The organism is Gilliamella apicola (assembly GCF_000599985.1).
In the GTDB taxonomy this organism is placed as follows: Bacteria; Pseudomonadota; Gammaproteobacteria; order Enterobacterales; family Orbaceae; genus Gilliamella; species Gilliamella apicola.
In genome coordinates this window covers 1-922,746 of sequence record NZ_CP007445.1, presented here as the reverse complement: position 1 = coordinate 922,746, position 922,746 = coordinate 1, and the positions used below count along the sequence as shown (strand labels likewise).

Genomic DNA, 922,746 nt, shown 5'->3' with positions numbered 1-922,746 from the left:
GGTTTATACAGGTTATGAACTAAACCGAGAGCTCGGTAGCAGGCATCAACATCTTTAACGACAACACGAAAAATATAGATATCCATGATTGAGTGAAAATGCTGTTCACGCATTTGCATTTTCTGATAAATCACATAGATATTTTTTTCTAACCCTTCTACGACAGCATCAATGTGAGCATCGGCTAAACGCCCTCTAATTTCTGACAAAATTTGCTCAATTAGTTCCTTTCTGGTGCCGCGAGCGACATCAACGACTTTTTCTAAAACTTTTGCGCGATTAGGATGCATCGCCGTAAAGCCCAATATTTCAAGCTCAGTTTTAATATGATGAATACCTAAACGATGTGCTAAAGGAGCATAAATCTCTAATGTCTCTTTTGCTATGCGACGACGTTTATCGGGTCTTAATGAACCCAGTGTTCGCATATTATGGGTACGGTCAGCAAGTTTAATTAAAATAACGCGCACATCTTCGGTCATGGCAAGAACCATTTTGCGAAAATTTTCAGCTTGAGCTTCTTGTCTATTGCGAAATTTTAATTTATCTAATTTAGAAACACCCTCGACTAAAATAGCAACGTGTTTGCCAAATTTTTCCGTTATATCTTGAAAGGTAACAGGTGTGTCTTCAATAGTATCATGTAAAAGTGCAGCGATGATTGTTTCATAGTCCAGTCGCATATCGGCTAAAATTGTAGCAACCGCAACTGGATGCGTAATGTAAGGTTCACCGCTACATCGGAATTGCCCGTCATGCGCCTTTTGAGCAAAGAGATAAGCATCTTGAATAATTTCAACTTGTTTAGCTGGAAGATAAGATGTGACAACCTCTTTTAAACCATCAAAATATTGCATGGGCAATTCTCAGCAGAATTTATTCGTACGAGGGAGTATTATCAAGAAGAATCGATTCATGAAGTGCAGAACGAACTTCCGCTTCTTCATCTTGACGAGCTTGGAAATCAGCCGTATCAAGAATTTGTTTGTTGACAAGACCATCTTCAATTTCACGTAACGCAACAACGGTTTCCTTGTCGTTTTCTTCTGGAATTAATGGCGATTTATTTTCAATTTGTAATTGTCGAGCGCGTCTTGCTGCAACTAAAACGAGATCAAAGCGATTACCAATTTTTTCTACTGCATCTTGAACAGTTACACGAGCCATTTTTACCTCTAATTTGTTTTACTAAATTGCTTTATTTGAAAGATCTATTATTGTACTTAATTTTATAGCAAATTGTCCATATTAATATTATTTTTAAACCCAAGCTAGCTGACTTTTTTACAAAAAACTATCAAACGTTATTCAATCAAATCTAACCAAACATTCGTTCCAATAATTGGTATGTTTTCAAGATAGCGGCGTAAAGCATCTAAAGCGATTGCACAAAGAATTTTTTGAGTTATGTGACGATTCTGTTGTCGACCTGTATATCTCAAATTAAATTTTAAAAACTGTTGTGAAGTGGCTATAATCAAAGTAAATTCGGTATTCCTTTCTCTAAAATTAACTAGTCCAAGCACGATATCAGCCCTATACTTAGTTAATATATCTAAAAAATAGGCTTTAGACTCCTCAAGAAACAATGGAACGATTTCCGACTTAACCAGAGGCGCTTCACACTCAAATAGTTGGTGAGCAATAACGCCTGCTGATTGTTGTTCAATAACAGCGATGGTTTGATCTTTCTCAAGTAAAATTCTGGAAACAAGCATTGCTAAGCCTAGATCTCCATGTTGAGTTAAAACGCCTTCATACAAGAAGTTGTTAGCCACAATTGATTTAATTTGCTGCCATAATTCATCCATCTTATTTTTTTGTAGCTCAGGTCCCGTTAATTTCAGTTCAATCATTGGCATTGCTGCTCGATATCCAACCACAATATCAGTTGGTATATTAAGTTTGCTATCAATTTGCGTTGCTAAATCGCTTTCTGTTTGTCCCATCGTCATCAGTCGATAACACAATTTCTTTTCTAATGTTGGAAAGCTTAATTTAATTTCAGGCAAAATCGAAGTTTTCACCATTTCTTTGAATTCACTCGGTACACCAGGAGTAAAATATAAAAGGCACTGATTGATTTGCATTTTAAAGCCACATGCCGTTCCAATAGGATTATCAATTAAAGTAGCACTTTGAGGTAACATAGCCTGCTTTATATTACTTGGTGGCATCGTTTTACCGCGGTTTGAAAAATATTGCTCAATTTTATACACCCACTCTTGATGCAATATAAGGGATTCGTGATTGGCTAATGCTGCTGCCTGTGCACTTAAATCATCACTTGTTGGTCCTAAACCACCATTCACAATAATGATATCATTATCCAAACTATGTTGTTTAAGTGTGCAAATAAGTTGAGTTAAATCATCACCAACTGTGTGTCTGGCTGTCATTAAGATGCCTTCTTGAAAAAGCAATTGAGACAACCAAGCTGCATTAGTATCAATTATTTGCCCATATAATATTTCATCACCAGTACTGAGCATTTCGATCTTAATCATTTTTTTATTCATAAATACCTCATAAACCGCGTAATGATTAATTATCAATATTTTTGCTATTTACATCTTCATCATCATTGTCTATAAATTCTTTGCTATTCAAATCATCTTCGCTATTGTCCATATGCTCTTTACTCTGCACTAATCTGACTGAAAAATAGAGATCATAAGCAAATTCAATAAACTCTGAATCAAGTTCAATATTCATCTGTTTAAACCAATTTTTAAGTGTTCTTCGCCTACCAGAAAGGATCAAAATAACATTTCTAATTTTCAAAGATTTAACTAATTCTTCAACACCGAGTAAAACGCTGACATCTTTATAAGTGAAGCAGGGAATTGCATCAACAATCACATAGTTTATTGGATCTTCTGATTCGTCAATATAACTTATAATTTTTCGTTTAAAATATGCGATATTAAAATAAGTCAGTGGAGAATTAAATCGATAAATAATTGTACTTTTTAGTGGTTTAACCTCTTTACCTAAAGAGTGAATGCGACCACTATCATCCATCCCTAAAAGTTGATCTTTTGGTCTGAAAACACGGCGTAAAAACAGAAACAGTCCTAGCAAAACCGCAAGCGCCATACCCGGGATAATGCCAATCAATAATACCGAGATAAACGTGATTAAACTTAAGTAAAATGCATCACGATCAAACTTGAAAAAACGAAATATAGTTTGGAAATTAATAAGAGAAATTGAAGAGTAAATTAAAATCACACCCAATACACAAGTAGGAATGTATTGTAAAGGCGATAATAAAAATAGAACCACGAAAGCAATTAATATCGCAGCAATAATTGAAACAAGCTGAGTTTTACCACCATTAGCATCATTGACCGCAGTACGCGATGACGTACCACTCACCACAAACCCCTGTGATAATCCTGCTACAATATTTGCCATACCTAAAGCTCTAAATTCTACATCTGCGTTTGTTTCATAATTATTTTTAGAAGCAAAACTACGTACCGTTATCATCATGCTAACAAAACAGATAACCGCTATATTCAGTGATGGAACCACCAAGTCTCGCATTTTTGCTTTATCAAAATCAATCCATGATTTGACAGGTATAAATTCGCCACTAACTTGACCAATTATACGTATACCGTGTGATTCGAAATTAAATAACCATGAAAAAAGGGTCATTATAACTACGGCAAAAAGAGGTGCTGGATAACGAGGTTTTAATTTTTTCAAAGCAACTAATATGAGAAAAGTAAAAAACGAGACCAACGCGGTTAAAATATGCATTTCAGATATTTTAAAAGGTAAATACACGACTCGTTCAATTAAGTATGAAAAATCATAGGAAAAACCTAATGTTTTAGCCAACTGATCAATGATAATTGTGATTGAAATCCCATTAAGTAGACCAATTAGAATCGGTTGACTGAGCAAATCAGCTAACGCCCCTAAATGTAACTTACCGGCAATAATACACCATATTCCAATCATAATGGTTAACAATATAACTAATTGCCAACGTAAGATGGGATCATTGGCAGCCAAAGGAAAAACAACAGCTGCAACTACTGCACAGGTTGCAGTATCTGGACCAACAATAAGTTGTCTGGAAGAGCCAAAAAGTGCATAAACAATAAGTGGTAAAATTGTTGAATATAATCCAGCTATTGCACCTACACCTGTTAATTCAGCGTATGCAATTGACACAGGTAACGAAACAGCCGCAACCGATAAACCTGCTTTTATATCAGAATTAAAATATTCCCGTCTATAATGCAATAAACTGATTAATCCTGGCATCCATAATGCTATTTTTTGTAATATCCCTTTGTTTTCCTGTTTTTGCATGTTTTATTATCTTCCAGCTATGCTTATGTTTTCAATTAAAATTGATCCGCATTGAATATTACTTCTTGTTTCAAGGTCATTCCCTATCGCCACGATATTTTGATACATATCTTTGAGATTACCTGCGACAGTAAATTCATTGATTGGATACTGTATTTGACCATTTTCCACCCAAAAACCAGTTGCTCCGCGTGAATAATCTCCAGTGACATTATTAACACCATCCCCCATTAAAGAGGTCACAACCACACCTTTATCCAATTTGGTTAGCATTGCATTAAAGTCTGCATCTGTTTGACTTGATGACACTAACCAATTATGTATACCGCCAGCATGTCCTGTTGATTTCAGACTCAATTTTCGAGCTGAGTAATTACTCAATAGATACGTTTGTAAAACGCCCTGCTCAATAATATTACGTTTAACGGTTTTTGTTCCTTCACTATCAAATGGTGAAGAACCAATTCCTTTTAAAATAAAAGGATCTTCCAAAATAGTTAACCAAGATGGGAATATTGTTTTACCCACACTATCTAACAAAAACGAAGATTTACGATAAATTGCACCACCACTAATTGCACCAACCAAGTGCCTAAATAATCCAACCGCTACATCGGCACAAAACAGAACGGGGACTTGCATGGTCTCAATTTGTTTCGCTCCTAAATGGGCAATCGTTTTTTCAGCTGCCTGTTGACCAACCCATAATGGTGATTTTAGATCGTTAATGTCTCGAGATGAAGTGAAAGCATAATTGCGCTCCATTTGCTCATCTTTTTTTGCAATAACTGAACAAGATAGTGAATGAGAACTTGCACAATAACCATTCAACATGCCTAAACTATTTCCATACATATAAATACCATAACGGCTTCCAAAATGACCACCATCACTATTTAATATCTCGGGATAAGCTAAAGCAGCTTCTTCTGCTTGTTTGGCTTGCTCTATGGCTTTATCTACATTCAAATCACTAGGATAAAAGAGATCTAAATCAGATGCATCAAATGCCATCAAATCCACATCACCTAAACCAGAATAAGGATCGGGTGAAGTATATTGCATAATGTTGATGGCCATATCAATGGTTTGGGCTATCGCTTGCGGGGATAAATCATTCGTTGAGGCACTCCCTTTACGTTGGTTTTGATAAACAGTAATACCTAATGCACCATCGCTATTAAATTCTACGTTTTCAGTTTCACCCATACGAGTGCTGATACTTATACCCGTGGATTGATTAATTGAAACTTCAACCGAATCAACTCTTGGTTTAGCTTGCTCAATAGCATGAGCAACAATAGCGGATAAATTTTCTTTTTGGGTTAAAGCGTCTTTCTTGATTTGTTCTATACTCATTTTATTATTTTCTACAATTCTGCTAGTGATACGTTATAATAAGCCAGAATTGCATTTTAGTTAACAAAAGAAATCATATGAATCAAAATCAAGAGACAATCAAAGAACCAAACTTAGCTGTCGACGAAATCGAAGATGAGATCATTTACGTCAGTAAGAGCGAAATCAAAAGAGATGCTGAAGAACTTAAAAAACTCGGAATCGAGCTAGTTAATCTAAGCAAAAATGAAATTGTTAAAATTCCTCTTGATGAAGATTTACTTTATGCTATCGAATTAGCGCAAAAAATCAAAAAAGAAGGTTATAGAAGACAAATTCAATATATTGGTAAGTTGCTTCGTAGTCGCGATATCGAACCAATAACCCTTGCTCTAAACAAACTTAAAAATCGCCATAATCAACAAGTAGCAATATTTCATAAATTAGAAAAGTTGCGTGATGAACTTATTGAAACGGGTGACGCTGAAACTATTATTGGCTTATTTCCAAATGCCGACAGGCAACAATTGCGTACATTAGCTCGTTTAGCTAAAAAAGAGTTGCAATCCAATAAGCCACCTAAAACAGCAAGACAAATTTTTCAATATTTAAAAGAATTGAGCGATACAGAATAAGTTTTATAATGTACGCTCATTACTGATGAACTAAACTATTATTAATCTAGATAGAGGATACAAAAATGGGACTTTTAAATGTACCAGCTGGTAAAGAATTACCCGATGATATTTATGTTGTGATTGAAATTCCTGCCAATGCAGATCCAATCAAATATGAAGTAGATAAAGATACTGGCGCAGTATTTGTTGACCGCTTTATGGCAACAGCTATGTTTTATCCTTGTAACTATGGCTATATCAATAACACATTATCTCTTGATGGTGATCCTGTTGATGTATTAGTCCCAACTCCATACCCATTACAACCAGGTTCAGTTATTCGTTGTCGCCCAGTTGGCGTATTAAAAATGACCGACGAAGCGGGTGAAGATGCTAAATTAGTTGCAGTACCACATACTAAACTTTCAAAAGAATATGACCATATTAAAGATGTTGAGGATTTACCAGAATTACTAAAATCCCAAATCAAACACTTTTTCGAACAATACAAAGCACTCGAAAAAGGTAAATGGGTTAAAGTTGATGGATGGGAAAACGCAGATGCAGCTCGTAAAGAAATTATCGAATCTTTCGAAAGAGCTAACAAAAAATAGACTTAAATAAAAAATTTACAAAACTTATATTAAGTAAACGTTAAAAAAAGAGTCGCTAAAAAATATTTAGTGACTCTTTTTTTTAGGCTTAACTTTGACTTTCGAAATAAATATTATTTTTTCGTCATATTTTAATTGCGTTATATCAAATTAAGTCTATTTTAAACAAAAATTTATATAAAACGGCACTCTAAGATGAAAAAATTGTCATTAATATCTTGCTTTCGATTATAATTTATGCGGTAATAGTAACAGACTTATGACGTAGTATTTTATTATGAAAACGATTAACTTTTTTTATGGAATGTAAATCATATTTCTAGTTTTGAGTTGAATTAATAATACTAAGTGAAGGTCTATTCGTGCCGTAAAGGCAAATTATTAATTATTGTTAGGATGTCTAGTAAATGAATAAGAAAACAGGCCAAGTAAAATGGTTTAACGAGAGTAAAGGTTTCGGTTTTATAACCCCTGCCGATGGAAGTAAAGACGTATTTGTTCACTTCTCAGCTATTTCCGGTGACGGATTTAAAACATTAGCTGAAGGTCAACAAGTCGAATTTGCTATCCAAGATAGCCCTCGTGGACCTGCAGCAGCTGAAGTTGTTGTTATTTAACTAAATTCTTTATTAGTATGAAACCAAAAGCCCATTTTAACTAATGGGCTTTTTATTGTGCTTACAAATTAGTAGCAATCTTATAATAAAAAAAGCGACCCAAAGGCCGCTTATTGAAATAAGTAAGAATTGCTTCTAATTATTTAGAAACTACAGCGATTAAATCTAATACTTTGTTAGAATAACCTACTTCGTTGTCATACCAAGCAACAAGTTTCACAAAAGTATCACTGATTTGGATACCTGCTTTCGCATCAAATACAGAAGTACAAACTTCACCTAAGAAGTCAGTTGAAACAACTGCATCTTCTGTATAACCAAGAACGCCTTTCATTGGACCTTCAGAAGCTGCTTTGATAGCTTTACAGATATCTTCGTATTTAGCTGGTTTAGCTAAACGTGCAGTTAAATCCACTACAGATACGTCTGGAGTAGGAACACGGAAAGCCATACCAGTTAATTTACCGTTTAATTCAGGGATAACTTTACCTACAGCTTTAGCAGCACCAGTTGAAGATGGGATAATGTTTTGAGCAGCACCACGACCACCACGCCAATCTTTGTGAGATGGACCATCAACAGTTTTTTGAGTAGCTGTTGTTGCGTGAACGGTAGTCATTAAACCTTCAACGATACCAAAATTATCATTGATAACTTTAGCTAAAGGCGCTAAACAGTTAGTAGTACATGAAGCGTTAGAAACGATATCTTGACCAGCATAGTCTTTATCATTAACACCCATTACGAACATAGGAGTGCTATCTTTAGAAGGACCAGTTAAAACAACTTTCTTAGCGCCAGCTTGGATATGTTTACGAGCAGTTGCATCATCTAAGAAAAGACCAGTTGCTTCAGCAACAACATCAACACCTACTTCATTCCATTTTAAGTTTGCAGGATCTCTTTCAGCAGTAACGCGGATAGTTTTACCGTTAACAACTAATTTGCCATCTTTAACTTCAACAGTACCGTCGAAACGACCGTGAGTTGAGTCATATTTAAGCATATAAGCCATGTATTCAACATCTAATAAATCATTGATAGCAACGATTTCGATGTCTGAACGTTTTTGAGCTGCACGGAAAACAATACGACCAATACGGCCGAAACCATTAATACCTACTTTGATTGTCATAACAATTACCTTCTTTTTTGTGTTTTTAAATGTAAAAAATCTTTGCTGTAAGCTATCAAATTTTAACAGTTTATTCAAGATCATTCGATCAATTTAGACACGAATTCATTAAATAGTTTTAACAAGAAATTATTGCAATAAGATGATTAGCAATAAAATCATTTACTTACTCAAAACAACCAACCTACCAAAATAGATAACTAAAAAATAGTACCTAAAATTAAAACAATAATGACTGCTGACTCAATTACATCGCCATAGCCAATCTACAATGCATAAACTACGTACTTTATTAATATATGTATTTATTAATGCTTAAATTTAAGCTCAAAAAGTTCAGCTTTTCACGTCCAATTGTATAGATAGATTAAAAATAAATTAAGGTAAGACCGCCTGTAAATAATTACAAAATACTTGCATATCTTCAGATTTCATATTGAGGGATTCTTATTGATGTTTATACAACATAACTATCTACATCGACGCCTAAATTTTTATATAAACTGATTGACCATTATGTGCAATTGGTTATGTAACTTAAAGAGTTCAAATTGAAGTTGTTTAGTACAATTGCCAAAATTGAAGTTTTAAACTGATTCAATAATTATCTAGCAATTTAACTTTACTCCATACGTATCATTAGGTGTAGGTGCGGCATTTTTAAAATATGAACGTATAGGAATTGTTTCTCTTGGTGATAATGAAGATGTTGTTGCCGATTAAAAAAATAAAACACATTTTGTTTATGCTACAAGTATCTGCAGTAACTATAAGATAACTGAAAATTGGTCGGCTAATATCCTCGCTCGTTATACTTACAGTAGCAAGATTAATGTATCAACCGACGATAATAGTGCAAAATCAGAATTAAAACTGAGTACAACGGATTTAATGATTAGGGTTCGTTATAGTTTTTAATTAATAAAGGGCTAATATAGCCCTTTATGTTTATTCAAAGAAACTACTTTTTTCGTTCATGAATAAAATACGATCAAAGATTTTAAACAAAGAATCATTATGTTTCGGAGGTAAAACAAAGTTAATACTTTTTTGAGAATATAGATGGGCTATTATGCGAATCATAATGGTATGTTCATTCTCATCTAAATCATTTTTACGTCCAAGAAGAAGAGGAATAGCTTTATTTATAAATCCAGCTACAACATCTGCTACCTGCAATCCAATTGTGGCTTTATCATTTTGAAACTTTAAACTAGATATATTAGTGAAAACAAAATCGGAATAGCCAAACTTTTGGCTCTCCCCAATAGTATTATCTGCTGCATTATCATGGTAATATTTTACTATATTATCAAAATATGATTGATCATCATGAATAAATTCAACCTCTGATAAATTCCGATGAAATAAATTATTTATTCGAGCATGAATATTACAAAAACTACTTATGTACGGAAGTATGCCAATTAATTGCCCTTTTTTACTCATATCAGGAAGCGGGAGGAAATATGTATATGCTTCTCTATCCAAACTTTTATCTTCTTTAAATTCACCAAAAATATCAATAGTTTCAGTTACAGATTCAACAATATATTCTGAGAGCGGATCACTCACATTTTTTGCTAAAATAAGTAACTCCTCAAATAGTTCTTTTAAACCGGCTTCACTTGGATTTCGAGCAATATTAGTAAACTTAATTAAAAATTCAAGTGTTATGTTGTCATAAACCCATTGACATAGCACCTTATGAAGAATTTCACTTTGTTCTGCATCCCTTTGAAAATATGGTGGATTTACAAGGCAGATTACAATATTAGCACATATAAGATATTTTTTATCAACAAGTTCTATAATAAAAGTGCTCTCCTTATGGATTTGTTTGAACAGTTCGTAAACAAAACCAATTTTTTTCCCCAATAAGCCATTAATCTTTGAAAATTTTAATTCTGGTGCTTGTATTTTGTATTTTAATTTTAATTTTTCTATGTATTCCTCAAGGTATTTTATGTGTGAATCCTGCAAACTAACACAAGCTAACGTAAAATATTTTTGATTACTGAAGTTATTATTTTTTTCTGATACAACTAAGTCACCAGTATTGCCACTTTCATCAATATAAAATTTTTGTTTCACACAATACCTCATCAAAATTATAAAAAATAATTTATTTAAATTAAAAAGAAAAAGAACTTAAGCAATTCAAATAATCTCTCCCATTTCTTTAACTATTCTCGGCATTGCATTCATTATAATAACTATGCAGATCATAAGTTCCATCAATTCCTTTATGTGAATGCCCTAACAAAGCCTCTGCAATGTCACTAGGGCATTATAAATTTAATAATCCAGTTAGTACACTTCGACGTAGATCATGTGGAGTCCTGTGAGCAATATTCAATATTTCATTATCACGCCGTAAACACAATGTATATTCGGTCAGTTTTTTTGTGATAACGGTTTACAAATCAGTGGTGAAATAAACAAATATTCTTTTGTACTGGTTGATTTTATCTCTTTCAGTAAACTAATGACATAGTTTGATAATTGAACATACTACTCAGTTTCGGTCTTAGTTAACTTGATATGAAAGATTTTTTATAAAAATCAATATAGTTCCAATTCGTATCACACCATTCAACTGTACGACATCCTGTATAAAGTGTCAGCATAAAAATATACTCGACTTTATCAGAAAATTTGTTGTCAGGGAGCCAAATAAGGGATTGTTTCAATTCTGATTCAGATAATTCTCGCTTTTCCTTTTTGAGATGTTAATTTAAATTTTATCGTGTTAAGGCTATTTTTTGCCAAGACAACGGGATTGATAAAACTACTATTAATTTTACCTAAGCTAATGATAAATTCATAAACAGCATTTAACTCCCTTAATACATTACCAGCTTGATCGTTCGCACCATATTCAACAATTGACATAATCAAATCAATAATATCTTGTCTGGTGATATCTGTTTTAACAACATTTCCCCAATCTTTTACAACATCTGCATATAACATTCGCCTGACTTCATCTTGACTTTTAAGTTTACGTGTACCTACAATCAGTTTTCCATCACTTGTGAGATGATCTTCAATTAACTGAGTTAGGTAGAAATCAATTATTGTTTTAAGTGTAAAATGGTTACTTTCAGTTGTTCTTGTTATAATTGTGCGTGCTGCTGTTTTTGCTCTTCTTGCTCACTTGTAGGATAGCGCCCCTAATTCTCGTATTTGTTTTAACTCTTGAAGCTTTAACCTCGCTTCGGCTAATTGTAGTTGAGGAAAACAACCGATTATCATTTCGATTAGTTTACCGTCTGTTCGTCAATATCGATAAATAAAACGCTTTTTACCAGTTTTTGTGCATTCTATTCATAACCCTCAATCTTCTTTCACAACAGTTAATGGCTTTTAAGTAGGTCTCATCTTTAGTATAGCCTGATGAGATGATCCATTTTTTTCATCATTTGCCATAAAAAATGCGTTTGGTTATACTTTTGGTTACACTAATAATTGCGCATCTCTGCATTTTTATGAGATTTTATGATTCTTAGTGTAACAAACAAAATTAATCAACCAATTGAGATATAAACAATAAAAAGAAATACCACCATGATAAACGAAGACAATTTTGACAACCATACTCCAATGATGCGACAGTATCTTAAGTTAAAAGCTGAAAATCCCGATATTTTGTTGTTTTATCGTATGGGGGATTTTTATGAGATGTTTTATGATGATGCCAAGCGTGCCTCACAGCTTTTAGATATTTCGTTAACTAAACGTGGCGCTTCTAATGGTGAACCTATTCCTATGGCTGGTGTGCCTTATCATGCGGTTGAAAGCTATTTAGCTAAATTAATTTCCCTTGGTGAATCGGTTGCAATTTGCGAACAAATTGGCGATCCTGCGACAACTAAAGGTCCTGTAGAGCGAAAAATTGTCCGTATTGTAACACCGGGTACAGTCAGTGATGAATTATTATTAGAAGATCGTAAAGATAATTTATTAGCATCAATATGGCAATCAAAAAAGCATTATGGTTATGCCACACTTGATATTAGTTCTGGACGATTTTTTATTTTTGAAACGGAAAGTTACGAGTCAATGCAGGCTGAATTGCAGCGCACCAATCCGGTCGAACTACTTTATCCTGAAGATTTTCAATCAATGGCTTTGATTGAACAACGTAATGGATTAAGACGTCGCCCAATTTGGGATTTTGACCTTGAAACCGCCAAACAGCAACTTAATTTGCAATTTGGCACTAATGATTTAGTCGGATTTGGAGTAGAAGATTGCAGTTATGCACTTAGCGCAGCAGGCTGTTTACTGCAATATGTGAAAGATACACAGCGCACCGCCCTACCGCATATTCGTTCAATCATCAAACAATCAGCTTTAGATTTTGTGGTACTTGATGCTGCTACGCGACGCAACCTTGAAATCACCGAAAATTTATCTGGAGGTACACAAAATACGGTTGCTGAAATTTTAGATAAAACCCAAACCCCAATGGGTAGCCGTATGCTGAAACGCTGGTTACATGCTCCTATTCGTAACGTAACCTTATTACAAAACCGACAGCAAGCGATCAGTGAGTTACAAAATCATATTGATGATATTCAACCATTGTTAAAACTGATTGGCGATCTTGAACGAATTTTAGCTAGGCTTGCATTACGTACCGCTCGCCCACGTGATTTTGCCCGTTTGCGTGATGCATATAACTTACTGCCTCAAATGCAGCAATTACTAAACCAACTGAGTGCGCCAGCTTTAGTTGGTTTGCGAGCTAAAATCAACCAATTTGATCACATTGCAGATATTTTAACGCGAGCAATTGTTGAAGCGCCTCCGGTAATAATTCGTGATGGTGGAGTCATTGCAGGTGGTTACAATGCCGAACTGGACGAACTGCATAATCTTGCAGAAGGTGCCACGAATTACCTAGAACAACTAGAAATAAGAGAACGTGAAACCTTAGGTATAGACACACTCAAAGTAGGGTTTAATGCTGTACATGGTTATTATATTCAAATTAGTCGAGGACAAAGCCATTTAGCGCCTATTCACTACACACGACGCCAAACGCTTAAAAATGTTGAGCGCTACATCATTCCAGAGCTTAAAGAGTATGAAGATAAAGTCCTCACCTCAAAAGGTCGTGCTTTAGCACTTGAAAAACAGTTATATGATGAATTATTTGATTTACTTATGCCACAGCTTGCCGATATGCAACTGAGTGCCGATGCTATCGCTGAACTTGATGTACTCACTAACCTTGCTGAACGGTCGCTAACATTAAACTATCAACAACCAACGCTTGCAAATAAAGCGGGAATTAATATAAAAGATGGTCGACACGTGGTGATTGAACAAGTATTACAAACCCCGTTCATCGCCAATTCTCTGCAATTATCGCCTGACAGACGGTTATTAATTATTACTGGGCCAAATATGGGTGGGAAAAGTACTTATATGCGCCAAGCAGCCTTAATTGTTTTACTCACCTATATTGGTAGTTTTGTACCTGCATCACAAGCAATCATTGGACCAGTTGATCGCATATTTACTCGAATTGGTGCATCGGATGATTTAGCATCAGGCCGTTCAACTTTCATGGTCGAAATGACTGAAACGGCTAATATTATGCATAATGCAACTGAACAAAGTCTAGTGCTAATGGACGAAATTGGACGCGGTACTTCAACTTATGACGGACTATCCTTAGCTTGGGCATGTGCTGAAAACTTAGCAAACCAAATAAAAGCGATGACGCTCTTTGCTACCCATTATTTTGAATTAACGCAATTACCTGAACATATGCAAGGCGTTTATAACATTCATTTTGATGCTATAGAACATGATAACACGGTAGCCTTTATCCACGAAGTATCTGAAGGTGCTGCTAGTAAAAGTTTTGGTATTGCGGTAGCAGGATTAGCAGGCGTACCAAAACAAGTATTAAAACGCGCCAAACAAAAGCTAAAAGAGCTTGAAATCATTTCAAAACAAACTGCGAATAGTCACGTTGACCAATCGCAACTGAGTTTTGAGACCATAAGCGAACCATCAGAAGTTGAAGAAGCACTCAAACAGGTTGATCCTGATGCTTTATCACCAAAACAAGCCCTTGAAGTGTTATATCAATTAAAGAACATGCTTTAAAACCATATTAAACCAATAAACGATACATACCCAATGTTAAACATTGGGTAATATTTTTATTAGACTCGTTATTACTATATCATTTTTTAATAATGACAATTTTAAGGCTTATAAAATCAGCCCTACTATTACTGCCAATATTTCTTCTTAGATGTTTTACCTATTCCTGGATTAAAGCTATTAGTTGGATCTAGCTCATGATAGAATTTTTTCAAATCCTCATTAGCATGATACAAATGCCCAACATTATGCTCTGCTGGATATTGAGCTCCTCGCTGATCGAGTATTGCTAACATCTCTTCTTCCACTTTACTACAATCAGTACCTTTTTTAGCAATATAATCTTGATGAAATACAGAACAGAAAAAATGACCATAATACAATTTATAGATGAAATGCTGACTAATACTTTCTGGTAACGTTTCGAACCAATCTTTATCATTGCGTCTTAAAGCAATATCCAACGCCACTAAATCCTCAACCGTTTTAGTATGCACATTACGATACACTGTAGCTGCGCCAGCAACGGCAAAACGGTGCAACATTGCAGCCTCTGCTTCTTTATTATTACAACGGAAATAACTGCCATCACGTTTTTCAGCGGTTGAACTATTATCAAAGTAAGATTTCAAAAATGCTTCTGCTTCAGCAATACCTTCATCTGACATTTTTAAAATCAAGTGATGAGCATAACGATCACGATAATCACGCAGAGATTTTGGCAAATGATTTGGCCAAAATTTACATACAGTTACTGCAAATTTATCGGAAAAGCTACCAGAAAAGCAAGGAATTTTACTCATTATTCGGTCGACAAAATTCTTTAATGCATACATCTTTGGTATGGTATCAGTGCCCAGCTTTTGGATCGCCAAAAACAGATGTTTACCATATACTGCAGCTATATCAAAGGCATCTCGATGAATATACTCGCCCGATACAGGTAAATTTTTAAATTGTCCTAAAATATGACGGCGAATATCATCCAATTCATTGGTATTATTCGTCCCAATATAAAACACCGCCGTATTTTCTTCTAAAGGAAACGTATCTAACCGAACAGCAAATACCATCAACCGTCCTGCACTTCCTGAAGCCTCATAGTGACGAGCTGGATCAGCATTATACCTTGCAGGTGTATCAGCATCGATTTGGCGCACATGATCGCAATAATCATGGTCATGCCCTAAACCGGCATCGAGCTGAATATCTTTATCTGAATAATTATGATTTTGAAGATTTTGCAAAATGGTATCGGGATCATTACCTAATTCAATTCCTAAATGATTTACCAATTGCAACTTACCCTGAGCATCAAGCTGAGCAAATACCGCCATTTGTGTATAAGCAGGGCCATGCTGAATCAGTGCTCCTCCTGAGTTATTACACACTCCTCCCATCACCGACGCTCCAATACAAGACGAACCAATGACCGAATGAGGACCTCGCTTATATTTTTTCAACTCTTTTTCTAAACGAAACAACGTACTACCAGGTAAACAGACAACCTGCTCGCCATTTTCGATAACATTAATTCCATCCAAACGACGAGTACTAACAATTACAATTGGGCGATCATAATCATTACCGTCTGGTGTTGATCCTCCTGTTAATCCAGTATTTGCAGATTGAGTAATCACTATGACATCAGCTTCCACACACGCTTTTAATACATGCCACTGCTCAACAAGCGTACCGGGCAAAACCACCGCCAACGCATCGCCTTTACCAAAACGAGCACCTTGACGGTAAAATAAGGTACGTGCAGGATCGGTTAATGTATGTTTCTTACCCACAATGGATTGTAGTTTTTCAATAAACACCGTTGTTTCGTTGCTGTTCATAGTCTTTTTTCCTATATAAAAATTAAAAGATCACCCAAAATCGTAATTGGATATTTTATAACCATGAAAGTAAATAAAATAGACACATATTGTGCTATTAAAGAAAAAAGAGAAAAAAGACAAAATGAATAAATTAGTCCGGAAAAACGTTGAAAGATATATTATCGTTATCGATAAACTAGGCAAACGCAATTATGATTAGGTTAAATTAAAACATTTTGCCTAATACAAAGTGTATTCAAAATGATACGTTGTAATCACATAATAAAAAAGAGCAAAAGCTTTATCATAATTTTTAGGATGACTAATTTTATAAAACAATTCTTTCAACCAATAAACCGTCATTTATAAGACATGCTTATCCCATAATATCTTTTTTCATGGATAGCTGTTATCAAGTTATATTTCGAGAGAATTGCTAACTTTTACTGCCAATAAATCGTTCAACTTTGTAATTTTGGTTTATTCCCAATATTCAGTTTTTCCAACAAAATATAATTAAAATTTGTGGTCTAAACATGATCAAAAAAGGATTAACAGATCTTGTGATTTTATGTTGAGAAATTTTTAAAATTTTATATCAAAAAATTTCACTTCACTAAAACCTACTCATAAGCTCAAATTTTTTGACAAAATAATTGACGACATAACGATAAAAAATATTTTTTAAATATCCATAGAATAATGAATAGAGTTTTAGAGTAAGCAAATTAATACATTAAAGTTAAAAGTTTAATTTAAATTAATTTTGTAAATATTATTCAGATGTCTATGTCATTTAATTTTAAAAGTGTACTGTGCATAAAAAATGAGTACGAATGCTAGTAAATAGTGAAAAGCTAAAACCTTGAATAAAATTATATCTTCTTTTGAATATTAAATAGATACAAAATCCTTAAACGGTATAAACTCCTGAATAATTTTTACAAATAATGAGATTTTATTGATCAATATTTTGTTGATAACACATTGATTAAGACATTGTTATCTTAATAGTCCGATTTAATATACAAACCTCTCCCACTATTTTAATTCAATATTTAATCACTTGTTACCTAGTGTATTATTAGCTTGGTTGGTAAACGTTGTACATTTAGGCTATAATTCTTTGCTTTAGCGCCCGTAATAAGATATGAAAACCCATTTTAATTTATCATTACTATCATCTATTTTATTAATTTTAATGCCGTTTGATATTTATGCAGCGGATTTTAATGGTCATAATTTATCGATTTATTGGGGTGTTCCCTTTGTCGGGATTTTGCTTTCAATTGCGTTAATGCCGCTGTTTTTACCAAGGCTTTGGCATCATCATTATGGTAAAGTCACATTAGGCTGGACGCTGATGTTTTTATTGTCTGCATTGGTAACGTTTGGCTGGCAAACAACGTTAAATCTAACAACACATGCCATTATTGCTGAATTTATCCCTTTTATTTTATTGCTGCTGGCGCTATTTACTGTTTCTGGTGGGATTTTAATTAAAAGCGATGCAATAAGTACCCCAAAAGTAAATGTCGGTTTGCTGGCAATAGGAACAGTGCTTGCATCAGTAATGGGTACAACAGGTGCAGCTATGCTAATGATTCGACCTTTAATTAGAGCTAATCGTGATCGTCAACATGCCGTGCACATTATTATCTTTTTCATCTTTTTAGTTGCCAATATTGGAGGCGGTCTTACACCATTAGGCGATCCACCTTTGTTTATTGGTTTTTTAAAAGGAGTCGATTTTGGTTGGACGGTTAAACATATGCTGTTGCCAGTTTTGCTATCATCAATCTTATTGTTGGCTATTTTTTATGTGATTGATCACAAATATTTTAGTCAGCAATATGGTAAATTACCCGCAACAGGCATGACCTTGTCACACAACAAATCAGTTAAGATTTATGGGATTAAGAATATATTTTTATTAGTAGCAATTATTGCTGGTGTACTTATGTCGGGTATTTGGCAATCACCGATTAGTTTTGAGTTCTTAGAGGTTCATATTGCATTACCAAATTTAGTGCGCGACATCATTTTTGTGATAATTACCATTACATCAATGCTTATTACCCCAAAGCAAGTAAGAGCAGGAAATGAATTTAATTGGGATCCAATTATTGAGGTTGCTAAGTTATTTTTAGGAATTTTTATTACTATAGTACCAGTACTAGCTATTTTAAGAGAGGGTCATAATGGTGCATTGGCACCAGTAGTTGCTTTGGTAAGTGATTCGCAAAACACCCCAATTAATAGTATGTATTTTTGGCTTTCAGGTTTGTTGTCAGGATTTTTAGATAATGCGCCCACTTATTTAGTCTTTTTTAATTTAGCCTCTGGCGATGCTACACTCTTAATGACTACGCTTGAAAAGACTTTGCTTGCAATTTCAATGGGTTCTGTATTTATGGGAGCACTTAGCTATATCGGTAATGCCCCTAACTTTATGGTAAAAAGTATTGCAACCCAAAGCAAAATCATTATGCCTAGCTTTTTTGGTTATATGAAATGGTCAATTGGTATTTTGATTCCAGTATTTATAATAGATAATTTAATCTTTTTTGTGCTGTTCTAAATTAAAATTGCCAATCATTTTTTTAACCAAAATAAAAGCTAGCATTATTTAAATTTTCTTTACCACTGAGATCGACCAGTGGTTGTATTGAAAAAGCAGCATAAGAGTGATTGGCTAACTCACATTTACCGTCTAAACTAATTGAGATTCGACTATTCACTCTCCACCGATCGCCATCTTTGACATCTAAATCGTTTTTACTGTCGTTTTAATGGATGGTTGATGTTTTTTCTTGTAGTATCAATATTGAATTCACCATCACCCTTTAACTTAAGTGCATCTTGTTCTGTCTGACATTCAAATGATGCACGTGTTGGGAGCAAATATAAACATCAGTCTACAACGACAAATTTTAACTACATAGAGCTCTCCTTTTAAATTATCAAAATACCCTTTAGTACGCTTACTTATCTCCTTATTCACTTTCATTTAATCGTTTGGCATCAAGTTCTGCGCAGATGGACGCATAAATGTCATCAAGTTTGTAAAATTTACCAATCCAAACCATAGAAGCTATGATTAAAATTGCAGGTAGATAGAGATAGCAAAGCTTAATGGCAAAAAGTGCACTTGGTACTTGTTCTGCATTAGCGATATAACCACCAGAAGAGAGCAAAAAGCCTGTAATTGCACCTGCACCTGCCATCGCAACCTTACCTAAAAAACCGTTTATAGAGGTTAAGATACCTGCAGTATTAATGCCTGTTTTCCAGACACCATAATCAACAGGATCGGCTTGCATTGAAAAATAGATCGCTAAACGTTGACCCGCTCCAATCGATAAAATCACCGAGCCAGTTATTAAGCCAAGATGATTAATGCCAGATAGCATCATAATCCCCATTCCAACTAAATTAATGGTGCTAGCAAATAGGTAAATATGGCGTTTTTTAAGACGATTAGCTAAGAAAGGAACGGTGAGCGTTCCAAGCAACGGTACAAAGGTTGATACACCTGCAATAATAGCTGTTAATTCAGTGCTTTGGACATAATAATTAAAAAAATAAACTAACGTGCCAGTTTGTAAAAAGAATGCTCCCCACATGAGAAAGATATTGAAAGCAAATACTTTCCAAGGGGTATTATTTTTTAAACCTTGCCATGCTCGTGTTAACGTCATTTTATCTTGGGTTATTGAGATTTTTTCTTCAACATTTTTAAAACTGACGATTAAAAAGAAAGTTGCAATGCCACCAAAAATGATTGCAGTATATAAAAAACCATGATTTTGATTACCATTACCTAGCGTTGCAACTAAAGGTAATGTTGCCACTGCAACAATGGTTGATCCTAACGATCCTAATAAAATTCTTACTGAGGATAATGTTGTACGTTCTAAAGAATCGGCCGTTAAAAACGGTAACATTGCACTAAAAGGAATATTAACAATGGTGTAGATAAAGGACAGACACAAGTAGGTTACAAATGCATAGATAAGTTTTCCTGTGGTACCAAAATCGGGCACATAAAATACCAATACACATAGTATTCCAAAAGGAATTGCGCCGATTAATAACCATGGACGACACCGTCCCCAACGGGTTGATGTATTATCAATGATAAGCCCCATTAATACATCAGCGACACCATCAACCAATCGCGTAACTAAAAACATAATACCAACATAGTAAGCAGGAAGTTCCATTACATCGGTATAAAAATACATAAGATACAATGAAATTAATTGCCATACTAAGTTACAGGATAAATCAGCAATCCCATAACCAATTCGTTGTTGCCAAAGTTTAAATATTGAATGCATCATTTTAAGATCCTTTAATAATATTGATTGGTTAAAGAGAGTATTGACGAATAAACCAAGCAGGTGTACAGCTCCATGCATGGCAGTAACTGTTAATTATTTTGTTTCCGTAAGGTGAATAATTGAGATCGTTGGGATCAAAAAGTTCCCAAAAAGTGTCAGCGCCATATTCAACCATTTTTCCCCAATAGGCTTTAATTTCGTCTATCGCCTGTTTTTTCATACCAACTTTTAATAAAGCAAAAATATAGTGATGACGTAAGTAAGGTGTATTCATACCAATATCAGGAGGAGTTAATAGCAACTTATTCATCAATTTTTGCTGATGGTTACGATCTCCTACATCAGCAAGAATCATCCAAATTTGCGTTGCATAGCTAACTTGACGTTGCGCTCCACTTATGTAAAATCCTGATTTTTCATCCCATAGTTGGTCGGCAGCGTGTTTAACAAAATCCAATTTTTGTTGTAAATTTGAGGATATTTCTGGTTGAAAGGTTTGGGATAGCTTTATCGCTTTGTCTAAACAATAGATTAAAACACCTTGTGAAGCACCTTGTTTATTGAGTTTTTCATGCCAATCAATAAATGACCACCAGTCATCACTATCAACTACTAGCCCATATTCATCACAACGTTTTAGTGCGATGTCGATCTGTTGTAAGGCTATAGGCCATAATTCTTTGACCGTATTATCATCACTTGTTGCCATGAAATAGTCATATAAGACATCAATGTAAAACAGCGAATAATCAAATAAGAACGTATCATCAGCAATAATTTGTGGTTTGACAAAAATATTGGCCGAAACCATTCCATCTTCTCGCCTATGGCTTGCAAACAAATATAAGCAACGGCGAACAAGGTCATGTTGTTTAAATGTAACATTGTTAACTAAAGCTTGAAGTCGTAAGTCTCCTAACCACAATCGTCTATCTCGTTTAGGGCCATCTTCAAACACCTCTTGCATACAGTTTCGCAATGTGTGCACTGATACTTGATCTATCTTAGCGAGCTGAGGATCTTGTGTTTGACACTCAATACAGTATTTAGGTGCTGAACTTACCGTTTTAAACTCGATATCTTTAAACGTCAAATTGTATTTAGGCGATAGTGAAACAATCTCAATTTTCAAATAGCGAAAACAGTAACGTCTGGATAAGGTTATTTGTGCAGGTAGCACATCAATGTATTCATCGTGTTCTTGTAACCAACTTTTACTTAACCATCCTTGATATTGACCAAATGGCTCTGCAAGTTCACTCAAAGTTTCCGTAAAGGTGAACTTGATATGTGCAGGAGCATCGGGAGGACTGCCTACCGCATCACACAAAAAAGATAAATACCCAACACCATGTTGTCCAAAATCAATAATAAAACTTTCGCCAGTTTGAAAGCTTTGATTGAAATAAACTGTCGCAGGGCTAATGACCTTAGCCGACCATCCATGAACCGCTTTAGGATCATTAACTAATGTGATGATATTTTGCGCTTTGATAATTGTTTGATGAATTGTGGGTAATAAATTTTCGGCTTTAGAAATAAACGTTATGTCTCGAATCATAACAAGATCATCATTTTTTTGCATCGCTTGTGACATAGTCTTCTCCTTTAAAATATCTATTTTTAGGAGTATAGCTATGTGGTGCTTAAGGCAGCTACTTTGACACTGCCAGATTAGCGGTATAAATGGCAGTAGTAAAAAGATCATTAAGTGTCAGTTCACATTTTTAGAATTATTATTTTTAAACGGAAAGTTAATTACATTATTGTATGAGGAGTGAAAGTGAAAATAATTTTAATAATCATTACGGCTACATCTTTTTTAACTCAGCATTTTCACTCAGCATAATTAGAATTAATTAAAAGAAGTTAGGTAAGTATTATGAACCATTTAAAAATCATTAATTATTTTAATTCTGAATTAGATAAATTAGCACTGTATAAAAGTGATCCAGAAGGTAATAGTTTTGAGCATAACCATGAGTTTGATGAGCTGGTCATTGTAGAGCAAGGCCATGGACTGCACGTTATTAATGGTAAACCTTTATTTATTCAACAAGGTGATGTGTTTTTTGTACGTTGCCATGATTATCATTTCTATGATGATCTAGGCACTTTAAAACTGACAAATATCTTGATTAATCCTCGTCGAAAATTTATGTTTTTAAATAAGATAGAAATGTTATTGAATCGAATTTCCGCAAGTGATTTAAATTCTTATGTTTGGTTAGCACCTAGTCTAAGAAAAGAGTGTAATTCTGTTATCGATCAAATGTTCGATTTGCAAAACACATTAGAGTATCGTGAATTTTTATTTTTTAAATTAATTACCATTATTGATCAATCACAACGCCAAGCACAAAAAAATAACACACGTTATAAGCTTCACCTTCTGCTTAATCATTTACAAGAAAACTGCTTTGATGAATACGATTGGCATACTATTACTCAACATTTTCATTTAACGCTTAGAACAATGTTCAGGCATATTAAACAAGCAACAGGTTTAACACCAGAAAACTACATCAAACGACTTAGATTATTATCCGCACGCTCAAAAATTCGTGAAAGTGATATGACCATTACTGAAATATCTTTACTTTGCGGTTTTATCAATAGTACTCATTTTACAACGCTATATAAAAAAACATTTGGTATTACACCAAGTGAAGAAAGGAAAATCGGTAAGCAAAATTCAGTAGATTAAGCTAATAATTAATAGCTCAACTTGTAAATTTAATGAGTTGTCAAAAGTGTGAGTCTTCGCACAAATTTGATAAAAAGTCCAAAGTTCCTATAAATTACAGCCAAAAAAAGATTTTCGATGTCCAGATATTCAAGGTCAGATAAGAATTTCCTTTTAGAATATAGATATAATCATTAGTAAAACTATGAGGTCATCTATGATTCAAAAGCTACTTGATAAGGATTTTTTTGTTTCTAGTAAGCAAAACATCACTCTTGAACCTCGAGCACCACAACCCGTGTACCCTGAGCATACGCATAATTTTAATGAAATTGTTATTGTCACTAAAGGGTCTGGTAAACATGTTTTAAATGGTCAGCTTTTTGACCTTTATCCAAGCATGATGTTTTATATTCATGCAAGCGATTGCCATTTATATGAAAACGTTAATGATCTACATTTAACAAATATTTTATTTAGAGAACCAGATAAATTCAATTTTATCAATGGTATTAATGAATTAATCCCCAGTCAAAATTCTAACCAATCACACTATTTTGTGGATAAAAAATGTGACCAGCATGTGCAAGCCATTTTAAATCAACTCAATCAAGTTAATGAACAGCCAAATCCTGTTCAAGAAAGCCTTTTTTTGCAACTACTCTTGTTATTTAAACAAAATCAGTATGTTAATCAAGGTTCTGGTTCGACTGATACTCGAGTTAAACAATTGTTACACTGGCTACAAATTCATTTTAAAGAACCAATTGATTGGGATAAGATCACTCAGCAATTTTCATTGTCACTGCGCTCTTTTCATCGCCACATAAAAAATCAATTAGGCATTACTCCTCAAAAATACTTATTAAAATTGCGCTTAGCAGAAGCCTACACTCAATTATTATATACCAGTAAGTCAATTACAGCTATTGCTCAAGAATGTGGATTTAATGATAGCGCCTACTTTTCAACGTGTTTTAAACAAGAGTTTAAAGTTAGTCCACTCATATTACGTAATGATCCCGAAAAACATTATCATTAATCGTTATAAAAAGGACTTCAAGAACTATTTATGAATAAATATTTACGTTTATATAAACAGGATTATTTTATTTCAGAGATAAATACTGTTACTGTCGAAAAAAGAGATCATCAACAGATATTTCCTTTACATGATCATGATTTCCATGAAATTGTCATTGTCTGTTCAGGTAATGGATTGCATCATTGGAATGATTATATTTATCCCATTACCAGTGGCGATATTTTATATATTAATCCTAAAGATATTCACGGTTATGAATCAGTAACTAATCTTAAACTGTTTAATATTCTATATTTGCGAGAAGCGCTTTTTTTATCAGCTATCATTGAAAAATATCTTCCTAAACTTAATGCTAAACATACGGAACGTGTTTGGCGTATTAATCCCTCTTTTATTAAACAGCTATCACCATTGGTTGATCAATTAACAATTGAATCCCAAAAAAATAATTTAGCTTCGGTACATTTAGCTGAAACGCTATTTTTACAGTTAGTAATTTTATTAGATAGAATTAAGCAAGTTCCTAATGAACAATCTCCTACGGCAACTCATCAGTTGGATCTACTCTTTACAACCCTACATAATAGTCTTAGCTGTTCATTTAATTTAGAGATGTTTTGCAAACAAAATCACATTGCTGAACGATCAATTAGCCGTTTATTTAAAAGCCAAACAGGTATGACTATTAATCAGTATCTGCAAAAGCGTCGTTTATGTAACGCGATGTCATTACTGCGTAATACTCAATACTCGATCAGTATGATTTCATCGGAATGTGGCTATGACGATAGTAACTATTTTTCTGTAGTTTTTAAAAAAGAGACGCAACAAACACCATCCCAATATCGAGCAAAATTCAACGATAAAAGCAATAGAAAGTAAAAGTGATTGAATTGAAACAGATTGTTAAAATTGACTCTCTTTTAGACCAGTAAAAGAGAGCAATATATTATTTGAGGTAAAATACGGGTAATAACTCTTCACTTATCGGGCTGTTATCGGCATTACTTGGCATAATATCTTGCATAAATGCCCACCATTTTTGACAAGCTTGAGTCTTAGCAACCGCATCCCAACGCTCTTGGGATTCAATTTCCACATAAGCAAAAAGTAAACTACGCTTAGTGTCTAAAAAGATAGAATAGTTGTGCGCACCGTGAGCTTTGAGTTCTGTTACCAATTCTGGAAATATTTCATCGTGTCTTTTTTTATATTCTGCATGTTTATCTGGATGTACTTGCATGATTGTTGCTTTTCTTAACATGATCACTCCTTTTAATCTTATTTATGCATAACAAGATAGATTAAATAAATCTCATTTAACCTATCTCTATGTATTAACGGAAGAATGTTTTATTCATATATAGCATGATAAAGTTGTTCAATTTCACTAACATTTGTATCACGAGGATTACCGCCCGTGCATACATCATCAAAAGCAGCTTTTGCAAGTGCAGGGATGTCTTCACGTTTCACACCAATTGCTTTCAAATTAGCTGGGATACCGACATCTTGATTAAGCTGTTTTACGGCATCAACGGCTGCTTGTCTGGCTTGTTCTATGCTCATACTTTCAGTGCCAACAACCCCCATTGCCTTAGCAATATTACGGAATTTATCAGCGGTAAAATCAGCATTGTAAGCCATGATATGAGGGAGCAAAACCGCATTTGCCACACCATGCGGTGTACTATAAAATGCGCCAAGAGGATGAGCCATACCATGGACAAGACCTAAACCAACGTTTGAAAAGCCCATGCCTGCAATGTATTGCCCAAGTGCCATATCTTCCCCACCTTTTGCGACACCTTTAACTGAATCACGTAGCGAACGTGAAATAATTTCAATTGCTTTTAAGTGAAACATGTCAGACAGTTCCCACGCACCTTTAGTAATATAGCCTTCGATAGCATGAGTTAAAGCATCAACACCCGTTGCTGCTTTCAAACTTGCAGGCATGCTAGCCATCATATCGGAATCAATAATAGCAACAGCCGGAATGTCATGCGGATCAACACAAACAAATTTACGTTTTTTCTCTTCATCCGTGATAACGTAATTGATCGTTACTTCAGCTGCGGTTCCGGCTGTAGTTGGTATAGCGATGGTTGGAACCGCTGGTTTTTTAGTTGGTGCTACACCTTCTAAACTCCGCACATCAGCATATTCAGGGTTATTAATAATGATACCAATTGCTTTGGCAGTATCTTGTGGTGAACCGCCACCAATCGCAATTAAATAATCAGCGCCTGATTGTTTAAATATTTCAACACCCTTTTGTACTATACCAATCGTTGGATTAGGTATGACATCATCAAAAATTTGATAACTCAATCCATTATCATCCAATAATTTTGTAACTTTGGTCGCAACATTGAATTTAATAAGATCTTTGTCAGTTACGACTAAAGCTTTTTTAAAACCTCGTTTTTTTACTTCATCCACAATGTTAACAATTGAACCTGCGCCAAAATATGACGTTTCATTAAGAATCATACGATAAGACATAATTTTTTCCTTTAAATTAATTTGCCATACCTAAACCAACAATATTGGCAGCAACAATAATTACCAAACAACCAATACAAAGAACCCTTACTGGTTTTGTACCTGTACCAAGCCACTCTTTCAAAACTAATCCAACGATACCACCACATAATACATAAAAACTCATATGTAACATCCAACTCATAAAACCATATTCAGTCGGGATGTTGGCATGTCCCCATGCATAAAAGAAGAATTGGAAATACCACATTGCACCGCCTAATATGGCAAAAAGTACATTGCTGATTAGTAAGGATTTTGGAACAGAAATATCTTGTTTGAATGACAGTTCTTTTTTAATAAAGAGGCGTGAAATACAGAAACCAAGATTAACAATTGCACCACCACCCATAATGACAACATAACTTGGTAGTGCAACATAAAGGTTATCAACACCTAATTCAGCAGCTTTCGTGTGCATAGGTACAGCTGCACTCATAGCAAATGACATACCTGCTGAAAAAATACCACACATAATAGCCAGTAATAACCCTTTTTTAAGGTTAAAATCGACAACTTGTACACCAAGCGTTTTCTCTTTTAAAAGTCCGGCATAAGTAACTATAGCTACCCCAACAACTGCGACAGCAACGCCTAGTAGTGTCATTTTACCGCCAGTCGAAGCTACAAGTTCACCAAATTTTCCTTGTAAAATCGGAGTCATTAAGGTACCAACAATTAGCGTAATACCAATTGCAATACCGATTCCCATCGACATACCTAAATAACGCATGGTAAGGCCATAGCCAACATTACCCACTCCCCACATTGCGCCAAATAAAAAAACGGGCATCAATATTTGTGAACCAAATGAACCATAATAAGCCCAAAAATCGGGTAATAAAAAGTAGCTAATAGACCACGGTAAAATAATCCAAGAAAACAGACCAGCTATTGACCACATCGTCTCCCATGACCAGTTTTTCACTTTTTTTAATGGTGCATAAAAACAAGCAGCAGAAGTGGCACCCACAAAGTGCCAAAAAATGCCTAGAAAAATCGAACTACCCATATTTGTATCCTCATATCTAAACAATATTACTTAGTCTTTTTTTACTAAAGTTATTTATTGTTTTAATGCTTTTTTTAAAGGAAATCGTTTGTAAAAGGTCTGATATTGCTTTCCAATAATCGCAGATTTACACTACCGCCATTACGTTTATCTCGACCTTTTAACCACGTCTATTTGGTCGTTTTAATCATGCATGGTACAAACCATAAAGATTAAATTTTCAACATAGTTATCATATTTATTAGCGTTGACTTAAAACTTGCTGTTCGTATTGACGCACTTCATCCAACCATGATTGACCTATTGGGACATTATTAAGTTGACAATATTTATCCCAAACTGCTTGCCAAGGCAGGGATTTTTGTTCTTCTAATAATGCTAAGCGAGAAGTAAAATCACGGTTATGTTCGTACTGTTTGAGTTTATCCGTTGGTTCTAATAGAGCTTTTAATAAGCATTTTTTCATATTACGAGTACCAATTACCCAAGCGGCAATTCGGTTGATTGATGCATCAAAAAAGTCTAAACCGATATGTACACGATCGAACAATTTATTACGAATGATCTCACTGGCAATGTTTTGAGTTTCATCATCAAATAACACAACATGATCGCTATCCCAACGTACAGGACGGCTAACGTGTAGTAATAGATGTTCGACAAAAGGCATAACTGCGGAGATCTTATCGGAAATAACTTCTGTTGGATGGAAATGACCAGCATCTAAACACAATGCCGTTTTGCGAGATGTGGCATAAGCTAAGTAGAATTCGTTGGAGCCGGCAGTATAGGATTCTAAACCAATACCAAATAACTTACTTTCTACTGCGTCAATGTGGTATTTAGGATCGATCTTTTCGCTAATAATTTCATCAATAGATTCGACTAAACGCTGTCTTGGTCCAAATTTGTCAACCGTGATATCTTTCATGCCATCTGGTAACCAAATGTTCATAATTGACGCTGTACCTAACTCTTTACCAAAGTACTCTGATACTTTACGACAAGCTTTGCCATGATCAATCCAAAATTGACGAATTTGGTCGTTTGTGTGAGTTAAAGTTCCATCGTTACTCAGTGGGTGCGAAAAGTAAGTAGGATTGAAGTCTAAACCAATTTGATGTTTTTTGGCCCATTTTACCCAGTTGGCAAAATGTTCGGGTTTGATTTCGTTACGATCGACTTTGTGATCAGCTTCTAGGTAACAGGCATGTAAGTTTAGACGTTTAGGTCCAGGAATTAAACTGAATGCTTTATCTAAATCTAAACGCAGTTCATCAGCGCTACGTGCTTTGCCAGGATAATTTCCTGTTGCTTGAATGCCACCAGTTAATTCGCCTTCTTGTTTTTCAAAACCAGCCACATCATCGCCTTGCCAGCAATGTACTGAAATTGGCAAGCAAGCCATAGCGGCAATCGCGGCATCTGTATCTACACCTATTTCAGCAAATCTTGATTTAGCAATTTGGTATGCATTTTCAACTACATTCATGGAATACTCCTTTTATAAATTATATATATTTTTCAGATAATTAAATATTGTTTGGATAGTAATATTTAGTATCAAAATTTTGAGCAATTATCTGACGCAATGTTTTGACATTTTTTATGTAACCTAACGAAATCAATTGATAACCCACATTACCAAGCGCTGAAGATTCAATAGGCCCGGCAGTAACATTGAGTTGACAAAAATCAGCACATAACTGATTTAAAAAAGTGTTTTGACAGCCACCGCCTACGATATGTAACGTATTGATTTTTTCATTTGTGATCATTGCCAATTCTCTAATTACATCTCGATATAGATGAGCCAAACTATCAAAAACACAGCGAACTAACTGCGATAGGCGTTCAGGTGCATGACCGTAAGTTTCTAAACAGACTTGTTTTACGGTTTCTGTCATTGATTGAGGATTTAAAAATCGAGAATCATTTGGATTGATAATGTAGGCAAATGGGGGTTCTTGTTCCGCTAATTGAATTATTGAGCTTATATCCTTAATTTCATTTTCGGCGCAGATTCGTTGGAATAACCAGAGTCCCATTATGTTTTTTAAAACTCGATAATGGCCATCAACACCACCTTCGTTGGTAATATTTGCATTCAACGCTTGTTGCCCTGTAAACGGCTGTTTTGATTCGACCCCCATTAATGACCAAGTACCAGAACATAAATAAGCACTATTTTGATCGGTAATTGGTGAGGCAATAACAGCACTGGCTGTATCATGGCTAGCAATGGCAATAACAGGAATTTGATCGCCTTTTGGTGTTTGCCACGTTCCCACTTGATTACCAGGTTGAGAAATTTCACCAAACCATTTACGCGGAACACCTAAATAGTTGAGTAATTCATCATCCCAATCTTGTGTGGCAACATTAACTAATTGGGTAGTAGTGGCATTAGTGTATTCGCGATTTAATTGGCCAGTTAATCGATAGATAAGATAATCAGGAATCATCACTAAATCGGTTACTTGTGATAACCAAGCAGGATGTTCAATCATCATCGCTTTGAGTTGATAAAGAGTATTAAAAGTTAGAAATTGAATACCCGTTTTTTGATAAATCGTTTCTATACCAAGATCAGATTGTACAAGTGACATGACATTATCTGTGCGATGATCACGATAAGAATAAGTGGATCCGACTACTTGTCCATTTTTATCAAGCAATACATAATCAACGCCCCAAGTATCAATACCAATACTATCAATTTTGATATTTTGCTGAATAATTTTATTTAAACCGATTAGTATCTGCTGTTCTAGATAAACTAAATCCCAACAAAAATTATTACCTATCTCTTTAAATCCATTGCTAAATCGATGAATCTCTTCAAGGGTTATTTTTTGATTTTTCTGTTGATAGCATGACAGCATTACCCGCCCACTAGATGCCCCTAAATCTATTGCTACAATATATTTATCTACCATCAATATTGTCCTTGTTTGTTTCAATGGTGATAGTTTAGATAAAAGTAAATTTAGAGACTTTTAATTGATGGTCATTGTTCAATAGATATTGGCAGTATTTTTAAATTGAGTGTGATCTATTACACAAATTAACGATTTTGTTGGTTTTATACATTCCCATAAATTATTGGTATAATGATTTTTTCTACAAAATTTGAGAGTAATTAATGTCAAATCAGTTAAAAGCAATTATCCAGTATCTTCTTCCAAAACAGCTATTAACCTCGTTATTTGGTTGGCTAGCAAAAAAGCAGTTAGGTAGTGTTACTACTTGGATAATTCAGGGCTTTATGAAACTGTATAAAATAGATTTAAGTGAAGCCAAATTAGAAAATGCTAAAGATTATAAAACGTTTAATGATTTTTTTGCACGTAAACTGAAAGAAGATGCGCGTCCGATTGATGACGCGGTTAATTCTATTGTTATGCCTGCTGATGGGGTTATTAGCCAATTTGGTACGATTCAAGATAACTTATTATTACAAGCAAAAGGGCATTATTATTCTTTAGAATCATTGCTTGCTTGCCATTCAGATATGATTAAATTTTTTAAACATGGTTCTTATGCAACTACATATCTTTCACCGAAAAATTATCACCGTTTTCACATGCCTTGTGATGGCGTTTTACGTGAAATGATTTATGTACCAGGTTCACTCTTTTCTGTGAGTCAAGCAACTACTGAATGTATACCAAATATTTTTGCTCGCAATGAACGGGTGATCTGTTTATTTGAGACCGATTTAGGGCCAATGGCACAGATTTTAGTTGGTGCAACCATTGTAGGTAGTATTGAAGTAGAATGGGAAGGCTGTATCACTCCACCACGCGAAGGTATAATGAAACGTTGGGTCTATTCAGGCGAAGTAAAATTAGCTAAAGGACAAGACATGGGATGTTTTAAACTTGGTTCAACAGTTATTACCTTGTTTGCATCCAACACAATTGAATTTGATAGACACTTGAAAGTTGGTAATACTACATGTGTTGGTCAAAAATTGGCTGAAAGGATATAGCTTTATGTGGTTGCGTGGTATTTTATATTGTGCTTTATTGCTCTTTACATCAATAACATTGGCAGAACAAACAGCCATTACCATAGATAATGAAGAAGAGCTGTCACAAACAGTCAATCAATTAAGTGAGAAAAATGAAGAACTACGTCAAAATTTGGAACTTCAAAAAACACATTTAACCAGCATTGTTAATGAACAAAATAATATTACCACGCAAATTTCGCATGTTCAAAATACATTATCAACCCTTGCTGAACAAGGGGAATGGCTAAGTTTTTCAACTGCACTTGGCGAAACCCTTCGCCAACAATTGTTAAATCTACCAGAAAAACCAAAATCACAACCACTTGATGCTGAAATAGCGGAAGCAAAAGTTCAGCAACTAAATTACAGTACAAATTTAAAGGCATTAGATAGCTATCCAACATTATCAAACTCATTTAATAGTTCAAAACTTGCCAGTCAGTATCGTCGATTAATTCGAGAACAAAGCGAATTGCTTAAAACGCTGATTTCAGGCACTGATACCACAATTTTAGAGTTAACAAAATTAAAAATATCCAATAAGCAATTAACCAATGCCATTGACGAAGTTAATGATGCGGCACATCGTTATTTTTTCTGGGTTGCTGATGTAAATCCAATTTCATTGGAGTATCCAGTTAATTTAGCAAAAGATGTGGTTTATGTTCTGTTTTCTATCGATACGTTAACTCAATTATATAACGCCAGTTGTGAAATACTATCCTCACCTAAATCACTATTTTTATTAACATTGTCAATGATATTTGTTTTCGCACATTTCAAAATGCGAGCCAAATATTATGCTTTTTTAAACAAATCCGCTACGCGTGTGGGTAAAGTGACGCAAGACAGTTATTCATTAACGTTAAAAGTGGTTGTTTATTCGTTAATTATGGCGTTACCTGTACCCATTCTATGGGCTGTGTTTGGTTATTCTTTACAACAAATTAATTGGGATTATCCAGTAGCTATAGCGCTAGGCTATGGTGTTAATGCTGCAGCACCGATTTTATGGGTCTTTATAATCACAGCTCATTTTGCGGAAGAATCCGGACTATTTATTACTCATTTTAGCTGGTCAAAAGCTAACGTTCGTGAGGCAATGAAATACTATAAACTTTCAGTATGGGTGGTGATCCCTCTTGTAATGATTGTAATGAGTTTTGATCAGTTTAATAATCGCCAATTTGCCGCCACTATTGGACGTTCTGCCTTTATAATTTTGTGCTTTGCACTAGTATTTATGAGCAACTCAATTCATCGAGCAGGAGTTCCTTTATATATAGATAAAAAAGGCTCAGGTGATAATCTCTTAAGCCATATTTTATGGTTTATCTTATTAAGTGCGCCCTGGTTGGCCATTATTGCCGCTTGTTTAGGATATTTATCTACAGCTCAAGTTTTATTAGGTCGACTTGAGGCTTCAGTTATTATTTGGTTCGGTTTATTAGTTATCTATTTTATGATTCGTCGTTGGATGTGGATCCAAAAACGTCGCATCGAATTTGAACGAGCAAAACAGCGCCGACTAGAACGCATGCAACGCGCTAGAGGTCATGATGAAGAGTTAACAATTAATGACAGCGTGGATGAACCTGTCATTGACTTAGATGCAATTAGTGCTCAATCATTACAATTAGTTAGATCGATTATAATGCTGATAGCGTTAATTAGTATGATTTTACTTTGGTCAGAATTGCACTCAGCGTTTGCCTTTATGAATAATATTAAACTCTGGGGTACAAGCGTAATAGTAAATGGAACCGAAGTTGAACAATACATTACTTTAGGTGCTGTCTGTATTGCCATTTTAGTTATGACCATTACCGTTCAATTAGTCAAAAATCTGCCGGCACTACTTGAATTAGGTATCCTTCAACATTTAGATTTAGCACCAGGTACAGGTTATGCCATCTCAACCGTATCAAAATATATAGTGTTGATGATAGGTAGTATGATTGCGTTTTCATTTATCGGTATTGATTGGGCAAAAATTCAATGGCTTATTGCGGCACTAGGTGTCGGATTGGGATTTGGTTTACAAGAGATATTTGCAAACTTTATTTCAGGTTTAATTATCTTGTTTGAAAAACCAGTACGTATCGGCGATACGGTTACCATTCGAGATTTAACGGGAAATATCACCAAAATCAATACGCGTGCGATTACCATTGTTGATTGGGATCGCAAAGAAATTGTTATGCCAAATAAAGCATTTATTACCGAACAGCTAGTCAATTGGTCATTATCCGATTCAATAACCCGAATTGTACTAACTATTCCCGCAACCATTGATGCAGATAGTGATCTTGTGATCAAATTGCTACAACAGGCTTGTGAAGAGTGTGAATATGTACTTAAAGATCCTGAACCACAAGTATTTTTAGTTGATATTCAAGAAGGTATTCAGTTATTTGAAATACGCGTATTTGCGGCTGAAATGGGACACCGTATGCGGCTACGCAGTGCAATTCATAAGTTGATATTAGAAGCTTATCGTGCACACAATTTACAATTACCATTCCCACCTTTACAGACAAACTTGGAAGCACTTGGTCGCAAAAGTGGGCGTCGTAGTTATAATGTTGGTACGATTTAACCAAATAGAGTTTCTAACCAGGGCACACCAAATGCACCGGGAGCTAAAAGCACAAATGCCCAAATTGGTGCTGAAGCAATATTAGCTAAATTAAATTTACTTGCTGGCATATGCATAGTGCCAGCAATAAGCGGCACAAATGCTCGTAATGGACCAAAAAATCGACCAATAAATACTCCTAACGTACCATAACGTTGAAAGAATTGTTCTGCACGAAAAATAAGTTTTGGATGTTTGTTTAGCGGCCATGAGGCGATCACTTGTTGATGATAGTGTTTACCTAACCAATAAGATACCCAATCCCCTAAAACTGCTCCTACTGAAGCTGCAATCATTACAGGAAGAAACGATATTGCACCACCACCAATTAAGGCGCCAGCCCCCAATAATATGGCTGTTGCAGGCACAAGTAATGAAATAACAGCCATTGACTCACCAAAAGCCAATAAAAATATAATTGGTAATGACCATATTTGATGAGTCTGAATAAATTGCATTATTATGTGTGTGATTTCTTGTAAAGACATAGTTTGAATTGATGAATTAGCAATTGATTATAATTTTTTATTTTACCATAATATTAAATGTATAGGATTTGAACACATTAATTATTTGCTGCTTTTATAATAATAAGTATATTGATTTACTCATTATTAACGTTAATAAGCTAATCTTAATCAAATCTATTTGTTAATAATCAAAATAGCCAGAGATCAATTATGACGATCGGAACAACTTCGTTAGAAGTAACCAAATTCAGTAATAGTACATTGCAAAACCCACAAACAGATATAATAGCTATCGAAAAACCAGTTGCCTTAGTTTATAACGGTATTTCACATGTTGTTATGATGGCAACGCCTAAAGATCTCGACTATTTTGCGATTGGCTTTTCATTAACTGAAAATATAATTGAGTCGGTTAATGATATTTATGGCATTGATATCGTTGAAAGAGCAGAAGGAATTGAAGTTAATATTGAATTATCATCAAGACGTTTTGCCCAATTAAAAGAAAAGCGTCGTAATCTAACAGGTAGAACAGGATGTGGAATTTGTGGTACTGAGCAAATTGAGCAAGTTTGTCAAAGTATTTCACCTCTTCAACTAAATGATAAAATAAAATTATCTAATTTTAGTGACTCTCTTGCATATTTAACCAATGTTCAATCAGTTGGTAAACAAACTGGCTGTACCCATGCTGCTGTCTGGCTTGATTTGAATGGGCAATTCTTGGCGGGCTTTGAAGATATTGGAAGGCATGTTGCATTAGATAAATTACTCGGCTACCGGGCAAAACAGCAACAATTGAGTAATCAAGAACAGAAAGGAGTTATTCTGGTTTCTAGCCGTGCCAGCTACGAAATGGTTCAAAAAACAGCTATCTGTGGAATCGAAATCCTTTTGGCGGTTTCTGCCGCAACGTCAATGGCCATTGATAACGCTAAACAAAATAACTTAACGCTGATCGGATTTTTTCGAGGTGAAAAAGGAGTTATTTATTCAGATTTCGGTCGTATTATTGAATGAGATTAAATTTAATTCTAAGCTACTATAATTTAAAAAAGTATAATACCTAAAAAGTGTTTTTTAACGTATTATCAATGTTATGCATTTCAAAATAACACTTCAAAAAATAATAAAAATATTTTTATATTATAATTAAATTAAAGATAAATGAATTAGCATCTTTCTTTATTGCATGAAGATCAGCATAATATACAACTATGAAAACAACTACATTGTTTTTCTTGTATATTTTTAGGTGATCTTTTTCTGTAATTATAAAATAGAGTTATTTATCTCGACTATGTTCTATTATTAAATAGCATATTATTTATAACTCTATTTCTCAAAACTGACAATAATTGTTAGCAAAGAGACATCTAATTTTTTTGTGATTATATTTAATCACCAATTTTTTTAGTTTTTTTCGATAATTTGAAAGGGTACAGTCATGCATCAAACATCTGATATACAGCAAGCAGTTAATTTTATTCAACAACATACCGATAAAAAACCAACAATTGGGATTATTCTTGGTTCTGGGTTAGGTCCTTTTGCCGATACGCTTGAAGATGCGGTTCACATCCCTTATGACACGATTCCTCATTTTGCAAAATCTGCAGCTGTTGGACATGCAAACGAATTAGTAATTGGTCAAAGTGGCGATAAAACTGTAATCGCAATGAAAGGTCGTTTTCACTATTATGAAGGTTTTTCATTGGATCAAGTTACTTTTCCTGTTCGTGTGATGAAAATGCTTGGCGTTGAAAAACTGATTATTACTAATGCTTGTGGCGCTGTAAATACTAGTTTTAAACCAGGCGATTTGATGCTGATCACCGATCATATTAATCTGACAGCCAATAACCCATTAATTGGACCAAATAATCCAGATCTTGGTGTTCGCTTTTTAGATGTAAGCGAAGTTTATAATAAACAATTACGTGCAATTGTTTCTGATGTAGCAAATGAACTTAACATTACATTGCAACAAGGTGTTTATGCATGGTGGACAGGACCTACTTATGAAACTCCAGCCGAAATTAGAATGATTCGAGTATTAGGTGCCGATGCAGTGGGCATGTCAACTGTACCCGAAGCAATTATTGCCCATCATTCAGGTATTAAAACTATTGGGATCTCTTGCTTAACTAACATGGCATGCGGCATATTAGATCAACCTTTAGGTCACGAAGAAGTAATTGAAACAGCTGAGCGTGTTAAATCAACATTTTTACAGCTAATCACTAAAACAATAGCGCGTTTTTAATCAATACTTTTTATTATTTACTATAAAAGGTTCACATTATTTTAGGAATAAATAATGAACATTAAAGATAGATTGAAAATAATGATGTTTTTCCAATATTTTATTTGGGGAAGCTGGTTAGTTACATTCGGTGGTTATCTGTTCAACACTTTGCACTTTTCAGGTTCCGAAGTAGGAATGATTTTTAGTACAAAAGGTTTAGCTGCATTAATAATGCCTTGCATTATTGGCATTATTGCTGACAAATTTTTGCAGCCTAAATATTTGTATATGCTTTGCCACTGCGTTTGCGCTATTGCGCTGTTTTATGCTGCATCAGTCAATAATTCGACAATGCTATTTTGGGTGATGTTATGTAATGCATTTGCTTTTATGCCAACCATTGCATTATCAAACTCTATCAGTTATCACTGTCTGGACGAAGAAAAATTAGATACAGTCTCTGTTTTTCCTAAAATTAGGGTTTTTGGTACTATTGGTTTTATTGCTGCAATGTGGATGATTAGCTTACTAAAATTCGAATTGAGCAATGCTCAGCTTTATGTTGCAAGTGCTGCGTCAGTTTTGTTAGTGATGTATAGTGCAACATTACCTAATATTACCATAAATAAATCACAGCAACAGTCTTGGAGTTCTCGTTTAGGTCTAGATGCATTTGTACTGTTTAAGAATCCGACCATGGCCGTGTTTTTTCTATTTGCAATGTTACTTGGTGCAATCTTACAAATCACTAATACATTTGGTGGTGCATTTTTACATGATTTTGGTAAAAATCCCGAGTTTAAAAATAGCTTGATTGTTCAGTATCCAGCAATTTTGTTATCTGTTTCACAAATGGCTGAAGTGGCATTTATTTTGACCATTCCTTTCTTTCTTAAGAAATTTGGTATCAAAAAGGTCATTATGATCAGCTTGATTGCTTGGACGCTCAGATTTGGTCTGTTTGCTTTTGGCGATCCAACGCCTTTTGGTTTTGTACTATTAATGTTGTCAATGATTGTGTATGGCTGTGCATTTGACTTTTTCAATATTTCGGGTTCTATTTTTATCGAAAAAGAAGTAAACCCTAATATCAGAGCGAGTGCACAAGGGTTATATATGACCATGGTTAATGGCATTGGTGCATATTTAGGATCAATATTGAGTGGTTTTGTTGTTGATATGTGTACCCATGACAATGTTAAAGATTGGCAAACAATTTGGATGATTTTTGCATCTTATGCACTTATATTAGGAGTAGTTTTTTATTTCACATTTAACTACCGCCACAGTAAATCCGAGCCTGTTGTGCAATAATTTACTGGTCAAACTAATGAGCTAAATATAATAGCGTTCATTCTGTTCTGATTCTTTTAGTATTCTTTATACTAATTATTAAGTAATTAAAGAGGCGCAGGGGATAGCCCCTGTGACTCTAATTGTGTTTGTTGAAGATAATATTTTGTTAGAGTAATGAGATTTAAATATGAAAGAGAAATTTGTGGGTGGTTTTTTAGTTTTTTTAGGAGCATGTAGCTTTGGGGTGCTTTCTTCAATTGTAAAAACCGCTTATAAAGATGGCTATACACTTGGCGAAGTGACTGGAGTTCAATGTTTTTTAGGTATGATTATGTTGTGGTTGACTCATTTTTTAGTTAAATCACTAAATAAATCAAATACTGATTTTACTACCAAACGCCAATTAACTAAAAAATGGAAAACCTGTGCCGTTGGTATTTTTCCGGGATTAGTGGGTATTTGTTATTATCAATGTGTACAATTAGTTCCCGCATCAATAGCTATTATTTTATTAATGCAATATCTTTGGATAAGTATCATCATTGATTTTGTTATCTTTAAAAATAAGCCAACTAACATTCAAATTTTAACCGTAGTTGCGATTATTTTTGGTAGCTGTTTAGCTGCGGGTATTTTTAATGAAGACATTAAATTGAATTTAACTGGCTGTCTGTTTGGATTTTTAGCCGCATTAATGTACTCATTATTTATCACGACCAGTAGTAATATTGGTAATGATTTACCAAAATTAGAAAAAAGTGCATTGATGATAACGGGCGCTTGCATTGTGACATTCTTAATTTTTCCGCCTATGTTTTTCTTTAAATTTGATATCAGTGATAAACTTTATCAATTAGGTTTTTTATTAGCTTTGTTCGGTACAGTCTTACCACCATTTTTATTTGCAGTGGGTATGCCTAAAATAGGAATTTCATTAAGTGCGATATTATCAGCAGCAGAATTACCCGTGGCTGTTACCTGTTCTTATCTTTATTTAAAAGAATTAGTATTTTTTAACCAATGGATGGGCGTTGTAATTATTCTATTGGCCATTGCATTATCAAATTTAAAGCATTTAAAAAATAATAGATAATTTATGAGTGCGGTTAACAACCGCACTTTAGTAAAGTTGAGTATGTAAATTAACAACTAATCTAATATTTTGAGACAACAGTCTTACATATAACTCTTTAACCATTTAATAAATAAATCAACTTTAGGGTTATATCTCTCTTTTGGTGTACAGATATAATAATGTTGAGGGCACTCCACTTCCATCCCTTCAAATGGAGTAACTAATAAGCCTGATTCGAGATAATTTTTAACGATCTGTTTTCTTCCCATCGCAATACCAGCATGATTTATTGCGGCTATTGCAGCTAAATCTGAACGATCAAAACATATATTTTGCATTTCGCTAAAATCGTATGGCAATGAAAAATGTTTTGCCCAACTTTCCCATTCATCAAAACTTGAATCATATCCCCACGCCTGAGTGTCATGCAGTATAAAACATTTCGATAAATTCTCAATTTTGTTATATAAATCATTTTGCTGTGCATAATAAGGACTGCAAACAGGGATAATGGTTTCATTCAATAAATGTTCACTGATTAAATCATCATAAACTTCATCATCATAATAAATTGCTAAATCAACACGATGTCGACTGAAATTGATAATTTCGTTACCAGATACAATGTTTAACGATATATAGGGATAGTGTCTGGCAAATAGTGATAATTTTGGAATTAACCAATTTTGAGCAAAAGAAGGTCTTGAAAAGATAGTCAAAGTACCAAAAACTTCTTGGTTTTTAATTTCTAATATTTCTTGATTTAAAATATTTAGAGACTTTTTGACTACTTTAAATAAGTTCATACCTTCATGAGTTAGGGCAATTCGTCGATGAAATCGCTGAAATAATTTAAATGAAAGTTCATCTTCTAGTTTATTAATTTGATGACTTACCGCACTCGGACTAATGCAAAGTTCTTCAGCAGCCAATGCAAATGATAAATGACGAGCAACTGACTCAAATGTATGTAGTTTAGATAATTGATAACGGTTAATAACATGATTTTTAGTTAAAAATCTATTTTCATCATACATAATAATTCTCCTTTACTAGTCCTTTAGTACACTAATTCATGTATTTCCCTGCTGAATTTTACACTTCTAAATAATTATTAACACGAAATTTGTTGAAATATTAGCGTTTTTTGATTTTAATCACATTTATAGATGAATTCAATTCATGTCAAAACCTTTATTGATCATTTGTCAAATTATCACCAAAAACTTCTAATAAAGCTAGCAATTAATAAATAACATAGGGAGGGGAATATGGATTCGCAGTTCTGGATTATTTGTGTATTAATCACCAGTATCATTCTTATAGTAATCTCGATCGTAAAATTTAAGCTTCATCCTTTTTTAGCTTTATTACTTGCCAGCTTCTATGTGGGTGCTTTAATGAGAATGGCTCCATTAAAAATGATTGCAGCAATCGAAGACGGCATTGGTAGCACGTTAGGTTTTTTAGCTGCGGTAATTGGATTAGGTACCATTCTTGGTAAAATGATGGAGATTTCAGGTGCCGCTGAACGCATAGGGCTGACATTGCAAAAATGTCGCTGGTTATCACCACAAGTTATTATGGTAATAGTAGGTCTTATTTGCGGTATTACCCTGTTTGTCGAAGTGGGTGTTGTATTATTAATTCCATTAGCTTTTTCAATCGCTAAAAAAACTGAGACGTCTCTTTTAATGCTAGCTATTCCACTCTGTACTGCATTAATGGCCGTTCATTGTATTGTTCCACCTCATCCTGCAGCACTGTTTGTCACAAATGCATTGGGTGCTGATGTTGGAACAGTGATCGTTTACGGATTGGTTATCGGATTATTAGCATCACTAATTGGCGGTCCTATCTTTTTAAATTGCATTAAAAATAAAATCCCTTTTAAAACTGTGCCTGAAGAGTTTTCAGATATGAAAGTAAAAACAGAAGAAGAGCTACCTTCTTTAGGCATAACATTATTTACGATATTACTGCCGATTGTTTTGATGTTAATAAAAACAATAGCAGATTTTATTGTGGATAAAAATTCTTTTAGTTACTCACTATTAGAATTTATCGGTAACCCTATTACAGCAATGTTTATTGGTGCCTTTGTTGCTTACTATATGCTAGGTATTCGACGCAATATGTCTATGTCGGTGTTGCTATTTAAGACTGAAGACTGCTTTTCATCCATTGCAAATATTTTATTAATCATTGGTGCTGGCGGAGCATTTAATGGCATTTTAAAAAATAGTGGATTAAGTGATGGTTTAGCAGGCATTTTGTCTAATTTAGATATGCACCCGATTTTATTAGCATGGTTAGTGGCGATAATTTTACATGCAGCGGTAGGATCGGCAACTGTCGCAATGATGGGCGCAACCGCTATCGTTTCACCAATGTTACCTCTTTATCCTAACGTAAGTCCAGAAATCATCACATTAGCAATCGGTTCAGGGGCTATTGGGTGCACAATTGTTACAGATTCTTTATTTTGGTTAGTTAAGCAATATTGTGGTGCAACATTAAATGAGATATTTAAATACTATACATCAGCCACTTTTATTGCATCATTAGTCGCATTAGCTGGTACTTTTTTACTATCTTATATTATTTAAAATATATTACAGGAATAAATTATGATCCCTAAAGATGTTGAAAAGTTAATACAAAAATATCCTTTAGTCGCTAATTTAGTACAACTAAAAGAAACAGCTTGGTTTAACCCAAATATAACTAGCTTGACAGATGGGTTATCTTATGTAACACTGAGCGAGCAAGATGTTAAGGATGCAAGTGATAGATTAGCAAGATTTGCACCTTATTTATGCAAAGCATTTCCAGAAACAGCAGTAACGAAAGGAATAATTGAGTCCGAGGTTGTTGCGATTCCCAATATGAGAGCGGTACTTGAAAGCCGTTATCAACACAAAATCACAGGAAGTCTGTTCCTCAAGAAAGATAGCCATTTACCAATTTCTGGTTCAATAAAAGCTCGTGGTGGTGTGTATGAAGTACTAACCCACGCAGAAAAGCTAGCAATTGAAAATGGTTTATTAACCGAAAAGGATGACTACACCAAATTATTTTCTGACAGATTCACCCAATTTTTTAGTCGATATAATATTGCAGTAGGTTCAACAGGTAACTTAGGCCTATCTATTGGTATTATTAGCGCCAAATTAGGTTTTAAAGTTAATGTTCATATGTCTAGTGATGCTCGCGAATGGAAAAAACAGAAATTACGTTCACATGGTGTAAATGTTATCGAATACCAACAAGACTATAGTGTTGCAGTTGAAAAAGGCCGCAAAGCTGCAGAGTCTGATCCTAATTGCTTTTTTATTGATGATGAAAACTCAAAAACCTTATTTTTAGGATATGCAGTGGCTGGCGAACGCCTTAAAAAACAGTTTACCGAAATGAATATAAAGGTGGATAAACAACATCCATTATTTGTTTACCTTCCTTGTGGAGTGGGTGGTGGACCAGGAGGCGTTGCATTTGGATTAAAACTTGCATTTGGTGATGATGTACACTGCATTTTTGCTGAACCGACTCATTCACCTTGTATGTTTTTAGGTGTTTATACTGGATTACATGACCATATTTCTGTTCAAGACATTGGTATTGATAATATCACCGCTGCTGACGGTTTAGCTGTAGGCAGACCTTCTGGATTTGTAGGGCGAGCAATGGAAAGATTAATTGATGGCTATTACACCATTAATGATCAAGAGATGTACGATTTACTCGGTTTATTAAATCAACAACAACATATTCAATTAGAACCTTCAGCTTTAGCTGGAATGCTTGGTTTATTACATGTTGAAAAAAATTCAACATATTTAGAAAGAATTAAAGTTTCACCTGAAATTTTAACAAATGCGACGCACTTAGTCTGGGCAACTGGTGGTGGCATGGTTCCAGAGGAGGAAATGGGAAAATATCTTAGCCTTGCAAAAATATAAAATACATTAATATTTAATGTGATAAATAATCTATTTTATGGTGGTTTATTTTCTAAAAATTAGATCACCATGAAAATTAATAAGGAAGAGGAAGTAAAATTTGGCAGTTTTAGTTATTTTTTTATACTAAAACATAACATTGACCTGAAATATCTTTACAACATAGTAACAATCGTTTTTTTAATTGTCCTACACATTGTTATATTTTTGTCCTGAATAAAAAGGAAGTTATAGAATGAAGACACATAAAAAACCATTATTTACCCTAGTACAGAGCAGTGAATCAATACCCGAAACAAATACTTTAAGTTTTTTAGACTCTAAATTAAATTATCCTGATAGTATTAATGAAATTATTGCATTACGCATCAAAGAACACAAATTGCATCATGGTGAATATAAAGATAAGGAATTCAATTGTAAACACCATAATGACAGCAATAAAGGATTTAGTTTTATATTTGGTGAAAATTTTGAGTCAGAACACCATAAAAAACAAATTGGTATTTTAAAAGATGAATTAGCGTTAGCTAAAGAATCAAATAAAGTCAAACAATTACTTAGTAGCCGTTTAAAACAAATGGCAAAGATTTACCCTTGTGTTGAGATTGATCTAAATAATATCAACGTGATACCAACAAAAATTAAAGAACATCTTTTTGCCCCACCACTCATATTAACGGATGATAATGCCATTATGCTTTGGGATGATTAATCAGTTAATATTAATAAATATAAAAAAATCTACAGCGTTTATGCTGTAGATTTTATTTATATCGCTTTGTTAATCTAATCAATAATTTTATATGTTCAACTTTTCTATCCACATTAATTCTAAAGATAAGCAAACAAAACAAGTATCATTTATGATGATTAAAAGCCAGTGGTAAAGACAATTGTTTCAACCGATATAAATAAAAGTTTACCGTATTTTGCGGTAAACTTTTTAATAAAGAGATTTAATCTTTATAAGCTATTAAACTGCTTTAACTCAACTGTTGAATGCACTTTCACCGTGGCTATTAATATCAAGACCTTCTCGTTCATGTTCTTCACTAACGCGTAAACCAACACAAATATCCGCAATTTTATAAGAGATAAAGGCAATAACAGCCGTCCAAATGACACAGGTAATTACGCTCATTAATTGGATTCCAACTTGAGTAGCCATACCTATTTCGTCGGCATAACCTACTCCACCTAATGATTTTGAAGCAAAGATACCCGTCAATAAGCAACCAACGATACCACATACACCATGTACACCAAATACATCACAAGTATCATCAATTTTTAAGATTCTTTTTAATGAAGAGACGCCCCAAACACCAGCAAAACCACAAATAAGGCCAATTAGCATTGCGCCACCTACACCCACAAATCCTGCTGCTGGTGTGATTCCAACTAACCCAGCTATCACTCCTGATGCTGCACCTAAACATGATGGTTTGCCTCGTAGAAACCATTCGGCAAATGACCAAGATAAAACCGCTGCGGCTGTTGCGGCGACAGTATTAATAAACGCTAATCCTGCAACTTCATCAGCATGAGTTGAAGAGCCAGCATTAAATCCAAACCAACCAATGTAAAGAATTGCCGCTCCAAGATAAACATAAGGAAGATTAAATGGTTTTAATGGTTCACGATTAAAACCGATTCGATTTTTAAGTAAATAAGCCCCGATTAAACCAGCAACCGCAGCATTAATATGAACAACTGTGCCACCCGCAAAATCTAAAGCACCTTCATCACCTAAAATACCACCGCCCCATACCATATGAGCCATTGGTATATATGAAAATGTAAACCATAACACCATAAAGATTAGTACAGCAGAAAAGCGTATTCTTTCAGCAAAAGCACCAAGTATTAAACAGCATGTAATACAGGCAAAAGAGCCCTGAAATGCAACCCAAATTAATTCATAAATTGAACCGGTAACATCCGTTATATCAATATTTACTAATAACAAGTGTTCAAAATTACCAAAAAACCAATTTCCCTCACCAAAAGTAAGCGTATAACCATAAACGATCCATAACACAGAAATCAGTGAAAAAGTAACTAATACTTGTGATAACATAGATAACACGTTTTTAGATCGTAATAAACCACCATAGAATAATGCAATACCAGGAATAGACATAAACAGTACTAATGCAGTACAAATCATCATAAAACCATTATCAGCATTATCCGCGTGGTCTATAACAACATCTGCAAAAGCGCAAGTAGGAAAAATAAGACACAATGGTAAAATACATTTCTTCAACATAATAATATCCTTAATTATGATTATAAAGCGGATTCATCCGTTTCACCGGTACGAATACGAACAACATGCTCAAGTGAAGTTACAAAGATCTTACCATCACCAATTTTGCCAGTATAAGCAGCCTTAGAAATAGTACTAATCACTTCATCAAGTTGTTCATCATTGATTGCTAAGTCTATTTTTACTTTCGGTAAAAAATTAACGTTGTATTCTGCTCCACGATAGAGTTCAGCATGCCCTTTTTGTCGACCAAATCCTTTAACTTCAGTAACAGTTAATCCGGTAATTCCAATATTTGATAATGATTCTCTGACTTCTTCTAACTTGAAAGGTTTAATAATTACTGTAACTAATTTCATCAATTGCTCCTCATGAATATGGTATATGATGAAATATGCAAACTCTGTGCCATAAAACTATATTTACGCGACTACTCTATCTTGCTTTTAAAATTCATATAAAAATTATTAAAAACTGCAAAATTGATTTGTTTTCGCTGTCATTGAAGAAGTTTACAGCAGACTGTAAATGCTCTTTTAATTGAGGTTTTAGGCAATAAAGTATCTTTTAATTAAAATGTTATTTGATTGGAGTGCGGTGTTTTTAATGCATTACTCAATTAAATTACGCTTTATTCAAAACATGAAGTAATTAAAATAATTTGTAATTAATCAAAAGTATTATATTGAAAGTTAATTAAATTGATGTAGGTTTAAGTGAAGTGATCATTAACAAAACAATGTTAAAGCGTTAATTTATTCTTTGTCGAAATTCTAATTAACAAAAATAGATGTATTTTTATTATGCACAAAAATAGTGCTTATGCTTCTATTTGGTGCTTGTTCCAATAAAATATTAATAGGATTAGAAGGTTACCATTAATTTACGATATTCATCATAAGCAAAGTGATCGGTCATACCGCTAATATAATCTTGTATTAATCGACAGCGGTAATAAAATTCCCAATAGGCAAATTTAGGATCATTTTTTCCAATCAAATTCGTTGCCTGTAGATAAGCATCACAATGTTTAGCAGAAAGTTTATGATAAAGTCTGGTTTCGATTGGGTATTGCTGATGATTGTTTTCTATGGCAAGTTTGAAAAATTCTTCAGTTGGCATGTTTAACAATGGGCTGTAAATATCTAATAATCCACTTATAATGCGGTAACCTTGTAATTCTATATTTTCAACCGATTCATGATTAAAAACATGTTCAACCCCTACCCTTTTAAATATTTTTAATAATTGATATTCGGCTCCATGATCTTCCAATAATGCATGATTAAACGAACCATGATAGATCTCTTCGATATTTTCAACAAAGCGTTCAGCAGCATGGGAAACAAGTTTACCAATGGTATTCACTCGTAGGTACATAAAAAATTGTCCAATAGCGATTGAGTTAAATTTTTTTTGCTCCAGATTTACATATGGACGTTTTACTACTTTATCAAATAAATCACCCTCTTTAATAATTCCCCAAGCTTTTTCTAAATAGTGATAGAGCTGTTGAACCGTAAAGAGTTTTTTTTCTACTGCATCTTCAAGATCTGCAATACAGTAAGAGATGTCGTCAGCTGCTTCCATAATATAAGTGAGAGGATAGCGATGAAATCGCTGAATTTCTAATTGGTTAGATAATTTTTTTATAAACGGCTCTTCAGACAAATAATAACCAGGTTTTTTCATTAAATAAGAAAACTCAGTTGGTATATCTTCTTTAGGCAAATAAGCAGGTTTAGTGTATTTTAATATTGAGGCGACTTGTGAATAAGTGAGATTTAGCCTTTGGATACTATGTACTAATCTTATGGCTTGAGCGTTACCTTCAAAGTTGGATAAATCACGACGGATTTTAATTTTTAATTCTTTAATCGTGTCATCATCCGATTCTTGTGGTTGCAGTACGGAATATTTTGGTTGAGCCTCTATGCCTAATTGTTTAATAAACCATTGATTTATTGCTTTTTCACCAAAATGGCCAAATGGAGGATTGCCAATATCATGCATTAAGCAAGCCATTTCAACTAAACTTTCTATTGAGGTAACAACAGTATCTAACCCATAGGTTTTAAGTTTTTTTGACTTATTTAGTCGATGGACAATTTCTTTAACAATATATCGACCGACTTGTTGAACTTCCATTGAGTGAGTAAGACGAGTTCTGACAACAGAGTTTCTTTCTAGCGGAAATACTTGTGTTTTTTGTTGTAACCGTCTTATCGCAGCGGAATTGATTATTCTTCCTCGATCACTCTCAAACTGGCGAACAATTGAATAGGGATCATTTAAAACCTCGTATGCTTTACTTGCATCACGTTGATAATTGATTTTTTTTGAAAAGTCTACCATATTCAATCCTTTGTATTTAAACTGCTACAATTGTTGTTTTGCCCATTTAAGTGATGATTGATACTCTTCAGGTAAAAGCGGAGTTAAAAGAGATAAAGAGTGTTTCAATTTCTCTGGTTGACTGTGAGTTAAATTTAGATGTCCAACTTTACGACCGGCTCTGATTTCTTTTTCATACCAATGTAGATGAACTAAATCAATAGACAACCAATTTAGGTTTAATTGAGTTCCAACTAAATTGATCATAACCGATGGCGCAAATACATTCGGTTGTGGGAGTGGTAATGCCAATATCGCTCGCAAATGTAACTCAAATTGACTAATGGATGCGCCATTTTGTGTCCAATGTCCACTATTATGTACTCTTGGTGCTAATTCATTAATTAATAAGTTATCGCCAATGACAAAACATTCCATTGCCATTACACCAATGTAATTAAGTTTATCCATAATAGCTTTTAGCATTTTTTCTGCTTTAGCTTGTAATATTGGATATTGGTTAGGGATAGCAACACTCATTTTTAAAATACCCTCTTGATGTAAATTATTCGTCAAAGGATAAAAGACAGTTTCACCTTTTCCGTTACGCGCACCAACTAGGGAGATCTCTTTTTCAAAAGCAATAGCCTGTTCTACAATCGCATTATGGTATATATCATCAGGTACGGTAATATCACATTGATTAGTGATACGCCACTGTCCTCGGCCGTCGTATCCTCCGGTTCGACGTTTGACAATTAACAATTCACCAAGCTCGGCAAATAATTTTGACCAATTTTGCGGATCCTCTAATAATGACCATTTAGCGGTAGGTAAACCTAGTTCATCAAATAGCTGTTTTTGAGTTAGTCGATCAGCAATAATCGGAAATATATCTCGATTAATAAAATGAGAATGATTAGCTAAAATTTGAGTAAAAGGGGTATCTGGCCAACGTTCAATTTCGGCAGTAATGACCGATTGTTGATATGGGATAGTTGTTGGATCAACATCTAAGCCAACAGGAAATACATGAACGCCTAATGGTTCACCTGCTTGTTTTAACATTCGGCCTAATTGACCATTCCCTAAAACACAAACTGATTTAATCGTCATTTTAAGCATCTACTCTTGGATCGGGGTTGTTTAATACTTCATTAGTTTGGCTTAATCGCCAAGTGGTTAAACGTTGATAGAGCTCTTGGTCATGTAAAGCAAGGATTTGCGCTGCTAATAGTGCCGCGTTGGCTGCTCCTGCTTTACCAATAGCCAGTGTTCCAACAGGTATACCTTTTGGCATCTGTACAATAGAATAGAGGCTATCAACCCCATTTAAGGCTGCGCTTTGAACAGGTACACCTAATACTGGTACTAAGGTTTTCGCCGCTAACATACCTGGCAAATGCGCCGCACCGCCTGCTCCGGCAATAATGACATCAAAACCTCGTTGTTTGGCTTCTTGTGCAAATTGAAATAATTTATCAGGAGTTCGATGAGCGGAAACAATTTCGACATGATAAGTGATAGTTAAAGCATCAAGAATATCCGCAGCATGCTGCATGGTTGCCCAATCACTTTTGGAGCCCATTACAATGGCAATTTTAGGTTGAATATGCATATAAAATTATATGTGTATATAAATTATTATGTTGTTGAAGTATACACCAAATTTTATCTTATGGGGATAAGAATAACCATGATTTAGAATTCCAAAGTTAAAAAATTCGACCATTTTACTAATAGAAAGAGATTTTATTTCTGAAAATTTAGTAGGTAAGCTGACTGTTGAAAATAGATCCGCCATCAATGATGGCGGAAATGTAGTAATTTAATTTTTTATAGCAGCAACGATTTTTATTTCAACCAAATAATCAGGATTCATTAAGCCAGCCTGCACGGTACACCGCACTGGCGCAGATCCTTTAGCTACCCACTCATCCCAAGCTTTATTCATCGCTTGAAAATCACTTTTATTAACTAAAAATATTGTTACATCTAAAATATGACTTTTATCACTGTTTGTACTGGCTAATATTTTATCGATTTCCGCAAGGGCACTTTTAGTCTGCTCATAAGCGTCATGGATTAAATTGCTTGGCACACTGGTGTAATAAATAACATTATTGTGAATCACTGCTTCTGACCAACGATCTTGTGGATCAATTCGAATAATTGTCATCATAATTTCCTTGTTCGATGATTAACTAAGATACTTTAATAAAATCTGCACGTAATTTTTTGATCTCGTCACGTAATACACCCGCTTTTTCAAACTCGAGATTTTGTGCAGCTTCGTACATCATTGCTTCAAGCTCTTTAACTCTCGCTTGTACTTCTTTAACCGACACATAATTATACGGTTTACCTGGTTCAAACGCCTGTATTTTAGCTGTCGCTTTTTTAGTGCTCAATCCTGCATCCAAAATATCTTTAATTTCTTTGCTAACTGATTTTGGTGTTATGCCATGATTAGTATTAAAATCTTGCTGTTTTTTACGTCGACGAGCCGTTTCGTCGATTGTTTTCTGCATTGCGGGTGTAATTTTATCAGCATATAAGATCGCTTTCCCATTCACATTACGCGCAGCCCGGCCAACGGTTTGAATCAATGAGCTTTCCGAACGCAAAAAACCTTCCCGATCAGCATCTAAAATGGCAACCAGTGAAACTTCTGGAATATCTAATCCTTCACGCAATAAGTTAATGCCCACTAATACATCGACTTTACCAAGACGTAAATCACGAATTATTTCCATTCGTTCAACAGTATTGATATCTGAATGTAAATATTTAACATTCACATTATGCTCTGATAAATAATCTGTTAAGTTTTCTGACATTCGTTTGGTCAATGTAGTAACTAACACTCGCTCATCATTATTAATTCGGAGTTTAATTTCTGATAAGAGATCATCCACTTGTGTTGCAACAGGTCTAACTTCGATAATTGGATCCAATAAACCTGTTGGCCTCACTACTTGCTCAATGATTTCTCCCCCAGATTTTTCAATTTCATATTTCGCTGGTGTAGCCGATACGTATATCGTTTGCGGCATAATATTTTCAAATTCAGAAAACTTTAAAGGTCTATTATCTAACGCCGATGGTAAACGAAATCCATACTCAACCAGATTCAGTTTACGGGATCGGTCACCATTGTACATGGCACCAAGCTGTGGAATTGCCACATGCGATTCGTCAATAAACAGTAATCCATCTGCTGGTAAATAATCAAATAATGTTGCCGGTGGATCGCCTGGATTACGTTGCGATAGAAAACGCGAGTAATTTTCAATCCCTGAGCAATAACCAAGTTCTGTCATCATCTCAATATCAAAAAGTGTACGTTGCGTTAATCGTTGTTCTTCTAAAAGGCGATTGTTATCTAGTAGTATCTTTTGACGCTCTTTTAACTCCTGCTTAATTTGCGCTATCGCATTGTCCATAATATTTCTTGGCGTAACATAGTGAGTTTTTGGATAGATAGTAATGCGTGATACCTCATTCACAGCACTCCCTGTTAATGGATCGAACATCACAATACGATCAACTTCATCATCAAATAGTTCAACGCGCACAGCAAGTTCATCTGAATCAGCAGGGAAAATATCGATCACATCCCCACGCACCCGAAACGTACCACGACTAAACCCAATTTCATTGCGAGTATATTGTAGTTCAGCAAGGCGTGTTAGGATTGCTCGTTGATCGGTAATCGTACCTTTAGTTAGATGCAATATCATGGACATATAGGTTTCAGGCGCACCTAATCCATAAATAGCAGACACAGAAGCAACAATCACGACATCACGACGTTCAAGCAATGATTTGGTCGCTGATAAACGCATTTGTTCAATATGCTCATTAATTGATGCATCTTTTTCAATAAATGTATCAGTTGAAGGCACATAAGATTCAGGCTGATAATAGTCATAATAAGAAACAAAATATTCAACAGCATTTTCAGGGAAAAAAGCCTTCATTTCACCGTATAATTGAGCTGCCAATGTTTTATTTGGCGCAAGAATAATTGTAGGGCGATTGTGATGAGCAATTACGTTCGCCATAGTGAACGTTTTACCCGATCCTGTTACACCCAATAATGTTTGATGTGCAATTCCATCATCAAGGTTTTGATTAATCCTTTTTATTGCTTCTGGTTGATCACCAGCAGGTTTGAATTCGGAACACAATTTGAATTTTTTCATTACATCGTAACCTAATATTTTACCTATTAATAAAAATTATCCCCAAAAAGACTTGACCTTTTAAAATCTTATATTTTTTGTTCAGTTAACAAAAACGCTTATCAGATTTGTTCAAAAATAACAGCTTGATTTAATATAAAACGTTGATAAATAACAATAAACAAAATCATGACTAACATGTAACCAAACCAACTTAAAACCTGATAGCTCTTGGGTTCTGAGCTTTTTTCAATAAACTACTCACAGAGTTATCCACAGGTAAAGGGGATAACTCTCTAAGTATAATAGCTATAAACTTTTTTCTAAGATCAAGTAAAAAATCCATAATAAAAACACCTTTTTTTTTAAGTTTATTTCTATTTTTTAAATCAACTTTAATAGTTCAAAACTAATAACTAATTCAGTACTTCAAATTTATATTGATAGCTATGATCAAAATTAGGAACAAATGTTAATCGATGAGTGATGCATTTTGGGGCATCTTCCACATGATGAGAAACAAATAACAATTGTGTGTGACCTTCATTTATTAATCGATCGATCCAACATTTTACTAATTCTCGATTAAGATGATCTAACCCTTGTAAAGGTTCATCTAGAATGAGTAATGTTGGGTGTTTAACCAACGCTCTTGCTATCAATATTAATCTTTGCTGTCCCCATGATAATGATTGAAAAGGCTTATCAGCATGATCTTTAAGACCTAGTAGATGTAACCATTCATCAGCTAATTTCGCTTGCCTATCACTGGCAGCCTGATACACCCCAATCGAATCAAAATATCCAGAAATTAATACAGCTTTAACACTTGTACTTACACGATAATCGAGATGCAAACTACTACTCACGTAACCAATATGCCGTTTAATATCCCAAATGGTTTCGCCAGAACCACGTTTGCGACCAAATAAAGTGAGATCATTGCAATAACCTTGCGGATGATCTCCTGTGATTAAGCTCAATAATGTTGATTTACCTGCACCATTTGGTCCGACAATTTGCCAATTTTCATGGGCTTTTACCTGCCACGTTAATCCATTAATGATAAATTTTTCATCATATTGAATATAAACATTATTTAAGTTTACACGCACTAATTGATCGGCTAATTGAATTGGTGGTTCGTCTGCTTCGGGTAACGGCATATTAGGCAGGTTTTCTAAATCTGCTAGCTGCTTAACAATTTCATCATTTAATATGGTTGCTTTAGGGCCAAATTTCAATAGCTGACAATCAACTAAAAGACCAATATTTTCTATAAAGGTCGGGATTTCATTAAATCTATTTAATACTAATACCATTGAAATACCTTGTTTGGCTAATTGACCAAGTTTTTCTGCTAAATTTTCGCGCGATAAGATATCCAAGCCATCAAATGGTTCGTCTAAAATTAATAATTGTGGGTTTAACATTAACATTCGACAGATGAGTGTTTTACGAGTTTCACCTGTTGAAAGATATTTAAATCGCCGATTTAACAAATGGCTTATCCCAAATTGTTCTGCAAGTTTCTGACAAAGTATTTCGTCTTTTTTATTTTCTTGAATAATTTGTTGAGTGGTTAATCCAGTATCGTTTTCATCGTCACTAAGCATATCAGTGTTATTACGTTGCCATTCCTCTTCAATTAACTTTTGTAACTGTTCAAACGAGATATAAGCCACTGAATCAAATTGATTAATCACTTGACCCGACAATAATTTTTGTTCACCCGCAAGTGCTTTAGCCAATATAGACTTTCCACTTCCATTGCGGCCAACAAAAGCAATACTTTGACCGGGACTAATAGTGAGTGATTCAATAGTGAAAACTTTATAATCACTTATTTTGTAGTGAGCATTTTCAATGGTTAACATAATGACCTCGTTTTACTAAACTAATGTGGCAACAATAATATGCTGAGGATGGATTGATATTGTTAGCGATTTACCTTTGTATAAATCATACTGCTTGATTTCTTCAGTTAATTTGCTTGCATAAAGCGTCATACCTGATGGCAATGAAAATTCAATTTCAGTCCATTCATTGTCAGTTTTAATGGATTCAACCTTAACCGATAAGTTATTTTCATTGGCATCATTTAACTCAATTAAGGGGGCTTTGATTAATAACAATACTGTTTTATCCACACTTAACTTTAATCTTTCAATACTTTGTTGCGTGATATAACCTTTTAATTCTGTTTGGTTATCACTTAATTTAACAGTAATATATCCAGCAACATGATTCGCTTCAATGTGTTTAACACTACCATACAATTGATTTCGAGCACTGGTTTGTAATGATAATCTTGCGGTGGCTTTTAAAATATCATCCAGTGGTACATTATCATCATTTAATATATTAAAGGCATTATGTTGTAATTGGGTTAAAAGATCATAAAGTTGAATAAATCTTACTGCATAGGAACTCAATTTAGTACCACCACCATTTTTACCGCCAGTTGCAGTAATTAAAAAAGGCTTGGTTGCTAGTCTATTAATTTCACTAATTGCATCCCAAGCCGTTTTATAACTTAGACCAATTTGTTTTGCTGCTTGACTTAATGAACCTGTTTGCTCAATGGCTTTGAGTAAAGCAATCCGCCTTGGATCAATAAAAAGTTCTTGGTTCAAATTGAGTGTTAACAAAATATCGGGCGAGAAGAGCATTTGTATACCTTGATAAACTTTAAAAAATAGCTTTATTGAAAAACAATTTAGGTATTGTAGACCCTTTTGTTACTTCCTACAAAATTTGTGTGAAATAATTGTTTTTTGATAAAGAAAATCAATAATTCAATTAGATAACTTTCATCCTAGCTACCTTTATTACTTTTTAATACAAAATTAGATTTTTTCAAATTCATTTGTTTATTATCAATACGCTCAATTACATCGATATGTTTTATTTTATATAACGAAATGTTACTATGTTTTTGTACTATGATTCATTTTGTATGTTTTCTAAAAAATAACAATTGATATCAGTAAAATGAGCATAACGTACATTATTAACCAATCACGACAATTTATCTTGAGCAGTGAGGAATAGAATGAAAAAAATCTCTATATTTATTATTGCTATAACGACTTTAATATCAACTTTTACAACACAGGCACTTGAAAAAGTTACAGTATTTGCAGCTGCGTCATTAACCAATGCGATGCAAGATATTGCGTCAGAATATAAAACAGATCATGAAAATGTTGATATCGTTTTTTCGTTTGCCTCGTCATCAGTCTTGGCAAAACAAATTCAACAAGGTGCTCCTGCCGATATTTTTATGTCAGCCGACCAAAAATGGATGACCTACCTTATTGAAAATAAATTAGTTAAAGATAAAGAAGATTTACTTAAAAATGCGTTAGTTTTAATTGCACCGGTGCAATCAAAATTAGACAAAGTTGAAATTGATGTCAATACCAATTGGAGTGAGATTCTTCCTAAAGGAGAACGGTTAGCAATAGGTGATCCCGATCATGTACCAGCAGGACTTTATGCTAAAGAATCGCTAACTCATTTAGGCGTATTTGACAAACTTGCACCACAATTTGCCTCTGCGAGTAATGTCCGTGATGCATTGATGTTGGTTGAACGTAGTGAAGCAGCATTAGGTATTGTTTATAGTACTGATGCAAAAGTAAGTAATAAAGTAAAAATTGTAGGCGTCTTTCCGGCCGAAACTTTTACATCTATTGAATATCCCGTTACTTTATTAAAACCTGAAGCAAAAGATTTTTACCAATATTTAAAATCACCACAAGCGAAAACGATTTTTGAAAAATACGGGTTTGTAACTAAATAGTAACGAATTATTATGATATTGACCGTATTTGAATGGCAAACATTGCTACTTAGTCTAAAAATAGCTGGAGTAGCAATTCTATTTAGTTTGCCTATTGGTATTTTGACCGCTTGGATTTTAGCTAGATGTCAGTTTTATGGTAAATCGCTATTTGATAGCATTATACATTTGCCTTTAGTTTTACCGCCGGTAGTACTTGGTTATTTATTGCTATTAACTATGGGACGCAACGGTATAATCGGCAGTTGGTTAAATCACTATTTAGATATTAGCTTTAGTTTTAATTGGCAAGGTGCTGCTTTAGCTTCTGCTGTGGTGGCATTTCCATTATTGGTTCGATCAATTCGTTTAGCGATAGAATCAATTGATTTACGTTTAGAAAATGTCGCACGCACACTAGGTGCAAATCGTTTACGAGTATTTATGACAATCACGCTACCTTTAGCTTTTCCCGGTATTTTAATGGGCACAGTTTTAGGTTTTGCACGTTGTCTTGGCGAATTTGGTGCCACTATTACTTTTGTATCAAATATTCAAGGTGAAACAAGAACCTTACCACTTGCAATGTATACATTATTGCAAATGCCTAATGGAGAAGATGCTGCTTTAAGGCTATGCATTATTTCAATTGCTCTATCTTTGGTTGCGCTATTTTTATCAGAAATGTTAAACCGTTGGCATAAAAGGAAATTATCAGGACAATAAATGATGATTAATATAGATGTTGTTAAACAATTGACCACTTTTTCCTTTGAATTTAAGCAAATGGTTCCTTGTCAAGGTGTGACCGCCATTTTAGGTGTTTCAGGTGCGGGGAAATCAACACTAATTAACTTAATAAATGGTTTAATTAAACCTGATCAGGGCAAAATTTCACTCAATGATGTGACATTAGTTGCCACTAAACAAAATATTTTTGTTCCCCCAGAACAAAGAAATATTGGTACTGTTTTTCAAGATGCTTTACTTTTTCCTCACTTGAGAGTAATAAAAAATCTCACTTATGGCGCAAAAAATATTAATCGACAAAAATTCGATGAAATCATTAATGTGCTCAACATTAACCACTTGTTAAAACGCTATCCTGCGATGTTATCTGGTGGCGAAAAACAGCGAGTGGCGATTGGTCGGGCGTTATTAACCAATCCTAGATTATTATTAATGGATGAACCACTATCGGCATTAGATATGCCAAGAAAAAAAGAGTTATTAAACTATATTGATATATTAGTTAACGAGTTCAAAGTACCTATAATTTACGTTACTCATAACATTAATGAAGTTAAACGTATAGCAAACTATGTGGTTATTTTAGAACAAGGAAAATTACTGACTTACGGGGACACTCATAACATTTTACAGAGCGATTATTTAAAAGAGTGGTTATAAAGCTGCAATGTATCACAATTACTGTCTTGTTTAATATAAGATACGCCATCATGCCAAGCTCCTAATACCAAACGACTAGCAGGTTTACCGTTAACTAAAAATTGATGCGTTGCTGGCTTATGTGTATGACCATGAACCATAATACTAGCATCATATTTGAGCATCATCTTTTCGACGGCTTGTTGATTCACATCCATGATATTTTCTGACTTAATTTGATTGTAAGAACTACTCTTTTGTCTCAATTTGCCAGCAATCTTTAAACGAATGAAGAGTGGAAGTTTCAAGAAAAGTTTTTGTAACCATTTTTTATGCATAATGTTACGAAATTTTTGATACTGCGGGTCATCCGTACATAACAGATCACCATGTAAAAAGAGAATATTACTATCACTAGTAGGTAAATAGTTAATATCTGATAAAATCGTCATATTACATGATTTAGCATATCTTTCGCCTAACAGGAAATCGCGGTTACCATGAACAAAATAGGTTTTAATTTGCCGTTCTGTTAGTGAACGCAATGCAAATGAAATCTCTTGGTGTAACTTTGTATTAACATCATCACCTATCCAGTAATCAAATAAATCACCAAGAATATAAAGTTCGCAACAATCAGGTAAGCTCTCTAAGAAAGATAAAAAGCCTGCGGTTATATCAAAATAACCCGAAGCAGGCTCATTATCCGTTAGATGAATATCTGCAATAAAATAACGGATTGGATTATTCAACCGTTACACTCTTAATGATTACATCTTCAACAGGCACATCTGAATGCATACCGCTGCGTCCTGTTTTTACACCTTTGATTTTATCAACCACGTCCATACCATCAACCACTTGCGCAAAAACACAATAGCCATAACCATTAATATCAGATGAACGATAATTCAGATAATCATTATCAACGACATTAATAAAAAATTGCGCAGTAGCGGAATGAGGGTCGGATGTGCGAGCCATGGCTAGTGTGCCACGATTATTTTTCAAACCATTATCGGCTTCGTTTTTGATCGGATCTTTGTTTTTTTTCTGTTTCATACCTGGTTCAAAACCACCACCTTGAATCATAAAATTATTTATGACGCGATGAAAGATCGTATTGTTGTAGAAACCTTCTTGGCAATATTCAACAAAATTTTTAACTGTTTCTGGCGCTTTATCTTCAAAAGTGTCAATTTTTATATCACCTAAAGAAGTATGAAATATAATCATAAAATGTTCCTTATTATCTTCATTTTTTAACTTACATTTACAAATCAAAAATTAAAAGAATGGTTCTCTATTTATTTACCGAATTTTTCACATGCTTCAAGTGTGTTACTCATTAGCATTGCAACTGTCATAGGACCAACGCCCCCCGGAACAGGCGTTATCCAACCAGCACGTTCAACTGCTGTTTCAAATTCAACATCCCCAGCGAGTTTACCATCGGGTAATCGATTGATACCGACATCAATCACAATTGCTCCTGGTTTAATCCATTCACCTTTGACATAATTGGCAATACCAACACCAGCAACGACAATATCAGCATTACTGACATGTTTAGCTAAATCTACGGTACGGCTATGGGTAATCGTTGTTGTGCAACCTAATAGTAGAAGCTCTAGTGCCATAGGGCGACCAACAATACTCGAAGCTCCCACAACGGTGGCATTTAATCCTGATAAGTTAATACCAGTTGATTCTAACATTTTAACCACACCATAAGGAGTACATGGACGTAAAAGCGGATCTCGTTGTAGTAAATGACCAATATTATAGGGATGAAAACCATCAACATCTTTACTAGGATGTATACGTTCAAGGACTTTAGTTTTATCAATATTATCCGGTAAAGGAAGTTGAACTAAAATACCATGGACATCGTCACGTTGATTAAGTTTATCAATAAGAGTTAATAACTCTTCTGTTGTTGAAGTAGGAAAATCATAAGAAAAAGAAGCAAATCCAACATCATCACAGGCCTTTTGCTTATTTCTAACATAAATTTTTGAAGCTGGGTCTGACCCCACCTGCACTACAGCAAGTCCTGGAACAGATAAACCATTTTCAATTCTTTGTTTTACTTTATCAGCAATATCATCTCTGATTTGCTTCGCTAAAAATTTTCCATCAATAATATTGGCTGTCATAAACTTCTGCATCTTCAACTGGATTGATAATAGTTAGATATTTTCGCAAAAGTTTTTATTAATGTCTATTCACTTATAGGTTGATTGGTTAAGTTGAGTTAATATTTGTTGATATTGACCATCAATATCCGTTATAACGGAACAAATATGAGCATCAAACGCTTTTAGTTTAGACTTCTGAGATTTCCATTCATTTTTCGAGATCTGTTTTATTGCGCCATAATTTTTTAAAAAATCAAAATTTATAATGCTACCACCTACTACATTATAAAAAATATGCGTACCTATATCTTCACCATCTTTTTTTAAATTATTAAAATTCTGGTAATAAAATTGAGTATTACCACTTTCTGTTATTATAGATTTATGGAGTAATTTGACTAATCTTTTATATAATTTATTTAATTCTCGATGCAGTTCATTATCGTTACCTAATTTATTTTTTATCGCGCTTTCAAATATTATTTTAACTTCTGATAAAAGACTTAATGCTTCTTGTTCCAATTTTGGTAATTGCTGTCGCAAATTTGTCTGGAATTTTTGGGTTTGTTTTTCGAGTGGCGGTTTTACTAAAACTGTTTTCTTATTAAATATAACTTCTCCGTTAGATTTAATCATTAAATCATTTTTTTTATTGAAAATATGAACACTTTCTTTGTTTATTGCGATGTTATAGCTTGGTTTAACTGGACACTCTTTTTGAGCGGCAAATAATGTGGAGGGAAAGATGATTACCATCAATAATAATTTCTTTAACATATCTATATCCAGTTTTTTTATTAAAATAAATTATAGCGGTTGAATTTCAATTAACATAATAAAAAATGTTTATTATGTCATTAAAATTTATCTCTAAATTATTAGATTATTTTTTTAAGTATAAGTGGCAATAAACTTGCTAATAAAAGATATTATTCATCTCTTATTTTGAAGGTTTCTTAAATTACTCATCCAAAGCATTTTTTATTTAGTCATTTTTAAAGATATTTTTTAGATCATTATAGAGTGTGCTTTGCGCTTTCTTACCAAACGAATCTAGTACAGTTGACGAATGAAGTTGCCAAGCATATATATCTAATTTATACTGAAACGTATAGTTAACCTGAAACTTTTTTACAACAATTAAAAATTTTTTTGAAGATTCCATTCCACTCATTAGTTTTATTTTAGCTGTTCCGTTTTGATAATTGTCATTTCACTAAAATGATTGTACTTGCATCGTTGTATAAAAGTTTAACAACAGAATATAAAAAGTTTCAATTTTTCTGAATGTTATAATAAATTAACCCAATAAATACTACGAATAAAAGAAACATATTAAAGTTATCTCTTTTACAGACGATCTTTATAATGAGCTCATAGTATCAATAGATATAATCTATTAAAACAACTATATTTAACTGCTTTTTTTTCTCAAAAAGTAAAGTATAGTATCAATATATTCAAAAAATAATTTATCAGAGGTGAAAAATGTATACTGTAATTTTTGGTCGTCAAGGTTGTCCATATTGTGTTCGAGCTAAAGAGTTAGCTGAAAAACTGTCTAAAGAACGTGATGATTTTTCTTATCGTTATATCGATATTAATGCTGAAGGCATTACTAAAGAAGATCTTTCTAAAAGTGTTGGCAAACCAGTAGAAACAGTTCCTCAAATTTTTATTGATGAAAAGCCAATTGGTGGTTGCACTGATTTTGAAGCTTATGCTAAAGAGCACTTAGGACTATTTAGTGAGTAAGCGAACATAGTTTTTTGATATTCATTTAGCCACCATTAGGTGGCTTTTTATTTTTAACGGCCAGGCAGTTTTTGCCATGTAACTTCATTACGCAAATAGGTTGGCTCAGCATTTTCAACACTAACCCATTCATCTTTTTGCCACTTCTTATCGGCTATAACAATTAAATCCTGAGCATGTGGTAACAAAATATCGCTTGTGTGAATATTTTCCAGCATATCTGGATAAGTTTGCCATCCAGTACCAGCGCTATAACTATCATTACGAATATCTTGAACTTTATCTATTACTTTTTCTGGCGCAATGACACACTCTGGAATAATTGCTTGCCAATGGTCATCGATGTATTGATATTGACCTAAATAGACTTCATTCATTCTGGCATCTATCGCAGGAATAACATTTGTTATCTGTCTGGTACGATACACCCCTTGAGCTAATGTCATTAAGGTTGAAACCCCTATCATTGGTTTATCAATACCGAGTGCTAATCCTTGCGCTACACCTATACCAATTCTAACACCAGTAAAACTACCTGGACCAGCCCCAAAGGCTACAGCATCTACCTGAGAAAGTGAGCAATCCGATTGTTTTAAAAGATTGTCAATCATAGGTAAGATCTGCTTAGTATGATCACGGGCAGAAATTTTAAAATCGTATGTGATTTCATTACAATAGAGTAATGCAACAGAGCAAGCTTCTGTAGCGGTATCAATGGCTAAAATAGTACTCATTTTTTTCCCAAAATAATTTATTTTTGTAATTAACTTTTAGCTAATAAAAAATTTATCACCTTATTTATATCACGTGTTCTTGGCGAAGGTGGCAAGCTATTAATAAATGTTGCACCATAAGCTCGCATCACTAATCGATTATCACAAATGATAATTGCACCTCGATCGTTATGGTGGCGTATCAATCGCCCAACCCCCTGTTTTAACGTGATTACAGCTTCAGGTAATTGAACTTCATTAAATGCATCGCCTCCTTGCATTTGACAATCTTCCATACGGGCTTTAATTAGAGGATCATCTGGCGAAGTAAAAGGTAATTTATCTATGATAACACATGAGAGGGTGTCTCCCCTAACATCAATACCTTCCCAAAAGCTACTGGTTGCAATCAGTAATGCATTACCTTTATGAATAAATTGCTCCAACAATTTAACTTTACTGGTTTCGCCTTGAACCAATACCGGCAAAGTGGTTAATTCTCGAAATTGTTTGGCTAGTGCATTCATCATTGCATAGGAAGTGCATAAAAAGAAACAACGCCCTTGATTAGCTTCAATAACGGGTAAAAGAATATCGATCAATTTCTGTGCATTTCCTTGTTCATTTGGTGATGGGATATAGCGTGGAACACACATAATAGTTTGATTTGCATAATCAAATGGACTTTCTAGAATGAGCGACTCTGCATTATCTAAGCCTAAACGTTTAGTAAAATAGTCTAATCGATTATCAACCGATAGTGTTGCAGAAGTAAAAATCCAACTTCCATCACGTTCAGCAATTAATTGAGTGAATTTGTCTGCCACCGATAATGGAGTTAAAGCAAAAATAAAATAGTTATTAGAACTCTCATACCAATAACTAAAACCTGTTATATTTGTCTGCTGCAAACGATTTAAAAGAGTATGGTATTGATTTATTCTTTCAAAACAATTATCTAGAGTTGACGATCGTCCCACAGCTAGTAATAAAACTTCATGACAAAAGTTTAAGGCATCAACCAGATAAGATAACTCATTTTTTACTGCTTCTTGATTGAATAAATAACGTAAGTTCCCTTTTGGCGAATGTTGGTTGATGACTAATCGTAGATCTTGTGCGCATTTTTGAAGTTTATCCGCACACTGCTGTAACTGTGCCATATCTTTCACTTCAGTGCGATATGCAAGATTTATTTCCTTAGCCAGATCGAACAGTTGCCGACTGGTTAACTGTTGCCCAAAGTAGTGACAAGCTAGATCGGGTAGCTGATGTGCTTCATCAAAAATCATGACATCTGCTTTCGGGATAAGTTCCCCAAACCCCGTATCTTTTACTACTACATCAGCTAAAAATAGATGGTGATTCACCACGACAACATCTGCGTTTAATGCTCGTTTACGCGCTTTGACAACATAGCAATCATTATAATGTTCACAGTCACTCCCTAAACAATTATCGTTAGTACTGGTTAAAATTGACCAAACAGGATTGTCTTCAGTTACAGTAGTACATTTACTAATATCACCATCTTTAGTTTTAATTGACCAATTTTTAACTCGAACAAGATCGACGCGTAAATCTTTATCAAGATCGCCTGCGCCTGCATATTGATGATACAAACGCTCTAAACAAAGATAATTAGCTCGCCCCTTAAGGAGTGATATTTTACCTGTGTAATTAAGGGCTTTTTTTATAATAGGTAGATCTTTACTAAAGAGTTGTTCTTGTAAATTTTTTGACCCCGTCGAAAGAATTACTTTTTTATCACTACGCAAGGCTGGCACTAAATAAGCAAATGTTTTGCCTGTTCCGGTTCCCGCTTCCACCACCAGAGAATGTTGCGCGTTGATTGCTTCAGTGACTTTATTTGCCATACGTCTTTGTGGCTCTCTTGCAACAAAACCATCTATAGCCGTCGCAAGCAAACCATTTTCTGAAAAATCATCAATCACTTAAAACACACCTAATATAAAGATAAGTTCAATATACCAATAAAAATAAAAAATAGATTAAAGGGATAATACAACGCTATGAAAATATCATGACTTCATTTCAAAATGGGATGAATTTATTGTAATGGAATTGAACGATTAAAAACTTAATTAACAGATATACTATAACAGTTACCAAGTTAAAAAGATATACAATATTGTTTACTTATAACTAATATGATGTATTTGAAATAAGTAAACAATAAATTTTACAATTAATAATCAATGTAATGAATAAACCCTAATCAAATAGCTAAATTTACTCTTATTACTTTAAATATTATTTATTAATAATCAATAAATTTCAACATAAAAAGCATTATCAAACAATTAGTTAATGAATTTGTTTTTTAAATAAATACAATAATGCTTTATCCCAGACAAATAGTTTTTTTGTTTAAACATCAATCGAGAATAGGCTCGTATTGAGGAAGTTTTTTTCCGACTATACAAAGGCAATGGGTCGTTTTTCCAAGGTGATTTATCTAAATAAAAATCAAATAATTTTGAACGGTAAGGCTGATGCCAAGGTTTATTTTTTGTAATATAATGAATCAAAGTCGTATTTTCTGGTACATTAGAATCTTCATTACCATTTATAGAAATAGCCAATAAATTGTTATATTGTTTTTCCAATATGATTCTTTTTTCACCAACAACAATATTTAAAACATCCTGATCTGGATATTGATATTTTTCACCACTATTCAATAACGTCAATGTTTTAGTTGTGATATTTTCCTGACACCATAGAGGTATATTTATCAACATCACTCCAGAATTAAAATATGTTCCCATAACGATATCATATTTACTGCATTGAGAATCTTGCATATATTGCTCATCAGCGACAGCGGCAACAATTGCATCATCTAAATTAATTTCATTAATAAAATCAAAGCTGTTAATACATAACGTATCACTATCTATATAAAGTAATTTTGCAGTAATATCTTTTAATATCTCTGGGGCAATTAATCGCATACAAGCTGCAATAGGAAACTGTTCAGTATTTTTTTGATCAACGCTAAACTGATCATTAATTACATATTCTGTTATTGAAGTATTATCCGATTTGATTTTAGCGATGTTTTTCCTATTAGCTTCTGATAGGTTGTGGGTAAACAAATGAAAATGAAGCTGATGCCTTTTATTATTTTCAATAACCGAAATTATATCTACACCAGCAGACAAAGCATAATTATCATCAAAACATAATAAAATATGTGATACATTTTGTTTACATGCAAAACCGCATGATAATAATTCATTTTTTTTAGTAATAAAGTTATCAACTTCAATCACAAAGTTATTCCTTAACGTTTTTTGGTTGTTTTATGCATTAAGTAAAGCACATAATATTTAATCGCGGCTAAATATTTATGTTGACTAGCAAGTAATTTTGCATAACGTCTTGTGGTTGAAGGTGCATTTTCATTAGCCAATGACAATTTTTGATTAGCCCATGGCGAAGTAGCTATATAATGCTGATAAAGTGGTGTAATATAGAGTTGGTACCAAGGTTTATTACCTGTTACATAATGGATGATAGCTGTATTGGCTTCAATAAGATTATCCTCATTACCACCAACGGTAAGTGCAGTAATGGTGTTAAAATGTCTAGGTAAAAATACCGTTTGACCTTGCATTAAAATATTCAATACATCTTGATCAGCAAATTTATAGACTTTACCGCTGTTGATCATGTTAAATGCTTTTTCAGTTAGGTGGTGTTCAACCCACATATCGGTATTGATATAAATCATACCAGCATTAAAATATTCTCCATAAGGGATATCGCAAGCCGCACATTGCTTTTCTTGTGTTTTACCGATATCAGGGACAACGGCTGAAAACTTATTTGTTAAATCAGTAGAAACAAGTTCATCAAGATTATTGGTACATAATACATCACAATCAAGATATAAAACACGAGAAGTCACTTTATTCAAGATTTGCGGAACAACGAATCGTAGACACGTTGAAGCAGAAACATGTAAAACTAAGGTATCAGGATTAATCGAAAATTCATTACTAATTTCATAACAAATTATTGAAGTATTTTCTTTATTTAACTGATTGAATCGCTCGATTTTTTCATTTGATACATTATTGGCAAACAAATGAAAAACCAGATTTTTATTAGGATTATTTACTATCACTGATGACATTGCAATACCGGCAGGCATTGCATAATTATCATCAAAACAAAATGCAATGTGTAAGGTTTCTAAAGCTGTCAGAGCGTTATTAAATAATGTTATAGTCTTACTGATAAAAAGATTTTCTGCTAACATGTTCTAGTAATACCGAGAATTTGAAATTTGATTTATTGTAGCATAACCAATTATTATGAAAAAATTAACTATCAATTTCATATTTGTATAACTATTTTGTAATGAATAAATAGCTATGATATATTAAAAAAATTGTATTTATGAGTATTTGAAATGAATAATAGTATTATTAATATTGTATATTGTACAGATTCAAATTATTTTGAACATGTAGGTGTATCTATAACTTCAATTATACTTAATAATAAACACCATAATATTCATTTTCATGTTTTTCTATATGATGTATCAGAAGAAGAGAAAAACAAATTACAGCAAATCAGCAGTTCAATTACTCTTTATTCAATTCCTATTGATGAATTGAATAAATACTCGGACATCCAGAACAACAAAATAAAGCATATCAATCGTTCGATGTATATTCGCTTATCTGTACCACGATTATTACCTGATTATGTTAATAAATTCATTTATTTAGATGCAGATATATTATGCTTTGGTAATATATCTCCTATTTTGAATATCAATATAGATTCTGTAGTTTGTGCTGTAACACCCGACTCTTTAGATGCAAATAATATGTTACAAAATAAAGAGCGTTTAAATTTAGCTTCTGAAAAATATTTTAACTCTGGCTTTTTATACATAAACACCCAAAATTGGAAAAAGTTTGATACTGAAAATAAAGCTAATCAAATATTATTATCGCCTCAAAATTTTAATTTATTATATCCAGATCAGGATGCACTGAACATTGTTTTACAAGATCAAGTTACTTATATTGATGTAAAATGGAATTATTTATTTACTTGGATGAATGATCAAGAAAAAGAATCTTTTTTCCATAATAAACAATCATTACCTTATTTTGTGCATTTTACGGGTGCAAGAAAAATTTGGTACCAAGAGCATACCGGTATTGCCCAAAATATTTATTGTTTCTACAAACATTTTACTCCTTGGTGCAATCAATCATTAAAATCCTATAAAAATAAAATGCGCTCTGTAGATTATAGGATATATGCAAAGCAATTCTTAAAAAAAGGAAAAATAATTCAAGCAATTAAACATTACATAACTTATCTAATCAAATTGTTTGGAATAAAATAGCTTTTTAAAAATTTATAAGGGAATTATGTTCAATCAATTGAAAAAGATAGATTTTTACCATCAAAACAAACAAAAATTTCTTGTCGTTTTTTATTTTTTAATTATTTTGATAAGTTTTTACATCATAAACATTCAAAATTTGAAAAATTTTAGTTATACATTTCTTATATACTTGCTTTTTCTACTCATTAAAAACAAATGTGGCAGGATAAGAAACTCTGTATTCCTTGTATTCAACTTTATTTTAGGTATTGAATTATTTTTCAGTATTAAATATGGATACATTTCAGAATCACTTCTAAAATCGGCCTTGGAAAATGACTCCGAGCAAAGTGTTACAATGATTCTACAAGAACTCTTTCCTATCATAATTCCGGCAGTTCTATTTTCAATAATATTTACTTTTACCATCTATAATAAAATTCAACTCAATCTAAATAATAAATTTTTATATTGGGGTGCAATTTTTATTTGTTGTTTTTTCTTTTTTAAAAATACGTTCTATTATTATTTATCAGATAAACGTCATGTTAGAGACTTTCAAATAGATCCTTTCTTTTCGCTGAATAAATCAATTCGAATGAAATATCCAATGGTAATTGGAAACACTTCTATATTATTAACTTCCTATTTTGGGTTTAAAGAAAAATACACTAATGTAATTGAACATGAAAGGTATAATCAATCAATAATAAATAATAAATCAATGCTTTATGGGAAATATAAAAATATTATCCTCATTTTAGGTGAATCCGCATATAGAGGTCGACATAGCATTTATGGATACGAAAAGAATACAACACCCAATATGAGTAAAATTTTCTCACAAAAAAATAGTTGTGTAATAGAGCAAGCGCATTCACCGGCTTCAATAACAAGAGATTCAATTCCAATGTTATTGTCATTTGCTAAACCGAATAATGAATTACCTTTATTAGAAGAAAAAAATATTATTGAAATGGCAAATATACAGAAATACCATACATCTTGGATTTCAAAAACACGAGAATCGGGCGCTCATAGTAGTAAATATTCAATAATTGCTAAGCTTAGCAATACATTTATTGAAAATTTGGAAGATGATCTTCAACTCCCAGAAAAATTAATAGAAACTAATTTTCAAAAAAATGAGAATAACTTTATTGTTCTTCATTTAGCTGGGAGTCATAAACCTTATAACCTTGGTTATGATCAGTTAGATTCGCAAGATTTACCTAATGGAGATAAATACGATTTAACTATTCATCATACAGATAGAGTAATAGAAAAAATTTATAAAACTTTAAAAGTGAATCTGGATAATTTCATTTTGATTTATACTCCTGACCATGGTGAAATTGTTGATTTAGGACATGGTTTATTAAGAAAATCAAAAAACTTTAGTAATCAATTTGAAGTGCCACTAATGATATATTCAACATACGATGATTTTCCTTGTAAAGAGATAGAAAATTACAGAAATAATGACAAAATGATAAATACTTCAAATATTGTCTATTTATTTAGTAAATTACTAGGTTATTCAGTAGATATTGATCAATCATTAATAATAAATGATTTAATACTATCTGTAGATGGACAACCTTATGAATATCAGAGTTTTATTAAAAAGTATCAATAATTTTTAGAATGAATAGACTTTTAATGAAACCTCGTCATAAAAAGTCTATTTAATTTTAATTGTTTTAATTTAAGATATATAAATAAAATTGAGCAAATTAATCGGCTAACTTAAATTGCTTTCATACAGTTTTGAATATAAGCCATTTTGGGATAATAATTCATTATGATTTCCTTGTTCAATAATTTCACCACTATCAATAACAAGAATTTTATCCGCTTTTTCAATCGTCGATAACCGATGTGCAATAACAATTGAAGTTCGCCCTTTTTGTAATTCTTCCAATGCGTTTTGTATTGCTTTTTCCGATTCTGAATCAAGCGCGGACGTTGCTTCATCTAAAATTAAAATTGGGTTATCACGCAATAAAGCCCTAGCGATAGCAATGCGTTGACGTTGTCCTCCAGATAATAATATTCCATTTTCTCCAACTACAGTTTCAAATCCATGCTCAAGTTCTTTTATAAAATCATACGCATAAGCTTTTTTAGCAGCTTCTTCAATCTGACTTTGTGAATATTCACCTATTCGTCCATAAGCAATATTATTAGCTATGGTATCATTGAATAAATGAACATTTTGAGAAACTAAGCCAATTTGGTTTCGTAAACTATATAGAGTTAAATCCTGGATATTATGATTATCAATTAAAATTTCGCCTTCACTTATATCATAGAAACGTGTAATTAAACTTGCTATAGTCGTTTTACCAGAACCTGAACGACCTACAAAGGCAATAGTTTTACCGTGCTCTACTGTAAAATTAATATCTTTTAATGCGGGTTCTTGTCTAGTTTCATATGTAAAAGAAACATGTTTAAATTCTATATTACCTTTTACTCGTTCAATAGTTAAATTGCCATTGTCTTTCTCAATAGGTTGATCAAATATTGAAAATAAAGTTTGGCATGCAGCCATTCCTTTTTGAAAGTCAGCATTAACACTTGTTAAACTTTTGATTGGTTGCATTAATGCAACTAAAGAAGAAAATACAACGGTAAATTGTCCTGGAGTAATATTTAAATCTGGATTACTCGCCATTAATAATACAAAAGCGATGGCAAACGATATAATTAATTGAACTATTGGAGTAGACAAAGCAGAAATGGAAACTAATCGCATCGTATCCCTTCGGAATTTATTACTTGCTTTTTCAAAATTAGCCGACTCTTCATTTTGAGCACCAAAAAGAATGATTTCTCTATGACCTTTTAACATTTGCTCAACAGACATCGTGACATTACCCATTGAATTCTGCATGTTTTTGGCCATTTTTCGGAACTTTATTGATACAAATGTGATTAGACCAATAACAATAGGTGTAATAAAAATCAAAGATAGAGATAATTGCCAACTATTTATAAACATTGTATAAAATAAGCCGCAAATAAATGCAGATTCACGTACAATAGTAATTAAAGCATCTGAAGAAGAAGAGGCTACTTGATCGGTATCATACGTTATACGCGATAATAACCGACCAGTAGAGTTTTTATCATAAAAACTCACTGGGGCATCAACAAAATGATTAAAAAGCCTTTGACGAATTTTAAGCACAATTTTACTTGAAATCAGTGATAAAAAATAAGAATACCCATAATTTGCAGCACCACGAAGAAAAACTAAAGTAAAAATATAAATTGGTGCCATAAATAAAAAGTGCTGATCATTTTCAACAAACCCTTTATCTAGCAGAGGTTGCAATATTCCAATAAGTGATGTATCTGCAAAAGCACTTAAAATTAATAATATTATTGCAAAAAAGAGCAGAAGTTTATGCTTAATTATATATGGCCATAACTTAGAGAACGTATGTAACGTCGAAAAGTCTCGATCAATATCATTATTTATCGTTTTATTATTTTTTTTCATAATATAATTTTAATTAAGAGTTAAATTGTAGTTGATACATTGAGGCATAAATTCCTTTTTGGGATAACAAAGTTTGGTGATTCCCATCCTCTACTAGCTGTCCTCCATCAATAACTAAAATACGATCTGCTTTTTCAATTGTTGATAATCTATGAGCAATGACGATTGAAGTTCTGTTTTTTTGCAAACGTTCAATTGCTTGTTGTACTAATCTTTCCGACTCATTATCTAAGGCAGAAGTCGCTTCATCAAAAATAAGAATTGGATTATTTCGTAATAAAACTCTCGCAATAGCAATTCGTTGACGTTGTCCTCCAGATAACAACACTCCATTATCGCCAATCTCAGTATCAATTCCATTTTCTAATTTTTCAATAAATTCCATTGCATTAGCTTGTTTAGCAGCCTCAATAATATCTTGTTTGGTATACTTATTTTTAGCACCATAAGCAATATTATCTGCAATAGTTCCATTAAATAAGTGGACTTGCTGAGAAACATATCCAATTTGGTTACGCAATGATCTTAGAGTATATTGTTTGATATTGATCGAATCAATTAATATCTCCCCCTCAGCAATATCATAAAATCTTGGTAATAAACTGGCTATTGTTGATTTGCCTGCGCCTGAGCGGCCAACTAAAGCGACTGTTTCACCTTTCTTAATTTTAAAACTTACATCTTTTAAAGATGGCACACTATTGTTTGGATAGGTATAAGTTACATGACGAAAAACAATATTATTTTTTACATCTTTTAATTCAATTTTTCCATTATCTTCCTCTAAAGGAGTGTCTAAAAGAGTAAATAGTGCTTCACAAGCAACAGAACCTTTTTGTAATTCAAGGTGAACACTAGTTAATTCTCTTAATGGTCTCATCATAGCAACCATCGCGGAAAAAACAACAGTAAATGAACCGGGTGTAATATCTAAAGTTTGATTTGCAACAAGAAATAATATTAACCCCAAAGCGGCTGTAGCGACCAATTGAATAATAGGTGAGGATAATCCGGAAACTAAAACGATCTTCAATAGACCTCGCCTAAAAATTTTGTTAATGGTATAAAAATTTTCTTTTTCATATTTTTGAGCATTATAAACAAGAATTTCTTTATGCCCTTTAATCATCTCGTCGGCAGCAGTTGTTATGGTACCAATACCTTTTTGCATAGAAATTAGAGCATGACGAAATTTTTTTGCTATAAATTGAGCAATAAAAATAACTACAGGCACAACAACAATTAATACTGAAGCTAATTTCCAATTGCCATAAAACATTACTACACCTAAACCAATAGCATATGCAATTTCTCTAACAAGTATAATCAGGGCGTCCGATGATGCTTTCGATAATAATTGCGTATTATAAGTAATTAGTGTAACGAGATCCCCTATTGAACTTTTATGGAGAAAACTCGTTGGACTCTTGACTAAATGATTAAAAATTAATTGACGAAATTTAGTTACAACCTTTCCCGATAACCAAGAAAGACAATAAGTTGAAAAATAATTTGATAACCCACGTAAAGCAATCAAACCAATAATACCAATTGAAAAAAGGACTAAAAGTTCATAATTTTTATCCATCAAACCATTATCTAATAATGGTTTAGTTAGTGAAATTAACGTTGCATCAGTTGCAGCATTTAATAAAAGTGCAATAACAGCAACTATTAAAGCTTTTTTATATGGAGAAATAAATGGCCACAATTGTTTAATTGTGTTTAACGAACTATGTTTATTTTTCATAAAAGGTAATGTTTTATCAAAACACTAATTATACTATATAAACGATATTGTTTATCATTTTATTTCAATTCTTTTTCAACTAGATTTAATTTGTATTGTCTATATTTAATATATAATAAATAATGAATTAGACATTATACGTAACTCAATTCATTTATGTATAATTCCAAATAGGAAATCACTAATGTATGTCCATGCTAATCATTTTATAAAAAATAAGAATTTTTATAGATATAATAGTAGCAAAGTTAATCAGCTGGATACGGCCTACGGAATTGTTAAAAATTTTTTCTTAGTTTGTGCTGTTTCAATCTTTTCTATTTTAATATCTAGCACTAATCTCGGATTTTCTTTTCACATCTTTACTAACCATTTATTGTACAAATTAGATATTATTTGTATTATTTATACAACGCGTATAATATCTAATCAGTTAGACTTTATATGTAATGTAATTCAATTCAATTCATTTTATTTTTAATTTAATTAGCAAGTTAATTTTTTACAACAACAGTATCCTTATTTTCATTAAATGCGTTTATTTGTGGATTATTCCAAATAGGAAGTCACCAATGTATCTCGATGCTAATCATATTATTAAAAAAAAAATAACTTTTTATAGCAATAATAGTAGCAATGCTAATCAACTGGATATAGCCTACGGAATCGATGAAAAATTTTTCTTAGGTTGTGCTGTTTCAATTTCTTCTATTTTAATATCTAATAGTAATCTTGAATTTTCTTTTCACATCTTTACTAATCATTTATCGTGCGATTTTGAAAAAAATCTAAAGTTATTATCTGAACAATATAAAACCAATATAACACTGTATTTAGTTGATGACGTAAGTTTGTCAAAACTTCCAACCACAAAAAACTGGACTATAGCAACTTATTTTAGATTTATAATAGCCGATTATTTTTATCAAAAAATTGATAAAATTCTTTATATTGATGCAGATATAATATGCACAAAATCATTAGAAGAGTTATTTACATTACCACTCGAGGAAAATATCGCTTATGTGGTTTCAGATAAAGATGCTATCTGGTGGAATAAATGTGCAATTCGCCTTGATGAAAATAAATTATCAAAAAGTTATTTTAATGCTGGTTTTTTACTAATGAATTTAAATAAATGGCAGGAATTCAATATAAATGACAAAGCATTAGAATTACTTTCTGATATCAATAAATCAAAAAAATTTACGCATCTCGATCAAGATGTTTTGAATTTACTACTACTTGATAAAGTTAAATATCTTAATAGAAAGTACAATCAACAAGTAAGCATTAATTATGAACTGAAACAGAAAAATAACGCCTATTTACCTAATTTAGATCAAGCAATATTAATACATTATATCGGACCAACCAAGCCTTGGCATACATGGGCAAAACAGTATAAATGCACGCAACACTTTATAAACGCAAAACAACAATCACCATTAAAATCTGTACCACTGCTACCTGCTACGACAGCTACTCAAATGAGATATTGTTCAAAACACAAAATGCATCAGAAAAAGTATTTTTCTGGAATAATTTGTAATATTATCTATTTCCTTAAAAAATTAACTAAAAACTAATAAAATCAAGAATATTTTATTAAATCATTTTTTATGGTCGTTAACATTGCATCAGAGCTGTATTGATACAAAATATCTAAAGGAACAGGTATAAACCTTGTGTGTAAAAATTTTATGATGTCTCCATAATTCTGATCTTCAAGAATAAAAATCTGATCAGGATTATAAAAATCATATTCTTTTATCGATTTATTTGTAGTGATTAATTTTTTATTAAATAATATCGCTTCAATGGATCTTAAGGTTACCCCTGTTTGCCCTGTTTGTACTATTTCTAAAATAATATCACTTTGTTTTACTTTTTCTATATTATCAAAATAGCTAATTTTTTGTCCTAAATTGTAATATTCTGATTGTTGGAAAGTTATACTAGTTTTTTTTAGCACTTCATAATTGATCAAATTAAAATCAGTTATAACGTTATTAATTTGCAAAATAGGGGCGAGTTTATTAATCACTGCAACTCGATTATCCCAATATTCACCAATAAAAAAACATTTTTTTACAGTGTTATTATCAGATGGTCTTTCTCGGATCTTTTTCATTTCAGAGAAACTAAAAGGTAAAAACTGATTCAAATAAGTAAAGTGATATTTTTTACAATCTTCAAAATCAAAACTGTATATTTTATTAAAGTGAGGAGTAATTTTGGTAATAAAATCTTCATTCTGACGTAGCCATTTTTTTTTGTTTTTCATACTATTGTTTAATACAGCAATAGTATCTCTTAAAACTAGCACTCGATGGCAATTCATATCTTTAACTAAATCTATAAATCCTGATATAGCAAAACCACTGCATAATAAAATATCATCAGGCTTTAATTTTCTTAACTTTATTAATTTATTTAGTTTGATAAACCATTGTCGGGGAAAGTTTTTTCTTTCTAAAGAAAAATTGATATCTCTAAAATGCTTCATCAGTTTATTAAAAAGTATAATATCATATTCATGCTTAAGGGCGTTGATCATATACTTTTCATAATCAGCATTCCATTCTGCAAAATAAATAGTCATAATATGTTAGATTATTTAAATTAATTATCAAATTTAATTTTAGAAATACTGTGAATCAAACCTTTATTCCAATCTGAAGCTAATAAACCATACTTCCTTAATTTTTCAACATTCATTACTGAATATTTTGGTCTTTTAGCTTTTGTAGGAAATGCTTGAGTTTTGACTGGAATAATTTCTGGAGATTGAGTTATCACTTTTAGGGTTAAGGCAATTTCAAAAATTCTTTTGGCAAACAAAAACCAAGAGGTTGAACTATCGCCACAAAAATGATAAATACCTCCATCTATTTTTTTATCAAGCAAATAAAGAATTACTTGGGCCAGATCGCCTGCATAAGTTGGATTACCAAGTTGATCATCAATTATGGATAATTGTTGTTTTTCAGTAGCTAATCTCAACATTGTTTTAACAAAATTATTACCATATGGGCTAAATACCCAAGAAGTTCTGATGATAATAGAAGATGGATCATTATCTAAAACTGCTAATTCACCATCACGTTTTGTTTTGCCGTAGATATTAATCGGGTTAGTAGTATCTTCTTCCGTATAAGGAATATTGTTAGATCCATCAAAGACATAATCAGTCGAAACATGAAAAAATTTCGCATTATATTTTTTTGATGAAATGGCTAAATTTTTAGGTCCTATAACATTGACATTGTAAGCCTGTTGAGGCTCGTCCTCAGCTTTATCAACCGCAGTATATGCAGCAGCATTAATAACGGCATCAGGTTTATATTTTGCAATAAAACTATCTACCGCATACTCATTAGTAATATCAAGTTGTTCAGTGTCGGTCTTAATCAGTTCCCATTTTGATGGGAAAATATCCACAAAACAATTACCTAGTTGGCCATTAGCTCCAGTTAATAATACTTTCATATAATTTATTATAGCTCCTGTAATGTTTTACCTAATCTGTCTTTGTCAGATAATATTGGTGTTGATACAGGCCAATTAATATTTACTGTTGAGTCATTCCAAAGTAAACATCCTTCAGAACAAGGATCATAATAATTAGTGCATTTATATTCAAAATCAGCTATATCAGACAAAACTAAGAATCCATGAGCAAGACCAGGAGGGATCCACAGTTGATTTTTATTGTCTTCAGAAAGAACAACACCTACCCATTTACCATAAGTGGATGAATCTTTTCGAATATCTACAGCCACATCAAATACTTCCCCCCTGACAACTCTAACGAGTTTCCCTTGTGGATTTTCTTTTTGAAAATGTAAACCTCTTAAAACATTTTTTTGTGACCTAGAATGGTTATCTTGAACAAAAGTTAAATTGATATTTAACATTTCTTGATAACGTTTTTGTTCATAGGTTTCTAAAAAAAAACCACGTTGATCGCCGAAAACTTTAGGATTAATAATTTTTACATCAGGAATTTCTGTTTCGATTACTTGCATTTACTTACCTACTCCTCAATTAATTGAGATAAATATTGTCCATATAATGTTTTATCTAAACTCGCTGCTTCTTGTTTTACTTGCTCTAAAGTTAACCAACCATTACGATAGGCAATTTCTTCAAGACACGCTATTTTTAATCCTTGACGTTTTTCAATGATCTGAACAAAAGATGAAGCTTCAATTAAACTATCATGGGTTCCTGTATCAAGCCAAGAAAATCCTCTGCCAAGTATTTCAACATTCAATAATCCTGCTTCTAAATACATTTGATTAAGTGTTGTTATTTCCAATTCCCCTCTATGGGAAGGTTTAATTTGTTTAGCCATTTCAACAACATTTTCATCATAAAAATAAAGTCCTGTAACAGCCCAATTCGATTTTGGTTTTATAGGTTTTTCTTCGATTGATAAAACTTTAAAATTTTCATCAAAATCAACAACACCAAAACGTTCTGGATCAACGACTTGATAACCAAAAATAGTCGCACCTTCTGTTTGTTCCACTACTTTTTGTAATTTTTTTCCAAAACTTTCACCAAAAAATAAGTTATCACCTAAGATCAAACTGCATCTTTGACCTTTAATAAATTCTTCACCAATTAAAAAAGCTTGGGCTAAGCCTTCTGGTTTGGGTTGCTCGGCATAGCTGAGCTTAATTCCAAATCGGGAACCATCACCTAATAGTCGCTTGAACATCGGTAAATCATCTGGAGTTGAAATGATTAATATATCAGTAATGCCAGCTATCATAAGAACAGATATTGGATAATAAATCATTGGCTTATCATATATAGGAAGTAATTGTTTTGAAATACCTCTAGTTATAGGATATAGCCGAGTTCCCGAACCACCTGCAAGTACTATTCCTTTCATGAATTAACCTAACCTATTAGTTTAAAATACCATGCCTAGATCTGGCGTAAGAACCATCTTTTATATGGTCACACCAGGTACGATTATGTAAATACCATTCAACGGTTTTACGCATACCGCTTTCAAACGTTTCTTGTGGTTTCCAACCTAAATCATTATATATTTTTGAAGCATCAATCGCATACCTTTGGTCATGACCAGGTCTATCAGCAACATTAATGATAAGATCTTTATAATTTTTAATATTATTAGGCTTAGTTGGCACCAATTCTTCAAGTAAATCGCAGATAATATTAACAACATCAATATTTTTCTGCTCATTATGTCCACCTATGTTATAGGTTTCACCATTTTTTACTTTGGTTGCAACTAGATAAAGTGCCCTAGCATGATCCTCAACATACAACCAATCCCTAATTTGTTGACCATTACCATAAACAGGTAAAGGTTTTCCTTCTAATGCATTCAAAATCATTAATGGAATTAATTTTTCTGGGAAGTGATAAGGTCCATAATTATTTGAACAATTGGTAATAACTGTAGGTAAATTAAATGTTCTATGCCAAGCACGAACCAAATGATCACTTGATGCTTTAGAGGCTGAATATGGACTACTTGGTGAATAAGGCGTCTTTTCAGTAAAAAGATCGTCTGTACCATGTAAATCACCATATACTTCATCGGTAGAAATATGATGAAAACGAAAGCATTTTTGTTTATCTGAATCTAATTTTTTCCAATATATTAATGACTCTTCTAAAAGCGAAAAAGTTCCAATTACATTAGTTTCTATAAATGTTGATGGATTATCAATAGATCGGTCAACGTGACTTTCAGCAGCTAAATGCATAATGATATTTGGCTGAAATTCATTAATTGCTTTAGATAAAGAGTTTCTATCACAAATATCAATTTGTTTAAAATGAAATCGATTACTTTTAGATACTTTATCTAAAGACTCCAAATTCCCAGCATAAGTTAATTTATCTATGACTAATACTTCATCATCGGTTTGCTCAATAATATAGCGAACAACAGCAGAACCAATAAAACCAGCACCTCCAGTTACTATTATTTTCATAATTTAGATCCGGATAAAATGATTAGTTTAAATAATTATATATACTAAAAAAGCATTTTATCACGCTTTAACATAAATATAAACGAATTAATATTATAAATGAATTAATTTTATATGTTTAATTCAAGTAAAAATAAGGTTATAATTTTTTTATAATCGAAATCATAAAATGGTGTGGAAATAATGCTAAAAAGAATTACGACACAATCATCAGTGAAGCTTAAATGTTTGGGAGTTACTATTTATAAAAGAAAACTTAACTCAAATGAGCAATTTTTTTTTAAAAATGTCTTCGTGATAAAACGCGATAATGGCTATAAAAAAATAAGTTTTCTTGGTTTAAATATTCTATCAAAAAAGCTGCCTGTAAAAAGTAATGTATTAAATCCCGATAATAATTTGTACAATAATTCCGAAATAATATCCGATGTACAAAAAAAATTATGGTTTACACCTTTAACTCCTGAAGAGCATTTATGGAATGAGTTGCAACCGGCCAAATATTCTTCAAGAACTCGTTGTGTCGTTATATTACCTATTTATAAAGGTTTGGATGAATCTTTATGTTCTATATATCATGCATTAAAAAGTAGAACAACTGATGAGTATAGTTTGTTAGTTATTAATGATGCAGGACCTGATAAGGAATTAAATCTGAAACTTGATGAGCTTTCTCAAAAAGGCCTATTTGATTATCATTTAAACAAAAAAAATCTTGGTTTCGTTAAAACGATTAATTTTGCCATAAGCAATTTATCGCATAATCTTGATGTAATATTATTAAATTCTGATGCTTTTGTGTTTGAAGGCTGGTTTGAAAGAATGATTGATTATGCTGATAATGATAAATCGATAGCCACAATTACACCAATGTCTAATAATGCAACGATCTGTAGTTATCCATTCACATGTCAAGATAATAATAAGGTTCTAGAGATCACTCCTGCTGAATTGGATCAATTAGCAGCCAAAATAAATAAAGGGTCATATATAGAAGCACCAACCGGGGTAGGTTTTTGTTTTTATATGAGAAGAGAAGTTATCGATAAAATAGGTATGTTAGATGATAACGCTTTCAAAGTTGGATATGGTGAAGAAAATGATTTTTGTATGAGGGTACTTCATGCCGGTTTCAAGAATATCATCATTGGAGATGTCTTTGTCTTTCATGTTGGTTCAGTATCCTTTTCTGCCATTAAAGCTGAAAATATGAAAAAAGGGGAAAATGCCCTAAAACTGAAGCATCCAAACTATTTAAACATGGTACATCACTTTTTACATGTTGATCCGGCTTTAATCCTTAGACGTAATTTAGATATCGCCAGATTAAAATTGAAACTCGAAAATCGAAAAACTGTTGTGATTGTTTCTCATGCATGGGATGGCGGTATTAATACCTATCTTAGACAAATAGTAAAAAAATATAAAAATCAGAATATTGATTGTATTCTCTTAAAAGTTCATGACAAAAAATATTATTCAATTGAAGTTCCCGAAAACTATCATATAGAATTACCTAATTTGCAGAATTTATCTTTGAGTTGCGATTTTGGATTTTTAGACTTATTTTTTAAAACAATCCAACCAGATTTAATACACATTAATAGTTTTGCGGGTCTTGATTGGCATCATCATGAAAAACTATTGTATTATTTTGCTTCATCAGATTGGAATTATAAATTTATCATTCATGATTATGCTTGTATGTCGTATGATTACAAACTGCTGAGTCCTGAATATATTTACAAAGGACTACCAACTTTAGCTCAAAGGAATATTTGGAACAACTGGAAATCGTTACCTGCTGATTATGAAGTAAATATTTCAGACGCTATTGAAAAGCATAAAGCTTACAACCTATTTTTTAATAAATGTTCTAAGATTGAAGCGCCAACTTATCGAACTCGTGACATTATATTATATGATTTTCCAGAAATAAATATTGATGTCATTCCACATGAAAATGTTTTCAAAAATATCGCTCCAGCAAAGAGAAATAAGGATAAAGATAAAATAAAAATTGCATCAATAGGTGCATTAAGTATCGAAAAAGGCTCACAAGTATTAGCTGCATTAGCCGTCGATGCCAAAAATCGAGATTTGAAATTATCCTATTTTTTAGTTGGTTATAGTAATCCTACTGATCAACATGTGATGCAAACCAATAATGTTAAAGTTACTGGTAAATATCAAAATGATGAAGAATGTATTAACCAACTTAGAAAAATTTCGCCTGATTTGATATTGTTACCGAGTATATGGGAAGAAACTTTCTCTTATACATTATCAATCGCGTTAGCCTTAAAAATACCTACGTTAGTGTTTGATATTGGAGCGCAAGGAGAGAGAAGCAAAGACCATAATTGGGTTGTAAAATTAGATCCATTGTTAATGCATAACCCAAGAGGCATCTCGGATTTAATCCTAAATTTAAATATAGATAAACTATGGAATGAAGCTTCAAATTAATATCATTTTTAATTTTTTAATGATAATTAATATAAACCAATCTTTCTATTATGTTTTATCACTCAATAACATATAAAAGATTGGTTTTTATATACTAATATTAATCAACATTTTTGTTATATAGCCTTTTAATTCTTCTGGTTAATCTGTTAAAAAATGTATTTTTATATTTCTGATATTGAGTTTCTAACTCATTGTATGAATCGAGTAATTGGTTGTAATTATCCAAATTAAGCTGATTTTCCAATAATTGATTATTATATTCTTCAATTAATTGTTCCAGTTTGTTTGAGATAGATTCCTTTTGCTCTATTAATTGTCCCAGTTTGCTTGAGATAGATTCTTTTTGCTCTATTAATTCTTCATTATTGTATGATATCTCTTGAAATTTTGTTAAAAGTTCTTGGTGTTTTAATTTTTGCTCCTCAATTCTTGCTAATATCTGACTATTTTCAGAATTTAACTTAGAATTTTTAATAATTAATTCATTGTTATCAATAGTTAGTTGTTTATGCTCTGATACTAATCCATTATATGCGTTATAATATTGCTTAATAGATTTTACGATTTCGGACTCCGATCCTATCTTCTGGCGATCCTCTAAATTTAAAGTTTTTTCTGAAATACTTTCTTTAGCAATATTGATTATATTTATAATATAGTTATCTAAATTGTATTTTGTTAAAATTTCACTCTTAATTTTTGAGACATCACGTTTAGCTTTTGGAAAATAAGTTATTATTTCGTCAACAATTTCACTAGCAGATATTCGTCTTAAACAACATCTTCCAGAATAATTAAACTGTTCTGAATTTTTATAATTGTCAATCAAAAGCCACCCTATCCCACCAAAATGGTCATAACAGTAAACCGGAGTATCACTAACAATGGCATATTGCACTGTTTTTCCTATTGTTATTACAGCATCGGCATCCTCAATCATTTTCGGTGTTAATCGACCTACATGCCCTTTAACACCTATATTAATTATGTTTAATCCATGTTCATTTTTTAAAATATCTAGCGCATCTAACACTTCTTGTGGAGGATGATTACTGACTAAAAGTATATTTTTTAATTGTTCATTTTTAGAATCTTTTTCACAAATAAACTCTGATGGAGCAGCATTATAAAAAACTTCACTAATATGAATAGGAACACCAAAATTACTTAACTGATTATAAGTTTCTTGACTATTAAAAAAAATTTTATTAGCTAATAATCTTTCTGTATATAATCCAAAAGTCTCTAAATGCTCATAAGGAGATAGGTGTACAAATACAAAGAAAGTTTTATTATTAAAACAATCTATATAATGATTAATAAGAATAGGCAGTACCTGATGTTGAGACCAAACAATATCATAATTGAATGGGTTTGGTAATTCATCAGTATTGAATAAATTGATATCCGAATTTTTAGCGATCTCAATTACTGGAGAATCAATATAATTCGCCACAATATCAACTAAATAATTATTCTTCTTGAAGCATTCTGCTACTTCCAATGCAACTATTTCTGAACCACCAATGCTTGCCATATGATTAGTACATATTAATACTTTTAGCATAAACGTTTAAGCCTATTATTTTATTAATAAATTAGCTTTTTAAATTAAAAGCTAATTTATTCTGAATATGAAAAATAAAACAATAACAATTCAAAATAATATGTATTAGTAGATACCGAATTAGTTATTGCTCATTACCTCATCAAGGCTTTGAAATATAAATTTAAATGATACTCCTTATTATTTTTTCAATTTGAATTTAGCATGATTAATGTCCTCTTTAAAGTAATCAGGTAAAGTATTCAGATGATAAGGTACAATAAAAGAAACACCATTATCATGGGAACTTAAAATGGCTCTTTTTATTATTTATGTATTTTCAACCATCGGATAAGCTTCTGGAATATCATATTTAGTAATTTTGGATTTTTTTACAATCAAATATATAATCACTATAGAAATGAGCTCTATAATAGAATAATGTTTTTTTAATGAAACTTCTACGGCAAGTTTTTTCGCCTCTTTATCACCATTTAACAAAGCTGCAAGCATTTTTGTTTCAGCAATCACATTAGTAAAAGCTATTAATAAAAACTTGATAAAACTTCAAATGTAGCTTATAAATATATTACTTTGATAGATAAAATTCTATTTTCAATCTCAACTTAGATAAATTAGTTATACTTATCTACCTATTCCATAATCCCTAAGCTTATTAGCAATTGAGGTATGGGATACCCCTAATCTTTTTGCAAGTTTTCTAGAGCTTGGATATTCAATATACAAGCTTTTTAAGACTTCTTTTTCGAATTGTTTGGTCATTTCATCAAGTGTTTTGTTCTCAATATTATTGATCCAAGAAACTTGAGCCGAAGCTATCGCTGGTAGAACAATATCTTTTACAGTCAATTGTGATGAAGTCAACTGAGCTAATGCGGAATAAAGTACATTTTTAAGCTGTCTTACATTACCCGGCCAAGTGTAATGAGTTAAATAAGGAATAACATCCTGATTTACTGTTGGCGGTTTAATGCCTTGCTTATGGGCAAATTCATCAATAAAAATATGCGTAAGTGGTGCAATGTCATCCTGACGTTCTTGAAGTGAAGGTAAATTTAAAGACAACACATTCAAGCGATAATAAAGATCTTTCCTAAACTTTCCTTGTTCCACCAATTCAGCTAAATCAACTTTAGTCGCACAGATAATTCTAACGTCGACATAAACTTCGTTATCATCACCTACTCTTCGAAAATATCCGTCATTTATAAAACGTAATAATTTGGTTTGCATTTGAAATGACATTTCATCAATGCCATCAAGTAATACAGAACCACCATTCGCTTGCTCAAAAAAGCCTTTTTTACTTTCTAATGCACCAGGATAGGCGCCTAATGCATGACCATAAAGTTCACTTTCAACCACGTCATCAGGCATAGCTGCGCAATTTAAACCTAAAAAAGTTTGATTACCTCTCGGGCTATATTGATGACATGCGCTAGCCAGCAAATCTTTACCAGTTCCTGTTTCGCCTGTAATCAATAGTGGCTCTCGTTGCATCGAAAATGCTTTAGCCTGAGCAATCAATTTTTGCATTGTTTGACTTTGGTCGGCAAAAATATCGAACGCATGATTGCCAACGACATTAATTTTTGATAATCGTTTTTTCAGATATTCAACCGGTTGTAAAACGAAAGTGATTTTGAATGATTCATTAATTTTTTGCAATAAAAAATACTGCGAATTTAAAACAATAATCGTATCATCTTGTGTATCTAAATTTACAGAATTATCAAGAGAAAACACTTTATGATAATTAAAAGTTTGATTCAAAATTAACAAATTAGACGAAATCAATTCACCAGCTTGTTGATTATAGCTAACTAATTGTTGATTATTGTTGATTTCAATGATTGCTGCTTGCATAATCTGCCCATTTTTCATTTAGTTTGGTTAATTTATCACGACGATATCGCCACTCAAGGCTTTTAGCTAATTCATCAAAGGTTATTTTAGTTTTGGATAATAAAAGTTTTGCTTTATTTGTTTTCAAAGACTGATTTTTATCCAAAACCATCAACTGTTCTAAAATCGCTAATGAACCTTGCCGATTATTACAAGCCAAGAGCAGATCACAACCTGCAGCTAATGCAACCTGTGCTCGCTGTGCATGATTTCCCATTACTGATGCACCTTCCATTGATAAATCATCAGAAAAAGTCACACCTTTAAAATGTAACTGTTGCCGAAGCACTGTTTTGAGCCAGTATGACGATCCACTAGCTGGTTTATCATCAAATGCAGGATAAATCACATGTGCTGGCATAATTGCATCAAGTTTATTATCTGCGATAAGTTTCGCGAAAATTTGCATATCTTGCTCAATCACTGATTTTTCACGATCATCAATAGGCGTTTCTTTATGTGAATCAGCAATAACATGACCATGTCCTGGAAAATGTTTACCTGTGGTTTTCATTCCTGCTGCATGCATACCATCAATCATCGATGAGGCGATTTGGTAGGCAATGTCAGCATCATGATGAAATGATCTTGTTCCAATAGCTAAACAGTTATGACCTAAATCTAAAACTGGTGTGTAACTAAGATCGATATCAAAAGCAATCAGCTCCATAGCTAACACCCAGCCCGCATCAAATGCCAATGATTTAGCATGTTCAAGATCGTTAAGTTCAGCAAAAGCTTGTGCTGGAGGAATGAGGGTAAACCCCTGTTTAAAGCGTTGAACGCGCCCTCCTTCATGATCGACTGAAATTAATAATCGCTCATTTGTTGCTGCACGGATCTGTTTTATCAATTCGTTCAATTGTTTTGGTTCTTGATAATTACGGCTAAATAAAATTACACCTGCAACCAATGGATTTTGCAGTAGTTTCTTATCATCATCGGTTAGGGATATACCTTCAAAATCAATCAACAATGGACCCATTACTGACTAGCCTCACTTTGTTGATTATCATTGGTACTTTGTTTAGAAAAATCTTTAGATGTTACTCGATTTAAGATTTCACCTGTTTGGGTTGAAATTAATTCCATAGAAAGATTAGCATCATTTTTTTCGGTTGGTACTTTGTTAATGGTGGTAAAAAGTACATAACCAGCATTCATTGATTTGGCTAATCCAATCATTTTACCTCTTGAAACCAATTTATCATCAGGTGAAATACCTAATGCTTGTTTAGCTTGATTGATAGATTGTCTACTAGCGACAGTGAATTTATTTTGTTTGTTCATTAATTGATGTAACACTTCATCAATTTGGTTGTTTACCAAATAATCACCACTGCGATTTTGAATATCACTAATTAACAAGATTTTGTTTTCATCATTCAAAGAAGATGAATCATTTATCAATTTATTTGTAAATGGTGACAAAATTGCATCCCAATCCGTTTTCTTAGTAATTAACGGTGGGGTTTCAATCACATCTCCATCAGTGGGATTTATAATAACAGGAGGCGCAACGGTTATGTCCTTACTATCGAAAAGATGACAACCCGTTAAAATAAAGGCTATTGCCGAAGTAACAACTATGCGTTTTATCTGTTTCATATATTAACCTATTAATCGACCTAGTTTTTTTCCACCTAATAAATGCATATGAATATGAAAGACTTCTTGACCAGCATCTTCATTACAATTAACAATTAAACGATAACCACTTTTATCAATGCCTTCTTGCTTAGCAATTTTTGCAGCAACAATCATCATATGCCCAAGTACAATTTCATCTTCTTCTTGAACGTCATTAACAGTTGGAATAAGTTTATTTGGAATAATTAAGATATGTGTCGGAGCTTGAGGCGATATATCACGAAAAGCAGTCACTTTATCATCTTGAAAAACAATATCAGAGGGAATTTCTTTCCGAATAATTTTACTAAAAATCGTTTCCTGAGCCATCATATTTCTCCTTTTATTCTATGCCTAAAAATGAAAATTTATATTAGTCCAAGCATAGCATATTTTGTTATTAATAATGTATAGATATCGTTACATTTTAGCGTTCAGTCATTTATTTGAATATAATAAAATAATAACACTAATCCATTCACTACTCTCTTAAAATAATTACCTTTAGCCAGAAAATAACAATATTATTGTCAAGAATGATTAACAAAAACAATTTTTAAATATAAAAATGATATTTTTGTAAAAATTATTCGGGAGTCTATATCATTTCATTGTTATTTTAGCATGAATTAGACTTCTAAACATAAAGTCAGGATTGACATAGAAAAAACTCAATATATTCATTTGTCAATTAAAATAAGTTGATATATAATGCCACGTCGATTTCAACCGCTTATTTTCATGTTCCTTGCTTTCAATGGGTTGCGGTTGCCCCGACAGAAAGCTGATTAATCCGTAGGGAGCGATAATGCGTCATTACGAAATAGTATTTATGGTTCACCCAGATCAAAGTGAACAAGTACCGGGTATGATTGAACGTTATACAGGTACGTTAACCACTGATGGCGGTAAAATCCATCGTTTAGAAGATTGGGGTCGTCGTCAATTAGCTTATCCTATCGAAAAGCTGCACAAAGCACATTATGTGTTAATGAACGTTGAAGCAACTCAAGAAGCTGTTAATGAGCTTGAAGATAACTTCCGTTTTAATGATGCAGTAATTCGCAGTTTAATTATGCGTACCAAAAATTCTGTAACTGAACCTTCACCTATGTTAAAAGCTAAAGATGAGCGTCGTAACTCTGAAGAAGATTTTAGCGAAATAAACATGGACGATGATTCTGACGAATAATCGTTTATTGCTATCGGGTATTGTAAAAAAAACACCGATACGAAAAATGAGTCCAAGTGGGATCTTGCATTGTCAGTTTTATTTAGAACATATTTCTGAACAAATTGAAGCAGAACTTACCAGACAAGCGTGGTGCATAATGCCCGTAATTGTCAGTGGACAGCAAGAGTTAAGTTACATAAAAAAAGGCAGCAAAGTTTTAGTGAGCGGTTTTATAAGTACCCACACAAAACGTAATCAAACAAGCCAACTTGTTTTACATGCTGACCAAGTTAAACTATTAGGAGAATAGCCAAATGGCACGTTATTTCCGTCGTCGCAAATTCTGCCGTTTTACAGCAGAAGGCGTTAAAGAAATTGATTATAAAGATGTTTCTTTATTAAAAAGCTATATCACAGAAAGTGGTAAAATCGTACCAAGCCGTATTACTGGTACTAGCGCAAAATATCAACGTCAACTAGCTCGCGCTATCAAACGCGCTCGTTATTTGGCATTATTACCATATACTGACAACCATCAGTAATTAGCAACAGAGGGGACATATAATGCAAATTATTCTACTCGATAAAGTTGCTAATTTAGGCAGCTTAGGTGATCAAGTTAATGTTAAAGCGGGTTACGCACGTAACTTTTTAATTCCACAAGGTAAAGCAGTGCCAGCTACTAAAAAGAACATTGAGTTCTTTGAAGCGCGTCGTGCTGATTTAGAAGCAAAACTTGCTGAGACATTAAAAGCCGCTGAACAACGTGTAAACGAAATTAATGCACTTGAAAAAGTAACTATTACTTCTAAAGCTGGTGACGAAGGTCGTTTATTTGGTTCTATTGGTACTCGTGATATCGCTGATGCAGTTAAAGCTCGTGGTGTTCAAGTATCAAAAAGCGAAGTTCGTTTACCAAATGGTGTGTTACGTACAGCTGGTGAACACGAAGTGTTCTTCCAAGTACACAGTGAAGCTTTTGCTAAACTTATTATTGAAATTATTCCTGAATAATTATCATTCAATAAAAAAGCCCGTCAGATGAAGTGACCCCATAAAGTTGGACACTTTTATTAAGTGGCTTGTAAGGCCTGATTTCGATATTCAACCGGAGTCAGGCCTTTTAATTTGGCTTTAATCCGTTTGGTATTGTAGTATTCTATATATTCTTCTATTTTTTCAATCAATTCATCTGCATCTTGAAAGCATTGTCCATGATACATTTCTGATTTTAATAGACCAAAAAAGTTTTCAGCTACCGCATTATCTAAACAATTTCCTTTTCTGGACATACTTTGTTTGATGCCATTATTAGCTAGTAGCTTCTGATAATGGCAATTTCTATATTGCCAGCCTTGGTCACTATGTAGTAACGGTTTTTCATACTGTTTTAATCGTGATATCCCTTTTTGAAGCATATCTGTCACCAACGTTAAACGTGCATTTTTAGCCACTTTATAAGCGATTACTTCTTGATTATATAAATCGATAATGGGAGATAGGTAAATTTTCTGTTCATTTACCTTAAATTCTGTGACATCCGTTACCCATTTTTCATTCGGTTTTGATGATTCAAAATCTCTTTTAAGATAATTAGCTGCTGTTTTACCTGTCTCTCCACGATAAGAACGATATTTTTTAGGTCTTACTGTCGATTTGAGATTAAGCTGACCCATTAATCGTTGTACCGTTTTATGATTGAGCTTAATTCCTTCATTTATCAACGCTAAATGAATTCGCCGATAACCATAGCGCCCTTTATGTTCATGGTAAATCGATTCTATACGTTTTAACTCATTTTCATAAGCAGACGGGGTTTTCAATCTATTAACATGATAATAAAAAACACTTTTTGCCAGTTTTGTTGCTGATAGCAAATGTCTTAAGGAATACTGATATTTAAGAGCTAAAACAACTAACGTTTTTTCTTTGTTTGTTGACGTTTTGCTTGCTTCAGCTCTTCCAACTTTTTTAGAACAGCATTTTCTGCTCGTAAATAAGCAATTTCCTCTTTTAATGCTTCAATTGTTTTTTCATCATCACTGTGAGTGGGTTCAATACGGGGTTTCTTCATACAGGGTCTTCCTCTGGAATGATATTCAAGCCCTCGGAAACCCTTTTTATAATATCTATCAAGCCAAACAAATAGAAGCCCGGGGGAACTTAAATTAAGCATAGCACTAGTGTGCCCGAGAGACCAATCATTTGTCCACATTAATTTTAGTGCTTGTAATCTTGCTTCCGCATGACGTAAATGAGGTGTTGGTTGAAAGGCGTTATCACCATGAATCGCAACCACTTGGGACCAATATCGAATCTGACGAGAAGATATCGCATATTTTTTTGAAAGAATTTCCGATGATTCTCCTGATAAGAATTCATTAGCTATGATAATTTTTAAATCTCGACTATATTTTGACATAAAAAGACCCCCTGTAATTGGTTGTCCAACTATTGGGGGTCACTTCACAGATTGACGGGTTTTTTATTATTAGTTAGTTGTAATTTATTGAATAGTAACAAATCAATTGTTATTGCAAACAATTCATTCTAAATGTTTCATCTTACAATTATTGCTTTACCTCGGCCACGAATATCTGACACCGCATCGGGTTTATTATTGGTAATTTTTATAACCTGAATATCTCCACTGAAATCTTGTTGATAAAAGCTATATCCCATCTGCTCAAGATCTATTTTCAGCTGTTCTGGAACACTTTTTTGAAAACTCTCGATATAAATAACATTGCTTGGTAATAGTTGATGGTGATAACGAGGTGCCTGTACAGCTTGTTTTAAAGTCATGTGGTTATCAAAAACATTGGCTACAACTTGAAAGATAGAGGTAAAAATCCTTGAGCCACCGGGTGTACCAATAACCATTACCACATTATTATTTTTTATGAAGATACTGGGTGACATCGAAGATAAAGGTCGTTTGTTCGGTTCTATTGCATTTGCATTTTTACCTACAACACCATACTGGTTAGCAACACCCGGTTTACTGCTAAAATCATCCATCTCATTATTAAGTATAATACCTGTACCTCGCACAACGACAGCAGAACCGAACCAACCGTTAAGTGTATAAGTGTTAGAAGCCGCATTGCCCCATTTATCCACAATAGAAAAATGGGTAGTTTGTAATTTTTCTCCATTATCTAAACCTGGTTTAACGTGTTCTGTATTGGAAATGCTTTTTGGATTAACTTGTTTAGCTCTTTGAGCCATATAATTAGTATTGATTAATTTAGAGACAGGTACAGTTACAAAATCAGGATCTCCCATATATTCCGCCCGGTCGGCAAAAACACGTTTTTCTATCTCTGCCATTAAATGAACATACTTTGATGAATTAACTTCGACACCTTTAAAATCATTTATTAATTCTTGTTTCATTGATAATAATTGAATTAAACCTATTCCTCCTGAACTTGGCGGTGGTGCAGTAACAACTTGCATACCTTGCCAATTCGCTACTAAAGGCTCTCGCCATTTTGCTTGATAATTGGCTAAATCACTTTCCGTAATTAACCCATCATTTTTTGCCATTTGCTGAGCAATTAATTTAGCAGTTTCTCCTTTATAAAATCCATCACTACCTTGCATTGCAATACGTTCTAATACTTTGCCAAGCTCAGGTTGTTTAAACATCTGTCCTTCTTTCATAGAACCAAAATAGTGCTTAAAGTAACCATTGGCTGGTGCCATTGGTTCTATTTCTTGATAACGAGTCACTAATTGTTTATTAACTCTAAACCCATCATTAGCAAATCGAATCGCTGGCGCCATGACTTCTTTCCAACTTAATCGGCCAAAGCGTTGATGTACAGCCCACATACCCGCAACAGTACCGGGAACACCTGACGCTTTATGAGAATATAAACTCAGATTGTCGATTACATTTTTTTTACCATCAAGAAACATATCTTTATCTGCTTTACCAGGGGCAACTTCTCGATAATCCAGAAAATAAGGTTTACCCTTGTACCAAAGTGTCATAAAGCCTCCACCACCTATATTACCCGCCTCAGGATAAGTAACCGCTAATGTAAATGCTGTAGCTACAGCAGCATCCACAACATTACCCTCTTTGGATAAAATCTCTTTAGCAGCTATGGCACCATAGTAATCTGGAGAGGCAACCGCCCCAGCTTCAAATTTTGGTTGGATATTTTCAGTGGAAATAGCTTGCTGACTTATCACTAAAAACACAATAAAACAGCTAAACTTGAGCAACCTACGTTTAAGATAGAACATTTTAGACCTCCTAAAAGTAAATAATTAACTTCTTCCTATAAATAGAAATAAATAAAAAATAAATTGTGAATTTAATGAGAGTACTAGTAGTCAATATAGCATATAAAATTAAAGAGGCGAGCAGATAATGATCAATATAAATATAAATATAAATATAAACAGGATTGTTTAAATTTGAGCTTTATTTGAGTTTTTAGGATAAAACGAAGAAAATCAAAAGAACGTAAATAATCAGATACAATCATCTACGTTCTTTTCAATTCATTGGCAATTAAGCTAATTGCTCTTGATTTTCAGATTTAGCTTGTTCTTCTTTATATAGTTTGTTGTCATAAATTTTTACAAATGGAAGATAAATTATCAATGCTAAGATTGCAGAAAGTATGGCCACAAACATAGCTCGATAATCCCCGCCTGTTCCAATAAATGCACCTAAGCCCATTGGTGATGGCCAAGGTATTAACGCGATAATTGGATTCATAAAACCTGAACTTATAGCAAAATAACCCAAAGTACCACATGCCATTGGTGCTAATAAGAATGGTAAAGCAAGATATGGGTTATACACGATTGGCATACCAAAAATGATTGGTTCATTAATGTTAAATATTGCAGGAACAGCTGAGGCTCGACCTAAAATCTTTAATTGACTTGATTTAGCACAAAAAGCGATAAAAAATGTCATAAGAAGTGTTGAACCCGAACCACCTAGAATTACCAAAGAGTTATTAAATTCACCCGCAAACGGAATAGCTGCTCCACCAATATTCTCATTCATATTGGTAAGCATTATCGGTGTAATAAACGCACCAATAATACTTGCACCATGAATACCAACAACCCAAAGAGCATGGATTAAAAATAGAATCACCATAATGCCAAGCCAGCTTTTAGTTAAATTGGTTACAAAGATAAACGGAATACCGATGATATTGAAAATGTCCGTACCAAAATAAATCAAAACACCATTTAAGATAATAATTGTAAATGCGATGACAAATGTTGGAATGAGTGCTGTAAATGATCGTGATACTCCTAATGGAACGGTTTCAGGCATTTTAACTACCCAATTACGACGTACACACATAAAATAAAGTTGTGTTGCTAAAATTGCCATAACAATTGCAATAAAGATACCTGAAGTTCCTAACCGAGCAACAAAAGGATTTAGGCGTAATCCGTTATAGACGGATTCACTTTGATCATTAAATAACACCATCGCACCATTTTGCATCACTAATTCTGGTAATGTCATGATGAAAGCAAAAACAGATAGCATTGCACCATTAAGAGCATTAACTTTTAAGCCTGTCTCTTCTTCCTCAATTTTAGTTAATTCGTAACCGACAACAATATTAAAATAAAGCGCTAATATTCCCATTGTTGCAGTATTAGCTATCATATAAAGATCTCTTATTTTGAAAACAGAATTATCAAAAGCTGTTTCCAATCCAGTAAATGTCATCGGTAAGGTATTAAACACCAAAAACATCGATCCAACGATACAAAAAGGAACTGATGCCATTCCCGCTGCCATTACGGCTCGAACAATCTTAAACTGCGATATTTTTGCCATCGGAGTCATTAGATATTTTTGTAACAACACAAATGCGTTATTCATTTTGTTTTCCTCATTCAATTAATGATTTCTTGATAAGCTTGGATTCTTTTAAAATGTTTATCCTCATTACGCTCAATCTTTTTTAGTTTAAGCAGTATAAAAATTGTAAAAACTAAACTTACTGCCAAAATTCCTAGTAATACGTTTAAAGCCTCTTGTGAATATTTTAAAAATGGAAAGAAAAAGTGAAATAAGGGGGTATAAATCGAAATAATTAACATAATGACGCTTATCAACATTATTCGATAGAAAAGACTAGCATATCGTAAATGGTTTTGATGATTTCGATACAGTTTAATCTGCTCAAAACTAGTTAATGTAGCAAACAATATGAGTAATAGTGGTAGCACAATGGCAATGGATAAACTACCCATCAAAAAAACGGCCCAATAAAGATTTAAAAATAGAAAAAATGCTGTGGTATAACGAACCGCTAAAAAACGATTAAAATAGAGATTAGTCAAACTCACTTTTTTATGCGTTTTAAGTTGGCTTTCTAATTGAGAATCCATAGCTGACCTCTTAATTAACTGGATAACTTATAGGTTTGTTGATAAAGATGAGACATCTCAATTGCAATTTCACGAAGCGTCATAGTTGTCATCAAATGATCTTGAGCATGAACCATAATGATTTCCATCTCAATTTTAGTCCCATTAGCATAAGACTGAAGTAGCCCTGTTTGCGACTCATGGGCTTCTAAAATATCATCATTCGCTTCATCTAAAAGCTGATTAGCTTTATCAAACTCACCCTTTCGCATCAATTCGAAAGCCGAATGGATTTTTGTTTTAGCATTACCACTGTGCAAAATAATATTGAAAGCTGTAATTTGAATCTCCTCTGAGCTCATTTGGTCATTCATTGCTACGCTCCTTTTTCAATTAGTTGGATAAAAAGTGATTTAAATTGATTAAAATCTGAAATTTCTAACATTGCTTGTTGTGTGGGCAAATCATCAATTAAGTTGACAATTGCTTTTGTCATCATAGCTAAGTTTGAGTTTTGATAAATTGATGGCGAAATCATAAAAACAAATTTAACGTTTTGGTAATCTTCATCCCAAAACAAACCATCGGGAATTACTGCTATGGCAATTTTCGCCATCTTGCCAACGGGTATAGCTGGATGAGGAACTACAATTGTTGGACTAAAGAGTATTTCACCTATAGCCATACGTTTTTCCATTTGCTTTTTTATATCTTGTTTGAATTTTTTAACTTCATTAACTGATAATAGATCAACTAAATGATCTAATACTGTTTGTTTAGTTGCCTTTTGACGACACAAATAAAAATAATCTGCTGCAATATCATCAAATATCTGAGCAATATAATTCGAATGATTTTGGTCCTTGTGTTCTGATATTACTGGTAAGAAATCTTTATGAAATAAATTGGGCATTTGTCTATGAGAAAGATATCGACGAATTGTTTGAACATCCTCTTCACAAAAGAATACCGATACATGAAATACAGGAACTTTAAATACTTTTGATGATAGATCAACCGATGAAATAATAAAGTCAATATCATTTATCATTTCGGGCTCAATCTCATAGTAACCACGGGTTGCAACTATTTTTACACGCTCATCAAATTCGCTCTGGACCCGACTTTTTAATAATTGTGCACTGCCTACTCCTGTTGCACAAATGATCAAAACTTTAGCTTTTTGTTCGTTTTTTAACTTTTCAAGTGAAGCTAAAAAATGCAGCGCTAAATATCCCCATTCATCATCATTGACTTTATATTTATTTAAATTTGGCAATTGGCTTAAATAATGTTTAACTAGCACAAAAACATCTAAATATTGATCTTTAATTTCATCTATTAATGGATTTTCTAATTTTATATTCTGTTCTAAACGTACTAACATGGGTTTTAAGTGTTGAATTAACCCATTTTTCAATTGTTCATCATGCCAAAAAGGGTAGCCAGTCTCTTGTTGAATTTTTAGAAGTAAATTGGTTAATGATAAGGTGAGTTCATCATCAGCAACATTTTGAATTAAATTAGATTTACTCATCAAATGTAAAGTTAGATACATTTGCTCTTCTTTCGGAAAGTGAAAACCAATTACAGATTCAATGCGAGCAATGATTTTGTTGGCAACTTGGTATTCAAGCGTTGTGTTGGTTGAAACGGGTAGATCTAGATTTTGAATAGATAGCCCTGACTGTAAACGCTTAATGCTTAGTGACAGATGTAATACAATATTTTGAATCATCACATCTGATAATTTAATATTTGCTTCACGACACTCATCTAAAATAATGATGGTTAACGTATCAAAACTAATGGTTTCACATGATTGATTAAAATAAGATAAATGGTGTAAAAAATTAATCGAATCATCATGAAAAAAGTAACTCATTATAAAATGGCGTTTAGCTTTTTCATCACCATCAATAAAAATTAGAGATCGATTTTTTTTTAGGGTTAATTCATAAGCCAGTAATTGAGATTTTATTTCAGCAATATCTTTATTTAGCTGTGATGAACTAATAAATAGCTGTTCGGATAACTCTTCAACATCAATTTTTTGACTCTCTAGTAATAACAAATTAAGGATAAAATGTTTTCGCTCGCTGGCCTCACGACATTGAGATTGCTCAATATTTTTATCTAGTAAATGGTGTTCAATTAAAAATAAATTAAACGCGGTTCTATCTAAAATTTCTAATTGGAAACCATAACCTTGCTTGCTTACTATATTGCCGCCATTGCGCTCAATTAAAGTTTTTAAGTCTTTAAGATAAGTACGTACAGTACGATCAGATAAGGATAATTCGGTAGCAAGTTCTTGACTACTTTTATATTCATTTTTAGAACGAACAAGTAAACTAATGAGTTCTCGTTGTTTATGTTTTATCATTATCTACTATACCTAAGCTATTAACTAAATCTATCCAAAAGGGTGACGCTATTAAAAGATGATTAAAAACCTAAACCAATTTTTAGGATGCGATCATTTAATTAAACAATCGCATCATATTAAGAACGATAACACTTCGATTTTCTTAAGTTTTAGTTAATATTGTCCTCAACTAATTTAGCTAACTGCTCTATACCTGATTGAATAGGAATATAGGCTTGAAATGGAATACTGACTACCGGCTTACCAACTTCATCACCTAATGCTTTTAATTTATCAAACATCATCATGGTTTGTGGGCTAATTAAAAACAGTGAAAAATCACTATTTTTAATCTTATTACTGCCTTCAGTTGCTGATACTGCATCAAGCTCAATAGGTTTATTTTTGCTAGCAAAAAATTCTGTTACCTTTTTAGCCATAAGTGATGATGACATACCTGCTGCACAAATAATTAATGCTTTTTTCATAATATCTCCTAATGAATTTTATCGTTATAAAGTTTCACCATTTGACTCAATGACTTTTTTATACCAAGCAAATGAATCTTTTCTACTACGTTTTAAAGTACCATTGCCTTTATTGTCTTTATCAACGTAGATAAAACCGTAACGTTTTTCCATTTCACCTGTTCCAGCTGAAACTAAATCAATACAGCCCCAAGGGGTATATCCCATCAAATCAACGCCATCTTCTTCAACGGCTAACTTCATTTGTTTTATATGCTCACGTAAATATTCAATTCGATAAGTATCATGAACACTACCATCCGCTTCAACTTTATCGTAAGCACCAAAACCATTTTCAACAATGAATAGTGGTAAGCGATAGGTATCAGTTAACCAATTTAATGTGTAACGTAAGCCTTCAGGATCTATCTGCCAACCCCAATCGGATTTTTTGACATATTGATTGCCGACTAAATCGGTTTTTTCATTATAATCATAGTGATCATTACCTTTATTATGTCTAACCACATTCGACATGTAATAACTAAATCCAATATAATCAACCGTTCCTTTCGTTAACACTTCCAAATCTTGTGCAGTAATATCAAGTTTAATATTTTTACGTTGCCAATATTTTTTAATGTAATTTGGATATTCGCCATGTACATGGACATCAGTAAAGAAATACTTACGTTCCATGACTTTTTGAGCCATTAAGATATCGCTTGGTTTGCATGTTTCTGGATAAATTGGCACTAAAGCAATCATACAACCGATTTCAAGATCAGGATTAATCGCATGACCAATTTGTACCGCTTTAGCGCTAGCAACTAATTCGTAATGTGCAGCTTGATACATGATTTCTTCGCGATTATCACCTGGTTTATAATAAATTCCAGAGTTAGTGAAAGGAGCAAAATCTTCGTTAAAATTAGCTTGGTTATTGATTTCGTTAAAAGTCATCCAATATTTAACTTTATTTTTATAGCGTTCAAAACAGACCTCAGCAAATCGAACAAAGAAATCGATTAATTTTCGATTACGAAAACCACCATATTCGGTGACTAAATAATAAGGTAACTCAAAGTGCGAAAGGGTAACAACTGGCTCAATGTTATATTTTAAACATTCATCGAACAGATCATCATAAAACTTTAAACCTTCTTCATTTGGTTCAAGCTCGTCACCTTTCGGAAAAATACGAGTCCAAGCAATTGAGGTCCGAAAACATTTAAAACCCATTTCAGCAAAAAGTTTAATATCATCTTTGTAATGATGATAAAAATCGATAGCTTCGTGATTAGGATAATACTCGCCTGGGATAATGCCTTCAGTGATTTTTCGATAACTTTTAGGCGATCCAACAGTCATCACATCAGCAACACTAGGACCCTTACCTCCAGCCTGCCAAGCACCTTCTAATTGATGAGCGGCAACAGCTCCTCCCCATAAAAAACCTTTTGGTAAACCTTTATTATTCATAATCAAGTACCTATATTTATTGATAATTCATATTCAGTATAAAAGGAAAAATAACTAATTACTAACCAACTTTTTCCTTATTGATAAGGAAAAATAATAAATGAAAACATAATAAGGAAAATTTATCTTACATTAAGATAAAGAGATGAAATTGGAGAATAAAAGATAAAAATGTCATCTAATTAAATAATTATATGGTCAAGTTTGGCAGTTAAATTTTTTCTAGATAACTGCCATTTTTTAAAATACGATTAAACCCAATAGAATTTAACCATTATTTTGTTCAAACAGTCGCATAGCTAACAAGCCATGAGCCATGGTTGCACCAGCTCTTACCGATGCGGAAATCGAAATCAATTCAGCCAACTCATCAATGCTTGCCCCTGCCCGTTTTGCACCTTTAACATGAACATCGATACAATAAGCACATTGCGTGGTAAGCGCTATAGCTAATGCAATTAATTCCCGTGTTTTTGTTGGAATAATTCCATCACTTCGCTTAATTGTCTGATGATCAAAATGAATAAATGCTTGGGTTTCATTGGGTGCATATTTTAATAAAGAAGCTAGATATTTAAAATCATCACTTGATTGATAATTACTCATGTTATTCTCCTTTTTGTATTTGTAGTTTTTTAATTAAACCGAAAAACCAACAAGCAGGACAGCCTCGTAACAAAAAAATTGCACAAAGAATAAAAAACAGTTTAGTAGCAATTGAAGGTTGAAATATAAAGACTCCTATAATCAACATAACTGCGCCTAACCCTCTTATTAAATGTAAAGTTATTGAATTACGACAATACATAATGCTCTCCTGTTGTTGAGTTAAATATTAGAAATTTTTGTGAATTAATTTGTTCTTTTATTATTGTTCTTGCTCGGTGCAATCTGCTTTTTACTGCTTGGACAGTAATACCTAATTTGGCCGCAACTTCGGGAGAGGAATATTCCTGAACATCTTTTAAAATTAGGACTTCTCGATAGATTAATGGCAAAACAATAATTGCATTAATTAAGTCAATTTTTAGATCCATATCAAGGTTTGTTGTCGGCAAATTATCTAGTTCAAAGTCTGAATTAATATTTTTTGAACGCCTAATTTTAAATAATCGGTAGCATTCTCGTTCAACAATACGAAATAACCATCCTGTAAAAGTCGCTACCGTTTTTAACATCCCTATTTTTCGATATAACTGCCATAATACAATTTGAACAGCATCCTCAACATCTTCTGAGGTTGAACATGTTCTTCGAGCGAATCGTTTAATATCTGGTTGACAAATCAACAATAACTTTTCAAGTGCTTGTTGATCTCCCTGACAAGCTAATTTGATTAGTTGTTCCCTGTTTTTACTCATGCTTTTTTCATCTTTATTTAATCCGTCATACTCGAATAGTAAAATTAAATGAATTTAATATAATTTTATTTATTAACTAACATACATATATAGAGGCTCAAAAAAGCAAAAAAGGTTCAAAGTTTAAATTAATTTTTTTGAATGGTTATGTTTAAAGAAAGGATTGAATAGATAATCAACTATGGAAGTGTAAATTTTAAATAACTAACATGATATTTATTTTATCAAATGGATAATATAACTGTTTAATTTTAAATTAAAGATCGATATTAATGTTCCATGTCATTAAAAATAACTTTTAAACCACCGATAATAATTAAATAAATACTTCAAATTCTTTTGCATATTTTGTAGGTATAAATTCTATCAGTTCATATTCGGCAATGTTGTGAATATAGAACGGATCTTCTTGTATGATCGACATGGATTGTTCACGACTATCAGCACAACAAAGAATTACGCCACCGTTGCGAGGCACTTTGCGACCAGAAGCAATAAAATGCCCTGATTGATAATAGCGTTCTAGATAATCAATATGTTGTGGTAAATATTTTTCTACTTCATTAATGGGTTTAAGATAGGTAAGAGAAAAAATAAACATTTTAATTCCTTGATTTAAATATAAATTAAGCCAACCATACACGTTGGCTTAGATTTTATACTATCTTTTTATTGATTATTAATCAATAGCATTAATAAATGTTAAAACAAAGGATATTTATCATTTAGGTAGTTATTTAGCAACCCATTTGCCATTTTCATCTTTATGATAAAGCTTTTCTACTGCCGACCAAGCAACTCGAAACGCAATTTGTTCAGGAGAACTATTATCTCGTCGTTTTTTAGGATCTTGATACTCTTTTATTGCGCTATTAAAAGCTTCTTTAAAAATATCTTGAGCATGGGTAGGTAGAACATGTCGAACCGATTCTGGTAGGTCATCTCGTGTTTGATAAGGCATATCACATTTCCCCTCTTTAAATTACTCACTAAATATTGATAATTTTAAACGGTCATTGCGAACTTCATTTTCAAAACAGCTTACTTAGATTGAATTTATTCTGATTTCACAGGAAATACAAGGATAATTACTTAATTAATCCTGTTTGTTTACATTTAAATCGGTTATTTACTTAACTTGAATGAGCGGTGAATATTTTACACCGCCAAATCATAAAAAATTTATGTCGTTAATTTTTACGTTAATGATCAACATCAACGATAAAGCGCCCTTTAATTTGTCCAGCTATCATTTTATTAGCTATGTCAGAGCATTCATTTAACGTAATTGTTTTACCTATATAAGAAAATAGCTTTTCATCAAAGTGTTGTGCTATTAATTGCCATGCAGCAACCCTTTTATCATAGCTCGCCATCACACTATCAACACCTGCTAATGTCACACCACGTAAAATAAAAGGCGCAACCGTTGCTGGCAAATCTATACCTTGAGCAAGGCCACAACAAGTGACAATACCGCCATATTGAGTTTGTGCACAAATATTAGCTAATGTATACGAACCAACCACATCAATTGCTGCTGACCATTGTTCTTTTTGTAATGGACGATTAGGCTCTTTTAATGATTGGCTATCAATAATCCCGACCGCACCCAGTTTATGTAAATAATCTCCATCCTTCATTTTACTGGTTGAGGCGGTGACCTGATAACCTAATTTACTCAATAATGCGATAGCAACTGAACCAACGCCACCCGTTGCGCCAGTAACTAAAATTTTGCCATCTTCGGGTTTAACTCCAAAATCAACAATACGCAAAACACATAAAGCAGCCGTATACCCTGCAGTACCAATAATCATTGATTGATAAGGAGTAAGGTTGCTTGGTAAAGGAATTAGCCAATCTGATTTCAAATAGGCATATTGAGCAAAGCATCCCCAATGTGTTTCACCGCATCCCCAACCATTTAAAATAACCAAGTCATCTGGTTGGTAACGACCACTTTGACATTCAATTACCATCCCTACACCATCAATACCTGGAACCATTGGCCATTGTCTAACAATAGGACTTTTATTGGTCAATGCTAATGCATCTTTATAATTAATACTTGAATACTGTATTTTTACTAAGGTATCGCCTTGTTGTTGAAATAGTTGTTGTTTCGTTATGGTTTTCAATGAATGGGAAAAACCAGTAACTTCATTTTTCTCTAAAATAATGGCATTGAATGACATACATATTCCTTATTGTGTAATGGATAATAAATCAATAGATAATTGATTAACAGAATTCATTAGCACGTCAGTTAGATAATTTAATTACATTAATAGACGATTGGTCTAAAAATTATAGACCAATCGTCTAGTTAAAAGCAATAAATTATATTTGGATAAGGTTTAAAAAACATAAAGTTAGAATAAATTGGGATATTACATTCTATTTAATTGTCATATTAACGAAAACAGTTATAAATGTATCTAAAGGTTCTGATTTTTTTAGCAACTTACTTCGCGTTACTGCACCTTCCCAACCTAACCAAAAAAATTCAGATAATAATTTACAATCAATTTTTGAGTTAATTTCACCTGATTTTTTCGCTAATTCTAGGCATTTCTCTATTTTAACTTGCCAACTTTGCAAAATCTGTTCTAACAGTTGCGCATAACCTTGAGGCAAGAGTGATTCTTCTTGAATTAATTCGCCGATTAAGCATCCACGATTATAATCATACTTTGCCATTCCTTGCTTTGCATCTTCGTAAAAAGCTTTAATTCGAGCGATAGGTGATTTAATAGATGAATTATTTAAATGCTTATCTAATTTATGAGCCAAAAAACGGTCATAACTGGCTATGATTGCTTTTCCAAAGTCTTCCTTACTTTTAAAGTAATAATAAAAGGAACCTTTAGGCACACCTACCTGCTTTAAAATATTTTCAATATTTGATGAAATGTACCCATATGTAGTCATCAATTCTACTCCACTACGAATCAGTGCAGATCTTGTCTCATTACCTTTTTTTGTATTACCTTTCTTTGGAAATATTGATGCAGAAATAGATTGATTAGATGGCATAAGATTCCAATATTTTGCGTGAATATTAATGATTGAATTTTGAATTATGATAAATAGTCATATCAATAAATGCAATAATTTGCCTGATGACTAAACTTGTTGATTAATAAAAAAGCCTGATAAATTTATTATCAGGCTGTTGAGATAAGTATAACCTAACTATTATCTACATATTTTAAAACTATTTTGCCTTATTACGTTGAACTTTTTCTGATACTGCGCCGATAAATACAACATCACTAGATGAATTAAGCGCAGTTTCAATGGAATCTTGAATTACACCAATAGCAATCCCAATACCAATGACTTTAGCTGAAATTTCGTTAGGTATACCGAACATACTACAAGCGACAGGAATAAGCAGTAAAGACCCGCCTGCGATACCCGATGCGCCACATGCGCATACACTCGTCACAATACAAAGTAATACTGCAGAAAAAATATCCACTTCTATATGCAAAGAATTAACGGTGGCTAATGTTAAAATAGTTATAGTGATTGCCGCACCTGACATGTTAATTGCAGCGCCTAACGGTACTGCTACAGAATAGGTATCTTCATCCATTTTTAATCTTTTGCAAATTTCGATATTAACTGGAATATTTGCCGCTGAACTGCGAGTAAAGAATGCGGGGATAGCACTATCTTTTAATGAGGTTAAAACAAGTGGATACGGATTTTTACGCATAATAATATAAGCTAATAATGGATTAACAATTAACGCCACTATTAGCATACAAGACACTAATACGACTAATAGATGTGCATATTTAAGTAATTCCCCAAAACCTGTTTCTGCGAGTGTTGAAGCAACCAAACCAAATACGCCTAATGGTGCAAAGCGAATAATAATTCTTACAATGAATGAAATTGCTAAAGATAGATCATTCATCATAGTTTTGGTTGTTTCACTTGAGTGCCTCAATGCAATCCCAATACCGACTCCCCAAATAATAAGCCCAATATAATTAGCATTAACCAATGCATTTACTGGATTGTCGATCATTTTATTAAACAACGTTTTTAATACTTCGATAATACTACCCGGAGGGGTTAATTTGCTTTGGTCAGCGGCGTCACCTAATGAAATAACAGAAGGAAAGATAAAACTAGCAACCGTTGCTAATAATGCGGCCAACATCATCCCAGAAAAATAAAGAGCAAGAAGTTCGCCCATATTAGCGCGTTTACCATGTTGGTGATTGGATATTGAAGCAATAACTAAAATAAGAACCAAAATAGGAGCGACGGATTTTAAGGCATTAATGAAAAGTGATCCAATAAAGGACATATCTAACGCAAGATCTTTCGAAATAGCGGCTAATGCAATACCTAGAATTAACCCTAATATAATTTGCGGTATCAGCCCTATTTTAAAATAAATACGAATCAATCTATTAGTTGAATGAGGCATAGTATTTCCTTATATAACAATATAAGGGCAAAACATTACCATAATTGCACAGTAAAACTATAAAAAAATTATCATGATAACTATTTTTTATATGATATTATTCAATTATTAAGATTTTTTATTTCTTTTTCTATATATAGATATAAAAAAACAGTGACTAGATATCATGATTTTATAAAAATTTAGGAAGTAAAAAATACCAGCAAATCATCGTTTTTGCCAATAATTAGAGAGTAACTTTAAAAGTGTTGGATGATTTCCATATTAAGCAGTATTTTAAATATATTAGATTAATGGACAACTTATCGTTATCCCTCATAATTTTAAAGATATTACTAATTATAAATGGTGCAATAAATTTAGAAAATATCAAGGCTAATCCTTAACGGCAAGTCCTTTACCGGTGATATAAAACTGATTACCAGCAATATAATGCAACGTTTTCATTTCATCACTTATCTCATCAAACTTCCAATGACCATTTTCATAAATACGATTATCAGCCCATGCACCGATAACTTCACCAATTAATAGATCATAATTTTGCTGGTTATATTCTTCAGGGATCAGACGACAGATCAACCAAGCAGCACAGTCTTTTACAAGAGGAACATCAAAACCATCTTGATAAAATAACTCGATGTGGTTATCGGCTAATTTATTTGGATTATCTAAATAACTTTGTGTACCAAGGCCAATAACTTGTTCAGCTTGTTTGGCAATAGGAACTTGTATTGCAAATTTCTGGCTCTTTTCGATAAGTTGCCGTGTGAATGACTTTTTGTCTAGTACTGCTGTCAGTTTCGCAGGAAACATATCTAATACACAGACCCATGATGCTGACATAACATTTTCAGTATTATCATTTTTTGCTGAAACCAATACCGTTGGTCCATGATTCAATAAGCGATATGATTTATCAAGAGGTACAGGACGAATCGTCATTTCATTCTCCTTTATTAATAAGTAATTCAATTAATTTAGATTTTTTTAAAAAATATCAAAGTTCATAAATAGTAATCTGATATAATTATCATATAAATCGAAATGATTTGCGTCTTTAATCATAACTGATTTTTTAGATTTAATAATGGTGTTATAAACATCTTCAGAATCGTTTAAAAACATCAATATTTATACAATAATATAAGTATCATCTAAGAAAATCCTCAATGTTTATTATTAATACTAAAAAATAATAATATACAAATAACGCAACTTTTAATGCGCGATAAATTAAAATTGCAATAATATTGTTCAGTAAATTATCTTATAACTAAAGCAGTTAAAAAAGTAAATCAACCTATTAAATCTTAATAAATTAAAAGAATTTATAGTTATCAATGTATGCATTGACATTTATTCTAACTAAATTAATCCTAACAAAACTATATGATGACGTTTAATAATTAAACTAAAACACAAACGATAGATGATAGTTCGTTAACTTATTGGTATATAAAACGTTATCTTAACTGATTAATATTTTTAGCTTTACTAAATAATGTAATTGATAAATAATCATAAAAAATACAATAACACTTGGTTTTTCAGCTAATTTTTTGTAGAGGTGCTCATTATGAAAAAGATTAAATTAAATAACGGGATAGAGATGCCAACTTTAGGATTTGGTGTTTATCAAATTGATGAAAAACATTGTGAGCAAGCCGTATTGGATGCGATTGATGTTGGTTATCGCCTGATTGATACAGCTACAGCTTATCAAAATGAACGCCAAGTGGGAAATGCGATTAAAGTTAGCGGAGTTGATCGAAAAGAACTATTTATTACCACCAAACTTTGGTTAAACCGAGCTAGTTATGAAGGTGCTAAAATCCAATTTGAACAATCGTTAAATTTATTACAAGTGGATCATATTGATTTATATTTAATCCACCAACCTTTTGGTGATATTTATGGTGCTTGGCATGCAATGCAAGAGCTCTATGAGCAAGGAAAAATTAAAGCAATTGGTGTCAGTAATTTTCAGCCAGATCGTTTAGCTGACTTAATGGCTTTTAATAAAATAAAACCTGCTGTAAATCAAATAGAAGTTAATCCATTTAATCAACAATTACAAGCAGCACCTTGGATGCAAAGTAAAATGATTCAACCTGAAGCATGGGCACCGTTTGCTGAAGGAAAAAATGATATTTTCAACCATCCTGTTTTAACTACTATTGGTAATAAATATAATAAATCAGTTGGCCAAGTTATTTTACGTTGGTTAATACAACGCCAAATTGTCTGCTTAGCTAAATCAGTGAGAAAAGAACGTATGATTGAAAATTTCAATATATTTGATTTTGAACTTTCAAACCAGGATATGATCGATATTACCGCAATTGATACTGCAACCAGTGCATTTTTCTCACATCGTGATCCAGCAATTGTAGAATGGCTTACTAAACGCCGACCTAATATTTAATTTTGAAATCGTAATATAGATTTAATACTAATAAACATCATGATCGCCTCCAACAAAGGGGGCTTTTAATCCTTTAAAAAGTATGAGTTAATTTTATCTATGTCTGATGATAGTAAAGATTTAGTGCAACAATTTGATTGCATTCTAAACAAGCCTTATTTTATGACAAAGTGAGATTCAGATCTTCGCTAGAAATCCTATAGCAATTTATCTCTAAGATTAAAATATAAAAACTGTAATATCACTTATTAATCCAGCTGTGTGAAGTTGATATCATATATTTTTTTGAAAGAATTTCCGATGATTCTCCTGATAAGAATTCATTAGCTATGATAATTTTTAAATCTCGACTATATTTTGACATAAAAAGACCCCCTGTAATTGGTTGTCCAACTATTGGGGGTCACTTCAATTTCGCTATGTCATACCTGTTTTTTATGCCTTAGTGAAAGTTTATTTAACTATTACCAATTAGCCCGAATACCAACAGATGCGCTAAAAGGTGCTTTGACTCTTGCATCCCCACCATTTGTCCATGTATGGCCGATTTCTGTATAAGCACTGAATTGATTATTAATTTCAAAACTGCCACCTATTGCCATTTCCGAACTTAAGAATTTAGCACCATTACTAAATTCTGTAGCAGTATTTTTACTAGCAAAAGTTACATGATCAGCACCACTTGGTGAATAGAACAGGTTAACACGAGCATAAGGACGTAATATTGTATAGTCCGTTTTGAAATTACCTTCAAAACGAGCCCCAATTCTGAACAGCCAAGCATTATTATTACTATGTTTTACTTTGGTATTACCACTAATATGACTATCGTGCATGTCAAGCCATTGATGTATGATTTGAGCTTGTGGTTCAAACTTCCAGCCTTTATTAGATAAGATAAATGGTTTACCTGTTTCAATTGATGCGCTTAAACCATAACTTTTTTGTTTACTGTTTTTATTACTATTAGGTTTTACATCAACCCTATGACGTGCGCCTTGTAAAACAATATCAAGATAAGTACCATTATCTTGCATATAAGTACTATAAGCTCCTAAAAAGTATGAATTTATGCCATTTTTACCTACTTGTCCATTTCGACCACTAGCAAATCCATTAACGGTTAAGTTACCATACAAATAGCCAAAATATGCACCCAGTCGCCAATTGTCTTCTTGCCAAAAATCACTTCCCAATTGAAAACCAGTATAGTTTCCTTTACTTTGAGGATTAGTAATGCCATTTTGTTGTACATCAATACGTTTAGTTATAATTCTACCCCAACTTATTGGCGAATCTAATAATGGCATATTACCAATACGTTGATGTAAATTACTTTGCATAATATTTTCTGCTAAGCGAAGTTGTTCAGCGATTGCTCCAAACAAAGGAACTTCTTTACGATAAGTCTTTATACCAGTTGGTTTAACTGGTTTTCCTGTATCAGGATCAATAATTGGATCGTTCGGATTTGTTGGACCTGTTGGACCTGTCGGGTCTGTCGGGTCTGTCGGGTCTGTCGGGTCTGTTGGACCTGTCGGATCTGTCGGGTCTGTTGGACCTGTCGGACCTGTCGGACCTGTTGGATCTGTCGGGTCTGTTGGACCTGTCGGGTCTGTTGGGTCTGTTGGGCCTGTCGGGTCTGTTGGATCTGTTGGACCTGTCGGGTCTGTTGGGTCTGTTGGATCTGTTGGATCTGTCGGGTCTGTTGGGACATTAGGTAAATAGGAACGTAGATACCAGTTATTATTTTGGTTATTAAGATCACCTTTATGCAAATAATACTCATATGCACCAACATCTAAATGGTTTTCAGGAATTTTAAATGCATCATTAGTACTTATCCCATCGACATGAACTAATTCAATACCATTAGTATTACTCGTATCAGCACCTAACCCATTAATATTATTAATTTGTATAAATGTGTTTCCTGAAACATTACCGTTTACTAATAATCGATCTGTTGGACTATCGCTATTTTCAACGACGGTATCAAGCACTAATTTCCCATTGTTTCCAACATAATCGCCAGCAATAATCAAACTGTCTCCTGCATAGGAATTACCAAGTGTAATAGTCCCTCCATTATAAACGCTTCCGCTAATTTGTGATTGATGTATAGTTGATTGAAGATCAACAATTGCACCTGATTCAAGAGTTAACTTGTCTGTATTTAAATCACCTGTTAATGTCAATTTACCGATCTGACTGAGATTAATATTTTCCCATCCAACGATTGATACATTTCCAATCGAACCGCTTGAAGTTGATGAGCCGATAAGATGAACATTAAGGTTAAGGATATCATCGTCAAACGATCCACCTACGCGCGTAAATTTATTACCACCATCTATTGCGGTTAGTTGTGATATATCTGCTCCTTCATTAATAAACAATGTATCATTACCCTCCCCTAGTCTAATTTGTCCACTAATTTTGGAACCATCATTTAGAGAAATAATTGAATCTGTGATTTCATTTTTTATTGCAATACCACTAGCCGATGAGACATCTGCCCTCTGATTCAAACTTATATAAGTATTTATCCCTTGTTTACCTGTGGTATAAATACCTATTCCTGATACATCATTTTGTGCTTCTACTTTGCCAAAAATGTTAATTTCAGTAAATCCTATGCCATTATTGATTGCCTTAATACCATTATCAAAACCATTAATAATGCCATTTGATTGGTTTATTAATAAATCTGATGCAGTATCGTTATTAGAGGCTAATATTGCGGAACCGTTATTAGCAGTGATCTTACCTTCACTTAAAATACGGGTAAAACCATTTCCCTGATTAGTAAAATTAATCCCATTTTTAGCACCTTGTATTTCACTATCAGATTCTTGTCTAAATGTTAAATTATTCGCATTAGAATAATTAGTTGCAATAATAGCATCTAAATTTTGGCTAATTATTTTACCTGCAACTTTAAGACCTGTTGAACCTTGTCCTTGATTAGCAAGATTAATACTATTAAGCTGACCTATTATTTCACTATCTTTTGTTTGTCCAAATAATAAGTTATTAGTTGATGATTGGCTTACGGCTAAAATAGCATCACTATTGTTACCAATCACTTTCCCGGCTATACTAATTACAGTTGATCTTTGACCATTATTGACGATCTTAATGCCATTATTATTACCATTGATTTCACCACCAGATTGAATTACGTTCAGATCTTTAGCATTAGTATTATTCATTGCAAATATTCCATCTCCTTGATCACTTATTACTTTACCTAAAGTAGTAATAGATGTTAAACCTTGTCCATTATTTTCAATTGTCATACCATTTTGTTTACCGTTTATTTCACCGTCTAGTTGGCTAACTTTTAGATCTGTTGTGCTGTCGTTATTAAACGCATAAATACCATCACTAAGTTTTCCGATAACCATTCCGGATGTATTAATAGATGTGGCACCTTTACCATTGTTAATCATATTAATACCATTTTGTAAACCTTGAATATTACCACTTAGCTGAGAAACAATTATGTCTTGTGTGTTTTGTGCATTAGTAGCAGTCATACCATCGTATTGTATGCCAATAACTTCATCAGAAGTTGTTATTGATGTAGAACCGTTTCCTTTATTGTTAATGTAAATACCGTTAAAATTACCTTTTATACTGCCCGCAGTTTGCATTACGTTAACATCTTGACTGTGAGTACCATTATTAACCAATATTCCATCATATTCGCTACCCTCTACTTGTCCTGCAGTATTAATGAAAGTTGAACCAGTTCCTAAATTATTAAAATTAATACCAGCTTTTTTCCCTAAAATAGAACCAGATGATTGTTTGGCTGTTAAATTTTTAGTGTTCGTTCGAGTTATGGCATAGATTCCATCTCCTTGATCACCTATCACTTGTCCAGAGGTTGCGATGGTTGTTGTTCCTGTCCCCTTATGTTCCACATTAATACCATCAATTTTGCCATGAATATTACCTAATGGTTGTCGAATATTAAGGTCTTTAGTATTGGTTTCATTAACAGCACTAATTCCAAAATAATTGTCACCGATTACATCGCCAGATGCGCTAACAATCGTCGACCCATTACCTTTGTTATTAATGTTTATTCCATTTGATTGGCCATGAATATTGCCAGCAGATTGATTAATTGTCAGTTCATGAGTATTTACTTCGTTAACAGCATGCACGCCATCATATTGATGTCCTGTCACATCGCCATTAGTCGTAATTAAAGTCGAACCGTTTCCTTGGTTGGTTATATTAATGCCGTTTAGTTCACCTTTTATACTACCAGTAGATTGACTAACGTTTAAGTCGTTAGTGTTTACACCTCCAATGCCAAATATACCATCTTTTTGTTGTCCTTCCACATTGCCATAACTGTTAATTGAAGTTAACCCATTACCATTATTTACAATATTGATACCATTTTGTTTACCCGTAATATCGCCTTTTAATTGGTTGAAAGTTAATTTTTTAGTATTGGCTTGATTAATAATAGTCACACCATCTCGCCGATTAGCGGTAATCGTCCCTGAGGTGGTTACAATAGTTGCTCCATTACCGCCGTTGATAGCATTTATTCCGTTCAATTCTCCACTAATTGAACCAGAAGATTGGGTAACCGATAAATCATGAGTGTTACTATTATTGTTTACAAATACTCCATCACTATTTTGTCCAATAATCTTGGCTGTAGTTGTGATTGTAGTCGATCCATTACCCAAATTATTAGCTTTGATTCCGTTTAAATTACCACTAATTGAACCACCATTTTGTTCAATAAACATACTACCAGCATTTTGTTCATTGACGGCATTAATACCTTCATTTTCATCACCTATTACCTCTCCTGCGGTTGTGATATGTGTAGTCTCTTTACCTCTATTATCGGCATTAATACCATTTTTTTTACCATGAATACTTCCTGCTGATTGAGTTACTTTAATACCTTTTGTATCGCCGTCATTCACCACAACAATCCCATCACTTTCGTCACCAACAACGGAATCAGAAGTTGTTATTGTTGTTATTCCGTGTCCATTATTAGCAACATTAATTCCATTCAAATTACCATGAATGTCGGCTCCTACGATCTCTATAATGTTTATATCTTGAGTATTAGTTGAGTTTGAAGCGTGTATCCCATCATTTTGTTTACCAGTGACATCACCAGCAATTGATATATTTGTTGACCCAGTACCATTATGATTAATATTAATACCATTTGTTCCACCAATGATATCACCAGCAGGTTGGTTTATAACTAAGTTATCAACATTAGAGTCACTTGTGTAGGTATAACCATCGTCATTAGACTCGAGATGATGTGGAAGAGATATTTCAACTGAACCGTTAAGATTTGCAGTGCTCAACAGATGATTTAGATAATCACTACGTTGTAAACTTAATAAATTTTGATTTGCATATTGACTAGTAATGTTTGTCTCGCAACTATTATTTTTAAGAGAAGATTCGATACATTGCGCATAACTAAAAGGAACCATTGCCATGGTTAATCCTGCAACAGATAATAAATTAATCAAAAATAAACGACCTTTTGATTGCGCTTTTTCTGATGTAACAATGAAAGCTTTACGTCTAGCATTCCAAACTAACTTGTATACTTTATTCATTATTTCCTCCCATTCAAATCGACAATTAATTTATGCTGGATGTAACCAGTTTTTATTTGAAAACTTGTACTGAATGAAATTCACTAACTTAGATAATTGTTCTATTAATAAATCAATTAATGTATTAACTAACAACCAGATACAGGACTTGGAAAATATTTATGACTTCTTTAATTTGTGACAAAATTTAAGTTTGCAAGGACGTAAAAAATTAGTTGATATGTATATCTAATAATAAATCAATTACTTCACCTCCTATTAATAAGTAGAAAACACGTATTAACTTGAAAAATATAAACTTATTCAATTGGTGACAAAATATAAACTAAAAAGACGCACAATATAAGTTAATTTGTTTTATTAAGTTACAAAACAATTAGCATATAGATTTAAGACAATTTACAAATTTATATGACATGGAAAATATACAAAACTTCTTTAGATATTTAAAACAATATATTCTTTCTAAACTAAGTAGTGAGGGATATCTATATAAACAGCAATAGGAAAAGGCAAGATATAGAAATCATCCCTGAATATCCATACAGAAAAATGATAATGCGAGATAATTTATATGCATTTTTAACATATCGCGCATAAATAGGCAATGAAAATAATCAAAAAACTTAATTGATAGTTTATAGTTACCAAAATATCAACCATATTAAAACCAGCTGGTATTATTAATAAACTATAGGCGCGCTAGGAAAATGAATCATTAGAGCTCAATCAAAAGTAGAAAGCACCTATTAATTTTATTAAAAAATAAAGTTAACACTATTAATTAATTTCCGCAACTTTATCACCGGAATTGACAAAATCACCTTCTTGACTGATTAACTTTAAAATTCCTTTACGATGAGCAATAATCTGAACTTCCATTTTCATCGCTTCCATAATACCTATTACATCACTTTCTTGAACTTCTTGTCCTTCTTTAAAAATCCATTTAAAAAGATTTCCTGAAACAGGAGATTTTACAATAGTTTCTGATTGTTCCTCATTCTTTAATGAAGTTAATGCTGACTCACTATTCACAGCTGATGACAATCCTGCCAATAATTGTGCAGGTAAACCAACTTTGCAACGTTTACCATCAATTTCGATCACAGTATAGGTCAGAGTAGAATCTTTTATAGGTACCTGCCTTGGCAATGAATCCACCATTGGTATAAACTCCGTTTCAATCCAACGCGTATGTATTTTAAAATCACGACAAAAATCAGGATGTCCTATGATTGCAAGATCGAATGGCAAAACACTCGCAACACCTTCAATAGAAAACTCTGCTAATGCACGATGAGCCCTAGCAAGCGCTTGCTCACGATTATTTCCAACAATAATGAGTTTTGCCATAAGTGAATCAAAAGTGGAGGGGATCGTTGAGCCAGTGACAACACCACTATCTAACCGAATGCCAGGCCCTGATGGTACTTCAAATCGTGTAATAGTTCCCGGTGTTGGTAAGAAACCATTAGCTACATCTTCAGCATTTATACGAAATTCAATAGCATGACATCGAGGTTTAGGTGTTTCATTAATACTAAGTGGTAATCCTTGTGCTATACGTAACTGTTCAACAACTAGGTCGATTCCGACTGTTTCTTCGGTAACAGGATGTTCTACTTGTAGGCGAGTATTTACTTCAAGAAATGACAATTTACCATCCTGACTGAGTAAAAACTCAACGGTTCCAGCACCAACATAATTTGCTTTGGCGCAAATGTTAATTGATGCTTGAATAATTTGTTGTTGCAATTGATCCGATATAAATGGTGCTGGCGACTCTTCAATTAGTTTTTGATTACGACGTTGCAATGAGCAATCACGCGTTCCTACAACGACAATATGGCCTAATTTATCTGCAATGACCTGAGCTTCTATATGACGTGGATTATGCAAAAATTGCTCTAAAAAACACTCACCACGTCCAAAAGCTGCTGTCGCTTCTCGTACAGCAGAATGGTAAAGTTCTTCAACTTCATCCATTTGCCATGCAACTTTTAAACCACGACCACCACCACCAAAGGCAGCTTTAATAGCAATGGGTAAGCCATGTTTATGTGCAAATTCAACAACTTCTTTAGCATCGCGTACTGGTTCTTTAGTCCCTTCAACTAACGGAGCTCCGACTTGTATGGCTAGCTGGCGAGCTTTAACTTTATCACCAAGAATATCTATCGTTTCTGGATTCGGTCCAATCCAAATTAATCCTGCTTTTTGAACAGCTTTAGCAAATTCCGATCGTTCAGATAAAAAACCATATCCTGGATGAACCATAGTAGCACCCGATCTTTTTGCAATCGCAATAATCTTATCGATATTAAGATAAGTTTCACTCGGTAACTTTCCCAATAATCCATAAGCTTCATCAGCCATTTGAACATGCAGCGCATTAATGTCCGTATCAGCATAAATTGCAATGGATGTAAACTCCATATCGCGGCATGCTCGAATAATGCGTACTGCAATTTCACCTCGATTAGCGATGAGTACTCTGTGTGTTAATTTGTTATTATTCTCAAACATGGTCGGCATGACTCCCTTCAAATTCTTTAAATATTCCAACAGGATTGAATTTTATTTTAGCATTTACAGGGATTTGTCCTGATAAATCTAAATGATATTTGCATACAGCACCAATAATCGGATACCCACCAGTTAGGGGATGATCATTTAAAAATAGCACAGGTTGTCCATTAGCTGGTATTTGAATTGCACCAATACATGTACCTTCGCTTGGTAACTCTTGTAATTTATCGCGAGTTAATGAAATATCACCAGATAACCTTAATCCAATACGATTAGAAGCAGGCGTTACTCGCCACAATTGCTCAGTTAATAACTTAATTGCATTAGGCGTAAACCAATCAGTTCTTGGTCCAAGCACAATGTCTAATACCACAACATCACCTGAGCATGGATAATTTATGGCTGGTGATTCATTCAATGATACTGATGCTTTCATATTTGTTGATTTGACCGCTAATGTTTGCCCGATTGTGATTGGCGGAGGTCCCACTTGTGCCAATGTATCAAACGAACAACTTGTTAAAATAGGTGATACTTGAAAACCACCACGAACTGCCAAATAACTACGCACTCCACATTTAATATTACCAAGTTCAACAGTATCACCTTTTTCTAATAAAATGGGTTGATACATTGGTGCAGTATATTTTTCACCAAGTAATGTAGTGATATTTATGTCACACACTGCTCCAGTTACTGCAATTAACATAGATCGGTTTATTTGAGCTTTAAAACCACCTTGAGTGATCTCAAGTGCGACTTCATTAATTGGGTTGCCAAGCACTCGGTTAGCACTATGTAGTGCACTTTTATCCATTGCCCCCGATTCTGAGATCCCTAATGCGGCTTGGCCAATTCGTCCATTGTCCTGAAAAAGAGTTTGTAATCCCGTTGCCAAAACTTTGATATCTTGCTGAGAATTATTTTTTTCTTCTTTCTTTATCGTTGGTAAATGATATTTTTTAGAGGATTTAGCCGCATCCACAAAATGAACGCGGCTACCTGGTTTAAACAAAGCTGGATTATCTCGATTTATATCCCAAACTGCAGATTCGGTAATACCAATAAGTTGCCAGCCACCTGGACTTGCTTGAGGATAAACACTACTAAATTCACCAGCTAATGCCACTGAACCAGCAGGAATACGAACTCTAGGCGATTGGCGACGCGGAACATTAAGCTGAGCATGGTTTGATACCATATAAGCAAAACCTGGTGCAAAACCACAAAAAGCAACTTGATACTCATTATTAGTATGTCTAGTAATTACCTCATTAACTGTTATACCAAGATGATCAGCGACGTATGCCAAATCTTCACCATTATAGTTAACACTTATGGTAATTAACTCCCCTGAAGGAATTGAACCAGATTTGATATCAAGAGCACTAATGTTCTTAGCAAGAGTATCGGCATCAGTAAGAATTGGGTTAAAACGGATTAAAACGGTTCGAGCCGCTGGAATGATTTCTTCAATTTTCCCAAATACTAAATTATTTTGTAGTTGATCAGTTAAAGCCATGGTCTGTTCAAGGCTAGAAAGTTCAACCATAATTGCATCGATATTTACGGGTAAAAAACGCATTTAGTACCTCTAACCTTGTCGGTTATCTAATCCATGATCTCAACAAAAAACCAGTCAAAAATTATTTGTTTGATATCAGTTTATATTTTATCAAACTAACATAATGATTTATCTATCACTTATTTTCGTAAACGAAGTTATGGTAATTCCATTTTGTTGTAATTTTTCTCGAACTTTTTGTGCCATCGCTAATGCACCTTCACTATCACCATGCACACAAATGGAATCTGCCTCAATTGTAACAAACTTCCCTTCAATAGAAGTCACACCGCCATCTCTGACAAGTTGTAGCATACGTTCTGCGACTAATTCAGGATCGTGTAATACTGCTCCGATTTCTTTACGAGAAACTAACGTACCATCAACATGATAAGATCTATCGGCAAAAGCTTCAGCAACCACATGCAAACCTTTTTGTTTTGCCCAACCAATAAGCGCAGAGCCAGCAAGTGCCACTAATATAAGATTAGCATCAATTTGACAAATAGCATTGATAACTGCCATAGCTTGACGTTTATCGTTCGCGATAGTGTTATATAAAGCGCCATGAGGTTTAACATAACTTACTTTTGCACCAATTGATGTTGCTAAACCTTTGAGTGCACCAATTTGATAAATCACATCAGCCGTTAGTTCGTTAGATTCAATTTCCATATTACGTCGCCCAAAGCCAACTAAATCAGGGTAACCAACATGAGCACCTATTATAACCTTATTAGTTTTAGCTGCTTTTAGGGTATCTAAAATGGTTACTGGTGAACCTGCGTGAAAACCACACGCAATATTTGCACTGCTAACCACTTGTAACATTGCTTGATCGTTACCCATTTTCCATTGACCGAAACTTTCACCGAGGTCACTATTTAAATCAATAAATTTTTTAACTTTCATATTTAATTTTTACCTTAAATAGTTAAATATGGTTACAATTGACATTGCGCCCATATACCAAGTTATCGCACAGACTATAAAACCAGACCATAACAACCAACGTGGATAATAATATCCAGACATTAAATCAGCACGTTTCCAACCAATAAAAACAAAAATAGTTAAACCCAGTGGTAAAACTAAACCGTTAAAACCTCCAGCGAAAACTAATAATGATACAGGTGCAGTACCCATAATTAAATAGATGGCTAATGAACAAATAATAAAAATTATCGTCGCTATTTGGCGTTGCCTTATGGTGATAGAAGGTTTAAAAGGAGTAATAAATGTCATTGAAGTATAAGCTGCACCAATAATACTGGTTAATGCGGCCGCCCATAAAATTAAACCAAATATGCGCAACCCCAATTGTCCTAAAGCTGCTTGAAAGGCTTGGGAAGCAGGATTAGCTGCATAGCTCGAAATATCAATGGTAACACCACTGGCTACCACACCTAAAATTGCTAAAAATAAAATATATCGCATCACACCTACAACAATAATCCCTCGTGTTGCTGCACTAGATACATATTTAATGTTTTCAACGCCCACCATTTTTTTATCAAGCAGACGATGTGCGCCAGCATAAGAAATATATCCTCCAACAGTTCCTCCTACAATTGTGGTAATAGAGGCAAAATCAACATTACTTGGAAAAAGTGTTTCGGTGAATGCTTGACCAATAGGAGGATGCGCAGCAAACAACACAAATAATGTTAAACCGATCATTAGCAAGCCGAAACCAATCATTAAACGGTCAATAAAATGGCTCGCTTTATGTGATGAAAAGATATAGATAGCCATAAATGCACTGATTGCACCGCCCCATTTTGGATCAAGCCCGACTAAAGCATTCAAACCCAGTCCGGCACCGGCTATATTACCAATATTAAAAACTAGCCCACCAAAAATCACTAATATAGCTAAAACATAACCACTATAAGGGATTGTCGCATTAGCAATGTCGGAAGAATACATTTTTGTTAATGAAACCACACGCCAAATATTTTGTTGCACTACAAAATCAATGATTATAGAAGCTAAAATACCAAAACCAAAAGCACTACCTAATGTCACAGTAAAGGTAGCTGTTTGCGTGATAAAACCTGGACCAATTGCTGAAGTTGCCATTAAGAAGATCGCACTAATCAAGGAAGCTTGACGATTTTTTACAAAGGTTTTAGTACTACTAGTCCGATTTTCCATATACATATCTCCTTTAAGCTTGTCTCTACAATTTTTAATAATGAATCTATAATTTTTACAAGCAATTATCATGCCATGGTTTAGTAAACATTAATGATGATGATAATTATATTTGTCGTTTTTCAAACAAAATATTAATTAAAATTATAGTGATTTAACCTTAAAAATAACAGCCTTTGCGGCTTTAAACAGATGCAAACTGCACCAAAATAATTCATGTAAATACTTTTATAAATTTTAAAATTTTTGATAAAAATGATTAAGAAGAATTATTGTAAAGAAGTTTCAGGTTATACATGTGTCTGAGTAAAAAGCTCAGTTTTAAATCTCAAAAAGTATCATTAGATATCGGAAATAGAAAAAATTAGAAAAGTATTTGATTCCCCCCTTAGTTATATTTCAACTAGAGGGGATAGAATTGACATCAAAGCCTATACACATTAAAAATAACAATATAAAATGCTTGGCTAAATTAATACTCTAAAGAAAGTCAATGAAGTAAGAAGATAACCACCTGTAATTGCAACACCATAAGGTAATGTAATACCGCCCTTTACTTTTTTTAGCCATTTATAGATAATTGCAATGATTGCCAGAGGTAATCCCAAAAATGTAGTCACTGCAAAGAAAAATATTACACTATCTCCAGGAATAGTTATTAAAAGTGCAGTAATTATTTTTATATCTCCAGCACCTACTAATCGACAATAAAACATCAATAAGCCACAGACTAAAAATATACCAGAAGCACTATAATTTAGTGCTCCCTGACCAAAGGCATAATTTAAAATTGCTAAAGCAAATATAATTATGACAATATAATTTGAAATTATCCGATATTTTATATCTGTATAACAAGAAATTAACAGACACAACCAAATCGTTAAAAGAACAACATCGTTAACTAATCCTTGATTAATCATTATTTTGTTTGCCCTAGAACATAATCGTAACCATAAACATTATGCATAGCATCCATTAAGAAATCTAATCTAGACTCATTCCATTTTCGGATGTGGTTATCAGACAGACTAAATCTTCGCTGTCTACCTTTACCTACACCATAAACTTCTCCGTCTTCATTCCAATAAAATATACATTCTTGACCACCATCAACTTTAGTTAATGTTCCTTTAGGTTTTCTTTGTACTACTGACCCAGTTTTCTTTTGACCATAAAGTATTCCTTTTATAGTAGAACTGCCTTTTTGTCCCCATGTTAATAAACTTTTATGTCTAGTAATTGCAAAACATCCACGATAACGACAAGAAAGTGAATAACCGACACTTTCTTTGATATCCGGTGAATTTGGACCAATAATACTCATTGGCTCCTTAGTTATTCTTTTTGGGTCTAATCTATCATCCACATCATCATTTTCATCTTCTTTATCTTCTAAACGATTAATTGCATCCTCATCATCATCATCCCATTCCTCATCATCATCCTCATCAAGAGAATCTTCATCAAATTGTCCATCAGCTAAATACCTAATCGCTCCATAACCGTAAACTAATCCTGTCCGTGATAGGTAGGTAACAAACCCTTTACCTCCTGAGATTTCTTTTATTTGTTGTCCAGAAGTAATACCTACAGCTGGCACTTTTAAATCACTAGTAATATTTTGTGGACTAATCACATAATTACATGTCCTTTTATCAGGTGGGCAAAATTTACGACTGATTACTTCTCCCCAAGTCCAAATATTTCCACCAGTATCAATTGCATACGCAGTTCGCGTGCCGACTCCCATTGTGAAAACTGGTTTTCCGCTTGGTATACTTACCCTTTCGACTCTTTGTTTTGATACTTTATTACCAACTCCGATTTCACCACGATTACCTCTTCCCCATGCAAAAACTTCACCAGTAGCCGACAATGCATAGGACGCATAATCACCACAATAGATATTAACAATTTTTTTGTTAGACAGCACTTTAACAGGGCTGATTACATAATGTTCGTCTGAAACTCCGCCAGCTGCTTGTCTATGTCTATTACGCCCCCAACCCCATACATCACCATTTTCATCGAGTGCAATAATATGATATTTTCCGGCTGCGACTTGAATGATACTAAGTCCATCTTCAACGAATTTTCTTACCCTAGCTGGTTCACTGCTACTGTTTACGTTTCTAATACCATTACCTTGCAAGCCTTGGCGTCTATAACCCCAGACCCACACATCACCATTTTCAAGAGTTACTCCTGTACTTCTTAGATTTACGCGAGAACTCGTTTTAACTGCTGTTTGTGTTGATAATACAATAGCGTCAGTTTTTGAGTCGTCAGCTAAAGCTGGAAGGCAAAAACAAGCCAAAAGCGGTATTATAATTTTTATTACTTTCATTCCTTATACTCCTATTTTAATTCTATTAATATTTACTCTGGTTTTTTTATGAATTTTCCTGTTTCAATTTCGATAATTTTACTTATAACATCAGTCAACGACTTCCTATCTTTTGCTTCCATTAAGAACATAGAGTTACCATTCATACATTTTGTAAACCATTTACCATACTCAGCTTCATATTGAGCATCCGTTTTTAAATTACTAGCATTAGGAGTCAGTTTTATGTAGTAAATAATCGCACTTTTAGCTAGTTTTGTTATATAACCGTTCTTAAAGTTGTCCTCACTCCTTAATCCTCCGGTAATTGCTTGACAAACACCATTATCTAAAAATTTATCTCTAAGAACGGCTGCACCTGCATCGTCTTTACCATCACTAATAATAATCATAACTTTATTATTACCATGCCCTTCAGCCATTACAGGTACTGTTCTTAATAGAGCTGTTATAGTATCAGTACCACCACCAGGCATCCAATTTGTTTTTTTAATATTATCTAAAAGATCACGATTATGGTTTGCTTTATCACTAAAAGGAATTAAATGAGGTGTAGATTCAAAATTCTTGATATATTTACCTTTCGCAATTTTCTTATATGTTGCATCAGTTACTTTTTTGGCTGCAACAATTTCTTCATCCATAATATTATTACTATAAAGAGGTGATTGGCACATGCCCATGAAAGGTGAAAACTCCGCAGTCACAGGTGATATAGGACGTTCAAATGTAATAATATTATTTTTGATTTTTTTAAATAAACTCTCAATTGTGCCTTCTACATCAACGGTTTTGGTGTTGGCAAATGAATAATGAACATCATCATCATAATCACCAGAGAACATATAATCAAACAATTGAACTACATAGCCGTAATTTTTCTCTATTTCTTTTTTATTTTTTTCAGGATGATCGCTTCTATTAGTACCACAAGCCCATTGAGCTTGCCCTTTATCAAGTCGGTCCGAAAGACTTGTCCTTTCATAACATAAACCTGCTCCCTTTAAAACTTCCATGTCACTTATATTATCAGGATCAGAATTTAATGCAGGCCCAATTAGATTTGAATAATAATGATAATACGAATTATCCATGTAGTAATTAACTAGTTTACTATGTTTATTAAAATAATTATTTGCTTTTGTATAATCACTAATAACACCATCTTTTTTTAATTTATGCCAATTTGTATATGCAATATTCTTATTTGCCCAAAAATTATAATCAATTGAATCATAATATTTGTTCATTTTATACATAACAGAACAATCATAATTTTTACCACCAGCTTCATTCATAGTTTTGCTTTCTACCGGGACACCAATGTCATATGGTACTAGTGCAAACTGATATTCTGAATAATTTTCGTATTCTTTAATAATATCTACTATTGCTTCCTTCATATAGTCGAGACGTCGCTGAGCATAATTGGTTGGAGAGTAAGCATTACAATCTACATCACTATATCGGCATGTCGATGAAGCAGAAAAATCGCTGATAAAAGCAAAATCAATTGAATCACGATTCTGATATTTTCTGGTATTACCATAACTTTCATCCTTATTACTCACAACAATCTGTTGTGTTTTTTTTCCTTCGTCATATTCATTTTTAGTAATTGAATCAAATTTTTGGTTATAGTAGACATAATATTCTTTTCTATTTTCGTCATAATCTACATTAATTTGAGCTCCTGATTCTAACAAATTAGTATCAGTCTGAGATGCATTACCAATTTTTTTTGAAATAAAATAATTTATATAATTCAATGCTATCTTTCGATTCTGCTTTTTGGCGTCATCATCAATATTTTTGTTATCTATAGCTACAACTGCTAATGAGGCTTCATTTGTAGCTTCAGAAAGCTGAGCTCGATTACGCATGATGTATGCTTGATTAATTGAAAATGCCATACAAGTGAAAATAGCAGGAAGCATAACTGCCATAGTTATAAGGACTGATCCAGAAGTACACTTCAAAAAAGATAACTTGGGATTATTTTGTTTTAATGGATTTTTTTTGTTCATATCATCCTCTCAAAAGCATACTTTTAAAAATAAGCTGGACAAGATTTTGCATTGTTACAACGTGATAACACAACAACGTTACTACATAGATTTGGTATAACACCAGAGTCTTTTCTATTTGAATTAATCCATCTTAAATAAAGGCTTTCCTCATTAACAATACACATAGAAACACGATATAAAGGAACCCAACGTCCTGTCATCGCAATTGATGAATCTACTAATTTTGGAACATAAGGAGCAAGCTGTTGATAATTACTTGAAGGATTATCCATAGCTGGTAACGAATTAAAATAACTCTTAATTGAACCATTACATATGCTTTTAGGGCATGACAAAAAATCTTTACCTTGAGTCGCCACTAATCTAGCTTTATTTAAATCTCCTGGATTATTAGGGTCTTGTAAAATAAATAAAGCTTCTATCTGCACAGCAATTTCGCGATTATTCATCAACGAACTTGCTAAATCACTCATTTCCTTTACTTGATCAGAATCATATAATTCATAAGAGTCATAACAAGTTTTATGATCATGCTTGGAACACAAACCTGCCCTATAAACATCATGTAAACTTTTTAATTTATCTTGATATAAAGTTGATCTTTCACGAAAAACAGATGCTACAGTATAATTTGCACGTTCTAACTTATTTTGTAACATAAGAGTAACGTACATATCATAAATTATGAATACTAAGATAGAAAACAATAAGAAACAAAATGCAAACTCAATTGACAATGCTCCATTTTTATTATGGAAAAAATTATTAGAATATTTTTTCATTACTTACTGTCCTACCATTTCACTTTTGATAAATTCACGATAAACAACAACTTTTCTTGTTAAAGCTGTATCAAGAAAACTAAAAAGTTGAGAAAAAACTGAGAAATACTGATATCTTAAATCAAATAGTAATATATGGGTTTCATCAGTAAGAGCGCTCTGACATTGATCACCAACAACTTCACTCACCTTTTTACAATATTTTAAATTAACACTGAAATTCTTAGTATCAGCAATATAAGGCCATAAAGGAACTTCAGATTGAATTAGACCTTCAATTTTCTCTGCATAATCGTCTTGCTCAGTGATTGCTGTCCGTCTTGTTATTTCTGTAGTCATTAAATCTAGTGCCGAACCAATAATCATAATTCGACTAAATTCAAACGCTATCAAAAAAAGAATAAGTAAAAAAGGAAAAATAACGGCAAACTGTATTGTAACAACTCCATTTTTTTCACCAGCAAATAATCTCCAACGTTTCAGCATAACTTTTTCTCTTCTTTTTTAAAAACTGTTTTTTTTCTTCTTCAGTAACGGAAAGAAAGTTTTTTGTTGAGCACCATTTATTGCTTTATTACCAATAATAGCTGCAGCTATTTCTTTTATTTCAGCACTTTCACTTGCTTTTTTGAATTTATCAATACTTGGCACAAATTTACGTACAAAGTCAATTTTCCGTTCTAAAAAATCTTCAATATCTGAATCACGTAAAGCTGTTTTTTTATCATATGGAACATTATCGTTTAAACAAATTAAAAATCGCTTATTGAGTAAATCGTAATTTGTAGTAGTGGCTCGAGAAATTTCAGTTAACATTTTCTTGGCAACTTTGATAGAATAAGGATCTCTATTTATTACAATAAAAATAATATTAGAAAAAGTTATAATTTCCTCAAAATGCTTAAACGACGAAGATAATCCCATGTTTTGATCAATAATAGTAATATTGAACTCTCCAGAATTAAGGTCTTTGTAATTCCAAGCCTTTTCATTAGTTTCTACTTTAACCTGTAAAGAATTACCAACGTCAATTAGTGAACCATCGTCAGGTATTGGCATTTCAAATAAAAAATCAGCATTAGAACTTGTCGTTGCTCCTTGTATGTAAAGAAGTGGGTAATTTGTTAAATCACTAATCTTCTTGATAGTATGAACAACCAAAGATGAATTCCCAATTCCACCTTTAGTAGCTAAGAAAGTTATAACACTTCCTACTCTTTGACTTGATCCAGGCGGTGTAATACTTCTCTTATGTAAAATTTCTGGAATCTTTTCTAATTGACTATTTTCCAATAAGAAATAAATTCCTTTTTTCAATAAAAATTCAGAAAATTGAATTGAATCATAACTACCAACAAGTATTGTCGTTGCTTGGATAGGAATACATCGATTAATGTTTTCTGAAATCTGTTCAGCATCATCCTCACTTTGGATATCAACAATTATCGCATCAAACTGATTCCATTCAGGTGTTTCTTTTAATTCAGGTAAAGTTAATGAAATAATCTCCATCCCCAATATATTATACAAAAACAGGACAGAACGGACTTTTTCAATCAATTCAACTCGTTTACTTACAATAGCTACTTTATAACCAGATATTCGTCCAACAACAAATTCTTGTGATGGGACATTTGATGATGTATCTGTATCTCTTTTATTACCAAATAATTGCATAAGAATCCCATTAACCTTTTATTCAATAAAGCCCATATCATTAATAAATTTTTCACTTTCGTTAGAAGCTGGTATTGTTTTATTTCTTTCTTTATTCATATTATTTTTAATATTGAAGAAACTATTGATTACATCCGTCCGCTCTAGAGTTGGTAATTCAATATTATTATCAAAACTGTTTTTTGATGTAACTAAATTTACTGTCGCAAAAACAATCATTTCAGTTTTAGAACGATTAGCTGATGAACTGCGTGCTAATGCACCTAAAATAGGAATATCACTGATAAAAGGAAGACGAGATAGTTGTTCTTGATCATTTTCAGTAATTAATCCCGCTATAACAAAACTTTCACCATCAGATAAATCAATAGTGGATTTTGTTTTTCGAGAAGTCAACGTAGGAATATTATAATTATTAAAAGAATAGGAACCAGAAACTGAACTCACTTCATTTTCCATAAATAATCTTATGCGTTTATCACTATTAACTTTTGAGGTAATATTCAACTTAATACCATATTCTTTGTAAGTAACACTTGAATCACCTTCTTTGTTTTTAGTAACAATAGGTATTTCACCACCAACCAAAAACGATGCAAATTCACCAGACAGCACAGATAAATTAGGTTGTGCTAATACTTTAGCTAAACGATCATTTTTTATAGCGCGGATCATAGTAGTAATATTATGAATATTTAATCCTTTTCTTATCCCTAATAGGGAAAATTCACCAATTGAGTTGATGGTGGTAGTATCAGAACCACTAGAAGTCATGCTGTCAAGAGTTAAACTTTGCCATTCTATACCTAGTGAATCAGTAAACTCTTTACTAACTTCTACAAAGGTTAGTTGTACATTAACCTGATACTCTTCTATTACTTTAATATTATCTACTATATTACTGTAGGTATAATAATCTTGAAATGTAAGAGCTTCGTTACCTTGCCCTGTACTGCCACTGTACTCCATTCTTACACGTTCTGCATTTTGCCCAATTGAAGAACCTATAAGTGCCATTATTTTACCTTTTGTTGTGCTGTCTGGCGTAGTACCACTTACTACATACACAAATTTACCACCAGTATCAATACTGTCGTAGCGGTCGATTGTTATAGTACTATTCGGAAAATTTTGTGCAAGTCTATTTGTAATTTGATATAAAAGTGGATCAACATTAATAGTATCATTAATTATAATATTATTATCACTATCATAAACTATTAAACTTGCTCTTCCATTTGCTTTCCCGTATATAATTAATGATTTACCATCAATAACCTCATAATTTGCTATGCTATCTTGGCTAATAAACACTGTACCAACATTTTCAGGTAACATTAACGTTTTACTCTGACCAATCTGTAAGTTATGAATATTAGCAAAGGTCAGCGAAGAAAAACCAATAGATAATAAACAGACTAAAAGTTTGATCGCGTTGATAATTGATTTAATTCTTATTAGCATTCTTAGTTACCTTTTAACGTATTAATTCGTGTCCCTGAAAAAATATCTTTTTCAGATAGAGGCCAATTTTTTTCTTTATCACTTAGGAGACGTAATCCATCTTCAACATTTTTTTTGAATGTACTTGGATACATAATAATTGTGGAGTTTGTCATTAAAGTTCTTAATAATTTAATTTCCTGATTTGAAAGTTCCAATTGAACCTGAGCAACATTATTTTTGTTATAATTTTTGTCTAAGTCATCTTCTCCACGATCAAAGTATAAAACTTTCTTCCCGACAATAATCGGTTTTAAACGATTTTTAACAAAATCACGACTAGGTGAGACTAATTTTTCCTCTTTGCTATTGGCACTTCTTTCTGTTTCATCACCATAAAACACATAAAGATCAATCAAATCCCCGCTTTTCAAATTCTTCATTAAATAAGAATCTATTGGGTCTAAGTTAAATGGAAACATGTAGTTTCCTTCTTTAAGTGCTAATAAAATATAATCTTCTGAATTCGGCGATGCAACAAGACTCTCTTCGATCACTGTATCTTTTGCAATATGGTTTTTAGCAACGTAAGCATCAAGTCTAGCCGGTTCAGTTATAAAATTAGGTCTTTCTCTATTAATAGCAACTTCAATTGACTTAAAATAATAATCATCTTTTGTCAAAATCGTTTTCTTACTAATATCACGTTTTGCCACTGCAACATTAATAATCTCAGTTTTAGGCTCTTCCTTTTTAGGAGGTTCCACGACAATAGGTTCTGCTTTCTGCTCAACAGGCGGGGGAGCTGACTTAGTAAAAAGCAAGGCTAGCCCCACAATTATCATGGCTAAATATAGAACAATTAATTTTTTATCTTTCATGCAAACTCCACTCCGACTATATTATTTTTATTACTTTTTCCGTTGCACTTATTTCTTTTCTAAGTAAAAATCAAACGCAAAGCAGTGAGCTTTTCCTTTAGAATTAGGTCCAGCATAAAAATCTTTCACTATTGAGTTTTGTTTAGTTTTTATTTCTAGAATCAATGTTTTTTCAGCGGTTAAGGTTCCTTTAACAGTAGCAAAATCGCGTTCACTACTTGATATACGTTTGATAATTTTATCGATTCCCTCAGCAGGTAGTGTCACATCATAAAATGACAATTTAAATTCTGTTGGTGAAATTTTTTCAATTAAATAATTTTTTTTACTCAATTTAGCTTCAGTTTCAAAAGTAATTCGACTAAATTTCCCATGTTCTCCAGAACGAACTGCTAGTATGGTAGACTGAGTGATTGCTGTTTTATCTGTTTGTTTCTGAGAAGTAGACGCTACATTAGTAGATGAATCCGCAGGATCTAATTTAGTCATATTCGACAGTTTAACATTAGATCCTGATTTAGCTGGAGTTAATGATTTAGTTGAATTTGCTGATTTATTTTGGTTTTTAGACTTAATAGCAACTTCTGTTTCTGAATTGTTAAATGCTAACTGTCCTGTCGTTTTTTCAGTTGTGTATTGTTTTTGAATATCACTTTGTGAAGGCTTGATTTCATTAAATTTGATAGCATCAATTGGTTCAATTCGTTTTAATTCTTGCACTAAGATATCTGGTTCATTAGATAGTTTATGTGTAAGACAGAATGATTTCGCTAATTGCATTCTATCCAATTTTACTAATGTAAAAAGTAAATTATGAAGAATTGTTGAATCGCGATAACCTTTTGTATATAAAATATTAAGCTGATTATAAGCTTCAGTATAATCTTTATTTAAAATTGATAACATAGCTAAATTATTAGTAACTTTATTTTCATCATAAAAGTTTTCTCTGGCTTCATTAAATGCATATCGAGCAGCATCGTATTGTCTTTTTTTGAGTAAAACAATACCTTTAACATTATATGCTTCACCATTTTTACTATTAATTTCAATTGCCTTATTCAAATATTCTAATGCCGTATCATTATGCCCTAGTCTAGATTCAACATGACCGTACAAAATGAGAATGCCATCATTCTTGGTTTTTTTAATTATAGGTTCCAAAACTCTTTTTACAGCTTGAAAATCATTTGTCTGATAATAAGCTCTGGCAAGTTTATGTCTGGTATCTTCTGTATCTGCACGTTGCAAGCGCTGTTTATACAGTTCAATTAGACCTCCATAATTTTTCGTTGTTTCATTAATGTAAATTTTTTGTTGTTCATCCACATCATGCTTTAATGTACTGTTCTGACACCCAACAACAAAAAGTAACATTGAACATACAACCATAAATTTTGGTTCTAATAACCTTCTTGATTTACAGCATCTTGAAAAATAATTCATTATCTCTACATCCTATTAAACGTTGACAGAATATTCATAAAAACAGGTCCAGCAATAATCGCAAGGACTGGTGCTAGAAAAAATACCATCGTTGGTATTGTTAGTTTAGCGGCAAGAGCAGCAATTTTTTCTTCTATAGTTAACCGCTGCAACTCTCGAATCTCAGTTGATAAATCTAATAAAGCGTCAAAAATGGAATTGCCATAGCTAATACTTCTTTTTAATGTTACACAAAACATTCTAACCTCTTTGCAGGGTACTTCACGTTGGATTAGATCAATTGAAAGTTCAATACCATTAACATCCATCATTAAACAAGCTCTTTCTAAAATAGCAGCAATATCTTTATTAATCGGTTTTACCCTTGTACTTAAATATCTAAAACTACTTTCAACTGTCATACCAGATCTCACCATAATTGCCAACATATCAATAATTAATGGCAAATCCCGTGAAACCATTCTGATTTTCTTGGCTGTTTGTTTTTTAACAATAAAATCTGGTAACATTATGACTGAAATTACAATGAATAACAGGATAATCAATAATAGACTTGAATCAACTTCCATAAATTCAACAAGTTGATTTATCAAATAAAAAATTGAAAATACAATAATAACAGCATATATTTTCCAGATGTTTTTATCCTGGAAATTTTTTAAAAAACTTATAAATATACTATTCTTTGCTATAATTTTTTCAAAAGCAGCATTCTTTTCATTCAGATGTTTTTTAGGAACAATTTTTTCTTGATTTTCATTATTCAGAAGTAAACTAATCTTTTCCTTGTTTTTAAGAAACGAATAGGTGATAAATAGCTGTCTAGAGCCAATACCGATAAGAAAAACTGATGCCAATATATATAGTAACATATTCATAATTTAAATAATTTTGTTAATCCAACTTTTAATAAGTAGAAAACCAATAACAACACTACCTATAACATAGTACAAAATATAGCGACCACCATCTGAATTCATCAAAAGATCATAATTAGTTTCGGATACAAATCTAAGTATGAAAATAAACCCGAAAGGCATCACACCTAAGATATACATGGTCATTCTTAATTCAGCAGTTTTACCATCTCTTGTTTTAGCCATAATTCGATTGTTTGTTAACATTTTACTTAAGCGACCAAAAATTTCTTTTAATTCCCCACCACTATCAAGATTAACCATTACAGTCAAAATGAAAAAATAATATTCAGGGAACGGAAGTTGTAGATAAGAGTTGAACATAACATTTTCAACGCTATCTCCTACATCTAATCTATCATTCATTTCTTTGAACGTTGTGCCAACGATTCCATCGACAGAATTTGCACAATTTTTAAAAGTTGTAGTTATTGCATAACCAGAAGCAATAAGACCTGTAATAATATTCAATGCCTCAGGAAAATTTGCATAAAATTCAGTTTTAAGTTTCTTTTTTCTAATAATACAAATTATAGAAATAGAAACATAAAAACCTACTGGTATAACAACGTAAATATCGTAATGTAGATATTTTTGATTTAAAAAAATACATGCAACAGTTCCAACTAAAATATACATAAACGTTCTAGCTTTAGATGGTCCCATCATTAGTAAGCGATAATTTAATTTTATCCATGCATTTATATCAAATAAGACCTCATCTAAGAAAGATTGCTGTTTACTATTAATCTGACTTTCAACTAAACTTGATAACGACGTAGTTTTAGGTTCAACATTGTAGAAAACCTGCAAACGTTCTCGACGACGACGCAATATAATAATATTCATAATAGCAGCAAAAATAAGTGCTACTGATAGTACAAAAATCATGATTGAATTCCCATAGCATTTAACATCAGTTTCTCTAAAATATCTGACATTTCATAATATTGGGCACTTTCATAAAGTGCGGAGCGTTTCACTAAGCCATTACAAACAAATTCACCTTGAATTTTACCATTAGTATCTCGCTCATCATCAACTCGAAATTCAAATACATCTTGAGTAACAATATTGCCTGATTCTTGCCCAACAATTTCCGTAATACTCATTACTTTACGTTGACCATCAGGAAGACGTGAGACTTGAATAATAAAATTAACTGATGAGCTAATATAACGCTTAATTGCGGCAATAGGTAATTCGGACTGAGCCATAATAATCATACTTTCCAAACGAGCTAATGCATCTTTAGCAGTATTAGCATGCAGAGTTGACATAGAACCACTATGACCTGTATTCATAGCTTGTAACATCTCAAAGGCCTCTTCTCCTCGGCATTCTCCTAAAACAATTCGGTCTGGTCTCATACGCAAAGCATTAACTAAGAGATCTCGCATAGTTACTTTGCCACGCCCATCTTCACCACCACTTTTCGTTTCCATTCTAACGACATGATCTTGTTGAAGTCTTAATTCTGCTGCATCTTCAAGAGTAATGGTTCGTTCATGCTCACCAATAAATCCAGATAGTGCATTGAGCATTGTTGTTTTACCAGAACCTGTACCACCGGATATAATAATATTCATTCGACAACGAGCAGCAATCACTAAAAAGTTTGCCATATGTTCATTTAAAGAACCAAATCTAATTAAATCATGAAATGTTCGGTGACCATTACCAAATTTACGAATTGACATTGAAGTGCCATCAATAGCAATTGGAGGAATTACAACATTAAGACGACTACCATCAGGCATTCGAGAATCAACTAAAGGGTGTGATTCATCTATATTCTTTCCTACTTTATTTACAAGTCGCCTTGCAATATCAAGTAACTGGCGTTCACTAATAAAAAATTTATCAGTTTTACTAAGAATTCCTCCCCGTTCAACATAAATGCTATTAGGACCATTTACTAAAATATCATTGACTGTCTCATCTTTCATTAAAGAATCAATTGGACCATAACCGACAATCTCATCACAAATCATTCCTGCCAATACATTGGACTCATCTGCCGTTATATACGCGCTACCTGAATTAATGATATCTCTAATAATAGTTTGAATTTCACGCAAAACACGGTTTGGTTCTTTTTTGAATTGATCAATCAAATCAAGATCTAGTACTTGAAAAACTAAATCACGAACCTTACCCCATTCATTTGAAAACTTAAATTGTTCATTAGCCATAGCGTTTTGTTCGAACTCCTAACTAACAAAAGCTACTAGCAAACATATTGTACTGGTAACTTCTATCTTATAAATTTAAACAACAATAAACCATTCTAAAACAACGACTACTTTATCTTTTTAATAAAGTGGATAAGTTGATATTAAAATAGCGATTAACCACAAATATTTTTATCATTGATTTCAGTTAATTTTGATTTCAATGAATCAAATATAACATTTAACATTTAACATTTAACATTTACATATCATCAATAAAATCATTGAATAAATACCACTTACAATGATTATAAATACCTTCGCAGTTATATCACATACAATTTAGATAATTTAATCTGTAAAAATTCCTATTTGTAAGAAATTTGCTGCTAATAACGAAATATTATAGTTGCCTTTGATACAAAAATTTACGTTATATTTAATATTAATTTACTTTATTATCAAAAATTTTCTGCATTATATGCGAATTGGTATAAATTTGCTAGCGTTAAATGTATTTTTTTTAATTTCCTTAATATAAATTAAATAAAAAAACATATAGTTAATCTAATAGAGGTATGACTAGATTTTATAATTAACAAAATAATTGGTAAATATATGAAAAGAAACTAATGGTTTTATAAATTACTAATTATTAAAACAATAATGTTAATTATTTATCTTAAAACAATTAATAATCAAAGATCTTGTTTATGTATTTAATAAGCTATAACATTTTGTTAAATAATTTTATTAAAAATATTATATTTTACAATTGATTAGATCATGAAGGGATAATAAGGTTATTGTCTAACTATCAATTTAAACTGTATAAGAGAAATATTATGAAGTTAAACATATAAATGCTTAAATTACCTTTTTTAGATATACTTCCTAATTTAGGATTTAGAGGAATAAGTTGACTTATAAAATAAAATTACACAAATTCTTATAAAGAATAAACCGCCCTTATAAAGGGCGGTTAACATTAGACTGACAATTACATGCTACCGTTACCAGAACCGCTGATAACAGTAGATAGTTTACTTGACAATTGATTAGTTGTTGCCGCCAGCACCGCTAACAACAGTAGATAGTTTACTTGACAATTGATTAAATACATTGTTCAACATGCCTTTAACTGGACCATTACCACCAAAGATATATAAAACTACCGCAGAAACACCTGCAGCAACAATTGCGTATTCAATAGCTGTTACACCACGTTCATTTTTGATAAATTTACTTGCAAAATTTCTTGCTTGAGCGCGAACCGCTGATAAATATAACATAATAGCTTTCTCCTAAAACATTTACGTATTTTTTAATATTAATTTACTTTATCGTTATAAAGTTTTCACATTATATGCGAACAAATATCGCTTTTCCAGCATTAAATGCATTTTTTTAATCTTTTTAATTGAAATTTATTTTACTGAAAATAATCCAGACATATAAAACCAGAATTGTAAAACATTAAAATTAGCTAATTAACAGTTAAATTAATGTTAATTTATTAATAATTAATTCGAGGATAGGCGCTTTACTAAATTGAAAATTATCACAAACAACAAAAGAAAAATAATTTAATTGATATTATCAATAAACGATAAGATGCGTTTTGTTTTTATTTGTTTAATTATTATGAAATGCTATATGCGGCAAACCGATACGATAATAGATGATAATTAAATATAAACGATAGAAAACGGGAGGTTAAAACTATCAACCTAAACAGATGCACACTTCTTTTTAGATATATTGCCTAATTTATAATCTAGAGAAATCAGTTGACTTATAAAATAAAATTACACAAATTCTTATAAAGAATAAACCGCCCTTATAAAGGGCGGTTAACATTAGACTGACAATTACATGCTACCGTTACCAGAACCGCTGATAACAGTAGATAGTTTACTTGACAATTGATTAGTTGTTGCCGCCAGCACCGCTAACAACAGTAGATAGTTTACTTGACAATTGATTAAATACATTGTTCAACATGGCTTTAACTGGACCATTACCACCAAAGATATATAAAACTACCGCAGAAACACCTGCAGCAACAATTGCGTATTCAATAGCTGTTACACCACGTTCATTTTTGATAAATTTACTTGCAAAATTTCTTGCTTGAGCGCGAACCGCTGATAAATATAACATAATAGCTTTCTCCTAAACGTTTACGTATTTTTTAATATTAATTTACTTTATCGTTATAAAGTTTTCACATTATATGCGAATAAATATCGCTTTTCCAGCATTAAATGCATTTTTTTAATCTTTTTAATTGAAATTTATTTTACTGAAAATAATCCAGACATATAAAACCAGAATTGTAAAACATTAAAATTAGCTAATTAACAGTTAAATTAATGTTAATTTATTGATAATTAATTCGAGGATAGGCGCTTTACTAAATTGAAAATTATTACAAACAACAAAAGAAAAATAATTTAATTGATATTATCAATAAACGATAAGATGTGTTTTGTTTTTATTAGTTTAATTATTATGAAATGCTATATGCGACAAACCGATACGATAATAGATGATAATTAAATATAAACGATAGAAAACGGGAGGTTAAAACTATCAACCTAAACAGATGCACACTTCTTTTTAGATATATTGCCTAATTTATAATCTAGAGAAATCAGTTGACTTATAAAATAAAATTACACAAATTCTCATAAAGAATAAACCGCCCTTATAAAGGGCGGTTAACATTAGACTGACAATTACATGCTACCGTTACCAGAACCGCTGATAACAGTAGATAGTTTACTTGACAATTGATTAGTTGTTGCCGCCAGCACCGCTAACAACAGTAGATAGTTTACTTGACAATTGATTAAATACATTGTTCAACATGGCTTTAACTGGACCATTACCACCAAAGATATATAAAACTACCGCAGAAACACCTGCAGCAACAATTGCGTATTCAATAGCTGTTACACCACGTTCATTTTTGATAAATTTACTTGCAAAATTTCTTGCTTGAGCGCGAACCGCTGATAAATATAACATAATAGCTTTCTCCTAAACGTTTACGTATTTTTTAATATTAATTTACTTTATCGTTATAAAGTTTTCACATTATATGCGAATAAATATCGCTTTTCCAGCATTAAATGCATTTTTTTAATCTTTTTAATTGAAATTTATTTTACTGAAAATAATCCAGACATATAAAACCAGAATTGTAAAACATTAAAATTAGCTAATTAACAGTTAAATTAATGTTAATTTATTGATAATTAATTCGAGGATAGGCGCTTTACTAAATTGAAAATTATTACAAACAACAAAAGAAAAATAATTTAATTGATATTATCAATAAACGATAAGATGTGTTTTGTTTTTATTAGTTTAATTATTATGAAATGCTATATGCGACAAACCGATACGATAATAGATGATAATTAAATATAAACGATAGAAAACGGGAGGTTAAAACTATCAACCTAAACAGATGCACACTTCTTTTTAGATATATTGCCTAATTTATGATCTAGAGGAATCAGTTGACTTATAAAATAAAATTACACAAATTCTTATAAAGAATAAACCGCCCTTATAAAGGGCGGTTAACATTAGACTGACAATTACATGCTACCGTTACCAGAACCGCTGATAACAGTAGATAGTTTACTTGACAATTGATTAGTTGTTGCCGCCAGCACCGCTAACAACAGTAGATAGTTTACTTGACAATTGATTAAATACATTGTTCAACATGGCTTTAACTGGACCATTACCACCAAAGATATATAAAACTACCGCAGAAACACCTGCAGCAACAATTGCGTATTCAATAGCTGTTACACCACGTTCATTTTTGATAAATTTACTTGCAAAATTTCTTGCTTGAGCGCGAACCGCTGATAAATATAACATAATAGCTTTCTCCTAAACGTTTACGTATTTTTTAATATTAATTTACTTTATCGTTATAAAGTTTTCACATTATATGCGAATAAATATCGCTTTTCCAGCATTAAATGCATTTTTTTAATCTTTTTAATTGAAATTTATTTTACTGAAAATAATCCAGACATATAAAACCAGAATTGTAAAACATCAAAATTAGCTAATTAACAGTTAAATTAATGTTAATTTATTGATAATTAATTCGAGGATAGGCGCTTTACTAAATTGAAAATTATCACAAACAACAAAAGAAAAATAATTTAATTGATATTATCAATAAACGATAAGATGTGTTTTGTTTTTATTAGTTTAATTATTATGAAATGCTATATGTGGCAAACCGGTACGATAATAGATGATAATTAGATATAAACGATAGAAAACGGGAGGTTAAAACTATCAACCTAAACAGATACACACATCTTTTTAGATATACTGCCTAATTTATGATCTAGAGGAATCAGTTGACTTATAAAATAAAATTACACAAATTCTTATAAAGAATAAACCGCCCTTATAAAGGGCGGTTAACATTAGACTGACAATTACATGCTACCGTTACCAGAACCGCTGATAACAGTAGATAGTTTACTTGACAATTGATTAGTTGTTGCCGGAACTGGTAACAACACTAGATAGTTTACTTGACAATTGATTAAATACATTGTTCAACATGGCTTTAACTGGACCATTACCACCAAAGATATATAAAACTACCGCAGAAACACCTGCAGCAACAATTGCGTATTCAATAGCTGTTACACCACGTTCATTTTTGATAAATTTACTTGCAAAATTTCTTGCTTGAGCGCGAACCGCTGATAAATATAACATAATAGCTTTCTCCTAAACATTTACATATTTTTTAATATTAATTTACTTTATAGTTATAAAGTTTTCACATTATATACGAATAAATATCGCCTTTCCAGCATTAAATGCATTTTTTAACCTTTTTAATTGAAATTGCCATCACCGGCGTTACTGACGATATTAGATAGTTTAACTTGCAATTGAGTAAACACAAGATAGAACATAGTTTTAACTGGACCGTTACCACCAAAGATATATAAAACTACCGCAGAAACACCTGCAGCAACAATTGCGTATTCAATAGCTGTTACACCACGTTCATTTTTGATAAATTTACTTGCAAAATTTCTTGCTTGAGCACGAACCGCTGATAAATATAACATAATAGCTTTCTCCTAAATATTTACATATTTTTTAATATTAATTTACTTTATGATTATCAATTTTTCACATTATATGTGAATGAATATCACTTTTCCAGCATTAATTGCATTTTTTTTAATCTTTTTAATTAAAATTTATTTTACTGAAAGTAATCCAGCAATATAAAACCAGAATTGTAAAACATTAAAATTAGCTAATTAAAAGTTAAATTAATGTTAATTTATTAATAATTGATTCGAGGATAGACGCTTTACTAAATTGAAAATTATCACAAACAATAAAAGAAAAATAATTTAATTGATATTATCAATAAACGATAAGCGGATAAGATTCATTTTGTTTTTATTTGTTTAATTATTACGAAATGCTATATGCGACAAACCGATACGATAATAGATGATAATTAAATATAAACAATAGAAAACGGGAGGTTAAAATTATCAACCTAAACAGATACACACATCTTTTTTAGATATATTGCCTAATTTATGATTTAGAGGAATAAGTTGACTTACAAAATAAAATTACACAAATTCTTATAAAGAATAAACCGCCCTTATAAAGGGCGGTTAACATTAGACTGACAATTACATGCTACCGTCATCAGAACCGCCAATAACGGTAGATAGCTTACTTGACAATTGATTAGTTGCCGTTACCAGCACCGTTAACAACAGTAGATAGTTTACTTGACAATTGATTAAACACATTGTTCAACATGCCTTTAACTGGACCACTACCACCAAAGATATATAAAACTACCGCAGAAACACCTGCAGCAACAATTGCGTATTCAATAGCTGTTACACCACGTTCATTTTTGATAAATTTACTTGCAAAATTTCTTGCTTGAGCGCGAACCGCTGATAAATATAACATGATATTTTTCCTTAAATATTTACATGATTTTTAATATTAATTTACTTTATTGTTATAAAGTTTTCACATTATATGCGAATAAATATCTCTTTTCCAGCATTAAATACATTTTTTTAATCTTTTAATTGAAATTTATTTTACTGAAAATAATCCAGCAACATAAAACTAGAGTTGTAAAACATCAAAATTAACTAATTTAAAGTTAAATATATGTTAATTTATTGTTAATTAATTCAAAGTAGATACTTTATTAAATTGAATAATCATTATAAACAACAAAAAAATAATTTAATTGATATTATTAGTTAACAGACAACTTGTTTATCTTTTTACTAATTTGAATAAAGCTTACATATCAAAAGGTTAATTTTATTGTGTTTAATTCTTTTATAAAAGTTTTAAAAGCTGTTAAATTTTAGCTTAAAAATTAAAACAACAATAAATAATCCTCAAATATAAATCACTCAATTTTCAATAGAATGATTTGTATTTAATTAATAATTAAACATTACTAATTAATCAAAAATACTTTTTAATTTTTATCCCAAAGTTCGGAAGGACATATATTAACATTTTATAAACAAGTCCATTGCCCTCTGTATCAAAGATAAACATAATCACTGCTGAAATACCTGCTGAAACATTGCCTATTCAATTGCTGTTACACCACATTCATTTTTGATAAATTTACTTGCAAAATATCTTAATTTAACTTTTTTAACAAAATACAACAAATATCTAACAGATTATATGTGATTTATATAAAACTACTAAATACAAATATACGTTTTTAAAAAATTAAATTAAAAACAAATTGTTACTGAATAGTAAAAAAATAAGAACCATAAAAATTAAATTGATTGTTAATTGCATAAAAATACAAATAAAATAACTAATTATTATGAACAATAAGTTATTTTTAACTAAATATAAAAAATCAACTAATAAAGGTGAATAAATAACAGAAATAAATTGAATATTTGTTACTTTAGAAAAAGTGAAACTGTATAAGTTTAAATAGTTATATCAGAAATTTAACCTTATCAACCAAAACTGTTATTTATATCTATTTTAGTGTTTCTGAGAAGTTAGAAAAAAGAGAAAACAAACTTAAATAATTGCAATTAATTTATCTTTTAGTCTATTAAATAGTTCAGTTAAAGCATTTTTAAATGGACCATTATCATCAAGAAAAATTACTGAAACTATCATTGTAATTCCTGATGAGATAATTGCATATTCAATCGCATGCACGCCTCGTTGATTTTTTGCAAATTTAATTCCGATTGATTTTAGCTGAGTAAAAATCGCTTGTATGTCCATATAATAATACTCCATTTATTATCTTTATATTTAATTTAGATTTTCTATACTTTTTTTGATTTTTGTAAATTATACGCTAACTAATGTAAAGTTACTAATTATAATTAATATAGATTTAAGATATATAGGAAGGATAGAAAATATATGATAACAATATCTAAGATAATTTTTATCATTTATAAATCTTAAATTTTAATATGATTGATACTATTTATATATCAGATATTGAGATAAGTTTCATGAAATTCAGCCTAAATGTAATTAACTAAATTTTTTATTATCCGAATGAAAGTCTATTTTCTATTCAACATTTGCAGATTAATAATTGGAGCGGGAAACGAGGTTCGAACTCGCGACCTCAACCTTGGCAAGGTTGCGCTCTACCAACTGAGCTATTCCCGCTTATTGGAATACTTCGAAAGAAGTGGATGCATTATACATAATTTTTTGTATCAGGCAACCACTTTTATCGTTATTTTTTAATTTTCCAGCTAAGGGATTCAAATACACCAAAAATAAAAAGACGAAACGCTTTAAATTTATCCTCTTCCTTCTCTTTATTTGTCATTGTTGACTGTAGCATGTAGGCCTGTAAACCATGAGTTATGGTAAAAGCAGCTAAACCAAAATACGCAACAATATTGGCAGGTTTGGGGTATGGGTGAATCAGATTAAATAATAAAAATAACCACATTATGGCATATAAAAATTTACCAATAAATATAAACATTAATTGTCTTCTCGTATAAAAAGATAGCTGTGAACTTGACCGACGATTTTTTCCCGATGTAATTGCCAATTAGTAGGTATATGAGTCATTAACTCATAATCTTTTTCTGTTTCTATATAAATATATGCAGATGATTTAAGCCAATTGTTCTTTTCAAGCTGACTCACCGTTTGGGCAACCAGTGATTGATAAAATGGTGGATCGATAAACACAATGTCAAACTGTTTTTGAGCAGGTTGATTAAGCCATATTAATGTATTGGTGTGATGGATTTCAACTGTATCACAAGCAATAATCTGTTTATTTTTATTAAGCAACTGCACAACTTGTTTATCTTTTTCAAGTAATATTACACTTTTTGCACCTCGTGATGCAGCTTCAAAGCCTAATGAACCACTGCCCGAAAAACAATCTAAACAATCACTATCATAAATAACAGGCATTAACCAATTATATAAAGTTTCTTTAACTCTATCAGTAGTAGGACGTAGACCTTCTTTATCGAGAACTATCAATTTACGTCCACGCCATTTTCCACCAATAATTCTTATCGAACCATTCATACTAAATACCTTACTAGAATAGTTCTTGAGTGTTACCTTCAGAATCGGTCACACTTGTATCAACTTCTTGAGTTGCATAAGATGTTGGTTCAGTACCCTTAATAAAATATTCCGACATTGTTTTGGAACCTGATTGAGGTAATAACCCTGTCTTTTGGTCAATGGTTACAGAAATAACATTTTCGGGCTTGGTATCTTCTGTTATTGGTACATCCTGCAAGGCAATTTTCATATAATCAACCCAAACTGGATTGGCTGTAACAGCTCCGGCTTCTGCTCGAATAGTTCGACCCAATTTGCGTCGATGATCATCAAATCCCATCCATACTGTTGTTACAATATTACCACCAAAACCAGAAAACCAAACATCTTTTGATTCATTTGTGGTACCGGTTTTTCCCCCCACATCTTTTCTACCTAATGCTTTCACACGCCAAGCCGTACCTTGCCAATTAGAGCCACCAAAGACAATTGATCTAAGTCCATCTTTCATAATAAAAGCTAGACCACCATTTATCGTTTGTGGAGCATATTTGGGAGTAACATCTGTTGCTTTATTATCCAGATTGATATTTGGTAAAACCATATTATCATCTGATTTAAGATTAGCTTGTTCAGGCTCTTCATTACCTGATTCGTCTATTTCATTCTCCACATTATTTAAAGATACCGGTGTTGATTCAGTATTAATAACTTCATCAGTACAATTTTTACAGGCAATTAAAGGTTGATGCTGATAAATGACATCAGAACCATTATTGTCCTCAATTTTTTCAATTAAATAAGGCGAAATTAAATATCCACCATTGACAATCACCGAATAAGCTCTTGCTACTTGTAATGGAGTGAAAGAAGCAGAACCTAAAGCTAATGACTCATTAAGTGAGATATTTTCTTTTGGGAACCCAAATCGCTCTAAATAATTCGCTACATATTCAATTCCTACTGCACGTAACGCTCTAACCATCATTACATTTTTAGACATCCCTAAACCAATTCTTAAACGTAATGGTCCAGCATAACTTGGTGGCGAATTTTTAGGTCGCCAAGTAGCACTACCTGTTGAGCGCACAATAGGCGCATCATTGAGTAGTGTAGCCATAGTTAAACCTTTCTCTAATGTCGCTGTATAAATAAAAGGTTTAATATTTGAACCTAATTGACGAAGAGCTTGAGTAGCACGATTAAACTTACTTAAATAAAAATCATAACCACCAACAATTGCTTTGATAGCACCATTGTCTGAATCAAGTGAAACTAATGCTGCATTGACGGCTGGAATTTGTGCCAACGCCCATTTATCATTTATTTTCTTAACCCAAATGAGTTGCCCTGGTTTTAATGTATCAGATACTTTTTTCGGAAAAGATCCTTGTTTAGTATCACTAATAAATGGTCGAGCCCACTTCATATCTTGGAATGCAATAACGACTTTTGATTTATCGGTTAAAACGACGTTCGCTTCAACATCAGAAGATTGTGTAACAACACCAGGACACATACCACTATAACAACTATATTTTTTTAGCGTATTTTGAATTTGGTCATCATCCCATGCTTTTTCGTTATTTTTCCATAATATTTTTTCAGGACCACGATAGCCATGTCTTATATCATAATCAATAATATTTTTTTGCACGGCTTGCTCAGCTGCTAGCTGATCTGTTTTAGAAATAGTTGTATAAACTTTATAACCATCAGTATAAGCATTTTCGCCAAACTTATCATACATAAACTGCCTTGCCATTTCAGCAATATACGGAGCTGAAAATTCAATTTGTGGTGCATGATAACTTACATTAATTGGCTTACTGATTGCTTCATTGTATTGTGACTGAGTAATATAAGATTGATCTAGCATACGTCCCAAAACCCAGTCACGTCTAGTCCGAGCACGCTCAGGATGTGAAATAGGATTATAGGCTGAAGGCGCATTTGGCAAGCCTGCTAACAATGCTGCTTCATCTATGGTTAACTGTTCTGGAGTTTTACCAAAAAAGGTATAAGAAGCGGCTGCTACACCATATGCCCTAGAACCAAAGTTGATCATATTTAGATAAAGTGTCATGATTTCTTCTTTAGTTAACTCTTTTTCCATACGAATCGCTAAAATAATTTCTTTAGCTTTTCGTGAAATACTCTTTTCTGGTGTTAAGAAGAAGTTTTTTGCGACCTGCTGAGTTATAGTACTCCCACCTTGCGAAAACCCTTTTTGTTTTAAACCTATGTACATTGCTCGGACAATCCCAACTGGATCGATACCAAAGTGCTCATAAAATCTTGCATCTTCTGTTGCAATCACAGCATTAACAACAACTGGTGGAATTTCATTATATTTTAGTGGCGTTCGTCGACGCTCACCAAAAATTGCAATGAGTTCTCCATCTTTACTCAGAATTTGCAGAGGTGTTTGTAACCTTACATTTTTTAAGGTAGTAACATCAGGCAAGTCTTTTGAATAATAAGTATAACCAGCAATTGCTATGACTAAAGCACATAGAAAACAGCCGATAAAAAACTTAAGAAAAAATTTTAACACTTTAATTATAATCACAAATTATTCCTAGCTAAATTTTCAAAGGAAAAAGTTAGGGCAACAAAGCCATTTCTGTTACCCCACAAATAATTTAACACATAGTTTTTATAAACATTGATATGATGAATTTAATAATTTACTCATAGAGCTGATATATTAATCACTCATAGAAAGTTACTATAATTATCCGTATTATCTCCCATATTTAGCTTAATTTTAAGCAATTTTTAATAAAATCATTTATTAATTGTTTTTATTTAAACTAAGTTTTTATTATGTGGAGAACTAAATTAACTCTATCATTTCAACAAATAACAATAATATCAATTAGTTATTTAATTATAATTATTGAGTGTTTACTGAAATTTTCCGATACATTATTAAATGACTATACATTTATTACCCTATTGATCTTAATTATTGAGTGGTGGCGAAGCATTTGTTATTGCAAAAAAATCAAAGGAGAATTTGTAGTATTTCATTATATAAATCAGATCTATTGGTATAAACAGCGGTGGTATTTAAGACGTAATCCATTAATACTTCGTTACATTATTATTTTGAATTTGCAATCACGGAGAACCAATAAACGACATACACTTTTTTTAATGTCGGATAATTTTTCTCCTAATGATTGGCGTACTTTACGTTATTATCTATATCAAATTAGGTTAGCCTACTAAAACGTATCATTAACCTGAAACTTTAAAATATCAATGAGTTTTTTTTATCCAATATTGATAAGGTTTGGATTCTGTTTGTAATGAGAGCAGTTCATGCTCCATGTATCTGCAAAAACTCGGTACATCACGAGTAGTGGCAAAATCATCAGCGATCAAATAAAGTACTTGTCCTATAGCCAGTTCTCTAATGGCTTTTCGCACTAGCATGATAGGCTCTGGGCAACGTAATCCCAGAGTATCAAGTTTTTTATCAAAAGTTAGCGTCATATAATTTAATTAGATAAATTTATAGTAATAAATTATTCAAATAATGTGGTACGGCATCATCAACGTTTGAACCAATTACCTCTAATTGAGGTAGTTTTTGACGTAAATCTAAACTAGCATTTTGCATAATACAACCTTTTCCTGCCATTTTTAACATCTCAAAATCATTCATGCCATCACCAAAAGCAATACAATCTTTTAGATCAAGACCAAGTTTTTCAACTACCTTTTTTAGGGCACTGCCTTTTGATACATTTTCAGCCATAATTTCAAGACAATTTAAAGATGAAAATGTGATGCTCATTTTATTACCATATTTTTTATCAAGCCTATTTTTTATTTCGACTAAATGTGGATGTAATGAATCATTACTGATTGTAAAGTAAATTTTGGCAATATCGTCGGCTTCAAAATCAGATGGATTAAAATATTCGTAAGTAAAATCTGTATCTCTAAAAAAACTTAAGGAATAGTTATCTTCCTTATTAATAAGCCAATTATCACCTCGGTAAACATGCGTGTACACTAATGGATCATCAATACACTCTTTTGCTACCTCGCATGCTAATGTTGGCTCAATACTTTGACCGAAAATTAAGTTACCCGAACTATCATGCACTCTAGCGCCATTAGAGGTGATCATAAAAGCATCAATCTCCATGTTTTCTCGCATTTGAGCCACATCAATATGATGTCGCCCTGTTGCAAACACAAAATGGATATCTTTTTTACGCAAAGCTTGAAGAACTTGTTTAGTATAAGGCGATAAGCAATGCTCAGGAGTTAATAAAGTGCCATCTAAATCAGAAGCTACAACACGAAACATAATATTCTCAACTTTTATAATAATTTGTAATGGTGATGACTAAAAAACAAACATTGAAACAATAAATTAAGTTTCAAGGTAAACCATAGAAAAATAAACTCTGTATGATACAACTCTAATAGCATTTACTCAACTAATTGCGGTGTGATAAAAATAACAAGTTCTTTTTTTTGCTGTTTTTTGCCTTTATATTTAAATAAATTACCAATAATCGGAAGATCGCTCGCATTTGGCACATTTCGTTTAAGATTATCGTTAGTTTGCTGAAAAATACCACCTAAAACAATAGTTTCGCCATTATTGACTTTCACTTGTGTTTTAATTTCTTGGGTATCAATAGCCAATGCTTCCCCTCCTTCGCTACGTTTAATTGAACGCCCTGCGGTATTTTGAGTAATATACAAATCTAAAAGCATCTGATTATCTGATAGTATTTTGGGCGTCACTTCTAATCCTAAAACGGCTTGCTTAAACTCAATAGAAGTTGCGCCATTATTACCATTTGAAACTTCATAAGGTATTTCTGTACCTTGCTTTATTGATGCCATATTATGGCTAGATGTTAATAAATTAGGACTGGCAATAATTTCAACTTGATTTTCAGACTCTAATGCTGATAGTTCCAAATTAAGCAAACTACCAGAAATTTTAGCTAAATTGAAACTTATAGTAGATGAAGGGTTAGTAATACCCAATCCAACATCAAATTTATCTAATAGTTGAGATGATCGCCCAGAATAGCCCCATTTAATACCCAATTCATTCATACTTTCACTATTCATTGTTACAATATGTGCAGATATATGTACTTGTGGTATTGGTTTATCAATAGACTTAATCAATTTTTTAATAGCTTTAAACTGCTTTGGTAAGTCCATAATAATAAGTGAATTGGTTCGTTTATCCATAATCACTTTGCCCCTTTCGGATAATAATCCTTGTTGTAGAATAGTTTCATTTAAAGTGGCAAGATCAGCATGATTAATTGCTATAGACAAAGATTCAAGTGGCTGTTTCTGCTCTTGTTGCTTCAATTCTAATTGCTTTCTTTGTTCTAAAATTTCTGGTTCGATAGCTTTGGAAATATATAAAATATTATCATCCATTGTAGCTTGTAAATTGGCCGAATCTAAAATAATGGACAATGCTTTTTGCCAATCTATATTTTGTAGTTTAATGGTTTGTTTTATCGATAAATTCTCACTCATAATAAGATTCATTTGTTTGCAATCAGCTAAAGCTTGCAGAATAATGGCTACATCTGTTTGATAAAAATTCATTGAAATCAAATCATTATTATGCAGCTCAACATTTGAAGACAAATTAAAACTTAACTGATTTTCGTTAGCTCTAACAGCACTTATCATCATGTTCATAGAGATCAAACAGATCATTGTTATTCTTGATAATATGCTTTGATATTGATGAATCGATGACAGATTTTTTGTTTGCATATTTTTATGACTCATTTAATGACATTGTCCATTCAATAGTTTCATGACAATAATCTGCTAAATTAGCTTGCCACACAATTTTATGATTTTGCCAAGATTGAACAAACCAAGGAAATAATGCCTTAGACTGAACCTCGTGATTTATGGCAAACCACTGATTTTCTGAATATAGCCAAATTTGGGGGAAGTGATAACTTTTGTGTTGGATAAGACCTTTGAATTGCCAAGCCTGTATCTGTTTTATTAATATCTCTTTCTGTTCATTACATGACAGTTGCTTTGATTCAACAAATGGATCTCGATAAAAATTTAATTCCGCGATAGTATCAAAGCAGTTGATAGTCAATGAACAACCTATTATAAATAAGCTTGCCTTCATTCAATTTTCCCTTTAAATAATAAGGTAAATATAATTTGTAGATAAGATTCCTGTTTAATTATCTTCAAATCTCGAAAATCAAGATAGTAATAATCTTTATTAAGCTCTGAAATTAAATTCATAAAATCAATAAAGTTACCATTAAGTTCAATATCCCAATTAATTGTTTCATCCGTTTGATAATGTTTGAAACCATTTAGTACCAAATGATTTCGTTCAATATATTGAGCAAATTCGTTTTGATTAATGATTGTCAATGAACTGTTTTGTTCAAATTGATAATGATTAAGCCTTGATTGTAATGATTCAATTTGTGACAGCTTTGTTTGGTATACCTTTTGTTGCTCATCTGATTGTTTGTTTATATCATGAATAAAAAACAGATAGCCAATAATAAAAATAATGACAGGTAACAAAATACAGAATAAGTATTGTTGCCAAAGTGGCCGATTTAAAAAATCACTATTCATTTAAGTTAATATCCACTTCAAAAAAAAGACTGTGTTTATTATTAGAAATTGTCTTGATTTGGCTTTTACTGACATTTTTATGTTGTAAAAGATTTAGGTTAAAATTAGTGAGTTCAATATAGTTAAAACTATGCCCTTTTATTGTTATTTTATTGGGTTCATAAGTGAACGAAGTTAACCATATATTTGTAGGTAATCGTTCTGAAATTAATATTAATGACTGCTGGATTTGTTTTTGACTCAATGAAGGATTAGGTAAATAAGTTGATAATTGTTCTTTTAATTTTTGCTCAATAAGCCCTTGCTGTGAAACGTCCATAATAAAATGGGTTAATTTTGTTTGGGCTTGCCTCCATATATAACAATATAAACAACTCATCCCCCCTATCCAACATACTATAACAATAGATAAATAGAATTTTTGCTTTTTATATTGATTTTTTCGCCATGGTAAAAAATTAAATTTTTTATTATCATATATATAACCAATAAAATTGATTAAACATTCATTTTTCTTTAATAACTCAATCCAGCCATTAACGTAATCGCGCTCACATATTGCAACTATAACTTGCTTTTGTTTCTGTTTATCAGTTAAAAAAATGAAATCAAAAAAGACATGTTTAGCTGACAATTCAAATAACTTATAGATCGAAGCTTCAATATACAAAGTAATTTCATTGGGTTGCAATTTCACATCCGGCATAGTTAATTTTGTCAATTGAATATAGTTATCAGAAAGGTTTATTTCATATTTTGTATATTTTGGTAACTTAGCTTGTAATTGGCTAATAAAAATATCAATATCATTGAAATTTTGATAATCATATTCAATTAAATCTCCAAAAGGAGAAAACTTTAATAGCCCATTAGATTGACTTATCTTATATCGTATAGTTTTGGGTTCGACATGAATTACAACCCTGCATTTATCTTTTATCTTCATCAATTAACTGCCCATAAAAATAATTTCATCCATAAATCATAGTTACAACAACTGATGTAAACATAAATAAAAGCTGTTTTTGTGATTCATCACTCAAAAAACGTTTAAAATTGAATCGAACAAAGCTGTTTTTGCAGAAAATTAAAAAAAAAGGTTGACTGAAATAAGACGTGCCTTATAATGCACATCCACACGGTAAGGGTGATTAGCTCAGTTGGGAGAGCACCTCCCTTACAAGGAGGGGGTCACTGGTTCGAACCCGGTATCACCCACCAATCTTTACCGTGACGTTTTAGAAATAAAACATTTGGGGTGATTAGCTCAGTTGGGAGAGCACCTCCCTTACAAGGAGGGGGTCACTGGTTCGAACCCGGTATCACCCACCACTTTTAGCAGTTTTCTATATGGGTTGTTAGCTCAGTCGGTAGAGCAGCGGACTTTTAATCCGTTTGTCGAGCGTTCGAATCGCTCACGACCCACCACTTTTTTTAATTTTCTGTTTTACCAATCAAAAACAATAAGTACATATATTGAGTTATAAGAACACTAGCATTCAACTAATTTGTTGGGAATGAATCCTCAGTGTATAGTGTATGTGTTGTGAAATGTTCAGAAACATCATGTGTTAATTAATCAAGCACAAAATCGACCGATTATCTCTTTTTTATAAGATCAAAACGAATAGTAATAAATCAAACGGTAAAAACACAAATTCATTATATTAATACGTAAACATTTTTTATTAATATGAAATATTGATTCAAAAAGATCAAGTACACGAATGGTCAAATAGTCAAGTTAACTCCTCTCCGTTTTTCAACAAGATGTAACGATTCAAATCAATTCTATTTGATAAGCTTTGTTAAAATAGAAAATACCATATTAATTATTTATAACACTTATATTTTAATCAACAATAAATCAACTAACATCCTAAATAATTATCATGTAAAATATATCAATATCAAAAGGATATGATTTAGGGAATATTATGAAAAAATTACTATTATCGGCATTTATTATGATCAATTTGTTGACCGGTTGTAGTGCTGATTCTGATTATAATGAAGTTGAGACTTATAACGATAAAGATGTGCTAAATAAAAAAGCTGCTGTATTACAGGATGCTGCAGCACAATTTGCTTTAGGCGCCAATTACTATTTTGGACAAAATGGTTATACCCAAGATTATAGCCAAGCTAAAAAGTGGTTTGAAGCGTCAGCCAAGCAAGGATATACGTCATCTCAATATAATCTAGGTCTTATGTATAATAAAGGAGAAGGAGTAAAACCTGATTATAAAAAAGCAATAATGTATTATGAACAAGCCGCTCAGGCTAACTTTGTGAGAGCGCAAAATAATTTAGGTTTTATATATTATGAAGGTAAAGTGGTTCCACAAGATTTAGATAAAGCGAAATTCTGGTTTGAAAAAGCTGCTAATCAAGGTCATCTAAAATCTCAATTAGCGTTAGCAACCATATATCTGTCAAATAGAAAAAACTACCCTAAAGGATTAGAACTACTTAAACAAGCGCTAAAAGCCAATAATCCTGAAGCACAAGTATTAATGGGCGTATTGTATTATAATGGAACAGTATTATCACAAGACATGAATGAAGCCAAAAGATATTTTGACATGGCTTGCAAAAATGGATTACAAAAAGGATGTGAACTCTCCAAAGATATTAAATAACAACAAATTAATAAAAAAATCTTTCAATTTTTAATGGCAAGATGTTTAAGTGTAATTAAATGAGATTTCCATTATATTTATATTATTTATGATATTTTAACCTAATATATGGCATCATATACAAACTAGGTAATCTAAAGCATGCCAACGAATGATTTACTGTAGGATGAAGTATGATCAAGTTCTTTGCTAAAATTATATTAGGCTTATGTTTCAGCATTTTTGTCAGTGCTAATCAGCAAATATTATTTGATTTTAACCAAGAATATCAGAAAGCTACTGAACAAAACAATGCTGAAGCTCAATTTCATTTAGGTATTATGTATGCTAATGGAACCCATACTAAAAGACGTCACTTCAAAGGTATTGAAAAACCAATTGAGCAACAAGATGAATCTCAACCAGATTATACTAAAGCTAAAGAGTGGTTTGAAAAAGCAGCCAATCAAGGTCATATTGAAGCACAACATCAGCTTGCTTTACTTTATTATAATGGTCAAGGGACTAAACAAAATTATTCACAAGGAATTAAGTGGGATACCAAAGCTGCAAAAAAAGGTAATGTGATAGCCCAATATACTTTAGCTAACCTTTATTATAAAGGTACAGGCGTAAAACAGGATTATTTCAAAGCAAAACAATGGTTTGCTAAAGCAGCTGAACAAAACTACTCTGATGCCAAAGAACAATTGGCAATTGTATCCAAAAAGGTATCAGCGATTGTTGCTAAGCAACAAGCAGCTAAAAAACAAAAAAGTAATAATGATTGTGGTTGTTACTAACATAAAATAATTACAACTCTATGTTCTATTATCACAGGTAAGCCTAATAACCTTGATATTAAAGTCAGATCATATATCACAAGAAAGTAAAATAGAGATTTAATAAATTTATTTTTTTACTAAAACCTAGGTGTAACCTGTAACTCTTTCAGCAAAAAACGAGTGAAGAATACGTTACCATTGAATATTAATTACAGCAAAAATCGTATTTGAAAAGCCCTTAATTCATAGTTTGGATGATTATAAAATAGAATAATAAAAGATATACTAACTGGTGACGATAGTAATATTATTGCCATCACTAAGATAGCAATAATATTAAACAAGATAACTTAATGAGTTAATCCATAACCGAATGGATATAAAGATTTCATGTCATTTGGTAAATCAGTAGCTTGTTGAAGTACACTTTCCATTGAATCAGGTAAAGCAAAAGGCATTTTAGCGTTATACGGTTTATCAGCAAACAAACGTTCAAATAACACTTCATCATTTACACCAAAATTAGCCACAATAGCGCTAGCATATTGTTTTATCGGTGTAAGAACGGCTGGTCTATCTAAATAGACTGTTACAATAACAGGATGTTTTTTACTTGCCTTGGCGATAAAGTCAATATTTTCATCGTTTTCAGGGAACGCAAGTGAACCTTCATGATGTCTTAAACCAAAAAAGTAATTTTTATGATTTTGCTCAAAAGGTGCGTCAATACGTGCAACCACCACATCAGCATCATCAATATCATCAACAATTGTCACTTTATTTTTTAATTGATTTTTTGCTTCCGCCATAAAACCATGTAAGTAAACTTTTTTATCAGTATCTAGTGGTAAGGTTTGTTGTTCATTTTCAAGCAATACCATTGAGTTAAATTGTGCTTTATTTGCAATTTGTTGGAATTGTTGATTACCAACAAATTTGCTTGCTTCAGTTGGATCATTATAAGGTGTTTCAAATTGGCCTAAAGCAAATTTTTGCGTCAAAATTGCCAATACTGCGCTGTCTATTAGTTTCTCATCTAGTTTATTACTTTTAACTGCCGAGACAATAGTTGAACTGTCGCTTACACCTCCAAATTGTTGAACACCCGCTAGGATAGCTTTAATAAAACGCTCTTCAACTGTTAGATCCTCAACCCCCCAAGGCATTCCTTCTGCTTTAGGTGCAACACCTTGAGGCGAGCCGTTAATGCAAACTTCATTACAATCTTTAGTAATATTCCAATCACTCATGATGACACCTTTAAATTTATAGGTATCACGCAGTAAATCTTTCAATAAATAATTGTTAAAACCTGCACCAACCAGCTCGATTTTATGATTATTTATTTGAGCATTTTTCAATATAGAGTATGTTGGCATTATAGCTGCAACATTCACCTCAAAAGCACCAGTAAATGGAATAATATGCAGTTTCAAACTATCATTTTGGGTAAATAACGCATATTTGCCATAAAAACTATGGCTATCAAGCCCTTTTTCGGCAGCACCATAACCCACCCAATGTTTAACAACGGCAGAAACGCTTTGTGTATTTAAACCATCTTTACCATTTTGCATACCTGATATATAACCGCGCACCATTTTTTTGCTTAATTCTGGGTCTTCGCCAAAAGTACCTTCAAAACGAGCCCAACGCGGTTCAGTACCTAAATCGGCCATTGGAGATAATGCTTGAGTTACCCCCAAAGATCGATATTCTTGTCGAATAATATCGCCATATTCGTTAATGTCTTTCTCACTACCAATAGCAGCCATCCCCAATGTACCAGGCCATTGGCTAAAACCACTTTTACTAGTCACTTGATTACCATAATAGAATGTATTTCGAGGATCGACACTGATCGTCAGAGGAATAGATAGACGTGATAATTCGGCAATTTTTTGCAACTGGTTATTTTGTTGTGCAAAGTCTTCTGGGCTGACTTCTAAACGGGTGATTAAACTATTTACTTTATCATTTAATACCAGATTCTTGATTTCTTCTAAATTATATTTATCACCATGACCAAGTTCATCATTCAAACTTCGAGCATTGCCATGCATCATCATTCCTGCTTTTTCTTCAAGCGTCATTCTAGCAAGTAAATCCTTAGCGCGCTCAGCAGGTGTTAAACGCCAATCTTCGTATGGTGTTAGCTTCCCATCTTTATCCATATCTTTAAATTTAAGATTATCAACAGTGATGGTTTTCAATTCTTGACTTTCAATTTTAACCTGATCTATTGCCCATAAAGGGTTTGATACAAGTGCAGAGCTAATCAACAATGCTAGTAGCTTCAATGTTTTACGTTTCATATTATACTCCTTAGATAACTTATTATGTTTAAGCTAATTTTTGTGAGCTTAAAACAATAAAAACCTAAGCTCTTTGCTAACCAAAGTGCTTAGGTTTTGCCTGCATACTTGTTAAGTTTTACAGTAACAATCCGAAATTATTTTTAATAAACTAGCACTAATAATAGAAAGAAGAAATCAACAATTAAAATTAATTGATACAATTGTGATAATAATCACATTTTTTATGTTATTTTTTAAACAAACAACATTTTCTTATATCTTTCTAATATTTATTGAAAAAGCGAGCTAGCAAAGAAAGGAAAGTGAAAAGAGTTTAAATAAGTCAGAACAAAAATAAAATAAGGCGCAATATGCTTTAGCTAATGCTGTAACTAACTGAAATTGCGTCTAGAATAGATAATTTTGCCTAATGACCGTAATATACATACAGAATTAAACGATAAGCAATATAAAACATTACCAAACCAACTAAACAATCTAAAACCACCCACATTTTTTTTTGTTTAAATAAAGGAGTGAGTAATCTTGCACCATAACCAATACTAAAAAACCAGATGAATGAAACACATACAGCACCAATAAGAAAAGCCATTTTTTGTTCACTATTTAACGTACCTGCAATACCACCAACGATAACAACAGTATCTAAATATACGTGTGGATTGAGTAAAGTAATGGCTAATGTCGCCAAAATTACTTTGACTAAACTGTTGTTATTTGAATCTTGCGATTGGACTTGCATACTGCTAGTACCTTTAATTGCACTTTTAAACGCTTTAAAGCCATACCAAATTAAAAAAAGTGCACCTAATATCGCTAATATATTCGTGATAAAGGGATTATTACTGATAAATGTCCCAACCCCAAGAATACCAATTGACATCAAGACAAAATCACAGATAAAACAGATTCCCGAAACATAAAATATATGATTCCGTAATAATCCCTGCTTTAAAACAAATAGATTTTGTGCACCAATGGCAATAATTAGACTGGCTGAAATTAATGCCCCTCGTAGGATTTCTGAAATCATTTTGTTAAAATATTAAGTTAAAATGGACAAGCATTGTTATATAATTAATACCATTAATCAAATAGTTCAAATTATTTCAATCAGATAATTAATATTTAACTTTATCTAACCAATTTAATTGAGCTTTATCTCTATTAAAATAAAGAATTATCAAACCGATTGCTAACCACACAATACCTACAATTTTTGCATAATTATCAATGTGTAATAGTACGGGTAATAGCACCAAAATACCCACAATAGGTATAAATACATCAAGAAACCATGAAAGCGCACCTTTTGAACCTTTCTTCAGTTTAAAATAACCAATAACTGAAATATGTAACATAATAAATGCGGTTAAGGCTCCAATATCAACAAATGATACTAACGTCGGTAATCCCTTAGCATTATTAGCAGCAATAATCACTAAGCATAAATTAAATAGAGCTGCAAATATGATTGCCATTGTTGGAACACGGCTTTTCTGACTTACTTTGGCAAAAAAAGGTGGTAAGCGCTTATCACGCCCCATACTGAATAAAAGACGGCTTGCGGCAGCCTGCCCTACCATTGCAGCAAATGACGCGCCAATCGCTTTCATTAAACTTAATGCCCATCCCAACCATAAATTTATCTCTTGATTGACAATATGATAGTAAGCTTTGCCTTGTAGTTCAGGATGACTACGCAAATATTCAGAATCATAAGGTGAAAGTAAGGCTGCAACGTAAATCTGCATTACAAATAGACAACCAGCTAGAACTAAACAACTAATAATAGCCTTGCTAACTAAGTTGCGCTGACCGCTATTTTCTTCCGAGAAAGTGGCAATAGCATCAAATCCTAAATAAGATAAAACAGCAATCGATACGGCACTAAACAGATTACTCCAAGTAAATGCAGCTCCGCCAATAAAGGGTTGTAACCAATTTCGGTTAAGATCCGTTGTCGCTATGATCCAAATACCAACTAATAACACAGCAAATAGTACTATGATTTCAAACAATAAAATGATTAAAGTTATTTTGGCAGATTTTTTTACTCCAATTAAATTTAGAGTAGTTGTTAACACTACCGCCAAACAAGTCCATAACCATACTGGAACTTCGGGAATTAAAGCGTTGAGTGATATGCCACTAAATAAGTAAGCAACTGCTGGAATAAACATGTAATCAAGAAGCAACAGCCAACCGACTAAAAAACCCGCATTAGGATGAATACCTAAAGAACAATAAGCATAAACGGCCCCCGCATGAGGTAAAGCGTTCGCCATTCTGGCATACGAATAGGCAGTAAATGCCATCACCAAGGTTGCAACAATATAAACTAAAGCAATGGCACCATCACTTATCGCATCTAAAACACCAAATAAACCCACTGGTGCAGCAGGGCCAATAAAAAGCAATCCCAAAATAACCATATCTCGAAATCGCATATTTTTACTTAACTGTTGCATAATCATTCCTTTGTAACAATCTATCAATTAGATAAAATGTTAAATGATTACTGCAAAACTCACTAATATCAGCTAGTTATTAGATTATAATTTTTTGTTATAAGAAGATATTTACACATGTACTCGTATTTCATAGGTATAGGACATTTTTGCTGTCTTACCTAACATGATAGAGGCACTGCAATATTTTTCAGAAGCAAGTTTTATCGCATTTTCAACCGCTTCGTTATCCACATTCACACCTGTAATTACAATATGAAAATTAATTGTGGTATAAACTTTTGGTGAAGATTCTGCTTGAGCTTTATCAATTTCAATCCAAAGATCACGCACATCCTTTTTTTTATTTTTTAATATAGCGATAATATCATACGCCATACAACCAGCAGCGCCGTGCAATAAAAGTTCCATAGGACGAGCACCACGATTACGTCCACCATGCTCAATTCCGCCATCCATTACTAAAGAATGGCCACTTGCGGTCTCACCTATAAAACCGAAATCATCAATCCACTTTAAACGATCTTTCATTATTCACTCCTTTAAATTTATCTGAAATTTTTTATCAATTAGGCTAATTAACATAAGCTTTTTTAATCATTGTGCCATCTTTTAGCTGATTACTTTGTTAATCAATTAGAACTTAGTTTTAATTACTTTGCTAATCAATTTATCGTTATATATTAAACAACTCGGATAGAATAACCAAATTATTTGCAACAAAAATGAAACATATTTACAATCAATTAGCTACCCATGATTTTCATCTAGATAGCAAATAGACAGGTTAATAGCGTTATCCCACCTTGAGGATTAAAAATATGATTTTTGAGTTTGTCATCTTTCTCACTATCGGAGCAGCAGCTGGTTTGCTTGCAGGTATGTTTGGCGTTGGTGGGGGAGCATTGATTGTACCAGCTTTAATTTTTACGCTCGATCATTTTAATCTAGGTAACCATTGGACGCACCATATTGCTATAGCTTCATCCTTAGCAACAATTATTGGCACTAGTTTATCATCAAGTTGGATTCAAAATAAAAACAAAAATATCGAATGGTCAATACTAAAAAAGATGGTGTTAGGATGCATTATCGGTACAATTGGCGGTTCTTACATCGCTCCTTATATTCCAGGAATATGGCTAAAATGGCTATTTATCATTTTTCTAATTTATGTTGGCTGTAAATTTATTTTTAAAACCAATAAAGTAATGCAAAATCAAAAATCTAAAGTGAATTCGTTGGGTGACAGTATTTTTATTGCTGTTGGTACCTTAATTGGCACTTTTGCTGCGCTTGTTGGTGTAGGTGGCGGTGTACTTGTTGTACCATTTTTGAAAAAATGCGGAATAGATATGCGTAAAGCAATTGGTACATCAGCAGCATTCACCTTACCCGTTGCGCTTGGTGGCACCATTGGTTACATTATTGCTGGTTGGAATATCCAAGAACTTCCAGAATATAGCTTAGGTTTTATCTATTTACCTGCAGTATTTTCAATTATGCTCACCAGTATGCCTATGGCAAAAGTCGGCGTGCAAATTGCGCAAAAATTACCAGTAAATAAACTGATTACCTATTTTGGTATTTTTTTATTACTGCTTGCAGTAAAGCTTATCGTTTCTTAGCTTTGAACCCTACTTTTCTTAAGGTTTCTTGAAAGAGTTAATTCTGATAATTAAACAGATAGTTTTGTAAAAATTATTCAGGAGTCTATATCGTTTCAATTTTAAACAATTAAAAAAGTCGCTAATGTGACTTTTTGATTAGTTTGCGAAATATGCTAAGTGTTATCTCACTTCTTTCATCGTTAAATCTTATTTCCATACCACTAATAGGATATGTGACGTGGTTATAGCATATAATCACTGAGAAGTTTAAAGAGTTCTTACTAGTTATATCGCTAAAATAGATAATTTTGTAAAAATAATTCAGGAGTCTATATCATTTCAATTCAGAACCATTAAAAAGGTCGCTAATGCAACCTTTTGATTAGTTTATGAAATATGTTAGGCGTTATCGCGCCTCTTTCACCGCTAAGCCTAATTGCCATACTGCCATAGCGTAATGCGTACTATGATTATAGCGAGTGATGACATAAAAGTTTGGTAAGCCATACCAAAATTGATATCTATCGCCCATATCCAACCGCAGTAAACTGACCTTATTATGGCCATCTAATGAACTTTTCGGTTTTAATCCTGCTCTAGCTAACGTTTCAACGGTGTATTTTGTACTAAAACCCGTATCAAGTGATAGCGCTTGCCCATCGGCGATAACCGCGACTTTTTTACCACTTTGCCAACCATGTGCTTTAAAGTAGTTAGCCACACTGCCGATTGCATCAACCGGATCCCACAAATCGATGTGACCATCATTATTAAAATCGACAGCATGATTTCTAAACGCTGATGGCATAAATTGACCGTATCCCATTGCCCCGGCAAATGATCCACTTAGATCAAATGGGTCAACGCGTTCATCACGGCACATAACTAAAAAGTGTTCTAACTCATTCGAAAAATATTGTGCTCGTCTTGGATAGTAGAAAGCAAGAGTTGATAGAGCATCAATGATTTTGGTTTTACCCATCACTCGTCCCCAACCCGTTTCTACACCAATAATACCCACAATAATTTCAGGCGGTACACCATATTGGTCATACGCTCGTTGTAACTCTTTTTTATAATTATTCCAAAATTCTACCCCACGAGGTAAATTACTTGGCGTGATAAATTTGTTTTTATAACGGATCCATGCACCATTAGGTTTAGGTACTGTAGAAGAACCTGATGTTGGCGCTTGCTTATCCATTAAATTGATTACCCAGTCAAGTTTGTTGGTTTGTGAAAGCACTTCGCGTAATTGCTCACGATTAAATCCATGCTTATTGACCATTCTGGTTATAAAATTTTCTTGATCAACAGCCAATGGCTCACTGTTGTTTTTTGGAGGATTATGTTCTTTTTCTAAATAAACTCCACCTTTAACATTAGATTGTCCGCGATGTTCTTGCATAGGCGATATTGAAGATTTCGCACTACTACAAGCTGTAAGCAACAATATTATGTTAATTAGAATGATGATTCGTTGCATATAAAACCTATAATTTATGTAATTAAAAAATCGACGACATCTTAAAGTAATTATTGTTTTTCAACAATATTTGAACAAACTTTTCCTTCAACAATCTGTCTGATATTATTCAAAGTCGTATCAGAAATATTTAACAAGGCTTCTTGGGTTAAAAATGCCTGATGTCCAGTAAAGATAACGTTATGACATGACGATAGACGACGGAATACATCATCTAATATTACATCGTTTGATTTATCTTCAAAAAATAGGTCGCGCTCGTTTTCATATACATCCATACCTAAAGCACCTATTTTGGTCTGTTTTAATGCATCAATAGCGGCTGTAGCATCCAGTAATGCTCCTCGACTGGTATTAATAATCATGACACCATCTTTCATTTTTTGGAAAGATTCTTTATTCAGTAAGTGATAATTTTCCGGTGTCATTGGACAATGTAATGTGATGATATCCGATTTAGCATAAAGTTCGTCTAATTCGACATATTGCGCACCAAGTTCGACAACAATGTCATTTGGATATGGGTCATAAGCTAAGATATGCATGCCAAAACCTTTTAAGATGCGAATCGCTGCTTGTCCAATTTTACCCGTCCCGATAACGCCTGCAGTGCGGTTGTGCATATTAAAGCCTGTTAATCCATCTAAAGAAAAATTAGCATCGCGTGTACGTTGATAAGCCTTATGGGTACGGCGATTAAGAGTCATCATTAACGCAACCGCATGTTCAGCAACCGCTTCAGGTGAATAAGCGGGTACACGCACAACGGTAATACCTAATTTTTTTGCCTCAGCAAGATCAACATTATCGAATCCAGCACAACGTAATGCTAGAATTTTTATGCCATATTCAGCCAATTTGTGTAAAACTTTTTTATCAACTTCATCATTCACAAATACACAAACTGCATCATAACCTTGCGCAGTAACCACCGTTTTTTGGCTTAATTTGTGTTCATAATATTCGATATCGAAACCAAATTTTTTATTGGCGATTTCAAGATGCTCTTTGTCATAATGTTTACTACTGAATACAGCAATTTTTGTTGGATTTTTCATATTATCACACCCCTTTGAATGGTGATTAGTTGATCTATTAATCGGTCGTTTTCTTTGATGCTTGATTAATAACAGCGTTTTGAAGCATTTTTTTGCATGCTCCAAATTAGTGAAGTTTTTATTTCAAAACATCCATTGTCACAGTTTTCCAGTTTTAGAATCAGGCTTGAGATAATCCGTTTTATCTTGGCTTGCAGAATTATTTTTTATAGTTGTATGCTATGATAACACTTTGCGAAAAAACTAATCAATAAAGTTAAATAATGACTAATGAGCAAAATTCACTTGTAAAAACAATTTTTACCGAAAAAATGCTGATCTGTATTTTTACTGGATTTGCATCTGGTTTACCTTTTTATTTATTGTTGCAATTATTACCTGCTTGGCTAGAGAGCGAAGGTATCAATATCAAAACAATTGGCGCGTTTTCGTTAACACAATTTCCCTATATTTTGAAATTTGTCTGGGCGCCATTTATGGACAATATTTCGCTTTTCAATATAGGTAGAAGACGAGGATGGATGCTTGCTTCACAAATTGTATTAGTATTCTTTATCACAATTTTAGGTTTTTTCTCGCCTACATTAAACATTTGGATAATCGCTGCTATCTGTTTTATTATTGCTCTATTTTCAGCAACACAAGATATTGCCCTTGATGCATTTAGGCGAGAATTACTATTAGATAACGAACAGGGACTTGGCAACAGTATTCATACCAATGCTTATCGTGTTGCTGGTTTAGTACCAGGTTCGCTATCATTAATTTTATCCAATTATCTACCTTGGAACAGTGTTTTTATTATTACTGGGCTATTTATGTTGCCAGCAATCATTATGACATTGAAAGTTAAAGAGCCGATTAATCAAACGCCAAAAAACCATAGTATTGAAGATATCATCATTAAGCCATTTAGTGAATTTATTAATCGTCAAGGTATAAAAAGTGCCCTCACGATTTTAGCTTTTATCTTTCTTTATAAATTGGGTGACAGTATGGCAACCTCTCTAGCAACCCCTTTTTATTTACAGATGGGATTTAGCCGTTTAGATATTGGCTGGATTGCTAAAAATGCATCATTATGGCCAAGTGTATTTGGTGCATTAATGGGCGGCATATTGATGATCAAAATTGGGATTAATCGTGCACTTTGGCTATTTGGTTTTGTACAAGTTATTTCTATTTTAGGGTTTGCATGGTTGTCTGTTGAAGGTCCATTTACTGAAATTACCTACAATGCTAAAATTTTATTAGCTTTAGTGATTAGCTTTGAAGCGTTAGGCGTTGGGCTAGGATCAGCGGCCTTTGTCGCTTTTATAGCAAAAACAACTAATCCCCTTTATACAGCAACACAATTTGCATTATTTACAAGTATTGCTTCTATCCCAAGAACATTAATTAATGCCACTACAGGCATTATGGTTAATTATTTAGGATGGACAACTTTCTTTGGTTTATGTACGATTCTTGCCATACCTGGTATGTTACTATTATTAAAAGTTGCCCCATGGAATACAAAAGAATAGGAGAAAACATGGATAAATTAACACAAGCCTTATATTTTCGACACGGGTGTAAAAAATTTGACGAAACCAAAAAGATTGATCCTGCTGAAATTGAATATATTTTAGATGCAGGTCGCTTATCCCCTTCAGCATATGGACTGGAGCCTTGGCATTTTGTGGTGGTTGACAGCCCTAAAATTAAAAGCGAATTATCTGAGGTTTGTTTCAAGCAAGAGCAAGTGACCAGTTGCTCACATTATGTGATTGTACTTTATCGTAAATCAAACAGTTTTTCTTTACAAAGTGAATATTTCCGTAAGGCGATTGCACGTACGTTACCTGACCCAGATGATCAAAACAGTATTGATGTTATGTGTCAATCAAGGCTCAACTTTTATGAAAATGGTTTAGCCAGTGGCCTAACTATGAATCATTCATTAGAAATGCAGGCTTATCTAGCTTGTGCCAATATGCTCACAGCCGCCGCTTATCATAATATTGATTCCTGTGCGCTTGGTGGATTTCAACATGATGGTGTTATTAAAATTTTAGAAAATCACATACCGTCATTTAGTGGTGAAAATTTCGGTGTAGCACTCTGTTTAGCATTTGGTTATCGCATCAATGAACCAAAACCTAAAATACGCTGGCCACTCAAGGATATCACCACTTATCTATCTGAATAAATATAAATCGTCTGTTACTTTATGCCTCAAAGGTATAAAGTAACAATAAAATTAATGGACATTTAATTGATTGATTATGTGCCAAAATCGTTTGTAACTTAATCCAACATAAACAAATTCTCAAAAGAAAATAGCTCTTTGGTAACTTGTTAACCTTTTGGTATTATGGACTTTATATTTCTTTTTCTGATTTATTTTTTATACAACTTCTAAATTTTTCATGAGCAATCTATACTTCTTTCATTGTTTTTATAAACAATGTCAAACAAATCGATAATTTAAATTCATTTATTGAATGTTTTTTAAAATTAAGTGGATAATAAAAAAGATAACCTTTGCCAAATATTGAAAAAATAGCTTATCGTCATTACCTATCACTATAATAATCAATTTTTTTGCACGATAAAGATTGATAATGTTAGACTTAACAATTATTAATTGAGCGAGTTCTGTGTTTGATAGCCAGAATATAAATAAGGATTTAAAGATGAAAACTAAACATGCACGTTTACTAATACTTGGTTCTGGCCCTGCTGGCTATACCGCAGCCGTTTATGCCGCTCGAGCGAATCTTTCACCCGTATTAATTACCGGAATACAACAAGGTGGTCAACTTACAACCACAACTGAAATTGAAAACTGGCCTGCCGGAGCACCTGAATTAACTGGACCTGATTTAATGGATAAAATGAAAGAGCATGCCGAAAGATTTAATACTGAAATCATTTTAGATCATATCGATCAAGTCGATTTTAGTAGCAAACCTTATAAACTCTATGGCAGCGAAACAGAGTACAGCTGTGATGCTTTAATTATTGCGACTGGTGCTTCTGCTCAATATCTCGGTTTACCCTCTGAAGAAGCGTTTAAAAGTAAAGGCGTATCAGCATGTGCAACCTGCGACGGATTTTTCTATCGCAATCAAAAAGTAGCAGTAGTGGGAGGCGGAAATACTGCCGTCGAAGAAACTCTTTATTTAGCTAATATTGCCAGTGAAGTACATTTAATCCACCGTCGCGATAGCTTTAGAGCAGAAAAGATCTTAATGGATCGTTTAGCTGAAAAGATACAAGAAGGTAAAGTGATCTTACATACCCATCAAATTGTTGATGAAATATTAGGTGATAATATGGGCGTTACAGGGGTTAGACTGCGTAGCACTCAAGAGCCTAATCTTACTGAGGATCTATCTGTTATGGGCGTATTTATTGCCATTGGTCATAAACCCAATACCACTATTTTCGAAGGTCAACTTGAATTAAATGGTGGCTACATCAAAGTTAAATCTGGTACGCATGGTAATGCGACACAAACCAGTGTCGAAGGTATTTTTGCCGCAGGTGATGTGATGGATCATATTTATCGCCAAGCGATCACTTCAGCTGCAACTGGATGTATGGCGGCACTCGATGCTGAACTTTATTTGGATAATTTGAAATAAACTAAAAATATCATCATGTCGCTAGATAAAAAACGTCAAACTTATCTACTTGGCTGGTTGAAACAGCATGCAAAAATGCATAAAGCAGATTTGCGTGCCTCTGCTTTAACTGGTTTTGCATTGACTTTATTGGTTATTATGCAAGCAGCTCTACTCGCTGTTATTTTACAAAAACTGATTATTGAGCAACAACATTTTGTCGATATTCTACCTTACTTTGGTTCACTTATTATTATTTTATTAGGTAGAGCACTATTAATTTATGTGCGCGAAAAGATCAACTTTGCACTAGGAAAAAAGGTACGAAAGCAAATTCGCAATGACTTAATTAATCAACTTGAGGCTTATGGCCCTGCTTATTTAAATCAAAGTACTACCGGCGCTTGGAGTACGTTACTTATAGAACAAGTAGAAAATCTGCATGACTTTTTTGCTCGTTATCTCCCACAAATGCGTTTAGTCAGTATCGTCCCAATTTTAATTTGCATTGCTATTTTACCATTTAACTGGGCAGCAGCTGCTATCTTGTTATGTACTGCACCACTGATTCCAATCTTTATGATTTTAGTTGGTATGGGCGCAGCAGATATTAACCGTCGTCATTTTAAAGCTCTGGCATATTTAAGTGGTCATTTTTTGGATCGTTTAAAAGGACTTAATACCATCCGTCTATTTAATCAAGGAGAAAAACAAGCCAACGAAATTGCTCAAGCATCCGAAGATTTTCGCGTTAAAACCATGCAAGTATTAAAAATGGCTTTTTTATCCTCAGCTGTGTTGGAATTTTTTACGTCAATTTCAATTGCGATCGTAGCGGTATATTTTGGTTTTTCGTATTTAGGTGAATTTAATTTCGGTTCATATAATGCTACGGTGACCTTATTTGCAGGTTTTTTTACGTTAATTTTAGCGCCCGAATATTTTCAACCATTGCGCGATTTAGGAACTTACTACCATGCCAAAGCCGAAGCCATTGCAGCAGCGGACAATATTGAAGCTTTTTTAAGTAAAGATATCTTGTTAAATCAAGATCATCATGATGCTAGCCCAACTCAAATCAATCAACCATTACATACTATTGAAGCAAGTAATTTGATTGTACTGTCTAGCGAACAGCAACCCATTGTTGGACCATTATCATTCACCTTACAAGCACCTTTTAAATTAGCTTTAATCGGTAAAAGTGGTGAAGGTAAAACTTCGTTAATGCAAGTTTTGCTTGGTTTTTTACCTTATCAGGGTTCGTTGAAGATTAATGGGATCGAATTTAATCAATTAGATATTAGCCATTGGCAACAACAAATCAGTTGGATCGGACAGAGTCCTTATCTCATTAATGGCTCAGTGCGTGAAAATATTTTATTAGGAAAACCGAATGCTTCTGATGATGAGATTGAAACTGTAATTGCCAAAGCCCAATTGATGCCTGTTATTGATAAATTACCTAAAGGATTAGATACCCCAGTAGGTGAAGACGCAGTGCGTTTGTCAGTCGGACAAGCACAACGTGTGGCAATCGCACGAGCAATGCTAAAACCATGTCAGTTACTCATTCTTGATGAGCCTACGGCAAGCTTAGATAGACAAACCATGCAAAATATAGATCAACAACATATTGCACCAAATACAATTACCATAACCCATCAAACCGATGATATGCACATTTATAACCAAGTTTGGCAGTTGGTAGACGGTCATTTACATTGTGGTAGTAAGGAGGATGATTTATGTTAGCCATATTACGTCCTTACATCGCACTATATAAACACTATTTTTGGCAGATTTTGTGTGGTCTATCTTTAGCGCTTTTGACTCTTTTTACTAGCGTATTTTTACTCTCCTTATCGGGTTGGTTTCTGGCTTCAACGGCTGTTATTGGGGTTGCTGGCTTATATACTTTTAACTATATGTTACCGGCAGCGGGAGTGCGTGCGGCAGCAATTACTCGCACAGCAGCACGCTATATGGAACGCTTGGTGGATCATAATACGACATTTAAGATCTTGGCCTATTTAAGGACATTAGCTTTTCGTAAGATTTTACCACTGAGTGCCAATCAGTTAGCTCAATATCAAAGAGCCGATTTACTTAACCGATTTATTGTTGATATTGATGCGCTGGATCATCTTTATCTCAAACTGTTTTCGCCTATTGTGACTGCTTTGCTCACTATCGGTATAATCTTTATTGTACTAAGTAATATCAATTTACCGGTAGCACTCATTATCACTATTATTCTGACCCTTACTCTATTAGTCGTGCCTGTTATTTTTTACCAAGCTGGAAAAGAACTGGGCAAGAACTTAGCAAAGCAACAAAGTGAATATCGCTTATTACTGATCAATTATTTACAAGGACAAGCTGAACTTACTCTTTTCAATGCTCAATCACGCTATCGTCACAAACTGGATGAACTTGAAAAAAGTTGGCTTCGTAATCAACAGCAGCAATCAACTTTAATGGCACTTTCAAGTGCATTAGTATTATTGATCGCTGGCTTTTTAACTCTATTGGTTCTTTGGTTAATTACGCAATATACCCTTTCACCTATAGTTGCCTTATTTGTATTTGTGAGTCTTGCCAGTGCCGAAATTCTAGCGCCAATTCCTGGCGCATTTATCTTTTTAGGTCAAGTATTAACCTCCGCTACGCGCACAACAGCAATTTTTAATCAAACACCTGATATTAAATTTGTCTCGGAAAGCGAAAGCCAAAAAGTTGATTTAAGTTCAGCAACGCTACAATTTGAAAACATCAATTTTAGTTATCCCAATCAACCTTTCGCGGTATTAACAGATTTTTCGTTAACGGTTAATCAAGGGGAACATGTTGGATTAATTGGTAAAACTGGATGCGGTAAATCAACATTATTAAATCTCGTTAATCGCGCTTGGGAACCCACATCAGGCAATATCTATTTTAATGGCACACCATTGAATCAATTGGACGAAAAAACCTTACGACAGGCGATTGCAATGGTGCCACAAGTTATTGCAATTTTTAGTGACACCTTAAGGCAAAACTTGTTGATAGGAAACCCACAAGCCACTGAGCAGCAACTTATTGAAGTATTAAAACAAGTTGAACTTGAAAAATTGTTAAATACAGATCAAGGTTTAAATTTGCCAATCGGCCAAGGTGGTCGCGCTTTATCGGGTGGGGAAATTCGTCGTATCGGTATTGCCAGAGCTTTACTGCACAACTCTCCACTCATTTTGATGGATGAACCAACAGAAAGTCTTGATCAGCAGACCGAGCAACAAATTATTCAATTGATTAAACAAACTTGTAAAAATAAAACACTAATTATGGTTACCCATCGTTTAACGGATAATCCATTATTCGATAGAGTAATTTCCCTTAATAGTTGAATTGATGAAATAATTTCTACTCAAACGTATAGTGAATCTGAAACTTCTTGACAAAATATACAATGTCAATGTTATCTTCGCCGTTATTTTTAAAAAATATGATATACTGATGCTTTAATTTTTTATGATAGAGAGATTATTTTGCTACAGTCGTTACAAGATTTTATTATCGATAAGATTGATGATTTAAAAGGCAAAGACATTGTTACCTTAGATGTGCGTGGTAAATCAAGCATTACCGATTATATGATTGTCTGTACGGGCACTTCAAACCGTCATGTCTCATCCATTGCTGGGCATTTACTTGATGAAGCGAAAAAACATGGTCACCTTGTTTTAGGTAGCGAGGGGAAAAATGATGCAGATTGGATAGTGGTTGATATGGATTCAGTCATTGTACATATTATGCAAGAAGAAACCCGTCAACTTTACGAACTCGAAAAACTTTGGAGTTAGTGGCGTGAAGATACAGCTTATCGCTGTTGGCAACAAAATGCCAAGTTGGGTTACCACCGCTTTTGAAGATTATCGTTCGCGCTTCCCTAAAGATATGCCACTAGAACTTATCGAAATTCCAGCCGGAAAACGAACTAAAAATGCTGATATTGCCCGAATTTTAGATAAAGAAGGCGAACAAATGTTAGCAAATTGTGGTAAAGGAAACTGCATTATCACATTAGATATTCCAGGTAAACCCTACACTACACATAATTTAGCTCAACAATTAGAACGTTGGAAAACTGATGGCCGTGATGTGAGTTTGCTAATTGGAGGACCGGAAGGCTTATCTCCTGCTTGTAAAGCGGCGGCAGAGCAGAGCTGGTCACTATCACCTCTTACGCTTCCTCATCCTTTAGTGCGTGTTATTGTCGCAGAAAGCCTTTACCGAGCATGGAGCTTAACCACTAACCATCCTTATCATCGTGAATAAATAAATTAGGTAAACAAAGTAAAATGAGCGCAATTATTTTAGATTTGCAAATAGCTACAGACGATAACCAAAATTTGCCAACTGAAGAACAAATTATACAATGGTTAAACGTAATTTTGCCTCAATTTATGGATAATGCTGAAATCACTATCCGAATTGTGGATGAGCAAGAAAGCCAACAGCTAAATAATACATACCGCCACAAAGATAAACCCACGAATGTACTCTCTTTTCCATTTGAATCACCAATTGAAATTGAGGTACCTCTGTTAGGTGATTTAATCATTTGCAAGCAAGTGGTGGAAAGCGAAGCGAAGGAACAACATAAATCGTTAACTTCTCATTGGGCACATATGATCGTGCATGGTTGTTTGCATCTACTGGGATATGATCATATTCTTGACGAAGAAGCCGAAGAAATGGAAAATATCGAAATTGATATAATGCAGCAGTTAGGATTTGATAATCCATATCAACCCATTGACGAATAAACGTGTTTAGTTATCATCATGGATGATAACTAAATCGAAGTAAAAATAATTAAATACAATAAATTAGTAAAGGAAAAAGCAAATGAGCGATGATAATCCCCGGAGATCCAAAAAAGGATTTGCCTTATGGTTAAGTCAGTTATTTCATTCAGAACCTAAAGATAAAGAAGAACTGATTGAAGTTATACGCGAAGCTGAAGAAAACGAACTTATCGATCCTGACACACTTGATATGATTGAAGGTGTCATGGATATAGCCGAACAGCGTATTCGCGATATTATGATCCCCCGCTCACAAATTGTTACTATCAAAGACAATTATTCACTTGATCAATGTTTAGATATTATTTCTGAACATGGTCACTCTCGTTATCCTGTGATTAGTGAAGATAGAGACCATATTGAAGGTGTGTTACTAGCTAAAGATTTACTCATATTTATCCGCCAAGGTATTGACGATTTCGATTTAAAAACGATATTACGACCAACGGTAATTGTGCCTGAAAGTAAACGCGTTGATCATATGTTAAAAGAGTTTCGTATGCAACGTTACCATATGGCAATAGCGATTGATGAATTTGGTGGCGTATCAGGTCTAGTCACGATCGAAGATATTTTAGAACTTATTGTAGGTGATATTGAAGATGAATATGATGAAGTTGAAGATCGGGATGTTCGTCGCTTATCTCCTTTGGTTTACACCGTACGTGCGCTCACACCAGTAGAAGATTTTAACGAAATTTTTGCGACACATTTTAGTGATGACGAAATGGATACGATTGGCGGCTTAGTAATGCAACATTTTGGGCGCCTACCTTTACGTGGTGAAAGTATTATCATTGACGGTTACCAATTTAAAGTAACTATTGCCGATAAAAGACGTATCATCCAACTGCATGTAACCATTCCTGAAGGTGCTGCAGTACCTAATTTAGAGTTATCCTAACATGCTCAAATATCTGCTATTAAGCTTTATTTGTGGTTGCATAGCTGTTTTCAGTTATGCTCCTTTTCATATTTGGCCTTTAGCATTTATCTCTTTTGCTGGACTATTATGGCTTATTGCCAATAAAACTAAAAAGCAAGCAATGTTATTAGGATTGACTTGGGGGATTGGTTATTTTATTTCAGGAGTCCATTGGGTTTATATCAGTATTAAACAATACGGGGAACTACCTACACCTATTGCTATGGTGATTTTAGGCTTTCTTATCTTATATTTGTCACTGTACCCAATGTTATTTGCTTTTTTACTTAGAATTGCAGATCGTTTAGTACCTCAATTTTCATTCAAACAATTAGCGTTAGCAGCCCCTATATTATGGCAATGTACTGAATTTTTACGAGGTTACATTTTGACGGGGTTTGCCTGGCTACAACTCGGTTATAGCCAACTTGATAGCCCATTGCGAGCCTATTTTCCTCTAGTTGGGATTGATGGTGTTAATTTACTAACCTGTTTTTTATCTGGATTAGCCATTTACATTTTATATGCAATCAAGCAACACCAACCCAAAAAGCACGTGCTTGGTGCAATGATTGCACTATTAACGATCCTTATTGCACCAATATCATTCAAAGATAAAAATTGGACTTACGTTGATCATCGCCGTATAGCCAATTTTTCATTAATTCAGGGTAATATTCCACAAACTTTAAGGTGGAGCAGTGAACAGCTAAACAACACTTTAGAGACTTATTATCAACTTACCCAACAAAATTTTGGTAAAGACAAAATTATAATATGGTCAGAAGCCAGCATTACAGATTTTGAAACCAACCAACAACCTTTTTTATATTATTTAGATAACCAAGCGAGAGCTAATGATTCTGAAATTGCCGTTGGTATCATTGATTATCGTTTTAATGAACCTGATAATCGAAATAAAGGTAATATCTATAACTCTTTAATTGTATTGGGCGAAAAAGAACCCTATCAATATCCAACAATTCATCGTTATCAAAAACATCATTTAGTACCATTTGGTGAATTTACACCATTTGAAGCTTTACTTGAACCGATTACTGAACTACTCAATATTCCAATGTCTTCGATGAAAGCTGGCGATGAAAAACAACCCCAATTAACCATGAAAGGGTTTAAATTCACAACCGCTATCTGTTACGAAGTAATTTTGTCCGATCTTATCTGGCAAAACTTTAAACCTGATACTGATTTTTTACTTACAGTCTCTAATGATGCTTGGTTTGGTGATAGCATTGGTCCAAAACAACATTTGCAAATGGCACAAGCCAGAGCATTAGAATTTGGTCGTCCATTAATTCGCAGCACTAATAATGGTATTACCGCAATAATTAATCAGCAAGGCAGAATTATAAAACAGATTCCAGCATTTACCACCGGTGTTTTAACTGATAGTCTGTCACCAACTACTGGACTAACTCCTTATGCTAAATGGGGAAATAAACCTTATCTAATGTTCATAATATTAATGTCTATCCCAATATTTATAAAAAAACGTTGGTAATATACGATAGTGGCATAAATATTGCTTAAATATATCTAGTTTCAATTAAAATCGTGTGCAGAAATAATTGCTTATAAAGCATAATTATAGCTACGCATTTGGCGCCAATGATATATAAATAAACAGTAAAAAGTACTTTTATGCTAAAAAATAAGTTATAATATACACCCTTTGTAAAAATATTAAATAAATTTAATATGATACAAATCAAACAGTAGGAGATGAGTATGAACAAAAAGACAAAATTAACCAAATTAGTTTTATCACTTGCAATGTTAGGCCTAATGACCGGTTCAGCAGTAGCAGAAGAGCTTACTGGCACGTTAGCTAAAATTAAAGAAAGTGGTGTTATTGTTGTTGGTCATCGTGAATCTTCTATTCCATTTTCCTACTATGGTGATAAGCAAGAAGTGATTGGCTACTCACAAGATTATTCTAATCTAATCGTAGAAGCAGTAAAAAAAGAGTTAAACATACCTGACCTTAAAGTAAAATATTTACCTGTTACTTCTAAGACACGTATTCAACTTCTTAACAACTATACTTACGATTTTGAATGTGGTTCAACTACTAACAATCTTGAACGTCAAAAAACAGTTGGTTTTTCAGACAGCATCTTTATTGTAGGTACGCGCTTTTTAGTTAAAGCGGATAGTAATATCAATAGTATTCAAGATTTAAAAGGCAAAAATGTAGTAACAACTGCGGGTACTACTTCTGAAATCCGTTTAAATCAAATCAACAATAAAGAAAATTTAGGTATCCGGATCATTACTCCAAAAGATCATGGTGATGCATTTAATGCACTTGAAACTGGTCGTGCTGCTGCATTTTTAATGGATGATGCTTTATTGGCTGGTGAACGCTCACGTGCAATTAATCCTGCTGAGTGGAAAATTGTTGGTGAACCTTTATCTTATGAATCTTACGGTTGTATGTTAAGAAAGGATGACACTCAATTTAAACAACTAATGGATAACACCATTGCTGAAGCCCAAAAATCAGGAAAAGCATTAGAATTTTACAATAAATGGTTCACTCAACCTGTACCACCAAAAGGTGCAAATATGGAACTTGAAATTTCTCCGAAAATGGTTGAGCTTTTTGCAAACCCTAATGATAAAGCATTAGATTAATACTTTTCTTATCTTTCTAATCCATGTACTAAATGCCATTGCATTTAGTACATAATCTAAATTAGTGAATTAAATATATTATGAGTTTTAATTGGACACTATTTTTTGAGCCCACCCCTTATGGTGATGGGATTTATTTAAATTGGCTGTTAGATGGCATCTTTGTGACCGTGTCATTAGCCGTCACAGCATGGATCATCGCCTTTGTACTAGGTTCATTGGTCGGTATCTGTAGAACGCTTGACAACAAATTTATAAGCAAGTTTGCGTCAGGTTATATTCAGCTATTTCGTAATATCCCCCTACTTGTACAAATGTTTTTATGGTATATGCTATTTCCTGAAATTCTAATTGGTAGCTTAAAAACGTGGTTTGTATCTGGTTTATCACCAAATATTAGTTCATTCATCATAGCCGCAACTGCTTTAGGATTGTTTACATCTGCACGAATTGCCGAGCAAGTAAGAACAGGTATTCAAACTTTACCTAAAGGCCAAAGATATGCAGCAATCGCACTTGGTTTAACTAATCGTCAAGCATATACATACATTTTATTACCGAATGCTTATCGTCGAATTATTCCACCATTAACATCAGAAATGACTAATATTATTAAAAACTCATCTGTTGCTTCAACAATTGGGTTAATAGATTTAATAGGACAGATTGATCGCATTAATGAATCAACCAATAGTATTGTCGAAATTTTGTGTGGTGTAACGATTGCCTTTATGCTAATAAATTATGCTGTACTCACTATTATGCGTATTGTTGAAAAACATACTCGGTTACCTAACATGAATCATGGAGGATAAAATGCAGCTTTTTGATTGGATTGCAAATATACCTTCATTGGTATTTGATAATTATCATTTACTATTAAGTGGTTTATGGTTAACAACAAAAATTACCCTTAATGCTGTCATTTTTGGTATTGTTTGGGGCACTATGCTTGCGTTAATGCGCTTATCAAATAATAAATTACTTAATATTTTTGCTAAATGTTATGTAAATTTATTTCGTTCCATTCCACTATTATTAGTGCTGTTATGGTTCTATTTAGCATTGCCACAAGTTATTAAATATATATTTAATTTACCACCTTATGCGGATGTACGTATTGTTTCGGCAATGATCGCTTTTGCTCTTTTTGAAGCGGCCTATTATTCAGAAATCATTCGTGCTGGTATCAATGCTGTGAACAAAGGCCAATATCATGCTGCTTATGCTTTAGGAATGACTAAAGGCCAAGCCATGCGCTTAATTATCTTACCTCAAGCATTTCGGTCTATGGTGCCATTATTACTAACGCAAGGTATTATCTTATTCCAAGATACTTCGTTAGTTTATGTAATGAGTTTAATTGACCTTTTCGGTGCAAGCGTAACTCAAATTGGTAATGTTCAAGGCGGTACTGTTAAATATTCAATGATTATTTTTGCAGCAGCAAGTTATTTTGTAATTTGTTTTACTGCTTCACAGTTAGTTAATTATTTTAAGAAAGGGATAAATCGATGATCTCCTTAGAAAATATATCAAAATGGTATGGACAATTTCAAGTTTTAAAAAACTGCACAACAAGAGTAGGTAAAGGTGAGGTTGTCGTTGTTTGTGGCCCTTCAGGTTCAGGTAAATCAACATTAATCAAAACCGTTAATGGATTAGAACCAGTACAACAAGGTAAAATCATTATTGAAGGTACAGAAATAACCGATCCCGCAACTAATTTAGCGAAATTACGATCAAAAGTGGGGATGGTGTTCCAACATTTTGAACTTTTTCCTCATTTGACCATTTTAAAAAATTTAACGCTTGCCCAAATCAAAGTATTAGGTCGAGCGGATGAAGAGGCTCGTGAAAAAGCCCTTAACCTATTAGAACGTGTGGGTTTACTTGCTCATGCTGATAAATACCCTTCACAGCTTTCTGGAGGTCAACAGCAACGTGTTGCGATTGCTCGGGCACTTTGTATGGATCCTATTGTTATGCTATTTGATGAACCAACCTCAGCACTTGATCCAGAAATGGTTAATGAAGTACTTGATGTAATGGTTGAACTTGCTTATGAAGGCATGACAATGATGGTAGTTACTCACGAAATGGGCTTTGCGCGAAAAGTTGCACACCGTGTTATCTTTATGGATAGAGGTGAAATTATTGAAGATACTTCAAAAGAACAATTCTTCACTAATCCACAATCAGATCGTGCTAAAGACTTCTTAGCTAAAATTATTCATTAATATCAATTACAGGGCGATATGCCCTGTATCTTCTTATTGTCTCTTTAATTTTATCTTTAATAATTAATAAAATAATCGGTCTGCCAACCTTTATTAATGTAACTTCATCAATTATTAAGTAATAAATTGACTAAACCACTGTGCCTTTGTGTTTGAGATTTTATTGCTTGTTGCAGAACTTGGTCAGTTGCAGAAATTGAAACCGTTTTTTTAGCGCGAGTGATGGCTGTATAAAGTAATGAACGGTTGAGCAATGGTGAGTAGTCCGTTGGCAAAATAATATTTACATGATCAAATTCTGAACCTTGTGATTTATGAATCGTCATAGCATAAGCTGTTTCATGCTCCGGTAATCGGAAAGGAGAAAACCCTTTTATCGAACCGTCAGCAAGTGGGAAATAGACTCGTAATTTTGAATGATCATGCTGTGCCCTTAAAGTAATACCAATATCACCATTATAAAGTCCTAACGAAATGCTATTGCGTAAAATCATAATCGGACGACCAACGTACCAAGCTTCACTAGTTTTAAGATGAATGAGTTTTTTTTCGGCCAATAACAACTCGATTTGCTTATTTAAACCACTGACACCAAACTGTCCTTCACGTACTGCGCATAACAATCGATATTGAGCAAATTTTTCTAAAATTGCTGCAGTATCATCAAAGCAGTGTTGATTTATTGCATTTAGATAATGCTTATATTGATTCACACTATCATGTAAAACAGCGTGGTAAGATTCCTGAGATGAAAGTTCTTGATACTTAATATCACTCAGTGAAGTATTGTTTAATAACTGTTTAACAATACTTGATTTGCCATCTTTCACAGCATTAGCAAGCAAACCGATACCCGATGATTTATCAAACCGATAACTCTTTTGTAATAAGCAAATACTGTCAGTTATACTAGCTTTTTGCTCTGAAATTGGCACGCTATAACCCGTCAATTGGCTTAGTTCTTTAGCTCGTGATTTGCTGTATCCATTAGTAATAAATGCACATAAATCACCAAATACAGCACCGGCTTCGACCGATGAAAGTTGATCTTTATCACCAAGTAAAATTAAACGTGACGAGGATGGTAATGCATCTATTACCCTCGCCATCATATTTAAATCCACCATTGATGCTTCGTCTATTACCAACACATCTAAGTTAAGTGGATTATCTTTATCATAGGTGAAAGAGCGATTATCTGCTTTGGCACCCAACAAACGGTGCAAGGTAATTGATTCAGTATTAATATTTAAATTTGATAAGGAAAGCTGTTCGATTGCTCGACTTAATGATTCGGTTAATCTTGACGCCGCTTTACCTGTGGGTGCGGATGTAACCAATCGGGCTTTAGGATTAGTTTGCCTAATTGCAGCTAGAATTTTGGCAACCGTTGTAGTTTTACCCGTTCCTGGCCCACCAGAAATAATGGCTACTTTACGGGTTAATGCGACTGCCACGGCAACTTTTTGCCAATCTATAGGTTCTTCGTTATTGCTAAAAAGCTGATTAAGAATCACTTTTAAATCAATTAAGTAATTTGATTCTTGGACAAGTGTTGTATGATTAAAATATTGAGCCACATTGACTTCATCACACCACATACGCTGAAAATAGAGTTTATTTTGGGTAAAAATCAGTGGTGACAGTTTTGTGCCATCACTCACAACGTGTTTACTTTCAGCTTGTTCAAGTATGGCTTGCCAAGCTTGTACATTCGGCGCCTGCAAATCCTGCCATAATTGGGGTTCAATGAATTGTTGATCTAAATTATTCAGATCAAGGCAGACATGACCTGCCCTCACCTCTTTACTAAGTGATAATACTAAAAAACTAAAACGTTTAGCTGTTATATCATCATTTAGCTCTGCTTTATTGGTTAAAAAAAGAGCCAAATGAATATCAAGCAAACTGATTTGGTTATTTTGTTTAAATTGGGTTAACCATTCTATTAACATGTAATGTTTTCTATTAATAACTTATAATCCCATTATATCGTTAACTTTATCTTTTGGATAAGTGAGTTTGAAGCTTAAATTAAGTTTTTTGGTTTCATTAGGATTTAAATCAAAATTCCATGTAACTAATCCTGTTTTTTTATCATAATTTGCACCAGTATACTTAATATCATCAAGCTTTATAGTTTTATTGTTAATCACTGGGATCTGATCATAGACAACTAAATTTATTGGCATCGACTTGCCATTTTTTACATCAATCGTATAGGCATATCTTTGTGAAATATCATCACCCATTGCTAAAGGTTTTAAGGTTTGACTATTATCTCGATAGCGTGAAATTGAAATATTCCTATCTTTACCTAAATAAAGATCTAGAGTCTCTTTAGCAAATTTTGTATTAATAAAGCTTTTACCTATATATTTACCATTAAAAAATATTGATGATTGGCCGGGTAATAAATTAAGTTTATCCCAATCTACAATTTGTGCTTCCAAATAAACGCTATTATCGATTTTTGGTGTTGCCACATAATGGTATTGGGCTTTGACTTCTTTATTTTGTATTGTTAATAAGTCACTTTGATTGTTTGTTTTAATGGTATATGGCAAATTAACTTCAAACTGAGTATTCACACCCAACTCATTAGGAAAATCTTCATCCGATGGTTTTCTTGATCTTGATTCTTTTTCACTTTTTTCATCATAATCACTCTTAGAAAAAAAGAACCCACCTTCATCTGATAAAGTGTTAATATGCCATGTCCATAATTCAGAAGATTTTAGGCTTTCTCTAGGTTGTGAAGTTGATAAACTAAAATTTATATCTTGCCAATCTATACCACTATTTTGGTAAATATCCGCTTTATAGGTTAATTGTAATGGAGAGTCAATATCCTTAACCTGAATATCATAAACAGGTTTCCAACCTGCTTTATTGGTTATATAAGAAAGCGTAACGGGTAATGTAATATCATTTTGGGCATGTACTTTTACGATAACAGCGCTAACTAAAGCCTCTTTAGCCTGCTTTTGTTTGTCGATTTTAGTTTGGCATTCAGTTATCTGAAAGGTTAATTGTTCAATTTCTTGTTGTAATTGATATTGTTCATCTAATGCAACAACCAAATTAGTTTTGATAAAATCCATCACTTTTTTTAATTGAGCTAAATCATCATTATCAATTTTAGTTAATTTTTCTAAACGATTGCCTTTCAAAAGTTCAATTTGCTCATTTACAGCCTTTAACTGAACTATAGTTGTATTAAGTTTATTTTGTAATTGTAACAATTGTTGATCTAACAAATTAATTTCACTACTATTTTCATTAATTTTTGGATACTTTTCATCTAATGATACAGATAAAATTTTTACATTACTTTTAACATCAAATCCAACGTTTATGGAGTCTGGTTTAATACCATCGGCAATTCCAGTTAACACTATTTCACTTTCACCTTTTTTTAGTGATACCGTTGCTTGACCTTGTAATTCGGCGCCTTGTAAGAATAAAGTCACTTTATCTAAAGTGATATTATTATCAGCAAAAACACTACTTGAAACTAATGCCATTAAAAGAGCTATTTTTTGAACTTTCATACTATCCCTTTATAACAATTATACAGTTTAATTATTTGATTATATTAATTTTGTAAACATGAATATATCGCATTTCGATCCATGATCGCTGTGTTGAAAGAGTATTGACTATTTCTGTTTAAATTTCCATAAAATTTAATGCGGTTTTAAATAAAAAAATTAATTTCGTTTTATATATTGAACATTTTATTAAAAAATTGTATATTTTGTTAAAAATAGAAAACAAACATAGGAAAAAACCATGAGTAGCTTCAGTTATTTAAAAAAAGCAATTAAACGAAAAAGTTTATCATTGCAAACCGTCGCCGATGCTTGTCAAATGACTAAAGGTTATTTAAGTCAACTCATTAACGATAAAATCAAAAACCCAAGTGCACAAAAATTACAATCACTTCACCAATATTTACAGATTGAACAACCAACCAAAGATAAAAAAGTAGGTGTAATATTTGGTAAATTCTATCCATTACACACTGGGCATATTCACCTTATTCAACGCGCAATTAGTCAAGTCGATGAGTTATATGTGATTCTTTGTTCTGATACAGAACGTGATATGGCGTTATTTGAAGAAAGTGCTATGTCCCGACAACCGACCATTAATGATCGAATTCGTTGGCTTTTACAAACTTTTAAATATCAAAAAAACATTCACATTGAATTATTAGAAGAAGATGGCATACCTTCCTATCCAAATGGTTGGTTACAATGGAGTGAACGAGTCAAAAAGCTGTTTAAAACAAAAGGTATTGAACCTGATTACGTTTATTCAAGCGAACCTCAAGACGTGACCATGTACAAAGAGTTATTTAATTTAAAAACGATACTTATCGATCCTCAAAGAGAATTTATGCATGTTAGTGGTACCCAAATTCGCAAAGCACCACTCAAAAATTGGCAGTATATCCCAACTGAAGTTAGGCCATTCTTTGTTAGAACTGTGGCGATTTTGGGCGGAGAATCAAGCGGTAAATCAACTTTAGTCAATAAATTAGCCAATGTATTTAATACTACCAGTGCTTGGGAATATGGTCGAGATTACGTCTTTTCTCAATTAGGCGGAGATGAACGAGCATTACAATATGCAGATTACGATAAAATTGCGCTAGGTCATGCACAATATATTGATTTTGCAATAAAACATGCTAATAAAGTCTCATTTATTGATACTGATTTCGTCACAACCCAAGCTTTCTGTAAAAAATATGAAGGTAAAGAACATCCATTTTTACAAGCAATGATTAACAACTATCGTTTTGATCTAGTTATTTTACTTGGCAACAATACACCTTGGGTAGCAGACGGTTTACGTCATTTGGGCAGTCCTAAACAGCGTAAAGACTTTCAACAGTTGCTCATCTCAATTTTAGAAAAAAATAACATTAACTATATTCAAATAGATTCACCAAATTATGAAGAACGTTATTTATGTTGTATTGATTTAGTCAATCAACTTATCAACAATGAAGAGTATTAATTATGAATAAATTAAATCAACTTATAATATTTATTGGACGAAATAAATTCTATCCACTTTTTTGCATAATATGTGTAACATTAGCTTTTTTATACACTGATCCATTTAGTCAATTTAATCTTCGTTACACCATTTCCTATATTGGTGCTTTTTGTGGATTGATCTGTGTAATATTATTGGCCAAACGTAAAAATATGGGAAATGTAATGGGTATGTTAGCAAACGTTGCTGAATGCTTTGCTAACTTTCTTAATGGTAATATTGGTGCTGGTTTACCAAGTATTTGCTATTTTGGTACCCACATTTATGGCTTAATTAATTGGCAAAAAAACCAAGATAACAATAAAAATGTTAAATCCCGCACCTTGAGTGAAAGTAATTTTTTATGTGCAATTATCATTCTCATTGCGGCAGTATTTTTAAATATTTACATCACCGAATCCCTTGAAGTCAACAATAGTAGTTATCAACTTATAACTAACTGCTTTATCTTTGGATTAGGGATTGTTGCCCAGTTATTATTGATGATGCGTTATTCGTTTAATTGGTATTTTTGGGTGATATTAAATGTGTTGGTAATTAGCCTTAATATCTATACAGATAACATCGTTATTGCTGCACAATATTTAATTTATCTATTTAATGCAATTTATGGCATTTGTGAGTGGAGAAATTCCGAACAAAAGCAATAAATATGTTTGTCAAAAAGTTTGAGATAATGCATACGTTTCAATAACAAAATTATCCATGTAAACAACGTGGATAATTTTATGTCGATTTGCTGATATTTAAAAATTTAACAATCTAAATACCCAATTCAGACAGCAATCGAAATTTTTTAATGAATTAATTATTACTTCTATAATCATTGCAATAAAGGCAGGAACACAGACGTATATAGAAGATAATATTTAGTGAAAAATTAGCAAAATCTAATTACTAATAAGTTGTTTGTGTTATTAAAAAATAAAACAACCAGCAATTTAAGATTAGGCAAAAAATACTAAGTATTAAATCTTAAGTATTAACGAATTCATTAAATTTATCAATTTATAAGAGCTTTGTTATTCAGTATCACCTTTAACAAGGGGGACAAATTTAACTTCTTCGACATTTTTTACAATAAAGCCTTCACCACTGCGTTTTATTAATTGAAGAACCTGATTGTCTTCATCACCGACAGGAATGACTAAGCGACCTTTATTTGCTAACTGATCTAAAAGACTTTGTGGTACTTGTGTTGCGGCAGCCGTAACAATAATACCATCAAATGGACCGCGTTCTGGCCATCCTAACCAACCATCTCCATGTCGAGTAGAGATATTGTGAATGTCTAATTGTTTTAAACGACGTTTAGTATTCCACTGTAGACTTTTAATTCTTTCAACCGAACAAACGTGGTTAACTAATTTAGCTAAAATTGCCGTTTGATAACCTGAACCGGTACCAATTTCAAGCACTTTTGAGTCAGGTTCTAAATGTAATAACTCGGTCATTTTTGCAACAATATAAGGCTGTGAAATGGTTTGTCCACTGCCTATTGGTAAAGAACAATTATCATAAGCCTGATGAGATAATGCCTCGTCGATAAAGCGTTCGCGAGGTATAGAGGCAAAAGCAGTTAGGACACGCTCATCTTTGATTCCCTTCTGACGCAATAATTTAATTAGAGACTGCATTTTTAAACTTTGCATATTTATTACTCATTTCCTATTATCAATTCACGTATCACACTTGTGGCATAACATCCCGATGGTAAATAAAAACTCATAGTAAGGCAATCATTATTCAGCCATTGCCAGCTAATTTCCGAAGGATATACAACTATCGAGCGTCTTGCAGTTTCAATACGCTCTTTTTTTACTAATTCAAGAAAAGTCGTCCAATTTTGTAAACAATTTTGCTCAAATTCAAGTGCTTCAGACATTGTTCCAAGTGCTGAATCACCCAGCATTGGTGCAGTAATTGTAATTTCACGATTTTCTAAACGATGTTGCAATGACGGTAGTTCATCTGTTTTTGCAACAAACCAACTTCCGCGTCCGGCAAGTTGTAATATATCACCATCAACGACGGTTTGATGCAAATTTCGTGCAATTCGTTGACTGATAATATCATTAAAAATCGCACTACGTGCTGCTGATAGGTAAAAACTGCGTTTTTTTCGATCTTTAACGGAAATCTCACCATTTGCCCATTTGATAGCCTGAGTAATATTATTTTGTTCACGACCAAAACGCTGTTCACCAAAATAATTTGGTACACCATTTTCTTTGATTAATGCTAATTTAGCCTCAAGCCCTGATTTATCACTTATCATTTTCAACGTGATATCAAAATAATTACCTTTCAAAGCGCCTATTTTTAATTTTTTATTATGCCGTGTAATCTTTAAAATTTCACACCCATCTAAATTAAAATTCGAAAAATCAGGTGTAACTTGACCAGGAAGATGTAGACTAAACCACTGACGAGTGACCGCTTGGCGATCTTTTAATCCTGCATAACTGACTAACTTGGCTGAAATACCGACATATTTAGCTAACTGTTCTGCAACAAAAATGGTATTACAATCACGCTTTTGAAGATAAATAAAGACGTGTTCGCCATCACCTGTTAGCTCAAATCCAAGATTTTCAGTAACAATAAAATCTTCATATTGCTGTTTATATAGTCCTGTGATTGTTGGTTTTCCATAAAAATAATTCAGTTCTGTTAACACGAATGTGACCTATTTTTTTATTTAATTGACTTTAGATATTTTAGTAAGTAATACGACTGCTTCGCAAGCTATCCCCTCTTTACGCCCAGTAAAACCTAATTGTTCTGTAGTGGTTGCTTTAACACTAATTTGATCAAAATGGACATTAAGATCTTCAGCAATATTAACTCGCATTTGATCAACATACCCACGCATTTTAGGTTCTTGGGCAATAATGGTCGTATCTAAATTGACAAGTTCATAGCCTTTGTTTTGGATAATGCTATAAACTTTTCTTAATAATATTCGACTATCAATTCCTTTATACTGAGGATCGTTATCAGGGAAAAGTTTACCAATATCTCCCAACGCCAATGCACCAATTAACGCATCAGTTATAGCATGTAATACTACATCTCCATCGGAATGAGCAACCAACCCATATTGATAAGGGATTTTAACTCCTCCAAGGGTAATGGGGCCTTCTCCTCCAAATTTATGAACATCAAATCCATGACCTATCCGCATAGTTCTACCTATTTTATTTATGTAGTTAAATAAAAAGTCGCCAAAGCAAGATCCTCTGATCGAGTAATCTTTATATTATCACGGCGACACTCAACTAATAATGGATGCCCACCACAATATTCAATAGCAGAAGCTTCATCAGTAATAGTCATATGATTATCTAGAGCCTGCTGCAGGCATGATTTTAACTCATTTGCTTTAAATAACTGTGGCGTCACTGCAGCCCATAAATAGTTTCTATCTTCGGAGCATTCAATAATATTATCATTATTTTTATAAGAACGTTTTATGGTATCACTAACACGAGTAGCTAAAATACCGCCTTTTTGTGCATTGAGTACAATATCAATTAATTGTGTTATATCATCATGGCAAACACAAGGTCTTGCTGCATCATGCACCAACGCCCATTGATTATCATTTAATAAATGTAAACCCGCTAATACCGACTCAGCACGGGTTTCTCCGCCTATAGTAACTTTTATCTTATCATGCAAAGCAACTTCAAGCGTTTTAAATATTACATCTTCGCGATTAATAACGACAATAACCTGTGTTATTTTAGGATGAGATAGTAGCTTATTTAAAGTATGTTCAATGACCGTCATGGAGCCAATTTTCAAATATTGTTTTGGTATTTGATTATTCATACGACAACCAAAACCAGCTGCTGGAACAATTGCGACAATATTACTGGTATTATTCACGTTATGCCTTATTGAGATTGCGGGTTAGGATCTTTAATAATTCGATAGAAATACTCATTCGGTTTTACCATACCTAAATGGCTACGGGCACGCTCTTCTATCGCTTCAGAACCACGTTGCAAATTATTAATTTCGGCAAACATCTGTTCATTGCGATCCTTTAATTGTGCATTTTGCTCATGAAGATCAGCTAATACTTGTAGATTATCTCGATAATCATAAACATTATTTTTGCCATACCATAGCGAGTATTGCAAATAACCTAGCACAATAAGTAGTATTAAAGGCAATTTCCATCTAATCATGAGATTATTCTATTCGCTTATTTAGATACATTTAACGGGTTTTGGTAAGCCTGCAAGTTTTGTTGCTTGTTTAGCAGGACCATCTGGAAATAACTTATATAAATAACGACTGTTACCCTTTTCTACACCAAATTTTTTTTCCATCGCTTTAACTAACGCTCTAATCGCTGGCGACGTCTTATACTCTAAATAAAAATCACGAACAAATAAAATCACTTCCCAATGCGCATCAGTTAATTCGATAGACTCCTTTTGTGCCATTAAAGGAACCAAATCAACAGTCCAATCCTGCCAATTTTTTAAATAGCCATTATCATCAGTTTGTATTTGCTCTAACATTTTTGTAAACACGAATTTTTATTTGCACCATATTATACGCATTAAAATAAATTCCAACACTATTTTGATAGTAAAAGCGCCATATTTACACTAATCATAACTGAATTTGATGAAATTTAAAGCAAACAATCAAAAAACACAAAATACCTATTTACAAATAAGTAAGTCTACTTTAATATGCACAGCCATTGCGGAAGTGTGGCTGAGCGGTTGAAAGCACCGGTCTTGAAAACCGGCGAGGGGCGACCCTCCCAGAGTTCGAATCTCTGCGCTTCCGCCATTTATTTTTGTGGCGGATTCCACAGCAATCCAGAGAAATTCATTTTAAACTTTGTCATCAAGGGTTTAAGTGAATTTTTTTTTGCTTTCATTTTTATTCCATACTCATCCAAAGTAATTCATTTCTATCTACACTTAGAACGTCCAATGAAAAATACTCTAACTGTTTTGTATTTTTTATTAAATACACCTATCTCGTTCTACATAATTCAACGCATTAAAAAAATGTTGGGGAATTATTCATGGCAAGGCTAATTGAACGTTATGCCGAATTAGTTAAAAAATTTCCTGCTTCAGAGAGTCATCATGCGTATTTGGAGGGAATGCTTGAACATGAACTAGAAATCATGGCATATGCATTAAATCAATCTGTCAAAGAATGATAGTCAGGTAGAGCAGGAATCCATTACTGATAATGTTGCACAAGAAATGACAACCTTATTTACAGAACAAAATGCACCCGATATACCCCATGAAATTGACACATTAAAAACACCTAACAATTCACCGTCAGCCGATAGTTTAGAATCGGTATTTGATTTACTTGAAATGAATGGCGAGGATGAACAATTGGAATCAGCAGATACAGCAAGTCAATTGTTTATTACTGAAATCAACCACAGTGAGCCCAAATTAATCATCATAGCCAGCTAACTAATCCTTTGAATGATTATTGATCAATGTTTCATGAACCAACTGAACCAACTGAACCAACAAACAGTTTGATTGAATTTACCGATAAGGAATAGAAAACAATGCAACAAATAGATGAAATAACACCTTCTGGTGAATATTTTATGAAGTGATTAAAAGAAGCTATCTTAATGCAAAATCTCATCATCAACGAATCACAAACACAAATTCATACGGTGGATGATACGATTTTTATTGTTACACCAGGTATTTTTATGCGTTACGTGATGGAGTTTCCTAAAGTACAACAGATTGCTAAAACTGAAAAAACACCTGCCTAGCGATATATGCAAAAAGCGTTTGAAAAGCTTAGATATCATAAACGTAAAGATGATGGTTACAGCATTTGGACATGTGCGGTAGAAGGCCCCAAAAGCACTAAAAAAGTATATAGTTATCTCTTTAATGACCCGATAATACTCATTCCTGACATTGTTTATAACAATCCTTATTTGAAAATCAAACTTCATAAGTGATATCACGCTATACCAACTCAATGATGTTGATTTTTTTATATTGAAGATAACGTATTAAAATTTGATAACTATCTCGACTAAAACGGGGGAGAGGTCCGCTAGGCATATCATGCAAATGAGTGACAGAACCCAAATAACGCCATTGATTGATAATATGAAATGCTTTACATTCATAACGCGGATCTTCCTCAACAATAGCAATCGCTGATTGCCAAGGCCAAGCTATTAACGCATAGTGTTCAAATGCCTGAATTAGGCGTTGATTGTGACTTGCTATTGTCTCATCGCCACAACACGCTCCACGGCAGCGTTTCAACTGATAATTAAAACAGCAGCCACGATGGGTTGATTCTAGACCAAGGACTTTAGTGCATAACTCATTTTTTTCAGCTAATTTTAGTAACCATTGTTTTGCTCTTATCTGTGATTGATACAACCCCACACTGATTTCATCGTCAGCAATATCATCCACACGGTATAAAATTGGCATGAAGTCATCATTTAACACCCATGAATAAAGATTTTGATGTTTTCTCAAACGCCGATTATAAATTGGTTGCCTTGATTTAATCTCTGCTGATTCGAGTAACAAAGCACCTAATTCCCCGGCAGTGCAAATAAAATCGATGTGCGCTGTTTGCTTAATTAACTCAGCGTGGCGCTTAGTTTCATCATGATTATAAAAATGCGACAAGACCCTTTTACGAATGTTTTTACTTTTGCCTATATACAGTAAAATATCATTCTTATCATAAAAATAATAAACACCCGGTCGCTCGGGTAGTGTATAACAACACTCAAGAATCATTATCTAACCTCTAACAACTCATCCCACCGCGTCGTATAATGGGGACTCAATAATTCACATTTAATCTGCCAAGGGGCTTGTTTTCTAACGCCACCTAATTGCAACGTTTTTTCCCCATCCTCTGATTGATAGCATCGATTGTCTGCATCAACGTATCACTTTTTTGCTACTGATTTAAAGAAAATCACCACTATTTTTATTATTATCGTAGTAAAAAAAGAATATGTATAAACATACAATATATAGTGCGAGCATCAATAGATTTTAGTGTAAAAAAATAGAAATAACATACACAACGGGCTTCATGTTGGATAAGAGCTAAATAAATCTATGATGATTCAAGTGATTAAAAGTGAATACTTAATCTTTATCATAACGAGAAGGCCAGATAGTTTGCAGGGGAATATCTAAAACTTTTGCTATACAAGATTCTAAATCTGTAAAATTTTTAATATTAATATGATTATCTCGTATCAATTGGTCAAGTCTGATCCCTTTTTGACTGAGTTCTGAGACTACTTTTCGTGATGTCCTGTCGTTGCTTCGCATGATAACCCCCATCAATGAGCCTCACAATACAACAGGCAACTTAAACAGCGGAACTAAGCTTAGCCAAAGAAAATAGACTCTCAAGTAAACCAATGGGTTGACATAACGGGAATTGAAACAGTGCTTTTATTGTTAAACAACACTCAATAGCTTGATCAGAATAAGTAGCAGATCTCCCCTGCTTTTTAAATTCATCTAAACAATTATCAATAGTATTTCGATAAGTATCAAGCATTCTAGCTGGCGATGAAAAAAGTAAAATCTATTTTTGAAGCAATAATCATCAATTCTCAGTTTACATTGTTGGGCGGAAAAGGCAAAGTTGTCGCCAAGTTCAAGCAGAAAATTTGTAAGATGTTCGATCAATACTTTTTCAAGATCGGACTCTGAAGATTGATTTTTTATATTGACAAAAATTTACTATAAAACAGATAACTGGTATAGTAAAAATAATAAATCAATGTATTCGTTCTTTGTAACAAAAGTTATTTATAGCTTTCTTATCTTAAAAATTAAATTAATATGGAGCATATCAAATATTATTTATTGATTAAACTTAAATCCATTAAAAATTAATGATTTAGAAAATTAATTCTATTTTATATATAGATTTGTTTTGTTAAGTATTTTTCTGATAATGATGGAGCGGAGAATGGTAAATAAACTACAATCATATCATTACTGTTTCCATGATGATTATTTCAAAAACATCATAACTAAATATTTTCAATTTAATTATATAAATATAGTAATTAATGCTGCAAATAGAAATTACAAGGTTGATCTATTTTACAATGAAATTGATAAAATATACCAAATTGGTGTCATAGGTTATGGCGGTATATTTCCAGCACCACAGAGTTGTTTTGTTCTTGAAGAAATAATTTTTAATCTAAAAATTATCCATGATATAGACATAAAAAAAATAATAATCCCTCCACTTTTTCCTTGCGAACTTTCTGTAGAAAACCTAAATAAGTATCTGAAAACAGAAATGACTACTCAAATAATTGTAATGCAAGAGTTTAGAGAGTTGGGTTATCGCTTATTTAAAGGTAGTGTGAGAACAAATATTAGATGCGCAGAAAAAAACAAATAACAGTTCATTGTTATAATAAAAATAATCGTAGTGAATTAATGTTTTTTTATGATTTATATATAAAAACCATGAAAAAAGTTAATGCTAATTATTGTATCAGTTTGCCTTTAATCGAAGATTTGCTTAATGATGAAAGAAATACAGAACTATATTTAGCTTACTATAATGGCAAAATTGTATCAGGTAGTATTATATTAAAATCAAAAAATAATATCTTTTATTGGATAAACGCTAGTGATAGTGTTTCATTGAAATTTAAACCAAATCGTAAAGTACTCTCCCATATTATTACTAAGTATTCAGATATTGATTATATCAACTTGGGGTTTTCACATAGTGATACATTAAGACAATTTAAAAAAACATGGGGAGCTAAGGATTTTAAATATTATGTGTTTGAAAAATCATTTTAAATATTATCGTTGGTTAAAAAATTAATTATTAGTTCAATTAACTAAGGAGTAACTATGAAATCAGTATTTTTTATACCAACAAATAGAAGTATTAAAGATAGTATTAGTAGTTATATTAAGGAGATTTTATACGCAAATGATGTCTTGCAAGTTAATATTCCTTTAATTGTAGTTGAAACCAATGAATTTTCATCTATAGAAAATAATGGAATTATTAAATCATTAAAAAATCAATATCCAAAATTGAATATTCTACATCTATCTGTTGATGTACAGAAAAAATACTTTAAATCACTTTTTAAAGGTATGGATGATGATTTCTATAAGATTTTTACTTATACAGGTACCGATTATGCTACTGCTATGAATAAATTAGGTTTATTTGCGTGTTCAATGGGGGCTAATGCCTATCATAGAAGAGATTCTGATACTTGTTTGTTATTTGATAGAAGGAGTGAAGCTAGGGAAGTCTATCCAATTGAGTATGAGTTAAAGTATTTAGGTAAACCAATAATGGAAATAGTTAATGACTTGGATATCAAAAATCTTAAACAAGATATAAACAATAAAAGACGAATACTTGTGGTTGGTGGGAATTACTTAGGTGAGTGGAATCTTGATGTAAAAGATTTTGCAAAAGTGTCGTATGACTATGTTTATAAAATATATGAACTACTTGGTTTTAAATCTGAGCATATTATTGATATTTGCGATGATATATTCAAATTAGAGCAACCCGTTCCTCAAAATGATGTTATTTCCTTAATTACTTCTGTTGACGATGGGTGTAATCCTGACTGTGGTAATGTTAGTGTCTATCGACTATTTGAGTTTCTACCAAACTTACCTGGTAAAAATACATTAGCAGCGGATTATTTCGCTTTTGATACCTCGACTGCATTAGGCTACCCATCTGTACATCATACTAGACCCGTGTTTCATGATTATCATGATGAAAGATTTGAGTATGATAAAAAACTAAAATATTGGTATGGAATGTTAAAATTTGCAGATTATTTTTCATTATATGGAAGTATCTATAATGATAAGCTTATTGATAACTTTTGTGATTATGATGATTGCTTCGTTTCTCAACAAATGTGTGAGTCTCTTTCTGAAAAAATAGCATCATTTGCTTCTAATGATACTAAAAGAGAAGAGCATATAATCAGAATTATTGATGAAGTATTATTAAAATTCGATGAAAATTATTCAAAGATAGGACAAGAATTAAGGAAAGTCACTGCAAAATGTATTGCCGAATGTAATGAAGAATACTTCTTACACGTTAAACTCTTAAAAAACTGGAGTAAAATCATAGTACAGGCCAAGAACATTAGTTTAATGGATTTTATTGTTGATCATTAAGTAAAATTAATATGCTGAGGTGCTGTTATGAACAATACAAATAATAGGAATGGGGTATGTCGGTTAACCTCTTTTCCTTGAATTTTCTAAAATTTATAAAACAATAGATTTTGATATTGATAGCAAAAAAATCGAGAGATTAAAAAAATATATAATACTTCAAGTATGACCTACTGTAGCGATGATTTACTTAATTCTAATTTTTATATAATTGTTGTTCCGACTCCTATTGATAGTAAAAATAAACCTGATTTAAGTTGTTTATTTTCAGCAACAGAAACCATTGCGCGAAAATTAAAAAAAGTGGATATACTCGTATATGAATCTACAGTCTACCTTGGAGTGACAGAAGAATTATGTATTCCTCTTTTAGAGAGAGTTTCACAATTGAAAGCGAAAAAAGATTTTCAGGTTGGATATTCTCCTGAACGAATTAATTGTAACGATGATATGCATACAATTAGAAATACAGTTAAAAATTCCTGACATTGTTTACAATAACCCGTATTTGAAAATTATTATTGAATAACCTAATTTTATAATTCTTTCAGAATGAAAAAATTTTCATATTCAATTTTGCAAATATGGTTAGTTTACCCTTTGTACCATTTCTTACCCATTTATTCTCTTGAGAGAGTAATACATCATGACGTCATTTTCTATGACCTCACTGGTACACTAATATCCTAGTGTTAAGCGATCTTCGCCAAAAAAGTGGGCAGATGTCTCTTCTATGATAATTGTCTGTGTGATGGATCTCACTTATATTAAACTAAACTGGTAAAGGATGGTTATATTTGTTTGGACGTAAAGTGATTGGTCGACAAACAGGCCATCACATATTTAAAGTTTTTAGCATAACAGCACTATCATTAAGACAAAAAATATAGATTAAATAAACTCTAATATATCTCCAGTAGACATTTTTTTTGAATTTAATATTTTTTCTGCAATTTTACCTGTACAATGACATGTATAAAAATTAGTCGTATTTGTTTTTTTTAAAATTCTAAGCACGAATGGTAATTTTAATACAGAAAGCCCATTAAAATGTAATCCACCTACTATTGCATAAACTCTTTTATCCCCAGTTATTCTGATAGCTTTATTTATATGTTTCTTCAAACCAGCATGATTGCATCCGGTAATAATGACTAATCCCTTTTCTGAACAATAAACTAAACTAGAATCATCATTAATATAGTCTAACCTTATTTTATTATCAGTTTTAATAATTCCTGTGGGTAATTTGCACCCACCAACATCACCAAGAAATACCATTTTTTTTGTTAACCAAATAGCTTCTGTTGTTAACTTTATATCAAATTTTGTTTTCAATTTTTCCAAAGATAACCTGCCATCCGATCGAGTTTTTAGTGGATTGATGGCATATCTTTTTTCTAATGCATCAGGATGCGCTATCAGCGTTATTTTTTCTAATGCATCCTGATTTATATTTACATGTTTTATTCCACCAGAATGATCATAATGACCGTGTGATAAAACTATATAAGTTATGTTATTTAGAGTTAAATTCTCACTCCATTCAGATCCACAATCCATTAGAATTTTTGTATTATCATCTTCAATATAAAAACTAACACCTTTATTGGGGCTTAATTTGAAGCCTCTAATATCGTTAATTAATAATTTTATTTTCATATTGAAATTCTCCTTAAAATTCTACTTAAAAATATTATAGAGAATTTTCTACTTTTTTATGTACTATTTTAGTGGATAGTTACAATGCTTATCTGGATACCCTTTTGATCACCAGCCATAATTAAACCTGGTAGCTGATTCATTGCTCTTGGTGTAAACAACCGCATACTATCTGGTCGTCTACGCCAGACGTCTCCTATACGTTCATCTCTTTCTAATATAAGAACAGTGATATTTTTTTAGTCAGAAATAATGATGCTAAACACAGTCCAGCTTATCCAGCACCAATGATTACACAGTCGTAAGTTATGAATTTTATCCTCTAATTGATATATGTTGGGTGAGCATATATCAATTCAAAGGTTATTTAATTGAATAAACTAGCTATATTAGATCTCTCATTCTTTTTTTTAAATGAAAATAATTGTCAAAGAATAAATAACTATTTGAAATATAGAGAGTTAAATAAATCAATGATTTTCTATAAAATGAAGTCAGCTTATTTGTTCAAGACAATATAACTCACCCATTTATATAATGCCGTTAACTTTTCACAATCTAATAACCAAACAAGACATGGAGTAACATAATGGAAAATAATAAGGAAGTGGCTATGTCTATGAATTTTTTACTCAGTTGTGGGGGTAATTATATTACGGTTCAAACTCTAGTTATTGATGGTGGAATGTCTGCTTAATGAAACAGCATTTTGTGATGCTGTTCATAGGAGCAATGATTAAAATGAAAGATGTAAATGGAGTGTACGATGGAAAACAACACCGATGGCCGACAATTCAATGGTTTAACACGATATAAAAAATTGATTATTTTATCTGTTATTTTCCTAGTTTCAGGGATAGGATACTTCATTTTTTGGTACATGTTTTCTCGGTTTACACAATCTACAGATAATGCGTATGTTATGGGAAATCAAATTCCAATTCATACTCAAATAAGCGGAGGAATCTCCTCCATTTACGTTGATGATAATGACTTTGTAAGAAAAAAAGATGTTATCGCTCAATTAGAATCAATTGATGCTGAAAATAATTTTAGTTATGCAAAAAATGAATTAGCCAAGGTAATAAGAGAAACTCAACAGATCAAACTGACAACTGAAAAATTGTTAGCAAGTATTCAATTAAAACAAGCGACATTAGATAAATTACAAAAAGATTTAGCTCGCAGAGAAGGCCTTTGGTCTCGTAATGCTATTTCACAAGAAGAAATAGAGCATGCTAGGCAAGATGTATTAATTGCGTCAAATGACTTAAATATTTCCAAGCAAGAGTTAGAAATTAATAATGCCCTATTAATGGAGAATTCATTATTAGAACAGCCACGTATTCAGCAAGCTATTTCTAAACTAAAGGAAGCTTGGCTTAACTTAAAACGAGTAACAATTGTTTCCCCTGTCACTGGTTATGTTTCGAGGCGCCAAGTCCAAGTTGGAACACAGGTTAATAGAGGAGAACGATTATTAGTTATTGTTCCTTTGGATCAAGTTTGGGTAGAAGCTAACTTTAAAGAAGTTCAACTAAAACACATTCGATTAGGACAAAAAGTTAAGTTAACTAGTGATTATTATGGAGATGATATTAAATTCGACGGGGTGATTACAGGAATTGCTATGGGTACGGGAAGTGCATTTTCGTTATTACCAGCACAAAATGCAACAGGAAACTGGATTAAAGTAGTTCAGCGTTTACCTGTTCGTATTGAATTGAATAAAGAGCAAATTAAGGAATATCCATTACGGGTGGGGTTATCTATGTATGTAACAGTGGATACCAGTGATGTAAGTGGAAAATTACTTACTGATATTTCACCTCAAGAAATTAAATATCAAACAGATGTACTTACTTACGACTTAGATGAATTCGAGCAACTAGTACGAGAAATTATGCAAAATAACTTAATTTTAGAGAGTAATATTCAGTGAATCATAAAATGTCACCATTATATCTATCAGGTGCAAAATTAATTGGGCTTATTGTTGCATTGGCAACAGTGGCCTTCTTACAAATTTTAGATTTAACAATTGCCAATGTAGCTCTCTCTACTATTGCTGGAAACCTAGGAACATCAAGTAGCCAAGCAACATGGGTAATTACATCATTTGCCGTATCCAATGCCATTTCAATTCCTTTATCTGGATGGCTAGCTAAGTACTTTGGGGAAGTTAAGTTATTTTTGTTTTCAATTTTGTTGTTTGTTTTAGCCTCTTGGTTATGTGGTGTCTCCAACAGCCTTGAAATGTTAATTATTTCACGAGTACTACAAGGTGCGGTTTCTGGGCCAATTATTCCTCTTTCTCAAAGCTTATTATTAGCTAACTCACCAGATTCCAAAAAAAATATGTCTTTAGCAATATGGTCGATGACTATTATTATTGCTCCCGTCTGTGGACCTATTTTGGGTGGATGGATAAGTGATAATTTATTTTGGGGCTGGATTTTTTTACTAAATGTGCCAATTGGTCTAATAGCTTGGATAAGTACTAAAATATTATTAAAAGGACGAGAAACAGAAATAAGTAAATCTCGAATAGATACTATCGGGCTTGCTTTATTAATATTTGGTGTTGGTAGTTTACAACTTATTTTAGATAGAGGGAAAGAACTGGATTGGTTTAATTCATCTGAAATTATTATTTTATCTGTGATAGCGTTAGTAACACTTTCTTTTTTTGTTCTTTGGGAAATGACATCGAATCATCCTATTGTTGATCTATCTTTATTTAGATCAAGAAATTTTACAGTAGGGACGATTTGCATAAGTTTGGCATTTTTGCTACATATAGGGACATTAGTTATGCAACCACAGCTATTACAACGAGTTTTTGGTTATACTGCAACGTGGGCAGGATTAGCATTGTCTCCCATCGGTTTAGTTCCTATCGTTCTTGCTCCAATAGTCGGTCGTTTTGTTCCTTATTTAGATATGAGGAAGCTTGTGACTTTTGGTTTCATTGTTTTTGCTTTGTGCTTTTTTTGGAGAGCTTACTCGTTTGAGCCTAATATGGATTTTTCGAGTTCTGCATGGCCCCAATTCTTCCAAGGATTTGCGATAGCATGCTTTGTTATGCCTTTGAATATAATAATTTTAACTGATATACCTTCTCACAAGTTAGCGGCAGCAGGAAGTTTATTTAATTTTTTTAGAACATTATCTACTTCCATTGGTACTTCTTTAACAAATTCATTATGGGAACATCGTGAAGCAATTCATCACAACCAACTAACTGATCTAATGAATCAAAATATACAAACGCTAGAATACACATATCAGCAGTTTCAGTTGCAAGGTTTTTCTGAAACTCAAGCTTCGGCAAAACTAGCACAAAATATTACTAATCAGGGGCTGGTAATCGCAACCAACGAAATTTTTTGGCTATATGGAATTATTTTTCTACTATTAATCATAGTTGTTTGGTTTGCAAAATCAACCATTACATCAAACAATGAAATAGAAAAATAGTTGGTTAGATAAGTACGTAAGTCATAACAAGATTATAATATTTCGAAAAATAAAAATGAACTTCAAAAACTTTATTGATCGGATTACCTACATGTAATGTACATGTTTTTTTCTTTGTTTATACCTATGCAAAAGATATCTTCATATGAAAGTGTAATACCAGTTGAGCTAAACGCTTTATATAAACTCTCTTTGGCTGAAAATACTAAAGTAATGTAATGTGTTATGTCCATTATCATGTCACTGGGAGTGAGCGCATTTTAGGATCGTTTGACTTAAATCAATTGCTTTTTGAGTGGACATTATTTTTTCTATATCAACTCCTATGCTTTGAACCTCATTTGAGTGTTTTATTGTAACCGCAGTTACAAAATTATTAGAGTGAGATATTGAACCAGCTATGTTTTTAGGCCATAAAACGGCTCGGTTGGAACTTTTTAGTCTCCAGTAATATTCTCCATCACGCAATAAGTTTTCTAATGCCGTAGCAGAACACACTCTACCAGCTAAAAACTCTATTTTTCTTCTTACTGGAAAGTATTAAATATCTTTTTTTAATTTTAATGGTAAATCATCAAAATTATTAATATTAAAATTATCTACTGAAAAATGGCAAAAAGATTGCGAGATATTTTGAGATCCTATAATAAAGTTTTTGGTGATAGGTTTAAAATAGCCAAAAATACGTTTGTATTGTTCTTGATTAACTTTATACATGATATGTGTTATCCTTTAGTTAGTTTAAGTTAATCGAATTACGTATATATGTATAGTCTTTATACATGGTTTATGTTACTGTTTTTAATGACAAAGATGTTTATTTAGCAAGGATAAAATATCATGTTAGACAATGATTTGTTAGTTAAAGTGCACCGACAAAATTTATCTACATTGCTTTTTATAAACAATATCACGACGGATTGGCATCGTCACCCTTCTCTTCAATTGACAATATCATTGCACAATATGTCTTTTGAGCTAGAAACACCAGATGAAAAAAAAGATGTGTTTGGTTTTATTATTCAATCAAATGTTCCCCATAAACTGAGCGCACCAGATGTCTGTTGTATTAATTTACTTATTGGCCCAGAAGATCCCTATTATCACTTATTATCGCATTTTACTGAAAATAATCCTGTTTATTTTCTTACTAACAAAGAAGCATTAAAAATTGCCAGTTATTTTATAAAATCTGTTACTATTAGCCAACCATTTGAGCTTTATCACGTCTATAAGTTATTATGTGAGTCAGATCCTAATTGCTCATGTGATCAAGATAACCGCATTAATAAAGCAGTCTCTATTATTTCATCATTACCCATAAAGCAAATTTCATCGAGGGAAATCGCCGAAAAAATACACCTTTCTGAAAGTCGCTTTCTTCATCTTTTTCGTTCTGAGTTGGGTATTAATTTCAGGAGTTATCTATTGTGGAAAAGATTACAGGATGTAATTGATATACTCGACTCCCCTACAACACTGACAAAATTAGCCAGTGATATGGGATTTTCTGATTCGGCTCATTTTAGTAGAACATGTTTATCTAGTTTGGGGCTGAGACCATCACAACTGAAACGAGCTTTAATAATTGATAATAATGACATTATGTGTGGAAAACATTACTGTTTGTACAGCGTATTTCAGGCATTACATACCTAAAATACACTGTATTATCGTTTATATACTACTAACTGAATATAAGATTCTTCGTTTCAAAAATATTGACCAAAGATTGCATTTGATTAATCGCAATACCATTGAGTTGTATCAATCGTTCGCAACCACTTATACCTTGATGAATTAAGACTGAGTTAATACTTTCCAGATTAGATAAAACGACTAATTGCTCTAATGTAGCAACATCACGTATGTTTCCTTTTTGATCAGGATTGGCTTGTCGCCATTGTGCTGCTATTAGTTAATTATATCCTCTATATTAGTTTTACCCTATAAATAAGATGATTATAAACATGACAAATTATTTATCATACTACCTTCATCACCAATCAATATGAAACTGCATCATAAAACATGAATTATTTATAACTCTTTAATTAACCTATCTATTATTAGCATTAAATTTAGATATTAATAAAAAATGAAATGATATACACTCCTGAATATTTTTTACAAAATAAATTATAACTTATTAATATAATTATTTTTTTAAACTTAAATTAATTGTATTATTTAATCACACTAAAATTCTATTCACTATCTTATCGATAGTTTAAAAAATAATTTTTATCGTTGTACAGTCAGTCATTTTGTCAAAAAGTTTGAGGTTGTGGCTATGTTTCAGTCAAAAGAATTTTTTAGATATGACTATTAATAAAAATTTTGAGCAAAACATTCAATATAAAACCTAATAAAGCAAAATTTTGTTAATCCTTTTTTGATAATGATTTGGCAACAAATTCTAATTATTTTTTTGATAATTAATTAATGATATCAGTAAGTTATCTATCTAATTCAAGTTTAATAAAATTTCAAAAAAAGGTTGCAAAATATGCAGATTAAGGTATTTTTATACTCTTTTTTAGGTTGTTTTTTAATATGAATTCATTAAAGCGTTTTACTTATAATAATAAATTCTAAAATAATCAAATTCTTAGTAAAAAATAACACTAAATAATTATTAATAACAATAAACATAGTTCAATAAAGCAAAGTCGTATTTGCTATATACATGAAATATATCGAGGATAACATGGATAAAGGATTAACCAATCTGATTAGTCAGTTGGGGAATGATTTAAGTCGTGGTTTAAAGAATGGGTTGGTTAATAGAGCAGGTCATAATCGTTACACATTAAATATGGACGGGTTGCCTGCTGAGGTTTCAATCTTACAGGTTGAGGGTAATGAGCAACTTAACCAGCCTTGGCATTACACTATTACTTTTACTAGCTCGAATAAACATCTTCTTGTTGAGTCATTTCTTAATCAAAATGCCCGTTTGAGTTTTAACTCGACTAATTCTAACCATTTAAGTGATATTGCAACGAAAGGACTTGATGCGCTCAATTCTTTAACCTCCGCCAATCCTTTACAAGCATTAAAACAGTCCGAGCCATTAAAACAGTTAGATAAGTTTACACAATCCAATCCACTTGATTCACTTAACTCTTTAACGCAACTCAATCCACTTAATTCCTTAAACTCATTATTATCTCAAGGTGGCTCCCGTACTCTTTATGGTGTGATAACCCAGTTCAGTCAATTATCAGTAAGTAATGACGAAGCCCGTTATCAGGTGGTTTTGTCCTCGCAATTAGCCAAACTGGCATTAAGTCATAACTGTGCTATTTTTCAAAATCAGAGCGTTATTAGTGTGGTTGAAGAGGTCTTGCGCGGTCATGGTTATACAGGGATTGATTATCGTTTAGCACTTAAAGAGCAATACCCAGAGCGTGAATTTATCACCCAGTGGCAAGAGAGTGACCTTGAGTTTATTCAAAGACTGCTTGCTGATGTGGGCGTCTATTTCCGATTTGAAACCCATGGTGAACACAATTGTGATGTGATGGTCATCAGTGATTATGAACAAGGTTATCAGCAGGTGGCTGATATTGTCTACAAACAACCGAGTGGCACACTGGATAACGGCGTTGAAAGTGTCTGGGATATGACCTTGCACAGTCAAATGGTGGAATCTTCGGTACAAGTACAAGATTATAACTACCGAGATGCGCAGGCGAACTTACTCGGTGAAGTTAACAGCCAACTGAAAGATAACACCACTTATGGCACTGATTACCGTTATGATGAGCACTATAAAGGATTAAATAGTAATGGTAGTCATGCCAATAACAATGATATAAATAATTACAACAGTAATAATGATGACGATATTGATAGTGACATAAATAATCATGATGACGATGATGAAAACAGTGGTGATATCGATACCGATGATAGTCAAGGCAGTAACGGCAATAATAACGATAATAGTCGCGATAACAACAGTGATATTAGCACTAACTCTGGTAACACGGGTAATGGTGTTGAAAGTGGTGAATGGTATGCCCGCATTCGCCATGAACACGCCATTAGCCGTCAAATCCTTATCCGGGGTAAAAGCAATCAGGCCAATTTAGCTCCGGGTCAACATATCCGCATCAAAGGTAGCATGATTGCTGGAATAGATGAAGGCATAATGATATTAACGGTGCAAGGTCAGGGAAACCGCAGTGATGCTTATGAACTGACTTTTACCGCGATACCTTACCAGCCATTAAAACCTTACCGCCCAGAGCCTATCCCTTTCCCAACCATTGATGGCACCTTACCGGCACGGGTAACCAGTCCGGATAATGACACCTATGGTTATATTGATACACAAGGGCGCTATCGGGTTAAATTTAACTTTGACTTAAAAGAGTGGCGAAACGGTGAAGAGAGCTTATGGCTAAGGCTGGCTAAACCGTATGCCGGCAGTACCTATGGTTTTCACTTTCCACTGATTGACGGCACAGAAGTTGCGGTTGCCTTTACTAACGGTAATCCGGACCGACCTTATATTGCACATGCAATGCATGACAGTCAACACCCTGACCATGTGACCACCATAAACAAACACCGTAATGTAATTCGCACACCGGCGAACAATAAGTTACGGATGGATGATAAACGCGGACAAGAGCACATCAAGTTAGCGACCGAATACGGTAAAACCCAGCTTAACATTGGGCATTTAGTTGACCAAAACAAAACCCAGCGAGGTGAAGGGTTTGAACTGCGCACCGATGAGTGGGGAGCAATTGCTGCCAATAAAGGCTTATACCTGACCAGTCAGACTGAACCTAAAGCACAAGGTAAACAGCTTGATATGCAAGCTGCCATTACCCAGCTTGAAAATGCACTATCAATTGCCAAAGCACTGCAAAATGCAGCAACCGCCTCTGAAGCTCATGGTGCGGACACTGACAGTCAAGAGCAACTTAAAACAACATTAACCCAATTAGCCCAAAGTGGCATTCTTGCTTATGCACAAGAAGGCATTGCTTTAACCAGTCCTGAAAACATCCAACTGTCAACGTCAAACAGTGTATCGGTGACCAGTGAAAACCAAACTGACATCAATGCGTTAAAAAATATTACCGTCTCATCCGGTGAATCCATCGGTCTATTTGCCCATAAATCAGGAATGAAAGTCTTTGCCAACCAAGGTGATATTGAGGTGCAGGCACAAAATGCCAACCTGAATATGGCCGCCAAGCAAGATATTAAAATAGACAGTGTCGATGGTGAACTGACGGTTACCGCAAGTGAAGAGCTGACGTTAATGTGTGGTGGTTCATACATCAAAATTAGCAGTGCGGGAATTGAACTGGGTACAAATAATAACGTTTACTTGAAATGCAATGCGATGAACAAGATGGGGCCAGCAACTCAAAACAGAACGATAACATTAAAATCAAGTGAGCTGAATGTTAAACACTGTGCAGAAACGGATTAATAATGCTAACTGAATTAAACAATCAAGATAACTTTAATAAATATCGCTATTTATTAGTAGATAATTTAGTGGTACTTAATTCATTAAGTCCATTATCACGCGATTCATTATTAGATCTATTTGGTGAAGATAAACCCTTTGGCGAAAAAAAATTGACGCAAGTATTACGTACAGATTTGGATTATGATCAAAGTATATGCCCGACACTGATTAAACTTGCTGAACCAAATGAATTTTATGCCGATTTGATGCTTGATGAAATCAGCCAACAAGCCAAAATTGAATGTTTATGGTCTAAACGTTATATTTGTGCTTATATTATCTCTGATCTCAAACCGTCGGTACTGGCAAAACAACTGATCAAGATTGGTAATAACATCGCACAAACATTGCGACAACCTTATTACCCTTTCTTTGAACCTTTTCGAATGCAATTTTTACACGAAATGGGTTCAAAAGAAGACAATGCATGGCTAAAAGCGCAATTTTCTCAAATTGAAAACTACTATTATCCATCCATTAATGGTGGCAAATTTATTCGTTTCACTGCTGATAACTCACTCGAAACACCAATCAGTTGGAGTTCTACTTATTGCCAACGCTTAAAAAATTTCAGGATGATTCGAACACTTGTTAATGCATGGTCGAATAACCGGTCACAATTTGATGAACAAAAAAATTTACCGCTTAATGAAAATGTGATTTCGCAATCAACACAACTGGTTGAACAGGCTTATCAATTAGGCTTAACCCATGCTACCGATATCTTATTTTGGGGACTAAACGGATTAAGGTATCATCAAGTTTTTACTCAACATCCGCAAATATTTGAGCAAATTAGAAAAGCGCAACAAGAACCAGGCACATTCTCAAAACATGTTATCAATGCCAATATTCATTTTGAAAGCCAATTACTTTCTGATAAAGAATAGCAAAAACAGATAAAACAAGAATAATAGAGTGTAAGATGAAAAAAACAGAAAACATTGCTAAAGAAAATCAAAACGAAGCGAAAGGAAATTGCCTTGCTTGTGGTCGAGTCGGAATTCCGGTATTTTTACTGCGTCAAGCGGTTGTAAAAACTCAATCTTTGTTAACTAAAAGCATTGACCCCATTTATCAAGAATTAGCCGATTACACTAAAAGCTTAGATTTTAACAATCGCAAACCAGAAATAGAATTAGAGTATTATAGCTATGTACTTCGTACTTTGCGTGACGGTTATGTCTACGTTATGCATCAACTTGACGATGATATTAATAGCCGAATATTTCATGTCTATGAATGTATTGAAGGCGCACTTAGATTAAAAAAACTTTATGAATTGACCAATACCCAGCCAAGGCCGATATCAAAAGCATGCAAAAATGCCTATCATACCATTCCAGCATCATTCATTAATCTTGAAGAACATTATACTTATGCATGGGTGGCTTACACTTCGCAACCTTGGAGCGAAAAAACAATCAATGATTATTTAAAGCAACAAGATAGCAAAATATTATCCCGTTTTACAAAAATTAATATAAAACAATTTAAAGACTCACCAGCCGAAGCAACAGGTAATCGTTCTGTACCATTTAAAGATATTTTTGGTAGTAATTATCAAGAATCTAATAATGACGACAGCAAAGTATTGGAGTTTCGTTTTGGTGATAAAGGCCTTAATAATTTTAAATCGGTACATCCTTTTATAAGTTTAAAAAGTCAGAAACAAAAATATGCTATACATGTCAGTCAACTATATAACGGGGATAAACCGATATCTTGTGGTGTTGTATTAGAAGATACATTTGGCATTGCTCAAGAACTCAACTCGCAACGATTATCACAACTGCATATTTTTACTAATCAAGAAGACAATAAGGATAACCAAAAAAGTAATCTGAATGACCAACAATGTGATGTCGTTTCTCTAAAAGATGCAACACAGGTTTATCAAAAACGTGGTGAACAACTGTATAAAAGTGTTAATCCTATTTTAAAAAAACGGTTTAAGTATTATCAGCCAGATATGTTTAAAAAACGCACTATTCTACAGCTTATTGAGAACTATCGTACTTCAGTTGAAAATGCTTACGACACTGAAATTGCCCGGTTACAAGAATGGTATGACTATATAAAAGATATTGACGCTGCATATGATTCAGGTAATGATATTTTTTATAAAGCACAAAATGACATTGCCAAAGCCGAATCAGAGAAGGCCGAAAAAATAAAAAAAATAAATGAACAGCTTAATAATAAAAAAATTGATTCTTTCAAAGGTGAATTAGAAACCGCTTTTGCTGATATTGAAAAATATTATCAAGAATGGTCGCAAGACTATTTTACTTATGTGCGTTGGTTATTTGGTAATGCACAATTTGTTTCAAAATACAGTAAAATAAAGCCGACAACGTTCAATCAAGCGCCTTTTTGGCAACAAGAATTTGATTTTTCTACCAATATCAAAGCTCTCAGCTATACAAAAGAAGTTTTGCAAATCCTGCTTGATTCTACCCATGCGGAAGTCCGTCTTGATGAAGATAACGCCCTTTGGGACGAATTACTGAGTAACCCTAATAGTATTTTTTATGTAATTGAACATCAGAATAATCAAGGGATTGATATTGATGCGCCAGCATTTGTCAATTTAGATAATAATACATCACTAAAATGGCGCGATGTAATCAGTAATTCAACGGGTTTGGTTTTAGCTTATAACACTTATCAGGCTGAAAAGACTCAAAACACCCAAACCGACAAAGAAAAGGAACTACAAAAAGCGAAAGAGCGTGTTGAACTTGATATTGAAAAAAAACGGCAAGAGATCAACGCTAAACAAGAAGAGTTAAACAACAATCGAAAATATAATCCACAAGAGCATACAAAGCTACAAAAAATAAGAGATCAAAAAATTAAAGAACTCAAACAATTAAATGAACATTTAGCATCAATCAACCACCAACTTGCTGAGATGGCAGAAGGGAACAGTGTAATGACAGATGTAGGAAAAAATCGATACCTGCATCAACAAGCACTAAAAAAATACTCAATCTTAAGAACACATAAACAATTCCAACCTATTGAGCCACGTTTAAAACAGCTTGATTCGCTAGCTTACTTAAGTGACATTGGTGCCTATCCGGTTGAGTTTACTAAAAAAGTTAGACCGGAAAAGATTCGACAAGTTTATGCATTATTGACTCAATTACAAGGAAGTTTTTTCCGCGAAAACAGTTTGACCGGTCCAGAAATTGCTTTTTTAGAAAAATTTGATGTGACAGATGCAAAATATGATGTCGGTGTAAAAAAAACAACAACCCAAACACTTAAATTTACGCTTTGTTTTCCTGATGAAGTCAGTAAAGGCTTAGTTGTTGGTTTTTTGAAAAATAAAGAGATTGTCAATCCAAATGATTTTAAGAATTTTTTAGCAAAAAAAATGCCTGATTATGTCACGTTAGTCAATCGGCAAGCTGTGTTAGAAGGCAAAATTGATATTACCAATCGGCAGAAATCTTCCAATGATGAAGCGATTCACCAATCAAACCAAAATAAAAGGGATGATAGAACTCGTGAACGTGAAATAAAAAAAGAAACTGAAGCGATGAATCAAAAAGAAAACGAAAAAATAAAGATTGAACAAAATCAATCGACATATGAACAAGCAAAACTAACTAGACAAAATGTGAAAGCCGCTAGACTTAACTATACTGTTAATGCGGTAATGGGCGTTATCACCATGTTAAATATTTTAGATAACATTAAAGCATTGGAAAAAATTGAAGAGGGCAAAACTCAAAAACAGAAACAACTTCAACTAGCCATCGACTTAAGCTCATTAGCGTTACTTAGTGTCGATACCGTTGCCATATATCAAAACATAAAACTGGAAATGCAATTGTTAAAAGCCATGCGATCAACCGCTGCCAAAGCATTAGTACCTGAAATTGAAAGACTCTTAGAGTCAAATAAAATGATCTCCAGATGCATCGCAGGAGCTTTTGCCTTTATAACTGTAATGGAAGCGTTAGGTGAATTGAAAAGTGCTTTCGGTATGTGGAATATGGAAGATAAAAGTTATTTTATTTATAGAGTTATAGGTGCTTTCATCTTAGGTATTGGGGCTGTTTTTTTATTGGCTTCTTCAACTTTAGCTATAGGTGGAGGCGTAATATTATTATTAATGGGAATATATCTAATTGCTTTGAGTAAAAAATATGACAATTTTACCCCTATCGATCACTGGCTAAATCGCTGTTATTTTGGATTGCAAGAAGAGTTTGCCTATTTAGGGTATGAAGCCTATCACGAAGAACAAAATTCCTTTGTTGGTTTTGGTCATTCGGTTAATGATTACTTGGTTGCAATTTCAGGCATTGATACATTTATGATATTTAAAAAACCAAGTTTATATAATGGAATGAAGCTATATCATAGACATATCTATTTTTATTTGCAATACCTAGATTACACATCTAATTCCAACAAATCTTTGCAGGCATCGGTTCGTTTATTTGGCAAAAATGACCAAAGCAATGCCGATTTTATTGAATTCAACTTTAATATCAACTCCACCAAAATAAATAAGAACCCTGCACCAAATGACAATATCCTAATCCACACAAATGAAGATAAAGATAAAGAAACTTTAAAAATTAGAGACTATGTTACCTCCCAAAAAAGTTATTTTGTTGAACGTTATGAAAATAAAAGCTTTAAAACGATTATAAACCGTAAAGCGATATGGCAATCCAATTTTGATGATATTGAAAAAGTCGAATTGAAAAGTTCAACCCCTAACCAGCCAAAGAGTGACTTAACGGCAATCACATGGGTAGCAGGCACATTCGCTTGTGATCTGGTAAAAAGTTATCAAATCAATATCTACACTGATACCACAGATTGTAACGAAATCCCATTGATAATTAACCGAGATAGTAATAAATTTCACGATGAGTAATTAAAAAGGAGAGTAAGAATGCCATCAAAATATCGCCCCCAGATCGTTGGTTGGTTTGGCGACCTAGATAAAGGTCCTTATAGCCTACCACTGCATGACCGTCGTTTAATTTATGCCAATGATAACTATTGTGCATTTATTCGTAAGGAACATAGTGATCAGATTTTTTATACTTGTATCTTTTTTATTGCCATTATTTTGTTGATTGGAACTATCATAGGATGTCTTTGGCTAGCGGTTCTACATGATAATTCTAAAATAGAGTTTGTTGATCTGGTTGTTATAGCCTGTTTTTTTACTAGCCTTTTTGCTTTAAATTATGCAATTCCTGAATTCTACCAAAATGCATTTTCACGCCTTGGTAGTCCCATAATATTTAATCGTAAGACGGGTAAAGTGTATGTTAATGAAAGTTACTTTTTTAACTTTAAAATATTACGGCACCCAAAAGTATTTTTGCAACCGAAAAAACGTCGCATACAAGAGTATGATTGGAATGATATGCATGGTGTAATTATCCATAATTTTTCACGTAATGCTTTAATTTCAACGGTATTAATGGTTTGTGAACCCGGCACACATCAGGTTATTGACCATGTTATGTTAGATCCGGCTCAACCCGGAGCAGGTAGTTTTCATGTCTGGTGTTGGATTAACAGTTTTATGGTGAATTATGAATCAGCCGATATAGATGACGGCGAATACAAGACAGATGAAGAAGCAAAATTCAAAGAGGATATGATAGAAGGTGAAGGTTGGCCAGAATGGATGGTGGAAGCCTTTAATGCCACATCACTTGAAGAGTTAGCTACAATTAAACAAAAATATAATATCAAGCCATAATAACGAACTTAAATAGAATGCAAAGGAATAAGGAATAAAACAGTAATGCCGTCAAAATACCGTCCCCAGATCTTAGGTTGGTTTGGAGACCTAGATAAAGGTCCTTATGGCCTACCATTGCATGATGATCGCTTAATTTTTGCCAATGATAACTATTGTGCATTTATTCGTAAGGAACATAGCGATCAAATTTTTTATACATGTCTCTATTTTGTTTGTATTATTTTAGGAATTATTCTAACTCTAGGTATGGTTTTGTTGATTTTTGGATTTGATCACGAACTAACATTAATTGGAATAATTGGTTTTATTACTAGCTGTTTTGCTTTAAATTATGCAATTCCTGAATTCTATCAAAATGCATTTTCACGCCTTGGAAGTCCCATTATATTTAATCGTAAAACGGGTAAAGTGTATGTTAATGAAAGTTACTTTTTTAACTTTAAAATATTACGACATCCAAAAGTATTTTTACAACCGAAAAAACGTCGCATACAAGAGTATGATTGGAATGATATGCATGGCGTAATTATCCATAATTTTTCACGTAATGCTTTATCCTCAACGGTATTAATGGTATGTCAACCCGGCACACATCAGGTTATTGACCATGTTATGTTAGATCCGGCTCAACCCGGAGCAGGTAGTTTTCATGTTTGGTGTTGGATTAACAGTTTTATGGTGAATTATGAATCAGCCAATATAGATGACGGCGAATACAAGACAGATGAAGAAGCAAAATTCAAACAGGATATGATAGAAGGTGAAGGTTGGCCAGAATGGATGGTAGAAGCCTTTAATGCCACATCACTTGAAGAGTTAGCTGCCATTAAACAAAAATATAATATTAAATAATAATAAAAAACTTAAATTGATAGTAAAGGAATAAAGATAAGGAATAAAACAATAATGCCATCTAAATACCGCCCCCAGATCGTTGGTTGGTTTGGCGACCTAGATAAAGGTCCTTATAGCCTACCACTGCATGATGATCGCTTAATTTATGCGAATAATAACTATTGTGCCTTTATTCGCAAGGAACGTAATGATCAGATTTTTTATACATGTCTCTATTTTGTTGCGATTATTTTGTTGAGTATATTAATTGTAGGTATGGTTATATTTATTTTTGGATTTGATCACGAATTGACACTAATTGGAATAATTGGTTTTATTACTTGTAGTTTTGGTTTATATCTAATTATTCCTGAATTCTATCAAAATGCATTTTCACGTCTTGGAAGTCCCATAATATTTAATCGTAAGACGAGTAAAGTGTATGTTAATGAAAGTTACTTTTTTAACTTTAAAGTATTACGGCACCCAAAAGTATTTTTACAACCGAAAAAGCGCCGCATACAAGAGTATGATTGGAATGATATGCATGGCGTAATTATCCATAATTTTTCACGTAATGCTTTAACCTCAACGGTATTAATGGTATGTCAACCCGGTACAAATCAGGTTATTGACCATGTTATGTTAGATCCTGCACGAGCAGCAACAGGTAGAATGTTTGTCTGGGGTTGGATCAATAGTTTTATGGTGAATTATAACTCAGCCGATATAGATGACGGCGAATACAAAACAGATGAAGAGGCAAAATTCAAAGAGGATATGATAGAAGGTGAGGGTTGGCCAGAATGGATGGTGGAAGCTTTTAATGCCACATCACTTGAAGAGTTAGCTACAATTAAACAAAAATATAATATCAAGCCATAATAACGAACTTAAATAGAATGCAAAGGAATAAGGATAAGGAATAAAACAGTAATGCCATCAAAATACCGCCCCCAGATCTTTGGTTGGTTTGGCGACCTAGATAAAGGTCCTTATAGCCTATCATTACATGACCGTCGGTTAATTTATGCCAATAATAACTATTGTGCATTTATTCGCCAAGAACGTAATGATCAGATTTTTTATACATGTCTCTATTTTGTTTGTATTATTTTAGGAATTATTCTAACTATAGGTATGGTTTTGTTGATTTTTGGATTTGATCACGAACTAACATTAATTGGAATAATTGGTTTTATTACTAGCTGTTTTGCTTTAAATTATGCAATTCCTGAGTTCTACCAGAATGCATTTTCACGCCGCGGTAGTCCAATTATATTTAATCGTAAAACGGGTAAAGTGTATGTTAATGAAAGTTACTTTTTTAACTTTAAAATATTACGACACCCAAAAGTATTTTTACAACCGAAAAAACGTCGCATACAAGAGTATGATTGGAATGATATGCATGGCGTAATTATCCATAATTTTTCACGTAATGCCTTAACCTCAACGGTGTTAATGGTATGTCAACCCGGTACAAATCAGGTTATTGACCATGTTATGTTAGATCCTGCACGCGCTGGTACAGGTAGTACCTTTGTTTGGGAATGGATCAATAGTTTTATGGTTTACTATAAATCAGCCGATATAGATGACGGCGAATACAAGACGGATGAAGAGGCAAAATTCAAACAGGATATGATAGAAGGTGAAGGTTGGCCAGAATGGATGGTGGAAGCCTTTAATGCCACATCACTTGAAGAGTTAGCTGCCATTAAACATAAATATAATATCAAACCATAATAACGAACTTAAATAAAACGCAAAGGAATAAGGAATAAAATAATAATGCCGTCAAAATACCGTCCCCAGATCTTTGGTTGGTTTGGCGACCTAGATAAAGGTCCTTATAGCATACCACTACATGACCGCCGTTTAATTTTTGCCAATGATAACTATTGTGCACTTATTCGTCAGCGACGAAATGATCAGATTTTTTATACATGTCTTTATTTTGTTTGTATTATTGGGATGAATATTATAATTGTTGGTATGGTTATGTTTATTTTTGGATTTGATCACGAACTAACACTAATTGGAATAATTGGTTTTATTACTTGTAGTTTTGGTTTATATCTAATTATTCCTGAATTCTACCAGAATGCATTTTCACGCCGCGGTAGTCCCATCATATTTAATCGTAAAACGGGTAAAGTGTATGTTAATGAAAGTTACTTTTTTAACTTTAAAATATTACGGCACCCAAAAGTATTTTTACAACCGAAAAAACGCCGCATACAAGAGTATGATTGGAATGATATGCATGGTGTAATTATCCATAACTTTTCACGTAATGCTTTATCCTCAACGGTATTAATGGTATGTCAACCCGGCACACATCAGGTTATTGACCATGTTATGTTAGATCCTGCACGCGCTGGTACAGGTAGTACCTTTGTTTGGGAATGGATCAATAGTTTTATGATTTACTATAAATCAGCCGATATAGATGACGGCGAATACAAGACAGATGAAGAAGCAAAATTCAAACAGGATATGATAGAGGGTGAAGGATGGCCAGAATGGATGGTGGAAGCCTTTAATGCCACATCACTTGAAGAGTTAGCTGCCATTAAACAAAAATATAATATTAAATAATAATAAAAAACTTAAATTGATAGTAAAGGAATAAGGATAAGGAAATTTAATTAATATCTGATGTTCATATGTGCACAGATATTTTTTAAAATATATATTACTTTCGTTACATCAAAAACAGCATTTTCAAGAGGATATTGAAAAAATAAAACGGATTATCCTTATTCTGAGTTTTTTATTCCTTTCAAATATTATTATCCAACCTAAAAAGTTTTGTTTAATTACCTCAAATTGATCGAGAGGGATATAAAAAAAGGAATTAATGAAACTAAAATAGCCTTTGATGATATTTTCTCTTCAATGTTTTCTCAGTGTTTAATCCTCGCCAAAATATTAGAGCAATATTCACCTCTATAAGGTTGTTTAGGTAGTACAGTTTTTTATTTTGTATAGAAGTAGAAAGTAATAAAATGTTATGTGGTTTTGGCATTGTTCAAGAGTTAGAGTATAAGAGTGATACAAGCGAGACTATAGAGATATGATAAGAAAATTTATCGAATTCATTAAATTTTCGACAAATAACTGCTGAAATTACATACCAAATAAAATGCAACAAATAATCTGACTTTAGAGTTTCTAGAAGGTTATGAAAGAAGAGAAATGTAAATGATAAAAAAAACTTTTTATTTATTAAGTTTATTGATAATTGTTTTTCCTGCTTACACTCAACAAATTAAGCAAGAGAAAAGCATTCCTAGTATCGATGAATTTGTCCCTACTTACTACTTATCAACAATTTTATTACTTAATCCATGTTTGGATATTAGTCTATTTGGCTTCTATGATAAAGATGATAATATTATTAGGATGGTTAATGAAGCAAAAGCAAAATATCCAGCTAATACGTGCAATAATTCTAAATTAGTCAATAAGTTATTTAATGCACGCTTTCTTCAATATTCCACGATTACTTTAGTCGATGACCCTTGGAATTTAGATGGAAAAATTGTTGAGCAAAATAAACTAATATCACAGTGTAAAAATACCGCTTGTTTAGATAAAGCATTGAATACCGTTATTAATCAATTATATCCTCTATATATCAGTACTCGCATTCGCTCTCTGCGTTCACCAACGAGTGGCCGATTATGCAGTGGTAAAGTTGATTTGGCTAGTGATAAAAAAATGGAATTGGTTATTAAAAAATTAGTGGCGAGTTTAAGTACTGATGATAAATGTGGTAGTCAAGACTTTTCAGATTATGGAGATAATTCTTACGTAGAGGATAAATCTAAACCTAATACTAATGTGATTTTTGATATATGCAAATCGAATGTTGGTGACCTATTTATTGCGGAATGTAAAGTGTCTGGTGATCAGGTTAATACACAAGCATGGATTTATTTATTAAAACCCGATATTGAACCCAAACTACTATTTAATTCTTATGAAGGTCCTTATTACCCATTAGACTCGACTTGTAATGGTATGCCAGATCTTATGACGAGAGGTAGGTATAGCTCGGAAGAGCATCACATTGTTTATTACCGTTATAATGGTCAACAATATGAAGCTACATATGGTTATAACGCATTATATATTAATCGTAATTATATTAATCCTGATGATGATAGTTACGGTAACTTTATAACAGTTGCTACTCTTATTGATGATAAGAAAGAAATAATTTGTAAATGAATAAATAAAAAGATTAAACAGTATTGATCCTCGCCAACAAAGTACACAGATGTCACCTCTATGATATAACTAAACAATCATAGAGGAAAATATTTATGGTCAGAAAATTTAGTTCTGAATTTAAACAATAATCGATTAAATATGCCTTGTTAAATACATATTTTTTTCATCAGTGAGCTAGTCTATCACCTTGGTGTAGGAAAATTAATCCTAGATATATAGGTAAGGCAACTTGTACCAAATAAAACCGGTAGCTGTGAATTAACTACAAAGTAATAACGGATTATTACTTTATTTAGGCGTTATTTTTCAAAGATGAAATAGTTCATAGTGACCGCTGAAGTCAGTATTCTAACATTGATTTTAAACGTTTATTATTACAATATAGATTAAAGCAAAGTATATCAATTGAAGTGAGAATTGTTAGTAAAGCGCGGTATTTGAACGCTTTTTCATAGATTAAAACCCTATATTATTCTTAATAGTAATTAAAAAACAACTACATTAATCGATAAATTAACACTATTTGTATAGATTGAAATTTATTATAATCGCATTCGTCATCATTTAGCCAATGGCTGGATATCGCTATAGCAACATGAAAAGCAGTATTACTTAAATAACAATATTAGAGGGTAAGTACTGCTTAATATTTTGACGAGGATCAGATAGCAAATAGCGAACAAGTAAATTAATCTTAAGTGAAGATAGTTCAACAATACATTAATTTACTTCATAATTTTATATTTTTTTAGAAAATAATGTTTTTTGATCAGTCGCTAGTTCTGAAGAGTCAATCTCCTCTGTAATAACAGATTTTAGAGCAACTGCACCAACAGGCAATGCTTTTTCAATAATTAAGTCTGAACCTTGTTTGGCTAGCCATTGCTGTAATTTGGTAAAATCACCACACCAAAGCGTTTCTATATCTTTGTCACGATGATGATCACTTTCGGAAGTCAATTTAACTGCCCGTACCTGCATACGCGTCGCCTCTGCTTTACCTGCTAACTCTATACCATAGCCTGGTGTGGACGGATTGCGTAAAACTAATCGTCCATCTTGCACCCACTGAGTATCCATACCATGTCGTACTTCATATCCAAGACTAGCCAATCCTTGCAAAATGGCTTGTTGTCTGTAAGTCGCTACATTTTTTTCGGTTATTTGTGCTAGCGTTTGTTCACACCTATCAATTAATTCTTTCAATTCATTAATATTAATTGTATCAAGTGTATTTAGATCAAAATCTAAAGGTTCCATTGTTGTTTGGTGTAATTCGGCTAATAATAATTCTAATTTTGTTTGTAAAGCTCCACGCTCCTTGGCTTCTTTAACTGCTTGAGCCAAGTCTAACACAAAACTATCAAGCAATAGTTTCTGACGACTATGTTGTAACTCTTGTTCAATAACATTTAAACGCTCAATAAATACATCATAAACTTCTTTTCGCTCAAATGATAATTCAGCAAGATAGAGTTCAATTTTATGTATATAAGGGTCTTTTTGTAATTCAATATTTTGTTTCTCTATCCAGCTTGCAAAAGTTTGCGTGGTGTCATCTTCCACCATACGATTGAGCAAAGCTTTTTGCTTTTGTGAAAGTTCTGTGGTGTTGTTAGGCTTGAGTAAATTAAAGGCCTTTGTTAAAAGCTGATTAATATTACCTTGATATTTACCTTTAATCGCTTCCTGTAAATCGTTATTTAATTCATCTGAAAGTACCACTTGTTTATTATTTAATAAATTAACCACAGCTTTGATATTTTCTTTTGCTTGCTTTTCTTCAATTGCTGCTTGGCTTTTTGATGCTACAATTAATTGTCGGCGTTTTGCAATATCATCTTCGAGAATGGTTATTTCCATCGGTACAAGTTTTTGTATTTCTACGAAACGCTTTACTTTTAACATCTGATCAAAGGTTTTTCGTTTTGCAATTGTCTTTTCATAAAACATTTCATCTGTTTCACCCAATTTATCCATTGAGTTTTGCCACTGCTTAATCGATTGATCAAGACGGGCTAAATGGCCTTCACAAGTAGCCGTGACTTCTTCTAGCGTAACAATTTTGACAACTTTTGGCCCACTCATTGACTTACCTCTTGTGTTAATACAGTTTCAACCAACGTTTTTAAACGTTTCTTTTCTTGTTCTTTATTTTCGTACCAATTATGTGATGAAATACGTAAAATATTTGGAATTGCATGTTTTAAAACCGATTGTCGCCAAATTTCACGAGATCTAGCATGAGTTAATAATGCATTAATAGGTGCATCACATTCAATACCTATGCTGTATAGTTTCGTTGCTGGATCTTCAATCGCAAAATCTAACGCAAATACTCCATTACCCGATTGACGTTTATATCCTACACCCATAGATTGGATGAAGGCTTCAACATCATCAAGAAAAGCATCTTGTCTTTTAGTCTCTGCCCTTTCAATAATAAACTGACTATTTCCCACAACCCGATTAAGTAAATCTTTACTATACTCAAAATCACCTTCTGACAATGCTTTAGCATAGGCTAAATAGCACTGTAAATAATCTCTAGGTGTAGTTGGGATCTGTTTGCCAGATAACATGTCAGAAATATCGTCTATTGGCATTGATGAGACTAGAACTACTTTTTTACGGGCCCTTGTAATGGCTACATTAAGCCTTCTTTCACCACCTTGTTGGCCTAATACACCGAAATTGCGTCTAAATATTCCTTTCTCATTGCATCCAAAAGTTGTCGAAAATACAATAACATCTCGTTCATCACCTTGAACATTTTCAACATTTTTAATAAAAATCGACATATCTTCGCCGTTATCTACTCGTTGATTTTCTTCTTTATAGATGGTGGCAAACGTTTTATCTTGAGCTGCTTTTTCATAAAATATCTTTTCAATTAAATCAGCCTGTTTTTTATTAAATGTAACGACTCCTATAGAAGGACGCTTGCTCGATGACTGCTGCCAAATTTCGGACACAACTTGAACAACTGTATTGGCTTCTTTTGGATTTGTCTGCTGTTCATATACACCATTTGCCCATATATACTCTATAGGCTGAGCTTGTTTAATTGTGTTTAAAGGATGACGAACGGGTATATTTAATTGATTCATATAAAAAGCGGCATTCGAAAAATCGATTAACTCTCGATATGCCGAACGATAATGAATTTGTAAGCTCGTTGTAGGTAGCACCGAACGAGCAAGTTGTAATAAATCAGGACAATCCATAATTTCTTTTGAGTTCCATTGACCTTGCAATACTTCTTGCTGTTCTTCATCGGTTAATTCAGTATTTAAATTTAGATCTAAATCTTCCTCAAGTTCTACTTGTGCACTAAAGAAAGAGCTAGGAGGCATTTGTTTTTCATCCCCACTGACGATCGCTACTTTACCACGGTAAAGTGAAGGTATTGCATACTCGACAGGCATTTGTGAAGCCTCATCAAAAATAACCACATCAAACAAACCTGCCTTCAGAGGTAATAGCCGACTCACAATATCAGGATTCATTAACCAAATAGGTCTTAAACTCATAAGTCCTAAAGGCTCACCTTGCTCAACAAACTCTCGTAATCTTCTCGCGCGTTGCCCTGTTAATCGTGTAATATCCTCCCATTCTCTAGCACTCGCCAACTTATCGACAGGAATATTGTGCCTAAACAGAATGTTATTTAACTCTCGGATCTCTTCATCTGCAGTTGCTAAAGACTCAATTTGTTGTTGTATTTCATCCGCATTGGTTAGCAGTACAGGGTTATCTTGCTCAATACGCGTTTTCCATGTCTGTTTAGCCTCATAATTTAATAGTTGTCTAAAACTTTTATCAAGCTCTGTAACGGGTAAACAATTTAAGTCTTCCTGATAGAACCTTAAACGTTCAAACAATTTAATCGCTTTGGCTGATAGTTGCGGGACTCGTTTTCTAAAATATTGGTAAGCTTCAAGGGTATCAAGAACACGGTTAATTTCTATCAGCAACAGAGATGAAACTTCATTTTTTTCGATAGCAGTTTTGCAGTATCCATAAAGTGTATCTTCAAAATAATTCACTAACGGTAACAGTGCTTCTAGAGAAGTTTTACGTGATTCATATCTTTCAAAAGCGGCATTATAATCATTTAATAAGTGTTCAAATGCTACTTTACTTTGTAGAACTGATTTTTCAACTTCTTCACAGTGAGGAGCAGCCATAATCCTTTCAGCCCATTTTTTCACCTCCTGCAAACCTGTTACTATTTCACTGACGATATTTTTTATATTTAGATTTGTACGATTATCAGGCACAGGTAATTGCAGTTTAGCGCATATAGCCTGTATTTCTTGACGTATTGGGCGATATTCCTGCTCAAACACTAATGCATTATAGAGTTTAGGAATACTCTCTAAATTTGGCAATTCTCCTTGTAATGCTAAAAATGCTAATAACGCTCGCTTTGTTTTATAACGTTTAATACTTAAGAAACCATACCAAGGTTTAGGCATTACCATCAGCCTTGCTTTGTTTGATAAATCATTTAATACATCAGACTCTAACAAGCAAAGTTTAAGCGATAAATCACACCAACTGCTTTCATTTAACAATGCTAAGCGCTCTTGTAGTAAAGTCAGTTGGTTAATTAGTAAATCGCTTTCTAACTCAGCAGAAGCATCTGTATTCGGCTTAAACAGAGGCAACCATTTTACTAACCGCGATCGGATACTTTCTGAAATTGTTAGAAAATGATTTCCCTCTGTTTCAATCCATTGCTGGTAGGGTTTTGGATTGTCTATCTCAAATCGAGCTCTACTACTCAACTTATCTATTCTTAGCTGCTCAACGGTTAAAAAATAGGTAAAGAATTTTTTAAAATCTTCCAGCGTCGCTAAATCATGGGAAAAAGCTTTTAAATGGACTAATGGGCTATTTTCATAACAGGCAGGCAACCAAAAACGCACTAACGGCGCACACTCATTTTCTAAATCCATTAACTGTTGTGGATTGCAATCACTCACCACTGATCTTAATTGAGGTGCCGCAAATAACTGATAATCTTTATTAATGCCAATTAATTCAGCAATCAACTCTCTATAACTTAACCATATTTGAGGATCTTGTTGATGTAACGCCTCATGATAACTATCTAAACGATTTTCTAAATCTGTAATTTTGGCTGCAACTTGCTTACGTTTTTCGATCCAATCTGTTCTTTTAGGAGATTTAAATAATAGATCCAATTGTTCTCGTATACTATTAATCACCGTATTTCTATCCGCATTAATATCATTGATCATGATACTGCGTGCATCTAGCCCTTCGGCGGCTAATCGTTTATATACAACCTCTAAGGCAGCTTTTTTCTGGCAAACAATCAATACGGTTTTATTTCGACCAATAGCATCTCCCACCATATTTACAATTGTCTGACTTTTTCCTGTCCCAGGAGGACCTTCAATTAGGAGTCCTGATTCTTGTCTTGCTTGCAAAACAGCATTTTCTTGCGAAGGGTCACTAGCCACCGAAAAATAACGATCTAACTCTACAGGCTTTTCAGGAATGTCAGCAAATGCTTGATAAGGTTTCAAACGTAATGCTGTTTCTAATGCGGTATTAACTGGTGATAATTTCTTTAAACGGTTAAGTTCTTCACCAATAGATTGACCTAAGAAATTAACATCAAATAAGACAGCTGAACATGCAAAGCACACTTCACCACGTTCAGTTTCAACGTTAATAGGTAGATTTTGTACTTGTTGAGACAATACACGCCCCAAAGCAGTCAATGCATCCATGACCTCAAGTGTCGTCAGGGCAGATCTGGATAATAACTCATCTATAACGCTTTGCCACCCCTCATACAAGGTCTTTCCTAATATGCCTTCTAATGCAGGATTAACCCTAATTTCTTCACGTTCATTATCAAAGGCTAGAGTAATACGATTGCGAACGCCCATATCATAATTAAGCTTAATGGGCCAGAGTAATAGCGGAGCAATACGAGGTAATCGATAATTATTAGGTTCTTGATAAAGTAAAAATGGAAATCCCATATATAACCCATCAATACCCGTATCTCTTCTGTAGAGATTTGATTGACGGTATAAATTATTCAACTGATACTCAATAAGACTATTGGCTTGAAAAGCAGCCACATCAATGGCTTGCTGTCGGCTATTACGCTGTACAATATGATCTAACAACTTATTAGCTGGTGTTATTTCCGTACCCAATAAATTAATATCGACACGCCCAGTGTACATTCCTAGGTGCATTCTCACCAAAGGACCTTGCAATATAGAGGTAGTGGCTTTTTTATGAAAGAAATCTATAACCTGATAGGTATACTGCCGTTTATGTGGCTTAACCCATTTTTCAAGCCCAATACTTAATAAAACCAACAATCTCGTTAATGGCATGCGTTTTTCAAGACGGTATTGCTCTACCCATTGATCGACTTCATCCAAGCCCGTAGTGGCAAATCCCTCTATCCTTTCATTTAGCTGTTGATACAGCGTTAATCGTGGCTGCGCGATCAACGTTCTTAACGGTTTATCATCAGCCATATCAAGATTAAATTTCTTTCCTAGTGAGAGTGATTCTTTAATTACAGTATCTAATGATTTAAACTGCCCAAGTTCAGCGCTAAGTAAAACAATTAAATCTTCTTCGCTAATGGTTCGTCTCTCTAATAATGACATTAGCCCTGCGTTATTCGCATCTGGAAACAAGGCACTTTTTTCCGACCATATTGCTGCTAATTGGGCTCTTGACGCTGATAACAAATGGATCTTTAAAACTTCTTCATCAAGTTTTATTTGTAAGTTTAATGCACGCTGGCGAACCATATTCGCACGCTCATGTAAACGCCATAACCACATCTCAGATTCTTTTAGTATGCTTGGAATATCACCTGTAATAAGCTGGTAACCATCACTAGGGTGTTGCAATAACCAATTTGGCGTTACAATATCACCGACTAAAATGAGCGGAATATCTGGATTTAAAATCTTTAATACCACCATCAATTGCATATCTGGTGTTAAATCCTGTTTACGCATAACCTCCCTTATGGAAGCTAAATTAGTTGCGTCGTAAGCTGTTTGCTCTAACCATGTCACTAAATTTCCTCGAGATAAAAGCTCAATCGCTTCCTGCCAATTAATAGGATTAGCCGCATTTAACGCAAATAATTTAATTCTATAGTAGTTTTTTCCACCTAAGGAAATGCTTTTATCAAGATCAACGTCTTGCGCAGTTGGTTGCACAATTTCTGCCGTCTCTACAGACTCGCCATTAATCCATGCTTGGACTTCAGGCCATTGCCAACGCTGATGGTGGTCTTTAGTCAGCAGTCCTCTTAATAATAATTGTAACCGAGGGTCTAAAGTGGTTGGAATATCTATACCATTGGCCAATACCTGAATAATAAATGCTTGTGTATTGACGCCTTCAAAGCATTTACCTTGTGTCAATTGTTCCAGTAGAATAATGCCCAAACTCCACCAGTCGGAAGCGACACTCACACCGCCTGCCACGACTTCTGGCGCGGTATAAAAAGTAGTCGCTAAAGGTGATGTAACTTCTAAATCAAATTCGGAAAGTCTTGCCGATCCAAACCCTGTGATCACTAAATCCAAAGGTTCTTTGGTTCGTACTAATAAGTTATTCGGTCTTAAATCACAATGACGTAAACCTGCTGCAGTAAAAGCATTCAGAGCTTGACCTAGCTCTGTTAGAACATGGCGAATAGTATCCATGTCATTAATGACCATACCAAGGTCAGCTAATACTCCACCAGTTAATTCTTCTGCCACAACGTAAGCTTGATCGTTCCAACGGCCTTTACAAATAATTTCCGGCACATGCTCACGAGGAAGATTACGTAAAACCTCATATACATCAATATTGGGTTCATAACCAGCATGATAGAGTGTTAAAACTGCACGTTTTTCATCTTTCAATCTTTTAACCAAATAACGTTCACGCACACTATCCGTTTGGCTAATAAGTTGTAGTAGCTGCCAATCATCAATAATCGTAATATGAGACTCTGTTGTTATCTCTTCATGGTTAGTAGATATTTGTTCTGTATTTGCTGAGTTATCTATCTCGGCTAAATCTGCACCACACTCCATGCAAATTAAATCACCGGCATCCATGATATGACCATTAACACAGCGAGTCACATGGTTTTCTGGTAACACATCATTAACAGTTATAACGCTTTGTGGACGCCATCCTGTCTCACTAATAGTAACCGATGACAAATCCCAACCACAGAGTTCACCATTAATAGTCCCTTCGCAGAAAATCTCATGAAGAGATCGCTCTGTTTGACAATTAGGACAAAACCGCATCATTGCCATTCTTAAATCCTTAATACTTTACTTTATCAGCAGACACTTTTAGCTGATGCCCTTGCTGTTTTAAAATGGTTTGTAATTTTATGAAATCATCACGTTTAGGAATGCCTGCGAACCAGACAACCCCTTCTGCATCAAACATTACATCCAATACGTTATCATTGGTTGTAACTACTTGTTGGTAATAAGCATATTTTTCTTTTGCTTGCGATGTAAAGCAATGTAGGCGTTGATTATCACTACCTCTTAGCCTTAAAGTTTGTGAGGTTTGCCGTTGAAAAGGGTCACTGATTAACACATCGATGTAAGGTTTAATTTGCTGTAATTGATCAGGGATATCTTCAATGCTATACCCAGTGTATACTAAAATATCGACCTTTGTTTTTTCACGCAACTGAGCCACAATGGCTAACAAGGCATCAAATTGATCGAACGGTTCCCCTCCAGAGATAGTAATCCCATCCACCAAAGGTAAGTAAGAGGAAAGCGCCATCATCAATTGATCAATCGGAATTAACGTTTTTGCTGTTGCCCAAGTATCAACTGAAATACACCCCTCACATCGTAAACTACAACCTTGAAACCAAATACCAAGTCTTTTACCTGGCCCTAGGGTTGTTACTGGAAAATGAACGCGCGATATACCAACTTTTAACACTATTTACTCCAAGGTTAATTTTCCCACTTGTAGCTGAGTAACTTCCAATGCTTGACCTGCTTGAGGATTTAACTTAAACAACTCACGAGCTAATGGATTTAATAAATGAGCCTCAATTTGATTACGTATTCCTCGACCGCCATTTGATAAATCAGCTAAAGCAATTTTCTTCAAACTTTCTAATGCCTCTGGAGTAAATGATAAAATTAGACCTTGTGTCTGTAAATCTTCAATCACACCGTCAATCATTTGTCCGAATATTTGCTCTGCTACATCGGGACGAATAAAGTCGAATACAATTATATTTTCTCCTATTCGATTCAAGATTTCAGGGCGATTTAATACAAATTTAAAATGCCGTTCAATTTCATTTTTAACTTTTGTTTGTACATCATCAAATTGATCATATGCAGAAACATTAGCAATACGCTCACCTGTTTCGGTCAGTTTATAAATCCCAAGATTGGATGTAAAAATAATAAGTGCTTCTGAAAAATAAACACGCTCACCTCGCCCTGAGGTAAGAACACCATCATCTAAAATCTGCAAAAATTTATCCATAACACGAGGATGAGCCTTTTCGATTTCATCAAACAATACAACACTAAACGGTTTTTCACGTATTGCATTAGTTAGCTCTCCTCCTACATCATATCCCACATAACCAGGAGGTGAACCAATTAAGCGCTGATCTGAAAACTCTGAACTAAATTCAGACATATCAAAGCGAATATAAGCACTTTCATCGTTAAAAAGTAAACTGGTAATTGTTTTGGCAAGCTCTGTTTTACCTACTCCTGTTGGACCAGCTAAAAAAACTACTCCGCGGGGGCGATTGCCTTTTCGATTAGCACCAACTCCCGTAATCGCACGCTTTATAATATCAAGCATATGGACAACCGCATGATTTTGTCCTTTAACTCGTTTATACACATATTCATCGGCTTGTACTATTTTTTCACGATCAATTTTCTGCCAAGGGTCTTCCGTTACACCTACTTTATAACGCCTTACGGCATCAGTAATATCATTAATGGTTAGCTTCTCTACTCTTGCCAATGTTGTAATGGCATTCATATCTAGCAATAACATGCCCTCTGTACTATTAACAAAAGTAGATTCCGCTTTTGCCAGCAACTCTGGACTGGTTTGTTGTGAACCCGGAATACCTTTTATTAATGCAGAGGCTAATGCTCGACGAGAAGCGCTGTCTGGTTTAGAAACTGGAATATGACGAATTCTTGGATTATTCACCAATAACCAATCTGGTAAATCACCCTCTTTTTCTACCAACCAAAGTACTGTATTAAAAAATGGCGTACGATTAGCACCAGCGGGTCTGGTATTAACTTGATGAGAAAGTACTAATGCTCGGGTAAATAACTGATGCTCTGCTGCACTCAGATTATCAGCTCGAATGGTCAACTGTGAGGCAAAATCAATAATTAATGCAATAGGTTCGTCATTAAGATTAACAAACTTTTCTAAAGCATTTCCCAATAAATCAATTCCTGCTGCAACCCTTCCTTCTTCTGGCGTTAACCCTATTTGTTGTAATAATTTATCAGTATTAACAGCAGGTAAATCAGGTGTTTGTAAACCATAAAACCCTAATAAAGGATTCCAAATAAGTACTTGACTATACCCTACATCACGCAGAGCGCGATATAACGTTAACTCAAATGTTTGTGGTGTGATAACTTGGGGAGCCACTTCACATGCTTGTAAATCTCTAATATTACCCGACAAAACAAACTGGCTCTTTAAAGGTAAAAACCTAACTAAATCACGCATCCAACGTGGCTTATTAAACTGATAAGTCATGTACAAAATCCTTTAATAACACAGCCTCAATAATCTAAATCATCTATTATATAGAAACATATTGATATAACTAGCATTTCTTTAAAAGATCAATGATATTTATCATTCTAAATCATTTAGCTTCTAATCACTTCAAGCTGTATTATTTTAAGAGGTATTTCCAGTATCTATATGATCATACGAAATATGAGTCAATTTAATAGTACCCTTTTTTATTAAAAAACATTAATGATTCTTTATTTACGATAAATTATTAGTTTATACTGTTAAGTTTATCTAAGTAATGTAATTATTTGTAAATATAAATACTGATAACGCAATTAAGGAAAGGTTATGCCGTTTGTAAATGAATATGTCTCATACGAAGATGCTCTAAAGTATGATTTAGATAATTTATGGAATAAGTACGATTATTCTTCTAATATGTTAAAAATGCCCGAACTTTTGAATCACTTTGACGTTCACCAACATATTTGGTGTGTGGATAAGGAGCGAGACTATTGGCTATTTAACTGTGGTTTTTTAATAAATAATGATAGTATTTCGGGTTATGCCGAACCAAGTAATGAAGAGGCATTTATACTGCATGTCAATGGACAAAATATTGAATTTATTTTGGCTCACCATGGAATGGAAGCTACTGACTTATATCCTATACATTTTTCTTATGAGCTTGTGTCAATGTCACCGAGTTCTTTACCTAACATGTCTCGGGAGAGCCTGCTTAACATCTTGAAGGATGCGATAAATATCTTTAAATACAATGGTATTAGAGCTTTGGAAGAGAATGCAAAAACACTTATTGAGTTTGATTTTTAGTGTTTATTAGGGAATAGATAATTATAACAAAGGAACTTGTTATGCCATTTGTGAATGAATATGTATCATACGAAGATGCTCTAAAGTATGATTTAGATAATTTATATGATAAGTACTATTATTGGGGACTGAAAATGCCCGAAGCCTTGACTTACTTCGAAGTCCATCAGCATGCTTGGTGTGTGGATGAGGAGCGAGGCTATTGGCTATTTAACTGTGGTTATTTAATGAGTGAAGAAAGTCGTTCGGGTTATCCCGAACCCAGTGATAAAGAGGTATTTATACTGCATGTTAATGGCCAAAATATTGAATTTATTTTGTCTAGCCATGGTTTGGGAGCAACTGACTTATATCCTATACATTTTTCTTATGAGCTTGTGTCAATGTCACCAACTTGTTTACCAAACCTGTCTCGGGAGAGCCTGCTTAACATCTTGAAGGATGCGATAAATATCTTTAAATACAATGGTATTAGAGATTTGGAAGAGAATGCAAAAACACTTATTGAGTTTGATTTTTAGTGTTTATTAGGGAATAGATAATTAGAACAAAGGAACTTGTTATGCCGTTTGTAAATGAATATGTCTCATACGAAGATGCTGAAAAATATGATTTAGATAATCTATGGAATAAGTACAATTACTCCATGCTAAAAATGCCCGAACTTTTGAATCACTTTGATGTCCATCAACATTCTTGGTGTGTGGATAAGGAGCGAGGCTATTGGCTATTTAACTGTGGTTTTTTATTGAATGAAGATAGTCTTTCGGGTTTTGTCGAACCAAGTAATGAAGAGGCATTTATACTGCATGTCAATGGTCAAAATATTGTATTTATTTTAGCTCACCATGGAATGGAAGCTACTGACTTATATCCTATACATTTTTCTTATAAGCTTGTGTCAATGTCACCGAGTTCTTTGCCTAACATGTCTCGGGAGAGCCTGCTTAACATCTTGAAGGATGCGATAAATATCTTTAAATACAATGGTATTAGAGATTTGGAAGAGAATGCAAAAACACTTATTGAGTTTAATTTTTAGTGTTTATTAGGAAATAGATAATTATAACAAAGGAACTTGTTATGCCATTTGTGAATGAATATGTATCATACGAAGATGCTGAAAAGTACGATTTAGATAATTTATGGAATAAGTACAATTACTCTATGCTGAAAATGCCCGAAGCACTGAATCACTTTGAAGTTCATCAGCATGCTTGGTGTGTGGATGAGGAGCAAGGCTATTGGCTATTTAACTGTGGTCATTTAATAAATGAAGATAGTCGTTCAGGTTATCCCGAACCATCTAATAAAGAGGCATTTATACTGCATGTTAATGGTCAAAATATTGAATTTATTTTGACTAGCCATGGTTTGGAAGATAATGACGTATATCCTATCCATTTTTATTATGAACTTGTGTCAATGGCACCAACTTGTTTACCAAACCTTTCCCGCGATAGCCTGCTTACCATCTTGAAAGAGGCGTTAAATATATTTAAATACGATGGTATTAGAGATTTGGAAGAGAATGCAAAAACACTTGTTGAGTTTGATTTTTAGTGTTTATTAGGAAATAGATAATTAGAACAAAGGAACTTGTTATGCCGTTTGTAAATGAATATGTCTCATACGAAGATGCTGAAAAATATGATTTAGATAATCTATGGAATAAGTACAATTACTCCATACTAAAAATGCCCGAAGCCTTGACTTCCTATGAGGTTCATCAACATGCTTGGTGTGTGGATGAGGAACAAGGCTATTGGCTATTTAACTGTGGTCATTTAATAAATGAAGAAAGTCGTTCAGGTTATCCCGAACCATCTAATAAAGAGGCATTTATACTGCATGTCAATGGTCAAAATATTGAATTTATTTTGACTAGCCATGGTTTGGAAGATAATGACTTATATCCTATCCATTTTTCTTATGAGCTTGTGTCAATGTCACCGAGTTCTTTACCTAACATGTCTCGGGAGAGCCTGCTTAACATCTTGAAGGATGCGATAAATATCTTTAAATACAATGGTATTAGAGATTTAGAAGATAATGCAAAAACACTTATTGAGTTTGATTTTTAGTGTTTATTAGGGAATAGATAATTAGAACAAAGGAACTTGTTATGCCATTTGTAAATGAATATGTCTCATACGAAGATGCTGAAAAATATGATTTAGATAATCTATGGAATAAGTACAATTACTCCATGCTAAAAATGCCCGAACTTTTGAATCACTTTGATGTCCATCAACATTCTTGGTGTGTGGATAAGGAGCAAGGCTATTGGCTATTTAACTGTGGTCATTTAATAAATGAAGAAAGTCGTTCGGGTTATCCCGAACCCAGTGATAAAGAGGTATTTATACTGCATGTTAATGGCCAAAATATTGAATTTATTTTGTCTAGCCATGGTTTGGGAGCAACTGACTTATATCCTATACATTTTTCTTATGAGCTTGTGTCAATGTCACCAACTTGTTTACCAAACCTGTCTCGGGAGAGCCTGCTTAACATCTTGAAGGATGCGATAAATATCTTTAAATACAATGGTATCAGAGCTTTGGAAGAGAATGCAAAAACACTTATTGAGTTTGATTTTTAGTCTTTATTAGGGAATAGATAATTATAACAAAGGAACTTGTTATGTCATTTGTAAATGAATATGTCTCAGACGAAGATGCTCAAAAGTATGATTTAGATAATTTATGGAATAAGTACAATTACTCTATGCTGAAAATGCCTGAACTCTTGAATCACTTTGATGTCCATCAACATTCTTGGTGTGTGGATGAGGAGCGAGGCTATTGGCTATTTAACTGTGGTTTTTTAATAAATAATGATAGTATTTCGGGTTATGCCGAAGCAAGTGATAAAGAGGCATTTATACTGCATGTCAATGGTCAAAATATTGTATTTATTTTAGCTCACCATGGAATGGAAGCTACTGACTTATATCCTATACATTTTTCTTATAAGCTTGTGTCAATGTCACCGAGTTCTTTGCCTAACATGTCTCGGGAGAGCCTGCTTAACATCTTGAAGGATGCGATAAATATCTTTAAATACAATGGTATTAGAGATTTGGAAGAGAATGCAAAAACACTTATTGAGTTTAATTTTTAGTGTTTATTAGGAAATAGATAATTATAACAAAGGAACTTGTTATGCCATTTGTGAATGAATATGTATCATACGAAGATGCTGAAAAGTACGATTTAGATAATTTATGGAATAAGTACAATTACTCTATGCTGAAAATGCCCGAAGCCTTGACTTCCTATGAGGTTCATCAACATGCTTGGTGTGTGGATGAGGAGCGAGGCTATTGGCTATTTAACTGTGGTCATTTAATAAATGAAGAAAGTCGTTCGGGTTATCCCGAACCCAGTGATAAAGAAGTATTTATACTTCATGTCAATGGTCAAAATATTGTATTTATTTTAGCTCACCATGGAATGGAAGCTACTGACTTATATCCTATACATATTTCTTATGAGCTTGTGTCAATGTCACCGAGTTCTTTACCTAACATGTCTCGGGAGAGCCTGCTTAACATCTTGAAGGATGCGATAAATATCTTTAAATACAATGGTATCAGAGATTTAGAAGAGAATGCGAGAACACTTATTGAGTTTGATTTTTAGTGTTTATTAGGGAATAGATAATTATAACAAAGGAACTTGTTATGCCGTTTGTAAATGAATATGTCTGATACGAAGATGCTGAAAAATATGATTTAGATAATCTATGGAATAAGTACAATTACTCTATGCTGAAAATGCCCGAAGCCTTGACTTCCTATGAGGTTCATCAACATGTTTGGTGTGTGGATAAGGAGCGAGGCTATTGGCTATTTAAGTGTGGTTATTTAATAAATAATGATAGTATTTCGGGTTATGCCGAAGCAAGTAATAAAGAGGCATTTATACTACATGTCAATGGTCAAAATATTGAATTTATTTTGACTAGAAATGGTTTGGGAGCTACTGACTTATATCCTATACATTTTTGTTGGAATATTGTTTCCATGGCGCCGAGTTGTTTACAGAACGTCTATCGAGAACATCTGCTTAACATATTGAAAGAGGCTTTAAATGTCTTTAAATGCAGCTGTATTAGAGATTTAGAAGATAATGCAAAATCACTCATTGCATTTGATTTTTAGTTTTTATTAAGCAATAAATGATTATATTCTAGGAATAAGACTACTCAAAGGGACTTACGGCAGCAAAGCAGAGAAATTAGAAATATACATCAATGTGTATAATATCAATATTATTCACTTGAGATATGTTAAAAATCTCAAGTAAATAAAGAAATCCTTTAGTTTATTAAAAAGAATATCAAAAAGTTTTATTTTTGCGATAAACTAGATGAAAGTTTAGTAGCCGCAAAAAAAGTATATTCGAAATCCACCAAATCATTAATATAAAAAGGATCTTTTTGCATAATGCTTTGTGCTTCTTCAATTGAATCACTCATTACTAGAATTATACCGCCTGATTTATCTTCCAAAAGCCCTGAAGCTAAAAATTTATTTTTTGCAAAATAATTATCTAAAAATATATTATGTTCATCCAGTTTTGCAAAAATTTCTGGCATAGTTTTTTTAAACGTTAAAGTTACAATTATCATTCTATTTTTCCTTATTTAAAAAGTATTTAATTCCACATAGTAAATTTTGTATTTCGAAAAAACATTTCATTTAATTTTTAGTATTTATATATTATTTAAAAAAAACATGAATTAGACCTTTTGCTTTTTGTCCTATAATTATTACACAGTTATTTTCATAAGATACCCTTTTGGCTAATTTTTTAATCACCAGTTTTTCTATATTTTTTATGCTCTGTTTGAGCCTCATTTGAATTATTTTTATTACTATTATTGCCATTCATCAATATAGTCATTTTTTCATCTTTAGCTATTTTATATCCGATATAAAAGTTTTACTCTTTTCAAAAAAGTTTTATAACAGAATTATAATTGCCATTATCTTCGCCTTGTTCTTAATAAATTAATAGACGTTATACCAATAAATATATATCGGGCTTTTTGCAATTTAAAGAATAATCAAAACGCTCGTTAAAAATAGAATTAGCCTGAAATAAAGTCTATCACCTATCTTTTGCAAAAAAATAATCTTTATTATTCTTTAAAAGTAGAGGATGAATTTGAGAAAGAATAGCTGGAGTTAAATCTAGCTATTTTTTTATTTAAAAATTTTTCTGCTTAATTAAATAACTTTATCAACAATAATTCTTTTTGCTGTTAGATATTGTTCATCATTAAGATTAATCGCTTGATCGGTGATAACTCGGTGGATTGATTCGATCGGCTTTAATTTAAAGGGTTGTTTTTGGCCAAATTTTGAGGAATCAGTTATAATAATGTTTTCACATGGTTTAGTTAATATTGTATTGACTAATTCGGTACGCATTTGGTTTCGTCCTGAAAAACCTGTAGTTTTTAAAAAACCATCAATACCGATAAACGCTTTGTCGAAATGTAAATGTTTTATCGCAAGGCAAGCTAATTCACCCACAACACTTTCACTTTTCTTTTGATATTCTCCTCCAATGACAATCACGTTTAAATCGGTATTTTTTAGTAATTGAGCAATGTAATAACTGGAAGTAATTAAGGTAATGCGGCGAGTGTAGGCTAAATGCCTTGCTAATAAAGCGTTAGTACTTCCACCTTCAATAAAGATATGTTCATCGTTATTGACTAGCGAAGCCGCATATTCTGCAATCTTTTGTTTTAACGGGAATTTTATCTTCATGCGAGCATCAAGATTATCGCTATCGACCGCAACAGCATAACCATGTTCTCGTTTTAAATAACCGTTTTGCTCTAAGAAATTGAGATCATGACGAATGGTCACAACAGAAACATTAAATTGCTCAGCTAAATCATTGACACTAACTTGATTGAGTTCATTAACTTTATAAATAATCTGTTGTTGTCGTTCATTCATTAAATAAAGCATAGTCACCTGTTATAAAATTACCATATCCATATATTAATATAAGAGTAAACACATAAAGAAAGATAGTAATGAAATAAATCCTATTTGTCATTATAAAAGTAGCAATGATCGATTTAGTTATAAATTACTGTATTAATCATTTAAAAAAGATCACTTTGAGTGAATAAAAAAAACCTACCTCAGTAGATCTTTACTTTAATTGCCAAGGTTTATAATTACCATTAATTAGATAACTTGTTCTGTTCTTGTGGTAATATCATCGTGAATATCAGGTGATAGTGCTGCTGAATAACCAGCGACACAAACAACTGAATCATAATATATAGATTTTATTATTGAATATAGACTAGATACTATTATTATGACAAATTAAACAAAGTATAAGTAACAAACATTTATTAATAATATCAAATTGAAAAGATATATATGGAATGAGAATGCATTGGGGATAATTCTATGAATAAAAAAATACTATTTTTAATCATGCTATTTATGAGTCGTTTTGCACAAAGTCAGGAAGTAACTTGGGATCTAACTTTTGATGACAAATATAATTTACCTTTAATCATGATAAATTATCAAGGTGAAAAAATTCAGATGATATTGGACACGGGGTCTAATATAGCTTTACACCTACCGATGGATTTAATTAATAAAATCCCTAATAAAATGGAAAATTCTGAAAAAATCAGGTCGACTGATCTTTCTGGTAGTGTCACAGAACTGCGATCATTTATCATCGATAAGTTAGTGTTAAATTCTTTTACCTTTAATAATGTGCAAGTGGTCGAATATAAAGATTGGGGATTATATATTTCGAGTGATCAAACTAATAATAGTGAGGATACTAATGAAGATAAACCTGTTATTGGGCTTGGATTGTTTGATGATTATGTATTAACTATCAATTATCCTGAAAGTAATATAACCATATCAGATGATATTGCAACAAACTTAACTCCACAATGGATTGCCATTCCCTTTGACTTAAATGATGAAGGTTTGGTTGTCAATCTGTCCGATGGTATAAAGAATTATAAAATGGTTTTAGATACAGGGGCTACAGTATCACTCATCAAACAACAATCCCTGTCACCGAAATCAATTACAATAAGCGATCCTGAAGATGATTTTAAAGCTATATCACTTGATGTGAATAATGTCGCGAATGATAACGTTCTGCCAATAATAATTGATTCATTTCCTAATGAATTTCAAGCTGACGGATTATTAGGCGCCGACTTTTTAAGTAAAAACAGAGTTAAAATTGATTTTAAAAATAAGCAAATGTGGATCCAACCTATTGTAATAAAATAATTTATCTTAATATTTAAAATTGATAATCAAATCATTAAAAAAGATCTACATCAGTAGGTCTTTACTTTAATTGCTGAGGTTTATAATTATCATTAATTAGATAACATGCTCTGTTCTAGCGATAATATTATCCTGAGTATCAGGTGATAGTGCTATAAAGAATGCTGAATAACCAGCAACAAAAACAACTAAATCACGACATATAAATTTCATTATTTAATATAAATTAAATACTATTATTATGACAAATTAAACAAAGAATAAATAACAAACATTTATTAATAATATTAAATCCAAAAGATATATTAGGAATGAAAATACATCAGGGAAGATACAATGAATAAAAAAATACTATTTTTAATCATGCTATTTATGAGTCATTTTGCGCAAAGTCAGGAAGTAACTTGGGATCTAACTTTTGATGACAAATATAATTTACCTTTAATCATGATAAATTATCAAGGTGAAAAAATTCAGATGATATTGGACACGGGGTCTAATATAGCTTTACACCTACCGATGGATTTAATTAATAAAATCCCTAATAAAATAGAAAATTCTGAAAAAATCAGGTCGGTTGATCTTTTAGGTAATATTACAGAAATTAAATCATTTGTAATCGATAGATTAAGTTTAAATTCTTTTGTCTTTAACAATGTGAAGGTCGCCGAGTATAAAAAATGGGGATTGATTATTTCGAGTGATCAAACTAATAAGAGTGAGAATACTAATGAAGATAAATATGTTATTGGGCTTGGATTGTTTGATGGTTATGTATTAACTATCAATTATCCTGAAAGTAATATAACAATATCAAATGATATTTCGACTTATTTAAATCCCAATTGGATTGCAATTCCCTTTGATTTAAATGATGAAGGTTTGGTCGTGAAATTGTCTGATGGAGTAAAGAATTATAGAATGGTTTTAGACACAGGGGCTACAGTGTCAATCATAAAAGAAGAATCTCTTTCACCTTTTACAAGTAAACTTACCGTACCTGAAAATAATTTTAGATACATATCACTTGAAATGAAGGACATAGCTAGTGATAAAGTTAAAGCAATTATAATTGATTCACTTCCTGATGAATTTCAATCTGATGGGTTATTAGGCACTGATTTTTTTAGTAAAAATAGAGTTAAAATTGATTTTAGAAATAAAAAAATGTGGATTCAACCTGTTGTAATAAAATGATTTATTTTAATATTTAAAATCGATAATCAAATCATTAAAAAGACCTACATTAGTAGGTCTTTACTTTAATTGCTGAGGTTTATAATTATCATTAATTAGATAACATGCTCTGTTCTAGCGATAATATTATCCTGAGTATCAGGTGATAGTGCTGTAAAGAATGCTGAATAACCAGCAACATAAATAACTAAATCACGATATATAAATTTCATTATTGAATATAAATTAGATACTATTATTATGACAAATTAAACAAAGAATAAATAACAAACATTTATTAATAATATTAAATCCAAAAGATATATTAGGAATGAGAATACATCAGGGAAGATTCTATGAATAAAAAAATACTATTTTTAATCATGCTATTTATGAGCCGTTTTGCGCAAAGTCTGGAAGCCACTTGGGATCTAACTTTTGATAACGGATATAATTTACCTTCAGTAACAATGGACTTACAAGGTGAAAAAACTCAATTTATATTGGACACGGGATCTAAATCAGCTTTACACCTACCAATGGCTTTAATTAATAAAATTCCTAATAAAACTGAAAATGCAGAGAAAATGAAATTGAATGATTTAACAGGTGATATTAAAGAGGTTAGATCGTTTATTGTCGACAAGTTAAAATTAGGATCTTTTATTTTTAACAATGTACCAGTCCTTGAATATAAAAATTGGGGCTTATTTATACCAATTGATCTTACGAAGAATAATCATGAAAAAAAAGGAACTGATGTAGAAAAATCAGTGATTGGACTTGGTTTGTTTAAAGATTATGTATTAACTATCAATTATCCTGAAAATAAAATAACAATATCAGATGATATAAAGGTTTCTGATGACTTAAATAAAAACTGGTTTTCCATTCCCTTTTATTTAAATAATTATGGTTTAGTTATAAATTTGTTTGATGGTTTAAAAAACTACAAAATGATATTAGACACAGGAGCTGCAGTGTCAATCATAAAAGAAAAATCACTTTCACCTTTTACAAGTAAACTTACCGTACCTGAAAATAATTTTAGATACATATCACTTGAAATGAAGGGCATAGCTAGTGATAAAGTTAAAGCAATTATAATTGATTCACTTCCTGATGAATTTCAATCTGATGGGTTATTAGGCACTGATTTTTTTAGTAAAAATAGAGTTAAAATTGATTTTAGAAATAAAAAAATGTGGATTCAACCTGTTGTAATAAAATGATTTATTTTAATATTTAAAATCGATAATCAAATCATTAAAAAGACCTACATTAGTAGGTCTTTACTTTAATTGCTGAGGTTTATAATTATCATTAATTAGATAACATGCTCTGTTCTAGCGATAATATTATCCTGAGTATCAGGTGATAGTGCTGTAAAGAATGCTGAATAACCAGCAACATAAATAACTAAATCACGATATATAAATTTCATTATTGAATATAAATTAGATACTATTATTATGACAAATTAAACAAAGAATAAATAACAAACATTTATTAATAATATTAAATCCAAAAGATATATTAGGAATGAGAATACATCAGGGAAGATTCTATGAATAAAAAAATACTATTTTTAATCATGCTATTTATGAGCCGTTTTGCGCAAAGTCTGGAAGCCACTTGGGATCTAACTTTTGATAACGGCTATAATTTACCTTCAGTAACAATGGACTTACAAGGTGAAAAAACTCAATTTATATTTGACACGGGATCTAAATCAGCTTTACACCTACCAATGGCTTTAATTAATAAAATTCCTAATAAAACTGAAAATACAGAGAAAATGAAATTGAATGATTTAACAGGTGATATTAAAGAGGTTAGATCGTTTATTGTCGACAAGTTAAAATTAGGATCTTTTATTTTTAACAATGTACAAGTCCTTGAATATAAAAATTGGGGCTTATTTATACCAATTGATCTTACTAAGAGTAATCATGAAAAAAAAGGAACTGATGCAGAAAAATCAGTGATTGGACTTGGTTTGTTTAAAGATTATGTATTAACTATCAATTACCCTGAAAATAAAATAACAATATCAGATGATATAAAGGTTTCTGATGACTTAAATAAAAATTGGTTTTCCATTCCCTTTCATTTAAATAATTATGGTTTAGTTATAAATTTGTTTGATGGTTTAAGAAACTACGAAATGATATTAGACACAGGAGCTGCAGTGTCAATCATAAAAGAAAAATCACTTTCACCTTTTTCAAAAAAACTTACCATACCGAAATATAATTTTAGATATACAGCACTTGAAATGGCAGACTTAGATAGTGTAAAAGTTGAAGCAATTATAATTGATTCTCTTCCTGATGTATTTGAACCTGATGGGATACTAGGATCAAATTTTTTTCGTGAAAATATAGTTAAGATTGATTTTAAAAATAAGCAAATGTGGATTCAACCTGCTGTGATAAAATGATTTATTTTAATATTTAAAATCGATAATCAAATCATTAAAAAAGACCTACATCAGTAGGTCTTTACTTTAATTGTTGAGGTTTATAATTAATTAGATTACATGCTCTGTTCTAGCGATAATATCATCCTGAGTATCGGGTGATAGTGCTGTAAAGAATGCGGAATAACCAGCAACACGAACAACTAAGTCACGATATTGATCCGGATGTGCTTTAGCAGCAAGTAACGTATCACGTGAAACAACATTATATTGAACATGCCATCCTTTATGAACTTCAAAGAATGTTCTTAGCATCATCATAAGTTTTAACTTATCACGCGGATTGTCTAAGGTTGATGGGTTGAGTTTTTGGTTTAAAAGCACGCCACCAAGAATCTTATCCGTTGGTAATTTACCTAATGAGTTAAATACTGCTGTTGGCCCTAATGTATCAGTACCAGATGATGGGCTGGCACCTTCAGCTAACGGTGTCCATGCTTTTCGTCCATCAGGTGTTGCTGCAGTTTGTGCACCAAATGGCACATTGGCAGAGATAGATGAAGTACCGGCGTAATAAGTACCACCAATTGGACCACGACCATAGCGAGGGTTGCGATAATTTTTTAACTCATCAATATAGTAGTTATATAGTTCAGCTAAAAGATAATCCACTTCATCATTATCATTACCGTATTTAGGTGCATTATTGAGTAGACGTTGACGTAATTGTTCGCCCGCAGAACCTTCAAAGTTTTCTGCTAATGCTTTAGCTAAATCGGACTGTTTGATAGTGTGTTCATCAAAAATTAATTTTTTAACTGCTTCAAAGCTGTTAGTAGTATTTGCCAGTCCGACTTGTAAACCTGATACCCAATCATATTTCGCGCCACCTTGTTTAAGAGTTTTACCCCGTTCAATACAATCATCAACTAATACTGAACAGATAATGTCATGCGCATTTTCTTCTAAGATAGTGTCAATCACATACTCAATTTCGATTGATTTTCGAGTGTAGTAGCGAATTTGTTTATCCCATTGGGCTTTGACTTCGTCAAAACTTTTGAAGTTATTTTTACTAAGTGCTTGTTCTTGCGGTAGGTAAACAACACCACTGGTTGCATCTTTACCACCCTCTAAAGTTGCTAGTGCAACACGAGCAAAGTTAATAAAACTCATACCTGTGCAGCGATAACCCCATTTACCCGGTACTGCAGTTTCAATACAGCCGATAGCAGAATATTGGTAAGCGTCTTCACGTTCTACGCCGAGTTTAATAAACTCAGGAATAACGATTTCGTCATTATTAAACGCTGGCATACCAAAACCACAACGAATAACTTGTACGCAAGCATCTAAAAAGTCATCACTCATTCCAGCATGATAGCGCACACTTAAATTAGGTTGAGTTGATTTTAATCGTCCGCAAGACTCTAAAATAGCATAAGATAATGAGTTAACGGCATCAACAGCGACATCATCTACCAGCTTTTGACCACCAATTGTCACGTTTTGATACATCGGACTACCAGCTGAGCTTTTAGAGTGTGAGCCTGAACGGATTTTATTGACTTCTAATAGTTTTAACCAACAGCTGTGCAATAACTCAATTGCCGCTTCGCGAGATAATGTTTTTTCTTGCTCAACATCTTTTTCATACCATGAAGAAAGATATTGGTCCATGCGACCGAACGATACTGAGTGACCATTTGATTCAATTTGTAACAATAACATAACAAAATAACATAATTGGACAGCTTGCCAGAATGTTTCTGGTGGTTTATGAGCGATAACATCACAGTTTTTAGCAATCTGTAATAACTCATCTTTACGCCATAAACGTTCTTCTTTAGTTGCCATTTCACGGGCTAATTGAGCATAACGTTCAATGTATTCACTCATGGCCTGCATTGAAATTTCAGACGCTTTTAGGAAATGATCTTTATGGAAATCATCAAAATCAGTGATATTGATACGACTACGACGTTCTTTAATTTTATCAATAATGCCATCTATGCCTTTTTCCAAAATAAATGGGAAGTTAACAGCAAGATGAGCATCACCAGAATTCATATTCCCTTCAGCTTTGATCATAACGGTATCAAGCAATGATTTGTGTTCATCACTGAATAGTGCATAACAGCGATCAAGCACCGTTTGACCGTGCCACCATGGGCAAACGCGGTGTAAAACTTCTTTATCGTGTTCGGTAACTTCAAATCCTGCACCAGGACGATCACCTAATACATCTATCTCTTTTTCAACCCAACCTACGGTATACTCTGGAAATATTGGTGCAGCTCTTGGTGAACTTGCTTGGTTACCAACGATTAATTCGTCGTGTTTTATCCAAATTGTTTTTTTACTTAAATGATTTGCTAATGCATAAGCGCGACGTAATACAACTGGCTTTGCCAAATGTTCTTGGTAAGATTCGGTATAATGTTCTGCGCGTTCTACGCAAATTGGTGGTTTAATAATATGAATCAATGCATTTTTATGTGCTTTAATCCTTGGTGTGACAGTGGTAAGGTCTAGAGTAGACATAAGGTTCTCCTTGGTTATCCTCGTAAAACAGCGGTTAACTGTTTTTGTTTGGCATAGTTGGTTGCAAAATCAATGATATTTGCGTCGTTTAGAGGTTCTTTCGGTGCGTAATAAGGCAGATCGAGCATTTTGTATTTGTTTATACCTAAAGTGTGATACGGTAAAAAATGAATCTCATCAGTCGGTATTTCGCTAGCGACAAAATCGACAATACTTTTTATCGATTTTTCATCAGCATTGAATCCTTGAATCAATGGCACTCGGACAATGATTTTTTTATTAGCGTTAGCAAGATGTTGGAAGTTTTTTAAAATCCGTTTGGCTGAACCTTTGGTCCAAGTATAGAAAATAGACTCGTCAGTATGTTTTAAATCAGCCAAGAAAAGATCTAAATACGGTAACGAAGCTTCTATGTTCTTCCAAGGAACATGCAGACACGTCTCAACCGCGGTGTGATAGCTTTGTTGCTTGCAAGCAGCTAGAATTTCTTGACTTAATTTGGGTTGCATAAATGGTTCACCGCCAGATAATGTTACCCCTCCACCAGAACGTTGATAAAAAGGACTATCCTTATTAATGGTTTGCATCACCTCTTGTACTGATAACGATTCACCACACACGGTTAATGCTAAACTTGGACAAATATTTTGCATTTTTTTATAATCAGCTTGTTCAAATTCTTTTCGATTAATCCGAATATGTCCATTTGATTTATTAATTAAATTTGGGCAAGATGCAGAACAAAGATCACAATCATTCATGCAAAGCCTTTCATCGAACAGAATTTCTTGCTTAGCAGATTGGCTTTCTGGGTTCTGACACCAAAAACACCCTAAAGAGCACCCTTTTAAGAAAACTACTGTTCGAATCCCTGGTCCATCATGAGTGGAATATCGTTGTAAATTAAAAATCATACATTGCCTCAATATTTTTTCTACATATTAATAACTTTCGAACGAAAGTGTCTGTGATTTAGATCTCATTTTGAGGTATTTAAATCAAAAGTAAGATCTTGATCACGTTTTAGAATTGAATCATTTTTCTGAATTATTGATCTTTCTGCAGAAAATTTATTTAAACCTTAATCAAAAAATATGAGAAAGACCAAGAGGAAAAATAAGTAAAGTTTACCCTAACCCTAATTAATAATTGAAATCATAGAGAAATTATATAAATAGTTTCTCTATTAAAAGATAGATGAGAATTTTCGAAAATTTTTACGTAATAAGTTCTCCCCAACAAATTCGCCTATACAATTTTTTATTTGAATTATAGAAAGAATTTCAAAATTATCTATTTCCGATAAATATCTTACAACTTAATAAATTGTTGTGCTTCCGTAATTGTGATCGAGTTTAAAGGAGATCATTGACTAATTTTGCAGTTTATTATTTTCTACTAGGAATTTGGTGGGGATATTACATTAAATAGAATTTTATCTAGTACAGTCGTAGCAACTAATTAAGTTTGGTGGAGTTTTGTTGCTACTTGTGTCGTTAAAGCAAGAAGTAGCCAATAACTGACTGACGCTTTAGTCCAATCCTTTTCAACTTCGCTGAGTTTCATATCACTACTGCTATAACTCATTTCTAATTTTTTTCGTGTCTCTTTTTTTATGGAGTTGCCAAACCATAATAAATATTCACCGATATACATTAACCTTTACATCCCTTTTTTTAATCACTATTACCGTAATCAACGTATTTTCCGGTTTTTTCATCCAAAACGCACCACTCTAATCGGCTTTCTAAAATGCCTTTTTGTACGTCAGGTGGATAGTCTGATAAGGTTGTTTCTTTGGGTATGGGTTTGCCTTTTTTGCCTGCTTGCCTAATCACCTTTGGCCAACGTGGCTGCCAGCATAAACATTCCGATATAAAATAACCTGCCGTGTAAACGGGTAATAGTATTAAAAATATCGGGATTAATAACAGATACATCACTATACTTTTTGAATTTTGTGCTACGTGGATCATCGGGCTGATATGACCACCTAATCCATGAAATGGCATTGGTAAATGGGTGCTAAGTCTTGGTTTGGGTAAATTTTCTGGGCCATCTTCCATATAACGGCGAATAAATTCCCATTCATCTTTATAGTCTTGACCTTTATAAGTATTTTTACCTATCCCGACTGAGTGAGCAATAGGAAAACCCGTTTTATAAGGATGAAAAACAATTAAATTTACCATATTGGTACCACTCATATCCGAACCACTATCACCAAAGTTACCCGGCATAATATGATCCCATTTAAATACGACAGTACCGCCGCAATATTTAGGGCGCTGAATATAAACTTGCCTTGTTATCCGATTAAATCGTACCCGTATATGGCGTACGGTAAACAGTTCCAATCGATAAACATAACGGAAATAGCGGAAGCATAAATAAAGTGAAGGAAAAAAAACAATAGAATAGAATATGATAGCTATTATATGACCAGCTATCTTAGCTGTTTCACCACAATATAACATTATAATATGATCAATACAGTAATAACCTGAACTAAAAGGAATAAAAAAAATTAATAGACTAATCCAAGTGAGAATCCCTCGAAAATTTTCAAACATTCCACCACGAATATCGAGATAGCGATCGTTATAAGCATAGTATGGACCAATGGCTCTTGGGTTATTACTGACTGACGCTTTAGTCCAATCCTTTTCAACTTCGCTAAGTTTCATATCACTACTGCTATAACTCATTTCTAATTTTTTTCGTGTCTCTTTTTTTATGGAGTTGCCAAACCATAATAAATATTCACCTATATACATTAACTTTTACATCCCTTTTTTAATCACTATTACCGTAATCAACGTATTTTCCGGTTTTTTCATCCAAAACACACCACTCTAATCGGCTCTCTAAAATGCCTTTTTGCACGTCAGGTGGATAGTCTGATAAGGTTGTTTCTTTGGGTATGGGTTTGCCTTTTTTGCCTGCTTGCCTAATCACCTTTGGCCAACGTGGCTGCCAGCATAAACATTCCGATATAAAATAACCTGCCGTGTAAACGGGTAATAGTATTAAAAATACCGGGATTAATAACAGATACATCACTATACTTTTTGAATTTTTTGCAGCGTGGATCATCGGGCTGATATGGCCACCTAATCCATGAAATGGCATTGGTAAATGGGTGCTAAGTCTTGGTTTGGGTAAATTTTCTGGGCCATCTTCCATATAACGGCGAATAAATTCCCATTCATCTTTATAGTCTTGACCTTTATAGGTATTTTTCCCTATCCCGACTGAATGAGCAACAGGAAAACCCGTTTTATAAGGATGAAAAACAATTAAATTCACCATATTGGTGCCACTCATATCCGAGCCACTGTCACCAAAGTTACCCGGCATAATATGATCCCATTTAAATACGACAGTACCGCCGCAATATTTAGGGCGCTGAATATAAACTTGCCTTGTTACCCGATTAAAGCGTACCCGTATATGGCGTATGGTAAACAGTTCCAATCGATAGACATAACGGAAATAGCGGATGCATAAATATATTAAAACTAAAGAAGTAATTAAAAAACAAATCATTGCAAATATATCAGAAGCAATGTTTTCATTCTCACTATTATATAATTGTGAAGCAATTATAAATGCAAAATAAATGCCTGTTAAAGGAAACATAAATATTAGTATGGAGAGCCATGTAACAATCCCTCGAAAATTTTCAAACATTCCACCACGAATCTCAAGATAGCGATCGTTATAAGCATAGTATGGACCAATGGCTCTTGGGTTATTACTGACTGACGCTTTAGTCCAATCCTTTTCAACTTCACTGAGTTTCATATCACTACTGCTATAACTTATTTCTAATTTTTTTCGTGTCTCTTTTTTTATGGAGTTGCCAAACCATAATAAATATTCACCGATATACATTAACCTTTACATCCCCTTTTTTAATCACTATTACCATAATCAACGTATTTTCCGGTTTTTTCATCCAAAACACACCACTCTAATCGGCTCTCTAAAATGCCTTTTTGCACGTCAGGTGGATAGTCTGATAAGGTTGTTTCTTTGGGTATGGGTTTGCCTTTTTTACCTGCTTGCCTAATCACCTTTGGCCAACGTGGCTGCCAGCATAAACATTCCGATATAAAATAACCTGCCGTGTAAACGGGTAATAGTATTAAAAATACCGGGATTAATAACAGATACATCACTATACTTTTTGAATTTTTTGCAGCGTGGATCATCGGGCTGATATGACCACCTAATCCATGAAATGGCATTGGTAAATGGGTGCTAAGTCTTGGTTTGGGTAAATTTTCTGGGCCATCTTCCATATAACGGCGAATAAATTCCCATTCATCTTTATAGTCTTGACCTTTATAGGTATTTTTACCTATCCCGACTGAGTGAGCAACAGGAAAACCCGTTTTATAAGGATGAAAAACAATTAAATTCACCATATTGGTGCCACTCATATCCGAACCGCTGTCGCCAAAGTTACCCGGCATAATATGATCCCATTTAAATACGACAGTACCACCGCAATATTTAGGGCGCTGAATATAAACTTGCCTTGTTACCCGATTAAAGCGTACCCGTATATGGCGTATGGTAAACAGTTCCAATCGATAAACATAACGGAAATAGCGGAAGCATAAATATATTAAAACTAAAGAAGTAATTAAAAAACAAATCATTGCAACAGCATTCGACGCGACGTCCTTTATTTCATGATTATAAAGTTCAAACATGATACTTAATCCCAAGTAACAACCAGATAATGTTACATAAAATGCTAAAAGACTAATCCAAGTGATAATCCCTCGAAAATTTTCAAACATTCCACCACGAATCTCAAGATAGCGATCGTTATAGGCATAGTATGGACCAATGGCTCTTGGGTTATTACTAACTGACTCTTTAGTCCAATCCTTTTCAACTTCGCTGAGTTTCATATCACTACTGCTATAACTCATTTCTAATTTTTTTCGTGTCTCTTTTTTTATGGAGTTGCCAAACCATAATAAATATTCACCAATATACATTAATTTTTACATTCCTTTTTTAATCACTATTACCATAATCAACGTATTTCCCGGTTTTTTCATCCAAAACGCACCACTCTAATCGACTCTCTAAAATGCCTTTTTGTACGTCAGGTGGATAGTCTGATAAGGTTGTTTCTTTGGGTATGGGTTTGCCTTTTTTACCTGCTTGCCTAATCACCTTTGGCCAACGTGGCTGCCAGCATAAACATTCCGATATAAAATAACCTGCTGTATAAACGGGTAATAGTATTAAAAATACCGGGATTAATAACAGATACATCACTATACTTTTTGAATTTTTTGCAGCGTGGATCATCGGGCTGATATGGCCACCTAATCCATGAAATGGCATTGGTAAATGGGTGCTAAGTCTTGGTTTGGGTAAATTTTCTGGGCCATCTTCCATATAACGGCGAATAAATTCCCATTCATCTTTATAGTCTTGACCTTTATAGGTATTTTTACCTATCCCGACTGAGTGAGCAATAGGAAAACCCGTTTTATAAGGATGAAAAACAATTAAATTCACCATATTGGTGCCACTCATATCCGAATCGCTGTCGCCAAAGTTACCCGGCATAATATGATCCCATTTAAATACGACGGTACCGCCGCAATATTTAGGGCGCTGAATATAAACTTGCCTTGTTACCCGATTAAACCGTACCCGTATATGGCGTATGGTAAACAGTTCCAATCGATAAACATAACGGAAATATCTGATATATAAATAAATAAGAATCAATGATATAATGGCAAAAATAATCATAGCGAAAATTCCAGAACCAATTTTATCGGCGTCCCATTGATTGTTATTTATTTTAAAAAATATTATAAGTACATAAAAGCTACTAGTTATAGGAATTAAAAATATGAGCAGAGAAATCCAAGTGAGAATCCCTCTAAAATTTTCAAACATTCCACCACGAATCTCGAGATAGCGATCGTTATAGGCATAGTATGGACCAATGGCTCTTGGGTTATTACTAACTGACGCTTTAGTCCAATCCTTTTCAACTTCGCTGAGTTTCATATCACTACTGCTATAACTTATTTCTAATTTTTTTCGTGTCTCTTTTTTTATGGAGTTGCCAAACCATAATAAATATTCACCGATATACATTAACCTTTACATCCCCTTTTTTAATCACTATTACCATAATCAACGTATTTTCCGGTTTTTTCATCCAAAACACACCACTCTAATCGGCTCTCTAAAATGCCTTTTTGCACGTCAGGTGGATAGTCTGATAAGGTTGTTTCTTTGGGTATGGGTTTGCCTTTTTTACCTGCTTGCCTAATCACCTTTGGCCAACGTGGCTGCCAGCATAAACATTCCGATATAAAATAACCTGCCGTGTAAACGGGTAATAGTATTAAAAATACCGGGATTAATAACAGATACATCACTATACTTTTTGAATTTTTTGCAGCGTGGATCATCGGGCTGATATGACCACCTAATCCATGAAATGGCATTGGTAAATGGGTGCTAAGTCTTGGTTTGGGTAAATTTTCTGGGCCATCTTCCATATAACGGCGAATAAATTCCCATTCATCTTTATAGTCTTGACCTTTATAGGTATTTTTCCCTATCCCGACTGAGTGAGCAATAGGAAAACCCGTTTTATAAGGATGAAAAACAATTAAATTTACCATATTGGTGCCACTCATATCTGAACCACTGTCACCAAAGTTACCCGGCATAATATGATCCCATTTAAATACGACAGTACCGCCGCAATATTTAGGGCGCTGAATATAAACTTGCCTTGTTACCCGATTAAAACGTACCCGTATATGGCGTACGGTAAACAGTTCCAATCGATATACATAACGGAAATAGCGAATGCACAAATATATTAAAATTGAAGTAACTATCAAAAAAAACATTATTGTAAATATACCAGAAGCAACATTTCCTCTTTCATGATTATATAGCCTTGAAGCTATTGTTAATGCCATTAACATGCTAAATACAGGAGCAGAAAATATCAATAAACTTATCCAAGTAACAATCCCTCGAAAATTTTCAAACATTCCACCTCGAATCTCGAGATAGCGATCGTTATAGGCATAGTACGGACCAATGGCTCTTGGGTTATTACTAACTGACGCTTTAGTCCAATCCTTTTCAACTTCGCTAAGTTTCATATCACTATTGCTATAACTCATTTCTAATTTTTTTCGTGTCTCTTTTTTTATGGAGTTGCCAAACCATAATAAATATTCACCGATATACATTTATAATGTCTCCGTAATAGCTTGATTCCAGGTTGTTAATTCTTCAGTTAAATCTGCAAATTTTTTACGGTCTGGTTCCTTGCCAAAACAGCAGCGATCAAACCATTTTTGAAGTGCATTCTCATCAATAATAATAAGCACACACGACGCAATTAACGTAATAAATGAAGCCATAAATACAATTCTCCCTATAACAAGGGCATTCCTGAGTGCAAAGCGTCCAATTGAAAGCCCCAAATCAGCTATTTTCACCCAAATGGTTCGTTCTGTACTATAACTAACAATCCTATCTAACCATGGTGCAAGCGTACCTAGTACAATTACAAATTGCCCAATACTAAGCGCCAAAGTTGCCAGCCCTCTCGCAAAATAAGCAGTGGCAATAATGTCCTTATCTTTTTTGCTTGTTTCATAACCATCAATAAAATCTAATACTGCCATTACCCCCCCAGCTATTGTGGATATACTTGCCGACCACAAAAACAACCGACCAAAGGCATTAATAGTAACATGTGCAATTTTAGAATTTGGTTTGTTACCAATGCTATATTCAATTGTGCTTATATATACCTGTAAGCCGGCAGCAATGCTTGTCACTACTGATGTTATGAGTTCAGTTAATTCCCGAGCATTATTCATATGACCTGTTTTAACTTTTTGGTATGAATCGTAAGCGCTGAATCCAAGTAACACGATAGCAAAACGAGTATTGACTAAATCAGCATTTCGGAAGTTTTCTTGTGCAATATTTTCAAGTTGCGGAACCCCTCGTACAGGGTCAGCTGAAAATCTTACACGATTAATATTATAACCCTGACGATACATATTAGTCGCGGTTTGATTAAGCGAGCTTATGATAAGATTCCCCACAGCATTGTGGAGACGCACCTCGGCACTCGATACAGTAATTCTTAAAAAATTTCTTACTAAATCTGTTAATGTCACGGATAATATTGCTATTGGAAATCCTCGTTCTGCTAGTTGATCTATAATAGAACCTACTGTGTTAATATGTTCAGTAAGGTTATTTAATAGTTCAATTGCTTTATTAACATTGGGATCAGTCTCATCTGTTTCTGGAGCATCAATTATCGCAATTGATCGTTGTATATCTAAATATTGATTGATGTCATCAATTAAACTTTTATTGTTAAAAAGGTATGTACGCATAACTAAGTTATCACGGGTAATTTGCGATGCATTCCACCATTGGTCAAGTATATCGGTAATTTCTGACGAACTGCTTGTGCCATGTAGGCACATACTCATCTGAAATTGAAACATAATTCCGTCGAGTTTTTTACTTTCATCATAAAGATCTAATGCTCTAATCAATTGCTCCGATTTTAACCATTTTATGTAGTCTTTAGTTCTTAGCTTTGCAAGTTTTTCAGCTTGTTCTGATTTTTCTTTAAAATCATTTTCAAATTTATTAAATTTTTCTTGTGATAAACGACTCCAATATTTTTCTTGAAACTCTTTCTCTGCTAGCTCTTTTGTATAGATAGATTGCACATTTTCGTTATACCATTCTTCACTCTTATCAAGTATTTTATTACTTTGGTTTTTAAGACCTTCAGGAATATAAATGCCTTGCATTGCTTTATTATTCTGTTTTTTTTGCCGTTCAACCGATTTCGAATAACTCTGTATTAACTGTTTTATGCGGCGATCATGAAATGACTTTTTAAATTCATCAAGTTGTTTTTTAACAATTAGACGATGTTCATTCGAAATCCCTTCATTATCTTTAGCTTCCATCCAGGGTTTCATTTTTTTTTCAAGTGCTTCGTTACGACGATTATTTAAACTTTGTGTAATTCCTATCGCATCGTTAACTACAATTGCCGCACCTTTGCGAGCGTTTAATTTTTTACAGAGTGATAAATAACGACCATAATATTTCTGAATATCTTTATCAAAAAAAGTGGCGCGATTTGTATATATGTAATGAGTTAATTGAAGTTGTTTGTAAGCATTATCCCGTTCTCCAAGTTTAAATTCATAAGGCAATTTACTGCGCAAAAAAGCTTCTTGTTCGGCAATCTCTATTGCCGTTGAAAACTCTAGTATATTTGAAAGTAAAGCTTCATCTTTTATCGATCTCTGACCACTTCGTATTTGCTCTGGTGTCATACCTTCTAGTTCGAATTCTGGAGTAGTCAGGTAAAAATCTAACCGTTCATTAGTTATTTTATTTGGACTAAAAATAAAATGAATTTTATAGATATCTTTACTATTTTTAAAACTGATATATGAAGCATCCGCTCCGTCAGTAGCTATATTGCAATTATAATCAGGTGGTATAGAGGGTATCGTATTAATATTTTCAAACTCCGTTAAACATCCTTCAGGGCTGGAAGAAAATGCTCGCCACTCTTTCTTACCATTTTTATAGTCAACAAGCACATATAAATAACCTTGCCTAAGCATTTGTATACAATAATTAGAGTGTTCTAATGGTAAATTTTTTACCATTTCTTGAGCAAAATCTGGTAAAGGAGGAACTTCTACATTAGCTTTAAGATTATTTTTTATTATATGGTTTTTAGCTAAATAACCGCTAACTGATAACCGAGTAGGTAGAACAATTAAATCGCCTTCTTTTTCTTGACATTTTGGACACCGCCTACCAGAATCGTTCTCCTTAATTTTTGCAGCTGCTATTAATTTAATTAATTTGTCCATTGATGACATATTTTATTCCTGCTCTAATTGTTGTAAATATTGTTTAATTTCATAAATATTATTATTTTTCATTATATTGTAAAATTGATTGTAGGTGGTTTTCCGAAAAAATTGCTCAGATTTTTCCATAACATGATTAACAATATAATCCATTTTCTGTTGTTCTGGGGTATCAAATGAAGTCTTATAAATCCATTCTAAAATCAGTGTTAGAGTGTTTTGTTGACTGTCTGACAAAGGGGAATTTTGTTGTCTCATCATTTGATATTCATAAGCGTTATAAGCTTGAGCAATATTAATTTTTTGCCATTGATTTGTTGTTATTTCATAATCAATATCTGACAGTATTAATTTTGGTTTGTGATGTAATTCGATATAACTATTTTGCCAATAGTACCAATATTGAATGACGCCTAATAATTGATTTAATTGCTTTTTATTTAAAATATTTACTAAATGTTTTAAGACATATGGATCATAAAATCTTAAAAAATAATATTTAGCTTTATATAACATAAACATAGCATTGCTAATGTGATTTTGTATGCTTTTTATATTATGCGGTGAGGTAATTAAAGCAATTGCAGCCGATTGATTACTCTTTAACTCACTAATCACTTGATCAACATAACTTACTCCTTTCCTTATTGTACATAGCTGTAAGCATTCATGATCCTGTGAAACCGTATCTTGTCTATCTCGAATTGGTACAATTGATTCAAATTCAAAATTATGTTCAAAGAAAAAATCATCGTTAATTTTTGGATCAATTAATAAATATACCTTGCCAAATCGATTGATTTGCTTAGCTATAATATTACTAATATCTGTTTCTGCTATGTTTTTAATCATTGTTATCTTTCCACAATAATAGCATGCTTATTTGCTTCATCTTGTTGTACACCATTGCATATCGATGGTAATTCCCGTTGAATGTTTCTTTGTGCCGGCCCCATTTTCTGCATAGCATTACTTTTTATATAAACATTATCAGCCGTACCCAGTTCAATCCCTGCACTGCTAATTTTGATGTATGAACCACCACACATTAACGTCAGCTCTTCACTTGCGGTAACCGTCAGTTCACCATCAACACTATCTATTTTAATATCTTGCTTGGCGGCCATATTCAGGTTGGCATTTTGTGCTTGCACCTCAACATCCCCTTGGTTAGCAAAGACTTTCATTCCCGATTTATGGGCAAATAGACCGATGGATTCACCGGATGAGACGGTTATGTTTTTTAACGCATTGATGTCAGTTTGGTTTTCACTGGTTACTGAAACACTGTTCGAAGTGGACAATTGGATGTTTTCAGGACTGGTTAAAGCAATGCCCTCTTGTGCATAAGCAAGAATACCACTTTGGGCTAACTGGGTTAATGTTGTTTTAAGTTGTTCTTGACTGTCAGTGTCTGCACCATGGGCTTCAGAGGCGGTTGCCGCATTTTGTAAGGCTTTGGCAATTGATAGTGCATTTTCAAGCTGAGTAATGGCAGCTTGCATATCAAGCTGTTTACCCTGTGCTTTAGGCTCGGTCTGACTGGTCAGGTATAAGCCTTTATTGGCAGCAATTGCTCCCCACTCATCGGTGCGCAGTTCAAACCCTTCACCTCGCTGGGTTTTGTTTTGGTCAACTAAATGCCCAATGTTAAGTTGGGTTTTACCATATTCGGTCGCTAACTTGATGTGCTCTTGTCCGCGTTTATCATCCATCCGTAACTTATTGTTCGCCGGTGTGCGAATTACATTACGATGTTTGTTTATGGTGGTCACATGGTCAGGGTGTTGACTGTCATGCATTGCATGTGCAATATAAGGTCGGTCTGGATTACCGTTAGTAAAGGCAACCGCAACTTCTGTGCCGTCAATCAGTGGAAAGTGAAAACCATAGGTACTGCCGGCATACGGTTTAGCCAGTCTTAGCCATAAACTCTCTTCACCGTTTCGCCACTCTTTTAAGTCAAAGTTAAATTTAACCCGATAGCGCCCTTGTGTATCAATATAACCATAGGTGTCATTATCCGGACTGGTTACCCGTGCCGGTAAGGTGCCATCAATGGTTGGGAAAGGAATCGGCTCTGGGCGGTAAGGTTTTAATGGCTGGTAAGGTATCGCGGTAAAACTCAGTTCATAAGCATCACTGCGGTTTCCCTGACCCTGCACCGTTAATATCATTATCCCTTCATCGATTCCGGCAATCGCACTGCCTTTGATGCGGATATGTTGACCTGGGGCTAAATTGGCCTGATTACTTTTACCTCGGATAAGAATTTGACGACTAATCGCTCGCTCATGACGAATGCGGGCATACCATTCACCACTTTCAACACCATTACTCGTGTTACCTGAGTTAGTGCTAATATCACTGCTGTTATCGTTATTATTGCCGTTACTGTCGTCGGTATCGATATCACCACTGTTTTCATCATCGCCATCATTATTATTGTTGGTGTCACTATCAATTCCATTATTGCTGTTACCATTACTATTTAACCCTTTATAGTGCTCATCATAACGGTAATCAGTGCCATAAGTGGTGTTATCTTTCAGTTGGCTGTTAACTTCACCCAGTAAGTTCGCCTGCGCATCTCGGTAGTTATAATCTTGTACTTGTACCGAAACTTCCACCATTTGACTGTGCAAGGTCATATCCCAGACACTTTCAACGCCGTTATCCAGTGTGCCACTTGGTTGTTTGTAGACAATATCAGCCACCTGCTGATAACCTTGTTCATAATCACTGATGACCATCACATCACAATTGTGTTCACCATGGGTTTCAAATCGGAAATAGACACCCACATCAGCAAGCAGTCTTTGAATAAACTCAAGGTCACTCTCTTGCCACTGGGTGATAAATTCACGCTCAGGGTATTGCTCTTTAAGTGCTAAACGATAATCAATCCCGGTATAACCATGACCGCGCAATACCTCTTCAACCACACTGATAACGCTCTGATTTTGAAAAATAGCACAGTTATGACTTAATGACAGTTTGGCTAATTGCGAGGACAAAACCACCTGATAACGGGCTTCGTCATTACTTACTGATAATTGATTGAACTGGGTTATCACACCATAAAGAGTACGGGAGCCACCTTGAGATAATAATGAGTTTAAGGAATTAAGTGGATTGAGTTGCGTTAAAGAGTTAAGCGAATCGAGTGGATTGGATTGTGTAAACTTATCTAACTGTTTTAATGGCTCGGACTGTTTTAATGCTTGTAAAGGATTGGCGGAGGTTAAAGAATTGAGCGCATCAAGTCCTTTCGTTGCAATATCACTTAAATGGTTAGAATTCGCCGAGTTAAAACTCAAACGGGCATTTTGATTAAGAAATGACTCGACAAGAAGATGTTTATTTGAGCTGGTAAAAGTAATAGTGTAATACCAAGGCTGGTTAAGTTGTTCATTACCTTCAACCTGTAAGATTGAAACCTCAGCAGGTAAATCTTCGATATTTAATGTATAACGATTGTGACCCGCGCCATTAACCAAACCATTCTTTAAACCACGACTTAAACCATTCCCCAACTGACTAATCAGATTGGTTAATCCTTTATCCATGTTATCCTCGATATATTTCATATACATAGCAAATACGACTATGCTTTATTGAACTGTGTTTATTGTTATTAATAATTATTTAGTGTTATTTTTTACTAAAAAATTGATTATTTTAGAATTTATTATTATAAGTAAAACGCTTTAATGAATTAATGTTAAAAAACAACCTAAAAAAGAGTATAAAAATACCTTAATCTGCATATTTTGCAACCTTTTTTTGAAATTTCCTTTAACTTAAATTAGATAGATAACTTACTGATATCATTAATTAATTAACAAAATATAATTAAAATATATTGCTTAAGAATTATCAAAAAAGGATTTATATAATATAGATTTTTCAGATTTTTTTATTGAGTATTTTGCAAAGAATTTTTATTAAAAGTTATATCTAAAAAATTCTTTTGACTGAAACATAGCCATAACCTCAAACTTTTTGACAAAATGACTGACTGTACAACGATAAAAATTATTTTTTAAACTATCGATAAGATAGTGAATAGAATTTTAGTATGATTAAATAATTAAATTAAATTTTATATAAAAAGTTAATTATATTAGTTAGTTATAACTTATTTTGTAAAAAATATTCAGGAGTGTATGTCATTTCGTTATTAAAAGTGCAATGTATATCAGGGATATATGAATTTAGTTCTACTTTAACCAATTGACTAATTGACTACTCAATAAAATAGATATCTTGTACTAAAAAATCAGCCCGAGAATTACTGATTATGTCTTTATATTTAACATTTTTATTATGCCCATATCCAATAGTATACAAACCTGCTTGACATTTATATGCTGCTAATTTTAGACTTTCAAAGCTATTTATTATATCGGTAACATTTTAATTAATAACCATTAAATTTTATTATGACTGATAATTCTTGAGCTATTCGTTAAGTAGTAAGTTTATTTTGATAATAAACAGAAACTAAAAAACACTATTTTTTAATAATCCCAGATACAACTTTTATTATAATTTATTATCGAATATATTTGTTGAACATACTGCAGTTTTGATGAACGTCTTGGACATGACATTAAACGGTCTAATTAGCTGTTTTGATTCGGTAACAATTAAAACAGCCAGTTCAACTTCAAATGTTCAAACAAAGCTTAACTTTTTAGGGATATGAGTTGTTACAAAAGCAGTCAACGGTACATTATTTGCCCCACTAATCGGGGCTTTTTTAAAAAATTATTATTAAATAATTGATTATTATTTTAATTTTTTATTGCTTTACTTGCATAATACCCATTAAAAAATGCAAGTGCTATTGAACCAATGACGACAGGGAAGTAACCAAATTTTTGTGCAAGATAATAACTTAATGATATTACTATAAATCCACATATAAAACTTGGTGCCGATTGAGCGTTACAAGCAGTAGAACGTGCCTGTGAGTTATCTGAATTGTCTATTATGATAGCGGTAATCGCTATCGACATTAAAGGTAAACTAAAGAAGTAAAGAAAACAGGCTAAATAGACACTAAAAACATTCACATATCCTAACGAAATCGGTATAAATGATAGTAAACAAAAAGCATGACAAAGTAATGAATAGGTTAGACTCTGTTTTCTTGTGAAACGTTTTAGGATTTTTGAAATTAATACAACTGCCACTAAGCTCACAATTGAACCAAATACTTTTAATAAAATAGCAATATCTGGCAACGACCAGCCATCATCAACAAGTATTGGTGATAATAGATTATAAGCAGGGAGGAAACTAAAAGGCAAAAGTAACAAAATAACTAACCAATTAATTTTACCTTTCCAGATAGTAATCAGATTTTTCCAATATTGAGGATCATTGCTTTCGGCAATAGGCTGATTTTGGCAGTAACGGTACTCTTCAAAAAAGAAGAGTTGAATTAATGTAAAACCTATTAAAACAGTAATCAACAATAAGCACCACATCCAACCGATATAAGCATAAAGTAGTAATATCACGCCACCACCTAAAATATTACCTATCATTGAACCACTAGTCTTAATACTTGAAATAAGATAGCGCTGCTCGGCTAAAAAAACGTTGCAGACCAATCCAGATATGGCTAACTCTTGAGTTGCTGTCATTGTCGAAAAAATAAAGATGATGGGTAGAATGATGTGAAATTGTTTAATAGGATCTAGAAAAGCGATATTCATCAAACAAACTAACATAAGGGTTAAAGAGATGATTAACCAATTACGATAATGAGATAATCGTCTTTTTAGATATTTATCAACAATAGGTGCCCATAAAATTTTTAAACCTATTGGTAACATCATTAAAGGAATCAGACTTAATTGGTTTAACTCCATACCATCTTTTCTTAAGATTAACGCTAAGGCGATGGTTAAAAAACCGATACCTACATATTCTGTAATATAAAGACTTACAAAGATTAACCAAACATTTTTGGGTAATTTAATTGTTGCTTTGTCATTCATTTATTCATTTTTCCTTTTGAAGTCCCTTCTTTATGTCCGTAATATATTTATTAATATCATTCTTTAATGGTAAAAATATCTTTGAATAAACTATTACTGCTCATACCTAGTTAAATTTAAAATAATCTGTTTTGGAAAACCAAAAACAGATTTAAATCTGTCATCCAAAAAATATTTAACTAATAGTTTATTTGCGCAGAAATACCTACTTGTCGTGGTTGCTGATAAGTACTGTAACGTGAAGACGAAGACATCAGGCTAATTTTGTCATGAGCATTGAAAACATTATCAGCATAAAACATGATTCGACCTTGTTTGAAGTTATAAGCTAAATAAGCATTTGCTTGGTAATAACTATCAATTTTAGATGTTCTATTATTTGATGCATCAGTATAGTAACTATCCACATACGATGCATTTAATCCTGTTTCAAATCCATATGGCAAGTTATAGTAACCACCTAGATTAAATGTATAACCAGGAGCACGCGTTAACTTATTACCGTTATAATTTTTACTATCACTGTATTTTTTTATTTTGGTTTTAAGTAAGCCCAAACCAGTGGTTAAATTTAAATTTTGTGTTGCTTGCCACTCAACATTAAATTCAGCACCATATGTTATAGCCTTATCGGCGTTAGCAATAGTTATTCCTAGTGGATGAGAATACTCAATTTGCATATCTTTATAGTCGTTATAGAAAATATTGGTATTAATTTTTAAGCGTTTATCGTCTGAAAGCCAGCGGTGATAAAGTTCATAGTTCCAAAGATATTCAGTACCATAACTGTATGTAGAAAAAGGATATGTAAATGTAATTCCAGCCCCTCCTGGATTATAACCACGAGAAATTTTAGCGCCAATACGCTGATCATCACTGATTAGATAAGCAATATCAAATTTCGGTAAGAAAACATTTGTTTTATTATCATAATTTAAAAGAAATAAGCTACCACCTTTGTGGGTATGTTTTTCTTGCTCATAACGAGCTGATAGATTAACTTCGATAACATCAATTGGTTTAAAGGTAAACTCCCCTAAAACCGATTTAGTTTTAGTAACGTCATGATAACGATTGCGGATCCCTAATAAAATACTGTCATCTTGTGGTGACTGAAAATAAAATAGACCCAATAAACCTTTGTATGTACCATTGTTGTATCTTAAAATTGGCTGAACTTGCCATTTGTGCCCCTCAACTCTTGATGGTGCTCCAGAAGGCAGAGAAAAACGGTCATGAATATAATTTGAATAAACAACTTTATTTTCAAATTCCCATGTATCATTAAATTGATAACCTGAATCCCAAATTGTGCTTGAAGTCCGAATTTTGAATACAGAGCGATAGGTATCATAATTTGTTGTTGGTTTAAACTCACCCTGAGGATTTCGTGAATCTACATGTTTAAAGGTTAAACGGCTATAAAAATCTGGCACAGCTGAAGGTAACCAAAGCAATTTAGCCTTAGTTGTGGTGGCTTTAAATTTCCTTGAATCACCTGCTGGATGATAATTTGCTAAATGTTCATAAGATTTACGACTTTGATCATCTACCGTAAAACGAAAGAGTAATTGCTCATCAACTAATGGACCAGACAGCATGGCAGCAAATTGGCGTTTATTTTGATTACCATAATCCGTTTTTGCTGCTGCTTCAAATTTATTGATGGGATCATTACTTTGCATAACAATAGCGCCAGCTATAGAATTACGTCCTTGAGCATAACTTTGTGGCCCGCGAAAAACTTCAATTTGCTTGATATCCCATAGCGATTTAGTTGCGAATGCTAATTCATTATAATTAGAATTATCACCATCAACTTGTACATTAACTCTAGGGCGAGCACCTGCTAAAAAAGATATTGCACCATGAGCTGATGAGCCCTCAACACCTCGAATTGTGGGTAATTGATTGCCTAATCCGGTTTCTAATATATTGGAAGTTTGTTTAAGTACAGTTGTTAAAGAGTAAAGATCGGGACGTCTTTCGATATCCTTATTTGTTATGACATTTAAACTTGAACTGGTTTGTAATTCACTACGTTGTACTCCTTCACCTGTGACAGTGATTGTTTCTAATTTATCTTGTTTATTATCTTTCTTGATATCTTTAATATTACTTTCAGCTAGTACAATAGAACTATAACAGCTTATAAGGCACAAACTAAATAGACTAAATTTTGCAGTTATTTTTTTCATCCGAACACGTTACAATTGATAATGATTTTCATTTACGATCTTATAGAGTAAAAATTAAACTGTCAAATAACTACTTAGAATTAAAAAACAATATTAAATTAATTTGTTTTTAGTCAATTTAAATAAATAAGATTTATACTAACTAACCAATTGGCATAAAAAAACCCTAGATAAACTAGGGTATTACAAGTTATCAGTTAATAAATGAAATGATTAACTATTTTTTCTTTGCTTTGCTTTTGTACTCATCATAATACTCTTGTGCAAGTTTACGCATTGACAAACCAATCGCTGCATATTGATATTCATTTAAGTTCGCTAAAGATGCGCGAGCAGAAGGATGTTGCACAGCAAAGCCTTTACCAGGTAATAAAACAACCCCGGCTTCATCAGCTATTCTAAATAACATTTCAGACGGATTCTTATTTTTTAAGATCCATTTAGCAAATTTATCGTCATATAATTCACGACAAATATGTTCAAGATCAATTAAAGTATAATAATCAACACTATTGTTATCCACAGTGTGTTTAAGGCCTAAATGTTGATAAAGAGACGCAGCACGACGACGGATTAATGATTTTAATGCAGCTTTGTAACTTTGATCGGTATCAATCATTTCGCATAATGCAAATAAAACCATCTGCACTTGTTGTGGTGTTGAAAGTCCAGCGGTGTGATTTAATGCAACAGCTCGGCTATCTGCAACTAAACGATCAATAAATTTAAGATTTTCGGGTTCAGTTACAATTGAGCTATAACGTTTATTTAAGACTTGCTTGGTTTTGCTAGGCAATGCTTTAATTTTTCTATCTAAAACATTATCTTTTGTTGTTGCAATAACACCCAAACGCCATCCTGTAGCCCCAAAATATTTAGAAAATGAATAAACTAAAATGGTATTTTTAGGACAAATCGCAAATAAAGATTGGAAATCATCAGCAAAGGTACCATAAACGTCATCGGTTAATATAATAAGATCTGGACGTTTTTTAACAATATCAGCAATGATTTTTAATCCTTTATCATCTATTTTTACGGATGGTGGATTGGAAGGGTTGACCAAAAAGAAGGCTTTTATAGAGGGATCTTCAAGTTTACGCAATTCTGACTCTGGATACTGCCAATTAGCATCAGGATCAGAGTTGATCAACACCTCAACCAATTGATAATCGTTTAGTTCTGGAATTTCAAGATAAGGTGTAAAGATCGGAGCACCAATGGCAATTTTATCCCCTTTTTGGATTAAATTATTTTCTTTCATAGAATTAAATATATATGCCATAGCGGCGGTACCGCCCTCAACAGCAAACAAGTCAAGATCATCTCGATCAAGGTATTGGGCACCCATCTGCTGTAGAACATAAGATTTTACCACTTCTTCGCTAAAACGGAGCATCCTATCAGGAACAGGATAGTTACAACCTAAAATGCCTTCAACCATCTCTTGTAAAAAAGCATTTTCATCAAGCCCAAGTTGATCACGAATATAAGAAAATGCTTTACCTAAAAACGATACGCCTTCTTTATTATAATTTTGGCGAATAAAATGTTCGAAGCGCCCTGTTAATCCCGCTTTAATTGGAAATCCGCCAACTCCTTCATTTAAATAAGAATAGGACATTTCAGATTCTTGTGTTGCAAAGATCCCTAATTGGAAAAAAGCTTGTCTTGGCCAAATAGCTAAAAAATTAGGGTTACCTCTGCCTGCATTTAACATGGCTCGATCAGCATGGCTTTGTGCCAGTTTAATTAAGTTATCTTTTAACTCAAAGGGACTTAAATTAGCATACTTAGCATATTGTGTTTGGTTCTTCATATTCTGTATCCTTAAAGTTAGATTGTAATTAAACAAAGGCCACAACCAATGGTCCTAATAAAGTCAGGAATACATTAGCCAAAGCATAAGTGATAGCAAAAGAGTTTGTTGGTGTAGAGTTACCCGCTTTGTTAAGAACTTCACCAAAAGCAGGATTAGCGCTACGAGCTCCAGCTAGAGCACCAGCAAATACAGCAGCATTTTTGTAACCAAGAATATATTTACCAAAGTAAATTGCGAGTAACATTGGTAACACTGTGACCACAACACCAATTAAGAATAATGACAATCCTTGTTCGCGAATAGTATTGATAGCTTGCAGGCCTGAACTTAACCCTACTACCGCAACAAAGCCAGCTAAACCAAAATCTTTTAACAATTGCACCGCACCGGTTGGAATATTACCAATAGTTTGATGAAGTGAACGGAACCAACCGAATAACAAACCTGAAAGCAACGCCCCACCACCAGCACCTAAGGTAATTGGAATATCACTAACACGGATAACAATTAAACCAATTATCAGACCAACTACTAAACCTAAACCATGGAATATCCAGTCTGTTTTTTCACTTTTTGTGATTGGTGCACCTATTTTATCAATCACACGACGAAGATCACTATCGGTACCATAGATGGTGATTACATCACCTAATTTGAAATGGAAATCGTTATTAAGCGGCAGTGTTTGTCCATCACGATGGATAGCGACAAGATAGATGCCATGTTTTAATTGCATTACTTCATCAGATGATAACACTTGTGATAAACTTTGACCGACATAACGAGAGTTACGCATTTCAACATCTTGTGTATTCATCACAACATCCATACCTGAAGCAGAATCCACTTCCGAACCAAGAAGATCATTGGCCTGTATCATGGCATCACGGTGACCGACCACCAAAATGATATCTTTAGCTTTTATTAAGGTATCAGGTGATGCTTCCAAAATTTTATTGCCACGTTTGATACGTTCAACACTAATACCATTAACTGTTTTTTCGATATCAGACACGCTTTGGTTAATCTTATTAGTGACACGATATAACCGACCACTAATATCGGATAAAGCAAAATTTTGGTTAGCACCTAATAATAGCGAACCATGAAGCTGTTCAGCTTGAGCCTTAATAGCATCATCGCCAATATCTCGCCCCATTATTTTTGGTAAAATATTAACACAGATGATGATCGCACCGAGTGAACCAAAAATATAAGTTACCGCATAACCAATGGTAACATTACCTTGTAATCGGCTAAGTTCTTCAGGACTAACACCTAATTGAGTTAATGCATCAGACGCGGTACCCATAATGGCCGATTGTGTTAAACCACCTGCCGCTAAACCTGCTGCAAGCCCTTTATCTAAATGAAATACTTTGGCAAGCACAACTACAGTAATTAGACCTGCAACCGCAATAAAAAGTGCTAAAAAAATTTCACGAAGTGTTTTAACACCTAATGAACGGAAAAATTGTGGACCACTTTCAAATCCAACCGCATAAATAAACAGAGCAAAAAGAACGGCTTTAACGCCAGCATCAACAGTAACGCCAAAAACACTTAAAGCAACAGCAACTAATAACGATCCTGCTACGCCACCTAGTTGAAATTTACCAATCCGAATACCACCGATTAAATACCCTAAACTTAATGATAAAAACAAAAGTATTTCTGGTGAGTGTTTGAGTCCATCTAAAATCCAGTTAAAAAGCCATTGAAACATAATAATTGTCCTCAAGCGCTATGATTAATGATTTATAGAAAAGATAAATAAAGGAATGGAACGATATTCATGGGAATATATGAATATGGCTATATATTAAACTTCAATGCAAAGAATAGAAAGTCAATTTTAACGATTAATATTATTGCTAGAAAGTAACAAAGTCCTTAGAAAAAAATGAGATGAATAAATTCAAAGAGTTATTCAACTTAAAAATAGATATTATTCATTAAGATACATATTCCATTACCAAAATTAAAAAAAGATGACTAACTTATATGGCAATAAATAAACAAAATATTTTATCTAACAATAACATTTTTATTTTTTCATGAATAGTTATAATAAATATTCAGGTTTAAATTTGAGCGTAATAAACAATAAAAAACCCGCAAAAGCGGGTTATATTTAAATGATTGAATAAAAAATTATTGCATAAATGGTTATTCTAAGCCCGATTTAAAATACTTAGCTAATAGAGCATTTAATGTTGATAGTTTCTTGATTTTAGCAATAGTTTTTGAATCTATTTTCTTTTCCACATTTTTTCGTGAACCATAAAATCTTACTTTCACATCATTTTTATCATTAAGTGAATTGATATAAGATACGAATTGATTATTTAGAATAAATTTAGTCCACTCATATACAGTAGTGCCGCTTTTACTCTTGAAGGACAAGTCACTGGTTGATTCATATATATTATCGTTTTGTAATATTTTAAAATCATCGATAAATAATCGTTCCTTGCTACTAAGTATGGCAGTAACGGTTGTGGTATATAATTTTTCTTTAAAAATAAAGGATTCGATACTCAAAGGTTCGCTTTTTAACTCGACCTTAATAATATTATTTTGAGCATTATAGGTAAAATTAATATTATCAGTATTAATAATATTAATAAATTGATGTAAATCATCTGGGTTAGTTATTTTTTCTGATAGGGATAAAAGCCCATTAAGATCAGCATTGTGTAATCTTAGACCATTTGAAAATGTGATGATATAAATATCTTTCGATTTTGGATCTGTTTCGACTTTAGCCACATATAAATCATCTATATTAGGTAATTTAATTTCTTTTAACTTCTCAATCTGATCTAATCGTTTTTGATAATTTTTTACACTCACTATCTGATCATAAGAATTGAGATCATTAAGATAAAGAACTTCCCCATTTTTCAAAACCAACTTAAAGTAAATTTTATTTCCAACTTTGACCTCTTTATCCAAATAACCTTCCATTCCGTTATATTTTTTGTAAGAAGGATAAAATAGTGAACGTGTATTAGGTTCAGAATATAAACCACCATATTTTTTGAGGTTAATAGCATCAGCGGAATATTGATCAAAAACAAAAATATCTTTATCTATTGGATTATATTTTTCTTTTTTAATTGCAGATGATGAAAACGAAACAACACTTAATATAAGAAACAAACAACAAAAAAACTTTTTCATACCATTATTATCCTTAATCCTTATTATTTTTCGGTAATAGTATGTTATTTAACCTTTTTTGGCAATAAAAAATCCCATTCCTATCAGGAATTTTGAATTTTAATAGATGTAAAAAATAATGCTTAGTAATATTTTTTATTAGTGAAATTTAAGCGTGAACTTTTGGGGCGAAGTATTTACTTATGTTTAATGAATAAACATCTAATTTTCACATAATAAAGAAAAGGGCTACTAAAGCCCATTTCCTTGTCTAAACAATAATCTTTCAACACTTTTGACTACATTTTTGGAAATTTTTTCAGACAGCTTTTGTTTACGTTGAAAACTGACTGAGATAATTTTATGTGTATCAAGATGTGATAAAATAAAATCATCACTGGTACTGATTTGGTCAACTAAACCTTTATCTTTCGCTTGAGCTGCAAACCAATGTTCGCCTGTTGCCACTTGCTCAATATCAACATTAGGGCGATACTCTTTAACAAAGTCTTTGAATAACAGATGTGTCTCTTCTAATTCTTGCTTAAATTTTTGGCGTCCTTCATCGGTGTTTTCACCAAACATAGTCAGTGTACGCTTATATTCACCGGCTGTTTGTAGTTCGATATCGACATCATGCTTTTTAAGTAAGCGGTTAAAGTTTGGAATTTGAGCAACCACACCTATTGAACCAACAATAGCAAAGGGTGCAGCAACGATTTTATTGGCAGTACACGCCATCATATAACCACCACTTGCGGCCACTTTATCAACGACAGCAGTAAAAGGAATATTACGCGCTCTAAAACGTAATAATTGTGAAGCAGCTAATCCATAACCATGAACAACACCGCCAGGGCTTTCTAATTTAATGACAACTTGATCTTCTGGTTTGATAATAGCAAGTACGGCTGTGATCTCTTGACGTAACTCTTCAACCTCATGCGCATCCATACTACCGTTAAATGATAATACAAACAGCTTAGGTTTGGCACCATTAGCTGTTGCAACTTTTATTTGTAGGTTAGGGTTATCAGTAATGTTGGTTTCAGTAACTTGGTTATTATTTTTATTCTGTTTTTGTTTAATGGCTAATTTTGCCTGCTTTTTCTCAAGTTTTTTCTGTTTTTTGAGATCTTTCGTGTACTGCTTAGCTTCAAACTCATCCATGCTCGACATCAATACATCATCTTTAATTTGTTCATATTCCTGACTGATGTCTTTAACAGATAAACGCCCAGAAACGGTTGATAATTTGCGACGTTGACTTAAGATAAAAATAAGAATAGACAAAATAGCAATTACCACTGTTGCTGTTTCTGCCAAGAAGAGAGCATATTGTGAAAACCAATTCATTTAACAATTTTCCTTTGATTGAATATATTGCATCATTATAACAATATAATTAGGAATTGTGCCGAAAATCGATAAAGATAAAATTGTCGCTTTATTCGGCAATTTAAATTATTTATACTGATACCTCAAAATTATAATTAAATGAGAATTACTATGTCCTTACGTCCAATTACTGAAATCGCAGAACAATATAATATTCCTGAACAATACGTGTTACCTTATGGTAAACATGTCGCAAAAATCGATTTATCAATTCTTAAATCAAATCAAAACAAACCAAAAGGTAAATTGATATTGGTTACCGCCATTACCCCAACTCCTCTTGGTGAAGGTAAAACCGTTAATACAATTGGACTGAGTGAAGGATTAAATTACATTGGTAAAACAGCCATCGCCTGTATTCGTCAACCAAGTTTAGGTCCAGTGTTTGGTGTAAAAGGTGGTGCTGCTGGTGGTGGTCAGGCCGAAGTTTTACCTATGGAAACTTTAAATTTACATTTAACAGGCGATATTCACGCTATCACAGCAGCTCATGATTTAGCATCAGCGGCACTAGATGCACGCCTTTATCATGAAGAACGATTGGGCGATGAGTTTACGGCACAAACGGGTTTACAGCGTTTAAATATTGATGTCAATCGTATTGTTTGGAAACGTGTAATTGATCACAATGATCGTGCATTACGTCATATCAATGTTGGCGTTGGTGGTGGCGTAAATGGGATTGAACGCCGTGATGGTTTTGAAATTACTGCGGCATCAGAACTGATGGCAATTTTAGCATTAGCGTCTGATTTACATGACATGCGTGCGCGTATTGGTCGAATTATTTTAGCCTATAACACTCAAGGTGAACCTATTACCGCAGAACAACTTGAAGTTGCGGGTGCAATGACGGTACTATTAAAAAATGCCATCAATCCGAATTTAATGCAAACCGTCGAACAGACCCCGGTGTTAATTCATGCTGGGCCTTTTGCTAATATTGCCCATGGTAACTCTTCAGTAATTGCTGACCGCATTGCTTTGCAACTTGCTGATTATGTTATTACTGAAGCTGGATTTGGATCGGATATGGGAATGGAAAAATTCTTCAATATCAAATACCGTCAAGCAGGTATCAAAGCGTCTTGTGTGGTGTTAGTTGCAACGGTACGCAGCCTTAAATCAAACAGTGGTAAATATAACATTAAACCAGGACAAGCCATTCCAAAAGAGATATCAGAATCGAATGTCGAACTACTCGAAATTGGTGCCGCTAACTTAGCATGGCATATTAACAATGCGAAAAGTTATGGTTTACAGGTGATTGTTGCTATCAACCGTTTTCCTCATGATAGTGATGAAGAACTTGCTTTCTTACAAAAATATGCCATTGAACATGGTGCGTTCGCTTGTGAAGTTAGTGAAGTATTTACCCAAGGTGGTAAAGGTGCTGAAAAACTGGCACACCATGTTATTAAAGCGTGTGATGCGCCAAGTGAAATTAAGCTACCTTATCCAGATAACATGCCTTTAATCGACAAAATTCAAACAATGGTAAAAAAATATGGTGCCAACAAAGCTAATCTTTCTGAAAAGGCGCTTGAAAATATCAAAGAGATTCAAGCATTAAAACTGGATCATCTACCTCTTTGTATTGCCAAAACACCCATGTCAATCAGTGCTGATGCGAATTTAAAAAATGTACCAACTGATTTTGATGTTGATATCAGTCATTTAGCGATTTCTGCTGGTGCTGGATTTATTCGCGTCTATGCTGGTAATGTTATGACGATGCCAGGACTTGGTACTAATCCAGCTTATCGACAAATTGATATTGACAAAGATGGTAATATTGTAGGTTTAAGTTAATGCAAGAAGTTATTATGCAAACCAAACAACAATATAAAGCTTTTATTGATGAAGAAAATTGTATTGGCTGTGGCAAATGTATCCGCGTTTGCCCGACCGATGCCATTGTCGGCAGCAAACAAGTATTACACACCATATTACCGCAGTTATGTACTTCGTGTAGTAATTGCATCAATACTTGCCCAACAGACTGTATTACATTAAGTACATTAGGTACAGCGCTAAGTGAAAATGAAGAATTACAACTCACTGAGAAAAAACAGCAACGATTAAATTACAATCAACTTGTGCCGCCAACCATACTATTTCCGCGCACAATGGCTGTTAATCACAGTAACCAAACGAGTCAACAAGATCGTAAACAATCTATTGCTGATGCGATTGCCAGAGTTAAAGCCAAAAAAAACCTCGCTAAATAGCGAGGTCTTTTATTCAGTAGTTATAACCTGTAATTGAATTGATTTATTACAGATTATTCACTAAGGTTAGTCTTTATTATTGTTTCTAAACGCACGTTTACGGTCATTCTCAGTTAAATGACGCTTACGTAAACGGATAGATAGTGGTGTTACTTCCACTAATTCATCATCATCAATAAATTCTAACGCTTGTTCTAATGACATTTTAACTGGCGGTGAAAGTGTCGTTGCTTCATCAGTACCAGATGCACGCATATTAGTTAATTTTTTACCAGTTAAACAGTTAACGGTTAAATCATTTGAACGAGTATGAATACCAATAATTTGACCTTCATAAACTTCAGCACCATGACCTAAGAATAATTTACCACGATCTTGCAAGCTATAAAGCGCATAAGCTAGTGCTTTACCAGTACCGTTTGAAATCATAACACCATTAATTCGTTGACCAATTTCGCCTGGACGTACATCGTCATAATGACTAAATGTAGAATAAAGCAAACCTGTACCTGATGTCATCGTCATAAATTCAGTTCTAAAACCGATAAGACCACGACTTGGAATAACATAATCTAAACGCACACGACCTTTACCATCAGGTAACATATTAGTTAGATCACCTTTACGTAAACCAAGTGCTTCCATCACTGAACCTTGATGTTGTTCTTCAATATCAAGAGTTACTTGTTCAAATGGTTCTTGTCTTTTACCGTCGATCTCTTTGAAGATTACTTTAGGACGAGAAACTCCAAGTTCATAACCTTCACGGCGCATATTTTCAATTAATACGGATAAGTGTAATTCACCACGACCAGAGACTCTAAATGCGTCAGGGTCTGGTGTTTCTTCAACACGGAGTGCCACATTATGTACAAGTTCTTTCTTCAAGCGCTCAAGAATTTGGCGAGAAGTTACAAATTTACCTTCTTTACCAGCAAAAGGTGAGCTATTAACATTAAAGAACATCGTAACAGTTGGTTCATCAACAGTTAATGGAGGTAGCGCTTCAACACAACTGTTATCACAAATCGTGTCAGAAATACCTAATTCACCAAGACCAGTTAACGCAATAATATCGCCCGCTTCGGCAACTTCTGCTTCATAACGTTGTAAGCCTAAATGACCTAGTACTTGCCCAACTTTACCCGTACGTTTATTACCTTCACTATCAACAATAGTTACTTGTTGATTTGGTTTTACGCGACCACGTTTGATTCGACCGATACCAATTACCCCAACATAATTATTGTAATCAAGTTGAGAAATTTGCATTTGGAATGGCCCATCTAAATCAACTTTTGGTGGCTCAACATGTTTAACGATTGCTTCAAATAATGGCGTCATATCTTCAGCCATATCTTCATGATCTAAACCAGCGATCCCCATTAATGCAGAAGCATAAACAATAGGAAAATCGAGCTGTTCGTCAGTTGCACCTAAGTTTACAAATAGATCGAATACTTGATCAACAACCCAATCAGGTCGAGCACCTGGACGGTCAACTTTATTAATAACTACAATTGGTTTTAAACCATAAGCAAACGCTTTTTGCGTTACAAAACGAGTTTGAGGCATTGGTCCGTCCATAGCATCAACTAGCAGTAACACTGAGTCGACCATTGACATAACACGCTCAACTTCACCACCAAAATCAGCATGGCCTGGGGTATCAACGATATTGATACGATAATCATTCCAGTCAATCGCTGTATTTTTAGCTAAAATGGTAATACCACGCTCTTTTTCAAGCGCATTAGAATCCATTATACGTTCGTTGTCGTCACCACGCAGATTATCTAGCGTACCTGACTGTTTTAATAATTTATCAACCAGAGTTGTTTTACCATGGTCAACGTGCGCAATAATGGCAATATTTCTTAAATTTTCAATCACAATTAAAATCCCAATTAGGAGATAGATTCTTTAGGCGCGATATTGTACACCTTTTTAGCCCAAATGTTGATCTATATCACAAAGTTTATTTAAAAGAACATTATCTCTTGATAAATTCATAAAATACTAATCTATTTTGACAAGAAGTTTCAGATTAACTATACGTTTGAGTATAAAATAGTTCTGCAAATTGATCGACTTTAGCCCAATCAGTATATTCAATGATAGGTTTAGTCACGTCTGTATCACCTTTACCTAACCACATAATGAAACGAACCATATTACGGTCAAACCAATTATATTTTGGATAATAAAGCGCACCAGCAAATACGGCTTTAATGGTTGGTTGCCATGCAATTTTAGCTAAGAATTTTCTTGTATATGAATTCGTTTCAGGGGTATTTTTATGTGGCTTTCTGGCTACAACATTCACACCAAAAAAGCCCGATCTCATTTTATTTAATTGCTGATAATTATTATCAATAAATTTTTTCATTACTTTGCTATAAAATCCATAACGAATAGAACAACCCAACAAAACGGCCTGGTACTTGGTAAGATCGATATTAGTACTAGGTAAAAGTTCAATCACATCACAATCACATTTACCAGCTAATTGATTTTCGATGCGTTGCATAATTTTGAATGTTTGCTTTTCATGAGTGGTATAGAGTAATAAAACTTTCATTTTTTAAATTTCCTATTAAAGGGTTTATACCTGCCACTTTTTACTTCATTTAATAGTGGTTAACTGATTATAAACATAGCAAGAGTAAGCTATTATATATAAACATTGAAAATTAATCAGTACTTTATCTGTACTTATATCATCACAATTAAGTAAGTACGATTAACTTGATTCTCCTTTTTAGAATTTATTATCTTTTTTGTTTAAAAAGTAGAATATAGATCTAACCAATTTTCAACTAATACATGGATTAAGGATTTCCACTGTTTGAGCGTTATCCAAACATTCTAGATAAATCATAATAGCTTTCTTGTCACATTTTAAATAATTTAGAAAGGTCTTAATGAAAAAGCATCCATTACCTTTTTATTAGGTATCTAAACATTGGTTCGTTTTTTTATAGAAATTGAAATTAGACTTAAGTCTTGAATCTATATTGATAATATTTTTTAGAATCTAATTTCACAATTAAAAGAGATAATAATAAAGCTACATTTAACTTTTTTTATGATAAAAATTAATAAATTGTGGATGATTTAATAAAAAAATTTGATTATAGTATTACGCTAATTTAACCTGATCGGAAATGAATATGGTAATTTCATCCCCAAAACTTAGTGCAATTATTTTGGCGGCAGGAAAAGGCACACGGATGTATTCCAACCTTCCTAAAGTGTTACATAAAATCGGCGCTAAACCGATGCTTCAACATGTAATTGATACAGTTAAACAGCTTAATACCAATCGCATCAATGTTGTTTATGGTCATGGTAAACAACAGCTCGAAAATGCGCTTAAAAATCAGCGTGTACAATTAGTCTATCAAGCTCAGCAGCTTGGTACTGGACATGCAGTACAACAAGCTATTCCCTTTATTGAAGATGATGAAGATATCTTAATTTTATATGGCGATACTCCACTTATATCGCTACCAACCCTACAAAATTTAATTGCGAGTAAACCCAAACAAGGTATTGCGTTACTGACCGTTATACTTGATGACCCTACGGGTTACGGACGTATTGAGCGAAAAGATGGCAAGGTTGTTGCAATTGTTGAACAAAAAGATGCTTCACCAGAGCAGCAAAAAATTAATGAAGTCAATACTGGCATTATGTTAGTGACAGGCAAACTGTTAAAAAATTGGCTAGCGCGCTTAACCAATAATAACGCACAAAAAGAGTACTATCTAACTGATGTTATTGCTTTTGCTTACCAGGACGGTTACGAAATATTGACCTCTCATCCAATAGAGCAATTTGAAGTTGAAGGTGTGAATAATCGATTACAGTTAGCCACATTAGAACGACACTATCAACATCAACAAATACGAAACTTATTGCTTGCTGGTGTCACACTACTTGATCCAAACCGTTTTGATTTACGTGGCACACTAACCCATGGTAAAGATGTCGTGATTGATTGTAACGTCATTATTGAAGGTAATGTCAAACTAGGTAACAACGTTACTATTGGTGCAGGCTGTATCCTAAAAGATTGTTGTATTGATGATGATTCAATCATCAGTCCATACAGCATAATTGAAAATTCAACCATTGCACAGCAATGTACAATCGGGCCTTTTGCACGTTTAAGACCAGGTTCAGAGCTTGATGAACAAGTGCACGTTGGCAACTTTGTTGAACTTAAAAAAGCACACTTAGGTAAAGCAACCAAAGCTGGACATTTAAGCTATCTTGGTGATAGCGAAATTGGTTGTAATGTCAACATTGGTGCAGGCACTATTACCTGTAATTATGATGGTGCCAATAAATTTAAAACTATCATTGAAGATGATGTATTTGTGGGTTCAGATACCCAGCTCATTGCCCCAGTTAAAGTTGGTAAAGGCGCAACTATTGCTGCGGGCACCACTGTAACCAATAATGTTAATGATAACGAATTAGTAGTAAGCCGAGTTAGACAAAAGCAATTAAGTGGTTGGAAACGTCCAACCAAAATAAAAAACGAGGGATAAACTATGTGTGGTATTGTGGGCGCTATCGCCAAGCGTGATGTAGCAGAAATATTATTAGAAGGTTTGAAACGATTAGAGTATCGCGGTTATGATTCTGCGGGACTTGCCATTATATCTCCAGAAGGTGAACTGCAACGCATTCGTCGTGTTGGCAAAGTTCAAGCTCTGAAAGATGCTGTGGAAGCACATCCGCTCAAAGGTTCAATCGGTATTGCTCACACTCGCTGGGCAACACACGGTGAACCGATCGAACATAATGCCCATCCACATGTTTCTGGATTTATTACTGTAGTGCATAACGGTATTATTGAAAACTTTGAAACATTACGAGAACAACTTATTGCTAAAGGTTACCAGTTCCGTTCTGAAACCGACACAGAAGTTATTGCTCATCTAATTCATGACATCATTGCCACTGAAGATTGCTCATTATTTGAGGCTGTACAAAAAGCCATACCACAGTTGCGCGGAGCTTATGGTACTGTGATAATGGATACTCGTAATCCTGATATATTAGTCGCTGCCCGTTCTGGAAGCCCATTAGTCATTGGTTGTGGTATGGGCGAAAATTTTATTGCCTCAGATCAGCTTGCATTACTTCCTGTAACACGTCAATTTATCTTTTTGGAAGAAGGTGATATTGCCCTCATTAGTCATCGTACAATCACAATTTTAGATAAAAACTATCAGCAAGTCACCCGCTCTCGTATTGAATCCGATGCTAGATACGACGCAGGTAGTAAAGCGGGTTACAACCACTATATGCAAAAAGAGATCTACGAACAACCTAATGCCATAAAAAATACCCTTGAAGGTCGTATGGCACATGGCAAAGTGGATTTATCAGAACTCGGAGAAGATGCCGAAAATATTTTAAAGCAGGTAGAACATATACAAATTGTCGCATGTGGTACCGCTTATAATGCAGGTATGGTTGCTCGTTATTGGTTTGAAGCATTAGCAGGTATTCCTTGTGATGTTGAAATAGCTTCTGAGTTCCGCTATCGTAACCCAGCACGTCGAAAAAATAGCTTATTTATCACGTTATCGCAATCCGGTGAAACTGCCGACACTTTAGCAGCACTACGATTAGCGAAAGAAAACAGCTACCTAAGTACACTTGCGGTTTGTAATGTGGCAGCCTCAACCCTTGTGCGAGAAGCTGAATTAGTTCTATTAACTAAAGCTGGGGTAGAAATAGGCGTTGCATCCACAAAAGCATTTACGACTCAATTAACGGTATTGCTGTTATTAGTTGCCAAGTTAGGGCGCCTAAATGACATGGCAGAAAGCACCGAACAAGCTATTGTTCACGCGTTACAGACCTTACCAAATCGTATTGAACAAGTATTAATGTGTGAACCGCAAATTAAAAAACTAGCAAGCCAATTTGTTAATAAGCATCACACTCTATTCTTAGGACGAGGCGATGAATACCCAATCGCTATGGAAGCATCATTAAAACTAAAAGAAATCTCGTACATTCATGCTGAAGCATATGCCGCTGGTGAGCTCAAGCACGGCCCTTTAGCATTAATTGATGCAGATATGCCAGTAGTAGTTATGGCTCCTACTAACGAAATGTTGGAAAAACTAAAATCCAACATTGAAGAAGTTCGTGCCCGCGGCGGTCAACTTTATGTATTTGCTGAGCAAGATGCAGGCTTTGTCAGCGACGACACCATGCATATCATCAATTTACCTCATATTGAACAGATCACTGCACCAATCTACTACACGGTACCAACACAATTACTGGCTTACCATGTCGCATTAATCAAAGGTACAGACGTCGATCAACCAAGAAATCTAGCAAAATCAGTAACTGTTGAATAAATTTGCTAAATAAAATTTGAGAACTTAGTTTATAGTTTTGATATGAAATTAAAACTAACGTTCTCAAATTCACTCATTAAAAAACTATGAATAACAACCCTCTTTTGTTGATAATACTGTCAGAATTCACTTACTAATAAATTGCTCGTTCTTTCACCCCAAAACCACTTTATTTATAAATCTGCTTTTATTTTGTATAAATATTATATTTTTTTGTTATTTAAAACAGATACAAAATAATATTTTTATTGGGTTATTTTGTTGAAAGGAAAGAAGAAATGAGTGAAGTAGAAATGAATAGATTAATATTAATTGGAAATGGCTTTGATTTGGCACATGGATTGGAAACATCCTTTAATAATTTTATTAATTATTGCGCTTTTGAAATGTTAAATGTAATAAGCAAAAAATATAAAAAAAGAAATATAGATAATCACTTTTTAGTTTCAAATGATATAGTTGATATTAATGCCATTAATGAGAATGCTCAAAATCTAAAAAACACTTTGAAATTAGCACAAACAATTATCTGATTAATCATCAGTAAAGAAAATTAAAATCAAAAGCAAATTAAGCCGATAATGGTTTAATTACTATGAGTTATTATCGATTAAAATCAAACAACCATCTAAAACCATTATCATAAAATCTATGCCAAACTTTCTTAAAATCATTTATCCGTATTAACAATGTGATCTAAATCACAAAACCATAAAATACCCTATATTTTGAAGTGTGATAAAGATCACATTTACTATTTTTTTTAGATGAATATGGTTAATAAACCCCTCTACAATAACAGCATCATGATTATATCAATCAACAAGGAAAGATTAATTTTATGACTACATCAAATATTAAATTAAAAGTCCAAAACTTTGGGCGATTCTTAAGTAATATGGTGATGCCTAATATCGGGGCTTTTATTGCTTGGGGATTTATTACCGCAATTTTTATTCCAACAGGTTGGTGTCCTAATGAAAACGTGGCCAAACTTGTTGCCCCAATGATTACTTATTTATTACCACTATTAATTGGATACAGTGGTGGAAAATTAGTTCATGGCGAACGCGGAGGCGTTGTTGGTGCCATAACAACCATGGGTGTGGTTGTTGGAGCATCAATTCCAATGTTCTTAGGCGCAATGATTGTTGGTCCATTAGGTGGCTGGATGATTAAACAATTTGATAAAGCCGTAGACGGTAAAATCAAAAGTGGCTTTGAAATGTTAGTAAATAATTTTTCAGCGGGTATTATCGGTATGCTCCTTGCTTTACTATCATTTTTTGCGATAGGACCTTCTGTAGTTGTTGCATCTAGTGTACTAGCGAGTGGCGTTGACTTTATGGTACAACATAATTTATTACCACTCACCTCTATTATTGTTGAACCTGCTAAAATCTTATTTTTAAATAATGCAATTAATCATGGTATATTTTCACCACTTGGTATTCAACAAGCAGCGGAGCAGGCACAATCAATTTTCTTTTTAATTGAAGCAAATCCTGGACCAGGCTTGGGATTATTACTTGCCTATATGTTTTTTGGTAAAGGTGCGGCAAAAGGTTCAGCTAGTGGCGCTGCAGTTATTCACTTCTTTGGTGGTATTCACGAAATTTATTTCCCATATGTGTTAATGAATCCTAGGTTAATTATTGCCATGATTTTAGGTGGTATGACAGGGGTATTTACACTTACCCTTTTTGGTTCAGGTTTAAGTTCCCCCGCTTCACCAGGTTCAATTATTGCCATATTGGCCGTGACACCAAAAACTTCAATGCTTGGTGTAATTGTATCCGTTATGGCCGCGGCAACAGTATCATTCCTTGTCTCAGTAGTATTATTAAAAACAACTAAAAATGCAGATAAAAGTTTTGAAGATGCGCAATCAGATGTTATAGCAATGAAAGATGAATCTAAAGGATTAAAAACAGAAACATTTAATCTTGGTAACGTAACAAAAATTGTTGTCGCGTGCGATGCAGGAATGGGATCGAGTGCAATGGGGGCGGGTGTACTGCGTAAAAAAGTACAAGATGCCAACCTAGATATTAATGTTATCAATCTTGCAATCAACAATCTAACTTCTGATGCCGATATTGTTATTACACACAAAGATTTAACTCAACGAGCAAAACAATATGCACCAAATGCATATCACATCTCATTAACTAATTTCTTAGATAGTGATTTATATAGCCAACTTGTGAACAAATTAATTGCTGCACAAGGCGTTAGTAATACTAATAGTAGTAATATTGCAACATCAACCGATAGTAATCAACCGTTATTTAAATTGACTGAAAAGGATATCTTTTTAGGGTTAACAGCCCAAAATAAAGAAGAGGCAATCCGTTTTGTTGGACAAAAATTAGTAGATAATGGCTATGTTGAACCTGTATATATTGAAGCTATGTTAGAGCGAGAACGATTAACATCGACCTATCTTGGTGAATCTATTGCTGTACCTCATGGCACAATTGAAGCCAAAGACAGTGTAATCAATACTGGTATCGTCTTTTGCCAATATCCTGCTGGGGTAAAATTTGGTGAAGAAGAGGATGACAAAGCCAAAATCGTTATCGGTATTGCCGCACGTAATAATGAACATTTAGATGTGATAGCCAAATTAACTAATGCGTTGGATGATCCAAAAATTATTGCCAAGCTATCAAACACAACTCGCTTTGATGAAGTATTAGCAATATTAAGTTAAATATTACACCACAAATAACTTCCCCGCCTTATTGCGGGAAAGTTGTTTAATTAATTACATTGAATAAAATTAAAGGTAAAAAAATGCAAGCATTACATTTTGGCGCTGGCAACATTGGGCGCGGATTTATCGGTAAACTATTATCAGATGCAGGTGTTCATGTAACGTTTGCTGATGTTAACGAGCAAGTAATTGACGAAATTGCCAAACGTCACCAGTACCCTGTTAATGTAGTGGGCGAACAATCAACCACTGAAATCGTCTACAATGTTGATGCGATTAATAGCTCATCAGACAAAGTGAAAGACTATATTGCGAAAGTCGATTTAGTGACTACCGCAGTGGGACCACAAATTTTAGCTCGCATTGCTGAAAATATGGCAGAAGGATTAATTGCAAGACATCAACAAGCCAACAATGCTCCTCTAAATATTATCGCTTGTGAAAACATGGTCCGAGGAACCAGCCACTTTAAACAAGAAATATTTAAATATATACCTCATGAGCTCCACCAATGGATAAACAGTCATATTGGCTTTGTTGATTCAGCCGTTGACCGTATCGTACCACCGGCAACCTCTAAAACAGGTGATATATTAGAAGTCACGGTTGAAACATTTTCTGAATGGATTGTCGATAAAAATCAATTTGTTGGTAATATTCCACAAATCAAAGGAATGGAGCCAGTTGATAACTTAATGGCATTTGTCGAACGTAAATTATTTACCTTAAATACGGGGCATGCCATTACTGCTTATTTAGGATTTTACAATAACGTTGCAACCATTCGCGATGCCATTTTAGTTGATAATATTCGCGCCGTTGTACAAGGAGCAATGCAGGAGAGCGGTCAAGTACTGATTAAACGTTACAATTTTGACCCAGCTAAACACCAAGCCTATATTGAAAAGATCCTTACGCGCTTTGAAAATCCATATCTCCATGATGATACGGCTCGCGTTGGTCGTCAACCTATTCGCAAATTAGGGTCTGGTGATCGATTGATAAAACCATTACTTGGTACATTTGAATATGGACTAAGTAATAGTAACTTGCTCATCGGTATTGCCGCAGCCTTAAATTATCGCAATGATGAAGATGATCAAGCTACCGACTTAACCCAACAAATTAGCAACAAAGGCGTAGTTCAAACATTTTGCGATATTTCTGGTATTGAAAGCAATAATCCTATTGTTAGTCAAGTTGAACAACTTTATACTGCAATGCAAAATCATCAATATTAATTAGCCAATGCGAGAATCGATATTAGCAGAAGACACAATTCTTGAAAAACTTAACCAGCAAGCTGATATACACAGCTTGCTGGCTGAAGCTATAAAAATGATTAATCATAGTGTTAATCAATTAATTATAAAAGTATTTCGTAAAGAGCCTCACGCCATAAAATTTGTTATACCTTCATTAATTGGTAAAAATGGTCCGCTCAATGATACATCTGTTTGCTTAAAATTACTTTATGCATTAGGCATCATAACACGCGAAGAGTATGAAGATATCGAGCTATTAATAGCCATATTAGACGAACTTGACCATGATGATAAAAAATACACCTATCTCGACGATGAAATATTAGGACCAATTAGTCTTTTACATGATATGGTGTTACCACCTAATTGGGATTCACAACATAAAAAAGCCAAAGAGTCAGGCATTGTCGACACATTAAAGTCATCCATCTATCAAAATCGTTATCAACAAATGATACGCTCTGCATTAATTATTGCCATTACTGATCTGACAGTCAGAATTATTAATAAGCAGAATATTAACTACTTCCCTTAAGAAATTAATGCTAAAAAGATATTTATTTAAGAAAAAACAGATTAATAATTGATTGAATTACTAAGTGCTGATCTTAACAAAGAATGAAAAAGTAGCAGTATCGTAAACAATGTATTCTTGCCAACCGCATACACGTTAAAAAAATTTACCTACACTTTCAATTCTCAATTTAATCATGGCATGCTTATTTTGGATTAGATATCACTTAGACAACAATGCGATAGCTTCTATCAACCTATTAATACAAAATTAATTTTTTAATTTGCAAAATCTTCCATGTTTACTTAAAGTTAAGAAAGTTAATTTAAATCTTAATTTACATACTATAATGACAAATAAAACAGATGGTTATCGATATATAATTTTAATTTCTTGTAAAAAATATTCAGGAATCTATATCATTTCAATATGATTTCAGAATAAAATTAAACTACTACAGCTATATAAATCTATATTAAAAATCCTCAAGGGTTAAAAAAGTTTCCTTTATTTTCCAAAATAACTCGCTATAACAAATATTAAAATTTTTTTATTCATTCATTACGATGGGCTCGAATTTATACTGCGTTTTTTCAGTTACCAATTCATCAAGTTTATCTAAAAATAGTTTAATTTCATTATTTTTATAATAAGGAGAATGGTCATTCCAGATAACGCAATCATTTAGTTTAAAACAGCTTTCTATTTTATATCCATCTTTGCCATTTTCTCTCGGATCTGAAAAATGAGAGCCTTTTAAAAACAAAGTTGGAAATAATTTGAAATAATCATGTTTACCTTTGTATTTGGTTTCGTTATTTTGTGTTAAACATTGAATTTCGCCATTAGTTAGCTGGCATATTTTGTTTGCGTATTTAATTATTGCATTATTGGTAATTTTGTATAATAACGTTTCATTAAAAGGATAAGCGCTCAATTTATAGATATTAACTTCAGTTAAATCCTTTTTATCAAAAATCGCCTTAGTTGGTAGTTGACGAGATTGATGATAAGATAAATCATCCTTATCCATTAAAATCATTTGCATTTTATCATATAAAGTATTAAATTCCTGCGGATAAGATTCTCTATTCCATCTATTACAGCTTCCATCCGTAAAACAGATTTCTAATTCCGACTCATCATTATCAGCATTATCAGCATTCTCGGGAGTGACATAATAAGATTTCGTTAAAAAAACATCTGGCACAAAATCATTAATATTATTATGCACTAAATATAAGCGTTCTTTAGGACAATAAAATGAATTACAATTTACCTTATCTTCTATTAATAAGAAGTTAACAGTGAATTTAACTCTTGGAAAAATTATGATTTCAGCCGACCAATATTCTCGTGGTTCAAAAATGAAATTATACATAGTGACGGATATAATATTTTTACGTTTATGCATATCTGCTTCAGCAATAAAGCTAATTAGAAAAAACATCAATAATATTTTATAAAACAGGCTTGTTAACTTCATAAGGTATTCCTTATTTTTTTTCAATACTTCGATCTTCGCGCATCTGATCCCATTGCCATTTATAAAATGAATACATTTTACCTTTATAACGATTATCTTTTTGGTATAAGAATGTATTACCTTTACTATCAGTATAAATAAGTTTTTTTTCGATTAAATTATTAAATGTATGATAGAAATGGTAATCCATATAATTTTCAGTGTAACCATAATAAAAGACATAATTATTATCTATAGCAAGTGAGAATGTATGATCTAAAGAAAACGTATGCGCCGCTTCGTGAACAAGCGTATGATCATTATTAACTCCTTCTGCAAATAAACTAAAAATATTTCCATACTCAAATTTTGAACTTAATTTTCCATGTTTCATTTTACCTGTAGCCATACCATAAAGTTTTCCATTGACAGGTGATAATGTAGTAAATAAGAGATAAGTATAAAAATGTCCATCCTCATCGACTAATCCTCCTTCCGGTCGATTTTTCCCGTAATTCTCATATAAATCGCGTAAGCGTTTAGTTAGCTCTTCAGCAGAATTTACATTTTCCATAAATCTTTTATTTTTTATATCTCCTAAAAAACTTCTAACATCATAATTACTCTCAACATTAGATAATTTAACCAGATCTAACTCTTCACCTAAAATAACTTCCGTTCGAATCATAGCTTGATTAAAGGATTGATATTTATAAAGATACTCAAATGATTTATGCGCCTGAGGATATATTTTATTACCTTTTTCATCATATTCAGTAATCACATTTACCACCACAATATTAGCTTTACCAATAATATCATTTTGATATACCATTAGTTTACCGACTTCAACTTCCGTTGTTCCTAGTTTTGCAAAGACCCTTACCTCTTCATGCTCCTTAAGAGTATCGCCAAAACATTTAATATTTATGGTGCTATCGAGTTGATAATAATTTATTGTTGGTGTACCCGTATCGCTATCCAGTATGCGCGTTTTTTTGGGTGTTTTTAGAAAATGTGAAATAGAAATTTTATTAGGGGTAATTTTTAAACATGGCTTACCAGGTTTGAAAATAATTTCAGTGCCATCGTCAATAATCTCATCAATTTCATCAAGTTGCAGGGTTAGATTGATCCCTTTTTTATGCATTGTCGATCCAGCATTACCTTTAACATTATAAGCAAAAATTGACAACCATGCTGGATAATAATCTATTCCATAAGGTGTAATTGAATTTTTTATATCTCTCTTATATTCTTCTCGCAAATCGTCAGGATTTCTGCATAAGGGTACCGCTTTATTTAAGTAAACAAAATTCCTATTCGACTTAAAATCAACATCTACCTTTTCTATTGGATAAATATATTCATCACGTAACCAATCAAAACCATATTCACCTCGATAACTGTAATTACTTTTTTCTTTAAGTGTATCAGGTCGTCTAAAATGAATAGTAAATTTTCGCAAACAAGAAGTTGAAGTTTGACCTATTGGTGGACTAGTTTTAGGAAAATCACATATTGCCATATCTATATTCCTTTTTAATTATATTTCTAATTAATCTACAACTTACCTTTGTTGTATATACAAAATAGCGGGGGTATTTTGTATAGATACTTAAGTTTTTTATTCTCTTTATTTATCCATCACGATAGGCTCAAATTGATATTCACTTTTACCTGCTAAAAGTTGATCGATTTTATCCAAAAATTCTGCGACATCTTTATCTTTACGATCTGGCGTGTTAGAGCTAAATAAAATGTTTATTCCATAATTAGTAATATAAATCTTATAACCAGACCCATCATATTCTTGCATATTATAATCTTCATCACTTCTTAAATATCTTTCAGGGATTAACTGAAAAAGATTATGATGACCTGTGTATTTACTATCAGGTTCATTAGCTGTGCAGCTGCTAACATTCTCGTTTTGAACACAAGTTAATGTTGCGTATTTAACAATATAGTTTTCAGCGATTTCATAGCGCATTCTTCCAACCGGTGCTTCTGGTGTTGAATCATAAATAATTATTTTTAAATTATAAGTATCAAATGTTGTTGCATTAACAACAAAACTTAAAATAAAGAATAACCACCCCCAAAATATCTTTTTTTTCATCATTATTCCTATTATTCTTTTGTTTTCTTACGATTAAATTTAAGATTACTTATCACTGTATCGTAATAAAGTTGTGTTATTTTGCTTTGAAATTCTTTTGCTTCATCATCATTATAACGATTAGTAATATCATCATGATAGCGATTAAAAAAGTTATCAATCTCGTGATTCCCAGTATACAAATCCCATATATTGCAATGACCATCAGTAAAACAACCTTCTATTTTGAATAATGGATCGTCATTAATATCTCCTCCACCATATCTCCTGACATCAATAAAATTAGAGCTTGATAAAAACAAAGTTGGAAAAGCTTTAAAAATATTATATTTATCTTGGTACTGAATACTTTTACTTAATACCTTACATTGAAGTTCACCAATGTTTAAATGGCATATTTTGGAAGGATATTCAGTTATTGAATCAGCAGTAATGGTATATAACAACACTTCATGAAAAGGGTAAGCAATTAATTGATATATATTAATTGATTTCAGATTTTTTTTATCAAAAATAACTTTCGGCATTGGAGAAGTCACTTTCGGATGAAATTGATATTCACTTTTACCAGTTCGTATTTGTTTCAATTTATCATAAAAAAGTATCATTTCTTTATCATCAGACTCTCCATAATTCCATGAATGGCAACGACCATCTGTAATACAAATGTCTACCTTAATCGCATTCGTACCATCATATAACTCTGGATGAAGAAAGTTTGATCCTGATAAATATATCTCAGGAACAAATTTAAAAATATCATGATGTCCTAGATATTGTATTTCCTGACCATCTTTAGGGCATTGTTTATCTGTACAAAACCCATGTGGAATAATAATTGAATTAGTTGTAATTTTCATAAATACTACATGTTTAGAACGACCAATATCCTCAATAGTCAATGTCGAAATATCCTGGCGATTAAATTTGTCCGCTTTTACCGTAAAACTTAATAAAAATAATATAAAGATTGAGCAAAAAATATTTTTAACTTTCACTACCTATTCCTTTTAATATTTAATACTTTTTTTGTCTTTTCGCATCAAGTCCCATTGCCATTTGAAGAAAGAATACATTTGACCATCATATTTATTTTGATCATATACTAGTGGCTTACCAGAAATTAGATACGCATTATAATCCATAACGTTTTCTGTATAACCTCGATAAAAAATATGCTTATTATTCGCTGAATCATTCTCTGAAAAGGTTTCAAATGTATGAGGTAATGTAAAGGAATGTGCTGCTTCATGAATAATAATATGACGATCCTTAAGACCTGATTGAAATATTACCAATCCATTCCCCCATTCAATTACATGTGAGGAAGTCATTTTACCACAAGCTTCTCCTCCTACTGCAACACCGTTGCTCATTGTAGGATTTAAATTTGTAAATAACAGATAAGTATTATGATGTTTTTCATCATGGATTGGTTTGCCATCCGCAGGAATGTTTTTCCCGAATTTTTCATATATCTTAATAAGGCGATTTTTTATATCGCTAGCAGATTCTATTGTTTTTTGGGAATCTTTAGGATTTTTTCTTTGACTTTTCATATATGTACTATCTTTAATATCATACAAAAAATCAATAATATCTTTATCATTAGTTTTATTACGTAATTCAACTAAATCAAAATTTTCAGTTGCTTTAATTTTGACCTTTATCATGGCTTGATTAAAGGATTGGTTGTTAAATATATCATCTAATGATGGATGTGATTGAGGAATCACTTTATTATTATTATTGTCATATTCTGTAATAACATTAACCACGACTAGATTAGCTTCACCTATTGAATCATTTTGATATACCATCAATTGACCAACTTCAATTTCAGTCGAACCGAGTTTGGCAAAGACTTTTATCTGCCCGTGTTCTTTTAACGTGTCTCCTTGGCACATAATTTTAATGGCATTTTCTAGCAGATAATAACTAATTTCTGTATCGGTATCTTTATTGATTGATCGTTTCTTTATCGAGGTTTTTAGAAATTTTTCAATAGAAATCTTTTCGGGTGTGATTTTTAGACATCGTTCACTGGGTTTGAAAAAAATTTCTGTGCCATCATTAATTATCTTATCTATCTCATCAAGTTGCAGATCTAAATAAACGCCATCTTTATGCATATCTGAGCCTTTGTCTGCATTATCGCTTTTAACTTTAGAAGCAAAAATAGAGAGCCAAGCAGGATAATAATCTTGGCCATGTGGCTTAATACTTTTACTGAGATACTCAAGTTTAAGTTTTTCAGAATCTAGACAGAGTGCACAATACTTATTTATAGGTTTCGGGTGGGATAAATCTTCCCTGTCGTCATATAACACCTCTTCAATAGGGTATATATACTCATCACGTAACCAATCAAAACCATACTCCCCTTTATAAGGAGGAGCACCCTTTTTTTGCTTAAGTTTCGCTGGTCTTCTAAAATGAATGGTAAATTTTAGCAAGCAAGAGGTAGAGGCCTGACCTATTGGCGGGCTAGTTTGAGGAAAATTACATACTGCCATATCTAAATTCCTTTTTAATTATTTTTAATCATTAAGTTATTTTTATTATTGTTTATTAAAAATAACTTGCTTATTTTGTATAGATACTTAAATTTTTTATTATCTTTATTTATCCATTAAGATAGGTTCAAATTGATATTCACTTTTACCTGCTAAAAGTTGGTCTATTTTATCCAAAAATTCTGCGACATCTTTATCTTTACGATCTGGCGTGTTAGAACTAAATAAACTACAACCGTAAATTGAATTAGCACAAATGGAAATCTTATAGCCAGAACCATCATACTCTTGCATATTATAATAACCATCTTCTGTTAAAAATCTTTCTGGGATTAATTGAAACAGATTATGATTGCCTCTATATTTACTATCAGGCTCATTAACTATACAACTTCGAACATTCTCGTTTTGAACACAAGTTAATGTTGCGTATTTAACAATATAGTCTTCTGTGATCTCAAGACGCATTCTTCCGACGGGTGCTTCAGGCTTTGAATCATAGATAATAATTTCAAAATCATCAGTATCGACTATTTTTGCATTAGCAATAAAACTTAAAAAAACGAATAACCAACCCCAAAATATCTTTGTTTTCATCATTATTCCATTTACGTATTGAATTTTTACTTTCAATTAATTTGTAGTATTGCTTTTCAGAGTATCGTAATAAAGTTTCCTTATTTTATTTAGGAATTCCGTTGTTTGATCATCATGATAGCGATTAACAACATCAGAATCCCATATATTACAATGACCATCAGTAAAACAACCTTCAATTTTGAATAATTCAAAGTCATTACCTTCTCCTCCACCATATTCCCTGAGATCAATAAAATTAGAGCCAGATAAAAATAAAGTTGGAAAAGCTTTAAAAATATTATATTTATCTTGGTAGCGAATACTTTCTCTTTTTTCCTCACATTCAAGTTCCCCATAGATTAAATAACACTTTTTTGAGGGATATTTAGTTATTGAATCAGCAGTGATTGTAAATAATAATACTTCAGTAAAAGGGTAACCAATTAATTGATATAGATTAATCGATATTAGATTTTTTTTATCAAAAATCACTTTGGGCATTGGAGGAATTGTTTTCGAATGGAATTGATATTTACTTTTACCAGATAGTATTTCGTTTAGTTTATTATCAAAAAGTATCATCTCTTTATTATCAGACTTTTCATAATTCAACAAATGACAACGACCATCAACAAAGCAAATTTCTAATTTAGTTGTAGCCCAACCATCATATGTGATTGGAGAAATATAATTTGATCCTGTTAGATATTGCTCAGGAACAAATTTAAAAATATCATGATACCCTAAATATTGTATTTCATGACCATCTGTAGAACATTCTTTCTTGTTACAAAAACCTTGGGGGATAATAATTGAATTAGTTGTTATTTTGATTATTAATGAGCTTTCAAAACCACAAATACTATTAATAGTAATTGTCGAAATATCCTGACGACTAGGCATATAAGCTTTTGCTAAGAAACTTAATAATAACATTATAAAAAAGCTATAGAAAAAACGCTTAAAGTTCATGTACTCATTCCTTTTGCAATATTTCAATACTTTTATCCTTACGCATCAGATCCCACTGCCATTTAAAAAAAGAGTACATATTTCCACTATATTTATTACGTTCAAGGCGAGGCTTTCTTTTTGAATCTAAATATTGATGCTGAGAATAATCCATATAATTTTCAGTATAACCATGATAAAAAATATGTGGAGATAAACTCCATTCAAATGAGTGTGGTAATGAAAAACTATGCCCTGCTTCATGAACAATAGTATGATCTTCTGTAAGAGCATTACCAAAAATAACAAACATATTTCCCCATTCGAAATCTCTTTTCGGTGTACCACTATAATATGCTATTCCTTTAACTGTATCTTGATTTTTCCACTCTATTACTTTATTAGTAAATAATAAATAGGTATTATAATGACCTTCATCATTGATACTTATATTATCTTTAGGTTTATGTTTTCCATAATGATTATATAAATCACAAAGGTTGTTTCTTACAACGCTTGGCTGCGTTCGACTATTCTCATCCACAAATATTGAATTATTAATATCATCTAAAAATTTCTTAACATCCTCTTCTTTTTCTTTTAAAGCGAATAAATCAAAATCTTCAATTGCTTTAATTTCAACCTTTATCATAGCTTGATTAAAGGATTGAGAGTTAAATAAATTATCCAATGAAGGATGTGATTGAGGAATGATTTTATTATTATTGTTATCATATTTTGTAATGACATTAACCACGAAAATATTGGCTTTACCTATTATGTCATTTTGATACACCATCAATTGACCAACTTCAATTTCAGTCGAACCGAGTTTGGCAAAGACTTTTATCTGACCATGTTCTTTTAACGTGTCACCTTGACATATAATTTTAACGGCATTTTCTAATTTATAAAAATGGATTTCCGGTTTACCAATTTTTTCATTTAGTTTCCGTTTTTCTTTCGAGGTATTCAAAAATTCTGAAATAGCAATCTTGTTAGGTGTGATTTTTAGACATGGATCACTTGTTTTAAAAAAAATTTCAGTGCCATCATTAATAATTTCATCAATTTCATCTAATTGCAGATCTAAATAAACGCCATCTTTGTGCAATTCTGAACCTGCATCTGCATTATTGCCTTGCACATCACAAGCAAAAATAGACAACCAAGCTGGATAATAATCTTGTTCATATGGTTTGATAGGATTCTCTACATCTTTTTTATATTCTTCTTTTAGCTTTTTGGGTTTTAAACATAATGGTAGTATTTTATTTTTTATTTTTTTTCGAGCATTTGTTAGATGATTATCATATTTAATCTTTTCAATCGGATAAATATATTCATCACGTAACCAATCAAAACCATACTCACCTTTATAAGGAGCATTCTGTTTTTGCTTAAGTGTATCAGGTCTTCTAAAGTGGATGGTAAAACGTCGCAAGCAAGAAGTTGAAGCCTTACCTATTAGTGAACTAGTTTTGGGAAAACTACATATTGCCATATCTCCATTCCTTTTTTATTATATTTATATTAAATAATTAATTTATCATTATTATTTATTAGTGTTTATTCAAAATAACCAAGTTATTTTGTGTTGATATTCTTTAATTTCATTATGATGAACGATATAAGCAATATAAAATTCCTGATATTGTATCAACTATTTATAAAACAGATTTCTAATTGTGTTTTATTAACTCTCGTAGGTAAATAGATATATCTTGATTCAATAAAATAACCTAGCTACAAGATATTTTACTCTTTGATTAAAGTTTGATAATAACAATATAAATAAATCAGATAATAAATTAAAATTCATTACTTATTTCTTTTCATTATTTTCAAGACTTTCATCCTTTCTCATCTCATCCCATTGCCATTTACAAAAAGAGTAAGTTTTATTTTGATATTTATTAGCTGCATCGTGTTTTGCCTTATCAAGATAATTTGGATAATCCATATAGTTATCTGTGTATCCTTTGTGAAAAGGATAAAATTCTGGTCCAGCAAAACGTTCAAATGTGTGAGGTAAAGAAAATGTATGTGCTATCTCATGAGGAATAGTTATATCATCATTAGTAAAATGATGATAAATTACACAAGAATGTTTAAAAGCATAATTGCTTATTGTAGAATATCCTCTTGAATCGCCGTTTCTGATTTTAATGCCCGTTAATAGAAGATAAGTATTTTTATGCCCATGATCATTGATTCCTAAAAATTGATTAGGTTTTGTTGGATCTTTAGGACGATTTTTTCCATATCTGTCATATAATTTATTAAGTTCATTAAGTATCAGTCCTGGATCTAGATTTGCATATGGTTGAGCGATATAATTCAATAAATTTATAATATCCTGATCTTGGGTTTTTACCTTTAATGCATATAAATCAAAATCTTCAATTACTTTAATTTCTACGTTTATTAAAGCTTGATTAAAGGATTGGTTGTTTAATATATACTTTAATGATGGGGGTGATGGTGGCATGATTTTATTATTATTGTAGTCATGTTCTGTAATAACATTAATCACGAAAAGATTGGCTTTACATATTTTGTCGTTTTTATAGATATTTAATTGACCAACCTCATATTCATCCGAACCAAGTTTGGCAAATACCCTTATTTTCTCGTGTTGCTTTAGCGTATCTCCTTGACACACAATTTTAACGGCATTCTCTAGCAGATAATAATAAATTTGTGGTTGATTATTTTTACTATCAAGTGTTCGTTTTTTTTTCGAATTCAGCAAAAATTCCGAAATAGAAATCTTGTCTGGAGTGATTTTTAGACATGGCTTACTAGGTTTAAAGATAATCTCTGTACCATCAGAGATTATTTCATCAATTTCATCAAGTTGCAGATCTAAATAAACGCCAGCTTGGTGGATTTGTGAACCTGCATTTGAATTCTTTCCTTGTACATTACAAGCAAAAATAGAGAGCCAAGCAGGGTAATAATCTTGACCATGTGGCTTACAACTATCACTCAGATATGCGTTTTTAAGTTTTTTATGTTCTTTGCATAATTCAATATATGTATTTATAGGTACTGGATTTTGTGAGTTAATAACTTCGTCAAAATAAACCATTTCAATCGGATAAATATACTCATCACGTAACCAATCAAAACCATACTCACCTTTATAAGGAGCATTATGATTTTGCTTAAGTTTATCTGGTCTCCTAAAATGGATGGTAAATTTTCGCAAGCAAGAGGTTGAGGCCTGACCTATTGGTGGGCTAGTTTGGGGAAAATTACATACTGCCATATCTCAATTCCTTTTTAATTATTTTCAATAATAAATATGATATAAAAATGAGTTAAACTCGTTTTAAACAGCAAAATAGTGATATATTATTTCCTTTAAAATCATATTGATTCTTGTTTATTTATATTCATTTCAATCAAACTAGGTAACCACGGGAACTGATGGCAAAAACGATGGTAAATTGAATTAAAGTTAATACTTTCATCGTATATTGTTTGTGGTGCTAATTGAGTATTGTCTATTAGTTCGCCTGATAAAAATGGATCTTGATCAAAATGACTTCCAAATATAAACATCAAGATGATTGCTGCTGCAATTTCTGTGGGATGATTCATAAGAAGATGATTTTGGGCTCGATCAATACCAAATGAAAATAGATGTTCAAAATCTTCAGATTCAGTAATCTGAAATTTTGCTTGAACAATTCCATTCAAAGCTGTAATTACTTGGTTTTTTATGGCTGATTTATCTAACAAACTCTTCTCTTTTGAAAAGACATAATTGGTGGATTGTGATTTTAAATAATCATCTAGTTTTTTAAATACTTCATTCTTTTTAGATAAGTCTTTACCATAAGCTCCTTCTAAAAAAGGTATAGCTTTAAAGTAAAGTTCTTCTGCTTGAGTAACTTCAGTAAAATCTTGATAGTCATCTAAAATTTTTTTTGCCCAACGATATTGGGGATCATGGATAAACTCAATACCAAACAAAATGAGCAAATCGATATAAAATCGAGTGGTATCTTCTTGATTAAATCCGATCTCTTTTGTGATAGTTAAACATGAACTTAATATTTTTTTTAGTTGATGATAATCTATTTTTTCTTTTAAGTACGGATAATGTCCATGGCAATGTTTAACTAATTTATCCAAATAGAGATCTATTGCCTGTTTTTTTAAAATGCTGTCTATTTTATCATCAATTTTCAGAGCCATATCAACTATCCTTATTAATATAATAATATTGACTATCTAAATAATATGCCCAACACTCTATTTTTTTGAGATATCTATCGATATTATTGTCAGCTTTGAATATTTCCAACATATCAATAAAACATCGTGGGTCATAGAATCTTAAAAAATATTTTTTCCCATCTTGATTTTCAGCAAAGAGTAGTTCTTTCAAATATTGTTTCAAAACTAAAAAAGGGAGTTTACTCCAAAACCAAAGTACTGACGGTTTCTCTTCTTGAGCGAATAAAATCTCATTAATAATATCTTGATTCTCTTCTCTATCTGGTTCTATTTTTACTAATAGTGGCCCTGCCTCGGATGATTTAGAATAAGGAGTATCAGCAAGTAATGGATAACTTGTTATATTAGGATTTTTAATAAACATTTTATAAAAGCACGCATCAAAATGAGCGCAATCAACGATGGCATAGCAATAAACAGGTTCATCCTCATGTCTATGACCTAATTCTCCATTTATTGATTCAGGTATATTTTCAGTTATTGAAAACTGTGGTAGTGATGTTTTAGGTGTTGTCATCAACTTATCTCCAACATGGAGTTGGCATTACGAGCAGCACGTTTTAAACACTCTACGCACAAAGATATCGGAGGCATATCCATAAAATGAGCTTCCTGAGTATTTACATTCATACTTGCTGGTCCCATTTTTTGGAACGCAGCAGATTTTATGACTACATTTCCTGGTGTACCGAGTTCTATTCCTTCACCATTTATCTTAATATAAGAGCCACCACTGATTAACGTAATATCACGAGGGGCGGTCAAAGTTATTGAGTTATCAACACTATTAATTTGTATTTCATCTTTAGCCATAAGCGAAAGTTCATCATTTTGAGCTTGTATTTCAACTTTCCCCTTAGATGCAAAAAGCTTTATTCCCATTTTGTGAGCAAAAAAGCTTAATGCTTCACCGGCCGCCAATGTAATCTTTTTAATTACACTAATCTCTGTGTTATTCTCAGCAATGATTGAAATATTTTTGCCAGTCGATAATTGAATATTTTTCGGGCTCGTCAAACCAATGCCTTCTTGGGCATAACCCACTATTCCACTTTCGTTAAGTTCTGTAAGAGTATTTTTAAGTTCGGTTTGGCTTTCGATATCGGCTGAATGACCATTTGAATTTTCTACAACTTTTTGCAATGATTGAACAATAGAAAGCGCATTACTAAGCTGGATCTTTGCACCTTCCATATCCAGTTGTTTACCTTTTGCTTTTGATTCAGTTTCGGTTGTAATATAAATTCCTTTTTCTGCCGATATTGCGCCCCACTCATCGGTACGTAGCTCGAAACCTTCTCCTCGTTTCGTTTTTTCACTGTCCACCAAATGCCCCAAATTGAGTTGGGTTTTACCATATTCCGTTGCCAGTTTAATATGCTCCTGACCACGTTTATCGTCCATTCTCAGTTTATTATTCGCTGGTGTGCGTATCACATTACGGTGTTTATTGATTGTCGTAACATGATCAGGATGACTGCTGTCATGCATGGCATGAGCTATATACGGGCGGTCTGGATTACCATTGGTGAATGCAACTGCAACTTCTGTTGAATCTATCAAAGGAAAGTGAAAGCCATAAGTATCGCCGGCATATGGTTTTGCCAGTCTGACCCATAAACTTTCCTCACCTTTTTGCCAATTTTTTAAATCAAAATTAAATTTAATTCGGTAACGACCCTGCGTATCAATATAACCGTACGTATCATCATCTTTACTGGTCACTCGGGCTGGTAAGGTACCACTCACTTGTGGCCACGGTAATGGTGCCGGGCGATACGGTTTAAGAGCATCATAAGGGATAGCAGTAAAGCGGGTTTGGTAAGATTCCGTTCGGTCACCATAACATTCGGTTGCAACAATCACCACACCATCTTTAATTTCGGCTATAGGGCAATCTGCTATAGTCACTAACTTTCCCGGAGTTAACTCATAAGCATTACATTGTCCAGTTAGAATAAATTGTTCGCTTACATAATGTTGATGCCGAATACGCGCATACCAATTGCCACTTTCGACTGTTTGTATATCACCTTCGATTTTGTGATGCTCTTCATACCGATAGTCTTCGCCTCGCATTGTCATATCTTTCGGTTGACTGTTGTCACTACTGTAAAGATCACTGTCCGACATCCGATAGTTATAATCGTTAACACTGACCTGACTTGGTTTAGTTTTACTGCTAAATTGTAAATCCCAGATACTGTGGCGAAGATGGTCATTGAGTCCGCTTGGTTGCTTTATAATCACTCTACCACCATCAGCATACCCTTTTTCATAATCACTTATTACTATTACATCACAATGATGCTCTGGGTGCGTTTCAAAGTAAAAGTAGAGACCAACATCTGCCAGCAAACGCTGAATAAAATTTAAATCACTCTCTTGCCATTGCGTAATAAATTCTCGTACAGGATAGCTTTCTTTTAATTCAAAACGAAAATCAATACCGATAAAATTGTGATTTCGCAATACTTCATCGACCACATCGATGACATTCTTATTTTGAAAAATGGCACTTTGGTGATGATTTGCAAGTAATGCCATACGAGGTTCAAGTTTGACTCGATAACGCGCTTCATCTTCGCTAATTGAGACCAAACTAAATTCTGTGATTATTCCGTAAAGCTTTCTTGTTTTGGCAATATTATCTAATGATCTGATTTGTGTTACTTGTAACGGAGATTGGTTAGGATGAAAAGTCAGAGAGGCAGCTTGACTAAGCATGGATGCAATTGAAATTTGCTTATCTTCGCTGGTGAAATCTATCTGATATTGCCAAGGTTCATTTAACCGCTCTTGACCTTTAATTGATACAACAGAAATGCTTGATAATGCGTCGGAGCCATCAACTGACAATGAATAGTTATTGTGTGATAATTGCCCTGAAAGCGAAGTTAAGCTATCGCTGAGTTGTTCCATTGTGCTCATACTTCAATCCTTAATTTATGATAGAAAAATTGATCTTTTTCAAAAACACAGATATTTATTAACGATAATCTTAGATATATAAACTAAGTACTTTTTTTGAACGAGTCAATTATTTTTTTATTAAGTTTTATTAATTGTAGATAATGATTAAACTGAGTTATTAATGCGGATTTTCATTGTTAATATAAATATATTAATCAATTATTTAGAAATGTAATGATTTATAAACACATCTTAAATTAATGTTAATAATAAACACAACTTATAATAGATCGTATTGATATGAATTTAAGTTATTTAATAAAATTATAAAACTAAAAACTTGTCATTAGTAGTGGTTAACATTTGGCAATATACATTAAAGATAAAATACAGCAAACATCACAACAAGACGATATAGACTCCTGAATATTTTTTACAAAATTTACTGCTTTTACACTCAAAAATCCTCAACACCTAAAAAGGATTATCCTTTATTTCCCACAATAAAAATAACTCGCTATAATGCATTCAATTTTATTGTTAAGTGGATTATGCATGAAAACACTATTTGCCAGCACGTCACGCGGGCTTGAAGAGTTATTGAAAAAAGAGTTAGAAGAGTTAGGTTCGATCGATTGTAAAATTGCTCAAGGGGGTGTCTTTTTTGATGCGGATGAAAAGACATTATATCAATCATTATTATGGTCGCGTCTGGCATCACGTATTTTGTTGCCAATTGCTGAGTTTGATATTTATAGTGATTTAGATCTCTATTCGTGCGTTTTTAATATTAAATGGCCAGATATTTTTGCAGTTGATAATTCCTTTGTGATTAATTTTGTTGGTGTAAACGATTTTATCCGTAATAGCCAATATGGTGCACTCAAAATTAAAGATGCGATTGTTGATCACTTCTCTCGTCATACTAACGAGCGCCCTAATGTGGCTAAGCAAGATCCTGATGTTCGTATTCATGCTTATTTAAATAAAAACCGTGTAACACTTTCGTTAGATTTAAGTGGTAACAGTTTGCATCAACGTGGTTATCGTCAGCAAACTGGGCAAGCGCCATTGAAAGAAAACTTAGCTGCTGCAATTATTATGCGATCAGGCTGGCAGATGGACACGCCATTAATCGATCCTATGTGTGGTTCGGGAACACTGCTAATTGAAGCAGCGATGATCGCCGCTAAAATTCCACCGGGTTTATTGCGTAAACATTGGGGATTCTTTGCTTGGAAAGGCTTTAATCCAATACTTTGGAATGAATTATTATTTGCCGCTAAACACAATATTAGCAAACCAAATATACCATTTATCGGTTACGACAATAATACCGTGGTGTTAGAGCGAGCAAAACAAAATGCCATTCAGGCGGGTGTAGGCGATTTGATTACATTTGCATTACAAGATGTAACGCAGTTAACCAATCCACTGCCTAATGATGTAACAGGTACAATAATTAGTAATCCACCTTATGGCGAAAGATTAGAAAGTGAGCCTGCTCTTGTTGCCCTGCACACAGCGCTTGGTCGTCAAATTAAGCAATATTTTGGTGGCTGGCGACTTTCGTTATTTAGTGGCGCACCTCAATTGTTAGACTGTTTACAAATGCGTGCAGAAAGACAATTTAAAGCGAAGAATGGTCCGTTAGATTGTGTACAAAAAAATTATACTATTGCACAACGATCTAGCGAACAAGTCAGCACACCAATATTGCCAGCGGCTGATTTTGCTAATCGTTTACGAAAAAATAAACAGAAACTTGAAAAATGGGCTGCACAAGAACAACTAGAGTGTTATCGCCTTTATGACGCCGATTTACCTGAATATAATGTTGCTATCGATCGTTATAAAGATAAAGTAGTAGTACAGGAATATGCAGCGCCTAAAAATATCGATCCACAAAAAACTCGTCAACGGCTATTTGATATTATTAACGCCACTATGTCAGTGCTAGAACTCACTGCCGATCAATTAGTTTTAAAAACGCGTGAAAAGCAGAAAGGCAAACAGCAATATCAAAAATTGAGCCAAAAACAGGATTACTTTTTGGTGCATGAGTATGCCATTAATAAACGCAAAACTCAGTTTTGGGTAAATGTGACCGATTATTTAGATACAGGGCTGTTTTTAGATCATCGTTTAGCGCGCAAGATGATTGGTGAAATGAGTGCAGGTAAGGATTTTCTAAATCTATTTGCTTATACCGGTAGTGCAACGGTTTATGCGGGTCTAGGCGGTGCTAAGTCAACTACGACGGTTGATATGTCACGCACTTATTTACAATGGGCCGATCGTAATCTAAAACAAAATGGATTAACGGGTAGACAGCATCGCTTAATTCAAGCTGATTGTTTATTGTATTTAGAACATAGTGATGATCAGTTCGATCTAATCTTTATTGATCCACCTACATTTTCAAATTCTAAAAGGATGAGTGATACTTTTGATGTTCAACGTGATCATTTAAAAATAATGGCGAATTTAAAACGATTATTAAAACCAAATGGCATTATTGTGTTTTCGAACAATAAACGTGGTTTTAAAATGGATAACGTTGGTATGCAAAACCTTGGATTGACTTATCAAGATATCACTAATAAAACGTTATCTTTGGACTTTAAACGTAATAAGCAAATTCACTGCTGTTTTATTGTCCAACACCAAAAATAAAAGCATGTCGTCCATCTGCATAGATTGTATTGATATGGATTTTGGATTATTTACTAAGAGCATTAAACGACAAATTATTTACGAGGAGTTATTCGCTCCTCGCTATAGTTTAAAGAATAAATTTAGAAACTATCGAACGACTAAAACTGAAGTTTGCGCGCTACGGACTACACCAGCCGCATTCGATCCCAGTAAGTGAGTGGTAATATTAGGGCGACGTGATCCTAATATAATTAAGTCGGGTTTTAATTCTTCCGCAATATGAAGAATTTCATCCCTTGGATTACCAAACGCAATAGAAAACGACAATTTTTCTTGAGGTAAATTAATAGAAGCCATTAACTTATGTAACCACTGTTCAGTTTGTACTGTTGCCTTATCTTTAAATTCATCAAAACCAAATGAGTAAGCGTTCACAATCGCTGACGCTACTGGCAAGGTATGGAAGAAGACCACCTCGGCATTTGATAATTTTGCCAAACATTCGACATGTGGGATGACTTTTTGGGTTAACTCATCTTCAAGCACATCAATCGGTACTAAAATCTTGTTATACATAAAACTACCTCCCTCGCTAAATAAAACCTGATAAATGATCTTTGACAATACGGTCTAACAGTCATATGGTTTAAGGATCACGATATTTGATCATTATAATACTCATTTTGGATTTATTTTTTATTTATTTTTAATAGTTAAGTTAGTTGATGCTTACTATAATATCCTAAAACCAATTTAGAAAAATGAAACCATTTTTTACTCATTTCATGACGGAGATCACCATGAGTAGTATTATTTACCGTTCTGACATCAAACCAGAACTTGAAGAGGCTATTGCGCTTTATCGTCACTGTTCACTAGGCGAGCGCCGACCTCTTACCGATCCAACACGATTTAAAGCTATGTTAGATAATGCTAACTTAGTTATAACCGCGTGGCATAATGATAAATTAATTGGTATAGCGCGTTGTTTAACGGATTTTGTATATATAACTTATTTGGCGGATCTTGCTGTGGATGAGGATTATCAAAAACAAGGTATTGGTAAACAATTAATTAAAGAAGTAAAAAAGAATACTCATGAAAATTGCTCGATAACCTTACTGGCTGCTCCAAGTGCAGTTGATTATTATGGACATATCGGATTTAATGCCCATCCTTCCGCTTGGATTTTAAGAGATAAATCAATATGAGAATCATTTTAGCGTCAACATCGCTATCACGTAAAAAAGTACTTGAGAAATTCGCTATCCCTTTTGAATGTGTTCCGCCTATTTGTGACGAAACGCCGCTTGCGGGTGAGTCTGCTGAGCAGTTAGTTGTACGTCTAGCGAATCTCAAAGCGCAATCATTAGTCGATAAATATCCAGATAGCTTAATCATTGGCTCAGATCAAGTAGGCGTTTTAGAGGGAAAAATTGTTTGCAAACCACATACTATTGAAAATGCTCGCAAACAACTTGCCAATAGCAGTGGCAAAACATTTTATTTTTATACAGGGATGACGGTTATTAACACCCACTCGGGTCAATCTACCACTCTTTGTGAACCGTTTAAAGTCACCTTTCGGCAACTAAGTTGTTCTGAAATCGATGCCTATATCGCTAAAGAGATGCCACTACAATGTGCAGGCAGTTTTAAATGTGATGAGCTAGGTATAACGCTGTTTGATAAGTTAGAGGGTGATGATATTAATTCATTAATCGGATTACCGCTGTTGAAGCTTAATAAAATAATGATTGAAATGGGTTGTAATCCCTTATTGCTTTAATAAGTAAGGTAAAATAGATAAGTCAGTGTTCACTTAATATTATGTAAGTTAGCATTGACTTATTTATTCAATAAACCGCCCTGCCGACATTTTCAAGATATTTTGACTATAATTTGCTACATCATGATCATGAGTGACAATCAATAACGCAGTACCTTGTTGGTTAATTTCTTTTAGCAGTTGCATAATATCAGTAGAACTTTCCTCGTCGAGATCGCTGGTGGGCTCATCTGCAATGATGATTTGTGGCTGGCAAATTAATGCACGTAATATGGCAATACGACGCATTTCCCCGCCTGACATATTGGCTGGATAAACATCTTGCAAATAACTGACTTTAGCCTTTTCCAATAAACTTTTCGCATAACTGAAGCTACTTTTATTTGGGCGCTTAGTTAAGTAATAAGGTAAGCGAATATTATCAATCGCAGTAAGATTAGGGAGTAAACTGCTACCTTGAGGAATATAACCAATATGCTGATTACGAAAAGCCGATACTTGCTGATCATCTAATTCAAATAGATTTACATCATTAAAGGTTACTTTCCCCTGAGTTGGCGTTAATAAACCAGCAATCATATTTAAAAGCGTCGTTTTACCGCTACCTGATTTACCCATAATGCAGTTAAAATCACCTGATTGCATACTGAAACTGACATTATTCACTGCGGCAAAAGTTTGTTGACCACGTTGATAATCTTTACGCAAATTTTTAACATTCAGTAACATTATTCACCCTCTCTGAGCGTGCTGTAAGTATCAAATTTAGTCATGGATAAAGCTGAATAGATACTTGATAATGGTCCAATAATTAAGGTTAATGTTAATACCACTACTGCATAGCATAACGCATCAATCACTGAAAGATTAATGCATGGCAAACCAATGGTTTGACAGATTAATAAGCTAAATGCATAGAGCAACACACTTGCTAATAAAATTCCCATTAAGCCACCTAATGCACTAATAATTAAAGATTCACGCAGCAGCATTTTTACTAAATCTCGACGTGAGGCTCCTAAGATACGCAATAAACTGATTTCGCGTTTGCGTTCATTTAAATTTGACGAGAAGATGACAAAAATAATCACTATTGCTAATACCCAAAAAATTGCCGATAAACTATATACAATAGTCGAAAAGCCATTTAACCATTTGGAAATATTACTTAACATACCTTTAGTCATAACAAAATCCAGTTTATAGTCGATAGCGTATTTGGGCATGATTTGATTAACAATATCTTTAAGCTGATAATCGGGATCGACTTTTATGAAAATTGAAGAAGCATAATCCGCAAAATGATCAACATCGCCTTGTACTAATTCAGCTTCTTTCATTAAAGTATGTGCTGCTTGCATAGTCATAAATACCGAAGTGTCAAAGCCCATGCCTGTACTGTCCATCTTAGCTGCTATTTTAAATGGATGATTGAAAAACATGACTTCATCGCCAATATTTGAACTAATTTTTGAACCAACTACAACTTGGTTATCAGTAAGTGGCTGAGTAAGTTGCGATTGCAACCAAGGTTTGATCACAAAATCGCTTTGCTGATCAAAACCAATTAGTTGCACTTTTGAAGTACAGCAACCTGCACTGAGTGAAGCGATAAAAAGCTGTGGTGATATTGCTTGTATCCCTTTTATATTTTTGATTTTATCAATCAAATCAACTTTTAAATAAAAGCTACTTGGTTCACCACGTAATAAGGCAACCTCTAGATTTTTTTCGTAACCGTATGGAACAACCAAAATATCTGCACCAAGGCGATTAGCCATGCCAGAAATTCCCAAACTAAGGTTTTTCATAATCACACTACCACCAAAAAGTGTGGCTGAAAAAAGCATAACAATGATAATTAAACAACAACTACGAAATGGTCGTCGTTGAATGTTCCGCCAAGCCAAATTAGCCATGGTAATGGGTTGTTCTTGCATGTTTAAATCCTGTTTTTATTAAAGATTGTATGTCTTTAAAATATGCTTCTTCTGGCCGCTTTATTAAGATAGAAAGTATTAACGAGCGCAACGATAAATAATAGCAATGACAATAAGACTAGCGCTGGTTTAGCGCCCATATTGCAGCGCATCATTTGATTATCACATACGCCAATTAAAACGGTCGGAATAGCCAAAGCAAATAGCGATATGCAAGCAATCGCCATACTTAATCCCATGCGCAGAAAAATTTTTTGACAAAATAGCATTAAGATGCCAATTGCAATAATCAAACAGCCTACACCAACTTCAGCTCGGCCCGTCCAAAAGCATTTCATAATTTTACCAACACCAGTATGCATATGTTCAACTTGACCTTGCATTGCGGTTGGTAGATTAACTGATTCAGAAGGGCATACAGGTAAAATATACATAGGAAATAAAATAAATAATATGCCAATGATGATATAAGCGAGAGATGAAACAACACGATTTTGCATAATTTAAAACCTTTAAGTTAATTATTAATTACTCGGGCAACCTTGCCATGTTCAAGTACAACGGTTGTTTGAGCATGTTTTGATACTTCAAGTGAATGAGTCACAACAATAATAGTACTCCCTTCTTCGTGCAGTTGATGCAGTAAATTCATAACCATTGCTTCATTACTTTCATCTAAATTACCAGTAGGTTCATCGGCTAAGATTAATTTTGGATAATTGATTAAGGCTCGGGCAATGCATACTCGTTGCTGTTCGCCGCCTGATAACTGATTTGGCAAGTGTTTAGCACGGGCGCCCAGTCCAACTCTTTCAAGTGCTTGCATGGCTTCTTTTTCATCGACCATACTGTGATAATATTGTGCAACCATTACGTTTTCTAGTGCGGTTAGATAAGACACTAAATGAAATTGTTGAAAGATAAGACCGATTTTATCACGGCGGATTTCGGTTAATTCTGGTAAGGATAATTGGGTGATATCTTGTCCATCTAAAATGACCGAGCCTAAAGATGGTTTATCCATACAACCAATAATATTCATCAAGGTCGTTTTGCCACTGCCCGACGGTCCCATAATGGATAACCATTTGCTCTCTTCTACAACTAAATTCACATCTGATAAGGCATGAAGAGAACCATAAATCTTAGATACATTATTAACTTCGAGTATATTCATACTTTACATCCTATTCGCCACGCAATACTAATGCTGGCTCAACATCTAATGCACGTTTAACTGGAATTAAACAGGCAATTACCGTCACAATTGCTGATATTAAAATAGTACTTGGTATCAAATAAAATTCAATAATAATTGAACGACCAAAAACGTTAGAACTGATCACCTGCGCAAATATAAGACCACAAAAAACTCCAATAATCCCTCCAATAATACCAAGAACTAATCCCTCGGCTAAAAACTCTTTAGCGATACTTTTATTATTAGCTCCAATGGCTTTTTTAAGGCCAATTTCTTTACGGCGCTCCATTACGACTGTCATCATGGTGGTTGCTACACAAATCATAGTAAGAACTAATACCACAATGGTCACTAAATAAAGTAGAGATGACAGTTTACCTAATACTGAGGTTTCCGATTGTGTCACCCATTTAATTAAGTGTGGTTCAATTGTAGTTGATTGACTTTTGATATTATCTATATAGTCCTTTAACTCATTTTGTGATGCTGTGATGCTAACTTCAACAACTTCGGCTTGATCACTCTCTTCAAAGAATTGTTCTAAATCATGCAGATCGACAAAAATAAAATTATCTTCGGCTCTACCTGTTTTAACAATACCGGTAATAGTTAACTCTTCATCAAAACGAGAATCTTGTTTAGATTTACCTGAAATGGATATTTCACTACCAACGTTTAAATTGGCAAAATTAGCTATATCGGTACCTATCATCACTTCATGTGATTTTTGTGGCAAACTGCCTTCAATATGCCAATAAGGACTGGTTTTAGTAACTTGGTTAAAGTTAGTACCGACTATGGTATAAGGGTGCTGGTTAACGCGCACTGCCCCGTAGCGAAACGGCGTGACACCAAGTAGTTTATCTTGTGGTAATAAGCTTACCGCTTTTTTTACATCAGCCATTGACACAGTTGGTTGATTATTCGCAGGCATTAATAATAAATTCGCTCCATAAGAACGGAACTCCTGCCCCATCTGTCTTGGAATGTCAAAACAGAGCGTGACCATGCCTAATAATACTGTTGCGCCAATCGCCACGCCTAAAAGTGCAATAATAATGCGAGAACGTCGACGAATGAGCGAACTCAATATAGTTTTAATAATAAAGCGTCGATTTTTATTAATCATCAGATTTACCTTTACCCTTATCGTCCATGCAGTACATCGGTAGGGCGTAAAAACATCATAATACGCAATGCTGGTAAGCTACCTAAAAATGTAATTAAGGCAACCATTATTAATACTAAAGGAACAATAATCATTTTAGGTTCAACAAACGAACCGAATACGGTATGACCAATAATCTGCGCAAAGCCAAGACCAATAAAGTAACCCAAAACACCGCCAATTAAGGCAATAATTAAAATTTCGGTTAAAATGAGCAAGGCAACAGCACTATTGGTTGCGCCGAGTGCTTTGAGTAAACCAATTTCGGTACTGCGTTCTATCACATTTGCCGTCACTAAATTTGAAATCGCTAATGCAGAACAAATTAAGGATAAAACAGTTAACAATAGCATCAATAACTGAGTTTTTTGTAAAATAGAACCTTCTGAATCAGCAACTTGCATGATGGCTTTAACGCGGATATCTGGCATTAACTCTTCTAGCTGATAAGCAATTGAACTAATATAAGCGGTGCAATACCAAGTATCCCATTCGGTGCGTGATAAGCTGTTAGGATCTTGCGCCGCTTTACGAGCCAATTCATTTTCGGGAGTGGTTAATGCACTCACCTCTACTCGTTCAACGAGTCCATTTTTATCAGCTAACTGCTGTGCAATTGGGAGTGATACAAATAATTGAGAATCTTCAGCGCCACCACTATGGAAAATATTGTGCACGGTTAAAGTGATTTTTTGTTTCGTTAGAATAGAAGTAACCTCAATACTATCGCCTAATTTTAAGTTCCACTGTTTAGCAACCGATTCACCGACCATTACGCCTTGCAGATTATCATCAGTCATCTTATTGCCTTCGATTGTCCACCATGATTTCATGGCTAACATACCCGTATCGACTTCATCGCCAGTCGGAATTTTAAGATGTTTATTAAACCAAGTTCCGACAATAGTAATGGGTTTATCGTTTAACATTGCTTGAGTATTAAGATAAGGTGCAAAATCAACAATATTATATGCCCAGAAGATCATCTTAATTTTAACTAGATCATCTTGTTTGATGTATTGCATCACTTGTTGATTATCACTATTATCCAACTGATACATTTCACTTACTAACGCAGTGTTTTTAGGTACAATATTTAGATTGGCGCCATACGCTTTTAATTCTTGATTGACTTTATCACCGACATCAAACATGACATTTAACATGGCAGTTGCTAACGAAACACCCAGGGCAACAGTAAGCGCGATTAAAAAGAGCTTCTTTTTTTGGCGTACTAACACGCTCAGTAACATTCGACGAAACATACTCTATTCCTTGGATACTCTTTATTTAAAACGACCTTTTTCGGCTTCAAGATGCGCAGGACGGATCACCATATTGCCGTCAATAATTTCATATTTAAGTGGTACTGGATTACAACCTCCAGCAAAACCAATGGTGGCAATATTCATTACCACATCACACAAAATACAGACGACTTGATTACCTCGTTGATAGTAACCACTTGCGCCACAAATATCACAAGCATCAAAGCCAACACCATAGGCATTTTCGCTTTTTTTAATCACAATAAAACGAACTAAAGTACCATCGGTCGCTTGATAGCCATAACGGTGTAAATTTCCATCATTGATATTATCAAGAGGAATGACAATTAGATTGTCAGCGTTGGCTGTAATCGGCTCGGCTGGAGTAAGTTCTACCCCTTTTTCAAAAATATAACGCGCACGTGTCACTGTGTAAGCCGTAATAGCAACGCCAGCCACCAAAAATAGTGAGGTTCTTCTATCACGAAGTAATTGCGATTTAAGTTTGCGGATTTGAGCTGGATTGCTACCCACTAACGAGGTTGTTTTTGATTTGATATAGAGCATAATCGCTAAAATCAGTAGTATTGCCATAAAAATAAATGTGAAAAAATTGACATGACCTAAAATAAAAATCACCAATTCCATCATCCATTTTTGTGAAGCAATGAACCGTCTAACGATTAAAATTTGCATAATATTAATACCATTTTGAATGGTAAAAATAATAATTGAAAGCGTTGTGACTATTGTAACTAACCTACTCGATAACCTGCCACACAGTCGATACGTGAATAAACCAATTAAGACGCAAACCAATAGAGCAAAACCATACCCTACCCACTTGAACAAATATTCATTATTAAAAATCGACTCCATTCCGACAGCAAATTCAAACGGATAGAGCATTAAATTCGGTAAACATTGTGCCGTAATTAAACCACTAGCCAGCACAAATAACATTATAGATAAAACCTTAATCAAGGTTTTATGCCAAGATTTTTGCATCCAAATGCAAACTAATAAAGGTAGCGCGATAATGACCCAAGGTATAATTACTCCAAGATCATAAAATTCACGCACTGCAAATCCAGTGTTACGTTTTAAAATGGCATAAATTAAAGCTGCAATAAATCCTAATAGAAAGCCAACGGAAATAATTTTTTTATGATGGAAGCTATTTGATTTGGCAATTACTGCACTAAGTAGTGCAATCATGATTACAGGAATAAAAGTATTATCGGTAATTTTGATAAGATATTGAAGCATAATCTTTGCCTGGTTATTACAATATAGATTGGCGAGCTTAATGCTCGCCTTAAATCATCCTAATTTTAAAAAGCATTATACTGCTTTTTTATAGCAAATTACCATGCACGAGGGATATAATCAAAGTCCCAAGAAACTTCAATAGGTTTACTCCAGAAACGACCTTCAACACCCGTTTCTTTATCTACATGTAATAAATAACCTTGTTTTTCTGGATTTTCAATAATAAAGGTTACTTTATATTTGCCTGCACCTTCAAGTTTGATGTTATTACCATAATGTGGACCGTCAGAGGCACTCATAGGCATAAAGTTACCTTCGATAGCTTTATCACTACCTTCTTTTTGGATTTTATATTTTACCGTTAAGTAAGGAACAAAACTGCCTACTCCATAACCTAATTTATTACCTTCCGCAGCTGAAATATCAGCTTCAATATGCATATCCGATTTTGATGCTGGTAAACCACCAATACCAGCTGGTTCCATATCGACAGGTTGGAAATATACTGCGCCAATATGTAATGGACCAACTGTCACTTCATCACCGATTGGAAACTCTTCAAAGCCTTTCTGTTCACCTGGTGCAGGTGCTGCTGCATGAGCAAATGAGGATAATGCAAGTATTGATGAAATACCAACAGCTATAACTAATTTTTTCATTGAAAACTCCTTTACAATTTAAATAGTGTTTTAACGATCTTATTGATCAGTTTTAAACTACTTTTGATTAACTACCTGTTATTACCTGTTAGTAACAGCGCTATTGTTTTTTAGTACATCTTTTATGTTGTCAAAATGTAATTTATTAAAAATAGCCTGTTACTTTTCCACCATCTTTGCCATTCAAACATTAAAGCTTAACAAGGTGGATTTTTATTTATTGCTCTTTTTTATTGTTTTTGCCTTTTTTGTAGTACATTACAGAAAGTACTACAACAAGAACCATAATTACTTGCGGTATCAATGTCTCGACAGTTGGGTAAATACCCAAAATTTCAACCGAGTGTATAAAATCAACTGGTGTGACCGGGATAATATCTGCTTCTTGTAACTCTTTTACACCACCGCCAGCAAAAGCTATCGCCATTAAATACATGAGCATGCTTGTGCAAATAAAGAATGGTTTAAGTGGTAACCTAACTGCACCGAAACGAATGACAAGAAAGATAAATGTTAAAATGAGCGTTCCAACACCTAGACCATACCACACCATATCCATATGTTCTTTGGCATCAGCTAGCATAGCTTGATAAAAGATAATGGTTTCAGCCCCTTCCCTAAATACAGCTAAGAATGCAGCAAATCCTAAAGCAAAACTGCTACCAGTAGTTACCGCAGTTTGGACTTTACCTTCCACATAACTCTTCCAAGCTTCGGCTTCAGCTTTGGAAACCATCCAGTTACTGACAAACAACAGCACAACAGTGGCCAATAACATTGCGCCACCTTCCATAATTTCTTGATTAGCGCCACTTAAACCTACAACAGTATGCAAAGCAATGGCAGCAAGAATGCTTGCTAAAATAGCTACCATTGAGCTGAGATATACCACTTTTAACATTGGTTTGTTATTGGTACGCACTAAATAGGCAGAAATAGCGGCAATTACTAATATAGCTTCCAGACCTTCACGGAAAATAATAATAAATGATGCAAAAAAGACACTTAAACCACTCTCTTTTTTACCATCTAAATCGTTAGCATCTTCATGTAACATTTTTAAAATTACATCAATTTCAGCTCGAACAGTTTTATTTGGAGCGCCGTTGGTCATTAATCGCTTGATTTTAGCAAACTGATATTCGGTATCCGTGCCACGTTTTCCTGAAATATAAGACATTACCGCACGTTCAACGCCATGCTTTTCATAAAATCCAAAATAGGCATTATTGACGCGTTCTTTAGCTCGTTCTGTATCTTTCATGAAATAGATATCATAGGCATCATTTAAGATAACATCCATTTCATCAATAATTTCGTTCCAGCTTTTGTACTGTTTTTCATTAGCATAAGATGAGGGTGCAAAAGCAACCAAGCTAGCAATTAGCAATAAAGCTAATGTAAAAAACTTTTTCATAACGTCCTTTACCTTTTACTTTCCTAACAAAATCATACCTAACGGTACATCGTCTTTTGGCAATTGTAATACTTGGCTTATTGCTTCTGGCTTAATGGAATGGATATAACGAGCACTTAATTTTAAAGCCGCCGCTGCTAAATATACATTTTGGCTCATAGCTCCAACTGCGGTATAACTGAAATTTGTGACTTCGTCTGGTTTAATATCCGACAATGCATTCGCATCTGACACAAAGATTAATGAATAAGCTGCACGTTTGGTAAAGCTTTGCTGACCAATATCACCTCGGATATCTTGATTATTGATTTCACGCAGAAAATGACCATCCCACTCATATAAAAAAGTGCCCTTTTCACTAGCAACATAAATGCGTACGTAAGGAGCTTTGCCTTTCGACATCGGAACTGTCCACCCTGTCTTACCACGGTTTAATCCACTAGCAGCCCAAAGTACTGTGGATAATTCATCATCAGTCACTTGCCCAGCAGGAAATCCACCACCTGGCGTTGATACGCGTTTTTTAAGACTTTCAAACAGACTCATGCCATCTTTCGTTTGCGGTGACGGTAAATTAATATCGGCATAACAAAGTGGTAAATAAAACAATGATAAAAATAGAATGGAAACGGTCTTCCGTAAACCCCAAGGCATAACATACTCCTGAACTTTCGGTAATAGCGTGGTGATATCTTATTGCTAATGATCACAATTATCAATATCAAATAATAATAATTATCATTTTTAAGCTAAATTAAAATTATTAAAATAATCAATATAGTTATTGTTAGCAACCGATTCGTTAATATCAGCTTTATAACATTAATTATGCTTTCAATAAAAATATTCGTTAAATCAATATGATTTGATTATAAAACAACCTAAAAAGTTGATAAAAATTTTAATGTTGCTATTTTAATTATAAAACAAACAGTTATAATTAGAGTGTTCCCTGTATACATAGAGATAAACCTTCGATGTGTTAATATTGCATAGCATTTTTTTGCTATTCAAAAATCGCAATTCTGTATTTCATTGTTTACTTTTTTAATTACATGAAAAATATAAACTAATCGGTAGAATCCCGTAGAATCTAATTTTAACTTCTATTAATTTTAATTAATCAAATAAAAACATAATGTTATAAATACTAATTTTGATAAAAAATAACCTAAAAAATCGGTAGAAATTTGACAGTCAAGATTTTAATTATAAAACAATATGTTATAATCGGTATGTTCCCTGTATACACAGGGATAAACCGATCCTTTTTACAATCAGCTTTTATGATTTGTTATGTTCCCTGTATACACAGGGATAAACCGTGCCTGACAATTACAATCCAGAAACTAGGGAGATGTTCCCTGTATACACAGGGATAAACCGGCGGCAGTGGTTGGAATTCCTATTTTAATGTTATGTTCCCTGTATACACAGGGATAAACCGACAAGGTATGGCTTGTAGCACCGCCAATAATTATGTTCCCTGTATACACAGGAATTAATCAATAGTAGGCATAAATTTTTCCTACAGTGCTACAATTGGTTGGTATTTGTAAAAAAAATATTGCTACCGCCATCGACCAGTTGAATGATTTGCGAGAAAAAACAAAATCACCTGATAAAAAGCAACTATACTCTATTACCATTACAAAATTGCAGGGCGCGCAAAGGTGGGCAGTCAAGGTCTTAACGATTCAGATACCTGTTCATAACCAAATATCTATTTACACTCATTAACACAAAAAATCAGATTAATAGAGCTATGTTGTATAAACTATATACATATTCACAGTGGATACCATGCCACAATATGAGGATGTAGTATGAGTAAGCAAGTAGCTATTTTGGGTGATGCAACTAATTATGGTGGTAGGATCATTACAGCGTCAGGTTATGGGTATAGTGATGGTGATGGCATTGCTCTATTAGGTGATTTGGTTTCCTGTCCTAGATGTAGTAGTACTGGCAGAATCATAGAAGGGACAAACGATTTTATTATCGATGGTAAACTCGTTGCCTATGATGGCTGTATTGTTGCGTGTAAATGCACTCCCGTTGGTGAACATAGGATTTTAGCTTTTAAGAGCACTATGTATGTTGGGGTTAGTAGTGGCTCTGTCCAATCTAATTCGTTTGCTGGTAATCAAAAACAATTTAATTCCGCGAATAATGACGAAAACAATTTAATTAGAATTGATGCACGCCGTCTCTTACAATGTGCTGATGAATTATGTGAAAAGCATCTATATCATGATGATATTAAGCAAGCATTCAAGCAAGACGTTGAAGCGTTTGCTAATGATATTGTTGAACGAGTAGACAGTGGCGCTATGACGTATGAGCAAGGCGCTGAAAAAATCAAGGAAGAAGAAAAAAGTCTTTTGGACCAATCATTAATTTGGATCAGTAATGGGCTGTCTATTTTCGGTGGAGCGGGATTAACCAGCACAGGAATAGTCCTTTGCTATACAGGATGGGGATGTGTTGTTGGAGCACCCATGGTGGCTCATGGATTAAACGGCATTTATGAGGGTAGTGCTGGTATTTTTAATGGTGTCATGAATGAAATTGATGGTGGCAATCGTGATATGGAGGAGGACGGTCCTCTAAGAAAATTATATCAGTCTGGAGCTGAAGCGATAGGATATGATGCGTCCATAGGAGATATAATTTATGATGTAGTTGACCTTAAAGGTTCATTATATGGGAAAGTAAAACTGATTCCAAAACTAAATGAATTTGGTGATCCTCTATTTAAGCTATTTTCTTACGCAAGGAAAGACCTTGAAATGGCTTACAAACAAATGAGTAAACTAATGCTTGAAGTGGAGCTTATAAGCGATGCTTTATCGGTAATTAAAATATTTAAAAATTCCCTTAATGCCTATATCTTTAATAAAGATACCGAACAAGTAGTCATGGTCGTTAGGAAACCTAAAACAATTATTAATGTTAAGCAAATTGTAGATGATTGTGATCTGATAATAACAACAGCGAACACTGATGAAAAAACACCAGTATATTATCTTTGTAACAGAAAAGATGGCACGGAATATAAAAAAGATACTAATGGAAACATAATTGAGGATAGTAAAGAGTAATGTTAATTTTTATCTGTGTCTGTTATTGTTGTTTAGTTATAATTGGTTTTTTTTGGCGATATCGTTTTTCAAAATTTACTACATCTGATTACTATAATAATAAATCATTAAATCGTAAGCGAATTTATTTTAATATATATTCTAATTTTGTAGCAATTTTCTCTTTTTATATGTGTTTACTTGTTATTGAAAAAAGAATACCAAGTATACTAGTTTTTCTTTTTGCAATAGCACTTTGTTTGTACTTTATGCATACTACTATCGATTTAGACTCGTCCTCAAAAAGCAGGAAAAAGAAACGGAAGTAAATCTATATGATTATTGAATGTATTATATTTTATTGCTTGTTGATATTAGATTTTTTTGTTTGGCTTTATTTTTACTTTCGTGCAACAAATTATCACAATGACAGAGCATTAAATCTTAAACGAATATTTGCTATTTTATATTATTGTTTGGTACAAGTTTATAACATTTATATGATACTAAACCTTAAATACCTTGATTTAAAATCTAATGATCTTTTGCTTATATTTATCCGTATGTCTGTAATTGTAAATATTGGTTTAGTCTGGTATTTTATTTTAACTCTGAAACCACTACCAAAAGCTAGAAAATGAGATTTAATGAATACTTAAAAGAATGCCCACTTTGCCATGAATCATTAATATCATAATTTAAAAAGTATAGTAAATTGAGGTGAGAAGGTAATTGAAAATGATATAACGGATTAATAATGCTTATTATTTTTATTTATTATTTTTTATCTATAGCTACTTTGTGCGCCTGCTATTATTTCCGCCGTTCTCGTTTTACGGAAAAGGATTATAAATATAACAAACCATTAAAATGGACTCGACGTATTCTGATAATTTGGATGTATTTACTAGGAGGAATACACTGTAGTATTTGTGCTAGAAAAAATTTTTTTCGTGATTTACACAATGATTTTATTATTGCGTCTGCCATATTCTTTCTGATTGCCTATATATTTGCTATAGGCTGGGTAGAAAATATCATATATCCTTCCAATAACAAGAAAAAATAGTAGAATTCTTTCTTTATAGCTTTTCAAAGGCAATGAATAACATTAATAAAACAATAACCGCTTGATTGCGTTTTTTTAAGTCTGAAATTCATAAACATTCAAATTGAACTTAAAGTGAAGTCAGTTTCACCAGAAGAGTAAATTATAATAACCGTAGAAATATAATTACCAAAAAAACTGATACTAGTATTTGTTGCCGAGAAAGTTAGATATTCCCTCTATGCAGGAGTAAAATCTGCCAAAAAGTTTCAGATTAACTATACGTTTCAGTATAAAAATCAATAAATACTTTAATTTAACCTTATGTTTATAAAAGATAATATTTAATAAATATAAACAGTTACCTAATGGTTATGATTCAAAAAAATACATCGAATTACTTAAAAAATTACTGAAATGGTACTAACTAAAAATCGGTGCTTAAGTCTAATTTATGTAAATTTTGTAACCGAACCACATAAGCAACCAATTCTAAAAATAGAGTGATTTTGATAACAACAAAACATTAAAAACATCTGAAAGAAATCATATTAAAAACATTAAAAAGTTGGCGGAAATTTCAGCAAATGATTTTAATTAATAAACAATAAGTTATAATAAGGACGTTCCCTGTATACATAGAGATAAACCTTCGATGTGTTAATATTGCATAGCATTTTTTGCTATTCAAAAATCGCAATTCTGTATTTCATTGTTTACTTTTTTTAATTACATGAAAAATATAAATTTATCGGTAGAATCCCGTAGAATCTAATTTTAACTTCTATTAATTTTAATTAATCAAATAAAAACATAGTGTTATACATTATGATTTTGATGAAAAATATCCAAAAAAATCGGTAGAAATTTGACAGTCAAGATTTTAATTATAAAACAGTATGTTATAATTGGTATGTTCCCTGTATACACAGGGATAAACCGCCTTGTTTTATTAATCCGTCTCACCCTGATTGATGTTCCCTGTATACACAGGGATAAACCGCTGACCCATATTGCGAGGTAGTCTCAAATTATATGTTCCCTGTATACACAGGGATAAACCGTTTTATCCTCGCAGGTTTTCGTCTGCGCTGTTATGTTCCCTGTATACACAGGGATAAACCGAGTACCAGCTTTATATGAAGCTCTGACCTGCTATGTTCCCTGTATACACAGGGATAAACCGGCAATCACCAATTTTTGAAAACGTGAGATGACATGTTCCCTGTATACACAGGGATAAACCGGGTATTTGATAATGATGATGATCTCCTAGATTATGTTCCCTGTATACACAGGGATAAACCGCTTTTACATTTGAAATGTTCGACTTCCATGTAATGTTCCCTGTATACACAGGGATAAACCGGGTCCATATTTCAGTTTTGGCTATGTATTTGAATGTTCCCTGTATACACAGGGATAAACCGACAACGCCTTCCCAGTCCAAACACTCCCTGAGATATTCCCTGTATACACAGGGATAAACCGGGGTACATTTTGGGCGGTCGTATTGAGTTTTTATGTTCCCTGTATACACAGGGATAAACCGTATTTTATCCCAAATCGCCCTAAATGGCGGTTATGTTCCCTGTATACACAGGGATTAATCAATAGTAGGCATAAATTTTTTCCTACAGTGCTACAATTGGTTGGTATTTGTAAACAAAATTTCGCCACGGTTATCGACCTGTGGAATGATTTGCGAGAAAAAACAAAATCACCTGATAAAAAGCAACTATACCCTATTACCATTACAAAATTGCAGGGCGCGCAAAGGTGGGCAGTCAAGGTCTTAACGATTCAAATACCTGTTCATAACCAAATATCTATTTACACTCATTAACACAAAAAATCAGATTAATTTAGCTAATTTGTATAAACTATATACATATTCACACTGGATACCATGCCACAATATGAGGATGTAGCATGATAAAGCAAGTAGCTATTTTAGGAGATATGACCAATTATGGCGGTAGGATTATTACAGCGTCAGGGCAAGGGTATTGTGGTATGGATGGTGTTGCTCTATTAGGTGATTTGGTTTCCTGTCCTAAATGCAGCAGTACTGGCAGAATCATAGAGGGGGCAAACGATTTTATTATCGATGGCAAACCTGTTGCCTATGATGGCTGTATTGTTGCGTGTAAATGCACGCCAGTCGGTGGGCATAGAATCTTAGCCTTAAACAGCACTATATTTGTCGGGGTTAGTGGTGGCTCTGTCCAATCTAATTCGTTTGCTGGTAATCAAAAACAATTTAATTCCGCAAATGATAACGAAAACAATTTAATTAGAATTGATGCACGCCGTCTCTTACAATGTGCTGATGAGTTATGCGAAAAGCACTTGTATCATGATGATATTAAACAGGCGTTCAAGCAGGACGTTGAATCGTTTGCTAATGATATTGTTGAAAAGGTAGACAGCGGTGCTATGACGTATGAGCAGGGCGCTGAAAAAATTAAGAAAGAAGAAAAAAGCCTTTTGGATCAATCATTAATTTGGCTCGGTAATGGACTGTCTGTTTTTGGCGGTGCAGGTGTAACTACCGCAGGATTAGTCCTCTGTGATACTGTGCTAGGATGTGTTATCGGCGCACCAATGATAGCTCATGGATTAAACGGCATTTATGAGGGTAGCGCTGGCATTTTTAATGGCGTCATGAATGAAATAGATGGTGGTGATCGTGATATTGAAGTTGAGGGACCAGTCAGACAGTTATATAAATTAAGCGTAGAAGCACTGGGATTTGACGGTTCAATCGGTAGTATAATTTATGATTTGATTGATCTTGGTGGTTCATTTTATGGTAAAGTAAAACTGATTCCAAAACTAAATGAATTTGGTGATCCTGTATTTAAGCTATTTTCTTACGGGAGGAAAGACCTTGAAATGGCTTACAAACAAATGAGTAAATTAATGCTTAATACTGAGTTTTTCAGTGATATTATATCGTTATATAATTTATATCAGGAGTTTGATAACGCTTTCATCTTTAATAAAGATACTCAACAAGTAGTCATGGCAGTTAGGAAGCCCAAAACAATTATTAATGTTAAGCAGATTGTAGAAGATTGTGATCTAATGATAACAACAGCGAACACTGATGAAAAAACACCATTATATTATCTTTGTAAAAGAAAAGATGGCACGGAATATAAAAAAGATACTAATGGGGACATAATTGAGGATGGTAAAGAGTAATGTTAATTTTTATCTGTGTCTGTTATTGTTGTTTAGTTATAATTGGTTTTTTTTGGCGATATCGTTTTTCAAAATTTATTACATCTGATTATTATAATAATAAATCATTAAATCGTAAGCGAATTTATTTTAATATTTATTGTAACTTTATAGCGGTTTATTCTTTATATATTTTTTTGCTTGTTAAAGAAAAAATTATACCTAGCGTATTTGTCTTATTTTCTGTAGTGATAATTGGTCTATACTTTATGAGTGCGACGATTGATTTAGACTCTTCCCCAAAAAGCAATAAAAAGAAACGGAAGTAAATCTAGATGATTATTGAATGTATTATATTTTATTGTTTGTTAGTATTTGATTTTTTTACTTGGTTTTATTTTTATTTTCGTGCAACAAATTATCACAATGACAGAGCATTAAATCTTAAACGAATATTTGCTATTTTATATTATTGTTTGGTACAAGTTTATAACATTTATATGTTGCTAAACCTTAAATACCTTGATTTAAAATCTAATGATCTTTTGCTTATATTTATCCGTATGTCTGTAATTGTAAATATTTGTTTAGTTTTTTATTTTATGTTTAGTTTAAAACTCCCTCCCAAAAGATAGAAAATAAGATTTAATGTATACGTTAAAGAATGTTACCTTGCCGTAAATCATTAATATCATAATTTAAAAAAGTATAGTAGATTGAGGTGAGAAGATAATTGAAAATGATATAACGGATTAATAATGCTTATTATTTTTATTTATTATTTTTTATCGATAGCTACTCTGTGCGCTTGTTATTATTTCCAATGTTCTCGTTTCACGGAAAAGGATTATAAATATAACAAACCATTAAAATGGACTCGACGTATTCTGATAATTTGGATGTATTTACTAGGAGGAATACACTGTAGTATTTGTGCTAGAAAAAATTTTTTTCGTGATTTACACAATGATTTTATTATTGCGTCTGCCATATTCTTTCTGATTGCCTATATATTTGCTATAGGCTGGGTAGAAAATATCATATATCCTTCCAATAACAAGAAAAAATAGTAGAATTCTTTCTTTATAGCTTTTCAAAGGCAATGAATAACATTAATAAAACAATAACCGCTTGATTGCGTTTTTTTAAGTCTGAAATTCATAAACATTCAAATTGAACTTAAAGTGAAGTCAGTTTCACCAGAAGAGTAAATTATAATAACCGTAGAGATATAATTACCAAAAAAACTGATACTAGTATTTGTTGCCGAGAAAGTTAGATATTCCCTCTATACAGGAGTAAAATCTGCCAAAAAGTTTCAGATTAACTATACGTTTCAGTATAAAAATCAATAAACACTTTAATTTAACCTTATTTTTATAAAAGATAATATTTAATAAATATAAACAGTTACCTAATGGTTTTCATTCAAAAAAATACATCGAATTACTTAAAAAATTACTGAAATGGTACTAACTAAAAATCGGTGCTTGAGTCTAATTTATATAAATTTTGTAACCGAACCACATAAACAAACAATTCTAAAAATAGAGTGATGTTGATAACAACAAAGCATTAAAAACATCTCAAAAAAATCATATTAAAAACATAAAAAAACTGGTGGAAATTTTCAGCAAAGTATTTTAATTAATAAGTTATAGTGATGACGTTCCCTGTATACATAGAGATAAACCGTCGATGTGTTAATATTGCATAGCATTTTTTTGCTCTTCAAAAATCGCAATTCTGTATTTCATTGTTTACCTTTTTTTAATTACATGAAAAATATAAACTTATCGGTAGAATCCCGTAGAATCTAATTTTAACTTCTATTAATTTTAATTAATAAAATAAAAACATAGTGTTATATATCATGATTTTGATGAAAAATATCCCAAAAAATCGGTAGAAATTTGACAACCAAGATTTTAATTATAAAACAGTATGTTATAATTGGTATGTTCCCTGTATACACAGGGATAAACCGTAAATTTGTTATTTACCATCCATTATATAAATATGTTCCCTGTATACACAGGGATAAACCGGGACCTATTGCCATTTCACCCATAGTCGCACCATGTTCCCTGTATACACAGGGATAAACCGCGCTGAGTTATCGATGTGATGCATTTGGTCGTATGTTCCCTGTATACACAGGGATAAACCGCGAAACTGTACACGGAATTGGTGGGATAGCAGATGTTCCCTGTATACACAGGGATAAACCGGTCGAGTGGAGTTCTCACGATTTTAGACGTACATGTTCCCTGTACACACAGGGATTTTTCTTTTATGCAAGATTTTGCTAATTTTTGTCAAAAAGTTTCAGATTATGGCTATGTTTCAGTATAAAAACATCGAGAATTCATTTAGTTTAATGGTTAATTTTATATAAACCAATGTTTTATAAAAATGCATATCATTCAATGTTTTAAGGTATTACTATTGTAAAGGCAATGGTTAAAGTAACGCTCTGTTAGTTCTTGATGTTCATTAGTTATCTTCGTACAATAAAAAAAATTTTTATTTTGGTTTGTTATGCAATTACATTTAGTGGTTAATACGTTTGGATCCGATTTGCAGCGTCGTTATGGCGAAAAGATCTATAAATTAACGTTACATGGTGGATTTAGTTGTCCAAATCGTGATGGTACTCTTGGTGTTGGTGGTTGCACTTTTTGTAATGTTGCGTCAATTATTGATGAATCTATCCAAGTAAAATCTATTTCTGAACAGCTTGCAACCCAAGCACATCAAATGAAAAAATCAAAGCGTTATCTTGCCTACTTTCAAGCTTATACCAGTACTTATGCCGAAGTTGAAATTCTTAAAAATATGTATCAAGAAGCGCTTAACAGTGCCGATATTGTTGGCTTATGTGTTGGTACTCGTCCAGATTGTGTTCCTAAAGAAGCATTAGATTTACTTGCTCAATATCAAGATCAAGGTTACGAAGTTTGGTTAGAACTTGGTTTGCAAACTGCTAATGATAAAACATTACATCATATTAATCGTGGGCATACATTTAACGATTATCATCAAACGGTACAAAAAGCCCGTAAACTTGGTATAAAAGTATGCACCCATTTAATTATTGGTTTACCAAATGAAAACAAGCAAGATAGTCTAATTACGCTTGATCGCGTGTTAACAAGTGGTGTTGATGGGCTAAAACTGCATCCTTTGCATATTGTTGAAGGCAGTATTATGGCAAAAGCATGGCGAGCGGGTCGCTTAACGGTATTATCATTAGAGGAGTATGTGGATATTGCCGGTGATATTATTCGACAAACTCCCGCTAATATTTTATATCATCGAATTTCAGCCAATGCCAGAAAACCAACCTTACTCGCCCCTGATTGGTGCGAAAATCATTGGCAATCAATGAATGCTGTCGATAACAACTTACGCCAATTTGGTGTTCAAGGTAGTGCTATTGGTGATACTTATCAATTCAAATTATAAAAAAATACTGATGCAGTTAAACTTAACAAACTAATTTATTAACAACCGATCTTGATGTTAATTGATTAATGACTAAATATTTTGATATTAATTATCAACAAAATATAAATACAGACAATTAGGATACAATTAATAGTACCTATAAGTTTACTAAGCGTAAGCTGTCAAAAGTTTAAAGTTAATACTGATGCAATTGCTGAATCATAAAATCAGTTTCATACTCACTGGTTTGTGAAAACCATAAATACAGATAATAGTATTAATGAATTTGAAATCTTTGCTTTAGCGGTATAATTTTTAAAATACTATTTGTTTCATTAATTTTAACTATATTATCACCAATTTCGATTGTAAATTTCATTCAAGGAAATACTAAGGATTGCTTAAATTTATAAACCGCCGTTTCCTAACGCCCCATTTTCAATATCTTAATAATTTGTAATTTAATTTGATAAAAATTTAGTTTTTCTAAAAAATAGAAGATAGTATCACATTCTTTTTTATATAAATTTAATTATCTATATTGATTATCTGTTTTAAAAAATCATAATAGCGATAACTTAAAGCGTTTTTTAGATTGTTAAACACTATTTATACAAATTTACAGAATAATATTAATTGAATCAGCGTATTTTTGTACCTTTGTTAACAACAAGTATATAATGGCGTTTTATCATTTGAGACAATCTGCATGCAACTGGCTTTTTGTATTTATAAATTTTTCCCTTTTGGTGGTTTGCAACGTGATTTTTTGCAAATTGCTACTGCTTGCCAAGCGCGTGGACATCAAATTCGTGTTTATGTTTTAGACTGGCAAGGCGATAAACCAGCCGGATTTGATATTATTATTGTTCCTAAAAAAGGGTTAACTAACCATAGTCGCAATCAAGCTTATTACCATTGGGTAAAAGCGCATTTAAAAACTAATCCCGCTGATTGTGTAGTAGGATTTAACAAAATGCCGGGGTTAGATGTCTATTTTGCCGGTGATACTTGTTTTGCTGAAAAAACATCACACAAGGGCTTTTTTTATAAACTATCTAATCGTTACAAACACTATTTATCATTTGAACAAGCTGTTTTTGACCAAAGTTCAACAACTAAAATCATGGTGTTAACTAAACAACAAATTCAAGATTTTAAAAATTATTATCATACTCAAAATGAACGATTCTTTTTATTGCCACCGGGAATTGCTTTAGATCGTAAATACAGTGTTTATGCTCCAATAAAGCGTGAACAATTTCGACATAAAAATCAAATTAACCAAGATGATTTTGTGATAGTACAAATTGGCTCAGATTTTAAACGTAAAGGAGTAGATCGGTCATTAAAAGCGATTGCTGCTTTACCTAATGAATCAAAACAAAAAGTCACCTATTTGGTTGTTGGGCAAGATAAGCCTGAACTCTATCAAAAATTGGCCGAAGAGTTAAATATTGCAAAACATGTACGATTCTTTTCAGGTCGTGATGATATTCCTGATTTTTTATTTTCAGCGGATCTATTAATTCATCCAGCCAGACAAGAAGCTGCTGGTATGGTATTAATTGAAGCATTAGCAGCAGGTGTACCGGTGATTGTTTCAGGTATTTCTGGATATGCTTATCATATTAGCCAAGCTAATGCTGGTATTGTGTTGACAGAACCTTATCATCAAAATGCTTTAGATCAAGCGTTAGCGCAGTTAATCAACGATAAAGAGCAATGGTTAAGTTGGCATAAGAATGCCATTGCCTATGGTAATAGTGAAGATTTGTATCATTTAGCACAGCGCGCAGCAGACATTATTTTAGGATGTCATCATGAATGAAATTATACTTAAATCACCTTTTGAGCAATTATGGCTACAAAAAGATCCATTTACTGAGGTTGAATTAATTTCAGGTAAAGTCTATCGTGCAGTTAAACAACGTAAAACTTTAAATTTTCAATTAGAAGGTGAGTCATATTTTATTAAAATTCATCGTGGTACGACAATTAAAGAGATTGTAAAGAATCTAATTTCGCTACGTTTACCTGTTTTAGATGCCAAACAAGAATGGGATGCGATTCATCGTTTAGAGCAAGCAGGCGTAAATACTATGGATGGGCGCGCATTTGGACGAAAAGGTTTAAACCCACTGACACGTCACTCGTTTATTATTACCAAAGATCTTAACCCTACCATTAGTTTAGAAGATTTTACTAAGTCATGGATCACCCATCCTCCTAGTTATAATTTAAAACGTTCATTGATTATTTATTTAGCCAATATGACCGCTAAAATGCATGCTGCTGGGGTAAATCATCGTGATTGTTATTTATGTCATTTTTTGCTTGATATACCGTTATTTGAAAACAATCAGCAAATTAAATTATCAGTAATTGATTTACATCGAGCCCAAACTCGCGATAAAGTACCTACACGTTGGCGCGATAAAGATCTAATTGGACTTTATTTTTCATCGGCTAAAATTGGCTTAACTAATCGGGATATTTGGCGATTTTTGAAGGTTTATTTTAACAAACCACTTAAAACAATTTTACGTGATGAACATAAATTAATCACCAGCGCGCAACAAAAAGCAGAACGAATTAGCAAACGGACAAAGAAGTATCAACTTTAACATAAGGAAATACTATGTTTATTGAGCAAATTGATATTACAGGATTTCGGGGTATTAGTCAGTTATCTTTGAAATTTAACGCAATTTCAAGTGTACTAATTGGTGAAAACCGTTGGGGACGATCAAGTTTAATTAGTGCACTAACATTATTATCCCTTAACAATAAGCTTTATCAATTTGTTGATACTGACTTTTATCATGACCAAAATCATGTTTATGGTGATCACATTAGCATCAAAATTACTTATTGCGAATCGGCCTTAAAAGAACTAGATAAACAAGCTTATCACTCACTCGTTCCTGTTAGTATTTATTCAGAACAAGATAAGTTGCGTCGCATTACTTACCATATTAGCGCCGATAAACAAGGTGATAATATTATCAGTGAGCATGTGCTGGTTAATGCAAATGGTGAGCCCTTTAATGTTGAAAATCATAAATTGTTGATTGCACATTTAATTGAACTCAACCCAGTAATGGCGCTAAAAAATACAATTAACAGTGATGATTTACCTATTACAAATCAACCCTTGTCGGAATATTTTGTTGAGGAGCTATCAAATCAGTTAAAAACACACTCTTCACAATTAAGCCAAAATGAATTACAGCGAGGTTTGCAAGCCGCTCGTTCGCTTTTGGAATATTATTTTGTCGATCAACAGCATCGTTATCACTATAAGCAAGTGGCAAAAAAAACAAGTCCACGCAGTGAAGACTGGGATTCACTGGAACGTATTAATAATATTTTAGATGATTTAAATGATGATTACTTACGCGCAACCTTGTTGGGGGTATTTGGGTCAATTATTAATGCTAAAGGCAATAGTGCCCTTTCACAAAGTTCAGTACCAATTTTAATTTTAGAAGAGCCTGAAAGCCAAATTCACCCTATCATCTTATCGGTTGGATTTCGGTTACTCAAGCATTTACCAACGCAAAAAATCATCACCTCTAATTCAAGTGATTTAGTGTCACTCTTTCCATTAGATACTATTTATCGCTTGATCCGCATGCCCGATAAAATTATCGCTAAATATATTACACCACATTCTTTTGGAACTGATGATAGTCGTCGTATTTTATTTCATATTTTTTATCGACGTGCCAGCGCCATATTTGCCCGTTGTTGGCTATTAGTGGAAGGAGAAACCGAAGTTTGGTTACTGCGAGAGCTCGCTGAACAGAGTGGTTATCATTTAAGTTCGGAAGGGGTACAGTTAATTGAATTTGCTCAATGCGGTTTAAAACCGTTGATAAAATATGCCAACCGAATGGGCATTCATTGGTATGTAATAACCGATGGAGATATGGCAGGTAAAAAATATGCTGATACAGTAAAATCACTATGTCCTGAAGGCAAAAATCCAAGTGATTATTTAACCGTATTGCCTGCGCGAGATATTGAAAACTTCTTGTTCAAACACGGTTTTAGTGATGTTTATAAATTGGCGGCGTATAATACGGTACAACACATTGATATGCCTGTACCTAAAATTATTCAAAAAGCCATCCATCGCACTTCTAAACCCGATTTAGCTATTGCTGTTTGTGATGATGCAAAAAACCGCGGTGTAAGTGCTATACCGCATTTGTTAACTGATACATTTGCCAAAATTGTTAAAGCATCAAAAGATTTTGCTTAATTGCTTGTTTAATACATATTATTAAATAGATTTGTTAATGGGGTAGATTGAATAATTATTTTAAGTAGCTATTCTAAATATAGCAATTTTAAATATAGCGGTTCTGACCAGATATTTTTTGTTTTTTGATTATCCGCCGAATTATGACCGGCGGATAAGCTTTATCAACAATATCAACTATTTCGTAATACGTTTGTATTTAGCACGTTTTGGTTCGACAGCTTCTGCACCTAACGTACGTTTTTTCCAATCTTCATATTCAGTAAAGTTACCTTCAAAAAACTCAACATGTCCTTCATCTTGGTAATCCAAAATATGAGTGGCAATACGGTCAAGGAACCAGCGGTCATGCGAAATAACTAAAGCACAGCCCGGAAACTCTAATAACGCATTTTCGAGCGCACGCAATGTTTCAACATCTAGGTCATTGGTCGGTTCATCAAGCAATAACACATTGCCACCAACTTGTAATAATTTGGCTAAATGTACTCGCCCGCGTTCACCACCTGAAAGCTCACCAACGCGTTTTTGCTGATCAACACCTTTAAAATTAAAACGACCAACATAAGCGCGGCTTGGAATTTCGAAATTACCGATACGCATAATATCTTGTCCATTGGAAATTTCATCCCAAACGGTTTTCTTATCATCCATGCTATCGCGGAACTGATCAACCGACGCTAATTGTACTGTATCACCTAAAGTGATAGTACCTGAATCTGGTTGCTCTTTACCTGATAACATTCTAAATAGTGTTGATTTACCCGCACCATTTGGACCAATAATCCCCACAATTGCCCCTTTTGGAATAGTGAATGAAAGATTATCAATCAGTACCCGATCACCATAAGATTTACTTAAATTGCTTACTTCGATAACTTTGTCACCTAAACGTTGTCCAGGTGGAATAAAGAGTTCGTTTGTTTCGTTACGTTTTTGGTAATCGTTGCTGTTTAGCTCTTCAAATCTTGCTAAACGGGCTTTACTTTTCGCTTGTCGACCTTTTGGATTTTGTCTTACCCATTCAAGCTCTTTTTCAATCGATTTACGACGTGCTGATTCGGTTGCCGCTTCTTGTGCTAAGCGCTGGTCTTTTTGTTCAAGCCAAGATGAATAGTTACCTTCCCATGGAATACCCTCACCACGGTCAAGCTCTAAGATCCATCCCGCAACATTATCTAAGAAGTAACGGTCATGAGTTACTGCAACAACAGTTCCTTCATAGTCATGAAGAAATCGTTCAAGCCAAGCTACAGATTCAGCATCCAAATGGTTAGTTGGTTCATCAATTAATAACATGTCTGGTTTTTCAAGCAATAATTGACATATAGCAACACGACGACGCTCACCACCTGATAAATTTTCAATTTTGGCATCCCAATCAGGTAAGCGTAAGGCATCGGCTGCACGCTCTAATTGATTATCTAAATTGTGGGCATCTTGCGATTGAATAATTGCTTCAAGCTCTGCCTGTTCTTTGGCTAATTTATCAAAATCTGCATCAGGATCAGCATAAGCTGCATAAACTTCATCTAGTCGAGCGAGTGCTTTTTTTGCATCACCAACAGCCTGTTCAATCGCCTCTCGTACGGTTTGCTTAGGATCGAGCTTAGGTTCTTGAGGTAAATAACCGATTTTAATATCAGGTTGTGGGCGAGCTTCGCCTTCAATCTCAGTATCCACACCCGCCATAATGCGTAATAATGTAGATTTACCTGCACCATTTAAACCTAATACCCCAATTTTGGCACCTGGAAAAAAACTTAAAGAGATATCTTTTAAAATATAGCGTTTAGGAGGAACAATCTTCCCTACGCGATTCATGGTATAAACATATTGCGCCATAAAACATTATCCATTTAGTTAATTAAAACTAGCAACCTATTGTATTGCTATGTGATTGATGGCGTATATTGTAATGATTCTATCTGTATGGTCTAGGGTTATTTTTTTATAATGACAAATTTATACCAGAACAACAACAAACGATCGAAGATATATTTTTAAAATCTGACAATTATTTTCAAAAATAGTACCTATCTTTTTAATTTATCCCACCTGTTATTAGGTGGGATAATTATATTGCTCTGTTTTATCATTTATAAAAAAGTGAAAATCTGTTCTTTTGGTAGGCGTGATTTAGGACGATGCGCATTACCGTCATTTTCAGATCGATAACCTAGAGTCGCTATCACTAAACTTTTTAATCCTTTGGCTTTTAAATCTAAAATCTCATCCATTTTTTCACTATCAAATCCTTCAACAGCTGTTGAATCTATACCAATAGCGGCAGCTGCAAAAAGCAATTGTCCTAAAGCAAGATAGGCTTGTTTACCCTCCCAACATTGCTGAGATTGAGGTGTTGAGCTATTTAAATTAACAAAATAACGTCTACCTTGATCTTGAGCGTCCTTTAATTCCGCAGTTGGTATGCGCCCATCATTTTCTTCTTGCTTTAATAAATTAACCAAATGCGCTTCATCTAATGGCGTTTTAATACAAAAAACAATAGTGTGCGATGAGTCTGTGACTCGAGGTTGATTAAACTCAGTAATTGCCGGTAAAATTTTATTTTTAACGGGATCATTATCAATCACAAAAAAATGCCATGGCTGAGAATTGACTGATGATGGACTGTTTCTTAAAACCGTTAACAATTGTTCAAACTTCTCTTTAGGGATTTTTTTTGTTTTATCATAATGTTTAGTTGTATAGCGGTTTTGGGAAATCTCAACAATATTCATATTATAACTCCATCTTAATGATTGTTAATGAAAGGTAACTTAAAGAGTTTAAAAATTAGATTAATTAGATACTCTTGTCAAATTTATGATTCGGACAAAATATGAATTAACAACAGCATTGGAGATGTTTTTAATAAACATTAATTGATATTGTGCACACATTTAACTCAATTACAATATAATTGTTGCTTAAATGATATTTCTTTATAACTTTACATAAAAAATTTATTAAATTGAAAAACTATTATCGCTAATAATAATGAACAATTTTTCTTAACATATACCGAATTTTTACCCAATAATTAGTATGTTAAAATGAAAAATCTATAAATATTACTCTTGACATTCAAATTATTATTTGATAAAACTAATGACAGTATTTTAACCAATTTAAATTACATAATTAGAGAATTTTAATGATTAAATCAATTTACCTTCTGCTCACTCTCCTCCTCGCATCTGATTGCGCGGATACCTTGTGTGTGGAGTAAAGATAATTTATTAAATAACTCACTAATTAACAAGAACCCGCGCTAAAGTGCGGGTTTTTTGTTTTCTTAACTTGAAATATCGCAATAGCGCTAGAATATAAAAAGGATAGAACAATGAGCGATCAAGTCATTATTTTTGACACAACATTACGCGATGGTGAACAAGCCTTGCAAGCAAGTTTAAGTGTTAAAGAAAAATTACAAATAGCGCTTGCGTTAGAAAGAATGCATGTTGATGTTATGGAAGTTGGTTTTCCTATTTCATCTCCTGGCGATTTTGAATCGGTGCAAACCATTGCAAAAACAATTAAAGATAGCCGTGTTTGTGCACTATCTCGTTGTATTGACAAAGATATTGATGTTGCAGCAGAAGCTTTAAAAGTTGCCGATCAATTTCGAATTCATACTTTTATGGCAACTTCAACCTTACATGTGCAAGACAAATTAAAAATGACATTTGAAGATGTCATTGACAGGGCTGTGCACTGTATTAAACGTGCACGTAATTATACTAATGATGTGGAGTTTTCTTGTGAAGATGCAGGCCGTACCCCAATTGATAACTTATGTCGGATTGTTGAAGCAGCAATTCAAGCAGGGGCAACAACGATCAATATTCCAGATACTGTCGGTTATACTGTCCCTTATCAATTTGGTGGCATTATTCGTACCTTATTTGAACGTGTCCCGAACATTGATAAAGCGATTATCTCTGTTCATTGTCATGATGACTTGGGCATGTCAGTGGCTAACTCGATTAGCGCGATTCAAGAAGGCGCTAGGCAAATTGAAGGCGCGATGAATGGTTTAGGTGAACGCGCAGGCAACACAGCCTTAGAAGAAGTTATTATGGCGATTAAAGTTCGTCAAAATATTTTAAATGTTCACACTAATATTAATCATCAAGAAATATATCGTACTAGCCAAATCGTAAGCCAAATTACTAATACCCCAATACCGCCTAATAAGGCGGTTATTGGTAGTAATGCTTTTGCACACTCATCTGGGATTCATCAAGATGGTATATTAAAAAATCGCGAAACCTATGAAATCATGACACCTGAATCAATTGGATTAAATCAAATTCAATTGAATCTAACTTCACGCTCAGGAAGAGCCGCTGTGAAGCATCGTTTAGAAGAACTAGGCTATCATGATAAAGATTATAAATTAGATCAAGTATATGAAGCATTTCTAGAACTTGCCGATAAAAAAGGCCAAGTGTTTGACTATGACCTTGAAGCACTTATTTTTATCAATCAACTAAAAGATGAAAAAGAACATTATGTTTTGGATTATTTCAATGTTCAATCTGGTTCAACAGTTGTATCAACAGCTTCGGTTAGCTTATTAGTTGGAGATAAAAAATTTTCCGATGCAGCTACCGGAAATGGTCCTGTTGATGCTGTATATCAAGCAATAAATCGAATTACTAATGAACCTATAGCAATTGTTAAATATCAACTAGCTTCCAAAGGACAAGGCGAAAATGCCTTAGGTCAAGTTGATATTGTTGCTGAATATAAAGGGCGCAAATTCCATGGTGTAGGATTAGCGACCGATATTGTTCACGCATCGGCATTAGCATTAATTAATGTTTTAAATAATGTTTATCGAGCAAATCAAGTTGCACAAGAAAAGCAAAAATTACACCTTGTTTAATATTATTTTGTTATTTAAGAAACAAAGTAAATCAATACATTAAATTGTTAAGGAATAAGAACATGACACAAAGTTACCATATTGCAGTACTACCCGGCGACGGTATTGGTCCAGAAGTAATGAAACAAGCTTATAAAGTACTTGAAGTCATCCGCAAAAAATATAATTTAGCTATAACAACCAGTGAATATGATGTTGGTGGAGCTGCAATTGATATTCATGGCTGCCCCTTACCCAAAGACACTTTAGAAGGCTGCGAAAAAGCCGATGCAATTTTATTCGGTTCAGTAGGTGGACCTAAATGGACTAATCTACCGCCAGATCAACAACCAGAGCGCGGAGCATTATTACCTTTACGTAAACATTTTAAATTATTTGCCAATATGCGTCCTGCCCGTTTATATCAAGGTTTAGAGGAGCTTTGTCCATTACGTGCTGATATTGCAGAACGTGGATTTGATATTTTGTGTATGCGCGAATTAACTGGTGGCATCTATTTTGGTTTACCTAAAGGACGTGAAGGCAGTGGGGCTCAGGAAAAAGCTTTTGATACTGAAGTATATCACCGCTTCGAAATTGAGCGTATTGCTAAAATGGGCTTTGAAGCTGCACGTTTACGTCGTAAAAAAGTGACTTCTGTTGATAAAGCCAATGTACTACAAACCTCAATTTTATGGCGTGAAGTTGTGACAGAAGTGGCAAAAAATTATCCTGATGTTACTCTTGAACATATGTATATTGACAACGCCACTATGCAATTAGTAAAAGATCCTTCACAATTTGATGTAATTTTGTGTTCTAATTTATTTGGTGATATTTTATCGGATGAATGCGCAATGATTACTGGTTCTATGGGAATGCTACCATCTGCGAGTCTTAATGAGCAAGGTTTTGGATTATACGAACCTGCTGGCGGTAGTGCACCAGATATTGCAGGTAAAAATATTGCTAACCCTGCGGCACAAATCTTGTCGTTAGCATTGTTAGTACGTTACAGCTTAAAACGAGATGATATTGCAACAGCAATTGAAACCGCCGTTAATCAAGCATTAGAAAAAGGCTATCGTACAATTGATCTTGCCCAAAAACAGCAATCTATTTCAACCGATGAAATGGGTGATATTATTTGTAAACTTATTTAATAGTTTTTGATCAATCCAATTAAGGGATATTTGAGTATTAATAATTCATAAATCTATAGTATCCCTTTTAGGTTTTAGTGATTATTTAACTGTTAGAGAATGATGTATGTTAGCTAAATTTTTAGTACCAGTTATAAGAAATAACAAGGAAAACAGCAATGTCAAAAACACTGTATCAAAAATTGTATGATGCACATGTCGTTTACGAAGCGCCAAATGAGACGCCTATCTTATATATCGACCGGCACTTAGTTCATGAAGTTACCTCCCCGCAAGCGTTTGATGGTTTGCGAGCCATGAATCGTAAAGTACGTCAGCCAAATAAAACCTTTGCGACAATGGATCATAATACTTCCACTAAAAGTAATGAGCTTAGCGCTTGTAGTGAAATGGCTCGAATTCAATTAACAGAACTAGATAAAAATGCCAAAGAATTTGGGGTTTCATTATATGGTTTACAAAGCCCATTACGTGGTATTGTCCATGTTGTAGGACCTGAACAAGGGATGACTTTACCAGGCATGACAATTGTATGTGGTGACTCCCATACTGCTACACACGGAGCTTTTGGTGCATTGGCTTTTGGTATTGGTACTTCGGAAGTAGAACATGTGTTAGCAACTCAAACGCTAAAACAGGGTCGAGCCAAGACCATGAAGATTGAAGTTAAAGGACATGTGGCCGATGGTATTACTGCAAAAGATATCATTTTAGCAATTATTGGTAAAACAACTAGTGCTGGTGGTACTGGCCATGTGGTTGAGTTTTGTGGTGAAGCAATAAAAGCCTTATCTATGGAAGGCCGTATGACATTATGTAATATGGCAATTGAAATGGGCGCAAAAGCAGGTATTATCGCACCTGATGAAGTAACTTTTGAATATTTGAAAGGTCGTCAATTTTCGCCAAAAGGTGAAGATTTCGACAAAGCAGTTGCTTACTGGAAAACATTAAAAACAGATGAAGGTGCCCATTTTGATACCATTGTAACTTTAGAAGGTAAAGACATTGCGCCACAAGTAACATGGGGTACTAACCCAGGTCAAGTAACTTCGATCGATGCTCAAGTACCAAATCCTAATGATATTAATGACCCTATCGAGAAACATTCAGCAGAACGTGCTTTAGCTTACATGGGATTAACAGCTGGCACAAAAATGTCGGACATAAAAATTAATAAAGTATTCATAGGTTCATGTACTAATTCACGTATTGAAGATTTACGTGCTGCGGCTCAAATTGCTAAAGGTCGTAAAGTTGCCGATGGTGTGCAAGCATTAGTCGTTCCAGGTTCAGGGCCTGTTCGAGAGCAAGCCGAAGCTGAGGGTTTAGATAAAATCTTTATTGAAGCTGGTTTTGAATGGCGTTTACCGGGCTGTTCAATGTGTTTAGCGATGAATGATGATAAATTGGCACCAGGCGACCGCTGTGCATCAACCAGTAACCGTAATTTTGAAGGTCGTCAAGGTCGTGATGCCCGTACACATTTAGTCAGTCCTGCTATGGCAGCAGCGGCAGCTATTACCGGTCATTTTACTGATATTCGTAAATCATTTTAAGGAGGCTCGTCATGGCTAAATTTACTAAACATACCGGACTAGTCGTACCTTTAGATGCGGCTAATGTTGATACTGATGCAATTATCCCTAAGCAGTTCTTACAAAAAGTAACCCGTACTGGCTTTGGTAAACATGCATTTCATGAATGGCGTTTTTTAGATGATGCCGGTCAGCAACCAAATCCCGATTTTGTATTGAACAAACCACGTTATAAAGGTGCCAGTATTTTATTAGCACGCGAAAATTTTGGTTGTGGTTCATCACGTGAACATGCACCATGGGCACTTGCGGATTATGGTTTTAAAACCATCATAGGTTCAAGTTTTGCAGATATTTTTTATAATAACTCGTTTAATAATCAGTTGCTGTTAGTTAATCTATCAGAAGATGATATTGATGAATTATTCAAAATTGTTGAGGCTAACGAAGGGATCGAATTTACCATCGATCTGGTTAACGAAGTTGTGATTGCAGGCGAAAAACAATATTCATTTAAAATTGATGCGTTTAAACGTCACTGTTTATTAAATGGCTTGGATAATATTGGATTAACCTTACAGCATGAAGATGCTATCAGCTCATTTGAAAACAAAATCCCAACCTTTTTAGCTTAATCGTTTTAAGGCGCCCTTTTGGCGCCTAACAATGGAAAATCGCCATGGCAACACATCATGATCACGTAAAACAACAATTTGGTGAACAAGCCAACGCCTATCTAACCAGTAAAGTTCACGCCCAAGGTCCCGATCTGCAATATTTATCTAACTTGCTTGCTAACTATCCTGATGCTCAATTACTTGATATGGGCTGTGGTGCTGGTCATGTTAGTTTTATTGCTGCACAGCACGTAAAACATGTTATCGCTTATGATCTATCCGATGAAATGTTATCTGTCGTTTCTCAAACAGCTAAAGAAAGAGGTTTAAATAATCTAACCACTGTGCAAGGTTATGCCGAACAACAACCTTTTGCTGATAGTCAATTTGATATTGTCGCAAGTCGCTATTCCGCACATCATTGGCACGATGTGGGTAAAAGTTTATGTGAACTACATAGGATTACTAAACCTAATGGCAAATTGATAATTATGGATGTGGTATCTCCCGGACATCCAGTATTAGATATCTGGTTACAAACTATTGAAGCCTTGCGTGATACATCACATGTTCGTGACTATACACCGGGTGAATGGTTAACTTTTTTGACCGAGGCAGGTTTTACTATCAATAATATTGCTCGCCATCGTTTAACACTCTCTTTTGATACATGGGTTAAACGCATGCGCACACCGACTCGATTAGTGGAAGCAATTAGAGCCTATCAAGTAACGGCTGCTAGTGATACACAAAACTATTTTGAACTGCAACCTGATGGCTCATTTACTACTGATATGATGGTTATTGAAACCAGTAAAATTGTTTGATTTCTCAATCCAAATGGTTATATAACAGCTTTGTAATTAGTCTATGCTCAAAGCTGTTTTCGCTGACTCGATGGTGGAATGGACAAAGCTTCGCGGTATTTGGCCACGGTCCTTCGAGCGATAATAATCCCTTGTTTTTCTAACATTGAAACTAATTTACTGTCGCTCAATGGTTTTTTACTGTCTTCTGCGGATATATATTTTTTAATTAAAGCTCGAATAGCAGTAGACGATGCTTCGCCCCCAGATTCAGTATTAACATGGCTTGAAAAAAAGAATTTTAATTCAAATATTCCAGCTGGGCACTGTAAATATTTTTGAGTAGTTACACGAGAAATCGTAGATTCATGCATATCAATCGCTGTAGCCACATCAGACAGAATCATTGGTTTCATATATTCTGCACCATGCTCGAAAAACTCTTGTTGATGTTCAACTATAAATTGGCTAACTTTCAACAAGGTTTCGTTACGATTTTCAATACTTTTAATAAACCAATTGGCATCTTGCAAATGTGATTTTATGTATTGACTATCGCTTTGACTAGCAATTTTTTCCATAGCTGCATATTGCTGGTTGATGCGCAAATTCGGTATCGTGTCATTATTTAGTTCAACAATCCATCGCCCATTCATTTTTTTGACTACCACATCTGGGATCACATAATCAGGCGGAGTGGTATTTACCGAATCACCCGGATAAGGTTGTAAGTGTTGAATAAAATCGATGGACTCTTTAAGTTGTTCATCTGTTGCATTCAACATTTTTTTTAATGTTCGATAATCGCGAACCGCTAATAAATCAAGATAATTATCAATAATCTGTTTAACAAATATTGGTGGAGTCAAATATTGAATTTGGATAGATAAACACTCTTGCAATGTTCTGGCACCAACGCCGATTGGATCAAAATGCCAAATTCGTTTTAAAACGGTTTCAACTTCTTCAAGTTCAATCTCATCGTTACCTTGTTCTTCTAGGATTTCATCCAGTGAAACGGTCAAATAGCCTCTTTCATCGATAGCATCAATAATTGACACAGCAATGGCACGATCAATATCGCTAAAAGGAGTTAAATCAAGTTGCCACTTTAAATAATCATATAATGTTTCATGGGTTTCACCTTGGAAAACCGGTAATTCATCATTACGATAATCAGAATGAGTTCCAGAAGGTGTACCTGCTGTATAAATATCATCTAAAGAAGCATCAAGTGGAATATCGTCTGGAATTTCTCGGCTATCTAAGGCTTCACGAGTATCAACATTTTCATTTAACTCAATTTGTTCAATATTGACTTCATCATATTGATCTACAATCTCAAGTAATGGATTATTTTCAAGTGCTGTTTGAATTTCTTGTTGTAATTCTAACGTTGACAACTGCAACAATCGAATCGCTAGTTGAAGTTGAGGTGTCATTGACAACTGTTGGGAAATTTTCAGTTGTAAACTGGGTCTTATCATAATCTAAATTCATTTCCTAAGTAAACGCGTTTAACATATTCGTTACTTAAGATATCACTTGGTGTACCTTCAGCAATTAAATGTCCTTTATTCACAATATATGCACGTTCACAGACATCTAACGTTTCGCGCACATTGTGGTCCGTAATTAATACGCCAAGTCCTCTATCGCGTAAATGCTTAATGATATTTTTAATATCAATAACCGATATAGGATCAACCCCAGCAAAAGGTTCGTCAAGTAAAATAAATTTAGGGTTAGCCGCTAACGCCCTAGCAATTTCAACTCTGCGTCTTTCACCACCAGATAAAGATTGTCCGATACTGTCACGTATGTGGGTAATATGAAATTCTTCAAGGAGTTCTTCTGCTCGGGCAATTTTTTCGCTTTTATCAATATCATTGCGTGTTTCTAAAATGGCCATAATATTGTCAATAACCGAGAGTTTTCTAAAAATTGATGCTTCTTGCGGTAAATAACCAATTCCCTTTTGAGCTCGTTCATGTAAAGGCAATATGCTTATATCATGATCATCAAGAAATATTTTACCGGCATTTAAAGTCACAATACCGACAACCATATAAAAAGTGGTGGTTTTACCCGCACCATTAGGTCCTAATAAACCAACAATTTCACCTGAGTTTACAGTTAAACTGACATCTTCAACCACACGACGTTTCTTGTAAATTTTGGCTAAATTTTCCGCTTTTAAGATTGACATTTTATTTATTTATCTCTTTAACTTGACTTGCAATAATAGTGCTTTTTACTCGCCCTTTTTTAGGTTGAGCTAGTATCAACTGTTTTTTCACATTATAAGTAATAATTGAACTAACCACGTGATTATCCTGTTGAAATAATTCCGCATTATTGAGTAAGGTCACGGTATTTTTTTTAACATCATAGATAACTTGCCCTGAATGTCCTGTCACAACTTTATTATTTTGAGGTAATATTTGTTTAAAATTTACTGGATTACCATAAGCTGTAATTTTCTGTTTTGTAGAATCCTGCATATCAGTTACTATCACTTTATCAGCTAAAATAGTTAAACCATCTTGAGTTATTTGCACCTTACCGCTAAATGTTATGATATTTTTATCAATATCAATCTGTTGATTATTGGCATCTATCGTAATAGGTTTATTATTAATTAACATCTTGTTATCTGGCTGTTCTTCAGATGTTAATGTACTTGGCTGTTCTTCGGATGTTGATGTATTTGGCTCATCGGCAAAACAACCATATGAAATAAATAATATAAAAAATAATGGATAAATAAACCGTTTTTGCAATCTCATTTTTTATTGTGCCTCAGTGTTATAATAAGTTTTTATATTTTCAAGTATATTAGCGGTTTTTGTCCGTAAATTTCCAATTAATCCTTGCCCTGTTGAAAAAAAGCCAACTCCTTTAATAGTAACAAGATCTTTAGAGGTGACATTTTGGCTTGTTAAATCAATAATAGCATTATCTGTTAATACATGCTGTAATTGAGCATCAGTAGTTAAATTATCTAATTGAACATTTTGATTAAGATAAATCAGTTTATCATTAGTTAATGTCGCTGTTTGAGAGTGAATATTCCATGTAGCAGAATGCTCCCGATCATAAATAGTCAAATTTGGTAAATCAAATTCAGTATTATTTGATTCATCAAAATGTCTAACTTTAACTGATTCAATTTTGTAGATGATCTCTCCTGATATGTCATAAATATTCGTTATCATATTATCACTTTGATATATTGGTGTATCAGATAAGTTAATTGTTGACATTGAATCTGAGTCATCATCTTTCTGATAATTATAATAAACACCAACGACCACAATGATAATTAAGATATAGATTAAGTTTTTTTTATTCATAGCATATTTTTATCACACGAATAAGTTTAATCAATAACAAGGATAAATCGTTATCTTTAGGTTCTGTAATTTGGTTATTTTACTTTATTTTTTATTAAATTAATATCTGACATTAAAAGAAGTTAAGTAACCACAAGATAATAATTGAAAACATTGATAATTTACTTATATATTTTCTTTTTTACTATAAAACAGATGACATTTAATGGTAAAATTTAACACTTGTTTGGATCAACACATTTTTCTTTTTTAAGATACAAATATATCAAAATTATTAGATTAATGATGAAAAGATACGTAATAGGAACCACAAATTTTGTTAAGCTTTAAAAAAATTATTTTATCAATAATTATTTTATCAATATTATCAGGTTATGGTTTTTGTCGTGTTGTTTATGCTGATTCAAACGTTAATGAAAGTAAAATTGGCATGATTGTTGATGAATTTAATGGTGTTAAAGTTTATTATAACGGTGATATAGATCATGTAAGTGGTAGGAATGTAGCAAAAGACGGTTATAATTTAGGGCTGAAGTACCAGTGTGTTGAATTTATTAAACGCTACTATTACGAACGATTTAATCATAAAATGCCTGACAGTTATGGTCATGCTAAAGATTTTTTTGATGATTCAATAAAGGATGGAAGTCTAAATCCTAGACGGAATTTACTTCAGTTCCATAATGGTTCCTCCACTAAACCTCAAGTTGACGATATTATTGTATTAGGTTGGTCTAAATATGGTCATGTAGCCATCATCAGTGAAGTTACTGATAATAATATTGAGATCATTCAGCAAAATCCAGGCCCTACCGCTAGTAGTCGAGCTACTTTTCCATTAATTTATAAAGATGGATTATGGACAATAGATGCTTATCATGTTTTAGGTTATTTACGTAAGCGTTAAAAGCGAATTTTAGAATATTATATATTAGCTAACTTTATAACCATTATTTAGAAAACTGAGTTACTACTATTAAAATTCATAAGATTAACTTATTTATATATATTAATATCGGATATTAAAAGAAGATAAATCGTTTTCAGGTATTAATTCACAAATATCAATATTGTTAATACGAGCAGAAGCAGGCCCACCTTGGTTAAGCCATTGAGTAAAATTAGTTACTTGCAAACTGTCCCCTTGAACAAGAATTTCAACATCACCATTATCCAAATTTTTAACGTATCCAAATAAGCCAAATTTTTGCGCTTGTTGATAAGTAAAAAAACGAAATCCAACCCCTTGTACCCGTCCACTCACTTTAATTTTTACTTGTTTAATCATATTACAACCTTAACTATTTTGTTCAAAAAAACATTATAGCGTTATAACTATAACCAGTCATTTTATTAATTTTTTTAACTAAATAAGCTAATCTATGAATCTACCAGTTAATAAATAGTCTGATTTTATAATCAAAAAATAAAGTAATATTAATCAACAAACCATTCATTTTTTTGCTGCGACACGATTGTTATAGTTTGTAGAATCGCCGACAAATGTTCGTGTAAAGCCTGTGCTGCAAGCTCTGGATCATGATTTTCCAATGCAATTAAGATTTTTTCATGTTGTTTAACTAGATCTTCTGGTGGTGAAACATCTTCTAATGTTAAATATCTTACTCTATCCATCATTGCTTTGATATTTTCGACTGTTTGCCATGCCATAGGACAATCAATTACATTCATGATTATTTGATGAAATTCGTCATCTTTTTCCAAAAAATAGCTTATGTCTTCACGTTCATTGGCCTGTTTTTGTTCCGCAAGATTTTTTTGTAACAGTAAAATGTCTGATTGGCTAATCTCTTTAGCTGCCCGCTTGATAATGGCACATTCAACTGCTTCACGAATAAATTGACCATCCACTACTTTTTTGATAGAAATTTTCGTTACAAATGTGCCACGTTGAGGAAGAATTTGCACAAGACCTGCTTCAGCTAGTTTAATGAATGCTTCACGAACAGGTTGGCGAGAAACATTGAATTGACTGGAAATTTCTTTTTCTGAAAGTAAAACACCCGGTAATACATAACAGGTAATGATAGCTTTTCTTAATGTACGATAAATTTGTTGATTAACAGGTTCAGAAATATTTAAGTCGATAGATTTAAACATATACCATCTTATGTAAAAGAATAAATAACTAAGAATAGTAGGTGATTTTTTTGTATAAGAAAAGTTTTTTTAATAAATATCCATAACAATAAAATAGGTTCTGTTTTATATTCAAACAGTTAAAAAAGTGTAACAATACTACTGATTATTACACTTTGGTTTTATTAATTATTGTTAGTTGTGTTAAAAAAGATGGACTAATTGTTCAACGGTCTGTTTAGCACCTTTATCTCTTAAAGATAAATAAGCGTTGGTAACTTGATCTATAAAATATTGATCGTTAGATAAATCAGTACCAAAAACATGCGTTAATGATAATAATGCTTTAACTCGCTCTTGATTATCTGGACTATTTGATACCAACTCTTTTAATTGCTCTGCGGATGGATCACTAACTTCAATATCCTTACCATTATCATCGATACCACTAACATATCGCATCCAAGCAGCAATACCTAACGCCAAACAATCAAATGGTGTATTATTGGCTAAATGATAACGGACTGAATCAAGCATTCGTTGTGGTAACTTTAATGTACCGTCCATTGCAATTTGCCAAGTACGATGTTTAAGACCTGTGTTACGATAGCGATCAAGCAACGAATCGGCATAAGCTGATAAATCGACACCTTTTACGCGTAAGGTTGTTGCTTGTTCTTGTAACATAAGGTGACGAGCTGCTTTCACATAATAAGGATCTTGCATACATTCATCTATGTGTAAATATCCAGCTAAATAGCCTAGATAGGCAAAAAAGGAGTGGCTACCGTTTAGCATGCGTAATTTCATTTCTTCATAAGGTAAAACATCATTGACTAATTCCGCACCAGCTTTTTGCCATTCTGGACGACCTGCGACAAAATTATCTTCAATTACCCATTGCTTGAATGGTTCTCCAGCAACACCGGCTGGATCCTCAATGCCACCCAATTGATTTTGTATTTTTGCCATTGTATCTGGCGTTACTGCAGGCACAATACGATCAACCATAGTAGATGGAAAGCTGACATTCTCTTCAATCCATTGGGATAAGTTTGCATCTCTTATTTTTGCTAAAGCCAAAACTACGTTACGTGTTACATGACCATTTTCTGGCATATTGTCACAAGACATTACTGAAAAGGGTTTTAAGCCTTTTTCTTTACGGATACGTAACGCCTCAACGATGACACCCGGCACACTTTTAGGATTAGTTGGATTATTAAGATCGTGTTGAATAAGTACATTATTGATATCAATTGATGCTGTTGCGGGTAAATAGCAATAACCTTTTTCGGTGACAGTTATTGAGATAATTGCAATTTCTGGACGCGTCATAACCTCTAGAATTTTTGCTATACCATCTGTATCTGCATGTAATGCTTCTTTGGCGACCCCCACTACTCGAGTAGACCAGTTATCATAAGACATCTCACAAACACTAAATAAATAATTTTGTTCTTTAAGATCAGCGATTTGTTTTTCACCACCAATTAAATTGACTTCACAATATCCCCAATCACTACCATGTTCGGTTGCTAAAATATCGGCAAATATAGCTTGATGAGCACGATGAAAAGCACCAAAACCAAGATGAACGATTTTAGTTTTAAGCTGATTTCTATCATAATTTGGTACAACTACCGCTTCAGGTAGTTGTGATAAAGTTTGATTTGATAATTTCATTATTTTTTCCATTTTTTATTTATCTGCTGCATCTTTTAAATCAGCTAAATTACGATCTTTTACCTCAGGCATTAAAATCGCAGAAACTAACCCAATGCATGAATAGATAATAATCATAACAACAATTGGCCACCAATCGTCAACCATATTACAGAAAATTCCCGCCAAAATTGGTCCAAATCCTACCGCAATAAGACCACCCGCTTCTTTAGATATCGCCATTTGAGTAAATCGATTACGCATGCCAAACATTTCTGCCATTGTGATGTTTTCTAAAGCAAATAGACCCAATACTGCAACGTTATGAATAACAATTAAACATAACATAATGGTATTTACTGAATGATTTTTATCAACAACAATGGATAACATTGGATAAGCAAGGATAATTGCAGATAGAGTCATAATGATATAAGGTATACGACGACCAATTTTATCTGATAACCAACCTAGGAAAGGAATGGTAAAGAACCCAATAATTGAACTTATCATTAAAGCATCAGTTGGTATGCTTTTTTCAAATAACAATGCTTGTACTAAGTAACCGGCTAAAAAAGTTTGAATTAAACCAGAATTCCCAGCTTGACCAAAACGTAAACCTGTTGCTAACCAAAAGGATTTACTTTTAAACATTTCAAATAGTGAAATATGTTTAATTGATGGTTTATTATTAATTGTTTTTGCTGTTGTATCATTTACATCATCAAATACAGGACTCTCTTTTAAATTCATTCTGAGCCAAATGGCAAAAATCATAACAATGACACTAGCAATAAATGGTACCCGCCAACCCCAAGATACTAGTTGATCTTTATCTAGAATAAAAAACATAATTGCCCAAATTGCTGTCGCACTTAAAGTTCCACAGTTGGTTCCCATAGCGACAAGTGAAGAGACAATTCCTCGTTTACCTTTTGGCGCATATTCAGCGAGCATAGTGCCAGCACCAGAAATTTCTGCGCCAGCACCTAATCCTTGAATAATACGCAAAACCACTAACATTAATGGAGCTAAAATACCGACTTGAGCATAGGTTGGTAAAAAACCTATCAATGTGGTACAAATTCCCATCATGGTGATAGTTATAAATAATACTTTCTTTCTACCAATTGCATCTCCCATGCGACCAAAGATAAAAGCGCCAACAATACGTGCAACGTATCCAGCGCCGTAAGTTCCCATCGCTAATATTAATGCCATAATGGCTGATTGTTCTGGGAAAAATATTTCATGAAATACAAGTGCTGCACCTAAAGAATATAATTGAAAATCCATAAATTCTAATGCGGTTCCAAGCCAACCAGAAACAGCAGCTTTAACTAGATCTGAAGTATTTCTTTCACTTTTATTATTTCCTATCTTATTCATATTTTACTCGCTCTCACTTATCGTTTAGTATGGAAAAATTCGCTTAACTAAAAGTTAATAAAACCTTACAACACTGTTTCTGATCTTTTTCGAAAGTTTGGATAGCCTGAACTACATCCGTATAATCAAATCGATGAGTAATCAGTTTTTTAGGATCAATTAATTTTTTGTTTAACCAATCAATAACGATTGGGAATTTATTAGCATTGAGTCGTGACGAGAAAATAGAAAGCTCTTTGCTGGTAATGCCTTGTTGTGTTATTTGGCATGGATCGCTTGAAAAGCCCATGATAAGAATTCTTGCTGCTGGCGATGCAATTGTAATTGCTTCTTGTAAAATTGAAGGATGACAAGCTGCATCAATGATTACTGTTGGTTTGATATTCAATTTATCTAATTCATCTTTTAAAGATAATGATGTGTTATTAATTGTCCGATCAGCACCACTACTTTTTGCCATAGCTAAACGCTCATCAATGCGATCGACAACAATAACTTCTTTAACGTTATACACACCTTTTAGGGCTTGCACTGAAGTTAATCCCATTGGGCCTGCGCCATAAATTAATGCAACATCATTTTGGGTCGGTTTTAGTTGTGCAGTTGCATTAGCCGCTATTGTGAAAGGCTCTATCATTACAGCAAATTCATCATCGATTTCATTTGGTATTACATAAGCATTTTTACTTGGTACAACTGCATATTGACTAAATCCGCCATCACGATGAACTCCTAATACAGTTAAAGATGAACAAACATTAGGGCGACCAACAGAACATGGATAACAACATCCACAGCTAATCACTGGATCGACAGAAACACGCTCACCAATTCTTGATTGATCGACACCCTCCCCAACAGCATCAATCACCCCAAAAAACTCATGTCCAATTACTCTTGGATATTTAGCGAAAGGATTATGACCGCGGTAAATATGACTATCTGAACCACAAATACCGGCTAATTTTACTTTTACTCTAACTTCACCTGATTTAGGTTGAGGAACTTCACGTTCCTCGATTACTAATTCATTAGGTTGTTTTATTGCAACACTTTTCATATAAACTCCTTTAACTTACCAATTCCACAAAGTGCCATCTTCTAAACGAGCAATTGGCAAATAAGCGGGGTTGTATGGATATTTAGCGGCTAGTTTTTCATCAAAATCGATACCTAAACCAGGTTTGTCACTAGGATGCATATAGCCATCATTGAAGGTCCAATTTGGGGAAAAGACTTCTAACATCTGCTCTGAATAACCCATAAATTCTTGAACACCAAAGTTAGGTACCCACATATCAAAATGTAGCGCTGCAGCATGACAAATTGGTGATAAATCAGAAGGTCCATGAGAACCAGTCCTGACTTGATAAAGTGCAGCAAAATCAGCAATACGACGCATGTGAGTGATACCACCAGCATGGGTTATTGTGGTTCGAATGTAATCGATAAGTTGTTCTTCAATTAGCTGTTTACAATCCCAAATGCTGTTAAATACTTCACCAACTGCAATTGGTGTTACAGTGTGTTGACGAATTAAACGGAAGCATTCTTGATTTTCAGCTGGTGTTGGATCTTCCATCCAAAAAAGACGATAATCTTCTATACTTTTACCAAAACGTGCAGCTTCAATTGGAGTTAAACGATGGTGCATATCATGTAATAAATGCTCGTTAAAACCGAATTTGTTTCTTACGGCTTCAAATAATTTTGGCGTAAAGTCTAAGTATTTATCCGTTGCCCAAAACTGCTCTTCAGGATAGTTGCCACGCGTAGCAGGTTCGTATGCAAGATTTTTCCCTTTACTCTGACCATATGTCGTTTTCATTCCCGGTATACCACATTGCACTCGAATTGCTTTGAAGCCCATCTCTTTATGTTTAGCATAATCATCTAATGCTTCTTCGATATCTTTACCAGTGGTATGGCAATACACCATTACGCCAGTACGTGAAGCACCACCTAATAATTGATAAAGCGGCATATTGGCAACTTTACCTTTTATATCCCATAACGCCATATCAATTGCCGATATCGCTGACATTGTCACTGGACCTCGACGCCAATAAGCTCCTTTATAAAAATATTGAAAAATATCTTCAATTTGATGAGGATCACGCCCAATAAGTTGAGGACAAAGATGATCTTTAAGATAAGAAGCTACTGATAATTCACGCCCATTAAGTGTTGCATCACCAATACCATAAATACCTTGATCTGTAGTTATTTTTAATGTGACGAAGTTTCGTCCAGGACTGCATACAAAAACTTCTGCTTTTACGATTTTCATTGATTACCTCATTAATAATTTGTGCAGCAACAAATTAATCGATCAAATGCTACCATACAAGTAGATTAGAATGGTTTTGTGAGAAAGATCACATTATGCAGGAAATATCGTATTGAAATGAGGTTTAGCAGATGTTTTAACAATAAATTGAATGGATGGAAGAATTATTAAATTAAATAGATAGTTATCATGAAGTTATTAAGTTAATTTTAAAAAAATTATCAAAATTAATATTGATATATTTTGTATAGATAAAAAAGTAGTATTGAATAAAGGTTATATTTATAACCTCCAGACTTTATGAATAAAAAAATTTACAATGAATAAGATGTATTTCCTCACAATGAAGTTGATTATCTCACCATAAATTTTAATATTTATGACAGCTAAGATTTTCAACAAATTAACGTGCCTGTTCTGAAACATAGTTTTTGAATCATTATTTTTATTAACTTTCTATTTCTTTTACCAAAATTGTCAATATTTGTTTATTTAACTTGAAGGTCAACGTATAAATTAATGTAATAAAAAATTAGCCAACTGTACTATTAACAAGATTTAACCTATGAGAATAAATCATATCAGGAATATATTCAGTATATATTTATGCACATATTTCCTCTTATAATTCTAATAATTCGGCATTAAAAAATGCTTTTTTAAAGTTGCTTGCATTTGTTGAAATGTTACTTTTTGTATTCTCGAATAAACAAGTCTGTGAAAAATTTAATTAATATTTCATTTCGGTGAGTTTAATAATTAACTCAAATAAGAGTTTATAAAACATCTATTTTGTTTTGTTATTTCTATTAAATAATAGTCTAATAGATTAAATTTAGGAAAAAGAATAATAAAACATATTACTATCGAGATACTTTTGTAGGTGTCATCACAAAAAGAAGTTATTTTTGTCAAAAAGTTTCAGGTTATGGGTACGTTTAAGTAAAAAAATAGGAATAAAGTAATATTAAGTTAGTAATCATCTCTTATTAGTACTTCTTGCTTGTATAATGGCATCAATAATAGCTGGATTTAAACTAAATCTAGCTTGATTAATCAAAACAATGAAATGAAATTTTTAATCATAATGTCGGCAATGGTGACTTGTCATTTATAATGATGATTTCCATAATCACCAAGTTGACAAAAAATTCTTTTTTTAATTAACGGAAGATATTTTGATACTATTAATAGATAACTATGATTCTTTTACGTTCAATATTTACGATTATTTATGCCGATTGGGTGCAAAAGTCCAAGTGATAAAAAATGATGAAATGACCATTGAACAAATAAAAGAGCTAACTTTTTCTAAAATAATTATTTCACCTGGTCCGGGAACGCCCGATAATGCTGGAATATCACTAACAGTGATTGCCGAATTTGCCAATTGTTGTCCAATATTAGGTATCTGTTTGGGTCATCAAACAATTGCACAGTATTATGGTTATTCCATTTGCAAAGCACCTATGCCTATGCACGGTAAAATCGATGAAATTATTCATGATGGTCAAGGATTATTTAGAGGCATTAAAAACCCTCTTTCTGTAGTTCGCTATCACTCTTTAATTGCTGACGATAATTTATCTCAAACAAAGTCACCTCTCATAGTTACCGCTCGTAACAAACAAGGATTAATTATGGGATTACGACATAAAACATTACCCATTGAATCCGTGCAATTTCATCCAGAAGCAATTAAAACAGAATCAGGTTTACAAATGATTCATAATTTTATTTATGAGTAATATTAATATGAAAGTTTATATTGATTTTGAAGGTCAACAGAAATGTTTTTCTGATCCTATTACGATTTTGAGATCCAACGATTACACTACGGTTAAACAACAATTAGATGCAATCGAAATGTTCATACAGCAAGGTTTCTATGCGGTTGGTTATCTTGCTTATGAAAGTGCAATGGGATTTAATCAAGCAAATAAAACCAAGAATATCCAAAAATCAGACAATACGCTACCTGTACTACTATTTGGTATTTATCAAGATTATTCAATAGTTGAATCATTAACAAAAAGCGATTACAAACCTTGTCATTTCGATTTAAAATGTGACACTTCAATTGAAGAATATAACCAAAAAATTGACTATATTCGTAGGCAGATTGAATCGGGAAATACATATCAAACCAACTACACGATTCAATTTAGTGCACCATTTAATGATAATGCCTATGATTATTACAAATTTTTACAAGAAAATAACCAAGCGAATTATTGTGCTTATCTTGAATTTGAAAATTATCAGATTTTATCGATTTCTCCTGAACTATTTTTTAAGTTAGATAATCAAACAATCACAACAAAACCGATGAAAGGAACTGCCGCTCGAGGTTTAAATATTTACCATGATAATCAACAGTTAGAGACATTATTTTCTGAGAAAAATCAGGCTGAAAATATGATGATTGTTGATTTACTACGTAATGATTTAAGCCGAATTGCTAAAGCTGGCTCGGTCGTTGTCCCAAAATTATTTTCTGCCGAGAAATACCCTACCCTTTGGCAGTTAACCTCAACCATTCAAGCCGAGTTGGCTGAAAAGGTTAGTTTATATCAAATTTTTCAAGCATTGTTTCCTTGTGGTTCAATTACTGGAGCGCCTAAAACAAGCACAATGCAAATCATTGCAGACACTGAAAATTCACCTAGAGGTGTATATTGTGGGACCATAGGTTACATTACTCCCTATATGAAAACTGCAATATTTAATATACCCATTCGTACATTAACAATTCACAATCAGCAGATGCATTATGGTGTTGGAGGTGGGATAACTTGGGATTCAACATCGCACGATGAATATAGTGAAATCTTAGCAAAAACCGCTATATTAAACCGCACAGCAAGGTTCCCCCAATATCTTATTGAATCATTACTGTTAGAAAAAGGGCGATTTTTACTACTTAATGAACATTTAACTAGACTTGCCGATTCGGCTTACTATTTTGATTTTAAATGTGACATTAACTCTATCAAGCTGCAATTGATTAAATTAGCCGATGAAGAATGTGAAAGTATTTATAAAGTCAGAGTGTTACTACAACAAGATGGTCGATATGATATTAGTAAAGACATTATTAGCACACCAATGAAAATCAATGAAATCACACTTGCACCACAATGTGTGAATAATAAAAATATCTATTTATATCACAAAACATCAAACCGTGAACATTTTCCGCAACTAACGATAGGTAAAGAATATATTAATTTTAATCAACACAATGAAATAACTGAATTTGTTAACGGTAATCTTGTGCTGTTAATTAATAATCAATGGGTTACACCTAAAATTAAATCGGGATTATTGGCTGGTACTATGCGACAATTTTATTTGGATCAAAAACAAATAATTGAAAAAACAATTTTAATCGATGAATTATTAAAGGCTGATAAAATTGCTTTTATTAATAGTGTTCGCAAATGGGTTGAAATTGATGATAAGGTATTTGATCGGTTCAAGCAGATGTTGTGATCTACTATTATTGAAACATTCCGCCAGAATGGTGGCGGAATGTTTTATTAATTTAATATTTTATAGAATTAGCAAAATCTTGCTCTTCTTCTTGCCATCCTTTTGACAACGCTTTAACTAAAGCATCATAACCATTTCTGGCTAATGGAATATGTCGTTCAAATGGTTTTGTTTCGATATGGTTTTTATTGTTTGTAACAATCCAACGTCCCTTTATAATCGCATCGCCATTGTATCCACCATGAAAACCATCAATAAAAAGTTTAACGGTTAATGTTGGAGTTGCTAGCGACTTACTCGAAATCAAATAATCTGGCAGTAACAAACTTAAATCTTGTACTAATCGTTCTTCAAGCTGTTGAGAAAGCGTCGAAACCCATAGATTATTTATAGCTGTAACATATTTGATATCTTCTGTTTGCAAAACAATACCAGATTTATTTAAAAAACTGGCGACATCAATGGAATCGATCTTTAGAAAACGATTAGTTGATTTCATTGTTTTTGGTGTTTGAACAGGCAAATTACTAGCTAATTGGAAATAACTTTTATCTTGCGTGTTCGCTGAACAGCCAACGAGTAACATTAATGCAGTTCCACAAAATGTTATAAGGAAATTTCGCATCATTTTATTCATTACTTTTTACCTTTCGCTTTCGGTTCTTGGTCTTTCTTATTTGGAGCAGAGAAAATCAATGCATTACTTTTATCATTGAGTGTATTAAGTAATGGTGTTAATTCATCCATCATTTGTTGAACTTTTTGTAGACTTTCATTCATTTGCTTATTAAGTTCTGAACCTGGTTGTATGCCTTTCATGGTTTCGTTTAACGTTCTTAGAGTTTCTTGTAGATCTTTAGGTATGTTTTGCATTTCATTACTTGCCATAATTTGATTTAATGAATTCATTAAGCGCTGAGTTGAAGCTAACGATTTATTAAATTCCGTCATAGTATTATTCAATGGTAAATTATTGAAATTGTCTAATAACTGCATCACCTTGGCCTGAATCTGTGCAATACCTGTTGATGTTGTTTCTATTGTGTTATAACCATATAGAGTGCTTAATTTGGCGTTATATTTATTTTTTAATTCAGGATAAAAATCAAGATCAATATAAAGCGCACCTGTAAACATATTTGAAGTTTTTAACGAGGCTCTTAAACCATTTTTTTGTTCATCCATAATTAAGGTAGCAATATCGATCTTTTCATCAACCAACTCAGATAAGCGATCTGGCTCAATCCTAATTAATACAGGTACTTTTTGATTTAAAATAAATGTTTTATTTAACATTTCAGCTGTATAGAATGGTACTTTAGATACCGTACCTAGGCGAATACCATGATATTCAACAGGTGCACCTTCAACCAACCCAGATATGGATTCAGAAAGCATAATCAGAAATTCTTTATATTCTGTATATTGAGAATCTTGAATTGATTTTTTATCTTCATATAATTTATATACGGCATGTTGCTCAGCTGGTGCGCCTAACTTTGAGCCATCAGGTAAATCAAAACTAATACCACCCGACATTAATACATCTAAAGAAGGCACGTTCAGACTTGCACCAGATGAAGAAAGTGATAAATCAATACCTCCTTCTTTCCAAAAACGAACATTTTGAGTGACTAAAGCATCATAAGGTTTGGTAATAAAAATTTGATATTTCATTTTTCGTGAATCAACATCAAATTCTGAAGTCTCAACATTACCAACACGATAACCATGAAACATCACGGACGCTCCACGCGGAATTACACCATTTTGATCACTTTCAAGATTGACTCGAATGCCTTTAATACTTGGATCGGATAATGGTGGGTTATCTGATAGTATAAATGGATTATTTTTGAAGCTATGTGTATCGTTTCCTGATGCTAACTCTATATAAACCCCTGATAAAATAGTACCTAAGCCTGTTACACCATCTCGGCCAATTTCTGGTTTGACAACCCAAAAAATAGAGTCATTTTTAAGAAGTGGTTCCATATCATTATAGATTCGACCTTTAATAACTACTTTTTCAAAATCTTTTGATAAAGTCACTTCATCAACAATACCGATATCAACACTGCGATTTTTAATAACTGTTTTCCCTGCAACAATACCACTTGCATCTTTCGCAAGTAAGGTAAAAGGAGTTCCTCTATCAGCAAAATGAGAATAGATGATCCAAAGACCAACAATTGCAGTAACTATCGGAATAATCCATATTGCCGATATAGCTCTAATTTTGATGATTTTCGCTAATTTACTTGATGTTGCCATAGTGTTCCTATTTATTATAACTTTTAACTGTAGAGCGATCCCAAATTAAACGCGGATCAAATTTTTGCGATGCAATCATAGTGATAATCACAACAGTTGCGAAAAATGTAACGCCTATATCAGGATAAACTCCCATCATTTGTTGATTTCTAACTAGTGAACAGACAACTGATACAACAAATATATCAATCATTGACCATTTACCAATAAATTCAACAGCACCATATAATTTCTTCATTTTTAGGCAATCATGTTTATTTTTTCTTTTCACTGCTATTGCAAAATAGCAAAGCCAACTTAATGAAATTATTTTCAAAATTGGAATAACTATGCTAGCAATAAAAATAACTAATGCCACAGGTACATCTCCCGCCTGCCACATATAAATAACACCATCCATAATTGTCGAAGTTGATGGTGAACCAAAAACGACTGTTATCATAATCCCAAATACATTTGCAGGAATATAAATAATTAGTGAAGTAACTAACAGTGCTATCGTCCACTGTATTTTGTCGCGATTTCTCACGACACTTTTTTGTTTACATCTTGGGCATTTGACATAAGCTATTGGCATCATGGCATGGCAACAACCGCACAACTTCAAATTTTGGCTAATTGCCGTTTTACCTACTTTTAAAGGTGTTTGAGCAAAATTATTGGTATGAATTTCTTCCCAAATTGTTTCTGGTGAAAAAATAACTTGGGCCTTTATATAAAAAAATACAAATAAACAAAATGCCCAAAAGGTACTTGTGACACCTATACTGCCATAACTCATTAATTTTACAAAGCTAACTAAAATGCCAGTTATAAATATTTCAGGCATACACCAATGTTTAAATTTTTCATAAATAATTAACAAATCCCTTTTACGATATTTTGATATTGTAAGCTTTGAACAAAGCAGACTAATAATTAATAAATTTATTATAGGAAAAATTAAAACAAATAAAATAAAAAGCGCTGAAATATAACTATATTTATCAAAGAAAAGAGTTTTGGGTATATCTAAAACACTTACACCATTAAAATTACCGACTAGGCGAATATCAATAAAAATAAAACCACAAGCAACAATAATCATAATCAGTGAACAAACAGCATACATTGCGGCTCGAAATTTCATATTAACGCTTTTTTTGGCTAAGATTGTATTACAACGAGGACATATAGCTTTATGCCCTATTGTTATATCGGCTAATTCTATGACCAAATCGCAGTGCGAGCATAAAACATATTGTTGTTTATCAACAGTCATTATTTCCCTTTAATTAGATAATTATTTTAAGTGTAAAGATGTTTCAGATTAGCATAACGTTTAAGTAAAAAATTAATAAATCACTTTTACTCAATTACAAGTGGGATAACTACTTTTAATATACAACAATGACTAAAACTTCTTCTTTGCTAATCATATCAAATGACATTTTTTTATGAAAGTATTACCTACTCAAATTAGCATAATTTGATTACTTAGATTTAAGTATTTTAGTTGGTTAAGCGATATTTTCATGACCTAAATTTAAAATCTCATCTCAAATATAAAATACATAAAATCTCATAATAACCTTATACAAAGTTATACCTTTATTGAATCTATTATTGGTTTAAATTTAACCTTGAATATTATTGTTTCGTCACCATTTATGACAATCAAATAGATTATAGCCAGTAATATTTTAAAAAAAATTGTGAAGTATTTCTCATTATTAACTAAATGATTATTGGATATAAAAAAAACTTGATACTGTATAACAATACAGTATAATATATACCAATAAACTAACTCATTGGAATTTTATAATATGAACGAAAACAAACAACGTGCACTTTCAGCAGCATTAAGTCAAATAGAAAAACAATTTGGTAAAGGTTCTATTATGCGTTTAGGGGATACCCAAACGTTAGATGTTGATTCTGTCTCTACCGGATCTTTAGGACTCGATATTGCATTAGGTATTGGCGGCTTACCAATGGGGCGAATCGTTGAAATTTTTGGACCAGAATCATCTGGTAAAACAACATTAACTTTATCAGTTATTGCCCAAGCACAAAAAGAAGGTAAAACATGCGCATTTATTGATGCAGAACATGCTTTAGATCCAATTTATGCGGCTAAACTAGGTGTACAAGTTGATGATTTATTAGTTTCTCAACCTGATACTGGCGAACAAGCGCTTGAAATTTGTGATGCCTTAGTTCGTTCTGGTGCAGTTGATGTTATTATTGTTGACTCAGTGGCAGCATTAACACCTAAAGCAGAAATTGAAGGTGAAATGGGCGATTCTCATATGGGATTACAAGCTCGCTTAATGTCACAAGCTTTACGTAAATTAACCGCAAATATCAAAAATGCTAACTGCTTAGTGGTATTTATCAACCAAATTCGTATGAAAATTGGTGTAATGTTTGGTAATCCAGAAACAACTACTGGTGGTAATGCACTTAAATTCTATGCATCTGTTCGTTTAGATATTCGACGAATTGGTGCCGTGAAGGAAGGTGAAGATGTCATTGGTAGTGATACTCGTGTAAAAGTAGTTAAAAATAAAGTTGCTGCGCCATTTAGACAAGCTGAATTCCAAATTCTTTACGGTTGTGGTATTTCTAAAGAAGGTGAATTGATTGATCTAGGTGTCAAACATAAATTAGTTGATAAAGCAGGTGCTTGGTATAGCTACAATGGCGAAAAAGTTGGTCAAGGCAAAGCAAATTCAATCAAATTTTTACAAGAACATCCAGAAATAGCCAAAGAGCTTGAAACAAAACTACGTGATTTATTATTAAATAGCCCTGCCGTTTTTGCTGCGGATGACGTAGATACTACATCAGAAGATGAAAGCTTTGAATAATGGACAAAAAAATCAATAAATTAATCTTAAATAAAGCTGTGCAATTACTTGCACAGCGCGATCATTCATCCTACGAACTAACGAATAAAATTATCCAATTTTTTACAAAAAAAATAAAATGTTCAGAGGATGAATACTATGAGCAATTAAATCAACTTAAAATAGAAACCGCTGATGTCATTCAATATTGTACTAATCAGAATTGGATGAACGACACACAATATATTGAAAAATATATTGTTATGAGAGCTAATAAAGGTTATGGAAGATATAAAATTGCTATGGAATTAAAACAACGCGGTCTACCGACTGACTTAACCAATAAACTTTTGTGTATGTTAGATATAAATTGGTCGTATAATGCCCATAAGCAATTATTAAAAAAATTTAAACAGATTAATGCTAAAAATATTTTGGAAAAACAGAGAATAGTACAATTTTTGATTACCCGAGGTTATACTCAAGACGATATAAAAGATGTGTATAACTTATTGACTTAAATTTTGATAATATCTAAAATGTACGAGAACTAAATTATTCATTACCCATTAGTTAAGCTCACTAAATCAATTTATTTTTCCTTTTATTTGCATTTAATATTAGCTAGATCAACCGTATTATAAAGAATATTTTACTTTTCTTTACTTTTCAACTTTAGTTGTAACAGGTATATTACTATGTTTAAAAATTTATCGTTTATATGGAAGCCTAAATGAAAAGCACTGCAGAAATTCGTCAAACTTTTCTTGACTTTTTCAATAGCAAAGGACATGAAATTGTAGCAAGTAGTTCCCTTGTTCCTCATAATGATCCAACGCTATTATTTACTAACGCTGGAATGAATCAGTTCAAGGATGTATTTCTAGGGATAGAAAAGCGTCCTTATACCAGAGCAACAACTGCACAACGTTGTGTTCGCGCTGGTGGTAAACACAATGATTTGGATAATGTAGGTTATACTGCTCGACATCATACTTTTTTTGAAATGTTAGGAAACTTTAGCTTTGGTGACTATTTTAAACATGATGCGATTCATTTTGCTTGGGAATTATTAACTAGTAAAGAATGGTTTAATCTACCTAAAGATAAATTAACTGTCACTGTTTATGAAACAGATGATGAAGCATACGAAATTTGGGAAAAAGAAATTGGTATACCTAAAGAGCGTATCGTGCGTATTGGTGACAACAAAGGTGCACCTTATGCTTCAGATAACTTCTGGCAAATGGGTGATACAGGACCATGTGGACCGTGTACAGAAATTTTTTATGATCATGGTGATCATATTTGGGGAGGACCTCCAGGCAGCGCAGAAGAAGATGGTGACCGATTCATTGAAATTTGGAACATTGTCTTTATGCAGTTTAATCGTCATCCTGATGGCACAATGGAACCATTACCTAAGCCATCAGTCGATACGGGTATGGGCTTAGAAAGAATTGCAGCTGTTTTACAACATGTTAATTCCAATTATGAAATTGATTTATTTAAGAAACTAATTCATGATGCAGCACAAATCATTCAAACGAAAGATTTAGAAAGCAAATCTTTACGTGTTATTGCTGACCATATTCGTTCTTGTGCATTTTTAATTTCTGATGGGGTATTACCTTCTAATGAAGGTCGTGGCTATGTTTTACGTCGAATTATTCGACGAGCTGTGCGTCATGGGCATATGTTAGGTGCTAAAGGGATATTCTTCTACAAATTAGTTAAACCTCTCATTGATGTAATGGGAAGTGCAGCGGTTGAATTAGCGAAAAATCAAAAAATAGTTGAAGATGCACTTAAAATTGAAGAAGAGCAATTCTTAAAAACATTAGAGCGAGGATTGTTTTTACTCGATCAAGAATTGGTTAAAATCACCGATTCGGTATTACCTGGCGATGTTGCATTTAAACTTTACGATACGTTTGGTTTTCCATTAGATTTAACCGCAGACGTATGTCGCGAAAAAAATATCACCATTGATGAAGATGGATTTAATCAATGCATGGAAGAACAACGTAAACGTGCTCGTGAATCAAGTACTTTTAGTGTTGACTATAGCAATGTGATTAAACTTGATGATAAAACCGAATTTTTAGGTTATCAAGCTACCGAAGCATCAGGGGAAGTAATTGCCATTTTCCAAAATGGTCAAAAAGTAGAAAATGTCAATGCTGGTGATGAAGCTATTATCATCTTAGATAAGACGCCATTTTATGGAGAATCTGGCGGACAAATTGGTGATAAAGGTATATTAACTTCTGCAAACGCCGAATTTACTGTTTTAGATAGCCAAAAATATGGCAAAAGCATTGGTCATATCGGTACCCTTGTTAAAGGATCTCTTAAAGTTGGTGATTTAGTAACAGCAGCAATTGATGTCGAGTTAAGAGAACGTATTAGACGTAATCATTCAGCAACTCATTTATTACAAGCTGCATTACAACAAATTTTAGGCAACCATGTTCATCAAAAAGGTTCTTTAGTGAATGATAGCTATCTTCGTTTTGATTTTTCGCATAATCAAAGCATCACACAAGAACAAATTGTTGAAATCGAAAATCTAGTTAACAGGCAAATTCGTTACAATTTACCTGTTGACGTTGAACTAATGCCAATAGATGAAGCTAGAAATAAAGGGGCAATGGCACTATTTGGTGAAAAATATGAAGAGATTGTTCGTGTTCTAACTATGGGCGATTTCTCAATTGAATTATGTGGTGGTACTCATGTAGATAGAACGGGCGATATAGGTTTATTTAAAATAATATCTGAATCAAGCATTGCTTCTGGAGTTCGCCGTATCGAGGCAACCTCTGGGCAAAATGCGATGGATTTTATACACCATGAAGCAAATTTATTAAACCAAATTGCACAATTGGTTAAAAGCGACAAATCAGCAGTTTTAGTTCGTGTAGAGCAGTTGCTCGAACAAACTAAACTACTTGAAAAAAACATCGAGCAATTAAAGGCGCAAAAAGCTAGCCAACAAAGCGCACAATTAATTAATCAATGTGAAAAAATCAATAATAAAAATTTACTAATTGCTAAACTTGATAATGTCGAGGCAAAAGTATTACGTACTATGATTGATGATCTTAAAAATCAATTAAAAACAGGCGTAATTATTTTGGCTGCTGTTAATGGTGACAAAATCAATTTAGCCGCTGGCGTAACAAATGATTTAATCAATATTGTCAAAGCTGGCGAATTAGTTTCCCAATTAGCATTAAAAGTAGGTGGTAAAGGCGGTGGGCGGCCTGATTTCGCCCAAGCAGGTGGAATGGATCTCTCAGCATTACCAGAAGCATTGTCTTCAATGAAAAAGGAAATCAGTAATAAATTACAAGCAAGTTAGCCAGATTTATTCCAGTATTGATTGATAATATATTTATTAATTAACTATTTGAATATTTCTGTAAAATTCCGTCTTTCTGTCTTATCGATGGGGGGCTGACGAAGCTATATCTTAAAATTGTGATGTATACTTAACTGATATTAGGAGATCTAATGTTAATTTTAACTAGGAGAGTAGGTGAAACACTAATTATTGGTGATGATGTTGTTATTACTATTCTTGGCGTGAAAGGTAATCAAGTCAGAATCGGTATTAATGCACCTAAAGAAGTCTCAATTCATCGAGAAGAGATATACAATAGAATTCATCAATCTCAGAACAAAAATGATGAATTACCTGAACCCAAAGAGTAATATTGGGCATGAAATAAACAACTAGCACGCGTAAGCAAAAAAATGTTTGACTTATTTTTTGTAAAACGTAATATGTGCGCCACGACATTATGATTTTGTTGTTCAAGCAAAGTCATAATGTTTTTGGTGAGATGGCCGAGAGGCTGAAGGCGCTCCCCTGCTAAGGGAGTATGCGGTCAAAAGCTGCATCGAGGGTTCGAATCCCTCTCTCACCGCCATTTTAAAAAATTAAAATATGCATCCGTAGCTCAGCTGGATAGAGTACCCGGCTACGAACCGGGCGGTCAGGGGTTCGAATCCCTTCGGATGCACCATTTTAATAATTCAAAACGCATCCGTAGCTCAGCTGGATAGAGTACCCGGCTACGAACCGGGCGGTCAGGGGTTCGAATCCCTTCGGATGCACCATTTTTTTACGAACTTACACGCATCCGTAGCTCAGCTGGATAGAGCACTCGGCTTCGAACCGAGCGGTCAGGGGTTCGAATCCCTTCGGGTGCACCATTATGGTTGAATCCCGATATAATTCTAGTATACTAAGCTCACAAAATTTAATATCTATAATCAATCTACTTTTTGATTTATATGTTTTGTTAACTATATTAGAATAATGGTTAAAGTAGAAAGATATTTCCTTATTAATGAGAATGGACGTTATTTATGTTGGATCCGAATTTACTCCGAAATGAATTAAATGTTGTCGCTAAAAACTTAGCTCGTCGTGGATTTAAATTAGATGTTGATACTATTAGTCAACTAGAAGAAAAACGCAAAGTACTGCAAGTTGAAACTGAAAGCTTACAAGCACAGCGTAATGCTCGTTCTAAAGCTATTGGTGAAGCTAAGGCTCGAGGCGAAGACATTACAGCCGTACGCGAAGAAGTTAATAAACTCGGTGAAAAACTAAATAATGCTAAAGCTGAGCTTGAAATCTTATTGACTAAAATTAAAGATATTACCTCTACTATTCCGAATATTCCTGATGACTCTGTACCTGATGGTAAAGACGAAAACGACAATGTCGAAGTTTCTCGCTTTGGAACTCCAAGAACATTTGACTTTCCAATCCAAGATCATGTTGCATTAGGTGAACGTTTTGGAGGACTAGACTTTGCTGCAGGTGTAAAACTTACTGGTGCACGTTTTGTTGTTATGAAGTCACAGATAGCCCGCCTACATCGTGCTATCACACAATTTATGTTAGACCTTCACACAGAGCAGCATGGTTATGCTGAAATTTATGTGCCCTATCTTGTCAATCAGGCCACTTTATTCGGTACAGGACAGTTACCTAAATTTGCAAGTGACTTATTTCACACAAAACCACTAGATGAAGAATCAGAAAGCAGTAATTACGCTCTTATTCCAACTGCTGAAGTACCAGTAACCAATTTAGTTCGTGACGAGATTCTTGATGAAAGCGCGTTACCTTTGAAAATGACTGCACATACTCCATGTTTCCGTTCTGAAGCGGGTTCTTACGGTAAAGATACTCGTGGTTTAATACGTATGCATCAATTTGACAAAGTAGAACTGGTGCAAATTGTTAAACCAGAAGAATCCATGAAAGCTTTAGAAGAGCTAACCGCACATGCAGAAAAAGTATTACAATTACTAGAATTACCTTATCGTAAAATTGTATTATGTGCAGGTGATATGGGCTTTGGTTCATGTAAAACATATGATCTTGAAGTATGGGTACCGGCTCAAAATACTTACCGTGAAATCTCTTCTTGCTCTAATATGTGGGATTTCCAAGCACGCCGTATGCAAGCGCGTTATCGCAATAAAGCTGATAATAAAACTTATTTAGTACATACGTTAAATGGCTCTGGTTTAGCTGTAGGGCGCACGTTAGTTGCAATTATGGAAAACTATCAGCAAGCTGATGGAACAATTAGGATTCCATCAGTATTAGTACCTTATATGAATGGTGTTGAGGTAATTGGATAAATAAAATTTGTCCCACTTCATTACATATAGATAATAGCGCTAATCACTAGCGCTATTTTTTATTAACAAAGGTGAAAGAATGATAAAGGGTGTTGCGCTTTCAATATTTGCATCATGTCTTTTTGGTTTACTATATTACTACCCTGTTCTATTACAACCACTATCAGTTGTTGATATTTTTTGTTGGCGATTATTAACCTCCTTTCCCGCAATAATTATACTAATTATTGTCGAAAAACAGTGGTCAGCTATTATCAATTTATTTATGCGAATTAAACAACAGCCACTGATTTTAATTGGTCTAATATTTTCTTCATTTCTATTGACCATCCAAATGTTAATTTTTATTTGGGCACCGATCAATAGACATGGATTATCAGCTTCATTAGGCTACTTTTTACTGCCATTAACGATGGTCGTTTTCGGGCAAATATTTTATAAAGAAAAGCTAAGTATTTTCCAAAAAATAGCAGTCGTGCTCGCCAGCATAGGTGTTGTTTTGGAAATTTATATAACTGGCGCGTTTTCGTGGGAAACAGCCGTTATTGCATTGGGTTACCCAATTTACTTTATGACACGCCGTAAATTGCAAATAGAGGGCATTTCAGGGACATTTTCCGATTTCTTTTTTATCTTTGTAGGCTGCCTTATTTATTTTATTTTACACTACTCTTTTAATCAGGTTATAAGTGACCTATCTCACTTTCATATTTTTATTCCAATGCTCGGTATCATTACTGCCATTGCTTTTGCCATGTATTTTGTTGCGAGACGGTTATTACCACTTAGTTTATTTGGATTACTGGGATACGTAGAGCCAGTACTGCTAACTCTTGTTTCGGTGTTATTTTTGCATGAATCGGTATCTAAAGAGCACATCGTTCCATATGGGCTTATTTGGTTATCCGTTTGTGTTTTGGCTTTAGAAGGTGGCATTTATCTATTACGTGCGGTAAAGCGCAAAAAATTAAAATAAATACAAATAAGGCACCATTATAGGTGCCTATTAAGTGTCGATAGCTTATTACTTACTGAATGTTACTGGTTGACCATAACTTTCTATAATCGCTTGGATTCTATCAAGTGTTTCACGAGGAGGCGCTTCTACTCCTTGTAATTTGTATTCATCCCCCATGGTATCCCATTTATAAGCGCCCATCTTATGATAAGGAAGTAGTTCCACTCTTTCAATATTATCCATACCTTCAATAAAGTTACCCAGTAAATGTGCTGAGTCGTCGTCGTCCGTCCATCCAGGAACCACTACGTAGCGGATCCAAGTCCGTTTATTAATTTTTTGTAGATGTTTGGCAAATTCAAGAACACGTTTATTAGGTACTCCGACAAGTTTTTGATGGATTTCATCATTGACTTGTTTCAAGTCAAGCATCACTAAGTCTGTGACTTCTAAAAGATCATCAACCGTTTGGTCTAACTGTCTAGCATAACCATTAGTATCTAAACACGTACTGATACCTTCTTCATGGCAGGCTTTAAACCATTCAGTGATAAATTCAGATTGTAAGGTAGCTTCGCCACCTGATGCTGTAACACCACCGCCATTAGGCATGATAAAACTTTTATAAGAAACAATTTCTTTCATCAGTTCTTCAACAGTGACTTCTCGCCCAGCTTTTAAATCCCAAGTGTCACGATTATGGCAGTACAAACAGCGCATTAAACAGCCTTGAAAAAAAACAATGAAGCGAATTCCAGGACCATCTACAGTACCAAAGGATTCAAAAGAATGAATACGACCTTTTATAGGTAGTTTCGTTGTCATAATAATGTTTTGTTCCATAAATATTCTCTAATAATTACTCACATTGCTTTTTGCTTTATATTTTAATTCTTATTCTAACTCAGATAATACATTGCATACACCAATTGCATTAATTGATATGTTTTGTTTTTGACTAAATTATACAAAAAACAAACATATTTAATAATGCTTGCTGTACTACGATTTTGTTAACTTTAAAACAGCTATTTTTGCTACTTAATAAAAAAATAGCGCCTTAAAGGCGCTATTTAAGTTTAGTTTTTCAGTTAACCAAATTACATTGATTGAGTGAAAGTACGTGTAATAACGTCTTTTTGTTGCTCTTTAGTTAATGAATTGAAACGCACTGCATATCCAGAAACACGAATTGTTAATTGTGGATATTTTTCAGGGTGTTCCATCGCATCTAATAATGTTTCACGGTTTAATACGTTAACATTTAAATGCTGACCACCTTCAACAGTAGCTTCATGATGGAAATAACCATCCATTAAACCTGCTAGGTTACGTTTACGTGCATCATCATCTTTACCTAATGCATTTGGAACGATAGAGAAAGTATATGAAATACCATCTTTAGCGTAAGCAAACGGAAGTTTAGCAACAGATGTTAATGAAGCAACCGCACCTTTTTGGTCACGTCCGTGCATTGGGTTAGCACCAGGTCCGAATGGAGCACCAGCGCGACGACCATCTGGAGTATTACCAGTTTTCTTACCATATACAACGTTTGAAGTAATGGTTAATACTGATTGAGTAGGAATTGCATTACGATAAGTTTTAAGTTTTTGAATTTTCTTCATGAAACGTTCAACTAAATCAACAGCAATATCATCTACACGAGGATCATTGTTACCGAATTGTGGATATTCACCTTCGATTTCAAAATCAGTTGCTAAACCATCTTCATCACGAATCGTTTTCACTTTCGCATATTTAATTGCAGATAATGAGTCAGCAGCAACAGATAAACCAGCAATACCACAAGCCATAGTACGAATAATATCACGGTCATGTAACGCCATTAATGATGCTTCATAGCTGTATTTATCGTGCATGTAGTGAATAGCATTTAAAGCTGTCACGTATTGTTTTGCTAACCAATCCATAAAGTGATCTAAACGAGCGAACACTTTGTCAAAATCAAGATATTCGTCAGTGATTGGATCTTCTTTAGGGCCAACTTGCATTTTTAATTTTTCATCCACACCGCCATTGATTGCGTATAGAAGAGTTTTTGCAAGGTTAGCACGAGCACCGAAGAATTGCATTTGTTTACCAACAATCATTGGACTTACACAACATGCAATTGCATAGTCATCATTGTTAAAATCTGGACGCATTAAATCATCATTTTCATATTGTAATGATGAAGTATCAATTGATACTTTAGATGCAAATTCTTTAAATCCACTTGGTAAGTGTTCTGACCAAAGGATAGTCATATTTGGTTCTGGTGATGGACCCATTGTATATAAAGTATTTAAGAAACGGAAAGAAGTCTTAGTTACTAATGTACGACCATCAACACCCATACCTGCGATAGATTCAGTTGCCCAAATTGGATCGCCTGAGAATAATTCATCATATTCAGGTGTACGTAAGAAACGAACCATACGTAATTTCATTACGAAATGGTCAACAATTTCTTGTGCTTCTTGCTCAGTGATTAAACCTGCTTCTAAATCACGTTGGAAGTAAATATCAAAGAAAGTCGAAGTACGACCTAATGACATTGCTGCACCATTTTGAGATTTAACCGCAGCTAAGTAACCAAAATAGGTCCATTGAACAGCTTCTTGTGCTGTTGTTGCTGGAGCTGAAATATCAAAACCATATTTTGCAGCCATTTCTTTAATTTGACCAAGCGCACGATGTTGCTCAGCAATTTCTTCACGACGTTGCATGGTCATTGGTAAATCAACGCCATTTTCAAAATCAGCTTGTAATGAAGTGAATTGAGCAAATTTATCTTGCATTAAGTAATCAATACCGTAAAGTGCTACACGACGGTAATCACCAATGATACGTCCACGACCGTACGCATCAGGAAGACCCGTAATAACACCTGATTTACGACAACGAAGGATATCTGGAGTATAAATATCAAACACACCTTGGTTGTGAGTTTTACGGTATTCAGTAAAGATTTTTTTGACTAATGGATCTAAAGTTCTATTGTAAGCTTTACAAGAGTTTTCAATCATCTTGATACCACCAAACGGGATAATAGCTCGTTTTAATGGTTTTTCAGTTTGTAAACCGACAATCTTCTCTAAATCCTTTTCAATATAACCCGCATCATGAGCAGTGATAGTAGAGATTACACTTGTATCAAAATCAACTGGTGTATGAGTGGAGTTTTCAAATTTGATGCCTTCCATCACTTTGTCCCACAATTTAGTGGTAGCATCGGTAGCGCCAGCTAAGAAAGATTCATCACCCTCATAAGGTGTGTAATTTGTTTGAATGAAATCACGAACATTGACATTATTTTGCCAATCACCTTCTTTAAATCCTTTCCAAGCCTTTGCTTGTACTTCGTTTAAATTACTCATAATTATTAACCTCAGGTTTACAAAAATACCTATTTATCCTCTCCTATATGAGGATAAATATCTTAAAATCAATGTGGTTTACGTAAATATAAAGCCCAATATGGTAGCGCAACAGCTAGCCCACCTAAAATATTTCCAACTGTTACTGGAATTAGATTATTTAAAATAAAATGCTCTATAGTTAGCTCTTTAAATGTATCTGGTGATACCCCTATTGCAGTCCAAAATTCAGGAGATGCAAAGTTATTAATTACAATACCCATAGGAATCATAAACATATTTGCAATACTATGTTCAAAACCGCTTGCAACAAACATTGCTACAGGTAAAACCATAATTAACATTTTATCAAGTAAGCTACGTCCAGCATAACTTAACCAAGCTGCCAAGCAAACCATCAAATTAGCCAATAAACCAAGAAAAACAGCTTCAATAAAAGTATGGTGTAACTTATGATCTGCTGTTTGCAGGACATTTAATCCCCACAATCCATTAGCAACCATATATTGACCAGAAAACCAAATAACTGTTACAAACAGTATAGCACCAATAAAGTTACCAACATAGACTAAAATCCAATTACGGAACATTTTTGTCCAACTAACTTTATGAGTCATTTTAGGTAATATCGTTAATACAGTCGAAGTAAACAGATCTGCACCACAACAAACAACTAGCATTAATCCTAACGAGAAACAGATGCCACCAACTAGTTTGGCTAAACCAAAAGCGACAGTTGCAGTACCAGTTGTTACGGTAATATAAAATACAAAAGCAATAGAGATAAACACACCTGCAATAATCGCAGATAAAATTGTACTACATGGGTGTTTACTTAATTTGTAGTTGCCAAGATCTTCAGCAATTTGTGTCATTTGTGCGGGGGAATATGAATCCACAAGTTTATCGGTATTCAAACTAACATCCTCAAAAAAACTAGGGTTTTATGAGACGCATAGTATACTCAAAATTTGAAGTAGATCACGTTTTTTTTATTAAAAAATTTTAAAACTTCAGAAATTTTATTTTTTTGAAGATATTACTTCCAATTAAACTATAATTCAACTTCTTGTTTCTTATCATATTAGTGATAGCTATTATTATTTAGCTGAATTTTATCTATTATCTAATATATTACTTACTTTTATCAGATAGTTACGTGATTCTTGAGAAACATGTGATGTGACTAATTTTCTAAAAACTTGTTGTGGCGTCATTGAATTTATAATATCAATTGCTTGATCACGATCATTAGAAAATGTGCGCAACACACTACCTGCTCCGCCATTATAAGAAGTAATCATTGCATACCTTAAAGATATAGGGTTATTAATACCTGCCAAATATTTCGTTTTTAATAATGATAAATAAGCGGTACCCATATCGACATTATTACGCGGATCAAGTAAATATTTTCTACTTGGTTCTCCAGACTTACCAAATAATTGGAAAATATCACGTCCTGCAGTATGTTGCTGTACTTGCATTAATCCAAGCGCGTCTGACCGACTAACCGCATAAGGGTTAAAAGCAGATTCGACTTCTATAATTGCTAAAATTAAACGCTCATCAATGAAATAGCGGTTTGAAGCTTCGGTCACTAATGGTAAGAATTTTTTTGCTCGTTCACTAATGTGATTAGGAACCAATTTAATTTCCACATAAGTGATGTTGTGAATGCCTGATCGGCGAATTTTCAAGTTATTAGCAAGTACATAATCAGCAAAATTATTCGCTCGACCACTCCAACGAATAGGTTGCCGTTCTTGGTCTAATATCTGATTATATAAGAAAGGCTCTTGTGACAAATCTTGGCTAATTTTATCATGACGGATAATATCGATAGGTTCCGGCATTAACAATGTAGAAACTATCGCTTCTTTTAATGATTCTATAGGAGAGTCAGACAAAGTTTCGATTGTTATCACACCAGAAACAAAGTTGATATGCACTCGAGTTTGTAAATTATCTTCATATTGAACATAATCTTTGGGACCCGCAATAAGGACTTCCCTAGGCCCCCAAATTTCTTCTATATTATTTGCATATTGACCAATTAAAATATTAAAAGCATTGGTATCTTTAATATAAAAATCTTCATTCTTCTTAGATGAATTACCACCTGAACATCCATTTAAAAGACTCACCGCTACAAACAACGTAATTATTTTTTTATTGTTTTTCATGTTATACCTCAGTGTTGGGGTTTATATCCATCAATAACAACTTCTTCACCTTCAAATAAAAACTTAATCATTTCTGATTCAATTTGTTTACGATGTTCAGGATTCATCATATTAAGTTTATTTTCGTTAATTAACATGGTTTGTTTTTTGAGCCATTCTTGCCATGCAGGTTTTGATATTTCATTGAAAATACGTTTACCAAGTTCACCTGGATAAAGTTGAAAATCTAAACCATCCGCTTCTTTTTTTAAATAATGGCAATAAATAATACGACTCATTTTTAACTCTTTTAAGTGCAATTAACCAACAGAATTTGATTATACCTGAAAATAATTATAGAAAAGAAGTAAATTATTGAATATGTTTTAAATTTAAAATTTTTTTACAGATGAATATTAATTCATTATATTTGAATAATTATTTACTTTACTCTGCTATTAATTAGCATAAAATAAAAGGTAATTTATTTAATAAAAACAGATAAGGACTTAACAATGCAGCCAAAAATCACACGCCAACTATTTGATAAAGTCATTTTACCCGTTTATGCCCCAGCTCAATTTATACCAGTTAAAGGGAAAGGTAGTCGAGTATGGGATCAAAATGGTGAAGAATATATCGATTTTGCTGGTGGTATTGCAGTCAATGCTCTTGGTCATTGCCATCCTAGATTGGTTAAAGCATTGCATGAACAAAGTGAAAAAATATGGCATGTTAGTAATGTTTTCACCAATGAACCAGCCTTAAATCTAGCACAAAAACTTATTGATAATACTTTTGCTGATCGCATCTTTTTTGCCAATTCTGGAGCCGAAGCAAACGAAGCGGCTTTCAAACTGGCTCGCTATTATGCTATTGAAAAATACAATCCTTATAAAACTAAAATTATCGCCTTTCACCAATCCTTTCATGGACGAACTTTTTTTACAGTCTCTGTCGGTGGTCAAGCAAAATATTCAGATGGTTTTGGTCCAAAACCTGCTGACATTATCCATGTTCCATTTAATAATCTGGATGCAGTAAAAGCAGTGATAGATGATCATACCTGTGCAGTTGTGCTAGAACCTGTACAAGGTGAAGGGGGATTAACCTGCGCATCACTTGAGTTTTTACAAGGTGTTCGCGAGCTTTGTGATAAATATCATGCCTTACTCATTTTTGACGAGGTTCAATGTGGAATGGGTCGAACTGGGAGTCTATATACTTATCAACAATATGGTGTAACACCTGATATTTTGACTTCTGCCAAAGCGCTTGGTGGTGGATTTCCAATTAGTGCCATGTTAACAACAGAAGACATTGCTACAGTAATGCATCCTGGCGTTCATGGTACAACTTATGGTGGTAATCCTTTGGCCTGTGCGGTTGGTTGTGAAGCATTCGATATCATTAACACAACAGAGGTTTTAGAGGGAGTACAAAAACGCCGTGCAATCTTCATTGAGCAACTTGAAAACATTAATGATAAATTTAAAGTATTTCGAGAATATCGTGGTAAAGGTCTATTATTAGGTGCAGAGTTACAACCAGAATTCCACCATAAAGCCCGTGATTTTTTAAATGTTGCAACAGAATTTAGAGTGATGATATTAAATGCAGGGCCAAATGTGTTGCGTTTCACGCCATCGTTAATTATTTCGGAAGAAGAGATTCGAGAAGGAATGATGCGATTTGCAAAAGCAGTCGAAAAAGTTGTCAATGCTTGAGTTTTTCTATACAGTAGCGGCATTTAAATCAATTAAGTGCCGTTAAAGCATTTAAAGGATACTTTTTATGACTGATATTCGTCCATTAAATTATGCAAAAACACATTTTATTTTAAGTGCTCCAGATATTTCTCATTTACCTAGTGATAGTGGTGTAGAGGTAGCATTTGCTGGTAGATCTAATGCAGGTAAATCCAGCGCACTCAATACATTAACCAATCAGAAGTCTTTAGCTCGTACCAGTAAAACACCTGGGCGAACACAATTAATCAATCTTTTTGAGGTAGAAAAAAATTGCCGTTTAGTGGACTTACCTGGTTATGGTTATGCCCAAGTTCCTGAAGCGATAAAACGCCAATGGCAAAAATCGCTAGGAGAATATTTACAAAAACGCGAAAGTTTATTAGGGCTAGTTATTTTAATGGACATAAGGCATCCTTTAAAAGATTTAGATCAACAGATGATTCAATGGGCTGTTTCGGTTGAAATTCCAGTCATGTTGTTACTGACTAAAGCGGATAAACTCGCATCTGGTGCTGTAAAGAAGCAAGTTAATATGGTAAAAGAAGCCATTTTACCTTTCCAAGGTGATATTACTGTCGCACCATTTTCATCACCTAAACGAGTTGGACTTGAAGCATTAAAACAAAAACTAGATGAATGGTTTAATCAACAGTAACGAGAGGGATCATTCAATGGATAGTTCAGCATTTTCATTTCAATTATTATCACCCGATCTTATTGTCGAGAGTTTGGCTTCAATTGGCATTTATATAGATTCGGGTTTAACTGCTTTAAATAGTTATGAAAATCGCGTCTATCAATTTCATGATGAAGAACATAAACGTTATGTTGCAAAATTCTATCGTCCTCATCGCTGGAATCGAGAACAAATACTTGAAGAACACCAGTTTACTGAACAATTATACCGTGCTGATATACCTGTAGTGTCGCCACTCGTAATCAATAATAAGACATTACATGAATATCAAGGCTATCTGTTTGCTTTATTTCCTAGTTTGGGTGGTAGACCCTATGAAATGGATAATCGAAATCAAATGGAATCGGTAGGTACGATGATTGGTCGTATACATCAAATTGGTGCAACTCAAACTTTTTCATACCGCCCAACTATTGGACTTAAGGAATATGTTTATGGTCCGCAAGAGATCTTATTATCCTCAACCTATATTCCCAATAACATACAACTCGAGCTCAAAACAGTATTGAGCAAGCTGATCAAAACGATTGAACAATATTGGCATGATGATTGGCAACCAATACGATTACATGCTGATTGCCATGCTGGTAATATTTTGTGGCGTGATGATAATGCTATATTCTTAGATTTTGATGATTCTCGTAATGGTCCAGCAATTCAAGATCTTTGGATGTTGCTCTATGGTAACCAACAAGAACAACGCCTACAGTTAGATGAACTGCTTGAATTGTATCAAGAGTTTTATGATTTCGATAAAGAACAACTTAAATTGATTGAGCCTTTACGAGCAATGCGGATAATTCATCATCTAGCATGGATTATTGAGCGTTGGCAAGATCCTGCTTTTCCTATTGCCTTTCCATGGATAACTGATATTGATTTTTGGAAACGACAACTATCTGAATTCAACCAACAGATAAATGCCCTTAAAGCTCCGCCATTACAATTAATGTCGATATTCTAAATATTAACTGATAAAGAAAATAAAAAATCCAAATAGCTTGCAGTTATAAATCCAAAACTTTACATAAAATTATTTAGTAGATTATTGATTGAGTAATGTTAATAAATTGGTTAAGTCTGGGGAGTTTGCAACCAATTGTTCTTTTTTCAGCTTGGAAAGTTGCTTTATACGATACTCTAATTTTAAAGCGGTAGACCTGTCGCCAACTTTTATTTGATAAACAACATAAATATCTTTATGACCTTTTAGATATTTAGCGCCACGACCATTTTGATGTTGCTGTAACCGCCTAGATACATCTGTTGTGATTCCAGTATACAATGATTGGTTAGATGTTCTAATAATATATAAAAACCATGTTACAGCGTTATTTTGCATAATAATATTTTTTATAACTAAGATACAAATTGGGTATGATAACACTGATTGTGTATAAATATATTTTTATATGCTTTAGTTATTAACTTAATCCGATGTATTTCTTTTAAAAGAAGTCGAGAAGTTTACAAACATTATTAAAATTATTGTAGTTGATTCAAATCTGTTGAACCATGGCTGATAAAGCAAAAATTGATATTTTTCAGTCTAGAAAAATCATTATTAATTGTTTTTAGTAGAAAAATATTTTTTTAGACTAATTGATTTAGTGACATAAATAAAAAGTGAAAAATAGATTAGAAAGTAGATCATGTTATTACTAGTTCCTATTTCTTGGTAAGACAGATAAGTAATTTCTGCCATAGTGGTAATTAAGCAAAGAACAAAATAATAAGATAGAAAAATTGGTGCTTTAGTATTTTTTTTAATGATTAAATTGATTAAAAATACGATAGAAGACAATATCACTAAATAGAGTAACGTTGACAAAATATCAAATTGATATTCAGTAAAATTTAAATATAAGGCATAACTAATAGAAAAAAAGTTAAACAATAATACTGTTAAAATCAGAATAATCGGTATCTTTTTCATAGGTGCTACCTTACTTTAAATTTTACTCATTTCATAATTTCAAAAGTCTAGTAAATATAAATAATAATACTGTTCTAAACTTCAGCTTTAATAATAACTTTTAATACTGGCTGTTCTGGGTTCGTTGATATATCAATAGCTTCGCTTAATTTATTTAATGGATAAACATGGGTTATCATCTCTTTTGTGTTGAGTTTCCTTTTTTCAAGTAGATCTAACGCCTCAGGAAACTCATACGGTGTAACGGAATAGGTTCCAATAATGGATATCTCATCTTTGAAAAAACGACTGACATCAAGTGTGACTAATTTATTTTTATCAAATCCTGAAAATACGATTATTTTACCAGCTCTTCTCACCATATTAACGGCATCTGCAACTAAAGAGGAAACACCAGCGGCAATAACTATTACATCGACACCTTGACCATCAGTGATTTTATTCACCTCATCTATAATATTTTTTTCCTTAATATTTATTGCATAATCACAACCAACGTTTAGTGCTTTTTGTAATTTGAATTTGGACATATCACTGACAATTACTTTATTGGCGCCTTTAATCTTGGCTAATTGAGCATGTAATATCCCAATTGTTCCTGCTCCCATGATTAAAACACTATCATTTGGCCTGATATCTGCTTGTTTTAATCCATGTAAACAACAGGCAATAGGTTCGATTAATGTAGCTTCTTCATCGGTTACATTATTTGAAACTTTATGAGTTAAATGATTCAAATGTAATTCAGGAATACGAATAAACTCAGCAAACCCACCCGGATCAATATTATTAGTTCTAAATTGTTCACAAATCGTATAGTGTCCTTTATTACAATAGTGACAAGTAAAACAAGGGACATGTATAGCAGTGATTACTCTATCCCCTATCTCAAACTTGCTAACATTTTTACCTTTTTTGACAATTTCACCGACAACTTCATGTCCTAAAACTGTAGGTTTATTGACTGTATCACCACGAATTTTTTGAATATCAGTACCACATAAACCACATGCAAGCATTTTTATTAATACTTCATTATCGGAAATTTCAGGAATAGGGAGATCTTCTGTTCTTAAATCATTTTGCTTATAACACACTGACGCTTTCATTTTAGTTATCCTTTTTTCGATAAAATTCTAATTGAGTTTTTAAATCATAAAATGGTTGATAATAGTTATTAAATACTTGGTTATAATATTGCGTTATTTGTTGATTAGGCATATATCTGACTATTTGATCTTCAAATTGATTATCAATATCTTTATCTAAATAATGATTTTGATACCCAGCTAACATAACAGCCCCTTTACACACAGCTTCTTTGATATTACAAGATACGATTTCTCTTCCAAGAATATCGGCCTTTAGCTGCAACCAAACTGGATTTTTTGCAGCTGCACCAATCACTTTTATTATTGGATGATGAGTAGAAGTTAGTTTCTCAATAGTTATAAGTATATTTTTTAGTTCAAAACATAATCCCTGAAAAATCGCCAACAATGTGTCTTGTAAAGAGCTGTTTTCAGCAAAACCATACCATAAACCTTTAGATTCAATATTACGTTTCGGAGGGCCACTACCACGTAAATGTGGAATGAAAATATTTAACTTCTGCTTTATATAGTTAATATCGGAGAGTTTATTAAATAGTGATTCAATAAGTAGATCAAAATCTTCATTACTTACACAATAAGTCCGTTTAAACCATTCAATACTATATCCAGCCGAAGGAAGAGATGCATAAAGAGTATATAAATCATCAATTACATATTGACCGTTTGATAAATTACTGTCTAAAAAACTTTTATCAAAATTAGCTTGTTTAAGTAAAAGCAACAATCCTTCAGTAGTGCCCGTCGAATTAAGTATTTCTCCTGATTTAAGTCTAGCGGCTATAGAACCACACATATGATCATGACCACCAATTGATACATAAATAGGTTGACTACAATTAAGTTTACTTGCTATTGATGACTTTAATTTTTCAATATTTTTACCTGATTGAACAAAATCAGAAAATAAGTTATTAATTTTAAAAATTGACGAAATTTTTTCTGACCAACAATGGTTTTTTAAATCATAAACCAAGGTTCTTGATGCTAATGAAGGTTCAGCTTTTTTAACATCCGTTAATTTATATGCAATATATTCGGCTATGCATAACCATTTAACCTTATTGAGATTAATATCACAGTTTTCTTTTATCCATAAAATTTTAGTTAAACTATAATTACTATGAATAGGAATACCTGTAATGGTATAAAGTTCGTCATCACTAAATTCTGTATTAATATCCGAGAGATTATTTTTTGTCCTTGTGTCATACCATGTGATAGCAGGACCTACAACATCTCCTTTTTCATCGATAAGAACACCAGATTCACCCACACTAGCAATAGCAATATTTTTAACCTGTTCAGGATCTGAAAGCGATTCTATTATCCCAATAATCCCTTTTTCTAATTGATTGTATAATGATGTAATATCAAAGTCAGAACCATATTTTGTGATTACTTTTGGTGTAACAAAAGAAAAGCTATTTACTAGTTTTAAAGATGGCAATTCAAAAACACATAATTTACAATTTGTCGTCCCAATATCAACGCCAATTGAATACATATCAACCTCCTTATTTACTCTTTTTGTCTATCATTTTCAAGCAAATCAAATGTACACCCAAAATAAAAATTTAATTTATTTATATAGTTAAAACAATTCATCTTTAAAAAAATTGTAGCTTTCCTTATTCAGATAAGTTAGCTTATCTGATTTAATAAATTTATTAATAATATGGGTGTATGTTATTTTTTAGGCTATATCCCAGGATTTCTTTGTATGGCGATACAATATGAAACAAGTCACGAATATTATTGGAATTAAAGCTAAAGCAATATAATTACCTTCAAATACTTTGACTGCCCAAAAACGATAAGGATTACCGCCATCTAATAGACTTGAAAATTCACCGTCGGTTTTTACTGGAAAATTAATACTTTTTGCAATATTGGTAATAATTGGTGCTACAGATGAAGCAACATAAAGATTAGCAATTAAGCAAGGTATACCGATGATAAATGATCTGACGATATTACCACGACAAGCTAATACCACCATTGATATAGGCACCCAAATATTTGTTAAATCACCTAATGGTAATAGTCGGTTGCCAGGTAAAATAATTGATAAAATCAAGCCGACTGGAATTAATAATAATGCAGTGGAAAGTACGGACGGATGACCAACAGCAACAGCAATATCCAAGCCGATGTATAAGTTTTTTCTGTTAGGAAATTTTTTATTCAAAAATTGTTTTACTGCGTCAGACAGTGGCAATAATCCTTCCATTAATAATTTAACCATTCTTGGCATAATTAACATTACAGCACCAAGATTGATAGCTAAATTTAAAATACCTTTAACATCATAACCTGCAGCAATTCCTATTGCCCCTCCTATCACAAATCCAATCATCATCGGTTCGCCAAATATACCAAATCTTTTTTGAATAGTTTCGGGATCAGCATGTAATTTTTGCAACCCAGGTATTTTATCTAATATTAGATTGCCTAATACACCGATAGGGAAGAAAATGACAGAAGAAAGTGTCGGTAATGATATACCCGGTAATTCAAAATATTTTTGAATCATAGGGGCACACCAATCAGCTAGAATAAAGGTTATTACTGCAGTTATGCCTGCTATAATTAACCCATATATAAAACTACCCGTACTGCTGTAAACTAATGCACCAACAAAGGTAAAATGCCAAAAATTCCATAAATCAATATCAACTGTTTTAGTCCAATTTAGGGTTAACATTACAATATTAATAATAATGGTCATTGGTATTACAAAAGGCGCAATCGGAGATGCCCAAGCAATTGCTGCCAATGGAGGCCACCCCAAATCGATTACTGGTAAATGAATCCCTGCATGTTCAACTAAGTCAGAAGTCGCACTACCTAGGCTCGTACCCAATAGGTCGAAGATAACAAAAATACCAACAAAACCCATACCAATGGTTAATGATGAACGAATTGCCCGACCTATCTTTACACCTAAACAAAGTGCCATAATAAAGATTACAACAGGCAACATGACGGTCGGACCAAAGCCTAATATGTATTGAACAACTTCCAGTAGTTTGTCGGCCATAATCAATCCCCTTTCAAAATCCTAACGATTTCGGCTAGGACATCTTCTTCACCTATTGTAGTGATTAAAGGTACTCCATTGATAATTGGTGTTTTTTCTAACTTATAGGATACTTTAGAAGTCACAATAATTAAGTCAGCCATACCATCTTGAGATTGAACCGTTGCCACATCTGACTGAATGTTTTCGACTTCAATTCCGTGTTCAGCACAATAATTTTTGACTTTTTCCGTTGCAATAGTTGAAGTAGCAATACCGCTAGTACAGGCAAAAATAATTCTTTTTTTCATAATGATGCTCCTTATTTCAAAATATCTTTTAAAATATTTTTAATTTCAAATTTGTTATTACTTTCAACTATCTTTTGCAAAATCATGTCATTGCTGAACGATGATGCTAATTTCATTAAAAAAGTTAAATGTGTATCGGATTGTTTAAGTAACAATCCAAATATAATATTGACGGGTAGATCCTCATCAGTCTCTGCATTTTTAAAAATAATGCCTTCTTTACTGGTTACAACAAACATGCCATCTTTTTTAACAAATTCGCAGTCTACATGAGGCATAGCAACATTTAGTGTTTTCAACTTAAATCCAGTAGGATGTTCGTTTTCCCTTTGAATAACTTTTTCTAAATATTGCTCAGTCACATAATTGTTATCTAATAATTCATGACTTATAGATTTAAACATATCTTCTCGACTTGAAAAATTTTTGTTTAAAAATATAATATTGTCATCCAATTGTTCTAATTCCATAATGACCGCCTATTTTTATTTTAATGATGGATGTTTAATAAATTCATAGATAATATTTTGTTGTAAACTACTTGCTGAACATCACCTTTTGCTTTAAGTAGAACCTTAATAAGATTATATTCATTATTATTAGCAACATATTGTTTACCAATTGAACTAATATAAGCTCTACGCAAATCACCACCAATATTAAGTTTGACTACATTATATTGACTAATTTTTTGTAAAGTTTGATCATCAATTCCTGAACCTCCATGAATAACTAGTGAGACTGGCGATATATCAGATAATTTACCCAGTAAATCAAAATCAATTTTCGGTTGTTGTTCAAATCCATGAACATTACCAACTGATACGGCAAGTGTTGCACAGCCAGTTCTTTTCACGAACTCAAGGACTTGATTAGGATCTGTTTTACGATCCGCTTCATTAACCTCATCATCTTCTTTTCCAGTAATAGCCCCTAATTCAGCTTCTACAGGGATATTATATCCACCACAAAAGTCGACAACTTTTTTCGTCAATTGAATATTTTCTTCAAAAGGTAAATGAGAACCATCAATCATAATTGAGGTAAATCCAGCTTCAACGGCTTGCCTTACATCCTCAAAAGTTTTTCCATGATCTAAATGTAAACAAAATGGTGTTTTCATCGTACTAGCTCGATTACGCACCATATCTACAATATATTTGTAACCAGATAACACAATATTTGTTGGTGCTATTTGAACCATACTTGGAATATTACTTTCCTCAATTGCATCTAATATGGCTAATGTTGTTTCCAAATTTGTTGTATTAAATGCACCAGCTAAAGTTTTCTGTTTTTTAGCTTCACCTATTAAAGTATACCCATTGACTAATGCCATAATTTACTCCTACTTTCGTCTAAGTGTTGTCCCCAAGTAGTTAACATTTGACTTTAACCATACATTACCAAATTCAATTGGTTGGCCGTCATCAAAGTAAACTAATTGTTCTAAATGAAGAACTGGAGATATATCACTAATATTTAATATATCTGCCCGTTCTTTTCCAACCACTCGAGCTGAATATCGACAATCCGAGTGATCTATCTTTTTATGAGTAATCCGCTCTAATTCACTAAATAAACTATATTTTGTAAAATCCACATGCTCTATTTCTGGACATAAAGACAAATTGATTCTATTTTCTATAAACATAATTTTTTCGCCATTAACGCTTCTTACCCTTTCCATATAAAAAATGTTCGAATTAACTGGAACTTGTAATTTTCCACTAATATATTCGTTTGCTCTTTCAACTCTTTTAGTAATAACTTCGGTAGTGAACTTAACATGTTGCATCTCTAACGATTCTGCAAATGACTGTAAACCATAGCCTAATTGATAAGAGATATTTTCAGCTTTTACATAAGTTCCTTTTCCTTGAATTTGTTCTAAAACAGATTCATTAATCAATAATTCAACCGCTTTTCTAACTGTGCCTCGACTAACAGAAAGTATGCTCATAATCTCATTTTCTGAAGGAATTCTATCTCCAGCTTTCAAATCATTACGATATATCTGATTTCTTATCCACTCTTTCACTTGTACGTAAAGTGGTGTGCTAGAAAATTTGTTTATATTCATTGGTTACCCCAAAATATTGGTTAAGTTAAATATACATCCATAGACAACTATGTACAACTATGGACAACCTATTTTTAAACAAAATGTTAACTTAATCACATTTTATTGTTAATTGATAATATTTAGAACGTGAATAGCATTTAGCTATCCATCTAATAAAAAATAATTTGTAACTAAATAACAATATAGAATTGTTGAAGAAATATCTTTTTTTTGCAAATGAAAAGTATCAATTTTGACAAAAATTAAAAACAAATTTATTACGAATCATTAACAAAGCCAATACTTTTAAGTTTATGCAAAAATCAATGGCTCATATCTCCATTTAGAAGATTTAGATGATTTAGATGATTTAGATGATTTAGATGATTTAGATGATTAGATATCAGCTGACTTTTTATAATTGGTTCTTTATTTTGTCAATTTATATATCCTTTTCTATTAACTTTAAGGAGTAGAATTGAAAATAACTCATTGATCTCTATTGTTTGTCCTAATTCGTATCTTCTTAAAAATTGACAGTTTCATTTACTTTAAGCTTGATAGTGTTTAAGATAAACCAATTTTTTGATGTATCTTGGGACTTAAAATTTGAATAACTTTGCAAACATTATTGAAATTGAACACGGCGATATGAAGTTCGCTTATGTAGAAAATAATGAAATAAATTATTTAGACCTTTTTGATCAGTTTTTGGCTGAAGAAGGACATCATGAGTTACTTGATCCCAGTGATAAATTAGAACGATATACATATCTAATTAATCATAATCAAAGCAAATTTATTTTTAAAATTGATGGCGGTGTAGAAGAACGTTTAGAGCGTCGAATTATTGCTAAAATTACAGGTGATTTTTATTTCAATTTAATTCATAAGTTAGCAAAAATTTCACTTGATAAGTGCGACATCGCTTATGAGCTTTATTTGGTCGCATTTGATAAAAAAACCAAACGTCACTATATGATATTCAATTTTGTTGAAGGTCGTTCCTTGAAATGGGAAGAGATGAATAAATATGGCGATCAAGTAAAAGATTGTATTGAAAAGTTACATAGTTATAATTTGGTTTCGAATGATGTACATGGTGGTAATTTTATTTTAACACCAGAAGGAAAGATTAAAGCAATTGATTTGACTAATTCAGGCTTTATTTGGTTAACTAAGGCCAATGATGCTATCGAGTTAAAAGAACGTTTCAATATCAAAATTAAAGTACCCGTTATGGCAATGGCAATTAAAAAATTTACTCACGGATTTAAAAAATTATCTCGCAAATTACGAGGTAAAGAGGTTTAACAAAATGAATGAGAGAATTTTAATTTCTCTCATATCTAATTTTTACTTTAACAGTATACCTTGTTGAATTAATATCAATAAACAATCTATTTTTGATTAATATTCATAATCCTTTAGCAAACACTAGCAAATCAATACGTAAACAGCTAGAATTAATTAGCTTACTCTAAAAAGGGCATTATATGAAAAAGTTAATTGGAATTTTTACAATATTTGCTTTGCTAACTGGCTGTACATCTCAAAAAATGATGTCAATTTATCAAACTGAAGGAGTAGAAATTGGTCAAAACTCGTCTGGCATAGATATATTGAAGAAATATAGTACATCAAGACCTATCACCATACTTCGTTCTTCATTATCGCTCTGCATCGCACAAGAACTTGATAATAGTCCTGTAGTACTCACTAATGAAAATTACTATGGTTCACATTGGTGGTCTTATTACAATATGAATAATCATCAATCAATTACTGTTAGTGGTGGCGACACAATAAAACTTGTTGAAGGTAATAATGTTGTTGCTAATGCTGTAACAGATTATCAATATTACTCAAAATATTTTGTAAGTTATACTTTAACCACTACTCGTAATAAAAATGGTATTCATTACCTATTTAGTAATATTAAGCAAGCTCAGCAATATACTGGCTCATCAATAAATGATGGATTTGAGAATATTAAAACTATTGAAAGGGATCACCCTGATCTTGTTATTGAGGCTCTAAATAAAGATGTTGATAAAATTCAAGAGTGTTTAGTACGTCAATAATATTGCCATAATTTAAAATAATTTTGTCAAAAAGTTTGAGGTTATGCATACGTTTGAGTATATTTCATTTAATTATATAGCTGTTTTTTTTTAATATAATAAAACTATTCAATGCAATATATGGTTAGTATAATTATTATTGAGGTCAGCTATACTAACTTTCTATTGTAAATTTGATAACATTAAATCTATCCACCTTATTAAAGTTCTTTTTAAATTATTCAAAGTGACACACGGGAAACATTAGACACAAAACTAGTCGATGTTCGCTTTGAAAAAGCTCTAGACGGACTTTGCATCAGCTTCAAGTTTAGAAAATAAACAATCTAGCAATAGTCTAATTGCGAGTTTAATTTCTGCTGCAATTACACAAATCACCGATACAGTCAGAGATCACAGTATTGCAATTTCAGGAGTTGCTACGGCACGATTATTTGCACAAAATCCAATAAAAGCAAATGGAATATTATATGGACCTTATGCAACGACTAAAGTAGAAAAATAGGTTATTTTAAATTAAGTCCATATAAATTGATTAATTTATAGTAAATTCAAGGTGGTATTAATTACCGCTTTTTTATTAAGAAAGTAATTTTGTATTTTATTCTTATTCAATACTTTCTATTAAATAATACGATAGATGTTTTTATCGGTTATGCCAATTATGCTCCCGTAATACAACAAAATTCCCAATTAACGATTATTGATATACCCAATCATCTTCTTCCTACTATTGAATATAGTATAGCCCTACTCAATCCAACAAATATCGTAGCAAAATTATTTATCGATTTTTTGCAAAATAAGCAAGCGCAAGAGTGCTTACTTAAATACGGTTTTTCCTGATTGACTATTAGTTAAAAATTTAATGTTTTTAAAAATAGTTAAATGACTTACATTAATTACATAATTAGTTATATAACTTTCGTATTCTTCTGAATTTTTCATCAACAACTATACTGTTTAAGGTTCCAAAGCCAAATTAAACAACAAAAAGGTTGAGTTATGAGCATGACGAAGGATTTCCAAATTAATAAAATCTACATAGGATCGCTACCCTTACCCATTTTTGCGATTTGTTCAATTATTGTGATTATTGCTGCCCAATTAGATATGTTGCCAAAAACACTAATTGGGGGATTTGCTGTTATTTTACCATTAGGTTGGTTTTTAGGGACAGTAGGTCAAAATATACCATTTTTTAAAAAATTTGGGGCACCAGCAATTTTATCGTTAATTGTACCCTCATTACTAGTTTACTGCGGTGTTTTTGATGAAAATACTTTAACAGCAGCCAAAATGTTAATGAAAGATTCTAATTTTTTACTCTTTTATATTGCAAGCTTAGTGTGTGGTAGTATTTTAGGTATGCATAGAGTCATTTTGATACAAGGCTTTATTCGTATGATGATTCCGATGTTACTTGGTATGTGCTTAGCTGCTTTAGTCGGTGTGTGTGTTGCTGTTGCTTTTGGTGATACTTGGGAACATGCATTTTTCTATACTGTTTCACCTGTTATGGCAGGAGGAATTGGTGAAGGCGTATTACAACTGTCTAACGCTTATAGTAATATCCTTGAACAAGACTATGATAAATTTGTAAGTGCATTAATTCCTGCAACAGTAGTAGGTAACTTTTTTGCAATTACCTTTACCGCCATAATGAGTCGAATTGGTGAAGTAAAACCTCATTTAAGTGGTCATGGCCAATTAGTAAAAATTGAATTTGATGGATTAACAGATGCTTTAAAAGAAGATAAAACTCCATTAGACGCCAGAGCAATGAGTGGGGCGGTGATGATTTTAGCCACATTGTTCATATTTGGTATGATTTTGGAAAAGATTACCCATTTTCCTGGTCCAGTATTAATGATTATTGCTACTGCATTTGTTAAATATTTTCGTTTATTACCTGAAAGTGTCGAACGTGGTAGTCAACAATGGTATAAATTTATCTCAGGTAATTTTACTTTCCCTTTAATGGCTGGTTTAGGTCTGCTATATATTGATTTAGGCAGTGTTGTGAATGTTTTAACTATTCCTTATTTTATAACCATTATTTCTGTAGTATTTACCGTGTCAATGACAGGTTTTGTCTGTAGTTTTTTCCTAAAAATGTATCCTGTTGAAGCTTCGATTATCTCATCATGTCAAAGTGGTATGGGTGGAACAGGTGATGTAGCGATACTGTCAACGGCAAATAGAATGAACTTAATGCCATTTGCCCAAGTAGCAACACGATTAGGAGGAGCTTTAATGGTGATATGTACCACAGCATTATTAAGATACTTACATATGTAGTTGCACAATTTTATAAAAGTAATGAAGATCTATGACATTAAAAGTAATTAATACAATATAAATAACAAAAATATTAGATATTAATTTAATAGTTTTTAAGTGTAATCAGAAAGGAATAATCATGACAACAGTTCAAGAAAAAGCTTTAGCCATTAGTAAACAAATGCATGGTAAATTTGAAATCAAATCAAAAGTACCCGTTAATTCAATGTCAGATCTTAGCGTTGCTTATACTCCTGGGGTGGCAGCTGTTTGTACAGAGATCGCTCAACATCCCGAATCTGTTTATGAATATACAAGTAAACGTAATTTAGTGGCAGTCATTACCGATGGTTCTGCAGTATTAGGACTTGGTAATATTGGACCAGAAGCGGCTATTCCAGTTATGGAAGGTAAAGCGATATTATTTAAAAAATTTGCCAATGTAGATGCAATTCCTTTATCGTTAAACACTCAAGATCCAGATGAGCTTGTTAAACATATTGCTGCGCTTGCACCATCCTTTGGTGGTATTAATCTAGAAGACATCAGTGCTCCACGCTGTTTTGAAATTGAAAAACGTTTACAAGAAATTTTAGATATTCCTGTTTTTCATGATGACCAACATGGCACCGCAATTGTTGTTTTAGCTGCATTATATAATGCCCTGAAAGTTGCAAATAAAAAACTTGAATCAGCCAAAGTGGTAATAAACGGTGGGGGCGCGGCGGGTATTGCTATTGCAGATATGCTATTAGCTGCTGGGGTAACAGATCTAAAAGTAGTCGATAAAATAGGAATTTTATCTGAAGATGATAGTTCTCTACCTTCTCATCATATGGCAATGGCAAAAAGAACTAATCGTTCAAAACAGCGTGGAACCTTACAAGATGCAGTAAAGAATGCAGATGTATTTATTGGTGTGTCAGCGCCAGGAGTATTAAAACCTGAATGGGTGTCTACAATGGCTGAAAAATCAATTATTTTTGCAATGGCTAACCCAACACCTGAAATTTTTCCAGAAGAAGCCAAAGCAGCTGGAGCTTATATTGTTGGTACAGGGCGTAGTGATTATCCTAATCAAATCAATAATGTTTTAGCATTTCCGGGTATTTTTAGAGGAGCTTTAGATGCAAGAGCCAAAAATATTACATTAGAAATGCAATTAGCCGCAGCCAAAGGTTTAGCAAGCATTGTATCTAATGATAAATTATCAGTTGATTGTATTTTACCAAATGCCTTTGAGCCAAATGTGGCAAAAATAGTTGCAGAAAGTGTAAAAAATGCAGCTAAATATTAATAAGCATTCTGAAATTATCTAACTTATTTCCAATATACCTACTAATAATCTTTTTTGTTAGTAGGTATTTAATACGTTAGGACGATGATGTTAGTATTAATAAATTGAATGATAAAAATGAAGTATCTCTTTAATCGATTAACACTAAAAGTTAAACTCATTAGCTTAATTTGTTTAGTATTCATACTTTCAGTTATTGCACAAAATATTTATATTATCCATGTTGTAAACGATGAGTATTTAACCCATTCGCGTCAACAAGTTGAAAATATAGCTAATATAATTTCAAATTCAAAAGATTTTATTGATAAAATAGAAAATCTAACCACACAAAATTTAGATTTTATTCAAACAAATACTGAGCAAGTCCGAAAGTTGGCGCAAGTTGATTTTGTCGTCATTTTCAATATGCAAGGTGTTCGTTATTCTCATCCTGATAAAAATAAAATAGGTCGATTCGTTGTTGGAGGTGATGAACAAAGAGCATTAAAAGGTGAATCTTATACATCAATTGCTAAAGGAACATTAGGTGATTCTGTTCGTGCATTTAGTCCTATTTTTAATGAGCATCATCAGCAAATCGGCGGAGTTCTAGTTGGTCAAACTCTAAAGAAAATTGACCATTTAGCAGCAAGAACAAGTCAACCTATTTGGTTATCATTAGTTGCATCCTTAGTCATTGCCATCATTTTGGCCTCATTACTATCCCGCAATATAAAAAAAATCCTATATGGACTTGAGCCATTAGAAATGGCACAGCTCTTTGAAGAGAGAAATGCAATCATCAGAACAGTTAAAGAAGGGATCGTTGTGGTTAATCGTCAAGGCTTTATAACTCAAATTAATAATGAAGCAAGGCGCATATTACGTATTAGTAATAGTAAAGAAAATATCATTGGACAACAAATTGACGACATCATTCCCAATACTCGATTATATGAAGTCATGATGACGGGTGTTGCTCAATATGATTGTGAACAAAATATCAATGGTGTCGTAATTCTTACCAATAGAACACCTTTGTTTGTAAAAGAATCATTAGTTGGGGCCATTGCTTCATTTCGGGATATGACTGAGGTTCGACAATTGGCTGAAAATCTTACTGGAGTAAATCGTTATGCTGATGCATTACGTTCTCAATCTCATGAGTTCAACAATAAATTGCATGTAATTTATGGTTTAGCATTTAACAATAATATGCAAGAACTAATCGATTACTTAGAAGAAATTATAGGTAATAAACAAGCTGAATCAAATGTAATTAGTCAAACAATAAAAGATCCTATTATTGCTGGTTTTTTAAATAGTAAGTTTAGCAGAGCAAGAGAATTAGGCGTTTGCCTATCTTTAAATGTTGATGGTGAATTAAAACTTATTCCCAATACCTCTGTGACCCATAGTCTAATAACAATCCTTGGGAATCTTATTGATAATGGTTTAGATGCTGTTCAATTTTTAGATGAGAAACAGATAAATGTAAATTTAATTATATCCAATAATACCTTGCAAATAGAGATCTTTGATAATGGTAAAGGTATTTCAGAAGAAGATACACAATATATTTTTCAAAAAGGGTATTCAACTAAAGGGGATAATCGAGGTATTGGGCTTTACTTAGTTTTAGCAAGCATAGATGAATTAAATGGTCATATTCAATTATGTGATTTAGATAATAAAAAAGGAGCCTGTTTTAAAGTATTATTGCCTTTAAAAGAGATCTATAAGGAGAAAGAAATTAATGCTTGAAGTTTTAATAGTAGAAGATGATCCTATGGTTGCCGAATTAAACAAAAAGTATTTACAAATGATCTCTGGTTTCAATTTAATTGCCAATGTCAATAATGGAGAACAGGCATTACATTTTATCCATGATAACCATATTGATCTTATTTTACTTGATGTCTTTATGCCAAAACTAAATGGGCTCGAACTTTTACAACATATACGTATTAGTTATCCGAAAATTGATATAATTATGGTTACAGCTGCATGTAATACTGCCGATATCCAAACAGCATTACGCTTAGGTGTGATTGATTATATTGTTAAACCTTTCACTTTTGAACGATTAAGAACTGCATTAATTTCATACCAAGAACGAATTCGTTTATTATCATCATCAAAAATACTTAATCAAAACCAGCTAGACGATCGTATTTTTGCAAAACCAACTATTCATTATAAAAATCTCCCCAAAGGTATTGATAGTCAAACACTAAAAAAGGTTAGAGAGGTAATTATTAGCTATAACAATGAATTTTCAATGAGTGAAATTGTTGAATTAATTAATTTATCAAGAATATCTTTAAAAAAATATCTTGATTATTTGGAGGAACTAGGCGAACTTGAGAGTTATTTAACCTATTTATCAATTGGTCGACCTGTAAAACGTTATATTTATCAAAAATAATTTTTATTGCTATCAAATAAGCAGATATTGAGTTAAGCCAATATACATACAACTTAAAAGTTATTGATTATCATTCTCAATAGTTTATTATTTTATTTCCTTATAATAATTTTTAAATAAAACAATGAAAATCAAACTTATTTCTTTTCTAATAACAACGGTATTTGGCGCAAGTTATGCTCAAGCATATAATTATGATGCATCAACAGATATAAAGTTGCCTTTCAACCAGATCAATGAACGCTATTTTCTCACAAACAGCAGTAATCTACCTATCAATATTACAACATCAGATAGTTTAATCGTTAATAGTGAAGGATCATTTCATCTTGGTTTTACTGGAAAAACCACAACAGAACCAGCTTCGATTGCTAGCGGTGATATTAATATGACGGTTAATGGTAATTTTCAAATTTATAATGATACTTGGATTGGTAAATTCGATACAAAGTTTTTTACTGATTATTTAGGGTTGCATACTGATTTTCCATATGATCCTATTGATCATAATATAGATGTGCATGTAACAGGGGACATTAATGTCGAATTAGGCGCGGACAAAAAAAGAGGCGGACTCATGATTTTATCTGGTAATGTCATGGGAACTGGCCAAACAACTACTGGAAAAACAACAGTGAAAGTAGATGGTGATACAAATATCCATAGTGGTGATAACCATTTAGCGGGAACATCATCATCGCCAGCAAGACTAATTACACGTAGTTTTAATATAACAGGTGGCGATATAGAAATTATCGGTGCTAAAACAGTATTAGAGACAACTAATAATGATATTCAAAGGTCTTCTGTTGTAGTAGGTAAAACTGGAAAAATGATCATTATGCGCGGTGGTACTGTTGATTTAAGTCATGGTGGTAATTTTGATGTTATTGATAAAGGTATATTAACTGCTAGTAGAGGGGATGGTTTTGTTAAACTTTCATCTAATGGACAACTTAATATTGATAAAACAGCCACAATTGAATCATCTAAAGGTTCGTTATATATAAGTGATCAACATAATAATACCTCTCATCTAAATATTGCTGGAACTATTAATTTTGGTATATCAGATACCAAACAATATAATACTATTCATGGAGATAATGTTAATATTCTATCTTCCGCTAAGATCTCTGCAACCGATGATTTTATAAAAAACAGTCTTAAATATATTTCCTCTGAAATAAATGCCACCGTATTATCTGCAAATAATTCCTTAAATATTTCTAATATTAAAGATGGCGAAACTAAAGCGCTAATTCAGAATATTTATGGTGACCTAAACTTTAAAAAAATTGGAAATGAGCTCAAATTTGTTAATGCAAGTAATGTCACCGACTTTAGTAATGTACAACATTCAAAATTGGCAGCAGAACGACAAATTTCTCGTTACTACGAGCAAGTTGGAACAAAAGTTAAAAATATTGCCAAAGGTTTTGCACAAAATTTAGCAAAAGTATCATATGAATCGCTTTACAATACATCCACAAACGGCAATGTAAGTTCTGATAAATCTTTAGCTGGTGATTTAAATTGGGATATTCTAGCTGCCATAGGAAGAGGAAATTTAGCTATTGAAAATAAAAATACTCCATTATATTTCAATCAGAATTTAGCAGGATTATATAATAATAATCATGGGTTGCATTTAACAGAAATTGCACTGAGTTCATTCAATTATACTCGAAATACATTAAATAAACGTATTGAACAATTTGATCAAAATAACAAAGGAACGGATGATAATCTCTGGATAAATTTAATTAATCATCATCAAAGTGCAAATAATTACCAAGGTATTTCTGGTTACAGATATACTTCTAATGGTTTCATCGTGGGATATGATAAAAAAATAATAGATAATTTTTTAGTCGGCACAACATTTAGTTATACATCGGGTAAATATAAAGATAAAGCAGCATCTTCAAATGATTCTGATATAAACAATTATCAAATCCAATTATATTCTGGTTATCGTTTTCCTAATAACATTACCACTTCTGCTTATGTTGGCTATAATTATGGAAAAAATCACCTTGATACCTACGATAATTATTATTCAATTAATGAAAAATTCCACAGTAATACTTGGAATGTTGGAAGTACTATTGGATATAATTGGCAAGTCCAAGAAAAGTTAACTTTAATACCGAGTATTAGTTTAAATTACCTCTATACTGAAAACAGCTCACATAATGCTAGTTATAATAAAATTGATCTGGTTAAATATGGTAAAGCGTCAAATTCGGCATTTTTAATACCAATGGATATGACAATTGATTATTCAATTTTCAAAGATCAGGATAATCAAATATCATTAAGAGCTAAAACAGGATATATAGTAAATTTAAGTCATAATGAGTTTGATAGTGATATCATTATCAATGGAGTTAGTGGATTATCAAAAATGAGTTCTCATACATCTAATCGTTCCAACAATCAATACAATCTAGGACTAGGACTCACCTATAGCTATAATCTGATTGATATTAATATTGACTATCAATATTATGGCGAAAGCAAGAAAAACTCAAATTATATTACTGCACTTGCTAAATTAAGTTTTTAATAATTTAAAATAAAAATATGATGCTACATATATATTGTTTATGAGCATCATAGATTTCAATAATAAATTTTTAGATACTAATAAGGTACTAATTATCCATGGTTATCTCATCTAAAGATAATTTGAAACTTGGAACAAAGACTTCTAAAAAATAGTCCATTTCAGGACTATTACGTTCTGATAAGGTCTTTTTTAAACGCTGTTCAGCTAATCTAAATTCATTATTACCAGCACTAAGTTCCTCAATCGTTTTTAAATACGCACATAAGGCATCAGCTTGTTTTACTATACTTTTTTCTGCTTCATCATAATAGTCATCATCGATCAATAATTTAAAATCATCACGTAACTCTTCAGGAAGCATATTAATAAGTTTATGTTGTGCTATTTTTTCAATCTTTTTATATTCAATCGTAATTTGTGGATTGTAATATTTTGTTGGCGTTGGTAAATCTCCTGTTATCACTTCAGAAACATCATGATACATAGCTAATAATGCAATTCGTTCAGGATTAACATTACCATTAAATTTTTTGTTTTTTATAATCCCTAAGGCATGCGCAATAAAAGCGACTTGTAAGCTATGTTCAGATACATTTTCAGTTCTTACATTACGCATTAATGGCCAACGATTTATTAATTTTAATCGTGATAAATGAGCAAAAAAGTGGCTACCGTTCATATAAAAATCTCTTTTTTAGAAAATAAAAACGCCTCCATTAAATGGAAGCGTTCAATTGATTAAAATTATATTGATTTAGAGTTTTATGCTAAAACAAGTTGTTGTGTACCTAAAGCAAGTGGAACGCTTTGCTCTTCAGTAAATGTCACGTATTCCCATGCTTCTTGTTTTGCCAATAATGCTTGTAATAATTGGTTATTTAAAGCATGACCTGATTTATAACAAACAACTTCACCAATCATGTTATGACCGCTCATGTACAAATCACCGATAGTATCAAGCATTTTATGACGAACAAACTCATCTTCAAAACGTAAACCATCTTCATTAAGTACTTTGTAATCATCAACAACAATAGCACAATCTAAACTACCACCTAAACACAAACCTTTTGATTGTAACGCTTCAATATCACGCATAAACCCAAATGTTCTAGCTCGACTAATCTGACGAATAAAAGATTCAGAAGAAAAATCTAATTGATAACGCTGTGAGCTACTATCAATAGCTGGATGATGGAAGTCGATAGTAAAATCCAATCTAAAACCGTTATGCGGTCTTAATTCAGCCCATTTATCACCGTTTTCAACTCGAACTGTTTCTTTAACTCGTAAAAATCTTTTTAATGCATTTTGCTCGGTAATACCTGCATCAAGTAATAAATAAACAAATGGACTTGCACTACCATCCATAATTGGAATCTCTGGTGCATTAACCTCAATAATAATATTATCAATACCAAGTCCTGCTAATGCTGAATTAATATGCTCAACAGTTGAAATGCGAACATTATCTTCATTCACTAGGCATGTACAAAGCATAGTATCACGCACAGATTTAGCATCAACAGGGAAATCAACATACGGATTTAAATCAGTACGACGATAAATGATCCCTGTGTTTTCAGGTGCTGGGCGTAAGGTCAAAGTAACTTTCTTGCCAGTATGCAAACCTACACCTGTCGCTTGTATTGTCTTTTTTAATGTTCTTTGTTTCACTTTGCACCTACTATTCTATTTGTTTTACTACAATATTAGACAATAAAAACTCAACTAAGTTCAATACTAATTCGCCTGTTTACGAATAAAAGCTGGAATATCTAACATTTTATTGTCGCCAATTGAAGAAATACCTTGTTCATTCACAACTTTAGCTAATCTTTCTTCTTGTTGTCCTAAATTACCACTTTGTCCAAATAATGGATTTTGGGTCATTGGTGGTTTAGTTATTTTTACTTCGGGACGTTTGTCCATACCAATACCCGTCGCTACAACCGTTACTCTAATCTCATCTGACATGTCTGGGTCAAAAGTTGTACCAACTACAACAGTTGCATTGTCAGAAGCAAAAGCTCTAACTGTACTACCCACTGTTTCAAACTCTTCTAATCCAAGATCTAAACCTGCTGTTACATTGACAAGGACACCACGTGCTCCCGATAAATCAATATCTTCAAGTAATGGACTAGAAATTGCCATTTCAGCTGCTTCTTCAGCACGATTATCACCACTAGCACAACCTGAACCCATCATAGCATATCCCATTTCAGACATAACAGTCCTAACGTCAGCAAAGTCAACGTTGATATGACCAGGTTTAGTAATCAATTCAGCAATTCCTTGTACCGCACCTTTTAACACACCATTAGCTGCTGCAAAAGCATCAAGCAGTTTAACTCCACGACCTAACACTTTTAATAACTTATCATTTGGTATCGTGATAAGTGAATCAACATGCTTTGCTAATTCAGCTATACCTTGCTCAGCAAAAGCCATGCGCTTTTTCCCTTCAAAACCGAAAGGCTTAGTCACAACCGCTACGGTCAAAATACCTAACTCTTTAGCTATTTCGGCAACCACTGGCGCAGCACCTGTTCCTGTGCCACCACCCATTCCAGCTGCGATAAACACCATGTCAGCACCTTCAATAGCACTACGAATCACTTCTCGATCTTCCTCAGCAGAGTTTCTACCCACTTCAGGATTAGCTCCAGCACCAAGTCCCTTAGTAACATTGGTACCGATTTGGATAGTTTGACCTACCTTGATTCTTCGCAATGCTTGTGCATCTGTATTTGCCGCAAAAAACTCTACACCTTCGATATGTTCAGCAATCATATGTTCGACAGCGTTACCGCCGCCACCACCTACACCAATAACTTTAATGACTGCTGCTGGTTCATCATCTGCAACCATAGGCTCAAACATAACTTATCTCCAAATTTACGCTCTAAGAACATTGTACAGATAACCGCCTGTAATGTCCACGAAGTTCTTGTAATATATTAGCTAAAATTCTTTTTTAAACCAACCGGTCAAACGTTTAGCTATCCCTTTTAATGATGATTTATCGCAATCTTTTGAATCATCATTTAATAAACTTTGTTTTCCATAATGCAATAACCCTACTGCCGTTGAGCAATAAGGTTTTTGTACATAATCAGTTAAACCAGAAATATTTAAAGGCTGACCTATACGCACTTGATTTTGAAAAACTTTTTCGGCACATTCAACCATTCCTTTAATTTGTGCTGCACCACCTGTTAATACAATCCCTGCTGCTAGTTGGTATTTAACATTTTGTTTTTTAAGTTCATCTTGTAAAGTAAGCAATTCATTTTGTACTAATGAAAGAAGCTCTGAATATCGAGGTTCAATTACATCAGCAAGCGTTTGTCTTTGCAAAGAACGTGACGGTCTACCACCAACACTTGGCACATCAATCACTTCATCTTTACCAATTAACGAACCTACGGCACATCCATAACGTATTTTAATATTTTCAGCATCCATCGGCGGCGCACCAAATGCATAAGCAATATCGCTAGTAACTACATTTCCGGCATAAGGTATAACAACGGAATGTCGTAATGCTCCACCTGTATAAACAGTTACATCCATTGTACCTCCGCCCATATCAATGACACAGACACCAAGTTCTTTTTCGTCGTCAGTCAATACAGCATAGCTAGAAGCCAAACCAGAAAAAATAAGTTGATCAACTTTCAATCCACAACGTTCAACGGCTTTTACAATATTTCTTGCCATATCGTTATGACAAGTTACTAAGTGTACTTTTGCTTTCATTCGTACACCTGATAAACCGATTGGATTTTTAATTCCTTCTTGTAAATCAATAGAATATTCTTGGGCAATCACATGTAGTATACGGTGTTCATCTAAAATTCGAACTGATTTTGCTGTATGCACCACATTGTCAACATCTTCTGTTGTCACTTCTTCTTCTGCTATTGGCACCATACCAATCTCATTTTGACAACGAATATGTTTCCCTGAAAGGCTTAAATAAACGGAAGATATCTGGCAGTCGGCCATTAGCTCTGCTTGATCAACTGCTCGTTGGATTGATTTCACTACCGACTCTAGATCGTTAACACCACCTTTATCAACACCTTTTGATGGACAATGACCTACGCCGATAATATTAATAATACCATCGGGAAGAACTTCACCAACAAGAGCAAGTACTTTAGAGGTACCAACTTCTAATCCAACAACCAATTTTTTTTCTGTTGCTTTCATATTTCAGCCTTTATTGATTCCTTACTGCGCTATTTTTTCTGTTTGTACTGAAATACCATTTTCATAACGTAAATCAGCGACCGTAATTCTTTCATCAAGCGGTGTTCTTGACTGAATTTCAGGAAACAATCTAATAAATTGTTCATAACGTTCTTCAATGTTTTTATTTCCCAACAATAATTTTATTTCCTGATTTTCATCACATATACCAGCTATACATCGTATTACCATCAGTTGTAAAGAATTTCTCTCATCAGATATTGTAGCGTTAATCTGCAATGCCAACTGATTATTAGCTAATTTTTTAGAAAGATTTTCTAATTTAGTATAATTTTCAAGTACAGATTTAGCTTTACCCTCTGGACCATAAAGTCTTGATAACTTTAAATCAGCAATACGATCCGATGGCACACTAAAAACATTTCCTTTTTCATCAAGAAAAAACAGATCATTCCAATAATATGCTGGTTTATAGTCTTCTACGTAGACAATTAACCTATCTGGCCACTGTTTTCGCACGCTCGCTTTCTTAACCCATGGAAATCTCATTATTTCTTGTTGAATATCAACAACATCTTGACCAACATAAGTATTAGGTAATCCTAATCCCAAAATTGCTTCCCGAAGATCATCTTCAGTTGTAAAAATGTGCTCACCACTTAACGTTAACTGTGACAATACCATTTGTTCGGGATCATCCATCCAGTTTTTAACACTTTTTATAATCCAAGCACTTATTAGAATAATCATAATAAAGAACAAAAAACCTATTAATTGTTCCTTACTACGAAAAATAAGCAGCTTTCTTCTATTTTCATCTTTTCTGTGTGCTGCTTGTCTAACTTGTTTCATAAAATTAGCCAGTTAAACTGCTGCAAGTTGTAATATTTGGCTAACTAGTTGATTAAATGACCAACCGTGTTGTTTAGCTGCCATTGGCACTAAGCTATGATCTGTCATTCCTGGAGCAGTATTAACTTCAAGTAAATATGGTTTTTGATTATCATCAAACATAATATCCACTCGCCCCCAACCTCTACAACCAACAGCTTTATAAGCATCCAAAGCTAATTTACGAATCTCTTGTTCTTTTTCATCAGATAATCCACTTGGGCAAAAGTATTGAGTTGTGTCTGATAAATACTTTGCATCATAATCATAAAATTGGGTAGATGGCTTAATGTAAATTGAAGGTAAAACTTCATCTCCTACTATTGCTACTGTAAATTCTGGACCTGCTAAAAATGATTCAACCATCACAACACTATCATATTTAAAAGCAACCTCAAGGGCAGCTTTTAATTCTGATGCTTGATTAACCCGAGTCATACCTACACTAGAACCTTCATGACTTGGTTTGACAAACAATGGTAAGCCTAATTGTTTAACAATAGCATCAATATCAAAAGTTTGTGTTTTTTCTACCATTACATAATCAGCAACAGGTAAACCTAATGATTTCCAAACTAATTTGGTTTTTAATTTATCCATCGTTAATGCTGAAGCCAATACGTCACTACCAGTATAAGGAATATTTTGGTAAGTTAGTATTGCCTGAACAATACCATCTTCACCACCACGCCCATGCAAAATAACAAAAGCCTTTGTGTATCCTTCTTGTTTTAAATTAGTAATAGAGCGCTCTTTAGTATCAACAAGATGCGCATCAATACCATTTGCTAATAGACCATTTAGTACCGCATTACCTGATTTAAGCGATACTTCTCGCTCTGCAGAGGTACCACCATATAATATGGCAACTTTATCAACCATTTATAATTCCTCTTTTGTAAATAATTGAGTATTGGCTAACTGACGAGCTACCCGACCAACACTACCTGCACCTTGTGTCAATAAAAGATCACCACCTTTTAATATTTCTTGCATAATTTCCGGTAATAAATTTAAATCAGACACATAAATTGGGTCAACTTTACCTCGATTACGAATAGTACGACACAAGGAACGACTATCAGCACCAGCAATTGGTTGTTCTCCTGCTGAATAGACATCTAACATAACTAGCGCATCAACTTGTGATAATACTTGTGCAAAATCATCAAATAAATCTCGAGTACGTGTATACCGATGTGGTTGAAACAACATTACCAATCTACGATCAGGCCAACCATTTCTTGCTGCTTGAATTGTTGCATTAACTTCACTTGGATGATGACCATAATCATCAACCAGCATAATATCGCCTCCATTTGAATTAGGGAAAATGCCTAATAAATCAAAGCGTCGGCTAGTACCTGCAAATTTAGCTAATGCTTTTACAATCGATTCATCATCAATACCATCTTCCGTTGCAGCAATGATAGCTGCTGCTGAATTTAGAGCATTATGTTTTCCTGGTGCATTTAACTCAATTTGTAAATCTTGATGGTCAGGACGGCAAACGGTGTAATAGCTGATACCTCTTTCCTGACGATAATTTTTAATAATGACATCTGCCTCTTCATTGAATCCATAGGTGATGATTTTGCGTCCAACAATTGGCAATAATTCACGATTAATGGGATCGTCATAACACATAACAGCTAAACCATAAAACGGGAGGTTACGTAAAAAAGAAATAAATGTCTGTTTAAGATTCTCAACACTACCGTTATAAGTATCCATATGATCAGGCTCTATATTTGTTACTATAGATACCATCGGTTGTAGATGAAGAAATGAGGCATCACTCTCATCTGCTTCTGCAATAAAATAACGACTGCTACCTAATCTAGCATGTGTTCCAGCAGCTTTAACTAAACCGCCATTAACAAAAGTGGGGTCAAGTTTTGCCTCAGCATAAATAGCTGTCACCATTGCCGTTGTGGTGGTTTTACCATGAGTACCTGCAATTGCAATACCATATCGAAAGCGCATCAATTCAGCTAACATTTCTGCTCTTTGAATAACAGGTATACGAGCTTCACGTGCTGCAACTACTTCAATGTTATCTTGCGAAATAGCTGAAGAGATAACAACAACACTTGAATTACACACATTTTCAGCTGCATGCCCAATAACAATTTTTGCACCTAATGTTTCTAAGTGTTGAGTAACCGCATTTTCAGCAATGTCTGAACCACTAATTTGGTACCCTTCATTAGCTAGAACCTCAGCAATGCCTCCCATTCCTGCGCCACCAATACCAACAAAATGGATATGCTTAACGCGTTTCATTTGGGGAATAATTGCTCTTAATTCAGCTAATTCCTTAGTATTCACAGTTTAACTCCTAATCATTTTATTTAGTATTTATCGTCAAATCTTTGTTGAAAACTGAAATCATAATATTAATTTTTAAGTTCAATAAAACATTTGACTCACACTATCAGTTAATCAATAACCATTACATAACGTTATGTAAAAAGCCATTATTTTACCACTGAACAAATAGTTTCAGCCACTTTTTCTGTAGAATCGATAATAGATAAACTTTTTGCTTTAATGGCCATATCTATTAATTTTTCACGATTAAAATTTAATAATAAACTTGATAACGCTTCAACATTAAAATTTGGTTGTTCCATAATGTGCGCTGCGCCAACATCGGCTAAGGATTTTGCATTCCAATATTGTTGGCGATCTTTATGCATAAATGGAATAAATATTGCACCAATACCTACAACCTCAATTTCACTCACAGTTAGTGCTCCGCTTCGACAAATTACGATATCTGCCCAACTGTAAGCTTCAGCTACATCAGAAATAAATTCAGTAACTTTATTCTTTGTCATATCACAGTTTTGATAAGATTGAATGACTGAATTCAACATACCTTTGCCCGTTTGATGCCATACCACAAAATTATCGGATAGTTTCGTTATCACTTGAGGCACTATGTCATTAATAACTTTTGCTCCCTGACTGCCTCCCATAACCAATACTCTAATAGGCCCATTTCGGTCTTTAAATCTTTCCTCTGGTTTAGCAATAGTTAACAAATCACTTCGTACTGGATTGCCCACTACTTGAGCTTTAGGAAATGCCGTTGGAAATGCTTGTAACACTTTCGTGGCAATTTTTGCAAGATATTTATTTGTTAAACCTGCTATACCATTTTGTTCATGTAATACCACAGGTATACCAAGAGTTTTAGCTGCTATACCACCTGGACCAGAAACATATCCGCCCATACCTAGGACAACATCAGGACAATAAGTTTTTAAAATTTTTCTAGCTTGCAATACTGCTTTTAAAATTTTATAGGGAGCTTTTAATAATGCCATTCCCCCTTTCCCACGTAGTCCTGAAATCTCGATAAAATCAATATCAATACCATTTTCAGGTACAAGACGAGCTTCCATTCTATCTGCAGTACCTAACCATTTCACTTGCCAACCTTGTTTCATCAAATAATGCGCAACGGCAATACCAGGAAAAACATGGCCACCTGTACCACCTGCCATAACTAATAATTTCTTCATTATTTTATAATCCTTATTCTTGCTTGCGCCTGTTTTTGTCTAAATTCAAAATCAATTCTTAATAATATTGCTACAGCAATACTCATTACAATAAGACTTGAACCACCATAACTAATAAATGGTAATGTTAATCCTTTAGTTGGTAACATACCTGATGTAACACCAATGTTGACGAATGTTTGAAAACCAAACCAAATACCTATTTCACAAGCTAAATATCCTGAAAACAAAGAACCATCATTTAACGCTCGGTACCCAATGGCCAATGCTTTAAATGTCAAAAAGAAAAGTAATGTTAATAAAGTAATTACACCAACGTAACCAAATTCCTCCGAGATAATTGAAAAAATAAAGTCCGTATGACATTCTGGTAAATAGCCTAATTTAAGAATTGAATTGCCCATTCCTTGCCCCGTGATGCCACCACTACCGATTGCCATTAATGATGCAACTAACTGATAACCTGAACCTGTAGCATCTTGCCAAGGATCAAGAAAAGTTAGTAAACGAGTTAAGCGATAAGCCTCGAACAATATCAAACAAATTACAGCACCTACACCTGTTAACAAAATAGCAATAAATTGCCACAATTGAGCTCCAGCAATAAATAATATGCCGATTGTTACCATGAATAATACAATAACTGTCCCTAAATCAGGTTGTTTGAGTAACAAAATAGAAAGAATCGTCATTACGACCATAGGTTTAAAAAATCCCCAAAATCGATTTTGAACCTCATCTGACTTTCTTGATAAGTACCCTGCTAAAAAAATAAACAGTGATAATTTAGCTAACTCTGCTGGTTGAAAATTAAATATCCCTAATGGAATCCACCTCGAAGCACCATTAATTGAAGCTCCTATACCTAAAACTACAATTAACATTATAATGGCAACAATTAATAATGCTGATGCAAATTGTTGCCAGCGCTGCATAGGAATATATAAAGTAATAATCATCAATAACAATGAAATTGTTATCTGAATCAGTTCACGCTGAGTGTAATAAAAAGGATCGTTTTCACTAAATGACATTGATGCTGATGTTACCATTATCAAACCAAATACCATTAAACTAATCACTGTCCAAAGTAATGAATTATCAAATGGTATATTTGGATTAACTTGTTTTCTTATCCCAAAAAGTGTCATTTTTCACTCCTTAGAATATATTGTTTGGCTATATTGGCAAATTGATTTCCTCGTTCAATATAATTTTTAAACTGATCCAAACTTGCGCAAGCTGGGGAAAGTAAGACTACATCATTTGATAGTACTTTCTGAGCAATAATTTGCATAGCCTCTGTCATTGTTTCTGTAACGGTGGTTAAGTTGGGCGCTAATTTAGCAAGTAAATTACGGTCTCGACCAAAACAGAAAATTTCAAGATTTTTATTTTGTAAATAAGGAATTAAAGGTGAAAAATCAGCTGATTTGCCATCTCCACCTAATAACAAATATAATTTTCCATGACAGACAACACTTTTCAATGCGGCTTCTGTACTACCAACATTTGTTGCTTTAGAATCATTAATCCATTTCACACCATTGTGCTCTAAGACTAACTCAAAGCGATGTGATAAACCTTGAAAGGTCATAATTGTGGCTAAACTAGATTGCCTATCTATACTTAATTTATCAGCAATAGCTAATGCAGCCAAAGCATTAAGATAGTTATGGCAACCTGTCAGTTTCATATCTTTAGTTAATAATACAGGGTGATTTTGATCAATTAAATGTTCACATTGCTCATCTAAATGGTAATCACCCTCTTTTAATCCAAATGAAACAGTATGATGATGTTTAGATAATGGAACGGTTAATTGATCATCATGGTTGATTATGCAATATTCAGCGTTATTATAAATTCGTTGTTTAGCCGCTGTATATTGTATTAGACCTAATGGATAACGATCCATGTGATCTTCGGATATATTTAAAATTGTTGCTACAGTGGCTTTTAAACTATTTGTTGTTTCTAACTGGAAACTTGAGAGTTCAAGGACATATACTTCGCAATCTTGATTCAATAAAGATAATGCCGGATGACCAATATTACCTCCAACCCCTACTTTAATACCAGCAGACTTTATAATTTCACCGACTAAAGTCGTTACTGTCGTTTTTCCATTTGCACCAGTAATTGCAACGATCTTTTTGTTGTTTTGTAGATTCACTTCACGACAAAATAGCTCAATATCGCCAATAATCTCAATACCTTTATCAGATGCTTGTTTCAATTCAGGTGTGGATAGAGCAATACCAGGACTGGCAATAATTAAATCAGCTGCTAATAACCAATCATTTTTTAATTCCCCTAAATGATAATCGACACGCTCATCTAATTGTTCTAATCCTTGCGGTTTTAGACGCGTATCAATAACTTTGGGAATAACATTTTGAGCAAGGAAATAGTCAACACAAGATAAACCTGTGATGCCTAATCCAATAATAACAACATTTTTGCCCTGATAGTTAACCATGATTCAATCCTGATATTTTGATTAGCGTAATTTCAAAGTTAATAAACCAATTACAACTAACATTAGTGAAATTATCCAAAAACGCACAATAACTCGAGGTTCTGGCCAACCTTTTAATTCATAGTGATGATGAATGGGTGCCATGCGAAATATTCTTTTTCCCCGTAATTTAAAGGAACCCACTTGCAATATGACCGATAACGTTTCAATAACAAAAATACCGCCCATTATCAGTAATAAAAACTCTTGTCGTAATAACACAGAGATAATACCAAATACCCCACCTAAAGCTAATGAACCAACATCACCCATAAATACCATGGCAGGATAGGTGTTAAACCATAAGAAACCTAGTCCAGCTCCAACAATAGCGGTACAGATAATCATTAACTCACCACTAAATTTTATATATGGAATATGTAGATAAGCCGCAAAATTGACATTACCTGTCGCCCAAGAAACCAGTGCAAAACCAGCAGCCACAAAAACAGTTGGCATAATTGCAAGTCCGTCAAGACCATCAGTTAAATTAACCGCGTTACCTGCCCCTACAATGACAAAATAAGTTAGTAAAATAAAACATACACCTAATTGTGGCATGACATCTTTAAAAAATGGCACTACGAGCACTGTGACTGAGGTATCTTTACCATAAGCATAAAGGGCAAACGCCACAACTAAAGCAATAGCCGATTGCCAAAAATATTTCCATCTTGCAATCAGTCCTGCACTATTTTTACGAATTACTTTCAAATAATCATCAGCAAAGCCTACTAAGCCATAGCCAATTAATACAAATAGTGTTACCCAAACATAAGGATTACGAAGATCAGCCCATAGAAATACCGATAAAGTAATAGATGCCAAAATTAAAATGCCACCCATAGTTGGAGTGCCTTTTTTACTTAAATGAGACTCTGGACCATCATTACGAATAACTTGACCGATTTGTAATTTTTGCAACCAATCAATGACTTTTTGTCCCATAATTAACGAAATGGCTAATGAAGTTAATAAACCTAGAATAGCTCTTACCGTTAAATAAGAGATAACATTAAAAAATGTAAAATATTTAACCAAATATTCTGATAATAAAACCAACATAATTTTTATCCCGACTCACTATTGTTCAATTTGTATTTTTTCGATGAGTTCTTCCATTTTTGCACTACGCGAACCTTTAACAAGCATAGTTAATTTTGGATACTGACGAAGTAAAGTTATCAAATAGCTAACTGCATCTTGTTTATTACTAAAATGGTGACCTACGCCACTAAACTTACTAATAGTTTGACTGAGTTTACCAACACTTACTACACAATCAATTTGCTCTTGTTTAGCTATTTCACCTATTTTTTGATGATATTTTTCTGCCTCATATCCAAGTTCAGCCATATCACCAACAACTAACACTCGATACCCTTGTTGATTTGCTAAAACTTTAATAGCAGCAGACATTGAACCAACATTGGCATTATAAGTATCATCTAAAATTAATTGGGTTCCATTTAATTTTATTGGGAATAATCGACCCTTCACAGGTTTTAAAGTAGATAAACCCTGAACAACTTGTTGAAAATTAGCGCCTACCGAAATAGCTAAAGCTGAAGCTGCAATAGCATTTGAAACATTATGCAGCCCAATTAATGGCAATATAATTTCACATTCGCCATGAGGAGAATGCAAAATAAATCGAGTTTGTTCTGAAATATGAATATTGCTAGCATAAAAGTCTGCCGACGAATTATTCAATGAAAAAGTCCAGACAGTTTTATTTGCTAATTGAGAAAACCATTTATCACTGCAACTATCTAAATTAATTATTGCAATACCATCTTTGGGTAACCCTTGAAAAATTTCACCTTTAGCTATTGCCACACCTTCAAATGAACCAAAACCTTCAAGATGCGCCTCAGAAATATTATTAATTAAAGCACTTTGAGGTTTAACAATATTGGTTGTATAGGCAATTTCACCGATATGATTAGCGCCCAATTCTATTACAGCAAACTCATCTTGTGGTGTTAAACGAAATAGCGTTAATGGTACACCAATATCATTATTAAAATTACCTTGTGTATAAAGTGTTTGTCCGCAATTTTGTAAAATCGAAGCGGTCATTTCTTTAACTGATGTCTTACCCGAAGAACCAGTAAGCGCTACAATTTTTGCTTTACTTTGTTGACGAATCAATGCAGCTATTTTACCCAAAGCCTGATGAGTATCGCTTACAATAATTTGTGGTATTTCATGTTCAATTTTATGATTAACAATCACCACTATAGCGCCATTTTTTATCGCTTGCTCGGCAAATTCATGCCCATCAAAATTATCACCAATAAGCGCTATAAATAGTGATTTATTAGGAATTTTTCGCGAATCGGTACTAATAGCTTCAACTACCCAATTTTCATTATCAATATGATAAGATTTTCCATTTATCACTTGCTTAATTTTTTCAATACTTAACGGGATCATAATTGACTCTCAATTCCTAAAAGCTGTTTTACTGTTTCCTGATCTGAATAGTGATATTTTGTTTTACCAATAATTTGATAATCTTCATGGCCTTTTCCTGCAATTAATATCACATCATTTGGCTTTGCTTGTGCAAGTGTTTGTGTAATAGCTTGTGCTCTATCAGTGATCACTTGTATCTCTTTATTATTATGGAAACCTTGCTGTATATCATGAATAATATTCATTTCATCTTCTGTACGAGGATTATCATTAGTTAATACTACTTTGTCAGCAAATTGCTCAGCTATTTCAGCCATTAAAGGTCTTTTACCTGTATCTCTATCTCCACCACAACCAAAAATTACCCATAAAGATCCTTTACAATGAATTCGACTTGCTTGTAACGCTTTTTGTAATGCATCAGGAGTATGGGCATAATCAACAATGACTGTTGGATTATTGTTTGAATGTATGACTTCCATTCGTCCACAAATTGGTTTAAGAAAAGATGCCATATTAATTACAGCAAAAAATGGATAATCAAGCGTTAATAATGTTGCTATAGCTAACAATATGTTAGATACATTAAATTCACCTAATAATCGGCTATTGATAATGGCATTACCCCAAGTAGACTCCATATGAATTTTGGCACCTTTATCATGATATTCAATCATAGATACGCCAACATAAGGAGTATTTAATGCTTTTAATCGTCTTAAAAATTTAGGCTGACAGGACACAGCTGTCACTTGTGAAAGTTTCTCAATCCAACGTTTACCATATTTGTCATCATAGTTAATGATTGACTTACCTGAGTTTGAAACGTGTTTTTCTTTTTCATCAGGATTAAATAATGACCATTTTGCTTTAGCATATTTACTCATAGTTTTATGGTAATCAAGATGATCACGACTTAAATTAGTAAATACTGTTGCTGCACAATTCAAGCCTTTTACTCGATTCATCGCAAGTCCATGAGATGAGATCTCCATCGCCACAACTTTAACATTCTTTTTCACAAAATCAGCTAACAATGATTGGACATCAATAGCTGATGCCGTTGTATTAATTGAAGGTTCTAGATGATTATAGATTCCGTTTCCAATAGTACCTAAAATAGCTGTTTTATCATTCAGTAAAGTTGTACATTGAGCAATAAGTTGCGTAATTGTAGTTTTTCCATTCGTACCAGTTACGCCAATAACCGATAATTTTTTTGATGGAGAGTGATAAAAATCATTTGCAATTTCAGATAAACGTTGTGAAAGCTGAAAAACATTGATCTGTGGTATAACTGATTGATTATCTTTTTTCAAATAATCAATTTTTAAATCATTCAATTTTCTATGAGTTTCAATTAAAATAACAACAGCACCCGCTGAAATAGCTTCAGGAATAAATTTTCGCCCATCAACTGAGGAACCTTTAATAGCAACAAATGCATCATTTTCTTTCACTTTGCGACTATCAATTCGCAAATTATCAAGTGGGAAATCTTTTAATTTTAGAGTTTGATCCCCTCCTAATAATTTAAATAATGTTTTAAATGTGCTTGTAGCCATCATTTACCACCTATTAATAAATAATCGTTTGACCGTCAACTTGTCGATCTGGTTTAACATTCATGGTTCTAAGTACTCCACCCATAATGCGGCTAAAAACTGGAGCAGAAACAGAACCTCCGTAATATTGACCAGCTTTCGGATTATCAATAATTACGACCAACGAATATTTTGGTCTTGTTGCTGGCGCAATCCCTGCTGTGTATGCCAAATATTGATTGACATAGCGCCCACTTGATAATTTTTTAGCAGTACCGGTTTTAACTCCGACACTATAACCAGGAACAGATGCTTTTGCTCCACCACCTGAAACAGCTACAGCTTCCATTAATTGAACAACTATTTTCGCTATTTTTTCTGGTACAACTCGCTGACCTTCAATAGGTTCATTAACTTTTAAAATAGAAACTGGTCGATAAATTCCATAACTACCAATAGTTGCATAAGCTCTTGCTAGTTGTAGCGGCGTCACACTTAATCCATATCCGAATGCGAATGTTGCTCTTTCAATATCAGCCCACTTTCTGGTTCTATCTGCAGCTATTGATCCATTAACTTCCCCACCTAATCCAAGTCCTGTTGGTTGTCCTAAGCCGAAACGACTATAATACTCAACAAGTTCTCCTGATTGCATTTGCAAGGCCAATTTACTTACACCAACATTACTCGATTTTTCCAAAATACCTGCTAAATTCAATGACTTTTGATATGACACATCTTTAATCTCGTAACGATTTACTAAAAAAGGTCTTGTATCAATTACGGTATTTAAATCTGCGATTTTCTTTTCTAACGCCGCCATCACAACTAAAGGTTTTACTGTAGAACCAGGTTCAAATGCATCCGTTACAGCACGGTTACGTATCAAATTATAGTCTATTGATGAGCGATTATTAGGATTATAAGATGGGCTAGTTGCCATCGCTAAAATCTCACCCGTATCTATATCAATTAAAACAGCAGTACCGCTATCGGCTTTATTAAATGTAACAGCCTGACTCAGCTCGCTATAAACTAAAGACTGTAATCGTTCATCGATGCTTAATATTAAATCTTCTGCTGCTTCACTTTCTGTTCGTTCTATTTCTTCAATGACGCGCCCAACTCGGTCTCGTCTAATAATTCTCTGCCCTGATTCGCCCGTTAACCATTTGTTAAAACTTTTCTCGATGCCTTCAGCACCTTTTTCCGTACCATTTTCATCAATATCAGTTAAACCAATAAGCTGAGCAATATTCTCTGCTGCCGGATAGTAACGTTTTGAAGTTTTTGCAAACGAAATCCCCGGCAATTTTAATTGTTTTAAATAATTTGAAATTGTCGGCGTTATTTGTTTAGATAAATAAACAAAACGCATAGACGGATTACTCAATTTTTGCTCAAGCGTTGACATCGGAATATTAAGAGTTTTTGCTAACCCTTGCCACCTTATATCATCAGCTTTTACACCACCTTTTTGTACAACAATTTTTGGATCTGCCCAAACATCAAACATTGGTACACTTACGGCTAATGCTCGTCCATTACGATCGGTAATCATAGCCCTTGGTGCATCCATTTCTTGATGTCGAATTGACCGTTTATTGCCTTCTGCAATAAGTTTATCAGGTTCAATTATTTGCAAAATTGCCATTCGAATAACCAAACAAACAATAGCAAAGATGATAAAACCATATACAACATAAAAACGATTAGGTGTAAAAAACTGTTTTTTATTATTCAGTTTATTTACTTTAGTTGTCTTTAAAACCTTTTTAGATTTATCTTTATTATTTTTTTTAACAGGTTTCATTATTTACTCTTTATCACAATAACGGTTTCATTTTTTGGTGTCACATAAGACATACCTAATTGATTTTTTGCTCTATATTCAACACGTTTTGGATCTGCAAGTACATTTTCTTCAATGACTAAATTACGCCATTCGCTTTCTAAGACATCCTGTTCTAATAAAAGTTGTTCACGTTCAAATAGCTGTTTACGTATCTGCTGAGTTGTGATTAATATAGCCCCCGCCGATAAGATTATAAGAATCAGTAATAGTAACGAAAATTTTTGATTTTCAATCAGATCACCAATAATTAGACCAAATAGACTATTTCTTGGCCGTTTTTGGTTATCAATTTCTGCATATAAGTTATCAAAATCATTACGTTGATTACGATTCATTTTTCCTTTCAGCTACCCTTAATATTGCACTTCGTGAACGAGGGTTGTGGTTAATCTCATCAGCACTTGGTTTAACTTTACCAAGTGTTTTTAATTTAGCCCCACCATATTGTTTAATTTGTTTTTCTGTTAGTGGTAATCCAGCTGGAAGTTCTGGTCCTTTGCTATTTTTACTAATAAATTGTTTAACTATTCTATCTTCTAAAGAATGAAAACTAATTATTGCCAATCTACCTTGATCAGCTAGTATTGATAAACTACTTTTTAATGCCTGTTCAACTTCTTCCAATTCACTATTGATATAAATACGAATAGCTTGAAAACTCCGGGTTGCAGGGTGTTTGTATTTATCTTTTTTAGGCGTAGCTTGTTCAATTAAATTCGCCAATTCTAATGTTCGAGTTATTGGTGCAACTCTATTTTGTTCAACTATCGCGCGAGCAATACGTTTAGCAAACTTTTCTTCACCAAATGTTTTTAACACCCAAGCAATATCGGTTTCATTACTATTTAATAACCACTCACTTGCAGTCAGACCTTTATAGCTGTTCATTCGCATATCAAGAGGACCATCACGCATAAAAGAAAATCCTCTTTGTGGATCATCTAATTGCGGTGATGAGACACCAAGATCTAATAAAAAACCATCAACTTTACCAATTAACCCCAAACTATCAATATATTGATAAACATTTGAAAATTCTCCACGAATAAACGTAAATCGAGGGTCCTTTATTTCGGTCGCGGCTTGTTGGGCTAACGCGTCACGATCTATAGCAATTAACTTGCCTTGCTCTCCCAGTTGTTCAAGAATCAGACGAGAATGCCCACCTCGACCGAAAGTTCCATCAACATAAATGCCGTTTTTTTTTATATTTAATGCTGTTACAGCTTCATTTAATAAAACTGTTGTATGTTGATAGTTCATTAATTTTTTACTCTTTGTTAAATAGTTAAGCTTTTCAAATTATCAGATAAATTTGCAATATCGGATGATAATGCTGCGATATCATCACTAATCTGTTGATGCCATATTACTTCATCCCAAATCTCGAATTTATTAGACTGTCCAACAAACATAATATGTTTATCTAATTTGGCATATGCTCGTAACGTTGGTGGTAACAAAATTCTACCTGAGTTATCCATTGGACATTCAATTGCATAACCTAATAATAATCTTTTAACTCTACGTTCAGCCTCAACCACAGAGGAGAGTGTCGAAAGTTGTTGCTCAATTCTTTTCCATTCAGACATGGAGTAAAGAGTAAGACAAGAATGATATAATCCAATAGTACACACCATACCTTCAGACAAAAACTCACGGTAGCGAGTAGGAATAGCCATTCGCCCTTTACTATCTAAAGTGACTGAAGTTGCACCACTGAACATAAAAGCACCGTTAGTTATAAATTTTTATTATTTTTTAATCATTAAAAATCAATCATTTAAATAATTATGACTTTCTTGCCACTTAACCCCACTTTTTACCACAAAAGTTACAAAATTAATAGGCATTTAATTAATTAATTTCTGATTGTTTAACAAAATCGTTCGATTTTATTTTTAATATAAATAAATAAAAAATTACTAACGTTATTATTTTAAATAATAACAAAGTGTTAAAAATAATACTTGAATGATAATGCTACATCTGAATATAAAAAATCACACAAATCTATTAATGATATGGGCTTAAATGAGTAGAGGTATTTGATTTAGCAACAAAAGGAATCAACAAAATTTTACAAAAATTTAATTTATTTAAAAATAATTAGCCGACATTTGCCGGCTAATTTATACAATTTAGGATGCTGACCAAAATCCAGTTACTTTAACTTTGTTTTGATGCAGAATAGCTCGAATTGGCATTTGATTAACGTCATTGCCATTTTCTGCTTGCTCTAACACAGCCATTTTGCTTTGTCCAACTAAATGCAAATAGATATTCGTACTATTCAAAATAGTTGGTAAAGTCAGAGTGATACGATCAAGGGGAGCTGTTAATGGAGTCATACCAACAACCTTACGACCTGATTTCATATCTAAGCCCGCTTGCAAATTAGCTGCACCAGGGAATAATGAAGCTGTATGACCGTCTTCTCCCATACCTAAAATTACTACATCCAATGGCATTGGAACTTTATCTAAAATTTCGTCAGTAAGTTCAGCGCCATCAAATGGATTATCATAACTATTTTTTAATCCTATAAAATTAGCTAACTTTGCTTTATTTTGTAACAAGTATGTTATGACTAATTTTTCATTACTAGCATCATCAGTATCATCGACCCATCTATCATCAACTAACGTAATAAAAACTCGATTCCATTCAAGATTTTGTTGACTAAGTAAGGTAAATAATGGAATAGGCGTTTTACCTCCAGAAACAGCAATAGAAGCATGACCTTTTTTTTCTATTGCTTGTTTTAAAGCATTAACAATATGTGAGGTTAAATCTTCAATTAACAACTGACTATTTTCATATTTGTTTAACGTAAACATATTTAATTTTCCTTTATTCAAATTCATGCCATGAATACCCATCTTTAGTGATTAGGGCAACCGATGCAACCGGACCCCATGTACCTGCCTGATAAGTTTTTGGAGACTCTTTGTCTGATTCCCAAGCGCTAATAATCGAATCAACCCATTTCCAAGCAGCTTCGACTTCATCGCGATGAACAAATAGTGCTTGTCTTCCACGCATAACCTCAAGTAATAATCGTTCATAAGCATCAGCACGATGTTGATGAAAAGTTTCATTAAAACTGAGATCAAGCTTAGTCGTTTGTAAAGTATGTGTACTATCTAACCCAGGCACTTTATTTAAAATTTCAATATCCATTCCTTCATCCGGTTGCAACCGAATAGTTAATTTATTTTGTGGTAACTCTGGATAAGATTCATTAAATAAATTAAGCGGTATTGGTTTAAAATAAACGACAACTTCAGAGCATTTACTTGGTAAGCGTTTGCCTGTTCGCAAATAAAAAGGTACACCCGCCCAACGCCAGTTATCAATATCAACACGAATAGCTACAAATGTTTCGGTATTACTCTCTTTATTTGCTCCATCTTCTTCTAAATAACCAGGAACATTAATACCATTTACAAATCCTGCAGTATATTGCCCCCGTACAACTTTCTCACGAACATTTGTTTTATTTATTGGTCTAAGTGCATTAAGTATTGCTATTTTTTCATTACGTAAACTATTATCTTCTAGGTTAGCTGGAGGCGACATAGCAATCATAGTTAAAATTTGTAATAAATGATTTTGCACCATATCACGCATTTGACCAGCTTTATCAAAATATCCCCATCTACCTTCAATGCCAACTTGTTCGGCTACCGTAATTTCTACATGATCGATTGAATTTCTATCCCAAAATGAGGCAAACAGTGGATTAGCAAAACGTAATGCCAATAGATTTAGAACTGATTCTTTACCTAAATAGTGGTCAATACGATACACTTGTGATTCATTAAAATATTTTGCCACAGAATCATTGATTTCACGCGATGATTGCAAATCAGTACCCAAAGGTTTTTCCATGACGATTCTATTCTGATCTTGATTTAATCCAGCTTCAGCTAAACCACGACAAATAGTACCAAAAGCACCTGGATGCATCGCAAAATAAAAAATAGTTGGTCGAGATTGATCAAGTTCATTTTTAAGTACATTAAAACCTGAAAGATTATTAACATCCAATTTATGGAAATTAAGTCGTTGGCTAAATCTTTGCCAAATATTTTCATCTAATGGTTCCGACATAAAGGTGGTTAATGCATCTTTTGCAACTTCAACATAAGCAGCATGATCCCAATCCGCACGCCCAACACCTAAAATTTTGGTCTGCTTTGGCAATTTTCCATATTTTTCTAATTGATATAAAGACGGTAATAATTTGCGTCTTGTCAAATCCCCTTTAGCACCGAAAATAACTAAATCGCAAGCTGGGATATCAGACATGGTTTTCTCCTAAGATAGTAGAATATGATTTATTCTATTCTGTTGTATTACCTATGTATACCTAGTTAATGGGGTAAATCATAATAATAGGCATTTGCCTTATTTTTTCTAAAATAAAAGGTCACCATATAGGTGACCTTTATCTTAAATCTCTGATTGGATAATATCCAATTAAAATATGATTATACGCGTACAAAATCCATATGGACTAGTTTTGGCTTGAATGGATGACGTTGTACCGCTTGCACTTTCGCTTTAACTGCTTTACCGTCAACTTCAATGGTTAAAACTTCAGAATAAAATTCTGGTTTTTCTTGGATATTAAAGATTTGGTTGTGATCAAGCACAACAGAGATTGCAGGTTCAGTTCCACCATAAATAATAGCTGGGAATTGACCAGCGTGACGCAGGCGGCGGCTCGCACCCTTACCATGCTCTTTTCTAACTTCTGCTTTAAATTTAAACATTTTTATTTCTCTTAAGTATTTTAAAATAAAAACCAATTACAGGCGACCCAGTAGTTGGTTATAAAATATGTGCTTTAAAAAGCGCTAGCGATTATAAAGTTTAATCCAATTAAACGCAATCAAATAATACTATCGACTTTGTATCATATTGATTGCGTGTTCAACTATAATCAAAAAATAATTAAATCAATTCTATCTTGAATCCATAAGTCGATTGTTCATTTAGTGACAATTTTAACGGTTTATTGATGCGCCCTGCTTCAACGCAAACCATAGATTGATATTCATCATCACCAAAATCAGCCATTGCTTTAGCTTTATCTATCCATGGATTCCAAGTAACAACATCACTTGCATTAGTAGTGGTAAGCTTAATAGTTCGAACATTATCACTAATAGTTATTTCAGTATTGGCATTTGTATAAATACGATCAACTTCTTGATTAAACGTCATTTGACCAACGGTAACTGGTTTATTTTCAACAGTAAGTCGGTCTTGATAAGTATCACCTAATCCACTAACAACAACATGACTAATATTGTCAATGCCAAAATAAGTATGCAGTGCACTGGTTGCTTCAAAGTCGCCTGAACAGCTCAAATCCACTTCACAAGTTTTACCTAAATGAATCTTTAAAGACACATTAAAAGTTTTATCAAAATAAGGTTTTGTTTGTTGATTATTAGAGAGTACCAAAACAAGATCGACACCGTCATCATCTTCGTTACATGAGTCTAAAGTCCATTCAACAATGCGAGCAAAACCATGAGAAGGTGTTCCTAAAGGCCCAAACCAAGGCCAACAAATCGGTACACCACCACGAATTGCGATACCTTTTTCAAATTTTGATTGTTTACTTAACCAAATTACAGGCGTCTGCTCAGTTGAAGGTTGCCAGAATAATAAATGTGCACCTTGCAAGCTAATAGCAGCACAGCAACTTTTATGTTGAATAACTAAAATAGGTAATTCACCAAATTTTGTCTGTTTTACAGAAGAGCTTAATAATTTTGATTCTGTAGTACTAGCTAAAATTTGTTTATAAATATTCATATTGACTCCTATATTTAACTTGATCGACGATCAATGTCTAAAAAATTAATTTAAATACTGGTGTTGATTTTACGCTTTTTGAGCGCATTATAAAAACGATATAACGTAAATAAGCTTTTTTTAGTTAATTAGAGTAATATACCCCCGCACTCATTAAATCATTATTTATTATTTGTCAAAAAGTTTCAGGAAATGTATATGTTTCAGTATAAAATCCCAATAAGCCTATATATTCATATGCCTTGGTGTGTGCATAAATGTCCTTATTGTGATTTTAATTCTCATACTGTGAAAAAAATCCCTGATTATGAGGCATATATCGATAATTTGATTAAAGATCTGCAACAAGATGTTGTTATGTGCTCAGATCGTTCAGTTCACTCAATTTTCATTGGCGGTGGTACACCAAGTCTGTTTTCTGCTGAACTAATTGCTAAACTTTTGACAAAGGTTAACCAAATAATTCCGATAAACAAGGATGCAGAAATCACAATTGAAGCTAACCCCAATTCTGTTGATGTGGATAGATTTAATGGTTATCAACAAGCAGGAATTAATCGAATTTCAATTGGTGTTCAAAGTTTTCAAACCAATAAACTTAAAAACTTAGGGCGTATACATAATCCAGAGGAAGCTATAAATGCAGGAACGCTTGCTCATAACCTAAATTTACGTAGCTTTAATTTAGATTTAATGCACGGTTTACCTAATCAAAGTATTGATGATGCTTTATATGATTTAAAACAAGCAATTGAGATTGCACCGCCACATTTATCTTGGTATCAATTAACGATAGAGCCCAATACATTATTCGGTTCTAAACCACCAGTATTACCAGATGACGATAATCTATGGGAAATTTATCAACAAGGGCACCAATTATTAACAGACCATGGATACCAACAATATGAAACTTCAGCTTATGCTAAACCAGATTTTCAATGTCAACATAATTTAAATTATTGGCGTTTCGGTGATTATTTAGGTATTGGTTGTGGAGCTCATGGCAAAATTACGCGATCGAATGGAGAAATTATTCGTACAATAAAAACACGTCATCCTAGAGGTTATTTAGAAGGACGTTATTTAGATAGATCTTATATTGTTGCAAAAGAAGAATTACCATTTGAATTTTTTATGAATCGTTTTCGGTTATTTGAAATTGTGCCTAAACACGAATTTGAGCAACGCACTTTTTTGCCACTACAGGTTGTAAACAGACAAATTAATTTTGCTATTGAACAGAATTATTTAACTGAAAGTGAACAGGGTTGGCAAATAACTGAACGAGGTAAACTATTTTTAAATTCGTTATTAGAAATATTTTTATGAATAATTATCTAATAAATTTAAAGTTATTAGAAAGACTTTTTTGGTTTACATTTATTTAACAATATAAATACTAACCATTTAATTAATAATTTAGTTATTTTTACATACTTTTTTGGAAAAAAAGTGCATACTAACATCCGACAATGCATTTATTTCATTGTTTTCCTATTCCTTATGTTTTCCCAATAACTTTGTTATTGGGATTTTTTTTGCCTAAATTTCTTTTTGAATAATAATACAATACTATTATTTATTGCTTATACTGAGCTATAAATTGTTTTAATTCAGCAAGTGTAGAAGTTCCTTCCATAGGACCTGTTTTCGATACAGCTAATGCACCACTTGCATTAGCATATTGCAATGCCTGCTCAATCGAATAACCTGCCAACATCAAACTAATAAAAGTTGCACCAAAACAATCTCCCGCTCCAGTTGGATCAACCTGTGTTGTAATAAAACCGTCAACATGTAATGTTAATAAATTATTTTTATCATCGCGACCATAATAATTAGCACCTTTGCTACCTTTTTTTACTACGATGTGTTTAATACCTTTATTGAATAATGCAAACATTGTTTGCTCTTCACTTTCACCGTTACTATTAGCAAAATAACTAACCTCGCTCTCACTTGGTAAAAATATATCAGTGTATTCCATAATATAGTCAAAAGATTGTTCCATCTCTTGAATATTAAACATCTCTTTACGCAAATTAGGGTCGAATGAAATTGTACCACCCTTGCTTTTTATGATATCAAGTGCTTTACGCATCGCATCAATTGCACGAAAAGAATATAATGATGACCCCATAACATGCAAATGATTACAGTCTTTTAATAAGTTTTCATTGATATGATTGAACGAGAGTAAACCACATGCACTATTAGGAATATTGAAAATAAAGTCTCTATCATTTGAACCTTTATAAGTTACAAAAGCACTACCAGTATTAGCTTTATTGTGAGTTGTAATACCATCAATAATAACTCCATCTTGCTTAAGTCGCTTAATACACATATTACCAAAAGGATCTTTACCTATACAGCTAAAAAAAACGACAGGAAAACCTAATTTAGCTACTTGATCGGCAAATATTGCTGGTGCGCCACTTGGGAAAGGTCCAATAAATTCACCTGTTTGATCAAAACGTTGATTTTGCTTTTTTGCTAAAAACTCAACGAGCAATTCTCCAATAGTACAAATTTTAAATTGCATACTAAGTTACCTTTGAATTATGATAAGTTATGCAGTATTTGTTAATAGCGCGTTGTTTAAAATCTGAATCTAATAATTGTTGATGATATTCAGTAACAGCTGCTTTGGATAATATTACAACATCCATATGTATTAATTTTCCAATACTATAATTATCTGTAAATAAAAATCGTTGAGGTAAAACACCGATGGTATGATCAGCATTTTTAAATATCTGTTTATAAGTATTTTGCTGTTCACTATTTTCAATAATTAAATGATTATTATTAATAGCTGCTAATTCAAAAATGAAATGCGAAATATGAAATTGGTTAAGGATAGAAGTAATTGTATTATTATTTTGAAGAATATTCCCATTTTGTAAAACGCCCCCGACAAGAATAACTTCTGCATCAGAAAATTCTTTAACTAACTGAGCATTATTAATATCATTCATAATCAATCTTAATGACTTTTTGTTATGCAAAAAAGGAATAAGTTTTCGAATTAAATTACCATGACTTAAAAAAAGAGTATCGCCATCATTAATATAATTTAGACAATTTTTTACTAAATCTATTTCACCTCCATCTATACCTATATTAGTACAATTAGGGGGATCAATAGTTGTGTGATTAATCAAATTTTCAGGTGATATATAAATCGCTCCACCAAAAGAACGTTTTAGATATCCTTGTTGTTCCAAATAAGTTAAATCTTGTCGAATAGTAACATTCGAAACTCGAAGCATGTCAGATAACTCATCCACTTTTACTTCACCCTGTTTGCGTACGATTTCGACAATATCTAGTCGACGTTTTAATAGGGCTGAAGACGCTCTGGCCAAATTTTACTTCCTATATAACTGATAATTATAAAAACAAAGATAATAAAATTTATCATACTAGTGGTCAATATTAATTGATCTAATAATTAGCTAATTCTTTAAAAGATTTAAGAGCAATCATACTATTCTAACAACCTAATTTAGGTAACAGATAGTTAACCGCCAAAATTAAATTTTGGCAACAAATTTATTATGTTTCGAATATCAAAATTCATTTTTGTGATCTTCCTCACGCGATTAGCACTAGAATAACTTTCGTTTTGCAAGCATAATTTTAAATAATAACTTTCGATTTGAAAGTTATTATGTTTGTAATTTATAGAAAGTTAAGGAGAAAACACATGTCTATCATTTCTAGTCACAACATGTTAAAAAAAGCACAAAAAGAATGCTATGCCGTTCCTGCCTTTAATATCCATAATTTAGAAACCATACAAGTTGTAGTTGAAACAGTTTCTGAATTACAGTCTCCAGTTATTTTAGCTGGAACACCTGGTACTTATAGTTATGCTGGTACAGAAAATATCATCGCCATTGCTGAAGAATTATCAAGAAAACACAATATACCTTTAGCTGTTCATCTAGATCACCATGAAGAATATAACGATATCACTTACAAAATTAATGCTGGCATAAGATCGGTAATGATAGATGGGTCACATTTTCCATACGAAAAGAATATTGCCATTGTAAAACAAGTTGTTGAATATGCTCATCGATATGATGTCAGTGTAGAAGCTGAACTCGGACGCCTTGGTGGTGTAGAAGATGATTTAATGGTAGACGCTAAAGATGCCTTATATACAAATCCAAAACAAGCGGTAGATTTTATTGAAAAGACAGGTATTGATTCACTTGCAATTGCAATAGGCACAGCTCATGGTCTTTATAAATCTGAACCTAAACTTGACTTTGAACGTTTATCAGAGATTCGTTCTATGGTAGATATTCCGTTGGTATTACATGGTGCTTCAGGTGTTCCTGATAAAGATGTTCGCGAATGTATTAAACGAGGTATATGTAAAGTTAATGTAGCAACAGAATTGAAAATCGCTTTTTCAGATGCATTAAAACACTATTTTATTGAACATCCAGATGCTAACGATCCCCGTCATTATATGAAACCAGCAAAATCGGCAATGAAAGAGATTGTAAAAAAAATTATCACTACTTGTGGATGTGCAGGTAAATTGTAGAGGCCAATATAATGATCTATACATTAACACTTAATACTGCAATTGACATGAATATACATTGCCAAGGGTTAATTCCATATTCTGTCAATCGTACATCACATACTGAATACAGTCCAAATGGCAAAGCAGTTAACGTTTCAATAGTATTGCATAAATTTAACAAACCGACATGTGCATTAGGATTTTTTGGAGGATTTACCGGTAAATATATCGTTGAAGAATTAACTAAGATGCAAATTCAAACAATGCCTTGCTTTATTGACGATATTACTCGGATTAATATTTTTATTAACGATGGACAGAAGGAATATAAATTAGTTGGTAAAGGGCCTTTTGTTCCAGATAATAAAAAGGCAGAAATGCTAAATATTATCAGTAATCTTGAAAAAAATAGTTACTTGGTCATTAGTGGTAGTTTACCAAATAATATTGAATCTGATTATTATCAATCTATCATCGAGTTATGCCATAAACAAAATATACAAGTTATTTTGGATATCAGCCATCCAAAATTAAAACAATTACTCACTTATCGCCCTCTGTTAATTAAACCAAATGATGATGAATTGAATGATATTTTTGGATTGAAAACCCAAACAATTGAACAAGTCATAACTGCTTTAGAAACAGTGCATTCATTTGGCGCGCAAAATATTTTATTAACAATGGGATCTAAAGGTCTCTATTTTTCAAATGGACAGCACATTTGGTTTTGTGATGCCATTACAATCAAACTGATTAGCTCTGCTTGTGCGGGTGATGCATCACTGGCAGCTTTTTTAAGCGAATGGCTACCAGAACAAGAAAATATTGAGAATGCAATAAAAAAGGCCTCAGCAACAGGAGCTAATGTTGCTGAATCAGATGGCTTAGGTTTACTAGATAAAATCAGCTCCTATATGGACAAACTAACAGTAACCAAAATTAGATAAAAGGGGAATGTTATGAAAAAAATATTAGCCGTTACAGGATGCCCAACAGGCATTGCCCATACTTATATGGCAGAAGAAGCTTTGAAAACCGCAGCCCAAAAAGCAGGAATAGAAATAAAAGTTGAAACAAATGGTGCAGGAGGTGTTGATAATGCTATTACTGATGCTGAGATTGCAAATGCGATTGGCGTGATTATCGCAGCAGATAAAGACGTCAATCCCGACCGATTTAATGGATTACCTGTTATTGAAGTTCCCGTTAAAGATGGTATTCATAAAGCTGTAACATTAATTGAACAAATTACTTCTGGAACGATTCCCATTCGTAAAGGGACGCACAATAGTACTACTAACACAACATCATCAAATCAAGTCGTAGGAAAAGAGTCAATTGGACGCCAAATTTATAAACATTTAATGAGTGGTGTATCAAACATGTTGCCTTTTGTGGTAGCTGGTGGTGTCTTGATTGCTTTATCATTTTTATGGGGAATCTATTCTGCCGATCCTAATAATACTCAATACAATGAATTTGCAGCGTTATTGATGAAAATAGGTGGACAAGCATTTGGCATAATGGTGCCAATCTTTACTGGTTTTATTGCTTACTCAATAGGCGGAAGGCCAGCGATGGTTGCTGGGTTTGTTGGCGGATTAATTGCCAATGTCACTGGCGCAGGATTCTTAGGCGGTATTATAGCTGGCTTTGCTGCTGGTTACTTGATGCTTTTTGTCAAAAAATTACTTGATAGACTGCCTCGTTCATTTGAAGGCCTTAAATCCATATTTATTATGCCATTAATTGGTGTATTTGTAATTGGGGCAGGTATGTTCTTACTTGGTGGACCAATAGCAGGTATTAACAATGCAATGAAATCATTTCTTGAGTCATTACAATCTGCTAATCCTGTTTTACTTGGTATGGTTATTGGGGCAATGTGTTCATTTGACTTTGGTGGGCCTGTGAATAAAGCTGCCTATGTAACAGGTACGATGTTATTGGGTGAGGGTAATTTCTACTTTATGGCAGGTGTTTCGGCTGCTTGTATTGTTCCTCCTTTTGTTATCGCTTTTTCCACTACTATTTTTCGAGGTAAGGCTTTTACTGAAGAAGAACGTGCCGCAGGTATAGTAAATTATATTTTAGGAGCAACTCATATCACCGAAGGAGCCATTCCATTCGCGGCAAAAGATCCACTACGCGTAATTCCTATTATGATGTTATCTTCAGCTATCGCATCGGTACTAACATTTATTAGTCAAATACAAGTACCTGCACCTCATGGTGGTTTCTTAGTACTTCCATTAGTCAATAAACCATTTTTATGGGTCGGTTGTATTTTTACTGGCGCATTAGTTGGAGCAATATTGTTAGGTTTATTGCGTATTCATCAAAACCGACAATTAGCGACTAAAGTACATAAATAACTAACCATTTAATATGATATTTATCTAAATTAATAAGGAAATAAAATGAGCAATTTAAAACTAACAGTCGATGATATTTCAATCATTAATGGATGTTATTCTAAATCAGAGGCAATTCAAGCTGTAGCAGCAAACATGATTAAATCTGGTTTAGTCAAAGATGACTATACTCAAGCCATGTTTGACCGTGATGCACAAATTTCCACATTTTTGGGTAACGGTATTGCTATTCCACATGGCACTACAGACAAACGAAATAGTGTAATTGAAACTGGTTTGAAAGTAATATATTATCCGCAAGGCATAAATTGGGATGAAGATAACAATATTGCTTATGTGGTAGTCGGTATAGCAGCTAAAAATAATGAACATTTAGATATTTTACGGCAATTAACGCGAGCGGTTATTGCTGAAAATACAATAGAGCGAATTCAATCAGTTAAAAAACCAGAAGAACTATTAACAATCCTTCAAGGAAACTAATATAATCATCCCATGAGAAGAAATGATGTGAACTCATGGGAGGTTATCTCCATCTTATTGACGATTGATCAATTAAATCGGTTAATACAGTTAGTTTTTAAACTATATGAAGAATATTAGGTAGTAAAAAACTCCAGACGATTATTGATAATTGTTTCATTGGTAACCATTTCAAATGATTCCAAAATGCCTTCCCAAGTAATGCCTAGAACAATTAACACTCCTTCAAAATCATAATAATAACGTATCTGATCTCCCATAAACCTATCTTTAAATCTATAGTTATGATTAAATTCATCAGTTAACTCAAACGGGTGACCAATCTTAAAATCAAAACCAAGGTAACTTAAAATTTGATTAGCTTTATCAATTAAAAAAGCGTCATCCATAATATCTTGAATTGATAATGCCTCAACGCGATCTAAAATATAAAAAAATAGAATTTGATAACCACCTTTTCCTATGCCTTGGACATCAGCGTAACTAAAATCTTCTTTAAAAGTGTTATATTGATTTGAACAAAAAAAATCATCAATATTGAGCATACTAAATTTTGTTTTATCATACATATCAATTAAATCGCTTTTCTATTTCTAGTTTTCATCTTATTTAACTTATTGAACTATGATCAAGATAAAAATTTACTTTCTTTTTAAAATAATCCTTAAATCATCACCTATTGCTTTTACGGATTCAAATTGAAATTGAGGTGCTAAGGATAATTTTTTAAGATTAGGTAATACACATAAATCTTTTGCATTATGACCTAGCAATTTAGGCGCATAATAAATAATGAGTTCATCAACTAAATCTTGTTCAATCAACGCACCAGCAAGATGTGCTCCCGCTTCAACCCAAACAGAATTGATCTGATTTTTACCTAATTCCTTTAATAATTCGACTAGATCTATGTAATTTTGATCTGAAGATTCAATAATTAACTTGGTATTGGGTTTAATAATTGGGATATTTTGTTTACGCACGATCCATGTTTCACCTAATTGACTGAAGATATTTTCATTCCCTGTTAATCGATTTTGACTGTCTATGATAACGCGAACAGGTTGTCGAATATTTTCTGGAGGATAGATTTTTCTAATCTCATTAGATAATTCGTTATATCTAACCGTTAAACTTGCATTATCAGCTTGAACCGTTGCTCGGGTACTTAAAATACAACTAGCTTGAGCTCGATATTGTTGTACATCTTGTCTTGCTGTACTTGAAGTAATCCATTTACTTTCACCTGATGCCATAGCAATTTTACCATCTAACGAAGAAGCGAGTTTAAGTTGGACATAAGGTATGCCTGTGCGCATACATTTTAAAAAACCTTTATTAATGGCTTCAGCTTGTTCATATAAAACACCAACAATAACTTCAATTCCTGCGTCTCTTAATCGTTTAATACCATTACCCGCAACACTGGGATTAGGGTCTTGCATAGCAACAACAATACGAGTTATACCTGCTTTTATCAATGCATCAGCACAGGGAGGAGTTCGACCAAAATGACTACATGGTTCTAATGTCACATAAGCTGTTGCTCCTTGTGCCTTATTGCCAGCCATTATTAGCGCATAAACTTCTGCATGAGGCTCACCGGCTTTTTGATGATAACCTTCGCCGATTATATGATCATCTTTAACAATAACACAACCGACATTGGGATTGGGAGGAGTAGTAAAGCGTCCAAGTTTAGCAAGCTCAATTGCTTGCTGCATATAAAATTGATCTTTATCACTAATCATATTACGTATTTATTTTTGTTGTAATTTGGCAATTTCGTTACTAAACTGCTCAATATCATGGAAACTAAAATAGACTGAAGCAAAACGGATATAAGCAACTTTATCTAAATCTTTTAGTTCCTCAATAACATAATTACCGATAAGTTTAGCTGGTATTTCACGTTCACCCGTTGCTCTAATTTTTGATTTTATACGCGTAATTGCGTCTTCAATCGCATCCAGACCAACTGGGCGCTTTTCTAATGCGCGTTTTATACCATTACGTAATTTATCTTCATTAAACGGCTCACGAATTTTATTACTTTTGATAACATTAGGCATAATTAATTCAGCAACTTCAAATGTAGTAAAACGTTCATTGCATTCTACACATTGTCGACGACGACGAACTTGAAAACCCTCACCAACAAGACGTGAATCAATCACCTTGGTATCATCAGCATTACAAAACGGACAGTGCATAAAATTATCCTAATGATGTCACAATTAACACTACAATAGCTGAAAATATCAATTAAAACAAGGTTTCAATAATGAATGATTGTTACATTAATAAATTTGTAATTCTATTCATTTTAAACATAACTAGAATTAAGAAATAATCCTCATTAATTTATTAAAAAACTTTCATTATATTAATGAATATATACATTATTATTCATATCATTACTTTTATTGCCAGTATGCTATAATATTTGTAACTGCATAATAGTTATAACGTTTTTTAGTTATAGTTTTAAGGCTACATAATAAGAGAAACGAAATAGTGTAATTGAAACTGGTTTGAAAGTAATATATTATCCGCAAGGCATAAAATGGGATGAAGATAACAATATTGCTTATGTGGTAGTCGGTATAGCAGCTAAAAATAATGAACATTTAGATATTTTACGGCAATTAACGCGAGCGGTTATTGCTGAAAATACAATAGAGCGAATTCAATCAGTTAAAAAACCAGAAGAACTATTAACAATCCTTCAAGGAAACTAATATAATCATCCCATGAGAAGAAATAATGTAAACTCATGGGAGGTTATCTCCATCTGATTGACGATTGATCAATTAAATCGGTTAAAACAGTTATTTTTTAAACTATATGAAGAATATTAGGTAGTAAAAATCTCCAGACGATTATTGATAATTGTTTCATTAGTAACCATTTCAAATGATTTCAAAATGCCTTCCCAAGTAATACCTAGAACAATTAACATGTCTTCAAAATCGTAATAATAAAGCATATAATCTTTATTATAACTACCATCTTTAAATCTATAATTATGGTTAAATTCATCAGTTAACTCAAACGGGTGACCAATCTTAAAATCAAAACCAAGGTAACTTAAAATTTGATTAGCTTTATCAATTAAAAAAGTGTTATCCATAACTTCTTGAATTGATAATACCTCAACATGATCTAAAATATAAAAAAATTCAATTTGATAACCACCTTTTAGTATTCCTTGGACATCAGCATAGCTGAAATCTTCAATAGTTTGATATTGTTCTGAACTAAAAAAATCATCAATATTGAGCATACTAAATTTTGTTTTATCATACATATCAATTAAATCGCTTTTCTATTTCCAGTTTTCATCTTATTTAACTTATTGAACTATGATCAAAATAAAAATTTACTTTATTAACATTAGAAAGAGATTAAGGACTCGCCAATTATAAAAAAAATAAACAATAATCCAATAGATTAGGTTAATAAAAATAATAAAACAAAAATTCCGTCGCCAAACTAACGACGGAAATAAAGATTTACCAATCTAATTTAATTAAAAAATCACGCAATTTGGCAAAATCATCTGGCATATAATGAGAAAGTAATGTCATATCCGCACGTTCAGCGAGTGCTTTCGGTAGAGGAATTGATTTACCAAGAATGTCTTCTACCACTTCTTTAAATTTAGCTGGATGTGCAGTACCTAAAAATAATCCGTATTCCCCTTCTTGTAACTGCTCACGTAGTGCACGGTAAGCAATTGCACCATGAGGTTCGGAAAGATAACCTTTTTTATCAAGTTCCTGCACAGTCTGTTTGGATATTTCATCAGAGACCGCAGCATGACCAAGTGATTTAAGTGCCCACCCTTCTCGTTTATAAATTTCTTCAATACGAGGCCAATTATTAGGTTGGCTAACATCCATAGCATTAGATAGCGTTGCTACCGTTGCATGAGGTTCCCATTTACCTGTTTCTAAATAACGCGGCACTGTATCATTGGCATTAGTTGCAGCAATGAAACGTTTAATTGGTAATCCCATTGTTTTAGCAAGTAGACCTGCTGTTAAATCACCAAAATTACCACTCGGTACTGAGATCACTAATTGCTCACGTTGTGCTGGGGTTAACTGGGCGAAAGCTTCAAAATAGTAACAAATTTGTGCTAATAATCGACTAATATTAATAGAATTAGCTGAATTTAAACCAATGGCTGTTTTTAAATCTTCATCATCAAATGCTTTTTTAACTAACGCTTGGCAAGCATCAAAATCACTTTGTATCGCAATAGTATGAATATTATCGCCAAGCGTACAAAATAGCTTTTCTTGTAATGGACTAATTTTTCCTTCTGGATATAAAATCACGACTCGAATATTCGGTAAATGATAAAATGCATGAGCAACCGCTGCTCCAGTATCGCCGGATGTCGCAGTTAAAATCGTAATTTGTTTGTCAGCGGCAACTTGCACCAAAGCCTGAGCCATAAAGCGACCACCAAAATCTTTAAAGGCTAATGTTGGACCATGGTATAACTCTAATGAACCTATATCTTTTTCCACTGATTTGACTGGAGCAGGAAACTGAAAAGCATTTTTTACCAATCTATGCATATCAGTATCATCAATTTCATCGCCAATAAAAGCGGATAAAATCTTGGCGCTACGGCTTACAAAATCTAGTTTTAATAATGCTTCAATTTCATTTAGCGAAAATTTTGGTAAATCTTGAGGAAAAAATAGCCCCTGTCCTCTTCCTAATCCTTGTTGTACTGCTTGTGCAAAGCTAACTTGCTGTGTGTGATCTTTTAAGTTGTACAATTTCATAATATTTTCCGATTATCTTTATGCTTATATTGTTTACTTTATCTGTTAGTCATTTGTTGACCTATCGATAACGCTCTGGAAACTTTCATACTTTATATAGTAGATAGAGTTATATAACTCTTGCGCCTTGGTTATCTATCTTACAAATATGCGTAAAACCTTCCTCATTTTGTAAATAGCAATTTTTCAGTAGCAATTCAATTTGTTGCGCCGTTTCAAGTTTGTCAGCAATGACAAACATGGTCGGTCCTGATCCAGAAATACCCGAAGCTAAAGCACCAAGTTGTTTTACCCGATTTTGCGTTTCATCAAAGTTAGGTAATAGTTGTTTACGATAAGGTTCTGCAATATTATCGTGCAGCATTGTTGCAGCAAGTTTTGGTTGATTTGTGTAACAAGCGTGAATAAAACCACCAACATATCGACCATGGGCGACGCAATCCGCTTTTTGATATTGTGCAGGCAAAATAGCTCGCGCTTGAGCTGTCGATACCTTTATACCTGGATAGGCCATCACCCAATACCAATTGTCAAAATGTGGAATTGATTCACTAATAATCCCCATTTCATCAAGGATAAGTTGCATTCCTCCCAAATAACAGGGTGCAACATTATCGTAATGAACGCTTCCAGAAATCCGACCTTCAAGCTCTCCCATCATAGAAAGCATTTCAAACTCGCTAAATGGCTTATCAAAAAATTCATTTAAAGCAACCAATGCCCCTACTACCGAACATGCACTGGATCCTAATCCTGAACCAATAGGCATATTTTTTTCAAGTGTCATTCTAACTGGGAGCGTTTTACCCATCGCTTCACAAAAACGCTGCCAGCATTGATATACAATATTGTATTTAGGATCGCGTGGTAACTTCTGAACAAATATTCCTTTACTAGTAAGAGAAAATTCTGTTGCAGTTCCAACTGTGATCAGATCACCCAACATCACACCACTAATCGGATTAATGGCAGCACCTAAAATATCAAAACCAACACTGATATTTGCCATTGATGCCGGTGCATATACTGTTAAAGATTTATGACTCATTTAACCTCCGATTTTACCTGAGGTAGTGCGTAAAATATCAGCAAAAACACCCGCAGCAGTCACATCATTACCCGCCCCATAACCACGTAGTACTAATGGAATTGGCTGATAATAACGGGTATAAAACGCTAAAGCATTTTCTCCATTCTTAACTTTATATAAAGGGTCTTCACTATCAACCGCTTCAATTTTAACACTACATTGATTGTTTTCGATACTACCAACATATCGTAATACTTTTCCGTTTTTGGCTGCTTGTTCAGATTTTGCCTTAAATTCAGCATCTAATTGCGGTAATTTAGTCATAAACTCATCAATATTGCCTTGGGAATATTCAGCAGGTAAAACAGATTCAACATTAATTTGATCGAGTTCAAGCTGTAATCCCGCTTCTCGCGCTAAAATAAGTAATTTTCTAGCAACATCTGTTCCAGATAAATCATCTCGAGGATCTGGCTCTGTAAAACCTTTCTCTTTAGCCAATTTAGTTGCTTCAGACAATGACATTCCTTCATCAAGTTTACCGAAAATGAAAGAAAGTGAACCAGATAATATCCCTGAAAATTTAATAAGCTCATCACCCGCATTTAATAAATTTTGTAAGTTTTCAATTACCGGTAAGCCTGCACCTACATTAGTATCATATAGGAATTTGCGTTTACTTTTTGCGGCTTCTTGGCGTAAGCGTAAATAATAAGCCATAGAGCTGGTATTTGCTTTTTTATTTGGAGTAACCACATGGAAACCATTAGCTAAAAAGTCAGCATATTTGTCGGATACTTCGCTACTTGAAGTACAATCGACTAGAATTGGGTTAAGCAGTCGGTTATTTTTGGCAAATTCAATAATACTATCTAATGTGTATTTCATTTCACTCTGTTTGATTTGTTCACGCCAATTATCAAGAATAATACCATCTCGATTAAGCACGCTATGTTTTGAATTAAATAAACCGCATACCCGTAAATCAATCTGTTTATTTTTAAGCCATTTTTGTTGGCGGCCAATTTGATCGACAAGTGCACCACCAACACCACCAACACCAATTACAAAGACATCAAGCATTTTATCTGTTCCAAATAACATTTGATGAGCAACTCTTACGCCCATTACCGCAACATCATTATCAACCACAACTGAAATTGAACGTTCAGATGATCCTTGTGCAATAGCGACAATGTTAATATTTGCTCTAGCTAATGCAGTAAAGAAATTGGCTGATAATCCACGTAATGTGCGCATGCCATCGCCCACAACTGAGATAATAGCCAGTCTTTCAATAATTTCAATCGGTTCAAGTAATCCATCTTTTAATTCTAAGAAGAACTCATCACTTAAAGCTTCTTCTGCACGATAAAGTTCAGATTGCGGCACACAAAAACTGATACTGTATTCAGACGATGATTGTGTAATAAGAACAACAGATATTCCTGCATAAGACATCGCCGAAAAAACCCGAGCCGACATACCAACCATGCCTTTTAGACCAGGACCAGAAACATTAATCATCGCCATATTATTTAAATTAGTAATCCCTTTCACTGGAGTGGTTGAATCAACAACATTGGCGCCAATAAGTGTTCCTGGTGCATCAGGATTATTGGTATTTTTTATTAAACATGGAATTTGGAACTGTGCAATAGGTAAAATGGTTCTAGGATGAAGAACTTTAGCACCAAAATAAGAAAGTTCCATCGCTTCTTGATATGACATAGTTTTTAGTAATTTGGCATCAGGGACAGTGCGAGGATCACAAGTGTAAACACCATCAACATCGGTCCAAATTTCACAGCTATTTGCTCTTAAACAAGCTGCAAGAACCGCAGCCGAATAATCAGAACCATTACGACCAAGTACAACCAACTCACCTTTGTCATTACCCGCTGTAAATCCTGGCATTAAAATAATATTTTGCTGTGGAATGCACATCTGCGCAATTCGATGAGTTGATTCAGGAATATCAACCGTAGATTCTAAGTAGCTACCTTCAGCAATAAGCATTGCGACAGGATCAATTACGGTAATAGTGTGTCCTTTCGCCTTAAGCAGCTCTTGCATAATAGTAATTGACAGTTTTTCACCACGACAAATAATTGATGCATTAATACTATCTGGGCATTGGCCTAATAAGCGAATTCCTTCCAGTAATTGCTTAATATGATTTAATTCATTTAACGCAAACCTTTTCATTTCTTCATAAGCAAAATTAGGTTGTTCTTTTGCAAGCCCAGCTAATAAATCAGCAAAAATTTTTTCCGCATCATAAATATTGTTTTTGATATCTTGTCCGGCAACTGTTTTTTCAACCATTGCAACTAAATGATTAGTGATTTTAGCAGGTGCTGATAAAACAGTCGCTGTTTGTTCTTGTTTAGCATTATTTTCAATTATATCTGCTACTCGCAAAAAACGTTCTGCGTTAGCAACAGATGTTCCTCCAAATTTTAAAACTTTCATATCACACCTTACTTATCTTTTTTATTTATGCCATTACGATTCAAAATACAATTATTCGATTTTTTTAAATCGATAGGTATTATGAAAACCTTTTAGTGTTATAACATTAGTTATAATTTTATTTTCAAACTATAGTTAAATTTTAATAAAAATATTTATTACACAATAAAAAAACCCGCCTTTTAGCGGCGGGTTTTTTATATTTTTTGGGAAAAATCAACCCGCCCTAGATCGCGTAATAGTACCTAAGGTGCCAATAATGCCTGTCATACGGATTGAAATAATCATTATTTTTCCTAAAACTTTTTTACTTAAACTCTAAACAAAACAGCCCGACATTTTCATGTCAGGCTGTAATTTTAAAAAACTTTTTTGCTGTTTTCGTACTCATTAACAACTTTATTCAAAGCTTGATATATACTTTGCGCATCTTGTTTATTTAAAGCTTCATCAAGAATATTAAGATACGACAACATTAATTTTTGATTGTCTTCGGCAAATTGCGGTGATACTTCCTGATCTTCATATAACATGACATAAGTACGGGCAAATCCAAAGATCAAAAAATAGACCGATGCATTTTTCGGATCTTCTTGAATTAATGCTCTCATTGCCTTGCGTAGTTTTACATAACTATCCGTACCCGGCAAACTTGTCGCAAATGTTTTCGTTACTTCAGAAAATGTCATTGCCATAAACCTCAATCAAAATCACAAGATGAAAGGATAGCAACCCATCAACAGAAGTGCAAGTGTATTTTGTTTATTAAACATAGTTTTTTATTTTTAATAAATAGTATATGCCAATTAATACCAAATAATTTTATTATTGTAAATCCTTACAAACAGATAATCCGGCTGAAGCTTGTGCAACAGGCATTATCTCAATTGAGTTAACATTAAAGTGTGTTGGTGTATTTACTAACCATGATACGGTATTTGCTATATCTTCGGGTGTGATATAATCTACGCCTTTATATACTTCTGCCGCTTGTTCATTATTTCCATGAAACCGAACATTTGAAAATTCTGTACCGCCACACAAACCAGGCTCAATATTAGTAACTCTAATTTTTTTTCCTAAAAGATCTGTTCGTAAATTTGCACTAAACTGCTTAACAAATGCTTTCGATGCGCCATAAACATTACCGCCTTTATAAGCATAACTACCAGCTACTGAACCAAGATTAATAATATATCCAAAATTACGTTCGACCATTCCTGGTAAAATTTGATGAGTTAAATGTACCAAGCCTATTATATTGGTTTCAATCATAGTTTCCCAATCATTATAGTCTGCTTGGTATGCTGGCTCTAATCCTAGAGCTAATCCTGCATTATTAATTAAAATATCAATTGGTTGGAACTCTTTAGGAAGTTGTAACAAAATTGATTCTACTGCATCTTTTTTTGTTACATCTAAAGACAATGGTAAGAAGTTTGAACCTAATTCATCAGATATCTTTTGTAGTTTATCTGTTCGTCTAGCGACACCAATAACTTTATAGCCATCTGCTATTAACTTGCAACAAATAGCTTGTCCAAATCCAGAGGAAGCGCCTGTAACTAAAGCAATATTCATAGTAAAACTCCTTATAGGCTTAAAGACAATATAGATATGAGTATATTCTTATAATCGATATGATAAATATGCAAAAAGTGGTAAATACATAATTATACTTAAACGTATAGTTAATCTGAAACTTCTTGACAACAATGCAATATAACTCTTATAAAAAACCCGCTAATAAAGCGGGCTTATATTTAAATTTCATTTAGCTGGTTCTTCTGATGGTTCTTCGTCTTTCAATGGAACAATCAGTGTATCAATATGAGTATTATTGATTAATTGACGAGCAGAAGACATTAACTTACTCCAAAAATCCTGATGATGGCCACATACAACAAGATCAGCGCCATATTCGTGAATTGCTTCAATTAATACTTGACCAAATTCACCATTTCCTGAAAGTGTGTGTGCAATAGGATATCCTGCATCATCAGCCAGTTTATTCAAAGCAATGTGCGCATCTTCTGTGATTTTGTCTTTCATATCATTCATATTAATATCAACTAACCCTGTATATAGATCAGAATAGTTAATACCAACGTGGATCAAAGAGATTTGAGCATTATATGGTCTTGCCATAGAGACCGCCTTTTCGACAAGAACTTCACTTTCAGGTGATAAATCCACTGCGACTAATATATGTTTATAAGCCATGATATTTTACTCCTTTCTATTTTGACGCTCAGGTTAAATTTTAAATTTATACTCTCTTTTTACTACTAAATTAATTTTTGAGCAAGCCAAAAAAGTGACCCAGATAACAAAATTGAAATCGGCAATGTCAAAATCCATGTTAATGCAATATTTTTAATCGTTTTGCTTTGTACACCACCACCATCAACAATCATTGTTCCAGCCACCGATGACGAAAGGACTTGAGTAGTTGATACTGGCATACCTGTATAGCTAGCAATACCAATTGAAAGTGCTGTAGTAATTTGCGCCGAAACACCTTGAGCATAAGTCATCCCTTTTTTACCAATTTTTTCACCAATGGTAACAGCAACTCGACGCCATCCAATCATAGTACCAATAGCAAGCGCTGAAGCAACAGAAATAATGATCCAGATAGGTGCATATTCAATTGTTTTAAGTAAGTCATTATTGACCGATTTTAAATATTGTTTATCTTCTGATGAAATATTTGGTTGTTTAGCAACATGTGAAACAGTATCGGACAAGCAAAGTAGTATACGTCTAGCTTGTGAACGTTGCTCAACAGTAAGAGATTCATAATCATTCATTTTATTAAATAGATTATTAGCAATATTTAATGTAATAAAAGAACGCGAATAATCACAATGATATTGATTTAAATCGCTGATAGGCGCACTAGAGTCAACTGTAGATTGAGAGCCAATTACAGTTGTTAAATCTTGATTATGAGTGACAAAATAGTCTTCAATATTATGGATAGCATTACGGGTATTGGTTATATCATAAGTTGACGCACTCATATTAACAATAAAACCTGCCGGAGCAATGCCCATCAGTACTAACATTAATAAACCAATTCCTTTTTGACCATCGTTAGCGCCATGTGAAAAGCTAACACCAGCTGCTGATATAATAAGCATTATGCGAATCCAAAATGGAGGCTTTTTCTTACCATAGAGTTTTTCACGTTGCTCTGGTGTCATGAAAATACGTTCTCTTTTTCTACTACTTTTTTTGCTTTGACTTTTACGTGTCCAATATTTACGTAGTAAAAAAATCATTAAACCAGCAATAATAAGACCAATCACTGGCGAAATAATTAATGATAAAAAGATTTGAATCATCTTCGGAATATTAAGTGCATCAATAATTGATGTATCCATAATAAATGCATTAGCAAGTGCTACACCAATAATTGAACCAATTAAGGTATGAGAACTTGATGCTGGGATACCAACATACCAAGTTCCTAAATTCCAAATAATTGCTGCGAATAAAATAGAAAATACCATTGCAAGCCCATGTGTAGAACTTACATTGAGTAATAAATCGGTTGGTAATAAGTGCACAATCGCATAAGCAACACTGAGGCCACCAAGCAACACACCGAAGAAATTAAACACTCCTGCCATAAAAACGGCAAGTTGCTCTTTCAATGCTCTGGTATAAATAACCGTTGCAACAGCATTGGCTGTATCATGAAATCCATTTATAGCCTCGTAAAAAAGCACAAATAACAATGCAAAGACTAATAATACAATAGTTGAAAATTCTAAATCAGAAAATAGATGAAACATAATAGATCTTTCTGTTGTTAATTAACGGTACTATTATCCTTTAGAATAGGATAATGAGCAAAACAATTTTTACATTTTTCGTTTAGCATATCGGGCAGCTAAAAAAGCACAGATCATTAATTGAATCTGATGAAAGATCATTAAAGGTAAAATCATAATTCCCATAATCGACATTGGAAAAATAACACCGGCCATGGGAATACCACTAGCTAAACTTTTTTTTGAACCACAAAATACGATTGTAATTTCATCTTCTTTGCTAAAACCAAATAGTCTTGCACTATAGGTCGTGATCAATAAGACAATAACTAATAATACAATTGAAAAAAATATTATGTTTAATAACGATAAAAGGCCAACTTGTGCCCAAATGCCATTAATAACTGCATCACTGAAAGCGACATAAACCACTAATAAAATTGATAAACGATCAGTTTTAGAAATGATATTTTTGTATTTTTCTATCCATTTGATTATAAAGCGACGCGATAAATGACCAATAATAAAAGGTAACATCAATTTTAACATTATTGAGGTAATTGCATCGAATATATTCATTGAAGCAACAGCTTGAGTATTCATTAATAACCCAACTAAAATAGGAGTAATAAAAACACCCAATAATGTCGATGCTGAAGCACTACAAATTGCAGCCGCGACATTACCTCTTGCTATCGAAGTAAACGCTATAGCTGATTGTACTGTTGCTGGTAAAACACAAAGATACACAAAGCCTAAATAAAATTCTTGTGATAAAAAAGTTGGCACTAAAAATTGCATCATGACGCCTAAGATAGGAAAAACCACAAAGGTCGTTGCAAATATTAACAAATGTAATCGCCAATTTTTTATGCCAATAATAATGGATTGAAAAGAAAGTTTAGCGCCATGCATAAAAAATAACAATCCAATGGCAAAAGTTGTAAGGTGCTCAAAGAATATTTTAGTTTGTCCCTTACAAGGTAAAATACTTGCAGTAATAACAACACAAATTAAAGTCAATAAGAATGGATCGATCTTCAAACGTTGGAGTATATTCATAGTTACCAATCTTTTTTGCTAAAAAAATCGCCACAATAGTGGCGATATAGTTTAAAGGTAAGAAGACTTATTCTAAGAAGCTACGAAGAACATCCGAACGACTTGGATGACGTAATTTACGTAATGCTTTAGCTTCAATTTGACGAATACGTTCACGTGTCACATCAAATTGTTTACCTACTTCTTCAAGCGTATGATCAGTATTCATATCAATACCAAATCGCATACGTAATACTTTTGCTTCGCGTGGTGTTAAACCAGATAAGATATCACGTGTTGCACTACGCAAGCTTTCAGATGTTGCTGCATCTAATGGTTGCTCTAATGCGGTATCTTCAATAAAGTCACCTAAATGTGAATCTTCATCATCACCAACTGGCGTTTCCATTGAGATTGGTTCTTTAGCAATCTTCAACACTTTGCGAATTTTATCTTCTGGCATTTGCATACGTTCAGATAATTCTTCTGGTGTCGGTTCGCGACCAATTTCTTGTAACATTTGGCGTGAAATACGATTTAACTTATTAATCGTCTCAATCATATGTACTGGAATACGAATTGTTCTTGCTTGGTCGGCAATTGAACGTGTGATGGCTTGTCTAATCCACCAAGTTGCATAAGTTGAGAATTTATAACCTCGACGGTATTCAAACTTATCTACAGCTTTCATCAGACCGATATTACCTTCTTGAATTAGATCTAAGAACTGTAATCCACGGTTAGTGTATTTTTTTGCTATAGAAATAACTAAACGTAAGTTTGCTTCAACCATTTCTTTCTTAGCGCGTCGTGCTTTTGCTTCACCAATAGACATACGACGATTAATATCTTTAATTTGCTCAATAGAAAGATTAGTTTCCGTTTCAATTTGTTGCAACAAATTAACTTGTGCAGCAATTTGCTCCTCGAAATCTTTTAAATTAACCGCAAAAGCGCTTTTCGAAGTTAATGCTTTATTATACCAATCCATGTTATTTTCATTTCCAGTGAAATAATTCATAAATTGTTTTTTCGGCATCTTACATTGTTCAACGCAGATCTTCATAATCACACGTTCATGTGCTCTTACGCGATCCATCATACTTCTCATATTGTTGACAAGTATATCGAATTGTTTAGCGACTAAACGAAATTGTTTGAAAATCTCTGATAAATTTTCGATCTCTTTTTGTGCTTTTTTGTGGCCTCGTCCATATTTTTTAATAGCTTCAGAAGTTTTATTGTGCTGTTCTTGTAATTCAGCAAATTTTGCCCTAGCTACTTCAGGATCAATCGAAACATCTTCATCAGCAGATGAATCCCCATCCTCATCTTCATTTTCATCGTCACTATCGTCGATTTCGATCTCGGCTTCACTGTCCTCTAAATCTTCAGGCAATTCTTCGGTTACTTCCTCTGCATTTGGATCAACAAAACCAGTAATTATATCAGACAACCGAACTTGTCCAGTTTCAACTAAGTTATATTGCTCAAGTAGATAAGTAATCGCTTCTGGGTATTCAGACACTGAAGTTTGAACCTGATTAATGCCATCTTCAATACGTTTGGCAATGTCAATTTCACCTTCACGAGTTAAAAGCTCTACTGCTCCCATTTCTCGCATATACATACGAACAGGATCAGTTGTTCGACCTATTTCTGACTCAACATTAGATAATACTAATGCTGTTGCTGCTTCAACGGCTTCTTCATCAGGGACATTATCTGAAAGTAATAACTCATCAGAATCAGGGGCTTCTTCAAGAACTTGAATCCCCATATCATTAATCATTTGGATAATATCTTCAATCTGATCTGAATCAATAATCTCTTCAGGCAAGTGATCGTTGACATCAGCATAGGTTAGGTATCCTAGCTCCTTACCACGAATGATTAGGAGTTTTAGCTGTGATTGAGAATTTTGCTCCATAAAAGGTATCCACTTTTAGTTATTTGGTCATGTGTATATTATATATGTAGAACATTAGCTGTTATCTACGTATACCCTATATATTTAGTCTTTTTTTGATAAAACAAGTATTAATGTCGCTAATTCTTTTTTCTCTGCGGTATTTAAGCCAGAGACTCTCTCTTTTGCGATTAGTTCATCTTGTCTTTGGGCGAGTATATTATCATATAACTCTTTTAAAGTATGTGTAAAAATCGATTCTATATCATCATCTTGATAATGAAACTCCCAAGTTGCTAAACGACTAAGTTGTTTATAAAACGGTCTTTCTAAACACTCTGTTAATATTTGTGCAGTAGTTATATTAGGATAGCGCTGACATAATTCAAGTAGTTCAATAAAAATATCAATACCAGCCATCTTCACTTGACCAATAGCATTAATATCAGACACAAGTTGCGCAAGATTAGGATATTGAAGCAATAAACCAATCAAAATACGCATTGTTGTTAACTTCATTTGTGCTATTGGTACAGTTTTAGAAATCTTACTTTCATATTTTTGGCGATTTGATTGCATTAATTGTTCTATTTGAGACAAATCAAGTAATCCTAAATAACGCCCAAGTTGTTGTAATAAGTTTAATCGGAAAGCTTTTGCTTTTATTTGTTCAAGTAAAGGAAGCGCCAATGAACTTAATTTAGCTTTTCCTTCAGGTGTTTTCAAATCAACTTGCTTTAATAATTCATCAAATAAAAATTTAGATAGGTTTGGTGCCGTTTTCAAGTAGTCTTCAAAACCAGTTTTACCGACTTTACGTACAAAACTATCTGGATCTTCATCTTGAGGTAAAAAGGTAAATATTATCTCTTTACCATCAATCAAGCAGGGTAATAAAACATTTAGTGCTCGCCAAGCAGCATTCCTTCCTGCATTATCTCCATCATAACAAAAGATTACAGAATCTGTAGCTCTAAACAGAAGTTTAATATGTTCTTCTGATGTTGCTGTCCCCAGAGCTGCCACCGCATAATCAATACCATATTGAGCTAGAGATACAACATCCATATAACCCTCTACAATTATTAATTGTTTCGGATTGCGGTTAGTTTCTAAAGCTTCATAAAGTCCATATAACTGAAAACCTTTATGAAAAATAGGCGTTTCTGGTGAGTTTAAATATTTTGCCGAGTCATTAATGATAGTTCTTCCACCAAAGGCGATCACATTACCTTGTCTATCACGAATTGGGAACATTATTCGCCCGCGAAAGCGATCGAATCGATTACCTCTATCACTATTAACTGACATCCCTGCTTTATCATATAATTCTGCTTCGTTTTTGGTCTTTACAATATTTTGAAAAGTTAATTGGCTCGAACTAGGTGCGTAACCAATTTTATACCTAGCTATAATTTCTGTATTTAGCCCACGTTGTTCCAGATATTTATGTGCATCAATCGAGGTTGATAATGCTAATTGCTGTTGGTAAAAATTGGTTATTTTAGCCATTAAAGTATACAGATCACGGCGAATATTTCGAGATTCAATCTGTTTTGATTGAGCCAATTGGTTATTATCATTATCCGTATAAGGAACTTGAATTCCTTGCATACTAGCTAATTCTTCAATGGCTTCAGGAAAAGACAAACGTTCATATTGCATTAAAAAGTTCACAACTGAACCAGATGCCCCACAACCAAAACAATAATAGATCTGTTTTTTTTCATTCAATGAAAAAGAGGCAGTTTTTTCATCATGAAAAGGGCAACAACCAAAATAGTTATTCCCCTTTTTTTTCATTTTGACACGTTTGCTGATCACATCAAGTATACTTGCGCGAGCAATCAAGTCCAAAATAAAATCGCGAGGAATAAGACCTTTCATGATAATTCAACCGATATTGGCACTATATGCAAAAACGACAAGCCGTATGTATATGTACGGCTTGTAAAAAGTTTTTTATAAAAAATAGATAAAATTGACTTGTTATATCAATTTAAACTTTTAGTATAAATATTAATACTGACGAGTACGACGAGCGTTTTCTCTTTCTAATTTTTTAGCGTGACGTTTTACAGCAGCGGCTTTTGCTCGTTTACGAATAGTAGTTGGTTTTTCGTAAAATTCACGATTACGAACTTCAGCTAAAACTCCTGCTTTTTCGCAAGAACGTTTAAAACGACGTAATGCTACATCGAAAGGTTCATTTTCACGTACTTTAATTACTGGCATGTGCCTCTCACCTCAAATTTGTTTAATATCACAAAGGACTAAAAATTAGTGCGCAATTTTACCTCTAATAGATATATGTTGTAAAGTAAAATATCCAATTATTGTATCATAACAAATTAATTTGCTAATCTCCCTACTCAATTAGATAATAAAACCATTTTTATTAAAATAGATAGGTATTTTTATGTCATCATTCATCACAGGTCAGTTCCCCAAGCGTCGCTTACGCCGTAATCGTGTTTATGATTTTAGTCGCCGTTTAATTGCAGAAAATCAGCTAACGATTAATGATCTAATTTATCCTGTTTTTATCGTTGAAGGTAACAATATTACTGAATCCGTTTCATCTATGCCAAACGTTTATCGAATGAGTATTGATATACTGTTAAAAGAAGCTGAATACGTAGCTAAACTAGGTATCCCTGTTCTTTCATTATTTCCAGCAATTGAACCAGAAAAAAAATCATTACTCGCGCAGGAAGCTTATAATGAAAATGGATTAGTACCCAAAGCGATTCGAGCATTAAAAAAAGAGATTCCTGAGCTAGGTATCCTAACTGATGTGGCACTTGACCCTTACACTACGCACGGACAAGATGGCATTATTGATGAACATGGTTATGTACAAAATGATATATCTGTCGAAATTCTTGTTAAACAAGCTTTAATTCAGGCTCAAGCTGGTGCAGATATTATCGCGCCAAGTGATATGATGGATGGGCGCATCGGCGCAATTCGCGATGAGTTAGAAAATCATAATTTTGTTAACACTCAAATCATGGCGTATTCAGCTAAATATGCTTCAAGTTTTTATGGTCCGTTTCGTGATGCAGTTGGATCCGCTCAAAATATAAAAGGTGGTAATAAAAAAACTTACCAACTCGATCCTGCTAATAGCAATGAAGCTTTGCAAGAGATTTATCAAGATCTTAGTGAAGGTGCCGATATGGTCATGGTTAAACCTGGTATGCCTTATCTTGATATGGTTAGAAGAGTAAAAGATACCTTTGCCGTACCAACGTTTGCCTACCAAGTTTCAGGCGAATATGCCATGTTATGCGCAGCGATTGGGAACGGTTGGTTAGATGAACAATCAGCAATTATGGAATCCTTACTTTGCTTTAAACGTGCTGGTGCTGATGGAATATTAACTTATTTCGCTAAACAAGTAGCTGAATGGTTAATTCAAAAGCAATAAGATTTATTAACTCATAATAAAGTCCCCATGTTTATATAGTGGGGATATTTATTTAATAAGTAAAAGACTTCATTTATTTTACTGAATTTGTTCATTCTGTTTTTTAAAAAATTAGCAGTTAATTTTTAAAAACTCTTCAAACATTCCCAATGTGTCTAACACTATTTCGATTTTATTTTAGTGTTTTAATTTTAAAGCATGATCCATTCAATATTTATTTTTCCATCAATTTCAAAAAATTAATAATTAAAATGATTTTATGCCAACATAAAATTAACAACCTGTATTTAATTAAGCGTGTAAAAAAGTTTAAGGAAAACTATATGTTTATATAAAAATCTGTTAATATTTCAGCTGATTAGTGACAAGGGAATGAAAAATGATTTATGAACTCATACCGATAGAATTACATAAAGAGCTTAATGATTTTCGTAATGATTTAGAGAGAATAGCTTCGCAACATGTTGAAGTTTGTCCTTTTTGTGATAAAAATCATTTTCATTTAATCCGTTCAAAACCAATTACCACTTACCATTGTAAAACTTGCTATAAATATTTTACGGCAGCAACCAATACATCTTTTAACCGTCTAACGCCTTTTAACTGGTTGGAAACCATTTTTGTTAGTCGTATAAAAAACTATAGTTATAAAGCAATAGCAAATGTATTTGACTGCTCAATTGAGAAAATAATGCGCCGTGACCATGCTATAATTAATTACTTAAAACTACATTATTCATCATTATATAAATGGTACATCAACAAACAACAGACAACCTTAAATCCAATCTTGATTGAACAACATAATTATATTAAATCAAAAATAAATACTTTACTAAATATGCAAACACCGATTTGTTTACACTGTAACTCAACTGAAACGGTCAAAATAGGCAAACGCACATGTTACAGATGTAAACGATGTCGACATAGTTTTAATCTTTTAAGCAATACTAAACTAAACCGTTTACCCAAACCTGAATTATGGTTAAGCTTTATTAATTTACTTATAGCAGGCGAAAACAATACACAAATAGAAAAAAAACTAAAATTGACGAGCAATACCGTAAAGCGATGGCGAGCGGTATGGTGTGAAATGATGATAAATTGGGATTGTGAAGCTCTCTCTATTTGGTGTAAAGGCCATTAAACGTAAACATAGCCTGATGAATTACTGTCTCATATTTTACTCCAAATATTTTTAAACAATAATGTTAATAATGGAAAATAATGTTATGAAAAAATATATCTCTCTTTTATATATAAGTTTATACAGCAGTATATTATTAATTAGTGGTTGTGATGACAAAAAAACAACTAATACAGGCTCAACTCAAATTTCGGTTATTAACAGTTATCTTTTTCATACGGAACCAGAATTATTACCTAATAACAAATTATTTAAACAGCAAAAAATTGAAGGTTCATCAAATAAACTAATTAACTACGATAATCTAGGTTATGTAGCTAATTATAATTTAGAAGGACTATATGGTGAAATCAATTATGATAATGCCAAATATATTTACGGAATGAAAGAAACTAGAAATGAATATGGAATTACTTTTGACAATGCAAGAAACATTCTTGGCATGAAAAATAGTAATGGAGATATTGTTGCTATTTCTGAATTTGACGAGCAAGGCCATTTAGTTGAAACAACTTTATCTCACTTTGCAGAAAATAATATTATTTTTAATAGTAAAATAATTTATGAACAAGATCGAGTTGAGATGGTTTTATATAATGCTTATATTCCAGTTGATGAAAAAACCAAATTTCCTGTATTAGTACAAGAAAAAGATATTATTTACAATGATAATTATCAATTAGAAAAAACTATCACTAAGTCATTTAAACTATCATCGAATGGTGACATCATAATTAATAATAAAAATGAACAAGAAGTTGAAATAACTGAAACTTGTACTTATTCTGATTATAATGAAAACCAAGATTGGACAAAGGCAATCTGTATAACTACTGGCAATGAGTCAAAAACCGTTAATTTAATAAGAACCATTGAATATCAATAGGTTTATTTATTACCTTTTAATAATAAAGAAAATATGATTAATCATGACAATACTCTTCATATTCCCGACAAAGTATAATGGTATCTTCAATTAAGCGCCGAGCAATAGTCCCATATTCTGGAATTTTAGGCAACTGAGAGTAATGATACCAATTTGCTTCAACTAACTCGCTAGTATCTACATGAATTTCACCACTTTCATAGTCTGCCAAATAAGCCATCATCAATGAATTAGGAAACGGCCAAGGCTGCGAACCTACATAACGAATATTTTTAATTGTTATTTTTGCTTCTTCAAATACTTCTCTCTTAACAGCCATTTCCATCGTTTCACCAATTTCAGTGAAACCGGCTAAAACAGTATATAAATTATCTTGATTATGTCTAACATGTTTTGCCAATAATATTTTATTTTTATTGCGAATAGCGACAATTATAGATGGCGAAATTTGTGGATAATAGCGTTCATTACAGTTGTGGCACATACAACACCACTCTGTTGTACTAATATGCATTTCGTGGCCACAATAACCACAATATTTATGAGAACGATAGAACTCTGATAATTGAACGGCTCGTCCAGCCATATAAAATAATGATTGTTCAGTATTATCAAGCAAAGATCGAATTGAACTCATTGCTGTTTTCATTTCATGGCAAATAAGCCAAGCCGTTTGCCCATTCCACTCACCAATAGATTGAGCAAGTAGATTTGTAAAACCCAATTGGCTAGCATTTCCAACAGGGACTTCACCATTTGGTAACCATAGTCGTCCATTTTTACTGACAAACCAATAACCTGTTTCATTACCGTTCAAATTTATTTGTTGCTGTATATTCATATTAATTTACCAAAAAACAACTAAAAAGGAGGGTTTTAACCTCCTTTTATCAATATTATTTCTTTTTCTTCTCGTGAAGTCCATTTTTCTCAAGTTCCCAATAAATGATACGTTGCTGGGCAATTGTAAATAAATTACTTACAATATAGTATAAAACTAAACCTGCTGGAAACCATAAGAAAAATGCCGTAAAAAACATAGGCATAGCAGTCATTAAGCCTTTTTGTAATGGGTCAGCCGCTGGTGTTGGAGACATCATCTGAATTAACAACATGGTACCGCCCATTAATAAAGGAAAAATATAATAAGGATCTTGTGCGGATAGGTCATAAATCCAAAGCGCAAATGGAGCATGACGTAGCTCTACAGCATTACCTAACACATAGAATAGTGATATAAAAATTGGCATTTGACTAAATATTAGCAAACAACCACCTATTGGATTTACTTTTTCTTGTTTATAAATCGCCATGGTTTCAGCACTCATTTTTTGTTTATCATCACCATAACGTTCTTTCAATGCTTCTATACGAGGTTGTAATAACTTCATTTTTGCCATTGATCGATATTGTGCACGAGTTAATGGAAATAAAATACCACGGACAATAAAAGTAATAATAATAATTGCGATGCCCCAATTACCAACAAGACTATGAATAAATTTTAATAAATAAAATAGTGGTTGTGATAAGAACCATAACCAACCATAATCAACGGTTAAATCAAGATGATTGGCTGTCTCTTTCAATTGGTTTTGAATTTCTGGTCCCAACCATAATTTTGCACTAATAGTTTGACTATTACCTGGTTGAATAATAGTTGATTCACCTTTGAAACCAATTGTTGCTTGAGATTCGTTAGCTGTAGCCCGAGTATAAAATAAATTATTTTGATCCTGAGCTGGTACCCATGCTGTTACAAAATAGTGTTGTAGCATTGCAACCCAACCCGTTTGGGTACTCACATCTAAAGCTTTATCTTTTACCTCATCAAAACTATATTTACTATAATTAGTATTAGAACTAGAATAAGCTGCACCACGAAAAATATTTAGACCTAATCCTCTGCCACCTTCAGTCACAGTATCTTCAGGTAACTCTATAGTTTGTTTTAATTGACCGTACATCGAAACATCAATAGGATTTTCACTTTGGTTATTTATATCATATTGAACATCAATAGCATAATTACCGCGGTGCAATACATAATATTTAGTATAGCTAACACCACTAACCTGATAAGTCAATGGTACGCGCAATTCATCTTGTCCATCAGCCAATACGTATTCGGTTTGTTCTGTTTGATATACTGGTCGTTTTGATCCTTGAATTGCATTATCAGGACCATCTTTACCAGTTAGACCGCTTTCAGCAATATAAACAAAATTAGGAGTTGATTTTAATAATTGGAAAGGCGTACCAGAATGAAGTGTCTGATCATATTTTAATAATTGAGCAGCTTGCACATCGCCGCCATAAGTATTGATAGTAAGTGATAATACATCTGACTTTACAGTGATTGTTTTACCAACCACGGTACTATCTTCACCTAGCTGTTGTGTTAACTGGTTAATCACAGGCGGCTTAGGAGCATGATCTTCTTCCCATGCTTTCCAAATTAAAAAAGATACAAAAAGTAAAGCAATGACTAAAATATTACGTTGAGATCCCATTAGTGTTTTTCTCTATTGGTTTTAATTTTTGGAGGAACAAAATCTTCTCCTCCTTCATGTAAAGGGTGACATTTTAATACACGTTTAACCATTAGCCAACTACCTTTTATTAATCCAAAGCGTCTTAATGCAATTACAGCATATTGTGAACATGATGGTGTAAAACGACATTTAGGACCTAATAAGGGACTAAGGATACGTTGATATATACGAATAAAAAAAATAAAAATATTAATTATCAATGAATTAAATGCATAAACATGCCTTTTTATTATTAATTTTAATTTATTTAAATTTTTTGCTTGGTTATGATTCGTTGGCATAGTTTATCAAATATCTCGACTATTTGTTGATTTTCTAAGTCAGTGACAGGAGATTTAGCCATCAGAATAAAATCAATATTAGGAAATTGATGTTGATGATAACGAAAATATTCTTTCACAAGTCGTTTGATACGGTTACGTTCATGGGCTCGCTTTACTTGCTTTTTAGCTATGGCAAATCCCAAACGAGCATGTGTTAAATTATTTTTACGGGAGACAAGCGTAATAAAAGGAGATCCAGCCCTGATGGATTCTTGGAAAACATAATTGAAATCAAAGGGAGTTAACAATCGCAACTCCCGAGGATAAGTGAATTTAATCACTCAACTTTAAATCAGCTAGCAACAGTTAAACGAACACGGCCTTTAGCACGACGGCGAGCAAGAACTTGACGACCGTTTTTTGTTGCCATACGAGCACGGAAACCGTGAGTTCTATTGCGTTTTAATACTGATGGTTGAAATGTGCGTTTCATGACGATTTATATCCAAATCTAATTTATCAACAAGGTTGTAGAGTGTAAACTCCACAGCATTAATTAAAGAGGTCGGAATTATAGTGTTTATTTCCTTTGTCGTCAATGAGATTTTAACAGATAAATTTTTAAGAAACCCATTAACACCTGATTAAGATGAAATTATATAAAAAACTGGTATATACCCTATTAATTTAGGCATATATTTTAATTCTTATTATCAATAAATTATCAGCAAAATAATAGTTTATGAGATTAATTTATCTTCTTTATAGATTGATATAATGTATCAAAAACATTCCAAAAAAGAGATACGAAAATTAAATTTCTTAATCACTAAATGCAATGACACGCTTACTTTTTTCACCACCTATTTCACGTGCTAATTTAGGCACTAAATACCCTGAAACTTGAGCTGCTAGTTGTTTCATTATTTGTTTGGCTTTTTCATCATTTACCATAAAGTGAGCAGCCCCCTGCACCTTATCAAGTAAATGGATGTAATAAGGCAAAATGCCAATATCAAATAGCTTATTACTTAATTGCGCTAATGTTTCGGCTTTATCGTTAACATTTTTTAATAAAACGCTTTGATTAAACACAGTTACACCCTGATATTTTAATAGTGAAATAGCTTTAGCTACATTTTCATCAATTTCATTTGGATGATTGATATGAGTAACCATGATAATTTGTAATCGACTTTTAGCAAATAGCTGACATAGCTTTGATGTAATTCTTGATGGTATCATAACAGCTAAACGAGTATGAATTCGTAACCGTTTGATGTAAGGTATCTTTTCTAATTCTTTTATCAAAAATTCAATCTCATGATCTTTAGCCATTAAAGGATCTCCTCCAGAAAGAATAATTTCATCAAGTTCTGAATGATTAGCGATATAATCAAGCGCAATACTAAGATTCTTTTTATTTCCTTGGTTTTCATGGTAAGGAAAATGTCGCCTAAAACAATAACGGCAATTTATCGCACAAGCTGTTTTAGTAATTAATAAAGCACGATTATGATATTTATGTAGTAATCCTGGAATAGTATTTTGTTGTTCCTCCAAAGGATCATTACTATATCCATCTACATGAATCATTTCACGATCATCGCAAAGGACTTGTAATAACAATGGATCTTTATAATCTCCCTTTTTCATTCGATTTATAAAAGCCATAGGAACACGAAGCGGAAATTGTTTTTTCGCTTGTAACATAGGAATTGAAATGGAATTAGGATCTAATTCTAAATAAGAATAAAGTTCCTTGATATCTGTCACGACATTGTTTAGATCTAATATCCATTCATCTTTATTATTTGGTAGTTCAATTTTTTGCTGTATAATATGGCTCATTTTTGTAATTCAGAATGATAGTTGGAGCTTTTATGGCATCTTATAGTACAAATGAGTTTAAAGCTGGTCTTAAAATAATGCAAGATGGCGAGCCTTGTGTAATTGTTGAAAATGAATTTTATAAGCCAGGTAAAGGACAAGCAATTAACCGAGTAAAAATTAAAAAACTACTTTCAGGCAAAACAGTTGATAAAACTTTTAAATCAGGTGAATCAGTTGAAGCTGCTGACGTTGTTGATATGAATTTAACATATTTATACACTGATGGTGAATTCTGGCATTTTATGAATAATGATACTTTTGAACAACTATCGGCCGATGCTAAAGCCGTTGGTGATAATGCAAAATGGTTAGTTGATCAAGCTGAATGTATCTTAACATTGTGGAATGGTCAGCCTATCGCTGTTACACCTCCAAATTTTGTTGAACTAGAAGTTATTGAAACTGATCCGGGTTTAAAAGGCGACACAGCGGGAACCGGCGGAAAACCAGCAACTTTATCAACTGGTGCAGTTGTTCGTGTACCATTATTCGTGCAAATTGGTGAAGTGCTTAGAGTGGATACTCGTTCAGGTGAATATGTATCACGTGTTAAATAATTATGGTCGTTTTATACCGCTATATTATATTAAATAAAAAAGAGGTTACATTAACCTCTTTTTTTGTTTAAAGTAGTTTTCAATTGGCTTATATTTAATTCAATAACAACAAATTTATCATTTATATTCATTATGATAAATTTATTGTTAATAATCAGTTAAATTATTTTGCACCAAAATAATTTAATTGGCGCCATGATTCATAAACCACAACCGCAACAGAGTTAGATAAATTCATACTTCGACTATTAGCTAACATAGGGATACGGATCTTTTTATCTTGTGGTAATGCATCAAGAACTGATGAAGGTAAACCACGAGTTTCAGGGCCAAACATCAAAAAATCATTATAATTAAAATTCACTTCACTATGAGATTTTTGACCTTTAGTCGTTAATGCATAAACTTGTGTAATTAGGTCAAGTTGGTTTACCTCTAAAAAATGAGTAAGATTTTTATAACGCGTTACGTTGACAAATTCTTGATAATCAAGGCCTGCTCTTCTCAGCTTTTTATCATCCCAAAAAAATCCCATGGGTTCTATAATATGCAAATTAAAACCTGTATTAGCACAAAGACGGATAATATTACCTGTATTAGCTGGAATTTCTGGCTCAAATAAAACGATATTTAAGGCAATGTTTGACACAATACTTTCTCTTCTATTGTTTATATTTCTGAATTGGTAATACTATCACAATTCTAAGTCCTCCAAGATGACTTTTCTCTGCTTTAACATTGCCATGATCTCTCATGATAGCATTAGCAACAATAGCAAGTCCTAAACCAGTTCCTCCTGATTGACGATCTCGTGCTTCACTAGTACGATAAAATGGTCTAAAAATTTGCTCAAGCTCCTTATCAGCTACACCAATTCCATCATCGTCAATACTAATTATTATCTGATTTTGCTGCGCAATAAAATTAACAATGATTTCATGATTAGAATAGCGGAATGCATTGCGTATAACATTTTCAAGCGCACTACATAAAGCCATAGGATAACATAAAATAGTATGACTAGTTGGAGGATTAGTCACTAAAAACTTTTTCCCTATTTGTTCTGCTTCAAATGTAGCATTTTCTAGTACTTGTTTGAATAATAGATTAATTTTCTTAAATTGACGAATTTCATTATTATCATATTGTTGTCTTGCTAATGACAATAAATCACCAATCATAGAATCAAGCTTTAATGCTTCATTATTGATACGTATAACTTCATTACTTTCACCTTGTTTATGTCGTAATAAAGAAGTTGCAAGTTGTAAACGTGTTAAAGGAGTACGAAGTTCATGGGAAATATCGGAAAATAAGCGTTGTTGTACTTCTTGCATCCGTTTAAGTTCTCTCAACATATGGTTAAAGCTAGCACCAGTTGCTTTGTATTCTGTAGAACCTATTTTTTCTAGCTCTGGCCACTCTTGTAAATTACCTTTAGCAACTTGATCTGCAGCTTTTTTTAATCTTCGTGCAGGTTTAGCAATACTCCATGACAACCATAATAAAAAAGGAGAACTTATTAACATCATTAGTGTTAATAACAATAGTGGATGATCAAAAATTAAACTAACAAATTGAGATTGAACATCGGATGCTGGTTGTAAAACGTATAATTGATATGGTTCATCAGCATAATGGACCAAAAAGGGTCCTATAATCTCTTGGAAATCATAAATCTTTTTAGCAGGATCTGAAATATTATGTGATATTTCGCTAAAGTTTTTAACTAAATCAATATTCTTGGTATCGGCAGTAATATACTGCCCATTTGGAGTTACAATAAATAAAAATTGACCAGATTTTTGGTAACTGTCCATTACAACGATAAAACGCATCCACCAACGAAAGCTATCTTTAGGAACATTAGATAGATCTTTTTCTATTTGTTTAGCTAATTCGTTACCTGTTTCACGTTCTTTATTTGCAATATAAGTTAAGTTCCTAGAATCTAAATTTGGTAATAAAATGATTAATGCCAAAAAAAAGGCTATTGTTAGAAGGAAGATAGTGAAAATTCGAACAGTTAAACGATCAAAAATCCACATATCACCACACCTAATTTAAAACTATATTGATGTTGTTATACATCATCATTGCTACTATCAATAACAAATAAATATCCCTTAGAACGTAATGTTTTAATCCACGGTAAACCATCACTACGCGGAGGAAGTTTTTTTCTTAAATTAGATACATGTACATCAATTGAACGAGCAAGTGGAATAAATTCCTTACCTAAAACAGTTTCACTCAATGTATCTCGAGATATGATTTTACCACCATTTTCGAGAAATTTAAGTAAAACTTGAAATTCCGTACCAGTTAATTCTATATATTTATTATCATAATAAACTGACTGCTGTTTTCGATTTAATAACAATTTATCAACTGTATACTGCTGAGGAAGATCATCTGTTTCATTAACTAAATTATCCCAGCGCGTCCTACGTAATAGTGCGTTGATTCTAGCTATAAGTTCTCTATCATTGAAAGGTTTTAAAATATAATCATCAGCGCCAAGTTCAAGACCAATAATTTTATCATATTCATTATCTTTAGCCGTTAAAAAAATAACAGGGACAGTAAATTTGCTTCTAAGTTGAGATAATACATTTAACCCATTCATTTCAGGCATCATTATATCGAGCAGAATCAAATCAAATGACATGTCAAACTTTTCTAAAGCTTGCATGCCATTATTCGCCGTTTCAACTTCAAACCCCTCTAGCTCAAGAAGTTCGGATAACAACGAGGCAATTTCTGGATCATCATCCACTACAAGTAATTTATTCATTACAATCCTCTGTTTACTCATTTATCATATTTATTTTTATCGAATTACATCAAGATTTCACACTTTACCAAGTTATTATATATGCAAAAAATACTATCAATACTAACAATATAGTAAATAATTGTTAAGTTCTACAATTTTAATACTTTAACATTAGAAAAACCTTGATCAATAAGATAAAGAGCTTGTAATTTACTCATCACTCCGCGGTTGCAATAAAGCAAATACTGCTTGCTTTGATCCAAATCACCAAACTGGGAAGCTAATTTATAAAACGGAATTAATTTAATTTCAACATTATCGTCAAATAGTAAAGGATCATCCTCTTGTTCATCTGAAGGACGAATATCAATAATAATATGATCGTTATTAAGAGTAGATACAGTTTCAACCTGTTGAATTGTTGTGTCTGATTGTTTAGCTATTTCACGAATATCAATGTTTTCTGCATCTTCTATAGCTTTATTAAGTATTGAAAAATCAAAATTCAACTCTTCTGCTTCAATTTTTTCTTTAATGGCTTTAACAGTAGGACTTTTAGATATTACACCACAAAATTCAGGCATGGTTTTAGCAATATCTTCAGTGCCGATTTGTCGAGCAAGATTGATAATGGTTTCTTTATCGTGAGTGATTAGTGGGCGTAAAATCAATGTATCACTAACATTATCAATTAAGCGTAAATTAGTTAATGTTTGGCTTGATACTTGACCAAGAGCTTCACCAGTTACAAGAGCTTGTACATTATAACGCTCAGCTATTTTAGATGCAGCACGTATCATCATTCTTTTTAAGATTACGCCCATTTGCCCATCATCAATTTTTTCCAAAATCTCACCGACAACATCCGAAAAATTGATAGCAATAAAACGTACTTTATGTGAACTTCCAAAACGTTCCCACAAATAGTGAGCCATCTGTTTTACACCAATTTCGTGAGTTTTCCCGCCAAGATTAAAAAAACAATAATGAACTCTACTACCTCGTCGCATCAACATATAACTTGATACACCTGAGTCAAATCCACCAGAAATAAGTGAGATAACATCTTCTTGAGTACCAGTTGGAAAACCACCAATACCGTCATGTCGACCTTTAACTAGCAATAACTTATCATTGTCAATTTCTAAATTAACCGTAACCTCAGGGCGTGTTAGCTTTACCTTAGCTGAAGGCACATATTTATTAAGTCCACCACCAACGTAACGTTCAACATCAATTGAAGTAAAATCATGCTTTCCTCTGCGTTTAACCCTTACACAAAAAGTTTTATTTTCAATTAATGGGGCATAGTAATTTAAAGCTTTTTCGAAAATATCATGCATATCGACATAAATAAGTTCATCGACGGCTAAAATGTGATGAATACCAGGGATTCGAGTTAATAGCTCTAGAATCAATGTTTCACTATTTGCTATTTTTGGACGAACTTCAATAAAATCCCAATGACGAATAACAGCAACATCTTCTATATGATGTTTTAATATATTACGAATATTGCTAGTCAATATTTTGATAAAACGTAAACGGACGGAATCACTTTTAATCGTGATTTCAGGAAAGAGTTTAACAATAAATTTCATAAAACTAAGGCGTGATCTAAATAAAAATGGCGGTCATTATACTGTTTTTCGAAAAAAACATACAATTTAATCTAACAAATATTGAATCTGAAATGGATTAGAAAAATAATTTGTTAGATCAAATCATTTGAAAATGTTAATTTAAAATGATATTTATTACTGTAACTTCATCATAAATGGCATAATAAAGTTCTATTTTGTATCTAAAAATAAATAATTGCTATAAATTAACAACCCTACCGATTAAAAACAACAAACGAATATAATTTTTTTAGTATAAAAATTAATATTGATAATAGTTTTAAAGTGTCAAAACTCAAATTATGCCAACAATACCTTAAATTTTACTTGCTTGTTGGTCTGTCTTTCGTTAATATTTCGCTTCAATAAATTCTGTTGTATAAAACATAAAATTGACAGGTTGAAATGTACGGACTTTTAATTATAAGTTATTTGATCATTGCACTTGCAATAATCGTATTAGTTTTAATTCAGCGAGGAAAAGGCGCCGATATGGGGTCTTCTTTTGGTGCGGGTGCGTCAGCAACTTTATTTGGTTCATCAGGAAGTGGGAACTTTTTGACTCGCACAACAACTTTATTAGGTATATTATTTTTTGTGATAAGTATTGTTTTATCTAATTTAGGTAGTCGCGCTCACATTACCTCAACTGGTGAATTTGACAATCTTGAAGATACTGCTCCAGTAACAACTCAGCAAAACGGGGGTAGCATTACTTCGACAGCAGATCCCGTTGTTCAACCTGGACAAGTAAATCCAACATCAGATATTCCTGAATAAAAACGGCGCCGTGGTGGTGAAATTGGTAGACACGCTATCTTGAGGGGGTAGTGCTCTAAGAGCATGCGGGTTCAAGTCCCGCCCACGGCACCAATTCAATATTCATTAACATTCTTTTAAATCCTTTAAAACACATCAAAACTAACAAACATAAGGCTTAAAGCCTATTTTGTTATTAATTAAGCATCAGTAAGATACATTTACAGCCAGAATTTTTAGGTATATGCTTAGGTATACGAACACAATATACCTAAAATCATTATGGCAAGAAAGACTCTACCATTAACCGACACACAAATAAAAGCAGCCAAACCAAGAGATAAGGATTATTCTTTATTTGATGGTGGTGGTATGTATCTTTTAATCAAAGCGAATAACTCTAAAATTTGGCGTTTTAAGTATACGCGCCCGTATACCAAAAAAGGGGCATTAATAAGTTTTGGCAGTTATCCGGAAGTTTCGCTACAACAAGCGCGAAAACAACGGGACGAAGCGCGCGAATTAATTAAACAAGGCAGAGATCCTCAAGAACATAAGGCAGAACAAGAGCAACTACAACAAGAAGCTAGCAATAATACTTTTTATGCTATGGCTCAAAAATGGTTTAAATTCAAAACCGAACAAGGATTAGAAGAACAAACCTTAAAAAAAGCTTGGCGCTCATTAGAGAATCATGTTTTTCCATATATAAAAGACATTCTCATTAACCAAGTAACAGCTATTAAAGCAATTAATGCACTACAGCCATTAAATAACAACAATAAATACGAAACAGTTAAGCGAGTTTGTCGGCGAATTAATGAAATAATGTATTATGCTGTCAATATGGGAATTATCGATAATAATCCTCTAGCCAAAATCACCGATGTTTTTAATAGCCCAAAAGTTAAAAATCAGCCAACTATTCCCCCTACTGAATTACCCGAATTTATGCAAGCACTGGCTATGGCAAATATTGAACTACAAACTCGATGCGTTATTGAATGGCAATTGCTAACTTTAACGCGACCAAGTGAAGCCGTAGGGGCTAAGTGGGACGAGATAAACTTTGATAGAAAATTATGGAGTATTCCTGCCGAACGCATGAAAATGGATAGACCACACAATATACCTTTATCATCACAGGCATTAGCTATCCTTGAGATAATGAAAACTATTAATAATAAAAGTGAGTTTGTTTTCCCAACAGTAAGACCGCCTTATAACAAGCCAATGAGTAACCAAACCGCTAACATGGCAATAAAGCGCATGGGATACAAAGATAAGTTAGTTGCGCATGGATTAAGAGCTTTAGCTAGTACCGCTTTAAACGAACAAGGCTTTAATTATGATGTCATTGAAAGCGCGTTATCGCATGTAGATAAAAACGCAGTAAGGCGAGCCTACAACAAAGCAGAATATGAACATCAAAAGCGTATTATGCTTGACTGGTGGGGTGACTTTGTCGAGCAAGCAAGCCAAGGAAATGTCTCACTATCAGGTAACCGCAATTTAAAGCTAGTTAATCATTAACCCTATCGCGCTATTCATACCGTGCCTCATATTTGGGTTACACACTTCAATTCTCCATAATAACCACTCCTCATATCTGAGGGGGGCTTTTTCAAATGTCATCCTTCAGTTAGTACATAACATTTTCCAATAATATTTAGATAATAACATTAATCATATGTTGTTTTATAACAGTTATTGTTGATTTGATGTCTGATAATTTATATACATTTTAGCTTTTTAATTATTACAACTTATAATCAAATAATTACTTCATAACATAATGAATTAAATTATTTTTTATTGTATTATCGTTATTAAAATGAATAAAACAATTAACACTGTCTTAGTTTAATATTTGGTAAATGTAATGAATATCAGTTTATATGTTATAAGGTGATTAAAATGGGAAATAGGAAAAGAGTAAACATATCTTTAATAAAAAATAGTTATTTCGATGCTCGAGTCTTACTCATAGACCAAACTGAGCCTTATACTGGTGCTTTTGTAGTTATTTTTCGACGAGATACAAATGAGACGTATAAAACACTTTGTATAAATGGATTAGACCAAAATAAATGGGTTAATGAAGCTAAAAAATTTATAATGGAACTGAATAAGCCGATTGATTGGAAAAGACCTCATCGCTATTGTATAGCGATATTTGCTAAACGAACTATAATAGAAAGCTCTTTCTTGGTTAATATAAACAGGGAAAGTGATACGCGACAAATTCTTCATGGCATAACTGCTTCGCGATGTGTACTAATTAAAAAAGCAAATAAGCTTTCATTTGAAGAAAAAATTCAATTATTCACATTAAAAGATTGGGAAAAAAAGCAATATTCTTATGAAGATATTTATCATGGTCTTTACGCTAGAAAATATTTATATAAAAGGCTTTATCATAGAGAAAAATTTAAAAAGTATTATCTGGAATTTGATAAACAATTACAAGATCTCTTTGATCGTGATTTAGGAAACAAAGAAATGTCCGATATCCTTTACTCAGAACTAATATTTTCAGATTAATACTACAATAAATACATGTAAGAATCAATTAACATATTAATATTCAAATTATAAATGAATTTTGTTGTGAAAATCTTTATATTTAACTTTTACATTTAATAAATTTGTCAATTTTAAAACTTATTATAACTGGCTTTATACATATTTATTACAAAGCCAGTCAAATAAATAAATAAATCAATCAACAATAACCCTACCATTCAATGGCTGAACAGGTCGATTGTTGTCATGATGCATGATTGAATGGAATTTTTGAATTTGTTCATCGGAAGCAGTAGTCGCTTGTTCTAATACAATCCATCTTACACCTTCAGTACACGGCGGTGTTGTTAATGATCCACTAAAGCGGTAATAATCTAATTTTTTAGGAAATAATGTGTTGATATCAACAGTTTTGTTTAAAATTGTTTTATTATTCACTTCTGTTGGCATTTGTTGCCAAGCCTTCTCAATTTCAGAATTTGCTTCACCGCTATTAAACATTAATGCAACAACAGTAAGTTCACCAGCTTTATTTTTGTAAACAAAGTGGGCTTCCATTGGATAATGTTTATCTTTAATAGTATTTTCACTTGGTGTATGAAAATGAAATTGTTGTAACGTAAAGATTTGCTCATCTAATGTTAACTGATTATTACCAGTAACATTAACCTGAATAGTGTGTCCGTTGTTAACAATTTCTTGTTTACCTGTTTCAAAAGAAAACGTTAAATTCTCATGCTGTGTTTTTAACACATGGTCGATATTAATAGGTGACTGGTTTTTACCATTTTCACATGTAGAATATTCAGGTGATAACTTACCCCAATTTTCTGGCTTTTCTTGACCTTCATATCCCCAATGAGAAGTATGTTCTTCTGCCACACAAGATAGACTAGTTAACATTAGTGCTGCAATTATTAAGTTTCGTTTCATTTTTAATTTACACTAAAATATTAAAAAAGAGATTTAAATTATACGCCACAAAAAATAACCTTACTACATACGATTAACATAATTTTTTCTTTTTTTTGTTAATTATTTTATTGTTGGGTAAAGTAATTTCAAATCAATAAATCATCCATCTAGTTATTTTACTTACAGTTATAGTTTATAATATTGATTATAAATCAATAAATTGACTTTTTATAATAATGAAACATAGGATTATAAATTAAGGAGGAGAACTCATCTGGCGTTATAAAAAATAATGATCTGTTGCTAAAGATATAAATAATGAGTTTGTAGTATAATTTGCCTTGAGTTCGGAAAAAAACAGAAAAAATAAAAAAGGGCAAAAAAGCCCTTTATTGTTTAAATAAAATACTAGAAAGTATAACGAATACCTGCTAATAAATCAATTGAACTTAGTTTAGCTTCACCTTTTACATTAATCCCTTGAATATTTGTTTTTACAGAAGTTTTACCCGCATTAACATAACGCGCAGTAAAATCTATATCTAAATTTTCATCAATATTATAAGTTACACCAGTAGCTACATTCCAAGCAAACTTTGTTTTTGTATCTGACATACCAGCTGAACCAGATACATCATAATAAATGCTTTCATATTGTGCTGAATATGTCTGATCCAATTTAGTGAAAGCAACACCTAATCCTGCGCCAACAAAAGGAGTAATTGAACGATTAGTTTCAATATCATAATATACGTTGAACATTAAAGTGTTCATACGAACTTTATGTTCATCATTAGTTTGAAGATGATCGCCTTTCCTAACAACATTATCATAGCTATAATTATACTTCTTATCTGAATTACCGCGCACCGTATAAGATAACTCAGCACGTAAAGGAAGGTCATAATCATATTTGAAATTATAACCAATATTTAATGCACCCGCGACTCTCCCATTTTTGAAAGATTCTATTTTAAAATCTTCCGAGTAATTATAATAAGATACTGTATCTTTAATATTGTTTGCTTTTAAAATACTCGCACCTAATTGACCGCCTAAATAAAATCCTCTTGCATCAGTTTGAGCCAAAGCAGGGAAACATGCGATAGTTGCCAAAACGACAAGTGTTTTTTTCATATTTTAAATCCTTTTCCTTTTAAATTACTTTTATGCTATTCAATCGACTTGTCGAGTTTAAACTAGCAAATAATAAAGTTCAATAAAAATAACCCTATATTTTTTATAAGCTTATTCATATTAAACATATAATTATATAACAACTTCTTTAAAGTAAACTTTAATCAAAAATCAAAAAAAATTTTTACAAAGGGGGGGAAAGGTAGCAACTAAAACGTTTATATATAAGCTTGAAAGCTAAACGATAAAAAGAAAGGAATTATGTAAAATTGGCTCCTCCAACAGGACTTGAACCTGTGACATACGGATTAACAGTCCGCCGTTCTACCGACTGAACTATGGAGGAACACTTGGAGTAAGATAGTAACGTTCTATAATGATTATGTCAATGTGAAAAACATTAATTAAACTTAATTGCTCAGCTTGTAATCAAATTCGATAATTACATGCTAGAATAGATAAAATTATATATCTAAGGTAAATAAATAGTTATGAAAAAGAATATTTGTGTTTTTTGTGGTGCCAGCGAAGGAATTCGTCCAGAATATCATTCGACTGCAGAACAATTAGGCGAGTTAATTGCAAAGCAAAGTAGACGATTAATTTATGGCGGAGGAAATAAAGGTTTAATGGGCGTTATTGCTAATGCTGTTTTAGCACATGGTGGAGAGGTTATTGGTATTATTCCAGAAAGATTGGTTAAAGCCGAAACTGCACATCATGGACTTACCCAATTAGAAATTGTTGAAAATATGCATCAACGTAAAGCAAGACTTACTGAACTTGCTGACGGGTTTATTGCTATGCCAGGCGGAACTGGCACATTAGAAGAGCTTTTTGAGGTATGGACAGGTATGCAAATTGGTTATCATGAAAAACCAGTTGCATTGTATAATCCAGCCAAATTTTGGCAACCTATGCTAGATTTTTTACAACATACTGTTGATGAAGGATTTGTTAGAGACAGTTTTTATAAAACTTTAATTGTGTCTGATGAGCCACAATCGATTCTACAAAAAATAGATGATTTTATTCCTAAAGATTTGCAACGTTGGGTAAAAAAATAATTCAAAAATAAAAAATGCCATCAATTGATGGCATTTTGCATTTAAATAAGTAATTTTAAGCAGAAGCCGTTTCTGCTGTTGATTCTGGCTGTTTTAGAACTGCATAACCAACACCGGCCACAAGAGAACCAATTAAAATAGATAATAAATAACCGCCAACAGGTTTAACAACTCCTGGGATTGCTAAAGCGAATAACCCACCATGCGGCGTCATAAGTTGTGAACCAAATGCTAACGCTAAACCACCTGTAATTGCACCACCAATAATACAGCAAGGAATAACACGTAATGGATCACGCGCAGCAAAAGGGATAGCCCCTTCAGAGATAAAACATAAACCTAATACTAATGAAGCCTTACCACTTTCTTGTTCAGCTTTAGCAAATTTTTTACGAGCAATTAATGTAGCAATACCCATGGCCAAAGGAGGAACCATTCCGCCAGCCATAACTGCTGCCATTGGTGCGTATACTTGAGCCGAAATTAAGCCTGTACCAAATGCATAAGCAACTTTATTGATTGGTCCACCCATATCAGTGCACATCATACCACCTAAAACTACACCTAACAGAACTGCATTGGCAGTTCCCATTGATTTCAACCACTCAGTTAAAGCGCCCATTAGCCATGCGATCGGCGTACCAACAATAAACTGCATAACTAAGCCTGTAGCTAATGTCGCAAGTAATGGCACAATAAGAATTGGTTTTAATGCTTCAAGTGTTTTCGGTAATGGTAAATACTTAGCAATTAACATTGCTAAATAACCAGCAAAATAACCAATGACAATACCACCTAAGAAGCCCGCACCAGTAGAAACAGCAAGTAAACCACCTACAAGCCCTGGGGCTAAACCGGGTCTATCAGCAATAGAATAAGCAATATAACCAGCAAGTAAAGGTACCATCAGTGAGAATGCAAGCCCACCAATTTCTGCTAAATGAGATTCACCTACCAGTTTTTGTACACCATCAACCATTTCAAATGAACCAAAAGCAAATGATAAAGCGATGATTAATCCACCAGCAACAACCATTGGTAACATGTAAGATACACCAGTTAATAAATGCTTATAAATACCTTTCTTCTCGTTACTTGATTTTGTTGTTGAAGCAGAACTAGTTGGTTGATAGATTGTAGCTTCTTCAAAAGCCCTATCTAATTCTTGTGCAGTTTTTTTAAGAGCTGGACCGGTTTTAGTTCGGTACATCTTTTTACCTGCAAACTTACTTAAATTGACATCTATATCACATGCTACAATCACTACATCAGCCGAAGCCACCTCTTCTGGCGTTAATTCATTACCAACACCAACCGAACCACGCGTTTCAACTTTACACCACCAGCCGCGTTTTTTCGCTTCTTCTTCAATCGCTTCAGCTGCCATAAATGTATGAGCAACACCCGTTGGACAAGCGGTAACAGCAACAATACGTTTTACACCACTGCCAGATACAGAACTTGTATTAATTTGTGCAGATTGTTCGAAAATAGATGCTTTACTTTGTGCATCAGTAAGTACTTGGTTAGGATCAGCAAAAATATCGTTAAGATCACTAACTATATAAACCTTTTTACCGATAACTGTTTTATCACTGACTTCACCTGAGCCGATGACAACAGTTACTTCTGCAGATACAGCACTATCGACTATATTTAAATTTAATGAATTAGCAGCTAAAACCAATTCAGCTTTAGCCAAACGTCCATTAACAGGGCCTGCATTGCTACCCTCAATTATGTAAATATTCATGAATACTCCTATCCAGCAATGATTTCAATTTTATCCAACATATTGGTTACAGCCTGACGATCAGCAATACCAACTCCGGCTTGTCCAACAGATAACGCAGCAACACTTGACGCGAAAACTAAGGTATCTTTAATTGATTGATTGGTCATCAGACCATACATTAATCCACCAACCATTGAATCACCTGCACCAACAGTACTTACTACATTACATTTTGGTGGTTTTGCTAACCATGCTTCATGTTTAGTTACCCACAAAGCACCTTTGCTACCGAGTGAAATAACAACGTTTTCTATGCCATTATTAATAAGTTCCATAGCAGCCACTTTTATTTCAGCTAACGTCGATAACTTGCGTCCCACATACATTTCAAGCTCTTTGTCATTAGGTTTTATTAACCATGGTTTTGCTTTCAATCCTGCAACTAATGCATCACGACTACTATCAAAGACAACTTTTGGACAAATTGTTTTAACTTGTTTTATCCATGTGGTGAATTTGTCGAGTGACACTCCTGCTGGTAAACTACCGCTAATAGCGATCATGTCAAAATGTTTTAACCATTCGAGAGAATCTGTAACAAAACTTTGCCAATCTTGTTCAGTAATAGTAAAACCAGAAAAGTTTAGATCCGTTACTTCGCTATTTTCCTCTGTTAATTTAACATTAATCCGGGTACGACCTTCCACAGTTTGAAATTTATCTTCAACATTAAGTGAATCAAATAATAAATTAAAACCATCACGATTTTCTTTACCTAAAAATCCACCTAGCGTTAATTTAACATCTAAATCTGATAATACTTTAGCGACATTAATTCCTTTACCAGCGGCTAGTAATGCATTAGTATGAACTAAGTTAACATCGCCAAGCTCTACTTTAGGACAAAATCCTAAAAGGTCATAAGCTGGATTCAAAGTAATGGTTGCAACGCGACAATTCATTATTCAGTTCCCTCACCTAAGCCACTTTCAATAGCTTTCCCAATTGCATATAGTGCTTGAGTGGCATCATCACCTACAGCAGTAAACTGTAATCGACTACCTTTTTTAGCACCAAGGGCAACAATTTTCATTAAGCTTGTTGCACTAACTGGCTCTGCTTTACTATCAAGATTTGCAACAGTGACTTTACTTTTAAATTCTTTCACTAATTTAACTAATACTGATGATGGGCGAGTATGTAAACCATTTACATTCGGAACAATAAATTCACGAGTTAATACTTGGTTATTTGTATCTGAAGTTTGATTTCTAGTGGATGATTCAGTCTCAAGCAAATTTGATACTGGAGATTCATGGTTAGATAGCAGTAAATCAATAATTTTCTCGATATTGGCTGACAATAAGAGATCTAATTTTTTATTAAATACTAAAGAGGCCAAATTATTTACAACATCGGCAATAGCATCATTAATCATCGACATAGTGATAAGCAATTTAACTGGTTTACCATCTTCATTTAAATCACTTATTGTACGACTGATCGCTATCGCATTTTTTAAATTACCTTCTTTACTATCATTAAACCAAACTCCACTACCCAAATAGTTTGGTTTATTTTCTAGTACACAAGCAATAAAATTGGTATTTACTGCATTTTGTCGTTTTAAACGAGAAGCATTTAAGGCTTGTAAAGTTCCTAAACTATCAGCTGGGATATCCAATAATAATGAAGATTCATTTATACTAAATTGGCTATCTTCTATGCTTGGTTTTCCAGTTAAAATGGCAATTGCTTCATCTGTTGATTTAATGTTTTTAATACGTTCTTCAATACCATCAGCGCTAAGCACATGTGTTAATTGACGAAGTAACTCTAAATGCTCATCAGAACTAGCTGCAATACCAATGGCTAGATAAGCTTTTTCGCCATCATCGCCCCATTCAACTCCGTTAGGAAAGCAAAAAACTTGCACACCTGTTTTTTTAACCAAATGACGAGTTTTAGTTGTACCATGAGGGATAGCAAGACCAATACCCAGATAAGTTGCTGCTTGAGCTTCGCGTTCGAGCATTCCATCTACATATCCTTCCTCAACAAATCCTGCACTGGTTAAAGCAGCAGCTACCTTTTTTATGGCCTCAGTTTTGTTAGTGGCTTGTTCATTTAAATGGATATCTTCTTTAACTAAATGAAACATATAATAAATACCTCTGGGTTGCTATATTAAATCATCTAACATAATTCATATTATTTTGCTTAAATAATTTATTGAATCGTTTCAGCAATAATGACGAAAATTATATTAATTATCAAATAAATTATCTCTATTAATAGAAAATATGTGATCTGGATCTTCTTTTTGTATAAAATTCAACTAAAAATTTTGTTAAAAAAACAATCTGTTTTATAAAGTTCGATTTCTGCTTAAACTACCACGATAAATTAGTCGCCTAGGAATAACGGTAATACCCGGTTGATAGCTTTCATTTTGCAAGCTGTTTAATAACATTTTTATTGTCATTTTAGCAACTTCTTTATGATCTTGACAAAGTGATATAACTTTACAAGGCAAGAAATCCAATAACTCATTATCACCAAAAGTAGCAATTGTTAATGTTTCAGGTAAATGACCGAACTTTCTTAAGATTGCATCAATAGCCCCTTGAAGCAAAGAAAAAGACGTAGTAAAAATACCGTCTGGCAATTCATGATTTTCTAACCATTGACTAAAAGCGATATCAGCATCATGACGACTATAATTAGTTGCATATAAAAAATCAACTTTATTACAGTTATCATGGTTATAATTATCAAATCTAATATCGTTAAACCCATCTAGGCGAAGTTGACTGACTGATAAGTTAGGCGATGCGCCAAGATAAACCATAGATCCCTGAACAACATCATTAAATGCTTGAGCCAAGGTTTTAGAATCTTGTTTATCCGCACCCACTATATTCCTAAATTTAGAAATGGGTAAAATTCTATCAAGAGCAAATAATGGAATTTTGGTATTTTGCCAATCATCATAAAAAACATAATCGTCGACAGAAACAAATGATGAAGAAATCACTAACGCATCAACTCGCCTTTGTTGAAGATGCTTAACGCACTCTTTTTCGATTTTGGGATCGTCTTCTGAACATGAAAGCAGTACTTGATAACCTTCTTTTCTTATCAATTGCTCTAAATAATTGGCAATTCGAGTATAACTAATATTTTCTAAATCAGGAATAATAATGCCAATAGTGTGGGTTTTACCCGCTCTTAATCCTGCAGCAACCGCATTGGGCTGATAATCATGCTCTTTAACAACTGACATTACTTTTTCAATTGTTTGATCACTAACGCGATATTTTTTTGCTTTTCCATTTATAACATAACTAGCCGTTGTTTTTGAAACGCCAGCTATCAGTGCGATTTCCTCTAATTTCATTATTATTATCTCGGCAAAAGTATTGTCATTTATTTAACATGAATAAGAGAAAATAGTAAACAATCGTTTCTCTATTTGATTGAACATATTTAATATTTTTATTACTAACAGTTAAATATCTATCAATAATAGATTGCAATATTTTGATCATGAACTTTTTCTATCTGAACAGGAGTATCGAAAATATCTTCTAAAATAGTAGAGTCCATTATCTGATCTGGATTTCCTTGATAAATTAATTCTCCATTTTTCATTGCTAAAATATAGTTGGAATAGACTGAAGCAAAATTAATATCATGAATGACGATAACAATCGTTTTACCTAATTCATCAGCAGCGCGACGTAACTGTTTCATCATCGCAACCGCATGCTTCATATCAAGGTTATTTAATGGTTCATCAAGTAATACATATTCTGTGTCTTGACAAAGTACCATTGCAACATAAGCACGTTGACGTTGTCCTCCAGAAAGTTCATCTAAAAAACGATCTTTATATTCAGTTAGATTCAAAAATTCAAGAGCACGATTAATATGCATTAAATCATCTTTATTTAATCGCCCTTTGCTATAAGGATAACGACCAAATCCAACTAATTCAAAAACAGTAAGTCTGCTGGTAAAACGATTTTCTTGCCTTAATACTGAAAGATAGGTTGCAAGTTTATCGCTTGGCGTATTAACAACATCCATATTTTGAATCTTTACTAGCCCTTCATCAGCAAGCAATAAACGACTAATAATTGATAATAGTGTCGATTTACCTGCACCGTTTGGGCCAATAATCGCTGTAATACCACCTTGTGATATTGTTGCACTCACATTTTTTAATACCTGTATAGTTTGATATTTTTTACTAATATTATCAATTTCTATCACATTGGAACCTTTTTCAATAATAAGAAGATAAACAATGAACCACCAATAAATTCAATTACAATAGATAATGCACCTACCATGTTTAAGATATGTTCTAAAAACATCTGTCCACCAACAAGAAAAATTACACCTAATAAAAAAGCAGTTGGTAATAAAAAACGATGCTGGCTTGAACCACTAATACTATAAGCTAAGTTGGCAATAAGCAGACCAAGAAAAGTAAAAGGACCGACCAGTGCCGTTGATATTGCAACTAATACCGAAACAAGTAATAAAATAATGGTGACACTTTTTTGATAATCGACGCCCAAATTAATAGCATTATCACGCCCTAACGCTAATACATCGAATCTAAACCGCATGCGCCATAAAAAAAGTCCTATAACTGTGGCAATGATTAATGAAAAGATAATCAAAATAGGTTCAGCTCGAGTAAATGTTGCAAAAATTCGGCTTTGTAAAACAGCAAATTCAGTTGGTGTCATTAGTCTCTGTAACAAATTAGAAAAACTACGAAATAGCGTGCCTAAAATGATTCCAATTAATAAAACTAAATGAAGATTCTGTTTGAGCTTGGTAAATAATCCTCGATACAAAAATAGAGAAAATAAAATTAGTAGCAATGATTCAAAGATAAATTTACCAATAATTCCAATATAAGGAATGCCTTGAGCATCAATAAAAAAGACAACCACCGTTTGAATCAACACAAACAAAGATTCAAATCCCATTATAGAGGGAGTCAAAATTCGATTATTGGTAACAGTTTGGAAAAGCAGAGTAGAAGTTGCAGCAGAAAAAGCCACTAAAATCATGGTTAAGACAATCCAAGCTCGATGACTTAAAATATAACTAATATTGCCTTTTAAATTAAATGTCATAAAAAAAACAATACAAAAAACGGCAATACCTAGTAATAATATTGTTCTTCGACTTGAAATAAGGCGTTTTTGATTAACTAGCATGACGTTTTTTACTCAACAATACTAAAAAAATAATAGCCCCTACCACACCAAGAATGACACTAACGGGAATTTCAAACGGATAGCGAATAACTCGCCCAATAATATCGCAAAGTAAAACCAACCCACTACCGAATAAACATATCCAAGGTATGGTTTTACGGACATTATCACCAAATATTAAACTGACAATGTTAGGAACAATTAATCCTAAAAATGGTAATACACCAACAACGACAACGACAATGCCACCAATAAGAGCTATGACAATAAGCCCTGTTAACATCACTTGATTATAATTAAGTCCAACATTGACAGAAAAGTCACGGCCTAATCCTGCAACAGTAAAACGATCTGCGCTCCAACACGCAATTAAAGTAATGCCTCCAACAAGCCACAATAGCTCGTAGCGACCTTGTAAAATACCTGAAAAATCACCTGACTCCCAGCCTCCAAGTGATTGCAGTAAATCAAAATACATAGCAAAAAAAGTACAAATTGCACTAATCACTGCACCAAGCATTATCCCAACAAGTGGTACCATAAGTGCAGATTTAAAAATAATTTTGCGAGAAATAAACATGAATAATACAGTGCCAGCCATAGCAAATAAACTCGCTACAACCATTTTCATCATAACACTTGCGCCGGGAGCAAGTACCATCATCACTAATAATCCTAAACTAGCTGATTGGGTAGTTCCTACTAGAGAAGGTTCGACAAATCGATTTTGGGTAAGTAGTTGCATAATTAAACCTGCAACACTCATGGCACTACCAGCTAAGAGTAAAGCCACTGTTCTAGGAACACGGCTAACAAAAAAGATTTGTCGCATATTACTGTCAGACCAAAGATCGAATAAAGTTACATGCCCTGCACCAATAAACAAGCTTAATACAGCCATTGCTAATAAAAAAACAATGCCTGCAATAAAGTAAACTGTTTTAGTCATGGTTTATTTAGTTTGTTGATGTTTTTTGTAAAACATCACTTATTTGGTCCATTAAACGACTATAAGTTTGGATACCACCAGAAATATACATTGATGTAGAATCTAAATAAACAATATGGTTTTGTTGCCATGCATCCGTTTTCTGAATTAATTCATTATCCAAAACTTGCTGTGCTGATTGAGCTTCTTTATTACCAATTGCGTTGTCTCTATCTAGGACAAATAACCATTGAGGATTAACACTTAATACAAATTCAGAAGTTACCGCATTACCATGACGTCCCGCTTCTTGGAATATTGTTGCAGGTTTAAAACCTAGTACATCAAAAATAAAGCCAAAACGTGATTTTGGTCCATAAGCAGACATTTTGCCACCATTAATCATAATAACTAAAGCGGTTCCAGCTGTACTTGCTTTTGGATTTAACTGTTCAATTTTTTGATTAAAATCAGCAAGTAATTTTTTTGCTTCTTCTTGTTTGCCAAAAATGTTACCTAATTGTTCAGTACGCTCCGTTAAGCTAGCTAAGAAATTATTAGGATCTAGATCAAGCGAGATTGTTGGTGCAATATCACTTAATTTTTTATAGACATCATTTGCACGTCCACCAGCAATAATTACATCAGGTTGAAGAGTACTTAACACTTCATAATTTGGCTCAAATAGTGTACCTACATTAGTATAGGTTTTATCAGCATATTTTGATAAGAAATCTGGAAAATGTACATCCGATTGAGGAACTGCCGTGACAGGAATATTTAATGCATCGATAATATCTAATGTCGCGGTATTAAATACCACCACTTTTTTCGGATTTTCAGGTACCTCGGTTTTACCTTGAGCATGTTCAATAACGATTGATGTTTTATTATCAGCAGGTGCATCTTTTTTATCGTCACAACCAACCAATGCAAATAAAGCGGTTAGTAATACTAAAAATTTTACTTTGATAGATGAATACATTGTAACTCCTAATTATTAGCTTAGTTCAAAAGCGCATAAATGATAAATAGAATAATTATCATTTACACCAAATTGTAACTAAAAATAAATAAGTGTTCAATGAACTTTAAGCAAACAGCAAAATAATACCAAAGAAACTGATAAAAACAGTAATTTTTTAAGCTGAAACAATGAATTTTACAAAAACAGCGTACTATTAATAATTACTTATTATCAGATAACTCTTTAAGCTTTCTAGTTAATGTATTACGTCCCCAACCTAATAAATGAGCAGCATCTTGTTTATGTCCACGAGTAAAATTCAATGCACAATTTAATAAAATTCGCTCAACATCAGCTACCGCCTCGGTTAAAATGCCAACCTTGCCTGCAAGCAAGGCTTCTTTGGCCCATTGTTCAAGCTGATATTGCCAATCAATGTTTTTTTGCATTTGATTACTATCTTGAATGCTAATTTCCTGACGTGTGATGTTTTTAGGTACAGTTAATTGCAATAACTCTGGTGGTAAATCTTGTACAAGTATTTCTTTACTAGAAGACATAACTGTAACCCAGCGGCAAGTGTTTTCAAGCTGACGAACATTACCTGGCCAATTAAACTTACATAATACCTCTAACGATTCAACACTAAATACTTTACTTTCTACACCCAATTCTTTCGCTGTGGTATTTAAAAAATGCTCTGCCAGTTTTGGAATATCTTGAGCCCTATCGCGTAGTGGAGGTAATAAAATACGAATTACATTTAGGCGATGAAACAGATCATCTCTAAATTTTCCTTCTCTAACTCTTGCTTCTAAATCTTGATGAGTTGCAGCGATAATACGTACATCAACTTTGACAGGTGAATATCCACCAATACGATAAAACTGCCCATCAGCTAACACTCTTAATAATCTTGTTTGCACATCAAGTGGCATATCACCAATTTCATCTAAAAATAATGTTCCTCCATTAGCCTGTTCAAATCGTCCATGACGAATTTGTGCTGCTCCTGTAAAGGCACCTTTTTCATGGCCAAATAGTTCTGATTCAATAAGGTCTTTGGGAATTGCAGCCATATTAAGTGCAATAAACGGTGATTGTGAACGAGGACTATGAGTATGCAGTGCCTTAGCAACCAGTTCCTTACCAGTTCCCGACTCTCCATTAATCAAAACACTTATCGATGATTTAGATAAACGACCAATGATGCGAAACACTTCTTGCATAGAAGGCGCTTCGCCAATAATACCAGTAGATGCTTTAGCGGTCGTATTATTACTATTTTTTTTACTTTGAGTTTGAATTATAGCTCGCTCTACGAGTTGAATGACTTCATCGACATCAAAAGGCTTAGGAATATAATCATAAGCTCCTCTTTGATATGCATTGACTGCAGCATCAAGATCTGAATGAGCTGTCATAATAATAACAGGTAAATCAGGATATTGTTCTTTAACATGATGAAGCAATGTAAAGCCATCCATGCCTGGCATTTTTATATCTGAGATTAAAACTGCCGGTTTTTGAGGATTAGTAACTAAAGCATCTATCACTTCTTGACCACTTGCAAAACTAATGCAGTTAAAATGAGCATTGGTTAATGCTTTTTCTAATACCCAACGAATAGAACTATCATCATCAACAATCCAAACATTCATTTTAATTTACCTCACTGCTTAATTGGCAAATAGACAGAAAATTCTGTATGCCCAGGCCAACTATTAAATTCAATTTTACCATGATGTTGATCGACAATATTATGTGCAATAGAAAGTCCTATACCAGTACCGCCTTCATAGCCACTTACCATTGGATAAAACAGAGTATCTTGGATATGGACAGGAACACCTGGTCCATTGTCTTCAATATCTATGCGCGTACAGAGACGATAACGCTGTCCATGTAAAGTTACCTGAAATGCTGTTCTCGTTCTAATTGTAATAGTTCCGCTTTTAGTACCAATAGCTTGTAAGGCATTACGAGCAATATTTAAAATCACCTGTTCAATCTGCTCTGAATCGTGAATGAATTCAGGCAAGCTGGGATCATAATCACGTAAAATTACAACATTGATTGGCTTTTCCAAACAAAGCAATGCATATATTCGTTCAATTGCTTTATGAATATTCTGTTCTTTTTGCTGCAATCGCTGTTGGGGGCCAAGTAACCTATCTACAAGATTCCTTAATCTATCTGCTTGTTCAATAATTATTTGCGTATAATCTTGCAATTCATTTTTAGGTAGTTCGCGTGATAATAACTGAGCAGCGCCTCTAAGACCGCCAAGAGGGTTTTTAATTTCATGAGCAAGCCCTCTTACTAATTCACGTGCTGCACTTTGTTGGGCTTGTTGTAATTGCTCTTGACTTAACCGCTTATGATTATTTAATGGTGCCATTTCGATCAATACATGACCGTTTGTTAATAATTGTGCCGTTAACGATAAGATATGTAATTCATTATTAACAACTAAATTAACTTCATTATCCGTAAAACCTTGATTTTTTTCTAATGCGCTCAGCATCAATTCAACATCTAAGGAAAAATAACTCAATAAATCTGGAAAATAACTTTCTAATAATTTCTTAGAACTTTGCGCCAGTAATTGTTGCGCAGCAGTATTAGCATAAAAAATATTGAGTTTTTTATCTAATAACAAAATACTTGTGATCATCGAATCGAGAACAAGATTAGCATCAGATTCATTATCAAATGTCATCGTTGGATTTCCGTCCCCTTTAGAAACCACCACTAAATATAGTGGTGGCTAAGGCATAAAGTGTTTACTTATAGACTATAGTACAATTCGAATTCAACTGGATGTGGCGTCATACGAACACGATCAACATCTTGACGTTTTAAATCGATATAAGCATCAATGGTATCATTAGTAAATACGTTACCACGAGTTAAGAATTCACGATCGGAATTTAATGCTTGTAATGCCTCTTCAAGTGAGCCCGCTACTTGTGGAATTAATTTAGATTCTTCTGGAGGTAAATCATATAAATTCTTATCCATTGCATCACCAGGATGAATTTTATTGATAATACCATCTAAACCAGCCATTAACTGTGCTGCAAATGCTAAGTATGGATTCGCTGCTGGATCTGGGAAACGAACTTCAATGCGACGAGCTTTAGGGCTTGTAACAACAGGGATACGAATTGAGGCTGAACGGTTACGCGCTGAATAAGCAAGCATAACTGGGGCTTCATAACCTGGTACTAAACGTTTATAAGAGTTAGTGGCTGGGTTAGTAAATGCATTGATTGCTTTAGCATGTTTAATAATCCCACCAATATAAAACAGTGCCATTTCGGAAAGACCTGCATATTTATCACCCGCAAAAAGATTTACGCCATCTTTAGCTAGTGATTGGTGACAGTGCATACCCGAACCATTATCACCAAATATTGGTTTTGGCATAAACGTTGCTGTCTTACCATAAGCGTGAGCAACATTTTGAACAACGTATTTATAAATTTGAACTTCATCAGCTTTTTTAGTTAATGTGTTAAAACGACAAGCAATTTCGTTTTGACCAGCAGTAGCTACTTCATGGTGATGTGCTTCAACGATTAAACCAAGTTGTTCCATAATTAAGCACATTTCAGAACGAATATCTTGTGATGAATCAACTGGTGGAAGTGGAAAATAACCACCTTTCACTCCAGGACGGTGCCCTTTGTTACCTTCTTCATATTTAGTGCCTGAATTCCATGCAGCCTCAATATCATCGATATGAACAAAGCTACCGGACATCGGTGAACCAAAACGTACATCATCAAATAAAAAGAACTCTGGTTCTGGTCCAAAAATGACGGTGTCAGCAATACCAGATGATTTTAAGAAATCTTCTGCTCGTTTAGCTATTGAACGAGGATCACGATCATAACCTTGCAATGTAGCTGGTTCTAAAACATCACAACGTATATTAAGTGTCTTGCTTTCAAAAAACGGATCAATAACAGCGCTTGATGCATCTGGCATTAATACCATATCTGATTCATTAATACCTTTCCAACCAGCAATTGATGAGCCATCAAACATCTTACCATCTTCAAAAAAATCATCATCAATTTGACTAACTGGAATAGTAACATGTTGTTCTTTACCTTTAGTATCAGTAAAACGTAAATCAACAAATTCCACATCATTTTCTTTAATTAGCGTTAAAACTCTTTGTATAGACATGTATCTTCTCCATTGAGGACAAATAATTGTTCAGTTTAAAAGGCATTCTTGCCGAGTTGTATATTATTATGCAAATATGATGCCATTTTTTGACCACACTATTTTAGTGAATTTATCTCCAATAAGATTAACATAAATGTACAATTTGCACCAATTTAAAGCAATAAGCACCAAATCAACGCACCAAAATCATTCATCTGTCTAGAAATGATCGTTTTTAATGCCCTAAAATAGAGAAATTTCACTATATTAATCACTAAGCAAGATTCATTTCTGATTTTTAAATTGACGTTTTTCCTTAATTTATGACCATCTAATCACGAACAAATAACATTATGAATAATAGAAAATAATGAAGTAACTAGATTTGGGATCTAAAGTACATAAATAAAATAGACTTATAAAAAAACATAAAATTAAAATAACCTATTAAAATTATATGTAACTCAAATCTAAAATTAAACTAATACAGTTTCATGTAAATTAAGTTTTCTCCTTTAAGCACTGTATTTCAATGCATAATACCGTTATAATCTTGTCTTATTATTAAAAAATTAGGTAATTATATAAGTATGGACTTTATAACACTCGAAATTCTACCTTTTGTAAAAAATCATCATTTGCTTTCATTAGGTTGGGTTGGGCTATTTATCGCAATCATCGTACTAACTGTTAAAAGTAAACTATCTAAGGTTAAAGTTATTGATAATGCTCAAGCAATCCATATGATTAACAAAGAAAATGCTATTATTATTGATATTAGATCGGCAGATAATTTTAAAAAGGGGCATATCACCGACGCTCATAATATTTTGCCTATCGATATTAAAAATTCCAGTTCAAAATTAATTGAAAAATTTAAAGAAAATTCCATCATTTTGATCGACGAAAATGGTTTATCATCTGCTAGCATTGGTGAAACACTTATCAAACAAGGCTTTTTAAATGTATCTGTGTTGAAAGATGGCATTGCTGGTTGGAATGGCGAAAATTTACCACTTGTTAAAAAATAATATTATTCAAAAATAAGGTTTTATCATGACAGAACAAAATAATACTCAACAACCTGAAACACAATTTGCAATTCAACGTATTTATACTAAAGATGTTTCATTTGAAACCAATAATGTACCTGAAATCTTTACTAAACAGTGGCAACCAGACATGAATTTGGAATTAAATTCATCTTCACAAATCTTAAATGAAGGCGTTTATGAAGTTGCACTACGTGTTACTGTAACAGTAAAACAACAAGAAGAAATTGTTTATATTTGTGAAGTGACTCAAGCAGGTATTTTTTCACTTATCGGATTTGATGAAAGCCAAGTTCAACATTGTGTTGGCTCTTATTGTCCAAATATTTTATTCCCTTACGCACGTGAAGTGATTTCAAGTTTAGTAAATAAAGGCTCATTCCCGCAAGTGAATTTAGAACCAGTAAATTTTGAAGCATTGTATATGAATTATATCCAGCAACAGGCAGAAGCTGAATCAACTGAAACATTGCAATAGTTTTAGTATTAATTAATAAAAGGTTTTTTGATTATTATGAAAAAAAATGCTGCTGTGACAGTTATTGGAGCGGGTTCTTATGGAACGTCTTTAGCTATCTTACTAGCTCGAAATGGTCACTCTACATTATTGTGGGGACATAACCCAGATAAAATGACTGTTTTGCAGCATGACAGGCAAAATAGGCAGTTTTTGCCAGATATACCTTTTCCTGATTTGTTACAAATTGAAAGTAATTTACAAACAGCCGTATTAGCTGCACCTATTTTACTAATTGTCGTACCAAGTCATGCTTTTGCTAGTATCCTAACACAAATTAAACCTTTCTTACGTCAAGATAGCAAAATTGTTTGGGCAACTAAAGGGCTTGAAGTTGATACTGGCAGGTTGTTACAAGATGTAGCTAGAGAAATTCTAGGTGATAAAATCCCATTAGCGGTTATCTCTGGACCAACATTTGCCAAAGAGGTGGCATCTGGCTCACCAACTGCAGTAACTGTCGCATCAACTAATGAGGAATTTTTAACTGAATTACAAAGTCTATTTCACTGTAGTAAAAGTTTTCGTGTTTATAGCAGTAAAGACTTTATTGGAGTACAACTTGGTGGCGCAATAAAAAATGTTATTGCTATTGGTGCAGGCCTGTCCGACGGTTTAGGCTTTGGAGCTAATGCCAGAACCGCGTTAATCACCCGAGGGCTTGCCGAAATGATGCGTCTAGGTGCAGTATTAGGTGCTGATCCTGCAACTTTTATGGGAATGGCAGGACTTGGTGATCTAGTTTTAACTTGCACAGACAATCAATCTCGTAACCGTCGCTTTGGAATATTACTTGGTCAAAATAAATCTATTCAAGAGGCTCAAGATATTATTGCCCAAGTTGTCGAAGGTTGTAAAAACACCAAAGAAGTTTGGTCACTTGCACAAAAACACCATGTTGATATGCCTATTACTGAACAGATTTATAGAATTTTATATGAACATAAAGATCCCAAACAAGCAGCGATGGAATTGCTTGGACGATCCAAAAAAGAAGAGTTAAAAAGTTAGTTTTCTACTTAAACGTATAGTTAACCTGAAACTTTTTTACAAATTTCAGGTTATTACTTTATTAGATATTTAAGCCAATACCTTTTTCTTTTGCTTTGAGGTAAATATCATAACCAACATAGACATCAAGTACTGCGGTTCCAACTGTTTTAAATAAAGTAATCTGCTGTTCATTTTGACGACAAAGTTGTGGATTTAAAACTAAATCACCTAATTCTAAAAAATCATCTTTTGATACAAGTTTTTGTTCAATTGGATCAATGATATCACCCGCTTCGGAAAATACACCGTCTTTTGTATCAAGCACTCGAATATCGGCTTTTTCAACAATATTACTTGGGATTTCGTGCATATCTGGCATATATGCCCCAACGCCATTGATATGGGCTCCAGGTTTAACTAAATCACCATTAAAAGTCACTTCTTTTGAAGTGGTAACAGAGGTAATGATATCCGCTTGATAAATATCTTCATCTAAATTTTCAGAAAAATAAAGATTAGCAGAAAAATGTTCAAATCGTTTCTTCATTAACTCGGTAAATTGCTTACCTTTATTAGCATCAAGCCCAAAGATTGCCACATCAGTTAATGGACGAACGGTTAACATTGCCTCCAATTGTGAAGCAGCTTGTCCACCTGTACCTATCAACACGGCTCGCTTAGAATCTTTACGAGCTAAAAGATCGGTTGCAGCACCTTGCACAGCCCCTGTTCTAAGTTGGGTTACAAAAGTTCCATCCAACATCGCACAGACTTCACCTGTTTGTGGATCTATCATCATGACTTGAGCCGGTACAGAAGGTTTGCCTAATTTAGGATTATCTGGAAATACTGAAACTATTTTAATTCCTACAATATCTTTACCTTTTATATGAGCAGGCATAAACAAACATTGTCCTTTTTGCATATCGAAATTGATACGTAACGGTACATCACTTTTTCCTTGAGTATAAATTTTTAAGGCTTGTTTATCTGCAGCTATTGCCTCTGGCATGGTATAGAATTTTTCAATATCTTTAGCAGTTAAAATTAGCATTTTGATTCCTTCTTAGTCTTTTCTATTTATTTACCTTTTTAGTAACTATAATCTATTTTTAAAATCAAGCAACATCATCTTAAAGTATAACAATTTGTTTTATTTTTGGTTATTTTTTGATTTTGACATTTCTTGTATATTTTAATTATTTTCACTATTATTACATGGTGCAATTTTACACGATACTTGAGAAATCAGATGCTATTTAAAATATTAAAATTTTTTTTAAAGATGTTATTCCATGTAAAAGTTTATGGTAATCTTAACAACTTAAAACAAGACAGATTGCTTATCACACCAAACCACGTTTCTTTCCTTGACGGTATTCTAATCGGCGTTTTTTTACCAGTAAGACCTGTTTTTGCTATCTACGCAGGTTATATCAATCATTGGTTAGTACGCCTAGCCAAACATTACGTAGATTTTGTGCCAATGGATCCAATTAGCCCAATGGCTATTAAGCGTTTAGTTCGCGAAATCGAAAAAGGTCGTCCAATTGTTATTTTTCCTGAAGGAAGAATTACTGTAACTGGCTCATTAATGAAAGTTTATGACGGTGCTGCTTTTGTTGCAGCTCGATCACAAGCAACTATTGTACCTGTCTGGATTGAAGGTGCCGAATTTACTATAACCAGCCGCTTAAAAGGATTATTTAAACGTCACTTATTCCCTAAAATAACTATTCATGTGCTTGAACCAACATCCATTCCTATGCCGGATGCACCTAAAGCTAGCGAAAGACGCTATATTGCCGGTGAAAAACTTCACCAAATAATGATGAATGCTCGCATGGGAAGTCGTCCTAAATTAACTCTTTTTGAAGCACTGCTTGAAGCTCAAGTACGCTACGGTGTAAAATCACGAATGGTGCAAGATCCCACAACTAACGAGGCATCTTATCGCAATTTAATAAAACAAATTATTGGTATAAGTTGCATTCTTTCTAAATTTACTCAGAAAAAAGAGCGGGTTGGGGTTCTATTACCCAATGCAACTATTACCGTTGCTACCATTTTTGGTTTATCAGTTAAAAACCGTATTCCAGCAATGCTTAATTATACTGCAGGAACAAAAGGTTTAACTTGCGCAATTACTGCGGCTGAAATTAAAACTATTATCACTTCACGTAAATTTATCCAAAAAGGAAAACTCGACTATCTACTTGAAGAAATCAAAGATGTTAAATGGTGTTTCTTAGAAGATTTACGCAGTAGTTTAACATTTACTGACAAACTTCATATTGCCGTTCATCAGTTTATACCACGTTTAGTTAAACAAGCTCAAACCAGTGATGACGAAGCATTGGTATTATTTACATCCGGCTCTGAAGGTAACCCTAAAGGTGTTGTGCATAGCCATGGTAGCTTGCTTGCCAATGTCGAGCAAATTCGAACGGTTATTGACCCAACACCAGCTGACCGCTTTATGTCTGCATTACCGTTATTCCATGCTTTTGGTATCACCGCTGGGCTATTTTTACCAATATTTTCTGGTAGTCGTACTTTCTTATATCCAAATCCTTTACATTATCGTATGGTGCCTGAAATAATTTATGACCAAAACTGTACCGTTTTATTTGGTACGCCTACTTTCTTAGCCAATTATGCTCGTTATGCCCACCCTTATGATTTTATGCGTTTACGTTATGTGGTTGCTGGTGCAGAAAAACTATCTGACGCAGTACGAGAGCAATGGAAAGATAAATATGGTATTCGTATTCTAGAGGGCTATGGTGTTACTGAATGCGGACCGGTTGTGTCGCTAAATGTTCCAATGGCATTTAAAGCTGGCACGGTAGGTCGATTATTACCGGGTATGACCTCAAAATTAATCCCAATTCCAGGTATTTCTGATGGTGGAGAATTACTCGTTAAAGGACCTAATGTTATGAAAGGTTACTTACGAGTAGAAAACCCAGGTAAACTGGAAGAACCAATCGCAACCAATGAACAAGGCCAATCCGAAAAAGGTTGGTATGATACTGGCGACATTGTTTCTATTGATAAGCAAGGTTTTTTAACGATCAAAGGACGGTTAAAACGATTCGCTAAAATTGCAGGTGAAATGGTTTCATTAGAAAGTGTTGAAGCTCTTGCTAAAAAAGTCGATTCTGAAGCTATGCACGGCGCAACAGTAAAAAGTGATGCAGCAAAAGGGGAAGCTATTGTATTATTTACTACTTCGTCTGAGTTAAATCGAGAACAACTTAATCAAGCAGCTCAAGAATTGGGTATTCCAGCATTAGCTATACCGCGTGATATTCGTGTTGTTAAAGAGTTACCACTTCTTGGTACAGGTAAAATTGATTTTATTACCTTGAGAAAAATGGCTGACCAATAACTTAAGGATATCATATGAAACAGCTGTCACTATTAAGCAAAGGTATGGTTGCGACCATGCTAGCGCAATTTTTTTCAGCCTTTGCTGATAATGCAATCTTCTTTGCCATATTGGCATACATTAAAAATTTACATTATCCAGAATGGAGCCAGTCAGCATTACAGATTGGTTTTGTTGTGCCTTTTATTATACTTTCACCTTTTGTAGGTCAATTTGCTGATAGCATGTCCAAAGGAAAAGTTATGATGATTTCAAACGGCATAAAATTATTAGGTGCTGGTTGTATCTGTTTAAACTTGAGTCCATTTGCTGGCTATTTTCTAGTAGGTATTGGTGCGGCAGCATATTCTCCAGCAAAATACGGAATTTTGGGGGAACTAACAAGTGGTGATAATTTAGTAAAAGCTAATGGATTAATTGAAGCATCAACGATTGCTGCTATTTTGCTTGGGTCATTAGCGGGTGGACATATTGCCGATCTTAATGTAACAGCGGCGTTATTTGCTTGTGTATTTATGTATGGACTTGCAGTTATTGCTAACTTTTTTATTCCTAAATTACCTTCTGCAAGACAAAATATTCAATGGCAATTTTTAAGTATGGTCAAAGATTTTGCTAACACAGTTAAAATAATATTTACCAACAGGCAAGTACTGTTCACATTATTAGGCACAAGTTTATTTTGGGGGGCAGGTATTACTTTACGTTTTCTGTTGATTAGCTGGGTTCCTGTCGTTTTAGATATTCATGATAATGCAACACCGACCAACCTTAATGCTGTTGTTGCTATTGGTATTGTGATTGGTGCTGGGCTGGCTAGTACATTTATTTCAATAAATAACACATTACGTTGTATTCCAGCAGGAATTATGATGGGAATTATGGTAATTGCTTTTACATTGCAAGGTAATATTATTTCATCTTATATTTTATTAGTTGTCATTGGGGCTTTAGGTGGTTTCTTTTTGGTACCTTTAAATGCCTTTATTCAAAAAATAGGTAAAGAGCTTGTTGGCGCGGGCAGTGTGATTTCGGTACAAAATTTAAGTGAATACACCGCCATGATGGTCATGTTAGGGCTTTACACTTTAGCCGTTGCTATGGATTTACCTGTTATAGCAATCGGTGTTGGTTTTGGCGGTTTATTTGCTGTTGTAATTTTATTGTTGTGGCTAGGATTAAAAAAACATGCAAAAAATTAATCTTTCAGAGATGATAACCGAAAGTCGCAATTCTAATAGCGAACATATTGATAACTGTTCAACATTAGAGATACTTAAAATTATCAATAATGAAGATAAACAAGTGGCATTAGCTGTTGAAAAGGAACTTTATAACATAGCTCAAGCTGTTGATGCTATCAGCCAAGCTTTTTTAAAACAAGGTCGATTAATTTATCTTGGTGCCGGTACATCTGGTAGGTTAGGTATTTTAGATGCCAGTGAATGCCCACCTACTTATGGCTCACCACCGCAACAGGTCATTGGCTTAATAGCTGGTGGCACACCAGCTATTTTTAAAGCAGTTGAAAACGCTGAAGATAATCCTAATCAAGCTATCAATGATTTAGCCAATATTGATTTTGGCACTAACGATATTTTAGTTGGTATTGCAGCTAGTGGGCGCACACCTTATGTAATAGGTGGTATGCAATATGCTAAATCACTGGGAGCAACAGTTATTAGTTTATGTTGTAATCCCAAGGCTCCAATGATTAAACTAGCTGACATTGCTATTACCCCAATTGTTGGGGCTGAAGTGATCACAGGTTCATCAAGAATGAAAGCTGGCACAGCACAAAAGCTAGTACTCAATATGCTAACTACCGCAAGCATGATCAAAATTGGCAAAGTTTACGGAAATTTAATGGTTGATGTTGAAGCAACTAATGCCAAGCTTATTGAACGACAAATATCAATCGTTATGCAAGCTACCGATTGCAGTCGTGAAAAAGCAATAGCTACGTTGAATAAATGCAATAAACATTGTAAAACAGCAATATTAATGATTCTTGCGGATATTGATGAGTTACAAGCAAAAGAAATATTATTACAAAATAATGATTCTATTCGCAAAGCAATAAACAACCACCCTGCATAAATTGTTAAATAACACAAATTGGTATACCCAATTTGTGATTCAAGTCTAATTTTTCATTCACAATATTTGAAATAACTATTTATAAAAACAATAATTTTACTCTAATTGTTAATATTACCATGTTCATTAATTGATGGATTTTTTTAAAACCTAATTCAAATTCTATTTAAGTTTTATTTTATAAAAGGAAAATCTATGAAAAAATCATTACTAAAACTTAATATTGCCGTAGTTTTATTTGGTCTATTAGCTCTATCTCCTTCAACATTTGCGAGTAACCAAAATAATTCACATAACGTTGATAATCATCAAGCCAATATCAACCAAACTACTGATGCCACTTTGGTTCATACCCAATATGGTATGGTAAAAGGTCAATTAGATAAAATAAATAATGTTATTGTTTGGACGGGCATACCTTATGCCAAACCACCAGCAGGTCAACTCAGATGGAAAAAAACCGTTGATCCTGAACCCTGGAAAGGTGTATTAGATGCAACCCAAGCAAGCAAAGTTGCATTTCAATTTAAAGAAAATAAAGTTATTGGATCAGAAGATAGTTTAAATCTCAATATATATCGACCTAATAATAAATCGAATAATTTACCAGTACTGGTTTATATTCACGGTGGCAATAATCAAAATGGTAAAGCGGAGGAAATGACAGGAAACACCATGGTAAATGACATTGACGGTATTTTTATCTCAATTAATTATCGTTTAGGACCATTGGGATTCAACCCACTTCCTGCCTTACAAACTGGAGATAAACTTGAAGATTCTGGAAATTATGCTCTACTTGATATTGCAAAATCCTTAGATTGGATAAAAGAAAATATAGCTAATTTTGGTGGAGACGCTAATAACATAACCGTGTCTGGTTTTTCTGCTGGTGGACGAGATGTAATGGCAATGTTAATCTCGCCTATTTTCAAAGACAAATTTCAAAAAGCAATATCTTTTAGTGGTGGCATGACTATTGCGGATAAACAAGATAGCGTAAAAGTATTTGCTAAGGCTATCGCTCCACTTGTTGTTGAAGATAAAATAAAACCAACCCAAGAAGAAGCTTATGATTGGCTATTAACCAATCAATCGGATGTAAGAAATTATCTTTATAGTTTATCTTCACAACGACTAGTATCACTTATGGGAAATGCTGGAATAAGAATGAGCGTTTTTCCACATTTATACAATGATGGATATGTCATTCCTAAAGACGGTTTTAATACTCATGAATATAATTCTGTGCCATTGATTATGTTAACTGGTACCTGCGAATTTTCATTATTCGCCCAAACATCCACTTATTTTAGTGATGCTTTCAACAATGGTTTACCAACAGGCAAAAAACTTAACGAATTTAATTTTACCAATAGATATGGAAGTCGTTTATATGACCTATTTAATGTAGCAGATTCTGCGCAGAAAATGGCTCCCTTTTATAAAGCCAAAATTTATGGGTTAGAAATAGAATTTGGTCAAGACGCCAATAATGTTGGTTCCAAAATGGCATTATTTGGTGCTTTTCATGGAGTATTCTTACCATTATTGGACGCTAATTCACAAAATTATGATGGTTTCATTGGTAATGCATACAAAACTCAAGGCGCCAAACAATTAAGTATGACATTCAAAAAATACCTTAATAATTTTATCCATTCAGGTGATCCTAATGGAACTGATTTAGTTTACTGGAATAATTGGACAGCTGACCATAGTAAGGCAAATAATGCCTATTTATACATGAACGCAGATAAAGTAAAAGCCATTGCGTATATGGGAGGTAAAAATTTTACTTACAGCGATGTTCTTAATGAAATGGATAATGATCAATCAATTAATCAAGAATCAAAAAATATCATCATTTCTGAAGTGTTAAACGGTCGGTGGTTTAGTGCTGAACTTGATCAACGATATAAAAATAAATCATTATGGATTAAATAAGTTAAATAATTTATGCACAATATACTTTGTATTATCATTTGATAACAATATATTGTGCATGATAAAGATCATAAAAAGTTTACAAATCGATAAAATAAAATCGAATAACCAATAATCTAAATGTTTTTTAAAAAACTTATAGAATCCACCCTAACAACAGTAACATCATTATTTTATTAAATAAAAATAAATTTTTTATTTTTGGCTATAATGATTTTTTCGATTACAAAAAAATGTTTTTTATAACAAATTCTATAATCTGTGTCACACACTTTTAACAAATGCAATGATTTAATAATAAAATTTATAATATAATGAATATATTCTTTGATGGAATAAATATATTCTTTAATGGAATAAATATAGAGTCAGATTTACACTAAAAACCTTTGCTTTTTTTCGTAGTAAAAAAGAGACTTTTTTTATTTTAGAAAATAACTGAATTAGTAATAATTTTTAAGTTCATTTTTATAACACGTTTATATTATTCAATAATATAAAAATCCGGAGGAAATTATATGGTAGGAATTATCCTAGCTACTCATGGTGAGTTTGCTGAAGGTATTCTACAATCAGGATCGATGATCTTTGGAGAGCAGGAAAATGTTAAAGCAATTACCTTGCATCCAAGTGATAGTCCAGAAAGTTTAAAAGAACGAATGCAAGAAGCAATCGCAACATTTGACAATCAAGATGAAGTATTATTTTTAGTAGATTTATGGGGTGGCACACCTTTTAATCAGGCTAATAATTTATGTGGCGAGCACAGTAATTGGGCTATCGTCGCAGGTTTAAATCTTCCAATGCTTATTGAAGCTTACTCTTCACGTTTTTCAATGGAGACCGCCAAAGAGATTGCTACTGCAATTATTGAGCCAGCAAGAGAAGGTGTCAAAGCAACTGTTGATGCACCAGTTCAAAATAAACCAGCAACACAAGTATCTAATACAATACCAGAAGGTACAGTACTTGGTAATGGCAAGATGAAAATTGTCTTAGCGCGAGTTGATTCACGATTATTACATGGACAAGTTGCAACAGCTTGGACTAAATCAACTAATCCTAATCGTATAATTGTGGTTTCTGATTCCGTCGCCAAAGATGAGTTAAGAAAAAAACTTATTCAAGAAGCTGCGCCTCCTGGGGTTAAAGCAAACGTTGTACCAATTAAAAAAATTATTGAAGTATCACGTGACCCTCGATTTGGCAATACTAAAGCCTTGCTCTTATTTGAGAACCCACAAGATGTTTTACGTACAATAGAAGGTGGCGTCGATATTGATGTTGTTAATATTGGTTCAATGGCACATTCTGTTGGTAAAGTCATGGTTAATAAAGTGCTTTCAATGAATGCTGATGATGTTGATGCATTTGAAAAGTTGAAGGCTAAAAACGTTAAATTTGATGTTCGCAAAGTGCCAAATGATTCCAATAGTAATATGGATGATTTATTGAAAAAAGCGAAAGAAGAATTAGCTGAACAAAAGAATTAGTTTTATTTAAGAGGTTATATATTATGACATTATCAATCGTTGCTATCATATTAGTGATAGCTGTTGCCTTTCTAGCTGGTATGGAAGGTATTTTAGATCAATTCCAATTCCACCAGCCACTTGTTGCATGTTCATTAATTGGGCTTGTAACTGGCAATTTAGAAGCAGGTGTAGTATTAGGCGGATCGTTACAAATGATTGCTTTAGGTTGGGCAAATATTGGGGCAGCAGTAGCACCTGATGCCGCACTAGCCGCTGTTGCATCATCAATTATTTTAGTTTTAGGTGGTCAAGGCATTGCAGGTGTATCAACAGCTATTGCAGTAGCTATTCCACTTGCGGTTGCTGGATTATTTTTAACCATGATTGTGCGAACTATTGCTGTTCCATTAGTTCATATGATGGATGCCGCAGCGGAAGAAGGTAATATTCGTAAAATCGAATGGTTGCAAATTCTAGGTATCTGCTTGCAAGGTCTACGTATTGCGATTCCTGCAGCAGCGTTACTATTCATTCCTGCAGAAACTGTAAAAGAAGCTTTAAATGCAATGCCTGAATGGTTAACAACCGGTATGGCTATCGGCGGTGGTATGGTTGTTGCAGTTGGTTATGCAATGGTAATAAACATGATGGCAAACCGTGAAGTATGGCCATTTTTCATTATTGGCTTTGTTGTTGCCGCTATATCACAATTAACATTAATTGCCCTTGGTGCGTTAGGCATCGCATTAGCACTGATATATCTCAGTCTTTCAGAACGTGGCAATTCATCAAATGGCGGTAGTAAAGGCGATCCGCTTGATGATATTTTGAATGATTACTAAGAACTTGGAGAAGAAAATGACAGATAGAATTCAATTAAGCAAAAAAGATCGTTTAGCTGTTGCTTGGCGTTCAACTTTCCTTCAAGGTTCTTGGAACTATGAACGTATGCAAAATGGTGGTTGGGTCTACTCTATGATTCCTGCTATCAAAAAACTATATACCACGAAAGAAGACCGCTCAGCAGCGCTAAAACGTCATTTAGAGTTTTTTAATACACATCCATATTTAGCATCACCTGTTTTAGGTGTAACACTTGCTTTAGAAGAAGAACGCGCCAACGGTGCCGCTGTTGATGATGTTGCCATTCAAGGGGTAAAAGTTGGGATGATGGGTCCTTTAGCTGGCGTGGGTGATCCAGTGTTTTGGTTTACGGTACGACCAATGCTTGGTGCTCTTGGTGCTTCATTAGCGCTTAGTGGTAATATTATGGGACCTATTTTATTCTTTATGTTATGGAATATTATTCGTTGGAGCTTTATGTGGTACACCCAAGAATTTGGTTATCGTACTGGATCGAAAATTACAGATAACCTATCTGGTGGTTTGCTACAAAAAATCACTAAGGGTGCATCTATATTAGGGATGTTTGTACTTGCTGCTTTGGTACAAAGGTGGGTATCAATAAAATTCCAGCCTATTGTATCAACAGTCAAACTAGACAATGGCGCATTTATTGACTGGAATTCATTACCTGCGGGTGCTCAAGGTATCCAACAAGCATTACAACAAATGCAAGGTGGATTATCTCTCACTCAAGAAAAAGTCACTACATTACAAAATAACTTAGATCAATTGATACCAGGGCTTGTTCCGTTACTTTTAACATTCTTCTGTATGTGGTTATTACGTAAAAAAGTATCTCCAATCATTATCATTGTTGGATTATTTTTAGTAGGTATCGCTGGTCATTTAGTAGGTCTTTTATAAACCAGTACTTTTGTAAAAATGTTTCAGGAAAGCATAACGTTTCAGTATAAAATTATGCTTTCTATTAAACAATCATTATCCTTTTCATCACACAATGTGACCAAAAACACGATGTGTATGAAAAGGATAGTTTTATCAATTCAACCTTAGTTATGGATAGGTAATAGATGGTTCAATCATTAAACACAAAAATTGATTTGACCGTGAAAGCAACTGCTTTTACTGGTTTATCTGAATATGGCAATATAATGATTGGTGATAAAGCATTTGAATTTTATCATCGGCGCGACCCTCGTAAATATATCCAAATTCCTTGGGATGAAGTAGATTATGTTATTGCTTCCGTATTATTTGGTGGTAGATGGATTCCTCGTTATTCAATCCAAACAAAAAAAGACGGTACTTTCACCTTTGCCTCCGAAGATCCCAAAAAGACATTAAAAGCAATTCGCGTTTATATTGATGGGCAAAAAATGGTAAGGTCATTAGGTTTTTTTGATGTTTTAAAACGGGCTTTTATTCGCCCAAAAAAGAAATAATAGTCGTCGTACCTAAAGATATTAGAACGCATTAAACTGGAAAATAAAACATCATTAGTATTATTTTTATCCATTCATGACTAAATAAGTCCAAAGCAAGCAATATCACACCTAGCTTCAACAAACAGCCATTGCACTTTTTTCCAGAAAGAGTATAATTTCGTGGCTTTAATTTTGCCCATGTTGGGCAAAAGAAAGATAATTTTTTAATTTAAGAGGATGTTATGGTAACTATTCGTTTAGCTCGTGGTGGCTCTAAAAAGCGCCCTTTTTATCAAGTAGTTGTCACTGATAGCCGTAACCCACGTGATGGTCGTTTTATTGAACGCGTTGGCTTTTTTAATCCAATTGCACAAGGTAAAGCAGAAGAATTACGTTTAGATCTTGATCGCGTAAATCATTGGGTAGGTTTAGGTGCAACAGTTTCTGATCGTGTAAATACATTGATCAAACAAGCACAAAAAGCTGCTTAATTGAGTAATAAATAGTAACTGTAATGATGAATACTGAGAATCTCATTGTTGTAGGTAAACTTGGTTCTAGCTACGGCATTCGTGGTTGGCTCAGAATTTTTTCGTTTACAGAATTTCCAGATAGTATTTTTGATTACACACCTTGGTATATTCAGCGTGCTGGTAAATGGCAAGAGGTAATCGTAGAAAGCTTCAAGCCCCATAATCAAGATATGATTGTAAAACTCAAAGGCATTGACGATCGTGATCAAGCCAATGCATTAACTAATTTTGAAGTATTTGTTGATGCTGAAAAATTTCCAGAGCTTAACAATGGTGATTTTTATTGGAAGGATTTGATTGGCTGTCGAGTAAAAACAATTAACGATTATGATTTGGGTCAGGTGACTGACTTAATGGAAACTGGCTCAAATGATGTGTTGGTGGTAAAAGCAAATCTAAAAGATGCATTTGGAGCAACAGAACGTTTAATTCCGTTTGTTGATGATCAATTTATAAAACAAGTTGATTTAACAGCAAAAATAATTGTGGTCGATTGGGATCCCGCTTTTTAATTGGTAAGGTAAGAATATGTGGATTGGCGTTATTAGCCTTTTTCCCGAAATGTTCCAAGCAATTACCTGTTATGGTGTAACTGGTCGAGCCGTAAAAAACGGACTGTTAACAGTAGAATATTGGAACCCGCGCGACTTTGCGCATGATAAGCATAAGACGGTCGATGATAGGCCTTATGGCGGTGGTCCCGGCATGTTAATGATGGTACAACCACTTCGCGATGCAATTCATGCAGCAAAAACAGTAGCAGGTAAAGATACAAAAGTAATCTATCTTTCCCCACAAGGGCGCAAATTAAGCCAACAAGGTGTTTGCGAATTGTCGCAATATCAAAAATTGATTTTGATTTGTGGTCGATACGAAGGTATAGATGAACGCGTTATCCAAACCGAAATTGATGAAGAATGGTCAATTGGGGATTACGTGTTAAGTGGCGGTGAATTACCGGCGATGACGATGATTGATGCATTAGCAAGGTTTATTCCTGGCGTATTAAATCATGAATCATCAGCAGAAGAAGACTCTTTTGCTAACGGTTTACTTGATTGCCCACATTATACTCGACCTGAGGTGTTAGATGGAATGGCGGTGCCTGACATATTAATGTCTGGTCACCATGAAGCGATTCGTCGCTGGCGATTAAAACAATCACTAGGACGAACTTGGTTAAGAAGAGAAGATCTTCTTGAAAATCTAGCTCTGACTGATGAAGAGCAACGTTTACTCACTGAATTCCAACGAGAATATCGTGATGAACAAGGCCATTAATATTTCAGTATAACTAGTAAGAGACAAAATTATGAAAAATGCAATTATTCAGCAATTAGAACAAGAACAAATGAAAAAAGACATCCCGTCTTTTCGTCCGGGTGATACGGTTGAAGTAAAAGTATGGGTTGTTGAAGGTAACAAAAAACGTCTTCAAGCTTATGAAGGTGTAGTTGTAGCAATTCGTAATCGTGGTTTACATTCTGCATTTACAGTACGTAAAATTTCGAATGGCGAAGGTGTTGAACGAGTATTCCAAACTCACTCACCAATTGTTGATTCAATTACTGTGAAACGTCGTGGTCAAGTACGTCAAGCTAAACTTTACTACTTACGCGAACTTCGTGGTAAAGCTGCGCGTATCAAAGAACGCCTTAACTAATTCAAATTGGTTAATATTTAATAAACTAATTAAATATATCCAATTAAATATGGTCACCTTTATGGTGACCGTTTTTATGTATATAGTAAAAGTTCATTCCCGCCAACAAACAATCGTTGACAAAGTTCAAGTAATATCTAGATCAAATAAAGGTAACATTATGGATAACTATCTTGTTGCGATTCTTGCCACTACAACCAAGTTATTCGCATTAATGACACCACCAGCAGTGCTAAGTGCATTCTTAAGTGGTACTAAACAATATGAAGAGCCACAACGCCGAAAAACTGCACTTAAAACATCGTGTGCAGTGTTTATTATTGGTATTGTATTGTTCTTTTTTGGTAATACTATGTTTAGCGTTTTCGGTTTTACACTTGATGCCTTCCGTATCGGTTCTGGCGCATTACTGTTTATCACTGCGGTAGCACTGATGAATGATTCTCCAGATAAAAATAAAATTAGCAGTGATGAAGATATTAGTGTTGTACCGCTTGCAATTCCTCTTTGCATGGGCCCTGCTTCTATCGGTACTATTATTGTTATGGGAACAAGTTCGGTGGGTTTTGCTGCCAATATGGTTGGTGCAGTTTCATTGTTTGTTGCTTCTTCGGGCATTTATGCTATGCTTTTATGCGCAAAAAGTATTGCGAAAGTATTAAAAAATACTGGTATTGCTATTTTATCAAAATTAACTGGGCTACTAATATCAGCAATTGCTGCACAAGTAGTATTTACTGGTATATCGGCTTTTCTAAAATAGTTAAGCATTATTGACAAATTTGTTACGTTATTATGTAACATAGCGTAACAATTGAATTTGATATCTTATTTAAGATTAATTTATGAGTATTTATCTATTAATTGAATATAAATAATCTTAGTTATTGAGAATTAAATTGCGTTTTTTATTGTAATAATAAGAAGCTAGAATAATGATAATTAAGACAACTTCTGACAATAAAATAAAATGCCCCGATTCACCAAACCATACACCAACAATAATCACAATATTAACAATAATTGAAATAGCAGCTAACCATGGAAATAACGGTGATTTAAATTTAACCATCTCCTTAGAGTATTTACCACTATTAACTCCTTTACGGAATTGATACTGACACCAAGCTATAATAATCCACGCAAAACAACCTACTTGCCCCGTACCTGCAACTAAGTAGAGATAAAGCTTTTCCGCTGCAATATATTTAGAAAATAATGAAACTAAAGCAATAATTGCAATAAATAAGATACCTTTAGTAGGAACACCTCTTTTATTGACATCTGAAAAATATTTAGGTGCTAAATTATCCTGTGCCATAGACCATAACATACGTGAACTTGCATAAATAGCCGAGTTGGCTGCCGATATTGCAGCACAAAAAATAACAAACAACATCATGTAAGAAGCAAAAGTAATACCAGCTTTATTAAATACCCACACAAAGGGGCTAATTTCATCATGCACGGTTCCATATGGGTAAACTAATGCTAAAACGGCAATGGCTAATACATAAAACAGAATAATTCTAAATGCGACACCTGTAATAATTTTAGGTAACACTGTTTGGGGTGACTCAGCTTCACCTGCTGCACTACCAATTAATTCAACACCTTGAAATGAATAAGTCACAATGGTCATACATACAAAAATCGATAAAAAACCATTAGGAAACCAGCCATGTTCTGTTTTAAAGGTAGGTAATACATGGGTTTGAGTATATTGTTGATACAGAAGATAAATGCCAATACCAATAAAGGCAATAATTGCCAGCACTTTAATGGTTGAAAACCAATACTCACTTTCACCAAAAGCACGCACAGAAGTTAAATGAACTGAAGTTATAACAACTAAAATCAATAAGCTAAAAAGATAAATAGGAATAGCAGGAAAAAATTGGTGGGCAATCATAGAAGCGGCTGTTAAATCTGCTGCCATAGACAGAACCCAACTAAGCCAATATAACCAACCAATGGTATAACTCCAAATCGGATTTGGAATAAACATTAATGCATAATGTTGAAAAGAGCCAGCATGTGGAAATGCACAAGAAAGTTCACCTAAGCATAACATTGTTGCCAACATTATACTACCGGCCATAAAATAAGCGATGATAGTCCCTAACGGTCCTACTGTTGTTAATGGTGCAGCGATACCAATAAATAAACCTGTACCAATCGATCCTCCTAACGAAATCATTAGCAGATGACGATTTTTAAGATTCTTTTTTAAATTACTGGGATTTTGGCTTTGTTGTGATGCTGATGTTGCCATGTATAAACCGCCTAATCATTGATAAAAACTGCTGGTTACCCAGCAGTTAACACAAATTAATAGATAAACCGTTTTTCTACACCACTAGTTTGACAAGCCATTAGCAAGGCAGTGTAATCAAGCTCAAACCCAATCATGTCGCCGACTTTAAGAGTTTGAGTCACATCTTCAATATCGACTAATGTATGATCACTGGTTTGACCAAGTACAGTAATGTTATCATCGATCGGCACACAGCTTTCAGCCGGTACATCTTGACGTCCAAAAGCAAGCAGCGCTCGTTTACGTACGCCATGATCGACAAAAGTTTTACTATTTAGAAAAGCATCTACCCCTAACTCACCAACAGGAACGGTTGGTTTACTATTAAGCTCAATAATTTGTGCATATAATTTATACATATCACTACAAGCTTTTTCTACAGGTTTATTTGAGTGATGAAATTCATCAAGATATTTCATATCTACATACTCAATACCAAACTCATGTAAACCACCAATCCGGATGTGATTTAGTCCTTCAGGCCAGATACCCTTGTCTAATAAATGATAACTAGTACAATTACCGGCTGATAAATATTGTATTTTAATATTGCAAGCTTTTTCTACTTTACGCGCAATTTCTAAAAAGTCTACTCCATTTTTAACTGTTGGTAGCACAGTACCGTAACAGTTAAAATTGGTGCCAAGCCCATAAAGCTCAACACCCGGTAAAGATAAAATAAGTTTGACCGTATCAATAATTTCATCGATATGTTCAAACCAAATACCTTCGCGTAAATCGCCCATATCAACCATTAATAAAACTTGGTGAACTTTTTGTTGCTTGACGGCTTCTTCTGAAAGTGCTTGAATCACCACTTTTTCACTATTTAAGCTAATATCTGCATATTTAACAACTTCACTAATTTCGCTTAAACAAGGACTACGTAACAGGCAAGTTTTACACCCTAAAGCATCTTTTAATTTTTTCAAATTATATGTTCTTGATTCAGCAATAACATCAATACCGCCATCTAGAACTGCTTTTGCAGTTTCAACACAACCATCAAACACTTTATTAACTGCCATAACTTCAATACCGTGTTTAGCAAGTAGCTCCTTTTCAACACGTGCATTGTCCTTTAATTTTCCTAAATCAATTTCCAATACAGGTTTGTACATACATTTACTCCTCTATATCTTATTGTTGTTGCAAGCGATTACGTTTTTGTGCGCGATGATATATCCATTCAGCTAACACAATTGCAAGCACTGCGCCACCAACAATTTTAGCGATATACTCAACATAACCACCCATATCGATTTGTGCTGGTGGAATAAACACTAAGATCACCGCAAATAGCGTAGATAAAAAGCCTAAGCCAGGTAAAACAATAGGTAATACTTTACCAGGGATCTTAAAGCTACGCGGTACATCTGGTTGAGTAATACGTAAACGATAATAGGCAATAAACATTACTAAGTAAGGAATAAAATAACAAATGGTTGTTAATGCGGTTAACATCCAATATGCAGCAGCAATACTTGGTGATACGAACGTTGAAAAGCAAAGTACAGTCACAATGATTGCTTGGATAACTAAAGCAAATGCTGGTGTTTGATATACAGGATGTAAACGACCAATACGTTCACCAAGTAAATTATCTTCTTTTGACGCTTCTTGTAACATATAGATAGGACCAACTAACCATGAGTTAATTTGACCTAACGCACCAAAGAATAAACAAATTGCCATTACTGGTAATAACCAAGGCATATGTAGCTCTTTAGCAGCAGCCTCCATTGCTTGCATTACACCAGCAACAATATCAGTATCGGCAGCAGGTAATAAGGTATTAATTGCCCAAGTACCAATCATATAGATACCAACGATAACAATTGCAGATACTGCCATTGCTTTAGGGAAGTCACGTTGTGGATCACGAGTACGTCCAGCAATCATTGGTGCAACTTCAAGTCCAGCAAAAGCAAACATCATACTTGATAAAAATACAATTGTATCCCAGCTACTTAAATCTGGAATCCAATCACTAACATGACTATAATCAGTTGCCATTGGGTGGCCTGTCATCAACCAGACAATTGCCAATAACACAATGATACCAGCGGGAATAAATACCCCTAACCATGCACTAACACTGTTTATAATTTTAGTCCATTTCATACCTTTGATATTCATTAATGTTAAAATCCAAAATACCACCATGGAACCAACACCAATAAACACCTGATTTTGGGCTAATTCGGCACTAAACATGTAACCAATTGCAGTAAAACCAAATTGTAACATTAATGGGAAGAATAGAACGCATGAGAATAGGAAACAAACGACCACTATCCAGCCAACTCGTTTACCAAACGCTTCTTTTACCCAAACAAAAATCCCTCCATCTTTTGGCCAACCAGTAGAAAGTTCACCACAAACCATCGCTAAAGGGAAAAACAAACAAAATGCAGCAAGAAGCCAAAGCACCATTGCTGACGCTCCGTAAGGAGCAACATTAGGAATTTGACGTAAACTTAGTATGGCAATGACATTCATAAATACAATGTCTTTAATACCAAGTAAACTTGAATCTTTAGAATCACTCATAATAACCTCACATTATAATATCTGAGGCGAAAATGCCTCAGATAACTCATGATTAATACACGTCGTATCCAACCATATCCTCGTAAGTGTCCTCACGGCGAATCAATCGATCTTTACCTTCTTTATCGATCATAACAACGGCAGTACGTGGACGGTTGTTATAAACCGTTTGACTTTCGATGGTATAAGCTCCAGCATCAAGGAATGCAATGATATCTCCAATTTGAGTGTCTTTTGGTAATAAGAACTCTTCACCCTTTACACCAACATGGTAATAGTCACCACCATCACATAAAGGTCCAGCAAGTTTAATGTATTGATCGTGATCTTCGGTAATTCTTGATGCATCATAAACATAGAAGAACCAATCAAAATGCTGGCTATCAGATAACACGCTATAACCCGCATCAACGAATTTCCACTCAACATGTTCTTCAATGTTTCCGTCTAAATCGTAATTAGTTTTACGTTTTTCACAAGCAACTTCTGTTAATAATACAGCGGCAGATCCTGTTACTTTACGACCAGGTTCAATACAAATCTCAACATCGGTACGCCATTTATGTACTTCTCTAATTACTGCATCAGCAAAATCTTGTGCAGTAATACCTGCATACATATTATCCTGTAATGGATTACCATTTTCTTCGTCATATTTATATGGAACTGGAATACCACCACCAACGTTAATTAAATCCAATTTAATACCAAGGACTTCTTCTAAACGGCGTGATTCATCGACTAAAACTTTCGTTGCTTTAGCAAATGGTTCTGCTTCTGGCACTTGATCCCCTACGTGCATATGTAAACCACGTAAATGTACATATGGCATTTCAAGAATACGACGACAAGTTTCTTCCGCTTGTTCTAAGTCGATACCAGATTTAGCATGATATGCCGTAACAAGTTCTGCGTGAGTCGCTGATGGTACATTTGGTTCAACACGCACACATACATTCGCTACTTTCTTGAGACGACGAGAAATTTCATCAATTATATCGAGTTCATACAAGCTATCGACATTGATAATATAAAGATCATTTTGAATAGCAAATTCTAAATCAACCGGTTTTTTAACTACACCATTGAATACAATTTGACTACCTGGAAAACCGATCTCTAGACATTTACGCACTTCAAACATTGAATTCGCTTCAGCATAAATACCTGCATCTTTAATTGCTTTTAGCACACCCATTACAGAACACGTTTTTGATGCATAGAAAATCTTAGTGTTTGGATGAGCTTTAAACGAATCTTTGATTTCCTTAATATTACGGTCAATTTCTTTTTCAGAAAATACGTAAAAAGGAGTTGGGTATTTCTTTGCTAATTCTTCTAAATTTACGCCATCAAAACATAATTTACCGTTTTGAGCACTGAAACGGCGATCTTTGGTTATAAGATCTGTGCGTAATTTGTTATAATTTGACATAATTTTGTCGGACATAAGACCTCCAGTTAATTAGTACATAAAAAGTACATAAGAAAACAAGCAAAATGGCTTTTCACTTGCAATGCAATCAGCATGCCAACTTATAAATTATTAAAAATCAATTTATTATAAATAATTATTACAAAAACAATATTGGTCATATTGTTTAAAATCTGTTTTTATGACAAAAATTTGTCATAAATTTATTAATGGTTGAAAGGTATTTAAATTAACGTAAGCTAAACTTAGCTAATAAGCTAAATTAAAAAGGTACTAATATCATGACAATCGATCCTGAATTATTACAATCATTAGAAATATTCAAACATTTTTTTGATTTAATCCATCAGCCAATGGCTATTATCGATAAAGAAGGTAAATATATTTATTATAATCGGGAAAGTGCAGAACTTGATGGTTACCCTATGGAACAAGCCATTGGCAAACCAATGCTTAAAGTTTATCCTAATTTAAGGAAAGAAGATAGTACCATGTTACAAGCTTTACAACAAGGTAAGGAATATCAGGATAATTATCAAAGCTACTACAATCATGTAGGTAAACTTGTTGATTATATGCATACCACCGTACCACTTTATAACAAGCATAAAGATATTATTGGTGCGATCGAAATAGGACGAAATTTATCAACTGTTAGACAATTACAAGATCAAGTATTCAAACTTAATAGTAAGTTATATCAAAATAAAGACCAACCATTACCTGAAATTGTTTTTGTTTCGCAGAAAATGCAAAAGGTTATTGATCAAACAAATATTTTAGGGGCGAATGATGTTCCAGTTTTAATTGTTGGTGAAACTGGAACGGGTAAAGAGCTTTTTGCTCACTTAATACATCAAACGAGTCATCGTCGTAATAATGCGTTTATTTCGTTAAATTGTAGTGCTTTACCAACCACATTAATTGAAAGTACCTTATTTGGAACAGTGAAAGGTGCGTTTACTGGTGCTGAAAATCATCCTGGTTATTTAGAACTGGCTAACGGGGGAACACTATTTCTTGACGAACTTAATGCTATGCCACTTGATATGCAAAGTAAATTACTTAGATTTTTACAAGAAAAGACTTACTGGCCTTTAGGTGGCAATAAAGAGCAACATGCCGATGTAAGAATTGTTGCCGCCATGAATGAATCACCTGCAGAGTTATTAAAAACCGGGAAAATGCGAAGTGACCTATTTTATCGATTAAATGTAGGTTTAATTAAACTCCCAGCACTTCGGGAAAGGAAAGAAGATATTCCTGTATTAGCTCGATACTTTATTGATAAACATAAAACCGATGTAAATGTTGTGATAACAGGTATTAGCGAACACGCATTACAACAACTCATGTCTGCTCCTTGGCCGGGAAATGTAAGAATGCTTGAAAATGCAATCGTACGTAGTATAGTCTTACAAAATGAACCGGGAGAATTGCAACAAATTATCCTTGACGACGAACTATTTGACATTCACAGCCCTTACCCAGAAAATCAATCTGAAACTAAATTTGAAAAACCAAGTACAAGCATAGTCGCAAGCAATAACAATTTAACCGAACAAGTTGAAAATTATGAAAAACAACTTATTATTGATGCATTAAATCAAGCAAACGGTAAAATTATTGCTGCTGCAAAACTATTAAATATTTCACGGACTACATTACAATATAAGGTAAAAAAATACCACATTCAAATGGGAGTAATAGATAATTAGTCTCTGTTAATCAAAGGCTTGTGCGCAGGCAAATGCACTGCTCCAGGCCCATTGAAAATTATAACCGCCTAACCAACCAGCTACATCAACAACTTCACCAATAAAATAGAGATTCGGATGTGATTTAACCGCCATCGTTTTTGAAGATAACGCATCAGTACTGACTCCTCCTAATGTCACTTCAGCCGTTCGATATCCTTCCGTACCATTTGGCGTTATATACCATTGAGTCAATGTATTATAAAGGTCTTGTTGCTGCTTCGGGTTAAGTTGCTTAACCGTTATGTCAGTTATCAAATTCAATTGTATTAATGCCTCAATCAGCCTTTTAGGTAAAATCTGTGATAAACAATTTTTTAGGGTTTGATTGCGATTTTGTTCAAGTAATGGTTTAAATGTTGATTCAAATGACCCATCTGGTAATAAGTTAATAATGATTGATTCCCCAGCTTGCCAATAACTGGAAATTTGTAAAATTGCTGGTCCTGATAATCCACGATGGGTGAATAATAAGTTTTCTTTAAAACGGATTCGTTCATTAGATACTTCAACCGGAACAGCAATTCCTGATAACGCGGATAATACTTCTAACAACGGTTTATGTAACGTAAATGGCACCAGTCCCGCTTTTACTGGTACAACAGGGATAGCTAATTTTTCAGCTATTTTGTATCCGATAGAGGTCATGCCAAGTGCTGGCATCGACTGTCCGCCCGTTGCCACAATTAACTGTTGTGTTTTAATACAACCTTGTGACGTGTATAACTTAAATCCTTGATCTACAGACTCAACTTCTTCTAATTGTGTTTGTAACATAAATTTAACTTGTCCTTTTTGACATTCCTGTACAAGCATATCGACAATATCTTGAGCTGAATTATTACAAAATAACTGACCGTGATCTTTTTCATGATAGGCAATTTTATATTCATTAACTAATTGAATAAAATCCCATTGGGAGAATCGTTTTAAAGCAGATTTACAAAAATGCGGATTTTGAGAAATATAATTACTTGCGTCAACAGCAAGATTAGTAAAATTACATTTACCACCACCAGACATTAATATTTTACGGCCAATTTTTTTACCATTATCAATTATGGTGACATCGTAGCCTCTTTGTCCTAATAAGCCCGCACAAAACAGCCCTGCTGCTCCAGCACCTACAATTGTAATTTTTGTTTGCATAATACTAGTATCAATAATTAAAAACAAATTATAACATTATGGTTTCAAGTTGATAAAATTATACTGAAACTTATATATAACCTGAATTATTTTAAACAATTAAATTGTATCGTTATATTTTTCTTAATAGATTACTTTATTTTTATTACCATAAAATACAAATCAAAAATTTTATTTCTTTTCTGACGTCAAGTATTATTAATTTATCTAAGGTGAAACTCGTAATACGATTTGTGAGTATAAAAATTATTACATAGACAAACTCGATATTAAAAGTACTTGGATTAAGGAATATTGTATCTCACTAAATTTGTAAAAATATTTTAATATATTAATAAATCAGCGATAATTATCACTGATTTATTATGCAAATATATTTATATATATGTAATTTTCTATCAACTATTTTTTATTTGTGATTTATTAAAAAATAGATAAGCAAGTGTAGCAACAATAAAATTACCTAAAGCTGCAAATATCGTTACCATATGAAGATTAAAATAATTAAATAAAATGAATCCTGTTAAAGCAGCTCCAATTGCAGCACCAAAGGTATTGATAGCATAAAGGTGTCCAGTTGTTTGACCAATATTTTTCCAAAATTGCGCAATATAAGTAATTAAAATTGGAAGTGTAGCTCCCATCAAAAGTGCAGGAATGAGCACCAATAAGAAATTAACAATTGCAATAATAATTATATTGTAAACAACAAAAATATCACCGGTAAATAAAATAAGTTGGTAACTAATTACCCCAAATAAACCAATTCCCAATTCACTAAAACAAAAAAACTGTAGTGCTTTATTTGGGTATTTATCAACAATTTTACCTCCTCCAAGGGCTCCAAAACCTAGCCCCAACATAAATGCTGATACAATAATTGCTACAGATTCTACATCAGAACCAAAAGCTGAATAAAGAGCTCGTTGCCAAGCAACTTGATAAGTTAAACCACTCATTCCAGAAATAAAAAATAAAGTACTTAATAGAAATAATTGTTTTTTGCTTAACATAAAGTTTTCCTTATTTTTTTCCCAAAAGTCCATATTTATATTCTGTTATCATATTGCTATCAGTAATGATTTCCAGATCTCGTCCCAAATTTTTAAGCTTTTCAAACTCATCTAACGTTAATAGTTGTGTCGATAAAGTTTCTTTGTATGCTCCGTTCTCACGCTGTTTGGATTCTTCATTAAACAAAGGTTTACCGTCTAAAATTAACTTATCAAGACGATCTTTTGCTACCACTTCATCGATTTTAATCATCGAATCAGAAGCATAAATAAAGCCAAGTTTACCCCAATAAGCATATTTAAAGACAGATTGTGCTGTTTTCAATGTATCAGGTGAACGGGTACTATTAAATGCCAAAATACCACCAGGATTTAATGAGTTTTCCGCGATTTTCATCATCTCTTGGGATAATAAATTTGATGTTCCTGAACGCCAATGATAAGTAGTATTCATAATGATCAAATCATACTTTTTACTACTATTTCGTTTTAACCAGCGTCGGCCATCATCAATATAAATATTAATTTTAGGATCATTTAATATTGGTGAAACAACAGGATATTGTTTAATTATATCTATATAGCCTTTATTGATTTCAATAGCATCTATGGTTTCTAAAGTCGGAAAACTTGATAAAGCACGAGTCCAAGCACCTGCGCTAACACCTATAACGAGTACTTTTTTAGGATTTGGGTGAACTGCAGCTAATAAATAAAGTCGATTCAGGTCATTTATATCATTATCTGGGTCTATATTTATCATACCATCATAAATATTATTACCTAATACAATATTTTTCATGCCTTCTTTATCATCGTTGACAATATGAATTATACCGTAGCGATTTTCAACATAAGTATTCACAGATATTTCATCTTTTCCATATACATTTTTGAAAATATAATCAGTATGTTTATCTACTAAATAAAAGCAACCGCAACCAAGCATAACAATAGTAGCCATAGAACTTACTGACTTTTTTACTGCCATCAAACTACCTATTAAAATACAAACGATACCTATTAAAATAAACATTGATGAAATAGAGACATAATCAAGGAGAATACCACCAATTAATAAACTACCAAGCGTCGAACCAATAATATTAAAGAAATAGACTTTTGAAACAGATGCTCCTACTTTACCATTTGCAATATTCGTACCTAAATGGTGTACAATTGGGAATAATATTGCTTTTAAAGCTGCCACAAAAAATATTAATATAATACAGACAAATAAAGGCAACTCTATAGCGTGATTTTGAGATATTTGTAAAATAATAAATGGAATAGCTATATCAATAAAACCTGCAAAAATTAAAACCATTCCACCAGCAAAAAATAGATTAGAATAACGGGTGCAAATTGTCTTACCTTTACTCGCTCCAAAAGCAATACCTAGTAGAAAGAAAAACAATACAAGTGCAAAAGCGAAAGGAGCACCTCCTAACATAAAGCTAATTACTCTAAACCATAACATTTCTTGACCTAAACTCATAAGGCCAACTAAAAGCGAAATAGACCAAGCAAAGTATTTCATCATTTTTTCCTAAAATACAATTATTATTTAATAAATTGACTTACTAATTAATATTAGTTTAAAAATCAAACTTCCCCCACCTAAATGTAAAGATTTAGTTAACGATTAAACAATTAATTAACAACTTTTGCAAGTCTATTTTCGTAAACCAAACATATTTCATAACGCATTACACTACTAGAAGCAAATCAATAATGTTCAGTAATATCAAACATATCTAAGACCATGTTTGATCAATTTATACATTTATTTACTAATTTTTTCCTGAATTTAGTAATTTGTTACATACAACAAACCATAAAGATAAATAATAATTATCTATATAGATTTAAGAATGATTTTCTAATTATTATTTTTTAAAAAATATTCATATTAATGATTCTAAGAAAAGTAACTAATATTTAAATTAATAAAAAAGTAACTTTAACCTGACACTTTTCTACAAAAAAGAAGAAGAACTTATACTTAATAAATTGAATATAGCTATAAAAAAAATTAATTTATTTATAAATAATTAAAAATCATAATAATAAATACAATTATTAGCTTCATTAATAACTTTGATATAAGTTATTAGAAGATTGACTTATAAGTAATATTTATTTGACCAAAATACTATTTTTCTTTAATTTCTTAGTCATTATGGGATTAAAGCCTATTTTTTCTTAAATTATAAAAGCGATGAATTAGAGGCAATGATATGTTATATAACCAGCATCATGAAAAAGATAACTGCGGATTTGGTTTAATTGCTCATATTGAAGGGCAACCAAGTCATAAAGTGGTGCGTACTGCAATACACGGGCTTGCCAGAATGCAACACCGAGGAGCCATTCTATCAGACGGTAAAACTGGTGATGGTTGTGGTCTTTTATTACAAAAACCTGATCGTTTTTTTAGACTAGTTGCACAAGAAGCTGGCTGGCGTTTAGCTACCAATTATGCTGTTGGTATGCTATTTTTAAGTCAAGACGAAAAAGAAGCACAAGCTAGCCGTGATATTGTCGAAGAAGAACTTGCTAATGAAACATTATCTATTTTAGGTTGGCGTGAAGTACCTATCGATAAAAGTGTTTTAGGCGAAATCGCCTTATCATCACTACCACGAATTGAACAAGTTTTTGTCAATGCCCCTGCTGGATGGACTAAAATTGATTTAGAGCGCCGTTTATATATGGTACGTCGCCGCATTGAAAAACGAGTACAAGATGATACCTTTTATGTATGCAGTTTTTCAAATCAGGTTAATATCTATAAAGGTCTTTGCATGCCTAAAGATTTACCTCGATTTTATTTAGATTTGGCGGATCTACGTATGGAAACAGCAATCTGTTTATTCCATCAACGATTTTCAACCAATACAGTTCCTCGTTGGCCACTTGCCCAACCTTTTAGACATTTAGCCCATAATGGTGAAATTAATACCATTGAAGGTAATAGGCAATGGGCAAAAGCACGTTCTTATAAATTTAAAACCCCATTGATACCCGATCTACAAGATGCTGCACCTTTCGTAAATGTTACGGGTTCGGATTCAAGTTCATTAGATAATATGCTTGAACTATTTTTAGTAGGCGGTATGGATATAGTGCGTGCTATGCGCCTACTTGTGCCACCTGCATGGCAAAATAATCCTGACATGAACGAAGACTTACGTGCCTTTTTTGATTTTAATTCAATGCATATGGAACCATGGGATGGCCCAGCAGGTATTGTTATGTCTGACGGACGTTACGCAGCCTGTAATTTAGATCGTAATGGTTTGCGTCCTGCTCGTTATGTCATTACCACCGATAAGCTCATCACCTGCGCATCAGAAATTGGTATTTGGGATTATCAACCTGACGAAGTTGTCGCTAAAGGACGCGTTGGCCCAGGCGAACTGATGGTAATTGATACTGAAGAAGGTCGTATTTTACAATCATCAGAAACTGATAACGATCTACAAAAACGTCATCCATATAAAGAATGGATGGCTAAAAACGTGAAGCGACTTATTCCTCTTGAAGATTTACCCGATGAAAATATTGGTTCACGCACCTATGATGATGTATTACTTGCTACCTATCAAAAACAATTTGGTTATAGTAGTGAAGAACTTGAACAATGTATCCGAGTTTTAGGTGAAAACGGTCAAGAAGCGACAGGCTCTATGGGAGATGATACGCCATTTGCGGTACTATCAAGCAGACCACGCCTGATTTATGATTACTTCAGACAAAAATTTGCCCAAGTCACCAATCCTCCAATCGATCCATTGCGTGAAGCGCACGTAATGTCACTTTCTACCAGCATTGGACGTGAAATGAATGTTTTTGCTGAAGCAGAAGGACAAGCGCATCGTGTGGCATTTAAATATCCGGTTTTAGTTCATTCAGATCTTGAGCAGTTAATCGCTTTAGAATCTCGTTACTATAAATCTGAAAAACTTGATATGACTTATGACATTGACGGTAGTTTGCGCGATGCAATTGAACAGTTATGCGGTGATGCTGAAGCAAAAGTACGTAATGGTACAGTATTACTTATTCTATCAGATAAAAATATTGCAGCAGATCGCTTACCTATTCCTGCACCTATGGCATTGGGAGCCGTACAGCAACGCTTAGTCGAAAAGAATTTACGTTGTGATGCAAATATTATTGTAGAAACAGGTAGTTGCCGTGACCCACATCAATTCGCCGTACTTATCGGTTTTGGTGCTACTGCTATTTACCCTTATTTAGCATACGAAACGTTAGCAAAAATGGTTGATAATGGCACTATTAATAAATCCTACCGCGAAGTTATTTTGAATTATCGTAATGGGATTAATAAAGGTTTATATAAAATCATGTCTAAAATGGGTATCTCAACCGTTGCATCTTATCGATGTTCAAAACTTTTTGAAGTAGTCGGATTACATAAAGATGTGGTTGACCTCTGCTTCCAAGGAGTCACTAGTCGCATCAGTGGCGCTAATTTTGATGATTTTGCTCAAGACCAATTTAATTTATCAAAAAGTGCTTGGTTACGTCGTAAACCATTAGATCAAGGTGGATTACTCAAATTTGTCTATGGTGGCGAATATCATGCTTATAATCCCGATGTCGTACAATCGTTACAATTGGCTGTCAACAATGGCAACTATGAAGATTATAAACGTTATGCAGATATCGTTAATAATCGACCTGTTGCTACATTGCGTGATTTATTAAAACTTAATCCACCTGAAAATGGGGCTATTGCACTTGATGAAGTTGAACCTGAAGAATCATTGTTTAAACGTTTCGACTCGGCAGCAATGTCAATTGGCGCACTTAGCCCAGAAGCGCACGAATCACTTGCAACAGCAATGAATACTTTAGGTGGTTATTCAAATTCTGGTGAGGGAGGAGAAGATCCTGCGCGCTATAACTCCATCAAAGTTTCTCGTATTAAACAAGTGGCATCAGGTCGTTTTGGGGTTACGCCTGGTTATTTAATGAGTGCCGATGTAATTCAAATTAAAGTGGCACAAGGTGCTAAACCAGGTGAAGGAGGTCAACTACCGGGTGATAAAGTCACACCTTATATTGCTAAATTACGTTTTTCAGTCCCTGGTGTAACCCTAATTTCACCACCGCCTCATCACGACATTTACTCTATTGAGGATTTAGCTCAGCTAATTTTCGATTTAAAACAAATTAACCCAAATGCAATGATTTCAGTTAAATTGGTTTCAGAGCCAGGAGTAGGAACCATTGCAACTGGCGTGGCTAAAGCTTATGCCGATTTAATCACTATTTCGGGTTATGATGGTGGAACAGGAGCGAGTCCATTAACATCAGTTAAATATGCTGGCTCACCATGGGAACTAGGACTTGTTGAAACCCAACAATCTTTAGTTGCAAACGGATTACGTCACAAAATACGTTTACAAGTTGATGGTGGATTAAAAACTGGTACAGATATTGTAAAAGCCGCTATTTTAGGTGCAGAAAGCTTTGGCTTTGGTACAGGGCCAATGGTTGCCTTAGGCTGTAAATATTTGCGTATTTGTCATCTTAATAATTGTGCAACTGGTGTTGCTACCCAAGATGAAAAATTACGGAGGGAGCATTATCATGGTTTGCCTGAAAAAGCGATGAATTATTTCCGCTTTATTGCACGTAATACCCGAGAAGTTATGGCTGAGCTTGGTGTAAGTCGTATTGTTGATTTAATCGGACGGACAGATCTTCTTTTAGAACTGGACGGCATTACCGCTAAACAACAAAAACTGGATTTATCAGGTCTGCTCGAAACAGCAACACCACATGAAGGTAAACCAGTTTACTGCATTGAAGATAATAAACCATTTGATAAAGGTGTGCTCAATAAAGAGATCATCACACAAACCCAACAGTTTGTAGATGCTCGTCAAAGTAAAAGTTTCTACTTTGATATTCAAAATACAGACCGTTCTGTGGGCACTAGTCTATCGGGCTATATTGCCAAAAAATATGGTGATCAAGGTTTAGTATCAGAACCAATCTCATTAAACTTCAATGGCACAGCCGGTCAAAGTTTTGGTGTATGGAATGCTGGTGGCGTGGATTTAACCCTAACAGGTGATGCCAACGACTATGTTGGGAAAGGCATGGCTGGCGGTCGCATTGTGATTCGTCCACCTCAAGGCTCAGCGTTTTTAAGTCATGAAGCAACTATTGCTGGAAATACCTGTCTCTATGGCGCAACAGGAGGTAAATTATACGCAGCAGGTCGAGCTGGCGAACGTTTTGCTGTACGTAATTCAGGTGCCATTAGTGTGGTTGAGGGCATTGGTGATAACGGTTGTGAGTATATGACTGGCGGTATTGTTTGTGTACTAGGTAAAACTGGAGTTAACTTTGGTGCAGGAATGACCGGTGGCTTTGCTTACATCTTAGATATTGATGGTGATTTTGATAAACGCATTAATAAAGAGTTAGTTGAAATGTTAAATGTTGCTGATTACCCAATTCATGAAGAACATCTTCGTGGCTTAATCATGGAACATGCTCAACTGACCAATTCATCTCGTGCAGAAGAAATCTTAGCTAATTGGCAAGCATTTGCTAAACAATTTGTATTAGTTAAACCGAAATCCAGCGATGTAAAAGCACTACTTGGGCATCGTAGTCGTTCATCAGCAGAACTACGCGTTCAGGCACAATAAGGAGAACACGAAATGAGTCAAAATGTTTATCAGTTTATCGATTTACAACGTGTTGATCCGCCTAAAAAATCGCTAAACATCCGTAAAATAGAATTTGTCGAAATCTATGAAGGCTTTTCAGCTTCGCAGTCTCAAGCGCAAGCTGATCGTTGCTTAGCATGTGGTAATCCATATTGTGAGTGGCGATGCCCTGTGCATAACTATATTCCTAATTGGCTAAAATTAGTTAACGAAGGCAAAATTTTAGAAGCAGTTGAACTATCTCACCAAACGAATAGTTTACCTGAAGTTTGTGGACGCGTTTGCCCGCAAGACCGACTTTGTGAAGGTTCTTGTACTCTTAATGCAGAATTTGGTGCAGTTACCATTGGTAATATTGAACGTTATATCACTGATGAAGCATTCAAAATGGGATGGAAACCGAATCTATCAAATGTCGAAAAAACTGGATTAAAAGTGGCGATTATTGGCGCTGGTCCAGCAGGTCTTGCATGTGCTGATGTCTTAGTACGTAATGGGGTTACACCAGTGGTTTTTGATCGTCATCCTGAAATTGGTGGATTGTTAACGTTTGGTATTCCTGCCTTTAAATTAGATAAAGAAGTATTAATTAACCGTCGTCGTATTTTTACCGAAATGGGTGTTGAATTCAGATTAAACACCGAAGTTGGCAAAACGATACAACTAGCTGATTTACTAGATGAATTTGCAGCGGTCTTTATTGGCACAGGTACATATCAATCTATGCGTGCAGGGCTTGAAAATGAAGATGCAAATGGTGTCTATGATGCATTACCATTTTTGATTGCTAATACTAAGCACATTATGAAACATGAGCAAACACAAGATACACCATATGTTGACATGAAAAATAAACGTGTCGTCGTATTAGGTGGTGGCGATACCGCCATGGATTGTGTGCGAACCTCTATCCGTCAAGGTGCGACCGAAGTAACATGTGCTTATCGTCGTGATGAAGCCAATATGCCAGGCTCTAAACGTGAAGTTAAAAATGCCAAAGAAGAAGGCGTACAATTCCAATTTAATGTGCAACCGCTTAGCATTGAAATCAATAAAACGGGACAAGTTACGGGTGTGAAAATGGTAAGAACTGAGCTTGGTGAACCCGATGCCAAAGGTCGTCGATCACCGGTGGTTATTGAAGGTTCTGAATTTGTTCTTCCTGCCGATGCTGTAGTTATGGCCTTTGGATTTAAACCACATGCTATGCCATGGCTAGCCGAGCATGGTGTTGATTTTGACGATAAAGGACGAATAATCGCACCTGAAATAAAAGGTTATCAAACAACCAATGCCAAAATCTTTGCAGGTGGCGATGCGGTTCGTGGTTCTGATTTAGTTGTAACGGCAATTAGCGAAGGCCGTAAAGCTGCTGCGGGTATCTTGGATTATTTAGAAGTATAATTGCTAATTTTTTAATAAAAGTAAAACCCGCTTTAATATAAGCGGGTTTTTAATTATAGATAAATTCATTTCAGCAATAGTCTATCCAATAATGAATAATGTAAAAAATTAAGCCAATTCTGCATCTACTACTGGTTGTTCATTTCCATATTCATCAATTAAAAAAATTGATACCCAATCAACACCATCACAGAGTAGCTGTTGCCACGTGATTTTACGCTCATCAATTAAGTTCACATTGCCATTTTCATCTAAGTCATAAAGTTCTTTCTCAGAATCATAGTCAATACTGTAGCCAAATGTTAATTTTATTTTTGACACAGGCACATTAAGTTTTTCAAGTGATCTATTGTTCTTTTCTTCATTAGATTGACTATCACAAAATATTGCGTTATATCCATGCACCGTTTCATCAAATAGCAATATTTCTTCTTTACTATTAACGGATTTTGCCACAATTTTAATATTGGAAAAAGTCGGTTCTACGCCAGTAATATAGTTATTTTCTAATTCACCCTAATAGTAAATTTCAAACCATTATTCTTTATTGGATGACTGGATAGAAAAAGATGTTACCCCATCAGACTCATCTTCAATAATGTTTATAGCGAACAGTGTTAAATGGGATGGTATTTTCATGTTAATTCGTCTTATCTATGTAAACGATTTGGTTCGTCCATCGCAACAAAAGATTTTTCTTGTAATGCATCATTTATCCAATCTTTAATGCCTTTGGTATTACAAATAATATCAATATAGTTGCTAAGAATTGGGCTTACTGCTATATGATAATGTTTTAATCTTAAGCATAAAGGAGCATAAAAGCCATCGGCTATACTAAAATCACCAAACAAATAGTCACAATTTGATTTTTTCGAGGTTAATAACGAGGATAGCAAATCATCTAAAAACATGATTTCTTTTTTTACATCTAAATGGTCTCGTAATATTATTTGCCCTATTTGAGGAAACTCAGCTTCAATATTCATCGGCAAATAATTTCGAATAGCTTGAAATCCAGAATGCATTTTAGCGACTAAACTTCGAGCGATTGCTCTTTCTTGAGGGTCAGACGGCCATAAAGCTAGGTCGCAATGCTTTTCTGCTAAATATTCACAAATAGCTAAAGAGTCACTAATCACTAAATCTTCATCAATTAAGATAGGTACGGTGCCATATTTTGAAACAGAAAACATTGTCTTTTTGAACAAAGAATCATCATTAAAACTATCAAATTTAACGAGCTTTTCATTAAAAGGAATATCAAAATATCTCATTACAACCCAAGGGCGCATAGACCATGTTGAGTAATTTTTATTGCCGATATAAAGTGTATAATTCATGTTCAATATCCCTTTTAACAAAATTAATTAAAATCGAAAAACTTGTTCGCTAACCAATTTTTCTTTTTTAAATAATATTTATTCCAAATGTTATTTATAAATAAACTAAATTGGTACCTTTTTCTGGTTGGAATACAGCTTTTCCAAATTCATCTAGAAAATAAGCAATGTGATCCACTTTATCGCCTAATAAACGACCTTTAACTTTATTCCACGTTAATAATGCTATCGTTGAATCAGGTTCACCGCAAATTAACATAGGTTGTTGAAGTTCATCATTCCAATAAAACTGACCACCATATAATTTATGCGCAGTTAATAACAGATAACAGCCATATTCTTGCGATATCATATTCAATTGTTCTTCTGGCAGACCAAAACTTTTATCAGCCATTTCTCCAATGATCATCTCAACAACAGTAATGCTTTTTTCGGAGTAGTCAAGTTGGTTAATACTCCAAGTTGGACTATGTAAAATAGCATTTTGTGCCCATGCTTCGATTTCTTGATACAATTCATTTTTTTGTTCAGTCATTTTGATTCACTTTAAATGTTTATTATTTTGTTCTGATTGCTTCACACTTTGCCATGCATCTTCCATTTCTTCAAGTGTTGCATCGGGTAAAGCTCGATCTTTTTGTTTGAGTATTGATTCTACCTGTTTAAAACGGCGTTCGAATTTTTTATTAGCTTGTTGTAAACATATTTCTGACCTAACTTTTAAATGTCTGGCTAAGTTCACAGTAGCAAAAAACAGATCACCAAGCTCCTCTTCAATTTTTTGATGATCACGTTCAGTTCGATTGAGCTCTTGCTCTACTTCAGCAATTTCTTCTTTTACTTTATCTAATACAGGTTGTAGTTCATCCCAATCAAACCCAACTGATGCACAACGTTTTTGGATTTTTTCGGCTTTCATTAAAGCTGGAATAGAATTAGGTATATCATCTAATATTGAATATTGTGCTCGTTTATCACGTTCCCGTTGTTTTAATTGTTCCCAATTTGGCTTAATAGTAGTATCGTTTGTAAATATATGTGGATGACGATTGACCAATTTATCAGCGACTGAATGGCAAATATCATCAAAATCAAATAAACCTTGTTCACTCGCTAAATCAGCATAAAAAACAATCTGAAATAGTAGATCACCCAGTTCATTTTTAAGTTCGACCATATCTTTTTTTTCTATAGCATCTAAGACTTCATAAGTTTCTTCTAAAGTATATGATTTTAAGGAATCAAAAGTTTGTACTCTATCCCATTCACAACCATCGATAGGATCACGAAGCTGCTTAGTAATAGCTTGTAAGCGTTTTAGTCCGTTCATGATATCGATACCTCTAGGATTTTAACAATAATCCTATATTGTAAATCTTTTAAGTTAAAAACGGTTATTATTTTATACGCGAATTAACACGAATTTTTAGTAAAACGAGTAAAGATTCTCTCGATAATAATAAAAAGTATAAATATTCTGTTATTTATAGAAGTTCTAGTTGATAAAAGCGAATTAAGTATATAATAGCTTCTTATCAAATTAACTTAATGACATAATATGAATAATTTACGAGAACTTACATTAAGAGGCACTATTTTAGGTGCTTTTATCACTGTCATTTTTACTGCATCTAATGTATATCTTGGCTTAAAAGTCGGATTAACATTTTCATCAGCTATACCTGCCGCAGTAATTTCAATGGCAATATTGAGGCTGTTTTCAGGATCGACAATCTTAGAAAATAATATGGTGCAAACCCAAGCTTCCGCTGCGGGCACATTATCTTCAATTATATTTGTTTTACCTGGCTTATTAATGATTGGCTATTGGCAAAGTTTTCCATTTTGGTTAACACTTGCAATTTGTGCCGCTGGTGGAATGCTAGGAGTACTATTTTCAATCCCGTTGCGTCACGTTATGGTGGTCAAAAGTAATTTACCCTATCCAGAAGGTGTTGCTGCTGCCGAAATATTAAAAGCTGGATCAAAGACTGAAGGAAATGACGCTAATGATGGGCTAAAAGATATTTTATTTGGTGGTGTGGTAGCCTCCCTTGTAAGTTTATTCACTAATGGTTTTAGAATTTTGTCAGACAGCACCGCTTATTGGTTTACTGCTGGTAAATCCATTTTTCAACTACCGATGGGCTTTTCGTTAGCTCTTTTGAGTGCTGGTTACTTGATAGGTATTATGTCAGGTATAGCGGTTTTAATTGGAACAATTATTGCTTGGCTATTTGGCATTCCAATTTTAAGTCTAATTAGTGATTATGATTCAAGTCAACCTTTATCACAAATTGCTATGGGATTTTGGGCTAAAGATATTCGCTTTATTGGTGCTGGTACTATTGCTATCGCAGCTATTTGGACACTACTTACTTTAATCAAACCAGTAATTGAAGGCTTAAAAATTTCATTCAAAACCATGCGCTCTGATGTATCAGCGAGCGATATTGCCCCAATGGATCAAGATCTATCACCTAAAACGATATTCTTAATCATGGCTGGTATGTTAATGATTCTACTTATCACCTTTTATGCATTTATTGCTGATAGTGGATTATCATTAGGCGTAGCATGGTCATTAGTCATATGTGCAGTACTATTTGCATTTATTATGGGCTTTTTAGTAGCAGCTGCTTGTGGTTATATGGCAGGATTAGTTGGATCATCCGCGAGTCCAATCTCAGGCATTGCGATTGTAGCGGCTATTATTATTTCACTTATCTTACTTGGTTTAGGCGAAGTAAATGGTATGTTGGACTCTATAGAAGGTACTAATTTTGCAACAGCCCTCGCACTATTTACAACCAGTGCTGTTTTAGCCGTAGCATGTATTTCTAATGATAACCTGCAAGATCTAAAAACTGGTTATTTAGTCCAAGCCACACCATGGAAACAGCAAGTCGCATTATTAATCGGTTGTATTGTTGGCGCTATTGTCATCGCACCTATCTTAGAAATTTTATACAACGCTTATGGTTTCACTGGTGCGGTTCCTCGTCCAGATATGGATCAATCCCAAGTATTAGCAGCACCACAAGCAACTCTTATGACAACCATTGCTAAAGGTATTTTTTCACATAATCTTGATTGGACCATGATCTTAATAGGCTTAGCGGTTGGTGCTGTTATTATTATTATTGACTTAGTTTTAGCTGCTAATAACTCTAAATTTAGATTGCCTGCCCTTGCTGTTGGTTTAGGTATTTACCTACCGCCAAGCATTACTATGCCTATTTTTGTGGGAACAGTATTATCGTGGATTATAAAACGTAATGCTTACGCAAAAGCAAGAACGCTTAAATTGAATCCAGAAGAAGAGTATAAAAAAATCGATCGAAAAGCTGCATTAATTGCTTCAGGTCTGATTGTTGGTGAGAGCTTAGTCGGGGTAATTTTAGCTGTTGTAATTGTAATTAGCATAGCTAGTGGTGGTAGTGATGCTCCACTTGCCATATCAGCTGATTTAGGGGTATTACCTCAATATCTAGGACTCTTAGTTTTTGCATCCATTTGTATATTATTTATTCGCCGAGCATTATCAGTGCTTAAACGATAATTTTATTATGATGCCCTTTATCAGAATAAGATAAAGGGTATTTATAAGCTATTTAAGGGTATTTCCTAATTTAAGTGTTAGGGCAATATTCATTGATGTCTGAAAAAGATTTGCTCTTGCTACCGCAGGTTCTAGAACTTCGGATAAAGTAGCAACTTTACTTAAAATGCTAAACATTGCATTAATCCCATAAGGATAAATGGTTTCTGCTTTATCACCTAAACTTCCAACAATTGCTATAACTGGTTTTTGATATTTTTGAGCAATACGGGCAACGCCTACAGGGACCTTACCATTGATACTTTGATAATCTAATCGTCCTTCACCCGTAATAACTAAATCGGCATTCGAAATAAGCCTATCTAAATTTAAAGTTTCAGTAATAATTTCAATTCCTGGTTTTAGTTTAGCATTCATAAACGCTAATAAAGCTGCTCCCATTCCACCTGCAGCACCTGTTCCTGGAGTAGATTCAATATCGATATTAAAACTATTTTTTATTATTTGGGCAAAATGTTTAAGATTTTTATCAAGTAAATGAACATCGGCGAGTGATGCTCCTTTTTGTGGTCCAAATATAAATGAAGCTCCATTTTCACCCGTTAACGGATTAGTAACATCACAAGCAACTTCAAAATCACAATCTTTAATTCGATGATCAATTTCACTAATGTCAATTTTATCAAGTTCACTTAATGAAATACCGCCATAACCGATTTGATTACCATATTTATTTAAAAGTTTAACACCTAATGCTTGCAACATTCCAGCACCGCCGTCATTAGTTGCACTACCACCTATACCAATGATAAATTTTTTACAACCCTTATCGAGAGCATCTTTGATTAATTCTCCCGTACCATATGAGGTAGTAATTTTAGCATCTCGTTTACTCACAGGTACACGCTCAAGGCCACTTGCTGAAGCCATTTCTATCACAGCTGTTTGTCCATCTCCTGAAATACCATAAAAAGCAAAACCTTTTTCGCCTAATGGATCAGTAATAGATACTGTGATTTTATTACCATTTAATGCATCAACCATTGCATCAACAGTTCCCTCTCCTCCATCAGCAACTGGAATTAAAAAATATTCAGCCTGTGGGTAAACGTTTAAAAATCCGTTTTTAATTATATTAGCAACTTCAATAGCACTTAGGCTTTCTTTAAAAGAATCAGGAGCGATGACAATTTTCATATCTATCCTTATGGAATTAGTCAAAGTTATTGAGTATGTCACCATACTCAATTTTAACCTTATTATTTAATTTCTATTTTCGCTAAGCTCTCATAGTAACGCGCTAAAGCACTATGATCGCATTCTCCCATACCATCAGTTTTAAGGGCTTGCATCATTTCCATTACAGCTGCAGTTAATGGTAATGATGTACCAACACCGTGAGAAGTATCTAAAGCATTTTGTAAATCCTTAATATGTAAATCAATTCTAAAACCTGGTTTAAAGTTACGATTTAAAACCATTGGCGCTTTAGCATCTAATACCGTACTTCCAGCTAATCCTCCACGAATTGCTTGATAAACTAATTCAGGATTTACACCAGCTTTAGTTGCTAATACTAATGCCTCAGACATAGCTGCAATATTCAAAGCAACAATTACTTGATTTGCTAATTTAGTGACATTTCCAGCTCCAATTTCACCTGTGTAAACAACTGAACCTGCCATAGCTTTCATTATGTCATAATGTTTATCAAAGATAGTTTTATCTCCTCCCACCATAACAGATAATGTGCCATCAATTGCTTTTGGTTCTCCACCACTAACAGGCGCATCTAACATTGCCAAGCCTTTTTTAACAACTTCATCATGAATTTCACGACTTGCTAAAGGTGCAATTGAACTCATATCTATGATAGTAGTACCTAGTTTAGCACCATCAATTATACCATTTTCGCCTAAAACAACTTCTTTTACATGTGGTGAATTAGGTAACATAGTAATTATAACGTCACAGAGTTGAGCAACTTCTTTTGCATTTACAGCACTTTGTGCTCCAGCAGCAACAACTTCATCAACTGATGATTGATTTTTATCACACACTACTAATGAATAACCCGCTTTTAACAGGTTTTTGCTCATCGGTTTACCCATAATACCTAAACCAATAAAACCAATTTTCATTTTACTCTCCTTTTTTACAATTAAACTAGTACTAGTTACTTTAAAAACTTATCTGCTAATGCTTGAGTTGAGTTTCTTAACAAACTAAGATCACTACCAACCGCTACGAATGTTGCACCCATTTCAATATAATGATGAGCATCTGCTTCAATCGGTGCTAAAATTCCACATGCTTTACCTTGTGCTTTAGCCACCTCAAAAACATGTTTTATTGCAGTTTGCACCTCGGGATGTTTAGGATTTCCAAAATGTCCTAGTGAAGCAGATAAATCACTTGGTCCAACAAAAATACCATCAATACCATTAACTGCAGTGATTGCTTCAACATTATCAACTGATTGTTGAGTTTCAATTTGTACCATTACACAAATATTTTGATTAATTTTAGTGAAATAATCCGGAATTGTTCCAAATGCATTACTACGGTGAGCAACGGAAACACCTCTTAAACCTTCTGGTGGATAACGAGTATAAGATACAGCTTGTTTAGCTTGCTCGACTGTTTCTATATAAGGGATTAAAAAGTTGTAAAATCCGATATCAAGTAATCTTTTAATTAATACTTGATCATTGCAAGCTGGACGAACAACCGGTGCGCTAATGCTATCTTTTAATGCCATTAATTGTGGTACAAATGTCGTAACATCATTAATGGCATGTTCTCCATCAAGTAACAACCAATCAAAACCAGCTAAACCAAGTATTTCTGTTGAAATTGGATTTCCTAAAGCAGCCCAACAACCAATAAGTTTTTTACGTTCTAACATATCTTGCTTAAATTGGTTGTGGCAGGTTATTTTTTTCATAATTTACCTTTTAAATTCTCGAGTTATTTTTGATAATAATAGTTCAATTATCTAACCAAACATGGTTTTTTATTATCAAACTGCCAGCCAGGAATTAAATATTGCATGGCCATTGCATCATTTCGGTTACCAAGACCCATTTTCTTAAATAACTCATGAGCTTTCATTACTTGATCCATATCAATTTCAATGCCTAATCCTGGTTTTTCAGGAACCTTAATTTTACCATTGATAATTTGTAATGGTTCTTTAGTCAAACGTTGGTTACCTTCCTGCCAAATCCAATGGGTATCAAGTGCTGTTGGGTTACCTGGTGCAGCTGCGCCAACATGTGTGAACATCGCCAACGAGATATCAAAATGGTTATTAGAATGTGAACCCCATGTTAAACCAAATTCATGACACATTTGCGCAACACGGACTGAGCCATTCATGGTCCAAAAGTGTGGATCAGCTAATGGAATATCAACAGATTGTAACGATAATGTATGGCTCATTTGACGCCAATCTGTTGCAATCATATTAGTCGCAGTCGGTAAACCAGTGGCTCGTCGAAACTCAGCCATGACTTCTCGCCCTGAATAACCTTGTTCAGCACCACAAGGATCCTCTGCATATGCCAAAGTATTTTTCAAATATTTACCGATACGAATCGCTTCCTCTAATAACCATCCTCCGTTAGGGTCAAGCGTTACTCGAGCATCTGGGAATTTCTTTTTAATTGCTATTACTGCTTCTGCTTCATCTTCTGCTGATAAAACACCGCCTTTTAATTTAAAATCGCGGAAACCATATTTTTCATAAGTAGCTTCAGCTAATTGTGCAATTTTTTCAGGTGTTAGTGCCTCTTCATGTCGTAAGCGATACCAATCACATTTTTCATCATTCTGACTTTGATAAGGTAAATCTGTTTTGTTGCGATCACCGACATAAAATAAGTATCCTAACATTTCCACTTCATCACGTTGTTGACCATCGCCAAGTAATGATGCGACTGTGACACCTAAATGTTTACCAAGCAGATCTAACATTGCTGCTTCAATCGCAGTAACAACGTGAATTGTTGAGCGTTGATCAAATGTCTGATTGCCTCGACCACCGACATCACGATCAGCAAATTGAAGGCGCACTCGATTCATCACATTTTTGTATTGGCCAATAGATTGACCAACAACTAATGATTTAGCATCTTCTAATGTTTTAGTAACCGTTCCGACGCACGGTACTTCGCCGACACCAATGTTGCCTGAGTTATCTTTTAGGATAACAATATTCCGAGTAAAATACGGTGAATGTGCACCACTTAAATTAAGTAGCATACTGTCATATCCAGCGACTGGATAAACATTCATTTCCGTTATAATTGGCGTTGATAAACTCATAATATTAACCTCTTAAATTTATTGTATTTCTCTAATTCTGTTTTAACGAACCATGCAAGGTCGTTTACGATCAAACTGCCAACTAGGAATTAAATACTGCATTGCAATAGCATCATTACGTGCGCCATTTGCTAATTTTTTATGTAATTCATGAGCATTCATAATTTGTTGCATATCTAATTCAATGCCTAATCCCGGTTTATCATGCAGTTTAATTTTGCCATTGCTAATTTGTAATGGGTTTTTAGTCAATCTGGCCTGTCCTTCCTGCCATATCCAATGAGTATCAAGTGCAGTTGGATTACCTGGTGCTGATGCGCCAACATGACTAAACATCGCTAAAGAGATATCAAAATGATTATTAGAATGGCAACCCCAAGTTAATCCCCATTCATGACAAAGCTGAGCAACCCGACTTGCACCAGTTAAAGTCCAAAAATGCGGATCTGCTAAAGGTATATCAACGGCTTGTAACATAATTGAGTGACACATTTCTCGCCAATTAGTTGCAACCATATTCGTTGCTGTTGGTAGACCAGTGGCACGACGAAACTCTGCCATTACTTCTCGTCCCGAATAACCATTTTCTGCACCACAAGGGTCTTCGGCATAAGTCAGGACATGGTTAAGCCCTTTGCATAATCGTATTGCGTCGTCCAGTAACCAACCGCCATTAGGATCTATCGTGATTCGTGCATCTGAAAAACGTTTTTTTAGCTGAGTGACCGTTTCAATCTCTTTTTCGCCAGCTAATACACCACCTTTCATTTTGAAATCTTTAAAACCATAGCGATCTTTTGCTACTTCAGCTAATTCTATTACCGACTGTACTGTCATCGCTTCACGGCGTCGAATGTTGTACCATTCATGACTGTTTTTGAGTGGCTGGTCATAAGGCAAATCAGTTTTCTTATCATCACCAATATAAAACAAATAGCCTAAAACAGTTACTTCATCTCTTTGTTTGCCACCACCCAATAGTTCAGCCACAGGCACATTTAAAAATTGCCCCATTAAATCTAATAGTGCTGATTCTAAAGCTGCTACAGCATTAACCCGTAGTTCAAATGTCCATGCACCTTTACCAAAAGTATCATAATCAGAATCTAAATAGCCTTGATGCATATCATTTACGATACGATTAAGAATCGAAATAGGTCTACCTTCAACATGTGCACAAGCTTCCTTCAATGCATTTTCAATTGTTGAACCACCAGGCGCCTCACCAACACCAACATGACCAGCACTATCCGTTAATATAACAATATTACGGGTAAAGTATGGACCGTGAGCACCACCAATGTTCATTAACATACTATCGTAACCTGCAACAGGTATAACTTGCATTGAAGTAATAATTGGCACTGATTGAGTATTCATATTACGATTCTCCATTTCATAAATTTGTTTTGTTATTATTTAATCCTTTTTCTTTAATTCCATTCGTTTAATTGGACCAACAAGAACTAAATAACTAAAAGCAGCAACAAATGCATGACCGGCAACAAATACCAATGCCCATTCAAAGCGTCCTGTCCATGCCACAATATAACCAATAATAATTGGAGAAATGATACTTGATGCATTACCAAACATATTGAATAAGCCACCCGCTAGACCACTCATTTCTTTTGGTGCTGTATCGGCCATTACTGCCCAACCTAACGCACCAACACCTTTGCCGAAGAAAGCCATCGACATAAATAAAATAACGAGTCCAATTGAATCAACGTAATTACACATGATCATAGTCATAGAAAATAGCATGCCTAAAATGATTGGTGTTTTACGGGCTATTGATAAAGAATTGGTTTTGCGCATAATGAAATCAGAAATAATCCCACCACTAATTCCACCAATAAAGCCACAAATAGCAGGAACCGCAGCAGCAAAGCCTACTTCTTTAATATTCATTCCACGTTGTGTTGCTAAATAAATAGGGAACCAAGTAATAAAGAAGAATGTTAAACAGTTAATACAATATTGACCTAAATAAACACCAAGCAACATTCTATTGGTCAATAATTGCCATAAATAACCTAATTTTGGACCTTCTTGTTTACCATTGTCTTTTTTCTGATCCATATCAACTAAAGCACCACCCTCGACAATATAATCAACTTCAGCTTGATTAGCTAAAGGATGATCTTTAGGGTTGCGAATAACAAACAAAGTAATTGCACTGACAAAAATACCCAATCCTCCCATAAAGAAGAATACAGATTGCCAACCATACTCATGAGTTAACCAACCCATAATTGGTGCAAAAATAACGGTTGCAAAATATTGTGCAGAGTTAAAAATGGCAACTGCTGTTGCTCTTTCTTTAGCTGGAAACCACGCGGCAGTAATCCGACTATTGCCCGGGAATGACGGCGCCTCAGCAAGCCCCATTAAAAATCGGAAAGTAAAAAGCATAACTAGTGCCCAAGCACCTATAAAAAAATGTACTGTTCCTTGTAACAAGGTGAAAATTGACCAAAATAAAATACTGAAAAAATAAACTCGTTTAGAACCGAATCTATCTAGTAACCATCCTCCTGGTAATTGTCCTATTACATAAGCAATACCAAATGATGACATCACCCATCCCATGGCTGCTGCATCAAATCCTAATTCTCCCGACATTGCTTTTCCAGCTATACCTAATGTTGCTCTATCGCCGTAATTAATCGCTGTAACTATAAATAAAAAAACGACCGTCATCCATCTGGCGTTAGTCCTTTTTTGTTTGGTTTTGTTTATTTCCATGTTTAGCTCCTAACTGATAACTCACAGTTAATTATTAAATATTAAAGATGTAGCTGAAGTAGAAAATAAATAGATCTTTTTACATTTCTAAGTAATCCACTAATGGTAGATAAGTATGGAGGGTTCATCATGAAATTTCATTGGGCAAAATTACAAAATAATAATGATAATCAAATTTATTTATATGCAAATGCATATATAAATGTTACTTTCTTCACAAAATTTTGATAAAACGGTCTAATTTTGTGATATAAAACTATTTTTATAGTTATTTTTATGATATTTAGCCAATTTATATGCTAATAATTGTGGATATGCACAATGCTATTTATTTTATTAGGATTTAAGATATAACAAATTGATTATTAAATAGGTTATAAAATTTAATTTGCTATTAATAAATATTGATAAAAATTAATTAGCATAATGGGAGTTGAGTAATGGAGAAGCAAATTAACAAGCCGCTCTTTATCAAAATTAAAGAAATTGATAATGTTGCAATTGTTGTCAATAATAATGGATTACCCAAAGGTACGATTTTTGACAATGGACTACAATTGATTGAAGATGTACCTCAAGGGCATAAAGTTGCATTAAATGATATCAACCAAGGACAAGCTATAGTACGTTATGGTGAAACCATTGGTTACGCTAAAAGGGATATCAAACAAGGTAGCTGGATAAATGAAGCTGTGACACAAATGCCCACCGCCCCAGAATTACATGAATTAGAAATAGCAACTAAGAAAGTGACTCCATTGCCACCTTTAGAAGGTTATACGTTTGAAGGTTATCGTAATAAAGATGGCTCCGTCGGCACTCGTAACATACTTGGTATTACCATGAGTGTTAATTGTGTTTCTGGAGTTGTTGAATATGTTGCCAAAATCATTGAACGTGATTTGTTACCTAAATACCCCAATGTAGATGGTGTGGTACCACTTACTCATTTATATGGTTGTGGTGTTGCCATCGATGCTCCAGCGGCTATTGTGCCAATTCGTTCTATTCATAATTTAGCTAAGAATCCTAATTTCGGTGGAGAAATTATGGTTATTAGTTTGGGATGTGAAAAGTTACAGCCAGAAAGATTGCTTAAAGGTACACATGATACTATTCCGATAAAATTAGCAAATGATGACCTTGTTACTTTGCAAGATGAACATGGTTTTAAAGCAATGGTTGATCATATTTTGCGTGTTGCAGAAAAGCATTTACAACGTTTAAATCAACGCAAACGAGAAACGGTGCCTGCATCAGAATTAATTGTTGGGATGCAGTGTGGTGGTAGTGATGCATTCTCAGGCGTTACATCAAATCCATCTGTCGGCTTTGCTTCTGATTTATTAGTGAGATGTGGTGCAACGGTTATGTTTTCTGAAGTAACGGAAGTTCGTGATGGAATTCATTTACTTACACCAAGAGCTATTGATGAGGAAGTTGGTAAGGCATTAATTAGAGAAATGCAATGGTACGATGAATATCTTGCTGCTGGAAAAGTTGACCGTAGTGCCAACACTACGCCAGGAAATAAGAAAGGTGGTTTAAATAACATAGTTGAAAAGGCAATGGGATCTATTGCAAAATCAGGAACAAGCCCAATTGTTGAAGTATTATCTCCTGGCCAAAGACCTACCAAAAAAGGATTAATTTTTGCTGCAACCCCTGCTAGTGATTTTGTTTGTGGTGCACAACAAGTAGCATCAGGTATTACATTACAAGTGTTCACGACTGGCCGAGGAACCCCGTATGGATTGGCCATGGTACCCGTCATAAAAATGTCTAGCCGTAATATTGTTGCAGAGCAATGGTTTGATCTTATTGATATTAGCGCAGGAGATATCGCTTTAGGTCAGGCAACCATTGAGGATATAGGGTGGCGACTTTTCCATTTAATTTTAGATGTAGCAAGTGGTCGCAAACAACCATGGTCAGATCATTGGAAATTATACAATCCACTGGCTATTTTCAATCCCGCACCAGTAACATAAAAAACTAAAAATACATATAGTATATTATTTAATATAATTCTAAATACACATTAATTATAAAATGATAAGGAAGTGTATTTAGAATTTATTCGTTTCTATTGAGTTGTAAACCAATATACAATAATAGACGATCATCAAATTTGGCTAGATTTAAACCAGTTAATTTAGCAATTTTATTCAGTCGATATTCTAAAGTATTGCGATGGATAAATAGCTCATTGGCAGTATCACCATTTTGTACATTATTTTTAAACCACGTTTGCAATGTTTTTTGTAATACTCCGTTGTTATCTCCCATCCTTAATTTTTTTAAAGGTAATAATAACTCTTCAGCTTGCCAATCATAACTTAATCCATGTAATAAAACGGGAAGAATTAGTTCTTGATAATAATAATTGCGTATATTCGGCATTCTTTGTTTGCCAATTAACATAGTTGTTTTAGCGGTTTGATAAGATTTAACTAACGGATAAGGATGTTGTTCAAAATAGTTACCCAATGAAATTCGAATATCTAAGTGAGTAGATTCTTTTATTGTAATAACTAATTGCTCTAATTTCTTTTTGTGCTCCGATAATTCCCATCGCCCATAACGATTTAAAGCAGGAATTAAAATAACTAACTCAGTAATTGATTTAATCGCAACTAAATTGTGTTTGCTCACATGCTGTACTTGATTTTGTAGATGCTGTAATTCACTCATTGCAGTATCAATACCTAATTGACCGCTATCGACTTCAATCATGCACACTACACGCGGTAGTTGTAAATTAATATCTAATCGTTTAACCCATTGCACCATACTTTCAGGCAAAACTTCTTTCTCAATTAAAGTTAGAATTAATTCTTCTTTTAAACGATTATCATAAGATAATTCTTGTAATAATTGAGTTTGTTCCATCATCATTTCTGCTGACATACAGACCAATTCACCAAATTGCCTAATATCCGATGGCTCACCCGTTAAACCAATAACGCCGACTATGCGATCATTAAGCTTTAATGGTAGATTAATACCAGGTTTAACGCCTTTAAGACGTTTAACCATTGTTCCATCAATTGAAACAACTCTTTTTTGCGATATAGCTAGTATTGCGCCCTCATGTAATTCCCCAATACGTTCTAAATCACCACTGCCAATAATACAACCGTCGGCATTCATTACATTGATATTACAATCAATAATTTTCATGGTTCTGTCAACAATCTGTTGTGCAATTTTAGGGGTAAGGCAATAAGAAGTCATTACCATATTAAATTTCCTATTATAATTTTGCATAAGCATTATTTTTTGTTAGCATAACACATTTTATATTGAATCATAGGTGACATAGTCATGATAGTATTTGATTCCATCCAAGTTCGTCGCGGTGTTAATATACTCTTAGATAAAGCTTCTGCCACAATTAACCCTAAACAAAAGGTCGGATTAGTAGGTAAAAATGGTAGTGGCAAATCTACTTTATTTTCACTCATTAAAGGTGAAATTGAAGCGGATGCTGGTACATTAACTTATCCTAGCCAATGGCAACTAGCTTGGGTAAATCAAGAAACCCCCGCATTAGATATACCAGCTATTGAGTATGTTATTGATGGTGATCGAGAGTATCGCCAATTAGAAAAACAGTTAGACCTAGCCAATCAGCAAGATGATGGGCATCAAATTGCACTGGTTCATGAAAAATTTGACAATATTGATGCATGGACAATTCGTCCTAGAGCAGCCACATTATTACATGGTTTGGGATTTTCTAATGAGCAATTATTATTACCAGTAAAATCCTATTCTGGTGGTTGGCGTATGCGCTTAAACTTGGCGCAAGCTTTAATGTGCCGTTCTGATTTATTGTTACTCGATGAACCTACCAACCATCTTGATTTAGATGCTGTAATATGGCTTGAAAAGTGGTTAAGCAATTATCAAGGTACCTTAATTTTAATTTCTCATGACCGTGACTTTTTAGATCCATTGGTCAACAAAATTATACATATTGAACAACAAAGTTTATTTGAATATACCGGTAATTATTCTTCGTTTGAAATCCAACGCTCGGCTAAACTTGCACAACAACAAGCACTTTATGAAAATCAACAAGCTAAAGTTGCACATTTACAAAGTTATATTGATAGGTTTAGAGCTAAAGCAACCAAAGCTAAACAGGCTCAGAGCCGGATAAAAATGTTAGAGAGAATGGAACTCATTGCTCCTGCTCATGTTGATAATCCTTTCCATTTTAGTTTCAAAAAACCAGAATTTTTACCAAGTCCACTATTGATGATGGAAAAAGTTGTCGCTGGTTATGATGATAACATTGTGTTGGAACAGATTAAACTAAACTTAGTACCTGGTTCACGAATAGGCCTATTAGGTCGTAATGGTGCAGGGAAATCAACCTTAATTAAATTACTGGCTGGCGAGCTTGCGCCTAAAGAGGGACATATAAACCTAGCTCAAGGTGTTCAGCTCGGTTATTTTGCTCAACATCAATTAGAATATTTACGTCCTGATGAATCAGCACTTTGGCATCTGTCTCGGATCGCTGATCCTAAAAATACTGAACAATTATTACGTAATTATTTAGGTGGTTTTGATTTTCATGGTGATAAAGTTAAAGAGCCAGTAAAAACTTTCTCTGGTGGCGAAAAAGCTCGTCTTGTTTTGGCCTTAATTGTATGGCAAAAACCTAATCTACTTTTATTAGACGAACCAACTAACCATTTAGATTTGGATATGCGTCAAGCACTCACCGAAGCGCTTATCGGATTTGAAGGAGCATTAGTGGTCGTGTCGCATGATCGTCATTTATTACGATCAACAACTGATGAATTCTACTTAGTACATGATCATAAAGTTCAACCCTTTGACGGTGATCTTGAAGATTATCAAAAGTGGCTTTCTAACGAACAAAAATTAGAGAATCAACCAATAGATCAAGAGGATAAAATCGAAAAAGAGGTTATTAAGAAAGAAGTTATTCAAAATGTTTCGGCTTTAGATCGTAAAGAACAAAAGCGTAAAGAAGCAGAACGTCGTGCACAAATGCAACCGTTGAAAAAACAGCTTGAGAAAGAAGAACAAATTCTTGCACGATTAACGAGTCAACTACAAACACTTGAACAACAATTGGCCGATCCAATTGTATATGAAGCCGATAAAAAATCAGAGTTAACTGAGTTACTCCTTAAACAGAGTCAATTGAAAAACGAGTTAGAAGAAACTGAATTAAAATGGCTAGATGTTCAGCAGCAACTTGAAGAGTTTGAAGTAAAAGATAATTAGCATCAATGCAATAAAATATGATGGTTATATTACTGCTCGGTTAGTAAATAAAAAAATCACAGAATTAATTCTGTGATTTTTTTTTAACTTGTAAAAGAATAAATAAACTCTAATAAAAATTTTAGCTTTTTTCTACTTGGCTAAAATCAAGTTCAACTGGTGTAGAACGACCAAAAATTGAAACCGATACTTTTAAGCGGCTTTTTTCATAATCAACTTCTTCAACTACACCATTAAAGTCGGCAAATGGTCCTTCATTAACACGAACAAGTTCACCTGGTTCAAATAATGTTTTAGGGCGAGGTTTGTCACCCACTTGTTGTAAACGATTCATTATCGCATCAACTTCGCGCTGACTGATAGGTGCTGGTCTATCGGATGTACCACCAATGAACCCCATAGTTCTTGGTACACTTTTAACCAAATGCCAAGTCGCATCATTCATCATCATTTCGACTAAAACATAACCTGGGAAGAATTTACGTTCACTTTTACGGCGTTGGCCACTTTTCATCTCAACGACTTCTTCAGTAGGTACGAGTACTTCACCAAATAAATCTTCCATATCATGTAATTTTATATATTCACGTAATGATTGTGCAACACGTGCTTCATAACCAGAATAAGCTTGAATAACATACCATCGTTTTTGTTGTGTTTCACTCATATTAACGTCCTATTGATGTTAAATAAAAGACTATTGAACGGAATAAAGAATCCATTCCCCAAAGTGCTAAACCAACAACCACAGTGATGGCGGCAACTGTTAAGGTTGTGTTTACCGTTTCTTTACGAGGTGGCCATACAACCTTTCTTAATTCTTTTCTTGATTCTTGTAAAAATAATATAAAGGATTTGCCTTTACCTGTTGTGCATGCAATAAACAAAGTTAATGCAGAAATTACAACAACGGCAATTATCCGAACGATCGTATTAGGTTGATATATATCATTAGGTTCAGCAAAATAAAAATTTCCCCAAACAATAAACGCAATCAATACTAAAACTAAACCCCATTTGAGTTTGTCTAAAATAGTATTTGTATCTTGACTCTCGTTACTTACTAGCATATAAAACCTACGATTATGTTATTTATAATATTATCTATTTTCCAAAATGCTCTTTTTACTAAAAACATTTTGCTAAACAGACCAGATAAGAAAGGGCATCAAACGATACCCTTTTTATGGTGGCTAATAATTTGATTATTTAATAACCTTAGCAACAACACCAGCACCAACAGTACGACCACCTTCACGGATAGCGAAACGTAAGCCGTCTGCCATCGCGATTGGGTGAATTAATGATACTGTCATTTTGATGTTATCACCTGGCATTACCATCTCTACGCCTTCTGGTAATTCGATAGTACCAGTTACGTCAGTTGTACGGAAGTAGAACTGTGGACGGTAGCCTTTGAAGAATGGAGTATGACGACCACCTTCATCTTTGCTTAGGATATACACTTCTGATTCAAAATCAGTATGTGGAGTGATTGAACCTGGTTTTGCTAGTACTTGACCACGTTCGATTTCTTCACGTTTTGTACCACGTAATAGTATACCAACGTTTTCACCTGCGCGGCCTTCGTCTAGTATTTTACGGAACATTTCTACACCAGTACAAGTTGTTTTAGTAGTCGGTTTGATACCAACGATTTCAACTTCTTCACCAGTTTTGATTACACCGCGCTCTACACGACCTGTTACTACTGTACCACGACCTGAGATTGAGAATACGTCTTCGATTGGTAATAAGAATGGTTTATCAATGTCACGCTCTGGTTCTGGAATGTAGGTGTCTAATGCATTTGCTAATTCAACAATTTTTTCTTCCCATTCTGCATCGCCTTCTAACGCTTTAAGCGCTGAACCACGAATTACTGGTGTGTCATCACCTGGGAAATCGTATTGAGATAGAAGTTCACGTACTTCCATTTCAACTAATTCTAATAATTCTTCATCATCAACCATATCGCATTTGTTTAAGAATACGATGATGTAAGGAACACCTACTTGACGACCTAAAAGAATGTGCTCACGAGTTTGTGGCATAGGACCATCTGTTGCTGCTACTACTAAGATAGCGCCGTCCATTTGTGCCGCACCAGTGATCATGTTTTTAACATAGTCAGCATGGCCTGGGCAGTCTACGTGTGCGTAGTGACGAGTTGGTGTATCGTATTCAACGTGTGAAGTGTTGATGGTGATACCACGAGCTTTTTCTTCTGGTGCGTTATCGATTTGATCGAATGCACGAGCTTGACCGCCGTATTTTTTAGAAAGTACAGAAGTAATAGCTGCAGTTAAAGTTGTTTTACCATGGTCAACGTGGCCGATTGTACCAACGTTAACGTGGGGTTTTGTACGTTCAAATTTTTCTTTAGACATCGATTGTCCCTCAAATGTAATACAAATCGGTGGTTATTCACCACATTAACCAAGTATCATATTTAATTATCAACATAATACTAACTTAAAATTAGCTCTGAATAATAACAGATAAAGCTGTATAGTGACAAGCTTTAAAGCAGGCAAATTCGATATTTTTAGAAGTTTAGGAGAATAACAAGAATGGTGCTGATAGGCAGATTTGAACTGCCGACCTCACCCTTACCAAGGGTGCGCTCTACCAACTGAGCTATATCAGCAATTGGAGCGGGCAGCGGGAATCGAACCCGCATCATCAGCTTGGAAGGCTGAGGTAATAGCCATTATACGATGCCCGCATGTTCAAACTCGGCTACCTAAATGCTTCGATTAGCTATTGCTAATATTAGATTATATGGTGGTGGGGGAAGGATTCGAACCTTCGAAGTGTGACACGGCAGATTTACAGTCTGCTCCCTTTGGCCGCTCGGGAACCCCACCCCGAATCTTTATTAATTTGTCTACTTAGGAAAATGGTGCCGGCTGCCGGAATCGAACTGGCGACCTACTGATTACAAGTCAGTTGCTCTACCTACTGAGCTAAGCCGGCCTAAGTGCTGCGCATTATGTACTAGAACATTTAACCTTGCAAGCAAAAAAAACAAATTTTATTTTGTTTGCTTAAAAAAAAATCAAAAAACATAAAAAAGCCTGAAATATAGGCTATTTCAGGCTTTTTTTGAATCAAAAATAATATGTTAGATTATTTCTTACTTGACGCTTTTTTCTTAGCAGTTGCTACGCCTTTGGCTGCTGTATGTACAGCAACATCTTCGCTAATATCACCTTTATCTTGATATGCACGACCATAGTATGTATCAAGTAGGATTTGTTTTAATTCAGCAATGAGCGGATAACGTGGGTTTGCACCAGTACATTGGTCATCAAATGCATCAACAGCAAGTTGATCCACTTGCGCCAAGAAAGCTTTTTCATCCACACCAAACTCTTTAATTGAGAATGGAATATCAAGTTCTTTTCTTAATTGATCTAACCAACCAATTAATTTCTCAACTTTCTTCTCATCTTTGTCAGCTGCAGCAGTTAAACCTAAATGATCGGCTATCTCTGCATAACGACTAACAGCTTGAGGATAACCATATTGGCTAAAGGTACCTTGTTTAGTCGGTTTATTGGTTGCATTAAAACGCACTACATTACTAATTAACATTGCATTTGCCACGCCATGAGGGATATGGAATGCAGCACCAATCTTATGCGCCATTGAGTGACAAACACCTAAAAATGCCTGAGCAAAAGCGACACCCGCTAATGTTGCTGCACTATGCACTTTTTCGCGTGCTTGTGGGTTTTTAGCGCCTTCTTTATAGCTTGCAGGTAAATAAGCTTTAAGCATGCTTAACGCTTGTAATGCTTGTCCATCAGAAAACTCAGTTGCCATAATTGAAACATAAGCTTCTAAAGCATGGGTTACCGCATCATAACCACCAGCTGCACAAAGTGATTTTGGCATATTCATTACTAAGTTAGCATCAACAATAGCCATGTTTGGAGTAATTGCATAATCAGCTAAAGGATATTTTTGACCAGTTGCATCATCAGTAACCACAGCAAATGGTGTCACTTCAGAACCGGTACCAGAAGTGGTTGTAACACAAATTAGTTTCGCCTTTTTACCCATATTAGGGAAATGACAGGTACGTTTACGAATATCCATAAAGCGTAATGCTAGCTCATCAAATTTTGTTTCAGGATGTTCATAAAGAACCCACATGATTTTAGCCGCATCCATTGGAGAACCACCACCTAAAGCAATAACAGTATCAGGTTGGAATGATGTCATTGATGCAGTACCTTTTCGAACCACACTTAAAGTAGGGTCGGCTTCAACATCATAAAATGTTTCGCAGATAACGCCTTGTGATTCTAATTGGTCAGTAATTTGTTTTGAGTAACCATTGTTAAATAAAAATTTATCGGTTACTAAGAAGACTCGTTTTGCGCCTTGTTCAACAACTTCACTTAAAGCAACAGGAAGTGAGCCTCGTTTAAAATAGATAGAACTTGGTAATTTGTGCCATAACATGTTTTCTGCTCTCTTAGCGATGGTTTTTTTGTTTAATAAGTGTTTCGGTCCAACATTTTCAGATACCGAGTTTCCACCCCAAGAACCACAACCTAATGTTAAAGATGGCGCTAAATCAAAGTTATACAAATCACCAATGCCACCGTGGGCTGCAGGCTGATTAATTAAAATACGGCAAGTTTTCATTTTACTACCGAAATAATCAATACGGTCACGGTTGCTATCTTGATCTGTATAAAGTACAGAGGTATGACCCATACCACCCATTTCTACTAATTTTTCAGCTTTTTCAACCGCTTCAGCAAAATCTTTTGCTCTAAACATTGCTAAAGTAGGGGAAAGTTTTTCATGCGCAAATGGCTCAGATAAATCAACTTTAGTTACTTCACCAACAAGTACTTTTGAACCTGCTGGAACCTTAAATCCTGCTAACTCTGCAATTTTAACTGCTGGTTGACCAACGATATTAGCATTTAAAGCACCTTTATCGTTTAAGATGATGCCTTGTACCGCTTTGGTTTCTTTAGCATTTAAGACATATGCACCATATTCAGATAATAAACTACGAACTTCATCATAAACAGAGTCAACCACAACGATCGCTTGTTCTGACGCACAAATCATACCGTTATCGAAAGTTTTAGACATCAGTACTGAAGCAACCGCGCGTCTTAAATCAGCAGTTTCATCAATAATTACCGGTGTATTACCTGCCCCAACACCTAGTGCTGGTTTTCCAGAACTGTATGCAGCTTTTACCATACCTGGTCCACCTGTCGCTAAAATAGCAGCAACATCATCATGATGCATTAATGCATTAGATAATTCGATAGATGGCTCATCAATCCAACCGATAATATCTTTAGGTGCACCAGCTTTAATTGCGGCATCTAATACAATTTTAGCTGCTTCAATAGTGGATTTTTTAGCTCGAGGGTGAGGTGAAAAGACAATTGCATTACGAGTTTTTAAACTGATTAACGATTTAAAAATTGCAGTAGAAGTTGGGTTTGTAGTTGGCACGATACCACAAATGATACCCAAAGGTTCAGCTAAAGTAATAGTACCAAATGGCTCATTTTCAGCCACTACGCCACAAGTTTTATCGTGACGATATTTATTTAAGATATACTCTGCAGCAAAAAGATTTTTAATAACTTTATCTTCAACAATTCCCATTCCTGACTCTGCAACCGCTTGTTGTGCGAGAGGAATTCGAGCTGCGGCTGCGGCTGTCGCTGCCGCTACGAAGATTTTGTCGACTTGCTCTTGAGTATAATTTGAATAAGTTTCTTGTGCTTTCTTCACACGAGCCATTAACTCATTTAACTCATTCATATTAGTTACTGCCATAGATTTCTCCTTGAAATATAAAAAATAAATTGGGATCGTTTGGCGTCTTCCTTGAAACTTTTTAATGCTTAGACATAATACAAAACGAAATTGGCATTATCGTAAATCAGATTTGCGCTTTATACAATAATATATGAGCAAAAAAGATTGTTTTTTTAAATCAATAGATATATTTAGGCATAGCGAAATGTAAATGAAGAAGAATAGTTGCAATAAAAACTAAAAAGACAATTACTTTAGTCAAAACTTAATTGTCTTTTAAGAGATATTTATTTTAAAAAGGTAGAATTTTTTTTAAATTGAAAGAAAGATAATTATACGTTACACAATTTGTTCAATACATAACTGACAGCAACAAAACCAAACGTTGCGGTTACCGTTGTTATCGCTCCAAATCCCGATTCACAGTCCATTTTTTTATTACTGTCTGCTTGATTTTTAGCAAAACAAATCTGACCATTTTTAGTTGGATAAGTCAGCTGTTCAGTAGAATATACACATGGAATTGAATATTTACCTTTACTGTCCTTACTTAATTTATAATCATTTTTTAATTTTTCGCGTAATTTAGCAGCTAAAGGATCTTGAATGGTTTTTGCTAAGTCCGCAATTTTTATTTGCGTAGGATCTTTTTGACCTCCTGCTCCACCTATTGTAATAATTTTTAATTTTTGACGTTTACAATAGGCAAGAACAGCCGCTTTATCACGAACGCTATCGATCGCATCGACAATATAATTATAACGAGGATTTTGTTTAGTCCCCAAATATTGGCTAACATTATCAACATTAATAAAATCATCGATTTCATTGACAATACATTCAGGATTAATTTGCAAAATTCGTTCGGCCATGACGGATGTTTTAGGTTTGCCAATATTAGATTTTAAAGCGTGAATCTGACGATTAGTATTGGTTACACATACATCATCCATATCAATTAAGGTAATTTGCCCTATACCACTACGCGCGAGTGATTCAGCAACCCAAGAGCCTACTCCGCCAATACCAATTACACAAACATGTGCCTGAGAAAAAGAAGCTAATGCAGACTCACCATATAACCGCGCAATTCCGCTAAAACGTTGAAAATAAGAATTTGAAAATGTGTTTTGCATAAGTACCATTCATCAATCAAATTATGTCAGCATACTAACAGCGCATAGATACAAGCGCAATATGTTAACCAATCTTCGTGAATGGTTACTATTAACTAAGCAAAAATCATAAATGAATTTTTAACTCTAATAATTTTTGCATCACTTTTGGTATTTGTCGTAACTCAATAAATATATTTTAGAGCTATCAATGATTTTTATAAAAAACTGCATCATTCATAAATGTAAGAACATTTAACCAATATTGTAATTAATGCTTGTCAAATGACTAATACCAGCATTAATTATTATTTAGCAAAATTTATTAATTCACTAACCAGTTGCTGTGGTTCAATAGGGTTTACAATATCAGAAAAATCACTATTTTTAGCGTTTATTCGATAAACTAAAGATTTTATTGTTACTAAACTGTTAACCTCATCAAATTGTTGAATCAGGATATAACGTCTGTTTAAGTTGGAATCAATGCCATCAATATATTTCACGTTATTATAAAGTTTGATTTCTGGTTTTTGATTACCACGTGTTTTAGCTTGCCCAAGAAATATTTGCATGGCTTCTTGTTCATTGGCAACCACTTCATTAATAATTAAAATTCGTGCGTCACTCAAGTCACTACTATAAAGCACAACATAATTATCAGTGAAATTTTGGATATGATTAGAATTAAAAGATTCAGTTTTCTTAAAATCAACGGAAAAAAATTGGCTTTGCTCTGGTAACTGAAATTCTGGCAAGAATTCATTAGATGATTGAGTTAAAATTTCATCCGTTTTAGGTTCAGATAATACTTGATTAATTGGCATATTTATTAAAATGCATGCAGTAAAGATCGCTCGAAGTTTTCTCATACTCTCTACTCTATTGATTGAATCATCATGCTTAAAAAGACGATTATAACCTTATTATGTAAGTTAGCAATTTATATCAGAATTTCTTAACAAAAATCTTTCTAATATCAATGTAACGAATTTAAATAACCTTTATATTATTGAATTAAAATATTATTTTTACTGAAACATACCCATAATCTGAAACTTTTTTACAAACTAATATGGTATTTGCTAAATAAGTGGTTGAAAGTGATTGATCCCTATGATGCGCAATTATAAGGATACTATTTGTCATTAAATGTATTCGTTTGACTTTTTAGTTTTACCTACAATAAATATTGTTAAACATGATTAATGAAGAGGAAAAATCAATGCGTAAACCCAAAAAGTTACTTAACGATCCAAATAACGTAAGACAAGAAGTTATGCAAGGATTGGTGTATGCCTATAATGGTAAATTAACAGCTATTCCTGATTATTGTGCTGTTTATGGTAATCATATATCAAATGAACAAGTCGTTGTTATTTCGGGTGGTGGTAGTGGTCATGAACCAACTTTTGCCGGTTTTATTGGTGAAGGAGGCATTGATGGTTGTGCTTTAGGAGAAGTATTTACTTCACCATCACCAGACCAAATAATTGAACTTACCAAAGCGACTGAAAATGGTAATGGTGTGCTTTTTTTATATGGTAATTATTCAGGTGACGGGATGAATTTTGATATTTCAGCCGAAATATTAGCAGAAGAAAACATTGTCACTAAAACTATTCGAGCAACCGATGATATTGCCTCAGCTCCCTTATCCAAACTATCTGACCGCCGTGGTGTAGCCGGTATTATGTTTTTATATAAAATTGCAGGTGCTGCCTCTCAATTTGAAAAATACAATCTTGAAAATCTTTATCAAGTTGTAGCAAAAGCTAACGCTAATGTTCGTACTATAGGTGTCGCACTTGATGGATGCGCCTTACCTCAATCAAATAATTTTAATTTTGAATTAGATGAAAATGAGATCGAAATTGGGATAGGCATTCATGGTGAGGCTGGATTACGGCGACAAGCAATGACATCAAGTGATGAAGTTGTCAAAGAGATGATACATCATCTATGTGATGATTTACCTTTCCAAACAGATGATCGTGTGTGTGTACTGATCAACAATTTAGGCGCTCTTAGTAATACAGAACTATTAGTGATAACACGCAAAGTTGGTATTGAACTTAATAACCGAGGTATTATCATTCACGATATTGCTGTCGGACATTTTTGTACATCACTTGAAATGTCAGGTTTTTCAATCACACTAATGAAGTTAGATGATGAATTGCAACATCTTTATGATCTACCTTGTCAAACGCTTGGATGGAGAAAATAGAATGAATTTATTACAACTACGCAAAATGATGTTATTTACCGCTCAAAGAATGGTCGAAAGTGAACCCGAATTAACAGCGTTAGATCAGATTGTTGGTGATGGTGATCATGGTATTGGAATGAAACGAGGGTTTGCATCTATTATTGAGTTGTTACAAGATGAAAAATTTCAACCTACTGATATAGGCGATTTTTTTATTAAGATAGGTACAAAATTAATGACAAGCATGGGCGGTGCTTCGGGCGCTATATTTGGAACATTATTTAGAACTGGCGGAAAAAGTATTGTGAACACAATGGAATTAAATGCTGAAGTCTTCGCAAAATTTCTTAACGACGGTTGGCAAGGAGTATATCAACGTGGTAACGCAGAGCCTGGCGATAAAACGATGGTTGATGCATTATCAGCAGCGTCAAAATCAGCCAATGAATTAACCAATCTTACGCTCAATGAAGCTTTACCAATAATTGCTAAATCAGCAATGGAAGGAGCAGAAAAAACCAAACAAATGGTTGCGGTATTTGGACGTGCTAAAAATTTAGGCGATCGTACTATTGGACATATGGATCCTGGAGCAGTTTCAATGGCATTTATTTTAAAATACATGAATGACTATATTCATATGCAATAAAATTAAAATACAATAAAGAACAAAATCCGCTGTTCGTCGGCGGATTTCTACAAGCTCATTGAGCCACAAAAACAACCTATAAATTCTACTATTAAACAACACAAAAAAATTCGATAAGTTAACATTATCAAAATAAATTAAAACATCTGCATTTTATAACGTAATGTTGAATTATTACGTTATAAAATTAGAGAATATCAAACATTAGTGTTTAAATTTAATTTGTGAAGGATACGCCCAGCTTTGCAACTCTTCGGGTGGAAAACCACCAGGATCTTTACCATCATTAATAAGTAATGCGTGATAATAAATTTCAGCCATTTCTTCAATATAAGCAGCTTTTAAAACAGCTTCATAAGGATCTTTATCAACAGCTATAGCCCCGTGTTTCTCCATTAAAATCGCATCAGCACGCTTAATTGGTTCAATCACACTGTGTGACAGTTCAGTTGTTCCAGGCCTACCATAAGGCGCAACAGGAATAACACCATCTTTTAAATTAAGGATAGCACATTCATAAACTACGGCAGGTATAGGTCTTGCTAATACGGCAAATGAAGTGGCAAAAATAGAGTGAGTATGTGAAATAGCAAAAACATCCTCACGCGCCTTATAAATTTCAAGATGCATTAAACATTCACTGGTAGGTCTTAATCCCGAATCAGCTTCAATAACATTAGCGTCAAGATCCATAACCACTATATCGCGAACTGTTAATAATTTTTTATCAATTGTAGTTGGTGTTACAAGCACATACCCTGTTTGTTTATCTCTAACACTTGAGTTACCCGCTTTATGTTTACATAATCCCCATTCGCTAGATTTTTGTGCCATATCGACAACATACTGCTTTTGAATCTCTAACATTTTATGACTCCTACTTTTGGCAAAATATTCATTGATAGTTTGCAAACAATTTCCAAATTTCATGGCTATCGTTTGCCTTTCGTATATATGTAGCTCCTTCATGAAGTTCTAATAATTCATTTAATTGAGCTAAAGCTTTAAGATGTTTTTGTGGGTTATTGGTAGCAAGAACAACGATTAAATCTGCTTGCATATAACCACAAATATCAATTTTTTGAGGAAATTTAAGTAAAGACATCGCAACTTTATTAACACCATCATCAATACCAGCATGCGCGATGATTAAGCCATCAACTAACATAATATAAGGTTGTTCAAATTGAATTTTGTTAATCATCCTTTCAAGATAATAATGCTCTATGGATTGATTAGTTAGAAGTGGTTTTGCGGCTAATTCAAGTGCATCTTGCCATGAAATATCGGCTGATTGCGCAATATTGATATGTTCTGGTTGCATTAAATCAGCAAGTGATGGAATTTCATGTTGGGTTATACGTAAAGGGTTATCATTTACTTCATCGTTATACAGATATGAGGTTAACTCTTTTTGTAAGGCTTTTCTCTCTTTTATATTACTGAACTTTTCAATAATTAACATCAGTTCTTCAACTTGAATTATGCTTGGATCAATTCCTTGTAAAGTGCCGATCACCTGATTACGAAAAGCATTTTTATGAAAATTATTAACGGATGGATTAACAATAAATAAAAGTTTATCGGTCGATAAATAGGATGTTGAAAACACAATATCATAATAATGATTATATTTTTCAAACTCACGTTTAGACATTGCATCTGAAAAATGTAATTCGGGTAACAAAACTTGCAAAGTTAAATAAAGATAAGTTGAAACAGTTGCACTATTTTCACAGACAACAATCGCAATTTTTTTTGTTTTAATTTGATTTATCAAACCTTCACGAGTTAACCAGCCGCCAAATAAAACCGTTATAAAAGCGACTTCTTCATCAGGCATATTACAATGCAAAATTTTCTCAAACGGTGCAATGGCTTTTCGTACCATTTCATGTAAATGACCAAACTCTTGTAAAACTATGTCATAGACACTATTAATGTTGGTAATATGATAACGAATTCGATAATAGGCGGGTTTCCAATGTTGATAAATGCGTTCAGTAAGTTCACTCTTATCCCTAAAAGTAATACAACTAATCTGCTCAAAATTATTAATAACTTCAACCGCACTTTCCAATAATACAGTATCTAAATGGAAATATTTGTCTGATAAAGTTTGGATATTTGAACTTTGCACTAGAATCGTTAAAAAAATTTGTTCATTAAGATCGGTAATACCAAATTTTTCAATCAACTTTTTCATCAATTGAAAATCACGACTGTTGGCAACTTCAGCATAATTTTCAGGTAAGTGCTCAATTTTTTTATCGGTTTCAATGCGCTGTAACATAAAACAGATAAAGTAGGTCAGTTCTTGTAACTGCTCATCGGTAAAAATAATTTTTAATTTTTTCTCTATTTCACTAAATACCTGCCCTACTTGTTCTAATCCACCTTGAGTAATAATATCATTTTCTTTAAATATTTTATCCGCGACTGGCATACTGATAATTCTACGAATTAATTTCAGCAATAAATACCGTTTGTCAATTTCTTTACCAATAATTCTGTAACCATTTTCACGGTCATAGCTTATTTGTAAATGATATTGCACTATCATGAGTTGTACTTTTTTAATGTCATTAATAACGGTATTTTGGCTAATAGTAAGAGCGGAAGATAAATGTATTAATGACAATCTTTCAGTTCGAGTTAATAAAAAGAATAAAAGCAAATGGACTCGTTCATCTTCTGAATATATATAACGTCCAATAGCTTTTGAAACAGGTTCATCTCTAAATGTTTCAATGACATGTTTTGGTACACTAAATTTTCCTGTTTTAAAACGTTTAATTAATTCAAGATTAGAAGACTCAAGGAAATCATTAATTTTCTTTAATGTATAACTAAGTTGTTTGCGTGTTAACCCAAATTCAGCTTGAAGTTCTACACCACTGATACTTGGGTTTTGAATCAAGGCATTTAGAACAGTATGAATTCTATTATCAACAACCATATAACAATTACCTTTTTGTTCGTTGTCTGATGGTAATTATCATTACCATCAGAGATACTAAACACTATTTTCAACGAATGTTTAAATGCTCATTTATCCATTATTTTCAGCTAAATCCTGTATTGTTTCCCTGCGCAGTTCACGGGCATAAAAGAAATATCCTACACACCAATAAACAGCAAAAATTAAGGGTACAAAATAACCTTGCAAACATTGCCAAATAAAAGAAAACGCATAGGTAAAGACAGGTGCATCAATAGAACTATTTGAAATTAATTGATTGGCTGGAATATCAATTGCTTTAGTTGATAATCCTAAATCGGTGATGATAGGTGCAAACTGGGTACCAACAAATAAGAAAAATGGCACGCCTATAATTGCTAAGATAACCATTCTTAAAGTATTACCTTTAGTTAAAATATAAGCAGGCACAATAAGGGCAATGTTGATAATGCCAGCAAACGGTAAAAGTTTATTGCCAGGTAAAATAACAGCCCAAATTAAAGTAAAAGGAATAGCAACAATTATAGTAAACCATATCTCACTGGCTCCTCCCATAAATGGCCAGTCCAAACCGACAAACAATTTACGCCCAGCAAAACGCTTATTCATGTAATCACTGATTGCTTCAGAAATTGGCGAAAGCGCCTGCATAAATAATTTAGAAATCATTGGAAATAACATCAATGCGGTAGCTGCTTGCACACCTAACATTAAGATGGCTGCCACATCATAACCAGCAATAATTCCAAAGGTCACACCTAATAAAAAACCAATTACATGATTTTCAGCAAAAATACCAATTTTGGCGCGTAACGTTGCTGCATCCATTGGTTTATTTAAAATAGGAATTTTGCGAAGAAGTAGATCAAAAGGGTAATAAATTGCACTAAAAAATAACATTCGGTGAGTACATGTAACACCTGGAATACCCGTTAATTTTTCAATACGATGTTGATTAATATCACCAGAATTAAGTTCCAATATGATTTGTAATGTGGCAACAATAAAAGCAAGAACCAATGCCACAACAGATCCTAAAATTGGTGTAGCAACAGCGACAACAATGAAAGCTGTAAAAATTTTTCCCCATACATTCCATAAATCAGCGTTAAATGTATCTGTCTTTTTGAAGACTAGCATTAAAATATTGACGCCAACTTGTAAAGGAAACATTAGAAAAGCATACGGCCAAGCCCAAGATACGTTTGCCATAGTTGTCCAACCGCCATCAACAATACTAAGCTCAATACCTGTTCGTTCCATCATTGTTTGTGCTGCTGAGCCAATGGCGCCTACCATAAAACCAATCAGCATACTCATACCAACAAATGCAACACCTAATGTAATAGCGGCTGATGCACCATCTCTAAATTTCATTCGGACAATTAAACCCGCAATGAGCATAATAAAAGGTACAAAAACTGGAGCACCTAAATTTAAAATATAATTTATAATTGTTCCAAGAAAGTCCATAATGTACTCCTATTTACAGGCATCGATAATTTTTTGTAATTCAGCTTCCATATTTATTCCCGTTAAAAATGCAATGCCATTAATCACAGGGATAGAATATTGTTTTTCAACTTTGGTTATCGCTATGTATGCCGCGCTACTTTTGATATGAGAATCAACCGATTTTAGATCGACAACTTCAACCTTTATGTCATCAAGATTTCGTTCTTTTAATAAACGTGTAACCTTACTTGCAACTGTTTGAGATGTAGCTACTCCACTGCCACATGCAACAATAACTTTTTTCATAATGCCTCCTTATAAATTAATATTCGACGTGAGTAGTGTAAAAACTTCATGTTTGTTTTTTGCATGGAAAAGAGACTCTAAAAAACATGAATTTACAAAGCAGGACATTAATTTTTGCAACAAATCAATATGTCCATTTTTTTTGTTAAACCCAAGTAAAAAAACAAAATTAGCATTTAATACATGGTCATTATTTGCCATTTCGCACCATGGAATGGTTCCTTTAACTCGAGTAAAAAAGATGAATGGTTTAATCACATGTTCAATGTCAGTATGAGGCATAGCAACTACATAAGGTTCTGTAGGTAGAGCAGTTGGGAATGAAGATTCTCTTTTTTTAATTGCATCTAAGAAAGAGTTATTAACATATCCTTTCTTTTTTAAAACAGAAAATGTGAATTCAAAAAATTGATTAGTATTTTGGAAGTCTTTATCTAAAAGAATTAAATCTTCAAAAAACATTTGCTCGCTAGATTCATTCCCCATTTCATCCTCCATCATTAAGTGATCAGCAAATTTTTAAAACATTAGTTATTTGCTACTGCTAGAATTAAATTAGCACTGTTTAGATGTGATTGATTTTAGAAAATAAAAATAAAAGAAACTAATGGATTTGATACCAAATAGTCGCCATGGTATTGCACATCATAGGGAGAGTTATAACAATAGTATTAATAATTTTATCAAGTGGGTTTTATAAATATATTTTTGAAGGAAAAATAGAATCTAAAAATAGATTAATCTCCGTCTGCTTTCCACAGACGGATTATGAAAGATAACCAATTTATTACTAATTAATTAGTTTTTGAATGAATGAATTGGAGCAGGAATTCGTCCACCACGATTGATAAAATCACAAGAGGAAAATTTATTTACAGGCATCACTGGCGCATGCCCAAGTAACCCACCGAATTCGATATTATCACCCACATCTAAACCTACAGCTGGAATAATTCGCACCGCAGTAGTTTTGTGATTAATAACACCAATTGCAGCTTCATCGGCGATAATTGCTGAAATGGTTTCTGCAGGGGTGTCCCCTGGAATAGCTATCATATCAAGTCCGACAGAGCAAACACAGGTCATTGCTTCAAGTTTTTCCAAATTTAATGCACCATTATTTACTGCATCAATCATCCCTGCATCTTCTGATACAGGAATAAAGGCACCACTTAAACCACCCACATGCCCACAGGCCATTACTCCGCCTTTTTTAACTGCATCATTTAACATAGCAAGTGCTGCCGTTGTTCCATGGGTACCAACAGCTTCTAAACCCATTTCCTCTAAAATATGTGCAACTGAATCACCAATAGCTGGAGTTGGTGCTAAAGATAAATCAACAATACCAAATTTCACACCTAAACGCTCTGATGCCTCTTTACCAACAAGCTGCCCCATTCGAGTAATTTTAAATGCAGTTTTTTTGATCGTTTCAGCAACAACATCAAACGATTCACCTTTAACTTTTTCAAGCGCACGTTTTACAACGCCAGGACCACTGACTCCAACATTAATAACACAATCAGCCTCACCGACGCCATGAAATGCTCCTGCCATAAAAGGATTATCTTCAACTGCATTAGCAAACACCACTAATTTGGCACATGCCATACTGCTATTATCTGCCGTTAATGCAGCAGCCTCTTTAATAATCTGCCCCATTAATTTCACAGCATTCATGTTGATGCCAGTTTGTGTGGAACCAACATTAACAGATGAACAAACTCTTTCTGTTTGTGCTAATGCTTGAGGAATTGATTTAATTAAAATTTCATCGCCTTTATGGCACCCTTTTTGAACTAACGCTGAAAAACCACCAATAAAGTTAACACCTACTGCTTTAGCTGCTGCATCGAGTGTTTTAGCAAATTCAACATAATCTTTATCGTTACTCGCACCAGCAATCAACGAGATTGGGGTAACTGAAATACGTTTATTAATAATTGGAATACCAAACTCTGAGGTAATTTCATCCCCAACTTTAACGAGATCTTTAGCTAATCGCGTAATTTTTTCATAGATTTTTCGTCGCGCTTTTTCGCCATCACTATCAATACAATCCAGAAGTGAAATACCCATGGTAATTGTGCGGATATCAAGTTTTTCTTCCTCAATCATTTTAATCGTTTCGAGGATTTGTTTAGTTTCCATAAGTATTATCCTTTAATAAAGTACAAAATTTAGATTATAAACGATGCATCGCATCAAAAATTTCTTCCCGTTGAATATTCACTTTTACTTTTAGGTTGTCACCAGTTTGAGTCAATGCAGTCTTCACATCATCAAATGACATATTAATTTTAGATAAATCTAATAACATAATCATAGTGAAATATTCCCCCATAATTGTTTGACTCACATCTAAAATATTAATATTTAACTCATATAATTTCTGACTGATACCTGCAATAATCCCCGTTTGATCTTTACCAATTACTGTTAAAATAGTCTTCATAACTCTCTCCGCACAAATTTCACACAATCAAAAAATATTTCTCAAGCTAATTATAATAACATCTTCAAAAATTATCGAAATAGGAGTAGATTGTTTTTTTGTTAAAAAATAAAAACTATCACAATAAATAGAAAGGGCAGAATCATGGTAAATTTCCAAAAATCCAATAAATTGGATCATGTTTGTTACGATATACGTGGACCAATTCTTGAACATGCAAAACGACTTGAAGAAGAAGGTCAAACGATCCTTAAACTTAATATTGGAAATCCCGCCCCGTTTGGTTTTACTGCTCCAGATGAATTATTAGTAGATGTCATTCGCAATCTACCTACTTCACAAGGATATTGTGATTCAAAAGGTCTCTACTCTGCTCGCAAAGCAGTTATGCAACATTATCAATCCAGAGGAATTACCGATTTAGATGTGGAAGATATCTATATCGGAAATGGTGTTTCAGAATTAATCGTTCAGTCAATGCAAGCACTACTTAATAGCGGAGATGAAGTTTTAGTTCCAATGCCTGATTATCCATTATGGACAGCGGCAATTAGTTTATCTGGGGGTAATGCAGTTCATTATCTATGTGATGAAGAAGCTAATTGGTCACCAGACTTAGAAGATATTAAGAGCAAAATCACATCCAAAACAAAAGGAATTGTGATTATTAATCCTAATAATCCAACAGGAGCGGTTTACAGTAAAGAGGTATTACTTGAGATTGCTGAAATTGCTCGACAAAATAATTTGATCATTTTTGCTGACGAAATTTACGATAAAATTTTATATGATGATGCTGTTCATCATTCAATTGCAGCCCTAGCACCCGATCTTTTTGTCATAACTATGAGCGGTTTATCAAAAACATATCGATCTGCAGGATTCAGACAAGGATGGATGGCACTTTGTGGGCCAAAACAGCACGTTAAAGGCTATATTGAAGGTTTAAACATGCTAGCATCAATGCGTTTATGTGCAAATGTGCCATTGCAACATGCCATTCAAGCCGCTTTGGGAGGTTACCAAAGTATTAATGAGTTTATTGTACCTGGTGGACGACTTTACGATCAATGTATGCTGGCATGGCGATTACTCAATGATATCCCAGGCGTATCATGCACTAAACCTCAAGGTGCTTTATATTTATTCCCAAAACTTGATCAGAAAAAATTTAATATCCATAACGACCAAAAATTAGTTTTAGACTTTTTGTTACAACAAAAAGTATTACTGGTACAAGGGACTGGGTTTAACTGGCATCAACCCGATCACGTTAGGATTGTTGCTTTACCTCATACCGGTGAACTTGAAGATGCGATTGAAAGATTTGCTAAATTCCTATCTTCTTATAAACAATAAAATATATAATAATCCCCAGTTCCTACTGGGGTTAATGATATAAATATTTAAAATTGAATTATAAACCACATAAAAATTTCAGTGTTTTTTTAATTTATTCAACATATAGTCTTATATGCTGATGTTGGAACTTTATAAATCAAATTTATTCTTTGTTATTGAATAAGAATAATTATTTCCGCCACCTTACCTTTGTCATATCATCCTAGCCATACTAAATTCAGAAAATAGCAATACATTACTTAATAGGTTAGAAGAAAAAAGATAAGATTACTGGCGATAATTTTACATCAATTTAGAAAAGTAATTGCATAAAAGTTATATAAAAACGCCATAAATGGCGCTTTTATAATATTAAGAGGCTTTTATCTCTTTATTTCTGCAAGTTTTTTGCGGATATTTTCTGCACGTGATTTAGAAGATGGATGACTACTTAATATTGAAGAATCTCCACCACCTAATTTATCAAATGCTGTTGCAAGTCCTGCTGGATTAATTTTTTTCTGAACTAAGAAATCAAATGAATAGTTATCTGCATCTTGTTCTTGTTTTTGTGAGAATTGAGAATTAATTACTGCTTTTGCTAAAGCACCTAACTTAGATTTAGATATTGAAGCGACTGCAGCATTACCTGACGCAGCGGCTGCATCTTGGGCAATTTCAGTTGCATAAGCAACTTGAATAGCTTTTTTACTATGACCTAAAGCAACATGACCCAATTCATGACCTAAAACACCTTGAATTTCATTATCTGTCATTAAATCCATTAAACCACTATAGACACGCACACAACCGTTTGCCATTGCCCAAGCATTAACATCTTTAGTGATATATACTTTATAGTTAATTGGTGTACCATCAATTCTATTGCCTAAATTTTTAACAATTCTCTTTAATCTTTTAGAGTAAGCGCTGTTTGCAGAGGCAACTTTTGATTGGGCATCCATTTGTGCACAAGAATCTTTACTTAATTGTTTAACTTCATCATCACTTAATGTTGCAGCTTTAAGACCTTTCATGCCTAGATTAGCCAAATCATCTGGATTCATATTACAACCAGTTAGAGACATAGCTGCAACTAAAGGTAATGCAACTAATAATGTTTTTTGATGTTTTTTCATAATTTTTTCCTTATTTAAATAATTATCTATATCCATCTAAACTAAGTTAAGTTAAGTTAGACGCAGAAATTTTAAACTAACTTTAATAATAATCAATAAATAATTGCTTGTTTTAACACTTGAAAAATAATTTCTTGATTACTCAGTATATGAGATTTAGACTAATCACCCATTTTTTAAGGTACAAATTTATGCAACTATCTGATTTCGATTTTACACTTCCTAAAGAACTCATTGCCAAATATCCATCAGAAACTAGAAGTGCATGCCGGCTTTTATCACTTGATGGAAAAACAGGTAAGATTAGCCATGACATTTTTACTGATATTGTCGACAAAATTAATCCAGGCGATTTGCTTATTTTTAATAACACTAGAGTCATACCTGCTCGCGTTTATGGAAAAAAATCATCTGGTGGTAAAATTGAAATACTTATTGAACGATTATTAGATGGGAATCGTGCACTTGCACATATAAAAGCGTCAAAATCGCCTAAAGAAGGAGCAGAATTAATATTAGGAGAAGACTCATCGGTTACTGTAACTATGGTAGCTCGTCATGATAGCCTTTTTGAATTACAATTTCCGGACGACGTTCTTACCATTTTAAGTAAAATCGGTCATATACCTTTACCGCCTTATATTGATAGACCTGATGATGACCAAGATCGTGAAGTTTATCAAACCGTATACAATAAAGTACCTGGAGCAGTTGCAGCACCTACGGCTGGACTTCATTTTGATGAAAGTTTATTAGAAAAACTGAAACAAAAAGGGGTTGAAATGGCTTTTGTCACTTTACATGTTGGCGCAGGGACATTTCAACCAGTAAGAGTTGAAAATATAGAAACGCATGTTATGCACGCAGAGTATGCAGAGGTTCCAGAGGAAGTTGTCAAAGCGGTATTAGCCTGCAAAGCCAGAGGTAATAAAGTTATCGCAGTGGGAACGACCTCGGTTAGAGCACTTGAAAGTGCAGCACAAAAAACTGGGGAAATTGCTCCTTTTTTTGCTGATACACAGATATTTATTTATCCTGGCTTCCACTTTAATGTCATTGATTCACTGATCACAAATTTTCATCTACCCGAATCAACATTAATTATGCTTGTATCAGCGTTTGCAGGATATGAAAATACAATGAATGCTTATCAAGAAGCGGTTAAGAAACAGTATCGATTTTTTAGCTATGGTGATGCTATGTTTATCACTAAACAATCTAATAAATCAATTTAAAATCTTATCAACATTTAGTAGGAAGTTACTTAATCAAGCTGATATGTCAAATTTGATTGGTAACTTTTCCAATCAATCATTTTAATTAGCTATTTATTCTTTAATTTATCTAAAATGTTATTCATACGATGTAAATTTGACGGATGAGCTGTCGGATATTCTGATGCATGAATAGGCATTTTAGATAACATATTTATCAAACCTATAGGATCAATTTTTTCTTTTAATAGAAGATTCAAAGCATATTCATCAGCCTCAACTTCATACTGTTGCGCAATTTCTTGTTTTACCATGATAACAATTTCATTGGCTTTATCGGTAATTTCAATATAAGGAGCTTGCCGAAATGATTTTATAGCATGTTTAAGTGCAATATGTCCTTGTTCATGTGCCAATACGGCTTGCAACTCATTATCCGTCAATAATTTCATCAATCCACTATTCACGCGAATACAACCATTTGCAGTTGACCAGGCATTGGGTTCAATATTCAAATAAACCTTATAATTTATATTTCTATTATTAATATTGTTAGGCAATGTATTAACGATTTTATTTAACCGTTGATTCAAAGCATGATTATTAGTTGCAATTGTTGCCCTATGATCCATTTCATTACAGGCTTGCGTACTAATAGCGATTATATCTTGTTCGGATAAAATTTTTACTGTTTCAGAAGATATACGTTTAGTTGAACCAGTATTTGCACTATTTTGACAGGCGGTCGACACAAATATTAATAATAATGAAAATATCAAAATAACATAATTCACAATTCTTAAGATCCTTTCAAAAGTTGTTAATTCAAGTCAAGCACGATAAACTAAGCGCTGCAATGTAATAGTACACAATGCATTATATCAATAATTCGCGCCAAACTGTTTATTTGGTCGCAAGAGGTAAATAAATAAATGAAATTTGAATTAGATAATACCGACGGCTTAGCTCGTCGTGGACGTATGAAATTCGATCGCCGTGGGGTCGAATATACTGTAGAAACCCCTGCATTTATGCCTGTCGGAACTTATGGAACAGTAAAAGGTATGACACCTGAAGAAGTTGCCGCAACGGGAGCTCAAATCTTATTAGGCAATACCTTCCATTTATGGCTAAGGCCTGGACAAGAAATCATGCGTAAACATGGTGATCTGCATGATTTCATGCAATGGCATGGTCCAATCTTAACAGATTCAGGTGGTTTTCAGGTATTTAGTTTAGGTGATATTCGAAAAATTAAAGAAGAAGGCGTCTATTTTAGGCATCCAATCAATGGAGATAAAATCTTTTTATCACCAGAAATTTCCATGGAAATCCAATATGATCTTGGTTCTGACATCGTCATGATATTTGACGAATGTGCACCATTTCCTGCAGACTGGGATTATGTCAAAAAATCAATGGAAATGTCACTACGTTGGGCCAAACGCAGCAGAAAACGCTTTGATGAGTTAGGCAATAAAAATGCCCTATTTGGTATTGTTCAAGGTGGTATACATCAAGAATTACGTGACATATCAATTAAAGGATTAACAGAAATTGGGTTTGATGGTTATGCTGTTGGAGGCCTCGCTGTCGGCGAACCAAAAGAGGATATGCATCGTATATTGGAAGGCACATGCCCACAATTACCTGCCGATAAACCACGTTATTTGATGGGGGTTGGTAAACCAGAAGATTTAGTGGAAGGCGTACGTCGTGGCATCGATATGTTTGACTGTGTAATGCCAACTCGTAACGCACGCAATGGTCACCTATTTGTAACTGACGGTGTAATCAAAATTCGTAATGCCAAATATAAAGATGACACGACACCGCTGGATCCTCATTGTGATTGTTACACATGTAAAAATTACACAAAATCTTATCTGCATCATTTAGATAAATGTGGGGAAATTTTGGGCGCACGATTAAACACCATTCATAATTTGCGTTATTACCAACGCCTAATGGCAGAGATTCGTGAAGCCGTGGCAAATAAACGTTATGAAGAATTTGTTATCGAATTTTATCAACGTATTGGTAAAAAACCTGCCCCATTCGCAAAATCTGAAAATAACTAGCATATTTTTTTAGGTAAGTATTGACACTTTTTAGTTAGCGCAGTATTATGCGCTTCCTAACGGCGAGTAGCGCAGCTTGGTAGCGCAACTGGTTTGGGACCAGTGGGTCGGAGGTTCGAATCCTCTCTCGCCGACCAATTTTAAATAAAGAAGCCTACTCACTGAGTAGGCTTTTTTATTATCTGCATTTTGAGAGGATGAGAACCGACCAGAGGTTCGAGCCGATCTTAATAATTCTAATCATCTTTCTTAATAAAGCTAATTAAACACTCGCCCGCATTCGAATGACTGGTACAAACGCTGACAAATCTATTCTATTTGTTGCTTTTTTATTCTTTAAATTATCTAATAGCAGAGTGGCTGTATATTCACCGATTTCCTTATACGGAAAAGCGACTGTTGTTAATGCTGGAAAACTTACTTGACTAAACTCATTATCACCAAAGCCAGTTACGGCTAATTGATAAGGAACTCGAATATGTCGACGTTGACATTCATACAAGGCCCCACAAGCTAATTCATCTGTCGTACAAATTAATGCGTCTAGTTCTGGCCAATTTAACAACATATCGGGTAACAACTCACTTCCAGTACTAAAATTGGCTGGTTTAGCTGCATTAATAACTCGATGTGTAGGAAGATGATAAGCTAACATGGCTTTATGCCATCCGTGTAAACGCTGTTGAAAAATTTGATATTCTTGGTTAGCACAAAGTAACCCAATGTGTTGATAACCTTTTTTAATCACATATTCAGTAAGCATATACATGGCTAAACTATCATCTATTCTAATGTTTAGATTAGTTAATCCTTCATAATCTTTACCGATATTCAAAATAGGAACAATTTTGTTTTGTAGAATTTTCTCAATAAAACTTTCATCTTCAACTTGAAATAGTAATATTGCTTCAAGATTATGACTATATAAAGCATCCAACATTTGCGATTCGAATTTTTGATAGTGATAAGATTCAATAACTAATGTTGTATATTCCTCTTTTGCTAAGTGTGTTTGAAGTGAATTTAACCATAGTTGAGCTGAATGATCATATATTTTAGGAGTAATAACAGCAACAACTCGATTTGCCGATGCAGAAGCTAGCAAACTCGCGGCAACATTGGGTTTATAGCCTAAAGTATCGACAGCAATTTGAATTTTTTGGCGAAGTTTGTCCGAAACTCGATCAGGAGTTCGTAAAGCTCTAGATACGGTCATCGTTCCGACACCTGCATATTTTGCAACATCGAATAAAGTAATCTGTCCGGTAGTTTTACGCTTCTTTATTTCTTGCATCTTTCATTCCGATTAAATTGAATCTAAATTTTTTCAAATAAATCTGATATTAATGGTAGCAAAACAGAAAAAATTGATACAAATAATAAATAATAGACAAGTATGATGCAATCATTATGGAATGCCTCTTATTTACATAATACTAATACGTATAGATAACTATTTTATAATCGATGTATTAAAAATGTGTCCTTCATCACAAAATAAGAAAAATTTTTACCAACTTTGATAGCGCTATCACATTTCTACTATTTTTCTATTTCTAATTTTATTTAATATGTTATTTTTTAAACTAACTATTGATGATATCAGTTTTAGTGGAGGTAAAATGTTAGGTAAATGGTTAACCGACCAAACAGTCAATATTGTTGATTCTGTTGAAGATTGGAAGGAAGCGATACAAATTTGTGCAAAACCATTATTAGAAAATAATGCTATTTCGCAAAATTACGTCGAAGCAATTTTTCAATTACATGAATCAATGGGACCTTACTACGTATTGGCACCTGGTATCGCCATGCCACATGCTAGACCAGAGCAAGGAGTCAATCAACTAGGTTTATCGATGCTATTGGTCAAACAAGGCGTGAAATTTAATTCAACAGAAAATGACCCTGTATATTTAATTACATTATTAGCAGCCAGTGATAGTACGAGCCATATTGAAATGTTAACTCAATTAGCTGAGCTGTTTAGTGAAACAAACGACATGCAGACAATTTTTAATGCACAAAATAGTGATCAAATATTAGCTGTGATCAATCGTTATTAAATTTAATAAAATTAAGAAAAGGATAAATAAAATGAAAATTATGGCAGTTTGTGGTTCAGGTCTTGGTAGCAGTTTTATGGTTGAAATGAATATCAAAAAAGTCCTAAAAAAATTAAATATTGATGCAGAAGTAACCCATGCAGATCTTGCCTCAGCAACACCAGAACAAGCTGATTTATTTGTTATGACAAAAGATTTAGCTGATAGCTCTGGTATTCCTAGCGATAAACTAGTTGTTCTAAATAATATAATTGATATCAATGATTTGGAGTCCAAACTCGTTGAACATTTTGCTAAGCAATAGTCAAATAATGAGGTGTTGCAATGATTCAAGATGTTGTTAAATTTTTCGTTGATATTTTAAAAGTACCTGCCGTATTAGTTGGTATGATTGCTATGGTTGGGTTAATAGCCCAACGCAAATCATTTGCTGATACGGTAAAAGGAACAATTAAAACTATTTTAGGATTTTTAGTATTGGGTGGTGGTGCAACTGTACTTATTAGTGCGATTACACCATTAGGCATGATGTTTGAAGAAGCCTTTAAACTACAAGGTATCATCCCTAATAATGAAGCTATCGTGTCAATGGCATTAAATAAATATGGAGCAGCAACAGCATTAATTATGGCTTTTGGGATGATTGCTAATATTGTGGTTGCGCGTTTTACATGTTTAAAGTTTATCTTTTTAACTGGACATCATACCTTTTATATGGCTTGTATGATTAGTATTATTCTAACTGTTGCAGGTTTTGAAGGCTGGCAATTAATCTTTACTGGAGCCCTTGTACTTGGGCTGATTATGGCGTTTTTCCCTGCAATAGCTCAACCATATATGCGTAAAATAACAGGAAATAATGATGTTGGATTTGGCCACTTTGGTACCTTAGGTTATGTATTGGCAGGAGCGCTAGGTCAAATCGCAGGTAAAAACTCTCGTTCAACGGAAGAGATGAATTTACCTAAAAATCTAAGTTTCTTGCGTGATAGCTCAATTTCAATTTCATTAACAATGATGATTATCTATCTGATCCTTGCCATTTTTGCTGGGCCTGATTATGTCCAAACAAAGTTAAGTAATGGTGATAATTACCTAGTTTATGCAATCATTGAAGCAATTACATTTGCAGCTGGAGTATTTATTATTCTACAAGGTGTACGGTTAATTCTTGCTGAAATTGTTCCAGCATTTACAGGTTTCTCAGAAAAACTCGTGCCGAATGCTAAACCAGCCTTAGATTGTCCAGTTGTTTTCCCATATGCACCAAACGCGGTACTAATTGGTTTTTTATTTAGTTTTCTAGGAGGATTAGTTGGTCTATTTGTATTAGGTCAATTAAATGCTGTACTAATTCTACCTGGCGTAGTTCCTCATTTCTTCTGTGGTGCAACTGCTGGTGTTTTCGGTAATGCTATGGGTGGACGCCTAGGTGCAATGCTTGGCGCATTTGCTAATGGTTTATTAGTCACATTTTTACCTGTCCTTTTATTACCTGTTTTAGGTTCACTTGGTTTTGCAAATACGACTTTCTCTGATGTCGATTTCTGTGGTATTGGTATTATTTTAGGTAATATGGCCAAATGGTTTAACAAAGACATAATAATGGTTATTATTATTGCTGTCTTTGCTCTTTTGGTTATCCACAACTATATGTTTAACAATAAGAAAACTGCAGATAATTAAGTGTAAAAGTTTTTAATTAATTCCAAATAACGATTAAATTACCAGATCAAATGATCTGGTAATTTTTTATAATTAATGCTAACGATAAAACTAGAAATATAATTATTTAATTTAGTAACGTTTTATATTATTCTTTGATTTATATTTATACTAACTAAAAATTGGTTGTACTCTCTTAAAGGAATAATTAATGACAAATACCAATCAACAAATTATCTTTGTCAATGAACATATTCATTTAGTGCCATCAGATCGACAATATTCAACTAAGTTATACAATATTATTGATGTTAATCGTGATAGTTTTAGTCAATTTATGGCTTGGCCTAAATTTGTCAATAATGAAACTGACACATCAAATTTTTTAGATAATTGTTCAATCGAGCATCAAAAAGATATTACCAAAACTTATGTAATTTTATGGGATAGCAACCCTGTCGGCTTACTGTCTTTTAATCGAATAGATAAAAACAATAAAACTGCCTATATTGGTTATTGGCTCGATAGCCGAGCAGAAGGTAAAGGTGTTATGACTCAAGCAATCCAAGCGCTGACTCACTACTATGCATCACAAAAAATAATTAAACGATTTGTTATTAAATGCTCTGTCGATAATCCTAAAAGTAATGCAGTTGCTAAACGATGCGGTTTTAGTTATGAAGGAACACTTAAACAGGCTGAATACTTAAATGGAATTTATCATGATCAAAATATTTATGGCCTAATTTCAACATACCTTTAAAATTTTCACCAAATTGTAACAAAATGATTACTCACTAACTTTATATTAAATATATTATTAACGATTAAGTTAAAGAAAAATTACGCACAAAAAGACCCTCATTAATTGGTTGTCCAACTATTGGGGTCATTTCATAATATCGTTTTTTAGTTTTATAACGTCTATCTAAATAACTCATTTTGCAATAAACAAAATATAATCATTTATTATTTACTTACCACTCCACCATAAAGAGCTAACAGAGCAACGATGATCATTGTAGACACTGCGATGGTATATTGCATTTTCACTTTGTATTTCTTCATTTCACCAAGTGAAAGTTCTTTATTTTTATTCTTTCTGTGGTAATAAAAATATAAAGGTAAACCGATTAAAGTTAGAATTATTGACGCAATGCCATTAAAAGTTTGATAGACAAGCATACCGTAAATAACATACATAGCCCCTAGAATAGCGATAATCGGAATGATTGGATAACCAATTACTTTATAAGATCTTGGGACATCGGCATATTTTTTACGAGCGATGATTACACCAATAAATGTTAATAGATAAAATACCCAAATCGAAAACATTGAGATTTCAGATAAACGATCAGCATCCAGTAAAATTGAATATAAAAAAGAAAATATCACTAATACACATATAGCATTAACTGGTGAGCGGCTATCATCATCAATTGTACTTAAATAACGCGCGCCAATGATGGTTCCTCGTTCTGCCATACTGAAAATTGTACGAGATAACGTCATAATATAACCATTAATCCCACCTAAAATTGAGATCATAATGCCAACAGCAACTAAATTACCACCCAAATGGCCAAACATACGTTGTGAGGCAACGGCCGAAGCATCATGACCAAGTGATACCATTTCTTGTACAGGAAAAATTTTAAACAATGCAATATTGATACAAGCATAAACAACAACTAAAAATATAATGCCCAAAATAATTGCTTTAGGTAAAACTTTTGCGGGATTATGAATTTCACCGGCAACAGAGGCAACTTGAGCCCAACCATCATAAGCAAATAAAGTAGCTAAAATAGCTACAGCAAATGGAGCATAAGTTTCAATCCCTTGACCACTAGCACTAAATAATGCTACTTGACCATTGCCTTTCCATAGCCCAAATATTGCTAACAATAAAATGGGTATAAGCTTACAAGCAGTAGCTATGGTTTGCAAATAACCTGCTTGTTTAACACCAATAGCATTAATAACAGCAATAAATCCTAAAACGCCAGCACTTACTGCCATTTTATAAGAATCATCAATGCCAAATAACAAACAAAATACCGAACTGAAATATCCCACCAATGCTCCAACTAATGACGGAGCAAAAAGCACGGTAATCATCCAACCATAAAGATGAGAAACTTTTGAGCCGTAAATTTTTTCTAGATAAACCAACATACCGCCCGTACGTGGAAACATAACACCTAATTCACAAAGCGTTAATCCACCACAAATAGAAAAAACGCCACCAATGATCCACGCTAACAGTGCATAGTTATAATCACCGGCAACTTCTAATACGGCTGGCGGTTTCATAAATGCGCCAGCCCCTAAAACCATACCAACAACCAGTGACAATGCAGAAACTAAACCAAGATCTTTCCGTAAATTATTTTCTAAATTGTGATCTTCCATAAAGGTCCTCTTAAAACATATTAAATTAGCGAGCAAAATTGATTTATGATATGGATTTCTTAATAAAATACAAGAACGATTAATATTATTGATAGTAAAACTAACGAAAGTAAAAGTGATAAATTAATATTTGATCAACAAAAAAGCTGGCATCAAGCCAGCTTTTATTGGTTTTTAATTTAATATAGAAAACAATTATTTCTGTTTTTTCATTTTCATATCAACAACCATACGACCACGAATTTTACCTTCTCTCATTTCGTTAATCATGTCGTTGATATCTTCTAATGGACGTTTTTCAACAATTGGTACAACTTTACCTTCAGCACTAAATTGGAATGCTTCGGCTAAATCTTGACGCGTACCAACCAATGAACCTAAAACTTGAATACCATCTAATACTGTTTTAGGAATACTTAAATCCATAGTTTCAGAAGGTAAACCTAAAGCGACAACTCTACCTAAAGGACGAACAGACTCAATTGCTTGATTAAAAGCAGTTTTAGTGACCGATGTTACCACCGCACCATGCACACCACCACCTGTATGTTCTTTAATATAAGCACCTACGTCTGCCACTTTTTTAGGGTTAACAAGCAAGTCGGCACCAAGCTCTTTACATAGTTCTAATTGACTGTCACTATTACTAATCGCCACTACTTTATTGTTAAACACTTTTTTACCATATTCAACAGCTAAAGTACCTAAACCACCAATACCAAATACCGCAAGCCATTGACCAGGTTTTGTGTCTGCAACTTTGATGCCTTTGTAAGTTGTTACTCCAGCACAAGTTACGCTAGTTGCTTGAGCCGGATCTAATCCCTCTGGCACTTTAACTGCATAATCTGCTTTAACAATACACTGTTCTGCCATACCACCATCGACACTATATCCAGAATTTAAAACATTACGGCAAAAGGTTTCCTGACCTGAAATACAATATTCACACGAACCACAACCAGCATGGAACCAAGCAATACTGACTCGATCACCAATTTTTAAACTTTTCACATCTGGAGCTATTTTAGTAACGATCCCTACTCCCTCATGCCCAATAACACGACCAGGTTTTTTACCAAAATCACCCGCCGCCACATGAAGATCTGTATGACAAAGACCACAATATTCAACTTCAACTAAAGCTTCACCTGCTTCTAATGGACGAAGAGGAATATCTTTAATCTCAACTTGACCATCGCACTCTTGTCTAACAACTGCTGCCTTCATTTTTTTCTCCTAAATAATTTTAAAATAAAACATAACTTAGTTTATTCTATCCTAACTATGTTGAAAAAAAATGAGCTATTTCACAAAATTATTAAAAAGTTTGATTATTTAATACTCCTGATTGAAACGTATATATAACCTCAAACTTTTTGACAAAAATCTAGAATTGCTAAAAAGCGTCCTTAATTAACTTTATTAGTTGTTTGCTCTGCTTTTTTATTTTGCTGTTATCTATTGAATAATAATTCATACCCATTAACTTAATTGTGAATTAACCAAATAATTTGATAACTTAATGTAAGTTAGCGATAGATAATCAAAAATGCTTAATTAGTTTTTACATTTATCTCATGAAATTTTTAGATCAATTAATGATGGTATAAGGCTTTTTGAAAGATTACGCCATGAAATAAATAGAAGATCACAGACAGGAAAATGTTTTTATATTTTAAAGGAACAAGCCTGAATACTCGTTCCTAATTTGACATTAAAAAAATTATGGTTAACCAATATCATTTGCAATATATTTTTGACTATTATTATTTATTAATAAAAATAGTCCAATTAATGCACCAAGTGCAAATAACCCAACCACATACATAGCTGGTGCCATTTTGTTTACAAAGTCAGTCAAAAACGATATCAGTAATGGTGTTAATCCACCAGCGATGGCATACGCCATATTAAACGAAAACGATACCCCACTATAACGAATTTGAGTAGGAAAGACTTTCACCATAAAATAGGCAAAAGATCCAACAATACCCACGCAGAATCCTGCTAATGAATAAGTGATAAATAAAAGTTGATGATTATCTAAGGATAAATAAAAAATAGCGATAGCAAGCGCAGCAAGAATACAACCGATCAATATGACCTTACCCATCGCACACTTATCCATCATCATACCATAAAAAGTACAACTTATAATCAGACCTATTATTGCTAATATATTGCCTTGTAGCGCATCAATTGGTGAATAACCAAATGATTTTTGTAATAAAATAGGAGTCATTAACATAATAACCATAATACCGGCTGATAAAACCCAAGTCAGTAACATAGATAATATTGTCTGTGGTAAATATTGAGTTATCACGGTAACGACAGGAATTTTATTAACCAGTTCTTGTTGTTTACGTTTCTGAATTTCAAGAAAAATTGGCGTTTCTTTTAGCCAACGGCGCAAATACATTGCGATCAAACCAAAAATACCGCCAAGAATAAAAGGAATACGCCATCCCCAATCGATTAATTGTTCGGGTGAAATGCTTTTATTCATAACAGTTGAAACCAAAGAACCGAGTAAAATACCTAAACTTAAGCCACTAGTTAAAATTCCACATGCTAAGCCAATTTTATCTTTTGGTACGTGCTCAGCGACAAACGTCCAAGCACCAGGTACTTCGCCCCCTACTGCCAATCCCTGACATAACCGCATAAGTAGTAATAATAAAGGTGCAAAAATTCCAATATGGGTATAAGTAGGTAAACAACCGATAAATAACGTTGGTAAAGCCATAAGCAGAATGCTAAGTGTAAACATCCGTTTGCGACCAAACAGATCACCAAAGTGCGCCATAACAATTCCTCCAAAAGGACGAATTAAATAACCAGCGGCAAAAATACCGAATGTCTGTACCTGACTTAACCATGCAGGCATATCATCAGGAAAAAACAGATGACTGATAGTAATTGAAAAAAATACGAATATAATAAAATCATAAAATTCTAAAGCTCCGCCTAAAGCAGACAATGCTAATGTTTTATAGTCTTGTTTATTTAAAGTACGCGTTTGCGTAATTGGTGCCGTGTATGACATAGTTTTCCTTGTAAATTATTTTTTACACAGAGTGTACGTTAATCTACTAATATACCTGAACAACATTTTTTTTAAAGACAATATCAACAAATATGACAACCTACATTTTATTATTCGCATGAAACAAAATCTTTTTTAAATTTAAGTGGTTTGGCTAAATAAACAGCACTAAATGGTTAATATATATTTACAAATTAAAACTACAATCAAAAGAACTTTTAAAATGGAGAGTTATAAAATGGCTATAAAATGTATTACTCGAGGTAAATTCACACGCATGCAACAATTATCCAACCAAGATGGTGTTATTGCGGCATTAGCGATTGACCAACGCGGTTCTATGGTAAAAATGATGGAATCGGCTGTAGGCAAAGATCGCTATCATGTAGATATGGTGTATGAATTTAAAGAGCTTGTCTCACAAGAATTAACAAAATATGTTAGTGCAATCTTGTTAGATGAAGAGTATGGCTTTAAAGGTATGACCAAAAAAAACAAAGATGCTGGATTAATTATATCTTATGAAAAAACAGGATATGATGCCAATACTCCAGGTCGACTACCCGATGTATTGCCAGAAGACTCTCTACAGCGGTTATTAAAAAAAGGAGCCGATGCCGCAAAAGTTTTGGTTTACTATAATCCAGATGATCCAAAAGATATTCTAGAAAAAAAACATGCATTTTTAGAACGTATCGGTACCGAAGCAAGAGCGGCGGATATCCCGTTATTTGTTGAGCCGATTGTCTATGACAATGTAGTAACTGATGATAAAAGCCCTGAATTTGCCAAAATAAAACCTCAAAAAGTCATTAACACCATTAAAGAGTTCACTAAAAATCAATATTATATTGATGTACTAAAAGTTGAAGTTCCAGTACTTTTCAAAAATGTTGAAGGATTTAATGATAATAATGTTGTTGTTTATTCCCAAAAACAAGCAGCTGATTACTTTAAACAAGCCAGTGATGTAGCAACTCGCCCATTTATCTATTTGAGTGCAGGTGTACCAACTAAAACTTTCCATCAAGAATTAATTTTTGCTGGTGAAAACGGTGCTAAATACAGTGGTATTTTAGGAGGACGGGCAACTTGGTTTGAAGGTGTTGCAGCCTATGCCAAAGAAGGTAAAGAAGGTTTAAAACGCTGGTTAGACCAAACTGGACGTGAAAATGTTGAACACCTCAATAAAATTTTAAAACAATATGCGACACCTTGGTACGATATTTATGGTGGCAAACAAAACATAGAAGTGATCGACATTAAATTAGGTGATTAATTACTCAAAAACCCAATCTCAATAGTCGTAAATTACAGCTAAGCAAAGATAGAGTACAGGATTTCATCCTATTTACCTGTACTCTCTTTTAAAGTTCTAAAAATTTTACCACCCAAAATTACTGCCAATAAAAGATAAATTAAAAACTTCCTGAATGATTTTAAATTGCTTTATCAAAAAATAAATTCACTTTGGTTAATTTAGCCATTGACTCAATATACTCCTTAACTTTAGGCGGAAAATATAATCCTTTTACACAAGTCAAATTACGTAAAACAGGAAACAGACAGATATCATCTAAAGACAGTTGCCCATTACAAGCTTGTGGCGAAACAATCAACGGTTCAAGATCGTTTAACAACTTAGATATCTCAGAAACCAAAGTATCTGTTTGTGCTAAACATTCATCGAACGAACCGATTTTTTTGGTCTTACTTGTGACAAAATAATTGATCGCACTTTGAGTTGCAAATTCTGCTAAGCCAAGTTTTATATAACGCGGGCACTCTAATTTATAATCATATTGCTGTAGTTGTTTAATTAAATTTTCAATACTTGGCGATTTTGGACCGATTAAGATAGGTTTATTCCCATAATGATTATCGACATAATCGACAATATCCAGACTTTCAGGCATATAACTACCATCATCCTTTTCTAAAATTGGTGCCATTTTTTGACCAATCATACTTTCGGGAGACTTAAAATCATCACTCAAAAATACATGTAACTCAACAGGGATATCTTTTAAACCAAAAATCATTCTAGCCCTTACACAAAAAGGACAGTGTTCATAAATATATAATTTCATTTTTGTCTCCTTAAGCATTCAATTGCCCATAACAAATAGGATAACCCTATAAATACCAGTATGACAATGCCCGCATTAATCAGTGCTTGTGAATAACCGATTTTTGTCACATTGATAAAAGGATACGGATAGTATTGAGTAAAAAAACCTCGTACAAAAGTATAAATACCATAAATTAACATGGTAAATAGAGATCCCATAATGACGCGAAAATTAATACGGCGAAATGGTCCCCAAATAAGCCAACTCAAAACGCCTAATAGAGGAATAACAACATGTAAACTTTCATTAGCCAATCGCATAAATATATTTGGTGGAACATGAATGCCACGCAAAATCGAGTTATACACAACAGCAGTAATGATTACACCTACCAATCCATTTAATCGAATAACTCGAAAAATAAACCGATTACAATTAGGACTAAAAGCTAACCATAAACAACTAATTGCCAACATAAGGTTAGATAATACAGTAAAAAAACTATAATAAAACACCATACGCCCTATTGGCGTTACTGGTTGCCAGCTTCGAAGCTGTGTATGCCAATAAGTATAAGTTTCAAAGCCAACAACAAATAATACATATAATGCAATAAAAAGATTAATATTTCGTTTTAACATAATACACATAAAAAATAAAACCGTATTGAAGTATATATCAGTTAATCTAGAAAAATGAAAATATAAAAATAGATTACTTTTTTATTTTTTATAAAAATAATGTCAAAACGTTTTATTTTATAAATATAATTCAGTAAAAATCGATTTTGAATCATACTAATTTGATAAAATTTAATACAAAATCTCAAGCAATAATTAAAAAAATCTAAATGCACTCACTTTTTGCTATTGTAATTCACACTTATAATTTAAATTTAATACACTTTTAAAATGAAATGATATAGACATCTGAATATTTTTTACAAAATTAATTATAACTTATTAACTTAATTGATTTTTTAAATTAATTTCAATTCAATAATTTAAATACATTAAAATCCTATTCAATACCCTATCGATTTTTTAAAAAAATTCTTTTTTAGGCTAATCATTTAAAAAAGCACTGAACAAAATAAATATAGAGAATGTGTAAAAGCAAAGTTCTACTCACTTTTTGCTATTGTAATTCACACTAAAAATTTAAATTTAATACATTTTTAAAATGAAATGACATATACTTCTGAATATTTTTTACAAAATTAATTATAACTTATTAACTTAATTAATTTTTTAAATTAATTTCAATTCAATAATTTAAACACATTAAAATCCTATTTACTACCCTATCGACTGTTTAAAAAATTATTCTTATTAATGTGTAGCTAACTATTTTTTCAAAGTTTTCAGAAAATAGGTATGTTTGAGTAAAAATGATTTTGTATATATAACTTTTAATAAAAATTCTTTACAAAATACTCAATAAAAAATCTAAAAAAGCAAAATTTTGTTAATTCTTCTTTGATAATTGTTAGGCAAAAAATTTTAATTATTTTTTATTGATTAATTAATTATATCAGTAAGTTATACGTTTAATTTCAATTTAGATAATTTTAAAAAAAGATTGCAAAATACCCTAAATAGGGTATTTTATACCCTGCATTAGATTGTTTTTGGATCTGTATAACTTTTATACTCAACTACCTATTAGCAACATTTATATTAATTATAAATTGGTTAGGTAAGAATAATGCTAAATAATTATTAATAACAATAAAATAGTTAAGTAAAACATATTTGCTATATACATGAAATATATTGAGGATAACATGTACAAAGGATTAACCAATCTGGTGAATCAATTAGGCAATGGTTTAAGTCGTGGTTTAAAGAATGGGTTGGTTAATGGCGCGGGTCACAATCGTTACACGTTAAATATGGACGGTTTGCCTGCTGAAGTTTCAATTTTACAGGTTGAAGGTGATGAGCAACTTAACCAGCCTTGGCATTACACTATTACTTTTACCAGCTCAAATAAACATCTTCTTGTTGAGTCATTTCTTAATCAAAATGCCCGTTTGAGTTTTAACTCGACTAATTCTAACCATTTAAATGATATTGCAACGAAAGGACTTGATGCGCTCAATTCTTTAACCTCCGCCAATCCTTTACAAGCATTAAAACAGTCCGAGCCATTAAAACAGTTAGATAAGTTTACACAATCTAATCCACTCGATTCACTTAACTCTTTAACGCAACTCAATCCACTTAATTCCTTAAACTCATTATTATCTCAAGGCGGCTCACGCACTTTTTATGGTGTGATAACCCAGTTCAGTCAGTTATCGGTGAGTAATGACGAAGCCCGTTATCAGGTGGTTTTGTCCTCGCAATTAGCCAAACTGGCATTAAGTCATAACTGTGCCATTTTTCAAAATCAGAGCGTTATCAGTGTGGTTGAAGAGGTATTGCGCGGTCATGGTTATACCGGAATTGATTATCATTTAGCGCTTAAAGAGCAATACCCAGAGCGTGAATTTATCACCCAGTGGCAAGAGAGTGACCTTGAGTTTATTCAAAGACTGCTTGCTGATGTAGGTGTCTATTTCCGATTTGAAACCCATGGCGAACACAATTGTGATGTGATGGTCATCAGTGATTATGAACAAGGTTACCAGCAGGTGGCTGATATTGTCTACAAACAACCAAGTGGTACACTGGATAACGGCGTTGAAAGTGTCTGGGATATGACCTTGCACAGTCAAATGGTGGAAGCTTCGGTAACAGTACAAGATTATAACTATCGAGATGCGCAGGCGAACTTACTCGGTGGAGTTAACAGCCAACAGAAAGATAATACCACTTATGGCACTGATTACCGTTATGATGAGCACTATAAAGGGTTAAATAGCAATGGTGACAGCAATAATGGAATTGATAGTGACACCAACAATAATAATGATGACGATGATGATGAAAATAGTGGTGATATCGATACCAATGATGGTCAAGGCAGTAATGACAACGACAATAATAGCGATAACACAAGTAATAGCAATAACAACAGCAGTGATATTAGTACTAACTCTGGTAATACAAGTAATGGTGTTGAAAGTGGTGAATGGTATGCCCGCATTCGTCATGAACGAGCCATTAGCCGTCAAATCCTTATCCGCGGTAAAAGTAATCAGGCCAATTTAGCACCGGGTCAACATATTCGCATCAAAGGCAGTGCGATTGCCGGAATTGATGAAGGCATAATGATATTAACGGTGCAAGGACAGGGAAACCGCAGTGATGCTTATGAGCTGAGTTTTATCGCGATACCTTACCAGCCATTAAAACCTTACCGCCCGGAGCCTATCCCTTTCCCAACCATTGATGGCACCTTACCGGCACGAGTAACCAGTCCAGATAATGACACCTATGGTTATATTGATACACAAGGGCGCTATCGGGTTAAATTTAACTTTGACTTAAAAGAGTGGCGAAACGGTGAAGAGAGTTTATGGCTAAGACTGGCTAAACCGTATGCCGGCAGTACCTATGGTTTTCACTTTCCACTGATTGACGGCACAGAAGTTGCGGTTGCCTTTACTAACGGTAATCCGGACCGACCTTATATTGCGCATGCAATGCATGACAGTCAACACCCTGACCATGTGACCACCATAAACAAACACCGAAATGTAATTCGTACTCCTGCTAATAACAAACTGCGGATGGATGATAAGCGCGGACAAGAGCACATCAAGTTAGCGACCGAATATGGTAAAACCCAGCTTAACATTGGGCATTTAGTTGACCAAAACAAAACCCAGCGAGGTGAAGGGTTTGAACTGCGCACCGATGAGTGGGGAGCAATTGCTGCTAATAAAGGCTTATATCTGACCAGTCAGACCGAACCTAAAGCACAGGGTAAACAACTTGATATGCAAGCTGCCATTACCCAGCTTGAAAATGCGCTATCAATTGCCAAAGCACTGCAAAATGCGGCAACTGCCTCTGAAGCTCATGGTGCGGATACCGACAGTCAAGAACAACTTAAAACAACATTAACCCAGTTAGCCCAAAGTGGCATTCTTGCTTATGCACAAGAAGGCATTGCTTTAACCAGTCCTGAAAACATCCAACTGTCAACGTCAAACAGCGTATCAATGACCAGTGAAAATCAAACTGACATCAATGCGTTAAAAAACATTACTATCTCATCCGGTGAATCCATCGGTCTATTTGCCCATAAATCAGGAATGAAAGTCTTTGCCAACCAAGGTGATGTTGAGGTGCAAGCGCAAAATGCCAACCTGAATATGGCTGCCAAACAAGATATTAAAATAGATAGTGTCGATGGTGAACTGACGGTTACCGCAAGTGAAGAACTGACGTTAATGTGTGGTGGTTCATACATCAAAATCAGTAGTGCAGGGATAGAGCTGGGCACGGCTGATAATGTTTATATAAAAAGTAATGTATTGCAGAAAATGGGGCCTAAGAAGATTGAATCTCCAAATATAGCACTACCACAAAAGGTTACAGAAAATGGCATTAGATTTCATTTTATTGATGAGCAAGGTAGGGTATATGCAAATGAACCTTATATTGTAGTGCTACCTGATGGTCGAAAGCTTCATGGTTTAACCGATAAAAATGGAAGAACAAAAGCATTTTATACTGATTCCCCTGATTCAGTTAATATACAATTAACCAGATTAATATAAGGGAGCATAATGGATAACAAAAAACAAAAAATATTTACTACCTCTACAACAAAAAATGTTTTACCTAATGGTGAAGTTGCAGTACATCAGCAAGTGATTAAACGTCCAGAAGAGGTTATATTAACTATAGGAATATTTTTTGACGGTACCGCCAACAACTCGTTCAATATCGCCATGCGTGAAGAATATCAACAAGCGCTTGCTCGTGGTGAAACACCAGAAATCAGCTTTCCAGTATTCAATACCAGTTATACTAATGACCATTCTAATGTATACAAACTATATCAAATGTATGTCTCCGATGAAGAAAAGGAGTTTTCATTACTTCCAAAAGATAAAAATGGAATCGTTCATTGTCAATTAAGCGTTTATATTGAAGGCGTTGGGAGCCGAATAGGTGAAACAGATAGTAATATTGGCTTTGCCACTGGACTCGGTTCAACTGGAATTAAAGGCAAAATTAATCGAGCGATTGTTGAGATAGATAAACAATTGAATATATTTTTGGATAAATCCCCTAAATTACGTATCCAACAGATTAAATATAATGTATTTGGTTTCAGTCGTGGCGCAGCAACGGCTCGCTACTTTACTAATTTTGTTGCCGATAAGTTGAAATATGATGATAAACGAGGAAATAATAACCCGCTAACCAAAATGTTAAAACAGACATTAGATGGCAAAATTAGCGATCACTGGCAGGGACATGTAAATGGTCGCATATCCTTTTTGGGAATCTTTGATACCGTTGCAGGGATTGGTCGACCGGAGAATTTATTTGATGCTGGTGATGCCAACACCTTTGATATTGATATCCATATTCATCCTGACTCAACGGATGCGGGTTTACATATTGAGGCAGCGCATGAATACCGGCACAATTTTTCACTTAATACGGTACCAAGTTATTTTAAAAAAGTAATTGTACCAGGAGCTCATTCAGATATAGGCGGTGGATATCCAAATAATGATATAGAAGAAAATCTCTATATTACTGATGTTTATCAGCACACTGATCTCTATTTAAGTCAACCATCAAATATTCGTAAAAAGTTACAAAACGCACTTATCAAGATCCAACAGCATCCAGATTTATATTATATTTTTTATGGATTAAGTGAAGAAAACTTCTATCAGTGGACAACTCCTGTTAGATACGATAATCAATCTTATACAAATGCTTATGGTGTGATTCGTATTAAGAGAATTATCAAATTTGGTCTTGACCGCATCGCTTTAAAAATAATGTATAATGAAGCGGTGAAAAATAATTGTAAATTTTACATATTTGATAAAGATCATGATGTTCCGAATGAATTACAAAATATTGCAATTAAGATAATTAAATCTGCTGACAATTATCAAAATTATCAGTTAACAAATGCTGAAAAACGCTTAGTTTTAAATAATTATGTCCACTCATCTACTGAGTACGAACGTTGTTTTTATACCAAACCAGCAGAAAAAGAATTGATAGATAAGAACACCGGTCAAATCGTCAAAATTAGCTGGCCAACAAAAAAAGCAAAAGAACATGCAAAAACTGGTTTACTGCAAGTTCACCAGCCCCATCTTAATGACCAAGGTAGCTGGCAACGACTGGTTCATCCAGATCAATAAACAATAAGGGAAACCTATGTTAAAATTACTCATTTCCACCCTTTGTTTGACGTTACTAATCATTGGTTGCCAATCGCCGATTAAATCTAAACCAATCGATCCCAATTTACCCAAAAAACCTTACAGCGAATGGTATATTAGTGGTCGTTATCCACACTATTTCCACGCTAAGGCATTTAGTACTATGATAAAAACCCAATCTAATAAATACAAAATTATTGATATTGTCGTTAGGGATAATCAAAATTATGAGACACCAGGTCAATGGCAAACGGGATTTGGATTTAGCCATCTGCCAGTCTATTCTGATTTACCCGAGGAATTTTTTATTTGTTGGTCATCTTTTGCCGACCAAACTTTTTATCGTACTAAATTAGTAATGCCATTGTGGGCACGCCAAGAAATGGTAAAAGCACATCATTATTATTCTGAAGCCTTTAATAAAAATAAAATTGGTTATAATGATACTATTATTATTGGTTTTGCCCCAGGAGGTAGTGTTACTGGATGGGTTACAGGTAATCCTCAAAAAGATTCAGAAGCCATAGAGTTTGGAAAAGGAGTAACGGAACGGATACCACAAGGTTCAGATGTATGTCCAAATCCTTATATTGATGGGAAAATACCAGAAATTACAGATGAAGCTAAGGCATGGTTAAAGAAACATGGTATGCCGAAAGAGTGGCAAGAAAAATACAATAACGTCACTATGGGGCAATATCTTAAACTTAAAAACCCAGCCAGATTTTAATATTACAATGCAGGTTACTAACAAAAATGATGCAAGGTTAGTAACCTACTTATTTATTCTAATTTGCCCAAAAAATCTTAACTTATTAATTAACTATAGCTGATAATACTCTTTTAAATCAAATTAGATATATCATTACTAAACGGTATTTTAGCTAATATTAAAAATACAAATAAAATATGAATTGCTTGATAAGTTATAAGAAAATATTAAATATTACCTAAAGCTGGCAATAAAAATAAAATGAATAACGATTATTTACAGATTGGATATTATGATATGAAAAAGTTAAGGGTATCAAAAAATGAAACACTTAGTAATGACCAAGGTTGTTGGCAACGACAGGTTCATCCAGATCGCTAAATAATAAGGAAAGCCTATGTTAAAATTAATCATTTCCACCCTTTGTTTGACGTTACTAATCAGTGGTTGCCTATCGCCAATTAAATCTAAACCAATCGATCCTAATTTACCCCAAAAGCCTTACAGCAGATGGTATATTAGTGGTCGTTATCCACATCTATTTGAAGCTCGAGTTTACGATGTTTTAATAAAAACTCAATCAAATAAATACAAAATTATTGATATTGTCGCTAACGATAATCAAAATTTAAAGACGCCAGGTCAATGGCAAACGAGATTTGGGATTACTCACCTACCTGTCTATTCTGATTTACCCGAGGAATTCTTTATTGGTTGGTCATCTTTTGCTGATCAAACTTTTTATCGTACCAAATTAGTGATGCCATTGTGGGCTCGTCAAGAAATGGTGAAACCACATCAATATTATTCCTATGCGAATGATAAGAATGATATTGGTTATAACAGAACAATTATTATCGGTTTTGCTCCTGGAGGAAGTGTTACTGGGTGGATTACAGGAGTTCCTCAGCAGGAAGCCATTGAGTTTGGAAAAGGAGTAACGGAACGAATACCACAAGGTTCAGATGTATGCCCAAACCCATATCCCGATGGAAAAATACCAGAAATCTCAGATGAAGCTAAGGCATGGTTAAAGAAACATGGTATGCCGAAAGAGTGGCAAGAAAAATACAATAACGTCACTATGGGGCAATATCTTAAACTTAAAAACCCAGCCAGATTTTAATATTATAATGCAGGTTACTAACAAAAATGATGCAAGGTTAGTAACCTACTTATTTATTCTAATTTGCCAAAAAAATCTTAATTTATTAATTAACTATAGCTGATAATACTCTTTTAAATCAAATTAGATATATCATTACTAAACGTTATTTTTACCAATATTGCATATACAGATAAAATATAAATTGCTTGATAAACTATAAGAAAATATTAAATATTATCTAAAACCGTCAATAAAAAGAAGTGAATAACGATTATTTACAGATTGGATATTATGATATGATTTAACCAATAATTTTATTTATCTTTCTAATGATGCCGTTGCTTACCAAGGTTATTATATATCTCCACAGGGAGAGATATATATACTTTATATTTAGGAGAAACTGATATTGGAATAGGACCTCAAATATGGAAGCATTATTAAATCAATACACAAACTATGAAGTTTAAACTAATTCAAATTGATACTGGATATTTTAAAATTAGCTTACCTGATAGTTTTTTTAAACTAAGCCAACCTAACAATACGGACAACTATAAAGATAAAGAGTTTAAAAAATGTTTAAAAGATGAAACAAGTAAGGGATGTTTTGGCTCCCAAGTCTATCGTTATTATCTAGATCAATTAAAACCAAAAATGGAATTACTAGCTAAAAAACAAAAACACAAAAAAAATCGTTTTTCACTATTCAAACAGAAATTAGATAAAAAATGCTTAGTTAGTCCACTTCCATTTGATGATAATGAGCTTCATCACTATCTTAATAATCTATATTCATGCGAAATAAAAGGCTTTAAAGAAGAGTTATCACATGTTGAAAAACAACTCGCTAGCAATAAGTTGGATTTAAAAGAAAAAATTAAAAAATTCATATAATTATAAAGAAAAAGTTGTGATTTTTTAAACACAAATTTTTCAAAAGTAAGGAAATAATTAAGGTTAACAGATGAAATATTCATATTATCTTGCATCATTATGTTTATTATTTAGCACATATTGTTACAGTCAGGATTATCAAATAGAAGACAAGTATCGTGGCGACCCATTTTTTAGAAAAATCGACATGAATAAATTAAGAAAAGATTGTACCTATCCTCCAAATTATCGGCAATTGAGCGAATATGAACAAAAAAAAATATATGATGATTGTCCATTACGCAGTCTTGAATTTGATTTTACAAGTTTACATGAATTTATTTATAAAGAGCCAGTAGTCATTTATAACGGAAAAGATTTTCAACTGACTTTGAGTATGCCAGTATCTGAATGGGAATATAAAAATGATGTTGGTCCAGAATATATACTTGAGCGTGAAATATCCCTATCAATAATTAATAACAATATCGTAAAAGATAAGATTTATTTAGCCAATAATTTTATTGATCTTACTTTACCCAGTGATTACGCTAATAATACTTACAGTAGAAGTGATTACCAAAATAGTTATATATCTCCACGGGGTGATAGATTTCAATTTCAGAATTATACTGAATTTTCTCATGGCGAAATGGCTTACCTATATTATTATATATCTCCACAGGGAGATATATATACTTTATCCTTATTAGAAACAGATGATGGAATAATACCTCAAACGTGGAAGCATTATCAAATCGATACAGAAACGATGAAATTTAAACTAATTCAAATCGATAGAGGAAAGGTTAAAATTACCTTGCCCGATAATTTTACTGTATATTCCGATCCAGATCACACCGCTAACTATAAAAGTGAAGAGTTTAAAAAATGTTTAAAAGATAGAACAAATGAAGGGTGTTTTGACTCAGAAATTTATCTTTATTATCTGGATCAATTAAAACCAAAAATGGAGTTACTGGCTAAACAACAAAAAAACAAAAAAAATAATTTTTCACTATTTAAACAACAATTGGATAAAAAATGTTTAGATAAACTGAACCCTTTTGGTGATGATGATGACCTTAATTGGTATATTGATACTACTCTATATGTATGTGAAATAGAAGGATTTAAAGAAGTGTTATCGCTTGTTGAAAAACAACTCGCTCACTAGTCAGAAAGTTGGATTTGGAAGAATAATATAATAAACAAAGTTAGATGATTCCAGAAAAAAGTTGCTATTTTTACAAGCAATTTTTTTCAAAAATAAGGAAAGGATTCACAGTTAAAAGATAAAATATTCATATTATCTAGCATCGTTATATTTATTATTTAGCACCTATTGTTACAGTCAGCACTATCAAATAGAGGATAAATTTCGCGGCGATCTATTGTTCAGAACAATCAATATGAATAAATTAGAGAAACATTGTGCCTATCCACCAAATTATTGGAAATTGGATAATTCAAAGCAACAAGAAGTAAATAAGCTTTGCCTTGTTGAAAAAAATAATCTCAAATTTGATTTTGAAGGATTATATAAATTCATTTATAAAGAGCCAGTAATCATTTATAACGGAAAAGATTTTCAATCTGAAATTAAGTATGTTAGAAGATAATGATATTGAAGTATATAGATAAATGTTATCAATAAAAAAATAAAATTTAAAAAAATCAAGATGATTTAATTAATAGCAGTTAAATTGCTTGAAATTATATAGATTTATTTCCTTTATCTTTTTATCCCTTATCTCGACCACTTTATCTCTATATATGGCATATATCTTATGGTTGTTTAACGATTATTGATTATAATAAATATCTAAAATTACATAATTACTTAATTAAACATAGAGGAAAAGGAAAAAATGAACATAATATTGTCGCAGTGTTACAAGTTATTAAATAAATTTTTATTTATATTTTTCTTTAATTGTATTGCAAGTCAAGCTATCGCTAAAAATATTCATGATTGTGATTTGAATTGGATAACAGATCATCCTATTAAAGAGTGTACGGATTTATATGAAAAGAAAATTTCATCGTTAACGGTAACCCAAAAGCAATATTTTGATGATAAGTTTAATAAAATTGTTGAGAATAAAAATAATATAGCGTTATGGGCTGTATCTGACGACCTTGCTTATTTTTTTAAGGATTATCCAACATCAATAGTCTTGTTTACCAAATTACAAATAGAGGAAAAAGTTGCTAAGGCAAATAAATATGATACTACAAAAGTGAATTTTGACGATCCTGCATCGAACGAATATACAAATTTCAGATTTACTCTTCAACAATATAAAATTCTATCTTACATGTTAGAAAAGAAAGGAAAATTAGAAACAGAAGAAAAAAACATGTTATCTATTAGTAAACAACGCATCCAGTGTTTAGATGATATTTTAGATGATTTAAGTAACAATTTTGAAAAATCAGTTGATAGAAAATTTATTATAGATAAATGTTATAAATAATGATTCAAAAAAATCGTTAATTATTTAATTGTAATAATGATAATTGTTTATAAACTTAACAGTAAGTAACTCTATAAATATATTATAAGATGTGGGTTTATAATCAAAATAGGTCATTTTATTAAAAGGTATGCTGTAACAAAATTTGAATTGAAAAGATTGATGTTTTTAGCAAGGATTAATTATAAAAGTAATGATATTTGAACAAAAACCGATATCAAACTTTTTTAGATCTGTTTATTTTGAAACTTTAGACATTAAATAACGTTATGCAGTTAATGGCATACAATAAAAAAATAGATGCTAATGTGTTTACAAAAATTGGTATAAACCGCTTGATGAAATGATTTTGTCAAAAAGTTTCAGATTCACTATACGTTTAAGTTAAAAAATTGGTTAAATCGAATAATTGAATATCGAAAAGTATTATACTGCCCAGCAATTTGAACCTATCTGCAACTTATCCTTAGTTGGTATATAATAATTATCATAAATTGATAGTAGAGATGACTTTTGATATCTGATAAAAATATACCAGCACAAAATAAACTGTTAATACAACAATTTTTAGATGCATTATGGCTAGAACGCAATTTAGCTGAAAATACTATTGCATCTTATAAACTTGATTTAATAGCATTAAGTCAATCACTACAACAACAAGATGTAACGTTATTGACCGCACAAACGGATAATTTACAGAATTTTTTAATGCAGAGAGTTCAAGATGGTTATAAAGCCAGTAGCTCTGCACGTTTACTCAGTGCAACTAAACGATTTTTTCAGTATCTTTATCAAGAAAACTATCGTACTGATGATCCTTCTGCAGTTTTATCATCCCCAAAATTACCCAAAAAACTGCCCAAAGATTTAACTGAATCACAAGTTGATGCTTTGCTTGAATCACCTAGTATTGAAGACCCTATCGAGCTTCGAGACAAAGCCATGCTAGAAGTCCTTTACGCCACAGGTTTACGTGTTTCTGAACTTGTTAATTTAGAAATAAGTGATGTCAGCTTACGACAAGGTGTCGTTCGAATCATAGGTAAAGGTAATAAAGAACGTTTAGTACCACTTGGTGAAGAAGCGATTTATTGGTTAGAATATTATTTTAAATATGCTCGAAATGATCTTTTAAAAAATGGTGCAATTGATGTACTATTTCCAAGCAGATTAGGTAAAAAAATGACCAGACAGACTTTCTGGCATAGAATTAAATATTATGCCATACTAACTGGCATTAATATTGAGGCTCTTTCCCCCCATGTACTTCGACATGCTTTTGCAACCCATTTGCTTAACCATGGCGCGGATTTACGCGTGGTGCAAATGCTACTTGGTCATAGCAGCTTGTCGACCACACAAATTTACACACATGTGGCAACGGAAAGACTAAAACAGTTACATAGCAAACATCATCCTCGAGCGTAGTTCTCAACAAAATAAGGATAATTAAATGAAGAAAATAGTTTTAAGTATAGGTTTGGCATTAATCTCAACTTCAGTACTAGCAGCTAATACAGATATTACAAAAAGCTTAAACCGATTAGGTTATGAATCCAAAGATATAAAAATTGAGAATAGTCCAGTAAAGGGATTTAAAAGCGTGAGTACGCCCGATGGTATTTTTTATGTTTCTGATGATGGTAAATATTTAACTCAAGGACCGATCTTTGATGTTCAAAACGGCGAACCACAAAATATAGCTAATAGTAATAATGCCAAATTAATCAAATCTATTGATAAAGATGCAATTGTTTATAAAGCTAATAATGAAAAATATGTTATTTCCGTATTTACTGATTATACTTGTCATTATTGTAAGTTATTGCATGAAAACATTAATAAATATTTGGATGCGGGTATTACTGTACACTATTTTGCATTTCCTCGTGCAGGGGCTGATAGCGAAGTTGGGAAAAACATGCAATCAATCTGGAGTGTAGCAGATCGTAAAGCTGCTTTTGAAAATGCTTACAAAGATAATCCTATCTCTCCAGCAAGCAGTATGGTACCTTACGTAACCCAACAATTTAACGTTGGCAAACAAATTGGTATTACGGGCACACCAGCCATTGTTTTAGCTGATGGTCAACTTGTTTCTGGCTATGTTCCCGCTGATAAATTACTAGCTATTTTAAATAAAAAGGTTAAGTAATATTTAACTCATCAATTTTAATTATTAATAAAAACGAATATAAAGACACATGTTAGCGTTTCGACGCTAACATTTATAATATGAATAAAACCAAAATATTACATCGGAAATTACCTGAATCTTTTCCTGAGTTATCACAAGATATTCCGCAAATATTGCAACGAATATACGCATTGCGTGGCATTAGATCCATGCATGAACTTGACTATACTACGCGTAATTTATGCAATTTTGATAAATTGGATGGGACACAAAGCGCCGTTGAAATCCTTTATTCAACAATGAAAGAGAATAAACGCATTGTCGTTGTCGGTGACTTCGATACCGATGGGGCAACGAGTACGGCATTAATGGTCACAGCGCTTAGAAAAATGGGTTGCCAATTTGTTGATTATATCATTCCAGATCGCTTTGAAGATGGCTATGGATTAAGTGTAAGTGTAGTAAAAAAAGCCATTTCACAACACGCGGATTTGATCATCACTGTTGATAATGGTATTGCAGCTGTTGAAGCTGTCGAGTTTGCAAAACAGGCTAATTTAATGGTGATTATTACTGATCATCACTTATGTCCAGAACAGCTACCCAATGCAGATGCCATAATTAATCCTAATTTACCTGATTGTACTTTTCCATCTAAACATTTGGCTGGCGTCGGAGTTGCATTTTATTTTATGCTAGCATTAAGGGCAAAACTGCGTGAGGAAGATTGGTATACAAAGAAGAATTTAACACCATACAATGTTACTAATTTATTAGATTTAGTAGCTTTAGGTACTATTGCCGATGTAGTAAAACTTGATCACAATAATAGAATATTAGTCCATCAAGGCATAAACAGAATTCGATCGGGCTATTGTTGTGAAGGAATAAAAGCTTTATTGCATATTGCTAGAAAAGAGCAATCGTCTTTCACTGCAACCGATCTCGCTTTTTACGTTGCTCCAAGATTAAATGCAGCAGGAAGAATGGATAATATGTCTTTAGGTGTTGAATTATTACTTTGTGATGATTTTGATACTGCTCTAGAACAAGCCAAAAATCTTGATATGCTCAATAATGATCGCAAATTGATTGAGCAAACCATGCATAAAGAAGCATTATCATTTATTCAACAAATTGAAAATCAAGCAACAACCATACCGAGCATTCTTGTTGTCTATCATCCACAATGGCATCAAGGTATTATTGGTATTTTATCTGCTCGATTAAAAGATAAGTATTATCGACCTGTTATCTCATTTGCTTCAACATCAGACGGTTTTTTAAAAGGCTCAGGAAGATCAATTTCAGGAGTACATTTACGTGATCTTTTAGATGAATTTGATCAGCAATACCCTAATTTAATTGTAAGTTTTGGTGGTCATGCAATGGCAGTAGGTTTAACCATTCGTGAAGAAAATTTTGAACAATTTAAAAATTGTTTTGAAGAGTTAATCAATACAAAATTAACTAAGACATCACTAGAACCAATCGTTGAAACAGATGGTGAAATTGATGGTAAAGATTTTAATTACGCAATAGCAAAACATATAAAAGAAGCTGGCCCTTGGGGAGAAGGTTTTGCTGAACCTATTTTTGATGGAGAATTTATAATTCATCAACAGCGCTTATTTGCTGAAAAACATCTTAAATTGGTTTTGGAACCACAAAAAGGTGGACCGCTGATTGAAGGCATACTATTTAATGCTAATTTACAACAGTGGCCAGATCAATCTTTAAAAAATGTCAAAATTGTTTATCATCTAATGGTAGATGAATTTCGTGGTAATCAAATGGCAAAATTATTAATTAGATATTTATGGCCTATCGCATAAGCCATAAAAATCGACTATAATTATGCAGACATTTCGGAATTACATCCAATTGCCAATCAAAACAATAGTGATAACAAAACAGATATTATTATCAATATACTTTATTAAAGTTAAGGACTAAAAATGCATATTCATATTCTAGGAATTTGTGGCACATTTATGACAGGAATTGCATTAATAGCCCGTTCGCAGGGTCATAACGTAACGGGTTCAGACAAAAATGTTTACCCGCCGATGAGTACACTTTTACAAAAAGAACATATTGATATTATTGAAGGGTATGATCCTTCACAACTGACCCCTACCCCTGATCTGGTTATTATTGGTAATGCTTTATCAAGAGGTAACCCTTGTGTTGAATATGTCCTTGATAATAATATTCCTTATATTTCAGCCCCTCAATGGTTACATGACAATGTTTTACGTGATCGCTGGGTAATTGCTGTTGCAGGTACACATGGTAAAACAACCACAGCAGGCATGGTCAATTGGATTTTAGAAAAACAAGGTTACAAGCAAGGTTTTGTTATTGGCGGTGTTCCTGGTAATTTTAATGTTTCGGCAAGATTAGGCGAAGGTAACTTTTTTGTTATTGAAGCTGACGAATACGATTGTTCGTTTTTTGATAAGCGATCAAAATTCATGCATTATTGCCCTAAAACATTAATCATGAACAATTTAGAATTTGATCATGCTGATATTTTTGATGATCTCGGTGCAATCCAAAAGCAGTTTCATCACTTAGTTCGTTTAGTACCAAGTAATGGACTTATCATCACGCCTCAAGATGATGTTAATTTAAAACAAGTACTAGCTAAAGGTTGCTGGAGCGAACAAAGCTTTACGGAATCTGAAACAGGTTGGTTAGCACAACGAATAAATAGTGATGCCAGCCATTTTGCGGTTTATTACAATAGCGAAAAAGTGGGCGAAGTAAAATATTCTTTAGTAGGTGAATATAACATGCATAATGCGTTGATGGCTATCGCTGCAGCTCATAATGTTGGCATTAAACCTACGGATGCTTGTGCGGCACTAGGTACGTTTATCAACGCAAAAAGACGGTTAGAACTTTATGGTGAAGTTAATAATATAGAAATATATGACGATTTTGCCCATCATCCAACTGCGATTTTGGCAACGCTTGAAGCGTTACGTAGCAAAATTGGCGCTAATCGCCGAATTTTAGCCGTTCTTGAACCTCGTTCAAATACAATGAAGCTTGGTGTATCAAAAGACGAGTTGGCTCCATCACTTGGTCGTGCTGATGAAGTTTTTATATTCCAACCTGAACAATTACCATGGTTAGTAGCGGATGTTGTCGATGGTTGTATTCAGCCTGCATACTGGTCTGGCGATATCGATTTACTTGTCGAAATGATAACCAAATCAGCTAAACCAACTGATGCCATTTTAATTATGAGTAATGGCGGTTTTAACGGAATACATAATAAAATTTTAGAAAGCCTAAAAAAACAACAGTTAAAAAAACAAATGAATGAACAATCATTAATCTAATCATTGAGTTACCTGTATGATTTTGCCACTTAATGTGGCATCTCATTTACAGAAAGAGGCAGTATCATGCAATACTTAGTTACCTCGTCTGAAATGAAGCATTACGATGCTTATACCTCAAATGAAATTGGCTTACCCTCCCTAGTACTAATGGAACGCGCGGCATTAGCCGTTGTGAAACAACTCAATAACTATAATTTGAATAAAGTAGCTGTAGTATGTGGATATGGTAATAATGGTGGTGACGGCATTGCCATTGCTCGCCTACTTAAATTAAAGCATATTGATGTGGATGTTTATTTAATTGGTAATCCAGAAAATGCTTCCAACGAAACATTACAGCAAATAAAAATAGCACAGCATTATAATATTACTTTTACAACTTCACCCACCGATTCATTTGCCAAGTATACAACTATTGTTGATGCCATTTTTGGTATAGGGCTTAATCGTATTGTTACAGGTGATTTTTTTCATACAATTGAATTGATTAATCAAAGTAATGCTGAAGTTATCGCTGTTGATATTCCTTCGGGACTTTGCAGCAATACAGGAAAAATTCTTGGTATTGCAATTAAGGCCAAACAAACGGTAACGTTTGCCTATTCAAAAATTGGTTTATCACTTTATCCTGGGGCTGAATTAGCTGGCGAAATCACTATTGCGGATATTGGTATCTATGCAAATACTCCAGCAAGTCATTATACTTATCAATCTAATGAGTTGAGTCAATTACTACCACAGCGATCAAATAATAGCCACAAGGGTAGCTATGGTAAAGTATTGATTATTGCTGGCTCAGAAAATATGTCTGGAGCTGCGTTTTTTTCGGCTAAAGCTGCTTATAAAACTGGTGCAGGGTTAGTACGTATTTACACACCAATATGCAATCGTGATATTTTATTAACACAACTACCTGAAGTATTACTCACACCATACATTCCCAATAAAATCGATATAACAAAACTCGAAGAATTAATAAATTGGGCTTCGATCATTGTGATTGGACCAGGAATGGGAGTATCGGATGATACTCATAAAATCTTAGCGCACGTATTACAATACGCTACGATTCCTATAATTATTGATGCTGATGGACTTAATACTTTGGCTAAAAATTTAAAATTATTGGAACAAGCTCAGTCAACGGTTATTGTTACGCCACATTTGGGCGAAATGTCTAGATTAGTCAATCTACCGATTGAAAAAATTAAAGCTAATCTTATCATGACAGCTAAAAAATTTGCCCAAGACTTTAACGTAACCTGTGTTCTAAAAGATGCAAAAACCATTGTCGCAATACCTGGACATGCCACTTATATTAATCAATCTGGTAATAATGGTATGTCGACAGGAGGTACGGGTGATGTTTTAACGGGAATAATGGCAGGACTTATCGCCCAACATTTGTCGCCAACAAAAGCAGCCCCAGTAAGTGTTTACTTACATGGATTAGCCGGTGATGCAGCTTTAAAAAGACACAATAAATATAGTTTATTAGCCAGTGACATCATTGAAAGTTTAAATGATATATTAAACGTTTAGTAATAAAAATAACCTTAAATTTTAGTTTACCCTGTAAGGATTATTCATGAATGAAATTAACGACATGATAAAATTGTTATGTCGCCGAATAAAAATGGCTAGAATCGAAAAAAATTTATCGCAACAAGAACTTGCAGATAAATCTCAAATTGGTATAGCAACAATAAAGCGTATTGAGCAAGGTGAATCAATCACATTACAAACATTAATTTCAGTTCTTAAAGGATTAGACGAACTCGATCAGCTTAATAATTTACTTGCCTATAACGAAGTCATTCACAAAACCTCTGTAGACCAACCAAAACGGAAAAGAAAACAACGCACAACTAAAAAAGAAAAAGTTGATGTACTTGTTGAAAATGATTTTTTGCGCTCTAAAGTAAATACCATGCGCTGGAAATATTAAAAAAGGCTTAAAAATAAAACTCTAACAATCGGAATATACGTAATTTTTATCTTCGCCGATTATAAAAAAGGCGAAGATAAAAAAATGAATTGTTAACTACAATGTACCGTAATTGCCAATCCACCTCGAGATGTCTCTCGGTATTTAGCATTCATATCTTTACCAGTTTCATACATTGTTTTAATCACTTTATCTAAAGTTACTTTTGCTGCAGTTATTCGTCTTAATGCCATTCTTGTGGCATTGATAGCTTTGACTGCTGCAATAGCATTACGCTCAATACATGGTACTTGTACTTGCCCTGCAACGGGATCGCAAGTCAAACCTAAATTATGTTCCATTGCTATTTCGGCAGCCATACAAACTTGCTCGGGATTTCCGCCTAAAAGTTCAGCTAATCCTGCAGCAGCCATTGAGCAAGCTACACCGACCTCACCTTGGCAACCAACTTCCGCGCCCGAAATAGAAGCATTCATTTGATAAAGTTGACCAATTGCACCACAAGTTAAAAAGAATCGAATATAGATATCAGGCGTAACGGGGTTAATAAATTTATCATAATAACCCAATACCGCTGGAATAATACCGCAAGCACCATTAGTTGGAGCAGTAACTACGCGGCCCCCTGCTGCGTTTTCTTCACTCACAGCAAGTGCAAACATATTAACCCAGTCAATGATTACCATAGGATCACTAATGATCTGATCTTTCGTTGTTGATAGCTGACGATATAGAGAAAAAGCTCGGCGTGGTACTTTAAGTGGTCCTGGTAATAAACCTTCTGTATTCATACCACGTTTGATACATTCTAAAATAGTTTGCCCTACCCGTGAAAAGTAATCTTCAATTTCTTCATACGAATGCAATTGCAGCTCATTTTTCATCATAATACTTGAAATTGATAAAGAATTATCTTCACAATGCTTCAATAGTTGTGCAGCAGAAGAAAAACGATAAGGCAGTTTTATTGACTCTGGTTCTTGCTTTGCAAATTGTTCTTCTTCTACAATTTTACCGCCACCTACTGAATAATAGGTTTTCTGAAACAGTAAAGTTTCACCATTATAGGCACTCAATGTCATACCATTTTCATGTAGTGGTAAAAATTTTGAATGAAACACCATACAACTAGCAAGAGGAAAATCGATTTCGTAACGACTATCATAAATCGGTAAGCGATGTGTCTGACTGATTTTTTCAATAAAAGATGGAATATTATCAATATTCACCATATCAGGTTTTTCGCCAGCAAGTCCCATAATAATAGCGATATCTGTTTGGTGACCTTTACCTGTTAGCGATAAAGATCCGTAGACATCAGCGACAATTTTGGTCACCGATGGCATCATATCATTACTAATCAGTTGATCAACAAATGCCTTCCCTGCTCTCATAGGGCCTACCGTATGTGAACTTGAAGGGCCAATACCAATTTTAAATATTTCAAATACCGAACTCATATTTTTCCTTTTTTGATACTAACGCAACTCAATTACGCGAGTCTAAATCTTTATAAATTTACTATTGTAACGAAATAGCCAAAAAGCAAATTTACTATTAATACTATTTTACCTATTGATAATACAAACCATCGGCTAATGCCAATGGCTTTTGTTTATAAAACAATAATGATAACTAATGGGATAATCTTAAATTAAATTATAAATAGCGGCTGAAATCGCAATAAATCCCATGATTACGATAAAACCATTACTAAGTTTGCCACGATATTTTGCTAATACGGGTAATTTATGAATTGCATACATTGGCATTATAAACAATAGGACTGCAAGAATTGGGCCACCTAATGATTCAATTAAACCTAAAATACTTGGATTAAGTGTTGCAATGCCCCATGCTGTTAAAAACATAAATGATACAGCAAGTTTTTCAAGTTTCTTTTCAGATATTGTTTTATTACGACTACGTAAAGCTTTATTCACTATACCATTAAAACCTTCTTTCGCACCTAAATAGTGACCCAAAAACGATTTAGCCATAGCAATAAATGCAATTGGCGGACCAATATACTCAATAACCGGTGAATTAAAACGATTGGCTAAATAAGATAACGTTGAAAGATTTTGCGCTTTTGCTTCTAAAAGTTCTGCAGGCGATAAACAAAGTGCACAACTAAACACAAAAAACATCACGGTTACAACCATCATAATATTACTTGCTGCAATAATTTTAGTACATTTTGATTCGGCATAAGCTTCACCGTATTCTTTACGTTTAGCAACAGCTAAAGAAGAAATGATTGGCGAATGATTAAATGCAAAAACCATAACAGGAATAACCAACCAAAGTGTCATTAAAATACCATGTCCACTGTAACCATTACTGCTAAAAGAAATATTATTAAAAATTTCTCCATTCCATTCAGGAATTAAAAATAATGCCAAAATCATTAACACAGCAATGAAAGGGAACACCAAAATGGACATAACTTTTACAATAAGCTCTTCACCAAAATGGACAATCGACATTAAAAAAGCGACCAAAATAAATGATAACAAAGCTCTTGGTAGTGACGCCATACCAAGTTGGTGCACCATAAAGCTATCAACGGTATTGGTAATGCCTACACTATATACAAGTAAAATGGGGTAAATAGCAAAAAAATAAAGTACCGTTATCCAATTTCCTGCCGTGCGACCAAACGCTTCCTCAACTACAACTGTGATATCACCGTCTTTACTTTTGCCTGACAATACAAAACGGCACAAAGCCCGATGAGCAAAAAATGTCATAGGAAAAGCAAGAATTAACATCACTAGTAATGGAATCAATCCACCTACGCCTGCATTAATTGGTAAAAATAATACCCCAGCACCAATTGCCGTACCATAAAGGCTCAACATCCATAAAGTATCGCTTTTACGCCATTTAGATAACGTAGCATCCTCTTTAGAAGTTGTTATACCCTCGTTAATGGTTAATTGGTCCATATTGAACTACTCCTTTGTCTAAAATTTTGCGCGTATGATAGCAACTTAAGACCTTTATCAACGTGATCTACGTCACACAAACAGGAAAAAGTTAAATATAATCAATATGATATATTTTATAAAAAATATCTATTTTGATACTTCTTGTGTTCTAAAAAAATAAAGTATCAGTTTTAATACGAAATGTTTATCGGATTGCTGGCAATTTTACTGTAAGTGCGAATTTATAATGTGTAGTGCTTTTGAATTGGATTTAGCATTTATCATAAGTAGATTGTTTTGTTTGATACTCTATTGATGGTCTTATTATCTATTCCACATTAAAAATAACGATAAAATTACTTTAGTGTTGCGCTAGGTACTGCTAAACTAGCAAGAATTTTTAGTATATTTATAAGTAAATTATTTTTCGGGATAAATTCATGCGAACCAGTAAATATCTTCTTTCTACGTTAAAAGAAACACCAGCTGATGCTGAAGTAATTAGTCATCAATTAATGTTACGTGCCGGTATGATCCGAAAAGTTGCGGCAGGTTTATATACTTGGTTGCCGACTGGTTATCGTGTACTTAAAAAAGTTGAAAACATTGTCCGAGAAGAAATGAACAAAGCAGGGGCAATTGAAGTATTAATGCCTGTTGTTCAACCCGCTGATATTTGGCAAGAAAGTGGGCGTTGGGAACAATATGGCCCAGAGCTATTACGAATTAAAGACCGAGGTAATCGTGACTTTGTATTAGGACCAACGCATGAGGAAGTAATTACCGACCTACTACGAAATGAAGTTAGTTCTTATAAACAATTACCATTGAATGTTTATCAAATTCAAACCAAATTCCGCGATGAAGTCCGCCCACGTTTTGGGGTAATGCGTTCACGTGAATTTATTATGAAAGATGCCTACTCATTCCATACTTCACAAGCATCATTACAAGAAACTTATGATGACATGTACAAAGCTTATAGTGCTGTGTTTACTCGTGCAGGTTTAAACTTCAGGGCTGTACGTGCCGATACAGGATCAATTGGAGGCAATTGGTCACACGAATTCCAAGTCTTAGCTGACAGCGGTGAAGATGATATTGTCTTTTCAACTGAATCGGATTATGCAGCCAATATAGAAATGGCACAAGCATTAGCGCCGTCTCAAAATCGTGCAGCACCAACTAAAGCAATGGAAATTGTTGATACACCAAACGCTAAAACCATTGATGAATTAGTTCAACAGTTCAATTTACCAATTGAAAAAACTGTTAAAACATTGATGGTAAAAGCAACGAAAGAGAGTGGCCATCAATTAGTCGCATTATTGGTACGTGGTGATCATACTTTAAATGAAATCAAAGCTGAAAAAATTGATATCGTTGCTTCACCATTAGAATTTGCAACTGACGAAGAAATTCGTGCTATTGTTAATGCTGGTCCAGGTTCATTAGGTCCAATCAACCTAAATATGCCAATCATTATTGACCGTGATGTGGCAGTAATGAGTGATTTTAGTGCCGGAGCCAATATTGATCATAAACATTACTTTAATATCAATTGGGAACGAGACGTTGCACTACCACGTATTGAAGATATTCGTAATGTGGTTGAAGGGGACATTAGTCCAGATGGTAAAGGTACATTGCAAATTAAACGTGGCATTGAGGTTGGTCATATTTTCCAACTTGGAACTAAATATTCAGAAGCTATGAAAGCAACGGTTCAAGGCGAGGATGGACAAAACCACGTTATGATTATGGGTTGTTATGGTATTGGCGTAAGTCGTATTGTAGCTGCAGCGATTGAACAATGCCATGATGATCGTGGTATTGTATGGCCAGAAGCCATCGCGCCATTTAGTGTTGTCATTATTCCTATGAATATGTATAAATCTGAAAAAGTACAAGCAACGGCAGAAAAACTTTATGCGGATTTACAAGCAACAGGTATTGATGTGTTGTTTGACGATCGTAAAGAGCGACCAGGTGTGATGTTTGCAGATGCTGAATTAATTGGGATTCCGCACACCATTGTTATTGGTGAACGAAATCTAGATAATGGCGAAGTGGAATATAAACATCGTTGTGGTGGTGATAAACAGATGGTGAAAATTGAAAACATCATTGAATTTATCCAAAACCGTCGTCAATTGGCTTAAAAATTAATAAATTGTACCTATTTTTATGCTGTACACAACACAACAATTAAGAGCTTGTTATGGTTTTATCAAAGTAAAGTTAGCAAATTCATTAATGTTGTGTTGTGTCTGTTTCATGATAATCGGCTGTCAATCTAATATGAAACCTAGTGTGAATTTACCTAATAATTTTTATAAAATATCTGATGATCTTTCACGATCAGAACAGCCGACCAGAAAACAGATACAATATCTTGATAAAATAGGTTTTAAAACCATAATTAACTTGCGTCTATTGCATAGTGATCGTGACAAGTTAGAAAATACGACTCTTTCCGAAGTTTGGATTAAAATACGAGCAGGAAATATTTCTGACGAAAAAATGATTGAAATACTTAAAGCGATTAAGCAATCACCTAAACCAATTTTAATTCATTGTTGGCATGGTAGTGATCGCACTGGTGTTGCTGTAGCTATGTATCGTATGGTTTTCCAAAATTGGTCAAAACCACAGGCTATTAATGAGTTAATGAAACCTGAATTTGGTCATCACTATAATGTTTATCCTAATATTATCAAATATATCGAAAATGTTGATATCGAAAAAATTCGAGCCGCTGTATTCCAATAATTTATTATTTTTTTATAATCCATACCTGATTTAACTAACTGTTGATTAGCAAGTGAAATTGTCTTTTTTTTCGGCTAGAATAGTAAACTGTTAATATTTTTATCTCTATAGGTTGAAACAATGTTAAAAAAAACAGTCGCATTTGTACTATCTACATCGTTATTATTACAAAATGCCCCATTAGTTTATGCCGATAATATCAACCTTCCTGATATAGGTACTGCCGCAGCTTCAACATTAAGTATAGGACAAGAGATGGAGATGGGGGATTATTATATGCGCCTATTACGGGCTGATGCTCCTATCATTAACGATCCTGTTTTAAATCAATATATTAATGATTTAGGTAAAAAATTAGTTTTAAAAGCCGAATCAGTACAAACACCTTTTCATTTTTATATTATGAAAAGCAATGTACTCAACGCATTTGCTTTTTTTGGTGGTAATGTAGTTATTCACTCTAAGTTAATTCTGGATACGACTAATGAAAGCCAATTAGCTTCTGTCATGGCTCACGAAATTGGTCATGTTACTCAACGTCATTTGGCTAGGGCAATGGAAAACCAAAATCGCAACAGTCCTTATGTCTGGGGTGCGACATTAGGTTCTTTATTATTAACATTAGCCAATCCAGAAGCTGGGATGATGGCAATAACAAGTACCATGGCGGGTTCAACGCAAAGTATGATTAGCTTTACACAAAGTAATGAACAAGAAGCCGATCGCGTTGGTCTAAGAACACTTGCCAGAGCAGGATTTGATCCATATGCTTCATCGGAGTTCTTGCAAAAGTTAGCTGATGAAACTCGTTTTAGTAGTAAGCCACCAGAAATTTTACTTACTCATCCACTACCAAATAGTCGTTTATCCGATATTCGTAATCGTTCACTGCAATATTCTAAAAAAGATGTTGCCCCATCACTCAATTATTATTTAGCTAAAGCAAGATTAGCTATTTTATTCAGTAATAATATCAATACAGGCAAATTATTACTTGAAGATTACAAAAAACTCAATAATGAGCAAAGCAAAATTGCTATGGTTTATGGTAGTGCGCTAGCAGATTACCGAAGTGGCAATTATCAAAGAGCAAAACAGCAATTACAACCATTATTAGATAATGATCCCAATAATATTTGGTATATAGATTTAATGACGGATATTGATTTAAATACAAATAACAATAATGCTGCAATTAATCGATTACAAGCGGCATTAAAAAAATCACCAAATAGCTCAGCGTTACAACTTAATTTGGCTAATGCTTACGTGAAAAATAAAAATTATCAACAAGCTGTAAGTCTACTTCATCGATATACTTTTGATCATAATGATGATACTAATGGTTGGGAATTGTTGATTTCAGCTTATGGAGGATCACATTCAAGAGCGCAAGAAATGAGTGCTCAAGCAGAACTGATTGCACTAGAAGGTCAATTTCAAGGATCAATCCAAATATTGCAAAATGCTAAAAATCAAACCAAAGGCGATCAAATCATGATTTCGAGGATTGAGGCTAGAATTAAAAAGTTACAACAACTACAACAACGTTATGCACAATACAGTAAAAGATAAACGCTAGATAGATTTATTATCTCTCATTTTATGTTATTAAATACATTATTTGAGAGATAATAAAAATTACCTGACCGATTATTTATCCGTTAAATGATCGACATTATTATAGTATTTAACCGTAAATTTTCCTTCTGCCTCATCATCCGCTTGTTGATAATTAACAACACTTACACTGGTATTTAACATGCGCGGAAAGTATTGATCATCACGGTGAAAACGCCAATCACCACCATTTAATACGCAGAGTAATAACCGTAATACCGTTCCATGCGAAACGACTAAAATATTACCCGTATTTTGTGGCGCTCTTTGGATTATAGTATTTAGTCCTTGTTTCATACGCGTTAGAACATCAAGATAATTTTCACCTTTATTGACAGAAGCATCAAAATTAGCAGGATCAGTTAAATAAGTCGTAAATTCTGGCACTTCTTTTTTAAGAGCAGGTACATGTCTACCCTCCCAATCACCAAAATCCATTTCTTGCAAATCGGACAGTTCAAATGTGGGAATATCTTTGATATTTTCGTTAATGATATAATTACGCGTTTCTATGGCACGTTGTTGAGTACTAGAGTATGCTTGCAAAAAAGGAACATCTTTTAAATATTGCCCTGTTATTTTAGCCCCTAAAACGCCTTGTTCTGTCAGAGGAGAATTTTGCGATCCTTGCATTTGATCTTTAATATTCCACTCTGTTTGCCCATGTCTAATTAAGTATAAATTGAGATCTTTCATTCGCACTTATTACCTTTTTATTTTAATGATTCTGTTTGTTGATATTTATCATTTCTAAGCTGATTTAAACATGCTTGCAACTTATCATCCATCGGTGCATGTAACTGCATTTCTTGTAAAGTTTTAGGATGAATAAATTTCACATTAGCTGCGTGTAAAAATAATCGGTTAAGTTTGGTATCTGCCAGTTGCATATCAAATTGGTTATCACCATAACGATCATCAAAAGCAATTGGATGGTTAGCATATTGAGTATGAACTCGAATTTGATGAGTACGTCCTGTAACTGGACTAGCTTTAATTAAAGTTGCAAAATCAAATCGCTCTTCAACTTTAAATCGCGTTTCAGAAGGTTTTCCTTCTTTATCAACTTTGACAACACGTTCCCCACTTTTTAATACGTTTTTAAGTAATGGTGCCTGCACTACTTTACATTCTGACGGCCAATTTCCTTTTACTAATGCCAAATAATTTTTTTGCATCTGTTTAAGTCTAAGCTGCTCATGTAATGCTTTTAATGCTGAACGTTTTTTTGCTATTAATAATACACCCGATGTTTCACGATCAATTCGATGAACTAATTCTAAAAACTTTGCTTCGGGTCTTAATGCGCGTAATCCTTCAATGACACCAAAACTTAAACCACTTCCGCCATGAACAGCAATACCAGAAGGCTTATTAATGGCTAAAATAACGTCGTCTTCATAAATGATTGCTTTTTCTAAATCAGCAACTTTATTAAGCTTAGTTGAAATTTCGGGTGTTGTTTTTTCAGCAACGCGAATAGGAGGAATACGAATCTCGTCGCCATTATTTAATTTATATTCAGGTTTAACGCGTTTTTTATTAACTCTTACTTCACCTTTTCTTAGTATGCGATAAATCATACTTTTAGGAACACCTTTTAGGTGTGTAATTAAAAAGTTATCAATTCGTTGTGTCGCATTTTCTTCTGAAATTGTGACAAATGAGACTTGCAATTTTGTTTGTGGAACGTTTGAATCCATAAGAAGTGATTAATCCGCCATCAATATATAAAAGTCGTTTACATTATCCGAAAATAAACTACACTAGCATAACTTAAAAATTAGATAGATTACTTTCGATATAATTAAAGATAGGTAATTATAACGGAATATGGAGGAATAAAATAGTATGTTATCACTACTCAATCATTACTCAAATGGCAGAGCTGCTTGGTTTTTATTATTCCTTTCTACCTTTATTTTTGAATTAACAGCGCTCTTTTTTCAACATGGGTTAGGTCTAGCGCCTTGTACATTATGCATTTATCAACGCTGTGCTATTTTTGGGATTATGATCGCAAGCATTATCGGACTAATTAAGCCTAATAATTATATTTTTCGATTAGGCGGAATTTTGGTTTGGTTATTTAGTGCCTATAAAGGATTTACATTAGCTACATTTCACGCTCATTTACAATTTGAACCTAATTTCAGTGACACCTGTGCAATTAACGTTCAGTTTCCATCTTGGTTACCTTTAAATCAATGGTTACCAAGTATGTTTAATGCCTATGGCTCATGTGCCGATAAAATTTGGACTTTTTTAACCATCGAAATGTCTCAATGGATGATTATTATTTTTGCTTGTTATCTTTTTGTAGGTCTAACCATATTAATTTCTCAATTCTTTCCAGCAAAGAAAATATAATTTGCAACCAGCGCCGCTTTTATAAAACTGGCGCTTTTTGTTGAGTTTGCTAGAATATATGACAATTTTATTTTAAGAATTGTCATATATAAATGCTTTTGGAATATCATCCACCTATTGACCCTTGGCTTTCAATCCTACATCAAGATGACCATATTGTCGTTGTTAATAAACAGCCTGGGATATTATCTGTATCAGGTAATAAACCTCAGTTTATTGATAGTATTATTCACCGTTTACAACAAAAATATAGTTATGTCGAATCTGTTCATCGCTTAGATATGGCAACCAGTGGTATTATGGTTGTAGCACTATCAAAATTAGCCGATCGAGAGATAAAAAAACAATTTCGTGAACGGATCCCCAAAAAAACATATATTGCTGTAGTATATGGGCATCTTGAGCAAGATACTGGACAAGTTGAACTACCTTTAATTTGTGATTGGCCAAATCGTCCAAGACAAATGGTGGATCTTGAAAACGGTAAACATGCATTAACTCAATATCAAGTCATGTCACGAAATGAGAATAATACCACCCGAGTTAAATTATTTCCGTATACGGGACGTTCACATCAATTACGTGTGCATATGCAAGCCATTGGGCATCCAATTTTGGGAGACAAATTTTATGCACATCCTGAGGCATTTTCGATGTCTCAAAGATTGCTGTTACATGCTCAATCACTGACAATAAATCATCCGAAAACAGGTGAAAGCATGACTTTTACGTGCGAGCCTGATTTTTGAAAATATTCATATATTAAATAACGACAATTACACAAAATTCGCTAGCAGTAATATTTCACAAACCAGTTATGTTAAGGAAATCAAAATGCAAAAAATTGTTTTAGCAACGAATAACCAAGGTAAAGTTAATGAGCTACAAAACCTTTTAGCCGATGCTGGTTTTAATGTTGTTGCACAAAAAGAGTTCAATGTGCCAGATGTGGATGAAACAGGTTTAACCTTTATTGAAAATGCGATATTAAAAGCAAGACATACTGCTAAATTTACTCGATTGCCAGCAATCGCTGATGATTCAGGATTAGTAATTAATGCACTTAACGGTGCTCCAGGTATCTATTCTGCCCGTTATGCTGGTGAACATGGTAATGATGGGAGTAATAATCAAAAATTATTGCAGGAATTAAAAAATGTACCAAATGAAAAACGTACTGCTTATTTTTATTGTGCATTGGCGTTTATGCGGCATGAAAATGATCCAACACCAATTATTTGTTTAGGAAAGTGGAATGGCATTATTTTAAATGAAACACGAGGTGATGGTGGCTTCGGCTATGATCCATTATTTTATGTACCTGAATTAAATTGTAGCGCCGCAGAGTTAACAAAAGAGCATAAAAGTCAGATTTCACATCGAGGACAAGCGCTTAAACAACTTATTGCTAAGATTAAAACCGAATATTAAACCAGTATCATATATTTACAAAATTGTATCTTTACAAACAAACAGTATATACTTACATAAACCATCAATAATGGAGTTTAAATTTTGATTCTGATGATAGTAAGTGGTCGTTCTGGTTCTGGTAAATCAATTGCATTACGAGCGCTAGAGGATATGGGATTTTATTGTGTTGATAATATTCCTGTCGCTTTATTACCACAATTAGCCGATGCATTAAAAAACAATAATACCCCTGTCGCTGTTAGTATTGATATTCGTAATTTACCTATCAACTTTGAATTTGATCATGATATACTGCAAAAACTTCCTGAATCAGTAACGCCTGAAATTATTTTCTTAGACTGTAGCCGTAACACTCTTATCCGTCGTTATAGTGAAACAAGACGAGTACACCCTTTAGCCAATCAAAAGCATTCACTTGAAGAAGCAATCGATCTTGAAGAAAATTATTTAGAGTCATTAAAATCGCATGCCAGTTTGGTTATTAATACAGATAATCTTTCCGTTCACCAATTATCTGATATTTTAAGAGCGCGTATTTTAGGTAAAAAAGAGCGTGAATTAACTATGATTTTTGAATCATTTGGGTTTAAACACGGTTTGCCTGTTGATGCCGATTTTGTGTTTGATGTCCGTTTTTTACCTAATCCTCATTGGGATATCAATTTAAGACCCTTGACAGGATTAGATGAGCCTGTAATAAATTATCTATCAAAACAAGACGAAGTAACTAATTTTATCTATCAAACAGCTAATTATTTGCAACAATGGTTGCCAATGTTGGAGAAAAATAATCGCAGTTATTTAACTATCGCTATTGGCTGTACAGGAGGACAACACCGTTCTGTGTTCATTGCAGAGCAATTAGCTGAATTTTTTAAAACACAAAATAAACAAATACAAATTCGCCATAGAACATTAGAAAAAAAATAATTATTTATTTAGATTATTATTAAAATTCCATGCATCTTCTAATTGATTTATGCAGTGCTCCAAAATATATTTTAATGTTACTTTCGGCTTAGATTCTGTTGTTAAAGGAGTTACAAGTTGACTGATTTTGATTAATTCAATATCAGACGGTAAGTTAGCCAATTTGTGTTTAAGCACATTGAGCGTCTGTGGATGTGGATGCCCAATCGCAATGGCAGAACCATTTTTACGTGCAACTCTGATAGCTAAATCGAATTGTTGACTGATAACAGCCTCATTTTGCTTATCGTCTAAAAATACATCTCGTTCTACAACTGGAATATCATAAAGACTTGCCGCTTCTCTGACGGCTGTTTTTCCGACGGTTTTACTATCTAAAAAAAACATTGAGTGATAACTTAGCGCTTTCATAACATTTTCCATTCCAATTTGGCTGGATGTCATTAAGCTGCCCATGTGGTTATTAACTCCAATTGCATAAGGTACAAGCGCTACCGCATTGGTTACAATACGATCAACTTCTTCTTCTTCCATATAAGGATACAACGTATCTTTTTCTAACGGCTGCTTACCAAACGGAGCCATTGGTAAGTGAATCATCACATCATTACCATGCTCATGAGCGATATTGGCAATATGATGTGCATTTGGAGAATTAGGCAACACCGCCACCGTAATATTAGGTGAAAGTTTAATAATTTGCTCTTCATTATGTTGTCTATAGCCAAAATCATCAATAACTATTGCTAACTCTGCTGCCCATACATTGCTTGTTTGTAATAATAGACCAATGGCCATTGAAATGAGTAAACGAACCACTATTTTAACCATCCACTAGGATTTAAAGCTTTTCCATCTCGACGAATTTCAAAATATAATCCTGAACTATTTTGTCCGCCACTTGAGCCCACTAACGCAATGGGTTGACCACTATAAATTTTATCACCGACTGCCACAAGCACTCTTTGATTATACCCATACAAACTCATATCACCTTTACCATGATCAATTGCAACAACAAAACCATAACCTTGTAACCAGCTTGCTAATATTACGCGTCCATCAGTTATCGCTTTTACTTGTGTACCATCTTTAGCATTGATAACCATCCCTTTCCAATACAGTTCACCTTGTAATGATTCGCCAAATTGATGTAAGACAGATCCACTTACTGGCCAATTAAATTGGCGTTTAGGTTTACCAATACCACTAACTCGAGCCATGAGGGCTCGCTCTTCTGAGCTTAAAGTATAATTATTATTTTTTTGTTTTGCTTGAATTTTTTTTGCTTGTCTTGCTTCTTCCTCTGCTATACGTCGGCTTTCTCTCTCTGCTTCAGCAATTTTTGCTTGTAGTTTTGCCTCATTTTCATGCAATTGAGCCAGTTTTTGTTGATTAACTTGCATGGATGATTCTAATGAGGTAATCGTTTTTTTTCTATCTTGGCGATTTTTTTCAAGTCCAACCTGCTCCTGCTTCTGCTTTGTTTGTAACGTCTGTTGAGAAACCTGCTTTTTTTGTAAAGCTAATTTTTTTTCGTTAAGTTGCAATTGCGTTTCACGCAGGGCATTAATATGTTGTTCTCTGGCATCATTAATATAACCAAAATAGGTGATTAGGCGCTCATTGCGTTCACTTTGTTCACTAGCAAAAATAAGCTCAAAGCCGGTGTTCTTACCCAGTTTAAAAGCCGTTTCAAGCTGCTTAGCTAATGCGCGTCTTTGCTGCTGTTGTTTAATGTTTAAATCATCAATTTGCTTGATTAACTGAGAGATTTCCTTATTAAGTTTATTCAGTGTAGCACTATTTTTCTCAATTGAAGCCAGCAGTTTGGCTATCTCTGTTTCTTGTTGTTTGAGATCACTAACTAATTGTGTCCTTTCCTTTTTCTGTTCAGCTAACCGAATTTCTTGTTCTTTAATTGACTGGCGCAAATTTTGTAATTTTTGATTGTCATCAATCGCATACAAAAAGTTGGCATGCATTAAGCCAATTAAAATAGGGATAAGAAACTTTTGATAAATAGCCATAGAGTTGTAATAAGGATTTATTATCAAACGTAAATGATAAACCACTATACATACAAATAACTAAATATGCAAAATGTATACCATCTCAGCGGGTTTAAGAATAATTGCAGCATATAGTATATTAGGCATTTCACAAGCACTGATAAAAAGTATAAAATACAAAACTATTTAAATTACCAAAAAATCAATTCAACCATAAAGATAACATCATGCAAAAGTTTAATGTCAAAACCTTTCAAGGGTTAATACTAACGTTACAAGATTACTGGGCTAATCAAGGTTGTACAATGATTCAACCATTAGATATGGAAGTTGGCGCAGGCACATCACACCCTATGACTTGCTTACGAGCACTTGGTCCTGAGCCAATTAATGCTGCTTATGTGCAACCTTCGCGTCGCCCTACCGATGGTCGCTATGGCGAAAACCCAAACAGGCTACAACATTATTATCAATTTCAAGTTATTTTAAAACCTTCTCCTGACAATATTCAAGAGTTATATTTAGGTTCATTAAAAGAATTAGGGCTTGACCCAACGATTAATGATATTCGTTTTGTTGAAGATAATTGGGAAAATCCTACTTTAGGTGCATGGGGACTAGGTTGGGAAGTTTGGTTAAATGGTATGGAAGTCACCCAATTCACTTATTTTCAACAAGTTGGAGGACTTGAGTGTAAACCTGTTACAGGTGAGATCACTTATGGTCTTGAACGACTTGCCATGTATATTCAAGGTGTGGATAGCGTATACGATTTAGTGTGGAGTGACGGCGCCTTTGGTAAAACAACTTATGGTGATGTGTTTCATCAAAATGAAGTTGAACAATCAACTTATAATTTTGAATATGCCAATACCGAATTTTTATTTTACTGCTTTGAACAACATGAAAAAGAAGCTAAATTTTTACTTGAACTTGAAAAACCACTGCCATTACCGGCTTATGAACGTATTTTAAAAGCGGCTCACTGTTTTAATTTACTGGACGCTCGTAAAGCAATTTCTGTTACTGAAAGACAGCGATATATTTTACGTATCAGAACATTAACTAAAATGGTGGCCGAAGCATACTATGCATCACGCGAAGCTCTTGGCTTCCCTATGTGCCAAAATTCACGTTCTAACCAAAGCGCAGCAAAGTAGGAATTTAAAGATTATGCAAAAAACATTTTTAGTGGAAATTGGTACTGAAGAGTTACCTCCAAAATCACTCCGAACATTGGCTGAAAGTTTTGCAGCTAATTTTATTGAACAACTTGATAATGCCAAATTAGAACATGGTGAAGTGCTTTGGTATGCATCGCCTCGTCGGTTAGCATTAAAAGTATTGAATTTAAATGATACACAGCCAGATAGCCAAATCGTTAAACGTGGCCCAGCGTTAAGCGCTGCATTTGATGCAAATGGCAATCCAACCAAAGCAGCCGAAGGATGGGCGCGCGGATGTGGTATTAGCATAGATCAGGCTCAGCGCATTCAAACAGATAAGGGTGAATGGCTTAGTTACACGCAAAATCAAAAAGGTCAGCCTGTCGTTAATTTATTGTGTGATATGGTAAAAAACGCATTAAGCAAATTACCCATTCCTAAACCAATGCGTTGGGCGGCTCGTCAAGTTGAATTTATTCGACCTAGTCATACTGTAACAATGCTTTATGGTGAAGATTTAGTTCCTGGCACTATTTTAGATATTGAATCTAATCGAGTAATTCGTGGTCATCGCTTTATGGGTGAGCAAGAATTTACTATTGATAACGCAGATCAATACCCAGATATTTTAGAGCAACGAGGTAACGTCATTGCGGATTATGATAAACGTAAAGCTATCATCAAACAACAAGCGCAAGACGCGGCAACCAAACTTAATGGTAAAGCTGATTTAACCGACAGTTTACTTGAGGAAGTCTCTTCTTTAGTTGAATGGCCAGTTGTATTAACAGCTAAATTTGAAGAACGCTTTCTAGCTGTACCTGCCGAATCACTAGTTTATACCATGAAAGGTGATCAAAAATACTTTCCAGTTTATGATAAGCAAGGCAAATTGCTACCAAATTTTATTTTTGTGGCAAATATTGAATCAAAAGACCCACAAGTTGTGATTTCAGGTAATGAAAAGGTGGTACGCCCTCGTTTAGCTGATGCTGAATTCTTTTATCAAACTGATTTAAAACAACGTTTAGAAGAACGTTTGCCACGTCTTGAAACTGTTCTATTTCAACAACAATTGGGAACGGTGAAGGATAAAGTATTACGTTTAGAAGCATTGTCTGGTTTTATTGCTGATAAAATTGGTACTAATGTTGAGCAAGCAAAGCGCGCTGGTAAACTGACTAAATGTGATTTAGTGACAAATACTGTCTTCGAGTTCCCTGAAACGCAAGGTATTATGGGTCGCTATTTAGCACTTAAAGATGGAGAAAGTGTTGAAGTTGCAACAGCTATTGAAGAACAATACAAACCTCGCTTTGCTGGTGATGAATTGCCAAGCACTTATGTATCATGCGCGGTCTCAATTGCCGAAAAAATGGATACGTTAGCAGGTATTTTTGGTATTGGCCAACATCCTAAGGGGGATAAAGATCCATTTGCGTTACGTCGTGCAGCTATTGGTGTCCTACGTATTATTGTTGAAAAAGCGTTACCATTAGATTTAGCCGACTTGTCAACTTATGCAGTATCACTATATGGCGATAAGTTAACTAATAAAAATGTTATCGAAGATATTGTTAGCTTTATGCAAGGTCGATTCCGTGCTTGGTACCAAGAGCAAGGTTTTACTATTGATACCATTCAAGCTGTATTAGCACTTAATCCGACGAAACCTGCCGATTTTGATGCAAGAGTTAAGGCGGTAACTCATTTTAGAACACTATCAGAAGCATCATCATTAGCGGAAGCCAATAAGCGTGTTTCTAATATTTTGTCTAAAACCGATAGCGTTATTTCTGAACATGTTAATGCTGCCCTATTGGTAGATGGTGCTGAAGGAGAATTAGCCAAACAAGTATTGATATTAACGGATAAATTAGCACCTTATTTTAACGATGGACGTTATCAAGAGGCTTTAGTTGAATTAGCAGCACTTAAAACACCGATTGATGCTTTCTTTGAAAATGTCATGGTGATGGTCGATGATGAGCAGATCAAACTTAATCGTCTAGCTCTTTTGAAAAAACTACAAAATTTATTTTTAAAAGTTGCTGATATTTCACTTTTACAATAGTATCTCTTTTGTTAATTATATTTAGTGGTAGCTTTACGGTTACCACTAATACTAATAAGGTAAGAATATAAACATGAAAACAGAAGTCTCTTTTTCCATAGTTTTTAGTCAGACCGCTAATTTTATTCGAAATCGGTTTTGGCCAATCGCGCTAATCAGTTTTTTATTAAATTTAGTCGCTTCATTACTTTTAAAAAATACTTTTGATATAGCAATTATTACTCAATTACTTCAAGCAGGTAATCCAAGCGGATTTCCACTTTTATTAAAAATGGTAATAATTAAATCAGTGTTATTTATGATAATTGATGCGATTTTAATTGCCGTAATTTATAACTACTCTATCAATGATTATCTTAATACAAATACAGTATTCTCTCGAATTCTACCCAATGCACTAAATATAATTGGTTTTCAGCTGATTTTCTTAATCATATTGCCAGTAATTTTTCTAATGGGGATATTAATATTTATGGTTTTGGGAATCATTATTCCAAAGGAGCTAACCATTTTACTATTTGCAATCGTCGCACTTGTGTTTGCTATATTTTTTAATGCACTTTACTATAATTTTTGTGGATTAATTACTCAACCAACAACTAAAAGTTTTTTCGAAAAATTTGCTGAATGTAACAGATCAACATTAACCCATTGGCGTTTTGCTCTTCCGATGATGTTAATATATTTACTTATAGTTGTAATCATTTCGCTTCTTAGTGGCGCAAACAATAATATCTTTTTATCTGTTATTTATCCAACAATAATAACAATCTTAAATGTTTTTACAATTTGTTTCTTTTATCGCTTGAATATGCTATTAATAAGTAATAAATCAACTTTTGAACCACCACAGCAAAATAACAATTTAATTATTTAAAAATAATCATTTTTTCTACCTCATTAATAAATGTTAATGGGGTAGAAAAAATTCAATTATTAACCTATTTTATTTAATTATAGTAGACATCTCACTATGACACCTGCGATTAAACTTCTTAAAAAGTTAAATATCATATTTAAAATTCACCAATATGAGCATGATCCTAACGACACACATTATGGACAAGAAGCAATAAATAAACTCGATCCTAATTTAAATGTAGTTCCTGCACAAGTGTTTAAAACATTAGTAGTGAGTTTAAATGGTAACGATAAAACGTTAGCAGTATGTGTATTACCAGTTGATAATCATTTAGATCTTAAAAAAGTAGCTAAAGCACTGAACTGCAAAAAAGTTGATTTAGCAGATCCTAATTTAGCTCAAAAAATCACAGGTTATTTAGTGGGTGGCATTAGTCCATTAGGCCAAAAAAAGCAATTACCGACACTTATTGATTCAAGTGCAGATCAACTAAAAAAAATGTTTATCTCGGGAGGAAGAAGAGGTTTAGAGATAGAACTCATCCCACAAGACTTAGCTAAAGTATTAAACGCAAAATTTGTAGAGATAAAATCTTAAGTTTGGCTTGTATCGGCTTTTATTTTCTAACAAATCGCAGTATGTAAAAAAGTAATTAGACAAGTTAAAAACCTGGTCATAAGACAACGTCTCATGACCAAAAGTACATATCTTCAATATAATAAAAATAGGAAGAAAAACAAACTTATTTGATTGCTTCTTTTAAGCTTTTACCTGATACAAATGCGGGTACTTTACTTGCGGCAATTTTGATTTCTTTACCAGTTTTTGGATTACGACCAACGCGAGCTTTTCGATCATTAACTTTGAATGTACCAAAACCAACTAGTTGCACTGGCTCACCAGCTTTTAATGATTCAGTAATAGCGGCTAATGTTGCTTCTAGAGCTGTTTTTGCAGCAACTTTTGTAATATCTGCTTTGCTAGCAATAGCATCGACAAGTTCTGTTTTATTCATGGAAATATCCTTACATAATTATTTTATTGTTAAAGTTAACATTATAAGCAATGTCGAAAGTCAACTTTGCTTCTGTAAACAACTTCAGATTACATTGCTATTAAATGTAGTCTATATTCTTCTAATGTTAAAGAAAAATTTGGTAAAAAATAAAAAAATGACGCATTTAAAAGCTTAATCGCTCAAAAAAACACCAATATTACTTATTGCAGACTCTCGAATATCAGCTTTTAAACCTTTTATTAAGTCAATCATATCGTTATTTTCATCTCGTAATATTCGAAATATTTCCCATTGAAAATCAAATTCATCGATCACGCTAGGTAAAGTTTGTTGTTCATCTTCACTTAGAACAATATTCGATTTTGTCATTTCAAATTCTGCAACGGTTGTTGCCGATATACTACTCACTTTTGCTGCGTGTTCGGTTACTTCACCGGTTAAATATGAGTGTAAAACCTCACTTAATGCCTGACATGCATCAATAGCAGGGTAAATAATATAAGGACTATCTTCGGTGATAATAGGAATAATTACTTCTAACTTTTCCAACTGTAAATCAAAATTAATTTTTACGTTCTCAACTAATAATGATTCCCACATCAGATCAAGTATCTTCTTATAACTTTTAGCATCTTCGTCATTTTGCTGCTGTTTTGCATAAAAGACAAAATTTGGATACATTCTCTCACACAAACAAAGCATAAATAAACGTTGTTGCCATAATGCTAATTTTTCGATTCTTAACTGAACTGGATTTTTAATCATGATGAAACCTTTTGGAGCGTTGATGTACAGCCTCAATTAAAGATTGTACATGTTCTACTGGAGTATCTTGATGAATACCGTGCCCTAAATTAAAAATATGACCATTATTTGTACCATATTCTTTAAGAACAGCATCAACATTAGATTCTATTGTTTGTCTATCAGCATATAAAATTGAAGGATCCAAATTACCTTGCACAGCAACTTTACCTTTTTGTCGAATATCACTCAAATTAACTGTCCAATCAACACCAATAGCATCACAGCCAGTGTTAATTATACTATCTAACCACAATCCGCCACCTTTGGTAAAAAAAGTAACAGGCACATATGAGGTAACATTCTGAGTTTTATTACCTCGTTTTAAATTTGATAATATTAATTGCATATAGTTTAGAGAAAATGTTTGATAACTTTGATGACTTAAAACGCCACCCCAAGTATCAAATATCATAATTGATTGAGCTCCTGCTTCAATTTGCGCGTTTAAATATAAAGCAACACTCGTCGCCAATTTTTCAAGTAATAGATGCAGAGCTTCGGGATGACTATAAAGCATCTTTTTTATTTTAGTAAAGGATTTACTGCTACCACCTTCAATCATATAAGTAGCTAACGTCCAAGGACTACCAGAAAAACCAATTAAAGGAACTTTTCCATTTAGCTCTTTTTTAGTCAAACGGATCGCATCCATTACATAGCCAAGAGATAACTGTGGATCGGGAATGGGTAATTTTTCAATATCAGATAATTGAGATATTGATTTAGCAAATTTGGGGCCTTCACCTACTTCAAAATATAATCCAAGTCCCATTGCATCGGGAATGGTTAATATATCCGAAAAAATAATCGCTGCATCAAGATCAAATCGACGCAAAGGTTGTAAAGTTACTTCACACGCCAATTCTGGTGTTTGACACATCGTCATAAAATCATTAGCTTTAGCTCGTAATTGTCGATATTCAGGCAGATAACGTCCAGCTTGTCGCATCATCCAAATAGGGGTGTAATCAACAGGTAAACACTGTAATGCGCGTAAATAACGATCATTTTTTAATTGACTCATATTATCTGCTCTATAAGTGGTTATTGCACTTTGTAAAAAAGTTTCAGGTTAACACTACGTTTCAGTATAAAACATTGAATTTTATTTATTACTTCCTATCTTGTGGCTGTGATAAGGAACGTTGGGCATAACGAATTAAAGTCTCAGAAATATTTTGCATTACACTACTTTCAGGTGCAAACCGATGCCAATAAAGCATTCGTCTTTGGTATAGACCTTCAGTCAGATTTACTAATTCGCCATTTTTTAATTCTTGTTCAACTTGTAACATCGGTATCATACAGCAGGCAGAGCCTTGCTTAGCAAGCTGAACAAAAGCCTCTGATGAACTAGTAATATGACAAATTACACTGCCAGGCGTTAGATTAAAGTTTTCTTGTAAAAAAGCTTGATGCATATCATCCAAGTGGTCAAACGCTACCGCAGGCGCTTTTAAAAGCGAAGATCGGGTGACACCATTAGGAAAGTATTTTTTAGCAAATTCAGGAGATGCCACAAAAATATAGTCAAGCGCCCCTAATAAATCAGATAAACAACCAGGTAATGGATTGGGTTGGATACTGATTGCCGCAACTACCGTACCTAAACGCAGTAGTTCTAAAGTATGTTCTTCATCCCTTACTTGAATATCAAAACGAAGAATATTTTTTTCCAACACTGGTTTTAAAGCAGGTAAAAGCCATGTTGCTAAAGAGTCAGCATTAATTGCAATAGATAACGACAATGGTGTCGTGTTTTGTTCATTATCACCTAACCATTGCTGTTCCAATAATTCAACTTGATGCAATAATCCTAGAAGATGCTCTCCTTGCTTGGTAGCTTTCGGTGGTATAGTTCTAACTAATAACTGTTGACCAAAAAAGCTTTCTAATTGTTTGATACGTTGCGATACGGCTGGTTGTGTGATGCACAATTTATCAGCTGCACGTTCAAATCCCCGTTCTTTTATCACTGCATCTAATGCTTGTAATGCTCTATAATCTGGACGCTTCATAATCTCTTTACTAATGATTTGATCATTGCTTGGATATTCAAGCTACTTTAATATTGAAAAAACTTTTGATATATCGAAAATTAATATATTTATTAAAATACTAATGATTTTTGCTTTCCAATTGGGTACTATGCCATATCTTTAATAATTTTTCTTTTAAAATTTTATTTTTTTAAGAAAAAGTATTCTAAAAATTGGATGATAACATGACACAAGACGAATTAAAAAAAGCTGTAGGCTGGTCAGCCTTAAAATACATCAAACCAGATTCATATGTAGGAGTCGGAACAGGTTCTACTGCATCTCATTTTATTGATGCGCTAGCGACAATCAAAGATCAAATAAAAGGCACTGTTTCAAGTTCCGAAGCATCGACACAAAAATTGAAAAGCTATGGTATTCCAGTACTAGACTGTAATGATATTGATAGTTTAGATGTATATGTTGATGGAGCTGACGAAATCAATCAACAATTACAAATGATAAAAGGTGGTGGAGCCGCTTTAACACGAGAAAAAATAGTATCAGCACTTGCTAAACAGTTTATATGTATTGTCGATGAATCAAAGGTTGTCGATGTATTAGGAAAATTTCCATTACCTATAGAAGTGATTCCGATGGCTCGTTCCTATGTTGCCCGCGAATTATTCAAACTTGGTGGTAAGCCAATATATCGACAAGGTGTAGTAACCGATAATGGCAATGTTATTTTAGATGTGCATGATCTTCTCATCACAAATCCCTTAGAATTAGAACATCGTATTAATAATATTGCAGGTGTGGTAACCGTTGGATTATTTGCCAATAGAGGGGCAGATATTGCATTAGTTGGATGTAGTACTGGTGTAAAAGAGTTAAATAAAGCTATCTAATTTTTAACAGATTATAATTTCGAATCATAGTAAATATCGATCATACTTTGAAGGAAAGAGAGGAAATAATGGTTGTTCAGGCGTTAACGAAAGATGAAAACAAGTTTTTATTACTTGAAGGTGTTCACCCTAGCGCGATTGAAACACTTAAATCGGCAGGCTTTAACAACATTGAATATCACAAAGGGGCATTATCCAAAACCGAACTTAAAACTGCATTAAAAGATGCAAGGTTTATAGGTATTCGTTCAAGGACACAGTTAACGAAAGATATCATTGATGCTGCACCTAAACTTGCTGGAATTGGTTGTTTTTGTATTGGAACCAATCAAGTTGAACTAGACGCAGCTACAGTTAAAGGTATTCCTGTTTTCAATGCACCGTTTTCTAATACTCGTTCTGTTGCTGAACTAGTCTTAGCTGAAGCTATTTTATTACTTCGTCGTGTACCAGAAGCCAATGCTAGAGCTCATCAAGGAAAATGGAATAAAATAGCCACAGGCTCTCACGAAGCACGAGGTAAAAATTTAGGTATCATTGGTTACGGTCATATTGGTAGTCAATTGAGTGTACTTGCTGAATCATTAGGTATGAATGTTTACTTTTATGATATTGAAACGAAATTACCATTAGGAAATGCCAAACAAATTTCAACTATGCAAGAATTACTTGCTATGAGTGATATTGTTAGTATGCATGTTCCTGAAAATGCAACGACAATTAAAATGATTGGCAAATCTGAAATTGATATGATGAAATCGGGTGCAATTTTAATTAATGCTTCCCGTGGCAGTGTGATCGATATTGATGCGCTTACTCAAGCTTTAGAAGCCAATAAACTTAGTGGTGCAGCAATTGATGTATTTCCAACCGAACCTGCTAGCAACAGTGATCCATTTGAATCACCACTGTGTAAATTTGATAATGTCATTATTACTCCCCATATTGGCGGTTCAACTAGCGAAGCTCAAGAAAACATTGGTATTGAAGTAGCGACAAAACTAGCTAAATACTCAGACACGGGAGCTACACTTTCTGCAGTTAATTTCCCTGAGGCTTCATTACCAATTCCAGCGAAGGGCTCTAGTCGTTTTATCAATATTCATCATAATCAACCTGGTGTATTAACGGCAATTAATACTTTATTTGCAGAACAAGGACTCAACATATCTGCGCAATATTTACAAACCGATCCTAAAATTGGTTATGTTGTTATTGATATTGATAGAGTAGAACAAAGCAAAGCCGAAGAGTTATTAATTAAATTAAAAAATGTAGAAGGTACCATTCGCGCTAGACTATTATTTTAATTTATCTTATCGATATGCTCGGATGATTATTTTTTAAAAAATTTAATGAATAAAAAATGTTAGAGCGCATATCTATAATTTCGGAAATGGCTCAAGGCTATTAAAGACTCAAAGCTTATTATTAAACCAATTTTAATAAGCTTTGATATTCATTATTAAATTTAATGTAAACTTTGATCTGTATTCTTTCTAAGATTGTTTATTTTGAGTTTTTTACTTGTCTAATGGCTTTACTTTTATAACTTTAATACCCTTTTCAATTAATGCATCATAGAATTTATCATCTAAATTATCGTCTGTAATGATGGTATCGACTGCACTTAAATCGCACACCACATTTGGACTGCGTCTTCCAAATTTTGAAGAATCCGCTAATAAGATTAATTTCGCAGCCGCTTTACTCATTGCAACACTGCCATGATAGCTTTCATTAAATGTGGTAACCCCACCAACTAAATCTACGCCATCTGCACCCATAAAAAGTTTATCAAACGTGTAGGATTCAAAAGCGGCAATGGCGGATGCATTATTGCTATGGAATGAAGCTGATTTACGACGAAATGTTCCACCCGTTAAGATAATAGTTTGGTCATTATCATTCGCAACCAGTTCATTTACCATATGTAGACTATTGGTCATAATAGTCAGATTATTGAATCTAGCAAGCATAGGGATCATTTGGGCAACTGTACTACCTGCATCAAAAATGATTGAATCACCTTCATGGATCAATTTAGAGGCTTCTTCAGCAATCGCTTTTTTTTGAGCTGTATTAATGTAAGTTTTATGATCGATGGCTCTGTCACCAATTTCACGGTTTAGCATAGCTCCACCATAAGTACGCAAAACTAAACCACTTTCATAAAGTTGTGTAAGATCTTTACGGATAGTTGTGCCAGTAGTTTTAAAGTGTTCAACTAGTTCATCAACACTAACTTGGCCATGATTTTGCAAGTATTCTAAAATAGCTGTCTGTCTTTGCCTTACCTTCATGCTTGGATCCCATCATTATTAGTGTATAAAAATTTTTATTTTATATAATTATTATACTTTATAATGAAAGAAAATACTTTTCAAAATAAAAGTTAATTTTCATTTATTGGTAGTCAAAGCGACAGTTAATGCACTTTGTGAAGATGGCTCATTAGGAAATACCTTTTCAGGTATAATATCTAAAACTGACAATCCATGTAATTGTGAGATAGGTTTGGGTATAGCAAAAACCGTAATTCCTTTCATAATAACAGAATCAATGACTATCTGGTTTTCATCTAAAGAAATTGCAATTAATACTCTGGGTTTAAAACGTTTATTTTTACTACGACCAACTCCCAAGTACATACCTTTTTTCAAGGATAAAAAAGCATGATTAAAACGGCGTATTTGAAACCAACTAAAAATAATTTGGATACACCACGCAATCAATGCCATGATAATTAGCGTATTGGTCATATTCATAATTTGTCCATTTTATATAAGTTAAATAATAAAGTGCGGTAAGTTTTAAATTAACTTATCGCACTTTTTTCTAATTAAAACATCACTTGACCACCCGTTATATTAATTGATTGTCCAGTGCAATAAGAAGCTTTATCACTAGCATAAAATAATAATACATTAAGTACATCTTGATAATCACATCCACGTTTAAGTGGGACTTTATCAATATAAACTTGCTCAACTTGATCTTCTGCAATACCTAATTTTTTAGCATATTGAGGTATTAATGATTGGAACATTGGCGATTTTAATAAATTACCTAACATTAATGAGTTCACTGTAATTCCATAATCAGCAAGATCCAGCGCCAGTGATTGAGTTAACCCAACGCCACCAAATTTAGCTGCGCTGTATCCTGAATTATGTTTACTGCCCACTTTACCTGATTTAGAGTTAATTTGAATAATTCGACCAGGGATTTTATGATTTACCATTAATTTAGCAAATTCACGTGCACATAAGAAATAACCAGTTAGGTTTACATTCACTGATAGTTGAAAATCACTTAATACGAAATTAGTAATTGGCGCAGCTTTAGCAACACCAGCGCTGTACACCATTAAATCCGCACGTTTAAAAGTATCATTAACATCATTTGCTAACTGAATAACACTCCCTTCATTTGTTGCATCAACGCCAAAACCTTTAGCAGTACCTGCACCGTGTTTTTGGTTTATCTCATCTGCAACTTTATTAGCGTTTGCGATATTTAAATCGGCAACGGCAACCTTGTATCCAGCATCAGCAATACCCTTACATAAAAATTCACCTAAAGTTTGACCACCACCTACAATAACTGCTACTTGTTTCATCTTTTATGTTCCTTAATTATTTAAAATTTTAATTTCATCACCTACAAAAAGTTTTTCAGGGATTTCACCTTTTACATGCACCGTTCCTGGTAATTCAGCTTGACTATTACCATCAAACCTTATTGTGATATGTCCTAATTGTTGGAAATTAACATTTGCTACATCACCTACTGCGGTAATGTTATAAATATGACTACCTAAATGAATCACTTGCCCGACTTGCAAATCCTGCTTTAAAACATCATGACTATGAATAAAGCAGTAATCGGCTAAATCGGCAGGTGCACCGGTTTTAAATAGAATTAGCATGCCATTGGCTAATGCTTCTGACGCAAATTCACCAATTTGATTAATGTTTGATTGATAGATAACATCTGACATTCTTAACCTTCTTATTTTCTGTACTAAAAACTCATTTCTATTGCTATTGTTAGCTTAAAACGGGATTCACAATCCCATTTTTAATCGGTTTATTGATAGATAAATAATGAAACGCCCCAAGCAATTAATACGGTTGGCGCGCCTGTTAAAAAGCGGCTAACAAGTACCGAAGGGACACCAACTCTGACGGTATCTTGTTTAGCTTCTGCCAGTGACAAACCAACCGGTATAAAGTCACATGCTGCTTGCGCATTAATGGCAAATAATGCAGGCAAAGCGAGATGAGGAGGAATATTACCCAGCCCTATTTGCACCCCGACTAAAGTACCAATAACTTGTGCAATAACTGCGCCTGGTCCTAAGAACGGTGAAAGTAAAGGGAAAGAACAGATTAGGGCTAATATAACTAGACCGAGTGGATTATTAGCTAATGGCACTAGACCATGTGCGATAAAGTCACCAAGACCAGATGCGATGATAATTCCGATTAATGCCGATACAAACGCCATAAAAGGAAGGATGGTTTTAAGTACGGTATCAATAGTATCACGACCAGCTTGGAAGAAAACGGCAACACCCGATCCCATTCCGATACCGATTTTTGCTAATAAACCATCACTTTGTTCAGTGATTTTTTTGCTGCTATCATATTCTTTGAATTCAGAAGTGGCTTTACTTGCCTGAGATGCGGCTTGGTTAACTACATCACCCTCTTTTTCAATTAATGTGATATTGTTTGGTTTTACTGATGAAACATAGATATCTTCAACAATATATTGAGCAAGAGGCCCCGATTTTCCAGTTGCATGAATATTAATCGTTGGTATACGATTTTTTGGATAAATACCACAACGCAATGTTCCTCCGCAATCAATAACAGCCACGCCAATTTCTTCTTTAGGTGGCTCACCCTCTTTAAAACCATCAATTGCTTGCCAGCCTGTTAATTGAGTGAGTGTGTCAACTATTGCAGGTCTTGTACCAGCTGCAATATAGACGATTTTTTTTCCTGCAATGATAGGTAGTTCTAAAGGCCCACCCCAACCAGATTCACCTTTTTCTATACGAATAAATTTAGCCATTTTGTGTTCCTCACCTTGTTATAAATGCACTTTTCTATCTAATTTAATGCCCATTTTTCTTTCAAAAATGGCAGTACAAAAGTCTGTGATCCAACCTCTAAAAAAGTTAGTACCTAAACCGACAAGGAAATAGCTAACCGCTAAAGGACCTAACGGTAAATTTAAAGTGGTTAAGCCAGCAGCCACCCCTAAATAAACAAAAAGTTCACCAGGGTTAACATGAGGAAATAAACCATTCATTGAATGACAACTATAAGATGAAGCGGCGTAATAACTTGGTTTGTAAAACTCTGGCATAAAGCGACCTAAACTTAATGTCATTGGGTTACAAAACACAAAAGTACCGATTAACGGTAAAATTAAATAACGAGAAACAGGATTACCAGCACAAGCTTGAGCTAAACGTTCAATACGTTCTTGCCCAATAAATTTAATAAGTGCGTTCATCACAACTAATAATGAAATTAATAATGGTAAAATCGACGTTACCATCCCTACAAAAACTTTGCCTCCTTCTTGGAATAAACCAATAAACCATTCGGCACCAAATGAAATAGCATCAATCATAATGTCTCCTATTGAGTTAAATTTCGATTGAATACTATCAACATCAAAAATAAATAACTTTTAACTAGATCACATTTTGAAATATTTTCTTTCATTGTGAAAGAAAATAATTAAAAAATAATCAAAAAAGGAAAGGATGTATGAAACGATTATTATCCATAGATTATTAAAATAGCAGCGATAGCCAACAATAGCTTATTTTGATTGGACTTTGATTACCAGTTAGCGTAATTTGTAAATACACACTCATTTTGTTTTTCAACTTAAGGAGAATATCATGGCTAAAAGTATTACCTCGTCTAAATCTAAAAAAGCAGCTAGCGCGAAGAAACTACAGCAAGCGGCAATTTTGTTTCCTACTGATTTAGGTCAAAAAGCATCAAAAGATATTTCCGGCGCAATGAACTCTGTATTAGCAGATGTATTTGCATTATATTTAAAAACTAAAAACTTTCATTGGCATGTAAGTGGCCCTCATTTTCGTGATTATCATTTAATGTTAGATGATCACGGTGACGAATTATTCGCCATGACCGATCCCATTGCTGAACGTGTGCGTAAATTAGGTGGTACAACATTGCGCTCTATTGGCCACATATCAAAATTACAAAGTATTTCTGATAATGATGCAGATTTTGTTGAGCCGTCAGATATGATTGCTGAACTCTGCCAAGATAATATTAAACTTACTACTCGTATGCGTGTTGCACATGATATTTGTGATAAATATAACGATTCGGCAACAGCAAGTTTAATTGAAGAGTGGATTGATCAAACTGAAAAACGAGCTTGGTTTTTATTTGAAACCAGTCGTAAATTGGATTCTTCAGGCCACTAAAAATTTAGTAATGTTGAGTCATTATCCCTAATAAGAGACACATTATTGTGTCTCTTTATCTTTCGATTAAGGGGAATTACAAATGAATAAAAAAATAGCCGTACTTGTTGGTAGTTTACGTAAAGATTCTTTCAATTTAAAAGTAGCTAATATATTTAAACAAATCGCACCACAATCACTTTCACTGGATATCATTGAAATAGGCGATTTGCCTTTTTATAATGAAGATATTGATACAGATACACCACCCAAATCCTATGATCGTTTTCGTCAAGAAATTGCCAATTGTAATGGTGTAATTTTTGTTACCCCAGAATATAACCGAGGTTTACCTGCGGTAATTAAAAATGCTTTGGATGTGGGCTCTCGTCCTTATGGTAAAAGCGTGTGGTCAAAAAAACCTGCTGCGGTAATTTCTGTATCACAAGGCGCTATAGGTGGCTTTGGTGCTAATCATCAATTACGACAATCATTAGTTTTTCTTGATATGCCAACATTACAGCAACCTGAAGCATATATCGGTAATATTAATAACGCTTTTGATGAAAATGGGAATATGAACGAGAAAACCAAAGAGTTTCTTTCCATTATTATCAACAGTTATGCACATTGGGTTGAAAAGTTAAGTTAATTATGTTTTATTGAGTACCCACAGTTCTGATTAACTGTGGGTTTATTTTGCAATTGATAAAGTTTCTAAATGACAACAATATTTTTTCCAACCAATCAACAACAATTATTAAACCGCGCCCAATTAGTTGCGGGGTATACGTTTGGTGAAATAGCACATTACCTTGATATACCAGTACCGAATAATCTTAACAAGCAAAAAGGCTGGGCAGGTAATCTTATTGAGACCTTTTTAGGTGCTAATGCTGGAAGTAAAGCTGAACGCGATTTTGCTAATTTAGGCATAGAACTCAAAACGATTCCAATCGACAAGCAAGGTAAACCATTAGAAACCACCTTTGTTAGTGTTGCTCCTTTAATGGCCAATCATGGAGTGATTTGGGAAACAAGTCATGTCAAATATAAACTAAGTAAAGTGCTTTGGATCCCAATTGAAGGGGAAAGAACCATCCCTCTTGCAGATAGAAAAGTAGGACACCCTATATTATGGACGCCAACGAATGAACAAGAACAACAGCTTAGGCAAGATTGGCAAGAATTGATGGATATGATTGCACTAGGTCAAGTGGAAAAAATAACTGCTCGCTATGGTACTTATTTACAAATCAGACCTAAAGCGGCAAATGGAAAAGCATTGACTGAAGCTATTGGTGAAAATGGACAAATTATTCTAACCCGTCCAAGAGGTTTCTATCTTAAAAAATCATTTACTTTACAGATATTACAAAACTCAACTCATTCTGTTATTCAAAAATAACAATAATTCAATTTCCCTTCCCTAAACTTTCAAATTTTTAACATTACAAATTACTACTTTTTTATATCACATTAAAAGATATTTCTTTTATTTTGCAATAAAATCAAACCTGAATCACATTTCTTCACATTTGTGATTTACTTCGATTATTTGTGAATATAAATTCATCTAAACATTTGTGAAGCAACAAGAGAATTTGTGAAAGAGGTGAGATATGAACTTTATATTAGCTGGCCATGGAAACATTGCTATTGAAATGAAGAAGACTATTGAAATGATAGCTGGAGAATATACAAACCTACATGCGATTACTTTTCAATTAGGTGAGGGTATTGAGACTTTAAAAGATAAATATCTAAAAATCATTAGTCAATCAACTGAGCAACCATTCATTATTATTACTGATATCTTTTCCGGTAGCCCCTATAACGCAGCGGCAATGTTAGCAATGCAAAATGGCAATATTGAAGTCATCAGTGGCTTATCTTTACCACTTTGTTTAGCGTTATTACATATTGATTACTCCTCGATCAGCTTAGAAGAAACGTTTGAACAACTTAACGACATGAAAGCTGATTTCATCAAATCTTTCAGTCAACTATCCAAAAACATCGCTAAACATGAGGAGTTTTAAATGATTATAAATTTAGTTCGTATTGATGACCGTTTAATACATGGTCAAGTCACGACTGTTTGGACCAAAGAAGCCAAAGCAGAAAGAATAATTGTTGTTAGTGATGAAGTGGCTAATGACGAAATTCGTTCCACTTTAGTTAAACAAGCGGCTCCTCCTGGAATTAAAGTTTCTGTAGTGAGTATTGCTAAAGCGGCGGCAGTTTATAAAAACCCAAAATATGAAAATGATACGGTGTTTTATCTTTTTACTAACCCAACGGATGTCATGCGATTGATTAAAGAAGGAGTGCCAATTAAAAGTATCAATATTGGCGGTATGTCTTTCAAAACTGGCAAAAAGCAGATTACAAAAGCTGTTTCATTAGATGAAAACGACGTATCAGCATTTAGAAAAATGCATGAGATGGGCGTTGATCTGTCTCTGAAAGTGGTCATTACCGATCCGACAGTCGATTTTATCAAATTGCTTGACCAAGAATTTCCATATTAACAACCATCATTAGCAATAAATAAGGAGGTAGAAAATGGAAATTTCATTATTTCAAATTGTATTAATTTTTATTTTTTCTTGTATCACAGGAATGGGAAGTGTACTTGATGAGTTTCAAACTCATCGACCATTAATTGCTTGTACCGTAATAGGTTTAATTTTAGGTGATATAAAAACAGGTATTATTTTGGGAGGTACACTTGAATTGATAGCATTAGGTTGGATGAATATTGGAGCCGCTCAATCACCCGATTCAGCACTCGCTAGTGTCATATCAGCAATTTTAGTTGTCGTTGGTAAACAAGATATTCAAACCGGAATTGCAATCGCCCTACCCGTTGCGGCCGCTGGGCAAGTTTTAACGGTATTTGCAAGAACCATCACTGTTGCCTTTCAACATGAAGCGGATAAAGCCGCTGAAAAAGTTCAATTCCAAAAAATAGAGTTTTTACATTTCAGCGCCCTTTTTGTACAAGCATTGCGAGTTGCAATACCTGCAACTTTAGTTGCTATTTATGTTGATGCAAATACCGTCAAGAGCTTATTAAATCTATTACCAGATATTGTGACGGGAGGTCTTGCTGTAGCCGGTGGTTTTATTGTTGTGGTTGGTTATGCAATGGTCTTGAACATGATGATGGTTAAATATCTGGCACCTTTCTTCTATTTAGGGTTTGTTCTTGGTGGGTATTTGAATTTTAGTTTACTGTCATTTGGCATTTTAGGCGTCATTTTTGCCATTATTTATGTTCAATTAAATTCTAAATTTAATACAACTAAAAGTAATGAAAAAAATATTAATGTCGTGACTAATAACCATTCAATCATTGCTGATGATGAATTAGATGATTAATAAGTAAAGGGTTTTATTATGAAAGAAGAGTTAAATACTATACAAAAGAAAGATATTGTCAGTACATTTATTCGATCTAATTTTCAACAAGCATCTTTCAATTATGAACGAATTCATGCCTTAGCTTTTTGTGTCGATATGATTCCGACAATCAAACGAGTATACAAAACAGAAGAAGAGCAACGAGAAGCATTAAAAAGACATCTAACATTCTTCAATACAACGCCTGCAATGTGTGGACCTGTTCTTGGCGTCACTATGGCAATGGAAGAAGCCAGAGCAAATGGTGCTGATATTTCTGATGGCACTATTAACAGTTTGAAAGTTGGTCTTATGGGACCTTTAGCTGGTGTGGGAGATCCATTAGTTTGGGGTACATTGCGCCCTATTACCGCAGCTCTTGGTGCGTCATTAGCACTTACGGGAAATATCGCTGGTCCATTATTGTTTTTTATTCTCTTTAATTTAATTCGAATTGCGATGAAATGGTATGGCTTAACCTATGGGTTATCAAAAGGAATCGGAATTGTTAAAGATCTATCTGGTAATATTCTCCCAAAATTAACTGAAGGTGCGTCTATTTTAGGGTTATTCATAATGGGCGTATTAGTCACTAAATGGACCTCGATTAATGTCCCACTTATTGTGTCACAAACTACCGGCATTAATGGTGAAGAGGTCATTATGACAGTTCAAGGCATTCTTAACGATCTGGTACCAGGATTACTCCCTTTAGCATTAACACTGTTAATGATGAAATTATTGAGAAAAAAAGTTAGTCCAATAACTTTAATCTTTGCATTATTTGCGGTAGGCATTATTGGCTATGGTTTAGGTATTCTTGGTTAAAACGATAGATTCAAAATAAAAACTTAACCGCCCCAAATTAATCAACAGGTTCAAAGTCATTACATAATAATCTAATAAAACAGATTGTTACCTAGAAATACAGATACTTTGAACCTTTTTAGCTAAGCAAATTTAATCAATTTTAAAAATAAGAGGAATATATGAAAACTTATGCAGTTAGGCTATATGGAAAAAATGATTTGCGATTGGAGTCATTGGAACTTCCAAAAATTACTGATGATGAAATTCTAGTGACAGTCATTGTTGATAGTATGTGTATGTCTTCATTAAAATTAGCCAATCAAGGTGAACATCATAAAAAGACGCCACCTGATTTAAAAAATAATCCCATCATTATTGGCCATGAATGTTGTGGTGAAATTATAGAGGTTGGAAAAAAATGGCAGCATAAATTTAAGCCCGGGCAAAAGTATGTTGTTCAAGCCAATTTGCAACTGACGGATAGTCCATATTGCGTAGGATACTCCTATCCTTATACTGGTGGTTGCGCAACTTACATGATAATCAACCATGATGTATTAAAACAAGACTGTTTGATTCCTTATAATGGACAAACTTATTTCGAAGGTGCATTAATTGAACCTTTATCATGTATTATTGGTGCATTCAATGCTAACTTTCATTTAAAACCGAATAGTTATGAACATAACATGGGTATAAAACCTAATGGTAATCTGATTATTTTAGGTGGTACTGGTCCGATGGGAATGTTGGCAATAGATTATGCATTAGGTGGTCCTATTGCACCGAAAAAGATTGTCGTAACAGGTCGCAGTAAAGAAAAAATAGAACACTTAAAAACCCTTTACCAATCTCGCAATGGTATTGAATTAGAATTTGTGGATATCTCTACGACCGATGATCAAGTCGCCCTATTGAAAAATAAATCAACAACTGGCTCTTTCGATGATGTTTTTGTATTTTTACCTTCGCAAGAGTTAGTTCAACTCGCATCTCAGTTATTGGCAAGTGATGGTTGCCTTAACTTTTTTGCAGGCCCACAAGATAAAAACTTTTCTGCTGAAATTAACTTCTACGATGTCCATTATAATTTTACCCATATCGTTGGTACTTCAGGTGGTAATACCAATGACATGCGCGAAGCAGTTAAACTTATCGAATCAGGCTCTGTTGATGTGGCAAAAATCGTATCGCACATTATGGGTATTGATCAAGCGAGTAAAATTACCCAAATACAAGACCAGATTAAAGGAGGAAAAAAACTAGTTTATATTCACAAAAAGTTTGATCTTAAAAATTTAGAATCCTTAAATCAAGATGTGAATGATGTAGCTTTACAGAAGATATTATCTAAAAATCATGGCATTTGGTCAAAAGAAGCCGAAGATTATGTTTTAAAATATTTTCCTAATATCGATTCTTAATTTTTTGGTATACTCTACTCACTTCAAGTTGTCATACAAAAATGACTTCTTGATGTGAATAAAAATACAGAGTTTTTTAATAACTAAAAATAATAAGATAACGCTACTATGATTAATCAAAATTTTCAAAACAACGAGTTTGAACAACACAAAATATTAATTAAGATCGCTCAGTTGTATTATGAAGAAAATAAAACTCAATCAGAAATAGCAAAAATAGTAAATATACATCGTTCAAGCATTAGTCGAATGTTAAAAACAATACGCGAGCTAGGTATTGTTTCGATTTCAATTAATTATAATTTATTACCCGATATTGCGTTAGAAGAAAAAATTTGTAATAAATATCAATTAAAACAAGTTATTGTCGTACCAGTTAACCTTGATATAGACAATGAAAGTAAAAATCAGATTGTTTGTAATGTCGCTTCAACTGTTCTACTCAAAAATATTACTGATAATGATGTGATTGGTGTGTCTTGGGGGCGAACGATCAATTATATTGTTAATAGCTTAAAAAATGATAATGCTACATTCGAAAACGTTACTATCGTACCAATGATTGGCGGCCCTTCTGGCAAGATCGAAACAAAATACCATGTAAATAATATAGCTTATAAACTTTCGGATAAACTTAAAAGTAACGCGATATTAATTGACTATCCTGCTATCGTCGATACCGCTAATTTAAAAACTGAAATTGAAAAAACTCTGCATATGAAAGAACTCAATAATTGGTGGAGTAAAATTACCGTTGCTTTATTTAGTATAGGCTGTCCTGCAATATCCAAAAACTCCATTTGGTATGGTTTTTATGGTGAACTTTTTCAAAAAATTACCAACAAAAAAATTGTTGGGGATATTTTGTCACGATTTTATGATAAAAACGGTAAGGAATTACAAACGCCTTTTCATGATCAAATCATTGGTGTTACCTTAGACAACCTCAAAAAAATCCCTTTAAAAATATGTGCAAGCGGTGATGCGGAGAAACTCAAAAGTTTGATTGCTGCATTAAATGCAAATTATATCGATATACTAGTCATTAGCGATGAAATGGCCAATCAATTAGCTAATTAATCATTAAATAAACTGATATATAAGTAATACACATTAAAATAAAACTTCATTTCAATTTTTTATAAACGATTTTTCTTTTTTGTGATTCTATTAACAGATTCTTTGACAGTTAACCTAGATAATCATTTGTATATTTACTATTTCATCTTTTTACTTTTCATTAAGGAAAAATTATGTGTCGATTAATTATAAAAAATGGATTATCTATTGGTCTATTCTCCCTTACGGCTAGTTTTGGTGTTTTGGCATCGCCTTCATTTTCCCCTGTTACTTTAGAAAAATTAAATATTCCTAATAAACAATGTAATGTCATAGACTATGGAGCTGAAGCAACAGGTATTTGGTATGATACAAAAGCATTTCAAGATGCTATCGACGATTGTGCTCAAAAAGGCGGAGGTAAAGTTATTGTTCCTGCGGGTTATTACTTATCAGAACCACTTTTTTTAAAAAGTAATATTGAATTCCATTTAGAAAAAGGTGCTGTTTTACAAGCTTCCGCTGAAGAAAGTGCTTATCATCCCACAGAAGAACAACAAAAATGGTCGGGATCATCTAAATTATGGCCACTAGCAGATAAATGGATTGCATTTATTAATGTTGCAGAAGAAAAAAATATAGCTATCACTGGCGAAGGTATTATTGATGGGCAAGGTTCGACTCTTTTAGAAAAGTATCGCGCTACAACTCGTAAAGCTGGCAAAAAAGGACCAACTAATCGCCCTCGTCTTCTTTTTTTTAAAGACTCTAGTAATATCTTAGTTGAGGATGTCACCATACAAAATTCACCAAGTTTCCATGTGGTTTTTAATAATGTGGAAGATATTACTATTAACAAAACAACCATATCCGCTCCAGCTTGGTGGCAAAATACTGATGCAATTGATCCTATGAATAGTCGAAGAGTCAGCATAACCAAAAATAATATTAGTGTTGGCGATGATCACGTTGCAATAAAATCAACAATAAGCAACCTTAGCCATGATTTTTATATTGCTGAAAATAACTTTATGCTTGGGCGAGGATTATCTATTGGCTCAGAAACGAACGGCGGTGTGAGCAATCTACTTGCTGAAAATAATACCTTCACCGATGCAATGTATGGTATTCGAATAAAATCTCCTCGAGGTAAAGGTGGAGAAGTCAAAGATATTCAATACAACAACACCACAATGATAAATGTAAAAACACCCATTGTACTTTCAGCTTATTATAAAGGAGGGCCTACAACTAAAGATGCGAGAATTAAAGCATTGCAAGAAGGGGAATTTGCTGGTGGATTTATGTTAGGCGATCAAATCTATCCTGCTGATAATGAACAACCGAAAGAGTATAAAGAAAACGAAACACCATACTTTAATAACATAAGCTTTAATAATCTTACTGTAAAAGGTAAAAGCAATTATGCTGGTTTTATTATTGGAACTCCTGAAAAACCATTTGATAATATTAAATTTTCAAATATCAATATTGAATCTGAAAGTGGTTTTAAAATTCGTAATGCATCGGTAGAGTTTAGTAAAACGGTAATTAAAGTAGAAAAAGGATCTGATATTATTAAAGAAAAAGGTAGCCAAATAACTAACCAATAATAATATTGGTGTATTGATTTTGATTTAACTAATAAAGAGCTAACAAAAGATATCGTTACCGATTTTGATAAAATGTCAAATCGACAATCAAAACTGGTAACGATTATTTCTTCTATTTTGAATTATTTTTACAAATAAATGTTAATAAACTCAAGTAAGAGTTATCAAAAAAAGTAAATCAATTGGGATGTTTGCTGGCAATCATTAAGATCATATCACTGTCTGAAATAACTTTGATTTAAAAAGTATGGCTATAATATCTTTTTCAATTTCTACCCATTTTATAACCCATTTATCATATTTAAAACTTATTGAAATGATATAGACTCCTGAATTATTTTTACAGATAAACATTAATAAACTCAAGTAAGAGTTATCTAAAAAAGCAAATCAATTGTTACTAGCAATCGTTAAGATCATATCACTGTCTGAAATAACTTTGATTTAAAAAGTATGGCTATAATATCTTTTTCAATTTCTACTTATCTTATAACCCATTTCTCATATTCAAAAATTACTGAAATGATATAGACTTATGAATTATTTTTACAAATAAACATCAATAAACTCAATTAAGAGTTATCTAAAAAAGACAATCAATAAAATATTTGCTGACAACAATGGGGATAATGTCACTGCCTGAAATAACTTTAATTTAAAAAGTATAGTTATACTATCTTTTTCAATTTCTACCCATCTTATAACCCATTTATCATATTCAAAACTTATTGAAATGATATAGACTCCTGAATTATTTTTACAAATAAACATCAATAAACTCAATTAAGAGTTATCTAAAAAAGACAATCAATAAAATATTTGCTGACAACAATGGGGATAATGTCACTGCCTGAAATAACTTTGATTTAAAAAGTATGGCTATAATATCTTTTTCAATTTCTACTTATCTTATAACCCATTTATCATATTTAAAACTTATTGAAATGATATAGACTCCTGAATTATTTTTACAAAAACTTCAATAAACAAAAATAATTATTATCTAAAAAAGGTCAATTGATAATCTTTAATTAAGATAACTATTTGCTTCTAATTGATTATTTATCTGTTACATTTGCTAATTTGTGATCCAAAACACAAAATGAAATATCGTTTCATTTATAATGATCCTCAATTTTATTATTATGTTTTGGAGTGGAAACATGGATCTTTTTCTAAATATATTTGGTCAGCCAGCTATCATTATTGCATTAGTAGCTTTTATCGGTCTGGTATTACAGAGAGCCAAAATTTCTAAAATTATTACTGGAACACTACTTTCGTTTATTGGTTTTGTATTAATCAAGACTGGCGGAAAAATCTTAGGTGGTGTGTTAATTATGTTTAGTAACATGTTTACTCACGCGTTTGGAATGCATGGCGTAGTACCAAGTAATGAAGCCATTACCGCATTGACAATGGAATCACTTGGCACGAGCGCTGCTTTTATCCTCTTTTTTGCGATGATCATTAATCTGCTATTAGCAAGATTTACTCGCTTTAAATCGATTTATTTATCACTGCATTTAGTGCTATTTATGGCATTTTCGTTCACTGCCGTATTACAAGGTATGGGCTATAATGGCTATATAATTGTTGCTACTGGCGCAATTATTATTGGGCTTTATATGGCGATATTTCCAACTTTACTCTCTAAATTCAGCCGTAACATAATAGGCAACAATGATTATTGTATTGCTCATGCAGGGACTATTTCATATTTGATAGGTTCTTATTTAGGTTCATTGTTAGGAAATAAAAAAAATGATATTGAAAATATCAAAATAAACGATCGTTTTAGTTTTTTAAGACAGTCTGATGTGGCGACTTTTATTACCATGTTTGTCTTACTATGTTTATCTGGTGCGTTTTCTTCTGCTGATTATTTAAAAGATATTCTTAAAAATAACACGTTCATTATTTTTGCACTAGAACAATCAGCTATTTTTGCTGGCGGTTTATATATTGCTAAAAAAGGAGTAGCCATTTTTACTGAAGAAATTATTCCAGCTTTTAAAGGATTTGCTCAAGTTGTCGCACCCGGTTGTGTACCTGCAGTCGACCCTATGGTGTTATTTGATAAAGCACCAAATTGTGTATTGGTTGGTTTCATTGTGAGTTTCTTTACTGAAATAGCCTGCGTTGTTGTTTTCCCTTTTGTTGGCTTACCAATTATTATTCCAGGAATTATGGCAAGCTTTATCACAGGTGGAACCGCGGCTATTTTTGGTAATTCAACTGGCGGAGCGCGAGGTGCAATAATTGCTGCTTTTATTAATGGGTTATTGTTATGTATATTACCTGCCCTAGCGTTACCTCTTTTTGCATTTCTAGGTGTGGAAGGTGTTACATTTGCCGATCCTGACTTTACCAGTTTGTCGTTGATCACCGAATTTGTAGTGAAATTGTTTAATTAGTATTAAAAGCACTTTCGCTTTTATCAAGTTAAGCGTGAATGATTTGTTAAAAGTCTGCCTAATAAGCAGACTTTTTAATGATTAATTCATTCAATATTAAACATTAATATTTTTGAATTTCTTTGATAATTATAGAGTTGTTTCTTTTTAATTGGCAGATCATCCACTTCTGCGGGATTAAACCCTTTTTCTCTGAACCAGTGAATACTACGGGTAGTTAATACAAATATTTTTTCTAACCCTAAGTTATTTGCGCTTTCTGTGATCTTTTGAATTAATAAATCACCACGAGACGAATTACGATAGTCAGGATGGATCGCTACACAGGCCATTTCACCCATTTTTTCGTCTAGATAAGGGTAAAGAGCGGCGCAACCAATTGTCATATTATCACGTTCAATAATTGTGAATTTATCTATTTCCATCTCTAATTGTTCACGTGAACGCTTAACTAAAACACCTTGCTCTTCTAATGGTCGGATGAGTTCTAATATGCCACCAATATCGTTAATGGTAGCTGAACGAATCTGTTCTGAGTGCTCCATCGAAACTTGTGTTCCAATACCATCACGAGAAAAGAGTTCTTGTAAAATAGAGCCATTAACTAAATAACTTACCAAATGGCTTCGTCTAACTCCACATCGGCATGCTTTAGAGGCTGCTCGCAAAAAGCGGGCTTCGCTTGATAAATGTTTACCTTGTTGCTCTTTGTTATTTACATAATTATCCGCATCAATAGGGTAAAGGTCGGTAATAACTCGACCATTTTCATCAAGAACACCCTGTTCTGCACAAAAACTGATTAGTTTATCGGCCTTTAAGCGAATGGCAACTTCAGCAGCAACATCTTCAGATGCTAAATTAAAACTTTCGCCTGTTACCGAAACACCTACAGGACCAAGCAGTACAATAGAGCCTCGTTCTAGTTGTTCTTCAATGGCTTCGTTATTTATGCGACGAATTTTACCTGTATGGCAATAATCAACACCGTCATCAACACCCAATGGTTGAGCAATGACAAAATTACCACTGACTACACTAATATGAGCGCCTTGTAATGGTGTATTATTTAAACTCATTGATAAACTTGCGGTTATGTTGAGTTGCAATAGGCCTGTAACTTGCTTGATGATATCTAATGTTGCTGCATCAGTGATACGGGTATTTTTATGATATTTAGGTACAATGTTATGATTTTTTAACGATGCATCAATTTGATTACGTGCACCATTAACAATAACAAGTTTAATACCGAGGCTGTAGAGCAATCCAATATCACTAATAATACTTGAATAATTATCGCTTCTAAGGACCGCTCCAGTAAGTAAAATCACAAATGTTTTACCATGATGTGCATTTATATAAGGTACTGAATGTCTTAAACCTTCAACTAATTCAGTTGTACGCTCTTTCATTTTTATAACCTTTCATGACTGAATATTTATTCATTATTTGTGTATTTTTATGTATTTTTGTTTTAATCGCAAGCAGTTTTTAAAAAATAATTCAGAAAGGTATTTTTACTAATATAATAATAAAGAACTTAAATTATCAATTTGAAATAATTTATTTTTCAAATGTAGTTTATTTAGTGAATATAAAAAAAGAACATACCAATAACTGCATGCCCTTAATATCAGAGTATTTTGTTAAATTAATAATTTAACTTTATCGGCTCTTTTAGGAAAATTTAATATTTTCGGTAATATATTAATACAGCTATCGCTAATAATATCCTTAAATCGGCAATATTTGTATCGCATAACACAAACTTAGATTTGTTGATATCTGACCATTGAAATAAGCTAAATAACGATAAAGGATAACCCGCTAAAAATATACATACAACCTTTTGCAGGTCGAGTTGATTGAAAAACGCCTTCAAATGCAATTGCAAGATAAAAAGATGAATAATAGATTTTTTATAAATTTTAAATAGTTATTTTTCTTATTATTAATGAAAAATACCACTTTATTGAGTGGTATTTATTAAAAGGGTATTAGATTAGTTTTGCAACATATGAAGTATATTACTAAGTATTAGCTCTTCATCTTGTTCAACATTAACGATATGGTGAGCGGCATCATGATATAACGGTAATCGATCTGCCAACACTTTTTCCATTTCATCAACAATAGATAGACCTGTTAATGATGGTCGCTGAGCAACATTAGGATCTTTCATTAAACGTGCAGCTAATGTTGCAGCTGTGGCTGATAAAAAAATGACGGTACCATTTTGTCTCATAAATTTGCGATTGTGATCGGCCAGTACCATTCCTCCACCTGTTGCAATGACTCGATTTGGCTTAGTTGTATCAATTAAAATCTGGCTTTCTCTGGCTCTAAAACCTTCCCAACCTTCTTTTTCAACAATTTCAGCTACTGTTTTTTGAGTAGTCTCAAGCAAATGACAATCGGTATCAATGAAAGAAAACGATAGCTTATTTGCAAGCATTTTTCCCATTGTTGTTTTACCAGCTGCTCTGGCACCTACTAAAAAAATAGTATTATTCATATTGAGTCCTGTCCTTTCGAATTTACAGCTTACAGAATATACCGTCTATGCTAGTGACTCACTCTAAATTTTGCAATATTTTTTTACATAATAGTACATCATTTTAAAAGTTATTGATTTTTATAATATAAGTCAATAAATCCTAGCTCATAACTGTAAATAATATTTTACAAACTTTTTTAAAAATATCTCTTAGCTTAAATGTTGGTTGTATTATATTTTGTTAACACAATTTTTCTAAACCACGAAAATATAGCTCTGTCGCAATAGATTGATGTAATCGCCACTGAATGATATCAAGTTCTGGATTCACTTTTTTGAACTCTTCATAGGTCAAAAAATAGCGAATAGTACTACTACCAACCCGATCATTAATACTATTAATAATAATATTTACTTTATCAGTTCGAAGTTTTTTCAATTCTTGCATTGCTGTAACAACATATTGAGGAACAGGAACAGTACCCTTTTCCCAATTATGCCACGTACTAGCATCAGTTTTACCAATATATTCACTTGCCTCTGATACTTTTAACATAAGAAAGCGGCGATACGCTTGCAGTTCTAGGTTAGTCATAAATACTCCTCCCTATCGTATTTTTACTTATACAGTAATTCTAAATATGACACCGATATCATTTATTTATATAAAGTTAAGAAAGTTAAACATATAGATATCAGCAATACATCTAATTTAAATTAGATGTGTATACTTTTATTTATTAATTATTTTCCTGCTAGAGCATCAATTACAGCTTGTTTTGCCCGTTCAGAAAGATCTTTACCCGTCCAAATCTTAAATTGAGCATTTGCTTGCCCAATAAACATTTCTCGACCTGAAATTGATTCCCAACCTGCTTTTTCAGCCTCTTGTCTAAAGCGAGTGTTATATGGCGTATAAACGATATCATACGCAATACCTTTACCTTTAAACCATGCTTGTTCATAAGGTGTTTGATCTTCAAATTTACCCGTCATACCTAATGGAGTTGAATTAATAATTATTTGTGCTTCTACTTTACTTCGATCTTGCCATGCAACAGTTTTAAGATTGAATTCTTTAGATAACGATTGGGGTAAATCATCAACAATATCAGTTACAGTAATATCGGTATAACCAAGATCTTGTAATCCAACAACAGCTGCTCGTGCAGCACCACCTGCTCCAAGTAATAAAACTTTTTTGTATTCAGCAGGTAAATTTTTTGCTCTAAGAGGCTCCATGAAACCGATAATATCAGTATTGTCACCACAAAGCTTATCGCCATCCCAATAAACTAAATTCGCTGCTCCCGCCTTTTTTACATGCTCAGTTACTTCATCTAAATAAGGAATAATGGTTTGTTTATGTGGGATAGTGACACATAATCCACGTATATTTAATAATCTTACAGATTTAAATAGCGTTGGAATTTCTTCCGGAGGAGTAGGAAATGGAACTAAAACAGCAGGAATACCATAATCTTGAAATGATGTAGTATGAATCAGTGGGCTCATGCTGTGTCCTAAAGGATAACCGATAATACCGTATATGCTATATGGCTGAAACTGGCTCATATAATCTCCTTAAAAGTTGGAAAATAAAAGGAATAAATAAAATCTTAATCCTAATTATTAAAACACATTTATTATAAAATTGAATCATTTTTTCTAAAATTACAGATAAAGTTAACATTTTGTTTTATAAAAATTTGTTTAATATGTAAAAAATAACATCTACTTTATTAAAAGAATATTTTAAACGCAGTTTAACTTTTTTAATTATTCACTATCGCAAGGTAATATTTTTGCCACATCAAAATAGTAAGATAGTCTAAGTGATACCAAATAGCATATTCACTAAGTTTAATTACGATATATTTAATTAGAATATGTTCAATTAGGAAGTGATAAAAATTTTGGGCTGTGGGTAATAAAGATCTATTTTTCATTGTTGCAATAAAAATATCTCCTTTTGATAACTTTTATTTATGCGAACAAGAGTAACACTAAACTCTGCAAGAATGAGTACTCTTACTATAATGCCGGTACGATAACTCATCGAAGTCAAACTCGTCACGGCACTTTCTATCTCAATTTGTGTTTTATGTGAACTACATTTATATAAACTTATTTTAAGCTTAAATAAGATAATGCTTGAGAATTTGTGTATAACAGCGTATACTTCGCTACCTCATTATTGTGGGTGTAGTGTGAGAGGTTAGACTGCTTCTCAGATAGAACTGCAGCAAACTAAAAGCCTGACGAGGTTAATTCCATTAACATATTACGCCCAAGGCTTAAGCATAGAAATTTCGGAGAATTATTGACATGTCACGAGTATGCCAAGTAACAGGAAAAGGTCCTTTAGTAGGAAATAATCGTTCTCATGCGATGAATGCTACTAAACGTCGTTTTCTACCAAATCTTCAAACTCACCGTTTCTGGGTTGAGAGCGAAAAACGTTTTGTAAAATTGCGTATATCTGCTAAAGGTATGCGAACTATCGATAAAAAGGGTATTGATGCAGTTTTAGCTGAACTTCGTGCCCGTGGTGAAAAGTACTAATAAGGAAACCATATCATGGCTAAAGGTGTACGCGAAAAAATTAGATTAGTTTCTTCTGCTGGTACAGGTCATTTTTATACCACTAGCAAAAATAAAAGAACTATGCCTGAGAAAATGGAAATCAAAAAATACGATCCCGTTGTTCGTCAGCATGTTATTTATAAAGAAGCTAAAATTAAATAGTTATCTAATAAATAAAAAGCCCAGCAAATGCTGGGTTTTTTTATAATTGTAAGAAATTATTTCCCGCCATCCAAATAAAAAAAATATTTCAATCACATATTTAGCAAAAATATTCCCCCAACTAATAAGCATTACGATTCATAATAGACTATCATTAATCTATTTAAAATAGATTCGGTCAAATTCAGTCAAAATCAAACATGATTTTATATACCGATTTTGACCGTTTTTTTTTGTTTCAGGTAATAATATGTATAAATTTAATTAAATATTGAACCTTTCAATAAGATAAATGTGTCCTTTATCATATTTTATTATTAATGAAACAAAACAAATAACAAAACAGATTCCATACACAAAATGGTAATTTCTAACAAGTTAAACTGACAAGGCAGTTAAGGAGATATTATGTTAATAATAGAACGGCAACAAATGATCATTCAATTACTAAGTCAACACACTAGTTTGACTGTAAATGAGATGGCAAAACTATGTTCCGTATCTAAAGAAACACTACGCAGAGATTTGAGAACTTTAGAGAAAAAGGGCTTGATTCGTCGCAGCCATGGAGGCGCAGTACTAGCCTCAACTATCTCTAGTGATCCTATAGTGCCTTCCATATTAAATAATAATCGCTCATTCCGCCAACGAATTTTGGTTAATACAGATGTAAAAACCCGCATTGCCCGAAAAGCACTACAATTTGTAAATAATGCAGACCGTATCGCTTTAGACAGTAGTTCATCTTGCTGGTTTTTAGCTAGACAACTTCCAAATGTTGATATGACTGTCATCACTCATTCAATAAATGTTGTTCAGACATTAGCCGCAAAAAGTCAAATTCAAATTTTTGTTTTAGGCGGTGCTTATTTTGCCAAAAATGAAGATATGGTTGGGTCATTAACCGAAAAGATGTTGGCCGAATTTACTATAGATACATTATTTATTTCTTGCGATGGACTAGATTTTGATAATGGTTTAAGTGACAACAATGAATATCATGCTCATTTGAAAAAACAGATGATATTAACAGCAAGAAAAATCATTGTATTAGCTGATTCAACCAAATTTAATCAAAATGCCTTTGCTAAAATATGTAACTTAGGCGATATTGACGTTCTAATTACCGATAAAAATATCGATAAATTACTACAAAAAGAAATGGATTGGCACAGTGTAGAGGTTGTATTAGCTTAATTAAATATCTCTTCTTAACTAGATAATTACGATGGTTCTAGTAATAAGGAGAATAATTATGCAGTATAAAATTTCCCCATCACTGATGTGTATGGATTTAATTAATATAAAAGAGCAATTAACATTTTTTAATCATCATGCTGACTTTTTGCATGTTGATATCATGGATGGTCATTTTGTTAAAAATATCACACTCTCAGCTTTCTTCATTGAACAAATAAAACCTCACACGTCCATACCAATAGATGTCCATTTAATGGTAGAACACCCTACGGATTTTATTGATCAAATGGCAAATGCTGGTGCTGATTTTATCTGTCCTCATGCAGAAACAATTAATACTAATGCTTTTAGGGTGATTAATCATATTCATCAATTAAATAAAAAAGCGGGAGTTGTCATAAATCCAGCAACACCTATTGAGTACATATCAGAATATATTCATCTACTTGATAAAATTACCATAATGACCGTTGATCCAGGCTATGCTGGTCAACCATTTATTCCAGAAATGCAACAAAAAATTAAAAAACTTTCTGAATTGAAAAAACATAATAATTTTAAATTTCTAATTGAGGTTGATGGTTCTTGTAATGCAAATACTTATCATCAACTGCTCTCATCAGGAGCTGAAGTATTAATTATGGGAAGCTCAGGACTATTTAAAAAGAATCTCTCTTTAGATGAAGCTTGGAAAAAAATGACGACTGATATCAATAACGCTATTAAAACTATCAAATAGTAAAAGGACAATTAAATGAAAGGAAAAGTTTGTGTTTTCGGATCTTTTAATCTTGATATAACTGCATTTTTAGATCGTTTTCCTATGCCTGGTGAATCATTGGTTGCCAGTTCAAGTAAGATCTCAGCAGGAGGAAAAGGGGCTAATCAAGCGACAGCAGCATTGAAAGCAGGAGCAAATGTTCACTATATAGGAAAAATAGGAGAAGATGATTTTGGTTATTTTGCTCGCCGTCATCTCAAAGAAGTAGGGTTTAATGCTGTAACAATATTAAGTTCAAATGAACGAGCTACAGGCAATGCATTAATTTATGTTGCTGGAAAAAATGCTGAAAATATGATTTCTGTCGATCCTGGTACAAATATGATTGTAACAGAAGAAGAAATTAAAAAATGTGAACCAGCAATAAAATGTGCAGATGTAGTATTAGTCCAACTTGAGAATAATCTCTCGGCTATCAATCAAGTAATTGATATTGCTAATAATAGCAATGCATTTACTATTTTAAATCCAGCACCATTTCAACCTGTTAGTGATAAGTTATTATCAAAAGTTGATTTGTTAACCCCCAATGAAACAGAAGCTTATCTTCTTACAGGTCAAAAAATCACTGATAAAGAAAGTGCAGAATATGCTGCTGATTATCTACACCAAAAAGGTGTTAAGAAAATTATCATCACTATGGGAGCAAAAGGTTCACTACTTTCAGATCATTCAACCAAAACTTGGATCCCTTGCTTTCCAGCAAATCCTGTTGATACAACTGGTGCTGGAGATGCTTTCAACGGAGCCTTAGCTGCTCAAATTGCTAATGGACAAAATATTAAACAAGCTGCGTTATTTAGTTCTGCTTTTGCAGCCGTGAGTGTCGAATATATTGGAGCGGCATGTATGACTACCTATCAGCAGGCAATTGAACGTATGAACAAATTTAGTAGTAATTAATAAATTATTACTAATTATTTTTAGATATTAAGGTTTTATTATGAATACGACTAATAAATCATCTACTTTAGATAGTAGTGCTTATTTAACAAAAACGCCATGGGCAAAATTTATTCTAGTATGTTGTTTATTTGCACTCTGGGGAATGGCTGTTAATTTAAATGATATTTTAATTGCACAGTTTAAAAAAGGGTTTGATCTCACTGATACACAAACTGCTTTAGTTCAATCAGTATTTTTTTTAGGATACTTTTTTATTGCATTACCAGCGGCAGCTATAATTAAAAAATTTTCTTACAAATTAGCAATTGTTATTGGTTTAATGTTATATGCGACTGGATGCTTTTTATTTATACCAGCAGCCTCATCAATGACCTATTATGCATTTCTTGGTTGCTTAGGCATTATCGCTTGTGGTTTGTCATTTCTTGAATCATCTTGTAATACCTATTCAAGCTTGTTAGGTCCCATAGAAACATCAACACAAAGAATTAATTTCTCACAAATTTTTAATTCCGTTGGAGTTATATTAGGTGTTCTAATCGGTCAACAATTAGTATTTGGTAAAAATGATCCTAGCCATGCTGAATTATTGCAAATGACACCCGACGCAGCAGATGCGGCAAGGCATCAAATGGTTGGGCAAGTAGTTACACCCTATTTAATAATCGGTTCAATATTAGTTTTAATTGCATTGATATTTATTTTTGTCAAATTTCCAGCATGTAAGGCTAGTTCGATTGAAAATCAAGAAAATGAAAATTTAATCCATTCGTTAAAACGACTTTTTGCTATTCCTCGTTTTACTTTAGGTATCATTTCTCAATTTTTATATGTCGGTGCTCAAGTTGGTGTCTGGAGTTTTACTATACGTTTTGTCCAACAAGTTGAAACGGGCACATCTGAACATAATGCTACTTATTGGTTACTTATTTCTCTACTTTTCTATGCATTAGGGAAAGTTGTATCTACATTTTTAATGAAAAAAATAAGTCCTGCTAAATTATTGAGTATCTTTGCTATTCTGGCAGTTATCTTGTTAGCAATAGCAATAATGAGCTCTGGGATCATCGCCATTGCAACATTAACTACCATTAGTTTTTGTATGGCTCCTGGATGGCCAACTAATTTCGGATTAACAATTAAAGGAATGGGTAAAGATACTCAAACTGCAGGATCGATTGTCGTTATGTCAATTATTGGTGGTGCAGTTATTCCACTAATTATGGGAATTATTTCTGATGTAAATCAAGGAAACATGCAAATAGCATTTACCGCACCTCTATGCTGTTTTATCTACGTTGCATTTTATGGTTACTATTGTTCGAAAAAAGGTATCTAATATGAATAATTTAATTACAGGTATTGCCCATTTGGGTTTAAAAGTTAGTGACATTGATAAATCATCATCTTTTTATCAAACGTTAGGTTTTACAGTTACAGAAAAATTTTCCAAAAAAGTTCAAAATGGTGAAGTGCACGTAGAATTTTTAAGTTCCCCAAAGCTTACATTGGAACTGTATCAATTACCGGATAATACTTATACCGATTTAACTCAAACTCACAATGGTATTGAACATTTTGCACTAGAAGTTAATGATATTGACGGGATGCTTAATAAGATAAAAGAGCTTGGTTACGAGATCAATGAGGGGCCTATTTATGAGAAAAGGGAGCGTTGTGAAGTAAGCTTTTTTCTTATTAGTGGTCCTGATGGAGAAAGAATTGAATTTGATATGACAAAATATTTCTAATAATTATAAAAATAAGTAATTAAAAAACAAGTTATAAAACTACCTGTCATTACAGGTAGTTTTTTATTTTATAATATAATAATCACAGCATTAGTTAACAACAGAATTATTTCAAATATTGTTGTTCGTAGACTTTTGCTTTTTTATCATCAAAAACATGTTCCCAACGAGCAATAACAATCGCTGCTAATGCATTACCAACAACATTAACAACAGTTCTACCCATATCTAAAATACGTTCTACACCCATAATATAACCAATACCTTCAAGTGGAATACCTACACTTCCAAGGGTTGCAGATAAAACAAGGATTGAAGCACCTGGCACACCCGCTATACCTTTAGAGGCAATCATCAATGTTATAACAATAATAATTTGATCTAAAATGGTTAAATCTATATTGAATAGCTGAGCCAAAAAGATAACTGTAATACTTTGATAAAGTGTTGAACCATCAAGATTGAATGAGTAACCGGTTGGAATAACAAAGCTTGTGATCGCTTTTGGAGCACCGTATGCTTCCATCTTTTCAATAATTTTTGGTAATGCAGTTTCAGAACTGGCGGTTGAAAATGCTATCACTAATTCTTCTTTCAATATTTTTAGTAGGGTAAAAATATTAAATTTACAAAGTTTACATACACCTCCTAATACCACCAATGTGAAAATAATCATCGCTGAATAAACAGTCAAAATTAATTTAAACAATGGCAGAAGAGATGCAAATCCATATTTAGCAACTGTTACAGTAATCAGTGCGAAAACACCAATTGGTGCGTAACGCATAATCATATTAGTTACTTTAAACATGGTGTCAGATACAACTTTTAAGAAAAAGACAAATGGTTCGCGTTGTTTGTCTGGTAAAGACATTAGACCTAAACCAAAAAAGACACAGAAGAAGATAACAGGTAAAACAGCGCCATCAGTCATAGCTTTGAAGATATTAGCTGGGATCATATCTAATATCATAACAATTAAGCCATGAGGTTTTCCGCTCAATTCTTCTGCGGCTTTAGTATACTTACTGATATCAGTAGTTGCTAAGGTTGCAGAATCAATTCCCGCTCCTGGCGCAAAAATATTTCCCCAGAAAAGCCCTAATAAGATAGCAATCGTTGTAATAATTTCAAAATAGAGAATTGTTTTAAAACCCAATGTTCCTAATCTTTTTGAACCACCAATACCTGCAATACCTAAAGTTAGCGTACTGAGTATAATAGGTAATACAATCATTTTAATTAAACGAATAAAGATATCACCGGCTGGTTGAAAAATATTAACTATCGAAAATTGATAATATGAATGTAAAGGATGGCTTGGGACAGAAAGTTCAAATAAATAAGCGCCCACCGCTACACCTAGTATCAAAGCAATTAAAATTTGCCACGCAAGATTTGTTAAGATTTTCTTTATTAAAAATGACATTTAATACTATTCCTTTTCTGGGTTTTATAAATGAAAAAGGATTAGTTATAACTAATCCTTTTTGATAATTAAAAATTATTCTTCGGACTCCAGAGCTAAATTCTGCCCTTCCTCTCCTTGAGAAAGATCGGACTCATTTTCTTCATCCTCTGTTTCAGCTATTCTCTGTAATCCGACAACTTTTTCGTTATCTGCTGTACGAATAAGCATAACACCTTGTGTATTTCGACCGACGATACTTACTTCAGAAACACGTGTACGTACAAGTGTTCCTGCATCCGTGATTAACATGATTTGATCAGTTTCATCAACTTGAACAGCACCAACGACTTTACCATTTCTTTCACTCACTTTGATCGAAATAACACCTTTTGTCGCTCGTGATTTGGTTGGGTATAACTCTTGTTGTGTACGTTTACCATAACCGTTTTGCGTTGCGGTTAAGATCGCGCCATCTCCTCGTGGAACAATCAGTGATACAACTTTATCATCGCCTTCTAATTTGATACCTCGTACACCTGTCGCAGTTCGTCCCATGCTGCGAACTTTATTGGCTGGGAAGCGAACCACTTTACCATTAGCAGAGAACAACATAATATCTTCTGTATTAGAGATTTGAGAGACCTCTTCATCATTATCAGTCTCATCAATAATTACATCATCATTGAGTTCATCATCAACAGTTTCAGACGTTTCATTACTTGTTAGATCAACGCCGATTAACTCATCATCATCACGTAAATTAATTGCGATAATACCACCAGTTCTTGGGCGACTAAATTCAATTAATGAAGTTTTCTTAACGGTACCCTGTGCTGTTGCCATAAATACACAGTGTTCATCGTCAAATTCTCGAACTGGTAGAATCGCAGTAATACGTTCACCTGCTTCAAGTGGTAATAAATTAATAATTGGACGACCTCGTGAACCTCGACTTGCTTCAGGGAGCTGATAAACTTTCATCCAATATAAACGACCACGGCTTGAGAAACAAAGAATGGTATCATGGGTATTAGCTACAAGTAATTTTTCGACAAAATCTTCTTCTTTGATTTTAGTTGCAGATTTACCTTTGCCACCTCGACGTTGAGCTTCGTAATCAGATAAAGGCTGATATTTTACATAGCCTTGGTGTGAAAGAGTTACAACAACATCTTCTTGAGCAATAAGATCCTCAATATTAATATCAGCACTGCTTGCTGTAATTTCAGTTCTTCTTGCATCTTGGAATTGATCACGAACCGCTTCAAGCTCTTCACGAATCACTTCCATTAAACGTTCTGGACTTGCTAAAATATGTAGTAACTCACCAATTTGAATCAGTAATTGTTTATACTCATCCAAAATCTTTTCATGTTCTAGACCCGTTAAACGATGTAAACGAAGATCTAAAATAGCCTGGGCTTGTGCTTCTGATAGGTAATAATAACCATCGCGAATACCAAATTCTGGCGCTAAATCTTCTGGTCGAGCCGCATCGTTACCCGCTTTTTCGAGCATTGCTGCTACATTACCAAGCTGCCAAGCTTGAGATAATAATTTATTTTTAGCTTCAACCGGTGTTGAGGCTGCGCGAATTAATTCAATAATAGGATCAATGTTGGCAAGCGCAATAGCTAACCCTTCTAATACATGGGCTCTTTCGCGAGCTTTACGTAATTCATAGATAGTTCTACGAGTTACCACTTCACGTCGATGAAGCACAAATGCTTCAATCATATCACGTAAATTTAGAAGTTTAGGTTGCCCTTTATGTAAGGCTACCATATTGATACCAAATGAGACTTGCAATTGAGTTAATGAAAATAAGTTATTTAATACAACCTCACCGACAGCATCTCGCTTAATTTCAATAACAATACGCATCCCATCTTTGTCTGATTCATCGCGTAATGCCGAGATACCTTCAACTTTTTTGTCTTTAACTAATTCTGCTATTTTCTCAATCAGTTTTTTCTTGTTAACTTGATATGGAATTTCATTAACAATAATTGTTTCACGTCCACTATGATCATCAACTTCAATAGTTGCTTTAGAACGAATATAGATAATACCACGCCCTGTTCGGTAGGCATTTTCAATACCCTTTCGACCATTAATTAAAGCAGCAGTTGGAAAGTCAGGACCATGGATATGTTCCATTAAACCATCGACTGAAATATTTTCATCTTCAATAAAAGCAAGGCAACCATTAATGACTTCAGACAGATTATGAGGAGGAATATTAGTTGCCATACCAACCGCAATACCTGAAGAGCCATTTATTAGTAGATTGGGAATACGCGTTGGCAATACATCAGGAATCATTTCTGATCCGTCATAGTTTGGCGAGAAATCAACCGTTTCTTTATCAAGATCGGTCAATAACGCTCCCGCAAACTTTTGCATACGTATTTCAGTGTAACGCATTGCCGCAGCCGAGTCACCATCAACAGAACCAAAGTTTCCTTGACCATCAACTAACATATAACGTAACGAAAATGGCTGTGCCATACGCACGATCGTGTCATAAACAGCAGAGTCACCATGTGGATGGTATTTACCAATAACATCCCCAACAACACGAGCAGATTTTCGATAAGGTTTATTCCAATCGTATCCTGCTTCATGCATGGCAAAAAGGACCCTTCTATGGACCGGTTTTAAGCCATCGCGTACATCAGGTAAAGCACGCCCAACAATGACAGACATTGCATAATCAAGATAAGAGGATTTTAGCTCATCTTCAATATTAACGGGGGTTATTTCTTTGGCTAGTTCGGTCATAACACCATGTTCTCTTATTAAATTAGGTCATCAAAATAGCTTGTAATTATAGCATAAAATTCGTTATTAATGCAGGACTATACTGTTTTTATTTCAACTTATTCATGTTGAATAAACAAAGTATTTTCAATTAATTGGCATAAGCAATTTAAAATCATAGCATGCATTTCGTATGCCATTACTTTTTTATAAGATGGAACTCTTATTTCAATATCATTTTGACCAAGCAAACCGATAACTTCACCACCATCAAAGGCAGTTAAAGCGACAATTTTCATGTCTTTGATCACTGCTTCTTGAACTGCACGAATAATCGAACGGCTGTTACCTTGGCAAGTCAACACTATTAAAATATCACCGCGCTGACCTAAAGCTTGTATTTGGCGAGCATAGATTTCTTCATGATTGGCAATTGCACTTAATAATACATTATCAGATACCAAAGCTATAGCAGGTATACTGGGTCTTTCTATATTGATACTGGTAATTAATCGAGAAGTAAAACTTTGTACATTTGCAGCAGATGAGCCATTACCACAGCTCATAATTTTATTACCATTAAGTAAACCTTGAACAATAATGCTTGCCGCTTTTTCAATTGATGTCCCTAAAGACTCAGCCATTACAATTTGAGTTTGAATACTTTCAGTAAAATAATTTTTTATTAAATCTTGCACGTTTTTCACCTAAAAATTAAAACGCATTAATAATCCATTTTTGGTTTTTGCCCGTAATAGCAAAAATATCAAATCTAAATTCTGTATTATCAATATTCATATTTTCTGATAACATCCATAGTTGTGCCGCTTGCTTAATTTTATTTTGTTTACTTAGTGTTACTGTCATTTCGGCATTTCCATAATTATCATTTTTTCGATAACGTACTTCAACAAAAACTAGACATTGTTTATCACGCATAATCAAATCAATTTCACCTAAACGATATTGACTATTTTGAGCAATGAATGAAAGCCCTTGTTTTAGTAAATATTGGCAAGCGATATCTTCATAATGCTTGCCAATTTTTTTGTTATTCTTCTGAATTAGATTGGGATAATGCATGGATATATTGTTGCCAAGATAGAGCTCGAGTGACTTCGCATTGATCCGTCGTTGATAATTTACCTGTCATCCCATTTAAGAAGTCTGTTTGATAGGAGTTCATTTGATTAAAGCGATTTGCTAGTCTCCAAGCGTCTATCCCCATCGCATATAAACGCAATAACGAATAATTTTTCTTGATATTATTAGGGATGATTTCTAACATTTGATCGGAAGAATTAACAATCATTGGAATTTCAGCGTACTCAGTATGATTCATATCATAATTAAAATCATCTGAAGCATTAGCCACATGACTTTTGGAACTGGTGTAGATCATAAGTGAGGATGAATTACCGACTGATCTGCCAGCTGCCATATCAATCATTGGTTTTATAAGAGTTAGTTCATCGTATGAAGCATAAATATAGACAGCGTCAAAATTGCCTGATTCATCTTCTATGTAATTATTTAAAATAGGAGTTCCAGTGAGCTTTATCCCTACATTACGATTCATACCAGAGCTTAATGTACTTTTATTGCCAAAATATTGTACATAAGCTTGTGAGCCATTAGATGATAATTCTGACCATTTTTTAGCAAAACTTTGAGCTACACGCTGACCGAGATCATTTTGCGGAACCAGCAATAGTGGTTTTACTTTGTTTTGTGCATAAATATGATCTGCTGCATCTTGCGCTTCATCTTCTGGTGATAATGCGAAATAACACATTTTATTTGATGTAGCTGAAGTATTATCCACTTTATTCAATGCTAACACAGGTAAAGAAGGTGCCAATTGTTTAATATTAATCACTTCATCTTTCAATAAAGGACCAACTATCAATTCAACATTTTGCTCCTTAGCTTGCCTTATAAGAGCATCCATATCGGCACTTGTTGTATCAAGTAAAACTACATTTTGTTGTGGCTCTCGTGGGAAAAATTTAATTGCATCAAAATAACCTTGTCGAATAGTATCACCAAAAAGACGTGATGATCCTGTTAGTGGTAATAATAATGCCACTTTTTTAGCATTAGCATCATCAACATTTAATGCTTGTTCACCTGTTAATACAGAAATAATATTTTTTGCTGGATGATCTGGATATTGTAGTAACCAATCTTTTATAGCCTGTTTTAATAATTGACTCTGTTTTTGTACTTTATCTGCAATAATTTCAGGCGTATCATCTTCGTCAGTTTTTAGTTCAATATTATCACTTTTATAAGCATCAACTAAATTAATCCATCCTTGTAACGTTATTTCATCTTCATAAACTAAAATCGTATTAATCTTTTTGGTACTTAATTTATTAAAAAATTTCCATGTATTATTTAATATCTGGTTTTTCTGTTTTCCTGGTGTATATTTTTCTAATTCAACATAATCATGAGCTTGCCCATTAATATCTTTACTTTTTTCATCTAAACTTAATTTGATAGAGTAGTAACGGTATAATTGTGAATTGGTTAACCCATCAGTAGTTAATTGTTTTATATTAAATGGTTTTTTTAATTTTACAGCAATTTCACCTTGCAACAATAATTTTTCATTCTGTTGCTCATCATTAAGATCAGAGGATATTTGAGATAATAAAACTTTTGCTTGAGAAATTTTATTTTCTTTAATTAATGCTTGAATAGCTAATAACTGCCAATTGGTTTTAACATTTCCAGAACTTTCATCGGCTTGAGATAGATAATAACTTGAACTTTTATTTCCATCATAATCAATAAGTTGTGATTGATTACCCGGACATCCAGTTAAAAATGTCAATAATATAGACATTGATATTATATAAAAGAAATTTTTTAAATTCATATCCTACTCTCTTGTTATTTGCTATCCCCAAATTCGTTGCACATGAACAGTAATTTCTTCGCGATCATGATAAAGCTGTTTGGCCTGAATTTGAACATTGATTTGATTATTATTTAATTCATCATTGAGTAATTTTATATTTTGTTTTACTTCTTCATACCGTTTTTTCATTGGTAATTTAAGATTAAAAATGGTTTCTCGACACCAACCATTAATAAGCCATTTGGCTATTAATTGTGTCACCTTGGTTGGCTTTTCAACCATATCACAAACTAACCAATAAATATTATGCTTTTTAGGTGTAAATTTAAAGCCATCTTCACGATAATGTTTAACTTGGCCTGTTTCCATTAGTTTGTCATTCATTGGACCATTATCAATAGCATAAACCATCATACTTCTTTTAACTAGTTGATAAGTCCAACCGCCAGGGCAAGCACCTAAATCAACCGCATTTAAACCACCTTTTAAGCGCTCATCCCATTCTTCATAAGGAATAAAAATATGGAACGCTTCTTCTAATTTTAATGTTGAACGACTTGGTGCATCAGCTGGAAATTTTAATCTAGGGATCCCCATATAAAAAGGTGAATTATTTTGACTTAATGAATAACCAACATAACAACTATTGCTATTTGTAAAAAATAGATGAATAACAGGTTTTTTTGGGTTTTCAACTTTTAATAAAATACGTTTGCTTCGTAGTGCTTGACGAAGTGGAACGGTAAATTTGCGACAAAATCCAGCTAATTCTTTACCTTCATTGGTATCAGCGACTTCCACACGCACATCACCTGCGTTATCTATCAGACCAAATAACGCATTAATTATTGGAGTAATGCGATCATTGGCTGGTAAATCAGTCAATAATTCACCTGATACAAACATCTGTCTAGCAAAAATCAGGGTAGGGAAAGAGAGCTTTTTCATCAATATCGTAGCTTGGCCGTCTTGGTAACATTCAAAAGTGACATAACCACTGTTTTCTATAACTTTGGCAAAACCAAATATTTCTAATTGTGCAGCTCTATCTGTGATTTCTGCAGCACATTCTTTTTCAAATCCACAGCGACAGTACAGAATGATTTTATTTAGTTTTTGCATTTTGTATTTTTACTCTTCAAACAGGCACTATAAAAATATTTGATTTAGTCAGATTGAACATCATTAGTATACAAAGGAGCCTCCCCCTTGGGACGAGTTTTAAATCGTCGGTGTAACCACATGTATTGTTCTGGAGCTTTTAAAATTTCTTGCTCAATTGCTTTATTCATGAAAGTTGCCGCTAATACATCATCATCAATAGGATAACCTTCAAGTGCTGGTGTTACATATACTGTATAATGACCATTTTCCTCACGCTTAGGTGTAAATGGAATAATGGCTGGTTGGCCTAATTTAACCAATATACGCGTACCTATTGTTGTAGCTGCTTTTTCTACTGAAAATAATGGAGCAAATACACTATTTTTAGGTCCATAATCATGATCAGGGGCATACCATAGTAATTCACCATTTTTTAAAGCACGGATCATACCTTTGGTATTATAGCGATCTAACATGTATTTATTAGATTTGAGTCTTCCTTTAAGCTGAACATAATCCATTACCAGATTATCATTTGGTCGATAAACACCTACGCCAGGATGACTCATTCCTAAAATACGCGCTCCTAATTCTAATGTTAGGAAATGAATTCCAATAAGTAAAACGCCTTGACCTGATTGCTGTACATTTTTGATAAATTGGTCACCGTCAATAGATGAATGCTTAGCTAATCTTTTGTCAGACCAAAACCAAGCCATCCCTGTTTCGAAAATAGCCAATCCTGTAGAAATAAAATTTCCACGCAGCATTTGATCACGTTCAAGCTGTGATTTTTCAGGAAAACAAAGTTTAAGATTTTGCCTTGCCGTCTCTTTACGCTTACCAATTAATTTCATTGAGAGCAACCCTAAACTTTTTCCTAATTGATAAATTACTGGATAGGGTAATAAAACGATTAAATATAAGATACCAATACCAAACCACGTTAACCAGTAACGTGGGTGTAATAGGCGTTTAGTAAAGATAGGACGAATTTCCTGATTTTGACTCATATTAAGATTAAGTTATTGTTAATAACAAAGTTGGTTATTATATACTATATCTTGATTTTAAGGGCAGAAAAATAGAAAGATCTTCCTTACATTAATTTATCTAACAAGATATAGTTCAAGTAGATCACAACAATATATAATTAGTTATTGTGATCTTCGTTCTTAAGATTTTTTAAAATTTTATACTCAAACGTAGGCTTTTCCTGAAACTTCTTTACAAGAATTTAAACCGCAACAGGTGCTTTGATTGCAGGGTAAGGATCATAGTCTATAATTTCAAAGTCCTCAAACTCATAATCAAAAATGGTTGGGGGTTTACGTCTAATAACTAGTTTTGGAAGTGCTCTAGGCGTTCGACTTAATTGTAAATGAGTTTGCTCCAGATGGTTTGAATATAAGTGCGTATCACCACCAGTCCAAACAAAATCACCCACATCTAAATTGCATTGCTGAGCAATCATATGAATTAATAACGAATAGCTAGCAATATTAAATGGTAATCCCAAAAACACATCACAAGAACGTTGATAAAGCTGGCAAGAAAGCTTTCCATCAACGACATAAAATTGAAAAAACGCATGACATGGAGCTAACGCCATTTGCTCCAACTCTCCAACATTCCAAGCAGAAATTATTAGGCGCCTTGAATCAGGATCAGTTTTGATTTGTTCGATTAATTGCGATATTTGATCAATATGCCGCCCATCTGGTGCTGTCCATGCTCGCCACTGTTTTCCATAAACAGGACCTAAATCACCATTTTCATTAGCCCATTCATCCCAAATAGTTACTTTATTATCTTTTAAATATTTAATATTTGTATCACCTTTTAAAAACCAAAGTAATTCATGAATAATTGAACGTAAATGGCATTTTTTTGTAGTGACTAATGGAAATCCATCCTGTAGATTAAACCGCATTTGATGACCAAAAATGGATAATGTTCCAGTTCCTGTTCGATCTGACTTAGGCATACCTTCTGCTAATATCTTTTGCATAAGCGCTAAATACTGTTTCATCGTGTTGTCGCCTTTTTGTTAACTCTATATGTATAAAAAAGAAATAAAATACCGACAAAGATCATTGGTAGGCATAAAATTTGCCCCATACTAATGACATTAAAAAATAGTCCTAGTTGCTCATCGGGTTGTCTAAAGAATTCGATTACAAATCGAAATAAACCATAACAAAGTAAAAACAATCCAGATACAGCACCTGTTGGTCTATTTTTACGAATGAACAAATTCAAAATGATAAATAAAACAATTCCTTCAAACATCATTTCATAAAGCTGTGAAGGATGTCTTGGTAAAATGCCATTTAGAGAAGTATAAAGCGATAACCACTCAGGATGTGTTTGTACAAACATAAAATCCGCATGAGAGGAAGTCGGGAATAACATACCAATATGAGATTGAGTCACACGTCCCCAAAGCTCACCATTAATAAAATTACCAAATCGCCCAAACATTAAACCAATAGGTACTAAAGGAGCGACAAAATCAGCCACTTGCATAAAGGTTTTATGATTAATTTTTGCGAAAATAGCAATAACGCAAATTGCACCGATTAGACCACCATGGAAAGACATGCCGCCTTCCCAGACTTTAAATAATGTAACAGGGTCTTGGATAAAAACGTTAAAATTATAAAAAAGGATATAGCCTAATCGTCCACCAATAAAAAGCCCTAAAAAACCCCAGAATAGCAAATTCTCAACTTGTTGTGTTGTCCATTGACTATTAGGTTTATTTGCTCTTCGTTTGGCTAAATAAAGCGCTCCAAGTACGCCAAATAAATACATTGCTCCATACCAATGGAGTGATATTGGACCAAGTGAAAAAGCAATTGGATTAAAATTAGGAAATTGTAAGTATTGATTCATTTTTTAATACACTGTTTATTTTTTCGTTTATGAGCAAAGAAATTAAATCTTTTCTTTTTAGAGACATTTGCTATTGGTACTTCCACTTCGGATTGGATGCTAAATACTGACAATGAAAATTCTTTCATTGCTTTTCGATAAACATCGCGTTTAAAAGCAATAACTTGACGAATCGGATACCAATAACTAACCCACTTCCAATCATCAAATTCAGGAGTTGAAGACTTATTGAGATTAATTACCGATGTATCAGATATCAATTCTAGTAAAAACCATTTCTGTTTTTGACCAATACAAACAGGTTGATTTTCCCAACGTATCATTCGTTTAGGTAATTTATATCGCAACCAACCGTTAGTAACGGATAGAATCTTTACATCTTGAGGTAATAATCCTACTTCTTCGTTTAATTCACGAAACATTGCCTGCTCAGGCGTTTCGTTTAGTTTTATTCCGCCCTGAGGAAACTGCCAAGAATTTTGTCCATAACGACGAGCCCAAAGTACTTGACCATACCTGTTACAAATAACTATTCCTACATTTGGACGGTAGCCATCATTATCAATCACTGACTACCTCAAAAAATTTATTCTTATATGGCTAAATTGTTTCATACATAAAGCAAGAAATAAATAGGAAAATGAATTAATCGAGTAAATATCCCTTCACACAGTTTGTTTTTTAGATAATTTGATAATCGTAATAATATTAATTATGGCGAAAGTTACTTCTATAGCCAGACTTCCTAAAGATCCTATCCATAAACTATAAATAATCCATAAAACACTGCTCATTAGTATAAGTAGCCGCATTTTCTGTTGTTGTAAACGAAATAATGCAATAGTAACTAACGTAGTACCAATAACGGACAAGTAATGTATAAATTGTGTCGGATCTGGAGTAGTAAAAAAATAAAATATCCACATCAAAGCAATAAAAAATAACATCACTAAGATATTTTTTGTGTAATTCGAAGCAATATTTCTAAATATATTGACTACATTAAGAATTGCTGCTGGATAAGACTCTGGACCCAATAAGTAAAAGTGCAAAGTCATAATGACATTAACGATTGTTAACTGCCAACGAAAAACATTATCACGACGTTGTAAAAAAGCACTAATGCCTACAAGATAACCTAAAATACCAATTAACTGAGGTACAGTAGTATATCTATCTATAAAATCTGTACCCATAAATTGATACAAAAAGTTTAGATTATCCATTCTTTACTCCATAGATAACTGGTTCTAAACAACTAGTTAATCACCTATTGATAAACAATTTAGAAAACTGTTTATTAATTGTTTATCAATATGTTATTAATGAATAATCAGATATCTGATTACCACTTTTTTAAAACATAACATCTTTTCTAACTTTCTATAAATTTTAGTAAGTTTTATAATCTCTATATGCAAAAAAGCCCAGCATTCCTGCTGGGCTCTCGCTATATTTAAAAGTCTGGCGGCTCCCTACTCTCACATGGGTAATACCCACACTACCATCGGCACTTCGGCGTTTCACTTCTGAGTTCGGCATGGGGTCAGGTGGGACCACCGCGCTATTACCGCCAGACATATCCTGTCTTCTCTTCTCTCAATTAGCACATTATCTCATATATGCACTAATCTCTCAATCCGGAACAAACTGTTCGATTACCTTGTAATCACTCTATCGCGTACCCAAAACAACTCCGAGTTGTAAGGTTAAGACTCTCGGTTCATTAGTATCAGTTAGCTCAATGTATCACTACACTTACACACCTGACCTATCTACGTCTTAGTCTCAAACGGACCTTACTGACTCTCATCAGGGAAAACTCATCTCGAGGCTAGTTTCGTGCTTAGATGCTTTCAGCACTTATCTATTCCGCACGTAGCTACCGGGCAATGCAATTGGCATCACAACCCGAACACCAGCGGTGCGTTCACTTCGGTCCTCTCGTACTAGAAGCAAACCCCCTCAATTTTCCTACGCCCATGGCAGATAGGGACCGAACTGTCTCACGACGTTCTAAACCCAGCTCGCGTACCACTTTAAACGGCGAACAGCCGTACCCTTGGGACCTACTTCAGCCCCAGGATGTGATGAGCCGACATCGAGGTGCCAAACACCGCCGTCGATATGAACTCTTGGGCGGTATCAGCCTGTTATCCCCGGAGTACCTTTTATCCGTTGAGCGATGGCCCTTCCATTCAGAACCACCGGATCACTATGACCTACTTTCGTACCTGCTCGAGCCGTCACTCTCGCAGTCAAGCTAGCTTTTGCCATTGCACTAACCTCCTGATGTCCGACCAGGATTAGCTAACCTTCGTGCTCCTCCGTTACTCTTTGGGAGGAGACCGCCCCAGTCAAACTACCCACCAGACAGTGTCCCTTACCTCGATTCAGAAGTATAGGTTAGAACATCAAACATTAAAGGGTGGTATTTCAAGGACGACTCCATGCATACTGGCGTACACACTTCTTAGTCTCCCACCTATCCTACACATTAAGGCTCAATGTTCACTGTCAAGCTATAGTAAAGGTTCACGGGGTCTTTCCGTCTTGCCACGGGTACACCGCATCTTCACGGCAATTTCAATTTCACTGAGTCTCGGGTGGAGACAGCCTGGCCATCATTACGCCATTCGTGCAGGTCGGAACTTACCCGACAAGGAATTTCGCTACCTTAGGACCGTTATAGTTACGGCCGCCGTTTACTGGGGCTTCGATCAAGAGCTTCTGCTTACGCATAACCCCATCAATTAACCTTCCAGCACCGGGCAGGCGTCACACCGTATACGTCCACTTTCGTGTTTGCACAGTGCTGTGTTTTTATTAAACAGTTGCAGCCAGCTGGTATCTTCGACTGACTTCACCTACATCCGCATGGGATTTCAATTACCATCAGCGTGCCTTCTCCCGAAGTTACGGCACCATTTTGCCTAGTTCCTTCACCCGAGTTCTCTCAAGCGCCTTAGTATTCTCTACCTGACCACCTGTGTCGGTTTCGGGTACGATTAACTATAACCTGAAGCTTAGAGGATTTTCCTGGAAGCAGGGCATCAATTACTTCACTACCTTAGTAGCTCGTCATCACGCCTCAGAGTCTTAGTGACCGGATTTGCCTAATCACACCCCTACACGCTTAACCCACCATCCAATAGGTGGTAAACCTAGCCTTCTTCGTCCCCCCATCGCAGTTATAGCCAGTACGGGAATATTAACCCGTTTCCCATCAGATACGCCCTTCGGCCTCTCCTTAGGGGTCGACTCACCCTGCCCCGATTAACGTTGGACAGGAACCCTTGGTCTTCCGGCGAGCGGGCTTTTCACCCGCTTTATCGTTACTTATGTCAGCATTCGCACTTCTGATACCTCCAGCATACCTCACAGTACACCTTCTACGGCTTACAGAACGCTCCCCTACCCAACACACTTTCGTGCGCTGCCGCAGCTTCGGTGCATAGTTTTAGCCCCGTTACATCTTCCGCGCAGGCCGACTCGACTAGTGAGCTATTACGCTTTCTTTAAATGATGGCTGCTTCTAAGCCAACATCCTAGCTGTCTAAGCCTTCCCACTTCGTTTCCCACTTAACTATGACTTTGGGACCTTAGCTGGCGGTCTGGGTTGTTTCCCTCTTCACGACGAACGTTAGCACCCGCCGTGTGTCTCCCATGATTAAACTTGTCAGTATTCGTAGTTTGCATCGGGTTGGTAAGCCGGGATGGCCCCCTAGCCGAAACAGTGCTCTACCCCCAACAGTTACTCATGAGGCGCTACCTAAATAGCTTTCGGGGAGAACCAGCTATCTCCCGGTTTGATTGGCCTTTCACCCCCAGCCACAGGTCATCCGCTAATTTTTCAACATTAGTCGGTTCGGTCCTCCAGTTAGTGTTAACCAACCTTCAACCTGCCCATGGCTAGATCACCGGGTTTCGGGTCTATACCCTGCAACTTAACGCACAGTTAATACTCGGTTTCCCTTCGGCTCCCCTATTCGGTTAACCTCGCTACAGAATATAAGTCGCTGACCCATTATACAAAAGGTACGCAGTCACTATCACCCAACGGTAACAGCTCCCACTGATTGTACGTACACGGTTTCAGGGTCTATTTCACTCCCCTCCCGGGGTTCTTTTCGCCTTTCCCTCACGGTACTGGTTCACTATCGGTCAATCAGGAGTATTTAGCCTTGGAGGATGGTCCCCCCTTCTTCAGACAGGATATCACGTGTCCCGCCCTACTCTATAAGCTTCCACATAATGCATTTTCATGTACGGGACTTTCACCCTCTATCGTGCGACTTTCCAGACGCTTCCATTAATACATTATGCTACCCGCTTGGGCTTCTCCCCTTTCGCTCGCCGCTACTTAGGGAATCTCGGTTGATTTCTTTTCCTCGGGGTACTTAGATGTTTCAGTTCTCCCGGTTCGCCTCATCTGACTATGGATTCATCAGATGATAGTACAGTCGCCTGTACTGGGTTTCCCCATTCGGACATCAACGGTTATAGCGCCTTTTATCGACTCACCGTTGCTTTTCGCAGATTAACACGTCCTTCTTCGCCTCTGATTGCCTAGGCATCCACCGTGTACGCTTAATTTCTTAACCTTACAACTCACAGTTGTCTTGGTTTTTATTACGCTTTCTTCTCTTTCTTACCTCAAACCAACATACTTTCATATATCAGCTCAACATAAAAACGAGAACTCGTTTCTTTCAGCTTGTTCCTAATTGTTAAAGAGCTTTATACTTCTATTCACTTTACCATCCACCGACTTCAAGTAAATACAAACATAATTTAGTTTAAAAGAGACTTCTTTAATGGTGGAGCTAAGCGGGATCGAACCGCTGGCCTCCTGCGTGCAAGGCAGGCGCTCTCCCAGCTGAGCTATAGCCCCATTTTCTTTCACTTCTCCAACTCGTTAAAGCAAAAATCAGCTAAATTTAAGTTGAATTGGTGGGTCTGAGTGGACTTGAACCACCGACCTCACCCTTATCAGGGGTGCGCTCTAACCACCTGAGCTACAGACCCAATAAAGTGACTCTTTTATAAACAAACAATCTGTGTGAACACTTACGAGCTCTTCGTAAGGAGGTGATCCAACCGCAGGTTCCCCTACGGTTACCTTGTTACGACTTCACCCCAGTCATGGACCACACCGTGGTAAACGCCCTCCCGAAGGTTAAGCTATCTACTTCTGGTGCAACCCACTCCCATGGTGTGACGGGCGGTGTGTACAAGGCCCGGGAACGTATTCACCGTGACATTCTGATTCACGATTACTAGCGATTCCGACTTCATGGAGTCGAGTTGCAGACTCCAATCCGGACTTAGACGTACTTTATGAGGTCCGCTTGCTCTCGCGAGGTCGCCTCCCTTTGTATACGCCATTGTAGCACGTGTGTAGCCCTGGTCGTAAGGGCCATGATGACTTGACGTCGTCCCCACCTTCCTCCGCTTTATCAACGGCAGTCTCCTTTGAGTTCCCGGCCTAACCGATGGCAACAAAGGATAAGGGTTGCGCTCGTTGCGGGACTTAACCCAACATTTCACAACACGAGCTGACGACAGCCATGCAGCACCTGTCTCACAGTTCCCGAAGGCACTCCCGCATCTCTGCAAGATTCTGTGGATGTCAAGACCAGGTAAGGTTCTTCGCGTTGCATCGAATTAAACCACATGCTCCACCGCTTGTGCGGGCCCCCGTCAATTCATTTGAGTTTTAACCTTGCGGCCGTACTCCCCAGGCGGTCGATTTATCGCGTTAGCTTCGGAGCCCATCACTCAGGGCAACAAACTCCAAATCGACATCGTTTACAGCGTGGACTACCAGGGTATCTAATCCTGTTTGCTCCCCACGCTTTCGCATCTCAGCGTCAGTATCTGTCCAGAAGGCCGCCTTCGCCACCGGTATTCCTCCACATCTCTACGCATTTCACCGCTACACGTGGAATTCTACCTTCCTCTACAATACTCTAGTTAACCAGTTTTAAGTGCAATTCCTAGGTTGAGCCCAGGGCTTTCACACCTAACTTAATTATCCGCCTACATGCCCTTTACGCCCAGTCATTCCGATTAACGCTCGCACCCTCCGTATTACCGCGGCTGCTGGCACGGAGTTAGCCGGTGCTTCTTCTGTAATTAACGTCAATTGATGCACCTATTAGATACACCACCTTCCTCATCACCGAAAGTACTTTACAACCCGAAGGCCTTCTTCATACACGCGGCATGGCTGCATCAGGGTTTCCCCCATTGTGCAATATTCCCCACTGCTGCCTCCCGTAGGAGTCTGGACCGTGTCTCAGTTCCAGTGTGGCTGGTCATCCTCTCAGACCAGCTAGAGATCGTCGCCTTGGTAAGCCATTACCCTACCAACTAGCTAATCCCATATGGGTTCATCAAATGGCGCATGGCCCGAAGGTCCCATGCTTTGGTCTCTCAACTTTATGCGGTATTAGCAGTCGTTTCCAACTGTTGTCCCCCTCCATTCGGCAGATCCCCATACTTTACTCACCCGTCCGCCACTCGTCATCAAGTGCAAGCACTCATGTTACCGTTCGACTTGCATGTGTTAAGCCTGCCGCCAGCGTTCAATCTGAGCCATGATCAAACTCTTCAATTTAAAGTTTGATGCTCAATAACTGTCTCTGACATATTCAAATGAATCTTCAGTGTCACTTATCAAGACTTAATTTTTTTTAGTCCGTAGACTTTTAATCTTTCGTCTCGTAAGTGCCCACACAGATTGTCTGTTTCTTCTTTTTAAAGAGCTGACAGCTTTTTTAAGTTAACTAAGCTTATCACTCAGTTTGCTGTCTCAAGGGATGCGTATACTACGCTACACCTTTTTATTCGTCAAGATCTTTTTTCAAAATTTTTGACCTTGCTCACTAACACTAGTTTCGTCTGCTTGTCGCTGACGCCGTGTCAGTGGATGCGCATTATAGGCACTTTAAATTTTACTGCAAGTGTTTATTGCTATTTTTTTTCTGTTTGCATTTTTTTTGGTCTAACTTTTTTATGAAAAACTTTTCAAGCTGATAATGGAAATAAAAATTTAATGATAAAAAACATATTATTATTCATCCAAACCAAGTGAATTTTAACTGTGCGCATATTTTTTAAATTCCTGAGATAAATAATATAACGAAAAGATTAGAGAATTATTAGAATCTTGTGTTTTTTAGTAGAAAAGCATTTACTAAACTAAAATTGTATAAAAAATTCTTTTGGAAAGAATTAAATTCCACCCATATGACAATTAATGGGCGGTAATTTTTACTGTTAATGTGAAAATAATATTCAATAAGTTTCATAGGGTTGTGAACCTAGTGGACTCATAGAGACGCTAAATAAATCAAATTTATTTTGAAACAGTTAATATTAGAAGTTTATTAAACCCATTTTAACGCATTCCTCCAATAAGATATTTTGCTTTATCTTTGAAAACTAATTTTATTATGTTAGCAATGATGACACTTATCACTAAAGTTGAAACTAAAAAGCTAATTGCCCCTAATGATGCTAATTCACCATTACTTGTCTTAATAATATCACCCATTGGTGACATAGAAAGCTGACGCTCAAGTTCTATAACTATAATTTCATGAATGAAATAGATAGGAAAACTTACATTTGCCATATAAGAAAAGAATTTATAAATCTTTCCTTCATTTACTTTATGATTTAATCCATCTAAAAAATAAAGGGCGAGTATAAATAAAATAATTTTTTGCAAAGTATCAAAATAAAGATTTTGAATACCAAAATAATCCATATAGCGATAAGCAAATGGAATAAAAAAACATAAACCAAAAAGAAAGATAACTAATAACAGGTTATCTTTCACAGATTTCATAATAGTTTCATAATTTTGTTTAAGCATCATACCAATTAAATAAACTGGACCATAATGTAATAAATTCAAAAGTGGCTTTGTAAAATCAGGTTTAGTAAACATTACCACCCAAAGCATAGCTATTAGACCTGCCACAATTAAATTCTTTTTCGACCAATAAAAAAGAAGAGGTCCCATTAGGTATACAATAATTATCATTGGCATAAACCACAAAGGTAAAAGTTGCGTACCAGTTAACATCATTCTAATTATTGAGCTAATAACGCTAGGTTCAGTAGAGGAATACCATGGTAATCCCGATAGATATTGATAGTGATAGAAGAAAAAACAAAAAATAGACACTGAAATATAAGGACATACTACTGTTTTAAATTTTGATAAATAATATGTTTTAGTATCAAATTTGTACGTTAAATGTTGAAACAAAAAACCAGCAATCAACACAAAAAAAGTTGTGAAATTAAATGCAAATAAATTTAAAAAAGAGAATAAATAACTATTCGCAATAAGATTAGAGTTTTTAAATACACCTAAACAGTGGCTAAAAACAATCATAATAATTGCAACACCACGCAATACGTGAATAGAATAAATTTTTTGAGGTTTTGCAGATTCCATCTTAAAATTAAATACTATGCTAATATATATAGTTATACATTAGCACATATTCAAATAACTGGAACTAACATTTATAAAAATAATATTTAAAATAAGACTTGACAATTTGTTAATTAAAATCTGTAAATTATTTAAATCAGTAGGTCTAATTTTGTTTATTCAATTTTTTAATAGCAAAAGAGCAAATAGGAATAATTTTACGGTTTTCTTGTTGTAATTTTTTGACAACAAGATCTAATAATTTCTCAGCAATACCTTGACCTCGATAATCGGGAGCTATGTATGTGTGATTGATAGTAGCTTGATTTTGCCCTATTCGAGTAAAAGTCATTTCGGCTATTTGTTTATTATTTATATCACAGACATAAAAACGCTCATTATCTTCTAAATAACTCAATGACATAATATTTTCCTGCTATTTAAACTATCATATGGAGTTTGAAATTTAATAAATTGAGTAAAAAAATACATATCAACAAGTGACTATAAAATTGTTATCAAAAAGATAAATTAAGTTTATTGATAGTATGTAAGTTAGCTGAACATTAAGAAAAAAATTAATAAATGAATGATTGAAATTCGTTCTATCGTTCATTCATTTATTAAAGAAAGTTTTATTATTATTTTTAGTTATGAAGATAGTTTAATCGACATAATATTAATAACTAAAATAAACGTTTTGCAGTATTGTAAAGATCTACATCAAATGGGCGCTTCATATTATTAATAGCGTCTATTATATCATGATGTACCAATTTACCATTTTGTACGCCTACACATCTTCCAGCATGACCTAGTTTTAATAATTCAACAGCATAAGCACCCATGCGTGAACCTAAAATACGATCGTAAGGAACAGGAGAACCACCTCGTTGAACATGGCCTAATACTGTTGCACGAGTCTCATGGTGAACGGCTGCTTCAATGTCTGCAGCAAGCTGGTTAACATCACACATATGCTCTGTAACGGTTACAATTGCATGTTTTTTACCTTTTGCAAAACCTAATTTAATTTCTTCGATTAAATCTTCTTTCGTATAAGACATTTCTGGAATAATCATGAATTCACAACCACCAGCAACTGCAGCATTTAATGTTAAATCACCACAATCTCGCCCCATAATTTCAATCACAGATATTCTGTGGTGTGAAGAACAGGTATCACGTAATCTATCAATAGCTTCAACAGCAGTACTTAGTGCGGTGAAATAACCAATCGTGTAATCGGTTCCGCGAATATCATTATCAATGGTACCAGGTAAACCAATACATGGGAAACCTTCTTCTGTTAAACGCATAGCACCCATATAAGATCCATCACCACCAATCACGACTAAAGCATCAATTTGATGCTTTTTCAAATTTTCAATAGCTTTTTGTCTTACTGCTTTATCTTTAAATTCTGGGAATCTGGCAGAACCGAGAAACGTACCACCACGAGTAATGATATCTGATACGCTAGAACGTTCTAACTTAGTAATTTTATCTTCACAAAGACCTAAGTAACCATCATAAACACCAAAAACCTCTAACCCTTCCGTTAAAGCAGTTCTAACTACTCCTCGTATGGCTGCATTCATCCCTGGTGCATCACCACCACTAGTTAAGATACCTATTTTTTTTATCATATAAAATAACTCCTAATAATTAATTTTTGATTATTATAGAGTCTTAACAGATTTCTAACAATAGATGATAAAAGGTATTTTGGTGTTTTTTTCTACCGCATCGTTTCAATTGGTACAACCGAAATTGGATCTTGATGAATAATTACTGTTGCAGGAGAGAAGAGTTCAGCAATACACTTTTCAATTGAATCAGCTATAGCGTGTGCTTTAACTAAAGGCATATTATCATCAAGTTCTATATGCAATTGAATAAATTTTATGGGGCCTGCTTGCCTAGTTTTTAAATCATGAAAACCATGAACATTCGGATATGATTTAACAATATTAGCAATTTTCTCGTTATCACTTTCTGGTAATGCTCTATCAAGTAAATCCTGTATCGCACTGTATGAAATCTTATAAGCATTATGACAAATATATAAAGCAATCAAGAATGCAAATGCAGCATCTGCAAAAGAAATTCCATACCAGCTTAAAAAGAGTGCAATTATAACAGCAATATTCATTAACATATCAGAAGAATAATGTAGCATATCAGCTTGAATAGCCTTACTTTGAGTAAGTTTTACAACATACCTTTGATATAAAACAAGTATGGAAGTAATTACCGTAGATATGGCAGAAACAGTAATTCCAAGCAATGGTGCTTGTAATTCGCTAGGATGAACAATAGACTTAATACTTGAAAGTAATAAAATTGTCGCTGAACCTATAATAAATGTACTTTGCGCTAGCGCTGCAAGTGATTCAGCTTTACCATGACCAAAGGTATGATCATCATCAGCCGGTTTTAAAGCATAACGTACCAAAAAGAAATTAAGGCCAGAAGCAAGTAAATCAATACTTGAGTCTAGCAATGATGCAAATAAACTTATTGAACCTGTTATCCAACAGGTAATAAATTTTATAAAAATTAGAAAGATAGATGTTAAAACAGCAATTAATGTTGCCCTTTTAACTAATTTTTCGTACAAATGTGAATTTGACATTTGGTACCTTTTTATTGATAGGATTCAACCCCCACAGGAAGAACTAACTGCTGAGCAACCTCAGCTGCTTTTTTTCGCCCAACCAAAACATCAATAATTTTCAAAGCAAAATCAATTGATGTCGCAGGACCTTGACTAGTAATAACTTTATTTTGCTCATCAAAATATACCCTATCTGTTTTCCATAGTTTAAATGAATCTTTAGTAGATGGGTAACCTGTCATATATGCATTCGGAAATAAATTATGATGTTGCAAAACTATTGCAGGAGAAGCACAAATTGCTGCTATAACACCACCAACCCGATGAGTTTTTTGCAATATTTCGATTAATAACGAACAATCTCGAAAATTTTCAGCTCCTTTAACACCCCCAGGTAAAATAACCACATCAAAATTTTCATGTTGAATTTCTGAAATAGTTTTTTGGGCTAAAATTGTTACTCCACGAGAACATTTAACTTCACAACAATTTGAAATACTCGCTGTAATGACTTCAATACCCGCTCTAGTTAGTAAATCAATTGTTGTTACTGCTTCTGTCTCTTCACAACCTTCTGATAAAAAGACTAATGCTTGTTTCATTATTGTACTCCTTTCGCCGATTGATAACTTATTAAAGTTTTAATTATGATGAATTTTATTTCACCCTTTCAATATTGGCCCCTAAACTTCTTAGTTTTTCTTCGATATTGTCATAACCTCTATCAATGTGGTAAATGCGATCAACGATTGTAGAACCTTCTGCAATACAACCAGCCAACACTAAACTTGCTGATGCTCGTAAATCTGTCGCCATTACTTGTGTACCACTGAGTTTTTCTACGCCATGAGTAATTAGTGTATTACCTTCAATTTCTGCTCTAGCACCCATACGGATTAATTCTGGCACATGCATAAATCGATTTTCAAAAATCGTTTCTTTAATAATTCCAGTACCTTCAGCAACCATATTTAATAATGAAAATTGTGCTTGCATGTCTGTAGGAAAACCTGGATGTGGGGCTGTATGGATATTTACAGCTTTTGCTCGTTTATTTTGCATATCTAAACAAATCCAATCGTCACCGAATTCAATATGTGCACCAGCTTCTTTTAATTTTGATATGACAGCATCAAGCAAGTTTGGATCAGTTTTACGACAAGTAATTTTTCCTTTTGAAATAGCAGCAGCTACTAAAAAAGTTCCTGTTTCAATTCGATCTGAAACAATTTCATGCGTACCACCACCTAAACTTTCAACGCCTTCAATTTCAATGCGCATTGTTCCAGCACCGGTAATTTTAGCACCAAGCATATTTAAGAATTTAGCTGTATCAACAATTTCTGGCTCACATGCTGCATTTTCAATTACCGTTTTACCTTCGGCTAAAGTTGCAGCAGACATAATCGTCACTGTAGCACCAACACTCACTTTATCCATAACAATATGCGCACCTTTCAATCGACCATCGACAGAGGCTTTAACATATCCTTCATCCAAAATAATTTTTGCACCTAATTGTTGAAGCCCAGTAATATGAAGATCAACAGGTCTTGCACCAATCGCACAACCGCCAGGTAATGAAACTTGTCCTTGACCAAAACGAGCAACCAATGGTCCCAAGGCCCAAATGGAAGCACGCATAGTTTTTACTAATTCATAAGGTGCGCAATAATTATTAAGATGAGCTGCATTAAGGTGGACAGAACCATTGCGTTGACATTTCACACCTAACTGACTTAATAGCTCTAGTGTAGTATCAATATCTTTTAACTTAGGTACATTTTTTAGCTCTACAGGCTTTTCAGCTAAAATAGCCGCAAATAAAATAGGCAAAGCCGCGTTTTTAGCACCTGAAATAATAACTTCGCCGTTTAAAGAAGTTGGACCTTTAAGGAGAAACTTTTCCATTATTAAACTCTAATAAATAATAAATTAGCCAATATTATAAAAGTTATTTAATAATATATAAATCAATTTAGTAAAAATATACTTAATTCTTTAAAAGAACTAGGATGAATTCGATCCATTATTATTCGATAATATTGTCTAATTTAATGTAATTTTATAAATTACTTCAAATCAATGATTGACTCAATTTAGATAGCGCCTTATATTGAAAATGTGTTAATTATTAATACCGTCGATTACGAGAAAAAATTAAAACTCCTAATATTCTTTTCAAAATAATTAAGAGATAAAACATGTTTGATTCACTTGCCAAAGCAGGAAAATATCTCGGTCAAGCTGCCAAGCTTATGGTCGGTATCCCTGATTACGATAATTATGTTCAACACATGAAACTAACCCATCCTGAACAAACACCTATGACTTATGAAGAATTTTTTAAAGAAAGACAAGATGCACGTTATGGTGGTAAAGGTGGATTTAAATGTTGCTAAAATTTAGAGATAAAAAATGACAAACCCAATTATTTTGCAACCACTACCTGTCACTTTACTAACAGGATTTCTCGGTTCAGGTAAAACGACATTAATTAATCATTTATTAGAAAATAATCGTAACGAAAAAATAATCATTATTGAAAATGAATTTGGTCAAATAAATCTTGATAGCGATTTATTAAATGCCCATTGCGATATTCAAATTGTTGAGATGACCAATGGTTGCATCTGCTGCACCGTACAAGGTGAACTTACCAATGCGCTTCATAAATTACATGCCCAGCGCATAGCAGGTGAATTAACATTCGATCGTCTTATTATCGAAACTACAGGACTTGCCGATCCGGCTCCAATTATTCAAACATTTTTTATTGACGACTTGATTCGTGAAACGATTAAACTTGATGCTATTATTACCTTAGTTGATGCTCAGCACATTTTGCAACACTTAGATGAACATCGAGTAGCACTTTCACAGATTGGATTTGCTGATCGAATTATTGTTACTAAAACTGACTGTATAAGTGAACAGCAAAAAAATGAGATTATTAGTAGAATTAATAAAATTAATAATAAAGCTGCAATCATTGTTGCGATAAACGGACAAATACCAAAATCACAATGGATTGACATCCATTCATTCGATTTAAATGACGATTTAATCATTAATAAAGGTTTTCTTGTTATTAATCCATTAAAAAAAATTGAAACTAACTTTAAAATTCTTCCATTACAAAATCAAACTCAATCATGGACAGATAATATCTGCTCCTATCTTTTTGAAGCTGGCGAACTTGATTTGAAAAAGATAGGTTCATTTATGGAAAACTTGGTTGAGCAATATGGTAATGACATGTTACGGTATAAAGGTGTATTAGCGATTAAAGATAACCCGCAACGTTTGATTGTTCAAGGAGTACATAAAGTTGTTGGTTTCGATTATGGTTCTTCATGGCAAGATCCTTCTGAAAAAATATCTCGATTAGTCGTAATTAGTCGTATTTTGCCATTTGATGATTTGAATCAAGAATTTTTAAAAACTATTGCTAGCTAAAAATTAGAAGATGTTTAACACAATAAAAACTAATTTCTATTTTATTGATGATTTTACCATCTGTTTTTATACTCAAACGTATAGTTAACCTGAAAGATCTTTACAAAAAACTAAATTAGCAAGAGTATAACCATAATAGTCTTTTTTTATTTTATATATGATAATATGGCAAGCTTTTTTAAATTTATTGAGTAAGTAACATAATAATATGGATTACGATATTGCAATCATTGGTCTTGGCCCTGCAGGTAGTACGTTAGCACGTTTACTTAACCCATCTTTTAAGATTATTGCTTTAGATAAAAAATATCAAACTGGTAATAAAGGTTTTCATAAACCTTGTGGAGGATTATTGGCAAATGATGCTCAAAAATCTTTCATTAGACAAAAATTAAATATTCCAACAGATATTTTAACCAATCCACAAATTTTCAGTGTCAAAACTATAGATTTACAAACTAAACTAGTCCGTAATTATCAACGTAGCTATATTAGTTTTGATAGACATAAGTTTGATCTATGGTTAAAGTCACTTATTCCTACCACAGTTACAGTTTTACATAATACTCTGTGTAAAGAAGTAAGAAGAATCATTGATGGTTATCAAATTACTTTTGTCGATGAAAATCAAATAGAACAGAATGTTACCGCTCGATATGTAATTGGTGCTGATGGTGCAAATTCAGTTGTTAGACGAATGCGCTATCCCAATCATTCCATCAGACAATATGTAGCAATTCAACAATGGTTTACTGAAAAACATTCAAATCCTTTTTATTCTTGTATTTTTGATAACCAATTAACCAATTGCTATGCTTGGAGTATGTCTAAAGATGGCTATTTTATACTTGGTGGAGCATTCCCTAAAAAAAATGCCAATAAACATTTTGAGCAATTAAAACAAAAATTAACACAACAAGGTTTTATCTTTGGCGAGCCGGTGAAAGCTGAAAAATGTTTAGTTATCTATCCTAATCGTTTCCGTGACTTTTATACTGGCAATGAAAATATATTTTTAATAGGTGAAGCGGCAGGATTTATTAGTGCAAGTTCTTTAGAGGGAATCAGTTATGCACTTGACAGTGCTGAAATTTTAAGCAAAATATTAAATAGTGGTCAACCGAAACCAAATAAGCGATATTATCAAAAAACAATACCACTACGCCTTAAACTATATAGCAAGATTATTAAAGCCAAAATATTAACTACTCCAATTTGGCGAAAGCTTATTATGAAAAGTAAGATTCAACATATAAAAACGAATTAATTAGTATAGAATTTATACCAATTAAATAACCCAATAATAATAACTATCTAAAAAATAAGGAATAGTGTGATGTTTGATGTTAATGATTTAATCCGTTTTAATCACGAATGGTCAGAAAAAATAGAGCAAGAAGATCCCGAATTTTTTAAACAACTTGCCATTGCACAAAATCCAAAATTTTTATGGATTGGTTGTTCAGATAGCCGAGTTCCTGCTGAAAAATTAATTAAGCTAAAACCCGGCGAATTGTTTGTTCATCGAAATGTCGGTAATTTGGTTATTCATACAGATCTTAATTGTCTATCTGTTGTGCAATATGCCGTTGATGTGCTAAAAATTGAAGATATTATAGTATGTGGACATTTAGGATGTGGTGGAATACGCGCTGCAGTTGAAAATCCAGACATAGGATTAATTAATAACTGGTTGCTGCATATTCGTGATTTATGGTTTCGTAACAGTTCTCTTATTGGTGAGTTTCCACCAGAGATCAGATTAGATATTTTGTGTGAGCTTAATGTTATTGAACAAGTTTATAATTTAGGCCATTCAACGATTATTCAATCAGCATGGCAACGCGGTCAAAAAACGAATTTACATGGCTGGGTTTATGGTATTGATAATGGCAAAATTACTGATTTACATATTACATCGTCAAGTAGTGAAAATCTTGAAATTAATTATCGAGAAGCAATTTCTTATCTTTTAAATTTACATAAATCACAACAATAATTCTAAAGCTTTACTTAAAACGGTAAATGATTTGATTGCTGCTTCCTCGCCATAATAGTCGAGGATCAGCTAGTTCTTGAACAAATTTACCATCAATTAGCACATCAACATAAGATACAACTTCTTGCTGATCGGCACTTAATTCATCAAGTTTATATCCAGTCCATAACCAAATATCTTTGTTATCGCATTCAGATTTAACACGTTTAACAAGTTTTAATATTGCTGGAACATTTTTTGGATGTAAAGGATCACCGCCAGAAAGCGATAATCCTTGACGTTTTATTTCTGTGTCTTGTAAATCTTTAATGATTTGATCTTCAAGTGATTGTGTAAACGGCGAGCCTGAATTAACTCCCCATGTACTTTTGTTATAACAACCCGGACATTGATGTTCACAGCCAGCAACAAAAAGTACACAACGGGTTCCTTCGCCATTTACAACATCAACAGGATAATAGCGATGATAATTCATATTTTTTAAAACAATGATTAACCAATTTGACCATTATTTAAATGTTTAACTCGACGTTTGACTTCTTCTTGTTTTCCAGCATTAAATGGACGGGCATCAGGACTACCTAAGTAACCACAAACACGACGAGTTACTGAGACTTTAGATGAATCATGATTACCACAACTTGGGCAAACAAAGCCTTTACTTGTGCAAGAAAATTCACCGGTATAACCACATTCATAACACTCATCAATAGGTGTATTAGTACCATAGTAAGGTACTCGGCTATAGCTATAGTCCCAAACATCTTCTAATGCTTTAATATTATTTATCATATTAGGATATTCTCCATAACAGATAAATCCGCCATTTGCTACTGGTGGATAAGCTTTCTCAAACTCAATTTTTTCGTATGGATTAACTTTTTTCTCAACATCAAGATGAAAACTGTTTGTATAATAACCTTTATCAGTGACACCAGAAATGATGCCAAACTCAGCAGCATCAAGTCTACAGAAACGATCACACAAATTTTCGCTTGGTGTACTGTACAAGCTAAAACCATAACCAGTCTCATCTTTCCATTGTTCTACAGCTTTACGTAAATGTTCAACAATGGCAATACCTTTTTGACGTAAAGTTTCATTATCAAATGGGTGAGTTTGATTACCATAAAGTGCATTTAGAGTTTCATGAATACCGATATAGCCTAATGAAATAGAAGCTCGACCATTTTTGAATATTTCAGATACGCTATCATCTTCTTTTAGTCGCACACCACAAGCGCCTTCCATATATAAAATAGGTGCTACACGGGCTTTAACCCCTTCTAAACGAGCAATACGTGTCATTAAGGCCTTTTTGCATAGAGCTAAACGTTTATCTAAAATTTTCCAAAACTGCGATTCATCGCCATGCGCTTCAATTGCAATACGTGGAAGATTTAAACTAATTACGCCTAAATTATTACGACCGTCATGAATTTTATGACCATCTTCTTCATAAACACCTAAAAAGCTTCGACATCCCATTGGCGTTTTGAATGAACCAGTAACTTCAACGACTTTATCGTAATTTAATATATCTGGGTACATACGTTTGCTTGCACACTCTAATGCAAGTTGCTTAATATCATAATTTACATCGTTTGGTTTATGATTAATTCCATCTTTAATTGCAAAAACTAATTTTGGAAAAACAGCGGTTTTATGATTTTTACCTAAACCTTTTATACGAACTTTAAGAATTGACTCTTGAATTAAGCGTGACTCCCAGCTTGTCCCTAGACCAAAACCAAAAGTAACAAATGGAGTTTGACCATTAGCAGTATGTAAAGTATTGACCTCATATTCTAAAGATTGAAAAGCATCATAACACTCTTTTTGAGTACGACTTTCAGCGTAAGCTTCTGGATTTGAAATATTCCATTCTTCTGCTACTTGTTTATGTTTTTGATAACTGATAGTGACAAATTTAGCTAAAATTTCGTCAATACGATTTATAGTTGTTCCGCCATAAATATGACTAGCAACTTGAGCAATAATTTGCGCTGTTACTGCTGTAGCCGTCGCAATTGATTTTGGCGGTTCAATTTCAGCATTACCCATTTTGAAGCCATTTGTTAACATACCATCTAAATCGATTAGCATACAGTTAAACATCGGGAAAAATGGTGCATAGTCGAGATCATGATAATGAATTTCACCACAATCATGGGCTCGTGAAATTTCTTTAGGTAATAGATATTGTTTAGCGTAATGCTTTGCCACAATCCCCGCAAGCAAGTCTCGTTGCGTAGGAATAACTTTACTATCTTTATTAGCATTTTCATTTAAGATTGCAACATTACTTTGTTCAATTAAACCACGAATATCCTGAGTTAATCGACTGCGTTGTTCACGTTCTCGATCGCGATCATGTCTATATTCAATATAGGTTCTAGCCAACTTTTTATAAGGGCCTGACATCAGCTGATTTTCAACTGCGTTTTGAATTTCGTTAATATCGACACTCTCACGCTCAGCCATTTGCTTAGTAATCTCTTGGGCAACAGCAGCACAATAATCTGGATCATTAACATTAGCAGCAACTGCTGCTTTAACGATAGCATCTCTGATTCGACCTTCATTAAATGCGGTCTGGCAACCATCACGTTTAATTACTACAGGCATATATACTCCTCAACATTCATTAATAAATAGTAGTTAGCATAGGATTTATATCAATATTAATACTCATGTTAATTGTAATGATTAAAACAATTGATTTTTTTATTAGAATATTAGACTTTATTTGATATAGACCAGAATTTTCACATTGCTTAGATGATACTACATATAGTAAATATAATTGAATTATACACCATATATTGTGTTTTTCCAGATTTTTTAGTAAATAAAATTACTTGACAAAGCAAAGATCAAGCACTACAAGCCTTTTTATAGGTAGCTTAAAAAATTTGAATGAATTTATTGGATGATAAGAAAACAATTCTTAAAAGAGTGTAAGGTAACCTTACACTCTTTTAACAAAAATTATTGCTCACATTAAAAACAATTATGACTCAATGTTTAACCAATCAGTGTGGAAAACACCCTCTTTATCGATACGTTGATAAGTATGAGCACCAAAATAATCTCGCTGTGCTTGAATTAAATTAGCTGGTAATACAGCAGAACGATAACTATCATAATAAGCTATAGCTGCCGAAAGCGTTGGCACCGCAATACCTTGTTGGATAGCTAACGAGACTACATCACGCAATGACTGTTGATAAACTTCGACAGTTTGATTGAAATAAGGTGCTAATAACAAATTATCAATCTCATTATTATCTGCATAGGCATCTGTAATTTTTTGCAAGAATTGTGCGCGAATAATACATCCAGCCCTAAAGATTTTGGCTATTTCTCCATAATTTAAATTCCATTGATATTTATGAGAAGCAGCTTTTAACTGTGCAAACCCTTGTGCATAGGAGATAATTTTACCCATATACAGTGCTTTACGCACTTTTTCTATCAACTCTTTCTTGTCACCAGCATAAGGATTTTGTTTAGGACCTTTTAATACTTTTGATGCAGCCACACGTTGATCTTTAATTGCAGAAAGATAACGAGCAAATACCGATTCAGTTATCAATGATAAAGGTTCGCCAAGATCTAAAGCACTTTGACTCGTCCATTTACCCGTACCTTTATTACCTGCAGCATCTAAAATCACATCAACAAGATAATTGTCTTCTTCATCTTTAAATTTAAAAATATCAGCCGTAATCTCAATTAAATAGCTATTTAATTCACCCTTATTCCAGTCAGAAAAAACATTAGCTAATTCATCATTGGTTAGGCCTACAACATGTTTTAAAACTGAATAACTTTCAGCTATAAGCTGCATATCGCCGTATTCAATTCCATTATGCGCCATTTTAACATAATGACCCGCGCCATTTGGACCAATATAAGCAACACATGGTTCACCATTAGCTTTAGCAGCTATTTTTTCTAAAATAGGTGCAACTAATGCATATGCTTCTTTTTGACCTCCAGGCATAATTGAAGGACCTTTTAATGCACCTTCTTCACCACCAGAAACACCGGCCCCAATAAAGTTAAAACCTTCATCGGAAAGCATTTTATTTCGGCGAATGGTATCTTCAAAATACGCATTTCCGCCATCAATAATAATATCACCTTTATCTAATAGTGGACGTAACTCATTAATAACTGCATCTGTTCCTTTACCGGCTTGAACCATGATAAGGATACGACGAGGTTTTTCTAATGAATTTACAAAATCTTCAATCGTGAAATAAGGAACCAATTGCTTATCAGAATGTTCCGCCATTACTTGTTCTGTTTTATCTTTAGAACGATTATAGATAGCAACAGAAAATCCACGACTTTCAATATTGAGCGCAAGGTTGCGGCCCATAACTGCCATTCCAATAACACCGATTTGTTGTTTAGACATGATTTGGCTCCTATATTAAATCTATATAACCTTAAACTCTAAGGCTTTTTAACAATACCTAAAACTTATTTAAGTTTTATAAATTACGCTCTATTTTTCCACAAAAAAACCGTATCAGAATATAATACGGCTTTTTTAGTAACTTTAATTATATTTAGTACTAATTACGCAAATCATGAACGCTTCATCATTTCAAAAAACTCATCATTCGTTTTAGTCATGGCAAGTTTATCAATCAAAAATTCCATCGCGTCGATTTCACCCATTGGGTTAAGAATTTTGCGCAAAATCCACATTTTTTGTAACTCATCTGGTGAAGTCATTAAATCTTCTTTACGAGTACCAGAGCGATTAAAGTCAATTGCAGGGAATACACGCCGCTCTGCAATTTTACGAGATAAATGTACCTCCATATTACCCGTACCTTTAAACTCTTCGTAAATGACTTCATCCATTTTTGAGCCAGTATCAATCAGTGCGGTTGCAATAATAGTTAAACTACCACCTTCTTCAACATTACGTGCTGCACCAAAAAAACGTTTTGGTCGATGTAATGCATTTGCATCTACACCACCAGTTAATACTTTACCTGATGACGGAACAACCGTGTTATAGGCGCGTGCTAGACGAGTAATTGAATCGAGTAAAATAATGACATCTTTTTTATGTTCCACTAAACGTTTAGCGCGTTCAATAACCATTTCAGCAACCTGAACATGCCTTGCAGCAGGCTCATCAAAAGTTGATGCAACTACTTCACCTTTTACCAAACGTTGCATTTCAGTGACTTCTTCTGGTCGTTCATCAATCATCAATACCACGAGTTCACACTCAGGATGATTCACAGCCAAACTTTGTGCAATGTTTTGCAGTAGCATGGTTTTACCAGCTTTTGGAGGCGCAACGATCAAACCACGTTGACCTTTACCAATCGGTGAAGCTAAATCAAGTACTCTAGCTGTAATATCTTCGGTAGAACCATTGCCGCGTTCCATGCGTAATCTAGAGTTTGGATGAAGTGGAGTTAAGTTTTCAAAGAGGATTTTATTGCGAGCATCTTCAGGTTTATCATGATTAACTTCGTTAACTTTAAGTAAGGCAAAATAACGTTCGCCCTCTTTTGGCGGTCTGATTTTTCCAGCAATTGTATCGCCCGTTCTTAAATTAAATCGCCTAATTTGGCTTGGTGATACATAAATATCGTCAGGTCCTGCTAAGTATGAGCTATCGGCAGAACGTAAAAAACCGAACCCATCTTGCAAAATTTCAAGCACACCATCGCCAAAAATATCTTCACCGCTTTTAGCATGCTGCTTTAAAATTGCAAAAATAATGTCTTGTTTTCTAAGACGAGCAAGATTTTCAAGACCCATTGTTTTTTCACCAAGCGCTACAAGCTCGGAGACAGAAGTGTTTTTTAATTCAGTTAAATTCATAATTTTAAAAATTCTTGAGGATAAAATTGATATGTTTGCAATTACCGCTATTTTTTGTATATTTCTTTAATTTACTTATAAAAAACCTCTTTCTGGCAATAAACAAACGCAATCAATTATTAATTTTTGATGACAATATGCGTTTAGATATAAACTATTCACCCACTTAATCAATAAAAACAATGGATTGCAGAAAGGAGTTCTTGTAAGAGGTTAGCAATGTACACTAAAAAATGCACTGTGTCTATATTTAATTATACTTTATCTGTGAGATATATTTATTTAAAATAAATAATAAGAGTAATTTTTATTACTCTTATTATTTGTAATAATGATCTAACACAATTAAAGCTGCCCATCAATAAAGCTTTTTAGCTGTGCTTTAGATGATTCTCCAACTTGCGTTGCAACAACTTTACCATGTTTGAAAATTAATAGTGTAGGGATTCCACGTATATTAAATTTAGGGGCTATACTAGGATTTTCCTCAATATTAACTTTAGCAAAGATCACTTTATCACCGTATTCTTGTGCGACTTCTTCTAAAATTGGTGCAATCATTTTACAAGGCCTACACCATTCAGCCCAAAAATCGACCAATATTGGTTTTTCAGTATCATTGATTTGTTTGTCAAATGTCGCTTCAGAAAGTGAAACAATATTATTACTCATTTGGTTATCCCCCAATAAATATTTATATTTATAATATTAATAAATTTTCCATTTTTATACTAGCAATTAGTATAATAGAGCATAATTATTAGTGATGTCTATATGACTAATATGCTATAATTCTTAGACTTTGATAATTACATTTGAAACCACAATGATTCCATCTTATCTTACCAAAACAACTTTTAGTCAATTCCCATTACATCCGCTAGTGATAAAAGCACTTGATAAGAAAGGCTTTACTTATTGCACGCCAATTCAAGAACAAACATTACCGTTAACAACAAATGGAATTGATATAGCTGGGCAAGGACAGACAGGAACAGGTAAAACCATTGCTTTTTTGGCCTCAACATTTAATCATTTATTAAATCATGAGCCATTACCAGATCATAAAGCAAACCAACCTCGAGCAATTATTATAGCGCCAACTCGAGAACTTGTGGTACAAATTTATCACGATGCAGAAGTACTATCTGAAGAAACTGGTCTTAAGTTAGGGTTAGCTTTCGGTGGTGATGGTTATGATAAACAATTAAAAATGTTATCAGCTGGCGTAGATATTTTAATTGCTACCACGGGACGGTTAATTGACTATGCCAAACAAAATTATATAAATTTAGAAGCAATTCAGGTTGCCGTTTTGGATGAAGCTGATCGTATGTTTGACTTAGGATTTATTCGTGATGTCCGTTGGATTTTTAAACATATGTCTCCTCCTTCAAAACGATTGACAATGTTATTTTCTGCAACATTAACACATAATGTACGTGAATTAGCTTTTGAGCATATGAATAATCCACAATATGTTGAGGTTGAGCCTGAGCAAAAAATTGGCCACCGAATCAAAGAAGAGCTATTTTTTCCATCTAATGAAGATAAACTTGCATTACTACAAACACTTATTGAAGAAGAATGGCCAGATCGCTGCATCGTATTTGCTAACACTAAAGTTGCCTGTGAAAAAATATGGCGACATTTAATTGCAGATGGTCATCGTGTAGGACTATTAACAGGTGATATTGCTCAGAAAAAACGCTTATCAATTTTAGAACAATTTACTCGAGGTGATCTAGATATTTTAGTCGCAACGGATGTTGCCGCACGTGGTTTACATATTCCTGATGTTACCCATGTTTTTAATTATGATCTACCTGATGATTGTGATGACTACCGCCATAGAATTGGAAGAACTGGGCGTGCAGGGGCTGAAGGTTACTCAATTTCACTTGCTTGTGAACGTTATTCTCAAAATTTGCCAGCAATTGAAAAAGCAATTGATCATACTATTCCTGTTAGTCAATATGATCCATCTGCATTATTAGTTGATTTACCCACGCCAAAAACTTTTAAACGAGCACCACGTAGAAGATCATCCACATAATAAATAATATAGATTTTGCATATATTATTATCTCATATACAGTTATCTTAATAATATTAACTATAATTAAGATAACTGTTAACAAAATTAATAGATTAATTAAAAATTAAATAATTAATTTTCATTTTTGTTTTTTAAAAAATCTTCGTATGTTAATTCAATCTGTTTTTTAGTTGCTTTAGATAACGAAGCAACATGACGATGATTCAATGAGCCATATAAAATAAATAAAACATTACCCGAAATACGAGTATTCTTATTTTTCATCCTGTAATATGCTTCTAAATATCCTACCTTATAAAATATTTCTATATTGGTAATACCAACACTAAATAATAGTTTTTCTAATGAGAGTGTTATATTGGGAAGTGTTTTAATTCGCTGCTTTTTTAATTTGAGCTTCTCATCTTGTTCTAACTGAGCATATTTAATAACCATTTTAACCATGGAATGAAATGTTTGTAAATCCTCAAATAATTCATCTCCTACCTTGTAATAATCTAAGGATTTTGTCGAAATACCTGAAGGTAAGGTTAAAGTTGTCATCCCCAATTCAATAAAAACCGATCGATAATGTGAATGACCTCTTAAATAAAACTCTTGTTCACCAATCCAACCGAACATTACTCCTTTGCAATTAATACTAAATCCCCCAAAAAATGTTTTGATTGAAATATCATCAAAGGAAGATAAATCCTTAAGGATTTTATTTGCAAATGTTGAACTCATAATTTATCTCCACTTAACTTAATTAATTTAATAACATATACAACTTACTACTTAGCTTAAGTTATAGTAAATAGTTCAATAATCAAACTGTTTTTTTAATAAATTCATAATTTTGGGATCTATCTTCCATAAATAAACATAAATTAGATTAATACTTGATAAAATATATTTATATATTCTAATATTAGTATCTAATATAAAACTAAGTATAAATAAACAAATCTTAATAATTCTTTAAAAAGAAAAGATGCTTTAACATTGTTATTATGTTGTAAAAATTATACAATCAGCATACTAAGAATTATATGGTTTCAATTATTGTCAATTCACATTAACATGGTCAAAATTGCTGTTATTTTGTTTATTTTATTCTATTCATCTGTTGCTACTGCAGATAAATTTACATTAATACAATCATTGACTCTTTGTAATCCTAATTTTTTCAAAGAAGTTTATGCTAATAAAAGTGAATTACAAAAATATACAAATATCCAAACTTTTGATAAGAATAAAGCTTACATTTCTGTCGAAAATCGTACAGATACCAATAAAAATTATACTTATTTCAAAATTCCTATGACTTATAAAAATTTAACAATTAAAGGCTATTACGATAGTGCTATGGATCTAGGAAAAATGGGAAAATATTATTTTTGGGGCTTTATTATTGACAATGATATTAACCAAATTAAAGAAACATTGAATTTCATTGATTGGAAAAATATGGAAGACAATTTGCTGTATATTGCTAATCCTATGATTCGTAATATCAATGATGAAATACATGTGTGGAATGAAAATACCGGTACAGTAGTTGGTGTAAAAACCATTCCTGCACCTGATACAACTGAAAAGTTACTATTACTTGAAAAAGGAGCAAATATGAACCTGCTAATTTGTTCAATTCAAGGTATTGTCACTGTAGAATTACTTAAACAAGAACGACCTGATATCAAATAAATTTAATTAAATTGCTGAATCATCCATTTCACCAGTACGAATACGAATAACTTGTTCAACATTATAAACAAAAATTTTCCCATCACCAATTTTGCCAGTTTGTGCGGTTTTCATAATGGTTTCAATGCACATTTCTAAAATGTCGTCAGAAACTACAAGTTCAATTTTTACTTTAGGTAAAAAATCTACCATATATTCAGCTCCACGATAAAGTTCTGTATGCCCTTTTTGCCGGCCAAAACCTTTAACCTCAGTGACGGTCATACCCGTTATTCCCTGATCGGCTAACGCTTCTCGAATATCATCTAATTTGAACGGTTTTATAATAGCTTCAATTTTTTTCATACTTACTTTTCCTCAATTCAAGATCACCAATTTTTAAATCCAAATGCAGATGTTATTGGATAACGTCTACCTTTTCCAAAATTACGTATTGTGATTTTTGGGCCAACAGCTGACTGACGTCGTTTATACTCATTAATGTCAACCAATTTAATAACACGTCTAACTGTAATTTCATCATAACCTTGCTCAATAAGCTGTCCAACAGAAAGATCTTGCTCAACATAACCACTCAATATTCCATCTAAAATATCATATGGCGGTAAACTATCTTCGTCTTTCTGATCTGGAGCCAATTCAGCTGAAGGCGGACGTGTAATTACCCTTTCAGGAATAACATATGAACGGGTATTTCGATATTTTGATAATGCAAACACCATAGTTTTAGGTACATCTTTAAGCACATCAAAGCCTCCAGCCATATCACCATAAAGCGTAGCATAACCTACTGACATCTCACTTTTATTACCAGTTGTTAATACTAGGCGTCGTCTTTTATTAGATAAAGCCATTAAAATAACGCCACGACAACGTGCTTGTAAATTTTCCTCGGTAGTATCTTTTTGTGTCCCTGCAAACATAGGTTTTAAAGATGACATAAACGCATCAAACATTGGTTCGATCGAAATAATATCAAATTCCACGCCTAATATTTCAGCTTCTTCTTTGGCATCAGCAATACTAATGTCAGCCGTATAACGAAATGGCATCATAACAGCTTGCACCTTATCTTTGCCTAGTGCATCAACCGCAATAGCTAGTGTTAACGCTGAATCAATACCACCAGAAAGACCCAATACTGCGCCTTGAAAACCATTTTTGGTAATATAATCACGTGTTGCAAGTACCAATGCATCATATACTGACTCTAAAGGATGATTTTCATCTTCAGCAATAGTAGTTTGGTTAGGTACTCCTAATTCAAAACAAGTAACTTGTTCTACAAACGATTTTAGTTGGCAAACAATATCACCATATTCATTGCAAACAAAAGACCCACCATCAAAAACAAGTTCATCTTGACCACCAACTTGATTAACATAAATAATAGGTAATCGGGTTCGAATAGCATGGGCTTTGATTAAAGCGCGTCGACGCTGCTGTTTTTCATAATCATAAGGAGATGCGTTAATAGTTATTACTAAATCTGCATTCTGAGCACTAATTTGATCGATAGGATCATTTTTCCAAAGATCTTCACAGATTAATAAGCCAATTCTTTTACCTTTAAAATCGATGATACAACTTTGATTATCTGCAGTAAAATAACGTCTCTCATCAAAAACATCATAATTAGGTAGCTGTTGTTTGTGATATCGTGTTAATAACTTTCCTTCATAAAAAAAAGATAATGCATTAAAGATATGTCCGTCTTGCCAATGTGGGTGACCGATAATTACAGCACAACCAGTACTTGCCTGTTGAACTAAAAATAGTGCTTTTTCACACCGTTCTTTAAAATCAGCACGATAAATTAAATCTTCTGGTGGATAACCGCAGATAGCAAGTTCCGAAAAAATAATAAGATCATTAGATGAATGGCAATGTATTAACTCAACAATTTGTTCAGTATTACCTTCTATATCGCCAACTCGCCAATTCTTTTGTGCTAAAACAGTAGATAAAGACATATAAAATTTAAAATTACAAATAAAAAGTGGCGTTAAGTTTAAATGATTCTAAGTTGCGCTGCCACTTTTTTATCGTTAACATGAAGTAATAAATTAGCTTTGACTGGACTGGAAATTATTATGCAAAAAACTTTAAATGTGGCACTATCCAAACGTAGTTATCCTATAATTATTGGTGAAAATTTATTAAATGAATTCCACCATTTTAAACTTCAGGCAGGTCAGCGCGTGTTAATCGCTACCAATAAAACTATTGCTCCACTTTATTTACAACCATTAATTGATATGCTAGAAAAGAATGGTGTGAAAACGGATTCCATTATTGTTCCAGATGGAGAAAAATATAAAACCATGGAAACATGGAATACTATTTTAACTGCTTTGCTTGCTAATAATCATACACGTAACAGCATACTCATTGCTTTAGGTGGTGGTGTAATTGGTGATGTTGCAGGTTTTGCGGCATCGGCATACCAACGAGGAATTAAGTTTATTCAAGTACCTACAACACTATTATCCCAAGTTGATTCTTCAGTCGGCGGTAAAACAGCTATTAACCATCCATTAGGCAAAAATATGATTGGTGCCTTTTATCAACCTCAATCAGTTGTTATTGATTTAAACTGCCTAAAAACTCTACCGCAACGTGAATTCTCCGCAGGTCTGGCTGAAGTCATAAAATATGGAATTATTTTAGATGAAGATTTCTTTAATTGGTTAGAAATACACATTGAAGAATTACTCAATCTAGATGTCAAAGCACTCAGTTACTGTATTTATCGCTGTTGCCAACTTAAAGCCCAAATAGTTGCAGCTGATGAAACTGAACAAGATATGCGCGCTATATTAAATCTAGGCCATACTTATGGGCATGCAATTGAGGCTGAACTTGGATATGGCAATTGGTTACATGGTGAAGCTATCAGTGTTGGTATACTCATGGCAGCTCAAACCGCTAAATTATTAAATAAATTAACAGATAATGATATTGATCGTATAAAAAACTTATTGATTAAGGCTAAACTTCCTGTAATAAGACCTAAACAAATGTCCATAGAATCTTACCTTCCACATATGATGCGAGATAAAAAAGTCCTATCAGGACAATTACGCCTAGTAATACCAACTAAAATTGGACATGCTGAAATTATTGATAGAATTGAAAAAGAAATAGTATTTGAATCTATACAACGAGTTTAAATCTCTATTTTTAATAACATTAAATATTTCTATTATAAAATAAAAGGCGTGATACATTACGCCTTTCATTTTTTATAACAAAAATAACTTAATTTTGCATTCTTGTTTTTTTAATCTGTTTATAAATAAGATTTAATATTAGCCCCAAAAGCGCCACCGCAATTGCAATATAAAATGCTTTAGTATAATCACCATCATTATTGACTAGAATATCAGCAGTTAGTTTTGGTGCAAAAAATGCAGCTGAAGAGTAACCAACAAAGATGATGCCATAGTTTACACCTTGGTTGATAGGACCATAATTTTCCATCACCATTGGTGGGAAAACACCCATTACGCCTCCAAAACATAAGCCAAGTGCGATTATCCCAATGGCAAATCCTGCTTGTGATGGAATAAATAAAAACGAAATAAAAGCAAATATAATTACCGAAAAGATAATATCTAATGTTTTATTTCTTCCTAATTTATCTGATACAGTGCCCCATACTACTCGCCCAGCACAATTACTTAATGAATATAAACTGACATAAAAAGCAGCAAGGGCAGATGTTAATCCAAACATATTTTGTCCAATACCAGAAGCATTTGAAGCAATCATCAATCCGGAAAAAGCGCCAGTACCTAACATAAAGAAAATTAGATAAAAATATGGCGTTTTTAACATCTCTTGCCAGTTTTTATTAATAATAGGTTTACTTTGTTGACTGTTTGCTTGAACCCAACCTTCAGGTTGGTAATTGGCTGGTGCCACTTTGATAAAAAAACTAGCAACCATAACAACCACGATATAGGTACAACCTAAAATTTTAAATGCATACAGCACATCAAAACTTTCAATCAAATAGTTACCGATTGGTGCAGCAATAATTGCTGCACCTCCCATACCGGCAGTAATAATGCCTGATGCAAGTCCACGTTTATCTGGAAAGAATTTAATTGTATTACTTAAGCAACCTGAATAAGCTAATCCTTGTCCAAAACCACTTAATAGACCATAAGTAATATAAAGCATCAAAGGACTGGTCACATAACCACTCAGATAAAACCCAAGCCCAAACAACAAACCACCAATAACACTAGACCATTTAGCTAAACCTTTATCCGTTAAAAAACCACCTAATATCATAGGAATTGGTCCAACGGCTGAATTTATGCCAAATGCAATCATAACATCTGACATACTCCAATTTTTTGCAATACTTAACGGTCCTGCAAAAACACTAAAGGCATAAATAGCACCAGTACAAAGTAATATTGATGTTGATGCAACTAGAATAATCCATCTGTTAACATAATTTTTCGCTTTTACCATTATTAGACTCCATTCTTAGATTTATATCCTTTAATGCAGTCTTGCCAGCAATTCGACCGAAAGTAAAAATATCGGTTAATGAATTACCACCAAGCCTATTACCGGCATGAATACCGCCAGCAACTTCACCTGCGGCATATAAGCCTTTAATTTTTTGTCCTGATTTATCTAACACATGGGTTTGTGTATCAATCCTTAGTCCCCCCATAGTATGATGAACAGCTGGTTTTCTTGGTGTAGCATAAAACGGAGGAATTTGGACTTTTAAATCAAAAACATCTTTTCCAAATTCAGGATCGTTTCCAGCATCAACATAACTATTATAATTAGTTATAGTTTGTTTGAAGACGTTTGCATCCATACCCAGTTTTTGTGCTAACTCTTCTAAAGTATTAGCACAAAATAATGTGCCAGCCGAAATTTGTTTATCAATTTTTTCTTGAGAAGTGTTATAAGCAGTTTTCTTGATTGCTTCATCAGCAATTAAATAAAATAACCCACCATTATCAATTGCAGCTTGGGTAAGTTTGTCTCGACTACCATACTCATTAACAAAACGCCTACCTTGCTTATTAACCATAATGAAGTTTTGAGGAGGAACTTGTAATCCACTAAATAACGCTCCTGTTTCAGGATCAGAAACAGGCATCATTTGTGAAAAGCCCATACCAACGAGATCAGCTCCAACACTTTGACCTAAAACAATACCGTCGCCAGTAATAGCAGGCGAATTAGATGTTTTAATATCATCGTCAATTTCTGTCCAATAGGTATTATATTCTTTTAACATTTTGGTATTAGCACCAAAACCACCAGAAGCTAAAATAACTGCATCAGCTTTCACAGTAACTTTTTTACCATTTAAACCGCTGCCAATCACTCCTGCAACTTGTCCATTTTCAACAATTAGCTCTTTTACTGCAGTATCAGTAATGATTGTACCGCCATGCTCTTCAACATATTTTTGTAACGCTGAAACATAAGCATAACCTTCACTTTTTAGTGGTTTATGACCTCTACGCCATAATGCCCCAACAGGCATTGTCACATCATATTTATCAAATTCAACACCAATATCTTCCAACCATTTAACGGAATCTAACGCTTCATCAGTTAAAATTTTAACTAAATCGTATTGGCCATAAATTACATTGCCTAACTGGTCAGTTCTTTTACCGCCAAGATAGGTTTGGATACGATGCAACAACGCAGAATCAAATAAATAACCGGTCTTATCTTTATTTTCAGCCAGATAATCATTAATTTGCTGTCTTAATATTTTAAAATCATCAAGATATTCAGAATCAATAGTCGACTCATCCATTGTGGCAATTTCTTGTAAAGTATGACTCTCACCAGCAATAGCAGCAAACGTATTTTGCCATTTAGGATTGGCCGCATTCATTGGTCCTCCCGTACGGACAGTATTACCACCGACAGCAGGGAACTTTTCAACAACTATAACTTTTTTACCTTCTTGTAAAACACTTGCTGCAGCGGATAAACCAGCACCACCAGCACCCACGACAACCACATCAGTTTCATATTGCACATCGCTATTATCAATCGCACTTGGAGCTTTTGGTCGTTTACGTAAAACATCAGGATTAGCACCAGCCATCTTAATTGCTTTAGCCACACCATCAATCACACCATTACTGGTGACGGAAGCGCCTGATAAAATATCCACATTAAGAGTTTGTCCTTCAAGAATTTGTGATGGAATACGTTTAAATACCACATCAGCAATACCTTCTGATTCACCTTCAGTATCAATATCAATTGACTCAATACGATCATTCGACAATACAACCACCATTGGTAAATCACCGTTATGACCTGGTGCGGTAACGCAATATCTTCCCGGTTCAAAAGAGATTTCCTCTGGAACATTAAGTAAACTAACAACTTGGGTAAAGCGAATAAAACGGAAAAAACAACTATCTAAGAAATCAATAGTGCGTTCTGATTTGAGATCACCTTTTTCATCAAATGCTTCATGTGCTCGTCCAAGCAAAAATTCATATCCTGGCATAACAGTGGCATTTACACCTGGCGCATCAAGTATTTGTCTTAGATGTAATTGTGCTCTTGATGAACCTTGCACATCATAAGAAGCACCTACAATCATCACTGGTTTGCCATCAAATGGATGTAAATTAAATGATAGCCATTCAATAATACTTTTTAGTGCTGATGGAATAGAATGATTATGTTCTGGAGTAGCAATAATTACACCATCTGCTTGTATAATTTTATTATTAAAATTCTGAATAACCGGATTATTAGATTGATCATCTGTTTCATTAAACATTGGCACATCAATCAATTCTAATATTTCAATTTCGGCTTTATTAGCAAAATGTTTTTGCATATATTGTAATAATATACGGTTATAAGATTCCTGAGCATTTGTTCCAACAATTCCAATTAATTTCATTATAGTGCTCCTTCTTCAGCTGCTTGTTTCCAACTAAATTTCTTATTTTGTTCCGTATTAAATTTTGCTTTCTTGAGTAATTCATTAGTAAGAGTAACAAACAAAATGAACTCATCGAAACATTCATCTAATTCTTTAACTTTATCGTGGTAGATAAGATCACCATTTTCATCAAAAGCTTGGAGAGAATGTCCTAAAAGAAACTCTGAACTTGGCATAATTCGTGCTTTTAACTCTGGTGTATCCAAAATTTGCCGTAAATGCGCTTGTGCTCTTGAAGAACCTAACGAGCCATGAGAAGCCCCCACAATCATTACACATTTATTAATGAGTGGACGAGTTGTGTAAGACAACCACTCAATAGCACTTTTTAAAGCTGCAGTAATTGAATGATCATATTCTGGTGTGGCAATAATTACCCCATCAGCATTTTCAATTTTATCTGATAACTCTTTTACTGTTGAAGGTGGCGTTTTATCGTTAGGTTCATTAAATGCGGGCAACGACTTAATTTCACAGACTTCAATTTCTGCTTTGTCTGCAAAATGCGCTTTCATAAAATGGAGTAATTTTCTATTAGTTGAACGATCCGAATTTGTGCCAACTATGCCAATAAATTTCACTTTAAAACCTCACTTAGTACCTTTCAGTACAAATTTTATTAATATCTAACTTTTTCAAAATAAATTCTTTAGAAATCCCGCAAAACAGTTGTATATTTAATTATTAAATTTAGTATGTTTATATTTGGGTAATATGCTTATAAAAATTAGTTTAGAACAGAAAAACCCATTTGTGAAATAGCTGATTAATTATAGGGTTATAAGCAATTTGTTATAACAAAGTAAAACAGGAAATGAGATATAAAATGACTAAAATAAATTCATTAAATATGCTGCAATACATTGATGTTTTACTTAAACATGGTAATTACACCAAAGCCGCAAAAAATCTTTATATTTCTCAATCATATCTAACGCAAACAATAAAAAAAGTAGAAAACCAAATTGGTATAGAAATCATTAATCGCCAAACGGTTCCGTTACAATTAACAGAAGCAGGTAAAATTTATTATCAATATTTAGTTTCACTTGTGGATAAACAAGAACAATTTAAACGGAAAATCAAAAAATACACGGATACAAATTACGCAGTAATTCAAATAGGAGTATTACCTAGTTTAGGTACATATTTACTGCCACTATTTTTGCCTGCATTTATGCAAAAATATCCAAATGTAAAAATTGAATTACATGAATATACGCCAACAAGTCTTGAAGAAAAAACAGAAAATAATATGTTGGATTTTTTTATTGGACAAAACCCCGAAACAATATCACAAAACTTAATTAGCCATGCTTGTGGCAAACATTGCTATTATGCGCTAATCCCGCAAAGCTCAAAACTTTATCAAGAAAATCCTAAAATACTTGAATGTAATGATGATTTTATAAAAAATTTACTACAAGAAAAACTTATTTTAACAGCGCATGGCTCAGCGATTCGTCATCAGATTGAATATCTAATTCAAAAATATAAAATCGAACCCCAAATAATTCTTGAAAGTAGTAATATTTTTACACTTGTTGAGTTAGCCAAAAAAGGGATTGGCATCACTTTTATTCCAGAAAGTGTCAATATTCTTAGTAAAAAAAATGATCAAGCTTATAATTTATTACCATTGCCACTAGAACTGATTTCGCTTAATTATTTTATTGCATACTCTGCAAATAAAACTTTAAATTCAGCAGAAAAGGAACTTGTTGATATTTTTATATCATCCCTGAATCATGAAGCGATGTCATTTAACTAATAACAATTTAATTTATAAAATACTTTATTGAATAATCAAACCTTCTGAGCAAGCAAACTCATGATTAACTGTAACAATCATTCCTTCAATGTTAGGTATTTTATTTATAGCTGATATAGCATACTGAGCACTTGCACCATAAAGCTGAGTAGTCCAAATTTCACCGTCAAGCGAGTTTTTTGACACAATACTGATACTGGCTAGATCTGTTTCTACAGGGTACCCAGTTTGGCTATTAAAAATATGATGATAGGTTTTGCCATTATAATTAAATGTTCGTTCATAGATACCTGATGTTACCACTGATTGATTTTTAATTTTTAACGCAGTAATAACATTTCCTCTTGGTTGAAAAGGATTCTGAATACCAACCCGCCAGTATCCATCATCATGAAAAGGGCAATCACCAAAAGTTAGTACATTTCCACCTAAATTAATAAATGCTGCTTTGGCATTTTGTTGTTTAAAAAAATCAATGATTTTATCAGCAAAAAAACCTTTAGCTAATGCACCTAAATCAATAGCCATTCCCGGTTGAGTGAGAAAAACTGAATTATTAGATTCATCTAAAACAATATTATTAGGATTAATAAGCTTTAATTTTTGTTGTATTTCTGTATCAGAAGGATATCTAGCATCATAAAAACCAACTCGCCAAGTTTGAATTAAAGGCCCTATTGCAATATTTAAAAAACTATTATCAATAGTACTTTGGATTTTACCAATTCTAATTAATGTAAAAAGGTCTGCCGACACTGGTACAAATTTAATACCAGCATTATGATTTATATTCATTAATTCTGATTTAGGATTATTGGCACTAAAACGGCGTTCATAATCCATCAACTGGCTTTCAGCTTCATCTAATAATACTTCTGCATTATCATCCAATAACCATATTTCAATAATAGTACCCATTATATGAATAAATCGTTTTTGTTGATGCATCACTTATTGTTCCTAAATTAACAATTTTACACATTATAATTATTTTTTAATAAAAACCTGTCGCTACTAATGTCTATTGTCTATAAAAATTAAAAAACAGAATGATTGTAAATTTTTTTTTACATTATAAAATGATAACTCATGAATTCACTAATTTATAACAAACATCTTTATAAGGTATATAAAATACAATAAAAACAGTATTATGATATAAAAATTAAAAATTATATTTACTATCATGTAATTTTGTGTTTACATAATAGGCGTTTTATGTAATCAATATTTTACATATGAAATGTTTAAAAGATTTTTCATAAGGAAAGCAAAAATGTTAAAAGATACTTTAAATAATGTTCGTATCAAAGATGAGCATATGTTAATCACCCCTGATGAAATAAAAAAACTTTATCCACTTTCCCCCGAATTAGAAAACCAAATTGCCTTATCACGCAAAATTGTAGTTGATATTTTGGAAAGAAAAGATCCACGATTACTTATTGTCTGTGGTCCATGTTCTATTCATGATCCGCAAGCAGCTATTGAATATGCACATAAACTAAAAAAATTATCTGATGAAGTTAGTAATGATTTATTTATTGTTATGCGTGTTTACTTTGAAAAACCTAGAACAACAGTTGGTTGGAAAGGTATGATAAACGATCCACATATGGATAGTTCATTTGATATTGAGCACGGACTTAAAAAAGCCCGTAAATTATTACTTGATATCGCTAAAATTGGTTTACCTATTGCAACCGAAGCATTGGATCCAAACACACCACAATACATTGCCGATTTAATTAGCTGGTCTGCCATAGGCGCAAGAACAACAGAATCACAGACTCATCGTGAAATGGCATCAGGTTTATCCATGCCAGTTGGTTTTAAAAATGGTACCGATGGCAATTTAGATGTCGCAATTAATGCCATGAAATCAGCTTCTATGCCTCACCGCTTTGTAGGCATCAACCAGCAAGGACAAGTGACGGTTTTACAAACTGTTGGAAATTCTCATGGACATGTGATCTTACGTGGTGGTAAAGCACCAAATTATGATACTGAAAATGTCGCAATATGTGAAACACAGATGAAAAAAGCGGGATTATTACCAAATTTAATGATCGACTGTAGTCATGCCAATTCTAATAAGGATTATCGTAACCAACCAATTGTTGCTAATTCAATTATTGAGCAAATCAAAAATGGTAATAACTCAATTATCGGTGTAATGATTGAAAGTAATTTGGTTGAAGGTAATCAATCTTCTGAACAACCAAAAGAAAATTTTAAATATGGTGTATCAGTGACTGATGCTTGTATCAACTGGGATGAAACAGATACATTACTTCGAAAAATGGCAAGTACATTATCACAGCCACTTTTAGCAAGACAAACACAAGATGCTAGCGCTTAATTTAGCCATTTCAACTTAAAAAACGCCGACAAATATCGGCGTTTTTTTATATTATATTACCCTAACTGTTTACGTGCATTACGAAATATTCGCATCCATGGACTATCTTCACCCCAATTATCAGGATGCCATGAATTAGTTACGGTTCTAAATACTCGTTCTGGATGAGGCATCATAATAGTTGCACGTCCATCACTTGATGTTACGGCTGTAATACCATTTGGTGAGCCATTTGGATTAGCAGGATACTCCTGCGTTACATTGCCGAAATGGTTAATGTAACGAACTGTAATTAATCCTGATGCTTCTAAATTAGATAAGTGAACATCATCACGCACTTCAACTCGCCCTTCTCCATGTGATACCGCAATTGGCATATGTGAACCCGCCATATCAGTAAACAGTAATGAAGGGCTAGATTGAATTTGAACTAAACTGAAACGTCCTTCAAATCTTTCTGATAAATTACGCACAAAACGAGGCCATAAATCAGCTCCAGGAATTAGCTCTTTCAAATTCGACATCATCTGACAACCATTACAGACACCGAGTGATAAAGTATCATTGCGATGAAAAAATTGTTCAAATTCATGTCTAACTTGTTCATTAAATAAAATTGATTTAGCCCAGCCTTCTCCTGCTCCTAAAACATCACCATACGAGAAACCACCACAAGCAACAAGAGTATTAAATTGATCCAATGTCACTTGACCTGATAATAAATCAGTCATATGGACATCAATTGATTCAAAACCAGCTCGATCAAATGCAGCTGCCATTTCAACATGAGAGTTAACACCTTGTTCACGTAAAATCGCAACTTTCGGTTTCACTCCTTTTGCAATATAAGGCGCTGCAATGTCTTGCATTGGATCAAACGTAAGTCGTACATTCAAGCCCGGATCTTCCTCATTTTGTTTAGCTTGATGTTCTTGATCGGCACACACTGGATTGTCACGTAAACGCTGCATTTGCCATGTGGTTTCAGCCCACCACGTTCTTAACATTAAACGAGATTCACTATAAACTACAGCAGCATTATTACGTATAATGAATTGCTGCCCTGTTTCAGCTTTACCTAACGTATGAATCGCATGAAGAAGCCCAAACTGTTTGAAGCATTCTATGACCTTATCTAAATCCTTACGATGAATTTGAATAACGGCCCCCAATTCCTCATTAAACAGTGAGGCAATCACATCACTACCTAGTGTATTAATATCAACATCAATACCACAATGCCCAGCAAATGCCATTTCCGCTAAGGTAACAAATAAACCACCATCAGAACGATCATGATAAGCAATTAACATATTTTCAGCGATTAATGTTTGGATAGCTTGATAAAAAGCTGCTAATTCATAAGCATCATGAACGTCAGCTGTTCTTTTCCCTAAATGACGATAAACTTGTGCTAATGCAGTTGCCCCTAATGCTTGATGACCTTTAGATAAATCAATAAACAGTAATAAATTATCTTGATCTGTACATAATTGTGGTGTGACAGTTTTACGAACATCTTCAACACGAGCAAATGCGGAAATCACTAACGATAACGGTGAAGTAATTGTTTTTTGTTCACCATCTTGTTGCCATGTTGTTTTCATTGACATTGAATCCTTTCCAACAGGAATCGCCAACCCTAAAGCAGGACATAACTCTTCGCCAATGGCTTTAACAGCTTCATACAGACCGGCATCTTCACCAGGATGACCCGCAGCAGCCATCCAGTTAGCCGAAAGCTTAATCCGTTTAATATCACCAATGTTAGTCGCCGCGATATTGGTAATTGCTTCACCAACAGCTAATCTTGCTGATGCAGCAAAATCAAGCAGAGCAACTGGAGCGCGTTCACCAATTGACATGGCTTCACCATAATAACTGTCTAAACTAGCTGTAGTCACCGCACAATCGGCTACAGGCACTTGCCAAGGCCCAACCATTTGATCGCGAACGACCATTCCTGTTACCGAACGGTCACCAATAGTAATTAAAAAAGTCTTTTCAGCAATAGTTGGTAAATGTAAAACCCGTTTAACCGCATCATATAAATTAATGTCGTCTGTTGAAAAATCATCACCATAGGCTTGTTGAGATTTAACTTCTCGTAGCATTTTTGGTGGTTTACCTAATAAAACATCTAACGGTAAATCTATCGGATTATTATTAAAATGTTCATCATGCAAAACCACAGCTTTATTAACTGTGGCTTCACCAATTACCGCATAAGGAGCACGTTCACGCTTGCAAATCTTATCAAACAATTCAAGACTTTCTGGATCAATTGCTAATACATAACGCTCTTGTGATTCATTACACCAAATTTCCAATGGCGACATGCCTGGCTCATCATTTAATATTTTGCGCAATTCAAATTGACCACCACAACCACCATCACTAACCAGTTCCGGCATAGCATTAGACAAGCCACCTGCACCAACATCATGGATAAACAATATAGGGTTTCTATCACCAAGTTGCCAGCAGCGATCAATTACCTCTTGGCAACGGCGTTCCATTTCAGCGTTATCACGTTGAACTGACGCAAAGTCAAGATCAGCATGAGATTGCCCTGATGTCATTGAAGAGGCTGCCCCTCCGCCTAAACCGATATTCATGGCAGGTCCACCAAGAACAATTAGTTTTGAACCGATAGGAAATTCTTCTTTTTGGATATGTTCACGACGGATATTTCCCAAACCACCAGCTAACATGATAGGTTTATGATAACCTCTAACTTCTTCACCATTAAAGCTATTTACTTTTTCTTCATAGGTTCGAAAATAGCCTAACAGTGCTGGGCGTCCAAACTCGTTATTAAATGCGGCACCACCTAAAGGACCATCCATCATAATGTCAAAAGCACTTACTATTCTATCGGGTTTACCAAAATCTTGTTCCCATGGTTGTTCAAAATTTGGAATTCGTAAATTTGAAACTGAAAAACCAACTAATCCTGCTTTTGGTTTGGCACCTTTTCCTGTTGCACCTTCGTCACGAATCTCTCCACCACTACCTGTTGCTGCGCCCGGCCAAGGTGATATCGCTGTTGGGTGATTGTGCGTTTCAACCTTCATTAAAATATCAGCATATTCCTGATGATAACTGTAAGTTCGATTACCATAATCAGCAAAAAATCTACCTACCTTAGAACCATCCATAACCGCAGCATTGTCTTTATAAGCAGATGACACATAATCTGGAGTGTTTTCAAAGGTATTTTTGATCATCTTAAACAAAGATTTAGGTTGCTTGACACCATCAATAATCCAATCGGCATTAAAAATTTTATGTCGACAATGCTCTGAGTTTGCTTGAGCAAACATATACAATTCAATATCTGTTGGATTACGGTTTAATTTTTGAAAATTTTCAAATAAATAATCAATTTCATCAGATGCTAACGCTAAACCTAGCTTAAGATTAGCCTGTTCAAGTGCTTGACGACCTTGACCTAATAAATCCACAACAGTTACTGGTGCTGGTTCATCGACTTTGAATAATTGTTCAGCTTGATCAAAACTGGTTAATACGGTTTCCATCATACGATCATGAATCAACTCGGCAAATTTATCTTGCTCAGGCTGTGTCATTGGCAAACTTGTTACTACATAATAAGCAATACCTCGCTCAATACGGTGAATTTGAGTTAATCCACAATTGTGAGCAATATCAGTTGCTTTTGATGACCATGGAGAAATCGTACCAGCACGAGGAGTGACTAAAAAGAGTTGTCTATTGGTATTACAATCTCCATTTATGTAAACAGATTTGGGGCCATATTGTAATAACTTATCAAGTGTTAATTGTTGCTCAACTGTTAACTCATTAGTTGAATCAATAAAATGGATAAATTGTGCCTCAAGGCTGATAATAGGAATGGATTTTTCATGACAAACTGATAAGATTTTACTAATACGAAATGCGGATAAAGCAGAAGAACCAGCTAAAATTTTCATACTAATTACTCTTTTTGAAACCAAAACAGGTAAAAAATAGAATAATAGTATAAAAGAAACTGTACATTATGGCTATCTTAAAAACAGTTTATATTGAGTAGATAAAAAAATTAAATTACATAAATTTTGGATAAACACTGAATATAGTAGAAAAATTGACAATATCATGTTTAAATCATTTTTATAAATACACATTAACTTTAAATTCTAACCTATACATATTATTCAATTATACAAAACTAAGCCCCAAGTAATTACAGTGTTAATCAATAAAATTTTATTTATATGTTAACTAAACTTCCATTAGAAAAAGTTAGCCTACCTGATTTACGACGACGAAATACACCAGTTTTACTGTTAGAAAATTTTGCCCATTTCATCCAATAAAAAAACTATCTATTAAAGAAAAAACTATTTAATTTTAATAAAAAACATTAGACAATCGTAAAAATGTGACTACTTTTGAACTTAGAGTATTTATTAATATTTCTAATTGAAAAGAACAAATTTGGGTATTACAGACTCAACTAACAGAATTACAAAAGCATCTTTTATCTTTTACACAGCAACATTATTTGTCGAATAAAGCTAATGTTGAAGAAGAAAGCTATATAGATCAAACATCAACTGAACCAATAGTTAATAACAATCCAGATACCGAAAATAAAAATAACCAAACAAAATCTGTAGGTCATTTATTCAATCATCGGATTGATAATAAAACTAACATTAAAAGATTTATTATTAACTATCGAAATAAAATTGCTATTTATCAATCTAGTCACCTTGCATAAGGTGACTTTTAAATATAATCGATTAAAGAAAAATTACTACTATTGTTATTAATTGATTGTATAGATATGATTAGATGGTCATTTATATAATACTTTAGATAAGACGATACCTGTTATTGGAATAGCTAAAAAACCTTTTTATAAATAATAAATATTTAATTCAAGTAGTTCAAGGGCTAGGTTAGTATCATTTATATCTCACCATGTTAGTTATATCATTAGAAAAGAATGGGGGAAATATGAAATCAATGGCAGGTAAATAGAGAATGCCTAATTTTCTTAACTATCTAGATCAACAAATAAAATTTTTCAAATTTGAAGATTAAAGATAAAATTTTTGATAATTCGCCGACCTAAATCGGCGAATATCATACATATTATAGCTTAAGCATCGTTCCAGCTATCTCTCAAGCCCACAGTTCGATTAAATACCAAATTATCATCTGAGGCATATTTGCTATCTAAACAAAAATACCCTTCACGTTCAAATTGAAAAGCCTTACCGACTTCTGCATATTGTAAACTTGGCTCAACAAAACCTTTTTTGATCAATAAAGAATTAGGGTTAATGGTTGATAAAAAGTCATCGGCCGACCCTGGATTTGGCGTATTAAACAAACGATCATAAAGACGAATTTCAGCTGGCTTAGCAAATTTAGCCGACACCCAATGAATCACTCCTTTAACTTTACGCCCATCTTCAGGATTTTTATTTAACGTAGCTGGATCGTAAGTACAATAAATAGTTTGGATATTACCTTCTGCATCTTTTTCAACGCGATCAGCACGAATCACATAAGCATTACGTAAACGAACTTCTTTTCCTAAAACTAAACGTTTATAATTTTTGTTAGCTTCTTCTCTAAAATCAGCTCGATCGATATAAATTTCACGAGTAAAAGTCACTTCACGATTTCCTAACTCTGGACGATTAGGATGATTTGGCATGCTTAATACTTCATCAATTGTTTCTGAAAAGTTTTCAATTACCACTTTAATAGGATCAAGCACAGCCATAGCACGTGGCGCATTTTCATTAAGATCTTCACGAATACAAAACTCAAGCGTGCTCATCTCAACAGTATTTTCTTGCTTTGTTACACCAATGCGATGACAAAATTCTCGAATCGAAGCTGGTGTATACCCGCGACGACGTAGACCAGAGACAGTAGGCATACGTGGATCATTCCAACCATCAACAATCTTTTCTGTAACTAACAGTGTCAATTTACGTTTAGAAGTTATTGCATATTCTAAATTTAAACGAGAAAACTCATACTGATGCGGTCGTGCTTCAATGGTGATATTATCCAATACCCAATCATATAAACGACGGTTATCTTGGAACTCAAGTGTACAAAGAGAATGAGTAATATTTTCAATCGCATCAGATATACAATGGGTAAAGTCATACATTGGATAAATACACCACTTATTACCTGTTTGGTGATGCTCTGCAAATTTAATACGATATAAAACAGGGTCGCGCATAACAATGAATGGGGATGCCATATCAATTTTAGCGCGTAAACAAGCTTTACCTTCTGCAAATTTACCTTCTTTCATTTGTTTGAAAAGTATTAAATTTTCATCAATGCTACGGTCACGGTAAGGACTATTTTTACCTGGTTGGGTTAGAGTTCCTCGATATTCGCGGATTTCATCAGCGGATAATTCATCAACATATGCAAGACCTTTTTCGATAAGCTCAATAGCATACTCATATAAACGGTCGAAATAATCAGATGAATAACATATTTCACCATCCCATTCAAACCCTAACCAGCGCACATCCTCTTTAATTGACTCAACATATTCAATATCTTCTTTAGCTGGATTCGTATCATCAAAACGTAAATTACATTTACCTTGATAATCTTGAGCAAGACCAAAGTTTAAACATATTGATTTTGCATGACCTATATGTAAATAACCATTTGGCTCTGGTGGAAAACGAGTATGTGTTGTTTTATATTTTCCTGCTGCAAGATCTGCATCAATAATTTGGCGAATAAAATTTGTTGGACGATGATTATCAGTCTCTGCCGGTAGTGAACCGCTCATAAAAAAACCTCTAATTATATATTTCAATGACGAATTTAAAAATGTGTTCTGTCACTTTTTATCATTTTGACCAAAGAATATAACAAATTTTTTGTTTTTCTGAAATGGGAAAAACAGACTTTTTATATTGATAAAACAATATGTTTTACTATGATTTATGCATATCTGTGATTTCTGCCAAGATAACCTATAAGTAACAATGATTAAAAATAGATAATATCACTACGATACATTAAATTTAGTTAGCAGTTTGTTCTTCTTTAACAAATAGCATTGCAGTTATGCCAACCATAGTTATAGCTACTGCAAGTAAAAACCATTATTTAAACTTCCTGTGTTATTAGCAATCAAACCTGTTAAATAAGAAGCGCAGATCGATACAGTCATGCAAAAAAATAATACAGTCGAAATACAGTACTTAATGATACTTTGGGTGCATTATCAGCAACTAAAGCTATCAGTACGGGATTTAAACTAATTTTACTAATAAAACCAAATAACGCATTAATTATAAGAAAATTATTAACAATCGTTAGACTTTAATGAAACCACAAATCTTGCTCCACCAAGAGGGCTGGTAACAACGAAAGCATTACCATTATGAAACTCTGCCATTAATTTAACATAAGCTAATCCAAGACCATAACCACCAGTAGAACGTGTTCGACTGGTATCAAGTCTGGCAAAGGGCATAAAAATCTTTTCACGCGCTTCAAACGGAATGCCTGGACCATCGTCATCAATTTCAATTATTACGCTATTTTTTTGTTTTGTAATATTTAAAACTGCTTTATGTGTTGCATATTTAAATGCATTAAGAAGTAAGTTTTTAACAATTGTTTCTGCTAAATTAGTATCAATTATAGCTAAAACATCTTGACTATTGCATGTTAACTCAAATTCTTTAGGTTTAAATAGTGCTAAAGATTGACAAACTTTTTCACCCCATTGTTTTAATGAAACTTGTGTTAAATTTAACTCAATATTACTTTGTTGCATTTTAAAGTAATTTAAGCTGGCACTAATTAAGGTTTCCAGCTCGTTAATATCATCACTCATCCCTTTTTGTAAAAGCAATTTTTCTTGTTCATCATTAGATTCTTCAAGCATACTGAGCTCAAATCGCATACGGGCAAGCGGGGTACGCAATTCATGCGCCATAGCATGAGAAATAGTTTGATTAGTACTAACTAAATGTTCTATATGTGTTCCCATATTATTCAGTACATTTGCTAGTGGTTTAAATAACCAACCTTTAACGTTTTCAGTTCTAGCTTTTAAATTGCCCTGCCCAAGCTGTTCTGCAGTTTGTCTTATGTTTACTAAATCTTTCCAAACTGCACTAAAAGCGAAATAGATTAGAATGAAAAAGATTATCGCACTAAATAGCGCCCAAATAATTAAAAAAACACTTAATGACATAGTGTTAGACTGTAAAATATCGCGCATCACGATAGGGCCTAATTGTAATAAATTACCATCATTTAAATCAATGTAGACGACTTCTTTATCACTATCATAAGAAAAACCAAGATTTTTTAATTCATGAGAAACTGTATGGGGTAAAGCAATATCGATTGGTAAAATTTCTATTGAGTAACCAAAATAAGGTTGTAACTCGTCAACAACTTCTTGCAAAGGTCGATTTTTATTTTCGTTAATTCTCATACGAATCAAGTTTACGGTACCTCGTTGTGACTCACGAAATACAACATGGTCATCAGGCATATCGGTTAAAGAGGAAGGTAAAGAGTCAAACACCAATAAAGCGCCATAAGCAATAATACATTGCAAAGAAAGTAAAATAACCAGATAAAATACAATTCGTCGATTAAAAAATAGTGGTTTGGCTAATAAATGGCTCAATGACTGTCCCCTTCACGCATAAATAAATAACCTTTTCCTCGAACTGTTTTAATTCGTGATGGATTGTCAGGATCATCAAGTAATTTACGGCGAAGTCTTGATATACGGGAATCAATTGAACGATCGCTACCGTCAAAATCAATACCTCGAACTTGTGAAAAAATATCATCCCTAGATAGAATGTTTCCAGCATTATTGGCTAATAACCATAGAAGATCAAATTCAGCTGTAGTTAAATCTATCTCTTGCTCTTGTAATATTACTTTCCTATTTTCACCATCTATAACTAAATTATCAAAAATAAGGGTTTTATTATTTAAGGGTATAACTAATTCTTTACTATTATCTTTTTCAGTTTCTATCTGTTTTCGTCGTAATAAAGCGCGTATTCGAGCAAGCAATAACCTTGGTTCAACTGGTTTTGCCAAATAATCATCAGCGCCAAGTTCGAGTCCTACAATTTCATCAATGTTATCTTCACTGGCTGTCATGATCAAAATATAGTTGGCGAACCACCCACGTATATCACGACAAATATCAAAACCTGATTTTTTTGGTAACATGACATCTAATATGACCAAATCTGGATTGAGTTGGTGAATTTTTTCTTCTGCACCTTCACCACTATTATGCCAGTCAACGATATACCCTTGCCGAACAAGGTATACTTGTATGAGGTTGGCTAATCTTGGGTCGTCTTCAATGATTAATATACGTTCGCTCATTATAGGTTCTCATTACTATAGCTTATACCTAGTGAAACCTCATTATACAGACAATTTCACCCTCGTTACAAAATATATACAAAGAGCCCACAAAGTTTAAATCTGCTTTATGAGAGAATTTATGCCATTATCTATAATTAGACTATTTTAATTTTAAAATGAATGCTTTTTCATCAATTGCTACCCATCTTTTTCATCCATCTTATACTCAGCATCAGACCCCTATCGTCTTATGTGATTTTGATGGGACCATCAGTGTTAAAGATGTAACTGATACATTACTAAGTTATTTCGGTCAAGATGGTTGTGATGAGCTCGAAGAATTGTGGGTTAATGGCAAAATTGGTTCTCAAGAATGCATGAGCAAACAAATTGCTTTAATGGATGCTAGCTTAGAGGAAGTCAATCAAGTTCTCTCCAAAATTGAAATTGACCCAATGTTTAAATCTTTTATAAATTACACCCAACAAAATAATATTCCTGTGCACGTGGTAAGTGATGGGTTAGATTACGCAATCCAGTTTGTATTAAAACGTCATGGTATTAAAAATTTACCCATTTTTGCCAATAAGTTACTACATGATAATGCTCGTAGTTGGCGACTTGAATTTCCTTATGCCAATAAGGATTGTATTAAACAAAGTGGTAATTGCAAATGCAATCATGTTAAAAAGCAACAATATTTTCCCAAAATATTTTATGTAGGAGATGGTACTTCAGATTACTGTGTATCACATAATGTTGATTATGTTTTTGCCAAAGACAAGCTTGTGAACTACTGCGAAAAAAATAAGATTATGCACTGTGCTATCAATAGTTTTGCTGATGTAACCAAAGCGTTAAAACAAGCACAACATTCTTTAATTCCCATCATGATAGTAAAATAATAAAGGAAGAATAATGAGTACAATGCAAGATTTATCTTATTTTTTACCTGGTAATAAAAATGGTGTACTACTAATTCATGGCTTAACAGGTACGCCTAATGAAATGCGAATCTTAGCTAATGGTTTACACAAAGCTGGATTTACAGTTTATGCTATTCAACTAGCTGGTCATTGTGGTACCGAAGCTGATCTTTGTAGAACATCTTGGCAAGATTGGTACCAAAGCGTACAAGAAGGTGCTAATTACTTAGCCCAACATGTCGATAATGTTTTTGTTGCTGGGTTATCAATGGGTGCGCTATTAGCACTCAAACTAGCTGCTGACAGATCTGATCAGATTAAGGGGGTTGGAGTTTTAGCACCAACTTTTTATTATGATGGCTGGAGTATGCCTTTTTGGGCAAAAAAATTCTTCTTTTTGTTAGTCTATTTTAAAAAATTAGGAATTTTTCAAAAAGTTTCTTTTATTGAAAAACCGCCTTATGGACTTAAAGATGAACGAATTCGAGCCGTCGTATCTGAAAGCATGTTAAATGGTGATGCAGCTTCAGCAGGACTTGCAGGAAACCCATTCCCAGCACTTGCTGAAATGCAATTACTCGCCAAGAATGTGCGAGCACAGCTATCAAAAGTTGTTTCACCATGTTTAATTATGCATTCAGGTAATGATGATATCGCCAATATTGAAACCAATGCAAAACTAGTTGAAAAACACGTTTCTGGCTCAAAAAAACTAGTGGTCTTAAATGAGAGTTATCATTTAATAACAATTGATAGTCAACGTCGTGAAGTGATTAAAGAGTGCATCACATTCTTCAATAACATAGCAGAAGGAATAGAAGAATGATGTCACCATTAGTAATCATACTTTGGGTTAGTAACATCTGTTTTGATACCTTAGGACAAGTCGCTTTTAAATTTGCGGCTACTTCACCGAATAATCGTGATGGTTGGTATTATTGGCTAGATTTATCAAAAAATCATTGGATTTGGATTGGCATTATATCTTATGTTGCTGAATTTTTATTATGGTTGGCGTTTTTAACCTTAGTTCCACTTTCACAAGGTGTATTGCTGGTCTCATTTAATATTATTACTATTATGCTTGTTGGACGTATTATTTTCAAAGAGTTGCTTACCTTTTATCGTTTAATTGGCATGCTATTAATTACAGCTGGCGTCATTTTTGTAGGAATGTCTTAATATGGCGAGATTCTATATTATTGGTTTTTCAGTATTACTTTTTTTTGATACTATTGCACAATGTAGTTTTAAATTAACAGCTATCCATGCACAACCTCTAGAAATGAGTATTGATTGGTTAGTACGTGTTTTTACTAACCCTTGGATTTACATCTCAATTACTGGATATATTTTTACTTTTTTTACTTGGATGACGCTATTAAAAAAAGCACCAGTCGGTCCAGCATTTGCCGCATCTCACTTTGAACTAGTAACAGTAATGATTGTATCAATTTGGTTATTTAATGAACCAATTACGTTGTTTAAATTAATCGGTACAATTTTAATTGTTTCTGGTATTTTGTTTTTAGCATTAGCGGAAAGCAAATTATCTAAACAGAATTCTTCTAATCAACATTCTTAGATTTGTTTAGAATATTGGAAAAGTAGGTCTGAGTTTTATACTCAAACACCTATATTTCCTCAAACTTTTTTACAATAGTTTATCCTGAAAGGGCTTTTAATAACGTTAGATTAAGTTGATGTTGCTCTTGCTGCCAATTGGAAAGATCATCAGATGATATCATTGGTTGTTTATCTAGTGAACTAAGAAAACGTTTGAACCAATTTGACGATCTCCATATAGAAAGTTCGCCTGTAATATCACTACCAATAAGCCGTGGTTTGATTGATGTGATAGTATCAAGGATATGATAAGTTTGTAATTTACCTTGATCCCAATTGGTATGTACGACTTCCTCACTCAATACATCTTTATCAATTGATAAATAAATCGGCTGTGTACTATGATATTGTTCTGAAAGGAAGCTAGCAATGAGATCAGCTGGTGTAGCAAAATCGCGAAAAGCATGACTTAAACCAATTTTTTTTGCCCAAGCAACATTAACATCTAAGCTCCAATAAGTTAGTTTTTTATGGAAAAGTGGTGACCATCTGTTTTCCCAAAAATGGAAAAGACCAATATCTTGAGATGTAATACCTAATACATGTACATGGCTAACAAAAGGTAAATTTGCCACATAACTAATCCATGAGCCACAATGTATACCGAATAAATAACGCATATTATCAGGATGATTATCGAAAACGACAACTTGGATAGGATTGCTAGCCGAATATTGTTTAGCTAAACGTTCAATCAATAATAATGAAACATGATGAAAATCACCACTTCCCATTAATACCGTTCCATATTTCTCTGGTAGAGATTGTTGTAACACTTTTTCAAAGTGAAAGAATTTTTTTTCAGTACAACCAAAGCGAATGGCATCCTGCCACTCAGTCACATCGATTGTTTTAGCATTATTTATCTCACCTACACTTCTATCGAAATTGAGTATAATAGGACAGGTCATGATACTCTCCCCTTGTCACTTTCAAAGTGACCGATCAATTTGCGTAATATCACACGTAATATTGGATTACGAATATACACTAGATGTTTAGTAAATGTGAATTTAGCACCCAATGATGCTTTTACTTCAGGATCTGTCCAGCCTGCAATATAATAATTAAATCCTTGTTGCAATGCATATTCAAGATTGAAAAACCAGCTTACAAAGTAAAGATTTAGATCGCGTGCTTTTGGATAAACCATGCCAATATATTTATCTATCAGCATATTATTTACTTCAAAGCAGATATTATAACCAATAAATTCTCCATTATTGTGATAAGTAAAAATATGGGCTTTAGCTGCTTTGCTTTGTAGCAACTGAATAAAAAATGATTTAGTTAATAAATCAAAATGTACTTCGCTTTGCTGATAAACATTAAGATAAAGTTGATAATATTCGTCTTGAACTGCTTGATTAAAAAAGCATTCATCCCCACTATGCAAAACATTAATATCTAATTTTTCCCGTGATTTTAATTTTCTTCTAAAATTTTTGCGACGACTATACGAAAAACGAGAAAAAATTTCATTGATATCAATAAAATCAATAGGTAACCAAGCTAGTGCTTGTCCTTCAACTTCAATATATCCTTGTTCTTTCAATGCTGCAATAAGCTGCTTTGAATAGTGATTATCGTGTTCACTCAATAACGGAGATTCTAAAGGAAGATCTTTAACAATCATAAAAGGATATTGTTTAGCATAAGTTATTTTAAGATGTTTAGCTAATTGATTTGCATCAATCTTATCGGTTAATAATGCATATTCCGAGACAGTTGTTCCAACAAAACATGTTTTTGGCTGTAACCAGTGTTGCCATTTTTTATATAAAGGAAGTTTTTGAATCTTATATTTAAAATCATCACTTGCGGTAGTAAGTAAATCAAACTTGGCAGAAAAAATAGGTACACCATCATCACTTAACCAAGCTGAAAAATTCTGTGGCGGATAAGTTAAAAAACTGTCTATTAATTCATTTTTTTCTAACTGATTGATATAATTCATAAATCTAATAAATGATTGGCTGTAAAACGCAACCTGCCAACAAAAGTTGGCAGGAGGAATGAATAAAGTTAAACTATTAAAGTTCTTTCTTTGCGCGGGTGATTAATTGATCAAGTAATTCAATACCTTGATCGATTTCTTGACGAGAAATATGTAATGATGGAGCAAAAGTAATAACATTTTTGTAGTAACCACCAATATCAAGCACTAGGCCCATTTTGGTCCCTTTCCAGTCAAGATCACCTGACATACCGATATCAACCATCTTATCAACTAATGCTTTATTTGCTGTAAAGCCATCTTCAGTACAAATTTCTGCTCGAAGGGCTAAACCTAAACCATCAACTTCACCAATTTCTTTGTGTTTTTTCTCTAAAGTTTTTAAACCTTCAAGGAAATAAGCACCACTATCCATAACCATCTTTTCATAATCTGTTTCAGAGGTCATTTTTAACACTTCAAGACCAACAGCTGTACCAAGAGGATTTGAAGCAAAAGTAGAGTGAGTTGAGCCTACAGGGAATACTTGAGGATTAATTAATTCTTCACGTGCCCATAATCCACCTAATGGATTAAGACCATTAGTTAATGCTTTCGCAAACACAACTACGTCAGGTTTAACATCAAAATGTTCTATTGACCATAATTTACCAGTACGATAGAAGCCCATTTGGATCTCATCAACCACTAATAAAATACCATATTGGTCTAAAACTTTTTTAAGACCTTTAAAGTAATTACGTGGAGGAACAATATAGCCACCCGTTGCTTGTAAAGGTTCAGCATAAAATGCTGCATATTCAGCTTGACCAACTTTTGGATCCCAAACACCGTGGTATTCTGTTTCGAATAAGCGTGCGAATTCAGCTACTAAGTGTTCACCATATTCTTCTGCGGTCATTCCCTTTGGACGACGGAAAGGATATGGAAACGGTACAAACATCGCACGATCACCAAAATGGCCATAACGACGACGATAACGATAGCTTGATGTGATTGAAGATGCACCCAATGTGCGACCATGATACCCACCTTGGAAGGCAAACATTAATGATTTACCGCCCGAAGCATTACGCACCAATTTTAATGAGTCTTCAATACATTGAGAACCACCAACATTAAAATGAACTCGACCTTCATAACCAAAGCGTTTTTCCATACCTTGAGCAATCGTTTTAGCCAATTCAATTTTGGTTGGATGTAAATATTGGCTTGCACATTGTGGCAAGGTATCAATTTGTTTTTTTAGGACATTATTCAAACGTTCATTGGCATAACCAAAATTACATGCAGAATACCACATTTGTAAGTCAAGGAAAGCTTTGCCTTCTTTGTCATACATATAGCTACCTTCACAGCCATCAAAAATTTTTGGCGGTTCAACATAATGTACTGTGTCACCGAAAGAACAATATTTTGCTTCATCTGCTAATAATGTTGCATCATCAGGACGACTATTAATCATTTCTAAACTTGGTTTACTCATAAGTTATCTCACTAATCGATATTCAAACATGATAAAATATGACATTATTATTAAGGAAATTCATTTGTTACAATGTACAATTAATGTATTGATTGTGTGACCATGAATCCAGATGGATAATATTCTATTAGATATAGCATTATTACTTAAATGGATATAAAAAAGATGAAAAAAACACTTTATGCAATTTCTATTTTATCAATAATTACTTTATCAACTATACCTATAGTATCCGCTAACTCAACATCTATCGGATTAGGTATTGGTTGGGGAAATTCTCCCTACAAAAACTATAGTTCAAAATTTTATCCAGTTCCCCATATTGATTATGATAATGGCCTATTTTTTATAGATGATTTATCTGCTGGTATTTATGCTTATAATACAAATAATCAAAGTTTATCTATTGGAGCACGTTACTTATCTAATGAATTTAAACCACATGACTCTGATAATCATCAATTAAGAATTCTTGATAGTCGCCACTCAACCTTATTAGCAGAAATTGAATACTCTATTGATACCAATTTTGGAAGTTTTTCTAGTAGTATAGGGGTTGATGTATTAAATGAAAGTAATAGTTTATTAGCCAATACTGATTATAGTATTCCTTATATGCAAGGTAGCTTAATAATTGTTCCAACCATAGGCATAAACTGGGCAAACAGCAGACATAACGATTATTATTATGGTATTTCTCATAAAGAATCTTCCCGTTCAAATTTACATTACTTTAATGCTGACAGTTCATTCACGCCTTACGCTGAAATAGGAGCACAATATTTATTAACTGATAATATTGCCACATTTGGTAGTGTACATATTGATAAATTAACTGGCGATGCAGCAAACAGTCCAATGGTTGATAATAGTACAATAACATCTATTTATATGGGTATATCTTATAAATTCTAACCTTAGAAATAGGCAAAGTTCAGATCAATAATAAAACTATAGCTGTTTTACAGTTTATAGGCAGTCAATAAAAACTAAACATGCTAAAATCATAACCATAAACACACTTTAGGAACAATAAATACATGCTCTGGTTTAAAAATGCCATTATTTACCAATTGAATAATGATACTTTACTCAACAAAGACGCTATTGAAAAAGCAATTAAATCTCACTTGTTTATACCATGTGGCAACTTAGATACCACAAAAATGGGTTGGGTTTCACCTTATCATGATAATAATCAAAATGATTTTATTGTCGATATGCAAGGACATTTATTATTACGTATGAAAAAAGAAACCAAAATATTACCAGCACAGGTCATTAAACAAACTTTATTAGAAAAAATTGATAAACAAGAGCAAGCTCTAAGTAGGAAACTTACAAAAAACGAGAAAGCTAGCTTGAAAGATGAAGTTATGATTGATTTAATGCCAAGGGCTTTTAGTAAATATAATCATTATTGGATTTGGATTGATACAGAAAATAAACGGATTGTTGTTGATTGTAGCAGTTTTAAACAAGCTGAAGATATTTTAGCAATATTACGTAAAGAACTTGGTGCGTTAGCATTAACACCACTATCAATTGATAAACCGTTTGAACAGATTATGACCACATGGGTTAAAGAAAAGCTTAACTTTTCACCTTTTATATTAGGCGACCAAGCTGAACTTAAAGATCCACTTGAAGGTAACGGAATTATTAGCTGTAAAAATCAAGAAATTACAAGCGATGAAATGCGCGTTCATTTTGATTCTGGAAAATGGATAACTAAAATGAAAATTGTCGATGAAAGGGGCGTTAACTTTATCATCAATTCTGACCTAACTTTTAAACGAATTAAATTTGATTCTATTATACTAGATGAAAACGAAGATATAAGCTCAGAAGAATTCGATAAACGACTTGAAGCTGACTTTCTTATTATGTCAAAAGTGTTATCAAATACAATAAATGGTTTTTCTATGGTGATTAACAAAATATTTTGATAGCATTGTTTAAATTTTTTGAACGCGATATTATTAGATGTAGATTTGCATATAAGATATGCTATAATCAATTAAGATTATGTATAACATAATTAATACAACAATAAGTAATTATTCTTTTATTTAAAGTGAAATTTAAACAAAAGGAAACTAAACATCGTCTATAACAACATTAAAGTTGAGGCAAAAAAATGAAAAAAACAACTCTAGCTCTAGCAATCGCAGTTGCAAGCTTAACAGCTACTGCAGCTAATGCAGCATACGAAGATAACACTTTTTATACAGGTGCTAAATTAGGTTGGTCTGAACTCTACAGATTAGATGCAAATAAAATCCGTGAAAACTCTAACGTTGGTGTTAGCACTTCTGATCGTAGCAATATCGGCGGCGGTGCTTTTCTTGGTTTCCAAGCAAATCCTTATTTAGCATTTGAATTAGGCTATGACTGGTTAGGTTCTGCTAAATATAGTAAAACTGACAATTATCAAGGAAAACGCCGTAATATTGGTCACAGCAAAGTTTCAGCACAAGGTGTGTCTTTAACTGGTAAATTAAGTTATCCAATATCATTTATTTCTGATGACCTTGATATTTATGGTCGTGCAGGTGGAATGGTAACTATTGCTAAATGGAAAAATAGTGGTTTAGTTAAAGAAAGACACGGACACGGTGGTACAAAAACTGATTTATCTCCTGTTTATGCATTAGGTCTTGATTATCGATTTGATGAAGACTTTTCTACCCGTTTAGAATATCAATATGTTCAACATATTCACACTAAATCTAAAGCATCACCAGACGCAGGTTTGTTAACTTTAGGTATAACTTACCGTTTAGGTTCACCAGTTGTAACACCACCAGAAGTTGAAGTTAAAACACAAGAAAACCGTTATGTATTAAACGAAGATGTTTTATTTGCTTATGCGAAATCTGACTTAAAAGCTGAAGGTCGTCAAGCATTAGACAATTTATTAACATCTCTTGTTAAAATTAATCCAACTCAAAGTGCTATCGTTGTAATTGGTCATACAGACCGTATCGGTTCAGATACTTATAATCAAAAACTATCTGAACAACGTGCACATTCAGTAATGAAATACCTAGTGGAAAAAGGTGTTCCAGCTGATTTAATCAGTGCTCGTGGTGTAGGTAAAACACAACCAGTTACAGGTACTAAATGTGATGGACTTCGTGGCGCTAACTTAAAAGCATGTTTAGCACCAGATCGTCGTGTTGAAATTGAAGTTAAAGCACGTAACATTCAAGAAGTTAAAGTTATTGATACAACACATTAATTATTACTTTTACTCAAAAACCCGGTTAAACCGGGTTTTTTTATCTATATAATTTTTATTCATTAAATTATATAGTCGCTTCTATCTATAAATTACCCACAAAAAAGATTATAATTACAAAAGCATTGTTAATAATTAAAATTAAAGGAGTTGCTGTGCCTACCGCTATTTGGCAAGATTGTCTTTCTCAATTACAAGAAGAGCTTCCGACAACTGAATTTAATTTATGGATTCGACCATTGCAAGCGGAAATGGTTGATAACAAACTCTATATTTATGCTCCTAATAGATTTGTTTTAGATTGGGTCAGAAATAAATATTTAACAACAATATCTCAATTACTTAATAAGCATTTTAATAATGATTCTTTAAAATTGCATCTTGAAGTTGGTTCAACCCTTTCGATAGACAAAAAAGTCAAAAATGAACAACCAAAAGCAGAACTAGTTCCTGCTTGGAAAATGACTAAAGAAATTAATAATAATCACAGTTATCATTCTGGTATTAATCATAAACACACATTTAATAGCTTTGTTGAAGGTAAGTCTAATCAACTTGCTGTTGCTGCTGCCAAGCAAGTTGCACAGAATCCAGGAAAGGCTTATAACCCATTGTTTTTATATGGTTCAACTGGATTAGGTAAAACTCATTTATTGCATGCTGTTGGTAATCAAATACTAGAAGAAAAAGATAATGCAAAAGTTGTTTATATGCATTCAGAACGTTTTGTACAAGATATGGTAAAAGCCTTGCAAAATAATGCGATTGAAGAGTTTAAAAACTATTATCGTTCTGTTGATGCATTGCTTATTGATGACATACAATTTTTTGCTAATAAAGAACGTTCTCAAGAAGAATTCTTTCATACTTTTAATTCACTATTAGAGGGTAATCAACAAATTATATTAACCTCAGATCGCTATCCAAAAGAGATAAATGGTGTAGAAGATCGCTTAAAATCACGTTTTGGATGGGGATTAACAATAGCAATAGAGCCGCCAGAACTTGAAACTCGTGTGGCAATACTAATGAAGAAAGCAGAAGAAAATAATATTAAACTACTAGAAGAAGTTGCTTTTTTTATTGCTAAACGTTTACGTTCCAATGTACGTGAATTAGAAGGCGCGCTTAATCGCGTTATTGCGAATGCTAATTTTACTGGTAAATCTATTACTATTGATTTTGTAAAAGATGCTCTAAAAGATTTACTTGCTTTGCAAGAAAAACTTGTAACTATTGAAAATATACAAAAAACAGTTGCTGAATATTATAAGATCAAAGTATCTGATTTGTTATCAAAACGTCGTTCACGATCTGTTGCAAGGCCTCGTCAAGTTGCCATGGCGTTAGCGAAAGAGTTAACGAACAAAAGTCTTCCTGAAATTGGGGATGGATTTGGAGGAAGAGATCACACAACAGTATTACATGCATGCCGTAAAATTGCAGAATTAAAAGAAGAAAACAATGATATTAAAGAAGATTATTCTAATTTAATTCGAACATTATCAACCTAGAAAAAGAATCAACATTATGAAATTTATTATTGATCGCGAAAAACTTATCAAACCATTGCAACTTGTTAGCGCACCACTAAGTAGTCGTCCGACGCTACCAATTTTAGGTAATTTATTATTACAAGTAAGTGATAATGTTTTATCAATGACAAGTACAGATCTCGAAATTGAAATGATTTCTCATTTACCTTTGATCGAGGCAAATGAGCCTGGTGCAACAACGGTTCCCGCGAAAAAATTTCTCGATATTTGCCGTAATTTGCCTAGTAATGCTCAAATTTCAATAACGGTTGACGATAATCGATTAATCATTCAGTCTGGTCGAAGTAAATTTTCTTTAACTACACTACCTGCTAGCGATTTTCCTAATCTTGAAAATTGGCAAAGTGACATTGATCTTTCCGTTCCACAAAAAACCATAAAACGACTTATTGATGCAGTTCAATTCTCAATGGCTAATCAAGATGTAAGATATTATTTAAATGGTATGTTATTTGAAATTGAGGATGGTTTATTAAAATCGGTTGCAACTGATGGTCACCGCTTAGCATTTTGTGCTCAACCCGTTGGACAAAATATCTCTGCTGCTTGTTCGGTAATTCTTCCAAGAAAAGGTGTAATTGAACTTGCTAAACTTGTAGGTGATAATGAGGAGCCGATTAATATCCAAATTGGAAATAATAATTTACGCGTTAATCTTGGTGATTTCACTTTCACATCAAAATTGATTGATGGAAGATTTCCAGACTATAAGCGAGTACTACCTCGTAATCCGGATAAACCTCTAGAAGTATCATGTGATGAATTAAGAAATGCATTATCTCGGGTAGCAATTTTATCTAATGAGAAATTCCGCGGAATAAGATTGTATGTACATAACAATCAAATAAAAATCACAGCAAATAATCCAGAACAAGAAGAAGCTGAAGAATTGATTGATGTTAAATATGAATCAGCAGAACTTGAAATTGGCTTTAATGTAACCTATTTATTAGATATATTAAATACATTAAAATGTGATAGCGTACAGCTTTTATTAACTGATGCGACATCAAGTGTTCAGATTGAAGACATTAATGATCAATCAGCCACTTATGTTGTTATGCCAATGCGTTTATAGTCAAATCCCATTTAGCTTCTGGTAATGACCAGAAGCTTTATTCATTAATATGACAATTTCACAAATCAAAATTCATCATTTTCGTAATATCAATTATGCTGAGTTATCATTATCTCATCATTTCAATTATATTATAGGTGATAACGGCAGTGGTAAAACTAGTCTACTTGAGGCCATTTATATGCTCGGACATGGACGTGCATTTAGACATATTCAATCTAATCGAATTATACAACACGAACAATCAGAATTAGTTTTATTCAGCCAAATTAAATCAATCAATCAGCAAACCCGAACAATTGGTCTAGCAAAAAATCGTAATAATGATAATAAAATAAAAATAGATGGCGATGATGGTTACCGTTTAACAGATTTAGCTAAACTATTGCCGATTCAATTAATTACACCTGAAGGTTTTGATTTACTGACAGGAGGTCCAAAATATCGACGTTCATTTATTGATTGGGGCTGCTTTCATCATTATCCCGAATTTGTTCATCTTTGGAATAATTTAAAACGTTTATTAAAACAACGTAATGCTTTACTAAAACAGTGTGATAACTATAATCAGTTACTACCTTGGGATAAAGAACTTACCCCTATCGCTGAAAAAATAAGCCAGATTAGAGCGAATTATTCTCAAAATATTTTCCCTGAGATTATTCATACTTGCCAAGATTTTCTACCTGAATATCAAATTAATTGTCAATTTTATCAAGGTTGGGAACATAGTATTGAATATTCCGAAATATTACGTAAACAATATGAAAGAGACAAATTCATTAATTACACTTCGCTTGGCCCTCATAAAGCAGATATTCGATTACGTGTCGATAATATTCCTATTGAAGATCTTTTGTCTCGAGGTCAATTGAAATTATTAATGTGCGCGTTACGCCTTTCTCAAGGTGAGTACTATTCAAAACAAAACTCACAACCTTGTGTTTATTTGATTGATGATTTTGCTTCTGAATTGGATAACACCAAACGAGAATTACTGGCAAAGCGTTTAAAATTAGCTAATTCGCAAGTATTTATTACCGCAGTTAGTCAAGATCAGATTACCCATATGATCAATGAAAATGATAAGATTTTTCACATAAAATCTGGTATAATTTCCTAGAAATACAGAACGATATAACCAACCAAATAAGTCGAGAAATTCATGTCTAATTCTTACGATTCTTCTAGTATTAAAGTACTCAAAGGGCTTGATGCTGTCCGAAAACGTCCAGGGATGTATATTGGTGATACGGATGATGGAACAGGGCTTCACCATATGGTTTTTGAAGTAGTCGATAATGCCATAGACGAAGCATTAGCTGGTTATTGCCACCATATTGAGGTGACTATTCATCCTGATAACTCTGTTTCTGTGCGAGATGACGGTCGAGGTATTCCAACAGGTATCCATGAAGAAGAAGGGATTTCAGCAGCTGAAGTTATCATGACCGTATTGCATGCTGGTGGTAAATTTGATGATAATTCTTATAAAGTTTCTGGTGGTTTACATGGTGTAGGTGTTTCGGTTGTTAATGCCTTATCAGACAAATTAGAATTAATTATTTATCGCGATGGGAAGATTCATCGCCAAATTTATAACCTTGGTGTACCACAAGAACCACTTAAAGTTATTGGTGAAACTACAGAATCAGGTACCTATGTTCGTTTTTGGCCAAGCCCTGAAACTTTTACCAATATTGAGTTTATCTACGAAATTTTAGCTAAACGTCTTCGAGAGTTATCATTTTTAAACTCTGGTGTATCGATAAGACTACTCGATGAACGCACTGGTAAAAGTGAACATTATCATTATGAAGGTGGGATTAAGGCATTTGTCGAATACTTAAACAAAAATAAAAATCCTATTCATCCTAAAATTTTCTATTTTAGTACTGAAAAAGACGGTATTGGTGTTGAAATAGCATTACAGTGGAACGATGGATATCAAGAAAATATCTATTGTTTTACTAATAATATTCCACAAAGAGATGGGGGTACCCACTTAGCTGGTTTTCGAGGTGCCATGACTAGAACGCTTAACAATTATATGGAAGCGGAAGGATACAGTAAAAAAGCAAAAATCAGCGCGACGGGCGATGATGCCCGTGAAGGGTTAATTGCAGTGGTATCAGTAAAAGTTCCAGATCCTAAATTTTCATCACAAACTAAAGATAAATTGGTTTCGTCAGAAGTTAAATCAGCGGTAGAATCTGTAATGGGTGAAAAGTTGGCTGAATACTTATTAGAAAACCCATCAGATGCTAAAATTGTTGTTGGTAAAATCATTGATGCAGCAAGAGCACGTGAAGCTGCGCGTAAAGCACGTGAAATGACTCGTCGTAAAGGCGCCTTAGATTTAGGTGGATTACCTGGTAAACTGGCTGATTGCCAAGAAAAAGATCCTGCCCTTTCTGAACTCTACTTAGTGGAAGGGGATTCTGCTGGTGGCTCGGCTAAACAAGGTCGTAACCGTAAGAATCAAGCAATTTTACCGCTTAAGGGTAAAATTCTAAATGTTGAAAAAGCGCGTTTTGATAAAATGTTGTCTTCCCAAGAAGTAGCAACATTAATTACTGCTCTAGGCTGTGGAATTGGTCGTGACGAATATAATCCTGATAAAATGCGTTATCATAGTATTATCATCATGACCGATGCCGACGTCGATGGTTCGCACATTCGTACCTTACTATTAACGTTCTTTTATCGTCAAATGCCTGAAATTATTGAACGTGGTTATGTTTACATTGCGCAACCACCTTTATATAAAGTAAAAAAAGGCAAACAAGAACAATATATTAAAGATGATGATGCAATGACTCAATTTCAAATCGCTTTAGCTCTTGAAGATGCATCATTACATGTTAATGATCATGCACCAGCTTTAGCTGGAGAAGCATTGGAAAAGCTTATTGCTGAATATCAAAAAGTCGAGAAGTTAATTACTAAAATGGAACGACGATATCCTAAAGCGCTGCTTTCTGAAATGGTTTATCATCAAGTATTAGATGAAAATATACTAAAAAACCAACAACAAGCGGAAAATTGGGCAAAAACTATTGTAGAAAAATTATCAAGTAAAGAACAACATGGCAGTAGCTATGGTTATTCGGCCCCTTTTAATGAAAAAACACAATTATATGTACCAATTATAAAAGTAAGAACACATGGCGTTGATACTAATTATGCATTAGACCAAGTCTTTATTCATAGTAATGAATATCGCAATATCTGCCACTTAGGATCGCAATTAAAAGATCTACTTGAAGAAAGTGCATTTATTCAACGAGGTGAACGTAAACAGCCTGTTAATTCTTTTGAAGAAGCCGTTGATTGGCTAATTCGCGAATCTCGTCGAGGACTCACTATTCAGCGCTATAAAGGTCTTGGAGAAATGAACCCTGAACAACTATGGGAAACAACCATGGATCCAACTAGTCGCCGTATGTTACAAGTGACGATCAAAGATGCTATAGAGGCTGATCAACTGTTCACCACATTAATGGGTGATGAAGTTGAACCTCGCCGATTGTTTATTGAAGAAAATGCATTAAAGGCAGCTAATTTAGATTTTTAAAATTGTTTTTTCAATAAAAAATAACTAAAAAAACCAGACAACTGTCTGGTTTTTTATAACAATTAATATTATTGTTTATCCTTTTATTCAATCTATTTAATCAGTTAAATAAAAGAATTTATTGACACACAGGCCTATCTACCTTTAGATCAGAAACAGCTTTATTCATCTGTTTAATCATATCTTTTGGACTCTGAGCTATATAAACTTTTCCACCAGTCATATTAGCAACACAATCAATTTTATGTTCACCTGCAATATCAACAATATTAATTTTTAACTTTGGTTTTTTTGTAGCAATATAATTTGCTAAAGTACAAATATTGTTCTTAGAGCAGTTATCTTCGCCATCACTAATGATCAAAATATAATCTTCACGTTTAACACCATCAAGCATGCTACTTGCTTTCTCTAAACCACTATAAAGTGGCGTTCCTCCACCTCCAACAGCGGATGGATTAAGTCTATTTATGTTATTTTTTAAAATACTACGGCTGGAATAATCATAAAATTGTGTAGCATTTGCTGCAGGACAATGATTTAAAGTTACAAGCGAAATGCCAATATTAGGTTGTATTTTATCAATACTTGATAAAGCTACCTTTTTACTTGCCGACAAACGGCTTGGTAAACGAGTCATCTTGTTATAATATTTAATTTTATCTTGTTCTGACATATAACTTGGATAACCGTAACTTAAATATTGAAAGAATTGCTCTACTTCGGATGGCGGTTCAGCTAACGTTGCAGTCATGGATAAAGAATTATCAAACACAATAATCATTTTTGATGGATTAGGATTATTTTTTATTTCTTCTTTAGTAATACAATTTGGAGGATTTTTGACTTTTGGCACCGGTTTAGGCGCAACTTTTATCTTGATATCTTGTTTTTTATCTTCAATTGGTGACTTTGCTGGTTCTAATTTTTCAACGGATTTAGGTTCTTCTTTAGAAGGTTCAACAATTGGCTCAGGTACTGGTTTCTTTACCAATACAGGCGGAATAATAGTAATTTGAGGTATCGTTTCTACTCTTTCCTCCTTGTTAAATGGATAAAAAAAGAACAGCAAGGCACCTAATGTAGCTAATAATAATAATAAACCTAACAATAAAATATTCCACCATCTCCAGAAAGATTTTCGAGAAATGACTGGTTCTGTAATGACAGGCTTAGGTAAAACAGGTTCATCAAGACTATAAATTATCACGGGTTCATCATTGATAACAAAAATCTCATTAGCTAAACTTTTGATTCGAGGTAACCATGATGTAATTAACTTTTGCTGTTCTTCATCCAATATAATTGTCTTGATAGATGTCTCAAGATCATTTATTCGTACTTGTAATGTTTCTGTTATCTTTTGTTTAACTGAATCATCTGCAATACTATTAACTGGGATAGGTTGACCTTCAAGGTTTGTGTACCAAGCTAAATATTGATTATTATCTATTAGTTTAGGTATCGCAAAAATTGAAAAAGTCCGTTCGGTCAAATAAGGTTTTAGTAACGATAGTATTAAATTATATTGATCTAATAAAATGAGTTTTGAGGGATTATTGTCATCGACTTTAACTCGAGTTATACGTTGCATTGTTAACCGACGTCCTTATTTCTAATTACTTTCAGACTATCATACAAATCTGTGTGAAGCCGTTTTATATCATTATTTTATAATTAAATTCTACATGAGATAATTTTTAGCTTAATATCATTCACAGATAGGTTTAGTAATATTCAAGTCAGAAACAGCTTTATTCATTTGATTAACAATTTCTGTCGGATTTTGTGCAATATAAACTTTACCGCCTGTACTTTTCGCTACACAGTCAATTTTATGTTGTCCTGCAATATCAACAATGTTAATTTTTAAACGAGGCTGTTTAGCTGCAATTTTACTAGCTAATGAACAAATATTACTTTTAGAACAACTATCTTCACCATCACTAATAATTAAAATATAATCATCGCGATTTACACCATTAAGCATTTTACTTGCTTGCTGTACACCACTGTATAATGGTGTAGCACTATTATATTCTAATGGATTAAGCTTATTAATCTTATTTTTTAGTTTTCCACGGCTGGCATAATCATAAAACGAAGTCGTTTGTGCAACAGGGCAACTGGTTAATGTAACCAAAGCTATATTAATATCTTGTTGTATTTTATCAATAGTCGACAATGCAACTTTTTTACTACTTGATAAACGATTCGGTAACCTTGTCATTCTAGCTTCATAAGCATCTGCTTCTTTTTGTGTCAGCATACTGAAATCAGTTGCTAAATACTTAGCAATAGCTGATTTTGACTCCATCAACGTTATTGTCATTGAAGACGAATTATCAAATATCATCACCATTTTCGATGCGTTATCATTTTTTATCACATCTTCTTTAGGAATACAGTTTCTAGCAACGGGTACTGGTTCAGGTACTGGTTCAGGTACTGGTACTGGTTCAGGTACTGGTACTGGTTTCTTAACCAATACTGGAGGTATAATAGTTAATTTAGGTACATCCTCTACCTTTTTTTCTTTATTAAAAGGATAAAAATAGTATAACAAATATCCTAATCCGGCAAATAATAAGACTAAGATCAAAAAATGCCACCATCGCCAAAAAGTTTTCACCGGTATAGCTGAAGGTGCAACAACAGGAGGTGGTAAGATAGGGTCTTCAAACGTATTAATAATCACTGGTTCACCATTAATAATATAGATTTGATTACCTAAACTTTTAATTCTTGGCAACCAAGATGAAACCAACGCTTGTTGTTCATCACTCAATTGTAAAGATTTAATGGTTAATTCAATGTCACTAATACGTGTTTGTAATTTTTCTGATATTTGCTTTTTTAATACTTCATCAGTAACACTATTTAGAAAAATAGGTTGGCCTTGAAGGTCTGTATACCAACCCAAATACTGATTGTCATCAATTAATCTGGGTGTAGCTAAAATTGAAAAGGTTCGTTCAGTTAAATGTGGTTTTAATAACATTAACAGAGAATTATATTGATCTAATAAAGACATTTTTTGAAAATCATTATGATCAACCTTAATCCTTATTATTCGTTGCATTTGTTATTAATTCCTTACATTTAACGTTTCTTATCAATATTTAATTAAGCATCAGTATGTTTATATATTCAATGCTTTTTGTAATTTTTGAAGTTTCATATTTAATTTATCGAGTTCAACTTGCTTTTCAATTTCTGACTTATTTGATTGATTAACTTGCTTAAATTGTTGTTGAATGTCATTAAGTTGTTCTTGTAAATCATCACGATCTTTAGACTTTTCTTTAATTTCATTAGTTAATTTCATTAAGTCTTGTTTAAGCTTGTTTTGCTGAGCTTGTTTTTGCTTAATACTTAAAGTTGTATCATTTTTTTGTTTTTCTATGTTGGCATAAATTTCTTTAAACTGCTGGTTAGCTTTTTGCTCATTTTCAAGAATACGCTTCTTCTGATCAATACGTGTTTGGTAATTACCAGAATAGTTACAGCTTATTTTATCCATAATACCTAAATTAGTATTTCTTGGATCACATTGTTCTGGAGTTGTTGAACAACCTACGAGTGAAACTAAAGACAAAAGTGAAATAATAGATATTTTTTTCATAATTAACTGACCTTCACAGCTGAACGTTGTTGAGTAACTAAATTAATTTGTTTTTCAAGTGCTGAAATTTGTTTATGTAATTCACCTATTTCTTTATCTAATCTTGTTACATTTACACCTGATTGTTGTTCTTGAACAGAAAGATTAACCCAATCGTTTTCAACTTTTTTAATTCGATTTAATTTATCATTCAGATAAGCAATATTTGCATCAATTTGAGTTAAATTTTTCTTAACTTGCTTTTTATTCACATTCTCATTTTTTATTTGTTCATTTAATGCATGAAGTGTAGCTAAATTTTTATCCAAAACATTCTTTGCATTTTGTGTGATTGATTGAACTTCGAGTGTATTTTGTTGAAGATCTTGAATATAAGCATCAATACGCATCTCAGCATTTGCATATTCTGCGCGTTTAGTATCCAAGTAATAATTTCCTCCCATCATTACACCACAACCAACAGCTGCTGAAGCAAGGCATGTGCCAGCTTTTTCACCTAACAACAAACAACCAACCCCCATAATTCCAACACCTACAGCACAAGCTTGCCAAGCAGATTTACTAAAAAATTGAGCTGTAGAACCTTTAGTTAGAGCAGGGTCAACATTTCTAGTACTTGCACCACCAGATGAGGATTGGCAACCAGTTAATACAAGCGATACGCATAAAGCTAATGTTCCTATTATTTTGTTCATTATTTCTTTCCTTTTATCTCATCACAAGACTGTAACCAAGTTGTTCTATCAACCTTTCCTGACACAATATATTGATTAATGTGGTTTAAATAAAGTTTTAGATAATCATTCATATTGGCTTTACCACTGTTTTCCAAAATAAATTTTGTGGGTTGAGCTTGCTCATTAATGACATTTTTTTCGTAATTTGATGCTGTAGTAACGATAGTATCGGCATAATATTTTAAAATAAAGTCTCTTGCATTTTTTGATTCATTGAGCACCTGTTTTAAATTATTAAGCTTAACTTTTGAACACATATTATCATCAGGCAATGTTTCTGTTTCGTCTGGATCGCAAATTTCATTAGTCATGGTATTATACAAATGATTATTGTATTCAAATTTGCTGTTTAAATCTGAAACATTAGCACACAAAAACGCACCTAATTGTAATGCTGACTGTATAGAACGGTTTCGTTGTTCATCTCTAGCTTGGTTTGCACTACGTAACAACGTATTTAATTTGTTTAATTCTTTTTTTGTATTCTCATCCTCGACTCGTTTAGTAATTTTCTCAAGTTCATTAACAACGTTACCATTTGCTGAACTTGTTGTTTCATTTCCAAGTTCATTCCATTGTTTATCTAAAACTTTAACTGCATCGCTCGAATTCATGACTGAGGTTGTGTAAACCAAACGAAAACCGACATCCAGGCTCTTGTAAGCACCTTTATCATCATAATAAGGTTTTTCAGTACGAAATGCTGCAGTTATTGACGATTCAGGGGTTAAATAACTGCCACCACGGACAATCATTCCGCCCTCTTGACCATGATAACGATCTAACTTGTTCATACGAAAAGAGTCAAACATCATTTCATTTGCATTACCCAAAATATCATAGATATCTAGCGGATTGGGCTGTAATCGACCTATAAGTTGTAGTTTACCATTAGCAGATTTTGCTCCAGAAAACCATGCATAATTTTCTAAATTGGCAGCCATTGGAAAGTGATTTTCACGAAATTCAGATTCGGTTACTTTTGTACCTCCTCGTGCTGCATATTCCCATTCAGTATTATTAGGTAAGCGAAAATACCCTTGTGGAATTGTGTTTAATTTATTTTTTGTCTGATTTTCAATTAACCATCTATTATATTTATCAGTAAATGCAATAGCATCAAACCAACTAATATTTGTCATTGGAAATATAAGTGAAATTTTTGCCGAAGGGCAAGTATCATTCATCACAGCTTGATATTGCAATGCTGTTACTTCATACTTACCTATCAGATAATATCGTTCTTTACCGTTATCTGAAAAACTACCTGAAATATAATTTGGAGTTGCATATTCAGCAAAACCAAGCTCTTTTTGATTGCTACCCAAAATAACTTTGATATCATCTAGTGGCTTATTCGTAGGTGTATAAACTTTCTTCATCACCATGCTGCCGTCACATGGCATAGGAAAAATAACATCATCATCCGATGGTTTAGGATTATAAAAATTAGTATCCCATGGCTCAGCATAGCTGATAGAAGGAGATAAACTCATGCCTATAGATATTAATACACAAAAAATATTTTTTTTAGTATTAAACTTCTCGTAAACTTTCAGCTGGCTGGATTTTAATGGCACGTTGACCTCCTATAACTACAACAATACACGCAATAAGCATGGTCAGCATAAATGCAACAACTAGATGATAAAATTGTAATCGACTTACAATAGGTTGTGAAATTAAATTTTTACCTAAAACACTATTAAACGCATGATTTCCTAATAAAAATAGAATAATAGATACAAAAAATGCCAAGCAACACAATATTACAGCTTGGTTAATTAAATAAAGCATAATATTTTTTGATTGAAATCCAAGCAAACACATAAAAGCAATATCTTTACGCTTACGTTCAATGTTAGATAAAAATGAACCCGTAAATGATAAAATACAACCAAAACCAGCAGTAATAGCAATTACACTAAAAATAAAACTAAATACCCGATCAATTGCTTTTATATTCTCAATTGCATTAGATTGAGTACGTGTTTCAATATGCTTTTCTCGTAATTTAAAAGATAGTGGAGCAACATTATCTAGCGAATTAGCATAAATACGAGCTCGAGCAAACAAAGTATGATTTGGTGGATTAAGTTTCCCGGCATCTGTTGCAAAAAGGTTACTTTGATAACCATCATAAAAATTTTCCATAGCAATCAATAAATTTAACGAAACAAAAGCAGCTGTTCGGCTATAACGATTCTCAGGAATAATGCCAATAACTTCTAATTCAGTTACACCTTTTTCGAATTTACCATCAAGTTGTCTTGTAATAATTAGTTTTATCCGGCTACCAACATTAACTTGCATCTTTTCCGCAGATAAAGTACTTAGTAATACTTTTTTTTCATTATCAATGTTAGGTAAATCGTTTGTAAGTGGATCTCCACTAGCCGTTGGTATGATCTCAGCGTTACCTACAAAATGGTTTGAATCTTTCATTAAATCGGCCTGGGTATTAAGTGAACGAGTTAATGGGATGACAAAAGCGGTTTCTGGTTGCTTACTTATCCAATCAAACATTGCGTCATCAAGATGTAAATTTCCTACAATTTTCACTTCCAAATTTTGTGGATCATTAAGTAGTTGCTGACGAAGCTGTGAAACTACCCCATACTTTAAGCTAAATAATAATAATAATGGAGTAATAACCGATATAACTGATGCAATGATACAAAATGAAACTTTTTTGTCATACCATAAATCGGCAAATGACAAACGAATAATGAGTAACCATTTAGATATCACTTTAGCCATTTTTTACTGCCTATCATGTAATGGAAGAAATTCTGATGAATGTGAAGATACTAACTTAGCAGATAAAGTGAATAAACCTTTAGTAGAAATACGTTGCCAATCATGAGTAACTATTATAGTTGCAATATTATCTTGTTTTGCCTGTTCAATAATTAAATCAAAAAGTAAATTTGCATTATAAGGATCGAGAGCAGAGGTTGGTTCATCTGCAAGTAGTAATGCTGGTTTATGGATAATTGAACGAATAAAAGAGGCTCGTTGGCGCTCACCAATCGATAATTGTTTAGGATATTTATTTAGCAAATGAGAAATGCCTAGTTTATCTATCAAATATTCTAACCGTGAATTATCAACATTTTTTTGTAATAATTTAATTGGCAATAAAATATTATCATATATCTTCAAAAAAGGCAGTAAACCACCAGTTTGCAACATAAATCCTAAATATTGAGCACGTATATTGGCTAATTGATTTATATCATTGTTATTAATCAATTTAGCAATATCAAGATCGTTATTGTCTAAAAAAAGTTTATAGCCATCTATATTATCTGGTTTGAGAATCATGCCAATCATCTCAAGGAGGGTACTTTTACCAGATCCGCTATCTCCTTGAATAACAACAATATCACCTTCTTTTAAGATCAATTCAGGTAAACAGACTCTAAAAAAAGATTTACCTGTTGATCGAGATATTTCAAGTTGTTTTATTACTAACATCTGCTTTACGGTAACATTTCTAATGGAATAGGATAAACATTATCTCTAGGATCACTTCCTTCGGCTAATGAAATCCAACGATCAACATCAGCATTACATTTTTGATAATAACGAACTTTACTATTTAAATTTCGAATAAATTTTTCTTGCTCTAAACCACTCATACTTTTCCAAGTATCTTGATCAAGACCTGTGACATCACTTTTATATGGAATATTATCCAAATATTCACCTAATAAACCTAAATCGGCGATTTTAGTCACTGAATCTGATTTTAATTTATTTGGATCTTGTCCCATAGCCGCAGCAACAGAACGTAACTGCGAAAACATATCATCAGCAGAAATTAACCCATCATTAGCCGCATTAGCTATTTTACTGACAATATCACTTAAATCACTTAATTGAGATTTAGTTAACAAAATACGAGGTTCGGCTGTCGGTATCGTTGGTTTAACAAAATCCTTATCAGCAATCCATCCTTTAAAAACCGAAGGAGCTTTTGTACCATTAGTATCACCTAAATAAGCAAGTTGCATCGCCTTACTTAATAACAATGCATCTTTTAGCATATTAGAACTGTCATCTTTAGCGTTAATTGCATTACCAACTGATGCTTCGCCTTTATATGCTAGTTTAACTTGTTCAGACAGAGTTTTAGCTAATAAGTCCACTTTCCGACCAAATTCATTCACATCACCGGCATTAACGGGATAATAAAGTGATTTATGAATATAATCGTTATAAGTTAGATCTGAATACTGCGTTGCAGCGACTTGATGATCTTTTTCACCACTTGGTGTTTTTAAATGTAGTGCATAAATAGCAACACCTTTATGTTGAGCTTCAAGTCTTAACTGTGCTGCATCCATTCCAGTACTAGAAAGTTTATCATCGCCAGGAATGGCGCTTGCATCAGTGATCAAAATCATATAACGTGCGCCAAAGCTATTCCAATTGATATCATTTAATGCTTTGGCAATACCAGCATAAGAATCTTCAGCAAAATAAGCAGTAGAAACAGTCGCTTGTTTGAGCGATGAACTTAACTGTATAAAATCTTCTCTATTTTGTACTTTGTTAGGATCAACAAAAATCTTTGTTAAAAATTCTAACTTGTCCGAAGTTTGTAAACTTGAACGGAATGAGACAAGACCAAATTTTACTTGCTCTTGTAGATGTTCTTTTTCTATATGTCGATAAACTTGTTCAACCGCTTCTTTAGTTCTTGAAATATAAGGATCCATTGAAATAGTCGAATCTATAACAAATACTATCGCAGCTTTGAATGGTGCTACTTGATTGATGTCATCATCAGAACCTTGTACATTAGATTGAGCGTTATTATTTTTTACCAAATCATCTTGCTTACTCACTGAAGCCACTTCTAGAATGCGCTCATAAAATCCTTTACCATTCATTACCTCTTCACCTTGTAAAATAGGTAATAAATAAAAATTTGTTTTAAAATCAACATACTCTTTTGGCTCTTGAGCAACAATTTCAGGGACTGATTTATTGTTTTTAAGTGCTTCCCTAATAGGTTTTAACAAAGTTTCAGGTTGATTTGCATCAACAAGAGTCGTAAGTGAGGCTTTATCTTTAAAAAATAAGAGAGAATCACGATCAACAGGGTTAGTAAAGACTAATGTCATTTGCATATTCCAAGCAATAGCACATGCATTATTAATCCAACCTATCGTTTTTCCATAAGAATCTGGACCAACACTAAGCCATTGTTGATTGTTATCCGTTTTACGCTCATAAACATAATAACGAGAAAAGGCAGGCACTGATTGACCAGTAGAATCCTTAATATCTTTTTTTAATTCACAAGTTGGAGTACTAAGAACTCGCTGGTAAAGTGTTGTTTTACCCTCTTGCTTTAATGGTTCTATAGCCGAACTAACCAAAGGTAAACAAGTAAAACTAAATCCGATAATTAATGTTGAAATTACTTTTCTTTTCATACTTGCACCTTATTATTTTTGCAATTCAGCTAGACGCTCTTTAGCCAAGGCGTTATTAGGATCATTATTTAATGTAGTTTCATACCAATAAATCGCCGTTTGCTTATCCACTTTAAAGCACGAGTTGTTATGATAAAATTTTTCATCATATTCTTTGGCATAAAGTAAGGCAATTTTAGCATTTAATAAGGATTGATTCGCATATAACCGCTGAGCAATATTACATTTATTCGCTTGTTTTGCTTGATTGATTATCTCAATTAACACATCAGTATTCGGTTTTGACTGTAAACATTGTTGAATAAAGGTTAAATCATCACTTGTTACATTAGCGACATTACACTGACTATTGCCTTGTATTGAAGTATCTGAAGAACTTTTATCTTGAGAAAATAAGAAATACCATGCTAATGCACCAAGCCCACTTAAAATCAGTATTATTATAAAAATTAGGATAAATATCCTCAATTTACTTTTTGACTTAGTCGGTTCTGGAGTAGAGATGACTTCTTGTGTAGTTACTGGTTCTGGTGTGACTTCTATTTCAACCTCAGGCTCTGTCATTGCTTGATTTTCTTCTTCAACAGTTGGCAATTCAGATTGAGGATCTAAAGATTCGATAGTATCTGATTGAACTAAATTCGAATTGACTTCATTTATCTCAATCGTATTTTGTTCAATAACCTGTGGTTGCTCTGTTTGAGTATTCAAAGCAGAGGATGGAAATACTGTCTCACCAATATTAACTACTCCGCTATCCGTATAACTTTCATTTTGTTCATCACGAATTTGGATAAGAAATCTGACACTGTTTTCTTGAGATAATAAAGAATCAACTAGCCATTCATCAACATATCCAATTAATTGCTCATTATCTACTGACATATTATTCAATGAATGCCAATTTTTTTCTGGTCCCCATAGATTAAGACCGGATAAATAATAATTATCTTGGTTACGTTGAATCAATATATCAATATCAGCACTACCATTCCATTTTTGTGCCAAAAATCTAGCAATACCTGGTTTATACCCTTCTAATTCAATTCTTAGTGCCATGATATCCTCTATTTCACAACTAAGAGTTTATCAATATAGATTGATAAACTTTTCATAAACCAAGGTAGCTTCATGCTACCTTATTTATTTAATGACGATAAAATGATTATCACTTATTTTATTTAAAATAACTATTTTATTTGTGATTGTTTAAAGAACATTAAAATCTCACCAAGTCGAGAGTTTTGTTCTTGACTTATTTCACGTCCAGCATGGTGCCCAACATTTTCTTGAGCAAGCATAGCAAATGCAATAAACCAATCAAATATAGCAAATTGAGAATAATTTTTAGTCTTATCATCAAGTACTGGTAGTGGATGTGATAATTGACTTGAAAATTGGCTCAATGGTGAAGAAAATATTGGTTTACCTTGATTAACTCTGCTCATTGGTATTTCAATAGATTGCCCTTGAACAAAACCGAGCCATGCAATGAAGTCTGCCAATAAAGTATGTATAGTGCTCACTTGTCTAGACTCTAGATCATCGCGTTTACTACCTGTATTTTCATTTTGCAATATTCGTTCAGTTAAACTTGCTTCAATTTTTAGACGATTTGCTGCAGTGATAAGCTCTTCGACAATAAAAGATAGTGATTTTTGCTCCAAACCAAAAAATTGCAAAATATGTTTATCTAAAACAATATTTCTTAAATATTCTAGCCATGTAGTAAATATTGTTTTAGCCAATTTACATTCAGTTGGTAAAATGGTTACTGGTTTTATATTAGATGAGAAATTATCATCAGAAAATAATTCAAAATCGGTATTTAATGCAAAATCGGTTGATATATCATTGACCATATCATTATGAGCTTCGTTTTTAGATGTATCAGTATCTGCTTCACTAGTATGATAAATCGCACGAATGGTTTGCTCAGGTAGTTCTAATACTTTAAGTAGTTCACCCAATAATAAGGCTTTTACCTGTAGTTCTTTAACAACATTAGCAATAATCTGTTTTTTCTTGCCAAGTTCTTCATCATTATCTGCCTGATACCAAGTATCAAAACGCATATTAATAATATAATCAATTTTTTCATTGAGTTGTTCAACAATGCGTTGTTGTTTGATTTCAGTAATAGCAACTTGTTCTAAATATTGACTAATTCTTCCAATACCACCATCATTTAATTTTAACATGGCATCCCATGTTTGATCTGGAGCGTTCACATACTCTTTGATATCAGGATCTTCAACAAATGTATTTTTTAAAATTTGCATTTTTTCTTGATAAGTATCGTTGTAAGATAATTCAAGTTTTGTCTCTGCATCAGTATTTAAAAATGGTACATCAAAACCTGGCTTTCGTACTAAAAAAACGTTGTTGAATTTATGTTCATTAAACCAATTTGTTAACCAATCATAGTTACCAAAACGTTCTAAAATGGTTTGTTGTAGTAATCCACCTTTACCCCAACTATTTTTAAGATTATCTTCTGATAAAGTTAATGAGTTGCTAATCCGTTTATCGAACATGGTAATAGCCCATAATAGTCCAGCTTTTTTAGTCGCTCTTTTTTCTGCTGACTCTCCTTGGGTCTTATCTATCCAACGTTCAAGAACGGGACCAACATCGTTCACATCAGATTGCTTATCTGATGGTGTACAAACAACAAGAACATTCATTTCTTGATTATCAGTGTATTTTTCGAAAAGATAAGCAACTTTACCCCGTAATAAAAGTTGGGCAATAGGATTACCTTCTTTAACATCTGAAATAGAAGTTAAATTTAATCGTCCACGATATCCTGGGAAATCAAGCAAATCAACTTTTTCAAACGTAGGCACACGCGTTTGATTTACTAATGGAAAAGTTAATTCAGCGGTTAAAAAAGCAAGTTGAGCTAGAGAAATCGAGGTTGGTACACCATTTTGAGGAGTAATAGTTACTGATGAGTCACGGTCAGTATTTAATCGTTCAAGGATATCGACATTCATAATACTATCAATTTGTGACTTAGTACCATTATTATCTTTAACTAATACAGAAATTGGTGCGTATACTGTACTAACATAATTTAAGCTAGCTAATGTTGTCGCTAATTGTATATAGACAGCCGTAATTTCACTAATACCGCCCCATAAAATAGAAAAAAGTGCACTACGTTCAGAAGTTTTAAGATACGGTAGCAAATACATTACTTTTTCCCAATAACCACCTTTTAATCCTTCAAGCGAATTACCAAAATTTTCAGCTAGATAATCATATAGATCAACAATATCATCTTCAGTAATACCACCTGTATACTCATCTTGTTTTTTACTTTCAATATTTTGAATAAGCTGATTTAATGAGGAAAATTCGATTTTATTACTAATTCTTTGTTGATCAAAATCTTTAAAATAAGCATTAATTAAAATTTTAACAATTTCAATTTCTTGAAAGAGTTTTAGTTCTAAAGGATAGTTGGCAATACCTCCTTTAGCTATTCGGCTAAAACGAGTCACAAGACCCGTTGCCTCTTTACCACTACCGACTGGATTAACATGATCGATAAAATCTAAAATTTCATTATCAACAACAGTTTCAAGTTTGCCATTTTGACCTGCTGCTAATGCTGAAATTAGATAAGATTTTCCTGCCTGCGATAAACCAAAAAAACCAACTGCAACAGATTTACCTGATACATCACCTAACTTTTTTGCACTATTACGGAGACGTCGAAGATCGAGAATTAAACTATCAGCTTCATTATTCAGACGTTTAGATGAATTGCGAGTTTCATCCACCCATTCAATGGCCTTTGCTGATGCTTGATAAACCTGTTCCCAGGATTTAGGTAGTTGTTCGTTTAAATTTTTCATCGCTTTATCATTCCACTATCAAGCCAATATTGTGTACTAATTAAACCTGAATTTACCATTGTATTTAAATTTAGCTTTATATCCTTGGTTTTGTTACAAGCACGTCCATCAGAAGCTTTAACATCTTTAATATAGAAATTTTCAACCATTTTTTGTCGGTTTTTTATTCCTAATGTCACTTCTAAAACAACACCTTCAGCACTGAGCCTTCTAGCAACATCGCTATTTTCAATCGTTAAAATATAAATTGGTGATGCAGGCCAACGATCAATTTCTAATTGTTTAAAGCCGAGTCTGGTTGTACCTCGGATCTCAAAAGAGATATCAGGAAAATCATAATCAGGATCATCTAAATCAATATCTCGATAATAAATATTTTCATCTTTTATCATATTTAGATTATCGAGCAGACCAATATATTTAACCGTTGAATATAAATCGATATTTGATGATCTAAAATAAAAATTTGGTAGTCTTAAATTCTTACTTAAAAAACAGAGCATTGCCCCAACAGCAGCTGTAGTTTTTGGATCATCGATTCGTTCTTGTTTATGAAACGGATACCACCCTCCCGTATAATAGCCATGTAATGGTAAAATTCTTCCCGAAGGTATTGATAAGCGAGAACGGAAATAACTTTGAACGCCAGGTAAACGTGATGGGCGCCCCGTTAGCAACAATACATCACATTGATAACAACTGATAATTTCAGATAATGCATCAAATGTCTTACAGATATTATAATAATCACCACGAATAAATAAATGATGAATACGTTTCAAATTAATCTCTATACTTACATCAAGCACTGAAAATGTTGGATTATTTAAAGCTCGTCTAATCGGTTCATTAATAAAATTCAAAACATGATCAGTCATAGAAGTATGCTGTAGTAACTCACTGAAAGTAGCGTTATACACATGTTGATCTGCATGAAGTGGATCATAAAGCTCATATTGCTTTAACACTTGTAATCCAATTGGTGTAAATAGCTGCAAGTTGAGTTGTTGGCGTAATACCGCATCTTGAATAGAAAGTTGCTGTGAACCAATTATTGTTGATAAAATTGGATTTGGATCAGTTAAGCCAGCTTGTTTTAAACCATTGGTTAAGGCGGTCAATACAACATCTTGAATTATATCGAGTAAAATATCATCTCCGGCAACTTTGAATCCATCTCGAAAACGTTGAATAGGAACAATATAAGTATTGCTACCATTTGTTTGCTTGCTGCTACCATAATCAAGTTCGTAATCATTAATAACTAGATCAGTTGTACCACCACCTATATCAACAGTTGCAATCGTTAGTTTTTGCTTATTAACTTTATCAGGACGTACTACTGATGCAATAAATTCTTCACTGCGTCCATTATAATTATTTTGTGTTTCGTTAAACAGATAAACAATTTGACCACAGGTTGCTTCATCCCATTGAATATAAACTTCTGGAATATTTGGCCAAATACTTCTTAATTGCTCAGGATTATTAAAATCAATATTATTATCTGAATTATCCCAACCAAGACTTTTCCAAACAAGCCCTATAGCTTGATAAACACAACTTTTAAAAATTGCCTGTTCAGGTTTAGGCATTGCTGGTGGAATAGTTAAAATGATAGAACGCAAATTACGAGGAGTTTTAGCATGTTCAAGTTTATTTCGTTGAGCAACACTATTTATTTGCATTAAAGCATGCATTAAAACTTCACATAGCATGAATGTCATTAAAGAACTACGCGAGTATTTTGGATGAAAAACCGGCATTTTACGATCATACTCTTCTTCAATATCATTACTTAAAATATGTAGCGCTTCGCCATATTCATTAATTAAACTTGAAAAAGGTTCCGCTGTTGCAAACGGTTCATGATCACTTTTTACATAATGGGAGTTAAAGCGCCAACCTTGTTCGTACTTATCTTTATCCCACAAATAACGTTTTGGGCTTGAAAGGCCTGTTGCGCCTTCATTACCTTCACGTCGGCTTGCAAGTCGGCTGGCTTCTTTACCTACTCGTACAATACTTGGCCAGCGAAAAGTGTCTCGCCTTCCACTTTGTAAAGAATAATGTTCCTTACCAAAGAAAGTTTGCGCAAATTCAACTCGGCTTTCAAAAGGTTCATTATAAATATGTTCTGGTTGGGTAAGATCACGAATTTCAAGCTCATACCGATGATTTAAAGTATCTTTATCTTGAATATGATCTTCTATTAAAATCCCACAAGTTCGACTGTTTCCAACATCAAGAATCATATCGACAGGAATTGATTTGACAACATCATTTTTAGCGTTTGATACTATTTTGATTGTTGGTAGCTGTATTGAATCTGCGAGCAAATTAAGAATGTTCAGATAATGTCCATAATAAGCTTTATTACTTATTTCTAATTCAATATCATCTTTGTGTATTTTTAGTCGTTCAGGCTGAGGAGCTAATTCTTGGAACAAGTCAATTAACCAACTTGTTATCCATTTTAGTTCTAGATACCAAGAAACCTGATCTGAGCGATGTGCTAGACTAAATACTGAACCTGTTTTTACATCATTTTCAGTAGGTGCTAAGTAAACAACGTCTTGCATGTTTGCAAAGATTTTAGTATCAAATGCAAAAGTTATGCGGTGTGTATAGCCATCAGGATCTTCTCCTTCTGGAATGCTAACAATCCTTACACGACTCCAGTTATGAGGTCCTTTATCAAATCGTTCAGGTGGTATTGATCTTAAAACAGGAACAGGCAACCAAATACCATCATACAATTTTAATGATTGATCAACACTAATCTCTTGTGTAGGAGTTACAGCAAAAGAGAGATTATCTGGTACAAAAAATTTGCCATTATTACTATCTTCAATTAATCTAACTAGCGCCCCACTTTCAGAAGGATCAATAAAACTACCATTAATTTTACTGCGCCATTGATTATCTTTCCAATCTATTTTTAGGGCAAAATCAAGAAATTGAATTCCACTATTCATTATAAGTGTAACTTCTTGACCATAGTTGCGTGTTTCTGGAAGCATATACAACCTTATTGTTTTTTCATCGTAATTGGGAACGAAGTTCCATTATCATAAATTCCCTGACAATCAGCTTGATTATTGTTGCCTGATTTACACTGAATCTTAGGTAGTTGATATTTGGTATTGTCACTACAGATAGCTTGGTTATTACCACCAATACTTAAATTAGCATTTTGAATACCACTATCAACTTGACCAACGCATTTAACGCCATCACTACGAGTAATAGTAACTTGGCCATTTCCATCTTTAAGTTCATAACTCAATTGTAATGGTTTACCAGTAGCCTTGTCTTGAATTCCTCCACTAACAGACCATTGCCCATCCAAAAATTTAGTGGAGCCTTGCTTTATTTGATCTGGAGATAAAGTTAAATTATCCAATTTATCTGGATTCACATTAGTATCAGAATTATTATCTTTATTTGATTCTTCAGGTATTTGACCTTTATTGTCTTCATCTTTTGTGCCATCCAAATTATCTTTTTTATCGGATTCAACTAAATTAGGATCACCTACTTTGTCATCATTACTATTTAAAGCGTCTGGAATTTGATTAATATCACCATTATTTTCAACATTATTAGGTATTGCGTTTGGATCAACAGTATTAAGAGTATCTCCTTGAACTTCAGTGTTTATAGGCACGCCATTAGCATCAACTACATCCTTTAAATTATTTTTGGTACCATTGATAACATTAATTTGTCTATCAATCACTTGATCTTTGTTTTTTATTTCTTTTACATCTTGTTTTTCATCTGCTGGCAAAAGTTGATTAATATTATTTTCCTTTGCTATTTCATGATTAATAGAAACGCCCAAATTTTGCCCACAGCCTCGTAACAAAAATATTGCAAATAATAGCAATAATAAAAGCAACAAACCAAGCAACCACGCCCACCAACGTTTCCACCATGGTTTTTTAATTACCTCAGGTTCAGTTACTGTTGATGCTAAAGGAATTGGTTGTTTTATAGATTGCAAACAATTAAATGGTGAATTATTTTGCGGTGTTTGTGGATATACAAATCCCCAAAAAGTAATCACAGGTTTACCATTAACAATATAAACAAATTGATTACTTGGAAAACGTATTGCCATCAAATTAGGTTCAGAACTATCAATATTATTTTTGGGATCATAAATCAGGCGACTAAAAAGTAATTGATCACCTGCTAAATTTGGATTGCTCGCAAGTTGCTTGCCTAAATTGATAACTTTATTTTCGAACTCTTTGAGTAAAATTAATGCTTCTTCTTGCTCTGATTCACTGGCAGAAGTCCAAGGAACAATATCATATTGTCCATCAGATTGAGTTGAATCAAAAGGAATATACCAATCAACAATATTACCTTGATCATTACGTTGTGGAATAGCTAAATAATCAGCATACTGCTTACCTAACTTTACTCTAAACATTTCACGGATTTGTGTAGCAACTAAATAGGCGGCTTTACCATCGTGCCCCAGCATTTTGAAATCTTTTATATCACCACTTCGAAGTAAAGTATTTACCATATATTCCTTCTTATTAATTGTATTTATCTTGTTATTATTTTTATATAATTATATCAATTTTAACAAAAAAATTTATTATTGTAATTGTTAGATTCTCCGATAGTATGACTTTCATATTTGAATATTAGTTAAAGCTTTATATATTTATTACAGAAAATAATACATTAATAAGTATTAGTACAACAAAAATCATAATAAAACCACTTAATAGTATTATTCTCTTTTAATTTTATACTGAAACGTATGCAGAACCTGAAACTTTTTTACAAAAACTCTTTATTGTTATTGTTTTAAAAACTCCTCATCAGTTAAAACTCGTAATGGTTGCATATCACTCTCACCTCTTATAACCAAAGACGGATCTGAACGTAAACATGCTCCGCCATAATGCCCACCTACAGTAAAAGTGCATAATTGTAGATAACGATCATCAACCTTTGGTAAACACCAAAGTTCTTGATAAATGTTTTCTTGCTTAGCAAACTTTCCTACTGTTTTATCAAGAATCTGTTCTTGACTACTAACTAATTGAATATCACTACCGCGTCGTCCTGCTATAGGTTTAATGGCATAACCTTTTTTAATTAAGCTGTCATTAAGTTCAAATGTTGATTCTAATAAATAACGGTGGTTTGGGAATAAAGACCATAAAACAGGCAAAATAGCTTTATTACTTGGAATAACCGTCCACAAAGGCTCAAAAACTGATACTTCTGGTCGTAAAAGCACATCAATTAACCTTACCGCATTTTCAGGATGCCAAGTACGAATTGGTAAGCCGGCAATCTGAGCTTCACTTTCTTCTCGTAGTTGCTCTAGAACGGTTTCCCATGCCCATGTTTTCCAAACACATGTGACTTGTCGATCTTCATCATCAACTAATCGACCTCGTTTATCCCATTTTAGCCCATTAAGTCCACGTAGAATCTTGCTACTAAATCCTGCTTGTGTAAGGGCTGTTTGCATAAACAATGCATGATAATTTTCTTCACTATCGTTATCTTGCATGATATGAACAAAAGCTTGTGCATCGCTATGTGTCCAACAATTAGCCAAAGAATTGAGTAAACCACTACTTGGATTGACCCCCACATTTAATCCTGCTTGAATTGCCCATTTATCAAGAATGTGTCCGGCTTCAGTATGGCAAGAAGCTGAATCAGCGTTATATTCGTAAACTTTAAAACCTCGTTCATCCATGCAAAAATCTAATCTTCCTGTGATCATTTGATAGCGACGCTGTTGCCATGAAAGTCTAAGCCTTGGCCATAATATTTCTGGAATATTAAAATTAATTAATAATCTATCATCTTTTAATACTTTTTCAGTAGCATGTAAATACATTAAATGTAATTCATTGGTTGCACGAATTAACTCTTGTTCCGCGCTTTCTGAAATGGTGAAATAACGATATTGATCGTCATGGCTGATTGCATGCCCTGTAGCTGATACATAGGCATTTTCGAGCGTATCTAATTCATTTAGCCACTTTTTATCAAATTGGCTTTCATTTTCAATATGAGCACTGTGGATTGCTAACAACGGATTAGGTACATTGGGTTGTGGCAAACTATGTTCTGTATTATCTGTTTGAATCATCCAACCAAGAATCGTTGTATCATCAAACGTGTCATGTAACTGATAACCGCCATCTATTCTTGTCATAGCAAGCTCACGGGTCCATTGCTGACCAATTGGCAAACGTGTATGCCTCACATTTTGTTCAGCGATCCGAATTTTATCTTCAAATACTTCAGTAATAATAGCGACATGACCGGTACGATCAAAAAAGCCTCCATCATCCCAAACTAATAATGCACCAGCCTCTGGCACACGTTTACTGCCATTGGCAAATGCTTGTAAAGGTAAAATCGCTTCATTAATGACATGTCTTAAAAATCGTAACGAGAATATTTCATGCGCCATACCCACATCGGTAAATACAATACCGTGATTTAAAAATAAAAATCGCCTAGCAAATTCGACACATTGCCATTTATATCCCATATATTCATGGCCAGAATAACTGCGAAATGAGGCATCATTAGGGTAAAGGTTGGAATCTAATGTTTCATAATCAGATGAATAAATTGCAACGCCACCTGGCGCATAACCTAATAATGTACCGAAAGATTCTTTGCTATTGGACAAAGATGACATGCTGTATTAACCTTATATTTATGAACAAAATGCAAGATAGATTTATCAAGCTATGTTAGAATCTTCCTATCATAGATCAAATTATAAGCTTTAAAAAGCGATGTTTGTATTTCATATTACTTGAAGAAGTATAAACTGCCTATATATATTCGTCATTCTTGGTAATCATACCAATAAAATGAGCTAATGAAATGAGAAGTATAAAATTATGCAACAAACAAAATTAAATGAACTATTGGAGTTCCCTTGTTCATTCACCTATAAAGTAATGGGAGAAGCAAAACCAGAGTTGGTTGACAAAGTCGTATCTGTAATTCAACGTCATGCGCCAGGTGATTATACTCCATCTATCAAACCAAGTAGTAAAGGTAATTATCATTCTGTGTCAATTACTATTAATGCAACACATATTGACCAAATTGAGAACCTTTATAAAGAATTAGGCGAAATTGATATTGTAAGAATGGTTTTATAATTCTTTGCTTTTTTAAAAATTTTTTCGCAAAATAGAGCCTCTATACTGCAATAATGAGGCTCTAATATGAAACCAGAAACAATTGCCATCCATACTGGCTATACACCCGAGTTAACAACCCACGCTGTTGCTGTACCTATTTATCAAACCACTTCTTATTCTTTTGACGACACACAACATGGTGCAGATCTTTTTGATTTGAAAGTGCCTGGGAATATTTATACAAGAATTACAAATCCTACTAATGCAGTACTTGAAGCAAGAGTTGCCGCCCTTGAAGGTGGAGTAGGAGCCTTAGCCGTAGCATCAGGTATGGCAGCCATTACTTATGCAATTCAAGCAATCACTTTTACTGGTGAAAATATCGTTTCAGTTTCTAAGCTTTATGGTGGAACGTATAATTTATTTGCCCATACATTACCTAACTTTGGTATTACAACTAAGTTTGCTCCTCACGATGATCTTGTCGCTATTGAAAAACAGATAGATAACAAAACTAAAGCCATCTATTGTGAAAGTATAGGTAATCCCGCTGGCAATATAGTGGATATTGCGGCATTAGCCGATATTGCTCATCGTCATGGTATCGTTTTGATTGTCGATAATACTGTTGCGAGCCCTGCACTTTGCCGACCATTTGAATTTGGAGCAGATATTGTCATTCATTCCCTCACTAAGTATATTGGTGGACACGGTAATAGTTTAGGTGGAATGATTGTTGATTCAGGTAAATTTCCGTGGAAAGATCATGCGGATAAATATCCAATGTTAAATCAACCTGACCCATCTTACCATGGCGTTTCATATACTGAAACATTTGGTACCGCTGCTTATATAGCGCGCTGTCGTGTTATCCCCTTGCGTAATATGGGCGCAGCATTATCTCCATTTAATACTTTTTTACTGCTACAAGGACTCGAAACATTATCTTTAAGAGTTGAACGCCACTGTCAAAATACCCTAAAAGTAGCCCAATATTTAGAAGCTCATCCCCAAGTTAGTTGGGTAAATTATGCTGGTTTATCAAATCATCCAGAACACCAATTAGCCATAAAACAGATGGATAATGGTTTGCCAGCTGGTATTTTATCGTTTGGTATAAAAGGAGGTAAGCAAGCCGGAGCTAAATTTATTGACGCATTAAAACTGATAATTCGCTTAGTTAATATCGGCGATACTCGTTCATTAGCTTGCCATCCTGCCACCACAACACATAGACAACTTAATAATGAAGAGTTGCAAAAAGCAGGAGTCAGTCAAGAAATGATTCGCTTATCTATTGGTATCGAACATATTGATGATATTATTGCTGATCTAGAGCAAGCCCTTACAGCTGCTTCGAATTGACCTATTATGCAATAGAAAAAAGTCAGATAGCTAAAAACTATCTGACTCTTTTACTAAAATCAATTAGTCTAAGATTTTAGCTAATTCTTTTGTAACATCAGCAACCGGCTGGGTTCCATCAATACGGAAATACTGTGTACGACCTTCTTTAGCTTCATGTTGATAATAACTAATCAAAGGTTTAGTTAAATCATGATATTCAACAAGACGTTTACGAACAATTTCTTCGCTATCATCTTTGCGAATAGTCAACGATTCACCAGTAACATCATCAACATTTTCAACTTTTGGTGGATTATGACGTATATGATAAACACGACCAGAAGCAGCATGGATTCGTCGTCCACTCATACGATCAATAATCACTTCATCAGGCACATCAAACTCAAGTACATAATCAACATTAATACCAGCAGCTTTCATTGCATCAGCTTGTGGCACAGTGCGAGGAAAACCATCTAATAAAAAACCATTAGAGCAATCACTTTGTGCAATACGTTCTTTAACTAGTGCTATTACTAGTTCATCAGTAACAAGTTTTCCTGCATCCATAAGTGATTTTGCTTGTAAACCTAATGGGCTACCTGCTTTTACTGCGGCACGTAGCATATCCCCAGTTGAGATTTGTGGGATACCATACTTTTGCATAATAAATTGTGCTTGGGTTCCCTTTCCTGCCCCAGGCGCACCTAATAATATAATTCGCATTAAATAACCTCTTATAACTTTAATATAAATAGTTTTCTATTCTGGTAAATAATGAAATATCACTTTACTACTTGATATTAAACCATCTGTTTGACAAATATAATTGATCGAGCCACAGCCTTTAATCATTTGCGCACTTTGTTGGCAAATTGGACATATATATTGTTCAATGTAATGTTGTTGGCATTTAGAACAACTAAAATGTTGAGGGGAAACACTACTCATTTTTTCATTACAATTCGGGCAAATGCCTTCTTGTCCATGATTAACTGCTATTTTTTTGGGCATAATTTATTTTCGACCTCGAACATGTTTCATCAATCGGCGACGCTTACGTTGCTGTGATGCTGTTAAGCTATTTTTTCGACCTTCAAATGGATTAGATCCTTCTTTGAATTGTATTCGAATTGGCGAACCCATAATTTTTAATGAACGTCTAAAATAATTCATTAAATAACGCTTATAAGAGTCAGGTAAATCTTCGACTTGATTACCATGAATAACAACAATTGGTGGATTATAGCCACCAGCATGTGCATATTTCAATTTTACTCGACGACCACACACCAAAGGAGGTTGGTGATCATCTTGTGCCATTTGCATTATTTTTGTCAGTAGTGCCGTGTTTACACGACGCGTTGCACAATCATAAGCTTCTTGAATGGAATCAAATAAATTACCAACTCCACTACCATGTAAAGCAGAAATAAAATGTACTCGAGCAAAATCAATAAAATCAAGTCGATCATCAAGAGTCGTCTTGACTTGTTCTTTGATGTCTTGTGATAAGCCATCCCATTTATTAACAGCTATTACAAGTGAGCGACCACTATTTATAATAAAACCAAGTAATGATAAGTCTTGATCTGACACTCCTTCTCTGGCATCAATAACTAAAATCACAACATTAGCATCTTCAATTGCTTGTAATGTTTTAATGACAGAAAATTTTTCAACGGTTTCGGTTACTTTACCTCGTTTACGAACACCTGCGGTATCAATTAAGACGTATTCACGTTCATCACGTGTCATTGGTATATAGATGCTATCTCGCGTTGTTCCTGGCATATCATACACAACAACACGCTCTTCACCCAATATGCGATTAGTTAGTGTTGACTTACCAACATTTGGACGACCAACAATAGCAACCTTGATAGGTTGATTTATTAGTGATTGAGTATCATCAAGGACAAGATCATCATATGATTCAGGCAAATCGTTAGATGATTCATCGTTAACAAAATTATTTTGCTGTTCATCTTTGAATTGAAAAATAGGATCTAAAACAGTCTCAATTAATGAACTTACTCCTCGACCATGACTAGCTGCAATTGAATGAATCTCACCTAATCCTAGCCCATAAAAGTCAGAAATAGCAATATCAGCATCAATACCATCAATTTTATTAGCCACTAAAAATGTAGCTTTCTGGCGGGAACGCAAGTGTTTAGCGATAGCATGATCAGCAGGCATAGCACCTGCTCTAGCATCTACTAAGAAAAGAACAATATCTGCTTCTTCAATTGCTTGTAGGGATTGTTCTGCCATAAAGCTTTCAACCCCATCTTCAGTTCCATCAATACCGCCAGTATCAATGACGATATATTCATGTCCTTTAATTTCGGCTCGTCCATATTTACGATCACGAGTTAATCCGGGAAAATCAGCAACTAATGCGTCTCTAGTTCGAGTTAACCGATTAAATAAAGTCGACTTTCCAACGTTTGGACGACCAACTAGTGCTATAACAGGTACCATGTATATTCTCTAATTACCTTAATTTTTTGTAAACGCATAAATATCACCATTTTTTGCTTGGACAATTATTTTATTGTCTACAATTAATGGTCGAGATATTAAACCACTACTACTTACTTGTGTTTTAGCAACAATTTCGCCGCTATCTTTATTTAGCAAATACAAATAACCTTCAAAGTCACCTACAATAATATAGTTTTGATAAATAACTGGATCGGTTAATTGACGATGCGAAAAGCCTGATTGAGTCCAGTCCAATGCTCCACCTTTTTTAGTGATAGCTTGAACATTATCATCCTGATCAACAACGAATATTTGTTCGGAATCGACCGCAAAACTGTGTGTTGAACCTAATTGCTTACGCCAAACAACTTGACCATTACTTAGATCCAATGCTGCAACGTATCCATTATAACCAACAGAATAAACCAAATTTCCTTCAACAATAGGTGTAGAATCAACATCGTTCAATTTCGCTATTTCAGTTGAACCTGTTGGTTGAGAAATACGTTGTTGCCAAATGAGTTGTCCATCATTGATATAGTAAGCATTTACTCGCCCACTATCATCTCCAATAATCGCAGCTCCATGAACGACAGTTGGTGTTGAATTGCCTCTTAGTGACAAAGAAGGGACATCAAGAGTTATATCCCATAGTGCTTCACCGGTATTACGGTTTAGTCCTTGTAAAATGCCATTAGCTGTATGAATAATTAATTTATCTTCAGAAGACACAGGTCGGGCAAGTACTTCACCATTTACTTTTTTTTCCCAAACAACTTTGCCATTACTACGGTCTAAGGCATAAACAACAGCACGTTCACTTCCAATGTAAACATATTTGTCATCAACACTTACACCACCAGAAAACAATGCTGTTTTGCTACTAAAAAAAGTACTTTGAGATAAATTTACATCCCATATTGTATTACCACTTGATAAATCAATCGCTTTAACCTGTCCACTGCGACTAGCAACATAAACAGTATTATCATAACTGGCAGGCCCTAATAAGGAATAAATTTGCGTATTTCCCGATGTACTATTTCGCCATATTTGCTGAATAGAAAATTGATTTTTCACAGTTGGGGAAGGTGCAATCTGTACAACTTCTTCTTCACCACCAAATAAAGAACATCCCGCAAGTGAGCAAATTAAAACACTGGTAAAAAAATATTTTGTTAACTTCATATTATATGACCCTTATATGCAGGATAAATTAATTTTTACTTTCTTCTGTTACGGCTTTATTATCTTGTGACTCTTTTTCTGCCTTATCTTTTATTGCTTGTTCATCCTGTTTAGCTTTTAAGTATTGTGCTTCATTTAATTTTATTTTTATATTTGTTTTCAAATCATTTGTTGAGGATGAAGCCAACGCAAGGTTATATGCATCAACAGCATCACTATAACGAGCCATCTTCAAAAATATATCACCACGAAGATCATTTACAATCGTCATCCAACTTTTTTCTGATACCTTACTTAATGAAGTTAAACTATCCTGATATTGCTCTTGTTGGTATTGTAAACGAGCTATTCGAATATATGCGATTGCTTTAACTGGTCCTGCATCCGTTTTCTTTAGAGAATCGGTTAGTAGAACTTGTGCTCCTGCATAATCTTTTAATACTTCGACATAAAATTTAGCTGCATTAAAACTAGCAAATACACTATAAATAGTATCATCGTTTTTAGCAAAAGCGACTAATTCATTGACAGAATCAGGTTTACTATTATCTAATTTTGCTATTAATTGTTCATATCGGTCTGATGACTCAATTGACTTGTCTACTTTATAAGATTGCCAGTAACGCCATCCATAAAAAGCTAATAAACCAATTACGATGACTGCAACCATAATTTTCCATGTTTTTGCAAAAAATTCTTTTAACTCCGAAAATTGTTCCTCAGGCGTTAATTGATGACTCACTTTTTTCTCCTATTATCCTTTATAGTATAGCCAAACAAGTTTGAACAATATCTATTTTTGCCACTTCAACTTGTTCACCGTTTTGTAAATTTTTAATAGTTACTGTTTGGTTTGCTATTTCATTTTCTCCAATAATAACCGCTATTTTAGCACCTAATTTATCAGCCTTGGCAAATTGTTTCTTAAAATTGCTAGAACCATAATTGGTGACAATGCGTTTTTCAGGTAATCCATCTCGTAATTGCTCTGCTATACATTGTGCTTCTGAGATTGTTTTTTCATCACCTGACGAAATCATATAAATATCAATTGAATTCTCACTGTTTAATGACGGATTGACAGCTTGAACTAATAAAACTAAACGCTCAACACCCATAGCAAAACCAACAGCTGGTGTAGGTTGCCCTCCTAATTGGCTAACAAGACCATCATAACGACCACCACCACAAACGGTACCTTGTGCTCCTAAACTACTTGTTACCCATTCAAAAACCGTACGATTATAGTAATCTAATCCACGAACTAACCGTTGGTTAATATTATATTTGATTCCAGCATTATCCAATAAGCGACACAAACCATCAAAGTGCTGTCTAGATTCTTCATCTAAATAATCAAATAATTTTGGCGCTTTATCTAACAAATCTTGTATAACAGGATTTTTTGAGTCGAGAACTCTTAATGGATTAGTATACATTCTACGTAAACAGTCTTCATCCAACTTATCTTTGTGTTGTTCAAGGAAGCTCACTAAAGCATTACGATAATTTGCTCGAGCTTCAAGAGAACCAATTGAATTAAGTTCAAGAGAAGTATGCTGTTCAATACCAAGCGCTTTCCAAAAACGAGCCGTTAATAAAATAAGTTCTGCATCAATATTTGGTCCTTCAAGTCCAAAGACTTCAACACCAAACTGGTGAAATTGACGATAACGCCCTTTTTGTGGTTTTTCGTAACGAAAAGCAGGGCCTAAATACCAAAGTCGTTGTTCTTGGTTATAAAAAAGTCCATGTTCAATACCGGCACGAACACAACCTGCAGTAATTTCAGGGCGTAGAGTAATGCTCTCATTATTACGATCATTGAATGTATACATCTCTTTTTCAACGATATCTGTAACTTCACCTACCGCTCTTTTAAAAAGTGCAGTATCTTCAACAATAGGTGTTCTAATTTCGTTATAACCATAGCTATTTAATACGCCTTTAACGATTTTTTCAATCTGTTGCCAACTTGCACTCTCAGTTGGAAGTAAATCGTTCATCCCACGTATTGATTGAATTTTTTTATCTGTCATTTTTTATTCACTTTCTTTTAAAATTATAATTCAGTTGTTGAAATTTTATTTTTCAATAATAATGCTTTAGCACGGATTTTAGCTTCTAATTCGTCAATCATTTGCTCATTATCAATACGACCTATTCGCACACCATCTTCATAAAAGCCACTTTTATTATGGCCTCCGGCAACCCCCATAGTTGAAGCTAATGCCTCACCAGGGCCATTAACCACACAACCAATAATTGAGACATCCATAGGTGTAATAATATCTTCTAATCTTTGTTCTAATATGTTTACCGTATTTATCACATCAAATTCTTGACGAGAGCATGTAGGACATGCAATAAAATTAATGCCTCTAGCCCGTATGCGCAGTGATTTTAAAATATCAAATCCAACTTTAACTTCTTCTGTAGGATCGGCGGCTAATGATACACGTAATGTGTCACCAATGCCTTCTGATAACAATAATCCCAGCCCAATAGCCGATTTAATAGCACCACTACGAACTCCACCAGCCTCAGTAATACCTAAATGTAGTGGCTGCTTAATTTGTTTAGCTAATAATCGGTAAGCATCAACTGCCGTAAAAACATCAGAGGCTTTTACACTAACTTTAAACTGATCAAAATCAAGCCGATCAAGTATATCAACATGACGCATAGCTGACTCTACAATTGCTTGCGGAGTTGGCTCCCCATATTTTTCTTGAATATCTTTTTCCAGTGAACCTGAATTAACCCCAATGCGAATTGGAATATTTTTATCTTTAGCACAATCAACAACTGCGCGTATCCTCGATTCGTTACCAATATTACCAGGATTAATCCTTAAACAGTCTACACCATATTCAGCAACTTTCAGAGCGATACGATAATCAAAATGAATGTCAGCAATAAGTGGAACTTTTGCTTGCTGTTTAATCAATTTAAAAGCTTCTGCTGCATCCATTGTGGGAATAGAGACACGAACAATATCGACCCCAACACGTTCAAGAGCTTGAATTTGAGCTACGGTTTTTTCAACATCTGTTGTACGAGTATTTGTCATCGATTGAACAGCAATTGGAGCACCTCCACCAATAGGAACATTGCCGACATAAATTTGGGTAGATTCTCGTCTAATAATAGGTGAATCTTGATGACTCATAACATGCCTAATTATATTACAAAATAACTAGCCAGCAATCTTAACAAGATTTAAAGCAAAAGTCTGTATGAGAATAAGAAAATTTGCTAACTATTAACATGTTTAGATAGTGATGGAGAAATATAATGACTAACTTCCACAAGATTACTTTTATTCTCTTTATTAACATAATATAGGGTAACACCCAATGCACATAAAAAAACTAAAACAATCATAAGAAATATTTTTTTGCCATGTCTTTTTTTATAGTTTTGAGAATAATTTTTCATTTTATAGGATTGGTAATGGTGGGATAATTCATCAAGGTAAGGTTGATATTCCTCAACGGATAAACCGACAAGTTCAGCATAAGAACGAATATATCCTTTAACAAAAACAAAAGAAGTCCGAATCAATTGTTCTTTTTCAATGTCATCAATTATCGTTTTACGGACATGAATCTTATTGGCAATATCATCTTGAGTTAATCCCATTTGCTCTCTTAAATAGGCAAGCTTTCCTCCCAATGAAACGTTATCCATTATCCCCTCATGCATATAATAATCCAGAAAGATATCCCATTTTTACATATTTTGATAATTAATCAATTTTTTTCGCACTAAACCATTGGGTTGGTTTTGCTATTTCATCTTGTGCAGCAACCAATTGTAATTCATATTCATTTTGTTTTAAAGTTTCGAGCATAACAGCATACACTGCAGCAGTAGTATGTTCTAAGGCTTCTACTAATGATTTTCCAAGTAAAATATTAGCTAAAAATAACCCACTGGTCATATCCCCAACACCAACTGGTTGTCTTAGACCAAAATCAACTAATGGTCTACTAATGTGCCATGCTTCATTTTGAGTCACAAGTAACATTTCAAAACGATCATTATGATATCCTGCTCGGCTTAAATGTTTAACCAAAATAGCTTTTGGTCCCTTTTTACATATGGTTCGGCAAGCTAATACAGCCTCATCAACATTATTAATGTGTTGTTTATCGTTAAGTTCTTCAAGCTCAAGTATATTTGGTGCCATTATATCTGCCATAGGTAGCGCAGTATTACATAAAAATGCAGATACACCTGGCGCAACAAAGCAACCTTTTTCAGGATGTCCCATTACAGGATCACAAAGATAAATAGCATTTGGATTAACTGTTTTTACTTTTTCAACAATCTCAATAATGGCATCACCTTGTTCTGGTGATCCCATATAACCACTTAGTACTGCATCGCAACGTTTTAATTCATCAATGGCATTAATTCCATCAACAATCTCAATCAGATGAGATGCAGGCATTACCGTTCCAGTCCATTGATGATATTGAGTATGATTAGAAAATTGTACTGTATTTAGAGGCCAAACATTTACCCCTATTCGACGCATAGGAAACACGGCAGCGCTATTTCCCGCATGACCAAATACCACATGTGACTGAATCGATAAAATACTTTTCATGGAATTATCTCCAAATTAACAAGCAATAATATTTTTTACCACGGCGAAGCAAGGTATAACGATTAAAAAGTTTATCATTATCTGAAAAACGATAATCAGTTGTCGTATTACGTTCACCATTAATTGAAATAGCATTCGATTCAATCATGGTTCTAGCTTGTCCTCGTGATGGTGCAAATTGAGCATTGACAATTGCTTGTTGTAAATCAACCTCACTTTCAACATCAAGCGTTGGCATTCCATCTTGCGCAAGCTGTTCTAGATCGGCTTGCGATAAATCGCTTAATTGTCCTGAAAATAAACTTTCAGTAATTCGTTTAGCTGCATTTAGCCCTTCTTCACCATGTACGAGGCGAGTAACCTCCTCGGCAAGAACATATTGAGCACGAGGTGCAACACCACTATTTTTATCTTCTTGCTCTAATGCATCAATTTCATTTAATGACATAAAGGTAAAGAATTTCAAGAACCGATAAACATCAGCATCAGCAGTATTAATCCAGAATTGATAAAATTTATATGGACTTGTCTTTTTAGGATCAAGCCATACTGCACCACTTTCCGTTTTACCAAATTTAGTTCCATCTGATTTTGTGATCAAAGGTACGGTCAAACCATAAACTTGTTTTTGATGTAAACGACGCGTTAAATCTATACCACCGGTAATATTACCCCACTGGTCAGATCCACCAATTTGTAAAACAACATTATGAGATTTATTTAAGCACGCAAAATCATAGGACTGTAATAAACTATAAGAAAATTCTGTAAACGAGATCCCTACTTCATCGCGATCAATACGTTGCTTGACAGATTCTTTGTTAATCATAGCATTAACCGAGAAGTATTTACCAATATCACGTAAAAAGGTGAGTACGTTCATACTACCAAACCAATCGTAATTGTTGGCAACAACAGCCGATTTTTCACCACAATCAAAATCTAAAAATGGTGAAACTTGCTGTTTTATTTTCTCACTCCATTCAACAACTGTTTCTTGAGTATTAAGCTTGCGTTCAACAGCTTTAAAACTAGGATCACCAATTAATCCTGTTGCGCCACCAACTAAAGCAACAGGTTTATGACCTGCTAATTGAAAGCGTTTTAAACAAAGTAACGGCACCAAATGCCCTAAATGTAGGCTATCGGCTGTTGGATCAAAACCACAATAAAGCGCAATAGAATTTTGTTCAATTAGTTCTATTAGTGCTTTTTCATCAGTAAGCTGAGCAATAAGTCCTCGCTCTTGCAGTTGTTTGATCACATTTTTTGTCATAATATTCTACCTATTAAATTTTTTTACGATTTATATCTTATTTTAAATAATAATCTATTGTGTCTTGTTATGATAACGTTTATACGCTTGTTTGAAATGATCTTCCACTATTTCATTAGGTTTTTTATCAAAAAGGCTAAAAATAATAATGCCAATAGAAGCAAATAAAAATCCAGGAATAAGCGAATAAAGATTAAACCAATTAAAATTAATCCAAAGTAATACAGTTACTGCACCAATTATCATACCGGCTAATGCACCATTACGTGTCATACGCGCCCAAAAAACAGAAAATACAATAATAGGTCCAAATGCCGCACCAAAACCAGCCCATGCGTGGCTTACCAAATCAAGTACACTGTTATTTGGATTAAGCGCTAATAATATTGCTACAATTGATACAATTAGTACCATTATACGCCCTACCCAAACAAGCTCTTTTTGTTTTGCTTTTGGTCTAAAAAATGCTCGATAAAAGTCTTCTGTTAATGCACTTGAACAAACCAACAATTGGCAGCTTAGGGTACTCATAACCGCAGCTAAAATAGCTGCCAACAAAACACCTGCAATCCATGGATTGAATAGTAATTTAGACAATTCAATAAAAATACGCTCATGTTTTCCATTATTGATCAGATAGGCTAAATCAGGATTATGAGCAAAAAAAGCAATACCAAAAAAGCCAACAGTAATTGCGCCTCCTAAACATAAAATCATCCATGTCATACTAATTCGACGAGCGTTTTTCATCACATCATGTGAGTCTGCAGCCATAAATCTTGCTAAAATATGAGGTTGACCAAAATATCCAAGCCCCCATCCCAATAGTGAAATAATGGCAACAAAATCCATATGAGCAAATAAATTAACATAATCAGGATTGAGTGATTCAATATAATTCATTGCATCAGTAAATCCACCAGCGTTCACCATAACCATGATTGGTGTTAAAATAAGTGCAAACATCATCAAACTAGCTTGAATAGTGTCAGTCCAACTTACTGCTAAAAAGCCACCAATAAATGTGTAAGCTATTGTTGCTCCAGCCCCGGCTAACATTGCCCATCCATAACTCATACCAAATGTACTTTCAAATAACTTAGCTCCTGCAACTACACCCGAAGCACAATAGATAGTAAAGAAAATAAGAATAATGATAGCTGAAATAATACGGAGTAATGAGCTTTTATCATCAAATCGGCGAGCAAAGTAATCGGGTAATGTTAATGAGTTATGGTTAATTTCAGTAAAAACACGCAGTCTTCCAGCAATCAGTAACCAATTTAGATATGCACCAATGATTAAACCAATTGCAATCCAGCTTTGTGAGATACCAAATAAAAAAACAGCGCCAGGAAGCCCCATTAACAACCAACCACTCATGTCGGAAGCTCCAGCAGAAAGTGCTGTCACAACGCTACCGATACGACGTCCACCTAATATATAATCACCAAAGTTTTGTGTTGCGCGAAACGCAAAAAAACCAATTGCAATCATTCCTAAAATGTACACAGCAAAGGTGACAATCATTGGTAACGACATTTTTATAATATACCCTGTAAAATGAAATTAAAAATAGTTGGCTAGCTTACCATAAAAAACCTATGCTAAAAAGCAGGCGATTTATGGATATCTATGAACAAAAAATATTCTTAATTTAATGATAACATTAAGAATATTTAATTTATATTATAATAACGATATATCTTTCATCGGTATAAACTATTTAAAAACTAAATTTAACCTACAGATAAACCCTAAATTAAAGTATATAATGAAGGACAAATTACCTTTTTCATATAATCATTTTGTGAAACAATTAACTCGAATTCAAATTTTAGAAAGACTAAAAGAACACATTAAAGATCCTACAACAGAGCTTGTATACAAGACGCCTTTTGAATTACTTATTGCGGTTGTACTTTCTGCTCAAGCTACGGATATTAGCGTCAATAAAGCAACAAAACCATTGTTTGCTGTAGCTAATACTGCTGAACAAATTTTAGCACTTGGCATTGATAAATTAAAAAACTACATCCGCACAATCGGCCTTTATAATAGCAAAGCTGAAAATATCATAAAAACATGTAAAATATTAGTGGATAAGTATCAAGGACAAGTACCAGAAAAGTTTGATTCACTTATTGCATTGCCTGGTGTTGGTCGAAAAACAGCAAATGTAGTATTAAATACTGCTTTTGGTTGGCCAACGATTGCGGTTGATACCCATATCTTTCGAGTCAGTAATAGAACGGGTTTTGCTCCAGGTAAAACAGTCGAAGCTGTTGAAGAAAAATTACTAAAAGTTGTTCCCGAAAAATATAAAATTAATTGCCACCACTGGTTAATTCTACACGGTCGTTATACTTGTATTGCTAGAAAACCTAGATGTGGTTCATGCGTAATTGAAGATCTATGCGAATTTAAAAATAAAATTTACCCTGAGTGAAAAATAATGCTAAATAAATTCAAATTAACCCACGATGACATCAACTTATTTAAAAATAGCCTTGGAGATACTAAAAAGATAAAGCAAGACACTGTGCTCCACAAACCACAAAAGCGCTCACAAAAAATAATAGAGACACAAAAACAGCAACACGAAAAAGTTAATACTGAGTTTTATTTTTCAGATGATTATCAACCACTATTACAAGAAGATCCCATTCGTTATAGTAGAGAAAACGCTGATCCTAATGAAATTAAAAAATTACGGCGAGGTTTTTATGAGCCTGAATTTTTTTTAGATTTACATGGATTGACACTACAAGAATCAAAAAAAGAGATAGCCGCACTTATTGCAGCATGTTTACGAGAAAGAACTCCCTGTGCCTGTATTATGTATGGACATGGAAAAAACATACTAAAAAAACAAACACCAATGTGGCTTGCTCAGCACCCACAAATTATTTGCTTTCATCAAGCACCAAAAGAATTTGGAGGTAATGCTGCTTTACTCATTTTATTTGATATAAATGATAAATTAGCAAATAATTAACGATAACCAATTAAAAGACGCAAATGTATATGAAAATCTCACCTAATTATTATAGCTAATACACTACTTATAATATTTTGCCACAATATAAGTATATTCCAATGGGTAACAATAAACTATATAGAGATTGAGGATGGATAATAAATGGTAGTTATTTTACTATCATTTAATACTGCTATTAATCACTTTTATATAAATATATATCAATATTAAAAAAATCATTAAAAATAAGTTATTTCTTGAATATAAACATTCATTATCAATATGATTAAAGATGAATTTTAAGGTATTAATACCCTATTTAGAGTTTCAAAACGTACCTTTTGTTGAAGATGCGCCTAAAAAATAGAAATTGAATATCAATATATGATAACAAATATAAATTAATAGTATGAAAATAAAAAAGCCAGCCTAGATAAGCCAAGCTGGCAAACATTGGAAGCAATGTGAGCAATGTCATACTTTTTAGAAGCCTTTCGAGTTCTAACAAAGTACAAATTAATGATAATGATTCTCATTATTAAAATCAAGCATTTTTTTGACTTTTTTAAAATAAATTTATAATAAATTGTTTTACAAAATAGATTAATGTTCAATCAAATAAGGAATATAAGAAATAAGTAGAGACTTTAGCCTCTACTTATATAGATAATTTTATAAAGTAGGTAAATTCATTGGAATAGAGTAACAACTTACTTATTTTTGATAAATGAACTCAACACCCTCTTCATCACTTTCGTCCCAATCATCAAAATCATCATCGTCAAAAGCTTCATGCATTACTTGTTGATGATAATCATCCCACATAAATTCAACTTTTTCAGGTGATGATTCTTCTTGTTCAGCTTCACGTGGATGAGCATTCATGTATTCCATCAAATCCCAACACAAAGCTTTTACACCTTCATGGTTAACAGCTGAAATTACATAATATTTGTCTTGCCAATCAAGTGCCTTGGCAATTTCTGTCGCACGCTTAGCGCTCTCTTCGGCACCCAACACATCCATTTTATTAAATACTAACCAACGTGGTTTATTAGCTAATTTTTCACTATACTGATGTAATTCTTGAATAATTACTTTTGCATTTTCAATAGGATCTGATCCATCTATAGGTGCTATATCAACTAAATGAACTAATACACGACAACGTTCAAGATGTTTTAAAAAACGGATACCAAGACCTGCTCCATCTGATGCACCTTCAATTAAACCAGGAATGTCAGCAACAACAAAACTTTGTTCATTGTCCATTCTTACTACACCCAAACTTGGAACTAAAGTTGTAAATGGATAATCAGCAACTTTTGGTTTAGCAGCAGAAACAGAACGAATAAAGGTTGATTTACCAGCATTTGGTAGACCTAACATACCCACATCTGCAAGTAATAATAATTCTAAAAGCACATCACGCTTTTCACCTGGGGTACCATCAGTTTTTTGTCTCGGAGCACGGTTTACGGATGATTTAAAACGGGCATTACCCAAACCATGAAATCCGCCTTTGGCCACTAATACTTTTTGTTGGTGATGTGTTAAATCACCGATAATTTCACCAGTGTATTTGTCGGTAATACGTGTTCCTACTGGTACTTTAATGGTAATATCTTTACCACGTTTACCCGTACAATCTGAACCTTGACCATTTTGTCCACGTTCTGCGCGGTAATTTTTTTCAAATTGAAAATCAACTAATGTATTTAAATTTTCATCAGCAATAAAAAATACATCGCCACCATCGCCGCCGTCTCCACCATCAGGGCCACCTTTAGGTATATATTTTTCTCGACGAAAACCTACACAACCATTTCCACCATCACCGGCTTCTACTCGGATTGAAGCTTCATCAACAAATTTCATTACTCTTCCCCTTTTTTCGGTTAATTAGCCAACCTTTTCTTGGATGCCAAATATGGTGTCCAATAGTCGCAAACATAGCGCCTGCAACAACAGATACTGCACCAATATAACCTAAAATATTTAAATATTGCATAGCAAATCTTTCTGGCCAAATTAACGCAAATAAATCAGAAAAGATTAGTGCAAATAATGGCGTTAAAGTTGTTATAGCACTAACTTGTGCTGCTTGCCAGCGCTCCATAGCCATCACTAATGCGCCATAAGCAATAATGGTATTTAACCCACAAAATATGATGGCAAACAATTGGGTACCATCCGCATTAGTTATTATACTAGGGGATGCAAAAGGCCATAAAAAAACAGCACAAATAAGGTAAATTAACCAAAGTAACTGTTCCGCACGTAATTTTCGTAATAAAACTTTTTGAGCCAGCGCATAACATGCCCATGAAACTGAAGCAAGTAAAGCTAACCATACACCAATGCCATATGTAGACATATTAGCAAAAAGATCTGCAATATTTTTATTAAAAAATAGCCCTAATCCAATCAACAATATTGTTATACCAATAATTTGCGTTGATCTTAACCTTTCTTTAAAAATAAAAGCACTTGAAATCATAAATATTACAATACCCATTTGACTAACAACTTGAGCTGTTGTAGCACTAAGATACTGAACTGCAGTAGCAAATAATGCAAAATTCCCTAATAATCCAAATCCTGCAATCATCAACAAAATAAAACGACGACGTTTTTTAAAAATTGCTAAATTTGGAAATTGTTTTTTATATGCAAGCCAAATAGTAATACCAATTGCGGAAATAGAAAGTCTAGACCATGCTAAAGTTAATGGATCAATAACCACTAACGCATATTTCATCGCAATCGGAACTACGCCCCACATCACCGCAGTTAACATGGCTAATGCAAAACCTAATTTTACATTTTGTTGCTTTATCATATCGCAATTAACTTATATGAATTTCAAGAAATGAAAAAAGCCCCACAATAACTGTGAGGCTTCTATAACTTTCAAATCGTTTTTAATTAACTGTTAGCAATTACACTAACATAACGACGATTTTTAGGTCCTTTAACTTCAAATTTTACTTGTCCATCAATTAAGGCAAATAGAGTATGATCACGACCACAACCTACATTAGTGCCTGGGTGGAATTGAGTTCCACGTTGACGAACTAGAATATTACCTGCAAGAACTTCTTGAGAACCATAACGTTTAACACCTAAACGTTTACTCTGGGAATCACGACCATTACGTGATGAACCACCCGCCTTCTTATGTGCCATTGTTCGATACTCCTATTAAGCGATTGCAGTGATCTTCACATCAGTAAACCACTGACGGTGACCTTGTTGTTTACGATAGTGTTTACGACGACGGAATTTAACAATCTTCACTTTGTCACCACGACCGTGCTCAACAATTTCTGCTTTAATTGTTGCACCTTCAACAAACGGAGCACCAACTTTGATGTCTTCACCATTTGCTACCATTAAAACTTTATCGAAAACAACTTCTGCACCTGTTTCGACTTCAATTTTTTCCAAGCGAACGACCTGTCCTTCGCTAACTCGGTGTTGCTTGCCACCACTTTGGAAAACTGCGTACATACTTAACTCCGCAATAAAAAACAGACGATTACTTGATTGAACATATATGTCTGTATGATTAATCTTATAGGGCGTGAATTTTACGCAAAATTTATGCTTGTTGCAAGCGCTGTTTACCAAAAGATCGCAAAAAGTTACAAAAAAGATCAGAGGTATACTGTTTTCACGTTACAATAATTATAAATTATTATTTATTTAAAATATTTGTAATCCTATAGAGTTTGAATATGTCGGGAAGAAAAGATAGCTACAATGTCTCTATTACTAGTCGTTTAACACTACTCATGTTCATTTTAGGAGGCATTGCATTAATAGCATTATCATTATCAATTAGAATTGCCAACGATACCAAAGGTAGTGCTTATATGATTAATCAATTAGGATTACTCAGAATGAAAAGTTATCAACTTTTGACGATTATCCCATTATCCCCAAATGATTATAATCGTCTTGATATTTTTAAAGATTTATCTTCTTCCAAGCAATATTTGCAATTATTTGAACATTACGGCTTAACTCATGAATTTAACCAATTGCAAAATGAGTGGATAAGTAATATAGCACCTAAAATACAACAAGCAAAAAAAAGTGATGAAGTAAAAAATGATATAGATAACTATGTTGATCTCACTAATAACTTGGTACACAAGATAGATCAGAAAACGGAAAAACAGATCCATTATATTTTTCAGCTACAACTACTATTTATTGTCATCATCATTCTTTCTTTGATTACCCAAATTTACTATTTACGTCGCTATATTCTAGTTCCGTGGCAAAAACTGATTGATATGGCAGAAGCAATCTCAAAGCATAACTTCAGTGAACGTTTTAACATTCGGAAAAAAAGGAATGAATTTGATTTACTTGGGTTAGCTTTTAATAAAATGTCAGAACAAATAGAATCACAATATTTATTACTTGAACAACGCGTTGCCGAAAAAACTTCAGAATTACAAAAAACTAATCAAATTATTTCATTTCAATATTATGCAACCAAGCAACTACATACTTCTGAACCACTATGTGAGCGTTTTCTTAAAGTCCTACGAGAATTAGAAGAATTGATACCATTAACTCAATTTCAAATTCGTTTTTATGAATCGGATAATCCTGAACATTATCAACAAATCAGTTATGATAACCAACAAAAATTACCCTATTGCCTTAATCCAAAATGTAATGCTTGTTTAACTCCTTCAAAAATCTATCAAAAAAATGGGGTCCAACGCCTTTGGTATCTTCAAGAAAATGGCGAAAAATATGGAATTTTATTTGCTATTCAACCCGCTGATGTCACACTCAGCATTGAACAAGAGAATCTAATTACTGGATTAATTGAACAAATGACCACAGCAATTATGCTTGATAGGCAAATTGAACAACAAAAACAATATCTATTAATGAAAGAGCGTTCGGCAATGGCGCGTGAATTACATGATTCGATAGCCCAATCGCTATCGTGTTTAAAAATTTACCTCAGTTGCTTACAGATGCAATCTGATTTGAATTCACCAACCAGCGTTGATTTACTCACGACTATGCGCAAAGAAGTCAATGTTACTTACTCGCAACTAAGAGAGTTAATCACTTCTTTTCGTTTACGTCTAAATCAAACAGGATTTTATGCAAGCTTAGTTGAATTAGTAGAAGAGTTTAATGTCAAATTAAAATTTAATATTCAGCTTAAATATCAATTGCCTTTAAATATTATCAATAGCAAATATGCCTTTCATTTATTGCAATTTATTCGTGAAGCACTAAATAACGTATATAAACATGCAAAAGCTTCCAGTGTAATAATAAAATTAGAAATGGATAATAATCAGATTATTACACTAAATATAAAAGACAATGGAATAGGTTTTAAAAGTAAAATTAAACAAGATCACCATTACGGACTTATTATTATGCGAGATAGAATTGAGATATTAAATGGTAATTTAGTCATTGATAGTAAACCCAATAAAGGAACACAAATTGTGGTAACATTTAAAGCGATAAAAGCTATTCCATTAAAAATAATAGAAGAGTAACCGATGGAACAAATTAAAAGTTCAATATTACTTATTGACGATCATCCTATGTTAAGAAATGGTATAAAGCAATTAATCCATACCGTCAATTATTTTGAAATAGTGGGTGAAACAGGTTCAGGAATAGAAGGGATTAAACTGGCTGAAGAGCTCGACCCTGATATTATTTTACTTGATATTAATATACATGATGTCAATGGTTTAGATATTCTTCGAGTTTTGCGTGAAAAAAATATCTCTAGTCGTATCATTATGTTTACCGTATCGAATGCAAAAGAAGATATTATTACAGCGCTTAAAATAGGTGCTGATGGTTATCTATTAAAAGATATGGAACCAGAAGACTTTATCAAAGCATTACAAGATATTTCACTTGGTAAGGTAATAATGGATGATGCAATTTCACATATTATTCTCAATTATATGCGTCACGGTGATGAACCGACAACAAAACCGATCCATGATGTCAGTCTTCTCACCCCTAGGGAGCATGAAATATTTCATTTATTAGTGCAAGGACTATCCAATAAATTAATAGCTAAAGATTTAGATATTGTTGAAAGTACGGTAAAAGTTCATATCAAAAGCATATTTAAAAAACTTAACTTTAAATCTCGCATGGAAATGACTGTGTGGTATTTACAAAGTAAAGAGTAGGTCTAGTGATCAAAGACAAATAATTTTCATCTATTTTATATAGAACAAAAATTATTTAAAATAAATTTGTTAATCTTAAAATAAGATATTCTATAAATAATAGACAAGTATATAACTAATAGTTAACATTTACTTGCCCATTTATATTAATGGTTAGAAAACCAATTTAATTTTTCACGCAGTGCAACCACTGGTCCAATAAGAACCAAACTCGGACTATGCGCTTGCAAAGCCAGATTCGCTAAATCGCCCAGCAAACCGGTAATGACTCTTTGCTTAGTACTTGTTCCCTCCTCGATAATAGCAATAGGGGTTTGAGCATTCATACCATGTTTAATTAATTGATTACTGATATTTTCCGCTTGAGAAAGCCCCATATAAAAAACTAACGTTTGTTTTTCTGCTGCTAAGCTTTGCCAATCCAAATGATTACCATTTTTTAAATGTCCTGTAACCAAACGTACACTATGAGCATAATCACGATGTGTTAGAGGTATGCCACTGTATGCGGAGCAACCAGAAGCGGCAGTTATACCTGGCACGACTGAGAAAGGAATATTAGCATTAAATAAAGCTTCAAGTTCCTCTCCACCACGACCAAAAATAAAAGGGTCTCCTCCTTTTAAGCGTACTACACGTAGCCCTTTTTGAGCTTGTTCTAACAAGAGTTGGTTAATTTGTTCTTGTGAAACACAATGATATCCCACTCGTTTACCAACAAAAATACGCTGAGCATCACGACGTACAAGGTTCATAATTTCATCTGATACTAATCGATCATAAACAATAATATCAGCTTGTTGAATTTGCTGTAGTCCTTTTAATGTTAGTAAACCCGCATCGCCTGGTCCAGCGCCAACTAAAACAACTTCTCCGCGATCATCAAGTGACATATCAAATAATTCATTAGTCAATAATTCAACACGTTCTGAATCATTATTAGCAATAGCTTGTGCTAGCCTATCATGATTAAATAACTTTTCCCAAAATCGACGACGTTCTGTCAATGTTTTATAACTTAGTTTAACTTTATTACGTAAATAACCGGCATATCGCGCTAATTTACCTAAATGTTGCGGTAAAATAGCCTCTAATTTTTCACGTAATAATCGTGCTAAAACAGGTGCATGTCCCGCGGATGAAACCGCTACCATAATTGGCGAACGATCGATAATTGAAGGCATAATAAAGCTAGCATCTTTTGGAGAATCAACCACATTACAAAAAATTCGTCGCTTTTCAGCTTCAATACTTACTAGTTGGTTAGTTTTATCACAATTAGTAGCAGCAATAACTAGCCATTTATCATCTAGTAATTCCGCTTTAAATTCTCCTTGGACTAACTTTAATTGCTTTTGATCTTGCCAAACTAAAAATTGTTCACTAAAAGTGACAGCATTAACAGTGATACTAGCCCCTGCTTCAAGCAACAAACGAGCCTTTCGTTCAGCAATTTCACCGCCTCCAACCAACAAACATTTACGATCTTGTAGTTTACAAAATAGAGGAAAATAATCCATAACACCTTCATTCCTGCACTTTAACGATGTAATTGGCGCTAAGGACGTTCTGATTTAGGCGTTGCATACCAATATCCTAACCCCATAAAAATAGCCCCAGAAACAATATTACCCAATGAAACCCATAATAAATTATGACCAATCCCAGCTAATGTATAATTATCACTGTGGTTACCAAGCCAAGACAAAGAAAAAAGTGTCATATTGGCAACTGAATGTTCATAACCACAAGCAATAAAAGCCAATAAACACCACCAGATAGCAATAAATTTTGCTGAACCTTCAACACGATTAGCCATCCAAATAGCTAAACATACTAACCAGTTACATAAAATACCACGAAAAAATAACGCACTAGCAGGCGCTGATGTCTTAGCCAACGCTGCGCTATGTACTAAACTGATATCAGTTGATAATAAAGGAGTTGCAGCATAAAAGTAAATTACTGCAACAAAAATTGAACCTAGCAAATTTCCTAACCAAGTTTGTGGTAATACAAACCACATTTGTTTATGAGTAATGCTTTTACATTTCACACCAAAGGTTAAAAACATGGTATGTCCCGTAAATAACTCGGAACCAGCAATCACAACTAATGTTAAAGCAATCCCAAACGTTGCCCCCATTAATAATGGTCTTAAAGCAGGATCGACTAAATTGCCAAGCGTAAAAATAAGAATAATACCAAGCCCAACATATGCACCAGCCATAGCTGAACTTAACCAAAATCCTAATGCATTAGATTTTGCAAATTGAACAATGCGTGCCGCATTAGCGGCACATTTATTGATAGTATCGGTATACATAACAAAGTTATCCTTTCAAAATTTTAATCTACTTTTACTAGTACAAAGCCATCATCATTCACTTTTACTTCATAATGAGGGATAGAATTATTCTCATCATCGAAACAATAGCCATCTTTTAATCGAAAACGCTGTTTTTTTAGTGGGCTAGCGACCCATAATTCATCATCATGTTGACCAATAATGCCACGTGACAACACACTAGCATGAGCAAAAGGATCAATGTTACTTATCGCATAAAGCTCGTTGGAATGGTAAGGACGAAAGATCGCTACATGAGCTTTGCCAACTAACGCACAAACACCTGTTTCAGGTAGGATATCATCTATTTTACAAACAGTTACCCAATCATTCATATTATTGCTCCTCTAATACTGTGTAGCGTTCTTGTAAACTTGCTGGGCGGTGTTGATTACGCTCAGTAATAAACTGGACATTTTCATCGCGTTTATTACTATTGATAAAGTGAGCAAATCGATGTTGATTTTCAGGATGTTCAACTGTCTGCTTCCATTCACATATAAATAAACTTCGTAAGCGAGTCATTTCTGTTTCTAGTTCATCATTAATACCAAGTTTGTTATCAATAATCACACTGCGTAAGTAGTCAATACCACCTTCCATATTTTCAAGCCAAACAGACGTACGTTGTAATTTATCTGCGGTACGAATATAGAACATAATAAAACGATCGAGATATTGAATTAATGTATCTTTATCTAAATCAGCTGCCAATAAATCAGCATGACGAGGCTTCATTCCTCCATTACCGCAGACATATAAATTCCATCCTTTTTCGGTAGCAATCACACCAATATCTTTACCTTGTGCCTCAGCACATTCGCGAGTACAACCTGATACGCCTAATTTAAATTTGTGAGGTGCACGAATGCCTTTATAACGGTTTTCTAACTCAACGCCGAAACCAACACTATCACCTACACCAAAACGACACCATGTGCTACCTACACAGGTTTTAGCCATTCGTAATGCTTTAGCATAAGCATGGCCACTTTCAAACCCTGCATCAATTAACTCTTTCCAAATGGCAGGTAAATCATCTTTTTGTGCACCAAAAAGACCAATACGTTGTGAACCAGTAATTTTAGAGTAGAGGTGATATTTTTGCGCTATTTTTCCTATGGAGATCAATCCTTCAGGTGTAATTTCACCACCTGCACTACGAGGAATAACCGAATAAGTACCATTTTTTTGAATATTACCGAGGAAGATATCATTACTATCTTGCAGGGGGATAAGATCTTGTCGCAAAATATAATCATTCCAACATGAAGCTAATAATGAAGCAATTGTGGGTTTGCATATTTCACAACCATAACCAATTCCATGTTTATCTATCACCTGCTTAAATGTTTTCAATCCTTCAACCCGAATCAGATGATATAATTCTTGACGAGAATATTTAAAATGTTGGCAAAGAGCATGACTGACCTCTATACCTTGTTTTGCTAGTTCTGTATTTAAAATTTGTGTAACCAGCGGTATACACCCTCCACAACCTGTACCTGCTTTAGTTTGAGCTTTAATGGCAGCTACAGTATGACAACCTGCATGAATGGCATTGATGATTTTTTCTTTAGTAACATCAAAACAGGAGCAAATTTGTGCAGAATCTGGCAATGCATCCACACCCATTGTTGGCTTAGAACCGGCATGTTCAGGCAAAATTAATGTATCAGGGTGTTCAGGTAGATCCATATTATTGAGCATTAATTGTAACAAATTACTATAATCTGTAGTATCTCCGACTAATACCGCACCCAATAATTTTTTATTGTCATTAGATACAACTAATTTTTTGTAAACAGGAATATTTTCGTCTAAATATACATAACTACGGCTACTTACCGTTTTGCCTTTGGCATCACCAATACTACCTACATCAACCCCCATCAATTTCAATTTAGCACTCATATCAGCACCATCAAATTGAACATTGTCACCAAGTAAATGCGCAACAGCAATTTGCGCCATTTTATAACCTGGAGCAACTAAACCAAAGACTCTACCTTGCCAACATGCACATTCGCCAATAGCATATATATCAGGATCAGACGTTTGGCAATAATCATTGATGACAATGCCCCCTCGAGCACCTATGTCTAACTGACAATCACGCGCTAACTGATCATTCGCTCGAATGCCAGTGGAAAAAACAATAAAGTCGATTTCTAGTGATGTGCCATCAACAAATTGCATTACTTTACCTTGGGGTGTATGCAAAATTTCTTGAGTGTTTTTGCTGGTATGGACACTAACGCCCATTTCTTCAATTTTATGGCGCAATTGTTCGCCACCCATCATATCAAGCTGTTCAGCCATTAAAACGTTAGCAAACTCAACTACATGGGTTTGTATCCCTAGATTTTTAAGTGCTCCTGCTGCTTCAAGTCCAAGTAAACCGCCTCCGACAACAGCACCAGTTTTACAATGACTAGCACATTGTGCAATCGCGTCTAAATCTTCAATCGTACGATAAACAAAACAATCAGCACCATCAGCCCCTTTAATTGGGGGAATCCAAGCATAAGAACCTGTCGCTATAATTAACTTGTCGTATTCAACAATTCGTCCAGTCTGTGAATGCACCTGTTTAAGCTCACGATTGATCAATATCACACGTTCATTTAGTAAAATATTGATATGATTTTCTTCATAAAATCCTTCTCTGACAAGCGATAATGCTTCGGCAGTAAAGCCTGAAAAGTAAGAGGAAAGATGCACCCGATCATAAGCGACTCGAGGTTCTTGACAAAAAATAGTAATATTGAACTGATCAGACTGCATTTTATCGATAATTTCTTCGACAAAACGATGCCCAACCATCCCATTACCAATAATAACGAGATTGGTCTTACTCATACAAAAGCTCCAATTTATTCTAATTTAAATAATCAATTTTGAGACTATTCCCATTGTATGAAACTTTATTCAGAATATAACTACTCTCAAGAGGTACTACTAAAGTGGTAAACAATAATAATATTATTTAATATCATTATGTTATGATGTTTTAACGTATAAGCAAAATTAAAAATGTTACAGTCATCTTAGAAAGATTCTTATTAATTAATTATTAACAGATATAAAAAAATGCAGTGAAAATGATTGCCAATTAATATTAAACCAGTATAATTAGCCGACTAAATAAATTGAGTAATGATAATTGAATTACAAGTCAAGAAAGCTTCCATCTCGTGAAACATTAGCACGAGCACAAAGATTTAATGATGATATCATTGACGTGTCTGGTGTTGATCTAGTTTTAAGTTTGATAACAACAGCTGATTTGATTCGTTCAAATATTTATGCACAACTTACTAAAGATTATGATGTTTCTGAAGGTAAGTTTGCTTTGTTAATGTCATTATATTCAGAAGGTGAAACAAGTGCTGGCGATCTCGCACTCCGTATAGGGGTAACCCCAGCAACCGTATCAGTTATGGTTAAGCGGATGTTAATCACATCCAATCCATTAATATCCATGACAAAAAATGATGAAGATGGTCGTTCTCGTTTGATAACTTTGACAGAAGCAGGAATAACACTTATTCAAAATGCATTACCCGATCACCTTAAATCGATTCGTGCTTTTGCACAGGTACTAAACTCGCAAGAACAAGAATCTTTAATACTTATGTTGCGTAAATTATTACGAAATAACTGACTTCAATGAAAATTGAAGTCATTCTTTTTAATCAAATACTTAGCTGACTAAATAAATGGAAAATAAGCTATATATGAAAAAAAATGTCAAAATTCCTGTTATCTTTTTACTTCTTCTATTTTTTGGATCGTTTTTAATCTTTTTGGGTTCCCGAAATGATGCGGTAACAGTAGCGAAAAGCATTAAATCAGGAGTGTTAACTGCTGATGAAATTAATGTTGCCTTTCAAAATGTGGGAGGAAAAGTTATTAAACGATTTGTGGAAGAATCACAAATGGTTAAAAAAGGCGATCCCTTAATGCAATTAGAGGATGTTGATACAAAATTGGCAATTGATCGCTTACAAGCATTGGTTGATAGCCAAAGAGCAGCAGTTAATCAAGAACAAGCTGCAATTGAAATCACTGAAAACGAAACCAATCTTTCTGAACTATCGACTTGGCGTAAAATTGAAGAAGTTAAGGCAAGTTTAGAAGCGGCGAAATCTGCTAGAAATTTGGCTAGCACTGAGTTTGATCGTCAAGCACAATTACGTAAAACAGGTGGAAACTCACAATCACAACTTGATAATGCTCGTAATGCTTTTGTTGTAGCCAAAATGCAAGTAATCCAAATTGAAAGCCAATTATCAACATTAATGATTGGCGCTACACCAGAACAAGTCAGTCAATTTGAGAAAACGCAAAATGCTACGGGTATGTCACTACAATCAATCATAATTGCTAGACAAAAGCTTGAAAATCGCCAAAATCAATTAGCACAACTCAAGGCACAGTTAGCTCAAGGCGAAGCTGATTTAAAACAATTGCAAATCAATTACCAAAGACTCACGTTAAAAGCACCTGAAGATGGTAAAGTATTAAAACTGATGTTTGAAGATGGAGAGTTGGCACCAACAGGTGCACCTGCTGTATTGTTAGAAACCGATCGTAAATATATCGACATTTATGTGAATGAAAAAATGGTCAATGACTACCAACCGGGTACGACTGTTACAGCAAATGTGATTGCTCTGGATAAAGAAGTAAAAGGTAAGGTTCGTTTTGCAACAGCTGCACCATCTTTTGCTGACTTACGCATGACTCGAGAACGCGGACAAGCTGATTTAACATCTTATCAGGTCAGAATATATATTGAATCAATTCCAAAACTATTAACTGGAATGACACTTGAGGTTGAACAATGATGCAAAACATCATTAAATCTATTCAAGAAGAGCTTGATGCAATGTTATCAGGCCACTTTATCCCGTATTACAAAGTTGCTATAGGGTTAGCTGCTATTGTTGCGCTTATTTTCTCTATTGTACTCAGTCATGGTTCGGTATTTGAAGGTAAAATTGCAGTTATAGACCTTGATGGATCTAATTATTCGACTGAATTAATTAGTAAAATAAATACTTCTTCTTACATTGAAGTTTCTGAAGTAATCAGATCGCCTGTTAACCCTATAACTTTGGTTTCTCATGATCGTAATTTAGGTGTTTTATATATTCCTAAAGGATTGGAAAAGAGTTTAAAAAAAGGAGACCAGACTGTTCGTTTAGGTTACTTTTCAGATGATACGAATGAAGCCCAAAATGCTAAAGTACTTCAAAATCTCAACGAATATATACCTGAATTAGGTGCAGAATTAAGTGTGGGTAAAGTTTCGTCATTAGGCTTTGGTCGAGAAGGCACTGAAGCTACCTTATCACCTATGCAGCTAAAATCCCGTAATCTATTTAATCCAGCAAGTTCATCAACAATTTCAACCATCATCTATTTTGTTTACTTTTTCTCATCTTTAACATATGGATTAACATCATTGATGATTATAGGTCGCTTAAAAATTACTGGAATGTGGAATACCGTTTTAGAAAGAGGCTTTGTCGCTTTATTAGCAAGAACAATACCTTATGCCTTATTTTATACTACCGGATTAACATTGATTACCGCAGTACTTGTTTTATTTGGACAATTGCGTTTTGATGGTAACTACTTCGTGTTTGTACCTAGTATATTTATGACTGGACTAGCATTTGGTTGGTTAGGTTTTTTACTTTCTTGGAAAACTAATAATCCAGGTGAAGGTGCAAGTAAAATGATATTTTTAGTACCTCCAGGTTTTATTATGGGTGGATCAACAATGGCTGTAGGTATTATGCCAATCTGGGCTTATTATGTTAGCCATGCTTTCCCTTTAGTTTGGTTATTCCGTTTTTTCCGTGATATCGCTATGCGTGGTCGTTCACTCATTGATATGATGTCCACATATGGGATGTTTATTATTTATTTAACCGTTATTGCATTTGTTGTAATGATAGTTTTTAACCAAGTTAAAAAACCTGCTGCACAGCCAGAATTGAATTAAAAAATACAAGTTATTGAAACTATAATATGGTTTCAATAACTTCCTATCCTCGATTTTTTCATTTAAATAATTTTTCACGTTAAATCTCACCAAAATTATCATTATTTCAAATCTAATGATCAAATTTTTAGTGGACATCACTTTATAAAATGAAATTATATACTTTCATTTCTTATTCAAATAATTTTTTATCTTTTCATTAACCATTTGAATAAAAATAATAATAGTTTTTTATCTAAAATCTAATTTTATTTTTATTCTTTCATTTCGTTTCAAATGAAATGATTTTTAGGTTTTTCTATGCATAATCTATTTTGTGACTTATTTATCATTTTTAATTCTTTATATATATTCAAATCCAATAAAAAATGAAAGTTTAATGAATTGAAAATTTATGACTAATGAAATCATGAACACTCTACAGCGTCGAGAAAAAATTATCTATTTACTGGGTTAAGAAAATACCGTGTGAATAAATTGAGTAAACTTTTTAAAGTCTCTACAGTCACAATTGGTAATGATCTTCGCCATTTAGAGCAAAAAGGCTGTGTATTACGCTCTTATGGAGAGCAATGATAAATAAAACTTTTGCTTCTGATAGACCTTTATTTGATAAAAACTACATCAATTCAATTATAAAAAATAAGATTCCTAAACAGGTTGCCGCAAATTTAATTAACTATATTAATCAGACTTTCTATGAAAAAAATCATACCAAATTTACTTTTTTAGTCGGTCATTATTCAAATGTAGCATCATTATTTTCAGCACTAAAAATTAAATCTTATACACTACCCGATCAATTTGAAACGACACCTATTGGTGGCAAAATAGTGTTCCAAAAATGGCGTGATAATCATAGTGGTGAAGCATTGATGAAAATTGAATATTTTTATCAATCAACCGATCAAATCCGAAATTTGACCCAATTAAATCGTAACAATCCACCCTATAAAGTAACATTAGCAATGGAAAATTGTCCAACTAATACAATGGGTTTTTGTTCATTTTCGACCTTTAAACAAATCATCGGCAATATAAATAATGTGTAACTCCGTTGATAATATGTTCAAATTAAGCAAGTATTGAACATATTATCAATAATTACACGGCAAAAATACTTTGGTATTAAACTGTTACTTAAATAAAACAATAAATAAGTTTATCAATTATGTTTTATATATTACTTTTTAATATTTCAAAATCGTTCTCGTTTAATTTTTTTATTACTAGCTCATCAAAAGAATCAATATTTAACATACAATTATCATCAAGTGAATTAGGACAGTTAACACTAATAATTTGACACTGTGCATTAAATGCAGATTCAATACCCGCTTTTGAATCTTCAAAAACAATACACTCATTAGTAGGTAATCCGAGTAAATTTGCTCCTTGTAAATAACCATCAGGAGCGGGTTTAGTATTAATAACCATTTCACCAGTAATAAAAACTTTTGGTTTAGCTACATTGAGAATACTAAAGCGAGAATTAGCTACTTTTTTTGTACCAGAAGTTACAATTCCCCAAGGAATATTAAGTGAAGATAATTGTCGTAAGAAATGACTAGCTCCAGATATTTCATCAATATCTTTTATATCTTCAGCCTCTAATTGTTCCACCCAACGATGCTCTTGTTCGATGAAACTTTCAGGTTTATTAGGTAAAAATAGTTTTATATTATCGATAGCTTTACGACCATGAATGGTTTTTAATACATAGGAATGATTAAGTTTATGACGATCAGCAAATACTAACCAGCAGCGCTCAACTGCTGGTAATGAATTGACTAATGTCCCATCTAAATCAAATAAAATACCCTTTGCTTGCATACTATAATTTCCCTGCGCTACCACAAATACGAATCTTTTCTTCAACAATTTTTTTCATTGCTGTTTTAGCTGGTTGCATATAATGCCTAGGATCATTAGCATCGGGATGAGATTTAAAATCTTGTTTTAAAGCATCAGAAAAGGCAATTTTTAATTCTGTTGCGACATTTACTTTACAAATACCCAATGAAATAGATTTTTTCACCATCACTTCTGGAATACCCGAAGCACCATGTAATACTAAAGGAACTTCAACTTTGTCACGTATTTTCGCTAACCGTTCAAAATCAAGCTTAGGTTCCCCTTTATATAAGCCATGAGCAGATCCAATTGCCACAGCTAAAGAATCAATTCCTGTACGTTCTACATACTCTTTGGCTGCATCAGGATCAGTAAATGCGCTTTCTTTATCATCAACAACCAAATCGTCTTCCTGTCCTCCTAAACGGCCAAGCTCAGCTTCAACACTTGCGTTATATTTATGGCTAAATGCCACCATTTTACTAACAATATCAATGTTTTCTTCAAATGGATAATGAGAAGCATCAATCATAATTGAACGAATACCTTCCTCTATTTTAGTTTTAATATCGTTCAGATTTTCATGATGATCTAAATGTAACGCAAATGGAAAATGATGGATTTGTGCCGCAGTTTTACAAATATTAATCAAATACTGTGTGCCGGCATAGTTATACGTTGCTGGTGTTGCTGCAAGTATGACTGGCGATTGCATATCTTTTGCTGTATCAATTACAACTTGAATTGTCTCAAGGTTGTGTATATTAAAAGCGGGAACGGCATAATGTTCTCGCTGAGCTTTTTTTAACATCTCTTGACTGGAAATAAGATACATAATTTACTCCTAATTAACCTTATGATTTATATATTTCTTTAACTTTAACTTGTTGATAGTATTGGTCATAGTTACCCATATTGACAAAACCTGTCTGTGATTCCATCGTATTTAACATACCCATCGTCATAGCTCGTTTCAGCATACTGTCTACTGACTCGCTTTCGTGTAAACTTACCGCAAGACCCGCTAATGTGACATCACCTGAACCAACGGGATTAACTACATTAATTTTAGGAATTGTGACTTGATAAAATTGGTCATGACAACGAGCAAACGCACCCTTTTTACCTAACGAAATAATAATGAAAGGAATATCATCTAGCAGAGGATGATTAAGTGCTCTAATTAATGAATTGTTATCACTATCATCAATATCCATTTGGATGACTTGTTTTAATTCTTCTTTATTGGGTTTTATTAAATAAGGTTTATGTTCGGAAACGAGTGTTGCATGAAGCATTTTTCCAGAAGCGTCAAGCAAAACAGGGATTTGATGCCTATCGGCTTGTTCAATTAAACTTACATAAAAATCGATGGGAAAACCCTGAGGTAATGATCCGGAAATGGTCACAAGATCTGCTTTCTCAAGCAACGTTTGATAGTGTTTTAAAAAAAGATTAGCGTCCTGAAGCTCTAACACAGGACCTGATTCTAAAATTTCGGTTTGGTTTCCTTCATGTAAAATGGCAATACAGTTTCTTGATTCCTGCTTTGTTATATAAAAATCATAATCAATATTATCTTCATCTAATTGTTTTTGGATATAATTCCCAGTTGTTCCACCAATAATACCAGAGGCTAATACTGATATATTTGAAAATTTAATTCCTCTGGTAACATTAAGCCCTTTACCGCCAGCGGTCTTTTTTACATTAGATACCCGATTAATATCATTAATGATTAATTTATTTAATGGGTATGATATATCTACTGAAGGATTCATCGTAATTGTTAATATCATATTCTCACCTACAAATTAATATTGTCGGGAGAAATAACAATCTTAAATGATCACTTTTTTAGATAGAATTCATTTTAATGAGGTATGAAAAAAATTCATACCTCATTAAACTGTAATTCGTCATCTTTTAAAAACGTTAGATCAATTAAGTCTACTTTAATCAGGTACCCTATTATCCATCGAAATATTAAACAGCGATTAAATTAACTCCCTGTTTTCCAAATTCTTGCTTACATTTACCATCAACATTGATATCTGTAATAATAGTATTTAGCTTATTTAGTGGTAAAACCACATTGATGCCATTTCGTCCAAACTTAGATGAATCTAGCACAGCAATCACTTTTTTAGCGGTATTAGCCATCACACTGCTAATTGTGTACCCTTCATTAAAGGTTGTTATTCCTCTTTTTGCATCTATGCCATCTGCACCAACAAACAAAATATCAGCAGAAATACCATCTAACGATTGCTCAGCAATTTTTCCATGAAAAGATCGGGTTTTGTGCCTAAGAGTCCCACCACACATAAATAACATTATGTCGCTATTATCAGAAAGAATAAAAGCGGAGGTAAGGCTATTTGTTATAACAGTAATATTTTTTAATTTAACCAGCTCTTCGGCTATTAACATGGTGGTACTACCACTATCTAAAATAATAGTATCACCTTGTTTAACATGTTTTACTGCTTCAATTGCAATTCGTTTTTTATCTTCGATAAATCGCTGATACCGTTCTTCTAACTGCAACTCTTTAAATGACTTTATATCACCTTTATTGATGATTTTTGTACCGCCACCATGAAATCGTGTTAGCTCACCTTGTTTTTCTAATAATCGAAGATCTGTTCTTATGGTGACTTCTGAAACCTCATATTGTTCTGATAAGTCACTTACTAATACCGTTCCTTTCATATTAAGAAGTTCTATTATCTGTTGACGTCTTTCACTTGCATTCATATTATTTCCTTTTTCGAAAATTATTAAGCAGTGTATAACAAACAAAATCAAAAGATAAGCTTTCATTTTTCATAGCTAATTTAAAGTAAACTTTTAACTACAGTTTAATAAAATCTTGCCATTCATTGATTGTCCATTTAAATCTCTAACTTTATGAATAAATGTGTTAAAGTCACCAATAACAGCGATTAAATCATTAAGATTTATTTTACCTTCTACAAAAAACTGACTTACTAATAGCCATTCTTCGCCTGGCCATGGAGCAGAATAGTTCATCCAACTTCCTAAAATTTGTAACTCTTTTCGTAAAATAAGACCGAATGTTTTTTCTGGTAAGGTAAAATCATTATGGAGAGTACCAACCAAGCACACTTTAGATCTAGGACCTGCAATTTCAATGGCTAATCTAACTGTAATTGGCGAACCGGCTGTTTCTAATACGATTTGATCAAAACGATTGGAAGATAAAGCTTGATAAATCTCATCAGAACTAAGATTTTTAGAGTTATAAATAACATCTGCTCCTAGTTGTTTGGCAAGATTTAGTCGTTCATCATTTATATCTAAAACAGCAATAGAACTCGCTCCCATTGCCTTAGCACAAAGCATAGCAAGCAGTCCGATTGTTCCACCGCCTACAATCACGACATGTTTATTTTGGCAGCCTCCTGCTAATAATAGAGCATGCATTCCAACTGTCATCGGCTCAAAAAAAGCGCCTTCAAGAGGACTTACTCCTTTTGGTAATTTAAATGCATTTTTTTTATGTAATACAATATATTCAGCAAAACCACCTGCTATTCTCGATCCCACAAAAGTATAATTTTTACAAAGTGAATAGTAATGCTTTTGACATTCATCACATTTAAAACATGGTAATAATGGTACACAAGAAATTAAATCACCAACGTCAAACTCAGTCACATCATTGCCTGTTTCAATAACAGTACCACTAAATTCATGTCCGAGCGTAATAGGATAAAAATGTGCTCCATGATGAAATATTCTAGGAATATCTGATCCACATAATCCACAATAAGCAATTTTTACTAAAATTTGATCTGGAGATGTAATTTTGGGTATGTCAATATCTTCTAAAGATAGAGATCCCCCTTCATTGACAATAACCGCTTTCATTTTCTTTTCCTTAATTAGTAATCAAATTATTTCGAGATGACTTTCACTACTTATTCAGTGAAAGTCTTGAAACTTCATTTAGTTATACGGTTTATGGACTATTTTGTTATTTCATCTGATTGTGCTATTTGTTGTTGTTTTAAAAATAGCTCATATTTTTTAGCTCGCTTCCATGTTAAAAATAGGCAGAAAAGGTAAAACAATCCAATAAACGCAAAGCCAATAGGTTGTTTTAAATTCACGAGCTGAACCATAATATAGGTAATTGGTGAGCCACCTTGATCCATCGCTCCTACACTAATACTACTACCATCAGTGATAGTACCAGCATTGATTGCAAGCTGAGTTGTCAGAGGAACCATTTGTGTAGCAATCCAAAGCGTGATAGCAATAATGATTGAACCTGAAATAATGATTCTGAACAAATTACCTTGATGAATAGCCACACCCATTGCGATAAAAAAGCCAATAGTAGCTAAATCACCAAATGGTAAGACTTCATTGCCTGGTAAAATAATGGCAATAAAAATACTTAGCGGAATAAAAATTAAGCTAGCAGAGACAACCGTTGAATGTCCTAATAATAAGGCAGGATCTAAACCGATGAGAAAATCCTGTCCACCAAATTTTGATTGTAGATGTTTACGAGCTTGTTTAGATATTGGTGTTAAGCCATCCATAATCGGTTTAATTACACGTGGCATTAATAACATTACCGCAGCTGTCTGAATAGCAAGTTGTAATGTTTCTTTCACACCATATCCAGCTAAAAGTCCTAATAGAATGCCCATAAATAAACCAACCGTTACTGGTTCACCAAACGCACCAAACCGTTTTTGCATATCAACAGCATTAAAATTAATCTTATTAATCCCTGGTATTTTTTCAATTACAGCATCGACAAACACCGCAATTGGCCCACAATAAGCTGACGTACCATGAGGAACAGCAATCCCTTCAAGTTCAAAAAACTCTTTGGTATCTTTAGAAAACCAATCACCTAATTTATACGCAATAATGGCATGGACAATAACACCTGCAATACCTAACCAGTAAGAACCTGTTGCAATATAAACAAGTGCCCCAGAAAATGTCATATGCCATATATTCCAAATATCGACATTAACGACTCGTGTTAATTTTGCCAATAACATAACAATATTCACTGCTATCGCAATAGGTATTGCAACTAAGGCTATTTGTGATGCCCAAGTCATTGGTGCAGCGCCAGGCCAACCCACATCAACAACATTCAAACTGATATCAAATCTTTCGGCCATAGCTTGAGCAGCTGGACCAACTGAGCTTGTTAGTAAACCAACAACTAAACCAATACCAACAAATCCTATACCAATATGAATACCTGCTTTTAAAGCATCACCCACTTTCATTCTTAATGCTAATGAAAATATAATAATGACAATGGGCAACATTACGGATGGACCAAGATCCAAAATGTACTGCATAATTTCAGTAAACATAGATTTATCCTTTCAATATAGATAATATTTTATCTTTTAGCTGATCTATCCCAACACCTGAAACAAAAGGCATGCCATGTACAATAGGAATATCACCAAAAGTCTGATCCATTCTTGCTGTAGTACAAATTAAATCGACATCATCAATAAAGGAGTTAATTTCATTAATCCGACATTGAATAAGATCTAATTCGATATTATTTTCTTTACATAAATCTTTTATCTCTTCTGCAGCTAAAGTTGATGTTGCAACTGCACCACCACATGCAACAATAATCTTCTTTTTCATAATGCCTCCTGATTAACTTTTTAATTAAATATCACTTTACTAAAATGCTCTGTAATTTCATCTTCTGGCGCTTTTAATAAGAAGTGATAGAATTCTTTATTCTGTAAATTTGAAAAAAGTACTTTCAACAAATCAAGTTGAGCTTCGGGGGAAGTTACAACTAATGAAATAATAAGTGAAACATCAACTGTACCGTCATCATCAGCTCGATTAAAAGCGACTGGACTTTGAGTGCGAATAATAAAAATTGCAGGCGTATTAGCATGTTCAGCTTCACAATGTGGAATTGCTACTGCATAACCATTAAGTGCAATACCTGTAGGAAATAAAGCTTCTCTTTCAATTAATGCTTTTAGATGGCTTTTTTTTACAATATTTTTTTGTTGTAAATGCTCACTAATATAAATTAATGCTTCTTGCTCATTGTCAAATTTGAGCTTGTCTTCGAAAAGAAGCTGACACTTGTTCATATTTAATCTCCATTGTTGTAACTATACTAAATTTTCTTTCTTTAACTTTCGAAAACAAAATATATAACGAAAGATTATTTACTTTCGATTTAAAAAGCAAATAGACTTTTATATTTTTGTGATCGAAATCTATTTTTTAAAATAAAGATCAAAACTTAAACTTGCGATTATTTATGTTGATGAGAAAAAAATATGATCGCGATCACAAAAGAAATTTTTTTAAATTGAAAAAAAAACCTAATATGTAAAAATGTTACCCGTAACAATATTTTGATAAAGGAGCTACTGTGACAAAAAATAATAAACATGTTTTTGTATTAATGGGTGTTTCTGGTAGTGGTAAATCCGCAGTTGCCAAACAAGTTTCATACAATCTTGATGCAGCATTTCTTGATGGTGATTTTTTACATCCTAAAGCAAATATCTTAAAAATGCGTAGTGGAACACCATTAAATGATGAAGATCGTTTTCCTTGGCTTAATTTGATTAGTAATGCCGTATTTGCAATGAGCAACGTTAATGATATCTCTATTATCATCTGCTCAGCTTTAAAGAGAAAATATAGAGATATCATCCGTGGCGAAAACGAAAATGTACACTTTATTTATTTAAAAGGTAGTTATGATGTAATCGCAGATCGTTTAGCAAAACGAAAGGGACATTATCAAAAAACAGGGATGTTGCAATCGCAATTTGATACTCTTGAAGAACCAACCGCTGATGAAAAGGATGTGTATATCGTCAATACAGAACAACCATTAGAAAGGGTAGTGCATGATACCCAACAAGTAATATGCACAATATGCCAGCGCGATAAATAGAATATAAAATAAAAATTATACAATAAGTTAATTTGAATCCAACTGTCAAAAATGTAACAAAGCGAATTATTGAACGTTCTAAAGCTACTCGCACTGCCTATCTGAAAAAAATAGAAGATGTAATGCTTAATAAAGTCACCCGCTCTAAATTGCCATATAGTAATTTAGCGTATGGTTTTGCAGCTTGCTGTATTAATGATAAGAATGATTTAAAAAATATCTTAAAAAGTAATATCGGTATTATTAGTTCTTACAACGATATGCTTTCAGCACATAAACCTTACGAACTCTACCCTGAACAAATTCGCAAAGTATTAAATGAAGTTGGAGCCGTTGGACAAATGGCAGGGGGAGTAATTCAAGGTGAGCCTTGAATGGAGCTGTCATTAATAAGCCGAGATATCATTGCTATGTCAGTTGCTGTTGGTCTTTCGCATAATATGTTTGATGGTGCTTTATATCTTGGCATATGCGATAAAATTGTACCTAGTTTATTAGTTGGAGCTTTAACCTATGGTCATCTACCCGCAATTTTTGTACCCGCAGGGCTAATGCCATCTGGATTATCAAACAAAGAAAAAGTTCGTATTCGTCAACTCTACTTTGAAGGAAAAGCCTCGCGTGAAGATTTATTAGAGTCAGAGGCTGCATCTTATCATTCTAGTGGTACTTGTACTTTTTATGGAACGGCAAACAGTAACCAAATGGTGATTGAATTAATGGGATTACACTTGCCAGGAGCTGCATTTGTCAATCCAGAAACAACGTTACGTTTCGAATTAACCAATGCAGCAGCTAAACAGATTACTCGCTTGACTAAGCAATCAGGTAATTATATGCCTATTGGAAAAATGGTTGATGAAAGAGTCATCGTTAATGGCTTAATTGCCTTACTTGCAACGGGTGGTTCAACTAACTTAACGATGCATATAGTGGCAATAGCTAAAGCTGCAGGTGGGACTTCATTATTAGTTAGAGAATTACTTGAAAGTGGTTTATTACACGAAGATGTTGAAACGGTTGTAGGGCAAGGATTGAGCCATTATATCAAAGAGCCAATTTTAGAAAATGGTAAACTTATTTTCCGAGAAGGTCCAAATCAATCATTAGATGAAAATGTTATTACATCAATAAAAAAACCTTTTAATTCACATGGTGGATTAAAAGTAATGTCAGGCAACATTGGTAGAGCAGTAATGAAAACTTCAGCTATCGCTCCAGAACATCAGATCATTGAAGCTCCTACCGTTGTCTTTAATAGTCAATATGACCTAGATGATGAATATAAAGCCGGCAAGTTAGATAAAGATTGTGTAGTAGTAGTTCGTTATCAAGGTCCTAAAGCAATCGGTATGCCTGAACTGCATAAATTGATAACACCATTGGGAGTTTTGCTAGATCGAGGATATAAAGTTGCCTTGTTAATCGATGGTAGATTATTAGGGGCGTCAGGTAAAGTACCGGCAGCGATACATGTAACACCAGAAGCCTATGATGGTGGCTTATTAAGTAAAATAAAAAATGGAGATATGATACGAGTTAACGGACAGACTGGTGAAATAACGTTATTAGTAGACGAGACAGAACTAGCTAAGCGCCAACCTCATCGCTTTGATTTAACGAGTTCACATATTGGTTATGGACGAGAACTATTTACTATTATTCGGGAAAATTTAACTTCTGCTGAAGAAGGTGCTATAAGTTTCTAAATTAATATTTCTGCCGCAATATGCGGCAGAAATAAGTAAAAATATACTGAAACGTACCCTTAATCTGAAACTTTTTGACAAAAATCATTAATAATAGCTTTATAAATTATTTTTTAATAAAGTTATCAACCAATAAATTCATTACATCACCTATTTTCCCTCTCAAAGAAGCTTTCATACTATAAAGAGCCATCCCCATGACTTGCGAAGCCTTTATTTCAGGTGGCATAACAAGTTCATCCGTACTAGTTTTAACGTCCAAAAGCGCTGGACCGCTATGAGTTAAAAATGATTGCATTGCAGCTTCAAGTAAATCTGAATCATCAACTCTTATTGAAAATAATCCCATCGATTCAGCTACTTTGGCAAAATTTGGATTCTGTAAATCAGTATAGTGATTAACCAAGCCCTCTACTTTTTGTTCTAATTCTACAAAATTAAGTGAACTATTATTAAGTACAATTATCTTTATCGGTAATTTTTCTTGGATTGTCGTTAATAAATCGCCCAATAACATACTAATACCACCATCACCTGATAAAGTGATCACTTGACGATTAGGAAACGCTTTTTGAACACCTAAAGCTTGTGGCATGGCATTGGCCATGGTGCCATGTTTTAAACTAATTACAGTTCGTCTTTTACCATTAGTATTAAAATGTCGACAAGCCCAAACCATAGCCGAACCAACATCAGCACAAAGCACGGCATCGTCAGTTGCATATTTATCAATTAATTCAGTTAAATACTGAGGATGGATAGTAGATTTGGAGGGTAATGCTTTTTTATTCAATTTACTCATAGCACTACTATACAATGTTCGGCATGTTTCTAAAAACTTAGTATCATGCTTTTCGTTAACTAAAGGTAACAAAGCAGCTAAAGTTGGTTTACTGCTACCAACAACACCAACATTTACTCGATGACGTCGTCCTAAGTGAGTTGCATCGATATCAATTTGAATAATTGTGGCATTATTTGGATAAAATTGAGACCATGCAAAATCAGTACCAAGCAGAATAAGAACTTCACACTCTTTAATTGCCATAGTTCCTGATTTAACACCAAACATCCCAGTCATACCGACATTATATGGATTATCATATTCAACAAAATCTTTACCTCTAGAGGTATGTACAATAGGAGATTTGATTTTTTCGGCAAATGCAATAAGCTCACTATGAGCATCATATACGCCTTGACCAGCAAAGATGGTCACTTTTTGATTTTTATTTATAATATCTGCAATTTCAGCCAATTCTTTATCTGATGGTCGTATTATTGGTTTAGGATGATAAATCTTGTGGCCACAATTATCTTCTACTTTTTCTAAACTAATATTATAAGGAATCACCAACACAGCAACACCGCGTTGATTAATAGCTGCTTGAATAGCCGCGGTAGTGATTTCTCTTACTTGAGTAGCATCACTAATTTCCCGACAAAATACAGAACAATTTTTATATACTGATTCAAAATCAACTTCTTGTGGAAAATCGTTTCCTTGTTGCGAAGTTATTAACTGACTAGCTAATAAAATAACGGGTACTCTATTTCTTTGTGCTTCATAAATACCATTAATAAAATGTAAACTACCGGGTCCACAAGAACCAGCACAAGCTGTAATTTGATCGGTAAGATAAGCTTCTGCTCCAGCAGCAAAGGCTCCAACTTCTTCATGGCGTACATGAACCCACTCAATATCACTTTTTTTAATAGCTGAGGTAATTTGATTTAATGTGTCGCCTACAATACCATAACAATGTTTAACACCTGCTTCACCTAAAATATCAACTACAATTTGTGCAACTGTTTTCTTTGATGACATATTCTCTCCTAAACAAGGGTTATCGGTTGAATAAGTTAATTTCAGTAAATTACACCTGAGTTTTGTTAAAGCGAATGAGTTATGAAAAAATAGTAAAAATGTTAAATATGTAATAAATGATCAATTATTGTTAAATAAACAGCGATAGAAAATATTCCCTATTACAATAAATCAAGGTATTATGTATAAAATAAAACCTACTTCATTGAGTTATTTTTGTGAAAAACTTGTCATCTGAGCATGGCTTAATGTCATATACTACTGCTTTTTTGCCTGATTATTTAACCCAATATTACCCTCTCATCATTGTTTGCATATTGCTATTTATTGCCATTATCTTATTTTCACTTAGCAAGTTAAGAATGGACATAATTGCACTACTTACAATTACGGCAATCACCATGACGGGGGTGTTAACACCTGCTGAAGCACTTTCTGGATTTAGTGACCCCAATATTATCTTAATTGCATTACTTTTTGTTATTGGTGAAAGTCTAGTAAGAACCGGTATTTCATACAAGATGAGCGAATATATTCTGAAAATAGCTGGCCAAAATGATATTCGTATTATCACTTGTATCATGTTAGGCGTTGCTCTACTTGGCTCAGTAATGAGCTCAACAGGCGTTGTTGCTATTTTTATTCCTGTTGCTATTAGTATTGCTAATCATACAGGTATTCATGTTAAAAAACTAATGATGCCTCTTTGTATTGCAGCATTAATTAGTGGCATGATGACATTGGTTGCCACTGCTCCCAATCTAGTAGTAAATAGTGAGCTAAGTCGTGCTACACTTGAAGAGTTTGGATTTTTCTCAATTACGCCAATTGGTATTGGTGTTTTAATTGTTGGCGTTATTTATTGTATATTAACACGCAATTGGTTGCTTACTGCAGAACAAGTTACACCAACTAATATTCAACCACAAAGACGAAAAATAACCGATTTAATTCGAGACTATAAATTAATTGGTCGTGCTCACCGCGCACAAATACTGGCCGGCTCGCCTTTTGTAGGACGAACTATTGATGGTTTACACTTGCGTACAGAACATGGTGTTAATGTTATCGGTATTGAACGTTGGCGTAAATTCCATAAAGTATTGATACCAGTAAATGGTTCAACTGAATTTCGTGAAAATGATATCTTATTATTAGATATGTCACATTCAGAAGCCGATTACCGAACATTTCTGACAACAAATAATCTAGAACCTAAAATTTTACGTGGTGAATATTTTTCTGAACAAGTTAAAGAAGTTGGCATGGCCGAAGTTGCACTACTACCAGAATCAACGCTGTGTGGTAAAACACTCAATGAAATAGATTTCAGAGGAAAATACTTTCTAACAGTAATTGGCATTTGGCGCAATCACGCACCAGTTGAAACGAATAATTTATTCCAAGAACGTTTAGAAATGAGTGATACATTATTAGTTTGTGGAAATTGGGGATCAATTCAAAAACTGCAAACACGTACTAATGATTTTGTGGTCTTAGATTACCCTGCAGATATTGACGATATTGCTCCTGCAAGCTCACAAGCTCCCGCAGCTTTAATAAATTTGGCTATCATGATTATACTAATGGTCACAGGTGTTGTACCAAATGTAGTTGCTGCACTTATTGCCTGTCTATTAATGGGAGCTACTCGTTGTATTGACATGGCCAATGCTTATAAATCCATTCATTGGCCAACATTAATTTTAATTATTGGGATGATGCCTTTTGCTGTAGCTTTAAATAAAACGGGAGGAATTTCGTTAATATCTGAATGGCTAGAAATTCACCTACTATCTTTTGGCCCATATATGGTATTAACCTTTATCTTTTTATTATGCTCAACTGTAGGATTATTTATTTCTAATACTGCAACTGCAATTTTGATTGCTCCAATTGCAATTGATTTAGCGGTAAAATTTAATTATTCACCTTATCCTTTTGCCATGACTGTCGCCATTGCAACATCAGCATCGTTTATTACCCCCGTTTCTTCACCAGTTAAAACTATGGTAGTTGCGCCTGGTGGATACAGCTTTAGTGATTTTGTTAAAGTTGGCGTACCATTAACATTTTTAGTGATGGTAGTAGACATTGCTTTAGTACCTATATTTTTTCCATTTTAAAAATTAATTATGTTTTGATTGCTTATAACAAACGTTTTGTTAAAATTTATCAATTACAGAATATATTATTTAAAATAATTAATTGAATTATAATAAAATAAAGGTGTTAAAAAATGGGTGATTTTATACAAACTATTATGGCTCTTATCGTTGTTGCCGCTATTTTTATCGGTTTAGCAACGTTTGTTGGACTTTTAAATAGGCTATATTGCCAAAGAATCATACAACTTGTTGAATCAGGAAAAATGAGCGATGAGGAATTAACAAAAAGCTACACTATGGCGAAAAAAAATCAAGATAATACAATGTGGGCAATTTTTATATTTTCGATCTTTTATAAATATGGTTTAAAATTACAACAGAGAGTATTTGATACCTATAAAGAAGCAATGATTAAACGTAACCTACCTTTATAATTTTGCTACTAATTTTATACAACACACCCTATATGATAATAAGGTGCTTTCAGTAATAAATAATAGCACCTTTTTTGTTTAAAGATTCTCAGCGAAATTTCAACTATAATCATTATTTTTTATTATGGATATAAAACTTATGCAACAGACAACTAAACCGTTAAATATTATTTTTGCCGGTACGCCTGACTTTGCAGCCACTCATTTAAAAGCATTAATTGATTCTAATCATAATGTAATTGCAGTTTTTACACAACCTGACCGCCCTGCTGGTCGTGGCAACAAAGTAACAGCCAGTCCGGTGAAACAATTGGCGTTAGAAAATAATCTTCCTATTTATCAACCGGTAACGCTTAAATCATCAGAAGATCAGAAAATCATTAGTGATCTTAATGCTGATATTATGATTGTTGTAGCTTATGGATTGATTTTGCCACAATTAGTATTAGATATGCCAAAACTTGGTTGTTTAAATGTGCATGGTTCGTTATTACCAAGATGGCGTGGAGCAGCCCCAATTCAACGAGCTTGTTGGGCTGGTGATAAGCAAACTGGTATAACCATTATGCAAATGGATGCGGGCCTTGATACTGGTGATATGTTATATAAACTAAGCTGTAACATTGAACCAACTGATACAAGCGCTTCATTATACGATAAATTGGCTAAACTTGGTCCACAAGCATTACTAAAAACACTAGATTTAATCAGTGAAGGCAATATTCATCCTGAAAAACAAGATCCTTCCCAAGCTACTTATGCAAAAAAACTATCAAAGCAAGAAGCCAAATTAGATTGGCATCTTTCTGCCCAGCAACTTGAGCGTTGCATACGAGCCTTTAATCCTTGGCCTGTAAGTTATTTTGAAGTCAATCGTGAATTGGTTAAAGTGTGGCAGGCACAAGCTATTACAATTAATCATAATAAACCTGTTGGTACAATTTTACAGGCAGATAAAACTGGAATTTGTGTTGCAACCAGTGATGGGGCATTAAATATGACACTGCTACAACCTGCAGGTAAAAAACCAATGTCAGCACAAGATCTATTAAATTCTCGTAAAGCTTGGTTTGAGGTTGGTGAAAGACTCAATATAAACGAATAGCAATTTAAACATATTGATATTACGGGATACTATCCTGTAATATTCATCGTTTTTTAGCTAAAAGTGTAGCAAATCTTAATTTAATTCGATTACCATAAATATCCGTTTTGTGTAATTCACCAACATCCTCGTTATACTTTAAAATATCCCAATTTTGGTAGTAATGAAGCAACTCTTTCTCTTTAAATGTGAATGAAAATCCAACCTGACAAGGATAATCTTCAGTAGACATAGCACAAACAATTAAATTATATCCGCCTGATTTAGTAACTAATTGCATATTATTAATAATGTCTGCAATTCGGTCTGATTGTAAAAACATCATAACTACAGTAGAAATTATGAAATCATATTCACCTTGTAAATTAGCTTGGTTGATATCATAAATATTAGTATTAATTCGAGGTAAATGCTCACTATTAATAATTTGCTCTAAATTATTTATACTTAATTCGGATTTATCAACAGCATCAACATCAAACCCTAACAGCTGTAAATATAATGAATTACGTCCAGAACCACAGCCAAGATCGAGTGCTTTTCCAACAGGTACAATATGGCAAGCAGATATTACTTCAGAATGTGTTTTTGTCATTTGATACTTTTTATGTGTATAGTCTTCAGGTTGACAATAAAAAGTTAATTGACATTGTAAATCATCAGAAACTTCAGCAATGCGATGCCATTGCTGAGGTGCGATAAATGGGGGTTGGTGTTGTATATCATAATGGTGCCTTGTTAAAACTTCACCTTGTTCAGTTAATAACTCAAAATCTAAATAACCCGCAATGATTGTCAATTTTGCCCAAGTACCAATTTGAGTATTGTGTTGTTCGCAAAACATTTGTGGTAGTGTTTTAACATTCCAAACGGGTAAAGTTTTATAACAAACTAAATTTTCCATAATAATTTCACCATCTACAAACGATAATAGTTTACTATTATAGTCAACTATTAATGAAATTTACAATTTTTGTTTTTAGCTATGGAACTGAAAACACCCAATCAAAAAATTAATTTATTGTGGCGAAGTTAACTTTATCAACATATAATCATTACCATCCTAAACTATGTAGCAACAATATTAGAGGAAAAATTATGGGATTTTTAGTAGGTAAACGCATACTAGTTACTGGTGTTGCCAGTAATCGTTCTATTGCTTATGGTATTGCACAAGCTATGCATCGTGAAGGTGCTGAATTAGCTTTTACTTATCAAAATGATAAATTAAAAACACGCGTTGAAGAGTTTGCTGCGGATTTTGGTTCTAAAATCGTGTTACCATGTGATGTAGCACATGATGAAAGCATTACTGAACTTTTTACTGAATTAGCAAAAACATGGGACAAATTTGATGGATTTGTACATGCAATCGCTTTCGCTCCTGGTGACCAATTAGATGGTGATTATGTTAATGCGGTTACGCGTCAGGGTTTTGCTATCGCACATGATATTAGTTCTTATAGCTTTGTTGCTATGGCTAAAGCATGTCGATCAATGTTAAATCCAAATTCAGCATTAGTAACGCTTTCGTATCTTGGTGCTGAACGTGCAATTCCTAACTATAATGTAATGGGATTAGCTAAAGCTTCACTTGAAGCAAATGTTCGTTATATGGCAAACGCCATGGGACCAGAAGGAGTACGTGTTAACGCAATTTCAGCAGGTCCAATTCGTACACTTGCCGCATCAGGCATTAAAGACTTCAAAAAAATGTTATCTCACTGCGAATCGGTTACTCCTATTCGTCGTACCGTAACAACTGAAGATGTTGGTAATTCAGCAGCCTTTTTATGTTCAGACCTTGCATCAGGAATTACTGGTGAAGTGGTACACGTCGATGGCGGATTTAGTATCGCAGCAATGAATGAGTTAGAACTTAAATAGTTCCTAACACCATTATTCTCCCGTGAAATTACGGGAGAGTATTTGGTAGTAAAATTAAAATCAGCTAATAAAATGGATTGTCGGTTATATTTATTCCTTTCAATAACTAAAACTGATGAATCGAATATTGCCAAAATATTATGGAAAATTTAATATTTTGCTAAATATCGGCACAAATAAGCAGTAGGCTCTACAACTACAACATTAAATTGGCTTTCTCCTGCGATATGAAAAACTTGCCCTACTTCAAAAATCTGCCAATCCTTTGCTGTAGGTAATAGTACTTTTAATGAACCAGTAATCACGGTCATTTCTTCTGGTTTGTCGGTACTAAAAATATACTCGCCGGGTAACATTACTCCAACAGAAGCTTGACCAAGAGAAGAATTTTGAAAACCAATGGACTGCACTTTACCATTAAAATATTGAGTTATATTTAACACAATCACTCCTTATCATTTTTTAGTTAGTTTCAAATTTTAATTGAATTAAATAATTAAGTTATAAATTATTTAATTACAACTATGAATGATTAATTTCTAGAACACAACAACTTAAATCTAGCAATGACAGATTTATACAAAACAATATAAAATATAAGTAGGCATATTACAAATATTAACCAATTTAAACATCGCTTTTTCAAAGAAATCTTACTGAAGGTTCAAAAGAAACTTTCTAATTTTCACCGCAAATTTTTTCAAAAGAAAAAAGCATACAGATTAGATTTTTTCCGTTAAAATCTATCTTAATTTGCTCAATAAAAGTTTATTGGAGAAAAAATGAAAATAGCAAAAAATAAAGTTGTCAGTTTAGCTTTTCAAGTTCGAACAAAAGATGGTGTACTAGTTGATGAAGCTACTAAAGCCGCACCTTGTGAATATTTGCATGGAGCACAAAACTTATTAGCAGATTTGGAAAAAGCATTAGAAGGTCGTCAAATAGGTGATAAATTTGATGTTGAGTTAATTAATGCTTATGGTGATTTTAACGATGCACTTGTACAAAATGTTCCAAGAGATGTTTTTGTTGGTGTAGATGAATTAGAAGTTGGTATGCGTTTTTTTGCTGATACTCAGCATGGACCGCTACCGGTGGAAATAACAGCGATTGATGGAGATAATATAACTATCGATGGCAATCATATGTTAGCAGGACAAGATTTGAAGTTTACAGGTGAAGTATTAGCTATCCGTGAAGCAACAGAAGAAGAGATTGCTCATGGACATATTCATGGTGAACATGATCACGATCATGGACATGACGGTTGTGGTTGTGGAGGACACGATCATGAAGAAGATGATGCTCACGGTTGCTGTGGTGGTGGTCACGGTGGTTGTGGTTGTCATTGATTTTTTCGATAACGATTATAATTTTTCTAAAGCGCCATTAGGCGCTTTTTTTGTATAGAGCAAAATTTGTCAATTTTTTGTGAAGTAATTCATAATATTTCTACTGATTATTTTATCTTATTTATTATTCCATCAATAATTCAGTTTTGAATAATAGGAATTGTATTATGTCTTCGCTACCTACAACATTAATGCCCAGAGAAAAACTTTTAAGATTTGGAGTAGAAACCTTAAGTGATGCTGAATTACTAGCGTTATTTTTACGTACAGGTACTCGAAATTTACCTGTTTTACAGTTATCCCAAAAATTATTAAGTGAATTTGGTTCTTTGTATAATGTAATTAATGCAAGTCATAGTGAATTTTGTAAAAAAAATGGATTAGGAACAGTAAAATACACACAATTAAAAGCAGTCATTGAACTTTCACATAGATACCTTAAAGTTAAAATGGCAAACGAAAACTTTCTTTCTTCCCCATCCTTAACACATCATTACTTGGCTAGTCGATTAGCGAATAAAGATCGTGAGATTTTTATGGTAGTTTTTTTAAATAATCAAAATCAGGTGATTACATCTGAAGAAATGTTTGTTGGTACCTATAATTGTGTCGAAGTACATCCACGGGAAGTTGCTAGACGAGCATTACAACATAATGCTGCAGGTTTGATTTTAGCACATAATCATCCATCCGGTATGGCTGAGCCAAGTCAGGCTGATCGCATATTAACTCAAAAAATAGAGCAAGTTTGTGAATTAATTGATATCCGAATTGTTGATCATCTTGTAATAGGTAAAGGAGAATACGTATCTTTTGCCGAACGTGGATGGATTTCATAGACCTTTTTGCTTACAATATGAAAAACTGAATAGAATCTACAAAAACACTTTATGAAACATCAATTAGAATTACTAGAAACAAAAGTTGCATTCCAAGAAATGACCATTGAAGAATTAAATCAGATGGTGGTTAATCTACAATCTGATATCAGTAAACTTAAAGAACAATTAACATTGTTATCGCAAAAACTTCAAGCTACACAAGTATCAAATATTGCTAGCTTGTCTGAAGAGACCCCGCCGCCACATTATTAATATATTACTGTATTTTATAGTGATTCCCTTTTAATTTCTAACTTAAAAATTAATAATAAAGTTAATAAGTCATTACTTAAGGATTAAATCTCTTATAAAACAAATAATTTATTTTACTAATAAAAAACCGGCATATAGCCGGTTTTTGTACACAATGATTTTATAATTACTCAGCTGCTGCTTCTGCTTCTTCTACCGCAGGGCGATCAACTAATTCAATATAAGCCATTGGAGCATTATCTCCATCACGGAAACCACATTTTAGAATGCGTACATAACCGCCAGGACGGGTAGCAAAACGTGGACCTAAATCTGAAAATAATTTTTTCACTGTATCTTTATCACGGATACGAGCAAATGCCAAACGGCGATTAGCTACGCTATCGCTTTTGGCTAGCGTAATTAACGGTTCAACAACACGACGCAACTCTTTTGCTTTAGGCAATGTAGTTTTGATGATTTCATGTTCAACAAGTGAACTAGTCATGTTACGAAACATTGCTTGACGATGGCTGCTATTTCGGTTCAGTTGACGACCACTTTTACGATGGCGCATAACTTTATCCTTCTTATAAATTTTATCTTAGTCTTCAACAATACTTGCCGGTGGCCAATTCTCAAGACGCATGCCTAAAGATAAACCACGAGATGCGAGCACATCCTTAATTTCAGTAAGTGATTTCTTACCAAGATTAGGAGTTTTTAGTAACTCAACTTCAGTACGTTGCACTAAATCACCAATATAATGAACTGCTTCTGCTTTTAAGCAATTAGCAGACCGAACGGTTAATTCCAAATCATCTACTGGACGTAAAAGAATTGGATCGAACTCCGGTTTATCTTCTTTAACTTCTGGTTGACGTACATCACGTAGATCAACGAAAGCTTCAAGTTGTTCAGCCAAAATTGTTGATGCACGACGAATAGACTCTTCAGGATCGATAGTACCATTAGTTTCCATATCGATAACAAGTTTGTCTAAATCTGTACGCTGTTCTACACGAGCAGCATCGACAGAATAAGCGATACGCTCAACAGGACTATAACATGCGTCAACTAACAAACGACCAATTGGTCGATCTTCATCTTCTGACTTGACACGAGCAGAAGCAGGGACATAACCACGTCCTCGTTGTACACGAATACGCATACTAATTGAAGCATTGGCATCAGTAAGATGACAAATTACTAAATCAGGATTAACAATTTCAACATCACCGTCATGAGTGATATCTGATGCAGTAACAGCACCAACTCCTGATTTATTTAAAGTCAGCATAACATCATCTTTATTATGCACTCGAACCGCTAATTTTTTTAAATTAAGCAAAATATCAAGCACATCTTCTTGAACGCCTTCTTTAGTACTGTACTCATGCAGAACACCGTCAATTTCAACTTCGGTTACTGCATGTCCCGGCATAGATGATAATAAAATGCGGCGTAGTGCATTACCTAAAGTATGACCAAAACCACGCTCAAGTGGCTCTAAAGTCACTTTAGCATGAGTTTGACTGTATTGAACAACATCAACTAGGTGAGGTTTTAAAAACTCTGTTACAGAACCCTGCATTATGTCCTCTCTTAAGTGCTAAACTTTACTTAGAGTAAAGTTCGACGATCAAATGTTCGTTGATGTCAGCAGATAAATCTGAACGTTCTGGTAAGCGTTTAAATACACCTTCCATTTTGCTAGCATCAACTTCTAACCATGTTGGTTTTTCACGTTGTTCAGCTAACTCTAAAGCGGCTTTAATACGTGCTTGTTTTTTTGATTTTTCGCGAACACTAATCACATCTTCTGGTGAAACCTGATAAGAAGCAATGTTCACTACCTGACCATTAACAAGAACAGCTTTATGACTAACTAATTGACGAGCTTCAGCACGAGTTGCACCGAATCCCATACGATAAACAACGTTATCTAAACGACGCTCTAAAAGACCAAGTAGGTTTTCCCCGGTATTGCCTTTAATACGCGCTGCGTTTTTGTAATAATTACGGAATTGACGTTCTAAGATTCCATAAATACGTCTAACTTTTTGTTTCTCACGTAACTGAACACCATAATCTGATAAACGCGGTTTACGCGCACCATGTTGTCCAGGAGCTTGTTCTAATTTACATTTACTATCAACCGCTCGGACACCAGATTTAAGGAATAAATCTGTACCTTCACGACGACTTAATTTGAGCTTTGGTCCCAAATATCTTGCCATTTTATTTCTCCAATAATCCTAAACATTCAATGTTTAATAAAATTAAACACGACGTTTCTTTGGTGGACGACAACCGTTATGAGGAATCGGAGTAACATCAGTAATATTAGTGATGCGATAACCCGCTGCATTTAATGCACGAATTGTTGACTCACGACCAGGACCAGGTCCTTTTACCATAACTTCCAGATTCTTAATTCCGTAATCTTTGACGGCTTCAGCACAACGTTCTGCTGCTACTTGAGCTGCAAAAGGTGTTGACTTACGAGAGCCACGGAAACCAGAACCACCAGCGGTTGCCCAACCCAACGCATTACCTTGACGATCGGTAATAGTTACGATTGTATTGTTAAATGATGCATGAATATGAGCTATACCATCAGAAACTTGCTTTTTAACACGTTTACGTGTACGAACAGGTGTCTTTGCCATTTAATTATACCTCAATTATTTCTTGATTGGCTTACGCGGTCCCTTACGGGTACGAGCGTTAGTCTTAGTGCGTTGACCACGAACCGGAAGTCCACGACGGTGACGCATGCCACGATAACAACCAAGGTCTAATAAACGCTTGATACTCATAGTTACTTCACGACGCAAATCACCTTCAACTGTGAATTTAGCGACTTGTTCACGTAACTTTTCAATCTGATCTTCAGATAGTTCTCTGATCTTAACATGTTCTGGAATACCAGCTTCAGCACAAATTGTCTTAGCGCGGGTATTTCCGATACCATAAATTGCTTGTAATGCAATTACAGCATGTTGCTGATCAGGAATGTTAATGCCTGCTATACGGGCCACTATGCACTCCTTTATTGTTAATGTTTAGTAAAATCACTATACTGAAAAGCCCGTTTTCAGGATACTCAAACAGCGATTTTACAAATAAATTTAGGCTGGCTATTCTAGCCAGCTTTACTATACTTTGGCAAGTAAAATATGCAAAAGTTACAACTTCGCGACCAACTAATTAGCCTTGACGTTGTTTATGTTTACCTTCAACGCAAATAACACGAACAATGCCATTACGTTTAATGATTTTACAATTTCTGCATAATTTCTTGACTGAAGCACGAACTTTCATGTTTTTCTCCGTAACTTCTGGCTAACTTATCGGCCGTAGCCTTTAAGATTCGCTTTCTTTAACACTGACTCATAACGATTTGGCATCATTAAAGTCTGTACTTGTGCCATAAAATCCATGATTACAACAACCACAATTAATAAAGAAGTTCCACCAAATTGAACCGGAACTTTCATTGCACTTGTCATAAACATTGGAACCAAACATACAAAAGTAATGTAGATTGCGCCAACCAGCGTTAAACGAGTCATTACTTTGTCGATATATTTAGATGTTTGTTCACCTGGACGGATACCTGGAATAAATGCACCAGATTTTTTTAGCTGATCTGCTGTTTCTCTTGGGTTGAAAACCAACGCCGTATAAAAGAAACAAAAGAAGATAATCGCTGCTGCAAAAAAGATTATATATAATGGTTGGTCATGAGAGAAGTATTGTCCAATAAGAACAATGATATATCTCCACCCTTCACCATCTCCTTGAAACCAAGAAGCCATCATCGATGGTAACATAACAATTGTTGAAGCAAATATTGCAGGGATAACACCCGCCATATTGATCTTTAATGGTAAATGCGTACTTTGTGCCGCGTAAACTCTACGACCTTGTTGACGTTGAGCATAATTAACAACGATACGACGTTGACCACGTTCAACAAACACAACAAAATAAGTCACACCAACCACTAATGCTGCAACGACTAATAATAAAATCGGATGCAATGAACCAGAACGAGCTTGTTCAATCGTTTCATAGATTGCATGAGGAAGACCTGCAACGATACCAGCAAAGATAATGATTGAAATACCATTACCTACACCGCGTTCCGTGATCTGTTCACCCAGCCACATAAGAAACATAGTGCCAGTAACTAAGCTAACCGATGCAATAAAATAGAAAGAAAATCCTGGATCAATGACAACTTGACCATAACCAGGAATATTAGGTAAACCAGTCGCAATACCAACAGCTTGTACCATCGCCAAAGCTAATGTGCCATAACGAGTGTATTGACTAATTTTTTTACGACCTGACTCACCTTCTTTCTTCAATTCTGCAAGTTTAGGGCTAATGGCCGTTAATAATTGCACAATAATTGATGCAGAAATATAAGGCATTATCCCTAAAGCAAAAATTGAAGCACGGCTTAAAGCACCACCAGAGAACATATTGAACATACCAACAATACCATTAGATGATGCTTGTTCTAGTAAGTCCGATAACGCTTTAGTATCAATACCAGGAACCGGAACGTAAGAACCAAGACGGAAAACAATAAGCGCTAAAAGCACAAATAATAAACGTCTTTTAAGCTCGCCGCTACCGCCTCGTGTACTTTGAAAATCTAATCCTGGTTGCTTTGCCATCTTTCTAATTATTCCTCAATTTTTCCGCCAGCAGCTTCAATTGCAGCTTTAGCACCCTTAGTCACTCGAATACCGCGAACAGTTACAGGTTTAGTTACTTCACCAGATAACATAATTTTTGCATATTCGATTTGTGAATTAATCACATTAGCGACTTTTAAGCTATTTAGGTCAACAATATCACCTTCAACTTTCATTAAATCTGAAAGACGAACTTGAGCTGTAACTTGAGCTTTACGTGAGGTAAAACCAAATTTTGGTAAACGACGATATAAAGGCATTTGACCACCTTCAAAGCCACGACGTACGCCGCCACCTGAACGAGATTTTTGACCTTTAACACCACGAGTACCAGTTTTACCTAATCCAGAACCAATGCCTCGACCTACACGTTTAGGTGCATGCTTTGAACCTTCAGCAGGAGATAAAGTATTTAAACGCATTACTATTACTCCTCAACTTTAACCATGTAATAAACTTGGTTTACCATACCGCGAATCGCAGGAGTATCCTCACGTTCAACAGTATGACCAATACGACGTAATCCTAGACCAACTAACGTTGCTTTATGCTTCGGTAGACGACCAATAGAACTACGAGTTTGTGTAATTTTAATTGTTTTTGCCATGGCTAATTACCCCAAAATTTCTTCGACGGTTTTACCACGTTTAGCAGCAACCATTTCTGGTGATTTCATATTTTCTAAGCCATCAATTGTCGCACGAACCACATTAATTGGGTTTGTTGAACCATATGCTTTAGCTAGAACGTTACGAACTCCTGCAACTTCTAAAACAGCGCGCATTGCACCACCAGCGATAATACCAGTACCTTCTGATGCTGGTTGCATATAAACACGAGACCCAGTATGAGCACCTTTAACTGGATGCTGTAAAGTATCGTTATTTAAAGCAACATTAATCATATTACGACGTGCTTTTTCCATTGCTTTTTGGATTGCTGCAGGCACTTCACGTGCTTTACCATATCCAAAACCTACGCGGCCATTACCGTCACCAACTACTGTTAGTGCAGAAAAACTAAAAATACGACCACCTTTTACGGTTTTAGAAACTCGGTTAACTGCGATTAATTTTTCCTGCAGTTCACCAGCTTGTTTTTCGATGTTTGACATCTTTAACTCCTACCTTAGAACTGTAGGCCAGCTTCGCGAGCAGCATCTGCTAGCGCCTGAACTCGACCATGATATTGGAAACCTGAACGATCAAATGAAACTTCTTTGATATCTTTCGCTAATGCACGTTCTGCAATTGCTTTACCAACTGCTGCCGCTGCATCTTTGTTTCCAGTGTATTTTAAACTTTCACTGATAGCTTTTTCTAGTGTAGAAGCTGCTGCCAGTACTTCTGATCCGTTTGGTGCGATAATCTGCGCATAAATATGACGCGGAGTGCGGTGAACCACCAAGCGAGTTGCAAGTAGTTCATGCATCTTGCGACGCGCTTTAGTTGCACGACGGATACGAGCTGATTTCTTATCCATAGTGTTACCTTACTTTTTCTTAGCTTCTTTAGTACGCACAACTTCATCTGCGTAACGAACACCTTTACCTTTATAAGGTTCAGGACGACGATAAGCACGGATATCTGCTGCAACTTGTCCAATTAACTGTTTATCAGCACTTGTTAGTACGATTTCAGTTTGTGAAGGACATTCAGCTTTTACGCCAGCTGGTAATTCATGTTCAATTGGATGAGAATATCCAAGAGATAAACCAATCGCATTACCTTTAACTTGTGCACGATAGCCGACACCAACTAACTGAAGTTTTTTAGTAAAACCTTCAGTAACACCAATAACCATTGAATTAACCAATGCACGTGCAGTTCCAGCCTGAGCCCAAGCATCTGCAAAGCCATCACGAGGACCAAATTTAATTTGACCTTCTTCTTGATTAATTACAACAGCATCATTTATTGTGCGAGATAACTCGCCATTTTTACCTTTAATCGTAATTACCTGACCATTGAGTTTTACCTCTACGCCAGCAGGAACAACGACAGGTGCTTTTGCAACACGAGACATTTTTTTCTCCCTTACGCTACGTAGCAGATAATTTCACCACCAAGACCTGCTTGGCGTGCTGCACGATCAGTCATAACACCTTTAGAAGTAGAAACAACTGCGATACCTAGTCCGGCCATAACTTTTGGCAATTCATCTTTACGTTTATAAATACGTAAACCTGGACGGCTAACACGTTTAATACTTTCTACAACAGCTTTACCTTGGAAATATTTTAAAGTAATTTCCAATTCTGGCTTAGTGTCACCAATAATTTTAAAGTCCCCGATATAACCTTCTTCTTTTAGCACATTGGCAATTGCCACTTTTAGCTTAGAGGAAGGCATGGTGACTGCAACTTTATTCGCAGCTTGACCGTTACGAATACGGGTCAACATATCTGCTATAGGATCTTGCATGCTCATCTATAACACTCCCCTGATTACCAACTTGCCTTTTTAAGACCAGGAATCTCACCACGCATGGCTGATTCACGAACCTTAATACGGCTTAAACCAAACTTACGAAGGACGCCATGAGGACGACCAGTTTGACGACAACGACGACGTTGACGTGATGGACTAGAATCACGAGGAAGCGTTTGCAATTTAAGCACTGCATTCCAACGATCTTCATCTGATGCATTAAGATCAGAGATAATCGCTTTTAATTCTTGACGCTTTGCAAAATATTTTTCTGCTAGCTTTACGCGTTTTTTGTCGCGTTCAATCATTGATTGTTTAGCCATTATGCCCTACCTTACTTACGAAATGGGAAGTTAAAGGCAGATAATAAAGCTCGGCCTTCTTCATCTGATTGTGCAGTAGTAGTGATAGTAATATCTAAACCACGAACACGATCAACTTTATCATAATCGATTTCAGGGAAAACGATTTGTTCACGAACACCCATGCTATAGTTACCACGACCATCGAAAGATTTTGCGCTTAAACCACGAAAATCTCGAGTACGAGGAAGAGCAATATAAACTAGACGTTCAAAAAATTCCCACATGCGTTCGCCACGTAAAGTGACTTTACAACCAATAGGATACCCTTGACGGATTTTAAAACCAGCAACTGATTTGCGTGCTTTAGTGACTAGTGGTTTTTGACCACTGATTGCAGCTAAATCTGCAACAGCATTATCTAATAATTTTTTATCAGTAATTGCTTCACCCACACCCATATTCAAGGTGATCTTTTCGATCCGAGGGACTTGCATGACAGATTTGTAGCCAAACTGTTCTTGCAGTTTATTTACTACCTGTGCTTTGTAGTAATCATGCAGTTTCGCCATCGTACACTCCAAATTACTTATTTGATTAATTCATTAGTAGACTTATAAAAACGGACTTTTTTGCCATCTTCAATACGAAAGCCTACGCGATCTGCTTTGCCTGTAGCTGGGTTGAAAATTGCTACGTTAGAAACATTAATAGCTGCTTCTTTCTCAACAATTCCACCATCTTGATTTAATGCAGGTACAGGTTTTTGGTGTTTTTTCACCAAATTAATACCTTCAACAATCACTTTGCCAGTAGACAAAACGCTTCTTACTTTACCGCGTTTACCTTTATCTTTACCAGTTAACACGATAACTTCATCTTCTCGACGGATTTTCGCTGCCATTACCCGCTCCTTACAGTACTTCTGGTGCTAATGAAATGATCTTCATAAACTTCTCAGAACGAAGTTCACGAGTGACCGGTCCAAAAATACGCGTACCAATCGGTTGCTCACTGTTATTATTTAAAATAACACAAGCATTACGATCGAAACGAATGACAGATCCATCAGGGCGACGAACACCTTTTCTAGTGCGCACTACCACAGCTTTAAGAACATCACCTTTCTTAACTTTACCACGTGGAATTGCTTCTTTGATAGTAACTTTGATGATATCACCTACCGCTGCATAACGACGGTGCGATCCACCGAGAACCTTGATACACATTACGCTACGTGCGCCAGAGTTATCGGCAACATCTAGCCTAGTCTGTTCTTGGATCATTTTAATGCTCCGTATAAATTAATTATTGTCTAATCTACCTTCATCCACCTCAACTTCCATGGATAAGAATAGACAACCAAAAACCCACATATGTGAGGGCGCATAGTATAACACCACTCAAATAAAATGGATAGCATAAAATAAACGGCCGTCGAGCCGTTTATTATATTATGTGCAGTTTTTAATCAAATAGATTAGCTAACCGCTTTTTCAACGATTCGAACAAGAGTCCAAGATTTGGTTTTTGATAATGGACGACACTCTTTAATTTCTACAGTATCACCAATACCACACTCGTTGTTTTCATCATGTACATGCAATTTAGTCGTACGTTTAATGAACTTACCATATAACGGATGCTTCACTTTACGTTCAATAGCTACAGTAATAGATTTATCCATTTTGTCGCTAATAACACGACCTTGCTGAGTACGAATTTTTACTTCAGTAGTCATATTACGCACCCGCCTTCTCAGTTAATAACGTTTTAACTCGTGCAATATTACGACGCACTTGTTTTAACATATGAGTCTGTTTCAACTGACCCCCAGATAATTGCATACGTAAGTTAAATTGCTCACGTAATAAATTAAGAAGTTCAGTATTTAACTCTTCAACGCTTTTTTCGCGTAGCTCTTTTGCTTTCATTTACATCACCGTCTTAATCACAAAGGTGGTTTTAATTGGCAGTTTTGCAGCTGCCAACGCAAATGCTTCACGAGCAACTTCTTCCGGTACTCCGTCCATTTCATAAAGGACTTTACCTGGTTGAATCTGTGCAACCCAGTATTCAACGTTACCCTTACCTTTACCCATACGCACTTCAAGTGGTTTTTCAGTAATTGGTTTATCAGGGAAAACTCGAATCCAGATTTTACCTTGACGCTTAACTGCACGAGTCATTGCACGACGTGCCGCTTCGATCTGGCGCGCAGTCAAACGACCACGACCCACAGCCTTAAGACCGAATGTACCGAAACTGACGTCAGTACTTACAGCAAGACCACGATTGCGGCCCTTGTGCACTTTACGGAATTTTGTACGCTTTGGTTGTAACATCAGCGACGCTCCTTATTGTTTTCGGCCTTTGCGCTGCTTTTTCGGTTGAGCAGCAGGTTGTTTCTCTGCTTGTTCAACGGCAGCCATACCACCAAGGATCTCACCTTTGAAGATCCACACTTTAACACCAATAATACCATAGGTTGTTAATGCTTCAGACAAACCATAGTCGATGTCAGCACGTAATGTATGTAAAGGTACTCGACCTTCACGATACCATTCACTACGAGCGATTTCAGCGCCGCCTAAACGACCACTTACTTCAACTTTGATACCTTTAGCACCCGCTTTCATTGCGTTTTGAACCGCACGTTTCATAGCTCGGCGGAACATAACACGGCGTTCTAACTGAGAAGTAATGCTGTCAGCAACTAATTTAGCATCAAGTTCAGGTTTACGAACTTCGGCAATATTAATTTGTACTGCAACATCACGTTTTTCTCTCTTGTCTTTATATTTATTGACAATAGAAGCTACGGCATTACGTAATTTTTCAACGTCCTCACCTTTTTTACCAATCACAATACCTGGACGAGCAGTGTGAATAGTAATGCGAACGTTAGTTTCTGCTGAACGATCGATTACAATCTTAGAGATTGATGCTTGTGCTAATTCTTTGTTCAAGAATTCACGCACTCTAAAATCACTTTCTAAATTATCAGCGAATGTCTTTGTACCCGAATACCATGTAGATGTCCAAGGCTTGACGATGCCTAGTCGGATACCATTTGGATTTACTTTTTGACCCATTGCTATTCTCCAGCCTAGCGATCTGAGACGATCACGGTGATGTGACTCGTACGCTTCAAAATTCGATCTGCACGACCTTTCGCACGAGGCATAATACGCTTCATGGTTGGGCCTTCATCTACGAAAATTTTCGCAACTTTTAGATCATCAATATCAGCACCATCGTTATGCTCTGCATTAGCAATAGCAGATTCTAATACTTTTTTAACAAGTACAGCCGCTTTTTTATTGGTGTACGTTAAAATATCAAGTGCCTGAGACACATTCTTACCGCGAATAAGATCTGCAACTAAGCGAACTTTTTGCGCAGAAGAACGAGCGTGGCGATACTTTGCAATTGTTTCCATCTCTTTCTCCTACTTATTTCTTCTTAGCTTTCTTATCAGCCGCGTGGCCGCGATAAGTACGAGTCGGCGCGAATTCACCCAATTTATGACCAACCATTTCGTCGGAAACATAAACTGGAACGTGCTGACGACCATTATGGACAGCGATGGTCAAACCGATCATATTAGGAAAGATCGTTGAACGACGGGACCAAGTACGAATTGGTTTCTTGTCCCCGCTTTCCACCGCTTTCTCTACCTTCTTCAGCAAGTGTAGGTCAATAAAAGGACCCTTCTTGAGAGAACGTGGCATAGCTAATCCTCTATATTAATTATTTCTTATTGCGACGGCGAACAATATACTTATCAGTACGTTTGTTGCTACGCGTTTTCAATCCTTTGGCTTTTTGACCCCATGGAGACACAGGATGTTTACCAAAGTTACGACCTTCACCACCACCATGTGGATGGTCTACCGGGTTCATTGCTGTACCACGAACAGTAGGACGAACACCACGCCAACGCGCTGCACCCGCTTTACCTAATACGCGAAGCATATGTTCTGAGTTACCAACTTCACCAATGGTGGCACGGCAATCAGATAACACTTTACGCATTTCACCTGAACGTAGACGTAATGTTACATAAGCACCATCACGCGCAACGATTTGAACATAACTACCAGCAGAGCGAGCAAGTTGTCCGCCTTTACCTGGTTTCATTTCAATATTATGCACGGTAGAACCGACTGGAATATTACGCATCGGTAAACAGTTACCTGTTTTAATTGATGCATCAACACCAGATTGGATCTGATCACCTGCTTTTAAGCCTTTAGGCGCTAAAATATAACGACGTTCACCGTCCTTATATAAAACCAATGCAATATTTGCACTACGGTTTGGATCATATTCCAAACGTTCAACAACTGCTGGAATACCATCTTTATTACGCTTAAAGTCAACAATACGATAATGTTGTTTATGACCACCACCGATATGACGGGTAGTGATACGACCATTATTATTGCGACCACCAGTTTTGCTTTTTGAATCAAGCAACGGTGCATAAGGCTTACCTTTATGCAACTCTGGGTTAACCACTTTAACAACGTGGCGACGACCCGGAGATGTAGGTTTACACTTAACAACTGCCATTGTTCTTACTCCTCCGAATTACTCAGCGACGCCAGCAAGGTCTAAATTTTGACCTTCTGCTAAAGTAACGTAAGCTTTTTTCCAGTCGCTACGGCGACCGATTTGTTGACCACGACGTTTAACTTTGCCTTTAACAACAAGTGTATTAACGCCATCTACTTTAACTTCAAATAGTTGTTCAACTGCGGCTTTAATCTCTCTCTTAGTAGCATCTTTAGCAACTTTCAATACTAATGTATTTGTTTTTTCCATTGAAATAGATGCTTTTTCAGAAATATGTGGTGCTCGCAGGACTTTAAGCAGACGCTCTTCACGAATCATGCTAACATCTCCTCTACTTGTTTAACAGCATCAACAGTGATAACCACTTTGTCAAATGCAATCAAACTAACTGGATCAATACCTGCCACATCACGCACATCAACTTTATGTAAGTTACGTGCTGCTAAGAAAAGATTTTCATCAACATCAGATGTAATAATAAGAACATCATTAAGATTCATATCATTTAATTTCTGAGTTAATAATTTAGTCTTAGGTGCTTCAACAGTGAATGTTTCAACCACAACTAAACGTTCTTGACGCACTAATTCAGAGAAAATGCTCTTTAATGCACCACGATACATTTTACGGTTAACTTTTTGGCTATGATCTTGTGGTTTTGCTGCAAATGTCACACCACCACTACGCCAGATTGGGCTCTTAATAGAACCTGAACGAGCACGACCTGTGCCTTTTTGACGCCATGGTTTTTTACCTGAACCAGCGATTTCTGCACGAGTTTTTTGTGCGCGAGAGCCTTGACGAGCAGCAGATGCATAAGCAACAACTACTTGGTGAACTAACGCTTCATTAAACTCACGTCCGAAGGTAGTTTCGGAAACAGAAAGCGCTTGCGCGTCTTTTACTACTAATTCCATCTCTATCTCCTCGACGTTAAGCCTTGATTGCCGGTTTAACAATTACGTCACTATTGATTGCGCCTGGAACAGCACCTTTAATTAATAAAAGGTTACGTTCTGCATCAACACGCACAATATCTAGGTTTTGAACAGTTACACGTTCATTACCTAAGTGACCTGCCATTTTACGACCTTTGAACACTTTACCTGGAGTTTGGTTTTGACCGATAGAGCCATGACCACGGTGTGCCAAAGAGTTACCATGAGTTGCATCTTGAGTACGGAAATTCCAGCGTTTAGTTACACCAGCATAACCTTTACCTTTAGATGTTCCAGTAACATCAACTTTTTTAACGTCAGTGAAAATATCAACGTTAATACTTTGACCTACAGTAAATTCGCCTTCTTCAAAACGGAATTCCCATAGACCACGACCAGCTTCAACGCCAGCCTTAGCGAAATGACCTGCTTCAGGTTTATTTACGCGGCTTGCTTTTTTGCTGCCAGTAGTAACCTGAATAGCTTGATAACCATCATTCTCAAGAGTTTTAACTTGAGTAACGCGGTTGCTTTGAACTTCTACTACGGTGACGGGAATAGAAACACCTTCTTCAGTGAAGATTCGTGTCATTCCCACTTTACGACCGATTAAACCAATCATTGTTTCGACCTCTCAATCATTCAGCTTAGGATTAACCTAAACTGATCTGCACATCAACACCGGCAGCAAGATCTAGACGCATTAAGGCATCAACTGTTTTTTCAGTTGGCTCAACAATATCAACTAGACGTTTATGAGTGCGAATCTCATATTGATCTCGCGCATCTTTATTTACGTGCGGAGAAATCAATACAGTGAAACGCTCTTTGCGTGTCGGTAATGGAATAGGACCACGAACTTGCGCACCAGTGCGCTTCGCAGTTTCTACAATTTCAGCAGTTGATTGATCAATCAAACGATGATCAAACGCTTTTAACCGGATACGGATTCTTTGGTTCGACATGAGACCAGAGCTCCATTATTTAAAAGTTATAACAAAAGATTACTCCTCCTACCCTGTTTCGATTGACAGGAGAGTGTAATCCGTTCTTTTCGTAACCCCCAAATCGGGAGTATTGTTGATATAATTCAATATATTACATATTAACTATATCTTTATACGCATTTGCTGTTGAAAATTCAACAAACAAAGTGCGTCAATTATACGTAAATTATAAACGAATGCAAGGAGTAATTAATAAAGTATAAAGATAATTATTTAACTTACAAACATTTTTTAAATAATAGGTATAATTATGGGTTTTGACGCTTGAAGAATGAATTTAATTACAATGTATCATTCTTCAAACATCTTTTTTCAGAATAGATTATTTAATGTTGCAATAATTTTTTGCTATTTCTGAAGCTAATTTAGCATTATTGAATACTAGATTGATATTTGCTTCTAAACTATCACCGCCCGTTAATTCAACAACTTTCGCTAATAAGAATGGTGTAGTTTCTTTACCTTTAATGTCTTGTTCTATTGATTCTTGTAATGCCTGTTCAATAGCTTGTGAAATGACCTTTTCTTCCATCGCATATTGCTCTGGTATAGGATTAGCTATAACTACCCCACCATTTAAACCTAAATTCCATTTAACTTTAATCATTTCTGCAATTTGCTGTGCAGTGTCTAGTTTAACACTAACATCAAAAGGACTTGTACGACTAAAAAATGAAGGTAATTTTTCGGTTTGATATCCCACAACAGGGACACCAAACGTTTCAAGATATTCCATTGTTAACCCCAAATCTAAAATTGATTTAGCGCCAGCACAAACCACTGCAACACTTGTATTAGACAATTCTTGCAGATCGGCTGAAATATCAAATGTGTGTTCAGCACCTCGATGAACACCACCCAGTCCACCTGTTGCAAAAACACGAATACCAGCTAACTCAGCAATTATCATCGTTGCTGCAACTGTTGTTGCTCCATTTTGTTTATTAGCTACAACAACAGGCAGATCCCGACGACTTACTTTTGTTACATTTAATCCTTGCTTTCCTAAAATAGTAATTTCTTCTTCTGATAAGCCAGCCTTTAATCGCCCGTTAATGACTGCAATTGTGGCTGGAACTGCACCATTTTGTCGAACTATTTCTTCTACTTTTAAAGCTGTCTCAACATTTTGTGGATAAGGCATACCATGAGAAATGATTGTTGATTCTAAAGCAACAACAGGTTGATTATTCTCAAGGGCTTTTTTTACTTCTGGAGAAAGATCTAAGTATTGATTATAAATAGGCACTTCGTTCATGAAAAGGACTCCAATATATTTTGTACACAATTAATAGATAAATTAGGATTATTGGTAAACTCTGAGGATAATGTTAAAGAAGAACAAGCTTGACCAAATCGAATACTTTCATAAAAATTCATATTATCTAAATAGCCATGTATAAGCCCTGCTAACATCGCATCACCGGCACCAGTAACACTAACAATTTTTGTCGGAATAGAAACAGACCAACCTCGCTCACCATTTATTTCGCTATAATAAACACCATCAGCACCAACACTAATAGCAATGCGTTTTACACCTTGTTCATGAAACCAATCAACAATTTTAGGAATATCTTGGTTGGAATGAATTTTCATACCACTTAAAATTTCAGCTTCTAAACGATTAGGTTTTAAAGTGTGGATATATGATAACCAATCTTTAATTTTATGAGATTTAAAAGCAGAAACTGTATCAACAAAAATAGGTACCGACCCAGCATGACTAAATAACCATGCCAATGCATCTTCCTGTAAATTACAATCGATAACGAGTAATTTTGCATGATAAATGAGTTGTTGAGAGTCTTTTAATAAATTGGGGGTTAATTTATCAATAATATCCATATCATTAATCGCTAACAGCATTTCACCAGATTCATCTAATAAAGAAAGGTATGTTGAAGTACTATCACCTTTTATAATATGACAGTTATCCATATTAACACCCGCTTTTCGCGTATGTTCAATAAGTTGTGCACCATAAAAATCATCACCGATTGTCGAAATAAGATAAGTATCTCGATCTAAAAGGGCTAAATTTTCTGCTATATTTCGTCCAACGCCTCCCGGAGTACATCGAATTTTTCCAGGATTAGAATCACCATAAACTAATTTTTTATTTGAATACCCAGTAACATCCATATTACTAGAACCTACGACAACAATATGATTATTCTCAGACAAAAGATAACCTTTACCTTTGATATAACCTTTTTGCGTTAAAGTCATGATGTAACCAGCAACACTAGATCGTGTGATACCAAGCATATCGGCTATTGCATTTTGTTGAATAAAAGGATTATCACGGATTATGGTGAGGATCTGTTTTTCTCGATAATTCATAAACATTTGTTTATTTACCAGCATATGTCTATTGTCGAAATATAACAGAATAAAGATAGGTTTAAAAGTTATCAATTTAAATCAATAACAAAAATGTGACAACAATCACAATAATAAGGAAAGAAAAGCACTTTGCAACGATTAAATCAAATTATGATAAATAAAACCGCCATTATGGCGGTCTGTTTAATGATCTTCTTTGGCATGATTTAAACTATATCTTGGAATTTCAACTTCAAGATCTTCATCTGTAACTCGAGCTTGGCAACTTAATCGACTATGAGGCTCTACTCCCCAAGCTTTATCAAGCATATCATCTTCTTGCTCATCACTTTCTTCTAGCGAATCAAAACCTTTACGAACAATACAGTGGCACGTTGAACATGCACAAGACATTTCACATGCATGTTCAATTTCAATATCATTACGAAGTGCAACTTCTAAAATAGTTTCACCTTCTTCAGCTTCAACTATTTTGCCTTCAGGACAAAGATCAGCATTAGGTAAAAATGTAATTTTGGGCATAATAATCTCGTTTGTTAAATATCATCAACTTTATGGCCAGTTAAGGCTTGACGAATTGATCTATCCATACGTTTAGCAGCAAACTCTTGTGTCATATTATCAACAATCTTAATATGCTTTTTGATAGCATCACTATCATCTAATTCACTTACTGCTTGTAACTGATGCTTAGCGATTAAAATCTGATTAAGTTGTTGCTCATTTAATAGATCAGCATCTTTATCTAAAGCACTTTGTAAGCTTTCTAGTACTCTAGCTGCTTCAACCTTTTGTTCGGCAAGCATTCTTACTTGTTTATCTTGCTGGGCATAATTGATTGAATCCTGAATCATGTTAGCAATTTCATTATCCGTTAGACCATAAGATGGCTTAACTTGAATCGCAGCTTCAACACCTGTTGATTTTTCCATTGCAGTAACATTTAATAAACCATCAGCATCGACTTGAAAAGTAACACGAATATGCGCTCCGCCAGCAGGCATAGGAGGAATACCTCTTAGCGTAAAACGAGCCAACGATCGGCAATCTACAACACTTTCACGCTCGCCTTGTAACACATGAATCATCATAGCTGTTTGACCATCTTTAAATGTGGTAAATTCTTGAGCTCTGGCACATGGTATTGTGCTATTACGAGGGATGATTTTTTCCACTAATTCCCCCATTGTCTCTATTCCTAAAGATAAAGGAATGACATCAAGCAATAACATATCTGAATCGGGCTTATTACCAACCAGGATATCAGCTTGTATTGCCGCACCAATAGCAACAACTTTATCAGGATCAATGGAAGTTAAAGGCTCTTTTCTAAAAAAATCACCCACTAATTGTCTGACTAAAGGGACACGAGTTGAGCCACCGACCATGACAACTTCAACCATTTCATCAATATTGATTTCAGCATCTCTTAATGCTCGGCGACAAACCGCCAAAGTTCGTTTAACTAAAGGTTCAATTAAGTCTTGAAATTGTTGACGCGTTATAGTTAAAGATTGCCCTTCTATGTTGGCTAAAGCTAAGTCTTGCTGACTTAATGCTACTTTTATTTTAACTGTTTCATCAATAATTTTTTGGTTTATATAGGGATCAGTATTATTTTCTAAACCTAATTGATTTTTTAAATAATCAGCAAGCAATCGGTCAAAATCATCACCTCCTAGTGCTGAATCACCACCGGTTGCTAAAACTTCAAATACCCCTTTATGTAGACGCAAAATAGAAATATCAAATGTACCGCCACCTAAATCATAAACTGCAATAACGCCTTCTTTGCCAGTATCTAAACCATAAGCGATAGCAGCAGCAGTTGGTTCATTTAATAATCTTAAAACATGCAGCCCAGCTAATTTAGCCGCATCTTTAGTTGCTTGCCGTTGCGCATCATCAAAATAGGCTGGCACTGTGATTACAGCACCATCAACTTCACCACCTAAACTCTGTTTTGCACGTTGAGCTAAGGCGATCAAAATTTCCGAGGAGACTTGTATTGGGTTAACTTGATTATTAGGCAAATTCAATAATGGAACACCATTATCCGTTTGTGAAAAAGTATAAGGAAAATGTACAGCCTCAATATCAGATAAGTTTCTACCCATTAACCGTTTAACAGAACTCACCGTGTTTTGAGGATCATTTACAGCATTAGATTTTGCATGCTTACCAACGGTAATAACAAGATTATCATCAACATCTAAGCCGTAATAAACTACTGAAGGTAATAGAAAATCATTATCCAAATCTGGTAGCACTTCGGTTTGTCCGCTACGCACAGTAGCAACTAGTGAATTAGTTGTCCCCAAATCAATTCCCACAGCTAAACGGCGCTGATGAGGTTCAGGAGTTTGTCCAGGTTCACTAATTTGTAATAATACCATTTGAATTGTCTCTAATTGATATATGCTTAACTAAAATTATAAAGCATATTGTTTTTCTTGTAACTTTTCGATTTGTTCTATCAATCTAGTTAAATAGCGGATTTTAAAGATTTGATTAAGGGCTGCTTCCCAATCTTGTTTGTTAATAAATTCTAATAATTGTTTATAAACATCACGTTGACGCGCAAAAACTTCCGAATGAAAGTCATCTAATATAACAAAATTATCCTGACTTTCAATATCTTCTAATTTTTCACGTAAAACAAATTGTTCCATTAAAAAATCAGCATCATGTATAATATTTTGCTCAGTTGCCGCATCAAAACCCTTTAGAGACAATAGATGTTCAGCAGCTTTAATGGGATTTTTCAGTGTATGATAACCGTCATTAATCATTGCTGATTTTTGTACCATCACCATTTTATCGTTATCATTAGCAGTGGCAAAATTATCTGGATGATATTGTCTTTGTAATTGTTGATAATTCGCTGTTAGTAACGAAACATCTACTGGTAGCTGAACAGGTAAATCAAATAGTTCAAAGTAATTAGGCATGTTCATTACCCCAATTACACATTAAAGCTTTCACCGCAGCCACATTCATTCTGCGCATTGGGATTATTAAATTTAAAACCTTCGTTTAATCCTTCTTTAACAAAATCCAGTTCGGTACCATCGATATAAACCAAACTTTTTTTATCAACAATGACTTTAACATTTTTATCTTCAAACACACTATCATCATCGTTAATAATATCAGCAAACTCTAAAACATATGCCATACCAGAGCAACCTGATGTTTTAACGCCTAACCTCAGCCCTACCCCTTTTCCGCGATTAGCAAGAAAAGCCTGAACACGATTAGCCGCGCTATTTGTTAGTGTAATTGCCATTAACTTTGACCTTTTTTAGTTTTATAGTCATCAATTGCTGCTTTAATTGCGTCTTCCGCTAAAAGCGAACAGTGAATTTTAACAGGTGGTAACTCAAGCTCTTTGGCAATATCTGTATTTTTAATTGCTTGGGCTTCATCTAAAGATTTACCTTTAATCCATTCAGTAACTAAAGAGCTTGATGCAATTGCACTACCACAACCATAAGTTTTAAATTTAGCATCTTCTATTATACCGTCATCATTTACTTTGATTTGTAAACGCATAACATCACCACATGCCGGTGCGCCAACCATGCCACTACCAACATTAGGATCATTTTGATCAAAAGAACCAACATTACGAGGGTTTTCATAGTGATCAACTACTTTTTCACTGTATGCCATAATTTACTCCTAATTTTAATGGGCTGACCATTTGATTTTACTTAGATCAACACCATCTTTGAACATTTCCCAAAGTGGAGATAATTCCCTTAATTTACCAATAGAATCTTTAATTAGTTTAATAACATAATCCACTTCTTCTTCAGTACTAAATCGACCAAATGAGAATCGAATTGAGCTATGTGCAAGTTCATCATTAAGGCCAAGTGCTCGTAATACATAAGATGGCTCTAAACTTGCAGATGTACATGCTGAACCTGATGATACTGCTAAATCTTTTAAAGCCATCATAAGTGATTCACCTTCAATATAAGCAAAGCTTACATTTAATATATTAGGGACACTATGTTCTAAAGAACCATTAAGATAAACTTCTTCGATATCTTTTAAGCCATTCCATAAGCGATTTTTTAACGCTAATAACCGTGGCATTTCAGTTGCCATTTCTTCTTTAGCTATACGATATGCTTCGCCCATACCAACGATTTGATGCACTGGCAACGTACCAGAACGCATACCGCGCTCATGACCACCACCATGCATTTGCGCTTCAATACGAACACGAGGTTTACGTCTAACATAAAGTCCACCAATCCCTTTAGGTCCATAAATTTTATGTCCAGAAAAAGACATAAGATCAACTTTTAATTTAGACAGATCAATGGCTAATTTACCGACGCTTTGGGTTGCGTCAACATGAAAAACAATACCTCTTTCACGACACATTTCACCAATTTTTTCAATGTTTTGAATGACACCAGTCTCATTATTAACATGCATAATTGAGACAACAGTTGTATCACTGCGCATTGCCGCTACAAGCTTATCTAAATCCAATATTCCATTGGATTCAGGAGCCAAATAAGTCACTTCATAACCTTCACGTTCAAGTTGCCGACAGGTATCAAGTACCGCTTTATGTTCCGTTTTACAAGTAATAATATGTTTACCTTTAGCTTTATTAAAATGAGCTGCACCTTTAATAGCTAAGTTATCAGCTTCCGTTGCTCCAGAAGTAAACACAATTTCTCGGGAATCGGCACCAATAAGATCTGCGATTTGATTTCGAGCAATATCAACCGCTTCTTCGGCTTGCCAACCAAATTTATGAGAACGAGATGCTGGATTACCAAAAATACCATTAGGTGTTAAATACTGCATCATTTTTTCAGCAACTCTAGGATCAACTGGCGTTGTAGCAGCGTAATCCATATAAATAGGTAATTTCATTAATTACTCCCAATTACAAATTCTGTGTTTTATTTTTTAATTAATGCTGACGTGTTGTATATTGCTTTGTCGATTAGCTACAGCTTTTACTTCATTATTATTGACTAATTCGCTGAGTGTAATGCTGGTTAGAAAATCTTCAATTCGCTCACTTAAATCATTCCATAATGTATGAGTTAGACATCTAACACCACCTTGACAGCCATCTTGACCGTGGCACTTAGTTGCATGTACCGTCTCATCAACGGCTTTTACAATTGAGCTAATCGCAATTTGATCCATTGCTCGACTCAGCACATAACCCCCACCAGGGCCTCTAACACTGGTTACTAAACCATTTTTTCGTAACCGCGCAAATAATTGTTCAAGATAAGAAAGCGAGATTTCTTGACGTTCTGAAATATCGGCAAGTGATACTGGTCCTGAGTCAGAATGTAATGCTACATCCAACATTGCAGTTACGGCGTATCTTCCTTTTGATGTCAATTTCATTAATCATCCCCCTATGTGTTATAATAATTATTGTATATATCCTTTTATTTTAGTCAAGTATTTAGTTGACTATTTTAGTGGGAATTATTGCCTCATCAGTTCATCATCGACGAAACACGATAAAATATGCTAATCTAGATATGTAAATTCACATGGAGGCTTAAGGATGAAACTGGTATCACGTTACTTATTGGTAATAAGTTTAGTATTTACAAGTAACGCTTTCGCAAATAATTCTCAAAAAATGTTGCGAGAAAATTATCAAAAATGGATTAACTCTTATCAATCGTTAAGTTTTCAAGAACAAAAAGCATTACTTGCAACCATAAAAAATTATCCATTATATCCTTACGCTGCTGTGCAATTTTTTCAAAAAAATATAAAAGTTGTCTCCCCTGATGTAGTTAGCGATTTTGTAAAGAAAAATCAGGATTTTCCTTTAACAAACTCTTTAACACAATCCTATTTGAAAGAGTTAACAAATCGCCAAGATTGGAATTCAATAATTTCATTCCCTAAAGATAATTCAATACCTTCTAATTGCCGCTATCAATATGCCTTACTCAAGAAAAAAGGGGATGAATCAGTTTTTAAAGATGTAGAAACACTTTGGATGACAGGAAAAGATCTTTCTTCTGCATGTGATCCATTACTTAATGCTTGGGCTAAAGCTGGTAAACGAACAAACAATTTAATATTGTCACGTATTGAATTGGCAGTTGAAGCGAATAATTTAAAATTAGCTCGGTATCTAGCAAATCTATTAGATGAAAATAACAAAATAATCAAAAGTAATTTACTAGACTTATTCGATAATCCAAGAAAATTAGAAGATTTTTCAAAAAATATCAAAGTGAGTTCTTTCACTAAAAAAATTACTTTAGCATCATTTTCTCGTTTAACTAAAGTCGACATAGAATTAGCTGAGACCTTATTGCCACAATTAATCAAACAGCAAAAATTAAATGAAAACGAGCAAAGTTTATTGCAAAAAAGTTTAGCAAGCCGTTATTTCAGTGATTCAGTTACTTATGAACAAATTAAATGGCGAGATAATTATATTGCTAAAAGCCATGATTCATCTTTGGTTGAAAAACGTATTCGTTTAGCTATTGATGAAAATAATTACAAGGATATTGCTTATTGGTTAGCACAACTAACACCAGAAGATCAATTAAAAGAAGATTGGCAATATTGGAAAGCACGAGTGTTATTAAAAAATAATCGAAAAAAAGAAGCTAATAGTATTCTACAAACACTCACAACTAAACGTGGTTTTTATGGTATGATCAGTGCACAAACACTGAATCAACATTATTCTCTTAATAATCAATCAAAAAAAATTACTCATACCGAAATTTCAGCATTAAAGTCTAACTTTGATGATAAACCATTTGTGAAAAGAATTAATGAATTACGTAGTTTAGGAATGTTGCCAGAATCAAGCAGAGAATGGCGATATATGCTCAATAGTCAAGTGGATAGTAATGAATATATAAAATTGGCTCAATATGCTTTACATAAAGATTGGGGTGATCTAAGTATTCAAGCAACTATTGTAGGCAAATTATGGAATAACTGGACAGAACGCTTGCCCATCATGTACCAAGACTTATACCATGATGCCCTAAAAGATAAAGCTATTCCTCTTTCTTATGCTTTAGCTATTTCGCGTCAAGAAAGTGCGCTTGATACCACGGTACAATCTTCAGCGGGAGCTAGAGGATTGATGCAATTGATGCCTGCAACCGCTAAAGAAACAGCTAAAAAAATGGGCCTACTTACTTATACTTCATCAACACAACTGTTCGATCCTAAAATCAACATACAATTGGGTAGTTACTTTTTAAATTCAGTTTATCTACAAAATAATAATAATCGAATATTATCTTCGGCAGCTTATAATGCTGGACCTAATCGCGTTAAACGTTGGTTAAAAGAGAGTGGTGGAAAACTTGACGCCGTTGCTTTTATTGATAGTATTCCATTTACTGAAACACGTAATTACGTGAAAAGTGTTTTAGTTTATGACTATATCTATCAAATAATCTTAGATAAAAAAAATCCACATATTTTGACTCAGCATGAATTTAATAAACAATATTAATGGTGACTATAATGAAAACTAACGAATGGCAACAAACCGTTAAGCTATTACACCAAGCCTTTAATGACGGTTATTCACTTGATATATTAAAGTTATTAATGACAGCTGATGAACGCGATGCACTGATAACTCGAGTGAAAATTGTACATTCATTACTTGACGGTTCAATCAACCAAAGGCAACTAAAAGATCAACTAAAAATAGGTATTGCAACAGTAACTCGAGGTTCAAATAGTCTTAAAGAAGCAACACCTGAATTTAAAAAATGGTTAGAAAACATTCTGTTAAGCTCAGATAACAAAAACATTAACTAGTATCTATTCAATATACTTGTAACAATCAGAATTATAAATTTTGTTGGATATTAACTTCAGTTTCTGTAACAACCGGCACACAGTAATCACATTCCATAGTCTTAATATCTTTAACAGAGGCGACAGTATCATCATGAAGATTATGGTGAATTTCGATTAAACAGCTGGAACTACGCAACCGAACTTTTAGAGCTGGCATTGCAGCTAAATGTACTTGAGAAATAAAATCGCTAAAGTTATCTGGTGAACCAATATATTTAAAGCATAAATATAATCCACCTTCACTAACTACTTCTTCAATATGTTCAAGATTATTATTATGATCTAACGCAATAGTATAAAGTAGTTCTTGTTCATTGGTATTATCTTTGCTTTTTAATATACGACTAAAAGCATAAATTTTATCAGGCAAATCTTCGCTTTTATTTGTACAACGAGATAGATAATTATGAAAAAACTGTGTTCGAAGTCTATTTTCTTCGTCTAATAATTGTCCTAGATTACAATTATTTTTGAAAGAAATCCCCCAAAAAGTCTGTTTCGGCATATCAACAAATTTGGGTTCAGGTAGTGAAAGTTGATTTTTATTAAGCTCAATCGCTGGTGTTAATCCTACTGGATCCCAAAATTCACTTCGACGATAACTCGCTGGTGTTTCATTAAATTGTTTTTTAAAAGATCGGGTAAATGTTTGTTGCGAATCAAAACGATATTGCATAGCAATGTCTAAAATGGGCTTACTGGTCATACGCAAAGATAGCGCTGCGTAAGTTAAGCGACGATGACGAATATAAGTTCCAAGAACTTGCCCCGTCACTTCTTTAAACATTCGTTGTAAATGCCATTTTGAATAACCAGACTTTTGCGATACATTATCGATAGACAATGGCTGTTCTAAATTTTTTTCAATCCAAACGATAAGATCTGAAATAATACTAACTTGATTCATAAAACCCCATCATAAAGTGAACAGACACATAGCCTTTGATTATGACTTAATCCCAGCAATAAGCAAGTTTTAAATAAAAATTATTTTTCATGCATTTTAACAAAATGAATGTGCGCCCGCTTGATGTTCAGTAATGTCTTTCACTCCTGCAAGTTCAGGAAATTCGACCATTAATTGCTTTTCGATACCTTCTTTCAAAGTATAATCAACCATTGAGCAACCATTACATCCACCACCAAATTGTAAAATCGCGTAGTTATCATCGGTCAACTCAACTAAATTTACGCGCCCACCATGACTAGCCAACTGAGGGTTAATTTGCGCTTGGATCACATAATTTACGCGCTCAATTAACGGGGCATCATCAGCAACTTTTTTCATTTTTGAGTTAGGTGCTTTTAATGTTAACTGTGCACCAAATTCATCTGTCACATAATCAATCACAGTTTCTTCCAAAAATGGGGCACTAAATTCATCGATATACACAGAAAAATCTGTATACTTTTCTTCTATATCATTATCTTCAACTGTATCGGCCGGACAATACGAAACTCCACATTCTGCACTAGGCGTACCAGGATCCATAACAAATACTCTAATTTGTGTACCTTCTGGTTGATTAGCAAGCAATTTTTTAAAGTGCTGTTGAGCTGATTCAGAAATAGTAATAATAGACATAACTCCTCACTTTAACACCATTTGATATAAATAATATTCAGCATCATTTATAATAGTTGACTAACTTTCTTGGTTATTATAGGGACTGTTTAGGATTTTACAATACCGTACGACATAAACAAATTATCTCAACACGGGTTGCTCCACATTGTTTTAATTGCTGACTAATAGCATTTATAGTATTACCAGTAGTAACTATATCATCAATAAGCATTACCGATTTATTAGCAACATTTTGGTTACACACAAAAAGTGTCTCAACATTGCTCATCCGCTGTTTAAGTGATAATTTCTTTTGATCTGTTGCATTTTTCTTTCTTGATAACAGATGAGGATAAAAATCACAATTTAACCATTTAGCAATAGGCTTTGCCAACAATTCGGCTTGGTTATAGCCTCTTGACCAATATCGAAGATGATGCAAAGGCACACACGTAACCAAATCTGGTTTAGCTAAACCTTCCATTTCTCGTCGTTGATACCATGATAAAAACATTAATCTCGCTAATGCCAACTTTAATTCAATTTTTTTATAAAATTTAAAGTGATGAATTAAATTTTTCAATGGATGAATATATTCACTAACAGCAATAAGTTCGTCCCAATAAGGTTTATGTTCTCGACATCGATAACATACATTCGTTGATAATGAATGAGGTAAACAGCATCGCCGACAAATTTTATTGAATTTAGGTAGATTTTTAACACATTGACTGCAAATACCATGATGAGATAAAAATAAAGGCATATTACATAAAATACAACGCATATAGTTTACTTTTTTGTAAAAAAGTTTCAGATTAACATAATGTTTCAGTATAAAAATTACTTAATCATTTAGATCAATATCAAAATAATATGGATACGAATTAAAATGTTATACCAAAATCGCAAGCAAATAAGTTTATTTATAATAAATATTTTAAAAAATTTGTTACTAATAAAAAATAAAATTGCGATCTATGACACATAATTTCATCAGATTTTACATAATAATTATTTAAAATAATCAAATATTCGGTATAATCAACCGATTATATATATCTGATTAAGGAAATAATATATGAGAAAAATCAAATTATTATTTATATCATTGCTGTTAACTCTTTTTACCAGTGTTACTTTTGCTGACACAAAAGTTTTATTACAAACGAGTCTTGGTGATATTGAAATTGAATTAGATAGTGAACATGCACCAATAACTACTAAAAACTTTCTTGATTATGTTAACAGTGGATTTTATGAAAATTTAACGTTCCATCGCGTCATACCTGGTTTTATGATTCAAGGGGGTGGTGCCGATGATCAATTAAAATTTAAAGATGGTAATGCTCCGATAAAAAATGAAGCAAATAATGGTTTAAAGAACAATCGTGGCACAATAGCCATGGCAAGAACGAGCGATGTGGATAGTGCAACTAGCCAATTCTTTATCAACACTGTAAACAACGAATTTCTTAATTACCAATCACCTGAAAATTACGGTTATGCCGTTTTTGGTAAAGTGATTAAAGGAATGGATATTGTTGATAAGATTGTAAATGTAGCAACTCACCGTGTAGGACCTCATCAAAATGTACCTGTTGAGCCGGTTTATATTAAAAAGGCAACTGTTATTGAAGAAAAACAATAAATTATTAAAAAACAGATAAAAACCTAAAAAACCATCTTAATCATTTAAGATGGTTTCCCTCAAAAATTTAATTATTTTTTAATTTATCACAAGCTTTTTCAAATCCCAGATCACAAGACTGATTTAAATAATTGTTAGCTAAAGATTTATTCTGTTCAACCCCATCACCTTCATAATACATAATTCCTAAATTGTATTGTGCTGATGATACATCTTGTTCGGCTGCTTTAGTAAACCAAAATGCAGCTTTTTGTTTGTCTTGTTTTATACTCTCATCTTTACCATACATAAGCCCTAAGTTAAATTGTGCACTCGCGAAACCTTGTTCCGCTGCTTTTGTATACCAATAAATAGCCTTTTGTTTATCTTGCTTTACACCTTCACCTTTTTCATACATAAAAGCTAAATTATATTGCGCTTTTGAATCATTTTGTTCTGCTGCTTTAGTAAACCAATAAACAGCTCTTTGTTTATCTTGCTTTATTCCATCACCTTCATAATACATAAGCGCTAAGTTAAATTGTGCACTTGAGAAACCTTGTTCTGCCGCTTTTGTATACAAATATACTGCTTTAAGTTTATCTTGCTCTATACCGTCGCCTTCATTATACATTTTTGCTAAATTATTTTGAGCATTGGATAAACCTTGTTCTACTGCTTTAGTAAACCAATAAACAGCCTTTTGTTTATTTTGCTTTATGCCATTACCTTGATCATACATAATTGCTAAATTATTTTGGGCATTGGATAAACCTTGTTCTGCTGCTTTTGTATACCAATAAACAGCTTTTTGTTTATCTTGCTTTATTCCATCACCTTCATAATACATTTGCCCTAAATTAAATTGTGAGATGGATAAACCTTGCTCTGCAGCTTTTGTATACCAATATGCAGCTTTAACTTTATCTTGATCTATACCATCACCTTTATAATACATAACTGCTAAGTTAAGTTGCGCACTCGAAAAACCTTGTTCCGCTGATTTTGTATACCAATAAATAGCCTTTTGTTTATCTTGCTTTACACCCTCACCTTTTTCATACATAAAAGCTAAATTATATTGTGCTTTTGAATGATTTTGTGTTGCTGCTTTTGTATACCAATAAACAGCCTTTCGTTTATCTTGCTTTATATCATCATCTTGATAATACATAACTGCTAAATTAAATTGTGCACTCGAGAAACCTTGTTCCGCTGATTTTGTATACCAATAAATAGCCTTTTGTTTATCTTGCTTTACACCCTCACCTTTTTCATACATAAAACCTAAAACAGTCTGAGCATTTGCATCTCCTTGTTCTGCTTTTTGTGTGCATTTTTCAAATGCTTTCTCATAATTCTTTTTTTCAAAATCAATATTGCATTGACTTGCATATATTGAAAAAGAACAAAGGGATAATAACCCAAAAGATAAAAATTTTTTCATTATATTTCCTATATATGTTTAAAGAAGAATTAATATTTTTTATTTACCTATTATATATAAAAGTATATATCAAAAATAATCGCCATTATTGATTTTCGTAATTACCAATCACCTGAAAATTATAGTTATGCCGTTTTTGGTAAAGTGATTAAAGGAATGGATATTGTTGATAAGATTGTAAATGTAGCAACTCACCGTGTAGGACCTCATCAAAATGTACCTGTTGAGCCGGTTTATATTAAAAAAGCAACTGTTATTGAAGAAAAATAATAAATTATTAAAAAACAGATAAAAACCTAAAAAAACCATCTTAATCATTTAAGATGGTTTTCCTCAAAAATTTAATTATTTTTTAATTTATTACAAGCTTTTTCAAAACCCCGCTCACAGGACTGTTTAAAATACTTATTAGCTAATAATTTGTTTTGCTCAACCCCATCACCTTTATCATACATAATTCCTAACCTGTATTGTGCTTCAGGGACGACATTCCGCTCCGCTAATTTAGTATACCAAAATGCTGCTTTTTGTTTATTTTGTTCAACGCCATCACCTTCATCATACATAAGAGCTAAATTAAATTGTGAGTTGAAGTCATCTTGTTCTGCAGCTTTTTCATACCAAAATATCGCTTTTTGTTTATCTTGTTCTATTCCATCACCTTGATCATACATAACTCCTAACGCGTATTGTGCATCTATATAACCTTGTTCAGCTGATTTTATATACAAAGTTAAAGCTTTTTGTATATTTTGTTCAACGCCATCACCATATTCATACATAATAGCTAAATTATGTTGTGATGGAGGGTGATTTTGTTCTACAGCTTTCTCATACCAAAATAACGCTTTTTGGTAATCTTGTAATTCATTATCACTTTTATGATACAATTCGCCTAGAGCATATTGTGCATCTACATAACCTTGTTCGGCTGATTTTGTAAACCAATAAATAGCCTTTTGGTATAGTGCCTCATCTTGAAAATATAAGTGGCCTAAAAGATACTGCGCTTCTGAACTACCTTTTTCTGCTTCTTGTGTACATTCAATAAGTGCCTTTTCATAATTTTTATTTTCAAATTCTGTTGTACAATCCCCCGCATAAGCAGCAAAAGAAAATAAGATAGGCATAACTAATAGTAATTTTTTTATTTTCATGATATTCCTTATATATTTATAAACTTTTTTTAAAATTTTATTCAATTAATCATGAGGTTATTAAAAATTATTTTAATACATTTAACAAATTAGCAAGCGTTCTTATCCCAATGCCTGTTGCTCCAGTTGCCCATAAAGCGGTTGCGCTTTTGCGGAATGTAGCTGAACAGTCAATGTGTAGCCAATTTTGTTTATAATTTTTTATAAAATGGGACAGAAATGCGGCGGCAGTGCTTGCACCAGCGGTATTCGGTAATCCAGAATTTGCCATATCAGCAAACGAGGATGGAAATTGAGAACGGTGAAAATCAGCTAATGGTAATCGCCAAAATGCCTCATGTTCAGCTTGGCTACTTGCTAATAACTGATTAGCAAATTTGTCATCAAATGAGAGTAATGATTGATAATCGTTACCTACAGCAATTTTTGCTGCACCAGTAAGCGTTGCGCAATCAATGATATAATGAGGATTATCATTATCTGCATTAATTAATCCATCAGCTAAAACCAAGCGACCCTCGGCGTCAGTATTATCAACTTCAACTGTTTTACCATTACGGTAACGAATAATATCACCTAGTTTGAATGCATTACCACTTACCAAATTATCAGCACAGCATAAATAAAGTTTGATACGATGATTGACTCCACGAGCAATAGCAAGAGCCAAAGCGCCAGTCACCAATGCTGCGCCACCCATATCCGATCGCATTGATTCCATAAAACTGCTTGGTTTTAAACTATAACCTCCAGAATCGAAAGTAATCCCTTTCCCGACTAGGCAAGCAATAATTGGTGCTTTTGGATTTTGAGTCGGATTATAATCAAGCTCGAGTAAGGCAGCTGGTCTGTCAGAACCTTTACCAACTGTGTAGATACCCATATAATCTTGTTCTTTTAGTACTTCTCCTGAAATAATGTTATAGGAAATATCAGAGGAATAATTGCTAATTAATTTTGCGCTTTGTGTTGCTAATTCTAAAGGACTTAATGTTTCTGCTTGTTGATTAACAATGTCTCGACACCAATCAATGATGGCTAAGCGATTTTTTAGTTCTTGCTTATCTTTCTTATTTAATTTTGCCCAACTGACTTTATTATTGTTTTTTGCATTACGATAACCAATCCAAAAATGCCAACATGACTCTAAATCCCAATTGTCACCACTAAGTTTAACTGATTTAATACCTTGATTATCTAATTTTCGGGCAGCTCGCTGAATGGCACCATGTCGATGCTCGGGTTGATAATGAATGGTAACAGCATCTTCTGAAAAACTGAGTAATGCATCTTTACCCCACTTTGATGGAGCAGGTTTTTCCGAAAGTAATATAGATAAAGTCGACATAATAAATTCCTCAAGCAATAATAATGCAAAAACGATGAATCAATTCTAATCAGAAACATGTTAATATAGCAAGCAAAGTTAAGCATAAATAAGGATCTATAATGACATCAGTTGTACAAATCAAAAATGGAATTAATTTTCGTGACTTAGGTGGCATTAAAACCAGTGATGGTCGTCAAATTCGCTCAGGGATGTTGTATCGTTCAGGTGAATTTTCACGTCTTAATGATGGTGAAAAAAACTTTTTATCTGATGAGCTTAATTTGCATTATGTTTTAGATTATCGAGATCAACATGAAATTGATCGTAATCCCGATAACCTTTGGAATAATAGTCAATATATTAATGTACCAGCAAACCCATTAAGTGATGAAATTACAGCAAGCCTAACTAGTGATGATATTTTCGTTATGAAAAAATACTCACCTTTTGATTTTATGGTTAAACTTTATCAATTATTACCATTTAATAATCCAGCATATAAAAAGCTAATATCGTTGCTGCTCAATGCCAACGGTAAACCATTAGTGCAACACTGCGCAGTAGGTAAAGATAGAACAGGTGTTGGTGTCGCCTTAACTCTATTTGCACTGGGGGTGAGTGAAGAAGTTGTTATGCAAGATTACTTACTTACAGAACGCTATTTAAATGATTATCGTGAAGCCATACTTAGTCAGAATAAAAGTAAATTATCACCAGAAGAATTTGAAAAACAAAAAACTATTTTTGCAGCTAAAGAAGAGTTTTTAACTGCTGCTATTGATGAAATCAAAAAACGCTATAACACAATTGACAATTGGCTAATTAAAGAATATCAATTAGATGATAAAAATAGGAAAATTCTTCAAGATATTTACCTAATTTAAATAAAATAATCGGGCTTGCTATACAATAATTAACAATAATTTTATCTTTATTATAAGTGGGTCAGAATTATTTGTCACAAGTATAGAATAAACTCATTCTATTGATATTATTACAGGATCAATATGGAATAACGTAATTATTAAGATTGTAGGATAAATTCAGTAATAGGTTTATTATGATTAACTGCAAGGTGAACCGATGCAACTTGCTGATATTGATAATAAAAATGTTGTCCAAATGGTGCACTAATCAACTGTTTTTCAATATCTACTTTTACTGATTTTATTTGCCAGACGCCTTTAGCATATAATTTAAGTGCTGATTCTTTTAAAGTCCAAAGTTGCCAAAAGGCCTTTAAGGTATCCGCTTGTTCCATCATCCACTGATACTCAGCATCTGCAAAGAAACTTTTTGCTACATCCAAGTAATTTTTACGGGGACGAGCGACTTCTATATCAAGTCCAACTCTACCATCTAACGATATTGCAACCGCTACCCAATCTTGGCTATGACTGATATTAAAATCAGGGAGATTGCGTTCTAAAAAACAAGGTCGATTATTATCACCTATAACCATAGTTGGCAAAATAGCAATTTGACAATACTGATTAAGCAAGCTAGCTAAGATTGAACGACAGACTAAAAACTGTTTTTTACGTCTGCCATTGAATAATTCAGCATCGTGAATGATCTGTTTTGATAATAGTGAATAGTTGACTTCCACCGTGTCTAAATGGGCAAGTTGGACAATTAACATTTTATATAAGCCATTTTAAACAAAAATTATTTTTTACTATTTTAACAGCATGCTATGCTAACTGTTATCGAAATTTATTAGATCACTAAGGATGCATCATGTCATTACAAACAGAATTAGTTCATGCCGGTCGAAAAAAACGTTATACCCAAGGAGCAGTCAACTCAGTTATTCAGCGAGCATCATCTCTGGTCTTTGACTCATTAGAAGCCAAAAAAGAGGCAATGGAAAATCGAGCTAAAGGAGCGCTATTTTATGGTCGTCGTGGCACACTAACTCATTTTGCCTTGCAAGATGCAATGGCCGAAATTGAAGGTGGCGCAGGTTGTTACCTTTATCCATGTGGTGCAGCAGCCATTGCTAATACCATTTTAGCTTTTGTAAAAAAAGGCGATCATATCCTTGTGTCAGAAGCCAGTTACGAACCAACACAAGAATTTTGTGAACATATATTAAAAGATTTTGGGGTTGAAACGGATTATTTTTCACCTTTGATTGGACGGTATATTACCAATTATATCCAACCGAATACAAAAGTCGTGTTTCTTGAATCACCAAGTTCCATTACTATGGAAGTACATGATGTACCAGCTATAGTTAAAGCGATTCGCAGTGTTAATCCAGAAATTGTTATTATGATGGATAATACATGGGGAGCAGGTGTTTTATTTAAAGCCTTAGAGCATAATGTTGATATTTCAATTCAATCTGGTACAAAATATCTAATCGGACATTCCGACGCAATGCTAGGCACAGCCGTTGCCAATCAACGTTGTTGGGATACCTTACGTGAACGTTCTTATTTAATGGGACAAATGTGTGATGCAGATACCGCCTATATGGCAGCTCGTGGATTACGAACTCTAGCGGTTAGACTCAAGCAACATCACGAAAGCAGTTTAAAAGTGGCAAACTGGTTAGCCAATCATCCTAAAGTTGCAACCGTTAATCACCCTGCATTAGCAAGTTGTAAAGGGCATGAGTTTTTTAAACGCGATTTTAGCGGTGCTAGTGGCTTATTTTCATTTGTACTTAAAGATCATTTAAGTGATATTCAATTGTCTGATTTTTTAGATAATATGACTCACTTTTCAATGGCTTATTCATGGGGTGGATTTGAATCATTAATTTTAGCCAATCAACCTGAAGATCTAGTAAAAATACGACCAGTATCCGGTGTTGATTTCACAGGTACATTAATCCGATTACATATTGGTCTTGAAGATTCTGATGATTTAATTGCTGATCTTGCTGCAGGCTTAGATAGAATCAAATTACATAAAAACAAAGTTAATGCATTACAAAGTTTAGTGTAAATGGATAGCGAATGAAGCATCAAAACCAAGCTAAGACTAAAAGTAATATAGAACAAACCATTTTACAACACCTAAACGGTCGGCAATCGCTACTCGTTGCCTTTAGTGGTGGCGTTGATTCGACCGTATTAATGCATGCATTAGTCACGCTAAAGCAACAATTGCAAAATTTACAACTTAGAGCCATTTATATTCACCATGGTTTAAGCGAAAACGCTGATAGTTGGGCTGAACATTGCCAGCAACAATGCCATACTTGGCAAGTTCCTTTGATTATTGAAAAAGTCAAACTTGATAGATCAGCGGGCAATATTGAAGAACAAGCTAGAGAAGCTCGATACCAAGCTATTTATCGACATTTAAAAAATAATGAGTTTTTATGTACAGCCCAGCACCTTGATGATCAATGTGAAACGTTCTTTTTAGCGTTAAAGCGTGGAAGTGGTCCAGCGGGCTTATCCGCTATGCCACTTGAAAATGGTCAGCATCTTAGACCACTACTAACGATATCTCGTCAAGAGATTGAACAGTACGCCAATCAGCACCAATTAAGTTGGATAGAAGATGAAAGTAATCAAGATGATCATTACGATCGCAACTTTTTACGTTTAAATGTTCTACCAACACTTAACCAACGTTGGCCTCATTTTTCACAAATGGTTGCTCGCAGTGCCGAATTATGTCAACAGCAAGAAATACTACTTAACGAGCTACTGTTAGCTGATTTTAAACTCATTACAACACCTGAAGGGCGGTTATATTTAACACCGTTATATAACTATTCAAACTACAAACGTAATGCTATATTGCGCATGTGGTTTCGATCTAAACAGATCAATATGCCAAGCCAAAAACAGTTATCACTAATTTGGCAAACAGTAGCTTTAGCAAAAGAAGACGCTAATCCACAATTTATTTTGCATAATTGGCAAATTCGCCGATATCAAAACCGGCTCTATTTGTTGCCTTTATATCAAGATATCGAACAGCAAATCTTGCCTTGGGATCTAAGTACATCGCTAACCTTGCCGGATAATTTAGGCGTATTACAGCCCAATTATCAAACCGATTTAACTTGCCGTTTACCGCAAAAAGAGGAAACTGTTTCAGTTCGTTTTCATGCACAAGGTCAATTTCAAATTGTTCAGCGCAAAGGATCACGATCGATAAAAAAACTGTGGCAAGAACATCATATTCCGCCTTGGATGCGTACCCGTATTCCTTTAATTTATTATAATGAACAATTAATTACTGCCGTTGGGATATTTGTAACCGAACAAGGTAAGGGTTCACAAGTTGGGTTTACCCTGAGTAATACTCTATAATTTAAATTAAGGAGACAATACATCTCCTTAATTTAATTTTATAAAATCATAAATCATTTTGGCTCAGAACGAGCTTTCCATCGTTTTAACAATAAAGCATTAGTCACCACACTTACACTGCTAAGTGCCATAGCAGCACCAGCTATCATTGGATTTAAGAAACCTAAAGCAGCAAGTGGAATACCAATTAAATTATAGAAGAAGGCCCAAAATAAATTCTGTTTAATTTTATTATAGGTTCTTCGAGAGATATCAATAGCATCAGCAATTAAAAACAGATTGCCACGCATTAAAGTAATACTGGCCGCATGCATTGCTACATCGGTTCCCGTACCCATTGCAATACCAATATCAGCCGCAGCTAAAGCTGGTGCATCATTAATACCGTCACCTACCATTGCAACCTTATGATTGCTATCACTATTGTTATTGTTTTGACTTTCTTTTTGTAATTGATAAATATAATTCGCTTTATCTTGCGGTAAAACTTCTGCAATAACTTTATCTAAATTTAATTGCTGTCCTACATAATTAGCAGCTTGTTGATTGTCTCCGGTTAACATTACCGTTTTAACATTTAGCTGATGCAGTGCTGTAATCGCAGTTTTTGCTTCTTCTTTTATGACATCTGAAAAGCCAAATAGAGCTAATATCACAACGTTTGCTTCTAACTGTTGTTTTGCTAAAAATGAAATCGTATAACCTTTATTAGTTAGTTCATTAATTTTATCGTCCATATCCACAAAATGGGCGTTTAATGATTTCATCCAACGCAAACTACCTAAATAGTATTCAGTATTATCAATTGTTGCCATGACACCCGAACCTGTTACAGAAGTAATATTTCGAGCATAACTATACTGTTTTGCTTTTTTTAGAATTGCTTTTGCTAGTGGGTGCTCACTACCAGCTTGTAATGATGCGGCAATCGCTAATATTTGCTCAGGGGTTTGTGTTCCTATCACATCCATTTCAACCAATTCAGGTTTACCAATGGTTAAAGTTCCTGTTTTATCGAACGCTACGGTATTAACGTTGTGTAATGTTTCGAGAGCTTCCGCATCTTTGATCAAAATACCATGACGAGCCGCAACACCAGTACCCACCATAATTGTCGTTGGTGTTGCTAGTCCTAAAGCACATGGGCAAGCAATCACTAACACCGCGACAGCATGAAGTAAAGCTTGTTGCCAATCCTGAGAAATCACGCCCCATGCAAGTAATGTAATAAGCGCAATCAATAAAATCACAGGTACAAAAATCGCGCTAATTCGATCTACAATTCGCTGAATGGGTGCTTTTTTAGCTTGAGCTGACTCTACCATGTTAATAATCTTTGACAAAGTAGAATCAGCCTGAATTGCTGTTGTTTTTACTATTAATAACCCTTCACCATTAATAGTACCACCTGTGACAATATCATTAACCGTTTTGTTGACTGGAAAACTTTCACCAGTTAACATCGACTCATCACTACTTGATGCACCTTCAATCACGATACCGTCAACAGGAATTCGCTCACCTGGCTTTACTATCACTACATCACCAACAACAACTTGGTTAATGGGTAAGCTTATATCTTGATCGCCCCGCCTAACTAAAGCAACATCAGGTCGTAAGGCAGACAGTGCTTCGATAGCTTGGGTCGTTTGATGTTTCGCTCTTGACTCTAACCATTTACCAATCAAGATTAAAGTAATAATAACAACTGACGACTCAAAATAAAGGTGATCATTATTACCGATAATCCACTGATACAGTGATAAGCCATAAGCAGCACTAGTACCAATAGCGACCAGTAAATCCATATTACCGGACAATGCTTTAACGGCATTGAAACCGCTGCGATAAAATTTAGCGCCTAACCCAAATTGAACAATCGACGCAATTACCAATTGTAACCAAGCGGGCATCATCAAATGTATCCCGAAGGGTTCAAGTAACATAGGCAGAACAAAAGGTATCGCTAACAAAACAGAGATAATAATCGGCCAAAGCGATGCTTGTTTCTCAGCATCCTTAATATGAGTTTGTTGATCGTTAATTTTAACTGCATGATAACCTGCTTTGTCTACTGCCGACATTAATGTTTCTAATTCAACATTGGCATTAGTGTTAACGGTTGCTTTTTCTGTAGCAAGATTAACACTGACATCAATCACACCATCAATCTTTTTTAGCGCTTTCTCAACTCGACTAACGCATGATGCGCAGCTCATATCCTCAACAAAAAAATTGTATTCAACTGTTTTCATTTGATGCATCCCTTAACTGTCGATGTTGTTTGGATTTAGTATTGGCTGAATATTAAGAAGCTATTTTCCAACAAAATATATCGTTGTTTTAACAAATAGAGACTGGTTACTTTTTAGCTTTATTAAAAAGAGCCTGTTATGTTAATTGATATCAAATAGCTTATAGACATTTACAAAAAACTCTTTTTAATACCTCATTAACAATAGCCATAATTTCAAAGGTTATGCTTCTGTAAGAATAGCAACACAAACGCGACTACTAACCTATTTAATGACTATTCTAATGTTTATTATTCTTTTAGCAAGAATGCACTTTTTTGATATATACTTCCCAAAAAGATACTATTGAGACATTAAAATGAAGAATAAATCAAATTCTAATGAAGATTATAAACCTACTATACGCTGCCCTGTTGAGACAACAATAAATATCATTGGAGGAAAATATAAATCTTTAATTTTATGGAAATTAATGACAACAAAAACACTAAGATATTCTCAATTAAGTAAAGAGATTCCAAGTGCCACACCGAAAATGCTCACCCAGCAACTACGCGAACTTGAAACAAGTGGCTTAATTCATCGCAGAGTATTTCCAGTTGTCCCACCAAAAGTCGAGTACTCATTGACCGATTTTGGTAAGAGCATTAAACCTGTATTAAAAGCAATGTATAAATGGGGTAATCATTGCTTGGATAGCCAAGGATTAGAAGTTAATTGTTCAATGGTTGAACTAATAGATTAATTATGAAAAGTTAACTCAATAAGTTAGATAAAAACGATATAAAAAATAACAGGGTACAAATAACCCTGTATTTTAATCTAAAAATTAGTTACGTAATTTTTCTGGCCAATCATTTTGAGTTGAAACTAATAGATCTTTAACAATTCTAGGATTTCCAGCTACCACATTACCAGAAACCATATAATTATTATTACCAGCAAAATCGGTTATCACACCACCAGCTTCACGCAAAATCAATTCACCACCAGCGATATCCCATGGTTTTAAACCAATCTCAAAAAAGCCATCTAATCGACCAGCTGCAACATAAGCCAAATCTAAAGCTGCCGAGCCGCTACGACGAAAATCACCACATCGAGTAAATAACTTTTGTAAAACCGCAAAATAGCTATCACTATGTTGTTTAGCCTTGAATGGAAATGCCGTCGCTAGCACGCTACCATCTAAATCTTTAGCGTTACTAACACGAATACGGTAACCATTAAGCTGAGCACCTTTACCTCGCGCAGCTGTAAATAATTCATTACTCATTGGATTATAAACCACAGCAACTTCAGTTTTGCCCTTAACACGAGCGGCAATAGAAACAGCAAAATGCGGAATATTTTTAATAAAATTGGTCGTACCATCAATTGGATCGATTATCCACTGTGTTTCAGCATCATTACCTTTAGCCAAACCGCTTTCTTCGGCAATAATAGTATGATCAGGATACGCTTTTTTGATTGTCTCAATAATCAAAGCTTCAGCAGCACGATCAGCATTAGTAGCAAAATCGTTGGCGCCTTTAGTGTCAATTTCGATTGAACTAGGGTTTTCATAAGCCTTTATGGCCACATTACCTGCTTTACGAGCAGCGCGAATAGCAATATTAAGCATCGGATGCATAAATTTCTTCCAATTGATGATGTTAAAGAACGGATAGTTTTAGTAAAACTTATACAGTCATACTAAAATTTAAGACATAGTATAAAGGTTTTACCGCTTCATTGCCAGACTATGTTAGGTCTGATGGCTAAAATAGCCATATTCTCTTAACACTAGCCTTATTGCTTACCTTATTACTAAATTATTCCATCTATATTTTGCATCTAAGTGAAAATTTTATTGGTAATGGTTCAGTTAATTAACTACGATCAATTAGGGTGAAAAACAACCAAAACAATCTATTGTAAATTTTTTCATCGCATGATTGGCTTTCTATTCGCAATAAATTAAGAATTATTGCATAATACCTAGCGTATAAAATAGCGAACTTAAGTTAGGAATAATTATGGAACTTCTTTGTCCAGCGGGATCTTTACCATCACTTAAAGTAGCCATCGATAATGGTGCTGATGCTGTTTATATTGGTTTAAAAGATGATACTAATGCTCGTCATTTTGCTGGTTTGAATTTTAACGAGAAGCGCTTAATTGAAGCATCTGACTATGTGCATAAACGTGGTAAAAAACTACATATTGCAATTAATACTTTTGCACATCCTGAAAACTTCCAGCGTTGGCAATATGCAGTTGATACAGCCTCCAATATTGGTGCTGATGCACTTATTATTGCAGACTTAGCTATGTTAGATTATGCTACTGAAAAGTATCCAAACCTTGAGCGTCATGTCTCAGTACAAGCATCATCAACCAATGAAGAATCAATTAAGTTCTACTATAACAATTTTCATGTACATCGTATCGTGTTACCGCGTGTACTCTCTATGCATCAAGTAAAGCAACTTTCGCAAGTTTCGCCAGTTCCACTTGAAGTATTTGCCTTTGGTAGTTTATGTATTATGGCTGAAGGACGTTGTTATTTATCTTCCTATCTTACCGGAGAATCTCCTAATACCGTTGGTGCTTGTTCACCAGCAAAATTTGTCCGCTGGGAAGAGACCGAAAAAGGTCTTGAGTCTCGCTTAAATAACGTGTTAATTGATTGCCATAAAAAGGGTGAAAATGCTGGTTATCCAACCTTGTGTAAAGGTCGTTATTATGTAGGTGATGAACTTTATCACCCTATTGAAGAACCAACCAGTTTAAACACAATTGAACTACTGCCTGAACTGTTTGCAGCCAATATTGCATCAGTCAAAATTGAAGGCCGTCAGCGTAGCCCTGCCTATGTTGAACAAGTAACTAAAGTATGGCGTCAAGCAATCGATCGCTATAAAGCAAATCCACAATCATTCCAGGCGGAAAAAAGCTGGATGGATACGCTGGGTTCTGTTTCAGAAGGAACACAAACCACGTTAGGTGCTTACCACCGTAAATGGCAATAACATAATACTAAGTCTACAGTTATGTTAATTATCAAGAAAGATTGATTATAAAACATATCACATCTTGATTTTATATGTACTCTACAACTTATGTTATGCCATTTTTATTAAAAGAAACCAGATTAAGATAAATAAATTATAGTGAGCAAAACTATGAAATATTCATTAGGACCAGTGCTTTATTATTGGCCTAAAACTGAAACCGAAGCCTTTTATCACGCAGCAAAAGAGAGTGAAGCAGATATTATTTATATGGGTGAAACGGTTTGTACCAAACGCCGAGAAATGAAAGTTCCCAATTGGCTAGAATTAGCTAAGGAAATCGCTAAATCTGGCAAGCAAGTGGTACTCTCAACATTGGCTTTGCTTGAAGCTCCATCAGAATTAAACGATTTACGACAACTAGTCAATAATGGAGACTTTTTGGTAGAAGCCAATGATTTAGCGGCCATCAATATTGCTCAAGAAAATAAATTACCATTCGTTGCTGGCCCGGCTATTAACTGCTATAACGCCTTAACTTTAAAATTATTGCAAAAGCAAGGTATGGTACGTTGGTGTATGCCGGTTGAACTTTCCCGTGATTGGCTAAGTAATGTTCTTACACAATTTGAGAGTTTAAAAATTGAAAAAAACTTTGAAGTGGAAGTCTTTAGTTATGGTTATTTACCTTTAGCTTATTCCGCACGTTGTTTTACCGCACGCTCAGAAGATAGACCAAAAGATAAATGCGAAACTTGCTGCATTAAATATCCAGTTGGACGTGAAGTATTTTCACAAGAACGGCAAAAAGTTTTTGTACTAAACGGTATCCAAACACAAAGCGGCTATTGTTATAATTTGGGTAATAATTTAAAAGAGATGAAAGGATTAGTTGATATTGTGCGAATATCGCCGTTAGGACTTGAAACTCTCGATATTGTAAAACAATTTAAAGCCAATGAAGATGGCTCTAATCCACTGCATATTGAACATAAACGCGACTGTAATGGTTACTGGAATGGTATTGCTGGACTCGAACTTAGCCAATAAACATTTTACACCAAAGCAGTTTAGAGCTGATTTTCCAGCATTAAACAGTAATGGTGTATATCTTGATTCCGCAGCAACTGCCCTTAAACCTCAAGTAATGGTAGATGCCACGGTGGCCTATTATGCACGCAACACCGCAACTGCCAAACGCAGTTTGCACCATGATGCGTTGCAAGTAACAGCGGCTATCGATAAAGCACGACAACATGTTGCTAATTTGCTTCATGCAAGCAATAACACTGAAATTATCTGGACACGTGGTGCTACCGAATCAATTAATTTAATTGCCCAAAGTTATGCTCGCTGTGTATTACAACCTAATGATGAAATTATTGTCAGCGAATTAGAGCATCACAGTAATTTAATACCTTGGTTAATTGTGGCTAAACAAACTGGGGCAAAAGTCATTAAATGGTCTGCCAATATAGATGAGTTATCATCACTAATATCATCAAGAACTAAAATCGTAGCAATAACCCATATGTCAAATGTCACTGGATTTTGCCCAAATTTAGCTACAATTAGCCACATAGTTCATCAATATAATGCTATTTTAGTAGTAGATGGTGCCCAAGGCATTGTCCATCATGATATTGATGTAACAACACTTGATATCGACTTTTATGCTTTTTCGGCTCATAAATTGTATGGTCCAACGGGGCTGGGTGTTTTATATGGTAAACAATCATTACTTGAGCAAATGTCAGTTTGGCATGGCGGAGGGAAAATGCTAAAAAGCACCTCATTTGATGGTTTTGTTCAAGAAGATGTTCCTTATAAATTTGAAGCTGGTACACCCAATATAGCAGGTATTATTGGCTTTAATGCAACACTTGATTGGTTAACCAATTGGGATCTTAAGAAAGCAGAAAATTACACAGAACAATTGTCTCATTATACTAAATCACAGCTAAGCAAACTGTCGAATCTACAATTTTATAGTGTTGAAAACAGTCCAATTATTACATTTAATCTTAATGATATTCATCATAACGATGTAGCGATTTTACTCAGTGAACAAAACATTGCCATTCGTACTGGCGAGCTGTGTGCTCAACCTTTAATGAATAAATTGGGTTGTCATGGAGTTATTCGTCTATCATTAATGCCATATAATAATGAGCAAGATGTGGATACTTTTATTCTGGCACTACAAAATGCCATTGAAATTTTAGCCTAATTTTATACTGAAACGTATAGTTAACCTGAAACTTTTTTACAAATAGTTAATCATTTATAGGTCAATATTATGCTATCACAGCAAGAGTTAACCAAATTATTTTTACAGCAACATAATTGGCAAGACCGTTATCGACAATTAATTATATTAGCAAAACAATTACCAACAATGCCTGAAGATTTAAAAACTGATGAAAATCAAGTCAATGGTTGTGAAAATCGCGTTTGGTTAACTTATCAAAAGCAAAACAATAATACCTTTATATTTCAAGGTGACAGTGAAGGACGTATTGTGAAAGGATTATTGGCTATTTTAATTATTATTGCTAATCACAAAACAGCAGAAGAAATTGCTGCAATTGATTTTCAATCTTTATTAAGCCAGTTAAAAATTATTGATGAGCTAAGCCAATCTCGTTTAAATGGTTTGACTAAACTAATTGAACGAATTCAATCTGTTGTATAAAAAATGGGGACCTATCGTCCCCATGTTTCACCAAGATTGTTACTAACTGATAACGTTGCTGATTAATTTTCACTGTAGGTGAAAAGTGTGATCACTTTTTTAACACCATCGACTTGACTAGCAAGCTGTGCAGCAGCTTTACCTTCTTCTGATGTCACAATACCAATCAAAAACACTTCGCTATTTTCTGTTACAACTTTAATGTTGCGCGCTTTTGTTTTGGCATTCAATATTAGTTGAGATTTAACCTTCGTTGTTATCCATGAATCATTAGTGATTGTCCCTGAACCAACTGGTTGACTTACTCGAATTTGATTGTAGACTTTTTTTACACCTTCAATTTCATAAGCTAGGCTTTCGGCTTTTTCAATTTGCTCACTATTGGCCTGACCCGTTAAGATGATATCACCACCATAAGTACTAGAAACAATGCGTGCTCCAATAAATTGAGGTCCATTATTTTTAAGTTTTATCCCCATACGTGAATTTAAGGTGGCATCGTCAACTTGTGTACCAGCAGTACGAGGATCGGTAGCAACTTTTGCAGTAGCTGTAGCACCAGCGCCAATAATAGCTGCAGTAATACAGCCTTGTAACATTAATGCGCCAGTGAATAACATAGCTATTAAGGCAACTCTCTTCATTATTACTCCTTACAATTTACCACATTGTAATAATCAAATACTAAAAACGCTGTTATTATGCCTTTTTGATAATGATTTGCAAAACAATTTTATGTTTTACACTATGATAAAAACGACTCACAATAATCGAATATAAATTAATTAAAAATTGTTCTATTTTATTACTAATAGCGGTTGTTTTTTCTGATAAAATCTAATGTCATTAATATGGTCTAATATTTGGAATTATTGGAAGTAAAATATGAATCAAGACAGTATTGATTGGCTATATGGTTTGTCCGCGCCAATGGTTGCTTTAAATAAAGATAATGGTGCAAGTTATACTTCAGCATACTTTATTCCCGAACAGGATTTTGTAGATTTGAACAAAAGTTGGGGAATTAATTCTCGCGAAACTCTACTTAATTGTGTTTTTGATATGGTTGATGATGGACATGCAACACTATTATCTCGCTATTATTCAATATACTGCCGATCTTCCGAAGCTGATTGGCGTAATTACTGTCAAGAGCAAGACGATTATCAAAAAGTTCTAATGAAATTTGTTGAACAAACTTTTTGCGTATGCGGTATTGGTGGAATTCGTAGTTGGGATTATGCACGTATGGCATATATACTACGAAATGGTACAACCAACAAATATATTAACGAAGACGAAGCGCTATGGATTCTTACAAAAATTGCTTCACGTTCTCAATATTTTTATAAATCTTGGCATAACTACTTTGCTGCTTGGTCAGTTGGATTTCAATTTTGGGAATCAATTAACAATAAAGAAGATCTTGAAGCTTTACTTTGTGAATTAACTAGAGCATCGCAAACGCGTACTATGAAAATATTAATTAGCGACGAAGATTCACCTTGCAATCGCCTACCTTGGTACATTGATATTGAAGAACTCGAAAAACCAGAATCATTAAGGGAGTATGATTGGTCATGAGTACAAATTTTTGGGAATTATTAGGCATCGAACAAACTACAGATACCGCACTTATCCGGCAAGTATATCGTGAAAAGCTACCCTTATATCATCCAGAAACGGATCCTGATGGATTTAAAGCATTGCGCGAAGCTTACGAATCAGCAATAAGTTATGCAAAGTCACCTGAAACAGCTGTTGATACAACAACTCAACAAACGGAAAAAGAATCAGCACCACAACTAACAGAAGAACAAATTCAAGCAAATGAAATTTACAACGCTTACCAAGCTCTATTAGAAGATCCCCAACGCTGCTATAAAGTAGATGAATGGCAAAAATTTATTGGTTCATTTTATGATTACCCTATGTCGGTTATTGATTCAGTCAAGTGGCGATTACTAAATCTAAGCTATGAGACAACAAATATCTCAGAATCATGTGTCAAAATTCTAGCTGATAACCTACGTTGGCGTCAGCAGTTAATGACAAAGTTCACCGATGACTTTCAAATATTTGATAGTTATTTAAATCACATCGAACGTGGTGATTTATTTGATTACACGAGTTTGCCCACAACCAACAAAGCATTACAAAATGCTACCATTGATTATATTTATTCTATTAAATGGGTATATTGGGAACGTAGACCTGACGACGTTTATATGTTTCTATCACAAGATACTGTATTTTATCTTCCTGATGATAAAAAATTAATGCTTGAATTTGCTTTTTGGCATAGTGAAGCAAACATGAAAAATCAATTTATCTTGGATTATGCTTTAAAATGCATTGCTGAAAATGATCAAGATGAGCAAACTATTATTGATTGGAAATATATTGCCGCCATTCAATATACGTTGCTTGAAGACAAATATAATGCATTACAATCTTGGTTAGATTTATATTATTCTGGGCATTATCAAGAAAAAGCAGAAAGTTGGATAGCGGGTTGGTGCGTCTATTTTGAAAAAGATTACTTCCCTTTATTAATTATGGCATTAAATAATAGCCACTGTATTGACACCGATAAAACAGAAATTTATCTGCACACAATTCCGCAATTAACCACAACCACAACGGCACGATTATCAGGAATAGATGATATCGACAGCTATCCAAAAGAAATTGTTGATTTTGTCAATTGGAGTCTAAGCGTAAACTGGAGTTACCGACAAGTTCTATCAATATTATTACGCGATGACGGTTCTCGTCGATTATATCGATTATATCGGCATGCTGTGATGTTGCGCCATGGTAACGAAATATTGTTACAAGAAATTTTAGATGAGCAAAGTAATGATCCATTTGAACAATTTATTTTGCATCATTTAAAGCGCCAAGCACGACAACATCTTACATGGCTTAAACAACTCAAACCTATACAAGAGTTCAAGGCATGGCTATTTGATGATAATAAAAATGCCTTGTTACCAAAAAAATTCGATCCAGATGAAGATGGTGACCTAGTTTTATATGGTCGTTTATGGTTAGATAGATTCCAAGAGCTTCCTCACGTTGCTAAATTACATTTATATCATAGCTTTCATTATTCAAATATGGAAATGTTTGATTGGGCTATATATCTAGAATTCATGGAATATTACTTGTTACCCGAACCGCCAGATGCATCAACAAAAACGAATAATAAAAATGCGTATTGGCAATGGTTTCATCATTGTTTATTAGTTTTAGCTACTGTTAACCAACCGACTACTGTCGCTATATATCTACAGCAAGAAAATAATAATTTTACTGTAAAGGATGATGACAAACTTAAACCGTTAATAGAAATATTTAAACATGGTAATTGGCAAAATGAAACTGAACTTTACAACCTAATTGATAATGACAGCAAGCTCATTAATTGTATTTTAAACAATTATCCAGATTCAATGGAATGGTTTATTGATGATCCTAACTACATCGATTTTAGTGATATAGAACAAAAAATAGAACAAAAAATAGAACAACAATGGACACTAAAATTAGCTAAAAAAAATCCAGTGTATTTGATATTGTTGAATCTGATTGTATTAAACAAACCCGAACAAAAAGCAAAATTAGATCAAACTTTACAAAAACTGGTTGGTGATAATAAAGATCTACAAAAAATAGCAAACAGTTTAAAAAATAATTGGAATTTTCCTTTATCAATCAACAAAAATAGGTACAACTATACCAAACAAGTAGGCGAAATCACATCACTTGCTAAACGCTTATCTAATCAATATGGCGTATGTGACAATGATGAACTAAAAATGTTAGATGAATTTAAAGATGATAGTGATAACGATTTAGTATTACGACTCTGTGCGGCATTACTTTTGGCAAAAAATATTGAAAATCAAAAATGGCTTAATTCACAATCTCTACCTCAAAACAAATGGTGGCAATTTTGGCGTTGGAATGGACGCACAAATACACAGGGCTTTATAGTACAGCTAATTTTATCGATTACGATGGTTCAGTTTTTAAGTAAAAATGATTTCAATAATATAACAAGTTGTGTCATTTTGACATTGATAGCAATTAATACTCTTTTTGCTATCAAACGACGTATTAACGATACAGATAAAGGACAACCTTTATATTTTGCTAAAACAGCTCTTATGCTACCTCTAATGTTATTACCATGTTGGTTTTTAGAATTTAAAAGAACCAATCGCTATGGACCACCAATAGAAAAAAAGACAGAGGAAAACTAAACTACGTAAAAATCCCCCTTTTTGATTCGTATAGAAGGGGGAAATAATCTGGTAAAATCTATAATAGTTAGCGATTGAGTTCTTGTAGATTTGCTTCTATTTCACAACGCATTTCATTAATTTCTTCTGAATTTTGCTGATTTAATACCTCAATAAAAGCTTCAATATAAGATCCAATTAATGCCCTTTCATCACCTAATGATTGCGCCCACGCTCGTTCTAATCTAGCTAATAAAGTCCGATTTGGCATCTCATCACGAGGATGAATTTTCAGTGATTTTAATCGTTCATGGCTCTCTTGTTTTTGTTTATCAGTTAAACCTATTGGGCTATGATCAATAACTTTTCCATGTTTAATACCGGTTTCAAGAACAACCACATCAACTTCTAACAAACCATTCAAATCATAACTAAAGCGAACATCAATACCTTGTGTTTTCTCCATCGGAGTTACAGGTACTTCAAACTGATCTATCAGTACATTATTTTCTACGCGTGGACTTTCGCCTTGATAAACCGAAATACCAATAATCTTCTGTTGCGGATGCACCGTATAAAAAGTTTTTACTTTCGAGGTGGGAACAATGGTATTGCGCTCAATAATCGGTGCAAATAATCCACCAACATTACCTGAACTACTTTCAATACCTAACGTATAAGGACACACATCAGTTAAAATAACCTCTTCAATATCGGCGTTACGTAACCTACAAGCAGCTTGAACAGCAGCACCTTGAGCCACAATCGTGGTAGGATTAATATGACGATAAGGCAATTTACCAAATAATTTCGTTACCAGCTCACGCACCACACCGAGTTGTGATGAGCCACCGACTAACACAATATGTTCAAGCTGGTTAGGCTTTAAGCGCGCATCATTTAAGGCTTGTTCAATAGGCGAACGTAAACGATTAAGAAGTGGTAACCATAGCGTTTTAGCTCGATTTTCATTTAAAGAAAATTCCCACTGCTTATCTTGCCAAAACCAAGTTAATTTGTGTAATTCATCACCGCTTAACTTACATTTTAATTGTTCCGCTAAATCTAATAAACGTGCATAATCATCAACTGGTATGTCTTGCTTTTTAAGATTCCAATCACTTAAACAGGCTTTAACCAGTTCATCGGTAAAATCTTCACCACCTAAATAGTTATCTCCAGCAGATGCATGTACTTCAATAATCGGCAAAGCATATTCCAGTACGGTCACATCAAAGGTACCACCACCTAAGTCAAAAACTAAAGTATTACCTGATTGCTCTTCATGTAATCCATATGCCATAGCCGCTGCGGTTGGTTCATTAATTAAACGTACAGCATTTAAACCTGCTAATTCTGCAGCAAAACGTGTCTGTTTGCGTTGTTCATCATTAAAATAAGCAGGAACAGAAATCACTACATCGTGTATTTCTTGTTTTAAAAACGCTTCGGCATCGGCCTTAAGAGATTTTAGCACCATGGCAGAAAGTTCAGTTGGCGTAAATTTCTTGTCACCTAATTCAAATACTTTATTAGAACCAAGAAATCGTTTGAATGCAGCTGCACTTCGACTTGGATGAGTTGTTAAGCGCGACAATGCAGCACGCCCAACTAAAATAGAATCATCGTCATCAACACTTATTACTGATGGAGTAACAACTTCACCGATTGAGTTGGGAATAAGTATTGGTTTACCATCTTGCCAGACACAAATTAAACTATTTGTAGTACCTAAATCAATTCCTATGGGGTGATGCATAATTGGTTTGTTCTCTTCTTATTATTAAAGTTAATACCAACAATATTATATAGTTAATACGGCTTAAGGTACAATTTTATCATACGCTAAAATATTCAATTTGCCTTAACTCATTATTTTATGTATGTCAAAAAACTAGATCAGAGAAAATTATAATTACCGTTTATATCTATTTTTAATAAATAAACATTAAATTAATCATAATTTAAAAATTGGCATTAATGATGATATTTATCTTGTATATCAATAATTTGACTAATTAATTCACCATTAGCTAATCTGGTTGTTATAACCTCGCCTACGTTTACTTGTTCAACACGACGCACCACCATATTTTGTTGATCGGTTGTTACAGAGTATCCTCTTTCTAATGTCGCAAGTGGACTGACACTATTGAGTTTCGAGGTTTGTAAAACAAATTGATGTCGTGACTCAGTTATTTTTTGCTGAATAAAATTAACAAGTTGCTGACGTTTTTGGTAAATTATTTGACTTAAGTAGGTAATATTATTTTGAGGTGATAGTCGTAACAATTGTTTATCTAAAAAATTATGACGATTTGACTGTTTGAGTAAATATTGCTGCATATTTTCATATAAAGCATGCTGGTAAGAAAGTAATCGATTTAACTTTTTTGCTAGTTTGGCTTGAGGATGTTGAGTCTGCAATTGGTGACGCCACTTATTGAGCATTTCACGACGTCGAGTTAAATAATAATCCATTGCCATAGATAAATGCTGTTCTTGAACTTGAATCCGTCTAATCTGTTCTAAACAATCGCGACTAACTAATTCTGCTGCTGCGGATGGAGTAGCCGCTCTGACATCAGCAACAAAATCGGCTATGGTAAAATCTATTTCATGTCCCACTGCACTGACAACTGGTAATTGGCTAGCAAAAATCGCTCTTGCGACCACTTCCTCATTAAATGACCATAAATCTTCGAGTGAGCCACCACCTCGACCAACAATTAACACATCACATTCTTGACGAGCGTTGGCAATTTGAATCATTTTAGCGATCTGTGCAGCAGCTTCTGTGCCTTGTACTTGCGTGGGATAGATAATTAAGTGCAAACTTGGATCACGTCGTTTTAAGATCTGACAAATATCATGTAATGCTGCCCCAGTTGAAGAAGTAATAATGCCAACAGTACGAATATTTTCAGGCAATGATTGTTTATAAATAGATTCAAATAAACCTTCTTCAAATAATTTTTGTTTTAATTGTTCAAACTTTTGTTGCAATAATCCTGCGCCAGCAGGTTGGATTTTATCAATAACAAGTTGATATTCACCTCGTGCTTCATAAAGAGTCACAGTTGCTCTAACCAATACCTGTTGACCATTTTGTGGTGTAAATCCAGCACGAAAATTACTATTGCGAAACATGGCACAACGAACTTGAGCTGTATCATCTTTTAAGGTGAAATACCAATGCCCAGAAGCTGGGCGAGAAAAATTAGAAATTTCACCCATCAGCCAAATTTGACCAATAGCATCAGCAAGAAGATCTTTCACCATTTGATTAAGATCTTTAACCGATAGAATCGAACTATTATGCTGCATACTATTCCTCTATTATTATATAGTCACTCATTTAAACTAAATCAAATTGTGCCCAAATTGGCGCATGATCAGATGGTTTTTCCATAGCGCGAATATCATAATCAATGCCTGTTTGTTGGCAATGCGTCATCAATTTTTCACTTGCTAAAATCAAATCAATTCTTAATCCAGTATGAGTATCAAAGCCTTTAGAGCGATAATCAAACCAAGAATATTCCTGTTTTGTTGGATGTTCTTTACGATAAGTATCAGCAAATCCAAGCGACAATAAATTGTTCATCCACTCTCGCTCTTCAGGTAAAAATGAACATTTACCAGTTCGCAACCAACGTTTACGGCTATCATCTGAAATGCCAATATCCAAATCAGTTGGGCTAATATTCATGTCGCCCATAATCAGGCAAAGCTGATCACTTAATTGTTGTTGCTTTAAATAATCAATCAAATCTTGATAAAACTTACGTTTTGCAGGGTATTTGATCTCATGATGCAGACTTTCACCCTGTGGAAAATAACCATTAATTACTGTTAACTCACCTTGGCTGGTTGGCAACTGAGCCATAATTAATCGACATTGGGCATCATCGCTATCAGTTGGAAAACCACATTTTACTGAAAGTGGCTTTTGCTTAGTTAACAGCGCTACACCATAATGCCCTTTTTGTCCATGATAATTTAAGTAGTAACCGAACTGCTCAAGATCTTCAACTGGAAACTGATCATTATGAACTTTGGTTTCTTGTAGACCTATTACATCCGGTTGGTGCTTATCGATAATGGCGGCTAATTGATGGATTCGAGCCCGAAGACTATTAATATTAAAAGAAATAACTTTCATGATGAATTTATTGTATTGGAATTAAGGTTGCAATAGTCCCATACTACCAAAAATACGTTATACTGTTAAGCTATTACAGAAACAGTTATCATTTGTGAGAAAAGGAATAACCGAATATGTCTACGGAATTACTTGCCTTGCGCGATAAAATCGATGAAGTCGATAAATCAATTTTATCTCTAATTAATAAAAGATTAGCTTTAGTTGCCGAAGTTGGCGATGTAAAAAGCAAACACGGTATTCCTATTTACGATCCCAAGCGTGAAGCAGAAATGTTAGCCAAAAGGCGACAAGAAGCTGAAAATATTGGCGTATCATCTGCTTTAATTGAAGATATATTACGCCGTTTAATGCGTGAATCATACATACATGAAAATGACAAAGGTTTTAAAAAGGTCTATACCGGTCAAGGCTCTATCGTTATCGTTGGGGGTAATGGACAAATGGGTAGATTATTTGCCCGCCTATTCACCCTGTCTGGTTACCATGTTAAAACCTTAGGTTCTAAAACCATGCATCAAGCAGCCGAAGTAGTTGCTGATGCAGCTGCTGTGATTGTCACAGTACCAATTAACAAAACTTGTGAAATCATCAATCAATTACCACAACTACCTAAAGATTGTATCTTAACCGATTTTACGTCAATAAAAGTGAAACCGCTTGAAGCTATGCTCAAAAAGCATTCTGGCCCTGTCGTTGGATTGCACCCGATGTTTGGTCCTGATGTTCCGAATTTAGCGAAACAAGTTATTGTCTATTGTGAAGGGCGTGAACCAGCTAAATATGAATGGTTAATTGAACAAATGCGCATTTGGGGTGCCAACTTATGTGCAATTGATGCCAAAAAGCATGATAAATGTATGTCATTTATTCAAGCTTTACGCCATTTTACCTCTTTTTCGTATGGCGTAAATTTGCAGCGAGAACAAGCCGATTTAGAACAATTGATTGCTCTATCCTCCCCTATTTATCGACTAGAATTAATGATGGTAGGCAGATTGTTTGCACAAGATCCGGTACTTTATGCCGATATTATTATGGCATCTGATGATAATATTGAATTAATCAAACGTTATTATCAATGTTTCGGAGAAATGGTGGAGCTAATTGAGCAACGCGACAAAGCAAAATTTATTGAGAATTTTAATAATGTCACCGAGTGGTTTGGTAATTATGCTCAGCGCTTTATTAAAGAAAGTCAGGTTTTACTAAAATTTGCTAATGATAATCGGGAATGATTTTATACTGAAACGTATAGTTAACCTCAAACTTTTTTACAAAAAAGTTTATAAACAATACGTCTAGTTAAAATAATTTTTAAATTACGATTTTATACTTAAGAAATAGACCGACAATAAAATTTAGTGTGAGGGAATAAAATGTCTAATCGAAAATATTTTGGCACTGATGGGATTCGAGGCAAAGTTGGAGAGTACCCTATCACACCAGATTTTGCGCTTAAGCTGGGGTGGGCTGCAGGTTGTGTACTTGCTAAAGATGGGGTTAAAAAAGTATTAATTGGTAAAGATACTCGTATTTCTGGTTACATGCTTGAATCAGCACTTGAAGCAGGATTTGCTTCGGCGGGTGTTGCCACTGCATTTACAGGCCCCATGCCAACTCCAGCTATTGCGTATTTAACAAGAACATTTAGAGCTGATGCAGGTGTGGTTATTTCTGCATCACATAATCCATTTTATGATAATGGTATTAAATTTTTTTCGACTGAAGGAAAAAAGCTTGATGATGCAATCGAATTAGAAATTGAAGCTCAGCTTGAAAAAGAGATCGACTGCGTTGAATCCAAACAACTTGGACGTGCAAGCCGTATTACCGATGCAGCAGGTCGTTACATTGAATTTTGTAAAAGTACTTTTGATCATGATTTAAGTTTAGCTGGTTTAAAAATAGTCGTCGATTGTGCTAACGGTGCAACTTATCATATTGCTCCTAAAGTTTTACGTGAACTTGGTGCAAATGTGATAGAGATAGGCTGTGAACCCGACGGAGTTAACATCAATGATAATTGTGGAGCAACAGATATTAGAGCATTAGCCAAATGTGTTATTGATGAAAAAGCTAATTTAGGATTTGCCCTCGATGGTGATGGTGATCGCATTATCATGGTTGATCATAAAGGGAATAAAATTGATGGTGATTTAATTATTTATATTATTGCTCGTGAAGCATTAAGGCAAGGTCAATTAAAAGGTGGCGTTGTTGGTACACTAATGAGTAATATAGGACTTGAAATCGCACTTAAAAATTTGGGTATTCAATTTGTACGCGCTAAAGTTGGTGATCGTTATGTACTTGAAAAAATGCTTGAAAAAAATTGGCGCTTAGGTGCTGAAAACTCTGGTCACGTTTTATTATTAGATAAAACCACCACTGGTGATGGTATTGTTGCGGGTTTACAAGTATTAGCCGCAATGGTGCGTAATAATATGTCATTAGCTGATTTATGTAGTGGCATGACCATGATGCCACAAGTATTAATCAACGTACGATTTGCTGGCAAACATGATCCATTAACAAATCCTAATGTTAAATTAGCCATTGAACAAGCCGAAAAAGAACTTGGTATTCATGGGCGTGTTTTGATTCGAAAATCAGGAACAGAACCACTTATTCGCGTTATGGTTGAAGGTAATGATGCTGCTGAAGTACAAAAACTGGCAGAACAAATCGCTGAAGCAGTTAAAGCATCAAATTAGGTTAATTTATCCCCATTAATTTGACGATTAATAGGGGGTTATTTCTATTAAAGTGGCATATAAAGTTGCTATTCTTTACACAAATTTAGTAAAAAGTGTCTAAATTCTTAATTTTGTTAATCAAAGGTTGACTTATTATAGGCAATTAGGTTTAAAATAGTAGCTTCGGATTATTACAGCGATTGCTTATACCTTTATTAAAAGGGATATAAGCAGTATTTTTAAATTTTAGGAATAAGGTAAGAGGGTTTTATGTCAGTTTCCTCTCCAGCTTCACCACAAGCTTATATCAAGCACCATCTTGAGAACTTGCAAGTAGGTTCTGGTTTTTGGACCTTTAATCTGGACTCGTTGTTCTTTTCAATTGTACTTGGTGTTATCTTTTTATGGATATTTCATCGTGTAGCTAAAAAAGCTACCAGTGGTGTACCAAGTAAATTGCAATGTGCAGTAGAAATGCTCTTTGAATTTGTTAATAACACTGTTAAAGACATGTTCACAGGTCAAAATAAACTCATTGCACCGTTAGCCTTAACTGTGTTTACTTGGGTGTTTTTGATGAACTTAATGGATCTCATTCCAGTAGACTTTTTACCTTACGCTGCACAATATTTAGGTCTTTCGCATTTAAGAGTCGTCCCTTCTGCAGATGTCAGTATCACTATGTCAATGTCATTAGGCGTATTTATTCTTATCATAATCTATTCAATTAAATACAAAGGTATTTCTGGATTTATTAAAGAATATACACTTCATCCTTTTAATCATTGGGCATTTGCGCCAATCAATTTAATTCTTGAACTTGTTAGCTTATTAGCTAAACCAGTTTCTTTAGGGCTTCGACTTTTCGGTAATATGTATGCTGGCGAACTTATCTTTATCTTAATTGCTGCACTATTACCTTGGTGGTCACAATGGGTACTCTCATTACCTTGGGCCATATTCCATATTTTAATTATTACGTTACAAGCTTTTATTTTTATGGTGTTGACGATCGTCTATTTAGCAATGGCATCGGCAACGGAAGATCACTAATTTCAATATTTTTTTGATAATAAACTGGAGTATATAATGGATAGTATGTTATTTGTAGCCGCGGGCATAATGATGGGATTAGCTGCAATTGGTGGTGCAGTTGGTATTGGATTACTAGGTGGTAAATTCCTAGAAGGTGCCGCTCGTCAACCTGAATTAATGCCTATGTTACGTACCCAATTCTTTATCGTTATGGGCTTAGTTGATGCGATTCCAATGATCTGTGTGGGTATTGCGCTTTATGTTATTTTTGCTGTTGCCGGTTAATAAACTTTTAAGAGGAATCGTCTCATGAATATGAACGCAACTCTCCTCGGCCAAGCAATTACATTTGTATTGTTTGTTTGGTTCTGCATGAAGTTTATTTGGCCACCTGTTATTAGTGCGATTGAAAAACGCCAAAAAGAGATAGCAGACGGTCTTGCTTCAGCAGAAACAGCAAAAAAAGATTTGGAATTAGCCAAAGCAAATACATCTGACATAATGCAACAGGCTAAGGTAGAGGCTAATGCAATTATAGAGCAAGCAAACAAACGCAAAGCTATCATTCTTGAAGAAGCACAACAAGAAGCGATCCGCGAAAAAGAACGTATTGTTGCTCAAGGACTTGCCGAAGTAGAAGCTGAACGCAAACGCGCTAGAGAAGAGCTTAAACAACAAGTCGCTACACTCGCTATTGCTGGTGCAGAAAAAATTATTGAACGTTCTGTTAATGAAGCCGCAAATAGCGACATCATTGATAAACTCGTAGCTGAATTATAAGGAGAATAGAGCAATGGCTGACTTAATTACAATTGCTCGTCCTTATGCTAAAGCCGCTTTTGATTTTGCGGTAGAAAGAAACAGCATCGAATCATGGCATAAAATGTTAGTATTAACTTCTCAAGTAAGCAAAGATGCACAAGTAAGAAGTATTCTAACATCTGATATGAAAACTGATTCGGTGGCTAATTTACTCATCAACATCTGTAAAGATGTATTAGATGAGTTTAGCACTAATTTTATTAAAGTTATGGCTGAAAACAAACGATTATCACTTCTTCCTGAAGTTTTAACTTTGTTTGAACAATATTGTTTGGATAAAGATGCTCAAGCAGATGTTGATGTCATTTCAGCTAATGAGCTAACTAGCGAACAACTTAATAAAATTTCTATCGCTGTCGAAAAACGTTTATCACGAAAAGTAAAACTAAAATGTCATATAGATAAATCGCTCATTTCTGGTTTTATTATTCGTACGGGCGATATGGTTATTGATAGTAGTATCAGAGGGCGTTTAAATCGTTTAAATGACGCTCTACAGTCTTAAGGGGACTGATAATGCAGCTAAATTCAACTGAAATAAGTGAACTAATTAAAGAGCGGATAGCTCAGTTCAATATTGTGAGTGATGCTCACAATGAAGGAACAATCATCTCAGTAAGTGATGGTATTCTTCGAATTCACGGATTAACCGATGTAATGCAAGGCGAAATGATTGCATTACCTGGTAATCGATATGCAATGGCATTAAACCTAGAACGAGACTCAGTCGGTGCAGTGGTTATGGGACCATACGAAGACTTATCGGAAGGGATGAAAGTGCAATGTACTGGTCGTATTTTACAGGTACCCGTTGGTGATGGCTTATTAGGTCGTGTTATCAATACACTTGGTGAACCTATTGATGGCAAAGGCTCGATTCAACATGATGGATTTTCACCAGTTGAAGTTGTCGCACCTGGTGTTATCGATCGTCAATCAGTCGATCAGGCATTACAAACAGGTTATAAAGCCGTCGACTCAATGATTCCAATTGGTCGTGGTCAGCGTGAACTTATTATCGGTGACCGTCAAACAGGTAAAACAGCATTAGCAATCGATGCAATCATTAACCAACGTGATTCAGGTGTAAAATGTATTTATGTAGCAATTGGTCAAAAACAGTCAACTATTGCAAACGTAGTACGTAAACTTGAAGAACATGGTGCACTAAAAAATACTATCGTTGTTGTAGCTTCAGCGTCTGAATCAGCCGCATTACAATATTTAGCGCCTTACGCCGGTTGTGCTATGGGTGAGTACTTCCGCGATCGTGGTCAAGATGCATTAATTGTTTATGATGATCTATCTAAACAAGCAGTTGCTTACCGTCAAATTTCGTTATTACTTCGTCGTCCACCTGGACGTGAAGCATATCCTGGTGATGTATTCTATCTTCACTCTCGTTTACTTGAACGTGCAGCTCGTGTTAACGAAGCTTATGTTGAAGAATTTACTAAAGGCGAAGTAAAAGGTAAAACAGGTTCATTAACGGCATTACCAATTATCGAAACACAAGCTGGTGACGTATCGGCATTCGTACCAACTAACGTAATTTCAATTACTGATGGTCAGATCTTCCTTGAAACAAGCCTATTTAACTCAGGTATTCGCCCTGCGGTTAACCCGGGTATTTCGGTTTCTCGTGTTGGTGGTGCGGCACAAACCAAAATAATGAAAAAATTATCAGGTGGTATTCGTACGGCACTTGCACAATATCGTGAATTAGCTGCGTTCTCACAATTTGCTTCTGACTTAGATGAAGCAACAAGAAACCAATTAAGTCATGGTGAAAAGGTAACCGAATTATTGAAACAAAAGCAATACTCGCCTATGACTGTTGCTGAGCAATCAATTGTACTTTACGCTGCTGAACGTGGTTATCTTGAAGATGTAGAACTTGCTAAAGTATTACCATTTGAAACAGCACTCCTTGCTTATGCCCATAGTCAATATGCTGACTTTGTCAAACAAATCGACGAAACGGGTAATTACAATGATGAGATTGAAAGTAAGTTAAAAGCATTACTTGAAAGCTTTAAATCAACTCAAACTTGGTAAAGGGTGGTAAAAAATGGCTAATGCAAAAGAGATTAGAACAAAAATTGCCAGTATCCAAAGTACGCAAAAGATCACTAAAGCGATGGAAATGGTTGCCAATTCTAAAATGCGTAAAACGCAAGATAGAATGGCAGCAAGTCGTCCATATGCTGAAATGATTCGTGAAGTAATTGGACATTTAGCGTTAGCTCAGATAGGCGCCAAGCATCCTTATTTAGAAGAAAGAGATGTAAAGCGAGTTGGCTATCTTATCATTTCAACCGATCGTGGTTTATGCGGTGGTTTAAATATCAATCTTTTCAAAACTGTCATTGCTGATATGTCAGCATGGCAGGAAAAAAATGTTGAAGCTGATGTTGCTTTAATTGGTTCTCGGGGTGTTTCATTTTTCTCATCAGTAAAAACAAACATCTTAACACAAGTCACTAATTTAGGTGACGAACCAACTTTATCCGATTTAATTGGACCGGTAAAAACAATGCTTGAGGCATATGACAAAGGTAATATTGATAAATTATATATTGTTACTAATAAATTTATTAATACCATGTCACAAAAACCAACAATACAGCAATTATTACCATTACCACCATCGGAAGATAAAGCGCTCAAAGCTTCATCATGGGATTATATTTATGAGCCAGATGCTAAATCACTATTAGATGTGATTTTACGTCGTTATATTGAATCACAAGTCTATCAAGCTGTGGTTGACAATCTAGCGAGTGAACAAGCGGCAAGAATGGTGGCCATGAAAGCAGCAACAGATAACGGTGCAAACCTAATTAATGAATTACAAATTGTGTATAACAAAGCACGTCAAGGTGCTATCACAAATGAATTGATTGATATTGTATCCGGTGCAGCCGCTGTTTCAGGTTAGTGCTAAATATTGGCTTATAGTTAAGAAAAAGACGTAGAGGATTAAAAATGGCTACTGGAAAGATTGTCCAGATCATCGGTGCGGTGGTTGATGTCGAATTCCCAGAAGATGCAGTACCGAAGGTATATGATGCATTAGAAGTGGAAACTGGCACTGAAAAATTAGTTCTGGAAGTTCAACAACAATTAGGTGGTGGCGTTGTTTGTTGTATCGCAATGGGATCATCTGATGGTTTAAGACGTGGACTTAAAGTAGTAAACACAGGCCACGGTATTGAAGTACCTGTAGGTACCAAAACACTTGGTCGTATTATGAACGTACTAGGTGATCCTGTTGATAAAGCAGGTCCAATTGGTGAAGAAGAGCGTTGGGCAATTCACCGTGCTGCACCAACTTATGAAGAACTCGCTAACTCAACTGAGTTACTTGAAACAGGTATCAAAGTTATCGACTTAATTTGTCCATTTGCTAAAGGTGGTAAAGTTGGTCTATTCGGCGGTGCTGGTGTTGGTAAAACCGTTAATATGATGGAATTAATCCGTAACATCGCTATCGAACACTCAGGTTACTCAGTATTTACTGGAGTGGGTGAACGTACCCGTGAAGGTAATGATTTCTATCACGAAATGAAAGAATCAAACGTACTTGATAAAGTATCGTTAGTATATGGTCAAATGAATGAACCACCTGGAAACCGTCTACGCGTGGCGTTAACTGGTTTAACTATGGCTGAAAAATTCCGTGACGAAGGTAAGGACGTATTATTATTCATCGATAATATTTATCGTTACACCTTAGCGGGTACTGAAGTATCTGCATTATTAGGTCGTATGCCATCTGCGGTAGGTTACCAACCAACATTAGCAGAAGAGATGGGCTTATTACAAGAACGTATCACTTCAACTAAAACAGGTTCAATTACCTCTATTCAAGCGGTATATGTACCTGCCGATGACTTGACTGACCCGTCGCCAGCAACCACCTTTGCTCACTTAGATGCAACAATCGTATTGAGTCGTCAAATCGCTTCATTAGGTATCTATCCAGCGGTTGATCCATTAGATTCAACTAGCCGTCAATTAGATCCACTTGTTGTTGGTCAAGAACATTATGATTGTGCTCGTGGCGTTCAGTCAATTTTACAACGCTATCAAGAATTAAAAGATATTATCGCAATTCTTGGTATGGATGAATTATCAGAAGATGATAAATTAACCGTTGCACGTGCACGTAAAATTCAACGATTCTTATCTCAACCATTCTTCGTTGCAGAAGTATTTACAGGATCTCCTGGTAAATATGTACCATTGAAAGATACCATCAGTGCTTTTAAAGGAATTATGAACGGTGATTACGACCACATTCCTGAACAAGCATTCTATATGGTTGGTTCAATCGACGAAGCAATTGAGAAAGCAAAATCTCTCTAAGAGATTCATTGAACGGAGATAGTATTATGGCACTAACTTCCTATCAATTAGAAGTTGTTAGTGCTGAATCTCACCTGTTTTCGGGTGATGTTCAGCGAATCAGAATCACAGGGCAAGAAGGTGAACTTGGGATCTATCCAGGCCACACTCCTCTACTTACAATGATTAAACCAGGTATGGTAGGTATTGTAAAAGCGGATGGTGAAGAAGAGTTTATCTACCTTTCTGGTGGCGTCTTAGAAGTTCAACCAAATATCGTCACAATCTTAGCCGATACAGCAATTCGTGGTGAAGACTTAGACGAAGCGAGAGCACAAGAAGCAGTGAGACAAGCAAAAGAACACATTAATCATCTTAGTGATGATATGTCATTTGCTCAAGCATCGGCTGAATTATCAAAAGCTTTAGCTAAAATTCGTGTTATCGAATTAACTCGTCGTATGAGTCAATAAAAATACGTTAATTACTAGATAAACCCATAAAAGGTTACAAATTAATAAATTGTAACCTTTTTTAATTTCTACTTAGCTGCTTTTTTAACTACTTTTTTGAAAAAATTCTATCTAAAAATCACGATTTTTTTATCTCAAAAATATACCTTAACATTTTTTAAAGCCTATTTAGATTTTATAAAACTATTTAGTTACAAAAAATTGCGACCTAATCATAGCTAGATTTATTCATAACAATCAGCGATAATCTGACTAATTATATTAATATTAATGTAACTATGTTTACTATTTATCATTCAAATCAAGTCGATTTACTCAAGTCCTTAGTCAGTGAATTAATGCGTAGAGACCCATTAGAACAGGTTTTTACACCCGATATGGTGATTGTACAAAGCCAAGGTATGGCGCAATGGTTACAAATTGAATTGGCCAACGATCTTGGTATTCTTGCCAATGTCGATTTTCCCTTTCCCAGTCAATTTATTTGGCAAATATATCAAATCCTTTTACCAGATTCACCGACTGAAAATAACTATGACGTCGAATCAATGACTTGGCGTTTATACTATTTATTGCCTAAGATCATTGAACGACCTGAATTTGAGACAATCAAACATTATCTAAATATTGATAAAGAAGAACGCAAACACTATCAATTAGCAACGCGGATAGCACGATTATTTGACCAATATTTGGTATATCGTCCTGATTGGTTAGCAAAATGGGAAGCCAATCAAACCGTAAGTGAATTGAATCACCATCCAGATGAAATTTGGCAAGCAGAATTATGGCGGCAACTTATTTCAATCAGCCTACCCTATCACCGTGCCAATATTTACCAACAAATATTAGATATTTTGTTAGATAAGGACTTTGATCATTTAAGGTTAAACTCTTTACCTAAACGAGTTTATATTTTTGGGATCACTTCTCTTCCACCTATTTATCTGTCATTACTCTCAGCACTTGGTCAACACATCGATGTGCATTTGATGTTTAATAATCCCTGTAAATGGTACTGGGGCGATATTGTTGAAAAACAACTATCCGATATTTTAAATACACCAGATAAAATCCCTAATCCATTACTTACTTCGTGGGGAAAACTAGGTCGCGACAATTTATTTTTATTGCAAGAATTTAATAGTAAACAGGATATTGAGGCATTTGTTGATCAAGAACGGACATGTCTATTGCACTCAATTCAGCAAGATATTTTAGAGCTTTATCAAAGTGATTTAGGCGATAAACAAATTGATGCTTCTGATAAATCTATCTCGTTCCATGCCTGCCATAGTGAACAACGGGAAGTCGAAGTATTGTACGATTATCTATTATCTGTTTTTGATACAAACCCAGATCTTGAACTACGTGATTGTATTGTTATGGTTTCAGATATTGATCGCTATGTACCTTATATTCGAGCTGTTTTTGGTAATGCTAGAGGTGAACGCTATTTACCATTTACTATTTCTGACCAAAAGGCTCGCAATATTGATCCCATCGTACAAGGTTTTTTTGCTATTTTAAACTTTCCAAACAGTCGATTCACCGCGGAAGATTTATTTAACTTATTGGAAATTCCAGCTGTAGCTGAAAAATTTTCCATAACTGAATCACAATTAATATTATTGCGAACTTGGATTATAGAATCTGGTATCCGCTTTGGTCTTGAAAGTGCACACAGCTGGTTATTTGGTCTTGAACGGTTATTGCTTGGTTATACCATGAATAGTGAACAAGGTGGATGGCAACAAATTTTACCTTATGATGGTGCAACAGGATTAGATGCGGAACTTATTGGTCAATTATCTGAATTTATTAAAGTTGTTCGTAAATGGTGTACGATTTTAAATGAAGCAAAATCATTATCTGATTGGCAAGGTTGTTGCCTTGAATTAATTAATGATTTTTTTACGCATAATCAGCAACGCGATGCTATTTTATTAATGATAGAAGATGAGTGGCAACAGTTAATTAATAGTGGTTTGACCGCTCAGTTTACCGGCCTTATTTCAATCACTGTTTTGCATGATGCAATGCAGGCACGTTTAGAACAAAATCACTTAGCACATCGTTTTTTAGTCGGTAAAATCAATTTTTGTACTATGATGCCCATGCGCTCCATTCCATTTAAAGTAGTTTGTTTGCTAGGCATGAATGATGGCGACTACCCAAGAACGTCACTACCGCTGGATTTTGATTTAATCGCCAAATACCCAAGACGAGGCGATCGTAGCCGTCGAACTGATGATCGCTATCTATTTTTAGAAGCTATTTTGTCTACACAATATCAGCTATATATCAGTTATATCGGGCGAGATATGAAAGATAATAGCGAACGTTACCCTTCAGTACTGGTTGATGAGCTCTGGGAATATATTGTTCAATATTATGGTGAACCAACCAAAAATTTAGAAAAAAATGTCAATTCTTTAAAAGTATTACATACCAGAACGCCATTTAATCCTGTAAATTTTTTACAAGAGCCGAAAAGTTATGCTGATGAGTGGTTACCTGCAGCCCTGAAAAAAGGAGAAAGCCAAAGATTTATTAGTCAAATACCTGCTATAAGTGTTGATTATATTAATCTTGATGAGTTAAAACGATTCTTTCAGCACTCTATTCGGTTATTTTTACAAAAACGATTTAATTTTTATGTCAGTTACCTTGATGATACTTTACCTGATGCCGAAAACTTTAATCTTGATAGCTTAAAACGTTATCAACTTAATGTGCAAATTTTAAATCATTTAATTACTCAAACCGCCCAAGATTCAGAGGTTCTTTATCAACAATTAAGATTAACGGGTGAATTACCTGATGGCGCTTTTGGTGAGATCATTTATGATGAGCAAACTGAAGCAATGCAATCTTTAGCAGATAAAATCCGTCAAGAACGGTTAGAGATGACCAGCGAGGAAGTCAATTTAACAATTGAGGCAAATAAGCAATATTACCCACTTCAGGGGTGGTTAACACATATACAAGCCGATGGTATTTTAACTTGGCGTCCATCAAAACTCTCAATTCGTGATGGCATCTCATTATGGATAGATCATTTGGTTTATTGTATTTTATATCCTGAGAAAGTTGATAACCAAAGTCGCATTTATGGTCGTGATGAGCAAGAATGGCGATTTTCGCATTTAGAAGCTAACGAGGCATTAACTTACTTAACCTCATTAGTTGAAGGATTTTTGCAAGGCATCAATCAACCCTTATTAATGCCAATTCAAAGTGCATGGAGTTGGTTAACGTCGGCTTATAATAAAAAAACTGGTGAAATCGTTGCTAGTGATAGGGCTAAAAGTCAGCTTATTAATACTTGGCAAGGAGGCCTTTTCCAATCACCAGAGATCGACAGTTACTATGAACGTTTGTATCCTGAATTAACCGATGAACTAATAGAACAGATCATCTATTTTGCTAAGCAATTTCTATTGCCAATCTTATTAAATCAAGTAACAGTAGAATAGGAGGCATTATGTTTATAGATACGCATTGCCATTTCAATTTCCCTGCTTTTGTTACAGATTTAGATAACTCAATAAGTCGTATTCGAAAAGCTAAAATTGCCAGTTTAATTATACCTGCTGTATCAGCAGATCATTTCAGTCAAATTCTGAAACTAACTGAACAGTATGATGAACTTTATGCTGCGCTGGGCTTACATCCTATCTATCAACATTCCCATGCTGATCTTGAAAAATTATCAGATATCGTTAGTACTTTTCCTAACAAGTTAGTTGCTATTGGCGAAATCGGCTTAGACCGTTATGACATTTCCGTTGATTATCAACAACAACTTACATTTTTTCGAGCTCAACTGGATTTAGCTAAACGTTATGAATTACCCGTATTAATTCATTCACGCAAAACTCATGATGTTATCTACCACGAATTACGTCAAGCTAATTTACCTTGTCGCGGAGTGATCCATGGTTTTTCTGGTAGCTATCAACAAGCAATGCAATTTATTAAATTAGGCTATTATATTGGTGTAGGTGGCGTAATAAGTTACACTAGAGCAAATAAAACTCGCCATACCATTGCAAAGTTACCCCTCGAAAGCCTAGTATTAGAAACCGATGCCCCTGATATGCCTTTAAGTGGTCGACAAGGGCAAATAAACCGCCCAGAAAACATTGTCGATATTTTTAACATACTTTGTCAATTACGTGTTGAAAATTATAAACAAATAGGTGGAACGATTCTAACAAATACCTTGACGCTATTTAATAGAATTAATAAAATGAAAATTCAAAACCAAATATATTAATAACCATTTAATTATTAATAGTTTAATAAGCCACAAGGTGGTGCTTTATGTCTCAACGTCATAGTCAGCTTTTTGTGCAATCCATTATCTTACTTACCCGATTATTTCCGTTATGGGCAATCCTTTGTGCAATAATTGCCTATTTTTCACCAAATACATTCCTTCCCATACGACCTCATACATCACACTTATTGATGTTTGTAATGTTTACGATGGGGGTAACGTTAAGTATTAATGACTTTAAAAGAGTTGTAACCAAACCAAAAGCAGTCATAATTTGTACCCTACTGCATTACATTGTTATGCCACTCACCGCTTTAATCTTATCTAAGTTATTTACTATGCGGCCAGAGTTATTAGTAGGGATGGTACTAGTTGGTAGCGTAGCGAGTGGAACTGCCTCCAACGTGATGATTTATCTAGCTAAAGGTGATGTGGCACTGTCAGTGACTATTTCGTCGGTTTCAACCCTTGTTGGTGTAGTGGTTACCCCAATTCTTACGCTTTTACTCGTTGGTACAACTGTTGAAGTTCCTGTTTGGAATATGTTAATGCATATTATCCAAATTGTTCTAATTCCTATTATTCTTGGCTTGATTGTCCACCACTTCTTATATTCAATAGTAAAAAAATGCGAACGATTTTTACCATTAATGTCAATGATCTGTATTTTATTAATAATTTGTATTGTTGTAGCTGGTAGTTATGATCTAATTGGTCAAGTTGGTATAACGGTTATTTTTGCTGTGATTATTCATAATGGTATTGGTTTACTAGGTGGTTATTGGGGAGGAAAATTATTTGGCTTCGATGAATCAACTTGTCGAACTATGTCATTAGAAGTGGGTATGCAAAACTCCGCATTAGCCGCTACTCTAGGCACAACTTATTTTTCAGCTCTATCAGCATTACCCGCTGCTGTATTTTCTGTTTGGCACAATATTTCAGGTTCGATTCTGGCTGGTTATTGGCAAGAAAAACCCGTTAAAAATAAGAAAAAATCTAACAATTGATCGTGGATATTGTAAAATAAAATCCATTCACTCTCTTACTCACTAATCACACGTAAGAGAGTATAACTTTAGGATTTACTATGATCCTTCTCTCCCCCAGCATATCAATCAATTTTAGGCTGAAAAAATGAATAGCGAATTACAATTACCACCTTTTGTTTATCGAATATTACCCTGGATTGCCGCATTTGCATTTTTTATGCAATCACTTGATACCTCAATTTTAAATACTGCTCTGCCAACTATGGCTAAAGACCTCAATGAATCACCACTGAATATGCAATCAGCAGTAATATGTTATGCGCTAACATTGGCGTTATTTATTCCAGTAAGTGGCTTTTTATCGGACAAATTCGGTACACGAAATATTTTTGTGATGGCCGTATCACTTTTTACCTTAGGATCATTACTTTGTGCTTTGTCTAATTCATTAGTTTTTTTAGATATATCAAGGGTTATTCAAGGTATTGGTGGATCAATGATGGTACCTGTTTCACGTTTGGTTTTGATTAAAGCATTTAAACGTAATGAGTTCTTAGCGGCGTTAAACACAGCAACAATTCCGGGTTTAATCGGCCCAGTACTAGGGCCTGTTTTAGGTGGCTACCTTGTTGATATGGTAAGTTGGCACTGGATCTTTTTTATTAATTTACCAATTGGTATTATTGGGGTAATGATTAGCTTAAGATATATGCCGAACATAAAAGGTGAACGTATGCCTTTTGACTTATTTGGATTTATATTTATCGTTATTACTTTTATTAGTGCAACTCTTAGTGTTGAATGTTTAAATCAAGGTAAACAATATTATTTACCTCTGGCTCTCGCTGTCATTAGTCTTGCTTTTTTATTTATTTATCGCAACTATGCAAAAAAGAAACAAGCAGCCTTATTTCCACTCTCTTTATTTGATATACGAACGTTTAAAATAGGAATTATTGGTAATTTAGTTTGTCGATTAGGTATTTCTGGTGTGCCTTTTCTTATTCCTTTATTTCTACAAGTTGGATTCGGTTATTCAGCAATTTTTGCTGGAATGATGCTAATGCCAATGGCTATTGCATCAATTTGTACAAGGTTCTTTATTACTCGGATTCTTGGTCGTTTAGGCTATCGTTTTGTGCTAATAGCAAATACCATCTTAGCAGGAATTTTAATCCTTTTAATGTCGTTATTAAACTTAACTACCCCACTTTTGATATTAGGAATTTTGCTATTTTGTATTGGTGGCATCAATTCAATGCAATTTACTTCAATGAACAGTATAACGTTAGCAAATTTACAAGGAGAAAGCACAAGTAGTGGCAATAGTTTGATGGCCGTCAATCAACAGTTAGCGATCAGTTTTGGTACCGGCTTTGGTGCTTTATTGGTAAGATTATTTGGTTACACAACAACGACTATTCACGCTTTTCAACTAACCTTTGTTATACTGGGTATTGTAACCATGCTATCAAGCATGATTTTTGCTCAATTACAAAAACAAGATGGTGAGAATTTAACGGCTCGGCATTAAGCGACAAGGAGATAACAATTATGTTTCAATATCAAATCATTCCAGTAACGGATTTTCAAGAAAACTGCAGTATTGTTTGGTGTGATGAAACAAATGAGGCTGCCTTTATTGATCCCGGTGGAGAGCCAGAATTACTCAAAAAAGCAGTTGAAAAACTCGGGGTTAATATCAAACAAATTTTATTAACACATGGTCATTTAGATCATGTTGGCGTAGCTGCTGAATTAGCTAAACACTATGATGTCAAAATCATTGGTCCTAGCCAAGAAGATGAGTTCTTATTTACAGCCTTACCACAACAATCTATGCAATTTGGTTTTCCTTATACCGAAAGTTTCTTACCAGATCGTTGGTTAAAAGAGAACGATAAAATTCAGATTGGCAATATATCGCTTGATGTCCTATTTTGCCCTGGTCACACTCCTGGACATATTGTATTTATCAATTTAAAAGATAAAATTGCTTTTGTTGGCGATGTTTTATTCAAAAACAGTATTGGACGAACAGACTTTCCTCGCGGGAATCATGCTGATCTCATCTCATCAATTACCCATAAACTATTCCCTCTTGGTGATGACTTTATATTTGTTCCCGGTCATGGTCCAATGTCAAGCTTTGGAAATGAACGAATGACCAACCCTTTCTTAGTATAACAAGAAACGCTGCAAACAATAATGTAAACTTTTTAAATTTAAAATGGTTTACATTATAAATTTTTGTATTATTATGGCACTACTGTTTATCTTTTAATGGTAGAAAATAATGAAACAACAATTAACAACATATTACCCTACATTCATTAACACACTGTTCAATTTATCATCTTGGCAACGCAAATTATGTGCAACCACCAGTGCAGCACTATTGCTAGGCCTTGCGGCGAATATCAGCATTCCCACTTACCCAGTACCTTTTAGTTTACAATCTTTAGGTGTTTTACTGATTGGTGCTTGCCTAGGTCGTAAACTAGGTGCATTAGCAATTCTCCAATATCTGTTTTTAGGTGCGCTCGGTTTACCAATGTTTGCTAATGGTAGTGGTGGATTTATGGCATTAATATCTCCTTCTGCTGGTTACCTATATGGGTATGCATTTAGTGCTTATATCGCTGGATTTGCTGCCGAAAAAGGTTATGATCGTCGCTTCCTTTTAGGATTAATCGCCTTTGCTTGCGCCCATCAATTAATCTTTGTATTTGGTGTAGCTTATTTAATGGGTTATTTTCATATTTCACTTAGCGAAGCATTACAAGTGGGTTATTTACCTTTTGTTGGTGTTGATGCGCTCAAGTTTATCATTGCTACTTGTGTTATGTTTTCACTATGGCGTTATCACGCGAAAAAACATTAATAAAAATGCAAATTGGCGATATCATTTTTCAATCTCAGAATGAGGAAAGCGAATTTAATAAGGCGATTACTCATTCTGGTTCCCTGCCTAGTTCAAACGATATAATTAATCAAATAAGCCATGTCGGCTTATATATCGGCAATGATCTGGTGATTGAAGCGACCCAAAAGCATGGAGTAATCAAGCAACCACTTAAATCTTTTTTAGACTCCGCCCAATATAATGTGGTTGCAACGATTGGCAATAAAACTATCATTAAAAATGCATTAATTCGTGTTCAAGACTGTTTAGGATTGCCCTATAACCACAGTTTTCGTTCAGATGCCAAAGGGTTTTACTGTAGCCAACTGATTACTTATACTTTTAAGTATGAATCGGGTAAAGACTATTTTAAACTTTATCCTATGAATTTTAAGAATTTAACCACTGACCAGATTCTCCCCTATTGGATCAATTATTATCGAGAATTAAAACAACCGATCCCTCAAGGAGAGCTCGGTTCACATCCACAACAGCTATTAAGACAAAAAGAACTATTTAAGACAATCTTGACCCTTAAATAATATTAAATAACGATAATAAGTTAAAAATTGAACAAAAAAGAAATTTTAGATAATTAACTATTGACATAGCGCCATTAAATCTATAATATGCGCGCTACATTTCGGTTCCTCCATAGTTCAGTCGGTAGAACGGCGGACTGTTAATCCGTATGTCACAGGTTCAAGTCCTGTTGGAGGAGCCAACTTCTCACATCATTTTATATGCCATAAAAACACTAAATTTCAATTATCATTTACTATTATTCTAACTTTTCATTATTAATCTATTTTTTAAAAATCATAAAGAAAAATTACTTACTCCATACTACAATTAAATTTATTCAATATGTTAAAAGATAAAATTATCAATCAAGTTTTTTTGTTATCTTAGCTGATCACTAAGCAAATCTTAGATATAGCCATTACATTTTACGCAGAAAAGCACAATAATTATCGTTAGCATACAGTAAACGATCATCGGCTCCTGAAATATTTTTTGAGCCTTTATCTAAATCCCCTATCCAGCCTAATATTTGTGGACGATATTGTGATGGCATTGTTGCTCCTAATTATTCCTTTTTCTTTATTTTTATTTCTTGAGTAATCTAATTATTGCACATGATATTTTTGCTTAATCTCAGTAAGGTGTTCGGGCGACAGGGCGTTAAACGCCTCAACCATCCATTCCGGCCAGCCTTGATCTTGGATGATATCCTTTTTAAAAGGTGTTTCTTGCTCCCATGTATATTTTCCGTCGTTTAAACTGATTAAATCGTTAAAACACATAAAATTATTGACCCATCCCCAGACCTGATAACTACCAATACCATAACGCAGTGGATCTAATAGCACATGGTCAATAGTTTTATGCGTACCCGGCTCACACACCATTAAAATAGTGGTATTGAGTGAATAGGTGGAAAAGTTATGCACCACAACACCATGTAAATCAGCCCAATCATACTCTTTTATTCGTTTTTTATTAGGCTGTAAAAAATGAATCGGATTTTTAAACGAAGTAAAATTAAAGAAATAACTTTCATTAATATACACTTTATTGGTTTTACGATTAAAGATTATTGGACTACCTTTTCGTGTAAAAAGATTTTGGTATAGTTCGGGAATCATTAGATATATAGCAAACAAACTGACAATAACGCCTAATGATAATAAAATATCTATAATTTTTTCATCATTATCAATTGAGATTTCAAAACTAAAACTAAAACTAAAATTAAATGAAAAATAAAAAATTATATAAAAAGTAAGGGATAATATTGATATTAAGGAAATAAATAAATAAAAAATCTGATCAGATGACGTTTTACGAAGAAAAGCGCAATAGTTATCGTTGGCATACAGTAAGCGATCATCGGCACCTGAAAGGTAATTCGTACCTTTATCTAAATCATCTATCCAGCCTAATAATTGTGGGCGATATTGTGATGGCATTGTTGCTCCTAATTATTCCTTTTCCTTTTTCTTTATTTTTATTTCTTGAGTAATCTAGTTATTGCACATGATATTTTTGCTTAATCTCAGTAAGGTGTTCGGGCGACAGGGCGTTAAACGCTTCCACCATCCATTCCGGCCAGCCTTGATCTTGGATGATATCCTTTTTAAAAGGTGTTTCTTGCTCCCACGTATATTTTCCGTCGTTTAAACTGATTAGATCGTTAAAGCACATAAAATTATTGACCCATCCCCAGACCTGATAACTACCAATACCATAACGCAGTGGATCTAATAGCACATGGTCAATAGTTTTATGCGTGCCCGGCTCACACACCATTAAAATAGTAGTATTGAGTGAATAGGTGGAAAAGTTATGCACCACAACCCCATGTAAATCAGCCCAATCATACTCTTTTATCCGTTTTTTATTAGGCTTTAAAAAATGAATGGGATTTTTAAACGAAGTAAAATTAAAAAAATAACTTTCATTAATATACACTTTATTGGTTTTACGATTAAAGATTATTGGACATCCCCGCCGTGTAAAAAGATTTTGGTAAATTTCAGGAATAGATAAATATAATCCAACAAAAGAAGCAATTAACATAACAATAAAAGTGATAAATATTAAAGTGTTTTCATCAGAATCTAAATCTAAAATTATAGTTATAGATAAATAAATTAAAGGTATTGAAAGAATAAAAGCAATAGTAAAAATACATAAATAAAATATCTGATCAGATGATGTTTTACGAAGAAAAGCGCAATAGTTATCGTTAGCATACAGTAAACGATCATCGGCTCCTGAAATATTTTTTGAGCCTTTATCTAAATCCCCTATCCAGCCTAATATTTGTGGGCGATATTGTGATGGCATTGTTGCTCCTAATTATTCCTTTTCCTTTTTCTTTATTTTTATTTCTTGAGTAATCTAGTTATTGCACATGATATTTTTGCTTAATCTCAGTAAGGTGTTCGGGCGACAGGGCGTTAAACGCTTCCACCATCCATTCCGGCCAGCCTTGATCTTGGATGATATCCTTTTTAAAAGGTGTTTCTTGCTCCCACGTATATTTCCCGTCGTTTAAACTGATTAGATCGTTAAAGCACATAAAATTATTGACCCACCCCCAAACCTGATAACTACCAATACCATAACGCAGTGGATCTAATAGCACATGGTCAATAGTTTTATGTGTGCCCGGCTCACACACCATTAAAATAGTAGTATTGAGTGAATAGGTGGAAAAGTTATGCACCACAACCCCATGTAAATCGACCCAATCATACTCTTTTATTCGTTTTTTATTAGGCTTTAAAAAGTGAATCGGATTTTTAAACGAGATAAAATTAAAAAAATAACTTTCATTAATATACACTTTATTGGTTTTACGATTAAAGATTATTGGGCATCCCCGCCGTGTAAAAAGATTTTGGTATAATTCGGGAATCATTAGATATATGGCAAGAAAGGAAAAAATTTGTCCAATAATAACAATAAGTAATATAAAATTCTCCTTTTTAGAAATTAAATCAAAAATTAACAAAAAGCATATGTAGATTGCTGGAATTAAACACACAATGATAATTGTAGAAATACATAAATAAAAAATCTGATCAGATGACGTTTTACGAAGGAAAGCGCAATAGTTATCGTTAGCATACAGTAAACGATCATCGGCACCTGAAAGGTAATTCGTACCTTTATCTAAATCATCTATCCAGCCTAATATTTGTGGGCGATATTGTGATGGCATTGTTGCTCCTAATTATTCCTTTTTCTTTATTTTTATTTCTTGAGCAAGCTAGTTATTGCACATGATATTTTTGCTTAATCTCAGTAAGGTGTTCGGGCGACAGGGCGTTAAACGCTTCCACCATCCATTCCGGCCAACCTTGATCTTGGATGATATCCTTTTTAAAAGGTGTTTCTTGCTCCCACGTATATTTCCCGTCGTTTAAACTGATTAGATCGTTAAAGCACATAAAATTATTGACCCACCCCCAAACCTGATAACTACCAATACCATTACGCAGTGGATCTAATAGCACATGGTCAATAGTTTTATGCGTACCCGGCTCACACACCATTAAAATAGTAGTATTGAGTGAATAGGTGGAAAAGTTATGCACCACAACCCCATGTAAATCGGCCCAATCATACTCTTTTATTCGTTTTTTATTAGGCTGTAAAAAATGAATCGGATTTTTAAACGAAGTAAAATTAAAGAAATAACTTTCATTAATATACACTTTATTGGTTTTACGATTAAAGATTATTGGGCATCCTCGCCGTGTAAAAAGATTTTGATAAATTTCGGGTATGGATATATATATAGCAAGAAAGCAAGCAATTTGTCCGATAATAATAACAAGTGACATTAAACTTTCATTTTTATATAGTAAATCAGATAGTAATGAAAAACCTAAATAAATTGTCGGTATTAATCCAATAAAAACTATAGTAAAAATACATAAATAAAAAACCTGATCAGATGATGTTTTACGAAGAAAAGCACAATAATTATCGTTAGCATACAGTAAGCGATCATCGGCACCTGAAATATTTTTTGAGCCTTTATCTAAATCCCCTATCCAGCCTAATATTTGTGGACGATATTGTGATGGCATTGTTATTCCTTTTCGTTAATTAATTTTGTTAGACTTTTTGGTAATAATTAATGGGACTGCTTCACGGTTATTATACTCAATGATTATATGGTATTTTTTAATACTATTAGCACCAATTGTGCCTGCAATCCATTTGTTAATAATTAGCCCATCACTGTCAATACTATCACCCTGCTTAACCATAACATTTTTAACATCACTAAATTTTGGTTTACTTTCGATCACTTTTGTTCCATTCCCTAGAGTTTGCGTTAATTGAAATTCAGCCGGCTCATCGATATAACGCTCCCCAGTTGAGGAAGGAAACTTGCTTATTAATGACGGCAGTTCATATTTATTGAAATACATTTTTTTATCGGTGCAAATAGATTTGTCGGTTCCAGGGCTATTTTTAATCTCTAAAACTTCAATACCGTTGGTTGTTACGCGGCATTTTAAATCGATATATTTATCGGTTATCACACTGGATTGGTTATCAAGATATTCCCAGTTATAAAGATATAAACGGATGGAAGCCGTTAGCACTTCGTTAGGATTGGCTTTGGCAAAATCGGGAATATCAACATAAAAATAGATATGTTGCTGCAACATATTGGCAGAATCAGGCATTGGTACAACAGGGGCACCATTATAAAGCGATTGCAAACGGATAAAGGTTTGAATGCCATAGATCATAACAGTATAGTCATTGAGCGCTAAACCAAAACCACTGTGTGAATAGCGTTCTTCTTCATGATAAACGTCATAACCTAAATATTCTAGCTCTGCTTGTTTGCCAAAATAGCAACGATTTAACCAATGCTGAATAGGCGTGTATTTATCATACTTTTTACTAAATAAAATGGCAACTCCGCCCGCAATAGCAAAAATAGCACCAACAATAATGGTTAATAATGTCCCTGCTAATGCTATGATACAACCAAACACAGTAAGAGCCACTCCAAAAACCCTTAATTTAAAATATTGTTTATCCTCCATATCCACCATATCAAACGAACTTTTTAACTCACCAATGGCTTCAAGAACGGTGATTACTGTTGTTACTCTGGAAACTGTTTTACTAATTAGAGTATTTAATTTTAATTGACTACGAATGGCTTGTTTATTGGTATTAATAGCATTTTCTAATTGCTTATTGAGTTTAATATTTTGATATTGACTGGTTAAATCAATACTCATTAAAGCTAGTGATACCACATCTTTTATTAGTTGTACTTTTACTTTTTGTTCGCCACTGCCCTCTTTAGCAACTCCCCACTCTTTGAGAGTGTCTTTTATATTCATCAAAGTGACAACACATGATATTGCATCCACAGCCAGATTAATGGCAAAAGTTATTTTTCCAATTTTGATTTCGTTATTAACGCCTTCTAACTCAATTTTATTAATGACAGTTTCTAAACCAATTTTATTTTTGTTTGAAAGATCTCCTATCTTTTCTATTTTTTGGTTTATTTTTGTGGTTTTATTGCTAGTATTTTTGCTACTACCTTGATTTATTTTTTCATTGATTGACGTTTTATTTTTGGTTGCATTCTCAAGCTGTGCTTGAAGATTTTTTTGTTTATAAATTAGCTTAAAATAGTCTTTATACGCATTTTCAATAAATTTTTTTAATTCGTAGGGGTTTAATATCCCATTGGTTTTCTTAATAAACTCGACAAATAAACTTCTTGTTACTTTGTCTGGAAAACAGAGCGTAAATTTAGCTTTTCTGGTTTTAGTTGTACCTGTTTTGGTTACCTCTTCATCAATGTCAAAATTTTGCAAAAATTCCTGCTCATGCGGATGATAAAGACCTCGATTAAAAAAACCTCGCTGCATTTGAGTAAATAAATTTTGGATTTTAGCGATATTCTCAGGTTTTATCTGTATATTAATTTCAACGGGCATGGCTCCGATTCTGGTTAGTTGATCAAAAGCGTTAAGCCGCATCCACTGTGATTTTATAGGTATATGTAATTTATCTTTAATTAGTACAGCTTGCTTTTTAAGGGCTGTACGATTTAATAAATCATTTTTATTAGCGCTCTGCCCTAAGTTTGACACATTTGGTTGAGCCATTTCTGACATTTGTTGATTAACCTTTTCAAGCTCTTTATTTAATGTTTGAATTTCAGCGTTGTACTTTCTTTTTGCCTTTATCAATTCTTGAATTTCAGTTTGATTATGGACTGGAATACTCTTTTTTTTGCTTTCCAGTTGTTCTATGTTTTGCTGATTGATTTTAATTTCAGCTTCTAACTGTGCTTTATTTTGTTCTAATATATATTGTTTTCTTTTTAGTGCGTCTTTGTTTACTTCTTCAATTACTTTATTTACAACAGGTGCAAAACTCAAAACATTTGATATTATATCGTTAGGTTTGAGCAGTCGGTTATCCGTCAGTTCAACATACACTTCTTCATCACGATCAATACCTTTAGGATTATTATAGTCAATAATGTAATAGATACTTTCTGGATTGCTAAGCAGTTCATCCCACAAAGCACTATCATTGGCAAATTTTATTTCTGAATGAGTTGAATCTAATAGTATTTGCGTAACTTCTGTTACATGCGCCATCAAGGCTGTTTCAACCGAAAAATCAAATTCACGTTGCCAAAAATGGACTAGGTTAAAACTGCTTGGTTTTGATTGACCATAGTCCGATATAAACTCTTGCTTACCAAACAACCAGCGGACATAAGTATAATAATCTTGTGACCATTCTCGACAATAATTAACGACTTGGTTATAAGCTGACTCTAATTCGCTAGTAAAATTCTGAATTGTATCTTGATTAACACAATCATCAAAATCGTCTAATGCTTGCTTTTTGTCTGACGATAGTTTACCTATTTTAGCTTGCATTTTTATTGATGGAGGGATACCGTAATAACTAAAATTATCATCACCAGAATTTACAACTTTTTTAATCTCTTCCTCTACTTTAGCAATTTCACGATCATAAAACGTTACAATTGACTGACGGTACTGAGTCATCAATTCAAATATCATCCGTTTTTTTAACATTCCAGCTTCATAATATTTAAAGCGTTGTTGCAAATATGGATTGATTGTTTTGAGCATATTTTTGGCGCGTTGTTCATAAATTTTGGTTTCTTTATCGATGTCATCCAAATTATCAATAACTTCTTCAGCAAGTTTTAATTCGTCATCGGTCAGTGGTTTTTCATTGAATATATGTAAATGCGAAAGTCGCTGAGAGTTTAGCTCTTCAGCAATACCAAAGGTGTCTTCCACAACGACACCACATGAGGAATCTGATAATCGATTGACATGGTAGGCAAAAAAACGTTTTTGATTATATAGACTGACAAATGGATGTGCCGATCTGAAGTTTGGCAGTGGGGCTTTTTTTATTCTAAATTCAAGTACGTTACTGACACTTTCGGTATCATCCGCTTTGCCAAAAATATCCGCAAAAGGTACTGCTCGATTGTTAGTTGCTTGGTCGGGATCGTCTTTCAATTTGGTTATATCAATATGGGTAAAACGAGACAGTGCCAGTTTGTCTTGTTCTTTAATATATTGATTAATTGTTTCGCTAGACCATGGTTGTGATACATACGCTACCCATGCATTGGTATAGATTCGATCATCCAAATTAATAAATGAGGCTGGAATGGAGTGACAGGCATTGTAACACGCTTTTGATAATGGTCTTGGTTCTGTACCACTTAAACTATAAGCATCTTTTAAACGTAATGCACCATCAATACACTCATAAGCTTCAAGTATTCGTGTATTAATATCATCCCCTTTTTGTTGCATCACATAAACATAACCATTGCGCAGGGTACGCAAAATATAACCATAATCTTTTAACTGTTCGTCAGGCATGCGATTTTTAAAGTTTATTTTTTGTGCATAATTAGCTAACGATTGATAATCAAAATCACTTTTTGCGCCTTCAAACGGAGCTAATTTAATTACCGCCTGACGCAGTAAAAACACCGGAATCCCTTTCCGCTCACATACAGGACATTTACCAGCCGCTTGTTTCTTATTTTGATTGGCGGTATTTATTTCTTTTTGCATGTTGGCTATTCCTTATTATTTTATTGTTTTATTTATCTAATTTACTTAATGTTTGTACTTTCAATAATAATATTGGCATTATTAACTTGTGTTGATAGTGTTCCAGGTGTTTTTTTAGCAAGCTCAGTTAGCATTAAAACTTTTGGATTTTGGGTAAAGGCTTGATGGTACCTTAAGCCACAAATTCCCCAAAATAAGATATCACCAGCATCAACTAAACCTAATTGCTTGGCTTGCTCAACCAATTGTGTCGCCTCAGTGATAACATCTTTTGATAATGGTAAAGATTGTTGCTCTTCAAATTGTAATCGGTTATTTGCCCAAGCATTAACCAAAGTACGAATTATTCGAATATTTTTAATAGGCAGATTGTCATCAACATCCCAACTTTTTTCTGGCATAGGTTCTTTATTAGCAGTAAATTGAATAAATTTACCATTATGAATTGAAGGATAATAATAGTTGTAAATTTGAGAAAATTGCGCTTTTAACCACGCTTTACTTTGATTTGAACCTACTTCATCTAAAAATTGCATCCGAAAAGGCTCAAAAAATGGGTAATACGATCCTTTTAAAGTTCGACCAATTGAATTACCGATATTAATTAATTGTTTTGCCAACGCTGACGGTTTTTGGTCACTAACCAGATAAGCACAGATATAACGTTGTGACCAAAAACGCTCTAATGTGGCTTGTCGGCTAATGTCATCAATAATGACATCATCGGTCAATATACTTGGCTCTGCTAATTGAATCAATGTCGGGCAAACACTTGGATCGTAATCTAGATCAGTACGTAATACTGTTGTTAGTTTTTTTTCACCAAAAGCTTTATTTTCGCCAAATTGTTGAGTTAGTTTTTCAAGTGATAACGGATTTGCCCAATGAAGTACAACCCTATTATCAATTAAAAGATAACGATATCGTCTAAAATTATCGTACCGATTTAGTTCATTGAACATTTTTAACCTTTTTTCGTACAGCGTTTATCATTAATCTCACTCATTTTTAATAAAATAGTTCTTTTTTGTTAACGCTCGTTTTTTCATCGCGTTACATTTTAAGTAGACATTATCGATGATTCTCAACTCAATGACATTTTCGTTGATTTTAATAAATCAATCATTTAGATCTAACATTGGGTTGACCGATAATTTTTTGTAGCTGAAAGTGGAAATAATTGAATAATCGCAAGATTGATTTAATTGTTCGTCTATTGCAACTGGAAAAATAGAAATTAATCTATTGGTTATAATATCAATTTCAAGCGAATCACGATTTTTTAAAACCGTTTTAGAAAGTGCGTTAACACTGGCTGATGCTGTTTTTAAAAAAGATGTTTCCATTACTTCCTTACATATCCTAACAAGCTAAATTTTATTTATTATTTTTTAAAATGAAATATTCCCATTATTAACTTTAATATATGTACATTACATTTTGTATAAAGGATATAATTTATTTGTATGATTTTCAATCTGTTATTATATTTTTTTTAACTTGATTGTGTATATTTTTTATCAGGTTATAGTTAAATAACCATTATTAGCATGATTAAAATTACTCTGTTAGCAAGCTAAATAATGGATACAAAATGTCAATTAACTGTAACACTTATTCATTTAATTTTAAGGCTAGAAATTAGCATTTATTTAAATGACTATAATGGTATTGATTGAATTTATCATTGCAAATGATAATTATTGAAATACAAATATTTTGTTTTTATAACTGTTATTGCTTAATATACTGTAGAGTGTTTTTTAAATAATTAATACTGAACTTATTATTTATTAATCTAATAATTTTAATACATTAGGAATTAGGAACCCATGCATATACATTTTATTATTCACGAAGAATTTGAAGCACCAGGTGCTTATGAGCAATGGGCGAAAATACATCAACATACTATTAGTTATTCGCGGGTTTATCTTGGTGAAGCACTACCTGATAATATCAATCACATTGACTTTTTAATCATCATGGGCGGACCACAATCACCAGCAACAACAAAGCAAGAGTGTGCACATTTTGATTCATTAGCTGAACAAGCAGTCATTTTGTCTGCTATTAAAGCAGATAAAGTCGTTATTGGTGTTTGTTTAGGTTCACAATTGATTGGTGAAGCATTAGGTGCGACTCATGAACATAGCCCAGAAAAAGAAATTGGCAAATTTCCAATTACATTAACTGAAGTTGGAAAGCATCACTCTTTATTTACGCATTTTGGTGATAAATTAGCGGTAGGTCATTGGCACAATGATATGCCGGGATTAACAAAAGATGCTCAAATAATTGCGTATAGTGAAGGTTGTCCGCGGCAAATTATTGCTTATGATAAATTTGTTTATGGATTTCAATGTCATTTAGAATTAACACATGAAGTCGTTGAAAAACTCATTTCTCATTCGTTAAACGATCTGAATCAAGCTGCAAATTATCGTTTTGTTGATACGCCCGATATGTTACGAAAACATGATTATAGCCAAATGAATTTAAAGCTTTTTGTTTTTCTTGATAAGTTAAGTATTAATTATTTATCACTAAAAAATAATCAATTCAGTAGTTAGGATGGCGTTGTATGCAAAACACTATTGTAGAAAAACCTAAAAAACGCAGTCAGTTAAGATTAAGGTTAGGTAAAGAGTACTTTATTGTTAAGCGTAAATTAGATTGGTGGCGCAACCGTCACGCCTATTGCGTAATAGATAAAAATAATAATACTTGCTGCTATTCTCATAAAAAACATCAATCTGTATTGTTAAGACAACTAAAAGATGTTGATATGTATTTGCAATATAACAAAATCACTAATCTTCGCTTAGCAATTGAACAGATAAACGGTTCAATAATTAAGCCTAATCAACGATTTTCAATTTGGCAAAAAGTGGGGCGACCGTCTAAAGAACGTGGCTTTTTAGAAGGTCTCTCACTGCATAATGGACAAATCGGTAAAGATATTGGTGGTGGTTTATGTCAACTTGGCAATTTAATTTACTGGATTGCATTACACTCTGATTTAACGATTATTGAACGATGGCGACATAGTTTTGATGTTTTTCCTGATGTTAATCGTACTATTCCATTTGCTTGTGGTGCAACATTATCTTATAACTATGTAGATTTACAATTACTCAATAAAACAAATACAACATACCGACTTAATCTTTGGTTAGATGATAAATATTTACATGGTGAACTGCTTGCCAATACACCGCTATCTTATCACTATGAAATATTCGAAACTGATCACGTCATTGAGCAACAATGGTGGGGTGGGTACACGAGACACAATAAGATATGGCAACGTAAAATACATTTACTTGATAATCATATAGAGGAAAACCTTATTAGTGAAAATCATGCAATTATGATGTATACACCTTATTTAACTCAGCAAAACTAAACGTAAAAATCATACAGCAATTACCTTATTTAGATAGTAATTAACTATCTAAATAATAGTTTGTGGACGCTAGTAATAGTTCGTATACTTTTAATATAAAGAAGTAAAAAAACTCAATAAATGAAAGGAGCAATTACATGGCTTATACATTACCCCCTCTACCTTATGCTTATGATGCTTTAGAGCCTTATATTGATACTGAAACCATGCATCTTCATCATGATAAGCATCATCAAACTTATGTAAATAATTCTAACGCATTATTAGAGTCATTACCTACTGAAGTTAAAGATTTTTGTCCTGAAACATTATTAAAAAATCTTGATAAAGTCCCATCAGACAAAGTTACTGGCGTTAAAAATAATGTTGGTGGTCATGTTAATCACTCCTTTTTCTGGGAATTGTTAAAAATCGGAACTGAACTTAAAGGTGAGCTGAAAACTGCTATTGAAAAGGATTTTGGTTCGATTGATGCATTTAAAGAGAAATTTTCTGCGGCTGCAGCAACCCGTTTTGGTTCGGGTTGGGCTTGGTTAGTACTTAAAAATGGTAAACTTGAAGTTGTTTCTACCGCTAACCAAGATTCTCCAATTATGGGTGAAAAATTTGCTGGTGTATCTGGCACCCCAATTCTGGCTCTTGACGTTTGGGAACATGCTTACTATTTGAAATATCAAAACCGTCGTGCCGATTATATTGGTGCATTTTGGAATGTCATTAACTGGGATAAAGTCGCTGAATTATACGCAGAAGCTAAAAAATAATTTATTTAACTTTGTCCAAAATACCTCATAATGGCTCCTTGTGGGTCATTATGAGTTTTTAGAGTCATTATTCTTCATTAATGCAACGATATTACATTTAAATTACTTTATAAAATTTGAACTATTTTTTTATCAATATTCACCTCTTTTTGATAATGTTACTTTATCCCTGACTTTGTAGCATAAAATTATTGAATCACAATGCATCAAGCCTAAATTGGTAATTGCTAAATTATACTTAAATCCGCTACAATAAATGCTTATTTAAAAATCATAAACTGAGCATCCAACTTAAAACATGTTTGAAATTAATCCTGTTAAGTCAAAAATAGCAGAACTTACCGAACGCACTAATGTGATTCGGGGGTATCTTTGACTATGATCTAAAAAAAGAACGACTAGAAGAAGTCAACGCTGAATTAGAGCAATCTGAAGTCTGGGCAGATCCTGAAAAAGCACAAGCTTTAGGTAAAGAACGAGTAGCACTTGAAGATATCATCAATACCATTAATTCATTAGAGCAAGGTCTTGACGATGTCGAAGGTTTACTTGAGCTTGCTATTGAAGCCGAAGATCAAGATACCTTTAATGAAACCAATCTAGAACTTGAACAATTAGAAAAAAAACTAGCAGGCCTTGAGTTCCGCCGTATGTTTTCTGGCGATTACGACAGTGCTGACTGTTATTTAGATATTCAATCAGGTTCAGGCGGTACTGAAGCACAAGATTGGGCAGAAATGCTACTCAGAATGTATTTGCGTTGGGGCGAATCAAAAGGTTTTACCACTGAAGTTATGGAAGTATCAGATGGTGATGTTGCTGGTATAAAATCAGCAACAATTAAAGTATCTGGCGACTATGCTTATGGCTGGTTGCGCACCGAAACAGGAGTTCACCGCTTAGTACGTAAAAGTCCATTTGATTCAGGTAACCGTCGTCATACATCATTTGCATCTGTCTTTGTCTACCCTGAAATTGATGATAATATTGATATCGATATTAACCCTGCCGATCTTCGTATTGATGTTTATCGTGCATCCGGTGCCGGTGGTCAGCATGTTAATAGAACTGAATCAGCGGTACGCATTACCCATATTCCAACTGGCATTGTAACGCAATGTCAAAATAATCGTTCTCAGCACAGTAATAAAGATCAAGCCATGAAACAGTTAAAAGCTAAATTGTATGAGCTTGAAATGCAGAAAAAGAATGCCGAAAAACAACAGATGGAAGACAATAAATCCGATATTGGTTGGGGCAGTCAAATTCGTTCTTATGTCCTTGATGACTCAAGGATTAAAGATTTACGTACCGGTGTAGAAACACGCAATACTCAAGCCGTTTTAGACGGTGATTTAGATCAATTTATTGAAGAGAGCTTAAAAGCAGGTTTATAACCCTGCTTGGTGATAAATAAAAGGTAAAATTATGTCAACACAGCAAGAGCAACAAAATCATATTGAAGAGTTAAATAACGAGCTTACAATACGTCGTGAAAAGCTTGCACATATTCGCGAACAAGGTATAGCTTTCCCTAATGACTTTCGCCGTGATGCAATTTCAAGCGATCTTCATAAATTGTATGTCGATAAAACTAACGAAGAATTAATTGAAAATAAAATTACAGTTACTGTTGCTGGTCGGATGATGATGCGCCGAATTATGGGGAAAGCATCTTTTGTTTCATTGCAAGATGTTACTGGGCAAATCCAACTTTATGTTACTCGTGATGATCTTCCTGAAAATTTTTATAATGAACAATTTAAAAAGTGGGATCTTGGGGATATTATTGGAGCTAAGGGTTATTTGTTTAAAACAAAAACTGGTGAACTGTCAATCCACTGTGAAGAAATTCGTCTGTTAACTAAAGCGCTACGCCCATTACCTGACAAATTCCATGGCCTTGCTGATCAAGAAATGCGCTATCGTCAACGTTACCTAGATCTTATCACTAACCAAGAGTCGCGTAATACCTTTATTGCTCGTTCAAAAGTGGTAACAGAAATTCGTAACTTTATGCTTGAGCATCACTTTATGGAGGTTGAAACTCCAATGATGCAAGTGATCCCTGGTGGCGCGTCAGCTAAACCATTTATCACACACCATAATGCGCTCGATCTTGATATGTATTTGCGTATTGCCCCTGAACTTTATTTAAAACGCTTGGTGGTTGGTGGTTTTGAACGTGTGTTTGAGATTAACCGAAACTTCCGTAATGAAGGGGTATCACCAAGACATAATCCAGAATTCACCATGATGGAAATGTATATGGCTTATGCGGATTATAAAGATCTGATTGTTTTAACGGAATCGTTATTCCGTCGTTTAGCCATTGCGGTAACAGGTAATCCTGTTGTGCAATATGGCGATCATACTTTTGATTTTGGAAAACCTTTCATCAAAATGACCATGCGTGAAGCTATATGTCATTATCGACCAGAAACCAATAATGACGATTTAGATGATTTTGATAAAGCATGTGCTATTGCAAAAGCTGTTGGTATTAAAGTCGAGAAAGGTTGGGGACTCGGTCGTGTTGTTACAGAAATTTTCGAAGAGGTTGCAGAAACTAACTTAATTCAACCAACATTTATCACTGAATACCCAGCGGAAGTATCACCACTTGCTCGCCGTAACGATGAAAATCCATTTGTTACCGACCGTTTTGAATTCTTTATTGGTGGACGAGAAATTGGTAACGGATTCTCAGAACTTAATGATGCTGAAGATCAAGCTCAACGTTTTGCTGATCAAGTATCACAAAAAGATGCTGGAGATGATGAAGCGATGTTCTATGATGATGATTATATCACTGCACTTGAACATGGCTTACCACCAACAGCAGGACTTGGTATTGGTATCGATCGCACGGTAATGTTATTTACTAACAGTCATACCATTCGTGACGTGATTTTATTCCCGACCATGCGTCCAATAAAATAAAATTTCTTACCATAATAAACCTCACTTATTATTAAATAAGTGAGGTTTTATACTAAAACGTATAGTTAACCTCAAACTTTTTTACAAGATTATTTTTTATTATAATAAAAAAATTGATATTAACTTTATCCAACTATTTCTATTCAATTAAAATATGTAAAATTAAATAATTAATTAAAAATCTTTTCTTCACTATAATTAAAGTAAAATACTATCAATCATACCAACTCTAAACATCACTAAGAACACTTCTAAATATCACCCAGAAATCTAGCTAGTTAATAGTTAGAGTTATAATAATTAAATTAGAGTTAATCGATCTATTGCGAAAACAATAGTTAACTTTTCTAATCAGAATTGATTAAGTTTTTTAATGATAATAAAAGAAAAAATTAAGCTAAAACCTTTACTGAAAACTCAAACTATTGCAAAAAACGTCATCACTTACATCAAGTCACGATGGAATTAAAAACATTTATAAAATATTCAGTTATGAGAATAAGAAACCGTTAATGATATTCATCATTAACGGCCTATTAATTTAGATTAACCAATATTGGTCGGTTTAGTGTGATGAGGTAATATTAAATTTAGTACAATAGCTAAAATGCCACACAAGCTAATTCCTTGCAGTGCATAAGAGCCAAAATCAAAAATCATTCCACCAATACCAAATACTAATACCAATGAAACAATACACATATTACGAGAAACGGATAGATCCACTTTATGTTTGACTAAAATATTAATGCCAACCGATGCAATTGACCCAAACAGTAGTACCATAATGCCTCCCATAACTACCGTTGGAATGGAGCTTAAAAAAGCGCCAATTTTTCCAACAAAAGACATTAAAATCGCCCAAATTGCAGCCCAAGTCATCACTCTTGTTTTGAAATTACGCGTTAACGTTACTGCACCAATTACTTCTGCATAAGTAATACAAGGTGGACCACCCAAAAATCCAGCAGTAGAAGTCGCGAGTCCGTCACCTAACAAAGTACGTTGTAAACCTGGTTCACGGGTATAATCTTTACCTGTAACAGAACTAATTGCCATAATATCACCTACATGTTCAATGGTTGGTGCGATAACAATTGGAAGCATATATAAAATAGCTTGCCATTGAAATGTTGGAAACGTGAAATCAGGAACTTTAAACCATGGAGCATCAATAACCGGTTGAAAACTGACAATACCAAATAAACACGAAAGTGTATACCCAACGATGATCCCTGCAATAATGGGCACTAATTTAAAAAAACCTTTTGCCCAAATCGCCATAGCTAAAGTAGTGACGAGTGATGCCATTGAAATAATAATTAATTGATAGTTTTCAGCGGGTAAATCACTATCTTTACCCATTGCCATGCCGACAGCAACAGGCGCTAGAGATAAACCAATAACCATAATAATTGGGCCGGTCACAACTGGTGGTAAAATTCGGTTAATTACATCATTTCCATTAATTTTTACTAAAAAAGCAAAAAACATAAACACAAAACCTGCGGCAACTAAACCACCTAATGTTGCAGGTATTCCCCACTGAGCTACGCCAAATGAAATTGGTGCAATAAAAGCAAAGGAAGAAGCTAAAAATACTGGTACTTTCCCTTTAGTGGTAAGTTGAAACAATAGTGTCCCGACACCAGCGGTAAACAGTGCGACATTTGGGTTTAATCCAGTTAGTAGAGGAACTAAAACTAATGCACCAAATGCAACAAATAACATTTGAGCACCGGTGAAAATGTCCTGCCACGAGTATTTAGATAGATCAGCTTCATGTTTTATTGCATCTTTTGTGATTTTTGCCACGTTCACAATCTCCTTTTCAACTTGATATTTAGCTGATAAATAATTCAATAATTAATTAACAGGCATAAAAAAACCGGATAAACCGGTCTAAAATTTGAGATTTTATTTGGTGCCGAATATTTTGTCACCAGCATCACCAAGCCCAGGTAAGATGTAGCCTTTATCATTCAGCCTTTCATCAATTGAAGCGGTATAAAGTTCGACATCAGGATGCGCCTGTTCAAGTGTTTTAATTCCTTCTGGAGCAGCAACTAAAACCAATACTTTAATATTTTTACAACCTGCTTTCTTAAGCAAATCAATAGTTGCAACCATTGAACCACCTGTAGCAAGCATTGGATCAACAACCAAAGCCATTCGTTCTTCAATATCAGAAGTTAATTTTTGAAAATAAGGGACTGGTTCAAGAGTTTCTTCATTACGATAAAATCCAACGACGCTAATTCTTGCACTCGGTACATGTTCCAATACACCATCCATCATACCTAAACCTGCTCGCAGAATTGGCACTACTGTGATTTTTTTGCCTTTAATGCGTTCTACTTGAACAGGACCACACCAACCTTCAATGGTTACCGTTTCGGTTGGAAGATTCGCCGTTGCTTCATAAGTTAATAAGCTGCCTACTTCGCTGGCAAGGTCACGGAAATCTTTTGTGCTAATATCATGTTCACGCATTAAACCAATTTTATGACGTACAAGAGGGTGTTTTACTTCAACAATTTTCATGGGGGCCTCAGTGTTATTCTTTCAAGACATAATTAGTAGGTATAAATAACCACTGAGTGATAATACTAACATAAATCTCACTTTATGAAAACCTGAAATCAATAAGAGATCTGATAACATAACTATCTACAATAAAATAAAAAAATGAAAATTAATGATAGGAATCAGTTTTCTTTTTATTTTTTTAATAAGGTACCAAACTCAAAAGGTATTTTGCGAATTAAATAAAAAAGGAATATGTAAAGGTAATGTTGAATTAGTTTATTGATTGTATTACAAAAAATTATGCAAATTTTAATGCAAAAGCACGTCGAAAAGAATATTGGATGTATACATTAGTTAATGCTATCACCAGATTTTTATAATGACGCTTGATACTTCGGGACTTTGCTATGTTACGTCTATAAATATGCGTTGGCAGTAATACTCCTTTCTTTAGCTGTTTCAGTACAGCGCTTACATGATACAAATAAATTAGATTGGTGGTTCTGATTTTTGTTCCATTTGGCGGTGCTGTATTACTTGTTATGTTTGTGTGGGATTTAATACCTAGTACTAACCAATATGGTGAAAATCCTAAAGGATTATAATTTCCAATAACCTCATTACTAGAGGTAATGAGGTTAACTAAATTTCAGTGTTATTTATTACTTTATTAAATACTTTCACCGTCTAAATACTTAACAGGCAGATCAATTATATTCTGGTCTATTTGTTCTCCATTAATACGTTTTAGTAACATTTCTGCTGATTTCTGACCTATTTCAATTCTCGGTGTTAAAATAGAAGCTAATTTTGGCGTGACGACTTGTCCAACATCATGTCCATGAAAACCAGCAATAGCTAGTTGTTCAGGTATTTTAATACCTAACCGTTGACATTCAAACAGTACCCCAAGCGCTAAATCATCGTTAGTACTAAAAACACCATCAATTTGTGGATACTCTTTCAATGCTTGATGGAGTAATTGCTTACCTAATGAATAAGATGAAGATTCTATTGTCGCAAAAGTTTTGGTAGACAGTCCTGCATCTCGCATGGCTTGTTCATAACCTTGCTGACGAATAATACTTCTATCATCCTGGCGTGCACTAATATAAGCAATATGTTTATGACCTTTTTTAATCATGCGATTAACCATATTCTTAGTTACTTCATAATTATCAAAACCCACAGCCATATCAATACAAGGCGAAACACTATCCATAATTTCAACTACAGGTACTCCTGATATTTCAATCATTTTTCGTGTTGCAGCGGTATGTGTACGTTCAGTTAATATCAATCCATCAATATTATAAGCAAGTAACGATCGCAACCGCATTTCTTCTTTTTCGGGATTATACCCTGTGTGTGCAATCATAGTTTGGTAACGATGTTTGTCTGTTACTAGTTCGATACCTTTTAATACTTCAGCAAACACCTGATTAGTTAGTGATGGTAATAATACACCAATCGCATTACTTTTTGCATTTGACAGCATATCTGGTGCTTTATTAGGGATATAACCAAGTTCGTCTATTGCCGCTGATATTTGTAATTGAAGTGGCTTTGATACAAGATTAGGATCACGTAAAAATCGGCTTACCGTCATTTTACTAATGCCAATAAAATCTGCTATTTCCTGCAAACCTGCACGGCGTTTTTTTATATTAACCATGTTTTTTTACTACTCATTAATATTTTCCTAAAGCGCCGGTTGCCAATCTATTGGTGTTTTTCCCTGTTGCCCAATAAGCTCATTCGCTTTTGAAAAATGCTTACAACCCAAAAAACCACGATGTGCAGACAATGGTGATGGATGAACGGAAGTTAATACATGGTGTTTTTTACGATCAATAAACTGACCTTTTTTTTGCGCAGGCGATCCCCATAACAAAAAAACCACGCCTTCAAGGTATTTATCAATTACAGCAATTACGTGATCGGTAAATGTTTCCCAACCTATTTTGGCATGTGAATGAGCTTGCCCAGCTTCAACAGTTAATACATTGTTTAACAATAATACGCCTTGCGTTGCCCAAGAGGCAAGGTATCCATGAGAAGGAATTTTAAAACCTTCAATATCAGTCGAGAGCTCTTTATAAATATTTAATAAAGAAGGAGGTGGTTTTATACCTGGTAACACTGAAAATGAAAGACCATGCGCTTGATTAGGGCCATGATAAGGATCTTGCCCTAAAATTACCACTTTAATTTCATTAAATGGAGTAAAACGAAAAGCATTAAAAACATCGTGCTGAGGAGGATAAATAATCTTCCCTTCAGCACGTTGTGATGCGACAAATTGCATTATCTGTTGAAAATAAGGTTTTTCTTTCTCAGATCCAATGACATCATGCCATGTTAATTGATTAGTCATACAATACCTATATTATTTTATGGCTCAACAACATTATTTACTGGTTGCAATAATTATACCTAAAAATAATAATAAGCCTATTGCTAATCAATTTTATACAATTTAAAAAAACTCTTAAATATTCATCTAAACATAAAATCACCATAGGCTGTCCATATGGCATTGATGTTAGTGGAATATTTTTATAATACTCCAGATCGTTACCCATTGCTGTTCCAAATGAAACATTTAAAAATGTACCTTCATCATTAATATTAGTTTTCAATATTTACATAACTAATCCAAAAGTTGCTATTTTATTAGCAGAAGGTTTTGAGAAAGCTGAAGCAATAATTATTTATAAAGCACTTTGTCACTTCCAGATTGAAGTTCACCTGTTAGCATGTCAAAATCAGATTATAGCCACTAACTATCATAAATATTGATATGAAAGCACATGCTTTAAAATCAACGTTCTATGATGCCAACATTTTACCTGGTGGAGCTGACGGAACAATCAACTTAGGTAAAAGTCCAGATGTGATTCAATTTATTAAATCACACGATCTACCGGTAAATGGATTTATCCAATCTGTTCTGTAAAAGTAAAAGTGTTAAGTAAAAAAATTTACTTAAAGGTAGAAGGTACGTATTTTCCAGTGATTTGTATAAAAATGCTCATGACAGTGTTTTGTTGTTCAAGATGTCGTTTTAGATAAAAATATTTTTAGTGGTAAAGGTCTTGGTAGGGCATTTAAATTTGCTTTTACACTTGCAGAATTGCTTAATATGGATAAAAAAGAGGTTAATTTTCAAGCTGAGCACATTTATATCTCGTATTGATCATATCAATTTTGGTGTTTTAATTATTGCTGCATCTTTTAAATTTCCTCAAAAAAGATCCATCTAAATTAAACAATAAATTGTAAAAGATTTAGACAGTTGCTTGCAAGCATTGCAATTACAGTGAAAAAGCTAACCAAAGGTATTACTTATTGAATTAATAGTTCGTTTTGACTTTAATCAAATTTTGAAAGTGCTATATTAACCTATAATTAATAAGGGCAATAAGGCCCGTTAGGAGGATTTAAAAATGATTACAGGTATCCAAATTACTAAAGCTGACAATGCTGCACTACTTAACTCTTTTTGGTTATTAGATGATTCAACAAAAGAAGCTCGTTGTGTAGCTGCTAAATCTGTTTATAAAGAAGATCAAATTATTCCAACTGCTGAATTAGGTCAATTTGAATATCGCGAAGTACCTTTAGATGTAGCACCAACAATCAAAGTTGAAGGTGGTCAACATTTAAATGTTAATGTTCTTCGTCGTGAAACCTTAGAAGATGCAGTAAAACATCCAGAAAAATATCCACAATTAACTATTCGTGTTTCTGGTTATGCAGTACGTTTTAATTCTTTAACAGCAGAACAACAACGTGACGTTATTGCACGTACTTTTACTACAAAAATGTAATTGGTATTAATATTATTTGTGCCTAATAATAATTAACATAAAAAGGATAACGAAAGTTATCCTTTTTTATTGAAATGATCATTTACTTATACAATTATTAAATAACTTAATAGTCTTAGTTTTAAGTCAAGAATAAAAAATCCCCATTATCTGATCAAAGCAAATTGATAAGATTAAACGCCAAAAATCAAAATTACTAAAAAATCATCGTAATAAATTATATTTTAATCTAATGAATTAATTAATGCTGATATATCAGCTCGCTCCATATAATTAACATTTACATAAGCAAAATGAATTTTTTTATCCTGACCAATTAAGTAAGTTGCAGGTATTGGTAATTTATAACTATCATCACCATTAAAATTAGGTAAATAAGCTCCCAAACACTTGTATAGTTCTCTAACATTTTCTGGTAATGTAAAAACTAAACCAAATTTATTAGCAACCTGATTTTCAACATCAGATAATATATTAATTGATAGCGATTTTTCTTTTTTTAATTGTGCACTAATTTCAGATTTTTGTGGTGAAATGGCAAGAAAATGCATATTTTTTTCTTGTTGGATCAATTTTAAATTACTTTCGAAATGTTCTAATTCTTTGACACAAAACGGGCACCAACTACCGCGGAAAAAACTAATTACGACTGGTTTATTTTCAAGTAATTTATATAAATTAATCTCCTGATTCTCCGTTGATATTAATGAAAAATTTGGTGCAATATCTCCATGTTGCAAAGCATGACTATCTAATTTTTTACTTAACATATCCGATAATGAACTTTCCATGATATTTAACATATCTTGAGGTAATTGTTCAATCATACCTTGTTTTAATAATTCTAACTCTTCAATTGTTTTCATTAAGTGATATCCTTTGTTAATACATTTTCATAAATTTGGCTCAATACTTTTTTAAATATAGCAACATCATTATCAGATAAATTGTTCGTTATTTTTTCAATCCATAAACTATGCTGTTTTAATGTTTCCGTTAATAAGTCAGTACCTGCAGCAGTTAAAGAAACCAAAGTAATCCTTTTATCTTTTTTATCGTTTCTTTTGGATATTAACTGCTTATTAACTAATGAACTAATAAGAGTGGTTGTAGAAGCTTTAGTTATTCCTAGTCGTTTAGCTATTTCTTGTAAAGATAATTCTTGATATTCTTGTAATAAAACTAAAATAATTAATCGACTCTCTGAGAGATCAAATTGTTGCAGACGCTTAGAACATTCAATATCAATCAAATTAGACACTGATAACAAAGTAAAGCATGTTCGAATTTTTTCTAAATTAATAGTATTTTCTTTTTTCAAAATATTACAAAAAGATAAATATCGATTTTCTAGTTGCATATATAAATTTCAAAAATTAGTTAGGTACCTTACTATTTTTATATGCTAAATAAAATATGCTTTAATGTCAAACAGTTGTTTTAAATATTGGGTGTATAGGAAAGAAGAGAAGAGAAGAGAAGAGAAGAGAAAAATTATAATATGAGTAAGACAATAACAAAATCGAGCCTTAATGGCTCGATTGCATTATTATTGATTAATATTAACCAAAAAACTTTTTCACTTTATCAAAAAAGCTTTTTTCTTTCGGGCTATGTTTAGAGCTTTTATCCGCTTTAAAACTTTCACCTAACTCTTTCAATAGCTCTTTTTGTTTACTAGTTAAATTAACTGGTGTTTCAACTACAACATGACAATAAAGATCGCCAACCGAACTACCACGTAATGATTTAATACCTTTACCGCGTAACCGGAACATTTTGCCTGTTTGTGTTTCAGCAGGAATAGTTAAACTTACCTTTCCGTTAAGGGTTGGAACCTCAACTTCACCGCCAAGTGATGCTAAAACAATATTAATTGGTATTTCACAATGTAAATTAGTGCCATCACGTTCAAAAATCGCATGCTGGTTAATTTGTACTTGAACATATAAATCACCAGCAGGAGCACCATTTAAACCTGCTTCACCTTCACCAGCAAGTCGAATTCGGTTTCCAGTATCAACACCCGCTGGAATAGTTACTGATAATGTTTTATTTTTTTGTACACGACCTTCACCATGACACTTCTTACATGGATTTTTAACAACTTTACCACGACCATGACAGGTTGGACATTCTTGTTGTACTGCAAAAAATCCTTGGCGCATTTGTACAACGCCAGCACCATGGCAGGTATCACAAGTAACGACATCCGATGATTTTTCAGTACCTTGTCCATGACAATTATCACATGTAACCCAAGTTGGTACTTTAATTTCTTTGCTGACACCGTTAGCTGCTTCTTCTAGTGTTAGCTGCATATTATATTGCAGATCAGCGCCTCGTGATGCCGTTTGACCACGTCCACGCCCTCCTCCAAAGAAGTCACTGAATAGATCATCAAATGCACCACCACCAAAACCACTGAAACCGCCAAAACCACCTGCTCCAGCGCCACCACCTTGTTCAAATGCTGCATGTCCATATTGATCATAAGCAGCTTTCTTTTGGGCATCGGTCAAAATCTCATATGCTTCTTTGACTTCTTTAAATTTTGCTTCAGCTTCGGCTTTGTTATCCTGGTTTTTGTCAGGGTGATATTTCATGGCAAGGCGTTTATAGGCTTTTTTTATTTCACTTTCGGTGGCTGTTTTGCTTACGCCTAATATTTCATAATAATCTTTCTTCGCCATAATTAACCTTTATTTTATCATAACATAAACAACTAAACGGGCTTGAGTTACCTCGCGCCCGTTTAATGTGTTACATGTTTAAAACTCGTTGAAATAACTCATTAAAAAACATTTTTATTAATGCTTATTATTTTTTCTCGTCATCAACTTCTTTAAAATCAGCATCAACAACATCATCTTGCGCCGCAGAACCGCTGTTTGCTTGGTTTGCAGATTGACCAGCTTGAGCTTGTTGTTGTTCTAATTCAAGCAATTTTTTAGATGCTTCCATCAATGCATTGATTTTTGCTTCAATTTCAGCTTTATCTTCACCGCGAGCAGCAACTTCTAAAGCGCTTACTGCATCTTCAATCGCTTTTTTATCATCTGCTGATAGTTGATCACCAGCTTCTGTCACTTTTTTACGAGTTGAGTGAACAAGATGATCCGCTTGGTTACGCACTTGAGCTAACTCTTCAAATTTACGGTCAGCATCGGCATTTGCTTCAGCATCATTTACCATTTTTTGAATCTCTTCTTCACTTAAACCAGAAGAAGCCTTAATAGTAATGTTTTGTTCACGACCCGTATTTTTGTCTTTCGCTGATACATGTAAGATACCGTCAGCGTCGATATCAAAAGTAACTTCAATTTGTGGCATACCACGAGGTGCAGCTTGAATACCATCAAGGTTAAATTGACCTAATGATTTATTATCACTAGCACGTTTACGTTCACCTTGTAACACATGGATAGTTACTGCTGATTGGTTATCTTCAGCTGTTGAGAACACTTGACTATGTTTAGTTGGGATAGTTGTGTTTTTCTCAATTAAGGTAGTCATTACACCACCCATAGTTTCAATACCAAGTGATAATGGTGTTACGTCAAGTAATAATACATCTTTAACATCACCACCAAGTACACCACCTTGTACTGCAGCACCAACTGCAACAGCTTCATCAGGGTTTACATCTTTACGTGGTTCTTTACCAAAGAAGTCAGCAACCGCTTTTTGCACCATTGGCATACGTGTTTGACCGCCGACTAAAATTACATCTTTAATATCAGATACAGAAAGACCAGCATCTTGTAAAGCAGTTTTAACTGGATCCATTGAACGTTTAACTAAATCTTCTACTAAAGATTCAAGTTTTGCACGTGTTACTTTAATATTTAAATGTTTTGGTCCAGTTGCATCAGCAGTGATATATGGTAAGTTGATATCAGTTTGTTGTGCTGATGATAATTCAATTTTCGCTTTTTCAGCTGCTTCTTTTAAACGTTGCATTGCAAGTGGATCATTTTTAAGATCGAAACCTTGTTCACGTTTAAATTCATCAACTAAGTAGTTAATTAAACGAGAGTCAAAGTCTTCACCACCTAAGTGAGTATCACCATTGGTTGCTAATACTTCAAACGTTTTTTCACCATCAACATCATCAATTTCGATAATTGAAATATCGAATGTACCACCACCAAGGTCATATACGGCGATAGTGCGGTTACCCACATCTTTATCTAAACCATAAGCAAGCGCTGCTGCTGTTGGTTCGTTAATGATACGTTTAACATCTAAACCAGCAATACGACCAGCATCTTTTGTTGCTTGACGTTGAGCATCATTGAAATAAGCTGGAACAGTGATAACTGCTTCAGTAACTGCTTCACCAAGATAATCTTCTGCTGTTTTTTTCATTTTCTTTAATACTTCAGCAGAGATTTGTGGTGGAGCAATTTTTTGACCTTTAACATCAACCCACGCATCGCCGTTGTCAGCTTTTACAATTTTGTATGGCATAATACCTACATCACGTTGTACTTCAGCATCTTCAAAACGACGACCAATTAAACGTTTAATAGCAAATAATGTATTTTGTGGATTTGTTACTGCTTGGCGTTTTGCTGGTTGACCAACTAAAATTTCACCATCTTGTGTATAAGCAATAATGGAAGGGGTTGTACGATCACCTTCTGCATTTTCTAATACTTTTGCTTGCCCATTGTCCATCACTGCAACACATGAATTTGTTGTACCTAAATCGATACCAATAATTTTACCCATAATCTTTGTCTCCTCAAAACCTGTATTTTATTTCTTGTATATAAGTCTTAAATTTTAATTTTCAAGCTTTAAATTTATACAAAGGAATATTTTTGTTTCAACATAAATGGGAACAATATTGTTAATATCAAGTGGCAATATAAAAATTTTTTAATTTATCTTGATTGCTAGATTCTCTGCACTTATTATTGCCGCTCTTTTTTTATAGTAAAACTTAATTTATAGGATCTTTATGGAACAAACAAAACTTGCCAATCCTGGCCCTTTAGGTTTAATGGGATTTGGAATGACAACAATTTTATTAAATATTCATAATGCAGGATTTTTTCCTGTTATGACTGTGATTGTCTCAATGGGTATTTTTTATGGTGGTCTTGCACAAGTTATTGCTGGTATTTTAGAATTCCGCAAAGGCAATACGTTTGGAACAACCGCGTTTACTTCTTATGGTTTCTTTTGGATCGCATTAGTTGGCATTTGGTATTTACCTACTTCACCAGCAACAGCACCTTCTGATGCAACATTTGTAGGTATTTTCCTTGCTTTATGGGGAATTTTCACTGGTTTTATGTTTATTGGTACCTTAAAAGGCAATCGTGCATTACAATTTGTTTTTGCAAGCCTAACACTATTATTTGCTCTATTAGCAATTGGTAATATCTCAGGTGATCATGGCATTATTCATATCGCTGGATTTGAAGGTATTATTTGTGGTGCAAGTGCAATTTATTTGGCAATGGCAGAAGTAATTAACGAACAATTCGGCCGTACTATTTTGCCTATTGGCGCACCTAAAGGCGCAGCGCATTAATAAAATTAAGCAGTCATACAACGACTCTATTAAGTGAGCAATGAAAACGGGGAAATGTCCCCGTTTTTTTATACTTAATAAAAGCAATTAAAGCCGATTATTTTTTATAAGCATCATTATGCACACCAACCGCCGCTCGGCCTGATGGATCGTTTAAGTTTTTAAATGATTCATCCCATTCAATTGCTTTAGCCGTTGAACATGCAACAGTTGGACCACCCGGTACACAATGAGCAGCACTTTCAACTGGGAATAATTCATCAAAAATTTCACGATACATGTATGCTTCTTTCGATGCAGGCGTATTGTAAGGGAAGCGGAATTTTGCATTTTCTAGTTGTTGATCAGTAATCTTGCTTTCAGCAATCTCTTTTAATGTATCAATCCAGCTATAACCAACACCGTCAGAGAATTGTTCTTTTTGACGCCAAACTACTGATGCAGGTAAATAAGATTCAAATGCTTCACGAACAATGTGTTTTTCCATTTTACCGTTGCTGCCACACATTTTATCTTTTGGATTAATGCGCATCGCTACATCTAAGAATTTTTTATCTAAGAATGGTACCCGAGCCTCAACACCCCAAGCTGCCATAGCTTTATTTGCCCGTGCACAATCATACATATGTAACGCAGCTAATTTACGAACGGTTTCTTCATGGAACTCTTTTGCATTTGGCGCTTTATGGAAATACAAATAACCACCAAATACTTCATCGGCGCCTTCGCCTGATAGAACCATTTTTATACCCATTGCTTTGATCTTACGCGCCATTAAATACATTGGCGTTGAAGCACGAATGGTTGTTACATCGTAAGTTTCGATGTAGTAAATGACATCGCGAATCGCATCAATACCTTCTTGAATAGTAAAGTTAATTTCGTGATGAACGGTGCCTAAATGGTCAGCAACAGCTTGCGCGGCTTTCAAATCTGGCGCACCTTTTAAACCTACTGCAAATGAGTGTAACTGTGGCCACCATGCTTCAGATTTTTCATGATCTTCAACACGACGCGCTGAGAATTTTTTGGTGATTGCAGAAATAACTGAGGAGTCAAGACCGCCAGATAATAACACGCCGTAAGGCACATCAGACATAAGATGGCTTTTAACAGACTCTTCTAAAGCAATACGTAGCGCATTAATATCGGTCTTGTTATCTTTTACATTTTCGTAGTCCATCCAGTCACGTTGGTAATAGGTTTTAATTTCACCTTCAGTACTAGATAAATAACTTCCAGGAGGGAAAGCTTCAATGGTTTTACAAACTGGTACTAATGCTTTCATTTCTGAAGCAACATAAAATGTACCGTTTTCATCATATCCCATATACATAGGGATAATGCCGATGTGATCACGACCAATGAAATAAGTGCCTTTATTGATGTCATAAAGGATAAAAGCAAACATCCCTTGTAATTCATCAAGACAATGGATACCTTTTTCTTGATAAAGGGCTAAGATTACTTCACAGTCAGAACCTGTTTGAAATTCATAACGATCTTTGTACTGATTTCGGAGTTCTTGATGATTATAAATTTCGCCATTGACTGCTAAAACTAAAGTTTTATCTTTATTATAAAGTGGCTGAGATCCTGTATTAACATCTACAATTGATAAACGTTCATGAGCTAAAATAGCTTTATCAGAAGCAAAAATACCAGACCAATCAGGACCACGATGACGCTGTAGACTTGATAGCTCTAATGCTTTTGTTCGTAGTTGTTCTGGATCTGATTTTATATCAAGAATACCTAAAATCGAACACATTGATTTTCTCCATTTAAAATCGCCTAAGCGATACAATTTACAAGTAAAAACTAACTATCTGTATGAAAATATTCATATCATTTGTTGTTATTGGTAATTATGCTCTTTTCAAAAGAATGAATGTGAGCAAAATTCTAAATAAACAGCATACACATTATTGATACACAATTAAAGTACAATATCGTTATGCTTTTCCTATCATTGCAAAAAGATCACAATTATTTCTTTTGCCATTGACCTTGCTGCTTTATATATTGACCTGCTGGTGTTTTGTCTTGCGCTTTACTACCAGCTCGATTTTCTACTTCATTTAATGGAACATTACTTTCAGCAGAAACTTTTTGGTACTGTGCTTTGCGAGCTTGATTAATTAAATTTGCAATCTCACTGGCATTACCTTCATTTTTTACTACACCTAAGTAACCATCTGCTTGTTCTCCTACTAATCCTTGCGCTTTGGCTTGGCTTAGCGAATCGATGGCTTGGTCCAAAGTCAGTGCTGATACAGAAAAAGATAAAACAGCAGTAAATAAAGCTATTGTCACTTTTTTATAGAAACTCATAGCACACTCCTTAATCATACTTTTTATTATTGAATTTGAAAGTAACAAAAGATTTTTAGTCATCTTTGCTATCTTCTTACCATAAATAATGCATTAATAAAATTTTACTTTTTAATATAATCCAGATTTATTGATAATATTGTCTAATGCTTTATCCACTTTAATATTAATTTCATGATCGATTTTTACATTTAAATTAATATTAATAGGTTCGCTTGGCGTTTGCACTTTAACCGTTGGCGAACATCCTATTAACACACTACCTAATATCATTATTGCAATAACTTGTCGTATCATAAAATGACCTCTTATTTTGCAGATTCCTTTTTTAAATTCGCTTCAATACGTTTACGAATTGGTTCGCTTATTTGATCTGATAATTGTAAACTCATTAGCAGCTTGGCGATGTTTTCTTCTAATGTTACATTTAAATTGACGGCTTTGCCATCTTCAACATCTAAATTATGTCCTTGGATATGAAGCCCTAATTTAGCAACATCATCAGCATAATCAACCGTTCCATCCAGTTTAGTATAATGAAAATTTTTAATAATATCTGTGAGTATTTTCATATTAGGATTACTTTTAGCATAATTTTTTAAAGCTGAATTTTCAAACTGTAAATAGCCTTGATTAGTTGTGGTTAGCTGTCCTTTTTTAATTATCGGCTTAAAAGTTACACCTTCTTTTTTATTCACAGATAATAATGTAATAGGTAATAACCCATCAATAGCACCCTCACCAGCCAGTCCTTCAGCTGGATATGTAGCGAAAATATCTTTTAATTGTATCTGTTTTAACCTTAAATTAAATTGTTGAGGTAATTTTGCTAAATTCAATCTACTGGCTTCAAGAAATATAGAGCCTGAAAAAATATCCGCTTGTGCCTTTTTCCAGATAATCGTACCGTTATTTGGTGAATTAAACGATGCCGTATAACTACCAGACAATTTTACCTGTTGTAATGCGATCCCCATATTTATCTCTTGTATATTGAGTGTTGGCACTGAAACTGTAAATTGTTTATTTTTTATATCAATATTGATATTACCCGTAGCAGAATTTATTTCACTATTTTTGTAAATACCGTTGAATTTATTAAGATTTAATTTAGCTGTAGCTAATATTTGTTTAGGTTCAACTGGAATTGGAGATTGCACTTTAAAAGTTAACGCTCCATTTAATTGGCTAAATATAGAATCGTCAGATAAATTCGCTTTCTCTATAGTTACTGAGGCATTGCCAGAATTAGTTAATTCAAATCGATTATTGGTGATCCAACCCGTGAACGGCAGTAATATTTTGCCGTTTTCAATACCAAACTGATTTAAAGTAGTGGTTAAAACACCATTTTGGATATCAACACGCAAATCATTTTGATTGAATAATAATGTGGCCGAAAGATTAGCAATATATTGATTATTTGTCGATACGTCCAGATGAATAGCTTGTTGCTGCTTCGTTGCTGTAATTTTAACATCAAAAAGCTCTTGATTTTGTTCATAAACTCGCAAGGAGTTTATATCGATCGTCGATGGTAACCAATAAACAATGGTTGGTATAAATGAATAATCAAACCCCGATTGATTTTGCTTTTCAGATGCGGTTTCAACAATATTTTTGGTATTATCAGTGGCGATTTTGCTATCACTTGATTGCCAATCAATATTAAGATTTTGGGCTGATAGTTTTGACCAAGAGATCACCACATCTTTAGCCGTAACTGTAAATTGCGCCTCTTTATTAACAATCAATTGATCAAATGAAAGACCAGATAGGTTAATATGAGCACCTTGCCAGTTTATTGAGAATCCATACTCTTGTTTAAATTCTTGCCAATAACGCCAACCCAATAGACCAAGTATCGTGATAAATATTAAAATACTGAGTGAAAGCCAATAGCGTTTTTTTAAACGAGCCATATTCGTTCTCAACTTAACTAAAATTATTGCCGGAATCATCCGGCAATAATAGGATGGTTATGCGAGTGTTTGCTCTCGCTGATTAATATATGCTAGTGCTTTATCGATTCTTGCTAGCGTGCGTTTTTTACCAACAGCAAATACCGTTGCATCAACAGATGGTGATTGACCAATACCTGTTACCGCAACACGAAGTGGCATACCTATTTTACCCATACCAATTTCAAGCTCAGTAGCCGTTGCTTCAATAACTTCATGGATTTTATGAATTTCCCAATCAAAATCAGCAATAGCTTCAATTTTTGCTCGGATGTTTTCTAGAGGCTCTTTAGCGACAGGGCGTAGGTGTTTTTTTGCAGCATCAGCATCAAAATCAGAAAAATCTTGATAGCAATAAGCACACGATTGAGCCATCTCTTTTAGTGTTTTGCAACGTTCACCGAATAACTTAATAATTGTAATAAGATCTGGGCCTTGTGATAAATCATAGCCCTGTTGATTCATATGCCAAACTAAATGCTGAGCAACATAATCAGCGTCTAAATGATTAATATAATGGTGATTTAACCAAAGTAATTTTTCAGTATTAAATGCACTTGCAGACTTACTTACTGCATCTAGTGAGAAGAAATCAATCATTTCTGGCACTGAAAATATCTCTTGATCACCATGAGACCAACCAAGACGAACTAAATAGTTCAGTAATGCCTCTGGCAAATAACCATCATCACGGTATTGCATCACGCTTACTGCACCATGACGTTTAGACAATTTTTGTCCATCATCACCTAAAATCATTGATACGTGCCCATATTCAGGCAGTGGCGCCCCCAATGCTTTTAAAATATTAATTTGGCGAGGCGTATTATTGATATGATCTTCACCACGAATAACATGGGTGATTTCCATATCCCAGTCATCAACAACAACACAAAAGTTATAAGTTGGAGAACCATCAGTACGACGAATAATTAGATCATCAAGCTCTTTATTAGCAATTTCAATTGGACCACGGATCAAATCATTAAAAACAACTACACCATCTACTGGATTAGCAAAACGGACAACATGCGGTTTTGTATGTGAGTGCTGTTTTTGTAGTTCATCACAACGACAATGACCGTCATAGCGAGCTTTTTCACCTTTCGCCATTTGCTCTTCACGTAATTTTTCAAGACGTTCTTTCGAACAGTAACAACGATAAGCGGTACCTTTAGCTAACATTTCATCAATAACTTGATTGTAGCGATCAAAACGTTTAGTTTGATAATAAGGGCCTTCATCCCATGACAATTTTAACCAATTCATACCTTCCATAATCGCTTCAATCGCTTCTGGTGTTGAACGCTCAAGATCAGTATCTTCAATACGTAATACAAACGCACCTTTTGCATGACGAGTATAGAGCCAAGAGTAAAGCGCTGTACGTGCACCACCTACATGTAAATAGCCTGTTGGGCTAGGTGCAAAACGGGTTTTAATTTTCATGAAATAATCCTAATAATAACAGAAATGAGCGCCGATACTATTAAGGTTATCATTTGCGCTCTTTTTATTTTGACAATATCAATTAATAGAATAACTTTTTGATATAAATTCATTTTAGTTGCTTATTCTAACACGCTAAAAGGTTTCGGCAATAGTCATGTTAATGTTAGAAAATTAATAACTAACTTGTAAAAAAGTTTGAGGTTAAGCATACGTTTGAGTATAAAACATTGATACTTAACCTTTGTATTTTGAATAATTAATGCGCCTCATCCCAGTTATTGCCGATACCGACATCGACTTTTAAAGGTACAGATAACTGATAACAATTTTCCATAATCTTTTTAATTTCTGTACAATATTGCTCAACAAACGCATCTTTTACTTCAAATACTAATTCATCGTGTACTTGCATCACCATTTTAATATTATCTGCGGATTGATTTTTTATCCACTCACTCATTTTTATCATGGCAGTTTTGATAATATCGGCCGCGGTACCTTGCATTGGTGCATTAATAGCTGCTCGTTCCGCTCCACGCTTTTCAATACCGTTAGTTGATCTAATTTTAGGTAGATACAAACGACGACCTGACAAGGTTTCAACGTAACCTTGCTCAGCAGCAAGTTGGCGAGTTTGTTCCATATATTGTTGAACACCTGGATAGCGTTCAAAATAACGATCGATGTAAAACTGCGCTTCTTTACGAGGGATATTAATCTGTTTAGATAACCCAAAAGCACTCATACCATAAATTAAACCAAAATTAACCGCTTTAGCACGTCTTCGCTCTTCATTGGTGACTTCTGATTCAGCTTTACCTAATATTTCACCAGCGGTTACTCGGTGAATATCTTTATCATGAGCAAAAGCATTAAGTAAACTTTCATCTTGCGACAAATGCGCCATAATACGTAACTCAATTTGTGAATAGTCAGCAGAAATGATTTTACAACCTTTCGGCGCAATAAATGCTTGGCGAATACGTCGACCTTCTTCATTACGTACCGGAATATTTTGTAAGTTCGGATCGTTAGATGATAATCGCCCCGTGATAGTACCGATTTGATTATAGTTAGTATGAATACGATGATCGATTGGACTAATCATCAATGGTAATTTATCAGTATAAGTATTTTTTAATTTAGCTAATCCACGATAGAACAAAATCATTCGCGGTAATTCGTATTCGTTAGCCAGTTCACTTAATACTTCTTCGCTGGTTGAAGGGTCACCTTTTGGCGTCTTTTTTAAAACAGGTAAATTGTGTTTATCAAATAAAATCGCTTGAATCTGTTTTGGTGAGGCTGGATTAAATTTTTCGCCAGCGAGTGATTGCAGTTGCGCTTCAATTTCAATTAATTGTTTAGCTAACTCATAAGAATAGTCATTTAATTGTTTCGCATCAACCAATACACCTGTTCTTTCCATTTCAGCTAATACTATAGCCAGTGGCATCTCAATATCAGTAAATAGCTTTGTTAATTTTTGGTCTTTTTCAAGTTCTGGCCACAATTTTTCATGCAGTTGCAATGTAATATCGGCATCTTCAGCCGCATATTGAGTGGTTTTTTCTACTTCAATAGCATCAATGGTAACTTTCTTTTTATCTACTTTAGTGAGCTCATCATAAGTGATGGTTTTATGATTGAGATAACGATTTGCCATACTATCCATATCATGACGTTCAGTACTATTTAATACATAAGATTCAAGCATGGTATCAAAGGCAATACCACTCACCTTAATGCCATAATTAGCTAATATGCTGTAATCAAATTTAGCATTTTGCGCAATTTTTTTAATCTCTGGGTTTTCAAGTACAGGTTTTAATTTGGCTAATACCTCGGTTAAAGGTAATTGCTCTGGTACCCCTAAATACTGATGAGCCAGTGGAATGTAGGCGGCTTGATAAGGTTCAACACTCAGCGATATACCCACTAATTTAGCATGTACATGATCAACATTATCGGTTTCAGTGTCAAAAGCAAATTGCTTGCTATTGGTTAACTTGATAACCCAGTCATCAAGCTGTTCATGCGTTAATATACATTGGTAATCGGTCTCTTTCTTTTGTGCAGTAACTGAATGTTGTTGATCTTCCAATAACGATAAACTTTCACCTGCGATGCCATTTTTTTGCTGTTTTAGAAACGTACCCGCAATTAACTCTTTTTGCCAACGATGAAAGCCATAATAAGCAAACAATTCAACCAATTTATTGACATCAATATCAGTAATGAGCAGTTGCTCATTAGTAAAATCTAATTTTACATCGGTTTTGATGGTAGCAAGCAAATAGGAAAGTTCAGCTTCATTTTGATTATCAATTAATTTTTGTTTTAGGGATTTTGCACCACGGATCGATAATTTTTCAATATCATCTAAGCGTGTATAAATATCTTTAACACTGGTAAATTCAGTCAATAAGCTTTGTGCCGTTTTTTCACCTACACCCGGCACACCCGGTATATTATCGGAGGAATCACCTCTTAACGCTAAATAATCAATAATTTTTTCGGGTGGAACACCAAATTTATCCATCACACCTTTTGGATCTAGCACAGAATTATTCATTGTGTTAATTAGTGTGATTTTATCACTCACCAACTGCGCCATATCTTTATCGCCAGTACTAATTAGCACGTCCAGATTTTCGCGTTCAGCTTGTCTGGCTAAGGTACCAATAACGTCATCTGCCTCAACTCCTTCAATACATAGTAAAGGCAACCCCATCGCTTTTAAAATAGTATGAATAGGCTCAATTTGAGGGCGAAGATTTTCAGGCATCGCTTCACGCGTAGCTTTATATTCGCTGTAGATCTCATTACGAAATGAACCTCCCTTCGCATCAAAAACCACCGCAATATGGGTAGGGTTATATTGATTGATTAAACTGCGAATCATATTAATCACACCAAAAATAGCGCCAGTTGGCTCACCTTTGGCATTAGTTAATGGAGGGCATGCAAAAAAAGCACGGTAAAGATACGAAGATCCATCAATTAGGATAATTGGTGTGTTATTTGGCATTTCTATTACCCAAATGTTATTCAAGTTAATGGCTGATAGTATAACCTAATTAACCGTAATATTCTTATTCATGACCATAATATAATGTAAAGAAGTTTCAGATTAACTATACGTTTCAGTATAAAAAACCAGTAAACAACTATATATTGTTTAATAAGTGTTATATAATATTGCCTTTGTTTTCGCCTGAGTATGTAATAGATGACAGAATTAAGTCTTGCTGCGCAAAAAGTCAAAGAAGCTCTCGCCGCTAAAAATCTTGAAACCCCATCAAGTCGTTTAGATATGGATAGTAGCGAACGGAAAGCTAAAATTGAAGCACATTTCCGAGAAATTATGAAGCTTATGGAGCTTGATTTGAGTGATGATAGCCTCGCTGAAACTCCGCACCGCGTTGCAAAGATGTATGTTGACGAAATATTTTCTGGACTTAACTATCATAACTTTCCCAAAATCACCCTAATTGAAAATAAAATGCAGGTTGATGAAATGATAACTGTTCGGGATATTACCTTAACGAGTGTGTGTGAACACCATTTTGTTACTATTGATGGTAAAGCTACTGTTTCTTATATCCCAAAAGATAAAGTGATCGGTCTATCGAAAATTAATCGGATTGTTGAGTTTTTTTCGCAACGCCCACAAGTACAAGAAAGATTAACCCAACAAATTTTAGTTGCACTGCAAACTCTTTTAGGAACAGTTAATGTTGCAGTTTCAATTGATGCCACACACTATTGTGTAAAAGCTCGTGGAATTAAAGATTCAAATAGTCTAACAACAACTACTGCATTAGGTGGAGGGTTTAAAACTAATCCAAGCACCCGGCAAGAATTTTTAAGAGCATTGAAACACTATTAATAAAAATTATAGATATATACCAATATGATATGTAATTTATCAGTAAAGTAATAAAAGTATAAATAACAAGCCAATGAGCTATTTTGTTGTGAAATTTTTATCTAATAATCAATATTAATTTACGCAAACCAAAAATATGCGTTAAGACTTGATATCACAATCAAATCTTATTTATTCAATAAGTGTAATATTCCATATATAACCATAAAAAGCACAGTTGTTATTGCGTGCATCTTCAAGAAAGATTGGTATAATTGGCAACTATTTTAGTTAAAACATAACAATTAATTAACACGCTTTAATGAAGATAATCCGCGGTATTGGCAATTTAAACAATGAGTTTACTCAATGTGTACTAACATTGGGTAACTTTGATGGTGTGCATTTAGGACACCAACAATTAATTAACCATTTGATAGAACAAGGTAAAAAATTAAATTTACCCACAGTGGTTATGTTATTTGAACCTCAACCATTAGAGTTTTTTTGCAAGCAACAAGCCCCAGCAAGATTAACTTCATTTAAAGAAAAAGTGACGTTAATTGAAAAGCTCGGTATCGACTATATTATTGCCGTTCCCTTCACCCAAACCTTTGCCAATATGTCAGCCAATACTTTTATTCAAGATTGGTTAATTAACAAATTAAAAGCTAAATATATTGCTATTGGTGATGATTTTCGATTTGGGCATGGGCGGAAAGGCGATATTCATCTTTTACAAAATTATGCACACAACCATCATTTTGCCGTTCAAAGTATGCCAACACTGGTTTGGAATAACTTAAGAATTAGTAGCACTGCGGTGCGAGAAGCATTATTAAATAGCGACTTTAAATTAGCACTTTGCCTTTTAGGGCGTGATTATACTATTGAAGGACGTGTAATACATGGCAATGCTTTAGCTAGACAATTAGGGTTTCCCACAGCCAATATTCATCTACACCGCAAAAAACCAGCGCTGCAAGGTGTTTATCTGGTTAAAGTCAAAAACTGCTGTAGTAATCAAGATTATCAAGGTATTGCCAACATAGGGGTAAGACCCACAATTCAAGGTAAAAAAGCAATATTAGAGGTGAATCTGTTTGACTTTTCAGGTGATATTTATGGACAATATTTAGACGTCACTTTTGTTCATAAGTTACGTGATGAGAAAAAATTTGATTCATTGTCAGAATTAAAAGAACAAATAACACAAGATATTTGCACTGCGAAAGAGATCAGTGCAAAATTAACTAATTAAAAAGTAGTATCAACAAAATTAACTGGAATAAATCAGCATGACAGATTATAAAAATACATTGAATTTACCGGAAACTGGGTTTCCAATGCGAGGAGATCTTGCTAAACGTGAACCTGCGATGTTGCAAAATTGGTACGATAAAGAACTTTATCGTAAAATCCGCCAAGTAAAAAAAGGTAAAAAAGTCTTTATTTTGCATGATGGCCCTCCTTATGCAAATGGTAAACTTCATATTGGTCATGCTGTTAATAAAATTATTAAAGACATTATCATCAAATCAAAAGGGTTAAGTGGTTATGACTCCCCGTATATTCCAGGATGGGATTGTCATGGTTTACCAATTGAGCAAAAGGTTGAAGAACAAGTCGGGAAACCAGGCGTAAAAGTAACGCCAGCTGAATTTCGTCAAATTTGTCGTGATTATGCCGCTTCACAAGTTGAACTACAAAAAGCCGACTTTATCCGAATGGGCGTATTAGGTGACTGGCAAAACCCTTATCGCACAATGAATTACGATACTGAAGCGAATATTATTCGTGCATTAGGTAAAGTAATAAAAAATGGGCATTTAGTAAAGGGTGCTAAACCTGTCTATTGGTGTACTGACTGTATGTCTGCATTAGCGGAAGCTGAAGTAGAATATTACGATAAATCATCGCCTGCAATTGATGTAAAATTCAAAGCAACTGATAATCAAACGGTGGCAAATAAATTCGGTATTAATACTGATTTAACAATTAATGCCGTTATCTGGACAACAACTCCTTGGACACTTCCTGCTAGCCGAGGAATCGCACTTAATGAAACAGTAGAATATCAACTAGTACAGATCAACGATAAAGAATGTTTAATTTTGGCAGCAGAATTAGTTGATTCGGTAATGAAACGTGCCGATATCACTGATTGGACAATCTTAGGTTCTTGCCATGGTAAAGATCTCGAATTATTGCGTTTCAAACACCCTTTCCTTGATTTTGATGAACCAATTGTTCTTGGTGAACATGTTACGGTTGATGCAGGTACTGGTGCTGTACATACCGCTCCTGGACACGGTGCTGAAGACTTTATTGTTGGTCAAAAATATGGTCTTGAAGTAGCAAATCCTGTTGGAGGAAATGGTTGTTACTTACCGGGAACTGGCGCTGGTTTAGATGGTTTATTTGTTTTTAAAGCCAATAAAGTAGTAGTTGAACTATTAAAAGAACGCAGTGCGTTACTACACTTTGAAAATATTGAACATAGCTACCCATGCTGTTGGCGACATAAAACCCCTGTTATCTACCGTGCAACACCACAATGGTTTATCAGTATGGATAAACAAGGTTTACGTGCTCAATCATTAAAAGAGATTAAACAAGTCCGTTGGATCCCAGATTGGGGACAAGCACGTATTGAGACTATGGTAGTAAACCGCCCTGACTGGTGTATTTCTCGCCAACGTACATGGGGCGTACCAATGACGCTATTCGTACATAAAGACACAGAAGAGCTACATCCAGATACTTTAGAACTTGTTGAAAAGGTAGCTAAATTAGTTGAACAAAATGGGATTCAAGCTTGGTGGGATGCAGATATTAAAGATCTGCTTGGCCCTGATGCCGATGATTACCGTAAAGTGCCAGACACATTAGATGTATGGTTTGATTCTGGATCAACTTTCTATTCAGTGGTTGGTGTTCGTCCTGAATTTGCAGGGCACGAAGCCGATATGTATTTAGAGGGATCCGATCAGCATCGTGGTTGGTTTATGTCATCATTAATGTTATCGACAGCTATTGATAACAAAGCACCTTACAAACAAGTTTTAACTCATGGTTTTGTGGTTGATGGACAAGGTCGTAAGATGTCTAAATCACTCGGTAACATTGTGACTCCTCAAGAAGTTATGAATAAATTAGGTGCCGATATTTTACGTTTATGGATCGCATCTACCGACTATTCAGGCGAAATGAGCTATTCAGATGAAATCATCAAACGCGCTGCGGACAGCTATCGCCGTATCCGTAATACTGCACGTTTCTTACTGGCAAACTTAAATGGTTTCGATCCAGTCAAAGATATGATAAAACCAGAAGATATGGTTGTACTTGATCGTTGGGCAGTGAGTATGGCTAAAGAAGCCCAAGAGCAAATTATACAGGCTTATGAAAACTATGATTTCCACAAAGTTGTACAACGCATTATGCAATTTTGCTCAATCGAAATGGGCTCATTCTATTTAGATATCATCAAAGATCGTCAATATACAGCTAAAAGTGATAGTGTTGCTCGTCATAGTTGTCAAACTGCCCTATATCATATTGCACAAGCGATGATACGTTGGATTGCCCCAATTCTATCTTTCACTGCAGATGAAATTTGGCAATATATACCAGCACCAGAAAAACAGGAATTTGTTTTTGAAGATGAATGGTACACAAAACTGTTTACATTATCAGAAAGTGAAACATTAAATAGTGAATATTGGGCACAAATTTTAGCGATTCGTAGTGAAGTAAATAAAGTGCTTGAACAAGGTCGTAATGATAAAGTGATAGGTGGGGCTCTTGAAGCTGCGGTAACCCTTTATGCTAATGAAGATATCATGGCAACTTTAGCTAAACTAGAAAATGAATTATGCTTTGTATTACTCACTTCACAAGCGAGTGTTAAGCCATTACAAGCAGCACCAGCAGAGGCAGTGCAAAGTGATATTGATGGATTAAAAATTGAAATTGCTAAAGCACAAGGTGATAAATGCCCTCGTTGCTGGCACTATACTATCGATAACGATCCAACCACACATTTATGTAAACGCTGTGAAGAAAATATTAATGGTAAGGGTGAAGTTAGACATTTCGCCTAGTCATTAATAGTTTGACATAAAAAAACCGCTATAGAATAAAATCTATAGCAATTCAATATTTTTACCGCCGACACCTGTCGGCGGAAACATAATAATGAGCATACTATATGAAAAAAGATAATGGACTTTACTGGTTACTCGTTACAATTGTGATTTTTATAATTGATATCGCAAGTAAGTTTTTTATTATTGATAAATTTTCTCTGTTTGAATCAGTAAATCTTTTACCGTTCTTCTCTATTACTTATGTGCGTAATATCGGCGCAGCGTTTAGTTTTTTCGAGGGACAACGTGAAATGCTAGTTGCTATTGCCTTGATTATCAGCGTTGTCATTATGCATATGCTCTATCGTAATTCATGCCAAAAAAAATTAGAAAATTTTTCATTATCACTAATTTTAGGTGGTGCATTGGGTAATTTATTCGATCGACTTTACCATGGTTTTGTGGTTGATTTTTTAGATGTTAATTTTGGTAGTTGGCACTACCCAACATTTAATGTTGCAGATTGCGCTATCTGTATAGGCATTGGATTATTTATTTTTTGTAACTATAAAAAACCTAAACAGACTACTGAGTAATATGCAAATAATTTTAGCTAATCCTCGTGGATTTTGTGCTGGTGTTGATCGCGCAATTACCATCGTTGAGCGAGCCATTGAACTTTTTGGTGCCCCTGTTTATGTCCGCCATGAAGTGGTGCATAATCGTTATGTAGTTAATCGTCTTAAGCAGTTAGGTGCTATATTCATTGAAGATATTAGTGAAGTACCTGATAATACCATTCTTATTTTCTCAGCACATGGCGTATCTAAAGCAGTTCGAGAAGAAGCCAAGCAGCGTAAATTGCGCATCTTTGATGCAACTTGTCCGTTAGTAACCAAAGTGCATATGGAAGTTGCTCGATCAAGTTATCGAGGTGAAGAGGTCATTTTAATCGGTCATGCCGGTCATATTGAGGTCGATGGTACTATGGGTCAATATAATAATCCTCAAGGTGGTATCTATTTAATTGAATCGACTGAAGATGTAAATAAGTTAAAAATTAAAGATGAAAATCATCTCTGTTTTACCACTCAGACAACCTTATCTGTTGATGATACAGCCGAAATTATTGCCGCGTTAAAACAACGCTTTCCAAATATTCGTAGCCCTCGAAAAAATGATATTTGCTACGCCACAACCAATCGCCAACAAGCGGTTAAACAATTGTCATCTCGTGCTGATATTGTTCTAGTTGTTGGATCTAAAAACTCATCGAATTCAAATCGTTTAGCAGAGCTCGCACGACGAAGCAGCAAAAATGCTTATTTAATCGATTATGCGTCGGATATTCAACAAGAGTGGTTAGTCAACGCTCGAACAATTGGCGTAACCGCGGGCGCATCAGCACCAGATATTTTAGTGCAGCAAGTTATCGAGCACTTAAAAGGTTTAGGTTGCACATCACTTATTGAAACCGATGGTATTTTAGAAAATATTACTTTTGAAATTCCTAAAGAACTACGAATAGAAGTTAAAGCGGTTTGATTTAAGATAAGTGCTTAAGTCGTTCAAATTTGGCTAATAGTTCTTCTTGTGTTTCAACATGCTCGGGATCTGCAATAATAGCATTTTGAATTGGGCAAACACGCTGGCATGTGGAGTGATCATAATAGCCAACACATTCTGTACATTTATTGGGATCAATTTCATAGGTATCAAAGCCCATTGAGATTGCCTCATTAGGGCACTCAGGCTCGCACATATCACAATTAATACATTTGTTGGTTATTTTTAACGCCATGCTCTTTACTATCTTTATTAACTGAAAAAAATTGGCGTCATTATAGCGCAATCACCAATAATTCCGAATAAAGATCACATTATCACTGGTTAACAAGGCCAATTTTTGTCAAAAAGTTTCAGATTAACTATATGTTTGAGTATAAAAACTTAACCAAATCAGCGAGAATAACGTTATAAATGAAATATAACTATTTTTTTAATTAACTAATTGATAATTTTAAGCGCTGTTGACTCCCTAAATACTAATCAATAACGCTTCTATTATTTCTTATCGAAATCAAACCATTTTAATATTTTGAATAATGTTACTGCATAACGGATACTTTTTAATTCATTAATGATAAGTTCTTTTTTCTGAATAATTCTAAAAGAAGAGCCAGCAATACTTATTGCCCCTACTACTTTATTTTGCTTAATAAAGATTGGTACAGCAATACACGTTAAGCCTTCTTCAACTTCTTCATCATCCATAGAATAACCATCAATACACACTTTTGCCAAACTATTATGGATGGCTTCTCGGTCGACAATGGTTTTATTGGTGAATTGAACTAATGGGCGACTTAAAACTTTATTAATTTCAACTAATGGTTGATAAGCTAATAATGATTTACCCAGTCCAGTACAATATACTGGCATTCGGCTACCAATATGTGAGTTGGTTTTAACAGCAAGCTCACCTTCTGCTTTATATAAATAGATAACACTGCCATCATGATAGACAGCTAAAAAACAGGTTTCATTAAGCTTTGCAGCAAGTTTTTTTAAAAAAGGAATTGATATACCAACTAAAGATATATTCATCAATCCTTTGACACCTAACTCGAAAGCTTTTACATCTAAAAAATATTTTCAGTGGAGGCGTTATAGCTGAGATATTGTCTTTTTTTAGTATGTCTAAAATTCTAAATACTGTTGTTTTTGCCATTCGACTTAGTTTAACGATTTCTGCCAAAGATATTCCAGAAGAATAGTGGCTAATTATTTCAAGCAAAGTTAAGGCATTATCTAACGTGGATTGTTGTTTTTGAAAAAACATTTATTGAACTCCACACAAGGATACTTTTTAAATAGATAGCTATTAATTTATTAATAAAAAACAGTATGATAGAAAATAAAACACGCATTTTGAAAAAGACTTCGGTATACTATTTTTATCTAATTACGTATATAAATTAGGGTTAGTGGCTACATATTACTAGAATAATCTGTTTTTTTCTATAAATTCAATAACATCTTTCTATTATTAATTTTTTAAGAAAAAGATAAACTAGATTACTTTATATTTCACAGTGTTTTATTTATTTTCATATTCATTACATTTTATTAAGAATAATTATTAATATCATTTAAATTATTGGGATAAAATATGTAATACTACAATAATAACAAATTTAAAGGATGAAAAGATTGTTAAAGTTAATTAAAATTAAGTATATAGTAATAGCAATCATTATTTTCGTAATTTTCTTTATTGCGAAATTAATTATATTTCCAGCAGAAACAACTGTTAATTATATTACTGCACCTGTTATCAAAGGTAACATTGAAAAATCGGTTCTAGCAGATGGTACAATTAGTGCTTTTAAACAAGTAAGCGTTGGAGCCCAGGTTTCAGGACAAATCAAAAAGCTTTATGTTGAATTAGGTGACGAAGTTAAACAAGGTGATATGATTGCCGAAATTGACGATCTGAAACAAAATAATGATCTAAAGCAATCCGAAGCATCCCTTAATAGCTTTGAAGCACAACGCAAATCTAAAAAAGCAAAATTGGTAAACTATCAGTTAACCTACGACCGCCAGTTAAAATTAGTCAATAAAGGCGTTGGTATTCAATCAGATTTAGATGCTGCAAAGGCTGATCTTGATGCAATTAAAGCTGATATTGCAGCCCTTGATGCAGATATCGTAAATGCCCAAGTCGCTGTAGATACCGCTAAAGTTAATTTAGGCTATACCAAAATTCGCTCGCCGATTGATGGTGTGGTTGTTGCAATACCCGTTGATCAAGGTCAAACCGTTAACTCAGTGCAAAGCGCACCGACTATTGTTAAGGTTGCTCAACTTGATAAAATGACAATTGAAGCTCAAATTTCGGAAGCCGATGTCATTAATGTTAAAAAAGGTATGCCAGTCTATTTTACAATTTTAGGTCTACCCAATAAGCGTTTTGATGGGTTAACATTACGCGCAATTGAACCAGCTCCAGATTCAATTAATACGGAAACTACAACAAGTTCAAGTTCTTCAACAACAAAAAGTGCTATCTACTATAATGGGTTATTTGATGTTGATAATCCAGATCGTATTTTACGTATATCCATGACAGCACAAGTCTACATTGTATTATCTTCAGCAAAAGATGTTTTGACTATTCCATCTCAGGCTCTCCAAAAAAGTTTAGGTGGAAATAAGGCCATAGTTTATCTATTAAATAAAAGTAATGCGATTGAAGAACGAGAAGTCACAGTAGGTATTAATAATAATATAAATGTTGAAATCAAATCAGGTATTAAAGAAGGGGATACCGTTGTAGTTAGTAGTGCAAATGGTGCATCACTAGGTAGTAATACAAAAGGGCCAAGGATACGATTCTAAATATGGCAAATAAAAATACACCTCTAATTAAGCTTGAAAATATTGTTCGTGAATTCCCAGCAGGGGATTCGTCGATACAAGTCCTTAAAAATGTAAATTTAACCATTAATGCTGGTGAAATGGTGGCAATTATTGGAGCATCAGGTTCCGGTAAATCTACCTTAATGAATATTTTAGGTTGCTTAGACAAACCTACTACTGGTACTTATACTATAAGTGGTCGAATTACTAGTAAATTGTCACCAGATGAACTGGCTGAACTACGTCGTGAACATTTTGGTTTTATCTTTCAACGCTATCATCTGCTAAATGCATTAACTGCTCAAGGGAATGTTGAAATTCCTGCTATCTATGCTGGGGTTAATGATGAAGAGAGACAAAAACGTGCTACCGAAATTTTAACTCGTCTAGGACTGGCAGATAAAATTAATAATAAACCCAATCAGTTATCGGGTGGACAACAGCAACGTGTTAGTATCGGTCGTGCTCTAATTAATGGTGGACAAATCATCTTAGCCGATGAACCAACTGGTGCACTTGATCGTAAAAGTGGTCTAGAAGTTATGACGATATTACGTGAACTGCACAGTCAAGGTCATACAGTTATTATTGTCACACATGATGCAAATATTGCTCAAAGTGCACAACGAATCATTGAAATTAGTGATGGCAATATTATTTCAGATTCAATCAATCCTAATTATCAATCAGAACCTAACGACAATCGCCAAGTTAAACAAATTGAACAAGCTAAAACTCAAGATAATTTTCGAGCAAAATATTATCGTTTTCGCGATGCATTCAAAATGGCAACTTTATCAATGCTTTCACAGCGATTACGAACCTTTTTAACGATGTTAGGTATTATCATCGGTATCGCTTCTGTAGTTTCAATGGTGGCATTAGGACAAGGAACAAAACAAAAAATATTATCAAATATTAATTCTATGGGAACAAGTACATTAGAAATTTATGCTGGTAATGGTTTTGGTGATCGTAATGCAGATAAGATTACAACGTTACGCTCATCGGATGCTGATTTTTTAGCTCAGCAAAGTTTTGTCCATAGTACTACTCCTAACCTATCAACCAGTGTTTATTTCCGAATTAATAATCTAGCTGTAACGGGGACTGTTAATGGTGTCGGTGAGCAATTTTTTGCTGTTCGTGGTTATGATATTACACAAGGCACTTCTTTTGACCAAACTAGCATTGACAATTCGGCACAAGATGCCGTAATTGATGAAAACACAGTTAAACGATTATTTACAAATGAAAATCCAATTGGAAAAATTTTAATGGTTGGTCAGTTACCAGTTAAAATAATTGGTGTTGCTACAAAGCAACAACAAGGATTTGGTAGTAATGAGAGTCTAAATGTTTGGTTACCTTATACTACTGTTACTAATCGTATGGTTGGGCAAACTTCATTAAAAAGCATTACGGTACGCATTAATGATAATGTTGATTTGTCGGTTGCTGAGCAAGCTATTAATCGAATTATGTTACAACGACATGGAACTAAAGACTTTTTCATTTTTAATTCAGACAATGTCCGTGAAACAATAAATTCTTCAGCATGGGTCTTGACGCTATTAGTGTCAACCATTGCATTAATTTCACTTATTGTTGGCGGTATTGGAGTAATGAATATCATGTTGGTATCGGTCACCGAAAGAACACGAGAGATCGGTGTTCGTATGGCTGTTGGAGCTCGCTCAAGTGACATTTTGCAACAGTTCTTAATTGAAGCAGTATTAGTGTGCTTAACTGGCGGCATAATAGGCATTTTGTTGTCATTTATTGTAGGATTTATTTTTAATGCGTTAGTTACATCTTTTGCTATGAGTTTTTCATCCATAGCCATTGTTGCAGCATTTAGTTGCTCAAGTATCATTGGCATTATTTTTGGTTATTTTCCTGCCAAACGTGCTGCAAAGCTCGATCCAATTTATGCTTTAGAACGAGAGTAACCCACAATAATTACAAAAAAGCCTTTACTGAATTACTTCATGTAAAGGCTTTCTAACTACTCACTAAAACATGAGTCTTTTAATTATTTTTCTTTTTTTCGTCAACTTTAACATTAGGATCTAAATTAGCTAAAAAAGAAGCAACTCTAATATAATCAGCTATATAAGCATCATCGTTTGATGTATCTAAACCAGAAGAATTAATATAAAATTTACGATTAACAATAATAGAAGGAATAGATGACGGTTGCATTTCTTTAATAGCGTCAGCTTGTTGAGCCATAAATGCTTTTACTAAAAAACTATTTTTAGTTTTTTCATAAGTTTCCTCATCAACGCCTAATTTAGCAAATACTGTCTTAATATCATCAGCCGTTTTTATTGTTTTATCTTTTTGTACTGCATCATAAAGTGCTTCCGATGCTTTATCTTCTATGCCAAGAACGTTAGCTATTGCCCATGCTTCAGATAACTCCATAGCTAGCGCTCCAAAGTCCAATAGATGATAACGTTTAATTTTCATATTTTCTGGTACAGCTTTAGCTATACGGTTCATGCCATGATATTTTGATTCGAATCGAAAACAACTAGGACAATTAAACGAGAAAAATTCAATGACTTCTTTTTCAGGTGATGGATAAGTTGGTAATACAATATATTGTTTACCCTCTTCAATTTGTGCTTGTGTTGTCGCAGGAGTTTGGGATGTATTTGATATTGCATTTGTCGAAGAATCATCCGCAAAACAATTTACCGAAAATAACAATACACCCATAGCAATAAGCGTTTTTTTCATTTAATTTATTCTCCTTATTCTTTAATAATTCCGCGGGCTTTTAACAAAGCGGTTTTAAAATCATCTTCATAATCTTTTTTCAACCCAGGTATTGCTTCATTTTTATCTGAGTTACGCATTTTTAAATGATAAATTAGCACTTCATCACTCAAATCTTTTAGGTCACCGTCAAAACCAGCTTCTTTACCCAATTTATCTAAAAGTTGCAATAAATTTAGATCTGAATCCGCTTCCCATGCTGGTTGTAATAACTCCATTAACTCATCTATACGATGACATTTCATAATAACTACCTTATTAAATATTCAACTAAGTTGAAAGTGATAATATAAACCTTTATGTTAATCTTTACTTTACTATCTATATATTAAAAGGTCTCTATTATATACTCGACTTTAAATTTAAATAGTGCATTTAGAAAGATATCATAAACTGCTGATATAGGTTATTTGCGACTAAAAAATAACTTTGCTATATAGTAATGCTATTTTGTTTTTTGGCAATGTAAAAGAGAAATAATTTATGCGAAAACTGTCAATTACTGCGATTATTTTAGCCGGTGGGCAAAGTAACCGTATGAATGGTAAGGATAAAGGTTTAATGTTGTTAGCAGGAAAACCACTTTATCAACATGTCATTGATCGTATTGAACCTCAAGTCAATTTGGTTATGATTAATTGTAATCGGCATGCTGATCTATATAGCTCATTAGGCTATTTTGTTTTTTGTGATGATTTAAAAGGATTTTTAGGACCTTTATCAGGGATTTATAGTGGCTTATTAAGAAGTACAACAGATTGGAATTTATTTGTGAGCTGTGATACGCCTTTTTTACCTGAAGATCTTATCGATCGTTTAGCAAAATTTACAGCAACCCATCAAGCGATTTACCCTTTCGATGGAGAAAATGATCACCCTACTATTTTATTGATCCATAAAAATATCATCCCCCAACTAAAAAAATATTTAGACAACGGAGATCGTAAGCTTATGCTGTTTCTTAAGCAAATTAATGCTATCGCTGTTGATTTTAGTGAAAATCCTTTAGGCTTTACTAATATTAATACTCTAGAAATGCTGGAAAGAGCTAACATTTCATTCAAGTAATTATTATTAAACCATATTTAGTTGGTTTATATAGTGCAAAATTAAACATAATCTTTTATAACTCAAACATAAATTAAAAATCTTAAAAGCTAGAAGTAATTTTCAAATATTAACCTTTTTTCAGATCGTTTAGCGATATTTTCAATTTATATTATATAGCCGTAAAAATATATTTATAAAAATATATTATTATTTTCTAAGTAGCGCCTTTAACTGTTTAGCAAAATTCTCTATTTCTACTTCTTGTGTTGCCCATGAAGTACAAAAACGTAAGCCAATATGACTTGGATCAGTTTGGCCTAAATTATCTAGGGCATACAGTGAAATAATTTTTTTGGCAAGTTGATTAGGAAAATTAACAAACAGTTGATTGGATTGTGGTTTAGCTGCAAATGTTAATCCTTCATTCTCAAACAAATTTTTGAGTTTTTCAGCCATATCATTGCTATGCTTACCAAGCGAAATATAAAGATTATTTTCCATTAACGCTTTAAACTGTACAGCTATAATCCAACTCTTTGCTAGTATTGCTCCTTTTTGTTTCATATTGAAACGGAAATCATGATTAATTGAAAGATTATTAAATATCAATGCCTCACCCGCAAAGGCGCCAACTTTAGTACCGCCAATATAAAATGCGTCAGTGTATTTAGCCAAATCAGGAAAAGTAATATCGTTATCTTTTGCCGCCAAGGCCATTGCTAGACGAGCACCATCTAAATAAAGATAAAGATGATGTTTTTGACAAAATTGATACAGTTTTTTTAACTCTTGCTTCGTATATAGAGTACCTAATTCGGTAGTGTTTGAAATGTAGACAAGTTTAGGTTGCACCATATGTTCATCACAATGATAATCTAAAACAGGTTTAATTAATTCTGGTGTTAATTTTCCATCTTCAGTTTTGACTGTAACAACTTTGTGCCCTGTCGCTTCAATCGCACCTGTTTCATGAACATTGATATGACCAGTTTCAGCAGCAATAACTGCCTGATAAGGTTTTAAAATATGTGAAATCATGGTCAAATTGGTAATGGTTCCGCCTGCCATAAAATGCACATCGGCATTCGGTGATTTTAATATTTTCTTAATGCTATTTATTGCATCATTACAACATTCATCTAATCCATAACCACTCAACTTTTTATTATTAATATCAACAAATTCTTTTAATAAATTAGGGTGCACTGTTTGATTATAATCATTTAAAAAATCGTACATATCATTACCTTTAATCTTGTATAAAATGATGTAATATTTATCTTTAATATAACATGTTAGAGTTCATAGTCTATGAATGATAAAAAAATAATTGGAATCACAGGGTATAGCGGCAGTGGTAAAACAACACTGTTAACAAAAGTTATTGCACTGCTTGTTGAGCAAGGATTTAAAGTCGCCACGTTAAAACATGCCCATCACGATATTGAATTTGATATACCAGGGAAAGATAGTTATAAATTACGTAAAGCTGGATCATTACAAACTATCGTGGCATGTAATAATCGTTATGCGTTAATTCATGAAACACCCGATAAATCTGTTAATATACAGACATTAATTAATCACTTTTCAGATGTCGATATTATATTAGTTGAGGGATTTAAAGATGAAACTATTCCTAAAATTACGTGCCACCGAAGCGCAAATCAAAAACCTCTTTTTATAGATCAGTTTACTATCGCTATTGCCTGTGATGAATCAATAAAGACTAATTTACCAATACTTAATATCAATGAACCGAGTCAGATAGCCGAATTTATAAAAAGTTATTTTGAATTAAAAATGTAATTAAACTAAATTTCTTATATTAAAAAAAGAAAAAAGGAACTATTTAATTGAACTATAATCAAATTAAACAGCCAAGACATAGAGGCATCACCAATTTTGTGCATAATTTACGCGGATTAATTGCTTATACTCATCTAGACAATAAACCCAAATGTACTATTTATTATCTATAACATTTTTTACAAAACTATGGTTGTTTATTTAATTTTAAAAAATCTAAAAAAAGCATATTTTGACGATTCGGCAATAGAATACGATCATTATTTTTTTCTTTATCAAGAATAGATTGATCTATTTGATAACCTAAGAGATTAGATAAAATATATTTATTCATTAAGCCACTTAAATAACCATTTGATCCACGAAACGATTCTATAAATTGGCAATCAAATTGATTATTAGTTGAGATAAACATAAACGGAATTAAAAATTGATCAATACCTTTACTCATCCCATGACCAACGTTAACAATTTCTCCATGATCAGAAGTATAAATGATACTATAATTATGGCTATATTTATTGATAACATCATATATCGCCTTTACCGCGCGATCAGTATGATGAATAGTTAAATCATAATCTTCAGCATCAGGCAAAGCTTGTTTATCAATCTCATCATATCCAATACTATAAGGCTCATGACTTCCTTGTAAATGAATAAAGATGAATTTTTTAGGTGCATTATCTTTTTTAAGATATCGTTCTAATAATTCACTTAAATTAATATCATTATCTTTATCTGTAAAATCAAGCACATCACTTTTACGGGCAATAAAACCAAATTTAGCATTACTTGTTCCTTTAACACCTTGACGATACGAAGCTAACCAATAGGTTTTATAATTATTATATTTAGCCATTTCAATAATTGACTTGTTGATAAATAAGTTATCATTACTTTCAGGAATATTGAAAGATAAAGTCATTGGTATAGAATCCCTAGTCATGGATGCAGATGAATGACTATTATTAATAATGCATCCACCATTTTTTTGATTAAAAACTTCCGCCATGAGTGGGGTTGTTAATTTATGATAACCATAGGCACTATATCGAGAAACTAAAGAAGATTCTCCCATAATTAACACAACAAGATTATCATTTAAATTCTGAGGAGGTAAAATAACAGCATTATTAAAAACCTCTATTTCGCTTGTATCGGCGTAAATGTCAGTAGAAAAATAAGTCACTCCCAAATAAACTACATTACCAAGTACTGCAGGATAAATCTCCCGTAATAATAGTAATTTTAGTCTATAATCTTTATGGATATCATTTTTTACATCTGCATTTACAGACATACAAATACTTCCAATAATTATATATAATGTTAAGGGTAGTATAGGTCTAAAGTTAACCGTAATAAATTTTTTATAAATAAATAAAATACCAACAGTCACTATTAATGCTGGCACAGTTATGAAAAGAACAAGCTTAAGCATTGAAAATGCCTCATAGGTATTCGTTTCTATAATAGAATCCAGTACACCTTCAGAAATAACCTCACCAAAATAAATCAAATAACTAACTTCAGATAAGAGTAAAAATAAAAATAACGTACCTATAATTACAACAAAATGGCGTCGACTTGTTATTAATATATGAATAAATAAAAATGAACAAAGTGTAGTTGATAAGATAAGTGAAAAACGGATAATTATAAAAGAATCATTCTTACTAGTGTGAATATAAGTTAAAATTGAACTAAAAAAGAGATAAACTAAAAGTAATATAAAAGCGTTACTTCGCCGCTGGATAAATTCAGGTAATTTCATTTTATTGTTTACAATTCATTTATTTATTATTTACATTTTCTTTATAATAAATTTTAAACAATTACTTCTAGTAAAGCAATTGATTTTAACTTATTAACTTTATTTGTTAATTATTTTTTGATGCTATAAAACAACTATTCATTAATTTTACTAACAAATCCCAAACAATATTTTAATTTAAATTGTTATTTAAGCTAAAGTAGTTATAGATTATTAGATAATGTTAGCCTTGAGGTTATTGTTATCACTTAGAAACTCAATCAAAAATTCACATTAGTTTACGGCAGGATAAATACTTTATTAGATTGATACATTAAAAAATTTTAATTAAAATAATTTTAAATTTCTGAAATTGTTAGCCTCTAAAGCGATGCTATCAGTTAGAAAGTTAATCGAAAGTTCATACTATTGTATGAACAAAATTATGATTCTAATTTATAATTTGGGTACATCCTGTTCGAGGAAGTATATCAAGCATTTCATCAATAAAGAGGAAACATACAACGATATAAAGAATAATAACAATGCCTGGAACTTTTTTAGGACGTTTGTCTCCAAATCCGCCTCTACGGAATGAAGACAAAAAAACCAAGCATATACTGAGAAAAATTACATATAACTCATCCAAAATAGTTCACCATCCTTAGTTGGTTTTATACTATTTTAGTAGATTTTTTTAACAATGCAATAAATTATAAGTTTTAATAGATATTTTTGATAATTGAAAAATTTTAATAAGTTAAAAAAAGTTAACCATCTTTTTAAGATCCAAAATTAACAAAATAAAATCCTAAAAATTTAAATATTCCACTCCATAAAACTCTATACCATAATTATCTCAGCACTATATTTTTATTCATTTTGCTATTTTCATTAAATAGCCGAGTTTAGAAAAATTTATTTATTTAAATAAGAATATATCGTATCTTATTTACTAATTTTTTATTTTACCTGAGTCAAAATGAAGCCTTTATTAAAAAGAGTTTTGAACATTACAAAAAAAATGATAATCGGGTTTATACTGTTATCTTTTTTAATTGTTCTTTTATTAAGGTGGATTACTCCATTTGGTTCAATGTTAATGGTAGAAAGAAAGCTCACTCACTTGAATATTACTCAACAACGTACATGGAAAGATTGGAATCAAATATCAGATCATATAAAAATAGCGGTTATCGCTGCTGAAGATCAAAAGTTTGCTAATCATTGGGGATTTGATTTTAAAGCAATTAATCATGCTCTAAAACATAATCGAAATAATAAAAAAATTCGTGGCGCCAGTACTATTAGTCAACAAGTAGCAAAAAATATTTTTTTATGGCCGTCGCGTAGTTGGATACGTAAAGGTTTTGAATCCTTGTTTACTCTTGAAATTGAATTACTTTGGTCTAAACAACGAACACTTGAAATTTATCTAAACAGTGTTGAGTGGGGAGAGGGAATTTTTGGTATAGAAGCGGCTTCGCAATACTATTTTAAAGTAAGCGCTAAAAAATTAACACCTTATCAAGCAAGCCTACTTGCCGCTACATTACCTAATCCGAGAAAATGGAATCCTGCTAACCCTAATATTCACATACAAAAAAAAGCACAATGGATTCGTAATCAAATGAATAACCTTGGTGGTAAAAATTATTTAAGACAGCTAAACTAATTTAATAGTTTATATAAATTTTTCAATAAATTCCGGTACAACTTTACTTGCTGGACCATAAATTTTGGTTTGAAATAAATTTTTACCTAAACTTGGTTCTAAATTAAGTTCAATAGTTTTGGCACCCACTTGATTAGCTATTTGAACAAATCCTGCAGCTGGATAAACATTACCTGATGTACCAATCGATATAAAATAATCAGCTTGCGAAATTGCGTTATAAATTTCTTCCATTTGTAGTGGAATCTCACCAAACCAAACAATATGTGGACGAATTAATTTATTTTCATAATAATTTACATCGTAATAGCTATCAATTATCTGTCCTGTTTTTTCATTGCGCACTTTTAATAATTCACCATGCATATGGATAATATTTTTAGAACCAGCTTGTTCATGCAAGTTATCCACATTTTGGGTAACGATTAATACATTATCAGAACCTAACTTTAGTTCTAATTGCGCTAAAGCAAAATGAGCCGTGTTAGGTTTTACTTCAGGATTTTGTAGTTTTCTACGCAACATATTATAAAAATCATGAACAGCAACTGGATTACGCATATATCCTTCATAGGTCGCGACATCATTAACATCATAACCTTCCCATAAACCATTTTGGGCACGAAATGTCGATAATCCTGATTCAGCAGAAATACCAGCACCGGTTAAGATGACTATTTTTGGTGTTTTCAACATGTCTATTTGCCTTTTTATTAATAAGTTAAATAAATTACTGAAAAAATATTATTGGCTATATTCTGTGGTAAATATATGTAAGGCTGGTTTGCTTAACTTTTGATATTTGCTGTAAGCACTTGCTACTTTATACCTTATTTCATCTTTCGATTCACCATTTAACCAACTGGTAATCATTGCATGTACACTATAAGCTTCTGGTGCCATTCGATGTAAGGTTAAAATTAAAGGTGTAATACCTAAACGAGATAATGGTGGAGTAAAATATTTCTGGCTTTTACAAGCAAATACCGCAGCATAACGTAATTTTTGTTTTTCTTTTTCTGTTTTTGATAATGTATCCCAACGCCAACTATCAGGTAAATAATTACGCCATGATGATTCCATTAAAGAATCATGGCCAATATATACAACCAGATTGGAATTTCCTCCTGCCATTACTATTTTATCATTAAGACTAATTTGCTGTGTTTTTTTACCAGCCGCAAAATCTAAAAAGTCATCAACAGTATCATCAATATATTTACCATCGTATGCTTGAGCAATGAGATATACATCTTTATTTCGATGTTTATAAATTATCTCTTCTAATATTTTTCCTGATGAAGGCTTGTTAATATTGATTATTTGCCATTCTTTTTGCTTAGCAAAATAGGCTTTAAAACCATAAGCAGCCCCCCAATAAAGATTATTTTGGGGATCTTGACCATTACCAATTGCCTGTGGAACTGGTACTATTTTTTGATATTTGTTATCACATAATGCAACTAATACATGAATGATTTTTGTATCTGCAAAAGCCTGAAAAGAAAAGATTGAAAAAACGATTAGTATAATATAGAGATAATTAATGATTTTCTTCATTAGCTTTGCATTCCTAATCTATATAATAAATAATTCACACCAGATAATTTTAATAATAAACTATAAAATATATTAAACAATTTAAATTAAATAAAATCATTATAATGTACGCTAATAACTTTAGCGTCAAGCAATCATAAAAAATAAGGTATTAGTAATATGAAAATAATTGGATTAATTGGTGGGATGAGTTGGGAGAGCACATTAACTTATTATCAAGTCATCAATCAATTTATTGGCAAATCACTTGGTGGTTTACATTCAGCAAAAACACTTTTATACAGTGTTGATTTTCAAGAAATAGAAAGTTGCCAAGCAAATAATGAATGGGATAAAAGCGCGATTATTTTAATCGATGCGGCTAAAAGATTAGAACTAGCTGGAGCTGATTTTATTATTATCTGTACTAATACTATGCATAAGGTTGCTGATCAAATTCAAAAAGCTATTACTATTCCGATAATTCATATCGCTGAGGTTACGGCCAAACATTTAATTAAAGATAAAATAAAGTCCGTTGCTTTACTTGGTACCAAATACACTATGGAGCAAAACTTTTATAAATCAAAATTAATTGAAAAAGGTTTAAATGTTTTAATCCCTAATGAACAAGATAGAACAATTATCAATAATATTATTTATGATGAACTTTGCCTTGGGAAAATTAAACCAGAATCTAAGCAAGCTTACCTCAATATTATTGATAAACTCGTTAAGCAAGGTGCTGAAGGGGTGATTTTAGGCTGTACTGAGATCGGTTTATTAATAAATCAACAAGATTACGCCATTCCTTTCTTTGATACAGCCCTATTACATGCTCAAGAAGCAGCATGGTTAGCGATTAATTCGTAAACTTCTTCTTTTATATATTCGAATATATCACCAGGTTGGCAATCTAAATAGTTACAGATTGCCTCTAGTGTTGCAAGCCTAAATCCTTTTACTTTACCTTGTTTAGGTAAAGATAAATTTTACTCAGTAATACCAATGGCAGCCGCTAAATCTTTGGATTTAACTTTACGTTTAGCCAGCATTACATCTAAATTTATTATAATTAGCACTTTTGGCTCCTTGCTAAATAAACTGCTTATTTTCTACGGCTATTTGACATGTTTTTTCAATATTTGACCAAATATCATAATACTTATTGACGGAAATAATAACATTAAATCTTCACTGGTGAATGATAGAGAAATGTAACGTTCCGAATGATCATTATTAAAAGATAAGATTAATGATGATAATGGCTCTTTAATTAATTGTATCACTTCCCAAATGACTAATGTTGTACCAAACTTATAACAATAATTAGCCGAACTTACTAAAAAATAATCCGATTTACTATAAATTAAAAAAATAATCTAAGCTGAAAGAAAGCATAAACTAAAATTGCAATAATAATGGTATCAATTAAGGTAACTAAAACGGCTTGCCATGTAGAAAGTTAAGTTGGATCAATATCAGAGCTATCTGCACTATGGACAATAAAAAAGGAATATCCACCCGATTCTAAACCAATATTGTGTATATCAGAAAAATAAAATAATAAAGGAGATATCATTCCAATTAATATTGTTATTATAGGGACAAAAGTTAACAGTGCCATTAATTTACAGTATTTATTTAGACGTGACTGAGATTGAGAGATATTGGTATTCATTTTTATTTCCTTATGTATAAAAATTAAATACGGCTTATTACTCGCAAAAACACAAAACAACAATAAAATAAAATGATAATTTTTTATTATTATAAAATAATAAATACTATTATTATCTTCTTTATTAAATAGATAAATTAAATTTAGATTACAAAAAAGCCCCACTTTTAACCAAAGTAGGGCTATTTATTATTAATAAAAATAAATTATGCTTCTATAGCAACTCGTAGTTTTTTCATTGCATTTTTTTCAAGTTGGCGTATACGTTCGGCTGAAACGCTATATTTGTCGGCCAATACTTGCAATGTTGATTTACTATCATCTGCATCTAACCAACGCGCTTTAATAATATCTTGGCTACGTTCATCTAATTGAGATAAGGCATCATGTAGCTTATCGGTTGCATCATTCTCCCAATTGTCATTTTCAATTGATTTTGAAAAATCAGAATTACTGTCTTCTAAATATAGTGCCGGTGCAACAATTGAATTATCATCATCATCATTATCAATGTCAAATGACATGTCTTGCGCTGACATGCGCGATTCCATCTCTAAAACATCTTTACGGCTTACACCAAGTTCATCAGCAACCATATCCACTTCAGCACTATTAAACCAACCTAAACGTTGTTTATTTTTTCTTAGATTGAAGAATAACTTTCTTTGTGCTTTTGTAGTTGCAACTTTAACAATACGCCAATTTTTTAGAACATATTCATGTATTTCAGCTTTTATCCAATGCACAGCAAATGAAACTAAGCGAACCCCCATTTCAGGGTTAAAGCGACGTACGGCTTTCATTAAACCAATATTACCTTCTTGAATTAAATCTGCTTGAGGTAAACCATAACCAGAATAACCGCGAGCAATATGTGCAACAAAACGTAAATGTGACAAAATTAATTGTTTTGCAGCATCAACATCATCATGATAGTAAAGCTTTTCGCCTAATGATTTTTCTTCCTCAGCAGTTAACATTGGATAAGTATTAATCATTCGAAGATATGATTCAATATTTCCTTGTGGGATTAAAGCACCTACTTGCATTTTTAAATCAGTACTCATTTAACTCCCTCCTTAATTTAACTAGTTTTGTCGCTTATTGATAATAGCAACAATATAACTGTAATATTAGACCACTAAAATGTGATTTAGTTCACATTTATTATTAATTTGATAACAAAAAACTATACTTTAATAATCAAGCAATGCGCATCGTTTTTAAATATTTCTTAGTCGATATCATTGCAGAAAGCCAACCAAGAATTATAGAGAATAATACAATTAATATACTTTCATCCCATGAAAGACCTTTAATTGTAAATTTTGTACCAAAAATAGCAGAAACGCGTAATATAATTGAATCTATTTGAAAAATAAATACTTCTGACAAAATTAACGCAAAAATAGCACTAATAAATCCAATTAACATACCATTATACAAAAATGGGCGTAATATAAAACCTTCAGTTGCGCCAATTAATTGCATAACCACAATGACTTGCCTACGAGCAAAAATGTTTAATCGAATACTATTACCTATAACCAGTGAAACAGATCCAATCATGAATATCGAAATTACCCACACGATGGATTTTACCATATCGGTCAATGCAGTTAATCGAGTAAACCAACTATCATCAAGTTGAACATCATCAACCCCTTTAATTTCTAGTAATTTGGATTGAAAAGCATGCAATATAGTTGTTTGTTTCGCTTCTTCTTTTGGAATAATAATTGCTACAGCAGGTAATGGATTTTCATCCAAAAGATCAAGCGCGTTACCAAATCCAGACCATGTTTTAAATTCTTCTTTTGTTTGATCTCGCGAAAGATATTCAATTTTTTCGACCTCAGGATAAGATTTAAGTTTAGAAATCAATTCTGTGGTCTGTGTTGAAGTTAATTCCTTATTTATGTATACAGTTAAATTTGGCGTTGGGTACCACTGATCAGAAGCATGATTAGCATTCTTCCAAAGTAAATAGCTAATCGTCGGTAATGTTATTGAAATCGCAATAACAAAAACTGTCAATAATGAAGCAAAAATATGTTGGGTAAAATTAATAAAAGTATTACGCCAGGCATAACCAATTTGCCGTCTCCAATGACAAAAAAAAATATTACTCTCTTTTCCATTGGATTTATTTGGTTTAATATTAGCGCTCATTATTAATTTTTAACCTCTAAATGCCCTTGATTTAAATGTAATATACGATGTTGTTTGTGGCGAACAAGCGCCATATTGTGAGTCGCCATCAAGACAGTTACCCCAGTTTGATTAAACTCCTCAAATAGTTTTAAAATGTCTTTCGAAAGTTTATCATCTAAATTTCCTGTTGGTTCATCAGCAAGTAGGACATTAGGATGATTTACAATTGCTCGAGCAATCCCAACACGTTGCTGCTCACCACCAGATAACTGTATGGGATAAAATTTCATTTTATTTAACAATCCAACTTTATCCAATGAGGCAGAAACTCGTCGACGAATCTCTTCAGGTGCTTTACCTAAAATAATTAATGGAATAGCAACGTTATCATAAACAGTATGATCCATTAGTAATTGATGATCTTGAAAAATCATGCCAATAGTACGGCGTAAAAATGGCATTTCTTGTCGTTTTAATCTTGAGACATCAATACCATTTAGCAAAACTTTGCCATCATTTGCCTTTTCTAATCCACAAATTAGTCGCATTAGGGTACTTTTACCTGCACCCGAATGACCCGTTAAAAATGCCATTTCTCCGGGTAATAAAGTAAAGTTTATATTTTGCAATGCTGGTTTCCCACCAGAATAAACTTTACTTACACGTTGAAATTGGATCATTGTTTTTTACTCTTCTGTTTGATCGAACAGAGCGTTAATAAAATCATCGGCAACAAATGGTCTTAAATCTTCAATTTTTTCACCAACCCCAATATAACGAATAGGTATATTAAACTGATCAGCAACACTAAAAATAATACCACCTTTTGCTGTTCCATCTAATTTAGTTAATGCCATTCCTGTAACACCAACTGCCTCATTAAATAGTTTAGTTTGACTAATAGCATTCTGTCCTGTACCTGCATCAATTGTTAACATAATTTCATGTGGTGCCGTTTCATCTTGCTTTTTAATTACTCGCACTATTTTTTTTAACTCATCCATCAAATGAGATTTATTTTGTAAACGGCCAGCTGTATCTGCAATTAATACATCAATTTTTTTTGCTTTTGCTGCTTGTATAGCATCAAAAATGACTGATGCTGAATCGGCATTAGTATGTTGAGCAATAACAGGAATATTATTACGTTCACCCCATACTTGTAATTGTTCAACAGCTGCAGCACGAAAAGTATCACCAGCAGCGAGCATAACTGATTTGCCTTGTTGCTGAAATTGACGAGCTAATTTACCAATAGTTGTTGTTTTACCAACACCATTAACACCAACCATTAAAATAACAAATGGTTTATGATTATCTATATTAAGTGGTTTATCGACTCCGTCTAATATAGATTTCATTTCTTGTTTTAAAAGTTCATGTAATGCATCTGCATCTTTTAGCTCTTTTCTTGAAGCTTGTTGAGTTAATGCGCCAATAATCTTTTGTGTTGTATCAAAACCAACATCTGCGATGAGCAATTGTTCTTCTAATTCTTCAAATAGTGCATCATCGATCTTTTTTCCTCTAAATAAGTTAAGAAATCCTGATCCTATATTCTGTTTTGTTTTAAAAAGTCCTTTTTTTAAACGAGAAAAAAATCCTTCTTTTTTTTGTTCAACCATAAATTGTTTATCCCATTACAATTAATTGTGATCATTTTCATTTTATATTATTTTAGAATAAAGCCCAATGTATTCAAACAAAAGGTATAAAATTATTGATCTATTTGATCATTTTATTAAATTATAAAATGAATGATACTTTAAATATAAATAATAATTAAAATTAATTATCAATAAAGATCTGAAGTTTTAATATGACACCACTCACCTAATGGTAATTGATGAGTAAATAAATTATATTTGCCGACTTGAACTCTAATTAGTCTTAAACAAGGAAAACCCACTGCCGCACACATTCTCCTAACTTGGCGATTCTTACCCTCGGTGATGGTAATACTTATCCAAGATGTGGGTATTTTTTTACGTTCGCGAATTGGAGGAACTCTATTCCATAGTAGCGATGGCTCATTTAGAAAATCGACTATAGCTGGAGCTGTATAAAATTCCTTTAATTGAATACCTTTTCTTAGTTTATCTATAGCTTGTTGGCTAATTGAACCTTCTACTTGTACCCAGTAGGTTTTTGGCAATTTAAATTTTGGTGAGCTGATTTTAGTTTGTAATTTACCATCATTTGTTAACAATAACAATCCTTCACTATCGGTATCTAAACGTCCAGCCGGATAAAATTTTGGTAATTTTATAAAATCTTTTAATGTCTGATATTTTTCATGAGGTGAAAACTGCGTTATGACATTAAAGGGTTTATTAAAGGCTATTAATGAGTGCATCTCATCCCGCTTTAAATTTAGTTTCAATATCATCCTTAGATTATTTGTTATTATACACTAAATAAATTTTACGATTGTTAACTGCCAACGAAAAACATTATCACGACGTTGTAAAAAAGCACTAATGCCTACAAAATAACCTAAAATACCAATTAACTGAGGTACAGTAGTATATCTATCTATAAAATCTGTACCCATAAATTGATACAAAAAGTTTAGATTATCCATTCTTTACTCCATAGATAACTGGTTCTAAACAACTAATTAATCACCTATTTATAAACAATTTAGAAAACTGTTTATTAAATGTTATTAATGAATAATCAGATATCTGATTACCACTTTTTTAAAACATAACATCTTTTCTAACTTTCTATAAATTTTAGTAAGTTTTATAATCTCTATATGCAAAAAAGCCCAGCATTCCTGCTGGGCTCTCGCTATATTTAAAAGTCTGGCGGCTCCCTACTCTCACATGGGTAATACCCACACTACCATCGGCACTTCGGCGTTTCACTTCTGAGTTCGGCATGGGGTCAGGTGGGACCACCGCGCTATTACCGCCAGACATATACTGTCTTCTCTTTATCAATTAGCACATTATCTCATATACGCACTAATCTCTCAATCCGGAACAAACTGTTCGATTACCTTGTAATCACTCTATCGCGTACCCAAAACAACTCCGAGTTGTAAGGTTAAGACTCTCGGTTCATTAGTATCAGTTAGCTCAATGTATCACTACACTTACACACCTGACCTATCTACGTCTTAGTCTCAAACGGACCTTACTGACTCTCATCAGGGAAAACTCATCTCGAGGCTAGTTTCGTGCTTAGATGCTTTCAGCACTTATCTATTCCGCACGTAGCTACCGGGCAATGCAATTGGCATCACAACCCGAACACCAGCGGTGCGTTCACTTCGGTCCTCTCGTACTAGAAGCAAACCCCCTCAATTTTCCTACGCCCATGGCAGATAGGGACCGAACTGTCTCACGACGTTCTAAACCCAGCTCGCGTACCACTTTAAACGGCGAACAGCCGTACCCTTGGGACCTACTTCAGCCCCAGGATGTGATGAGCCGACATCGAGGTGCCAAACACCGCCGTCGATATGAACTCTTGGGCGGTATCAGCCTGTTATCCCCGGAGTACCTTTTATCCGTTGAGCGATGGCCCTTCCATTCAGAACCACCGGATCACTATGACCTACTTTCGTACCTGCTCGAGCCGTCACTCTCGCAGTCAAGCTAGCTTTTGCCATTGCACTAACCTCCTGATGTCCGACCAGGATTAGCTAACCTTCGTGCTCCTCCGTTACTCTTTGGGAGGAGACCGCCCCAGTCAAACTACCCACCAGACAGTGTCCCTTACCTCGATTCAGAAGTATAGGTTAGAACATCAAACATTAAAGGGTGGTATTTCAAGGGCGACTCCATGCATACTGGCGTACACACTTCTTAGTCTCCCACCTATCCTACACATTAAGGCTCAATGTTCACTGTCAAGCTATAGTAAAGGTTCACGGGGTCTTTCCGTCTTGCCACGGGTACACCGCATCTTCACGGCAATTTCAATTTCACTGAGTCTCGGGTGGAGACAGCCTGGCCATCATTACGCCATTCGTGCAGGTCGGAACTTACCCGACAAGGAATTTCGCTACCTTAGGACCGTTATAGTTACGGCCGCCGTTTACTGGGGCTTCGATCAAGAGCTTCTGCTTACGCATAACCCCATCAATTAACCTTCCAGCACCGGGCAGGCGTCACACCGTATACGTCCACTTTCGTGTTTGCACAGTGCTGTGTTTTTATTAAACAGTTGCAGCCAGCTGGTATCTTCGACTGACTTCACCTACATCCGCATGGGATTTCAATTACCATCAGCGTGCCTTCTCCCGAAGTTACGGCACCATTTTGCCTAGTTCCTTCACCCGAGTTCTCTCAAGCGCCTTAGTATTCTCTACCTGACCACCTGTGTCGGTTTCGGGTACGATTAACTATAACCTGAAGCTTAGAGGATTTTCCTGGAAGCAGGGCATCAATTACTTCACTACCTTAGTAGCTCGTCATCACGCCTCAGAGTCTTAGTGACCGGATTTGCCTAATCACACCCCTACACGCTTAACCCACCATCCAATAGGTGGTAAACCTAGCCTTCTTCGTCCCCCCATCGCAGTTATAGCCAGTACGGGAATATTAACCCGTTTCCCATCAGATACGCCCTTCGGCCTCTCCTTAGGGGTCGACTCACCCTGCCCCGATTAACGTTGGACAGGAACCCTTGGTCTTCCGGCGAGCGGGCTTTTCACCCGCTTTATCGTTACTTATGTCAGCATTCGCACTTCTGATACCTCCAGCATACCTCACAGTACACCTTCTACGGTTTACAGAACGCTCCCCTACCCAACACACTTTCGTGCGCTGCCGCAGCTTCGGTGCATAGTTTTAGCCCCGTTACATCTTCCGCGCAGGCCGACTCGACTAGTGAGCTATTACGCTTTCTTTAAATGATGGCTGCTTCTAAGCCAACATCCTAGCTGTCTAAGCCTTCCCACTTCGTTTCCCACTTAACTATGACTTTGGGACCTTAGCTGGCGGTCTGGGTTGTTTCCCTCTTCACGACGAACGTTAGCACCCGCCGTGTGTCTCCCATGATTAAACTTGTCAGTATTCGTAGTTTGCATCGGGTTGGTAAGCCGGGATGGCCCCCTAGCCGAAACAGTGCTCTACCCCCAACAGTTACTCATGAGGCGCTACCTAAATAGCTTTCGGGGAGAACCAGCTATCTCCCGGTTTGATTGGCCTTTCACCCCCAGCCACAGGTCATCCGCTAATTTTTCAACATTAGTCGGTTCGGTCCTCCAGTTAGTGTTAACCAACCTTCAACCTGCCCATGGCTAGATCACCGGGTTTCGGGTCTATACCCTGCAACTTAACGCACAGTTAATACTCGGTTTCCCTTCGGCTCCCCTATTCGGTTAACCTCGCTACAGAATATAAGTCGCTGACCCATTATACAAAAGGTACGCAGTCACTATCACCCAACGGTAACAGCTCCCACTGATTGTACGTACACGGTTTCAGGGTCTATTTCACTCCCCTCCCGGGGTTCTTTTCGCCTTTCCCTCACGGTACTGGTTCACTATCGGTCAATCAGGAGTATTTAGCCTTGGAGGATGGTCCCCCCTTCTTCAGACAGGATATCACGTGTCCCGCCCTACTCTATAAGCTTCCACATAATGCATTTTCATGTACGGGACTTTCACCCTCTATCGTGCGACTTTCCAGACGCTTCCATTAATACATTATGCTACCCGCTTGGGCTTCTCCCCTTTCGCTCGCCGCTACTTAGGGAATCTCGGTTGATTTCTTTTCCTCGGGGTACTTAGATGTTTCAGTTCTCCCGGTTCGCCTCATCTGACTATGGATTCATCAGATGATAGTACAGTCGCCTGTACTGGGTTTCCCCATTCGGACATCAACGGTTATAGCGCCTTTTATCGACTCACCGTTGCTTTTCGCAGATTAACACGTCCTTCTTCGCCTCTGATTGCCTAGGCATCCACCGTGTACGCTTAATTTCTTAACCTTACAACTCACAGTTGTCTTGGTTTTTATTACGCTTTCTTCTCTTTCTTACCTCAAACCAACATACTTTCATATATCAGCTCAACATAAAAACGAGAACTCGTTTCTTTCAGCTTGTTCCTAATTGTTAAAGAGCTTTATACTTCTATTCACTTTACCATCCACCGACTTCAAGTAAATACAAACATAATTTAGTTTAAAAGAGACTTCTTTAATGGTGGAGCTAAGCGGGATCGAACCGCTGGCCTCCTGCGTGCAAGGCAGGCGCTCTCCCAGCTGAGCTATAGCCCCATTTTCTTTCACTTCTCCAACTCGTTAAAGCAAAAATCAGCTAAATTTAAGTTGAATTGGTGGGTCTGAGTGGACTTGAACCACCGACCTCACCCTTATCAGGGGTGCGCTCTAACCACCTGAGCTACAGACCCAATAAAGTGACTCTTTTATAAACAAACAATCTGTGTGAACACTTACGAGCTCTTCGTAAGGAGGTGATCCAACCGCAGGTTCCCCTACGGTTACCTTGTTACGACTTCACCCCAGTCATGGACCACACCGTGGTAAACGCCCTCCCGAAGGTTAAGCTATCTACTTCTGGTGCAACCCACTCCCATGGTGTGACGGGCGGTGTGTACAAGGCCCGGGAACGTATTCACCGTGACATTCTGATTCACGATTACTAGCGATTCCGACTTCATGGAGTCGAGTTGCAGACTCCAATCCGGACTTAGACGTACTTTATGAGGTCCGCTTGCTCTCGCGAGGTCGCCTCCCTTTGTATACGCCATTGTAGCACGTGTGTAGCCCTGGTCGTAAGGGCCATGATGACTTGACGTCGTCCCCACCTTCCTCCGCTTTATCAACGGCAGTCTCCTTTGAGTTCCCGGCCTAACCGATGGCAACAAAGGATAAGGGTTGCGCTCGTTGCGGGACTTAACCCAACATTTCACAACACGAGCTGACGACAGCCATGCAGCACCTGTCTCACAGTTCCCGAAGGCACTCCCGCATCTCTGCAAGATTCTGTGGATGTCAAGACCAGGTAAGGTTCTTCGCGTTGCATCGAATTAAACCACATGCTCCACCGCTTGTGCGGGCCCCCGTCAATTCATTTGAGTTTTAACCTTGCGGCCGTACTCCCCAGGCGGTCGATTTATCGCGTTAGCTTCGGAGCCCATCACTCTAGGCAACAAACTCCAAATCGACATCGTTTACAGCGTGGACTACCAGGGTATCTAATCCTGTTTGCTCCCCACGCTTTCGCATCTCAGCGTCAGTATCTGTCCAGAAGGCCGCCTTCGCCACCGGTATTCCTCCACATCTCTACGCATTTCACCGCTACACGTGGAATTCTACCTTCCTCTACAATACTCTAGTTAACCAGTTTTAAGTGCAATTCCTAGGTTGAGCCCAGGGCTTTCACACCTAACTTAATTATCCGCCTACATGCCCTTTACGCCCAGTCATTCCGATTAACGCTCGCACCCTCCGTATTACCGCGGCTGCTGGCACGGAGTTAGCCGGTGCTTCTTCTGTAATTAACGTCAATTGATGCACCTATTAGATACACCACCTTCCTCATCACCGAAAGTACTTTACAACCCGAAGGCCTTCTTCATACACGCGGCATGGCTGCATCAGGGTTTCCCCCATTGTGCAATATTCCCCACTGCTGCCTCCCGTAGGAGTCTGGACCGTGTCTCAGTTCCAGTGTGGCTGGTCATCCTCTCAGACCAGCTAGAGATCGTCGCCTTGGTAAGCCATTACCCTACCAACTAGCTAATCCCATATGGGTTCATCAAATGGCGCATGGCCCGAAGGTCCCATGCTTTGGTCTCTCAACTTTATGCGGTATTAGCAGTCGTTTCCAACTGTTGTCCCCCTCCATTCGGCAGATCCCCATACTTTACTCACCCGTCCGCCACTCGTCATCAAGTGCAAGCACTCATGTTACCGTTCGACTTGCATGTGTTAAGCCTGCCGCCAGCGTTCAATCTGAGCCATGATCAAACTCTTCAATTTAAAGTTTGATGCTCAATAACTGTCTCTGACATATTCAAATGAATCTTCAGTGTCACTTATCAAGACTTAATTTTTTTTAGTCCGTAGACTTTTAATCTTTCGTCTCGCAAGTGCCCACACAGATTGTCTGTTTCTTCTTTTTAAAGAGCTGACAGCTTTTTTAATTAACTAAATTTTTTGTTATTTAGTTTGCTGTCTCAAGGGTTGCGTATGTTACTCACTTCACTCGCACTCGTCAACCCCTATTTTAGAAATTTTGCTATTTTTGGATTAACTGATTGCTTTTTACTCAAAATAGTGCGTTATAGCGTTATTTTGAGTTGCTTAACTGCATTTACAGCTTTATTTATCGCTTCGGAATTGGTGTCAGCTTTAGCTAATGCTACTCCCATTCGTCTGACACCCTCTACTTCAGGTTTACCAAATAAACGTATATCTGTATGCGGCTCTTGTAATGCTTTTTCTAAATTAGCAAATGTAACTTGATTTGAAGAACCATTTACTAAAATTACTGCTGAAGCTGCAGCTCCGTATTGTTCAATCCTAGGAATAGGTAATCCTAGTATAGCTCTAGCGTGCAATGCAAATTCAGATAAGTTTTGAGATATTAATGTTACCAAACCAGTGTCATGCGGGCGAGGAGAAACCTCACTAAACCAAACTTGATCACCCTTTACAAACAATTCAACACCAAATAAACCTCGTCCTCCTAGTGCTTCAGTTATTTTCGTTGCAATTTCTTTTGCCAGATTTAAGGCTTGATTAGACATTTGTTGTGGTTGCCAAGATTCTCGATAATCCCCTTTTTCTTGACGATGACCGATAGGCTCACAGAATGAAATACCATTGATATGTTTGACTGTTAGCAAGGTGATTTCGTAATCAAAATCCACAAAGCCTTCTATTATTACTTTTCCTTCACCGGCTCGACCGCCTTCTTGAGCATAGGTCCATGAGGAATCAATATCAACTTCACTTCGCAATAATGATTGACCTTTACCAGAAGAACTCATAATTGGTTTAACAAAACAAGGAAAACCGATTTCTGTTATCGCTTGTTTAAATTCTGTTTTATTTGTAGCGAAACGATAGGGTGAAGTCGGTAACTTTAGTTTTTCAGCAGCAAGGCGACGTATACCTTCACGATTCATTGTTAATTGAGTGGCTTTGGCCGTTGGGATAACAGTAAAACCTTTTTTTTCCATCTCAACTAGTGTATCAGTAGCAATTGCTTCTATTTCAGGAACAATATAATCAGGTTTTTCAGTTTCAATGACACTTCTTAGTTCATCACCATCTAACATATTGATTATATAATAACGATGTGCAACTTGCATCGCAGGAGCATTAGCATAACGATCAACAGCAATAACTTCGCAACCTAATCGTTGTAATTCGATTACAACTTCTTTTGCTAGTTCTCCTGCGCCACAAAGTAAAACTTTTGTTGCACTAGGCGATAATGGTGTCCCTATTTTTGTCATAATATCCTCTTATAGGTTTAATCATTATACTTTGTTAATAAGCTTAAAAATAAAAATCGGGATAACTATCCCGATTTTTCTTAATTTAAAATTATACTGTATATGGATCTCGTAAAATCATAGTTTCACTACGATCCGGACCTGTTGAAATAATATCAACTGGCGTTTCCGTTAATTCTTCAATTCGTTTGATATAGGCTTTTGCAGCTTGTGGTAGTGCATCATAACTCTTGATTCCAAACGTTGATTCACTCCAACCAGGCATTGATTCATAAACTGGTTTTACCAAACTCCAATCTTCAGCTGCTGCTGGTGCATTTTTTATTACATCACCATTTGGTAATTGATAGCCTACACAAATTTTAACTTCTTTAAGACCATCGAGTACATCCAGTTTTGTTAGACAAAATCCAGAAACAGAATTAAGTTGTACTGCTTTTCGAATAGCAACAGCATCTAACCATCCTGTACGACGACGACGCCCTGTTGTTGCACCGAATTCATTACCTTTTTTACAAAGGTATTCACCAGTTTCATCGAATAATTCTGTAGGAAAAGGTCCTGCCCCAACTCGTGTAGAGTAGGCTTTAACAATTCCTAATACATAACCAACATAACGAGGACCAAAACCAGAACCAGTTGCCACTCCACCCGCGGTTGTATTAGAAGAGGTCACGTAAGGATAAGTACCATGATCAATATCAAGTAATGTACCTTGTGCTCCTTCGAACATAATTTTTTCGCCTTTTTTTCGTGCATCTTCTAAAAGTGCAGGAATATCGGCAATCATAGACACTAAAGTATCAGCAATTGCTAATGTGTCATCAAGAACTTTCTGATAATCAACTGCATCGGCTTTATAGTAATTAACTAATTGAAAGTTGTGGTATTCCATCACTTCTTTTAATTTTTCAGCAAATACCGCTCTATCAAGTAAATCCCCGACACGAAGTCCACGACGCGCTACCTTATCTTCATAAGCAGGGCCAATACCTCGACCGGTAGTACCAATAGCTTTATTACCACGAGCTTTTTCTCGAGCTTGATCTAATGCAATATGATAAGGCAAAATTAACGGGCAAGATTCAGAGATGAGTAGCCTTTCTTTAACAGGTATGCCTCTAGTTTCAAGTTCTTTCATCTCTTTCATTAAAGCATCGGGGCAAAGCACTACACCATTAGCAATAATACTAGTAACATTATTATGCAGAATTCCTGATGGAATTAAATGTAGTACAGTTTTTTCACCATTAATAACTAATGTGTGACCTGCATTATGTCCGCCTTGATAACGAACAACATATTTTGCTTTTTCAGTAAGTAAATCGACAACTTTACCTTTGCCTTCATCACCCCATTGTGTACCAAGCACAACAACATTATTACTCATAGACTGTTTACTCATTCTGTTATTTATTTGATTTCAATTTCATATACTGGAAAAACTCACTATCAGGACTAATGACCATCACATCATTGCCTGTAAAGCTTTGTTCATACGCTTTTAAACTACGAATAAAACTAAAAAACACCATATCTTTGCCAAAGGCATCAGCATATAGTTTTGCCGCATTAGCATCACCTTCACCACGGATAATACGAGATTGACGCTCTGCTTCAGATAATATTTTGGTTGCTTCAAGTGTAGCTGTTGCTCTTGTTTCTTCAGCTTTTCTGACACCTTCAAAACGTTTATCACGTGCAATAACTTCACGTTCTGCTCGCATTCTTGCATAAATAGAACCAGAAACCTCAGCAGGGAAGTTAATCTGTTTTATGCGAACATCAATGACTTCAACACCAAATGCTCTTAAGCTGGTTTTATTACTTTCAGGATCTTTTTGGGTGTCAGCAACCAATTTATCAATTGGTGCTGAGTCAATTGAGTCTTGATGAGTTCCATTTAAAGCATCTTTAACCCGAATCATTAAAGAATTTCGTGATTTTGTGTCTGCATTAGAATCATTAATAATGTCTTTATTGCTTAATTTACCGATTTCAGCTCTTAAGCGACCATTTAAACGCGCTAAAAGTAAATCTTCAACATTATTACCGCCAGCAACTGTTTCATAATAACGATTAAAATCGACAATTTTCCACTGTACAAAGTAATCAACAATCAATTCTTTCTTTTGTACGTTAAAAAATCGTTGTTCTTTGCTGTTATTAGAACTATTAGTTGTTTGAATTTTCGCATCAATAAGTTTGATACTATCCATACCAGGAACTTTGAAATGTAATCCTGGATTAGATAATCCAATAATTTTATTAAATCTTAAAACAACACCACGTGTACCTTCTTCTACCACATAAGCGCTGGAAAAGAACATACCAATTAAAATTAAAACAACAGGAATCAATAATTTACGCATACTCATCTTTCTCCTTATTATTGTCCCATAGTTCGCATAGTTCTTGCTGTGTTGCTAGTAGAACTATTGTTACTTGTTGTGGTACTTTTTTGTGATTCACTTGCTGTTTGAGGTGTACTTTTTAACGCTTCAGAAGAACTTGGCATATTAAAATTATAGTCACTATTTTGATTTACTGTTGGTGTAGATACTTTTTCACCTTTATTTTTTAGCAGTTGTTCTAATGGTAATACCATTAAATTACCACTTTTATCACTAACGATGACTTTATTAGTTTTCTCTAATATTTTTTCCATCGTTTCAATATATAAACGCTCTTTAGTTATTTCAGGAGCCGCTTTATATTGTGGTAAAATTTGTTCAAAACGTGCAACGTCACCTGCCGCTTCAAGTTCTACTCGAACTTTATAGGCATTAGCATCAGCTAAAATCCTTGCTGATTTACCTTCTGCTTGCTGAACTAATTGGACTTTATCTGCTTCTGCTTGCTTGATTTCACGTTCACTATCGCCTTGAGCTCGAATTGCATCATCATAAGCATCTTGAACCTCATCCGGTGGACGAGCTACTTGGAAGTTTAAATCAACAATATTAATTCCCATATCATAATGGGTTATTACATTAACGAGTTCATCTCTGGTGCTACTTTCAAGAATTGAGCGACCATCGGAAATGATAGCATCAATATTAGAGCTACCCACAGCGGTTCGAAGAGCACTATCTGCAGCTTGGCGTAAGCTATCTTCAACATTAGTAACATTGAATAAATATTTTAATGGATTGCTGATACGATACTGTACGTTCATTTCAACAAAGACAAGGTTTTCGCCTGTCGTAACAATAAAGCCTTGAACATTGAAATTTCGAGTACCTTGGGTGTCAACAACATAGACTTTATCGATTAAGGTAGGTTTCCAATTTAATCCAGGTTGAACAATTTCAGGTTGAACTTGACCAAAGCGAGTAATCACTCCCCTTTGACTTTGGTTAATGGTATAAAACCCACTTAGACCCCAGATAAAAATTAAAGCAATAAATGCTATAGCAATAATTTTTGACGGACTCATCGGTAATTTAGTTTTTGATGAACCGCCATTGTTATTACCTAAATTACCTTTTTTTAGAAAATCTTTAATTTTATCCAATATATCATTTGTTGAATTGGAAGGTTTTTTGTTATTACTTCCCCATGGATCGTTATCTTGTCCGTTATTTCCGGGCTGATTCCACGCCATATTTTATATGCTCCATTTAACGATTAGTTGTTATTTTGCGTATTAATTAAGTATAACAGATCTGGCTCCTGTTTACAGAGACGATTCCATTCAATAGAAGGCATTCTCACATCTAGTTGAAAACTACCATCATCATTAATAAATTCACGTTCTACTGCATTTAACTGATAAAAACGACTTCTGAGTTTTGCCAAATGAGCTGGTAAACTCAACTGACAAACTTGAATCTGTTTAGCAAGCCTTTCTTTTAATGCTATAAATAAGAGATCTAATCCTAAACCATTTTGAGCAGAAATCCAAACACGAATTGGGACTCCTTCTTCATCACGATCAATACTTGGCTGTCTACCTTCAATTAAATCAATTTTATTCATTACTAACAGTGTTGGAATATCATGCGCATCAATTTCAAATAACACTTCTTCTACTGCATGTATATTATCCAACATATTAGGATCCGCAGCGTCAATAACATGCAGCAATAAAGCTGCTTCTTGCGTTTCTAACAATGTTGCTTTAAATGCTGCAATCAGATCATGAGGTAAGTGACGAATAAAACCTACTGTATCAGCCAAAACAACTTCACCTACATCGTCAACTATAATTCGCCTTAATGTAGGATCAAGTGTAGCAAATAACTGATCAGCCGCATAAACATCGGCATTGGTTAGAACATTAAACAGTGTTGATTTACCTGCATTGGTATATCCAACTAAAGATGCTGTGGATAAATCTGCTTTATTTCTTGATTGACGATTTTGGTTACGCTGTTTTTCTACTTTAGCCAATCTTGATAAAATTAATTGAATTCTATGACGAATCAATCGTCTATCGGTTTCTAGCTGTGTTTCACCAGGTCCTCGTAAACCAATACCACCTTTTTGTCGTTCTAAATGTGTCCATCCACGAACCAAACGAGTCGATAAATATTGCAATTGTGCTAATTCAACTTGTAATTTACCTTCATGCGTTCTTGCTCGTTGAGCAAAAATATCTAAAATCAAACCAGTTCGATCAACAACGCGACACTCACATAATTTTTCAAGGTTACGTTCTTGAGTAGGCGTCAATGTATGATTGACTAAAATAACTGAAGCTTGTAGTTCTTTAACTTTTTCAGCAATTTCTAAGGCTTTACCTTCACCAATAAAATATTTGGCTTGAGGTGTTTTTCTTGATGTTGTCACAATATCGAGAATCTCTATTCGAGCAGAAGTAACCAATACTTCAAACTCTTTTAGATCCTCGATATCGCTTTCTTGAGGAAGGAAAACATGGACTAATAAGGCAGATTCACCGCCTTTATATCGCTCAAACAATCAGATTCTCCGCTGATTTAATCAGTTTTCATTTTCCTCTTCTGGCTGAGATACTAATCCAGAAATTGCTCTTGATGGTACAACTGTTGAGATAGCATGTTTATAAACCATTTGGCTTACAGTATTTTTTAGTAATATAACAAATTGATCGAATGATTCGATTTGGCCTTGTAATTTAATACCATTAACCAAATAAATTGATACAGGAATGTGCTCGCGACGAAGCAAATTCAAATAAGGATCTTGTAATGACTGCCCTTTTGACATGAGATTATCCTTTAAAATGAAATAATATGAAGATTGAAATTGTATTTTCAAAAAATAAATATCTATTGTAATTGCAACTATAAAATATTTACGTGAGTAAATATCAAAATAACATAAAAAACACGGTACTTGAACCGTTCAATTGCAATTTATGCACAAATAACTAAAATTTTAATAACTTTACATTAACTAGACACAAAAATATATGAAACCGCCTTATTAAGCTAAAATATTTTAACAAAACTAAATAAACTATCAATAAATAAAAAGACCAAGTAATAAGCAACAAAAATATCTATTTGAAATTAAAAGAGATGATTGAAAATATTTTCCATATTATTTCTATTTAACCACGTTATAGGTTGCTTCCAACCACGAAGCCAGGTAATTTGCCGTTTTGCTAATTGACGAGTAGCGCAAATTCCTTTGAATACCATTTCATCATAACTGGTATCTCCATTTAAGTATTCCCACATTTGGCGATAACCAACACAGCGAATAGAGGGTAAGTTTAAATGTAAATCAGATCGCTGCATAAGTGTTTTGACCTCATTTTCAAAACCTTGATCTAACATCTGTAAAAAACGTTGCTCAATACGCTGATGAAGTTCAGCCCTATCATCAGGCATTATAGCAAATTGCATAATATCATATGGCAAAGCCTCGCCACTTTCTTGGGTTAGCTCGGTTAAACTTTTACCCGTAATAAGATAAACTTCCAAAGCACGATTTAGACGCTGTGGATCGTTAGGATGGATACGCTTAGCGGATATTGGATCGACTTTTTGTAATTCTTCATGAATCGCTTGCCACCCCATTTTATTGGCTTTATCTTCTATTTGCTTACGTATTTCTGGGTTAGCAACAGGAAGCGGTGACAACCCCTCAATTAACGCTTTAAAATATAACATGGTACCACCGACTAACAATGGAATGCGTCCTTTGCTTAGAGTCTTTTCTATTTCGACAATCGCATCATGCCGAAAATTAGCTGCCGAATAGCTTTGTGCAGGATCGCAAATATCAATCAATTTATGCGGATATTTCTGTTGTTCTGCTTTAGTTGGTTTTGCGGTTCCAATATCCATACCACGATAAATAAGCGCTGAATCAACACTTATAATATCAATAGGATAACGCTCATAAAGAGCCATCGCAAAAGCCGTTTTACCGGATGCTGTCGGCCCCATTAAAGAAATAATTTTTGGTTTGTTCATGATAAAATCGATTGAGTAAATAATTGTATATCAACTGGATATAAAAATGTTTGTTGCTGTAACAGATTAATATCTATCTGTTCTAACTGAGCTAATAACTGAATCACTTTCGCTACGCTCCAACATACAGTATGCTCGTCATCATACTGATTGGCTAACCAATTAGCTATCTGCGTTGGATCTAATACTTCCTGTTCTGATTCTGATAAAAAACTAATTAATGCAGGCAAGATTTGTTGCCAATTCATAGTACGCAACATTTTAGGCACACTTTGTAAATGTAATTTTGCTTTATCTATGTAAAAATCAAAACCTAAAAAATGTAATTGCTTTTGATAACTCGTAAGAAGTTGTTGTTCTTTATGATCAATTAATATCGTTAAAGGAATTAATAATTTTTCAGATTCTTGAGATAATAATTTAATTGCTGTTACTTTTTGTTGGGCTACAGGTAATTTCATCAACATTAATTTTTGCTGATTATCTTCATACTTTTCAAGCAATGCCAAATCAGATTGAATGATAGTTAATACTCGACCAAATTGCACTAGCGATGAGCTGTCAAGTTGCTGTTGTAATGATTGTAATGGCACACTTCGTTTAGGAAACAGTGCCTCAATAACTGCTTGTTGTGGTGCAGTTATTGAATCATCTTCTATTGATTGAAAGGATTGTGGCTGAGTTTTTTCTATTTCAACTTTTGGTTTAGTTTCGACTAACTGTCCATAAATTGCATTTTCTTTAAGATGATTAATTGGTTTTTTAGGTAACGAGCCAATTGTTGGATAATTTTTTTGCTCAGTTTCTTTTTTTTCATTAAAGATGTTTTCACCAGCAGCTTGTCGATTCGGAGCCATTACCATTTTTTCGTTATATGCGAGCTGTTGATTTGATTCAAGTGCCATGACAATTGCTTGATAAACAAAATCATGTACTAATCTAGCTTCATGAAACCGAACTTCGTGTTTTGCTGGATGCACATTAATATCGACTTGCTTAGGATCAATTTGTAAAAATACAACATAACTTTGTTGCTCATGAGTACGGCTATTGTAAGCTTGTCGCAATGCATGATTGAGCAATTTGTCTTTGATAACACGACCATTAACATAAAAGTATTGCAGTTCGCTACTTTCACTACTGGTCACCCAGCCTTGAATCACTAAATCATCATGTTGCCAATCTAGTTTTACCGCTTTTTGCATAAACGCACGGCCGCAAACTAATTCGACTCTTTTTTCTAATTCAGATGCTCGATACTGTTTAACCAATTTACCGTTATGTTGCAAATTAAAAGAGACATCAGGACGAGCCAGTGCAATGCGCCGTACAAATTCCTCAATATGCATAAATTCGGTTTTTTCTGTTTTTAAAAAACGGCGCCTTGCAGGAGTATTATAAAATAGGTCAAGAACTTCAACTGTTGAGCCAATGGGATGAGCCGCTGGTTTAATAGTTGGCTTCATATCTCGACCTTCCGCATAAACTTGCCATGCTTCAGACTGTTCGGCCGTTCTCGATGTTAATGTTAATCTAGAAACAGAACTAATACTTGCTAATGCCTCGCCACGAAATCCGAGACTAATAATTGCATCTAAATCATCCAACGTACTGATTTTACTGGTTGCGTGACGCGCTAAAGCAAGTGCTAATTCATCTTTATTAATACCACAACCATTATCACGAATACGAATTAATTTACAGCCGCCTTGCTCAAGATCTATATCAATTTGAGTACTGCCCGCATCAAGGCTGTTTTCAACTAATTCTTTAATAACAGATGCAGGGCGCTCTACTACCTCACCTGCTGCAATTTGATTTGCTAATTGGGGAGATAGAATATGGATTGCCATTAATGTTGTTCTCCAAATTTAGGGTTCTGTTTTACGTAGTTCTTTATACCTTGATAAATGGCTTTAGCAATCTTATCTTGATGGGTATTACTGCTTAACAGACGTTCTTCTTCTTGATTAGAAATAAAACCAACTTCAATTAAAATCGATGGGATATCAGGTGAACGTAAAACACCTAAACTTGCATGTTCCGGCAGATTTTTATGAAGATTAATTACACTTTTGATTGATTTTAAAACTTGCGTTGCTAATTCATAGCCTACTCGCTGAGAATAAGAAAATTGTAAATCTAACACAGCTTGATTTAAGTGACGATTATTATCGTCAGCGAGAACATCACCAGCACCGCCTAATAATTGAGATTTTTTTTCATCTTGTTCAAGCCATCGACCAAGCTCAGTATCGGCTCGTTTGGTCGATAAAACCCAAACTGATGCGCCAGTTGCATTACGATTTGGCGCTGCATCAGCATGAATTGAAACTAATAAATTAGCTTTATTTTTTCGAGCAATGTCTGAACGCTGTGGAACCGAGATAAAAGTATCATTGCTCCGGGTTAATACACCTTTAAAACTAGAATCTTTATTTAACAAATTAGTTAACTTTTTAGCAATTGAAAACGTAACAGTCTTTTCATATAAATTACTTTGACCTATTGCACCAGAATCTTTACCACCATGCCCAGCATCAACAGCGATCACTACTTTAGTTGCATAAGCTGAACTACAAAGCACTAATAACATTAAGAAAGTAAGTAATTTTTTCATCATCTTTTACCGTTAATGTTTATTGTTAAAGATTAATAATAGTTCGACCCTTTTCGTTTTTTGTTTGCACACAAGCCGTACGCTCACAGGCTAGATAAGCCAAATGAATTTCGAGATCAGCACTTGGCAACATACCTTGTGCTTGTTCAGGCCATTCAACTAAACAGATCGAACGCGAAGAAAAATATTCACGAATGCCCATAAATTCGAGTTCTTCAGGATCAATTAACCTGTATAAATCAAAATGATAAACAGAGAAGTCACTAAACTGATAAGGTTCAACTAAAGTATATGTTGGACTTTTGACATTACCTGTATGACCTAATTGTTGTAAAAATCCACGACTAAACGTGGTTTTACCTGCTCCAAGCTCACCCATTAAATAGATAACTATCGTATCATCATGTTTGGATAAATAAGTTAAACATTGCTTAGCAAGTTTGCTACCCAATGAAATGGTTGCTTGCTCATCGGCTAAAATAATAGGTTTCATGATGAATTCTTTGCTCAATAAATAGTCCTTATTATATACTAATAACCATTAAAGATGTACCAAACAAGATTAACTTGCTTTTCTGTCAAAAAGTTTCAGGTTAACTATACGTTTCAGTATAAAAAAAGTGAGAACTATGTTACATACTATTTCAACCGCTAACCAATCAATCGTAGATACACAATTAATATCGCAACAAGATGCTGTTTTATTTTGGCAAAACGGTGTGATTATTGCGCTACAAGATAATCCATTATTGAATGAAATTATCAAGAAAACAGCACATTGCTACATTATTGATAATGATATTCAAGCACGTGGTTTACAGCCATTTATTGATCCAAGAGTCAAAATTATCAATATGCAGCAAGCAGTTGAATTAACAGCAATCAATTACCCACAAATGAATTGGCAATAATAAGGTTATTTGTAAACCAGCCCAAACTGTCAGTTTTAATTATCTTAATCACTGTGTTTTATTATCGATAATTGTGATGTTTTAAATTAATCTCAGCTAATTTGCAAATCTAAATCCCTAGGTTTAATATAATTTTCAATCGTTTTAATTAACATTTAAATCTTAATGACAAATTTATTAACACTATCAGAATGTAATGATCGTTTAAAAAATGGTGATGTTATTGCTTACCCGACCGAAGCCGTTTTTGGATTGGGTTGTGATCCTAACAGTGAAGCAGCTGTACTAACCCTACTAAAGTTAAAGCAACGCTCAATCGATAAAGGGCTAATTTTAATTGCAAGTCATTATCAACAATTACTCCCTTATATTGATGATTCATGCCTTAATAAAGAACAAAAGCAGTTAGCATTTACTAGCTGGCCCGGACCAGTCACTTGGATTTTTCCCAAAAATAGAGCGACTCCCTACTTTTTAACAGGTAAATTTGATTCTATTGCGGTACGAGTCACTGATCATCCTTTAGTTTGTCAGCTTTGTGATCTATTTGGTAAACCACTCGTTTCATCAAGTGCTAATCTTTCAGGTCATAGTCCTTGTCGAACAGTTTTTGAAGTCAAAAAACAATTTGGGGATGATTTTCCTGTATTAAAAGGTGAAACCGGTCATCGTTTACAACCTTCTGAAATTAGAGACATAAGAACAGGTAAAATCATTCGACAAGGATAACATTATGCAAAATTTATATATTGGTGTAATGTCTGGTACCAGTATGGATGGTATTGATATTGCTTTAGTGAATATAACAGAAAAAAAAGTTACATCAATCGCTAGTGATTGTTATCCAATGCCAGCCCATTTAAAACAACTTCTACTGACGTTATGCGAAACTAAACAAACTTCATTACAAAATTTAGGTGAAATTGATCACATACTTGGTCAGCTTTTTGCTGATAGCATAAATCAATTTTTAAAAAATAATCAGATAAAAAAACACCAAATTACAGCTATAGGATGTCATGGGCAAACCATTTACCATGCACCAAATGGCGCAAATCCGTTTACCATGCAAATTGGAGATGCCAATATTATTGCAGCCAAAACAGGCATAACCACTATCGCAGATTTTCGCCGTAAAGATATGGCTTATGGAGGTCAAGGTGCGCCACTGGTGCCTGCTTTTCATAAAGCGGTATTGCAAGATCCTCATATCAATCGTGTGATACTTAATATTGGAGGAATAAGTAATATCACTGTTTTAATACCTCAATACCCTGTAATAGGTTATGACACAGGTCCAGGTAATGTATTACTCGATGGATGGATCAAAGAGCAGTTAGGTAAAAACTATGATCAAGATGGAATATGGGCAAAAACGGGCAACATTAACCAAGATTTATTAAACTATCTTTATAAGGAAAATTATTTTCAAATGCCTGCGCCTAAAAGTACTGGGCGAGAACTATTTAATTTACCCTGGTTACACAATAAATTAGCAGGATTCAATTTAGCTGCGCAAGATATCCAAGTAACTTTAGTTGAGTTGACGGCTTTATCTATTTCCAATGAAATAAAAAAATTACCGATAGAAAATGGATTACCTTGTGAGCTGTTAGTGTGTGGAGGTGGTGCAAAAAACCCTCTTCTTATGGAGCGTTTAACTCGATTGCTTCCTTCATGGACAGTATTGACTACAGATACAAAAGGAATAAAAGGTGATGATATGGAAGCAATTGCTTTTGCTTGGCTCGCTTATTGTAAAATCAATAATCTTCCATCAAATATTCCAGAAGTAACTGGAGCAAGCCAAGCAGTAAGTTTAGGGGTTATTTATCAATAATTATCTTTAATCTGATGATTTTGACTGCTTATTATAACCGATCAATTCAGATATTTTCGCTGCAGCTTGACTAATTTCACTCACTAGTTTAGCTTCATCTTCCTCAGTACTGCATCTAAAAATTGAGGTTGATAGGCTTAAGGCTGCAATAATATTGCCTAAACGATTATAAATAGGTACCGCAAAACAACGTAAACCAAGCTCAGATTCTTCATCATCTTTGCCATAGCCTAAACGTTTAACTTCATCAAGTTCAGCAAAAAATGCCTCTTTACTTGTAATAGTTTTAGGTGTGTATTGAACAAAATCTATACCGTCAACTAAGCTTTTTTTGCTTTCATCATCTAACCAAGCTAATAATACTTTACCCAATCCACTAGCATGAACAGTCGCTTGATTACCTATTTTAGATGTTAAACACAGACTATATTGTTCTGATGCCACTTTATTAATATAGATAATTTGGTCACCTTCACGAACGGCTAAATGAATCGTTTCTTTAGTCTTATCCCTTAACTTTCTCATCTCTAAATCAGCAATAGCTAAGAAGTTTTGGTGATAAAGCACACGGTTACCTAAATCAAGTAATTTCAAATTAAGAGAATATTTATCTGAATCTTCTTCTTGATTAACATAACCTAATGATTTCATGGTTTGTAAAAAGCGATAAGCAGTGCTTTTTGGCATCATTACTTTTTGCGATAATTCTGATATAGCGATGTCTTTAGATTCAGATAAAGCTTCTAAAATTCCGAAAACTTTTAAAACCGAAGCAACCGATTCTGGTGAGCTATCATTCATTATTAGCACATCTCCTTACTGAAAATTAGTCATTATTCTATTATTAAACGATCAACTAGAACAAATCAAAACTATCGAAAGTATATCATAATTAATAATGAGTCGTTACTAGCTATTTTATAAAAAATCTAATCTCTGCGGAGTAAACATATCAAGCAACACACCCGCTTGTTTGCAAACGCAACCATGTTCAATATTAGGTTTTTTATATAACGTATCGCCAGTACGAACAATTTTGGTTTCATCACCAATAGTAAATTCGAATTCACCAGATAAAACATAAGTGAGTTGTTCGTGTGGATGATGATGCATTGCACCAATAGCGCCTGTTTCAAAATGAACTTCAACCGCCATCATATTACCATCATGCGCTAAAACTTTACGTTTAACTCCATTTCCTAAATCAATAAATTCAATATCTGAATTAAAACAAAACATGACATCACTCCTAAATTCATAAAATAAACAAGAGATAATAAAAATATATCTTTATTTTATTATCTCTTTAATTAACTAATTTTTAATCTTATTCAATTAAGGTTGTTTACCAATATAAGCCAAAATACCACCATCAACATAAAGAATATGGCCGTTGACAAAATTTGAAGCTTCAGATGCTAAAAATACGGCTGCACCAGCTAAATCATCAGGGGTACCCCATCGTCCTGCAGGTGTTTTAGCAATAATAAACTGATCAAATGGGTGGCGAGAACCATCTGCTTGTTTCTCACGTAATGGTGCAGTTTGAGGTGTAGCAATATAACCCGGACCAATACCATTACATTGAATATTGGCATGACCAAATTCGGAACAGATGTTTTTAGTTAACATCTTTAAACCACCTTTAGCAGAGGCATAACCAACAACAGTTTCACGGCCAAGTTCACTCATCATTGAACAGATGTTAATAATTTTACCACTGCCTTTTTTAATCATTGAAGGAAGAACAGCTTTTGCCATAATAAATTGACCGGTAAGGTCGATATCAATAATTTTTCGATAATCAGCCGCACTTGTTTCAAGCATTGATTTACGTTGAATAATGCCAGCATTATTGACTAAAATATCAATCACACCATGTTCTTTTTCAATTTGAGCAATGGATTTCTCAACAACTTCTTCATCTGTAATATCAAATAGATAGCCATGTGCGTCAATACCAGCCGCTTTATAAGCATCAAGTCCTTTTTGTAAATTTTCAGGTACCACATCATTAAATACGATTTTCGCTCCAGCATCAGCTAATGATTTTGCTATTTCAAAACCGATGCCATATGAAGCGCCGGTTACCAGCGCTATTTTGTTATTGAGTGAAAATTTATTTAAAATCGACATAATTATATTCTCCGTTATAGTTATGATAGACAAAATGGATCTATCACATTTCTTCTAATATGTTAGCAGGCACTTTGGTTAAATAAAGTGCAGGTTCATCTTGTGCATCACATGAGTATAAAACGTATTTATTATCAGGTGAAAACGATGGATGAGGATGAGTAACTTGACGATCGCCATCTAAAACTCGCCATGTACTATTATGTTTAACCAATTTATGTGCTGTTTTTGTTTTAGGTGCTAAAATATAAAGCCATGGATCATTTTCAATTTTGTAACCACTGGTATCAATTACGTCAACTGGACTACCTGTTCCATCTCCAATATAAAGCGTGCCATCAAAATTACTCATTAAGTGTGAACAAGCTGGCATCTCCATAATTTCTTTATCTTCGTTGGTCACAGGATTATAAAGGCGAATATAACGTTCTTGTTGTCCTTTCATATAAGACACATAAGCAAGACCTGATCCATCTGGAACCCAAAATTCATGAGTACAACTCTCACCAGGTAAATTATCATGGGCTTTTCGTTCATTTTTACCATCACGATCGACCAACCAAATTCTTGCATCAACTAAATCATGAGGCCCTTCATGGCAAAATGCGATAGTTTTATCATCAAAAGGTCTAAAGATAGGATGTCCTAACCATACATTTTGATCAATTACTGTTTTAGCTACGCTTGTTTCAATATCAATCTTGATTAAACGACAGTGCGGGTTTTTATTATAAAATGCTTTAAATATTGTCCAGTCGGTAAGTGGTGTCCAATCTTTTTTATCAATTTCAATACCAACAATTTCATTACAATCACTATTGGCAACCCATGTACCATAACCAACCCATTCATCTGGTACAGTATAAACATTTTTTTCTTCTAAAGTTTCAAGATTAACTTGTTGTAAATTGCGTTCATTTTTTACATAGTATAAAAATTTATCATCTGGCGATAAAAAACCACCAAAGGTATTATCACCAGGCCCTTCGGTTAGTTGTTTTGCTGTTTGGTTTTTAATATCAAGTAAATAATAGTTACGATTAGTGTCAAACTCACCAGCAAAAAGTAGCTTTTGGCCATCATTAGTAAAGCACTTTTGATAGAAATAATTGCGATGGCATAAAATACCTTCTGGCGTTAACCGAATAATTTCATTTTTTGAATCTTCATCAATAAATGATGAATATGATAGCCTTACGATATTTCCCTTTGCCATATAAACTCCCAAAATATAAATATACAAACGTTTAAAAGATGTTCATTTATAAATATAGTAATATAAAAAGGTTAATCATTTTGTGACTTTCATCACATTGCAATAAATTTATTAAAACATCGTTTTATTTTACTTAAAAAAATTGATATATTTTTTTGCAAGTTTATAATAAAACTAAAATGTACTAATAACCAATTACAACACTTTTATGTAATTAGTTATTATTTCAATCAAAATAGAGGGAAATTATGAAAATAGCACTAATGAACGAATTTAGCCAAGCAGCTAAAAATCCAATTATTTTAAATGAATTAAAAAACGCAACAGAGAAATATGGACATACGGTTTTTAATGTTGGCATGGATGGTGACAATGATAAAAAATTAACTTATGTTCATTTAGGTATTATTAGCGCTATTTTATTAAACAGCAAAGCCGTTGATTTTGTTATCACAGGTTGTGGAACTGGGCAAGGTGCATTAATGGCATTAAATGCATTTCCTGGTGTTAACTGTGGTTATTGTATTGAACCTACTGATGCTTATCTATTTGCACAAGTGAATAATGGTAATGCTTTATCACTTGCTTTTGCTAAAGGCTTTGGTTGGGGCGCAGAACTTAATGCTCGTTATATTTTTGAAAAAGCGTTTGATGGCGAAAAAGGATTAGGTTATCCACCTGAGCGCCGTGAATCTCAAAATGCTAATGCTGTAATTTTAAATGATATGAAAAATGCAGCAGGAAAAAGTTTAATTGAAGCCTTGAAATCGATTGATCAATCATTACTTAAAGATGCAATCAAAGGCGAACGTTTCCAAAAATGTTTATTTGAAAACAGTCAAGATCCTGAGATTACAGATTTTATCAAAAGCTTACTAGCTTAATTTAGAATTAATCATTTACTGAATTCTACAATTTTTGTGTCATTTCAACTAAATTAATGAAATGGCACATTTCTCATTACTTCTTATAATCTCTTTATTTAATAAATTCAAATAGAGTGATATTAAATATCACTAGTATATTTAATTATTTCTTAGCAACAAATCTAAAAAAAAAATAATTATCGCGTAATAAAAATTGAGGAATTAGATTGGAAAAGGAAAATTTGAAGACAAAAAAAGCGCTAAGCCTGATTATTAGACTTAGCGCACTATTATTTAATTATATTGCTTGATTATTTTGCTTTATTTTTTTCGATTAAGATTTTTAACTCTTTTGGTAATACAATATTACCGTTTTCATCTCGAGTTATTTTAAATTCAACATTACTTTGCCATAATTCATCACTGGTCACTGATTTAAAATGTTTACTTTTAATCTGAGGCCCAAATGAATCTTTTATTGCTGATTCCCAGCTATCACGAATAGAATAGTTATTTTCAAACGTCACCTTTGGTTTTAAAAACGCATAAGGATTAGCTCGTAATATATAATTATATCTTGCACTATTAATCGAAATATTATTGTTCATTATATAAGAACCAGTATTAAAGTTATCAGTAAATCCATCCATATTATTATTTAATGAAATAGAATTGATAATTTTATGATTTACAGGTTGTCCTTCAGCACCTAATTTAAAGCCATTACCAATACTTCCTTTAGCAATATTAGGTTTAGAGAAAGGAAAACCATTTGAATAAGTGACTGAACTGTCAATTAATACTGGTTCATTTGGACCATCTTCAATTTTATTATAAAGATCAAACCCATCATCGGTATTATTATGCGCAATACATCCTCTAAATACATTTCCTTTACCAACACCTAATTTAGCTGCAAAGCCATCCGCATTTTTACCTGATTTATCCATATTATTATAAGAATCAGAGTTAAGAATTAAGTTATAAGATGGCCAATAAATTCTATTTTCGTTTTTATTTTTGGCTGATATTGCAAGCCCTGTATCACTGTTATTACGGGTAATAACTTGATCAATGACATTATGACTACCCGAAATTCTTAAATAGGCTGGCTTATTATCTTTATCATCAATATTTCCATCAAAAATAACGTGTTTAATAGACCAATAGTTGCTGTCTAACTTAAATGTGTTATTGATAAAAATGGCTTTATGTTTGTTAATTGCTTGTATCGTTTTTAATTTATCTGGTAAGCCACTTAATTGAGCTGGAAGAGTCATACCATCGTAATAACCATCCATTAAATGAATAACACCACTTGGGACAACGCTATTAACGGCTGTTTCAAAATCCACTGGTGATTGATTGGTACCTTTATTATCCTTTTTACCTTCTGGTGAAACGACAATATTAGATAAATCTTCAATCAATGATTGATTTAAATCTACTGTAAAGGTTTGTGTATTAGTTTCTCTTTTATCTTTAAACTCTACAGTAAAGACATTACTACCCTCTTTTAGCTGAGTTGGGAACTGTAATAATTTACCCGTTTGCGCCTTTAATTTTTTATTAATTTCTTTAACGGTTACTGTACCTGAAGTGTTTGGGAAAAACTGCAATGTATAATTTTTACTATATACATTTTGTGGTGATGATAAGGTTAAAGTTGGCTTAATATCCACAATAACTTCTGGTTTAACTGGCAATTTATCGTAGTTAACTTTCTCATCATTAAGCGTTAATTTAGAATTTTTAAATTCAACTTTTGCATTTCTAGATGCAAAAAAACCAACATAAATATTTTTATTATCTTGTTGATTCAAAAATCCTGAATAATCATTGGTTGCCCACTGTTTCTCTTCACCTGTTGCATTATTTTTCATCGATAAGATAAATTGATTATCCGTTCTTGTCATTGTTAAATGCATACTTTTAACATTAACATAGTTAACATTTTCAACATAACCAACTTTCTCAATTGATATACCTTCATTACCCCATGCTTTTTTTACGCCATCACGTACTAAGCCGGTTACTTTTATTAAATTATCATTCTTTTGATTTTGAGTGATTAATGCATTCATAATTACATTTGAAGCATTAGGAAACTCTTCGTAACCCGCTGGCTGCGGTTCACTTCTAGCAACGCCAATGGTATCACGAGCAAATAAACCAACCGCTTCTTGGGCAGCAGGAGTTTTACCATCCACTTCAGGTCCTATTTGCTCTAAGGTAACATCACTTTCTAATATGAAAGTTTGGTTAACCGGTAATTGGGTATAAAACACCACCATTCCATCATGTGAGTTAGCTATTTTACCGCCACGACTTTCTAAATAAAAATCAGAAGGTAATTGATAGGGTTGATTTGGAATTAAATACTCGTTTTGACCTGCTATCCAAGCATTATTGGTTCCCACTTTTTCTGGTTTAATAAGCGATGCAAAGTTCAAATCTGTTGATTGACCAAAGGCTATCGTTTTCCATTCTTGTGCAGAAGCCGCGCTAACATAAATCGTAGACAGACAAAGTATTGAAGTTAATATTTTTTTCATTATGGGTCCTAACATTTTTTATTACAAATTTTAAAGCTTTCCATTACCGACTAATTGATTGTAGTTATTACTAAACTGTTTGATATCATCCAAGTTATATTGATAAGGTACAGACCAATTCAAATTATCATCAAAATCACAAGAAGATAATTTCAATCTAGATTCATTAAATAAAGACTTATTATCTAGTAGGTTGTTACCTTTAAATTGTTTAGCTACTTTGCAGTGATCTTTCAAACCATCAATCATAAATTGATTATTTTCTGAAATAACACTACCTCTATAGCCTAAACCAATTGAATATTGATAAGGATAGGTTGTTTCTGATTTATTAACTGACCCTTTAAAAAGGTTGTTATACATATGGATTTTACCAAACCTAACTCGTGGAGCTCGTTGAGTAATATCAGAAAAAACATTGTGATGAAGTGTGATATTTAATTTATTTTCATCCTGTTGAGCATTTTTATCACTGTGCCCAATTAACATAGTTTTATCATGATTTTCAAATAAACAATAAGAGATAGTAATCAAATCGCTACCGCGCTTAATATCTAATAAACCATCATGTTGTACATATTTCCAGCCATCTTTTTCCTGATACATATCATCAGTAAATTTACCGTCAGTAAAAGTGACATGATCAATCCAAACATATGTTGAAGAAATAATATTAATACCATCCCATTCAGCATTCCAACCATCACCCTCTTCAAATTTTGGTGCAACATCAATTGGTGCTTCAATTTTTAAATTACGAACAATGATATTTTCTACATTAGATAAAATAATTGATCCATTGATAAAACCAGCATCTCCATCCACACCAATTAACGTAGTATTACTAGGAATTTTGATCAGGGAACGTGATTTTTGATCTTCAAAATTTTTATAAGGTTTATTTTCACTAATATCAATTACGCCTGATACTTGAATAATCCGTGGCTGATCTTTGTTGATCGTAATAGCATCAATAAGATCTTTCTTATTATTCACCAGAAAGATCATCTCTTTTTTGGCTTTAGAACCACCTGTTGTTCCACTGTTTGTTGCTGAATTGAATCCTCCAAAGCCATTTTCAGGTGCAACATCAAGAGCCTGTTTAACTTTTATTGGCGATGGTGATAATGCATAACTGTTAAAACTATATGAGTTAATTGCTAATGGAATTAACACAGCTATAAGTAGTTTTTTCATTTTAATTAATACCTTAATTTTTATTGATTAATTTTATTAAAATCAACAACTTCATCTTGTTTTAATTTAGGATCGTTGTTGATAGCTGTCGCGATAATTTTGGCTATAGCTTGTGCACCTTTTTCTTGAAAATGCGTAATATCAGGGTTACTAATCACGCCAGAAGTTTGATTTTTATAATAGGGGTATTTAGGATCATTAGGATCGATAACTAACCAGTAAGACTGCCAGTCATCTTTATGTTGATTAGCAAAGTCAATACTAAGTGATTCCAAATCAATTAAAGTTACTTGATTAACTTTAGCGGTATGTTTAATGGTATTGGAATAATCCCCCCAATAAGCAAAACCAGGTTTATTGGCGGTATAATGCATATGACTAACGGGATCATTACTCTGATTTTGATAAGCTGTTTTATTATTTTTATCTTTAAATCGAGTAACAGGTGTCATTAAAATGGGAGTCATCTCTAACTCTTTTGCTACAGCAAGGTAATCTTCCAGAGAAGATTGAAATGACATACTCTCTTGTTTTAATGGATACTGTTTTTGATTGTTATCATCATTAGGGTAAGTACACAAATTAGCAACATCTACTTGACCTCGTTTAGGATTGTTACCATCACATTTTTCATCATTATGCCCAAAACCAATGATCATATAATCGCCTTTTTTCATAAAAGGCTTCATCAAGTGAAACCAGCCTTCTGTTTTAAAACTACGACTTGAACGACCAGATTGCGAGCCATTAATGACAATGGCATCAGCCTTATCATTAATAAACTGATCAAAAACTTGCCCCCATCCCATTCTTGGATAAACTTTTTTATCGTAATTAGAGGCGGTCGAATCTCCCAAAATGAAAATACGTTTTTTAGCGTTCATATTTTCTTTTTGTTGTTTAACAGCTTGTTGATAATCAAAAGGTGAATCTTGGCTTATTGGTCTAAAACGCATATCAAGTAATACAGTTTCGCTTATTTGACCTGTTGCTGAATGATATCCTCGATTAAATAACATAACATCAAGTAAATCTTTTGTTTTTGGACTATTCGTCGTAATTGGATCAAAAGAGTTATCCTCAATACCTATTTGAAGCAATGCTTTATCAAATAACAGATGAAATTTATTATAAGTTTTCTTTAATAAATCATCTTTCATTAGAGTAGGTAATGGATTATCAACAAATTTTTCAGGACCAATAAGATTAATTTGCTTAGCCAGCTCACTGGTTAAATAATCAGTTAACGGATTAATATTAACCGTATTTTTTTCATCTTGTTGTAATGTATATACATATGAAAACAGACAATTACCATTACAAAATTGATCACCATGCGCTTTACGTTCTAGCGAATTTTTGTTGGTAAAAACAATCAGTGGTGGTGTAAGATTTGATACATCTTGCCAATAAAACCCATCATTGTTGGTGGTTGTTTGTAAAACTTTATTATTAGCATCACGAATAATCACGGATGAGTCTATTGGTTTATTTGCATAAGCATAACCTTGTATTATTGTATTTGCTGATACTTGATTAATTGAAATTCCAACTAATAAAAGTCCAAAAAAGGTTTTCTTCATCATCTTTTCACCACTAACTGTTTTTCCTAACTTTTTTATTAACTAAAATTAAAATAAATATGATAATCCTAGGACTAATTTAGTTTCCCTTGAGTCAGAATGGACACTTTTAGCCACATCTTCTGCAGCAAAATTTACTTGCCAAGCTTTCGTTACTTGCCAATTTATATCTAACTCTTGCTGATAATCATGTCGTTTATCATTTTGTAATACATAGTTCCCTTTTAAGTATGAAAAGCGATAACCAATGTTCCAATCAGGAGATAGGTTAATATCCGTTCCAACATCAAAGCGATTACGTGATCGGTTATCGACATAGCCTTGAACACTATCTTCGCGTTTGCTTCTTGAAACTTTACGATATTCAAATCGATATTGGCTATAAAACGATAGATCATCGCTTTGTAACCAAGTCAATTTTAATGCTGGAGAATAACGCACACCTGGACGTTGTGAATCACTAACATCACCCAACTGGTAATGAGGTAAATTTTCTAAACTTTTAGCTTTATAACCACCACCAGAATAGAATCTAACTTCGATATTTGGTGTCAGAACCCATTGATCAGCTAAATGGAAGTTATAACCGCCATAGATTTGATAATGACTTGAAACAAGATCGTCAAATAATATTCTATTTTTTATTTGGTTATAGGTATTTAAACTAAAACCGATATAGCCTTTTTTATCAAAATCAGCATATAAACCAAAACTATCACCATGATAATGAGAACTTAAACCATAATGATGTGCATATTTGAAATAGGTTTTGTAAGAAAAATCGGAGTCTTTACTATTTGATTGATCAAAAGCATAATTGAAACCAACTTTAAATTTAGCTTGCCTTGTGTCAGTGGCTTTATTTTTTGACACATCGGAAATAGAAAAATAAGGGCGAAATAATTTTGAATAATTGTAGGTTATTTTAAATTCTTGTTCATAATCATTTTTTTTGTTGTTATAAGCAATATATTTATTCTTTTCAAATGTCCCGTTAGAAAATTTATAAGAATTATTAGTAAAATCACCAAGGTAATAATTAAAGGTATAAGCAAGATTAAATGCTTCAAATCCAGAATAGTTCAATGCCCAATCAAAGCGGTGTCTACCACTATTACTTGTAGCTTTATATTTAACTTGCTGGCCAGATACTTTTGCTGTTTTGTAGCGTTCAGCTTGAGATATTTTTTTCCATTCATAGCGATAACGTATACTGCTTGACCAATCACTATTAAATTTATAACTGTATTTTAAACCTGGCTGATATAGAACTAAATCTTTACTAAATCCTAATTCTAATGCTGGAATTATCGATCCCCATCCATTATCAAGAGTGATATTTTTTTGAATAACAACACCACCTGATCCACCATACATATCATCATATAAAACATCACGTTTGTTTCCTCCACCTTCAGTAACACCAAATTTGAATTCATATTGCCAGTTATTATCGGTTTTATGAATTAGTTTAATTGTGTCGCCATGAATTCTATCCATTGATTTCCAGTTATGTTCATATTGAAAAACTGTTTGACCAGAACCAGCAAAGCTACAGATAGGAAAAGTAGATAGAAACATTAAAAGCGGTATTTTTTTTAATTTAAAATTACTCATTATTGTTTTCCTATTTTTTAAAATGCTGTTTTATATTTTTTATTATTTTATTAATATTTTCTGTTAATAAGATCACAATTTAAAAAAACAGTTCTAAAAAAACAATAACTTCATGATATTTATCATTTTATTTTTTTATATTATTTATATGGTAATTTTTCACATTAACTAAATTGTTACCAAAATCACATTTCTAAAAAAAATTTTGAAATAAACTTGTATAAATTAAATATTATTTTAATAATATTTTTAAAACAGTATTTCATAATTATTGAGGAAAAGAGATTTATGGCTGATAATCAGAAAAAAATAACCTTACTAACTCGATTTTCGTATGGTAGTGGTAATTTAATAGGAAGTGGTGCACTAGCAATCAGTGCTGCTTGGTTATTATACTTTTATACAACATTTTGCGGACTTTCGGCAATTCAAGCAACATTAATTTTTTCAATTGCTACTTATTTAGATGTTATTTTAAATCCATTAATGGGATTTATTACTGACAATTTTAACCATACTAAGCTTGGGCGTCGATTTGGGCGTCGTCGGTTTTTCATCTTATTTGCCATCCCATGTATGATTATTTACCCATTACTTTGGCTTGATGGAATGAATTTCTGGTACTACTTAACGACCTATATTTTATTTGAATTCATCTATACCATGATTATGATCCCATATAATACTTTACCAGTAGAGATGACTAAAAACTTTGATCAACGTACCTACTTAGCTGGTTCAAAAGCAATGTTTGGTAAAGTTGCTAACTTCTTAGCCGCTGCTATCCCTGGCGTATTTTTCTATTTATTTGATGGCAAAGACTCACCATTACCATTTTTATTAACTGGTATAACTTACGCATCTATCATGGCAGTTGCACTCATTTTACTTTACTTAAACAGTTGGGAAAAATCAGTTGATGAAATTGAAGATGAAACAACTTCTGGTCTTAAGGAAAGCATTGTTAAATTATTTTCCGATGTCTTTTCAACCTTCCGTTTAAAAACCTTTAGAAACCACTTGGGTATGTATCTATTTGGCTTTGGTGCTGAATGGCTATTTGCTGCAACATTTACCTATTTCGTTGTATTTAACTTAGGTCAACCAAAAACTTTTGTTTCGCAAATGAACAGTTTAAGCAGTATTTGCCAATTAATTTCAACTGCTTTCTTCATGGCTTGGTGTGTAAAACGTGGATTTAAAAAACCATTTGTCATTGCCATATTAATCGTAATATCTTCAGTAATCGGTTATATCGGTGTCTACTACCTTAATATGCCTCATGTTACTTGGATTGTTATTGGTATTACTATTTGGTTTGGTTTAGGAACAGGTGGTGTCTATTATATTCCTTGGAGTGTCTACACATTCTTAGCAGATATCGATGAAGTACTAACAGGCAGACGTCGTGAAGGTATTTATGCTGGAGCAATGACCATGGCAGGTAAATTGATGCGTGCAACAATTGTCTTTGTCTTAGGTATTGTATTGAAATACTCTGGTTTTGTATCTGGTGTAGATGCGGTTCAACCAGAAAGTGCAATTACTGCAATTAACTCAGTGTTAGTCTTTGGTGTGTGTGGAATGGCATTGTTAGGTATTTTCTTCACATATCGTATGAAACTAGACAAATCAACTCATGCACTTATTATTCAAGAGCTTGATAGATTAAAAAATGGTGGTAAAAAAGAAGATGCAACACCAGAAATAAGAAGCTTAGTTAAAGAATTAACAGGTTTTGATTATGATAACTGTTTTGGTAACAATAACGTTGGTTTTAAACAACATCAATAAAAATAAATAAAAATAATAATATAGTCAATTATAAATCATCTAATCTAACCAATTAGATGATTTTTTTATATTCTAAATTAATCCAAATTTTTCTAGTGCTTTAGCAATACCATCATTATTATTAGTATCTGTTATATATTCAGCTTTGTCTTTTAACCCATCAACTGCATTTCCCATAGCTATTGGATGATCAACAGTAAGAAACATTTCTAAATCATTCATACCATCACCAAAGGCATAAGTTGGCACATCATCAAACCCTTTCATTTTTAAAAGTTCCTTAATACCTCTACCTTTTGATCCACCATGATTAAAAACATCAACACAATAAGGAGTATTACGAATAAAAGTTAATTCAGGAAACAACTCACGATAAGCCGATTCACCTTGTTCACAAAGTAATAGCAACATCTGAATAGGTTCTTTTAAATAGATTTCATCATCAACAGGAGGAACATCTTGTTTTAAATGATGATAAAATTTTTGTGCTGGTTCACCGTTTTCACTAACCCGCATTGCTTTGTAATTATAGAAAGACAAAGGAATATTCGTTTTTTCTCTTGAAAATTCATATAACCGAGTGATTATATTTTTATCAATATTATTGGTAAATATGACCTCTTTTTCATAAATAACGACTTGTCCATTCATCCCTATAATAGAATTTAAGTTTTTTTCTTTCATTAAATCAACAACTTCAAGCGGGTTTCTACCTGTTGCAATCATAGGTATCATATTATTTTGTTTAAGTTTTTTTATTGCATCATAAGAACTCGGTAAAAGCTCTATATTACTATTAAATAAAGTACCATCTAAGTCAAAAAAAACGATAGCTTCAGGTTTTTTAGTCATATTACAAATCCAAAATATTTTTAATAAAAGGAATAGTTAATTTACGTTGTTGAGCTAATGTTGCTACCTCAAATTTCTCTAATAGTGAAAATAGAGTTCGCATATCACGATTTACACGTTTTAATAAAAATAACCCAACTTCTGTTGATAGTTCAAACCCACTTAATTGAGCTCTTAGCTGTAAAGCTTTAAGTTTATCATCATCACTTAATTCTTTTAATTGGTAAACTTGCCCCCAAGACAATCTAGAAACCAAATCAGGTAAGATAAAAGGGATCTGTTTAGGTGGAGCACTTGCAGTAATTAATAACTTAGTAATGTTCTTTTCTGTTAATCGATTAAATAAATCGAAAATAGCCTCTTCCCAATCTCTATGGCCTGCTATAGCATCAATATCATCTAAACATACTAAATCATAATTATCTAATCCCTGTAAAATTTCTGGTACCAAATGATAATACTGTTTTAAAGGAATATAACTGGCTAACTTATTTTGACTTGATGCATGTAATAGATGAGTACGGCCAGAAACCGTTGTTGACCATATATAAAAGACACTAAAACTTTCTTTACCCAATAAGGTTTGCAAAGAATCAAACAATAATTGATTATCACCTACATAAAAACTATCAAAAGTTTCATTATTAGGTAATGAAAAAGGTAAAGGTAGCTGTGAAAGAGTAATAAAGAAACCTCACAATAAAAAACAAATAGCGTTAAGTATAAATTTGCTTTTATAAAAATCAATCACTTTTATAGAAAAGTAAATAAGATCCTATAAATATCTATAAAATATTCAATTTTAAAGCAACTAAATACTGTATAAACTTTCTAAGTTACAAAGTTAAATAATTAAATATACAATTTGTATTAGTATAAAATTAATCACACTATCATTATTTATTATATAATAAAATGATTTATGCTTATTTACATAAAAATATTTTGAGCAGTTCAAATATCACTACACCATTTTCATCATGTAAATTTTTATAATAAATAATTTAAGCACTAATACTTTTTTATATTATTATAAACGAACTTTAATATATCATAAAATCATTGAATTAATCTGAGCTATATTTTCTGATCTAAAAGTAGTTTCAGAGCTTAAAAAAGTAAGAAAGATTTTCAAAGATCCTACCTGTTAATTTGATCCATATATCAACATTTTAAAAATAGATCATATTGTGAGTGTAAAATTAACCCAATAAAAAGCTAAAAATTAAGCAAACAAATTTATTTTTTGTGGATAACTCTGTGGCAAAACCAGATCATAAGCTGTGATAAGCATATTAACAACCTAAAAAAATAAATTCACTGTGGATAAGTAAGATATTTATAAACAATCTTAAACAAGAAAAGATCGGATCAATTAACAGAGTTAATTATTAAATAACCTATTATAAAATAATTAGAAATAAAAGTTATCAACAAAAATGATCCACCGTAATAGTAATAAAAATAAAAAGATCATATAAAAGATCTTATTTAATTTAGATCGCGATCAAAATAGATCATTTGACGTAATAAAAAAGATGAGTAAAATTCCTTACGCTAAATAAACCAAATAACTTGATCAAAAATAATTGATCACCTATATGTAAAATAACAAACGAGGCTTTTT

Annotated in this window: 813 protein-coding genes, 21 tRNA genes, 6 rRNA genes, 16 pseudogenes and 3 CRISPR repeat arrays (1 of these 859 only partly in view); of the genes and pseudogenes, 325 read left to right on the top strand and 531 right to left on the bottom strand. The window is 33.8% G+C overall.

Annotated features, from left to right (window positions below; all coding sequences use genetic code 11):
- The 5 genes from spoT to pmbA form a co-directional block, all read right to left on the bottom strand.
- Positions 1–857: the beginning of a bifunctional GTP diphosphokinase/guanosine-3',5'-bis pyrophosphate 3'-pyrophosphohydrolase gene (spoT, locus tag GAPWK_RS04220; protein ID WP_025315038.1), read on the bottom strand. Its footprint begins 1,252 nt before the window's first position; 857 of the gene's 2,109 nt are visible here — the first part of the coding sequence; the start codon lies at positions 855–857; its stop codon lies off the left edge, out of view.
- A 19-nt stretch (positions 858–876) separates the two neighbouring features.
- Positions 877–1,167 (bottom strand): DNA-directed RNA polymerase subunit omega, encoded by a 291-nt coding sequence (rpoZ, locus tag GAPWK_RS04215; protein ID WP_025315037.1) that lies wholly within the window; start codon positions 1,165–1,167, stop codon positions 877–879.
- Between the two features lie 137 nt (positions 1,168–1,304).
- Entirely contained in the window at positions 1,305–2,519 is a 1,215-nt protein-coding gene (locus GAPWK_RS04210) for a CinA family nicotinamide mononucleotide deamidase-related protein (protein ID WP_080692423.1), read from the bottom strand.
- A 25-nt stretch (positions 2,520–2,544) separates the two neighbouring features.
- Positions 2,545–4,332, bottom strand: a complete 1,788-nt coding sequence (locus GAPWK_RS04205) for a SulP family inorganic anion transporter (RefSeq protein WP_202961690.1) — start codon at positions 4,330–4,332, stop codon at positions 2,545–2,547.
- A 6-nt stretch (positions 4,333–4,338) separates the two neighbouring features.
- The gene (gene pmbA, locus GAPWK_RS04200; RefSeq protein ID WP_025315035.1) at positions 4,339–5,691 is read right to left on the bottom strand and encodes a metalloprotease PmbA; all 1,353 of its coding nucleotides are present in this window, start codon (positions 5,689–5,691) and stop codon (positions 4,339–4,341) included.
- Between the two features lie 77 nt (positions 5,692–5,768).
- Here pmbA and yjgA point away from each other — a divergent pair, with 77 nt between their 5' ends.
- The 3 genes from yjgA to cspE all read left to right on the top strand — a co-directional run bounded on the left by yjgA (position 5,769) and on the right by cspE (position 7,518).
- Positions 5,769–6,305, top strand: a complete 537-nt coding sequence (gene yjgA / locus GAPWK_RS04195) for a ribosome biogenesis factor YjgA (RefSeq protein WP_025315034.1) — start codon at positions 5,769–5,771, stop codon at positions 6,303–6,305.
- Between the two features lie 65 nt (positions 6,306–6,370).
- Positions 6,371–6,901: an inorganic diphosphatase gene (gene ppa, locus GAPWK_RS04190; protein WP_025315033.1), complete on the top strand. Its 531-nt coding sequence runs from the start codon at positions 6,371–6,373 to the stop codon at positions 6,899–6,901.
- 407 nt (positions 6,902–7,308) lie between these two features.
- Complete coding sequence (gene cspE, locus GAPWK_RS04185; protein WP_025315032.1) at positions 7,309–7,518, top strand: transcription antiterminator/RNA stability regulator CspE; 210 nt, start codon at positions 7,309–7,311, stop codon at positions 7,516–7,518.
- Between the two features lie 139 nt (positions 7,519–7,657).
- Here the strand turns inward: cspE and gapA are convergent, their stop codons facing one another.
- From gapA to GAPWK_RS14455, 3 genes are all read right to left on the bottom strand, one after another.
- Complete coding sequence (gapA, locus tag GAPWK_RS04180; protein WP_025315031.1) at positions 7,658–8,653, bottom strand: glyceraldehyde-3-phosphate dehydrogenase; 996 nt, start codon at positions 8,651–8,653, stop codon at positions 7,658–7,660.
- 948 nt (positions 8,654–9,601) lie between these two features.
- Positions 9,602–10,747, bottom strand: coding sequence for a DUF3800 domain-containing protein (locus tag GAPWK_RS04175; RefSeq protein ID WP_025315030.1), 1,146 nt, complete (start codon positions 10,745–10,747; stop codon positions 9,602–9,604).
- Between the two features lie 606 nt (positions 10,748–11,353).
- Complete coding sequence (locus tag GAPWK_RS14455) at positions 11,354–11,629, bottom strand: hypothetical protein (RefSeq protein ID WP_025315029.1); 276 nt, start codon at positions 11,627–11,629, stop codon at positions 11,354–11,356.
- A 594-nt stretch (positions 11,630–12,223) separates the two neighbouring features.
- Between GAPWK_RS14455 and mutS the strand changes: the two genes are divergently transcribed.
- Positions 12,224–14,782 carry a DNA mismatch repair protein MutS gene (mutS, locus tag GAPWK_RS04165; protein WP_025315028.1) on the top strand — a complete coding sequence of 853 codons (2,559 nt, stop codon included), beginning with the start codon at positions 12,224–12,226 and terminating at the stop codon, positions 14,780–14,782.
- Positions 14,783–14,910: 128 nt separating this feature from the next.
- Here mutS and dld read toward each other — a convergent pair whose 3' ends face one another.
- The gene (gene dld / locus GAPWK_RS04160) at positions 14,911–16,626 is read right to left on the bottom strand and encodes a D-lactate dehydrogenase (RefSeq protein WP_025315027.1); all 1,716 of its coding nucleotides are present in this window, start codon (positions 16,624–16,626) and stop codon (positions 14,911–14,913) included.
- A 1,132-nt stretch (positions 16,627–17,758) separates the two neighbouring features.
- On the opposite strand from dld, the gene GAPWK_RS04155 reads away from it, so the two are divergent.
- Positions 17,759–19,189, top strand: coding sequence for a sodium:proton antiporter (locus GAPWK_RS04155; protein WP_025315026.1), 1,431 nt, complete (start codon positions 17,759–17,761; stop codon positions 19,187–19,189).
- 22 nt (positions 19,190–19,211) lie between these two features.
- Here GAPWK_RS04155 and GAPWK_RS14450 read toward each other — a convergent pair.
- From GAPWK_RS14450 to GAPWK_RS04145, 3 genes and pseudogenes are all read right to left on the bottom strand, one after another.
- Positions 19,212–19,367 (bottom strand): annotated as a pseudogene (locus GAPWK_RS14450) (carbohydrate porin); the annotation flags it as partial.
- Between the two features lie 237 nt (positions 19,368–19,604).
- Positions 19,605–20,954: an MFS transporter gene (locus GAPWK_RS04150; RefSeq protein ID WP_025315025.1), complete on the bottom strand. Its 1,350-nt coding sequence runs from the start codon at positions 20,952–20,954 to the stop codon at positions 19,605–19,607.
- A 28-nt stretch (positions 20,955–20,982) separates the two neighbouring features.
- A complete protein-coding gene (locus GAPWK_RS04145; protein WP_025315024.1) occupies positions 20,983–22,551 on the bottom strand; it encodes an alpha-L-rhamnosidase-related protein in 1,569 nt (522 codons plus the stop codon).
- A 285-nt stretch (positions 22,552–22,836) separates the two neighbouring features.
- On the opposite strand from GAPWK_RS04145, the gene GAPWK_RS04140 reads away from it, so the two are divergent.
- The 3 genes from GAPWK_RS04140 to GAPWK_RS04130 all read left to right on the top strand — a co-directional run bounded on the left by GAPWK_RS04140 (position 22,837) and on the right by GAPWK_RS04130 (position 25,567).
- Entirely contained in the window at positions 22,837–23,661 is an 825-nt protein-coding gene (locus GAPWK_RS04140) for a helix-turn-helix domain-containing protein (protein WP_025315023.1), read from the top strand.
- 196 nt (positions 23,662–23,857) lie between these two features.
- Complete coding sequence (rhaS, locus tag GAPWK_RS04135; RefSeq protein ID WP_038517163.1) at positions 23,858–24,682, top strand: HTH-type transcriptional activator RhaS; 825 nt, start codon at positions 23,858–23,860, stop codon at positions 24,680–24,682.
- A gap of 30 nt (positions 24,683–24,712) precedes the next feature.
- Positions 24,713–25,567 (top strand): helix-turn-helix domain-containing protein, encoded by an 855-nt coding sequence (locus tag GAPWK_RS04130; protein ID WP_025315021.1) that lies wholly within the window; start codon positions 24,713–24,715, stop codon positions 25,565–25,567.
- 67 nt (positions 25,568–25,634) lie between these two features.
- On the opposite strand, the gene rhaM is transcribed toward GAPWK_RS04130, so the two are convergent.
- The 5 genes from rhaM to rhaB form a co-directional block, all read right to left on the bottom strand.
- Positions 25,635–25,949 carry an L-rhamnose mutarotase gene (gene rhaM, locus GAPWK_RS04125; protein WP_025315020.1) on the bottom strand — a complete coding sequence of 105 codons (315 nt, stop codon included), beginning with the start codon at positions 25,947–25,949 and terminating at the stop codon, positions 25,635–25,637.
- Between the two features lie 89 nt (positions 25,950–26,038).
- The gene (gene fucO / locus GAPWK_RS04120) at positions 26,039–27,193 is read right to left on the bottom strand and encodes a lactaldehyde reductase (protein ID WP_025315019.1); all 1,155 of its coding nucleotides are present in this window, start codon (positions 27,191–27,193) and stop codon (positions 26,039–26,041) included.
- Between the two features lie 16 nt (positions 27,194–27,209).
- On the bottom strand, positions 27,210–28,244 hold the full coding sequence (gene rhaT, locus GAPWK_RS04115; RefSeq protein ID WP_025315018.1) for an L-rhamnose/proton symporter RhaT: 1,035 nt from the start codon (positions 28,242–28,244) through the stop codon (positions 27,210–27,212).
- 241 nt (positions 28,245–28,485) lie between these two features.
- A complete protein-coding gene (locus tag GAPWK_RS04110; protein ID WP_025315017.1) occupies positions 28,486–29,736 on the bottom strand; it encodes an L-rhamnose isomerase in 1,251 nt (416 codons plus the stop codon).
- Between the two features lie 40 nt (positions 29,737–29,776).
- Positions 29,777–31,183: a rhamnulokinase gene (gene rhaB / locus GAPWK_RS04105; protein WP_051516228.1), complete on the bottom strand. Its 1,407-nt coding sequence runs from the start codon at positions 31,181–31,183 to the stop codon at positions 29,777–29,779.
- Between the two features lie 206 nt (positions 31,184–31,389).
- On the opposite strand from rhaB, the gene asd reads away from it, so the two are divergent.
- Both asd and mscM read left to right on the top strand, forming a co-directional pair.
- Positions 31,390–32,238, top strand: a complete 849-nt coding sequence (asd, locus tag GAPWK_RS04100; RefSeq protein ID WP_025315016.1) for an archaetidylserine decarboxylase — start codon at positions 31,390–31,392, stop codon at positions 32,236–32,238.
- Positions 32,239–32,242: 4 nt separating this feature from the next.
- The gene (gene mscM / locus GAPWK_RS04095; protein ID WP_025315015.1) at positions 32,243–34,861 is read left to right on the top strand and encodes a miniconductance mechanosensitive channel MscM; all 2,619 of its coding nucleotides are present in this window, start codon (positions 32,243–32,245) and stop codon (positions 34,859–34,861) included.
- On the opposite strand, the gene GAPWK_RS04090 is transcribed toward mscM, so the two are convergent.
- Positions 34,858–35,388 (bottom strand): DedA family protein, encoded by a 531-nt coding sequence (locus tag GAPWK_RS04090; RefSeq protein ID WP_025315014.1) that lies wholly within the window; start codon positions 35,386–35,388, stop codon positions 34,858–34,860. The genes mscM and GAPWK_RS04090 overlap by 4 nt on opposite strands.
- Before the next feature lie 192 nt (positions 35,389–35,580).
- Between GAPWK_RS04090 and fdhD the strand changes: the two genes are divergently transcribed.
- From fdhD to GAPWK_RS04070, 4 genes are all read left to right on the top strand, one after another.
- Positions 35,581–36,390, top strand: coding sequence for a formate dehydrogenase accessory sulfurtransferase FdhD (gene fdhD / locus GAPWK_RS04085; RefSeq protein ID WP_025315013.1), 810 nt, complete (start codon positions 35,581–35,583; stop codon positions 36,388–36,390).
- Positions 36,391–36,817: 427 nt separating this feature from the next.
- On the top strand, positions 36,818–37,636 hold the full coding sequence (locus tag GAPWK_RS04080) for a purine-nucleoside phosphorylase (RefSeq protein ID WP_025315012.1): 819 nt from the start codon (positions 36,818–36,820) through the stop codon (positions 37,634–37,636).
- A 54-nt stretch (positions 37,637–37,690) separates the two neighbouring features.
- Positions 37,691–38,932, top strand: coding sequence for a nucleoside permease (locus GAPWK_RS04075; RefSeq protein ID WP_025315011.1), 1,242 nt, complete (start codon positions 37,691–37,693; stop codon positions 38,930–38,932).
- A gap of 169 nt (positions 38,933–39,101) precedes the next feature.
- A complete protein-coding gene (locus tag GAPWK_RS04070; RefSeq protein WP_025315010.1) occupies positions 39,102–40,007 on the top strand; it encodes an EamA family transporter in 906 nt (301 codons plus the stop codon).
- Positions 40,008–40,090: 83 nt separating this feature from the next.
- Here the strand turns inward: GAPWK_RS04070 and dsdC are convergent, their stop codons facing one another.
- The gene (dsdC, locus tag GAPWK_RS04065; RefSeq protein ID WP_038517160.1) at positions 40,091–41,026 is read right to left on the bottom strand and encodes a DNA-binding transcriptional regulator DsdC; all 936 of its coding nucleotides are present in this window, start codon (positions 41,024–41,026) and stop codon (positions 40,091–40,093) included.
- 234 nt (positions 41,027–41,260) lie between these two features.
- Here dsdC and dsdX point away from each other — a divergent pair, with 234 nt between their 5' ends.
- The 3 genes from dsdX to GAPWK_RS04050 all read left to right on the top strand — a co-directional run bounded on the left by dsdX (position 41,261) and on the right by GAPWK_RS04050 (position 44,666).
- Positions 41,261–42,598: a D-serine transporter DsdX gene (gene dsdX / locus GAPWK_RS04060; protein WP_025315009.1), complete on the top strand. Its 1,338-nt coding sequence runs from the start codon at positions 41,261–41,263 to the stop codon at positions 42,596–42,598.
- A 21-nt stretch (positions 42,599–42,619) separates the two neighbouring features.
- Entirely contained in the window at positions 42,620–43,951 is a 1,332-nt protein-coding gene (gene dsdA, locus GAPWK_RS04055) for a D-serine ammonia-lyase (protein WP_025315008.1), read from the top strand.
- 235 nt (positions 43,952–44,186) lie between these two features.
- Positions 44,187–44,666 (top strand): hypothetical protein, encoded by a 480-nt coding sequence (locus GAPWK_RS04050; protein WP_025315007.1) that lies wholly within the window; start codon positions 44,187–44,189, stop codon positions 44,664–44,666.
- A gap of 276 nt (positions 44,667–44,942) precedes the next feature.
- On the opposite strand, the gene amtB is transcribed toward GAPWK_RS04050, so the two are convergent.
- From amtB to GAPWK_RS04005, 9 genes are all read right to left on the bottom strand, one after another.
- A complete protein-coding gene (gene amtB, locus GAPWK_RS04045) occupies positions 44,943–46,226 on the bottom strand; it encodes an ammonium transporter AmtB (protein ID WP_038517157.1) in 1,284 nt (427 codons plus the stop codon).
- 20 nt (positions 46,227–46,246) lie between these two features.
- Positions 46,247–46,585, bottom strand: a complete 339-nt coding sequence (gene glnK / locus GAPWK_RS04040) for a P-II family nitrogen regulator (protein WP_025315005.1) — start codon at positions 46,583–46,585, stop codon at positions 46,247–46,249.
- A gap of 505 nt (positions 46,586–47,090) precedes the next feature.
- Positions 47,091–48,581 carry a dGTPase gene (gene dgt / locus GAPWK_RS04035; RefSeq protein ID WP_202961689.1) on the bottom strand — a complete coding sequence of 497 codons (1,491 nt, stop codon included), beginning with the start codon at positions 48,579–48,581 and terminating at the stop codon, positions 47,091–47,093.
- 24 nt (positions 48,582–48,605) lie between these two features.
- Positions 48,606–49,670 carry a 5-(carboxyamino)imidazole ribonucleotide synthase gene (gene purK, locus GAPWK_RS04030; RefSeq protein WP_025315003.1) on the bottom strand — a complete coding sequence of 355 codons (1,065 nt, stop codon included), beginning with the start codon at positions 49,668–49,670 and terminating at the stop codon, positions 48,606–48,608.
- A 7-nt stretch (positions 49,671–49,677) separates the two neighbouring features.
- The gene (gene purE / locus GAPWK_RS04025; RefSeq protein WP_025315002.1) at positions 49,678–50,178 is read right to left on the bottom strand and encodes a 5-(carboxyamino)imidazole ribonucleotide mutase; all 501 of its coding nucleotides are present in this window, start codon (positions 50,176–50,178) and stop codon (positions 49,678–49,680) included.
- Positions 50,179–50,388: 210 nt separating this feature from the next.
- Positions 50,389–50,739 (bottom strand): RidA family protein, encoded by a 351-nt coding sequence (locus GAPWK_RS04020; RefSeq protein WP_038517156.1) that lies wholly within the window; start codon positions 50,737–50,739, stop codon positions 50,389–50,391.
- A gap of 25 nt (positions 50,740–50,764) precedes the next feature.
- Positions 50,765–52,768 (bottom strand): excinuclease ABC subunit UvrB, encoded by a 2,004-nt coding sequence (uvrB, locus tag GAPWK_RS04015; RefSeq protein WP_025315000.1) that lies wholly within the window; start codon positions 52,766–52,768, stop codon positions 50,765–50,767.
- A 395-nt stretch (positions 52,769–53,163) separates the two neighbouring features.
- Positions 53,164–54,624 (bottom strand): molybdate ABC transporter ATP-binding protein ModF, encoded by a 1,461-nt coding sequence (gene modF / locus GAPWK_RS04010; protein WP_025314999.1) that lies wholly within the window; start codon positions 54,622–54,624, stop codon positions 53,164–53,166.
- A 15-nt stretch (positions 54,625–54,639) separates the two neighbouring features.
- The gene (locus GAPWK_RS04005; protein WP_025314998.1) at positions 54,640–55,419 is read right to left on the bottom strand and encodes a TOBE domain-containing protein; all 780 of its coding nucleotides are present in this window, start codon (positions 55,417–55,419) and stop codon (positions 54,640–54,642) included.
- Between the two features lie 371 nt (positions 55,420–55,790).
- On the opposite strand from GAPWK_RS04005, the gene modA reads away from it, so the two are divergent.
- Genes modA through modC form a run of 3 tightly spaced genes read left to right on the top strand, consistent with a single transcriptional unit; the run spans position 55,791 to position 57,944 of the window.
- The gene (modA, locus tag GAPWK_RS04000; RefSeq protein ID WP_025314997.1) at positions 55,791–56,555 is read left to right on the top strand and encodes a molybdate ABC transporter substrate-binding protein; all 765 of its coding nucleotides are present in this window, start codon (positions 55,791–55,793) and stop codon (positions 56,553–56,555) included.
- Positions 56,556–56,567: 12 nt separating this feature from the next.
- The gene (gene modB, locus GAPWK_RS03995; protein ID WP_025314996.1) at positions 56,568–57,260 is read left to right on the top strand and encodes a molybdate ABC transporter permease subunit; all 693 of its coding nucleotides are present in this window, start codon (positions 56,568–56,570) and stop codon (positions 57,258–57,260) included.
- Positions 57,261–57,944, top strand: a complete 684-nt coding sequence (modC, locus tag GAPWK_RS03990; protein WP_051516227.1) for a molybdenum ABC transporter ATP-binding protein — start codon at positions 57,261–57,263, stop codon at positions 57,942–57,944.
- Here modC and GAPWK_RS03985 read toward each other — a convergent pair.
- From GAPWK_RS03985 to GAPWK_RS03970, 4 genes are all read right to left on the bottom strand, one after another.
- On the bottom strand, positions 57,923–58,675 hold the full coding sequence (locus GAPWK_RS03985; RefSeq protein ID WP_202961686.1) for a UDP-2,3-diacylglucosamine diphosphatase: 753 nt from the start codon (positions 58,673–58,675) through the stop codon (positions 57,923–57,925). The two genes, modC and GAPWK_RS03985, sit on opposite strands and share 22 nt — an antisense overlap.
- On the bottom strand, positions 58,668–59,159 hold the full coding sequence (gene ppiB, locus GAPWK_RS03980; RefSeq protein ID WP_025314993.1) for a peptidylprolyl isomerase B: 492 nt from the start codon (positions 59,157–59,159) through the stop codon (positions 58,668–58,670). Before ppiB ends, GAPWK_RS03985 begins: the two co-directional genes overlap by 8 nt.
- Before the next feature lie 71 nt (positions 59,160–59,230).
- Entirely contained in the window at positions 59,231–60,082 is an 852-nt protein-coding gene (gene folD, locus GAPWK_RS03975) for a bifunctional methylenetetrahydrofolate dehydrogenase/methenyltetrahydrofolate cyclohydrolase FolD (RefSeq protein ID WP_025314992.1), read from the bottom strand.
- A gap of 69 nt (positions 60,083–60,151) precedes the next feature.
- Positions 60,152–60,841, bottom strand: a complete 690-nt coding sequence (locus GAPWK_RS03970; protein ID WP_025314991.1) for a YggN family protein — start codon at positions 60,839–60,841, stop codon at positions 60,152–60,154.
- Between the two features lie 711 nt (positions 60,842–61,552).
- On the opposite strand from GAPWK_RS03970, the gene GAPWK_RS03960 reads away from it, so the two are divergent.
- Positions 61,553–61,819: a GrxA family glutaredoxin gene (locus tag GAPWK_RS03960; protein WP_025314989.1), complete on the top strand. Its 267-nt coding sequence runs from the start codon at positions 61,553–61,555 to the stop codon at positions 61,817–61,819.
- Positions 61,820–61,872: 53 nt separating this feature from the next.
- Here GAPWK_RS03960 and tsaB read toward each other — a convergent pair whose 3' ends face one another.
- The 4 genes from tsaB to GAPWK_RS03940 all read right to left on the bottom strand — a co-directional run bounded on the left by tsaB (position 61,873) and on the right by GAPWK_RS03940 (position 66,823).
- The gene (gene tsaB / locus GAPWK_RS03955) at positions 61,873–62,553 is read right to left on the bottom strand and encodes a tRNA (adenosine(37)-N6)-threonylcarbamoyltransferase complex dimerization subunit type 1 TsaB (RefSeq protein ID WP_025314988.1); all 681 of its coding nucleotides are present in this window, start codon (positions 62,551–62,553) and stop codon (positions 61,873–61,875) included.
- Positions 62,554–62,582: 29 nt separating this feature from the next.
- Positions 62,583–64,487: an ATP-dependent DNA helicase gene (locus tag GAPWK_RS03950; protein ID WP_025314987.1), complete on the bottom strand. Its 1,905-nt coding sequence runs from the start codon at positions 64,485–64,487 to the stop codon at positions 62,583–62,585.
- A 369-nt stretch (positions 64,488–64,856) separates the two neighbouring features.
- Positions 64,857–65,831: a glycosyltransferase family 8 protein gene (locus GAPWK_RS03945; RefSeq protein WP_025314986.1), complete on the bottom strand. Its 975-nt coding sequence runs from the start codon at positions 65,829–65,831 to the stop codon at positions 64,857–64,859.
- A gap of 11 nt (positions 65,832–65,842) precedes the next feature.
- Positions 65,843–66,823 (bottom strand): glycosyltransferase family 8 protein, encoded by a 981-nt coding sequence (locus GAPWK_RS03940; protein WP_025314985.1) that lies wholly within the window; start codon positions 66,821–66,823, stop codon positions 65,843–65,845.
- A 153-nt stretch (positions 66,824–66,976) separates the two neighbouring features.
- Here GAPWK_RS03940 and GAPWK_RS03935 point away from each other — a divergent pair, with 153 nt between their 5' ends.
- Together GAPWK_RS03935 and GAPWK_RS03930 are read left to right on the top strand one after the other, a co-directional pair.
- Positions 66,977–67,933 (top strand): glycosyltransferase family 8 protein, encoded by a 957-nt coding sequence (locus tag GAPWK_RS03935; protein ID WP_025314984.1) that lies wholly within the window; start codon positions 66,977–66,979, stop codon positions 67,931–67,933.
- A gap of 340 nt (positions 67,934–68,273) precedes the next feature.
- Positions 68,274–69,554, top strand: a complete 1,281-nt coding sequence (locus tag GAPWK_RS03930) for a phosphoethanolamine transferase (RefSeq protein WP_158413574.1) — start codon at positions 68,274–68,276, stop codon at positions 69,552–69,554.
- A gap of 105 nt (positions 69,555–69,659) precedes the next feature.
- On the opposite strand, the gene msbA (GAPWK_RS03925) is transcribed toward GAPWK_RS03930, so the two are convergent.
- Positions 69,660–71,426, bottom strand: coding sequence for a lipid A ABC transporter ATP-binding protein/permease MsbA (msbA, locus tag GAPWK_RS03925; protein WP_202961685.1), 1,767 nt, complete (start codon positions 71,424–71,426; stop codon positions 69,660–69,662).
- A 13-nt stretch (positions 71,427–71,439) separates the two neighbouring features.
- A complete protein-coding gene (msbA, locus tag GAPWK_RS03920) occupies positions 71,440–73,176 on the bottom strand; it encodes a lipid A export permease/ATP-binding protein MsbA (RefSeq protein ID WP_025314981.1) in 1,737 nt (578 codons plus the stop codon).
- Positions 73,177–73,748: 572 nt separating this feature from the next.
- On the opposite strand from msbA (GAPWK_RS03920), the gene GAPWK_RS03915 reads away from it, so the two are divergent.
- Positions 73,749–74,765: a glycosyltransferase gene (locus GAPWK_RS03915; RefSeq protein ID WP_025314980.1), complete on the top strand. Its 1,017-nt coding sequence runs from the start codon at positions 73,749–73,751 to the stop codon at positions 74,763–74,765.
- A 5-nt stretch (positions 74,766–74,770) separates the two neighbouring features.
- Here the strand turns inward: GAPWK_RS03915 and GAPWK_RS03910 are convergent, their stop codons facing one another.
- From GAPWK_RS03910 to rfbB, 5 genes are read right to left on the bottom strand one after another with little or no spacing between them, the layout of a single operon-like run.
- A complete protein-coding gene (locus tag GAPWK_RS03910) occupies positions 74,771–75,781 on the bottom strand; it encodes a hypothetical protein (protein WP_025314979.1) in 1,011 nt (336 codons plus the stop codon).
- Between the two features lie 20 nt (positions 75,782–75,801).
- Positions 75,802–76,668, bottom strand: coding sequence for a dTDP-4-dehydrorhamnose reductase (gene rfbD, locus GAPWK_RS03905; protein ID WP_025314978.1), 867 nt, complete (start codon positions 76,666–76,668; stop codon positions 75,802–75,804).
- A gap of 8 nt (positions 76,669–76,676) precedes the next feature.
- Positions 76,677–77,207: a dTDP-4-dehydrorhamnose 3,5-epimerase gene (rfbC, locus tag GAPWK_RS03900; protein ID WP_025314977.1), complete on the bottom strand. Its 531-nt coding sequence runs from the start codon at positions 77,205–77,207 to the stop codon at positions 76,677–76,679.
- Between the two features lie 8 nt (positions 77,208–77,215).
- Positions 77,216–78,082 (bottom strand): glucose-1-phosphate thymidylyltransferase RfbA, encoded by an 867-nt coding sequence (gene rfbA, locus GAPWK_RS03895; protein ID WP_025314976.1) that lies wholly within the window; start codon positions 78,080–78,082, stop codon positions 77,216–77,218.
- A 16-nt stretch (positions 78,083–78,098) separates the two neighbouring features.
- Positions 78,099–79,163, bottom strand: coding sequence for a dTDP-glucose 4,6-dehydratase (gene rfbB, locus GAPWK_RS03890; RefSeq protein ID WP_038517150.1), 1,065 nt, complete (start codon positions 79,161–79,163; stop codon positions 78,099–78,101).
- Between the two features lie 183 nt (positions 79,164–79,346).
- Between rfbB and GAPWK_RS03885 the strand changes: the two genes are divergently transcribed.
- On the top strand, positions 79,347–81,632 hold the full coding sequence (locus tag GAPWK_RS03885; protein ID WP_025314974.1) for a glycosyltransferase: 2,286 nt from the start codon (positions 79,347–79,349) through the stop codon (positions 81,630–81,632).
- Positions 81,633–81,732: 100 nt separating this feature from the next.
- Here GAPWK_RS03885 and GAPWK_RS03880 read toward each other — a convergent pair whose 3' ends face one another.
- From GAPWK_RS03880 to GAPWK_RS03855, 6 genes are all read right to left on the bottom strand, one after another.
- Positions 81,733–83,172 carry a hypothetical protein gene (locus GAPWK_RS03880; protein ID WP_238551143.1) on the bottom strand — a complete coding sequence of 480 codons (1,440 nt, stop codon included), beginning with the start codon at positions 83,170–83,172 and terminating at the stop codon, positions 81,733–81,735.
- A gap of 339 nt (positions 83,173–83,511) precedes the next feature.
- Positions 83,512–83,712, bottom strand: a complete 201-nt coding sequence (locus tag GAPWK_RS03875; protein ID WP_025314972.1) for a hypothetical protein — start codon at positions 83,710–83,712, stop codon at positions 83,512–83,514.
- Positions 83,713–83,826: 114 nt separating this feature from the next.
- The gene (locus GAPWK_RS03870) at positions 83,827–85,086 is read right to left on the bottom strand and encodes a sigma 54-interacting transcriptional regulator (RefSeq protein WP_025314971.1); all 1,260 of its coding nucleotides are present in this window, start codon (positions 85,084–85,086) and stop codon (positions 83,827–83,829) included.
- On the bottom strand, positions 85,049–86,092 hold the full coding sequence (gene nagZ, locus GAPWK_RS03865) for a beta-N-acetylhexosaminidase (protein WP_025314970.1): 1,044 nt from the start codon (positions 86,090–86,092) through the stop codon (positions 85,049–85,051). The genes GAPWK_RS03870 and nagZ overlap by 38 nt, the downstream gene beginning before the upstream one ends.
- A complete protein-coding gene (locus GAPWK_RS03860) occupies positions 86,092–86,715 on the bottom strand; it encodes a penicillin-binding protein activator LpoB (RefSeq protein WP_025314969.1) in 624 nt (207 codons plus the stop codon). Before GAPWK_RS03860 ends, nagZ begins: the two co-directional genes overlap by 1 nt.
- Positions 86,716–86,718: 3 nt before the next feature.
- Positions 86,719–87,066 (bottom strand): HIT domain-containing protein, encoded by a 348-nt coding sequence (locus GAPWK_RS03855; protein WP_025314968.1) that lies wholly within the window; start codon positions 87,064–87,066, stop codon positions 86,719–86,721.
- Between the two features lie 478 nt (positions 87,067–87,544).
- Between GAPWK_RS03855 and rpsF the strand changes: the two genes are divergently transcribed.
- From rpsF to rplI, 4 genes are read left to right on the top strand one after another with little or no spacing between them, the layout of a single operon-like run.
- A complete protein-coding gene (gene rpsF / locus GAPWK_RS03850; RefSeq protein ID WP_025314967.1) occupies positions 87,545–87,928 on the top strand; it encodes a 30S ribosomal protein S6 in 384 nt (127 codons plus the stop codon).
- Entirely contained in the window at positions 87,918–88,220 is a 303-nt protein-coding gene (gene priB / locus GAPWK_RS03845) for a primosomal replication protein N (RefSeq protein WP_038517850.1), read from the top strand. The genes rpsF and priB overlap by 11 nt, the downstream gene beginning before the upstream one ends.
- 4 nt (positions 88,221–88,224) lie before the next feature.
- Positions 88,225–88,452, top strand: coding sequence for a 30S ribosomal protein S18 (gene rpsR, locus GAPWK_RS03840; protein ID WP_025314965.1), 228 nt, complete (start codon positions 88,225–88,227; stop codon positions 88,450–88,452).
- A gap of 22 nt (positions 88,453–88,474) precedes the next feature.
- Positions 88,475–88,924, top strand: coding sequence for a 50S ribosomal protein L9 (gene rplI, locus GAPWK_RS03835; protein ID WP_025314964.1), 450 nt, complete (start codon positions 88,475–88,477; stop codon positions 88,922–88,924).
- Positions 88,925–88,983: 59 nt separating this feature from the next.
- Here the strand turns inward: rplI and GAPWK_RS03830 are convergent, their stop codons facing one another.
- The 18 genes from GAPWK_RS03830 to GAPWK_RS03745 all read right to left on the bottom strand — a co-directional run bounded on the left by GAPWK_RS03830 (position 88,984) and on the right by GAPWK_RS03745 (position 105,358).
- Positions 88,984–89,928 (bottom strand): IS3 family transposase, encoded by a 945-nt coding sequence (locus GAPWK_RS03830; RefSeq protein WP_148296396.1) that lies wholly within the window; start codon positions 89,926–89,928, stop codon positions 88,984–88,986.
- A complete protein-coding gene (locus GAPWK_RS03825) occupies positions 89,826–90,332 on the bottom strand; it encodes a DUF5320 domain-containing protein (protein ID WP_025314962.1) in 507 nt (168 codons plus the stop codon). Before GAPWK_RS03825 ends, GAPWK_RS03830 begins: the two co-directional genes overlap by 103 nt.
- A gap of 137 nt (positions 90,333–90,469) precedes the next feature.
- Positions 90,470–92,170 carry a gamma-glutamyltransferase gene (gene ggt / locus GAPWK_RS03820; RefSeq protein ID WP_025314961.1) on the bottom strand — a complete coding sequence of 567 codons (1,701 nt, stop codon included), beginning with the start codon at positions 92,168–92,170 and terminating at the stop codon, positions 90,470–90,472.
- 271 nt (positions 92,171–92,441) lie between these two features.
- Entirely contained in the window at positions 92,442–93,791 is a 1,350-nt protein-coding gene (gene celB, locus GAPWK_RS03815; RefSeq protein WP_025314960.1) for a PTS cellobiose transporter subunit IIC, read from the bottom strand.
- 14 nt (positions 93,792–93,805) lie between these two features.
- On the bottom strand, positions 93,806–94,303 hold the full coding sequence (locus GAPWK_RS03810) for a hypothetical protein (RefSeq protein WP_025314959.1): 498 nt from the start codon (positions 94,301–94,303) through the stop codon (positions 93,806–93,808).
- Between the two features lie 14 nt (positions 94,304–94,317).
- Positions 94,318–94,656 (bottom strand): PTS cellobiose transporter subunit IIA, encoded by a 339-nt coding sequence (locus GAPWK_RS03805; protein WP_025314958.1) that lies wholly within the window; start codon positions 94,654–94,656, stop codon positions 94,318–94,320.
- Positions 94,657–94,658: 2 nt separating this feature from the next.
- The gene (locus tag GAPWK_RS03800; protein WP_038517147.1) at positions 94,659–96,668 is read right to left on the bottom strand and encodes a BglG family transcription antiterminator; all 2,010 of its coding nucleotides are present in this window, start codon (positions 96,666–96,668) and stop codon (positions 94,659–94,661) included.
- 152 nt (positions 96,669–96,820) lie between these two features.
- A complete protein-coding gene (locus tag GAPWK_RS03795; RefSeq protein WP_025314956.1) occupies positions 96,821–97,138 on the bottom strand; it encodes a PTS cellobiose transporter subunit IIB in 318 nt (105 codons plus the stop codon).
- Between the two features lie 24 nt (positions 97,139–97,162).
- Entirely contained in the window at positions 97,163–98,599 is a 1,437-nt protein-coding gene (locus GAPWK_RS03790; protein ID WP_025314955.1) for a 6-phospho-beta-glucosidase, read from the bottom strand.
- A gap of 267 nt (positions 98,600–98,866) precedes the next feature.
- Positions 98,867–99,205: a carboxymuconolactone decarboxylase family protein gene (locus GAPWK_RS03785; protein ID WP_025314954.1), complete on the bottom strand. Its 339-nt coding sequence runs from the start codon at positions 99,203–99,205 to the stop codon at positions 98,867–98,869.
- A gap of 1 nt (position 99,206) precedes the next feature.
- On the bottom strand, positions 99,207–99,407 hold the full coding sequence (locus tag GAPWK_RS03780) for a hypothetical protein (protein ID WP_025314953.1): 201 nt from the start codon (positions 99,405–99,407) through the stop codon (positions 99,207–99,209).
- Complete coding sequence (locus GAPWK_RS03775; protein WP_025314952.1) at positions 99,394–99,960, bottom strand: RNA polymerase sigma factor; 567 nt, start codon at positions 99,958–99,960, stop codon at positions 99,394–99,396. The genes GAPWK_RS03780 and GAPWK_RS03775 overlap by 14 nt, the downstream gene beginning before the upstream one ends.
- A gap of 316 nt (positions 99,961–100,276) precedes the next feature.
- Entirely contained in the window at positions 100,277–100,561 is a 285-nt protein-coding gene (locus GAPWK_RS03770; protein WP_025314951.1) for a YciI family protein, read from the bottom strand.
- A 132-nt stretch (positions 100,562–100,693) separates the two neighbouring features.
- Positions 100,694–100,921, bottom strand: a complete 228-nt coding sequence (locus GAPWK_RS03765) for a ChaB family protein (RefSeq protein WP_025314950.1) — start codon at positions 100,919–100,921, stop codon at positions 100,694–100,696.
- Between the two features lie 241 nt (positions 100,922–101,162).
- Complete coding sequence (acuI, locus tag GAPWK_RS03760; protein ID WP_025314949.1) at positions 101,163–102,158, bottom strand: acrylyl-CoA reductase (NADPH); 996 nt, start codon at positions 102,156–102,158, stop codon at positions 101,163–101,165.
- Between the two features lie 202 nt (positions 102,159–102,360).
- On the bottom strand, positions 102,361–102,999 hold the full coding sequence (gene acuR, locus GAPWK_RS03755; protein WP_025314948.1) for an acrylate utilization transcriptional regulator AcuR: 639 nt from the start codon (positions 102,997–102,999) through the stop codon (positions 102,361–102,363).
- A gap of 181 nt (positions 103,000–103,180) precedes the next feature.
- A complete protein-coding gene (gene sstT, locus GAPWK_RS03750; protein ID WP_025314947.1) occupies positions 103,181–104,413 on the bottom strand; it encodes a serine/threonine transporter SstT in 1,233 nt (410 codons plus the stop codon).
- 375 nt (positions 104,414–104,788) lie between these two features.
- Positions 104,789–105,358 carry a flavin reductase family protein gene (locus GAPWK_RS03745; protein ID WP_038517143.1) on the bottom strand — a complete coding sequence of 190 codons (570 nt, stop codon included), beginning with the start codon at positions 105,356–105,358 and terminating at the stop codon, positions 104,789–104,791.
- Between the two features lie 634 nt (positions 105,359–105,992).
- Here GAPWK_RS03745 and GAPWK_RS03740 point away from each other — a divergent pair.
- On the top strand, positions 105,993–106,841 hold the full coding sequence (locus tag GAPWK_RS03740; protein WP_025314946.1) for an aldo/keto reductase: 849 nt from the start codon (positions 105,993–105,995) through the stop codon (positions 106,839–106,841).
- Between the two features lie 464 nt (positions 106,842–107,305).
- On the opposite strand, the gene GAPWK_RS14085 is transcribed toward GAPWK_RS03740, so the two are convergent.
- The 29 genes from GAPWK_RS14085 to GAPWK_RS03595 form a co-directional block, all read right to left on the bottom strand.
- Positions 107,306–112,468, bottom strand: a complete 5,163-nt coding sequence (locus tag GAPWK_RS14085; protein ID WP_025314945.1) for an autotransporter outer membrane beta-barrel domain-containing protein — start codon at positions 112,466–112,468, stop codon at positions 107,306–107,308.
- A gap of 780 nt (positions 112,469–113,248) precedes the next feature.
- A complete protein-coding gene (locus tag GAPWK_RS03730) occupies positions 113,249–115,006 on the bottom strand; it encodes an acetyl/propionyl/methylcrotonyl-CoA carboxylase subunit alpha (RefSeq protein ID WP_038517140.1) in 1,758 nt (585 codons plus the stop codon).
- On the bottom strand, positions 114,990–116,585 hold the full coding sequence (locus GAPWK_RS03725; protein WP_025314943.1) for a 5-oxoprolinase subunit B/C family protein: 1,596 nt from the start codon (positions 116,583–116,585) through the stop codon (positions 114,990–114,992). The genes GAPWK_RS03730 and GAPWK_RS03725 overlap by 17 nt, the downstream gene beginning before the upstream one ends.
- Positions 116,586–116,693: 108 nt before the next feature.
- The gene (locus GAPWK_RS03720) at positions 116,694–117,476 is read right to left on the bottom strand and encodes a LamB/YcsF family protein (RefSeq protein ID WP_025314942.1); all 783 of its coding nucleotides are present in this window, start codon (positions 117,474–117,476) and stop codon (positions 116,694–116,696) included.
- A 9-nt stretch (positions 117,477–117,485) separates the two neighbouring features.
- Positions 117,486–118,721: an NRAMP family divalent metal transporter gene (locus tag GAPWK_RS03715; RefSeq protein ID WP_110287305.1), complete on the bottom strand. Its 1,236-nt coding sequence runs from the start codon at positions 118,719–118,721 to the stop codon at positions 117,486–117,488.
- Between the two features lie 467 nt (positions 118,722–119,188).
- On the bottom strand, positions 119,189–119,644 hold the full coding sequence (locus GAPWK_RS03710; protein WP_025314940.1) for a prepilin peptidase: 456 nt from the start codon (positions 119,642–119,644) through the stop codon (positions 119,189–119,191).
- Positions 119,644–121,071 (bottom strand): RCC1 domain-containing protein, encoded by a 1,428-nt coding sequence (locus GAPWK_RS03705; RefSeq protein WP_025314939.1) that lies wholly within the window; start codon positions 121,069–121,071, stop codon positions 119,644–119,646. Before GAPWK_RS03705 ends, GAPWK_RS03710 begins: the two co-directional genes overlap by 1 nt.
- Before the next feature lie 32 nt (positions 121,072–121,103).
- Complete coding sequence (locus GAPWK_RS03700; RefSeq protein ID WP_025314938.1) at positions 121,104–123,098, bottom strand: pilus assembly protein; 1,995 nt, start codon at positions 123,096–123,098, stop codon at positions 121,104–121,106.
- A 23-nt stretch (positions 123,099–123,121) separates the two neighbouring features.
- Entirely contained in the window at positions 123,122–123,883 is a 762-nt protein-coding gene (gene tadF, locus GAPWK_RS03695) for a tight adherence pilus pseudopilin TadF (RefSeq protein ID WP_025314937.1), read from the bottom strand.
- 3 nt (positions 123,884–123,886) lie between these two features.
- A complete protein-coding gene (locus GAPWK_RS03690; RefSeq protein WP_025314936.1) occupies positions 123,887–124,369 on the bottom strand; it encodes a TadE/TadG family type IV pilus assembly protein in 483 nt (160 codons plus the stop codon).
- 18 nt (positions 124,370–124,387) lie between these two features.
- Positions 124,388–125,560, bottom strand: coding sequence for a hypothetical protein (locus GAPWK_RS03685; RefSeq protein ID WP_025314935.1), 1,173 nt, complete (start codon positions 125,558–125,560; stop codon positions 124,388–124,390).
- Between the two features lie 18 nt (positions 125,561–125,578).
- Positions 125,579–127,024, bottom strand: coding sequence for a type II and III secretion system protein family protein (locus GAPWK_RS03680; protein WP_025314934.1), 1,446 nt, complete (start codon positions 127,022–127,024; stop codon positions 125,579–125,581).
- Positions 127,025–127,026: 2 nt separating this feature from the next.
- On the bottom strand, positions 127,027–127,884 hold the full coding sequence (locus tag GAPWK_RS03675) for an SAF domain-containing protein (RefSeq protein WP_025314933.1): 858 nt from the start codon (positions 127,882–127,884) through the stop codon (positions 127,027–127,029).
- 48 nt (positions 127,885–127,932) lie between these two features.
- Positions 127,933–129,276, bottom strand: a complete 1,344-nt coding sequence (locus tag GAPWK_RS03670; protein WP_238551142.1) for a tetratricopeptide repeat protein — start codon at positions 129,274–129,276, stop codon at positions 127,933–127,935.
- Between the two features lie 59 nt (positions 129,277–129,335).
- On the bottom strand, positions 129,336–130,187 hold the full coding sequence (locus tag GAPWK_RS03665; protein ID WP_158413572.1) for a type II secretion system F family protein: 852 nt from the start codon (positions 130,185–130,187) through the stop codon (positions 129,336–129,338).
- A gap of 24 nt (positions 130,188–130,211) precedes the next feature.
- Positions 130,212–131,138 carry a type II secretion system F family protein gene (locus tag GAPWK_RS03660; RefSeq protein ID WP_025314930.1) on the bottom strand — a complete coding sequence of 309 codons (927 nt, stop codon included), beginning with the start codon at positions 131,136–131,138 and terminating at the stop codon, positions 130,212–130,214.
- A complete protein-coding gene (locus GAPWK_RS03655) occupies positions 131,135–132,442 on the bottom strand; it encodes a CpaF family protein (RefSeq protein ID WP_025314929.1) in 1,308 nt (435 codons plus the stop codon). The genes GAPWK_RS03660 and GAPWK_RS03655 overlap by 4 nt, the downstream gene beginning before the upstream one ends.
- Before the next feature lie 1,037 nt (positions 132,443–133,479).
- On the bottom strand, positions 133,480–133,713 hold the full coding sequence (locus tag GAPWK_RS03650; RefSeq protein ID WP_025314928.1) for a Flp family type IVb pilin: 234 nt from the start codon (positions 133,711–133,713) through the stop codon (positions 133,480–133,482).
- A gap of 637 nt (positions 133,714–134,350) precedes the next feature.
- Positions 134,351–134,584: a Flp family type IVb pilin gene (locus GAPWK_RS03645; protein ID WP_025314927.1), complete on the bottom strand. Its 234-nt coding sequence runs from the start codon at positions 134,582–134,584 to the stop codon at positions 134,351–134,353.
- 636 nt (positions 134,585–135,220) lie between these two features.
- Positions 135,221–135,454, bottom strand: a complete 234-nt coding sequence (locus GAPWK_RS03640) for a Flp family type IVb pilin (RefSeq protein WP_025314927.1) — start codon at positions 135,452–135,454, stop codon at positions 135,221–135,223.
- Positions 135,455–136,090: 636 nt separating this feature from the next.
- Positions 136,091–136,324: a Flp family type IVb pilin gene (locus tag GAPWK_RS03635; RefSeq protein ID WP_025314927.1), complete on the bottom strand. Its 234-nt coding sequence runs from the start codon at positions 136,322–136,324 to the stop codon at positions 136,091–136,093.
- 636 nt (positions 136,325–136,960) lie between these two features.
- The gene (locus GAPWK_RS03630) at positions 136,961–137,191 is read right to left on the bottom strand and encodes a Flp family type IVb pilin (protein ID WP_025314926.1); all 231 of its coding nucleotides are present in this window, start codon (positions 137,189–137,191) and stop codon (positions 136,961–136,963) included.
- Positions 137,192–137,313: 122 nt separating this feature from the next.
- A complete protein-coding gene (locus tag GAPWK_RS03625) occupies positions 137,314–137,553 on the bottom strand; it encodes a Flp family type IVb pilin (RefSeq protein WP_025314925.1) in 240 nt (79 codons plus the stop codon).
- Positions 137,554–138,199: 646 nt separating this feature from the next.
- Positions 138,200–138,433: a Flp family type IVb pilin gene (locus GAPWK_RS03620; RefSeq protein WP_025314924.1), complete on the bottom strand. Its 234-nt coding sequence runs from the start codon at positions 138,431–138,433 to the stop codon at positions 138,200–138,202.
- 1,110 nt (positions 138,434–139,543) lie between these two features.
- On the bottom strand, positions 139,544–139,756 hold the full coding sequence (locus GAPWK_RS03615; RefSeq protein ID WP_025314923.1) for a Flp family type IVb pilin: 213 nt from the start codon (positions 139,754–139,756) through the stop codon (positions 139,544–139,546).
- A gap of 326 nt (positions 139,757–140,082) precedes the next feature.
- A tRNA-Gly gene (locus GAPWK_RS03610) sits at positions 140,083–140,158 on the bottom strand.
- A 70-nt stretch (positions 140,159–140,228) separates the two neighbouring features.
- Positions 140,229–140,486, bottom strand: coding sequence for a DUF1145 domain-containing protein (locus tag GAPWK_RS03605; protein WP_025314922.1), 258 nt, complete (start codon positions 140,484–140,486; stop codon positions 140,229–140,231).
- Positions 140,486–141,049 carry a 16S rRNA (guanine(966)-N(2))-methyltransferase RsmD gene (gene rsmD, locus GAPWK_RS03600; RefSeq protein ID WP_025314921.1) on the bottom strand — a complete coding sequence of 188 codons (564 nt, stop codon included), beginning with the start codon at positions 141,047–141,049 and terminating at the stop codon, positions 140,486–140,488. Before rsmD ends, GAPWK_RS03605 begins: the two co-directional genes overlap by 1 nt.
- Positions 141,050–141,062: 13 nt before the next feature.
- A complete protein-coding gene (locus tag GAPWK_RS03595) occupies positions 141,063–143,594 on the bottom strand; it encodes a penicillin-binding protein 1A (RefSeq protein WP_025314920.1) in 2,532 nt (843 codons plus the stop codon).
- Positions 143,595–143,860: 266 nt separating this feature from the next.
- Between GAPWK_RS03595 and GAPWK_RS15485 the strand changes: the two genes are divergently transcribed.
- A complete protein-coding gene (locus GAPWK_RS15485; RefSeq protein ID WP_080692418.1) occupies positions 143,861–144,268 on the top strand; it encodes a protein YgfX in 408 nt (135 codons plus the stop codon).
- Between the two features lie 30 nt (positions 144,269–144,298).
- Here GAPWK_RS15485 and tusA read toward each other — a convergent pair whose 3' ends face one another.
- The 6 genes from tusA to GAPWK_RS03565 form a co-directional block, all read right to left on the bottom strand.
- On the bottom strand, positions 144,299–144,535 hold the full coding sequence (gene tusA, locus GAPWK_RS03590; protein ID WP_025314919.1) for a sulfurtransferase TusA: 237 nt from the start codon (positions 144,533–144,535) through the stop codon (positions 144,299–144,301).
- A gap of 19 nt (positions 144,536–144,554) precedes the next feature.
- Positions 144,555–145,361, bottom strand: a complete 807-nt coding sequence (locus tag GAPWK_RS03585) for a Cof-type HAD-IIB family hydrolase (protein ID WP_025314918.1) — start codon at positions 145,359–145,361, stop codon at positions 144,555–144,557.
- A gap of 125 nt (positions 145,362–145,486) precedes the next feature.
- Entirely contained in the window at positions 145,487–146,830 is a 1,344-nt protein-coding gene (locus GAPWK_RS03580) for a secretin N-terminal domain-containing protein (RefSeq protein WP_051516225.1), read from the bottom strand.
- Positions 146,820–147,194 (bottom strand): hypothetical protein, encoded by a 375-nt coding sequence (locus tag GAPWK_RS03575; protein ID WP_025314916.1) that lies wholly within the window; start codon positions 147,192–147,194, stop codon positions 146,820–146,822. Before GAPWK_RS03575 ends, GAPWK_RS03580 begins: the two co-directional genes overlap by 11 nt.
- On the bottom strand, positions 147,191–147,664 hold the full coding sequence (locus GAPWK_RS03570; protein ID WP_025314915.1) for a hypothetical protein: 474 nt from the start codon (positions 147,662–147,664) through the stop codon (positions 147,191–147,193). The genes GAPWK_RS03575 and GAPWK_RS03570 overlap by 4 nt, the downstream gene beginning before the upstream one ends.
- Positions 147,657–148,610: a PilN domain-containing protein gene (locus tag GAPWK_RS03565; RefSeq protein ID WP_025314914.1), complete on the bottom strand. Its 954-nt coding sequence runs from the start codon at positions 148,608–148,610 to the stop codon at positions 147,657–147,659. The genes GAPWK_RS03570 and GAPWK_RS03565 overlap by 8 nt, the downstream gene beginning before the upstream one ends.
- Positions 148,611–148,809: 199 nt before the next feature.
- On the opposite strand from GAPWK_RS03565, the gene GAPWK_RS03560 reads away from it, so the two are divergent.
- From GAPWK_RS03560 to GAPWK_RS03540, 5 genes are all read left to right on the top strand, one after another.
- Positions 148,810–148,885 (top strand) — tRNA-Val (locus GAPWK_RS03560).
- Positions 148,886–148,920: 35 nt separating this feature from the next.
- Positions 148,921–148,996, top strand: a tRNA-Val gene (locus tag GAPWK_RS03555).
- A 20-nt stretch (positions 148,997–149,016) separates the two neighbouring features.
- Positions 149,017–149,092: transfer RNA gene (locus tag GAPWK_RS03550), tRNA-Lys, on the top strand.
- A gap of 509 nt (positions 149,093–149,601) precedes the next feature.
- Positions 149,602–150,306 carry a tetratricopeptide repeat protein gene (locus tag GAPWK_RS03545; protein WP_025314913.1) on the top strand — a complete coding sequence of 235 codons (705 nt, stop codon included), beginning with the start codon at positions 149,602–149,604 and terminating at the stop codon, positions 150,304–150,306.
- A gap of 173 nt (positions 150,307–150,479) precedes the next feature.
- Entirely contained in the window at positions 150,480–151,088 is a 609-nt protein-coding gene (locus tag GAPWK_RS03540; protein ID WP_025314912.1) for a tetratricopeptide repeat protein, read from the top strand.
- Between the two features lie 332 nt (positions 151,089–151,420).
- On the opposite strand, the gene GAPWK_RS03535 is transcribed toward GAPWK_RS03540, so the two are convergent.
- The 4 genes from GAPWK_RS03535 to GAPWK_RS03520 form a co-directional block, all read right to left on the bottom strand.
- Complete coding sequence (locus GAPWK_RS03535) at positions 151,421–153,385, bottom strand: glycoside hydrolase family 3 protein (RefSeq protein ID WP_025314911.1); 1,965 nt, start codon at positions 153,383–153,385, stop codon at positions 151,421–151,423.
- Between the two features lie 409 nt (positions 153,386–153,794).
- Positions 153,795–154,418 (bottom strand): LysE/ArgO family amino acid transporter, encoded by a 624-nt coding sequence (locus GAPWK_RS03530; protein WP_025314910.1) that lies wholly within the window; start codon positions 154,416–154,418, stop codon positions 153,795–153,797.
- Positions 154,419–154,509: 91 nt separating this feature from the next.
- Positions 154,510–155,859 carry an APC family permease gene (locus tag GAPWK_RS03525; RefSeq protein WP_025314909.1) on the bottom strand — a complete coding sequence of 450 codons (1,350 nt, stop codon included), beginning with the start codon at positions 155,857–155,859 and terminating at the stop codon, positions 154,510–154,512.
- A 111-nt stretch (positions 155,860–155,970) separates the two neighbouring features.
- Positions 155,971–156,390, bottom strand: coding sequence for an OsmC family protein (locus GAPWK_RS03520; RefSeq protein WP_025314908.1), 420 nt, complete (start codon positions 156,388–156,390; stop codon positions 155,971–155,973).
- A 290-nt stretch (positions 156,391–156,680) separates the two neighbouring features.
- Between GAPWK_RS03520 and GAPWK_RS03515 the strand changes: the two genes are divergently transcribed.
- A complete protein-coding gene (locus tag GAPWK_RS03515) occupies positions 156,681–157,487 on the top strand; it encodes a sulfite exporter TauE/SafE family protein (RefSeq protein WP_025314907.1) in 807 nt (268 codons plus the stop codon).
- Between the two features lie 388 nt (positions 157,488–157,875).
- On the opposite strand, the gene mltB is transcribed toward GAPWK_RS03515, so the two are convergent.
- Together mltB and GAPWK_RS03505 are read right to left on the bottom strand one after the other, a co-directional pair.
- A complete protein-coding gene (mltB, locus tag GAPWK_RS03510) occupies positions 157,876–158,955 on the bottom strand; it encodes a lytic murein transglycosylase B (RefSeq protein ID WP_038517123.1) in 1,080 nt (359 codons plus the stop codon).
- A 50-nt stretch (positions 158,956–159,005) separates the two neighbouring features.
- Complete coding sequence (locus GAPWK_RS03505; RefSeq protein ID WP_025314906.1) at positions 159,006–160,013, bottom strand: 2-hydroxyacid dehydrogenase; 1,008 nt, start codon at positions 160,011–160,013, stop codon at positions 159,006–159,008.
- A 263-nt stretch (positions 160,014–160,276) separates the two neighbouring features.
- On the opposite strand from GAPWK_RS03505, the gene GAPWK_RS03500 reads away from it, so the two are divergent.
- The 14 genes from GAPWK_RS03500 (at position 160,277) to GAPWK_RS03435 (ending at position 174,303) form a co-directional block, all read left to right on the top strand.
- Positions 160,277–161,539, top strand: a complete 1,263-nt coding sequence (locus GAPWK_RS03500) for an AmpG family muropeptide MFS transporter (RefSeq protein ID WP_038517120.1) — start codon at positions 160,277–160,279, stop codon at positions 161,537–161,539.
- 8 nt (positions 161,540–161,547) lie between these two features.
- Complete coding sequence (locus GAPWK_RS03495; RefSeq protein ID WP_025314905.1) at positions 161,548–162,204, top strand: NAD(P)H-dependent oxidoreductase; 657 nt, start codon at positions 161,548–161,550, stop codon at positions 162,202–162,204.
- 487 nt (positions 162,205–162,691) lie between these two features.
- Positions 162,692–163,645 carry a thioredoxin-disulfide reductase gene (gene trxB, locus GAPWK_RS03490; protein WP_025314904.1) on the top strand — a complete coding sequence of 318 codons (954 nt, stop codon included), beginning with the start codon at positions 162,692–162,694 and terminating at the stop codon, positions 163,643–163,645.
- Positions 163,646–163,660: 15 nt separating this feature from the next.
- Positions 163,661–165,379 carry a heme ABC transporter permease/ATP-binding protein CydD gene (cydD, locus tag GAPWK_RS03485; RefSeq protein WP_202961683.1) on the top strand — a complete coding sequence of 573 codons (1,719 nt, stop codon included), beginning with the start codon at positions 163,661–163,663 and terminating at the stop codon, positions 165,377–165,379.
- Entirely contained in the window at positions 165,373–167,016 is a 1,644-nt protein-coding gene (cydC, locus tag GAPWK_RS03480) for a heme ABC transporter ATP-binding protein/permease CydC (RefSeq protein ID WP_080692416.1), read from the top strand. Before cydD ends, cydC begins: the two co-directional genes overlap by 7 nt.
- 141 nt (positions 167,017–167,157) lie before the next feature.
- Positions 167,158–167,472: a ribosome silencing factor gene (gene rsfS / locus GAPWK_RS03475; protein WP_330981644.1), complete on the top strand. Its 315-nt coding sequence runs from the start codon at positions 167,158–167,160 to the stop codon at positions 167,470–167,472.
- 4 nt (positions 167,473–167,476) lie between these two features.
- A complete protein-coding gene (rlmH, locus tag GAPWK_RS03470) occupies positions 167,477–167,947 on the top strand; it encodes a 23S rRNA (pseudouridine(1915)-N(3))-methyltransferase RlmH (RefSeq protein ID WP_025314901.1) in 471 nt (156 codons plus the stop codon).
- 23 nt (positions 167,948–167,970) lie between these two features.
- On the top strand, positions 167,971–168,438 hold the full coding sequence (gene ybeY / locus GAPWK_RS03465) for an rRNA maturation RNase YbeY (RefSeq protein ID WP_025314900.1): 468 nt from the start codon (positions 167,971–167,973) through the stop codon (positions 168,436–168,438).
- Between the two features lie 82 nt (positions 168,439–168,520).
- Positions 168,521–169,384, top strand: a complete 864-nt coding sequence (corC, locus tag GAPWK_RS03460) for a CNNM family magnesium/cobalt transport protein CorC (RefSeq protein WP_025314899.1) — start codon at positions 168,521–168,523, stop codon at positions 169,382–169,384.
- 1 nt (position 169,385) lies between these two features.
- Positions 169,386–170,927: an apolipoprotein N-acyltransferase gene (gene lnt, locus GAPWK_RS03455; protein ID WP_025314898.1), complete on the top strand. Its 1,542-nt coding sequence runs from the start codon at positions 169,386–169,388 to the stop codon at positions 170,925–170,927.
- Between the two features lie 227 nt (positions 170,928–171,154).
- Entirely contained in the window at positions 171,155–172,063 is a 909-nt protein-coding gene (locus tag GAPWK_RS03450; protein WP_025314897.1) for a glutamate/aspartate ABC transporter substrate-binding protein, read from the top strand.
- A gap of 80 nt (positions 172,064–172,143) precedes the next feature.
- Entirely contained in the window at positions 172,144–172,878 is a 735-nt protein-coding gene (locus tag GAPWK_RS03445) for an amino acid ABC transporter permease (protein ID WP_025314896.1), read from the top strand.
- A 1-nt stretch (position 172,879) separates the two neighbouring features.
- Positions 172,880–173,581, top strand: a complete 702-nt coding sequence (locus GAPWK_RS03440; protein ID WP_025314895.1) for an ABC transporter permease subunit — start codon at positions 172,880–172,882, stop codon at positions 173,579–173,581.
- On the top strand, positions 173,578–174,303 hold the full coding sequence (locus tag GAPWK_RS03435; protein WP_025314894.1) for an amino acid ABC transporter ATP-binding protein: 726 nt from the start codon (positions 173,578–173,580) through the stop codon (positions 174,301–174,303). The genes GAPWK_RS03440 and GAPWK_RS03435 overlap by 4 nt, the downstream gene beginning before the upstream one ends.
- Positions 174,304–174,410: 107 nt before the next feature.
- Here GAPWK_RS03435 and recD read toward each other — a convergent pair whose 3' ends face one another.
- A complete protein-coding gene (gene recD, locus GAPWK_RS03430; RefSeq protein WP_025314893.1) occupies positions 174,411–176,258 on the bottom strand; it encodes an exodeoxyribonuclease V subunit alpha in 1,848 nt (615 codons plus the stop codon).
- A gap of 21 nt (positions 176,259–176,279) precedes the next feature.
- Positions 176,280–177,857: a mucoidy inhibitor MuiA family protein gene (locus tag GAPWK_RS03425; protein ID WP_025314892.1), complete on the bottom strand. Its 1,578-nt coding sequence runs from the start codon at positions 177,855–177,857 to the stop codon at positions 176,280–176,282.
- Between the two features lie 241 nt (positions 177,858–178,098).
- Here GAPWK_RS03425 and nadR point away from each other — a divergent pair, with 241 nt between their 5' ends.
- Positions 178,099–179,334 (top strand): multifunctional transcriptional regulator/nicotinamide-nucleotide adenylyltransferase/ribosylnicotinamide kinase NadR, encoded by a 1,236-nt coding sequence (gene nadR / locus GAPWK_RS03420; protein WP_025314891.1) that lies wholly within the window; start codon positions 178,099–178,101, stop codon positions 179,332–179,334.
- Between the two features lie 2 nt (positions 179,335–179,336).
- Entirely contained in the window at positions 179,337–180,026 is a 690-nt protein-coding gene (gene pnuC, locus GAPWK_RS03415) for a nicotinamide riboside transporter PnuC (protein WP_025314890.1), read from the top strand.
- 372 nt (positions 180,027–180,398) lie between these two features.
- Here the strand turns inward: pnuC and GAPWK_RS03410 are convergent, their stop codons facing one another.
- Genes GAPWK_RS03410 through GAPWK_RS03385 form a run of 6 tightly spaced genes read right to left on the bottom strand, consistent with a single transcriptional unit; the run spans position 180,399 to position 183,914 of the window.
- Entirely contained in the window at positions 180,399–181,028 is a 630-nt protein-coding gene (locus GAPWK_RS03410) for a protein-L-isoaspartate(D-aspartate) O-methyltransferase (RefSeq protein WP_025314889.1), read from the bottom strand.
- 5 nt (positions 181,029–181,033) lie between these two features.
- Positions 181,034–182,056, bottom strand: coding sequence for a tRNA pseudouridine(13) synthase TruD (truD, locus tag GAPWK_RS03405; RefSeq protein WP_025314888.1), 1,023 nt, complete (start codon positions 182,054–182,056; stop codon positions 181,034–181,036).
- Positions 182,057–182,077: 21 nt separating this feature from the next.
- Complete coding sequence (gene ispF, locus GAPWK_RS03400; RefSeq protein WP_025314887.1) at positions 182,078–182,563, bottom strand: 2-C-methyl-D-erythritol 2,4-cyclodiphosphate synthase; 486 nt, start codon at positions 182,561–182,563, stop codon at positions 182,078–182,080.
- A 17-nt stretch (positions 182,564–182,580) separates the two neighbouring features.
- Entirely contained in the window at positions 182,581–183,282 is a 702-nt protein-coding gene (gene ispD / locus GAPWK_RS03395) for a 2-C-methyl-D-erythritol 4-phosphate cytidylyltransferase (RefSeq protein WP_025314886.1), read from the bottom strand.
- Positions 183,279–183,575: a cell division protein FtsB gene (gene ftsB, locus GAPWK_RS03390; RefSeq protein WP_025314885.1), complete on the bottom strand. Its 297-nt coding sequence runs from the start codon at positions 183,573–183,575 to the stop codon at positions 183,279–183,281. Before ftsB ends, ispD begins: the two co-directional genes overlap by 4 nt.
- A 21-nt stretch (positions 183,576–183,596) precedes the next feature.
- The gene (locus GAPWK_RS03385; RefSeq protein ID WP_025314884.1) at positions 183,597–183,914 is read right to left on the bottom strand and encodes a TusE/DsrC/DsvC family sulfur relay protein; all 318 of its coding nucleotides are present in this window, start codon (positions 183,912–183,914) and stop codon (positions 183,597–183,599) included.
- Positions 183,915–184,106: 192 nt separating this feature from the next.
- On the opposite strand from GAPWK_RS03385, the gene GAPWK_RS03380 reads away from it, so the two are divergent.
- From GAPWK_RS03380 to GAPWK_RS15180, 4 genes and pseudogenes are all read left to right on the top strand, one after another.
- A tRNA-Ser gene (locus GAPWK_RS03380) sits at positions 184,107–184,194 on the top strand.
- A gap of 253 nt (positions 184,195–184,447) precedes the next feature.
- Positions 184,448–184,555: pseudogene (locus tag GAPWK_RS14440) on the top strand (TraI domain-containing protein); the annotation flags it as partial.
- A 67-nt stretch (positions 184,556–184,622) separates the two neighbouring features.
- A complete protein-coding gene (locus tag GAPWK_RS03375; protein ID WP_025314883.1) occupies positions 184,623–184,847 on the top strand; it encodes a hypothetical protein in 225 nt (74 codons plus the stop codon).
- Positions 184,848–185,011: 164 nt separating this feature from the next.
- Positions 185,012–185,362, top strand: a pseudogene (locus GAPWK_RS15180) (conjugal transfer nickase/helicase domain-containing protein).
- Between the two features lie 7 nt (positions 185,363–185,369).
- Here the strand turns inward: GAPWK_RS15180 and GAPWK_RS03365 are convergent.
- The 5 genes and pseudogenes from GAPWK_RS03365 to GAPWK_RS15475 all read right to left on the bottom strand — a co-directional run bounded on the left by GAPWK_RS03365 (position 185,370) and on the right by GAPWK_RS15475 (position 187,085).
- Positions 185,370–186,170: a GIY-YIG nuclease family protein gene (locus tag GAPWK_RS03365; RefSeq protein WP_051516224.1), complete on the bottom strand. Its 801-nt coding sequence runs from the start codon at positions 186,168–186,170 to the stop codon at positions 185,370–185,372.
- Positions 186,170–186,318: pseudogene (locus tag GAPWK_RS15480) on the bottom strand (DUF4113 domain-containing protein). Before GAPWK_RS15480 ends, GAPWK_RS03365 begins: the two are co-directional and overlap by 1 nt.
- 212 nt (positions 186,319–186,530) lie before the next feature.
- Complete coding sequence (locus GAPWK_RS03360) at positions 186,531–186,719, bottom strand: helix-turn-helix domain-containing protein (RefSeq protein ID WP_158413571.1); 189 nt, start codon at positions 186,717–186,719, stop codon at positions 186,531–186,533.
- Positions 186,720–186,759: 40 nt separating this feature from the next.
- Positions 186,760–186,954 carry a transposase gene (locus GAPWK_RS14425; RefSeq protein ID WP_080692412.1) on the bottom strand — a complete coding sequence of 65 codons (195 nt, stop codon included), beginning with the start codon at positions 186,952–186,954 and terminating at the stop codon, positions 186,760–186,762.
- Positions 186,915–187,085, bottom strand: coding sequence for a PDDEXK nuclease domain-containing protein (locus GAPWK_RS15475; RefSeq protein ID WP_407919846.1), 171 nt, complete (start codon positions 187,083–187,085; stop codon positions 186,915–186,917). Before GAPWK_RS15475 ends, GAPWK_RS14425 begins: the two co-directional genes overlap by 40 nt.
- 286 nt (positions 187,086–187,371) lie before the next feature.
- On the opposite strand from GAPWK_RS15475, the gene GAPWK_RS03355 reads away from it, so the two are divergent.
- From GAPWK_RS03355 to GAPWK_RS03340, 4 genes are all read left to right on the top strand, one after another.
- Positions 187,372–187,818 carry a hypothetical protein gene (locus GAPWK_RS03355; protein ID WP_025314880.1) on the top strand — a complete coding sequence of 149 codons (447 nt, stop codon included), beginning with the start codon at positions 187,372–187,374 and terminating at the stop codon, positions 187,816–187,818.
- A gap of 68 nt (positions 187,819–187,886) precedes the next feature.
- Positions 187,887–188,231, top strand: coding sequence for a GNAT family N-acetyltransferase (locus GAPWK_RS03350; protein WP_238551141.1), 345 nt, complete (start codon positions 187,887–187,889; stop codon positions 188,229–188,231).
- A gap of 54 nt (positions 188,232–188,285) precedes the next feature.
- Positions 188,286–189,599 (top strand): DUF6271 family protein, encoded by a 1,314-nt coding sequence (locus tag GAPWK_RS14965; protein ID WP_038517111.1) that lies wholly within the window; start codon positions 188,286–188,288, stop codon positions 189,597–189,599.
- A gap of 165 nt (positions 189,600–189,764) precedes the next feature.
- A complete protein-coding gene (locus GAPWK_RS03340) occupies positions 189,765–190,085 on the top strand; it encodes a nucleotide sugar dehydrogenase (protein ID WP_025314878.1) in 321 nt (106 codons plus the stop codon).
- A 405-nt stretch (positions 190,086–190,490) separates the two neighbouring features.
- Here the strand turns inward: GAPWK_RS03340 and GAPWK_RS03335 are convergent, their stop codons facing one another.
- On the bottom strand, positions 190,491–191,261 hold the full coding sequence (locus tag GAPWK_RS03335; RefSeq protein WP_025314877.1) for an MBL fold metallo-hydrolase: 771 nt from the start codon (positions 191,259–191,261) through the stop codon (positions 190,491–190,493).
- A gap of 766 nt (positions 191,262–192,027) precedes the next feature.
- On the opposite strand from GAPWK_RS03335, the gene GAPWK_RS03330 reads away from it, so the two are divergent.
- A complete protein-coding gene (locus GAPWK_RS03330) occupies positions 192,028–193,203 on the top strand; it encodes an HlyD family secretion protein (RefSeq protein ID WP_038517108.1) in 1,176 nt (391 codons plus the stop codon).
- 8 nt (positions 193,204–193,211) lie between these two features.
- Positions 193,212–194,741, top strand: coding sequence for a DHA2 family efflux MFS transporter permease subunit (locus GAPWK_RS03325; RefSeq protein ID WP_025314875.1), 1,530 nt, complete (start codon positions 193,212–193,214; stop codon positions 194,739–194,741).
- 240 nt (positions 194,742–194,981) lie between these two features.
- Here GAPWK_RS03325 and GAPWK_RS15470 read toward each other — a convergent pair whose 3' ends face one another.
- Positions 194,982–195,260 carry a hypothetical protein gene (locus tag GAPWK_RS15470; protein ID WP_363112933.1) on the bottom strand — a complete coding sequence of 93 codons (279 nt, stop codon included), beginning with the start codon at positions 195,258–195,260 and terminating at the stop codon, positions 194,982–194,984.
- Positions 195,261–195,281: 21 nt separating this feature from the next.
- Complete coding sequence (locus tag GAPWK_RS14840) at positions 195,282–195,458, bottom strand: hypothetical protein (RefSeq protein WP_158413568.1); 177 nt, start codon at positions 195,456–195,458, stop codon at positions 195,282–195,284.
- Between the two features lie 123 nt (positions 195,459–195,581).
- On the opposite strand from GAPWK_RS14840, the gene GAPWK_RS03315 reads away from it, so the two are divergent.
- Entirely contained in the window at positions 195,582–196,400 is an 819-nt protein-coding gene (locus GAPWK_RS03315) for a helix-turn-helix domain-containing protein (RefSeq protein WP_025314874.1), read from the top strand.
- A 28-nt stretch (positions 196,401–196,428) separates the two neighbouring features.
- Here GAPWK_RS03315 and GAPWK_RS15465 read toward each other — a convergent pair.
- Positions 196,429–196,659: pseudogene (locus GAPWK_RS15465) on the bottom strand (KilA-N domain-containing protein); the annotation flags it as partial.
- A gap of 771 nt (positions 196,660–197,430) precedes the next feature.
- On the opposite strand from GAPWK_RS15465, the gene GAPWK_RS03310 reads away from it, so the two are divergent.
- The 9 genes from GAPWK_RS03310 to GAPWK_RS03270 all read left to right on the top strand — a co-directional run bounded on the left by GAPWK_RS03310 (position 197,431) and on the right by GAPWK_RS03270 (position 211,072).
- Positions 197,431–200,202, top strand: coding sequence for a type VI secretion system Vgr family protein (locus GAPWK_RS03310; RefSeq protein ID WP_080692410.1), 2,772 nt, complete (start codon positions 197,431–197,433; stop codon positions 200,200–200,202).
- Between the two features lie 2 nt (positions 200,203–200,204).
- Positions 200,205–201,134 carry a hypothetical protein gene (locus tag GAPWK_RS03305; RefSeq protein WP_025314872.1) on the top strand — a complete coding sequence of 310 codons (930 nt, stop codon included), beginning with the start codon at positions 200,205–200,207 and terminating at the stop codon, positions 201,132–201,134.
- Positions 201,135–201,169: 35 nt separating this feature from the next.
- Positions 201,170–205,150 (top strand): toxin VasX, encoded by a 3,981-nt coding sequence (locus GAPWK_RS03300; protein ID WP_025314871.1) that lies wholly within the window; start codon positions 201,170–201,172, stop codon positions 205,148–205,150.
- Positions 205,151–205,168: 18 nt separating this feature from the next.
- On the top strand, positions 205,169–205,993 hold the full coding sequence (locus GAPWK_RS03295) for a DUF6708 domain-containing protein (RefSeq protein ID WP_025314870.1): 825 nt from the start codon (positions 205,169–205,171) through the stop codon (positions 205,991–205,993).
- Between the two features lie 45 nt (positions 205,994–206,038).
- Positions 206,039–206,848, top strand: a complete 810-nt coding sequence (locus GAPWK_RS03290) for a DUF6708 domain-containing protein (protein ID WP_025314869.1) — start codon at positions 206,039–206,041, stop codon at positions 206,846–206,848.
- Between the two features lie 54 nt (positions 206,849–206,902).
- The gene (locus GAPWK_RS03285; RefSeq protein WP_025314868.1) at positions 206,903–207,715 is read left to right on the top strand and encodes a DUF6708 domain-containing protein; all 813 of its coding nucleotides are present in this window, start codon (positions 206,903–206,905) and stop codon (positions 207,713–207,715) included.
- A 51-nt stretch (positions 207,716–207,766) separates the two neighbouring features.
- Positions 207,767–208,579 (top strand): DUF6708 domain-containing protein, encoded by an 813-nt coding sequence (locus GAPWK_RS03280; RefSeq protein ID WP_025314867.1) that lies wholly within the window; start codon positions 207,767–207,769, stop codon positions 208,577–208,579.
- A 45-nt stretch (positions 208,580–208,624) separates the two neighbouring features.
- A complete protein-coding gene (locus tag GAPWK_RS03275) occupies positions 208,625–209,434 on the top strand; it encodes a DUF6708 domain-containing protein (protein ID WP_025314866.1) in 810 nt (269 codons plus the stop codon).
- A 606-nt stretch (positions 209,435–210,040) separates the two neighbouring features.
- Positions 210,041–211,072 carry a hypothetical protein gene (locus tag GAPWK_RS03270; RefSeq protein WP_025314865.1) on the top strand — a complete coding sequence of 344 codons (1,032 nt, stop codon included), beginning with the start codon at positions 210,041–210,043 and terminating at the stop codon, positions 211,070–211,072.
- A gap of 741 nt (positions 211,073–211,813) precedes the next feature.
- On the opposite strand, the gene GAPWK_RS03265 is transcribed toward GAPWK_RS03270, so the two are convergent.
- The 4 genes from GAPWK_RS03265 to GAPWK_RS03250 are packed head-to-tail and all read right to left on the bottom strand — an operon-like array spanning position 211,814 to position 221,896.
- On the bottom strand, positions 211,814–213,163 hold the full coding sequence (locus GAPWK_RS03265) for a hypothetical protein (RefSeq protein ID WP_025314864.1): 1,350 nt from the start codon (positions 213,161–213,163) through the stop codon (positions 211,814–211,816).
- Positions 213,160–219,417 (bottom strand): protein kinase domain-containing protein, encoded by a 6,258-nt coding sequence (locus GAPWK_RS03260; RefSeq protein ID WP_202961682.1) that lies wholly within the window; start codon positions 219,415–219,417, stop codon positions 213,160–213,162. The genes GAPWK_RS03265 and GAPWK_RS03260 overlap by 4 nt, the downstream gene beginning before the upstream one ends.
- A gap of 10 nt (positions 219,418–219,427) precedes the next feature.
- The gene (locus GAPWK_RS03255) at positions 219,428–220,072 is read right to left on the bottom strand and encodes a 4Fe-4S single cluster domain-containing protein (RefSeq protein ID WP_025314862.1); all 645 of its coding nucleotides are present in this window, start codon (positions 220,070–220,072) and stop codon (positions 219,428–219,430) included.
- Positions 220,073–220,075: 3 nt separating this feature from the next.
- Entirely contained in the window at positions 220,076–221,896 is a 1,821-nt protein-coding gene (locus GAPWK_RS03250) for an AAA family ATPase (protein WP_038517101.1), read from the bottom strand.
- A 333-nt stretch (positions 221,897–222,229) separates the two neighbouring features.
- Between GAPWK_RS03250 and GAPWK_RS03245 the strand changes: the two genes are divergently transcribed.
- The 9 genes from GAPWK_RS03245 (at position 222,230) to GAPWK_RS03205 (ending at position 226,883) form a co-directional block, all read left to right on the top strand.
- Positions 222,230–222,715, top strand: coding sequence for a hypothetical protein (locus tag GAPWK_RS03245; protein ID WP_025314860.1), 486 nt, complete (start codon positions 222,230–222,232; stop codon positions 222,713–222,715).
- A gap of 41 nt (positions 222,716–222,756) precedes the next feature.
- Entirely contained in the window at positions 222,757–223,236 is a 480-nt protein-coding gene (locus GAPWK_RS03240; RefSeq protein WP_025314859.1) for a hypothetical protein, read from the top strand.
- 41 nt (positions 223,237–223,277) lie between these two features.
- The gene (locus GAPWK_RS03235; RefSeq protein WP_025314858.1) at positions 223,278–223,757 is read left to right on the top strand and encodes a hypothetical protein; all 480 of its coding nucleotides are present in this window, start codon (positions 223,278–223,280) and stop codon (positions 223,755–223,757) included.
- A gap of 41 nt (positions 223,758–223,798) precedes the next feature.
- Complete coding sequence (locus GAPWK_RS03230) at positions 223,799–224,278, top strand: hypothetical protein (protein WP_025314857.1); 480 nt, start codon at positions 223,799–223,801, stop codon at positions 224,276–224,278.
- 41 nt (positions 224,279–224,319) lie between these two features.
- A complete protein-coding gene (locus GAPWK_RS03225; protein WP_025314856.1) occupies positions 224,320–224,799 on the top strand; it encodes a hypothetical protein in 480 nt (159 codons plus the stop codon).
- A gap of 41 nt (positions 224,800–224,840) precedes the next feature.
- Positions 224,841–225,320 (top strand): hypothetical protein, encoded by a 480-nt coding sequence (locus GAPWK_RS03220; protein WP_025314855.1) that lies wholly within the window; start codon positions 224,841–224,843, stop codon positions 225,318–225,320.
- 41 nt (positions 225,321–225,361) lie between these two features.
- Positions 225,362–225,841: a hypothetical protein gene (locus tag GAPWK_RS03215; protein ID WP_025314854.1), complete on the top strand. Its 480-nt coding sequence runs from the start codon at positions 225,362–225,364 to the stop codon at positions 225,839–225,841.
- A gap of 125 nt (positions 225,842–225,966) precedes the next feature.
- On the top strand, positions 225,967–226,362 hold the full coding sequence (locus GAPWK_RS03210) for a hypothetical protein (RefSeq protein WP_238551140.1): 396 nt from the start codon (positions 225,967–225,969) through the stop codon (positions 226,360–226,362).
- A 125-nt stretch (positions 226,363–226,487) separates the two neighbouring features.
- Complete coding sequence (locus tag GAPWK_RS03205; protein ID WP_025314852.1) at positions 226,488–226,883, top strand: hypothetical protein; 396 nt, start codon at positions 226,488–226,490, stop codon at positions 226,881–226,883.
- A gap of 188 nt (positions 226,884–227,071) precedes the next feature.
- Here GAPWK_RS03205 and GAPWK_RS03200 read toward each other — a convergent pair whose 3' ends face one another.
- Positions 227,072–227,353, bottom strand: a complete 282-nt coding sequence (locus tag GAPWK_RS03200) for a YciI family protein (RefSeq protein WP_025314851.1) — start codon at positions 227,351–227,353, stop codon at positions 227,072–227,074.
- A 601-nt stretch (positions 227,354–227,954) separates the two neighbouring features.
- On the bottom strand, positions 227,955–228,698 hold the full coding sequence (locus GAPWK_RS03195; RefSeq protein ID WP_025314850.1) for a DeoR family transcriptional regulator: 744 nt from the start codon (positions 228,696–228,698) through the stop codon (positions 227,955–227,957).
- Between the two features lie 468 nt (positions 228,699–229,166).
- Here GAPWK_RS03195 and GAPWK_RS03190 point away from each other — a divergent pair, with 468 nt between their 5' ends.
- Positions 229,167–230,027: an aspartyl protease family protein gene (locus GAPWK_RS03190; protein ID WP_025314849.1), complete on the top strand. Its 861-nt coding sequence runs from the start codon at positions 229,167–229,169 to the stop codon at positions 230,025–230,027.
- 96 nt (positions 230,028–230,123) lie between these two features.
- Here the strand turns inward: GAPWK_RS03190 and GAPWK_RS15460 are convergent.
- Positions 230,124–230,225: pseudogene (locus GAPWK_RS15460) on the bottom strand (hypothetical protein); the annotation flags it as partial.
- A 138-nt stretch (positions 230,226–230,363) separates the two neighbouring features.
- On the opposite strand from GAPWK_RS15460, the gene GAPWK_RS03185 reads away from it, so the two are divergent.
- Complete coding sequence (locus GAPWK_RS03185) at positions 230,364–231,224, top strand: pepsin/retropepsin-like aspartic protease family protein (protein ID WP_025314848.1); 861 nt, start codon at positions 230,364–230,366, stop codon at positions 231,222–231,224.
- 95 nt (positions 231,225–231,319) lie between these two features.
- Here GAPWK_RS03185 and GAPWK_RS15455 read toward each other — a convergent pair.
- Positions 231,320–231,424, bottom strand: a pseudogene (locus GAPWK_RS15455) (hypothetical protein); the annotation flags it as partial.
- 135 nt (positions 231,425–231,559) lie between these two features.
- Between GAPWK_RS15455 and GAPWK_RS03180 the strand changes: the two are divergent.
- On the top strand, positions 231,560–232,435 hold the full coding sequence (locus GAPWK_RS03180; protein ID WP_025314847.1) for an aspartyl protease family protein: 876 nt from the start codon (positions 231,560–231,562) through the stop codon (positions 232,433–232,435).
- Between the two features lie 95 nt (positions 232,436–232,530).
- Here the strand turns inward: GAPWK_RS03180 and GAPWK_RS15450 are convergent.
- Positions 232,531–232,635 (bottom strand): annotated as a pseudogene (locus GAPWK_RS15450) (hypothetical protein); the annotation flags it as partial.
- Positions 232,636–232,770: 135 nt separating this feature from the next.
- Here GAPWK_RS15450 and GAPWK_RS03175 point away from each other — a divergent pair.
- A complete protein-coding gene (locus GAPWK_RS03175; protein WP_025314846.1) occupies positions 232,771–233,646 on the top strand; it encodes an aspartyl protease family protein in 876 nt (291 codons plus the stop codon).
- 90 nt (positions 233,647–233,736) lie between these two features.
- Here GAPWK_RS03175 and GAPWK_RS03170 read toward each other — a convergent pair whose 3' ends face one another.
- The 18 genes from GAPWK_RS03170 to sohB form a co-directional block, all read right to left on the bottom strand.
- A complete protein-coding gene (locus tag GAPWK_RS03170; RefSeq protein ID WP_025314845.1) occupies positions 233,737–236,169 on the bottom strand; it encodes a formate C-acetyltransferase/glycerol dehydratase family glycyl radical enzyme in 2,433 nt (810 codons plus the stop codon).
- 14 nt (positions 236,170–236,183) lie between these two features.
- Positions 236,184–237,083: a glycyl-radical enzyme activating protein gene (locus tag GAPWK_RS03165; protein WP_025314844.1), complete on the bottom strand. Its 900-nt coding sequence runs from the start codon at positions 237,081–237,083 to the stop codon at positions 236,184–236,186.
- A 547-nt stretch (positions 237,084–237,630) separates the two neighbouring features.
- On the bottom strand, positions 237,631–237,825 hold the full coding sequence (locus GAPWK_RS03160) for a hypothetical protein (protein WP_025314843.1): 195 nt from the start codon (positions 237,823–237,825) through the stop codon (positions 237,631–237,633).
- 20 nt (positions 237,826–237,845) lie between these two features.
- A complete protein-coding gene (locus GAPWK_RS14075) occupies positions 237,846–238,946 on the bottom strand; it encodes a DUF6708 domain-containing protein (protein WP_025314842.1) in 1,101 nt (366 codons plus the stop codon).
- A 19-nt stretch (positions 238,947–238,965) separates the two neighbouring features.
- Positions 238,966–240,066 (bottom strand): DUF6708 domain-containing protein, encoded by a 1,101-nt coding sequence (locus GAPWK_RS03150; RefSeq protein WP_025314841.1) that lies wholly within the window; start codon positions 240,064–240,066, stop codon positions 238,966–238,968.
- 20 nt (positions 240,067–240,086) lie between these two features.
- Positions 240,087–241,187: a DUF6708 domain-containing protein gene (locus GAPWK_RS03145; protein WP_025314840.1), complete on the bottom strand. Its 1,101-nt coding sequence runs from the start codon at positions 241,185–241,187 to the stop codon at positions 240,087–240,089.
- Between the two features lie 19 nt (positions 241,188–241,206).
- Positions 241,207–242,313 (bottom strand): DUF6708 domain-containing protein, encoded by a 1,107-nt coding sequence (locus GAPWK_RS03140; protein WP_025314839.1) that lies wholly within the window; start codon positions 242,311–242,313, stop codon positions 241,207–241,209.
- 20 nt (positions 242,314–242,333) lie between these two features.
- Entirely contained in the window at positions 242,334–243,434 is a 1,101-nt protein-coding gene (locus GAPWK_RS03135) for a DUF6708 domain-containing protein (protein WP_025314838.1), read from the bottom strand.
- A complete protein-coding gene (locus tag GAPWK_RS03130; RefSeq protein ID WP_025314837.1) occupies positions 243,435–246,131 on the bottom strand; it encodes a T6SS effector BTH_I2691 family protein in 2,697 nt (898 codons plus the stop codon).
- 3 nt (positions 246,132–246,134) lie between these two features.
- Positions 246,135–246,974, bottom strand: a complete 840-nt coding sequence (locus tag GAPWK_RS03125; protein ID WP_025314836.1) for a DUF4123 domain-containing protein — start codon at positions 246,972–246,974, stop codon at positions 246,135–246,137.
- Positions 246,975–246,976: 2 nt separating this feature from the next.
- Entirely contained in the window at positions 246,977–249,712 is a 2,736-nt protein-coding gene (locus tag GAPWK_RS03120; protein ID WP_158413567.1) for a type VI secretion system Vgr family protein, read from the bottom strand.
- A gap of 658 nt (positions 249,713–250,370) precedes the next feature.
- Complete coding sequence (locus GAPWK_RS15445) at positions 250,371–250,526, bottom strand: glycoside hydrolase family protein (RefSeq protein WP_407919852.1); 156 nt, start codon at positions 250,524–250,526, stop codon at positions 250,371–250,373.
- A 395-nt stretch (positions 250,527–250,921) separates the two neighbouring features.
- Positions 250,922–252,136, bottom strand: coding sequence for an MFS transporter (locus GAPWK_RS03115; protein ID WP_025314834.1), 1,215 nt, complete (start codon positions 252,134–252,136; stop codon positions 250,922–250,924).
- A gap of 179 nt (positions 252,137–252,315) precedes the next feature.
- The gene (locus GAPWK_RS03110; protein ID WP_025314833.1) at positions 252,316–254,334 is read right to left on the bottom strand and encodes a TonB-dependent receptor; all 2,019 of its coding nucleotides are present in this window, start codon (positions 254,332–254,334) and stop codon (positions 252,316–252,318) included.
- A gap of 217 nt (positions 254,335–254,551) precedes the next feature.
- A complete protein-coding gene (locus tag GAPWK_RS03105) occupies positions 254,552–256,153 on the bottom strand; it encodes a bifunctional aspartate transaminase/aspartate 4-decarboxylase (RefSeq protein ID WP_025314832.1) in 1,602 nt (533 codons plus the stop codon).
- Positions 256,154–256,181: 28 nt separating this feature from the next.
- Entirely contained in the window at positions 256,182–257,882 is a 1,701-nt protein-coding gene (aspT, locus tag GAPWK_RS03100) for an aspartate-alanine antiporter (protein ID WP_025314831.1), read from the bottom strand.
- A 443-nt stretch (positions 257,883–258,325) separates the two neighbouring features.
- Positions 258,326–259,342 (bottom strand): hypothetical protein, encoded by a 1,017-nt coding sequence (locus GAPWK_RS03095; protein ID WP_025314830.1) that lies wholly within the window; start codon positions 259,340–259,342, stop codon positions 258,326–258,328.
- Between the two features lie 231 nt (positions 259,343–259,573).
- Positions 259,574–260,677: a protease SohB gene (gene sohB / locus GAPWK_RS03090; RefSeq protein WP_025314829.1), complete on the bottom strand. Its 1,104-nt coding sequence runs from the start codon at positions 260,675–260,677 to the stop codon at positions 259,574–259,576.
- A gap of 153 nt (positions 260,678–260,830) precedes the next feature.
- Between sohB and GAPWK_RS03085 the strand changes: the two genes are divergently transcribed.
- Positions 260,831–262,531 carry a formate--tetrahydrofolate ligase gene (locus GAPWK_RS03085; RefSeq protein ID WP_025314828.1) on the top strand — a complete coding sequence of 567 codons (1,701 nt, stop codon included), beginning with the start codon at positions 260,831–260,833 and terminating at the stop codon, positions 262,529–262,531.
- Positions 262,531–262,950, top strand: a complete 420-nt coding sequence (locus tag GAPWK_RS03080; RefSeq protein WP_025314827.1) for an RnfABCDGE type electron transport complex subunit B — start codon at positions 262,531–262,533, stop codon at positions 262,948–262,950. The genes GAPWK_RS03085 and GAPWK_RS03080 overlap by 1 nt, the downstream gene beginning before the upstream one ends.
- Before the next feature lie 66 nt (positions 262,951–263,016).
- Here GAPWK_RS03080 and typA read toward each other — a convergent pair whose 3' ends face one another.
- Entirely contained in the window at positions 263,017–264,843 is a 1,827-nt protein-coding gene (gene typA, locus GAPWK_RS03075; protein ID WP_025314826.1) for a translational GTPase TypA, read from the bottom strand.
- Between the two features lie 154 nt (positions 264,844–264,997).
- Positions 264,998–265,531, bottom strand: a complete 534-nt coding sequence (hemG, locus tag GAPWK_RS03070) for a menaquinone-dependent protoporphyrinogen IX dehydrogenase (RefSeq protein ID WP_025314825.1) — start codon at positions 265,529–265,531, stop codon at positions 264,998–265,000.
- Between the two features lie 598 nt (positions 265,532–266,129).
- On the opposite strand from hemG, the gene glmU reads away from it, so the two are divergent.
- The 6 genes from glmU to GAPWK_RS03040 all read left to right on the top strand — a co-directional run bounded on the left by glmU (position 266,130) and on the right by GAPWK_RS03040 (position 273,864).
- A complete protein-coding gene (gene glmU, locus GAPWK_RS14715) occupies positions 266,130–267,509 on the top strand; it encodes a bifunctional UDP-N-acetylglucosamine diphosphorylase/glucosamine-1-phosphate N-acetyltransferase GlmU (protein ID WP_025314824.1) in 1,380 nt (459 codons plus the stop codon).
- Between the two features lie 3 nt (positions 267,510–267,512).
- The gene (gene glmS / locus GAPWK_RS14710; protein ID WP_025314823.1) at positions 267,513–269,345 is read left to right on the top strand and encodes a glutamine--fructose-6-phosphate transaminase (isomerizing); all 1,833 of its coding nucleotides are present in this window, start codon (positions 267,513–267,515) and stop codon (positions 269,343–269,345) included.
- 278 nt (positions 269,346–269,623) lie between these two features.
- Positions 269,624–269,878 (top strand): AbiH family protein, encoded by a 255-nt coding sequence (locus tag GAPWK_RS15030; RefSeq protein WP_025314822.1) that lies wholly within the window; start codon positions 269,624–269,626, stop codon positions 269,876–269,878.
- Between the two features lie 308 nt (positions 269,879–270,186).
- The gene (locus tag GAPWK_RS03050; protein WP_025314821.1) at positions 270,187–272,061 is read left to right on the top strand and encodes a PTS mannitol transporter subunit IICBA; all 1,875 of its coding nucleotides are present in this window, start codon (positions 270,187–270,189) and stop codon (positions 272,059–272,061) included.
- A gap of 83 nt (positions 272,062–272,144) precedes the next feature.
- Positions 272,145–273,305: a mannitol-1-phosphate 5-dehydrogenase gene (locus GAPWK_RS03045; RefSeq protein ID WP_025314820.1), complete on the top strand. Its 1,161-nt coding sequence runs from the start codon at positions 272,145–272,147 to the stop codon at positions 273,303–273,305.
- Between the two features lie 7 nt (positions 273,306–273,312).
- Positions 273,313–273,864, top strand: a complete 552-nt coding sequence (locus GAPWK_RS03040; protein ID WP_025314819.1) for an MltR family transcriptional regulator — start codon at positions 273,313–273,315, stop codon at positions 273,862–273,864.
- A 529-nt stretch (positions 273,865–274,393) separates the two neighbouring features.
- Here GAPWK_RS03040 and GAPWK_RS03035 read toward each other — a convergent pair.
- The 12 genes from GAPWK_RS03035 to GAPWK_RS02980 all read right to left on the bottom strand — a co-directional run bounded on the left by GAPWK_RS03035 (position 274,394) and on the right by GAPWK_RS02980 (position 288,658).
- Entirely contained in the window at positions 274,394–275,329 is a 936-nt protein-coding gene (locus tag GAPWK_RS03035) for a hypothetical protein (protein ID WP_025314818.1), read from the bottom strand.
- A gap of 10 nt (positions 275,330–275,339) precedes the next feature.
- Positions 275,340–276,836 (bottom strand): hypothetical protein, encoded by a 1,497-nt coding sequence (locus GAPWK_RS03030; protein ID WP_025314817.1) that lies wholly within the window; start codon positions 276,834–276,836, stop codon positions 275,340–275,342.
- A 108-nt stretch (positions 276,837–276,944) separates the two neighbouring features.
- Positions 276,945–277,430, bottom strand: coding sequence for a hypothetical protein (locus GAPWK_RS03025; RefSeq protein WP_025314816.1), 486 nt, complete (start codon positions 277,428–277,430; stop codon positions 276,945–276,947).
- Positions 277,431–277,441: 11 nt separating this feature from the next.
- A complete protein-coding gene (locus tag GAPWK_RS03020) occupies positions 277,442–278,428 on the bottom strand; it encodes a hypothetical protein (protein ID WP_025314815.1) in 987 nt (328 codons plus the stop codon).
- A 12-nt stretch (positions 278,429–278,440) separates the two neighbouring features.
- The gene (locus GAPWK_RS03015) at positions 278,441–279,946 is read right to left on the bottom strand and encodes a zinc metalloprotease (RefSeq protein ID WP_025314814.1); all 1,506 of its coding nucleotides are present in this window, start codon (positions 279,944–279,946) and stop codon (positions 278,441–278,443) included.
- Positions 279,947–280,051: 105 nt separating this feature from the next.
- A complete protein-coding gene (locus GAPWK_RS03010; RefSeq protein WP_025314813.1) occupies positions 280,052–280,543 on the bottom strand; it encodes a hypothetical protein in 492 nt (163 codons plus the stop codon).
- 36 nt (positions 280,544–280,579) lie between these two features.
- Positions 280,580–281,461: a hypothetical protein gene (locus GAPWK_RS03005; protein ID WP_146206965.1), complete on the bottom strand. Its 882-nt coding sequence runs from the start codon at positions 281,459–281,461 to the stop codon at positions 280,580–280,582.
- 40 nt (positions 281,462–281,501) lie between these two features.
- Positions 281,502–282,980, bottom strand: coding sequence for a zinc metalloprotease (locus GAPWK_RS03000; RefSeq protein WP_025314811.1), 1,479 nt, complete (start codon positions 282,978–282,980; stop codon positions 281,502–281,504).
- A 321-nt stretch (positions 282,981–283,301) separates the two neighbouring features.
- Positions 283,302–284,750, bottom strand: a complete 1,449-nt coding sequence (locus GAPWK_RS02995; RefSeq protein WP_025314810.1) for a hypothetical protein — start codon at positions 284,748–284,750, stop codon at positions 283,302–283,304.
- A gap of 101 nt (positions 284,751–284,851) precedes the next feature.
- A complete protein-coding gene (locus GAPWK_RS02990; RefSeq protein WP_025314809.1) occupies positions 284,852–285,685 on the bottom strand; it encodes a hypothetical protein in 834 nt (277 codons plus the stop codon).
- A gap of 1 nt (position 285,686) precedes the next feature.
- Positions 285,687–286,244 (bottom strand): DUF4123 domain-containing protein, encoded by a 558-nt coding sequence (locus GAPWK_RS02985; RefSeq protein WP_025314808.1) that lies wholly within the window; start codon positions 286,242–286,244, stop codon positions 285,687–285,689.
- Positions 286,244–288,658 (bottom strand): type VI secretion system Vgr family protein, encoded by a 2,415-nt coding sequence (locus tag GAPWK_RS02980; RefSeq protein ID WP_025314807.1) that lies wholly within the window; start codon positions 288,656–288,658, stop codon positions 286,244–286,246. Before GAPWK_RS02980 ends, GAPWK_RS02985 begins: the two co-directional genes overlap by 1 nt.
- Before the next feature lie 537 nt (positions 288,659–289,195).
- Between GAPWK_RS02980 and rlmKL the strand changes: the two genes are divergently transcribed.
- Entirely contained in the window at positions 289,196–291,316 is a 2,121-nt protein-coding gene (rlmKL, locus tag GAPWK_RS02975) for a bifunctional 23S rRNA (guanine(2069)-N(7))-methyltransferase RlmK/23S rRNA (guanine(2445)-N(2))-methyltransferase RlmL (RefSeq protein ID WP_025314806.1), read from the top strand.
- 129 nt (positions 291,317–291,445) lie between these two features.
- On the opposite strand, the gene GAPWK_RS02970 is transcribed toward rlmKL, so the two are convergent.
- Positions 291,446–291,874 carry a universal stress protein gene (locus GAPWK_RS02970; protein WP_025314805.1) on the bottom strand — a complete coding sequence of 143 codons (429 nt, stop codon included), beginning with the start codon at positions 291,872–291,874 and terminating at the stop codon, positions 291,446–291,448.
- A 224-nt stretch (positions 291,875–292,098) separates the two neighbouring features.
- Here GAPWK_RS02970 and GAPWK_RS02965 point away from each other — a divergent pair, with 224 nt between their 5' ends.
- On the top strand, positions 292,099–292,509 hold the full coding sequence (locus GAPWK_RS02965; protein WP_038517088.1) for a GNAT family N-acetyltransferase: 411 nt from the start codon (positions 292,099–292,101) through the stop codon (positions 292,507–292,509).
- Complete coding sequence (locus tag GAPWK_RS02960) at positions 292,506–293,087, top strand: Maf family protein (protein ID WP_038517085.1); 582 nt, start codon at positions 292,506–292,508, stop codon at positions 293,085–293,087. Before GAPWK_RS02965 ends, GAPWK_RS02960 begins: the two co-directional genes overlap by 4 nt.
- 63 nt (positions 293,088–293,150) lie before the next feature.
- Here the strand turns inward: GAPWK_RS02960 and GAPWK_RS02955 are convergent, their stop codons facing one another.
- The 10 genes from GAPWK_RS02955 to GAPWK_RS02910 all read right to left on the bottom strand — a co-directional run bounded on the left by GAPWK_RS02955 (position 293,151) and on the right by GAPWK_RS02910 (position 302,666).
- The gene (locus GAPWK_RS02955; protein ID WP_025314803.1) at positions 293,151–293,816 is read right to left on the bottom strand and encodes an ABC transporter ATP-binding protein; all 666 of its coding nucleotides are present in this window, start codon (positions 293,814–293,816) and stop codon (positions 293,151–293,153) included.
- Positions 293,816–295,027 carry an ABC transporter permease gene (locus GAPWK_RS02950; protein WP_025314802.1) on the bottom strand — a complete coding sequence of 404 codons (1,212 nt, stop codon included), beginning with the start codon at positions 295,025–295,027 and terminating at the stop codon, positions 293,816–293,818. Before GAPWK_RS02950 ends, GAPWK_RS02955 begins: the two co-directional genes overlap by 1 nt.
- Before the next feature lie 35 nt (positions 295,028–295,062).
- Positions 295,063–295,527, bottom strand: a complete 465-nt coding sequence (locus GAPWK_RS02945) for a DUF4418 family protein (protein ID WP_025314801.1) — start codon at positions 295,525–295,527, stop codon at positions 295,063–295,065.
- A 17-nt stretch (positions 295,528–295,544) separates the two neighbouring features.
- Positions 295,545–296,204, bottom strand: coding sequence for an ABC transporter ATP-binding protein (locus GAPWK_RS02940; RefSeq protein WP_025314800.1), 660 nt, complete (start codon positions 296,202–296,204; stop codon positions 295,545–295,547).
- 10 nt (positions 296,205–296,214) lie between these two features.
- The gene (locus GAPWK_RS02935) at positions 296,215–297,357 is read right to left on the bottom strand and encodes an ABC transporter permease (protein WP_025314799.1); all 1,143 of its coding nucleotides are present in this window, start codon (positions 297,355–297,357) and stop codon (positions 296,215–296,217) included.
- 17 nt (positions 297,358–297,374) lie between these two features.
- Positions 297,375–298,661 carry an ABC transporter permease gene (locus GAPWK_RS02930; RefSeq protein ID WP_025314798.1) on the bottom strand — a complete coding sequence of 429 codons (1,287 nt, stop codon included), beginning with the start codon at positions 298,659–298,661 and terminating at the stop codon, positions 297,375–297,377.
- 21 nt (positions 298,662–298,682) lie between these two features.
- Complete coding sequence (locus GAPWK_RS02925) at positions 298,683–299,933, bottom strand: Fe-S-containing protein (RefSeq protein ID WP_025314797.1); 1,251 nt, start codon at positions 299,931–299,933, stop codon at positions 298,683–298,685.
- Between the two features lie 98 nt (positions 299,934–300,031).
- The gene (locus GAPWK_RS02920) at positions 300,032–300,595 is read right to left on the bottom strand and encodes an iron transporter (RefSeq protein WP_025314796.1); all 564 of its coding nucleotides are present in this window, start codon (positions 300,593–300,595) and stop codon (positions 300,032–300,034) included.
- Between the two features lie 217 nt (positions 300,596–300,812).
- A complete protein-coding gene (locus tag GAPWK_RS02915) occupies positions 300,813–302,012 on the bottom strand; it encodes an FTR1 family iron permease (RefSeq protein ID WP_025314795.1) in 1,200 nt (399 codons plus the stop codon).
- Positions 302,013–302,027: 15 nt separating this feature from the next.
- The gene (locus tag GAPWK_RS02910) at positions 302,028–302,666 is read right to left on the bottom strand and encodes a nitroreductase family protein (protein ID WP_025314794.1); all 639 of its coding nucleotides are present in this window, start codon (positions 302,664–302,666) and stop codon (positions 302,028–302,030) included.
- Between the two features lie 581 nt (positions 302,667–303,247).
- A CRISPR array of direct repeats spans positions 303,248–303,520; the repeat unit is 29 nt; unit sequence ATGTTCCCTGTATACACAGGGATAAACCG.
- Positions 303,521–303,838: 318 nt separating this feature from the next.
- Between GAPWK_RS02910 and GAPWK_RS02900 the strand changes: the two genes are divergently transcribed.
- The 6 genes from GAPWK_RS02900 (at position 303,839) to GAPWK_RS02850 (ending at position 317,052) form a co-directional block, all read left to right on the top strand.
- A complete protein-coding gene (locus GAPWK_RS02900) occupies positions 303,839–305,116 on the top strand; it encodes a PAAR domain-containing protein (RefSeq protein WP_025314792.1) in 1,278 nt (425 codons plus the stop codon).
- Positions 305,117–307,056: 1,940 nt separating this feature from the next.
- Positions 307,057–307,756: a CRISPR direct-repeat array (repeat unit 29 nt; unit sequence ATGTTCCCTGTATACACAGGGATAAACCG).
- 319 nt (positions 307,757–308,075) lie between these two features.
- Positions 308,076–309,353: a PAAR domain-containing protein gene (locus GAPWK_RS02885; protein WP_025314790.1), complete on the top strand. Its 1,278-nt coding sequence runs from the start codon at positions 308,076–308,078 to the stop codon at positions 309,351–309,353.
- A gap of 1,937 nt (positions 309,354–311,290) precedes the next feature.
- A CRISPR array of direct repeats spans positions 311,291–311,563; the repeat unit is 29 nt; unit sequence ATGTTCCCTGTATACACAGGGATAAACCG.
- A 310-nt stretch (positions 311,564–311,873) separates the two neighbouring features.
- Positions 311,874–312,800: a TIGR01212 family radical SAM protein gene (locus GAPWK_RS02865; protein ID WP_025314787.1), complete on the top strand. Its 927-nt coding sequence runs from the start codon at positions 311,874–311,876 to the stop codon at positions 312,798–312,800.
- Positions 312,801–313,491: 691 nt separating this feature from the next.
- Positions 313,492–314,613 (top strand): glycosyltransferase family 4 protein, encoded by a 1,122-nt coding sequence (locus tag GAPWK_RS02860; protein WP_025314786.1) that lies wholly within the window; start codon positions 313,492–313,494, stop codon positions 314,611–314,613.
- The gene (gene rfaP, locus GAPWK_RS02855; RefSeq protein ID WP_038517074.1) at positions 314,606–315,409 is read left to right on the top strand and encodes a lipopolysaccharide core heptose(I) kinase RfaP; all 804 of its coding nucleotides are present in this window, start codon (positions 314,606–314,608) and stop codon (positions 315,407–315,409) included. The genes GAPWK_RS02860 and rfaP overlap by 8 nt, the downstream gene beginning before the upstream one ends.
- Before the next feature lie 14 nt (positions 315,410–315,423).
- The gene (locus GAPWK_RS02850) at positions 315,424–317,052 is read left to right on the top strand and encodes an ATP-dependent nuclease (RefSeq protein ID WP_025314784.1); all 1,629 of its coding nucleotides are present in this window, start codon (positions 315,424–315,426) and stop codon (positions 317,050–317,052) included.
- Between the two features lie 177 nt (positions 317,053–317,229).
- On the opposite strand, the gene ettA is transcribed toward GAPWK_RS02850, so the two are convergent.
- Together ettA and nfsB are read right to left on the bottom strand one after the other, a co-directional pair.
- Positions 317,230–318,897, bottom strand: a complete 1,668-nt coding sequence (ettA, locus tag GAPWK_RS02845) for an energy-dependent translational throttle protein EttA (RefSeq protein WP_025314783.1) — start codon at positions 318,895–318,897, stop codon at positions 317,230–317,232.
- A gap of 254 nt (positions 318,898–319,151) precedes the next feature.
- On the bottom strand, positions 319,152–319,796 hold the full coding sequence (gene nfsB / locus GAPWK_RS02840) for an oxygen-insensitive NAD(P)H nitroreductase (protein WP_025314782.1): 645 nt from the start codon (positions 319,794–319,796) through the stop codon (positions 319,152–319,154).
- A 605-nt stretch (positions 319,797–320,401) separates the two neighbouring features.
- Here nfsB and leuA point away from each other — a divergent pair.
- The 5 genes from leuA to GAPWK_RS02815 all read left to right on the top strand — a co-directional run bounded on the left by leuA (position 320,402) and on the right by GAPWK_RS02815 (position 326,073).
- Positions 320,402–321,949 (top strand): 2-isopropylmalate synthase, encoded by a 1,548-nt coding sequence (leuA, locus tag GAPWK_RS02835; RefSeq protein WP_025314781.1) that lies wholly within the window; start codon positions 320,402–320,404, stop codon positions 321,947–321,949.
- 62 nt (positions 321,950–322,011) lie between these two features.
- Positions 322,012–323,091: a 3-isopropylmalate dehydrogenase gene (leuB, locus tag GAPWK_RS02830; protein ID WP_025314780.1), complete on the top strand. Its 1,080-nt coding sequence runs from the start codon at positions 322,012–322,014 to the stop codon at positions 323,089–323,091.
- Between the two features lie 158 nt (positions 323,092–323,249).
- Complete coding sequence (gene leuC / locus GAPWK_RS02825; protein ID WP_025314779.1) at positions 323,250–324,650, top strand: 3-isopropylmalate dehydratase large subunit; 1,401 nt, start codon at positions 323,250–323,252, stop codon at positions 324,648–324,650.
- Positions 324,651–324,661: 11 nt separating this feature from the next.
- On the top strand, positions 324,662–325,264 hold the full coding sequence (gene leuD / locus GAPWK_RS02820) for a 3-isopropylmalate dehydratase small subunit (protein WP_025314778.1): 603 nt from the start codon (positions 324,662–324,664) through the stop codon (positions 325,262–325,264).
- Between the two features lie 38 nt (positions 325,265–325,302).
- Positions 325,303–326,073: a class I SAM-dependent methyltransferase gene (locus tag GAPWK_RS02815; RefSeq protein WP_025314777.1), complete on the top strand. Its 771-nt coding sequence runs from the start codon at positions 325,303–325,305 to the stop codon at positions 326,071–326,073.
- Between the two features lie 47 nt (positions 326,074–326,120).
- On the opposite strand, the gene GAPWK_RS02810 is transcribed toward GAPWK_RS02815, so the two are convergent.
- Genes GAPWK_RS02810 through lptC form a run of 4 tightly spaced genes read right to left on the bottom strand, consistent with a single transcriptional unit; the run spans position 326,121 to position 329,408 of the window.
- Positions 326,121–327,536, bottom strand: a complete 1,416-nt coding sequence (locus GAPWK_RS02810; protein WP_025314776.1) for an RNA polymerase factor sigma-54 — start codon at positions 327,534–327,536, stop codon at positions 326,121–326,123.
- A complete protein-coding gene (gene lptB / locus GAPWK_RS02805; protein ID WP_025314775.1) occupies positions 327,536–328,261 on the bottom strand; it encodes an LPS export ABC transporter ATP-binding protein in 726 nt (241 codons plus the stop codon). The genes GAPWK_RS02810 and lptB overlap by 1 nt, the downstream gene beginning before the upstream one ends.
- 1 nt (position 328,262) lies before the next feature.
- Positions 328,263–328,841: a lipopolysaccharide transport periplasmic protein LptA gene (gene lptA, locus GAPWK_RS02800; RefSeq protein ID WP_025314774.1), complete on the bottom strand. Its 579-nt coding sequence runs from the start codon at positions 328,839–328,841 to the stop codon at positions 328,263–328,265.
- Positions 328,842–328,844: 3 nt separating this feature from the next.
- Positions 328,845–329,408 carry an LPS export ABC transporter periplasmic protein LptC gene (gene lptC, locus GAPWK_RS02795; RefSeq protein ID WP_025314773.1) on the bottom strand — a complete coding sequence of 188 codons (564 nt, stop codon included), beginning with the start codon at positions 329,406–329,408 and terminating at the stop codon, positions 328,845–328,847.
- Between the two features lie 316 nt (positions 329,409–329,724).
- Between lptC and GAPWK_RS02790 the strand changes: the two genes are divergently transcribed.
- The gene (locus tag GAPWK_RS02790) at positions 329,725–330,315 is read left to right on the top strand and encodes a CHAP domain-containing protein (RefSeq protein ID WP_202961680.1); all 591 of its coding nucleotides are present in this window, start codon (positions 329,725–329,727) and stop codon (positions 330,313–330,315) included.
- A 102-nt stretch (positions 330,316–330,417) separates the two neighbouring features.
- Here the strand turns inward: GAPWK_RS02790 and yccX are convergent, their stop codons facing one another.
- The 6 genes from yccX to manD form a co-directional block, all read right to left on the bottom strand.
- Entirely contained in the window at positions 330,418–330,696 is a 279-nt protein-coding gene (gene yccX / locus GAPWK_RS02785; RefSeq protein WP_025314771.1) for an acylphosphatase, read from the bottom strand.
- Positions 330,697–330,845: 149 nt separating this feature from the next.
- Positions 330,846–331,529 (bottom strand): GntR family transcriptional regulator, encoded by a 684-nt coding sequence (locus tag GAPWK_RS02780; RefSeq protein WP_025314770.1) that lies wholly within the window; start codon positions 331,527–331,529, stop codon positions 330,846–330,848.
- 183 nt (positions 331,530–331,712) lie between these two features.
- On the bottom strand, positions 331,713–333,194 hold the full coding sequence (locus tag GAPWK_RS02775; RefSeq protein WP_025314769.1) for a mannitol dehydrogenase family protein: 1,482 nt from the start codon (positions 333,192–333,194) through the stop codon (positions 331,713–331,715).
- Positions 333,195–333,209: 15 nt separating this feature from the next.
- Positions 333,210–334,562, bottom strand: coding sequence for an MFS transporter (locus GAPWK_RS02770; protein ID WP_025314768.1), 1,353 nt, complete (start codon positions 334,560–334,562; stop codon positions 333,210–333,212).
- A gap of 43 nt (positions 334,563–334,605) precedes the next feature.
- Positions 334,606–335,622, bottom strand: coding sequence for a Zn-dependent oxidoreductase (locus tag GAPWK_RS02765; protein ID WP_025314767.1), 1,017 nt, complete (start codon positions 335,620–335,622; stop codon positions 334,606–334,608).
- Positions 335,623–335,637: 15 nt separating this feature from the next.
- A complete protein-coding gene (gene manD / locus GAPWK_RS02760; protein ID WP_025314766.1) occupies positions 335,638–336,852 on the bottom strand; it encodes a D-mannonate dehydratase ManD in 1,215 nt (404 codons plus the stop codon).
- Between the two features lie 1,178 nt (positions 336,853–338,030).
- On the opposite strand from manD, the gene GAPWK_RS02755 reads away from it, so the two are divergent.
- A complete protein-coding gene (locus GAPWK_RS02755; RefSeq protein ID WP_025314765.1) occupies positions 338,031–338,600 on the top strand; it encodes an anthranilate synthase component II in 570 nt (189 codons plus the stop codon).
- A gap of 7 nt (positions 338,601–338,607) precedes the next feature.
- Entirely contained in the window at positions 338,608–340,347 is a 1,740-nt protein-coding gene (pabB, locus tag GAPWK_RS02750; protein WP_158413566.1) for an aminodeoxychorismate synthase component I, read from the top strand.
- Positions 340,348–340,399: 52 nt separating this feature from the next.
- On the opposite strand, the gene GAPWK_RS02745 is transcribed toward pabB, so the two are convergent.
- From GAPWK_RS02745 to GAPWK_RS02735, 3 genes are read right to left on the bottom strand one after another with little or no spacing between them, the layout of a single operon-like run.
- Positions 340,400–340,984 (bottom strand): ABC-type transport auxiliary lipoprotein family protein, encoded by a 585-nt coding sequence (locus GAPWK_RS02745; RefSeq protein ID WP_025314763.1) that lies wholly within the window; start codon positions 340,982–340,984, stop codon positions 340,400–340,402.
- Positions 340,984–342,621 carry an intermembrane transport protein PqiB gene (gene pqiB, locus GAPWK_RS02740; RefSeq protein WP_038517066.1) on the bottom strand — a complete coding sequence of 546 codons (1,638 nt, stop codon included), beginning with the start codon at positions 342,619–342,621 and terminating at the stop codon, positions 340,984–340,986. Before pqiB ends, GAPWK_RS02745 begins: the two co-directional genes overlap by 1 nt.
- A 7-nt stretch (positions 342,622–342,628) precedes the next feature.
- A complete protein-coding gene (locus GAPWK_RS02735) occupies positions 342,629–343,882 on the bottom strand; it encodes a PqiA/YebS family transporter subunit (protein ID WP_025314761.1) in 1,254 nt (417 codons plus the stop codon).
- A gap of 547 nt (positions 343,883–344,429) precedes the next feature.
- Here GAPWK_RS02735 and recA point away from each other — a divergent pair.
- From recA to rarD, 10 genes are all read left to right on the top strand, one after another.
- On the top strand, positions 344,430–345,476 hold the full coding sequence (recA, locus tag GAPWK_RS02730) for a recombinase RecA (RefSeq protein WP_025314760.1): 1,047 nt from the start codon (positions 344,430–344,432) through the stop codon (positions 345,474–345,476).
- Positions 345,476–345,976 carry a regulatory protein RecX gene (locus GAPWK_RS02725; RefSeq protein ID WP_025314759.1) on the top strand — a complete coding sequence of 167 codons (501 nt, stop codon included), beginning with the start codon at positions 345,476–345,478 and terminating at the stop codon, positions 345,974–345,976. The genes recA and GAPWK_RS02725 overlap by 1 nt, the downstream gene beginning before the upstream one ends.
- A gap of 212 nt (positions 345,977–346,188) precedes the next feature.
- Positions 346,189–348,822 (top strand): alanine--tRNA ligase, encoded by a 2,634-nt coding sequence (alaS, locus tag GAPWK_RS02720; RefSeq protein ID WP_025314758.1) that lies wholly within the window; start codon positions 346,189–346,191, stop codon positions 348,820–348,822.
- A 152-nt stretch (positions 348,823–348,974) separates the two neighbouring features.
- A complete protein-coding gene (csrA, locus tag GAPWK_RS02715; RefSeq protein ID WP_025314757.1) occupies positions 348,975–349,175 on the top strand; it encodes a carbon storage regulator CsrA in 201 nt (66 codons plus the stop codon).
- 125 nt (positions 349,176–349,300) lie between these two features.
- Positions 349,301–349,393: transfer RNA gene (locus GAPWK_RS02710), tRNA-Ser, on the top strand.
- A gap of 19 nt (positions 349,394–349,412) precedes the next feature.
- Positions 349,413–349,489, top strand: a tRNA-Arg gene (locus tag GAPWK_RS02705).
- Positions 349,490–349,506: 17 nt separating this feature from the next.
- A tRNA-Arg gene (locus GAPWK_RS02700) sits at positions 349,507–349,583 on the top strand.
- Positions 349,584–349,602: 19 nt separating this feature from the next.
- Positions 349,603–349,679 (top strand) — tRNA-Arg (locus tag GAPWK_RS02695).
- Positions 349,680–349,835: 156 nt separating this feature from the next.
- Positions 349,836–351,128 (top strand): serine--tRNA ligase, encoded by a 1,293-nt coding sequence (gene serS, locus GAPWK_RS02690; protein WP_025314756.1) that lies wholly within the window; start codon positions 349,836–349,838, stop codon positions 351,126–351,128.
- A 79-nt stretch (positions 351,129–351,207) separates the two neighbouring features.
- Entirely contained in the window at positions 351,208–352,104 is an 897-nt protein-coding gene (rarD, locus tag GAPWK_RS02685; protein ID WP_025314755.1) for an EamA family transporter RarD, read from the top strand.
- A 48-nt stretch (positions 352,105–352,152) separates the two neighbouring features.
- Here the strand turns inward: rarD and pflA are convergent, their stop codons facing one another.
- The 5 genes from pflA to GAPWK_RS02660 form a co-directional block, all read right to left on the bottom strand.
- Positions 352,153–352,929, bottom strand: a complete 777-nt coding sequence (gene pflA, locus GAPWK_RS02680) for a pyruvate formate lyase 1-activating protein (protein WP_025314754.1) — start codon at positions 352,927–352,929, stop codon at positions 352,153–352,155.
- A 257-nt stretch (positions 352,930–353,186) separates the two neighbouring features.
- Positions 353,187–355,469 (bottom strand): formate C-acetyltransferase, encoded by a 2,283-nt coding sequence (pflB, locus tag GAPWK_RS02675; RefSeq protein ID WP_025314753.1) that lies wholly within the window; start codon positions 355,467–355,469, stop codon positions 353,187–353,189.
- A gap of 68 nt (positions 355,470–355,537) precedes the next feature.
- Positions 355,538–356,386, bottom strand: coding sequence for a formate transporter FocA (focA, locus tag GAPWK_RS02670; protein WP_025314752.1), 849 nt, complete (start codon positions 356,384–356,386; stop codon positions 355,538–355,540).
- Between the two features lie 198 nt (positions 356,387–356,584).
- A complete protein-coding gene (mltC, locus tag GAPWK_RS02665; protein ID WP_025314751.1) occupies positions 356,585–357,655 on the bottom strand; it encodes a membrane-bound lytic murein transglycosylase MltC in 1,071 nt (356 codons plus the stop codon).
- Positions 357,656–357,663: 8 nt separating this feature from the next.
- Complete coding sequence (locus GAPWK_RS02660; protein ID WP_025314750.1) at positions 357,664–357,933, bottom strand: oxidative damage protection protein; 270 nt, start codon at positions 357,931–357,933, stop codon at positions 357,664–357,666.
- A 216-nt stretch (positions 357,934–358,149) separates the two neighbouring features.
- Between GAPWK_RS02660 and GAPWK_RS02655 the strand changes: the two genes are divergently transcribed.
- The 3 genes from GAPWK_RS02655 (at position 358,150) to GAPWK_RS02645 (ending at position 361,046) form a co-directional block, all read left to right on the top strand.
- Positions 358,150–359,361 (top strand): aspartate aminotransferase family protein, encoded by a 1,212-nt coding sequence (locus tag GAPWK_RS02655; protein ID WP_025314749.1) that lies wholly within the window; start codon positions 358,150–358,152, stop codon positions 359,359–359,361.
- Positions 359,362–359,428: 67 nt separating this feature from the next.
- Positions 359,429–360,040 carry a ribosome biogenesis GTP-binding protein YihA/YsxC gene (gene yihA, locus GAPWK_RS02650; protein WP_038517061.1) on the top strand — a complete coding sequence of 204 codons (612 nt, stop codon included), beginning with the start codon at positions 359,429–359,431 and terminating at the stop codon, positions 360,038–360,040.
- A 16-nt stretch (positions 360,041–360,056) separates the two neighbouring features.
- The gene (locus tag GAPWK_RS02645) at positions 360,057–361,046 is read left to right on the top strand and encodes a serine/threonine protein kinase (protein ID WP_025314748.1); all 990 of its coding nucleotides are present in this window, start codon (positions 360,057–360,059) and stop codon (positions 361,044–361,046) included.
- Between the two features lie 81 nt (positions 361,047–361,127).
- On the opposite strand, the gene GAPWK_RS02640 is transcribed toward GAPWK_RS02645, so the two are convergent.
- The 9 genes from GAPWK_RS02640 to GAPWK_RS02600 all read right to left on the bottom strand — a co-directional run bounded on the left by GAPWK_RS02640 (position 361,128) and on the right by GAPWK_RS02600 (position 368,546).
- Positions 361,128–361,424, bottom strand: a complete 297-nt coding sequence (locus tag GAPWK_RS02640; protein WP_025314747.1) for a GIY-YIG nuclease family protein — start codon at positions 361,422–361,424, stop codon at positions 361,128–361,130.
- A gap of 222 nt (positions 361,425–361,646) precedes the next feature.
- Entirely contained in the window at positions 361,647–362,018 is a 372-nt protein-coding gene (locus GAPWK_RS02635; RefSeq protein WP_025314746.1) for a hypothetical protein, read from the bottom strand.
- Between the two features lie 74 nt (positions 362,019–362,092).
- On the bottom strand, positions 362,093–363,127 hold the full coding sequence (locus GAPWK_RS02630; RefSeq protein ID WP_025314745.1) for a zinc-dependent dehydrogenase: 1,035 nt from the start codon (positions 363,125–363,127) through the stop codon (positions 362,093–362,095).
- A gap of 1 nt (position 363,128) precedes the next feature.
- Complete coding sequence (locus GAPWK_RS02625; RefSeq protein WP_025314744.1) at positions 363,129–364,637, bottom strand: FGGY-family carbohydrate kinase; 1,509 nt, start codon at positions 364,635–364,637, stop codon at positions 363,129–363,131.
- A 189-nt stretch (positions 364,638–364,826) separates the two neighbouring features.
- A complete protein-coding gene (locus tag GAPWK_RS02620; protein ID WP_025314743.1) occupies positions 364,827–366,173 on the bottom strand; it encodes a PTS galactitol transporter subunit IIC in 1,347 nt (448 codons plus the stop codon).
- 2 nt (positions 366,174–366,175) lie between these two features.
- The gene (locus tag GAPWK_RS02615) at positions 366,176–366,463 is read right to left on the bottom strand and encodes a PTS sugar transporter subunit IIB (protein WP_025314742.1); all 288 of its coding nucleotides are present in this window, start codon (positions 366,461–366,463) and stop codon (positions 366,176–366,178) included.
- A gap of 11 nt (positions 366,464–366,474) precedes the next feature.
- Positions 366,475–366,933, bottom strand: a complete 459-nt coding sequence (locus tag GAPWK_RS02610; protein WP_025314741.1) for a PTS sugar transporter subunit IIA — start codon at positions 366,931–366,933, stop codon at positions 366,475–366,477.
- A gap of 20 nt (positions 366,934–366,953) precedes the next feature.
- The gene (locus GAPWK_RS02605; protein ID WP_025314740.1) at positions 366,954–367,802 is read right to left on the bottom strand and encodes a class II aldolase; all 849 of its coding nucleotides are present in this window, start codon (positions 367,800–367,802) and stop codon (positions 366,954–366,956) included.
- A gap of 9 nt (positions 367,803–367,811) precedes the next feature.
- On the bottom strand, positions 367,812–368,546 hold the full coding sequence (locus GAPWK_RS02600; RefSeq protein ID WP_025314739.1) for a GntR family transcriptional regulator: 735 nt from the start codon (positions 368,544–368,546) through the stop codon (positions 367,812–367,814).
- 591 nt (positions 368,547–369,137) lie between these two features.
- Here GAPWK_RS02600 and GAPWK_RS02595 point away from each other — a divergent pair.
- The 9 genes and pseudogenes from GAPWK_RS02595 (at position 369,138) to GAPWK_RS02560 (ending at position 379,174) form a co-directional block, all read left to right on the top strand.
- Positions 369,138–369,842 (top strand): lipopolysaccharide core heptose(II) kinase RfaY, encoded by a 705-nt coding sequence (locus GAPWK_RS02595; protein ID WP_025314738.1) that lies wholly within the window; start codon positions 369,138–369,140, stop codon positions 369,840–369,842.
- A 182-nt stretch (positions 369,843–370,024) separates the two neighbouring features.
- On the top strand, positions 370,025–370,612 hold the full coding sequence (locus tag GAPWK_RS02590; RefSeq protein WP_025314737.1) for a hypothetical protein: 588 nt from the start codon (positions 370,025–370,027) through the stop codon (positions 370,610–370,612).
- Positions 370,613–370,919: 307 nt separating this feature from the next.
- Positions 370,920–371,117 (top strand): annotated as a pseudogene (locus tag GAPWK_RS15440) (GNA1162 family protein); the annotation flags it as partial.
- 89 nt (positions 371,118–371,206) lie between these two features.
- Entirely contained in the window at positions 371,207–371,458 is a 252-nt protein-coding gene (locus GAPWK_RS02585) for a substrate-binding domain-containing protein (protein WP_025314736.1), read from the top strand.
- A gap of 159 nt (positions 371,459–371,617) precedes the next feature.
- Complete coding sequence (locus tag GAPWK_RS02580; protein WP_025314735.1) at positions 371,618–372,913, top strand: 2-hydroxycarboxylate transporter family protein; 1,296 nt, start codon at positions 371,618–371,620, stop codon at positions 372,911–372,913.
- 121 nt (positions 372,914–373,034) lie between these two features.
- Positions 373,035–374,192, top strand: a complete 1,158-nt coding sequence (locus GAPWK_RS02575; RefSeq protein ID WP_025314734.1) for an NAD(P)-dependent malic enzyme — start codon at positions 373,035–373,037, stop codon at positions 374,190–374,192.
- A 117-nt stretch (positions 374,193–374,309) separates the two neighbouring features.
- A complete protein-coding gene (dcuS, locus tag GAPWK_RS02570) occupies positions 374,310–375,938 on the top strand; it encodes a DcuS/MalK family sensor histidine kinase (RefSeq protein ID WP_051516223.1) in 1,629 nt (542 codons plus the stop codon).
- The gene (locus GAPWK_RS02565) at positions 375,931–376,602 is read left to right on the top strand and encodes a response regulator (protein WP_025314732.1); all 672 of its coding nucleotides are present in this window, start codon (positions 375,931–375,933) and stop codon (positions 376,600–376,602) included. Before dcuS ends, GAPWK_RS02565 begins: the two co-directional genes overlap by 8 nt.
- 124 nt (positions 376,603–376,726) lie before the next feature.
- The gene (locus GAPWK_RS02560; protein ID WP_025314731.1) at positions 376,727–379,174 is read left to right on the top strand and encodes an autotransporter outer membrane beta-barrel domain-containing protein; all 2,448 of its coding nucleotides are present in this window, start codon (positions 376,727–376,729) and stop codon (positions 379,172–379,174) included.
- Between the two features lie 88 nt (positions 379,175–379,262).
- Here GAPWK_RS02560 and yfbR read toward each other — a convergent pair whose 3' ends face one another.
- The 21 genes from yfbR to GAPWK_RS02455 all read right to left on the bottom strand — a co-directional run bounded on the left by yfbR (position 379,263) and on the right by GAPWK_RS02455 (position 401,998).
- Complete coding sequence (yfbR, locus tag GAPWK_RS02555; protein ID WP_025314730.1) at positions 379,263–379,856, bottom strand: 5'-deoxynucleotidase; 594 nt, start codon at positions 379,854–379,856, stop codon at positions 379,263–379,265.
- A gap of 83 nt (positions 379,857–379,939) precedes the next feature.
- On the bottom strand, positions 379,940–380,854 hold the full coding sequence (lpxC, locus tag GAPWK_RS02550; protein WP_025314729.1) for a UDP-3-O-acyl-N-acetylglucosamine deacetylase: 915 nt from the start codon (positions 380,852–380,854) through the stop codon (positions 379,940–379,942).
- A 66-nt stretch (positions 380,855–380,920) separates the two neighbouring features.
- Positions 380,921–382,063: a cell division protein FtsZ gene (gene ftsZ, locus GAPWK_RS02545; RefSeq protein WP_025314728.1), complete on the bottom strand. Its 1,143-nt coding sequence runs from the start codon at positions 382,061–382,063 to the stop codon at positions 380,921–380,923.
- 81 nt (positions 382,064–382,144) lie between these two features.
- Positions 382,145–383,398 (bottom strand): cell division protein FtsA, encoded by a 1,254-nt coding sequence (gene ftsA, locus GAPWK_RS02540; protein WP_025314727.1) that lies wholly within the window; start codon positions 383,396–383,398, stop codon positions 382,145–382,147.
- Positions 383,399–383,419: 21 nt separating this feature from the next.
- Complete coding sequence (locus tag GAPWK_RS02535; RefSeq protein ID WP_025314726.1) at positions 383,420–384,250, bottom strand: FtsQ-type POTRA domain-containing protein; 831 nt, start codon at positions 384,248–384,250, stop codon at positions 383,420–383,422.
- Positions 384,251–384,262: 12 nt separating this feature from the next.
- A complete protein-coding gene (locus GAPWK_RS02530; RefSeq protein ID WP_025314725.1) occupies positions 384,263–385,171 on the bottom strand; it encodes a D-alanine--D-alanine ligase in 909 nt (302 codons plus the stop codon).
- Complete coding sequence (murC, locus tag GAPWK_RS02525) at positions 385,172–386,620, bottom strand: UDP-N-acetylmuramate--L-alanine ligase (RefSeq protein WP_025314724.1); 1,449 nt, start codon at positions 386,618–386,620, stop codon at positions 385,172–385,174.
- A 149-nt stretch (positions 386,621–386,769) separates the two neighbouring features.
- On the bottom strand, positions 386,770–387,822 hold the full coding sequence (gene murG / locus GAPWK_RS02520) for an undecaprenyldiphospho-muramoylpentapeptide beta-N-acetylglucosaminyltransferase (protein ID WP_025314723.1): 1,053 nt from the start codon (positions 387,820–387,822) through the stop codon (positions 386,770–386,772).
- Positions 387,822–388,973, bottom strand: a complete 1,152-nt coding sequence (gene ftsW, locus GAPWK_RS02515; protein WP_025314722.1) for a cell division protein FtsW — start codon at positions 388,971–388,973, stop codon at positions 387,822–387,824. Before ftsW ends, murG begins: the two co-directional genes overlap by 1 nt.
- Positions 388,970–390,304, bottom strand: coding sequence for a UDP-N-acetylmuramoyl-L-alanine--D-glutamate ligase (murD, locus tag GAPWK_RS02510; protein WP_025314721.1), 1,335 nt, complete (start codon positions 390,302–390,304; stop codon positions 388,970–388,972). Before murD ends, ftsW begins: the two co-directional genes overlap by 4 nt.
- A 21-nt stretch (positions 390,305–390,325) precedes the next feature.
- Positions 390,326–391,408, bottom strand: a complete 1,083-nt coding sequence (gene mraY, locus GAPWK_RS02505) for a phospho-N-acetylmuramoyl-pentapeptide-transferase (RefSeq protein ID WP_025314720.1) — start codon at positions 391,406–391,408, stop codon at positions 390,326–390,328.
- A gap of 18 nt (positions 391,409–391,426) precedes the next feature.
- On the bottom strand, positions 391,427–392,782 hold the full coding sequence (gene murF, locus GAPWK_RS02500) for a UDP-N-acetylmuramoyl-tripeptide--D-alanyl-D-alanine ligase (RefSeq protein ID WP_025314719.1): 1,356 nt from the start codon (positions 392,780–392,782) through the stop codon (positions 391,427–391,429).
- Positions 392,779–394,329 carry a UDP-N-acetylmuramoyl-L-alanyl-D-glutamate--2,6-diaminopimelate ligase gene (gene murE, locus GAPWK_RS02495; protein WP_025314718.1) on the bottom strand — a complete coding sequence of 517 codons (1,551 nt, stop codon included), beginning with the start codon at positions 394,327–394,329 and terminating at the stop codon, positions 392,779–392,781. Before murE ends, murF begins: the two co-directional genes overlap by 4 nt.
- A 13-nt stretch (positions 394,330–394,342) precedes the next feature.
- On the bottom strand, positions 394,343–396,121 hold the full coding sequence (ftsI, locus tag GAPWK_RS02490; RefSeq protein ID WP_025314717.1) for a peptidoglycan glycosyltransferase FtsI: 1,779 nt from the start codon (positions 396,119–396,121) through the stop codon (positions 394,343–394,345).
- On the bottom strand, positions 396,121–396,498 hold the full coding sequence (ftsL, locus tag GAPWK_RS02485; RefSeq protein WP_051516222.1) for a cell division protein FtsL: 378 nt from the start codon (positions 396,496–396,498) through the stop codon (positions 396,121–396,123). The genes ftsI and ftsL overlap by 1 nt, the downstream gene beginning before the upstream one ends.
- Positions 396,488–397,426: a 16S rRNA (cytosine(1402)-N(4))-methyltransferase RsmH gene (rsmH, locus tag GAPWK_RS02480; RefSeq protein WP_025314715.1), complete on the bottom strand. Its 939-nt coding sequence runs from the start codon at positions 397,424–397,426 to the stop codon at positions 396,488–396,490. Before rsmH ends, ftsL begins: the two co-directional genes overlap by 11 nt.
- 17 nt (positions 397,427–397,443) lie before the next feature.
- Complete coding sequence (gene mraZ / locus GAPWK_RS02475; RefSeq protein ID WP_025314714.1) at positions 397,444–397,890, bottom strand: division/cell wall cluster transcriptional repressor MraZ; 447 nt, start codon at positions 397,888–397,890, stop codon at positions 397,444–397,446.
- Between the two features lie 414 nt (positions 397,891–398,304).
- Complete coding sequence (gene pgl, locus GAPWK_RS02470) at positions 398,305–399,003, bottom strand: 6-phosphogluconolactonase (RefSeq protein WP_025314713.1); 699 nt, start codon at positions 399,001–399,003, stop codon at positions 398,305–398,307.
- A 13-nt stretch (positions 399,004–399,016) separates the two neighbouring features.
- Positions 399,017–400,477 (bottom strand): glucose-6-phosphate dehydrogenase, encoded by a 1,461-nt coding sequence (gene zwf, locus GAPWK_RS02465; RefSeq protein WP_025314712.1) that lies wholly within the window; start codon positions 400,475–400,477, stop codon positions 399,017–399,019.
- 182 nt (positions 400,478–400,659) lie between these two features.
- Positions 400,660–400,944 (bottom strand): 50S ribosomal protein L25, encoded by a 285-nt coding sequence (rplY, locus tag GAPWK_RS02460; RefSeq protein WP_025314711.1) that lies wholly within the window; start codon positions 400,942–400,944, stop codon positions 400,660–400,662.
- 181 nt (positions 400,945–401,125) lie between these two features.
- A complete protein-coding gene (locus tag GAPWK_RS02455; protein ID WP_051516221.1) occupies positions 401,126–401,998 on the bottom strand; it encodes a D-hexose-6-phosphate mutarotase in 873 nt (290 codons plus the stop codon).
- Positions 401,999–402,196: 198 nt separating this feature from the next.
- Here GAPWK_RS02455 and hemW point away from each other — a divergent pair, with 198 nt between their 5' ends.
- The gene (hemW, locus tag GAPWK_RS02450; RefSeq protein WP_025314709.1) at positions 402,197–403,330 is read left to right on the top strand and encodes a radical SAM family heme chaperone HemW; all 1,134 of its coding nucleotides are present in this window, start codon (positions 402,197–402,199) and stop codon (positions 403,328–403,330) included.
- Between the two features lie 250 nt (positions 403,331–403,580).
- On the opposite strand, the gene GAPWK_RS02445 is transcribed toward hemW, so the two are convergent.
- Together GAPWK_RS02445 and GAPWK_RS14070 are read right to left on the bottom strand one after the other, a co-directional pair.
- On the bottom strand, positions 403,581–404,546 hold the full coding sequence (locus GAPWK_RS02445) for a sugar kinase (RefSeq protein WP_025314708.1): 966 nt from the start codon (positions 404,544–404,546) through the stop codon (positions 403,581–403,583).
- A 1-nt stretch (position 404,547) separates the two neighbouring features.
- A complete protein-coding gene (locus GAPWK_RS14070) occupies positions 404,548–405,372 on the bottom strand; it encodes a DeoR/GlpR family DNA-binding transcription regulator (RefSeq protein ID WP_025314707.1) in 825 nt (274 codons plus the stop codon).
- A 341-nt stretch (positions 405,373–405,713) separates the two neighbouring features.
- Here GAPWK_RS14070 and GAPWK_RS02435 point away from each other — a divergent pair, with 341 nt between their 5' ends.
- The 4 genes from GAPWK_RS02435 to GAPWK_RS02420 are packed head-to-tail and all read left to right on the top strand — an operon-like array spanning position 405,714 to position 409,411.
- Positions 405,714–406,568 carry a tagatose bisphosphate family class II aldolase gene (locus tag GAPWK_RS02435; protein ID WP_025314706.1) on the top strand — a complete coding sequence of 285 codons (855 nt, stop codon included), beginning with the start codon at positions 405,714–405,716 and terminating at the stop codon, positions 406,566–406,568.
- An 11-nt stretch (positions 406,569–406,579) separates the two neighbouring features.
- Positions 406,580–407,500 carry a 1-phosphofructokinase gene (gene pfkB, locus GAPWK_RS02430; RefSeq protein ID WP_025314705.1) on the top strand — a complete coding sequence of 307 codons (921 nt, stop codon included), beginning with the start codon at positions 406,580–406,582 and terminating at the stop codon, positions 407,498–407,500.
- A gap of 12 nt (positions 407,501–407,512) precedes the next feature.
- On the top strand, positions 407,513–408,928 hold the full coding sequence (locus GAPWK_RS02425) for a PTS fructose transporter subunit IIC (protein ID WP_025314704.1): 1,416 nt from the start codon (positions 407,513–407,515) through the stop codon (positions 408,926–408,928).
- A gap of 45 nt (positions 408,929–408,973) precedes the next feature.
- Entirely contained in the window at positions 408,974–409,411 is a 438-nt protein-coding gene (locus GAPWK_RS02420) for a PTS sugar transporter subunit IIA (RefSeq protein ID WP_025314703.1), read from the top strand.
- Positions 409,412–409,527: 116 nt separating this feature from the next.
- On the opposite strand, the gene GAPWK_RS02415 is transcribed toward GAPWK_RS02420, so the two are convergent.
- The 3 genes from GAPWK_RS02415 to nrdR all read right to left on the bottom strand — a co-directional run bounded on the left by GAPWK_RS02415 (position 409,528) and on the right by nrdR (position 411,624).
- Positions 409,528–409,980 (bottom strand): hypothetical protein, encoded by a 453-nt coding sequence (locus tag GAPWK_RS02415; RefSeq protein ID WP_025314702.1) that lies wholly within the window; start codon positions 409,978–409,980, stop codon positions 409,528–409,530.
- Positions 409,981–410,052: 72 nt separating this feature from the next.
- Positions 410,053–411,162: a bifunctional diaminohydroxyphosphoribosylaminopyrimidine deaminase/5-amino-6-(5-phosphoribosylamino)uracil reductase RibD gene (ribD, locus tag GAPWK_RS02410; protein ID WP_025314701.1), complete on the bottom strand. Its 1,110-nt coding sequence runs from the start codon at positions 411,160–411,162 to the stop codon at positions 410,053–410,055.
- 9 nt (positions 411,163–411,171) lie between these two features.
- Positions 411,172–411,624 (bottom strand): transcriptional regulator NrdR, encoded by a 453-nt coding sequence (nrdR, locus tag GAPWK_RS02405; RefSeq protein WP_025314700.1) that lies wholly within the window; start codon positions 411,622–411,624, stop codon positions 411,172–411,174.
- 309 nt (positions 411,625–411,933) lie between these two features.
- On the opposite strand from nrdR, the gene GAPWK_RS02400 reads away from it, so the two are divergent.
- Complete coding sequence (locus GAPWK_RS02400) at positions 411,934–412,152, top strand: PTS sugar transporter subunit IIA (protein ID WP_080692407.1); 219 nt, start codon at positions 411,934–411,936, stop codon at positions 412,150–412,152.
- A gap of 116 nt (positions 412,153–412,268) precedes the next feature.
- On the opposite strand, the gene GAPWK_RS02395 is transcribed toward GAPWK_RS02400, so the two are convergent.
- The 12 genes from GAPWK_RS02395 to rpsU form a co-directional block, all read right to left on the bottom strand.
- Positions 412,269–412,721 (bottom strand): hypothetical protein, encoded by a 453-nt coding sequence (locus GAPWK_RS02395; RefSeq protein WP_025314698.1) that lies wholly within the window; start codon positions 412,719–412,721, stop codon positions 412,269–412,271.
- Between the two features lie 205 nt (positions 412,722–412,926).
- The gene (thrC, locus tag GAPWK_RS02390) at positions 412,927–414,216 is read right to left on the bottom strand and encodes a threonine synthase (RefSeq protein ID WP_025314697.1); all 1,290 of its coding nucleotides are present in this window, start codon (positions 414,214–414,216) and stop codon (positions 412,927–412,929) included.
- Positions 414,217–414,325: 109 nt separating this feature from the next.
- Complete coding sequence (thrB, locus tag GAPWK_RS02385; RefSeq protein ID WP_025314696.1) at positions 414,326–415,264, bottom strand: homoserine kinase; 939 nt, start codon at positions 415,262–415,264, stop codon at positions 414,326–414,328.
- Positions 415,265–417,721: a bifunctional aspartate kinase/homoserine dehydrogenase I gene (gene thrA, locus GAPWK_RS02380; RefSeq protein ID WP_025314695.1), complete on the bottom strand. Its 2,457-nt coding sequence runs from the start codon at positions 417,719–417,721 to the stop codon at positions 415,265–415,267.
- 359 nt (positions 417,722–418,080) lie between these two features.
- Positions 418,081–418,410, bottom strand: a complete 330-nt coding sequence (locus GAPWK_RS02375; protein WP_025314694.1) for a hypothetical protein — start codon at positions 418,408–418,410, stop codon at positions 418,081–418,083.
- Between the two features lie 136 nt (positions 418,411–418,546).
- Positions 418,547–419,302, bottom strand: coding sequence for an SDR family oxidoreductase (locus tag GAPWK_RS02370; protein WP_025314693.1), 756 nt, complete (start codon positions 419,300–419,302; stop codon positions 418,547–418,549).
- Between the two features lie 189 nt (positions 419,303–419,491).
- Complete coding sequence (uspA, locus tag GAPWK_RS02365) at positions 419,492–419,944, bottom strand: universal stress protein UspA (protein ID WP_025314692.1); 453 nt, start codon at positions 419,942–419,944, stop codon at positions 419,492–419,494.
- A gap of 65 nt (positions 419,945–420,009) precedes the next feature.
- On the bottom strand, positions 420,010–421,524 hold the full coding sequence (gene pitA, locus GAPWK_RS02360; protein ID WP_025314691.1) for an inorganic phosphate transporter PitA: 1,515 nt from the start codon (positions 421,522–421,524) through the stop codon (positions 420,010–420,012).
- A 69-nt stretch (positions 421,525–421,593) separates the two neighbouring features.
- Complete coding sequence (locus GAPWK_RS02355) at positions 421,594–422,565, bottom strand: bile acid:sodium symporter family protein (protein ID WP_025314690.1); 972 nt, start codon at positions 422,563–422,565, stop codon at positions 421,594–421,596.
- A gap of 67 nt (positions 422,566–422,632) precedes the next feature.
- Positions 422,633–424,474: an RNA polymerase sigma factor RpoD gene (gene rpoD, locus GAPWK_RS02350; RefSeq protein ID WP_025314689.1), complete on the bottom strand. Its 1,842-nt coding sequence runs from the start codon at positions 424,472–424,474 to the stop codon at positions 422,633–422,635.
- Between the two features lie 84 nt (positions 424,475–424,558).
- Positions 424,559–426,340, bottom strand: a complete 1,782-nt coding sequence (dnaG, locus tag GAPWK_RS02345; protein WP_025314688.1) for a DNA primase — start codon at positions 426,338–426,340, stop codon at positions 424,559–424,561.
- Positions 426,341–426,472: 132 nt separating this feature from the next.
- The gene (gene rpsU / locus GAPWK_RS02340) at positions 426,473–426,688 is read right to left on the bottom strand and encodes a 30S ribosomal protein S21 (protein WP_025314687.1); all 216 of its coding nucleotides are present in this window, start codon (positions 426,686–426,688) and stop codon (positions 426,473–426,475) included.
- A 184-nt stretch (positions 426,689–426,872) separates the two neighbouring features.
- On the opposite strand from rpsU, the gene hemB reads away from it, so the two are divergent.
- The 3 genes from hemB to GAPWK_RS02325 all read left to right on the top strand — a co-directional run bounded on the left by hemB (position 426,873) and on the right by GAPWK_RS02325 (position 429,922).
- Positions 426,873–427,886 carry a porphobilinogen synthase gene (gene hemB, locus GAPWK_RS02335; protein WP_025314686.1) on the top strand — a complete coding sequence of 338 codons (1,014 nt, stop codon included), beginning with the start codon at positions 426,873–426,875 and terminating at the stop codon, positions 427,884–427,886.
- 379 nt (positions 427,887–428,265) lie between these two features.
- Complete coding sequence (locus GAPWK_RS02330) at positions 428,266–429,036, top strand: hypothetical protein (RefSeq protein ID WP_025314685.1); 771 nt, start codon at positions 428,266–428,268, stop codon at positions 429,034–429,036.
- Between the two features lie 85 nt (positions 429,037–429,121).
- A complete protein-coding gene (locus tag GAPWK_RS02325; protein WP_025314684.1) occupies positions 429,122–429,922 on the top strand; it encodes a hypothetical protein in 801 nt (266 codons plus the stop codon).
- A gap of 37 nt (positions 429,923–429,959) precedes the next feature.
- Here GAPWK_RS02325 and nudC read toward each other — a convergent pair whose 3' ends face one another.
- The 6 genes from nudC to epmB all read right to left on the bottom strand — a co-directional run bounded on the left by nudC (position 429,960) and on the right by epmB (position 434,591).
- Positions 429,960–430,763 (bottom strand): NAD(+) diphosphatase, encoded by an 804-nt coding sequence (gene nudC, locus GAPWK_RS02320; protein ID WP_025314683.1) that lies wholly within the window; start codon positions 430,761–430,763, stop codon positions 429,960–429,962.
- A gap of 55 nt (positions 430,764–430,818) precedes the next feature.
- On the bottom strand, positions 430,819–432,435 hold the full coding sequence (gene yidC, locus GAPWK_RS02315; RefSeq protein WP_025314682.1) for a membrane protein insertase YidC: 1,617 nt from the start codon (positions 432,433–432,435) through the stop codon (positions 430,819–430,821).
- Complete coding sequence (yidD, locus tag GAPWK_RS02310) at positions 432,435–432,677, bottom strand: membrane protein insertion efficiency factor YidD (protein ID WP_038517760.1); 243 nt, start codon at positions 432,675–432,677, stop codon at positions 432,435–432,437. Before yidD ends, yidC begins: the two co-directional genes overlap by 1 nt.
- A gap of 47 nt (positions 432,678–432,724) precedes the next feature.
- Entirely contained in the window at positions 432,725–433,081 is a 357-nt protein-coding gene (rnpA, locus tag GAPWK_RS02305) for a ribonuclease P protein component (RefSeq protein WP_080692406.1), read from the bottom strand.
- Between the two features lie 11 nt (positions 433,082–433,092).
- A complete protein-coding gene (gene rpmH, locus GAPWK_RS02300) occupies positions 433,093–433,233 on the bottom strand; it encodes a 50S ribosomal protein L34 (RefSeq protein WP_025314679.1) in 141 nt (46 codons plus the stop codon).
- A 329-nt stretch (positions 433,234–433,562) separates the two neighbouring features.
- A complete protein-coding gene (epmB, locus tag GAPWK_RS02295; protein WP_025314678.1) occupies positions 433,563–434,591 on the bottom strand; it encodes an EF-P beta-lysylation protein EpmB in 1,029 nt (342 codons plus the stop codon).
- Positions 434,592–434,623: 32 nt separating this feature from the next.
- Here epmB and efp point away from each other — a divergent pair, with 32 nt between their 5' ends.
- The gene (efp, locus tag GAPWK_RS02290) at positions 434,624–435,190 is read left to right on the top strand and encodes an elongation factor P (protein WP_025314677.1); all 567 of its coding nucleotides are present in this window, start codon (positions 434,624–434,626) and stop codon (positions 435,188–435,190) included.
- A 163-nt stretch (positions 435,191–435,353) separates the two neighbouring features.
- On the opposite strand, the gene trmL is transcribed toward efp, so the two are convergent.
- The 4 genes from trmL to thiI form a co-directional block, all read right to left on the bottom strand.
- Positions 435,354–435,830 carry a tRNA (uridine(34)/cytosine(34)/5-carboxymethylaminomethyluridine(34)-2'-O)-methyltransferase TrmL gene (trmL, locus tag GAPWK_RS02285; protein WP_038517757.1) on the bottom strand — a complete coding sequence of 159 codons (477 nt, stop codon included), beginning with the start codon at positions 435,828–435,830 and terminating at the stop codon, positions 435,354–435,356.
- Between the two features lie 22 nt (positions 435,831–435,852).
- Positions 435,853–437,232 carry an envelope stress sensor histidine kinase CpxA gene (gene cpxA, locus GAPWK_RS02280; RefSeq protein WP_025314675.1) on the bottom strand — a complete coding sequence of 460 codons (1,380 nt, stop codon included), beginning with the start codon at positions 437,230–437,232 and terminating at the stop codon, positions 435,853–435,855.
- 41 nt (positions 437,233–437,273) lie between these two features.
- Positions 437,274–437,987: a response regulator gene (locus GAPWK_RS02275; RefSeq protein WP_025314674.1), complete on the bottom strand. Its 714-nt coding sequence runs from the start codon at positions 437,985–437,987 to the stop codon at positions 437,274–437,276.
- A gap of 131 nt (positions 437,988–438,118) precedes the next feature.
- Complete coding sequence (gene thiI, locus GAPWK_RS02270; RefSeq protein ID WP_025314673.1) at positions 438,119–439,570, bottom strand: tRNA uracil 4-sulfurtransferase ThiI; 1,452 nt, start codon at positions 439,568–439,570, stop codon at positions 438,119–438,121.
- A 426-nt stretch (positions 439,571–439,996) separates the two neighbouring features.
- On the opposite strand from thiI, the gene secG reads away from it, so the two are divergent.
- The 4 genes from secG (at position 439,997) to GAPWK_RS02250 (ending at position 442,894) form a co-directional block, all read left to right on the top strand.
- Entirely contained in the window at positions 439,997–440,371 is a 375-nt protein-coding gene (secG, locus tag GAPWK_RS02265) for a preprotein translocase subunit SecG (protein WP_025314672.1), read from the top strand.
- A gap of 7 nt (positions 440,372–440,378) precedes the next feature.
- Positions 440,379–440,464: transfer RNA gene (locus GAPWK_RS02260), tRNA-Leu, on the top strand.
- 168 nt (positions 440,465–440,632) lie between these two features.
- Entirely contained in the window at positions 440,633–441,883 is a 1,251-nt protein-coding gene (locus GAPWK_RS02255) for an integrase domain-containing protein (protein WP_025314671.1), read from the top strand.
- A 384-nt stretch (positions 441,884–442,267) separates the two neighbouring features.
- A complete protein-coding gene (locus GAPWK_RS02250; protein WP_025314670.1) occupies positions 442,268–442,894 on the top strand; it encodes a hypothetical protein in 627 nt (208 codons plus the stop codon).
- Between the two features lie 177 nt (positions 442,895–443,071).
- On the opposite strand, the gene GAPWK_RS02245 is transcribed toward GAPWK_RS02250, so the two are convergent.
- The 3 genes from GAPWK_RS02245 to GAPWK_RS02235 all read right to left on the bottom strand — a co-directional run bounded on the left by GAPWK_RS02245 (position 443,072) and on the right by GAPWK_RS02235 (position 445,274).
- Positions 443,072–443,809: a carbonic anhydrase gene (locus GAPWK_RS02245; protein WP_025314669.1), complete on the bottom strand. Its 738-nt coding sequence runs from the start codon at positions 443,807–443,809 to the stop codon at positions 443,072–443,074.
- Between the two features lie 390 nt (positions 443,810–444,199).
- Positions 444,200–444,928 (bottom strand): outer membrane protein, encoded by a 729-nt coding sequence (locus tag GAPWK_RS02240; protein ID WP_025314668.1) that lies wholly within the window; start codon positions 444,926–444,928, stop codon positions 444,200–444,202.
- 270 nt (positions 444,929–445,198) lie between these two features.
- Positions 445,199–445,274: transfer RNA gene (locus tag GAPWK_RS02235), tRNA-Asn, on the bottom strand.
- A gap of 145 nt (positions 445,275–445,419) precedes the next feature.
- On the opposite strand from GAPWK_RS02235, the gene GAPWK_RS02230 reads away from it, so the two are divergent.
- Positions 445,420–445,995 (top strand): LOG family protein, encoded by a 576-nt coding sequence (locus GAPWK_RS02230; RefSeq protein ID WP_025314667.1) that lies wholly within the window; start codon positions 445,420–445,422, stop codon positions 445,993–445,995.
- A gap of 55 nt (positions 445,996–446,050) precedes the next feature.
- Here GAPWK_RS02230 and fruA read toward each other — a convergent pair whose 3' ends face one another.
- The 11 genes from fruA to glnA form a co-directional block, all read right to left on the bottom strand.
- Entirely contained in the window at positions 446,051–447,748 is a 1,698-nt protein-coding gene (gene fruA / locus GAPWK_RS02225; protein WP_025314666.1) for a PTS fructose transporter subunit IIBC, read from the bottom strand.
- An 8-nt stretch (positions 447,749–447,756) separates the two neighbouring features.
- Positions 447,757–448,692, bottom strand: a complete 936-nt coding sequence (gene fruK, locus GAPWK_RS02220) for a 1-phosphofructokinase (protein WP_025314665.1) — start codon at positions 448,690–448,692, stop codon at positions 447,757–447,759.
- Complete coding sequence (gene fruB, locus GAPWK_RS02215; RefSeq protein WP_025314664.1) at positions 448,692–449,891, bottom strand: fused PTS fructose transporter subunit IIA/HPr protein; 1,200 nt, start codon at positions 449,889–449,891, stop codon at positions 448,692–448,694. The genes fruK and fruB overlap by 1 nt, the downstream gene beginning before the upstream one ends.
- A gap of 207 nt (positions 449,892–450,098) precedes the next feature.
- Positions 450,099–451,130 carry a catabolite repressor/activator gene (gene cra / locus GAPWK_RS02210; protein WP_025314663.1) on the bottom strand — a complete coding sequence of 344 codons (1,032 nt, stop codon included), beginning with the start codon at positions 451,128–451,130 and terminating at the stop codon, positions 450,099–450,101.
- Positions 451,131–451,252: 122 nt separating this feature from the next.
- A complete protein-coding gene (locus GAPWK_RS02205) occupies positions 451,253–452,008 on the bottom strand; it encodes an iron ABC transporter ATP-binding protein (protein ID WP_025314662.1) in 756 nt (251 codons plus the stop codon).
- A complete protein-coding gene (locus tag GAPWK_RS02200; protein WP_025314661.1) occupies positions 452,005–452,973 on the bottom strand; it encodes an iron chelate uptake ABC transporter family permease subunit in 969 nt (322 codons plus the stop codon). Before GAPWK_RS02200 ends, GAPWK_RS02205 begins: the two co-directional genes overlap by 4 nt.
- Positions 452,963–453,922 (bottom strand): ABC transporter permease, encoded by a 960-nt coding sequence (locus GAPWK_RS02195; protein WP_025314660.1) that lies wholly within the window; start codon positions 453,920–453,922, stop codon positions 452,963–452,965. The genes GAPWK_RS02200 and GAPWK_RS02195 overlap by 11 nt, the downstream gene beginning before the upstream one ends.
- A 7-nt stretch (positions 453,923–453,929) precedes the next feature.
- Entirely contained in the window at positions 453,930–454,886 is a 957-nt protein-coding gene (locus GAPWK_RS02190) for a siderophore ABC transporter substrate-binding protein (RefSeq protein ID WP_051516220.1), read from the bottom strand.
- A 203-nt stretch (positions 454,887–455,089) separates the two neighbouring features.
- Positions 455,090–456,529 carry a nitrogen regulation protein NR(I) gene (gene glnG / locus GAPWK_RS02185; RefSeq protein WP_025314658.1) on the bottom strand — a complete coding sequence of 480 codons (1,440 nt, stop codon included), beginning with the start codon at positions 456,527–456,529 and terminating at the stop codon, positions 455,090–455,092.
- A gap of 11 nt (positions 456,530–456,540) precedes the next feature.
- Positions 456,541–457,590: a nitrogen regulation protein NR(II) gene (glnL, locus tag GAPWK_RS02180; protein WP_025314657.1), complete on the bottom strand. Its 1,050-nt coding sequence runs from the start codon at positions 457,588–457,590 to the stop codon at positions 456,541–456,543.
- Between the two features lie 68 nt (positions 457,591–457,658).
- On the bottom strand, positions 457,659–459,068 hold the full coding sequence (gene glnA, locus GAPWK_RS02175; protein ID WP_025314656.1) for a glutamate--ammonia ligase: 1,410 nt from the start codon (positions 459,066–459,068) through the stop codon (positions 457,659–457,661).
- A gap of 572 nt (positions 459,069–459,640) precedes the next feature.
- Between glnA and GAPWK_RS02170 the strand changes: the two genes are divergently transcribed.
- Genes GAPWK_RS02170 through gpsA form a run of 3 tightly spaced genes read left to right on the top strand, consistent with a single transcriptional unit; the run spans position 459,641 to position 461,630 of the window.
- Positions 459,641–460,081, top strand: coding sequence for a rhodanese-like domain-containing protein (locus tag GAPWK_RS02170; protein WP_025314655.1), 441 nt, complete (start codon positions 459,641–459,643; stop codon positions 460,079–460,081).
- A gap of 25 nt (positions 460,082–460,106) precedes the next feature.
- Positions 460,107–460,580, top strand: coding sequence for a protein-export chaperone SecB (gene secB / locus GAPWK_RS02165; RefSeq protein ID WP_025314654.1), 474 nt, complete (start codon positions 460,107–460,109; stop codon positions 460,578–460,580).
- 36 nt (positions 460,581–460,616) lie between these two features.
- Entirely contained in the window at positions 460,617–461,630 is a 1,014-nt protein-coding gene (gene gpsA / locus GAPWK_RS02160) for an NAD(P)H-dependent glycerol-3-phosphate dehydrogenase (RefSeq protein WP_038517051.1), read from the top strand.
- Positions 461,631–461,691: 61 nt separating this feature from the next.
- On the opposite strand, the gene GAPWK_RS02155 is transcribed toward gpsA, so the two are convergent.
- A complete protein-coding gene (locus GAPWK_RS02155) occupies positions 461,692–462,666 on the bottom strand; it encodes an ornithine cyclodeaminase (protein ID WP_025314652.1) in 975 nt (324 codons plus the stop codon).
- Positions 462,667–462,864: 198 nt separating this feature from the next.
- Here GAPWK_RS02155 and aas point away from each other — a divergent pair, with 198 nt between their 5' ends.
- The 14 genes and pseudogenes from aas to GAPWK_RS02090 all read left to right on the top strand — a co-directional run bounded on the left by aas (position 462,865) and on the right by GAPWK_RS02090 (position 475,778).
- The gene (gene aas / locus GAPWK_RS02150) at positions 462,865–465,006 is read left to right on the top strand and encodes a bifunctional acyl-ACP--phospholipid O-acyltransferase/long-chain-fatty-acid--ACP ligase (RefSeq protein ID WP_038517048.1); all 2,142 of its coding nucleotides are present in this window, start codon (positions 462,865–462,867) and stop codon (positions 465,004–465,006) included.
- 14 nt (positions 465,007–465,020) lie between these two features.
- Positions 465,021–466,208 carry a lysophospholipid transporter LplT gene (lplT, locus tag GAPWK_RS02145; RefSeq protein WP_025314651.1) on the top strand — a complete coding sequence of 396 codons (1,188 nt, stop codon included), beginning with the start codon at positions 465,021–465,023 and terminating at the stop codon, positions 466,206–466,208.
- Positions 466,195–467,106 (top strand): N-acetylmuramic acid 6-phosphate etherase, encoded by a 912-nt coding sequence (murQ, locus tag GAPWK_RS02140; RefSeq protein ID WP_025314650.1) that lies wholly within the window; start codon positions 466,195–466,197, stop codon positions 467,104–467,106. Before lplT ends, murQ begins: the two co-directional genes overlap by 14 nt.
- A 195-nt stretch (positions 467,107–467,301) precedes the next feature.
- Entirely contained in the window at positions 467,302–469,053 is a 1,752-nt protein-coding gene (locus tag GAPWK_RS02135; protein ID WP_025314649.1) for a carboxylesterase family protein, read from the top strand.
- Between the two features lie 518 nt (positions 469,054–469,571).
- A pseudogene (locus GAPWK_RS15435) lies at positions 469,572–469,950 on the top strand (PTS sugar transporter subunit IIA); the annotation flags it as partial.
- A gap of 53 nt (positions 469,951–470,003) precedes the next feature.
- Positions 470,004–470,546: pseudogene (locus tag GAPWK_RS15430) on the top strand (PTS system mannose/fructose/N-acetylgalactosamine-transporter subunit IIB); the annotation flags it as partial.
- Positions 470,547–470,569: 23 nt separating this feature from the next.
- Positions 470,570–471,370, top strand: coding sequence for a PTS mannose/fructose/sorbose transporter subunit IIC (locus GAPWK_RS02125; RefSeq protein ID WP_025314647.1), 801 nt, complete (start codon positions 470,570–470,572; stop codon positions 471,368–471,370).
- A gap of 16 nt (positions 471,371–471,386) precedes the next feature.
- Positions 471,387–472,298 (top strand): PTS system mannose/fructose/sorbose family transporter subunit IID, encoded by a 912-nt coding sequence (locus GAPWK_RS02120; protein ID WP_025314646.1) that lies wholly within the window; start codon positions 471,387–471,389, stop codon positions 472,296–472,298.
- 167 nt (positions 472,299–472,465) lie between these two features.
- Positions 472,466–472,837 carry a DUF956 family protein gene (locus GAPWK_RS02115; protein ID WP_025314645.1) on the top strand — a complete coding sequence of 124 codons (372 nt, stop codon included), beginning with the start codon at positions 472,466–472,468 and terminating at the stop codon, positions 472,835–472,837.
- Between the two features lie 224 nt (positions 472,838–473,061).
- Entirely contained in the window at positions 473,062–473,310 is a 249-nt protein-coding gene (gene rpsP, locus GAPWK_RS02110; RefSeq protein WP_025314644.1) for a 30S ribosomal protein S16, read from the top strand.
- Between the two features lie 26 nt (positions 473,311–473,336).
- Positions 473,337–473,864, top strand: a complete 528-nt coding sequence (rimM, locus tag GAPWK_RS02105) for a ribosome maturation factor RimM (protein WP_238551137.1) — start codon at positions 473,337–473,339, stop codon at positions 473,862–473,864.
- Between the two features lie 16 nt (positions 473,865–473,880).
- Complete coding sequence (gene trmD / locus GAPWK_RS02100) at positions 473,881–474,633, top strand: tRNA (guanosine(37)-N1)-methyltransferase TrmD (RefSeq protein ID WP_025314642.1); 753 nt, start codon at positions 473,881–473,883, stop codon at positions 474,631–474,633.
- 31 nt (positions 474,634–474,664) lie between these two features.
- A complete protein-coding gene (rplS, locus tag GAPWK_RS02095) occupies positions 474,665–475,015 on the top strand; it encodes a 50S ribosomal protein L19 (RefSeq protein ID WP_025314641.1) in 351 nt (116 codons plus the stop codon).
- Positions 475,016–475,091: 76 nt separating this feature from the next.
- Entirely contained in the window at positions 475,092–475,778 is a 687-nt protein-coding gene (locus GAPWK_RS02090) for a MarC family protein (protein ID WP_238551136.1), read from the top strand.
- A 117-nt stretch (positions 475,779–475,895) separates the two neighbouring features.
- Here GAPWK_RS02090 and GAPWK_RS02085 read toward each other — a convergent pair whose 3' ends face one another.
- Genes GAPWK_RS02085 through dokD form a run of 4 tightly spaced genes read right to left on the bottom strand, consistent with a single transcriptional unit; the run spans position 475,896 to position 481,335 of the window.
- On the bottom strand, positions 475,896–477,290 hold the full coding sequence (locus tag GAPWK_RS02085) for an amino acid permease (RefSeq protein WP_025314639.1): 1,395 nt from the start codon (positions 477,288–477,290) through the stop codon (positions 475,896–475,898).
- Positions 477,291–477,346: 56 nt separating this feature from the next.
- Positions 477,347–478,453 carry an alanine/ornithine racemase family PLP-dependent enzyme gene (locus tag GAPWK_RS02080; RefSeq protein WP_025314638.1) on the bottom strand — a complete coding sequence of 369 codons (1,107 nt, stop codon included), beginning with the start codon at positions 478,451–478,453 and terminating at the stop codon, positions 477,347–477,349.
- 19 nt (positions 478,454–478,472) lie between these two features.
- The gene (locus GAPWK_RS02075; RefSeq protein ID WP_025314637.1) at positions 478,473–479,885 is read right to left on the bottom strand and encodes an APC family permease; all 1,413 of its coding nucleotides are present in this window, start codon (positions 479,883–479,885) and stop codon (positions 478,473–478,475) included.
- A 52-nt stretch (positions 479,886–479,937) separates the two neighbouring features.
- Positions 479,938–481,335: an ornithine/lysine decarboxylase DokD gene (gene dokD / locus GAPWK_RS02070; protein ID WP_025314636.1), complete on the bottom strand. Its 1,398-nt coding sequence runs from the start codon at positions 481,333–481,335 to the stop codon at positions 479,938–479,940.
- Positions 481,336–481,598: 263 nt separating this feature from the next.
- Here dokD and GAPWK_RS02065 point away from each other — a divergent pair, with 263 nt between their 5' ends.
- Positions 481,599–483,038 (top strand): sigma-54 interaction domain-containing protein, encoded by a 1,440-nt coding sequence (locus GAPWK_RS02065; RefSeq protein WP_025314635.1) that lies wholly within the window; start codon positions 481,599–481,601, stop codon positions 483,036–483,038.
- Positions 483,039–483,044: 6 nt separating this feature from the next.
- Here the strand turns inward: GAPWK_RS02065 and GAPWK_RS02060 are convergent, their stop codons facing one another.
- From GAPWK_RS02060 to GAPWK_RS02050, 3 genes are all read right to left on the bottom strand, one after another.
- On the bottom strand, positions 483,045–484,226 hold the full coding sequence (locus GAPWK_RS02060; protein WP_038517751.1) for a BaiN/RdsA family NAD(P)/FAD-dependent oxidoreductase: 1,182 nt from the start codon (positions 484,224–484,226) through the stop codon (positions 483,045–483,047).
- A gap of 398 nt (positions 484,227–484,624) precedes the next feature.
- Positions 484,625–485,239: an MFS transporter gene (locus tag GAPWK_RS02055; RefSeq protein WP_025314633.1), complete on the bottom strand. Its 615-nt coding sequence runs from the start codon at positions 485,237–485,239 to the stop codon at positions 484,625–484,627.
- Positions 485,240–485,249: 10 nt separating this feature from the next.
- Positions 485,250–486,779: a spermine/spermidine synthase domain-containing protein gene (locus GAPWK_RS02050; protein WP_025314632.1), complete on the bottom strand. Its 1,530-nt coding sequence runs from the start codon at positions 486,777–486,779 to the stop codon at positions 485,250–485,252.
- 700 nt (positions 486,780–487,479) lie between these two features.
- Here GAPWK_RS02050 and gltB point away from each other — a divergent pair.
- A complete protein-coding gene (gene gltB, locus GAPWK_RS02045) occupies positions 487,480–491,937 on the top strand; it encodes a glutamate synthase large subunit (RefSeq protein WP_025314631.1) in 4,458 nt (1,485 codons plus the stop codon).
- 12 nt (positions 491,938–491,949) lie between these two features.
- Positions 491,950–493,362 (top strand): FAD-dependent oxidoreductase, encoded by a 1,413-nt coding sequence (locus GAPWK_RS02040; protein ID WP_025314630.1) that lies wholly within the window; start codon positions 491,950–491,952, stop codon positions 493,360–493,362.
- A 108-nt stretch (positions 493,363–493,470) separates the two neighbouring features.
- On the opposite strand, the gene GAPWK_RS02035 is transcribed toward GAPWK_RS02040, so the two are convergent.
- The 4 genes from GAPWK_RS02035 to mazG all read right to left on the bottom strand — a co-directional run bounded on the left by GAPWK_RS02035 (position 493,471) and on the right by mazG (position 496,035).
- On the bottom strand, positions 493,471–493,818 hold the full coding sequence (locus GAPWK_RS02035; RefSeq protein ID WP_051516219.1) for a hypothetical protein: 348 nt from the start codon (positions 493,816–493,818) through the stop codon (positions 493,471–493,473).
- Between the two features lie 194 nt (positions 493,819–494,012).
- Positions 494,013–494,705 carry a glutathione S-transferase family protein gene (locus GAPWK_RS02030; RefSeq protein WP_025314629.1) on the bottom strand — a complete coding sequence of 231 codons (693 nt, stop codon included), beginning with the start codon at positions 494,703–494,705 and terminating at the stop codon, positions 494,013–494,015.
- Positions 494,706–494,799: 94 nt separating this feature from the next.
- Complete coding sequence (locus GAPWK_RS02025; RefSeq protein ID WP_025314628.1) at positions 494,800–495,240, bottom strand: hypothetical protein; 441 nt, start codon at positions 495,238–495,240, stop codon at positions 494,800–494,802.
- Positions 495,241–495,246: 6 nt separating this feature from the next.
- On the bottom strand, positions 495,247–496,035 hold the full coding sequence (mazG, locus tag GAPWK_RS02020; protein ID WP_025314627.1) for a nucleoside triphosphate pyrophosphohydrolase: 789 nt from the start codon (positions 496,033–496,035) through the stop codon (positions 495,247–495,249).
- Positions 496,036–496,263: 228 nt separating this feature from the next.
- Between mazG and GAPWK_RS02015 the strand changes: the two genes are divergently transcribed.
- Positions 496,264–498,267 carry an OPT family oligopeptide transporter gene (locus GAPWK_RS02015; protein WP_025314626.1) on the top strand — a complete coding sequence of 668 codons (2,004 nt, stop codon included), beginning with the start codon at positions 496,264–496,266 and terminating at the stop codon, positions 498,265–498,267.
- Positions 498,268–498,315: 48 nt separating this feature from the next.
- Here the strand turns inward: GAPWK_RS02015 and GAPWK_RS02010 are convergent, their stop codons facing one another.
- From GAPWK_RS02010 to GAPWK_RS01985, 6 genes are all read right to left on the bottom strand, one after another.
- Positions 498,316–499,464, bottom strand: coding sequence for a glycerate kinase (locus tag GAPWK_RS02010; RefSeq protein ID WP_025314625.1), 1,149 nt, complete (start codon positions 499,462–499,464; stop codon positions 498,316–498,318).
- Between the two features lie 62 nt (positions 499,465–499,526).
- A complete protein-coding gene (garR, locus tag GAPWK_RS02005) occupies positions 499,527–500,429 on the bottom strand; it encodes a 2-hydroxy-3-oxopropionate reductase (protein ID WP_330981645.1) in 903 nt (300 codons plus the stop codon).
- 14 nt (positions 500,430–500,443) lie between these two features.
- Positions 500,444–501,214, bottom strand: coding sequence for a 2-dehydro-3-deoxyglucarate aldolase (garL, locus tag GAPWK_RS02000; RefSeq protein WP_025314623.1), 771 nt, complete (start codon positions 501,212–501,214; stop codon positions 500,444–500,446).
- 47 nt (positions 501,215–501,261) lie between these two features.
- On the bottom strand, positions 501,262–502,596 hold the full coding sequence (gene gudD, locus GAPWK_RS01995) for a glucarate dehydratase (protein ID WP_025314622.1): 1,335 nt from the start codon (positions 502,594–502,596) through the stop codon (positions 501,262–501,264).
- Positions 502,597–502,638: 42 nt separating this feature from the next.
- The gene (locus tag GAPWK_RS01990) at positions 502,639–503,976 is read right to left on the bottom strand and encodes an enolase C-terminal domain-like protein (protein WP_025314621.1); all 1,338 of its coding nucleotides are present in this window, start codon (positions 503,974–503,976) and stop codon (positions 502,639–502,641) included.
- A gap of 39 nt (positions 503,977–504,015) precedes the next feature.
- On the bottom strand, positions 504,016–505,347 hold the full coding sequence (locus tag GAPWK_RS01985) for an MFS transporter (protein WP_025314620.1): 1,332 nt from the start codon (positions 505,345–505,347) through the stop codon (positions 504,016–504,018).
- Between the two features lie 452 nt (positions 505,348–505,799).
- On the opposite strand from GAPWK_RS01985, the gene garD reads away from it, so the two are divergent.
- A complete protein-coding gene (garD, locus tag GAPWK_RS01980) occupies positions 505,800–507,338 on the top strand; it encodes a galactarate dehydratase (RefSeq protein ID WP_025314619.1) in 1,539 nt (512 codons plus the stop codon).
- Positions 507,339–507,423: 85 nt separating this feature from the next.
- On the opposite strand, the gene GAPWK_RS01975 is transcribed toward garD, so the two are convergent.
- Positions 507,424–508,584 (bottom strand): sugar diacid recognition domain-containing protein, encoded by a 1,161-nt coding sequence (locus GAPWK_RS01975; protein WP_025314618.1) that lies wholly within the window; start codon positions 508,582–508,584, stop codon positions 507,424–507,426.
- 90 nt (positions 508,585–508,674) lie between these two features.
- Here GAPWK_RS01975 and GAPWK_RS01970 point away from each other — a divergent pair, with 90 nt between their 5' ends.
- Positions 508,675–510,618: an ABC transporter ATP-binding protein gene (locus GAPWK_RS01970; RefSeq protein WP_025314617.1), complete on the top strand. Its 1,944-nt coding sequence runs from the start codon at positions 508,675–508,677 to the stop codon at positions 510,616–510,618.
- Positions 510,619–510,739: 121 nt separating this feature from the next.
- Here GAPWK_RS01970 and nusG read toward each other — a convergent pair whose 3' ends face one another.
- The 10 genes from nusG to GAPWK_RS01920 all read right to left on the bottom strand — a co-directional run bounded on the left by nusG (position 510,740) and on the right by GAPWK_RS01920 (position 518,416).
- On the bottom strand, positions 510,740–511,285 hold the full coding sequence (gene nusG / locus GAPWK_RS01965; protein ID WP_025314616.1) for a transcription termination/antitermination protein NusG: 546 nt from the start codon (positions 511,283–511,285) through the stop codon (positions 510,740–510,742).
- 1 nt (position 511,286) lies between these two features.
- Positions 511,287–511,688 (bottom strand): preprotein translocase subunit SecE, encoded by a 402-nt coding sequence (secE, locus tag GAPWK_RS01960; protein ID WP_025314615.1) that lies wholly within the window; start codon positions 511,686–511,688, stop codon positions 511,287–511,289.
- Between the two features lie 135 nt (positions 511,689–511,823).
- A complete protein-coding gene (gene tuf, locus GAPWK_RS01955; RefSeq protein WP_025314614.1) occupies positions 511,824–513,008 on the bottom strand; it encodes an elongation factor Tu in 1,185 nt (394 codons plus the stop codon).
- Between the two features lie 184 nt (positions 513,009–513,192).
- Positions 513,193–513,268, bottom strand: a tRNA-Thr gene (locus GAPWK_RS01950).
- A 3-nt stretch (positions 513,269–513,271) separates the two neighbouring features.
- A tRNA-Gly gene (locus GAPWK_RS01945) sits at positions 513,272–513,346 on the bottom strand.
- A 57-nt stretch (positions 513,347–513,403) separates the two neighbouring features.
- A tRNA-Tyr gene (locus GAPWK_RS01940) sits at positions 513,404–513,488 on the bottom strand.
- Positions 513,489–513,521: 33 nt separating this feature from the next.
- Positions 513,522–513,597 (bottom strand) — tRNA-Thr (locus GAPWK_RS01935).
- A gap of 153 nt (positions 513,598–513,750) precedes the next feature.
- On the bottom strand, positions 513,751–516,447 hold the full coding sequence (adhE, locus tag GAPWK_RS01930) for a bifunctional acetaldehyde-CoA/alcohol dehydrogenase (protein ID WP_025314613.1): 2,697 nt from the start codon (positions 516,445–516,447) through the stop codon (positions 513,751–513,753).
- 314 nt (positions 516,448–516,761) lie between these two features.
- A complete protein-coding gene (gene tcdA, locus GAPWK_RS01925) occupies positions 516,762–517,565 on the bottom strand; it encodes a tRNA cyclic N6-threonylcarbamoyladenosine(37) synthase TcdA (protein WP_025314612.1) in 804 nt (267 codons plus the stop codon).
- 287 nt (positions 517,566–517,852) lie between these two features.
- Positions 517,853–518,416 (bottom strand): hypothetical protein, encoded by a 564-nt coding sequence (locus GAPWK_RS01920; protein WP_025314611.1) that lies wholly within the window; start codon positions 518,414–518,416, stop codon positions 517,853–517,855.
- A 353-nt stretch (positions 518,417–518,769) separates the two neighbouring features.
- Here GAPWK_RS01920 and GAPWK_RS01915 point away from each other — a divergent pair, with 353 nt between their 5' ends.
- Together GAPWK_RS01915 and dhaL are read left to right on the top strand one after the other, a co-directional pair.
- The gene (locus tag GAPWK_RS01915) at positions 518,770–519,774 is read left to right on the top strand and encodes a dihydroxyacetone kinase subunit DhaK (protein WP_025314610.1); all 1,005 of its coding nucleotides are present in this window, start codon (positions 518,770–518,772) and stop codon (positions 519,772–519,774) included.
- 1 nt (position 519,775) lies between these two features.
- The gene (dhaL, locus tag GAPWK_RS01910) at positions 519,776–520,405 is read left to right on the top strand and encodes a dihydroxyacetone kinase subunit DhaL (protein ID WP_025314609.1); all 630 of its coding nucleotides are present in this window, start codon (positions 519,776–519,778) and stop codon (positions 520,403–520,405) included.
- Between the two features lie 204 nt (positions 520,406–520,609).
- Here the strand turns inward: dhaL and GAPWK_RS01905 are convergent, their stop codons facing one another.
- The 7 genes from GAPWK_RS01905 to GAPWK_RS01875 all read right to left on the bottom strand — a co-directional run bounded on the left by GAPWK_RS01905 (position 520,610) and on the right by GAPWK_RS01875 (position 527,586).
- Complete coding sequence (locus GAPWK_RS01905) at positions 520,610–521,272, bottom strand: class II aldolase/adducin family protein (protein ID WP_025314608.1); 663 nt, start codon at positions 521,270–521,272, stop codon at positions 520,610–520,612.
- 28 nt (positions 521,273–521,300) lie between these two features.
- A complete protein-coding gene (locus GAPWK_RS01900; protein ID WP_025314607.1) occupies positions 521,301–523,364 on the bottom strand; it encodes a BglG family transcription antiterminator in 2,064 nt (687 codons plus the stop codon).
- 93 nt (positions 523,365–523,457) lie between these two features.
- Entirely contained in the window at positions 523,458–524,840 is a 1,383-nt protein-coding gene (locus GAPWK_RS01895; protein WP_025314606.1) for a PTS galactitol transporter subunit IIC, read from the bottom strand.
- A 9-nt stretch (positions 524,841–524,849) separates the two neighbouring features.
- Positions 524,850–525,128: a PTS sugar transporter subunit IIB gene (locus GAPWK_RS01890; protein WP_025314605.1), complete on the bottom strand. Its 279-nt coding sequence runs from the start codon at positions 525,126–525,128 to the stop codon at positions 524,850–524,852.
- A gap of 9 nt (positions 525,129–525,137) precedes the next feature.
- Positions 525,138–525,614, bottom strand: coding sequence for a PTS sugar transporter subunit IIA (locus GAPWK_RS01885; RefSeq protein ID WP_025314604.1), 477 nt, complete (start codon positions 525,612–525,614; stop codon positions 525,138–525,140).
- Positions 525,615–525,926: 312 nt separating this feature from the next.
- Positions 525,927–527,282, bottom strand: coding sequence for a PFL family protein (locus GAPWK_RS01880; protein ID WP_025314603.1), 1,356 nt, complete (start codon positions 527,280–527,282; stop codon positions 525,927–525,929).
- Between the two features lie 34 nt (positions 527,283–527,316).
- A complete protein-coding gene (locus GAPWK_RS01875; protein WP_025314602.1) occupies positions 527,317–527,586 on the bottom strand; it encodes an ACT domain-containing protein in 270 nt (89 codons plus the stop codon).
- Positions 527,587–527,730: 144 nt separating this feature from the next.
- On the opposite strand from GAPWK_RS01875, the gene GAPWK_RS01870 reads away from it, so the two are divergent.
- Positions 527,731–528,945, top strand: a complete 1,215-nt coding sequence (locus GAPWK_RS01870; protein ID WP_025314601.1) for a pyridoxal phosphate-dependent aminotransferase — start codon at positions 527,731–527,733, stop codon at positions 528,943–528,945.
- A gap of 365 nt (positions 528,946–529,310) precedes the next feature.
- Here GAPWK_RS01870 and GAPWK_RS01865 read toward each other — a convergent pair whose 3' ends face one another.
- The gene (locus GAPWK_RS01865) at positions 529,311–530,066 is read right to left on the bottom strand and encodes a M48 family metalloprotease (protein WP_025314600.1); all 756 of its coding nucleotides are present in this window, start codon (positions 530,064–530,066) and stop codon (positions 529,311–529,313) included.
- Between the two features lie 191 nt (positions 530,067–530,257).
- Here GAPWK_RS01865 and queA point away from each other — a divergent pair, with 191 nt between their 5' ends.
- On the top strand, positions 530,258–531,301 hold the full coding sequence (queA, locus tag GAPWK_RS01860; RefSeq protein WP_025314599.1) for a tRNA preQ1(34) S-adenosylmethionine ribosyltransferase-isomerase QueA: 1,044 nt from the start codon (positions 530,258–530,260) through the stop codon (positions 531,299–531,301).
- An 89-nt stretch (positions 531,302–531,390) separates the two neighbouring features.
- Here the strand turns inward: queA and GAPWK_RS14065 are convergent, their stop codons facing one another.
- Positions 531,391–532,074 (bottom strand): M48 family metalloprotease, encoded by a 684-nt coding sequence (locus tag GAPWK_RS14065; RefSeq protein WP_025314598.1) that lies wholly within the window; start codon positions 532,072–532,074, stop codon positions 531,391–531,393.
- Positions 532,075–532,212: 138 nt separating this feature from the next.
- Between GAPWK_RS14065 and tgt the strand changes: the two genes are divergently transcribed.
- Complete coding sequence (gene tgt / locus GAPWK_RS01850) at positions 532,213–533,361, top strand: tRNA guanosine(34) transglycosylase Tgt (protein ID WP_025314597.1); 1,149 nt, start codon at positions 532,213–532,215, stop codon at positions 533,359–533,361.
- 60 nt (positions 533,362–533,421) lie between these two features.
- Positions 533,422–533,498: transfer RNA gene (locus GAPWK_RS01845), tRNA-Pro, on the top strand.
- 125 nt (positions 533,499–533,623) lie between these two features.
- Here GAPWK_RS01845 and GAPWK_RS01840 read toward each other — a convergent pair.
- Entirely contained in the window at positions 533,624–534,655 is a 1,032-nt protein-coding gene (locus GAPWK_RS01840; RefSeq protein WP_025314596.1) for a LacI family DNA-binding transcriptional regulator, read from the bottom strand.
- A gap of 328 nt (positions 534,656–534,983) precedes the next feature.
- Here GAPWK_RS01840 and GAPWK_RS01835 point away from each other — a divergent pair, with 328 nt between their 5' ends.
- The 4 genes from GAPWK_RS01835 to rimL all read left to right on the top strand — a co-directional run bounded on the left by GAPWK_RS01835 (position 534,984) and on the right by rimL (position 537,855).
- Positions 534,984–535,427, top strand: coding sequence for a PTS sugar transporter subunit IIA (locus tag GAPWK_RS01835; RefSeq protein ID WP_025314595.1), 444 nt, complete (start codon positions 534,984–534,986; stop codon positions 535,425–535,427).
- A gap of 31 nt (positions 535,428–535,458) precedes the next feature.
- Positions 535,459–535,731 carry a PTS sugar transporter subunit IIB gene (locus tag GAPWK_RS01830; RefSeq protein ID WP_025314594.1) on the top strand — a complete coding sequence of 91 codons (273 nt, stop codon included), beginning with the start codon at positions 535,459–535,461 and terminating at the stop codon, positions 535,729–535,731.
- Positions 535,732–535,751: 20 nt separating this feature from the next.
- Positions 535,752–537,113 carry a PTS ascorbate transporter subunit IIC gene (locus GAPWK_RS01825; RefSeq protein WP_038517037.1) on the top strand — a complete coding sequence of 454 codons (1,362 nt, stop codon included), beginning with the start codon at positions 535,752–535,754 and terminating at the stop codon, positions 537,111–537,113.
- Between the two features lie 190 nt (positions 537,114–537,303).
- Positions 537,304–537,855 (top strand): 50S ribosomal protein L7/L12-serine acetyltransferase, encoded by a 552-nt coding sequence (gene rimL / locus GAPWK_RS01820; RefSeq protein WP_025314592.1) that lies wholly within the window; start codon positions 537,304–537,306, stop codon positions 537,853–537,855.
- Between the two features lie 206 nt (positions 537,856–538,061).
- Here the strand turns inward: rimL and GAPWK_RS01815 are convergent, their stop codons facing one another.
- The 3 genes from GAPWK_RS01815 to GAPWK_RS01805 all read right to left on the bottom strand — a co-directional run bounded on the left by GAPWK_RS01815 (position 538,062) and on the right by GAPWK_RS01805 (position 542,562).
- On the bottom strand, positions 538,062–539,510 hold the full coding sequence (locus tag GAPWK_RS01815; RefSeq protein ID WP_025314591.1) for an APC family permease: 1,449 nt from the start codon (positions 539,508–539,510) through the stop codon (positions 538,062–538,064).
- A 195-nt stretch (positions 539,511–539,705) separates the two neighbouring features.
- On the bottom strand, positions 539,706–540,740 hold the full coding sequence (gene adhP, locus GAPWK_RS01810; RefSeq protein WP_025314590.1) for an alcohol dehydrogenase AdhP: 1,035 nt from the start codon (positions 540,738–540,740) through the stop codon (positions 539,706–539,708).
- A 502-nt stretch (positions 540,741–541,242) separates the two neighbouring features.
- Positions 541,243–542,562 carry an MFS transporter gene (locus GAPWK_RS01805; RefSeq protein WP_025314589.1) on the bottom strand — a complete coding sequence of 440 codons (1,320 nt, stop codon included), beginning with the start codon at positions 542,560–542,562 and terminating at the stop codon, positions 541,243–541,245.
- Between the two features lie 244 nt (positions 542,563–542,806).
- Between GAPWK_RS01805 and GAPWK_RS01800 the strand changes: the two genes are divergently transcribed.
- On the top strand, positions 542,807–543,841 hold the full coding sequence (locus GAPWK_RS01800) for a tagatose 1,6-diphosphate aldolase (protein ID WP_025314588.1): 1,035 nt from the start codon (positions 542,807–542,809) through the stop codon (positions 543,839–543,841).
- 160 nt (positions 543,842–544,001) lie between these two features.
- Here the strand turns inward: GAPWK_RS01800 and grxB are convergent, their stop codons facing one another.
- Entirely contained in the window at positions 544,002–544,652 is a 651-nt protein-coding gene (gene grxB, locus GAPWK_RS01795) for a glutaredoxin 2 (protein ID WP_025314587.1), read from the bottom strand.
- Complete coding sequence (locus GAPWK_RS01790) at positions 544,649–545,275, bottom strand: Pr6Pr family membrane protein (RefSeq protein ID WP_025314586.1); 627 nt, start codon at positions 545,273–545,275, stop codon at positions 544,649–544,651. Before GAPWK_RS01790 ends, grxB begins: the two co-directional genes overlap by 4 nt.
- A 1,124-nt stretch (positions 545,276–546,399) precedes the next feature.
- Between GAPWK_RS01790 and GAPWK_RS01785 the strand changes: the two genes are divergently transcribed.
- From GAPWK_RS01785 to GAPWK_RS01720, 14 genes are all read left to right on the top strand, one after another.
- Entirely contained in the window at positions 546,400–549,309 is a 2,910-nt protein-coding gene (locus GAPWK_RS01785) for a DUF2345 domain-containing protein (protein ID WP_080692404.1), read from the top strand.
- Between the two features lie 9 nt (positions 549,310–549,318).
- Positions 549,319–550,929 (top strand): T6SS phospholipase effector Tle1-like catalytic domain-containing protein, encoded by a 1,611-nt coding sequence (locus tag GAPWK_RS01780; RefSeq protein ID WP_025314584.1) that lies wholly within the window; start codon positions 549,319–549,321, stop codon positions 550,927–550,929.
- Between the two features lie 16 nt (positions 550,930–550,945).
- Positions 550,946–551,680 carry a DUF2931 family protein gene (locus GAPWK_RS01775; protein ID WP_025314583.1) on the top strand — a complete coding sequence of 245 codons (735 nt, stop codon included), beginning with the start codon at positions 550,946–550,948 and terminating at the stop codon, positions 551,678–551,680.
- A gap of 379 nt (positions 551,681–552,059) precedes the next feature.
- Complete coding sequence (locus GAPWK_RS01770; protein WP_025314582.1) at positions 552,060–552,788, top strand: DUF2931 family protein; 729 nt, start codon at positions 552,060–552,062, stop codon at positions 552,786–552,788.
- A 441-nt stretch (positions 552,789–553,229) separates the two neighbouring features.
- A complete protein-coding gene (locus tag GAPWK_RS01765) occupies positions 553,230–553,667 on the top strand; it encodes a hypothetical protein (RefSeq protein WP_025314581.1) in 438 nt (145 codons plus the stop codon).
- 70 nt (positions 553,668–553,737) lie between these two features.
- Complete coding sequence (locus GAPWK_RS01760; protein WP_025314580.1) at positions 553,738–554,823, top strand: hypothetical protein; 1,086 nt, start codon at positions 553,738–553,740, stop codon at positions 554,821–554,823.
- A gap of 235 nt (positions 554,824–555,058) precedes the next feature.
- Positions 555,059–555,268: a hypothetical protein gene (locus tag GAPWK_RS01755; RefSeq protein WP_025314579.1), complete on the top strand. Its 210-nt coding sequence runs from the start codon at positions 555,059–555,061 to the stop codon at positions 555,266–555,268.
- A 249-nt stretch (positions 555,269–555,517) separates the two neighbouring features.
- Complete coding sequence (locus GAPWK_RS01750; RefSeq protein ID WP_025314578.1) at positions 555,518–556,126, top strand: hypothetical protein; 609 nt, start codon at positions 555,518–555,520, stop codon at positions 556,124–556,126.
- Positions 556,127–556,657: 531 nt separating this feature from the next.
- A complete protein-coding gene (gene xerD, locus GAPWK_RS01745; protein WP_025314577.1) occupies positions 556,658–557,557 on the top strand; it encodes a site-specific tyrosine recombinase XerD in 900 nt (299 codons plus the stop codon).
- Between the two features lie 25 nt (positions 557,558–557,582).
- Positions 557,583–558,284 carry a bifunctional protein-disulfide isomerase/oxidoreductase DsbC gene (gene dsbC, locus GAPWK_RS01740; RefSeq protein ID WP_025314576.1) on the top strand — a complete coding sequence of 234 codons (702 nt, stop codon included), beginning with the start codon at positions 557,583–557,585 and terminating at the stop codon, positions 558,282–558,284.
- 80 nt (positions 558,285–558,364) lie between these two features.
- On the top strand, positions 558,365–560,101 hold the full coding sequence (gene recJ, locus GAPWK_RS01735) for a single-stranded-DNA-specific exonuclease RecJ (protein WP_025314575.1): 1,737 nt from the start codon (positions 558,365–558,367) through the stop codon (positions 560,099–560,101).
- Between the two features lie 123 nt (positions 560,102–560,224).
- Entirely contained in the window at positions 560,225–561,619 is a 1,395-nt protein-coding gene (gene mpl, locus GAPWK_RS01730) for a UDP-N-acetylmuramate:L-alanyl-gamma-D-glutamyl-meso-diaminopimelate ligase (protein WP_025314574.1), read from the top strand.
- Positions 561,620–561,685: 66 nt separating this feature from the next.
- Positions 561,686–563,164, top strand: coding sequence for a bifunctional ADP-dependent NAD(P)H-hydrate dehydratase/NAD(P)H-hydrate epimerase (locus GAPWK_RS01725; protein WP_025314573.1), 1,479 nt, complete (start codon positions 561,686–561,688; stop codon positions 563,162–563,164).
- Positions 563,165–563,210: 46 nt separating this feature from the next.
- Entirely contained in the window at positions 563,211–563,570 is a 360-nt protein-coding gene (locus GAPWK_RS01720; protein ID WP_025314572.1) for a helix-turn-helix domain-containing protein, read from the top strand.
- Positions 563,571–563,662: 92 nt separating this feature from the next.
- Here GAPWK_RS01720 and GAPWK_RS01715 read toward each other — a convergent pair whose 3' ends face one another.
- Complete coding sequence (locus GAPWK_RS01715; protein WP_025314571.1) at positions 563,663–565,030, bottom strand: L-serine ammonia-lyase; 1,368 nt, start codon at positions 565,028–565,030, stop codon at positions 563,663–563,665.
- A gap of 189 nt (positions 565,031–565,219) precedes the next feature.
- On the bottom strand, positions 565,220–566,521 hold the full coding sequence (locus tag GAPWK_RS01710; RefSeq protein ID WP_025314570.1) for a serine/threonine transporter: 1,302 nt from the start codon (positions 566,519–566,521) through the stop codon (positions 565,220–565,222).
- 422 nt (positions 566,522–566,943) lie between these two features.
- On the opposite strand from GAPWK_RS01710, the gene proS reads away from it, so the two are divergent.
- The 3 genes from proS to bepA all read left to right on the top strand — a co-directional run bounded on the left by proS (position 566,944) and on the right by bepA (position 570,850).
- The gene (proS, locus tag GAPWK_RS01705) at positions 566,944–568,665 is read left to right on the top strand and encodes a proline--tRNA ligase (RefSeq protein WP_025314569.1); all 1,722 of its coding nucleotides are present in this window, start codon (positions 566,944–566,946) and stop codon (positions 568,663–568,665) included.
- 25 nt (positions 568,666–568,690) lie between these two features.
- The gene (locus GAPWK_RS01700; RefSeq protein ID WP_080692403.1) at positions 568,691–569,275 is read left to right on the top strand and encodes a dual specificity protein phosphatase family protein; all 585 of its coding nucleotides are present in this window, start codon (positions 568,691–568,693) and stop codon (positions 569,273–569,275) included.
- Between the two features lie 120 nt (positions 569,276–569,395).
- Positions 569,396–570,850 carry a beta-barrel assembly-enhancing protease gene (gene bepA, locus GAPWK_RS01695; RefSeq protein ID WP_025314567.1) on the top strand — a complete coding sequence of 485 codons (1,455 nt, stop codon included), beginning with the start codon at positions 569,396–569,398 and terminating at the stop codon, positions 570,848–570,850.
- Between the two features lie 78 nt (positions 570,851–570,928).
- Here the strand turns inward: bepA and GAPWK_RS01690 are convergent, their stop codons facing one another.
- Together GAPWK_RS01690 and rluC are read right to left on the bottom strand one after the other, a co-directional pair.
- Entirely contained in the window at positions 570,929–571,591 is a 663-nt protein-coding gene (locus GAPWK_RS01690) for a histidine phosphatase family protein (protein WP_025314566.1), read from the bottom strand.
- Positions 571,592–571,608: 17 nt separating this feature from the next.
- Positions 571,609–572,598, bottom strand: a complete 990-nt coding sequence (gene rluC / locus GAPWK_RS01685) for a 23S rRNA pseudouridine(955/2504/2580) synthase RluC (RefSeq protein ID WP_025314565.1) — start codon at positions 572,596–572,598, stop codon at positions 571,609–571,611.
- A gap of 148 nt (positions 572,599–572,746) precedes the next feature.
- On the opposite strand from rluC, the gene dsbB reads away from it, so the two are divergent.
- The 4 genes from dsbB (at position 572,747) to rapZ (ending at position 575,629) form a co-directional block, all read left to right on the top strand.
- Positions 572,747–573,265, top strand: coding sequence for a disulfide bond formation protein DsbB (dsbB, locus tag GAPWK_RS01680; protein ID WP_025314564.1), 519 nt, complete (start codon positions 572,747–572,749; stop codon positions 573,263–573,265).
- A gap of 92 nt (positions 573,266–573,357) precedes the next feature.
- Positions 573,358–574,014, top strand: a complete 657-nt coding sequence (rluA, locus tag GAPWK_RS01675) for a bifunctional tRNA pseudouridine(32) synthase/23S rRNA pseudouridine(746) synthase RluA (protein WP_025314563.1) — start codon at positions 573,358–573,360, stop codon at positions 574,012–574,014.
- 85 nt (positions 574,015–574,099) lie between these two features.
- On the top strand, positions 574,100–574,696 hold the full coding sequence (locus GAPWK_RS01670) for an XTP/dITP diphosphatase (protein WP_025314562.1): 597 nt from the start codon (positions 574,100–574,102) through the stop codon (positions 574,694–574,696).
- An 84-nt stretch (positions 574,697–574,780) separates the two neighbouring features.
- Entirely contained in the window at positions 574,781–575,629 is an 849-nt protein-coding gene (gene rapZ, locus GAPWK_RS01665; RefSeq protein ID WP_025314561.1) for an RNase adapter RapZ, read from the top strand.
- On the opposite strand, the gene GAPWK_RS01660 is transcribed toward rapZ, so the two are convergent.
- Together GAPWK_RS01660 and envC are read right to left on the bottom strand one after the other, a co-directional pair.
- Positions 575,630–576,448 carry a divergent polysaccharide deacetylase family protein gene (locus GAPWK_RS01660; protein WP_158413565.1) on the bottom strand — a complete coding sequence of 273 codons (819 nt, stop codon included), beginning with the start codon at positions 576,446–576,448 and terminating at the stop codon, positions 575,630–575,632.
- Positions 576,448–577,659: a murein hydrolase activator EnvC gene (gene envC / locus GAPWK_RS01655; RefSeq protein WP_025314559.1), complete on the bottom strand. Its 1,212-nt coding sequence runs from the start codon at positions 577,657–577,659 to the stop codon at positions 576,448–576,450. The genes GAPWK_RS01660 and envC overlap by 1 nt, the downstream gene beginning before the upstream one ends.
- A gap of 209 nt (positions 577,660–577,868) precedes the next feature.
- Here envC and glyQ point away from each other — a divergent pair, with 209 nt between their 5' ends.
- From glyQ to ybaK, 4 genes are all read left to right on the top strand, one after another.
- Positions 577,869–578,801, top strand: coding sequence for a glycine--tRNA ligase subunit alpha (glyQ, locus tag GAPWK_RS01650; RefSeq protein ID WP_025314558.1), 933 nt, complete (start codon positions 577,869–577,871; stop codon positions 578,799–578,801).
- Positions 578,802–578,811: 10 nt separating this feature from the next.
- Positions 578,812–580,881, top strand: a complete 2,070-nt coding sequence (glyS, locus tag GAPWK_RS01645; RefSeq protein WP_025314557.1) for a glycine--tRNA ligase subunit beta — start codon at positions 578,812–578,814, stop codon at positions 580,879–580,881.
- Positions 580,882–580,954: 73 nt separating this feature from the next.
- Positions 580,955–581,758, top strand: coding sequence for a hypothetical protein (locus GAPWK_RS01640; protein ID WP_025314556.1), 804 nt, complete (start codon positions 580,955–580,957; stop codon positions 581,756–581,758).
- 96 nt (positions 581,759–581,854) lie between these two features.
- A complete protein-coding gene (gene ybaK / locus GAPWK_RS01635; RefSeq protein WP_025314555.1) occupies positions 581,855–582,340 on the top strand; it encodes a Cys-tRNA(Pro) deacylase in 486 nt (161 codons plus the stop codon).
- 145 nt (positions 582,341–582,485) lie between these two features.
- On the opposite strand, the gene GAPWK_RS01630 is transcribed toward ybaK, so the two are convergent.
- The 4 genes from GAPWK_RS01630 to GAPWK_RS01610 form a co-directional block, all read right to left on the bottom strand.
- Positions 582,486–582,758: an HU family DNA-binding protein gene (locus tag GAPWK_RS01630; protein ID WP_025314554.1), complete on the bottom strand. Its 273-nt coding sequence runs from the start codon at positions 582,756–582,758 to the stop codon at positions 582,486–582,488.
- A 174-nt stretch (positions 582,759–582,932) separates the two neighbouring features.
- Entirely contained in the window at positions 582,933–583,526 is a 594-nt protein-coding gene (locus GAPWK_RS01620; RefSeq protein WP_025314552.1) for a YjaG family protein, read from the bottom strand.
- Positions 583,519–584,592, bottom strand: coding sequence for a uroporphyrinogen decarboxylase (gene hemE / locus GAPWK_RS01615; protein ID WP_025314551.1), 1,074 nt, complete (start codon positions 584,590–584,592; stop codon positions 583,519–583,521). The genes GAPWK_RS01620 and hemE overlap by 8 nt, the downstream gene beginning before the upstream one ends.
- Before the next feature lie 88 nt (positions 584,593–584,680).
- Entirely contained in the window at positions 584,681–585,586 is a 906-nt protein-coding gene (locus GAPWK_RS01610) for a LysR family transcriptional regulator ArgP (RefSeq protein WP_025314550.1), read from the bottom strand.
- Positions 585,587–585,792: 206 nt separating this feature from the next.
- Between GAPWK_RS01610 and rpiA the strand changes: the two genes are divergently transcribed.
- On the top strand, positions 585,793–586,458 hold the full coding sequence (gene rpiA, locus GAPWK_RS01605; RefSeq protein WP_025314549.1) for a ribose-5-phosphate isomerase RpiA: 666 nt from the start codon (positions 585,793–585,795) through the stop codon (positions 586,456–586,458).
- Positions 586,459–586,526: 68 nt separating this feature from the next.
- Complete coding sequence (serA, locus tag GAPWK_RS01600) at positions 586,527–587,768, top strand: phosphoglycerate dehydrogenase (RefSeq protein WP_025314548.1); 1,242 nt, start codon at positions 586,527–586,529, stop codon at positions 587,766–587,768.
- A 213-nt stretch (positions 587,769–587,981) separates the two neighbouring features.
- Here serA and srlR read toward each other — a convergent pair whose 3' ends face one another.
- The 6 genes from srlR to srlA form a co-directional block, all read right to left on the bottom strand.
- Positions 587,982–588,761 (bottom strand): glucitol operon DNA-binding transcriptional repressor SrlR, encoded by a 780-nt coding sequence (gene srlR / locus GAPWK_RS01595; RefSeq protein ID WP_025314547.1) that lies wholly within the window; start codon positions 588,759–588,761, stop codon positions 587,982–587,984.
- A 99-nt stretch (positions 588,762–588,860) separates the two neighbouring features.
- Complete coding sequence (locus GAPWK_RS01590) at positions 588,861–589,226, bottom strand: transcriptional regulator GutM (RefSeq protein WP_025314546.1); 366 nt, start codon at positions 589,224–589,226, stop codon at positions 588,861–588,863.
- A 74-nt stretch (positions 589,227–589,300) separates the two neighbouring features.
- The gene (gene srlD, locus GAPWK_RS01585) at positions 589,301–590,080 is read right to left on the bottom strand and encodes a sorbitol-6-phosphate dehydrogenase (protein ID WP_025314545.1); all 780 of its coding nucleotides are present in this window, start codon (positions 590,078–590,080) and stop codon (positions 589,301–589,303) included.
- Positions 590,081–590,092: 12 nt separating this feature from the next.
- Entirely contained in the window at positions 590,093–590,461 is a 369-nt protein-coding gene (locus GAPWK_RS01580) for a PTS glucitol/sorbitol transporter subunit IIA (protein ID WP_025314544.1), read from the bottom strand.
- An 89-nt stretch (positions 590,462–590,550) separates the two neighbouring features.
- A complete protein-coding gene (gene srlE, locus GAPWK_RS01575) occupies positions 590,551–591,543 on the bottom strand; it encodes a PTS glucitol/sorbitol transporter subunit IIB (protein ID WP_025314543.1) in 993 nt (330 codons plus the stop codon).
- An 18-nt stretch (positions 591,544–591,561) separates the two neighbouring features.
- Entirely contained in the window at positions 591,562–592,110 is a 549-nt protein-coding gene (gene srlA, locus GAPWK_RS01570; protein WP_025314542.1) for a PTS glucitol/sorbitol transporter subunit IIC, read from the bottom strand.
- A gap of 277 nt (positions 592,111–592,387) precedes the next feature.
- Here srlA and GAPWK_RS01565 point away from each other — a divergent pair, with 277 nt between their 5' ends.
- From GAPWK_RS01565 to GAPWK_RS01515, 11 genes are all read left to right on the top strand, one after another.
- The gene (locus GAPWK_RS01565) at positions 592,388–592,948 is read left to right on the top strand and encodes a Dps family protein (RefSeq protein ID WP_025314541.1); all 561 of its coding nucleotides are present in this window, start codon (positions 592,388–592,390) and stop codon (positions 592,946–592,948) included.
- Between the two features lie 82 nt (positions 592,949–593,030).
- Positions 593,031–593,579: an NADPH-dependent FMN reductase gene (locus tag GAPWK_RS01560; RefSeq protein WP_025314540.1), complete on the top strand. Its 549-nt coding sequence runs from the start codon at positions 593,031–593,033 to the stop codon at positions 593,577–593,579.
- A 69-nt stretch (positions 593,580–593,648) separates the two neighbouring features.
- The gene (gene mutH, locus GAPWK_RS01555; protein WP_025314539.1) at positions 593,649–594,335 is read left to right on the top strand and encodes a DNA mismatch repair endonuclease MutH; all 687 of its coding nucleotides are present in this window, start codon (positions 593,649–593,651) and stop codon (positions 594,333–594,335) included.
- A 214-nt stretch (positions 594,336–594,549) separates the two neighbouring features.
- On the top strand, positions 594,550–594,969 hold the full coding sequence (locus tag GAPWK_RS01550) for a PTS sugar transporter subunit IIA (protein ID WP_025314538.1): 420 nt from the start codon (positions 594,550–594,552) through the stop codon (positions 594,967–594,969).
- Positions 594,970–595,461 (top strand): PTS system mannose/fructose/N-acetylgalactosamine-transporter subunit IIB, encoded by a 492-nt coding sequence (locus GAPWK_RS01545; RefSeq protein ID WP_025314537.1) that lies wholly within the window; start codon positions 594,970–594,972, stop codon positions 595,459–595,461.
- 34 nt (positions 595,462–595,495) lie between these two features.
- Positions 595,496–596,314, top strand: coding sequence for a PTS mannose/fructose/sorbose transporter subunit IIC (locus tag GAPWK_RS01540; RefSeq protein ID WP_025314536.1), 819 nt, complete (start codon positions 595,496–595,498; stop codon positions 596,312–596,314).
- 18 nt (positions 596,315–596,332) lie between these two features.
- Positions 596,333–597,163 (top strand): mannose/fructose/sorbose PTS transporter subunit IID, encoded by an 831-nt coding sequence (locus GAPWK_RS01535; protein WP_025314535.1) that lies wholly within the window; start codon positions 596,333–596,335, stop codon positions 597,161–597,163.
- A gap of 161 nt (positions 597,164–597,324) precedes the next feature.
- Positions 597,325–598,569: a zinc-binding dehydrogenase gene (locus tag GAPWK_RS01530; RefSeq protein WP_025314534.1), complete on the top strand. Its 1,245-nt coding sequence runs from the start codon at positions 597,325–597,327 to the stop codon at positions 598,567–598,569.
- A 108-nt stretch (positions 598,570–598,677) separates the two neighbouring features.
- Positions 598,678–599,649, top strand: coding sequence for a sugar-binding transcriptional regulator (locus GAPWK_RS01525; protein WP_051516217.1), 972 nt, complete (start codon positions 598,678–598,680; stop codon positions 599,647–599,649).
- A gap of 173 nt (positions 599,650–599,822) precedes the next feature.
- Positions 599,823–601,241, top strand: a complete 1,419-nt coding sequence (locus GAPWK_RS01520) for a glycoside hydrolase family 28 protein (RefSeq protein ID WP_051516216.1) — start codon at positions 599,823–599,825, stop codon at positions 601,239–601,241.
- A 1,163-nt stretch (positions 601,242–602,404) separates the two neighbouring features.
- Positions 602,405–603,658, top strand: a complete 1,254-nt coding sequence (locus tag GAPWK_RS01515) for a PTS ascorbate transporter subunit IIC (RefSeq protein ID WP_025314532.1) — start codon at positions 602,405–602,407, stop codon at positions 603,656–603,658.
- A gap of 86 nt (positions 603,659–603,744) precedes the next feature.
- On the opposite strand, the gene argA is transcribed toward GAPWK_RS01515, so the two are convergent.
- From argA to aroE, 4 genes are all read right to left on the bottom strand, one after another.
- The gene (argA, locus tag GAPWK_RS01510; protein WP_025314531.1) at positions 603,745–605,073 is read right to left on the bottom strand and encodes an amino-acid N-acetyltransferase; all 1,329 of its coding nucleotides are present in this window, start codon (positions 605,071–605,073) and stop codon (positions 603,745–603,747) included.
- Between the two features lie 590 nt (positions 605,074–605,663).
- The gene (aroL, locus tag GAPWK_RS01505) at positions 605,664–606,176 is read right to left on the bottom strand and encodes a shikimate kinase AroL (RefSeq protein ID WP_025314530.1); all 513 of its coding nucleotides are present in this window, start codon (positions 606,174–606,176) and stop codon (positions 605,664–605,666) included.
- 223 nt (positions 606,177–606,399) lie between these two features.
- Entirely contained in the window at positions 606,400–606,753 is a 354-nt protein-coding gene (locus GAPWK_RS01500) for an Aca2/YdiL-like domain-containing protein (RefSeq protein WP_025314529.1), read from the bottom strand.
- A gap of 149 nt (positions 606,754–606,902) precedes the next feature.
- Positions 606,903–607,733 (bottom strand): shikimate dehydrogenase, encoded by an 831-nt coding sequence (aroE, locus tag GAPWK_RS01495; protein WP_025314528.1) that lies wholly within the window; start codon positions 607,731–607,733, stop codon positions 606,903–606,905.
- A 753-nt stretch (positions 607,734–608,486) separates the two neighbouring features.
- Here aroE and rpmB point away from each other — a divergent pair.
- The 7 genes from rpmB (at position 608,487) to GAPWK_RS01460 (ending at position 613,544) form a co-directional block, all read left to right on the top strand.
- The gene (gene rpmB, locus GAPWK_RS01490) at positions 608,487–608,723 is read left to right on the top strand and encodes a 50S ribosomal protein L28 (RefSeq protein WP_025314527.1); all 237 of its coding nucleotides are present in this window, start codon (positions 608,487–608,489) and stop codon (positions 608,721–608,723) included.
- A gap of 15 nt (positions 608,724–608,738) precedes the next feature.
- On the top strand, positions 608,739–608,906 hold the full coding sequence (gene rpmG / locus GAPWK_RS01485) for a 50S ribosomal protein L33 (RefSeq protein ID WP_025314526.1): 168 nt from the start codon (positions 608,739–608,741) through the stop codon (positions 608,904–608,906).
- A gap of 408 nt (positions 608,907–609,314) precedes the next feature.
- Positions 609,315–610,103 (top strand): DeoR/GlpR family DNA-binding transcription regulator, encoded by a 789-nt coding sequence (locus tag GAPWK_RS01480; protein ID WP_025314525.1) that lies wholly within the window; start codon positions 609,315–609,317, stop codon positions 610,101–610,103.
- A 58-nt stretch (positions 610,104–610,161) separates the two neighbouring features.
- On the top strand, positions 610,162–610,845 hold the full coding sequence (gene alsE / locus GAPWK_RS01475; protein ID WP_025314524.1) for a D-allulose 6-phosphate 3-epimerase: 684 nt from the start codon (positions 610,162–610,164) through the stop codon (positions 610,843–610,845).
- A 15-nt stretch (positions 610,846–610,860) separates the two neighbouring features.
- Positions 610,861–611,790, top strand: a complete 930-nt coding sequence (locus GAPWK_RS01470) for a ribokinase (RefSeq protein ID WP_025314523.1) — start codon at positions 610,861–610,863, stop codon at positions 611,788–611,790.
- A 40-nt stretch (positions 611,791–611,830) separates the two neighbouring features.
- Positions 611,831–613,132: an L-fucose:H+ symporter permease gene (gene fucP, locus GAPWK_RS01465; RefSeq protein ID WP_025314522.1), complete on the top strand. Its 1,302-nt coding sequence runs from the start codon at positions 611,831–611,833 to the stop codon at positions 613,130–613,132.
- Position 613,133: 1 nt separating this feature from the next.
- Complete coding sequence (locus GAPWK_RS01460) at positions 613,134–613,544, top strand: VOC family protein (RefSeq protein ID WP_025314521.1); 411 nt, start codon at positions 613,134–613,136, stop codon at positions 613,542–613,544.
- 106 nt (positions 613,545–613,650) lie between these two features.
- On the opposite strand, the gene gltP is transcribed toward GAPWK_RS01460, so the two are convergent.
- The 22 genes from gltP to murA all read right to left on the bottom strand — a co-directional run bounded on the left by gltP (position 613,651) and on the right by murA (position 637,575).
- Positions 613,651–614,961 carry a glutamate/aspartate:proton symporter GltP gene (gene gltP, locus GAPWK_RS01455; RefSeq protein ID WP_025314520.1) on the bottom strand — a complete coding sequence of 437 codons (1,311 nt, stop codon included), beginning with the start codon at positions 614,959–614,961 and terminating at the stop codon, positions 613,651–613,653.
- Between the two features lie 87 nt (positions 614,962–615,048).
- Positions 615,049–617,739 carry a DNA topoisomerase (ATP-hydrolyzing) subunit A gene (gene gyrA, locus GAPWK_RS01450; RefSeq protein ID WP_025314519.1) on the bottom strand — a complete coding sequence of 897 codons (2,691 nt, stop codon included), beginning with the start codon at positions 617,737–617,739 and terminating at the stop codon, positions 615,049–615,051.
- Positions 617,740–617,837: 98 nt separating this feature from the next.
- Complete coding sequence (locus GAPWK_RS01445; protein ID WP_025314518.1) at positions 617,838–618,416, bottom strand: SIS domain-containing protein; 579 nt, start codon at positions 618,414–618,416, stop codon at positions 617,838–617,840.
- Between the two features lie 16 nt (positions 618,417–618,432).
- Positions 618,433–618,801 carry a YraN family protein gene (locus GAPWK_RS01440; protein WP_038517021.1) on the bottom strand — a complete coding sequence of 123 codons (369 nt, stop codon included), beginning with the start codon at positions 618,799–618,801 and terminating at the stop codon, positions 618,433–618,435.
- The gene (locus tag GAPWK_RS01435) at positions 618,770–620,572 is read right to left on the bottom strand and encodes a penicillin-binding protein activator (protein ID WP_025314517.1); all 1,803 of its coding nucleotides are present in this window, start codon (positions 620,570–620,572) and stop codon (positions 618,770–618,772) included. Before GAPWK_RS01435 ends, GAPWK_RS01440 begins: the two co-directional genes overlap by 32 nt.
- Before the next feature lie 54 nt (positions 620,573–620,626).
- Positions 620,627–621,709, bottom strand: a complete 1,083-nt coding sequence (gene rlmM, locus GAPWK_RS01430; RefSeq protein ID WP_025314516.1) for a 23S rRNA (cytidine(2498)-2'-O)-methyltransferase RlmM — start codon at positions 621,707–621,709, stop codon at positions 620,627–620,629.
- Between the two features lie 44 nt (positions 621,710–621,753).
- Positions 621,754–622,704 carry an LpxL/LpxP family Kdo(2)-lipid IV(A) lauroyl/palmitoleoyl acyltransferase gene (lpxL, locus tag GAPWK_RS01425; protein WP_025314515.1) on the bottom strand — a complete coding sequence of 317 codons (951 nt, stop codon included), beginning with the start codon at positions 622,702–622,704 and terminating at the stop codon, positions 621,754–621,756.
- Between the two features lie 224 nt (positions 622,705–622,928).
- Positions 622,929–623,723 carry a thymidylate synthase gene (gene thyA / locus GAPWK_RS01420; protein WP_025314514.1) on the bottom strand — a complete coding sequence of 265 codons (795 nt, stop codon included), beginning with the start codon at positions 623,721–623,723 and terminating at the stop codon, positions 622,929–622,931.
- The gene (gene lgt / locus GAPWK_RS01415) at positions 623,720–624,589 is read right to left on the bottom strand and encodes a prolipoprotein diacylglyceryl transferase (RefSeq protein ID WP_025314513.1); all 870 of its coding nucleotides are present in this window, start codon (positions 624,587–624,589) and stop codon (positions 623,720–623,722) included. The genes thyA and lgt overlap by 4 nt, the downstream gene beginning before the upstream one ends.
- Positions 624,586–625,158, bottom strand: a complete 573-nt coding sequence (rppH, locus tag GAPWK_RS01410) for an RNA pyrophosphohydrolase (RefSeq protein ID WP_025314512.1) — start codon at positions 625,156–625,158, stop codon at positions 624,586–624,588. Before rppH ends, lgt begins: the two co-directional genes overlap by 4 nt.
- Before the next feature lie 96 nt (positions 625,159–625,254).
- Entirely contained in the window at positions 625,255–625,815 is a 561-nt protein-coding gene (locus tag GAPWK_RS01405; protein WP_025314511.1) for a YgjV family protein, read from the bottom strand.
- A 236-nt stretch (positions 625,816–626,051) separates the two neighbouring features.
- Positions 626,052–626,167, bottom strand: a 5S ribosomal RNA gene (gene rrf / locus GAPWK_RS01400).
- 127 nt (positions 626,168–626,294) lie between these two features.
- A 23S ribosomal RNA gene (locus tag GAPWK_RS01395) occupies positions 626,295–629,193 on the bottom strand.
- A 214-nt stretch (positions 629,194–629,407) separates the two neighbouring features.
- Positions 629,408–629,483: transfer RNA gene (locus GAPWK_RS01390), tRNA-Ala, on the bottom strand.
- Between the two features lie 57 nt (positions 629,484–629,540).
- A tRNA-Ile gene (locus tag GAPWK_RS01385) sits at positions 629,541–629,617 on the bottom strand.
- 56 nt (positions 629,618–629,673) lie between these two features.
- A 16S ribosomal RNA gene (locus GAPWK_RS01380) occupies positions 629,674–631,211 on the bottom strand.
- Together the 16S, 23S and 5S rRNA genes with 2 tRNA genes alongside form the textbook arrangement of a ribosomal RNA operon.
- Positions 631,212–631,994: 783 nt before the next feature.
- Positions 631,995–633,065, bottom strand: coding sequence for an acyltransferase (locus tag GAPWK_RS01375; RefSeq protein WP_025314510.1), 1,071 nt, complete (start codon positions 633,063–633,065; stop codon positions 631,995–631,997).
- A 145-nt stretch (positions 633,066–633,210) separates the two neighbouring features.
- The gene (locus GAPWK_RS01370) at positions 633,211–633,468 is read right to left on the bottom strand and encodes a GNAT family N-acetyltransferase (protein ID WP_025314509.1); all 258 of its coding nucleotides are present in this window, start codon (positions 633,466–633,468) and stop codon (positions 633,211–633,213) included.
- 262 nt (positions 633,469–633,730) lie between these two features.
- Positions 633,731–634,693 (bottom strand): 6-phosphofructokinase, encoded by a 963-nt coding sequence (pfkA, locus tag GAPWK_RS01365; RefSeq protein ID WP_025314508.1) that lies wholly within the window; start codon positions 634,691–634,693, stop codon positions 633,731–633,733.
- A 92-nt stretch (positions 634,694–634,785) separates the two neighbouring features.
- Positions 634,786–635,682, bottom strand: a complete 897-nt coding sequence (locus tag GAPWK_RS01360) for a cation diffusion facilitator family transporter (protein WP_038517016.1) — start codon at positions 635,680–635,682, stop codon at positions 634,786–634,788.
- Between the two features lie 11 nt (positions 635,683–635,693).
- Positions 635,694–636,269 carry a DJ-1 family glyoxalase III gene (locus GAPWK_RS01355; protein ID WP_110287275.1) on the bottom strand — a complete coding sequence of 192 codons (576 nt, stop codon included), beginning with the start codon at positions 636,267–636,269 and terminating at the stop codon, positions 635,694–635,696.
- Between the two features lie 52 nt (positions 636,270–636,321).
- Positions 636,322–637,575: a UDP-N-acetylglucosamine 1-carboxyvinyltransferase gene (gene murA / locus GAPWK_RS01350; protein ID WP_025314506.1), complete on the bottom strand. Its 1,254-nt coding sequence runs from the start codon at positions 637,573–637,575 to the stop codon at positions 636,322–636,324.
- Between the two features lie 293 nt (positions 637,576–637,868).
- Between murA and GAPWK_RS01345 the strand changes: the two genes are divergently transcribed.
- The 4 genes from GAPWK_RS01345 (at position 637,869) to can (ending at position 641,122) form a co-directional block, all read left to right on the top strand.
- Positions 637,869–638,066 carry a YbdD/YjiX family protein gene (locus GAPWK_RS01345; protein WP_025314505.1) on the top strand — a complete coding sequence of 66 codons (198 nt, stop codon included), beginning with the start codon at positions 637,869–637,871 and terminating at the stop codon, positions 638,064–638,066.
- A 16-nt stretch (positions 638,067–638,082) separates the two neighbouring features.
- Positions 638,083–639,123: a CobW family GTP-binding protein gene (locus GAPWK_RS01340; protein ID WP_025314504.1), complete on the top strand. Its 1,041-nt coding sequence runs from the start codon at positions 638,083–638,085 to the stop codon at positions 639,121–639,123.
- A gap of 208 nt (positions 639,124–639,331) precedes the next feature.
- On the top strand, positions 639,332–640,390 hold the full coding sequence (locus GAPWK_RS01335; RefSeq protein WP_025314503.1) for an FAD-binding protein: 1,059 nt from the start codon (positions 639,332–639,334) through the stop codon (positions 640,388–640,390).
- A gap of 69 nt (positions 640,391–640,459) precedes the next feature.
- Positions 640,460–641,122, top strand: coding sequence for a carbonate dehydratase (can, locus tag GAPWK_RS01330; RefSeq protein WP_025314502.1), 663 nt, complete (start codon positions 640,460–640,462; stop codon positions 641,120–641,122).
- A gap of 10 nt (positions 641,123–641,132) precedes the next feature.
- Here can and nrdG read toward each other — a convergent pair whose 3' ends face one another.
- The 5 genes from nrdG to trxA form a co-directional block, all read right to left on the bottom strand.
- Entirely contained in the window at positions 641,133–641,597 is a 465-nt protein-coding gene (gene nrdG / locus GAPWK_RS01325) for an anaerobic ribonucleoside-triphosphate reductase-activating protein (RefSeq protein WP_025314501.1), read from the bottom strand.
- Between the two features lie 17 nt (positions 641,598–641,614).
- Positions 641,615–643,750 carry an anaerobic ribonucleoside-triphosphate reductase gene (nrdD, locus tag GAPWK_RS01320; protein ID WP_038517011.1) on the bottom strand — a complete coding sequence of 712 codons (2,136 nt, stop codon included), beginning with the start codon at positions 643,748–643,750 and terminating at the stop codon, positions 641,615–641,617.
- A gap of 385 nt (positions 643,751–644,135) precedes the next feature.
- On the bottom strand, positions 644,136–645,551 hold the full coding sequence (gene gndA, locus GAPWK_RS01315) for an NADP-dependent phosphogluconate dehydrogenase (protein ID WP_025314499.1): 1,416 nt from the start codon (positions 645,549–645,551) through the stop codon (positions 644,136–644,138).
- A 173-nt stretch (positions 645,552–645,724) separates the two neighbouring features.
- Positions 645,725–646,987 carry a transcription termination factor Rho gene (gene rho / locus GAPWK_RS01310; RefSeq protein WP_025314498.1) on the bottom strand — a complete coding sequence of 421 codons (1,263 nt, stop codon included), beginning with the start codon at positions 646,985–646,987 and terminating at the stop codon, positions 645,725–645,727.
- A gap of 345 nt (positions 646,988–647,332) precedes the next feature.
- Positions 647,333–647,659 carry a thioredoxin TrxA gene (gene trxA, locus GAPWK_RS01305; protein ID WP_025314497.1) on the bottom strand — a complete coding sequence of 109 codons (327 nt, stop codon included), beginning with the start codon at positions 647,657–647,659 and terminating at the stop codon, positions 647,333–647,335.
- A 154-nt stretch (positions 647,660–647,813) separates the two neighbouring features.
- Between trxA and rhlB the strand changes: the two genes are divergently transcribed.
- Positions 647,814–649,043 carry an ATP-dependent RNA helicase RhlB gene (gene rhlB, locus GAPWK_RS01300; RefSeq protein WP_025314496.1) on the top strand — a complete coding sequence of 410 codons (1,230 nt, stop codon included), beginning with the start codon at positions 647,814–647,816 and terminating at the stop codon, positions 649,041–649,043.
- A gap of 114 nt (positions 649,044–649,157) precedes the next feature.
- Here the strand turns inward: rhlB and GAPWK_RS01295 are convergent, their stop codons facing one another.
- Entirely contained in the window at positions 649,158–649,772 is a 615-nt protein-coding gene (locus tag GAPWK_RS01295; RefSeq protein WP_025314495.1) for a TfoX/Sxy family protein, read from the bottom strand.
- A gap of 318 nt (positions 649,773–650,090) precedes the next feature.
- On the opposite strand from GAPWK_RS01295, the gene GAPWK_RS01290 reads away from it, so the two are divergent.
- Positions 650,091–650,732, top strand: coding sequence for a hypothetical protein (locus GAPWK_RS01290; protein WP_143422292.1), 642 nt, complete (start codon positions 650,091–650,093; stop codon positions 650,730–650,732).
- A 6-nt stretch (positions 650,733–650,738) separates the two neighbouring features.
- Here the strand turns inward: GAPWK_RS01290 and glnB are convergent, their stop codons facing one another.
- Positions 650,739–651,077, bottom strand: a complete 339-nt coding sequence (gene glnB, locus GAPWK_RS01285; protein WP_025314493.1) for a nitrogen regulatory protein P-II — start codon at positions 651,075–651,077, stop codon at positions 650,739–650,741.
- A gap of 23 nt (positions 651,078–651,100) precedes the next feature.
- On the bottom strand, positions 651,101–652,705 hold the full coding sequence (locus tag GAPWK_RS01280) for an NAD+ synthase (protein ID WP_038517007.1): 1,605 nt from the start codon (positions 652,703–652,705) through the stop codon (positions 651,101–651,103).
- Positions 652,706–652,825: 120 nt separating this feature from the next.
- Here GAPWK_RS01280 and aroB point away from each other — a divergent pair, with 120 nt between their 5' ends.
- Positions 652,826–653,905: a 3-dehydroquinate synthase gene (gene aroB / locus GAPWK_RS01275; protein WP_025314491.1), complete on the top strand. Its 1,080-nt coding sequence runs from the start codon at positions 652,826–652,828 to the stop codon at positions 653,903–653,905.
- A gap of 88 nt (positions 653,906–653,993) precedes the next feature.
- Here the strand turns inward: aroB and GAPWK_RS01270 are convergent, their stop codons facing one another.
- The 3 genes from GAPWK_RS01270 to GAPWK_RS01260 are packed head-to-tail and all read right to left on the bottom strand — an operon-like array spanning position 653,994 to position 658,283.
- Complete coding sequence (locus GAPWK_RS01270; RefSeq protein ID WP_025314490.1) at positions 653,994–655,220, bottom strand: L-lactate MFS transporter; 1,227 nt, start codon at positions 655,218–655,220, stop codon at positions 653,994–653,996.
- Positions 655,195–657,660, bottom strand: coding sequence for a flavocytochrome c (locus GAPWK_RS01265; protein WP_025314489.1), 2,466 nt, complete (start codon positions 657,658–657,660; stop codon positions 655,195–655,197). The genes GAPWK_RS01270 and GAPWK_RS01265 overlap by 26 nt, the downstream gene beginning before the upstream one ends.
- Entirely contained in the window at positions 657,660–658,283 is a 624-nt protein-coding gene (locus tag GAPWK_RS01260) for an NADPH-dependent FMN reductase (protein WP_025314488.1), read from the bottom strand. Before GAPWK_RS01260 ends, GAPWK_RS01265 begins: the two co-directional genes overlap by 1 nt.
- Positions 658,284–658,528: 245 nt before the next feature.
- On the opposite strand from GAPWK_RS01260, the gene GAPWK_RS01255 reads away from it, so the two are divergent.
- Positions 658,529–659,473, top strand: a complete 945-nt coding sequence (locus tag GAPWK_RS01255; protein WP_025314487.1) for a LysR family transcriptional regulator — start codon at positions 658,529–658,531, stop codon at positions 659,471–659,473.
- Positions 659,474–659,497: 24 nt separating this feature from the next.
- On the opposite strand, the gene GAPWK_RS01250 is transcribed toward GAPWK_RS01255, so the two are convergent.
- A complete protein-coding gene (locus GAPWK_RS01250) occupies positions 659,498–660,421 on the bottom strand; it encodes an FAD:protein FMN transferase (protein WP_025314486.1) in 924 nt (307 codons plus the stop codon).
- Positions 660,422–660,749: 328 nt separating this feature from the next.
- Here GAPWK_RS01250 and GAPWK_RS01245 point away from each other — a divergent pair, with 328 nt between their 5' ends.
- Complete coding sequence (locus GAPWK_RS01245; RefSeq protein WP_025314485.1) at positions 660,750–661,835, top strand: 3-deoxy-7-phosphoheptulonate synthase; 1,086 nt, start codon at positions 660,750–660,752, stop codon at positions 661,833–661,835.
- A gap of 56 nt (positions 661,836–661,891) precedes the next feature.
- On the opposite strand, the gene purL is transcribed toward GAPWK_RS01245, so the two are convergent.
- Positions 661,892–665,794 carry a phosphoribosylformylglycinamidine synthase gene (gene purL / locus GAPWK_RS01240; RefSeq protein ID WP_025314484.1) on the bottom strand — a complete coding sequence of 1,301 codons (3,903 nt, stop codon included), beginning with the start codon at positions 665,792–665,794 and terminating at the stop codon, positions 661,892–661,894.
- Positions 665,795–666,369: 575 nt separating this feature from the next.
- Between purL and GAPWK_RS01235 the strand changes: the two genes are divergently transcribed.
- Entirely contained in the window at positions 666,370–666,588 is a 219-nt protein-coding gene (locus GAPWK_RS01235; RefSeq protein ID WP_025314483.1) for a hypothetical protein, read from the top strand.
- Positions 666,589–666,972: 384 nt separating this feature from the next.
- Here GAPWK_RS01235 and glnS read toward each other — a convergent pair whose 3' ends face one another.
- The 3 genes from glnS to GAPWK_RS01220 all read right to left on the bottom strand — a co-directional run bounded on the left by glnS (position 666,973) and on the right by GAPWK_RS01220 (position 671,243).
- Positions 666,973–668,652 (bottom strand): glutamine--tRNA ligase, encoded by a 1,680-nt coding sequence (glnS, locus tag GAPWK_RS01230; RefSeq protein WP_025314482.1) that lies wholly within the window; start codon positions 668,650–668,652, stop codon positions 666,973–666,975.
- A 522-nt stretch (positions 668,653–669,174) separates the two neighbouring features.
- The gene (locus GAPWK_RS01225; protein WP_025314481.1) at positions 669,175–670,518 is read right to left on the bottom strand and encodes an ATP-binding protein; all 1,344 of its coding nucleotides are present in this window, start codon (positions 670,516–670,518) and stop codon (positions 669,175–669,177) included.
- Positions 670,515–671,243, bottom strand: coding sequence for a winged helix-turn-helix domain-containing protein (locus tag GAPWK_RS01220; RefSeq protein ID WP_025314480.1), 729 nt, complete (start codon positions 671,241–671,243; stop codon positions 670,515–670,517). Before GAPWK_RS01220 ends, GAPWK_RS01225 begins: the two co-directional genes overlap by 4 nt.
- Positions 671,244–671,401: 158 nt before the next feature.
- Between GAPWK_RS01220 and GAPWK_RS01215 the strand changes: the two genes are divergently transcribed.
- From GAPWK_RS01215 to GAPWK_RS01200, 4 genes are read left to right on the top strand one after another with little or no spacing between them, the layout of a single operon-like run.
- The gene (locus tag GAPWK_RS01215; protein ID WP_051516215.1) at positions 671,402–672,130 is read left to right on the top strand and encodes an MtnX-like HAD-IB family phosphatase; all 729 of its coding nucleotides are present in this window, start codon (positions 671,402–671,404) and stop codon (positions 672,128–672,130) included.
- A 13-nt stretch (positions 672,131–672,143) separates the two neighbouring features.
- Positions 672,144–672,977: an alpha/beta hydrolase gene (locus GAPWK_RS01210; protein WP_080692400.1), complete on the top strand. Its 834-nt coding sequence runs from the start codon at positions 672,144–672,146 to the stop codon at positions 672,975–672,977.
- On the top strand, positions 672,977–673,333 hold the full coding sequence (locus tag GAPWK_RS01205; RefSeq protein WP_025314477.1) for an EamA family transporter: 357 nt from the start codon (positions 672,977–672,979) through the stop codon (positions 673,331–673,333). The genes GAPWK_RS01210 and GAPWK_RS01205 overlap by 1 nt, the downstream gene beginning before the upstream one ends.
- A gap of 1 nt (position 673,334) precedes the next feature.
- Positions 673,335–673,736: a DMT family transporter gene (locus GAPWK_RS01200; protein ID WP_025314476.1), complete on the top strand. Its 402-nt coding sequence runs from the start codon at positions 673,335–673,337 to the stop codon at positions 673,734–673,736.
- A gap of 79 nt (positions 673,737–673,815) precedes the next feature.
- On the opposite strand, the gene GAPWK_RS01195 is transcribed toward GAPWK_RS01200, so the two are convergent.
- The 3 genes from GAPWK_RS01195 to GAPWK_RS01185 all read right to left on the bottom strand — a co-directional run bounded on the left by GAPWK_RS01195 (position 673,816) and on the right by GAPWK_RS01185 (position 677,220).
- Positions 673,816–674,688 (bottom strand): arginase family protein, encoded by an 873-nt coding sequence (locus GAPWK_RS01195; protein WP_025314475.1) that lies wholly within the window; start codon positions 674,686–674,688, stop codon positions 673,816–673,818.
- Positions 674,685–675,734: a GNAT family N-acetyltransferase gene (locus GAPWK_RS01190; protein WP_038517003.1), complete on the bottom strand. Its 1,050-nt coding sequence runs from the start codon at positions 675,732–675,734 to the stop codon at positions 674,685–674,687. Before GAPWK_RS01190 ends, GAPWK_RS01195 begins: the two co-directional genes overlap by 4 nt.
- Before the next feature lie 76 nt (positions 675,735–675,810).
- The gene (locus GAPWK_RS01185; RefSeq protein WP_086287696.1) at positions 675,811–677,220 is read right to left on the bottom strand and encodes an aspartate aminotransferase family protein; all 1,410 of its coding nucleotides are present in this window, start codon (positions 677,218–677,220) and stop codon (positions 675,811–675,813) included.
- Positions 677,221–677,385: 165 nt separating this feature from the next.
- Between GAPWK_RS01185 and GAPWK_RS01180 the strand changes: the two genes are divergently transcribed.
- The 7 genes from GAPWK_RS01180 to gyrB all read left to right on the top strand — a co-directional run bounded on the left by GAPWK_RS01180 (position 677,386) and on the right by gyrB (position 686,675).
- Positions 677,386–678,135: a MipA/OmpV family protein gene (locus GAPWK_RS01180; protein ID WP_025314473.1), complete on the top strand. Its 750-nt coding sequence runs from the start codon at positions 677,386–677,388 to the stop codon at positions 678,133–678,135.
- Positions 678,136–678,260: 125 nt separating this feature from the next.
- On the top strand, positions 678,261–679,169 hold the full coding sequence (locus tag GAPWK_RS01175; protein ID WP_025314472.1) for a recombination-associated protein RdgC: 909 nt from the start codon (positions 678,261–678,263) through the stop codon (positions 679,167–679,169).
- Between the two features lie 191 nt (positions 679,170–679,360).
- Positions 679,361–680,464 (top strand): porin OmpA, encoded by a 1,104-nt coding sequence (gene ompA / locus GAPWK_RS01170; protein WP_025314471.1) that lies wholly within the window; start codon positions 679,361–679,363, stop codon positions 680,462–680,464.
- 155 nt (positions 680,465–680,619) lie between these two features.
- Positions 680,620–681,978 (top strand): chromosomal replication initiator protein DnaA, encoded by a 1,359-nt coding sequence (gene dnaA / locus GAPWK_RS01165; RefSeq protein WP_025314470.1) that lies wholly within the window; start codon positions 680,620–680,622, stop codon positions 681,976–681,978.
- Positions 681,979–681,994: 16 nt separating this feature from the next.
- On the top strand, positions 681,995–683,098 hold the full coding sequence (gene dnaN / locus GAPWK_RS01160) for a DNA polymerase III subunit beta (protein WP_025314469.1): 1,104 nt from the start codon (positions 681,995–681,997) through the stop codon (positions 683,096–683,098).
- Between the two features lie 49 nt (positions 683,099–683,147).
- The gene (recF, locus tag GAPWK_RS01155; RefSeq protein WP_038517000.1) at positions 683,148–684,221 is read left to right on the top strand and encodes a DNA replication/repair protein RecF; all 1,074 of its coding nucleotides are present in this window, start codon (positions 683,148–683,150) and stop codon (positions 684,219–684,221) included.
- A gap of 42 nt (positions 684,222–684,263) precedes the next feature.
- The gene (gene gyrB / locus GAPWK_RS01150; RefSeq protein WP_025314468.1) at positions 684,264–686,675 is read left to right on the top strand and encodes a DNA topoisomerase (ATP-hydrolyzing) subunit B; all 2,412 of its coding nucleotides are present in this window, start codon (positions 684,264–684,266) and stop codon (positions 686,673–686,675) included.
- A 118-nt stretch (positions 686,676–686,793) separates the two neighbouring features.
- Here gyrB and GAPWK_RS01145 read toward each other — a convergent pair whose 3' ends face one another.
- The 13 genes from GAPWK_RS01145 to gss form a co-directional block, all read right to left on the bottom strand.
- The gene (locus tag GAPWK_RS01145) at positions 686,794–688,269 is read right to left on the bottom strand and encodes a hypothetical protein (protein WP_025314467.1); all 1,476 of its coding nucleotides are present in this window, start codon (positions 688,267–688,269) and stop codon (positions 686,794–686,796) included.
- Positions 688,270–688,386: 117 nt separating this feature from the next.
- Positions 688,387–689,757, bottom strand: a complete 1,371-nt coding sequence (locus GAPWK_RS01140) for a vWA domain-containing protein (protein WP_025314466.1) — start codon at positions 689,755–689,757, stop codon at positions 688,387–688,389.
- Positions 689,758–689,817: 60 nt separating this feature from the next.
- The gene (locus GAPWK_RS01135) at positions 689,818–690,300 is read right to left on the bottom strand and encodes a hypothetical protein (RefSeq protein ID WP_025314465.1); all 483 of its coding nucleotides are present in this window, start codon (positions 690,298–690,300) and stop codon (positions 689,818–689,820) included.
- Between the two features lie 2 nt (positions 690,301–690,302).
- A complete protein-coding gene (locus GAPWK_RS01130; RefSeq protein WP_025314464.1) occupies positions 690,303–690,995 on the bottom strand; it encodes a hypothetical protein in 693 nt (230 codons plus the stop codon).
- Complete coding sequence (locus GAPWK_RS01125) at positions 690,995–692,533, bottom strand: SUMF1/EgtB/PvdO family nonheme iron enzyme (protein WP_080692522.1); 1,539 nt, start codon at positions 692,531–692,533, stop codon at positions 690,995–690,997. The genes GAPWK_RS01130 and GAPWK_RS01125 overlap by 1 nt, the downstream gene beginning before the upstream one ends.
- Before the next feature lie 40 nt (positions 692,534–692,573).
- A complete protein-coding gene (locus tag GAPWK_RS01120; protein WP_025314462.1) occupies positions 692,574–693,797 on the bottom strand; it encodes an ABC transporter permease in 1,224 nt (407 codons plus the stop codon).
- A gap of 3 nt (positions 693,798–693,800) precedes the next feature.
- Entirely contained in the window at positions 693,801–694,517 is a 717-nt protein-coding gene (locus GAPWK_RS01115; RefSeq protein WP_025314461.1) for an ABC transporter ATP-binding protein, read from the bottom strand.
- A gap of 5 nt (positions 694,518–694,522) precedes the next feature.
- Positions 694,523–696,487, bottom strand: a complete 1,965-nt coding sequence (locus GAPWK_RS01110; RefSeq protein WP_025314460.1) for a vWA domain-containing protein — start codon at positions 696,485–696,487, stop codon at positions 694,523–694,525.
- A gap of 12 nt (positions 696,488–696,499) precedes the next feature.
- The gene (locus tag GAPWK_RS01105) at positions 696,500–697,546 is read right to left on the bottom strand and encodes a hypothetical protein (protein ID WP_025314459.1); all 1,047 of its coding nucleotides are present in this window, start codon (positions 697,544–697,546) and stop codon (positions 696,500–696,502) included.
- 131 nt (positions 697,547–697,677) lie between these two features.
- Entirely contained in the window at positions 697,678–700,353 is a 2,676-nt protein-coding gene (locus GAPWK_RS01100) for a putative virulence factor (protein ID WP_025314458.1), read from the bottom strand.
- Positions 700,350–703,376 (bottom strand): virulence factor SrfB, encoded by a 3,027-nt coding sequence (locus tag GAPWK_RS01095; protein ID WP_025314457.1) that lies wholly within the window; start codon positions 703,374–703,376, stop codon positions 700,350–700,352. The genes GAPWK_RS01100 and GAPWK_RS01095 overlap by 4 nt, the downstream gene beginning before the upstream one ends.
- Positions 703,377–703,384: 8 nt before the next feature.
- On the bottom strand, positions 703,385–704,896 hold the full coding sequence (locus tag GAPWK_RS01090) for an SrfA family protein (protein WP_025314456.1): 1,512 nt from the start codon (positions 704,894–704,896) through the stop codon (positions 703,385–703,387).
- A 282-nt stretch (positions 704,897–705,178) separates the two neighbouring features.
- Positions 705,179–707,056, bottom strand: a complete 1,878-nt coding sequence (gene gss / locus GAPWK_RS01085) for a bifunctional glutathionylspermidine amidase/synthase (protein WP_025314455.1) — start codon at positions 707,054–707,056, stop codon at positions 705,179–705,181.
- A 208-nt stretch (positions 707,057–707,264) separates the two neighbouring features.
- Here gss and ybeD point away from each other — a divergent pair, with 208 nt between their 5' ends.
- Both ybeD and GAPWK_RS01075 read left to right on the top strand, forming a co-directional pair.
- Positions 707,265–707,531: a DUF493 family protein YbeD gene (gene ybeD / locus GAPWK_RS01080; RefSeq protein WP_025314454.1), complete on the top strand. Its 267-nt coding sequence runs from the start codon at positions 707,265–707,267 to the stop codon at positions 707,529–707,531.
- Between the two features lie 66 nt (positions 707,532–707,597).
- Complete coding sequence (locus GAPWK_RS01075; protein WP_025314453.1) at positions 707,598–708,878, top strand: bifunctional O-acetylhomoserine aminocarboxypropyltransferase/cysteine synthase; 1,281 nt, start codon at positions 707,598–707,600, stop codon at positions 708,876–708,878.
- A 63-nt stretch (positions 708,879–708,941) separates the two neighbouring features.
- Here GAPWK_RS01075 and adk read toward each other — a convergent pair whose 3' ends face one another.
- From adk to putP, 11 genes are all read right to left on the bottom strand, one after another.
- On the bottom strand, positions 708,942–709,586 hold the full coding sequence (gene adk, locus GAPWK_RS01070; protein WP_025314452.1) for an adenylate kinase: 645 nt from the start codon (positions 709,584–709,586) through the stop codon (positions 708,942–708,944).
- Between the two features lie 36 nt (positions 709,587–709,622).
- Complete coding sequence (locus GAPWK_RS01065; RefSeq protein WP_025314451.1) at positions 709,623–709,874, bottom strand: YfgJ family double zinc ribbon protein; 252 nt, start codon at positions 709,872–709,874, stop codon at positions 709,623–709,625.
- Positions 709,875–709,877: 3 nt separating this feature from the next.
- Positions 709,878–711,347 (bottom strand): ribosome biogenesis GTPase Der, encoded by a 1,470-nt coding sequence (gene der / locus GAPWK_RS01060; protein WP_025314450.1) that lies wholly within the window; start codon positions 711,345–711,347, stop codon positions 709,878–709,880.
- Between the two features lie 18 nt (positions 711,348–711,365).
- A complete protein-coding gene (gene bamB / locus GAPWK_RS01055; protein ID WP_025314449.1) occupies positions 711,366–712,538 on the bottom strand; it encodes an outer membrane protein assembly factor BamB in 1,173 nt (390 codons plus the stop codon).
- A 28-nt stretch (positions 712,539–712,566) separates the two neighbouring features.
- The gene (locus GAPWK_RS01050; protein WP_025314448.1) at positions 712,567–713,280 is read right to left on the bottom strand and encodes a YfgM family protein; all 714 of its coding nucleotides are present in this window, start codon (positions 713,278–713,280) and stop codon (positions 712,567–712,569) included.
- Positions 713,281–713,299: 19 nt separating this feature from the next.
- Positions 713,300–714,577 carry a histidine--tRNA ligase gene (hisS, locus tag GAPWK_RS01045; RefSeq protein ID WP_025314447.1) on the bottom strand — a complete coding sequence of 426 codons (1,278 nt, stop codon included), beginning with the start codon at positions 714,575–714,577 and terminating at the stop codon, positions 713,300–713,302.
- A 23-nt stretch (positions 714,578–714,600) separates the two neighbouring features.
- The gene (gene ispG / locus GAPWK_RS01040; RefSeq protein ID WP_025314446.1) at positions 714,601–715,710 is read right to left on the bottom strand and encodes a flavodoxin-dependent (E)-4-hydroxy-3-methylbut-2-enyl-diphosphate synthase; all 1,110 of its coding nucleotides are present in this window, start codon (positions 715,708–715,710) and stop codon (positions 714,601–714,603) included.
- An 86-nt stretch (positions 715,711–715,796) separates the two neighbouring features.
- On the bottom strand, positions 715,797–716,246 hold the full coding sequence (locus GAPWK_RS14060) for a helix-turn-helix domain-containing protein (RefSeq protein WP_080692398.1): 450 nt from the start codon (positions 716,244–716,246) through the stop codon (positions 715,797–715,799).
- A gap of 43 nt (positions 716,247–716,289) precedes the next feature.
- Positions 716,290–717,156, bottom strand: coding sequence for a pyridoxal kinase PdxY (pdxY, locus tag GAPWK_RS01030; RefSeq protein WP_025314444.1), 867 nt, complete (start codon positions 717,154–717,156; stop codon positions 716,290–716,292).
- Positions 717,157–717,160: 4 nt separating this feature from the next.
- Positions 717,161–718,432: a tyrosine--tRNA ligase gene (tyrS, locus tag GAPWK_RS01025; protein WP_038516994.1), complete on the bottom strand. Its 1,272-nt coding sequence runs from the start codon at positions 718,430–718,432 to the stop codon at positions 717,161–717,163.
- Between the two features lie 54 nt (positions 718,433–718,486).
- Complete coding sequence (gene putP, locus GAPWK_RS01020) at positions 718,487–719,980, bottom strand: sodium/proline symporter PutP (protein WP_025314442.1); 1,494 nt, start codon at positions 719,978–719,980, stop codon at positions 718,487–718,489.
- 226 nt (positions 719,981–720,206) lie between these two features.
- Here putP and nth point away from each other — a divergent pair, with 226 nt between their 5' ends.
- Positions 720,207–720,881 carry an endonuclease III gene (gene nth, locus GAPWK_RS01015; protein ID WP_238551134.1) on the top strand — a complete coding sequence of 225 codons (675 nt, stop codon included), beginning with the start codon at positions 720,207–720,209 and terminating at the stop codon, positions 720,879–720,881.
- A gap of 6 nt (positions 720,882–720,887) precedes the next feature.
- Positions 720,888–721,430, top strand: coding sequence for an endonuclease SmrB (smrB, locus tag GAPWK_RS01010; RefSeq protein WP_025314440.1), 543 nt, complete (start codon positions 720,888–720,890; stop codon positions 721,428–721,430).
- Between the two features lie 696 nt (positions 721,431–722,126).
- Here smrB and cgtA read toward each other — a convergent pair.
- The 4 genes from cgtA to rplU form a co-directional block, all read right to left on the bottom strand.
- Positions 722,127–723,290, bottom strand: a complete 1,164-nt coding sequence (cgtA, locus tag GAPWK_RS01005) for an Obg family GTPase CgtA (protein WP_025314439.1) — start codon at positions 723,288–723,290, stop codon at positions 722,127–722,129.
- The gene (locus GAPWK_RS01000; protein WP_025314438.1) at positions 723,277–724,254 is read right to left on the bottom strand and encodes a DMT family transporter; all 978 of its coding nucleotides are present in this window, start codon (positions 724,252–724,254) and stop codon (positions 723,277–723,279) included. Before GAPWK_RS01000 ends, cgtA begins: the two co-directional genes overlap by 14 nt.
- A gap of 86 nt (positions 724,255–724,340) precedes the next feature.
- The gene (rpmA, locus tag GAPWK_RS00995; protein ID WP_025314437.1) at positions 724,341–724,601 is read right to left on the bottom strand and encodes a 50S ribosomal protein L27; all 261 of its coding nucleotides are present in this window, start codon (positions 724,599–724,601) and stop codon (positions 724,341–724,343) included.
- Between the two features lie 15 nt (positions 724,602–724,616).
- Positions 724,617–724,925, bottom strand: coding sequence for a 50S ribosomal protein L21 (gene rplU / locus GAPWK_RS00990; protein WP_025314436.1), 309 nt, complete (start codon positions 724,923–724,925; stop codon positions 724,617–724,619).
- A 227-nt stretch (positions 724,926–725,152) separates the two neighbouring features.
- Here rplU and narX point away from each other — a divergent pair, with 227 nt between their 5' ends.
- Both narX and narL read left to right on the top strand, forming a co-directional pair.
- Positions 725,153–726,961 (top strand): nitrate/nitrite two-component system sensor histidine kinase NarX, encoded by a 1,809-nt coding sequence (gene narX, locus GAPWK_RS00985; RefSeq protein WP_025314435.1) that lies wholly within the window; start codon positions 725,153–725,155, stop codon positions 726,959–726,961.
- Positions 726,962–726,964: 3 nt separating this feature from the next.
- A complete protein-coding gene (gene narL, locus GAPWK_RS00980; RefSeq protein WP_025314434.1) occupies positions 726,965–727,618 on the top strand; it encodes a two-component system response regulator NarL in 654 nt (217 codons plus the stop codon).
- 146 nt (positions 727,619–727,764) lie between these two features.
- Here the strand turns inward: narL and cysG are convergent, their stop codons facing one another.
- From cysG to nirB, 4 genes are read right to left on the bottom strand one after another with little or no spacing between them, the layout of a single operon-like run.
- The gene (gene cysG / locus GAPWK_RS00975; protein WP_025314433.1) at positions 727,765–729,138 is read right to left on the bottom strand and encodes a siroheme synthase CysG; all 1,374 of its coding nucleotides are present in this window, start codon (positions 729,136–729,138) and stop codon (positions 727,765–727,767) included.
- Positions 729,139–729,176: 38 nt separating this feature from the next.
- Positions 729,177–729,944 carry a nitrite transporter NirC gene (gene nirC / locus GAPWK_RS00970; RefSeq protein WP_038516989.1) on the bottom strand — a complete coding sequence of 256 codons (768 nt, stop codon included), beginning with the start codon at positions 729,942–729,944 and terminating at the stop codon, positions 729,177–729,179.
- Positions 729,945–729,967: 23 nt separating this feature from the next.
- The gene (gene nirD, locus GAPWK_RS00965) at positions 729,968–730,300 is read right to left on the bottom strand and encodes a nitrite reductase small subunit NirD (protein ID WP_025314432.1); all 333 of its coding nucleotides are present in this window, start codon (positions 730,298–730,300) and stop codon (positions 729,968–729,970) included.
- A 1-nt stretch (position 730,301) separates the two neighbouring features.
- Positions 730,302–732,827 carry a nitrite reductase large subunit NirB gene (nirB, locus tag GAPWK_RS00960; RefSeq protein WP_025314431.1) on the bottom strand — a complete coding sequence of 842 codons (2,526 nt, stop codon included), beginning with the start codon at positions 732,825–732,827 and terminating at the stop codon, positions 730,302–730,304.
- A 304-nt stretch (positions 732,828–733,131) separates the two neighbouring features.
- On the opposite strand from nirB, the gene GAPWK_RS00955 reads away from it, so the two are divergent.
- From GAPWK_RS00955 to GAPWK_RS00940, 5 genes are all read left to right on the top strand, one after another.
- Entirely contained in the window at positions 733,132–733,632 is a 501-nt protein-coding gene (locus GAPWK_RS00955) for a MarR family winged helix-turn-helix transcriptional regulator (RefSeq protein WP_025314430.1), read from the top strand.
- Positions 733,633–733,705: 73 nt separating this feature from the next.
- Positions 733,706–734,818, top strand: a complete 1,113-nt coding sequence (locus GAPWK_RS00950) for an HlyD family secretion protein (protein WP_080692397.1) — start codon at positions 733,706–733,708, stop codon at positions 734,816–734,818.
- Complete coding sequence (locus tag GAPWK_RS00945) at positions 734,818–735,984, top strand: ABC transporter permease (RefSeq protein ID WP_025314428.1); 1,167 nt, start codon at positions 734,818–734,820, stop codon at positions 735,982–735,984. The genes GAPWK_RS00950 and GAPWK_RS00945 overlap by 1 nt, the downstream gene beginning before the upstream one ends.
- A gap of 468 nt (positions 735,985–736,452) precedes the next feature.
- Positions 736,453–736,560 carry a DeoR family transcriptional regulator gene (locus tag GAPWK_RS15025; RefSeq protein ID WP_110454031.1) on the top strand — a complete coding sequence of 36 codons (108 nt, stop codon included), beginning with the start codon at positions 736,453–736,455 and terminating at the stop codon, positions 736,558–736,560.
- Entirely contained in the window at positions 736,557–737,036 is a 480-nt protein-coding gene (locus GAPWK_RS00940; protein WP_025314427.1) for a histidine-type phosphatase, read from the top strand. The genes GAPWK_RS15025 and GAPWK_RS00940 overlap by 4 nt, the downstream gene beginning before the upstream one ends.
- A gap of 124 nt (positions 737,037–737,160) precedes the next feature.
- Here GAPWK_RS00940 and GAPWK_RS00935 read toward each other — a convergent pair whose 3' ends face one another.
- From GAPWK_RS00935 to gatA, 8 genes are all read right to left on the bottom strand, one after another.
- Positions 737,161–737,817 (bottom strand): HAD-IA family hydrolase, encoded by a 657-nt coding sequence (locus tag GAPWK_RS00935; protein WP_025314426.1) that lies wholly within the window; start codon positions 737,815–737,817, stop codon positions 737,161–737,163.
- Position 737,818: 1 nt separating this feature from the next.
- Positions 737,819–738,673 (bottom strand): tagatose bisphosphate family class II aldolase, encoded by an 855-nt coding sequence (locus GAPWK_RS00930; protein WP_025314425.1) that lies wholly within the window; start codon positions 738,671–738,673, stop codon positions 737,819–737,821.
- A 19-nt stretch (positions 738,674–738,692) separates the two neighbouring features.
- Positions 738,693–739,637, bottom strand: a complete 945-nt coding sequence (locus tag GAPWK_RS00925; protein WP_025314424.1) for a hexose kinase — start codon at positions 739,635–739,637, stop codon at positions 738,693–738,695.
- A 187-nt stretch (positions 739,638–739,824) separates the two neighbouring features.
- Positions 739,825–740,598 carry a DeoR/GlpR family DNA-binding transcription regulator gene (locus tag GAPWK_RS00920; protein WP_025314423.1) on the bottom strand — a complete coding sequence of 258 codons (774 nt, stop codon included), beginning with the start codon at positions 740,596–740,598 and terminating at the stop codon, positions 739,825–739,827.
- A 93-nt stretch (positions 740,599–740,691) separates the two neighbouring features.
- Complete coding sequence (locus GAPWK_RS00915) at positions 740,692–741,735, bottom strand: alcohol dehydrogenase catalytic domain-containing protein (protein ID WP_025314422.1); 1,044 nt, start codon at positions 741,733–741,735, stop codon at positions 740,692–740,694.
- A gap of 98 nt (positions 741,736–741,833) precedes the next feature.
- Positions 741,834–743,216: a PTS galactitol transporter subunit IIC gene (locus GAPWK_RS00910; protein WP_025314421.1), complete on the bottom strand. Its 1,383-nt coding sequence runs from the start codon at positions 743,214–743,216 to the stop codon at positions 741,834–741,836.
- A gap of 4 nt (positions 743,217–743,220) precedes the next feature.
- Positions 743,221–743,505, bottom strand: a complete 285-nt coding sequence (gatB, locus tag GAPWK_RS00905; RefSeq protein WP_025314420.1) for a PTS galactitol transporter subunit IIB — start codon at positions 743,503–743,505, stop codon at positions 743,221–743,223.
- A 20-nt stretch (positions 743,506–743,525) separates the two neighbouring features.
- Positions 743,526–743,975: a PTS galactitol transporter subunit IIA gene (gatA, locus tag GAPWK_RS00900; protein ID WP_038516986.1), complete on the bottom strand. Its 450-nt coding sequence runs from the start codon at positions 743,973–743,975 to the stop codon at positions 743,526–743,528.
- Between the two features lie 320 nt (positions 743,976–744,295).
- On the opposite strand from gatA, the gene GAPWK_RS00895 reads away from it, so the two are divergent.
- Together GAPWK_RS00895 and GAPWK_RS00890 are read left to right on the top strand one after the other, a co-directional pair.
- Entirely contained in the window at positions 744,296–744,796 is a 501-nt protein-coding gene (locus GAPWK_RS00895) for a gluconokinase, GntK/IdnK-type (protein ID WP_051516295.1), read from the top strand.
- A 32-nt stretch (positions 744,797–744,828) separates the two neighbouring features.
- A pseudogene (locus GAPWK_RS00890) lies at positions 744,829–746,505 on the top strand (dihydroxy-acid dehydratase domain-containing protein).
- A 106-nt stretch (positions 746,506–746,611) separates the two neighbouring features.
- Here GAPWK_RS00890 and GAPWK_RS00885 read toward each other — a convergent pair.
- Positions 746,612–748,333, bottom strand: coding sequence for a thiamine pyrophosphate-dependent enzyme (locus GAPWK_RS00885; protein WP_025314418.1), 1,722 nt, complete (start codon positions 748,331–748,333; stop codon positions 746,612–746,614).
- A 248-nt stretch (positions 748,334–748,581) separates the two neighbouring features.
- On the opposite strand from GAPWK_RS00885, the gene GAPWK_RS00880 reads away from it, so the two are divergent.
- The 3 genes from GAPWK_RS00880 to fmt all read left to right on the top strand — a co-directional run bounded on the left by GAPWK_RS00880 (position 748,582) and on the right by fmt (position 751,980).
- The gene (locus tag GAPWK_RS00880; RefSeq protein ID WP_051516214.1) at positions 748,582–750,459 is read left to right on the top strand and encodes an SLC13 family permease; all 1,878 of its coding nucleotides are present in this window, start codon (positions 748,582–748,584) and stop codon (positions 750,457–750,459) included.
- A 113-nt stretch (positions 750,460–750,572) separates the two neighbouring features.
- Positions 750,573–750,875 carry a hypothetical protein gene (locus GAPWK_RS00875; protein ID WP_025314416.1) on the top strand — a complete coding sequence of 101 codons (303 nt, stop codon included), beginning with the start codon at positions 750,573–750,575 and terminating at the stop codon, positions 750,873–750,875.
- 139 nt (positions 750,876–751,014) lie between these two features.
- Entirely contained in the window at positions 751,015–751,980 is a 966-nt protein-coding gene (gene fmt / locus GAPWK_RS00870; protein ID WP_025314415.1) for a methionyl-tRNA formyltransferase, read from the top strand.
- 43 nt (positions 751,981–752,023) lie between these two features.
- Here fmt and tehB read toward each other — a convergent pair whose 3' ends face one another.
- Positions 752,024–752,884 carry an SAM-dependent methyltransferase TehB gene (tehB, locus tag GAPWK_RS00865; RefSeq protein ID WP_025314414.1) on the bottom strand — a complete coding sequence of 287 codons (861 nt, stop codon included), beginning with the start codon at positions 752,882–752,884 and terminating at the stop codon, positions 752,024–752,026.
- A 194-nt stretch (positions 752,885–753,078) separates the two neighbouring features.
- Here tehB and fabI point away from each other — a divergent pair, with 194 nt between their 5' ends.
- Positions 753,079–753,867, top strand: coding sequence for an enoyl-ACP reductase FabI (gene fabI / locus GAPWK_RS00860; RefSeq protein WP_025314413.1), 789 nt, complete (start codon positions 753,079–753,081; stop codon positions 753,865–753,867).
- A 149-nt stretch (positions 753,868–754,016) separates the two neighbouring features.
- On the opposite strand, the gene ppnP is transcribed toward fabI, so the two are convergent.
- A complete protein-coding gene (ppnP, locus tag GAPWK_RS00855) occupies positions 754,017–754,310 on the bottom strand; it encodes a pyrimidine/purine nucleoside phosphorylase (RefSeq protein ID WP_025314412.1) in 294 nt (97 codons plus the stop codon).
- A 339-nt stretch (positions 754,311–754,649) separates the two neighbouring features.
- On the opposite strand from ppnP, the gene slyD reads away from it, so the two are divergent.
- The 3 genes from slyD (at position 754,650) to GAPWK_RS00840 (ending at position 756,313) form a co-directional block, all read left to right on the top strand.
- Complete coding sequence (slyD, locus tag GAPWK_RS00850) at positions 754,650–755,219, top strand: peptidylprolyl isomerase (protein WP_025314411.1); 570 nt, start codon at positions 754,650–754,652, stop codon at positions 755,217–755,219.
- 167 nt (positions 755,220–755,386) lie between these two features.
- The gene (gene radC / locus GAPWK_RS00845) at positions 755,387–756,058 is read left to right on the top strand and encodes a RadC family protein (protein WP_025314410.1); all 672 of its coding nucleotides are present in this window, start codon (positions 755,387–755,389) and stop codon (positions 756,056–756,058) included.
- Positions 756,059–756,109: 51 nt separating this feature from the next.
- Positions 756,110–756,313 (top strand): SlyX family protein, encoded by a 204-nt coding sequence (locus GAPWK_RS00840; RefSeq protein ID WP_025314409.1) that lies wholly within the window; start codon positions 756,110–756,112, stop codon positions 756,311–756,313.
- 166 nt (positions 756,314–756,479) lie between these two features.
- Here the strand turns inward: GAPWK_RS00840 and rplQ are convergent, their stop codons facing one another.
- The 37 genes from rplQ to iscR all read right to left on the bottom strand — a co-directional run bounded on the left by rplQ (position 756,480) and on the right by iscR (position 778,010).
- Positions 756,480–756,869 carry a 50S ribosomal protein L17 gene (rplQ, locus tag GAPWK_RS00835; protein ID WP_025314408.1) on the bottom strand — a complete coding sequence of 130 codons (390 nt, stop codon included), beginning with the start codon at positions 756,867–756,869 and terminating at the stop codon, positions 756,480–756,482.
- Positions 756,870–756,896: 27 nt separating this feature from the next.
- The gene (locus GAPWK_RS00830; RefSeq protein ID WP_025314407.1) at positions 756,897–757,886 is read right to left on the bottom strand and encodes a DNA-directed RNA polymerase subunit alpha; all 990 of its coding nucleotides are present in this window, start codon (positions 757,884–757,886) and stop codon (positions 756,897–756,899) included.
- Between the two features lie 25 nt (positions 757,887–757,911).
- A complete protein-coding gene (gene rpsD / locus GAPWK_RS00825; RefSeq protein WP_025314406.1) occupies positions 757,912–758,532 on the bottom strand; it encodes a 30S ribosomal protein S4 in 621 nt (206 codons plus the stop codon).
- A 42-nt stretch (positions 758,533–758,574) separates the two neighbouring features.
- Complete coding sequence (rpsK, locus tag GAPWK_RS00820; RefSeq protein ID WP_025314405.1) at positions 758,575–758,964, bottom strand: 30S ribosomal protein S11; 390 nt, start codon at positions 758,962–758,964, stop codon at positions 758,575–758,577.
- A 15-nt stretch (positions 758,965–758,979) separates the two neighbouring features.
- Positions 758,980–759,336 carry a 30S ribosomal protein S13 gene (gene rpsM / locus GAPWK_RS00815; RefSeq protein ID WP_025314404.1) on the bottom strand — a complete coding sequence of 119 codons (357 nt, stop codon included), beginning with the start codon at positions 759,334–759,336 and terminating at the stop codon, positions 758,980–758,982.
- 169 nt (positions 759,337–759,505) lie between these two features.
- On the bottom strand, positions 759,506–759,619 hold the full coding sequence (gene rpmJ / locus GAPWK_RS00810) for a 50S ribosomal protein L36 (RefSeq protein ID WP_025314403.1): 114 nt from the start codon (positions 759,617–759,619) through the stop codon (positions 759,506–759,508).
- Positions 759,620–759,645: 26 nt separating this feature from the next.
- Complete coding sequence (gene secY, locus GAPWK_RS00805; protein WP_025314402.1) at positions 759,646–760,986, bottom strand: preprotein translocase subunit SecY; 1,341 nt, start codon at positions 760,984–760,986, stop codon at positions 759,646–759,648.
- 8 nt (positions 760,987–760,994) lie between these two features.
- A complete protein-coding gene (gene rplO / locus GAPWK_RS00800) occupies positions 760,995–761,429 on the bottom strand; it encodes a 50S ribosomal protein L15 (RefSeq protein WP_025314401.1) in 435 nt (144 codons plus the stop codon).
- A 5-nt stretch (positions 761,430–761,434) separates the two neighbouring features.
- Complete coding sequence (gene rpmD / locus GAPWK_RS00795) at positions 761,435–761,614, bottom strand: 50S ribosomal protein L30 (RefSeq protein WP_025314400.1); 180 nt, start codon at positions 761,612–761,614, stop codon at positions 761,435–761,437.
- Positions 761,615–761,620: 6 nt separating this feature from the next.
- Positions 761,621–762,121 carry a 30S ribosomal protein S5 gene (rpsE, locus tag GAPWK_RS00790; RefSeq protein WP_025314399.1) on the bottom strand — a complete coding sequence of 167 codons (501 nt, stop codon included), beginning with the start codon at positions 762,119–762,121 and terminating at the stop codon, positions 761,621–761,623.
- Positions 762,122–762,135: 14 nt separating this feature from the next.
- A complete protein-coding gene (gene rplR, locus GAPWK_RS00785; RefSeq protein WP_025314398.1) occupies positions 762,136–762,489 on the bottom strand; it encodes a 50S ribosomal protein L18 in 354 nt (117 codons plus the stop codon).
- A 9-nt stretch (positions 762,490–762,498) separates the two neighbouring features.
- Entirely contained in the window at positions 762,499–763,032 is a 534-nt protein-coding gene (gene rplF / locus GAPWK_RS00780; RefSeq protein WP_025314397.1) for a 50S ribosomal protein L6, read from the bottom strand.
- Between the two features lie 11 nt (positions 763,033–763,043).
- A complete protein-coding gene (gene rpsH, locus GAPWK_RS00775) occupies positions 763,044–763,436 on the bottom strand; it encodes a 30S ribosomal protein S8 (protein ID WP_025314396.1) in 393 nt (130 codons plus the stop codon).
- A gap of 17 nt (positions 763,437–763,453) precedes the next feature.
- Positions 763,454–763,759 (bottom strand): 30S ribosomal protein S14, encoded by a 306-nt coding sequence (gene rpsN / locus GAPWK_RS00770; protein WP_025314395.1) that lies wholly within the window; start codon positions 763,757–763,759, stop codon positions 763,454–763,456.
- Positions 763,760–763,770: 11 nt separating this feature from the next.
- Positions 763,771–764,310, bottom strand: a complete 540-nt coding sequence (rplE, locus tag GAPWK_RS00765; RefSeq protein ID WP_025314394.1) for a 50S ribosomal protein L5 — start codon at positions 764,308–764,310, stop codon at positions 763,771–763,773.
- A gap of 17 nt (positions 764,311–764,327) precedes the next feature.
- Complete coding sequence (rplX, locus tag GAPWK_RS00760) at positions 764,328–764,642, bottom strand: 50S ribosomal protein L24 (RefSeq protein ID WP_025314393.1); 315 nt, start codon at positions 764,640–764,642, stop codon at positions 764,328–764,330.
- A 10-nt stretch (positions 764,643–764,652) separates the two neighbouring features.
- Positions 764,653–765,024 (bottom strand): 50S ribosomal protein L14, encoded by a 372-nt coding sequence (gene rplN, locus GAPWK_RS00755; RefSeq protein WP_025314392.1) that lies wholly within the window; start codon positions 765,022–765,024, stop codon positions 764,653–764,655.
- A gap of 194 nt (positions 765,025–765,218) precedes the next feature.
- A complete protein-coding gene (gene rpsQ, locus GAPWK_RS00750) occupies positions 765,219–765,479 on the bottom strand; it encodes a 30S ribosomal protein S17 (protein ID WP_025314391.1) in 261 nt (86 codons plus the stop codon).
- Position 765,480: 1 nt separating this feature from the next.
- The gene (rpmC, locus tag GAPWK_RS00745; RefSeq protein WP_025314390.1) at positions 765,481–765,672 is read right to left on the bottom strand and encodes a 50S ribosomal protein L29; all 192 of its coding nucleotides are present in this window, start codon (positions 765,670–765,672) and stop codon (positions 765,481–765,483) included.
- Positions 765,673–766,083, bottom strand: coding sequence for a 50S ribosomal protein L16 (gene rplP / locus GAPWK_RS00740; protein ID WP_025314389.1), 411 nt, complete (start codon positions 766,081–766,083; stop codon positions 765,673–765,675).
- Positions 766,084–766,095: 12 nt separating this feature from the next.
- Positions 766,096–766,833 (bottom strand): 30S ribosomal protein S3, encoded by a 738-nt coding sequence (rpsC, locus tag GAPWK_RS00735; protein ID WP_025314388.1) that lies wholly within the window; start codon positions 766,831–766,833, stop codon positions 766,096–766,098.
- 14 nt (positions 766,834–766,847) lie between these two features.
- Positions 766,848–767,180, bottom strand: coding sequence for a 50S ribosomal protein L22 (gene rplV, locus GAPWK_RS00730; protein WP_025314387.1), 333 nt, complete (start codon positions 767,178–767,180; stop codon positions 766,848–766,850).
- Positions 767,181–767,193: 13 nt separating this feature from the next.
- Positions 767,194–767,472: a 30S ribosomal protein S19 gene (rpsS, locus tag GAPWK_RS00725; protein WP_024496505.1), complete on the bottom strand. Its 279-nt coding sequence runs from the start codon at positions 767,470–767,472 to the stop codon at positions 767,194–767,196.
- A gap of 19 nt (positions 767,473–767,491) precedes the next feature.
- A complete protein-coding gene (gene rplB, locus GAPWK_RS00720; protein WP_025314386.1) occupies positions 767,492–768,316 on the bottom strand; it encodes a 50S ribosomal protein L2 in 825 nt (274 codons plus the stop codon).
- A gap of 18 nt (positions 768,317–768,334) precedes the next feature.
- Entirely contained in the window at positions 768,335–768,637 is a 303-nt protein-coding gene (gene rplW, locus GAPWK_RS00715; RefSeq protein ID WP_025314385.1) for a 50S ribosomal protein L23, read from the bottom strand.
- Positions 768,634–769,236, bottom strand: coding sequence for a 50S ribosomal protein L4 (rplD, locus tag GAPWK_RS00710; protein WP_025314384.1), 603 nt, complete (start codon positions 769,234–769,236; stop codon positions 768,634–768,636). Before rplD ends, rplW begins: the two co-directional genes overlap by 4 nt.
- Before the next feature lie 16 nt (positions 769,237–769,252).
- On the bottom strand, positions 769,253–769,879 hold the full coding sequence (gene rplC / locus GAPWK_RS00705; protein ID WP_025314383.1) for a 50S ribosomal protein L3: 627 nt from the start codon (positions 769,877–769,879) through the stop codon (positions 769,253–769,255).
- A gap of 31 nt (positions 769,880–769,910) precedes the next feature.
- Positions 769,911–770,222 carry a 30S ribosomal protein S10 gene (rpsJ, locus tag GAPWK_RS00700; RefSeq protein WP_006120582.1) on the bottom strand — a complete coding sequence of 104 codons (312 nt, stop codon included), beginning with the start codon at positions 770,220–770,222 and terminating at the stop codon, positions 769,911–769,913.
- 364 nt (positions 770,223–770,586) lie between these two features.
- Positions 770,587–771,522 carry a pseudouridine-5'-phosphate glycosidase gene (locus GAPWK_RS00695; RefSeq protein WP_025314382.1) on the bottom strand — a complete coding sequence of 312 codons (936 nt, stop codon included), beginning with the start codon at positions 771,520–771,522 and terminating at the stop codon, positions 770,587–770,589.
- Positions 771,519–772,610 (bottom strand): PfkB family carbohydrate kinase, encoded by a 1,092-nt coding sequence (locus GAPWK_RS00690; protein WP_025314381.1) that lies wholly within the window; start codon positions 772,608–772,610, stop codon positions 771,519–771,521. The genes GAPWK_RS00695 and GAPWK_RS00690 overlap by 4 nt, the downstream gene beginning before the upstream one ends.
- 186 nt (positions 772,611–772,796) lie before the next feature.
- Positions 772,797–773,135, bottom strand: a complete 339-nt coding sequence (fdx, locus tag GAPWK_RS00685) for an ISC system 2Fe-2S type ferredoxin (RefSeq protein WP_025314380.1) — start codon at positions 773,133–773,135, stop codon at positions 772,797–772,799.
- 14 nt (positions 773,136–773,149) lie between these two features.
- A complete protein-coding gene (gene hscA, locus GAPWK_RS00680; RefSeq protein WP_025314379.1) occupies positions 773,150–775,009 on the bottom strand; it encodes a Fe-S protein assembly chaperone HscA in 1,860 nt (619 codons plus the stop codon).
- A gap of 36 nt (positions 775,010–775,045) precedes the next feature.
- Entirely contained in the window at positions 775,046–775,564 is a 519-nt protein-coding gene (gene hscB / locus GAPWK_RS00675; RefSeq protein WP_025314378.1) for a Fe-S protein assembly co-chaperone HscB, read from the bottom strand.
- Between the two features lie 14 nt (positions 775,565–775,578).
- Positions 775,579–775,902 carry an iron-sulfur cluster assembly protein IscA gene (gene iscA, locus GAPWK_RS00670; protein WP_025314377.1) on the bottom strand — a complete coding sequence of 108 codons (324 nt, stop codon included), beginning with the start codon at positions 775,900–775,902 and terminating at the stop codon, positions 775,579–775,581.
- Entirely contained in the window at positions 775,902–776,288 is a 387-nt protein-coding gene (iscU, locus tag GAPWK_RS00665) for a Fe-S cluster assembly scaffold IscU (protein WP_025314376.1), read from the bottom strand. The genes iscA and iscU overlap by 1 nt, the downstream gene beginning before the upstream one ends.
- Before the next feature lie 15 nt (positions 776,289–776,303).
- Complete coding sequence (locus tag GAPWK_RS00660) at positions 776,304–777,518, bottom strand: IscS subfamily cysteine desulfurase (RefSeq protein WP_025314375.1); 1,215 nt, start codon at positions 777,516–777,518, stop codon at positions 776,304–776,306.
- A 36-nt stretch (positions 777,519–777,554) separates the two neighbouring features.
- Positions 777,555–778,010 (bottom strand): Fe-S cluster assembly transcriptional regulator IscR, encoded by a 456-nt coding sequence (iscR, locus tag GAPWK_RS00655; protein WP_038516974.1) that lies wholly within the window; start codon positions 778,008–778,010, stop codon positions 777,555–777,557.
- 166 nt (positions 778,011–778,176) lie between these two features.
- Between iscR and sltY the strand changes: the two genes are divergently transcribed.
- Entirely contained in the window at positions 778,177–780,117 is a 1,941-nt protein-coding gene (sltY, locus tag GAPWK_RS00650) for a murein transglycosylase (RefSeq protein WP_025314374.1), read from the top strand.
- 11 nt (positions 780,118–780,128) lie between these two features.
- Complete coding sequence (gene trpR, locus GAPWK_RS00645; RefSeq protein WP_025314373.1) at positions 780,129–780,431, top strand: trp operon repressor; 303 nt, start codon at positions 780,129–780,131, stop codon at positions 780,429–780,431.
- 31 nt (positions 780,432–780,462) lie between these two features.
- Here trpR and robA read toward each other — a convergent pair whose 3' ends face one another.
- The 3 genes from robA to GAPWK_RS00630 all read right to left on the bottom strand — a co-directional run bounded on the left by robA (position 780,463) and on the right by GAPWK_RS00630 (position 782,827).
- Complete coding sequence (robA, locus tag GAPWK_RS00640; RefSeq protein ID WP_025314372.1) at positions 780,463–781,380, bottom strand: MDR efflux pump AcrAB transcriptional activator RobA; 918 nt, start codon at positions 781,378–781,380, stop codon at positions 780,463–780,465.
- Positions 781,381–781,476: 96 nt separating this feature from the next.
- A complete protein-coding gene (nfuA, locus tag GAPWK_RS00635) occupies positions 781,477–782,058 on the bottom strand; it encodes a Fe-S biogenesis protein NfuA (RefSeq protein WP_162471751.1) in 582 nt (193 codons plus the stop codon).
- 97 nt (positions 782,059–782,155) lie between these two features.
- The gene (locus GAPWK_RS00630; RefSeq protein WP_025314370.1) at positions 782,156–782,827 is read right to left on the bottom strand and encodes a phosphoribosyltransferase family protein; all 672 of its coding nucleotides are present in this window, start codon (positions 782,825–782,827) and stop codon (positions 782,156–782,158) included.
- A gap of 294 nt (positions 782,828–783,121) precedes the next feature.
- On the opposite strand from GAPWK_RS00630, the gene GAPWK_RS00625 reads away from it, so the two are divergent.
- Positions 783,122–783,691, top strand: coding sequence for a peptidylprolyl isomerase (locus GAPWK_RS00625; RefSeq protein WP_025314369.1), 570 nt, complete (start codon positions 783,122–783,124; stop codon positions 783,689–783,691).
- Between the two features lie 67 nt (positions 783,692–783,758).
- Here the strand turns inward: GAPWK_RS00625 and GAPWK_RS00620 are convergent, their stop codons facing one another.
- A complete protein-coding gene (locus GAPWK_RS00620; RefSeq protein ID WP_025314368.1) occupies positions 783,759–785,117 on the bottom strand; it encodes an SEL1-like repeat protein in 1,359 nt (452 codons plus the stop codon).
- Positions 785,118–785,183: 66 nt separating this feature from the next.
- On the opposite strand from GAPWK_RS00620, the gene GAPWK_RS15305 reads away from it, so the two are divergent.
- On the top strand, positions 785,184–785,387 hold the full coding sequence (locus tag GAPWK_RS15305; protein WP_110454014.1) for a peptidylprolyl isomerase: 204 nt from the start codon (positions 785,184–785,186) through the stop codon (positions 785,385–785,387).
- A gap of 71 nt (positions 785,388–785,458) precedes the next feature.
- Here GAPWK_RS15305 and GAPWK_RS00610 read toward each other — a convergent pair whose 3' ends face one another.
- Both GAPWK_RS00610 and pepB read right to left on the bottom strand, forming a co-directional pair.
- The gene (locus GAPWK_RS00610) at positions 785,459–786,274 is read right to left on the bottom strand and encodes a tetratricopeptide repeat protein (protein ID WP_051516213.1); all 816 of its coding nucleotides are present in this window, start codon (positions 786,272–786,274) and stop codon (positions 785,459–785,461) included.
- Positions 786,275–786,341: 67 nt separating this feature from the next.
- Positions 786,342–787,622 carry an aminopeptidase PepB gene (pepB, locus tag GAPWK_RS00605; RefSeq protein ID WP_025314367.1) on the bottom strand — a complete coding sequence of 427 codons (1,281 nt, stop codon included), beginning with the start codon at positions 787,620–787,622 and terminating at the stop codon, positions 786,342–786,344.
- 101 nt (positions 787,623–787,723) lie between these two features.
- On the opposite strand from pepB, the gene GAPWK_RS00600 reads away from it, so the two are divergent.
- Complete coding sequence (locus tag GAPWK_RS00600; RefSeq protein WP_025314366.1) at positions 787,724–788,488, top strand: tyrosine-protein phosphatase; 765 nt, start codon at positions 787,724–787,726, stop codon at positions 788,486–788,488.
- A gap of 140 nt (positions 788,489–788,628) precedes the next feature.
- Here the strand turns inward: GAPWK_RS00600 and GAPWK_RS00595 are convergent, their stop codons facing one another.
- A complete protein-coding gene (locus GAPWK_RS00595) occupies positions 788,629–789,246 on the bottom strand; it encodes a 4'-phosphopantetheinyl transferase family protein (protein ID WP_025314365.1) in 618 nt (205 codons plus the stop codon).
- Positions 789,247–789,344: 98 nt separating this feature from the next.
- Between GAPWK_RS00595 and metC the strand changes: the two genes are divergently transcribed.
- Both metC and tilS read left to right on the top strand, forming a co-directional pair.
- Complete coding sequence (metC, locus tag GAPWK_RS00590) at positions 789,345–790,562, top strand: cystathionine beta-lyase (protein ID WP_025314364.1); 1,218 nt, start codon at positions 789,345–789,347, stop codon at positions 790,560–790,562.
- 11 nt (positions 790,563–790,573) lie between these two features.
- Entirely contained in the window at positions 790,574–791,887 is a 1,314-nt protein-coding gene (tilS, locus tag GAPWK_RS00585) for a tRNA lysidine(34) synthetase TilS (RefSeq protein ID WP_025314363.1), read from the top strand.
- 53 nt (positions 791,888–791,940) lie between these two features.
- On the opposite strand, the gene GAPWK_RS00580 is transcribed toward tilS, so the two are convergent.
- Complete coding sequence (locus GAPWK_RS00580; RefSeq protein WP_202961670.1) at positions 791,941–794,142, bottom strand: heavy metal translocating P-type ATPase; 2,202 nt, start codon at positions 794,140–794,142, stop codon at positions 791,941–791,943.
- A 358-nt stretch (positions 794,143–794,500) separates the two neighbouring features.
- Here GAPWK_RS00580 and GAPWK_RS00575 point away from each other — a divergent pair, with 358 nt between their 5' ends.
- Complete coding sequence (locus GAPWK_RS00575) at positions 794,501–794,887, top strand: winged helix-turn-helix transcriptional regulator (protein WP_025314361.1); 387 nt, start codon at positions 794,501–794,503, stop codon at positions 794,885–794,887.
- 84 nt (positions 794,888–794,971) lie between these two features.
- Here GAPWK_RS00575 and suhB read toward each other — a convergent pair whose 3' ends face one another.
- Positions 794,972–795,775: an inositol-1-monophosphatase gene (suhB, locus tag GAPWK_RS00570; protein WP_025314360.1), complete on the bottom strand. Its 804-nt coding sequence runs from the start codon at positions 795,773–795,775 to the stop codon at positions 794,972–794,974.
- 385 nt (positions 795,776–796,160) lie between these two features.
- On the opposite strand from suhB, the gene ubiU reads away from it, so the two are divergent.
- From ubiU to csdE, 4 genes are all read left to right on the top strand, one after another.
- Entirely contained in the window at positions 796,161–797,156 is a 996-nt protein-coding gene (ubiU, locus tag GAPWK_RS00565) for a ubiquinone anaerobic biosynthesis protein UbiU (protein ID WP_025314359.1), read from the top strand.
- A 153-nt stretch (positions 797,157–797,309) separates the two neighbouring features.
- Complete coding sequence (locus GAPWK_RS00560) at positions 797,310–798,188, top strand: U32 family peptidase (protein WP_025314358.1); 879 nt, start codon at positions 797,310–797,312, stop codon at positions 798,186–798,188.
- Positions 798,157–799,368 carry a cysteine desulfurase CsdA gene (gene csdA / locus GAPWK_RS00555; RefSeq protein ID WP_025314357.1) on the top strand — a complete coding sequence of 404 codons (1,212 nt, stop codon included), beginning with the start codon at positions 798,157–798,159 and terminating at the stop codon, positions 799,366–799,368. Before GAPWK_RS00560 ends, csdA begins: the two co-directional genes overlap by 32 nt.
- A gap of 69 nt (positions 799,369–799,437) precedes the next feature.
- On the top strand, positions 799,438–799,833 hold the full coding sequence (gene csdE, locus GAPWK_RS00550) for a cysteine desulfurase sulfur acceptor subunit CsdE (RefSeq protein WP_025314356.1): 396 nt from the start codon (positions 799,438–799,440) through the stop codon (positions 799,831–799,833).
- Between the two features lie 62 nt (positions 799,834–799,895).
- Here csdE and dolP read toward each other — a convergent pair whose 3' ends face one another.
- Positions 799,896–800,477 (bottom strand): division/outer membrane stress-associated lipid-binding lipoprotein, encoded by a 582-nt coding sequence (gene dolP / locus GAPWK_RS00545; RefSeq protein WP_025314355.1) that lies wholly within the window; start codon positions 800,475–800,477, stop codon positions 799,896–799,898.
- A 241-nt stretch (positions 800,478–800,718) separates the two neighbouring features.
- On the opposite strand from dolP, the gene GAPWK_RS00540 reads away from it, so the two are divergent.
- The gene (locus tag GAPWK_RS00540; RefSeq protein ID WP_025314354.1) at positions 800,719–801,417 is read left to right on the top strand and encodes a DUF1266 domain-containing protein; all 699 of its coding nucleotides are present in this window, start codon (positions 800,719–800,721) and stop codon (positions 801,415–801,417) included.
- Complete coding sequence (locus GAPWK_RS00535) at positions 801,414–804,104, top strand: J domain-containing protein (protein ID WP_025314353.1); 2,691 nt, start codon at positions 801,414–801,416, stop codon at positions 804,102–804,104. Before GAPWK_RS00540 ends, GAPWK_RS00535 begins: the two co-directional genes overlap by 4 nt.
- Before the next feature lie 67 nt (positions 804,105–804,171).
- Here GAPWK_RS00535 and GAPWK_RS00530 read toward each other — a convergent pair whose 3' ends face one another.
- The 3 genes from GAPWK_RS00530 to xthA form a co-directional block, all read right to left on the bottom strand.
- A complete protein-coding gene (locus tag GAPWK_RS00530; protein ID WP_025314352.1) occupies positions 804,172–805,842 on the bottom strand; it encodes a molecular chaperone HscC in 1,671 nt (556 codons plus the stop codon).
- A 218-nt stretch (positions 805,843–806,060) separates the two neighbouring features.
- On the bottom strand, positions 806,061–807,410 hold the full coding sequence (gene xseA / locus GAPWK_RS00525; RefSeq protein WP_025314351.1) for an exodeoxyribonuclease VII large subunit: 1,350 nt from the start codon (positions 807,408–807,410) through the stop codon (positions 806,061–806,063).
- A gap of 31 nt (positions 807,411–807,441) precedes the next feature.
- Positions 807,442–808,248, bottom strand: coding sequence for an exodeoxyribonuclease III (xthA, locus tag GAPWK_RS00520; RefSeq protein ID WP_025314350.1), 807 nt, complete (start codon positions 808,246–808,248; stop codon positions 807,442–807,444).
- A 116-nt stretch (positions 808,249–808,364) separates the two neighbouring features.
- Here xthA and tyrA point away from each other — a divergent pair, with 116 nt between their 5' ends.
- From tyrA to GAPWK_RS00430, 18 genes are all read left to right on the top strand, one after another.
- Positions 808,365–809,486 (top strand): bifunctional chorismate mutase/prephenate dehydrogenase, encoded by a 1,122-nt coding sequence (tyrA, locus tag GAPWK_RS00515; protein WP_025314349.1) that lies wholly within the window; start codon positions 808,365–808,367, stop codon positions 809,484–809,486.
- 141 nt (positions 809,487–809,627) lie between these two features.
- On the top strand, positions 809,628–810,965 hold the full coding sequence (gene glmM, locus GAPWK_RS00510) for a phosphoglucosamine mutase (protein ID WP_025314348.1): 1,338 nt from the start codon (positions 809,628–809,630) through the stop codon (positions 810,963–810,965).
- A 252-nt stretch (positions 810,966–811,217) separates the two neighbouring features.
- Positions 811,218–812,000 (top strand): F0F1 ATP synthase subunit A, encoded by a 783-nt coding sequence (gene atpB, locus GAPWK_RS00505; protein WP_025314347.1) that lies wholly within the window; start codon positions 811,218–811,220, stop codon positions 811,998–812,000.
- Positions 812,001–812,036: 36 nt separating this feature from the next.
- Positions 812,037–812,267, top strand: coding sequence for a F0F1 ATP synthase subunit C (gene atpE / locus GAPWK_RS00500; RefSeq protein ID WP_034901511.1), 231 nt, complete (start codon positions 812,037–812,039; stop codon positions 812,265–812,267).
- 24 nt (positions 812,268–812,291) lie between these two features.
- The gene (atpF, locus tag GAPWK_RS00495) at positions 812,292–812,762 is read left to right on the top strand and encodes a F0F1 ATP synthase subunit B (RefSeq protein ID WP_025314345.1); all 471 of its coding nucleotides are present in this window, start codon (positions 812,292–812,294) and stop codon (positions 812,760–812,762) included.
- 13 nt (positions 812,763–812,775) lie between these two features.
- On the top strand, positions 812,776–813,309 hold the full coding sequence (atpH, locus tag GAPWK_RS00490; protein ID WP_025314344.1) for a F0F1 ATP synthase subunit delta: 534 nt from the start codon (positions 812,776–812,778) through the stop codon (positions 813,307–813,309).
- 11 nt (positions 813,310–813,320) lie between these two features.
- Positions 813,321–814,862, top strand: a complete 1,542-nt coding sequence (atpA, locus tag GAPWK_RS00485; protein ID WP_025314343.1) for a F0F1 ATP synthase subunit alpha — start codon at positions 813,321–813,323, stop codon at positions 814,860–814,862.
- Positions 814,863–814,875: 13 nt separating this feature from the next.
- Positions 814,876–815,745 (top strand): F0F1 ATP synthase subunit gamma, encoded by an 870-nt coding sequence (atpG, locus tag GAPWK_RS00480; RefSeq protein WP_025314342.1) that lies wholly within the window; start codon positions 814,876–814,878, stop codon positions 815,743–815,745.
- Between the two features lie 47 nt (positions 815,746–815,792).
- Positions 815,793–817,175: a F0F1 ATP synthase subunit beta gene (gene atpD, locus GAPWK_RS00475; RefSeq protein WP_025314341.1), complete on the top strand. Its 1,383-nt coding sequence runs from the start codon at positions 815,793–815,795 to the stop codon at positions 817,173–817,175.
- Between the two features lie 26 nt (positions 817,176–817,201).
- On the top strand, positions 817,202–817,627 hold the full coding sequence (locus GAPWK_RS00470) for a F0F1 ATP synthase subunit epsilon (protein ID WP_025314340.1): 426 nt from the start codon (positions 817,202–817,204) through the stop codon (positions 817,625–817,627).
- Positions 817,628–817,905: 278 nt separating this feature from the next.
- A complete protein-coding gene (gene recC, locus GAPWK_RS00465; protein WP_025314339.1) occupies positions 817,906–821,106 on the top strand; it encodes an exodeoxyribonuclease V subunit gamma in 3,201 nt (1,066 codons plus the stop codon).
- A gap of 8 nt (positions 821,107–821,114) precedes the next feature.
- Positions 821,115–821,909, top strand: a complete 795-nt coding sequence (locus GAPWK_RS00460; protein ID WP_025314338.1) for a TatD family hydrolase — start codon at positions 821,115–821,117, stop codon at positions 821,907–821,909.
- 47 nt (positions 821,910–821,956) lie between these two features.
- The gene (gene panS, locus GAPWK_RS00455) at positions 821,957–822,922 is read left to right on the top strand and encodes a ketopantoate/pantoate/pantothenate transporter PanS (protein WP_025314337.1); all 966 of its coding nucleotides are present in this window, start codon (positions 821,957–821,959) and stop codon (positions 822,920–822,922) included.
- Between the two features lie 127 nt (positions 822,923–823,049).
- Positions 823,050–824,438: an MFS transporter gene (locus tag GAPWK_RS00450; RefSeq protein WP_025314336.1), complete on the top strand. Its 1,389-nt coding sequence runs from the start codon at positions 823,050–823,052 to the stop codon at positions 824,436–824,438.
- 20 nt (positions 824,439–824,458) lie between these two features.
- Positions 824,459–825,091, top strand: a complete 633-nt coding sequence (locus GAPWK_RS00445; RefSeq protein ID WP_038516965.1) for an MBL fold metallo-hydrolase — start codon at positions 824,459–824,461, stop codon at positions 825,089–825,091.
- Between the two features lie 109 nt (positions 825,092–825,200).
- Entirely contained in the window at positions 825,201–825,788 is a 588-nt protein-coding gene (locus tag GAPWK_RS00440) for a biotin transporter BioY (RefSeq protein WP_025314335.1), read from the top strand.
- Positions 825,761–826,351: a YiiX/YebB-like N1pC/P60 family cysteine hydrolase gene (locus GAPWK_RS00435; protein WP_025314334.1), complete on the top strand. Its 591-nt coding sequence runs from the start codon at positions 825,761–825,763 to the stop codon at positions 826,349–826,351. The genes GAPWK_RS00440 and GAPWK_RS00435 overlap by 28 nt, the downstream gene beginning before the upstream one ends.
- 106 nt (positions 826,352–826,457) lie before the next feature.
- Positions 826,458–826,533, top strand: a tRNA-Asn gene (locus tag GAPWK_RS00430).
- 219 nt (positions 826,534–826,752) lie between these two features.
- Here GAPWK_RS00430 and GAPWK_RS15300 read toward each other — a convergent pair.
- From GAPWK_RS15300 to GAPWK_RS00395, 8 genes are all read right to left on the bottom strand, one after another.
- Positions 826,753–826,887 carry a hypothetical protein gene (locus tag GAPWK_RS15300; protein ID WP_255519009.1) on the bottom strand — a complete coding sequence of 45 codons (135 nt, stop codon included), beginning with the start codon at positions 826,885–826,887 and terminating at the stop codon, positions 826,753–826,755.
- Positions 826,888–826,939: 52 nt separating this feature from the next.
- A complete protein-coding gene (locus GAPWK_RS00425) occupies positions 826,940–827,782 on the bottom strand; it encodes a DUF6708 domain-containing protein (protein WP_025314333.1) in 843 nt (280 codons plus the stop codon).
- Positions 827,783–827,840: 58 nt separating this feature from the next.
- A complete protein-coding gene (locus GAPWK_RS00420) occupies positions 827,841–828,662 on the bottom strand; it encodes a DUF6708 domain-containing protein (protein WP_025314332.1) in 822 nt (273 codons plus the stop codon).
- Between the two features lie 58 nt (positions 828,663–828,720).
- Positions 828,721–829,542 carry a DUF6708 domain-containing protein gene (locus GAPWK_RS00415; protein WP_025314331.1) on the bottom strand — a complete coding sequence of 274 codons (822 nt, stop codon included), beginning with the start codon at positions 829,540–829,542 and terminating at the stop codon, positions 828,721–828,723.
- A gap of 52 nt (positions 829,543–829,594) precedes the next feature.
- Complete coding sequence (locus GAPWK_RS00410; protein WP_025314330.1) at positions 829,595–830,416, bottom strand: DUF6708 domain-containing protein; 822 nt, start codon at positions 830,414–830,416, stop codon at positions 829,595–829,597.
- 15 nt (positions 830,417–830,431) lie between these two features.
- Positions 830,432–834,460, bottom strand: a complete 4,029-nt coding sequence (locus tag GAPWK_RS00405) for a toxin VasX (protein WP_025314329.1) — start codon at positions 834,458–834,460, stop codon at positions 830,432–830,434.
- Between the two features lie 41 nt (positions 834,461–834,501).
- A complete protein-coding gene (locus GAPWK_RS00400) occupies positions 834,502–835,422 on the bottom strand; it encodes a hypothetical protein (protein WP_025314328.1) in 921 nt (306 codons plus the stop codon).
- 156 nt (positions 835,423–835,578) lie between these two features.
- Positions 835,579–835,806: a hypothetical protein gene (locus tag GAPWK_RS00395; protein ID WP_025314327.1), complete on the bottom strand. Its 228-nt coding sequence runs from the start codon at positions 835,804–835,806 to the stop codon at positions 835,579–835,581.
- Positions 835,807–836,292: 486 nt separating this feature from the next.
- Here GAPWK_RS00395 and GAPWK_RS00390 point away from each other — a divergent pair, with 486 nt between their 5' ends.
- From GAPWK_RS00390 to lysS, 5 genes are all read left to right on the top strand, one after another.
- Entirely contained in the window at positions 836,293–837,033 is a 741-nt protein-coding gene (locus GAPWK_RS00390; protein ID WP_025314326.1) for a type 1 glutamine amidotransferase, read from the top strand.
- Positions 837,034–837,044: 11 nt separating this feature from the next.
- Complete coding sequence (locus GAPWK_RS00385; RefSeq protein WP_025314325.1) at positions 837,045–837,869, top strand: VanW family protein; 825 nt, start codon at positions 837,045–837,047, stop codon at positions 837,867–837,869.
- 137 nt (positions 837,870–838,006) lie between these two features.
- Entirely contained in the window at positions 838,007–838,633 is a 627-nt protein-coding gene (locus tag GAPWK_RS00380) for a Fe-Mn family superoxide dismutase (RefSeq protein WP_025314324.1), read from the top strand.
- A 298-nt stretch (positions 838,634–838,931) separates the two neighbouring features.
- A protein-coding gene (gene prfB / locus GAPWK_RS00375) for a peptide chain release factor 2 (RefSeq protein WP_110287277.1) occupies positions 838,932–840,030 on the top strand; the annotation gives its coding sequence in 2 pieces (ribosomal slippage) (positions 838,932–839,006 and positions 839,008–840,030; 1,098 coding nt in all).
- A gap of 31 nt (positions 840,031–840,061) precedes the next feature.
- Positions 840,062–841,576: a lysine--tRNA ligase gene (gene lysS, locus GAPWK_RS00370; RefSeq protein WP_025314322.1), complete on the top strand. Its 1,515-nt coding sequence runs from the start codon at positions 840,062–840,064 to the stop codon at positions 841,574–841,576.
- A 546-nt stretch (positions 841,577–842,122) separates the two neighbouring features.
- On the opposite strand, the gene GAPWK_RS00365 is transcribed toward lysS, so the two are convergent.
- Entirely contained in the window at positions 842,123–843,382 is a 1,260-nt protein-coding gene (locus GAPWK_RS00365) for a uracil-xanthine permease family protein (RefSeq protein WP_038517669.1), read from the bottom strand.
- A gap of 111 nt (positions 843,383–843,493) precedes the next feature.
- A complete protein-coding gene (gene upp / locus GAPWK_RS00360; protein WP_025314320.1) occupies positions 843,494–844,120 on the bottom strand; it encodes a uracil phosphoribosyltransferase in 627 nt (208 codons plus the stop codon).
- Between the two features lie 387 nt (positions 844,121–844,507).
- Here upp and GAPWK_RS15425 point away from each other — a divergent pair, with 387 nt between their 5' ends.
- Positions 844,508–844,612: a DUF805 domain-containing protein gene (locus tag GAPWK_RS15425; protein WP_407919845.1), complete on the top strand. Its 105-nt coding sequence runs from the start codon at positions 844,508–844,510 to the stop codon at positions 844,610–844,612.
- Positions 844,613–844,775: 163 nt separating this feature from the next.
- Here the strand turns inward: GAPWK_RS15425 and gntR are convergent, their stop codons facing one another.
- From gntR to GAPWK_RS15420, 3 genes and pseudogenes are all read right to left on the bottom strand, one after another.
- The gene (gntR, locus tag GAPWK_RS00355; protein ID WP_162471750.1) at positions 844,776–845,780 is read right to left on the bottom strand and encodes a gluconate operon transcriptional repressor GntR; all 1,005 of its coding nucleotides are present in this window, start codon (positions 845,778–845,780) and stop codon (positions 844,776–844,778) included.
- Positions 845,781–845,807: 27 nt separating this feature from the next.
- Positions 845,808–846,482: a uracil-DNA glycosylase gene (gene ung, locus GAPWK_RS00350; protein WP_025314318.1), complete on the bottom strand. Its 675-nt coding sequence runs from the start codon at positions 846,480–846,482 to the stop codon at positions 845,808–845,810.
- Positions 846,483–846,585: 103 nt separating this feature from the next.
- Positions 846,586–846,738 (bottom strand): annotated as a pseudogene (locus GAPWK_RS15420) (glycoside hydrolase family 88 protein); the annotation flags it as partial.
- Between the two features lie 170 nt (positions 846,739–846,908).
- On the opposite strand from GAPWK_RS15420, the gene GAPWK_RS15170 reads away from it, so the two are divergent.
- Positions 846,909–847,064 (top strand): hypothetical protein, encoded by a 156-nt coding sequence (locus GAPWK_RS15170; protein WP_211306570.1) that lies wholly within the window; start codon positions 846,909–846,911, stop codon positions 847,062–847,064.
- 490 nt (positions 847,065–847,554) lie between these two features.
- Positions 847,555–847,938, top strand: coding sequence for an autonomous glycyl radical cofactor GrcA (gene grcA, locus GAPWK_RS00340; protein WP_025314317.1), 384 nt, complete (start codon positions 847,555–847,557; stop codon positions 847,936–847,938).
- A 224-nt stretch (positions 847,939–848,162) separates the two neighbouring features.
- On the opposite strand, the gene GAPWK_RS00335 is transcribed toward grcA, so the two are convergent.
- The 4 genes from GAPWK_RS00335 to dnaK form a co-directional block, all read right to left on the bottom strand.
- Positions 848,163–848,804: a peroxiredoxin-like family protein gene (locus tag GAPWK_RS00335; RefSeq protein WP_025314316.1), complete on the bottom strand. Its 642-nt coding sequence runs from the start codon at positions 848,802–848,804 to the stop codon at positions 848,163–848,165.
- Complete coding sequence (locus GAPWK_RS00330; RefSeq protein ID WP_025314315.1) at positions 848,804–849,298, bottom strand: MarR family winged helix-turn-helix transcriptional regulator; 495 nt, start codon at positions 849,296–849,298, stop codon at positions 848,804–848,806. The genes GAPWK_RS00335 and GAPWK_RS00330 overlap by 1 nt, the downstream gene beginning before the upstream one ends.
- Positions 849,299–849,500: 202 nt before the next feature.
- A complete protein-coding gene (gene dnaJ, locus GAPWK_RS00325; RefSeq protein ID WP_025314314.1) occupies positions 849,501–850,631 on the bottom strand; it encodes a molecular chaperone DnaJ in 1,131 nt (376 codons plus the stop codon).
- A 127-nt stretch (positions 850,632–850,758) separates the two neighbouring features.
- A complete protein-coding gene (dnaK, locus tag GAPWK_RS00320; RefSeq protein ID WP_025314313.1) occupies positions 850,759–852,675 on the bottom strand; it encodes a molecular chaperone DnaK in 1,917 nt (638 codons plus the stop codon).
- 232 nt (positions 852,676–852,907) lie between these two features.
- Between dnaK and satP the strand changes: the two genes are divergently transcribed.
- Positions 852,908–853,486 (top strand): acetate uptake transporter, encoded by a 579-nt coding sequence (satP, locus tag GAPWK_RS00315; protein ID WP_025314312.1) that lies wholly within the window; start codon positions 852,908–852,910, stop codon positions 853,484–853,486.
- Positions 853,487–853,583: 97 nt separating this feature from the next.
- Here the strand turns inward: satP and asnB are convergent, their stop codons facing one another.
- The 6 genes from asnB to polA form a co-directional block, all read right to left on the bottom strand.
- A complete protein-coding gene (asnB, locus tag GAPWK_RS00310; RefSeq protein WP_025314311.1) occupies positions 853,584–855,257 on the bottom strand; it encodes an asparagine synthase B in 1,674 nt (557 codons plus the stop codon).
- 218 nt (positions 855,258–855,475) lie between these two features.
- Positions 855,476–855,820 (bottom strand): YdbL family protein, encoded by a 345-nt coding sequence (locus tag GAPWK_RS00305; protein WP_025314310.1) that lies wholly within the window; start codon positions 855,818–855,820, stop codon positions 855,476–855,478.
- A 111-nt stretch (positions 855,821–855,931) separates the two neighbouring features.
- A complete protein-coding gene (locus GAPWK_RS00300; RefSeq protein WP_038516960.1) occupies positions 855,932–856,117 on the bottom strand; it encodes a YnbE family lipoprotein in 186 nt (61 codons plus the stop codon).
- A gap of 11 nt (positions 856,118–856,128) precedes the next feature.
- A complete protein-coding gene (locus tag GAPWK_RS00295; RefSeq protein WP_025314308.1) occupies positions 856,129–857,742 on the bottom strand; it encodes an intermembrane phospholipid transport protein YdbH family protein in 1,614 nt (537 codons plus the stop codon).
- A gap of 57 nt (positions 857,743–857,799) precedes the next feature.
- Positions 857,800–859,230 carry a glutamate--tRNA ligase gene (gene gltX / locus GAPWK_RS00290; RefSeq protein WP_025314307.1) on the bottom strand — a complete coding sequence of 477 codons (1,431 nt, stop codon included), beginning with the start codon at positions 859,228–859,230 and terminating at the stop codon, positions 857,800–857,802.
- A gap of 259 nt (positions 859,231–859,489) precedes the next feature.
- Entirely contained in the window at positions 859,490–862,264 is a 2,775-nt protein-coding gene (gene polA, locus GAPWK_RS00285; protein WP_025314306.1) for a DNA polymerase I, read from the bottom strand.
- 201 nt (positions 862,265–862,465) lie between these two features.
- On the opposite strand from polA, the gene folE reads away from it, so the two are divergent.
- The 5 genes from folE to ispH all read left to right on the top strand — a co-directional run bounded on the left by folE (position 862,466) and on the right by ispH (position 868,740).
- A complete protein-coding gene (gene folE, locus GAPWK_RS00280; RefSeq protein WP_025314305.1) occupies positions 862,466–863,125 on the top strand; it encodes a GTP cyclohydrolase I FolE in 660 nt (219 codons plus the stop codon).
- 301 nt (positions 863,126–863,426) lie between these two features.
- Positions 863,427–864,365 (top strand): bifunctional riboflavin kinase/FAD synthetase, encoded by a 939-nt coding sequence (gene ribF, locus GAPWK_RS00275; RefSeq protein WP_025314304.1) that lies wholly within the window; start codon positions 863,427–863,429, stop codon positions 864,363–864,365.
- Positions 864,366–864,402: 37 nt separating this feature from the next.
- Positions 864,403–867,210 carry an isoleucine--tRNA ligase gene (gene ileS / locus GAPWK_RS00270; RefSeq protein ID WP_025314303.1) on the top strand — a complete coding sequence of 936 codons (2,808 nt, stop codon included), beginning with the start codon at positions 864,403–864,405 and terminating at the stop codon, positions 867,208–867,210.
- Positions 867,211–867,317: 107 nt separating this feature from the next.
- A complete protein-coding gene (gene lspA / locus GAPWK_RS00265) occupies positions 867,318–867,791 on the top strand; it encodes a signal peptidase II (RefSeq protein ID WP_025314302.1) in 474 nt (157 codons plus the stop codon).
- Between the two features lies 1 nt (position 867,792).
- On the top strand, positions 867,793–868,740 hold the full coding sequence (gene ispH / locus GAPWK_RS00260) for a 4-hydroxy-3-methylbut-2-enyl diphosphate reductase (protein ID WP_025314301.1): 948 nt from the start codon (positions 867,793–867,795) through the stop codon (positions 868,738–868,740).
- 1 nt (position 868,741) lies between these two features.
- On the opposite strand, the gene GAPWK_RS00255 is transcribed toward ispH, so the two are convergent.
- From GAPWK_RS00255 to GAPWK_RS15415, 3 genes are all read right to left on the bottom strand, one after another.
- A complete protein-coding gene (locus GAPWK_RS00255) occupies positions 868,742–868,996 on the bottom strand; it encodes a YfhL family 4Fe-4S dicluster ferredoxin (protein ID WP_025314300.1) in 255 nt (84 codons plus the stop codon).
- Between the two features lie 263 nt (positions 868,997–869,259).
- Entirely contained in the window at positions 869,260–869,802 is a 543-nt protein-coding gene (locus GAPWK_RS00250) for an IclR family transcriptional regulator (RefSeq protein WP_025314299.1), read from the bottom strand.
- Positions 869,741–870,037, bottom strand: a complete 297-nt coding sequence (locus tag GAPWK_RS15415) for a helix-turn-helix domain-containing protein (RefSeq protein ID WP_080692391.1) — start codon at positions 870,035–870,037, stop codon at positions 869,741–869,743. The genes GAPWK_RS00250 and GAPWK_RS15415 overlap by 62 nt, the downstream gene beginning before the upstream one ends.
- Before the next feature lie 371 nt (positions 870,038–870,408).
- Between GAPWK_RS15415 and GAPWK_RS00245 the strand changes: the two genes are divergently transcribed.
- Positions 870,409–871,599, top strand: coding sequence for an efflux RND transporter periplasmic adaptor subunit (locus tag GAPWK_RS00245; protein ID WP_202961668.1), 1,191 nt, complete (start codon positions 870,409–870,411; stop codon positions 871,597–871,599).
- A gap of 2 nt (positions 871,600–871,601) precedes the next feature.
- A complete protein-coding gene (locus tag GAPWK_RS00240) occupies positions 871,602–873,572 on the top strand; it encodes a MacB family efflux pump subunit (protein ID WP_025314297.1) in 1,971 nt (656 codons plus the stop codon).
- Positions 873,573–873,651: 79 nt separating this feature from the next.
- On the opposite strand, the gene GAPWK_RS00235 is transcribed toward GAPWK_RS00240, so the two are convergent.
- Together GAPWK_RS00235 and GAPWK_RS00230 are read right to left on the bottom strand one after the other, a co-directional pair.
- A complete protein-coding gene (locus GAPWK_RS00235) occupies positions 873,652–874,368 on the bottom strand; it encodes a DsbA family protein (RefSeq protein ID WP_025314296.1) in 717 nt (238 codons plus the stop codon).
- A gap of 14 nt (positions 874,369–874,382) precedes the next feature.
- A complete protein-coding gene (locus GAPWK_RS00230; protein WP_025314295.1) occupies positions 874,383–874,652 on the bottom strand; it encodes a YihD family protein in 270 nt (89 codons plus the stop codon).
- A gap of 238 nt (positions 874,653–874,890) precedes the next feature.
- Between GAPWK_RS00230 and mobA the strand changes: the two genes are divergently transcribed.
- Complete coding sequence (gene mobA / locus GAPWK_RS00225; protein WP_025314294.1) at positions 874,891–875,475, top strand: molybdenum cofactor guanylyltransferase MobA; 585 nt, start codon at positions 874,891–874,893, stop codon at positions 875,473–875,475.
- 189 nt (positions 875,476–875,664) lie between these two features.
- Here the strand turns inward: mobA and GAPWK_RS00220 are convergent, their stop codons facing one another.
- A complete protein-coding gene (locus GAPWK_RS00220) occupies positions 875,665–876,696 on the bottom strand; it encodes a threonine aldolase family protein (RefSeq protein WP_025314293.1) in 1,032 nt (343 codons plus the stop codon).
- A gap of 72 nt (positions 876,697–876,768) precedes the next feature.
- Between GAPWK_RS00220 and mobB the strand changes: the two genes are divergently transcribed.
- Complete coding sequence (gene mobB / locus GAPWK_RS00215; RefSeq protein WP_025314292.1) at positions 876,769–877,266, top strand: molybdopterin-guanine dinucleotide biosynthesis protein B; 498 nt, start codon at positions 876,769–876,771, stop codon at positions 877,264–877,266.
- Positions 877,267–877,453: 187 nt separating this feature from the next.
- On the opposite strand, the gene GAPWK_RS00210 is transcribed toward mobB, so the two are convergent.
- A complete protein-coding gene (locus GAPWK_RS00210) occupies positions 877,454–879,043 on the bottom strand; it encodes a phosphoethanolamine transferase (RefSeq protein WP_025314291.1) in 1,590 nt (529 codons plus the stop codon).
- Between the two features lie 961 nt (positions 879,044–880,004).
- Between GAPWK_RS00210 and mtgA the strand changes: the two genes are divergently transcribed.
- A complete protein-coding gene (mtgA, locus tag GAPWK_RS00205; RefSeq protein WP_025314290.1) occupies positions 880,005–880,697 on the top strand; it encodes a monofunctional biosynthetic peptidoglycan transglycosylase in 693 nt (230 codons plus the stop codon).
- Between the two features lie 9 nt (positions 880,698–880,706).
- On the opposite strand, the gene cobB is transcribed toward mtgA, so the two are convergent.
- Complete coding sequence (gene cobB / locus GAPWK_RS00200) at positions 880,707–881,393, bottom strand: Sir2 family NAD+-dependent deacetylase (RefSeq protein ID WP_038516955.1); 687 nt, start codon at positions 881,391–881,393, stop codon at positions 880,707–880,709.
- A 48-nt stretch (positions 881,394–881,441) separates the two neighbouring features.
- The gene (locus tag GAPWK_RS00195) at positions 881,442–882,257 is read right to left on the bottom strand and encodes a hypothetical protein (RefSeq protein ID WP_025314289.1); all 816 of its coding nucleotides are present in this window, start codon (positions 882,255–882,257) and stop codon (positions 881,442–881,444) included.
- A 159-nt stretch (positions 882,258–882,416) separates the two neighbouring features.
- On the opposite strand from GAPWK_RS00195, the gene GAPWK_RS00190 reads away from it, so the two are divergent.
- Entirely contained in the window at positions 882,417–883,109 is a 693-nt protein-coding gene (locus GAPWK_RS00190; protein ID WP_025314288.1) for an aspartate/glutamate racemase family protein, read from the top strand.
- Here the strand turns inward: GAPWK_RS00190 and GAPWK_RS00185 are convergent.
- The 23 genes and pseudogenes from GAPWK_RS00185 to tsaE form a co-directional block, all read right to left on the bottom strand.
- Positions 883,076–883,318 (bottom strand): annotated as a pseudogene (locus GAPWK_RS00185) (helix-turn-helix domain-containing protein). The gene GAPWK_RS00190 and the pseudogene GAPWK_RS00185 sit on opposite strands and share 34 nt — an antisense overlap.
- Before the next feature lie 383 nt (positions 883,319–883,701).
- Positions 883,702–883,917 carry a hypothetical protein gene (locus GAPWK_RS00180; RefSeq protein WP_025314287.1) on the bottom strand — a complete coding sequence of 72 codons (216 nt, stop codon included), beginning with the start codon at positions 883,915–883,917 and terminating at the stop codon, positions 883,702–883,704.
- Positions 883,918–884,123: 206 nt separating this feature from the next.
- A complete protein-coding gene (gene rpoH, locus GAPWK_RS00175; protein WP_025314286.1) occupies positions 884,124–884,984 on the bottom strand; it encodes an RNA polymerase sigma factor RpoH in 861 nt (286 codons plus the stop codon).
- A 136-nt stretch (positions 884,985–885,120) separates the two neighbouring features.
- A complete protein-coding gene (ftsX, locus tag GAPWK_RS00170; protein ID WP_025314285.1) occupies positions 885,121–886,089 on the bottom strand; it encodes a permease-like cell division protein FtsX in 969 nt (322 codons plus the stop codon).
- Positions 886,090–886,091: 2 nt separating this feature from the next.
- Positions 886,092–886,751 (bottom strand): cell division ATP-binding protein FtsE, encoded by a 660-nt coding sequence (gene ftsE / locus GAPWK_RS00165; RefSeq protein ID WP_025314284.1) that lies wholly within the window; start codon positions 886,749–886,751, stop codon positions 886,092–886,094.
- Positions 886,752–886,757: 6 nt separating this feature from the next.
- Positions 886,758–887,681: pseudogene (gene ftsY / locus GAPWK_RS00160) on the bottom strand (signal recognition particle-docking protein FtsY); the annotation flags it as partial.
- A 185-nt stretch (positions 887,682–887,866) separates the two neighbouring features.
- Entirely contained in the window at positions 887,867–888,427 is a 561-nt protein-coding gene (locus GAPWK_RS00155) for a pseudouridine synthase (protein WP_025314282.1), read from the bottom strand.
- 57 nt (positions 888,428–888,484) lie between these two features.
- The gene (locus GAPWK_RS14835) at positions 888,485–888,655 is read right to left on the bottom strand and encodes a hypothetical protein (RefSeq protein ID WP_158413564.1); all 171 of its coding nucleotides are present in this window, start codon (positions 888,653–888,655) and stop codon (positions 888,485–888,487) included.
- A gap of 224 nt (positions 888,656–888,879) precedes the next feature.
- Positions 888,880–888,995: ribosomal RNA gene (gene rrf, locus GAPWK_RS00150) — 5S ribosomal RNA — on the bottom strand.
- Positions 888,996–889,121: 126 nt separating this feature from the next.
- Positions 889,122–892,020, bottom strand: a 23S ribosomal RNA gene (locus tag GAPWK_RS00145).
- A 214-nt stretch (positions 892,021–892,234) separates the two neighbouring features.
- Positions 892,235–892,310 (bottom strand) — tRNA-Ala (locus GAPWK_RS00140).
- Between the two features lie 57 nt (positions 892,311–892,367).
- Positions 892,368–892,444, bottom strand: a tRNA-Ile gene (locus tag GAPWK_RS00135).
- Between the two features lie 56 nt (positions 892,445–892,500).
- Positions 892,501–894,038 (bottom strand): 16S ribosomal RNA (locus GAPWK_RS00130).
- A gap of 302 nt (positions 894,039–894,340) precedes the next feature.
- Positions 894,341–895,522 (bottom strand): formate-dependent phosphoribosylglycinamide formyltransferase, encoded by a 1,182-nt coding sequence (gene purT, locus GAPWK_RS00125; RefSeq protein WP_025314281.1) that lies wholly within the window; start codon positions 895,520–895,522, stop codon positions 894,341–894,343.
- Between the two features lie 91 nt (positions 895,523–895,613).
- Positions 895,614–896,912 (bottom strand): adenylosuccinate synthase, encoded by a 1,299-nt coding sequence (locus GAPWK_RS00120; protein ID WP_025314280.1) that lies wholly within the window; start codon positions 896,910–896,912, stop codon positions 895,614–895,616.
- A gap of 19 nt (positions 896,913–896,931) precedes the next feature.
- Positions 896,932–897,894, bottom strand: coding sequence for a protease modulator HflC (gene hflC / locus GAPWK_RS00115; RefSeq protein WP_025314279.1), 963 nt, complete (start codon positions 897,892–897,894; stop codon positions 896,932–896,934).
- Positions 897,895–897,911: 17 nt separating this feature from the next.
- A complete protein-coding gene (gene hflK, locus GAPWK_RS00110) occupies positions 897,912–899,129 on the bottom strand; it encodes an FtsH protease activity modulator HflK (RefSeq protein WP_025314278.1) in 1,218 nt (405 codons plus the stop codon).
- Between the two features lie 23 nt (positions 899,130–899,152).
- A complete protein-coding gene (gene hflX / locus GAPWK_RS00105; RefSeq protein WP_025314277.1) occupies positions 899,153–900,448 on the bottom strand; it encodes a ribosome rescue GTPase HflX in 1,296 nt (431 codons plus the stop codon).
- A gap of 21 nt (positions 900,449–900,469) precedes the next feature.
- Positions 900,470–900,715: an RNA chaperone Hfq gene (hfq, locus tag GAPWK_RS00100; RefSeq protein ID WP_025314276.1), complete on the bottom strand. Its 246-nt coding sequence runs from the start codon at positions 900,713–900,715 to the stop codon at positions 900,470–900,472.
- Positions 900,716–901,020: 305 nt separating this feature from the next.
- On the bottom strand, positions 901,021–901,932 hold the full coding sequence (miaA, locus tag GAPWK_RS00095; protein WP_025314275.1) for a tRNA (adenosine(37)-N6)-dimethylallyltransferase MiaA: 912 nt from the start codon (positions 901,930–901,932) through the stop codon (positions 901,021–901,023).
- Complete coding sequence (gene mutL / locus GAPWK_RS00090; protein WP_025314274.1) at positions 901,929–903,785, bottom strand: DNA mismatch repair endonuclease MutL; 1,857 nt, start codon at positions 903,783–903,785, stop codon at positions 901,929–901,931. Before mutL ends, miaA begins: the two co-directional genes overlap by 4 nt.
- A 20-nt stretch (positions 903,786–903,805) precedes the next feature.
- Positions 903,806–904,510, bottom strand: a pseudogene (locus tag GAPWK_RS00085) (N-acetylmuramoyl-L-alanine amidase); the annotation flags it as partial.
- Positions 904,511–904,577: 67 nt separating this feature from the next.
- A complete protein-coding gene (gene tsaE, locus GAPWK_RS00080) occupies positions 904,578–905,045 on the bottom strand; it encodes a tRNA (adenosine(37)-N6)-threonylcarbamoyltransferase complex ATPase subunit type 1 TsaE (RefSeq protein WP_038516949.1) in 468 nt (155 codons plus the stop codon).
- A 136-nt stretch (positions 905,046–905,181) separates the two neighbouring features.
- Here tsaE and tusB point away from each other — a divergent pair, with 136 nt between their 5' ends.
- The 3 genes from tusB (at position 905,182) to GAPWK_RS00065 (ending at position 907,303) form a co-directional block, all read left to right on the top strand.
- Positions 905,182–905,463 (top strand): sulfurtransferase complex subunit TusB, encoded by a 282-nt coding sequence (tusB, locus tag GAPWK_RS00075; protein ID WP_025314272.1) that lies wholly within the window; start codon positions 905,182–905,184, stop codon positions 905,461–905,463.
- Between the two features lie 165 nt (positions 905,464–905,628).
- Entirely contained in the window at positions 905,629–906,192 is a 564-nt protein-coding gene (locus GAPWK_RS00070; RefSeq protein ID WP_025314271.1) for a Sua5/YciO/YrdC/YwlC family protein, read from the top strand.
- Between the two features lie 4 nt (positions 906,193–906,196).
- Positions 906,197–907,303: an anhydro-N-acetylmuramic acid kinase gene (locus GAPWK_RS00065; protein WP_025314270.1), complete on the top strand. Its 1,107-nt coding sequence runs from the start codon at positions 906,197–906,199 to the stop codon at positions 907,301–907,303.
- A gap of 6 nt (positions 907,304–907,309) precedes the next feature.
- On the opposite strand, the gene kdgR is transcribed toward GAPWK_RS00065, so the two are convergent.
- The 4 genes from kdgR to GAPWK_RS00045 all read right to left on the bottom strand — a co-directional run bounded on the left by kdgR (position 907,310) and on the right by GAPWK_RS00045 (position 910,655).
- A complete protein-coding gene (kdgR, locus tag GAPWK_RS00060) occupies positions 907,310–908,104 on the bottom strand; it encodes a DNA-binding transcriptional regulator KdgR (protein WP_086271719.1) in 795 nt (264 codons plus the stop codon).
- Positions 908,105–908,221: 117 nt separating this feature from the next.
- Complete coding sequence (locus GAPWK_RS00055; protein WP_025314268.1) at positions 908,222–908,542, bottom strand: cupin domain-containing protein; 321 nt, start codon at positions 908,540–908,542, stop codon at positions 908,222–908,224.
- Positions 908,543–908,638: 96 nt separating this feature from the next.
- Positions 908,639–909,433 (bottom strand): gluconate 5-dehydrogenase, encoded by a 795-nt coding sequence (locus GAPWK_RS00050; protein WP_038517656.1) that lies wholly within the window; start codon positions 909,431–909,433, stop codon positions 908,639–908,641.
- A gap of 49 nt (positions 909,434–909,482) precedes the next feature.
- Positions 909,483–910,655, bottom strand: a complete 1,173-nt coding sequence (locus GAPWK_RS00045; protein WP_025314266.1) for an oligogalacturonate lyase family protein — start codon at positions 910,653–910,655, stop codon at positions 909,483–909,485.
- 248 nt (positions 910,656–910,903) lie between these two features.
- On the opposite strand from GAPWK_RS00045, the gene GAPWK_RS00040 reads away from it, so the two are divergent.
- Positions 910,904–911,539 (top strand): RpiB/LacA/LacB family sugar-phosphate isomerase, encoded by a 636-nt coding sequence (locus tag GAPWK_RS00040; RefSeq protein WP_025314265.1) that lies wholly within the window; start codon positions 910,904–910,906, stop codon positions 911,537–911,539.
- 293 nt (positions 911,540–911,832) lie between these two features.
- Here the strand turns inward: GAPWK_RS00040 and GAPWK_RS00035 are convergent, their stop codons facing one another.
- From GAPWK_RS00035 to GAPWK_RS14055, 4 genes are read right to left on the bottom strand one after another with little or no spacing between them, the layout of a single operon-like run.
- Positions 911,833–914,076 carry a right-handed parallel beta-helix repeat-containing protein gene (locus tag GAPWK_RS00035; RefSeq protein WP_025314264.1) on the bottom strand — a complete coding sequence of 748 codons (2,244 nt, stop codon included), beginning with the start codon at positions 914,074–914,076 and terminating at the stop codon, positions 911,833–911,835.
- Between the two features lie 30 nt (positions 914,077–914,106).
- Entirely contained in the window at positions 914,107–915,273 is a 1,167-nt protein-coding gene (locus GAPWK_RS00030; RefSeq protein WP_025314263.1) for a pectate lyase family protein, read from the bottom strand.
- A gap of 20 nt (positions 915,274–915,293) precedes the next feature.
- Positions 915,294–916,856 (bottom strand): SGNH/GDSL hydrolase family protein, encoded by a 1,563-nt coding sequence (locus GAPWK_RS00025; RefSeq protein ID WP_238551131.1) that lies wholly within the window; start codon positions 916,854–916,856, stop codon positions 915,294–915,296.
- A gap of 48 nt (positions 916,857–916,904) precedes the next feature.
- Positions 916,905–918,473, bottom strand: coding sequence for an oligogalacturonate-specific porin KdgM family protein (locus GAPWK_RS14055; RefSeq protein ID WP_025314261.1), 1,569 nt, complete (start codon positions 918,471–918,473; stop codon positions 916,905–916,907).
- 288 nt (positions 918,474–918,761) lie between these two features.
- Between GAPWK_RS14055 and GAPWK_RS00015 the strand changes: the two genes are divergently transcribed.
- Complete coding sequence (locus GAPWK_RS00015; RefSeq protein WP_025314260.1) at positions 918,762–920,267, top strand: MFS transporter; 1,506 nt, start codon at positions 918,762–918,764, stop codon at positions 920,265–920,267.
- Between the two features lie 72 nt (positions 920,268–920,339).
- On the opposite strand, the gene GAPWK_RS00010 is transcribed toward GAPWK_RS00015, so the two are convergent.
- Positions 920,340–921,119 carry a Cof-type HAD-IIB family hydrolase gene (locus GAPWK_RS00010; protein WP_025314259.1) on the bottom strand — a complete coding sequence of 260 codons (780 nt, stop codon included), beginning with the start codon at positions 921,117–921,119 and terminating at the stop codon, positions 920,340–920,342.
- A 1-nt stretch (position 921,120) separates the two neighbouring features.
- Complete coding sequence (gene hda, locus GAPWK_RS00005; RefSeq protein ID WP_038516941.1) at positions 921,121–921,804, bottom strand: DnaA inactivator Hda; 684 nt, start codon at positions 921,802–921,804, stop codon at positions 921,121–921,123.
- Positions 921,805–922,746: the final 942 nt, after the last annotated feature.

Coding starts and splice junctions, on each gene's coding strand:
- GAPWK_RS00625 (WP_025314369.1), top strand. CDS start 783,122: ATGAGAAAAATCAAATTATTATTTATATCATTGCTGTTAACTCTTTTT.
- thrC (WP_025314697.1), bottom strand. CDS start 414,216: ATGAAATTGTACAACTTAAAAGATCACACACAGCAAGTTAGCTTTGCA.
- GAPWK_RS02770 (WP_025314768.1), bottom strand. CDS start 334,562: ATGAATAAGATAGGAAATAATAAAAGTGAAAGAAATACTTCAGATCTA.
- mtgA (WP_025314290.1), top strand. CDS start 880,005: ATGAAGCCTTTATTAAAAAGAGTTTTGAACATTACAAAAAAAATGATA.
- slyD (WP_025314411.1), top strand. CDS start 754,650: ATGAAAATAGCAAAAAATAAAGTTGTCAGTTTAGCTTTTCAAGTTCGA.
- GAPWK_RS04075 (WP_025315011.1), top strand. CDS start 37,691: ATGAACATTAAAGATAGATTGAAAATAATGATGTTTTTCCAATATTTT.
- GAPWK_RS02250 (WP_025314670.1), top strand. CDS start 442,268: ATGGGAAATAGGAAAAGAGTAAACATATCTTTAATAAAAAATAGTTAT.
- gltB (WP_025314631.1), top strand. CDS start 487,480: ATGTTATATAACCAGCATCATGAAAAAGATAACTGCGGATTTGGTTTA.
- GAPWK_RS02275 (WP_025314674.1), bottom strand. CDS start 437,987: ATGAATAAATTACTTGTAGTGGATGATGATCCAGAAATTGCCTCGTTG.
- adhP (WP_025314590.1), bottom strand. CDS start 540,740: ATGAAGGCAGCAGTTGTTAGACAAGAGTGCGATGGTCAAGTTGAGATT.
- hemB (WP_025314686.1), top strand. CDS start 426,873: ATGTCATCATTCATCACAGGTCAGTTCCCCAAGCGTCGCTTACGCCGT.
- uvrB (WP_025315000.1), bottom strand. CDS start 52,768: ATGAAAAAATTCAAATTGTGTTCCGAATTCAAACCTGCTGGTGATCAA.
- nirB (WP_025314431.1), bottom strand. CDS start 732,827: ATGAGTAAGACCAATCTCGTTATTATTGGTAATGGGATGGTTGGGCAT.
- rplS (WP_025314641.1), top strand. CDS start 474,665: ATGAAAAATGCAATTATTCAGCAATTAGAACAAGAACAAATGAAAAAA.
- GAPWK_RS00950 (WP_080692397.1), top strand. CDS start 733,706: ATGAAAAAAAATGTCAAAATTCCTGTTATCTTTTTACTTCTTCTATTT.
- mobA (WP_025314294.1), top strand. CDS start 874,891: ATGCGAAAACTGTCAATTACTGCGATTATTTTAGCCGGTGGGCAAAGT.
- serA (WP_025314548.1), top strand. CDS start 586,527: ATGGTTGTTCAGGCGTTAACGAAAGATGAAAACAAGTTTTTATTACTT.
- GAPWK_RS01195 (WP_025314475.1), bottom strand. CDS start 674,688: ATGACCTGTCCTATTATACTCAATTTCGATAGAAGTGTAGGTGAGATA.
- sltY (WP_025314374.1), top strand. CDS start 778,177: ATGAAACTGGTATCACGTTACTTATTGGTAATAAGTTTAGTATTTACA.
- GAPWK_RS03680 (WP_025314934.1), bottom strand. CDS start 127,024: ATGCTAATAAGAATTAAATCAATTATCAACGCGATCAAACTTTTAGTC.
- GAPWK_RS02575 (WP_025314734.1), top strand. CDS start 373,035: ATGACAACAGTTCAAGAAAAAGCTTTAGCCATTAGTAAACAAATGCAT.
- rplF (WP_025314397.1), bottom strand. CDS start 763,032: ATGTCTCGTGTTGCAAAAGCACCTGTCGTTGTTCCTGCTGGCGTAGAG.
- GAPWK_RS03360 (WP_158413571.1), bottom strand. CDS start 186,719: ATGCGAAGCAACGACAGGACATCACGAAAAGTAGTCTCAGAACTCAGT.
- GAPWK_RS01205 (WP_025314477.1), top strand. CDS start 672,977: ATGTCACCATTAGTAATCATACTTTGGGTTAGTAACATCTGTTTTGAT.
- tadF (WP_025314937.1), bottom strand. CDS start 123,883: ATGAAAAAATATTCTAATAATTTTTTCCATAATAAAAATGGAGCATTG.
- pgl (WP_025314713.1), bottom strand. CDS start 399,003: ATGTTTACGTTAAACAAATATGAAAATAGTCAGTTGTTAATTGAAGAT.
- GAPWK_RS01115 (WP_025314461.1), bottom strand. CDS start 694,517: ATGTTAGTAATAAAACAACTTGAAATATCTCGATCAACAGGTAAATCT.
- GAPWK_RS01500 (WP_025314529.1), bottom strand. CDS start 606,753: ATGACTAACCTAGAACTGCAAGCGTATCGCCGCTTTCTTATGTTAAAA.
- GAPWK_RS01905 (WP_025314608.1), bottom strand. CDS start 521,272: ATGTTAGAGATTCAAAAGCAGTATGTTGTCGATATGGCACAAAAATCT.
- sohB (WP_025314829.1), bottom strand. CDS start 260,677: ATGAATTGGTTTTCACAATATGCTCTCTTCTTGGCAGAAACAGCAACA.
- pflB (WP_025314753.1), bottom strand. CDS start 355,469: ATGAGTAATTTAAACGAAGTACAAGCAAAGGCTTGGAAAGGATTTAAA.
- hscA (WP_025314379.1), bottom strand. CDS start 775,009: ATGGTATTATTACAAATTAGTGAACCTGGACAAACTCCTGAACCTCAT.
- rpsS (WP_024496505.1), bottom strand. CDS start 767,472: ATGCCACGTTCTCTCAAGAAGGGTCCTTTTATTGACCTACACTTGCTG.
- GAPWK_RS03585 (WP_025314918.1), bottom strand. CDS start 145,361: ATGTTTCGTGTTGTAGCTTCTGATTTAGATGGCACTTTATTAACTCCT.
- GAPWK_RS00155 (WP_025314282.1), bottom strand. CDS start 888,427: ATGCACTCATTAATAGCCTTTAATAAACCCTTTAATGTCATAACGCAG.
- GAPWK_RS02120 (WP_025314646.1), top strand. CDS start 471,387: ATGACAGATAGAATTCAATTAAGCAAAAAAGATCGTTTAGCTGTTGCT.
- GAPWK_RS01090 (WP_025314456.1), bottom strand. CDS start 704,896: ATGGTAAATACTTTACTTCGAAGTGGTGATATAAAAGATTTCAAAATG.
- GAPWK_RS00300 (WP_038516960.1), bottom strand. CDS start 856,117: ATGATACGACAAGTTATTGCAATAATGATATTAGGTAGTGTGTTAATA.
- GAPWK_RS01870 (WP_025314601.1), top strand. CDS start 527,731: ATGGTAAATTTCCAAAAATCCAATAAATTGGATCATGTTTGTTACGAT.
- GAPWK_RS01670 (WP_025314562.1), top strand. CDS start 574,100: ATGCAAAAAATTGTTTTAGCAACGAATAACCAAGGTAAAGTTAATGAG.
- GAPWK_RS00025 (WP_238551131.1), bottom strand. CDS start 916,856: ATGAAGAAAACCTTTTTTGGACTTTTATTAGTTGGAATTTCAATTAAT.
- GAPWK_RS03540 (WP_025314912.1), top strand. CDS start 150,480: ATGATCAAGTTCTTTGCTAAAATTATATTAGGCTTATGTTTCAGCATT.
- gss (WP_025314455.1), bottom strand. CDS start 707,056: ATGTCATCTTTGTCCAATAGCAAAGAATCTTTCGGTACATTATTAGGT.
- hflK (WP_025314278.1), bottom strand. CDS start 899,129: ATGGCGTGGAATCAGCCCGGAAATAACGGACAAGATAACGATCCATGG.
- narL (WP_025314434.1), top strand. CDS start 726,965: ATGGAACAAATTAAAAGTTCAATATTACTTATTGACGATCATCCTATG.
- GAPWK_RS00030 (WP_025314263.1), bottom strand. CDS start 915,273: ATGAAAAAACTACTTATAGCTGTGTTAATTCCATTAGCAATTAACTCA.
- GAPWK_RS03315 (WP_025314874.1), top strand. CDS start 195,582: ATGTTAGACAATGATTTGTTAGTTAAAGTGCACCGACAAAATTTATCT.
- GAPWK_RS00055 (WP_025314268.1), bottom strand. CDS start 908,542: ATGTTTTGTTTTAATTCAGATATTGAATTTATTGATTTAGGAAATGGA.
- zwf (WP_025314712.1), bottom strand. CDS start 400,477: ATGTCTGATATCCCAGCTTGCGATTTAGTTATTTTCGGTGCTAAAGGG.
- GAPWK_RS03915 (WP_025314980.1), top strand. CDS start 73,749: ATGTATCTCGATGCTAATCATATTATTAAAAAAAAAATAACTTTTTAT.
- GAPWK_RS03350 (WP_238551141.1), top strand. CDS start 187,887: ATGAAAAAAGTTAATGCTAATTATTGTATCAGTTTGCCTTTAATCGAA.
- rplE (WP_025314394.1), bottom strand. CDS start 764,310: ATGGCGAAACTGCATGATTACTACAAAGCACAGGTAGTAAATAAACTG.
- GAPWK_RS00210 (WP_025314291.1), bottom strand. CDS start 879,043: ATGAAATTACCTGAATTTATCCAGCGGCGAAGTAACGCTTTTATATTA.
- mltB (WP_038517123.1), bottom strand. CDS start 158,955: ATGCAACGAATCATCATTCTAATTAACATAATATTGTTGCTTACAGCT.
- lptC (WP_025314773.1), bottom strand. CDS start 329,408: ATGAATAAAAAAAACTTAATCTATATCTTAATTATCATTGTGGTCGTT.
- GAPWK_RS00470 (WP_025314340.1), top strand. CDS start 817,202: ATGGCACTAACTTCCTATCAATTAGAAGTTGTTAGTGCTGAATCTCAC.
- nusG (WP_025314616.1), bottom strand. CDS start 511,285: ATGAGTGAAACACAACAAAAACGATGGTATGTTATTCAAGCTTATTCT.
- GAPWK_RS02920 (WP_025314796.1), bottom strand. CDS start 300,595: ATGAAAAAATTAGTTATAGCTGTTGGTATTTCATCAATACTTGCATTA.
- GAPWK_RS00230 (WP_025314295.1), bottom strand. CDS start 874,652: ATGAAATGTCATCGTATAGATGAGTTAATGGAGTTATTACAACCAGCA.
- GAPWK_RS00885 (WP_025314418.1), bottom strand. CDS start 748,333: ATGTCATCAAAGAAAACAGTTGCACAAATTGTAGTTGATATTTTAGGT.
- bamB (WP_025314449.1), bottom strand. CDS start 712,538: ATGAAGTTAACAAAATATTTTTTTACCAGTGTTTTAATTTGCTCACTT.
- GAPWK_RS03225 (WP_025314856.1), top strand. CDS start 224,320: ATGCCGTTTGTAAATGAATATGTCTCATACGAAGATGCTGAAAAATAT.
- GAPWK_RS01875 (WP_025314602.1), bottom strand. CDS start 527,586: ATGAAGACTATTTTAACAGTAATTGGTAAAGATCAAACGGGGATTATT.
- hflC (WP_025314279.1), bottom strand. CDS start 897,894: ATGCGTAAATTATTGATTCCTGTTGTTTTAATTTTAATTGGTATGTTC.
- GAPWK_RS01250 (WP_025314486.1), bottom strand. CDS start 660,421: ATGCATCAACAAAAACGATTTATTCATATAATGGGTACTATTATTGAA.
- pqiB (WP_038517066.1), bottom strand. CDS start 342,621: ATGGCAACATCAAGTAAATTAGCGAAAATCATCAAAATTAGAGCTATA.
- recA (WP_025314760.1), top strand. CDS start 344,430: ATGAACGAAAACAAACAACGTGCACTTTCAGCAGCATTAAGTCAAATA.
- GAPWK_RS01515 (WP_025314532.1), top strand. CDS start 602,405: ATGGATCTTTTTCTAAATATATTTGGTCAGCCAGCTATCATTATTGCA.
- GAPWK_RS02370 (WP_025314693.1), bottom strand. CDS start 419,302: ATGAATATTGCTTTAGTTACAGGCGCTTCCTCTGGATTTGGACAAGCT.
- GAPWK_RS14965 (WP_038517111.1), top strand. CDS start 188,286: ATGAAATCAGTATTTTTTATACCAACAAATAGAAGTATTAAAGATAGT.
- GAPWK_RS14835 (WP_158413564.1), bottom strand. CDS start 888,655: ATGGATAATCTAAACTTTTTGTATCAATTTATGGGTACAGATTTTATA.
- GAPWK_RS00040 (WP_025314265.1), top strand. CDS start 910,904: ATGAAAATAGCACTAATGAACGAATTTAGCCAAGCAGCTAAAAATCCA.
- GAPWK_RS02970 (WP_025314805.1), bottom strand. CDS start 291,874: ATGTATAACAAGATTTTAGTACCGATTGATGTGCTTGAAGATGAGTTA.
- fmt (WP_025314415.1), top strand. CDS start 751,015: ATGCAACAGACAACTAAACCGTTAAATATTATTTTTGCCGGTACGCCT.
- cysG (WP_025314433.1), bottom strand. CDS start 729,138: ATGGATTATTTTCCTCTATTTTGTAAACTACAAGATCGTAAATGTTTG.
- rsmD (WP_025314921.1), bottom strand. CDS start 141,049: ATGAATGGTTCGATAAGAATTATTGGTGGAAAATGGCGTGGACGTAAA.
- GAPWK_RS02610 (WP_025314741.1), bottom strand. CDS start 366,933: ATGGAATTAGAACAATTGGATGACAATATTATATTTTTAAACAAAAAT.
- rpsJ (WP_006120582.1), bottom strand. CDS start 770,222: ATGTCGAACCAAAGAATCCGTATCCGGTTAAAAGCGTTTGATCATCGT.
- GAPWK_RS03230 (WP_025314857.1), top strand. CDS start 223,799: ATGCCATTTGTGAATGAATATGTATCATACGAAGATGCTGAAAAGTAC.
- grxB (WP_025314587.1), bottom strand. CDS start 544,652: ATGAAATTATATATTTATGAACACTGTCCTTTTTGTGTAAGGGCTAGA.
- GAPWK_RS02945 (WP_025314801.1), bottom strand. CDS start 295,527: ATGCAAAATCGTGTTGTTTCATCTCTCGCTTATATCATCATTGGCATA.
- GAPWK_RS00445 (WP_038516965.1), top strand. CDS start 824,459: ATGTTTCAATATCAAATCATTCCAGTAACGGATTTTCAAGAAAACTGC.
- glnG (WP_025314658.1), bottom strand. CDS start 456,529: ATGAATGTTTGGATTGTTGATGATGATAGTTCTATTCGTTGGGTATTA.
- rfbB (WP_038517150.1), bottom strand. CDS start 79,163: ATGAAAATAATAGTAACTGGAGGTGCTGGTTTTATTGGTTCTGCTGTT.
- pdxY (WP_025314444.1), bottom strand. CDS start 717,156: ATGAAAAGTATTTTATCGATTCAGTCACATGTGGTATTTGGTCATGCG.
- GAPWK_RS00580 (WP_202961670.1), bottom strand. CDS start 794,142: ATGAAAACAGTTGAATACAATTTTTTTGTTGAGGATATGAGCTGCGCA.
- GAPWK_RS02640 (WP_025314747.1), bottom strand. CDS start 361,424: ATGCAAAATAACGCTGTAACATGGTTTTTATATATTATTAGAACATCT.
- GAPWK_RS03365 (WP_051516224.1), bottom strand. CDS start 186,170: ATGATTCTTGAGTGTTGTTATACACTACCCGAGCGACCGGGTGTTTAT.
- GAPWK_RS00440 (WP_025314335.1), top strand. CDS start 825,201: ATGAAACAACAATTAACAACATATTACCCTACATTCATTAACACACTG.
- dsbB (WP_025314564.1), top strand. CDS start 572,747: ATGTTATCACTACTCAATCATTACTCAAATGGCAGAGCTGCTTGGTTT.
- GAPWK_RS00120 (WP_025314280.1), bottom strand. CDS start 896,912: ATGAGTAATAATGTTGTTGTGCTTGGTACACAATGGGGTGATGAAGGC.
- GAPWK_RS00575 (WP_025314361.1), top strand. CDS start 794,501: ATGAAGAATAAATCAAATTCTAATGAAGATTATAAACCTACTATACGC.
- atpA (WP_025314343.1), top strand. CDS start 813,321: ATGCAGCTAAATTCAACTGAAATAAGTGAACTAATTAAAGAGCGGATA.
- rplB (WP_025314386.1), bottom strand. CDS start 768,316: ATGGCAGTTGTTAAGTGTAAACCTACATCTCCGGGTCGTCGCCACGTT.
- GAPWK_RS01630 (WP_025314554.1), bottom strand. CDS start 582,758: ATGAATAAAACAGAACTTGTCGATGCTATTGCTAGCAAAGCAGATATT.
- GAPWK_RS03280 (WP_025314867.1), top strand. CDS start 207,767: ATGCCATCAAAATACCGCCCCCAGATCTTTGGTTGGTTTGGCGACCTA.
- GAPWK_RS01210 (WP_080692400.1), top strand. CDS start 672,144: ATGAGTACAATGCAAGATTTATCTTATTTTTTACCTGGTAATAAAAAT.
- GAPWK_RS04150 (WP_025315025.1), bottom strand. CDS start 20,954: ATGATGCATTCAATATTTAAACTTTGGCAACAACGAATTGGTTATGGG.
- leuC (WP_025314779.1), top strand. CDS start 323,250: ATGTCAAAAACACTGTATCAAAAATTGTATGATGCACATGTCGTTTAC.
- GAPWK_RS01335 (WP_025314503.1), top strand. CDS start 639,332: ATGGATTACGATATTGCAATCATTGGTCTTGGCCCTGCAGGTAGTACG.
- dnaK (WP_025314313.1), bottom strand. CDS start 852,675: ATGGGTAAAATTATTGGTATCGATTTAGGTACAACAAATTCATGTGTT.
- lysS (WP_025314322.1), top strand. CDS start 840,062: ATGTCAACACAGCAAGAGCAACAAAATCATATTGAAGAGTTAAATAAC.
- xthA (WP_025314350.1), bottom strand. CDS start 808,248: ATGAAAGTTATTTCTTTTAATATTAATAGTCTTCGGGCTCGAATCCAT.
- corC (WP_025314899.1), top strand. CDS start 168,521: ATGAGCGATGATAATCCCCGGAGATCCAAAAAAGGATTTGCCTTATGG.
- argA (WP_025314531.1), bottom strand. CDS start 605,073: ATGAAAGAGCGTACAACTGAATTAGTTGAAGGTTTAAGACATTCAGTA.
- rimM (WP_238551137.1), top strand. CDS start 473,337: ATGAATACTGAGAATCTCATTGTTGTAGGTAAACTTGGTTCTAGCTAC.
- GAPWK_RS03615 (WP_025314923.1), bottom strand. CDS start 139,756: ATGGACATACAAGCGATTTTTACTCAGCTAAAATCAATCGGAATTAAA.
- GAPWK_RS02420 (WP_025314703.1), top strand. CDS start 408,974: ATGAGCAATTTAAAACTAACAGTCGATGATATTTCAATCATTAATGGA.
- GAPWK_RS03870 (WP_025314971.1), bottom strand. CDS start 85,086: ATGAAAAATGGGCAGATTATGCAAGCAGCAATCATTGAAATCAACAAT.
- GAPWK_RS04130 (WP_025315021.1), top strand. CDS start 24,713: ATGAATAAATATTTACGTTTATATAAACAGGATTATTTTATTTCAGAG.
- ispF (WP_025314887.1), bottom strand. CDS start 182,563: ATGCGGATAGGTCATGGATTTGATGTTCATAAATTTGGAGGAGAAGGC.
- GAPWK_RS02625 (WP_025314744.1), bottom strand. CDS start 364,637: ATGTATTCAATTGGCGTTGATATTGGGACGACAAATTGTAAATTATGT.
- rpmH (WP_025314679.1), bottom strand. CDS start 433,233: ATGAAACGCACATTTCAACCATCAGTATTAAAACGCAATAGAACTCAC.
- amtB (WP_038517157.1), bottom strand. CDS start 46,226: ATGTTGAAGAAATGTATTTTACCATTGTGTCTTATTTTTCCTACTTGC.
- rfaP (WP_038517074.1), top strand. CDS start 314,606: ATGAATGAAATTATACTTAAATCACCTTTTGAGCAATTATGGCTACAA.
- GAPWK_RS14085 (WP_025314945.1), bottom strand. CDS start 112,468: ATGAATAAAGTATACAAGTTAGTTTGGAATGCTAGACGTAAAGCTTTC.
- GAPWK_RS03185 (WP_025314848.1), top strand. CDS start 230,364: ATGAATAAAAAAATACTATTTTTAATCATGCTATTTATGAGTCATTTT.
- GAPWK_RS01435 (WP_025314517.1), bottom strand. CDS start 620,572: ATGTCTATATTATTGACATTTTTAACTGGATGTCCGGGTAATCAATCA.
- GAPWK_RS00250 (WP_025314299.1), bottom strand. CDS start 869,802: ATGAATATATCTTTAGTTGGTATATCAATTCCTTTTTTAAAAAAACTT.
- GAPWK_RS02930 (WP_025314798.1), bottom strand. CDS start 298,661: ATGTTTCGTCGAATGTTACTGAGCGTGTTAGTACGCCAAAAAAAGAAG.
- serS (WP_025314756.1), top strand. CDS start 349,836: ATGTTGGATCCGAATTTACTCCGAAATGAATTAAATGTTGTCGCTAAA.
- GAPWK_RS03015 (WP_025314814.1), bottom strand. CDS start 279,946: ATGGCAGTATGTAATTTTCCTCAAACTAGCCCGCCAATAGGTCAGGCC.
- cgtA (WP_025314439.1), bottom strand. CDS start 723,290: ATGAAATTTGTTGATGAAGCTTCAATCCGAGTAGAAGCCGGTGATGGT.
- acuI (WP_025314949.1), bottom strand. CDS start 102,158: ATGTCATTCAATGCCATTATTTTAGAGAAAAATGAAGTTACTGGTTTT.
- ompA (WP_025314471.1), top strand. CDS start 679,361: ATGAAAAAAACAACTCTAGCTCTAGCAATCGCAGTTGCAAGCTTAACA.
- hemE (WP_025314551.1), bottom strand. CDS start 584,592: ATGAGTCAATTAAAAAATGATCGTTATTTACGCGCATTACAGTGTTTA.
- GAPWK_RS01560 (WP_025314540.1), top strand. CDS start 593,031: ATGAATAAAAAAATAGCCGTACTTGTTGGTAGTTTACGTAAAGATTCT.
- GAPWK_RS15300 (WP_255519009.1), bottom strand. CDS start 826,887: ATGCCATCACAATATCGTCCACAAATATTAGGCTGGATAGGGGATTTA.
- GAPWK_RS03150 (WP_025314841.1), bottom strand. CDS start 240,066: ATGTATATCGGTGAATATTTATTATGGTTTGGCAACTCCATAAAAAAA.
- rpsK (WP_025314405.1), bottom strand. CDS start 758,964: ATGGCAAAGACACCTGTTCGTACACGTAAACGTGTTAAAAAGCAAGTT.
- rplU (WP_025314436.1), bottom strand. CDS start 724,925: ATGTACGCAGTTTTCCAAAGTGGTGGCAAGCAACACCGAGTTAGCGAA.
- mutS (WP_025315028.1), top strand. CDS start 12,224: ATGATAAACGAAGACAATTTTGACAACCATACTCCAATGATGCGACAG.
- GAPWK_RS01375 (WP_025314510.1), bottom strand. CDS start 633,065: ATGGAATCTGCAAAACCTCAAAAAATTTATTCTATTCACGTATTGCGT.
- atpE (WP_034901511.1), top strand. CDS start 812,037: ATGGATAGTATGTTATTTGTAGCCGCGGGCATAATGATGGGATTAGCT.
- dhaL (WP_025314609.1), top strand. CDS start 519,776: ATGAATTTATTACAACTACGCAAAATGATGTTATTTACCGCTCAAAGA.
- GAPWK_RS04005 (WP_025314998.1), bottom strand. CDS start 55,419: ATGCTCTTCTCGCCCGATATTTTGTTAACACTCAATTTGAACCAAGAA.
- rpmG (WP_025314526.1), top strand. CDS start 608,739: ATGGCTAAAGGTGTACGCGAAAAAATTAGATTAGTTTCTTCTGCTGGT.
- aspT (WP_025314831.1), bottom strand. CDS start 257,882: ATGTTTCAATGGCTTTTTAACTGGATTTTAGATGGACTCAAACACTCA.
- mscM (WP_025315015.1), top strand. CDS start 32,243: ATGTGGTTGCGTGGTATTTTATATTGTGCTTTATTGCTCTTTACATCA.
- GAPWK_RS02765 (WP_025314767.1), bottom strand. CDS start 335,622: ATGAAAAGTGTTGCAATAAAACAACCTAATGAATTAGTAATCGAGGAA.
- GAPWK_RS00460 (WP_025314338.1), top strand. CDS start 821,115: ATGTTTATAGATACGCATTGCCATTTCAATTTCCCTGCTTTTGTTACA.
- ftsL (WP_051516222.1), bottom strand. CDS start 396,498: ATGAATCGTAATCAACGTAATGATTTTGATAACTTATATGCAGAAATT.
- GAPWK_RS03290 (WP_025314869.1), top strand. CDS start 206,039: ATGCCGTCAAAATACCGTCCCCAGATCTTAGGTTGGTTTGGAGACCTA.
- GAPWK_RS03575 (WP_025314916.1), bottom strand. CDS start 147,194: ATGAAGGCAAGCTTATTTATAATAGGTTGTTCATTGACTATCAACTGC.
- GAPWK_RS02885 (WP_025314790.1), top strand. CDS start 308,076: ATGATAAAGCAAGTAGCTATTTTAGGAGATATGACCAATTATGGCGGT.
- GAPWK_RS04210 (WP_080692423.1), bottom strand. CDS start 2,519: ATGAATAAAAAAATGATTAAGATCGAAATGCTCAGTACTGGTGATGAA.
- lptB (WP_025314775.1), bottom strand. CDS start 328,261: ATGTCAATCTTAAAAGCGGAAAATTTAGCCAAAATTTACAAGAAACGT.
- GAPWK_RS01880 (WP_025314603.1), bottom strand. CDS start 527,282: ATGGAAACTAAACAAATCCTCGAAACGATTAAAATGATTGAGGAAGAA.
- GAPWK_RS01750 (WP_025314578.1), top strand. CDS start 555,518: ATGAACATAATATTGTCGCAGTGTTACAAGTTATTAAATAAATTTTTA.
- rplW (WP_025314385.1), bottom strand. CDS start 768,637: ATGATTCGTGAAGAGCGTCTGCTTAAAGTCCTGCGAGCACCACATATT.
- GAPWK_RS00435 (WP_025314334.1), top strand. CDS start 825,761: ATGGCGTTATCACGCGAAAAAACATTAATAAAAATGCAAATTGGCGAT.
- GAPWK_RS03730 (WP_038517140.1), bottom strand. CDS start 115,006: ATGCCGACCATGTTTGAGAATAATAACAAATTAACACACAGAGTACTC.
- folD (WP_025314992.1), bottom strand. CDS start 60,082: ATGACAGCCAATATTATTGATGGAAAATTTTTAGCGAAGCAAATCAGA.
- envC (WP_025314559.1), bottom strand. CDS start 577,659: ATGGCTATTTATCAAAAGTTTCTTATCCCTATTTTAATTGGCTTAATG.
- rlmKL (WP_025314806.1), top strand. CDS start 289,196: ATGAAAACACTATTTGCCAGCACGTCACGCGGGCTTGAAGAGTTATTG.
- mltC (WP_025314751.1), bottom strand. CDS start 357,655: ATGAAAAACAATAAAAAAATAATTACGTTGTTTGTAGCGGTGAGTCTT.
- tsaE (WP_038516949.1), bottom strand. CDS start 905,045: ATGAAACCTATTATTTTAGCCGATGAGCAAGCAACCATTTCATTGGGT.
- GAPWK_RS03450 (WP_025314897.1), top strand. CDS start 171,155: ATGAACAAAAAGACAAAATTAACCAAATTAGTTTTATCACTTGCAATG.
- rluA (WP_025314563.1), top strand. CDS start 573,358: ATGCTTTTGGAATATCATCCACCTATTGACCCTTGGCTTTCAATCCTA.
- GAPWK_RS00390 (WP_025314326.1), top strand. CDS start 836,293: ATGCATATACATTTTATTATTCACGAAGAATTTGAAGCACCAGGTGCT.
- GAPWK_RS01065 (WP_025314451.1), bottom strand. CDS start 709,874: ATGCCCAAAAAAATAGCAGTTAATCATGGACAAGAAGGCATTTGCCCG.
- GAPWK_RS01175 (WP_025314472.1), top strand. CDS start 678,261: ATGCTCTGGTTTAAAAATGCCATTATTTACCAATTGAATAATGATACT.
- GAPWK_RS01360 (WP_038517016.1), bottom strand. CDS start 635,682: ATGTCAAATTCACATTTGTACGAAAAATTAGTTAAAAGGGCAACATTA.
- GAPWK_RS01535 (WP_025314535.1), top strand. CDS start 596,333: ATGAAAGAAGAGTTAAATACTATACAAAAGAAAGATATTGTCAGTACA.
- GAPWK_RS03500 (WP_038517120.1), top strand. CDS start 160,277: ATGACTAATGAGCAAAATTCACTTGTAAAAACAATTTTTACCGAAAAA.
- GAPWK_RS03200 (WP_025314851.1), bottom strand. CDS start 227,353: ATGATAATTGTAACTTTAACGTTTAAAAAAACTATGCCAGAAATTTTT.
- gyrB (WP_025314468.1), top strand. CDS start 684,264: ATGTCTAATTCTTACGATTCTTCTAGTATTAAAGTACTCAAAGGGCTT.
- GAPWK_RS00935 (WP_025314426.1), bottom strand. CDS start 737,817: ATGCAAGCAAAGGGTATTTTATTTGATTTAGATGGGACATTAGTCAAT.
- GAPWK_RS00385 (WP_025314325.1), top strand. CDS start 837,045: ATGCAAAACACTATTGTAGAAAAACCTAAAAAACGCAGTCAGTTAAGA.
- thiI (WP_025314673.1), bottom strand. CDS start 439,570: ATGAAATTTATTGTTAAACTCTTTCCTGAAATCACGATTAAAAGTGAT.
- GAPWK_RS02940 (WP_025314800.1), bottom strand. CDS start 296,204: ATGAATATACTCGAAGTTAATAATGTATCTAAGATTTATGGTTCTCTT.
- gpsA (WP_038517051.1), top strand. CDS start 460,617: ATGAAAAAAAATGCTGCTGTGACAGTTATTGGAGCGGGTTCTTATGGA.
- GAPWK_RS03180 (WP_025314847.1), top strand. CDS start 231,560: ATGAATAAAAAAATACTATTTTTAATCATGCTATTTATGAGCCGTTTT.
- GAPWK_RS03580 (WP_051516225.1), bottom strand. CDS start 146,830: ATGAGTCATAAAAATATGCAAACAAAAAATCTGTCATCGATTCATCAA.
- yihA (WP_038517061.1), top strand. CDS start 359,429: ATGACTGATATTCGTCCATTAAATTATGCAAAAACACATTTTATTTTA.
- cydC (WP_080692416.1), top strand. CDS start 165,373: ATGTTAGCCATATTACGTCCTTACATCGCACTATATAAACACTATTTT.
- GAPWK_RS02195 (WP_025314660.1), bottom strand. CDS start 453,922: ATGACTAAAACAGTTTACTTTATTGCAGGCATTGTTTTTTTATTAGCA.
- GAPWK_RS03325 (WP_025314875.1), top strand. CDS start 193,212: ATGTCACCATTATATCTATCAGGTGCAAAATTAATTGGGCTTATTGTT.
- GAPWK_RS03305 (WP_025314872.1), top strand. CDS start 200,205: ATGCTAACTGAATTAAACAATCAAGATAACTTTAATAAATATCGCTAT.
- mraY (WP_025314720.1), bottom strand. CDS start 391,408: ATGTTGGTTTTATTATCAGAATATTTGGTTAAATATTTTACATTTTTT.
- GAPWK_RS00940 (WP_025314427.1), top strand. CDS start 736,557: ATGATAAATAAAACTTTTGCTTCTGATAGACCTTTATTTGATAAAAAC.
- ybeY (WP_025314900.1), top strand. CDS start 167,971: ATGAGCGCAATTATTTTAGATTTGCAAATAGCTACAGACGATAACCAA.
- GAPWK_RS02040 (WP_025314630.1), top strand. CDS start 491,950: ATGAGTCAAAATGTTTATCAGTTTATCGATTTACAACGTGTTGATCCG.
- rsmH (WP_025314715.1), bottom strand. CDS start 397,426: ATGAACTATCAACATACAACAGTTTTATTAAATGAAGCTGTAACAGCA.
- GAPWK_RS02865 (WP_025314787.1), top strand. CDS start 311,874: ATGCAATTACATTTAGTGGTTAATACGTTTGGATCCGATTTGCAGCGT.
- rhlB (WP_025314496.1), top strand. CDS start 647,814: ATGATTCCATCTTATCTTACCAAAACAACTTTTAGTCAATTCCCATTA.
- GAPWK_RS04155 (WP_025315026.1), top strand. CDS start 17,759: ATGAAAACCCATTTTAATTTATCATTACTATCATCTATTTTATTAATT.
- GAPWK_RS03135 (WP_025314838.1), bottom strand. CDS start 243,434: ATGTATATCGGTGAATATTTATTATGGTTTGGCAACTCCATAAAAAAA.
- GAPWK_RS02850 (WP_025314784.1), top strand. CDS start 315,424: ATGTTTATTGAGCAAATTGATATTACAGGATTTCGGGGTATTAGTCAG.
- GAPWK_RS00895 (WP_051516295.1), top strand. CDS start 744,296: ATGGGTGTTTCTGGTAGTGGTAAATCCGCAGTTGCCAAACAAGTTTCA.
- GAPWK_RS01145 (WP_025314467.1), bottom strand. CDS start 688,269: ATGCAACGTATAACTCGAGTTAAAGTCGATGACAATAATCCCTCAAAA.
- GAPWK_RS03625 (WP_025314925.1), bottom strand. CDS start 137,553: ATGTTATATTTATCAGCGGTTCGTGCTCAAGCAAGAAATTTTGCAAGT.
- GAPWK_RS02660 (WP_025314750.1), bottom strand. CDS start 357,933: ATGAGTCGTATTATTTATTGCCATTATTTAAAAAAAGAAGCGGATGGT.
- rplN (WP_025314392.1), bottom strand. CDS start 765,024: ATGATCCAAGAACAGACTAGGCTAGATGTTGCCGATAACTCTGGCGCA.
- GAPWK_RS01920 (WP_025314611.1), bottom strand. CDS start 518,416: ATGAGAAAACTTCGAGCGATCTTTACTGCATGCATTTTAATAAATATG.
- nudC (WP_025314683.1), bottom strand. CDS start 430,763: ATGAATATACAGCAACAAATAAATTTGAACGGTAATGAAACAGGTTAT.
- lplT (WP_025314651.1), top strand. CDS start 465,021: ATGAAACAGCTGTCACTATTAAGCAAAGGTATGGTTGCGACCATGCTA.
- rfbA (WP_025314976.1), bottom strand. CDS start 78,082: ATGAAAGGAATAGTACTTGCAGGTGGTTCGGGAACTCGGCTATATCCT.
- GAPWK_RS02230 (WP_025314667.1), top strand. CDS start 445,420: ATGAAAAAGAATATTTGTGTTTTTTGTGGTGCCAGCGAAGGAATTCGT.
- radC (WP_025314410.1), top strand. CDS start 755,387: ATGTCTTCGCTACCTACAACATTAATGCCCAGAGAAAAACTTTTAAGA.
- rplI (WP_025314964.1), top strand. CDS start 88,475: ATGCAAATTATTCTACTCGATAAAGTTGCTAATTTAGGCAGCTTAGGT.
- GAPWK_RS00690 (WP_025314381.1), bottom strand. CDS start 772,610: ATGAATTATCGAGAAAAACAGATCCTCACCATAATCCGTGATAATCCT.
- GAPWK_RS04090 (WP_025315014.1), bottom strand. CDS start 35,388: ATGTCTTTACAAGAAATCACACACATAATAATGCAATTTATTCAGACT.
- srlE (WP_025314543.1), bottom strand. CDS start 591,543: ATGGCTAAATTTATTCGTATAGAAAAAGGTGAATCTGGTTGGGGTGGG.
- GAPWK_RS03210 (WP_238551140.1), top strand. CDS start 225,967: ATGCTGAAAATGCCCGAAGCCTTGACTTCCTATGAGGTTCATCAACAT.
- fruA (WP_025314666.1), bottom strand. CDS start 447,748: ATGAATATTTACATAATTGAGGGTAGCAATGCAGGCCCTGTTAATGGA.
- GAPWK_RS14425 (WP_080692412.1), bottom strand. CDS start 186,954: ATGCTTGATACTTATCGAAATACTATTGATAATTGTTTAGATGAATTT.
- acuR (WP_025314948.1), bottom strand. CDS start 102,999: ATGCCATCTAATCAATCTATTTCTGCATCAATATTTCCAAAGAAAGGT.
- GAPWK_RS01180 (WP_025314473.1), top strand. CDS start 677,386: ATGAAAAAAACACTTTATGCAATTTCTATTTTATCAATAATTACTTTA.
- GAPWK_RS03000 (WP_025314811.1), bottom strand. CDS start 282,980: ATGGCAATATGTAGTTTTCCCAAAACTAGTTCACTAATAGGTAAGGCT.
- GAPWK_RS01100 (WP_025314458.1), bottom strand. CDS start 700,353: ATGAAAAATTTAAACGAACAACTACCTAAATCCTGGGAACAGGTTTAT.
- GAPWK_RS01280 (WP_038517007.1), bottom strand. CDS start 652,705: ATGTCTTTATCTACTGTTTTAGCACAAAAGAATTGGCGAGTTGGCGAT.
- GAPWK_RS03700 (WP_025314938.1), bottom strand. CDS start 123,098: ATGAACAAAAAAAATCCATTAAAACAAAATAATCCCAAGTTATCTTTT.
- GAPWK_RS02060 (WP_038517751.1), bottom strand. CDS start 484,226: ATGCAAACAAAAATTACAATTGTAGGTGCTGGAGCAGCAGGGCTGTTT.
- GAPWK_RS15170 (WP_211306570.1), top strand. CDS start 846,909: ATGAAAGCACATGCTTTAAAATCAACGTTCTATGATGCCAACATTTTA.
- GAPWK_RS03970 (WP_025314991.1), bottom strand. CDS start 60,841: ATGTTAAAGAAATTATTATTGATGGTAATCATCTTTCCCTCCACATTA.
- gapA (WP_025315031.1), bottom strand. CDS start 8,653: ATGACAATCAAAGTAGGTATTAATGGTTTCGGCCGTATTGGTCGTATT.
- GAPWK_RS00410 (WP_025314330.1), bottom strand. CDS start 830,416: ATGCCATCACAATATCGTCCACAAATATTAGGCTGGATAGGGGATTTA.
- GAPWK_RS03110 (WP_025314833.1), bottom strand. CDS start 254,334: ATGAAAAAAATAACTGCAAAATTTAGTCTATTTAGTTTGTGCCTTATA.
- dsdA (WP_025315008.1), top strand. CDS start 42,620: ATGATCCCTAAAGATGTTGAAAAGTTAATACAAAAATATCCTTTAGTC.
- GAPWK_RS14060 (WP_080692398.1), bottom strand. CDS start 716,246: ATGCATGAGGGGATAATGGATAACGTTTCATTGGGAGGAAAGCTTGCC.
- rimL (WP_025314592.1), top strand. CDS start 537,304: ATGACAAATACCAATCAACAAATTATCTTTGTCAATGAACATATTCAT.
- ybeD (WP_025314454.1), top strand. CDS start 707,265: ATGCAACAAACAAAATTAAATGAACTATTGGAGTTCCCTTGTTCATTC.
- GAPWK_RS03025 (WP_025314816.1), bottom strand. CDS start 277,430: ATGAAAAAAAAGATATTTTGGGGGTGGTTATTCTTTATTTTAAGTTTT.
- GAPWK_RS03235 (WP_025314858.1), top strand. CDS start 223,278: ATGCCGTTTGTAAATGAATATGTCTCATACGAAGATGCTGAAAAATAT.
- GAPWK_RS03885 (WP_025314974.1), top strand. CDS start 79,347: ATGCTAAAAAGAATTACGACACAATCATCAGTGAAGCTTAAATGTTTG.
- purL (WP_025314484.1), bottom strand. CDS start 665,794: ATGAAAATTTTAGCTGGTTCTTCTGCTTTATCCGCATTTCGTATTAGT.
- GAPWK_RS02615 (WP_025314742.1), bottom strand. CDS start 366,463: ATGAAAAAAAGAATTATTTTTGCCTGTACTAGCGGTATTGCTACTTCA.
- GAPWK_RS03340 (WP_025314878.1), top strand. CDS start 189,765: ATGACCTACTGTAGCGATGATTTACTTAATTCTAATTTTTATATAATT.
- GAPWK_RS02780 (WP_025314770.1), bottom strand. CDS start 331,529: ATGTTTAAATCTATCGACTTAAATATTTCTGAACCTGTTAATCAACAA.
- GAPWK_RS03795 (WP_025314956.1), bottom strand. CDS start 97,138: ATGAAAAAAGCATTAATTATTTGTGCAGCAGGTATGTCATCATCACTT.
- GAPWK_RS02325 (WP_025314684.1), top strand. CDS start 429,122: ATGAAAAAATATATCTCTCTTTTATATATAAGTTTATACAGCAGTATA.
- GAPWK_RS01720 (WP_025314572.1), top strand. CDS start 563,211: ATGAATGAAATTAACGACATGATAAAATTGTTATGTCGCCGAATAAAA.
- GAPWK_RS00220 (WP_025314293.1), bottom strand. CDS start 876,696: ATGTACGATTTTTTAAATGATTATAATCAAACAGTGCACCCTAATTTA.
- mobB (WP_025314292.1), top strand. CDS start 876,769: ATGAATGATAAAAAAATAATTGGAATCACAGGGTATAGCGGCAGTGGT.
- GAPWK_RS03335 (WP_025314877.1), bottom strand. CDS start 191,261: ATGAAAATAAAATTATTAATTAACGATATTAGAGGCTTCAAATTAAGC.
- GAPWK_RS03770 (WP_025314951.1), bottom strand. CDS start 100,561: ATGTTTATTTTTTCTCTTACCTATCTTAAACCCATTAATGAAGTAGAA.
- pfkA (WP_025314508.1), bottom strand. CDS start 634,693: ATGATAAAAAAAATAGGTATCTTAACTAGTGGTGGTGATGCACCAGGG.
- GAPWK_RS03810 (WP_025314959.1), bottom strand. CDS start 94,303: ATGGATTCTCAATTAGAAAGCCAACTTAAAACGCATAAAAAAGTGAGT.
- GAPWK_RS03935 (WP_025314984.1), top strand. CDS start 66,977: ATGAATAATAGTATTATTAATATTGTATATTGTACAGATTCAAATTAT.
- GAPWK_RS02055 (WP_025314633.1), bottom strand. CDS start 485,239: ATGTTAAGCAAAAAACAATTATTTCTATTAAGTACTTTATTTTTTATT.
- GAPWK_RS04070 (WP_025315010.1), top strand. CDS start 39,102: ATGAAAGAGAAATTTGTGGGTGGTTTTTTAGTTTTTTTAGGAGCATGT.
- GAPWK_RS02125 (WP_025314647.1), top strand. CDS start 470,570: ATGACATTATCAATCGTTGCTATCATATTAGTGATAGCTGTTGCCTTT.
- GAPWK_RS02995 (WP_025314810.1), bottom strand. CDS start 284,750: ATGGCAGTATGTAATTTTCCCCAAACTAGCCCACCAATAGGTCAGGCC.
- GAPWK_RS02255 (WP_025314671.1), top strand. CDS start 440,633: ATGGCAAGAAAGACTCTACCATTAACCGACACACAAATAAAAGCAGCC.
- GAPWK_RS01610 (WP_025314550.1), bottom strand. CDS start 585,586: ATGAAGCGTCCAGATTATAGAGCATTACAAGCATTAGATGCAGTGATA.
- GAPWK_RS04110 (WP_025315017.1), bottom strand. CDS start 29,736: ATGAATGTAGTTGAAAATGCATACCAAATTGCTAAATCAAGATTTGCT.
- GAPWK_RS03640 (WP_025314927.1), bottom strand. CDS start 135,454: ATGTTATATTTATCAGCGGTTCGCGCTCAAGCAAGAAATTTTGCAAGT.
- GAPWK_RS01245 (WP_025314485.1), top strand. CDS start 660,750: ATGTTAAAAGATACTTTAAATAATGTTCGTATCAAAGATGAGCATATG.
- GAPWK_RS00930 (WP_025314425.1), bottom strand. CDS start 738,673: ATGTATCTTATTTCCAGTCAAGAGATGTTAAAAAAAGCTCAGCGAGAA.
- GAPWK_RS03745 (WP_038517143.1), bottom strand. CDS start 105,358: ATGACGATTCGTCCTGTACCTCTTGATAAATCATATCGCTTATTGAAT.
- GAPWK_RS01825 (WP_038517037.1), top strand. CDS start 535,752: ATGATTCAAGATGTTGTTAAATTTTTCGTTGATATTTTAAAAGTACCT.
- GAPWK_RS03095 (WP_025314830.1), bottom strand. CDS start 259,342: ATGAAAAAGTTTTTTTGTTGTTTGTTTCTTATATTAAGTGTTGTTTCG.
- GAPWK_RS01760 (WP_025314580.1), top strand. CDS start 553,738: ATGAAATATTCATATTATCTTGCATCATTATGTTTATTATTTAGCACA.
- GAPWK_RS01440 (WP_038517021.1), bottom strand. CDS start 618,801: ATGCATTATCCCAATCTAATTCAGAAGAATAACAAAAAAATTGGCAAG.
- nirC (WP_038516989.1), bottom strand. CDS start 729,944: ATGTATACCGATACTATCAATAAATGTGCCGCTAATGCGGCACGCATT.
- grcA (WP_025314317.1), top strand. CDS start 847,555: ATGATTACAGGTATCCAAATTACTAAAGCTGACAATGCTGCACTACTT.
- glnA (WP_025314656.1), bottom strand. CDS start 459,068: ATGTCTATACAAAGAGTTTTAACGCTAATTAAAGAAAATGATGTGGAA.
- sstT (WP_025314947.1), bottom strand. CDS start 104,413: ATGCCTCATTCAACTAATAGATTGATTCGTATTTATTTTAAAATAGGG.
- GAPWK_RS04145 (WP_025315024.1), bottom strand. CDS start 22,551: ATGTCACAAGCGATGCAAAAAAATGATGATCTTGTTATGATTCGAGAC.
- hemW (WP_025314709.1), top strand. CDS start 402,197: ATGTTTCAGTATAAAATCCCAATAAGCCTATATATTCATATGCCTTGG.
- GAPWK_RS03170 (WP_025314845.1), bottom strand. CDS start 236,169: ATGTCTACTCTAGACCTTACCACTGTCACACCAAGGATTAAAGCACAT.
- GAPWK_RS04020 (WP_038517156.1), bottom strand. CDS start 50,739: ATGACAATTATTCGAATTGATCCACAAGATCGTTGGTCAGAAGCAGTG.
- GAPWK_RS01460 (WP_025314521.1), top strand. CDS start 613,134: ATGAATAATTTAATTACAGGTATTGCCCATTTGGGTTTAAAAGTTAGT.
- GAPWK_RS03765 (WP_025314950.1), bottom strand. CDS start 100,921: ATGCCTTATCAAACACGAGATGACCTACCAGAATCGGTTCGACATGTT.
- ubiU (WP_025314359.1), top strand. CDS start 796,161: ATGGAACTTCTTTGTCCAGCGGGATCTTTACCATCACTTAAAGTAGCC.
- dolP (WP_025314355.1), bottom strand. CDS start 800,477: ATGAAGAGAGTTGCCTTAATAGCTATGTTATTCACTGGCGCATTAATG.
- mutL (WP_025314274.1), bottom strand. CDS start 903,785: ATGGCAATCCATATTCTATCTCCCCAATTAGCAAATCAAATTGCAGCA.
- GAPWK_RS15485 (WP_080692418.1), top strand. CDS start 143,861: ATGTGGAGAACTAAATTAACTCTATCATTTCAACAAATAACAATAATA.
- fabI (WP_025314413.1), top strand. CDS start 753,079: ATGGGATTTTTAGTAGGTAAACGCATACTAGTTACTGGTGTTGCCAGT.
- glmM (WP_025314348.1), top strand. CDS start 809,628: ATGTCTAATCGAAAATATTTTGGCACTGATGGGATTCGAGGCAAAGTT.
- GAPWK_RS03195 (WP_025314850.1), bottom strand. CDS start 228,698: ATGAATGAACGACAACAACAGATTATTTATAAAGTTAATGAACTCAAT.
- GAPWK_RS00180 (WP_025314287.1), bottom strand. CDS start 883,917: ATGAATACCAATATCTCTCAATCTCAGTCACGTCTAAATAAATACTGT.
- GAPWK_RS15030 (WP_025314822.1), top strand. CDS start 269,624: ATGAGTGAAGTAGAAATGAATAGATTAATATTAATTGGAAATGGCTTT.
- GAPWK_RS01780 (WP_025314584.1), top strand. CDS start 549,319: ATGGATAACAAAAAACAAAAAATATTTACTACCTCTACAACAAAAAAT.
- rpoH (WP_025314286.1), bottom strand. CDS start 884,984: ATGAGTACTGATTTAAAAATGCAAGTAGGTGCTTTAATCCCACAAGGA.
- rpmA (WP_025314437.1), bottom strand. CDS start 724,601: ATGGCACATAAGAAGGCGGGTGGTTCATCACGTAATGGTCGTGATTCC.
- GAPWK_RS02245 (WP_025314669.1), bottom strand. CDS start 443,809: ATGAAACGAAACTTAATAATTGCAGCACTAATGTTAACTAGTCTATCT.
- GAPWK_RS00880 (WP_051516214.1), top strand. CDS start 748,582: ATGTCATATACTACTGCTTTTTTGCCTGATTATTTAACCCAATATTAC.
- tyrS (WP_038516994.1), bottom strand. CDS start 718,432: ATGACAAAAAATGTGATCAAACAACTGCAAGAGCGAGGACTTATTGCT.
- recD (WP_025314893.1), bottom strand. CDS start 176,258: ATGTTAATAGAATGGTTAACCCAATTTAAACAAAATAACCAAATCAGT.
- nth (WP_238551134.1), top strand. CDS start 720,207: ATGAAGGACAAATTACCTTTTTCATATAATCATTTTGTGAAACAATTA.
- GAPWK_RS03005 (WP_146206965.1), bottom strand. CDS start 281,461: ATGTTATTATTAAGTTTCTTAGCAAAAGCTTATATGCCTAGTCGTCAG.
- GAPWK_RS03860 (WP_025314969.1), bottom strand. CDS start 86,715: ATGAAACAGATAAAACGCATAGTTGTTACTTCGGCAATAGCCTTTATT.
- dcuS (WP_051516223.1), top strand. CDS start 374,310: ATGAAGTATCTCTTTAATCGATTAACACTAAAAGTTAAACTCATTAGC.
- GAPWK_RS01565 (WP_025314541.1), top strand. CDS start 592,388: ATGGCTAAAAGTATTACCTCGTCTAAATCTAAAAAAGCAGCTAGCGCG.
- lptA (WP_025314774.1), bottom strand. CDS start 328,841: ATGAGATTGCAAAAACGGTTTATTTATCCATTATTTTTTATATTATTT.
- rho (WP_025314498.1), bottom strand. CDS start 646,987: ATGAATTTAACTGAATTAAAAAACACTTCTGTCTCCGAGCTTGTAGCG.
- GAPWK_RS01125 (WP_080692522.1), bottom strand. CDS start 692,533: ATGAGTTTATCTCCTTCTATCAGCTATGCTGAGCCATGGGATACTAAT.
- rpmC (WP_025314390.1), bottom strand. CDS start 765,672: ATGAAAGCAAAAGAGCTACGCGAAAAAAGCGTTGAAGAGTTAAATACT.
- GAPWK_RS02375 (WP_025314694.1), bottom strand. CDS start 418,410: ATGACATTTTCTGAAGTAACGAAAACATTTGCGACAAGTTTGCCGGGT.
- cspE (WP_025315032.1), top strand. CDS start 7,309: ATGAATAAGAAAACAGGCCAAGTAAAATGGTTTAACGAGAGTAAAGGT.
- GAPWK_RS02200 (WP_025314661.1), bottom strand. CDS start 452,973: ATGCTAGTTAATCAAAAACGCCTTATTTCAAGTCGAAGAACAATATTA.
- GAPWK_RS01405 (WP_025314511.1), bottom strand. CDS start 625,815: ATGGATAATCTAAACTTTTTGTATCAATTTATGGGTACAGATTTTATA.
- panS (WP_025314337.1), top strand. CDS start 821,957: ATGTCTCAACGTCATAGTCAGCTTTTTGTGCAATCCATTATCTTACTT.
- GAPWK_RS01805 (WP_025314589.1), bottom strand. CDS start 542,562: ATGTCATACACGGCACCAATTACGCAAACGCGTACTTTAAATAAACAA.
- trmD (WP_025314642.1), top strand. CDS start 473,881: ATGTGGATTGGCGTTATTAGCCTTTTTCCCGAAATGTTCCAAGCAATT.
- GAPWK_RS03930 (WP_158413574.1), top strand. CDS start 68,274: ATGATTCTACAAGAACTCTTTCCTATCATAATTCCGGCAGTTCTATTT.
- aas (WP_038517048.1), top strand. CDS start 462,865: ATGCTATTTAAAATATTAAAATTTTTTTTAAAGATGTTATTCCATGTA.
- GAPWK_RS00190 (WP_025314288.1), top strand. CDS start 882,417: ATGAAAATAATTGGATTAATTGGTGGGATGAGTTGGGAGAGCACATTA.
- GAPWK_RS01755 (WP_025314579.1), top strand. CDS start 555,059: ATGAATAAATTAGAGAAACATTGTGCCTATCCACCAAATTATTGGAAA.
- GAPWK_RS02735 (WP_025314761.1), bottom strand. CDS start 343,882: ATGACTGTTGATAAACAACAATATGTTTTATGCTCGCACTGCGATTTG.
- GAPWK_RS00420 (WP_025314332.1), bottom strand. CDS start 828,662: ATGCCATCACAATATCGCCCACAAATATTAGGCTGGATAGGGGATTTA.
- lspA (WP_025314302.1), top strand. CDS start 867,318: ATGAAAAAAGATAATGGACTTTACTGGTTACTCGTTACAATTGTGATT.
- GAPWK_RS02075 (WP_025314637.1), bottom strand. CDS start 479,885: ATGAGTGATTCTAAAGATTCAAGTTTACTTGGTATTAAAGACATTGTA.
- GAPWK_RS00015 (WP_025314260.1), top strand. CDS start 918,762: ATGGCTGATAATCAGAAAAAAATAACCTTACTAACTCGATTTTCGTAT.
- yfbR (WP_025314730.1), bottom strand. CDS start 379,856: ATGAACGGTAGCCACTTTTTTGCTCATTTATCACGATTAAAATTAATA.
- cobB (WP_038516955.1), bottom strand. CDS start 881,393: ATGTTGAAAACACCAAAAATAGTCATCTTAACCGGTGCTGGTATTTCT.
- secG (WP_025314672.1), top strand. CDS start 439,997: ATGTACGGACTTTTAATTATAAGTTATTTGATCATTGCACTTGCAATA.
- murE (WP_025314718.1), bottom strand. CDS start 394,329: ATGGCTACAAGCACATTTAAAACATTATTTAAATTATTAGGAGGGGAT.
- GAPWK_RS03525 (WP_025314909.1), bottom strand. CDS start 155,859: ATGCAACAGTTAAGTAAAAATATGCGATTTCGAGATATGGTTATTTTG.
- bepA (WP_025314567.1), top strand. CDS start 569,396: ATGTTAAAAAAAACAGTCGCATTTGTACTATCTACATCGTTATTATTA.
- GAPWK_RS01590 (WP_025314546.1), bottom strand. CDS start 589,226: ATGAATATGACCAATACGCTAATTATCATGGCATTGATTGCGTGGTGT.
- rpiA (WP_025314549.1), top strand. CDS start 585,793: ATGACACAAGACGAATTAAAAAAAGCTGTAGGCTGGTCAGCCTTAAAA.
- GAPWK_RS02435 (WP_025314706.1), top strand. CDS start 405,714: ATGTCTATCATTTCTAGTCACAACATGTTAAAAAAAGCACAAAAAGAA.
- lgt (WP_025314513.1), bottom strand. CDS start 624,589: ATGAATCAATACTTACAATTTCCTAATTTTAATCCAATTGCTTTTTCA.
- GAPWK_RS00065 (WP_025314270.1), top strand. CDS start 906,197: ATGCAAAATTTATATATTGGTGTAATGTCTGGTACCAGTATGGATGGT.
- modB (WP_025314996.1), top strand. CDS start 56,568: ATGATATTGACCGTATTTGAATGGCAAACATTGCTACTTAGTCTAAAA.
- GAPWK_RS00560 (WP_025314358.1), top strand. CDS start 797,310: ATGAAATATTCATTAGGACCAGTGCTTTATTATTGGCCTAAAACTGAA.
- GAPWK_RS00915 (WP_025314422.1), bottom strand. CDS start 741,735: ATGAAAGCGGTTATTGTCAATGAAGGGGGATCTCTATCTTTAGAAGAT.
- robA (WP_025314372.1), bottom strand. CDS start 781,380: ATGAATCAAGTTAGTATTATTTCAGATCTTATCGTTTGGATTGAAAAA.
- fucP (WP_025314522.1), top strand. CDS start 611,831: ATGAATACGACTAATAAATCATCTACTTTAGATAGTAGTGCTTATTTA.
- GAPWK_RS01770 (WP_025314582.1), top strand. CDS start 552,060: ATGTTAAAATTAATCATTTCCACCCTTTGTTTGACGTTACTAATCAGT.
- satP (WP_025314312.1), top strand. CDS start 852,908: ATGGAACAAACAAAACTTGCCAATCCTGGCCCTTTAGGTTTAATGGGA.
- GAPWK_RS02050 (WP_025314632.1), bottom strand. CDS start 486,779: ATGAAATACTTTGCTTGGTCTATTTCGCTTTTAGTTGGCCTTATGAGT.
- trxB (WP_025314904.1), top strand. CDS start 162,692: ATGAAAACTAAACATGCACGTTTACTAATACTTGGTTCTGGCCCTGCT.
- alsE (WP_025314524.1), top strand. CDS start 610,162: ATGCAGTATAAAATTTCCCCATCACTGATGTGTATGGATTTAATTAAT.
- GAPWK_RS02910 (WP_025314794.1), bottom strand. CDS start 302,666: ATGCCTTGGGGTTTACGGAAGACCGTTTCCATTCTATTTTTATCATTG.
- GAPWK_RS01220 (WP_025314480.1), bottom strand. CDS start 671,243: ATGAGCGAACGTATATTAATCATTGAAGACGACCCAAGATTAGCCAAC.
- GAPWK_RS01865 (WP_025314600.1), bottom strand. CDS start 530,066: ATGAAAAAACATCAAAAAACATTATTAGTTGCATTACCTTTAGTTGCA.
- GAPWK_RS02965 (WP_038517088.1), top strand. CDS start 292,099: ATGAGTAGTATTATTTACCGTTCTGACATCAAACCAGAACTTGAAGAG.
- GAPWK_RS03655 (WP_025314929.1), bottom strand. CDS start 132,442: ATGGCTAATGAACAATTTAAGTTTTCAAATGAATGGGGTAAGGTTCGT.
- leuD (WP_025314778.1), top strand. CDS start 324,662: ATGGCTAAATTTACTAAACATACCGGACTAGTCGTACCTTTAGATGCG.
- GAPWK_RS01970 (WP_025314617.1), top strand. CDS start 508,675: ATGATAGTATTTGATTCCATCCAAGTTCGTCGCGGTGTTAATATACTC.
- GAPWK_RS03125 (WP_025314836.1), bottom strand. CDS start 246,974: ATGATTAAAAACATAGCAGAAACAGATATTAGTAATATTATAGCTAAG.
- pmbA (WP_025315035.1), bottom strand. CDS start 5,691: ATGAGTATAGAACAAATCAAGAAAGACGCTTTAACCCAAAAAGAAAAT.
- fruK (WP_025314665.1), bottom strand. CDS start 448,692: ATGAATTGTCGCGTTGCAACCATTACTTTGAATCCAGCTTATGACCTT.
- GAPWK_RS01540 (WP_025314536.1), top strand. CDS start 595,496: ATGGAAATTTCATTATTTCAAATTGTATTAATTTTTATTTTTTCTTGT.
- GAPWK_RS03535 (WP_025314911.1), bottom strand. CDS start 153,385: ATGAAACGTAAAACATTGAAGCTACTAGCATTGTTGATTAGCTCTGCA.
- GAPWK_RS03440 (WP_025314895.1), top strand. CDS start 172,880: ATGCAGCTTTTTGATTGGATTGCAAATATACCTTCATTGGTATTTGAT.
- GAPWK_RS01790 (WP_025314586.1), bottom strand. CDS start 545,275: ATGTTAAAACGAAATATTAATCTTTTTATTGCATTATATGTATTATTT.
- GAPWK_RS00380 (WP_025314324.1), top strand. CDS start 838,007: ATGGCTTATACATTACCCCCTCTACCTTATGCTTATGATGCTTTAGAG.
- fucO (WP_025315019.1), bottom strand. CDS start 27,193: ATGTCTTATCGTATGATTCTTAATGAAACGTCATATTTTGGCGCAGGT.
- GAPWK_RS03385 (WP_025314884.1), bottom strand. CDS start 183,914: ATGTTAGAGCAAATACAAACTGATGATAATGGCTATTTAAAAAATTGG.
- GAPWK_RS03825 (WP_025314962.1), bottom strand. CDS start 90,332: ATGTCAAAATATAGTCGAGATTTAAAAATTATCATAGCTAATGAATTC.
- rlmM (WP_025314516.1), bottom strand. CDS start 621,709: ATGCAAAAACTAAATAAAATCATTCTGTACTGTCGCTGTGGATTTGAA.
- rpsF (WP_025314967.1), top strand. CDS start 87,545: ATGCGTCATTACGAAATAGTATTTATGGTTCACCCAGATCAAAGTGAA.
- GAPWK_RS01470 (WP_025314523.1), top strand. CDS start 610,861: ATGAAAGGAAAAGTTTGTGTTTTCGGATCTTTTAATCTTGATATAACT.
- GAPWK_RS01530 (WP_025314534.1), top strand. CDS start 597,325: ATGAAAACTTATGCAGTTAGGCTATATGGAAAAAATGATTTGCGATTG.
- csdA (WP_025314357.1), top strand. CDS start 798,157: ATGGTATTGCTGGACTCGAACTTAGCCAATAAACATTTTACACCAAAG.
- GAPWK_RS03085 (WP_025314828.1), top strand. CDS start 260,831: ATGTCCTTACGTCCAATTACTGAAATCGCAGAACAATATAATATTCCT.
- GAPWK_RS01110 (WP_025314460.1), bottom strand. CDS start 696,487: ATGAAAAGAAAAGTAATTTCAACATTAATTATCGGATTTAGTTTTACT.
- GAPWK_RS00875 (WP_025314416.1), top strand. CDS start 750,573: ATGGGTGATTTTATACAAACTATTATGGCTCTTATCGTTGTTGCCGCT.
- GAPWK_RS00295 (WP_025314308.1), bottom strand. CDS start 857,742: ATGGCTCGTTTAAAAAAACGCTATTGGCTTTCACTCAGTATTTTAATA.
- GAPWK_RS03505 (WP_025314906.1), bottom strand. CDS start 160,013: ATGAAAAATCCAACAAAAATTGCTGTATTCAGTAGTAAACATTATGAC.
- rluC (WP_025314565.1), bottom strand. CDS start 572,598: ATGGATTCAAACGTTCCACAAACAAAATTGCAAGTCTCATTTGTCACA.
- nrdD (WP_038517011.1), bottom strand. CDS start 643,750: ATGCCTGTAGTAATTAAACGTGATGGTTGCCAGACCGCATTTAATGAA.
- GAPWK_RS00830 (WP_025314407.1), bottom strand. CDS start 757,886: ATGCAGGGTTCTGTAACAGAGTTTTTAAAACCTCACCTAGTTGATGTT.
- ribD (WP_025314701.1), bottom strand. CDS start 411,162: ATGATTAGTGATAAAGATCAATTTTATATGCAGCAAGCAATTGAGCTT.
- leuB (WP_025314780.1), top strand. CDS start 322,012: ATGACACAAAGTTACCATATTGCAGTACTACCCGGCGACGGTATTGGT.
- GAPWK_RS02915 (WP_025314795.1), bottom strand. CDS start 302,012: ATGAAAAAGTTTTTTACATTAGCTTTATTGCTAATTGCTAGCTTGGTT.
- GAPWK_RS03355 (WP_025314880.1), top strand. CDS start 187,372: ATGGTAAATAAACTACAATCATATCATTACTGTTTCCATGATGATTAT.
- GAPWK_RS03205 (WP_025314852.1), top strand. CDS start 226,488: ATGCTGAAAATGCCCGAAGCCTTGACTTCCTATGAGGTTCATCAACAT.
- GAPWK_RS00255 (WP_025314300.1), bottom strand. CDS start 868,996: ATGGCGTTAAAAATAACCAACAAATGTATTAATTGTGATATGTGCGAG.
- glmS (WP_025314823.1), top strand. CDS start 267,513: ATGTGTGGTATTGTGGGCGCTATCGCCAAGCGTGATGTAGCAGAAATA.
- murF (WP_025314719.1), bottom strand. CDS start 392,782: ATGATCCCGTTAAGTATTGAAAAAATTAAGCAAGTGATAAATGGAAAA.
- GAPWK_RS03040 (WP_025314819.1), top strand. CDS start 273,313: ATGCGAGAATCGATATTAGCAGAAGACACAATTCTTGAAAAACTTAAC.
- GAPWK_RS03330 (WP_038517108.1), top strand. CDS start 192,028: ATGGAAAACAACACCGATGGCCGACAATTCAATGGTTTAACACGATAT.
- dgt (WP_202961689.1), bottom strand. CDS start 48,581: ATGGTAGACTTTTCAAAAAAAATCAATTATCAACGTGATGCAAGTAAA.
- GAPWK_RS02355 (WP_025314690.1), bottom strand. CDS start 422,565: ATGAATATACTCCAACGTTTGAAGATCGATCCATTCTTATTGACTTTA.
- GAPWK_RS01190 (WP_038517003.1), bottom strand. CDS start 675,734: ATGAATTATATCAATCAGTTAGAAAAAAATGAATTAATAGACAGTTTT.
- murQ (WP_025314650.1), top strand. CDS start 466,195: ATGCAAAAAATTAATCTTTCAGAGATGATAACCGAAAGTCGCAATTCT.
- rpsE (WP_025314399.1), bottom strand. CDS start 762,121: ATGTCAAACATCGAAAAACAAGCTGGTGAACTGCAGGAAAAATTAATC.
- rpsQ (WP_025314391.1), bottom strand. CDS start 765,479: ATGACTACTGAAGTAAAAATTCGTACTCAGCAAGGTCGTGTTATTAGC.
- GAPWK_RS03260 (WP_202961682.1), bottom strand. CDS start 219,417: ATGGCAATGATGCGGTTTTGTCCTAATTGTCAAACAGAGCGATCTCTT.
- GAPWK_RS00450 (WP_025314336.1), top strand. CDS start 823,050: ATGAATAGCGAATTACAATTACCACCTTTTGTTTATCGAATATTACCC.
- nrdR (WP_025314700.1), bottom strand. CDS start 411,624: ATGCACTGTCCGTTTTGTAATGCTGATGATACCAAGGTGATTGATTCA.
- GAPWK_RS00620 (WP_025314368.1), bottom strand. CDS start 785,117: ATGAAAAAATTTTTATCTTTTGGGTTATTATCCCTTTGTTCTTTTTCA.
- GAPWK_RS03675 (WP_025314933.1), bottom strand. CDS start 127,884: ATGAAAGATAAAAAATTAATTGTTCTATATTTAGCCATGATAATTGTG.
- hisS (WP_025314447.1), bottom strand. CDS start 714,577: ATGACAGATAAAAAAATTCAATCAATACGTGGGATGAACGATTTACTT.
- GAPWK_RS03620 (WP_025314924.1), bottom strand. CDS start 138,433: ATGTTATATTTATCAGCGGTTCGCGCTCAAGCAAGAAATTTTGCAAGT.
- pfkB (WP_025314705.1), top strand. CDS start 406,580: ATGATCTATACATTAACACTTAATACTGCAATTGACATGAATATACAT.
- GAPWK_RS02635 (WP_025314746.1), bottom strand. CDS start 362,018: ATGAAAAAGATACCGATTATTCTGATTTTAACAGTATTATTGTTTAAC.
- leuA (WP_025314781.1), top strand. CDS start 320,402: ATGAGCGATCAAGTCATTATTTTTGACACAACATTACGCGATGGTGAA.
- GAPWK_RS04140 (WP_025315023.1), top strand. CDS start 22,837: ATGAACCATTTAAAAATCATTAATTATTTTAATTCTGAATTAGATAAA.
- GAPWK_RS01580 (WP_025314544.1), bottom strand. CDS start 590,461: ATGTCAGATGTTATCTATCAATCAAACATTAATCAAATTGGTGAATTT.
- tusA (WP_025314919.1), bottom strand. CDS start 144,535: ATGACGCTAACTTTTGATAAAAAACTTGATACTCTGGGATTACGTTGC.
- proS (WP_025314569.1), top strand. CDS start 566,944: ATGCGAACCAGTAAATATCTTCTTTCTACGTTAAAAGAAACACCAGCT.
- GAPWK_RS02560 (WP_025314731.1), top strand. CDS start 376,727: ATGAAAATCAAACTTATTTCTTTTCTAATAACAACGGTATTTGGCGCA.
- recF (WP_038517000.1), top strand. CDS start 683,148: ATGACAATTTCACAAATCAAAATTCATCATTTTCGTAATATCAATTAT.
- GAPWK_RS02580 (WP_025314735.1), top strand. CDS start 371,618: ATGAGCATGACGAAGGATTTCCAAATTAATAAAATCTACATAGGATCG.
- gndA (WP_025314499.1), bottom strand. CDS start 645,551: ATGTCTAAACAACAAATCGGTGTTATTGGAATGGCAGTTATGGGCCGC.
- GAPWK_RS14055 (WP_025314261.1), bottom strand. CDS start 918,473: ATGAGTAATTTTAAATTAAAAAAAATACCGCTTTTAATGTTTCTATCT.
- murA (WP_025314506.1), bottom strand. CDS start 637,575: ATGGAAAAGTTTCTCCTTAAAGGTCCAACTTCTTTAAACGGCGAAGTT.
- GAPWK_RS02015 (WP_025314626.1), top strand. CDS start 496,264: ATGAATAATTTACGAGAACTTACATTAAGAGGCACTATTTTAGGTGCT.
- lnt (WP_025314898.1), top strand. CDS start 169,386: ATGCTCAAATATCTGCTATTAAGCTTTATTTGTGGTTGCATAGCTGTT.
- GAPWK_RS01835 (WP_025314595.1), top strand. CDS start 534,984: ATGTTAGGTAAATGGTTAACCGACCAAACAGTCAATATTGTTGATTCT.
- GAPWK_RS01265 (WP_025314489.1), bottom strand. CDS start 657,660: ATGAAATTAATTGGAATTGTTGGAACAAATGCTCAGGAATCTTATAAC.
- GAPWK_RS02190 (WP_051516220.1), bottom strand. CDS start 454,886: ATGTATTCATCTATCAAAGTAAAATTTTTAGTATTACTAACCGCTTTA.
- GAPWK_RS02090 (WP_238551136.1), top strand. CDS start 475,092: ATGTATATAGTAAAAGTTCATTCCCGCCAACAAACAATCGTTGACAAA.
- rplR (WP_025314398.1), bottom strand. CDS start 762,489: ATGGATAAGAAATCAGCTCGTATCCGTCGTGCAACTAAAGCGCGTCGC.
- GAPWK_RS01840 (WP_025314596.1), bottom strand. CDS start 534,655: ATGCAAGAAATAAAGAAGCGTAAAACTACCGGACAGATTACTTTATTC.
- kdgR (WP_086271719.1), bottom strand. CDS start 908,104: ATGAATGATAGCTCACCAGAATCGGTTGCTTCGGTTTTAAAAGTTTTC.
- GAPWK_RS03215 (WP_025314854.1), top strand. CDS start 225,362: ATGTCATTTGTAAATGAATATGTCTCAGACGAAGATGCTCAAAAGTAT.
- ftsB (WP_025314885.1), bottom strand. CDS start 183,575: ATGATTAGATGGAAATTGCCTTTAATACTACTTATTGTGCTAGGTTAT.
- iscU (WP_025314376.1), bottom strand. CDS start 776,288: ATGGCATACAGTGAAAAAGTAGTTGATCACTATGAAAACCCTCGTAAT.
- adhE (WP_025314613.1), bottom strand. CDS start 516,447: ATGGCAGTAACTAATATGAATGAGTTAAATGAGTTAATGGCTCGTGTG.
- GAPWK_RS03425 (WP_025314892.1), bottom strand. CDS start 177,857: ATGAAAGTTCAAAAAATAGCTCTTTTAATGGCATTAGTTTCAAGTAGT.
- GAPWK_RS01480 (WP_025314525.1), top strand. CDS start 609,315: ATGTTAATAATAGAACGGCAACAAATGATCATTCAATTACTAAGTCAA.
- ung (WP_025314318.1), bottom strand. CDS start 846,482: ATGACTAATCAATTAACATGGCATGATGTCATTGGATCTGAGAAAGAA.
- GAPWK_RS00405 (WP_025314329.1), bottom strand. CDS start 834,460: ATGCAAAAAGAAATAAATACCGCCAATCAAAATAAGAAACAAGCGGCT.
- hscB (WP_025314378.1), bottom strand. CDS start 775,564: ATGCCTAATTACTTTGAACTATTTGATTTACCTGTTCAGCTACCAGTA.
- glnB (WP_025314493.1), bottom strand. CDS start 651,077: ATGAAAAAAATTGAAGCTATTATAAAACCGTTCAAATTAGATGATATT.
- GAPWK_RS14840 (WP_158413568.1), bottom strand. CDS start 195,458: ATGTATAAAGTTAATCAAGAACAATACAAACGTATTTTTGGCTATTTT.
- GAPWK_RS01690 (WP_025314566.1), bottom strand. CDS start 571,591: ATGAAAGATCTCAATTTATACTTAATTAGACATGGGCAAACAGAGTGG.
- nagZ (WP_025314970.1), bottom strand. CDS start 86,092: ATGGGTCCATTGTTGATTGATTTTGAAGGTATATCCCTAACCGATGAT.
- GAPWK_RS01095 (WP_025314457.1), bottom strand. CDS start 703,376: ATGCTTCCAGAAACACGCAACTATGGTCAAGAAGTTACACTTATAATG.
- suhB (WP_025314360.1), bottom strand. CDS start 795,775: ATGCATCCGATGCTTAATATTGCTATTCGCGCTGCTCGTAAAGCAGGT.
- GAPWK_RS03685 (WP_025314935.1), bottom strand. CDS start 125,560: ATGCAATTATTTGGTAATAAAAGAGATACAGATACATCATCAAATGTC.
- rplY (WP_025314711.1), bottom strand. CDS start 400,944: ATGTTTAAATTTAAAGCAGAAGTTAGAAAAGAGCATGGTAAGGGTGCG.
- GAPWK_RS00910 (WP_025314421.1), bottom strand. CDS start 743,216: ATGTTTACTGAAATTATGCAGTACATTTTGGATCTTGGTCCATCCGTA.
- iscA (WP_025314377.1), bottom strand. CDS start 775,902: ATGGCAATTACACTAACAAATAGCGCGGCTAATCGTGTTCAGGCTTTT.
- GAPWK_RS03790 (WP_025314955.1), bottom strand. CDS start 98,599: ATGAATAATAAAGGTTTACCAAAAGGTTTTTTATGGGGAGGAGCTGTT.
- GAPWK_RS03050 (WP_025314821.1), top strand. CDS start 270,187: ATGACTACATCAAATATTAAATTAAAAGTCCAAAACTTTGGGCGATTC.
- GAPWK_RS00610 (WP_051516213.1), bottom strand. CDS start 786,274: ATGAAAATAAAAAAATTACTATTAGTTATGCCTATCTTATTTTCTTTT.
- tusB (WP_025314272.1), top strand. CDS start 905,182: ATGTTACATACTATTTCAACCGCTAACCAATCAATCGTAGATACACAA.
- GAPWK_RS02080 (WP_025314638.1), bottom strand. CDS start 478,453: ATGTACAAACCTGTATTGGAAATTGATTTAGGAAAATTAAAGGACAAT.
- GAPWK_RS02860 (WP_025314786.1), top strand. CDS start 313,492: ATGCAACTGGCTTTTTGTATTTATAAATTTTTCCCTTTTGGTGGTTTG.
- aroL (WP_025314530.1), bottom strand. CDS start 606,176: ATGAATAATACTATTTTTTTAGTAGGTGCCAGAGCAGCTGGTAAAACA.
- GAPWK_RS03130 (WP_025314837.1), bottom strand. CDS start 246,131: ATGTCATCAATGGACAAATTAATTAAATTAATAGCAGCTGCAAAAATT.
- pitA (WP_025314691.1), bottom strand. CDS start 421,524: ATGTTTCATCTATTTTCTGATTTAGAATTTTCAACTATTGTATTATTA.
- GAPWK_RS01915 (WP_025314610.1), top strand. CDS start 518,770: ATGCGTAAACCCAAAAAGTTACTTAACGATCCAAATAACGTAAGACAA.
- GAPWK_RS01620 (WP_025314552.1), bottom strand. CDS start 583,526: ATGATTAAAAATCCAGTTCAGTTAAGAATCGAAAAATTAGCATTATGG.
- GAPWK_RS00035 (WP_025314264.1), bottom strand. CDS start 914,076: ATGAAAAAAATATTAACTTCAATACTTTGTCTGTCTACGATTTATGTT.
- GAPWK_RS02330 (WP_025314685.1), top strand. CDS start 428,266: ATGATTTATGAACTCATACCGATAGAATTACATAAAGAGCTTAATGAT.
- GAPWK_RS00330 (WP_025314315.1), bottom strand. CDS start 849,298: ATGCAACTAGAAAATCGATATTTATCTTTTTGTAATATTTTGAAAAAA.
- alaS (WP_025314758.1), top strand. CDS start 346,189: ATGAAAAGCACTGCAGAAATTCGTCAAACTTTTCTTGACTTTTTCAAT.
- GAPWK_RS01340 (WP_025314504.1), top strand. CDS start 638,083: ATGACAAACCCAATTATTTTGCAACCACTACCTGTCACTTTACTAACA.
- gltX (WP_025314307.1), bottom strand. CDS start 859,230: ATGAAAATTAAAACCCGTTTTGCACCTAGCCCAACAGGCTATTTACAT.
- rpsP (WP_025314644.1), top strand. CDS start 473,062: ATGGTAACTATTCGTTTAGCTCGTGGTGGCTCTAAAAAGCGCCCTTTT.
- GAPWK_RS03805 (WP_025314958.1), bottom strand. CDS start 94,656: ATGAATGACCAAATGAGCTCAGAGGAGATTCAAATTACAGCTTTCAAT.
- polA (WP_025314306.1), bottom strand. CDS start 862,264: ATGCCAAATAACACACCAATTATCCTAATTGATGGATCTTCGTATCTT.
- rplC (WP_025314383.1), bottom strand. CDS start 769,879: ATGATTGGTTTAATCGGTCGTAAAGTGGGAATGACACGAATCTTCACT.
- GAPWK_RS02170 (WP_025314655.1), top strand. CDS start 459,641: ATGGACTTTATAACACTCGAAATTCTACCTTTTGTAAAAAATCATCAT.
- GAPWK_RS03435 (WP_025314894.1), top strand. CDS start 173,578: ATGATCTCCTTAGAAAATATATCAAAATGGTATGGACAATTTCAAGTT.
- GAPWK_RS00415 (WP_025314331.1), bottom strand. CDS start 829,542: ATGCCATCACAATATCGCCCACAAATATTAGGCTGGATAGATGATTTA.
- metC (WP_025314364.1), top strand. CDS start 789,345: ATGTCATTACAAACAGAATTAGTTCATGCCGGTCGAAAAAAACGTTAT.
- GAPWK_RS01000 (WP_025314438.1), bottom strand. CDS start 724,254: ATGATAAAGCAACAAAATGTAAAATTAGGTTTTGCATTAGCCATGTTA.
- msbA (WP_202961685.1), bottom strand. CDS start 71,426: ATGAAAAAAAATAATAAAACGATAAATAATGATATTGATCGAGACTTT.
- rplQ (WP_025314408.1), bottom strand. CDS start 756,869: ATGCGCCATCGTAAAAGTGGTCGTCAACTGAACCGAAATAGCAGCCAT.
- GAPWK_RS00530 (WP_025314352.1), bottom strand. CDS start 805,842: ATGCATCACCCCATAGGAATTGATTTAGGTACTACAAATAGTTTAATT.
- GAPWK_RS02725 (WP_025314759.1), top strand. CDS start 345,476: ATGGACAAAAAAATCAATAAATTAATCTTAAATAAAGCTGTGCAATTA.
- rpoZ (WP_025315037.1), bottom strand. CDS start 1,167: ATGGCTCGTGTAACTGTTCAAGATGCAGTAGAAAAAATTGGTAATCGC.
- GAPWK_RS03145 (WP_025314840.1), bottom strand. CDS start 241,187: ATGTATATTGGTGAATATTTATTATGGTTTGGCAACTCCATAAAAAAA.
- GAPWK_RS02990 (WP_025314809.1), bottom strand. CDS start 285,685: ATGGCTCTGAAAATTGATGATAAAATAGACAGCATTTTAAAAAAACAG.
- GAPWK_RS01140 (WP_025314466.1), bottom strand. CDS start 689,757: ATGCAACGAATAATAAGGATTAAGGTTGATCATAATGATTTTCAAAAA.
- srlA (WP_025314542.1), bottom strand. CDS start 592,110: ATGATTGATGCTATTTCATTTGGTGCCGAATGGTTTATTGGTTTATTC.
- atpG (WP_025314342.1), top strand. CDS start 814,876: ATGGCTAATGCAAAAGAGATTAGAACAAAAATTGCCAGTATCCAAAGT.
- rplP (WP_025314389.1), bottom strand. CDS start 766,083: ATGTTACAACCAAAGCGTACAAAATTCCGTAAAGTGCACAAGGGCCGC.
- GAPWK_RS01715 (WP_025314571.1), bottom strand. CDS start 565,030: ATGAGTTCGGTATTTGAAATATTTAAAATTGGTATTGGCCCTTCAAGT.
- rhaM (WP_025315020.1), bottom strand. CDS start 25,949: ATGTTAAGAAAAGCAACAATCATGCAAGTACATCCAGATAAACATGCA.
- GAPWK_RS04050 (WP_025315007.1), top strand. CDS start 44,187: ATGAAGACACATAAAAAACCATTATTTACCCTAGTACAGAGCAGTGAA.
- GAPWK_RS02240 (WP_025314668.1), bottom strand. CDS start 444,928: ATGAAAAAAACACTTGTCGTTTTGGCAACTATCGCATGTTTCCCTGCT.
- cra (WP_025314663.1), bottom strand. CDS start 451,130: ATGAAATTAGAGGAAATCGCACTGATAGCTGGCGTTTCAAAAACAACG.
- purE (WP_025315002.1), bottom strand. CDS start 50,178: ATGCATATTCAACCTAAAATTGCCATTGTAATGGGCTCCAAAAGTGAT.
- GAPWK_RS03725 (WP_025314943.1), bottom strand. CDS start 116,585: ATGCGTTTTTTACCCGTAAATATCGATGCAATTATGGTTGAACTTTCT.
- GAPWK_RS03650 (WP_025314928.1), bottom strand. CDS start 133,713: ATGTTATATTTATCAGCGGTTCGCGCTCAAGCAAGAAATTTTGCAAGT.
- GAPWK_RS02415 (WP_025314702.1), bottom strand. CDS start 409,980: ATGTATGATAAAACAAAATTTAGTATGCTCAATATTGATGATTTTTTT.
- GAPWK_RS03720 (WP_025314942.1), bottom strand. CDS start 117,476: ATGAAAGTTAAAAAATTTATTGATTTAAATAGTGACCTCGGTGAAAGT.
- mpl (WP_025314574.1), top strand. CDS start 560,225: ATGCATATTCATATTCTAGGAATTTGTGGCACATTTATGACAGGAATT.
- dnaN (WP_025314469.1), top strand. CDS start 681,995: ATGAAATTTATTATTGATCGCGAAAAACTTATCAAACCATTGCAACTT.
- ftsZ (WP_025314728.1), bottom strand. CDS start 382,063: ATGTTTGAGCCTATGGTTGCAGATGATGAACCAGCAGCAGTCATTAAA.
- GAPWK_RS03570 (WP_025314915.1), bottom strand. CDS start 147,664: ATGAATAGTGATTTTTTAAATCGGCCACTTTGGCAACAATACTTATTC.
- GAPWK_RS02155 (WP_025314652.1), bottom strand. CDS start 462,666: ATGCTAATTTTAACTGCTAAAGATATTGAAAAATTCTATACCATGCCA.
- queA (WP_025314599.1), top strand. CDS start 530,258: ATGCAACTATCTGATTTCGATTTTACACTTCCTAAAGAACTCATTGCC.
- GAPWK_RS14455 (WP_025315029.1), bottom strand. CDS start 11,629: ATGTTATATGCAGATGTTGTAAAAGATTGGGGAAATGTTGTTAAAACA.
- ggt (WP_025314961.1), bottom strand. CDS start 92,170: ATGTTCTATCTTAAACGTAGGTTGCTCAAGTTTAGCTGTTTTATTGTG.
- GAPWK_RS01545 (WP_025314537.1), top strand. CDS start 594,970: ATGATTATAAATTTAGTTCGTATTGATGACCGTTTAATACATGGTCAA.
- rplD (WP_025314384.1), bottom strand. CDS start 769,236: ATGGAATTAGTAGTAAAAGACGCGCAAGCGCTTTCTGTTTCCGAAACT.
- GAPWK_RS02655 (WP_025314749.1), top strand. CDS start 358,150: ATGCAGCCAAAAATCACACGCCAACTATTTGATAAAGTCATTTTACCC.
- tyrA (WP_025314349.1), top strand. CDS start 808,365: ATGTCTACGGAATTACTTGCCTTGCGCGATAAAATCGATGAAGTCGAT.
- GAPWK_RS00425 (WP_025314333.1), bottom strand. CDS start 827,782: ATGCCATCACAATATCGCCCACAATTATTAGGCTGGATAGATGATTTA.
- GAPWK_RS01830 (WP_025314594.1), top strand. CDS start 535,459: ATGAAAATTATGGCAGTTTGTGGTTCAGGTCTTGGTAGCAGTTTTATG.
- GAPWK_RS01345 (WP_025314505.1), top strand. CDS start 637,869: ATGTTTGATTCACTTGCCAAAGCAGGAAAATATCTCGGTCAAGCTGCC.
- rpmB (WP_025314527.1), top strand. CDS start 608,487: ATGTCACGAGTATGCCAAGTAACAGGAAAAGGTCCTTTAGTAGGAAAT.
- GAPWK_RS00600 (WP_025314366.1), top strand. CDS start 787,724: ATGACATCAGTTGTACAAATCAAAAATGGAATTAATTTTCGTGACTTA.
- GAPWK_RS04080 (WP_025315012.1), top strand. CDS start 36,818: ATGCATCAAACATCTGATATACAGCAAGCAGTTAATTTTATTCAACAA.
- GAPWK_RS01765 (WP_025314581.1), top strand. CDS start 553,230: ATGAAGTTTAAACTAATTCAAATTGATACTGGATATTTTAAAATTAGC.
- GAPWK_RS00335 (WP_025314316.1), bottom strand. CDS start 848,804: ATGAAAACAATTGAAGAGTTAGAATTATTAAAACAAGGTATGATTGAA.
- aroE (WP_025314528.1), bottom strand. CDS start 607,733: ATGAGCCAGTTTCAGCCATATAGCATATACGGTATTATCGGTTATCCT.
- GAPWK_RS03240 (WP_025314859.1), top strand. CDS start 222,757: ATGCCATTTGTGAATGAATATGTATCATACGAAGATGCTCTAAAGTAT.
- GAPWK_RS03710 (WP_025314940.1), bottom strand. CDS start 119,644: ATGATTAATCAAGGATTAGTTAACGATGTTGTTCTTTTAACGATTTGG.
- secE (WP_025314615.1), bottom strand. CDS start 511,688: ATGCTAGTAAGTAACGAGAGTCAAGATACAAATACTATTTTAGACAAA.
- GAPWK_RS01895 (WP_025314606.1), bottom strand. CDS start 524,840: ATGGACTTTCTTGGAACAATTATAAATTATATTTTAAATTTAGGTGCT.
- GAPWK_RS01640 (WP_025314556.1), top strand. CDS start 580,955: ATGAAAACAGAAGTCTCTTTTTCCATAGTTTTTAGTCAGACCGCTAAT.
- rfbD (WP_025314978.1), bottom strand. CDS start 76,668: ATGAAAGTATTATTAACTGGAGCTAATGGCCAACTAGGTAATTGTTTT.
- adk (WP_025314452.1), bottom strand. CDS start 709,586: ATGCGAATTATATTATTAGGTGCGCCTGGGGCAGGAAAGGGAACCCAA.
- GAPWK_RS02010 (WP_025314625.1), bottom strand. CDS start 499,464: ATGAAAATTGTCATCGCTCCTGATTCTTTTAAAGAAAGCCTAAGTGCT.
- der (WP_025314450.1), bottom strand. CDS start 711,347: ATGGTACCTGTTATAGCACTAGTTGGTCGTCCAAACGTTGGAAAGTCG.
- narX (WP_025314435.1), top strand. CDS start 725,153: ATGTCGGGAAGAAAAGATAGCTACAATGTCTCTATTACTAGTCGTTTA.
- thyA (WP_025314514.1), bottom strand. CDS start 623,723: ATGAAACAGTATTTAGCGCTTATGCAAAAGATATTAGCAGAAGGTATG.
- GAPWK_RS03910 (WP_025314979.1), bottom strand. CDS start 75,781: ATGACTATTTATTTTGCAGAATGGAATGCTGATTATGAAAAGTATATG.
- GAPWK_RS01775 (WP_025314583.1), top strand. CDS start 550,946: ATGTTAAAATTACTCATTTCCACCCTTTGTTTGACGTTACTAATCATT.
- dnaG (WP_025314688.1), bottom strand. CDS start 426,340: ATGAAAGGTCTTATTCCTCGCGATTTTATTTTGGACTTGATTGCTCGC.
- lpxL (WP_025314515.1), bottom strand. CDS start 622,704: ATGAGTCAAAATCAGGAAATTCGTCCTATCTTTACTAAACGCCTATTA.
- tcdA (WP_025314612.1), bottom strand. CDS start 517,565: ATGCAAAACACATTTTCAAATTCTTATTTTCAACGTTTTAGCGGAATT.
- GAPWK_RS02590 (WP_025314737.1), top strand. CDS start 370,025: ATGAAAAAGTTAATTGGAATTTTTACAATATTTGCTTTGCTAACTGGC.
- ppiB (WP_025314993.1), bottom strand. CDS start 59,159: ATGATTATATTTCATACTTCTTTAGGTGATATAAAAATTGACACTTTT.
- ettA (WP_025314783.1), bottom strand. CDS start 318,897: ATGGCGCAATATGTTTATACCATGAATCGCGTAGGGAAGATTGTTCCT.
- GAPWK_RS00925 (WP_025314424.1), bottom strand. CDS start 739,637: ATGATATTAACAATTACGATGAATCCTTCAGTAGATATATCATACCCA.
- GAPWK_RS03780 (WP_025314953.1), bottom strand. CDS start 99,407: ATGTATTGTCGTAATTCAATAACTTTACATTTAATAAGAGGGTTAGGC.
- nfsB (WP_025314782.1), bottom strand. CDS start 319,796: ATGAATATTGTTGAGATTTCCCAAAACCGCTATACAACTAAACATTAT.
- modC (WP_051516227.1), top strand. CDS start 57,261: ATGATGATTAATATAGATGTTGTTAAACAATTGACCACTTTTTCCTTT.
- GAPWK_RS02630 (WP_025314745.1), bottom strand. CDS start 363,127: ATGAAAGCGTCAGTGTGTTATAAGCAAAATGATTTAAGAACAGAAGAT.
- pepB (WP_025314367.1), bottom strand. CDS start 787,622: ATGTCGACTTTATCTATATTACTTTCGGAAAAACCTGCTCCATCAAAG.
- gatB (WP_025314420.1), bottom strand. CDS start 743,505: ATGAAAAAGAAGATTATTGTTGCATGTGGTGGTGCAGTTGCAACATCA.
- GAPWK_RS02115 (WP_025314645.1), top strand. CDS start 472,466: ATGGTTCAATCATTAAACACAAAAATTGATTTGACCGTGAAAGCAACT.
- GAPWK_RS04205 (WP_202961690.1), bottom strand. CDS start 4,332: ATGCAAAAACAGGAAAACAAAGGGATATTACAAAAAATAGCATTATGG.
- GAPWK_RS03660 (WP_025314930.1), bottom strand. CDS start 131,138: ATGATTTTTGTACTATCAGTAGCACTTATTTTTGCTGCTATTATGAAT.
- GAPWK_RS02935 (WP_025314799.1), bottom strand. CDS start 297,357: ATGATTAATAAAAATCGACGCTTTATTATTAAAACTATATTGAGTTCG.
- GAPWK_RS03045 (WP_025314820.1), top strand. CDS start 272,145: ATGCAAGCATTACATTTTGGCGCTGGCAACATTGGGCGCGGATTTATC.
- pflA (WP_025314754.1), bottom strand. CDS start 352,929: ATGGAACAAAACATTATTATGACAACGAAACTACCTATAAAAGGTCGT.
- rplO (WP_025314401.1), bottom strand. CDS start 761,429: ATGCGTTTAAATACTTTATCTCCTGCTGAAGGTTCAAAGCATGCACCT.
- thrB (WP_025314696.1), bottom strand. CDS start 415,264: ATGAGTCATAAATCTTTAACAGTATATGCACCGGCATCAATGGCAAAT.
- csrA (WP_025314757.1), top strand. CDS start 348,975: ATGTTAATTTTAACTAGGAGAGTAGGTGAAACACTAATTATTGGTGAT.
- purT (WP_025314281.1), bottom strand. CDS start 895,522: ATGACAAAAATAGGGACACCATTATCGCCTAGTGCAACAAAAGTTTTA.
- GAPWK_RS01900 (WP_025314607.1), bottom strand. CDS start 523,364: ATGGTTGTTGATAATAGAATTCATACTGTTCTAAATGCCTTGATTCAA.
- GAPWK_RS02425 (WP_025314704.1), top strand. CDS start 407,513: ATGAAAAAAATATTAGCCGTTACAGGATGCCCAACAGGCATTGCCCAT.
- GAPWK_RS01200 (WP_025314476.1), top strand. CDS start 673,335: ATGGCGAGATTCTATATTATTGGTTTTTCAGTATTACTTTTTTTTGAT.
- atpF (WP_025314345.1), top strand. CDS start 812,292: ATGAATATGAACGCAACTCTCCTCGGCCAAGCAATTACATTTGTATTG.
- GAPWK_RS00400 (WP_025314328.1), bottom strand. CDS start 835,422: ATGTTCAATGAACTAAATCGGTACGATAATTTTAGACGATATCGTTAT.
- murG (WP_025314723.1), bottom strand. CDS start 387,822: ATGAAGAAATTATTAGTTATGGCAGGTGGTACAGGTGGCCATGTTTTT.
- GAPWK_RS03265 (WP_025314864.1), bottom strand. CDS start 213,163: ATGAGTGGGCCAAAAGTTGTCAAAATTGTTACGCTAGAAGAAGTCACG.
- xseA (WP_025314351.1), bottom strand. CDS start 807,410: ATGCAGCATAATAGTTCGATTCTATCGGTTAAAGATCTTAATCAAATG.
- garL (WP_025314623.1), bottom strand. CDS start 501,214: ATGAAAAAAATAACCTGCCACAACCAATTTAAGCAAGATATGTTAGAA.
- GAPWK_RS01725 (WP_025314573.1), top strand. CDS start 561,686: ATGCAATACTTAGTTACCTCGTCTGAAATGAAGCATTACGATGCTTAT.
- GAPWK_RS03160 (WP_025314843.1), bottom strand. CDS start 237,825: ATGTATATCGGTGAATATTTATTATGGTTTGGCAACTCCATAAAAAAA.
- GAPWK_RS00695 (WP_025314382.1), bottom strand. CDS start 771,522: ATGAACGAAGTGCCTATTTATAATCAATACTTAGATCTTTCTCCAGAA.
- smrB (WP_025314440.1), top strand. CDS start 720,888: ATGCTAAATAAATTCAAATTAACCCACGATGACATCAACTTATTTAAA.
- GAPWK_RS02900 (WP_025314792.1), top strand. CDS start 303,839: ATGAGTAAGCAAGTAGCTATTTTGGGTGATGCAACTAATTATGGTGGT.
- GAPWK_RS03690 (WP_025314936.1), bottom strand. CDS start 124,369: ATGCTGAAACGTTGGAGATTATTTGCTGGTGAAAAAAATGGAGTTGTT.
- GAPWK_RS03880 (WP_238551143.1), bottom strand. CDS start 83,172: ATGGCAAGCATTGGTGGTTCAGAAATAGTTGCATTGGAAGTAGCAGAA.
- GAPWK_RS03275 (WP_025314866.1), top strand. CDS start 208,625: ATGCCGTCAAAATACCGTCCCCAGATCTTTGGTTGGTTTGGCGACCTA.
- GAPWK_RS02085 (WP_025314639.1), bottom strand. CDS start 477,290: ATGGCAACATCAGCATCACAACAAAGCCAAAATCCCAGTAATTTAAAA.
- manD (WP_025314766.1), bottom strand. CDS start 336,852: ATGAAAATCGTAAAAGCAGAAGTTTTTGTATGCAGTCCTGGACGAAAC.
- GAPWK_RS02925 (WP_025314797.1), bottom strand. CDS start 299,933: ATGCTTCAATATCTTATCAAAATTACCGATAATACTTTTATTCCTGTA.
- GAPWK_RS03410 (WP_025314889.1), bottom strand. CDS start 181,028: ATGCAAAGTTTAAAAATGCAGTCTCTAATTAAATTATTGCGTCAGAAG.
- GAPWK_RS03140 (WP_025314839.1), bottom strand. CDS start 242,313: ATGTATATCGGTGAATATTTATTATGGTTTGGCAACTCCATAAAAAAA.
- rhaB (WP_051516228.1), bottom strand. CDS start 31,183: ATGGTAGATAAATATATTGTAGCAATAGATTTAGGGGCATCTAGTGGG.
- GAPWK_RS02985 (WP_025314808.1), bottom strand. CDS start 286,244: ATGACAACACCTAAAACATCACTACCACAGTTTTCAATAACTGAAAAT.
- rhaS (WP_038517163.1), top strand. CDS start 23,858: ATGATTCAAAAGCTACTTGATAAGGATTTTTTTGTTTCTAGTAAGCAA.
- GAPWK_RS02745 (WP_025314763.1), bottom strand. CDS start 340,984: ATGAATAAAATGATGCGAAATTTCCTTATAACATTTTGTGGAACTGCA.
- GAPWK_RS02535 (WP_025314726.1), bottom strand. CDS start 384,250: ATGAAACAAGTTAGACAAGCAGCACACAGAAAAGATGAAAATAGAAGA.
- GAPWK_RS01700 (WP_080692403.1), top strand. CDS start 568,691: ATGCTGTACACAACACAACAATTAAGAGCTTGTTATGGTTTTATCAAA.
- glnK (WP_025315005.1), bottom strand. CDS start 46,585: ATGAAATTAGTTACAGTAATTATTAAACCTTTCAAGTTAGAAGAAGTC.
- GAPWK_RS15415 (WP_080692391.1), bottom strand. CDS start 870,037: ATGTTTTTTCAAAAACAACAATCCACGTTAGATAATGCCTTAACTTTG.
- GAPWK_RS01295 (WP_025314495.1), bottom strand. CDS start 649,772: ATGAGTTCAACATTTGCAAATAAAATCCTTAAGGATTTATCTTCCTTT.
- GAPWK_RS00395 (WP_025314327.1), bottom strand. CDS start 835,806: ATGGAAACATCTTTTTTAAAAACAGCATCAGCCAGTGTTAACGCACTT.
- gatA (WP_038516986.1), bottom strand. CDS start 743,975: ATGAACAAGTGTCAGCTTCTTTTCGAAGACAAGCTCAAATTTGACAAT.
- nfuA (WP_162471751.1), bottom strand. CDS start 782,058: ATGTCTATTATTACTATTTCTGAATCAGCTCAACAGCACTTTAAAAAA.
- GAPWK_RS01215 (WP_051516215.1), top strand. CDS start 671,402: ATGAATGCTTTTTCATCAATTGCTACCCATCTTTTTCATCCATCTTAT.
- tilS (WP_025314363.1), top strand. CDS start 790,574: ATGAAGCATCAAAACCAAGCTAAGACTAAAAGTAATATAGAACAAACC.
- GAPWK_RS01370 (WP_025314509.1), bottom strand. CDS start 633,468: ATGTCATTGAGTTATTTAGAAGATAATGAGCGTTTTTATGTCTGTGAT.
- cydD (WP_202961683.1), top strand. CDS start 163,661: ATGTCGCTAGATAAAAAACGTCAAACTTATCTACTTGGCTGGTTGAAA.
- GAPWK_RS01130 (WP_025314464.1), bottom strand. CDS start 690,995: ATGAACAAAATAATAGGAACATTAGCTTTATGCGTATCGCTTGTATTA.
- GAPWK_RS03105 (WP_025314832.1), bottom strand. CDS start 256,153: ATGAAGAACCAAACACAATATGCTAAGTATGCTAATTTAAGTCCCTTT.
- ftsW (WP_025314722.1), bottom strand. CDS start 388,973: ATGACACTTTTTGGGATAAGAAAACAAGTTAATCCAAATATACCATTT.
- GAPWK_RS02565 (WP_025314732.1), top strand. CDS start 375,931: ATGCTTGAAGTTTTAATAGTAGAAGATGATCCTATGGTTGCCGAATTA.
- GAPWK_RS02455 (WP_051516221.1), bottom strand. CDS start 401,998: ATGAATATTTATAAACAAATTTTAGCTAGTACTACAGAATCAAAATTA.
- GAPWK_RS00595 (WP_025314365.1), bottom strand. CDS start 789,246: ATGTTAATTGTCCAACTTGCCCATTTAGACACGGTGGAAGTCAACTAT.
- tgt (WP_025314597.1), top strand. CDS start 532,213: ATGAAATTTGAATTAGATAATACCGACGGCTTAGCTCGTCGTGGACGT.
- atpB (WP_025314347.1), top strand. CDS start 811,218: ATGTCAGTTTCCTCTCCAGCTTCACCACAAGCTTATATCAAGCACCAT.
- msbA (WP_025314981.1), bottom strand. CDS start 73,176: ATGAAAAATAAACATAGTTCGTTAAACACAATTAAACAATTGTGGCCA.
- GAPWK_RS03630 (WP_025314926.1), bottom strand. CDS start 137,191: ATGTTATATTTATCAGCGGTTCGCGCTCAAGCAAGAAATTTTGCAAGT.
- epmB (WP_025314678.1), bottom strand. CDS start 434,591: ATGAGCCATATTATACAGCAAAAAATTGAACTACCAAATAATAAAGAT.
- GAPWK_RS00920 (WP_025314423.1), bottom strand. CDS start 740,598: ATGAATGCAAGTGAAAGACGTCAACAGATAATAGAACTTCTTAATATG.
- ybaK (WP_025314555.1), top strand. CDS start 581,855: ATGACACCTGCGATTAAACTTCTTAAAAAGTTAAATATCATATTTAAA.
- secB (WP_025314654.1), top strand. CDS start 460,107: ATGACAGAACAAAATAATACTCAACAACCTGAAACACAATTTGCAATT.
- secY (WP_025314402.1), bottom strand. CDS start 760,986: ATGGCAAAGCAACCAGGATTAGATTTTCAAAGTACACGAGGCGGTAGC.
- efp (WP_025314677.1), top strand. CDS start 434,624: ATGGCATCTTATAGTACAAATGAGTTTAAAGCTGGTCTTAAAATAATG.
- GAPWK_RS01975 (WP_025314618.1), bottom strand. CDS start 508,584: ATGACTTCTTATTGCCTTACCCCTAAAATTGCACAACAGATTGTTGAC.
- GAPWK_RS00235 (WP_025314296.1), bottom strand. CDS start 874,368: ATGAAAAAAACGCTTATTGCTATGGGTGTATTGTTATTTTCGGTAAAT.
- GAPWK_RS01990 (WP_025314621.1), bottom strand. CDS start 503,976: ATGAATACTCAATCAGTGCCAATTATTACTTCAATGCAAGTTATACCT.
- GAPWK_RS00010 (WP_025314259.1), bottom strand. CDS start 921,119: ATGACTAAAAAACCTGAAGCTATCGTTTTTTTTGACTTAGATGGTACT.
- can (WP_025314502.1), top strand. CDS start 640,460: ATGTTTGATGTTAATGATTTAATCCGTTTTAATCACGAATGGTCAGAA.
- GAPWK_RS03800 (WP_038517147.1), bottom strand. CDS start 96,668: ATGATAAAACATAAACAACGAGAACTCATTAGTTTACTTGTTCGTTCT.
- fdx (WP_025314380.1), bottom strand. CDS start 773,135: ATGCCCAAAATTACATTTTTACCTAATGCTGATCTTTGTCCTGAAGGC.
- dnaJ (WP_025314314.1), bottom strand. CDS start 850,631: ATGGCGAAGAAAGATTATTATGAAATATTAGGCGTAAGCAAAACAGCC.
- GAPWK_RS00305 (WP_025314310.1), bottom strand. CDS start 855,820: ATGAGTTTCTATAAAAAAGTGACAATAGCTTTATTTACTGCTGTTTTA.
- dld (WP_025315027.1), bottom strand. CDS start 16,626: ATGAACAGCAACGAAACAACGGTGTTTATTGAAAAACTACAATCCATT.
- murD (WP_025314721.1), bottom strand. CDS start 390,304: ATGGTTAACTATCAGGGCAAAAATGTTGTTATTATTGGATTAGGCATC.
- GAPWK_RS01815 (WP_025314591.1), bottom strand. CDS start 539,510: ATGGAAGATCACAATTTAGAAAATAATTTACGGAAAGATCTTGGTTTA.
- GAPWK_RS03310 (WP_080692410.1), top strand. CDS start 197,431: ATGAAATATATCGAGGATAACATGGATAAAGGATTAACCAATCTGATT.
- GAPWK_RS02955 (WP_025314803.1), bottom strand. CDS start 293,816: ATGTTACTGAATGTTAAAAATTTGCGTAAAGATTATCAACGTGGTCAA.
- GAPWK_RS03445 (WP_025314896.1), top strand. CDS start 172,144: ATGAGTTTTAATTGGACACTATTTTTTGAGCCCACCCCTTATGGTGAT.
- GAPWK_RS03120 (WP_158413567.1), bottom strand. CDS start 249,712: ATGAAATATATCGAGGATAACATGGATAAAGGATTAACCAATCTGATT.
- rarD (WP_025314755.1), top strand. CDS start 351,208: ATGATAAAGGGTGTTGCGCTTTCAATATTTGCATCATGTCTTTTTGGT.
- GAPWK_RS03715 (WP_110287305.1), bottom strand. CDS start 118,721: ATGGAAAATCGGACTAGTAGTACTAAAACCTTTGTAAAAAATCGTCAA.
- GAPWK_RS00660 (WP_025314375.1), bottom strand. CDS start 777,518: ATGAAATTACCTATTTATATGGATTACGCTGCTACAACGCCAGTTGAT.
- GAPWK_RS01270 (WP_025314490.1), bottom strand. CDS start 655,220: ATGGTAAAAGCGAAAAATTATGTTAACAGATGGATTATTCTAGTTGCA.
- GAPWK_RS03035 (WP_025314818.1), bottom strand. CDS start 275,329: ATGAAGTTAACAAGCCTGTTTTATAAAATATTATTGATGTTTTTTCTA.
- GAPWK_RS03645 (WP_025314927.1), bottom strand. CDS start 134,584: ATGTTATATTTATCAGCGGTTCGCGCTCAAGCAAGAAATTTTGCAAGT.
- GAPWK_RS03165 (WP_025314844.1), bottom strand. CDS start 237,083: ATGATTTTTAATTTACAACGATATTCCACTCATGATGGACCAGGGATT.
- GAPWK_RS00540 (WP_025314354.1), top strand. CDS start 800,719: ATGAATCAAGACAGTATTGATTGGCTATATGGTTTGTCCGCGCCAATG.
- GAPWK_RS01785 (WP_080692404.1), top strand. CDS start 546,400: ATGAAATATATTGAGGATAACATGTACAAAGGATTAACCAATCTGGTG.
- gyrA (WP_025314519.1), bottom strand. CDS start 617,739: ATGACCGAACTAGCCAAAGAAATAACCCCCGTTAATATTGAAGATGAG.
- ftsI (WP_025314717.1), bottom strand. CDS start 396,121: ATGAAACCTGTTAAAAAAAATAATAAAGATAAATCTAAAAAGGTTTTA.
- pabB (WP_158413566.1), top strand. CDS start 338,608: ATGAAAGTTTATATTGATTTTGAAGGTCAACAGAAATGTTTTTCTGAT.
- rpsD (WP_025314406.1), bottom strand. CDS start 758,532: ATGGCAAGATATTTGGGACCAAAGCTCAAATTAAGTCGTCGTGAAGGT.
- GAPWK_RS01105 (WP_025314459.1), bottom strand. CDS start 697,546: ATGGCACTAAGAATTGAATTAGAAGGGTATAAACCAGGTATTGCTAGA.
- rpmJ (WP_025314403.1), bottom strand. CDS start 759,619: ATGAAAGTTCGTGCTTCAGTCAAGAAATTATGCAGAAATTGTAAAATC.
- asd (WP_025315016.1), top strand. CDS start 31,390: ATGTCAAATCAGTTAAAAGCAATTATCCAGTATCTTCTTCCAAAACAG.
- GAPWK_RS02395 (WP_025314698.1), bottom strand. CDS start 412,721: ATGTATGATAAAACAAAATTTAGTATGCTCAATATTGATGATTTTTTT.
- trxA (WP_025314497.1), bottom strand. CDS start 647,659: ATGAGTAATAATATTGTTTCACTTTCTGAAGCGACATTTGACAAACAA.
- GAPWK_RS02445 (WP_025314708.1), bottom strand. CDS start 404,546: ATGCAATTTAAAATTTGTACTATTGGAGAATTGCTCGTTGAGTTTTTA.
- iscR (WP_038516974.1), bottom strand. CDS start 778,010: ATGAAATTGACATCAAAAGGAAGATACGCCGTAACTGCAATGTTGGAT.
- atpH (WP_025314344.1), top strand. CDS start 812,776: ATGGCTGACTTAATTACAATTGCTCGTCCTTATGCTAAAGCCGCTTTT.
- ftsA (WP_025314727.1), bottom strand. CDS start 383,398: ATGAAAGCAACAGAAAAAAAATTGGTTGTTGGATTAGAAGTTGGTACC.
- GAPWK_RS03080 (WP_025314827.1), top strand. CDS start 262,531: ATGCAAGAAGTTATTATGCAAACCAAACAACAATATAAAGCTTTTATT.
- srlD (WP_025314545.1), bottom strand. CDS start 590,080: ATGAAACAAGTAGCAGTTATTGTAGGTGGTGGTCAAACTTTAGGTGAA.
- GAPWK_RS03605 (WP_025314922.1), bottom strand. CDS start 140,486: ATGTTTATATTTATTGGTAAATTTTTATATGCCATAATGTGGTTATTT.
- ispH (WP_025314301.1), top strand. CDS start 867,793: ATGCAAATAATTTTAGCTAATCCTCGTGGATTTTGTGCTGGTGTTGAT.
- atpD (WP_025314341.1), top strand. CDS start 815,793: ATGGCTACTGGAAAGATTGTCCAGATCATCGGTGCGGTGGTTGATGTC.
- rpsR (WP_025314965.1), top strand. CDS start 88,225: ATGGCACGTTATTTCCGTCGTCGCAAATTCTGCCGTTTTACAGCAGAA.
- GAPWK_RS01710 (WP_025314570.1), bottom strand. CDS start 566,521: ATGGACCAATTAACCATTAACGAGGGTATAACAACTTCTAAAGAGGAT.
- GAPWK_RS03245 (WP_025314860.1), top strand. CDS start 222,230: ATGCCGTTTGTAAATGAATATGTCTCATACGAAGATGCTCTAAAGTAT.
- GAPWK_RS01135 (WP_025314465.1), bottom strand. CDS start 690,300: ATGAAAAAAATATCTATTATTTCACTTTTGTCTTTAGTTTCACTCGTA.
- csdE (WP_025314356.1), top strand. CDS start 799,438: ATGCTATCACAGCAAGAGTTAACCAAATTATTTTTACAGCAACATAAT.
- GAPWK_RS02030 (WP_025314629.1), bottom strand. CDS start 494,705: ATGAATTATACACTTTATATCGGCAATAAAAATTACTCAACATGGTCT.
- GAPWK_RS03635 (WP_025314927.1), bottom strand. CDS start 136,324: ATGTTATATTTATCAGCGGTTCGCGCTCAAGCAAGAAATTTTGCAAGT.
- dokD (WP_025314636.1), bottom strand. CDS start 481,335: ATGTCCGACAAAATTATGTCAAATTATAACAAATTACGCACAGATCTT.
- GAPWK_RS14075 (WP_025314842.1), bottom strand. CDS start 238,946: ATGTATATAGGTGAATATTTATTATGGTTTGGCAACTCCATAAAAAAA.
- rpsU (WP_025314687.1), bottom strand. CDS start 426,688: ATGCCAGTAATTAAAGTACGTGAAAATGAACCTTTCGATGTAGCATTA.
- GAPWK_RS01890 (WP_025314605.1), bottom strand. CDS start 525,128: ATGAAAAAAGTTATTGTTGCATGTGGCAGTGGAGTAGCTACATCTCAA.
- GAPWK_RS03285 (WP_025314868.1), top strand. CDS start 206,903: ATGCCATCTAAATACCGCCCCCAGATCGTTGGTTGGTTTGGCGACCTA.
- GAPWK_RS01520 (WP_051516216.1), top strand. CDS start 599,823: ATGTGTCGATTAATTATAAAAAATGGATTATCTATTGGTCTATTCTCC.
- nirD (WP_025314432.1), bottom strand. CDS start 730,300: ATGAATGATTGGGTAACTGTTTGTAAAATAGATGATATCCTACCTGAA.
- GAPWK_RS00630 (WP_025314370.1), bottom strand. CDS start 782,827: ATGCGTTGTATTTTATGTAATATGCCTTTATTTTTATCTCATCATGGT.
- GAPWK_RS02600 (WP_025314739.1), bottom strand. CDS start 368,546: ATGAATATAAACAAATTTTCTAGCACACCACTTTACGTACAAGTGAAA.
- GAPWK_RS03375 (WP_025314883.1), top strand. CDS start 184,623: ATGACAACCTTATTTACAGAACAAAATGCACCCGATATACCCCATGAA.
- dsdC (WP_038517160.1), bottom strand. CDS start 41,026: ATGTATGATGAAAATAGATTTTTAACTAAAAATCATGTTATTAACCGT.
- GAPWK_RS00840 (WP_025314409.1), top strand. CDS start 756,110: ATGAAACATCAATTAGAATTACTAGAAACAAAAGTTGCATTCCAAGAA.
- rpmD (WP_025314400.1), bottom strand. CDS start 761,614: ATGGCAAAAACAATTAAAATTACACAAACTCGTAGTTCTATTGGTCGT.
- GAPWK_RS03855 (WP_025314968.1), bottom strand. CDS start 87,066: ATGGCTCAGGAAACGATTTTTAGTAAAATTATTCGGAAAGAAATTCCC.
- ispG (WP_025314446.1), bottom strand. CDS start 715,710: ATGAGTCATCAAGATTCACCTATTATTAGACGAGAATCTACCCAAATT.
- rplV (WP_025314387.1), bottom strand. CDS start 767,180: ATGGAAACAATTGCAAAGTATCGCCACGCTCGTTCTTCTGCGCAAAAA.
- dsdX (WP_025315009.1), top strand. CDS start 41,261: ATGGATTCGCAGTTCTGGATTATTTGTGTATTAATCACCAGTATCATT.
- tuf (WP_025314614.1), bottom strand. CDS start 513,008: ATGTCTAAAGAAAAATTTGAACGTACAAAACCCCACGTTAACGTTGGT.
- rpsH (WP_025314396.1), bottom strand. CDS start 763,436: ATGAGCATGCAAGATCCTATAGCAGATATGTTGACCCGTATTCGTAAC.
- GAPWK_RS03250 (WP_038517101.1), bottom strand. CDS start 221,896: ATGACTTATCAGTTTAATAAGCCACGTTGGATGCGTGATTTAGTTAGG.
- GAPWK_RS02135 (WP_025314649.1), top strand. CDS start 467,302: ATGAAAAAATCATTACTAAAACTTAATATTGCCGTAGTTTTATTTGGT.
- GAPWK_RS01550 (WP_025314538.1), top strand. CDS start 594,550: ATGAACTTTATATTAGCTGGCCATGGAAACATTGCTATTGAAATGAAG.
- nadR (WP_025314891.1), top strand. CDS start 178,099: ATGAGTAGCTTCAGTTATTTAAAAAAAGCAATTAAACGAAAAAGTTTA.
- GAPWK_RS03190 (WP_025314849.1), top strand. CDS start 229,167: ATGAATAAAAAAATACTATTTTTAATCATGCTATTTATGAGTCGTTTT.
- GAPWK_RS02775 (WP_025314769.1), bottom strand. CDS start 333,194: ATGAAATTATCAAATCAAACTTTATCACAACTACCTGAAGCGGTAGTT.
- GAPWK_RS03175 (WP_025314846.1), top strand. CDS start 232,771: ATGAATAAAAAAATACTATTTTTAATCATGCTATTTATGAGCCGTTTT.
- GAPWK_RS01985 (WP_025314620.1), bottom strand. CDS start 505,347: ATGGAAATAAACAAAACCAAACAAAAAAGGACTAACGCCAGATGGATG.
- thrA (WP_025314695.1), bottom strand. CDS start 417,721: ATGAAAGTTTTAAAATTTGGAGGAACATCTGTTGCTAACGCAGAACGT.
- glnS (WP_025314482.1), bottom strand. CDS start 668,652: ATGAGCGGTTCACTACCGGCAGAGACTGATAATCATCGTCCAACAAAT.
- celB (WP_025314960.1), bottom strand. CDS start 93,791: ATGAATAACGCATTTGTGTTGTTACAAAAATATCTAATGACTCCGATG.
- dsbC (WP_025314576.1), top strand. CDS start 557,583: ATGAAGAAAATAGTTTTAAGTATAGGTTTGGCATTAATCTCAACTTCA.
- GAPWK_RS03940 (WP_025314985.1), bottom strand. CDS start 66,823: ATGTTAGCAGAAAATCTTTTTATCAGTAAGACTATAACATTATTTAAT.
- GAPWK_RS03030 (WP_025314817.1), bottom strand. CDS start 276,836: ATGGCAATATGTGATTTTCCTAAAACTAGTCCACCAATAGGTCAAACT.
- GAPWK_RS02530 (WP_025314725.1), bottom strand. CDS start 385,171: ATGGTTGATAAAGTTGCCATATTATATGGTGGTACCTCTGCAGAGCGA.
- GAPWK_RS02960 (WP_038517085.1), top strand. CDS start 292,506: ATGAGAATCATTTTAGCGTCAACATCGCTATCACGTAAAAAAGTACTT.
- GAPWK_RS02950 (WP_025314802.1), bottom strand. CDS start 295,027: ATGCAAGAACAACCCATTACCATGGCTAATTTGGCTTGGCGGAACATT.
- tsaB (WP_025314988.1), bottom strand. CDS start 62,553: ATGAGTACTATTTTAGCCATTGATACCGCTACAGAAGCTTGCTCTGTT.
- fruB (WP_025314664.1), bottom strand. CDS start 449,891: ATGTTTCATTTAGTTAAAGAAGATATCCATTTAAATGAACAAGCCACT.
- GAPWK_RS00240 (WP_025314297.1), top strand. CDS start 871,602: ATGGCAAATAAAAATACACCTCTAATTAAGCTTGAAAATATTGTTCGT.
- mraZ (WP_025314714.1), bottom strand. CDS start 397,890: ATGTTCAGTGGTGCAACTTCAGTCACTTTAGATAGTAAAGGGCGAATG.
- GAPWK_RS01075 (WP_025314453.1), top strand. CDS start 707,598: ATGAAACCAGAAACAATTGCCATCCATACTGGCTATACACCCGAGTTA.
- GAPWK_RS03220 (WP_025314855.1), top strand. CDS start 224,841: ATGCCATTTGTAAATGAATATGTCTCATACGAAGATGCTGAAAAATAT.
- GAPWK_RS03545 (WP_025314913.1), top strand. CDS start 149,602: ATGAAAAAATTACTATTATCGGCATTTATTATGATCAATTTGTTGACC.
- gudD (WP_025314622.1), bottom strand. CDS start 502,596: ATGAGTTTATCAACGCCAATTATAACGGAAATGAATGTTTATCCAGTC.
- rpsN (WP_025314395.1), bottom strand. CDS start 763,759: ATGGCTAAACAATCAATGATTGAACGCGACAAAAAACGCGTAAAGCTA.
- GAPWK_RS01120 (WP_025314462.1), bottom strand. CDS start 693,797: ATGGCTAAAGTGATATCTAAATGGTTACTCATTATTCGTTTGTCATTT.
- fdhD (WP_025315013.1), top strand. CDS start 35,581: ATGACGATCGGAACAACTTCGTTAGAAGTAACCAAATTCAGTAATAGT.
- uspA (WP_025314692.1), bottom strand. CDS start 419,944: ATGGCTTATAAACATATATTAGTCGCAGTGGATTTATCACCTGAAAGT.
- mazG (WP_025314627.1), bottom strand. CDS start 496,035: ATGAACGGACTAAAACGCTTACAAGCTATTACTAAGCAGCTTCGTGAT.
- GAPWK_RS01885 (WP_025314604.1), bottom strand. CDS start 525,614: ATGGGGAATGAATCTAGCGAGCAAATGTTTTTTGAAGATTTAATTCTT.
- GAPWK_RS01185 (WP_086287696.1), bottom strand. CDS start 677,220: ATGAGTAAACCAAGTTTAGAAATGATTAATAGTCGTCCTGATGATGCA.
- GAPWK_RS03785 (WP_025314954.1), bottom strand. CDS start 99,205: ATGAGTAATTATCAATCAAGTGATGATTTTAAATATCTAGCTTCTTTA.
- GAPWK_RS03960 (WP_025314989.1), top strand. CDS start 61,553: ATGTATACTGTAATTTTTGGTCGTCAAGGTTGTCCATATTGTGTTCGA.
- GAPWK_RS03705 (WP_025314939.1), bottom strand. CDS start 121,071: ATGAAAGTAATAAAAATTATAATACCGCTTTTGGCTTGTTTTTGCCTT.
- mutH (WP_025314539.1), top strand. CDS start 593,649: ATGACAACAATATTTTTTCCAACCAATCAACAACAATTATTAAACCGC.
- GAPWK_RS03565 (WP_025314914.1), bottom strand. CDS start 148,610: ATGAAGATAAAAGATAAATGCAGGGTTGTAATTCATGTCGAACCCAAA.
- yccX (WP_025314771.1), bottom strand. CDS start 330,696: ATGATTAAACAAGTAAAAATTAAAGTGAGTGGACGGGTACAAGGGGTT.
- GAPWK_RS02980 (WP_025314807.1), bottom strand. CDS start 288,658: ATGAGCACAATGGAACAACTCAGCGATAGCTTAACTTCGCTTTCAGGG.
- rplX (WP_025314393.1), bottom strand. CDS start 764,642: ATGGCAGCGAAAATCCGTCGAGAAGATGAAGTTATCGTGTTAACTGGT.
- hemG (WP_025314825.1), bottom strand. CDS start 265,531: ATGAAAGTTTTATTACTCTATACCACTCATGAAAAGCAAACATTCAAA.
- GAPWK_RS00195 (WP_025314289.1), bottom strand. CDS start 882,257: ATGAAGAAAATCATTAATTATCTCTATATTATACTAATCGTTTTTTCA.
- nrdG (WP_025314501.1), bottom strand. CDS start 641,597: ATGAATTATCATCGCTATTATCCTGTTGATGTTGTAAATGGCGAAGGA.
- GAPWK_RS03520 (WP_025314908.1), bottom strand. CDS start 156,390: ATGAAAGATCGTTTAAAGTGGATTGATGATTTCGGTTTTATAGGTGAG.
- upp (WP_025314320.1), bottom strand. CDS start 844,120: ATGAAAATTGTTGAAGTAAAACACCCTCTTGTACGTCATAAAATTGGT.
- GAPWK_RS01255 (WP_025314487.1), top strand. CDS start 658,529: ATGACTAAAATAAATTCATTAAATATGCTGCAATACATTGATGTTTTA.
- srlR (WP_025314547.1), bottom strand. CDS start 588,761: ATGAAGGTAAGGCAAAGACAGACAGCTATTTTAGAATACTTGCAAAAT.
- recC (WP_025314339.1), top strand. CDS start 817,906: ATGTTTACTATTTATCATTCAAATCAAGTCGATTTACTCAAGTCCTTA.
- GAPWK_RS03515 (WP_025314907.1), top strand. CDS start 156,681: ATGATTTTTGAGTTTGTCATCTTTCTCACTATCGGAGCAGCAGCTGGT.
- rfbC (WP_025314977.1), bottom strand. CDS start 77,207: ATGCAAGTAATCGAAACAGAAATTCCTGATGTAAAAATTATTAATCCT.
- ribF (WP_025314304.1), top strand. CDS start 863,427: ATGAAGATAATCCGCGGTATTGGCAATTTAAACAATGAGTTTACTCAA.
- GAPWK_RS00070 (WP_025314271.1), top strand. CDS start 905,629: ATGACAAATTTATTAACACTATCAGAATGTAATGATCGTTTAAAAAAT.
- GAPWK_RS02025 (WP_025314628.1), bottom strand. CDS start 495,240: ATGACTGAACAAAAAAATGAATTGTATCAAGAAATCGAAGCATGGGCA.
- GAPWK_RS02605 (WP_025314740.1), bottom strand. CDS start 367,802: ATGGCATTAGTCAATGGGTATACTTTAATAGGTGAAGCTAAAAAACAG.
- GAPWK_RS03300 (WP_025314871.1), top strand. CDS start 201,170: ATGAAAAAAACAGAAAACATTGCTAAAGAAAATCAAAACGAAGCGAAA.
- GAPWK_RS00535 (WP_025314353.1), top strand. CDS start 801,414: ATGAGTACAAATTTTTGGGAATTATTAGGCATCGAACAAACTACAGAT.
- rhaT (WP_025315018.1), bottom strand. CDS start 28,244: ATGGGTAGTTCGATTTTTCTAGGCATTTTTTGGCACTTTGTGGGTGCC.
- ileS (WP_025314303.1), top strand. CDS start 864,403: ATGACAGATTATAAAAATACATTGAATTTACCGGAAACTGGGTTTCCA.
- miaA (WP_025314275.1), bottom strand. CDS start 901,932: ATGAACAAACCAAAAATTATTTCTTTAATGGGGCCGACAGCATCCGGT.
- GAPWK_RS03010 (WP_025314813.1), bottom strand. CDS start 280,543: ATGAAAACAAAGATATTTTGGGGTTGGTTATTCGTTTTTTTAAGTTTT.
- asnB (WP_025314311.1), bottom strand. CDS start 855,257: ATGTGTTCGATTTTAGGTATTCTTGATATAAAATCAGATCCAGAACAA.
- GAPWK_RS03740 (WP_025314946.1), top strand. CDS start 105,993: ATGAAAAAGATTAAATTAAATAACGGGATAGAGATGCCAACTTTAGGA.
- gntR (WP_162471750.1), bottom strand. CDS start 845,780: ATGGTTAATATAAAAAAACGCCGTGCAGGTTTGCAGGAAATAGCAGAT.
- ftsE (WP_025314284.1), bottom strand. CDS start 886,751: ATGATCCAATTTCAACGTGTAAGTAAAGTTTATTCTGGTGGGAAACCA.
- GAPWK_RS03115 (WP_025314834.1), bottom strand. CDS start 252,136: ATGAATGACAAAGCAACAATTAAATTACCCAAAAATGTTTGGTTAATC.
- hfq (WP_025314276.1), bottom strand. CDS start 900,715: ATGTCAAAAGGGCAGTCATTACAAGATCCTTATTTGAATTTGCTTCGT.
- yidC (WP_025314682.1), bottom strand. CDS start 432,435: ATGGGATCTCAACGTAATATTTTAGTCATTGCTTTACTTTTTGTATCT.
- GAPWK_RS03295 (WP_025314870.1), top strand. CDS start 205,169: ATGCCATCAAAATATCGCCCCCAGATCGTTGGTTGGTTTGGCGACCTA.
- modF (WP_025314999.1), bottom strand. CDS start 54,624: ATGTTAACCATTGAAAATGCTCACTACAAAATAAGTGATTATAAAGTT.
- GAPWK_RS02620 (WP_025314743.1), bottom strand. CDS start 366,173: ATGGCCGACAAACTACTGGAAGTTGTTCAATACATATTAGGCTTTGGT.
- tehB (WP_025314414.1), bottom strand. CDS start 752,884: ATGGAAAATTTAGTTTGTTATAAAACTTTACCCGTTTGGAATGTTAAA.
- aroB (WP_025314491.1), top strand. CDS start 652,826: ATGCAAAAAACTTTAAATGTGGCACTATCCAAACGTAGTTATCCTATA.
- pnuC (WP_025314890.1), top strand. CDS start 179,337: ATGAATAAATTAAATCAACTTATAATATTTATTGGACGAAATAAATTC.
- GAPWK_RS03495 (WP_025314905.1), top strand. CDS start 161,548: ATGGATAAATTAACACAAGCCTTATATTTTCGACACGGGTGTAAAAAA.
- ftsX (WP_025314285.1), bottom strand. CDS start 886,089: ATGAGCGCTAATATTAAACCAAATAAATCCAATGGAAAAGAGAGTAAT.
- recJ (WP_025314575.1), top strand. CDS start 558,365: ATGAATAAAACCAAAATATTACATCGGAAATTACCTGAATCTTTTCCT.
- rpoD (WP_025314689.1), bottom strand. CDS start 424,474: ATGGAGCAAAATTCTCAATCACAGCTAAAACTCCTAATCATTCGTGGT.
- GAPWK_RS03670 (WP_238551142.1), bottom strand. CDS start 129,276: ATGGTTGTATGTTCAATGTTACTTTTTGTTGTTGGGTGTCAGAACAGT.
- rpsC (WP_025314388.1), bottom strand. CDS start 766,833: ATGGGTCAAAAAGTAAATCCAAATGGTATCCGACTAGGCATCGTCAAG.
- GAPWK_RS00045 (WP_025314266.1), bottom strand. CDS start 910,655: ATGGCAAAGGGAAATATCGTAAGGCTATCATATTCATCATTTATTGAT.
- GAPWK_RS03775 (WP_025314952.1), bottom strand. CDS start 99,960: ATGAGTAAAAACAGGGAACAACTAATCAAATTAGCTTGTCAGGGAGAT.
- GAPWK_RS00945 (WP_025314428.1), top strand. CDS start 734,818: ATGCAAAACATCATTAAATCTATTCAAGAAGAGCTTGATGCAATGTTA.
- GAPWK_RS02645 (WP_025314748.1), top strand. CDS start 360,057: ATGGATAGTTCAGCATTTTCATTTCAATTATTATCACCCGATCTTATT.
- trpR (WP_025314373.1), top strand. CDS start 780,129: ATGAAAACTAACGAATGGCAACAAACCGTTAAGCTATTACACCAAGCC.
- GAPWK_RS03270 (WP_025314865.1), top strand. CDS start 210,041: ATGATAAAAAAAACTTTTTATTTATTAAGTTTATTGATAATTGTTTTT.
- yjgA (WP_025315034.1), top strand. CDS start 5,769: ATGAATCAAAATCAAGAGACAATCAAAGAACCAAACTTAGCTGTCGAC.
- GAPWK_RS01525 (WP_051516217.1), top strand. CDS start 598,678: ATGATTAATCAAAATTTTCAAAACAACGAGTTTGAACAACACAAAATA.
- ppa (WP_025315033.1), top strand. CDS start 6,371: ATGGGACTTTTAAATGTACCAGCTGGTAAAGAATTACCCGATGATATT.
- glyQ (WP_025314558.1), top strand. CDS start 577,869: ATGCAAAAGTTTAATGTCAAAACCTTTCAAGGGTTAATACTAACGTTA.
- glnL (WP_025314657.1), bottom strand. CDS start 457,590: ATGACATTTGATAATGAATCTGATGCTAATCTTGTTCTCGATTCGATG.
- folE (WP_025314305.1), top strand. CDS start 862,466: ATGACAGAATTAAGTCTTGCTGCGCAAAAAGTCAAAGAAGCTCTCGCC.